This is a genomic window from Achromobacter sp. NCFB-sbj8-Ac1-l, from assembly GCF_052695805.1.
This window is the reverse complement of sequence record NZ_CP199812.1, coordinates 2,604,245-3,513,272: the sequence shown is the minus strand read 5'-3', so window position 1 is coordinate 3,513,272 and position 909,028 is coordinate 2,604,245. Positions and strand designations below refer to the sequence as shown.

The window sequence follows — 909,028 nt, the reverse complement described above, 5'->3', positions numbered from 1 at the left end:
GCGTCCATGAACCGGCTCGAACGCGGCCGCGTGCTGGCGCGCTTGCCGCTCACCCGCAACACCCCCCGCACGTTCACCGACCCGGCACGGCTGGAAGCCGAACTGGACCGCCTGGCCGCCCGCGGCATCGGCATCGACAACGAAGAATTCGTGCGCGGCATGAGCGCCGTGGCCGTCCCGGTGCGCGACGCGCAGGACCGCGTGGTGGCGGCGGTGGCTTGCCACGCCCCCACGGCCCGGCTGATGCTGGACGATCTGCTGCGCGCGGTGCCGGTATTGCAGGACGCGGCCCAGTCGATGCGCGAGGTGCTGGCGCAGCACCGGCCGGGCGCGTGAGGGCGCGCCGGGCCGCGAGCCGGGTCTACAGTGAAGCGTGGCGATGCGCTCCGCGCCGCGACAGGCTTTCCCAGGTGGCCACCGCGATCATGATCAGCGTCGTCAGCCCGCCCACCATCAGGTTGTCGGTCACGAAGGCCACCGGTGCCAGCACCGCCAGCAGCACCAGGCCGACGACGTGCGACAGCGGAAAACGCCCGTACACCACCGTTTTGTAGATGCCGTTGCCCAGCAGGTACAGCGCCGGGCCGCCCACCAAGGCCGCCGCGGCCGCCGGGGTGATGCGTCCGTCCGGGTGCAGAATCACCAGTTCATTGGCCACCGCCGACACGATCACCCCGGCAATCAGAATCACGTGCACATAGTGGAAATAGGCGCCGACCCGGCCCGGATCGGCGTGGTGGGCGATGGCATGGCTGCCGTCCTTGCTGCTGGTGTCGAAGTACACCCACCACATGGCGGCTGTGCCCAGAAAGGCCGCCAGCAGCGCGATCAGGGTGGGCGCATCCCAGTGCGGGTGCTCGCCCAGCGTAGCGCCGGTGATCAGCAGCGTTTCGCCCAGCGCCACGATCACGAACAACTGGCAACGTTCGGCCAGGTGGCCGCCTTCGATGGTCCAGTCGCGCGTGGTCGAGCGGCCCAGGCCCGGCAGCCAGAACCCCGTCATGGGCGACAGGTATTCGCAGGCCACCGCCAGCGCCCACAGCACCAGCCGGGCATTGCCTTCTGCCAGCCCGCCCGCGATCCACAGCACCGCTGAAATGCACAGCCAGCCCAGCATGCGGCGAAAGTTCGGCGCCAGCGGATGCGACGGCCCCAGGTGCAGCACCACGAACAGCGTGCGTCCCACCTGGATCAGCACATAGCTCACCGCGAAGATCAGCCCGTTATCGCCAAACGCGCCCGGCAGCACCGCGGCGGCCACCAGGCCCGCCAGCATCACCGCGAACAGCATCAGGCGCATCGGCAGCGCGTCGGGGTCGAACCAGTTGGTGACCCAGCAGGTGTACTGCCACCCCAGCCACACCGCGAACCACAGCACCAGCGTGTGGAGGGCGCCCATCAGCGTCAGGTCGTGCAGCAGGCTGTGGGACAGCTGGGTGACCGCGAAGACGTAGACCAGATCAAAGAACAGCTCGACGAAGGTCACGCGGGCTTCGTGGCCGTCCCGGCGGCGCAACAGGTTGGCGCTGGCAAGGAATGTCATGGCGGTGGGCTTCCGGTAAAAGGGGCGTCGCCAGATTACTGCAAGCCCCTTGCCGCCGCCGTCAAGAATTTAAAAGTCGTGGGCCGGCAGCTCGCGGTTGCGCGACCGCACCAGCGCGCCGCTCAGCAAACCGGCCACCGCGGCGATCCCGGCGCCCGCCAGAAAGGTCAGCTGGTAGCCGCCGTTAAGCGCCACGACCGGCGCCGCGCCGCCTGCCGCCAGCGCCGTGGTGCGGGCCGCGGCCAGGCTGGCCAGTACCGCCAGCCCCAGCGCGCCGCCCATCATGAACGCGGTGTTCACCACGCCCGACGCCAGGCCGGACTGGCTGGGTTCCACATCGCTCATGGCCGCCAGCAGCATGGGGTTGAAGGCAATGCCCGCGCCCAGCCCCAGCAGCAGCATGCCCGGCAGCACGTCGGCCACGAAGCTGCCGTCGATGGGCGCGCGGGCAAACAGCGCCAGCCCCAGCGCCGCCAGCAACAGGCCCGTGGTCAGCGGCCCGCGGATGCCAAAGCGCATCACCAGCTTGGCCGACAGCCCCAGCGAAAACGCCGCCATGATCAGGTTGGCCGGCAGAAACGCCAGGCCCACCTGCATGGCGTCGTAACGCAGCACCTGCTGCATGTACAGCGCCGATACGAAAAACCAGGCAAACATGGCCGCCGCCCACAGCACGCCCACGACATTGGCCGTGGCCACGTTGCGCAGCCGGAACAGCCCCAGCGGCATCAAGGGCGCCGCCACGCGGGCTTCGATCCCCAGAAACAGCGCCATCAACAGCACCGCCGCGCCGATCAGGCCCAGCGACTGCGCCGACGTCCAGCCGGCCTCGTTGCCGTTGACCACGGCGTACACCGCCAGCATCAGCGATGCCGTGACGGTCACCGCGCCGGCCACGTCCAGCTTGCCGCCCGCCGCCTGCGCCTTGGCCGCCGGCAGCAGCCGCAGGCACAGCGCATACACCAGCACGCCAATGGGAATGTTGACCAGGAAGATCCAGTGCCACGACAGCGCGCTGGTCAGCAAGCCGCCCAGCAGCACGCCGATGCTGCCCCCGCCCGCACAGACAAAGCCGTACACGCCCATGGCGCGGGCGCGTTCGCCGGCCTCGGTGAACAGGTTCATGATCAGCGACAGCGACACCGCCGACACCACCGCGCCGCCCAGCCCCTGCGCCGCGCGGGCCGCGATCAGCAGGCCCTGGCCCTGCGCCAGGCCACAGGCCAGGGACGCCACGGTGAACAGCGTCAGTCCCGCCAGGAACATGCGGCGATGGCCCAGCAGGTCGCCCAGCCGTCCGCCCAGCAGCAGAAAGCCGCCGAAGGTCAGCATGTAGGCGTTCACCACCCACACCAGCGACGTTTCGGTGAAATGCAGGTCTTCGCGTATCGAGGGCAGGGCGACGTTGACGATGGTGGTGTCCAGCACGATCATCAACACGCCCAGGCAAAGCACCATCAAGGCCCACCAGCGTTGCTTGCCGTGTATGCCATGCGTCATGGGTGGAATCCTTCGCCGCGCGGGCGGGTAATGGGTCGGCAATGGTAGCGGGCCAGCACCCGCAGCGCGCTAATGGGTCAACCGCCCGCCGCTGATCATCCAGCGGGTCTCAAAGCGGTCGATCAGCGCGCCATGGGCTTCGGCCCAGAACGTTTTCTGCAGCGGCATGGTAACGCTGCCGCCTTCCGCCAGCATGTCAAAAATGCGGTGCGCGTCCGACACCGTGGGATACGCCAGCGACAGCGCCATGCCCTGCTTGCCGGGGTAGGGGTGCCCGGCGGTCGCGTCGCTGGCCATCAGCAGCTGGTCGTCCAGCGCCAGGCGGGCGTACATGATGCGTTCGGAATCCTGCGTCGACAGGTCGGGCATGGCGGCGTCCAGCGGCGCGTCCTTGTAGCGCAGCAACGCTTCGATCCGCCCGCCCAGCACGCGTTCGTAGAATTGCATGGCCTCGGCGCAGTCGCCGTCGAAACTGAGATAGGCGGATAGTCTGGGCATGGGGTTCCTCCGTGGGCCGTGACGCGTTCGGGGACGCAATCCCGCATTTTCACACTGGATGCCGAGTCCGGGAAACCTCTTATTGTCCGCGGCGCCGGCGCATCCCTATGATTCGCCACAGGATCAGCGTTGATCCGAACGCGCAGGGCCCCGGCCCGCGCCGCAGCACCCGGCAACACCCCGCAGCAATGATTGCTGCCCGAACTTTCCGTCTGGCTATAGCAGCCCCCGACTCACACGCACTGCGTGGTCGGGGGCTTTTTCGTTTTCAAATCCGCAACAGGAGACCGCATGCAAGTTTCACAGCCGCAGGACGACGCCCCGTCCGCGATCCGGGTGGCCAGCGTGCAGACCGCCCCGCAGATGGGGTGCGTGGCCGCCAACCTGGCGCGTTCCATCGAACTGGTCGAGCAGGCCGCCGCCCAGGGCGCGCAGCTGGTGGTGCTGCCCGAACTGGCCAACACCGGCTACATGTTCGAAAGCCGCCAGGAAGCCTTTGCGCTGGCCGAAACCGTGCCGGACGGCCCCAGCGCGCAAGCCTGGATCGCGCTGGCGCAGCGGCTGGGCATCTATCTGGTGGCCGGCATCGCCGAACGCAGCGGCGACCGGCTCTACAACGCCGCGCTGATCGCCGGCCCCGCCGGCTACCTGGGCACCTACCGCAAGCTGCACCTGTGGGGCGACGAAAACCTGTTCTTCGAACCGGGCGACCTGGGCCTGCCGGTGTTTCACACCGAACTGGGCCGCCTGGGCGTGGCCATCTGCTACGACGGCTGGTTTCCCGAGGTCTACCGTCTGCTGGCCATGCGCGGCGCCGACATCGTGGCCGTGCCCACCAACTGGGTGCCCATGCCCGGCCAGACGCCCGACGGCCCCGCCATGGCGCATGCGCTGGCCATTGCCGGCGCCCACAGCAACGGCCTGACCGTGGTCTGCGCCGATCGCGTCGGCACCGAACGCGGCCAGCCCTTCGTGGGCCGCAGCCTGATCGTCGGCTCACAGGGCTGGACGGCCGCCGGCCCCGCCAGCTTCGACCAGGAAGAAGTGCTGGTCGCACCCGTCGACCTGGCGGCCTCGCGCCGGGCGCGGCAGCTCAACGCCTTCAACCACGTGCTGCGCGACCGGCGCTGCGACCTGTATGACGAACTGCTGGGCGCCACCGACGCGCCCCGGCAGGGCTGAACCCGACTCTCTTCACACCCCACGTACAACGGCGGATAGCCGGCCCCCAAGGAGAAATTCCATGACGTTCTTGCAGCGCAGCTTCCCCCGCAGTTTCCTCACCCGACTTTCCTTCGTCGCCTTGCTGGCCGGCGCGGCCGGCGCGCAGGCCGCCGAGCCCTTGCGCATCGGCGTGCCGGTCGGCCTGTCCGGCGCCAACAGCGTGGTCGCGCCCGGCGTGGTGCAGGCCTCGCAGTTGGCGGCCGACGAAATCAATGCGGCCGGCGGCATCCTGGGTCGTCAGGTCGTGCTGGAAATCGCCGACGACGCCTCGGGCGCGGTCGGCGCGCAAAAGGCCCACGACACGCTGGTGTTCCAGAAGAAGGTGGACGCCATCATCGCCATGGAAACCAGCGCGGCGCGCAACGCGGCGCTGCCCATCGTGTCGCGCGGCAAGGTGCCGTACCTCTACACGTCCTTCTACGAAGGCCGCTCGTGCAATCGCTGGATGCACGTCAATGGCTGGGTGCCCGAGCAGCAGGTGGCCCCGGTGGTGGACCACTTCATGAAAGAACGCGGCGCCAAGACCTTCTTCCTGGTCGGCAGCGACTATGCGTTCGGCCGCGGCATGCTCAAGTTCACCCGCGAATACATCGAAAAGCAGGGCGGCCGCGTCGTGGGCGAGGAATACCTGCCCATCGACGGCTCCGACTGGACGCCCGTCGTGTCCAAGATCCGCTCGGCCAACCCCGACGCGCTGATCAGCTCCACGGCCGGCGGCGGCCCCAACGTCAGCCTGGCCAAGCAGGTCAAGGCCGCCGGCCTGACCATGCCTTATGGCAACCTGGCCATCGACGAAGCCACCGCCAAGACCATGGGCGAAACCGCCGTGGGCATGTACCTGTCGGCGTCGTATCTGACCAGCATCGATACCCCGCAGAACCGCAAGTTCCTGGACGGCCTGAAGGCCAAGTTCGGCGCCGACGCCAAGACCGCCAACGAGTTCTCGGGCCCGCAGTACGAAGCCTTCTTCCTGTACAAGGCCGCCGTCGAGAAGGCGGGCAGCACGGACAGCCAGAAGGTCGTGCAGGCCCTGAGCGAAGTTTCGTTCGACGGCCCGCGCGGCCCGGTCAAGATGGACCGCCAGCGCCACGCCGCCCTGACCATGCGCCTGGGCCAGGTGCAGCCGGACGGTTCCATCAAGATCCTGCAGACCTTCAACCAGGTGGACCCGGGCGCGCAATGCCCGGACCTGAAGTAACGCTTGGGACTACGCAACACGCGCCGCCGGCCGGGCCGGCGGCGCTGGAGAGCACTATGGGTTTGATGCTGGACATCCTGAGCACGGCCGCCATGCTGTTCATCGTGACGGCCGGGCTGATGATCATCTTTGGCGTGATGAAGATCGTCAATTTCGCGCACGGCGCCATCATCACGCTGGGCAGCTACGCCAGCCTGGTGGTCACGCAGCTGGGGCTGGACCCCTGGCTGGCGCTGCCCTGCGCGCTGGCGGCCGGCGTGCTGCTGGGCATGGCGGTCGAACGGCTGATTGTGCAGCCGCTGTACAAACGGCCGCTGGACGCCATCCTGGCCACCTGGGGGCTGGGCATCGTCATCGGCCAGCTCATCACCATGGCCTTTGGCCGCGAAGTGCAGTTCGTGGATTCCCCCATCCAGGGCGCCGTGCCGTTCCTGGGCACCGAATATTCCGCCTACCGCCTGTTCCTGGTGCCGTGCGCGCTGCTGCTGTATGCCGCCATGACGCTGCTGCTGAACGGCACCCGCTTCGGCGTGCGCACCCGCGCGGTCATCATGAACGAAGATCTGGCGCGCGGCCTGGGCATCAACGCCGAACGCATCCGCTTCACCACCTTCGGCCTGGGCGCCGGGCTGGGCGCGCTGGCCGGCGCGCTGATCACGCCGCTGTCCAGCGTGGACCCCGGCATGGGGCTGCCCTGGCTGGTCAGCGCCTTCATGCTGGTGATGGTGTCCGGCAACTCGATCACCGCGCTGCTCGTGACCTGCCTGGTCTACGGCGCCTGCCAGGTGCTGGTCAGCGTGTACGTCAGCCCCATCCTGGGCGGCGTCACCATCGCCGTGCTGGCGGCCCTGACCCTGCGCCTGCGTCCCAAAGGATTCGCCCATGACTGAACCCTCTCTTGCGCAACAAGCGCCGGCCGCACCCGCCGCCGACGCCCGCCGCAGCGCGCGGGGCCGCGACCTCTTGTGGCTGTCCGGGCTGTGCCTGGCCCTGACGGTCGCCGGCCCCTGGCTGTTCGATACCTACCTCTTGAACGTGCTGATCAAGGCGCTGTTCTTCGCCGTGGCCGCCGTGACGGTGGACATCCTGTGGGGCTACACCGGCTACCTGACCTTCGGCCAATCGGCCTTCTTCGGCGTCGGCGCCTATGCCGCCGGGCTGGCCTTCACCCACTACGGCTTTTCACCCGCCACGGCCGGGCTGGCCGTGCTGGTGGCCGTGGGCGGGGCGGCCCTGCTGGCCCTGGTCACCGGCTGGCTGTCGTTCTACCGCGGCGCCTCGCCGTTCTTTGCCACCGTCATTTCGCTGGTGCTGCCCATCGTGCTGACCCAGGTGGCGCTGTCCGGCGGCACCTACACCGGGTCGTCCTCGGGCCTGACCGGCTACGACACCTTCGACCTGTCGCTCGAAGCCTGGTACGTCATCGCCGCCGGCGGCCTGTCGATCGTGTCGCTGCTGGCCTGGGTGGCCGTGCGCAGCGACGGCGGCCGCATCCTGGTGGCGCTGCGCGACAACGAGGCGCGTTGCAGCTACCTGGGGCTGAACACCGCCCAGTGGCGCATCGCGCTCTTGGTCGTGTGCGGCGCGGTGGCCAGCCTGGCCGGCTTTGGCTACGGTGCCTTCAGCGGCGTGGTCGCGCCGGAACTGACCGGCTTCGTCTTCGGCACCGAACTGATCATCTGGGTGGCGCTGGGCGGGCGCGGCACCATCTGGGGCCCGGTGCTGGGCGCCATCCTGATCAACGTGGCCGGTTCCTACCTGAGCGGCAACCTGCCGTTCGTGTGGCAGCTGCTGCTGGGCGTGACCTTCATCCTGGTCATCCTGCTGCTGCCGCGCGGCCTGTTGCCGCTGCTGCTGGCGCCGCTGCGCAAGCGCCGTCCGGCCCCGGCGCCGCACCTGGTGGCCCGCCCGCTCGCGGCCGCAGGGCAGGGCGGCCCGGCCGCCCCGCGCGCCCTGGCCCTGTCCGGCGTCGCCAAGCGTTTCGGCAGCCTGAAAGTGCTGGAAGGCATCGACCTGCAAGCGCGCGGAGGCGAACTGCTGGGCCTGATCGGCCCCAACGGCGCCGGCAAGACCACGCTGATGCGCTGCATCGCCGACGGTGCCGAGCGCACCGACGGCCAGGTCGAACTCTGCGGCCATCCCGTGCGCCGCGACGGCCCCGAGCAATGCGTGCGCTTCGGCCTGGGCCGCAAGTTCCAGAACGCCAACATCTTCGACACCCTGACCGTCGCCGAAAGCCTGCGCATCGCCACCACGCTGCGCGAGCGCCCCTCGTGGCTGCGCCGCGCGCCCCAGCTGGCGCTGCCCGCCTACGCCCTGGAGGTCCTGCGCATGACCGGCCTGGACCAGCAGCTGGACAGCATCGCGCGCGACCTGTCGCACGGCCAGCAGCAGGCGCTGGAACTGGCCATGGTGCTGGCGCTGGAGCCGCGCGTGGTGCTGCTGGACGAGCCCACCGCAGGCCTGTCCAAAGACGAGCGCGCCCGCATCGGCCAGGTGCTGGCATCCCTGGCGCACACCCACGGCCTGTGCTGCCTGCTGGTCGAACACGACCTGGACTTCGTGGCCGAAGTCGCTACCCGCATCATCGTGCTGCACCAGGGCCGCATCGTCATGGACGGCAGCTTCCGTGAAGTCGTCGAATCCGAACTGGTGCGCACCATCTACGCCGGCAATGCCCCCACGCCCCAAGGAGCCCCGACATGACCCCCGCCACCCCGGCCCTGCACCTGGAAGGCGTCGCCAGCGGCTACAAGGGCGCCGTCGTGCTCAACGACATCTCGCTGTCGGTGCCCAGCGGCGCCTGCGTGGCGCTGCTGGGCAAGAACGGCATGGGCAAGAGCACGCTGCTCAAAACCGTGATGGGCTACCTGCCCAAGCTGCGCGGCCGCGTCCAGGTGGGCGGCATCGACGCCACCCGCCTGCGGCCGCACGAGGTCGCCCGCTGCGGCGTGGCCTACGCCGCCCAGGAACAGCCGCTGTTTCCCGACCTGAACATTCGCGACAACCTGCGCCTGGGCCTGGCCCACGACAAACTGTTCGACGAACGCTTCGGTGAAATCGCCGACCTGTTCCCCGTCTTCGCCAGCCGTTTGCGCCAGCAGGCCGGCACCCTGTCGGGCGGCGAACAGAAAATGCTGCTGGTCGCCCGCGGCCTGATGCAGCGGCCCGCCTTGCTGCTGCTGGACGAAATCACCGAAGGCTTGCAACCGTCCGTCATCGACCGCCTGGGCCGCGCGCTCAACTGGGAACGCGAACGCCGCGGCACGTCCATGTTCATCGTCGAACAGAACGTGGCGTTTGCCCTGGACGTCGCCGACCGCTACCTGGTCTTAAAGCAAGGCGCCATCGTCGACCAGGGCGAGGCTGGCGCACCCCAGGCGGTCGGCCATATCATGGACCACTTGAAGGTATGAAACCCGCCCGCATGAACCTTGACGCGTGGCCCTCAGGCCGCCCCGTTCCCGCAGCCCCCGCGCCGCGACTTTGCAAAGGATGCCGTTATGACCCCCCGCAATGACAGTGACGCCGCCGGGCAGGGGTGGCGCATCGGCGTGCTGTACTCGCGCAGCGGAGTCACCGGCACCACCGAATCCCAGCACTTCTTCGGCACCGTCCTGGCCGTCGAAGAAATCAACGCCCTGGGCGGCGTGCTGGGCCGCCCGCTCGAACCCGTCGTCTACGACCCCCGCAGCGACAGCGAAGAATACCGCCGCCTGGCCGCCCGCCTGCTGCTCGACGACGAAGTCAGCGTCATCTTCGGCGGCTGCACCTCGCACTGCCGCAAAGCCATGCTGCCCGTCGTCGAACGCAGCAATTCGCTGCTCTGGTATGCGTCCGTCTACGAAGGCTTCGAGTATTCCCCCAACGTCATCTACACCGGCGCCGCGCCCAACCAGGGCAGCATGCAGCTGGCCGCCTACCTGATTCAGCACTGCGGCTCGCGCATCTTCCTGGTCGGCGCCGACTACATCTACCCCCGCGAAACCAACCGCATCATGCGCGACACGGTGGAAGAGCACGGCGGCGACATCCTCGACGAAACCTACCTGCCGCTGGGCTGCGACGAAAGCGACATCATCGACGTCGTGCGCGACATCCGCCGCATCCAGCCCGACGTCGTCTTCTCCACCCTCATCGGCGACGACGCCCAGCGCTTCTACCGCCGCTACCACGAAGCCTGCCAGGCCGACCCCGCCGCGCCCCACATCCCCATCGCCAGCCTCACCATGGCTGAATCCGAGGTCGCCGAGATCGGCGCCGAACTGTGCGTCGGCCACATCACCGCCGCCACCTACTTCAACACCGTCGACACCCCCGCCAACGCTCACTTCATGGCCCGCTGGCACGCCCGCTTCGGCGACCGGCCCGCCAGCGTCTACGCCGAAAGCGCCTACAGCCAGGTGCACCTGTTCGCCCGCGCCCTGCAACGCGTGGGCAGCATGGACACCCGCAAACTGGTCCAGGCCGTGCACCAGGTGGGCTTTGACGCACCCGAAGGCCGACTGTCCATCCTGGCCGAAAACAACCACTGCGTGCTGACCCCGCGCATCGGCGTCTGCCGCGCCGACGGCCGCTTCGACATCGTCTGGCAAAGCGGCGAGCCGGTAAAACCGGACCCCTACCTGACCGCGTTCGGCCTGGACGAATTCTGGTTGAAATAAGCATGGACCATAGCCTTCGCCGCCTTTATGAAGACCTGCGCAGCGTCGCGGTCGCCGTGGCCTATCCGCCCGGCGAAGACCGCGACCTGCTGGTCGAACAGCTCAAGCGCATCGGCTGCCGCATCCACCTGTGCTGGCCGTTTCCCGACAAGCCCCCGGCGGGCGCCGACGTCGTTTTCTTCCAGGTCTCGCAGTGCGGCCAGAACAGCTCGGCCTGGTCCGCCAGCGAAGTTGAGGCCACCCTCATCGCCCTGTCCGAATACGAAACCCCCACCACCCTGAAACAACTGCTAAAAACCAACGCCCACGGCGTTCTGACCCGCCCATTCCGTTCCGCGGGCATCCTCAGCACCCTGGTCCTGGCGCGCTCCGCCAAACAATTCCAGAGCCGCCAACAGAACAAAATCGACAAACTCGAAAACACCATCAAGGCACGCCGCGTCATCGAAAAAGCCATCCGCGTGCTGATGGACCACCAACGCCTGGACGAACGCGCCGCCTACGAACACATGCGCACCCGCGCCACCGGCCTGCGCGTCAGCGTCGCTGAGGTCGCCGCCATGATCATCGAGGCCAGCGAAGCCATGGAAAAACTGGGCCTGGGCGGCGCTGCACGCCCCGACCCCACTGCCGGAGGAGGCAAGGCATGAAAGTCCTGATCGCCCGCATGAACCACGAGACCAACACCTTTTCGCCCGTGCCCACGCCGTTGTCGGCCTTTGGCAACGACGGCCCCACCTACGGCGCCCAGGCCTATGAAGAAAACAAAGGCAAGCGCACCGCCATGTCCGCCTTCATCGACCTGGCCGAGGCGCGCGCCGCCACCCTCGTCACCCCCGTGTCCGCCACCGCCTACCCCAGCGGCCGCGTCGACGGCGACGCCTACCGCCAACTGTGCGACCGCATCGTTGCCGGCGCCCACGGCTGCGACGCCATCCTGCTCGACCTGCACGGCGCCATGGCCGTCGAAACCACCGACGACGGCGAAGGTGACCTGCTTGAGCGCCTGCGCCAGCAAGCCCCCGACGTGCCTATCGCCGTCGCCCTGGACCTGCACGGCAACGTCACACAGAAAATGGTCGACAACGCCGACGTCATCATCAGCTTCAAGACCTATCCCCACATCGACATGTACGAAACCGGCGAACACGCCGGCCGCATCCTGTTCGACTGGCTGTCCGGCGGCCCCCGGCCCACCATGGCCTGGCGCCGCCTGCCGCTCATGAGCCACACCCTGCGCAGCAACACCGCCGAAGGCGCCATGCGCCGCGCCGTGCAGGCCGCCCGCGGCGCCGAAGCCGGCGGCATGCTGGGCGTGTCCGTGCTGGCCGGCTTTGCGTTGGCCGACATCCCCGATCCCTGCCTGTCCGTCGTCGTCGTCGCCGCCCGTGATGCGGACGGCGCCGACCGCGTCGCCGCGGGCCTGGCCGCCGCCATCTGGGAAGACCGCGACGGCTTCGTCTATGAAGCCGAACCCCTGGCCGCGTCCCTGGACCGCGCCGTCGCCGCGGCACGCGGCGCGGATCGTCCCGTGTTGTTGCTGGATCATGGCGACAACTGCATGTCCGGCGGCACCTGCGACACGATGGACGTGCTGATGGCCGCCGTCGACGCCGGCCTGACCGGCATTGTCGCCGGCCTGTACTGCGACCCTGAAGCGGTCGAGGCCATGATCCAGGCAGGCGAGGGCGCCCGCGTCGAACTGCCCGTCGGCAACAAACGGCCCATCCCCTCCATCGGCCGCCCTGCAGCGCCCGTGACGCTGCGCGGAGTTGTGCGCGCCATCACCGACGGCACCTACGTCATCACCGGCCCCACCTACACCGGCCAGACCGCCTGCATGGGCCGCAGCGCCGTCCTCGACATCGGCGCCGCCCAGTTGGTGGTGACGGAGAGAACGCATGAACCCTGGGACCTGGGCGTCTTCGAAAGCCTGGGTATCAACCCGCGTGAGGCTCGCTTCATCCTCGTTAAATCGCGCATGTACTGCCGACCGGTGTTCGTGCCGATTTCTTGCGCCTTGATTGAATGCGACAGCCCGGGGGTGACCAGCTCGGATTTCTCGTTGTTTCCGTATCAACGGAGAAATCGACCGCGCTATCCGCTGGACCCGTTCAAACCGGCGTCGGTTTCGCCGTGAAGCCGTTCTGTACTCCTCCCGGCGCTCCGTCGTGAAGGCGTCGGACATTCCTTCATGAAACCGTCCGGCACTTTTCCCACGGCTTGAACCGCGCCAGCCTTTCCAGTTCAATGGAACATTGCGCGGGCGGCACTGTCGCCGCCCGCCGGTTTTCCTGTCGGAGTGGCGTATGGCAACGGTGCATTTGCTGTCGGACGAAGAAGTCCGCAAGAATCCCCAGGCGTGGGCGGTGTTCGAAGACATCCGCGCCACCCGCAAGTCCGATTTCGTCAATAACTTCTGGCGCGCCCTGGCCAACGACCCGCCGCAACTGGAGCGCGTCTGGGCCCAGCTGAAACAAGTCATGATGGCCGAAGGCGAACTCTCGCCCCTCGTCCGAGAAATGATCTACATCGCCGTCTCCACCGCCAACGGCTGCACCTACTGCATCCACTCCCACACCGCCGCCGCCCGCGCCAAGGGCATGACCGACGGCCAGCATGCCGAACTGCTCGGCGTCATCGGCATGGCCGCCCAGACCAACGCCCTGGTCACCGCCATGCAGGTGCCCGTCGACGACGCCTTCGCCGTGAAGTAGGGCGGCGCCGTGGCCACCATCCCCCTGTTCCCGCTCTCCAACGCCCTGTTCCCCGCAGGCGTCATGCACCTGCGCATCTTCGAAGTCCGCTACCTGGACATGATCCGCCGCTGCATCGCCGACGGCACCGAATTCGGCGTCGTCGCGCTGCTGGCGGGCAACGAGGTGCGCTCCCCCGAAGGCACCGAAACCCTGGCGCCCATCGGCACCCTGGCCCGCATCGACACCTGGGACGCGCCCATGCCCGCGCTATTGCAGTTGCGCTGTGTCGGGACAAGCCGTTTTCGGCTGGTTTCCAGCCAACTGGCAAGATACGGTCTTTGGATGGGCGAAATCGAACCCATCCCCGACGACCCGCTCCTTCCCGTGCCTGCCGCCTTGCAACCCTGCGCCGACGCGCTGGGCAGTTTGGTCGCTCAATGGCAACAAGAAGGCTTGCCCGCAGAGAGCATGCCCCTAGCGCCACCGTACCGCCTGGATGAGTGCGCTTGGGTGGCTGATCGCTGGTGTGAGTTGTTGCCGATGCCGGCGGCCGAGAAGGTTCGGTTGCTGGCGCTGACGGACCCCGAGGTGAGGCTGGCGGCGGTGCATGCTGCGCTGGATGGTCGGCTGCCGTAAGGCGGGGTTGACGTGAGCGACCGGGGAAGGGCGGCCTAGCCGCAGCAGACGCTTGGCCTCAACCGGCTGCAGCGAGTCGCGGCGGAATCGCAGCGGGTCGGGCAAGCATTATTTTTTGGACACCATGAATATAAGAATCGACGAAGGCCTGCGCGCCTATATAGACCCCTTGACCGACGACGAGCGCGAAGCCCTCGAACGCAGCCTGCTGGCCGAAGGCTGCCGCGACGCCCTGGTCCTGTGGGGTGACTTGCTGGTCGATGGTCATAATCGCTACGCCTTGTGCATGAAGCACGGCATTCCGTTCGAGACCCGTCAGAACACCTCGTTCAAGTCCATGGAAGATGTGCATCTTTGGATGATCGAAAACCATCTGGGCCGGCGCAGCGTTTCCGACTTCCAGCGGGGCGTCCTGGCCCTGCGTAAGAAGGAAATCCTGCAGTCTCGCAGCGTGCCGCCGTGGGAAGACGACGGCAGCACGCCGCCGCCTCCGATTCCCCCCGCGCCGCCTGCCGCTGCGATCAGCCGCCAGACCTTGGCACGCGAAGCCCGCATCAGCAGCAGCACTTTGGGCCAGATCGAGAAAATCCAGAAGGCCGCCGCGCCGGAGTTGGTGCGCGCGGTCAAGGATGGAGCGATTTCCATCAACGCCGCGGCAGCGGTGGCCACATTGCCGCCAGAACGCCAGGCTGCCGCGGTAGCGGGCGGCAAGAAAGAACTACAACAAGCCGCCCGAGAAGTCCGCCAGGCCAAAGCGCCACCGCCGCGTGAGGCGGTGCCGGATATTCCGATTGAGAATATTGCTGATTTGCCGGCGGAAGTAGCCAGGTTGCGGGAGTTGCTGGCCAGGTTGACGGATGAGCGGGATCAGTTGAAGAAAAAGATCATGCATTTGACGGTCGCGCTGGCTGAGGCGCGGAATGCCACTGGCAGCGGCGACGACTGAAACCCTGGAGAAAACCGTGCCCCAACTTTTTCCTGAAGATCGTCTTGACGCCTGGTTCGACGGTTCGGCTATTTGCGTCGTGGCGGTCGGTACGCACGGTGATGCGCTGGATCTCGGCGAGGAGGAGGTTAGGGCGCTGATTGCGAAGCTTGAGGTTTGTTTGGCGCAGGCTAAAGGCGTTGATCAATAGGCCGTTGTTGGGTTGAAGACCGGGCAGTCGAGGTCGGCCTCCAACCAAAAGTGGTCATTAGGACGATGGGTTCGACAGACTGCTACCGGCCAAGAGCAGACATCTATACTTGGAAAATTCAACCTCTACATCCTTCAGCGATCTGAGAAGTGGAATGAGCAACCTGTTATCCATTGCAAGCCATAAATCCAAGTACAGCGCCGACTTCTACCGGGCCTTTGCTATTGACGGGGTACCTCTGGAGGTTTGGCTGCCCCGCCATAATCCAGAAGCTGAGCTATACCTCGTAGGAGCTCACTCAGGCTTGGATAGCGATGACGATACCTGCTTGATGTGGGAACGGATCTATTCCACAACGCCGGGTTCGAAGACCTTGGTCCCCTTGCTTGTTTGCCCTGATGACTTGGACCTCACCTGTACCGTCATCGTCGCAGAGCAGCATGCCGATGAGCACCACATCCATTGGCGCCGATTTGGTCTTCTGAGAGATCTAATCACTCTGCAATCCCCAGCTGTTGATTGGTATGAATCAATACCAAATCTGAGTCTCGAACGCTCCCATTTTCAGAGTGTGCTGGATGCGTTCCGACAACAAGAAAACATCAAAATGGACCGGGGTTAGAGACGAAATCTGAAATAGTTTGGCATGATTTCTTTTCAACAAAACACGTAGAGATCGCGGGCGTCAAGGTTGCAGTAATTGAATCAGATATTGGGCCAAGGCGCTTTGACTGTGTCTGAAAATGAGGCACTAAACCAAACGCCGAACCGTCGCCCGACTATCCGTATTCTCATGCTTCGGTTATTGTTGCAAAAAGTACATGCAACTGATCGAGAAGAGAAATGCACATTGAATTCGTCGAGATCGCGAATTTCAGAAAACTATTGTCTGCACGCGTGGATCTATCCACGAAGACGACGCTGTTCGTTGGTGCGAACAACAGCGGCAAGACTTCAGCCATGTTGGCGCTGCGGCGCTTTTTGACTCCGCGCCGTTGCCCTTTTGAGATCCATGACTTTACGCTGTGTCACTTGCGGGCGATTATAGACATAGGCGAAGCATGGGTTCGGGCATATCAGGCGAGCGCCGTGGCGAACCTATCGCTGGCTCCCTGGGTGCAGGCGCTTCCCACTCTGGACCTATGGCTGCATGTTGAGGAAGAGGAGATTCATCGGGTCCGGGATTTGGTCCCGCTCTTGGACTGGACTGGTGGAAGGCTTGGGGTCCGGCTTCGCTACGAGCCCAAAAGCGTTGACGCACTCTTCAAAGAGTTTGTTACCAGTGCCCTGGAAGCCAATTCCATGCGAGCAACGGCTGCGACAGTTGCAGCGGTTAAGGGCGGGGCTACCAAGCTGACCGTATGGCCTGAATCCCTGGTCGACTTCCTAGCGAAGCGGCTGAGCTCGATGTTTGTGATTCGAGCGTATCCGTTGGATCCGTCCTTGCTATCAACACCTGAGAAGCTGCGCGCGCTGCCACAGCCGCTCTCCGCTTCCGCACAGCCGATCGACGGCGATCCGCTCAATGGTTTAATTAAGGTGCATGATATTCCCGCACAGCGCGGGTTTGGTGAGGTCCTGAATAGCGTCGAAGACGGTGGGCAACAATCCTCTGCTGGTGGAACACGGCTATCGGAGCAGCTTCGTAGCTACTACGCCAAACATTTGGATCCTGCCAAAGGGCCAGATCCAATGGACCTTGAGGCTCTCCAGGCTATGGAAGCGGCCGAGGACGCGTTCGACTTGAAGCTTACGGAGAGTTTCAGCGAGTGCTTCAATGAAGTAGCCGGCCTAGGCTACCCAGGAGTCAGCGACCCGCGGCCGCGAGTATCCACGCGCTTGCGCGCGATCGATGGGTTAAATCACAGCGCGGCCGTCAACTTCGAGGTCGATGTGGTGTCGGATGTGGGCGCAGTTACCCCCCCTTTGTTGTTACCGGAGGGTAGCAGCGGACTGGGCTACCAGAATCTCATCTCGATGATCTTTCAGCTGATGAGCTTTCGCGATGCCTGGATGCGTGTCGGCAAAGCGTCCAAGGGTGCCGAGGCAACGAGCATTGAACCTCTTCACCTAGTGCTTGTGGAGGAGCCAGAAGCGCACCTGCACGCGCAGGTGCAGCAAGTCTTCATTAAGAAGGCTTACGAAGTGCTGCGTAAGCGTCCCGAATTGGGAGAAAGCGATGTATTGCGCACACAGTTGATCGTCAGCACCCACTCAAGCCACGTTGCGCACGAGACGCCATTCGAAAATTTGCGGTATTTTCGAAGGTTGCCGGCTGGGATAGTCGCTAAAGTGCCAGTGTCAACCGTGGTCAACCTGTCTCAGGTTTTTGGAGTAGGCACGGAGACCGAACGCTTCGTGACTCGTTACTTGCGTGCTCAGCATGCCGACTTATTCTTCGCCGACGCAGCGATCATCGTCGAGGGGCCGGCTGAGCGCATGCTAATCCCCAACTTTGTTCGGGCTCATTATAAGGTGTTGCATCAGAGTTATGTCACGTTGCTGGAGATCGGGGGTAGTCACGCGCACCGCCTGCGTCCGTTGATAGATCATCTTGGCCTGTTGACGCTGGTAATCACCGATCTGGATAGTCTGACTGGGCCGGGAGGCTCATCAGTTCAACCAGCTTTAGGCGTTGGCCAAAAAACCAACAACACCACACTTAAAACCTGGGTTCCAGTACTGGACGACCTTGACGACCTCATGAACGCCACGGCTGCAGCCAAGACGTCAATGGATGCTGGCGACGCGCTTTTCTCCGTGCGAGCGGCGTACCAGACACCTGTTGAAGTTACGATCCCGGGCGCTACTGCAAAGGAGACTGCCTATCCTTACACGTTTGAGGATGCGCTGGTGTTCGAAAACCTCGACTTCTTCGCCGCGTTTTCAGGGCCAGGACTGAACGCAAAGTTTCGGAAAGCCATTGCTAAGGGAGGGGGGGCGACTGCGGTTGGTGCCAGCATGTACTCCGCGCTTAAAGACGGCAAGAAGGCGGAGTTTGCGCTCGACGTCTTAATGGCCGACAACTTCAACGATTTGAAGGTGCCCCGGTACATTGCAGAGGGTCTCGAATGGTTGCAGGAACAAATGAAGAAGAGGCAGGTAGAAATTCTGAAGCCTGTCCCGGCCACGTCCGTGCCAACAAACCCTGGAACAGTAGTAGTGACGCTGAGCGTGCCATGACGACTACTGACGATCAGTTCGATGCAGAGGCCGACGCGACGATCATAGAGTGTCTTGGCATGTCCAAACCAAGAAGCTTCTTCCTGTACGCGGGCGCCGGCTCGGGGAAGACGCGTTCCTTGGTCAACGCCGTCCGAAAGACGGTTGATGGGGTGCGAGGCCAGCAACTGACGCTGACCGGAAAGAAGATTGGCATTATCACCTACACCAACGCAGCCTGCGACGAAATCAAGCAACGTCTGGAGTTCGATCCTCGGGTCGAGGTCATGACGATCCATGCCTTCTCGTGGTCGTTAATCGAGGGATTCAACTCAGACATCCGTCAGTGGGTCGCCAAGAACCTTGAAGAGGAGATTTTTGAGCTCGAGAAACAGCATGAGAAAGGGCGCCCCAATACAAAAGCAGGCGTTGAACGACTTAGATCTATGGAGAGCAAACGTCGCCGACTGGCGCGTTTGGACTCCATCGTGAAGTTCATCTACAGTCCGACCAGCGACAACCGTACGCGCGACTCGCTAAATCATTCGGAAGTCATCGCCATGACGGCGGCCTTCCTTACAAACAAGCCAGGACTGCGGCGTATGATGGTTAGCCGCTGTCCGATCTTGCTCATAGACGAAAGTCAAGACACCAACAAGGCGCTCATGGACGCGCTCTTGCATCTTGAACGAGAGTTCTATGACCGGTTTTGCCTGGGACTGTTCGGTGACATGATGCAACGCATCTACTCGGATGGGAAAGATCGACTGGAACACGTCATCCCTGATAGGTGGGCGAAGCCTCGCAAACGGATGAACCACCGGTGCCCCAGCCGCATCATCGAAGTCATAAATAACATCCGCCGCGACGTCGATGGCGAGGAACAGGTTCCTCGCAGCGATGCAGCGAAGGGAGTAGTCAGGGTCTTCATAGCGCCTCAAGGCGGCGCCACACCTTTCGCCATTGAGGGGGGGGTGCGCCAACTGATGGCCACGATTACCGGCGATTCTGCCTGGCAGAGCTCCGACGCGGTGAAGACGCTTGCCCTTGAGCACCTGATGTCTGCACGGCGATTCGGATTCGTGGAATTCTTCGAACCGCTTTGGGGTATCGAAAATCTCAGAACAAATCTCCTCCAAGGCACAGGCGCTGGTCTTGGATTCTTCATTCAAGATGTGTTGCCGTTGGTCAAAGCGCTTCGCGTCAACGACCGGTTTGGAGCCACGGCAATCATCAAGGCGTCGTCGCCGCTTCTAGATCGTGCGGCGCTTCAAATGGCTGGATCGAATCAGGTTGCGCAACTAAACAAGGCCAAGGCCGGATGTGACGGGCTTCTCAAGCTGATCTCGGAGCAGCCAGAGGTTAATGCCCAGACAGTTCTCGAGTATGTGGCACAGACGGGGTTGTTTGCCGTTCCAGATTCGCTAACTCCGTTCGTTCCTGGTGACTCGGATGAGGCGAGCAACAAGGCGGTGAAAAATGATCATTTGGATCAGGCCGAAGTCCAAGAGGCCGAAGACATCAGCCCTGAATTGAGCGCATGGCACAAAGCGCTTGCGGCTCCGCTTAGCCAGATTGAGCGTTACAGTTTGTACGTGCGCGGAGAATCGCAGTTTGGTACGCACCAGGGTGTCAAGGGGTTGGAGTTCCCTCGTGTGTTGGTCGTTATAAATGACGATGAAGCTCGAGGTTTCCTTTTTGCATATGACAAGTTCTTTGGCGCCAAGGAAAAGTCAAAAGCCGATCATGACAACGAGGCAGCGGGTCGAGAAACCAGCTCAGACCGAACGCGTCGCTTGTTCTATGTGACCTGCAGCCGAGCCGAGCAGAGCTTAGCCATCGTCTATTACTCGCCAGATCCAAGGCTTGCCCGTCAAGCCATCCTTGATTACGGATGGTTCGAACAAGGTGAGGTTGAGTTGATGAACTGAAACGACGAGGCTTGTCGTGCAACCACATATTTTCTCTGTCACGGCACGAAAAAAAGCCTGACTGCTGTTTTGTTCCTAACAATGCCGAGGAGCCCCTTGTAAAAAAAGTGGTGTCAGACCGACACTGTATTCTTGATTTTTGTTTGAAATTTATGATCCAGTTTTTTGCGAGGATACAGCGAGATGAGTGATTTGGAGATGTTTGAGACGGAACTGTCTTCATTAATAGGCCGTCCAACAGATCTACGTCCTTTCGTATGCAATGGCTCTCCATTGAGTTGTGAAGTTTTCATTGTGGGATTGAATCCAGCATCTCCCATGAGGAATGGTTTTTGGAGTTTCTGGCACGCGAGCTATGGATTCGATAAACAAAAGTGGCTGAACGAATATATATATGAACGTTCTATTCGTCCCTTGAAACCGGGAAGGACTCGACGTAACAAGATCAGCAATTCACGGAGAGTGATTGAGTGGATTAACTGTGCTCTTGGCCCAGCAAAAGCTCTTGAGACCAATCTTTACTCAGCACCCAGTGAAGAGTTCAATGATCTTCATCAACACAAAAGAATTACAGCTCCGTTCGATTTTCTGCTAGATAGGATAAGGCCAAAGATCGTGATCGCACACGGCGACGACGCTATTTCTCATATACGTAAAAAGAAAGTGTCTGCAAAAATATTTGAAGTGAGTCACTTTTCTCGGGGGTGGGGCGAAAGGACAGCAACTAATCTTGGGGCCGAGATTCGCAGCTTTCTAGGGCACTAGATCGAAGATGATTAAAGATCGACCTAGGGTTCGCCATTTGCCTCAAATGGCTAGTATTGTCCAACTTAGATCGGCCTTTGCGTGGGTGTCTGCTTCGGGTCTGCAATAAGAACTTAGGCTTTAATAGGCCAACACTCGGGCACCCGCGTTTTGGGCCGTGGAAGTGGTAGTTCGCAGCCTCCTAAGCCTATCAGCCTACAGTTCCCAGGCGATAAAATCGAGGCAGCAGTCGTAGTGGCCGAAGCATTCACATCACAGCATCTCACCAGAACGAACAACGCATGAATAACAGGGATAAGAACAATAGTGTCAGACTACGGTTTTTTTGGCGAAACCGTAACCTGCACCATTTTTAATGAATAGCGGCCCATTTGACTGCTGCTCATCTAAACAGAGCTCTCGATGCGCGTGGGGCCGCCGGTTCAATTCAGAGTGTTTTCTTGTGACTAAACTACTCCCGCATAAAACAGACACAAACCGCGGAGGGCGAATTGGCCTATTACGATCTGAATCGACGCTTTGTCGAGCGTGACAGCTACGACCAAGGCGAACTCATTGCTGCGCAACTACGTGGCAAGCTGGTCGGGTGGTCCAAGGTGCTCGAGAACCGTTGCAGCGTCATCGTCGCGGCGGCCAACTCCGGCAAGACCACCGAGATGTGCCACCAGGCGGCTCAATTGCGAGCGAACGGCGAGAGCGCGGTATTCATCGCACTGCGCCGGCTAGCAGATCGTGGAAGTCTCGATAAGGCGCTGGATGGCGATGACCGCGATGCGTATCGCGCTTGGAAGGCTGCGCCTGTAGGCCGCATCACGGTCTTCGTGGACTCCTTAGATGAGGCCGCCGCCGCTGGCAAGGACGAAAGTATCAGCCAGCTTGTCGGAGACGTTGCCGACGAATTGAACTGGCCGAACGCACAGGTCTGGTGGGTGATTTCGACTCGGCCGGCGGTACTCACCTCAGGAGTTTTCGACAAACTCTCGAACCTGTTCTCCAAGCCAGTTCCAAAGCTTATCGGTGGCTCGGGTGGAGGGGGGAAGCTCAACAGTAGCGGCGGTGCGGTCAGCGTCACAGAGGACGCCGAGGAGGGGGCGACGCTGCACCTGTTTTCCATGGCCCATCTGGAATACGATCAGGCTGCCGTGTACCTTACGGGGCGATACCCGACGCTCGATGCCAAGCAACTGATCGAGATTGCCAGTGAGCGAGGCTTGTCGGGCTTTGTCCGCAGCCCGGGCGGACTGGACGTCCTTGCCTGCATCGACGCGGTGGCCAATCCGCCGGCGTCCTTGACCGATGTGTTCGAGCGCGTTTTGAACGCCATCGGCACACTGCATGGCGCTGACTCTCGGCTCGCAGACGTCGGCAACCCCGAGCCAGAGTTCCTGGCTGGTGCAGCCCAGCGCCTAGCCTCTGCGTCGGTGGTATGCCAGCTGGTGAACATCGAGATGCCTGAGGCGACCCTGGCTATTCCCGAATCTGCCGTGTCAGCTCGGCTGATTGCGTCTTCGCTGCTTCACGAAGCGGGCATCAAGGCGCTGTTGAATTCTCAACTCTTCATCGACTCTGGCTACCACCAGGTCAAGGTCTATCCCGACGAACTCGTGCCCTTCCTCGCGGCCAAACGCCTCGCCGGCCTGGTGGCCTCGCCCGACCAAGCCGAGCGGCTCCTCGAGAACTTCACTTGGACTGCGACCAGCGGCGAACAGGGAGTTCAGCGTGCCTTCTTGCCGATGCTGGGGTGGCTCGCCACGCTGAATGCGCATTGCCGAGAGGTCATCGTGGAGAAGGACCCGCAGGCGTTGGCGTTCTTCGGTGACCTCCGCAATCCGGCGGTTCCGCTCAAGGCAGCACAAGACGCTTTGACGGAAAGCATCAAGCGCTTGGTGGAACAGGGCGATCACATCGGCCGCAACATGTTCAGGCTGACGTCTGAAAACTTCTGGCAGGCGGGGCCAGACCGATTGATCGGGACGATTTCGAACCTGTACGACCAATACCAGGACAACTACTGGGCGCGGGATGTCCTTCTCGACGTTGCCTCCGCGTGCAAGATTGAGCCGTTGCGGACAAAGCTCCTCAAGCGCCACCGATTCAAATTTTCCCGAGTCCTTTCAGACAGCAGCGACGTCGGCTACTTCCTAGCATTGGGTCGGCCTGACGATCTTGCGGCACTCGCCCACGCAGCAGTGGCGAGCACCACTGTGCGAGAAGGCGTCGTCAGCCGCCTAATAAGCGAGTTGGGATGGAGGTATTTCTCGCCCCGTGACGTCGCCGTGATGGTCGACAACCAGTTCTTGGCAGGACCGCGGGGATTCCAGCTTTCCTATTCTCTCGAGAAGGGAAGCATGCTGGCCGGCGCGACGGATGGCCAACTGTACAAGCTGACGCGCGGGCTCGTTGTGCGTATGGCGAAGAGGGAGGTGAAGCACAAGCGAAATCGCGAGGATCAGCAGTACGTGGACCTCATTGCCAAGGTTCTCGAAGCCTTGGTGGTACGGACGGACGGCACCCACGCGGCCAAGGTCGCTCGTTTGTACCTTGTCTTGAATCGGGTTGTCTGCGACAGCTACCTGCAGAGCAGCGAAATCGACGAGCTGAGGTTAGCGGCACAGGCTAATACCGCAGTGCGCCTCGCATTGCTGCAGTCAACCGTTCAGAGACAGCTCAATGACGACGACCTGCTTCACGCGGTTGTTGGCTTTCGCAAGCCTTTTACCTATATGCCCGAGGACGTGGCTCAAGTGAACGACGCGCAGCTCACCCGCGTGTACGCAGAGTGGCAGGCCCAACGCGTGAGAGCCCTTACACAGCAGCCAGCGCCTAAGCCTGTCAAGCCCAAGAGCGAGAAGCTGACAATCGGTGCCAAGGCGAAACGACAGCTTACCGAGCGTTTGAGCGCACTTGCAGACGGAACGGATACCCTGGCGCTCGAGTGGATCGCCGGGTGGCTGCTGCAAACGAATCGCACCTCGCGATATGGCGAGGTCGACTTCGAGGCGTTCGAGCGGGCCGCTGGAGCGAAGATTGCTACCGCGAGCCGACTGGGCATGAGTCGACTGTGGCGCGACAAGGCCCCGACCTTCAAGGAGAGCGAACCGAACTCGACTTTCCACATCTCTGCGGCCGGTCTGCAGGGCCTCAACCTTGAACTTGGGGATGGGTCGGCGCTTCCCGGCCTCACCGATCCGGAGGTGCGCCGAGCCATTCGTTACGGCCTCCTTGAAATCAACGGCTATCCGAAGTGGTTCTGGCCCCTCGTCGAGGCGTATCCGGCCACCTCGGTTTCCGAGTTGGTTTTAATCGCGAGCGAGGCTGCGAACGGGGCTACGTCCAGGGAGCATGCCGAAGACCTGCTGGCATCCATTCCCGACGCACCTGTGCCGGTCCAAGAAGCGCTCGCAAATCTAGCATGGACGCACCTGACAAGAGTGAATCCATCCCGCGAGTACGTGGTGAATCGGTTGTTGAAGGCCGCCCTCTCGGTGCCTGGCAAGGTTCCGCGAAGTAACTTCGAGCGTCAGGCGCTTCAGAAGATGAAGGCCTCCTACTGTTCGCCGCTGGTTGAGCCAGTTGACGCGACTCTGCGCGCGCAGCGCGAACATGCGCTGACCTGGGCTACCCGCTGGTTCATTCAGAGTCCGCTACGATGGCGCAATGCCGTCAACGCTTGGGGTCCATTGGACCCTTTGGCCGTCAAGACTTTCATCTTCGACCTCGCCGCTGCATTCGGTCGTGACCGCGAGGGCATCGCGAGACGAATTGCCACGGAGAGCGACCACGGCATCTCGACGCTGGAGGACCTGTACCTATGGACGAGGTGGGCAGTCGACCCGAAGGATGATGTGGAGAGGCCGGAGGGCATTACCTATCGCCCGGGCCCTCGGGACAACGCAGAGCGATTCCGCGGAGTAATCATCAGCGGAATCGCCGCGGCAACGTCTGAGGCTGCCTACAGGGCGTTGGAGCGAATCGGGCAAGCCTTGCCCGCAGGCGACTTCACGATCGAATACATCAAGAAGACGCAGTTCGAACTTCGTGAGCGGCAGTTCACGCGGGAGCCTCTGCCGCAAGTGAAGTACCCGAAGTTCGAGGAAGACTTCCGTGGAGATGTCACCGGCACGATCTCGTTCGCTATGGCAGTGCATGCTGACCTCCGCACCGTCCAGTACGACGTTGAACGCGGCGAGCACAGCCTGCGCAGCTTCTTTAGCGAGGTCGACTTCACGCGAATCAACAAGAAGGGGGCCGAAGGCCAGAAAGCGGGCCTGGCATTGGAGGCACACTTCCAAAGGCTCCTAGCCAGCGAGCTGAACCATCATGCTCGCGCGCGGTACTCCGTGACCGTCGAATCCCAAACTGCCGAGGCGAAGCGCCGGGACATCCTGTGCAGCAAGGACGATTGGCGCGCCTCCATCGAACTGAAGATGTCTGCTCGATGGGACGTCACAGACTACCTCGTCGCCCTTGAGGATCAACTGGTAGGCCAATACATGCGTCACAACATGGCGACGACGGGCTTCCTGGTCGTGGTCTTGCAGAGCAAGGATCGCCAGTGGACCGACCCGACAACAAAGAAGAAGCTCAATTTCCAGCAGGTCCTGTCGATCCTGTCGGCAAAGGCACAAGAGCTTGAGGCAAAGGACCGGACGCGCTACCTCCGCGTCATCGGCATTGATGCGACGAAACCGGACGATTTCCGGGCTGCCATCAAGGAGGAGCCACAAAAAAAGACCATCACGAGTAAGACCACTCAGAAGACATAGGGATCGCAACAGTTTGAGCAGCCAATTCAGGCGCGCGGCGAGAGCCTGTAAATTTTCAGCGCTATTGCTCAGAGAATTTAAATGATAACGGTCTATCTAGATAGTCAGGATTTTTCTCATTTTTCAATTAGGCACAAAGATCATGAAAAGTATGTTGCGCTCAAAGATCATTTGCTGAAAATAAAAAAAACGGGCAGGGTACGCTTTGTTTTCAGCGACGTACATATCTACGAGGTGTACCCGAAGGACGGTAAAGCAACCATAGAAGGCCTTGAACGTATTCGGACTATGGCTGAGTTCTGTGGGAAAGATAGCTTGCCCTCATTCTCCGCATTGTTAGAGCATGAAGTTGCAGAGGATCTATGTAAGAGACATGGGGATCAGCCGCCTCAACTTTCGACTAATTGGTTTCCCGATTTGGGATTACGCAACCAACCCCTGGCTCGTCCCCAGCGAGGCAATCGTGCCGAAAGGCGTGGGCTGGATCGAACCTTGCGCCGGACAAAGAGCAGGGAAGCGGCAACGGCAGAGTTTCGCCAGATATATCCCTTCCTCAAACGTGTAGAAGTATTTCTCAGATATTACGCGCATCAAGCGGAATGGGAGGATGTTGTCCGTATGTTAGAGGATAGCCTCCAAGATATTGAATCACTCTCATTATTTTTGGCTTCCAGTAATGATTGTGGATTAGATCTTCCGGACATACTTAGAAGCGGATATGAGTCTTATGTCAATACCATAAACTCACTGAGAGATGAAGTAGTATTGCTTGCCAGTGCCGCGTCGACCGTCGAGCAAAAATCTGAACTATCTGCTGTGATTGATCAGGAGTTGACTAGAGCTGCAATGGAGATTCGAGCTTCAATCGTTCCTAAGCTGATGGCCGATCTCAAGAATCATGACCCAGAACGAGATAGGGTGAGCGTTAACAGCACTATGCCTTGCTTTGACGCTCTCATTAGATACCTCGCGGAACTCATTCGTAGATCTTCGCAAATTAGCACGCCGCGCAAGCCTTCAGGTAGCGATTTTGCAGACGCATTGCATGTGACATACTTTCCTCTCGTCGACGTGTTTCGAACCGACGCTGCAGCTGCAGATGCATTGAAACGTCTGTATCCTCATCGCAGAGTGGACGTTATTGGCGACATTTTTCAATTGCCAAATCGTATATTGGGTGCAATATAGGGCGCAGAGATGCGGGAAAAATGAACGTAAGCCGTAGTCGGACGCCATTGTTCTTGACCGGCGGTGCTGACTGCACTTTCCAGGTTATGGGTGCATGCCTGCCTCATCGGAAATAAGTTCGATTCAATAAAAAATCATGGGCACTATGATGTTGACTTTGGATATAAATAATAAGAGCGTGTTTATTTTTGATAGCCATCAAATGGCACTTCTTCCTTGGTCGTTGTTGGCGAAGCGCGCTCCACGAGCGCCGTATGTAATATCGCTCGATTACCATACCGACACTAATGAGGCGTTTTGGAATTACGCATTCTGGAAATGCGATCAGAATACGGAAAAAGCCCGAACACTTTGCTCAGAACTGGTCGATGCAATTGATCGATTGGATGAGTCATCAGTTCAATTGGCGATTGAAAATCTGAAAAATGACGAACACATCGATGCTGCGATCAAGTCTGGAATAATATCTCATTCTTTTTCCATCCAACACATGGACTCCTCGGGAACACTGTCAAATGAGAGGAAGCACTACATTAATCGTAACTACAGCGATCACATGGCTCGACTTAGAAACGAGATTTTAGAGCCTTTGCCTCCATTTACATACGAAGCGCCAAAAGACAAGATGTTTATCGTACCCAGAGAATGTGCGGTCGGTTGTGAGCGGATCCCTCATAACGACGAGTGCCTGCGCGATTATGCGAACCAAGTTCTCGAGTACAAATTTCTGAGAGAGAAATTTGATGTGATAGACCAAATGGCTCACACTTCTGGCATTGCTAGCATCAGACCTCAACCTTACATACTCGACATCGATCTGGATTACTTTCAAACATTGCGGGCTGCAAAGCCTAAAGATTTCAATTTTTTCCATGCCTTGATCCGCAATTCATTTGGTATAACAATTGCACGAGAACATGATTGCGTGGACATGCTTCGATTTGCCGGAGAATCGATCGATAGCCCCCAATTGGAACGGATTGTCTTGCAGCATATCGATAAAGCCACTTGCTAAATTTTTGTGCTTGCCGCAAAGCTATAAATGTTAATGGACGAAATGAGATCGTGCTGCCGGGCTACGGTTTAAATTAAGAAAATTTAGCCGGGATATATTATTTTCTAATGATGGCAGTCGGATTTAGTAGAAAAATTATGCCGGGCTGCATTTTGTTTTCAAGAATTTGGTCCCACCCTTATGCACTACGGCAGCTGAAGATTGGATCGATAGGTTTTGGGGTTCAGGCCGGATTGCCCTCTATGGTGTGTAGGCTGCAAAACTTGCCCACTACGAATGCTTAACCAGTAGCAAAAATATCCCGCTCCGCAACACCTCCCCATCCCCCGCCATATACTCCCCCCACTACCTCCCCACAGGTAGTCCGGACTGGAAGCCGGAAAGCTATAGGCGGATAGCCGCAACGCATGCGGCCTGACTCAGTCCTATAGGAGGCAGCCCCATGCTGCACCACCCCCTCACACAAAACCCCTGGTCCGTCGATTCCGACCGCGAATTCGGCCCCGTCTCCCTTACGCATCTCCACCAGATAGACCGCGCCCGCTACGCAATCCAGACCATCGTCCGCATGGTCGGCAATAGCGCAGCCGAACCGGATGCGACGGGTGCTTTGCCGCTGGACGGCTGGGCGGTGACGGCGTTGATGGGCGGGGTGGAGGGGTTATGCGAGCACATCGGCACGTTGACCGACGCGATGCTTGAACAAGCGCAGTCGGGCCAAGGCGACAACGCAGACGGTGACGGCGCGACGCACGACGCGCCGGCTGCGATTCAATAGTCAGGCAAGGCCGAGTTGGGTTAACTTGATCCGCTCGGCAAACCTCAAATCCCTGACCCCCATGTTCCAGCTACGCCAACTGAAAATCTTCATCGCGGCAGTGGAAACGTTGAGCTTCACGCAGGCCGCGAAACGGGTGCACCTGTCGCAACCCAGCGTGACGGAACAGGTAAGGGCGCTGGAAGAGGCTGTCGGGCAGCCGTTATTCCTCCGCCAGAACAACCGGCTGCAATTGACCCCGGCCGGAGAAAAGCTGGCAGTCCGGGCCCGCGAGTTACTCGCTCTGGCGGATGACACTTTCCGTGAGGTTCGCGATAACGCCGCCGAGCCGGCCGGCACGATTCGCGTTGCGGCCCCGCAAACGCTGTGCACCAGCATCCTGGTTCCGCAACTGCTGCACTTCGCCGCGGCGCACCCCGACGCCCAGGTGGCCGTCCAGGAAAGAAACTCCCAGGCCACCGCCCAGGCCGTGCTCAACGGCACTGCCGATCTGGGGCTGGTGCACGGGTGGCCGGCCAGCGACGTCAATCTGCAGGTGGAAGTCATTGCCCGGGATATGCCGGTGGTGGTTTTTTCGGCTGGTCATCCCCTGGGCCTGTCGTCCGGCCTGGTCACGCCGGACGCGCTGGCGGCGTTGCCGCTGATTGTCACGATGGAAGGGTGCCGCTATCGGGAATACCTCGAGGCCCTGTTGCAGGAAGCCCCGGCGCGGCCCCGCATCCGCGGGGTTGCGGATAGCGTTGCCGCATTGATGCAGATGGTGTCCGCTGGGTTGGGCGTATCGATCTTGCCGAGAATGGCCATGAACCCGGCCGGGACGATGCCTGGCCCGTCGGGAGGGACCATGAAGCCCGCTGAGGCAAGGCCCCGCGTCGAGTGGCGGCCGCTGGCGACCCGCAGCGGGGAAGGGCTTCCCATCTGCCTGCTCACCCAGCCCCGGCCGCCGGCCCGCCACGTCGCCGCGTTCATCGACATGATCCGCCTGGCGGCTACGCCATCAGACGAGCCGATGCCCGCCGTCCACGTGCAGCACCGTGCCGGTCGTGTAGCCATTGCCAAGTAGAAAGACGATGGCATCGGCGATGTCGTCGCCGGTGCCGACCCGGCCGACCGGTAGCCGTTCGGCCATGGCTGCCAACAGCGATTCACTATCCGCGCCCGCCACGTCGTTCCAGATGGGCGTGCGTACCCATCCCGGCGATACGGCGTTGATGCGCAGCGGCGCAAGCTCGACGGCCATGGCGCGCACGACGCCTTCCAGGGCGGCATTGATGGCGGCGACAGCGACGCCTTTGGGTCTGGGGCGGTAGGCGGCAATGCCGGACGTGAGGGTGATGGAGCCGTGCGCCGGCATGCGCGGCGCGCCGTGTTTGGCCAGCAGGATGGGCGCGATGACCTTTGAGCGGATGGCGCGGTCCAGCGCGTCCAGGGGCAGCTGCGGCAGCAGCTCGTAGGCGCCGCGGATGTCGGCGGCGGTGCAGATCACGTGGTCCACCGGGCCTGATGCTTCGAACAGTTGTTGGACTTGTGCTTCGTCGGTCACGTCTGCTTGAAGCAAGATGGGGTCGTTGAAGGCTGTCCATTGCCTGGATGCCGCGTCGTCGATGGTGCTTAATGGCGCTTGCGCAGCGCTACCTGGTGTGGGTGGCTGCTCGATCGCCACGTTGTCAGGTGCCCGCAATGGCGGGTGCGCGCTGTTGCCCAATGCCCTCAACTGCTCGCGCGCCGCATCCAGCTTGTCGCGGGACCGGCCCACGATCAGCACCTGGCAGTGCATTTTCATCAAGCGCGCACTGACGGCCAGGCCCATGCCCGAGTTGCCGCCAACGACCATGACCCGCTGTCCTGCAAGACTGTTGCCCATGCCGAATTCCTTGAAGTTCGTGTGTGGAATGGGCGATGTTGGCGCGGCGCTGCGTACCGCACCAGCAGGAAGGTTTGATGGGGGTATCGGTGTTTCCGATGCGGCAAGGCTGCGTGCGGATGCGGCTTGCCTGCCCGAGCAATATCGGACGAATCCTTCTTCAGAAGGGGATTTTTCCTACACAAGCCTCGGCTTGGCTCAGCGTAAGTTCGACAGTCACTCTTTCGAACCGCGCTGTACTTGACCAGCGCCTGATGGCGGGTCAATCCCCACAGGCGTGGCGCCTACAGGGATATCCCGCTCATGTCCAAGCTTCGCTCCGCAGTTGTTTGGTTGGTGTTGTGTACGCAGGTCTGGACGCCCGTCCTGGCGGAGACCTTGCCGATTTCGGTAGACCAGAGCGGCGGCGGGCAAAGGCCTGTGGTGGGCGTGGCCAACGGCGTGCCGGTGGTGAACATTGCACCGCCCTCGGCTGGCGGGGTGTCCGACAACCGGTTCACGCAATTCAACGTCGGCCCGTCCGGCGTGGTGCTGAACAACAGCGGCGCGGCCAGCCAGACGCAGGTGGCGGGGCAGGTGGCCGGTAACCCCATGCTGGGTAACCAGCGTGCCACCACCATCCTGAACCAGGTCACGGCGCCTAATCCCTCGCAACTGCGCGGGATGCTGGAAGTGGCGGGTAATCGGGCGAACGTCATTGTTGCGAACCCGGCCGGTATCACTTGCAACGGCTGCGGGTTTCTCAACGCCAATCGTGCCACGCTGACTACCGGCAAGCCGGTCGTTGGGCCGGATGGCACGCTGGGCTTTGATATCGCCAGTGGGCGTTTGGCCATCGAAGGCGCGGGTCTGTACGGCGCCAACCTGAGCCAACTGGATCTGCTGGCGCGCACGCTGGAACTGAACGCCCAGGTGTGGGCGGATCGCTTGAACGTGGTGGCCGGGTCGGCGCGGGTGGGGTACGAAGGTGTCGACGTCTCGGCCCTGACCGGCGCTGGTGCTACGACTGGCGTATCCATCGACGTCGCCGCCTTGGGCGGAATGTACGCCAATAGCATCCGGCTCATCGGCACTGAAGCGGGCGTCGGCGTGAACATCGGCGGCAACCTGGCTGCGCTGACCGGCACGCTGACCGTCAGCGCCAACGGCGACGTCAAGATTCTGCCGTCCGGCCGTATGCAGGCTGCCACTGACCTGTCGGTGCAGGGCGGGCGCGATATCGTCAACGAGGGCACCGTCACGGCGGGTGGCGCGTTGGCGCTCAACGCGCCTGGCACGGTGTCCAATGCTGGCGCGATGTCCTCGGCGGGCAACGCCAGTGTTGTGGCACGGCAACTGGATAACCTCGGTGCCTTCACCGCGGGCCTGCAGGCCGATGGCTCCATTAGCCCCTTGGGCGCGCTGAGCGTGCAGGTCAATAGCCTGCAGAACGCGGGCACGCTGATGGCCGGCGGCAACGCTACGGTCACGGCCGATGCGCTGGGTCTGTCGGGCGGAAAATTCGTCGCGGGCGGTGCACTGACGTTGGATGCCAATGGGGCAATCACCAATCGCGCCGGTTCCGTGTACGGCGGCTCGGTGCTGCTGCGTGCGTCCAGCCTGGACAACACCGGCGGCAAGCTCACCAGCGGGGCAGGGCTGACCGCCAACGTCGCAGGCGCAATCGACAATACGGCCGGCACTCTGGCGGGCACCGGCGCGGTTGCCATCACCGGCCAATCCATCATCAACGCCGCAGGCGGCGTCGTCTCGGGCGACAGCGTGGCGCTGCGCGGTCCAGCCGGCATCAACAACCAGGGCGGTTCCGTCCAAGCCAACGGCGCGCTGCGCGTGGAAACGGCCGGCGCCGTGAACAACCAGGGCGGCAAGCTCTTGGGTGGCACGGCTGATATCCAGGCGGCCAGTCTGGACAACCGCAACGGCGTTGCGCAGGCGGACGGCAAGCTCACCGTCGCCAATACAGGCGCCTTGCAGAACCAGGGCGGTGGCCTCTATGGCGGCTCGGCGAACATCAAGGCAGCCAGCCTGTCCAACACAGACGGCAAGGTCGTCAGCGGCGGCGCACTGGACGTCAGCACCACCGGCAACCTGGACAACACCGGCGGTACCGTTGCTGCGCAAGGGCAAGCCACGCTGAACGCGCAAACCCTGTCCAACACCCGCGGCATCATTGCCGCAGGCAACCTGACACTCAAGACGCAAGGCCTGCTGGACAACCGTGCCGGCCTGATCCAGGCCGACAACCTCTTGGCTTTGACGGCCGGCAGCCTGAACAACCGCGACACGCTCGCCAATGGTCTGGCGGGTGCGGGGGCAGCAATGGCTGCCAACGTGGAATCGTGGGCCCAGGCAGGAACGCCGACCCCATCAGGGACTTCTGCCGAAGCAGCCGCTATGCCCACTTCGGCGAGCGCCTTGGGCGTGATGGGCAAGCAGGTCACGGTCAATGCCGGGGCCATCGATAACCAGTCTGGCCGCATCGGCGCGGGCCAGGACCTGGGCATCGCCACCGGCACGCTCGACAACACGTCGGGCAATGTCTCATCCGACGCCAACGCCAAGCTCGCGGTCAACAGCCTAACCAACCGCAGCGGCGCGGTGACGGCCGGCAGTTCCCTGGAACTGACCACCGACACCCTGGACAACGACGGCAAGCTCCACGCCGGCCAGGACCTGACGATCACCGCCAACACCCTGACCAACCGCGCCACCGGCGAACTGATCGGCCTGCGCAACAACACCCTGGTCATCGGCGGCCTGCTGGCCAACGCCGGCCTCATCGATGGCGGCTACACCCGCATCACTGCTGGCAGCCTCACCAACACCGGCCGCATTTACGGCGACCGCGTCGGCATCCAGACGCCGACGCTCATCAACGAACCCAATGCCGTCATTGCGTCGCGTGGTGACCTGGACCTGGGCGTCGGCACGCTCGCCAACCGTGAACACGCCTTGATCTACGCCGGCGCAGACCTGCGCATCGGCGGCGCCCTGGATGCCACAGGCAAGGCCGCAGGCCAAGCCGCGTTGCTGTCCAACGAATCGGCCACCATCGAAGCCGAGCGCAACGCCGACATCGCCGCCGCCAGCATCCAGAACCTCAACCAGCACTACGTCAGCGGCAAGGTCGAAACGTCCACCACCGGCAAGCTGTACTACCGCCTGGAAAACTCCACCGAGCTGATGGACGGCGACAAGCTGTGGCTGTGCGACGCCGTCACCACCGCGTGCGGCAAGGACCCGGAAGTCTTCCTGGAAGACGATTCCGAGCGCCGTCTGCTGCTGCCGTCGGATCAGTATCCCGAGTCGCGCTACGGCCCGCCCTTTGACTACGTGCAAGGCGTGCGAGGCAGGGAAGGCAGGGATGCGCCCATTCCGCCGGCCTACTTGCCCGACCCATATGTGTGCGGGCCCGGTGGCGAAGATTGCGGCTACCAGCCGGGTGGCCCGCGTTACAAGGCCGGCGACGGCGTCTGGCGCGTGTTCGGCGTGGCTGAGCCCGTCGAGGTGCCGCCCCTGGTCGAGGTCAAGTGCAACATCAACCAGACCTGCCAGGTCTCTACCCCTGAACGCGATCAGGCCTTGGCAACCAATGAAGCGCGCCATCGGGAATTGGAAGGCAAGATCTACGCCTTCAACGCCGATTTCAATCGCCGGCTGGTCAAGAACTTCTTCTACTACAAGGTCGACGAAGTCGTCTCGGAGAGCCGCACGGTATCCACGGACCCGGCCCGGATCATTGCTGGCGGAAACGCCCGCTTCACGGGTGCCATCACCAACGACAAAAGCCGCATTGTCGCCGGCGCTACGCTTTCGGTAGACGGCCCGTCAGTCAACAACATCGGGGCCGAAGGCGAGCGCCGCATCGCACGCGATGGCTTCGAAGCCCGCACCATCGCCAAGGGCCAGCGGCGCGAGGAAAACAGAGCTTCCTACAACGACGTCGTGGCCGCCGAACGGTTCGAGCTGGCCGTGGCCAGCGCCACCGGCAACACCGCGCCACCGGCCACCGGCAACGCAAGGCCCGACGCCAGCGGCATCACCCACCCCTTGGCGCCGGCCCAGCTGATCGAATTTGCCACGCCCGGCAAGTTCGTCATCCGCGTGCCCACGCTGGCGCCCGTCCTGCCGACCAACGCGCTGTACCGCGTGATGTCGGCGCCGGACGCGCCCACCCTGATCGCCACCGACCGCCAATTCGTCGGCTCGCGCACCATCACGTCCAGCGACACGCTGCTGCGCCAACTCAACCAGAACAGCAGCTACCTCCTCAAGCGCCTGGGCGATGGCTTCTATGAACAGAAGCTGGTGGCCGAGCAGATCATGCTGGCCAGCGGCCAGCGTTTCGTGGGCGACTACACCGACAACGAAACCCAGTACAAGGCGCTGCTTGCCGCGGGCGCCGAATTTGCCGGCAACTTCGGCCTGACCATCGGCACCGCCTTGACGCAAGAGCAGATGCGCCACCTGACCGGCGACATCGTCTGGCTGGTCGAACAGACGGTGACGCTTCCCGATGGCACGCAGCAGAAGGTGCTGGCCCCGCAGGTCTACCTGGCCGTCAAACCGGGCGACCTGCGCGGCGACGGCACGCTCATCGCGGGCCGTACAACGCAGATCAACACGACGGGCGACCTCAGCAACAGCGGCACCCTGGGCGCGCGCAACGCGCTGGTGGTCAACGCGCAGAACGTGCGCAACAGCGTCGGCTCGATCCAGGCCAAGACCGTCAACCTGACTGCCCGCAACGACATCGACAACCTGGCCGGGCTGCTCAAGGGCGAGTCTGTGGCGTTGAACGCCACGCGTGACATCAACCTGATATCCAGCACGCAGACCAACGCCAGCGGCGGGGTGAGCAGCACGCGCATCGATGGCGTGGCGCGTATCGATGCCGGCACCTTGAATGCCCAGGCGGGCCGGAACTTCAACGCCCAGGCCGCGGCGATTGCCGTCGACGGCGATGCCAGCATCCGCGCGAACAACGATATCAACCTGACCGCACTCGGCACGCGGTATGCGGAATCGTACGACTTCGGCAAGAAGAACCGCGCAGCGATGCGCACGACCGAAGACGTCGGCACGCAGATTTCCACCGGTGGCAACCTGACGCTGTTCGCCACCCGGGACATCAACGCCATCGCGGCCCAAGTGGCAGCGGACAAGCAACTGGCCGCGGGGGCCGGCCGCGATATCAACATACTCGCGGGCAATTCCAGCGGCTACACCTACAACGAGTCCTACTTCAAGACCAAGGGCTTTCTGTCGAGCACGTCCACGCATCGCATCAGCGAAGCCAGTCGGACCCAGGCCGTCTCGTCGACCTTCACGGGCGACACCGCGGTGTTGATGGCAAGGCGCGACCTGAACGTAGTCGGTTCCAATGCTGCCGCCCAGAACGACCTTGTCATGTCGGCAGACCGCAACGTCAACATTGTGGCCGCGCAGAACCTGTCCGACGAGTATCAGTATGAAAAGGTCAAGAAGTCGGGTTTTGGGGCGACGGGGGGCTTGAGCTATGGCTCGCGCCAACAGACCGACATTCTTGATGGCGACAAGGTGCTGCACACCGCGAGTACGGTGGGCAGTGTCCAGGGCAATGTGCTCATCAACGCCGGCGGCTCGCTGAATGTCGTCGGTAGCAATGTGCTGGCGCGCCAAGGCGACGTGACGATGATCGGGCGCGACGTGAACATCGCTGCCGTGATCGATACCGCTCGTGAGAAGGAGTTCCACGAGGTCAAGCAGAGCGGGTTGAGCATCAACGCGAGTACGCCGCTGGTAAATGCGATGCAAACCGCAGCGAAGATGAGCGACGCGGCGGGCAAGACCGACAACAAGGTCATGCAGGGGCTGGCCCTGGCCACAACTGGGTTGGCGGGCGTCAACGCGTATGACGCGATTCTGGCCAACCCCAGTACGGCGGGCGGCCTGAACATCAATATCGACCTGGGATCAAGCAAAAGCCAGAGCACCACGAAACGAGAGTCTTCGTCGGTTCGCGGGTCCGACGTGGCAGCCGGCGGAGACCTGACCATTGTCGCGCGAGGCGGGGGCCAGGATTCCAACGTGACGGTGACAGGATCGAGCCTGTCAGCCGGCAACAACGCGGCCATCAAGGCGGACGGGGACATTGTTCTGCAGGCTGCCCAGAACACGTTTGAGCAGCACAGCACGAACAAGAGTACCAACGCCAGCATCGGCGTCGGAGTGACCCTGGGCTCGAAGGGGATGGGCTTCACGCTGAACGTCGCGGCCAGTGCTGCACGTGGCAAGGCCGATGGCAAGGACATCAGCTGGACCCGAAGCAGCGTGACGGCGGGCAATGTGCTGGGCCTGCAGTCAGGCGGCAACCTGTCTCTGATAGGCGCCATTGGGCAGGCTGAGCAGATCGTGGCATCGGTCGGCAACAACCTGCGCATCGAGACTTTGCAGGACATCAGTACCTACGCGTCCAAACAGCAGAGCGCGGGCATTGCAGGCAGTCTTTGCTACGGCTATTGCACCAGTAGCATATCGGCCAACGTGTCGCAAGGCCAGATGAAGAGCAACTTCACGTCGGCCTCGGAACAGGCGGGCCTGAAGGCCGGAGATGGCGGCTTCATCGTCGATGTCAAGAACAACACGATGCTGATTGGGGGGCTTATCGCCAGCAGCGACAAGGCCGTGGCCGACGGGCTGAACGTGCTGGCGACGGGCACGCTGGTGACCGAGAACCTGACGAACAGCGCCAGCTACAAGGCGAGCCAGGTCGGGATCAGCGGAGGGTATGGCTGGGGCGGCTCGGGCGGAAAGGACGGTGACAAGACTGCTGGCCTGGGTACGGACGCCAAGGGCAACGTGGCCGGTGGCTCGAAGGCGCAGCCGGGCACGCACGTGCCGCAAACGTCGGGCGGGCTGGGAATGGGAACCCCGATGGTGGCTGCCGCCAGTGGCCAAGCAGGCTCGACCACCTATAGCGCGATCAGCGGCGGCACCATCGTGATCCGCGATGTGGTCGCTCAGCAGAATCTGTCGGGAATGACGGTGGCCGAGACAATCGCCTCGCTCAACCGTGACACGTCGTCCGATACGTTGAACGCGCTCAAACCGATCTTTAACAAGGAGAAGATCGAGGCGGGGTTTGCCATTGTGACGGAGGCTCAACGGCAGGTGGGGCAGTTCCTGACGAATCGGGCGCAGGAAGCGAAGGCACTGCAAGATGCGCTGAAGGATGAGCCCGAAGGACCGCGTCGAGATCAATTAAAGCAAGCTCTTGACGACGCAAAGACTTGGGCACCGGGCGGCGAGAGCCGTCGTTGGCTGACCGCGATCATGGGGGCTGTGAGTGGCAATGTGACCGGCGCGGCCAGTGACGCGCTACAGGCTGTCGCGGTCAACTATTTGCAGGGGCTGGGGGCGTCCAAGGTAAAGGAGATCGTCTCGGCACTGGGAGACGGGCCGCAGGCAGAAGCTGCTCGCGTCGCTATGCACGCGATCGTGGGATGCGCGGGCGCAGCAGGGAAAGGCAGCGATTGCGGTGCGGGAGCACTGGGTGCGGGTTCTGGGGCTGTGCTTAATGCGTTGCTGGGTGGCGATGCGTCAAAGATGACCCCGGAAGAGAAGGAGGTGCGTCGCAACCTGATCGGCTCACTGGTAGCGGGAATCGCGCAAGCGTCTGGGGTGTCTGGCACCGAGGCGGTTTTTGCGGCGATCAATGAGACGGAAAACAATGGGTTGAGCGTGGAGGAGCAACAAGCCCGAATTGAAGAAAAGAAGGCCTGCGAATCCGAAAAGATATGTGAACTACGCGTCGCGAAAAAGTATCAGGAGATCGATGCTGGGAATCGAAAGGCGTTGGCTCAGTGCGCGAGCGTGGACGTTTGTAGGGCAGAAATAGAAGCAGCATCGGTGCGGCTCGGGGAGTACGCCAGCCGAATTGCGATTTTGGAAGAAAAATTCCGTGCTGAGGGTCGGCTGAGCGCTTCCGAAATGGAAGAGTGGACGATTCTAAAACTGAACGCGTCGATGCTGCTTGAGGTTGATCGCAATGCTGCGATCAAGAATTACCTTTTGCTGGGAGGCGATGAGGCCAAGCAGTTTGCGTGGAATGAAATAGCAAAGGCGGGTGTGGCTGGGGCGGCGGCGGCTGTGGGCGCTGTCGGCTTAAATAGGAGGCCGATTGCTGGAGGAGAGGGCGGTGGATCACCCGGAGGACGGCCAATACAATCGAAGTCCGAGGGGACGAAGGCTTCGGCTAAAAACGGTGAGCAATCGACTGGAAAAAATTATGTCGATATTATTTCTCCTGAAGCTAAGCAGCATATTTTGCACGGCGATAATCCTGGAAGTGGCGGCCATATGTGGCCAGGGCAGCCAGGAAAAACAGTTTTCCCTCAGAGTTGGTCGGCAGATAAAATCGTTCACGAAATTGGCGATATTGCTACAGCGCCAAATACAGTTTGGTATGCCCAGAAGGGTACTGGGGGGCTGTATACGAAAGCTGGTGAGCCCGCTCGTTGGGTTGCATGGGAGGTTCGAGATGAGGTTCGGATACGGGTTGTATATGAACCTGCAAATGGGAAGGTGATAACAGCTTTTCCTGATAACAATCCCATACCACCGTTGAAATTGGTAAGGCCATAAGGGTAAATATGAAAATAAATGACCGAATTAGATCTCTAGGCGAACAACTGACCGATAGGTTGGATCCTGCGTTGGTTAGTTACGCGCTGGAATACATCGATCATTCTGAGAGTGTGCTGGCGCTTGAAACTTTGTGTGATTTCATTGCTGATAGTGATATTCTAATAACAAAATTTGAGTATCGTCATATTATTGATTTAGTTAAAGACATGAATATCGAGATGACAAATAGGTATTTTTATATAAATCCAGATAAAAATTCCTCATGAAAATATGGTGTCAGACTACGTTTTTGGCCTGAAGATCGCTGTGTGGAAACGTAGTCTGACACCTTGTTTTGCACCTTGTTTTTCGGGGCGATCTGTTTGGAACAGTGAATTGTGGCCTATTCATTCGTATGTTTTAAAAACAAAGAGTTTCGTGTTAATGACCTGGATTTTGCTGTCACTTGCTTTGTATTAATTAAGCAGGCAGATGCATCCGCTCTTGAGGAATTTGGATTGATGTTTGATCAATGGCTTGATTCAATCGCATTTTCAGGAGGGGGGTGTCTCGATTTGCTTTTGGATAAATATTTGACTACTTGCGAGAAGATAAAGCGGTTCTCTGAATTGCTAGACTTGGCCCGTTATGATGTTTCTAGTTACGGAGAATTTTATCCCGGTGAATTGTTGTGCCAAGATTTGAGTAAGGTCCAAATAGCATTGGCTGGAAATTATCGAGTTAGCCATATCAGTAAGACTCTATGCGAATTACAAAGAATTGTTGGTTGCTGAAAACAAAGTGTCAAGCTCCCAGATTTCCGCGCAGATAAGGTGTCAGGCTACGTTTTCGGCCAGAGGAAGTCGCTGTGAAAACGTAGTCTGACACTGAGGTTTCCCCACGAATTCATTCGCTCTCTCCAACGGGTCCAGCAGCTTCCAACGGTGTTTGCAGGAGTGCCAGCACTGACATTTCAGTCAGGACCAGTACCCGTTCTGCATAAACCATGGCTCCTAGCGTAAGCAACGAGATAGTCCGCCGATCTTTGCGATTGTTGGACTCATAAGCCGGCCTCAGTTTCCGGTTTTCGGCCAGCTTGCCCACGAGCCACAGCAGGAACGTGGCCAACGCGTGGATCAACAACAAGATCTGCAGACGGGCAGCGCCCGCGCTTTGGCTGTCCTCGAAGGAGAACCCGACCTGATGGGATTTCAAACTTCGGAAGGTGCACTCGATGCTCATGCGCTTGCGATAGACCTCAACAATTTCATGCGCGTTCGCCTCGGCCAGCGACGGCGAGGCGCACAGCAACCACGGTTCGCTCTCCCGCCTGGCGCAGACCTCGCTGTGGCTGCTGCGCTTGCGTTGCTTGAACTGAGTCAGTGCTTGACGTTGCTGCGGCGGCTTTCGATACAACACCAGTCGAGTTTGCACGGGACAGGAACGGATCATTTCTTGTTCGCCCAAATCGCTCGGCCGAGCGTTGGCGCGGGCGTAATCGGCCGTGCAGCGCCGCCACGGATCGTCCCCAGATCTAAGAAACGTGCGTCCACGGATACGTCCTACCCAGTACCAACCCAGCTGATTCAAATGGGTGAACCAAGGGCCGCGGAATCCCGCATCGGTCACGACGATTGGCCGCAAGCCCTGTGGCAGCAACGACTTGAGCTGGGTCAGGAACGACCGTTCAACGCTTGGCGAGTTCTGATCGCGCAGCGGATGGACGCTCTCGTAGATAGGCACCGCAGCGCCGCGTATCCATAATGCCGCTCGCAATACCAACCAGCTCCTGTCAGCCTTTAAATCAGACCAATCCACCAGGATCACGGGGCGTTTGTCCTGGGCCATGAACTGCCGGCACAGCAATTGATAGAACAGGGGACGCTCGTTATGCAGATGGCGATTACCCAGAAGCCTGTCCACACGCTTGATCCGATGCCGTATTGCTTGACCCGTTGGCAGACCACGCGCCAAGCCACTGAGCGTCAACCGCCGCGTCGTCATCGCACTTCGCACTGTGCTTATCAAGGCGCGGAGCCGGTTTAAATGTAGGCTGGGGATCGAATCCTGGAGCAGTTTCTGCAATACTCCCACTGCGTGCATGGCCTGTCTTCCTTCAAACGGTTTGGTCGCCTGATGAAGGGTATAGGACTGGCGCCATGCACGCCCTGATCACCTGCTCGCGAATCGTTTGACTTCGCCTCGCACCCCAAACCTCTGATTTGAAATAGGTTTCCCTGGAAATTCGTGGGGAAACCTCAGTGTCAGATTGCGTTTTTCGCCTCAATAGTAATCAAACACATGTATGTCCCGTATGCAAATGTCCGGATCTGAATCACGCGGATAAGGTGTCAGACTACGTTTTTGGCCGAAACCTTATCCATCCTCTGCACATCGCACAGTTCCGCGCATATCAAGCTGCGACACGTAGAAATTCACTTCGTAGACTCTCTCATCTAGGATGAGGTTCCAATCCTAAATAGTGAGGAAGAGTTGAATACCATCATCGAGAAAAAGATTCCGGAACCACCGTTTCCAGGCGGGTATGCCGTTTCGCTGAAAGGCGTACTGCCCGGCGGCGTATGTTTTACGCGGCTGTGCATGTACAGCTTTCAACCTGGCGGCACGATGCGATCCGACTTCTGGTTTTGGAGGGAGGATGCGCCGGTCTGGAGCGCGGCGAATCCGGGCGATTATGGGTCGATCGGCCGTCAGGTCGGATATGCGAATCAATCGTCCTACCCCTACAACTTCGATCAAAATGCGTACGTGCAGGGATCAAGGAAGTTCAGCGATGCCAATGCGACGCCAACGACGATATTTGGCACGTGGGTCATGCAAGGTAGTGATTCCGTCCTTATTGATTTCAATGGCAGCACCGAATTATGGAAGACAACCTGGTCGGATGCGACATTGAACAAGATCGAGTTGCAGCAGGCAAACTATGTCGAGGGTGCTTTCTACCTGAAGTCGACTGGGGGCTATGACATCACAGCCGTGAATGCAGGCTGGGGGTTTGGCGGGAAGAATGTCGGCTTTACTTCAGTTGCCAATATCAATGGCATGCATAAAGACCTGCCCTATGGTCGATTCATCAGACACAATTCGTGGAATGGTGCGGACGAGCCGGTTGCGCTGGATTCTATGAGCCTGGGTAGTGTGTTCCTGTCGACGACGACAGGCGTCCTGCGCTACGTGACATGGGACAGCACGCCGGGTGCGCAGCACCATGGCTTTAGTTATCTTGCGCAGCCAATGGGAAATTCAGGCTTGACGTCGGGACGTGTGTGCTATCAGGTGAGCCATGATTTCAATAACAATGGGCATATTGCTGACGATGTCGGGCACACGTATTCAGGCCTGCAGGTGATCGATCAGGTAGGGAATTTTCGAGGGTTCGTGTTTTCAGATTCGTCCGTGAATGGTGCCCCACTCGTCGTGGGTCGCAATCACACGATTTCCGCGCTGTACTACCTGGACACGCCGACTACGTAGGAGGGGCGGCTTCGGACCCATCCAGAGCCTCGCCCACTTGACGTTTTCCGAAGCAATGAACTGACGCCCGGTGACTGCCAGCAGATCGATTGCCCATCACTGGTTATTGATCCAGGTCTGCGTATCCCGAATGAACCACGGCAGATTCAGCCTTTCCCCTTCGCCCGTCTGAATGGTCAGGTTCTGCCCCGAGGATGCCGCGCCGCTGGGCACGGGCTTGGCCGCCGTGGGAGGCCGGCTGCGGTAGTCCATGTCGGTGCGCTTGGGCGGGGTATTCGCGCAGGCGGTCAGTGACGCGCAGGCGACGGCGATCAGGATGGGGGGGAGGGCGGAACGAAGGGGCTTCATGGTTTACGGATTCCTGCGGGGGGCACAGGCCGGGGTGCCGAGCAATCAAGGCCTCGTACCCCATACCTTACTCGCAATGCCGCCACCCGGTGAATCGCGCATTGAAGTCGGCGATTCACCCGGTCAGTCTCAGCGGCTTCCCCAATCGATAGTCCCCGCTTCCGGGCAAACCCAAGACCCTTGCAGCCGTGCCCGAATCTCGCCCAAGCTCTGCTCGACCAGCAGCTTGCCATCCCGAAACACCGGCACCAAGGCGCCGCCTTCCGCCTGCTGCGCGGTCTGTTGATCATGCAGCACATAGCCGGTGGCCGTTTCATCGACCCGCAGCAAGCCCTTGGCCGACCGCTTGACGCCTGAATCCGTCACGGGGTCCTTGACCAGTTCCTGGGCCTCGCCGTTGACTTCGGCGTACGTCGCCTTCAATGCCCATCCAAAGGTGTCGCGCGTCAGATACTGATAGGTATACGAGCCGATGCCCAAAACGACGTTGCCCGACGCAAAACCCTTTTTCTCCAGCCGCACCAGAATGTCACGGCCCCGGGCCAAGGTGATGGAATCGCCGTAGATCAGGCCGACGTGCGAGTCCAGCAGTTTGTAGCCGCGGTCGGTGACGACGCCGCCGAAGGTGTCCCACAGGCATTGCACGGCGCCTTTGACTTCGGGTTCGCGCAGCGTTTGGGCGGCACGTGCTTCCTCGTCCAAGCGCCAGTACATGCCGGTCGCAACATCGCGCACCGCTTCGAAGCCTTCGCGACGGGCGGCCGCCAGTGCGGTGGCGTCTTCCACGCTGGCCACGTCGGTGCAGAAATAGCCGGTCAGGATCTTCACGGGATCACCCGAGTCCGGGCGGAACACGACCTTGGCGTTGCCGAACGGATCGGGCTGACGGGCCAGGATCTCAGCCTTCAACGCCGCCGCAAAGTCCGTGACGACTTGCCAGAAGTCCCAGGTATCGGACACCACCGACACGATGCCGGCCGGATAGACCTGGGTGACCAGACGGCGGATGGTTTCGATTTCGCCTTCCTTGCTGCCCAGGCACATGACCGAGTGTTCGGTGGCGGGAACCGAGCCGCCGATCAGTTCGCGATCGGAATCTGCGCCGTACAGGTCTTCCAGGTAATCAATGGCCGGAATGGTGTCGGTGCCGGTGAACGACAGCAAGTGACCCGCGCCGCTCTTGCGGGCGTCGTACAGGCCGGACATGCCGCGCATCGAGAAGTCGTGGCCTTGCCAGTTGACGAAGTCCATCGGGCTGCCGGTCAGGCGGGCGAAGTAGGTGAGAAGCTTGCGGTATTCGAAGGCGATGGTGGCGACGGTGGAGGCCTTCCAGGATTCGCAGCTGAACAGGGTTTCGATGTAGGTCACCAGCCACGCGAATTCCGGGCGGGTGTTGACGAAGGTGACCGGGGGCACGCGGATGTCGACGCGGGCGCCTTCGGGCAGCGAGCGGATTTCCAGGGGCAGGTAGCCCAGGTCGTACAGGGCTTGCAGGTGGTCGACGGTGACGGCGCCTTTGCCCAGGGCGTTGTCGACGCGGCGTTGGTACTGGCGCACGGCGGCGCCTGCGGGCTTGCCGAAGAATTCGCGGTTGAACAGGTCGATCAGGATTTCCTTGATGAAGCCTTGCAGGCCAAACCAGACGATCTTGTTGTCGAACAGTTCAGGCAGCACGGGCGCCAGCCGGGCCGAACGGGGCGTGAAGTTGGCCAGGATCTTGTTGGTGCCCTTGGGGTACTGAAAGGGGTGGCCGGTCTTGTAGAAGTCGGCTTGCAGAAAGGGGTTGATGCCGTTCTTGACGATGAGGGGAGCGGGGGCGTTCATGGTGCGGACTCCTTCTTGATACTTGATCGTTGATGCTTAGTTGTGGGGGCCGGCGGGCGTGGGGTTGACGACGACGGGCGCGTCGGCGCCGTCGGAAGCCGTCCAGTCGTAGGCGGTGTAGATGCCGGCAAAGCGGGCGTTCAGTTCGGCCAGGCCTTTGCTGAAGAGGCCGTGCGTGACGTACAGGTACAGGGGCTGGCGGGTCGTGTCGCGCAGGGCGGCGGCCAGTTCCAGGAAGGTGCGGCCGCCGTCGCAGATGTCGTCGACCACCAGCACGGGCTGGGCGGGGATGTCGTCGGGGACGCGGGTTTCGGTGATGCGGCCGGTTTGCGGGTCGCGGACTTTTTCGGCGTAGCGCACGTCGGGCACGCCCAGCTTCTTGGCCAGGGCCTGCACGCGCTTGCGGGCGCCGGCGTCGGGGGCCATCAGGGTGACGCCGTTGGCAAAGGCGGGGGCGGCCAGGGCATTCTTGAGAAAGGCGCTGGCATCGACCACGCGCACGCGTTGCAGCAGGGCGGGCGTGACGTCGCTGTGGGGCTCGACGATGGTGACGGTGGCGTATTGCTGGTCGTTGATCAGTTTGCAGAACACGGCGGCGCCCAGCGCTTCGCCCGGGTTGCAGACGCGGTCTTGCCGGGCGTAGGGCACGTAGGGCATGTCCAGGTGCACGGGCGCGGCGGGGTTCAGGCGGCGCAGCGCGTCGGTCAGCATCAGCAGCTGCATGACGTCGTCGGCGGACTTGAGCAAGGCGTGGATGCGAAATTCGCTGGCCGTATCGGCCAGGGCCTGCAATGACGCCGGCACGGTGACCTGGCTTTCGCCGCCGGGGAACACGAACGCGGCCGGGGTGGCGCTGTGGCGTTGTCCTGCTACTACCGCTGTGATGGTGAACATGATGTGGCCTTAGTGGCAAATTAAAACTAAGCGAGGCCAGTATAAGCCTACTTATTGTTTGTTTGCAACTATGTTGGATTCAAGAGGTGGACGCGATGCTTATCCGACGCTGCGGTCGAACAGGGTGAAGTCTTTCAGGCGGTACAGGCGGGCGGGGCGTTGGGCGCCCAGCACGTAGTCGTCGGTGGCTTCCAGCACGCCCCAGGCTTCCATCTTGCGGCGGAAGTTGGATTTCTCGAGGCGGGTCTGCAGGATGGCTTCGTAGGTGTGCTGCAGTTCGGTCAGCGTGAAGCGTTCCGGCAGCAGAAAGAACGGCAGGGTGGAATAGCTGGACTTGCCGCGCAGCCGGGCGACGGCGGCGGCCACGATGTCGGCGTGGTCGAAGGCCAGGGGCGGCAGGGCGTCGACGTTGACGAACTGGAAGGCGGCCTGGCTCGCGGCTTCCAGCTCGGCGGCGGGCACCAGGGCCACGTAGGACACGGACAGCGACCATTTGCGCGGGTCGCGGTCTTGCCCGGAGAACACCTGCAACTGCTCCAGGTAGCGCGGCTCGAAGCCGGTCTTGTCCCGCAGGACGCGGCGGATGCTGGCTTCGGTGTCGGCGTCTTCGTCCACATGGACCACGCCGCCCGGCAAGGCCATGGCGCCCTTGAACGGCGCGCGGTCGCGCGGATGCAGGGCGATTTCCAGGCCGGTGGCGCGCAGGGTCAGCAGGACGGCGTCGACGGTGACGAGGGGCTGGGGGTGGTCCAAGGGGGGGGGTCCGTAGGCAAGGCTTCGGGGTAAGGTGCCACTAAGCGGCGGTTTGGTCAATCGCGTCTGGACGTTTGTGCGGGATCAAGCCCGGGGCGGGGGCGTAGCGGTTCGCCGTGGCGGCGGCGCGGTATCCTGGAACGCGGCCGGGCAGCAGGTCGCCCATCCGTCCGTGGCAGGCCTTGAAAAGGGAAAAATCATGGGTATCAAGAACACCGACACGCGCTATGGAAGTCTTGTCATCACCTTGCACTGGCTGATGCTGGGGGTGCTGGCTTTGGTCTACGCCTGTATGGAATTGCGCGGGTGGGCCACCAAGGGCAGCGATCTGTACAACAACATGAAGGCGCTGCATTTTTCGCTGGGCTTGTGCGTGATCGGCTTGGTGGTGCTGCGGCTGGTCGTGCGCCTGGCTGCGGGCAGGGCGCCCGCCGTCCGTCCGCCCATGCCGCGCTGGCAGGATGTGCTGGCCAGGCTGATGCATTACGCGCTGTATGCGTTCATGCTCGCCACGCCGATCCTGGGCTGGCTGACGCTCAGTGCAGGCGGCAAGCCGATTCCACTGTTCGGGCTGGAGATGCCTGCGCTGGTGGGGGCCGACAAGGCGCTGGCGGACCAGGTGAAGGCGTTGCACGAAACGCTGGCAACGGTGGGCTATTTCCTGGTGGGCCTGCATGCGGCGGCCGCGCTCGCGCATCACTACTTGTTGCGGGACAACACGCTGGTTCGCATGCTGCCCGGCCGGCATTGATGCGGGGGCGGGGCACTTGAGTTTTTAATCGGTGCAGCGTACGCTACAAAATACGTAGCAATCGCTACACACTCTGATCAAGCGCCCATGGACTGGCTGACCCTGATTCTTTCCTTGCCCACGGAAAACGCCACCGTCCGGATGCGGGCGTGGCGTGCCCTGAAGGGCTGTGGCGCCTCGGTATTGCGCGACGGGGTCTATCTCTTGCCACGGCGGGACGCCACCCCCGAAACCTTGACGACCATTGCGCAGGACGTGCAGCAGCATGGCGGCACCGCGTACCTGGCCCAGGCCGAATTCGTGGACGTGCCGGCGGGGCAACTGCAAGCGCTGTTTGACCGGTCAGAAGACTATGGCGAGCTGATGCAGGCCATCGCGTCCGTTCGTCAGGCGCTGAGTGCCGACACGGCAATGGACACCCTGAAACAGTTGCGCAAGCTGCGCAAGACCTACGCCCAGCTGGCCGAGATTGATTTCTTTCCGGGGCAGGCGCAGCGGCAGGCCGACGCGGCCCTGCTCGAGCTGGAAAAAGGGGCCAACCGCGCGCTCGCGGCGGATGAGCCGCAAGCCACCGATGCGGCGATCGCGCGAGTGGCGACGCAGGATTTTCAAGGCCGCGTATGGGCGACCCGGGCGCGGCCCTGGGTCGACCGGCTGGCCAGCGCGTGGCTGATCCGGCGGCATATCGACGCGCAGGCGCGCTTTCTGTGGCTGGCGTCGCCGGCCGATTGCCCAGCGGACGCGGTGGGATTCGATTTCGACGGCGCCCGCTTCTCGCACGTCGGCGAAAACGTCACCTTCGAGCATCTGGTGGCCGCGTTTGGCCTGCACCGCGCGGGCCTGGCGCGCATGGCCGGCGTGGTCCATTTTCTGGATCTGGGCGGCGCGCAGCCGCCTGAAGCGCCGGGCGTGGAACAGGTGCTGGCCGGCCTGCGGGCGACGGTAACGGACGATGATCAGTTGCTGGACCTGGCCAGCGCGGTGTTCGATGGGTTGCTGGCCAGCTTTGAACGTGAGGGCAAGGCATGACATCCCCCGCACCGGACGCGGCCATCGCGCCAGCCCGGCACGACAGTCTGCCCCCCGCGCCCCCGCAGCCGGTCAGCTTTCGACAGGCGTTGTGGTTCTGGCTGAAGCTGGGTTTCATCAGCTTCGGCGGCCCGGCCGGGCAGATCGCCATCATGCACACCGAACTGGTCGAGCGCCGCCGCTGGATCAGCGAGCGGCGTTTCCTGCACGCGCTGAACTACTGCATGGTGCTGCCCGGACCGGAGGCCCAGCAACTGGCGACGTACATCGGATGGCTGCTGCACCGTACCCGCGGCGGGATCGTCGCCGGTGGCCTGTTCGTGCTGCCTTCGTTGTTTGTATTGATCGCGCTGTCCTGGGTGTATGTCGCCTGGGGCGACGTCCCTGTCATTACCGGCCTGTTCTATGGCATCAAGCCGGCCGTGACGGCCATCGTCCTGCACGCGGCGCATCGCATCGGCTCCCGCGCGCTGAAAAACCCCGTGCTCTGGAGCATCGCGGCGGCGGCCTTTGTGGCGATTTTCGCGTTGCAAGTGCCGTTTCCCCTGATCGTCGGTATCGCGGCGCTGACAGGCTGGGTGGGCGGCAGGCGATGGCCCGCTTACTTCGATGGCGGGTCGCGCCATGGCGCCCAGGCACGCGGCCATGGCCCGGCCTTGATCGATGACGACACGCCGACACCGGACCATGCCCGCTTCCGGTGGGCTCGCCTGGCCTGGATCGTGGGCATCGGCGGGGCCCTCTGGGCGGCGCCGATGGCGGTGCTGACCGGGCTGTACGGCTGGCAGGGGGCGTACACCCAGATGGGCTGGTTCTTTACCAAGGCGGCGTACCTGACCTTTGGCGGCGCCTATGCCGTGCTGCCGTACATCTACCAGGGGGCGGTGGACCACTATGCCTGGCTGACGCCGGTGCAGATGATCGACGGCCTGGCGCTGGGCGAAACCACCCCGGGCCCGCTGATCATGGTGGTGGCGTTTGTCGGATTCATCGGCGGCTACAGCCACGGCCTGCTGGGCCCGGATGCGCTGTTCCTGGCCGGAGCCCTGGCCGCCTGCATCGTGACCTGGTTTACCTTCCTGCCGTCATTCCTGTTCATTCTTGCGGGCGGCCCGCTGGTCGAGGCCACGAAGGAAGACCTGAAGTTCACGGCCCCGCTGACGGCCGTCACCGCCGCTGTCGTGGGCGTCATCCTGAACCTGGCCGTGTTCTTCGGCTATCACGTCATGTGGCCGAAGGGGTTGGCAGGGCACTTCGATTGGGGCTCGGCACTGATCGCCCTGGGCGCCGCCGTGGCGCTGTTCCGGCTGAAGTGGGGGGTGATCAAGGTGATTGCGACCTGCGCTGCCATCGGGCTGGGGGTGACGCTGTTGGCGTGAGCCGGCCGAGAGGCGGCGCTAGTCCTGCCTTGCCTGGCTCAACCTATCAATGCGGCGTTGATGGCGCCCACCTTCGAATGGCGTGTCCAGAAAGGTGCTGACGCAGTCCCGCGCGACCTCGAACCCCGTGATGCGGCTGCCCAGCGCCAGGACGTTGGCGTCATTGTGCTGGCGGCTCAGGCGGGCCATGGTGCTGTTCGTGCACAGCGCCGCGCGGACGGCGGCGAACCGGTTCGCGGCGATGGAGATGCCGATGCCGGACCCGCAGATCACAATCCCTTGTCGGGCCTTGCCCTCGGTAATGGCTTGCCCCATGGCAAAGCCAAAATCGGGATAGTCGACGGACGCTGAGCCGTGGGTGCCCAGGTCCAGCCATTCGATGTCCTGGAACGCCTGTTTGAGTTGTTCTTTCAGGTCGTAGCCGGCGTGGTCGGAGGCGATGGCAATGGGCATGGGAGACTCGATACGCAAGGTTTGAGGGATTTCGATGGGGCTGAAGCTGTTCGCGGTTTCTGGCTCGCTACTTGCCGCGGTAAGACTTCTTTCCGCTGTCGGAATAGCAAAAGGTGCCGCCGCGCGGACCAGTGCAGTACTGACCATCCCGGCAGTGGCATGACCCGCTTGCTGCCGGCGCAGGGGGGGTGGATTTCAGGGATTGTGCACTGGATTCCGAGGTGGAACAGACGCGCTTTGACGCGCTGATGGAACCATCGCGGCATAGAAACTGCGCGCCGATGCATCGCTCGATTCCGCCCTTGTTGCCCGAGCAAGGGAGATTGCCGGCGTGGGCCGTTAACGTGAAGAACGTGATGACCGACAGCAGGAAGAGCCGCATTGTCATTTCCGGTGAATGGAATAGATATCGCGCTGAAGTATATGAATACGTCCAGTGAAGGCTTGGCGCGAGGATTGTAGTCCGACAACGCGCTTGATCGAGGTGCGATCGAGCGAGGCGAGGCATTGCTGCGTGAAGTGATAACAGAAGCGGAAGGTCAGGACGACCAAGTGACGTTGGTCCAGGGGCTGGTTTGCCTGGGCGAGCTGCTGGTCGAAGTAGGGCGCGCCTCAGAGGCACGTGATTGCTTGGAGCGTGCTCTGACGCAGGGCGCGCTTGACGCTGGGCACCATCGCGGCGGATTCCGGGGTTATGCGGGGAATGGTGGTGCTGGGCGGATTGGGTATGGTTTCATCAATACATGCCATCCAGTCCCGCCACGGCCTGCGGCGACAGCGTCAGCTGCGCCGCCTGGACGTTCTGCCGCAGATGCGCCACGGACGACGTGCCGGGAATCAGCAGGATGTTGGGCGAACGCTGCAGCAACCACGCCAGCGCCACCTGCATGGGCGTGGCCTGGCACTCGGCGGCCACGCGTTCCAGCGTGGCGGACTGCAAGGGCGAGAAGCCGCCCAGCGGGAAGAAGGGCACGTAGGCGATGCCTGCCTGCGCCAGTTGGGTGATCAGGGCGTCGTCGTGGCGATGCGCCAGGTTGTACTGGTTCTGCACGCAGACGATGTCGGCAATGCCGCGGGCCTGGGCCACCTGCGTGGCCGTGGCGTTGCTCAGGCCCAGGTGGCGCACCAGGCCTTTGCGCTGCAGGTTGGCCAGGGTGGAGAACATGGGTTCGATGTCGCCCTCGGCCGGCCCGGCCACGTCGAACATGAGCCGCAGGTTGACCACGTCCAGCACGTCCAGGCCCAGGTTGCGCAGGTTGTCGTGCACGGCGGATTCCAGTTCGGCCGGCGTTGCGGCCAGCAGCCACGAGGCGTCGGAACCCCGGCGCGCGCCGACCTTGGTGACCAGGGTCAGGTCATCGCGATAAGGGTGCAGGGCTTCGCGGATCAACTGGTTGGTGACGTGCGGGCCGTAGAAGTCGCTGGTGTCCAGGTGGTTGATGCCCAATTCGACGGCTTCCTTCAAGACGGCGATGGCCTGGGCCTTGTCTTTGGGCGGGCCGAATACGTGGGGGCCGGCCAGTTGCATGGCGCCGTAGCCCAGGCGGTTCACGGTGCGGTCGCCCAGTGAGTAGGTGCCGGCTTGTTCGATGGAAGTCATGACGGGTTCCTGAGGGGAGGGGGAATGGACGTCAGTCTAGGCCTGGGAGTACCGTACGACAATCCAGCGTAATCGCACAGCTTGTGCGGAATTCAGAACAATCGAGACCCGTCATGCAAGACCTGCAAGACATCAGCGCTTTCGTGGCCGTGGCCACGCACGGGGGCTTTCGGGGCGCGGCCCGCCACACGGGCGCCAGCGCATCGCAACTGAGCGAAGCTGTGCGCCGGCTGGAAACGCGGCTGGGCCTGCGGCTGTTCAACCGGACGACCCGTAGCGTGGCCACCACGGCGGCCGGACAGCATTTGCGGGAACAGCTGACGCCGGCGCTGAATGCGGTGGAATCGGCGCTGGACGTGGCCAATCGCTTTCGTGACCGGCCGGCGGGCAGGCTGCGGCTGAATGTGCCGCTGTCGGCATCCCGGCTGGTGCTGCCGCGCATCATCCCGCCGTTTCTGGCGGCGTATCCCGAGATCCGGCTGGAAGTGGTTGTCGAAGACCGCTTTGTGGAATTGCTGCAGTCGGGTTGCGATGCGGGCATACGCTACGAAGAAAGCATGGACCAGGACATGGTGGCCATCCCGATCGGCCCCAAGCGCCAGCGGATGGCGGTGGCGGCTGCGCCTGCGTATCTGGCCCGGCACGGCCGGCCGACGCATCCGGACGACCTGCGCAAGCACCTATGCCTGCGCGGGCGCTTTTCCAGCGGGGCCATGCCGGCCTGGGTGTTCGAGCAGCCGGGCAAGCGTGTGACGGTGGACGTGGACGGCCCGTTGATCGTGAGCCTGGGCGAAGCGGCCGACCTCGCGGTGGATGCCGCCGTGGGCGGCGCAGGCGTGGTGTATCTGTTCGAAGACTGGCTGCAACCTTACCTTGACCGCGGCGAGCTTGAACCGTTGTTGCAAGACTGGTGGCCCAGCTTTACCGGGCCGTTGCTGTATTTCCCCGGGCGTCGCTATCTGCCGGCGCCGTTGCGGGCCTTCGTGGATTTCGTGCAGACGCAGCGCTGGTAGCGGCGTGCCTATTTGCCCGGGCTAGCTAGCGCGCCGCTGCTGCGTTTCCTGAACTGCGCCGCTTTGTAGCGGTTGCCGCATTGGGCCATGCTGCACCAGCGGCGCTTGTGCGACTTGGTGCGGTCGTAGAACCACAGGATGCAGTCCGGGTGTTCGCACTGCTTGACCAGCGAGAAGTCGCCGTCGATGAGCAGGTGCGCAGCCGCTTCGGCCACCGGCCCCAGCAAGGACGCGATCGCGTCGCCTTGCGGGCGGCGGGCCAGCACGAATTTGCCCTCGCCATCGCGTTCCAGCCGCGGGGACGTCAGATACCCCTGCAAGTATTGATTCAGGCGGTCGACATCGACGTCTTGCCCCGCCTTGCGGGCGGCGATCAAGTCATGCACCACGTTGCGCAGTTGCTTGCCCTGGGCCAGCAGGTCTGCCGAGGCCACGCGCGGGGGCTTGCCCGGGGGCGTCACGTGGTGGCGTTCGAGCCAGCGCATGACGTCGTCGCCGCTGTTCCAGAAATCCACGATCTGGTCGTCGCTGCGGGCCTGGGTGTTGAGCAGGTCCATCGCCAGGTGGTCGCCGATCATCGGCGGCTCGGTCGCGGCGCCGTCGTGGCGGTGTTCAGCGGTGGTCATTGGGTAACCCTTAAAAATGATGTTGACAGGTTATCACGATCTGGGGCAGACTGCGCCAAAGTAACCAATGAAAGTTAATTTAAACAGTTACTTTGTCACGAACCCCCCTTTGCAAGGAATCGCCATGAATGCCACCCCTCCCGCTGTCGATCACGCCAACGCCACCCTTCGCCCCGGGGCCGTGCGCCACGCCACCCTGGAAGTCGACGGCGTCAGCGTCTTCTACCGCGAAGCCGGGCGCGCCGATGCGCCCGTCGTGCTGCTGCTGCACGGCTTTGGCGCGTCGTCGTATATGTTCCGCAACCTGATACCGGCGCTGGCCGGCGACTACCACGTGATCGCGCCGGACCTGCCGGGCTTTGGCCAGACGACGGTGCTGCCGGGCGTGGACTTCGCCTACACCTTCGACAACCTGACGTCGGTCATCGACGCCTTCACGCAAGCCAAGGGCCTGTCGCGCTACGCGGTGTATGTGTTCGATTACGGCGCGCCGGTGGCCTGGCGCCTGGCCGTCAAGCACCCGCAGAAGATCAGCGCCATCGTGAGCCAGAACGGGAACGCCTACGAAGAAGGCCTGAGCCCCGGCTGGGCGGACATGCGCCGCGCCTGGAACGAGCCGACCGCCGAAAACCGCGAGGCCCTGCGCCGCTTCAACACGCCGGACATGATCAAGTGGCAGTACGTCGAAGGCGTGGAAGACGCGTCGCTGATCGCGCCCGAGACCTATCAGCTGGCGTCGGCCGCCATTGCGCGCATCGGCGACGAGCCGCAGATGGACCTGTTGCTGGACTACGGCAGCAACGTCAAGCAGTACCCGCAGCTGCATGCGTTCTTTCGCGAATACCAGCCGCCCACCTTGGCGATCTGGGGCAAGAACGACCCTTTCTTCCTGCCGCCGGGGGCGGAAGCGTTCAAGCGCGATAACCCCCGGGCCGAGGTGCGGTTCGTGAACAGCGGCCACTTCGCCATCGAAACCCACGGGGCGGAGATCGCGGCGGCGATGCGGGAATTCCTGAGCCGCCACGTCAGGGCGTAAGGGGCGCAACGCGGGCACGGCGGGCTCGGCGAGCGCCGCCGTCGGGGTGCCAGGGTGGGGGGCTTTCGTAACCTACTAAAAGTAGTCTACGATTGGTATATAGCAACTTTTCCCACGAGGTCCCCGACATGCATGCGCTTATCGTTGTGCCCCACCCCGACAAATCCTCCCTGACGCACGCCATTGCGAATCACGTGGCGCAGGGCGTCACGGCATCCGGCCCGCAGCATTCGTTTGAAATCGCGGACCTGACCGCGGAAGGCTTTGACCCGACCTTTACCCAGGAAGACACGGCCTTGCTGCTGTCGCGCGGCAAGCCGCCGGCCGATGTGGCTGCCGAACACGCACGGATCGACCGCGCCGATGCGCTGGTGCTGGTCTACCCGGTGTACTGGTGGTCGTTTCCCGGCCTGCTGAAAGGGTGGATCGATCGCGTGTTCACCAACGGCTGGGCCTATGACGACGATCTGGAAGGCAAGCTGGTCAAGAAGCTGGAACGCCTGGACGTGCACTTGATTGCCAATGGCGGCGCCGATATGCGAACCTACGCCCGGCATGGCTATTTCGGCGCGATGAAAACGCAGATCGACCATGGCATCTTCGGCTATTGCGGCGCACGCGTCGCAACCTCGGAATTGATGGTGCCATCGGATGCAGGTTTTCCGACCTCGCACCTGGATGCCGCCCATGCCATCGGCCAGCGGATCTTTGCCGCGCCACGATGATTCAACACCCCTGAACAGAGACCCCATGCCTGCTGCCCCAGCCCCCGAACCCCGCCGCCGTTTCACCAAGCAAGCGCGGCTGCGGCAGCTGTTGGATGTGTCCTGGCAGTTGATCCGCGATGAAGGCACCGACGCCTTGACGCTTGGGCGGCTGGCGGAACAGGCCGGTGTTTCCAAACCCGTGGTCTACGATCATTTCGGCACGCGCGATGGCTTGCTGGCCGCGCTGTACCAGGATTTCGATGTGCGTCAGACGGCCATCATCGACGAGGCCATTGCCGCCAGCAAACCTGCGTTGAAGGATAAGGCGGACGTCATTGCATCGCGCTATATCGCCTGCGTGCTGACGCAGGGCCGCGAGATTCCCGGCGTATTGGCGGCGCTGGACGGGTCGCCCGAGCTTGCCGCGCTGAAACGGCAGTACCAGCATGCCTTCATTGAAAAATGCCAGCAGATTTTCGGGCCGCTGGCGGGCGCCAAACCGCTGACGCTGGCCAGCCTGTGGGGCATGCTGGGGGCAGCGGACGCGCTGTCGCAGGCGGCCGTGGAAGGCGAGATCACCCCGGAAGAAGCGCGCCAAGAGCTCTATCAGACCATTTTGAACATGGTCAAGCGTGGCCGGTGAATCAGGCTAGGGCATCTGCACCACGACCTTGCCTTTGGCTCGGCCGCTTTCCGAGTAGGCCAGCGCCTGCCGGATATCTTGAAAAGGGAACACTTTGTCGACCACGGGGCGAATGGCGCCGGATTCGACGAGGGCCGTGATCTCGTGCAGTTGCGCCCCGTCGGCGCGCATGAAGACAAAGGTGTATTCCACGTTTTGCTTCTTCGCCTTGCGGCGGATGCCATGGCTCATCAGGCGCAGCACTTGCCTGAGCGGCCACGCCAATCCGCGCGCGAGGGCGAACGCCGGGGTTGGCGGCCCGGACAGGGAGATCAGGTGCCCGCCCGGCTTGAGGATCTTGAGGGATTTGTACAACACGTCGTTGCCCAGGCTGTTCAGGACCACGTCGTAGTCGCGCAGAACGGTCGAGAAATCCTGCTGCCGGTAGTCGATGACGACGTCCGCGCCCAAGGCCTGCACCCAGGATCGGTTGGCGGCACTCGTGGTCGTGGCGACGAAGGCACCCAGGTATTTGGCAAGCTGGATGGCGAGGGTGCCGACCCCGCCGGAGCCGGCGTGGATCAGCACCTTCTGTCCTTTTTTCAGCTTGGCGGTTTCCACCAGCGCCTGCCAGGCCGTCAGGGCCACCAGAGGCAGCGAGGCGGCCTCGACCATGCCGACATTGGTCGGTTTGCGCGCCAGTGACGAGGCCTTGATGGCGACCAACTCGGCAAAGGTGCCGATACGGTCATCGTCGGGGCGCGCATAGACTTCATCGCCTGGCTTGAACTGGCGCACGCGCGCGCCGACGCGCACGACAGTGCCCGACATATCGTTGCCCAGCACCAGCGGCAGTCGGTAGGGCAGGATCAACTTGAACTCGCCACTTTTGATCTTGGCATCCAGCGGGTTGACGCTTGCGGCGTGGACCTTGACCAGGACATCATCGTCCCGCAACGCCGGCTCCGGTACCTCGCCGATGCGGCCGGGTTCTTTCTTGCCATAGCGGTCGATGATGAATGCTTGCATGGTCTTGGGTCTCTGGATGGAGGGTCGGCCAGGCCGAAAAAGGGGCAACGCCGGACAGGGCCGGCCTCAGGGGGCGGCGCGATAGCGTTCGGCGGCCTGCCCCTGCCGGATGTCGCCCAGCAGGGCCTGGCGCGAGCCTTCCAGCGTATCCCAGCGCGCCGCCACATGCAGCGGGGGAATGGTGACGGCCTCGCGGCGGTCGAAGCCGATCAACGCGGCGTCGACCAGTTCGCCCACATCCATCACTTCAGGCAGCGTGTCGATGTCGATGCCGGCACGCTCCCAGATTTCGGTGCGCGTGGCGGCAGGCAGCACCGCTTGCACGTAGACCCCCTTGGGCGAAAGCTCCAGGCTCAGCCCCTGCGACAGAAACAGGGCGAACGCCTTGGTCGCGCCGTAGAGGGTCATGCCGAATTCCGGGGACAGGCCGACCACCGAACCGATGTTGACGATCGCGCCTTCGCCCGCCTGCGCCAGCCGCGGCGCGGCGGCGGCCGCCAGGCGCGTCAACGCGGTCGTGTTCAAGGCCACCAGCCGATCGATGCTGTCGGCCGATTGGTCGAGAAAGCCGCCCGATTGGGCGATGCCGGCATTGTTGATGAGTATGCCGATGCGGGCGTCGTTGCGCAGGCGCGTTTCGACGCGGGCCAGGTCCTCTTGCTGCGTGAGATCGGCGGGCAGCAGCTCGACCGCGACGCCGGTTTCCTTGCGCAGGCGGGCTGCGAGGGTTTCCAGGCGAGCCTGGTCGCGTGCGACCAGCACGAGATCATGGCCGCGCCGCGCAAAGCGCTCGGCGTAGGTGGCGCCAATGCCGCTGGAGGCGCCGGTGATGAGGACGGATGGACGAAGGGTCATGATGGGTTCCTTTGGAATGGGCCGCCTTATCGGGCGGCGGGGGCGGTCAAGGTGGGGTAATCGGTGTAGCCTTGCGCGCCGCCGCCATACAGGGTGGCGGGGTTCAAGGCGGCCAGCGGCGCGCCGGTCTTCAGGCGTTCGACCAGGTCGGGATTGCTGATGAACAGACGGCCAAAGGCGAACAGATCCGCCTTGCCTTCGATCAGGCGGGCGGTGGCCAGCTGCAGGTCGTAGCCGTTGTTGGCCAGGTAGGTGTGCGTGAAGCGGCGGCGCAAGCTGTCGTAGTCGAACGGGGCCACGTCGCGTCGGCCGCCGGTGGCGCCTTCCACGACGTGCAGATAGACAATGCCCAGCGCGTCGAGCTGTTCGGCGATGTAGTCGTACTGCGGTTGTGGATCGTTGCTGGAAATGGCGCCGGCCGGCGACACGGGCGAGATGCGCACGCCGGTGCGGTCGGCGCCAATCTGCTCGACCACCGCCGCGGTGACTTCCAGCAACAGGCGTGCGCGGTTCTCGATGGACCCGCCGTAGGCGTCGGTGCGCTGGTTGGCGCCGTCCTTGATGAACTGCTCCAGCAGATAGCCGTTGGCGCCGTGGATTTCCACGCCGTCGAATCCGGCCGCGATTGCGTTGGCGGCGGCCTGGCGGAAGTCGTTGACGATGCCTGGCAATTCCTCCAGGGAGAGCGCACGCGGCTCGGAAACGTCGGCAAAGCCGTTGTTGACGAAGGTCTTGGCCTGGGCCCGTATGGCCGAGGGGGCGACCGGGGCGGCGCCGTCATGCAGATCGACGTGAGAGATCCGGCCCACATGCCACAACTGCGCGAAGATGCGCCCGCCTCGCGCGTGGACGGCGGTGGTGACGTCGCGCCAGCCGTCGATCTGTGCCTGCGTGTACAGCCCCGGCGTGTCCTGGTAGCCCTGGGCCTGGGCCGAGATCTGCGTGGCTTCCGAAATGATCAGGCCGGCCGAGGCCCGCTGAGCGTAGTAGGCGGCGGCCAGCGCGTTGGGCACGAGGCCGGCGCCCGCACGGTTGCGCGTCAGCGGCGCCATCACGATGCGGTTGGTCAGGGTCAGCGAGCCGAGTGTGTAGGGCTGGAAAAGCGTGGTGTCGGTCATGTCACGTCCGAGGGTTGATCTGGGAGGGGTCCAGGGGCAGGGTGTGCGCCAGGGCCGCTTGGGAAACAGGCCTAATGATGATGGTCATCATCTTTAAAGTCAATGGTTTGATGATGGTCATAATCTATCAGTGGTATAGTGACCTCCATCCATCGGCAGCACATCCAGGGGCACCGGGCTATGAAGGTCACCAAGGCACAGGCGCAAGCGAATCGGGCGCATATAGTCGAAACCGCGTCCACCCTCTTCAGGGAGCGGGGTTACGACGGCGTGGGCGTGGCCGACCTGATGGCGGCGGCCGGCTTCACGCACGGCGGCTTCTACAAGCACTTCGGTTCCAAGGCCGATCTGATGGCGCAGGCCGCAAGCTGCGGCCTGGCCCAGTCCGTGGAGGCGGCGACGGATGTCGATCCGGCGGACTTCATGAGGTACTACCTTTCCCGGGCGCATCGGGACAGCCCGGGCGATGGCTGCACCTTGGCCGCGCTGTGCGCGGACGCCGCGCGCCAACCCGAGCCGGTCAAGGCGGCCTTTGCCGCGGGTATCGAACGTCAGCTGGCCAGGCCCGCGGGCCCACGGGGCGGGGCGGGGCAGGGCTCAGCCGACGAGGCCCGCGCACGCAGGATCGCGCTGATGGCGCAAGCCATTGGCGCGGTGGTGTTGTCGAGGTCCTGCCCCGACGATTCGCCGTTGGCGGATGAGATTCTGGATGTCTGCCGCGCCGATGCCCTGGCGCGGATGTCGGACGGATGAGCTGGCGCCAGGCGCGTCGCTGCCCGGGGCAGGCAGGTCGCGGCAGGGCGCCGCGCCTGGGTTCAATCCGGGCCGATGCCCGCCGCCGGCCGCTCGCAGCGAGCCTGCGGGCATGGCGGCCGGTTCAGGCCCTGCCAGGCAACGCGCGGGCAAAGAAGAACTTCAGCATTTCGCCGGTGGCGTCTGGACCGTTGCGGTCCGTGCAGGATCCGCTGGCGCTGCCGCCGGCCCAGGCATGGCCGGCGCCATGGATTTCCCAACGTTCAGCCACGACCGTGCCCGCCGCGTCGCGATAGACGTATTTCGTGCTGTCGTGTCGGTGGCCCGCGCCGGGGACGTGGCGGGCTTCGATCCGGGCGCCGGCGCCAGCGGCGCACGCCGCCACGCGTTCGGCATTGCCGGGATGCACCGTGGTGTCGCGGTCGCCATGAAAGACCAGGGTGGGTACGCCGTGGCCTGCCTGACTGGGCGCCTGCATGCCCAGGCCCTTCATCGCGCTGAGCGCGGACGGCAGATCGGATGCCGCGCCGGCGGCCAGGCCCGAATGCACGCCCACCGCCGCATACAGTTCCGGGTGGGTGTTGGCGAGAATCGCGGCCATGGCGCCGCCCGCCGACAGGCCGGCCACATAGACGCGTTGGGGATCGATGGCGTGCGTGGCCATGACATCGCGCGTCATGCCTGCCAGGATGGCGGGTTCGCCGCTGCTGGCGCGCTGATGGGTGTGCTTGAACCAGTTCCAGCACTTTTGCGGATTGACCTCACGCGGCTGCACTGGGTACAGCACATAGAACCCTTGCGTGCGCGCCGCGTCGTTCATGGCGGTGCCGGCCGCGAAATCGTCGGCGTCCTGGGTGCAGCCATGCAGCATGACCACCAGGGGCAAGGGTTGATCGCCCGCGTTGGGCGGCACGTAGAGCTTGTAATGGCGTTGCCCCGCCGCATTGCGGAACACGCCCGCGGTGAAGGTGTCGCCGCGCAGGCCCGGGCGGTGCTCGGGCGCAATGGGCTCGGAGGGGGCAGGGGCCCTGGCCGCGTCGGGGTCGGGGATTTCCCACGCCTGGACGTCGATGACGTCGGCATCGTCCTGGTGGGGAGGGACAGGGCGTGCGCCGGGGCGCAAGGCGGCCTGGATGGCGGCCGTGGCGGCGGTCAGGTTGCCGGACTGGGTCAGTCGGGTGGCCTGGTTGATCAAGGACTGGAATTCCGGGTGCATGGCATTGCCTAAGGGGTCAAGCGTTGGTCAGCGGATGCGCTGATGCAGAGCAGCCTTGACGGCGGGGCTGGCGTGCAGGGCGCCCAGTACCGTCAGGGATTCGATGGTGGCTAGCGCCAGTTCGGGGGTGACGTCGGGCGCGATGGTCGCCAGGCCCAGCACGCGGATCTGGAGCATTTCGCCGGCGGCCTGCGCCGCCAGCAGGTCCTGGGCGCTGTAGTGCTGGATGCCCAGCGCCAAGGTCTTGCGGGTGACGGCCTGGCGCAGGGCGTCGCCGTGCGTGGCGAGCTGGTTGCGGATGGCCGTGCGGATCAGGTCGGTGCGATTGGCGTAGAAGCCTTCCTGGACCAGAAGGTCGATCTGGCCCAGGTCGACGTAGCCGACGTTGATGGTGATTTTTTCATCGGCGGGTTTGGACGCCGAGGCGAGGGAGGGGGCACGGGGAGGCATGAACCCATGCTAATACCATCCACTTGGATGGTACATGGCTGTTTCAAAATGACAGGTGTGCCCGCCGGGGACGGAAACGTCCCCGGCAGGGTGGCCCCTGGGGGCGTTCTACGGAAGGGAAACGCGCGCCGGCTGCGATGCGGTAGGGTCGACGCGTGGCACGGCATCGCGATACGCAACGCCGTACATGGTCATCAGCACAAAGGTGATCGGCACGCACAGCAAGACACCCAGCGCGCCGGTCACCGCGTCGACGTTCGTGAGCTGGTGCCGCAGCTCGATCAGGTCGCCGTTGAAGTAGCCGGCCACCGAGATCAGCAGAAGCAGCCCCAGCATCAGCGGCCAGCGCGGATATCGCTTCATGGTGAGCAGCGTGCGCAAGCCGAATTCCCCCGTTGCCGCGATACGCGGCAGGCCCAGGCCATAGGTGGCGAGCAGATAGCAGACCGGCAGCCAGATCAGCACCTGCACGGCCATCAGCGCCAGCCAGAACCGCGCGTCGTCGGCGCCGTTGAGCAGCACGTAGACGATGAACGGCACGTCGCCGTTGGCGCGGGCCAGGACTGCCACGGGAAGGGCCAGCGCGGCCAACAGCAGCAGGTGGCGCGTCTGGGCGGCAGCGCCGCGTCCGGCCGTGGCGGGGGCGGCATCGCCCAGGACCACGACGCGGTGCCAGGCGAAGGTCATTCGTGCGAACGCGATCAGGTTGACCAGCGCCAGCAGCACCCACAGCAGGTCGATGGGCTGGTACAGGCGCGTGGTCATCAGGGCGAACGGCAGCGACAGCGTGAAAATGGCCAGGGACCATGGCGCGGCGGCCAGCATGCTGCGGCCTTGCTGGCGCAGGGTCTGCGCGGTTGCCGCGATGAAACGACTCGCCCCGAGGGTGTGAGACACAAGATTCCTTTACGGGAAATAACGGGCCTCGTTTATACCCCAGCCGCCGGACCAGATATGAACAATGGTTTCAGACTGAGAAGATTATTGTCGGGCGGCGACAGCGCCGTGTGCGTCGCCGCCCGATGACCTGTCGGCCCGGCGCGATCAGCGTGCCGCCGCCAAGGCCCCCATCGCCTGCCGCATGAAGCCCAGCGTGGCGTCGTCGGCCCAGGTGCCGGCGGTAAGTTCCGGTTCGGTCATCAGGGCATGGCGGAATTTGGCGTGCGTGGCCGGGTCCTTGCCGGCGTAGGTGCAAAACAGTTCCAGCCATTGCCGGGCCAGGTCCAGGCCGGTGGGCGAGGCCGGCGCCTGGCCCGCGTCGATGGCATCGCGTACCCGCCCCATCAGCGCCGGCCATTCGCCCATGCGGTCGCCGTAATGCGCGCGCATGAACCGGGCTTCTTGCGGCGTCAGGTGCTTTTCGTACAGGCGCAGTTTGCTTTCCGAGAAGGCTTGCAGCACGTAATCCCGCATGGCTGGCGAAATGCCGACGTGTTCCTGCATGGCGGGTTCCTGTTCGTGCATCTGGTTCAGTTTCACGAGCAGGCGCGGATCGTTGTTGGTATCGCGCAGCAGCAGCGTCATCCAGCGCAGCGCCAGGCCTTGCGAATGGGCGTCTTCGGGCGGGGCGCCGCTGTCCATCTGCTGGCGCACCTGCGCGATCAACGCGGGCCAGTCGCCATCTTCATCGCGGGTGCGGCCATACATGGGCAGGCGAGCCAGTTCTTCGGGAGAAAAGTACTTGTCGTACATGGTCATCAGTTCCAGAGTGGTCAGCCAATCGGCCAGCTCCGGTTCGGCGCCCATCGCCAACTGGCCTTGCAAGTGCGCGAGACGATCGCGCAGCGTGGCGGCCTGTTGGATCTGGCGGTCGAGCATCGTGATCTGTTTCGCGATGATCTCGTCCAGCGGCGTACCGGGCTGGTCCAGGGTGGCGCCGATTTCAGCCAGCGGCAGTCCGAAGCGACGCAGGGCCTGAATCTGATGCAGTCGGGCAATGTCGTCGCGGCCGTATAGCCGGTAACCGTTGTCGGCGCGCGCCGAAGGCGTCAAGAGGCCGATCGCGTGATAGTGGTGCAGCGTGCGGACGGTGAGGCCGCTGCGCTTGGCCAGTTCTCCGACTTTCAGTCGCATGAGGTTCCTTCGTTGTTTACGCAGGGCGGACTTTGGGGGATGACGTTACGTGAGGGTCAAGCGGGGGGATGTTAAAGACTGGCAGGAAATCGATCAACGCCTGATTGACCTCTTGCGGCGCTTCCTGCTGCAGCCAGTGTCCCGCGCCGGGGATGATTTCACTGGCGCGCAGTTGCGGCACCAGGGCAGGCATGGCCTTGATGATCTGGTCCATGCCGGGAATGGCCAGGCCGGTGTCGCGTTCGCCCACCAGGTACAGGGCGGGTACGTCGACCGTCTTGCCGGCCAAGGCGCCTTGCAGCGCCCAGTTGCGGTCCAGGTTGCGGTAGTAGTTCAGGCCGCCGCGAAAACCACTGGCTTGATAGCTTTGGACGAACACCGCCAGGTCTGATTCGGTCAGCCAGGCGGGCAGGGCGTTCGGGACGGGCAGCGCGTCGAGCAGGCCACGCCCCGCGGGCACCATGCCGAAGGGGTTGGGCGTGGCGGGGTCGGTGCGGGCTCCGGCCGCGCCCGAGGCGGCGAAATAGAGGGCGCGCAGCGTGGCGTCGACGTCGCGTTCGAATTCCCGTTCGGCCACGCCCGGTTCGTTGAAGTAGTGGGTGTAGAAGACGGCGGCGTCGGTCTTGGGGAACAGGCGGCTGGGCGGGATGGGCGCGCGGCCCATCATGGGGACGCCCAGCGCGGCCACGGCCCGAAAGCGGTCGGGCCGCAGTTGCGCGGCTTGCCAGGCGATGTTGGCGCCCCAGTCGCCGCCGACGATCACGGCGGTGTCGGCGCCTTCGCTGTCGAGCAGGGCGATCAGGTCGCCCATCACATCCAGCGTGGTGTAGGCCGCGGCGTCTGCCGGGCGGTCGCTGGCGCCATAGCCGCGCAGGTCGGGGGCCACGGCGCGAAAGCCCGCCTGGGCCAGGGCGGGAAGCTGGTGGCGCCAGGCGTACGACGTTTCGGGAAAGCCGTGGCACAGCAGGACGAGGGGGCCGTCGCCCTGGGCGGTGACGTGCAGCGTGATGCCGTTGACGGTGACGGGACGGGATTGCAGATCGGTCATGGTGGGGCTCGCAGGCGATATCCGGTGCGGATATAATACCGTAACACTCAAAGTTACGGTATTTCGACATGGCCTGCGACACCCGCTTTGCCCGCCTGCTGCATGTGCTGGTCCACATGCATCTGCGCGGCGGCACGACCACGTCCGGCACGCTGGCGCAGATGCTGCATACGAACGAGGTCGTGGTGCGGCGGACCATGGCGGCGCTGCGCACGGCGGGCATGGTGACGTCCACCGGGGGCCGCAAGGGGGGCTGGACGTTGGCCCGGGCGCTGGACACCGTTACGGCGCGGGAGGTGTACGAGGCCATCGGCCACGGCGCGGTATTCACCATCGGGCCGGCCGACGACAATCCGGCGTGTCCGGTGGAGCGGGCGTCGAACCAGCTGGTGGCGCAGGCGCTGGGCGAGGGCGAGGCCGCCTTGTTGCAGCGGCTAGGGGCGACGGTGCTGTCGGACCTGGCGGCGCAGGTCGCGGGACACTGAAGGGCGATCAGTCCTCTGGCGGCATCCGTTCGGCAAATTCCGCGGCCGACAGGCTGAAGTCCTCGATCAAGGCGTTGCTCAATTCAGGGCACACGCTGCCCTGCATCTGCCGCAACCATTGGTGGAACTCGGCAAAGAACGCATCGGTAGCCGATGTCAGCTCAAACACCCCTGAATCCGTATGCGTCAGCGCCAACGCCGCCACGATGCGCTGGAACTGCGTGGGATGGGCGGCGATGTTGTGCGGCGGCACTTGCATCAGCGCCCGGATCAGCTTCATTTCCTGGGCCAGGTCCAGGATGGTCGGCAGGCCGGCCAGTTGCTTGCTCAGGCTATGGATGTCCATGTGCTTGTCCCTCCAGTCATGCCATCCACGAAAATAATTCGTGGATAAGCGGGAATTTATATCGTTTTGAGGATCAGGGCGCGCGGCTTTGTAATGCAGGTTCGCTTAACGCCGTTCACGCTTTCAAGACTTTCCTCTCTATGAATCCCATCGGATACCGCATTCTCCCCCGGTCCGCGCCCGCCGTCTCTGCCGACGTGCTGGCCGGTTTCGCCGCCATCGGGTCGGCCCAGATCAGTGACTGCATGAACCGCCTGTACGGCGTGGCCGGGCTGCGGCCGCTGCACGCCGGCCAGCAGCGCACGGTGGGCCTGGCGCTGACCGTGAAGACCCGCCCGGGCGATAACCTGATGATCCACAAGGCGATTTCGCTGGGTGGCGCGGGTGACGTGATCGTGGTGGATGGCGCCGGCGATACCAGCAACGCGCTGGTGGGCGAGCTGATGATGATGGACGCGCAGGGCCGCGGCATCGAAGGCTTCGTGATCGACGGCGCGGTGCGCGACCTGGACGTGTTTGCGCAGGGGCAGTTCGGTTGCTTTGCGCGGGCGGTGTCGCACAAGGGGCCGTACAAGGATGGCCCGGGCGAGATCAATGTGCCGGTGTCGGTGGGCGGCCAGGTGGTCCACCCCGGCGACGTGGTGGTGGGCGACGCCGATGGCGTGGTGGTGATTCCCGCCGAGCACGCCGAAGCGGTGCTGGCGCTGGCCATGAAGAAGGAAGCCGACGAAGCCGTGGCCAAGGAAAAGCTGCGCGCCGGCACGTACACCAAGCCCTGGCTGGAGAAGACGCTGGCCGAGAAGCGGGGAGGCGCGCAATGAGCCAAGCGACCCCTGGCCAGACCGGCGCCGAGAGCGGCCGCCCGGTGGACCCGAGCGCTGCCGCCGCGTCCGCGCGCCCCGGCATCGTTGCCGACCGCATCAAGCGCATCAAGCTGTCGCCCAGCGTGGCGGCGCGCGCCATCATTGCGGAACTGCGCGAGCAGGGCCGCCGCATCATCGACCTGACGATCGGCGAGCCGGATTTTTCCACCCCCGAACATATCCGCCAGGCCGCGACGGCTGCCATGAACCGTGGCGAAACCAAGTATCCGCCGGCCCAGGGCACGGTGGCGCTGCGCAAGGCGGCCCGCGGCCATCTGCTGGCGGCGACCGGGGTGGACTACCCGGTGGCCCGCATCATCGTCAGTACGGGCGCCAAGCAGGTGATCTTCAACGGCCTGGCCGCGACGCTGAACGACGGCGACGAGGTGCTGATCCCTGCGCCGTTCTGGGTCTCGTACCCGGACATGGTGCTGGTGAACGGCGGCGTGCCGGTGGCGGTGGCGACCACGCCGGCCACGGACTACAAGCTGACGCCCGACGCGCTGGAACGCGCCATCACGCCGCGCACCAAGTGGCTGATGATGAACGCGCCGAGCAATCCGACGGGCTCGGTCTACACTGCCGACGAGCTGCGCGGGCTGACCGAAGTGCTCAAGCGCCATCCGCAGGTGTGGCTGATGACGGACGACATCTACGCGCGCCTGAATTTCACGGATACGCCCACGGTGCACCCGTTGCAGGTGGCGCCGGAACTGGCCGACCGTACGCTGGTGGTCAATGGCGTGTCCAAGGCGTACGCCATGACGGGCTGGCGCATCGGGTATGGCGCGGGGCCGGACGAGCTGATCAAGGCCATGGCGATTCTGCAATCGCAAAGCACGTCGGGCGCGTCGTCGGTGAGCCAGGCGGCCGCGCTGGAAGCGCTGGCCGGTCCGCAGGATTGCGTGGCCGAATTCGCCCGGGTGTTCCGCGAACGCCGCGACCTGGCCGTGGCCGAATTGTCGGGCGCGCCGGGGCTGGACATCGTGGTGCCGCAAGGCGCGTTCTACGTGTTTCCGGACTGCTCGGGCCTTTTGGGTAAGCGCACGCCGGGGGGCGACGAGATCCGCACCGATACCGACCTGACGCACTACCTGCTGCGCGAAGCCGGCGTGGCGGTGATCGACGGCCATGCGTATGGCGCGCCGGGCACGTTCCGGCTGTCGTTCGCGGCCTCGCTGGACGATATCCGTCAGGGCTGCTCGGCGATCCGCGAGGCCTGCGCCAAGCTGGTGTAGGGCGACGGCCCGCGCAGGGTGTCGATACCTTCGCGCGGGCCCATTCTGTTTTCTTGACCATAAACACAAGGGGAATCAACCATGACTTACCGTTCACGCATTGCCGCCTGCCTGGGCCTGGCCACGCTGTTGCTGGGCACTGCCGCCCAGGCCGACCAGGTGGCCGACATCAAGGCGCGCGGGGAATTGATCTGCGGCACGCTGGGCACGTCGCAGCCGTTCAGCTTCCAGGACGCCGCCTCGCGCCAACTGGTGGGCTATGACGTCGACGTCTGCAAGCTGGTGGCCGACAAGCTGGGCGTGAAGGTCAGCTACAAGCTGCTGTCGGTGGCGGCCCGCGTGCCCGAACTGAACGAAGGCCGGGTCGACATCCTGGCGGCCAACCTGGGCTATTCGCCGGACCGCGCGCAGCAGATCGCGTTCAGCCACGCCTATTACGTCAGCCCGCAGAAGCTGCTGGTGCGCAAGGATTCGGGCCTGGACACGATTGAATCGCTGAACGGCCGCCGTATCGGCGCGACCAAGGGGTCCAGTTCGGAACGCGAGATCAAGCGCATCCTGGACAAGTCGCAGGTCATTGGCTATGGCGACAGCTCGGCCACCTATCTGGCCCTGCAGCAAAAGAAGGTAGACGCGCAGTTTGCGTCGGAACTGGTGCTGGCGCGCCTGGTGCTGCAAAGCCCGCCCACGGCGCCGGTGACCGTGATTGCCAAGTCGGTGTTCGACGAGCCCTGGGGCCTGGGCGTGCGCAAGACGGAACCTGGCTTGCTGCAAGTGGTGAACCAGGCGCTGGACGAAGCCGAAAGCTCGGGCGTGGCCGCGCAGCTGTTCGACAAGTGGTTTGGCGCGCAGACGCCGTACAAGCTGGAGCGCGGGTTCAAGATCGGCCCCATCGCGGGTTGAGCGGCGGTTGCGTTTCATGAGCCTACTTAACGCTTCGCAATACCAGCTGCTGGCCAGCGGCATGGCGGTGACGCTGCAGCTGTTCCTGGTGTCCTGGGTGATGGCCTTCACGATCGCGGTGACGCTGGTCGTGGTGCGGGCCACCAACCTGGCGCCATGCCGCTGGCTGGTCGATGCCTATGTGGAATACCACCGCAACGTGCCGCTGCTGGTGCAGGTGCTGTTCTGGTATTTCGGCATGCCCGAGCTGCTGCCGGAAGGTTTCCGGCTGTGGCTGTACCAGCACAACGCCGAGATGTCGCTGGCGGCCATCGCCCTGGCGCTGGGGTCGGCCGCGTACATCGCCGAAGACATCCGCAGCGGACTGCGCGCCATTCCGGGCACGCAGTTCGAGGCGGCCCGGGCGCTGGGCGCCAGCTACCTGCAATGCATGCGTTTCGTGATCGTGCCGCAGGCGGTGCGGATTTCGATCCCGCCGCTGGTGGGCCGCGCCTTGCTGCTGTTCAAGAACACCAGCGTGGCCATGGCCATCGGCGTGATGGAACTGACCTACCAGGCGCGCGAGATCGAAAACGAGACCTACCGCACCTTTGCCACCTTTGGCGCCGCCACCCTGATGTACCTGCTGGGATCGTTTCTGATCATGCTGATCGGTTCGCGCATCTATGCCCGCTACCGCCTGAATCGCGGAGGCCACGGTGCTTGATCTGCTATTGCAATACTGGCCCACGCTGCTGGTCGGCCAATACCCGAATGGCCCCTTGGGCGGCCTGGCGCTGACGCTGATCCTGGCGGCCTGCGGCCTGGCCCTGTCGCTGCCGCTGGCGCTGGCCATCGCGCTGGCGCGGGTCAGCCCATACGGCTGGCTGCGCGTGGCCAGCAAGACGCTGGTCAACGTGGTGCGGGGCATGCCGCTGTTGATGCTGATTTTCTGGGCCTATTTCGTGGTGCCCAAGCTGACGGGGCAGGTGATCAGCGGCTTCTGGACGCTGATCGCCGCGCTGGTGGTGTACGAAAGCGCCTATCTGTCGGAAGTGATCCGCTCTGGCATCGAGGCGGTGCCGCGCGGCCAGATCGAGGCGTCGCGCTCGCTGGGCGTGGGCTACTGGACGACGATGCGGCGCGTGGTGTTGCCGCAGGCGCTGTTCAACGTGCTGCCCAGCCTGACCAGCCAGTTCGTGTCGACGGTGAAGGAAACCTCGCTGGGCTATGTGATCAGCGTGAACGAACTGACGTTCGCGGCCAACCAGGTCAACAACCTGGTGCTGACGCAGCCGCTGCAGGTGTTCGGCATCCTGGCGATCATCTACTTCGTGGTGTGCTTCAGCCTGAGCCGCGGCCTGTCGTGGCTGGACCTGCGCATCCGCCGCCAACGCGCCATGGCCTGAGCCGGCGCAAGGGCCCTTACGGAATCTTTTCATGATCAAGCTTGAGAAAGTCAATAAATGGTATGGCGAGCACCACGTCCTGAAGGACGTGGACCTGTCGGTGGCGCGCGGCGAAGTGCTGGTGGTGTGCGGGCCGTCGGGCTCGGGAAAATCGACCATGATCCGCACGGTGAACCGGCTGGAACCCATTGAAAAAGGCCGCATCCTGATCGATGGCGCCGACATCTACGCCAAGGGCGCCAACCTGAACGCACTGCGCCAGAAGATCGGTTTCGTGTTCCAGCAGTTCAATCTGTTTCCGCACATGAGCGTGCTGGAAAACGTGATCTTCGCGCCGGTCAGCATCCGCAAGCAGCCGCGCAAAGCGGCCGTGGAACTGGCCCGCCAGTTGCTGGCGCGGGTGGGGCTGGAGCACAAGATCGACGCCTATCCGGGGTCGCTTTCCGGCGGCCAGCAGCAACGGGTGGCGATTGCGCGGGCGCTGGCCTTGCAGCCGCCGGTGATGCTGTTCGACGAGCCCACCAGCGCGCTCGACCCCGAAATGGTGGGCGAGGTGCTGCAGGTGATGAAGGGCCTGGCCAAGGACGGCATGACGATGGTCTGCGTGACCCACGAAATGGGGTTCGCGCGGGACGTCTGCGACCGGGTGGTGTTCATGGACGCGGGCGAGATCCTGGAAATGGATACGCCGGAACGCTTTTTCAGTGCGCCCAGCCATCCCCGGGCGCAGCGTTTCCTGGCAGACATCCTGCATCCGCGCGGGTAGGCGGCGGCTTGCGCAGGCCCGGCCGCCTGGCGGGCGCCTGCGCAGGCCCCGAGGCAGCGCGGCATCGCGGTCGACGATAATGTGAGGGTTTCCATGCGATTCGCATCCACCGCCGCGATGTACACCCTTAAACAGCTAGAGGCTTTCTACTGGAGCTCGCAACTGGGCAGCTTCAGCGCCTCGTCGCGCAAGCTGCACACGACCCAATCGGCCGTGGCCAAGCGGGTGGGCGAGCTGGAAGCCTTTGCTGGGGCGCCGCTGTTCGAGCGCCGCGCCAAGAAGCTGGTCATGACCCCGCAGGGGCGCAAGCTGTTCGAGCTGGCCCGTGAAATGCTGGACCTGAACAGCCGCATCGTGCAGAACATGGCCGATCCGGCCAGTTTCGAAGGCGTGGTGCGGCTGGGCGTGACCGAGCTGGTCGGCATGACGTGGCTGGCGCGGCTGGTCAGCCAGATCAGCCTGCGCTATCCGCGGGTGCAGCTGATGCCCGAGATCGACGGCGGCATCACGCTGTACGAACGGCTGGAACAGGACCAGCTGGACCTGGCGATCATGCCGGGTCCGTTCTGGAGCTACCAGTACGACTGCGTGCACCTGGGGGCGGTGACCAACGTCTGGATGGCCAGCCCGGCGCTGGATATCGATTTTTCGGCACGGCTGACGCCGCAGGACCTGGCGCCGTATCCGGTGATTTCGCAGCCCACCAATTCGGCCTTGTCGCACCTGTACGACGCCTGGTTCGCCGAGCAGGGCCTGCCGGTCAAGCGGGTACTGACCTGCAACAGCCTGGGCATGATGGCGCAATTGACGATGCTGGGCCTGGGCATCAGCTACCTGCCGGGTGCCTATTTCGCGCCGCTGGTCGAGCGCGGCGCGCTATGCCAGCTGGACGTCAAGCCCGACCTGCCCACTATCAATTACTACGCGGTGCACAAGAAGAACATCGTCAATCCGGTGGTGTCGCGGGTGATCGATATTGCCCGCGAGGAATGCGGATTCGAGGTGGCGGGGGCGTTTTTGCCCCATGTGCCGCCGGCAACCCGGCCGGGTGGGGCGTAGCCGGGGCGGACGGCGCGAGGCGGTTGCTGCCCCGGCGCCGCCGGCCGGTCAAGGCTGCGGGGCTTAACCGCAGCGGATCGCGGTCATGACGTCTTGTTTGTCCACGATCAGGTTCAGGCGGGTGTCGTTGTATTCCATGGTGACCAGTTGGCCCGGACGCAGGATGCGGCCGGTGGTGGCGCCGCTGCGGCCGCGCAGGTCTTCCAGGACGGCGGGGGTGGCCTTCTGGCCGATCTGCGATTGCAGGCCGCTGGCGTCGCAGGTCTTGCCCGTGGGGCGGCCCGACGACGTGGCGCCGTAGGACGGGCTGGACGAGGAGTCGGAAGCGGAAGCCGGGCTGCTTGAGCTGGAATCGGTGGACGCGGAAGCGGACGAGGAACGCGGGGTTCCGGGATTGGCGCAGGCGCTCAGCGCGGCGACCAGCAGGACGGGAATCAGCTTGCGGATCATGAATTACTCCTGAAAGATGTCCGAGGCGCATCCACTGCAAACGTTTCAGCGCCGGGGAAAAACATCATAGACCAGCCGCCCGTGCCGCGCTTGGCCGGCAAGCGTGCTATTGCAGCTGGCGTCCTTTGGTTTCGGGCAGCAACAGCGCGGTCAGGATGACGACGGCATAGGCCCCCGCGGCAAATACGCCGATCGCCCAGCCCAAGCCGTGCTGCTGGCTGAGAAACCCCACCAGACTGGGAAACAGGGCACCCACCCCGCGACCGAAGTTGTAGGCGAAGCCCTGGCCGGTGGCGCGGACGCTGGACGGGAACAGTTCGGTCAGGTAGGCGCCGATGCCACTGAAAATGCCCGAAGCGGCGAACCCCAGCGGAAAGCCCAGCACCAGCATCTGGCTGTTGGTCAGGGGCAGTTGCGTATAGACGTAGACGCTGACCGCGGACAGCACTGAGAAGATCAGCAGATTGGCGCGGCGACCCAGGCGGTCGGCCAGGTAGGCGCCGGCGATGTAGCCGCAGAAGGATCCCACGATGATCACCAGCAGGTAGCCGCCGGTATTGAGTATGGACAGATGGCGTTCGACTTTCAGGAACGTCGGCAACCAGGTGGTGATGGCGTAGTAGCCGCCCTGTACGCCGGTGCACAGCAGCGCCGTGACGACGGTGGTCTTGAGCAGGGCGGGCGAGAAGATGGTCCAGAACGACGCCGCCGCGATACCGCTGGCCTGGCGTCTTTGGAACATTTCGGGTTCGGGGACGTGCTTGCGGATGTAGAGCACCAGGAAAGCGGGCAACACACCGATCCAGAACAGGCTGCGCCACGCCCATTCAGGCGGCAGCACGGAAAACGCCAGGGTGTAGAGCAGGGCGGCGGCGCCCCAGCCCACGGCCCAGCCGCTTTGCACGGTGCCTACCGCCTTTGCGCGATGCTGGGCGCGGACGATTTCTCCCATCAGCACCGAGCCCACCGCCCATTCGCCGCCGAAGCCCAGGCCTTGCAGGGCGCGCAGGACGAACAGTTGTTCAAAGTTCTGCGCGAAGCCGATGGCGACGGTGCAGAGGGAAAACCAGATGATGGTGTATTGCAGGATGCGCACGCGGCCGTAGCGGTCGGCCAGGATGCCGGCCAGCCAGCCGCCCACCGCTGAAAACAGCAAGGTGACCGTGCCGAGCATGCCGGCCTGGCCCTTGTCGATGTGCCAGAGCGTCATCAGGGTGGAAATGACGAAAGTGAAAACCATGAAATCCAGGGCGTCGATGGCCCAGCCGCCGAACGCGCCGATGAAGGTGCGGCGTTCGGTCGTATTCAATTCTCGAAACCATTGCATGAGGGGTCTCCGTGAGGGGGGAGCGGACGCGTCCGCGCTGTTGCCGGGCGGGTTCAGGCCGCGGCAAAGCCGTAGAGGTGTTCGGGGTTGGTGACCAGGATGCGCTGGCGCAGGGCGGCGTCGGGGGCCCAGTCGGCCAGTTGGTTGCGCAGGCCGCCGGTATCGACCATGCGGGGGATATGGACGTGCGGCCAATCGCTGCCCCAGAGCATGCGGTCGGGCGCGGCCTCGATCAGGGCGCGGGCCCATGGCGTGACGTCGTTGAAGTCGTCGAAGCGTTCGCTGATGCGATAGGCCCCGGACAATTTGACCCACCAGCCGTGGTCCTGCACCAGGTGCTGCATGGCCTGAAAACCGGGGCTGTCGGTGCCGTCCGCGACGGGCATGTGGCCCATGTGGTCGATCACGCCGGTGACGGGCAGCCGGCGCATGCGCGGCATCAGTTCCGGCAGGTGGCGCGCGTCCAGCAGGAATTGCATGTGCCAGCCCCGTTCGGCGCAGCGGTGGGCCAGGGGTTCCATGGCGTCGAAACCGACGCCGCCGCCAAATAGCACATTGACGCGCAGGCCGCGCACGCCGGCGGCATGCATGGCATCGAGTTCTCGGTCGCTCACCGACGGGTCGACCACGCCTACGCCGCGCAGGCGCTGCGGGTGGCGCCGCAGCACGTCCAGGAAGTAGCGGTTGTCGGTGCCGTACACACTGATCTGCACGAGCACGCCCCGGGTCATGCCGGTGGCGTCCAGCATGGCGAGGTAAGACGCTTCAGGGGCAGGCGGCGGCGTGTAGGTGCGCTCAGGCACGAAGGGGTAGGCGTGGGGGTCGGCGGCCACCACGTGGGCATGCGTGTCGCAAGCGCCTGGAGGAAGGTTGAATCGGGCGGCGGCTACCGTGGGCAGCGGGCCCAGGCAGACAGGAGGAGCGGCAGGCATGAAGCGTGTCCTTGCGGGGGGAGGGTTGCGAAGGCCACTATCGTAGAGAAGAAAATTGCGTATGTGGAGAAAGCGCCCACATCTAGGACCAGCAGAGGTTTGCCAGCGCGAGCGACGCCTTAATGGAAGTTGCGGCTGGGTGTGCTGAGCCCGCCGAGCAGGTCGGACAGGTCCACCAGCCGCTGTGCGATCAGGTGGCGCACGCCGTCGACGTTCTGCCAGGTGCCGTACACGCCCAGCAGGCTGGCGCCGAGCAGTTCGCGGCGCTGGCGTTCGATCAGTTCGGGGCGCACCACCACGTTGACGGGGCCGGTCTCGTCTTCAAGGGTGACGAAGATGACGCCTTTGGAGGTTTGCGGCCGCTGGCGCACGGTGACGATGCCGCAGGCGCGGGCCACGCGCTTGTCGGGGTAGCCGTTGAGCACGGCGGCGGGCTGGAAGTTGCGGGCGGCCAGTTGCGGGCGCAGCAGGTCCACGGGATGGCGTCGCAGGGTCAGGCCGACGCTGCGGTAGTCGGCCGCGACGGTCTGGCTTTCGGATGGCGCGGCCAGTGTCGGGGCGTCGGTTTCGTGGATGGCGGCGTCGCGCAGCAGGTCGCGGCTGTGGACGCTGGCGGCGGCTTCCCAGCTGGCCTGGCGGCGATGGCCGGCCAGGGTCAAGAGGGCGTCGCCGGCCGCCAGGGCGTTGAGGTCGTGGCGGTTCAGGGCGGCGCGGCGAGCCAGGTCGCCGGTATTGGCAAAGGGCGCGTCGGCGCGCGCGGCTTCGATGCGGCGCGCGGTGTCTTCGCGCAGGCCCTGGATCAGGCTCAGGCCCAGCCGCACGGCGGGGCGGGTTTCATGCGGGGCGGGTGCGTGCGGGCGCGCCGGACGCGGGGCGTGCCCGTCGGGCAGGGCTTGCAGCGCCGAGTCCCAGCCGCTGACGGTGACGTCCACCGGCAGCACGCAGACGCCATGGCGACGGGCGTCCTGCACCAGTTGCGCGGCGGGGTAAAAGCCCATGGGCTGGGAATTGAGCAGGGCCGCCAGGAAGGCCTCGGGTTCGTGGCGCTTGAGCCAGGAACTGTAGTACGCAAGCAGGGCGAAGCTGGCGGCGTGGCTTTCGGGAAAGCCGTATTCGCCAAAGCCCTCGACCTGCCGGAACAGGGCTTCGGCGAATTCCAGCGTGTAGCCGTGGGCCAGCAGGCCGCCCACCAGCTTGGTGCGGTATTTGTCGACGCCGCCCTTGCGCTTCCAGGCGGCCATGGACCGCCGCAGCTGGTCGGCATCGCCGGGGGTGAAGCCGGCCGCGACCACGGCGATCTGCATCACCTGTTCCTGGAAGATGGGCACGCCCATGGTGCGGCTGAGCACGCCGCGCACTTTTTCGCTGGGATAGCTTTCTTTTTCGCGGCCCTGGCGGCGGCGCAGGTAGGGGTGCACCATGCCGCCCTGGATCGGGCCGGGCCGCACGATGGCCACCTGCACCACCAGGTCGTAGTATTGGCGCGGCCGCAGGCGCGGCAGCATGCTCATCTGGGCGCGCGATTCGATCTGGAACACGCCCACGGTGTCGGCGTCGCAGATCATGTCGTAGGTGGGGATGTCACCTTCGGGGATGTCTTGCAGGCGTATCGGCTGGCCGCGGCGCTGGCCGGCCAGTTCGAGCGTGCGCCGCAGCGCCGACAGCATGCCCAGCGCCAGCACGTCGACCTTGAGCAGCTTGAGCGCGTCCAGGTCGTCTTTGTCCCATTGCACGACGCTGCGGTCGGCCATGGCGGCGTTTTCGATGGGCACCAGCCGCGACAGCTTGCCGCGCGAGATGACGAACCCGCCCGGATGCTGCGACAGGTGGCGCGGAAATCCCATCAGGGTCTGGGCCAGCGCGGCCCATTGCCGCGCCACCCGGGATTCGGGGTCCAGCCCGCAGGTGCCCAGGGTGCGCAGCATTTCCTTCTTGCCATCCCACCACTGGTGGGCGCGCGCCACGGTGTCGATCACGCCCAGGTCGACCCCCAGCGCGCGGCCGGTATCGCGCAGCACGCTGCGCGGCCGGTAGGAAATGACCACGGCGGTCAGGGCGGCGCGCTGGCGGCCGTATTTTTGGTAGATGTACTGGATGACTTCTTCGCGGCGCTGGTGTTCGAAGTCGACGTCGATGTCGGGCGGCTCGTTGCGTTCTTTGCTGATGAAGCGTTCGAACAGGTTGTTGCCGCGTTGCGGGTCGACCTCGGTGATGCCCAGGCAGTAGCAGACGGCCGAGTTGGCGGCCGACCCGCGGCCCTGGCACAGGATGCCGGCCTGGCGGGCGAACAGCACGATGTCGTAGACGGTCAGGAAGTAGGCTTCGTAGTGCAGGTCGGCGATCAGGGCCAGTTCTTTTTCGATCTGCTCGGAGACGCTGGCCGGCACCCCGGCCGGAAAACGCCGCGCGGCGCCGGCCAGGGTTTCCTGGCGCAGGAAGGTGGCGGGCGTGTGGCCGCGCGGGACGATTTCGTCGGGGTATTCGTAGCGCAGTTCGTCCAGCGAAAACGCGCAGCGCCGCGCCACCACCAGGGTCTGGGCCAGGGCGTCGGGCGGATACAGGTTGGCCAGCCGCATGCGGCTGCGCAGGTGCTGCTCGGCGTTGCCGGCCAGCGCGTAGCCGCACTGTGCCACGGACTGGTGGGTGCGGATGCCGGTCAGGGTGTCGTGCAGCGGCTTGCGCGAACGCACGTGCATCTGCACCTGGCCCAGGGCCACCACGGGCAGGTCGGCGGCCTGCGCGGCGTGTTCGACGGCGGCGCGATGCAGGTCGTCGCGCGAGCGGTACAGCAGGGTCAGGCCGACCCAGGCGCGGCGTTCGAAGGTGGCGGCCAGCCAGCGCGCCTGCTGGGCCATGCGGTCGGGGTCGTCGCCGTAGGTGGGCGACAGGATGGCCAGGCATTCGGGCAGGTGGCGCAGGTGGGCGTAGCCGGGCGGCGGGTCGGTGAAGTCTTCGGGGGCCAGGCGGTATTCGCCCTTGGGCGCGCGGGTGCGCGCCAGGGTGATGAGTTCGGACAGGTTGCCGTAGCCCTCGCGGGTTTGCGCCAGCAGGGTCAGGTCCAGCGGCGCGGCGTCGGGGCCGGCGCGCAGCCGGAAGGTGGCGCCGATGATGAGCGGCAGCTTCTGGGTCTTGGCTTCCATGTGGGCCCGCACCACGCCAGCCAGGCTGCATTCGTCGGTGATGGCCAGGGCCGCGTAGCCGAGTTCGGCGGCGCGGGCGGCCAGTTCTTCGGGGTGCGAGGCGCCTTGCAGGAACGAGAAGTTGGACTGGCACTGCAGTTCGGCATAGCCGGGCAGCCCGATGAGCGGATCGGGGGCGTCAGGGGAATCGTCGAACGGTTGCATGGCGGATCGCGGGGCGGAAGGGGCGCCGTCAGGCGTACAGGCCGTGCAGGAACCAGCGGGCGTGTTCGTCGTCGCGTTCGCGGTAGATCCAGTAGCGCGCGCGGGCGGCGTCTTCGGCGACGAAGTAGTCGCGTACGGTCAGGGCCGGGTCCCACCAGCCGCTTTCGATGCGTTCGGGGCCGCGCATCAGCCGCAGGGCCTGGCCGGCGTATTGCGGGCGGTGGCCGGACAGCTTCAGGAGCAGCGGCGGATCAAGCAGCCAGAAGGGGCGGTCGAGCGTGGGGGGCAGGGGGCCGGCCGGCTGCGGGGCATCCAGCGCGTCGCCCCAGGAATTGGCGGCTTCGGGGCGGTGGTCGGGCGTGGGACAGGGGCGGCGCACCTGGTCGCGCCCCAGCCGCGCGGCCAGCAGGTCGAGCAACCGGGCGTGGTCGGCCGCGGTGCCGCCGGGCTCGGGAAACAGGGTGGTGCTGGCAGCGGGCTGGTCGACCGTGTCGGGGGCCAGCAACGCCACCGCGATGACGGGGGCTTCGAGCGTGAGCCGGCCCAGCTTTTCGCGCAGCAGGTTGAGAACCTGGGGCGCCTGCCAGACGGGCTGGGCCAGGGCCAGTTCGAGTTCGGTGGGCGGGCGGGCGTGGCGGCCGCGTTCGTGGTCCAGCCGCAGCAGCACGCGCCGCACCGCCAGTTGCCGCGCGGCCAGCCAGCCGCCCAGCTGTTCGGCCAGGCGCCGCGCCACGGCCAGCACCGCGTCGGTGTGCTCGACGTAGTCCATGAGTTCGATGCGGCGCGAGAAGCTGGGTGGCGGTTCGATCCAGCGGTGCAGTTCGGGCGACTGGCCGTAGGCGGCATCCAGGGCCTGCAGCAGGTCGGGGGTGCTGCGCCGTTGCAGGCCGGCACGCGGCAGGGCGCGCAGGTCGGCCAGCGTGTGGCAGCCGATGTCGTGCAGCCAGTCCAGGCGCGGCTGCGCCTGCGGCAACAAGGCCACGGGCAGGGCGTCCAGGCGGCGCGCCAGCGTGGGCAACGCCAGGGTGCGGCGCAGCCGGGCGCGCCCCGGACGGTGGGCCAGCAGCCAGGCGCCGGCCGCCGTGGGCGCCATGCCCAGCGAGACGCGCAGGTCCAGCGCGCCCAGCGTGGCGGCCACGCGCCGATGCAGGGCCCGCGGCCCGCGAAAGAACAGCAGGCTGGCGCCCACGTTGAGCAGGATGGTGTCGTCGTCGGCCAGGGCGACTTCGGGGGTGTATTGCAGCAGCGCCAGGGCCGCGCCTTGCAGGGTGTCGGCTTCGGCCAGGGGTTCGCGCGTCAGCAGGTCGACGTCGGGCGCGATGGCGGCCGCGCCGCCGCGGCGCATGCCGGGGCGCACCCCGGCCCGATGGGCGGCGGGGGTGAGGGCGGCCACGCGTTCCTGGTCGAGGACCGCGCAGGCCTGGTCTTCATGCGGCCAGTGCGGGCGCAGGGCGTCCAGCGGCAGGCAGCGCAGGTAGGCGGCGATCCAGAGGCGCATGGCGGGAAGGCGTAAGGGCGCCGGGCTCGAGGCCCACGTACAGCGGGGTGTCGCAGACCGGCCCCCGGCGCTTGAGAATATGGACGGACAACCCACCCGCGGCGGGCGCAAGCGCCAGGCGCAAGGGGGCGGGGGTGGGGTTTTGCGCCGCGCTGGCCGGGCGCAGGGCGACAAAGAGCAGGTCGCTGGCCTGGGCGGCCAGGTGCAGGCGACGCAGGGATTCGGGGCGCACGTGGGGCAGCCAGCACAGCAGCGCGCCGCAACTGCCGTTTTTAAGGATCTGTTCGGCGGCCCAGAGGGCATCCAGGGGTTTTTCGGGGGCCACCCACAGCAGTTGCCGGGGATCGAGCCGCCAGCTCATCCAGCTGGCGATATGCGGGGCATGCGGCGGCTGCACCAGCGCAATGGCGCGGCGGGTTTCAAGCTGCGCCAGGGCCGGCCGCAGCAGGCGGATTTCGCCGATGCCGGGCTGCGGGGTAAGCAGTTCGATCAGCGAACCCAGCGGCCAGCCGCCATCGGGCAGCTCGGCCGACAGGGCGGCATGGCCGGTGGGCAGGCTGCGGGCGGCGCCCCGGGCAAGCTGGGTAGCGCGCCACACGGCGGGGTGGATGTGTTCTGGAGACTGCATGGCGGGCGGACGACCCGGTTTTCCTGGGGTTTGGCGTAGGTGTTGCTGTATGAATATACAGTATTTTACCCCAGCGGCAAGTAGCGGAAAGTGTCCGAAAAATGCACCGATGTGGTGCATTTGAGATGGGTCCAAGGGTATCGTGACTGGCCCTGACAACCCCAGTCAGGGGCAGGCCGTGCGATTTGGCACAGGCAATTTTTTTGGGGCAGGGCGTGCTGGCTGCGCGCCCGTTGGCTAACCAGGTAGATCAGATGGCATCACAACTTCAATGCTTGCACGGCGGCATCATGACGCAAGCACTTTCGGTCCGGCCCGCCCAGGACGAAAAGCGTGACCGGCAGACCCAGGAAGCGTTAACCGACGTTGAGGGTGGCCGCGTTGTCGATCACCAGGCCGTGCAAGCCTGGGCGGATAATCTCGGCACGGGTCAGCCCCGCGAGAACCGCTGATCTCAGGAACGCACCGCCACCGCCGGCTCATCCTGCCCAATCCCCGCCGCGCGATCGGCTTCCAGGCCGTAGAACTGCATGTCCTCGTAGCGGATCCAGTGCGACTTGCGTACCAGCCGGTGGCCGATCCAGAACGCCAGGAACAACGGAATCGCCAGGTAGGTCGAGGCCACGCCGATCCAGTCGATGCGCTCGTCCAGAAAGGCCTGGTAGTTCTGGCCCAGCGTGACCAGCAGGCACAGCACGAAGGCCAATAGCGGGCCGAACGGGAACAGGCCGGCCTTGTAGGGCAGGTTGGCCGTGTCGTAGCCGTGCTTGATGTAGCCCTGGCGGAAGCGGTAATGGCTGACCGCGATGCTCAGCCAGACGATGAATTCGGTCATGCCCGCGAAGTTGAGCAGCCAGATGTAGACCGCCTTGGGGCTGTAGACCACGCTGAACATGCACAGGCAGGCAAGCGCGGTGGTGGCCAGCAGCGCGTATAGCGGCACGCCGCTGCGCGTCAGGCGCCTGAAGAGGGCCGGCGCCTGGCCTTCGACGGCCATGTTGAACAGCATGCGCGTGGCGGCGTACATGCCGGAATTGCCGGCCGACAGCACCGACGTCAGGATCACCGCGTTCATCACGGTGGCCGCCGACAGCAGCCCGGCGTGCTGGAACACCAGCGTGAACGGGCTGACGGCCACGTCCGCGACTTCGTTGCGCAGCAGTTGCGGGTCGGTGTAGGGGATGAGCAGGCCGATGATCAGGATGGCCAGCACGTAGAACAGCAGGATGCGCCAGAACACATGGTTGATGGCGCGCGGCACGTTGCGGCGCGGGTTTTCGGATTCGCCGGCCGCCACCGCCACCAGTTCGGTGCCCTGGAACGAATAGGCCACCACCATGGCCACGCCCACCCAGGTGGCGGCGTTGCCCACGAAGGGCGCGTCGCCCACCGACCAGTTGCGCACGCCCACCGGCGCGTCGCTGTGGATGATGCCCGCCAGCATGGCCACGCCCAGCACGATGAAGCACAGGACGGCGACCACCTTGATGATGGCGAACCAGTATTCGGCCTCGCCGAAGCTGCGCGCCGAAAAGGCGTTCAGCCCGAAAGTCAGGGACAGGAACAGGATGCTCCAGATCCATCCAGGCGTATCGGGAAACCAGTACGCCATGACCAGTTGGGCGGCCACCACGTCCACCGCCACCACCGTGGCCCAGCTGAGCCAGAAGTTCCAGCCCAGCGCGAAGCCGAAGCCGCCGTCGACATAGCGGGACGCATAGGTGCAGAACGAGCCCGACACGGGCATGAAGGTGGCCAGCTCGCCCAGGCTGGTCATGATGAAATAGACCATCAGGCCGATCAGCAGATAGACCATCAGCGCGCCGCCGGGGCCCGCCTGCGCGATGGCGGCGCCGGACGCGATGAACAGGCCGGTGCCGATGGCGCCGCCCAGGGCTATCATGGTCAGGTGGCGTGCCTTGAGCACGCGGTGCAACTGGTTTTGGCCGGCCGGAGGATTTCCCGAGTCTGTCGTCGGTGTTTTCATGGAATGCGTCGAAATGCGTATGGCGCGCATTTTACAATGGGCCTATCCAGTGCCTTTGCGGAGCCGTTACATGGCTGCTTCTCCCCCGATTTCCCGCTCGCTTGAATTCTTGCCCGAGCCCGGCACCGATGTGCGCCAGCTGTTCATCCTGCTGCACGGCGTGGGCGGCTCGCCCGACAACCTGTTGCCGCTGGCCGAGGCCGTGCGCGCCGCGTTTCCCGCGGCGGCGGTGCTGATCCCCGAAGGCTTCGAGCCCTTTGACGGCGGCGGCACGGGCCGCCAGTGGTTCTCGGTGCGCGGCGTGTCCGAAGAAAATCGCCCCGAACGCGTGGCCCAGGCCATGCCGCCGCTGGAAGCCTACGTGCGCCAGGCCCAGGCCCGCTTCGGCCTGCTGCAGTCCGACACCGCGCTGGCCGGCTTTTCGCAGGGCGCCATCATGGCGCTGGAACTGGTGCAGGCGCACGACGGCATGGCCGGACGCGTGATCGCCTTTTCGGGCCGTTACGCGCAATTGCCCAAGACCGCGCCGATGTACACCACGCTGCACCTGCTGCATGGCGCCGACGACCCCGTGATGCACGTGTCGCACATCCAGGCCGCGCAGGCGCGGCTGGACGAACTGCACGGCGATGCCACCATCGACATCGCCACGCACGTGGGCCACGAGCTGCACCCGGCCCTGATCCAGCGCGCCATCGTGCGGCTGCAGACCTGCGTGCCGCTGCGCAGCTGGGAAGCGGCGCTGGGCCTGAACCAGACGCCGCCCGACGGCGCGACGCTGCATTGAGCCCGCGCGCCCAAGCGTCTTGCCGGACGAGGGCTGTCCGATGAGCCCCGCGAAATCCGCGGCTGCGCGCGATGCGGACCCCGTCGGCGGTGCGCAAAGCATCTTCCGGGTGCTGCGCATCTTGAAATACGTGGGCGCCGCGCCCGCGCGCGGCGTGGGCCTGACCGACGTGGTGCGCGAACTGGGTCTGACCCCGCCCACCGCGCACCGCATGCTGGCGGCGCTGCTGCAGGAAGGCTTTCTGTCGCTCAACCCCAAGCTCAAGACCTACAGCCTGGGGCGCGAGTCGTACATCCTGGGGCTGGCGGCCGAAAGCCGCCACGGCATCAAGGCCATCGCCGAATCGGCGGTGCTGCGCCTGGCCCAGTCCACCGGCGACACCAGCTTTCTATCGGTGCGCTCAGGCCACGAGGCCGTCTGCGTCGACCGCAAGACGGGCGATTTCCCCATCAAGATCCTGACGCTGGAAGTGGGCCACCGCCGCCCGCTGGGTGTGGGGGCGGGCAGCCTGGCGCTGCTGGCGTTCCTGCCCAATGACGACATCGAACGGGTGCTGGCGCGCTATGACGCGTCGGCCGCGCCCGACCTGCCGTCCACCGCCATGCTGCGCGAGGACATCGCCGCCGCGCGCAAGCACGGTTATGCGCTGAACCCGGGCCGCATCATCCCCGATATGCTGGGCGTGGGCGTGCCGGTGTTCGATCGCGCGCAGCACGTGGTGGCCGCGCTGAGCGTGGCGGCGATCCGCTCGCGCCTGTCGGGTGCGCGTTTGCAGGAAGTGGTGGCATCGCTGCAGCGCGCCGCCACGGAACTGGCGGCGGAACTGGCGCCGCGGGCCTGACAGGCCCGGCAAGCACCTGGCTGGCATCGCTGACCGGCACCGCCGACCAGGTCTGGCCGGCCCCGCCGCGCAATGCGGCAAGCTGGCCGTTACCGCCCCGCGCAGGACTTGCCGCCGTCCACCGGCAGGCACACGCCGGTGATGTAGCGGGCGTCGTCGCTGGCCAGGAACAGCGCGGCATGGGCCACGTCCCAGGCGTCGCCCATGCGGCCCATCGGGCTGGCCGCGTTGCGTCGGCGGCGCATGTCCTCGACATCTTCGAACTGGCCCGCGATCTGCGCGTAGATCAGCGGCGTGTCCATCACGCCCGGCAGCACCGCGTTGACGCGGATGTTGTCGGGCGCATAGCGCACCGCCAGCGCCCGGGTCAGGTGGTTCAGGCCAGCCTTGGCGGCGTAGTACGAGGTGTAGGGATAGGTGTTGACCTGGATCGACGCCAGCGACGAGATATTGACGATGCTGCCGCCGCCCTGGGCCAGCATGACCGGCAGCACGTGCTTGCAGGTCAGGAACACGCCGGTCAGGTTGGTGTCGATGACCCGGTGCCAGCTTTCCTCGCTGGCCTCGATGGGGTCGCCCATTTCGGTGATGCCGACGTTGTTGTGCAGCACGTCGATGCGGCCGACCTGCTCGCGCATGGCCTGCACCGCCGCCAGGATCTGGCCGCCGTCGGTCACGTCGGCCGCCAGCGCGGTGCAGCGCCCGCCTTCGTCCAGAATGATCTGGCGGGTTTCCTCGGCCGATTCGGGCCGCAGGTCCACCGCGAACACGTGCGCGCCTTCGCGGGCATATAGCGCCGCGGCGGCGCGGCCGTTGCTCCAGCCCGGCCCGGACGAGCCGGCGCCAAAGACCAGGGCGGTCTTGCCCTGCATGCGCCGGCCCGCGCCCGGCCGGCTGCCTTCGTGGATCTCGGCCTGGCCCATGTCAGTCCGCCGAAATATGCGCGAAGTCGGCCACCTTCTTCCACTTGGCCACGTCTTCCTTGATCATCGCGGCAAAGGCCTGGGGCTGGTCGGCGACCACGTAGGCGCCCACGCCGGCGTACTTGGCCTGCACCTCGGGGTCGGCCAGGGCGCGGCGCGAGGCCTCGTTCAGTTTGGCCAGAATGGGCGCGGGCAGGCCGGCGGGGGCCAAGAGGCCGTTCCACATTTCGGCGTCGTAGTCGGGCAGGCCGACCTCGGCAAAGGTGGGCACGTCGGGCAGTTGCGGCAGGCGTGTCTTGGCGGCCACCACGATGGCGCGCAGGCTGCCGGACTGGATGTGCGCCATGGACGAGGCCGCCGTGTCCCACAGAATGGGCACCTGGCCGGCGATGACGTCGTTCAGCGCCGGGCCGGTGCCGCGGTACGGCACGTGCATCATGTCCAGCCCCGACAGCGATTTGTAGTATTCCATCGCCATGTGGGTGGCGCCGCCGTTGCCCGACGACGCATACGAATACTTGCCCGGCGCGCCCTTGATCAGCGCGAAGAACGCGGCGTAGTCCTTGGCCGGGAAGTTCTTGTTGACCACGATCACGCCCGGCACGCGGATGATCTGGGTGACCGGCGTGAAGTCCTTGATGGCGTCGTAGGGCAGGTTCTTGTACACCGCCGAATTGGTGCCGTTGGTGCTGGACGTGCCCAGCAGCAGCGTGTAGCCGTCGGGCGTGGCGCTGGCCACGGCGCGCGAGCCTACCGTGCCGCCGGCGCCGCCGCGGTTTTCCACCACCACCGGCTGGCCGATCTGCTTGCCCAGCGCTTCGGCAAAGATGCGGCCCACCACGTCCGACGTGCCGCCCGGGGGAAAGGGCACGATCAGGCGGATCGGGCGGTCGGGGTAGCTGCCCGCGGCATTGCCTTGGGCTGCGGCAGGGCCCGCCAGGGCGGTGGCCAGGGCCGTCGCCGCCAGGGTCAGCCAGTTGCGGATTTTCATGGTTTGTCTCCTCGCTTGGGGATTATGTTTTTTTAATGGCTCAGGCGATGCGGTCGCCCGGCTTGATCTTGGCTGCGCGGCTGTCCACGCCCGGCAGCATGTGCGCGGGGTCGCGCGTGACCACTACGTCCAGCACCGTCGGCCGATCGCGGCAGGCGTAGGCGGCGGCCAGCGCGGCGGGTATCTCGGCCGGGTCCTCCACCCGGATGCCGTTGCAGCCCAGCGCACGCGCCACGTTGGCGTAATTGGTTTCCGCCAGGTCCGAAGACTGGTAGCTGCCGCTGCCGTACATCAGGTGCTGCAGCGCCTTGATATAGCCCGACGCGGCGTTGTTGACCACCACCAGTGTGAACGCCAGGCCCATGCGCACGGCCGTTTCCAGTTCGCCCAGCGACATGTTGCAACCGCCGTCGCCCGTCAGGCTGACCACCTGCCGGCCCGGGGCCGCGGCCGCCGCGCCGATGGCGCCGGGAATGCCGTAGCCGATGGACGCAAAGCCGCGGTCGGGCACGAAGCCGCGGCCCGCGCGCTTGGTATCGAACAGCAGGCCGCCCCAGTGCGCGGCAAAGCCGCCGTCGGCCACCAGCACGCCGTCTTCGGGCAGGCTGGCGTTGATTTCGTGCATCAGCCGCGCCATGCCGATGGGCCGGTCGGCCGACGTCAGCTTGGCCTGCACCGACTCGCGCCAGGCGTGCATGGCCTGGCCCACTTCGTCGGCATAGCCCTGGCGGCGCGCATCGCCGGCATCGGCCAGCGCCGCCAGTTGCCGGTCCAGGTCGGCCAGCGTGGCGCGCACGTCGCCCCACAGCCGCAGCGCGGGCGTGGTGGTGCGGTCGAATTCCTCGGCCACGATGTCCAGGTGGATGATGGGGGCGCCCGTGGACAGCAGGTCGTAGCGGCGCGTGGCCACCTCGCCCAGCTTGCAGCCCACCACGAACAGGCAGTCGGCCTTGGATATCAGTTCGTTGGCGATGCGGCTGTAGCGGCCGAACAGGCCTGCGTTCAACGGGTCGCTGCAGGCGATCGCGCCCTTGCCGCTCATGGTGTGGGCCACGGGAATGTTGTAGCGCCGGGCGAAGTCCTGCACGGCCTGCGCGGCATCGCTGATGTGCACGCCGCCGCCGCACAGCATCAGGGGGCGGTCGGCGCCGGCCAGCATGGCGGCGGCTTGCGCCAGGCCATCGGCGTCGGGCCGGCAGCGCAGCGCGGGCGCGCGGCGGTAGGTGTCCACGGCATGGAAGGCGGCGGCGTCGAAGGCGTGGACTTCATGGGCGATGTCTTCGGGCACGTCCAGCACCACCGGGCCGGGGCGGCCGCTGGTGGCGATGGCAAAGGCGCGGCGCACCAGTTCGGGGATGCGTTCGATCTTCTCGACCCGCAGCACGTCTTTCACCACCGGCCGCAGCACTTCCAGCTGGCGCGCTTCCTGGGTCATGTTCTTCCAGGAATGCATGCGGTGCGAATCGCCCACCAGCGCTACCATGGCGGTGCCGGCGTTGTAGGCTTCGGCCAGGCCGGTGACCAGGTTGGTCGCGCCCGGCCCCAGCGTGGCATCGCACACGGCGGGTCGGCCGCTGACCTTGGTATAGGCGTCGGCCGCGAACACCGCGCAGCGTTCATCGTTGATCAGGTTGTGGTTCAGCTTCAGGCGCCGCACCGCGTCGTAGAACGGCAGCAGCTGAAAGCCGCCCATGCCGAACATCAGGCCGACGTCATGCGCCGCGAACATGCGGGCGATGGCTTCGCCGCCCGTGATTTCCAGTTTTTCCGACATGCGGAGGTTGCTCCCTAGTGGATTGCGCGCCCTGTCAGCAGGGCGTCGATAAAGGTTTTCAGGGCCATGCCGGGGCGGCAGCCCAGGTCACGGGCGCGGGCGTTGGCCGACGACACCACGCCGTCTTCGAAGCATGAGCGGGCATCGCCGATGCGGGCGCTGTGGGCCGATACCGTCAACGCTGCGATGCCGCGCTGCTGCAGCAAGGGCAGGCGGCCGATGCCGGCGCTGTCCTTGCCGATGCCGGCATCGTTGAAGGTCACCAGCCGCGGTTCGGCGCGCACGCCGTCGGTGGCAAGACCCGCCAGCCGCTCGCCGTGGGAGGCGGTGACGGCGATCAGGCCGTTGTCCGCTGCGCCCAGCAGCGAGACCGAATCGGCGCCGATGACGAGCGGCGCGCCGTCGGCGCCGGTGGCCAGGATGCGGCGCGCTTCTTTCTGCGGTGCGGGGTGGGTGGGCGCCAGGTCGGCCCGGGCCAGCCGGGCAACCGCCTGCGCCACCGCCATGCCGGGCCGGCAACCCAGGGCATAGGCCAGGTCGTTGACGTGGCTGATGATGCCGTGGCGTGCCATGTCGGCGCCGTCGCCGATGCGGCAACTGCGGTAATCGGCCGTGGCGGCGGCCACGCCCCATTGCTGCAGGTCGTGCAGGCCCGCAATGCCGGCCTGTTCCCAGCCTACGCCGGCATCGTTCAGCACCACCGCGCGGACCCGGCCGCGGGCCGCGCAATACGCGGCGTAGCGGCCGCCGTGCGAACCGGCGATCACCACGCGGCCGGCATCTTCGGGCGCCAGCTTGGTGATGCTGTCCAGGACGCGGGCTTCCCGGATGTCTGTCTCGTATTCCATATTATGGATTTTTATCCCGGCACCCAAGCGGCGCAGATACGGCGCTCAAGGGCGGGGTTGTCTCCGTGCAGATATCAATGATGTTCTGCAGGCGATTCTACGAGCGTGCGTTTCCCTGGAGCAATGATGTCTCCATATTATGGAAATCAATTTCTGGAAAGGCGCCCGGGGCCGAGCGGCCCGCCCGCAGCGACGCTTACTTCTCCCAGCCGCCGCCCAGCGCCAGGAACACGGCGATCTGGTCGTTGCTGAGTTCGGCCTGGCTGGCGGCCAGGGCGCTTTCGTTGGCGGCCAGGGTGCGTTCGGCGTCCAGCACGGTCAGGTAGTCGGTCTTGCCGTACTGGAACAGCTGGCGCGCCTGCGAGGCGGCCACCGCGGCCTGGTCGCGCGCGGCGCGCAGGGACGCCTCGCGGTCCAGTTGGCGGGCGTAGACCACCAGCGCGCTCTCGGTTTCGCGCAGGGCGTTCAGCACCGACGCATCAAAGCGCGCCACGGCAGCCTTGGTGTTGGCCTGGGCTTCGGCAATGCGCGCCTGCACCGCGCCGGTGTTGGGCAGCGTCCAGGAAATCAGCGGACCGACGCTCCAGCTGAAGGTGCCGCGGTCGCCGAACATGGCGGCGGGGCCGCCCGACGCGCCGGACAGGCCCAGCGTGATCTTGGGGTACAGGTCGGCCGTGGCCACGCCGATGCGCGCAGTGGCGGCGGCCAGGCTGCGTTCGGCCTGGCGGATGTCGGGACGGCGGCGCAGCAATTGCGCGCCGTCGCCCACGGGGATGGTCTGGGTCAGCTTCGGCGCGGCGGCGCATTGCAGCAACGACGCGGGAATCTCGGCGGGCGTCTGGCCGGTCAGGGCGGCCAGACGGTACAGCGCGGTGCGCTGCTGCGCCTGGAAGGGCGGCAGGTTGGCCTGCAGCTGTTCCAGCTGGGTACGCGCGCGGGTCACGTCCAGCACGGTGCCGCGGCCGGCGCGTTGCAGGCGCGACACGGCGTCCAGCGATTCCTGCTGCACCTTGACCGAATGCTGCGCCGACGCCAGCTGCATGCCGGCCGCGCACAGGTTGGCGTAGGCGCGCGCGGTTTCGGCGGCGACGGTGACGCGGGTGGCGTCGTAGGCGGCCTGGGCCGATTGTGCATCGGCGTTGGACGCCTCGATGGCGCGGCGGATCTGGCCGAACAGGTCCAGCTGGTACGACATGCTGGCGCCGGCCGAATACGACCAGCGGTTGGGCGGATCGATGCCGGGCGCCAGTTCCTGGATGCCCGATACGTGGCCGAAGGTGGGCGAGGCATTCACGCCCAGGCTGGGCTGTTGCTGCGCCTGGGTTTCGCGTAGGGCGGCCTGGGCGCGTTCGAGGTTGGCGCTGGCCACGCGCAGGTCGGTGTTGGCCGCCAGCGCTTGTTCGACCAGCCCGTCCAGCGTCGGGTCGTTGTACAGGCGCCACCAGTGGCCGGGCACCTCGTTCTGCTGGAACACGCCTTCCTGCGCTTCGGTGAACGGCACCTGGGCGCTTTGCCGCGTGGCGACCGACCCGGCAGGCACCTGGTAATCAGGGCCCACGGTGGTGCACCCGGCCAGCGCGGCGGCCAGCATCAGCGGCAGGAAGAATTTGGTGTTCATGGCGGTTACGGCTTGGCGTTGTCGATAGGTTGAAAGGGTTGAAGAAGGTCGCGTGGGGATCAGAACGGCTGCTTGGCCGCGGGCTCGGCCGGGCGCGGCGCGGCGGCGTCGCCCACGGCCACCGTGGCGGTCTGGCCGGCGACCAGGCGCACGCCTTCGGGCACCTCGTCGATCTTCACGCGCACCGGAATGCGCTGCGCCAGCCGGACCCAGTTGAAGGTCGGGTTGACGTTGGGCAGCAGGTTGGCGCTGGTGCTGCGGTCGCGGTCGGCGATGCCCAGGGCAATGCTCTCGACGTGGCCGCGGATCTGGCGGCTGTCGCCCATCAGCGTGACGGTGACGGGGTCGCCTTCGTGGATGCCGGGCAGCTTGGTTTCTTCGAAGTAGCCTTCGACGTAGAACGAGCTGGAATCGACCAGCGCCATCACGCCGCGGCCGGCGGTGGCGTAGGAACCTGCGCGCAGGTCCAGGTTGGTGATGCGCCCGTCGGTCACGGCCAGCACGCGGCTGCGTTCCAGGTTCAGGCGCGCGGTGTTCAGTTGCACTTCGGCCTGGGCCAGCGCGGCCTCGGTCTGCTGCAGCTTGGTCTGGCTTTGTTCCAGCGCCTCGGCGGCCACCAGTTGGCCCAGCGAGCGGTTGCGCTTGGCGTCGCGCATGGCTTGTTCGCGCGCCACCTGTTGCGAGTGCACGGACGCCTGCGCCTGGTCATAGGCCAGCTGGAAGCGCGCGCGGTCGATCTCGAACAGCAGGTCGCCGGCCTTGACGTCCTGGTTGTCGTGCACGGGCACGGCGGTGACCAGGCCGGATACGTCCGGCGCCACCTGCACCACGTAGGCCTTGACGCGGCCGTCGCGGGTCCAGGGTTCGACTTCATAGTGCACCCAGAGCTGCCAGCCGGCGGCGACGGCGGCCACCACGACGGCGGCCGTCAACGCGAATTTGCCGAGGGCGGCGGGGCGCAGGGCAGTGGGGAGTTTCATACCTATCTCTGCAAAAAATAAGGGGAAATAAGGGATACGCCATACAGCAGCACCACGAACAGCGCCAGGTCGAACAGCGCGGGGTGCCACACCAGGCGGTACAGCCCGGCGCGCGCCAGCACGCGGCGCACGGCCCAGGCCACGCCCAGGGTGACCACGCCCAGCACCAGCAGCCAGGGGAAGTAAATGCCGTAGAGGTTGAATTCGCCGATCATGGGGTTTCCAGCGTGGGATGGGCGGGTTGATAGTCGGCCGCGTCCGGGAAGAACGCGCGGCGCAGCCCCACCAGGGCCACGACGGCGCGGTCGCGGGCGGCGGCGCCGGCCGGCGTGGCCGAGACGCTGGCCAGCGCGCGGTCGATCTGCGCCAGCATGTCCGGCGTCTTTTCACCGGCGCGCCACGTCGAGCGGGCGCGGAAGAACTGCGCCAGGCTGTCCAGCACCGGCGCGATGGTGGCGTCGGCCATGGGCAGGTGGCGGCGGGCGTGCTGCAATTCGGTGATGTCGCGGCCCACGCGCAGGTCTTTCAGCGCGTCGGCGGCGACCAGGTCGTCGGGCCGCTTGGCCAGCGCCAGGCGCGGCTGCAGCAGGCCGATGCGGTCCAGCATGCGGGCGGCATAGGTGTGGCGTGCAGGGGCGCGCGGCGAACTTGCCAGCACGGCCAGTTCTTTCCAGTTGGCGGCCTGGATGCGGCGGGCGCTCCAGTCGGCGCTGACGGTGCGGAAGATGGCGGCGATGATGGCGGCCGCGCCCACGCCCATGCACTGCGCCACCTGGGTGTCGATGAACGACACCAGGTCGGCGGTGTGGGTGTCTTGCAGCGCCATCGTGCCCAGAAACCCGAACAGCACGGCCATGGCCTTGCCGGTGGACGCGGGCCGGGCGATGAAGACGCCCAGCACGAAGGCGGTGGGCAGCATCGCCAGCGCGAGCATCTCGAACGAGTGGATGGCGGGCATGATGCCCAGCAGGTACAGCGCCGACAGCGGAATGGAATACACCGTGTAGACCAGGAACTGCATGATGCCCGGCACGGGGTTGTCCTGCGAGGCGAAGAAGCAGCTGAAGATGGCGGCCATCATGGCCGCGGTGGCGCCGTTGCTCCAGGCCGTGCCGATCCAGAAGGCGCAGACGACCGAAATGGCCACGCCCGCGGCCAGGGCCGACAGCAGCGCCATGCCGTGGTCGCGGTGCAGCGTGCTGGTGTTGTTGGCGGCGCGTTCGGCGCGCGGCGCGCGCAGCGGGGCGCCGGCCAGTCCGGCGCGGATTTCCCGGCGCAGCGCCAGGCAGGCGTCGTAGGTATCGATCAGTTCGCGCAGCCGCGTCATCAGGCTGGCCAGCAGCGCATCGCGCCAGCTCGAGCGGCTGTCGATGTCGGGCGTCAGCTGGGTGACGGCGGCGCGCAGTTGCACGGCGGTTTCGTGGGTGGCCTTGGCGCCGGCGTTGATCCATTCCGAGATGTCGGCCAGCACCTGCGAGACGGGCTCGGGCAGGGGCTGGCCGTTGGCCTGCAAGGCCCGCATGCGGTCTTCGACGGCGGACACGGCCGGCGTCAACGCGGAAATCTGGTCCTGCATGGCGCGCACCGCGCCGGCGGTCCAGCGCAGGTTGCTGGTGTCGAACGGCACGTGGGTAGACAACAGGCGCAGCTGCGTGATGTCGTTGGCGAGCACGCGGCGGTCGCGGTCTTTCTGGTCGGCGTTCTGGCCGCTCAGGGTGTCGTGGATCCAGAGCTTGGCGTCGCGCACGGCCTTGTCCAGCTGCAGGGTCAGGGCGGGCGCCAGGCCGCGCGGCAGCACGATGCTGTGGACCAGCGTGGCGCAGACGATGCCCAGGCTGATTTCCTCGACGCGCGCCAGGGCGGTGTCGAACACCAGCGACGGGTCGGACACGCTGGGAAAGCCGATCATGGCGGCGGTGTAGCCGGCCAGCATGAACAGGTACGAACGCGGCGTGCGGTCCAGCACCGACAGGTACAGGCAGGCGCCGACCCAGGCCACCATGGCGGCGGTCATGACGACGGGGGAATTCGACAGGCGCGGCACCATGTAGACGGTCATGGCCGAGCCGCAGAAGGTGCCGACCAGGCGGTACAGGGCCTTGGACCGCACGGCGCCGGACCAGGGCTGGGCCACGATGTAGGCGGTGGTCATGGCCCAGAACGGGCGGGGCAGGCCGATGCTGTACGAGAGATACAGCGCCATGATGGCGCTGATATAGCTCTTGAGCGAAAAAATGGTCTCGCGGACGTTCGGCAATTTCATGGGCGCCGGTCCTCTTGGGCCCCGGCCGTGCCGCGGCCCAGCGCAGTCTTCAAGGTGTCGAACACGCGCAGGCAGGCCTGCAGGTCGGCTTCGCTGACGCCGTCGAAGAGGCGGCGGCGCAATTCCACCAGCACGTCTTCGACCTGTTTGCGCAGGGCATGGCCGGCTTCGGTCAGGTGCAGGGTCTTGGCGCGGCGGTCGTGCGCGTCTTCGCGCCGTTCCATGAGGCCCGCGGCCACCAGTTGATCGAGCACGCGCACCAGCGAGGGGCCTTCGACGCCCAGGGCTTCGGCCAGCGCGCCCTGGCGTACGCCGTCGCCCAGCCGGCCGGTCAGGATGACGGGCCAGGCCGTGGCTTGCGACAGGCCGTAGTCGGCCAGCGCCTTGTCGGCCGCGCCGCGATAGGCGCGCGACAGCACGATCAGGTTTGCGGTGGTAGCCATGAGTTGGGAGTCGGTGGGCGGGTTCATGAATTCGATTGTATCCTATCTATTAGCTTACTATTAATTGAAAATGGCGAATATCTCCATAGATTTTTCCAATCGGAAGAATAGGGGGCGGGCTTTCCGTGGATGGAAAGCCGGGGACGCGTCAGGGGCGGGGAAGCGGCGGCGACGGGCGTGTCTGCGATGAGACAGGCGTCAGCCGCGGTCCGTGAAGGCCGGCAGGCCGGTCAGCCGGGGCCTGTCAGCAGGCCCCGGGCGGTGCGGCGTCAGCCGTTGCAGTCGGCCCAGCAGTTGGGCGTTTCGTACAGGCGCACGCGGGTCAGGCGCAGGTCGGCGCCGTAGTGGCCGTGGTAGTGCGGCGCCAGGGTGGCGAAGACGATGGCGGCCAGGTTTTCGGCGGTGGGAATGCGGTCGAGCACGACGGTTTTGTGGTCGGGCAGGGTATCGAGGAAACCGCGCACGGCGGCGTCGCCTTCGTAGACGAGGAAGGCGTGGTCCCAGACATCGACGATGTGGGTCTTGGCGATGTGCTTGATTTCGGAGAAGTCCATCAACATGCCGTTGTCGGATTCGCCGGGGGCCTGGACGATGTCGCCGGTCAGGGTGATTTCAAGCACGTAGCGATGGCCGTGCAGGTTGCGGCACTGGCTGCGGTGGTCGGGAATGCGGTGGCCGGCGTCGAATTCAAGCCTGCGGGTCACGGAAATCATGGAATGCCTATGTATTTATGGGTCTGCAGGCTGAGTCGCCATTGCGGGTGCTGCATGCAGTATTGAACGGCCTGTTCGGTGTTGGCGACGCGGGCGGGGCCGTCCATGGGCTGCAGGAAGAAGTACTGGAAGTCGAGGTGTTCGAAGTTGGGCGGCAGGGCGTTGGGCTGGGGGTAGACCAGCTTGAGTTCGTTGCCGCGTTCGATGACGACGGGGGCGGTGCCTTTGGGGCTGACGCAGATCCAGTCGATGCCGGGGGGCGGTTTGACGGTGCCGTTGGTTTCGATGGCGACGGTGAAGCCGCGGGCATGGATGGCGGCAAGCAGCGGCTCGTCGAGCTGGAGCAGGGGTTCGCCGCCAGTGAAGACGACGTAGCGGTTGTCGGTGGTTTCGCCCCAGGCGGTGGCGATGGCGTCGGCGAGCAGGTCGGGGGTGGCGAATTTGCCGCCGCCGTGGCCGTCGGTGCCGATGAAGTCGGTGTCGCAGAAGTTGCAGGCGGCGCTGGCCCGGTCGCTTTCGCGGCCGGTCCAGAGGTTACAGCCCGCGAACCGGCAGAAGACCGCCGCACGGCCTGCGTGGGCGCCTTCGCCTTGCAGGGTCTTGAAGATTTCTTTGGCGGTGTAGGTCATGGACTTGCGGGGGGCTGGAATGGGGCAAAAGCGGATTATTTTAGTCTTTCTGGGGAATGGGTGATTCTGGGCTTGCTGGTGGTGGGGATTTGTTCTTGCTTGTTTTCTTGGGCGGGTGGTTGGTTTTGCTTGCTGCGATTGGTTCTTCGTAGGTCGCCCGCGGGGCTGGGCCTTGTTGTGGCGAGCGCCCACGATTGCGGTCCGGAGCCTTCGCTCCGGACTTCCCCGTTGTCATCCTCGTCCTCGCCTTCGGCGACTCCTACGGATTCCCTCGGGCGCATCGAGGTTGCTCGCCACAACAAGGCCCAGCCCCGCGGGCTACGGGTTTCGAGGATTGGGGCGCTGCTGCGTCGGGGCTTGCATAGAGATTTGCGGGGCCCGCCGCTTTCGGCCGCGCGGGCGGCCTCATCGGCTTACGCGGTGTCTTGCGTCGGCGAGGGTGCGCTGCGCGCGGGTGTCGGGTGTGCTGTTGTTGGGGCGATGACCATTCCGGCGTGGGGTGGGGCGGTGGCGGGCTTGTGCCCGCCCTTGGGGGAGGGTTGTGGCTTGCGGGGAATGGGGGCTGGATTGTGTTGGGCCCCGCAGTTCCTGGGGGGGCTTCGGGGCGGGAGCACTTATACTCTCGCGCTATGTTTCATGTTCAAGATTCTCTCTATATTGATGAGCGCGAGCTCGAGTTCTCGATGATCCGGGCGCAGGGCGCGGGGGGGCAGAACGTCAATAAGGTTTCCAGTGCCGTGCATCTGCGGTTTGATGTGCGGGCGTCGTCGTTGCCGGACGAGATCAAGGATGCCTTGTGTGGGCTGAACGATCATCGGATTTCGAAGGATGGCGTGATCGTCATCAAGTCGCAGTCGTTTCGCAGCCAGGAAAAGAATCGGGCCGAGGCGATCGAGCGGCTGGTGACTCTGGTGCGGGCGGCGGCGAAGGTCGAGAAGCCGCGGCGGGCGACGAAGCCGACGCGGGCGTCGCAGCGGCGGCGGGTGCAGCGCAAGGTGCTGCATGGCGAGGTGAAGCGGTTGCGGGGGCGGGTGCAGGGCGAGTAGGCGGTTTTGGGGGGGATAGCCCCTTGGCTCGTAGGGGCATGACTATATATCGAGATGTCTCGATATAAGATTCGATAAATTGCGATATTTGAATATGACGACCCTTTCTTCTCCCGCTACGGCGGCCGCTCCGGTGATCGATGCCGACGCCATTCTCAAGGCGTTGGCCAATCCGGTGCGTCGCGAGATTCTGGCGTGGTTGAAGACGCCGGAGGCGCACTTCGAGGAACGGCCGGGGCATACCTTTGAAAACGGGGTGTGCGCGGGCCATATCGATGGGCGCTGCGGGCTGTCGCAGTCGACGGTGTCTTCACACCTCGCGGTGCTGCAGCGCGCGGGGCTGATTACGCCGACGAAGGTGGGGCAGTGGGTGTTCTTTCGTCGCAATGAAGCCGTGATTGCCGCGTTTTTGCAGCAATTGAACCAAGATATGTAGCCTGCCGCCGCTACCCAGCGCCCGACCGCCGGGCAAGGATTTGTTTGTATGAGCCAGTTGTTTGAACCCCTGCGCGTGGGCGATCTGACCCTGCCGAACCGTATCATCATGGCCCCGTTGACCCGCCAGCGGGCCAGCGAAGGCCGGGTGCCGAATGAATTGATGGCCGAGTATTACGTGCAGCGCGCCGACGCCGGGCTGATCCTGACCGAGGCGACCTCGGTGACGCCGCAGGGCGTGGGCTATGCGGATACGCCGGGGCTGTGGTCGCAAGACCAGGTGAAGGGCTGGCGCAAGGTGACGGACGCGGTGCATGCCGCCGGCGGCCGTATTTTTGCGCAGCTGTGGCACGTGGGCCGGATTTCCGATCCGGTGTTCCTGAACGGCGAACTGCCGGTGGCGCCCAGCGCGATTGCGGCGCAAGGCCACGTGAGCCTGGTGCGTCCGAAGCGCGGCTATGTGGTGCCGCGCGCGCTGGAAACGGATGAAATCCCGGGCGTGGTCGAGGCGTATCGCCGCGGCGCGCTGCTGGCCAAGGACGCCGGTTTCGATGGCGTGGAAGTGCACGGGGCAAACGGTTATCTGCTGGACCAGTTCCTGCAGGACAGCACCAATCAGCGCACGGATGGCTACGGCGGTTCGCTGGAAGGCCGCGCCCGCCTGATGCTGGAAGTGATCGATGCGTGTGTGAGCGTGTGGGGCGCGGGCCGGGTCGGCCTGCACCTGTCGCCGCGCGGCGATTCGCACACGATGGGCGATTCGGATCCGCTGACGACGTTCAGCTACGTGGCGCGTGCGGCGCGCCGCCGTGGCCTGGCGTTCCTGTGTGTGCGCGAGCACGAGGGGACGGACAGCATCGGCCCGCAATTGCGCGAGGCGTTTGGCGGGGTGTACATCGGCAACGAAGGCTACACGCGCGAATCGGCGGAAGCTGCCATTGAAGCGGGCCGCGTGGATGCGGTGGCGTTTGGCGTGCAGTACATCGCCAACCCGGACCTGGTGCGCCGCTTCGCGCTGAAGGCGCCGCTGAATGCGCCGGATTCGTCGACGTTCTATTCGTCGGGCGCGGCCGGTTATACGGACTATCCGGCCCTGGCGGCCTGAACGGCCGGTCGGACGCTGCCTGGGTAGCCAGGCCGTCCGGCCCGCTCGGCCGAGTCCTCATACGGGCTTGGGTTCCGGTTTGCGGCATGGCCGCAAGCGGGAACCCAAGCCCGTTTTTCAATTCAGCGTCACGCGTATTCTCAATGCAGAATCGCGCGCATCGGGTAGGTGAACAGCCCGTAGTGCGCGGCGTTCAGGCCCAGGTGGGCCAGCACGGCGGCTGCCAGGCCGCCATGACGATAGGCCGCGCCGTAGCCAACGCCGGCAATGCCTGCCAGCAGCATCCACTGCCAGCCGCCCGCGTAGTGCGCCAGGCCGAACAGCAGCGCGGCGACCCCTGGCGCGGCCGTGGCGCCCCAGCGCTGGCCGCGCCAGCACTGCGCCAGGCGCTGCTGCACGTAGCCGCGGAACAAGGCTTCTTCGGCCAGGGTCACGAGCAAGGCGTTGTTGATCAGCCAGAGCCAGCCGGATTCGGGCCATTTCGGCGCCCATCCCACCACGCCCAACGCCAGGGCCAGCCCCAGGCAGACCACGATGGCGGCGGCGCAGGCGGCCAGGGCGGCGCCCAGGGTGGTGCGCGCGGTGGTTCCCGCCATGACGGGCGCGGCGGCCAGGATGACCCAGAACGCGACCAGCGGTTTATCCAGGTTCAGGTACATGCCGAAGGGTACGGCGTCGGGCGTCAGCGCGGCGCGCGGGATGACCAGCGGGTTGTGAAAGCCCGGCAGCCAATGCAGGAACAGCAGCACGGCCACCGCCAGGAACAGGGTATGGCCGGTGGCGCGCAGGGCGGGCGGCGAGGCAGGGCGGACCAGCATGGCGGCCAGGACCAGCAGCGCGGGCCAGGCCAGCGCCAGCGGCTCGATGCCGCCTTGGGTCCAGGCCCAGGCGTAGGCGGCAGCCAGCGGCAGCAGCGACCAGCGGCGGGTGGCCGGCAGCCACAACAGGGCGGCGGCCAGGAACAAGAGCGAACCGGGGGACACGAGCGGCATGAATCTTCCTGCGATGCATCAATGGGCGGCGGTCTGCGTGCGGCCCCGCGGGCGGGTGGCGCCACCCGAAAAAGCGCGGCGATCCGCCAAGGCGCGCAGCCGCCGCCACGACAAGGTCGCCAGTGTAAGCGCCCCGGGCTTTTCATTTCCGCGCTTTCAGGCGACCATGCCGCAGCGGCGGCACGGGCTTGCCGCGCGTCGCGGGCCTGCCCGCACAAGGAGCAACAATGAAACTGATCGCCTGGTTGATGTTGGCGGCGGCAATCCTGCCCTTCGTGTCGACGATCGTGGCCAAGGCCGGCGGCAACAAGTTCGACAACAACGATCCGCGCGCCTGGCTGGCCCGCCAGGAAGGCTGGCGGGCGCGCGCCAACGCGGCGCAGATCAATACCTTTGAAGCGCTGCCGTTCTTTTTCGGCGCGGTGCTGTTTGCGCTGTACACCCAGGCGCCGCCCGCGCACGTGGCCACGCTGATGGCGTGCTGGCTGGGGGTGCGGCTGGGCTATCTGGCGATGTACCTGGCGGGCTGGGGCGCGCTGCGTTCGCTGGTGTGGACGATCAGCATGGGGTTCACGATCGCCATCCTGTTCTCGGGCGTGTAGCACTATGCGCAAACGGCGCATCGCGGCCGGCGTCGCCGTCGTGGCGGGCGTGCTGGTATACGTGGCCAATGCCGACCGGACGGTGCCCGAGCCGGGGGCGCAGCCGACGCTGCTGGCGCACCGCGGCATCGCGCAGCGGTACGACACCACCGGCATGCAGCCCGACACCTGCACGGCTACCCGGATCGTGCCGCCCGTCCATGGCTACCTCGAAAACACCATCGCGTCGATGCGCGTCAGCTTCGAGGCGGGCGCCGACATCGTCGAGATCGACGTGCACCCGACCACCGACGGCCAGTTCGCGGTGTTCCATGACTGGACGCTGGATTGCCGCAGCGACGGCCACGGCGTGACGCGCGAACATTCCATGGCCCAGCTCAAGGCGCTGGACATCGGCTACGGCTACACGGCGGACGGGGGCAAGACGTTTCCGTTGCGTGGCCGCGGCGTGGGGCTGATGCCGTCGCTGGACGACGTGCTGGCCGCCTTTCCGCGCCAGCGTTTCCTGATCAATGTCAAAAGCCGCGACCCGGCCGAGGGCGAGGCCCTGGCCCGCGTGCTCAATGCCATGACGCCCGAACGGCGGCGCGACTTCATGGCTTATGGCGGCGATGAGCCGATGGCGCGCCTGCGCCAGTTGTCGCCGGATGTGCCGACCTTGACCCGCTCGGGTTTGAAATCCTGCCTGCTGCGCTACGCCGCCCTGGGTTGGTCGGGCCATGTGCCAGAAGCTTGCCGCGGCATGCCGGTGATGGTGCCGATCAATGTCGCGCCCTGGCTGTGGGGCTGGCCCGGCCGCTTCCAGGCGCGGCTGCGCAACGTCGGCAGCACCCCGTTCCTGATCGGGCCGTATGAGGGCGAAGGCTTTTCAACCGGCATCGACACGCCGGACGACATGCGCCGCGTGCCCACGGGCTATACGGGCGGTATCTGGACCAACGAAATCGAAGCGGCCGCCCATGCCTTCAAGGGCCGCAGCCCCACGGCGTCGTTTCCTTGACGGCCACGAGGCGCTGCGCGAGGCAGCGCCGGGATGTCATGCCAGGTGGCTTCGTGGACCTTACTTCCACTCGAACACGGCGCGCGCCGTGCCGCTGTTCTGCACGGTCACGTCGCGGTCTTGCGTCTTGCCGTTGAAGGTGGCGGACACCTTGTAGCTGCCGGCGGGCAGTTTGACCAGCATGTAGGGGCCTTCGGATTCGGCCTTCAACACCTGCTTGCCGTGGGCGTCCTGGATGTGGACGGCGACGTTGGCCACGTAGTCGGCCTTGCCGTCGCGCTGGGCGGCAAACGTCAGCGCCAGCGGGTAGTCTTTGGCCGCGGCCTTGAGGGCTTCGGATTCGTCCAGGCCGATGCCGCCGCTGACGTACTGCACGCTGCCTTGCTGCTTCACGGCAGGCAGGGCGGCCTGGGCGGTGGTCAGGATGCCGGCAACGGCCAGGCTGCCCAGCGCCATGACGGCGGCCACGGTGCAGCGTTCGATGCGTTTGTTCATGGAATGCTCCTTACGGAAATGATCACGCGCAAAAAAAAGCGTGATGGGAAATTCGACCGCCCGTCGCGCGGCGAGTTCGCTTTCGGCGCGACGGGATGCCTACCGATTGTTTCCGCGGCCTATTTCAGGATATCGCTTGCGGCAGCGTCGCGCCAGGCAAAGGCCAGGGCGCTTTCGCCATTGACCGATCCATCGGGGGCGAAGCGCCTTTCGGTCAATTCGGCCGCGCCGTCGTCGCGCAGTGCCAGCACGGTGGAACTGCGGGTGCCATAGTTGGGGCTGATGATGAACGGACTGCTCAATAGTCTTTCCCGATCCCGCGGCAGGCCGGTGGCGGGCAGGTCGGCATCGTCGGCGGGCTGGCGGTCGGCCAGGGCGGTGAACAGCGCCGGCAGGTCGGGCTGGGGATCGTTTTCCAGCACGCGCTCAAAGGCCGCCCGAGTGCGCGCCAGTTTGGGCCAGGGGGTGTCCAGCAAATGGTTGGACAGCGCATAGACGCCGGGCGCCAGCGCGCGCGGCGCGCCGTCGCGGTTGCTGGTGTACCAGGCGCCGCGCGCGTCGCCCACGATCAGGTTGAAGCCGTTGTAGGCCTGGCCGGCGGCATGGACGGCGGCCACGTAGTCCGCGGGGGATACTGTGCCGCGCAGGAAGCCTTCGACCAGCGCGCCGCGCGACGGGGCGTCGGCAATCTGCCGGCCCGGTTCGCGAAAGTTGGTGACCAGCGCATAGCGCCCGCCCGTGGTCGCGCCCATCCAGGTGCCGCCGGCCAGGCCGTCGCGGCCGCCGTAGACGCTGGGCGCATCTGGCCATTGCGCCGCGGGCAGCGTGGGCCGGGCGTGGAATTCGTCGCGGTTGGCGGCGATCAGGACGGGGATGCCCGGCACGGCGTGCAGGGCCAGGACGGCGAGACACATGGTTCAGACCTGGTGAGCGTTTGGTTGTGGGGGCGCGGCTTTGCCCGGCGTGGCCGCGAATTCCGGGCCGGCCAGCGTCGCGCGCAGGGATTCGATGGCGGCGGCCGCCTCGCGCAGCGCGGGCACGGGCGCGTCGATCGGGTCGACCGCCACGGGCGCACCCTGTGCCACGGCCTCGGCCATGGCGTGCAGGGCGCCGGCCAGTTGCGCCAGTTCGGCGGGCGTGGGCGGCGGCGCGTCGGCGGGCAGGGACCAGGCGGTGTCCGAAACGGCGTTGGCGACGCGTTCCAGCGCTACTTCCACCGGCCACCAGGCCAGCGCGCGGCGGCTGACCAGCCGGGGTTCGGACAGGCCGCGCTGCAGCGCGATGCGCAGGTCCGACAGCCGCGCATAGGCTTGCGCACGCAGGTCGTGGCGGGTGGCGCCGTCGGCCTGGAACACGGCGTTGAGATAGGCGGCGAGCGTGTCGATGGCGGTGGCGACGGCCTGGTCCAGGTTGTGGCGTTCCAGCCGCATCCAGGGCAGGTAGCCCACGGCCAGCACGATGCCCGCGGCCACGGCCACATCCACCAGCCGGGCCAGGGCGATGGGCCAGCTGCCCGGTTGCAGCGCGCCGATCAGCAACATCAGGATGGGCAGCAGGATGGCCGAGAACAGGCCGTAGTTGCGGCGGATGGACCAGGGCAGCAGCGCCGCCAGCGCCGCCACGGTGACCAGGCTGGCGATGCCGCTGCGGTCCAGCGCCAGCACGGTGGCGCTGATGGCCACGCCCACGACGCTGCCGGCGCAGCTTTGCAGCGCGCGGGCAAAGACCGAACCGAAGTTGGGCTTGAACACCACCACGACGATCAGGGGCACCCAGTAGGAACGCGGCAGCGCGAAGGCGTGGGCGACGACTTCGGCGGCAATCAGGCACAAGCCCAGTCGCACCAGGTAGCGCACCGTGGTGGGACCGGGCCGGTAGGTGCGCGCCAGCACGCGCCACGGGGTCCGCGGCCGGGCGGGCGGCAAGGCGGGAAAGGCGTCGGGCTGGGCCGGGCCGCTGCCGTCCAGCAGCGGCTGCACGCGGGCCAGCGCGTCGGCCAGGGCATCGAGCCCCGCGCCGCGCAACGTGGCGATGTCGTCGGCGGGCGCGGGCGGGGCGTCGTTTTCCACGCGGTCGGCCAGGCGGTTCATGACGCGGGCGCCTTCGTGCGGCAGCACCCGGCCGGCGCGGGCCAGCGCCAGCGCGGTGTCGGACAGCGGCGTGCAGGCCTGCAGTTGCGCGGCCAGCCGGGCCAGCCGGGGCGAGGGGCCGGCGGCGCGACCGCGGGCGGCCAGCACGGTGTCGTAGGCGGTGGTCAGCGCGGCTTCCATGTCGCGCCGCGCGGCCATGATGCGCGAGGTGCCGATGGCGGCGAACATGGCCGCCAGCTTGCGGTAGGCGGTGGCGACGGCGGCGCGTTCCGGGGCAATGGGGTTGACGACCCAGCCCAGCAGCGTGAGCGCCAGGCCGAACAGGCCTCCGGCCCCCACCAGCACTGACGGCAGCCAGGGCGGCAGGGTCGAGGTGAGGCTGGTGCCGACGATGACGTAGGTGGCAAATTGCAGCGTGGCGACGGCGGCGATGTTGTTGAAGGTGCCGACGAGGCTGGCGATGAGCACCAGCACGGTCATGCCGGCGGCGCTCCAGAGGCCGTGGCCGGCCAGCAGGTTGCCCAGCAGGTAGCCGAGCGCGCCGCCGAAGACGGTGGACCCGATGGACAGGGCGCGATTGCGGTAGGGGCCGCCGTTGTCGCCGGTGATGGCGGGCAGGGCGCCCAGGGCGACCAGCGCGGCGGCCGCGCTCTGGTCCAGCACCAGGCCGACGGCGGTGGGCAGGCCGATGGCCAGCGCGGCGCGCAGCGCCACCCAGCGGCTGACCGGCGACGGCTCCATGTGCGCCAGGCTCATGAGCCAGCGCATGTTGGAAGCGCGTGCGCGCGTCGGGTGGGTCGGGCGGGACAAGGCGGCCTCGGGGCGCGGGTTCGTGGGGGCTAGCCTTTGATGAGCGGGGCTTCTTGCGGCGCGGCGAGCCGGAAGTAGTCGTCGGTGCGCATCAGGATGGAGGCATCCAGCCGCCCGGCGTTGAACACGATTTCATCGTGGCGTTGGCGCAGCGTGGGGTCCACCATCAGGTGCAGGTCGGGGTTGAAGCTGAAGGGCGGGATGGCGCCGATTTCGCAGCCGGTGAGTTCGCGGGCGAGGTCCTGGGACGCCAGGGACGCTTTCTTGCCGCCGGCGGCGCGGGCGATGGCTTCCAGGTCGGCCTGCTGGTCGGCGGGGAAGACGGCGAGGACGTTCTTGCGCTGGTTGGACGAGATCTTGACGCGGCAGACCAGGGCCTTGGCGCCTTGGCTGACGGCGGTGCCGCGGACGGCGGCGACTTCGACGGAGCGGCCGGCGGCCGGGTGGGAGATCAGGCGGAAGGTGGCTTGGTGATGGGTCAGCAGTGCTTGCAGGCGGGTGTAGACGTCCATGTTTGATGTCTGTTTGGCGGTGTTTGGGGGGCTAGGGGAATGATACGCCGGGTGGGGGCTTGGGCGGTTGGGGTGTCTTCGTAGGTCGCCCTGGGGGCTGGGCCTTGTTGTGGCGAGCGCCCACGATTGCGGTCCGGAGCCTTCGCTCCGGACGTCCCCTGCATCATCCTCGTACGCCTGCGGATTCCCTTGGGCGCAGCGAGGTTGCTCGCCACAACAAGGCCCAGCCCCCAGGGCTACGGGTGGCGAGGTTTGGGGGGCGGGTTAGATGTCGCCTGTGAAGGCGTAGCCCCAGCCCCAGACTGTTCTTATTGGGAGTTCCATGTTGGTTTCCTGGGCTTTTCTTCTCAGGCGGCTGACGACGACGTCGGTGCGGCGTATGGACTCGCGGCCGGCTTGGGGGTCGCCGGGGGGGAGGTCGCCGCGGGGCAGGCGTTTGTCGGGGCTGGTGGTGAGTTTGAGGAGGAAGTCGCGTTCGGCCTGGGTCAGGGCCAGGCGGGTGCCGCGGGGGCTGACGAGGGTCCAGGCGGCGTCCTGGAAGTGCCATTTGCCGTTGCCGTCGACGGGGGCGGGGCGCGGGTCGGGGTCGTGGGGGCGGCGGCCGGAGATGGGGACGCGGCGGACCAGGGCTTGCAGGGCGGCTGCGATTTCGGCGGTGGCGACGTCGGGTTGGAAGCAGGCGTCGGCGCCGCAGTGCAGGCCCAGGATGCGGTTTTCGGGGGAATCGAAGGTGGAGACGGCGACGATGCCGGCGGTGGTGTCCATGGCGCGCAGACCTGCGACGGCCATGCAAAGGTCGGTGAGTTCGGCTTCCATGACCAGCAGCGGGGTGCGGCGGGCCTGGAACAGGCGGAACAGGCCGTTGGAATCTTCGCAGCAGCGGGGCGAGAAGCCCATGCCGGCCAGGGCGTCGCTACGGCGGGTACGTTGGCGGGGGTCGGGCGAGAAGACGATGAGGTCTAGTAGGTCATTCATGAATCGTTGTCGAGATCTGTGCAGCTTCAGCGCATGCATGATGCATCGGATACAACGGATTCCTAAACGTCGCACAACACCACTTTCTTACCCGAATTCTCGGACATGAGCCCGCAAGGCCTGATTTGGCGCGGGTTTGCGGGCTATGGCGAGGATTTTGCGGCGGCCTGGGCGGGCGGTGTTTCGTTCCACCAGCCGCCGCCCAGCGCTTGCAGCAAGGCGGCGGTGTCGGCGTAGCGTGCGGCATCGGCGGCGCTGCGCGACAGCCGGGTCTGCAGCAACTGGCGCTGGCTGTCGAGCAGGCTCAGGTGGCTGATGCCGCCGGCCTGGTAACGGCCCTGGGCGATGCGGTCGGCGTCTGCCGCGCGGCGCCAGGCGGCGTCGTAGGCGCCGAAGGCCTGGGCATCGGTCTGCACGGCGCGCAGCGCGTCGGCGACCTGGCGGAACCCGTCCAGCACGGTCTGGCGGTAGGCGGCCTGGGCGGCGTCGTAGGCGGCTTGCGCCGAACGCGTGCGGGCGCGCAGTTCACCGCCACGAAACAGCGGTTGCACCACGCCCAGCCCCAGGTTCCAGACGTTGACGCCATCGGTGATATCGCCGGCCCGCGTGCGTTGCGACCCGAAGCTGGCGGTCAGGGTGAACCGGGGATACTGGTTGGCCGTGGCCACGCCGACATCGGCCGAGGCCTGGTGCAGCAAGGCCTCGGCGGCCAGGATGTCGGGGCGCTGGCGGGTCAGCGCCGACGGCACGCCGGCCGGAATCTCGGCAGGCAGGGTCAGGTCGGCCAGGCGCAGCGGCGGCGCCTGCCCGTCGGCGGGCAACTGGCCCAGGTAGGTGGCCAGCTGGTGGGTGGCCTGGGCCAATTGGTATTGCAGCGGCGGCAGGGTGGCCTGGGTCTGGGCCAGCAGCAATTCCTGGTTGCGCAGGTCGGCTTCGGCGATGCCGCCGGCCGCCAGGCGCTGGCGCATGATGTCCTGCTGGCGTTGCTGGGCGGCCAGCAGGTCGCGCGTGATGGCGACGCGTTCGGTCAGGTCGGCCTGGCGGATGGCGGTGGTGACGACGTTGGCCGCCAGCGTCATGCGGGCCGCCTGCCATTCGTGCGATTGGTAGTCCACCTGGGCGGCCAGGCCTTCCAGCGCGCGGCGGTTGCCGCCGAAGACGTCCAGCGTGTAGGACACGTCGATGGACGCGTTGTACAGCGTGAACGGGGCGGGCTGTTCGGTCACGGGCACGCCATAGGCGGACGGATCGACCTTCTGCCGGGTCGCGGACAGGTTGGCGTCCACGGCGGGCAGCAGGCGGCCGCCGGTCTCGGCGTTCAGGTCTTCGCTGGCCTGGCGCAGGCGGGCGCGGGCCTGGTCCAGTGTGGGGCTGGCGTCCAGCGCCTGGCGCACCAGCGCGTCCAGGGCGGGGGATTGAAACAGCTGCCACCACTGCCCGGGAATGTCGGCGGCGGTGAGGCGCGGCTGCGCGGCGGCCTCTTGCGGCGCGGCATAGGCCGAGACGGCAGGCGCGGCGGGCCGGCTGAAATCGGGGCCGACAGCGCAGCCGGGCAGCAGGGCGCAGGCGGCCAGCGCCGCGGCGCGGCGGGCGAGGGGCAGGCGAGGGCGGGGGCAGGACATGGCGGCCTTCAATCCAGGGTGCGGCGGTAGAACTTCACGGCGGCCGTCATGACGATGGCGGTGAACAGCAGCATGGGCCAGATGGTGGGCCACAGGTCCCACCAGCCGTTGCCCTTGAGCAGGATGCCGCGGATCAGCCGGTTGAAGTGGGTCAGCGGCAGCAGATTGCCCAGGTACTGGGCCCATTGGGGCATGCCCAGGAACGGGAACATGAAGCCGGACAGCAGCATGTTGGGCAGGAAATAGAACATCGTCAGCTGCATGGCCTGCAACTGGTTCTGCGCCAGCGACGACAGCGTGATGCCCACGGTCAGGTTGGCGGCCACGAAGATCAGCGCGCCCAGGTACACCGTCAACAGGCTGCCCAGGAACGGCACGTGGAAGATGAAATACGCGGCCAGCAGGATGATGGTGGCCTGGATCAGGCCGATGGCGATGTACGGCACGATCTTGCCGGTCATGACTTCCAGCGGCCGCACCGGCATGGCCAGCAGGTTTTCCATGGTGCCGCGTTCTCGCTCGCGCGTCATGGCCAAGCCGGTCATCATCACCAATGTCATGGTCAGGATCACGCCCATCAGGCCGGGCACGGTGTTGTATTGCGAGATCTGCTCTTCGTTGTAGAGCTGGTGCACGCGCACGTCGAACGGCGGCTGGCCGCCCGCCAGGTGCGCCAGCGGGCCGGTCAGGTCCTTCTGCGCCACGGCCAGCGCCAGCTGGTTGGCCGAGCCGATGGCCAGTCCCGTCGCCATGGGGTCGGTGGCGTCGGCCTCGATCAGCAGCGCCGGGCGCTCGCCGCGCAGCAGCTTGCGGGTGAAGTCGGGCGGAATGGTCACCACGAACAGCACGCGGCCCTGCGCCAGCGCTCTGCTGCCGGCTTCTTCGTTGGGCAGTTCGTCCACGATGTGGAAGTAGTCCGACGACTTCATCGCGGCCACGAAGCTGCGGGTGAACGGGCTGTGATCCGCCACGATGACGGCGGTGGGCAGCTGCTTGGGGTTGGTATTGATGGCGTAGCCGAACAGCGCCAGCTGCATGATGGGGATGCCCACGATCATGCCGAAGGTGATGCGGTCGCGCCGCAGTTGCAGGAATTCCTTGAGCACCATGCTCCACCAGCGCGACCACGAAAAGCCCTCCAGGTGGCGTCTCATGCCGGGCTCGCGAAGTTGTCGGAAGAACGGTTCATCAGGTAGATGAAGACGTCTTCCAGGCTGGTGTCGATGCGCTCCAGCCGCAGGTCCTGGCCGGCCACGGCGTCGTTCAGCGTGCGTTCCAGCTGCGCCGCGTCGCGCCCGCTGATGTGCAGCGCCGACCCGAAGGCCACCGTCTGGTCCACGCCCGGCGCGCCGCGCAACTGCTGCGCCAGCGGCACCAGGTTGTGGCCGTGGATGGCCCAGGTGGTCAGGTGCTGCTCGGCAATGACCTCGTCGGCCGTGCCCTGGGTCAGCAGCTTGCCGTAGGAAATGTAGGCCAGCTTGTGGCAGCGTTCGGCTTCGTCCATGTAGTGGGTGCTGACCAGCACCGAGATGCCGCGCGCGGCCAGCTCGTGCAGCTGTTCCCAGAAGTCGCGCCGCGCGGTCGGGTCCACGCCCGCGGTGGGTTCGTCCAGCAGCAACAGGCGCGGCTGGTGCAGCAGGCAGGCGGCCAGCGCCAGCCGCTGTTTCCAGCCGCCCGACAGCGACCCCGTCAGTTGCCCGGCGCGGCTTTGCAGCCCCAGGTCTTGCAGCGCGCGGTCGACGGTCTCGCGGCGCTGGGGCATGCCGTACATGCGGGCCACGAAATCCAGGTTCTCGCGGATGGTCAGGTCGTCCCAGTACGAGAACTTCTGGGTCATGTAGCCGACCTGGCGCTTGATCTGCGCGCTGTCCTTGATGATGTCGTAGCCCAGGCAGGTGCCGCTGCCCGAATCCGGCGTCAACAGGCCGCACATCAGGCGGATGCTGGTGGTCTTGCCGCTGCCGTTGGGGCCCAGGAAACCGAAGATCTCGCCTTCGCGCACTTGCAGCGACACGTCGTTGACCACGTGCTTGTCGCCGAAATGCTTGTTCAGGCCCTGCACGTCGATGACGTAGCCGCCCGGCGCCGTGGGGCCGTTCATTGCAGCGCCGCCTCGACCGGCTGGCCGGGATGCAGCCGCGCGGCGGCGTCGGGCGCCGGACGCGCCTCGATCATGTAGACCAGCTTGCCACGGGTTTCGCGGCTGTAGATCACCGGCGGCGTGTATTCGGCCTGCGGCGAGATGTAGTCGATGCGCACCGGCACGGGGTCGCCGCAGCCATCGCAGCGCACGGTGGCGGCCTGGCCGGGTTTCAGCGCGCCGGCCACGGCCTCGGGCACGAAAAAGCGCACCTTGATATTGCCCGGCGGCAACAGGCTGACGACCGGGCTGCCGGCCGGCACCCATTCGCCCACGCGGTACAGCGTGTCGAACACGAGCGCGGCGGTCGGCGCGGCCTGGCGCTTCTGGGCCAGTGTCCAGTCGGCCTGGGCCAGCGCGGCGCGGGCGGCCTCGACCTGGGCGGCCTGCGCACGCCGCTGATCCTGGCGGCCGGGCAGGTTGGCCACGTCCAGCTGGGCGCGCAGTTCGCGCACCCGCGCCGCATCCGACTGCGCCTGCGCGCGGCTGTCGTCCAGTTGGGCGCGGGCCACGCCGCCGATGCGGAACTGGGCGCTGTCGCGCGCCAACTGCGTGGCCGACCGGCGGCTGGCGGCTTCGACCTGGGCCAATTGGGCGCGGGTGACGTCAACCTCGGCGGGGCGCTTGCCGGTGGCAATGTCTTCTTGCTGCGCAGTGGCCGCCGCCAGTTGCGCGTCGGCCTGGTCGCGGGCGGCGGTTTCTCGGGTGGCTTCCAGCGCGAACAGCGGCGCGGCGGCGGCCACCTGCTGGCCGCGCTGCACCGACAGGCTGTCCAGCCGGCCCGCTTCGGACGAGGCGATGTACAGGTATTCGCCTTCGACATAGCCCTGGTAGACCGCGTCGCTGCCCTTGCCGCAGGCGGCCAGCAGCAACAGGCAAAGGGCGGCGGCGGGGCGTGCAAGGCGCAAGGCAGAGTCGGTGCGCATGGTCAGCGTCCTGGGGTGGGCGAGGGGGGAAGCAGGGTGTCGGCCATGGCGTCGGGCGGCGCCAGGTCGGGGCAATCGGCGGCGGCGTCGCCATGGGCCAGGCCGGCCGTCAGCGGGGCCGCTGGGGTGAACAGCCCGCCCGTCAGCATGGCCACGGCGTGGGCCGCGATGGCGTCGTGGCCGATGGCCTGGGCGGTCGGGTCTTCCTGCCAGATGCGGCGCCACAGGCTGGACGTGGCCAGCGGCAGCAGGGTCAGGCCCAGGATCGACAGGAACACCAGGCGCGGTTCGACCCCGGGCGTGATGGCGCCGGCGCGCTGGCTGTCGGCGATCATGCCGGCAAAGACCTGCAAGCGCTGCGACGGCAGGTGGCGCAGCACCCGTTCGCGCAGCTGGCCGCCTTCGTTGACCACCTCGTGCATCCACAACGCCGGCAGCCAGGGCCGGTCAGCGGCGCAGCGCACCAGGCGCGAGACGATTTCGGTGATGACGGCGCGCGCGGTGTCGGCCGGGCCGACCACGCGGCGGGCCGTCTGCGGCACGGGGCTCCAGACAAAGCTGATCACTGGCACCACGCGTTCCAGCACGACGGCATCCAGCAACTGGTCGCGGCTCTTGAAGTAGTAATGCAGCATGGCCGAGGTGACCCCGGCGCGCTCGGCGATGTGGGCGATGCGGGTGGCGGCCACCCCCTGCGCGGCGAACAGATCGGTGGCAATGTCCAGCAGCTGGTCGCGGACGGCGGCGTTGTCGGGGCGGGGCGGGCGGCCCGGACGGCGGGCGGGGGCAGGCGAATTCGGCATGCCGCAAATTCTAATTAAATATTTAATTAATTAAAAGGGGGGCGAGGGGCAGGGTTGCCGGACAAGCCGCCGGGCATCGATGGTGTAATGCCCTGAAGGCCTGCCGGCGCTGTTCGTTTTCCCGCGTTTCCCAGGGCAGGCCATGATCCGGAACAGAAGGAGTCTGCACGCCATGCCGCAATCGTCCTCCCTCAACCGCCGCATCGTCCTGGCCGCCCGTCCGCAGGGCGAGCCCGCCGACAGCGATTTCCGCCTGGAAACCGACGCGGTGCCCCAACCCGGCCCCGGCCAGCTGCTGCTGCGCACGGTCTACCTGTCGCTTGACCCTTACATGCGCGGCCGCATGAGCGATGCGCCGTCCTACGCCGAACCCGTGAAAGTCGGCCAGCCCATGGTGGGCGGCACCGTATCGCGGGTCGTGGCGTCGAACCATCCCGATTACCCGGTGGGCGAATGGGTGCTGGGCCAATCCGGCTGGCAGGACTACGCCGTGTCCGATGGCGCCGGCCTGCTCAAGCTGGGCCAGTCGCCCGACCATCCGTCCTATTCGCTGGGCGTGCTGGGCATGCCGGGCTTTACCGGCTACATGGGCTTGCTCGACATCGGCCAGCCCAAGGCCGGCGAAACCGTGGTGGTGGCCGCGGCCAGCGGCGCGGTGGGCGCGGTGGTGGGCCAACTGGCCAAGATCCACGGCTGCCGGGCCGTCGGCATTGCCGGCGGCCCCGACAAATGCCGCTACGTCGTGGACACGCTGGGCTTTGACGCCTGCATCGACCACAAGGCGCCCGACATGGCCGAGCAACTGGCGCGCGCTGTGCCGCAGGGCATCGACGTGTATTTCGAGAACGTCGGCGGTGCGGTGTTCGACGCCGTGCTGCCGCTACTGAACCCGCGCGCGCGCGTGCCGGTCTGCGGCCTGATCTCGGCCTACAACGCCACGAGCCTGCCCGACGGCCCCGACCGCCTGCCGCTGCTGATGCGCACCATCCTCACCAAGCGCATCAAGGTGCAGGGCTTCATCATCTTCAACGAATACGCGCATCGCTACGGCGAATTCCGCGAGGCCATGCAGGGGCTGCTGAAAGACGGCCGCATCCAGTACCGAGAAGACGTGGTCGACGGCCTGGAAAACGCGCCGCGCGGCCTGATGGGCCTGCTCAAGGGCGAAAACGCGGGCAAGCGCATCGTGCGCGTCGGCCCCGATGCATAGGAGCGCAACATGAATATCCTGATCGTGCTGACTTCCCACGACACGCTGGGCAACACGGGCCGCAAGACCGGCTTCTGGCTCGAAGAGTTCGCGGCGCCGTACTACGCCTTCCTGGATGCGGGCGCGACGCTGACGCTGGCCTCGCCCAAGGGCGGCCAGCCACCGCTGGACCCCAAGAGCGACGACCCCGACGCCCAGACCGACGACACCCGCCGCTTTCGCCAGGACCCGGCCGCGCAGCAGCGCCTGGCCGCCACGCGCCGCCTGGCCGAGGTGCAGGCGGCCGACTACGACGCCGTGTTCTATCCCGGCGGTCACGGGCCGCTGTGGGACCTGGCCGAAGACCCCAAGTCGGTCTCGCTGATCGAGACCATGCTGGCCGCCGGCAAGCCCGTGGCCGCCGTGTGCCACGCGCCCGGCGTGCTGCGCCACGCCAAGACCGCCGATGGCAAGCCGCTGGTGCAGGGCCGCCAGGTCACGGGCTTTTCCAATGCGGAAGAGGCCGCCGTGCAACTGACCGACGTGGTGCCCTTCCTGGTCGAAGACCAGCTGGCCGCGCTGGGCGGCTTGTACACCAAGGGGCCGGACTGGCAGCCGTATGTCGTGTCCGACGGTCTCTTGATCACGGGGCAGAATCCGGCGTCGTCAGTGGGCGTGGCGCAAGCGTTGCTGGACCGGCTGAAGGCGTGATGCGCGGGCGTTGGCGCGCTGGCCGCAGGCGTGCCGGCGCCTTGCCGATGTCCGCATCGTTGTACGGTTCGATTCGCCGCGCGGGGCGCGCGCTTGTGTCAGAATTGATACTTTCAGACACAAGCGCACGGTTCCGTTGCAACCGCGCGCCCCATGCCTAATGCCTCCAGACTTGCCCCCGCAGGACGCGTCCGCGCCTGCTGCCTGTTCCCCAGGTTCTTGCGAAGCCGCGCTGTTCGCCGCGATGCAGGCGCGCGATCCTGCCACCGGCCGCCATTGCCACCGCGTCGTCGCCCTGAGCGTGGCCCTGGCCCACGCCTGCGGCCTGCCTGACGACGAACAGAAAGCGGTTGCCGTGGCCGCGCGCTTGCACGACGTGGGCAAGATCGGCACGCCGGACCGCGTGCTGTTCTCGCCCAAGCGGCTGGAAAAAGACGATTGGGACATCATGAAGTCGCACGCCGCGACGGGTGCCGACATCATCATGCATAGCGACATACCGCAACGCGAACTCATCGCGCTGGCGGTGCGCCATCATCACGAACATTTCGATGGCTCCGGCTACCCCGAGGGGCTGGCCGGGCACGACATTCCGCTGCATTCGCGCATCATTTCGCTGGCCGATTCCTACGACGCGCTGGGCGACGCCCGGCCGTATCACCCGGCGCGCACGCACGCCGAGATCATGCGCATTCTCAACGTGGAAGCGGGGTCCAAATGCGACCCCGATCTGTTGCGCGTCTTCGAGACGATGATCCAGCACAGCCCGCTGCGCGTGCCGTGAAAGCAGGCGCACGCACTGCGCTTGCGGCGGGTGCGTGAACGCAGGGGCACGGCGCGCGGCCATCGCCACGCGGTATGACCCTGCAGCCATCGACGCGGCGTTGGCCGCGCGAGATCACTTCAGCTTGTAATGCGCCGCCACGCCGGCCAGCTCCTGCAGCGTGCGCTGCTGCCAGGCGGCGTCGTGGCCCAGTTCCTCGGCCAGGATGCGCGCGACTTCCGGCGCGGCCATCAGGGCGGCGTCGGCGTCCAGGAACAGCGCGCGGTTGCGGCGCGCCAGCACATCTTCGGCGCTGCGCGCCAACTCGAAGCGCGCCGCGAAACGCACGTGCGCTTCGGACAGGCCGCTGCTTTTCACCAGCATGCGGTCCGCGCCGGGCAGGGCCTTGAGCGCGGGCAGGTCGCTGCCGTAGTAGCTGTCCGGCGTGCCGGCATGTTCCTGCGACGGCGCCAGGCCGCCCGAGCCATGCAGCGCCAGCGACTCGGTGCGGCAGCTGGCCTGCGTCAGCAACTGGTGCTGGATGGCGGTATCCACCACGTCCTGCGCCATGCGGCGGTAGGTGGTCCATTTGCCGCCCGTGACCGTCACCAGCCCGGCCTGCGACACCAGGATGGTGTGCTCGCGCGACAGCGACTTGGTGGAGGCATCCCCCGTGGCCTTGACCAGCGGCCGCAGGCCCGCCCAGACGCTGGTGACGTCGTCGCGCGTGGGCTTGCGGCTGAGGTAGCGCGCGGCCGTCTGCAGGATGAAGTCCACGTCCTGCGCGCCGGCTTCCGGGTCCAGCGGCAGGTCGTTGCGCGGTGAATCGGTGGTGCCCACGATGGTGTGGCCGTTCCACGGCACCACGAACAGCACGCGGCCGTCGTCGGTCTTGGGAATGAGGATGGCGCGCTTGCCCGGCAGGAAATCCTGCGGCAGCGTCAGGTGCACGCCCTGGCTGGGCGCCACCATGGTCGGCGCGTTCTTGTCTTCCATGCGGCGCACGCTGTCGACCCACACGCCGGTCGCGTTGATCACGCAGCGCGCGCGCAGCGTGAAAGTGGCCCCGCCCAGCGCGTCCTGCGCGGTCACGCCGTCGACCTTGCCGCCGGTGGTGGTCAGGCCCGTGGCGCGCACGTAGTTCACCGCCGTGCCGCCCAGGTCGAACAGCGTGCGCATCAGGCTGAGCGCCAGGCGCGCATCGTCGAACTGGCCGTCGTAATACAGCACGCCGCCTTTCAGGCCGCGGCCGTTGACGCTTTCGGCCAGGGTCGGCGCATTGGCCAGCGTGTCGCGGCGCGACAGCCAGCGGCTGGGCGACAGGTTCAGCTTGCCGGCCAGCATGTCGTACATCTTCAGGCCGATGCCGTAGAAGGGCTGGTCCAGCAGGTTGTAGGCCGGCACCACGAAGCCCAGCGGCCACACCAGGTGCGGCGCATTGCGGTTGAGCAGGCCGCGTTCGTGCAGGGCCTCGCGCACCAGGCTGATGTTGCCCTGTGCCAGGTAGCGCACGCCGCCGTGGACCAGCTTGGTGGCCTTGCTGGACGTGCCCTTGGCAAAGTCGGCGGCTTCGATCAGCAGCGTGCGGTAGCCGCGGCTGGCGGCATCCACGGCGGTGCCCAGGCCGGTGGCGCCGCCGCCGATGACGATCACGTCCCAGGCGGGCGTGTTGTCCAGTTGCGCCAGCAGGCGGTTGCGATCGGGCGGGGTGACGGAGGCGGACGTTTGGTTCATATGCAAGGTGGCGGCTGGGCCGCGAGGTAATCAGTGCGGTGTTTCGTAGGAGCAGGGCGCCGGGTCAGGCGGCCTTGGCGGCGTTCGGTGCGGCGGCCACTTCACAGCGCACGCCGGAATCCAGCAGCACCTGGGCCAGCGGTTCCTGCGGATGCGCGTCGGTGAAAAAGCGGTCGATCTGCGAGATGTGCGCCAGTTCCACCATGGCCTGGCGCTTGAATTTGCTGCTGTCGGCGGCCAGCCAGACCTCGCGCGATTGCTCGATGATCGTGCGGGCCACGCGCACTTCGCGAAAGTCGTAGTCGCGCAGCGTGCCGTCGGCTTCGATGCCGGAAATGCCGATCAGGCCGATGTCGACCTTGAACTGGCGAATGAAATCCATGGTGGCTTCGCCGACGATGCCGCGGTCGCGCGAACGCACGACGCCGCCGGCCACGATGACCTCGCAGTCGGGGTTGTCCGACAGGATGTCCGCCACGTGCAGGTTGTTGGTAATGACGCGCAGGCCGCGGTGGCGCAGCAGGGCGCGCGCGATGGCCTCGGTGGTGGTGCCGATGTTCAAAATCAGCGAACAGCCGTCGGGCACGGCGCGGGCCACGGCCTCGGCGATGCGCTGCTTGCCGGCGGCGTGCAGCCCCTGGCGCTTGCGGTAGGCGATGTTCTCGATGGTCGACGCTTCGATGCGCACGCCGCCATGAAAGCGCGACAGCAGGCCGGCTTCGGATAGGATGTTGACGTCGCGCCGCACGGTCTGCAGCGTGACGTCAAAGCGTTTGGCAAGCTCTTCGATCGTGGCCGAGCCTTGGGCTCGCACCATTTCGATCAAGGCGCTTTGTCTGGGATTCAGTGTCATGTTCGCATCATAAAACAACAAAAGCGAAAAATAATGACGCACTGCAAGATTGTTTTTTGTTCGCTTCTTCGGTAAAACGCACAAAAAACGAAAGCGATCTGAAAGAAAAACCTGAAACGACGCGTTCTTGCGCGCCGCAAGGGCCGCTGTACCCCAGTATCGATGCCCGATTGAATAATCGGGGACGTATAAGAGGCAGGAGACCAGATGCAGCTGACCCTGGACAGGATAGGTTTGCGAGCCGGCTCGCAGACGCACCTGTATCCGATGACCCTGGCCCCGGTGCCAGGCGCCATGACCGTCCTGCTGGGGGCCACCCTGGCGGGCAAGACATCGCTGATGCGCATCATGGCCGGGCTGGATCGGCCCACCGAAGGCCACGTGCTGGCCGACGGCCGCGACGTGACCGGCGTGCCGGTGCGCCAGCGCAATGTCGCCATGGTCTACCAGCAATTCATCAACTATCCGTCCATGACGGTGTTCGACAACATCGCGTCGCCGCTCAAGCTGCGCGGTGAAGCCGGCATTGCCGACAAGGTCGGCGCCATGGCGGCGCGGCTGCACATCGACCACCTGCTGGCGCGCTACCCGTCGGAACTGTCCGGCGGCCAGCAGCAGCGGGTGGCCCTGGCCCGCGCCCTGGCCAAGGACGCGCCCCTGATCCTGCTGGACGAACCCCTGGTCAACCTGGACTACAAGCTGCGCGAAGAACTGCGCGACGAGCTGTCGGCATTGTTCGCGCAGGGCCGTTCCACCGTGGTCTACGCCACCACCGAACCGGGCGAAGCCCTGTTGCTGGGCGGCCACACCGCCGTGCTCGATGCCGGCGAACTGCTGCAATACGGCCCCACGGCCGAGGTCTTTCACCGCCCCAACTCCATTCGAGTGGCGCGCGCGTTCAGCGACCCGCCCATGAACCTGTTCGCCGCGCGGCGCAACGAAATCGGCTTTGCGTTGCAGGGCGGCATCACGGTGGCGCGGCATCTGCCGCCCAGCACCGGCAGCGACCTGACCGCCGGACTGCGCGCCGGCGCGCTGGACGTGACCCCGCGCCCCGGCCACATCGGCCTGGACGGCGTGGTCAAGCTGGCCGAGATCTCCGGGTCCGACACCTTCGTGCATGCCCGCACGGCGGCCGGCGACGTGGTGGCGCAGCTGCCCGGCGTGCATCGCTACACGCTGGACCAGCCGCTGACGCTGTATTTCGACCCGGCGCAGACCTACGCCTTTGGCGCCGACGGCGCCTTGCTGGCCGCGCCCGCGCGCCGCGCCGCAACCGGGGGGGGCGCCTGATGGCACAGATCGAGCTGGACCTCTCTCATTCCTACGTCGCCCACCCCCAGGCCGACGAGGACTACGCGCTGCTGCCGCTGAAGTTCACTTTCCGCGACGGCGGCGCCTATGCCTTGCTGGGCCCGTCGGGCTGCGGCAAGACCACCTTGCTGAACTGCGTGTCGGGCCTGCTGCGCCCGTCCCATGGCCGCATTTTGTTCGACGGCCAGGACGTCACCGGCAAGACGCCGCAGGCGCGCAACATCGCCCAGGTGTTCCAGTTTCCGGTGGTGTACGACACCATGACGGTCGCCGAGAACCTGGCCTTTCCGCTGCGCAACCGCGGCGTGCCGCCCGAACGCATCCGCGAACGCGTCGGCCGCATCGCCGAAATGCTGGAGATGTCGCACGTGCTCGATCGCCGCGCCAGCGGCCTGACCGCCGATGCCAAGCAGAAGATCTCGCTGGGCCGCGGCCTGGTGCGCAACGACGTGTCGGCCATTCTGTTCGACGAACCGCTCACCGTCATCGACCCCCAGCTGAAATGGGAACTGCGCAGAAAGCTCAAGGAAATCCACCACGAATTCAAGCTCACGCTGATCTACGTCACGCATGACCAGACCGAGGCGCTGACCTTTGCTGACCAGGTGATGGTGATGGCGCGCGGCCGCGCCGTGCAGGTCGGCAGCGCCGACGACCTGTTCGAACGCCCCGCGCATACCTTCGTGGGCCACTTCATCGGCTCGCCCGGCATGAACTTCCTGCCCGCCGCATGGCGGGACGGCGCGCTGCGGGTAGGGCAGTGCCGTGTCGACGGGCTGTCCGATGCCCTGGCGGCCAAATTGGCCCACGCCGGTCCGGTCAAGCTGGGCGTGCGCCCCGAATACCTGCGCCTGACCGACGCCCAGGCGCCCGGCGCCTTGCCGGTCCGCGTGGACCGCGTGCAGGACGTGGGCACCTACACGCTGCTGGTGGCCGACTTCGAAGGCACGCCGCTGCGGGCCCGCCTGGGCGCCGACCTTCCCGCCATGGCGCCTGGCGCCACCGTGTGGCTGTCGGCCCTGAATCCGCACACGTGCTTTTACCGCGACGAGGAACTGATCCGATGAAACCGATCAATCACCGGGCCTGGTTCCTGGTCCTGCCCGTGGTGCTGTGCGTGGCGTTTTCGGCCATTCTGCCGCTGATGACCATCGTCAATTACTCGGTGCAGGACATCATCTCGCCCGAGCGCCGCGTGTTCGTCGGCACCGAATGGTTCGCCGCCGTGCTGCAGGACGAAGAGCTGCACGGCGCGCTGTTTCGGCAGATCGGCTTTTCGCTGGCGGTGCTGGCCATCGAGATCCCGCTGGGCATCCTGCTGGCGCTGTCGATGCCGGCCAGCGGCTGGCGGGCGTCGGCGGTGCTGGTCATCATCGCGCTGTCGCTGCTGATTCCCTGGAACGTCGTGGGCACCATCTGGCAGGTGTTCGGCCGCACCGACATCGGCCTGCTCGGCGCCACGCTGTCGTGGCTGGGGGTGGACTACAACTACACCGGCAACGACGTCGACGCCTGGGTCACCGTGCTGGTGATGGACGTGTGGCACTGGACGCCGCTGGTGGCGTTGCTGTGCTATGCGGGCCTGCGCGCCATTCCCGACGCCTACTACCAGGCCGCCCGCATCGATGGCGCTTCGCGCCTGGCCGTGTTCCGTTTCATCCAGCTGCCCAAGATGCGCGGCGTGCTGATGATCGCGGTGCTGCTGCGCTTCATGGACAGCTTCATGATCTACACCGAGCCCTTCGTCCTGACCGGCGGCGGGCCCGGCAACGCCACGACCTTCCTGTCGCAATACCTGACGCAGAAGGCCGTGGGCCAGTTCGACCTGGGCCCGGCCGCGGCGTTCTCGATCATCTACTTCCTGATCATCCTGCTCTTGTGCTTCATCCTCTACAACTGGATGCAGCGCGCCGGCACCACCGGCGGCTTTGACGAGGAGCGTGCCAATGCGTGATTCATCCACCTGGTGGCGCGGCGCCTTCCTGGCGCTGTACCTGGTGTTCGCCATCCTGCCGCTGTACTGGATGCTGAACATGTCGTTCAAGACCAATACCGAAATCGTCAGCACGCTGACCCTGTGGCCGCGCGATTTCACGCTGGAACACTACCGCACGATCTTCACCGATCCCGCCTGGTATTCCGGCTACATCAATTCGCTGATCTACGTCGTCATCAACACCGTCATCTCGCTGGCCGTGGCGCTGCCGGCCGCCTACGCGTTCTCGCGCTACCGCTTCATCGGCGACAAGCACGTCTTCTTCTGGCTGTTGACCAACCGCATGACGCCGCCGGCCGTGTTCCTCTTGCCGTTCTTCCAGCTGTACAGCTCGTTCGGGCTGATGGACACCCACCTGGCCGTGGCCCTGGCGCACCTGGTGTTCAACGTGCCGCTGGCCGTGTGGATCCTGGAAGGCTTCATGTCCGGCGTGCCGCGCGAAATTGACGAAACCGCGTATGTCGACGGCTACTCGTTCCCGCGCTTTTTCCTGACGATCTTCCTGCCGCTGATCAAGTCCGGCGTCGGCGTGGCGGCGTTCTTCTGCTTCATGTTCAGCTGGGTCGAACTGCTGCTGGCCCGCACGCTGACGTCCGTCAACGCCAAGCCCATCGTCGCCACCATGACCCGAACCGTCTCGGCATCAGGCATGGACTGGGGCGTGCTGGCCGCGGCAGGCGTGCTGACCATCGTGCCCGGCGGCATCGTCATCTGGTTCGTGCGGCACTACATCGCGAAGGGCTTCGCGATGGGCCGCGTCTAGGACAGGGAGCACACATGTTCAGCTGGATGGTATGGACCACCCCGGTCGCCGTGTTCTTCTCGTGCATCGTCCTGATGCTGGTGGGCATGACGGTCTGGGAACTGAAATCGCCCACGGTCGAGCGCAAGGGCTTTCTGCCCCTGCGCACCACCCGCGGCGACCGCCTGTTCATCGGCTTGATGGCCGCGGCCTGGCTCAACCTGGCGTTCCTGGGTTTCGGCCAGAAGGCGGTGGAATGGTTTTCGCTGGATGAGCCGCCATCGGTGTGGATCAGCTTCGTGCTGTCCATGCTGCTGTTGGCTTTCATCATGAGAAAAGGCTGAAAGGGGCAACAGAACCCCACGCGACATCAGCGGTTTGGAAGGACTATCGGCCAGCGTCTTCCCCGGCCAGCGGTCCGCAGCACGATACGGGAAGACTTATCGAGGAGACAGGTCATGAAATTGCGCATGCACGCCATGGCGGCCGCCATCGCCCTGATCGGTACGTCAGGAGCCTGGGCCGGCGAGCCGGAAGCGAAAAAGTGGGTCGATTCGGAATTCCAGCCGTCGTCCCTGTCCAAAGACCAGCAGATGGCCGAGATGAAGTGGTTCATCGACGCCGCCGCCAAGCTCAAGGCCAAGGGCGTCACCGAAATCAACGTGGTGTCCGAAACCATCACCACGCACGAATACGAGTCCAAGACCCTGGCCAAGGCCTTCACGGAAATCACCGGCATCAAGGTCAACCACGACCTGATCCAGGAAGGCGACGTGGTCGAGAAGCTGCAGACGTCGATGCAGTCCGGCAAATCCATCTACGACGGCTGGATTTCCGATTCCGACCTGATCGGCACCCACTACCGCTACGGCGCCATCCTGCCGCTGTCCGACTACATGGCCGGCGCCGGCAAGGAATGGACCAACCCGGGCCTGGACCTGAAGGACTTCATCGGTACCAAGTTCACCACCGCGCCGGACGGCAAGCTGTACCAGCTGCCCGACCAGCAGTTCGCCAACGTCTACTGGTTCCGCGCCGACTGGTTCGCCCGGCAAGACCTGAAAGACAAGTTCAAGGCCAAATACGGCTACGACCTGGGCGTGCCCACCAACTGGTCCGCCTACGAAGACATCGCCGACTTCTTCTCCAACGACGTCAAGGAAATCGACGGCAAGAAGGTCTATGGCCACATGGACTACGGCAAGAAAGACCCGTCGCTGGGCTGGCGCTTCACCGACGCGTGGCTGTCCATGGCCGGCGCGGCCGACAAGGGCCTGCCCAACGGCCTGCCGGTGGACGAATGGGGCATCCGCGTGGCCGACGACAAGTGCACCCCCGTGGGCGCATCGGTGGCACGCGGCGGCGCCACCAACAGCCCGGCCGCCGTCTACGCGCTGACCAAGTACGTCGACTGGATGAAGAAGTACGCCCCGCAGCAGGCCATGGGCATGACCTTCTCGGAATCCGGCCCGGTGCCCGCGCAAGGCCAGATCGCCCAGCAGATCTTCTGGTACACGGCCTTTACCGCCGACATGACCAAGAAGGGCCTGCCGGTCGTCAACGAGGACGGCACTCCCAAGTGGCGCATGGCCCCGTCGCCCTACGGCCCGTACTGGAAGGACGGCATGCAGAACGGCTACCAGGACGTCGGCTCGTGGACCTTCTTCAAGTCCACCAACCCCGACAAGATGGCCGCCGCCTGGCTGTACGCCCAGTTCGTCACGTCCAAGTCGGTCTCGCTCAAGAAGTCCATCACCGGCCTGACCTTCATTCGCGACAGCGACATCCACAGCGACTACTTCACCAAGAACGCGGCCAACTACGGCGGCCTGATCGAGTTCTATCGCAGCCCGGCACGCGTGGCCTGGACGCCCACCGGCAACAACGTGCCCGACTACCCCAAGCTGGCCCAGCTGTGGTGGAAGAACGTCGCCACGGCCGTCACCGGCGAAAAGACCCCGCAGGCCGCCATGGACAACCTGGCCAATGAAATGGACCAGGTCATGGCGCGGCTGGAACGGGCCGGCATGGCGCAATGCGCGCCCAAGCTCAATGCCAAGAGCGATCCGAGCAAGTGGCTGTCGGATCAGCACGCGCCTTGGAAGAAGCTGGCCAATGAAAAGCCCAAGGGCGAGACGGTGGCTTATGAGAAGCTGCTGGAAGCCTGGAAGGAGGGCAAGGTGCGGTAAACGCATCGACGCCTGAGTTTTTTTCATCCCGCGCCACGGGCTGGTCCGTGGCGCTTTTTTCTGGATGTCAAAAACGTAATCTCCCTATCCGCTTTCTGTCTGCATCGCCTTCCTAGAATGAATTCCGTGCAGTACCCAACGTGATTCTTAGGAGTGTGAAGCATGCAGATTCTTCGTAAAACCGCTTTGTTCCTGGCCCTGGCGACGGGCGTGTCGGGCGCCGCGCTGGCGCAGCCGGTGGCATCGGCCGGGGCGCCGGCCACGGCGTTGACCCGTCCGTATGGCCAGTCGTTGACCCGCGCCGAAGTGCTGGCCGATCTGGCGCTGTGGAAGCGGGCCGGGGTGGACCGGTTCTGGCGCGGCGAGGCCACGCCGGATATCTACAGCCCGGAATACCAGGCCGCGTTTTCGGAATACGTGCGGCTGCGCACGGGGCCGGATTACCCGGCCGAGGTGCAGCGCCAGAGTGACGCGCGCCGCTAAGCGATAGGGCCTTCGCGACATCAACCACATCTGGCTTACCGGCGTGCCGGAGTCCGGCGACAGGCTGCTGTTCGCTGACCTGGAGCTGGACTTGTTACGCGTCGGGCCGTTCAGGCGTTGCCGTTGACGCCCAAGGAATTCGGGCGGCTGGCCCTGCTGGTGGGCAGGCCACGCCGCCTTCGGCTATATTCCTGCCAACGGAGATGGTGTTCCTCCTTTAACCACCGCGCCTTGCGCGGTTGATGACGCCTACAGAAACCTGACCAATGTCGGGGCTGTAGGCGTTCGCATTTTTGGCCTCATCTGGCTGTATTTGCGACTTCATCTGCGGCTTCTGTTCAGCCTTGAACCATTGGTCAGCCCGAGTCCTTTCGAGCCATGACCCATGCCGCGATTTCCCCGTATAGAACCCTTTGAACGCTTGCCCTACGCCGGCAAGTGGTTCGCGATTGCGTCCCTGGTCGGCGCGCTGGCCGGCTGCGCGTCGGCGATCTTCCTGTTAGCCCTGGACCTGGCCACCGGTTGGCGGCAAAGCCACGCCTGGGTGATCTGGCTGCTGCCGGTGGCCGGCTTTGGGGTGGGCTACGTGTATCACCGGCTGGGCAAGTCGGTGGATGCCGGCAACAACCTCATCATCGACGAGATCCACGACCCCAAGCAGGTCGTGCCGCTGCGCATGGTGCCGCTGGTGCTGGGCGGCACGGTCGTGTCGCACCTGTTTGGCGCGTCGGTCGGGCGCGAAGGCACCGCCGTGCAGATGGGCGGCGCGCTGGCGGACCAGCTGACGCGCCTGCTTCGGCTGGGACGCGAAGACCGCCGGGTGCTGTTGATGTCGGGCATCAGCGCCGGTTTTTCGTCGGTGTTCGGCACGCCCCTGGCCGGCGCGGTGTTCGGGCTGGAGGTGCTGGCCATCGGCCGCATGCGCTACGAGGCGCTGTTTCCGTGTCTGGTCGCCAGCATCGTGGCCGACCAGGTCTGCCTGGCCTGGGGCATTCACCACACGGCGTATGCGATCGGCGCGATCGCACCCGTGGGCGTGGCCAGCGTGGCGGCGGTATTGGCGGCGGGCATTGTGTTTGGCCTGGTCGGCATGTTGTTCGCGGCGGCCGTGCACACCCTGGCGGGCGGGGTCAGGCAGCTTATCGCCTACGCGCCGCTGCGCCCGGTGGCGGGCGGCATCGTTATCGCGACGGCGGTGTGGACGCTGGACGCCTACCGCTACATCGGCCTGGGCATTCCCGACATCGTGCGTTCGTTTCAGGCGCCGATGGCGCCGTGGGACTTCCTGGGCAAGTTCGCCTTTACCGTGGCCTCGCTGGGCACGGGCTTCAAGGGCGGCGAAGTCACGCCGCTGTTCTATATCGGCGCCACGCTGGGCAATGCGCTGGCGCCGCTCTTGCACATGCCGTTCGCGATGATGGCCGGTATCGGCTTCGTGGCGGTGTTTGCCGGCGCGGCCAACACGCCGATCGCGACCACGCTGATGGCCATGGAACTGTTCGGCGCCGACATCGGCCCGCTGGCGGCCACCGGCTGCGTCACGGCGTATCTGTTTTCCGGGCACGCGGGCATCTACCGGGCCCAGCGGGTGGGGCATCGCAAGCATCACCGCCAGGGGTAGGGCGCGGCGCGCGTTGGCCCGGAGATCCCTGCGGTATGCTGTGCGCTTTTCCTGCCTGCCGCCGCGGCCACTTGCTCCATGTTCAAGCGCACGACTGCCTCCACCGCCGCCATGGTCGAAGGCCGCATCGAGCAGATGCGTGTCGCCGTGCCGCTTGTCCGAGGCAACGTCCATATCGTGGTGAATGGGGTGTCGGTGTATGGCGCCTTCGAGAGCGCCGCCGACATCCGCACGTTGCAGGAACTTCAGCAGCAAGGCGTGCCCGTGCGCGTCGGCGTGCTGGATGGCCCGCAGTCGCTGCGGCACTTTTCGTGGCTGTCTGCCGCGAAAGGTCCCGGCATTGCACCGCGCTACTACGTGGATCAACGACGCCGCGCCTGGCGCAGCATCGGCATCGGCGCCGCGCTGGCCGCCGCAATGATCGCGGGCTGCTTCCTGCTGGACCTGGGGTCCTTCGTGCAGGTGCTGCTGCTGGTGGTTGCCTTGACGGTGGCCCTGGTCGCGCTGATCGTGGCAGGCAGCGCCTTGTATGGGCTGTGGCACAACCGCCTGCACCGTCCAGCCATCTTGCAGAGTGAAGCGTGGTACCGCCAGCAGCAGGGCAGGCCGGTCTTGCCTGGCGCCGATGCGTCTGCCGCCGCGTCGGCGTTGCTGGCGGACAAGCAACGGCTTGGCGAGCCGCAGATCAGCGAACAGCTCATCGCCGATGCATCGCCCGAGATCCTGCATGTACACGGCGTGTTGCGGTCCTTGACCCACGAGGCACGCCCCGGGACGCGGCACCGTCCCAGTTTCGGCGTCTATCGGTTCCAGATCGGTCGCCAGCACTATGCACTGCACGTCGGCGAAGACCTGGGCAACGTCCAGCCTTTTCTGGCGGAAGGCGACCGCGTCGAGCTGGCCGCCTACGCCGGCGAGATTCCCGGCGCGGGGCCGCACCGGCTGGTCTACGGCCTGCGCAATCTGGAAGATGGCCGCGTCTACGTCTGCCACCGTCATTTCCGCGGCGCGCATGCGCGGATCGGGCCGGTCGGCGTCGGCCTGAATCAGCGCGTGCCGATGCTGGCGCTGCTGGGCAGTCTGCTGCTGGTCGCCTGGCTGGTGGTCGTGGGCTTTCTCTATTTTGGCGGTTCACCACAAGAGCATGCCGACCTGCCTGAGCTGGCGACATTCCTGTTCGCGATCCTGCTGTTTGTCTGGGCCTGCTTTGCCGTGCCGCTGCTTTTTCTGGACACGCGCTGGCGCCTGGGGCGGCCGACACGTCGCCAGCGCATTCTGGAGCGCATCTACCGCACGCTGGATCTGGGCACGCCGTTCGCGCCCAAGGTGCGCATCGAAGAGGTGTAGTGACCTGTCACGGCCGTGTCAGCACAGGGCCGGCGGCAACGGATATAGTCTGGGCAGTTCCCTTGACAGCACAGGTGCTTGCATGAAAAGCCATTACCCCACGTTCTGCGCCGGCGCCGCGCCGGGCCTGGTACACAAGCTGGGCGGTCTGCCGTGGGGCTTGCCCATCGCGCACTGGCCGATATGCCAGGAGTGCGGCCGGGCCATGAGCTTTCTCGCGCAGGCGCCGGGGCAGGCGGACGACGCCACTGCGCCCGAATTGCCGATCCCCGCCGGCGAGGTCCTGTTCGCCTTCAAGTGCGAGTGGGACAGCGTCTGCAGCTTCTGGGAAAGCGACGGCGGCGCCAATGCCGTCTTCAGCCTGCCGCGTGCCGCGTTGGGCGATGCTCCGACGGCCCCGCCCGAACACGCCGAAGATGGCTTGCCTGAGCTGATCCCGGAATTGGGCATTGCCAGCTGGCGCATCGACGACGACGGCGCCCCGCCCGAACTGGAAGCGGATTTCTACGACTACGGTCGCCACGACGACCTGCCCGACGACATCGCGCACCCCCATGACTGGGCCACCGAGTGGCGCACCAAGTACAACGGCGTGCCGTACTGGACCGCCAACGGCGCGCAGGGCGTGCCGCCTGGACGTCTGCTGTTGCAGATCGACAATTGCGTGCCGATGCAGGACGGCGGTTACCAGGAAGTCGCCAATTTCTGCTCGGACGGCACGGCGTTTGTCTTCATCGACGCGTCGCAGACGCCGCCCGTGTATGCGTTGCTGATCAATCGCTGAGGATCGGGCAGGCGTCGTTGCCCCGTCCCGACTTCCCGGAACCTGACCATGTCCCACCCCGCTGCCGATGACGTGATTGCGCTGTATCAGGACCATGCCGCCGCCTTCGAGAAGCAGCGCCGCACGCATGCCTTGATCGAGCAGGCCTGGCTTGCCGCCTTTCTCGACCTGATGCCGGCGGGCGGGGCGGTGCGGGTGCTCGACCTGGGCTGCGGCGCCGGCACCCCGATCGCGCGGCACCTGATCGAGCAGGGCTGCCAAATCACGGGGGTGGATACGTCACAGCCGCTGCTGGATATCGCCCAGGCGTCGTTTCCCGATCATCGCTGGATTGCGGCCGATATGCGGCAGTTTGCGTGCCCCGACACGTTCCAGGGCGTGATTGCCTGGCACAGCTTTTTCCATCTGGCTCCTGACGATCAGCGGCCGATGTTCGCCCGGTTTCGCCGTTTGGCTGCGCCGGGCGCGGCCTTGATGTTCACCAGCGGCCCCGCGCAGGGGCATGCCATCGGCCAGTTCGAAGGCCGGCCGCTCTACCACGGCAGCCTGGCCCCGGCCGAATATCGCCAACTGCTGACCGACAATGGCTTTGATGTCGTGCGGCACGTGGCAAACGATCCCACCTGCGGCGGCGCGACGATCTGGCTGGCGCGGCAGGTTGGCTGACTCTAGCGTCGGCCCTATGACATCCAGGAATGCCCCATTCGCCACTGAGCGTCGATCTTGGGCGGCCCCGCGCAGAATCCGGTCGCCTGGCGCTAAACCGTGCGTACGAACAGTGCCCTGAGCTTGTTCCAGAAATCGCCCCCCAGCACGAAAAAGCTCGCGACCAGCATGACGTCGCCCAGGACCTGAAGCTGCCATAGGTTGGGTCTCAAGCCGGGCCAGAACTCGTCGACATAAGGCTCCAGCATCGAGGTCAGGATCGGCAGAATGAACATGACCAACCCGATGGCATGGCGGAGGGGACCGACGGTCCGGGCGGGCGCCAGCCGCTTGACATGGCCAAACATCATGCCCTTGAGCTGCTGAAATCCCTCTTTGCCCATGACCGCGATACAGACGATCAACAGCACCTTGTTGGCGATGAACACAGTGCCGGTCAGCGCCGCGATGCGCGGACCGGGCACATCCAGTGACCCCGCGATCGGGATGAGGAACCACAGGGCGAAGGCAAGGATGAATAGTCCTATCCCGCACTTGAAGCGCCAACCTCTGGCCGGGGCGGGCTGGAGCGGATTGTCTAGCGTTGCCATGATTGACTCCTTTTGAATCGTCCAAATGAAAGGCGGCGCAACCATCCTGGCCGCAGAGGTGCTGGCGGTTGTGGCTCGAGCAGGTGCAACATCAGGCAGGCGTAAAGCGTGACGGCGATGAACAAACCCATGCGGACTGCGAAGGCCGTGTGCACGTCCTTGCCGGCGACACTGTCCTGCACCGATTGACCAAGCAGGATGACCAGTGTGGCCAGCGTGTTCAGCCAGAAGCTGGGCGGATGGCGCGTCGGGCTCAGTCGATAGAGCTTGCGCCCGATCAGCAGGGCGAACAGCAGCATCCACAGGAAGAACATCCACAGGCTGACGAACAGGCTCAGGGCGCACCAGAAGGCGATCGCCAGTGCGCCGCCCAGCAGCGTGGATCCCATCAGCTCACGAGCCGCGCCATGCGCCGCTTTGACGCAGCTTTGCCGCCCCAGGCTGACCGACTTCAGGATGATGGGCATGTAGCCCAGCGGGTCGGTCAACGCCAGCAGGAAGGCGGGCACCACCACCAGGGTTGCGCGCAGCGCCAGCCGGCTTGCCTCGGGCTGCGGCAGGACAGGGGCGGGCGGCGGTGCAGGCGCCTGACCGGCTTCCGGCAGCACGCCGTGGCACAGGTTCAGCACCAGCACGGCGACCACCAATCCCTTGACCAGCGCTTCGATCACGGTGGCGGCCAGGGTGAAATCCAGGGTGCCCGCCGCGGAAATCATGGTCATGCCGACGACCAGGAACAGCGACAAGAGATTGTTGCCGCCGCGCAGGCCGTAGCGAAAGGCGAGAAATAGTCCCAGGCCAACCAACAGCAGGCCGCTGAGCGGGTAGTAGCGCAGCAATGGGCTGAGCACCAGGCCGTTTGCCGTGGTGAACAGAACGACCAGCGTCAGGCCCAGCCCGGCCTTGAAAGGCAAGGGGCGGTTCATCGACGCCAGCAGAAACACCGCCAGCACCGGCGCGACCATCGGAATGGGCAGATTCAGGCCGAAGCTGATCGCCAGGCTGAGGGCCGTGCCGACGGCCAGGCGCAGCGCGCGCAGGCTGCGTGGATCGGGGTCAGTGCGCATGGGCGTCAATAGGCATAGGAAAGCCAGCTCATCACGCGCAGGTACGCGCGGCCCAGCAGATTGAGCGGATTGCCCGAGGAGGGAAATGCCATGACTTCCGCCTGGCCACCCGCGCGCACGCCGCGCAAGGTGGGCAGTTCCCCGGGGCTGATTTCGACCACGACGGGGAAGCGTTGGGCCGGACGCAGCCAGTCGCGGCTGTTCTGTACCGTGGGCAGGCTGCCGGGTGGGGGGGTGGGGCCCACGTTGACGCCATACCCCACGCTGCGCACGCGGCCTTCCAGCACCGTGCCCGGCAGCGCATCCAGCACGATCGCCACCGCCGTGCCGGGTTCGATATGGCCCAGGTTGTTCTCGGTCATCTCGGCGCTGATCCAGACGTCGTGGATGGCGATCAACGTCATCACGGGATTGCCCGCGGCGACGAACTGGCCGGTGTCCGTGCGCAGGTCGGTGATCAGCCCGGCCGAGCGTGCGCGCACCTGGGTGTTGGCCAGATCCAGTTCTGCCTTTTCCACATTGGCGGCGGCGCTGCGCAGCTTGGCGTTCTCTTCTTCGCTGCCGCCTTCCTGTTCGCGCGCTCGTTGCACTTCCGCCCGCGCCGCCGCGACCTGGCTGACCGCTTGCGCCAGGTTGGCTCGGGCGATTTCTACGCGGCGCAGCGAGATCGTGCCTGCGTCATCGCGGTACAGGCGTTCCAGCCGGGTGCTGTCCTGCCGGGCCCGAACCTCGTTGGCTTGGGCAGCCCGCAACGAGGCCTGGGCCGACTCGATGCCGGCCGTGCTGGCGCCGACCTGTCTGCGCATTGCCTCCAGATCGGCGCGGGCGCGGTCCAGCGCGATCCGGAAATGTTCGGGGTCTACGTCGAACAGCGGGGCGCCCGCGACGACGTCCTGGTTGTTGCGCACATACACCTTGGTGACGCGGCCCGAGACTTCGGATGCCACGGGCACGACGAAGGCTTGCACCCGCGCCTGCTGGGTGTAGGGGGTGTAGCGGTCGGCCAGCAGATACCAGACCAGGCTCAGCGCGATGACCAGCACGACCCACTTGACCCCTTTCTTGGCAGGCTCGGCGTCCGGCGACGCAGGGGGCGCAGACGGCGCAGACGGCGCAGACGGGGCGGGCGGCGAAGGTGGAGCAGGGGCGCGCGGGGAGTCACTCATCGGATCGCACCTTTTGGACGAGGGGGGAAGGGGCGGTAGCGGGCAGCGGCTCGGACAGCAGATCGCCCCAGTCGGTGCGTTGTTGCATCTGGTCTCGGGTGGCCGGGTCCAGCAGCGGCTGTTCACTGTGCCAGCCGCCACCCAGCGCCTTGTACAGGGCAATCAGGTCGCTGACGGCGGCGCCGCGGTTTGCCACATAGGCATCCTGCTGCGCCGCCAACGCGCGTTGGGCGTCGAGCACGCGCTGGAAATCCGAATAGCCCTCGCGATAGAGCGCGCTGGCCAACGTCAGCGATCGGCCAGCTGCCTGCACCGCGTCCTGCAGAATGCCGTCACGCTCCAGTGCCTTGACCAGGCCGCTGGCGGCATCGTCGGCCTCTCGGGCTGCCTGGCGCACCTGGTCCCGGTAGGCGACGATCAATTGCTGCAGCCGGGCATCCTGCACCCGCACGTTGTTTTTCAGGCGGCCATGGTCGAACACGTTCCAGCTCAGGCTCGGACCGGCCAGCAGCGCGGAGCCGCCCGCCGTGCCCGCCAGCGACGTCGCAGACCAGAGGATGCTGCCCACCAGGCTCAGCGAGGGATAAAGATCCGCCTGCGCCACACCCACCTGGGCCGATTGCGACGCGATGCGCAATTCGGCCGCACGCACGTCGGGGCGGCGCAGCAGCAGGCGGGCGGGTACGTCTTGCAGGACGGCTCGGTCGATCAGGGGAATGGCCGCCTTTTGCGCCAGCGGCGGCAATTCCGGAAGGGGGCCCGGCGGGCGGCCGATCAGGATCGCCAGCGCATTGCGGGTTCGCATGATCTGGCCTTCGAACTCGGGGATCGTGGCGCGGGTGCCCAGGTATTGCGTCTTGGCCTGCTGCACGTCCAGTTCGTCGGTCTCGCCACTTTTGAACAGGCGCTCGGTGATCTCGAAACTGCGCTTCTGCAGGCTGGCGTTGTCACGGGCGATGCGCAGGCGCGCCTCGGCGGTGCGCAAGGCGAAGTAGGTTTCGGCCACTTGCGCGTGCAGCAACACCAGTACATCGTCACGGTGGGCCTGGGCCGCGAAATAGGCCGCATCGGCTGATTCGATGGCCCGGCTGAAGCGGCCCCAGAAATCCAGTTCCCAACCGATGTCGAATCCCGCGCTGTATTGCCAGAAACTGCTGGGGCGCGGGTTGCCCTCTGGTGAGCGCGCCGATCGGTGTTGGTACAGCGCATCGGCGCCCACGACCTGAACCTGTGGATAGCGGCCGCTTTGGGCGATGCCCAGCCGGGCGCGAGCCTCCATGATCTGCAGGCCGGCAATCCGCAGGTCGGCGTTATGCGCATCGGCCTGCGCAATCAGGCCTTCCAAGACCGGATCGTCAAAGACGCGCCACCACTGCCGGACATCTGGCTGCAACTGCGTCTGGGTAGCTTGCTGCAGGGCGGCCGTATCCCATTGCTGCGTCCAGGCTTGCCGTTCAGGCTGGAAGTCCGGTCCCAGCCGCACGCATCCGCCGACGCACAGCACGCCGAACAGCATGCCGAGCGGCAGCAGACACCTTGAGATTGTCAGCGCAGGCATTGGGCATCAGGTCGATCAAGAGTCGAACTGCAACGGTCCACGCCAATGCCCGAATTCGGCAGAGCGCGCTGCGTGAACTCCTTGGGCCGGGCGCCACGGCAACCCGGCAGTGCTGCCGGTTATGCGAGCGCGCGGGCATAATCGATGAAACTTCTCGTCCCGGCGAGAGGTGAGGGTTTATGTCGTTGCAACCAGCCAATGAACTCTAGACATCTTTTACTCTCTCTTTTACGCAACGCCTATTGGATAAATGCCTAGGGTTTTCACGCGGCATCAGGCGTCGCTCGGCGAGAGCTACGGGTGCCTGGCTCTGGCCATGCGGCTGGCTTTGTGGGAAAGAAATAGCCAGCTATATTGACGGGCAATCTTCCCCGCCCCGATTCCATGCGATCCCGCCCATCTTCGCACTCGCAGACGCACGCAGGCGCCCCGAGCACCATCACGGCCAAGCGCCTGCAGGATCCCGCGCTCTTGCGCCGCCTGCTGCGCGTCAAAGACCGCATGGACGCGGCGTCGCACCAGGCGTGGCCCATCCGCCGCCTGGCCGAGGTCAGCGGGGTCTCCGAGGCCTATTTCGCCCGGTCCTTCAAACGAGCGTTTGGTTTGCCCCCGCACCGCTACCTGCTGACGCGCCGCATCGAGCAGGCCACTGCCTTGCTGCGCGACACCGACCTGCCCATCACCGACATCGCGTTCGCCACCGGTTGGGAAAGCCTGGGCACCTTTGGCCGCATTTTCCGCGACGTGACCGGCCGCAGCCCCAGCGACCTGCGCGCCGAGGTCCGGGCCGGCATGGCCGGGCTGCAACACGTGCCTGCCTGCGTCGTATCGGCATGCCGCGCCCCGACCCGCCGCGATCATTAAAATGCCCACTCTGATCGGGCCGTGTTTCACGGCCATTCGGCCTTTGCGCCCATCTCCTTCATCTGCCTGTATGCCTGCCGCCGCCTGTCTTCGTTCCCTTCGCTTCTGCCTGGCCCTGTTGCTGGCATCCGCCGGCGTCGCCCAGGCCGCGGGCTTTCAGCGCCTGAACCTGCCCATGGACATGAACGGGCCGGCCTTGCAGGGCGGCATCTGGTATCCCTGCGCGGCACCGGCAGGCCAGGTCAAGATTGGCCGCGTCGAGATGGCGGCCACGCTGGACTGCCCGATGACCGAGGGCGCCAAGCCGCTGATCGTGATGTCGCACGGATCGGCCGGATCATTCCTGGGCCATCACGACACCGCGGCGGCGCTGGCGGACGCGGGCTTCGTGGTGGCGGCCATCAACCATGTGGGCGACAACGCGCTGGACAAGTCGCGACAGGGGTATCTGTCGATCTTCTCGACCCGCCCGCGCGAGATGCGGCGGCTGATCGACTACCTGACCGGCGCCTGGCCTGGCAAGGCGCAGCTGGATGGCCGGGTGGGGGTCTTCGGGTTCTCGCGGGGCGGCTATACCGGGCTGGTGCTGGCGGGGGCCGTGCCCGATTTCAAGCAGGGGCTGAGTCTCTGCGCGGGCGAATCGGGGTTGCCGATGTGCCGCGACATCCGCGACGGCAAGATTGCCGCGCAGCCGTATGTGCGTGATGAACGGATCCGCGCGGCGGTGATCGCCGACCCCCTCAATGCCTTCACGGCGGACACGCTGAAGGCGGTGTCGATCCCGGTGCAGCTATGGGCGTCGGCATTGGGCGGCGATGGCGTCACGCCCGCCAGCGTGGATGCCGTGCGCGCGGGCTTGCCGCAGGCCGAGTTTCAACGGGTCGACGGCGCGGGGCATTTCGCCTTCCTCGCGCCGTGCTCGGCGGGGCAGGCCGACGCCACGCCCGCGATCTGCGCCGATGCGCCCGGGTTCGACCGGGCGGCATGGCATCGTGACTTCAACGCGAAGGTGATCGCGTTCTTTACGTCGGCATTGCGCTGACGCGCAGTGCGCGCTAGCGCGCCGCGCCCTGGCGGCGGGCCTGCTCGGCCGCCCGTTGCCGGGCCGCGGCGCGCGGGCCGTCGCGCTGGGTGACGTAATTGCGGTAGTGCTGGAAATCCTTGCCGGCCAGCGCCAGGTACAGGCCGGTTGCGACCATGAAGCCGCTGAACACATAGACCTTCAGCCAATAGCTGACGGGCAAGTCGAGCAGCGCGAAACCCAGGTACATATTCATGATGCCAAAGCCGAGCAGCACGGCCATCAATAGCCAGCGGGCCCATTCGCTGCCGCGGTACAGCCAGATCAGCAAGGCCGCGGGCACGATCATCTTTTGCAGCACCGAAAAATCGCCTTGCAGCAAAGGCATGATCTGGTAGCTGGACGAGGCGATGGTGCCGCCCAGCGCGATGAACCAGAAGCGCTGGCTGGTGGGCGCGCGGCGTCGTGGCGCGGGACGGGATTCGCTATGGTTCTGCAACATCGGGTCTCCTTGGCGAAGCGGCCAGTGTACCGTGCGTGAGGCGCACGGCGAGGGTAGACTGGCGCCTGGGTTCATTACCGGAGCGCCACCTTGGCTACCTCGCTGCGCCGATATACCGAGCTTCCCTATCTGATCGATTTCCTCATGTCCGGCGAACTGGCGCTGCTCAATCCGAAGGCGTGGGACGACCGCAACGATTCGTTCTACATCGAGGAATATGCGCGAGCCAAGCGCTTGCAAGGCGTCTACGCCTTGTGCCTGGCCGAGGCGTCCGAGACCTACCACCACTGGCGCGTGTTCTCGCACGGTAGCGGCGGGGTCTGCATCGAGTTCGACAAGGAAAAACTGGTGGCGCAGGTCTCTGGCGTGCCCGATATGCGCGCCGAGGCCGTGCAGTACCGCACCATCAAGTCGCTGCGCGAGCAGCCGCCGGCCGATGCCGATCTGCCGTTTCTGAAGCGCCACGCCTTTCGCGACGAAAAGGAATTCCGCCTGTTCGTATGCCGCAAGACGCGCGACACGCCGGTGCTGCGGGTGCCGGTCGAACTGACGGCCATCAAGCGCGTCACCCTTAGCCCATGGCTGCCGGCCACGGTGTGCGACCAGGTCAAGAAGGTGCTCAAGGCCATCAAGGGCTGCGAGAAGCTGCGCGTGTTCCGGTCCACCCTGGTGGACAACGAAGACTGGAAGAAATTCGCCAGTGCGGGCCGCAAGGAGCCGGCATGACGGACAAGCGGGCGGATGGCGTGATGTCGCCCCTTGAAATCGTGCAGGCCTTCCAGCAACGGGGCTGGAAGAACAACGACCCCATGGGCCAGGTGCTGCGGCTGCGGCAGGAAGATCCCCAGGCCTTGGGCGCGCTGGTGCAGTTGTTCCTGGACCGCGGGCTGGAACACGCCACCTTCATCGATGCCGCCCTGGACCTGATGGACGACGCCACGCATGCCGACGTGCTGCGCCAGGCCTGGCAGCGGTCCCGGCGTGGCGAGACAGGCAACGGCTTGTCCGAAGTGCTGGACTGCGCCGCGGCGCAATGGCCCGAGGTATTCGCCGACGATTGGGATCATCTGCTCGCGGCTGCGCACCAGGGGCAGGGCGGCCCGCGCTTTGGCGTGGACCTGGCCTGGCGTGCGCTGGATGCCGACACGGCCCGCGCGTGGCTGGCGGATGTCGGCCCGCAGGCCGAAGAAGGGTCATTGGAATACCTGAAGGCCCGCGCCGTGCTGCATTCGCGCCATCCGGATCTGGTGCTGGAGGCCTGGCGGCGCGTGTTCGTGCCGCAGGATGAATCCAACGGCATCTATTGGCTGATGGCGGTGGGCTATGCCGAGGACAACGGGCAGGCCCGGGCGCTGCACGGTGAACAGCCGCTGCACATTCGTTTCAGCGCGGCGCAGCGCAAATTGATGCTGGCTTCTCAGCCGGCCTGGCGGCGCGATATCCAGCGCCTGCATCCGACGTGGGGGGCCGTGAACGCTGCGCCGCCCGTCGCGGTTGCGGCGTCAGCCGCCGCGTCAGTTGCTGAAAAGGCGCCACAGGCCGATGCGCCCGCGGTCGCCGCGGGCCGCATGGGCGGCACCCTGACCGCCACCTGTGGCGTGTGCCACGGCCCGCTGCACCGCCTGCTGGCCTTGCAGCAACCGGCGCAAGCCGGCATCGATTGCGCGACGCCTTTGGAATTCGCGACCTGCCTGGCGTGCCAAGGCTGGGAGGCGGATGCCGAAGTGCTGTTCTTTCGGCACGACGGCCAGGGCGCGCCGCAGGCGCATCCATCGCAGCGCCGGGACGACCCGCTTGTCCCCGAGTTTCCCACCGGGCCGTTGCTGGAAGCCGACGTGACGCTGTTCCAGGCGCCCAAGCGCTGGACCTGGCAGGACTGGGGCGATTCCAACGGCCGCCAGAACCTGAGCCGCGTGGGCGGCCCGCCCAGCTGGGTGCAGCAGGGCGAATACCCGCCGTGTCCCGATTGCGACACCCGCATGGCGTTTGCGATGCAGCTGGATTCCGACCTGCCGCAGGAAGATGGCGGTGAATGGTCGTGGGGCAGCGGCGGCTGCAACTACACCTTCTGGTGCGCGCATTGCCGCGTCAGCGGGCATCTCTGGCAGTGCACCTGAGCGGGCGTCGGGCGGCTCGGTAAGCACGTTGCCGCCAGGCGCCTCTGCCTGACCCGCTGCCTGACCCTTTGTCAGCCCAGGCTGCGCAGCGCGGCCCGCACCAGCGAGTTGTGCGCGGCAGCCCCCGCCATGACGCCCGACGCGCTGGCAAGCGTGGCATTGGCCATGGGCAAGGTGGCGTCGCCCGCCGCGAACACGCCCGGCACCGTGGTCTGCTTGAAATCGTCGACCCGCAGGTACGGCCCCAACGGCCCCGCGTCGAAGGCGCAGCCCAGCTGCATGGCCAGGGGGCTGGCCATGTGCACGCGGGCCGCCACGAAGATCGCGTTGACCAGCAGGCGGCGGCCGTCGGCCAGCTGCACCGCGTCGATCTGCGGCGCCTGGCCCAGCAGGCCCACCACCGGCGTGCGTTCGATGCGCACGCCGCGCGCGGCCAGCAGGGCGGCTTGTTCCGCGTCGGGTTCGAATTCCCCTTGCGTGAAATAGGTGGTCGGGCCCCAGTCGGGCAGCAGCGCCGCCTGATGGGCCGACAGCGAATGCGCCGCCAGCACGCCCAGCGGGCGGTCAGCCACTTCGTAGCCATGGCAATAGGGGCAGTGCAGCACCGTCTGGCCCCAGCGTTCCTGCAGGCCGGGCAAGGCAGGCAGTTCGTCCCGCATGCCGGTGGCCAGGACCAGGCGGGACGCATGCAGCACGCGGCCGTCTTCCATCGTGACCAGGAAGCGTCCGGCCGATTCCTCGGCGTGGGTGGCGGTGCCGTCGATGAATTCCACGGTGCCGTAGGCCGCCAACTGCTGGCGGCCGATGCGCACGATCTCGGTGGGCGACCTGCCGTCCAGCCCCAGGAAGCCGTGCGAATGCGCCGCGTAGCGGTTGCGCGGCAGGCCCGCGTCCACCAGGGCAATGCGGCGGCGGGCGCGGGCCAGTTGCATGGCGGCCGACAGGCCGGCGAAGCTGCCGCCGACGATGACGGCGTCATAGCGGGGAGGTTGCACTTCCACTTGCATGGCTATCTCGATACTTTAAAAGTTGCATGATAAGGCGAACGTCGCTTTTCACGCAACTTATAATGTTTCAATCCAAGACCCAGGAAACTTCCCCGATGCGCAGCGACAACCGCCTGTCACGCATGCTGCACGTGCTGATCCACATGGCCGAGCACGACGCGCCGCTGACCTCCGAGACCATCGGCAAGATGCTCAACACCAACCCCGTGGTGGTGCGCCGCATGATGTCCGGCCTGCGCGAGCACGGCTACGTGCAGTCCGAAAAAGGCCACGGCGGCGGCTGGGTGCTGACGCGCCAGCTGTCCGACCTGACGCTGCTGGACGTCTACCAGGCGCTGGGCGAGCCGCCCATCTTCGCGCTGGGCCTGGCCGACAGCGAACCCGAATGCCTGGTCGAACAGGCGGTGAACGCCGGGCTGCAAGGCGCGCTGGTCGAATCGCGCCGCCTGCTCCTCGAGCGCTTTGCGACGATCAGCATCGACCAGCTGGCGCGCGATTTCCAGGAACGCCTGAAGCAGCATCCGGAATGCGACCGGCGCCCGCCCGGCCATCATCCGGCCGGCAAGCGGCACGGCAGCTAGGGCGCGATCAACCCCCGCACCACATCGGCCAGCGTCACCTGGCCCTTCAAGATGCTGTCGCGCGGGCCTTCGAAGTCGATCCACCCTTCGTTGAAGCCATCGAGCATCTGGATGCGCGGCATTGGCTCTTTCATGCCCTGGGCGGTGAACAGGGCGCCCCAGGTTTCACGCGGCACGGCCTGCACCGACACGGGCGTGCCCAGTGCGTCGGCAAAGGCGCGGCCGGCATCGTTCGGGCTGATGCGCTGCGGGCCTTCCAGTTCGACCACGCGCAGGCCCGTCCAGGTGTCTTGCAGCAACTGCGCGGCGATGCGGCCGACGTCGGCGGTGGCCACCATCGGAATGGCGCGGTCCAGCGGTTGCAGGAAGGATGCGATCAGGCCGTCAACGCGCGCCGACGCTACGTCCCACGCGAAATTCTCCATGAACCAGCCCGGCCGCAGAAAGGTCATGGGCACGGGCAGGCGCCGCAGCGCCTGTTCCATCAGCGTGCGCTGGGTCAGCAGATTCTGCTGCGTCGATTGTGCGCCGATGGTCGACAGGCAGACGACCCGACGCGGCTGCCCCAGGGCAATGGCCGAGGCCACCGCGTCGATGGCGGCACGCGCTTCGGGAAAGCCGGGCGCCGGGTCGAACTCGGGCGGCGGCAGGATGAACGCGCCGTCCACGTTTTCGAAGGCGCGGGCCAACGCCGCGGCGTCGGTCATGTCGGCGATGGCGATGTCGCAGCCGCGGGCGGCCCAGGCGGCGGCGTTGGCAGGGTTGCGCAGCACGGCGCGCACGGGCAGGCCTGCTTGCAGCAGGGCTTCGGCGACCGCGCCGCCGACCTTGCCGCTGATTCCGGTAATGGCATACATGGGGGGTTCTCCAGACACTGGCGCGATGCGGATCGATCACGCCGGGGCAAATCGTAGTGCGCGGCCTTTGTTGAGAGAATGGCAATTCAGTCATAACATTCATGACTTCAGATCAGGAGTCTTCGATATGGCGCTGGATGGCCGGGTATTGGCAAACATCGGGGTGCTGACCGCCGTGGTGGAAAGCGGCAGCTTCGCGCGCGCGGCCGAGGCGCTGGGCATCACCGCATCCGGGGTCAGCCGCGCGGTGGGGCGGCTGGAGGCCGGCGTGGGCGTGCGCCTGCTGGATCGCACCACCCGGGCCGTGGCGCTGACGGACGAGGGCCGCCGGCTGTACGAGCAGATCAATCCGCTGGTGGCGGGCATCGGCGAGGCCATCGCCACCGCCGGCGGTGCGTCGGCGGCGGTCAAGGGGCGCTTGCGCGTCAATGTAGACGCGTTCTTTGCCCGCCTGATCCTGGCGCCGCACCTGGCGCGGTTCCTGGAACGCCACCCGGACCTGACGCTGGATCTGGCCACGCGCGAACAGCTGGGCGACCTGGTGTCCGACGGTTTCGACATCGCGGTGCGCTTCGGCGAACCGCCGTCGTCGTCGCTGGTCTCGCGCAAGCTGCTTGATACCCGCTCGGTCACGGTGGCGGCGCCGTCCTATCTGCGCAAGCACGGCGTCCCGACGGCTCCGGCCGACCTGGCGCGCCACGCCTGCATCCAGATGCGCAGCACCATGACCGGCCAGCTGCTGGAATGGAACTACCGCAAGAAAGGCCGGACCACGCGCGTGGAAACCTCGGGGCCGCTGCACCTGACCGACGGCTGGACGATGCTGGGCGCCTGCCTGGGCGGTGCGGGCATTGCCCGTTTCAAGGCCAGCGGCGTCGAGGAACTGATCCGCCAGGGCAAGCTGGTCGAACTATTGCCCGACTATATCGGCGACCGCTATGCGCTGTACGCGCTGTATCCGTCGCGCCATTTGCCGGCGGCAAAGGTGCGGGCCTTCATCGATTTCGTCACCGGCATCCTGGACGATCCGGCTGGCTGACAGGGCCCGAGGGGCGGGCCGCCTGAAGCGGGGTGGCGGCGGGGTCAGATAGCCGCCGCCGGTGTATTCTCGCAATCGTGCCACGCCCGCATCCCGGGCGGCCGGCCCGCGCAAGAAAACACGGGCGGCGCCCACCCGCGCCAGCCTGGTACTGCCCGCACAGGAGACAACCATGCTATTGACCGAAGAACAGCTCAGCGTCCAGGACATGGCGCGCCGTTTCGCCCAGGAACGCCTGGCGCCCCAGTCCGAACGCTGGGACCGCGACCACCATTATCCGGCTGACGCCATTGCCGAGATGGCCCAGCTGGGCTTCTTCGGCATGCTGGTGCCCGAGGAATGGGGCGGCAACGCCAGCGGCTACCTGTCGTACGCGGTGGCGCTGGAGGAAATCGCGGCCGGCAACGGCGCCTGCTCCACCATCATGAGCGTGCACAACTCGGTGGCCTGCATGCCGATCCTGAAGTACGGCACCGACGCGCAGAAAGAACAGTTCCTGCGACCCCTCGCCACCGGCCAGCACATCGGCGGCTTTGCACTGACCGAGCCGCAGGCCGGGTCGGACGCCAGCAGCCTGCGCACCCGCGCGGTGCGCGACGGCGACCACTACGTCATCAATGGCGCCAAGCAATTCATCACCTCGGGCCGCACGGGCCAGACCGTGATCGTGTTCGCCGTGACCGACCCGCAGGCCGGCAAGCGCGGTATTTCGGCGTTCATCGTGCCCACCGATACCCCGGGCTACCAGGTGGTGCGGGTGGAAGACAAGCTGGGCCAGCATCTGTCGGACACCTGCCAGATTGCGTTTGAAGACATGCGCATTCCGGCCGCGTGGCGCCTGGGCGAAGAGGGCGAGGGCTACAAGATCGCGCTGTCGAACCTGGAGGGCGGCCGCATCGGCATCGCCTCGCAATCGGTGGGCATGGCGCGCGCGGCGTTTGAATGCGCGCGCGACTACGCCCGCGATCGCCAGGCGTTCGGCAAGCCCATCATGGAACACCAGGCGGTGTCGTTCCGCCTGGCCGACATGGCCACCCAGATTCACGCGGCCCGCCAGATGGTGCTGCACGCCGCGGCGCTGCGCGAGGCTGGCAGGCCGGCGCTGACCGAAGCGTCGATGGCCAAGCTGTTTGCGTCGGAAATGGCCGAAAAAGTGTGTTCGGCCGCGATCCAGACGCTGGGCGGCTATGGCTACCTGGCCGACTTTCCGGTGGAACGCATCTACCGTGATGTGCGGGTGTGCCAGATCTACGAGGGCACCAGCGACATCCAGCGGCTGGTGATCGCGCGGGCGTTGTAAGGGGTCAATCCAGCAAGGCCTGCACCACTGCCTGCGCCTCGGGTGCCAGCGGCTGCTCGCGCTGCAACAGGGCGATCTTGTCCTCGAATTCCTTCACCACGTCGGGCCGGATCTGCTGCATGGCGCGCACGGTCTGCGCCAGCAGCAGCCGGGCATTGACGCTGTGCGGAAAGTCCAGGCACTGGCGGATATTGCCGTCGAGGATCTCGCGTTCGCCGTTCAGGTGGCCGGGGTGCTTGTCGTTGGCACCGTTGCAGCGCACGGCCAGCAGTTGCTCCAGACGCAGCAGGTAGCGCGGGAACGCCGCGCCGTCCGGCACCGTGTAGTTGCGGGGCGCGTTGCTGGGAGCCTGCGCCGTGGCGCGGGCCACCAGCGCCACCAGGTCTTCGGTCAGGCGTTGAAGGGCGGCCGTGGGGTCGGCCATGGGGAAATAGGCGGACAGGGTACCGACGCATTCCTCGTCATCCGTGCGCAGCACGCGCACCTGGGCCTGCCAGGGCTCGCTGGTGGTGACCAGGTGCGAGATCACCACGAAGTCGCTCTGGGCCTCGCATTGCTGGGCGTAGCGGATGGCATCGGCGTCGTCCCAGGCCACGCCGCTGAGCACGAAGCCAGGTTCGGGTTCCGTCAGCCAGGGCACCAGCGTCTGCGTGCGCAGGCCGCAGCGCAGCGCCAGTTGCTCGTTGAAATACAGCGGCAGCGCGCGGCTCAGGCGGCCGGTGGCGTCGGCCAGCTGGCGTTCGGCGTGGTCGGGCGCGGCGTCGACCTCGGCCGAGCCGCCCAGGAATGACACCAGCGGACGATTCGACGCAATCGGGTCGAACAGCGCGGCGGCCGGCGACTCGGGCGCGAGCCACACCGGGCCGCGGCCCAGCAGCATGGCAAAGCGCATTTCGGTGGATTCGGGCACGCTGCCGTCGCCCAGCGCGGCGCGGGCCAGTTCGGTGTCCCAGTACGCCAGGTTTTCCTGCCAGTCGGGGCGCTGCTGCGCGTAGAGCTGGTCGAGAATGCGGCGGGCGTCGTCGTACTGGCCCAGTTCGGCGTGGGCGCGGATCAGGTTGTTGCCGACCATGACGCCATGCGCCGCCGCGTCAAAGCGCGGTCCGGCCAGTTGCAGGATGGGTTCGATGGCGCCGGCATTGCCCAGGTCGGCGCTAAGCTGCAGCAGCAGGCCGGCGGGTGTGGGCGTGCCGGCGCGGGCCAGGGCTTCGCGGTACAGCGCCAGCGCGCCGGCCAGGTTGTGCGCGCCCAGTTCGGCGTGTGCCAGCCACAGCTGCGCGCGCCAGCTGCCGGGTAGCGCCGCGACCTTGCGCATGGCGGTCACGCCGGCCACGTCGCCGCCGTATTCGCGGTGGATGGCCTCGTACCAGCCCAGGCCGTTTTCCTGGTTGGGGTCCCGTTCAAGCGCGCGCCACAGGGTGTCGCGGGCGCGGGCCTCGTCGCCGCGTTCGTCGTGGATCTTGGCCAGGTTGGTCAGGGTGACGCCGGTTTCGCCATGCTGCTGCATGTAGGCCAGCAGCACGCGTTCGCTGTCGTCCAGCCGGCCGGTCTTCATGTAGACGATGGCCAGGAGCACCGCGGCGCGCTCGGCGGCAGGTTCCAGGGCGACCAGGCGTTCGGCCGGCTTGAGCATTTCATCGACGAAGCCATCCCCCAGCGACTGGATGATCAGGCTGGCCAGCGAATCGGCATCGTCCCGGTGGCGTTCGATGGCGCCGGCCAGCACGTTGTCGCGCCATTGCTCGCGGGTCACGAAGATTTCGCGGCCGTAGGCGTCAAACGCACGGATCAGGTTCGGGTCTTGCGACGGATCGCTGACGGCGGGCGCTTCGGCTTCGGCCGGCGAGGGCTGCTGGCCCAGGATTTTCTTCAGGAAGCTCATGCGGAACTCCGGATGCAGGGAAGAGGCCGTCGACTACGAGCGTGCGCGTCGGCTGAGGAGGGTCGCCGCGGGTTTGCCGCGGCTGGCGCGGCGGCGGCGGGCCCACACCGTGTAGATGATGAGATTGCCCACCACCAGCAAGACCGCCAGCAGGATCTGCACGTTGCGCGTCAGGCCATCCGGGTAGATCGCGGCCAGGATGTAGTGCTCGATGAAACCGCCGCCGTAGCCTTCCTGGCCCGCCTGCTGGCGTAGCGATACTTCCAGGGGCGTCAGCGGGCAGATCCAGCCCATGCCGATGACCATGGCGCCCCACGCCAGTGCAGGCAGGTGCAGGTAGGCCAGGCGCCAGCGCCACAGCGCCAGCAGGCCGCCGAACACGACGAAGGCGACGAACAGGCCATGCAGTACCAGTACTGCGTCGGCCATCAGGCGATAGGTCATGCGGGGTGTTCTCCAGGTTCAGGCAAGGGGGGCGCGCCTGAGGCGCATGCCGCGGTCAGGCAGGGATCAGGGCTTCAGGTCGCGCAGCAGCTTGGCCAGTTCGGGCGCGGCCATCAGCGACACGCCTTGGGCGCGGGCGTATTGCAGGGCGTTGTCCGACACCTCGCCCAAGGCGATGTAGATGGCTTCGCGCGCGCCGCGCTTTTCCCGCGCGGCCTGCAATTCGCGCAGCGGTTCTACGCCCGTGCGGGCGGCCTTCCAGCGCTTGGCGCTGACCAGCGCCACGTGGCCATCCTTGCTGAGCGCGAAGTCTGCGCCCGGCGCCTGCAGCCGTTCGACTTCGCAGCCGTCGCGGCGAAAGCCGGCTTCGACGGCGGTGGCGAATTCGGTCCAGGACATGGCCGCGGCGGCCTGCGCCACGGCCTCGACCCGGGCGCCCGACGGGGCGCGCAACTGCTTGTAGGCTGCCATGATGGCGATCACCGCGAACGGCACGGCCGCAAACACGCCCATGGCGGCGTAGTCCAGCGGCAGGGCGGCGAAACCGCCCACGGCCAGCACCAGGGCGACCACGGCGCTCATCCACCACGGCGAGCGCAGCAGCACCGCGAAGATGGAGTTCTGCGACATCTTGAGCTTCATGCTTCGCGCACCACGATGCGGACGTCGCCGCAGGTGACGATCTGGCCCGGGCGGATCTTGGCCGTCTTGCGGCTTTCGACCACGCCGCCGACGCTGACGTGGCCGTCGGCCACCAGCATCTTGCCGGCGCCGCCGCTGTCGCACACGCCGGTGGCTTTCAGCAGCTGGTTCACTTCAATATAGGGGCTGCCTTCGGCAAGCGTGAATTCAATGATGGGCATGTCGCGAAAAACCGTTGAAAGAAAAAGCGGGCCGATCAGCCTTGGCTGCCGGGCGGGTTGCCGCCGGGGGGATTGCCGTGGGTGCCATCGGCAGTGCCGCCCGTCGTGGGGGCAATGGGCGTCGCCGTCGGGACGACGCCCGCCACGTCGACCGGGGCCGGCCGGACGTTGCCGGATTCCGCGCGCGCCATCCAGGCGATCAGCGACGAGCGCATGGCTTCCTCGACCGACATCTGGATGGGCTGCACCCATTCCTGCGGCACGAACACGGTATAGCCGCCGATCATGTAGCCCATGGGCAGGTACACCGCCACGCGGTCGCCCTGCGTGAAACCCTCGGGCAGGCCGTCCAGGTTGCGCCGCGTGATCAGGCCGACCAGTTCCAGCTGCTGACCGGGAATGCGCAGCACCACGACCTGCTGGGCGGTGCTCTTGGAACCGGGCGAGAAGTAATCGGCAAAGCTCTTGAGCGACGAATAGATGCTCTTGACCACGGGCAGGTTGGTGAAGGGCATTTCCACGAGCAGCAGCACGCGCTTGACCCGTTCTTTGGATACCAGGTAGCCGATCGCCAGGATGCCCAGGATGCCCAGCAGCAGGCCCAGCCCGGGGAAATAGAAGCCGCCGATGAACGGGCGCAGGAACGTCAGCGCCACCGCTTCCGTCCACGCCAGGAAGATATAGAGCACGTAGATGGTCAGCGCGAGCGGCAGGACGGTGATCAGGCCGCGGAAGAAGTATTTGTAAAGACGGGTCATAGTCGAGAAAAAGCAAGAAAATCGGGGTCGGGCCGGGCGGGCACGGACCGGAACGGCCGCCAGCATAGCAGCCGGCGGCAGCCGGCCGGGTAACAAGGCGCGGTAAGCGTTACCGGTCGACGGGCAGGTACAGGGTCTCCTTGATTTCCTCCATCACCACATAGCTGCGCGATTCCGCCGAGGCGGGCAGGCGCTTGAGGATTTCACCAAGCAGACGGCGGTATTCGTTCATTTCGGTCAGGCGGGCCTTGACCAGGTAGTCGAAGTCGCCCGACACCAGGTGGCATTCCATGACCTCGGGTACATACAGCAATTCTTTTTTCACCTTGTCGAACACGTCGCCCGACTTGGCGGACAGCTTGATTTCCAGGAAGACCAGCAGGTTCTTGCCCAGGGCGGCCGGGTTGACGCGCGCATGGTAACCGGTGATGACGCCTTCGCGTTCCATGCGCTTGACCCGGTCCGAGCAGGGGGTGGCCGACAGGCTGACCCGCTCGGCCAATTCGGTGACCGCTATGCGGCCTTCCCGCTGCAGGATATCCAGGATTTTCAGGTCGATACGGTCCAGGTCGCGCATTTCACTTTTGGGAGGCAAAAAAGCAGGGGTGCCCGAGAAAAAGCACTGCCAAAGAAAAATAATCAGTGTTTTTCACTGCGATGAGGCTCATAGACTACCGAAATTCCTGACCAAAACCAAACTTCGGAAAGAATCATGCATGTGATCGTCCTCGGCAGCGGCGTCATCGGCACCACGACCGCCTATTACCTGGCCCGCCAGGGGGCCAAAGTGACGGTGCTGGACCGCCAGCCCGGCGCCGCCCAGGAAACCAGCTACGCCAATGCCGGCCAGGTCTCGCCGGGCTATTCCACGCCGTGGGCCGCGCCCGGCATTCCGCTCAAGGCGATCAAGTGGCTGTTCAAGAAGCACGCGCCGCTGGCGATCCGCCTGGACGGCAGCCTGTACCAGCTGAAATGGATGGCGGCCATGCTGGCCAACTGTTCGGCCGAGCGCTACGCCGTCAATAAAGAACGCATGCTGCGCCTGGCTGAATATAGCCGCGACTGCCTGCGCGAACTGCGCATCGACACCGGCATCCATTACGAAGAACGCACCCGCGGCACGCTGCAGCTGTTCCGCACCGACGCCCAGATGGAAGCCGCGCGCCGCGACATCGCCGTGCTCGAGGAAGTCGGCGTGCCCTACGAACTGCTGGACCGCAACCGCCTGGTGGGCGCCGAGCCCGCCCTGGCGCGCTCGCTGCACAAGCTGGCCGGCGGCCTGCGCCTGCCCAACGACGAAACCGGCGACTGCCGCCTCTTCACCACCCGCCTGGCCGAGATGGCCGCGGCGCTGGGCGTGGACTTCCGCTACAACCAGCCGGTGGCCGGCCTGAACACGGCCGGCGGCCAGGTGACCGGCGTGCGCGTCGGCGACCAGGTGCTGACCGCCGACCGCTACGTGGCGGCGTTCGGCAGCTATACCCGCGGCTTCCTGGAACCGTTGGGGCTGGACCTGCCGGTGTACCCGGTCAAGGGCTATTCGCTGACCATCCCCATGAAGGACGAGGCCGCCGCCCCGGTGTCCACCATCCTGGACGAAACCTACAAGATCGCCGTCACGCGTTTCGAGAACCGCATCCGCGTGGGCGGCATGGCCGAACTGTCGGGCTTTGACCTGCGCCTGAAAGACGCGCGCCGCAAGACGCTGGAACTGGTCGTCAACGACCTGTTCCCGGGCAGTGGCGACGTGCCCCGCGCCGAGTTCTGGACCGGCCTGCGCCCCATGACGCCGGACAGCACGCCGGTCGTCGGCCCGACCCGCTACGGCAACCTGTTCCTGAACACCGGCCACGGTACCCTGGGTTGGACCATGGCCTGCGGTTCCGGCAAGCTGGTGGCCGACCAGGTCATGGGCCAGCGTCCGCAGATCCGCACCGACGGCCTGGACCTGTCCCGCTACGACCGCCACACGTCGGCCCACCGGCCGCTGGTGCTGGACGGCAAGGGCGCCTGACGTCCGCCGGTTTTCCGTTTTTTCCGGCCGCCGGCCATAAGCTGGCGCCTCAATGGCCCGCTCGGCGCAACATGCCGGTCGGGCCATTGTTCTTTGGCGGGCCGCCGGCCTCTACAATCCGGGCATGACTCATTTCCTGCATACCGCCGATTGGCAGATCGGCCGTCAATACGGCCAGTTCGACACCGACGATGCCGCCTTGCTGGCCGAGGCCCGGCTGGACGTCGTGGCCCGCATCGCGGCGCTGGCCGCCGAGCGCCAGGTGGACGCGGTACTGGTGGCCGGCGACGTGTTCGACACGCAGGGCGTGTCCGACCGCACCATCCGCCGGCTGTTCGCCGCGCTGGCCGCATACAGCGGGCCATGGGTCATGATCGCCGGCAACCACGACGCCGCGCTGGCCGACAGCGTCTGGAGCCGCGCCGCGCAACTGGACTGCATTGCGCCCAATGTGCACGTGCCGCTGCGCCCCGGCGTGGTGGACCTGCCCGCGCAGAACCTGGCCGTGCTGGCCGCGCCGTTGACCCAGCGGCACACCTACGACGACGTCACGCAGGCCTTCGACGCCATGGACACCGAGCCGGGCCGCCTGCGCATCGGCCTGGCGCACGGCAGCGTGGCGGGCCGGCTGCCCGACACCATCGACGCCACCAACCCCATCGCGCCCGACCGCGCCGCGCGTGCGCGGCTGGACTACCTGGCGCTGGGCGACTGGCATGGTTGCCTGGCCATCGACGAACGCACCTGGTACGCCGGTACGCCGGAACAAGACCGCTTCCGGGGCAACGAACCCGGCTATGTGCTGGACGTGCGGATCGCGGCGCCGGGCGCGGTGCCGGTGGTGGAACGCGTGGCCACCGGCAAGTACCGCTGGTCGGCCTGGACCGAAACGCTCAGCCTGCCCACCGACGCGCAGGCGCTGGCGCAACGCCTGGCCGGCCTGCGGGCCGAAGACGTGCTGCGCCTGGAATTGCAGGGCCACGTCAATGTGCCCACCTGGGAAGCGCTGCAGTGGGCGGTGGACCAGGCCGCGGCGCAGGCGCGCGCCGTGCTGTCGGATTTTTCCGGGCTGCTGCTCGAACCTGACGAAGCCGACCTGGCGCAACTGGGCGCCAGCGGGTACGTGGGCGAGGTGGCGACGCAATTGCAGGCGATGCAGGCCGACCCCGAACAGGCGGCGGTTGCCAGCGAGGCGTTGCGCTTGTTGCTGCGGTTCCAGCGCGATGGGGCAGGGGGCAATGCCGCGCCTCGCGATGCCGCGGGCCGTGACGCCGCCACCCAGGGGAGCCTGCAATGAAGCTCTCGCGCATCGCCCTGGAAGAATTCCGCAAGTTCCGCCAGCCCCTGGTGCTGGACGATCTGCAAGACGGGCTGAATCTGTTCGTCGGCCCCAACGAGGCCGGCAAGAGCACGGTGGCCGCGGCCATACGCGCCGCGTTTTTGGAACGCTACAGCACCCGCACCGTGGCCGACCTGGCGCCGCGCGGCGAGTCCGGCGCGCGTCCCAGCGTGGAACTGGCGTTCGCTCATGCGGGCCATGACTATCTCCTGAAAAAGCAGTTCCTGTCGCGCGCCCGCTGCGAATTGCTGATCGACAATGGCGCCCAGCGCCTGGAAGGCGAAGAGGCCGAGAACGCGCTGGCCGCCTTGCTGGGCTTTGAATTGGCCACGCGCGGGCAAAGCAAGCCCGACCTGGCCGGCGTGCCCGGGCTGCTGTGGATCCAGCAGGGTGACGGCCAGAACCTGCAAGCGGCCGCGGGCCACGCCGGCGGCCACCTGCGCGAAGCGCTGACGCAACTGTCGGGCGAACTGGCGTCGGGCGACGGCGACCGCTTGTACGAGCGCGTGGCCGCCGAACGGGCCGCGCTGCTGGATGCGCGCAACGGCCGGCCCAAGGGCATCTACAAGGATGCCGAAGACGCCCTGGCCAGCGCCCAGGCCGAGCGCGACACGTGCGCGGCCGCCAAGGCCCAGCTGGATGCCGACGTCGACCGGCTGGCCAGCCTGCGCGCCGAGCATGCGCGGGCCGAAGCCGGCCAGCCGTGGAAAGACTTCGAGGCGCGCGCGGCCGACGCCCGGGCCCGCCTGGCCGCGGTCGCCAAAGAGCGCGAGGCGTTCGAGGGCCTGCAACGCGAGCAGCGCCAGGCGGCGCAGACGCTGGCGGTGCTGCAAGAGCAGGTGCGCCGCGACCAGCAGGACGAGGCCGACCTGCGCGCCCTGACGGACGAGGCCGCCGCGGCGCGCGCCCGCGTCCAAGCGGCGCAGGAACCCTTGGCCCGCGCCCGCAAGCAGCGCGACACGCATGCCGCCGCCGCCGAACAGGCCCGCCAGCGCGTCGCCGCGGTCCAGGCCGTGGCCGACCGGCGCGACCTGGAACACCAGTTGCAACAGCTGGACCGTGACGTCGAACGCCTGGACGGTGCGCTGAAGGAAGCCACCCACCTCATCGAACAAGGTTCGGCCCTGAAGGCCGAGGCCGTGCGCATCGAGATTGCCGACGCCGACATCCAGGCGCTGCGCAAAAGCGAACGCGCCTTGGGCGACCTGCAATTGCAGCAGCAGGCCATCGCCACGCGCGTGTCCTACACGTTCGAACCCGGCCGCGAGGCGCGGCTGGACGGCGCTGCGCTGGACGGCAACGGTGAAGTGCTGCTGACCGCCGCGGCCGAACTCGATCTGCCCGGCGTGGGCCGCCTGCGCATCGAACCGGGCGGCAAGGACCTGCCGGCGCTGATGCGCGAGCTGGGCGAGGCGCGCGCCGCCAGCGCCGCGCTGCTGTCGCGCCTGGGGGTGGCCAATGCCGCCGACGCCGAAGAACGCCACGCCCGCAGCGCCGCCTTGCAGCGCGAGCTGGACGCCATGCGCAAGACCCTGGCCATTCATGCCCCCAAAGGCATCGATGTGCTGCGCGGCCAGCGCGACGAAGCGCTGGCGCGCCGCAGCGCCTTGCGCGAGCGGCTGGCGGCCTTGCCGCCTGCCACCGATGCAGACGATGGCCTGCCTGCGGCCCGCCAGGCGTTGCGCGACGCCGAAAGCAGCGCCGCCCAGGCCATGGACGCCCTGGCGGCGGCCCAGCGGGCACTGGATGCCGATAGCGCGCGCGCCCAATTGCTGGAAACCCAGGCCGCCGCGCGCGGCGCGGACCTGCAGTCGCCCGAACGCGCGGCCCAACGCCAGGCCCGCGCCGGCCGGCTGGCCGAGGCGCGCAGCGGCCACGACCTGCTCGAACAGCGCCTGCAAGCGGCCCAGGCTGCGCTGGCCGCGCTGCGCCCCGAACTGCTGGAACAGGATGCGCTGCGGTTTGAAAAGTCCGCAGCGATCGAACGCGACGCCCAGCACAAGCGCCATAGCGACATCCAGCAACTGCTGGGCAAGCTGGAACAGGCCGGCGCGCAGGGCCTGGGCGAACGGCTGTCCGAGGCGCAAGCCGCCTGCGAACGCCTGCAACGCCGCCGCGATGAATTCCTGCGCCGCGCGCAGGCGCTTGACCTCTTGTCCACCTTGCTGGCCGGCAAGCGCGACGCCGCCACCCAGCGCTTGCAAGCGCCCCTGGCGCGCCGCCTGAGCCACTACCTGGGGCTGCTGTTCCCGGATTCCGCGCTGCGGCTCGATGACGCGCTGCTGCCTGCGGCCTTGCAGCGCGCCGGCGCGGAAGACCCGCTGGACGCGCTCAGCTTCGGCACCCGTGAGCAGTTGGGCATCCTGGCGCGCTTTGCCTACGCCGACCTGCTGCGCGAGGCCGGTCGGCCGACCCTGCTGGTGCTGGACGACGCGCTGGTGCATACCGACGACGCCCGCCGCGACCTGATGAAGCGCGCGCTGTTCGACGCCGCGACGCGGCATCAGGTGCTGATGTTCACCTGCCATGGCGAGGCCTGGCGCGATCTGGGCGTGGAACAGCGGCGCATCGGCGCGATGGAGACCCCGTGAAAGCCCGACAGCAGATCATCGACGGTTTCGACAGCCTCAGCCCGCGGCTGCAAGTGGCCGCGCGCTTTGTGATCGACCATCCCAACGAAGTCGTCATCGGCTCGATGCGCACGCTGGCCGAGCGCGCCGGCGTGCCGCCCGCCACGCTGGTGCGGCTGGCGCAGCAATTGGGCTATGGCGGCTGGCCCGAACTGAAGTCGGCGTTTGCCGGCGACCTGGGGCTGAATGGGCAGGGCTACGGCGAACGCGCCCGCAGCCTGGCCCAGCGCAGCCGCCGGCCGGATTTGCTGGATGACCTGTTCCGCGCGCAGCAGGCGGCGCTGGCGGCCACCGCCGAGCAATGCCTGCCGTCGCTCAAGGCTGCCGCCAAGCTGCTCAAGCAGGCGCGCCAGGTGCATGTGGCGGGCTTTCGCGCCAGCTTTTCCATCGCCCATTCGCTGGTCTATGGTTACCGGCTGTTCCGCAACAGCGTGCACCTGGTCGACGGGCTGGGCGGCAACCTGCAGATGCAGCTGCGCGCCATCGAGCCGCGCGACGTCGTCGTGGCCATCAGCTTTGCGCCGTATTCCAGTGAAAGCCTGGCGGTCGCGCAGGCGGCGCGGGCGGCGGGCGCGTCGTTGGTCGCGCTGACCGACAGCGACGCCTCCCCCCTGGCGCGCGCCGCGCAGGTGACGGTGCTGTATTCCGTGGCTGGCGCTTCGTTCTTTCCGTCGGTCACCGCGGCCATGGGCGTGACCGAGGCGCTGCTGGGGCTGCTGGTCGCCGAAGGCGGCGACGACGTGGTGGCGCGCCTGAAGCGCAACGAGCAGGACCTGGTCGAGTCCGGCGCCTACCTGCCGGTGGGCTCGCGATAACCGTGTGTGATGCCTGCCCGTGCAAACCCGGGATTGCACGGGCCCGATGCCTTTGTTAAGGTGCATTGAAACAAATGTTTCTCATGAATGAACAGGGATTCATTTGTTTCTATCTGCTGCGGCAAAGGATACACACCATGAGCAAGCCCTGGCGCGTTGCCATCGCAGGGTTCCATATCGAATCGGTCAGCTTCCTGCCGATCGAAGCCACCAAGGCCGATTTCGACGCCGTCGCGCTGCGTGGCGAACGCATCCTGGCCGAGCTGCGCGGTACCAACACGGTCGTCGGCGGTTTCATCCAGGTCTGTGAAGCGCAGGGCATCGACATGGTGCCGCTGGTGCACACCGCGCTGGGCGCGGTGGGGCCGGCATCGGACGAGGCCGTGGCCTGCTACGCCGACGAAATCGCGCAGGGCGTGCGACAGCACGCCGACACGTTGGACGGCGTGCTGCTGTTCCTGCATGGCGCCTGCTGGGCGCCGTCGTATCCCGACCCCGAACGCCATTTCCTGCGGCTTGTGCGCCAGGCCCTGGGGCCGGACAAGCCGCTGATGGTGGCGTTCGACTATCACGGCAACCTGGACGCCGACACCCTCGAAGGCGTCACCGCGCCGTTCGCCTACCGCCGCTCGCCCCACACCGATACTGGCGACACCGGTGCACGCGCGGCCGATTGCCTGGTGCGCACGCTGCGCGGCGAGATCGCGCCGGTGTGGGCCATTGCCAAGCCCGGCGTGCTGGTGCCCAGCATCTTCAGCGCCACTGCCTTGCAGCCGCTTGCCAGCATCATCGACGCGGGCATGCGGCGGGACGCGGCGTGCCCGGGCTACAGCGATACTTCCGTCATGGCGGGCTTTTCCTACGCCGATGCCCACAACACGGGCTTTTCGGTGCTGTGCGTGCGCGACGCCGACCGTGCGGGCGCCCAGGCCGCGGCCGATGCGCTGTCCGGGCTGGTCCATGCGCAACGCCATGCCCTGTACCGCCCGTTGCCCGTGTACGAGATCGACGCAGCGGTAGAGCAGGTGCTGGCACAGTTACGCCGCGAACCGGCCGCCGGCCGGCCCTGCGTGCTGCTCGAGCACGCCGACCGCATGAACGATTCGACCTACCTGCTGGCCGCGCTGTTGCAGCGTGGCGTGACGCGCGCGGCCGTGCCCTTCATCTGGGACCCGGCCGCGGCGCAGCAGGCGGTCCGGGCAGGCGCGGGCCAGCGCATCCGGCTGCGGCTGGGCGCGCACAGCTCGGACAAGGCCGGCCCCAAGCTCGAGGTCGACGCCCGTGTGCTGTGGGCCGGGTCCAAGCAATACCGGGTGTCGGGCGCCTACATGCGCGGCATGCCGGTGGACCTGGGCGCAAGCGCCTTGCTGGACGTAAACGGCATCTCGGTCAGCGTGGTCAGCCATTTCGCCTTCGCGGTCGACGGTGACGCCTTCACGCAGTTCGGCCTGCGGCCCGAGGATTTCGACATCATCGTGCTGCGCTCCAAGACGCATTTCCGCGCGTTCTACGAACCCCTGGCGCACGACATCCTCATCGTCGACACGCCTGACCATGGCGTGGCGGACCTGCGCAAGCTGCCGTACCGGCATGTCGACGTTACGCGCGCGTTTCCGTTCGTCGATGCACCGAACGCAGGGGCCTTCCCGCTCGTCGATGCGTCCGCCGCCAACGCCGGCCCGGCTTGACGACAGCCGGCCGCGCCGGTAGCCTGTGCAGGTTCATTCTCGAACGTCCATCGATCCCCATGCCCGACGTCACGCCTTTCGCCGATTCCGCTTTCGCTGCCCGTGCAGCGGGCGCCGGCGCGCGGGCTCGCCGTCGGCATGCGGCATCGCCTCCTGTCTTTTCTCCTGTCGTCTGCACGGTCGTTTCGCCGCCGCAGTCGCCGCCCAGGGCTGTCCGGCCGGTCTTTGTCCGGCCCGTGGCATCGCCGCCGGTGGCGCCGCCGCGCGCCGTCGTCGCGGATATATCGGGTGTATCGGGCGCTTATCCGCCCGTTGCTCCGGTCACGCCCGTCGTCGGCTGACCCCCGCAGACTTTCCGCTCCCGCCTCGTTGCCCGTTTCATCCGCGCTGATGCGCCGACGCCTGTGCGTCCGCCGCGCGCCTGACGGTGCCTGGCCCGCCTGTGCTTCTTGACTCGTGCCGTCCGGACTTGTGGGTCCTGACTTGTGCGTCCTGAAGCGCCTGCCGGCCGCGGGAGCCTGTTCCCTTCCTGACAGGTAGAAACTTTCATGTCTTTCAATCGCAATACGTGGACCGCCTATGGGTCCACCCCCTTGTTCGTGCTGCTGTGGAGCGGCGGCGCGATCTTCGCCAAATGGGGCCTGGCGCATGCCTCGGCCTTCGGCTTCCTGCTGGCGCGCTTCATCCTGGCCCTGGCCGTGCTGTGCGTGCTGGTGGGGCTGCGGCGCGGGCCCTTGCTGCCCGCGCCGGGCACGCGCGGCATCGTCGCGCTGACGGGCCTCTTGTTGATCGGCAGCTACTCCATCTGCTATCTGCTGGCGCTGGACCACGGCATCACGCCGGGCGTGTTGGCCACGCTGCTGGGCGCACAGCCCATCCTGACCCTGGCGCTGATGGAACGGCGCTATCCGCCCGCGCGGCTGGCAGGCTTGTTCCTGGCGCTGTGCGGCCTGGTGATGGTGGTGTACCAGAGCATCGGCATGGCGCGCTTTTCCGTGGCCGGCATGGTGTTCGCGTTTGCCGCGCTGGCCAGCATGACGGCGGGCGCGATCCTGCAAAAGCGCGTGCGCCAGGCGCCGATGGACGTCATGCCGCTGCAGTACGCCGTCAGCCTGGCGCTGTGCCTGGTGTTCGTGCCGTTCCAGCCGATCCGCGTGGAATGGAACATCGGCTTCATCGTGCCGCTGCTGTGGATGGGCCTGGTGATCTCGGTGGGCGCCACGCTGCTGTTCTACCGCATGATCCAGGCGGGCAACCTCGTCAACGTCACCAGCCTGTTCTACCTGGTGCCGGCGGGCACGGCGGCGTTGGACTACCTGGTGCTGGGCAATCGCCTGTCCGCGTTGAGCCTGGCGGGCATGGCGGCGATCCTGCTGGGATTGATGCTGGTGCTGCGCACGCCGGCGGCTGCCCGGCCTGCGGGCTGAGGCAGCGTGCGGCGCGGTGTCGTCGGACGACATCGCGCCGCGTTTGGTCTTACCTGGTGGCGCCGGACCCGACCGGATTCGGCGCCGCGCGCAAGCGGGCGCGTTACGCGTGTTCGGCCTGTTCCTGGCCGGCCCAGTGGCCGCTGACCAGCTGGGCAGGCCGCTCGCAGGCTTGAACCCGCGCGCACACGGACCATGCATCGAGCCGCACGTTCAGCCCGGCATACACGCCATGGCCGGCCCCGGCCTCGATCCGGCCCTCGGCGCACACGCCTTCGCCCGCGCGGATCGAGCCTTCCGCGCAGATATCCTCGCCCGCGATCAAACCCCAGCCCGTGGCCAGGTGGCCGCCGCAGCGAATGGTGGCGCCGGCCTGGATGCCGCTGGCCGCGTCGATGTCCTTGCCCGCCTGCACTTCGCCGCCGGCCTTGATGCCCTGGCCGCATTTCAGGGCGCCTTGCACCTGGATGTCCTGGCCGGCCCGCAGGTGGCCGGTCACGGCCAGGTCCTGCCCGGCGCAGATGTCCCACTTGGCGCGCAGGTTGCCGCGGCAATCCAGCGCCGTCGCGACCTCGATGCCCCATTCGGCCGACACATCGCCGCCCGCGCGCAGATCGCCCGCGCTGGCGATGTTGCCGCCGGCCACGATGTTCTCGCCCGCCACGATCGATTCCCCGGCGCGGATGCCGCCGCCGGTGACGATGCTGCGCCCGGCGCGCACCACGCTGTCCACCGTGATGCCCATGCGCACTTCCAGCGTGCCGGCAAAGACGATGGCGTTGGCGTCCAGCGTGTCCAGCTTGAGCACCGCGTCGGTGGGACCAAACTGATCCAGCAGCCAGCAGGCGTCGCCCACGCGCCCGTCGGCCACCAGGGCATCCAGGACGGCCTGGTAGTCCCCCTGTCCGTTGTGGTCCCGCAGGAACCATTTGTAGCCCCCGGCGCAGGGGTTCTTGGCTTTGACGAATTTCTTGGTGAGTTGCATGGCGCTAAATGGCGATCAAGGCGTGACGCCGCCGCCGGACGAAACCGGCAGGCAGATTGGAAACGTGGCCAGGCGCCCGGCCGAATGGCAGGGCGGTCGTGCCGGACGGCATTCGGCCAAGGCGCGAGAACCGTCAGGCGGTCAGGCGTACCCAGGGCCGGCGGCAGGCCGGTGGCTTAGAGAGAAAGGGAAGGGCGAAGCCGGCAGATCAGCCGGGCTTGGAGCGCGCGTAGGCGGAACGCGCGGCGACTTCCTGCGAGCTCAACAGGGTCGAGCGCAGGGCGCAGAGGGCGCAGGCAGCGGATGAGAGAAGAGAGAATTCAGTTCGCACGGGGCGAATGGTAGCAGAGGGGGCCGCTCCCCCTCTGCCATTCGCTTAATTCGTCGACTGGATGTTACGTTCCTTGGCAATCCGCTGACGCAGCTCCAATTCACGCTTGATCTGCGCCGCGTATTCCGCAGGCGTGTTGCCGTCCACCAGCGAGCCGCCATCGGCCAGGCGCTGGATGATCTTCGGGTCCTTCAGCGCCTTGACGGTGGCGTCGTGGATGCGGTCGATCACGGCCTGGGGCGTGCCGGCGGGGGCGACCAGGCCGTACCAGGCCATGTTGTCCATTTCCGGCAGGCCGCCTTCCTTGAAGGTGGGCACGTCGGGCAGGGTGGGCAGGCGCTTGGGCGCGGCCACGGCCAGGGCGCGCAGCTTGCCGGCCTGGATATGGGGCATGGACGACGGCAGGTTGTCGAACTGGGCATTGACCTGGCCGGCGATCACGTCGTTCAGGGCCGGGCCCGAGCCGCGGTAGGGCACGTGCACCATGTCGGTCTGGGTCAGGGACTTGAACAGTTCGCCGTCAAGGTGGCCGATGCCGCCGGCGCCGGACGAGGCATAGCTGTATTTACCCGGGTTGGCCTTGAGCAGGGCAATGAACTCGGCCAGCGACTTGGCCGGCACGGCCGGGTTCACCGTCAGCACGTTGGGCACGTTCACCATATTGGTGATGGGCGCAAAGTCCTTGAGCGGGTTGTAGGGGTTCTTGGGGTTGGTGGCCGGGTTGGTGGCCATGGTGCTGACGGTGGCCACGCCCAGGGTGTAACCGTCGGGCGTGGAGCGGGCGAGGGCGTCGGCGCCGATCGAGCCGCCGCCGCCGCCCCGGTTTTCCACCACCACGGCCTGGCCGAGTTCGCGGCCCAGGCCTTCGGCCACGACGCGGGCAACGATGTCGGTGGTGCCGCCGGCCGCGAACGGCACGATCAGGCGGATGGGCCGGTTGGGGTAGGCATCGGCGGCCTGGACGGCGGAACTAAAGCAGACGCCTGCGATGGCGGCGGCCAGGACGGCCTTGGCTTGGGACAGCACGGTCAAGAGTCTTCTCCATATTTTTTGAAATCCGACCCGGCCGGCTTCGATGGCCGGCGTCGGTGGAACGCGCCTGGTTCCGATGCCGGCCAGATCGACGCTCCGTGGGCGCCATTGCACACAGTTCCCGCCAAGGGGTCAATCGGGATTCCCCCGCCCGCCGTGGGGGTATTTGTCCCGGCTTGCAAGGCAACGGAAAATAGGGGCTGAACCCGGAAAAATCGTATGCTGACAAGAACTTGAACGCGCTCGGGGGCAGGCCTCATGCGCAATCATTGCGCAGCGATCGTGCTGTCTTTAGCCCGGTACGTGCATAAATCTCTGCATAACTTACAAGAATCTGATATTTTTCGGATGAGATTCTTGGCCGGTCTTGCAAGAAAACTATTGCGTTTGTTTCTGTCTGCGCCGTTCAATGGGCGTTGGTTGATGTCCCCACGGGGCAACGTGTAGTGCAGCGACGCACCGGGCCAGGGTTCCGTCCGTTTTTCAATCCCCGGTCTGTTTCGTCTCTCGCTGCTTGCACTGGCGGGAGGGGGCCCGGACATTCTCGGAACGCCATGTCGCTGATACTGATCCTCGCTCTGCCGTTCGCCGGCAGCCTGTGCGCCGCGCTGCTGCCTTCCAACGCCCGCAATGCCGAGGCCTGGTTGGCGGGCATCATCGCCCTGACGTGCGCGGTTCTGGTCGCCAGCTTGTATCCCCAGGTCGCCCAGGGCGGCGTCATCCGCGTGGACATGCCCTGGGCGCCCGCGCTGGGGCTGCAATTCTCGCTGCGCATGGACGGCTATGCCTGGCTGTTCGCCCTGATCGTCTCCGGCATGGGCGCGCTGGTGGTGCTGTATGCCCGCTACTACATGTCGCCGGACGATCCGGTGCCGCGCTTTTTCTCGTTTTTCCAGGCCTTCATGGCCGCCATGCTGGGCGTGGTGCTGTCGGGCAACCTGATCCAGCTGGTCATGTTCTGGGAAATGACCAGCCTGGCCTCGTTCATGCTGATCGCCTATTGGCATCATCGGCTGGACGCCCGCCGCGGCGCGCGCATGGCGCTGACGGTCACCGGCGCCGGCGGCCTCTGTCTGCTGGCCGGCGTGCTGATCCTGGGCCATATCGTCGGCAGCTACGACATGGACCGCGTCCTGGCCTCGGGCGACCTGGTGCGCGCCGATCCCTGGTATCCCGCCGTGCTGGTGCTGGTGGCGCTGGGCGCGCTGACCAAGAGCGCGCAGTTCCCGTTCCATTTCTGGCTGCCCAACGCCATGGCCGCGCCCACGCCGGTGTCGGCCTACCTGCACTCGGCCACCATGGTGAAGGCGGGGGTGTTCCTGCTGGCGCGCTTCTGGCCGGTGTTGGCGGGCACCGATGAATGGTTCTGGATCATCGGCGGCGCGGGGCTCATCACGCTGGTGCTGGGCGGCTATGCCGCGATCTTCCAGCAAGACATGAAAGGGGTGCTGGCGTATTCCACCATCAGCCACCTGGGCCTGATCACGCTGCTGCTGGGCCTGAACAGCTCGCTGGCGCTGGTGGCGGCGGTGTTCCACATGGTCAACCACGCCACCTTCAAGGCGTCGCTGTTCATGGCGGCCGGCATCGTCGACCACGAAACCGGCACCCGCGACCTGACCCGCCTGTCCGGCCTGTACAAGGCCATGCCCATCACGGCCACGTTGGCGATGGTGGCGGCCGCGTCCATGGCCGGGGTGCCGCTGCTCAACGGCTTCATTTCCAAGGAAATGTTCTTTGCCGAGACCACCTTCGTCAGTGGCGACTGGGTTACCCGCATGGGGCTGCCGCTGGCGGCCACGGTGGCGGGGGCCTTCAGCGTGGCGTATTCGCTGCGCTTCATCCTGCAAGTGTTCTTCGGCCCGCCGGCCACCGACCTGCCGCGCGCGCCGCACGAGCCGCCACGCTGGATGCTGTTTCCCAGCGCGCTGCTGGTGCTGATCTGCCTGCTGGTCGGCGTGCTGCCCGCCGTGACGCTGGGGCCGTTCCTGGCCACGGCCGCGCAGAGCATCCTGGGCAAGGACATGCCTGAATACAGCCTGTCCGTCTGGCATGGCGTGAACCTGCCGCTGGTGATGAGCTTCGTGGCCATGACCGCGGGCGTGGTGCTGTACCTGGCGCTGCGCGCGCACCAGCGCGCCAATCCGGGCCGCGTGCCGTTCATCTACCGGCTCGATGGCCGCCGTTCGTTCGAGACGCTGCTGGACGGTTCCAGCGTCGCAGCCGCCTGGCTGCTGCGTTGGCTGGCGTCTTCGCGCCTGCAGGTGCAGATGCTGCTGATCGTGCTGGGTACGCTGTTCGTGGCCTGGCTGCCGCTGCGGGCAGGGGGCTGGCTGGAAGGCACCGGCAGCATGGCCGCCGTCGACCCGGCTTTTGCCTTGTTGTGGCTGGTTGGCTGCGTCTGCGCCGTGGCCGCCGCCTACCAGGCCAAGTACCACCGCCTGGCGTCGCTGGCGCTGGCCGGCGGCGCGGGCCTGGTCACCTGCCTGACCTTCGTCTGGTTCTCGGCGCCCGACCTGGCGCTGACGCAGCTGTCGGTGGAAGTCGTGACGCTGGTGCTGTTGCTGCTGGGCCTGCGCTGGCTGCCGCGCCGGATCGAGCAGGACGAAGATGAAGGCCTGGGCGCCACGGTGCGTGCCCGCGGCCGCCGGCTGCGCGACCTGCTGATGGCCACGGCCGCCGGCACCGGCATGGCCGCGCTGGCCTACGCGGTGCTGGTGCGTCCGCAGGGCGACACCATTTCGTCCTATTTCGTTGACCGGGCGCTGCCCGACGGCGGTGGCACCAACGTGGTCAACGTGATCCTGGTCGACTTCCGCGGCTTCGATACGTTTGGCGAAATCACGGTGCTGGGCATCGTGGCCCTGACGGTCTACGCTTTGCTGCGTCGTTTCCGGCCCGCCGCCGAAAGCGCCGACCTGCCACGCCAGCAGATCGACCAGGACGGCCCCGTGCCCGCCGCGCCCGACATCAAGAGCGTCGTGCCCAAGGGCTCGATGATGGTGCCGACCGTGCTGGTACGCCTGCTGCTGCCCACGGCCGCACTGATCTCGGTGTATTTCCTGCTGCGCGGCCACAACCAGCCGGGCGGCGGTTTCGTCGGCGGCCTGATCTTCGCCACCGCCGTGATCCTGCAATACATGGTGGGCGGGGTGTACTGGGTCGAATCGCGCAGCCGCCTGAATCCGCAGAACTGGATCGGCATCGGCCTGCTGTTCGCCGGCACCGCCGCGGTCACGGCCTGGCTGGCCTACAAACCGTTCCTGGCCGCGCTGGCCTGGGATGTCGCTTTGCCGCTGGTGGGCCACGTGCACCTGTCCAGCGTGCTGCTCTTCGACCTGGGCGTCTACATGCTGGTGGTCGGGTCCACCGTGCTGGTGCTGGTGGCGCTGGCTCACCAATCGCTGCGCGCGCAACGCAAGGCGGCCGCCGAAAGCCAGGCAGCCGCCGCACAAACGGGGGAAGCCTGATGGAATTGATTTACGCCGTCGCGATCGGCGTCTTGGCGGGCTCGGGCGTCTGGCTGCTGCTGCGGCCACGGACGTTCCAGTTCATCATGGGCCTGTCGCTGGTCTCCTATGCGGTCAACCTGTTCATTTTCGGCATGGGCCGCCTCAAGTCTGGCCGCCCGCCGGTGGTGGATCCGGCCATGGCCAATGATCCTTCCTGGCACGCCGATCCGCTGCCGCAGGCGCTGGTGCTGACGGCTATCGTCATCGGCTTTGCCACCACCGCGCTGTTCCTGGTGGTGCTGCTGGCCTCGCGCGGCTTGACGGGCACCGACCACGTCGATGGACGGGAGTCCCAATCTTGAGTTTCTGGCTTCAACATCTTCCTGTATTGCCCATCATCACGCCGCTGCTGGCCGGCGCCGTGATGCTGCTGCTGGCCGACACCAGCCGCTACACGCGCGGCGCCATCGCCACGGTTTCGACGCTGGCTCAACTGGCCTGGGCCATCGCGCTGCTGGCCGTGGCCGGCGGCGCGGTGCCGGGCGTCTGGCCCGATGGCGTCGGCGTCTACCTGGTGGGCGACTGGCCCGCGCCGTTCGGCATCGTGCTGGTGGTCGACCGCCTGGCCGCCGTCATGCTGACGCTGACCGCGGTGCTGGGGCTGGCCACGCTGACCTATTCGCTGGCCCGCTGGGACCGCGCGGGCGTGCATTTCCATTCGCTGTTCCAGTTCCTCTTGATGGGCCTGAACGGCGCTTTCCTCACCGGCGACCTGTTCAATCTGTTCGTGTTCTTCGAGGTCCTGCTGGCGGCGTCCTACGGCCTGTTGCTGCATGGCTCGGGCGTGGCGCGCGTCAGCGCCGGCCTGCAGTACATCGCCGTCAACCTGGTCGCCTCGTTCCTGCTGCTGATCAGCATCGCGCTGATCTACGGCGTCACCGGCACGCTCAACATGGCCGACCTGGCGCTGCGGGCGGGCAACCTCACCGGTTCGGACCGCATGCTGTTCGAGGCCGGCGCGGCCATCCTGGGCGTGGCCTTCCTGGTCAAGGCCGGGGCATGGCCGCTGAACTTCTGGCTGGTCAAGGGCTACGGTTCGGCCAGCGCGCCGATCGCCGCCATGTTCTCGATCATGACCAAGGTCGGCATCTACGCGCTGCTGCGCATCGGCTCGCTGCTGCTGCCCACCGGCGCGCCGGCCGCCTTCAGCCTGGACTGGATGTTCGCCGCCGGCCTGGCCACGCTGCTGTTCGGCGGCCTGGGCCTGCTCGCCACCCAGCAGCTGGAAAAGATGGTGGGGTATTGCGTCATCGTCTCGGCCGGCACGCTGCTCACCGCGCTGGGCATGCCCGGCGTGACGCTGACGGGGCCGGCGCTGTTCTACCTGATCAGCTCGGTGCTGACCACGGGCGCGTTCTTCCTCTTGGCCGAACTGATCGAACGCACGCGCAGCTTCGGCGCCAACGTGCTGGCGGTCACGCTCGACGCCTTCGACCTGGACGACCCGACATCGGTCAATCGGTCCGACGACGTCGTCGGGGTGGCCATTCCGGCCGCGATGGCGTTCCTGGGCCTGGCCTTCATCTGCTGCGCCTTGCTCGTGACCGGCCTGCCGCCGTTATCGGGCTTCGTGGCCAAGTTCTCGCTGCTGTCCGCCGCAGTGTCGGCCGCCAATGAATCGGCGCCGCCCATGGACGCCTGGATCCTGGTGGCCGCCGTGCTGGTGTCCGGCCTGGCCGGGCTGATCGGCCTGGGCCGTACCGGCATCCGCGTGTTCTGGGCCAGCGACGACCGCAGCACGCCGCGCCTGCGCGTGATCGAAGCGGGGCCGGTTGCGATTCTGCTGTTGCTGTGCGTGGGCTTGGCCGCAGGGGCGGGCCCGGTGTCGGCGTACCTGGACGACGCCGCCCGCTCGCTGGATCAGCCCACGCGCTACATCGAAGCCGTCATGTCCGCACAGACGGTGCGCGCCACCCCGGGAGGAAGCTGATGCGCCGCCTTTACTTCCTTTTCCTGCCCGTGTTCCTGTTCGTCCTGTGGCTGGTGCTGAACGAAAGCCTGTCGGCCGGCCAGATCGCCCTGGGCATCGCGCTGGCGCTGTGGTTCACCTGGGCCGCCTCGCGCCTGCGTCCCTTGCGTGCCAAGCCGCGGCGCCTGTGGAAGGTGATTCCGCTGTTCCTGCACGTCACGCTGGACATCATCAAGTCCAACATCGCAGTGGCCAAGCTGATCCTGAACCCGCGGCGCAATGATTTTTCGCCCGGCTTCATCATGATTCCGCTGACCATGCGCGAGCCCCACGGCCTGGCCATGCTGGCCTGCATCGTCACCTACACGCCGGGCACCGTCTGGGTCGACCTGACCGACGACTATCGTCTGAAGCTGCACGTGCTGGACCTGCAGAACGAAGACGAGTGGATCCGCCTGGTGCAAGACCGCTACGAGCGCCCCTTGATGGAGATCTTCGAATGAACGCCATACTGATGAACAACGTCCTGTACCTGGCGGCGTCCTTTGCACTGGTGTGCTTCGCGCTGGGCATGGTGTTTGCCGCCATCCGCCTGTTGCGCGGCCCCACCGCGCAAGACCGCGTGCTGGCGCTGGACACGCTGTATATCAACGGCATGCTGACCATGCTGGTGTTCGGCATCCGCTCGGGCACGTCGGTGTACTTCGACATCGCGCTCTTGATCGCGCTGTTTGGTTTCGTGGGGTCCACCGCCATGGCCCGTTTCCTGCTGCGTGGCGAGGTGATCGAGCCATGATCAATACTCCCATTCCCCTGTGGGCCAGCATTCCGGCCAGCCTCTTGCTGGTGCTGGGTGGCCTGCTGGCGCTGACCGGCTCGGCCGGCCTGCTGCGGTTTCGCTCGTTCTACGCGCGCATCCACGCGCCCACGCTGGGCAACACCATGGGCTGCGGCTGCGTATTGGCCGCATCCATCCTGGTGTTTTCGTCGCTGGCCGGGCGGCCGGTGTTTCATGAAGTGATCATCACGCTGCTGCTGGTGGTGTCTTCGCCGGTGACAGCGATGCTGCTGATGCGTGCCGCCACGTACCGTAATCGCCTGACCCGCGCGGATGCCGATCTGGACGCGCGCTGATTTTGCATCGCACCATCTGATACTTAGGCTTACGTTTATGGCTTGCCTGACATGTCCCCTTTGAGGCATCGTGGGGCAGTTGTATCAAGCAAACGGTGTCGGGTCTTTCGGGGCCGCACCGTTCGGGTTCAATCTCTTTAAGGAGCTGACCATGAATGTACGTCCCATGCAAACCAAACGCCTTGCGGCATCCCTGTGCGCGGCCGGCCTGATGCTGGCCGCCGGAGCCGCCCAGGCCGCCGACCGGATCGGCCGCGCCGGCATTCAGGCGCAATACGAACAGGATGTGGCGGCTTGCAAGAACGGCAGCACCGGCCAGGATCGCGCGGCCTGCCTGCGCGAAGCCGGCGCCGCGCGCCAGGAAGCCAACCGCAAGCAGCTCAGCGACGGCACCACCGAGCAGCACCAGCAAAACATGATCGACCGCTGCAACCGCCTGCCGGCCGATTCCCGCCAGGACTGCATCACCAGCATGACGCAACCCACCCAGGTGCGCGGCAGCGTGCAGGGCGGCGGCGTACTGCGTGAAACCGTGATCCAGGTGCCGGCCAACACCGTGCCGCCGGCCCCGCCGGCCCCGGGCATGGCGCCGGCGCCCGGCATGGCGCCCGCCCCGGGCATGGCCCCGCCGCCGCCCGCGCCGATGCGCTGATCAAGACCGCCTGACCGGCTCGTCCCGGTCTCATGGCATGCCCTTGAGGGCGACAGCCGCCACATTCAGGCAAAATGGCGGCTGTCGCCCTTAATTACGCATATCCATGTCAGACGTCATCGCCCTGATTTTCGACTTCGACGACACGCTGGCCTCGGACAGCACGTCCGGTTTCCTGGACAGCATCGGCGTGGACACGGCGTCCTTCTGGAAAGACCAGGTGGATCCGCTGCTGTCCAGGCAGGACTGGGACCCCGTTCCCGCCTACCTCTACCAGATGATCCAGCTGTCCCGCGAGGGCAAGCACGGCCTGATCACGCAGCAACGCCTGCAGGAATGGGGCGCCCGGCTCGAACTGCACGACGGCGTCACCACGCTGTTCCAGCGCCTGCGCGCGGCCGTGCGGGCCGAGCAGCCGCAGGTGCAGCTTGAGTTCTATCTGATTTCCAGCGGCATCGGCGACGTGGTGCGGTCCACGCCCATTGCGCACGAATTCACCGAAATCTGGGCCTCGGAATTCGTCTACGGCGACGACGGCGGCATCACGTTTCCGCGCCGCATCGTCAGCTTCACCGACAAGACGCGCTACCTGTTCCACATTCAAAAGGGCATCATCGGCCGCGATTTTCGCAACAAGCCGTTCGAGGTCAACCGCAAGGTGCCCGAAGACCGCCTGCGCGTGCCGTTCGACCAGATGGTGTTCGTGGGCGACGGCTACACCGACATTCCGTGTTTCTCGCTGATCCGCCGCGCCGGCGGTTTCGCCTTTGGTGTGTGGGACCCGAAACACCGCGACAAGCGCAGCCGCGCCTGGGGCTTCATCGAAGAAGGGCGGGTGTCGAACCTGAACCAGGCGCGCTACGACGAAAACGCCGAACTCTATCAATGGCTCGAAGAAGCGGTCACCAGCCTGGCTGGCCGCATCGCACTGAAGTCGCGGGTGTACCGTGGTTGATCCGCTTGCCATGGCGGCCGAGCCGCCCTGGACCGCGCAGGACGCCCGCTACATGACGCTGGCGCTGGAACAGGCGCAGGCGGCCTACGACATCGGCGAAGTGCCGGTGGGTGCGCTGGTGGTATCCGCCCAGGGCGACATCCTGGGGCAGGGCTACAACCGCACCATCATCGACCACGATCCCACCGCGCATGCCGAAATCGTTGCCTTGCGCAGCGCCGCGCGCGCCCTCGAAAACTACCGCCTGCCCGGCATCACCGTGTACGTCACGCTGGAACCCTGCGTCATGTGCATCGGTGCCATGCTGCACGCCCGGCTGGCGCGGGTGGTGTTCGGCGCCTACGACCCCAAGACGGGCGCCTGCGGCAGCGTGCTGGACGTGGGCTCGGTGCCCAAACTCAACCATCACACTTCAGTCACCGGCGGCGTGCTGGCCGAACCCTGCGGCGACCTGCTGCGCCGGTTCTTCCGCGAACGCCGCGCCAAGGAATCCATTGCATGAGCAACACCCACGATCACGACCATGAGTGCGGCGAGGCCTGCGGCCACGACCACAGCCATGATCACCGCCACAACGTGCCCGACGCCCGCGGCATCTACCTGATCTCGCCGTCCTCGGCCGTGCGCGATCCGCAGACCGTCGAGCTGGCGCGCGAGCGCCTCGCGCGGCAGGGCTTCAAGACCGCGCTGGATCGCACCGCGCTGGCCGAACACCAGCGCTTTGCCGGCACCGACGCCCAGCGCCTGGCCAGCCTGACGCGCGCCACCAAGCAGAAGCTGCCTATCGTCATGGTGACCCGCGGCGGCTATGGCATGGGCCGGCTGCTGCACGAGATCGACTGGAAGGCCATGGCCGACAGCGGCAAGCGCTTTGTCGGCATGAGCGACTTCACCGCCTTCAACCTGGCGCTGCTGGCGCAGACCGGCGCGGTCAGCTACACCGGCGCCACGGCGATCTACGACTTCGGCGGCAAGAAGGTCGACGACCTGACCGAAGCGCTGTTCGGCGAAATCATGCGCGGCGAACTGGAAATCCTCAGCTTCGAAACCCAGGACGCCGACCCGGTCGATTGCCGCGGCATCCTGTGGGGCGGCAACCTGGCCATGCTGGCGTCCTTGATCGGGACGCCCTACATGCCCAAGATCCGCGGCGGCATCCTGTTCCTGGAAGACGTGGCCGAACACCCGTACCGCATAGAACGCATGCTGATCCAGCTGTGGCAGGCGGGCATCCTGGGCAAGCAGAAGGCCATCGTGCTGGGCCGCTTCTCGGATTACAAGCTGGCGCCGCACGACAAGGGCTACGACCTGCACGAAGTGGTGGCGTGGCTGCGCAAGACGGTCAAGGTGCCGGTGATCACCGGCCTGCCGTATGGCCACGTGGCCACCAAGGCGACCCTGCCGATCGGCCAGAAGGTCGGCATCGCGACCGAGGACGGCCTGGCCCACCTGGTGCTGGACGAGCACCACCACTGATGTCGGCCGGGCGTCATGCCCGGCCTCTCTCATCATTTCTTGAACAGCCTGTCGGCCAGCGACTGCGCCTTCTGTTCGCCGCGGCGCTTGGCCTCGGCTTGCTCGGCGGGACTCTGCGCCGCCTTGCTGCACGCAGTGGCATGGGTGGGAAAGCGCGAGCCGCATTCCTGCGCCAGCTTGCGTGCGCGATCCCAGCTATCGGCCTGGCCATAGAAGCGGATGGCGTCCGGCCATGCCAGCGCCGCGTCCTTGAAGTAGTCAAAGCCCTGATTCATGACCGTCGTGGCGGGGCCGCGCTGGCCTGCGCCCAGCAGCGTATTGGCACGCAGGACGTAGACCTGCCAGGCGCGGTCGCCTTCGGACTGCAGGTTGCGGTCCAGCAATGCACCGGCGCGCGCGACCGGTTTGCCGGATTCGCCTTGCGCCAGGCTCAGCGTCAACAAGGGCAGGGCGTGCTGGGCGGTGGGGCCGGAGGCGCCCTGCGCAGCAAGTTTGCGGGCCTGGGCGAAGTCTTGCGCTTGCAGGGCTTGCTGGGCCGCATTGACGGTCTGGTAATTCTTCAGCGTGGCGGCGCTGCGGCGTTGCGCACGGGCTTTGTCCCAGGGCGCGATCGTGGCCGAGGGCCGCGGCTTGCCGGCCGTCAGCGGCGTCACCTGAGCCGTCAGCGAGGTCAGCCGGGCCTCGGTGCTGGGGTGGCTGACCGTAAGCTTCTTCCAGAAGTCGTCCAGGCCATTGCGCAAGTCTTCGCCCGCCCCGGCCATGCCGGCGCTCAACGAGGCCTGCATTTCTGTCAGCGGCGCAACGTTGGCGCCCTTGGCCGCGGCTTGCTTGCGGGTGTCCTGTGCGGCCGCCTGTTTCACCTGTTCGACCATACGCTTGCGTGAGGCTTCCTGCAGTTTGGCGTTGTCGGCCTCCCAGGTGGCCTGCCGTTCCAGGAAAGCCTTGAAGCCTTGCGTGTACGAGTAACCCAGCCGCAGGCTGACGGTGGCGCCGAAGCGGTCGGCGTTTTCTTCCTGCTGGCGGCTCCAGGCGGGTATCAGCACGTCCTTGCCCAGCGTGTACGAGGCGATCACGCTGTCCACCGGGCTCCAGCCGGTTGCGCTGCCGGCCTTTTGCGCCAGGGCGACCCCTACCGCGGCCAGTGTGGCCACCTGGTCGGTGGTGGCGTTGGCGGATTCCAGCTGGTGATAGTCCAGATAGACGTGCCCGAATTCGTGCGACAGGATCGCGACGATCTCGTCTTCGGATTCGGCGGACTGCAGCCAGCCGATCGACAGGTAGACGTTGCCCGCACCGGTACTGCGGGCCTCGAGGGCAGGCGAGGCCGTGATGTACACGCGCCCCGGCCAGTCGGGCACGCCCGCGGCTTCCTTGATGCGGCTCAGCAGGCCATTCAGGTAGGCCTGCATTTCCGGCATGGCAACCAGGCCCATGTGCTCGGCGCGCTGGTTGCGCGCGTCGCGCTCGGCATCGGGCCATTGTCGTGCGGCAGGCGGGGGAGGCAGTTCGCCGGTCTTGACCGAAAACGTGCTCCCGCCGGGCAGGTTGGCGCACCCGCTCAATGCCAGGGCCATGGCCAGCGGGGCGAACCGTGTGACGTAATGGATAGGCATCGGCATGTCAGCGGCAGGCGTTTTCGCCGGCGCCGGCTGTGGATCCCGTAGGACCGGGCACGCGCTTGATTACCGGCCCGCATTGGGCCGCCGAATTGCGCGACACGCGCACCTGCATGCTGTCCACCCAGTATTCGCCACCTTCGACGTTCACGCGGTAGAACTCCTCGCGGCTTTCCAGCACAGGCCAGGGCATGCCCTGGCCATCGGACTTGGCCGTCGGTGTCGTGCCGCCGGGCTGTGCGTAGAGCGGCAGGGGCTTGATGCTGGCGCTGACGATCTGGTCGGCGGCAAAGACCGGCGCGCCGTAGACGGCCAGCGCCGCTGCGGCTGCGGCGATCAGGGAGGAAAGCTGGGTCATGCGGGGCTACTCCTGGTGAAGTTTGGCGGAAGGTTCCTGCTGGGCGGCGGGCGGGGGCGGAACGGCCCGGTCCCCGGGTTTGCCGATAAGAAATTCGGTGATCTTGTTGGTCCAGCCCAGCCAGTGCGCGGCCAGCGCCAGGATCGCCAGGTCGACGATGGGCAGGGTGCCGACATCCACGTAGGACTGGGCGGTCAATACGATGAGCATGACGGCCAGCGAAGACAGCAGGATCGTGCCGATCTTGCGTAGCGCCAGGGCGAGCACGATAACGACCTTGGCGCCGGCTTTGCGCGCGAGCCAGCGCCGTGACGCCCGATCCGCGGTCACGCGGGCCAGCAGCCGGCTGCGCGCCGACAGGGTTGGCGCCGCGCCCAACGCGGCGAGCGGGGCCGGCAGCGGCGGTATGGCAGCGGCGCCATCATTGCCTGTCGTGTCGAAGTTCCATTGCGTCGGCGGCACCAGCCACTTTCTGGCGTACGGGCTGCGTTCGCGCAGGCGCCGGGCCAGCCATTGCGACAGCCAATGCAGCAAATGCGCGGCCATGACGACCGGAATGCCCAGCAGCCACAGGACGTTCGGCCAGATATCCCATTCCACCGCGCGCTTGTAGCGGTCCTGGTAGGTGAGCAGGTTGTCCAGTGCCATCGCGTGCATGAATACGCCGGGAACGACGTCATGCACGGGCGATAGCACCGTGTCGTTGAAGCCGCTCAGCGCGCCGCCGATCATGACGTAGCGACCCTTGAGCAGGTCGTCCAGTCGGGCCTCGTCGGCGTCGGCAGCGCGCAGTTCGGACAAGGCCAGCGTGCGGGTGTAGGGGCAGACCGGCATGTCCGCATCGGCCTGGCCCAGCAGCTTGCGCAGATAGGTGGGCAGCATTTCGCCGATGCCGCCACGGGCCAGGCGGCAGTCGGGCGTCAAGCGACGCTGATCCAGGTTGTTCACGCCCCAGGTCAGCGCCATGGCGTCGCGGGTCCGAGGCAGGGAGATGCCGGCCGCGTCCTGCGCGATGGCCAAGGCAGCGCTGCGCGTGTCGGGGTCGGACCAGAGCGGGTAGCTCCAGACCAGCCGGTCGACCTTGCTGGGTGCATAACGCACGTCCACCAGGGTGAAACAGGGCGCTTGCCCGACCGGATTGGCCAGCCCCGACCGCACCCGCAGCGCACCATCGGCGCCGGGCAGGGCGGCCAGGAACACCGGCACGCCTGCGTCGCGCAGCTCGCACAGGGCCGACATCAGCTCGGGCAACGTCGGGTCGTCGCGTTCGCGGTCGAAAGTGATGTCCAGGAAGAGGGCGCGTGGCTTGTGGATCAGGCCGATATTGCGCAGCCAGCGTGCATGCGTGCGGTACGGAACGGGCCAGGCACCTTTTTGCGGGTCCAGCGAATCGTCGTCGATCAGCACGACGGTGGTGTCATTGCGGTGTGCGGGGCTGTAGTAGCCCCCAACCAGCCGTGCCTGCAGGCGCGCCACGGCGTAGGTCAGCAGGTCGGAACTGGGGGCCAGTCGCGGCGTGGCCCACAGCATGACGATCGCGACGAGCGCGGCGATGACGAGTGACCGGAAATAGAACCTGACGTTTCCGGCGGACGAGTGGGGTTCGGTCACGGGGCGGGGTGGGTGGGATCAGCCTGCGTGGCCCGCCAGGCGGGGCACGCGATGTGTTGTTGCAATAGTACCCCATTTAATACAAATGTTTACGTTAAGACAACAAATGGTACGGGAATAGACCCAATGCGCTTTGTTGCGCAGGGAGCGCCGCCACCCGTGTCGACCGGGCTTGGTACACTATCGGGTTTCGCCGAATGCGTCCTTGGGCGCTGTCGCCGGATGCGTCCCCGGACGCCGTCGACCTTCGCAACTCACTTCCTCCCGCAGCCAAAACCACCGTGATATCCACCGCCAATCTCACCATCCAGTTCGGTCCCAAGCCCCTTTTCGAGAACGTCAGCGTCAAGTTCGGGGAAGGCAACCGCTACGGGCTGATCGGGGCCAACGGGTCCGGCAAGTCCACGTTCATGAAGATCATCGGCGGCGACCTGGAGTCGTCGGCCGGCAATGTGTCGCTGGAACCCGGCGTGCGCCTGGGCAAGCTGCGCCAGGACCAGTTCGCCTTCGAAGACCTGCGCGTGCTGGACGTGGTCATGATGGGCCACACCGAGATGTGGGCCGCGATGTCCGAGCGTGACGCCATCTACGCGAACCCGGAAGCCACGGAAGACGACTACATGCGCGCGGCCGACCTCGAGGCCAAGTTCGCCGAATACGACGGCTACACCGCCGAAGCCCGCGCCGGCGAGCTGCTGCTGGGCCTGGAAATCGCCGTCGACCAGCACAACCTGCCGATGCGCGAAGTGGCGCCGGGCTGGAAGCTGCGCGTGCTGCTGGCGCAGGCGCTGTTCTCGAATCCCGACGTGCTGCTGCTGGACGAACCGACCAACAACCTGGACATCAACACGATCCGCTGGCTGGAAAACGTGCTCAACAGCTACCAGAGCACGATGATCATCATCAGCCACGATCGTCACTTCCTGAACCAGGTCTGCACCCACATGGCTGACCTGGACTACGGCGAAATCCGCATTTATCCGGGCAACTACGACGACTACATGCTGGCCTCGACCCAGGCCCGCGAGCGCCTGGTGTCCAACAACGCCAAGGCCAAGGAACGCGTGGCCGAACTGCAGGACTTCGTGCGCCGCTTCGCCGCCAACAAGTCCAAGTCGCGCCAGGCCACCTCGCGCCTGAAGCAGATCGACCGCATCAAGGCCGAGCAGGTCGTGGTCAAGCCGTCGTCGCGCCAGAACCCGTACATCCGCTTCGAGCAGAACAAGGTCATGCACCGCCTGGCCGTCACGGTCGAGAACCTGACCAAGGCCTACGACGCGCCCGTCATCCGCAACTTCTCGGCCATGGTCGATGCCGGCGAGAAGATCGCCATCATCGGCGCCAACGGCGTGGGCAAGACCACCTTGCTGCGCCTGTTGGCCACCGAACTGGCGCCGGATTCGGGCACCGTGAAATGGTCCGATAACGCCGACCTGGGCTACATGGCCCAGGACGTCTCCGACCAGTTCCTGCAAACCGACATCAACCTGCTGGACTGGATGGGCGACCACCGCCAGCCGGGCGACGACGACCAGTCGATCCGTTCGGTGCTGGGCCGCCTGCTGTTCTCGGCCGATGACCTGCCCAAGGCGCCCAAGGTGCTGTCGGGCGGCGAAAAGAACCGCATGACCTTCGGCCGCCTGATGCTGGGCCGGCACAACGTCATGCTGCTCGACGAACCGACCAACCACCTGGACATGGAATCGATCGAGTCGTTGCAGTTCGCGCTGGAAAAGTACGAAGGCACGCTGGTGTTCGTCTCGCACGACCGCGAATTCGTGTCGGGCCTGGCCACCCGCGTGATCGAAATCCTGCCCACGGGCGAGATCGTCGATTACCGCGGCGGCTACGAAGACTACCTGTCCTCGCGCGGCATCGAGGCCTGATGGCCAGCGCCTGAAACGGGGCGGGCAGCATCCGGCCCGCTTTTCAGACCCGCTTTTCAGACGCATTCCTGGATTTGCCTGGCGGCAGGTTGAACCTCGTTCAGCCTGCCGCAATCCTGCTGGGCTATCATTCGGGTAAACCCTGGCATCTCTGTCGCGCCAGGCTCCTCTCCGGTAGCCATGTCTCCCACACCCCACACCACGCCCGACGGCGCGCCGATCGGGACGTTCGCATTGACCGCGCGCATCGTCGCGATCGCCTTTTTCACCTTCATCTGCTATCTCGCCATCGGCCTGCCGCTGGCCGTGCTGCCCGGCTACGTGCATGGGCAACTGGGCTACGGCTCGGTGCTGGCGGGGCTGGCCATCAGCGTGCAGTACGTGGCAACGTTGCTCAGCCGCTCGCACGCCGGCCGCATGGCCGATACGGTGGGGCCCAAGCAGACCGTGGTCATCGGCATGGCCGCCTGCGCGGCCAGTGGCGTGTTCCTGCTCTTGGCGTATGCCTTCGAGCGCAGCGCCTGGCTCAGCCTGTCCGCCATCATCGTCAGCCGCCTGGCCCTGGGCTTTGGTGAAAGCTGGGTAGGCACCGGGTCGGCCACCTGGGCCATCGCCCGGGTCGGTCCGCTGCACACGGCGCGGGTGATCTCCTGGAACGGCATCTGCACCTACGGCGGGCTGGCGCTGGGGGCGCCGTTGGGCGTGTACCTGGAAACCGAATGGAGCATGGGCGCCCTGGGCGGGGCCGTGCTGCTGTTGGGCCTGGCCGGCCTGGGGCTGGCGGTGGCGCGGGCACCGGTGGCCATCGTCGGCGGCCACCGCATGGCGTTCAAGAGCGTGGTGCTGCGGGTGTTTCCGCACGGCATGGCGCTGGGCCTGGGGTCGGTGGGTTTCGGCACGCTGGCGGCCTTCGTGGCGCTGTATTACGCCAGTTTCTCCTGGGAAGGCGCGGCCCATGCCCTCAGTGCGTTCGGTTGCGCGTTCATCGGGGTGCGCCTGCTGTTTGCGGGCACCATCACGCGGTTCGGCGGCTTTCGGGTCGCGCAGGTGTCTTTCCTGGTCGAGGCGGCCGGGCTGGCGCTGCTGTGGCTGGCGCCCAATCCCACCGCGGCCCTGGTGGGGGCCGCCCTGACCGGCTGCGGATTTGCGCTGGTGTTCCCGGCCATCGGCGTGGAGGCGGTGGCGCGGGTGCCTGCCGGCAGCCGCGGCGCGGCGCTGGGCGCGTATTCCGCCTTCCTGGACCTGGCGCTGGGTGCCACCGGGCCGGTGGCCGGTTATATCTCTGGCGGTTTCGGCTATCCGGCGATCTTCCTGGCCGCCGCGGTGGCGGTACTGCTGGGCTTCGTGATCGCCTATGGCCTGCAACGCCATGCCAGCCGGGCGCAGGCGACCGCCTAGTGTGGGTTGCTTACCCTTATTCATATAACTGAAAGTCTTAAAGACATTCAATATTGATCGTTGGAGTTCATATAACGAATTGTTAGATTAGGCCCGTTCCCCACGCGCGCACGATTCGTTCCATGAACCTGACCTTTGATCACGTCCACAAGCAGTTCGGCGACCTGCCGGTCGTGGATGGCTTTTCCAGCGAATTCAAGACCGGCGAGCTGGTCGCGCTGGTCGGCCCGTCGGGCTGCGGCAAGTCCACCTTGCTGCACCTGGCCGCCGGCCTGGAAAAGCCCACGCAAGGGCAGGTGCTGGCCGATGGCCAGCCCGTGACCGGCCCGCATCCCAGCCGCACGCTCGTGTTCCAGGAGCACGCGCTGTATCCCTGGCTGACGCTGCAAGACAACGTGGCGCTGGCCCTGGAATTCCAGAACACGCCCAAGAAACGCGCCCGCGAAGCCGCCCGCGAGTGGCTGGCGCGCGTCAGCCTGTCCGGCTTCGAACACTATTACCCGCACCAGGTGTCCGGCGGCATGCGTCAGCGCGCAGCCCTGGCGCGCGCCTTCATCGCCCAGCCGCAGACCATGTTGATGGACGAGCCCTTCGGCGCGCTGGACGCGCTGACGCGGCTGGCCTTGCAAGACGTGCTGCGCCAGCTGATCGCCCAGGAAAAGCCGACCGTGCTGCTGGTGACCCACGACGTCGACGAAGCCCTGTTCCTGGCCGATCGCATCGTGGTGTTCAGCCCGCGTCCGGCCCGGGTGCTGCGCGAATTCAACCTTGCCCACCGCACGAAGACCCACGACCTGTCGGACCTGGCCATTGAAAAGCGCGAGATCCTGCGGTTGCTGGGCATTGCGGTCGACGGCTCGGTGGCACCCGCTGACTTGGCGCTGGCGGCCTGATTCCTTTCGATTTTCCGGTTTTGCGGACGGCGCCTGATGGCGCCGGCCATCCCTGATTCCCTGGAGTATTTCCCATGAAATTCAAGCAATGGCTGTCCCTGCCGCTCGCCGCGGCCTTGTTGGCCGCGGCCCCCGCCATGGCCGCCGAGAAATTCCGCGTCGGCTATCTGCGCGTGATGGACGATGCGCAGGCCATCGTGGCGCAAGAGGGCGGCTACTACAAGAAGGCCGGCCTGGATTCCGAACTGATCGAATTCAAGTCGGGCACCGACCTCATCAAGGCCATCGTCGGCGGCCAGCTCGATATCGGCGTGCTGGGCTTCACCAACGCGGTGGCGTGGGCATCCAAGGGCGCGGACCTGAAGGTGGTGGGTGGCGCGCAGCAGGGCTACCACTCGCTGATCGTGCGCGACGATTCGGGCATCAAGGACATTGCCGGCCTGAAGGGCAAGACGCTGGCCTCGCAGGCCGAAGGCAGCACGGCCGACGTGGTGCTCAAGGGCGTGGTGCTCAAGCAGGGCAACCTGGGCGCCGACGACGTCAACGTGATGGGCGTGAGCCCCGCGGTGGCGGTGCAGTCGCTGGTCGGCAAGCGTGTCGATGCCGCCTTCCTGTTCGAACCCTACGACCGCATTGCCCAGCTGGTGGCGCCGGTCAAGCAGATCTACGAAGTGGGCCAGGCCTGGCCGTTCCCGTGCATGGTGGTGATCACCTCGGGTGAAACGCTGGCCAAGCGCAAGGATGACGTCTGGAAGGCGCTGGACGCGCAGAACCAGGCCATCACGCTGCTGCAGAAGGAACCCGCGCAGGCCTCCAGGCTGATCGCGTCCTACTTCATTGCCGAGCCCACGCTCAAGACGCTGCATCGCGGCGAACTGCCGCGCGAGACCGTCATTGCCGAGGCCATCAGCACCCAGGTGTTCACCCCCAAGCTGACCGACAAGGACACGCGCCGCATGCAGGAAATCGCCGATATCCTGCAAGCCCAGGGTTCGCTCAAGACGCGTGACGGCAAGCCGTATGACGTGTCCAGCATCGTCGACCTGTCCTGGCAAGAGGCTCGCAAGCTTTGAGCGCATCCACCCGAGTCACCGGCGCCCGCAAGCATCTGGCGGGCGTGCTGGGCGTTGTCTTCATCCTGGCGCTGTGGCAGTTGGCCGCGTTCGCCCTGCCTGATTTCCTGATGCCGGGCGTGCCCGCCGTGGTGCAGCGGCTGCTCGAAGACCTGGGCAAGTCCTCGTTCCATCAAAGCCTGATGGGCACGCTGGGCCGGCTGGGCGCCGGCTACGGCCTGGCGCTGGCTGCGGGCATCGGCTTTGGCCTGGTGGCCGCGGTGCTGTTCTTCTTTCGCGAAGTGCTGCGCAGCGCCATCGTCATCCTGCAATCGATTCCGTCGATCGCGTGGGTGCCGCTGTTCCTGATCGTGATGGGCTTTGGCAACACGCCCATCATCGTGGTGGTGGCGCTGTCGGCGTTCTTTCCGGCGGCGCTCAGCGTCATGAACGCCACCGAATCGGTGCAGCGCGTGCATGTGTCGGCCGCCCGTGTCATGGGCGCGACGCCGTGGGGCCTGGTCAAGCGGGTCTACCTGCCGGCCGTGATGCCCGAACTGATCACCGGCGCGCAACTGGCGTTCGGCAATGCCTGGCGGGCGTTGATCTCGGCCGAAATGCTGATCGGTTTCGGCAAGGGGCTGGGACGATCGCTGGCGTATTCGGGCGAGATCGCCGACATGACCGGCGTGATGACCAACATCCTGGTCATTGCCGTGCTGGCCGCGGTGATCGATCAGTTCGTGCTCGAGCGCCTGAAGCACCGGCTGCTGCGCTACCAATACGTGTGAGGGCAGGGATGACGCGCCGCTTTCCCCTGGCATGGCTGGCTGTTGGCCTGGCGGCGTGCGTCACCGCCGCCGCCGGCACGACGCCGGCCGATGGCCTGACCGCGGCGCGCCAGCGTGGCGAACTGGTCGTGGGCGTGCCTTACCTGGCGCCCGCGCCCGTGGCCGGCGCCAAGATACGCACGCCCGAAGGACTGGACATCGCCATGGCGGAAAAACTGGCGCAGGACCTGGGCGTGCCGTTCAGCCTGCGCCAGGTGGCGCCAGCCGATGCCGCGCGCCTCATGGCGGCGGGCGAGGTCGACGTGGTGCTGGCCGACCGCAGCCAGCCCGCGGCCACGCCGTTGCCGGCAGGCGTGGCGGCATTGCCCACGGGCTATGCCGCCCGTCCCAAGGCCGTCATCCGCAGCGACACCGCGATGCGCCAGCCGTCGGATGCGCGCGGGCGCAGCGTCTGCATGGCCGAGGCGGCCGTCGGCGCGCAGGCCCTGGCGCAAGGCTGGGGCGCGGTGGTGCGCACCTATCGCGTGCCCTCCGATGCGCTGGTGGCCGTGCGCGAGGGCAGCTGCGACATCGGCCTGGTTGACGATGCCGTGTGGGAACCGCTGATGCGCTTTCCCGAATGGAAGAAATTCTCGGCCACGCTGGCCGCCGATGGCGCACGCCACGAGCGCGTCTGGCTGCTGCCTGCCGCCGATACCGCGGCGCAGGCCTGGCTGGGCGAACGCATGCGTGAGTGGTCGCGCGCCGGCGCCTGGAAGACGCTGCCCGCCAAGTGGGCGCGTGACGTGGCGTTCGACGTCTACCTGGACCAGGAAGTGGCCGACTGCCACGGCTGACACCGGCCTGGTGCGGGCAGGCGGACCAGGCCGGCCTGCGCCAGCACTTACAATGCCGGGCTATGACGTACACGCTGACCGCCGCCTGTTCCCACCAGGAAGACATCAAGAAAAGCCGCTTTGCCGCCCACGCCGCACCGGTTGCCAGCGTGGACGAGGCCATGCGCTTTTTCGCGGCGCACAGCGACCCCGAGGCCACCCACAACTGCTGGGCCTACCGCATCGGGCAGGAATACCGCTTCAATGATGATGGCGAGCCGGGCGGCACCGCGGGCCGGCCGATCCTGCAAGCCATCGAAGGGCAGGACATGGACCGCGTGGCGGTGCTGGTGGTGCGCTGGTTCGGCGGCGTCAAGCTGGGGGCGGGCGGGCTGGTGCGTGCCTATGGCGGCTGCGCTGCCAATTGCCTGCGCAACGGTCCGCGCACCGAAGTGGTGGACTTGGCCACCATCTCATGCCATTGCGGCTTTGCCGAATTGCCGCTGTTGAAGTCGCGGCTGACGCAGGCCGGGGCGTCGATCCAGCAGGAAGACTTCACCCAGGACGGCGTGACGCTGCATTTCACGGTACCGCGCGTGGCAGTGGCCGAACTGGAGAGCACGGCCGCCAATATCACGCGCGGCCGCGCGGCCTGGGAAGCGTTGGGCTGAAAGCGGCTGGGCACGATGCAACAAGGGCCCTGGCGGGCCCTTGTGCTTTACGCGTCCTGGCTGTCTTGGGCCGCCGCGATTTCCTGGTGGACCTTTTCCATGTCCACTTCCTTGATCTTGGCCAGCAGCTCGTTGAGCTGTCCGCCCGACAAGGCGCCCGGCTGCGAGAACAGCAGGACTTTTTCACGGAAGACCATCAGCGTCGGGATCGAGCGGATACCCAGCGCGCCGGCCAGTTCCTGTTCGACGTCGGTGTTCACTTTGGCGAACGTCACGTCCGGATGCTCGGTGGCGGCTTGCTCGAAGACGGGCGCGAAGCCGCGGCACGGGCCGCACCAGGGCGCCCAGAAGTCCACGATCAGGGTGCCGTCCGGCGTAATGGCTTCCTGGAAGCTGTCTTTGGTGAGTTCAACAATACTCATTTTGGAATCCTTGCCGCTGGCGCGGCGCAAAAAAGTCGGTGTCAGAGATCCGGGGGTTGCCTGCCCCGGAGCTGATTCGGCGACGCGGTCTTGCCGGTACCCGCAAGCCCATAGTAGAGCGGGGACCGCTTGCGTCGCAATGGTTGGCGTCAGGCTTTGATCGACGCGACGATCTCGAACGAGCGCAGGCGGTCGGCTATGTCGTAGAAGTCGGACACGATCATGACTTCATCGGCCTCGGTTTCCGCGACCAGGGCTTCGAGCCGGCGCCTGACGGTTTCGGGGCCGCCCACGATGGCCGCGCCCAGACGTTGATTGACCGCCTCGCGCTCCCATTCGTTCCACAGACCTTCCATGCTGTCCACCGGCGGCTGCAATTGCAGGCGGTTGCCGCGCACCAGCGACAGGAACTTGAGCTGCTGCGTGGTGGCCTGGCGCCGGGCGGCTTCGTCGGTCTCGGCAGCCACCACCGGCACGCCGATCATGGCGTAGGGGCGGGCCAGCGTTTCCGACGGCTTGAACAGGTGGCGGTACAGCCGCATGGCGGCCATGCCTTCCGGCGAAAAGTGGCCGGCAAACGAGAACGGCAGGCCCAGTTCGGCCGCCAGCCGGGCGCTGAAGTCGCTGGAACCCAGCAGCCAGATGGGAATGTCCAGGCCTTCGCCGGGTATGGCGCGCACCGGCTGGCCGGGCCGCGATGCCGCCAGGAACCCGCGCAACTCTTCGACCAGCGCCGGAAATTCCAGGCCGCTGCGCGGACCGCGGCGCAGCGCATGCTGCGTGGCACCGTCGCTGCCGGGCGCACGGCCCAGGCCCAGGTCGATGCGGCCGGGGTACAGGGTTTCGAGCGTGCCGAACTGTTCGGCGATGATCAGCGGCGCATGGTTGGGCAGCATCACGCCGCCCGAGCCCACGCGCAGGGTATTCGTGTGCGAGGCGATATGGCCGATCAGCACCGCCGTGGCGCTGCTGGCCACGCCGTTGATGTTGTGGTGCTCGGCCAGCCAGAAGCGCTTGTAGCCCAGGCGTTCGACGTGCTGCGCCACCGCGACGCTGTTGCGGAAGGCATCGGCGGCATCGCGGCCTTGCACGATCGGGGCCAGGTCCAGCACCGAAAAGGGAATACGGGCCAGGGTGCTCATGCGCGACGCTCGGCGCAGAAGGCGGAACAGGAAGAAACCATCGGGTAGCGGCGCAAGATTGACTCCATAGTCCTATATACATGGGGAGTGTATCGGCGAATTCAACCGTGTCCGCCAGCAACCATGAGGGCCGTCGGGTTGATAGCGCACGTCAATGGCGGCCATTGCCCGCCGGGTTGACGATGCAGGCCAGCCGCACCGGTATAGTGGTCATGTCGACCCTCCCGCACGTACCATGACCTGCCGTTCGCGTTCCGATTCTTTCCGCCCCGACGAGGTGCCCGCCGTCGCCGGCATGACCGGGGCCTATCGCGAAACCGCGCCGCTTGCGCCGCTGCGCGCCCATTTCCTGTGCGCGTGGTCGAGCGAACTGGCGCCCGGGCAAAGCGGCGACGTGGCCGTCCTGCCCGACGGCTGTGTGGACATTCTGTGGGTGGGCGGGCGTCTGTGCGTGGTGGGCCCCGATGTCGTCGCCGCACGCCCGCAACTGGCGCCTGGCGCCCGCGTGCTGGGTCTGCGGTTCCAGCCAGGGGCGGCGCGCAATTGGTTGGGGGTGCCCTTGTCCGAGCTGGTCGGGCGCCGCGTGGGCCTGGACGACCTCTGGGGCGACCGCCGGGCGGGCCACATCGCCCAGCGCCTGCGCAATTGCGCCACGCCCGACGCCCAGATACGCGTGCTGCAGGACAGCTTGGCGCGGCAGGCGGTGCACGAGTCCGACGCGCTGGCGCCGGCGGCGTCATCGCGGCGCGCCGCGCATCTGTTCAGCAGCCTGGCGGCCGCCGATCTTGCGGGGCTTCGTACGGGCCAGGCCCTGGACCTGAGCGCACGCAGCCTGCGCCGTCTCTGCCTGGATCACTTCGGGTATGGGCCCAAGATGCTTGAACGCATCCTGCGGCTGCAGCGTTTCGTCGGCCTGCTGCGACAAGCGCCCCAGGCGAGCCTGGCGGGCCTGGCGGCCCAGGCCCAGTATGCGGACCAGGCGCACCTGAGCCGCGAGGTGAAGGCGCTTTGCGGCATGACGCCGTCGCAACTGCGGGCGCAGGCGGTGGGGTAAGGCGGATCGGTGCCGTCCTGTGGCGTGGCTGCGCGCTGGCGCGGCCTTGGCCGTTTTGTTCAAGACGCGCGGTCTGGTTTCGGCGATCATCCGGGGTCGTTTTCCATTTCGCAGGAGATCCCCATGGGCGCCAGAGGCAAGAACCACCAGATCGACAACATCGAATTCAATGTGGCCGATATCGCGCGCAGCAAGGCGTTCTACGGCGCCGCGTTCGGCTGGACCTTCACTGACTACGGTCCCACCTACACCGAATTCACCGACGGCCGGCTGACCGGCGGCTTCACCACCGGCGAACCGGTGCGGCCGGGTGGCCCGCTGGTGATCCTGTACGCCGACGACCTGGCCGACGCGCAGCAACGCGTGCAGGCCGCGGGCGGGCGCATCAGCCGCGACGCTTTCGGCTTTCCTGGCGGGCGGCGCTTTCATTTCACCGATCCGGATGGCTATGAGCTGGCGGTGTGGACGGCGGCCGACGCGTAGTCGCCCGGCGCCAGCAGCGGGCCGGGTGATGCGTCGATGGGGCCTCAGCGGACGGCGGCGTTGTGTCGCGGTTCGCGAACCTGGGCAGGGCTGCGCTTTAGCCGACCCGCCGCGGCGGCCTTCAGCAAGCGCTGGAAGGTCGGGCATTGCGCGTGGTGGGGGGCCGGGCATTGGGCGGCATGGCGCAGCCCCTGGCTCATGGCACGCAGGCGCTTGATGGTCGCATCGATGTCGTCGGCCTTGGCCAGCAGCACCTGCCGGTCGACCTGCACCGCGCCATCAACGGGCAGCATGGCGCGGATTTCATCCAGCGAAAGGCCGCCGGCCTGGCCCAGGGCGATCAGCGCCAATTGGTCCAGCACGTCCGGCGCAAAGCGCCGCCGCTGGCCGGCCGGGCTGGTCGCCGAGATCAGGCCTTGTTTCTCATAAAACCGCAGCGTAGAGGCCGCCATGCCCGTGCGCCGGGCGACTTCGGAAATGTCCATGCCTTACCCATTGACTTGAAGTTGACTTCAACTTCTATCATGCCTGCCATCGCAGTATTCATCAATCGCAAAGGACTGGGCATGAACGAAGTGGCGGGCGTGGTGTGGGTGGGGGTCGGCGCGACGGCCGTCATGGATGTGTGGTCGTGGATCTTGAAGCGCCTGGGCGTGCCGACGCTGAATTACGCCCTGGTGGGCCGCTGGGCCGGCCACCTGGGTCGGGGCCGCTTTGCCCACGCGGGTATCGGGCGGTCGGCGCCGATACGCGGCGAGGCGGCGCTGGGCTGGGCGATTCACTACGCCGTGGGCCTGGCGTTCGCGGGGCTGCTGGTCGCCATCTATGGCGTGGCCTGGCTGCATCATCCCCGTTTGCTGCCGGCGCTGGCCGTGGGGGTCGCCACCGTGGTGGTGCCGCTGTTCGTGATGCAGCCAGCGATGGGGGCGGGATTTGCGGCATCGCGCACGCCGACACCGCTGAAGAATTGCCTGCGCAGCGTGGCCACGCATGCCGTATTCGGGGTGGGCATGTACCTGGCCGGGGCGCTGTGGCAGGCCGTCGTGGCCTGACGGCATCCCCAAAGAAAAACCGCCGCGGCCCGTGGGGCCTGCGGCGGCGGGTTGCAAGCGGGCCGGCGCCCGCAGCAGGGGCTTATTCCGGGAAGAACGCGTAGCGGATCACGAACAGGATCGCCACCAGCCAGGTCGCTGGATGCACGTCGCGCACACGGCCCGTGGCGGTCTTGAGCACCACGTAGCTGATGAAACCGAAGGCAATGCCGTTGGCGATGGAATACGTGAAGGGCATGACCAGGGCGGTCAGCGCGGCCGGGGTGGCTTCGCAGACGTCGTTCCAGTCGATGTCGATCAGTTCGCGCATCATCAGGCCGGCCACGTAGAGCAGGGCGGGCGCGGTGGCGTAGGCGGGCACGGCGCCGGCCAGCGGCGAAATGAACAACGCGGCCAGGAACAGCAGGGCCACGACCAGTGCCGTCAGGCCGGTGCGGCCACCGGCCTGCACGCCCGAGGCGCTTTCGACATAGGCGGTGGTGCTGCTGGTCCCCAGCATCGAGCCGGCCACGATGGCGGTACTGTCGGCGAACAGGGCGCGGCCCAGGCGGTTGGGGCGGCCTTCGGGCATCAGTCCCGCACGCTTGGCCACGCCGACCAGCGTGCCGGTGGCGTCGAACACCTCGACCAGCACGAACACCAGGATGACGTGCACGAAGCCGGTGTGCAGGGCGCCCAGGATGTCCATCTTGAACAGCGTCGGCGCCAGGCTGGGCGGCGCGGCGAACACGCCCTTGAATTCGTTGTAGCCCAGCCCCATGGACAGCACGGTGACCACCAGGATGCCGATCAGGATCGCGCCGCGCACGCGCAGCGCGTCCAGCGAGGCGATGATGAAAAAGCCCAGGATGGCGAACAGCGGCCCCGGCGCGGTCAGGTCGCCCAGGGTGACCTTGGTGGCGGGGTGCGCCACCACGATGCCGGCGCTGGACAGCGCGATAATGGCCAGGAACAGCCCGATGCCGGCGGCGATGGCGCTGCGCAGCGAATGCGGGATGCCCTTGACCAGCCAGACCCGGATGCCGGAGATGGTCAGGATCAGGAAAATCACGCCCGAGATGAACACCGCGCCCAGCGCCTGCTCCCAGGTGTAGCCCATGGTCTTGACCACGGTGAAGGCGAAGAACGCATTCAGGCCCATGCCGGGGGCCATGCCGATGGGCCAGTTGGCGATCAGTGCCATCACCAGCGAGCCCAGCGCGGCCGCCAGGCAGGTGGCGACGAACACGGCGCTGCGGTCCATGCCGGTGGACGACAGGATGTCCGGGTTCACGAAGATGATGTACGACATGGTCAGGAATGTCGTCAGGCCGGCCACGATTTCGGTTCTTGCGGTCGTGCCGTGTTCACGCAGCTTGAATAGCTTCTCCAGCATTCTTATCCCCAGGGTGCTTGCAGGCTCAGGTTGTCAGGTGAGGGCGTCGGCGCCCTCGACTATTTGTAAACGGGCGTATTTTCGCATCAGTTGTAAACTCTGCCGCCATGATTATTCTCGGCTTTGAAAGCTCCTGCGATGAAACGGGCGTCGCAGCCGTCTGTACGGAACGCGGCCTGCTCGCGCATGCCCTGCACACCCAGATCGCCATGCACCAGGAATACGGGGGCGTGGTGCCTGAACTCGCTTCGCGCGACCACATCCGGCGCGTGGTGCCGCTGACCCGCCAGGTATTGGAAGAGGCCGGCCTGGCCATGTCCGACATCGACGCGGTGGCCTACACGGCAGGTCCGGGCCTGGCCGGGGCGCTGCTGGTGGGCGCGAGCGTGGCGCAGTCGTTCGCCTGGTCGCGCCACCTGCCCGCCATTCCCATCCATCACCTCGAAGGCCACCTGCTGTCGCCGATGCTGGCCGATCCTCGTCCCGAATTCCCGTTCGTGGCGTTGCTGGTGTCGGGCGGCCATACGCAGTTGATGCGGGTCGACGGTGTGGGGCGCTACGAATTGCTGGGCGAAACCCTGGACGACGCCGCGGGCGAGGCCTTCGACAAGTCGGCCAAGCTGATGGGCCTGGGCTACCCCGGCGGCCCCGCGCTGGCCCGCCTGGCGGATCGCGGCAACGCCAGCCGGTTCGATCTGCCCCGGCCCATGCTGCACAGCGGCGACCTGGATTTCAGTTTCAGCGGCTTGAAGACCGCGGTGCTGACCCGCGTCAAGGCGGCCGAGCAGCAGACCGGCACGCTTGATGACCAGACCCGCGCCGACCTGGCGGCGGCCACCCAGGCCGCGATCGTGGAAGTGCTGGCGGCCAAGTCCATCCGCGCCTTGAAGCAGACCGGCTTGCGCCGGCTGGTGGTGGCCGGCGGGGTGGGGGCCAATCAGCTGCTGCGCGCCAAGCTGGCCGCGGCGCTCAAGCCCCTGAAGGCGCAGGCCTATTTCCCGCCGCTGGCGTTGTGTACGGACAACGGCGCCATGATCGCCTTTGCGGCGGCCGAGCGGGTCAAGGCGGGGCTGGTCACGCTGGACGCCGATGCGCACAGCTTCACCATCCGGCCACGCTGGGACCTGGCCGATATCGCCTGAAGCGGGTGCGGGAAGAGGGGGAGGACGGCCAGGCACGCCCGGTGCCCGGCGCGGGCGGGATGCAGCCGGCGGCGCCGGCTGCCAGGGATTACTGCTTCTTGCCGCCGCCGATGCGGCTTTCCGTGCCTTGCACCAGGCGCGTGATATTGGCGCGGTGGCGGTAGAACAACAGCACGCCGATGACCGCCAGCGCGACGCCCAGGGCCGGCTGGGCATACCAGGCCATGCCCGACCCGAACACGTAATAGACCGGGGCAAAAAAGGCCGCCACCAGCGACGCCAGGGACGAATAGCGGAAAAAGATCGCGATGATCAGCCAGGTCGCGGCGGTGGCAACCGCCAGCCAGGGCTGGATCGCGACCAGCACGCCCAGGGCGGTGGCCACGCCCTTGCCGCCCTTGAATCCCAGGAAAACCGGGTACAGATGGCCCAGGAAGGCCGCCACGACGACGGCGGCCAGCGGCCACGGCGCGATGCCGGGGGCCAGCTTCTCGGCCAGCCATACGGCGAACCAGCCCTTGGCGGCGTCGCCCAGCAGCGTCAGCGCGGCGGCGGTCTTGTTGCCGGTGCGCAGCACATTGGTGGCGCCCGGGTTCTTCGAACCGTAGCTGCGGGGGTCCTGCAGTCCCATGAGTTTGCTGACCACCACGGCGAACGGCACGGAGCCGATCAGGTAGGCCAGCAGGATGAGCGCCGCGGTGAACGCCAGGGAGGGTTCGGTGATCGCCATAGGGAGTGAGCGTCCGTTGTCGTTGTGTTGTTGTGGATCTTGATGGCTGCGGATTCTACCTCGCCGGCCGGCTGGGCCGGATTCGGGTTATCGATTGGGCAATGCGGGACAGATTGGCGCGAGGCCATCCGGCCGACGCCTGCGGACGGTACAATCCAGCCGGTCCACCCGCGTTTTATTTTCTTTCGGATGCACAATGCGAATTCTGGTTTCGAACGATGATGGTTATTCGGCCCCTGGCCTCGAAGCGCTGGTAGCAGCGCTGCAGGGCCTGGGCGAGCTCACCGTCGTCGCGCCCGAGACCAACCACAGCGGCGCGTCCAACTCCCTGACGCTGAACCGCCCGCTGTCGGTGCGCACGGCCTCCAACGGCTTCATCGCCGTCAACGGCACCCCGTCCGATTGCGTCCACGTGGCCTTGACCGGCCTGATGGATACGCGCCCCGACCTGGTCGTGTCCGGCATCAACAACGGCGCGAACATGGGCGACGACACGCTCTATTCGGGCACCGTGGCCGCCGCCAGCGAAGGCTACCTGTTCGGCATCCCGTCCATTGCCTTCTCGCTGGCCGAAAAAGGCTGGGAACACATCGAATCGGCCGCCCGCGCCGCGCGCCTGGTGGTCGAACGCCAGCTGGCCCAGCCGCTGGCCGCCCCGGTGCTGCTGAACGTCAACATCCCCAGCCGCCGCTTTGACGACATGCATGGCTTCCAGGTCACCCGCCTGGGCAAGCGCCATCCGTCGCAGCCGGTGGTGCGCACCACCACGCCGTATGGCGATCCGGTCTACTGGATCGGTCCGGTGGGACAGGCGTCCGATGCCACGCCGGGCACCGACTTCCACGCGGTCGCGCAGGGCATGGTGTCGGTCACGCCCTTGCGGCTGGACCTGACCCAGCACAGCCAGCTCGACGAGATCCGGACCTGGGCGGAGCCGCTATGCGCCGACGCATAAGCCAGCCGGACGTCTCGCAGGCGGTACCCGGGCGGCCCAGCCCGGTCCGCTACGACTCTGGCCGGCTCAGCCCGGGCGTCACGCCCGCCAACAGCAACACCCGGGTGTCCGCCGCCACCCTGCAAAGCCAGGCCAAGGCGCCCACGCCCGCCGCGGGCGGCAACCTGGGCCTGAACTCCGATCGCCTGCGCCAGGCCATGGTGCAGCGCCTGCGCAGCCAGGGCGCCACCGACGAGCGCGTGCTCAACGCGATGGCCGCGGTGCCGCGCCACTTGTTCGTCGACGAAGCGCTGGCCAGCCGCGCCTACGAAGACGCCGCGCTGCCCATCGGCCATTCGCAAACCATTTCACAACCCTGGGTGGTGGCGCGCATGATCGCCGCCATCTGCGAAGACCGCACGCCCACCCGCGTGCTGGAAGTCGGCGCCGGCTGCGGCTACCAGGCCGCGGTGCTGGCGCAGTTCGTGCGCGAGGTGCATTCCATCGAACGCATCCGCGGACTCTACGAGCTGGCGCGCGAGCATCTGCGCGCCTTGCGGCTCACCACGCGCATCCGCCTGATCTACGGCGATGGCATGCTGGGCCTGCCCGGCGTGGCGCCTTTCGATGCTATCGTTGTGGCTGCCGCCGGCCTGACCATCCCGCAAGCGTTGCTCTCGCAGCTCGCGCCGGGGGGACGCCTGATCGCTCCCGAAGGGGGCTCGAACCAGCGCCTGGTGCTCATCGAACGCACGGGCGCGGCCAGCTGGAAACGTACTGAATTAGAGGCCGTGCGCTTTGTGCCGCTACGTGCCGGAATACAATCTTGAGCAAACAGGAGAAACGTATGCTCAACGGGCAGTTGCAACTGACCGATCTGACCATGGGCGTGTCCATGACGCGCCTGCGCCGCCCGATTTTCGTGGCCGGTGTTCTCAGCCTGGCCATCCTGGCCGGCTGCGCATCAAAAGGTACCCGCGCCCCGGTCGTCGACCTTGCTGGCGGACAGCCGTCCGCCCCGACGCAACCCGGCGGCAGCTATGTCGTCAAGCCGGGCGACACCCTTTACAAGATCGCCCGCGCCAATAACGTGGACATCGAAAGCGTCAAGCGCTGGAACAACCTCAGCGATCCCAACCAGATTTCGGTGGGGCAGGTGCTGAAGATGTCCGGTGGCTCGGGCGGCACGGCGCAGCCCGCGCCCATCGCCAGCAACAAGGCGCAGCCGCGTCCGCTGGACCAGCCGGCCGACACGTCCGGCACCGCCGTGGCCTCGTTGCCGCCGCCCACGCCCGCAGCCACGCCGACGGAAACCAAACCGGTCACGCGCGCGGCCGATGCCAGCGTCATCAACTGGGCCTGGCCGGCCGGCGGCCAGATCATGCAGGGCTTCAACAACAACAGCAAAGGCATCGACATCGCCGGCGCGCTGGGCGACCCGGTCACCGCTGCGGCGGATGGCAAGGTCATGTACAGCGGCAACGGCGTGCGCGGCCTGGGCAACCTCATCATCGTGAACCACCAGAACGGCTTCATCACGGCGTATGCGCACAACCGCACGCTGCTCGTGAAGACCGGCCAGGACGTCAAGCGTGGCGCCAAGATCGCCGAAATCGGCCAAAGCGACACCACGTCGCCGCGCCTGCATTTCGAGATCCGCCGCCAGGGCACGCCCGTGGATCCGATGCAGTACCTGCCCGCCAAATGACGCCCACGCTGGTTTTCGACCTTGAAACCATTCCCGACGCGGATGGCCTGCGCAAGCTGAACGGCTGGGGCGCCGACGTGCCTGACCACGAGGTCGTCGAACGCGCGCTCACGGCCCGCCGCGAAGCCGTGGGCCACGACTTCCTGCCGCTGCACCTGCACAAGGTGGCGGTGGTGGGCTGCGTGTTTCGCGACGACCAGGGCTTTCGCGTCAAGACGCTGGGCCAGGCCGATGACCCCGAAGCGGCGTTGCTGGCGGGTTTCTTCAAGACCATCGAACGCTACACGCCCAAGCTGGTGAGCTGGAACGGTTCGGGCTTTGACCTGCCGGTGCTGCACTACCGCAGCCTGATCCAGGGCGTGCCCGCGCCGCGCTACTGGGATATGGGCGAAGAAGATCGCGATTTCAAGTTCAACAACTATATCTCGCGCTATCACAATCGCCACCTGGACCTGATGGACGTGCTGGCCAAGTACAACGGCCGCGCCAACGCGCCGCTCGACGAACTGGCCAAGCTCTGCGGTTTTCCCGGCAAGCTGGGCATGGACGGCAGCAAGGTCTGGGAAGCCTGGAGCAGCGGCCGCGCCGACGAGGTGCGCGCCTATTGCGAAACCGACGTCGTCAACACCTGGCTGGTGTATTGCCGCTTTCGTTTCCTGCGCGGCGAGCTTGACCGCACCGCCTACGACGCCGAAATCGCGCTGGTGCGCGACACCCTGTCGGCCAGCGATGCGCCGCACTGGAAGGAATACCTGGCCGCGTGGGACGCCAGCTGATTTCCACGCAATGGTCTTGCACCCAAACGGAGCCCGCGGGCTCCGTTTGCACGTCCGGGCATACGCAATCGACTGAAACATAGCTTGCGCCAGCGAAACCTGGATGAAACCGGGCGAATCGCACAATGGCCTCGCTTTCTTCACTTTCAGGAGACCTACATGTCCCGATTCGCTATCCGCTCCAACTTGGCTGCCCTGGCCATGGTCGCCGCCTCGGGCGGCTTGCTGGCCGGCACCGTGATGGCGGCTCCGCCCGCCGATGGCGGCCCTGCCGCCATGCACGAAGGCCGCCACGGCGACGGCTTCCACAAGGGCATGCGCGACGGCCTGTGGATCCCGGGCCTGGGCCCCGTGTCCAAGGCACAGGTCGACCAACTCAAGCTGGACGACAAGCAGCAAGCCCTGCTCAAGACGGCACAGGACGGCCAACGCGGCCTGCGCGACGCCATGCGTGCATCGGGCGGCCAACGCCACGACCTGCTCAAGGCGCAGCTGGATGCCGGCAAGCTCGATCCGCACGCCCTGGCCGACCAGACCGACAAGTCCCGCGAGCAATTCGGTTCGCAGGCCAAGCAGGTGCGCGACCAATGGCTGGCCGTGTGGGATAGCCTGAACGACGCCCAGCGTGCCCAGGTGACCCAACTGGTCAAGGAACGCCAGGCCAAGATGCAGGAACGCCATGCCAAGATGGAAGGCCGTCACGGCAAGGGTCCGGGCAACCCCCCGGGCGCGGTGCCGCCGCCCCCGGCGCCTCCCGCAGCCAACTAAGCGGCCGGCGCCCCGCGCGCCAGCAACGCACCCGCGGTCCCCGCCGTCGGGTGCGCCCCGCCGGTCCACCCCGCGAAACGCGGGTGCGGCCCACAGCCCCCCCGGCCTGCCGAGCGCACGCCGGGGTTTTCTTTTGCGCGGCGTCGCCGGGGCGCGCAAGCCCCATTTTGATGCGCCGCTGCCTGCGCGCGCACCGCGGTGCACCAATCCGGTGCGCGCGCCGTGCGCTTTCAGCGCGCTGCCAGCCGTCCGACACGTGATTGAAACCTGGCACGGACCTTGCTTGAAGGAAAGGGACCCGGTTACCCGCCGTTGCAAGACCGGTTTGATGGATGCGCCTCTGGCCGTCCTCCTCCTCGTTAAATCCGATCAGGACACCGCACCATGAAGAAGACGTTGCTAGCCTTGCCCGCTGTGCTTGCCGCTTGTTTCGCTGTGACGGCGCAGGCCGAACCCACCGACCTGGGCGGCGGTTTTTCGCTCAGCGGCAATGCCACGATCGCCAGCGACTACCGCTTCCGCGGTTATTCGCAGACGGACTTCCGTCCCGCCGCGCAACTGGGCATCGACCTGACCCACAGTTCCGGCTTCTACCTGGGCAACTGGAACTCCAATGTGTCCAACTTCGTCTTCACCGACGGCAACCTGGAAATGGACTTCTACGGCGGCTGGAAGGGCGACGTGGGCGGGGGCTTCACGCTGGATGCCGGCGTGCTGCACTACTACTACCCGGGTTCCAGCTCGCCCAAGGGCGGCAACTACAACAACACCGACCTGTACCTGGCCGGCACCTATGCCAACTACACCCTCAAGTACTCCTACACGCCCAGCGACTTCTTCAGTACGCCGGACAGCAAGGGCACCTGGTACCTGGACGGCACCGCGAACTTCGACCTGGGCGACGGCTGGGGCCTGGTCGGCCACGTCGGCTACCAGAAGCTGAAGAACCAGGTCAACATGGACGGCGATTCCATCAGCGGCTATGTCGACTACAAGCTGGGTGTCACCAAGGACCTGAAGGGCTGGGTGCTGGGGCTGGCCGCGGTCGGCGCCAGCAAGGACAACTGGCTGCCGACCAAGTACGGCCATCCGTCGGGCCGCCTGGGCGCGGTGTTCTCGGTGTCGCGTTCGTTCTGATCTTCCCACTATCCGTGGCGGCGCCCTGACCGGCGCCGGCTTTGGGGGGCTTGATGGAGACTGCCTGATGGGCCGTCTCCGGCAAGTCCCCCTTTTTTATGGCGGGCAGATAAAAAATATACTGTCGTGGTGCTAATAAGACGCCAGCCATATCAATGATCGAAACTCGCTTGCTACGCCAATTCATTGCGGTCGCCGAGGAACTGCACTTCAACCGCGCCGCGGAACGCCTGCACATGGCCCAGCCGCCGCTCAGCCAGGCGATACGCCGGCTGGAAGCCGAGGTCGGGGCGCCCCTGTTCGAACGCAACAACCGCAATGTGGCGCTGACGCCGGCCGGCACGGCCTTCCTGGACACCGCGCGGCGTACGCTGGCGTCGCTGGAAGAAGGCGTGGCCCACACGCGCCGGGTGTCGCAAGGCATCGACGGGCATCTGACGCTGACCTTCATCAACATCACGCCCTACGAAGCGCTGCTGCGGGCCTTGCGTGATTTCCGCACGGCGGCGCCCGCGGTGGCGTTCACGCTGCGCGAGGCGTCCACGCGCGAGCAGGTGGCGGCCCTGGAAAGCGGGGCGGCCGATGTCGGTTTTCTGCGCACGCCGGGCACCACCACATTGGACCTGAGTTTCCACACGATCCTGCGCGAGCCCATTGCGGTGGCGCTGCCTGCCGGCCATCCGCTGTCCGGGCAGGCCCGGGTGGCATTGGCGGACCTGGCCCACGAGGCCTTCGTGGCCTCGCCGCGGGCGCTGGGGCAGGGCTTTCATGACCAGTTGGTGCAGTTGTGCCAGACCGCGGGCTTTGCACCCCGCGTGGGGCAGCACGGCCGCCAGCTGCAGACCTTGGTGGCGCTGGTGGCCGCCGGTTTCGGCGTTGCCTTGCTGCCGGCGTCGTTGGCGGTGCCGGGCCGTAGCGACATCGTGTTCAAGCCGCTGGTCGCCGATGCGCCGGCCGACCTGCTGCATCTGGACCTGTTGATGGCGTGGAACCATGCGCGAGCATCGCCGGTGCGCGACCGCTTCATCGAGGCGGTGCGCGAGGCCATGCCGCGCTAAGGCGGGGTCCGCAAACCCGTGGTGCCGCGACCCGGCTGGCCGAATGGACAAATAAGATTTTTTAGGTCTTGTTCGGCGATAAATAAGATATTTTACGAACCGCGCGACCCTTCCTAAGCTTTCGGGTATTGCTCATCACCGGGCCCGTGCCCTGGATTCGCCATGCCTGTCGCTGTCTATGTTTTCTCGCTTTGCACTTTTGCCTTCGGGCTGTCCGAATTCGTCGTGGCCGGCCTGGTGTCGGCCATGGCCGACGATCTGCATGCCCGCGTCGAAGCGGTCGGCACGGCGATAGCCGCCTACGCCTTTGGCGCCGCCCTTGGCGCGCCGTTCCTGACGGCGCTGGCGGCGCGTTGGCCAGACCGCCGCACGCTGGGCCTTGCGATGGCGGTCTTGACGGCCGGCAGCGTCGTCATCAGCCTGTCGTCCACGTTGGCAGGCTTGTTGGCCATGCGTTTCGTGGTGGGGCTGGCGCACGGCGTCTTCATGGCGGTGGCCTCGGATGCTGCCACACGCCTGGCCGGACCGGCGCGAGCGGGCAGGGCGCTGTCGGTGGTCTGGCTGGGCCTGACGCTGGCGCTCGCCGCCGGGGTGCCGCTGGGTACCTATCTGGGCAGCGTGTGGTCGTGGCGGGCCGTGTTCCTGGCGATGGCGGGGTTGGGCCTGCTGGGGGCGGGCGGGCTGCTGGCACTGATGCCGGCGCGCTCGACAGACACGCCGGCCGCAGGTGCGGCGGCGGCATTGCGGGCATTGGGGCATCCTCAATTGCTGATGACGGCGGGCGTCGGCGCACTGGTCAGCGTGGCCACGTTTTCGTTTTTCACCTTCATTTCCCCCTTTCTGCTGCAGGTGGCCGGGTCGGACATCCGCTGGCTCAGCCTGGCGATGCTGCTGTTCGGCCTGTGTTCGATCGGCGGCAATCTGCTGGGCGGCTGGCTGGCGGATGCGGCCCAGCCCGACCGCAGCACGCAATGGGCCCTGGCGGCGCTGGCGCTTAACCTGGGGGCGCTATATGGGCTGCGACATGGGCCATTGGCGGTGGCCGCGCTGGCCGGCCTGCTGGGGCTATGCTTTTTCGCCATCGTCACGCTGCTGACGTTGCGGCTCCTGACCTTGGCGCGCCGCTACGTGCCGGCGTCCACCGCGGCCGCCGCGGGGCTGAACATCGCCTCGTTCAACCTGGGCACCGCCCTGGGCGGGGCGCTGGGCAGCGGGGTGATCGCCGCGGGCGGCCTGGCTTGGTTGCCGCTGGCGGGGGCGGCGGCCGCCCTGGCAGCCGCGGCGGCGCTGCGAGGCCAGGTCGCCCGGACGCCGCAACGGCAGCCGGCCTGAATCCTTTTACAATGCCGGGTTGCGTGTAAATCTGGACTGCGTGAGATGTCTGACGTTTTGAGTATCGAATCCCTGGATCTGGAAGCCCGGGGCATTGCCCGCCGCGATGGCAAGGTCATATTCGTGGAAGGCGCCTTGCCGGGCGAGCAGGTCACGGCGGTGACCGTGCGCCGCAAGCCGTCCTATGAAATCGCGCGCGTGGACGAAGTGCGGCGGCCTTCGTCGCAGCGGGTCGTGCCGCGCTGCCCCCATTTCGGCGTCTGTGGCGGCTGTGCCATGCAGCACCTGGAGCCCAGCACCCAGGTCGCGATCAAGCAACGTTCGCTGGAAGACACCTTCTGGCACGTGGGCAAGCTGCGCCCGGCGCGCATCCTGCCGCCGCTGCAAGGTCCCACCTGGGGCTACCGCTATCGTGCGCGCCTGTCGGTGCGCGTGGTGCCCAAGAAGGGCGGCGTGCTGGTCGGCTTTCACGAGCGCAAGAGCAGCTACGTGGCCGACATGCGCGAATGCCACGTACTGCCGCGCCACGTCAGCGACCTCCTGATGCCGCTGCGCGCCATGATCGCGTCGATGTCCGCGCCCGACCGCCTGCCGCAGGTGGAAGTGTCGCTGGGCGACGGCGTCACCGCGCTGGTGCTGCGCCATCTGCTGCCCCTGACCGACAACGACATCGCCGTGCTGCGCGCCTTTGCGGACAAGCACAACGTGCAGTGGTGGCTGCAGCCCAAGGGTCCCGATACCGTGCACCCGCTGGTGCGCGAACACGGCGACGCGCTGGCCTACACCATGCCCGAATTCGGCCTGCGCATGCCGTACCGGCCGACCGACTTCACGCAGGTCAACCATGCCATCAACCGCGCCATGGTGTCGCGCGCGCTCAAGTTGCTGGACGTGCAGCCCACCGACCGCGTGGCTGACCTGTTCTGCGGCCTGGGCAACTTCACGCTGCCGCTGGCGACCCAGGCCCGCGAGGCCGTGGGCGTGGAAGGCAGCAAGGCGCTGACCGACCGGGCTTTCGATGCCGCCGCGCGCCACGGCCTGGCCGATCGCACCAGCTTCTCGACCCTGAACCTGTTCGAAGTCGACGCGCACTGGCTGCGCAGCCTGGGGTTCTTCGATCGCATGCTGATCGACCCGCCGCGCGAAGGCGCCCATGCGGTGTCGCAGGCACTGGCGCAGTTGACGCCGGAAGAGCGGCCGCGCCGCATCGTCTACGTGTCCTGTAACCCGGCCACGCTGGCGCGCGATGCGTCGATCCTGGTGCACGAGGGCGGCTACCTGCTCAAGAGCGCGGGCGTCATCAATATGTTCCCGCACACCGGTCACGTGGAATCCATCGCGGTATTCGAATCGCTGGACGCCGCGGGCGTCTTGCAGGTGCAGGAAAACGCGCGTCTGCGCGCCATCCAGCAGGCGGCCGAGACGATGGCGGCAGAAGCCGAGAAAGCTGCTGCCGCGGCTGAAAAGAAGGCGGCCAAGCAGGCCGCCACCGACGCGTACCATGCACGCGTTGCGGCCGAGGCGCAAGCGCCCCAGGCCGAAATGGCCCAAACCGAAATGGCCCAAGCCGAGCCCGGGCAGCCGGATAAGGCCTGATGTGAAAAAGGCGGCCCTTCGGGGCCGCCTTGCTTTGGGGCCGCGCGTTGACTACGCCGGCCATGTCTTCCGAAAACGCTGCTATCCGACCTGCTGAGGCCCGCCCAGATTCTCCAGGATCGGGCAGTCAGGCCGGTCATCGCCATGGCAGTGCTGCGCCAGATGCTTGAGCGTGGCCGCCATGTCGCGCAGGGCGCAGGCCTTGCGTTCCAGTTCCTCGACGTGTTCCAGCGCAATGCGTTTCACGTCGGCGCTGGCGCGGCTGCGGTCTTTCCATAGCGCCAGCAGCCCGTTCATCTGCTCGACTGAAAACCCCAGGTCGCGCGCCCGGCGTACGAAGCGCAGCGTGTGCAGGTCGTTTTCGCTGTAGACGCGGTAACCCGAGTCCTTGCGCAGCGCCGGGCCGATCAGGCCGATGCTTTCGTAGTAGCGGATCATCTTGGCCGAGATGCCCGAGGCTTGCGCGGCTTGTCCGATGTTCATGCAATGGCCTCCTTGGGGGCGAGGGATCAGTGGGCCGCATGCGGCCGGAAGGTCTTCAGGCGCAGTGCGTTGCCCAGCACGAACACACTGGACAGCGCCATGGCGCCGGCCGCGAAGATGGGCGACAACGACAGTCCGAAGGCCGGATACAGCGCGCCTGCCGCCAACGGAATCAAGGCGGCGTTGTAGGCAAAGGCCCAGAACAGGTTCTGGCGAATGTTGGCCAGCGTGGCGCGGCTGAGCGCGATGGCGTTGGGCACGCCGTGCAGATCGTCGGCCATCAGCACCACCGAGGCGGCTTCGATGGCGACGTCGGTGCCCGTGCCGATGGCAATGCCGGTATCGGCGGCGGCCAGCGCCGGTGCGTCATTGATGCCGTCGCCCACGAAGGCCACCTTGCGGCCGCCGGCGCGCAATGCGGTGATGGCCTCGACCTTGCCGTCGGGCAGGACCTCGGCGCGCACTTCATCGATGCCCAACTGGCGCGCCACGGCCTGGGCCGTATGGCGGTTGTCGCCGGTGATCATGGCGGTCTTCAGGCCTTGCGCATGCAGCGCGGCAATGGCGTCCACGGCCGACGGCTTGATGGGGTCGGTCACGGCGATCATGGCGGCGGCCTGGCCGTCGATGGCCACGTAGATGGGCGTCTTGCCTTCATTGCCCCAGCGCTCGGCGCGTTGGCCGAAGGCGCTGACGTCCACGCCGCGCTCGCGCATCAGCCGGTCGGCGCCGGCCAGCACGCGCTTGCCGGCCACCGAGGCCTCGACGCCCGCGCCGGTGATGGCGGCAAAGCCGTCAGCGGGCAGCAGCGTCAGCTTGCGCTCGGCCGCGGCATCGACGATGGCGAGCGCGATCGGGTGTTCGGACCGCGCCTGCACCGACGCGACCCACAGCAGCACGTCTTCATCGCGGTAGCCGGCGGCCGCTTCCAGTTCGGTCAGGGTGGGTTTGCCCAGGGTCAGCGTGCCGGTCTTGTCGAACGCCACCACATTGACGTCGCGCAGCGTCTGCAAGGCGTCGCCCTGGCGGAACAGCACGCCCATTTCTGCGGCGCGGCCGGTGCCCACCATGATGGACGTGGGCGTGGCCAGGCCCATCGCGCAGGGGCAGGCGATGATCAGCACGGCCACGGCATTGACCAGCGCATGCGACAGCGCCGGCGTCGGCCCCAGGAAGAACCAGGCCAGGAAGGTCAGCAGCGCGGCCGCCATCACGGCCGGCACGAACCAGGCGGTGACCTGATCGACCAGTGCCTGGATCGGCAGGCGCGCGCCCTGGGCGGCCTCGACCATGCGGATGATGCGCGCCAGCATGGTGTCCGCGCCGGTGTGGGTAACGCGCAGCGTGAAGCTGCCCGAGGTATTGAGCGTGCCGCCGGTGGCCTGCATGCCCGGCTGCTTTTCGACGGGCACCGGTTCGCCGGTCAGCATCGATTCATCGACGTAGGAACTGCCTTCGATGATCTCGCCGTCCAGCGGAATCTTTTCGCCGGGGCGCACCAGCACGAGGTCGCCGCGGCGCACCTGTTCGATCTCGACGTCCTGCGGCTGGCCATCGCGCAGCACGCGCGCGGTGCGCGGCTGCAGGCCGATCAACCGCTTGATGGCGGCGCCCGTCTTGCCCTTGGCGCGGGCTTCCAGCGTGCGGCCAAGCAAGATCAGCGTGACGATGACGGCGGCGGCCTCGTAATAGACGTTGCGGGCGGCTTCTGGCAGCCAGTCGGGCGCAAAGGTCGCCACGACCGAATAGCCCCACGCCGCGCCCGCGCCCAGGGCCACCAGCGAATTCATTTCCGGCGCGCGGCGCCACAGCGCGGTCAGGCCCTTGCTGAAGAAGTGGCGGCCGGGCCAGGCCAGCACGGCCGTGGTCAGCACGAATTGCAGCAGCCAGCTGTTCTGCTGGCCGATGGTGCCCAGCACCCAGTGATGCAGGGCGGGAATCAGGTGCGAGCCCATTTCCAGCACGAACACGGGCAGCGTCAGCACCAGCGCGGCCATGAAGGCGTGTTGCAGGCGCCGCGCTTCGGCGTCGCGGGCTTCGGATTGGCGTTCGGCGTGGTCGTCCTGGGCGGCGATGGGGCGGGCCTCGTAGCCCATCTTCACCACAGCCTGGACCAGGGCGTCGGGCTGGGCGGTCTGCGGGTCATACGCGACCAGGGCGCGTTCGGTGGCCAGGTTGACCTGGGCCTGGGCCACGCCCGGCACGCGGGTCAGGGCTTTTTCCACGCGCTTCACGCAGGACGCGCAGGTCATGCCTTCGATGGCAAGTTCCAGCTCGACGGAAGGGGCAGGGATGGCAGCGCTCATGGCAGTCTCGGTGGGAAGGGAACCCACAGTGTCATCCTTCCCATGATGGGAAGGTCAAGGTGTATTCTACGCTTGACCTTCCTATAATGGGAAGGTTTAAGCTGGGTTCAAGCTCGCGCAAGCAACCGGCGCGGCCAACCTGAAATTCCTGGAGAACAGCATGAGCATCGAATTCCAAGTCCCCGACATGACCTGCGGCCATTGCGTCAAGACCATCACCGGCGCGGTCAATGCGGCGGCGCCCGGCGCGACCGTGGCCGTGGACCTGCCCAGCCACCGCGTGACCGTCAGCGGCACGGACCAGGCCGACAAGGTCGAGGCCGCCATCCGCGACGCGGGCTACGAGCCGCAGCGCGTCTGAGGCCAGTCCGCCGCTGGAAGGGTATGATAGAAAACTTCTGGCGGCGGCTATTTCGTAATTACCAAAATCTATCGATCAAGTAAATTTATTAAATTTGAATAATTGATAGATCAGATTTATCATTCTTTCCATGGTGGTTAAACAAACCCCGCTACCCAAGGAGAGATTGAATGCTGCAAAACCGTGAAGGCCAACGTGTTCCCAACGTAACGTTCCCCGTCCGCGAGGGCAACACCTGGAAAAAGCTCACGTCCGACGACCTGTTCAAGAACAAGACGGTCGTGGTCTTTTCGCTTCCCGGCGCGTTCACGCCGACCTGCTCGTCCACCCACCTGCCGCGCTACAACGAACTGGCCCCGGCCTTCTTCGAAGCCGGCGTCGACAGCATCGTCTGCGTGTCCGTCAACGACACCTTCGTCATGAACGAATGGGCCAAGGACCAGGAATCGGCCAACATCACGCTCTTGCCCGACGGCAACGGTGAGTTCACCGAAGGCATGGGCATGCTGGTCGACAAGAGCGACCTGGGCTTCGGCAAGCGCAGCTGGCGCTATTCCATGCTGGTCAAGGACGGCGTGGTCCAGAAGATGTTCATCGAGCCCGAAAAGGAAGGCGACCCGTTTGAAGTGTCGGACGCCGACACCATGCTGGCGCACGTCGCCCCGTCGGCCAAGAAGCCCGACCAGGTGGTCGTGTTCTCCAAGCCGGGCTGCCCGTTCTGCGTCGAAGCCAAGGCGCTGCTGGACAGCAAGGGCTACGCCCCGATCGAGATCCCGCTGGAAAACAAGGTCCGCGGCCGTGTGATCGGCGCCGTGTCCGGCAAGGGCACCGCTCCCCAGGTGTTCATCAATGGCACGCTGATCGGCGGCCTGGACGACCTGAAGGCGCACTTCGCCTAAGCCCGTCTGATTGCTGGCGGGGAAGCGGCACGACGCCGCTTCCCGCCGCCGGGCCGCCCTGCGCGGTCCGGCGCGCCGGTTTCCCTTGTTTCGCATCTTCGTGCGGCCCCTTTTCGGGGCGGCGGGGCGACGCTCGTCCCGAGGGTGCGCAACAAGGCGGAATCCGCCTTTGAAACCATTGCTCCACGTGACAACCGGGGGACCTGATAGATGAAGACTCTGCACACCGATATCGCCGTTCTTGGCGCCGGCACCGCCGGCCTGGCCGCCTACCGCGCCGCGAAGGCCGCGGGCAAGCGCGCGCTGCTGATCGAAGGCGGCCCCTATGGCACCACCTGCGCCCGCGTCGGCTGCATGCCGTCCAAGCTGCTGATCGCCGCGGCCGAAGCGGCCCACAACGCCGCCCACACCGAGGCATTTGGCGTGCAGGTGCAGGGCGAGATCGCCGTGGACGGCGTGGCCGTGATGGACCGCGTCAAGCGCGAACGCGACCGCTTCGTGGGCTTCGTGCTCGAGGGCGTCGAGAACATTCCCGCCGAAGACAAGATCCGCGGCTACGCCCGCTTCGTGTCCGACACGGTGTTGCGGGTGGATGAACACACCGAGATCCACGCGTCCCGCGTGGTCATCGCGACGGGCTCGCGCCCGGCGGTGCCGCCGCCGTTCCGCGGGCTGGGCGACCGGCTGGTGTTGAACGACGACGTGTTTGCCTGGGACGACCTGCCGCGCCGCGTGGCCGTGTTCGGCCCGGGGGTGATCGGGCTGGAACTGGGCCAGGCGCTGGCGCGATTGGGTGTAGAGGTGCGCGTGTTCGGCGTCAGCGGCAGCCTGGGCGGCATCAGCGACCCGCAGGTGCGCCACAGCGCGCGCAAGATCTTCCAGCGCGAGTTCTACCTGGACCCGGATGCCCGGGTGCTGGAAACGCAGCGCGTGGGCGACGAAGTGGAAGTGCGCTACGTGGCGCTGGACAACAGCGAACGCACCGAGCGCTTCGATTACGCGCTGGTGGCCACCGGCCGCCGCCCGAATGTGGATGGGCTGGGGCTGGAGAACACCTCGCTGCAACTGAACGCGCAGGGGGTGCCGCTGTTCGACCGTGAAACGATGCAGGCGGGCGATTCGGCCATTTTCATCGCCGGTGATGCCAACGCCGATGCGCCCTTGCTGCACGAAGCCGCCGACGAAGGCCGCATCGCGGGCGAAAATGCGGCCCGCTATCCCGAGGTGCGCCAGGGCTTGCGCCGCGCGCCGCTGGCGGTGGTGTTCTCGGACCCGCAGATTGCGCTGGCAGGCCAGGGCCATGGCCGCCTGACGCCGGGCACGTTCGTGACGGGCGAGGTGGATTTCAGCGACCAGGGCCGTTCGCGAGTGATGCTGAAGAACCGTGGCCTGCTGCATGTGTATGCGGATATCGCGACGGGCCGCTTCCTGGGGGCGGAAATGGTCGGCCCCAGCGCCGAGCATATTGGCCACCTGCTGGCCTGGGCCGTGCAGCAGGAGCTGACCGTGGCGCGCATGCTGGAAATGCCGTTCTACCATCCGGTGATCGAAGAAGGGCTGCGCACCGCGCTGCGCGACGCCGCGGCCAAGCTGGCCCGCGCGCAGGAAGCGCTGCGCCAGGTGGAAGCGGAAGGCGCCACGGCCTGATCCGCGCGGCAATGAACAAGAAGGGCTGCCCCGTCGATGGGGCAGCCCTTCTTGCATGCGGGTCCTGAACCGGCGGCGGGCGTGCGGGCCGCCTGGCCGGGAATCAGTCGTCGGACTGCTTCTTGGGCACCGGGAACGGATTCTCGCGGTATTGCAGCGTGAAACTGGCGCGGTCGTCCTGGCCCAGTTCGCGGGCCAGGTAAGGCATGGCCTGCTTCAGGGCATCGTGCAGCGTCCAGGGCGGGTTGACCAGGAACATGCCGCTGCCATGCAGGCCGTAGCCGTCGATGGTGGCCTTCTTGACGGTCAGGGTCGCGTGCAGCCAGCTCTTGACCTTCAGGTTTTCGAAGTGGCGCGCCATTTCGCTGGCTTCGCGCCGCTGCACCAGCGGATACCAGACGGCAAAGGTGCCGGTGGCAAAGCGCTTGATGCATTCCTTGACGGTGATCAAGGTGCGGCGGTAGTCGTTCTTGTCTTCGTAGGAAGGGTCGATCAGGACCATGCCGCGGCGCGTGGGCGGCGGCAAGAGGGCCTTGACGCCTTCGAAGCCGTCGTCGCCGTAGATGGTGGTCTGTCGCTGCGCCGTGCGGCCCTGGTGTTCGAGGTTGACGACCAATGCGTCGATCTCGGTGGGGTGCATTTCGAACAGGCGCAGGCGGTCGGACGGGCGCAGGGCATCCAGGGTGAGCCAGGGCGACCCGGGGTAGCGCTTCAAGCGACCGTTGGTGTTGAACGCGCGGATGCGGGCAACGTAGTCGGCCAACAGGGGCGGCAGGTCGTCGCGGTCCCAGAGGCGGCCGATGCCGTCTGCGAATTCGGACGTCTTGGCGGCCCAGTCGCTGTCCAGGCTGTAGAGGCCGGCGCCGGCATGGGTGTCGACGACCCAGTACGGTGCATCCTTGCGGTTGAAGTAGTCCAGCGTGTGGACCAGGATGGCGTGCTTGAGGACGTCGGCGTGGTTGCCGGCATGGAAGGCGTGGCGATAGCTGAACACGGGGCGGGCGCCTTAAGCGGAAGCGGCCGGCGCGATGGCGGCCAGTTCGTCGGTGAAGATGCCGTCGATACCCCAGTCGAGCAGCAGCTGGGCGCGCGCGGGGTCGTTGACGGTCCAGGCGGCGATGCGGTAGCCGGCGGCGTGCACGGCGTCGATCAGTTCGCGGGTGGCGTCTTTCTGGTTGATGTTCAGGGCGACGCAGTCGTACTTGACGAGGCGGTCGAGCCAGTCGGCGGGCACTTTTTCAACCAGCAGGGCGCGCGGCAGTTCAGGCGCGACTTCCCGGGCGGCCTGCAGGGCTTCTTCGGCAAAGGACGACAGCAGCGGCGGCACGGCGGCGTCTTTCCAGAGTTCGCGTGCGGCCAGGGCGACGGCGGTGCCGGTTTCGGCTTCGCGGCCGGGGCAGGGCTTGATTTCGACGTTGCTGGCGATGCCGTTGGCGACGGTGTAGCGGGCGACGGCGGCGAAGGTGGGCAGGGGCTCGCCGGCGTAGCGGGCGGAATGCCAGCTGCCGAAGTCGAGCTGGGCGAGTTCGCTGAAGGTCTTGGCGGCGGCGGGGCCGTGGCCGTTGGAGGTGCGGTCGACGCCGTCGTCGTGCATCAAGACCAGGATGTTGTCGGCGCTGAGCTTGACGTCGTATTCGAAGATGGTGAAGCCGTGGTCGGCGCCGACGCGCATGGCGGCCAGGGTGTTCTCCGGCGCCAGGCGGCCGCCGCCGCGGTGGGCGATATGACGGGAATAGGGCCAGGTGGGGAGTTTTGCTGTCATTTCTTTTGTTGCTTTATCGGTGCTTTTGGATAGGTTGCAAGGATACTCCTTCTTAGAGGGGCTTTCCGGGGGGATGGGTTCTTTTGGCGCGGCGTCGGGGCGGTGGGGCCGGGGCGGGGCTACGCGGCTTGTCCGGCGCGCGGGCGCCGGACAGCGCGTGCTCATCCTCGTCGTCGCCTGCGGCGACTCCTACGGATTCCGCCGCGCGCGCCGCTACACGCCCCGCCCCGGCCCCACCGCCCCGACGCCGCTCGCGTTGGTGATTAATCGCCGGTGTTTGGGGCGGGTGGTTTGCTTGGGCTTCGTGGGGGGCAAAACTGTGGGGGGGAAGAGGTGGATTGCGCCCGTCCAGGACGGGCCGCCCTGCGCGGCCGTCCTGGACATACGCTGCTGGTGATGCAGCGGTTGAGGGCTTTGTTGTTGTGGTGGCTCTACTTCAGTGGGGCCTTGTCTTGTGAGATGTCCATGATCAGGCGGGCGGCCAGATAGAGGCGCGGGACGATGGAGTTGATCTGGATGTATTCGGCGTCGTTGGAGTGGGCGCCGAAGCCGGACAGGCCCATGCCTTCGATCACGGGGCCGCGGGCCTTGAGGGCGGCGAAGGCGGCGTCGGTGCCTCCGCCGCTGGCGCGGTCGATGACTTTCATGGGCAGGTCGAGTTCTTTGTAGATGGCGACGCCGTGGTTGGCCAGCGCGCGGGACGCGGGGGTGGCTTCGAGCGGGGGGCGGCGGACTTCGAATTTGACGGTGACCTTGGAGTCGGGCAGCAGTTTCTTCTGCACGCGTTCCTGCAGGGTGCGGGCCAGGGCGTCGAAGTCGGAGACTTTCAGGGCGCGGGCGTCGGCCTGGGCGGTGGCCTGGCCGGGGATGACGTTGCGGTTGGTGCCGGCCTGGGCGACGGTCCAGTTCAGTTTCAGGCCTTCTTCGGGTTTGGACAGCTTGTCCAGTTGCAGCAGCTGGTGGGCGAGTTCGTAGAGGGCGTTGACGCCGCCTTCGGGGCGGGCACCGGCGTGGGAGGTCTTGCCTTGCACGTTGAGGTAGGCGGCGCCGATGCCGCTGGTGGCCAGGGTCAGGCGGGGTTCGGTGCCGCCGCCTTCGAAGGAGAAGACGGCGTCCTGGTCGGCGCCCAGCCGGGTGATGGTGTCGCGGGCGCCGGGCGAGCTGATTTCTTCGTCGCCGTTGATGAGGACGGTGAGGGTGCCGTAGTCCTTGAAGCCCATTTTCTGCAGCAGGGCCAGGGTGTGCAGGATGGTGGCGACGCCGTGCTTGTCGTCGGCGATGCCCAGGCCGTAGGCGCGGTCGCCGTCGATGCGAAAGGGCTGGTCGCGGAGCATGCCGTTGCGGTAGACGGTGTCCATGTGCGCGATGAGCATGATCTTCTTCTGGCCGGTGCCCTTGAACTCGGCGTGGACCATGGGCCCGACGTGTTCGGGGGTGTCGTCCAGGCGGAAGATGTCGGTGGGCTTGATGATGTCGACGGTGCCGCCCAGGGCCTTGAGACGCTCGCCGATGAGGGCGGCGATGCGTTCCACGCCTTCGACGTCCTTGCTGCCCGATTCGATGTTGACCAGGTCGCGCATGGTGTCGAGCATGGCTTGCTTCTGGTCCTGGGCGGCCTCGTGCACGGCGGCGACGGGGGCCGCGAGGGCGGCATGGGAGCCTCCCAGCAAAGTCAGGGCGACGGCGGTGCGCAGGACGAGGGGGCGGGGGAACGGGAACGGCATCGATGATCACCTTGGCGTGAAGGGGGAAGAGGGAAGCTGCAAGGAATCGCGGGAACAGGGTATTGCAGGAACGGCGCATGGCCGGAATCAGGCATTGCCGCAAGCGGTCGGCGCGGGCCTGGCCGGGGTCGGTCCCGGATTTGACGATACGAGGGCGGACCCGGGTCGAAAACGGGGGTTTCCCGGGTTGACTGGCGGGGGCTTCCATGAAGCGCAAGGACGGCGAGAAGGGCGGCTGCAAGTGGGGCGGACGCACGCGGGCGGGGCCGCAGAAGGCACGTTGGAATCGGCCGCTGCGGGACGAATGAGAAATGCTAAAATCCGCCCGCTGACCCGGTTTGACCGGTATGGGAATAGGGCGAATGAGATTCGCCTTTTTTTATGCGTTTTCGTGCGGCCCGGGCGGAAGTCTCCTCTCGAGTGCGGCAACAGGGATTCCATGTTCGAATTTATTCGCAGCCATCGGCGCTGGATGCAGTTCATCCTGCTGCTTCTGATTGTGCCTTCCTTCTTCCTCGTCGGGATTCAAGGCTATGACAGCTTCATGCGCCGCGAGCCTGAATTGGCCACCGTCGCCGGCCAGCCGATTTCCCGCGCCGAGTTCGACCAGGCGCACCGCAACCAGCTGGAGCAATTCCGCCAACGCCTGGGTGCGCAGTTCGACCCCGCGGTGATCGATACGCCGGCACTGCGCGAAAGCCTGCTGAACCAGCTGATCAATCAGCGCCTGCTGGCCAACGTGGCCGTCGACAACCGTTTCTCGGTGTCCGACGAAACGCTGCGCAACACCATCGCCGCCATCCCGGAAGTCCAGGACAACGGCCGTTTCTCGCCCGAACGCTATCGCCAGGTGCTGGCCGCGCAAGGCATGTCGCCCACCTCGTTCGAAGCCGGTCTGCGGCGCGATCTGGCCGTGGCCCGCGTGCTTGAGCCCGTCGGCCAGTCGGCCCGCGCGCCCGGCGAAGTCGTCGCCTCGCTGGAAACCGCGCTGACGCAGCAACGCACGGTGCAGCTGCGCCGTTTTGCCGCCGCCGATTTCCGCTCGCAAGTGACGGTCACGCCGGCTGACATCCAGACCTGGTACGACGCCAACAAGCAGCAACTGCAGGTTCCCGAACAGGTGCAGGTGCAATACCTGGTGCTGGACGAAGCCGCCGCCACGCAGGGCGTGCAGGTCAAGGACGAAGACCTGGCCTCGTACTACGAGCAGAACAAGTCCCGCTTTGGCCAGCCCGAGCGCCGCCGCGCCAGCCACATCATGATCGAAGTGCCCGCGGGCGCCTCGGAAGATGCGCGCAAGGCCGCCCGTGCCAAGGCCGAAGACCTGGCCAGGCAGGCTGCCGCCGACCCGGCCAGGTTTGCCGAGCTGGCCCGCAAGAATTCGCAGGACGCCGGTTCGGCCGCCAATGGCGGCGACCTGGGCTGGCTGGCACCGGGCATGCTGTCCGGTCCGCTGGAAAAGGCCGTGTTCGGCCAGGCCAAGGACCAGGTGTCCGGCGTGGTCGAAAGCCCGTCAGGCTTTCACGTGGTCAAGGTCACCGAGATCCAGCCGGCCGCGGTCAAGCCGCTGGCCGAGGTCAAGGACCAGATCACCGCTGAAGTGCGCAAGCAACTGGCCGCCATCCGTTTCTCGGAAATGGCCAGCCAACTGAACAAGCAGGTCTACGACCAGCGCGACAGCCTGCAACCGGCCGCCGACGCGGTGGGCCTGAAGCTGCGCACCGCCTCGGGCGTCACCCGCGAAGGCCTGCTGCCGGCCGACAAGGCCGGCCCGGGTTCCGCCGCCGACAGCCCGGATGCGGCGCTGCTGGACAACCCGCGCGTGCGCCAGGTGGTGTTTTCGCCCGACGTGCTGCGTGAAAAGCAGAATTCCGGCGTGATCGAACTGTCGCCCGATACCATGCTGGCCGTGCGCATGGCCGCGGTGGAACCCGCCCACATCCCGCCGCTGGACAAGGTCAGCGATTCCATCCGTGCCAAGCTGCTGGACGAGCGTTCGGCCGAAGCCGCCAAGAAGGCTGGCGAAGCCGCGCTGGCGGCCGATCAGGCCAGCCCGGCAGCAACGCCGGAAGGCTTTGGCGGCCCGCTGGTGGTGTCCCGCCAAGACCCGAAGAACCTGCCGCGTTCGGTGCTGGACGCCGTGATGCGCCTGCCGGCGTCCAAGCTGCCGGCCTATACCGGTGTGCAGTCGGGCGCCGACTACACGCTGGTGCGCCTGGAAAAGGTCGATGCCGGCACGGTCGATGCCGCCGACAAGGAACGTCTGGCGCAGCAGCTGTCGGGCGCCTGGGGCCAGGCCGAAAACGAAGCCCTGGTGCGCATGCTGCGCGAAGAATACAAGGTTCAGGTGCTGCCGGCCGCCGCCGACGTCATCCGGGGCGACGCATCCCCGCAGGCGGCAGGCTGAGCCTTTCGCCACGCCGCGGCGCCGTTGCGTATTACTGCAGCAGCGGCCGCAATACCGGCCACACGTTATCCAGCAATTGGCCTTGCGCATCCTCATTCGGATGGATGCCGTCGGCCTGGAACATCGCCCGGTTCGTTGCAATGCCTTCCATCAGGAAGGGCACGAGCCGGGCGTTTTCGTCTTTGGCGACCGTGGGAAACACCTGGGCAAAGCGCTGGGTGTAGTCGCGGCCGTAGTTGGGCGGAATCTGCATGCCCACGATGACCACCTGGGCATCGGCCTTGCGGGCCGTTTGCGCCATGGTGCGCAGGTTCTGTTCGGTCATGTTCAGCGGCAGCCCGCGCAGGGCGTCGTTCGAACCCAGCTCCAGCACGACCACCGCCGGCTCATGCTGGCGCAGCAGCGCGGGCAGGCGCGCGACGCCGCCGCTGGTAGTGTCGCCGCTGATGCTGGCATTGACGACCTTGTACTTCGGGTATTGTTCGGAAAGCCGGGCGGACAGCAGCGGCACCCAGCCGGTGCCGCGCTTGATGCCGTATTCGGCGGCCAGGCTGTCGCCCACCACCAGCACGGTGCGCAGCGCGGAACCCTGCGCCGCGGCGGTGGTCTGAGCGTGGGCGGGCGCCAACAGGGCGCTGGCAAGAACGGACGTAAGTAGCAGACGGGGAAATAGGCGCATGGATAGCAAGAATTCGATCGAGGTGAAAGGGCTGGGCAAGCGGGTAGCCGATGCCGGCGGGACGCTGTCTATCCTGGAAGACATCGATTTTACGGTGCAGGCAGGCAGCGCCGTGGCCATCACCGGTAGCTCCGGTTCGGGCAAGTCCACCTTGTTGGGACTGCTGGCAGGCCTGGATGTTCCCAGCTCGGGCAGCGTGCGCCTGGCCGGGCAGGACCTGTTCTCACTGGATGAAGACGGCCGGGCGCGCCTGCGCGCCAATCACGTGGGATTTGTGTTCCAGTCGTTTCAGCTCTTGCCTAACCTGACGGCGCTGGAAAACGTGATGCTGCCGCTGGAACTGGCCGGCCAGCCGGCCCGCGAGGCCGCGCAGGCCATGCTGGAACGGGTCGGCCTGGGCGCGCGGCTGAACCACTACCCGCGCACCCTGTCGGGCGGCGAGCAGCAGCGCGTGTCGCTGGCGCGCGCCTTCGTGGTGCAGCCGGATCTGCTGTTCGCGGACGAACCCACCGGCAGCCTGGATGCCGCCACGGGCGTGACGGTGATCGACCTGATGTTCGACCTGCACCGGGAGCACGGCACCACCCTGGTGCTGGTGACCCATGATCCGCAGCTGGCGGCGCGCTGCGCCCGCCAGTTGGTGCTGGCGGCCGGGCGCATGGTCCAGTAGCGTCAGCCTGCCGGGCACGCAAGGGAGGCCCGCGGCCAGCGGCAGGCGGGCCTGATGGCCTGTCTGCCCACCGGATAGCCGCGCTTACTTGGCCTTGGCCACCGCCTGGTTCCAGGCCGTCACCACGGCTTCGTATTCCTTGGCCGCCGCGTCCTGGCTGACCGGGAATATCTTGATGCTGTTGAAGTCGGGCAGGGTGGTCAGGCTGGCCACCGCGATGTCCGTGCGGGTGGGGCGGCGGAAGTTCTTCACCAGCTGCGCTTCCTGGGCTTCCTTGCTGAGCAGGCCGTCGTAAAGGGCGCGGGCGGCGTCCAGGTTCTTGGCGCCCTTGATGATGAACATGCCTTCGGGCGCCAGGTAGCTGCCTTCGCTCGGGTAGACCAGCTTTATTTCCTTCTGACCGCCGGCCACGTATTCCTGGGCGGCGTATTCCAGCGTCATGCCCACCGCGTATTCGCCCGCGGCCACGCCCTTGTAGGTGGTGCCCGACGAGGCGGTGACCACGGCGTTGGCGGCGATCTTGTCCAGGCCTTCCTGGCCGAACTGCTTGTACAGGCCATAGACCAGCATGTAGGCCGTGCCGCTCTTGGACGGGTCGGTGATGGCGAACTTGCCCTTCCATTGCGGCTGCATCAGGTCGGACCAGGTGGCCGGGGCCGGCAGGCCCTTCAACTGGCGTTCGTTGACCATCAGCACCATGATGTGCACGTTGGTGCCCACCCACAGGTCGTCCGGGCCGCGGAACTCGGCGGGAATCTTGTCCAGGTCGGGCGAGCGATAGGGCTGCAGGTGCTGGCGGTAGGCGCCCAGCGTGCCGAAGCCACCGCTCCAGAACAGGTCGCCGCGCGGGTTCTGCGCTTCGGCCTCGATGCGCTTCATCATCGTGCCCGTGCCGCCGGTGACCGGCTGCACGTTCAGCTTGGGCGATTTGGCCTTGACGGCCTCCAGCGCGGTTTCGATGGTTTCCGTGTTGTTGGATGAATACAGGACCACGTTCTGGGCGTGCAGGGCGCCCGAGGCCAGGGTGGCGGCCAACAGGCCGGTGTGCAGGATGTGTTTGAGGTGCATGGGTCGCCTTTGGTGGGTGCGGGTTATTTGCCGGAGAACAGCTTGATGCGGAACGCCTTGACCGACACGATGATGGGCAGCACGATCACCGTGACCAGCGCGGCGCCATAGGCCGAGGCCATGCCGAGACGGCCGCCGTCGACCTGGCGGAAAATGGCGATGGGCATGGTTTCCAGGCCGCCGCTGTAGGCCACGATGGACGCCGACAGCTCGGAAATCGTCGTCAGCCACATGAGGATGGCGGCCGAGATGATCGAGGCCTTCATGGCGGGCAGGATCACCTTGAAGAAGGTCATCAGGGGGGACACGCCCAGGCTGATCGAGGCCTCTTCGATGGAATCGGGAATGTTGAACAGCACCGACGAGGCGTTGCGCACCGCGAACGGCAGGCGCCGCACCGCGTAGCACAGCACCATGATGCCGGACGTGCCCGCCAGCACCAGCCAGCCGGTGTTGAAGGTCTGCACCAGCGCAATGCCCAGCACCGTGCCGGAGATGGTCAGCGGCAGCACGACGATGTAGTCCAGCACCTGCGTGAAGGCGCTGCGCTTCTTGATGGTCAGGTAGCTGACCAGCACCGCGAAGGCCACGCCCGTGACGGTGGCCAGCGAGGCGAATTTCAGGGAATTCAGGATGGGTTCCGGCGCGCCGTGCAAGGCCCGCTGCATGCTGGCCAGCGACCATGAGCCCCACTGCATCACCGGCCCGCTGGTCTTGGTGAAGGCGGCCACGAACACGATGATGAGCGGCAGCATCGACACCAGGATCACCAGGCCGACGCCGCCCGTGTAGAGCAGTGCGGTCCACGAGCGCACCCGGCGTGCGGCGGGCGCGCGGCCCTGCGTCATGGTGTAGACCTTGCGTTCGACGACCCGTTTCTGGATGAACAGCACGATGGCCACGATGGCGATGGACACCACCGACATGGCGCTTTGCAGCGTGGGACTGCCGCCCATTTCGCTGACGAAGGTGTTGTAGGTCATGACCGACAAGAGCGGCACGCGGCTGCCCAGCAGCATCGCCAGCGCGAAGTTGCCCACCACCAGCGTGAACACCACCAGGGCGTTCACCAGCACCGCCGGCAGCAGCACCGGTACCAGCACCCGCAGCTTGGTCATGAAAGGCGGGGTGCCCAGGCTCAGGCCGGCTTCTTCCAGCTGGCCGTCAAAGCCCCGTAGCGCGGCCAGTACGCCCAGGTAGATGTAGGTGTAGTACACCAGCGTCATCGAGAACACCATGCCGGTCCAGCCGTAGAACGACGGCAGCGAGATGCCCGCGTCGCCCAGCAGGTTGGTCAGGACGCCGTTGTTGCCCAGGATCAGCAGCCAGGACTGGCCCACGATGATCTCCGGAATCACGATGGTCAGCACCGGCAGGATGGCCACCAGGTTCTTGAGCGGAAAATCGTAGCGCGCCACCATGTACGCGAACGGCACGCCCACCAGGATGGTGCAGGTGGTGACGGCCAAGCCCAGCACGAGGGTGTTGCCGAAGGCCTCCAGGTACTGCGAGTCGGCCAGCAGGGCCTTGAAGCCTTCGAGCGAAAAGCCGCCGTCCTGGCCGGTGACGCTGTTGCCGAACAGCACGCCCAGCGGATACAGCACGAAAAACAGCAACAGCGCCAGGCTGATTGCGGTCAGGATGCCCCAGGGCCACCATTTGATCTTCATGGCGCGGGCGTCCTCAGGCGTTCACGACGCGACTGTCGGCGGGAATCAGCACCTGCACCGATTCGCCGGGCTGGAACTGCGCCACCATGTTGCCCGCGTGCAGTTCCACGCGGATCTCCGAGCCGTCCTGCAGTTCGATGCGGTAGGCGGTCTTGAAGCCCAGGTATTGCCGCCGCAGCACCTTGCCGGGCAGCGTATTGGGCACGTAGGGCGCCGGCGCCATCAGCGCCAGTTCCTCGGGGCGGGCGATCAGCACCGCGCGGTCGGCCAGGTCGGCGCCGCCCAGGGTGCCGTCAAAGCCCAGTCCGCACAGTTCGTAGCGCACGTGGCCAGCCGGGGCGCCCGCAAGGCCCGCGCGAGCCGGCACGGGAATGACGTTGGCCGAGCCGATGAAGTCCGCCACGTAGGCATTCACGGGGGTGCCGTACAGTTCTTCAGGCGTGCCCAGCTGGGCGATGTTGCCGCTGTCCATGATGGCGATGCGGTCGGACATGGCCAGCGCCTCTTCCTGGTCGTGCGTGACGAACACCGTGGTGATGCCGGCCTCGCGCACCAGGTCCAGGATGACGTCGCGCATCTGCAGGCGCATCTTGGCGTCCAGGTTGGAAAGCGGTTCGTCCATCAGCAGCACGCGCGGCCGGATCACCAGGGCGCGCGCCAGCGCCACCCGCTGGCGCTGGCCGCCGCTCATCTGGGCCGGGTAACGGTCAGCCAACGCCAGCAGGCCGACCTTGTCCAGCGCCTCGTTGGCGCGGCGGGTGATCTCGGCACGGGCCACGCCGCGGGCGCGCAGGCCGTAGGCGACGTTGTCGAACGCGCTCTTGTCCGGAAACAGCGCATAGTCCTGGAACACCATGCCGATGTCGCGGCGGTGCGCGGACACGTGGGTGACGTCGTCCTGGTCGAACAGCAGGCGGCCGCCATCGGGCGCATAGAAGCCGGCAATGCAGCGCAGCAGGGTGGTCTTGCCGCAGCCGCTGGGGCCCAGCAGCGTGTAGAACGCGCCGTCGGGAATGTGCAGCGACAGGTTGCGCAGCACTTGCTGGCCACCGAAGGTCTTGATGATGCCGTCTACCGTGATGGATGCCATGTGAGGTTCCTGCCTGTGATTGACCGCATCATAGGCAGGCCCCTCACCGGCCACCAGCAGTGTTTTTTAAGGCGAGTCGTTAGATTTTCTAAGAGGTCGGCGGCGGCGCAATCCCCTAGAATGCCGCTCATAGCGAAGGCGCATCGCAATGCGCCGGCAAAAGACAGACGACAAGGGAAAACGTGGGTAACAGCAGCAAAGCCTTGCGCCGGCCCGGCGCGCGGGCGGGCGCGGCCTGAGATGGCGGGCCCGAGCCTGCCGCCGCTGAAGGCCTTGCGGGTATTCGAGGCCGCGGCGCGCCTGCGCAGCTTCACCGCGGCGGCCGACGAGCTGAGCATCACGCACAGCGCCGTCAGCCAGCAGATCCGCATCCTCGAAGACTACGTGGGCCAGCCGCTGTTCGCGCGCGAGGCGCGCGGCGTGACCTTGCTGCCTTGCGCGCAGGCGTATTTTCCCGAGGTCCAGGCCAGCCTGGAACGCATCGCCGCGGCCACCGCCAAGCTGCGTTCGCCCAGTTATGGCGGCATGCTGCGCGTCAGCGCCACGCCATCCCTGACCATGAAATGGCTGATCCCGCGCCTGTCGGCGTTCCAGGTGCTGCACCCGGGCGTGGACGTGCAGTTGAGCACCCAGGGCCGCTCGTTCCTGGATCGCGGCGACGACGCGGGCAGCGACGTGCTGATCCGCCACGGCTACCTGGCCCACCCCGAGATGGCGTGCGTGCATTGCCTGGATGACTTCCACGTGCCGGTGGCGTCGCCGCGCTTCATCGAACGCAACCGGCTGGCCACGCCCGCCGACTGCCTGCGCCATCCGCTCCTGAAGGTGGCCGGCGGCATGGATCACTGGCCGCGCTGGTTTGCGCTGGCCAAGGTGGACGTGCCGGCGCAATTGCCGGGACCGGTGTTCGACCATCAGTTCCTGTGCATGCAGGCAGCCATGAACGACCTGGGCATTGCGCTGGCGCCGTGGTGCCTGCTGCAGGACGACCTGCAGGCGGACCGGCTGCGTCCCGTCTTTCTCGAACCGCGCCTGCCCAATGCCGGCGTGCACGCGCTGTACCGCCAGGAAGGCCCGGCCGCCGCCGCGGCGCGGCATTTCATCGACTGGCTGGGCCGCGAGGCCGGCCATCCGCTGCCTGGACAATAGCCTTTCGCACCCCGTTCATCCTCGACCCGACTGATCCAAGGACCCACTTCCATGCAAGCTTTCCCCGACGCCGCCGGCCTGCACTGGCGCGGCATCACGCCGCCGCTTTCGCTGTCCGACTACAAGGTCATTGCGTTCGACATGGACTCGACCCTGATCGCCATCGAGACCCTGGACGAGATGGCCGACCTGATGGGCAAGAAGGCCGAGGTGGCCGCCTTGACCGAAGCCGCCATGCGCGGCGAAATCACCGACTACAAGCAGAGCCTGCGCGAGCGCGTGGCGCTGCTGGCGGGCATGCCGCAGGCAGGGCTGGACGAAGTCTATGAACAGCGCCTGCGGCTCAATCCGGGCGTTGAAACCTTGATCGCCGCGTGCAAGGCCGCGGGCCTTTTCTGCCTGCTGGTGACGGGCGGCTTCACCTGTTTCACCGACCGGCTGCGGGTGCGGCTGGGGTTGGACGACGTGCGCGCCAACGTTCTGGAAATCGAAGACGGACGCCTGACCGGGCGGCTGCTGCCGCAGCCCTGGGGCGACCTGTGCGACGGTGAGGAAAAGCGCCGCAAGCTGCTGGAAGTGTGTGCGGCGCTGGGCGTGGGGCCGGAACAGGCCATAGCGGTGGGCGACGGCGCCAACGACCTGCCGATGCTGCGCACCGCCGGGCTGTCGGTGGCCTATCACGCCAAGCCCGCGGTGCGGCAGCAAGCCAAGGTGGCCATCGACGCGGGCGGGCTGGATCAACTGCTGCGCCTGTTTGCCGAACAATAGGCGCTGACACCGCGTGGGCGGCGACGGTCAGCTCGCCGCGCGCGCGGGCGCGGTTCAGGCTGAAATCAAGCCGGGGATCTTCACGTCCGGGTTGACGTCGGCCTGGTAGTCCACGCCGTCGATCTCGAAGCCGAACAGTCGCAGGAATTCCTGCTTGTAGCCGGCGAAATCGGTCAATTCGTACAGATTGGCGTCGGTGACCTGGTGCCACAGGGCCTGCACCTGGGCCTGCACGGCCGGGTCCAGTTCCTTGTAGTCGGCGCGCAGGCGGCCTTCGGCGTCCAGGATCGGCGCGTCGCCGCACAGGCTGTCCCGGTACAGGCCATAGACCTGCTCGATGCAGCCTTCGTGCGTGCCTTGCTGCTTCATGACCTTGAACAGCAGCGACAGGTACAGCGGCATCATCGGGATCGCCGAGCTGGCCTGCGTTACCACGGCCTTGAGCACCGACACGCGGGCGTCGCCGCCGCGCGCGGCCAGCTTGGCGCGGATGTCCTGCACCTTCTGGTCCAGGTCTTTCTTGGCTGCGCCGATCGAGCCGTTCCAGTAGATGTCGTGGGTGATCTTTTCACCGAGGTAGGTGAATGCCGTGGTGGTGGCGCCTTCGGCCAGCACGCCGGCGTCCAGCAGCGCGTCGATCCACAATTGCCAGTCGTCGCCGCCCATCACGGCCACGGTGCCGTCGATTTCGGCCTGGGTGGCCGGTTCCAGCACCGATTCCTTGATGACTTCCTTGTCGGTGTCCAGGCCACGCAGGTTGACCGCGTGGCCGATCGGCTTGAGCGTCGAGCTGAAGACCTCGCCGGTCTTGGGGTGCGTGCGGCGCGGCGCAGCCAGGCTGTAGATCACCTGGTCGACCTGGCCCAGGTCGGCCTTGATCGCGGCGATGGTCCGGGCCTTGATGGCGTCGGAAAACGCGTCGCCGTTGATGCTCTTGGCGTACAGGCCCTCGGCGCTGGCGAATTTGTCGAAAGCGGCGCTGTTGTACCAGCCCGGCGTGCCGGCCTTGGCGGCGTCGCCGGGCCGCTCGAAGAACACCCCCAGGGTCTGGGCGCCGCAACCGAAGGCCGCGCTGATGCGGGCCGCCAGACCGTAGCCGGTGGACGCACCGATCACCAGCACGCGCTTGGGCCCCCCGGCAATCGGACCCTGGGCGCGCACGTAGTCGATCTGGTTCTTGACGTTGGCTTCGCAGCCAACGGGATGGGTGGTCACGCAGATGAAGCCGCGCACGCGGGGTTTGATGATCATGTAGACCTCGTTCTGGAAATGCCGGGAAGGCCGGCCGCCCGGCAGGCGGCAAGCGCCGAGCATTGTACGGGAGTGGGCTAGCGGGCGGCGGCGGCGGCCGCCGCCAGGGCGCGGCCCCGGCGCCATTCGACCAGGCCGATGCCGATGCCGCTGGCGCAGATGATGGCGATGCCCAGCCAGGTCAGCGGGTCCGGGAAGTGGCCCCAGACCAGCCAGCCCACCGTGGTGGCGCTGATGATCTGCAGGTAGATGAAGGGGGCCAGCGTGGACGCCGGCGCGCGGCGGTAGGCGGCGATCTGGAACAGGTGGCCCAGCCCGCCGGTGATGCCGGTGGAAATCAGCAGCGTCCAGTCCAGCGGCGTCAGCGCTTGCAGCACGGGCAGGGCAGGCGGCAGGATGAAAGGCAGGGCCAGCGTCAGGCAGCCCGTGCCCACCGCGCCGCTCCAGATCAGCGAGGTGAACGGATCGTCGCCCGCCACCCGCCGCGTGGCGATGAACTGGGCGGCAAAGCAACAGGCCGTGATCAGGCCGAAAATGGTGCCCACCGGATGCAGGCCGCCGCCCGGCCGGATAACGATGATCACGCCGATGAAGGCGATGCCGGCCGCCACGAAGCGCGACAGGCGGGCGGGCTCTTTCAGGATCCAGGGGGCCAGCGACAGCACCAGCAAGGGCGCCAGGAAATTGATGGCGGTGGCTTCGGCCTGGGGGATGTAGCTGAGCGTGGTGAAGAACATCAGCGTGGCCAGGAACATCGAGCCGCCGCGCAGGATCTGTTCGCGCGGCTTCTTGCTGCGCAGGATGCCCGGCCCGCGGGTGGGCAGCACCAGCGCCAGCACCAGTACCAGGTGCACCGCGTAGCGGAACCACGACAGCACCAGCAGCGGCACCCCGGCGTTCATGACCCATTTGCCGCTGGCATCCAGGCACGACAGCGTCCACATCGACGCCACCAGCAGCAGGATGCCGACGAGCGGACCGCTGGCGGCAGGGGCGCCGCGACGCGGGCGACCGGTATCGGCCGGGGACATGGACAGACTCCTTGTGCGCAATGGGGCCGCGGGCAGGGCCCCGGGGCGGCTGACATGATACGCTCATCGCGCCAGGGGAAAAGGCTCATGATCGAACTACGCAATATAGAAACATTTTTCTGGGTGGCCACGCTGGGCAGTTTTCGCGCGGCCTCGGACAAGCTCAACACCACGCAGCCGGCGGTATCGCAACGCATCGCCTCGCTGGAGGCCGACCTGGGCGTACGGCTGTTCGAGCGCGACGCCCGCGGCGTCAAGCTGACCGGCAAGGGCCACGAACTGCTGTCGCACGCCGAGCGCATGCTGCAGGTGCGGCGCGACATGTTCGAAGCCGCCCGCGCGCAGAACGTGATGACCGGCACGGTGCGCATCGGCGTGGCCGAGACCATCGTGCAGACCTGGCTGCCCACGCTGATCGAACTGGTGCACACGACCTATCCGGCGCTGGTGCTGGAAATCGAGGTCGACACCACCCATGTGCTGCGCTCGCACCTGATGGCGCGGCAGATCGACCTGGCCTTCCTGATGGGGCCGGTGCTGGAGGCGCGGGTCGAGAACCTGCCGTTGTGCACCTATCCGCTGGCCTGGGTGGCCAGCCCGCTGCTTGAACTGGGTCCCGAGCCCCTGACGCTGGAACGCATCGGCCGGCTGCCTGTCATCACGTACCCGTCCAATAGCGCGCCTTACCGGGTGGTGCGCGACATGCTGACCCGCGGTGGGGTCACGTCGCCGCGCATGTATGGCAGCGCGTCCATGTCGATGGTGGTGCGCATGACGCAGGACGGTATCGGCACCAGCGTGATCGCGCCGGTGTTCCTGGGCAAGGAACTGGCGCGCGGCGAGCTGCGCATCCTGCAGGTGGATGCCGACCCGCTGCCCGAACTGAGCTTCACCGCGACCTGGGTGCAAGGCCCGGACAGCCACGCGGTCAGGCTCATCGCACAGATGGCGCAGAAGGTCGCGGCGCAGGCCGGCGACAGCATTCCCGCCTAGGTGTTTTCCCCGAAGGGCGCGGCGCGGCCGTCTTCAAAGGCGGCTGCGGCGCAGTCGCGCCCGACACCTGAAAAGCGCCGCAAAGCCGCATGGATGCTGGCTTTGCGGGATGCGCCCGAGAGGCCGACGGCGAGACCCAAGAAATATTTATACCCCCACATCGCAACATACGATTGGACGCTGCACGCCCCTGACGCTGCAATGGCGGCAGATCAGAAAAAAGCCTGGATACACAGTGCGGGGGAAGCCATCACTCCTCTGACGTTTCGATTCCTACCCGCGCGCGAACAGGGTAACGGGGACCTGCGCGCGGCAGACCATCCCGCCAGCTAGGAGTTTTTGTCCATGAAGAAGTCACTTGTTTCAGCCGCCGTCGCAGCCAGCCTGCTCGCGGGCGCCGCCCTGGCGCAAGACCTGCCCAAGACCCACCTGAAGGTCGTGGGCGGCCTGTCCAACCTGACCGCCTACAACGACTACGAAAAGCCGTTCTGGACCAAGACCGTGCCGGAACAGTCCAAGGGCCAGGTGACGGCGGACATCAAGGGCTTCAACGAAATGGGCCTGAAGGGGCCGGAACTGCTGCGCCTGATGTCCACGGGCGTGGTCGAGTTCGGCACCGCCACGCTGTCGTACTTCGCCAGTGACAACCCCATCAACGAGGCCATCGACCTGGCTGGGCTGGCGCCCGACGTGCAGACGGCGCGCGCCGTGACCAACGCGTTCGAACCGGTGTATGCCCGCCTGTATGGCGAGGGCAGCAACGTCAAGCTGCTGGGCATTTCGACCTATCCGGCGCAGGTGCTGTTCTGCAACGCCGACATCAAGGGCCTGGCCGACATCAAGGGCAAGAAGGTGCGCACCAGCAGCCGCACGACGGCCGAATTCGTCGAGGCGCTGGGCGGCTCCAGCGTCACGATGGCGTTTGGCGAAGTGGTGCCGGCGCTGCAGAACAAGGTGGTCGATTGCGCCATCACCGGTTCGCTGTCGGGCTATTCGGCCAAGTGGTACGAAGTGTCGACCCACCTGGTGGCGCTGCCCATCAACTGGAACCAGCAGATCCACGCCGTCAACCAGAAGGCCTGGGACAAGCTGGACCCCAACGTCCGCACGTTCCTGCAGGCCAACGTGAAGACGCTGGTCGACAACATCTGGGACGCCGCGGCGCGCCAGACCCAGGAAGGCTACGACTGCAACACCGGGGCTGCGGCTTGCCCGTTCCCGGTCAAGGGCAAGATGGTGCTGGTGCAGCCGTCCGATGCCGACCGCGCATTGCTCAAGAAGGTCACGCAGGAAGCCGTGCTGCCCAAGTGGGCCGCCCGCTGCTCGGCGCAATGCGTCAAGGACTTCAACGCCACCGTCGGCAAGACGCTGGGCGTGACGGCAAGCAAGTAAGAGGTTCTGCCCATGACCCGATCCGACCACCTCCGCCTGCTGGGCGGGCTGCTGCGGCGTGCCGAGAGTTTCTCGCGCGCCGCAGTGTGGGCGGGCGGGGCGCTGACCGTCGCCAGCGTCCTGCTCATTTCCTTTGACGTACTCGCCCGCAAATTCCTGGGCTTCAACACGGGCGGCGCGGACGAGTTGTCCAGCTACGCCTTCGCCATCAGCACGTCGTGGGCGCTGGCCTTTGCCACGCTGCAGCGCGCCAACGTGCGCGTGGACGTGCTCTACCAGATGCTGCCGGTACGCGTGTCGGCGTTGCTGGACTGGCTGTCCATGGTGGCCCTGGCGGTCTTCATGGTGTTCCTGACGTACTACGCCTTCGAGGTGGTGCAGACCTCGTGGGCGCAGAAGTCGGCGGCCAACACGCCGCTGGCGACGCCGCTGTGGATCCCGCAGGGGCTGTGGCTGCTGGGGCTGGCCTGGATGTGCGTGACCGTGGCGCTGATGCTGGCACGCGCGTCGGCCGCGCTGGTCACGGGCGACCTGGCGCTGGTCAAGGAAATCTGCGGCGTGCGTTCGGCGCAGGAAGAGGCCGACGAGGAAGCCGCCGCCGGTGAACGCATGGTCAAGGGAGCCGCAGCATGATCGCGACCGCCCTGACTCTGCTGCTGGTGCTGATCGGCCTGTCCATTCCCGTGGGCGCCGCCCTGGGCGTGCTGGGCCTGATCCTGGACCCGCTGTTCTCCATGCTGCCGCTGTCGCGCGCCATCGGTGAAATCTCGTGGAGCACGAACAACGAATTCCTGCTGGTCGCCATTCCGCTGTTCATCATGCTGGGCGAGGTGCTGCTGCGCGCCGGGTTCGCCGAACGGATGTACGGCGCCATGAGCCTGTGGCTATCGTGGCTGCCGGGCGGCCTGATGCACGCCAATATCGGCGCGTCCACGCTGTTCTCGGCCACCTCCGGCTCCAGCGTGGCCACGGCCGCGACCGTGGGCACCGTGGCCATCCCGCAGATCCGCAAGTACGGCTACAACGAGCCGCTGTTCCTGGGCAGCCTGGCGGCCGGGGGCACGCTGGGCATCCTGATTCCGCCGTCGATCAACCTGGTGATCTACGGGGTGCTGACCAATTCGTCGGTGCCCAAGCTGTACCTGGCGGGCATCATCCCCGGCTTCGCCATGGCGGCGCTGTTCATGCTGACGGTGGTCGTTGCCTGCGTAGCCAAACCGTCCTGGGGCGGCAAGAAGATCCAGGCCACCTGGGGCGAGCGCTTTGCCAGCCTGGTGCACCTGGCCCCGCCCATGGGCATCTTCCTGCTGGTGGTGGGCTCGATCTACGCGGGCCTGGCCACGCCGACCGAAGCCGCCGCGCTGGGCGTGCTGGGCGCGCTGATCCTGGCCGCCTGGTTCCGCCGGCTGACCTGGACCATGTTGCGCGAGGCCATGGAAGGCACCATGCGTTCCACCGCGATGATCATGCTGATCGTGGTGGCCGCCAGCTTCCTGAACTTCGTCATGTCCGCCACCGGCCTGACCGACGCGCTGACCCAGTCGATCACCGGCCTGGGGCTGTCGCCGGGCTGGATGCTGCTGATCGTGATCGTGTTCTACCTGGTGCTGGGCTGCTTCATGGAAACGCTGTCCATGATGATCACGACCATTCCCATCGTGGCGCCCATCATGATCGCACTGGGATACGACCCCATCTGGCTGGGCATCATCATCATCATCCTGGTCGAAGCCGCGCTGATCACGCCGCCGGTGGGCCTGAACCTGTTCGTGGTGCAAAGCCTGCGCAAGAGCGGGTCGATGAGCGCCGTGATCGTCGGCAGCCTGCCGTTCGTACTGGCGATGTTCGTGATGCTGGCGCTGCTGGCGTTCTGGCCGGACCTGGCCTTGTGGCTGCCGCGGGTGTTCGGTTAGGGCCGGCCCCCATTGCCCCGGGGCGCGGCCAGGCGCCGCGCCCGTTTCCCTTCTTTTTTCCATTCGCAGGATAGTCATGAAAGCCGTATTCCAGATCGAAGCCGACACCCCCCGCCAGGTCGAGGTGGATTTCAACACCCTGATCGTGGCCGGCTGGGCCGGACGCGACATGGCTGCGATCGAGCACCATATCGAAGAACTGGCCGCCATCGGCGTGCCGCGCCCCAGCAGCGTGCCGCTGTACTACCGCATCGCGGAAAACCAGCTGACCCAGGGCGAGCGCGTGCAGGCGCTGGGCGGCGATTCGTCGGGCGAGGTCGAGACCTTCGTGTTCGCCGCGGGCGGCGAGATGTACGTCAGCATCGCGTCCGACCACACCGACCGCAAGCTGGAGACGGTCAGCGTGGCCATGTCCAAGCAGGTGTGCGTCAAGCCCGTGGCCACCCAGGCCTGGCGCCTGGCCGACGTGGCTGCCTACTGGGACGAATTGATCATCCGGTCCTGGATCGTCGAGAACGGCGTACAGGTGCTGTACCAGGAAGGCCCGCTGGCCTCGTTGCGCACGCCGCAGGAACTGATCGCCGGCTATACGGGCGGGGCCGCCATGCTGCCCGAAGGCGCCGGCATGACCTGCGGCACGGTGGGCGCCATCGGCGGCATCCGCGCAGCGGCGGAATTCACCATGGAACTGCATGATCCGCGCCGCCAACGCAGCCTGCGCCACCGTTATCATGTCGAAAGCCTGCCCGTGGTGGCCTGATCGCCCCGACAGGCTTTGAGCGCCCCGGCGGGGCGCGCCAGCGCGACTTTCCGACCGAATTCTTCACGCCGCCCGGCGGCATCTGGAACCTTATGCTTGCGACCCTGAACGACCTGACGGCGGCCCTGAACGACGGCCGTGCCACCTCCGTGCAACTGACCGAGGCCGCGCTGGCCCGCGCCACCGACCCGGCGGGCGAGGGCGCCCGCGCCTTCACCCGCCTGTACGCCGAAGCCGCCCTGGCGCAGGCCCGCGCGTCCGACACGCTGCGCGCCGCCGGCATCGTCCGTTCGGCGGTGGAAGGCCTGCCGATCAGCATCAAGGACCTGTTCGACATCGAAGGGGAAACCACGATGGCCGGCTCCGTGGCGCGCGAAGGCGAACCCGCGGCCGACGCCAATGCCGAAGTGGTCCAACGCCTGATCGCCGCGGGCGCGGTCATCATCGGCCGCACCAACATGACCGAATTCGCCTATTCGGGCCTGGGCATCAACCCGCACTACGGCACTCCGCTGAACCCCTGGGACCGCGACACCGGCCGCATTCCCGGCGGCTCTTCGTCGGGCGCGGCCGTGTCGGTCGCCGACGGCATGGCCGTGGCCGCCATCGGTTCGGACACCGGCGGCTCGGTGCGCATTCCGGCCGCGCTGTGCGGCCTGACCGGCTTCAAGCCCAGCGCCTGGCGCGTGTCGATGCAAGGCGTGCTGCCGCTGTCGGCCAACCTGGACTCCATCGGCCCCATCGCCGCCAGCGTGCGCTGCTGCGCCGAGCTGGACGCGATTCTGTCGGGCGAGGGCGGCCCGGTGCCCGAGGCGCTGCCGCTGCGCGGCCTGCGCCTGGCCGTGCCCAAGACGCTGGCACTGGACGCCATGGACAAGCACGTGTCCGACACCTTTGCCCGCACCGTGGCCCGCCTGGTCGAGGCCGGCGCGCTGGTCGACGAGATCGCCATTCCTGAGTTCGCCGAACTGGCCAGCATCAATGCCAAGGGCGGCTTTACCGCGGCCGAGGCCTGGGCCTGGCACCGCGACCTGATCGAACGTGCCGGCAAGCGCTACGACCCCCGCGTGGTCTCGCGGATCATGCGCGGCAAGGACATGAGCGCGGCCGACTACCTGGACCTGCTCGACGCGCGCGAAGCCTGGGTGGCCGCCGTGGACCGCCGCATCGCCGGCTACGACGCCCTGATCATGCCGACCACGCCCATCGTGGCCCCGCCCGTGGCTGACCTGGCCGCTTCGGACGAAGCCTATTACGCCGCCAACGGCCTGATCCTGCGCAATCCCACCCTGATCAATTTCCTGGATGGCTGCGCGCTGTCGCTGCCGTGCCACGCCGACGGCACGGCGCCGGTGGGCCTGATGATCGCCGGCAGCAATGGCGCCGACCGCCGCATCCTGGCCATCGGCCAGTCGGTCGAAGACCTGCTCGCCGGGCGTTGAGCGGGCGGCGGGGCCGTTGCGGCCCCGCTGACGGCTGGACACGCGCCGGGATACGCGGCAAGCTGGCTCCATGATCGATCTGCGCAACATCGAGACGTTTTTCTGGGTGGCCACGCTGGGCGGATTCCGCGCGGCCGCCGAAAAGCTCAATGCCACCCAGCCGGCCATTTCCCAGCGCATCGCGTCGCTGGAATCCGACCTGGGCATCCGCCTGTTCGACCGCGACGTGCGCGGCATCAAGCTCACCGGCAAGGGCCGCGAACTGCTGTCCCACGCCGAACGCATGCTGCAGCTGCGGCGCGACATGCAGGAAGCGGCGCGCGCCAAGAGCGTCATGAGCGGCACGCTGCGCCTGGGGGTGTCCGAGACCATCGTGCACACCTGGCTGCCCACCCTGATGGAGTACCTGCACGACGCCTATCCGGCGTTGATGGTCGAAATCCAGGTGGACACCACCACCATGCTCAAGACGCAACTGGCGTCGCGCCAGATCGACCTGGCGTTCCTGCTGGGGCCCATGGAAGAACCCAGGGTCGAAAACCTCTACCTGTGCAATTACCCGCTCAGCTGGGTCGCCAGCCCCAAGCTGAAAGTGGGGCGCCTGCCCATCAGCCTGAAGCGCTTGGCGCAGTGGCCGGTCATTACCTATTCCTCCACCACCGACCCGCATCGCGCGGTGCGGCAGTTGCTGCAGCAGGCTGGCGTCGATTCGCCGCGCATGTATGGCAGCTCGGCCCTGAGCGTGATCGTGCGGATGGCGCTGGACGGCATCGGCACGGCGGTGATCGCGCCGGTGATCCTGCAAAAAGAGCTGGTGCAGGGCGAGTTGCGGCTGCTGGACGTCAAGGCGCCGGCCTTGCCGCCGCTGCACTACACCGCGTGCTGGATGCAGGGGCCTGACAGCCAGGTGCCGCGCGCCGTGGCCGAAGCCGCCCAGCAGATTGCGCGGGATGAGGCGCTGCGCCATCCGGCAAAACCCTGATAAGGAATTCTGATCGGGGTCTATCGCAACATGTGATTAGACGCTGGCGCCGAGTTCCTGTGCAATGTCCCCATACCAACACTGGCGCAAGGGGAATAGACATGGCATTCGATTTGGCGGCCCGCAACAGCATCGAACTGGCGCGCCGCGCCCGGCTCGACGCCCGCAGCGGCAAACTGACCGGGCCCACCGCCAACCTGGCCCCGGGCCACGTGCAGGCCAACCTGGCCATCCTGCCCCGCGCGCTGGCCGCCGATTTCCTGCATTTCTGCCAGCGCAACCCCAAGCCTTGTCCCTTGCTGGCCATGTCCGAGCCGGGCGATCCGGCCTTGCCCGAACTGGGCCACGACATCGACATCCGCACCGACATCCCGCGCTACCGCGTCTGGCAGGACGGCGAACTGGTGGCCGAACCGACCGACGTGCGCGACATCTGGCGCGACGACCTGGTGTCGTTCCTGATCGGCTGCTCGTTCTCGTTCGAAGAGGCGATGCTGGACAACGGCCTGCCCGTGCGCCATATCGAGCAGGGCTGCAACGTGCCCATGTACCGCACCAGCATCCCGACCCACGCGGCCGGCGCCTTTGGCGGGCCGCTGGTGGTGTCGATGCGCCCGCTCAAGGCCGCGGACGCCATCCGCGCCATCCAGGTGACCTCACGTTTTCCCTCGGTGCACGGCGCGCCGGTCCACATCGGCGACCCCGCGTTGATCGGGATTGCCGACATCAATCGGCCGGATTATGGTGACCCGGTGGAGGTGCGGCCGGGCGAACTGCCCGTGTTCTGGGCGTGCGGCGTGACGCCGCAGTCGGTCGTGGCGGCGGTCCGCCCCGAATTCTGCATCACCCACGCGCCCGGCCACATGCTGGTCACCGACCTCATCAACAGCCGCATGGCCATCCTGTAGGCCAGGCGGGCAATTTCTCAGTATTCCGTCAGCGCATTCGCGCTAGAAACAGGGTCACGGACAGGAATCTTCAACCTCACACACGATCAAGCAGTCCGCATCACAGGCGCCCGCCAGCCGGGCGCGCCAAGCAGCTTTGGTTTTGCCTCCAGAACGATCCATGAAAGGACAAGGGGAAAAGGCGACAAAAGTTCAGGGCCCACCGCCTTCCGGCATGCCGGAGGGTGGCGGGTTGCCGCAAGCCCGGATCCACCGGGCCCGGGGCCGCGCGCCCCGCACATTGCATTGCTTTCACAGTGGGATTTTTCCAGGAGTCTAGTAATGAAGATGAAGCTCATTGCGGGTGTCGCCGCAAGTCTGGCGCTGCTGGCCGTCGCGCCATTGCCGGCGCAGGCGCAGGTCAAGACCGTCAAGATCGGTGCGATCTATCCCTTGTCCGGCGCGCTGGCGTCCACCGGCGCCGAAATCAAGGCCGCGGTGGAACTGGCCGTGGATATCATCAACAATCCGCATCCCGAGCTCGAGGGCATCCCCCTGGCCGCGGGCGCCGGGTTGCCGGCGCTGGGCGGGGCCAAGATCGAAGTGGTGTTCGGCGATTCGCAAGGCAAGCCGGAAGTGGGCCTGGCCGACGCGCAGCGCCTGATCGACCAGGAAAAGGTGGTGGCCCTGACTGGCGCCTACCAGTCCGCCGTCACCAAGACCGCCAGCCGCATCGCCGAGCAACGCGGCATTCCTTACCTGAATGGGGAATCCAGCAGCCCGGACCTGACCGAGCGCGGCTACAAGTGGTTCTTCCGCACCTCGCCCAACGACGACACCTTCGTTGAAAACATGATGCAGTTCCTGGATGGCATCCAGGGCACGCCGACCGCCAAGATCGCCGTGGTGTACGAGAACACCGACTTCGGCGTCAACACGTACAAGGCGGTCGAGAAGTTCGCCAAGCAGTACAAGCGCCAGGTGGTGGCCAACATCGCCTACAGCGCCGGCTCGGCCTCGGTGACCGCCGAAGTGCAGAAGCTGGCCGCGGCCAAGCCCGACGTGGCGATCTTCGCCAGCTATACCTCGGACGCCATGCTGTTCGTGCGCACCATGCGTGAAAGCAAGTACGCGCCGCCGGTCCTCCTGGCCAACGACGCCGGCTTCATCGATTCGCGCTTCGTGCAGGAAGTGGGCCCGCAGGTGCAGGGCGTGCTGACGCGCGACGTCTGGGGCAACGACGTCGCCGCCGCCAAGGCCGGCTTGAAGAAGATCAACGACATGTACAAGGCCAAGACCGGCAAGGACCTGAACGGCAACAACGCCCGTTCGATGCAGGGCGTGCTGGTGCTGGCCGACGCCATCAACCGCGCCGGTTCCACCGATCCGGAAGCGATCCGCAAGGCGTTGGCCGCCACCGACCTGGGCGAGGCGCAAGTGGCCATGCCCTGGGCCGGCGTGAAGTTCGACGACAAGGGCCAGAACACCAAGGGCTCGGGCCTGATCCTGGAACTGAAGGGTTCGTCCTACCAGACGGTGTGGCCGGAAAAGTACCGCACCGACAAGACGCTGCCCACGCTGCCGTTCTCCTGGAAGTAATCATCAGCCGTGGCGGGCCGCGGGGGCCCGCCACAGGAGCACTCCATGTTTGAAGCTCTCTCGGCAGGCCTGTTCAACGGCCTGATCTATGCCGCGGTGGCGGTGGGGCTGGCGCTGATATGGGGCATCACCGACGTCATCAACTTCGCCCACGGCGAATTCCTGATGCTCGGCATGTATGCCGCCTATTGGCTCTACACCCTGGGTCACATCGACCCCACGCTGTCCGCGCCCCTGGTTGCCATCGTGCTGGCCTTCGTCGGCTTCCTGACCTATGCGCTGATCATCAAGCGCTTGCAGAAAGGACCGGCCATGGCGGTCATCCTGGCCACCTTCGGGCTGGGCCTGGTGCTGCGCCAGCTGGCCTTCATCGCCTTCAGCCCCGACTACCGCAGCCTGCCCGACACGATGGTGTCCGGCAGCGTGACGCTGGCGGGCATTTCGCTGGGCCGTCCGCAGGTGGTGACCGGCCTGATCGCGCTGGTGGTGATCATTGCGCTCTTCATCCTGGTGTACCGCACCCGCTGGGGCCATGCCCTGCAGGCGGTGGCCGAAGACCGCCAGGTGGCGGCGCTGGTGGGCATTTCGCCGGACCGCGTCAACGCCCAGGTCTGGATGCTGGGCAGCGCCGCGGTGGGTCTTGCCGGCGCGCTGCTGACCACGTTCTTCTACGTGTTTCCGTCGGTGGGCACGGTGTTCGGCCTGCTGGCCTTCGTGGCCGTGTGCATGGGCGGTTTCGGCTCGCTGCCCGGCGCGTTCATCGCGGGCATCCTGATCGGCATCATCGAGGCGATGACGGGCTACTTCGTCGCGCCCGCCTTGAAGACGGTCAGCGTGTTCATCCTGTTCATTCTGGTTCTCTGGTACCGGCCGCGCGGCCTGTTCGGGCGGTGGTGACATGACGACGACACAGAAAATCGATGGCGCGTCCGCGGGCGTGCCGAAGTGGCCGGTGGCCGTGGCCCTGGGCGTGGCGGTCTTGCTGGCGGCGGTGCCGCTGGCGGTGACCGATTCGTTCACCTTGCAAGTGCTGCTCCTGGCCATCATGTTCGGCGCGCTGGGCGCATGCTGGAACCTGGTGGGCGGCTTCCTGGGGCGCATTTCCTTCGGCCACAGCGTGTTCGTGGGCGTGGGGGGCTACACCACCTTGCTGCTGCTGCATCACCTGAAGCTCACGCCGCTCCTGGGCATTCCGCTGGGCGGACTGATCAGCGCCGCGCTGGCCTGGCTGGTGGGCGGGCCGACCTTGCGCCTGTCCGGCCATTATTTCGCCATGGCCACCATCGCGCTGCTGCAGATCGGCTTGCTGCTGCTGATCAATTGGGAATGGGCGGGCGGGGCGGTGGGGCTGGAAGCCCCGATCGGCGATGCGGCCTGGATGCTGCTGTTTCGCAGCAAGGTGCCGTACTACCTGATCGCGGTGGGGCTGGCGTTCCTGACGTTCTGCGCCACGTACTTCCTGGTGCATTCCAAGACCGGCTTCTATTGGCGTGCCATCAACGGCGACGAGGCCGCCTCGCGCAGCCTGGGCGTGCCGGCCGACCGCTACAAGATGCTGGCGTTCGTGCTGTCGGCGGGCATGACGGGCGTCTGGGGCGGCTTCTTTGCCATGTATGTCGGCTTCATCGATCCCGAATCGATGTTCAGCCTGACGATGTCGGTGCAGGTGGTGCTGGTGGCCATCCTGGGCGGCGTGGGTACGCTGGTCGGGCCGTGGCTGGGCGCGGCGGTGCTGCTGCCGCTGTCGGAAGGCACGCGTGTGCTGTGGGGCAGTTCGGGCCTGGGCCTGGACCTGCTGATTTTCGGGTTGGCGATTCTGCTCGTCACCCTGTTCCTGCCAGGCGGTCTGGTGACATTGAGGAGGCGCCGTGGCTCTGCTGGACGTTAAGGACCTGACCAAGCGCTTCGGCGGCCTGGTCGCCAACAAGGATATCTCGCTGTCGGTCGAAGCGGGCGAGATCGTCGCCATCATCGGCCCCAACGGGGCGGGCAAGAGCACGCTGTTCAACGGCCTGGTGGGCCATCACGAGCCCACCTCGGGCACGGTGACGTTCGGCGGCGAATCCATGATCGGCCGGCGGCCCGAGCAGGTCGCGGCGATGGGGCTGGTGCGCACCTACCAGATCCCGCGCAGCTTCGGCCAGATGACGGTGCTGGAAAACGCCATGGTCGGCGCGCTGCTGCGCCATCCGCGGCTGCCCGATGCGCGCCGCGCGTCGGCCAAGGTGCTGGAACTGGTGGGCCTGGCCGATCGCGCCAACACGCTGGCGGCCGAACTGAACGTGGCGGGGCAGAAGCGGGTGGAACTGGCGCGCGCGCTGGCCACCGAACCGCGCATGCTGCTGCTGGACGAAGTGGCGGGCGGCCTGAACCCGGCCGAGGCCATCGCGCTGGCCGAGATCCTGCGCGGCATCCATGCCGCCGGCGTCACGCTCATCATCGTCGAGCACGTGCTGGAAGTGGTGATGCGGCTGGCCCAGCGGGTGCTGGTGCTGAACTTCGGCCAGATGATCGCCGAAGGCGCGCCGCAGGACATCGTGCGCAATCCCGCCGTGATCGAAGCCTATCTGGGGAGAAAGCACCGTGCCTGAAGTGATGTTGAAGGTAGAGAACCTGAGCGTGGCCTATGGCGGCGTGCAAGCCGTGCGCGGCATTTCCCTGGAGGTGCGCCCCGGCGAGATCGCCGCGCTGCTGGGCGCCAACGGCGCCGGCAAGTCCAGCACGCTCCTGGCCATCATCGGCTCGGTCAAGCCCAAGGAAGGCCGGGTGGTCTTCGAAGGGCGCGACATCACGGGCACCCCGCCGGACCAACTGGTCAAGCAGGGCATCGCGATGATTCCGGAAGGCGCGCGGGTGTTTGCCCGCCAACCGGTCGAGCAGAACCTGCGGCTGGGTGCCTACACGGTGCGCGACGAACGCATCTACCAGGAGCGGCTGGACAAGGTCTACGCCTTGTTCCCGCGCCTGAAAGAGCGGCGCGAGCAACTGGCGGGCACCATGTCCGGCGGCGAACGGCAGATGCTGGCCATCGGCCGCGCGCTGATGAGCGGTCCGCGATTGCTGTTGATCGACGAGCCCAGCCTGGGCCTGTCGCCCTTGCTGGTCGAGCAGGTCTTCGACGCCCTGGCCGCGCTGAACCGCGATGACGGCCTGTCGGTGCTGCTGGTCGAGCAGAACATGGCGCAGGCGCTGGAAGTGGCGGCGCGCGCCTACGTGATGCAAAGCGGGCGCATTGCGCTGTCGGGCGATGCGGCCGAACTGGCGGCGTCGGACGAGGTGCGCCGCGCGTATCTGGGGATGTAGCCCGGGCGCTGGCGCAGCACGAAGAAAAAGCCCACCGCGCAAGCGGTGGGCTTTTTGACATGCGGCCGGGGGTAGGCCTTGAGTCCGGTGAAGGACTTAGAAAATGTGGCGGATGCCCACGCCGGCGCCGATCTGGCTGGTACGGCCGGCGATTTCGCCGGTGACGGCATCGTTGACCTTGTTGTAGTCGACGGTGCCGTACACCTGGGTGCGCTTGGACAGCGAGTACTCGGCCACGGCCACCAGGGCGTAGCGCTTGCCCTTGTCGCCGTCTTCGACCACGTTCTTGCTTTGGTCGTAGTAGGCGGCGCCGGTGATGGCCCAGCGCGGGGTGGCCTGCCAGGTCACGCCGGCGAAGTAGCCGTTGTCCTTGCGGTCGAGCTGGGCGGTGGTGGTGCCACCCATGACGGCGTTGACCCAGCCGGTCTGGTCGCGGCCGTTGAAGTAGCCGGCGAAGATCTTGGCGCTTTCGAACTGATACGAGGCGCTCAGGTTCCAGACTTGCTGGCGCAGGTCGGAATCGGTGCCTTGGTACGTCTTCATGAACGCGCCGCCCAGGCCGAGCTGGCCGGCGGTGTAGCGCAGGCTGATGCCCATTTGCTGGCCAGCCTTCTTGTCGTCCCAACGGTCGCCGTTGGCCCACGACGCGATGACGTTCAGGTCGCCGAGCGTGTTCGAGTAGCGCACGGTGTTGTTGTTGCGCACGCGGCCCATGGCGGCGGGCAGCCACGAGTTTTCGTTGTAGTTACCGACGGTCAGCGGATCGAAGTAGTCCGCCATCAGGTCCTGGATCACCGTGTTCTGCAGACCCAGGGTCAGCGCGCCGATCTTGCCGCCGTCCAGGCCGACGTAGGCCAGGCGGTTGAAGGTCTTGCTGGTGTCGGAACCGCGACCGTTCTGCACGTTGAAGCCTTGCTCCAGGCGGAAGAAGGCGCGGTTGCCGTCGCCCAGGTCTTCCGAGCCACGCAGGCCCCAGCGGCTGTTCGAGATGGCGCCGTTTTCCATCGAGATGCGGCTGCCGTCCACGCCGGTCGAGCCGGAGCTGGTGTTGACGTAGCGCATGCTGACGTCGGCGATACCGTACAGGGTCACGCTGGTTTCCGCCGAAGCGGCACCGGCGGCAAGGCCGAGGCCGGCTGCAGCGAGAGAGAGGGTGATGCGTTTCACGAAGGCTTCTCCTAGATGTTTCTGTTCTTAGCGTGAGCCGGGCTTGTAACTCGGCTGGTTGCACCTGGCGGTTCGCCTGGAGCTGGGCCGTCGCACCGACGCCAGGGTTGGCGCGGGTCCGGAGCGTTGGCCGTTTGTGCGTTCGATGCGCCATCGTGGTGCGCAACCAGAACGCCACGGGGATTCTAAAAAAGTTACGGGTTGTGTTGTTGCTTTATCTTTTTGGCGTTTTCCCTGGGTTTACAGAATTCCAAAAAAGGCGATTGTTGAAACAATCCCGTGATTGTTCCAAAAAAAACCCCGTTGCAAGAACGGGGTTTCGGGAGGGCTCAGGCGCTCAAAGCGTCATGTGCAGCGGCAGCCACGTCGCAATGCCAGGGATGGCATAGAGCAGCAGCACCGCCAGGATCATCAGGAAGAACATCGGCAGCGAGGCCTTGGCGATGTAGGGCAGTTCGCGCCCGCTCATGCCCGACAGCACGAACAGGTTGAAGCCCACCGGCGGGGTGATCTGTGCCATTTCCACAACGAAAACGATGAAGATGCCGAACCAGATCAGGTCGATGCCGGCCGCCTGCACCGTGGGCAGCAGCACGCCCATGGTCAGCACGACGATCGAGATGCCGTCCAGGAAGCAGCCCAGGACAATGAAGAACACCATCAGCGCCATGATCAGGCCGAACTGCGACAGGCCCAGCCCGCCGATCCATTCGGCCAGCGCCCGCGGCAAGCCGATGTAGCCCATGGCCAGCGTCAGGAACTGCGCGCCGGCCAGGATCAGCGCGATCATGCAGTACAGCCGGGTGGCGCCCAGCAGCGATTGCATGAAGGTGCTGCGGTTCAGGGAGCCTTGCAGCGCCGACAGGATCAACGCGCCCACCACGCCCACTGCCGCAGCCTCGGTGGCCGTGGCGACGCCGGTGTAGATGGAACCGAGCACCGCGCCGATCAGCAGCATCACGGGAATCAGGTGGCGCGAGCGCGACAGCTTTTCCATGAACGTCAGGCCGGGGTCGGCGGCCGGCACCTGGCCGGGATTGCGGAGGGCCCACCAGGCGATGTAGCCCATGAACAACAGCGCCAGCAGGATGCCCGGCACGATGCCCGCGATGAACAGCTTGGCGATGGACACGTCCGCCGCCACGCCGTAGACGATCATGATGATCGATGGCGGGATCAGCAGCCCCAGGGTGCCGGCGCCCGACAGCGTGCCCAGGATCTTCTCCTCGGGGTAGCCGCGGCGGGTCAGCTCGGGAATGGTCATCTTGCCGACCGTGGCGCAGGTGGCCGCGGACGACCCCGACACCGCCGCGAAGATCGCGCAGCCGATGACGTTGGTGTGCAGCAGCCGGCCGGGCAGGCGGTTCAGCCACGGCGCCAGGCCCTTGAACAGGTCTTCGGACAGCCGGGTGCGGAACAGGATTTCTCCCATCCACAGGAACAAGGGCAGGGCGGTCAGGGTCCAGCTGGACGAGGCGCCCCAGATGGTGACGGCCATGGCGTCGCCGGCCGGGCGGCTGGAGAAGATCTCCATGCCGATCCAGGCGGTGCCCGCCAGCGTCAGGCCGACCCAGACGCCGCAGCCCAGCAGCGCGAAGATCGAGACGACCAATAAGGTAATGACGAGAAGTTCATTCATGGGTTTGCTGCGAGGTGGCGGCGGCCAGGCCGCGTGAACGGCGGACCAGCTCATCGAGCAGGGCGACCAGGAACAGGACGGTGCCCGCGGCCATGCTCAGCTGCGGAATCCACAGCGGCGTGGCGTCGTTGGACGTCGAAATGTCGTTGAACTGCCACGAGTCGTAGGCCAGCTTGATGCTGAAGAACGCGAATGTGGCGGCCAGCAGGCAGCCCATCGCCAACGCGAAAATGTCCAGGCGGCGGCTGCCGGCGGGCGACAGCGAGTTCAAGAGCAGCGTCACGCGGATGTGTTCGCCGTGCTTGAACGTGCTGGCCAAAGCCAGGAATCCGGCGGCGGCCATGAAATACCCGGCATAGGCATCCGTGCCGGGTATGTTCAGGCCGAGCTGGCGCGCGACGATCGCGGCCAGCACCGACACCAGTACACCAATCGTGCACAGGCCGGCCAACAGGCCGGCCGCGCCGTAAAGACCATCTAGAAAGCGGCGCATGATGTCGATTACTGCTTCTTGTAGGCGTCGATCATGGCCTGGCCGTCAGCACCCGCTTTCTTGAGCCAGTCGTCCAGCATGCGCTTGCCGATGACCGACAGGCCTTCCTTGAGCTCGACCGTCGGCTTGATGGTTTCCATGCCGTTCTTGGCCAGCTCTTCCTGGTACCACTTGTTCTTTTCCTGCGACAGCTTCCAGCCGCGTTCTTCGGCTTGCGCACCGGCCTTCTTCAGGGCGGCTTGCGTGGCCGGATCCAGCGCCTCGAAGGCCTTCTTGTTCACGATCACGGCGTTCTTGGGCAGCCAGGCCTGGGTGTCGTAGAACTTCTTGATGTACTCGTAGGTCTTGGTGTCGTAGCCGGTCGAGGCCGAGGACATGTACGAGTCGATCACGCCGGTGGCCAGCGCCTGGGCCAGTTCGGCCTGCTGCACGGTCACGGGCTGGGCGCCGACCAGTTCGGCGATCTTGGCCGTCACCGGGCTGTAGGCGCGCCATTTCAGGCCCTTCATGTCGCTGATCTGCTTGATGTCCTTGTTGGCGAAGATGCCCTGGGGCGGCCACGCCACGGCGTACAGCAGCGTCATGCCCTGCGAATTCAGCTTCTTTTCAAGGAACGGCTTCTGCGCCTGGTACAGCTTGAACGACGCCTCGTAGCCGGTGGCCAGGAAGGGCAGGCCATCCAGTTCGTGGATCGGGTCTTCGTTGGCGAAGTTGGTCAGGAGAATCTCGCCGATCTGGGCCTGGTTGCCCTGGACCGCGCGCTTGATCTCCGGCGCCTTGTACAGCGAGGCGTTGTTGTGCAGCGTGATCTTCAGCTTGCCTTCGGACAGGGTGTCCACGTCCTTGATGAAGGTGGTCAGGTTCTCGACGTGGAAGTTGCTGGCCGGGTAGGCGCTGGGCAGGTCCCATTTGGTTTGAGCCTGTGCGCCCGCGCTGAACGCCAGGAGGATGCTGCCGGTCAGCAGCGAGATTTTCTTGAACATGGGGTGGTCCTTCTTTGCGAATGGTGGCAAGGCGGTGCTTGCCCGGTAGGCATTGCGAAAAAAAGAGCGCGCGCTTATGACGCGTTGCAGAAAAGCCGTGCCATTCTATGTTGCCGTGCAGTCACAAAGTGCCTGTGGACACGCATTTACGGGTAATTCCTAGGACCGCTACGCCACAATGATTGAAGCTTGAATTATTGTGTTGTGGCGTCGCGCAATGCATCGCGATACACGTTTTTCTTCTAAGATTCCAACGTTGAATCCTGCCGCAGAGGCTTGTGTGAATTTCGTTTTCCGTCGTGATGAATTGCTGGTCGAAGAAGCATCCAGCGTATTGCCCGACCTGGACGCCTGTGTCCGGGTGGGCGTGGCGGCCGAAGGGCTGCAACCGGTCTGGGCCGCGCCGGAGTCGCCGGCCCGCACCATCCACGTCGAGCCGGGCGTCGAGCCGCCGCACGGCTATGCCTTCAAGAAGCTGCGTTCGCTGTTTGGCGTGTTCGACGACGAACGCATGGCGCTGGCCGGCCGGGCCTACCAGATCGCGGAATGGGCGCGCACGCACCGTTTCTGCGGCGCCTGCGGCACCGCCACGGTGCGCGTGGCCGGCGAATTCTGCCAGCGTTGCCCGGCCTGCGGCTTCTCGGCCTATCCGCGCATTTCGCCCGCCATGATGGTGTTGATCCGCAAGGGCGACAGCATCCTGCTGGCCCGTCACACCACCAACGCCGCCTCGCGCTACACCGCGCTGGCCGGCTTCGTCGAACCAGGCGAGAGCATCGAGCAGACCGTGCACCGCGAGGTCTTCGAAGAAGTGGGCCTGAAGGTCGGCAACCTGAAGTACTTCGGCAGCCAGTCCTGGCCGTTCCCGCATTCGCTGATGGTGGCCTATACCGCCGAATACGTGTCGGGCGACATCCGCGTCCAGGAAGACGAGATCGCCGACGCCCGCTGGTTCGGGCCGGGCGACCCGATGCCCGAGATCGCGGCGCGCATCTCGATCGCCGGCTCGCTGATCCGCGCGCACTTGCCGGCCGGCTGGGACGCGCCATAGCGCGACGGCGGGCCAGGAGGGCGCGCCTGCCGCGCGCTTTCCTCTCAGGGTATTCCCTCGAAATGGGGGATTTTTTATGTCCCTGATTTATTTTTTATTGATGAAATATAGATAAATTATTAGTATTTCGCACAGATAAACTTCTAGCCCGGCCTCTATGACCTCCACGTTGATTGCCTCGTCGGCCCATCTGGCCGGGGGCAGCGCGCCCGATCTGTCCGAAGTCGAATTCGGCCTGATGATCGCCAGCCACGCCTTTGACCGCTGGACGGTGCGCTGCATGGCGGCCGCGGGCCTGCCCGACCTGACGCCGACCGACGTCATGGTGTTTCACCACGTGTTCCATCGCCAGCGTCCCAAGAAGCTGGCCGACATCTGCTTCACGCTCAACGTCGAAGACACCCACATCGTCAATTACGCGCTCAAGAAGCTGGACCGCCTGGGCGTGGTCAAGGGCGAGCGCGCCAGCAAGGAAGTGTTCTACAGCGTCACGCCCGAAGGCGCGGCCATCATCAAGCGCTACGGCGAAATCCGCGAGCAATGCCTGACCGCCGGCCTGGATGCGCCGGGCGGGGGCGGCCTGGAATTCAGCCGCCAGCTGGCGCACACCCTGCGCGCGCTGTCCGGCCTGTACGACCAGGCGGCGCGCGCGGCGACCTCCCTATAACCGATACGCGGGGCCAGCCCCCGCACCTGCAACCCGCCGTGACGCCTGCGCCGCGGCGGCTTCCCGTACCCGAGGATACTTATGAAGTGGCAATTCTGGATTGATCGTGGGGGCACCTTTACCGACATCGTGGCGCGCCGCCCCGATGGCTCGACCACCACCGCGAAGATGCTGTCGGAAAATCCCGAGCAGTACCGCGACGCCGCCGTGGCAGGCATCCGCAAGCTGCTGGGCATCGCGCCCGGGCAGCCGGTGCCGACCGAACAGGTCGAATGCGTGAAGATGGGCACCACCGTGGCCACCAACGCCTTGCTCGAACGCAAGGGCGAACGCACGCTGCTGGTCACCACCCGCGGCTTCCGTGATGGCCTGCGAATTGCCTACCAGAACCGTCCGCGCCTGTTCGACCGCAACGTCGTGCTGCCGGAAATGCTGTACGAAAGCGTGGTCGAGGCCGACGAGCGCGTCGCCGCCGATGGCGAAGTGATCCGCGACCTGGACGAAGCCGGCCTGCGCCGCGACATGCAGGCCGCGTTCGACAGCGGCATCCGTGCCGTGGCGATCGTGTTCATGCACGCCTGGCACGCCGCCGGGCACGAGCAACGCGCCGCCCGCATCGCCCGGGAAGTCGGCTTTACGCAGGTCTCGGCCTCGCACGAGGTCAGCCCGCTGATCAAGTACGTCTCGCGTGGCGACACCACCGTGGTCGACGCCTACCTGTCGCCCATTCTCAAGCGCTACGTGGACCAGGTGGCCGGCGAATTGCCCGGCATCCGCCTGATGTTCATGCAGTCCAGCGGCGGCCTGACCGACGCGCACCGCTTCCGCGGCAAGGACGCCATTCTGTCCGGCCCGGCCGGCGGCATCGTCGGCATGGTCCGCACCAGCGAACAGGCCGGCTTTGACAAGATCATCGGCTTCGACATGGGCGGCACGTCCACCGACGTCTCGCACTACGCCGGCGAATTCGAGCGCGAGTTCGAAACCCAGGTGGCCGGCGTGCGCATGCGCGCCCCGATGATGAGCATCCACACCGTGGCGGCCGGCGGCGGCTCGATCCTGCATTTCGACGGCGCGCGCCTGCGCGTCGGCCCGGACTCGGCCGGCGCCAACCCCGGCCCGGCCTGCTACCGCCGAGGCGGTCCGCTGGCCGTGACGGACTGCAACGTGCTGCTGGGCAAGATCCAACCCGACTTCTTCCCGAAGGTGTTCGGCCCCGAGGCCAACGAGCCGCTGGACCGCGACGCCGTGGCGCAGCGCTTTGCGGCCATGGCCGACGAGGTGCGCGCGGCCACGGGGCGCGACATGTCGCCCGAGCAACTGGCCGAAGGCTTCCTGGAAATTGCCGTGGGCAACATGGCCGAGGCCATCAAGCGCATCTCGGTGCAGCGCGGCCACGACGTCACCGAATACGCCCTGACGGTATTCGGCGGCGCGGGCGGGCAGCATGCCTGCCTGGTGGCCGACGCCCTGGGCATGACGACCGTGTTCGCGCATCCGCTGGGCGGCGTGCTGTCCGCTTACGGCATGGGCCTGGCCGACCAGACCGACATGCGCCAGAAGACCGTTGAAAAGGTGCTGGATGCCGACCTGATGCGCGAACTGGCCGGCGACCTGGACGCGCTGGCCAGCCAGGCCGTGGGCGAATTGCGTCGTCAGCACGTGGCCGACAGCGACATCAGCGTGCAGCGCCGCCTGCACCTGAAATACCGCGGCACGGATACGGCGCTGGAAGTTGCCTATGGCGACCTGGAACAGGCCCGCCGCGACTTCGAGGCTGCCTACCGCCAGCGTTATTCCTTCCTGATGCCCAACCGCGAGTTGGTGGTCGAGACCATTTCGGTCGAAGCGACGGGCGGCGGCGAACGCGTGACCGAAACGCCCGCATCGCGCACCCGCGACGGCGCGCTGGCTGCGCGTCAGACGGTGCGGATGTACAGCGGCGGCGCCTGGCGCGACACGCCCCTGTATGTGCGTGAAGACATGGCCGGCGGCGACGTGGTGGCGGGCCCCGCCATCATCTCCGAGCCCAACCAGACCACCGTCGTCGAACCCGGCTGGCAGGCCGAACTGACGGCGCAGGATCACTTCGTGATCCGCCGTGTCGAGGCCCGTCCGCAGCGCCGGGCCATCGGCACCCAGGCCGACCCGGTGATGCTGGAAGTCTTCAACAACCTCTTCATGTCGATCGCCGAGCAGATGGGCTACCGCCTGCAGAACACGGCGTACTCGGTCAACATCAAGGAACGCCTGGATTTCTCCTGCGCCATTTTCGACGCCAAGGCACGCCTGATCGCCAACGCGCCGCACATGCCGGTGCACCTGGGGTCCATGGGGGAATCGGTGCGCACGGTCATGCACGCCAACGCCGGCCGCATGCAGCCGGGCGACGCCTATGTGGTCAACGACCCATACCACGGCGGCACCCACTTGCCGGACGTCACCGTCATCACCCCGGTGTTCGACCGCAAGGGCAGCGAAATCCTCTTCTACGTCGGCTCGCGCGGCCACCACGCCGACATCGGCGGCACCACGCCGGGCTCGATGCCGCCGGATTCCAAGACGGTGGAAGACGAAGGCGTGCTGTTCACGAACTTCCAGCTGGTCAAGGGCGGCGAGTTCCGCGAACAGGCGGCGCGCGACATCCTGGGTTCGGGCCGCTGGCCGGCGCGCAACCCCGACCAGAACATCGCCGACATGCACGCACAGATCGCCGCCAACGAAAAGGGCGTGCAGGAATTGCTGCGCATGTGCGATCACTTCGGGCTGGACGTGGTGCGGGCCTACATGGGCCACGTGCAGGACAACGCCGAAGAGGCCGTGCGCCGCGTGATTTCGGTGCTGAAGGACGGCAGCTACGAATACCCGCTGGACAACGGCGCGGTGATCCGGGTGGCCGTGCGGGTGGACAACCAGGCGCGCAGCGCCGTGGTGGACTTCACCGGCACGTCGCCGCAGCTGGACAACAACTTCAACGCCCCGGGCGCCATTGCGGTGGCCGCGGTGCTGTATGTGTTCCGCACCCTGGTCAACGACGACATCCCGCTGAACGACGGTTGCCTGGTGCCGCTGTCCATCATCCTGCCGGAAGGCTCGATGCTGCGTCCGAACCCGCCGGCCTCGGTGGTGGCGGGCAACGTCGAAACGTCGATGTGCATCGTCAATGCGCTGTATGGCGCGCTGGGCGTGCTGGCTTCCAGCCAGGGCACGATGAACAACTTCACCTTCGGCAACGCGCGTCACCAATACTACGAGACCATCTCGGGCGGTACGGGCGCAGGCCCGGTCAAGATCGACGCCGCGGGTCCGCACGACGAAGGCTTTGCGGGGACGTCCGTGGTGCAGGCCCACATGACCAACTCGCGTCTGACGGACCCCGAAGTGCTGGAGTTCCGTTTCCCGGTGCGGCTGGAATCGTACGAGATCCGCCATGGCTCGGGCGGGGCAGGGCGCTATCGCGGTGGCGACGGCGGTATCCGACGCATCCGCTTCCTGGAAGACATGACCGCGGCCATCCTGTCGAACAACCGCCGGTTCGCGCCGTTCGGCCTGGCGGGCGGCCAACCCGCTGCCATGGGTCGCAACTACGTCGAGCGGCTGGACGGTTCGATCGAGGAACTGGGTCCGCAGGACAGCGCCCAGTTGCGCCCCGGTGATGTGTTCGTGGTGGAAACCCCTGGGGGCGGCGGTTACGGTGCGGCCTGACGCCGCACGGCATTGACCGTCGCCGGGCCGTGGCGCGATCGCGGTACGGCCCGGGCAGCCCGGTTTCGCTCAGGCGGGATCGGGCTTTTTTTCGTCGTCGGGGTCGGTCATGACGTCCAGCGCGATGTCGGCCCGGGCCTTGCGGTCGTAGACCCGCAGCGTCACCTCGTCGTCGCGGATCTCGAACATGGCGGTGGCCAGGGTGTTCTCGTCGTCCGGATCGTCTTTGGCCGTGCGCAGGATGGGCAGGTCGCCATGGGTGTCGTGCAGCGCGGCCAGCAGGTCGGCGCCGCCGGTGGCCGGCGACCAGCCATCGACGATGCCTTCGATGCGGTTCTGGCGGGTGCGCGACGAGTCGGTGACGATCTGCGCCTGGCCGCGGGTTTCCTGGTGGATCATGTGGTTGGCGTGGCCGTAGCGCGTGCCGATTTCCAGGAACGAGGCGCCGCCCGGCGCGACCTCGGCGCTGAAGATGCGCGGGTCGGCGGCCGATCCCAGCGTATGGTGAAAACCGCCCGAGCGCGGGGCATCGCGCAGCAGCGCGATGGCCTCGTCCAGCGTGGTGCAATCGAGCACCGCCCGCGCCAGCAGCATGCGCGGCACGCCCGGGTGGCGCTGGCGCGTGCGCAGGTTGTTGATGGTCTGCACCAGGCCAGCGCGGTTGGCGGCAAACGTGTGGCCGGGCAGCGACCCCGGGTAATAGAAGCTGAGGTAACCCGGCGCATCTTCCAGCGCCACGTCCACCAGGTGGCAGCGGCCGTACAGATACGGGTCGCCGTCTTCGTTGTGGCCGATCCAGCGGGTGCCGTCCGCGGCCTTCAGGGCCACCGAGGTGCAGCCATCGCCGGTGCTGCTGTGCAGCAGGTCGCCGCGGCAATTCCAGAGCAGCACGTCGGCCAGCGGCATGCGCAGCCCCTTGGCCAGGCCTTCCAGTTCTTCCCAGATGGCCGGCAGGGCGTCGCGGGCGAACTGGCCCAGTTGATCCAGGTAGCTGTGGCCGCGCCAGGGCCGCAGGGCTTCCCAGGTGCCGTTCTGTTCCAGGTAGGCCGCCATCAGCGGCCGGGCGAGCTTGCCCAGGGCGACGCCGACCTGGCGCCGATTGCCGGCGATGCGTACGTATTTGTAGGGCATGGGGATTCTCCGGGTGTCATGCGGATTGTAATTTTTCTAAGCTCTCTCCGGTGGGGACGGATGCGTTAAGATTTGCCGTAAGTTGCTCCGGCGATCCCGGCGTGACCGGCATCATGTCCCAACTACAACCCCGGGTACCAAAGGGTCCCCAAGAGGAGAGTTTCATGATTAAACGTAAAGTCGCCGCCGCCTTGGTCGGCCTGTCCATGGCCATGTTCGGCGCCGCTTCCGGCGCCTACGCCCAAGGCAAGGAATTGGTGGTGGCCACCGATACCGCCTTTGTTCCGTTCGAGTTCAAGCAGGGCAATACCTACGTCGGCTTCGACATCGATCTGTGGGCTGCCGTCGCCAAAGAGCTGAACCTGAAGTACAAGCTCCAGCCGATGGACTTCAACGGCATCATCCCGGGCCTGCAGACCAAGAACATCGACGCCGCGCTGGCCGGTATCACGATCCGCGACGACCGCAAGAAGGTCATCGACTTCTCCGACCCCTACTACGAAAGTGGCCTGGCCATCCTGGTCAGCGACAAGAACAGCGACATCAAGGACGCCAAGTCCCTGGCCGGCAAGACCGTCGCCGTCAAGACCGGCACGGCCACCGTCGACTTCCTGAAAGCCCAGGTGCCGGACGCCAAGCTCAAGCTGTTCCCCAACATCGACAACGCCTACCTCGAACTGGCCACCGGCCGCGTCGACGCCGCCGTGCACGACACGCCCAACGTCCAGTACTACGCCAATACGGCGGGCAAGGGTCGCGTCAAGGTGGTGGGTTCGCTCAAGAGCGGCGACTTCTACGGCATCGCCTTCCCCAAGGGCAGCGATCTCGTGCCGCAGGTGAACAAGGCGCTGGCCACCCTGAAGGCCAACGGCCAGTACGACGCCATCTACGAGAAGTGGTTCGGCAAGAAGCCCTGATCGTTCAGGCCTGATTGATTCTGCATTCGGGGCCGCCCGGCAGTCTGGGGCCTCGGCGCGACTTCGGTGGCGCCGGGCCTCGGCGGGCGGCCCCGAGCCGTTTGCCGCCCGGCATGGTTTGCTTCATGCCGCGGCGCGGTTGCACGCTATTAAGGGGTAATTGTGGATTTTGACTGGAATGTCGTGACAGAGGCGTTGCCCAACCTGTGGGTGGGCACGCAAATGACCATCAAGATCACCTTCTGGGGCCTGCTCGGCGGCTTCCTGCTGGGCGCGCTATCCGGCGTGACGCGGGCCTACGGGCATCCCATCCTGTCGGGCATTGCGCAGGTGTATGTCGCGGTCATCCGCGGCACGCCGATCGTGGTGCAGGTGATGTTCATCTATTTCGCCTTGCCGCTGCTGGCCAACGTCCGGGTGGATGCCGAATGGGCGGCCATCGTCACGCTCATCATTAATTCCGGCGCGTATATCTCGGAAATCGTGCGCGGGTCGCTGCTGTCCGTGCACAAGGGCCTGAAGGAAGCCGGCCAGGCCATGGGCCTGCCTTTCCACAAGATCCTGTTCCACATCATCGGGCCGGTGGCGTTTCGCCGCATGATTCCGCCGCTGGGCAACCAGTGCATCATCAGCCTGAAGGATTCGTCGCTGTTCATCGTGATCGGCGTCGCGGAACTGACCCGCCAAGGCCAGGAAATCATGGCCGCCAATTTCCGTGCGGTCGAGATCTGGTCCGCGATCGCCATCGTCTACCTGATCCTGACGGGCACGATGGCACTGGTCCTGCACCTGATCGAGAAGAGGATGCGCATACTATGAGCATGGTTGAATTTCATAACGTCACCAAGCACTTTGGACAGTCCATGGTGCTCAATGACATCTCGCTCAACATCGATGCGGGCGAAGTGGTCGTCGTGGTGGGCCCGTCCGGTTCGGGCAAGTCCACTTTCCTGCGCTGCATCAACGTGCTCGAAACCATCAACGACGGCGACCTGCTGGTCGATGGCCTGAGCGTGCGGGGCGACGCGGCGCAAGTGCGCGAGATCCGCCGCGAAGCCGGCATGGTGTTCCAGCAGTTCAATCTGTTCCCGCAGATGACCGCGCTGCAGAACGTCATGTTCGGGCCGGTGCACACGCGTGGCCTGGCGCGCGACGAAGCCCGCGAACTGGCCGAGCAGCTGCTGGCCAAGGTCGGGCTGGCCGAACGCATGAATCACTATCCCGGCGAATTGTCGGGCGGCCAGCAGCAGCGCGTGGCCATCGCCCGGGCGCTGGCCATCAAGCCCAAGCTGATGCTGTTCGACGAGCCCACCTCGGCGCTTGATCCTGAACTGCGCCACGAGGTGCTCAAGGTCATGCGCGACCTGGCCGAAGAAGGCATGACCATGGTCGTGGTAACCCACGAAATGGAGTTTGCGCGCAAGGTCGGCAGCCGCCTGATCTTCATCGACGCGGGCAAGATCGCGCACGACGGTCCGCCGGCCGAGCTGCTGGACAATCCGCCCAGCCAGCGCCTGAAAGACTTCCTGCAGCACGTGGCCTGAGGGGGGGGCAGGGGCGCCGGACTCTCTCCGGCGCCCCCGCTTGCCACGCCTGGGCTTGCGCCGGTTCAGCGGACCGGCAGCGCCACCACTTCATCCGTCGTCATGATGGCGCCGAACGGGTCCGCCAGCGCGGCCAGCGGTTCAGGCGGGCCTGAAGCGGGTCGGCGCGCTGGCGGCGAGGACGAGCTGCGGGGAAAAGATCCGGCGCGGGCGGCATTGCCCGCGCCGGATGGCATCAGCCTTTCACGCGGACGATCTTCTGCACTTGCGGCACGTGGCGGATGGCGCGGATGACCTGGGCCAGGTGCTTGCGGCTGTCGACCTGGATGGTCAGGTGCAGCGATACCGTGGACACGGCGTCATCGTGCATGGTGACGTGCATGATGTTGGCGTCGGCCGCGGTGACTTCCGCTGCCAATCGGCCCAGCACGCCGCGTTCGTTGCGCGTGACGATGTCCAGGCGCGTCGCCAGGTGCTTGGCGGTGTGGGTATCCCACGCCACGTTGATCCAGCGTTCGGGTTCGCGCAGGCGCTGGCGCATCGCCACCGGGCAGTCGGCGGTATGCACCACCAGCCCGTGGCCCATGCGCATGCCGGCGATGATCGGGTCGCCGGGCAGCGGGCCGCAGCAAGGCGCCAACTGCACTGCCTGGCCTTCGTTGCCCTGGATCAGGATGGGCGCGCTGCGGGCCGAGGTCAGTTCGTCCACCGCGGCGGCGGTGGTGGCGACCAATTGATATTCGGGCGCAAAACGCCGCGCCACCACGGCCGCCAGGCGCTTGCCCAAACCGATGTCGGCCAGGATTTCTTCGCGTGAACTGGCGCCGGTGCTGCGCGCCAGCTTCTGCCAGGCCGGGTCGTCGGTCGCCGGCAGCGGCATGTGCAGCTCTTGCAGGGCCTGGCCCAGCAGGCGTTCGCCGAAGGCCACGGATTCTTCGTACTTGACCGTGCGCAGGTAGTGGCGGATTTCGGAACGCGCGCGACCGGTGCGCACGTAGTTCAGCCACTGCGCGTTGGGCCGCGACGCCGGCGAGGTCACGATTTCGACCGTGTCGCCGCTGTTCAGCTCGGTGCGCAACGGCACGAATTCGCCGTTGACCTTGGCCGCCACGGCCTGGTTGCCGATGTCGGTATGGATGGCGTAGGCGAAGTCGACCGGCGTGGCGCCACGCGGCAGCGAGATGATCTTGCCGCGCGGGGTGAACACATAGACGGCGTCGGGGAACAGGTCGACCTTGACGTGTTCGAGGAATTCGCCCGAATCGCCGGTCTGGCTCTGGATGTCCAGCAGCGACTGCAACCATTGGTGGGTGCGCTTCTGCAGGTCGTTCAGGGTCAGGTCGTCGCCCTTGTACAGCCAGTGCGAGGCCACGCCTTCTTCGGCCACGTGGTGCATGTCGCGGGTACGGAACTGGAATTCCACCGGCGTGCCGTAGGGGCCCACCAGCGTGGTGTGCAGCGACTGGTAGCCGTTGACCTTCGGGATGGCGATGTAGTCCTTGAACTTGCCGGGTACCGGGCGGTACAGCTGGTGCAGCGTGCCCAGGGCCAGATAGCACTCGGGCAGCGTATGCACGATGACCCGAAAGCCGTAGATGTCGAGCACATCGGAGAAGGACTTTTTCTGGTCCTCCATCTTGCGGTAGATGCCGTACAGCGTCTTTTCGCGGCCGGTGACCTCGGCTTCGATGCCGGCGGCCGGCAACGCGGCGCGCACCGAATCGGCAATTTTGCCGATGACCTCGCGACGGTTGCCGCGCGCGGCCAGCACGGCCTTGTACAGCACCTGGTAGCGGTTGGGGTACATGGCCGCAAAGCACAGGTCCTGCAGTTCGCGGAACAGCAGGTTCAGCCCCAGCCGATGGGCGATGGGCGCGTAGATGTCCAGCGTTTCCCGGGCGATGCGGCGCCGCTTTTCGGGATTGACCGCGTCCAGCGTGCGCATGTTGTGCAGGCGGTCGGCCAGCTTGATGAGGATGACGCGCACGTCGCGCGCCATCGCCAGCAGCATCTTGCGGAAACTCTCGGCCTGCTGTTCGGCCTTGGTGGCGAAATCCAGGCGGTCGAGCTTGGACAGGCCATCGACCAGTTCAGCCACTTCGGGGCCGAATTTCTCGGCCAGCTCGTGCTTGGCAATGCCCTGGTCTTCCATCACGTCGTGCAGCAGGGCGGCGGACAACGCGTTGACGTCGAGCTTCCAGCCTGCGCAGATTTCGGTGACGGCGATGGGGTGCGAGATGTAGGGCGACCCGCTGGCGCGGAACTGGCCCAGGTGCGCCTGGTCGGCGAAGCGATAGGCTTCGCGAACGCGTTCTACGTCTTTCTTGTCGAGATAGCTGCCGATGATTTCGGTCAGCGGCGCCAGCGAAGCGACCGGCGAGGCGGTCGCGTCAGCCGCTTCTTGCGCGGCGACGGATGCTGGCGTGGAGGGGTTCTTGTCTTTCTTGCCCGTGCGGCGCCCAAGACGGGAGCCGGCACGTAGCGCGGCAAGCAGACCAGATGAAGCGTACTTCAGCCCGGGAAAAGCCATGCTTGCCGCCCCCCGGAACGTATCAGGTGGGAACTTTACGCAGCATTTCCACGCCGGTGAGGCCGCCTGCGATTTCGCGCAGCGCAGTGACCGTGGGCTTGTCTTTGCTGTCCAGGCGCGGGGCATGGCCTTGCGCCAGCTCGCGGGCGCGGTACGTGGCGGCCAGCGTGAGCTTGAAACGGTTGGGGATCTGATTCAGACAGTCTTCGACGGTAATGCGAGCCATTAGGACACCTGGTGCTGATGGAGGATAGGGAGAATGCGGATTCGTTTCAGTGGGCCGCCGGGATGCCGAGTTGCGCAAACAATTCAGCGTGGCGGGCGGCCTGAGACGAAAAACGTAGCCGGGCGGCGCTGACGATTTGAGTCAGTTCCGACAAGGCTACGCTAAATTCTTGATTAATAATAACATATTCGCATTCAGGCGCGTGGGCGATTTCGCCCCCGGCGGCCATCAGGCGGCGCGCGATCACTTGCGGGGCATCCTGGCCGCGCGCCTTGAGCCGGCTTTCGAGCTCTTCGATGGACGGCGGCAGCACGAAAATGCCGATGGCGGCCGGAAAACGCTGGCGCACCTGGCGCGCGCCTTGCCAATCGATTTCAAGCAGCACGTCGCGGCCATCACGCGTAGCGGCGTCGATGGGATCGCGCGGGGTGCCGTAGAAATTGCCATGCACTTCGGCCCATTCCAGCAGACGCTGCTCGTCGCGCAGCTGCTTGAATTCGTCGGCGCTGATGAAGCGGTATTCGCGGCCGTCTTCCTCGCCGGGGCGCGGGGCGCGGGTGGTGCAGGAAACGGACAGGAGAATGGCGGGATCTTGCTGGAGCAAGGCCTTGACCAGGCTGGACTTGCCGGCGCCGCTGGGTGCGACGACCATGAAGACATTTCCGGGGTTGACGTGCATGAATATGACGAGCGTGTGATGCCAAGACCCGAAGGATAGCAAATCGCGCGGTGCGGCAGGGGAAAACCCGCCGCGCCGCGCGATTTTGCGGGGAACGTCTTTCGGCGATGGTTCGGCGCCGGAGACGCTTGCCAGGCATTTGGCCCCGCTTTGCCTGGGCTTGCCTATCCGGCGTCGATTATTGGGCGGCCGCCTGCACCAGCTTGCCGCCCGGCGCGGGCGAGTCGCTGCCGAGCAGGTGGCCGTTGACTTCCAGGCCGTACAGCGAGTCGTCCGAATCGTGGTACTTGGCGCGGGTCTTGGCGACCGAGTCGGTGTAGCGCGGGTCCTGCGGGCGTTCGTGCGCGTTCATGAAATATGCCACGTCCCACGCTTCCTGGTCGCTCAGCATGCCGGCCTGGCCCAAGGGCATGTTGGCCTTGATGAAGCCGGCGGCGTTGCCGATCTGGTGCATGCCCGCGCCCCAGTTGAACGAGTCCGGCCCCCAAAGCGCCGGGAAGACCCAGTGCGAGCCGTTCTTCTGGCCCTGGCCCTTGTCGCCGTGGCAGACGGCGCAGTACTGCGCATAGACCTCGCCACCGCGCACGTAGTCCGCCTTCTGGGCCGGCGCGGGCAGCTTCAGGTAGCCCTGGCCCTTGAGCGCCACGCCGGTGGGCGCCTTGCTGGCCAGCCAGAACATGTAGGTCTGCAGGGCGGTCAGCACGGGATCGTCGGCCGCGGGCGCCTTGCCGTTCATGCTGAAGCGGAAACAGCCTTGCAGGCGCTCGGCCAGCGTGTTGACGTGGCCGTTCTTGGCGCGGTAGGCGGGATACAGCACGTAGGCCGCCCACATCGGCGCGGAATCGGCGCGGCGGCCGGCGTCCAGGTGGCAACTGACGCAGTTCAGGTCGTTGCCGACGAACTTGGCGGCGTTCTGCGGGGTGTGCAGGAAGATCTGCTCGCCCTGGCGCACGATCTTGCCGAACTCGCTGTCGGGCAGCGAGGCGGCGGTGGGGGGCGTGAAGGCGGGGCGGGCATCGGCGACGGGACCGGCGGCGCGGGCAGCAGGGGCGGCCAGGCCGCCGGCCAGGGCCAGCGCGGCGAGCAGGGCGGTGGCGCGGCGGCCGGTGGCCTGATCGGCGCGTCGGGCGGCGCCGCGGCTTGGGATCCGGGCGACAAGCCGGTCGGAGAGTCGGCGGGACATCGAATTCATGGCTTGGCTCCCGCGGCGGGGGTGGCTTGCGCGGCAAGCAGGTCGGCCGCCTTGGGCAGGCCGGCGTAATAGGCGGACACGGCGTCGATCTCGGCGTCGCTCAGGCGGGTGGCGACTGCCGGCATCAGGCCCAGCGGGCCGGGCGGACGCTGGCCCTGGCGCCAGGCGCGCAACTGACCCGCGATGTAGGCGGCAGGCTGGCCGGCCAGGCTGGGAAAGTTGGCGCCCACGCCGATGCCGCCGGGGCCATGGCACTGATTGCACGCGGGCACGTTTTTGTCCCAGGCGCCGCGGTTGGCGAGCCAGGCGCCGGTATCGTCGGCCTTGGCGGGTTGCTGTGCGGTGGCGGCGAGGCGGTCGATGTTCAGCGGCGAAGGCAGTTGGGCGTAGTACTGCGCCACGGCCTGGCGCTGGGCGGGGCTTAGCGCCTTGGCCGTGGGCGCCATCACCGGGCTGACGCGCGAGCCATTGGCCATGGCTTCGAGCTGTTCGGCCAGGTAGGCGGCGCCCATGCCCGCCAGGTGCGGAAAGCCGGCGACGGCATTGCCTTCGCCCTTGGCGCCATGGCAGGTGACACAGGCGGGCGCGCCGTTGGCGCCCTGGGTGCTGATCAGTTGGCCGTCAGGCGCGCCTTGGGCGCTGGCCAAGGCGCTGGCGCCCAGGGCCAGCGCGCCCGCCCAGCGAGCGACCGTACAGGACCGCAGACGAAACGGCTGCAAACTTACAGGCAGGGGCCGCAATGATTGGGGCCATGAAGACAGGGGCCGTAAAGGCATGGAGGAGGTCTCCGTCCAGTTATTGATTTTGAGTAATAAGTTAATTTCCAGAAATTATATAAAAGGTTGTGACAGATCAGCACATCGCGCGGAGATTGATGCGGCGCGCGCCGTTTCATTTGCTTGCGTGGACAGTCGGGCTGACGGGGAACCCTGGAACGTTCGCTTGCAGCATGGCCAGATCGATTCGGGTAGCATTTCGCCGATCGATAACAAGGAGAATCCGATGCACACGAACGAGATCGACCCCCCGCGCGTTGCCCTGGTGACGGGCGCAGGCACCGGCATAGGCCGCGCGGTGGCGCTGGAATTCCTGGCGCAGGGTTATCGCGTGGTGTTGGCGGGCCGCCGGCGCGAACCGCTCGAGGCCACCCGCACGGCGGCGGGCGAAGACGGCGTCAGGGCGTTGGTCGTGCCGACCGACGTGTCCGACGAGCAGGCGGTGCGCGAGCTGTTCGACGCGACGCAACGCGAGTACGGCCGGCTGGACGTGCTGTTCAACAATGCCGGCCGCGGTGCGCCTGCGATGCCGATCGAAGAGCTGCCGGTGTCGCTCTGGCGCGAGGTGGTCGACACCAACCTGACCGGCATGTTCCTGTGCGCCCAGGCCGCGATCCGCGTCATGAAGGCGCAGACGCCGCAAGGCGGCCGCATCATCAACAACGGTTCGATCTCGGCGCATGCGCCGCGGCCGTTCTCGATTGCCTACACGGCCACCAAGCATGCCGTGACGGGCCTGACCAAGTCGATTTCGCTCGATTGCCGCCCCTATCACATCGCCTGCGGCCAGATCGACATCGGCAATGCGGCCACCGAGATGACCGAGCGCATGGCGGCGGGCATCCTGCAGGCCGACGGCAGCACCAAGGTCGAGCCGCGCATGGACGTCGCCCACGTCGCCCAGGCCGTCGCCGCCATGGCCCGCCTGCCGCTGGAAGCCAACGTGCAGTTCATGACCATCATGGCCACCAATATGCCGTTCGTGGGGCGTGGCTGAACTAGCGAAAGCAGGCCGTCAAGCAAAAGGCGCCGTCAGGCGCCTTTTTTATTGGTCGCAAGAAAGCCCGCCCCGCCGCCGGGCCGCCCCAAGGGCGGGCAGCCCCCTTGTATGCTTTGACGTGTTGGGTATGAAGTTCGTTTGACCGGCCCTGTACAGCCCGTTCCCCCTTTGAGCCTAGAGCTCGTCCCCGAGCATTGGGGCGTACAGTCCGCCGTGTTTGTCACTAAGCCCGAACAGTTACCCGAAGACAAGTTCGAATGTTGCAAGGATGGGACATGACAGACGCGATGGTTAGCCAAGACAGCACCGAAGTCGTAGATTTTGTAGGCGTGGATATGGCCCAGAAGGATTTCGTCTGGAGCTTGCATGGAGTGAGGGGTACCCATGAGGCGAGCAATGACGAAGCCGGGTTCAGTGCCTTTTGTGAGGCGATCAAGGGCAAGCGCATTGGCCTGATCGTGGTCGAAGCGACTGGGGGGCTGGAGCGAGCATTGGCGTGCTACCTGCTTCAGCATGGTCTACCGGTCGCGGTGGCCAACCCGCGGGCGGCACGCGAGTTTGCGCGTAGCCTGGGCCATTTGGCTAAGACCGATGCGATTGATGCCGTGGCCTTGGCGCACTATGCCCAGACCTTGGCTGGCAAGGCAGACCAGGTCGGTGTGCAGTTTGCTCCACCGGATGAGCAGGTCGAGGTGTTGCAGGCGCTCGTGACGCGTCGCGCACAATTGATGGTCATGCGCACTGCCGAGAAGAACCGCCTAACCGGGGCGGTCCGAGTTCTTAAAGACAGCATCCGAGCAGTCATTAAGACACTCGATGCCCAGATATCCAAGCTGGATAAGGATATCAATGGGCACCTGGACACCCACTTCAAAGATCAGACCAAGCGCTTTGAAGCGATAAAAGGGGTCGGAATTACGACCTGCGCCACCTTGTTGGCATTTATGCCTGAGCTGGGAACGATCAGTGGGGCCCGAGCGGCCAAGCTGGCCGGCCTAGCACCGTTGAACCACGATTCAGGCAAGTCACGGGGCAAACGCCACATATGGGGCGGACGCAGCATAGTGCGTTGCACGCTGCATATGGCCATGCTCAGCGCGGTGAGGTTCAACCCCGTTATTAAGGCGTTCTACGATCGTCTGCTGGCGGCCGGCAAACCCAAGAAGGTCGCTCTGGTCGCTTGCTCGCACAAGCTGCTACGAATCCTGAACGCCATGGCCCGCTCCCAGCAACCATGGAACAGCCAATTGCACCTTCAGGCTGCTTGACTGGAAACACAGTTGCTCGGGGGGCAGCAAGCAAGGCGTGTGCGGCGTGGGGGCCCTTTCTCTGGGGCCTACATTTATCGGCCAGCGACCATCTGGCCCTGGGCCATGTCGATGTAGCTGCGCGCGCCGACGTAGCGCTTGGACCAGTACGGGTTCTTCATTTCGTCCACGCGCACCTTGGCGCCGCGGCGCGGGGCGTGCACGAACTTGTTCTGGCCGATGTAGATGCCCACGTGCGAGGTGGTGCCGCGGCCGCGGGTGGCGAAGAACACCAGGTCGCCGGGCTTGAGCTGCTGCTTGTTGGGCACCGTGTCGCCCTGGGTGCGCTGCTGGCGGGCCGTGCGGGGCAGTTCCAGGCCGGCGATTTCGCGGTACACGAACAGCACCAGGCCGCTGCAGTCGAACCCTTCGGCGGCATCGTCACCGCCCCAGCTGTAGGGCGTGCCGATGGCGGCCAGGCCGGCCTGCACCACGCGTTCGCGCAGGGTGGGCACGGTGGGCTCCTGGGCCAGGCTCAGGCCGGACAGGGAGCCACGTGCGGGATCGGTGCTGGGAAGAGAGGCCTGCGCGGCGCCGGGCAACCAGGAGAACGTCAGGGCCAGCAGGGGGGCAGACAGGAAGGCGGGAATGCGGAACGAGGCAAATCGTGCTTTTCGCGTGGGCGGCGTCATTACGTCACTTCAGAAATCGGAGTAGGCGGCATGGCTTTGCCCTGGGGGACAAGCCGGCGGAAAGGGCGGCAGGAGGGCCTAGGGGTTGCCAACACGCGCGGACGTTTGCGGTGTTGGCAGGCCGTAGACCCCACTGACTGCCACGGTATTGTAATGGAATAAAGTTTCATTACATTTGTAGTGCAATGCAGCATTCTGGCGGGGCGACCGTTACGTTGCCCGGTCGGGCAAAGGTAACGGCCGGTTGGCAGAAACAGGGAGGACCGTGCTGGGTGGCCGGATCGGGCGGGCGTGCCCTGGGCCGAGCCCGATCCGTTGCCGTCCTGGCCCGTCAGAAGCTGCCGCGCAGTCCCACCATCACGGCGCGGCCGCCCTCGGGGGCGACGTCGCGCAGCACGGAAGTAGCGTAGCGAATGGTCTGGTTGGTCAGGTTGATGCCGCGGACATAGGCCTGCCACTGCACCGCCGCGACCTTGAAGCGGTAGCCGGCGTTGGCATCCAGGCTGTAGTAGCCGGGGGTGGCGGTGTCGTTGTCGGGGCGGCTGTGCTGGGCGAAGGCCTTGGATACGCTGACGCCGGCGTTGTAGGCGCCGTAGCCGTAATCCAGCGCCACGCGCAGGCGCAGCGGCGGAATGCGCGGCAACGAGCGGCCGGTGTCGTTGTTGCGCGCCACCGTGTAGTCGCCCGACAGGCCCAGGTCCAGCTTGTGGCCATTGCGTTGCAGCACGCGGGTGCTGCTTTCGGCTTCCAGGCCGTACAGGCGGGCCGACACGCCCTGGTAGCGCGCTTCGGGCAGGGCGCCGTCGTCGCCGGCCGCGACCAGGTCGCCGTCGTCGTTGCGATAGCGACCGGTGTTGATTTCAGCCAGGTAGTTGGAGAAGCGGCTGTAGAACACGCCGATGCTGGCCTTGTCGGCGTCCTTCTTGTAGCGCAGCGACAGGTCGCCGGACCAGGCGCGTTCCTTGCCCAGGCCCTGGTCGCCGACGAGGTATTGGCCCGTGGCTTCGTGCGGGCCGTTGGCGTACAGCTCGTAGAACGTTGGCGCGCGTTCGGTGTAGGCCGTGTTGGCCGCAACGGACCAGGTGCTGTCCAGCTTGTAGATGCCGCCCAGCGAGAAGCTGCCGGCGGTGAAGCTGTTGCGGCGGGCGCCATCGAAGCGTTCGTTGCCGCTGGCCGACGGGCTCAGCCGGGTGTAATCGGCACGGGCCCCGGCGCTCAGCGTCAGGCGGTCGTTCAGTTTCCATTCCTCAAGTGCGAACACGGCGGCCGAGTCGGTGTCGGTGGTGGGCACCAGGGCTTCGTCGCCCAGCGCCGAGAAACGCGTCTGGCCCAGTTGCAGGCCCACGACGCCGTGCAGCGGGCCGATGTCGGCGTGGCGCGCCTCGATGCGGGCCTCGTAGCCGCGGTTCTTGAAGACGGTGCCTGTTTCGCCGTCTTCGATTTCCTTGTGCTGGTAGTCGGTGTAGGCGAAGTTGAACTTGACGCTGGTGAACAGGCCGTCCAGGTCGCGCAGTTCGCTGGCAAAGCCGAAGCGCTCCTGGTGCATCTTGATGCGCACGTCCGGCTCGGCCACCGAACCGTAGTCGGAGTCGTAGCCGCTGTAGGACAGCCCGGCGTAGCCGCGGTCGCTCGTCCAGGACATGCCGAGCGCGCCGCCGCTGGCCTGGCCGTCGCTGTTGGGCAGCGTGCCGCGCGGCTGGTCGCGGTCGGGGGCGTCGAGGGCGCGTTGCTGCGACGAACGGGCGTAGCCGGGAATGCGCAGGTCGCCCGTCTTGCGGCTGAAGGCGTCGGCATGGATGGCGAAGTTGCCGTCGCCGCCTTCCACTTGCACGGCGCCGTTGCGGTCGTTGTTGGCACCGCCGTAGCTGCCGGCCACGTCGCCGTGGATGCCGTCGATGGGTTCGGTGGGAATGCGGTTGTCGATCGTGTTGACGACGCCGCCGATGGCGTTGCCGCCATAGAGCAGGGCGGCCGGGCCGCGCAGGATCTCGACGCGGTTGGTCGACAGCGGGTCTTGCGGCACGGCGTGGTCGAACGACAGCGACGAGGCGTCCAGGGACCCGACGCCGTTGTTCAGGAGGCGGATGCGGTCGCCATCCAGGCCGCGGATGATGGGGCGGCCGACCATCGGACCGTAGGTGGTGGTCGAAACGCCGGGCAGGCCGTTCAGCGTTTCGCCCAGGTTCGAGCCGCGCCGCAGGTCCAGGTCCAGGCCTTGCACGATGGTGGACGGCGAGGCCAGGGCTTCGCTGCCCAGGGGGTTGGCGGTGATGACGACGGGGGACAGCGTGGTGGTGTCCGGGGCGGCCTGGGCGCTGGCGGCCTGGGGCAGGGCGAGCAGGCAGGCGACGGCCAGCGGGGCGAGGGCGAGAGAAGAACGGGCCGACGAGAAACGGTTCGGCAAAGCAACGTCCAACGCAGAAGCGTTGCGGGCGCGCAGGGACAAGCGTGTCCCTGCCGGGGCAGCAGCAAAAGGCATGATGGCAATCCTGGGGGCCGGCCAAGCGGGCGGCGGTTGAAATCGGGCGTGCGGGATTTCAAGTCGCGGCGGGCGGCGCGCGGGATTGGAACCAACTGCCGGCGGCCAGCGTGGTGCCGCGGGGCGTGGACGGGGCCGGCGCAATGCGCGGCGCCGTGCCGGCGATGAGGGGGAAGGACGCCGGCAAGGTGGCGTCCAGCAGGTCCCAGATATGGCAGAGATCGCAGTGGCCGAGCGGGTCGGCGGTATGCGCGTCGTCTGGCGCGGTGGCGGGGCCGGGCGTGCGGGCCGAGCCGGCAGAGTTGACATCCAGCCGCGCAAGCGACAGGCCGTGTTGAGCCGAGGCCGGGCCGCTGCCCAGGTGCGACAGCGCGTGGCGCACACCGCCCAACGGCGCCAGCAGCAGGCAGGCGCACAGCCACGACAGCACCGCCCATCGGGCGATGGGATGGGGGCTGCGTGGTCGGGGGCGCAAGGCCGGCGGCATGGATGAGGAGACGCGCAAGCGGGGGCGGGGAAAGCGGGCGGATCAACCCGGCCGAAAAAACCGGAAAAACAGAATGATATATTGTTTCTATTTCGGTGGCGATGCCGGCTGCGGTGACCACGCATCGAGACGCGCGCGAATATGACACTTCATACGGCCCCGGGGTCGTGCATAATCGTCGGCATCGGCCTCTTCCGGCTTGATTGCCGAGAGCGGCCGCTTAAAACAAGATAGATAAGAAAGCGGAGTAAAGCTCAATGATGAACGCAGTACACCCCCTGTCCTCCATGAACCGGCCCGAGGCGATTCCTTTCGAGCCCTACCATGACGCGGTGGCGGCGGTCGACCGGCTGGTGGAAATCTACGCGCGCAACACGGCCTTTTTGCGGTCGGCGTTCCGTGAAGTCCTGAAGGGCCCCGGCAACGGCCGCGAACGGGCCCGCGCGTATTACCCGGCCATCCGCATCGTCGTCGAAACCTACGATCCCATCGATACCCGCCTGTCGTACGGCCACGTGGCCGAACCGGGCATCTACCAGACCACCGTCACCCAGCCGGCCCTGTTTCGCGACTACCTGATCGAGCAGGTGGGCCAGTTGCTGCAGAACCACCGCGTGGCGGTCGAGGTGGGCGAGTCCGACTCCCCGATTCCGCTGCACTTTGCCTTTCCGGAAGGCGCCTATGTCGAAGGCGAGCACCTCGAGGCCCTCAAGCGCCCCTTGCGCGACCTGTTCGACGTGCCCGACCTGGCCGTCACCGATGACGCGATCGTCAACGGTTCGTGGCGCGGCAAGGAAGGCGAACCCAAGCCGCTGGCGCCCTTCACGGCGCAGCGCGTGGATTATTCGCTGCACCGCCTGCAGCACTACACCGCCACGGCGCCCGGCCACTTCCAGAATTTCGTGCTGTTCACCAACTACCAGTTCTACGTCGACGAGTTCTGCGCCCGGGCCCGCGCCCTGATGGCCAGCGGCAACGAAGACTACGAGATGCTGGTCGAACCCGGCAACCGCATCACCCGGCGCGGCGAATCGGCGCCGGCCGACGAAGGGCAGGGCCAGCGCCTGCCGCAGATGCCGGCCTACCACCTGGTGCGCGGCGACCACTCCGGCATCACGCTGGTCAACATCGGCGTGGGGCCGTCCAACGCCAAGACCATCACCGACCACATCGCCGTGCTGCGCCCGCATGCCTGGCTGATGCTGGGCCACTGCGCCGGCCTGCGCGATTCGCAGCGGCTGGGCGATTACGTGCTGGCCCACGGATACGTGCGTGAAGATCACGTGCTGGATGCCGATCTGCCGACCTGGGTGCCGGTGCCGGCCCTGGCCGAAGTGCAGGTGGCGCTGGAGCAGGCAGTGGAAGAAGTGGCCGGCCTGTCCGGCTGGGACCTCAAGCGCATCATGCGCACCGGCACGGTGGCCACCATCGACAACCGCAACTGGGAACTGCGCGATCACGTCGAACTGGTCGAGCGTTTCGCGCAGTCACGCGCCATTGCGCTGGACATGGAATCGGCCACCATCGCGGCCAACGGCTTCCGTTTCCGCGTGCCCTACGGCACGCTGCTGTGCGTGTCCGACAAGCCGCTGCACGGTGAGCTGAAGCTGCCGGGCATGGCCAGCGCGTTCTACCGCCGCCAGGTCAACCAGCATCTGGAAATCGGCATCCGGGCGCTGGAGCGCCTGCGCGACATGCCGCCCGAACGCCTGCATTCGCGAAAATTGCGTACCTTCATGGAGACGGCGTTCCAATAGCCGCCTTGGCGCAGCGATTCCGGACGAATCGCTCGCCCATCGTTGAGTCAACAATAGTTAGCATAGGAAACATCGACATTGTCGCGCGCCATTCGCTATCTCTCGTCGCCGGCCTTGCGTTGGGCATTGCCGACGCTGGTCGTTCTGGTCGCCGCCGGGTGCGGATCTGATTCCAACGCGCGAAAGCCGCCGCTGCGCAAGCTGAACCCCGCTCCGACGCAGGCCTATGAGATACGGCTCACCCTTGCCAATGCATCCGATCTCTCAAGCGCAGCCGACGGCAACTCGTCGTTTGCGGTGGTAGAGGGCACGGCACAGTTCGACGCCAGCAATGGCGCCCGCTGTGGAAAATCCAACGCCCTGTCCGGCCACGTGCCGTCATTGTCCAGCCACGAACCGTTCCGCCTTTCCCGTCTGTCCGCCACCGAGTACGTGGGCACCGTGTATGCCGACATGCTGCTCGATGAGGACTATTACGGACGCGAGGTATGCCATTGGGTATTGACATCCGCCCGCGTCGCTTTGCGCGCGCGGGGGGACATCGCCGATACGCGATTCGTCGCCGAGCTGCCTGCCAAAACAGTGCTCGCGGGCGGTACACAGGTGCGCTATTTCTGGAAAGGGTATTACCCTCGATTCAGGAATGGGCAACATTCTGATTATGGAAATAATCAGTTGGATACTGTTTCGGCCGACAAGCGTAACGAGTTTTTCACCGTGACGCTGACGGCCAGGAAGATCGGTGGCGACGCGCCAGGCAAGTAAATAACAGGCCGGAGAACACCGCAGCCGCCCCGGGCGGCCCGTGAACATCATTGAACCAGATCTCAGGTGCAATGAACTTCTGCAGTGACATTTCCCTGGGGATTTCGCCGACCGGGGGCAGTTGCGCTATGCTCCGCCGTTGCCGGGAAAACCCCGGGCCCCCGCCACCCGGCCGGTGGGGCATTTTCCCACTGAAGGAACTCGACTTTGGCATTATCGGAACACGACTCGCGCCCGAGCGGCGGCAAGGCGGCGACACCCGCGCCGTCCGAACTGCGCCGCACCTTGTCGTCGCGCCACCTGACGATGATCGCGGTGGGCGGCTCCATCGGCACCGGCCTGTTCGTGGCCTCGGGCGCAACCATCGCGCAAGCCGGCCCCGGCGGCGCGCTGCTGGGCTACGTGCTGATCGGCGTGATGGTCTATTTCCTGATGACCAGCCTGGGTGAACTGGCCGCCAGCATGCCGGTGTCGGGGTCGTTCTCGACCTACGGCGCGCGCTACGTGGAAGAGGGCTTCGGTTTCGCGCTGGGTTGGAACTACTGGTACAACTGGGCCGTCACCGTGGCGGTGGACCTGGTGGCCGCGCAGCTGGTGATGGCGTACTGGTTTCCGGACGTGCCCGGGGTGTACTGGAGCGCGCTGTTCCTGGCGATCACCTTCGGCCTGAATGCCTTGTCGGCGCGCGGCTTCGGTGAAGCCGAATTCTGGTTCGCCCTGATCAAGGTGGTGGCGGTACTGGCCTTCGTGGCGATGGGCGTGATGATGTTGCTGGGCATCATCCGGGGCGGCGAAACGGGCGGCGTGGCCAACTGGACGGTGGGCGACGCGCCTTTCGCAGGCGGTTTCGCGGCGCTGATCGGCGTGGCCATGGTGGTGGGTTTTTCGTTCCAGGGCACCGAACTCATCGGCATTGCCGCCGGTGAATCGAAAGACCCCGCCAAGAACCTGCCGCGCGCCGTGCGCCAGGTGTTCTGGCGCATTCTGCTGTTCTACGTGGCGGCGATCCTGGTGATCGGCCTGCTGATTCCCTATACCGATCCGCACCTGCTGCGCAATGAAGTCACCGACATCAGCGTCAGCCCGTTCGCCCTGATCTTCGAGCGCGCCGGTCTCTTGGCCGCGGCCTCGATCATGAACGCGGTGGTGCTGACCTCGGTGCTGTCGGCCGGCAATTCCGGCATGTACGCGGCGACCCGCATGCTCTACAGCCTGGCGCGCGACGGCAAGGCGCCGGCCGTGTTCGGCCGCGTGTCGCGCTCGGGCGTGCCGCTGTGGGCGCTGGTGGCCACGACGGTGGTGGCGGCGCTGTGCTTTTTCACGTTCGTGTTCAGCCCCAAGGCCGTCTATATCTGGCTGCTCAATACCTCGGGCATGACGGGCTTCATTGCCTGGCTGGGCATTGCCATCAGCCACTACCGGTTCCGCCGCGGCTACGTCAAGCAGGGCCGCAACTTGGCCGATCTGCCTTATGTGTCGCCGTTCTTCCCGTTCGGCCCGATCTTCGCGTTCGCGTTGTGCCTGATCATCACGCTGGGCCAGAACTACCAGGCTTTCCTGGAGCAGCGCATCGACTGGGGTGGCGTCGCCGCCACGTACATCGGCATTCCGCTGTTCCTGTTGATCTGGCTGGGCTACCGGCTGGCCAAGGGTTCGCGCTTCGTGAGCTACAAGGACATGACCTTCCCGGACGCCAGGGCGCGCAGCGCATACCTGGATTCGGCCTTGCGCGGGGAACCGGCGCCGCGCTGACCAGGCGCGGGCGCGCTATACGAGGAATTCCGCGCGGATACGGTCGATGTCGAAAGGGGTGATGCCCCCGTCCACGCCAAAGACAGTTCGCGCTGCCTGCGCGTCGTCCACGATCCGGCCGCGCGCCTGGGCATGCAGCGTGAATAGCGTATGCAGGTCGGGTTGGGGGCGCGTCATCAACGAGCGCAGCATCAGCGACACGCCGGACAGATTGTTGGCCACATTGTTCAGCCGGGGCTGTTCGCGCAGCGCCACATCCATCCAACGGATGCGCCCGGCGTGCAGGTCCAGCGCCAGCGGCAGGCTGATCATCGTATTGGACGCCAAGTCGACCCGATCCATGACCGTGCGCGGTTCGAAGGGTTCGCCCGAATTTGCGTCATGGCGGGCCATCCATCCGGCGAAGCACTCGGGCAGGTCGCAATACGGCTGGCCTGTGAAACTGTTGAGCACCATGACGACGAAGCGTACGCCGCGGCCGCGCAAACGTTCCAGGTCCAGGTCGATGAATTCAGCCGCACCCTGCGGCGCGTCGACGATATCGCCGCTGTGATAGCCGCCGTAGCTTTGCAGGCGGTAGTAGGTCAGCGCGTCGATGAAGTCGAAATTGGGGCCGAACATGGCGGCAGACAGGTCGACGTCGGCGCGGCCCCTGCCGTTCTTCCACCAAAGGAACATTCTGACGAAGTCAGCGTCGGGCAAGGGCAGGCTGCTGCCACGTGCCAGCGTGCGCAGGCTGCGCGACGCGGCGCGTTGAGCCAAGGGCACCACGTGATCGCGCAGCGCCGGGTCCAGATAGCAGTCGCCCAACGGCGCCAGCGTGGCAAACCGCTTGAGTAGCGTGGCCTGGCACAGGTCGCCAAGGGCTGCGGCCGATCCGTCGGGCAGCGGCGCGCGGGCGTCCGCCGTCGCAAATACCTTGGCCACTTCGCCCTTGGGGTAGAACGAGCGTAGCGAGGCCGGCGCGTCGCGGTGCGTCGCGTGGGTATGCAGCTGCAGCAGCAGCGGAGTCGGCACCTGGTCGACGACACGGGCAAAGCCCTGCAGTATCGACTGCGGGTCTGCCGCGGTACGCAGCAGATGGTCCAGCCGGCGCGCGAATTCGCCCGGACGGCTGGCCAGGCGCTGGGCGGCGTCCTCCGTCTGACCGGCGGCCAGCAAGGCTTCGATCGCGCTGTTGAAGGTGGCCGGGGGGCGGCCGCTGCGCAGCTGGGCAAAGGCGGCGGCCGTAGCCGGGAAGCGGTCGGCGTATTCGCCGGGGTGCAGCACTTCGCCCAGGCGCTTCCAGCGCTCTTTCCAGCGCGGCATGTCCTGTGCTGCGTTGGGGTGACGTTCTACAAGCGCCAGCAACTGCTTGCGCCGGGCGCGGGCAAGGGAGGCAAAGCGCGTGGGAAGCGCAAGCGACACATCGCCGTCCGCCAGGGCCACCGCGACGCGGAGCACGTCGGTGGCGGTGTCCAGCCGGTCATGCAGAAAGGCGTCCGTGGCGGGGCCCGGCACGTGCCGGATGAGGTGGCCGCAGACCAGCGCAAGCGTCTCCTTGAACGGAATCTTCGCCGGCATCAAACGGAAGATGTCCGCACGATATTGCTTCACGTACCACGCCAGGTCATTGCGATCCGTCTCGGACAGCGAGGTTGCCGACGCGGCCAACTGGGTGAAGATGGCTTCGCATTCGGCGGCCTCGCCCAATTCAATGATCTGCGGCTCGCGCCCATGGAACAGCGGCGGGCGGTCGGAGCCGTCGCCGGGCATCCGGCGCAGGGTCACGTAGTGCGTGATGGCATCCAGATAGCGCTGCGCATCGCTCAGGTCCTGCACCTGTTTCGGAAAATCCGGGTAGAGCGGGCGGTACTGGCGGTGCGCGCCCGTCATTTGGCGCAGCACCTTCAACAGTTGGCGTCCGAACAGCGTCACGGACGGCAAGGGCCACGCCTGCAGGCGGGCCAACACCGCGTCCGACAGCAGATAGCCCAGCTCCTCGGCCTGCGCCTGGATGGCGGCCAGTTCGACGGCGGTCACGGGGAGGGAAGACGAATCGGCCCCGCTGCCAGGCGCAGGGGGCTTGCCCAGCAAGAGCCGGTGACGGCGGCGCAGATAGATCGGGTTCATGATGCATGTCCACGTGAAAACGCCTGCCGAAGGCAGGCGCAATGCGGAAAGCGGGAACCCTAGGTGTTCAGGTTAGAAGGAAGGATTCCCATAGCCGCGGCGTCACCTTATCACACAACGAGGTGTGCTATTCGATGTTCTGCGCCTGCTCGCGCATCTGTTCGATCAGCAGCTTCAGGTCCATGGCGGCGCGGGTGACTTCCATGCTGCCGGCCTTGGAACCCAACGTATTGGCTTCGCGGTTCATTTCCTGGAACAGGAAGTCCAGGCGCTTGCCGGCGCTGCCGGCGTTCTTCTTGCCCGTGGCCTTGCCGCCGCCGTCGGTGAGCAGGTGGCGCAGTTCTTCCAGGTGCGAGCGCAGGCGCGACAGTTCTTCGGCGACGTCGATGCGCAGGGCGAACAGGTTGGCTTCCTGGGAAAGGCGTTCGGACAGTTCGGCGCCCGTGATGTGGGTGAAGCCGCCGGGAAAGGCGGATTCGACGCTTTCGCGCAGCTTGGACGCGAGCTTGTCGCGGTGGTCGGCCAGCAATTGGGGCAGGTGGTTCTGGACCAGTTCGACGATGTTCGCGACGCCGTCGGCGCATTCGCGCATCATGCCGGCCAGGCGCTCGCCTTCGCGGGCGCGGCCGTCCTGCAGCTGGGTCAGGGCTTCCTGGGCGGCCTGCAGGCAGGCGGCGCCCCAGACTTGCGGGTCCAGCGCGTCGTTGGTGCGCTGGCCGGGCCAGTTGAACAGCTCGACCAGGCGCGGCGCGGCGATGTCGGGCAGCACGCGGCGTGCGGCTTGCAGCTGTTCGGCCAGGGTCTCGAGCCAGGCCGGTTCGAGCTTGGACAGGTCGGTGCTGACGTTGCGCGTGTAGGACACCCGGATCTCGACCTTGCCGCGTGCCAGTTGGGCGGTCAGCAGTTCGCGCAGCGGTGTCTCGACGTGGCGCAGCTCGTCGGGCAGGCGGAAATAAAGGTCCAGGAAGCGGCTGTTGACGCTGCGCAGTTCCAGCGCCAGCGTGCCTTGTTCCAGGTCTGCCCGGGCGTTGCCGAAGGCGGTCATGCTGCGGATCATGGTGTGGGTTTCCTTTTGCTGTTTTGGGGCCGGGCCGCGCCGGTTCCGCCGGCCCACCAAGGCGGGGGCGGGTATATGCAGCCCGTATATCGCGGCAGGATACTCCAAACGCGCACGCCGCTGGGGCCGCGGGGCCTGCGGTGACACGCTACCCGTACAATGCCGCCAATCGAATCTGACTGGAGTCTTGCCCATGACCACTGCCCCTGCCATCGCCCGCCCGTCGGGCCGCGCCGTCGACGAACTGCGGCCGTTCAGCCTGGAGCGCGGTTTCACGCGCTATGCCGAGGGCTCGGTGTTGGTCAAGGCCGGCAACACCCACGTGCTGTGCACGGCCAGCGTGCTGGAAAAGGTGCCGCCTTTCCTGAAGGGCAAGGGCGAAGGCTGGGTCACCGCCGAATACGGCATGCTGCCGCGCGCTACGCACACGCGCGGCGATCGTGAAGCCGCGCGCGGCAAGCAAAGCGGCCGCACCCAGGAAATCCAGCGCCTGATCGGGCGCAGCCTGCGCGCGGTGTTCGACATGCGCGCGCTGGGCGAGCGCACGCTGCACCTGGATTGCGACGTGTTGCAGGCCGACGGCGGCACGCGCTGCGCCAGCATCACGGGCGCGTGGGTGGCGGCGGCCGATGCCGTGGCGCTGCTGATGCAGCGTGGCGACCTGGCCGTGAACCCGATCCGCGACGCCGTCGCCGCCGTGTCGGTGGGCCTGGTGGATGGCCGCGCGGTGCTGGACCTGGACTACCAGGAAGACTCGGCCTGCGACGCCGACGTGAACGTCATCATGACGGGCAGCGGCGCGTTCGTGGAAGTGCAGGGCACGGGCGAAGGCGCCACGTTCACGCGCGCCGAGCTGGACGCCATGCTGGCGCTGGCCGAAGGCGGCATCGCCGGGCTGGTGCGCGAGCAGCGCGCGGCGCTGGGCGGCTGAAGCACGAAGCGGGATGGCGCCCGGGTGGGCGGCCATCCCGTTGCATAACGGGCGGGTTCGGGCCCCGTGCGACGCCATCGCGGCAGGGGGCCACGCCAGGATGGCGGTTACGGCAGCAGCGCGCCGATCCGTTCCGCTTTTTCCAGATTCCAGATCGCGCCGATCAGGCCGCGCAGTTCCGCGTCGGTCGCGGCATCGGCGTAACGGCCCAGGCTGAGTGTCTTGGCCTCGATTTCATCGCGCGACAGGGTATTGCCCGGATCGCCCTTGGGTTCGTCGACGCGGCCGTGCAGGGTGCGGCCGTCGCGGGTGTGGACGGTGACCTTGCCGATCCAGCGCTGCGGGTAGGCGGCGTCGACCTCGGGGTCCAGTTCCATCGTGACGCGGGCGCGGAAGGCGGCGACCGCCGGATCGTCCAGCGCGGCATCGAATTCCGGCAGGCCGGCGCGGCCCTTGCGGGCAATGAGGCCCAGCACCGTTCCCATTGAAAACTTGGATTGATGCACTGTGCGGGGGTCGACCACCGGCCCCAGCACGTCGATCGCACCCTGGTGGACGTGCGCGACCACGCGGTCGATGGCGTCTTCGGCAAGGTGGTTGTCGCGCAGCACCTGTTGCAGGGCGTCGGCTGCCGGATGCGTGTGGCGGCACGAGGCGTGGAACTTGAACGAGGTTTCCCCCAGGGCCCAGCGCGTGCCCAGGCGGTCGGTCAGGCGCGTGGGGTCGGCGTCGCGGGACATGCCGGCGGCCATGCCCTGCGGGCCTTCCAGGATGTGGCGGGCGCCGGTGAAGCCTTCGCGGGCCAGGTAGGCGGCGGCGATGCCGTTGGCGGCGGCACGGGCGGTGTGCAGTTGCTTGGAATCGGCCGCGTCGCGCAGGAATTCCCACAGGCCGGCGGCCTGGGTGCCGGCCGAGCCCAGCGCGTGCAGCATGGCCTCGGGCGACAGGCCCAGCAGGCGGCCGGTCGTGACCGCGGCGGCCAGGGTGCCGGCGGTGCCGGTGGTGTGAAAGATCTTGTAGTGGGAACGGCCCAGGAATTCGCCGACGCGGATGCCGACTTCGTAGCCGGCGACGGCGGCCACCAGCAGGTCGCGGCCCGAGCTGCCCAGCGCCTGGGCAACGGCCAGCGCAGGCGGGAACACCACGGCGGCCGGGTGGAACACCGAGCCATTATGCACGTCGTCCTGCTCGACCACGTGAGCGGCCGCGGCGTTGACCATGGCGGCGAACACGGGCGAGGTGCGGCGCCGGTTGATCAGGATCTCGCTGGGGCCGTCGGCCGGCCCCATGGCGGCGGCGTAGCGGTCCATGGCCAACACGGGGCGAGCCGACGCGCCGGCCAGGATCGAGGCCAGGCAGTCCAGCAGCAGGTCTTCGGCCCGGCGCAGCACCGGGGCGGGAATGTCTTCGAAGCGCAGGTTGGCCGCGAAGGCGGCGAGTTCGGCGCTGAGGGAGCGGGTGTCGGCGGTCATGGTCAGAAGGAACGGGGCAAGCCCAGGATGTGTTCGGCGACGTAGGACAGGATCAGGTTGGTCGAGATCGGCGCGACCTGGTACAGCCGGGTTTCGCGGAATTTGCGTTCGACGTCGTACTCGGTGGCAAAGCCGAAGCCGCCATGGAACTGCAGGCAGGCGTTGGCGGCTTCCCAGGACGCGTCGGCCGCCAGCAGCTTGGCCATGTTGGCCTGGGCGCCGCAGGGCTCGTGGGCGTCGAACAGGCGGCAGGCCTCGTAGCGCATCAGGCTGGCCGCTTCGACGTTGATGTGGGCCCGGGCGATGGGGAACTGCACGCCCTGGTTCTGGCCGATGGGGCGGCCGAACACCATGCGCTCTTTGGCGTAGGCGGTGACCTTGTCCACGAACCAGTAGCCGTCGCCGATGCATTCGGCGGCGATCAGGGTGCGTTCGGCGTTCAGGCCGTCCAGGATGTACTTGAAGCCCTTGCCTTCTTCGCCGATGAGGTTGTCGGCCGGAATTTCGAGGTTGTCGAAGAAGAGTTCGTTGGTCTCGTGGTTGACCATGTTGGGAATGGGGCGGATCGACATGCCGTGCTTGACGGCCTCGTGCAGGTCGACCAGGAAGATGGACATGCCTTCGGACTTGCGCGTGACCTGGTCCAGCGGCGTGGTGCGCGCCAACAGGATCATCAGGTCGGAATGCTGCACCCGCGAGATCCAGACCTTCTGGCCGTTGATGACGTAGCGGTCGCCGCGGCGCACGGCGGTGGTCTTGATCTTGGTGGTGTCGGTGCCGGTGGTGGGCTCGGTGACGCCCATGGATTGCAGGCGCAGCTCGCCGGCGGCGATGCGCGGCAGGTATTCGCGCTTTTGCGCCTCGGAGCCGTGGCGCAGCAGGGTGCCCATGTTGTACATCTGGCCGTGGCAGGCGCCCGAATTGCCGCCGCTGCGGTTGATTTCTTCCATGATGACCGAAGCTTCGGTCAGGCCCAGGCCGGAACCGCCGTATTCCTGGGGGATCAGGGCGGCCAGCCAGCCGGCCTCGGTGAGCGCGCGGACGAAGGCGTCGGGGTAGCCGCGTTCTTCGTCGACTTTGCGGAAATATTCAGCGGGAAATTGCGCGCAGAGGTCGCGCACGGCTTCGCGGATGTCCTGGTAGGCGTGGGAGGCGTCGGGCATGAGTCGTAGGGGGCTATGAATGAATCGGTACAGCATCGAATGTGCCGCAAGGGGCCGCGCCTGCCAATTCACCATTCATTAATACGGGGTTTCTGTTCGCAAAAGCGCATTTGTGTGACCGGCGTTTGTCATGCGGGGCCGGGGATGTGTCAAGAAATTGCCAAACTGCATCCCCATAATCGGCCCGTTACGCCTATGTGGCGATGCAACAGACGGACGGATATGCGGAAAAATCTCAGGGTGACGACGGCGGTTTCGGCGATTCTCGCGGTGTTTGTGGCGCTGTTCGCGCTGGCGGCGGCGGCCGGGATCGCCGTGCTGCGCGAGAACCGGGCCGATATCGAGGCGTTGGGCCGCGGCAGCATCGAGCGCGCCAGCGACCTGTCGGACATGACCAGCCGCCTGTTCCAGGCGCGCGCCGCGCTGACGGATGCCAAGACGGCCATGGAAGGCGGGCTGGAAGAAGCCCGCGACCAGTCGCTGACCCACGCCGACGCGCTGCTCAAGCAGGCGGCGGCCAGCCTGGCGCGGCTGCGCGCCAATGCGGACACCAGCGTGCAGGGCGCGCCCTTGTTCGACCAGGCGCTGGCGGCCAACGCGGCGTTTGCCGACCAGACGCTGGCGCCGATGTTCAAGGCCATCAAGGGCTGGAACGGCATCGAGGTGAACCGGTTGGTGGACAAGGTGCTGCCGGTGACGGGCGCCGCCTATGTGAAGCAGGCGGACGCCTACCAGGCCTATGCCCGCGAGCAGGGGCAGGCCGCCGTGGCCGGCGCCAGCCAGACGATGCAGCGGGTGACGGTGGTGGCGGCGGCCGTGCTGGCCTTCGTGCTGGTGCTGGCGGTGCTGATCCGGCTGGCGTTCCGGCGCCGCATCCTGCGGCCGCTGAACGAGGCGGGCGCGCATTTCGACCGCATCGCCGACGGCGACCTGACCGGCAACATCGCGGTGCATGGCGATAACGAGATCGGCGTGCTGTATTCGGCCATGCGCCGCATGCAGACGGGGCTGTCGGCGGCGGTGGCCTCGGTGCGCCACGGGGTCGAGGAAATCCATACGGGGTCGGGCGAGATCGCCGCGGGCGGGGCCGACATGTCGGACCGCACGGCGCGCCAGGCCGGCTCGCTGCAGGAGGCGGCGGCCAACATGACACAATTGGCGCATACGGTGCAGATGACGGCAGGCAATGCCGACCTGGCCAGCCGCCAGGCGCTCAGCGCCACCCAGCTGGCCCAGCGCGGCGGGCAGGCGGTGCAAGAGGTCGTGACCAGCATGCAAGGCATCGCCGACAGCGCGCGCCGCATCGGCGAGATCGTCGGCGTGGTGGACAGCATTGCCTTCCAGACCAACATCCTGGCGCTGAACGCGGCGGTGGAAGCCGCGCGTGCCGGCGAGCAGGGCAAGGGCTTTGCGGTGGTGGCGGGCGAGGTGCGCTCTTTGGCCCAGCGCAGCGCGCAGGCGGCCAAGGAAATCAAGGGCCTGATCGAGGATTCGGCATCGCGGGTGCAGGCGGGCGTGCGCCAGGTGAACCTGGCCGGCGACACCATGCGCGACATGCTGGCCTCGGTCGACAAGGTGACCCAGATCGTGGCCGAGATCTCCAGCGCCACGGCCGAGCAGGCCGCCGGCATTGCGTCGGTCAATGATGCGGTGGCGGATATCGAACGCACGACCCAGGAGAACGCGGCCATGGTCGAGCAGACCGCCGCCGCGGCCGCCGCGCTGGAATTGCAGGCGCAAGGCCTGCAGCGCGCGGTGTCGGTGTTCCAGATCGCCCAGGCGGCGCAGCAGGCCGCCGGGCAGGGATCAGCGGTCGAGCTGCGGCAGGGCGGCGCCGCTGTAGCGCTCGGTCACCAGCGACAGGTTCCCATGCTTGACCTTGTGCTTGACATGGGCAGCGGCCGACGCGATGTCCTCCGGGCGGATGCGCTCGCATAGGGAAGGGGTGACGGTCAGCGCGCCGACCCCCAGCGTCACGAACGGGAAGAAGCGCGGCACGCCGTAACGGTCTTCGGCTTCGATGCCGCCGTTGCGGCGGCCCTGGTCGTCATACAGGTCGATGGCGCGCTCATTGAATTCGGCGATGATGCGCTGGATGCGGTCGGTCCAGTCGGGGCTGCGCAGCAGCACCACGAAGTCGTCACCGCCGACGTGGCCGACGAAATCGCGCAGCGGGTCGCAGTGGCGCTTGATGACGTCGGCGGTCAGCATGATCATGTCGTCGCCGCGCCAGTAGCCATAGACGTCGTTGAACGGCTTGAAGTTGTTCAGGTCGCCATAGCAGATGGTGAAATCGGCGGCGTCGTCCAGCAGCGTGGCGATGTGCCGGCTGATGGGGATGTTGCCGGGCAGCGAGGTCAGCGGGTTGGCGTAGCGCGCCGCCTCGATGCGCATTTCCGTCACCGAGCGCACCAGCGTCTCGCCGGTCGCCAGGCCGTCGTAGCGGCCGTCGCGGGTGATGATCAGGCCGTCCATCAGGTAGCGCTGGTCTTCCGAGATCAGCACGTGGCTCAACTGGTCGATGGACACGTCCAGGTCCACCAGCACCGGCTCGGCGTTCATGAAGGTCGAGCAGGCGTCGCGGCCGAACAGTTCCCGGGTATAGCGCTGGGCGTAGTGCTCGGAAAAATCGCGCCGGTTGATGATGCCGACGGGGCGGTTTTCGCCGTCGACCACGGCCACGGCGTGCAGGCTCTTGTGTTCGATGAAGAGCCGGTGCACGTCGTCGTTGGTGTGTTTGGTCAGGAGGGCGGCGGGGGCTTCCACCCGCAGGCTGGCCGCGGTGCCGCCGGCCGAGCGCTGCGACAGCGGGGCCGGCGTGCGCACCCGCAGCGAGTCGCGCAGGGGCGGGGTCAGCTCGGTGAGCAGGGCCTCGTCGGGACGGCCCAGCAGCCAGCCCTGGGCGTAGCGGATTTCCAGGTCGCGCACCACCGCCAGGTCTTCGGCGGTCTCGATGCCTTCGGCCACGATGGCGGTGCCCAGGTATTGCGCCACCTTCAATATGGCGCGCACCATGTTCTGCTTGCGGTCGTCGTGGCCGATGCCGTTGAAGAAATAGCGGTCGATCTTGACCAGGTCGGGCTGCATTTCGGACCACAGCTGCAGGTTCGAATTGCCCACGCCGTAGTCGTCCAGCGCGATGCGCATGCCGTATTCACGCAGGCAGGCAAAGGCGCTGCCCAGCGTGGCCATGTGTTCGGACAGCGGGTCTTGTTCGGTCAGCTCGACGATGATGCTGGACGGCGCCAGCGTGCAATCCTTGAGCAGGCGCAGCGGCATTTCGTCGCCCCACAGCGTCCAGTAGTGGATCAGCGCCGAGCCCGACAGGTTCAGGAACAGCTTGCCGGACGCCTCGTTCTGGTTGAAGCCCTGGGCGCCGGCCCGGAAGCTGGCCAGTTCCAGTTGCGGGTGCAGGCCCTGGCGGCGGGCTTCGGCGAACAGGGCGTCCGGAAAGTGCAGGGCGGTGTCGACCGGCCCGCGGATCAGGCTTTCATGGCCGTAGATGCGGCTGTGGGACAGGTCGATGACGGGTTGGAAGCGCGGGCGCAGCAGCCGTTCGCGCAGAATGCCCGCCAGGCTGACGGGGGCGGCCGCCGCGCCGCCGGGAATAGGGGGCACGCCGGGGGGTACACCGGCCGCGCGCGGCCGTGGCATAGCTTGAGGTGGGTTCATCGCCGGAGCGTTCAGATACGATCAGTGACAAGATTAGTGATATTGACCATCGAATATTTCTGTGTTGTTGCGGTTACACGTAACAGGCGGTCGGTATTGGCGACCGCGCCCTATACAATTTGGCCCTATGACATCCCCCCACATTCCCGATTCCCTGCGCCGCGTCGTGCTGGCCTCCAACAATGCTGGCAAGCTGCGTGAGTTTTCCGCCTTGTTCGCGCCCCTGGGCATCGAACTGGTGCCGCAGGGCGAACTGGGCGTGCCCGAAGCCGAAGAGCCGCACGTCACCTTTGTCGAAAACGCCCTGGCCAAGGCCCGCCATGCCAGCCGCCTGACGGGCCTGCCCGCGCTGGCCGACGATTCCGGCCTGTGCGTGGCCGCGCTGGACGGCGCCCCGGGCGTGTATTCCGCCCGCTACGCCAAGATGCATGGCGGTGAAAAATCCGACCAGGCCAACAACGCGCTGCTGGTGTCCAAGCTGGCCTCGGTGACCGACCGCCGCGCCTGGTACGTGGCGGTGCTGGCCCTGGTGCGCAGCGAAAACGACCCGTGCCCCCTGATCGGTGAAGGCCTGTGGCACGGTGAAATCATCGACCAGCCCGAAGGCGCCAACGGATTCGGCTACGACCCGCATTTCTACCTGCCCGACCAGGGGCTGACGGCCGCTTCGCTCGATCCCGAGGAAAAGAACGCCATCAGCCACCGCGCCCGCGCCCTGCGCGAACTGCTGGGCAAGATCAGCCAGGCTTGATGCAAGGCGGGCGCGCCCCGCCCAGGAACACCGCATGTCCATCACCATCCCCATCCGCCCCGACACGGGCGCCGCGCGTACGCGCCTGGTCACCCCGGCCGGCGCCACGCTGACCAGCCTGCCGCCCTTGTCGGTCTATGTGCACGTGCCCTGGTGCGTGCGCAAATGCCCGTATTGCGACTTCAATTCGCACGCGGCGCCAGGCGAAATTCCCGAGCGCGCCTATCTGGATGCGCTGCGCAGCGACCTGGAACAGGCGCTGCCGTCCATCTGGGGCCGCCAGGTGGTGTCGGTATTCATCGGCGGGGGCACGCCCAGCCTCTTGTCGGCCGCCGGCCTGGACGAATTGCTGGCGATGCTGCGCGCCTGTTTGAACATGTGGCCCGACGCCGAGATCACCATGGAAGCCAACCCCGGCACCGCCGAGGCCGGCCGCTTCCGCGATTACGCGGCCAGCGGCGTGACCCGGTTTTCACTGGGCATCCAGAGCTTTGACGACGCCCAGTTGAAGAAGCTGGGCCGTATTCATGATGCGGCCCAGGCCCGCGCCGCCATCGAGATGGCCCAGCGCGCCGCGCGCCGCGTCAACCTGGACATGATGTTCGCCCTGCCGGGCCAGACGCGGGAGGCCTGTGTGGCCGATCTGCGCCAGGCCATCGGCTTTGGCACGGAACACCTGTCGCTCTATCACCTGACGATGGAGCCCAATACGGTGTTCGCCAAGTTTCCGCCCGAAGACCTGCCGGACGACGACACCAGCGCGGCGATGCAGGACGCGGTCGAGGCCGAACTGGCCGCCGCCGGCCTGGCCCGCTACGAGGTGTCGGCCTACGCCCGGGCCGGCGCGCGCTGCCGCCACAATATGAATTACTGGGAATTCGGCGACTACCTGGGCCTGGGCCCGGGCGCGCACGGCAAGCTGTCGTTCCACGACCGCATCGTGCGCGAAGCGCGGCTGCGCAGCCCCGAATCCTGGATGCAGGCCGCCATGGCCCGCGACGGCAGCCACCTGTCGGAAAACCGCCAGGTGGGGCCGGACGAACTGCCGTTCGAATTCATGCTGAATGCGCTGCGCCTGAAGGACGGCGTGGCCACCACGATGTTCAGCGAGCGCACTGGCCTGTCGCTGGCCGCCATTGCGCACCAATTGGAGGCAGCCTCGAAACGGGGCCTGCTGGACGCCGATCCGACCCGCCTGCGGGCCACGCCCCTGGGCTGGCGTTTCCTCAATGACCTGCAGGAAATGTTCCTGTAGCGATGAAGCACCAAAGTGGGGCATTCATGCCCCACGCTTTGCACCAAAACGGTGCTACATTTTTCCCTGACCTGCCAAACCCCCGGGCAATCCCGGGGGTGGAACCTGGCACGCTTATTGCTTCCCTCTTTTATGCCAGTCGAGAGCGGCACAGCCCTCGACCCTTTTATCTAATGGAGATGACATGGCAAGCCCGAAAGACGTCCTGAAACAGATCGCCGATAACGAAGTCAAATTCGTGGATTTCCGCTTTACCGATACGGTTGGCCGTGAGCACCACGTGTCCGTGCCCACCACCGCGATCGACGAAGACAAGCTGGAAAGCGGGCAGGCCTTCGACGGTTCGTCGATTCCGGGCTGGAAGGGCATCGAAGCCTCCGACATGCTGCTCATCCCCGACCTGTCGACCGCCAACCTGGATCCGTTCCGCGAAGAGCCGACGCTGATCCTGTCGTGCGACGTCGTTGAACCGTCCGACCTGAAGGGCTATGACCGCGACCCGCGTTCGCTGGCCAAGCGCGCCGAAGCCTACCTGAAGGCCTCGGGCCTGGGCGACACCGCCTACTTCGGTCCGGAACCCGAATTCTTCGTGTTCGACGGCGTGACCTGGAACACCGACATGTCGGGCACCTTCGTCAAGATCAAGTCCGAAGAAGCCTCGTGGTCGACCGGCCTGGAATTCGAAGGCGGCAACACCGGCCACCGTCCCGCCGTGAAGGGCGGCTACTTCCCCGTGCCCCCGGTCGACTCGTTCCAGGACATGCGTTCGGAAATGTGCCTGCTGATGGAACAGATGGGCGTGCCGGTCGAAGTGCACCACCATGAAGTCGCCGGCGCCGGCCAGCTGGAAATCGGCACCAAGTTCAGCACCCTGGTGCAACGCGCCGACTGGACCCAGATCGTCAAGTACGTCGTGCACAACGTGGCCCACGCCTACGGCAAGACCGCCACCTTCATGCCCAAGCCCATCGTTGGCGACAACGGTTCCGGCATGCACGTGCACCAATCCATCTGGAAGGACGGCCAGAACCTGTTCGCGGGCAATGGCTACGCCGGCCTGTCGGAATTCGCGCTGTACTACATCGGCGGCATCATCAAGCATGCCCGCGCCCTGAACGCCATCACCAACCCGGGCACCAACTCGTACAAGCGTCTGGTTCCGCACTACGAAGCCCCGGTCAAGCTGGCTTACTCGGCCCGCAACCGTTCGGCCTCGATCCGCATTCCGTACGTCGGCAACCCGAAGGGTCGCCGCGTCGAAGCGCGTTTCCCGGACCCCCTGGCCAACCCGTACCTGGCCTTCTCGGCCCTGATGATGGCCGGCCTGGACGGCGTGCAGAACAAGATTCACCCCGGCGATCCCGCCGACAAGAATCTGTACGACCTGCCGCCGGAAGAAGACGCCAAGATCCCGACCGTGTGCTCCTCGCTGGAACAAGCGCTGGAAGCCCTGGACAGCGACCGCGAGTTCCTGACCCGCGGCGGCGTCTTCAGCAACGACATGCTCAACGCCTACATCGACCTGAAGATGGGCGATGTGAACCGTCTGCGCATGACCACGCACCCGGTCGAATTCGACATGTACTACAGCCTCTGATTCTGAGGCAGTAGCTGGGGGAGCGCGATGATGTAGGCAACCAACCAGGGCCCACACCACGCGCACCGCCAGGTCGCTGACCGATGGCTTGCCCCGTCCGGCTTCGCGCCGGACGGGCAGGGCGCCGCCCTCGGGGCGCCGTCCGGGTCCGCGTTCCGATTTCCCCCTGTAGTCATTCGGGTACGTTGAAAAATGAATGTAGAAGCTCTCGATCTGCTTGCCACGTCCGTTTTCCTGGTCAACGAACGCGGGCACATCGAATACGCCAACGCGGCCGCCGAAGACCTGTTCGGCCGCTCGCGCAAGCAACTGTGCGGCCATTCCGCCGCCACCCTGTTCGACAACCCAGAGAATATCCAATCGTCCATCGACCGCGCCGCGGCGGGCCGATATGCCGACGTGCGCCAGCTGGCGTCGCTGCGCCGCGCCGCGGAATCCGTGGAAGTGGCTGTCACCACGGTGGGCCTGAGCGGCCAGCGCTGGCCCGCCCTGATCGAAACCCGCGAGATCGAACAGCGCGTGCTGGCCGACCGCAACCATCGCCTGGTCGACGAGATCGAAGCGCACCGCGAACTGCTGCGCAACCTGGCGCATGAAGTCAAGAACCCCCTGGGCGGATTGCGCGGCGCCGCGCAACTGCTGGAAGCCGAGCTGCCCAGTGCGGCCCTGGCCGAATATACCCAGGTCATCATTTCCGAAGCCGACCGCCTGCAGGCGCTGGTGGACCGCCTGAGCGGCCCGCAACGTGTGCCGCTGAACGCGCGGCCGGTCAACATCCATGAAATCTGCGAGCGCGTCTGCGCCCTGATCCAGGCCGAGTTCCGCCACGACGTCACGCTGGTGCGTGACTACGACGCGTCGATGCCCGACCTGAAAGGCGACGCCGCCCGCCTGATGCAGGCCGTGCTCAACGTGGCCCGCAACGCCGCCCAGGAACTGGTCGCGCGGCCCCAGGGCCCCGGCGTCGAACCCGGCGTCGTTACCCTGCGCACCCGCGTGGCGCGCCAGGTCATGCTGGCCCACCGCCAACACCGTCTGGCGCTGGTGCTGTCCATCATCGACAACGGCCCCGGCGTGCCCGACCACATCCGCGACCGCATTTTCCATCCGCTGGTCACGGCACGTGCCGGCGGCACCGGACTGGGCCTGAGCCTGGCCCAGGACTTCGTGCAGCAGCACGGCGGCATCATCGAATTTGAATCCCGACCCGGGCGTACCGAGTTTCGCCTGGTCCTACCGATGGAGCCCGCACACTGATGAAACCCGTATGGATCGTCGACGACGACCAGGCCATCCGCTGGGTCCTCGAAAAGGCCCTGGCCCGCGCCGGTGTCCCCACCCGCAGTTTCTCCCAGTCGGCCGACGTGCTCGAGGCCCTGGCCCACGACACGCCCGTTGCGCTGGTGTCCGATATCCGCATGCCCGGCGGCAACGGCCTGGAATTGCTGCGCCAGCTCAAAGAGCGCCATCCCGGCCTGCCGGTCATCGTCATGACCGCCTTTGCCGACCTGGACAGCACCGTTTCCGCCTTCCAGGGCGGGGCCTTCGACTACCTGGCCAAGCCCTTTGACGTCAACGAAGCCGTCGCGCTGATCCAGCGCGCCATGCAGGAATCGGCCCAGCCCGAAAGCCCCGAAGGGCAGGGCGAAGCCCAGAACAACGAACGCTGGATGATGACCCAATCGTCATCCACCGCCATGCAGGAAGTCTTTCGCGCCATCGGCCGCCTGGCCCAGTCCAAGGTCACCGTCCTCATCACCGGCGAATCCGGTACCGGCAAGGAACTCGTGGCCCGCGCCCTGCACGGCCACGGCGTGCGCGCCAGCGGCCCCTTCGTCGCCCTGAACGCCGCCGCCATCCCGCGCGACCTGCTCGAAGCCGAACTCTTCGGCCACGAGCGCGGCGCCTTCACCGGCGCCAACACCTTGCGCCGCGGCCGCTTCGAAGAAGCCCATGGCGGCACGCTGTTCCTGGACGAAATCGGCGACATGCCGATCGAACTGCAGACCCGCCTGTTGCGCGTCCTGGCCGAAGGCAGCTTCTACCGCGTCGGCGGCGCCCAGCCCGTACGCGTCGACGTGCGCATCGTCGCGGCCACCCACCAGCCGCTTGAGCAGCGTGTCGAACAAGGCCTGTTCCGTGAAGACCTGTTCCACCGCCTGAACGTCATCCGCCTGCGCCTGCCGCCGCTGCGCGAACGCATTGAAGACATCCCCGCGCTCGCCAACCACTTTCTGGCGGCCAGCGCCCGCGCCCTGGGCGTGCCGGTCAAGCGCCTGACCCCGGAAGCCCTGGCCGTCCTGACCAAATTCGACTTCCCCGGCAACGTCCGTCAACTCGAGAACTTCTGCCACTGGCTCACCGTCATGGCCCCCGGCCAAACGGTGGAACGCGCCGACCTCCCGCCCGAGATCCGCGCCATGGAGCATCCCCCCGCCGCCAGCGCCGCGCCCCCTCGCGTCGCCACCGGCGGCAGCATCTCCACCATCGGCACCGTCGTCCAGCACAACGCGGCCGCCTCCGACGACGGCCCCCCGCGCAACTGGCAGGACTCCCTGCTGCGCGACGCCCAATACCGCCTGGAACGCGGCGAACCCGCCGTCATGGCCACGTTGACCCGCCAATTCGAAAAAATCCTGCTCCAAAGCGCCCTGGACGCCAGCCGAGGCCGCCGAGTAGAAGCCGCCTCCCGCCTGGGCATCGGCCGCAACACCATCACCCGCAAACTGCGCGAACTCGGCATCGAAGACGAGTAGGGCGGTCCGCGCCATGCGCGGACCGCCCCGGGATCACACCTGGCGAGCCCCCCATTTCCGACGCGCAGGACCGGCGTCGGGGGATGGGGGCGCCTCATTGCTTACTTGAACAGCGCGGCGTTCTCTTCCAGCACGGCGTCGGCGCATTGCGCATCCAGGTTGCCGCCCGGGGCACCGGCCACGCCGATGGCACCGATGACGTTGGCGCCGGCCTTGATGGGCACGCCGCCGCCCAGCAGCAGGAAGCCGGGGATGTCGGTCAGGTTGGCGGCGCCGGGATTCTTCTGCGCGTTTTCCATCATGGCCAGCGTCGGCGCCTTGGCCGAGGCGGACGTGAAGGCCTTGGCGCGGCTGGCTTCGATGGTGTGCGGGCCGGCGTTGTCGCCGCGCACGAAGGCCTTGAGCAGGCCGGCGCGATCAACCACCGAGGCGCTGACGTTGTAGCCCTTGGCCTGGCACGCGGCGACCGTGGCGGCGGCCAGTTTTTGGGCGTCAGCGGTCGAGATGTTGCTTTCGCTGAGCACGGCAGCGTGGGCGGCGCCGGTCAATGCCAGGGTGGAAACCAGTGCGGCGAGCGTGTGGCGGGTCATGTCTGCGTCCTTTTAGGGAGTGAAGGTCAGGAGCCGTCAGTGTGGCCAAAAGGCCGGTTCGGCGGTATACGCCCGACTACGCTGGCACCTCCGTAGCGCTACGGAGGCCGGGGCGGGCGAGGCGGATGCGAGGTGCGGGCGCCATGCGGCGGCGAACGCTAGTCGAGCAGCGTGGCGTACTGGCGGATCAGCTGTGCCAGCGAGTCGGCTTCGAGCTTGGCGAAAACGTTGGCGCGGTAGGTTTCGACGGTGCGCGGCGATAGGTCGAATTCGCGGGCGATTTCCTTGTTGCTCAGGCCCTGCACCACGCGTTCGAGCACCTCGCGTTCGCGCGCGGACAGCCGGGCCAGCCGGTCGGCCGCGGCCTGGGTGACGGCCAGCCGTTCACGGCTGGCGATGTGGGTGCGCACCGCAGCCTGCACGGCATCGAGAAACACGTCGTCGTCCACCGGCTTTTGCAGGAACTCCATGGCGCCGCCCTTGAACGCGCGGCGGCACAGGTCGACGTTGGCGTGGCCGGTCAGCATCACCACGGGCAGGTCGGAAGTGTCGGCCAGGCGCGCCAGCACGTCCAGCCCGCTGATGCCCGGCATGCGGATGTCCAGCACCACGCAGCCGATGGTGTGCGGCGACAGGCCGGCCAGGAAAGCCTGCGGATCGGCGTGGCCCTCGCTGCGCAGGCCGACGCTGCGCAGCAGCAGCGCCAGCGCCTCGCGCACCGCGTCGTCATCGTCGACCAGGTAGACCAGCGGGGAATGGTCCGGGGCGTTCATGCGGGGCCTTTGGCCAGCGGCAGCGTCAAGGTGAAGCAGGCGCCCGACGGTTGCAGGTTGTGCGCGGCCAGGCGGCCGTCCATGGCGCCGGCCAGGGTTTCGCACAGCGCCAGCCCCAGGCCCATGCCCTGGGCGCGGGTGGTGTAGAACGGCGTGAACAGGCGGGACAGCGCATCGGGCGCGATGCCCGGGCCGTTGTCACTGACGCTGAAGACATAGGCGTCGCCTTCCAGGCGGCCTTGCAGCGTGATGTCGGGCGGGGCGTCGGCCGCGGCGGCGGCGCGGCGGGGCTGTGGTTGCGCGGCGCCCGAAGCGGGCCCGGGATGGTCAGGCACGGTGTGCACCAAGGCGTCGGCCGCGTTCTGCACCAGGTTGTGCAGGATCTGTTCCAGCGCCACCCGGTCACCCAGCGGTTGCGCGCCCGGGCTGGCATTGCGCCAGGTCAGGCGGATGCCCTGGCGGGCGAGTTCAGGCTCGCGCAGAAAGCGCAGCGAGGCCACCAGGGCGTCCGGGTCCAGCGCCTCGCGCCGGCTGGGCGCGGTGGGTTGCACCAGCGCACGCATGCGGCTGATGATGTCGGCGGCGCGCTTCGCTTGTTCGGCGCTGGCGAGCAGCGCCCGGCGCACCGACGGGCGTTCGTCTTCGTCGTCGAGCAGGCGTTGCGCCGCGCGGGTCTGCGCCAGGATGGCGGTCAGGGGCTGGTTCAGTTCGTGGGCGATGCCGGCGGCCATTTCGCCCAGCGTGCTCAGGCGCGCCATGGCGGCCAGGCGGGCCTGTTCCTGCTGGCGCCGAGCGTCGGCGCGCGAACGCCGCATGGCGGTCACGCCCGCCACCAACAGGGCGCTGGTCAGGCCCCACAGCAGCCACGGCAGCCAGGGCCAGGCGGCCGGCGTGAGCGTGCGCGTGCTGTGCAGCATGAAGGGTTGGCTGGCTGCCCCCAAGGGCTTGGCCAGCGCCAAGGGCCAGCCCGGGCCGGCGGGGCCGGGCTGGCGCGCCAGCAGCGTGAGCGGGGCGGGGCCGATCGCCAGGGTCAGGTTGGCCAGGCCCGCGGGCAGGTCGGCGGGGGCAACCAGGTGGCGCGCGTCGACCAGCAGGCTCCAGCTGGATGGGGCCACCAGCCAATAGCGGGCGTTATCCAGCGGCAGCACCACCGGGCGCCCCAGCGTGCGGGCCTGGTCGACCGCGGTGCGCAGGCCGGGCGGTTCGTCGGTGCTGCCGGCCCAGGCGCCGTCAGGCAGGTAACCCAGGCCCTGCAATTGCGGCATGGCCGGCTGCAGGCTGGGAAAAAGGCGTTCCGGGGCGGGCGGATGCGACAGGGCGGACAGCGTGGCCAGCACGGCTTCGTGCTGCCCGGTTTTCTGGCTGAGCATGCGCTGGGCGATGCTGGTGTCCTGGAAAAATCGGTCGTATTGGCCGACGTAGTCCTGGCGGCCGAGCCAAAGGGCGCCAAGCAGGAACAGCACCAGCCAGTAGAAGAGGGCGCGATGGCGCAAGGGGGGATTCACGCCTGGAATTATGCCCTGCGGATCATCCGGTCCGGAATCCGTAGGGCTACGGAGGGCGGCGCACGACGCACCACGGCGCGGCGCATCAACGCTCGCAGGGTTGCCCGGGCCGCTCAGGCCGCCAGCCGCGCGCCGATGTCCTGGTCCGGCGCGGTCTGCGCAGCCGCCGACACGGTCATCTGGTACAGCGCGGCCACCAGATCGGACTGGGTCACCAGACCGACCAGCGTGCGGTCTTCGCCCAGCACCGGCACGCAATGCAGATGGTCCGACATGGGCCGCGCCAGTTCGATGGCGGGCAGGCCCGGCGTGGCGAACGGCACTTCGGACCGCATGCAGTCGGCCACCAGCAGGTCGGCCGGCGCGCCGCCGGCCGCTGCCACGGGCGCCGGCCGGCTCTTGCGGGCCAGCACGTCGCCTTGCGCCAGCATGCCGGCGTAGTGGCCGGACGAATCCAGCACCGGCAGCCATTGCAGCCGATGCTTGTCGAACAGGCGCACGGCGTAGTCCAGCGGGTCTTGCCGCTGCACGGTGACCACGTCGCGCGACATGATGTCGGCGCAACGCACGTCGCCAAAGCGGCGGGTGCTGGCGCGCAGCTCGGCGGCCAGCACGATGTCTTCGAGGTCTTCCTTGCTGATGTCCAGCAGCTCGCCGCGCTGGGCCAGCGCCTGGTCCAGGTCGGCGCGCGAAAAGCCCAGCCGCGCGCTGGGAACAGGGTCGCGGGTGCGGTGGCCGGCGGCCGGCTCGGCGTGGCGGCGCGGGTAATTGCGCTTGAGCAGGCCGTTGAAGACCACGGCGATGCACAGCAGGATGACGGTATTGAGCCCCACCGGCCACAGCACGAAGCCGTAACCCAGCGCGGCCACGGGCGGCCCGCCCAGCACGGCGGTCAGGGCCACCGCGCCGCTGGGCGGATGCAGGCAGCGCAGCCAGAACATGGCGCCGATGGCCAGCGCCACGGCGGTGGCGGCGGCAAGGCCGGGGTCGCCGATGAACCGGGCGCAGAATACGCCGATCAGCGCCGACACCAGATTGCCCGCCAGAATGGACCAGGGCTGGGCCAGAGGGCTGGCAGGCGCGGCGAACAGCAGCACGGCGGACGCGCCCATCGGCGCGATGAACCAGGGGCTGGCTACGCCCAACGCATGGCGGCCGACCCATTCGGTGCAGAACAGCCCCACCAGCGCGCCCACGGCGCCATAGAGCTTCTCGCGCCCGTTGACGCCGACCGGCGCTGGTGCGAACGCGCCAAGCCAGCGCTTGATACCCACAGCCAAAACCCTCTCCTTGCCCCCGTGAAATATATCGGGGGACGATAATTTATCACGCGGCGGGGGTTGGGCCGAGTCAGGTAATGGTCAGGAAATCAGCGCGCGGGCGCGTCGTCGTCGATGCGGGTCAACAAACGGGTCAGCAGCGGCCGCATGGCGCGCAGCTCTTCCAGGTGCGAGGCCGACAGGCTTTCCAGGATGCGCTCGGCCTTGGCCGTCAGCACCACTTCCACGCGGCGGCCGTCTTCGGGGTCGGGCTCGCGGCGCACCAGGTCCAGCCGTTCCAGGCGGTTGACCAGTTCGGCCGCCGTGTGCGGCCGGATCAGCAGGCGTTCGGCGATTTCGCCCACGTACAGCCCACGGCGGGCCGGGGCGCCGGCGCGGCTGCCCTTGATGGCGAGCAACGCCTGGTGTTGTTGCGGCATCAGGTCCAGGCCGGCGGCGGCGTTTTCGCTGAAGGCGGCGAACTTGCGCAGCGCGTAGCGGAATTCGGCCAGCAATTCGTAGTCGGACGCGGACGGCAGGGCGGGGGGCGGGGATCGTTTCACCGGCCGATTCTAATATATATCGTGATACGATATATTTGATCTTTCGCAAACGCCGCGCAGAAAACACCTGCGCCGGTTTCCGGGCCTGGCGCCCAATCTCCTGTCCCAAGAACCATGCCTCCCGTTTCCACTTCCGCCCGCGCTGCCTTGCGGCTGGGCGACTTCACCACCGACCGGCGCGTCGTGCTGCTGATGGCGCTGGCCGTGCCGGTGGGCCTGGCCAGCGTGGCCGCCGCCTGGGCGCTGCTGCGCCTGATCGCGCTGTGCACCAACCTGGCCTATCACGGCCTGTTCTCGTTCGCCGACCTGCCCATCACGACCGGGCGCCTGGGCTTGGCGTCGGTCGCCATCCCCGTCATCGGCTGCCTCATCATCGGCCTGATGGCGCGCTACGGGTCCGAGAAGATCCGCGGCCACGGCATCCCCGAAGCCATGGAAGCCATCCTGATCGGCAAGAGCCGCATCGCGCCCAAGGTGGCCGTGCTCAAGCCGGTATCGTCGGCGATCTCCATCGGCACCGGCGGCCCGTTCGGCGCCGAAGGGCCGATCATCATGACGGGCGGCGCCATCGGCTCGCTGCTGGCGCAGACCATCCACCTGAACGACGGCGAGCGCAAGACGCTGCTGGTGGCGGGCGCGGCGGCGGGCATGACGGCCATCTTCGCCACGCCCCTGGCGGCCGTGCTGCTGGCGGTGGAACTGCTGCTGTTCGAATGGAAGCCGCGCAGCTTCCTGCCGGTGGCCACGGCCGCCTTGGTGGCCGCGGTGGCACGCAGCTTCGTGTTTGATGGCGGCCCCATCTTCGCCTACACCGGCGCCTTGCCATTCACGCCGTGGCACCTGGTGGCCTGCGCCGCCGTGGGGGTGCTGGCCGGCCTGGGGTCAGGCGTGCTGACGTCGCTGGTGTATGCCGCCGAAGACCTGTTCGAGAAATTGCCCATCCACTGGATGTGGTGGCCGGCCCTGGGCGGCCTGGCCATCGGCATCGGCGGCCTGATCGACCCGGCCGCGCTGGGCGTGGGCTACGACAACATCCGCCACCTGCTGGCGGGCGACCTGGCCATGCAGGCGGTGCTGCTGCTGTTGGCGGTCAAGGTGGCGATCTGGGCGATCGCGCTGGGGTCGGGCACGTCGGGCGGGGTGCTGGCGCCGTTGCTGATCTTTGGCGGCGCGCTGGGCGCATTGGTCGCGCCGTTGCTGCCGCAGGCCGATCCCGGCTTCTGGGCGCTGGTGGGCATGGCCGCGATGATGGGTGGCACGATGCGCGCGCCGCTCACGGCCACGCTGTTCGCGGTGGAACTGACTGGCAACCTGGGCGCCTTGCTGCCTGTATTGGCGGCCTGCGTGTTCGCCTACGGCGTGACGGTGCTGCTGTTGCGCCGGTCGATCCTGACCGAAAAGATCGCGCGCCGCGGCCATCACATCAACCGCGAGTATCGGGTCGATCCGTTCGATCTGCTGCGCGCAAGCCAGGTCATGACAAGCCCGGCGCAAACGCTGCCCGACACGCTCACGGTGGCGCAGGCCATCGCGCATTTCACACACACGCAGCCCGTGCACACCAGCTATCCGGTGGTGGATGCCGACGGCGCGGCGGTGGGCGAAGTGACGCGCGCCGACAGCCTGGCCTGGGCGCTGGACCCGGCCTCGCAGGCGCAGACCTTGGCGCAGGCGCTGCAAGGCCGCGAGTTGGTCTATGGCTATCCGGAAGAACTGGCCAGCCAGATCGCCGACCGCATGGCGCTGTCGGGCGCGGGCCGCGTGCCCATCCTGGACCGCGCCAGCGGCCGGGTGCTGGGCATCGTGGGCCGCAAGGACCTGTTCCGCAGCCGCGCCCGGCGGCTGCGCGAGGAAAGCGAACGCGCGGCGTTTTTCCGGCGCGCGCCTGCGGTGGCGGGCAAGGGCGACGTTGATGCCTGAGGGTGCGGCGTACGCGGGGCTGGCTGGCGACCCTGAGTGCGGCGCAAGCCCGTCAGGTGAGTGCGCTCATGCCGCCGCCGAACCACCCGCTTCGCGCAGCGCCCACAAGGCATCCAGCACATGCTGCGTGGCGCGTTCGACCTGGCCGGCCCGGTGCGCGATGCCCAGCGGGCGCCACAGCGCCGGGCGCAACGGCCGCATGGCGATGCGCGGGTCCGGCTGCGGCGCGGTGGCTTCGTGCGGCAGCAGCGTGGCGCCGTAGCCTGCCGCCACCAGGCTCTTGATGGCGTCGTTGTAGTTCAGCTGGATGCGCGGCCGCGGGTTCAGACCCGCGCCGGCAAACCACTCGCCGGTCTGGCGCGACAGCCGCGTGCTGGCATCGTTGAGAATCAGCGGCCGTTCGCCCAGCCAGGCCGGCGTGATGCGCGCCGGCGCTTTCCAGCCCGCCGGCAGGAACGCCATGATGGGATCGCGCCGCCACGGCCGCAGCACCAGGCCCGGCACGGGCGGTTGCGGCAGCGCCACCAGGCCGACGTCCAGCGCGCCTTCGTTCAGTTGTTGCAGAGTTTCCTGCGAGGTCAGCACGGCCACCTGCACGTCGATGCCGGGATGGTCGCGCCCCAAGGCTTCCAGCGCCTGCGGCAGCAGGTGCGCGATGGCGCCGGTGGACGCGCCCAGCCGCACCCGGCCGCCCAGCCCCTGCACCTGCCGCTGCACGTCGTCCAGCGCCTGGTCGGCTTCGGCCAGCAGACGGCGCGCGCGTTCCAGCAGGGTGTCGCCGATGGGCGTGGGGCGCACCTGGCCGCGCTTGCGCGTGAGCAGCGGGGCGCCGATGCGCGCTTCCAGGTCGGCCACGTGCAGGCTGACCGTGGGCGGCGCCAGATGCAGCGCGCGGGCGGCGTCGGCGAACGAGCCCAGGTCGGCAATGGCGACCAGGGTGCGCAGGCGGTCCAGGTTGATTTCACGCATGGTGGCGACGTTCAGTAAAGCTGAATTGAATCGTCATGATATTCGACTTTTACTATGAAGTGCATTGGGCAATGATGAGCACGTACCCGGAAGGCTGCGGTCAACAGACCCGGCTCCGGACTCTCTCGACGACCCGCCGGCCGCGCCGGCATTTCAGGATGGCCACGCTCATGACCCACCCCCTTGTATTCATCGACGGCGACCAGGGCACCACCGGTCTGCAGATTCACGAACGCTTGCAGGGCCGCACCGATCTGCGCCTGGTGACGCTGCCTGCCGCCGACCGCAAGGACCCGCAGCGCCGCGCCGACGCGATCAATGCGGCCGATATCGCCATCCTGTGCCTGCCGGACGAGCCGGCGCGCCAGGCGGTGGCCTCGATCGTCAACCCCGACGTGCGCGTCATCGACGCCAGTTCGGCGCATCGCACCACGGCGGGCTGGGTCTACGGGTTTCCGGAAATGGCTGAGGGCCAGGCCGAGCGCATTGCCCAGGCCAAGCGGGTCAGCAACCCCGGTTGCTACCCCACCGGCGCGATCGCCTTGCTGCGTCCGCTGGTGCAGGCAGGTTTGGTGCCCGCGGACTACCCCTTGGCCGTGCAGGCGGTGTCGGGCTATTCGGGCGGCGGCCGTGCCAGTGTCGACGCCTACGAGGCGCCGGGCGCGACGGGCGGCCCGGCTTTTCAGGTCTATGGCCTGGGCCTGGCGCACAAGCACACTCCGGAAATCGAGCGCCATGCGGGCTTGAGCCAGCGGCCGGTGTTCGTGCCGTCGTACGGTTCGTTCCGCCAGGGCATCGTGCTGACCGTGCCGTTGCAGCTGCGCCTGTTGCCCGCCGGGGTCACGGCGCAGCAGTTGCACGACTGCCTGGCGCGCCATTACGACGGCCAGCAGTATGTGCAGGTGGTGGCGCAGCAAGAGGCCGCCGCGCACACGCACCTGGATCCGCAGGTGCTCAATGGCACCAATAATCTGCGCCTGGCGGTGTACGGCAACGATGCGCACGGGCAGGTGCTGCTGACGGCGGTGTTCGACAACCTGGGCAAGGGCGCGTCGGGCGCCGCGGTGCAGAACCTGGACCTGATGATCCAGGCGATGGCGCTGGCCGAGGCTTGAACCGCAGGGGCACGCCGGCGCCTGGCGTCGTCGCAATCGCGCTACGTGTCGGCCGGCGCGGCGGGCCGGTCCGCCAGCGTGTCGACCACCAGCGTGCGCAGCCAGCGCGTGCCCGGGTCGCTTTCAAAGCGCGAGTGCCAGTGCACGGTCACGCTCAGCGGCGGCAGCGCCAGCGGCAGCGGCCGGATCTCGAAGGCGCCGTCGCGGTTGAACCAGACGGCGGCTCGGTAGGGCAGCGTCACCGTCAGGTCGGTGCGGCGCACGATCTCGGCGGCGGCCGAAAAATGCGGCAGCGTCAGGTACGGCTGGCGGTGTAGCCCGGCTTCGCCCAGCACATCGTCCAGCAAGCGATGGGCGCTGGCGCGCGAGGCCACCAGGATGTGGTCCAGCCGCTTGAACTGGCCGCGCGTCAGGCCGGCGGACAGCACCGGATGGCCGCGGCGTCCCATGCAGGCGTAACGTTCGCTGAACAGGTCGGCATGATGGGTGTGCCGGCCCAGCCCGGCCAGGTTGCCGATCGCCAGATCCACCTCGCCCTCTTGCAAAGCCTGGGGCAGGCGTTCCAGCGCAATTTCCACGACTTCGACCTGCAGGCGCGGCGCCCGCGCGTGCACGCGTTCCATCAAGAGCGGCAGGAAGACCATTTCGCCGATGTCGGACATCGACAGGCGGAACCGCCGCGTACTGCGCGCCGGGTCGAAGTGCTGGCGCAGGCTGAGGGCTTCGGCAAAGCTGTTCATGCCGCGCTCGATCGGGCCGGCCAGCGCAAACGCCACGGGCGTGGGCTGCATGCCGGCCGGCGTGCGCACGAACAAGGGGTCATCGAATTTCTCGCGCAGGCGGCCCAGCGCGTAGCTGACCGCGGGCTGCGTCAACTGCAGCCGTTCGGCCGCGCGGGTGACGCTGCGCTCATGCAGCACCGTCAGGAAAACCCGCATGAGATTCAGATCGAAGTCCACGCTTGCCCTTGATATCAGTGTGATTTATGCAGGAAATAATACCCATAAATTTGACACATAAATAGTTGATTCCTAGACTAATTTTCACGAGCCCGGGCAACGACCCGTGGCCGCTTTCGACAAGGGGAAGCACGTTCTATGCACGCATTGACACTGCCGTCGCTGCTATGCGACCAGGCCGCCCGCCAGGGCGACCGGCTGTGGGTCCAGGCGCCGGGTGGCGCGTTGCGCTTTGCCGAGGCGCCGGCCGTGGCGGCCCGCTGGGCGGCGCTATTGGCATCGGCCGGCGTGGCGCGTGGCGACCGCGTCGGCCTCATGGCCGGCAACCGCATCGAATTCCTGTCGCTGGTGCTGGGCTGCGGCTGGCTGGGCGCGGTGGTGGTGCCCATCAATACCGCGTCGCGCGGCATGCAGTTGCGGCACATCCTGGCCAACAGCGGCTGCGTGCTGCTGGTGACGGATGCCGCGTCCTGTCCCGCGCTGGCGGGGTTGGCGGCCATGGACGGGGCAGGCCAGCACGCCGACGCCCTGGCGCTGCGCCGTATCTGGCTGCTGGACGATGCGGCATTGGCTGCCACTGGCGAAGCGGCGCAAACACCCGCCGCGCCGGTCGCCATGGCCGACTTGCCCGCGCCCGCCGAACCCTTGCCCGCCTTGCCCGATGCCCTGGCGCCCGCCGCCGACCTGGGGCCGGGCGACATGCTGGCCATTCTGTACACCTCGGGCACCTCGGGCCTGTCCAAGGGCGTGTGCTGCCCGCACGCGCAGTTCCACTGGTGGGGCGTCATCGCCGCGCGCAACCTGGAAATCACGGCGGACGACGTGCTGCACACCAGCCTGCCTCTCTTTCACACCAATGCGCTCAACGCCTGTTTCCAGGCGCTGGTGACCGGCGCGGCTATCGTCTGCGACGCGCGTTTCTCGGTCAGCCGTTATTTCGAGCGGCTGGCGGCCACCCAGGCCACCGTGACCTATCTGCTGGGCGCCATGGTGCCCATGCTGCTGGCGCGCGAGGCGTCGGCCGCCGAAAGCGGCCACCGCACCCGTATCGCCTTGGCCCCGGGCGTGCCCGAACGCTTTCACGCCGCATTCACCGGCCGCACCGGCATCGCCCTGCTCGAAGGCTACGGTTCCACCGAAACCAATTTCGCGCTGGGCGGCCCGCTGGCTCAGCAACGCGCCGGCACGATGGGCCGCGTGGCGCCCGAGTTCGACGCCATCGTTGCGGACGAACACGATGCGCCGCTGCCCGACGGCCAGGCCGGCGAACTGCTGCTGCGCGCGCGCCCGCCATTTGCCATCGCCACCGGCTATTTCGGCATGCCCGACAAGACGGTCGAGGCCTGGCGCAACCTGTGGTTCCACACCGGGGATCGGGTGGTGCGCGACGCCGACGGCTATTTCCGTTTCCTGGACCGCATGAAAGACGCGATCCGTCGGCGCGGCGAGAACATTTCTTCGTACGAAGTCGAACTGGTGCTGCTGGCGCATCCGTCGGTGGCCGTCGCGGCCGTGTACGCGGTGCGTTCGGATCTTGCCGAAGACGAGGTCATGGCGGCCTTGGTCTACAAGCCCGGCTGCGCGCTGGCGCCCGAGGCGCTGCTGGATTTCTGCCAGCCGCGCATGCCGTACTTCGCGGTGCCGCGCTACCTGCGGGTGCTGGACGACCTGCCGCGCACCGAAAACGGCAAGGTCCGCAAGTTCCGCCTGCGCGACGAAGGCATCACCGCCGACACGTGGGACCGCGACGCCGCCGGCTATCGCGTGACGAGGTAGACCACAACAAGGGGAAACAGCATGACGTTGGCATACCAAGGGGCGGCGCGCAGCGCCGACGAAGAAGCCCGCAGAAAGCGCACGCGCAAGGTGGTGATGGCGTCCGTGGCCGGCAACGCGATGGAGTGGTACGACTTTTTCATCTACGGCACGGCGGCGGCGCTGGTGTTCGGCGAGCTGTTCTTTCCCAAGGGCACCGACCCGCTGCTGGGCACCATGGGCGCCTTCGCGGGTTTTGCCGTGGGCTTTCTGGCGCGGCCGCTGGGCGGCGTGGTGTTCGGCCACATCGGCGACCGCTATGGCCGCAAACTGGCGCTGGAATGGACGCTGGGCATCATGGGCGCGGCCACCTTCCTGATTGGATTGCTGCCCACCTATGAACAGGTGGGCCTGTGGGCGCCGGCGGCGATGGTGCTGCTGCGCATCCTGCAAGGCGCGGCGGCCGGCGGCGAATGGGGCGGCGGCGTGCTGCTGATCAGCGAGGCCGTGGGCGGCAAGCGCCGCGGCTATTTCTCGTCGTTCAGCCAGCTGGGCGTGGCCGGCGGCTTCGTGCTGTCGTCGGGCGTTTTCATGCTGGCCCAGCAACTGCCGCAGGACGACTTCATGAGCTGGGGCTGGCGCCTGCCTTTCCTGCTGAGCGTGCTGATCTTCGGCGTGGGCCTCTACATCCGCAAGCACATTCCGGAAAGCGAGGAATTCATTCAGGCCACCAAGACCGCCAAGCGCGGCATGCCGGCCGTCGAAGTGTTTCGCCGCTATCCGCGCCAGGTGTTCACGGCGATGGGACTGCGGGTGGCGGAAAATGGCGGTTCGTACATTTTCCTGGCGTTCGCGCTGGCCTACGGCAAGTTCCTGGGCATTCCCAACGACGTGATGCTGGGCGGGGTACTGGCGTCCATGTTCATCGAACTGGGCACGCTGGTGTGGTTCGGTCATCTGTCCGACCGCATCGGGCGGCGCACGGTCTACCTGATCGGCTCGGCCGGGCTGGCGCTGGCGGCGTTTCCGTTCTTCTGGCTGGTGCAGACCAAAGAGCCTATTTGGATCTTCCTGGCGTTCTTCATGGGCAACACCGTGTGCCACGCGGCCATGATCGGCACCCAGCCGGCGTACTTTGCCGAACTGTTCCCGCCCGAAGTCCGCTACACCGGCCTGGCGCTGGGTCACGAACTGGCCTCGGTGTTCGCAGGCGGCCTGTCGCCGCTGATCGCCATGGCGCTGCTGCGCAAGTATGAATCGGCCACGCCGGTGGCGTGGTTCCTGGTCGGCATGGCGGTCATCACCGTCATCACCTTGCTGCTGACGCGTGAACCGCCGCGCGAGGATTCGGCATGAGCCCCAAGCCCGCCAGGCCCGGCATTGTCGGCGTGGGTGAAACCCCCGCGCTGCGTCACCCCGGGCCGGATATCAGCACGGCCGGGCTGATCGCGCAGGCCGTACGCCTGGCGCTGGACGACGCCGGGCTGCGGCCGGCGGACGTCGATGGCCTGGGCCTGGCCTCGTTCACCTTGCGGCCCGACCGCGCCATCGACCTGGCCTGGCGCCTGGGGCTGACGCTGGGCTGGTGCATGCAGGACGAAATGGGCGGCGCCAGCGCCATCAATATGCTGCGCCACGCCTGGCTGGCCTTGCAGGCGGGGCAGGCACGCACCATTGTCCTGGCGGCGGGCGACCATTTCACCGGCGCCGATTTCGCGTCACTGGTGCGCGGCTACAACCGCAGCGCGCAGGACTACCTGAGCCCGCTGGGCAGCGCCGGCCCGAATCCACTGTTCGCCATGCTGACGCAGCGGCAGATGGCGCAGACCGGTTTGCGGCGCGAAGACTACGGCGCGCTGTGCGTGGCGCAGCGTGCGTGGGCGGCCGACAATCCCAACGCCGCCTATCGCCAGCCATTGACGCTGGCGCAATACCTGGACGCGCCGATGGTGGCCGCGCCGCTGGGGCGGATGGACTGCGTGCCGGTCGTCAGCGGCGCCTGCGCGCTGGTATTGCAGGCGCAGCCCAACGGCGTGCATGTCACGCTGCGGGCCAGCGGGGCGCGCTACAACGGCGACCAGCAGGAAGGCGATGGCCTGGTCACCGGCATCGCCGACTTCGCGCCCGCGCTGTGGGGCGACGCGGGCTTGGGGCCAGACGATATGGATGTGGTGGGCGTGTACGACGATTACCCGGCGATGGCCGTGGCGCAATTGTGTGACCTGGGCCTGGCGCCGGCCGATGACCTGCCGGGCTTCATCGCCCGCCGCATCGCCACGCGCGCGCTGCCGGTCAACACCGCGGGCGGACAGTTGTCGGCGGGGCAGGCGGGCACGGCGGGCGGCATGCACGGGCTTGTGGAAGTGGCGCGGCAACTGCTGGGCCGTGCCGGCGCGCGGCAAGTGGCGGACGCGCGTCATGGCGTGGCCACCGGCTATGGCATGGTGCAACTGCGCTACGGCATGTGCGCCAACGCGGCCGTGCTGGCCAGGGAGGGCGCATGAGTTTCAGCGTGATGGCGTGCACGCAATGCGCGCACCGGGTGTATCCGGCCCGGCTCTGGTGCCCGGCCTGCGGGCACGACCAGGCCAATGAGGTGATGGTGGACGAGGCCGAACTGCTGGCCTGGACCCGCGTGCCGGGGGCTGGGGACGAACGCGACCGCCTCATCGCCACCGCTCAGGCCTTGCCACAGGGCCCGGTGTTGGTCGTGCGACTGGATGCCAAGGCAGGGCACATTGGACAACGCCTGCGGCTGATGACAAAGGTCGAGCAGGGCGTGGCCCTGCCGTGGGCCGAGCCGGTTTCCGGCTAGTCATCTGGCGCGGCCCGCGGCGGCGTCTGAATCCGCGCTTGTCGCGGGCCGGCGCCCAGCCGCCTACTTCAACGCCGTCAACGCGGCGAGCAGGGCAGGGTCGCTGTTCGCGGGCGCCGATGCCAGCGCCGCGCGTAGGCGTTCAGCCATGTCGGCATTGAAATCGGCCGCGACGTCGGCGCGCAAGGACATCTTTCCCGTGGCGGCGTCTATCAACAATTGCGGCGTCACGCCCGCGCCCTCCAGCCGCGCGCCGTTGGCCCGATGCACGCGCGCACTGGTCACCACCAGCGCGCCTTCGTTCGCGGGCAGCGGCAGCACGGTCTGTATGGTCCCCGCGCCGGCGGTCTTTTCGCCGATCACCAGTGCGCGGCCGTGGTCCTGCAATGCCGCGGCCACGATCTCGGCGCCTGCGCCGGTGCGGCGGTCGACGATCACCACCACCGGCACGTCATGCGGCAGCAGGCTGTCGCGCGCCACCAGCGCGCGTGAATCGGCGGGCGTGCGGCCGTACAGGTTGCCGATCCGCGAACCCTTGCGCAGCATCACGCCGGCCACCTGCTCGGCCACGTCAAGCAGCCCGCCGGCATTGCCGCGCAGGTCCAGCACCAGGCCGCCCAGCCGCGAGCCGGCGCGTGCGGCCGCGGCGTCCAGCGCGGCCCGCAGTTGGCTGTCCGTCTTGCTGTCAAAGGCCGCCAGCGTGACGACGGCCACAGCGCCGTTCATGTCCCAGCGCACCGAGGGCGGGGCCTGCACCGGGCCACGCACGGGCTGCACGGTAAGGAGGTCCGGGGCCCCCGGCCGCTGGATGCGCAATGTCGGGCGGGTGCCCGTCGCGCCGCGCAGCAAGGCCACCGCTTCGGACAGCGGCAGGCCGGCCGTGGCACGGCCGTCGATGTGGCTTATGACGTCGCCCGTGCGCAGGCCGGCGCGTTCGCCAGGCCCGCCGGGCAGGGGACGCATCACGGTCAAGGCGCCGTTCTGGATCGACAGTTCCAGGCCGACGGACGCCGGTGGCGGCGCCAGCTCGGCCGCCGTGGCGACCCGGCTGTAGGCATCCAGGCTGGCCATCATGCCGCGCAGCGCGGCATTCAGCGCCGCCGCACGCGGCGGGCCATCAGCAAATCGCAGGATCTGGTCGGCCAGGATGCGGCTTTGCTCGGGGATATCGGCGGCCAGGCCTTCGGCGGTCACGGCCTGGTCGATGGCGGCCTTGCGTGCTGCGTCGGCTTCGCCGGGCAAGACTGGCAGGGCCCGCAGGCCGTGCATCGCCAAGGCGCGGGTATCGACCGGGTCCACGTACTGGTTCAGCAGTTGGGTCAGGGCCGCCGTCAGCGTACCTTCGACCTGCTCGCGCGGCTGGGCGCTGGCGGGCGCCGTCCACGCGGCCAGGCCGGCCGCAAAGAGGGCAATCGCCGATCGTCGCATGATGAGTCCGAGGGTCCTTGGCATGCCATTCGTCCCAGGTCAGGGGGCTACGGCCGGGCGGATCGCCTCCAGCCGCTGTGCCAGCGTGGCGCTGGACAGTTCACCGACCCGCACATCCATCAACCGTCCGTCGGCATCCAGGAACAGCGTGGCCGGCAGGCCGCGATTGCTCATCGTGCGCGACGCTTCGCCGGCCGGGTCCAGCAAGGCGTTGGTCAGTGACGGCGCATGCTGATCCAGATATTGCCGCACCGCGGCGGACGTTTCGCCCTGGTTCAGGAAAACGAAGTGGATATCGGGGTTGGCGGCCTGGGCGCGTTCGAAGGCCGGCATCTCGCGGCGGCACGGCGGGCACCAGCTGGCCCACAGATTGACCACTGTGGGCTTGCCCTGGAAGGCAGCCAGGGCGGCGGGCTTGCCGTCCAGGTGCTGCAAGGCCACTGCGGTCAGCGCGGGCTGGGGCTGTGGTGTGGGCGCCAGCAGTTGGCCGCCGATCAGCCAGGTGGCCGCGGCCAGCGCCAGCGCACCCAGCAGCGCCGGCCGGGGCGCCATGGCCCGCAGTGCGGCGTAGGCCACATAGGCGCAGGCGGCCGCCAGCCCGACCATGCCCGTCCAGCCGCCGTCGCGTATATCCAGCGCCTGGATCGGGTCTTGCAGAATATGTTCGCGGGTCTGCCACAGGAAACCCAGGCGCGCGGCGACCAGGCCGATCACCAAGGCGCGCCACAGCACCGTGCTGATGTCCGGCGCACGCTTGCCGCCGAACAGGCGCGCGGCCAGCAGACCGACGGCGCCGGCCACGATCAGCACGGCCAGCTCGGTGGGAAAGACCAGGGGGCCCAGGCGGATGGCGGGGCTCATGCGGCGAGCTCCGGGCGCGTGGCCGGGAGGCTGGCAAGCGGAGGGGGGCTGCGTCGTGTCATGCGCCCAAGCCTAGCATGACCGGCCGGGGCGAGCCGTCACGTCCGGCGGCGGCCGCAAAGCCCTTGCGCGCAAGCGGGTCGCAGCGGCTTTCGAACAAGGGCCGATGAGCGCCGTAGCCCCGGCTTTTCCGCTGGCCACCGGCGCGGTCGACCCGCTGCGCGCAGCCGTCGAAAAGACCGGCAGCGACGAGTTCTCGCTGTTGTGGTCGGGCGAGGCTGCTGCGCTGGCGCAGGAAACCGACGCCCAAGCGTTGACTCGCCAACTGTGGGACGACGCGCTGGACGGTGCGGCGGGCCTGCGTGCCGGGATGGCGGCCCGGGCGGGCTGAGCCTGGCCGCCAAGGGCCGCTGCGGTGCCGATATGCCGCTTGCCTGAAACACATATTTCCAGGAACGCTAAAATACCGGCTCGCGGCTTCTGTCGATCCGGACGGCGAGCCTCCCGGCATTCTTCATCCCTGCGCTTCGCGCGCCCATAAATATGAAAAAACTGACTGCTGTTCTTCTCGTGTCCGCAACCACGATGCTGACCGCCTGCGGCCCGTCCGACAACGCGCCCGCCGCCGCCGGCGCGCAGGCCCCGGCCGCCGCCCGCAAGGTCGTGGTCGGCCTGGACGACAACTTCCCGCCCATGGGTTTCCGCGACGCCAGCAACCAGATCGTCGGCTTTGACATCGACATGGCCAAGGAAGCCAGCAAGCGCCTGGGCATGGAAGTCGAATTCAAGCCCATCGACTGGAGCGCCAAGGAAGCCGAACTGAACGGCAAGCGCGTCGACGTGCTCTGGAACGGCCTGACCATCACCGAAGAGCGCAAGAAGAACATCAGCTTCACCGCGCCGTACATGGCCAACCACCAGATCATCATCGTGGGCAACGCCTCGCCCGTGAAGGTCAAGGCCGACCTGGCCGGCAAGGTGGTCGGCGCACAGGATGGCAGCAGCGCCACCGACGCCATCGCCAAGGACCCGGTTGCCGGCAGCATCAAGGAAGTCAAGAAGTTCGGCGACAACGTCACGGCCCTGATGGACCTGGCCGCCGGTCGCCTGGACGCCATCGTGGTCGACGAAGTGGTGGGCCGCTACCTGATCAGCAAGCGCGCCAATGAATACCGCGTGCTGGACGAGAACTTCGGCACCGAAGACTACGGCGTCGGCGTGCGCAAGGACGACACCGACCTGCTGGCCAAGCTGGACAAGACCCTGGATTCGATGAAGCAGGACGGCACCGCCGGCCGCATCGCCACCCAGTGGTTCGGCGCCAACATCATCAAGTAATTCCCCTTGAAACGCCCGGGCCGCATGGCGGTCCGGGCGTTTTGCAGTTCTACGGCGCGAACCTTCCCGCATGGACTATGTAATTTCCCTTCTGGGTCCCCTGGCGCAAGGCGCCAAGGTGACCTTGACGCTGTTCTTCATCACCCTGGCGCTGGCGGTTCCGCTGGGCCTGGTGCTGGCGCTGCTGCGCATTTCGAAATGGACGCTGGTCAGCCGGCTGGTCAATGGCTACATCTGGCTCATGCGCGGCACGCCGCTGATGCTGCAGATGCTGTTCATCTATTTCGCCTTGCCGTTCGTGCCGGTGGTGGGCGTGCGCCTGCCCGACTTTCCGGCGGCGGTGGTGGCGTTTGCGCTGAACTACGCCGCGTATTTCGCCGAGATCTTCCGCGCCGGCATCCAGTCGGTGGACCGGGGCCAGTACGAAGGCAGCAAGGTGCTGGGCATGACCTACCTGCAGACGCTGCGCCGCATCGTGCTGCCGCAGATGGTGCAGCGGGTGCTGCCGCCCATGAGCAACGAAACCATCACCCTGGTCAAGGACACGTCCCTGATCTACGTGCTGGCGCTCAACGACATCCTGCGCACCGCGCGCGGCATCGTGCAGCGCGACTTCACGACCACGCCGTTCCTGGTGGCGGCCGCCTTCTATCTTCTGATGACGCTGGTGTTGACGTGGTTCTTCCAGCATATGGAAAAGCGCTATGCCAAATACGACCAGTAATCCGTCCGCCGGCGCGCGCCACGCCATGATCTCGGCCCGCGGCATCGTCAAGTCGTTCGGCGCCAACCGGGTGCTGGACCAGGTGTCGCTCGAACTCGGCAAGGGCGAAGTGGTGGCGGTGATCGGGCCGTCCGGTTCGGGCAAGAGCACCTTCCTGCGCTGCCTGAACCACCTGGAGACCATCGACGAAGGCGCCATCGACGTCGAAGGCGAGGCCCTGGTCAGTGCCGTCCCGGGCGGACGCAGCCAGTACGCCAGCGACGCCGACGTGCGCCGCATCTGCCGCAAGATGGGCATGGTGTTCCAGTCGTTCAACCTGTTCCCGCACATGACCGTGCTGCAGAACATCATCGAAGCGCCCATGATCGTCAAGGGCATGGCGCGCGCGGCCATCGTGCCCAAGGCCGAGGAACTGCTGCGCAAGGTCGGCCTCTTGAACAAGCGCGACAACTATCCCACGCGCCTGTCCGGCGGCCAGAAGCAGCGCGTGGCGATCGCCCGCGCGCTGGCGATGGAACCGGACATCATGCTGTTCGACGAGCCCACGTCGGCGCTGGACCCCGAACTGACGGGCGAAGTGCTGCGCACCATGCGCCAGCTGGCCGACGAGCACATGACCATGCTGGTCGTGACCCACGAAATGGGTTTTGCCCGCGAAGTCGCGCACCGCGTGATCTTCATGGACGAAGGCCGCATCGTCGAAGAGGCGCCGTCGGCGGAATTCTTCCGCGCGCCGCAGCATCCGCGCAGCCGGGAATTCCTGGCGCATATGCTGTAGGGCGACAGGGCGGGGCTGCGACCCCGTCGTCGCCGTCGTCGCCTTACGGCGCGTTCAAGCCCGGCCGCCGCGCCGGGGCACGATCATCGGGCTGCCGGTCTCCGGATCGGGCAGCACCCGGCAATCCAGATCAAACACCTGTTGCATCGCGGCTTCGGTCACCACCTGCCGCACCTCGCCCTGCGCGGCGATGCGGCCGGACCGCATCATCACCACCCGATCGGCATAGCGAAAGGCCAGGTTCAGGTCATGCAGCACCACCACCAGCGTGCGGCCGGCCTGGTGCAGGCGCGCACACAATTCCAGCAGGTCGATCTGGTGGCGGATATCCAGGAAGGTCGTGGGTTCGTCCAGCAGCATGATGCCGGCATCCTGCGCCAGCACCAGCGCCAGCCAGGCCCGTTGGCGCTGGCCGCCCGACAGCGTGTGCACGGGATGGTCGGCCAGGTCTGCCAGGTCGGTGTCGGCCAGCGCCGCGTCGACCGCCGCGGCATCGGCCGCCGACCACTGGCGCAGCAGCGTCTGGTGCGGGTAGCGGCCGCGCGCCACCAGGTCGCGCACGCTGATCATTTCGGGGGCAACCGGGTTTTGCGGCAGGTAGGCCAGGCGCCGGGCCACCGCCTTGCGGCGCAGCGTGGCGAGGTTGGCGCCGTCCAGCCAGGCCTGGCCCCGGGTGGGCGCCAGCGCGCCGCCCAGCACCCGCAGCAAGGTCGATTTGCCGCAGCCGTTGGGGCCCACCACGGCCGTGAAGGCGCCGGGTTCGATGGCCAGCGACAGCCCCTGCAGCACGGCGGTATCGCCGTACGACAGGTCCACCTCTTGCAGCTGCAGCGCAGAGGCGCCGGGAAAAGCATCGTTCACGTTGTCGCCTTGCGCCATTCGAGCACCAGCAGGAAAGCCAGATAAACACCGCCGATGCCGGCGGTCAGAACGCCTACCGGCAGGCCGTTGGGGCCGGCGGCGCGGGTCAGAAGATCGGCGGCGGCCAGCAGCACCGCGCCGGTCAGGGCGGCCAGCAGCGGCTGCGGGCCGCTGGCGCGTACCCCACGGCGCGCGATCTGCGGCGCGGCCAGGGCGATGAACGCGATGGGGCCGGCCACCGCCACGGCGGCCGCCGCCGCCAGCACGGCCACCAGCGTCGCGGCCAGGCGGCTGCGCGCCGGCGATGCGCCCAGCGCCTGCGCCAGGTCGTCGCCCATTTCCAGCAGGCGCAGCCGGGCGCACAAGGCCAGGCCCAGCGGCAGCAGCACCGCGCAAGCCACGCTGATCAGCGCCACGTCGTGCCAGGTCTTGCCGGCCAGGTTGCCGTTCAGCCACGTGGCCGCCAGGTAGGCTTGCTCGCGCCGCAGGTTGGACAGCCCGAATTGCACGAACGCGAAGGCGATGGCGCCCACCGCGATGCCGGCAATCACCATGCGCTGCGGCGCGGCAAAGCCTGCCCCGGACCCGAACCAGACCCCGGCGGTCGCCAGCAGGGCGCCGGTGGCGGCGCCCCAGGCCACCGGCATCAGGCCGGGCCAGACCATGGCGACGGCCACCGCGCCCGCGGATGCGCCGGCGGTCAAACCGATGACGTCGGGGCTGCCCAGCGTATTGCGGGTGAGGCTTTGGAACAGCGCGCCCGACAGGCCCAGTGCGGCCCCGGCGCCCAATGCCGACAGGGCGCGCGGCAGGCGCACGGTGTGTACCAGCCATTGCTCCACGGCGCTGCCGCCGCCCCACAGGGTCTGCCACAGCGTGTGCCAGGACAGGGTCGGGTCGCCCGTGCGCAGCGTGGCGGCCAGCAGGGCGGCCGCCATCACGAACAGGATGGCGCCATAGGCCAGTGCGCGCGGCGCCAGCGGCCACGCCAGCCAGCGGCCCGCGCGCAGCATCGGCGGGGGGGCAGGCACGGACGCATGAGTGGGCGGCGTCATGCCAGACTCCGGCCACGGCTGCGTAGCGCCGCCAGCAGGAACGGTGCACCGATGAAGGCCACCACCACGCCCGTCAACAGCTCGGCCGGGGCCCGCAGCACCCTGGCCAGAATGTCCGCCACCAGCATCAGCAGCGGGCCCAGCACCACGCAATAGGCCAGCAGCCAGCGCAGGTCCGGCCCGGCGTAGCGGCGCGCGATGTGCGGCACGGCCAGGCCGACAAACGCAATCGGGCCGGCCGCGGCGGTCGCGGCCGCGGCCAGGATGGCCACGCACAGCAGTCCCAGCAGGCGGTACAGGCCGGCGCGCAGCCCCAGTGCCTGGGCCAGCGCCTGGCCCAGGGCCAGCAGGTTGAGTGGCCGTGCCAGCGCCGCTGCCAGCAGCAGGCCCGCGCCGATATAGGGCGCGGCGCGCCGCGCGGCGTCCAGGCTTTGCCCGGCCAGGGACCCGACCGCCCAGAAGCGGTAGGCATCGAAGATATCGCTGCGCAGCAGCGCCACGGCCTGCACATAGGCGAACAGCACGGCGTTGACCGCCGCCCCGGCCAGGATCAGCCGTACCGGCTGCAGGCCGCGGCCGCCGGCGCCGATCAGGTAGACCGCCGCGGCGGCAGCCAGCGCGCCGGGCAGGGCGGCCCAGAAGGGGTGGGCGGGCAGGCCGCCGGCCATCAGCGCCACCGTCACGATCGAGGCCGCCGCGCCCGCGTTCACCCCCAGCAGGCCGGGCTCGGCCAGCGGGTTGCGGGTCAGCGCCTGGATCAGCGCGCCGGCCACGGCCAGCGCCGCGCCGGTCAGCAGGGCCAGCAAGGTGCGAGGAATGCGCGAGGCCACCACCAACGCGGCATAGCTGTCGTCGGGCCGCAGCAGGGCCTGCCATACCGCGCCGGCCGACAGCCCGCGTGAGCCGATCCACAGGCTGGCCAGCGCGGCGGTGGCCAGCCCCATACAGGCGGCGAGCCACACCAGCGCGCGCAGGCGCGTGGGCCGTGGCGCCTGCGTCATCGGCCGGCCCCGCCGCTCTGCGCCCGCTGCGCCGCCTGCGCCAACTGCGGCGCCAGCCGGTCCAGCATCCAGGCCACCGCCAGCGGCGTGCCCGACGACGACGCCATGACCAGCGCCGGATCGCTCAGCGCCACATAGGCGCCGCGCCGCACCGCGGGAATCGACGCGTAGAGCGGCAGGGCGCCGGTGCGGTCGCGCTCTTCGGGGGTGTAGAACCACGACACCAGGATATCGGCGTCGCCCAGCGCGTCGGCATGTTCGAAGCCCAGGTAGTGCGCAAAGTGGCCCGCGCTGGCCCGCAGGCCGCGCACGGACGGGGCCAGCGTCAGCCCCATCGCGCTCAGCGTGTCCACGCGCGGGTCGCCGGCCACATAGGCGGCGAAATTGCCCGAGCCCAGATCGGCTCGCACGTAGGCAAAGGTCTTGCCGGCCAGCTCGGGATACTGGCGGGCCGCCTGTGCCAGGGCGTCGTGAATGCGGGCCTTGAGCGCATCGGCCTCGGCGCGCTTGCCCAGCGCGGCGGCGATCAGGTCGATCTGCGTGTCCACCGGCGTCAGGAAGGGCTGGTCGGGGTAGGCCACCACCGGCACCAGCCGGGACAACTGCGCGTAGGCCTCGCGGCTGACGCCCGAAAAGGGCGCCAGCACCACGTCGGGCCGCAGCGCGATGATCTTTTCGATATCCAGTTCGGGATAGACCGTGATGCGTTCGGGCAGCGGCTGCCCCTGGGCCTGGATGGCTGCGCGCACCCAGGGCCAATAGTGGTCGGCATCGCCGCCCCAGTCGGCCCGGCTGGTGCCCACCGGCACCACGCCCAGCGCCAGCGCCAGGTCGTCGGCCCCCAGGCCCAGCGTGACCACGCGGCGAGGCGGCGCGGCAATGACGGCCTGGCCCAGGGCGCTGTCGATCGTGACGGGAAAGCCGGCAGGTGAGGCGGTAGGCGGCACCGATCCTGCGCCCGGCGCAGGCGGCGCCCGATCGCACCCCGCCAACCCCAGCACCCACGCCGCGGCAAGCGCCGCGGCGACCCGGCGCCACGGCGCCGTATTCCCCAGATTCAAACGCATCGCGGCGCTGTGCTCCTTGGCGTGTCGGTGGCTTGCGTCAGTACTGCGCGCGCACCGTCAGCATGACGTTGCGTGGCGCCCCGTACCAGCCCTGGCTATAGAAGCCGATCTGGTCGTAGTACTTCTTGTCCAGGACGTTGTTCAGGTTCAGCGTGGCCGAGACCTGCTTGGAAACATCGAAGCGCGCCATCAGGTTGAGCAGCGCGTAGCTGCCTTGCTCCACGTCGACGTTGCCACGCGGGCTGGCCGCGGACTGGAACATGCGGCTTTGCCAATCGACCCCGCCGCCCACCGTCAGGCGATGCAGGTCGCCGGGCAGCCGATAGGTGGTGTACAGCTTGAACAGGCTGCGCGGGTGGCTGGTGTTGATCGGTTTGCCGTCGGCGTCCTTGGCCGTGAAATGCGTATAGCTGGCGCCAATGTTCCAGCCGGGCGCGAGCTGGCCGTTGGTTTCCAGCTCAAAGCCTTCGACCTTGGCGCCCGAGACCGCGCGGTACGCCTGCGTGCCGGGCATGCCGCTCACGGATTCGCCCGGGATGGCCTGCGCCAGGTTGTTCTGGCGGGTCTGGTAGAGCGACACCGCGGCGTTCAGCAGGCCGTCCAGGTAGGCGGCCTTCAACCCGACTTCGTAGCTCTTGCCATCGATGGGCGGCAGGATCGAACCGCTGGGCGTGCGTGCATTCTGCGGCTGGAAGATCTCGGTATAGCTGGCGTAGGCCGTGTAGGTGCTGTTGATGTCGTAGATCAGGCCGGCATAGGGCGTGAACTGGTCGTCGATCTTGTATTCACGCTTGCTGCCGAAGTAGGTCTGCCTGGTTTCCCAGTTGCTCCAGCGACCGCCCACGATCAGGTGCAGCGGGTCGGCCAGCGAGAACCGGCCCACCGCGTAGGCGCCGGTCTGCTTGACCCGCATGTCGTCCGCTGGCGTCTTGGTGCCGGACCAGGTCGGTTCGGCGATGTGATCCTGGCGCCAGTCCATGAAGCTGCCGATGGCCGGCTTGGCCCCCGTCTGCAGATACTGGCCGATATTGCTGTGGTCGTTCACGCTCATCCAGCCCAGCGCCAGTTCGTGCTTGCGCCCCAGCAGCTGGAACGGACCCGACAGGGTCAGGTGGATGTCGTCGCGGGAGCGGTCGCCGTCGTAGTTGTTGAATGCGCTGGTCATGCCCGCGCCGGTGGTCCGGTTGGGATAGCCGCCGCGGAACAGCTGCTTCATCAGGTAATTGCCGTCATTGTGGCTATAGGCGGCGCGGGCTTTCCAGTCGTTGGCAAAGCGGTGGGTCAGGTCCACGAAGGTGGTGGTCGACTCCGTATCCATGCGAGCCCAGCGCGTATTGTTGGCCACCGATCGATTGAAGTCGGTGCGCGAACCGTCGCTGTAGAACAGCGGGAAGCCGCTGCCAAAACCATTGCTCTGGCTGCGCTGGTATTCCAGGCCAGCCGTCAGCACCGTGTCCGGCGTCAGGTCGGCGCTGATCACGCCGTAGAAGGTGCGCTTGCGCGAATCCAGGAAGGTCACGTAGCTGTCGCCCTGGCTGTAGGCGGCCACGAAGCGCGAGCGGATGCGGCCGTTCTCGGTCACCGGCACCGACAGGTCCAGGTCGCCACGCAGATGGTCCCAGCTGCCTGCGCTGGCGCTGCCCGACAGCGCGAATTCGCGCAGCGGCTTCTTGCGGATGAAGTTCACTGCCGCCGACGGGTTGCCCGATCCGGTCATCAGGCCGGTGGCGCCGCGAACGATCTCGACCCGGTCGTAGATGGCGGAATCCAGGTCCGTGGCGCCGTAGTTCCACAGGCTCAGGATCGGCGAGTTCAGCCCGTCGAACTGGAAATTGTCGATCGAAAAGCCGCGCGACGAGAACGACAGCCGGTTGCTGTCGCTGCGCGTGACCGAGATGCCGGGCGCACTGGCCAGGATCGCGCCGGTGTCCTGCAAGCCCTGGTCTTCGATCTGCTGGCGCGTCACCACGCTGACCGACTGCGGCGTCTCGCGCGGTGACAGCGTCAGGCCGGTGGCCGTGTTCATCGCGTCGGTGGTGTAGGCATGGGTGCCTTCCGTGGTGCCGGGGATGCCGGCGCCGCTGACGGTCACGGCGGGCAGCTGGGGCACGCCGGACGTGCTTTCGGATGAAGACGCTGCCGGCGTCGCCGCCCGTTGGGCGGCGGCGCTTTGGTGGGTCAGGGCGGAGCAGAACAAGGCCGTCTGGATCGCATAGACAAGAGGACGCACCCGGCGCAAACGGGCGGCGGGCGTGGGCAGAACGGACGGCATGAGGGCGAGCTCCAGCGGAAATGTTTGGTAATGAGAATTATTGATTTTTACCGCTGCCCTTTTGTATGCCGAACGATGCGATGCATATGGCAAACGCCGCCGGCCTATCCCGCCTGCGCTTTGGTCAGCGCCGGGTCGCCACGGTGCAGCCAGGCCCAGCCCGCCGCGCTGGCGGCCACGCAGGCCAGCATCGCCACCGCCAGCCGCAACGGCTGGCCATAGACCAGCGGCACGCACCAGCCGCTGACCACCGAGAAGGTCAGCATCTGCAAAAAGCCCAGCACCGACGCCGCCGTGCCCGACAGATCGGGCACCCGCGCCAGGATGCGCAGGGTCATCGCCGGCACCGACATCGCCAGCCCGCAGGTGAATACGCCCGGCAGCAGCACCGCCCAGGGCAGGCGCGGTGTTTCCGCGGCGGCCACATACAGCACGTTGGCCAGGCAACTGCCGCCCATCAGCAGATAGGCCAGCAGCGTGATGCGCGAATCGGGCCACTTGCCGGCCTTGCGCGCGGCGAACAGCGCGCCGGCCATGGCGCCCGCCACCAGCGGCACGAACAGGTAGGCAAAATCCGTTTCCGGCAGCCCCAGCACGTTGGCGATGAAATCGGGCGCCGCGCCTATCAGAAAGCCCTGGGCCGCGAACAGCAGGCTGAACGCCAGGCCCAGCGACATGTAGCGCCGCTCGCCCAGCACGCGGGCGTAGTTGGCGCCCAGCGTGCGCCAGGCCAGCGGCTGGCGCTGCGCGGGCGGCAGCGTTTCGGGCAGGCGCCGCGCGCACAGCAGCCAGGCCGCGCCCGCCAGCGCCGTCAGCAGCAGGAACACCGACCGCCAGCCCTGGTGCGCCGCCAGGTAGCCGCCGATGATGGGCGCCAGCGCGGGCGACAGGTTGAACACCAGGATCAGGTACGACATGGCCCGGCGCGCCGGCACCCCGTCGTAGCAGTCGCGGATGATGGCCTGGCCCACCACGATGCCTGCGCCGGCCGACAGGCCCTGCACGGCGCGCCCGGCCAGCAGCCAGCCGAAGCTGGGCGCCAGCGCGGCCATCAGCGCCCCGCAGATGTACACCCCCAGCGCCGTCAGCACGATGCGCCGCCGCCCCAGCGAATCCGACAGCGTGCCGTGCAGCAGCAGCATCGACGCATAGCAGGCCATGTAGACTCCCAGCGTCAGCTGCACGGTTTCCTGGGACACCGAAAATTCCCGCCCCAGCGCCCCGAAGGCGGGCAGGTAGGCGTCGATGGTGGCGGGCGCGACGCAGGCCAACAGGCCCAGCATCAGCACCATGACGGGAAAAGACGGCGGGGATTCGGGGCGCGGCACGACGGCATCCATGGCAGGCGCCTCCCGGGATGGGAGGCTCTGCCGCATGGTCGCCTGCCCGGCGCCCGGGCATGAATGGGGAACGCTGCAAGAGCAATGGGCAGCGCCGGACGTTCAGTTCAGCTCGCTGGGCGCGATGCCGTAGCGTTCGCGAAACGCCGTGGCGAAGTTGGTCGCGTGGCGGTAGCCCACGAAATGCGCCGCCTGCTGCACGCTGCAGCCCTGGGCCAATTGTTCGCGCGCCACCTCCAGCCGGCGTTCGCGCAGCCAGCTGAACACCGACCGCTGGTAGGTGGCCTGGAACTTGGCGCGCAGGGTGCTGGGGCTCATGCAGGCCAGCCGCGCCAGGTCGTCCAGCGTGTGTTCTTCGCCGGGCGCGTTGTGCAGGCGTTCGCGTACCCGTTCCAGCAGCAGTCGGTCGCGTTCGGACACCGCGCTTTCCGTGGGCGCGCCGGATTCCAGCGAGGCCAGGGCGTGGGCCAGCAGCTGCGTCGCCACGCCTTCGCGCAACATGTCCTGCAGCGGCCCGTCCCAGGCGCAGTCCAGCAGGTGCTCGATGGCCTGCAGCAGGTGGCCCGGCACCTGCCAGCGGCGCAGCCGCAGGGCAGGCGAGCGCAGCGCCTTCCAGATCATCTCGCTGGTGCGGTCGTCGCCCGCGCTGTCAGGGTCCGACAGCGACAGGTTGACGCTGCGCAGGCGCTGCCCGGGTTCATGGATGCCTGTCATGGCGACGGTATCGCCATACAGCGCGCTGACGCCGCTATGCGCGGCCAGGCGCACGTCGTCGTGGCGGTCGATGCGGGTGCGGGCATGGCCTTGCAGCATGACGATGGCCGAGAAGCGCGGCGACATCATCGATGTGGCCTCGTAGTGCTGGTGCACCCGCACGTCGGACAGCACCAGGGTCAGGCCGGGACGGATGGCGCATTTCTCGACGCGGCCCTCGGCGATGCAAAGATGGTCGGGGTCGCCGCGCACCGCGCGGTCCAGCTGCGGCAGCCGATAGCGGAAACCGCTCTGGTCGCCCATGCGGTTGAAGTCGGCGACGGTGAATTGGGCGGGGGAGGCAGATGGGTTCAAGATCGTCACTCGCGTTACGGGATGAGCCCTTGGCGGCGCGGAAAGCACCGCCAAATGTGCAAATGAGAATAACATATATTCGCATTGTTGCCGGCAAATTCGCCCCTCGTTCCGCCACCGATTTGCCGGCAGCGGCCTGCCTCCCGGCCCGGGTTCAAGGCGCCGCGCAGTCGCCCAGCTGATCTCCCATGATGTCGCGGTACCACTCGTGAAAGTGCTGCATGCCGTCTTCCATGGGCGACTGGTACGGTCCGCTTTCCGATACGCCCCGACGCAGCAGCGCCAGCCGGCCGGCGTCCATGCGTTCGCCGATCTCGTCGTCTTCGATGGCGGTTTCCATGTAGGCCGCGCGCTGGGCCTCGACGAATTCGCGTTCGAACAGCGCGATCTCTTCCGGGTAGTAGAACTCGGCGATGTTGATGGTTTCCTGCGGGCTCTTGGGGTAGAGCGTCGACAGCACCAGCACGTGCGGGTACAGCTCGATCATGTGGGTGGGAAAGTACGTCACCCAGATCGCGCCAAAATCGGGCGCCGAGCCGCCGCGGTAGCGCATCAGCGTGTCGTGCCAGTCGGCATACACGTCAGACCCCGGCTTTTCCAGCGCGTCGTGCACGCCCACGCGTTGCAGGCTGTACTGCTGGCCGAATTCCCAACTGAGATCGTCGCAGGTGACGAAGCGCCCCAGGCCGGGGTGGAACGGGCCGACGTGGTAGTCCTCCAGGTACACCTCGATGAAGGTCTTCCAGTTGTAGTTGCACTGGTGCACCTCGACGTGGTCCAGCACGTAGTCCGAAAAATCGAACTCGGGCCGGGTGAACAGATTGCCCAGGTCGCGCTGCGGATCGCGCGGGCCCTCGAACAGCAGGCCGTGGCAGTGCTTCAGTGGAAAGCGCGGCAGGTTCAGGCACGGCGTGCTGGGAAACTGCGGCGCGCCCAGGATCTGCCCCTGGTTGTCGTAGGTCCAGCGGTGCAGCGGGCAGACGATGTTGCCGCCGGTGGCCGACAGATTGCCCGCCGGGTTGGCCGGTCCGGTCACCGCGCCCGTTTCGCCGCCCAGGATCAGCGCCTGGCGGTGGCGGCACACGTTGGACACCAGTTCCACGCCGTGCGCATTGCGCACCAGCACCCGGCCGCCTTCCTCGTGGGGCAGGCGGCGCCAGTCGCCCGGCTCGGGCACGCCTTTCTCGTGGCCCACGTACAGGGCCGATTGCTTGAATATCATTTCCTGTTCGCGGGCGAACAGGGCTTCGTCGAAATAGGCCCGAACGTGCAGCGGGCTCAACGCCTGTTGCACGTGCTCCAGGCGGCCAATGTCCGTCATATCCGACTCCTTGTGCCGTCGCGCAAGGCCCGGCCCGCCTCTCAGGCGGGCACGGCGCTCTCGGCGTCGATCCGGGCGATGCGTTCGGCAAGATCCAATTTGGGGCAGGTGCTGCAATAGTCGCCGTCGCGCCTGCGGAAATAGTGGCAGCAGACCTGCCGGTCGACAGCAATGACCGGCAGCGTTGCGCGCTCGTAGGTCAGGTAGCCGCTGCGTCCGTCGATGCCCAACAGGCCCAGCCAATGGCCGGCCTGTTCCTGGGCCCAGGCATTGGCCGCGGCGCAGTCGCCCTGGCGCGCGGCCAGCAGGGCGTACAGCACACAATCGGCCTGCATGCTTTCGGCGGCGCGCGGACTGACCCGCAGCACCTGGGTCAGCTCGCGATAGAAGGTGGCGCAGATATTGCGCAACTGCGCGGCGGCGGCCTGCATGCGTTCGCGCAGGTTGCCGCGCAGGGGTTCATGGCGGTCCAGCGTGTAGCCGATGACGAAGCCGTCGGGCGGCACCGGCTGGCTCATGCGGGACAGGTCCGGCACGATCGGGCTGCGGTGCGCGGCGAACACGCTCAGGTACACCGGCTGCCAGATCAGCAGCCCCCAGCAGCGCAGCGCCAGGTAGTGCGGCCCGGCCTCGGGATAGCGGCGCTGCCAGCAGTCGCGCAGTTGCACGATCAGCGCGCCGTTGTCGGCGCCCGGGCGAATGCCCGGGGCCGCCGCCGGCGCGACCTGGCCCGACAGCCCGGGCACGAGGCGGTCGGTCAGGTCCAGCAGATCGTCCAGGTCGCGGTTCACGCAAGCGCCCGCGCGGTGTCGCCCACGCCCTGGCCCAGCCACTGGGGCCGATAGGGGGCAATGGGGTTGGCCAGGTTGGGCGCCATCTGGAAGCTGCCGATGGGGTCGGCCAGGTTGACCATCTGCAGGTTGTTGGCCAGCTGCAGGCGGTTCAGGCACGAATGGATCATCTCGGGCGCGAACAGATCGTACTGGCGGTATTTGTCCAGGCGCTCGGGGTGCGCCTCCTGGTAGGCGATCACGCGGCCGGCCACCAGCTTCCAGAACGCGTCTTCCTGCATCACGCCGCTGTCGGCCAGCACCTGCGACAGGTGACGGAAATAGCCTTCGAACACATCCACGAAGATGGTCAAGAGCTTGAATTCCTCGGGCACGTCGGCGGCCAGGCGGCGCGCGTTCTCGGGCAGCACGGCGTTCGGGTTCAGGATCGACGATTCCTCGGCAATGTCCTTCATGAAGGCGCGCACCGGCACGTGGTCTTCGATCACCAGGATCACGTTCTCGCCGTGCGGCATGAACACCAGGTCGTGCGCATAGAAGCAATGCACCAGCGGCGTCAGGTAGGCGTCCACATAGCGTTCCAGCCACGCGGCCGCGTCCAGGCCCGAGGCGCGGATCAGCGCCGGCAGCAGCGCGCGGCCGTCCGGGTCCACGTGCAGCAGCGCCGCCATGGTCATCAGGCGCTGCTGCGGCCCGATCAGTTCCGTGGGGTTCTCGCGCCACAGCGCCGAGAACATCTTCTTGTACGGCGTATCCACCGAAATGGCCGCTTCGTAGTAGTAGTTGCGGAACCCCAGCGACGCCGCTTCGCGCAGGATGGTGAAGCCGTTCTCGCGCAGCCACGGGTCGGACGCGATCAGCTCGTGCAGGTATTCGTTGATGGCCGGCGTGCCCGACATGTAATACGGCGACAGCCCGCGCATGAAGCCCATGTTCAGGATCGACAGCGACGTCTTCACATAGTGCTTGCCCGGCTGGCTGATGTTGAAGAAGGTGCGGATGGACTGCTGCGCCAGGTATTCGTCGTCGCCATAGCCCAGGCACACGATCTTGCGCGTGGCCACATAGGGCGCGAACGCCAGCGACAGCTTGTTGAACCACTGCCACGGGTGCGACGGCATGAAGAAGTAGTCGGCCGGGTCCAGCCCCTGGTCGCGCAGCGCCTGCGTGTAGCGGGCAACGGTGGCCGCACCCAGTTCGTCCCGCAGCAGGCTGTCGTAGTCCATGGTCGACAGGCACGCGAAGTGCGCGTTGTCCTTGTGCACTGCCAGCCACATCACGCGGATCGGGCTGGCGCACTCGGGTGCATAGACGTGGTAGTCCTCGGCGTCAAAGCCCAGCCGGCCGTTGTTGGCCACGAAGCTGGGGTGGCCCTCGATCATCGACGTTTCGATGGTCTGGTAGTCGGCCAGCGCCAGCTCGGCCGCTGGCAGCGCGGCGCGGGTGTGCTTGTAGGCGCTGCCGTGCAGGGTGCTGGTGATTTCGTCCAGGTAGATCGGCAGCCGGTCTTCGGGCATGCCCAGCTTGTCGCGGATCTCGATCACGAACTGCAAGGCGTCCAGCGGCGCCGGCGTGCCGGCCATGGTCTTGCTGATCGACTCGGCCGGAATGCGCCAGTGGCGCATTGCCATCAATTGGGCATCGAACTGGTATTCGGCATGGCCGTCGGCCAGCACCAGGCGGTAGCGGTCAAAGCCGGGCGCCTCGGACGGGCCCAGGCGCTCGGGTTGCAGCAGCCATTCGTGGGCGTATTCCGAAATGGCCTTCTTCACCAGCAGGCGGTTCGCTTTTTCCCAGACCTCGGGGGCAAGGTGGCTGGCGATCTGGGCGGGGTGGGGCTGGGTGCTCATACGGTGGACTCCTGGAGTTGGGCCTGTTCAAACTGCTGCCGGGTGCAGAAGGCGATGCTGGCGGTCTTCTCGCGAAAACGCGCCTGGCCGGCGTAGACAAAACCCATGGCCAGGTTCAGCGCATGGATCTTGCTGTTGTTGCTGTCGGGTTCGACCACCACGCGGCGGGCTTGCAGACGCTCGAACATGAAGCGCATCACAAAGGCCAGCACGTTGCGGCTGAAGTGGGGAATGCGGACTTGGGGCGGGCCGATGAAGATGTGCATGCCCAGGTCGCCGTCGCGTACCGGGTAATGCTCGCCGACCTGGTCGTGCGCCGGGTCGTAGCACTCCACCAGGAACGCCGGACGGCCGTCGTGGCTGCCCAGCCAGGCGCCGGCGTGGCCGCTGCCTTGCAGGGCTTCGTAGAATTCGCGCACCTGCGCTTCGGAGAATTCCTGCATCGACCAGAAGCGGGCGTAATCCATCGAGAACCACTGGCGCAGCAGGGCGGCGTCCTGGGCCGGGTCCAGCGGGCGCAGCGCCAGGCCCTGGCCTTCGTCGTAGTGGCTGCGCGCCTGGCGGTCGATTTCGCCCAGAAAGGCGGATGTCATGGTGATCATGGCGGCTCCGGAGTCAGACGGTGGCGGCGCGATGCCCGTCCAGCATGGGCATCAGTTCAGGGGCGATGCTGCCGCGGCAGGCGGGCGCGGCTTGCGGCGCGCGGTGGGCCAGCACGCCATTGGCCGGCGGCCGGAATTCCTGCAAGGCGGTGCGCGGTTCGATCGCGTAATGCTCGTGCCCCGTCAGGTCGCGCAGGATCTGCGAATTGCGGTAGCAGCAGAATCCCAGGTCGGGGTTGGTCACCCCATGGCTGAGCAGGCCGCTGTTCTGTACGAAGATCTCGTTGCCGCCGTGGTCGATCGTGTAGTTGCGCGCAATCTGGTAGCCGCCGTCCTCGGCCCAGGCAATGCGGTCGTGGATCGGGTTGACGCACGCGGGAATGCTGCGGGCATAGCCAGTGGCCAGCACCAGCCCGTCGGTCGCGTGCGAAAACGGCTGGCCGGTATCGACGTGGCGGAATTCCAGCTGGTAGCGGCCGCTGGCGCGATCGTGACGGCTGGCGCGCAGTTCGGCGTTGGTCAACAGCGTGTAGCGCTTGTCGCCGTTGTGGATCTTCTCGTCCAGCAGGTCGTAGATCTGGTTGATCAGTGACGCGTTGATGCCCTTGTACAGGCTGCTCTGTTCGGCCAGGATCTCGCGGCGGCGCGTTTCCGGCAGGTCGTAGAAATAGTTGGTGTAGTCCGGCGAGATCAGTTCCAGCGTGAGCTTGGTGTTCTCCATCTGGAAGAACCGCGGCGACCGCGTGATCCACGCCAGGCTGTAGTCGTGCTCGTCGCTGTCGCGCAGCAGGTCGTGGAACACCTCGGCCGCGCTCTGGCCGCTGCCGATCACGGTGATCGACGCGCGCCGCTGCAACTCGGTCTTGTGGCGCAGGTAATCGGCGCTATGGATGTACGGCGCCTCGCGCCGGTCGCAGCAGGAGGGCAGCACGGGGTGCGAGCCCAGACCCAGCACCAGCTTGCGGCAGCGGACCATGAAGCGTTCGCCGTTGACCGTGTGCTGGCCGGTCACCAGGTAGGTGTCGGTTTCCGGGTCGTGCAGCACGCTTTGCACGTCGCTGTTGAAGCGCAGGTTCGGCAGGCGGGCCGCCACCCATTTGCAATAGCGGTTGTACTCGGCGCGGGTCAGGTAGTGGTTCTCGCGCATGTAGTACGAGTAGATGCGACCGGTCTGCTTGCAGTAGTTCAGGTAGCTGTATTCGCTGCGCGGATCGGCCAGGCTGACCAGGTCCGCCAGAAACGGGTTCTGCAAGGTGGACGCCTCGATCAGCATGCCCGGATGCCAATCGAAGCCCGGCTTCTTGTCCAGGAACAGGGCGCGCACGCCGGGCAGCGGCGCCGACAGGCACGCCAGGCTGAGATTGAAGGGGCCTAGGCCGATCGCGACAAAGTCATAGATTTCACGGTTCATGATGGTTACGCCTTTTTGCGGAGTCTCTCGTTGCACGGACGATGCCCGGGGCAGGGCATACTCGGAACAGGGCCGGCTAATCAGGCGGAACGGGACGGGACCGACTCGTTGGGCCGTCGGTCCACTGCAAGCACAAAACATGTCCATCGCCGGTATTGCATGAATTGAACATCTGTATAGGTATGATTTTCATTTGCAATATAGACACTCTAGCAAATGGTTTTTGGGTGCGACGCATCGGCCGCCCCATGCAGGCGGCGCCCATATGCAGGGTGGCAAAGCGCATAGGGACACGGCCGACGGGCATATCGTTATGGCGTGAAAGCGACCCCGCACCAGGACAGGGCGCCGCACGAGGGTGCCGCGTGAACCTGCGCGGGTTATGCTTGCCGCCATGTCAGATACACGTCCCGTGCTCAGGCTGCGCGGTGTCTATAGCGAGCGCTTGTCGCCCGTCAGCCTGGACCTCGCGGCGGGCGAATGCGCCGCCATCACCGGCCCCTCGGGGTCGGGCAAATCGCTGCTGTTGCGCCAGGTCGCCGACCTGGACCCCGGCCATGGCGAAATCGAACTCGACGGCGCGCCGCGTTCCGGCATGCGCGGTTATCAATGGCGCCGCCAGGTGATCTACTGCCAGGCCGAGGCCGGCTGGTGGGACGACCGCGTTGCCCCGCACTTCACCGACCGCGCGCGGGCTGCCGAGCTGTTGCAGCGCATGGGCCTGGCCGCCGAGAAAATGGATGCGCTGGTGCAGGAGCTATCCACCGGCGAACGCCAACGGGCTGCCCTGGCGCGTGCCCTGTCGCTGTCGCCGCGCGCGCTGCTGCTGGACGAACCCACCGCCGCGCTCGATCCCGCCGCCACCGAATTGGTGGAAACCGAATTGCGCCGCTATCTGGACGGCGGCGCGGCCATCCTGATGGTCACGCACAACCCCGACCAGGCCCGGCGCATGGCCCGCCGTGGCTGGCGCATGGAGCAGGGCAGGCTGGAGCCGCAATGGACGTAATCAAACTGCAGGCCACCGACCTGATCATTGCCTCGCTGCTGGTGGTGCTGTCGGCCGGCATTTCGTTTGCGCTGCGCCTGAACCTGCAAAAGCAGGTGCTGTGGGCGGCGCTGCGCACCGTGGTGCAGTTGCTGCTGGTGGGCCACATCCTGCGCATCGTGTTCGCGCACGCGGCGCCCTGGCTGACCGCGCTGGTGGTGGCCGTGATGATGGCGCTGGCCGCCCGCGAGGTCGCCGCCCGGCCCAAGGCGCGCCTGGCCGGCCACGGCAACGGCTATGTCGGCACGCTGGCCGTGGTCGCCACCACCGTCATCACCGCGCTGTTCATCCTGTCGACCGCGCTGCGGCCCGAGCCCTGGTACGACCCGCGCTACACCATCGCCCTGGTCGGCATCGTGCTGGGCAGCGTGCTCAACGCCGCCAGCCTGGCGCTGGACGGCGTGCTGTCCGGCGTGCGCCGCGAAAAGCTCGCCATCGAAGCGCGCCTGTCGCTGGGCGCCACCGCGCACCAGGCCTTCGCCTCGCTGCTGCGCGAATCCGTGCGCCGCGGCATCGTGCCCAGCATCAACCAGATGTCGGCAGCCGGCATCATCACGCTGCCCGGCATCATGACCGGCCAGATCATCGCCGGCATGGACCCCATCGATGCCGCCAAGTACCAGATCCTGCTCATGTTCCTGCTCTGCGGCGCCAGCGGCATGGCCGCCATGGGCGCCGCCTACGGCGCCATGCGACGCCTGACGGACGAGCGCGGCCGGCTGCGGCTGGACCGCCTGAACGCGGACCATTGAGCGCCTGGGCTGGTCGGATCGGCCGCCGGGCGCAATCGCCTCGCGGCTCGGATGTTGGCGGGGCGGCATTGTTGGCCGATTTGATGAAATATCAACGGGGCATCCTGCATAATGGGCCCCTGACATCAACGCCGGCTCCGCCGGCCCCGCACAGGAATTCGAATGAGTATTACCGAGATGTTCGCGTGGTTGACCAGCGAACAGGGCCTGATGGCCCTCTTGGCGCAGAACTGGGTGCTGGGCACCTGCATCATCGCCGCCATCATCTTCATCGAGACCGGCCTCGTCGTCATGCCGTTCCTGCCCGGTGATTCCCTGCTGTTCGCCGCCGGCGCCTTCCTGGGCCTGGCCGGCATCGATCCCATCGTGTCCATCGCCGCCATCACCGCGGCCGCCATCGCCGGCGACGCGCTCAACTACGCCATCGCTTCATCCAGGTGGGGCCAGAAGCTCGCGCACAGTCGATGGGTCAAGCCCGACCACCTGGAACGCGCGCGGTCCTACTTCGCCCGCTACGGCGCCATGACCATCACCGTGGCGCGTTTCGTGCCCATCGTGCGCACCGTGGCCCCGTTCGTCGCCGGCCTGTCGCAGATGCCGCGCCACACGTTCTTTGCCTACAACATCGTCGGCGGCATCGTCTGGGTCGGCTCGATGATCCTGGCCGGCTACTGGCTGGGCTCCATCGCCTGGGTCCGCACCAACCTGCACTGGGTATCCGTCATCATCATCGGGCTGTCGTTGATACCGGTCGTGTGGCAGTGGCTGCATCTGCGCCGGGCGCGCAAGCTGGCGCAGCAGTCGTAAAGGTCAGGCCGGCCTTTCTGTCATGGTGCTGAGTCGGTCAGTCTGCCTGGGCATCCAGATCACGCAGCAGCCGTTCCAGATTCCGCTCGCCGGCCTTGGTCTGCGCGCCGGCCTGCAAGCCGCCACGAATCAGCTTTTCGGCGGCGGCAAGCGCAAACAGATCTGCCCAGGCTTCATGTTCGCGGTGCAAGCCTGATCGCAGATCCGTTGGCGGAATGGCCTTTTTCGCGGCAGCGATGACGCCCGGCGGCAGTGCCGCGATATTGCGGGCAATCCGGCGCACAAAGCCCTCCAGCTCATCCGCCGGCAGGGCGCGGTTCACCCAGCCATAGCGCTCGGCCGTCTGCGCATCGACCAGGTCGGCGCCCAGAATCACTTCAAGAGCACGCCCGCGCGTCATGCGCTGTGACAGGTATTGCGTGGCGCCGCCGCCGGGAATGATGCCCATCAAGGCCTCGCATTGCGCCAGGCCCGCCCGGCCGATGGCCGCGAACGTCATGTCGGCGGCCGCTACGAATTCCGCGCCACCGCCACGCGCCAGGCCTTCGAGCTTGACGATCGTGACTTGCGGCTGCGCGCGGATCATTTCGCCCAACGCCTGGAACGGGTTCAAGCCATCCGGCGCGTCTTTGGCGATTTCGTCGAAGGCAGGGGGCTCGTCGATCAGCGTCATGTCCACGTGCGCGATGAAGAACTCGGGATCGGCGCTTTGAAACACGATCACGCGCGTCTGGGGATCGTCGCGCGTTGCCGTGAGAAAGCGGCGCAGGTCGTGCATCAGCGCGACATCCAGCACGTTGACGGGGGGATTGTCGAGGGTGACGGTTGCCACGCCTTGTTCATGTTCGATGTGAAGCCTGGAATACGTCGAATGGTTCATGAGACACCTTGTCATGGATTGTGCGGCCAGGGTTTCCCGGCCAGTGCAATCATGGTATCTATTGCATACCTAGTGTCAATCACGCACCTTGAGCATCCCAAGTATGCCGGAACATACCTATGCACGCTGATCTTGACCCCGTCTATCGCGCCGATTGCCCCAGCCGCGCCATCCTCGACCAAATCGCCGACAAATGGTCGATGCTGGTCTTGATGGTGCTGCGCGAACCGCGTCGCTTCAACGCCATCAAGCGGCGTCTGGACGGCATTACCCAACGCGTGCTGACGCAAACCCTGCGCAAGCTGGAACGCAACGGCATGGTGACGCGCACCGTGATCGATGGAAAAACGCTTGGGGTCGAGTACGCCTTGACGCCCCTGGGCAAGTCGCTCGAAACGCCATTCGCTGCGCTGTACGGCTGGACGGTCGACAACATGGACGCCATCCAGGCCTGCCAGGCGCGTTACGATCAGCAGTGACGGTGCCGCGTGCCGCTGCGGCGTCAAAGATTGTGGCTTTGCAGCCAGCCGCGGATCGCGTCGATGTGCTCTGCCTTGCATTCCTGCGGCAGCCAGTGTCCGGCGGGCAGCGAGGTCGCCGTCAGGTCTGCGCAGGCTGCGCGCATGGGGTCGCCCTGGCGATTGCCCGTAATGCTGCAGATTGGGTCGAATTCGCCGTTGATGAACAGCACCGGCTGCAAGAGTCGACCGCGTTCGGGCGCGCCGAGCGCATAAGCGATGTTGGCCGCGTCGTTCAGATACCAGGCGCAGGCGGCCCGAAAGCCGCGACGCCTGAACTGCTGCACCAGCACGTCGAAGTCCGCCGGCGGCCAGATCGCGGGATCCGCCTGGGTCGGCGGCGCACGATGGGCGGCGCCGAAGCGGCCGCCATTGCGCGTCACGAGCGCGTTCGGCGACACCTTGCCGACGCCATCCGGGTTCCCTGATCGGAAAATCGATGCCAGCGAGGCGCCATGATCCGCATCCAGGTCGGCGACGGCCGCGCGGAAATGGGTCGTGTAATAGCGGAAGTAATCCCACTGGCCGTCGGGGTACGAATCGGCCGGATAAATCGTCCGGTCGATCAGCGGAACCAGCGTGGGCAGGGCAAATCCATCGGGTTGGTACGCCAGCGAGGTCAGCACCACGCCGCGACTGCGCTTGGACTGGTGCGCAGACAGCCCCGCGGCCACGGCGCTGCCCCAGTCGTGCCCGACCCATATCGCAGGCTTGCCGCCCAGGTGGTCGTGCAGCTCGACCAGGTCTGCTACCACGGCCTCGACGGTGTAGTCGTCGCTGGCCTCAGGCGCGAATGAATCGCCATAGCCGCGCAGATCCGGCGCGACGCAGTGCCAGCCTTCGGCGGCAAAGGCCGTCAACTGGGCGCGCCACATCAAGCCGGTGCACGGCCAACCGTGCAGGAAGATCATCAGCGGCCCGTTGGTCGGCCCACTTTCCAGGTAATGCGTTTGCTGACGCGGCGTGCTGAACCTGCGCGATACCAGCGTGGGGCGATTGGGGTGCGTCATGGGCGAATCCTGCGGCGCGATGGGTCGGTGATGTCTGACATGCTAGAGGGCAGCGTGTTATCTGAATAATGCTCAGGTTCTATGGAAGTTATCCGAATACTGCATAACGACGTTATGCTGGGTTTGCCTGTCTGACAGGCCCCACCCCGACTAGCGGAGGCGCCCGTGGAATCCCGCCTTATCGAGTTCTTCCTGCGCGTTGCCGAACTCGGCAGCATCAACAAGGCTGCGGCTGACCTGCGGCTTTCCCAGCCGGCGCTGTCGCGACATATCGCCTTGCTCGAGCACCAACTTCGCGCCAAGCTCTTTACGCGGACCCGGGGCGGCGTGCAGGTGACCGAGGCCGGTACGCTGTTGGTCGAGCGCGCCAGGCCGATTCTGCGCCAGTGGACGTCGCTGATCGACCAGGTGGGCGACCGGGCGGCTGGCCAGCTGTCCATCGGCATTGCGCCGTCGTGGCGCCACTTGTTCACGTCGCACTTCGTGGCGCGGCTGGTTGCGCAATATCCGGGCGTGCGCCTGCGTGTTCACGAGGGCGTGAGCCACGAGCTGCGAGAAGCGATGCATTCCGGGATGCTCGACCTGGCCATCGTGCCGTTCGAAGGCTCGCCGCCTCAGGGCTATGTCCACACCCCGCTGGTTCGAGAGCCGCTCATTCTTGTAGGGGCAAAGGAAGAAGGCTTGCGGCCTGACAAGCCAGTGCCGTTGTCGCGTCTACAGCATCGCAAGTTGGCCTTGGCGGGAAAACAGAACGTCATCCGGTCGACCATCGAGCGCTCGATGGCCCGTCGCAACCTCGAATTCAACATCCTGTTCGAACTCGATGCGATGCATCTTTCCATGGATCTGGCGCGCCAGGGCATCGCGGACACCGTGACGCCATGCTGTGCAGTCAGCGGCAACGCGTATTGGGAAGACGCCATTTCATGGAGTCCGATCCGCGGCGCCTACATGACGTGGTCGCTCTGTGAAAACGTGGCGCGGTCCCATTCGCAAGCGGTACGCGAAGGGCAACGGCTGGTGCTCGAACGGGTTGATGAAATCATCGACAGCAAAGTCTGGCGCGGCGCGCAGCGCCTGCAATAGGGGGGATTGGCATGAAAAATGCCTGCGGTCCCGCCAAGGGCCGCCGGCTTGATTTTGGCACCATCGTCTCAGGGTAGGCATCGCGTACCCTTCTTTAAGAAAGTTCCAATGTCCCTGGACCTCAAGGGCGTCTACAAGCGTTAGATACCGTTTAGTTCCAAGGAATTTCGTATGGTCCGCCGGATTGTCCTGCTTGTATTGTTTGCGTCCAGCGTAGCAGCGCTTATAGGCACCGCCGCGTGTGGATTGCGCGCCCGAACATTCAACGCCGCCTTCGACAAGCTAGAGCCGGGCGACAGCGAGGCCACAGTTCTACAGCTTTTCGGCGCGCAACCATCCGTGCGGGAAGCACCGGGCCAGCCATTTTTTCGATACGCGTCCGATGCTTGCAAAGGGGCCTGCGCAGCGCGGTTGTGGTTCGAGAACCGGCTGTCACTGGATACGCAGGCGTGGTCGGTTGAGTTTGACCGCGACGGCAGATTGATCAAGAAATCGCGCTGGATATCGCCGTAGGCACCCATTTCAACGCCATAGCCTGGACCCCGCTTTGTCCGGCATAGCGAGGGCGGCTGTGCTTGCAAGCGCCAAGTCAATGCGCGGCGCGACAATTCAGGCATGAAAAAAGCCGGCGGCCCCGCAAGGGACCGCCGGCTTTGTCGCGTCCGGGCCTGGCGGCCCGGGGCGGGGCGGGGCTTAGCCGATGTTGGCCAGCACCTGGTTCAGCGTGGCGCTGGGGCGCATGGCGCGGCTGGCCTTGTCTTCGTTCGGCTGGTAGTAGCCGCCGATGTCGACCGGCTTGCCTTGGGCCGCCTTCAGTTCTTCCAGGATCTTGGCTTCGTTCTTGACGAAAGCGGCCGCGGCCGGCGCGAACAGCGCGGCCAGGGCGGGATCGTCGTTCTGGTCGGCCAGGGCTTGGGCCCAGTACGTGGCCAGGTAGAAGTGGCTGCCGCGGTTGTCCAGGCCGCCGACCTTGCGGTCGGGCGACTTGTTTTCGTCCAGGAACTTGGCGGTGGCCAGGTCCAGCGTGCTGCCCAGCACTTGGGCGCGGGCGTTGTCGTACGCGCGGCCCAGGTGATCCAGCGAGGCGGCCAGCGCCATGAATTCGCCCAGCGAATCCCAGCGCAGGAAGCCTTCTTCCAGGAACTGCTGCACGTGCTTGGGCGCCGAACCGCCGGCACCGGTTTCGAACAGGCCGCCACCGGCGACCAGCGGCACGATCGACAGCATCTTGGCGCTGGTGCCCAGTTCCATGATGGGGAACAGGTCGGTCAGGTAGTCGCGCAGCACGTTGCCGGTGACCGAGATGGTGTCCAGGCCTTCGCGGATGCGCTTGACCGAGAACTTGGTGGCTTCGACCGGGTCGAGAATGCGCAGGTCCAGGCCGCTGGTGTCGTGGTCGTTCAGGTACTGCTTGACCTTGGCGATGACCTGGGCGTCGTGGGCGCGCTTTTCGTCCAGCCAGAACACGGCCGGCGTCTTGCTGACGCGGGCGCGGGTGACGGCCAGCTTGACCCAATCCTGGATGGCGGCGTCCTTGGTCTGGCACATGCGCCAGAGGTCGCCGGCTTCCACGGTTTGTTCCAGCAGGACCTTGCCCGAGGCGTCGGTGACGCGCACGGTGCCGGCGGCCGGCACGATGAAGGTCTTGTTGTGCGAACCGTATTCTTCAGCGGCCTGGGCCATCAGGCCGACGTTGGGCACGCTGCCCATCGTGACCGGATTGAAGGCGCCGTTCTTCTTGCAGTCGTCGATGACGGCCTGGTAGACACCGGCGTAGCTGCGGTCGGGAATGACGGCCTTGGTGTCTTGCAGCTTGCCTTCGGCGTTCCACATCTTGCCCGAGTCGCGGATCATGGCGGGCATGGAAGCGTCGACGATGACGTCGCTGGGCACGTGCAGGTTGGTGATGCCCTTGTCGGAATTCACCATGGCCAGCTGCGGCAGCGTCTTGTAGGCGGCGTCGATGTCGGCGGTGATCGCGGCTTGCTGGTCAGCGGGCAGCGACTGGATCTTGGCGTACAGGTCGCCAATGCCGTTGTTGGGATCGAAGCCGACCGACTTCAGGACGGCGGCGTGCTTGGCCAGCACGTCTTTGTAGAACACGGACACCACGTGGCCGAAGATGACGGGGTCCGAGACCTTCATCATGGTGGCCTTCAGGTGCACCGAGAACAGCACGCCCTGGGCGCGCGCGTCGTCGATCTGGGCCTGCAGGAAAGCCTTGAGCTTGGCGGTCGACAGCACGGCGGCGTCGATGATCTCGCCGGCCTTGACCGGGGTCTTTTCCTTGAGCACGGTCTGGGCGCCATCGGCAGCGACCAGGGTGATCTTGACGTCGCCGGCGTCGGCGATCAGGGCCGACTTTTCGGTGCCGTAGAAATCGCCGCCGTCCATGTGGGCCACGTGCGACTTCGAATCCGCCGACCAGGCGCCCATCTTGTGCGGGTGCTTGCGGGCGTAGTTCTTGACCGACAGCGGGGCGCGGCGGTCGGAGTTGCCTTCGCGCAGCACGGGGTTCACGGCGCTGCCCTTGACCTTGTCGTAGCGGGCCTTGACGTCACGCTCGGTGTCGTTGGCCGGGGCATCCGGGTAGTCGGGCAGCTTGTAGCCTTGTTCCTGCAGTTCCTTGATGGCCGCCTTCAGTTGGGGCATCGAGGCGCTGATGTTCGGCAGCTTGATGATGTTGGCTTCCGGCGTGACGGCCAGGGCGCCCAGCTCGGCCAGGGCGTCGCCCAGCTTTTGGCTGTCTTCCAGGTAGTCCGGGAACAGCGCAATGATGCGGCCTGCCAAAGAGATGTCGCGGGTCTCGACCGTAATACCAGCGGACTTCGCGAAGGTCTGGACGATGGGCAGCAGCGAACGGGTTGCAAGCGCCGGAGCTTCGTCGGTGAGGGTATAGATAATCTTCGGAGTAAGAGACATGATCCTTGAATCTGTTCGGCTGTGGCGCTAGGCGCAAACCCGAACATGCTATGCGGCGTCAGCCGGTAGATGTTGTCGAGAGTGGGTTCGTATGGGCTGACGGATGCCGCGCCGTGTTCAGCCCGGCATCTGTCAGCCCAACATGGCGCCGCCCGTCCTTTATTTGCAGGTTCGATTGCTCGACCGCCTGGAAGGTGCGACTGCCACGAACCGAACATTGTAATACCGCGCTTCGCCTGCCGTGCACAGAAATAGGCGCCAAATGCCCGAAGGGTGGCCGAATCGGCCCGGTTTATTACCGAAAGACGGGGTTTTGTGCGCAGAAATGGCGCCAAATTTCGCCAACCTGATGACTACGGCGTGCAAGTATTGGCTAATATTCGGCTTCTGTTCGCGCCTGGCGCGGCAGGCGAGAGCGGGGCGCCGGATGACGATGGGCGTTGTACAGCCCGGCGTGAGGAAGAGGCAATGCGGTTTGGCAACCTGATGTTCGATCCGATGTTTCGCTACGCCCGCCGTGACGATGGCACGACGATGCACTTCACCCCGGTCGAAAGCGCCGCGCTGTCGCTGCTGACCGCCCACGCGGGCCAGATCCTGCCGCGCCAGCGCCTGCTCGATGCCACCCAGCGCGGCGACGTCGATGCGCTGGAGCGCAGCGTGGACCTGCTGGTGAACCGCCTGCGCACCAAGCTGGGCGATTCGGCCCGCACCCCGCGTTTCATTGCCACCAGCTACGGCGAAGGCTATAGCTGGATCGCCGCGCGCGCCCCCGAACCGGGCGAAGACGTCTACGTGGCCATCGGCCCCGCCGCCGGTCCCGCGGCCTTGCGCACCGAGCCGCGCGTGCGCGCTTTCCTGGACGACCTGGCCGACGCCTTGCGCGCCCGCCTGCCCAGCGAACGCGGCGTGCGGCTGCTGGCCCCCAAGGCGGGCGAGGGCGCCGATGCGCCGTTTCGCGTCGAAGTCGGCCTGCGGCAGGACACTGCCGGCGTGCATTGCGCGGTGGTGCTGCGCGCGGCCGCCAGCGGCGCCGCGCTGCGGGCCGAGCGCTGGACCATTGCGCCCGACGACCTGGCCGGCGCCGCCCGCACGGCCGCCACGGCGTTCGCCGCGGCCATCAAGAGCGAGATCTGGCGCAACCTGGCCACCGCCGGCGGCCTGGCCGGCCCCACCGACGAGCCCATCGAACTGCGCCTGCACCGCGCGGCCGTATTGCTGTCGCGCACGCCTCAGACCTGGCTGGAATCCGAAGCCGAACTCGAAAAGCTGCGCGCTGAAAACCCGGCCGATCCCCAGACGGCCCTGATGTGGGCCTCGCACCTGTATGCCCGGCTGGTGCTGGACCTGGCCAGCGACCCCGCCCAGCTCGAACCGCAGATCGAGGCGCTGGTGTTCCAGGCGTTGCCGCACGCCCGCGGCAACCCCATGCTGGCGCTGGCCGCGGCCAAGCTGCTGTGCTTTGTCAGCCGCGAGCACCTGGAACTGGCCGAAGCCCTGGCCGAAGACGCCTTCGCCCAAAGCACCGCGTTCGCCTCGGCCTTTGCCGTGCTGGGGCAGCTACGCCTGAACCGCGGCCGCCTGCCGGAAGCCATCGACTATTTCGACCAGGGCATCGAACTGGCCGAACCCGGCTCGGAATTCCAGGTGTTCCTGATGGTGCTCAAGTGCACCACGCTGCTGGCGCTGGACGACCGCCAGGCCTGCCAGGCGGCGTGCGAAACGCTGTACCGCACCAAGCCGCTGACGCGCATGCAGATGGGCCTGTTCCTGGCATCGCCCGACGAGGTGTTGCCGGACGACCTGCGCCAGATCCTGCTGTCGCTGGACGCGGGCCTGTTGCGCCGGTTGCTGCTGCACTTCGACTACCTGTTCGTGCGGCGCGTGCCGGATGCGGCCGGGCGAAAGAACATGTTCCGGGGCGTGCTGACGCAACTGGCGCAGCACCGGCCGCTGGATGACCTGCCGGCGCCGGTGCGGGTGTACGCCCAGGGCGGCGCGGGCGAAGGCCTGTAGCGCAAAGGGCTGGCCAGCCGCCATTTGACAAAGCGCCGAGGTTGGAGGAAGCTTCACCCCCATGACTTCCCGCGCCGTCCGCATTTCGCTGATTATTACCATCATTCCGAGAATGGTGGGTTAGCGCACGACCGCAGTCAGTCAAACGAACCCGCCCCACGAGGCGGGTTTTTTGTTGCCGCCTCTGCCGGGCTTCCCCGATTTCACAGCCGCAGAGATCCGCCATGCAACAACCGCAAGCCGCCACCGCCACAGACACCGACACCTTTGCCCAGGGCCATGCCGCGCCCATGGAATACCTGCGCCAGATCCTGACCGCGCGGGTCTACGACATTGCCCGCGAGACCGAACTGGACCCGGCGCTGGGCCTGTCGCGCCGCCTGGGCAACCGCGTGTCGTTCAAGCGCGAAGACAACCAGCCGGTGTTTTCCTTCAAGGTGCGCGGCGCCTACAACAAGATGCGCAACACGCCGCAGGCGGCGCTGGACCGCGGCGTCATTACCGCGTCCGCCGGCAACCACGCCCAGGGCGTGGCGATTTCCGCCGCCAAGCTGGGCGTGCGCGCCACCATCGTGGTGCCGCAGACCGCGCCCCAGGTGAAGGTGGACGCGGTGCGCGCCCACGGCGGCCCGACGGTGCAAGTGGTGCTGGCGGGCGATTCGTACAGCGATGCCTATGCGCACGCGCAGACGCTGGCCGCCGAGCAGAACCTGACCTTCATTCCGGCGTTTGACGACCCCTATGTCATCGCCGGCCAGGGCACGGTCGGCATGGAAATCCTGCGCCAGCATCCGGGGCGGCTGGACGCGGTGTTCGTGCCCATCGGCGGCGGCAGCCTGGCGGCGGGCGTATCGGTGTACCTGAAGGCGGTGGCGCCGCAGGTCAAGGTGATCGGCGTGCAGATCGCCGATTCCTGCGCCATGGCGCAGTCCATCCAGGCGGGCGAGCGGGTCAACCTGGCCGAGGTGGGGCTGTTCTCGGACGGCACGGCGGTCAAGCTGGTGGGCGAAGAAACCTTCCGGCTGTGCCGCGAATTCCTGGACGACGTGCTGCTGGTGGACACCGACGCCGTCTGCGCGGCCATCAAGGACGTCTTCCTGGATACCCGCAGCGTGCTGGAACCGGCGGGCGCCCTGGCGGTGGCGGGCTTGAAGCAGTACGTGGAACGCGAAGGCGCACAGGATCAGGGGCTGGTAGCCATCACGTCGGGCGCGAACATGAACTTCGACCGCCTGCGGTTCGTGGCGGACCGCGCGGAAGTAGGCGAAGCGCGCGAGGCGGTCTTTGCCGTGACGGTGCCCGAAGAACGCGGCAGCTTTCGCCGCTTCTGTGGCGTGATCGGCCAGCGCAGCGTCACCGAGTTCAACTACCGCATTGCCGATGCGCGCACCGCCCGCATCTTCGTCAGCGTGCAGATCGGGCGGCGCGGCGAAGCGGCCGAGATCATGCAGGCACTGACGGAACAGGGTTTCGCGGTCAGCGACCTGAGCCATAACGAGGTGTCCAAGCAGCACATCCGCTACATGGTGGGCGGGCGCTCGCCGCTGGCTGGCGGTGAACGCTTGTTCCGCTTTGAATTCCCCGAGCGTCCCGGTGCGCTGATGACCTTCCTGTCGGCGATGGCGCCCAACTGGAATATCAGCTTGTTCCACTACCGCGCCCAGGGGGCCGATTTCAGCTCGGTGCTGGTGGGCATCCAGGCGCCGCTGGCCGATGATGCGGCGCTGGACAAGTTCCTCGCGCAGCTGGGCTACGCGCACTGGGAAGAAACGGACAACGAGGCGTACCGGCAGTTCCTGGTCTGAGCGCCCACGCACCGGCATCCGGCCGGGGCGGGATGCCGGGCACGCACGGCCGTATCGGGCGAGGCGTGATCAGGCCGGCGTGCACTGGGGCTTGCGCGGCAGGTCAACGCCAGGCTTGACGCGCAGCATGGCCTTGCCCGGCGGGCCAGGCGTGAATTCCAGAGAACGTGCGCGCCAGGCGGGCAGATCGTCGTAGCGGATGTCGATCTTGCTGCTGATGCCGGTGACGCCGGGGTCGAACTGCATGGCCGGCAGTTGCTGGCAGGTGTCCTTGGCGTCCCAGCGGGCCAGCTCGCGTCCGTCGGCCAGCCGCGCCACGCGAAAGCCCGCGGGGGTCGGCACGAATTCAGTGATGGCGGGCACGAGCTGCATATAGCCGTAGGCGTCCTTGACCTGTTTTGCCGGCTGGGTCTCGACGGCCTTGGACCCCGCCGGCACCGCCAGGTAGGCCACGTCGCCGTCGACGTCCAGCAGCCGGCCAGCGCCCAGGTTGATGGCCTGCAAGGGCGCATGGCGGATCAGCACGGTTTCGTTCCAGGCGGTTTCCACGCGGGTCCAGCCGGGCAGGCGCGCGTCCAGAAAACGCGTGACCTGGATGCTGTTGCGCTTCGGGTCTTTCGAGACATCGATACGCTGCCCGCGCAGGGCGCCGTTCACCACCTGCAAGTAGGCCAGCACGGTGCTCGCGCTGCCGCTGGTGAAGAATGCCAGCACGCCGCCGTCCAGCGCCTGCGCGCCATTGGGGCAATAGAAGGCGCGCTGTGGCGGCCCCTTGCCATCGGCAAACAGCAGGTCGGTCACGTCTTTGCCGCACAGGGCCTGGCCCTGGAAGGTGATGGTGGTGCTGCGCGTCTGCTGGCGCTGGCCGGTGTTCCAATCCTGCCGGCTGCCGGTGTTGACCTCGGCCACCAGGCCATCGCGGTTATAGATCGTGTCGGCAGTGGCGGACGTGCCCAGCAGGGCGGCTGGCAAAGACGCCAGCAAAGAAAGGTGCAGTGTCAGCGCGCGGCGGGCTTTCATCGTTCGGCTCTCGGCAAGCAGGTCGGCGGTCGACGGAGCCTTGACTATATAACGTCAGGTCAACCCGTCGTCAGGCCAACCCGTCCACATGCACCTGCGGCTGGCCTTGCGGGCAGCGTTCCACCCGCGCCCGCACACCGTAGGCGCGGCGTAGCGTGTCGGAGGTCACGACGTCTTGCGGCGGCCCTTCGGCCAGCAACGCGCCGCCATGCAGCAGCAAGGCCCGGTCGGCGTGGCGCAGCGCGATGTTCAGATCGTGCAGCACCACCAAGGTGATGAGGCGATGGCGCGCCGTCTGGCGGCGCAGCACGTCCATCACATGGAACTGGTAGTTCAGGTCCAGCGCCGACAGCGGTTCGTCCAGCAGCAACAGCCGCGGCCGGCGCACCAGCGCCTGCGCCAGGGACGCCAGCTGCTTCTGGCCGCCCGACAGTTCATCCAGGTAGCGGCTGGCCAGCGGGCCGATGCCCAGTTCGGTCAGCACGCGCATGGCTTCGCCCATCAGCGCGTCGCCGCCCTGGCCGTGGCGGCCCGAGCGGGCGGCCACCAGGACGGATTCCAGCACCGTCATGTGCACGCCCTTGGGCAGGGCCTGGGGCATGTACATGGCCTGCGCGGCCCGCTGCGCCGGTGGCAGGCGCCCGAAATCCGCACCGTCCAGCCGCAGCGTACCGCCCTGCATCGGGTTCAGCCCCGCCAGGGTCTTGAGCAGCGTCGACTTGCCGCTGCCGTTGGGCCCCAGCAGCGCCGTCAGCGAGGCCTCGGGCAAGGCCTTGGCGTGCAGGTTGCGCAGCACCGGCCGGCTGCCGTAGCCGGCCGTCAGGCCGCGGATTTCCAGCGTCGCGTTGGCTGCCGCCGTGTCGCCTGGCAAGGGGATGTCCCGCAGATTCATGGCGTCAGGGTTGCAGCGTCAGCGTGCCGCGCATGTGCTGGGCGTGCGCCGGGAACGAGCAGTAGAAGGTGTACGACTGCCCGGCGGCCAGGCGGCTGACGGGGAAGGTCACGGTGGCGGTTTCGCCGCCGCCGAGCATCGGTGTCTTGGCCAGGATGCGGGCGTCGCCGGGGGCCAGGAACTCGTGCGCGGCGCCGGCCTTGATACCGTCCACCATCACGGCATCGATGTCTTCGGTCTTGGTCAGCACCCAGTTGTGGCCGGCCTTTTCCTTGCTGTTCTTGCCGGTGTGGATCAGGCGCACCGTGAAATCCTTGCAGGTCGACGGCACCACGATGTGGTTGGGTTCGAATTTCTTGCCGGGCTGGCCTTGCACGTCGATGGTGCAAGCGGCAGCGGGCGTCGTCGCGGCGGGCTCGGCGGCCTGGACGGCACCGGCGGCGAACAGGGCGGCCAGGGCAAGCGTGTAGCGGTGTTGCATGGGAAAGCGTCTCCGGGGTTCAGGAAAATGCGTCAGCTGCGCTTCAAGGCGCGAATGACGATGGTGAGAAAAAAGGGAATGCCGACCAGCGACGTCACGATGCCCACCGGAATCAGCGCGCCGGGCAGCACGGTCTTGGACGCGACCGAGGCCAGCGACAGGATCAGCGCGCCGCCCAGCGCGCTGCCGGGCAAGTAATAGCGGTGGTCTTCGCCCAGCAGCAGGCGGGCGATGTGCGGCGCCACCAGGCCCACGAAGCCGATGGTGCCCACGAACGACACAGCCAGCGCCGCCAGCGCGCTGACGCGCAGCAGGCTCACCAGACGCAGGCGCTTGACGTCGATGCCGAAGCTGGCCGCGCGTTCTTCGCCCAGCCGCACGGCGGTCAGCTTCCAGGCGTCGCGCATCGAAAACGGCAAGGCCAGCGCCAGCGCCGCGGCCATCACGCCCACGGTCGTCCAGGTGGCGCGGGCCAGGCTGCCCATGGTCCAGAACACGATGCCTTGCAGGGCTTCTTCGCTGGCCACGAACTGCAGCAGCATCACCAGCGCCTGAAACGAATACACCAGCGCAATGCCGAACAGCACGACCCCCAGCGTCGACCCGCCGCGCCAGCGTGCCACCCGTTCCAGGATCAGCACCGACACCAGCGTGCTGGCAAAGGCGGCCAGCGACACCACCATGCCCGGCGGCAGCGCCGGCACGTGCCAGTCCAGCGTGATCGCCAGCGACGCCCCAAAGGCAGCCGCCGCCGATACGCCCAGCGTGTAGGGGCTGGCCAGCGGGTTGTCCAGCATCGTCTGCATCTCGGCGCCGCCCAGGCCCAGCGCCACGCCCACCAGCAGGGCCATCAGCGCATAGGGCAGGCGAAACTGCCAGACGATGACGCGCGCGCCGGCATCGGCTGCGTCCGGGTGCAGCAGCGTGCGCAGCAGGTCGGCCGGCGCGAGGCCCGCGGGGCCGGTGGCGATGTCGGCCAACAGGCTGACGACAATGGCCAGCGTCAACAGCAGGGCCAGCGCCAGCCGCCGCTTCTGCGTGCGGCGGTGCAGGGCAATGGCGTCAAGCGGGGCGGCGGCGGTGGCCGCCGTGGCAAGTGCGGAAAGCGACATGATCAGCGTGCCCGGCCGTGCCTAGCGGCCCGCCGGCGCGGTCCAGTAGGTGCCCGCGCCGTCCACGTCCAGGAAGTCGCGATACAGCGTATCCAGCGTCGCGCGCGGGTCCAGCGCGGCGGCGCGTTCCGGATACAGCCACTTGGCCATCGCTTCCACCGCCGCCACGTTGTAGGGCGAGTTGTAGAACGCGTGCCAGATGCCGAAGGCGCGGCCCTTCTTGACCGCATCCAGGTCGCGGATGCCGCCGCGTTCGAGCAACGTCGACAGGCTGGCGGCCGACACGTCCGTCGCCGCGCCGGGGCCCGCCAACAGGCCTGCGCGGCCGGGTTCGGACCGGCTGCCCGTGGCGATATACACCTGGGGCTGCGCCTGCAGCAGAAATTCCATGCTGACATCGCCTATGGCCCCCGGCAGCACCGGCGCGGCCACGTTCACGCCGCCTGCGGCTTCCAGCAAATCGCCAAAACTGCCGTTGCCCGTGCTGTGGCAGCACGCCGGCCACACGCCCGCCAACATCTCCACGAACACGCGCGGCCGTTCGGCCTGCGGCACCGGCTGCACGATCTGGCGCACCCGCGCCATGTGCGATTCATAGAACGCGATATAGCGCTCGGCCGCGTCCTGGCGGTCCAGCGCCTGGCCCAGGATGCGCAGGCTGGGCACCGTGTTCTGCACGGGATGCTGCCGGAAATCGATGAACACGATCGGAATGCCGGCTTCCTGCAACGACGCAATCATCGGATTGTTGCGGCCCGGGCCGTGGCCGCTCAGGCTGAACACCGCCACGTCCGGCTTGAGCGACACGATCTTCTCGGGGCTCACGCTGGCTTCCGACGTCTTGCCGATCAGCGGCACGTCCGCCGCCTTCGGAAAACGCTTCACCAGCTGCTGCCACGAGTACGGGTCCTGCTGCTTCAGTTCGCCTTGCCAGCCCACCACCCGGGCCACCGGATCGGCGCGGTCCAGCAACGCCATCGCGAACACAAAACGGCCTTCGCCCAGCAGCACCCGCTGCGGGTGGTCGGGCACCGTCACCACGCGCCCGGCCAGGTCGGTCACCTGGCGGGCCTGCGCCATGGGCGCGGCGGCAAAAAGGCAAGCGGCAACGGCCAGCGCCGCGGGGAACATCGCTTTCAAACGCATGGAGGGATCCTGTGGCCACGACGTGCGCCGCGGGGTGCGGGTAACGCGAACCATTCCTATCGCCGTGCAGTCTCCGCCATCCCGTCTCAAGAAAGCGTTAAGACGCGCAGCCGCTGTGGCGCCGGGGCCGCAAGCGCCAGGCCAATGAATGGCCGGGCAGGGGGCGTGCTTACAATATGAGACTGATTTCCATTACCGGCACTGCCCGACATGCGCGTTCTTGTCATCGAAGACGACCCCGACATCCTGGCCAACATCACGCACCACCTCACGCGCCGCGGCTACATCGTCGACTGCGCCGAAGACGGCCTGCGCGGTTATGCCATGGCGGCCACGGGCGGCTTCGACCTGATCGTGCTGGACCTGATGCTGCCCCGGCTGGACGGCTACGACCTGTGCCGCCGCCTGCGCATCGAGGCCGCCTGCGACACCCCCGTCATCATGGTCACCGCGCGCGACACCCTGGACAACCGGCTGACCGGCTTTGATGCCGGCGCCGACGACTACCTGGTCAAGCCCTTCGCCCTGGCCGAACTGGCCGCTCGCGCCAAGGCCCTGCTGCACCGGGCCAGCGGCGCGGGCGCCTCGCGCGTACTGCGCGTAGGCGACCTGACGCTGGACACCGGCACCCTGGCGCTGACCCGCGCCGGCCAGCCCCTGCGTCTGCCGCCATCGCCTCTGCAACTGCTGATGCTGCTGATGCGCGCCAGCCCGGCCGTGGTGCATCGCGGCCGCCTGGAAGAAGCCCTGTGGCGCGACTCGCCGCCCGACAGCGACAGCCTGCGCACGCACATCCACCAGATCCGCCAGGTGGTCGACAAACCGTTCGACACCCCCTTGCTGGTCACCGTGCACGGCATCGGCTACCAGCTACGGGCCGCCGCCGATGCGTAGCGCGCGGCGCGGCCTGGCCCGCCACCTGGTGCTGACCTACGTGCTGCTGGCCCTGCTGGTCGGCGGCGCATTGACGTGGGTGTCCATCTGGAGCGTCAACAAGCTCGAAGTCCACCTGCAGCGCATCGACATGGGCATGGCCGTGGACCGCGTGCGCGGCGACTTCCTGGCCGGCATCGACCCCGGCCGGCCGCATCGCTTCTTCCATGGCGACCCCGGCGGCCCGGCGTTTCCGGACTGGCTGCGGCGCCTGGGGCCCGGCTTTCACAAGATCGAGCGCGACGCCCGCGTGTGGCACGCCATGGTCGACGACAAAGACGGCCAGCGCTACATGCTGCTGCGCGACTACACCGACTACGAACGCAACCAGGCCACGTCCCACTGGACCGTCGTTACGGGGCTCGCCGCCAGCCTGGTCCTGGCCTTCGTGCTGGGCACCCTGGCCACGCGCCGCATGCTGCGCCCGCTGGCGCGCCTGGCCGCGCAAGTCACCGCCCGCGGCGCGCAACCGCCCCAGACCCGCCTGGCCGAAGACTATCCCCCCGACGAAATCGGCCGCCTCGCCGCGGCGTTCGATGCGACGTACAACCAGCTGGAACAGGCGCTGCGGCGCGAACAGCTGTTCACCGCCGACGTCGGGCACGAACTGCGCACGCCGCTGATGGTCATTTCCAGCTCGTGCGAATTGCTGCTGGATGAGCCGGGGCCGGACGGCGGCGGGCTGGACCCCGCCAGCGCGGCCCGCGTGGCGCGCATAGCCGCCGCGGCAACCGATATGGGCGAGCGGTTGGATACCTACCTGATGCTGGCGCGCGGCCGCGATGCCAGCGGGCAGTTCGTGCGGGAAAGCGCCGCCGACGCGGCCGGCGAACAACTGGCGACTTGGACGGCGGTCGCGCAGCGGCGCGGGATGACGTTGGTGTTCGAGGGGGATGAGGATAGCGGGGCGGCCGGAGGCTATCCGACGTTTCCCGCCCCATTGCTGCGTGCGGTCCTGTCCAACCTGATCCGCAATGCCTTGCAGTACGCCGGCCCGGGCGCCCGTGTCACCGTCCAGGCAGGCGGCGACTATCTACAGGTCGCCGACGACGGCCCGGGCATTCCGGCCGAACGCCAGGAAGCCATCTTCAGCCCCTTCGTGCGCGGCACGCAGCCGGACAACGGCAATCTCGGGTTGGGCTTGTCGCTGGTGCAGCGGATTTGCGAGCACCAGGGGTGGACCGTGTCGCTGACATCGGCGCCGGGGCAGGGGAGCGTGTTTCGGGTGGGGCTGCACAGCGCTGCGCGGTCTTGATCTTGAACTAGCGCTGCCGCGTCGCGCAGCGCGTTCGTAAAACCATTGCATAGCCATTCAAGGCGTGTCGGGAACGTGTCCGACATGCCTGCTGGCGTTTTCGGAAACTTCCTACCTTTTTCTGTCACTCGGCCGGATAGAGTGGTGGGCGTTTGCGCGTGGGGTAGGCGACCAGGGCAAACGAAGGGGGCTTGTCGAGGGCGACGGCCTATTCGGACTTCAAGCCTTTCGGAGAATTGCGCCATGAATAGGCAGGAATTCATTGCCGCCATCAAGCGTCATGTGCAGCAGCAAGCGGTAGATGACCTTATTGCGACGTACATCGCGCCTCCGGGCAGACGTCCATCTGACCAGCTTTCAAAGATCGCGCAGTGGAGGGCGCGATTGACCGTGAACGAGCAGTCGCTATTCGACGCCGTGATATCGGAATCTGTTCGCGTTGCCCTGTTTGGCGTATTCGCCGTGGTCGACGGTGTGCGTTGCGTCGATCAGGGTGTGGATCGATTCATCATCTCTGCTCAAGACTACTCAGGCAATAGGCAGGCGATAAATGAAGATGAAGCGCTCGATCTTCATGATGAGTTCGCTCTAGATTGACCAAAAGAGATCGGCTTTGGTATCTGGCGGGACTATTCATGATTGTATTGGAGTGAATGCAGTTGTTAGAGGTCGCATATTTCCTGATAGAGGATTTCGTCATCAATATGGGGAGAGGTGATTACATCTATCTTCAAGATAGATACGGCATTAGTACTGCCGTCGCAGACGAGATAACGAGGTGGTGACGAAAGGTCCGCTGGAGCAACTCGTCAGGCTGGCAAGAAAGAATGCCTACTACACAAAGCCTGCAGAGACCGACGCTGAACGTGATCGGTATTACGAATTCATCCATTACGGCCAAGTGGGAGCAAGGATCCTTGAAGGGGATGCCACGCACGATGACTCGGTTTTCGTAGCCGTTACCGAAAAATTGGCAGTCGGGGCGGCCAAGCGGGGTAGCCCCACGCATTTGAAGATGCAGGCAATGTTGCCGTACCCAGGCGAGTCATACGAGTGCTTTGCTGAGATCTTGAAACTGAAACAGCGGACAAAAAGACATAGCAGGCAGCCATGACCAGAAAATTATTGTCCGATGTTTTTCATGCGTACAAGCTGCACCCCGAGTTTATTGACCTGGACATCGAAGACGTCAATCAGCGTGGCGTCCTGGGATGCATGCTTTTGCATATCGCTTCACGCAAGGGACACCTTGAGCACATGGCGGTTCTGCTGGGTAACGGCGCGGCGATCGATGCAAGGGGAGATCTGTACAACACGCCCCTGCACGAGGCCGCACTATGCGGACAAGCGCAGGCTGTTGAGTTTCTGCTGAGTCGCGGGGCAGACGCAACGTTGAAGAACGAGCTAGAACAGACGCCTCTCGATGTTGCGATCTCGGGAATGAAGGCGGCTGTATGCGAAGTGCTTTGCAATAGGTGTCTTGGGTAGCGGTAGTTGTACTGAGACCACATAATGTGCCCGCCTACGTCTTTCTCTAAAAACAGCCATGGCATCTTTCAATTATCCACCTGACGCAATCGCGTCCTTCTATTTATATATCTATGAATGGATAGACGAACAGGATTTCAGCGTGACGCTGCCTGGTGATGACGGCTATTTCTCTCCATACGTCGAGGCGGCCCAGCAAAAGTTTCTGTCTCACGGTTGGACGGGTATTGGATCAGTCCAACTGATCTGGATTCCGCCGTTTGCTCTGTGTGGAATACTTGCGGGTGGAGTAGGCGCATTCATGGATCGTATGGGCGAATCTTGGTCGCGGGGCTTGATTTTGTGGCATGTCAAGCAAGCAGAGGACGGGCTGTCATTTCTTCTGTCTCCCGTGGAACTCGCGATTCCAGATTTCGGGTTGGATACTGACTAAAAGAGATTAGGTGTGGCCGGGGTACGGCGACAGGGAGCTATTGATGCACATTCAATTGGTGTACCCAGATGGGTACGACGAGATTGCCGAGTTTGAGCATGAAAAGAAGGGGTACCTGCTTGGGGTGCAACTTCACCTTAAGGGTTCGGTTATTAGCTTGGACTTTTATGACATCGCCAGATTGACGCAGGATACCGCCGAGGCATTGTCCGAAAAATCATATGTCCATCTGGAAAACGTCGTAATTGTCGACGCGGTGACGAAATTGAATATCGAATTGGCCGCTAGAAGAATTGCAGAGAGGTAGATCGAACCCAGAGCATCCGCCAGGCAGACGGTTTACGGTGCAGAGGGCCAGTCAAGGCATCATGGCGATGCCAGCGCTATTCAGCGAAATTCTCCGTGTACCCCAGCAGCAGTACATTCCCGCTAGCCGCAATCCCGGCAAGCTCGTGCCAAGCGGCTTGGTGCTCGTCACTGGCGCAGCCATACAAGTCCGCCAGGTCCGCCACCAATGGTTTTTCAGAAGGTGGCGATTCTATGTTGTCCGAGTCTAAAGCGGTGGAAATTTGTGAAGATTATGTAACTCGAGTTTATGGTGTCGAGGCCGCCAATAGACAAAAGCCGTACGTTGTCTCAGATGAAGGTGATACTTGGAGAGTCACGGGGCAACCGCCCAAATTCCAGCTAGGCGGCAATTTTGATGTACTGATATCCAAGTCGGATGGAGCAATACTTGAAGCAAAGCATTCTAAATAGTCGGAATTAAATAACGTATCAGGTTATGTTTATTCGGCGCCATTGTTGCCAATGAAATACTTCATAATTCAGAAAATACGGATGTCGCTTTCAAGCGATGCTCCGATTGACGCGCTGCGGGAGTTGGCAGTGAGCCTAAACCGAGCAGGCATCGGCAAAAGCGAGATAATTGATTGTTATAGAGGCTTCAGCTTGGCTCTGCGCAACAGTGGCATGGATGAAATGAGCGATCAGGTGGACGATGTGTTGGATATGATGACCGGATACTATGTGGGAAAAAATGTCGACCTGGATTGAGTTGGCGTAGTTATGAAAAATAATGATTTGCATGCAAATCTGCTTTGTCTGACGTCCAGAATGAGGCAGCGGTACGCGGCGTCCTGTCTCCGCAGCTACTGCAGTGCTAAAAAAATCTCCCATTCTTCCTTGGATGATCTTCTCTCTCATCTGGATAGCATCGCTGTTGCTGAGGATATACCGGAGTGGGAAGCCAAAGGCGCGCGATTGGCCCTGAACGGAAGGGGTGACCCGCCGCCAGAAACTCTTTCCGAGAAGCTCAAAGACAACGAGCGGCAGGAGCTCATTCAACTGGTTGAATATGTTGTCGAAGTAGGGCTTGTCGATCTCTACGGAAGTACAACGGATGCCCCACTGACTTTTCTAGAGAAGATCGTGTGTGTGTTGGAACGGAATCACATTCCCTTGCCCTCAATCTACGAATGAGAGTGGGTACGCTGGCCTGAGCAACCGAGCATTTTTGCTGGAGCGGTTTCCAGTTCACTCTTGGCCGGTCCCCGTCTAAATGCTGCCAACGCTATTCAGCAAAATTCTCCGTGTACCCCAGCAGCAGTACATTCCCGCTAGCCGCAATCCTGGCAAGCTCGTGCCAAGCGGCTTGGTGCTCGTCACTGGCGCAGCCATATAAGTCCGCCAGGTCCGCCACCAATGCATCGGCCGCAGCCGGCTGCAGCGGCGTATCCCGCACGAACCCCAACCACGACGCACCAAGCCCGACAAAGCGGTAGCCATGCCGCTCATGCATGCGTCGAATCACCGCATGGTTCTGGAACACATCCCAGTCGCAGGAAAAGTAGCCATTGGGCAGGGCGGCGATCATGAAGGTGTCGTCTGGCACGGTGACGCGCTGGATGTAGACCACGCTATCGATCACCCGGTCTGGATCGCGGTTGGTGGCCACCAGGACGTCCACGTCTTCCTGGCTGGTCATCAGCGTGCCGCACACGTCTTCCCAGGATTGGCGAGACGCCGCGTCCTGCAATCGCGCCACCACGTGAGCTGCGCGGCGCACCTCGAAGGCGTGAACCGATTCCGGGTCGTCGAAGTCGGTGTCGCCGTAGTCCATGTCGATGCGATCGTCATTGCCCGCGTGGCCACTGGTGTAGCAACACTGGTTGATGTCGTCGAGCGTGCAGAAGTAATGGTGGCCAGGGTCGGCCCGTCGCAACTCGTCCAGGCAGTCCAGCACCTGTTGCAGCGACGGGGCGCCGGATAGCCGGCGATGGCTGAGGGTGTCGACAGGCTGGAATGCGTACTGCTCGCGGTAGTCGACGGGGGTGATCTCCATGGCGGTCTTGCGCTCCGAGTGATGGGATTGGGAGGCAGTGTACAAGCCGCGTGGACGATCAGCCTGCATGGCATTGGAAGTTGAAGACCTTCGAAATAACGAACCAGACTACGTTTTTCTCTGCGAAAACGAAGTCTGGTTTGTTGTTTACGGGTCGACCCTGCGTATGTCACATGCTAGCGCGTCCGAATGCATGATTCGTAGCAGGATGAGGAAAACGGGTGGTCCCTGACGGGCTGAGGTCGCACCGCATTTCACGGCGGCTATTGCGGAAATCTGGTGGCGTCATACATTATTTTCGCGCTGATGTCGTTCAGTGCTTCCTGACGTGCGCTTCAAAGAAAATTCTGAACTGTTCGCAAACTTCCGGTCCGATATCCGAGAGTACAAAGAAGAACAATTCAACCATTTCAGGCGTTTCAAGCTCTCTGGTTTTGTCGGTGTGTTTATCGTAAAGGCAGCAAATCACCGCTCTGAGAAAGTGCTTCTTGGGACAATCTGGTTCAGCATGGTGTAGTCGCCAGGTATCCGTCCGGGTTCGAACCAGGTCGGAAACCGCAGGGGGGGTGGCGGAAGAGAGACGAAGCCCTAGTGTCTCGGTCGTCCAGCGCAAGAAGTCGCCAGAGAAGCGTCCTTGCTCAAACATATCTGTTGCCAGCTGTTGGAGGAACCTGGAGAAGATCAGGGCAGATGCATCAAATGAGATGGCATTCAGATCAATATTCTCTTCAAGTAGATCAAGTTGCATCGTGGCTTCTCTCATTTGTTGTCGACCATGGTTGTGAGTGGAGTGGTGGCACGCAATTGCGCAGGATTGCCTGCCGGGTGAATTTCGCCCCTGAAAGCAAAAATCCGGAAGGCGTGTCCAAGCTACGCATTCCGGACTCAAAAGAGCATTGGAAGATTCTGAATTTCTGGAATCCGATCTCCGTGGTGCGCCTCAGCGTCCTTGGGGTTGGAGCTAGCCTTACCGCTGCGACGCCTTTAACGACCTGTTGTCACTGCTGCAATCGCAGTCGTTGAGCGGGTTGACCACGACGACCGCTCGGTCAGCGCTTTGTCCTCGCGTTGGTGCGCCCTAGCTGACGGACAGGCCGTCGGCGGCGGAGTCGGTGGTCCGCAAGTGGCAGGAAGGGGCGCGGGGACGTTCTTGGCTTCTTCGCCGCTGTTGGCGCCTTTAGAAATAAACGATTCTTGAGAGATTCGGGTACTTTTCCAGAACAGCAATCCAAACTTCGTCGGCAGCGGCCCACCTGGTCTTTTCGATGTCAACTTCGGAGTCGGAGAACTTCTTGAATTCTTCTGCCGATTTTATTTTCATGCGCGCCTAAATAAACAAATAAGCCGGCTGGGTTGCGACGACTCTATTTCTTCGGATGTGCAATTCTCTCAATTTGCATAAACATCGGTTTATTGTTATTTATGTATTCGATTAAATTTTCGTCACTAAATTTCATGAGCTCCGGCAATTCGTCATACTGACCAAATGTCTCCGATGATATAAAGTGGCCTTTGAAAAGCACCATTTTTAGATCGGGCCGAATTTTTGCTACTTGTTTGCGTGGTCCTGGCCAAGGATCTTCGCCCGGCCCGAAAGGGAGGTTTCCTATCAATGGCCAACGTCCTTTTTCTATGGCTGAGCGCAGGCATAAAGCGTCGGTCACGCTTCCATATTGTGATACTTCATGCAGCGATAGAAGCTGCTTGCCGGATGTGACACCAAGTATGGCTACGTCAGGGTCGTTGTACATCCGTACATAACCATATCTTCGGCCTAAAGGGTCGAGGGGGACTGCATAGATGTCTCCCACCTTGACGTCATGCTGTTTTCTTTTTTTCATGTGAGCTGATGTTCAAGTCAAGAACGAAATGGGCTATGTTTGCCCTGAGTTTCCAACTTCTTTCGCATCAGATTCAGACAGCAGGGATCATATGTTGCCGATTGATTGATCTGATGGCGTTGAGGTCAAGCGTGGTGGCAATCTCTGTGCTTTGGAAGTAAATCGTTAACTCCTTTTACCAACTTTGCTCCGAGCCAGTCGTGTCGACTGATCCACATTCGTAGCCATAAATGTCCATCGCTTCATTTACTTTCTGAATACAATGATTCAGAGATTTCTCTTCGGCATCCAGGATATGGCAGAGGCAATAATAGACGGCTATAAATGCACATTGAGCTTGATCTGCTAGAACGTCGCTGTAGTCCTCTGTATCAGGGATCATGGTCTCGACAGTTTCCAACCATCTTTCTATCTGTGCTTTTGGAGCCTTGTTCAGCGATGCCTCAAAACAGAACTCAAGTGCCGCAGCGTACGTGGGCATATAGACTAGATATTTTCCGGAGAATTTGTAGACGATTTCGCTTAAGCGTTCTACTGCCAACGCTCCAAATTGGATTCTTGCTTTTTTTGTTAGATGCTTCATTTTTGCTCGAAGGAAAGAGCGCGAGACCGCCACTCAACTTGGGTGCGACTTGCTACTTAGAGAAAATAATCAGCCTTCCTGCGGGATAATTTCCTTCCCAACCGCAAGGAATGCCACTGTGTAAGTAGGCTTGCTCGATGGTATGCCATAGTTGATGGACGTTTCCAAAGGCATAGCAATGAAGTAGCCGGGAGATGTCTCCGATCATGTTGTTAATTAGCGGAAACCGGCCTATGCCGGAATAAGATTTTCCCTGCATCATATCGAGTATCTCAAGTATCTCTCGTTCGACGCTTCGAGGCATGTCCGGCCAGGCAGGCGTGATCGACTCCAGAAGCGTTTGCCAATCTTCGAAATCGTCGCTTGTGTCATTCGTGGAATAATCCGCCGCTAGTGATTCGTCGTAGACGACGATTGCTCGCACTATGTTGCCGAAATATGGTTGGGCAAAGAAAATCGGCCTGTCCAAGTAAGATAGAAGCCTATGCGCATCTTGTGGGAAAACGTCTAATCTCATCGAGTCAACACCACTGTATTTTTGGTATTTTGCCTTTTGATTGGGGGGGCATGGTTTTACGCCTCCCGTATGCCCGTTCGTCACTTCACAGAACAGGTAGGATGTGATCCTCACTGTAGGTAAGCAAGTTTGGATTTGCCCATTTTGCAAATTCAATTCTGACGAAATCTATTCCCTTCACATTTCTCGATTTCGCGGAGTCTACAAACCCTTGCGAACATATAATTGTCTGATCGGCAAAATCTATATTCTCAATGGCGAAAGCCGGCAGGGAGCAGTCCTCTTTTATTGATATTTTCTCAGGCCAGAAGTCGATGCTTCCTTCATTTTCGATCAAGCTTTCGCTCTCGTTCAGAACCCTTTTCATATTCACGTAGAATTCATCTGAAAAAATGGATATGTAGTACTGCTTGGTTGTGATTTCAAGGCCGGACTTGGAAGAGAATATCCTGACAGGTTTGACGCTTTTGATAGGAGCCTTGAATTCCTGAAGGGTATCGAGAAAAGCCTGGTCCATGATTTGCAGCATGTAGGCAAAGGGTCTGATTGAGAACTGAAATGGCTGCTCTCTGCTTACCAAACATCCTCCGTCGGGAAGTTCACTCAACCCTTTCGGATTGGAATACCAGGGGTAGACGATGCCATAATCGATTTTCTCATTCTTTCCGGGAAGATGATCGTAAAGCGTAATATCAAGATACCCAACAGGGCAGCCCGAGTCTTTCTTTTGAGTTATTGCGTAGTAGTTCATTTTCTTGGTTCTTGGGAAGCTCACTCCGTCTGAATGCTTGGCGCTAGAAAGTACCAGTTTAGAAAGTCATCGAAATAACGAACCAGACTACGTTTTCCTTAGAGGCGAATTCCTACTTCTGACGCATCGGCTTTCGGAATAGATAGTCTGAAACTCAGTATCAACGACTCTCCAGTCGCTCTTTAGCGGCGTCTGAAACTGTCTTGTCTTGGTCATCCGCAAGAATTTGCAAGACGTCCAGGGGAGCCTTTGGATTCAGGGCAATTCTCTTTCGGACTGCCGGTTCAGGGTCCCGCGAAAGCGCATGGAACATTGATGGGGTGATCCTTCGTTTCATTGCTACGTCGCATCGAGTCAGCCAATCGTTGCTCTTCGATAGGCGTATCAGGATGGGCAGGGATATTGTGCGGTTCAATGCAACGATTCTTGAGAGATTCGGGTACTTTTCCAGAACAGCAATCCAAACTTCGTCGGCAGCGGCCCACCTGGTCATTTCGATATCAGATTTGGAGTCGGAGAACTTCTTGAATTCTTCTGCCGATTTTATTTTCATGGCACTCATGTAATCAAATTAGTCGGCCGGGTTGCGACAACTCCATTTTATTTGAATAAAAAACATATGTGGAACAAAGCAAGCCAGACTCTATTTTCATGTTTTGGTAATTTGGAGTCCTCGTTCGAATTGAGTTTTGTCGGAAAAAAAGTCTGAGAGTCTAGCCAATGAAATTTTCTGGTATCTGTCGGGAAAAACAGGTTTGTGATTATTGTCAATAAATAATGCTAGGCACGAAATTATGCAGTCGTTCGCAATTCTGCTGGAAATGAACCGCATCAGTAGTTGTCTTGCTTCGTGCCCGCGTTTGGAGAAATAGTCATGAGCACTGTCGCCGCTCATGTCAGTAACTACCGTGGCCGGAACTATTTGCTCTTGGTATTGGACGGAAATCGAACCGCCACAGATCGCTTTCGGCATCACATGATTTCCCACCTCGCGGAAACCTGAATAATCCGTAGCGTTGCCGTTGTTCAATTCAAAGTAGGCCAAAAGGTAGGATATTTCGAGTCTCCAGTGGTGGGTTTTCGTCTAGATCTTATGAAAGGGAATAAAGATTCGTTTTTCCACTGCGGTGGTAGAAAGAAATAGCCTCACACATTACTTTTGGTTGATGGAATTCAGTGTTGCCTGTCCTGCGACTCAAAGAACACCCGAAACCGTTCGCAAACGCCAGGCCCGACATCCAAGAGCACAAAGAAGAACAACTCAACCATTCCCGTGGTCTCAAGCTCAGTGGTTTCGTCGGTGTCTTTATCGTAGAGGCAGCAGATCACCGCTCTGAGAAAGTGCTTCTTGGGGGAATCTGGCTCGGCGTGGTACAGCTCGCCACGTGTTCGCTCTTGTTTGACGTAGCTCGGCAACGGCAGGAATTTTTCCGGGAGTGAGTCGCAGCGCCAGTGTCTCGGTCGTCCAGCGCAAGGAGTCGCCAGAAAACTGCCGTTTCTCGCACATTTGTGTTGCGTACTGCTGGAGAAACTTGGAGAGAATCAGGGCGGATTCGTCAAAGGGGATGGCCTTCAGGTCGATATTTTCTTCAAGTAGATCAAGTTGAATCGCGGCTTCGCTCATTTTGTTCTCGTCAATGGTTGTCAGTGGGGGGCCGGCACGCAATTCTGATGGGTTGTTTGGTGATGCTCGAAGGGGCATCCCTAAAAAGCAAAAATCCGGAATGCGTACCCAAGCTACGCATTCCGGACTCAAAGGAGAATTGGAAGATTCTTAATTTCTAGATCGATAGGTCCATTGTCCTCACCACCGTCGGTACAGGCCCTGACATGTCGTAGCGCTAGCTCCGCGGAGCAACGCCCCAGCGCGCAGCGTACGTGGTTCGGTGGTTGATGGTCTGGCGGGACATTCTTCGCTTCTTCGCCGTTGTTGGCACCCATGTTGATACGGCTTTTCATGGAGTTGACACCCGCAAAGGTGGGCCACTGTGAGGGAGGCTGCAAGATGGGCCCAGTTCAATGCCATCGACACGGATGACGGGTGGCGCGCACATCATCCGGTGGCGTCGCGGCTGCACTCCCTAGGGAACCGTAGACTAATTTTTATCTTTCCTATTTATCAGATCATTTGCTTCAGATGCAATTCGCTCGACAACGTCGCTATCAATAACGATGCAAATGTCCCAAACTTCCGAATCTTCACCTATGAGAACGTAAACGTCCTCATTTAGTCGCTGCCAATGAACGGCGCTGGCAGCAGATATTCCCGCTAATACATAGTCAGTCTGCCTATGGATGAGTCCATCTAGTTTTTCTATGTCCGATGCTGTCGCATATATGTTGACTTCCGTCAACGGTGTTGAGAGCTTGATGAGGAAAGCTCCTCTACCATTTTTATCGAATGCACGCTCGACCGTGGTTCGAAATTGAGGTGTTTTCATTGTTTTTTGTAGTGCATTTTTATTTGGCCAATCCTTCAAATAACACCCTAAACCGTTCGCAGAGTCCCGCCCCAACAGCTGCGGACACAGAGAAGAATAATTCAATCATTCTGGCGGCTCAAGCTTGGCAGTTTCATCGGTTTAATCTATGAGACATGCGAAAAATGCAGTCTAATACGTTATTTATCACTACGAATGTTCAATAGGTAGCAGAGCATGAATTAGAAGACAAACATCGTCGGTAGGCCGATAATCCAATGTCTTGATGGTGTACTGGCCCGGATTCGCCTTGAATTCAAGTCCTCCCTCGATCGAAGGCCTATCTGCGGCATCGAATAGCACTAGCCCGGCGGTCGACCATGTAATGCTTGTAGTTTCTGTTGCTGTGAATGTGTTTGGATTCATGCAACGTACGGCCCTCTCTACCGCTGACTCACTTTCGGCCCATCTCCAGCGCACGATCAATACAACATCATCTTGTATCGCCAAGCACGTCTGTAGTGGCTCGTCCCCAAGTACAAGAATATTTGCGTAGCCTGCGTTTAGAACTTCCGCGTAGTCTGTAGTTTGGCATGCCCTGTCATAGTCTGAAGATACCGTCTTGGCCGTCAAGTAGAAAAAGCGTAATCAGGTCTGTAAGGCTGCCGCGTCTTGAGCACGCCGAAGCACAGATGCACCACTTTTCGCATGCAGGCGCCCAGGGCCGACATCTTGCTCTTGCCCGCGGCCAGCAGTCGTTGATACAACGCCCGCACATGGGGGTTGTGCTTGGACGCAACGACGCCAGCCATGTATGCCAACGCCCGTACGTCCGCAGGACCGGCCTTGGACATGCGGCTACGGCCGCGCAGCGACGTGCCAGACTGTCTCTGCACCGGCACCAAGCCCAGATACGCGGCCAGATCCTCGGCACACTTGAAGTGGTGGGTATGCATCACCCGCAGCATGGTTCTGGTCATTTTCGGCCCCACCCCGGGTATGGTCGCCAACAACCTGGCGTCTTCCTTCAAGTCAGGATGCCGGTCGATATGGTCGTCGATGGCCTTCTCCAGGCGAGCGATCTCCTTGCCGTAAAAGCTCAGCGTGTCGCTGATCGAACGTTCCACCAGCTCCGAGGGCGAGCTGGCCTCGATCTTCTCCTGGCGGTTCATCGTGCGCAGCCGATCCTTGGACAACGCTTCCAGTTGGGTAATCAAGGCACGCAGCTCGCGCACATGGGCCGGCGGGGGCTGCCAGACGGGCGGCTTCATCGCCACGCCATAACGGGCCAACACCACGCTATCGAGTGCGTCGGTCTTGGACCGCATCGCCAACGCCCGACTGAAGTCGTGCACGTTGGCCGGGTTGGCCACCGACACCGTCAGCCCGCCATCATGCAGCGTCGTCGCGGCTTGCTCGTGATAGGGCCCTGTGGCTTCCAACACGGCGTGAACCTGGTCAGCCGCGGCGCCATGCTTGGCGCACCACCGGACTAGGTCGTGCACCCCGTCCCGGCTATTAGGGACAACCTTGCTTTTGCGCTTGTCATTCTCTGGATCCAGCAGCAACGTGCAGTCCAGCTTCAGCTTGGAGACATCAATACCCAGATAGATCATCGTCATACCCTCCATACAAAGAAAGTATGCCAACTGCGCCCACTTACCTTGTGCATGCAGGGTCAAGCCCTAGGCTACCGTCCAGTGTCCGCGATGGCGTCAGAGGTGAGAGACAGGGGTTTAGTCTTCAGAACAGGGTCAGGCACCTAAGGGAGCCGCAGAAACTCACCTGTCTCTCGTGGAATGGTAGCTAACCATCCCAGGGCTCAAGATACAAGGTGGCGGTTCGAAGCCAGACCATCGTGAAGCAATCTGCGATTCCATCACGATTAGTGGCGACCCCGCCGTGCTGATCCATTTGGAGAATTTGTATTGAGTCACTGAAGGTGCGTGCTAGTCATAGAAAATGGCGAGCCAGACTAAGGTTTATCTTGATGCGCTATTTTCTAGACTGAATAAGTTAAATGTATGACTGGAAATTTTATCTTTACTGATTCTGTTGGGGCTGGTTGAAAGCAGGCTCTCCCAATCAAAGAGTAACTGCGATTCAAGCCTCTTCATCCTAGGGTCATTTAAGATGGTCAGTTCTTGTTCTCTCGTTCTGGTTGAATATGTGTGGAATAGCTGTGCATGTAGGTAATGATCAAGCGTAGCTATTTCGAGATCCTGAGCCAGGTATGTCAATGCTTCATCGGTTCCTTGTGACACCCAGTCATAAAGCAGTTGAACGGCAGAAACGAACGCTAGGCCATAGAAATCGGTTCCCTGGCAATCGCCTTCTTCGGGAATGGACGGTGAGCTCAGATAGTCTTGTATTTCGCTCAACGCTTCTTCAGTTGGCCATTGATCATGAGAGATAGCTCTCCACAGACTGTCGAGAAACGAACGGAAAGGTTTTGGTTCGAAGTAAGAGGCTGATTCGTAAATGAGATACAGCCTCTCAGCACTAAGCAGGGCACCTACCAACAAATGGTGGGATTTCTCTCGCATGGTCAGTCTTCTATTGCGGTTTTAGGTCTGCTCACCAGGATATATATTCTCGCTTTAAAAGGTCAATTCAGTTCATTAGAGTCTCCGCCTGCACAATGGGAGAAAACGTAGTCTGGCACGCTATGTGCTGCTCTCAAAAACAAAAATCCGGAACGCGCGCTTAAGCTACGCATTCCGGATCGGGACGAGAATTGGAAGATTCTTAATTTTCTACGGTCTTTGTGATGCTCCGTAGGTGGGGTGAGCGATAGCACGTAGGCCTTTGATCAGAACGACAACTCCGCCGTAAACGTCACCGTCCGCCCAGCCCCCGGCACCCCATACAGCTGGAACCCATCCAGCGACGCACCTACGCGGCTGTAATAGAACTTATTGAACAGGTTCTCGACGTTCATCCCCACGGTCAGCGCCTTGTCCACGCGATAGCGCGCCGCCACGGAATGCAGCCAGTATGACGGCGCCTTTTCATCATCCCGAACCCAGATCGGATGCGTGCCTGACGGCCCGGAGACGGTGGCGCTGTTGTTGTTCTTGCCGCCGACGTATTTGTTGGCGGTGTAGCGGCGCTTGCCGACGTATTGCGCACCGTAGCTGAGCGACAGGCGGTCGGTGGCGGCGTAGGTGGTCCATAGATTGAAAGTCCAGTCGGGGACGTTCTTGGCTTCTTCGCCGCTGTTGGCGCCTTTGGTGATGCGGCTTTTCATGGCGCTGACGCCTGCGAATGCCGACCAGCGCGGGGTGATGTTGCCGGACAGGCCCAGTTCGATGCCGTCGACGCGCTTGGCGGACAGGGCGCGCACGACGTCGGTGGCGTCGTCGCCGTATTCCCAGGAGTCGGACAGTTCGGTGCGGAACACGGCGCTGGTCAGCGACAGGTCGCCGCCGGCGGTGTCCCATTTGGCGCCCAGTTCCCAGGTCTTGGAGACGGCGGGTTTGTAAGTGTCGCCGCCGGTGGCGCCGTAGATGTTGTTGTTGGTGGAGGCGCCCAGGGCGGACGGTTGGGCGGCCTGGCTGTAGGCGGCGTAGAGGCTGGCTTGTTCGACGGGCTTGTAGGTCAGGCCGACGCGGCCGCTCCAGGCGCCGTCTTCGATGCGGTTGGTGGTGTGGTTGCCGGCCGATCCGGATACCTGGGTGACGCGGTAGCGGTCATAGCGCAGTGCGCCTTGCACCAGCCATTGTGGCGTCAGGGTCAGGGTGTCGGCGACGTACAGGCCGGTGTTGAAGACGCGGGCTTCGTTGCCGCTGTTGCCCTTGACGGTGTCGACACCGCCCATGTCGACGCCGCCGGTGTTGCGCAGGTCGATGGTGGGGTTGGTGGACGGAGCCTTGATGGTGCGTTCGTGGTCGCCGTAGGTTTCCTGGTAGAACTCGATGCCGGTAACGACCTGGTGCTTGATGCCGCCCGTCTTGAAGTCCAGGTTCAGGTTGCTCTGGTTGGCCAGGATGGTGTAGCGCTTGGATGTGCCGAAGTCATTGCCGCGCAGTTGGGCGTAGGGGCTGGGGTTGCCTTGCGCGGTGTAGCCGCTGTAGGACGCAATGCCGTCGGCGCTGGTGACCAGGGGGCCGGCGCCGACATAGCCGTAGGAAGTGCGCGAGGTGCTGTTGAAACGCGCGGGCGACAGGACGCCGATGCGGTCGGTCTGCTGCCAGCGGCTGATGTTGGACAGGCGCACGCCCTTGTTGAAGTCGTGTTCGACTTTCAGGGTGGCCTGGTCGGTGCGGGTCTGCTCGGTGTAGCGCGACGGATCGCCATACCAGGCGTTGCGCGCGACGTTGGGCATGCGCTGGCCGCCGGTGCCGCGCTGGATGGGCACGCCGCCGTCGGGGATGTTGTTGTCTTCCTGGTGCAGGTAGTTGAAGGTGACGCGGGTGGGCGTGCCCAGGCCCATGGCCAGCGATGCGGCGATGCCGGAACGGTCGAACTCGGTGACGTCGCGCTCGGCCACGCCGTTGTGGTGGCGCATCAGGTTGATGCGCAGGGCCGAGCTGTCGGTCAGTTCCTGGTTCAGGTCGGCGGTGATGCGCCGATAGTGGTCGGTGCCTAGGCCGCCGGACGCCTTGTAGAACGAGCCCAGGCGGGCTTCCTTGCTGGCCAGGTTGACGCTGCCGCCCACGGCGGACACGCCGGATTCAATGGACCCGGTGCCTTTGAAGACTTCGGCCTGTTCCAGGTTGAAGATGTCGGTGCGGCTGGACAGGCCGGCGTCGCGGATGCCGTCGACGGTGATGCTTTGTTCGGCGGAGAACCCGCGGATGGTGAACATGTCGCCCCAGCCCAGGTTGCCTTCGCCGGAACTGAAGGTGATGCCGGGCACGTTGCGCAGCACGTCCTGCAGGCTCTGGGCCTGCTGTTCTTCCAGCACGGCGCGGGGCACGACGGTGATGCTTTGCGGGGTGTCGAGCAGCGGTTCGGTGAATTTGCCGGACTGGACGCGGTCGGCCTTGTGGGGCGGGGCGTCGCCTTGCACGGTGACGGGGGCCAGCTGCACGGCGGTGTCGGCCGGCTGGGCCTGGGCGCTGGCGGCGGCGCCTAGCGCGAGGCCCAGGGTTTTAAGCGCGAACGCGCCGCGGGGAGGGGAGAAGGACTGCGCCATGAGAAGTTCCAAGAGAAGTGCCAATGAGAATCGTTGGCGATTCTAGGTAGGCGAGTCTCAAGATCTTGTTAAGGCGCGGGCGGGAATTGATCGGCCAGGGTGTGGCGCTTGGGCTGGTCGAACCGGAGCACCGATTTGATCCGCAGGTCCTGACGATCACGGGGAAGGGCGTCGAAAAGGTCTCGCCCAAAAGAAAAGCCGCCTTCAGAGCAAGGCGGCCTTGGGTCGACGGTGCTGCGCCCGCGATTCAGATCAATGCAAAATCTGGCTCAGGAACAGCTTGGTGCGTTCGTTCTGCGGATTGTCGAAGAACTCGTCCGGGCTGTTCTGCTCGATGATCTCGCCGCGGTCCATGAAGATGACGCGGTTGGCGACCTTGCGCGCAAAGCCCATTTCGTGGGTCACGCACAGCATCGTCATGCCGCTTTCCTGGGCCAGGTTGACCATCACGTCCAGCACTTCCTTGACCATTTCCGGGTCCAGGGCCGAGGTGGGCTCATCGAACAGCATGATCTTGGGGCTCATGCACAGCGACCGGGCAATCGCCACGCGCTGCTGCTGGCCGCCGGACAACTGGCCGGGGAACTTCTTGGCCTGGTCCGGAATGCGCACGCGTTCCAGGTACTTCATGGCGGTGGCTTCGGCTTCGGCACGCGGCTTTTTCAGCACCCACATGGGGCCCAGCGTCAGGTTTTCCAGCACCGTCAGGTGCGGGAACAGGTTGAAGTGCTGGAACACCATGCCGACGTCCTTGCGGATGGTCTCGATGTGCTTCAAGTCGTTGGTGAGCTCCGTGCCGTCCACGATGATGTGGCCTTTCTGGTGCTCTTCGAGCCGGTTGATGCAGCGGATCATGGTGGACTTGCCCGAGCCGGACGGCCCGCACACCACGATGCGCTCACCCGGCGCCACGTCCAGGTTGATGTTGCGCAGCACGTGGAACTGGCCGTACCACTTGTTCACGTCCTGCAGTCGAATGATGGCATCAGACATGCCTGTACTCCCTAAGTATCGCGGTGCGCGCCCGCTTGGGGCGGACGCGCGGCAAAAGTGTGGGGCTGTTGACCCTAGCGTTCATGACCGGTGGCCAGGCGTTTTTCCAGTGCCTGGCTGTACTTGGACATGGAGAAGCAGAAGACGAAGTAGATCAGCGAGATGAACAGGTACGCCTCTACCCCGAAGCCGCGCCATGCCGCGTCGGACAATGCCGCCTTGGCGGCCAGCGTCAGGTCGAAGATGCCGATGATGACCACCAGCGAGGTGTCCTTGAACAGCGCGATGAAGATGCTGACCAGCGGCGGGATGACGATCTTCAGGGCCTGCGGCAGGATGATCTTGCGCATCTGCTGCCAGTAGTTCAGGCCCAGCGAATCGGCGCCTTCGTACTGCCCCTTGGGAATCGCCTGCAGGCCGCCGCGCACCGTTTCGGCGATGTACGCGGCCGCGAACATGATGATCGCGATCTGCGCGCGCAACAGCTTGTCGATGGAAAAGCCTTCGGGCAGGAACAAGGGCAGCATCACCGACGACATGAACAGCAGGCTGATGAGCGGCACGCCGCGGATGAGCTCGATGTACACGACGCACAGCGCCTTGATGGCGGGCATCTTCGAGCGCCGGCCCAGGGCCAGCAGCACGCCGATCGGGAAGGCGAAGGCAATGCCGAACGTGGACAGGATCAGCGTGAGCGGCAGGCCGCCCCAGCGTGCGTTTTCCACGTAGGTCAGGCCGAACACGCCGCCCCACATCAACAGGGCCACGGCGGTCAGGCCGACGGTCCAGATGATGGCGAGCTTCCCGTTCCAGAAACGGCGGATGCCGCTGCAGACGATGACCGCGATCAGGATGATCGTGGCGATCAGCGGACGCCATTGTTCGTCGTACGGATACGTGCCGAACAGGATCAGGCGGTGCTTCTCGATGATGAAGGCCCAGCAGGCGCCGCCGACGGACGCGCGGCATTCCTGCGCGTTGGCGGCGGTGTAGTTGGCTTTAATGAAAGCCCATTCCACCAGCGCCGGCACCGACATCAACAGGAACCAGGCCACCAGCACGGTGATCAGGATGTTCAGCGGCGAGGAGAACAGGCGCTCGCGCACCCAGGCCCACGCACCGACGTGGGTCTTGGGCGGCGGCAGCCCTTCGGTGGGGATAGGCGCGGCGTGGCTCATATGACGGCTCATATCAACGCTCCACCAGCGCGATGCGCTTGTTGTACCAGTTCATGAATATCGAGATCGACAGGCTGACCGTCAGGTAGGCGCCCATGATGATGAGAATGCCCTCGATGGCCTGGCCGGTCTGGTTCAGCGTGGTGTTCACCACCGACACGATGTCCGGATAGCCGATGGCCACCGCCAGCGAGCTGTTTTTCAGCAGATTCAGGTATTGGCTGGTCATGGGCGGGATGATGACGCGCAGCGCTTGCGGCAACACCACCAGGCGCAGCGCCAGGGGCCGGCGCAGGCCCAGCGCGCCCGCGGCTTCCCATTGGCCGTTGCCGACCGCCTGGATGCCCGAGCGCACGACTTCGGCGATGAAGGCGGCGGTGTAGATCACCAGGCCCAGCAGCAGGGCGGCGAATTCCGGCGTCAGGGTCAGCCCGCCGGTGAAGTTGAAGCCCTTCAGTTCGGGCATGTCCAGCGTCAGCGAGGCGCCGCTGGCCAGCCAGCCCGCGAGCGGCAGGCCTAGCAGCAGGCCGATGGCGAAGCGCCCCAGCGGAAACGGCCGGCCGGTGGCTTCCTGGCGCTGTTTGCCCCAGTGGCCCAGGAACAGGATGGCGACAATCGCCAGGCCCAGTCCGCCCAGCACCCAATCCAGCGAGGCGCCTTCCAGCCCTGGCACCTTCAGGCCGCGGTTGGAAATGAACACGCCCGGCAGCGGGTGGTGCGCCTGGCGCGGGCCCGGCATGTTCTCGGTGATGAGCGCGTACCAGAAGAACAGCTGCAACAGCAGCGGCACGTTGCGCATGACCTCGACGTAGATCGAGGCCAGGCGGGCCACCAGCCAGTTCCTGGACAGGCGGCCCACGCCGATCAGCACGCCCAGCACGGTGGCCGCGACCAGGGCGATCAGGCCGACGCGCAGCGTGTTCAGGATGCCGACGGCGATGGCGCGGCCGTAGGTGTCGGCCGGGCCGTAGGCGATGGTCGATTCGCCGATGGCAAAGCCCGCTTCGCGCGTCAGGAAGCCAAAGCCGGTGGCGATGTTGCGCAGCGCCAGGTTTTGCAGGGTGTTGTGGACCAGGAACCAGATGGCCGACCCCGCCAGGGCCAGCGCCAGGGCCTGGTAGGCCAGGGCGCGGGTGGCGGGGTCGCTCCAGGACCAGCGGCGCGGCGCGCGCCGCGTGGTGGCGGAACTTGCTTTACCCACGGTTCAGCCCGCCATCAGCGCGTTGACCGCGGCGGCCAGGCGGTCCATGCCTTGTTCGATCACCTCGGTGGCGGTGGCGAACGAGAAGCGCACGTAGGGCGACAGGCCGTACGAGCCGCCGTCGATCACGGCCACGCCGGCCTGGCGCAGGAAGAACAGGCTGACGTCCAGGTCGGTCTTCAGTTCGCCGTCGGGGCCGGTGCGGCCGATCAGGCCGCTGACGTTGGCGTAGACGTAGAAGGCGCCGTCGGGCGTGGCGCACGAGATGCCGGGGATGGCGTTCAGGCGGCGCACGATCAGGTCGCGGCGGGCCTTGAAGATGGCGACCATGTCGGTGACGCTGGTCTGGTCGCCTTCCAGGGCGGCCTGGGCGGCGGCTTGCGAGATGGCGCTGGGGCAGCTGGTGCTTTGCGACATCACGGTGCTCATGGCCTTGATCAGGTCGGCCGGGCCGGCGCCGTAGCCCACGCGCCAGCCGGTCATGGCGTACGACTTGGACATGCCGTTGACGATCAGCGTGCGGTCGGCCAGTTGCGGTTCCACCTGCACGGGCGACACGTGCGGCGCATTGCCATAGCAGAAGGGCGCGTAGATCTCGTCGCTGAGAATCCAGACGCGCGGATGGCGCAGCAGCACGTCGGTCAGGGCGCGCATTTCGGCGCGGCTGTAGACGGCGCCGCTGGGGTTGCTGGGTGAATTCAGGATCAGCCAGCGGGTGCGCGGCGTGATGGCGGCTTCCAGGGTGGCGGCGTCCAGCTTGAAGCCTTGCGATTCCGGGCCGGCCGCGACGACGGGCTTGCCTTCGTTGAGCAGCACCATGTCCGGGTACGAGACCCAGTACGGGGCGCACACGATGACTTCGTCGCCGGGTTCCAGGCTGGCGGTGAGCGCCGCGCTGATGATCTGCTTGGCGCCGGCGCCCACGGTGATCTGGTCCAGGCCGTACTTGGCGCCCAGCGCCAGTTCCAGGCTGTTGGCGATGGCGCGGCGCAGGCCCGGCGTGCCATTGGGGCTGGTGTAGCGGATGTCGCCGCCGGCGATGGCGGCCTGCCCGGCGCGCGCGATGTGGGCGGGCGTGGGCATGTCGGGCTCGCCCAGGGTGAAGTCGGCGATCTCGCGGCCGGCGCGGCGCAGTTCGTCGACGACGATCTTGGCGGCCATGCTGGGGGAAGGTTTGATCTGCTTGAGACGGGCGTTGACGATGCTGTTCATGGTGACTGCTTCTGAAAAAAGGCGGTGGCCGGCACACCCGCCGGCCCCGCGAAAATCAAGGAAAACGTGTGGGGCGGCCAGGCGGGCGGATCCGGCCTGGCCGCGGGGCGGCCCGCCTGCCGGAAGGCAAGGCGAGCCTGGGCATCAACGTACCGGCCAGCCGTACATCAGGCCGCCTTGCGTCCACAGCTTGTTCAGGCCGCGCTCCAGCTTCAGGGGGCTTTCCTTGCCCATGGCACGGTCGTAGCTTTCGCCGTAGTTGCCGACCTGCTTGATGATGTTGTAGGCCCACTTGTCGTCCAGGCCCAGGTTCTTGCCCATGCCGGGCGTCACGCCCAGGATGCGCTGCACATTGGGGTTGGTGCTCTTGAGCATGTCATCGACGTTCTTGGACGTGATGCCGTATTCCTCGGCTTCCAGCATGGCGTTGAGCGACCAGCGCACCACGTTGAACCACTGTTCGTCGCCCTGGCGCACCATGGGGCCCAGCGGTTCCTTGGACAGGTTTTCCGGCAGGATTTCCCAGTCGTCGGGCTTGGCCAGGCGCGTGCGCATGTTGGCGGCGGTGTTGGACTTGTCGTTGGTGTAGGCGTCGCAGCGGCCCGATTCCAGCAGGCGGAAGTTTTCGTCGTAGTTCTCAACCAGTACCGGCTTGAAGGTAATGCCGCGGGCGCGGAAGTAGTCGGCCAGGTTCAGTTCGGTGGTGGTGCCGGGCTGCACGCAGACGGTGGCGCCGTCCAGTTCCTTGACCGTCTTCACGTTCATGGACTTCTTCACGATCAGGCCCTGGGCGTCATAGAAGTTCACGCCCACGCCGATCAGGCCCAGGGTGGTGTCGCGTGTCAGGGTCTGGGTGGTGTTGCGCGACAGCATGTCGATTTCACCGGACTGCAGGGCGGTGAACTTGGCCTGGGCGGTCAGCACATTGCCCTTGACCTTGGACGCATCGCCGAACATCGCGGCGGCCACGGCGCGGCACATGTCCACGTCCAGGCCGGTCCATTCGCCCTTGCTGTCCAGCACCGAAAAGCCAGGAATGCCGGCAAAGCCGCATTGCAGGAAGCCTTTTTTCTTGACGGCTTCGAAGGTAACGCCGGCTTGGGCGCCGGACGCCACGCACAGCAGGGTCGCCGCGACGGCGGTGGTCAGGAACTTGCGCATGAGAGTGTTCTCCAGGGGAGGGGGTAGGACGAAGCGAAGGGCAAAGACCGGACGCGCGACAACGCGCCCCGCACCTGTCAGGCAGAGGCGGCGGTGTGTGCGGATACGGACGGGGAAGGGAAAGCGAGGGATGCGGCGAGGTCGCGGCAGCGGCTTTCCAGACGGGCGGCTACCGGTGGATACGGGTGGCGTAGCGTTGGAAGGTCGGGCGCAGGGCAGGCAACGTGGTCATCGGCGGCACTTGGACGGCAGGTCTTGCGTAACTGATCCCGCGTGGCGGCTGTCACGGACGGGCTTTACGAACTCATGAGACGTATGATGGCAGCCATCATACAAGTGAGCAAGTAAGGGGATTCCCGTAATGTGGGGAATGCCGGGGGTTATATGGCGCCTGCGGGGCGCCGGACGTATTCAGGGCCGATGCCTGGGGCGTGGCCGCCCGCGATCAGGCGGGCGGGTGCGACAGCAGCTTGCGGTAGCGGGCGATGCTGTCGCCCAGGTGGCGGGCCATGGCAGCGCGGGCGGCGCCGGGGTCGCGGCGCATGATGGCCGTCAGGATGGCCTCGTGTTCCTGCACGTTGCGGGTTTCGTAGGTTTCAAGTTCTTCGGGCGTCTTGCCGCCGTGCTTGATGTTCAGGTCGAGCATGACGTCGCGCACCGCGGCCTGCAGCAGCGCGGGAAAGTGCGGATTGTTCGACGCGCGGGCGATGGACAGGTGGAATTCGTAGTCGGCCTTGACGGCGGCTTCCATGTCGCGGGTAGCACGGTTGAAGGCGTCGAAGGCTTCGACGATGCCGCTCAGGTCGGCGGCGCTGCGGCGCTCTGCCGCCAGCCCACAGGCTTCGACCTCGAGCCCGGCGCGCAATTCCATGATGTGCAGGGCCCAGCGCGGGTCGCCTGCCGGCGCCACGACGAAGTCGATGGGCTTTTCGCGGTCTTCGGTGACGAAGACGCCGATGCCGGCCTTGCTGACCAGCCGGCCGCTCAGGCGCATCGAGGCCACGGCTTCGCGGATGACGGTGCGGCTGACGTCGAACTCGGCGCACAGCGCGTGTTCGGACGGCAGCTTGTCGCCGGGGCGGTACTGCCGGGCGTCCAGGCGCTTGGTCAGTTCGTCGATCACGACGTCGGTCAAGCGCGAACGCGGGCGGGGCCGGGGAGTTTCCATTGTCTCTTTTTGGGGTGTGGTGCCGGGGGACGAAGGCCTAATGATAAACGGCTGGGGCCGTATGACAGCATACAGGAGAGGAATTGGGGGACTGGCTTATCATGCCCCTTCCGACACACACACAAAATGGAACCCACGCACGATGCCGAAAAACGATCTGTACTTTGACGATGAAGACGAAGGCCTGGCTCGGGAAACCAGCCACCCCAACTTCGTGGCGCTGGCCGGCGATGACTTCTATTACGACTGCGCCGACGATTTCAGCCCGTTTGGCAGCGATGACGGCAATGATGCGTTGAGCGGCCTGCAGGACTGGTACGGCGAGAACAAGAGCGGCCGCGGCATCGTCAAGTTCATGAATGAGTTTCTGGCCGACTGGGGGTTGGACGTGCCCTGGGACCGCATTCGCCATGACCTGGATGCCAGGACGCAGTGGCTGGATGAAGACGACATGAACGAGCGCTTTTTCCAGGGCGAATGCCGGGCGATCGTGGCGACGGCGTTCGGGCAGCTGAAGATTGCCGGCCGTATCGATGCCGAATTGCTGGGCCTGGCCAAGGCGGCCATTGCGGATCAGCTGTGGCTGAATGCGCGGGCGCGCACCAAGTATCCGAACTGGGAATACGCCGACCAGGAACAGGCGCGCCTGGAACAGATGTTGGCGGTGTTGAACCAGCCGTCGGTGGGGTGATGGCGCGATGCTTGGGGTGATGCGTCAAGCGTCACCCCCGTGATCGCCTCGCAATAGCTAAGGGCCGCATTTTTGCGGCCCTTAGCTATTTCTGTGGTTTGACCCGCTCAATCAGCGCAGCCGGTACATCTGCCGGCTGTGCCTGATTGACGTGTCGGCCCTTACTGCGGCCCCAGCTTCTTGATCAGCGCGTTGAGCATTTCCAGCTCGTCGGGCTTCAGGTCCGTCAGCGGGGCGCGCACAGGACCCGCATCGTGGCCGACCAGTTTGGCGCCGGCCTTGACGATGCTGACGGCATAGCCGGCGCAGCGGTTGCGGATTTCCAGGTAGGGCAGGAAGAAGTCATCCAGCAGGCGGTTCGTCGTGTCGTGGTCGTGCGCGGCGACGGCGCGGTAGAAGTCCATCGCGGTCTTGGGCACGAAGTTGAAGACGGCGGACGAGTACACCGGCACGCCCAGCGCCTTGTAGGCGGCGGCGTAGACCTCGGCGGTGGGCAGGCCGCCCAGGTACGAGAAGCGGTCGCCCAGCTTGCGGCGGATGCGGACCATGGCTTCGATGTCGCCGATGCCGTCTTTGAAGCCGACCAGGTTGGGGCAGCGGTCGGCCAGCACGGCCAGGCTGTCGGCCGACAGGCGCGACTGGGCGCGGTTGTAGACGATGACGCCGATCTTGACCGATTTGCAGACCTGTTCGACGTGGTCGAGGATGCCTTGTTGCGAGGCTTCGGTCAGGTAGTGGGGCAACAGCAGCACGCCCTTGGCGCCCAGGCGTTCGGCTTCTTGTGCATAGGCGATGGCGACGCGGGTGGGGCCGCCCGCGCCGGCCAGGATCGGCACTTTGCCGGCGCAGGTGTTCACGGCGGTGCGGATGACATCGGAATATTCGGACGGGGCCAGCGAAAAGAACTCACCCGTGCCGCCGGCCGCGAACAGGGCGGTGGCGCCGTAGGGGGCCAGCCATTCCAGGCGCTGGGCGTAGGTCTTGGCGTTGAAGTCGCCGTTCTGGTCGAAGTCGGTAACGGGGAAGGAGAGCAAGCCTTCCGAGACGATCGCCTTGAGTTCCTGGGGAGTGGTCATACCTGAGTCCGTGATTGCTTGAAGGGAAGCCGCCGATGTCTGAACAGGGCGGCAGGGATGAAAATTCAATAGATGTATGTCATCGTACAACATACAAGATGACTGGGCAACGAGATAGGGAACCGGGCTGATGTTGTCGTACAACATAAAGATGCGTGACAGGAATGAGACACCGAACGGGCGTGACGGCGAGCGAAATTGAAGCGGGAGACGGGCTGCACCTAAGTCCAGCCGGCGACAACCAGCGCTGCAGGAAACGGGTCGGGCCTAAGGTGGGATCGGTTCATGCCTCCCTTTGCCCTGACATTCCCCAAAAAAAAGGGCGGCATATCGCCGCCCGTCCTGGCTGAACGCGAGACGCGTCAGACGGCCATGACGCCGTCCGTCATGCGCGGCAGGCCCAGCGGGTTGGCCCGCTTGATGCCATCGGGCAGCAGCGCATCAGGCAGGTCCTGGTAGCAGACCGGGCGCAGGAAGCGGCGGATGGCGGTGGCGCCGACCGAGGTCGAGGCGGGGTTGGACGTGGCCGGGAAGGGGCCGCCGTGCACCATGGCATGGCTGACTTCGACGCCGGTCGGGTAGCCGTTGGCCAGGATGCGGCCGGCCTTGCGTTCCAGCACGGGCAGCAGCGCACGCGCCGCATCGGTGTCGGCGTCGTCGACGAACAGCGTGGCGGTCAGCTGGCCTTCCAGGTGTTCGGCCACGGCGCGCATCTCGGCGGCGTCGCGGCAGGCCACGACCAGCGATGCCGGGCCAAAGACTTCGGCTTCGAGTTCGGGCGATGCCAGGAAACGCGCGGCATCGGTGCCGAAGACGGCGGGGCCGGCGGCGTTGGCGGCGGGCTTGGAGGCTTCACCGCGGCCCAGGGTGGCGACGCTGGCGTGGCCGGCCAGGGCCTGTTCGCCTTGCGTGTAGGCCGAGAAGATGCCGGGCGTCAGCATGGTGGCTGCGCCCTTGGCCTCGACGGCTTGGGCGGCGGCCTGGCGGAAGCGTTCCAGCGCCGGGCCTTCGATGCCGATGACCAGGCCCGGGTTGGTGCAGAACTGGCCCACGCCCATCACCAGCGAGTCGACAAAGCCCTTGGCGATGGCCTCGGCGCGTGTTTCCAGGGCCGCCGGCAGCAGGAATACCGGGTTGATGCTGGACATCTCGGCGTACACGGGAATCGGCACGGGGCGGGCGTTGGCGGCGGCGACCAGCGCCAGGCCGCCGCGGCGCGAGCCGGTGAAGCCGACCGCGGTGATGGCCGGGTGGGTGGCCAGGGCGGTGCCGATTTCATTGCCGGCGCCAAAGAGCAGCGAGAACGTGCCTTCGGGCAAGCCGTGCTTGGCAACGGCCTGCTGGATCACGCGGCCGACCATTTCCGAGGTGCCGGGGTGGGCGTTGTGGGCCTTGACGATGACGGGGCAGCCGGCCGCCAGGGCCGAGGCGGTGTCGCCGCCTGCCACCGAGAAAGCCAGCGGGAAGTTGCTGGCGCCGAACACGGCGACCGGGCCCAGCGGGACGTTGGCCAGGCGCAGGTCGGCGCGCGGCAGGGGTTGGCGGTCGGGCTGGGCGGGGTCGATGGTGGCGTCCAGGAAGTAGCCGTCGCGCACCACGCGGGCAAACAGGCGCAGCTGGCCGACGGTGCGGCCGCGCTCGCCTTGCAGGCGGGCCAGCGGCAGGCCGGTTTCGAGATGCGTGCGCTCGATCAGCGCGTCGCCCAGTTGCAGGATGCCGTCGGCGATGCTTTCCAGGAACTGCGCGCGGGTTTCCAGCGGTGCGGCGCGGTAGGTGTCGAAGGCGGCCTGGGCCAGCTCGGCGGCGCGGGCCACGTCTTGCGCGGTGCCGGCGGGAAAGCCGGGTTCCAGGGCCTGGCCGTTGGCGGGGTTGATGGCGTGCTGCGGGGCGCCGGTGCCCGGGATGGCGCTGGCGCCGATCAACATGTTGCCGGTCAAAGTCATGGGTGATTCTCCGAATGAAAACGCCCCCAGGCTGGGGGCGGGCAGGCGTGGCTGCAAGGCGGGGTTATTGGGGGCCGAGCTTCTTGATCAGGGCGTTGAGCGCTTCCAGCTCGTCGGGCTTCAGGTCCGTCAGCGGGGCGCGGACTGGGCCGGCATCGTGGCCGACCAGCTTGGCGCCGGCCTTGACGATGCTGACGGCGTAGCCGGCGCAGCGGTTGCGGATTTCCAGGTAGGGCAGGAAGAATTCGTCGAGCAGGCGGTTGGTGGTGTCGTGGTCGTGCGCGGCAATGGCGCGATAGAAGTCCATCGCGGTCTTGGGCACGAAGTTGAAAACGGCGGATGAGTACACCGGCACGCCCAGGGCCTTGTAGGCCGCGGCGTAGACCTCGGCGGTGGGCAGGCCGCCCAGGTACGAGAAGCGGTCGCCCATTTTGCGGCGGATGCGGACCATGGCTTCGATGTCGCCCACGCCGTCCTTGAAGCCGACCAGGTTGGGGCAGCGGTCGGCCAGGCGGGCCAGGCTGTCGGCCGACAGGCGCGATTGCGCGCGGTTGTAGACGATGACGCCGATCTTGACCGATTTGCAGACCTGTTCGACGTGGTCCGCAATGCCTTGCTGCGAGGCTTCGGTGAGGTAGTGCGGCAGCAACAGCACGCCCTTGGCGCCCAAGCGTTCGGCTTCTTGCGCATAGGCGATGGCGACGCGGGTGGGGCCACCTGCGCCGGCCAGGATCGGCACCTTGCCAGCGCAGGTGTTCACGGCGGTGCGGATGACATCGGAATATTCGGAGGGGGCCAGCGAGAAGAACTCACCCGTGCCGCCGGCCGCGAACAAGGCCGTGGCGCCGTAGGGCGCCAGCCATTCCAGGCGTTGGGCATAGGTCTTGGCGTTGAAATCGCCATTCTGGTCGAAATCGGTGACGGGGAAGGACAGCAAGCCTTCCGAGACGATTTCCTTGAGTTCCTGCGGCGTGGTCATGGGCGGGGTTCCCTGTGTGGCGGGCGACGCGCCGGCGGAAGGTCTGCCGAGTCGGTCGCGATGAATAGGTACGTCATCGTACAACATGATTTTTCAGGGTTCAAGCCGGATTCCCCTATGAGGCGCCCGATCGCCTTGGGGAAATCCGCAATTCATCGACGCCATCGGCAGCAATTATTCTCTTGGTTGTACGATAACGTATGGCATGCCGCGTTCGACGGCGCCGATCACCCCCAGGAGACCCGAATGCAGCTCGCGGCAGGCCAAGCGCCCGTGCTTATCCAGATCCACCCCCAGGACAACGTCGCCATTGTCGCCAACGACGGCGGCTTGCCGGCGGGCACCGCGCTGCCGGACGGCCTGGTGCTGGCCGAATCGGTGCCGCAGGGGCACAAGGTGGCGTTGCAGGACCTGGCCGAGGGCGAGGCGGTGCGGCGCTACAACGTGGTGGTGGGCTATGCGGCCAAGGCGCTGCCGCGCGGCAGCTGGGTCAACGAGCGCGTCACGACGATGCCGGCCGCCCGCAGCTTGCAGGACCTGCCGGTGGGCACGCGCCGCACGGCGCCGCTACCGCCGCTGGAGGGCTATACCTTTCAGGGTTACCGCAACGCCGACGGCACGGTGGGCACGCGCAACATCCTGGCCATCAGCACCACGGTGCAATGCGTGCAGGGCGTGGTGGAACACGCGGTGGCGCGCATCCGGCGCGAGCTGCTGCCGCGCTATCCGCATGTGGACGAGGTGGTGGGGCTGGAACACACCTACGGCTGCGGCGTGGCGATCGATGCGCCGGGCGCGGCGATTCCGGTGCGCACGCTGCACAACATTGCGCGCAACCCGAATTTTGGCGGCACCACCATGGTGGTCAGCCTGGGCTGCGAAAAGCTGCAACCCGAACGCCTGTTGGCGCCCGACGCCATTCCGATCCGCGCGGGCCAGGGCATGGCGGGCGAGGGCGGGGTGGATACCATCGTGCTGCAGGACGACGAGCACGTGGGCTTCGAATCCATGATCGACAACATCATGCGCACGGCCGAACGGCACCTGGAAAAACTGAACCAGCGGCGGCGCGAGACCTGCCCGGCGTCGGACCTGGTGGTGGGCGTGCAGTGCGGCGGCAGCGACGCGTTTTCGGGGGTGACGGCCAACCCGGCGGTAGGCTTTGCGGCCGACCTGCTGGTGCGCGCGGGCGCCACGGTGATGTTCTCCGAGAACACGGAAGTGCGCGACGGCATCGATCAACTGACCGCGCGCGCCGCCACGCCGGAGGTGGCCGAGGCCTTGGTGCGCGAGATGGCCTGGTACGACGATTACCTGCAACGCGGCCGCGCCGACCGCAGCGCCAACACCAGCCCGGGCAACAAGAAGGGCGGGCTGTCCAACATCGTCGAAAAGGCGATGGGCTCGATCGTGAAATCCGGCTCGTCGAACATCGACGGCGTGCTGTCGCCGGGCGACCGGCTGACGCGCAAGGGCCTGATCTTCGCGGCCACGCCGGCCAGCGATTTCATCTGCGGCACGCTGCAACTGGCGGCCGGCATGAACCTGCACATCTTCACCACCGGCCGCGGCACGCCTTACGGGCTGGCGCAAGTGCCGGTCATCAAGGTGGCCACCCGCAGCGACCTGGCGCGGCGCTGGCACGACCTGATGGACGTGGACGCGGGCCGCATCGCGACCGGCCAGGCCCGCATCGAAGACGTGGGCTGGGAGCTGTTTCGCCTGATGCTGGACGTGGCCAGCGGCCGCCGCCAGACCTGTGCGGAAAAGCTCAAGCTGCACAACGCGCTGGCGCTGTTCAACCCGGGGCCGGTGACGTGATGCGCTGGCACTGCGGGCGTTGCGGCATGCGCTCGGGACGCGTGCATGCCTGACCCATTCGGTTTCAACGGGCTTGCCGTGGGGCAGGCCTGACACCACCTGGCACCGGCCCGATGAGGCGCGGGCCGTCCTTTACAACAACGGAGACAACATGGATTCAAACAGAAGGCATCTGCTGGCCGGCGCCGCCGCGCTGGGTCTGGCGCGCATCACCCCGGCGTGGGCCCAGGCCGACGCCTGGCCGACCCGGCCCGTGCGCATCGTGGTGCCGTACCCGCCCGGCGGCTCGTCGGACATCATCGCGCGGATCATCGCGCCGCGGCTGGCCGAGGCGCTCAAGCAGACCGTGGTGGTCGAGAACAAGCCCGGCGCCAACGGCAACCTGGGTGCGGGCATCGTGGTGCAGTCGGCCCAGGAAGGCCACACCGTGCTGCTGTGCGACGTGGGCGCGCTGGCGATCAGCCCGTCGGTCTATACCAAGCTGTCGTTCGATCCGTCCAAGGACCTGCGGTCGGTCGGCATGCTGGCGTATTCGCCGCACGTACTGGCGGTGCACCCCGACGTGCCGGCCAAGACCGTGCCTGAACTGGTGGCGCTGTCGAAGAAGCAGCGGCTGAACTTTGCGGTCACCGCCATTGGCAGCGCGCCGCACCTGGCGGCGGTGGCCGTGCAGCAGGCCACCGGCGCGCAGTGGGAATACGTGCCGTACAAGGGCGGTTCGCAGGCGGTGACGGACACGATCGGCGGGCAGACGCAGGTGATCATGAACGGCCTGCTGGCCACGCTGCCGCACATCAAGGGCGGCAAGCTGCGCGCGATTGCGATTTCCAAGAAGGAACGCATGCAGCTGGTGGCTGATATTCCGACGATTTCCGAGCAGGGCGTGGCGGGGTTCGAATCCGGCACCTGGCAAGGCGTGATGGCGCCCGTTTCGGCCTCGGACAAGACCGCGAACCTGCTGGCCACGCTGATGGGGCAGATCGTCAACCAGCCTGACGTGAAGTCGCAGCTGAACGAGCAGGGGGCCGAGATCGTGGTGCGCAATCCCGCGGAATTGGCGCAGTTCTTCAGCAGCGAGCGGGCGCGTTGGGCCAAGGTGGTGGCTAGCGCGGATATCCGGCTGGATTGAGCCGGGGCGCCTGGCTGGGCCGTCGTCGGCCGGGCAAGGCCTGGAGTCAAGACCGCCGTTGTCCACAATCTGGACCGCAAAAGACTGCGGACCGCACGATGCCTGGGCAGGCATCGTGCGGTCCGCATTTTTTTCAAGCAGGAATCAGTCTTTGGCTTGCGTATCGGCCGGTGCTTGATCAGGCGTTTGCTCGGGCGCTTGGGCAACCGAGGCCTCGGTCGCTACTTGCGCCGGCGCGGCGGCCGACGTTTTCACGTGGTCGTCGGCGGCCGGAGCGGCAGTGTCAGCCGATGCCGGGGTTGCGGCGACGTCCTGGGCGGCATCCGTTGCGGGTGCGCCATCGGCTTGCGGCTTGGCCTTGTTGGCGTTGCCCTTGCCGCGAGCGGCGGCGCCCTTGGCATGGCGACGCGAGGCCATGCGCTTGGCGTGCTGCGCTTCGTTGGCGGTGACGGCGCCGGCGGGTTCGCCGTTCAGGTCGACGCGCGGGGCGGCTTCGACCATGCTGTCCCAGTAGCGACGGCCGTCGCACCAGGTCTTGACGGCCACCTTGATTTCTTCGGCGGTGAGCTGCAAGGCCTTGGCATGCTGTTGCAGGTCTTCCAGCACGCCCAGCTTGAGCGGGACCTTGGCGGCCGGCTTCTTGGGGAATGCCTTGGGAAACTGGCGTTGCAGTCGCGAAATGGCGATCAGGACGGGATCGACGTCGGTGTCGCGCTTTTCGCGCGGCGCCTGGCGTTGACCTGCCTGCTGTTGGCCGGCCTGTTGGGGGGCGCGCTGTCCTTCACGCTTGCCGTTCCGGTTGCCGCCGCGCTTGTCGTCGCGCTTTTCACCACGCGTGCCGTCGCCTTTGGCGGCGGGTCGCGCGGGTTTGGTGGAAGCCGTTTCTTCGGGAGCCTGCTTGAAAAGCAGTCCTCGGATGGCGGCGAGCTGTTCTAGACCCATAGTGTGTGCTGCACGTTCTGATGTTGAAAGCAGGGAGCATAACAGTTGTGACGCTTCAGATTGAAGTTGCGGGGCCCCGGGCGGGCGTCGTAAGCTCCCTGGCACCATGAGCCAGCACCCGTCTGTTACGTTTTTGCGCCTGTCCGCCGCCGCCCGGCGCGGGGTGGCGTGGCTGGCGGTGGCGCTGCTGGTTTTCCAGTCTTTGGTGGCGTCCGCGGCGTTTGGCGCCCCGGCGGCGGTGGCGCGCGGGCAGGGCGCTAGCGTCATTCTCTGCACGGCCAGCGGGCCGCGGGTGGTGGCGCTGGATGCCGTGCCGCCCGGCCCGCAGGCGGACATTTCTGCTCATGCGCATGGCGGGTGGGACGGCGGCGGCACGCTGCCGCATTGCTGCGCGTCGACCTGCGCGATGCTGGGCGGGGCTTGCCCGCCAGCACTGGCTGGCGTGGCCTGGCGTTTGCCGGACCTGGGGCCGACGGCGCCGCTGGCGTCCGAGGATGGCGCACCGCGTTGGCGCAATGCGCCGGCCTGGCGGCCGCAGCAGTCCCGCGCCCCTCCGCGGGTGGGCTGATTGCCTGGCGGGAATACGGGCTGAAATTCGTCGGCCTGGTTCCGTGAGTCGAATTTCTGGCCTGAATCTCTGGCCGGGTTCACCATTTTTCCTGCTTGCCGTGTGCGCCCTTGCAGCCTGGCCATGGCCGGCCGGTTGCCGCATTGCGCTCAATCTTCGTTATGCCATGACCCTTTGGCGGCGATGCGCCGCCGATTCATCAGGAGCACCACCATGATCAAACCGACCCTTATCGCTGCCGCCGTGCTGGCCATCGTCCCGCAATGGGCCTGGGCCCACGCGCACTTGAAAACCGCCACGCCCGCTGACAAGGCCGTGGTGGCCGCCGCGCTGGCTACCGTGACGGCCAGCTTTTCCGAAGGCCTGGAGCCCGCATTCTCGTCGCTGACGCTGCTGGACGCCGCCGGCAAGCCGGCCGCCAGCGCCAAGGCCGCGCCCGCCCCGGGCGACGACAAGACGCTGGTGCTGCCGGTGCCCAAGGACCTGCCGGCTGGCGCCTATACGGTGAAATGGCAGGCGCTGTCCAAGGACGGCCACAAGACCGACGGGGCCTGGACCTTTACGGTCAAGCCTTGAGATGAGTCTGCTGTTTGCCGCGTTTGCGCTGTGCCGGGCCGTGAGCGTGGCGGCCGCGGCGTTGCTGTTCGGGGCCGCCGCGATGCTGGCCCTGGGCGGCGCGCCGCGCCTGGGACGGGACGCCGAAGTCGCGTTGCGGCGCACGCTGCGCGCGGCGGCGGCGATCGGGCTGCTGGCCGCGCTGTGCCTGCTGCCGTTGCAGGCCGCCAGCATCGCGGGCGACTGGGGCGCGCTACGGGATCCGGACATGCTGGCCACGGTGGCGCTGCAAACCCGCTATGGCCAGGCCTGGATGCCGCGCGTGTTCGGCGCCGTGCTGGCGCTGGCCGTGGTGTTGTGGGTGCGGCCCGGGCGTCCCTGGGTGCTGGCCTGGGTGGCGGCACTGGGGTTGGGGCCGCTGAGCCTGAGCGGCCATGCGGCGATGCACGAAGGTTGGCTGGGCGCGGCGCATGCGGTCAATGACGCGCTGCATGGCCTGTCCGCCGCGTTCTGGCTGGGGTCGCTGCCGGTATTCCTGTCGTGGCTGGCGGCCTGGCAGCGTCCGGGCCATCGGGCCGAGGCAACGCGCGCCTTGCTGCGGTTTTCAACTTGCGGGCACGTCGCCGTGGCGGTGCTGCTGCTTAGCGGCATCGGCAATGCGGTCTTGATCCTGGGGGCTGACGGGGTGGACCCGGCGTCGGATTATCAACGCTTGTTGTGGGTGAAAATCGTGCTGGCGCTGGTGATGACGGGGCTGGCGCTGGTCAACCGCTACCGCTGGATTGCGCGCATTCGCACGCATCGGGCGATGGCGCTGCACGCGATACGCCGCAATACGATCGTGGAGCTGGCGCTGGGCGCGGTGGTGCTGGTTGCGGTGGGCTTTCTAGGGCTGATGTCGCCGCTGTAGGTGTGCGGCGAGGGATTCCCGCTAGCACGTCGCCGCCCGCTGCCACCGGCCGGTGCGGTGTCGGCCGGTTATCCCGCCAGCACCAGCAGCAAGGCCAACGCCAGCAATATCGCAAACGCCGCCACGGCAAACGGCAGCAGCTGCGCATAGACTGCGCGTTCCTGGCCGCGACCTTGCGCGAGACCCGCGGCGATAGACATGCGCACCGGCGAAAAGAACCCCATCGACGTGCCGGACACGTGTAACAGCGCAGCCGCCGCCGGCACGCTCAGGCCGGCGTGCAGCGCCAGCGACAGTTGCGACGGCATGAACAGGCTGTTGGGCGCATTGCCACTGTTGGCCAGGATGCCGAAGGCGCCGGCCAGAAGCGGCGTCATCAGCAGGGTCCAGTCCTGCATGGTGCGGAACAGGCCATCGGCAAAGGCCTGCGAGATGCCAGCGCCGGCCAGCACTTCGGCCATCATGGCGAACAGGAAGACCGACAGCACCGCATGCTTGCCGGTGGTCCAGGCGTGGCGGGCGTTGGTGGACAGCAGGCCGGGTTGGCGGCGAATCGCGGCCATCAGCAGGGCGCCGGCGATCAGCCAGCTGCCCGCGTGCAGGAAAGGCGTCCAGCTGGGCAGGTCGGCGTAGGGGCTGAAGCGGGCCAGGCCGGCCAGACCCTGGTTCAGGGCGGGCGCCAGGCGCGTGGCGACCAGGCAGGCGATCAAGACGATGTACGGCAGCGCGCCCAGCGCGGCGTCTTGCAACTGCGCGCGGCCGGGTCGGCGATCCAGCGCGAAGCGCAACACGATCAGCGGGCCGTAGGCGGCCAGCAGCGCGGTTTCGGGACCGAGCAGGGCGGTGGCGGCGGTCAGCAACCCCAGGCTGGCCAGCATCCACACGGCTTCGCGAGCCTGTTCCATTCGGGTGGTGGACAGGCCGGCGCGGCGCGCGGTGAGCCAGAACAGCGCCATCCAGACGATCATCAGCAAGGCGACCGGCACCATGGCGTACAGGGCCAATTGCGATGCCGACACGCGGGCATAGGCGGACGCCAGCAGCGTGCCGCTGCCCATGGCGCCCCATGGGATCAGCGTCTGGCTGAGCAGGGCAAACACCATCAGTTCGCGCGGCTTGAAGCCCAGCGGGCGCAACAGCAGCACCGTGCCCAGCATGCCCACGCCAAAGCCGGTGGCCGCTTCGGCGAAGGGGCCGACCAGGAAGCAGGCAAAGAACAGCAGGCGGCGACGGGCCAGCAGGTCGGTAGGGGAAATGGCGTCTGCGATGGGCGCGAGCTCAGCCGTTGGCGTGACGTGAGGACCGGAGGGCGCGGCCGTTGGCGTCGACGGTGAACCTGCCGACGTGGCGGCGGGCCGGCCCCCACGGTCGGCGCGCGAGGCCATCTGCCAGAACAGCAGGCCGCCCAGGATGTAGGGCGTGATGATGGCGCCGATCCATAGCCCGCGAGCCAGGGCATGGCCCAGCGGTCCACCCCCGAAAGCGCCGGGCGCCGCGAACAGCGCGACCGGGATGGCGGTGAGCAGGCCGAGCACGGCGGCCAGGGTGGTGTTGAGCCGGCCGCTGGCGATGGCGCCGATGACGACCAGGGCAGGCAGGGACCACAGCAGGTACGTCATGGCGTGATTCGACGTTCACGCGTCGACCGCAAGCAGGAAGCCGGGCAGGGGCGATGGGAAGTGCCGCGCGTGGGTATCGTCATCCCGCACAGGCCACGGCAAAGCCGCGCAGGATCTGCAACGCATGGGGCGTGGGCGCCAGGGCCGCCCGCAAGGCTGCGACGTCATGGCCTTGCGTGGCCAGGAAATCTTGCCGCCGCGCCAGGCAGGCGTCCATGACGGCGGGCGTGAATTCCGGATGGAACTGCACCGACAGGGCCTGCGGACCGTAGCGCAGGACCTGGTGCGGGTCGTGGTCGGTGCCGGCCAGCACGGCGGCCGAGGCAGGCGGTTGCAACACGCTTTGCTCGTGCGTCAGGTGGGCGGCGAAGTGGTCGGGCAGGCCGGCCAGCAGCGGGTCGTCGTGTGACGCCGGCAGGCGCCGCACCGTGTGCAGGCCGATTTCGCGGCCGCGGGGGTGGTAGTCGACCACGCCGCCGAAGGCGTGGGCCATCAACTGGTGGCCGTAGCAGATGCCCAGCAGCGGCAGTTGCGCGTCCAGCGCCTCGCGCAGCCACTGCGCGGTGCGTTCGCTCCAGGGTTCGCGGTCGGTAACCATGGACCAGGACCCGGTGAGCACGGCGCCGCGCAGGCGGGCCGGATCGGGCAGGGCGTGGCCGTCGGCCGGGTATTCGATCGTCAGCGGGAGGTCCAGGCCGGAGAGGGCCGCGGAGACCCAGTCGCCCTGTTCGCCGTGCGAGGCGCGCAGGTCTTCGGGCGGGCGGCCCATTTGCAGGATGGCCAGGGGTTTTTGTGTCATGGCGAGGGGCTAGGCGGAAGCGTCGGCCCGTTTGGGTCGGCCCGTCTGGGTCGGCCCAGGCGGGTCGCCCGCCATGATGAACCCGCCGCGTCCATTCATCAATATCAAAAACCGCCTATCAGGTATGAGCGGCGTTGATATCGTCAGCCGGCCACGCCGCCTCGGGCCATACCCCGCAGCGCAGGCGCCAAGGCGTGCGTTGGCCTTAGTACTTGACGGTATAAGCCAGCCCGAACGTGCGTCCGCGGCCGTTGAACTGCAACGATTCCGGCGTCATCAGCCCGGTGTACAGCGCCTGTGCACGCTGGCTCCAGGTGGTCTGGTAGCTGCGGTCGAACAGGTTCTGCACGCCGAAACTCAGGGTGCCGTAGTGCTTCATGTCATAGCTGCCCAAGAGGTCGAACGTCAGGTAGCCTTCCATGCGGTTGCCCTGGCCGTCGGTCAGGTCGAAGTTGCGGTTGGCCTGCAGGCGCAGCGCGGTGGGGCCCGAGCGCCAGGCGCCGAACACCGACGCCTTGGACGGGCTGGCCAGCGTGATGGTCTGCCTGGCCCAGCCGCCGTCGGCCTGCTGCTGTTCCGAGCGGATCGCCAGCCAGTTCACGCCCGCGCTCCAGTGCGGATTGAAGTCATAGGCCAGTTGGCCTTCGATGCCGTAGTTGCGCACCTTGCGCTCTTCCAGCCCGATGGACAGCGAGATGGGCTGGATCGCCAGCGCCTTGTCGGACCAGGCATAGAACGCCGCGGTCTGCAGGCGCCAGTTGCCGTAGTCGCCGCGCCAGCCCAGTTCGACCTGGCGGGTCTTGATGTTGGCCAGTTCCGAGCCGTTGATGGTGACGGCGTTCAGCAGGTTCCAGTTGCCGCCTTGCAGGCGGTAGGTGCCGTTGCCGTAGTACTTGGCCACGTCGACCAGGTCGAAGCCTTCGGAGTAGTTCAGCCAGGTCTGCTGGCTGTCGTCGACCTTCCAGAGCACGCCGGCATTGAACAGGGTGGTGTTGTAGGCGTTGGTGCCGCCCGGGATCTTGTCGGCGCTGCGGCCCACGCCGCTGTTGACCAGGATCTGCTGCGGCACGGGCACGAAGTCGCCCAGTTCGACCTTGTTGCGCTGCTGGCGCACGCCGCCGCTCAGGGTGACGCTGCGCGTGACGCGCCAATCGCCTTGCAGGAACGCGGCCCAGGTCTGCGCCTGGTAGTCGGGGTAGCGCTGCATGTCGTACAGCTTGTCGAACTTCAGGCCGCCCGAGGCCACGGCCTTGTTCCAGTCGAAATAGGCCGAGCCGCCGTTGAATTTCTCGTGGGCGTATTCCACGCCGTAGGTCAGCTTCAGGGCTTCCCAGTCCTTGGTCAGGACGGCTTTCAGGCCCCAGGCGTCGGTATTCTGCTGCGAGGCGCCGTAGTAGTAGCCGCGCTTGCATGCGGCGGCTGTGGCGCAGGTACCGTCGTTGTAGGTGAACTGGTTGGGGAAGGGATAGAAATCCAGTTTTTCGCGGCGCCAGTAGGCCTGGGTGTACAGGTCTTGCCCGCCCAGGATGTTGTTGGCGGAATAGTCGGCCGCCAGCATGCTGCGCTCGGTGGCGGGCTTGACGTCGGAGTCGAAGCCGTTGCGGATGTCCAGCTGGCTGGGATCGGCCGGACCGGTCAGCGCCAGGCCACCGCGCAGGCCGTTGCCCAGGTACAGCGCCTTGCCGGGGTTGAATTCCGAGTTGTAGAACTGGCCCAGCAGCTTGAGCTTCTGGTTCTCGGCCAGTTGCACGTCCAGCGTGCCGGACAGGTCCAGCGACCGGTTGTATTGCAGGTCGGTCTGGGTGGTGTCGGGGGTGACCTGCTTGCCGTTGGCGTCGTAGGCGGCGCCGTTCTGCGAATACGCGACGGCTAGCCGGCCGAAGACTTTTTCCGAGCCGCCGCTGACCGATTGGGCAACGCGCCAGTCGTGGTCGTCGCTGCCGTCAAAGCCGCTGCGGGCGGCGACTTCGCTGGTGAACGAGGCGGGCCCGGGCGCGCCGCGCTTGGTCACGATGTTGATGATGCCGCCGGTGGCACCGCCGCCATAGACCGAGCTGGCGCCGGACAGCACTTCGATGCGTTCGATGTTGAACGGCGAGATCGAATCGAACTGGCGGCTGATGTTGCGCATGGAATTGAGCGACACGCCGTCGATCATGATCTGGGCGTTGCGCCCGCGCATGTTCTGCGAATAGTTGGTGCGGCTTTGCGAACCCAGGTCCAGGCTGGGCACCAGGCTACCCAGGATTTCCGACAGCGAGGCGCCGCCGTGGGCCTGCTCTTCGATCTGCTGGCTGTCCAGGTACCAGACGGTGCGCGGCAGTTCGCTGATGCTGGTGGGGGTGTAGCCGCCCACGACCACGACGGTGTCCATCGTGCTGGTCACGGCGGGTGCAGCGGCGGGGGCCGGGCCGGGCTCGATCAGCACCGTGTCGGCGCCGGTGTAGCGCCAGGCCAGCCCCGTGCCGGCCAGCACCCGTTCCAGGGCGTCGGCGGGCGCCAGCGTGCCGTTCAGGGCCGCGGCCGTCTTGCCCTGGGTCAGCGCGGCCGGAAAGCTGATCTGCAGGCCAAGCTGGCGGCCCAGGTCCAGCAGCGCGGCGTCCAGCGGCTGGCTGCGCACGGAGACGGCGCGGGCGCTGGCGCCTTGGCTCGCCGCTGGCTCCGTCTGGGCCTGGGCGGATGCCGCGAACGCCAGCGTCAAGGCCAATGCCAGGGGCGCGTGGTAGCTGAACCGCCGCAGGCCATGGGGCCGGGCAGGGGAGTGGGACGACGCGCCAGGGCGCGGCAGGTGGGGATGGTGGATCGATGCCGGGGCAGAACTGGAGCGGGACAGCAGGTGACGGGACAGCGGCGTGCGTGCGGACATGGAGGTCGGGTCTCGGTGCTTGGTAATGGGGATTTCCTGGTAAGACGCCCCCAACGGCCCGCGACCCTACCCCTATCTTCAAAAACTCATTGGCCGTCGCCGATCCAGGCCCACGCCCCCCAGCGCCGCACCGACACGCCGGCCGCCGCCGCCAGGGCGGCCAGGGCGTCGGGGTTGTCCACGGCCACCACGGAAGAAATGCGCCGCTTGCCGGCGGCGGCTTCGACCCAGGTAGTCATGCCGGTGTAGCGGTTCAGCTGCGCCACCGCGTCGGCCAGCGGCACATCGCGCAGCAGCAGCTTGCGCTCGGCCCAGGCCGCGGCCGCGTCGGCATCCACCGGGGTGACGGTGATGCCGCTGGCCTTGACGCCGGCGTGCTGGTCGGGCGACAGCACCTGGGCGACGGTGCCGGGCGCGCAGACGGCGCAATCGACCCGCACTTGGCTTTCCAGCACCGATACATCGGTGGTGTCGGGCTGCAGGCGGCTGACCTCGTAGCGCGTACCCAGCGCCGTCGCGCGGGCTTCGGGCGTGACCACCACGAAGGGCCGCTGCGGGTCGCGGGCCACGGTGAACAGCGCCCGGCCGCGCAGCAGGGTCACGCGGCGTTCGGTGCCCGACAGGTCACTGCGGATCGCAGATTGGGCGTCCAGCAGCACCCGGCTGCCGTCGGCCAGCACCACTTCGCGGATTTCGCCCGCGGCGGTGACGGCGTCGGCCTGCCAGCGCCACCAGGCGCCGCTTTGCCATAGGAAGAGGCCGCAGAACGCCAGGCTACAGGTCACGGCGGCGGCGATCTTGCCGCGGCGCTTGCGGCGTTGCAGGTCGCGGGCCAGGTCCTGGCGCAGGGCGTCGCCGTTCACCTGGTTCATCTGGCGCCACAGCGCGGCCACGCTGTCGTAGCAGCGGGCGTGCGCTTCGCTGGCGCCATACCACCGAGCGAAGCGGGTATCGGGCAGGGCGTCGGGCGCGGCGCCGTTGCGGCGGACCACCCAGCGGGCGGCGTCTTGTTCCACGGCGTCCATGTCAGCCGTCCGCCATGGCCAGGCGGCAGGCCAGCAGCACCCGGGTCATGTGCTTTTCGACGGTCTTGACGCTGACGGCCAGCGCCTGGGCGATGTCGCCGTAGCTGTCGCCGTCGATCTTGTGCATCAGGAAAATCTGCCGGGTTCGCACCGGCTGGCGCAGGATGGCGGCTTCGAGGCGGGCAATGGTCTGGCGCATGGCGGCCACGTCCAGCGTGTCCGGGGCGGCTTGGCCGGCGACCTGGGACTGCGCGTAGACCGCCTGCTTGCGCTGTTCGGCCGTGTCGCGCCGTTGCAAGTCGATGGCCAGGTTGGCCGCCACCTGGAAGACGTACGCGCGCAGGTTGTCGACCGGGGCCTTGAGCGTGCGCGCCCGGGCCAGCTTGATCCAGGTTTCCTGGGCGCAATCTTGCGCGGCATCCCGCGAGCCGGTGCGGCGCGACAGGAAGTCGACCAGTTCGCGGTAGTGGGCGACGACGGTCTCGGCAAGCATCATGGCGGTCATGCGGGGCAAGAGAGGGCAATGAAAAACAGTCGCACATTATAATGAGAAACGTTCTTATTGCACTTATCGTGAACCCTGACCGAGGTTGTGAGGATCGTTCTGGCCGTGCCTTCTGCCAAGTCAGGCCGGTTCGGTCCGCCAAAAAAATGGGAGGCCGCCCGCGCAGGGCGCGCCTCCCTTGTGACATAGGCGGGCTGGCGGCTACCAGCGATAGCCCAGATTCACCATGCCACCGTAGCCGCGCTGGTTGTTGTTGCCGGCCTGGCCGAAGACATGCCCCGCCACCTGAACCGCGCGGCTGACCTGGCCTTCCGCGCCCAGCTTCAGTTCCAGGCTGTTTCGCGACAGGGCGGCGTCCAGGGTGTTGGGGCCCATGTTGACCGACGGGTCGCCAAAGCTATGCAGCCAGTTGGCTTCCAGGAAGGGGCGCACCGCGGGCGCGTTGGGGGCGACTTGCGGATACAGGCGCACGCCGATGCGCGAGTTCCAGGCGTTGTCGCTGCCGCTGCGCAGACGGGTGCCTTGCAGGGTGGCGTCCTGGGCGTCGTAGCGGCTGTAGATCAGCTGGGCGTGCGGTTCGACGACGACCGGGCCTAGCGTGGAGCCGTCGGCGAAGGGCTTGACGGCGTAGCCGGCCTCGACCGCGGCGCTCCAGACGGTGGAGTGGTAGCGTGCGGACCCGAGTTCGCTGTTGATCTGGTTGGCATAGCGGCCGAATTGCAGCCAGGTGTCGGCGTAGGCGCCCATGCGGGTGGCGTCGTTCTGGTACACGGTGCCATACAGGCCGACCGAATAGCCGGACACCTTGCCGCGGGCGCGCACCTGCGCCGTGGCGCCATCGGGCCGCCGCAAGGTCGAGTTGGACGTGGTGCGGGCGTCACCGTAACCACCCATCAGGCCGGCATAGACTGCGCCGCCCTGGGAAAGCGGAGCCTTGATCAGGTCGCCGCCCAGTTGCAGGATGGTGCTGTCGGTGTCCATGTTGACGCGGCCTTGGGCCATGCGCAGCCCGCTGTCTTGTCGCCCTTCGACACGGGTCCACAGACCGCGCCCGGCGTTGTCGAGGGCGCGGGTGTCTGCGGAGGCGTCGCCACCGTCGCCGCCGGTGCCGGTCGCTGCATAGGCGGCAGCCCCGCCATAACCCGGCGCGGCCACGCGATCGCGCAGGCTGTGGGAGAAGAACCGTGCGCTGGCCAGGCGATTGCCGAGATAGGCGCCGCTTTCAGGCGAGACGTTGCGCGCGGCGGGCCGCTGCGGCCACAGCGCTTGCCCGGCCGTGGCCGGGGCGTCTGTCAGGTCAGGGGCCAATGCCGTGGACGACGTGAGGTACCAATCGGTCGCGACGCCACCATGGCCGCCGCGCACCAGGCTGTATTCATAGCCGTTGACTGCCAAAGTGCCAGCACTGGCGCGAAAGCCGGACGAGGCCGCATCCAGGTGGAAGGCGTCCGCGGCCGTGGTGCCGCCGTTGAGTGTTTCGACCAGGCGAATGCCGGTGACGGTTTGCCCGCCCGCGCCGTCGGCGTTGATGACGCGCAGGGCCGTGTTGCCCGTGGCCGAACCGCCATCGATGACCAGCTTGTCGGTGGCCGAGGTGTCATCGCCCAGGCGGGTGTTGAGCACCAGGGTGCCGCCGCCCTGGTAGTTCTGGACGGTCAGGGTCTTGAAGTCGGTGCTGCTTGCCGGGGGCACGAAGGCGACGGTGCCGGCGTTGACGAGCGTGCCCAGGGACGAATCCCCGCGCACGTTCCAGGTGCTGTCGGCGTCCAGGGTCAGGGCATTGATGTGGCCCGTGGCGCGTTGCTTCAGGGCGCCCGTCAGCACGGTGCCTTGCTTGAGCGAGACGTCGACGGTGCCGTCGGCGGCGACGACATCGCCGGTCAGCACCGAGCGGGTCGCGTCCAGCGTGATCTGCTGGCTGTTGGTAATGGTGCTGACGCCGCCCACGGTGCTGGTCACGAAATCCGTGTGCAGCAATTCACCGATGGCGAGATCGCCTTCAATGCGGGAGGTGAGGGTGGAGTCCGACACCAGGAAGGTATGGCTGCCGCCGCTGGCGTTGAAGCCGTAGCCGTCCTGGGTATTGATCCGGCTGCCGTTGCTGATCGTGACGGTGGTGTGTTGCGTGGGATCGAGGTGGTAGCTCCAGATGCTGGAGGATCGTGCACCCGTGGTATCGAGTCGGACGCGATCCAGGGTGACGCTGGCGCCATTGGAGACCAGCACGCCGTAGGCGTAGACACCCGCGGTATCGATGGTTGTGTTGGTGGCAGAGAATGTGGTGCCCGGGTCGTAGGCCCTGACGGCGGAGCCGCCGCGGCCCGTCGTGCGAAGGGCGCCGTTCACCATGGTGACGCTGGCTTGCGTAGCGACACTTATCGCCTCGCCATGCAGGGACAGGACGCTGGTGTCGTGCAGGACAATGGAGGAGTTCGCGTCCGAGGCCCGGACGGCGATGCTCCCGACCCCATTGGCAACGATCGTGCTGTTGACGGCGGTGATCCGGCCGCCATCGTGGGCATAGGCGGCATGGGCCTCGTAGGCGCCATCGCCCCAGGTCGTGAACTGGCTGTTGGCTCCGGTCGATTCAATCAGGCTGTTCGCTCCGCCGGCCTCCAGCGCATGCCCCTGCGTATTGAAGACCCCTTGGGAGAACGATGCGACGCCGCCCGCGGTGGCGCGGATGCCCTGCGTGTAGTCGGTGGGGCTGGTGGCTTGAACCGTGAAGCTGGGGACCGATTCAAAGCGATTGCCGGCGCCAGAGACCTCGATGGCGGCGCCGGGGCCGTCGTAGCGGACTTCGCTTGAGGCGCCCATGTGGAAACGGCCTTGACCCGCGGGGTCATTGATGACGATCTGGCCGTGCACGGTGTTGTCAGGGGCGATGACGTCCGCGGCCCAGACGGGGGAGGACAGGGCGGGCAAGGAAACGGCGAGCCATTTGGCAGCGACGGGAGGCAACGCGAAGCGCATGGAAACGTCCTTGGCCCAAGACCAGGAAGCGTCCTCCACCCTGCTTGACGTTTGCCGGAACCAGCGGCTGGCGCAACAAGCGGGTGGGGCGTATCCGGCCCGGGCGGTTAGGTTGGAAGGTGTTCCATCGTCAGCTTCGGCAAGACCGTCGAAAATTAGATAATTCTTAAAATTCCGGCGCAGGCCGGGGGCGAGGCAAATGTAGGACGAATCACGCTAGCGCGGCTTGGGGGGCAGGCGTCTGGCCGGCCGCGCTCGCGGGCGGCCCGGATGTCACCCGATGGGCCGGCCGCGCCAGTCCCAGGTGCTGGCGCAGCGTGCTGCCTTCGTATTCCGTCCGAAAAAGCCCGCGCCGCCGCAACTCGGGCAGGGCCAGCTCGATGAAATCATCCAGCCCGCCCGGCAGCCAGGGCGACATGATGTTGAAGCCGTCGGCGCCTTCCTCTTCGAACCACTGCTGCAACTGGTCGGCCACGCTGGTGGGCGTGCCCACGACCTGCTGGTGGCCGCGCGCGCCAGCAATGCGCAGGTACAACTGGCGGATCGTCAGGCCGTCGCGGCGGGCCAGGTCGACGAGCAGTTGCTGGCGGCTCTTGCCGCCGTTGGTTTCGGGGATCTCGGGCAGCGGGCCGTCCACCGGGTAGCGCGACAGGTCGAAGCCGCCGATCATGTTGGACAGCAGTTGCACCCCCACCACCGGGTGGATCAGATCCTGCAGGCGTGCGAATTTTTCCTCGGCCTCGGCCTGGGTGCGGCCGACGACCGGGAAGATGCCGGGCATGATCTTGATGGCGTCCGGGTCGCGGCCGTAGGCGGCGGCGCGGCCCTTGATGTCGCGGTAGAAGGCCTGGGCCTCGTCGAAGGTCTGGTGGGCCACGAAGATCACTTCGGCGGTGCGGGCGGCCAGGTCGCGGCCGGCGGGGGATGCGCCGGCCTGCACCACCACCGGGCGCCCCTGCGGCGAGCGCGAGACGTTCAGCGGCCCGCGCACCGAGAAATGCTCGCCGCGGTGGTTCAGCGGATGCAGCTTGGCGGGGTCGAAATACCGGCCGCTGGCCTTGTCGCGCAGAAAGGCGTCGTCTTCCCAGCTGTCCCACAGGCCCAGCACCACGTCGTGGAACTCGGCGGCGCGGGCGTAGCGGCGCGCGTGTTCCACGTGTTCGTCCAGGTTGAAGTTCTGCGCCTCGCCCTGGCCGCTGGAGGTGACCAGGTTCCAGCCCGACCGCCCGCCGCTGATGTGGTCCAGCGAGGCGAACTTGCGCGCCACGTGGTAAGGCTCGTTGTAGGTGGTGGACACGGTGGCGATCAGGCCGATTCTCTCGGTGACGGCGGCCAGGGCCGACAGCAGCGTCAGCGGCTCGAAGTGGTCGCTGCGGGCGGTGCGCGACAGCGACGGCAGGTCGGTATTGCGCACGCCCACCGAGTCCGCCAGGAATACGGCGTCGAACTTGGCGGCCTCGGCGCGGCGGGCCAGGTCGGCGTAATGGCGAAAGTTGATGGGCGCATCGGCCTGGGCGTCGGGGTGGCGCCAGGCGGCGATGTGGTGGCCGGTCTGCATCAGGAAGGCGCCTAGCTTGATCTGGCGAGGAGAGCGGGACATGGGGCGAACTCCAAAAATGGGAATGCGGAAGGGAATGAAAGCGGCATGGCGATCCGTGGACGCCGTGTCCAGGGATCGCGCGGTCGATATCGCGATGGCAACGCCGGCAAGGGCTGGCAGTCGGTACGCCATTGACAGGCGTCTTGCGTGCTGCCTGCGCTACCAGGCCATGCGCAGCGACGCCAGGGACGGCAGCGCCGGCACCCCGGCATTGGCGTCCACGCCCAGCGGCGGGCTGTCGTCGGCGGGCGCGCCATCGGGTTCCAGGAAGTCGGACAGCACGTCGTCGCGCAGCCGGATGAAGCGCGGGTCGCTACGGTTGCGGGCATGCGCCAGCGGCACGTCGACGATGCGGCGGATGCGGCCCGGGCGCGGCTGCATGATCACCACCCGGTCGCCCAGGTAGACGGCTTCTTCCACGTCGTGGGTCACCAGGATCATGGTGATGCGTTCTTTCTGCCAGATGCGTTGCAGTTCGGTCTGCAGGCGGGCGCGGGTCAGGGCGTCCAGCGCGCCGAACGGTTCGTCCAGCAGCAGCACGCGCGGCCGGTTGACCAGGCCGCGGGCGATCGCCACGCGCTGCGCCATGCCGCCCGAGATCTGGTGCGGATACGATTGTTCGAAGCCTTCCAGCCCCACCAGGGCGATGTGCTCGGCCACCCGGTCGCGCTTTTCCGACGCCGGCAGGTTGGCGTTGCGCAGGCCCACGCCGATGTTCTGCGCCACGTTCAACCACGGGAACAGGCGGTGGTCCTGGAACACGATGCCGCGTTCGGGGCTGGTGCCGCGTACCGGCTGGCCGCCCAGGGTGATGGCGCCTTCATAGCTGTCGTCCAGCCCCAGGATCAGGCGCAGCAGCGTGGATTTGCCGCAGCCGCTGGCGCCGACGATGGATACGAATTGCCCGGCCGGGATGGCCAGGTCCACGCCTGTCAGCACTTGCAGCACGCCGCCTTCGGCCTGGGCGCTGGGGTAGCGCTTGCCGACGGATTGCAGTTCCAGGTCCAGCGAATTGTCTTGAGCCATGCTTGAGGTTTCCCGCGGGTTATTGGTCCTGGCCGCGCAAGCGCGCAAGCCGGCGTTCGGCCAGGCGGGCCAGGGCGTTCATCAGCCAGCCCACCAGGCCGACGACGAACATGCCGAAGATCACCAGGTCCATCTGGAAGTGTTCGCTGCCTTCGATCAGCAGGTTGCCGATGCCCACGCCCGCCACCAGCAGGTATTCGGCGCCGATGGTGGCCAGCCAGGAATAGATCAGCGCCAGGTAGACGCCCGTGAAGATGGCGGGCGCGGCCGCCGGCAGCACGACCTGGGTGAAGGTCTGCCAGCGGCTGTACTGGTAGACGCGCGCCACTTCCAGCAGCTTGGCCGGCGCGTTGCGCACGCCGTCGCACGTGTTGACCACCACGGGCACCAGGGCGGCCAGCGACAGGAACACCACCTTGGCGGTGTCGCCCAGGCCGAACCACACCGAGATCAGCGGGATCCAGGCAAACAGCGAGATCTGCTTGAAGGTGTTGAAGCTGGGGCCGACCAGCCGGTTGAACGCCGGGGACAGCCCCAACAGCACGCCCAGCACCAGGCCGGAGACGGTGCCGATGGCAAAGCCGGTGAGTTCGCGGCCCAGGCTGGCGCCCAGCGCCCGCCACAACTTGCCGCCCAGGATCTGGTCGACGGCGGTGGCCAGCACTTTCTCGGGCGACACGAGCAGCGCGGAATTGACCAGGTCGGCGCGCGCCGCCAGCCACCACAGCACGATGGCGGCCACCGGCAGCACCAACCCGCGCCAGCGGCCGGCGCCGCGCACGGCCAGGGGTTGGGACACGGCCAGTTCGGCGGCGTCGCGGGACCGCGCGGGGGACAGGGATGCGCTCATGGACGGGCCTGCGTGGGGACAAGGCGCGCCGCGCGGCGGCCGTGGATCAGGCGCGTCTCGGCCCAGTCCAGGAGGCGGTCGATGGCGTAGCCGATGGCGCCGACCACGATCACCGCGGCCATCACTAGGTCCAGCTGGAACAGCTGGCGGCCGTAGACGATCAGATAGCCCAGGCCTTCGCTGGACGCCACCAGTTCCACCACCACCAACGAGAGCCAGGCCTTGGTGAAGCCCAGGCGCAGGCCGGTGAACAGGGTCGGCAGGGCCAGCGGCAGCACGATTTCCAGCACTTCCTGGCGGCGGCTGTAGCCGTAGACGCTGCCCACTTCGCGCAGCGCCGGGCTGGCCTGGCGAAAGCCTTGCAGCGTGTTCAGCGTGACGGGTACCAGCGCGGCCTTGGCGATCAGGATGTATTTCAGGGGTTCGCCGATGCCGACGATCAGCAGCACGAAGGGCAGCCAGGCCAGCACGGGAATCTGCACCAGCGCATTGAAGGTGGGCAGCACGTAGGCTTCCAGCCGGCGCGACAGGCCCATGGCCGTGCCCAGCAGCAAGCCAAGCAGGCTGCCCAGGGCAAAGCCCACCAGCACGCGTTGCAGGCTGGCCCGGGTGTTCAGCCACAGGTCGCCGCTGGTGGCGAGGTCGCGCAGGGTGTCCCAGACGTAGGCGGGCGGGGGCAGCACCTGCGGCGAGATCCAGCCCTGGCTGGCGCCGGTCTGCCACAACACGATCAGGGTCAGGGGCAGCAGCCAGGGCGCGGCGGTCCAGGCGGCCTGGCGAGCCCAGGCCGGCCAGGTGACGGCGCCCGGCGGCGTGGCGCCGGAGAGAGTGGAGGAGGACATGGCGGCGGCCCGGGTCAGCGCGCGGCGGCCTGGCTGGCGCCTGCGACCGTGGCGGCGGCAACGGGTTTGGCGTCGACGGGCGTTGCCGCGGCCGCATTGCCCGCCGCAGGCTTGCCGCTGGCATCGAACGCCGTCCAGTACTTCTCCAGCCCCTGCGCCTTCAACGCGTTCTGCAAGTATCGCGGATCGAACCAGCCATCCAGCGAGACCTCGCGGCGGATCAGCTTGAGCTTCACCGCATCCGCCACCACCGCCTTGTAGCGCGCGATGATGAAGTCATCGATCAACGGCGAATTCCGGGACGCCAGGTCCTGCTTGTCGAACTCGGCCGCCCAGGACGCATAGGGCACGCCGCTCTTTTCCCAGATCTTGAAGAGCGCGTCGCGGTTCTTTTCATCCGACGACCACCGGGCCGCGCGCACGAATACATCGACCAGCTTCTGCACCTGCGCCGGGTTCTCGCGTTCGAAGTCCTCGCGCACCAGCAACGACGCCTGGCGGGTATAGGCCGGGTCCTGCCCCTGGGTGCTGTAGATGACCTTGGCCAGCCCCTGGTCGCGCACCTTGAACCATTCGTAGCCGCCAAAGGCCGCGTCCACGCCGTTGGACACCAGTGCGGCCTGGGCGCTGCCGGCGTCCAGGTTCACGCCTTTGATGTCGCGTTCGGCCAGGCCGTGGGCCGCCAGCACGTTGATCGCCACCAGATGGCCGTTGGTGCCGCGAAAGATCGATACCTTGCGGTCCTTCAGGTCTTCGATGGACTTGAGCGGCGAGTTGGGCGGCGCCACCAGGTACAGGTTGTTGCGCGCGCCGCTGACCAGCAGCAGCTTGGTCTTCAGGCCATTGGCGCGGCCCACCACCTGGGGCAGGTCGCCCTGGTAGGCAAAGTCGATCTGCTTGTTGGACAAGGCTTCGTTGACGGCGGGGCCGGCGCCCTTGAAGAACAGCCATTCGACCTTGACGCCGTCGGCGGCAAAGGCCTGTTCCAGCCATTGGTTCACGCGCACCACGCCGCCGGGCGAGCCGCCCCAGGTGATAGGATCGCCGCCGCCCGCGGTGGCCACGCCCACGCGGATGACATCGGCGGCTTGCGCGCTGCCGCCGAACAAGGCGCTGGCAGCCAGGCCCAGCGCCGCCAGGCTCGGGGGCAGGGCCCGGGGCAGATCCTGGGTCAGACCCTGAACCAGGCGGAACAATTTCAAGCGAATCAATGACTTCATGGGTAGAGGCTCTTGTCGGGAAGATGGGTCAGGCGGCGCGGGCGACAGGGCTGGCCAGCTTGCGTTCGATGGCGGTGCCGCGGAAGAATTCGGGGTTGGCCTGGGTGTAGAAGCGGTAGGGGTTGCCGAACACCAGCGCCTTGAAGTCCTGCGCGCTGATGACGCCTTGTTCCACCAGGTCCCAGCTTTCGGCCAGGGGTTCGGTCAGGTCGGGCACGTCCCAGTGGCCGATGTCGGACGACCAGATGGCGTTGATCTTCACGCCCAGCGGGTTGACCTTGTCGTTGAAGGCGGCGGCCACCGTGCGGTCATCGGCTTCCGAGCCGAAATAGAAGCTGTCGACCCAGCGGGTGCGGATGTCTTCGGCCGACTCGATGCCGGCGGCGGCAAAGTCGTCCAGTTCGTCGGGGTGCGGGTCGCGGCTGTGGGGCAGGGCGGAAATGCCCAGGCTGTCGCGCAGCAATTGCTGCGGGTCGATGTCGCGCCCCTTGATGAAATCGGCGCCGTAGCGCTGGAACAGCTCGTGCAGCAGCGCCACGTCGGCGTTGGCCGGGTTGTAGTTCTGCACCGCGTGGCGGTTGCGCTTTTCCCAGCGGTCCACCAGGTGGGTGTAGACGTGCGAGCCCCAGTCCGCGCCGCCTTCCAGCAGCGCCACCCGCAGGTTCGGAAAACGCCGCGTCACCCCGCCAAAGAACAGCGCCTTGGCAAAGGCCTGCGAGCCATCGGCAAAGTGGCCGATGTGGTTGAACATGTAGTTGCTGATCGAATGGCGCCCGGTCCAGCCCTGGCTGCCGTAGTGCGTCGTGACGGGCACACCCAGCTCGACCACCTTGGCCCAGAACGGGTCATAGTCGTATTCGCTGTCGATGCCGTAGAAGTCGATGTAGCTGGCGTGTTTGGCGACGTCAGGGTGGTCGGCGGCCGGGTACTTGTCGGCCACCGCCTTGATCGGGCGCTTCACGCCGCCGGCAATGTTGATGACCTTCAGCCCCAGCGTCTTGACCGCGAATTCCAGTTCTTCGATGCCTTCCTGCGGGGTGTTCAGGGGGATGCCCGCCACCGGCGTCAGGCGGTCGCTGTACTTGCGGTACTGGTCGGCGTGGAAATGGTTGATGGCGCGGTGCAGCGGCTGGCGGAACTCGTTGCCTGCGGCGAGCGGCGCCAGCACGTCATTGGGAAACAGCACCGAATAGTCGGCGCCTTGCTCGGCCAGCCGTTCGTTCAGCAGCTCGGGCAGCGTGTAGGTGGCCAGGTCCAGCGTGTTGCGCGTGACGCGCGCCCACCAGGGCGAACGCAGCGTGCGGTTGTGCTGGCGTTCGGCCGGGGTCTGCTGGTACCAGTCCTTGCCGCCGCTCTTGGTGGCAAAGCGCGAACCCAGCGCCTTGCGCAGCGCGTCGACCAGCTTGCCGCCGCCGTAGTGCTGTACATAGTCTTCCAGCACCGGCGCATAGTCGTTGACGTGCACGTCGGTGTCGATCACCGGGTAATCCAGGGTCGCCTTGACGGCGGCGGACCGTGACGCTTGGCTGGGCTTCAAAGGCTGGTTCATGCTGGCGCGCTCCGTAGGGTAGGTGCAGGGCGCCAGAGGAAATCCCCTGGCTGTCGGCACACCTTACGGGAGGCGCGGGCAACGCCAAACGATGCTTTTGTTCTTTATTTGTGCGGCATTTTCAAATAACCGGTTCCAGTGGCCCGGGCCTTAATTCGCCAGCTTCACGGCCCCGCTATCGATCAATGCCTTCCATTTGGCATCGTCGGCCTCGATGAACGTCAGCAGGTCGTCGCGCGAGCCGCCGCCGGCCACCATCCCGGCGTTGTCCAGGGCCGCCTTGAACGCGGGTGTCGCCACGGCCGCGCGCAGCGCCGCGTTGATCTGGTCCAGCGATTCGGCCCCGATCGCCTTGCTGGCCGCGACCGAAAACCACTGGCTGGCCGCAAAGCCCTTGAAGCCGGATTCCGCCACCGTCGGCACGTCCGGCAAGCTGTCCAGGCGATAGGGCGTCGTCACCGCATAGGCCTTCAGCACGCCCGCCTTGACCTGCGGCATCACCGGGGCCGAGCCCAGGATCGCCAGCGGGATCTGCCCGCCCGTCACGTCTGCCACCGCCTGGCCGCCGCCCTTGTAGGGCACGTGCACGATGCGGGTGCCGGCGTACTGGTTCAGCAGTTCTCCGGCCAGGTTCTGCGACGTGCCGTTGCCGGAACTGCCGTAGCTCCAGGCCTCGGGCCGTTGCCGGGCGTCGGCCAGCACGCTTTGCAGGGTCGGCCGCGCCGTCGCGGCGGGGCCGACGATAACCATGGGCCCCTGGGCCATCAGCATGACCGGGGCCAGCTCGCGGCCGATTCGGGGCTGGGGCGTCGGGTAGACCAAGGGGCCCGGCACGGTCAGCAGGTAGCCGTCGCCGGCCTTGCTGCGCGCTACCAGTTGCAGGGCGATGGCGCCCGACGCGCCGGGACGGTTTTCCACGACGACGTTCAGGCCGGTTCGCCGGGCCAGTTCCTGCGCCGCGATGCGGGTCAACACGTCCGCGGTGCCGCCCGGCACGAAACCGATCACCCAGGTGATCTGCCTGGCGGGCCAATCCTGCTTGGCGTCCGCCGCGCCGGCAGCGAAGGGCAGGGCGGCGCTGAGCAGCACCGCACCGCATCGGATCGTGACTCTCATGTTCTTCCCCTTGTTTTTATGTGGTCTGTCGTACGGGAGCAGCGTCAGCGGGCATCCGGCCTGCCGGGCGGCGTATTCGGATGCGCCACGCATGACTGGTTGAACGCCTGCACCATTTTCAGGACAGGCCCGAGCACCCAGGTGTTGTAGACGAGGATGTCGCTTTCTTCCTTGGGATCCTGCTTCAGGTTGAACAGATACGGGGATTCCAGCTTGCCCTTGCCCTCGTTGACCTCGGGCTCCCAGTAGAAATGCAGCTTCCAGTCGCGCCATTTGACCGCGCGCAGCTCGTTCTTGATATAGAACAGAAAGCCCTCGCGCAGCGAAGCCGGGCTGGCACCCGTGAAGAAATCCGTCTGGTCGATCCCGTCGATCGGCCGATCCTGCGGAACCGCCGCGCCGCCGATGTGCGACAGCGTGGTGTACAGATCGGTCACGTGGACGATCTCGTTGGACACCCGCCCCGGCTGCACCTTGCCGGGCCAGCGCAGGATGAACGGCACGCGCAGGCTGCCTTCCATGGCGGTGTGATACGTGCCCGTCCAGGGCCCGGCCGTGCCGCGATAGGGCTTGCGGAATTCCGGGCCGTTGTCGCTGCAGAAGATGAAGACGGTGTTTTCGCGCAGGTTCAGGTCGTCCACCGCTTGCACGATCTGCCCCACGCGGTGGTCCATTTCCACCATCGAATCGGCAAAGTCGCCGGCGCCGGTGCGCCCGGCGAAGTCGGGGTGCGGCAGCGTGGGAAAGTGCAGGTGCACCAGGGGCAGGTACAGGAAAAACGGCCGTTTGGCCTGCGCGTGCCGGTTCATGAACTGGACGGACCGGTCCACCAGTTCGGCGTCGATGCCGCGGCGACTATCCAGGTCGTAGACCTTGACGTTTTCCGATGGCGCGCCCGCCTGGCCCTGCATGATGTGGGGAATGTCGGCCACCGTGGGGTCAAAGCCGATCGACGAGGTGAACTGGCTTTCGTCGGTGGTGCGCGGAATGCCATACCACTCGTCAAATCCGCGGTCGGACGGATAGCGGCCGGGGATGTCGCCCAGATGCCATTTGCCATAGTGCGCCGTGGCGTAGCCTTGGCCCGACAACTGCTGCGCCAGCGTGATCTCGTCGCGCGTCAGCCCCTGGGGCAGGCCCGGTGGCACGGATTGCAGACAGCCGGTGCGGATCGGGTGGCGGCCGCTCATCAGGGCCGAACGCGTGGGCACGCAGTCGCTTTCCACATTGAAGTTCTGCAGCAGCAGCCCTTCGGCGGCCAGGCGGTCGATGTTGGGGGTGGGCGCACCGCGCAACGCGCCGCCGCCGTAACAGCCCAGTTCTCCCCATCCCAGGTTGTCGGCCACGATCAAAACGATATTGGGCTTGCTATTCATGCGTCGCGCCTCATTGTCGGTCTTTCAGGGTTATGCCGGGGATTCTAGGAGCGTGTGGGCGGCGTAATATTCCTGAAGCTATGTCTTGATATGAAAAATATTCATGAATCTTTCCCTGCGCGACATCGAGTACTTCCTGGCCGCCGTCGAGCACGGCAACCTGGCTCGCGCCGCGGCGGCCTGCGATGTCAGCCAGCCGGCGCTGTCGAAGTCCTTGCAGCGGCTGGAAGCGGACACGGGGCTGGCGCTGCTGGACCGCAGCGGACGCGGCCTGCGCCTGACGTCGGCGGGGCTGGTGTTTCTGGAACATGCGAAAAAGCTCTGGGTGCAGTACCAGGACGCGGTCAGGCATGCGATGGAACTGCGCGTCGGGGAAGCGGGCTTGCTGCGGGTGGGAGCAACGGGGGCCACCGTGGACAGCATCGTGATGCCCGCGCTGGCACGGCTGCTGCCGCGCCGGCCGGCCCTGCGCATCCAGTTGACGCAAGGCCTGTCAGACGACCTGAACGAGCAGGTCGCCAGCGGCAAGCTGGACCTGGCGGTCACGCCGATTTATGCGGACGTACCCGCGACGCTGCATCAGGAGCCCATTCTGGACGACCGGCTGTGCGTGGTCGCCAGCCGCGAGCACCCGCTGGCCGCACGCCGCAAATTGGCGCTGCACGACTTGCAAGGGCAGCGCTGGATCCTGCCCAAACCCACCGCCATCGCCCGCCAGGCGCTGGACGCGCACTATGCCGAGGCCGGCGTGCCCTTGCCGGCAGCCGCGCTGGAGGTCGAGCATTTTTCCAAGGGCACGTTGGCGCTGCTGGCGCAGTCAAGCTTGTTGGCCATCGTGCCGCAGAGTGCGCTGGCGGATCAGCGCGGCATCGTGGTGCTGCCGGTGGCGCTGGGCAAGCCGCTGCAACGGCGTATTGCGCTGATTACCCGCCATGCGACGACGTGGTCGCCGTTGATGACGGAGTTTCGGAACGCGATCGTGGATAGCGCCGGGGCGTGAGACTGGGAGGGAGAGGTCGACACTTGGCTGGCGCACCCCGCAAGACGCGCGCAACCAAACCTGCCCCGTTCAGTCAACCAGCCTGCCGTCCCGCAAGCGCTGCAACCACGTCATGCCGTCATCTTCCATCGTGAAGATGTCTTCGCCATCGAGCATGTACGCTTTCAGCAGTTCTTCCATCGCTTTGGCCCTTTCGCCCAGTTTCAGCTGGCACTGCCCGAGACGGTAGTGGATAAAGGGGTTGTCGATCCCGCCGGGCGCGTTGAGCGCATCCAGGAAATGGTGTCGCGCCAGGCCGTATCGCTTGCGTCGATAGTGCGCATCGCCCAGGGACGTAGACAGCCAGATGAAGGCTTCCCAATCGGCTTTGGGTTCGGGCAGCAGCGTCAGCGCTTGCGTCCATTTGGCGATGGCCCCTTCAATATCTTCTTCGTCCAATCGGTCGTTGCCTTCCGACACAAGAAAGTCGATCTGATCGTCTAAATATTTGGGCTGGTTCATAGAGGTTGGGCTGTTTACAGTTCAGAGCAAGATGGATCGCGGTCAGAGTTGAGGGGGGCAGTGCAGGCGCAAGGCAGCCGCGGCCTGAGCGGCAGCGGCTGCAGCGTGTTCTGGAATGGGGGATTGGCGGATGGGCGGGCAAGAAGGCATGCGGCATTTTCTGCCCCTGCCTTGCCGCCGAGAATTGGAAGATTCTGAAAATCAGCGCCGGCCTTGTGCCTGCAAGGCCGGCGCGCTCGTTTTAGCTGCGTCGCGCCGTCAACCACTGCGACGGCTGCAACGCCTGGTTCACGATCCGGACCTCGCCGATGCTGCCAAAGAAGCCGTCCGCGCGGCTGCCGTCCCACGAGCCCGCACCCACCACCCACGGCATGTTGGCCGCCAGGGTCGCCAGGCCCGGGGCGTCGGACGCGTTGCGCAGCACCGGGGCGCCTTCGACGTACAGGATGGTTTCGTGGGTGGTGTTGTCGTTGACGACGGCAATGTGCAGCCACTTGTCGGCGATGATTTCACCGGACCAGTTGGTCTTGGCGTCGCGGGTGCCGGTGCGGTCGGGCACGACTTCCCACTGGATTTCACGCAGGCTGGACACGGCGAACAGCAGCGGCGGGGATTCGCCGTCGCCGCCGCTGTAGCCGGGCAGGTCGCCGCGCTTGCCGTCGCGGGTCATGATGTTCATCCACGCGTTCTTGCCCGAGGTCCAGTCGCGGTCGATCTTGATGAAGGCTTCGACGGTGTAGCCGTTGGGCACGGTTTCGGCATTGATGGCCGCGGCCGTATCGGTGGTGAAGTAGCTCATGCGGGCGGTGTTCTTGTCGGTGTTCAAGAAGCGCACCGAGCCCGGGGCGGCGGACAGGTAATGGTGGTCGTTGGACCAGACCAGGTCGCCCAGCTGGGCGCCGGCCACGCCGTCGATGTTCAGGGCGGCGCGGCGCACGGGGTTCAGGCCGGTGCGGTCGGCGACGACGGTGCCCACGGGCACGGGCTGGCCGTCGGTGCCGCCGAAGAAGCGCCAGTGGGCCAGCGTGCCGGGCACCTGCGGGTAGTCGTCGCTGTCGGCGGCGGGCTTTTGCAGGGTGGCGGGCGGCTCGGTGTAGTTGGCCAGGATCAGCGCGCGGGCCTGGTCGATCAGGGCGGTGTGGCTGGGCGTGCCGGCCTTGAAGTCCTTGTTGAAGCCGGCAAAGCGCTTGGCGAAATCCATCTTGATGGTGAATGCCTCGTTGGCGCCGGTCAGCACCGCCTGGTCGAAGGCGTTGAGGGTGTTCTTGGGTTTCTGCGGCACCCAGGGCGAGAACGACAGCACGCGGATTTCGTTGTTGGTCAGGTCGAATTCGTACAGGCGCATCAGGCCGTTGCCGCCCTGGTAGGCCATCTGGTAATCGACGACCATTTCGTGGACGGGATTGCCGAAGGCGTTGGTCTTGGTCAGCAGCGCCGCGCCGTGATAATGGCCGTTCAACGTCATGAAGATCTGGTCGTTGTCGCGGATGAGCTTGTCCCACAGCATCAGGCCGTAGGGCACTTCCAGGGGGCTGGTGCCGTCTTTGTCGATGTTCAGCAGCTGGTGGTTGACCAGGATGACCGGCAGCGTCGGGTTGGCGCGGATGACCTGGTTGGCCCAGTCCCGGGCGGCATTGGAGATGCGCCACGACAGGGACAGCACCATGAATTTCTGGCCCTCGGCTTCGAAGACGTGCCATTCGTGAAAGCCGCTGGGGTCGCGCCCGCCGAAGGTGGCCTGCTTCCTGGCGCGGTCAGTGCCGAAGGTCTGCAGATAGGGCTCGTTGGCCAGGGTGCGCTGGGCGTCGGTGGCGCTGGTCTGGCTGCTTTCGTCGACGTAGTCGCGGTCCAGGATCACGTCGTGGTTGCCGGCCAGGATGGAATACGGCACCTTGGCGTCTTCCAGGATTTTCATGGCCGCATCGGCCACTTTCCACTGGTCGGGCTTGCTTTGCTGATCGACCACGTCGCCCAGGTGGATCAGGAAGGGAATGCCGAGCGCCTTGGCGTTGTTGGCCACCCATTGGGTCTGCGCCTTGTAGGGCTCGCTGCCGTACTTGCGCATGAACTGCTGGTTTTCGGCGTCGGTGGCGTAGCGCGAATAGAACTGCGTGTCGGGCAGCACGGCAACGGCGAAGCTGGAGATGTTCTGGGGCTGCGGTTGCGGCTGGGGCGCCGGTGCGGGGGCACCGGGCGCGGGGGTGTCTTCGTCGTCGTTGTCGCTGCCGCAGGCCGACAGCAGCAGCGAGCCGCCGACCGGCATGAGCGTGGCGCCCAGGCCGGCCTTGAGCAGGCTGCGGCGGCGCGGGTCCGTCGCTGCCGGCAGGATGCGGCTTGTCTCGGCAATGTCATGATCGCCGTGCTGCGTGGTCAAGGAATGCTGCGAGTCTTGCTTGTCGTGCGCCATCTGTGCCGCCCAAGTGAAAAAGGGGGAAGCTTAGAAACGCGCAATGACGGAATTGTTAAGCGTGCGTGAACATTGTGTGTGGCATGGGGGCTGCGGGCCTGGGTGCGAACCCGGTCATGCCGGGATCCAGGTAGAAGGTTGTCACGCATGCACCGGCGGCAGCCGGTCGGCCCAGGGTCGGGCGCGTTCCAGTTGCCCGGCCAGTTCGATCAGCGTGGTGTCGTCGCCATACGACGCCATGAACTGGATGCCGATGGGCAGGCCGCTGGCGTCGCGGCACAGGGGCACGCTCATGGCGGGCACGCCGGCCGCGTTGGCGGGGCGGGTGAAGACGGTGCCACGCATGAATTCGTCGGCAAAGCCGCGCCAGTCCGCGCCGCGCACGTCCAGTGCGGTCACGGGCGGCGGCAAGGTGGGCAGGACCGGCGTGAGCAGCACGTCGTAGTCGGCCATCAGCCGGCCCAGGCTGCGGGCGATGCCGTTGGCGGTGTTGCGGGCGGCCAGCAGGGCGGGCGCGGACAGGCTGCGGCCGTATTCGGCCAGGCCCAGGTTGGCGGGCTCGAAGCCGCTGGCATCGGCCGGGCGGCCGGTGTCGGCGGCGATGGCGTCGACTTCCAGCGCGGTGTAGGCGGCCACGATGCGCAGGTAGGCGTCGGCCAGCGCGGCCTGGTCGAAGTCGAAGGCGGCGGGTTCGACTCGGTGGCCCAGCTGACGGCATAGCGTGGCGGCGTCGTCCAGTGCAGCGGCGACGGCGGGGTCCAGCGTCATGTCCAGGCCCGGCTGGGTGATGAGGCCAATGCGCAGCGCGCGCGGATCGCGGCCGGCGGCGTCGGCATACGCACCCGCTTTGGCCGGGGCGGCATACAGCGCGCCCGGTTCGGGCGCATCGGTCAGGTCGAGCAGCAGGGCGGAATCGCGCACCGAGCGGGTCAGGACGTGATGGCTGACCAGCCCGCCCCAGTTTTCGCTGGACACGGGGCCGCAAGGCACGCGGCCGCGCGACGGACGCAGGCCGAACAGGCCGGTGCAGGCGGCCGGGATGCGGATGGACCCGGCGCCATCGTTGCCGTAGGCCAGCGGCACCATGCGCGCGGCGACCGCGGCAGCGGCGCCGCCGGACGAGCCGCCGGGGCTGCGGCGGGCGTCCCAGGGGTTGAGCGTCGCGCCGTGCAGGGTGGGCGCGGTGTGGATGTTGGCCGAGAATTCCGGCAGGTTGGTCTTGCCGACGATGACCAGGCCGGCGGCCTTGTAGCGCCGCACCAGCTCATGATCTTGCGAGGGGCTGTAGCCCACGGCGGCGCGGCAGCCGAACGACATCGGCGTGCCGGCGTAGGTGGGGCAGTCGTCCTTGAGCAGCACGGGCACGCCGCGCAGCGGGGCGTCGGCGGGCAGCTCGCGCAATTGCGCCTCGGCCTCGTCGCGCATGGTGAGGATGACGGCGTTCAGTTGCGGGTTGACGCGGTCGATGGCGGCAAAGGCCTGCGCCACGGCTTCGGCCGGGGTCAGGCGGCCGGCGCGGATGGCGGCAGCCAGGGCGGTGGCGTCGGCCTGGAGATACTCGGAATCAGGAATGGGCATGGCTGCGGGAATGCGGGTCAGTATGAATGGAAACCGGTCAATGGCGGGGCGGCGCCAGCGTTGCGGCCGAATTCAACGCCAAATCCAAAGCCAGAATCCAGGCGAAATCAAAGTCGGAATCAAGCCCATGGCCGCGGCGCGAGCAGGCATCACGGCTGCGTCTTGCTCACGCCCCAGAACCGGTGCGTGCCGCCCGGCCAGCCCTGGTAGCCCTGCACCGAGGGCCGCAGCGCGGTGACGACGGGCAGGTTGAACAGGCCGATGATGGGGATGTCTTGCGCCATCAGTTCGTGCAACTGGTTGAAGAGGTCGCGGCGTTTGTTCGGGTCGGGTTCCATCGCGACCTGCTTGAGCAGGGCCGAGGCCTTGGGGTCGTCCCATTGGCGGGTCGGTTCGACCTTCTTGTCGCCGATCAGCGATTCATACATCAGCAACGGGTCCAGCCGGGCGGAATAGCCGAAGATGGCCAGTTCGTACTGGCCACGGCCGTACAGGTCCAGCTGCGAGGCCCAGTCGCGCACCTTCAGTTCGACGTTGATGCCGGACGCGGCCAGCATGGCCTGCACGATGGTGGCGGCCTGGACGCGTTCCTGGCGGTTGGCGACCAGCAAGGTGATGGGTTTGCCCTGGTAGCCGGCCTGCGCCATCAGGGTGCGGGCGGCGGCGGGGTCGTAGGCTGGCCAGGTCTTGCTGCGGGCGTCGTAGTACGGGCTTTGCGGCACCAGCACCGACGGGTTGGCGCTGTACAGGCCTTCGCCCGAGGCCTCGGCCAGGTCGGGCAGGCTGAGCGCATGGGCGATGGCCTGGCGCATGCGCACGTCCTGCAGCGCGGGCGCATTGCTTTGCACCTGCATGACCAGCCAGCTGGGGGTCTGCTGCACCTGCACCGTCAGGCCCTGGCCGCGCAGGGTCGCGATGGTGGCCGGTTCGATGCCGTCGACCACGTCCAGGTCGCCGGACAGCAGGCCGTTGCTGCGGGTGCTGGCGTCGGGCACCGTCATGAAACGCAGCAGGGGAATGGTGGCGGTCTTGTTGCCGGCGTAGCCATCGCGAGCGCCGGGCAGGGCGTCGTAGGCCTCAAAGCGCTTCAAGTCCAGCTGGCGACCGGTCATCATGCCGGCGAAGGCGTAGGGGCCGGTGCCGATGGGGGCCTTGAAGCTGCCGTCGGCATTGACTGAATCCGGGTGCAGTATCCATGGCGTGCACTGGATGGTGGCCAGCGTCATCAGGAAGTTGGGCGCGGGCGAGGCGAACGTGAACCGCACGGTCTGGCCATCGACGGCGTCGACCTGCTGCAAGGCGGGGCCGATCTTGCCGTTGTAGCGGTTGACGCATTGGAAGTTGGTCTTCGGATCCAGATAGCGCTTGAAGTTCCAGGCCACGTCGGCCGCCGTCAGCACGGCACCGTTGTGGAAATGCACCTTGGGGCGCAGGGTGAATTCATAGACCTTGCCATCGTCCTTGACCTGCCAGCTTTCGGCCAGCACGGGCTTGATCTTCAGGTCTTCGCCATAGGCCACCAGGCCTTCGACCACGTGGGCCAGCACCATGTCGGCGTTGGCGTCGCGGTTCACGCCGGGGTTGATGCTGGCGATGTCGGCGTGCAGCGCCACGCGCAGCGTACCGACGTCGCCGGTGGCGTGGGCCGGGCCGGCCAGCAGGCCGCACAGCAGCAGGGCCAGGGCGGGTTTGCGTGTCATGGGGTTCCCCTTGTGTTTTTGGGTCTTGGCGGCGGGTCTTAGCGGCGGGACTTCAGAAAGTCCTCGAAGAACGCCTGGACCGGTTCGATGACCTTGAACGGCTCATGCGCCACGCCCGGCACGGTGTCGCGCCGGACCTTGATGCCGTGGCGTTCGAAGCTTTGCGCCAGCGCCTCGATCCGCTCGATGCGGTTGTCGCCTTGCAGGTCCGCGCCGGGCATCCAGAGCTTGCTGTCGCGCGGGATGGTGATTTCCCAGGTCTGGGTGTCGTCGGTGCCGACCACGGTCTGCACGGCCACCTGGCGCATGGCGTCGATGTCGATGGCCTTGCCGAAGCGCGCGGGCACGTCGCGCACGCCCACCCACCAGTCGTAGTCGGCATGCAGCAGCGTCACCACGCCGGGCGCGCCGATGGAGACGGCTTGCAGGCGTTCGGGGTGCAGCATGAAAAAGCGCTGGCAGAACTGGCCGCCGCCCGAATAGCCGTACAGCAGGAAGCGGCTGCCGTTCACGCGGTACTTGGCGATGACTTCGTCCACCATGGCCAGCAGCACGTGGTCGTAGCGGATGTCGTGGAACTGGATGCGCTTGTAGTTGGCCAGGTCGCCGGGTTCGATGATGCCCACCGGGAACAGCGGCGCCAGGACGATGCAGTCGTGGCGCTGGGCGAAATCGGCGAACAGGTCGCGGTATTGCGTGGCGGTGCGGCCGGTGCCGTGCACGATGACGGCCAGGTCGTAGGCCTTGGCGGCGGTCTCGTCGTAGTCGGGCGGCACGTACAGGCAGTAGCTGAAGCGCTGGTCGTATTGGCAGGCAAAGAACGGCGTGGCGCCGAAGTCGTAGAAGCTGAGCTTGATGCCGTGGCCCTGGCGGCGGGCGGGTAGCGTGGTCATGGATGGGCCTCCTGGGGCCGGTCGGTGCTGAAAGCGGGGGCCGCCGGCGGTTGCCCGGCGGGATGGCCCGGGCCGTCATCGCGAGGCTGGCCACCGCCGCGATCGTGACGCCACTTCAGGCGCACACCGCCCGTGGCGGTGGGTTCGAGCAGCGGAATGGCGCCGAGCAGCTGGCGGGTGTAGGGTTCGCGCGGGCTGTCGAAGATGGCGTCGCGGGTGCCTTGTTCGACGATGCGGCCGGTCTGCATGACGATGACCCGGTCGGCAATCTGTTCCACCACGCCCAGGTCGTGGCTGATGAACAGGCACGAAAAGCCGTAGCGCTGCTGCAGGTCGGCCAGCAGGTCCAGTACCTGGGCGCGCACGGTCACGTCCAGCGCGGATACCGCTTCGTCGGCGATCAGCAGCGCCGGGCGGCGCACCAGGGCGCGGGCGATTGCCACGCGCTGGCGCTGGCCCCCGGACAGCTCGTGCGGGTAGCGTTCGCCGAAGTCGCCGCCCAGGCCGACGTCCTGCAGGGTCTCGGCCACGCGGTCGGCCTTGTCCGTGGCATTCAGGCCCGGCGTCAGCCGCAGCGCCTCGGCCACCAGGGCCGACACCGTCATGCGCGGGTCGAGCGACGAATACGGGTCCTGGAACACCATCTGGCAGTGGTAGCGGTAGTCGTCAAAGCCCGCGCCGCGCGCGGCCAGCGGCTGGCCCTTGTAGCGCAGCGTGCCGCCGGTGGGCGCCACCAGGCCGGTCAGTACCGAGCCCAGCGTGGTCTTGCCCGAGCCGGATTCGCCCACCACGGCCACGACCTCGCCCGGGTGGATGTCCAGGCTGATGCCGTGCAGCACGCGCACGCCGGCCTGGCGGCTGAACCAGGTGCTGCGGGCGCCGTAGTCCACGGTCAGGTCGCGCGCGGACAGCAGCGGCGCCGCGGTAGCGAGCGGGCGCGGGGCGCGGCGCTGGGGCAGGGTGGCCAGCAGTTGGCGGGTGTAGTCGTGGGCCGGCGCGGCCAAGAGCTGCGCGGTGGCGCCGGTTTCGACGATGTCGCCGCGGCGCATCACTACCATGCGGCTGGCGTAGCGCGCCACCATCGGCAGGTCATGGCTGATCAGCAGCACGGCGGTGCCGTTTTCCTGGGTCAGCTCGACCAGCATTTCCATCACTTCGCACTGGATCACGGCGTCCAGCGCAGTGGTGGGTTCGTCGGCGATGAGCAGCGCGGGACGCAGCAGCATGGCCGACGCGATCATGATGCGTTGGCGCATGCCGCCCGAGAATTCATGCGGATAGGCCCGCAGCACGCGGTCGATGTCGCGCAGGCCGACGCGGCGCAGCATGGCTTCGATGCGGGCGCGGTGGCTGGCGCGTTCGCGCGGGGCGTGCTGCAGCAGGCCTTCGACCAGTTGCTCGCCCACGGTCAGCGACGGCGTGAGCGAGGTCATGGGTTCCTGGAAGACCATGGCCACCTTGGGGCCGCGCAGGGCGCGCAACTGCGCCGGGCGCAGGCCATAGACAGACGTGCCGTCCAGCTTGATGTCGCCGCCGGTGCGCACGATGGCGTCGGGCGTCAGGCGCATGATGGCGCGGCCCAGCAGGGTCTTGCCCGAGCCGGATTCGCCCACCACGCCGACGATCTCGCCGCGCGCCACGTGCAGGCTGGCGTCGGCCACTACGTTGTGATGGGGGCCGGCGGCCAGCGTCAGGCGGTCGATGTCGAGCAGCACGGGGGATGTCATGCGCGCCTCCGCATGCGGGGATCGAGCCGGTCGCGCAGCGCGTCGCCCAAGAGGTTGATGCCCAGCAGCGACAGCGAGATCGCCAGGCCGGGAAAGATCGCCAGCCAGGCGGCCTGGCCGATGTAGCTGCGGCTGCCGGCCAGCATGTTGCCCCAGGTGGGCGCAGGCGGCGCCACGCCCAGGCCCAGGAAGCTGAGCGAGCTTTCGGCCAGGATGATCCAGCCGCACATGGACGTGGCCATGACGATGACCGGCGCCAGGCAGTTGGGCAGCAGGTGCCGCATCAGGGTGTAGAACTCGGAATTGCCCATGATGCGCGACGCCCGCACGAATTCGCGTTCGCGCAGGCTGAGCACGGTGCCGCGCACCACCCGCACCACCGACGACATGTAGGCCAGGGCCAGCGCCAGGATGATGCCGGTTTCGCTGGCGCCGAACACGGCCAGCAGGCCCAGCGCCAGCAACAGGCCGGGAAAGGCCAGCAGGGTGTCGTTGATGGCCATCAGCACGCGGTCGGTCCAGCCGCGCAGAAAGCCGCTGGTGGCGCCGATGAGCACACCGGCCCCAGTGGCCAGCAGCACCGTCATGACGCTGACGCGCAGGCTGGCGGTGGCGCCCTGCATCAGGCGGCTGAAGACATCGCGGCCCAGCTCGTCGGTGCCCATCAGGTGCGCCAGGCTGGGCGCGGCCAGGCGGGCCTTGAAATTGAGCTTGAGCGGGTCGTAGGGCGTCCAGAACAGCGCCACCAGGGCGGTGACGACCACCACCGCCACCAGGGTGCCGCCCACCACGGCGGTCAGGGAACGACGTTTCATTGCGCGGCCACCCTCGGGTCGAACAGCGGGTAGAGCAGGTCCACCGCCAGATTGACCAGCACGTACACGCTGGCGATGAACAGCAGACAGCCCTGGATCACCGGGTAGTCGCGGGCGAAGATGGCGTCGACCAGCAGGCGGCCCAGGCCGGGAATGGTGAACACCGTTTCGATCACGGCCACGCCGGCCAGCAGGTTGCCCAGGATCAGGCCCAGCAGCGTCCAGGTGGGGCCGAACGAACTCTTGAAGGCGTGGCGGCGCAGCACCTTGAATTCGGACAGGCCCTTGGCGCGGGCGTGGGTGATGTAGTCCAGGTTGAGCACTTCCAGCGTGGACGCGCGCGTCATGCGCAGGATCACGCCGATTTCGTGCAGCAGCAGCGTGGCCACCGGCAGCACCAGGTACATCAAGGCGCGTCCCGGGTTTTCGGCGAAGGTGACGAAGCCCACCATCGGAAACCAGCCCAGCTTGAGCGAGAACAGCAGCAAGAGCAGCAGGCCCATCCAGAAGGCGGGCAGCGACAGCAGCAGGGTGGCGCCGCCCACCAGCGCCAGGTCGGCCAGGCGGCCCTGGCGCCACGCTGCCAGCATGCCGGCCGGCACCGCCAGCAACGTGGCCAGCAGCACGGCGGGCAGCACCACCTGCGCACTGACGACGAAGCGTTCCAGGATCAGCGACAGCACCGGCTCGCGGTTGGCGATGGATCGTCCCAGGTCGCCTTGCAGCACGTGGCCGCCCCACAGCAGGAACTGGGTCGGCCAGCTGGCGTTCAGCCCCAATTGTTCGCGCAGCGCGGCCAGGCTGGCGGCATCGGCCGAATCGCCCAGCATCAAAGCGGCCGGGTCGCCCGGAATCAGCCGCACCAGGATGAACACCGCCAGCGCAACCATCAGCAGCGTGGGCAACGCCATGCCGATGCGCGACACGATGAAGCGCAGCATGGCGCTCAGGCTCCGGCCAGTTCGGATTCGCGGGTATCGACGGCTTCCCGCGGTTCGTCGCCGTCCAGCCGGTAGGTCGTGAAGCGGCGGTTGCTGGCCGGCATGGGCGCGATTTCCATCAGGCCCAGCGCCGGCTCCATCACGATCATGGCGACCGTGGCGGTGAGGTTGCCGCCGTCGCCGTGGCGTTCGGGCCGGCAGACGGAGTAGGGCGCCAGGAAGTCGTCGAACAGCGCGGCCTTGACGCCTTCGCGGTCGAGCAGACGGCCCTGGGCCTGCAGCAGCCGGCGCACGCGCCAGTCGCGGTAGAAGCTTTCGGGCACATGGGGAATGCCGGTGTCGCGCAGCTTGGCCAGGGCAATGGGGCCGACCCAATGGTTGGCGTGCACGATCAGGCCGTCGTCGGGGTAGAGCGGAAAGGCCTCGTCCGGCGCGCATTCGAAGTCGATACCGAACCCGGCGGCCGACGCGATCATGATGTTGTTCGAGCAGGACTTGGGCGTGGTGGCCACGACCTTGGCGGCCAGGGCGAAGTGTTCCTGTTCCAGCACCTTGCGGCGGATCAGGCCCAGGGGCACGCCCAGGGTCTGGTAGTCGCGCTCGCATTCCAGGTAGTTGGCGGTGATGGATACGCCCGCGGCGTTCAGGCCGCTGCGGGCCAGGCCTCCGGCTTCGACAAAGGTCAGGTAGTCGGGCCCGTGTTCCTGGCGTACCCGCAGCACGACGCCGGTGGCCGCGCATTCGGCGCGCCAGTCCCAGTTCTGTGCGTGGATCAGGTTGCCCGAGGCGCTGCGCTCGGGCAACAGGATGGCGCCGGTGCAGCCGTCGTCGGCCTCGTCGTCGGGATTGGCCGTGCTGCTTTGGGCCCGCGCCAGCGCCATGACTTCGGTGCGGGCGTTGATCATGACGATGTCTTCGAAGGGCACGTCGGCACCCTGGGCGATGCCGTGCATTTCTTCGACGTAGTGTTCGTCGAAGTCGGCGATGCGGCGCGCGTAGTCGGCGATCAAGGCCGTCTTTTGCGCAGCGCCCATGCCGAATGCGTCCAGCGCCCCGCCGTACAGGGCCGCGCTTTGGCGGATGCGGGGTTGCAGTGCCTGCCCGTACTGGCGGCCGCGGCTTTCAGGGCCGCCGGTCAACGTCACGCAGGGAAAGGGAGCGATTGCCATCTGTCCTTCCTTTTGTATTTTGTTACTTCGTAATACACTAATTACCGCTATCACCCCCTGTCAACCGGTTTTATGGGGCGACATATGAAATCTAGGGAAAACGTGTATGACCGCAAGGAACACCGCAGGGCAGCCTGCGGCGCCCGGGGCAAGCACGCGCTTGCGCCAGCGGATCGGGCATGGATAATGCATCGGCACAGGAGCCCAATGCCATGCAGGAGCTGAGTCCTCTACAGATCGAAGTCGCCCGCAAGCTGACCGCCCTGATCCAGAGCGGCCGCTGGCAGGTGGGCGAGCGCTTGTCGGATCTGCGCCTGGCGCAGGAACTGAAGGTGTCGCGCTCGCCGATTCGCCAGGCGCTGAACCTGCTGACGCGCCAGGGCCTGTTGGCCTACACGGCGGGCAAGGGCTACCGGCTGGAACGCGAGCCCGCCAGCGACGAAAGCCTGGACGCGCTGGTGCCGCATTCCGAATCCGAAAGCCTGTACGGCGAATTGATGAGCGCCCGCGCCGACGGCCGGCTGGGCGCCGAGGTGTCCGAAGCGCAACTGGTCGAACAGTTCCAGGTCACGCGGGGCGCGCTGCGGCGCGCGCTGATGCGCCTGGCCACCGAAGGCCTGGCCGAACGCCTGCCGGGCCACGGCTGGCACTTCGCCGAAACGCTGGACAACGAACAGGCGGTCAACGAAAGCTATGAATTCCGGCTGATCGTCGAGTGCAGCGCGCTGACGGCGCCGGGCTATCACGCGCCGCCGGACCAGCTGGCCGCGTTGCAGCGCGAGCAGGGGGAGATATTGCAGATGCCGGTGGCGCAGTTGCAGCGCGACGCCTGGTTCAACGCCAACGCCAATTTCCACGAAACGCTGGCGTCGTGGTCGAACAACCGCTTTCTGACCGAGGCCGTGCGGCGCCAGAATTCGCTGCGCCGCATGACGGAATACGCCAATTTCGGCTATCTCGCCGAGGTGCACATCCGGCAGGCCTGTACCGACCATCTGGGGATTCTGGCGGCGCTGGCCGAGGGCGACCGGGAGTATGCGGCAGCGCTGCTGAAGCGGCACATCACGCGGGCCGCGGATATCTGAGGGATGGGCGAGCGCAGGGGCGGCTAGCGACGCGGCCGTCAACGCGAGCTTCGACCGTTTATGTCGTGGCTTGAGATTGCGATTGGCGCGGCGGCGCCCGGCGCGGCGGCGCCCGGTGCTGCGGCGCCAACGGGCAGGCCGCGCAGTACTGCGCCGTGGGCAGCAGGTGGTACAGGCAGCATTCCCGATGCAGCGTCATGACCGGGCCGTCGCCGCGCGATACCCGGGGCGGCAGGCACAAGGGGTTGTCGCGTTCCTGGCAGGCCGGGCCCCAGGCAGGTTCGTGCAGCAACTGTTGGCGGTCGTGCGCGGCGTGCGGCGCGGCGCCGTGGGTTTCCATGGCTTTCAGCACGGCTTCCAGATAACGCACCGCGCCGCCCCAGACCGTCTTGCGCGGCAGGCGGCTGGCCAGGAACAGCGCGTCGGCCAGCAGGCGCAGGTGGTCCCAGACCAGCGGGCCGTAGCGGTGCCAGACGTCGGAGGGTGGGTGGACGGGCGCATCGGCGCTGTGTGTACCGATGCTGCCAGCGGTACTGGCAGGATCCCCATCCTTGGCATCGCCCAGGTCGGCAACCAAAAAGCGCACCGGCGCGCCCGTGTCATCCAGTTCCAGCCGCATGGCGTCGGCGGCCATCGGCAAGGGCCGGCACGCACCGCTGGCGGCGGCCACCACCGGCGGCAGCAGCGCCCACAGATAACGCATGGCCCAGGCCGAGGCCACTGCGCGCGGATCGGCATCCGACCAGTGGCGGCGGTGGCGCGCCAAGGCATCGCCCAGCCTGTCCGGATCTTGCAGCAGCGCGCCCGCCGACCATTCACCGGCGCGGGTGGGCGCAAGCTGCACGGACTCGGCGTAGACACGCCATTCTTCGCGGAAATAAGGCTGCAGGAACGCGATCATGCGGGGGCCGGGGTCGAAGCGGGCAAAGCAGGCAAGCGTAAAGACAAAGCGGCGGCGGTGCAAATCGGCGGCATAGCCATATAACGTTTGGTTCGTTCGCGGCGGGGCGGGCCGGCGCTATCTTTTTCGTTTCCGCTACACAGGCCGGCACCCATGGCTGCGCAACGTCAATTGAAGCTGGGCGCGTTCATGCGCCCGGTCAGTATCCACACAGGCGCCTGGCGCTACCCCGGCGCCCATCGCGACGCCAATTTCAATTTCGAACATCTCAAGCGTTACGCCCAGACGCTGGAAAAGGCCAAGTTCGACGCCTTCTTCATGGCCGACCACCTGGCGTTGCTGAACATGCCCATCGAGGCGCTCAAGCGCAGCCATACCGCGACGTCGTTCGAGCCGTTCACGCTGCTGTCCGCATTGAGCCAGGCCACCGAGCGGCTGGGGCTGGTGGCCACGGCGTCCACCACGTTCGACGAGCCGTTCCACGTGGCCCGGCGCTTCGCGTCGCTGGACCACCTGAGCGGCGGCCGGGCGGGCTGGAACATCGTCACCACCTCCAACCCCGACGCCGCGCTGAATTTCGGCCGCACCGAGCAGCCGGACCACGCCCACCGTTACGCCCGTGCCCGCGAGTTCTACGACGTGGTGACGGGCCTGTGGGACAGCTGGGCCGACGACGCCTTCATCCGCGATGCGGACAGCGGCATCTATTTCGACCCGTCTCGGCTGCGCGCCGTGAATCACCAGGGCGAACACCTGTCGGTGCGCGGGCCGCTGCACATTGCGCGGCCGGTGCAGGGCTGGCCGGTGATCGTGCAGGCCGGCGCGTCCGAACCGGGCCGCCAGCTGGCCGCCGAAACCGCCGAGGTCGTCTTCGCCGCGGCGGGCACGTTGCAGGACGGCCAGCGCTTCTACGCGGACGTGAAAGGGCGCATGGACAAGCTGGGCCGCCACCGCGACCACTTGAAGATCCTGCCCGGCGTGCTGGTGGTGGTGGGCGACACCGACGCCGAGGCTCGCGCCATCCGCGCCAAGCTGGACAGCCTGGTGCACTACGAAAGCGCTATCGCGTCGCTGTCCATCGCCCTGGGCTGTGACGCGTCGCGCTTCGACCCCGACGCGCCGCTGCCGCCGCTGCCCGAGACCAACGCCAGTAAAAGCAGCCAGGAACGCGTGCTGCGCCTGGCCGAGCGCGAATCGCTGACGGTGCGGCAACTGGCCCAGCGCCTGGGCGGCTACGGCGGGCTGGCCATGGTGGGCACGGCCGCGCACATCGCGGACCAGATGCAGGAATGGCTGGAAACCGAAGGGTCCGACGGTTTCAACGTCATGTTCCCGTGGCTGCCGGGCGGGCTGGACGCCTTTGCCGGGCAGGTCGTGCCGGAACTGCAGCGGCGGGGGATCTTCCGGCGCGAGTATGAAGGCCGCACGCTGCGCGAGAATCTGGGGCTGCCGCGGCCGGTTAACCGGCATTTTGCGTAGGTCTTTTCGCTGCCTGGCGGGTGTCACAATCCCGGCCGCTGCCTTTCCATAATCGTCTTCACCACCAGCGTCAGCAACGCCATGCAGGCCAATAGCGCGGCGGCGGTGAAGGCGGCCACCGTCTTGTAGTCGTCGTTGAGCTGTTCGATCAGCAGCGGCAGCGTCAGCGTCTTGCCGCGGATGGCGCCGGCCACGACCGATACGGCGCCGAACTCGCCGACCGCGCGGGCGTTGGTGATGACGGCGCCGTACAGCAGGCCCCATTTGATGTTGGGCAGCGTAACGCGGCGGAAGATCTGCCAGCCGCCGGCGCCCAGCGTCAGCGCGGCCTGTTCCTCTTCGGGCCCTTGCGCCTGCATCAGCGGAATCAGGATGCGGGCGACGAAGGGCGAGGTCACGAAGATGGTCACCATGACGATGCCGGGCCACGCGAACATCAGTTGCACGCCATGGCCGTTCAGCCAGCGCCCGAACATGCCTTCCAGCCCGTAGACCACCAGGTAGCACAGCCCGGCGACCACCGGCGAGGTGGCGTAGGGAATATCCACCAGCGCGATCAGCACGCGCCGGCCGCGAAAGTCGTAGCGCGTGACGCACCAGGCCAGCAGCACGCCGAACACCAGGTTCACCGGCACGCTGATGACGGCCGCCAGCAAGGTCAGGCCGATGGCCGCGCGCATGTCGCTGCTGCCCAGGTTCTGCACCAGGGCCGTCCAGCCGCCGACGATGACCCGGGTGAAGATCAGGCTGAGCGGCAGCCCCAGCAGCAACAGGGCGGCAAGAAGGCCCGCGGCGATCAGCAGGCGGCGCGGCCAGGGGGAATCCGGGCGCATGCGTCAGACCCCCGCCACGCGCTGCCACGGCAACAGGCGGCCCTGCAACACCTGCAAGGCAAACAACAGCAGCAGCGACGCGGCCAGCACGACGGTGGCGATGGCGGCCGCGGCCGGGTAGTTGTATTCGGCCAGGCGGCTGAAGATCATCAGGGACGTCACTTCGGTCTTGTAGGGGATGTTGCCGGCGATCATCACGACCGCGCCGAACTCGCCCAGGCTGCGGATGAAGGCCTGCGAGCCGCCGGTGAACAGCGCCGGCACCAGCGCGGGCAGCAGCACGCGCCAGGCCACCTGGCGGCCGCTGGCGCCCAGGGTGCGCGCGGCCTCTTCGTATTCGCTGCCGATGTCGGCCAGCACCGGCTGCACCGAGCGCACCACGAATGGCAGGCTGGTGAAGATCATGGCGATGACCAGGCCGGGAAAGGCGTAGGAAATCTTGATGCCCAGCGGCGCGAAGAACTGGCCGACCCAGCCGCCCGGCGCCAGCAGCACCGACAGCGTCAGCCCGGCCACGGCCGTGGGCAGGGCAAAGGGCAGGTCCACGGCCGCGTCCAGCAGCGCGCGGCCGGGAAAGCGATAGCGCACCAGGATCCACGCCAGCAGCAAGCCCACCGCCAGCACCACGGCGGTGGAATAGGCGGCCGACAGCAGCGTGACGCGGTAGCTGGCCAGCACCCGCGGGTCGGTCACCGCCTGCCAGTACTGGCCCCACGTCATCTGGCTGCTGTAGAGCGGCAACGCGGACAAGGGCAGCAGGATGACCAGCGTGATGAACAGGCTGCTGACCCCGAAGCTCAGCCCGAAGCCGGGCAGGGTGGGGTGCTGGCGAAAGAACTTAGGCATGCGAACCCGAATGAAAATGCGCCGGCCGCCCCGTGGGGCAGCCGGCTGTCATGGCGAATCGCAAGGGCGGGGTGTCAGCGCCCGGCGCCCAGCAACTGGTCCAGCACGCCGTTGGCGGCGAAGTGGGTCTTGGTGATCTGGTCCCACGAACCCAGCACTTCCTGCGGGTTGATCAGGCGAATCGCCGGAAAGCGGCTGGCGCTGGCCTTGACCGCTTCGGCGTCGTGGACGCGGTAGTTGAAGTCGGTCAACAGCTTCTGGATGGCGGGCGAGTACTGGAATTGCAGGTAGGCCTCGGCCACCTTGCGGGTGCCTTTCTCGTCGGCCACCTTGTCCACCACGGCCACGGGGAATTCAGCCAGCACGCTGACCGGCGGCACCACCACTTCAAAGCCCTGGGCCTTGAATTCGTCGCCCTGGGCGATGTTGTTGACCTCGGATTCGAAGGTCAAGAGCGCGTCGCCTTGGTTGTTCTGGGCGAACGCCACGGTAGCGCCACGGCCGCCGGTGGGAAAGCTTTCGACGTTCTTGAGCAACTTGCCGACGAAGGCGCGGGTCTGGGCGTCGTCGCCCTTGAACTTCTCGTGGGCGTAGAGCCAGGCGCCCAGGTAGGAATAGCGCGCATTGCCGGACGTCTTGGGGTTGGGGAACACCAGCTTGACGTCGTCGCGCACCAGGTCGTCCCAGGTCTTGATGTGCTTGGGGTTGCCGCGGCGCACCAGGAAGGCGATGGTGCTGTAGTAGGGCGAGCTGTTGTTGGCGAACTTCTTCTGCCAGTCGGCGGCCAGCAGCTTGTTCTGCGCCAGGATGTCCACGTCGGGCACCTGGTTGAAGGTCACCACGTCGGCCTTCAGCCCCTGGATGATGGACTGCGCCTGGCGCGAGGTGCCGGCGAACGACTGTTCGATGCTGACGTCCTGCCCGGTCCTGGCCTTCCAGTCGGCCTGGAACTTGGGGTTGATGGCGGCGAACAATTCGCGCGCGATGTCGTAGGACGTATTGAGCAGGGCCTGGGGCGCTTGCTGGGCGTGGGCCGGGGCGGCGGCCAGGGCCGTCAGCGTCAGGGCCGAGGCGAGCAGTCGTTGGAACAAAGGGCTTCTCCGGAGATAGGGCGTGAAAGACAGGCGGCGCGGCCGCGTCCCGACCCTGAATGATGCGCAAGCCGGCCGTCATCCGGAAATATTCAATTACTTTTAACTAATAGCCGGGCGTTGTTTCCGACCGCTTCGCACCAGGATGGCCCACGCCAGCGCGGCCCCCAGCGCCAGGACGGCAGCGATCAGCAGCGCGGCGCGCGCCCCGGTCGCAAAGGGGGGCAGGGCGGCCAGCAGGCTGCCGAACACCGCGACGCCCAGGGCCGCGCCGGCCTGGCGCGCGGTGTTCAGGGCCGCCGCGGCCACGCCGGCCCGCTGCGGCGCCACGGTCTCCAGGGCGGGCGCGGTAGCCGCCGGCGAGATGAAGCCGGACGCCAGGCCGATGGCCAACAACGCCGGCACGCTGTGGCCATAGGACGACGAACCCGCCGCCAGCAGCCCCAGCGCGCCCGCCGCGTACAGGCCGAACGCCATGCCCATGGACAGGACGGGTCCGCAGGCCCGCGCGATGCGATGCGACGCCATGCTGGCCAGTGCCACCGACACGGTCATGGGCAGGAACGCCAGCCCCGCCTGCAGCGGGCCCCAATGGCGCTGGTCCTGGAAACCCAGGCTGGCGACAAAGAACAGGCCATAGAACACGAAGGCCGACACCATCGACACCGCCGTCGATGCGGTGAACAGCGGGTTCGAGAACAGCGTCAGCGGCAACATCGCGTGCGCCGAACGGGCCTGGATTCGCAGGAAGGCGATGCCCGCGGCCAAGGCCACGGCGGCGCCGGCCAGGATGGGGGCCGACGTCCAGCCCAGGGCCTGGCCTTCGATCAACACGCCGATCAACCCGGCCAAGGCGAGGATGGCGGTGGCCTGGCCCGGCAGGTCGAACCGTACGGCGGCGCGCGCGCCGGGCGCGGCCGGAATGCGCCAGGCCATGGCCGCACCGTACAGGCCCAGCGGCAGGTTCAACAGGAAAATGCTGCGCCAGCCCAGCCATTCGGTCAGCGCGCCGCCGGCCAAGGGGCCCGCCGCCATCGCCACGCCGCCGATGCCCACCCACAGGCCGATGGCGCGGGCGCGCTGCGCGGGGTCGGTGCAGGCCTGCTGGATCAGCTTGAGCGCGGCGGGCACCAGCAGCGCCGCACCCAGCCCCTGGGCGGCGCGTGCGGCGATCAGCAGGGCGGCGTTGGGCGCCAGTCCGCACACCAGCGACGCCAGCGTGAACGCCAGCAACCCCGCCAGGTAGACGCGGCGCGCGCCCCAGCGGTCGCCCAGCGCGCCACCGGTCAGCAGCAGGCTGGCAAAGGCCAGCGTGTAGGCGCTCATCACCCATTGCAGGCCGGCCAGCGGCATGGCGAGCGCCTGGCCGATGCGCGGCAGGGCGACATTGGCGATCGATGTGTCCAGCAGGATCAGCGCATAGCTGACGCTGGTGGCAAGCAGCACGCGGCGGGAAAGCGGGGGCATGGTTCGTGGGCGGCCGGTCAGGCGCGGCAGGGTCGGCAAGCCCGCAGTCTAGGGGCGCGCGGGCCGCGGATGCTTCGTCACGCGTCGAAGCATCCGCGGCCGCAGCGATCTATCATGGCCACACTGGAGACCCGCCATGTACGCCAATCCCGCCCTTGCTTCGACTGCCTTCCTGATGGCCGACCCGGCCCGCGCCGCCATGCTGATGGCGTTGCTGGATGGCGCCGCGCGCCCGGCCGGCGAGCTGGCCTACGCCGCGGGCGTGACGGCGCAGACCGCCAGCACGCACCTGGCCAAACTGCGGGATGGCGGCCTGCTGCAAGTCGAGGCGCAAGGGCGACATCGCTATTACCGCCTGGCCGGTCCGCAGGTGGCCGCCGCGCTGGAAAGCCTGGCGGCGCTGACGCCGGCCGAACCGGTGCGCCAGCGCCCACGCGGCAAACAGGCGCAAGACCTGCGGTTTGCGCGTTGCTGCTACGACCACCTGGCGGGGCAGTTGGGCGTGGCGGTGGCGCGAGGCATGCAGGCGCGCGGGCTGATGGTCGCGGCCGACGACAAGCAGTTCATCATCACCGCCGCGGGCCAGTCCTGGCTGACGGGGCTGGGGATGGACACATCGGGGCTGCAACCCGGCTGCCAAGGGCAGGCCCGGCAGTGCCTGGACTGGACCGAGCGTGAACACCATCTGTCCGGCCCGTTGGGGGTACGGTTGATGCGCCTGCTGTGCGACAAGGGCTGGCTGCGGCGCACCAAGGGGTCGCGGGCCGTTCAGGTCACGCCGGCGGGGTGGGACGGATTGCAGGCCGAGCTGGGCGTGGACCCACAGTCTTTTCAGTGAATCCGCCGCTGCCACAGCGCATACCCGGCCGCCACCGCCGACACGATACCCAGGAACACGAAGCCGTCCAGCACGCTCATGAAATTGGCCTGCTGCGTGACCATGCGCTGGATTTCGGCCAGCGCCAGGCCATGCGCGGCCGCCAGCGCCGCACCGGCCTGCGCGAAACGCTGCGTCAGCTGCTCAAGGGCGCGGGCGAACACCGGATTGGACAGGCTGGCGTTGGCGGCCAGCTGGGTCTGGTGCAGGGCCAGGCGGTGCTGTTCCAGCACGATGATGGTGGCCGTGGAAAACGAATACGCCATCTGCTTGACGATGTTCTTGACGCGGTAGCTGTGCGGATACAGCTCCATCGCAAACGGCTGGAAGGCCAGGTTGGCCACCGGCAAGGCAATGAACAACAGCAGCAGGCCGCGCAGCATCAGCGGCCCCCACAGGGACGACTGGCTGACGTCCGGCGGCAGATGCGCCAGCCAGGCGCCGATCAGCGCGGCCAGCGCAAAACCGGTGGCGATCAGCCCTTTCTTGCGTGTCAGCCGGCCCGCAAAGCGGAAATAGAGCAGCGCGCCGGCCAGGGCCGCGAGCGAGGTCATCCCGACCAGGTGCCCGGCGTTTTCCACGGGATAGCCCAGCCCGGCCTGCAGAAAGCGCGACACCAGGTAGCTGAACGCGTTGCTGATGAAGTAGTACAGCGCATACAGCATCAGGCCGGTGCGAAAGGTGGCTTCCTTCAGGCCGTGCAGATGCAGCAGCGGGCGCGGATGATGCCATTGATGCCAGAGGAAGGCGCCCAGCAGCAGCACGCCGGCCAGCGTCATGCCTTCCAGGCCGGGCGATTCGCTGAACGGCGACGTGCGCAATTGCTGCGCCACGATCTGCAAGGCGCCCAGCGCCAGCGCCGCGATCACGTAGGGCCACAGGTGGGGCTCGCCGCGCTGTTCGGGCGGCAGGCGGCCGGTGGCGGGCACCGCCAGCATGACCAGCCCGCCCGTGATCAGCGCGACGGGTATGGTGCAGACGAACACCGCGCGCCAGCCGAAGTCGGCCACCAGGTAGCCGCCCGCCAGCGGCGCCAGCGCGCTGCATAGCAAAATGCTGCACAGGAACAGCCGCGTGGCGCGCCCGCGTTCGCGCGGCGCAAAGCTTTGCTGGATGAGGATGCGCGTGGCGCCCATCATCGGGCCCATCAGGTAGCCCTGCAAGGCACGCGCCACGGCCAGTTCGGTCGACGATTGGCTCAGCGCCGCCAGCCCCCCCGCGGCGGCGAACAGCAGCAGGCAAGCGCCGATGTAGTGGCGGTGGCCCAGGCGTTCGACCCACCATTGGTGTTGCAGGATGCCCAGCACGCCGGCCACGGCGTAGGCGCTGGATGACCAGATCAGTTCATCGGGCGGGGCGCCGATGCCGCCGGCGATGTCGCTGATGAAGAACGAGAAGGCGGAATTGTCGAAATAGTCCAGCCCCACGGCCAGGGCGATCGCCAGCGGAAACAGCAGGGCACGCACGCCGCTGGCGGACGGGGTGTCCGGCAGGGAAGGGGAGGCGGCGGCGGTCATGGGGGAATCCTGGGGCGATGTCAGCGGGGCGTCAGCGCAAGGCGGCGGTGTCAGGGCCGCGCATGAGGCGCGCCGTTCAAGTCCAGCAGCAATTCGCCCAGGCGTTCCAGCACGCGATGCGCGGCATCGACGTCTGCCGGCGCCATGCCTTGCAGCAGCTCGCGTTCCAGCGCGGCCGACACGGTGTTGACCCGGCGCACCAGCTGGCGCCCCCGGGCCGTGATGGCCAGCGCCTTGGCGCGGCGGTCGTCGGGGTCTTCCAGGCGCTCGATGAAGCCGTTGGCCTCCAGGTTCTGCAACACCCGCACCACGGCGGAATTGTCCAGCGACAGGGCGGCCGCCAGGTCTTTCTGGCGCATGGGGCCGGGCGCGCGGGCCAGCTGCACCAGCGGCAGCCAGGTGGCCTGCGTGAGATCGAACGGTTGCAGGCGTTGATCGACGGCGCGGCGCCACTGGCGCGCGACCACGCCGATCTTGGTGCTGAGGCGGCCTTGCGGCGGGACGGCTTGCGTGGACATGGCGGAATTTCAATTAGTTGATATATCATCCAATATAGATGAGGTGTCATCTAGTTTCAAGACCCACGCAGCAAGAGGTAGACGATGAGCAGAGACATAGACCGCCTGCGAGACATGGCGTTCTTCGCCGCGGTTGCGCGAGAGGGCAGCTTCACCAAGGCGTCGCAGGCACTGGGCGTACCCACGTCCACCCTGTCGCGCCGCATCACCGAATTCGAAGCCGATATCAAGATCAAGCTGTTCAACCGTTCGACCCGGCGCGTGACGCTGACAGAGACCGGGGCGCGCTACCTGCAGCAGATCGACGACATCGTGCAGCAGGCCAAGAGCGTCAACGACGAGTTGAACAGCGAAATATCCGACCCGGCGGGCGTGCTGCGGGTCAGCATGTCGAACGACTTCGCCACCTATTTCGCCGACGCGCATTTCGCCGAGTTCCATGCCGCCTATCCGCAGATCAGCTTCGACATCTTCCTGACGTCGCTGCTGCCCGACCTGATGACGCAGCGGCACGACGTCAGCATCCTCACCGGCGACCCGCCCGCGGCCTCGCGGCTGGTGGCGCGGCGGGTCGGCCTGGTGCGGCGCCACCTGTATGCGACCAAGGCCTACCTGGCCGCGCACGGCACGCCGCTGGCGCCGGCCCAGCTGGAACATCACCAGTGCCTGTTCACGTCAGAAACCGAGGCCGGCGCCGGCTGGACGCTGCACAACGACGACGATGCCGTGGTGGTGCGCCCCACGCCGCTGCTGGTCACCAACAGCCAGTCGCTGATCCGCCAGCTGATCCGGCAGGACATGGGCATTGGCCAATTGAGCCGCACGCAGGCGTCGGCGCTGCTGCAGGCCGGGCAGATCGTGCGGGTGCTGCCGGATTGGCAGCTGGACCCGATTCCGCTGTACGTCATGACCGCGTCGCGGCTGGTGCCGGCGCGGGTGCGGGTGTTCGTGGATTTCCTCGTGCAGAAGTTCGAACGGCTGGCGTAGGCACCGGGCAGGGGCAAGGGCTGGCGCATCCACCGGGCTGCGCGATAATGCTGCGATGATTTCGCTGATCGCCTTCCTCCAGCATGGCCGGATCGGGCCGTGGCGCCCCGGCGCCGACAGCACGCCGCAAGCGGTCTTCGCCGCCCTGGGGCCGCCCGATGAGGTCTACACCCCCACGGACCTGGACCGCCCCTATCGGCGCGGCGATGCGCGTTGTTTTCCGCTGATCGCCAGCTACGGCGACATCGAATGCCATTTCGAATCCGAGACGGCCTTGACCACGGTGTTCGTGGACGCTTTCAGCGGGCGGGGCGGGTATGCCCGAGGCGGCCCATTGGCATTGACGGACACCGGCATCCTGCGGGCCGGCACGCCCCTGGCGCGCTTTCTGGACAACGCGGCGCGCCGCGGTATCGCGGTCGGCGACGTACGGCCGCACGCGCCGCCTTATGCCTTTCTGGTCACCACGGCAGGCGGGATAGAGGTCGGCTTCGAACACGACGATCCCGCGTTGGCCGGCTCGGTGCCGCGCCTGAAATGGTTCTGCTGGGTGGCCCGGCCGACGCCGGGCGGCTAGGGCCTGTGCGAGGCGCCTTGTCGTGTGGACGGGCCCTGGTTCGCCTACGGAAACGCCATGCCTCCATCGCCCTCGGCCGCATCCAGCGCCACCAGGTCCACCCGTTCCGGCGCCATCTCTTTCACCCGGCGGATCAGCAGCCGCGCGAATTCCCGCGCCTGCTCCGACGGCGCATACGAACTGGGCAGCAAGAAGCCATACGGCATGGTCAAACGCGGTTCGAAGTCGCGCAGCACGATGCCGGGCACGTTGGCCGCCAGGATCGGGTCGGCCAGGGCGATGCCCATGCCCAGCGCCGCCAGTTGGCAGGCGGACTGGCCGGACGACGTTTCCATCACCAGCCGCAGCGGCAGCCGGCGCTTTTCCATCAGGTCGTCGATATGCTGGCGCAGCAGGGTATAGGGGCGCAGGGCGATGAAGGGTTCGTCCTGGATGTCGGTGGCCGTGACCACACGCTTTGCCGCCAGGCGGTGGCCTTCGGGCATGGCGATCACCAGCCGCACCTGGGCGAAGGTGCGCGAGGTGATGCCCGGAAAATCGATCGGCAGCGCGGCCACGCCCAGGTCGAACTGCTGGCCGGACATCCACAGCCCCACGTCCACCCGCGAACGCACTTCCAGCGACATGCGCACCTGCGGATGGCTGCGGCCGAATTCGGCGATGGCGCCGGGCATGGCGCTGTAGGCGAAGTAGGGCTGGGTCAGGATGCGCAGCCAGGCGTCCTGCTGATTGCGGATGTTGCCGGCGATGCGATCGACCTCTTCGAAGCCGGCCAGGATGTGCCGCGTGCCTTCGTAGAAGCGCAGGCATTCCTGGGTGGGTATCAGCCCGCGCCCCTGGCGCGAAAACAGCGAAAAGCCGACTTCTTCTTCCAGCGCCGAGATCAGGCGGCTGATCTGGGGCTGGGTGCGGTGGATGCGGCGCGAGGCCTCGGTGACGCTGCCGGTTTCCATGACGGCGCGCAGGGCTTGCAGGCGGTTCAGGCGCATAGGGACAAACCCGAAAGGGCGGGCAGGACGGGACCCGGGCGAGTCTCGCCACGCCATAGGAGAAAGCGGGCAGGCCGCGGCGACACATTACAAAAGTGCATGAATCGATACTCCAAACGAAATTGACGCATGGATTCACGCAATCTTAGGATCATCCCACCTTCAATGAAAGAGGCGCGGCGTGAATATCCTGGACAAACCGGTTTCCGTGGGCGGACCCGCGGCACTGTTTCCCGATGACCGCAATGGCATCGAGCAGCTCGACTGGAGCAACATCGGGCAAGCGTTCCCGATCAAGCAGCGGCGGGCGTACCTGAACAACGCGTCGATCGGCGCGCTGAGCCTGCCGGTCGTGGCGGCGGTGAATCGCTTCATGGAAGACGTGCGCGACAACGGCCGCAACGCCTATCCCGAGTGGTGCCGCTACGCCGAAGACGTCATCAAGGCCCGCATCGGCCGGCTGATCGGGGCGGGGCGCGACGAGATCGCGTACGTCAAGAACACTACCGAGGGATTGGTCAACGTGGCCAACGGCTTTCCGTGGCGCGATGGCGACAACCTGATCCTGCCCGACATCGAGTACCCCTCCAACGTGTATTGCTGGATGAAGCTGGCGGCGCGCGGCGTTACGATCCGTTGGGTGAAGAACCGCAACGGCCGCATCCTGGTGGACGATATCCGCAAGCTGATGGACGACCGCACCCGCCTGGTGTCGCTGAGCGCGGTGCAATTTTCGAACGGCTTCCGGCAGGACCTGGAGGCCACCTCGAACCTGTGCCACGAGCGTGGCGTGTACCTGAACCTGGACGCGATCCAGTGGGCCGGCGCGCTGGAGCTGGATGTGGAACGGCTGGGCATCCACTTTCTGTCGGTAGGCGGACACAAGTGGATGCTGGCGCCCATCGGCACCGGCTATTTCTATTGCCGCAAAAGCGTGCTGGGCCTGCTGGACCCGCCCAGCGTGGGCTATCACAGCGTCGACAGCACCGAAGACCACATGCACTACCTGCTGGAATACCGGCCCAACGCCGGCCGTTTCGAGGAAGCGCTGGCCAACTTCACCGGCATCTGGGGCCTGGACGCCGCGGTGCGCATCCAGCTGGCGCTGACGCCGGCCCGCATCGAGACGCACATCCTGGAACTGACCGACTACGCGGCCGTCGCGCTGCAGCGCAAGGGCTTTCAGATCGTCAGTTCGCGTACGCCCGGCGAGGCCTCGGGCAACCTGTCGTTCAAGCATGCCGGCCACGATGCCCAGGATCTTGCCGAACGCCTGCGCGAGGCGGGCGTGGACCTGGCGGTGCGCGGGGGCAACCTGCGCATTTCGCCCAGCTACTACAACGATACCGATGACATCGACCGCCTGGTCGAGGCGCTGCCGTCCTGACGGCGCGCCGCGCTCCGGCTGAACATCATGAACAAGGGGAACACCATGGCAATCCTGCAACCCTGGCGCCGGCTGGCGCTGGCCCTGGGCGCCTGCGCCCTGACGGCCTGGGCTTCCAGCGCCGTCGCCGCCGACACGCCCAAGCCCGGCGGCACGCTGCGCTACGGCACCGTGTCCGAAATCGTGTCGCTCGATCCGCATGTGTATGGCGGCAGCGCCTGGAAGGTGCTGATCGAGGCGCTGTACAGCCCGCTGGCGGGCTACGACAAGAACGGCGCGATCGTGCCGCGGCTGGCAAAAAGCTGGGACCAGCCCGACGCCCGCACGCTGGTGTTTCATCTGCGGCCGGACGTGACGTTCCAGGACGGCACGCCGGTCACGGCCGACGACGTGAAGTTCTCGCTGGACCGCATCCTGGACCCGGCCACGGGCGCCACGCTGCGTTCGAACCTGCAAGGCGCCACCGTCACCGTGGTGGACACGGCCACCGTCAAGGTCGAAAAGCCTTCGCCGGACGCCACCATGCTGAGCGTGCTGGCCTTGCCCGAGGCGGCGATCGTGTCGCGCAAGTGGGTACAGGGCGGCGCCAACCTGAAGCTGTCCGCCAACGGCACCGGCCCGTTCCAGCTGAAAAGCTACGAGCCCGCCGTGCGCGCCAACCTGGTGCGCAATCCGCATTATTTCGTCTCGGGCCAGCCGTACCTGGATGGGGTGGATTTCCGCATGATCAAGAGCGATGACGCGCGCGTGAACGCGCTGCGCAGCCAGTCGCTGGACATGATCGACTTCGTGCCCTGGAAAGACATCGACGTACTGCGCCGCAACGCCGGCATCAAGATCGACACCGCCGGCGGCGCATTCATGAGCGTGTGGTTCAACACCAGCAAGAAGCCGTTCGACGACGACCGCGTGCGCCGCGCGGTGTCGTACGCGATCGACCGCGAAGCCGTGTCCAAGGCCGCGTTCTTCGGCTACGGCAAGCCCATCTACGGCGCGCCCACGCCCGACGATTCGCCGTACTACGACAAGGCGCTGGACGGCACTTACAAGCGCGACCCGGCCAAGGCGCGCGCCTTGCTGGCCGAAGCCGGCTATGCCAATGGCGTGGAGGCATCGATGGTGGTGTTCCAGGGGCTGGGCATCTACACCACGATGGCGCAGGTGGTGCAGGCCAACCTGAAAGAGGTCGGCATCAACCTGAAGCTGGAACCCGTGGAATGGGCCACGCTGGTCGAACGCAAGAACCGCGGCGACTATGAATCGATGATCTACGGCGTGTCGGTCAAGCTGCCCGATCCGGACGCCTATGCCTACTACCTGGGCGGCGATTCCAGCTACTGGGCCAAGCCGGTGGGCTATCGCGACCCCCAACTGGAAAAGCTGCTGGCCGATGGCCGCGCGCTGACGGACCCCAAGGCACGCCAGCCGATCTACCAGCAGGCGGAAAAGCGCATTCTGGAAACCAGCCCGTGGGTCTTCGTAAGCTGGCGCGAGCAGGGCCAGGGCTATCTGCGCAAGGTGCATGGCTACACGCAGCTGGGCGGGGCGCTGAGCGAAAGCAGTCCGGGCATTTCGCTGCCCACCATGTGGCTGAACTGAGCGCGCCGGCATGCTGCCTTTCCTGCTGAGGCGCCTGACGTCGGCGCTGGTCACCCTGGCGCTGGCCGCCGGGGTGGTGTTCATCGCGATTCATCTGCTGCCCGGTGACCCCGTGGCCATCATGCTGGGCGACCAGGCCGGCAGCGATCCGGTGGCGGTGGCGCGCGTGCGCAGCCAGCTGGGGCTGGACCTGCCGCTGGGCACGCAATTCGCCCATTGGGCCGGCGCGGTGGCGCACGGCGACCTGGGCGTGTCGCTGCGCACGGGCGAACCGGTGGCCGACGAACTGGCGCGGCGCATTCCGCGCAGCCTGGAACTGATCGGCGCCGGGCTGCTGGTGGCGGTGGTGCTGGGAGTACCGCTGGGCGTGGTGGCGGCGCGTTCGCGCGGCCGCCTGGCCGGCATGGCGGCGTCCGTGCTGGCGGTGGCGGGGTTTTCGGCGCCGGTATTTGTGCTGGGCATCCTGCTGGTGCTCGTGTTCAGCCTGGCGCTGGGCTGGCTGCCGTCGTCCGGCTTCGTTTCGTTTGCCGATGACCCGGTGCAGCACGTGCTGTCGCTGATCCTGCCGTCGCTGACCATCGGCCTGAACTTCATGGGCGTGGTGGCGCGCATGACGCGCGCCAGCCTGTCGGACGTGATGAGCCGCGACTACGTGAAGCTGGCCCGCGCCAAGGGGCTGCCGCGCGGCAAGGCGATCCTGCGCCATGCGCTGCCCAATGCGCTGGTGCCGGTGATTGCCATCATCGGCATCCGCGCGGGCAACCTCTTGGGCGGCACCGTCATCATCGAGGCGCTGTTCGACTGGCCGGGCCTGAGCTCGCTGCTGGTCAGCGCGGCGTTCTCGCGCGACTACCCGGTGATCCAGGGCGCGCTGCTGGCCATCTTCGCGCTTTTCATCCTGATCAGCCTGGTCATCGACCTGGCCCAGGCCCTTGTCGATCCCCGCATCCGCAGGCCGTCCGCATGATCGCATTCCTTCGAACTTCAACCGGCGGCCTGTCCGTGCGGCTGGCCCTGGGCTTTTTGGCCGTGGTGGTGCTCGCCGCCGTGCTCGGCCCCGCGCTGGGGCTGGCCGATCCCTACCAGATCGATGCCGCCAATCTGCTGTCGGGCCCGACCCGGACGCACTGGCTGGGCACCGACGAACTGGGCCGCGACCTCTTGGCGCGGGCCGTCTACGGCGCCCGCGTGTCGCTCACCGTGGCCGCCGCCGCGGTGGTGCTGGCCGGCGTGCTGGGCGTGGCGATCGGCGTGGGCGTGGCTTTCCTGGGCCGGCGCCTTGAGTCTGCCGCCATCCGCGTGGTGGACGTGTTCGTGTCGCTGCCCGAGATTTTCGTGGCGCTGGTGGTGCTGGCCTTCATCGGCGGCAACCTGCCGACGCTGGTGGCGACCATCGGCGTGCTGTATGCGCCCCAGTTCGCCCGCGTGGCCTGGGGCGTGGCGCGCGGCATCCGGGCGCGCGAACACGTGCTGGCGGCCAGTTCGCTGGGCGCGGGCACGGGCTGGATCATCTGGCACGAGGTGCTGCCCAACATGCGGTCCATCATTGCGGTGCAGGCGTCCTTCACGTTCTCGTTCGCCATGCTGCTGGAGGCGGGCTTGAGCTTCCTGGGGCTGGGCGTGCGGCCGCCGGTGCCGTCGTGGGGGCAGATGGTGGGGTCGCTGAAAGACTATCTGTTCACCAATCCGTGGCCCGTGCTGGTGCCGGCGCTGGCCCTGTTCTTCACGGTGCTGGCCGTCAACGTCCTGGGCGATTGGCTGCAGGACGCGCTGAATCCGGAGCTGCAACGATGACGCGCGCATCCGACGTACTGCTGACGGTCAGGAACCTGACCGTGGATTTCGACACCGCCCACGGCACCGTCGCCGCCGTGAAGGGCGTGGACCTGACGCTGGCGCGCGGCGAAGTCGTGTGCCTGGTGGGGGAGTCCGGCTCGGGCAAATCGGTCACGGGCTTTTCCTTGATGGGCCTGGTGGACCCGCCCGGGCGCGTCGCGGCCGATGCCATGCAGTTTGACGGCCACGACCTGCTGCGGGCGTCGGACCGCGAGAAAGACGCGCTGCGCGGCAAGGACATCGCCATGGTGTTCCAGGAACCCATGACCGCGCTCAACCCGGGCCGCACGGTGGGCAGCCAGATCGCCGAAGTGCTGCGCATCCACGGCGTGCTGGGCCGCCGCGCGGCGTGGGAACGCGCGGTGGCGCTGCTGGAAAGGGTGGGCATTCGCGAGCCGGCGCAGCGCGCCCGCGCCTATCCGCATGAACTGTCCGGCGGCATGCGCCAGCGCGTGATGATCGCGATTGCCTGCGCGCTGACGCCCAAGCTCATCATTGCCGATGAACCCACCACGGCGCTGGACGTGACGGTGCAGGCGCAGGTGCTGCAACTGCTGTTTTCCATTCAGGCGGAAACCGGCGCGGCCGTGCTGTTCATCACGCACGACCTGGGCGTGGTGGCCGAGATCGCCGACCGCGTAGTGGTGATGCAGGCGGGCAGGGTGGTGGAAGAAGGCGAGGTGACGCAGATCTTCCGCCAGCCGCGGCATCCGTATACGCAGGCCTTGCTGGCGGCCGTGCCCGACGTGGACGCCCCGCGCGACCCGTCGCGCCGCCTGGCGCCGCGCAGCGTCGTTGCCGCCGAAGGAGGGGCGCCATGACCGAATTCATCCTGCAAGCCGAGGGCGTCGCCAAGGACTACGTGGCCGCGCGCGATTTCCTGGGCCGGCCGACCAGGCGGGTGCAGGCCGTCAAGGGCGTCAGCCTGGCCGTGGCCAAGGGCACCACGCTGGCGCTGGTGGGCGAATCCGGCTCGGGCAAGAGCACCCTGGGCCGCTGCCTGGCAGGGCTGCTGCAACCCACCGCGGGCCGCATCCAGCTGGCCGGCCACGACGTGCGGCACCTGGCCGGCGCCGCGCTGATGTCGTTTCGCCGCCAGGTGCAGACCATCTTCCAGGACCCGTATTCCAGCCTGAATCCGCGCCGCACGGTGGGCGACGCAATCATGGACGGCATGGTGATCCACAAGCTGTACACGCCCGACGAACGCCGCGCCCGCATGCTGGCGCTGCTGTCGCGGGTGGGCCTGCAACCGGATCACGCGCGGCGCTTTCCGCACCAGTTTTCGGGCGGCCAGCGCCAGCGCATCGCGATTGCACGCGCCTTGGCGCTGGAGCCGCGCTTCATCATCGCGGACGAAGCCGTGTCGGCGCTGGACGTGTCCGTCAAGGCGCAGGTGCTGGACCTGCTGGCCGACCTGCAGGCCGAACACGGCCTGACCTACCTGTTCATTTCCCACGACCTGGGCGTGGTGCGGCACTTCGCCGACCGCGTGGCGATCATGGCGGCGGGCGAACTGGTCGAAGAGGGCGAATGCGACCGGATCTTCGAGGCGCCGGTACAGGACTACACCCGCAAGCTGATCGCGGCGGTGCCGCGGCCGGATCCGGGGCGGCGGCGCTTGCGCCCGTCTGCGTCTGTGACGCCGGGGGGCTGAAGCGGGCCGGAACAGGCTTTTTTGGGGCGCCCGCCGCGCCGCGCCGGCCGGCCGGGTACGCCACTTGCTGGAACCGTCCACCCTGGTTCCCTGGCCGCAAGGCCCATCTGCCCCATGCTCTCTCCGTCCCTGACCCTTCCCGCGCCCGCCCGCGCCGTGCGCTACGGCTGGCTGCGCCAACGTGGCCGGCCATCGGCCGCCCGCCCGGCGTTGCCGCTCAATGACTTCTCGTGGTGGGTGCCCGCGTCGTTGGCCGCCCAGGTGGCGCGGCGGCTCGATACCGCCACGAACGAGGCCTGGATGGACCGCCTGTGGCAGCGCGATGCCACGCTCTGGACCGACACGGGCGAAGCCGCCTGGCTGGGCTGGCTGCAGCCGGGCATGGAACGGGCCCGGCTGGGCCGCATGGTAGCGGCCTGCCGGCGCCTGTGCGTGGCCGGCCATACCGATGCCGTGCTGCTGGGCATGGGCGGCGCCAGCCTGGGCGCCGAAGTGCTGGCGCATGGGTTGGGCGTGGCCGCCGGCGGCCTGCGGCTGCACGTGCTGGACTCGACGTGCCCCGCGCAGGTGCAGGCCCTGCAGGCAAGCCTGCCGTTGGCGCGATGCCTGTTCATCGTGGCCAGCAAATCGGGGGCCACGCTGGAAACCCGCTTGCTGGCCGACCACTTCCATCGCGTATTGACCCAGCAATTGGGGCGGCGCGAGGCCGGGCGACGCTTCATCGCCATCACCGACCCCGGCAGCCCGTTGCGCGACCAGGCAAGGCGCGACGGCTACGCGGCGGTCTTTGACGGATCGCTCGAGACGGGCGGACGCTACGCGGTGCTGTCGGCGTTCGGCCTGGCCCCGCTGGCCTTGTCCGGACACGATCCCGCCGAGTTCCTGCGCGACACCCGCGCCATGGTGCGCGCCTGCGGCCCGGGCACGCCGGCCGCCGACAACCCCGGGCTGGTGCTGGGCGCCTTGCTCGGGGACGCCGCCCTGGCGGGTCGCGACAAACTGACTTTCATCTGCGATCCGGGCCTGGCGCTGTTGGCCGGTTGGCTGGAACAACTGCTGGCTGAATCCACGGGCAAGCAAGGACGCGGCATCGTGCCCGTGGTGGGTGAGCCGATCAGCAATGACGTCGGCCACTACGCGGACGACCGGCTGTTCGTGCACCTGGCCCGGGCCGATGCCCCCGGCGCCGCAGCCCGGGCGCAGGCGCAGCGCCTGGCCGACGCCGGCTTTCCGGTACTGCGTTGCGAGGTGGCCGGGCCACGGTCGCTGGGCCAGGAGTTCTTCCGCTGGCAGGTGGCGACGGCGGTGGCGGCCGCGATCCTGGAGGTGAACCCCTTTGATCAACCGGATGTCGAGACCAGCAAATCCCGGGCGCGCGATGCGCTGCAATCGCCCGCCGGGCCGGTGCCCGAGGCCGAGCCGACGCTGCGCATCGACGCCGCCCAAGCCGGCCCGGCCGCGGCGAGCGCGCAGGCCGACGCGGTGCGGCGCCTGGCGGCGTTCGCCGCGCCCTTGCCGCCGGGCGCCTATGTGGCCGTGCTGGCCTATATCGCCCGCCACGCGGCGCATGACGCCCACTTGGCCAGTCTGCGGCAGGTGCTGCACCAGGCCGGAGGGCACGCCACGCTGGGCGGCTTCGGACCGCGCTATCTCCATGCCAGCGGCCAGCTGCACAAAGGCGGCCCGGACGGCGGACACTTTCTGTTCATTACCGCGGATGCGGCCGGCGAGACGACGGCGGCGTCGGGGATGACGGACCTGGCGGCCTTGCTGGCCGCCCAGGCGCAGGGCGACCGCGCGGAACTGGCGAGCCGCGGCCGGCGCTGCCTGCACGTGCACATCAGCGGTCCGCTGCAAGCGGGCCTGGCGCGGCTGGAAGTCCTGCTGCAATGGGCGCTGGCGACCCCGCCGCAGGCGCCGCGTCAAAGCTGCGCAGGGCGGTAGCGAAGCCACCGTCCACGCGCGAGTAGGGCCGCGCGCTGGTGGTGACGCGGGGCAGGGCGGTCCAGGCAATGCGGCAGCCGTCCTGCGCCAGGCGGTCCACCAGCGCCTGGTCTTCGCTGCAGGCCAGGGCGGAAAAACCGCCGATGCGCCGGTACGCCCCGGCGTCGATGCCCAGGTTGGCGCCGTGCACGTGGCGATGTCCGTCGCGGTCCTGGTAGTGGGCATTGAAATGGGCGCGCGCCGCGCCGGCCTTGGCGCCATGCGCCGCCCAGCCCGATACGGCCACCGTGCCGCAGACCACGTCGGCCTGCAACGACAATTGATCGACCAGCCAGCGCGGCGAGACCACCGTATCGGCATCGGTGTAGGCAAGCCAGCGCGCACCGGCGGCCAGCAGGTGACGCGAGCCGACATCGCGGGCCACGCCCACGTTGCGTGCACCGATGGTCAGGCAACACACGGGCCAGGCGCCGGCCAGCCTGGCGGTCAGGTCGCGGCAATGATCCAGCACCACGACGATGCGGACCGGTTCCGCACCCAGCAACGGGTGGCGCGCGGCCAGGGTGACCGCGCGCAGGCAGGCGGCGATGTGCCGCTCTTCGTCATGCGCGGGGATGCAGACGCCGATCATCGGCAGGCTCCTGCAAGGGCTGGTAGTGCCAGGCGTCCAGCCGGAAGTCGTCTTCCAGATGGTGCAGCAGGGGCGACAGGCCGGGTTGGGCGGCGATGCGCTGGTGCAGCGCATCGGTGGGCTGCAGGCGGTCTGCGAAATCGGGGCGCCAATGGCAGGCGATGAGTTCGGCGCCGGGCTTCAGGCTGTGCAGCAGGCGGGCCAGGAAGCGCGCCAGCCGGTCATCGTCGAAGTAATAGGCGACCTCGGACACGACGGCCAGATCGAAGCCCTCGCGCGGCACGGCGGGCCATTGCTCGGGCAGGCGCAGGGCCCGCACCGCCACGCCGGCGGCCTGCTGCGCGTCGGCCCGTTCCCGGCATTTGAATGCCGCCGTGGTCGACACGTCGACGGCGCAGACGCGGTCGCAGCGCTGCGCCAGCAGCACGGTCATGTCGCCGGCGCCGCAGCCGGCCTCGAAGGCATGGCCGTAACGGGCCCGGCTCAGCGCGGCCAGCAGCAGCGCCCGCTTGCGCCGTTCGTACCAGGCGACGCTGACCTGCCAGGGGTCGCCGCGCGTGCGGTAAAGCTGCTCGAAATGGTGGGCTAGAGCGTCCATGGGAAATCCTTCAGGGCGGCCACGGCCGCGCCTTGAGCGGCCTGGTCGCGTTCGGCGTGGCTCTGGCGCATGAATACCGGCAGGTCCGCCATCGCCTGGGCGTAGGCGGCGTCTTTGCACAAGGGGCCGGCGCCCAGCGCCCGGGTCGCGTGGCGCAGAACGGTGTCGGCCGCCGCTTCCACCGCCAGCCGCGCCCGGGCCGTGGCCAGCGCGCAGGCGTCGTCGGGTCGGGCATCGATCGCGGCAGCGGCTTCGCGCAACACGGCGCGCGCCTGGCTGACCGCGACATCGACGGCGCCCAGATGCGCCAGGCGAAACGGATCGGGCGCGGGCCGCCTGGCCTCGTCCCGCAACCGCTCGGCGATGCGCATCAGCCCGCCGTACCAGCAGGCGGCAATGCCGGCGCCGCCATGCAGAAAGCCCGGGCGGCGCACGTACTGGCCCGGCGCGCCGACCGGTGTGGCCCGGGCATGCAGAAAGCGCACGTTGACGGTGCCGCTGCCGCGCATGCCGGGCGCGCACCAGTCAGAGGCTTGCCGCGTCACGCCGGGCTGGTCCAGCGCGACCGCGGCCAGGCATGGCTCACCGGCCGCGTTCCAGCCGCTGACCAGCGCGTGATCAAGATCCGCCGCGCCCGAGCACCAGGCTTTCATGCCGGTCACGTCCAGGCGCCCGTCCGCGGCCGGGGTGATGGCCACCCGGTGGCTGGCGGGTTCGGCGCACCAGACGCCCCACAGGCCAGGCTCGGCCCGGGCCCCCAATTCCGCCTGGATGGCCAGGGCGTCGGTGTGGCCTTCGAACAGCTTGGCCAGCGGCAGGTCGGCGGCGGCCACCTGGGCCAGCGCGCGCCACCGGGCCAGGGTCTGGCCCGATCCTGGCAAGGGCAGGCGATCGCAGCCGGCCTGCACCAGGGCGCGCAGCACGGGCGCGGGGTCACCTGGCCAGTGCGCGCGGGCGAGCACCTCGCCCAGGTCGGCGGGCGGGAAGGAAAGGCTGCGCAGGGGCAGGGACATGATGCGCGTCCGGAAGGCGGTAGGAGCTTCCAGACAGCAAGTGGCATGCCCGCGGGGATGGGCGTGGGGCGTTCGTCAGCGGGCCAGCGCGGCGCGTATCCGCTTGAGGTCCCGGTCCAGCTCGATCCGCATGGCTTTGAGCAAGGCCCGCGCGTTTTCCGAAAGCGGGGTGCCGGGCCGAAAGACCAACAGGCAGGTGAAGCTGATGTCCAGGTCCAGCGGCTTGATGGTCAGGCCGCGGGCCAGGTAGTCCAGCGCCATCACCGGGTGCACCATGCCGATGCCCAGGCCGTGCAGGGCGAATTCGCAGACCGAATTGGAATAGGGCGTTTCCAGGATCGGGCGCAGCGCCAGGCCCTGGTCGTTCAGCGCGGTTTCCAGGCGCCGCCGGCTGGCGTCTTCGGGGTTCAGCGCGATGAAGGGGTGGTCGATCAGGTCTTGCAGCGCGATGCGCGGCTTGGCCGCCAGCGGGTGGCGGTTGTGCATCGCGATGACGCCCGGAATGCGCACGAATTCCGAGTGTTCCAGCCCGGCCACCGACAGCTCGTCGGCCATCAGGCCGAAATCCAGCTGGCCGGCGGCCACCTGTTGCAGCACCTCGCGCGAGCTCATGATCTGGAACGACATCTGGATGCGGCGGTCCTGCAGGCCGAAGGCGGCGATGGCGCGCGGCATGAAACCGGTGCCCAGCGCCGGCAGCGAGCCCACGGCCAGGCGGCCCACGCCAAACGATTTCAGGCTGCGGATGCGGTGTTCGATGAGTTCGAAGCCGGCAAAGCAGCGATCCACTTCCTCCATCAGCGCCTCGGCCTCTTGCGTGGCCACCAGGCGCCCGCGCACGCGTTCGAACAGGCGCAGTTCCGACGAGGTTTCCAGCTTGCGGATGGCCTGGCTGACGGCCGGCTGGGAAATGCCCAGCAGGGTGGCCGCCTTGCTGGTCGTGCCGGCCTGCATCACGGCCCGGAAGACCTGGATTTCGCGCATGTCCATCTATAAGTCCCGCTTATCGACTGAGTATTTTCAATTGTTGAGGCAATGGGGCGAAAGGCAGACACTGGCGCTATTCCCGATCACCTTCTAAGCCCAGCGAATAGAGTAGATGAAAGCTATCAACCAGACTAATAGAGATTTTGCCAGCCTGTCACCGTCGGTGCAGCGCGCCTCGACCGTGGTGTTCGGGTCGCTGGAAGACTTCGTCAACCGCAAGCACCGCCAGCCCGACGGCTTCAGCTACGGCGTCACCGGCACGCCCACGGCGCGGCTGCTGGAAGACCGCATCGCCGAACTGGAAGGCGGGCGCCACTGCGTCATCACGCCGTCGGGCGCCGCGGCGCTGATGACGGTGGTGATGGGCTTCGTGCGCGGCGGCGACCACCTGCTGATGTCGGCGGCCTGCTACGGCGCGTTGAAGACGTTCGGCGAGAAATGGCTGGCCCACATGGGCGTGGACGTCGAGCTGTACAACCCCTCCATCGGCGCCGACATCGAAGCGCTGATCCGCCCGGCCACGCGGCTGATCTGCATCGAGGCGCCGGGCACCGTCACCATGGAAATGGCCGACGTGCCGGCCATTGCCGCCGCCGCGCGCCGCCATGGCGTGCTGACGATGATGGACAACACCTGGGCCAGCCCGCTGGGGTTCAAGCCGCTGGCGCACGGCGTGGATTTCAGCGTCGAGGCGGCCACGAAATTCTTCAGCGGCCATTCCGACGTGCTGATGGGCGCCATCAGCATGAACGACGCCGGCCACTACGCCGTGCTGCGCGAAACCCAGAGCATCCTGGGCCAGCAGGTCAGCCCCGACGATTGCTTCCTGGTGCTGCGCGGCCTGGAAACCCTGGGCCTGCGGGTGCGGGCGCAAAGCGACGCGACGCTGCAGGTGGCCGAGTGGCTGGCGGCGCAGCCGCAGGTGGAACGCCTGCTGTATCCGCCGCTGCCTGGCGACCCCGGCCATGCGCTGTCGCGCCGCGATTTTTCCACCAATGGCTGCCTGTTTTCGATGGTGCTGGCCCCCGCACCCGAATCCGCCTTCAACGGCTTTTTCGATTCGCTGCGGCATTTCGTCATCGGCGCGAGCTGGGGCGGGGTGCACAGCCTGGCCGCGTACTACCCGGCGGGGTTGCAGGCCGGGCGCGCCTTTGCCGCCACGGACCGGCCCATCGTGCGCCTGTCCATCGGGCTGGAAGACGTGGACGTGCTCAAGGATGACCTGCGCGCCGGACTGGCGGCGTATCAGGCGCTGCGTTGAGGGCCGGGCCACGCAGCGCGGCGGCCAGACGCTGGCGTGCCGTGGCCCGGCAGCGCAATGCCCATCCAACGGTTTGAACGCCCGCTACCGGCACACCCTGCCGGCGGCGGACTCGAAGCGCCAGAAGGCGCTCTATATATAGCAAGGGGAATTGCCATGTTGTCTCGTTTCACTTCGCGTTTCGGCGGCCAGGTCCTGGTCGCCGCGGCGGTCTCCACGACGGCCGTCCTGGCGCCGTCGGCCGCATTCGCCCAGTCCGCCGCGCCTGCCGCGGTGCCCGAGGCCCCCGCGGCGGGCGCATCGCCCGTGGCGGGGGCCGTCACCCAGACCAACAGCCCCACCGTGGACCAGATCCGCGCCCGCGGCTACGTCATCTGCGGGTCCGGCCACGGCACCACCGGTTTTTCGGCGCCGGACAAGGACGGCAACTGGAAGGGGCTGGACGTGGACACCTGCCGCGCCATCGCCATTGCGGTGCTGGGCGATGCGTCCAAGGCGCGCTTCGTGCCGCTGACGGGCCAGCAACGCCTGACCGCCTTGCAGACCGGCCAGATCGACGTGCTGCCGCGCACCACGTCCTGGACGCTGCGGCGCGATGCCAACGGCATCAACTTCACCTACCCGAACTACTACGAGTTCGACGCCTTCATGGTGCGCAAGGACCTGGGCATCACGCAGACCAAGGACATGGTGGGCGCCACCATCTGCGTGCAGACCGGGTCCACCAATGAAGTGACGGTGGCCGACCTGTCGCGCAAGTTCAAGCTGGGCCTGAAAACCGTGCTGTTCGACAACGTGGCGGCCTCGCGCCAGGCCTTCTTTTCGGGACGCTGCGATGGCCTGATCACCGACGCGTCGGCCTTGGCCGCCGTGCGTGCCACCCAGGCGCAGAACCCGGACGATTACGTGATCTTCCCGGCCAGCGGCCACAGCGAGGCCCTGACGCCGTCGGTGCGCCACGGCGACGACCGCTGGTTCGACATCGTGAAATGGGTGATCCAGGTGCCGATCGCGGCCGAAGACATGGGCATCACCCAGGCCAACGTGGACGAGATGCTCAAATCCACCGACCCGCGCATCGCCCGCTTCCTGGGCGTGGAACCCGGCAACGGCAAGGCGCTGGGGCTGGACGAGCGCTGGGCCTACAACATCGTCAAGCAGCTGGGCAATTACGGCGAGATCTTCGAGCGCAACGTCGGCAAGAACAGCCCCATGAAGCTCGAACGCGGCATGAACCGCCTGTATCGCGACGGCGGCCTGATGTACCCCTACGTCTTCAACTAAGTGGCGGCGCGATTCACGACGACGCGCATTGCGTAGAGGCACATCATGTTCAAGCGACTTTGGTTCGACGGCCGCGCCCGGGCCGTCCTGATGCAGGCGCTGATCGCCTGCGGCTTTCTCGGGGCCGTGGGGTGGCTGGCCTGGAACGCGCACGCCAACCTGACCCAGCGCGGCATCGCCATGGGCTTCGGCTACCTCGGCGAGGCGGCGCGCTTTCCCATGGCGGAAAGCCTGCTGGCCTACCAGCCCACCGATAGCTATGGCCGCGCCTTCGTGGTGGGGCTGGTCAACACGCTGTATATCTCGGCGCTGGTGATCGTGGCCTCGACCGTGCTGGGCTTTGGGCTGGCGCTGGCCCGCCGCAGCCGCCATCCGCTGGTCCACGGCATCGCCACGGTGTATCTGGAAGCCGTGCGCAACACGCCCTTGGTGGTGCAGCTGCTGTTCTGGTACAGCCTGGTGACGCTCAACCTGCCGCCGGTACGGCAGGCGCTGCAACCGCTGCCGGGCGTCTTCCTGTCGGTGCGCGGGCTGTTCTTTCCCAGCGTGTCGGTGCAGGGCAATAGCCAGGCCTTGATCGGCGGGCTGCTCGTGGCGGCGCTGCTGCTGTGGGGGGCATGGCGCCTGGCTCGCCGCGGCACGGCCCGGGCGGTGCCGTGGCGGTCGCTGGGCCTGGTCGCGGCGCTGGCCGTGGCGGCCGGGGCGGCGGGGTGGGGCGGCGCTACCTTGCAGGTCGACAGCCCCACGCTGCGCGGCCTGAACTTCATCGGCGGCACGGCCTTCACGCCGGAATTCACCGCCTTGCTGGTGGGCCTGACGATCTACTCGGCCGCCTTTTCGGGCGAGATCATCCGCGGCGGCATCGATGCCGTGCCGGCCGGCCAATGGGAAGCGGCGCATTCGCTGGGCCTGAAACCCGGGGCCGCGCTGCGCTGGATCGTGGTGCCGCAGGCGCTGCGGGTGATCATCCCGCCGATGACCAGCCAGTACCTGTCCATCATCAAGAACACCACGCTGGCGCTGGCGGTGGGCTACCCCGACCTGTCGTTCGTCATTACGACCACCATCAACCAGACCGGCCAGGCCATCGAGGGCGTGGCGGTGCTGATGGCGGTGTACCTGAGCATCAGCCTGTCCGTGTCGCTGTTCATGAACCTGTACAACCGCCGCCTTCTGAGGACGCAACGCGCATGAGCCTGACCCTTTCCACCGCCGCGCCGCAGCCGGCGCGCCAGGCGCCGCGCGACCGCCGCGATACCGTGTGGCACCGGCTGTTCGGCAGCCTGTTCAGCGCGCTGGCCACCGTGGCCACCCTGGCGCTGGTGCTGGCCGCGGCCGGCCGCCTGATCGACTGGGCCGTGATCGACGCCGTCTGGCCCGGCGCCACCGGCGATGTCTGCCGCCAGGCCAGCGGCGCCTGCTGGGCCTTCCTGGGCGAGAAGATGCGCCAGATCCTGTTCGGCATCTATCCGCCGGGCGAGCAGTGGCGGCCCACGGTCGTGTGCGGCTTCATCCTGGCCATGACGGTGTATTCGTTGAGCCCGCGGCACTGGCGCCTGCGCACGGCGGTGTGGTGGATCGTCGGCATGGCCGCGGGCCTGGCGCTGATGCAGGGCGGCGTGTTCGGCCTGGCGCGGGTGCCGACGGCCTCGTGGGGCGGCCTGCCGGTGACGCTGCTGCTGGCGGTGTGCTCGCTGGGTGCCGGCCTGCCGCTGGGCGTGCTGCTGGCGCTGGGGCGCCGCGGCAGCCTGCCCACCGCGCGTTTCATCAGCGTGGGCATCATCGAATTGATCCGGGGCCTGCCGCTGGTGAGCCTGCTGTTCATGGCGTCCATCGTGCTGCCCATCATGCTGCCCGCCGGCATGACGATCGACAGCCTGCTGCGCGCCGGCATCGCCTTGACGGTGTTTTCGGCGGCCTACCTGGCCGAAGTGATCCGCGGCGGCTTGCAGGCGATACCGCCGGGCCAGGCCGAGGCGTCGCGGGCGCTGGGCCTGTCGTGGTGGCAGATGACGCGGCTGGTGGTGCTGCCGCAGGCGTTGCGCAAGGTCATCGCGCCCCTGACCAACACCGCCATCGTGATGATCAAGAACACCAGCCTGGTGCTGATCGTGGGTCTGTTCGACCTGCTCAGCGCCGGCCGCGCCGCCTTGACCGATCCGGCCTGGCCCACGCCGTACGTCGAAACCTATCTCTTCATCGCATCGATCTATTTCTGCATCTGCTTCGGCCTGTCGCGCTATTCGATGTGGCTGGAACACCGCTACAAAAAAGGGGAACTCCGATGACCAAACCGCACGCCAATGGCGCGGCGCCGCCCGCGATCACCATCGCGGGCATGAACAAGTGGTATGGCGACTTTCATGTGCTGCAGGACATCGACCTGCAAGTGCAACCGGGCGAACGCCTGGTGATCTGCGGGCCGTCGGGCTCGGGCAAGTCGACCCTGATCCGCTGCATCAACCGGCTGGAACGGCACCAGCAGGGTGCCATCGTCGTCAACGGCGTGGAACTGACCGACGACCTGCGCGCCGTGGACGGCGTGCGCACGGATGCCGGCATGGTGTTCCAGCACTTCAATCTGTTCCCGCACCTGACGGTGCTGGAAAACTGCATCCTGGCGCCGACCCAGGTGCGGCGCATGCCGCGTGGCCAGGCCGTGGACCTGGCGATGCGCTACCTGGAACGCGTGCGCATTCCCGACCAGGCCGGCAAGTATCCCGGGCAGTTGTCGGGCGGCCAGCAGCAGCGCGTGGCGATCGCACGGTCGCTGTGCATGCAGCCGCGCATCATGCTGTTCGATGAGCCCACGTCGGCGCTGGACCCGGAAATGGTCAAAGAGGTGCTGGACGTGATGACGTCGCTGGCCGACGACGGCATGACCATGCTGTGCGTGACCCATGAAATGGGCTTTGCGCGCAACGTCGCGGACCGCGTGGTGTTCATGGACGGCGGGCGCATCATCGAGACGGGCGCGCCGGGGGAATTCTTCGATAACCCGCGGCACGAGCGGACGCGGGCGTTCCTGGAGCGGATCCTGCATTGAGGGGCAGGGGGCCTGGGGGTCGCCCGCGGGCGGGCGGTCGACCCGACCGCTCCGCATGGTCTAATACGCCTTTGCCGAGCCCTTGAACCCTGACACGGTTCCCTTGCCTCATGTTGCGCCTGACCGAAATCATCCTGCCCCTGTCGACCTCGCAAGACGACATCGACGACACCCTGCGTACCGCCGCCTGTGCCCGCCTGGGCATCGCCCCCGAGGCCCTGCGGTCGCTCACCATCTTTCGCCGCAGCTACGACGCGCGCAAGCGCAGCGCGATCACGCTGACGTATTCCATCGACATCGACGTGGCCGACGAGGCCGCCGTGCTCAAACGCATGGCCGGCGTGCGTACCGTGATGCCGACGCCGCCGCTGGAATACCAATACGTGGGCCACGCCCCGGTGGACCTGCCGCAAGGCAGCCGGCCGGTGGTCATCGGCTTTGGCCCCTGCGGCCTGTTCGTGGCGCTGATCCTGGCGCAGATGGGCTTCAAGCCGCTGATCCTGGAACGCGGCCGCGTGGTGCGCGAGCGCACCAAGGACACCTGGGGCCTGTGGCGCAAGCATGAACTGCAGCCCGAATCGAACGTGCAGTTCGGCGAGGGCGGGGCGGGCACGTTTTCCGACGGCAAGCTGTCGACCCAGGTCAAGGACCCGAAGCACTACGGCCGCAAGGTGTTGCAGGAATTCGTGGCGGCCGACGCGCCGCCCGAAATCCTGTACGTCAGCAAGCCGCACATCGGCACCTTCCGCCTGGTCAAGATGATCGAGCAGATGCGCGCCCAGATCGAATCGCTGGGCGGCGAGTTCCGCTTTGAAAGCCGCGTCGACGACATCGAGATCGATGACGGCCAGGTGCGCGGCGTGCGCCTGGCCGACGGCGAGTTCATCGCGGCCCGCCATGTGGTGCTGGCCGTGGGCCACAGTGCCCGCGACACCTTCCGCATGCTGCATGCGCGCGGCGTGTTCATCGAGCCCAAGCCGTTTTCGCTGGGGTTCCGCATCGAGCATCCGCAGTCGCTCATCGACCGCGCGCGCTTTGGCCCCAGCGCTGGCCACCCGGTGCTGGGCGCGGCCGACTACAAGCTGGTGCACCACGCGGCCAACGGCCGGTCGGTGTACAGCTTCTGCATGTGCCCGGGCGGCACCGTGGTGGCGGCGGCGTCCGAACCGGGCGGCGTGGTCACCAACGGCATGAGCCAGTATTCGCGCAACGAACGCAACGCCAACGCCGGCATCGTGGTGGGCATCCAGCCCAAGGACTATCCCGGCATCGATGCGTCGCCCCTGGCCGGCATCGACTTCCAGCGCCACTGGGAAGCCCGTGCCTATGAACTGGGCGGCCGCGACTACTGCGCCCCGGCGCAACTGGTGGGCGACTTCCTGGACGGCCGCCCGTCGACCGCGCTGGGCAGCGTGACGCCGTCGTACAAACCCGGCATCAAGCTGACCGACCTGTCGACCAGCCTGCCGGACTACGCCATTGCCGCCATCCGCGAAGCCTTGCCCGCGTTCGAACGCCAGATCAAGGGCTTCGCCATGCGCGACGCGGTGCTGACCGGCGTGGAAACGCGCACCTCGTCGCCGCTGCGCATCACGCGCCGCGACGACTTCCAGAGCATGAATACCAACGGCCTGTTCCCGGCCGGCGAGGGCGCCGGCTACGCGGGCGGCATCATGTCGGCTGCCATCGACGGCATGAAGGTCGCCGAGGCCGTGGCACTGCACATCCTGGGCACCGGGCCGATCACCGGCGGCAATCGCCGCGGCGAAAGCGACGACTACTGATTTTTGACCCGATGTGCTCGATGTACCTAGGCGCTGGAGGAGCCCCCTGCGACGCCTTACGTAATTCGCATAATGTATATTATGTAAAGTAAGAATAGTGTCGAAAGAGGACGCGCCCGCCCTCAATACCGATGCCGCATCCCCACCGCATACTGCGATTGCTGCCAGGAGGCGCTGTTCCAGGCCCCCCGCATGTGGCCATAGACAACGTACAGATTGGTCCGCTTGGAAAGATCATGCACGTAGCCCAGCGAATACACCTGCTGGGCATGCGTGGCGCCCTCATTCTTGAGCACGCCGCCAGTCGGCAGGCTGGCCTGCCAGGAAGCCATCACGGTACCCACGCCTGCCTGCCAGGCCGTACCCACCATCAGGCCATGCACGGTGCTACCCGGAAAATAGACGCGCTGACCCGGCGACGGCACGGCGGGAATGGTCGACCCGTTGCGCATCACGGACCACCCGGCATAGAACGTAAAGGCCTGCAGCGAGACACGCCCCGCCAACGTATAGGCATCAGGTTGCCGTGTGCCCCCTGCCCGCGCCATGGCGGCGAATGGCGCGGTGCCATCGGCCCAGCGCACGCCTTCGTAGGTGGCGGTCACCGCAAAGTCCGCTTGTTCGTAGATGAGCGCTGCGCTGTACAGCTTATTGGTGGCCGATGTCCGGAACCCGCCCGCGCCGTCGTAGTCCAGGCTGACGTCCACGCCCGCCCGCAGACCGGACCAGGACGGGCTCCAGTAGGCAACGGTATGGTCGGCGCGATTGGCGTTGTAGGGCAACAGCGTCGTTTGCGCGCCCGTGATCAGGTACGACGCCTGAAACGCATCGTAGTTGGCCAGCGTGGCGGACGATACCGAGGTCTGACGGCCCAGGCGAAGCTCGCCGAAGGCTCCCGACACGCCCACCCATGCCGCGCGGCCAAACAGGCGGCCGCCCTGCGCGGACCTGCCATTGTTGGCGAGGATGCCGCTTTCCAATTGGAAATTGGCGCGCAGGCCGCCGCCCAGATCCTCGCTGCCGCGCAGGCCCCAGCGCGATCCGGACTGCACGCCCGATTGCATGTTCAACGCCGTCCCGCGCTCTTGCGTGGAAAATCCCGCCAAGCTCAGGTCCATCACGCCATACAAAGTGACAGGCCCTTGCTGCGCGTCGGCGCCCCACGATGTCGTCAGGGCGCACAGGCCCAAGGCAACGCGACGTAATGCCATCACCGCCTCACAGATACTTGAGCCAGGCGATGTCGCGGCGCCGCGCCTTCAGGCGACCGAACCCGCGCACCGGCCAGTACAGCGCCAGCGCCAGCAACGCCGCGATCAACCACACGCCGGCCATGTCCGGCACGCCGAAATACTTGCCCTGATTCAGCCCCCAGAGGCTCTCCCCTGCCAGATACAAGCCTTTCAGCACATACAGGTGCAACAGGTAGAAGAACATCGGCGCGGCGCCAAACACGCACAAGACGCGTACCCACGCGGCGGACGCAGCCCGTTCGACCAGCGCCAGCAGGCACGCGCCCAGGCCAAGCGTCAGCAACAGGAACATCAATGAAGGCGGGTACTTGGTGATGTTGAGAAAGCTCATCGCGGTATGCAGTGCGTCATCCTGCGCGACCCAGGGCTGGGCCTGCCCGTAGCCATTGAAGGCCCGCAACACCAGAAAGCCCAGCACGGCGGCAAGTCCCACGCCCAACAGGCGCCGCTGCCGCTTGAGCGCCGGCACGTCCGCCTGGAACCAGGGCCCCGCCGCGAAGCCCAGGGCGATCACGCCGATCCACGGCAGCAAGGGATACGACGTGCGCAGGCGCAAGCTGTCGCCCAGCCCGATCCAGCCACGGTCATGCAGCACCGCCCACGGCACGTGCATGGCCTCGCCCACCGCAAAATGCAGCCCGTCCAGCGCGTTGTGGCCGGCGATCAGCACCACCCCGACGACGGTCAGCGCGGCGCGGGGCAGCCACAGCAACGCGGCCAACGCCAGCATCGACAGGCCGATCACCCAGATCACCTGCAGATACACCACCGAGGGAGGAAACTGAAACGTCCACGCGAAGTTCACGACGGTGATCTCAAGCGCAACCAGGAAGGCGCCCCGCTTGGCCAGGAACGCCGCTGCCGCGCCGCGGCTGCCGGCCTTGGCACCGTACAGCCAGGCCGACAACCCCGTCAGGAATACGAACACCGGCGCACACAAGTGCGCCAGCAGGCGCGAGAAAAACAGGTCTGGCGTCGTGGCGGCCACGTCCATGGGATCGCTGACCTGATGGTGCAGGAAGAAGGTTTCGCGCACGTGGTCCAGCAACATGATGACGATGACCAGGCCGCGCAAGGCGTCGATGGAACGCAAGCGCGTACTGCTGGCCGGAGAGGGAAGGTCAAACGCGGAAGACATCGATAAAGGCTGAGAAGCAGCACCGGCCCCGGGGCGATACCCAGCCGGCCGAACCTATTGTTGGAATGTAATAACATTCCTATTGTATCGTATGCGCGCCGCGGATGGCGCATCGATCATCGGCCCTTCTCCGCCGCGACCTGCCTTGACGCGGGTCGAGCCGCACCCCGCCCCTCACAGCGCGTTCAGCGATTTCTCACGCAGGTGCCTGGCCAGGAACTCCAGCAGCGACCGCACCTTGCCCGCCATCAACCGTTGGTGCGTCATCAACGCGAACACCGGCCTGGGCGGCGTTTCCGATTGCGGCAGCAATGGCACCAGCCGGCCGGCCGCGACGTGGTCGGCGATGGCCCAGGCCGGGGCGTAGACGATGCCGGCCCCGGCCGCCGCCGCGGTGACGACGCCGTCTACCGTGTTGGACCGCATGCGCGTGCGCATCCGGACGGTCACCGGCTTGCCGGCGTCCATCAGCGTCCACATTTCTTCCGTGGCCAGGTGGCTGTAGACCAGGCCGTCGTGGTGCTGCGCCAGATCCTGCAGGCTGGCGGGCGTGCCGCGACGCGCCAGGTAGTCGGGCGATGCGCTCAGGACCCAGCGGATGGATCCCAGGCGCCGGGCGACCAGGCTGGAACTGGGCTGGTCGCCCACCAGCACGGCCAGGTCAATGCCTTCTTCCAGCAGATTCACCGGCCGGTCGAGCAAATGCAGGTCCAGCGTGACGTTGGGGTGCTGCACCAGGAACCTGGCCAGCAAGGGTTGCAGATGCACGCGGCCGTACAGCGTGGGCGCCGTGACGCGCAGGCGGCCGGACGGTTCGGCCGCTTCGATCTGCATGCTGCTTTCCAGTTCGTCCATCTCGGCCAGCAATCGCTTGGCTTCGGCGTAGTAGCGCTGGCCCGCCTCGGTCAGGCGCAGGATGCGGGTCGAGCGCACCAGCAGCCGCGTGCCCAGGCGTTCTTCCAGGGCGCTGAGATGCCGGCTGACAGACGCCAGCGAAATCCCGCTGACGCGCGCGGCGCCGCTGAGACTGCCCTGGTCGACGGCCGCCACCAGCAATGCCATGCCTTCTGTTCGGTTCACCATGCCTGCACCTTCGCCGATATCTGCCGCGGTCCGCCGCCCTGTCACAGGCGCTCAGTATTTCATATCTGCAAGGCTGCTTTACAGATTTTGCTATTCCCTGCAAGGGTGGCCACTTTCATACTTGGGCCCATCTTTTCTGCCTGCGTGTGAGTGATGTCTGCCTTCCCTGCCCCCTTCCCCACCCCGTTGACGCCTGCCAAACGCCGCTACGCGATGCTGGCGGTGTCGCTGTCGATCTCGATGGCGACGCTGGATACATCCATGACGAACACGGCGCTGCCGTCGATCGCCACGCAATTGGACGTCGGCGCGGCGGACGTCATTGGCGTGGTCACGATCTACCAGTTGGTGATGGTGGCGACGATGCTGCCGCTGGCGGCGCTGGCCGGCAAGATCGGCCATCGGCGGGTGTTCCTGCCGGCGCTGTGGCTGTTCCTGCTGGCGTCGGTGTGGTGTGGCGCGGCGCCGTCGCTGTGGGCGCTGGAAGCGGCGCGGGCCTTGCAGGGCCTGGCCGCCGCGGCGCTGATGGGCTGCAACATGGCGCTGGTCAGCGCCATCTATCCCAAGGAACAGCTCGGTCGCGGCATGGGCCTGAACGCCATGATCGCGGCGGCCTCGCTGGCGGGCGGACCGGTGCTGGCGTCCGCCATGCTGACGGTGCTGAGCTGGCATTGGCTGTTCTATGTGAACGTGCCATTTTGCCTGGTGGCGCTGGCCCTGGCCGGCGGCTATCTGCCCCGGGCGCCCGGCGACGGCAAGGCGCTGGATGCGGGCGCGGCGGTGTTGTGCGCGCTGGCCTTCGGGCTGGCGGTGATGGGCCTGGAACGCGTGGCGCAGCCGGACTGGGGCACGGCCCTGATCTGGCTGCTGGGCGTCGTGTGCTGGGCGCTGCTGTTGCGCCGCGAACGCCGCAGCGCGCACGCCATCGTGCCGCTGGACCTGCTGCGCCTGCCCTCCTTCTCTCTGGCGGTGTGGGTGTGCGTGCTGGCGTTCGCCGCCCAAGGCGCGGCGATGGTGGCGCTGCCGTTCCTGCTCAGCCAGACGCTGGGACGCGATATTGCCGAGATCGGCATGCTGATCGCACCGTGGCCGGTGATGGGCGCCTGCCTGGCGCCGTTCTCGGGCAAGTGGTCGGACCGGATTTCCGCGGGTCTGCTGGGGGTGATCGGCCTGGCGCTGCTCGCCACCGGCCTGCTGGCGGCGAGCGAACTGCCGGTCGGCGCGCCGATGTGGGCGGTGATGCTGCCGATGGCGCTGTGCGGCACGGGCTTCGGCCTGTTCCTGTCGCCCAACCAGCGCGGCATCATGTTCAGCGTGCCCGCGCATCGGGCCAGCGTGGCCAGCGGCCTGTCGGGCCTGGCCCGCCTGCTGGGGCAGACGACGGGCGCGGCGTTCGTGGCGGCGTGCTTTGTGTTCGACGCCAAGGCCGGCGCCACCTGGGCCCTGTGGGCGGCGGTGGCATTTGCCTTGGCCGGATGCCTGGCCAGCGGCCTGCTCGAACGCCATGTCCGCCAGGCGCGCCACGCCTTGACGGCGTCGTAGCGGCTGCCGACGTCAGGCCGGATGGCGTGCGAGAAAGCCCTGGATGGCGTCCAGGTAGCGCTGCGGCTGGCCCTTCCAGTCTTCGACCAGCGTGGCGGACGGTGCCAGTTGCGCCAATTCCAGCGAGACGGCGCGCGGATGCAGCGCGTCGTTGCCGCCCAGGATCAACAGCGGAATCGGATTGCGCCGCACGAAGTCGCGGCTGACGCTGAAGACGAATTCGCCGCCGAACAGGTTGTGGCGCAAGCCTTCCAGCGCGCGATCGTCGACCGCGGGGTCGCGCGCCCGCAGGGCATCGGCCCATTGGTCGAAGGACTCGCCGCGCTTGCCCTGCGCCCCGGCAATGCCGATGGGCTGTTGCAGGATGGCGGACACGACCCGATCCGGCGCCAGTTCGCACAGTTTCAACGCGAACGATGAGCCGATGCACGAGCCCAGCACATGAAAGCGCTGCACGCCCAGCGCATCCAGCAGGCCCAGGTGATCCAATGCGTAGGTCGTCCAGCCGTCGCTGGCCAGCACCGGCGCGCGCGAGCGCCCGGCATTGCGCTGGTCCGGGGCGATGACCCGGTACTGGCTGGCCAGCGCCGCGACCGGGTCCGGATACTCGCGCGGCCGGCCGTCACGGGTGACGCGCCACAGTTCGCGATGCGACAGCATGCCGCCCGGGGCCAGCGCCAGCACGGCATCGCCGTGGCCCTGGATGTCGACGTGAAGTTCGGCATTGCCGATGTGCAGGATGGGCATGGCGGCTTCGCTTGGCTTATTGCAGGGCCACGCCGCTTGCGCGCAGCAGGGCCGGAAACTTGTCGGCATCGCTGGCAATGCGGTCGGCAAAGGCCTGCGGCGAGTCCGCGATGGGTTCGAAGCCGATGGCCAGCAACCGGGCGCGGAAGTCCGGCTCGGTGACCGCCTGGTGCACCGCGCGCCAGACGTCGTGGACCACCTCCGGCGAGGTGCCGGCGGGCGCCAGCAGCCCGAACCAGCCCGTGTCGCCCTCCATTTTCAGGCCGACCTGCGCCGCCGTCGGCACCTGCGGCACGGTATCGCTGCGGTTGTCCTGCAACACCGCCAACGCGCGGACCTGGCCATTGGCGATCAGGCTGGACACCGCCGGCAAGGCCACGACGGCGGCGTCGATCTCGCCGCCCAGCAGCGCCACCACGGCCGGCCCGGCGCCCTTGTACGGCACGTGCTGCACGGTGCCCGGCACCTGTTGCTGCAGCCGCGTCAGCGCCCGGTGGTTGCTGTTGCCGTAGCCCGGCGTGCCGATATTGAGGACGTGCTGGCTGGCCGCGCGGCGCAGGCCGGCCAGGTCCTGGATGGGCGACTGCGCACGCACCACGATCACCGGCGGGGTGGCCGCCACGATGCTGATCGGCGCAAAGCTCTTGACCGGGTCGTAGTTGAGAGTGCCCTGGAACAGGGTCTGGTTGGCCACCAGCATGTCGCCCGTCAACAGCAGCGTGTAGCCGTCGGGCGCTGCGCGGGCCACCTGGTCGGCGGCGATGTTGCCGCCTGCCCCCGCCCGGTTCTCGACGATGATCGGCACATTCCACAGGGCCCCAAGGCGTTCGGCCAGGCCGCGCCCCAGCACATCCATGGCGCCGCCCGGCGCCAGCGGCAGGATCAGGCGCACCGGCTTGTCGGGAAACGCCGCGCTGGCCGGCGCCATCGCGCCCAGCAGGAAAACGACAACCAGGCCTTGCACCCGGGTCCAGAAACGAGAGACCTTCACACCGCACACTCCACGAAGCCGCGGGCGCCCGGCGCCGGTATGCGCCGGCCCGACCCCACGGGAGTGTCGAGCGCCCTCTATTTATACAGAGGGCAGACTACGCGCGGCCGCCGGTGCCGCCAACGAAGGATTCCAACTATGAATATGCGGATGCCTACCCTTTTGCCACCGCCCCGCCCGCCAGATGAGTGACAATCACGCATCGCCCTGCTCTGTCCTGACGGCCCCTCCCGTGTCTGCCCCCTCGCCTGCTTCGCGTCCGCTGGACTGGTTGAATTTCTTCGTCGCCGACGTGCGCGACGGCCTGGGCCCCTACCTGGCCATCTATCTGCTGGCCGTGCACCATTGGCGGCCCGACAGCATCGGCCTGGTGATGACCTTGTCCGGCCTGGCGGCGCTGGCCGCGCAAACTCCGGCCGGCGCGCTGGTCGACCGCACGCCGAACAAGCGCGCCTTGCTGATGGCCGCCGCCATCCTGGTGACGCTGGCCTGCATGGCGGTGCTGGTCAATGCCAGCTTTGCCTGGGTCACGTTCACCCAGTCACTGGCGGGCGTGGCCTCGTCGGTGTTTGCCCCGCTGATCGCCGCCATCACACTGGGGCTCAGCGCCCGCGGCGCCTTCACCGCGCGCATCGCGCGCAACGAGTCCTATAACCACGCCGGCAACGCCGTGGCCGCGATTCTGGCGGGCGTGCTGGCGTATTTCTGGGGCCCGGTGGCCGTGTTCTACCTGATGGCCGCGATGGCCCTGGCCAGCGTCGCCGCCGCCTTGCGCATTCCCGCAGACATCGACCTGGACCGGGCGCGCGGCCTGGCGCACGATGACCCGGCGGCCGCGCCGCAACCCGTCCCGCTGCGCCAGCTGCTTGATAATCGCCCGCTGGTGCTGCTGGCCGTCAGCTGCGCGCTGTTCCACCTGGCCAATGCCGCCATGCTGCCGCTGGTCAGCCAGAAACTGGCGCTGGCCAATCCGGCGCTGGCCACGCCCCTGACGTCTGCCTGCATCGTGGCAGCGCAGTTCGTGATGATTCCCGCCGCCATGGCCGTGGGCCGTTATGCCGACCACGTGGGCCGCAAGCCGCTCTTGCTGATCGGGTTCGCGATCCTGCCGTTGCGCGGCCTGCTCTACACCTTGTCGGACGACATGGCGTGGCTGGTCGCCGTGCAGTTGCTCGATGGCATCGGCGCCGGCATCTTCGGCGCCGTGCTGCCCTTGATGGTGCTGGACCTGACGCACGGCACCGGCCGCTTCAACGCCAGCCTGGGCGCCGTGACCACCGTGTTCGGCATCGGCGCCTCGCTCAGCAACGGGCTGGCGGGCCTGATCGTGCAGCACGCGGGCTACCGCGCGGCGTTTCTGGCGTTGGCGGGTATTGCCGGCCTGGCCTGCGCCGCCTTGCTGGCGCTGCGCGAAACGCGGGTGGCCGACCCCACCCCCACGACGCCCGCCTCAGCCTGAGCCTGAGCCCCTGACCATGCCGCGTCACCTGGCCGTTCTGATCCTGCTGGCTGTGACCCAGATCACCGGCTGGGGCGTGGTGGGCGTGCTGCCCGTGATGGCCGCGGGCGCCGGGCTGCTGCAACTGTGCCGGATGCGGGACTTGCCTTGACCCGCGCATGGGGTCCCCGCGTGCCCCATCGGCCACGACGCGGGGCGGCTATGATGCTGCGCTGACGCAAGACCCGGGAGAACAGTTTTGTCAGATTGGAAGACGGTGCTGCACGACACCGATTGGGGCCGCCTGTTTCACGCCTATGGCGTGGCCGACGACACGCCCGGCCACCTGCGCAACCTGGCCAGCCCGCAAGTCGCCGAGCGCCAGGCGGCGCTGACGCATCTGTACAGCGCGATCCTGCACCAGGGCACGATCTATTCCGCCACGCCCGCCGCGGTCGGTGTCATCACGACGCTGCTGCGCGATGCCACCGCGCGCGCCGCCCTCGACGCGGACACGATGGCCGCGCTGGTCGCCTTCCTGGGCCAGGTCGCCAACAGCCTGAATGCGATCGAACCGCCGCAGGCCGACCCCTACCCCAGCGACGCGGATCTCGACACGCTGATTCTGCATCTGCGCGACGATGAAGACGGCGAAGACGAGGAAGGCTGGGGCTCGCCGCTGATCTCGACCTTGATGTGCCACGCCTTCCTGGCGTTGCATGCGATGACAGGCGATGTGCTGTCTGCGCTGGCGCCATGTCTGTCGGACGACGACAACGAGACTCGCCGTGAAGCCGTCAACGCCGCCGCGCAATGGGGCGTGATGGCCCGGGACAGCGCCGCGGCCCAAGCCGTCGCCGCGCGCCTGCAGGCACGGTTGGACGATGGCGCCGCGCGTGATGCACGGGACGACCGCGCCGGCCTGGTCCTGGCCTTGGGCCAGCTGGGTCGCGACGTATCCCGCTGGCTGGACGATGCCGACGACGCCATCCGCGCCTGCGCCGCCTTGTTCGTGCCCGATGCGCGCGGCACGGCGATCCTGGTCACGGCCCTGACCCGCCCGGACCAGGTCGACGCCTGGTTCACGCAGCGGCCGCCATACTTTCCCATGCATACCCGCTTGACCTTGCTGGGCGCGCTGATCGAACGCCAGGTGCCCCTTGCGCAACTGCTGCCCGCGGCGCTGGCCCTGATCGCCCGGACACAGGGCGGCCTGCTCGCCAACAGCGAATGGGGCCGCATCCTGACCTTGGCCTTTCCCGACCAGGCAGCCGCCTTTCGGCCGGGCCAGCGCCCGCCGTTGCCGGCGCAGTTGTCGCCCGCGCAGCATGCCGTCTTGCTGGCCCTGCATGCGAACCCGGATCTCTGGAATCCCCGCGACGGCAATGCCGGACTGGCCCGGATGACGGTGGGCCTGCCGGATACGCGCGACACGCTGGCCGCGTATCTGGCCGCCACGCCGGTGCGCTAGGGTTGGCCACCTATTTGGCCGCCACGCCGATGCGCCAGGGTTGGCCACATATCTGGCCGCCACGCCGATGCGCCAAGGTTGGTCGTCAAGGCTTGCACCCGCCGCCTTCAGGCGTATGCATGGACCGCCACGGCCCCGCCTAATCCGCCAGCAGCTTCACCGTCTGCGGGTTGTAGTTGGCGTACGCGCCGCCGCACATCGTATGCGCCTTGGCCGCCTGCGGCACGCCGGTGGTGCGCAGCGCCAGATCGCCGCCGCGCGCGCGGATTTCCCGGTAGCGCTCGGCGGCAACGGAACCGTCCGGCAGCACATACAAACGCACCTGCGGCAACGACGGCTTGCCGCCGTCCGCCTTGCTGGCCGCGCCGAACGGCGGCACCGCCACCTTCGCCTCGTGCCAGGCCGGGGCGTCCTCGCGCGTCTGCCACCGCACCGTCAGCGGCGCGTCCAGGTCCGCCACCGCGGGGCTGCTCCCGCGGGGCGGATCGCAACGCATGCCGGCCAGGCTGCGGGCCGGCCCCTGAAGATCCAGTGTCTGGCCATTGATTTCCACGCGCACCAGCGTCTGCGGCGTGTAGTTTTCCAGGCTGAAGAGCGTCAGCCCGGGGATGGCGGCCGACGTCATCGCGTCTTCGGTCGTGCCGGCAAATCGCGCCAGGCCGGGCGCCACCTCGACGTGGTCGGCATAGTGAAAATACTGGTGCATCAGCAGAGCCGCCTCGCCATAGGCGAACGCGGCAACCAGCCTGGACAGGTCCGGGTACGGCAGGCGCTGCAACGGCAGATCGACCCCGGTGGGGGTGCCGTCGAAGTTGAAGTACGCGTAGCGGGTGGCGCCGGCCTTCAGGCGATCGCCGTCGTACGGAAACGTGCCGGCGGCCACGACGTCCGGGCCGGGATAGCGCCGCAGGCTGGTAAAGCCGGTCTGGGCGCCTGAAGCCGGTTCCAGCCATTGCGAGCCGCCCGATGATGACGAGGCCTGGCGGAAATCCAGCCCCAACGGGTGGCCGGCAAGATTGACGTGCGTCTCGGCGATGGCCGGATTGCCTTGGCGGAAGCGGTCCGCCCGCCCCTGGCGGATGGAATCATCAACGGGCACGATCAACACGGCCAACAGCGTCGGCAAGAACATCAGGCCATGGACGCGTGCCGGCACATTGCCCCGATCCCGCACCAGGTACACGACCCAGGTCACGACCAGCACGATGGCCGCCGGCCCGCCGAACATCACCGCGTAGCTCAACAGGGCCACCACGCCCCAGCCCAGGTTGTCGGCGGTGACGGCCACGATGCCCAGGAAGGCCAGGAAGCCCGCCAATGCAAAGGAAACGATGATGCCGAAGAGGTAGTTTCTGGTCTTCAATCGGGAAGCCCGTCGGATGATCCAACCCCGATGATACCGATCCTGCGCGCCGAGCGATGCGCGTGCGGCAGCCGCCTACCCCAGCCGCAGCGCCAGCGCCGCCAGCGTCGCAGCCAGCACCGGCAGCGTCAGCACGATGCCCACCTTGAAGTAATACCCCCAGGAAATCGTCGTGCCCTTGCGGGCCAGCACGTGCAGCCACAGCAGCGTGGCCAGGCTGCCGATGGGCGTGATCTTCGGGCCCAGGTCGCTGCCGATGACGTTGGCGTAGACCATGGCTTCCTTGACCACGCCGCTGGCCTGGCTGGCATCGATCGACAGCGCGCCCACCAGCACCGTCGGCATATTGTTCATGACCGACGACAGGAAAGCCGATATCAAGCCGGTGCCGAACGTGGCCGCCCACAGGCCCTGCCCCGCCAGCGCGTTCAGCACGTCGGCCAGCAGTTGCGTCAGCCCGGCATTGCGCAGGCCGTACACGACCAGGTACATCCCCAGCGAAAACACCACGATCTGCCAGGGCGCCTCGCGCAGCACCTTGCGGGTGCTGATGACGTGCCCGCGGCCCGCCACCGCCAGCAAAATGGCCGCGCCCGCGGCCGCCACCGCGCTGACCGGCACGCCCAGCGGCTCCAGCCCGAAAAACCCCACCAGCAGCAGCGCCAGCACGACCCAGCCCGCGCGGAACGTGGCGGCGTCGCGAATGGCGGCGGCCGGCGCCTTGAGCGAGGCGGCGTCATACCGCGCCGGGATGTCCCGGCGGAAATACAGCCACAACACCGCCAACGTGGCCGCAACCGCCACGACGTTCACCGGCACCATCACCGCCGCATAGCGGCCAAAACCGATGCCGAAGAAATCGGCCGACACGATGTTGACCAGGTTCGACACGATCAGCGGCAGGCTGGCCGTATCGGCAATGAAGCCGGCGGCCATCACGAAGGCCAGCGTGGCCGCGGGGCTGAAACCCAGCGCCACCAGCATCGCCATGACGATGGGCGTCAGGATCAGCGCCGCGCCATCGTTGGCGAACAGCGCCGCCACCGCCGCGCCCAGCAGCACGATCAAGGCGAACAGCGCGTGTCCCCGGCCCCGGCCCCAGCGGGCCACGTGCAGCGCGGCCCATTCGAAAAAGCCCGCTTCGTCCAGCAGCAGGCTGATGAGGATGACGGCGATGAAGGTGGCCGTGGCGTTCCAGACGATCTGCCACACCACCGCGATGTCGGCCAGGTGCACGGCGCCCAAGGCCAGCGCCAGCGCCGCGCCCAGGCTGGCGCTCCAGCCGATGCCCAGCCCGCGCGGCTGCCAGATGACCAGGACCAGGGTGAACACGAAGATGGCGATGGCGGTAAGCATGAATACGTCTGTCGAAGATGAAAAAAAGGCGCGGCCGCGGCCGGCCGGCGCCCTGTGGCGGCATGCGTGCGTCAGGCGGCCGGCGGTTCGGCGCCGATCTGCTTGAGTTCGCGCTGGATCGCGGCCTTGTCGAGCGCGGCCAGCGGCAGGTTGGCGAAGATGTTGATGCGCGCCGAGATCTGGCGGAACACCTTTTCGAAGACGCGGCGCTTGTCGTCGTCGGACCCCTGCGCGGCGGCGGGGTCTTCAAAGCCCCAATGCGCCGAGATCGGCTGGCCCGGCCAGATGGGGCAGACTTCGCCCGCGGCGTTGTCGCAGACGGTGATGATGAAATCCATCTGCGGTGCGCCCGGCACCGCGAATTCGTCCCAGCTTTTGCTGCGCAGGCGTTCCGGCGGGTAGTCCAGCACCCTCACCTTTTCCAAGGCGAACGGGTTGACGGCGCCGCCGGGGTGGCTGCCGGCGCTGTAGGCCTGGAAGCGGCCCTTGCCCAGGGTATTGAGCAGCGCTTCGGCCATGATGCTGCGGGCGGAATTGCCCGTGCACAGAAAGAGTACGTGGTAGACCTTGTCAGCCATGATGAGATAGAAGGATCAGAGGGGATCGGCGCGCCCCGCGTCGGCGGGGGCTGGGGTACCCGCCACCTGCGGCAGCACCGCGCAAGGCGCGCCGCCGCAGCAGTTGTCGGTGAGATAAGCCAGCAGGTCGGCCATCGATTCGAAGCGGGCTTCGTAGATGACGAACCGCCCTTCCTGGCGGGATTGCAACAGGCCGGCGTGCACCAGTTCCTTCAGGTGGAACGACAGCGACGACGGCGCAATGCCCGCTTTCTCGGCCAACTGGCCAGCAGGCAAACCCGCCGACCCGGCTTGCACCAGCAGGCGGAACACGGTCAGGCGCGATTCGTGGGCGATCGCGGCCAGGGCTTTCACGGCATCTTTCATTTCCATAATTCGACTTTAGTCGAAACATCGAAAAGTGTAAAGTTTTAATTGTTCAACAATAGTTGTAGTATTGCTGCATGGACAAAAACACCGCTGTCACCGTCTTCGAATCGCTCGCCTCGGGCGTGCGGCTGGACATCTTCCGCCTGCTGGTGCGCGCCGCCCCCGCCGGCTGCGTGGCCGGCCAGATCGCCGCCGAACTCCAACTGCCGCCCACCAATCTGTCGTTTCACCTGAAAGCGCTGACCCAGGCCGGCCTGCTGACCGTCGAACAGGAAGGCCGCTACATGCGCTACCGCGCCAACACCGACCTGATGTTCGGGCTGGTCAAGTACCTGACGGCCGAATGCTGCAGCGGCGTGGCGTGCGCCCCGCTGCCGGCCGACCCGGACCTGCCGGCATGACCGCCCACCCCGCCCGCCGCGCCGACGTCGTCATCATCGGCGCCGGCCAAAGCGCGCTGGCCACGGCCTACTTCGCCAGACGGCACGCGCTTGATGTCGCCCTGCTGGACGCCCGCCCGCAACCAGGCGGCGCCTGGCGCGAGGCCTGGGATTCGCTGCGGCTGTTTTCTCCGGCGCAGTGGAGCTCGCTGCCGGGCTGGCCCATGCCTGCGACACCCGGCTATCCGTCGCGCGATCACGTCGTGGACTACCTGACCCGCTACGAAGCCCGCTACGGTTTCGCCGTGCACCGGCCGGTGCAGGTGCAGGCCGTGCGGCGGCAAGACGGCGGCTTCCTCATCCAGACAGACCAGGGCCCGTGGCACAGCCGCGCGGTGATCAGCGCCACCGGCACCTGGAGCAAACCCTTCGTGCCCGCCATCGACGGCGCGTCCACCTTTCGCGGCACGCAGACCCATTCGGCCCATTACCGTTCGCCGGCCCCTTACGCGGGCCAGCGCGTGCTGGTCGTGGGCGGCGGCAATTCCGGTGCGCAGATCCTGGCCGAGCTTTCGCAGACGGCCCACGTCACCTGGGTCACGCAGGCGCCGCCACAATTCCTGCCGGATGAGGTGGACGGCCGCGTGCTGTTCGAACGCGCCACGCTGCGCTGGCAGGCCATGCAGCAAGGCCGGCCGGCCGACGACCTGCCCGGCGGTTTCGGCGACATCGTCATGGTGCCGCCGGTGCGCGAGGCGCGCGACCGGGGCGTGCTGCAGGCCGTGCGGCCCTTCGTGCGCTTCACGCCCGACGGCGTGGTCTGGCCCGACGGCCGCGAATCCCCCGTCGATGCCGTCATCTGGTGCACGGGCTTCCAGCCCGCGCTGGACCCGCTTGCGCCCCTGGGCGTGCTGGACGCCGACGGCAAGATCGCCGTGGCCGGCACGCGGGCCTGCGCCGTGCCGGGCCTGTGGCTGGTGGGCTACGGCGAATGGACCGGCTTCGCGTCGGCCACGCTGATCGGCATCATGCGCTCGGCCAAATCCACGGCGGCCGAGGTGGCCGCCTTCCTCGAAGACGCCCCAGGCTGACCGTCATGTCCCGCCTCACGACCTCCCGTCCGAACACAGGCCCGGATGCCGGCACCGCCTGCGCGTCGGTGCCGCACGCCGCCCCGCCCACGCCGCCCGACAAGGCCCGCGGCCTGATCACGGCGCTGGGCATCGGCCAGATCTGTTCGTGGGGGTCGCTGTACTACAGCTTTCCCCTGATCGCCGAAGCCATGGGCGCCGAACTGGGCTGGAGCAAACCGGATCTGTACGGCGCCGCCACGCTGGGCCTGGTCCTGGCTGCGCTGGCCGCGTTTCCGGTCGGCGTGGCCGTCGACCGCGGCCACGGCCGCTGGGTGATGGGGCTGTCGTCGCTGCTGGCCGGAGCGCTGCTCTTGCTGTGGTCGCAGGTGACGTCGCTGGCCGCGTTCTACGCGCTGGTGGCAGGCATCGGCGCATTGCAGGCGGCCACGCTGTACGAGCCGGCCTTTGCCGTCGTCGTCCGCCGTGTCGGCCCGGCCCATTCCCGCGCCGGCATCACGTCGCTGACGCTATGGGGCGGCTTTGCCAGCACGGTGTTCATTCCGCTGGTGCAGTGGCTGCTGACGCATTGGGGGTGGCGCGAGGCCCTGATGGTGCTGGCCGCCGTGAACGCGCTGGTGTGCGCCGGCGCCTACCTGCTGTTCATCGACTCGGCGCGCGACCTGCCGCCCGCCCCAGGCGCCACTGCCCAGACGCAGCGCGACCACAACCGCCAGGCCGTCCGGCAGGCGCTGCGCCGCCCCGTGTTCTGGGCCCTGCTGGTGTCGCTGACCGCCTACGCGGCGGCTTTCTCCGCCTTCACCTTCCATATGTATCCGCTGCTGCGCGAACGCGGGCTGGACACGGCATCGGTCGTGCAGGCCATTGCCCTGATCGGGCCGGCCCAGGTCGCCGGCCGCATCGTGGTCAGCCTGTTCGCCGCCCAGGCGTCGATGCGCGCCGTCGGTGCGGCCGTCGTCACGGTATTTCCGCTGGCGTTTGGCGCGCTGGCATTTCTGGGCGCCGATTTCCCCACCGTGGCCGCGATCTGCGTCGTCTACGGCGGCGCCAACGGCATTTTCACCATCGTGCGCGGCATGGTGGTGCCCGAGATGCTCAGCCGCCATGCCTATGGCGCGATCAACGGCCTGTTGACGGTGCCCATGACCCTGGCGCGCGCCGCGGCGCCGGTCGGGGCCGCGCTGCTGTGGTCCGTCGGCGCGTCCTACGGCACCGTGTTGATCGCCATCGTGGTCGTGGCCCTGCTGCTGGCGGCCAGCTTCTGGCTCGCCGCCTGGTTCAGCCGCCCCGCCGCGATACCCTCCTTCCCCTCCCCCCAGAGCAAGCCCCAGTGACACACGCCTCTTCTCTCACCGACCTCACCCTGCCCAACCTGGACGACACCCTGCTGGATCCGCCCCGCCACGCCCACCTGGCGCTGCACGGCGGCGCCACGCATCCGCCGCGCATCCTGCTGCTGTACGGCTCGCTGCGCGAGCGTTCGTACAGCCGGCTGCTCACGGAAGAAGCCGCTCGCATCCTGACCCGGCTGGGCGCCGACACCCGCATCTTCGACCCCCACGGCCTGCCGCTGCCGGACGGCGCGCCCGCCGACCATCCCAAGGTGGCCGAGCTGCGCGCGCTGTCGCTGTGGTCCGAAGGCCAGGTCTGGTGCAGTCCCGAGCGGCACGGCACGATCACGGGCGTTTTCAAGAGCCAGATCGACTGGCTGCCGCTGGAAACCGGCAGCGTCCGCCCCACCCAGGGCCGTACCCTGGCGGTGATGCAGGTGTCGGGCGGCTCGCAGTCGTTCAACGCCGTCAATGCGCTGCGGGTGCTGGGCCGCTGGATGCGGATGGTGACCATCCCCAACCAGTCGTCGGTGGCCAAGGCCTTCCAGGAATTCGACGACGCCGGCCGGATGAAGCCGTCGTCCTATTACGACCGGGTCGTCGACGTGATGGAAGAGCTGATGAAATTCACGCTGCTGGTGCGCGACCGCAGCGACTACCTGACCGACCGCTACAGCGAACGCAAGGGTGTCGCGCAGGAAGTCGCGCGGCTGGCGCGCGAGGCGATGGCGCCCTGAGCGCCATCAGTCGATGGCGGCGCCCGCGGTCTTCACGACCTTGCCCAGGCGCGTGTATTCCTCGGCGCCGAACTCCGCCAACGACTGGCGCGAGGTCGGCGACGGGATGGCGCCGCGCGATTCCAGCGCCTTTTTCACCTCGGGCTGCTGCAACGCCCGGTTGACGGCGGCGTTCAGCTTGTCGAGCACGGCGGCCGGCGTGCCCTTGGGCGCGTACAGGCCGTCCCAGGCGAAAAACTCGTAGCCCTTCACCCCGGCCTCGCTCAGGGTGGGAATGTCGGGGTTGGAGGCCACGCGCTCGGGCGTCGTCACGGCCAGGGCGCGCAGCTTGCCCGCCGCGATCTGGCCCGATACGTTGGGCATGACGTCGATCAAAAACGAAATGCGCCCGCCCAGCAGGTCCGTCATGGCGGCGCCGCCACCCTTGTACGGAATGTGCATGACCTTGATTCCGGCCATCTGGTTCAACAGTTCACAGGCCAGATGGGACGAGGTGCCGTTGCCGGCCGAGCCACAGGTCAGCTCGCCGGGGTGCGCCTTGGCGTAATCCACCAGCTGCGCGAGCGTCTTGAAGCGTTCGTCCGTGCCGTTGACGACCAGCGCCGCCGCGATCACCGTGAAGCGTGAAATCGGTTCGAAGTCGTTCGGCTTGTAGCCGGGTGATTTGTACAGCCAGTGGTTGGTCGCCTGGGTGCCGTTGGTGCCGTAAGACAGCGTGTAGCCGTCCGGCGCGGCGCGCGCGGCGATGGACGTGCCGATGTTGCCGCCCGCGCCGGGACGGTTTTCCACGATGATGGATTGGCCCAGTTCACGCGACAGCGGCTCGGCCACCAGGCGTGCCAGCGTGTCGCCGCCACCGCCGGCCGCGAAGGGCACGACCAGGGTGATGGCGTGGGTGGGCCAGGCCGCCTGCTCGGCCAGCGCGGGGGATGCCGCCAGCCACGCGCTCGCGGCGGCCGCCAGGCATATCAAGCTCTTGGGGGTATTCATGGTTTGTCTCCTTGGGATGCTGTTGCGCGTGCCCGCGGCGTTTTGGATGTATCGGGCACGAGGTCGTGATGCGGGATTCGGTTCGGCGGGTCTCCTGGTTGGCGCTTATTCAGGCGGCAGATGCCGCCGGCTGCGCTTGTCGGCCAGGCGCCAGCCGTCGGGCGTGGCCACCAGCACATCGCGGCATTCGCGGATGGCCGCCAGGCGTGGCGCTCCGCCCTGCGCTTGCGGCATGCTGTCGTAGGCGATCAGGAAATAGCCCACGGTGGCGCCGCCCTCGCCCTGCGCCAGCAGGCGCAGGTTGGTGATGACGTGGCAGGTGCTGCGGTCCGGCGCCCGGGCATTGAGCGCATCCAGCACTTCCTGGGGCCCGCATAGCCGCTGGCCTTGCCGCAGCCACACCCCGTCAGCGGCCATCAAGGCGGCGGCGGCGTCATGGCGGCGGGTGTCCAGCGCGTGAAAAAACGTGAGCACGACGGCTTCGCAGGCGGCCTTGACCGCGTGCGCTTGCTGGGAGGTGTGATCCATCATTCTCGTCATCCGATCTGGGCGCTGGCCAACGGCACGTCTGGCCGCTGTACCAACGCCGGGTCCAGGACTGCGCCCTGCGCGATCCATTTGCGCAGCTGGCGCAATTCCCGCGGGGCATCCACCGCCACGCCGGCCACGGCGCGGCCGCCGGCATCCAGCGATACCGACAGCAGCATCCGGCGATCGGCTTGCGGACGCAGCACTTCGCATTGCGCCAGCGCCGGAAACCCCACGATCTGCACCATGGCGCCGTACTGCTCCGACCAGACCGCGCCGGTCGGCGCATACGGGGCGGACTCGCCCAGCGCCGCCAAGGCTGCCGCCATGCCCTGGTCCTGGGCGTTCTGCCACGATTCCAGGCGCATGGCGTCACCCGTGGCGGGATGCGTCGACACGGCGACGTCGCCGGCCGCATAGACGTCCGGCGCCGACGTACGGCAATGCGCATCGACCCGCACGCCGCGGTCGCAGGCAATGCCGGCTTCGCGCGCCAGCGCATCGTTGGCGGCCAGCCCGACCCCCAGCACCACGGCATCAGCCGTCAGCCGGGTGCCGTTGGCCAGCTCGGCGACCGGCCGGCCGTCAGGCAACGCATGGATGGCCAACAGGCTGGCGCCCAGCCGCAGGTCGACGCCATGCGCCCCATGCAAGGCGGCCAGGTGGGCGGACACGCCGGGCTGCACGCTGCGGGCGCACAGGCGCAGCGCCTGTTCCAGCACGGTGACCCTGCTGCCGGCCTGGCGCGCCGTGGCGGCCACTTCCAGCCCGATCCATCCGCCGCCCACGATGACGACATGCCGGTCCGGTCCCAGCCGCGCCCGCAGCCGCAACGCATCGTCGCGGGTGCGCAGCACGTGCACGCCCGGGCTGTCCACGCCGGGCAGCGGCGGCACCACGGGTCGGCCGCCCATGCACAGGATCAGCTTGGCATAGCTGATCGACGCGCCGTCTGACGTCTCCACCTGCCTGTCCGCCAGCCGCAGCCGCGTGGCGGCAATACCGGGGTGGAACGCGATGTCCAGTTCCGCCAGGCGCTGCGCCGAAAACAGTTCGGTGCTCTCGGCGGGCGCCTGTCCGCCCAGCACGGCCTTGCTGAGCGGCGGCCGCTCGTAGGGGGCATGCGGCTCGTCGCCCAGCAGCACCACCCGGCCGCCAAAGCCGCGGCCGCGCAGCGTGGTCGCGGCCCAGCCGCCCGCCTGGCCGGCGCCGACGATGACGATGGCGTCCGCGCTCACGTTGCTTGCGCCTTCAGGTAGACCGTATCGGCCTCGATGCGCACCTCGTACCGGCGCAGGTCGGTCGTGACCGGCGGGCACTGCGGCTTGCCCGAGCGGACGTCGAACACCCCCTGGTGCAACGGGCATTCGATCCTGCCGTCTTCCAGGTAGCCGTCCGCCAGGCTGGCATTGCCGTGCGGACAGCGGTCCTGGGTGGCGCAGATTTCACCTTGCAGGTCGTACAGGCAGACCGCCTCGCCCTCGTGCACGACGCGCAGGGTGCCCGTGTCCGGCGAGATCTCCGCCAGCCGGGCGACAGGTTTCCAGATATCCATGGTCACAGCCCCATTGCCTTGCGGTAGTAGTCGTAGAACGACCGGATCAGCACCTCGGTCACCATGTAGTCGGCCGGCTCGGTATCGCGGCCGCCCATCTCGACCATGCCGCGCGCCTCGGGGTAGCCCGTCACCCCGATCTGCACCTGGTTCAGCATCTCGCTGTCGTCCATCGACACGAAACCGGCCGGCCCCAGCAGGTTGGCATGCTTGAGCCGCAAGCGGGTCATTTCCTCGTCGTCGTCCTCGTAGCCGTAATAGGTGAACACCAGTTCGTGCTCGGTGGGGCTGCGGGGAATGACGTGACGGGTTTTCAGCGAGTTCGCCTGGATGCCGAACTGGGCCGCCGGGAACACCCAGGCGCCGCCCACCCGGCCGCGGTTGAACTCGGCGCGCGGCGTCACGGTTTCCAGGTCCAGCAGCTCCAGGTCGTCGCGAAAGCGGCTCATCTCGGTGGTGGCTTCGGTCTTTTTCTTGCCCTCGTTGTGCGACACCATGACGCTGTGCGCCCCGCCGCCGGTGGGAATGCATTCCGACCTGGAATCGGCGCGCCACAGGCCGAACGTGATGTAGAAGGTGTGCAGCAAGGTCGCGTGATACGGGTCCTTCAGGTTCTCCAGGTACATCTTCCAGTTGCTGGGGATCAGCTGGCGGCTGTAGCCCAGCAGCTTGAGCGGCTTGCCCGGCAGCATGTGGTCGATCTCGGCCAGCACTTCCGGGCCGCAATAGTCTTCGAAGCTGGGGGCATCCTCGGAAAACGTGGCCCAGATCGAGCCGCCGCGGTTCACGCTGCGCAGCTTGCGGATGCCGTTCTGCTTGGGGTCGAAGTCCTTGGGCATGCCGCCCTTGCCCATGGCGCCGCGGCGAAACGGCACCCCTTGCAGGTTGCCATTCAGGTCGTAGTTCCACTGGTGGTAAGGGCAGGTGAAGTCGCTCACCTTGCCGGTGTTGTGCCAGCAGATCTGGGCGCCCCGGTGCGCGCAGCGGTTTTCCAGCACGCCGACCTCGCCCGTTTCGGTGCGCACCATGATCACCGGACGGTTGCCGATCCAGTTGCGCTTGTAGCAGCCGACCTCGGGCACTTCGCATTCCAGGCCGACGTAGTTCCAGGTCTGGCCGGCGAAGAACACGTCCATTTCCTTCTGGAAGATGGCCGGATCGGTATAGACCCAGTTGGGAATGCGGGTGTAGCCCTCTTTGGGCCAGCGACGTTCAAGATGGATGGGGGCCGCGGCAGGCGTGTCCAGCACGGCGGAGTCGGAACAGGTCATGGCAGGTTTTCCTTGCGGCGGGTTCAGATGGGAACGATGAGCGAGGTGCGCACGCGGTAGTTGTCGTACACGCAATCGCGCCGGCTGATCGTGATGCCACCCGGCGTGACGCGCAGCACGTCCAGGTAGCGGCCGACCATGTTCAGGGTCGGCTCGCGATCGGACAGCGACTCCATCACGGCGAAATTGGCTTGCGATACGACGTGGTCGCCCTGGATTTCCATGACGCGCACGCCGCTGATGAAATGGCGCAGCGAGCGCGGCTCGAACATGGTGGTTTCGCGCAGCGCCGTCACGCGGTCGCGCACCATGTTGCGATTCATGCAGTAGATCAGGCCCAGCGGCAGGCCGGCGTCGTGGTTTTCGCGGGACAGCACGCGGTAATGGCAGTCTTCGGTGAAGAAGTCCGGCCATTGTTCCAGCCGGTCTTCGTCCAGGCAGAACGCGTAGTCATCGTAGAAATCCCGCAGGCGCGCGCGCAACGACGGCGCATCGGACAAGGGTTCGGTCAAGGTCATGGTGGATCCGGATGTCGGGGGGGCGAAACAAGGGTTCAAGAGGCCACGGCCAGCTGGGCCAGATTGCTTTCAAAGCCGCTCTGGCTGCCCAGCGCCAGGATGGGTTCCTGCATGCGCTCTTGCCAGATCAGCGATTCCATCGCGATCTGCAGCGGGTGGTCCTGCACGGTCAGGGCCGACGTGGTCTCGGTGCCCGAGTGGTGCGAGTGCATGGCCCAGCCGGGGGCCGACAGGATCAGGTCGCCCGCCTTCCAGTCCAGCCGCACGCCGTTGACCTTGCTGTAGCCATTGCCGCGCAGGTAATAGTTGATGGCCGACGAACTATGGCGATGCGGCACATGGTGGTTGTCGGGCGGCGACGACGAGATGGTCGCGAAAAAACTGTGCGTGGTGCCAATGCGGCGTTCCGTCGCCGGGTTGTACAGCACGAACAGGCGTCGGCCGTTGTAGCCCCGCGCCATGTCCTCGACCGTGGGCAGGTGGCGCGACACTGCCTGCCAGGGCCAGTGCAGCGCCTTCGAGTCCAGCACGTCGATATCGATCAGCCATTCATAGCCCAGCAGCCACGCGCCCTCGGGCGTGATCTGTTCGCGCAGCGCCAGGTCGCGCGACCGGGCGGCGTCCGGCGCCCGGGGCGGCGCGGGCCGGGTATTGGCGTCGGCCGGCGGCACGGCGCCGTCGAACTCTTCGACGTAATGGATTTCCAGCTTTTCCAAGAGAGGCGCGTTGGAATAAGACAGCCGCACCCAGGGCGTCTTGCCCTCGTTGCGATACGAATGCACCTGCATGGCGGGCGTATTCCAGACGTCCCAATGGCCCACGCGGATGTCGCGGCCCGCCACCGTGGCCACGCCTTCTCCGCTGATACAGATCTCCAGCATGTTGGAGTTCTTGCGCAGGTTGAAGCTGCGTTCGCCCGGGTTCACCACGTTGATGGTGACGTCCGTGCCGGGGGCAAGACCCAGGCCCGGCACGGTCGCCTCGGGATGGGTGATGAGCGAGGCGCGGCGGCCGTTGTCCGGCCGGGGCGCGTCGATCAGGCGGGCGATTTCCAGATCGATGTCCTCTTTGGGAATCACGATCGATGGCCACCTGTTCTGTTCGCGGGGCGCCGCCCCGCTGACGTCGATGAACATGCTTGTCTCCTCTAGCCGCCGGGCTGTCGCGCCGGCTGTCTTGGTTGATGGAATCCGGATCAGGGCTGCGCCAGCAGCAGGTTCTCGCGCGTCTGGGGCGGCAGGGCCAGGCCCAGGTCGTGCTCGCGCGCATGCTCGTAGACCACCCGGGCCATCGCCAGGTCGGACAGCCCCATGCCCATGCCCTTGAAGATCGTCAGGTGGGTGCCGTCCGGCCGTGCCTGTCCGGCCGCCAGCCAATCGCCCAGCGCCTGCACGCCCTGCCAGGGGCTGCCGTCGGCGCCAAACCGTTCGCGCAGTTCACGCGACCCGCGGCGGGCGTTTTCCAGGTCGTCCACGACCACGCAGTCCGCCCGCGCAAAGACGTCCTGCGCGAACTCGGCCTTGGCGGGCAGAATCGCACCCACGGCATTCAGGTGCCGGCAATCGGCCAGCAAGGCGGCGTCCACGAAGGGTTCGACGGCGCGCGTGATCAGCGTGACGATCTCGGCGCCCGCCAAGGCGGCTTCCAGCGTGTCCACCGCCTGGATGTCGAATGCATACTTGCCCGCCACGCTGGCCACGAAGGCGCGCCGCTTCTCGGGCGTGGGGCTGTAGACGCGGACCTGGCGCAGCGGTCGCACCGCCGCCAGCGCGGCCAGCTGGGTGACGGCCTGCGGACCGGTGCCGATCAGCGCGGCGCGGGTGGCATCCGCCGGCGCCAGCGCCCGGGTGGCCACGCCGCTGATCGCCGCCGTGCGCAGCATGCCCAGGGCGCGTGCCTCGATGATGGCGCGCAGCGCGCCCGAGCCGGCGTCGAACAGGCTGAAGAGCGATCCGCCGCCTGCCTTCGTGTGCACCCAGGTCTTGAAACCGGCGTAGCCGCCTTCGCCCGTCTGCACCGAGCCCAATGCATGCATTGAGCTGCCGTCGCCCCAGGTGGCCAGCGTCTTGGGCAGATTGCGCGCCTGTTCCCTGCCCTGCGCGATCAGCATGTCGTGCAAGGCGTCGATGGCCCGGGGAATATCCAGGACGGACACGACATCGCGCTCCGTCAGGTACCGCAGCGCATCAGCCATGCGCGTCTCCTGGTTGCGCGGCGGGTTCGTCCGCCACGAGGTTGCTCAAGGTGCCGATCCCGGGAATCTCCACTTCCAGCCGATCGCCGGCCGCCAGAAAGCGCGGCGGCTGGCGGCTGGCGCCCACGCCTTCCGGCGTGCCCGTGGCGATGAGGTCGCCCGTCGATAGCGGGGTGAAGGCGCTGATGTAGGCGATCAGCTCGGGAATGGGAAAAATCAGGTCCGACACGTCGCCGTGCTGCATGACTTCGCCATTCAGCCGCGAGATGACCTGCAGGCGCGCGGGGTCGCCGATCTCGTCGGCGGTCACCAGCCAGGGGCCGATCGCCCCGCTGCGCTCGAAGTTCTTGCCCGGCGTTACCTGGGCGTTGTGCTTCTGGAAATCGCGTACCGAGTTCTCGGCCATGCAGGTGTAGCCGGCCACGTGCGACAGTGCATCCGCCGCGGCGATATGGCGCCCGCCCCGGCCAATCACCACCACCAGTTCGCCTTCGTAGTCGAACTTGTCGGACGCGCGCGGCTTCCACACGGCTTCTCCGTGGCCGACCACGCTGTCCGCGAAGCGCGGAAACAGCGACGGGTGCGCGGGCAGTTCGCGTCCGGCCTCGCGCACATGGCGGCCGTAGTTCAGCCCCACGCACAGAATCTTGCGGGGCGCGGGCACGGGCGGCAGCCATTGCAGGTGCGCCAACGCAATACAGGACAGGCCCGGCGCCTGGGCGGCCTGCGCGATCTGGTCGGGGCCGGCCGCCAGCGCGGCGATGACATCGGGCCATACGGGGGTCAGCACCACCACCTCGGTACCGCGCAACACGCCCCAGCCTGGGCGGCCTGCGTGCAGGAAGCTGATCAGCTTCATCTTGTCTCCTGGGCTTTTGCACTGCCCGACGGCATGCAATTGAGTTTTCTTTGCATGCATTCAGGCAATTATTTGCGTCTTGAACGCTGTTTTTCCGGATTATTGCATGCAATTTTGATTAATCGCAAGACAGAAATACAGATTTCCTGCGCGATTGCATGCAATTTTCTGGGTACACTGGAGCCCCCCTTTCAGACAACCTTCAGCCGACGCTCCGCTATGGCCGCACAGATCGACAAAGTGATTTCCGAACTTCGGGACATGGTGCTTTCGGGTGCCTTGCAGCCCGGAGAACGCGTGGTCGAATTGCAGTTTTCCGCCCGCCTGGGCGTGTCGCGCACGCCGCTGCGCATCGCGCTGACGGAATTGGAAAAGGAAGGCCTGCTGGAACGGCTGCCGTCCCGGGGCTTCCGGGTGCGGGCGTTCACGGTCGAAGAAATCGGCGACGCCGTGGATGTGCGGGGCGTGCTGGAAGGCATGGCGGCCCGGCTGCTGGCCGAACGCGGCGCGTCCGAGACGGTGCTGGCCCAGTTGTCCGAAGCCGTCGAAGAAGGCCGCACGCTGCTGGCGCCCGCCCGGCGCGACCCCAACACCACCGTCGACGCGCGCGCCTGGGGCCAGATCAACCGGCGCTTTCACGAAATCCTGTGCGAGGCCGCCGGCAACCGCGCCCTGCTGTCCGCGCTGGAACACAACAACAAGACCCCGCTGGCCGGCCCGGCCGCGTTGACGCTGCCGTCCACCCCTTCCCTGCTGGAAACGCCCTTTGTGCTGCGAGCGCAGGCGGACCACGAAGACCTGCTGCGCGCCATCACCCGGCGCGAAGCCGTGCGCGCCGAAAACCTGATGCGCGAACACGCCTACCGCAGCCGCGAGAACAAGCGCGTGCTGCTGCAGTCGCTGCGCGGCGCGTCAGCGGCGCGGCCCTTGCTGGCGGACAACGCGGCGTAGGGAAGCGATACGTGGGCACGCCTGGTGGCCTCGCAAGCCGCCGCTTATGATGGCCACTTTCTTCAACGCAAGGATGGCCCCATGACACAGCTTGCCGATCTTCGTGACGCCCTCGCGGCGAGCCAGCTTCTCCAGGACGTGCAGGCCGACGACGGCTTTGTGTTCGGCCGCGTGCGGTTTGAGGCGGCAGGGGCTGACATCCATGTCAACGTTGACCCGGAACTGGCCGACAACCCGCAGACGGATGTCGACGCCCTCATCGCCAACACGCGGCGCTTGCTGGCGATGCCGGCGGATCACTGGACGCAGCTGATCGACGACATTGCGCGGGAGGTCGAAGACGCGGTGGGAGACGACGAGGTCCAAGAGCCCACGGACCTGCGCGACGACCTGCGCCTGCAGTCGGTGGCCGTTTTTGCCGATGCGGTGCTACTGTCATTCGTGGCGCCGCAGCAGTTTCCCGATTACTGGGTGCGTGCGCAGTTGGACGAAGACCTGGCGCTGGACGATATTTCAATCGACGAGCGCGATGGCGTGGAAACCGTCGAATTCAACTCACTGGACGACCTGCTGGACAACCTGAGTTCAGACCGCGACAAGTAGGCCGCCATGTTCATCCGCCAGCTCAACTACCTGATCGCCCTGGACAAGCACCGGCATTTCGGCCGCGCGGCCGAAGCCTGCCACGTATCGCAACCGGCCCTGTCCAACGGCATCCGCGAGCTGGAACGGGAACTGGGCATCACCATCGTGCGGCGCAATCGCAGCTTCCAGGGCATCACCCCCGAAGGCGAACGCGTGATCCAGTGGGTGCGGCAGATGCTGACGTCGCTGGAAGGCCTGCGCCAGGAAGCCGGGTTGATCCGCAGCGTGCCCAAGGGCCACCTGGCCCTCGGCGTCATTCCCACCGCCGGCCATGCGGCCTCGTTGCTCAGCGCGCAGTATCGCGAGATCCTGCCGCAGCTCTCGATGGAAGTGGCCGCGCTGAGCACCCCCGAAATCCTCAAGCGCCTGAAATCGCAGGACATTCAGCTGGGCATCCTGTATGACCGGTCCGTGGCCGGCGCCGACTACGACGTGCTGCCGCTGTTCTCCGAACGCTATGTGCTGGTGGCCGACGCCCAGGCCTCGCTGCCGCGCCAGATGGGCTGGGCCGAAGTGGCCGAGCTGCCGCTGTGCCTGCTCAGCCGCGACATGCAGAACCGCCAGACGCTGGACGAACAATTCAAATCGGCGGGCGCCCAGCCCGACGTGGTGCTGGAAACCAACGACATGCGCATGCTGCTGGCCGAATGCCAGAGCGGCCGCGCCTTCAGCATCCTGCCGCTGAGCGCCCTGCCCACCCGCCATGAAGGCGCCGACCTGCGGGTGCATCCCATCACCCCGGAAATCACCCAGGACGTCTGCCTGATCCGCTTGCGACGCGAGCCGCAACCGGCCTTGTCCGAGGCGGCCTGGCAGATCGCCACGGGGATGGACCTGGAAGCCGCGCTGAACGAGCCGCTGAACCGGGACGCCGCCGCAAATCGCGATAGCCGCTGAATCGCGATACCGGCTCAACCCGCACAATTCACTGCGTTACCCCCCCGTGATAACCGCTGGTTATCACGAAATTCAGTCAAACGATTGGCCTGCTGCACCGCCGCAAGGCAGGCTATCGACCTTGGGCGTGGACGGCACCGTCTTGCCGTCACGGGCCGCGGCCCGTCGCCCGCAGGAGAGTCACGATGAGCAAGCAACGAGAAGTCCCCGGCATCCGCCCCTACAACGGCCCGGCCGGCGGCTGGGGCGCGCTGAAGGCCACCGCCCAGGCCGTGCGCCAGCAGATGGAAGTGGTGCAGGCCCCCGTGCTGCTGCTGCGCACCAACCAGCCCACCGGCTTTGACTGCCCCGGCTGCGCCTGGCCCGACAAAGAGCACAAATCCACCTTCCAGTTCTGTGAGAACGGCGCCAAGGCCGTCACCTGGGAAGCCACCAGCAAGCGCGTCACGCCCGAATTCTTCGCCCAGCGCACGGTCACGTCGCTCTTGGCGCTGTCGGACCACGAGCTGGAGAACTTCGGCCGCCTGACCCACCCCATGGCCTACGACGCCGCCAGCGACACCTTCCGCGAGGTGTCCTGGGAAGACGCCTTCACCCGCATCGGCCAGGTCATGCGCGAACTGGAAACGCCCGACCAGGCCGAGTTCTACACATCGGGCCGGGCCTCGAACGAGGCGGCCTACCTGTTCCAGCTGTTCGCCCGCGAATTCGGCACCAACAACTTTCCCGATTGCTCGAACATGTGCCACGAGGCCACCAGCGTCGGCCTGCCGCGGTCCATCGGCATCGGCAAGGGCACCGTGTCGCTGGACGACTTCGACCACACCGATTTCATCATCTCGATCGGCCACAACCCGGGCACCAACCACCCGCGCATGATGGGCACCCTGCACGAAGCCGCGCGCCGCGGTGTGCCGATCATCGTCTTCAACCCCTTGCGCGAACGCGCCCTGGAACGCTTCGCCGACCCGCAGAGCATCGTCGAGATGGCAACCTACGGGTCCACCAACATCGCCTCGACCTACTACCAGGTCAAGGCCGGCGGCGACGCCGCGGCGCTCAAGGGCATCATGAAGGCGCTGCTGGCGCTGGACGCCGAGCGCGGCGACGCGCTGGACCACGACTTCATCGCCCAGCACACGCAGGGCCTGGACGCGCTGGTCGCCGACCTGCAAGCGACCTCGTGGGACGACATCGAAAAACACAGCGGCCTGCCCCGCGCCAGCCTGGAACAGGTGGCCGACGCCTATTCGCGATCCACCGCCGCCATCGTCACCTACGGCATGGGCATCACCCAGCACAACAAGGGCACCGCCAACGTGCGGCTGATCGCCGACCTGCTGCTGTTGCGCGGCAATATCGGCAAGCGCGGCGCCGGCATCTGCCCGCTGCGCGGCCATTCCAACGTGCAGGGCAACCGCACCGTCGGCATCACCGAAAAGCCCTCCGAGCGCTTTCTGCGCAACCTGGAAGACGTGTTCGGCTTCTCGCCGCCGCGCGCCCACGGCCACGATTCGGTGCAGGCCATGCAGGCCATGATCGCCGGCCAGGTCCAAGCCTTGATCTGCCTGGGCGGCAACTTCGCCATGGCCATGCCCGACCCCGAACGCTGCTTCGCGGCCATGAAGCAGCTGCGCCTTTCCGTGCACCTGGGCACCAAGCTGAACCGGTCGCACCTGCTGGTGGGCCAGGAAACCTTCATCCTGCCCGTGCTGGGCCGCACCGAACTGGACGTGCAGGCCAGCGGCCCGCAATCGATCACCGTGGAAGACTCCATGTCGATGGTGCACGCGTCCGCCGGCGGCTTGAAGCCGGCCTCGGCGCACCTGCGGTCCGAACCGGCCATCGTCGCCGGCATGGCCCGCGCCGTGCTGCCCGGCAGCAAGGTCGACTGGCTGGGCCTGGTGGACGACTACGACCGCATCCGCGCGCTGATCGAACGCACCATCCCGGGCTTTGACGACTACAACGCCCGCATCCGCGTGCCGGGCGGCTTTCGCATGCCGCTGCCGCCCACCGAGCGGCGCTGGCCGACGCCGTCGGGCAAGGCCATGTTCTCGGTCTTTCCCGGCATCCGCGAAAGCAACACCGCGTGGGAAGACGATGTCCTGACCCTGGTCACGATCCGCAGCCACGACCAGTACAACACCACCATCTACGGCCTGGACGACCGCTACCGCGGCGTGTTCGGCCGGCGCGACGTGCTGTTCATGAACCCCGACGACATGGCGGCACTGGGCCTGGAACATGGCGATCGGGTCGACATCGACACCGCCACCGAGGGCCGCCAGCTGACGCTCAGGAACCTCACCGCCATCGAATACAGCATCGCGCGCGGCACCGTGGCGGCCTATTACCCCGAAGCCAACGTCCTGGTGCCGCTGGACTACATCGACCAGGACAGCGGCACGCCGTCCTACAAGTCAGTGCCGGTGCGGGTACGACGGGCCGGGTTGGACGGCTGAGCCGCGCGCCGGCGGCCGGCGTGAAAACCGGTACACCGTCGCCGGCGGCAGATTGAACAGCGTGCGGCCCATGCGGGTCGCCTTCAGGCCCAGCCGGTCCAGGATCACGCGCGGCACCGGGCAGCGCACGCCATAGGTGAACTGATAGAAACAGCCCTGGGGCGCCAGCTGGCCGAACGCACCCGCCAGAACGGCCATGACCTGCCGCGGCGGCATCGCCAGCAAGGGCAAGCCGCTGACCACGGCTTCGGCCTCGCCGCCCGCCAGCCCCGCCCGCGCCAGGTGCGCCGCATCGATCCGATGGATGCTGGCACGCGGATAGCGCCGCTGCAGCAGATCGGCAAAGCGGGCGTCCGGCTCGACCAGCACCAGGCTGGCCTCATCCACGCCCCGCTGCAGCAAGGCCCGCGTGAACGCGCCGGTGCCCGGACCCAGCTCCAGCACCGGCCCGCCGCGCGGCCGGACTTCACGGGTGATCAGGTCGGCCAGCGCCGCGCCCGACGGCGCAATGGCCGCGACCTTCAGCGGGTTCCCCAGCCAGGCCGCGAAGAAGTGCAGATAGTCCGAATACCGGGCGTGTGTCGTCATTGCAGGGTTCCATGTCGTAGCCAAACGCCACCGCCCGACGGGGCGGCCGGGCGGCGTCTGCCCAGAGTCTACGGGCCGCCGATTTAAGAAAACATTAACGCCACGGTCGCAAATATCTCCATCGGTGACGGCGCCCAGCCCCCGAGGCCCGGCGGGCAGGCGCCGCCGCCCATGGCGAGGCCGCCCGCGGCGCCGGCCCCCGTGATGCGCTTGTTCAGAATTCTCTACACTCGGTGACTTGCGCCGGGCGCGGTGCTGGTAGGCGCGGTGCAGGCGGCCGGCCTGCGTCGGCCCCCCTGGGCGCGCCAAGCGGTCCCCCCCTCCAACGCAGCGACGGAACGCATGCAATGAACCCATCCAGCCCCCCCCACGCCCTCGTGGTCGCGACGAGCCGCCGTGACAAGGCGCCCCGCCCATGAAAGGCCCGATCTTCCTGTTGGCCTGCGCCGCTGCCTATGGCCTGGCTGTCCATTCATGGGCCGTGCCGCTGTGGGTGGGCGTTGCCTACATGGTGCTGAGCCTCATCACCTTCGGCATCTACGCCCGCGACAAGGCCCTGGCTCGCGCCGGCCTGTGGCGAATTCCCGAACGCACCCTGCATGGCTTGTCGCTGGCGGGCGGCTGGCCCGGCGCCCTGCTTGCCCAGCGCTGGCTGCGGCATAAATCGGTGAAACGGCCGTTTCGGATCGTCTACTGGATCACGGTCGTGTTGAACCTGGCCACGTTCGCGTTGGCATGGTCGCCGATGGGGCGCGCGCTGTGGCAGCCCTTGACGGCGCCGTGGATGGGGTAACGGACCCGGCCGTCATTGCTTGCCCGACTTCAACGACAGCACCAGCACCCCTGCCCCGACCAGCGTCAGCCCCGCCGTCGTGTTCAACCGCGCCGCCACCGCCGGCCGCGACACCAGCCACCCGGACAAGCGGGCCGCAAAGGCGCCCACCAGGGTAAACGTCACGAACGTCAGCACCGCAAAGATGGCGCCGTAGACCAGCATCTGCGCCTGCACCGAGCCCCGCCCGGCATCCACGAACTGCGGCAGGAATGCCAGCACGAACAACCCCGGCTTGGGATTGAGCACATTCGACAGAAAACCCACGCTCAGCACCTTGCGCAGCGGCAGGTGCTGCGACTTGCGCAAGGTGATCAGGTCCTTGGCGCGCAAGGCCTTGATGCCCAGGTAGATCAGGTAGGCCGCGCCCACCAGCTTGATGCCCCAGAACAGCGCTTCGGACGTCTGCATCAGCAACGACAGCCCAAACGTGGCCGCCACCGTATGCACCATGATGCCCGCGGCCGCGCCCAGCGACGACACCGCGGCCGCCACCTTGCCCTGGCTCAGGCCGCGGCTGAGCGCCAGGATGTTGTCGGGGCCGGGCGACACCACCACGATCCAGCAGGCGAGCAGATAGGGCAACAGGACTTCAAGGGGGAACATGGGAGTCTCCGGTCAAAAACGGGCGATCCCACCGACGGGCCCGCACCATCGCGCAATGATACCCGGGCGCCAGCGGACAGGCGCGGCAGCCTATATAGTGCTGCCCTGCCCCTTTGCCGGAGTCCTGGATGTACGTAGATGTGCGCCGCCATACGGTGTTTTTCGACCAGACCGATCGCTTTCTGGCCCAGCCCGGGCTGGTCAGATACGACCCCGCCAGCGGCCAGCTGTCGGCCGTGCCCGGCGCGCAGGCTGGGGATGTCGTCAATGATGTGTCCCGCGACGGCAACAGGCTGGCCCTGGCCTCGGCCGACTGGGTGACCGTGCGCAATGCCAGCCGCACCCGCCTGACCTTCGTGACCCAAGGCGCCGTGGCACACCAGACCGACAAGTTCCTGTCGTTCTGGTCGCGATTCGACCCCTCGGGCCGTTTTGCCCTGGTCAGCGCCTTCAATGGCAAGCGCCGCCCCGTAGTGATCGACTTGGACGCCGGGGAAAGCAGCGACCCCATCGCGCGCGATCTCGACGCCCGCTTCGGCGACGTCGACCCCCTGGATGGCCGCCTGTGGGCCCCGGACGAACGCGCGAAAGACTCGGTGCTGGCCGTCGACTGCCGCAGCGGCGACATTCAAAAGGTCAGGCTCCCGTTGGGCGAAAAAGTGGCGCGGGTGCGTTTCGCCCGAGACGGCGCCGCATTGTTCGCCACGGCCGCCAACAACCGCCTGCTGTGCTGCGACCGCGACGGCGCGGTACGCTGGTCGCGCGATATCGGCGAGTACGGCGACGTCCGCGCCGGCAACATCTTCTTCAACGAAGACGGCACCTGCCTGTGCCTGCCCCTGTCAGAGACGCCCCGCAGCAACTGGGGCGAAGACCTGGTCATCGACGCCCGCACCGGCGCGGTCGACAACGCCATCCTGCGCCACCGCGGGCCGCCGGCCCGGCTGGCGTCGGATTGGTTTGGCGATCGGCTATTGACGCATGGGGGGGAGATTGTGGACTTTCATACCGGGGCGGTGGTTGAACGGCTGGCGTTCGGGCCCGTCGGTGGAGAATAACGAACCAGACTACGTCTGCTTTGTTCCAGTGCCCCAAGGCTCTCCTCCGCGCCCCGAGGAAAACGTAGTCCGACACGTTATTTGCCTGAAAAATCCATTGGGGCACGTTGCTTATAGCCGCGCTTGTCCAAGGCGAGATGGTTAGCCGCCGTTGTAGCGTTGATGCAATTGGCCGAGGCTGCCAGTTCGCCGGGATTGGCTTTGCACTTTTCCAGCATCGCCAAGCGATCAGGCGTGTTTTCCTTGTACCAATCGACAGTTTGCACCGGGTCTGTATCACCACAACCTACAAGCAAGACGGCAGCGAGAAACAAGAGAGCAGAGATTTTTGTCATTTGCGAATCTTCTATTGGAAAAAAATTAACAGGGGCGCGGGTTTTAATTCTCGCTCTCCCAGTGTTTGCACTGAAATAACCGAAAATAACGAACCAGACTACGTTTTCAATGCGCAAAGCCTGACGGCAACCCAAAACTCTAGACGAATCGCGACCCATAAGCCGTCGGAAATTTCCGATTGTGCAAGGCCCTCGGCCGCCGCTACGTCACCGCGCCTACAATCCTTCGCGTTGCCTTGGTGAAGGCGAATCCCCACGCCAAGCCTGTCGGAAAACCCGTTGCCTACGGAGTCCCCCGTGCCCCCAGCCCTCCTCCGCGCGAGCCTGCTCGCCCTTTGCGCGGCACTACTGACCGCCTGCGTATCACCTCCCCCTTCCCCACCCGCTACCTCCCTGCCGATGGTCATCGCGCACCGCGGCGGCACGGCCGATGCGCCGGAAAACACGCTCGAAGCGATCCGGCTGGCCATCGAGCACCGTGCCGACGCCTTGTGGCTGACGGTGCAATTAAGTCGCGACGGGGTCCCGGTGCTGTACCGCCCGGCGGACCTGTCGGCGTTGACCGACGCGCGCGGGCCGGTCGCCAGCCTGACGGCGGCCGAGTTGGCGCGGGTCAATGCCGGGTGGGCGTTCCAGCGACCGGGCACCAACGGGAAGGCCAAGGGCAACGACTTCCCTTACCGCAACCATCCCGTCGGCATTCCCACCCTGCGCGAAGCCTTGCGCGCCATTCCGCCCGGGATGCCGGTCATCCTGGACATGAAGGCCCTGCCCGCCGCCCCGCAAACGCAGGCCGTGGCTCGCGTGCTGACCGAGGAACAAGCCTGGCCGCGCGTGGTGATCTATTCGACGGAAGCCGAGTACCAGCAGAGTTTTGCGGCGTATCCGCAGGCCCCCCTGTTCGAATCGCGCGACGCGACGCGTTTGCGTCTGCTGCAAGTGGGCCTGGGCGCCGGCTGCATCGAGCCGCCGGCGGCATCGACCTGGACGGCGTTCGAGCTGCACCGCAAGGTGACGGTGACCGAGAAGTTCACGCTGGGTGAAGGCCGTTCGGAGGTCGACGCAACGCTGTGGTCACCCGAGGCGGTGACCTGCTTTCGCCAGCGCTCGCCGCAAGTGCAGATCGTGGCGATCGCGGTGAATGACGCGGCCGATTACCTGGCGGCGGCGCGCCTGGGGGTGGATGCCGTGCTGGCGGATTCGCCCGCCGCGATGGCGACGATACGGGCGAATCTGCTCGCCCGGCAGCCCAAGTAGCGACTTGGCGTACGTGCCCCGATGATCTGAAATTTCCTACGTTTTGCCGACGTCGCCACCCCTAGAATCTTGCGTTGCGTATCGATCGTCGATACGCGGTTGGCGGCCAGCGGCTTGTTGAGCTTGCGCGCCGCTTCAACGACTCAACGCAGATGATTTCGGGAGACAAGCAGGTGTCTAAGACGCTCTGGACATGGATATTGATGGGTGCGGCCGTGCTGCTGCTCAGTGGCTACAGTCTGATCAAGGCCATGAGCAACGGCAATCCGCTGCTGACGGCGGACAAGGCCGCAGTGTCGCGCTGGTATCCCGGCCACTGCTTTGCCGAGTTGTACGTCAAAGATCCCTCTTTCAATGGAAGCATGATCCCCAACTGCGTCGCCGGCGTCATTCGTGAAGTCAAAGCCGAAACGGGCGTCACGCTCACCGAGGCGGACGTGCAGTCTCCCGAAGTGCTGGCACATTTCAAAAAGGTGTACGGCGACAACAATCCATGGCGCAACTAGCACGGTGGCACCCACTTCTATCAACGCAGATCACTCGGGAAACAAGGTTGTGTCTAAGCTTCTCTGGACATGGGGTCTGATGGGTGGGGCCGTGCTGCTGCTCAGTGGCTACAGCCTGCTCAAGGCCATGAGCAATGGGCATCCGCTTCTGACGGCTGACAAGGCCGCGGTGGCGCGCTGGTATCCCCTCTATTGCTTTGCCGAGCTTTACTACAAAGCGCCCTCTCTCGACGGACAGCTGATCCCTGGCTGCATCGTCAGCGTGATTCATGAGGTACGAGCCGAAACCGGCGTCACGCTGACCGAGGAGGATGTGCAATCGCCCGACGTGCTGGCGCATTTCAAAGCGGTGTATGGCAAGGACCAGCCCTGGCGCGACTAGCGCACTGCGCGGCCATTCTCATGAAAAGCGGCCGCTGCCGGGCCGTGGCAGAACCCAGGCGGCACCGCCCCTGGCGGCAGACCAGATCCTGCAGCAAGCCACGCTCAGGCTGGCGGGCCGCCAGCCTGCCCTGGTGACGCATTTCACGGCATCTGCGCCCAATCCTAGGGTTTTCACTCATAAATTCGCTGAATTTCGCGAATAAGAATTCAGAATTTTTCTTATGGCGAGGCCGCGCGTATAACGACTGACGCAGCATCCTCAACCCATTTCAGAGAGATAAACATGAGGGGAAATTCCAAGACGGGCCACCAGCCGGTGCGCGCGTCCACGGCCGCTTTCGTCGGCACGATGATCGAGTGGTACGACTTCTACATTTACGCCACGGCCGCCGCGCTGGTGTTCGGCAAGCTGTTCTTTCCGTCGGCCACGGGCTTTTACGGCACGCTGGCGGCGTTCGGCACCTTTGCGGTGGGCTTTTTCGCGCGGCCGCTGGGCGGCGCGATCTTCGGGCATATCGGCGACCGCATCGGGCGCAAGAAATCACTGGTCATCACCCTGCTGATGATGGGCACGGTGACCGTGCTGATCGGCCTGTTGCCGACCTACGCGTCGATCGGCGTCTGGGCGCCGATCCTGCTGGTGCTCTTGCGCATCGTGCAAGGCGTGGCGGTGGGCGGTGAATGGGGCGGCGCGGTGCTGATGGCGGGCGAGCATTCGCCGGACAAGCGCAAGCGCACCTTCTTCGCGTCGTTCGCGCAGCTGGGCAGCCCGGCCGGCCTGATCCTGTCGATGCTGATGTTCAAGCTGGTGACGGGGCTGGACGACGCGGCCTTCCTGTCGTGGGGCTGGCGCGTGCCGTTCCTGTTCTCGGCCGTGCTGCTGGCGGTGGGCTTTGTGATCCGCCTGAGCGTGAACGAGTCGCCTGATTTCCTGGAAGAAAAGCAGGCCCGGGATGAAAAGCAAAAGCTGGCCCAAGCCGAAAAGCAAAAGCTGGCTCAACACGCCAAGCCCGAACGCGCCCCGCTCGCGCAGGTGCTGACCGGCGCGCCCAAGCTGCTGGCGATGGCGGTGGGCGCCAATGTGCTGGGCATCGCGGGGTTCTATTTCACCAGCACGTTCATGATCGCCTACACGACGCAGTACGTGGGCCTGAACCGCGCGGTGATCCTGGACTGCCTGCTGGTGGTGTCGATCATGCAGTTCTTCATCACGCCGGTGGCCGCCTACATTGCCAGCCGCGTGGGCAACCTGCGCTTTCTGGCGTTCACCTCGCTGGTGTCGATCTTCACGCCGTACGCGATGTTCAACCTGGTGGACCTGGGGTCGCTCTCGTCTATCACGCTGGGCATCGGCGTGGCGGTGCTGTTCATGGGCGCCTACTATGCGGTGATTGCGGGCTTTGTCAGCGACAGCTTTCCGACGGCGATCCGCTATACGGGGATTTCGATGGCCTATCAGCTGTCGGGCGCGATCTTCGGCGGCCTGACGCCGATGCTGGGCACGGTGTTGGCCGAGAATTTCAAGGGCCAGTGGTGGCCGCTGGCGCTGCTGTTCTCGGCGATTTCGCTGCTGTCGCTGGTATCCGTGCTATTGCTGGGGGCTTATGGCCAGCGCCGCGTTCAATTTCAACTGAAGGGGCAACAAGCATGAAGGCGTTTTTCCACGACGACCAGAAACTGCATCATCCGCAGACCTACTTCTCGCGCGGCAAGATGCGCACGCCGCAGGAAGTGCCGTCGCGCCTGGACGCGCTGGCGCAGGCCGCCCGCCACCTGGGCTTTGACGTGCAGGCGCCTACCGACCACGGCACCGAGCCGCTGGCCGCGGTGCACACGCCGGCCTACCTGCAGTTCCTGCAGAACGCCCACGCCGACTGGAAAAAACTGCCCCAGGACTGGGGCGACGAGGTCGTGTCCAACGTCTTCGTGCGCGAGCCCAACGCGCTGCGCGGCGTGCTGGCGCAGGCGGCGCGCTACCTGGCCGACGGCAGTTGCCCGGTGGGGCCGAATACCTGGCGCTCGGCCTATTGGGCGGCGCAGTGCGCCATTGCCGGCGCCGACCGCATCGCAGCCGGCGACCGCCATGCCTACGCCATCTGCCGTCCGCCCGGCCACCACGCCCGGCGCGATGCGGCGGGCGGCTTCTGCTACCTGAACAACGCGGCGATTGCCGCCCAGCGCCTGCGCGGCAAATATGGCCGCGTGGCGATCCTGGATACCGACATGCACCACGGCCAGGGCATCCAGGACATCTTCTACGAACGCAGCGACGTGCTGTACGTGTCGATTCACGGCGACCCTGAGAATTTCTATCCGGTGGTGGCGGGTTTCGAGGACGAGCGCGGCGCGGGCGAAGGCTACGGCTACAACGTCAACCTGCCGATGCCGCACGGCTCGCCCGAGTCGGTGTTCTTTGACCGCCTGGCCCAGGCCCGCGCGGCCATCGAGAAGTTCCAGCCGGACGTGCTGGTGCTGTCGCTGGGTTTCGATATTTTCGAGAAGGACCCGCAGGCGATGGTGGCGGTGTCGGAAGACGGCTTCGAGCGACTGGGCCGCGAGGTCGGCAGCCTGAAGCTGCCGACATTGATCGTGCAGGAAGGCGGCTACTATATCGAGGGCCTGGAATCGAACGCCGCGCGATTCTTCGCGGGACTGGCCGGCGCCTGATCCGGGGCCGGCCTGGCGGACGGGGCCCCGCCAACCCCGCCCCACGCCGGGGCACGACGGCGGGCAGGCGATGCATCGTCCTGCCCGCGTTCCCTTGAATGCCGCATCCATTTTTGTCATGGCCCCCACTTCCGACCGCCCCGCCGTCCGCCCCGCCAACGCCTTGCCGCTGGCGCCCGAGCGCATGGACTGGAACCTGCTGCGCACCTTCATGTTCGTGGTGCAGGCGCGCGGCGTGGGCCGGGCGGCGCAGGCGCTGCACCTGAGCCAGCCGGCGGTCAGCCAGGCGCTCAAGCGGCTGGAAGACGCGGTGGGCGGGCTGTTGCTGCACCGGCGCAACGGCGAATTCCGCCTGACCAGCCTGGGCGAGGAAATCTACGCCATCGCCCGCGACATGTACGGCACCATGGCGCGCATCGAGAACGCGGCCGTGCAGGACCAGGCCGAGGTGGCCGGCACCTTGCGGCTGCTGGTGATGAGCCGCATCCAGAGCACGCCCTACGACGATTTCCTGGCGGACTTTCACCAGCGCTATCCCAAGGTGGAATTCCACATGGAAATGCAGCCCAGCGCCGATATTCTCGATGCGCTGGCCAAGCGCGTGCCAGCGCTGGGCATCTGTCTGTGCCGCAAGCCGGTCGAGACGCTGGAACGCAAGCTGTTCCTGCGTCACCAGTACGCGGTGGTGTGCGGCCGGCGGCACCCGCTGTTCACGCGGCCGCGGGTGGCCATCGAAGACCTGCTGGACCAGAATTTCGTGTGCTTCGCCAGCGACCAGCTTGGCGACACGCTGTCGCCGCTGACCATTTTCCGGGACCAGCAGGGTTTTACCGGGCGCATCGTCGGCACCTCGCCGCACCTGGAGGAAGTGCGCCGCATGGTGGTGGCCGGCATCGGCCTGAGCTTCCTGCCCGAACACCTGATTGCGCAGGACGTGGTCAACGGCGAACTGCGGCGCCTGCCGCCGCACGACAGCGTGGCCGAGATCGACGTGTTCCTGACCTGGCACAAGCAGCGCAAGCTGAGCCCGGTGGAAACGGCCTTCCTGGCGGCGTTCGACCGCTTTCTGGCGCGGACGTCGCTGGCGGCGCGGGCACGCTGACGGGGCCGGGGCCATTGCCGCAGCGCGTCATCGCCGCCGTTCACAAGAGCGGCCTGCAAGCGCCCATTATGGCGATAATGGCGCTCTCGACCCCCGCACTTTCCCTTGAGGACGCACATGTCTCGTTGGACCTTCTATACCGCACCGGGTACCTGCGCATTGGCCACCCACATCGCCTTGCAGGAAGCCGGCGCCGACTTCGACGTCGTGAAGCTGGACTTTGCCGCCGGGCAGCAGCAAAGCGCCGAGTACCTGGCCATCAACCCCAAGGGCCGCGTGCCCGCGCTGAAAACCGAACACGGCGTGCTGACGGAAACCCCCGCGCTGCTGGCCTTCGTGGCGCAGCGCTTTCCCGAGGCCGGGCTGGCGCCGCTGAACGATCCGTTCGCGTTCGCCCAATTGCAGGAACTGAACAGCTACCTGGCGTCGACCGCCCACGTGGCCCATGCGCACAAGCGCCGCGGCGCCCGCTGGGCCGACGACCCCGCCGCCCATGAAGCCATGCGCGCCAAGGTGCCGCAAACCATGACGGCCTGCGCCGCCTACCTGGAATCGCAGATCGTCGGGCCGTGGGTCGCGGGTGAACGCTTCAGCGTGGCCGATGCCTATCTGTACACGATCGGCAGCTGGCTCGAAGGCGACGGCGTGGACCTGAAGGCGTTTCCCAAGCTGACGGCCTACCTGGCGCGCGTGGCGGCCCGCCCGGCGGTGCAGCGGGCGCTGGCGCAGGCCAGCTGACAGGCAAGCGTCAACGCACCGGCCGCGCGGCATCCGCCCGCAGCTCGCGGGGCAAGGTCGTGCCGTAGTCGTCGTCGGCATAGATGCAGGCCGGCAGGGGCGACACGGCCCGGCCGCCCTGCTCCCATAGCGCTTCGATCCAGTCCGCCGCGGTATCGGCAATGGCGTCCTGCACGCAGAAGTCCGGTTCATCCCTGAACAACGGCACGCGCGGCGTGACGCCGGTTTCGCCATGCACCACGTCAAACAGATGGCGGCAGCCGTCGATCGCCTTGTTCAAGACGTACAGGTCGGGGCCGTCCAGCCCGATCACCACCGAAAACGTGCCCTCGCCATCCTGGTCGGGAAAGATGCCGAACTGGATTTCGCGCGCCTTCTCGGGCAGGCGCGCAAACAGGCCGGCCAGCGTGCGCAGTGCGGTGTCGGTATGCGCGTCGAGCACGCGCCGCAGGGTGTCCTGGTAGTTTTGTCGGGTCATTGCACGGGCAGGCGAGACGAAAACCGCAAGCGTACCGGATGAATGGGTTTCTGTTATTTCTGTCTTGACAGAAATAACAGAAACCCCCTACAGTGGCTCCATGAAACTGACTCCGATTGCCGAACGCTTCATCCTGCACTGGGGCGAAATGGGCTCGCGCTGGGGCGTGAACCGCACCGTGGCCCAGATCCACGCCCTGCTCTACCTGATGGGCCGGCCGCTGCCCGCGGAAGAAATCGCCGACACCCTGGGGGTGGCGCGGTCCAACGTCAGCAACAGCCTGAAAGAGCTGCAAGCCTGGCGCCTGGCCAAGGTGGTGCACGTCATGGACGACCGCCGCGACCACTTCGAGACGTCCACCGACATCTGGGAACTGTTCAAGCTGATCGTCGAAGGCCGCCGCCAGCGCGAGATCGATCCCACCCTGACCGTGCTGCGCGATAGCCTGGCCAGCCCCGAGATGGCCAACGAAAGCCGCCTGACCGAACAACGCGTGCGCGAAACGCTGGAATTCATGGAAATCCTCACCACCTGGTCGGACGAAATGCTGCGCATGAAACCGGAAACCCTGATGAAGACGCTGGGCATGGGCGCCAAGATCAGCAAGACGATGCGGCGCGGCAAAAGCTGATGCGACGGGCTCGGGGCGGGTTGGCCTGGCCAACATTGCCGTCCTTGAGCCCCTTTTTTTAAATTGTTATTTCTGTCTGTACAGAAATAACAGAAATAAAAGAATCGATCGATGCACCCACCTGATGAGGGCAACGGCATGAACATCCTGGTCTGCGGCGCCAACGGCTTTGTCGGCCGGGCCCTGTGCGAGGCCCTGCTGCAAGACGGCCACCGGGTCCTGAAAGGCGTGCGCCATCCCATGCAGCCCGACGAGATCGCCATCGATTACCTGGCAGACACGGACCCGGCCGCCTGGACCGACCGGCTGCGCGGCATCCACGGGGTGGTGAACGCCGCCGGCATCCTGGTCGAGCGCGGCGACGCGACCTTCGACCGGATCCACCGACACGCACCCATCGCGCTGTTCGACGCCGCCTGCCAGGCGGGCGTGCGGGGCATCGTGCAGTTGTCGGCGCTGGGCGCGGCAACGGGCGACACGCCCTACTTCGAGAGCAAGCGCGCGGCCGACGGGCATCTGCAAGCGCTGCCGGTGGCGCACTGCATCCTGCGGCCGGCGCTGGTCTATGGCGCGCACGGGGCATCGGCGCGGTTCTTTCGTGCGCTGGCGTCGGCGCCGCTGCACTGGCTGCCGGCCGGCGGCCAGCAGCGCCTGCGCCCGATACACGTGGACGAGCTGGCCGAGGTCGTCGTGCGGTGGCTGCGCGGGCCGATGCACACGACGGACGGCGCCTCGGCCGTGCTGGACCTGGTCGGCGGCACCGAGGTCACGTACCGCGACATGCTGGCCGCCTATCGGGCATCGATGGGGTTTGCGCCGGCCTGGCGGGTCACCGTGCCCGGCTGGCTGATCGGCGCCAGCGCAGCGCTGCTGGACCGCGTACCCGGCTCGATGCTGACGCGCGACACCTGGCGGATGCTGCGGGCCGGCAACACGGCCGACGTGGCCACCACCGCCCAGGCGCTGGGCCGCCTGCCGGCCGGCATCGACACCTTCATCCGCCCGGTGGACGCGCCCGCCATGCGCCAGCAGGCCCTGGCCGCCTGGCGCCCGGGCCTGCTGCGCGGCGCCCTGGCGCTGATCTGGCTGTGGACGGCCGTGTGCAGCGCCCTGCTCTACCCCGTGGACGGCAGCCTGGCGCTGCTGGCGCCGGTGGGCCTGCACGGCACGCCCGCCCTGGCGGCCCTGTATGGCGCCGCGGCGCTGGATTTCGGGCTGGGCATCGCCACGCTGTGGCGGCCCGGCCGCCGGCTCTGGGCCCTGCAGGCCGGGCTGGTGTTGGTCTATTCCGTGGTGATTGCCGTGGCGTTGCCGGCCTTCCTGTTGCATCCCTTCGGCCCCGTCCTGAAAAACGCGGCCGTGCTTGCCCTGTTAATCATGCTGCTCAGCGAGGAAACCCGGCCATGAATGCGTATCTCACGATCAAGACCCTGCACATTATGTCGTCGGTGCTGCTGGTGGGCACGGGCTTTGGCACGGCGTTCTACCTGTTCTTCGCCAACCGCACAGGCAATATTCCGGCAATTGCGGCGGTGTCGAAACTGGTGGTGCGCGCCGACCTGTGGTTCACGACTCCGGCGGTGATCTTCCAGCCGCTGTCGGGCCTGTGGCTGGCACACATCGCCGGCTGGCACTGGAGCACGCCCTGGGTCAGCCTGTCGATCGGGCTGTACCTGCTGGCGGGTGTGTGCTGGCTGCCGGTGGTGTGGCTGCAATACGAAATGGCCAAGATGGCCGCCCAGGCGCATGCCGGCGGCGCGGTCGCCTTGCCGGCGCGCTATTGGCGCTTTGCGCGGTGGTGGGAAATGCTGGGCTACCCCGCCTTTCTGGCAATGGTGGCGGTGTATTTCCTGATGGTGGTCAAGCCGGCGCTGTGGGCGGCGTAGGCGCCCCTCGGCGTACGGACGAAGCGGCCTACTTCAACCCCACCATGGCGCGCATCCGCGTGCGGATCGCGCCGGCATACGCCCAGCACCACACCGCCAAGGCCAGCATGGCCACGGTGAAATAGGCGCGCGCGTCCAGCGGCACCGGGTTCAGTTCGGACACGGTCTTGAACGGCTCGAAACCGATGAAGTCGCTGGCGGCCAGGGCGCTGAACAGCATGGCCAGCACCGGGCCGGTGAAATGCGGGCGTTCGCCGCGGGTCTGCGGGTCGGCCCGGAATTGCCAGTGAATCAGGCGGAACAGCTGGATGACGACGGCCACCAGCGGCACGACCAGGGCAAGCTGCAAAACCAGCAGCGCAACGATGACTTGAGTAGGAAGCATGGCCGGGATTTTACGGGCATCGGGACAACCCCTATTACCCGGCCGGACTCAAACAACTATCGTATTCGAGAATTATCAAATAAGAGAATTCTCGCTTCCGACAAACATGACCGCAGACACCCTCTACGACTACGCCGTCATCGGCGCCGGCATCGCCGGGGCATCCGTGGCCTACCGCCTGAGCGCGGCGGCTTCCGTGGCGGTGCTGGAACGCGAAGCCCAGCCGGGCTACCACTCCACCGGCCGTTCGGCGGCCATGTTCATGGAAACCTACGGCACGCCCCAGATCAAGGCGCTGACCCGCGCCAGCCGCGCATTCTACGAACAGCCGCCGCAGGGCTTTGCCGAGCATCCGCTGCTGCATCCGCGCGGGGTGCTGTACATCGCCACGCCTGAACAGCGCGACCTGCTGCACGACGTGTACGACGATTTTCGCCGCCAGTCGCCCAACGTGACGCTGATCGACGCCGACCAGGCCGTGGCGCGGGTGCCCTGCCTGCGCGGCGACCAGCTCTGCGGCGCCATCGAAGAACCCGATGCCCGAGACATCGACGTGCATGCCTTGCACCAGGGTTTCCTGCGCGGCATGACGCGCCAGGGCGCGGTGCTGCGCAACCAGGCCGAGCTGACGGCGGCATCGTTCAACGACGGTATCTGGACGCTGACGCTTGCCGGCGGCGAAACGTTGCGGGCGCGGGTGCTGGTCAATGCCGCGGGCGCCTGGGCCGACCAGACGGCGGCGCTGTGCGGCGCGCAGCCGGTGGGCCTGCAACCCTGCCGGCGCACTGCCTTCACCTTTGCCGGGCCGACCGACGTGGATTTTTCCCACTGGCCGGCGGTGGTGGGCGTGGACGAAAGCTATTACTTCAAGCCGGACGCGGGCCAGTTGCTGGGGTCGCCCGCCAACGCCGACCCGGTGGCCGCGCACGATGTCATGCCTGAAGAGCTGGACGTGGCGACGGGCATCTACCGCATCGAAGCGGCCACCTCGATGACCATCCGGCGCCCCAGGCACACCTGGGCCGGCCTGCGCTCGTTCGTGCGCGACGGCGATTTCGTGGTGGGCTGGGACGCCGAGGCGCCGGCCTTTTTCTGGCTGGCGGCCCAGGGCGGCTACGGCATCCAGACGGCCGCCGCGACGTCCGAACTGGCCGCGGCGCTCTTGACCCACCAGCCCGTCCCGACCCATTTGCAGGCGCACGGGGTGGATGCCCACGCGGTACGCCCCGAGCGCTTGCGCTGAACGCAGTCCCCGTCGTATCCCCTTCATCCCTTTTCGAGCGGAGCGGTTGCATGAAGATATTTTCCGGGTCCCTGGCGACCGAAACAAACACCTTTTCCCCCATCCCGACCGGCCTGTCGGCCTACCGGGCCCGCGGCTATTACCCCGCCGGCCAGCACCCGGACCGCATGCAGATGTTCTCGGGACCGCTGTGGGCCGCGCGCCAGCGCGCCCAGGGCAAGGACTGGACGCTGGTCGAAGGCATGACGGCGGGCGCCACCCCGGCTGGCATCACCACCCGCGACGCCTATGAAACCCTGCGCGACGAGTTGCTTGACGACCTGCGCCGCGCGGGCAAGGTGGACATCGCCCTGTTCGGCCTGCATGGCGCCATGGTGGCCGACGGCTATGACGACTGCGAAGGCGACCTGCTGCGCCGGGCCCGGGAGATCGTCGGCCCGGACACGGTCATTGGCGCCGAGCTGGACCCGCACTGCCACCTGACCGACACCATGGTGCAGAGCGCCGATTTCCTGGTGTGCTTCAAGGAATACCCCCACACCGACATCCTGGACCGCGCCTACGACCTGGTGGACCTGTGCGTGGCGCGCGCCGAAGGCCGCACCCACCCCTCCCGCGCGGTGTTCGACTGCAACATGATCTCGATCATGCACACCAGCCGCGAACCGATGCGCAGCTTCGTCGACCGCCTGCTGGCCATGGAAGGCAAGGAAGGCGTGCTGTCGGTGTCCATCGCCCATGGCTTTCCGTGGGGCGATACGCCGGACATGGGGTCCAAGGTGCTGGTCTATACCGATGGCGACCAGGGCCAGGCGGACGCGCTGGCCAAGGCCCTGGGCGAAGAACTGATCGGTTTCCGCGACCGCCTGGCCCCGCCCTACCCGGGGGCCGACGAGGCGCTGGACCAGGCGCTGGCGCTGAACGATTTTCCGGTGGTGCTGGCCGACTCGGCCGACAACGCCGGCGGCGGCGCGCCCAGCGATGCGACCTTCATCCTGGACCGGGTGCTGGCGCGCGGCATCCGCGACGTGGCCACCGGCCCGTTCTGGGACCCGGTGGCGGTGCAGCTCTGTTTCGAGGCCGGCCCGGGCGCGCGCATCCAGCTGCGCATCGGCGGCAAGGTGGCGCCGGTGTCGGGGCTGCCGCTGGATGTGGACTGCGAGATCGTGGCGCTCAAGCGCGACGCGGTCATGACCGGGCTGGCGGGCACGCCGGCCCTGCTGGGCGACGTGGCCGTGGTGCGCAGCCAGGGCGTGACGATCGTGCTGACGACCAACCGCATCCAGGCCATGGATACCGACCTGTTCACCCAGTTCGGCGTCGACCTGCACGCGATGAAGCTGATCATCGTGAAGTCGTCGCAGCATTTCTATGCCTCGTACTCGAAGGTGGGCCGCCACGTCATCTATGTGGAAACGCCGGGCGCCATCACCAACGACCTGAACGCCTTGCCGTTCACCAAGCGCAAGCTGCCGAAATGGCCCTTCAAGGGCTGATGCCTTCACTCACTGAAATCACAGCCGCCGCCCACGCAGGCGGCGGCCGACAAGACCAAGGGGATGACCATGATGAAACGTTTCAGCCTGCTGGGCGCAGCCGCCCTGCTGGCGCTGGGCGCGGCCACCGCGCCGCAGGCCCAGGCCCAGCCCAAGCCGAGCACGCTGCGGATGGTGCCGCACGCCGACCTGAAGACGCTGGACCCGCTGTTCAACACCGCCTACATCACGCGCAACCACGGCTACATGGTGTTCGACACGCTGTTCGCGCAGGACAGCCAGGGCCAGCCCAAGCCGCAGATGGTGCAAAGCTGGACCACCTCGCCCGACGGCAAGCGCTGGACCTTCACCCTGCGCCCCGGCCTGAAATTCAATGACGGCACGCCGGTCACCGCCGAAGACTGCGTGGCCTCGCTACAGCGCTGGGCCAAGAAAGACACGCTGGGCCAGGCGATGATGGCCGCGGGCGCCGAACTGGCCGCCACCAGCGCCGATACCTTCACGCTGACGCTCACGCAGCCGTTCGGGCTGGTGCTGGACGCGCTGGCCAAGCCGTCGGGCATGCCGCCTTTCATCCTGCCCAAGCGGCTGGCGCTGACCGACCCGAACACCCAGGTGACCGAAATGGTGGGGTCGGGCCCGTTCCTGTTCAAGCGCGATGAATGGGTGCCCGGCAACAAGGTGGTGTACGTGAAGAACCCGGCCTACGTGCCGCGCGCAGAACCCGCCGACGGGCTGGCGGGCGGCAAGGTGGCCAAGGTCGACCGGGTGGAATGGGTCTACATCCCCGACGGCAACACCGCCACCGCGGCGCTGATGAACGGCGAAGTCGACATGATCGAGCAGACCACGCCCGACTTCCTGCCGGTACTGGAAAGCAACCCCGACATCACCTTGAGCACGTCCGTGGCGTCGCAGGGCATGGTCATCGTCAATTCGCTGCACCCGCCCTTTGACAAGCCGCAGGCGCGCCAGGCGCTGTACTACCTGGTGAACCAGAAGGAAATGGTGTCGGCCATCGGCTACCCCGAGAAGTACCGGGTGGACTACTGCCCCACGCTGTACATCTGCGGCTCGCCGCTAGCCACCGACGCGGGCGCCGCGCCCTACGCCAAGCCGGACCTGGCCCGCGCCAGGCAATTGCTGCAAGAAGCCGGCTACCAGGGCGAAAAGGTGGTGCTGCTGTACCCCACCGACCACATCAGCGCCCCAGCGGTGATGGTGATGGCGCAGAACATGAAGAAGGCCGGCATCAACGTCGACCTGCAATCGATGGACTGGGCCTCGCTGGCGGCGCGCCGCCTGAAGAAAGACCCGCCCGCCCAGGGCGGCTGGAACGTGTTCCTGACCTGGGGCGGCTATTTCGACGCCAGCACGCCGGTCACCAACCCGTGGCTGTCGGCCGCCTGCGGCAACAGCCTGCCCGGCTGGCCCTGCGACAAGGAACTGGACACGCTGCGCACCCAATGGATCCAGGAAACCGACGCGGCCAAACGCAAGGAGATTGCCGCGCAGCTGCAAGCGCGGGCCTACCAGACAGTGCCGTATGTGATGTGGGGCGAATTCAAGCCGGTGTCGGCCGTGCGCGGCCTGAAACACACTGAGCTGATGAAGACCGGCATCCCCGTGATGTGGAACGTCGAAAAGCCGTAGCGGCCGGCGTATCGGACAAGCGAACACGCGGCACCCGGGCGCCTGGCGCGCCCGGCCGTCCGCCAGGGGGATAGCCATCGTGAAATACATTCTGCGCCGCATCGCGGCCGTCATACCCGTCATGGCCGTGGTCGCGGTCGTGGTGTTCATGCTGATCCACCTGTCGCCGGGCGACCCGGCGGCGGTGATCGCGGGCGACAACGCCACGGCCGACGACGTGGAAAAGATCCGCCTGAACCTGGGGCTGGACAAGCCGCTGCTGCAGCAGTTCGGCATCTGGCTGGGGCACTTGGCCACCGGCGACCTGGGTACGTCCATCGCCACCCAGATGCCGGTGGCGCAACTGATCGGCCAGCGCCTGGGGCCGACGCTGTCGATTGCCGCCTTCACCATGCTGTTTGCCGTGCTGATCGCCGTGCCGCTGGGCGTATTGGCGGCCTGGCATGCCGGCCGGCTGCTGGACCGGCTGGTGATGGTGGGTGCGGTGTGCGCGTTCTCGGTGCCGGTGTTCCTGATCGGCTACTGCCTGGTGTATGGCTTTTCGATCAAGCTGGGCTGGCTGCCGGTGCAGGGCTACAAGCCGCTGGCCGACGGGCTGGTGCCGTATCTGCGGCACCTGGTGCTGCCGTGCCTGTCACTGGGGCTGGTGTACATCGCGCTGCTGACGCGCATGACCCGCGCCACCATGCTGGAAGCGCTGTCCGAAGACTACATCCGCACGGCCCGGGCCAAGGGCCTGTCGGCCGGCCCCGTGGTCTGGCATGCGCTGAAAAACGCCGCCAACCCCATCGTCACCACCATCGGCGTGGGCGTGGCGCTGCTGATCGGCGGCGTGGTGGTCACCGAAACCGTGTTCGCCATTCCCGGCCTGGGCCGCCTGACCATCGACGCCGTGCTGCGCCACGACTACCCGGTGATCCAGGGCGTGCTGCTGGTGGCCTCGGGCATCTACGTGCTGATCAACCTGCTGGTCGACCTGAGCTACCGCCTGTTCGACCCGCGCATCCGTTATTGAAAGGGGCCACCCATGACCACCGCTACCCTGCCCCTGGCCACCGCCCGCCCGCGCTGGCGCCGCGCCACCCGCTCGCTGCGGCGCCATCCCATGCTGTACGTGGGCTGCACGATCCTGTTGGTCCTGGCCGTGATGGCGCTGGCCGCGCCCTGGCTGGCCACGGTCGACCCGCAGGACATCAACCCGATGGCGCGCATGAAGCCGCCGTCGGCCGAACACCTGTTCGGCACCGATGCGCTGGGCCGCGACGTGTATTCGCGCACCGTGTGGGGCGCGCGGATTTCGCTGCTGGTCGGCGTGGTGGTGGCGCTGGCGGCCACCGTGGGCGGCGTGCTGCTGGGCATGCTGGCCGGGTACTTTCGCCGGCTGGATGCGCTGATCATGCGCATCATGGACGGCCTGATGGCCATTCCCGGCGTGCTGCTGGCGATTGCGCTGATGGCCACCCTGAAAGGCGGGCTGGGCACGGTGATCGTGGCGATCGTGGTGCCGGAAATTCCCCGCGTGGTGCGGCTGGTGCGCGCCCTGGTGCTGACGATCCGCGAGCAACCCTATATCGAAGCCGCGGTGGCGTCCGGCACGCGCGTGCCCGCCATTTTGCTGCGCCACATCCTGCCCAACCTGTTCGCGCCGCTGATGGTGCAGGCCACCTTCATTGCCGCGTCCGCCATCCTGACCGAGGCCGTGCTGAGCTTTCTGGGCGTGGGCATTCCGCCGCACACGCCCAGCTGGGGCAACATCATGGCCGAAGGCCGCAATTTCGTGGCGGTGGCGTTTCACATCATCCTGTATCCGGGCCTGTTCCTGGGCGTGGCCGTGCTGGCCGTCAACCTGGTGGGCGACGGGCTGCGCGACATGCTCGATCCGCGCCTGGCGAAAAAGATCTAGGAGCCGCCATGCGATCCGATCCCGTACTGCAAGTGCATGACCTGACCACCTGTTTCGACGGCGACGACACCACGGTCGTGGCGGTGGACGGCCTGTCGTTCGACCTGATGCCGGGCGAAACCCTGGGCCTGGTCGGCGAATCCGGCTGCGGCAAGAGCGTCACGTCGCTGTCCATCATGCGGCTGCTGCGCGCCCCGGGCCGGGTGGCCCGCGGCCGCGTCGACTTCGAAGGCCGCGACCTCTTGGCCCTGCCCGAGAAAACCATGCGGGCGATTCGCGGCAACCAGGTGTCGATGATTTTCCAGGAACCGATGACGTCGCTGAACCCGGTGTTCACGGTGGGCCGGCAGATCAGCGAATCGTTGATGCTGCACCAGGGGCTGACCAAACGCCAGGCCTTGAAACAGGCCGAGGCCTTGCTGGAACTGGTGCAGATTTCGGACCCCGCCCGGCGGGTGCGCGAGTATCCCTACCAGCTGTCCGGCGGCATGCGTCAGCGCGCCATGATCGCGATGGCGCTGGCCTGCCAGCCCAAGGTGCTGATCGCCGACGAGCCGACCACGGCGCTGGACGTCACCATCCAGGCGCAGATCCTGCACCTGCTGCGCGACATCCAGGCGCGGCTGGGCACGGCCATCGTGCTGATCACGCACGACCTGGGCGTGGTGGCGCAGATGTGCCAGCGCGTCATCGTGATGTACGCCGGACGCAAGGTCGAAGAAGGCCCGGTCGACGACATCCTGGACCACGCCGCGCATCCGTACACCCAGGCGCTGATCCGGTCGCTGCCCGATTTTGTCGACGGGCAGGACCACACGGCGCGGCTGGCGGAATTGCCGGGCATCGTGCCGGTGATGACGCCGGACTCGCGTGGCTGCGCCTTTGCGGCGCGCTGCCCGCAGGCGTTGCCGCGCTGTGTCGACGAGACGCCGCCGGAGGTCGCGGCCGGGGAACGCCACCGGGTGTGGTGCTGGGCGCGGCAGGAAGAACCGGTGGCGATGATGACGGGAGAAGCGCGATGAACCTGCACGATGCACCGTTTGCGCCGAAGGCGGACGCGTCCGCGGCGAACCTGGCGGGGCCCCGGTCCGCCCCGCCGCTGTTGCAGGTCGACGGCCTGAAAAAGCACTTCGCCGTCGAAGGGGGCCGCGTGCTGCGGGCCGTGGATGGCGTGTCGCTGTCGGTCGCGCGCGGCCAGACGCTCAGCCTGGTGGGGGAATCCGGCTGCGGCAAGTCCACCACCGGCAAGTGCCTGATCCGCCTGACCGACCCCACCGAAGGCCGCATCCTGCTCGAAGGCGCGGACCTGGCCGGCATGAACAGCCGCCAATTGCGCGCCATGCGCCAGCGCATGCAGTTCATTTTCCAGGACCCGTTTTCGTCGATGAACCCGCGCATGCGGGTGCGCGACATCATCGGCGAGCCGCTGCGCAATTTCGGCCATGGCCGGGACGCCATCCGTGAACGCGTGGCGCAGCTGCTGGCCCGCGTCAGCCTGCGGCCCGATGCTGCCGACCGCTATCCGCATGAATTCTCGGGCGGCCAGCGCCAGCGCATCGTGATCGCACGCGCCCTGGCGCTGGACCCCGGCCTGATCGTCTGCGACGAACCCGTGTCGGCGCTGGACGTGTCGGTGCAGGCGCAGGTGATCAACCTGCTGATGGACCTGCAGCGCGACCTGGGACTGACCTACGTGTTCATCTCGCACGACCTGAGCGTGGTGCGCCACATCAGCCACCGCGTGGCCGTGATGTACCTGGGCAAGATCGTCGAAACCGGCAGCCGCGACGCGGTGTTCAACCAGCCGGCGCACCCGTACACCCGGGCGCTGCTGGCCGCCGTGCCGTCGGCTCGCCGGGGCGAACGCGCCCCCGTGGCCGTGCTGAAAGGCGAAATTCCCAGCCCGCTGGCGCCGCCGTCCGGCTGCGCGTTCCGCACCCGCTGCCCGATGGCCCAGGCGCGCTGCGCCGAGGAAACGCCCGCCCCGCGCCAGGTCGGACCCGACCAGGAGGTGGCGTGCCATTTTGCCGCGCCGCCTCCTGCCGGACGGCCCGCATGACGGCCCCACTGACGGCCCACCTGGTCGCCGCCCGGTCCTGGCGTCGACGACCCTCCCTGTATAGATTGCGCCCCCCTTCAGCCGGAGCCTTCCATGCCACACCTCGACACCCAGCCCTTTGACCTGATTCTTGCCGGCGGCACCGTCATCGACGGCAGCAACACGCCCGGCCGACGCGCCGACGTCGGCCTGCGCGGCGACCGCATCGCCGCCGTGGGCGACCTGGCCGGCGCCGCCGCGCGCCAGCGCATCGACGTCTCGGGCCAGGTGGTGGCGCCCGGTTTCATCGACTCGCACACCCACGACGACAACTACCTGCTCAAGCACCGCCACATGACGCCCAAGATCTCGCAGGGCGTCACCACGGTGGTCACCGGCAACTGCGGCATCAGCCTGGCGCCGCTGACGCATGCCACCCCGCCCCCGCCGCTGGACCTGCTGGACGAAGGCGGCTCGTACCACTTCACGCGTTTCGCCGACTACCTGGCCGCGCTGCGCGCCACGCCGGCCGCGGTCAACGCGGCCTGCATGGTCGGCCATTCCACCCTGCGCGCCGCCGTCATGCCGGACCTGCACCGGGCCGCCACCGCCGCCGAAATCGACGCCATGCAGGCGCTGGCCGAAGAGGCCATGGCCAGCGGCGCCATCGGTATCTCGACCGGCACCTTCTACCCGCCCGCGGCCCACGCCACCACCGAAGAGATCATCGAGGTCTGCCGGCCGCTGCGGCCCCACGGCGGCTTGTACGCCACCCATATGCGGGACGAAGGCGAGCATATCGTCGCGGCCCTGGAGGAAACCTTCCGCATCGGCCGCGAGCTGGACGTGCCGGTCGTGATCTCGCATCACAAGGTCATGGGGCAGCCCAACTTCGGCCGTTCGCGCGAAACGCTGCCGCTGATCGAAGCCGCCATGGTGCGCCAGGACGTGTCGCTGGATGCCTACCCCTACGTGGCCGGCTCCACCATGCTCAAGCAAGACCGCGTGCTGCTGGCCGGGCGCACCGTCATCACCTGGTGCAAGCCCTTTCCCGAACTGAGCGGACGCGACCTGGACGAGGTGGCCGCCGAACGCGGCAAGTCCAAGTTCGACGTGGTGGCCGAGCTGCAACCGGCCGGCGCCATCTATTTCATGATGGACGAGCCCGACGTGCAGCGCATCCTGGCGTTCGGCCCCACGATGATCGGGTCCGACGGGCTGCCGCATGACGAGCGCCCCCATCCGCGCCTGTGGGGCACCTTTCCCCGCGTGCTGGGCCATTATTCGCGCGACCTGGGCCTGTTCCCGCTGGAAACCGCCGTATGGAAGATGACGGGCCTGACCGCCGCGCGTTTCGGCCTGGCCGAGCGCGGCCAGGTGCAGCCGGGCTATTTTGCCGACCTGGTGGTGTTCGACGCGGCCACGGTGGCCGACACCGCCACGTTCGAACGCCCCACCGAACGCGCCGCCGGCATCCATTCGGTGTACGTGAACGGCGTGGCGGTCTGGCAGGACCAGGCGTTCACCGGCCAGCACGCCGGCCGGGTGCTGGCCCGGACCGCCGCCTGAGCCGCGCCAGCCCTTACAATCCGGCGTACGCAGCGGGGCTTGCGGGCCCCGCTCTCACCCCAACCCTAGACGCCAGACCGCTACATGGCCCCACCCCGCAATACGCCCCCGCCCGACATCGTGGGCAAGGAAGAAATGGGCGCCCGCCTGCGCGCCGAGCGCAAGGCGCGGAAAATGACGCTGCAGGCGCTGTCGCAGGCCAGCGGCATCGCGGTGTCGACCCTGTCCAAGGCCGAGCTGGGGCAGATCGCCCTGAGCTACGAGAAATTCGCCGCGCTGGCCCGCGCCCTGGGCATCGACATGACGCGCATGTTCATGCTGCGCGATGCCTCGCAGGCGGCCCAGGCGCCCACCTTCGTCAAGAACACGCTGCGCGACGCGCGCGACTACGTCACCGACAACTACCACTACCGCCTGCTGATGGGCGAGTACCCGGGCAAGAAGATGATGCCCATGGTGGCGCTGATCGACGCGCGCGAGGTCGTGGAATTCGAGGACTACATCCGCCACCCCGGCCAGGAATTCGCGCTAGTGCTGTCGGGCAAGGTGCGCATCCAGTTCGAAAACGGCGACAGCGTGGTGCTGGACAAGCTGGAATCCGCCTATTTCGACAGCGGCATCGGCCACGTGTACCTGTCGCTGAGCAAGAAGCCGGCCGAAGTGCTGGCCGTGTGCAGCGACCTGGACGACGTGCCCTCGCGGATCAAGCCGGCGCGGCAGGACACCTAGCGCGGGCGGTCCTGCGGCACGACCTCGAACAGATAGACGTTATCCGGTTGCAGATAACGCAACCGATACCGGCCGACGCGCGTCTTGCCGTCGGACAGCAGGTAGTCCACCTGCAAGCCATCGGGTTCGGCCTCGCCGCCCGCCCCCAGGTAGGTATTGACGGGATAGCTGAACCCCTGCCCCGGCGCTTCGCGCACGGCCGCGCAGGCCGAGAACAACCTTGGCAGCGCGTACAGGCGGTCCCCCTGCGCCACCAGCACCTGTGCAGAGCGACCGCCCCGGCCGCTGGAATTGAAATGCATCTCCACGCAAGCCCCTCCCGCGCGCCGCCAGACGGCGACCTGGGCAAGGTTTTCCGGGTCGATGGCGGCGATGGCCTGGCGCGTGGCCTGCGGGGCCCCGGCCTGGGCAGCGGCGGCCGCTTTACCCGCGTCAGGGGCGGCCGCGACGCGGTGGGGGCCGACCACCGCCAAATCCGTTCCCTGCGCCAGTCGCCAGCGCCGCTCACCGATCGACAAGGACTGCCCATCGAAACCGATGCCCGGCGTGCCCTTGGGCGGGTCCATGTCGAGTTCGCCCGGCGCGATCCATTGGGTGGCGGCGTAGCGCCGCACCGCCACGCGCATGGCGTTGACCCACAGGCAGCGGCGCGGGGTGTCGGTGCAGGCCCGTGCCAAGGGCGCGCCATTGCCCGGAAACAGGTTGCCGCCCAGGGATTCGTAGAAGGCCTGGTAGTCGGTGTAGGGCGCGGTCGCTGCCGCGGGCGGAGCTGAAGCCGGCGCGGTCGACGCCGTGCCCGCGGACTGAGCCTGCGCCAGGCTGCCCCCTGCCGCCCACAGCAGGATACCCACGGCGGCAACCCGCCTGGCCGTGGCGCCAGGACCCGCGTCGGGACGCCACGACGGGGGCAAGCAAGGGGGAATGGGGCGCGGCGAAATCATCATGGCCGCCAGCCTAGCCGTTACCGCCCGCCTTGGCCACTCCTGCGGGAAATCCCGTAGAAACTTTCTTCGGCCGGCCGGGGTCCCTATTTATTCAGCTTATTGTCAGCATTGCTGCCCGGCCGGCTGCGTGCCCGCGCGTCGGCGACCTACCGGAGAATTCCATGCCGCCTGATTCCCGCCCCCTGCCCCCCAGCCCTCACGCAGCCGGCGGGCGGGTCGGCGGCGCGGCGGCGGACGCCCTGGGGCCGCCGGGCCTGTCGGTGATGGATGCCACCGTGGTGCTGGTCGGCGTGGTGATCGGCATCGGCATCTTCGGCTTTCCCCCGCTGGTGGCGCAGCATGCCTCGTCCGAAGTCATGTACCTGGCGTTCTGGCTCGCCGGCGGGCTGGTGATGCTGGTGGGCGCGCTGTGCTACGCCGAGCTGGGCGCGGCCTACCCCGGCGCGGGCGGCGAATACCTGTACCTGTCGCGCGCCTGGGGGCCGAAGGTGGGCCTGCTGTTCGCCTGGGCCCGCTGCACCGTGATCCAGACCGGGGCCATCGCGGTCGTGGCCTTCATCTATGGCGACTACGCCCAGCAACTGGTGCCCCTGGGCACCCACGGCGCGACCGCGCACGCGGCCCTGTCGGTGGTGGCGCTGACCGCGCTGAACGTGGCCGGCACCCGCCATTCCAAGCGCCTGCAATGGCTGTTCACCCTGCTGACCCTGGCCGCGCTGGCTGCCGTGCTGACCGCCGCGCTCTTCACCCAGTCCCCCGTCTCGCCCGTGCCGGCGCCCCTGACCGGCAACGCCGCCGGGCTGATGGGCATGGGCATGGTGTTCGTGCTGCTCACCTACGGCGGCTGGAACGAAGCCGCCTACCTCAGCGGCGAACTGCGCAACCCCGGGCGCAACATGGCGCGGGTGCTGCTGATCGGCACCGCGGTGGTGACCGGCGCGTACCTGCTGACCAACCTGGCGTTGCTGGAACTGTTCGGCCTGCAAGGCCTGCGCGACACGCCCGCCCTGGGCGCGGCCGTCATGCAGCTGGCCGCTGGGCCGTATGCGGCGGCGCTGCTCAGCCTGGTGATCTGCGCCACCGCGCTCAGCACCATCAACGGCACCATCATCACCGGGGCGCGGGTGTATTACGCGCTGGGCCGCGACGTGCCGCGCCTGCGGGCCCTGGCCGGCTGGAACGCGCGCAACGAAACCCCCGTCAGCGCCCTGCTGGCCCAGGGCGTCATCACGCTGGCCCTCTTGGCCGTGGGCGCCTTCAGCCAGAACAGCGTGCAGGCCATGGTGGCCTACACCGCGCCGGTGTTCTGGCTGTTCATGCTGCTGGTGGCCGCGTCCGTCTGGCGCCTGCGCCGGCGCGACCCCGACCGCCCGCGGCCGTTTCGCGTACCGCTGTATCCCTTGACCCCCGCGCTGCTGGCGCTGGCCTGCGCCGGGCTGGTGTATTCCAGCGCGGCCTACGCCGGCGCCGGTGCGCTGATCGGCCTGGCCGTGCTGGCCGCGGGCGTGCCGATGCTGCGGGTGCTCAAGCCGGCCAGCCCCCTTCCCTAGCCCCAGGAGTCTTCACCATGCAACGTGCCCACGCTTTCCTATCGCCCGTCCGCCGCCGGACCGTCATGGCATCCGCGCTGGCGCTGGCCTTGTCCCTGGCCGTGCTGGCCGAGGCCCGCGCCGCCGGGCCGGCCGCCCTGCCAATCACCCCGGCAAAACCGGTCGCCGCCGCCCCCGAGGCCAGGTCCGATGCCTATGTGCCCGACGTGGGCCAGGACGGCAAGGACGTCATCTGGGTGCCCACGCCCCAGACCCTGGTCGACAAGATGCTGGACATGGCCGCCGTCACCCCGCAGGACCGCCTGATGGACCTGGGCTCGGGCGACGGCCGCACCGTCATCACCGCCGCCCGGCGCGGCCTGACCGCCAAGGGCATCGAATACAACCCGGACCTGGTCAAGCTGTCGCGCAGCAACGCGGCCCAGGCCGGCGTGGCCAGCCGTGCCACCTTCGAGGTGGCCGACCTGTTCGAGACCGACCTGTCGCAGGCCGACGTGATCACCATGTTCCTCTTGTCGACCATCAACGAAAAGCTGCGCCCGAAGCTGCTGCAGCTGGAACCGGGCACGCGCATCGTGTCCAACACCTTCCGCATGGGCGACTGGGAACCGGACGCGTCAGAGACCATCACCGAGGCCTGCCAGACCTACTGCAATGCCCTGCTGTGGATCGTGCCGGCCAAGGTCGACGGCAAATGGGACGTGGGCGGCCAGACGCTGCGGCTGGAACAGCAGTACCAGATGCTGACGGGCAAGCTGGGGGCCCGCGAGATTTCAGACGCCCGCATGGACGGCCGCAAGATCTCGTTCTCGGTGGATGGCGTGCGCTACACGGGTGAGGTGAACGGCGCCACCATCCGCGGCAGCGCCGCCGGCAAGGGCGAATGGTCGGCGCGGCGAATCTGAGCGCGGCCCGGCGCCTGGGCAGGACCGGTCCGCGTGGCGCCGCCCGCCCCCTCAGCGCGCCGCGCCCTTGACCACCCGATGCACGAATTGCAGCTTGCCCACGACCTCGCCCGGCAACACGAAGGGGTAGAAATCGCGCTGCCCCATGCTGCGCGACAGCTCGTTGAGCACGCCGGTCAACGCCACCCAGGCATTGACCAGGTCCAGGAACCCCTGGCCCTCGGGGTCGTCCTGGTCGTACAGCGACACCCGGGTAAAGGGTTCGTAGGCCTGCTCGACCGCCATGCGCGTGACGCCGAAGCTGATGGCGGTGTCCAGCGTGTCCATCATGTGCAGGTAGTGCGCCCAGGTCTCGGCCCAGTCTTCCCAGGGGTGGCACGAGGCGTAGGTGCTGATGAAATGCAGCGCCCAGTCGGCGGGCGGCCCCTGCTCGTAATTGCGTTGCAGCGCCTGGGCGTAGTCGGCGCGCTCGTCGCCGAACAGTTGGCGAAAGGGTTCCAGCCAGGGGCCGCCGGCCACCAGCTGGTCCCAGTAGAAATGACCGATCTCGTGGCGGAAATGCCCCAGCAGCGTGCGGTAGGGTTCGCGCATGGACTCGCGCACCTGCACCCGGTAGGCGTCGTCGGCTTCCAGGATGTTGATGGTGATCAGGCCCTGGTTGTGGCCGGTCAGCAGCGGCGCGCCGTCCGCCCCCGGGGCCAGCAGGTCGAACGCCAGCCCGCCATCCCCCGGCTCTTGCGAGCGCCGGATCGGCAGGCCCAGCGTCATCAGCTGGGCGATCAACTGGCGCTTGGCGGCTTCGACCTTGAACCACAGCGGGCCGTTCTCGGGAATCGACAGGTCGGGAATCGTGCGGTTCAGGCTGCACGCCAGGCACAGCGTATCGGGGGACGTGGCCGGCAGCAGCCAGTTGCACAGGGCCGGCGTGGCGAAGTTGCCGCAGCGCTTGAAGGCCCGGCCCCGCACCCGCCCGGCTTCGGCCCACACGCCTTCGGTCTTGCCCGGGTCCAGCGCCAGCACGTGGCCGCGCTTGGGGTCGAAACCCAAGGGCCGGTGGCAGTTCAGGCATTCGGTATTGCCAAAGAAGATCTGCTGGCCGCAGACGCACTGGAACGCCTTGGCGCGGGCATGCCGCTGCCGCAGGCGCTGGCGCTTGGGCGCGTTGAGCTGGCGCCCCAGCGCATCGAAGAAATAGGTCATGCGTCGGCCTCCGGAAACAAGGGCGGCGCCGGCTCGGTCGGAAATTCCGCCAACGGCGCCACCGTGACCTGCACCCGCAATTCATGCCCCCCGCCACGGATCACCCCGCGCAGCGGCGTCACGTCGCCATAGTCGCGGCCGTGCGCCAGCACCACGTGCGACACGCCTGGCACCAGGTCGTTGGTGGGGTCCAGGTCCAGCCAGCCGCCGTTGGCCGCCAGGCCCGCGCAGTGCACCGACACCCAGGCGTGCGACGCATCGGCCCCGATCAGGCGCGCGCGGCCCGGCGGCGGTTGCGACATCAGGTAGCCGCTGACATAACGCGCCGGCAGGCCGATGGCGCGCAGGCAGCCGATCATGACGTGGGCAAAATCCTGGCACACCCCGGCCCGCTGGCGAAACGCATCCAGGATGGGGGTGGACACCTGGGTATGGGCCGGGTCGTAGGTGAAATCGTGGTGGATGCGATGCATCAGGTCGATGGCCGCCAGCGCGACCGGCCGGCCCGGCGTGAACGACACCAGCGCGTAATCGCGCAGTTCGCCATGCAGCGGCACGTAGGGCGACGGAAACACGAATTCGCCTTCCGGGGCGTAGTCGGCGCCGGCGTCGTAGCGCAGGCGTTCGGCCGCGGCCTCCCAGGGGGCGCTGGCCGCCGGGTCCACGCCGTCAAAGCGCGGGCGCACCGTGACCTGGCTGGTGGCGCACACCGTCAGCGCCTCGTGCGGCGCGTACAGCGCAAAGGTCGCGCGGCGATTGCCGAAGGCATCCAGCGATTCGGCGTAGTCGGCCGGCGCGGGCGTGATGGCCAGCGTGTAGTCGTCCACCTGTTGCCAGGCGTCGTGCAGCGGACGCAAATAGCACAGGTGGTGGGCCAGTTCCACCGGCGCGTCGTAGCGGTAGGCGGTGACGTGGCTGAGGCCCAGAGTCTGGGAAGCGTCGGGCAGGTCGGGCGAAACAGGCAGGGTCATGACGGCGGTCTCGGGGTCTGTCGGCGGCGATTGGGCAGCAGAGCGGGCATCCCTGCTACGCCGTCAGCGTCTGGTCGCGGCCGGACGCATGGCTGAAATAGCGGCGGCTGATTTCGTTGGACAAGGCGCTGGCGGCGGCATCGAGCTGCGCGGCCAGGTCCAGCAGGGCCTGGTAGCGGCCCTGGCCGTCGCGTTCGCACAAGGCCGCAAGCGCCGTGCCCGCCGCGCCGCCCTCGGCCAGCACGGGCAACAGGTCGGCCAACGTCGCGCCGGGCCCGTCGGCGGCCCCCGGCAGCCGCGCCAGTTCCTTGCGCAGTACGCCCAGCACGCAGGCGATGGACCGCGGGTTGGCCGGTTCCAGCACCAACAGGTTCAGCAAGGCGGGAATTTCCTGGCGGCCCGGGTAATGGGCGCGATAGGTGATGGTGCTGTCGAACAGATCCAGCAACAGGCCGAAGGCGCTGTCGCCCAGCACGGCGTTGCGTTGAAACAGCGCGCTCAGCAGATTGGCCATGGCGCACAGGCGTTCCAGCTGGCGGCCCAGGGTGAGCAGGCGCCAGCCGTCGTCACGGGTCATGCGGTCGGTCTGCGACCCCGTGATGGCCGACAGGTGCGTGCCCAGGCGCTTCAGGGCCGCGACCACGTCGGGCACCGACACCGGCACCTCGTCCTGGGCCGCTTGCGGGTCGACCGCCAGACCGTCCAGGCAGCCGGCGGCCGTGACGACCAGGCGCCAGTGGTCGGGCGACAGGCGGTCGCGGATCTGGCCCGCGGCAAAGGACAGCGCCGCCAGGTTGCGCGCCAGCCCGCCGCCGTCGGCGGCCAGCTCGGCCACCAGCGTGTGTTCGAACATGCGCACCGACAAGGTCGGCGCCAGCGGCATCAGGCCGCTGCGGCGGCAGAGCGTGGAGACGGCCTCGAACAGGTCGCGGGCATTGTCGTCGTCGCTGTTCAGCCAGGTCAGCGTCACCTGCGCCAGGCGCACGTCGTTTTCGGCGCGCTCGGTATAGCGGCCCATCCAGAACAGGTTTTCGGCCGCGCGGCTGGATACCGGCCGGTGGCTGTGCACCAGGTCTTCGGGCCGCAGCTTGGCCGGCAGCATCGAAAACGTGTCGACCGCCCCGCGGGTGGTCACCCAGGTGTCCATGCTGCTGCCGCCGCGCTGCATCGACACGATCTGCTGTTCGCGGCTGGCGATGCGGGTCAGGCCGCCCGGCAGCACGTGCCAGCCCCCTGCCCCGTCGGCAATGGCAAACACCCGCAGCATGGCCGCGCGCGGCACGATGTGGCCCGCCGCCCAGGTCGGCGCCTGCGACAGCGGCAGGTATTGCTGGATGGTGTAGGCGTCCGGCTGTTCGGCAATGCGGGCCTGCAGCGCATCTCGCTCGGCCGGCGACACCGCGCCGCCGATCACCGGTTCGAAGCCGCCGCGCGCGTGGCCGGGGTACGTGGCCTTGACCACCGCCCCCGGCAGATCCGCCAGCACCTGTTCGCGCGCCGCGGCCTCGCCGCACCACCACGACGGCAGCGACGGCAAGAGCAGGTCCTGCCCCAGCAGCCGGCGGCTGATGGCCGGCAGAAAGCCATTGATGGCCGGCGATTCCAGGAAGCTCGTGCCCAGCGAATTGGCCACCAGCACATTGCCGGCCCGCATCACCTGCAGCAGTCCGGGCACGCCCAGCGTGGAATCGGAGCGCAGCTCCAGCGGGTCGCAGAAATCATCGTCCAGCCGCCGCAGCACCGCGTGCACCCGTTCCAGCCCGTGCAGCGTTTTCAGGAACAGCAGGTTGTCGCGCACCACCAGGTCGCTGCCTTCCACCAGGGTCACGCCCAGGTAGCGCGCCAGGTAGGTCTGCTCGAAGTAGGTTTCGTTGTAGGGGCCGGGCGTGAGCAGCACGATGCGGGCAGTGCCCGGGGCCGCCGCCGGGCTCAGGCGGTACAGCATGTCCATCAGCCGGCGGTAGCTGCTGGCCAGGTGCTGCACCCGCAGTTCCTTGAAGGCCTCGGGAAACAGGCCGGACACGGTCAGGCGGTTTTCCAGCAGATAGCCCAGCCCCGACGGCGCCTGGGTGCGCTGCGACACCACCCGCCAGCCGCCGTCGCTGGCCCGCGCCAGGTCGAACGCGGCGATGTGCAGGTAGGTGCCGCCCGGCGGCAGGTAACCGCGCAGCGGCCGCAGGTAGCCCGGGTGGCCCTGCACCAGGGCGGGGGGCAGCAGCCTTTCGCGCAGCAGTTCCTGCGTGCCGTAGACGTCGGCCAGCACCCGGTTCAACAGCGCGGCGCGCTGGGAGAGGCCCTGCTCGATCGTGGCCCAGCCCTGGTCGTCGATGATGAACGGCAACAGGTCCAGCGACCAGGGCCGGGTCGGGCCGTTGGCATCGGCGTAGATGTTGTAGGTGATGCCGTTTTCGCGGATCTGCCGGGCCACGCCGTCGGCGCGGCGGTCCAGGTCGGCAAAGCCGTCGGTGCCCAGCAGTTCGAAGAACCGGGGCCAGGGCTCGCGCAGCTGGGTCGCCCCCGACGCGTCGGGGGGCGCACGCAGTTCGTCATAGTGCCCCGGCCGGGCGGCCAGGGCGGCGTGGACCGCCAGCGAGACCACGTCCTGGGACGGGTCCGTCTGGAAGAGAAATTGCGGCATAAAGGGTGACGACGCGTCGAAATCGAATGACCAGAGGCGTCAATCGTGCCTCAAATCCAGCGAGAACGGAAATTCCCGGCTGGGCCGGGCCGGCGCCGGGTCCAGCCGGCCCGCCGTATGGCCGATTCTTTCGAAACGGGCCAGCCGGCGGCTTTCGGCTTCGTAGGCATTGACCGGGAAGCTCTCGGGGTTCAGCCCGCCCGGATGCGCCACGTGGTAGCGGCAGCCGCCCAGCGAACGCTGGTTCCAGGTGTCGACGATGTCGAAGGTCAGCGGCGCATGCACGCGGATGGTCGGATGCAGCGCCGACGGCGGCGACCAGGCCTTGTAGCGCACCCCGGCCACGTACTCGCCCACCGTGCCGGTGGGCTGCAGCGGCAGCGTGCGGCCATTGACGGTGACCACGTGGCGGCTGCCGTTCAGCCCGGTCACCCGGACTTCCAGCCGTTCCAGCGACGAATCCACATAGCGCACCGCGCCGGCCGACGAACTTTCCTCGCCCATCACATGCCAGGGTTCCAGCGCGCCGCGCAGTTCCAGGCGGATGCCGCGCGCGACCACGTCGCCGAACAGCGGGAAGCGGAACTCGAAATGCGGCGCGAACCAGGCCGCGTCGAACGCGTAGCCGGCCTCGGTCAGGTCGGCCATCACGTCCTCGAAATCCATCTTCACGAAGGCGGGCAGCAGGAAGCGGTCGTGCAGTTCGGTGCCCCAGCGCGTCAGTCCGGCGGTATAGGGCGTTTTCCAGAAATGCGCCACCAGCCCGCGCAGCAACAGCTGCTGCGCCAGGCTCATGCGGGCGTGCGGCGGCATTTCGAAGGCGCGCAGTTCCAACAGGCCCAGCCGCCCCGTGGGGCCGTCGGGCGAATAGAGCTTGTCGATGCAGAATTCGGATCGGTGGGTGTTGCCCGTCACGTCCACCAGGATGTTGCGCAGCGCCCGGTCCACCATCCAGGGCGGTACCTGGGCACCCTGCTCGCGGCAGCGCTTGTGGATTTCCTGGAAGGCCAGTTCCAGCTCGTACACCTGGTCGTTGCGGGCCTCGTCGATGCGCGGCGCCTGGCTGGTCGGGCCGATGAAAAGCCCCGAAAACAGGTACGACAAGGACGGATGGTTGACCCAGTACGCCAGCAGGCTGGCCAGCACGTCGGGCCGGCGCAGGAACGGGCTGTCGGCCGGCGTCTTGCCGCCCAGCACGAAATGGTTGCCGCCCCCGGTGCCGGTATGGCGGCCGTCGGCCATGAATTTTTCGGTCGACAGGCGGGTCTCGAACGCGGCCTGGTAAAGGAATTCGGTGTGGTCCACCAGTTCCGACCAGTTCGACGCCGGGTGGATGTTGACCTCGATCACCCCCGGGTCCGGCGTGACCTGCAGCACCTTCAGGCGCGGATCGCGCGGCGGCGGATAGCCTTCCATCACGATCTTCACCGCCAGGTCGCCGGCGGTGGCTTCGACCTGCGTCACCAGTTCCAGGTAGTCCTCCAGGCGTTGCAGGGGCGGCATGAAGACGTACAGCACCCCGTCGCGGGCCTCGACACACAGCGCCGTGCGGGTGACCCAGGCGGCCGACTCGAACTTGTCGGGGCTGCGGCCGGCGTTGCCGTTCGGGTCAGCGCCCGCGGCCAGGCCGGCATAACCTGCCTGGCCCGCGCCCGCCTGTCCGTTCCCGCGCGGACCGTTGCCCTGGCCCGCGTCCCTGCCCGCCGCCATCCCCCCCGACCACGGCTGCATTCGCAGCGGCGCCGCGGCCGGCAGCGCGCGCCGCGCCTCGAACGGATCGCGCTCCAGCAGCACCGGCGCGTCGGCCTCGGCCACCCAGGGCAGCGAATCCAGCGGCAGCCGGTAGCCCATGGGCGAATCGCCCGGGAACAGGTACATGCGTTCATCGCGCAGGAACCAGGGGCCGGACACCCAGGCCGGCCCGTTCAGGTCCGGCCCGTCGCCGCGCCGCACCGGCAGCGCGTAGCCCGTCACGCTGTTCAGTTTGGCCTCGAACACGCGGCGCAAGCGCGCGCGTTCCATCTCGTCGTCCAGCCGCGCATCGAACGGGTCGACGTTGACCGGCAGGCGCCGCTCGCGCCACAGGTAATAGAAGACATCCTCGTAGCCGGGCACGATGTATTCATCGCCCAGGCCCAGCCGTGCGCACAGGGCGCCCATGAAGCGGCGCGCATCGGCCACGCCGTAGCGGCTGCGTTCGCGTTCGTCGGCGAACAGGTCCGGGTCCTGCCAGCAGGCCTGGCCGTCTTCGCGCCAGTAGATCGACAGCGCCCAGCGCGGCAGCTGCTCGCCGGGATACCACTTGCCCTGGCCGAAATGCAGGAAGCCGTTGGCGCCGTAGCGCTCGCGCAGGCGGTTCAGCAGCGCCACCGCATAGCCGCGCTTGGTCGGCCCCAGCGCCGCCGTGTTCCATTCGGCGCCGTCGCGGTCCTCTACCGACACAAAGGTCGGCTCGCCGCCCATGGTCAGGCGCACGTCCATCTGGTCCAGCCGGTCGTCGATGCGCAGGCCCAGGTCGCGTATCGCCTGCCACTGGTCGTCGGTATAGGGCTGGGTGACGCGCGGCGATTCGAAGATGCGCGTCACTTCCATGGTGTGGGTGAATTCGACTTCGGCCTCGTCCACCGCGCCCGTCACCGGCGCCGCACTGCCCGGCTCGGGCGTGGCCGCCAGGGGAATGTGGCCTTCGCCCGCCAGCAGGCCCGAGGTCGGGTCCAGCCCGATCCAGCCCGCGCCGGGCAGATAGACCTCGCACCAGGCGTGCAGGTCGGTGAAGTCGCTGTCGGCGCCGGACGGGCCGTCCAGCGCCTTCACGTCGGGTTTCAGCTGGATCAGGTAGCCGGACACGAACCGCGCCGCCAGGCCCAGGTGGCGCAGCGCCTGCACCAGCAGCCAGGCCGAATCGCGGCACGAGCCGGCGTTGCGGGTCAGCGTCACCTCGGGCGTCTGCACGCCCGGTTCCATGCGGATCAGGTATTTGATTTCCTGGTGGATCTGGCGGTTCAGGCCCACCAGGAAATCCACCGTGCGCTGGCGCCGCACGTCCACGCGTTCCAGGAAGTCGAGAAAGCGCGGCGTGGCCTCGTCGCGCACCCGGTACGGCGCCAGTTCGCGCGCCAGCCCGTCGTCGTAGTCAAAGGGGTATTCCTCGGCGCCCGGCTCCAGGAAGAAATCGAACGGGTTGTAGACCGCCATCTCGGCGACCAGGTCCACCGTGATCTTGAATTCCCGGGTCTTGTCGGGAAAATTCAGCCGCGCCAGGTAATTGGCGAACGGGTCCTGCTGCCAGTTGATGAAATGGTTTTCCGGTTCGACCTTCAGCGAATACGACAGGATCGGCGTGCGGCTGTGCGGCGCCGGCCGCAGCCGCAACACCTGGGCAGACAGCCCCACCAACCGGTCATATCGGTACTGCGTCACATGCTTGAGCGCTACGTGGATCGTCACTGCCTTCTCCGGATACCGGGCCTGGGGCCGGGATACTGAAACGCGCCTGGCTCGGGTCGGTCGCCGGACCAGGCGCGGATTGAATGCCGCAAAAAAAAGGGATAGCGGAAAACCGCGTGCGGTCAGACGCCGGCTTGCATCGTCACCGAAATCTGCGTGGACATGTCGGCGCCCTGGCCGTGCAGCCAGCGCACCGGCGACGCGGAATCGTGGTCGCGCGCCACCGCCAGGCGGCAATGCCGGTCCGAGGCAAAGCGGCGATGGGTCACGTCCACGCTGACCCAGCCCGGTTCGGGCAGCCAGATGTCGGCCCAGGCGTGGGCCACGGCCTGGTCTTCCTGGGTGTAGAGGTAGCCGCTGACGTAGCGCGCCGGCGTGCCGCAGGCCCGGGCGCAGGCCAGGAACAGGTGGGCCTGGTCGCGGCTGCCGCCCCGGCCCGACGCCAGCACCTGGGCAGCGCCCGAAGGTTCGCCCCCCGCCGCCTCGTCGTCGGGGGCATACACCACCCGGTCGCAGATGGCCTCGGCCAGCGACAAGGCGTCTTCGGGGGTGGACAGGCCGCGGGGCAGCACCCGTCCCGAAAAGCCGCGCACTGTGTCGTCGCCCTGGGTCAGCGCGGTCGGTACGCAGTACACGTGCACGGGCAGCCGGTGGTCTTCCTGGCCCACGTGGCCCCGGGCCCGCGGTTCGATGTCGACCTGGCCGGTGACGTGGATTTCGACCTCGTGGTGGCGCCGGTTCAGGATCAAGGTGTGCGCCACGTTGCCATAGGCGTCGACCTGGGCCTGGATGTCGCCGGGCGCCTGGATGTGCCAGCGCAGGGCGCGCTGATGGTCATCGAGCCGGGGCGTCAGCCGCAGGGTCTGGATGCTGTAGCTGACCGGCGCGGCGTAGCGGTAACGGGTAACGTGCTTGACGAGATGCCTCACGAACGTCTCCTTTGCAAGATCACGCCGGCCCTGCCTGTCTTGGGCAGCTGCCGGCTTTGTGTTTATCTTGATGACCGTCTGTGACGTTACTGCTAGCAACTAGCGTGCCAAGGCCTGGCGGAGAGCGCAGGTTGCGCCGTGCGGGAGGGAAACGCGGCCGTGGCAAACGCGGCGCGAACGAAAATGATGCCACGACAAAGGGCTTGGCACCAAGCCGGTGCCGCAGCGGCGCGCCATCACGGCCCCAACCGGGACCGCCTGCCCCGGCCGTACCGGTGCGCCTACACCGCCACGGGCTGTTCCAGCCGCAGCCCGCGGCGCTGGGTATCCAGCGTCACCAGCGCCCCCAGCGGCAGCGTCAGGTTGGGATCGCCATGGCCGCTGGGCCAGGCCGCCAGCACGGGAATGCCGCGCGCCTGGAATTGTTCCTGCAACAGCGGAAACAGCTGGAACTGCCCCGCCGCGTCGCCGCCAGGCAGCCCCAGACGGGTGAAATTGCCCACCAGCACGCCCTTGATGCGGTCGAATTTACCGGCCGCGCGTAATTGCGACAGCAGCCGGTCGATGCGCGGCAGCGCCTCGTTGACGTCTTCGATGAACAGGATCGCGTCGCGGGTGGCGATGTCGTGGCGCGAGCCGATGGTGGCGGCGATCAGCGCCAGGTTGCCGCCCACCAGCCGGCCCGTGGCCACGCCGGGCGCCAGCACCACCGGGTTGGACTCCGGCGGCGCATCGATCCAGGCGCCCTGCCCGATCTGCCCGCCCACCATCGCCAGCACGTGGCTGGCGGTGGGTTCGGCCTTGCCGGCCAGCAGGTCCTGCGCCAGCATCGGCCCGTGAAAGGTCACGAAGCCGGCCTGTTTCTGGATGGCCAGGTGCAGCGCGGTGATGTCGCTATAGCCGATGAAGGGCTTGGGGTGCTTGCGCAGCAGGCCGAAATCCAGCTTGTCGGCAATGCGCCACGAGCCGAAACCACCTTGCAGGCACCACACCGCGCCAATCGCCGGGTCGGCAAACGCCGCGTGCAGGTCATTGAGCCGGGCGGCGTCGTCGCCGGCCAGGTACTCGAACGGCGCGTCGCTGCGGGTCAGCGCGGCGGGCATGATCTGGGCTTCGAAACCCCGGGCCTGCAACCAGTCGGCTGCTTCGAACGCCGCGCCATCGGCGGCCGACGCGGGCGCCACGATGGCCACGCGGCCGCCGGGCCGCAAGGCCGGTACCGGGGCATCGCGCCGGGGGGCGGCGTTGGACAGGGGTTGGCCCGTTTGGCTGGCCGACAAGTCGCCGGGCGCGGTCTGCTCGCCTTCGCCGCGGCCCGGTGAACGGGTGGCGCAGCCCGCCAGCGCCAGGCTCGACAGGCCCATGGCCCCCACCGCCCGCAGCACGCTGCGGCGGTGCGGGTTGAAAGCGGGCGACCAACGGCCGGGCGAGCTTGGCATGCAGCGTCCTTTGTGTTTTATTATTTTTCAAATACTTATTGGATAGACTTCATGCAAAAAGTGAAATTATTCCAGAATTCACTTGAAGCTATTCGAGAAACCACACGAAGTCATTCGAGAATTCACTTGAGGTTATCTGAGAATTCACTTGAAGTCTTTCGGGCCCTGGAAAGGGCCTAGAACCGCTCGTATTCCAGCCGATAACGCCACTGCCCCACCGCCAGCCCCGCCATCGGCAGGCGCCCGATGCGCAGGCGGCGCAGCGCCAGCAATTGCAGCCCGGCGGTGTCGCACACGTATTCGATGAAGCCCAGCGCCGGCGTCTTCAGCGCAAAGCGCAGGTGGGTTTCGTTCTGCCAGCTGACCTTCATGGGCGTGGCGGGCCGGCCTTCGTAGGCCAGGCCGCGTTGCAGGCGCGCAAGCCCCGCCGCGTCCAGCGTGCCGCGCACCTGGGCGATGTATTCCTGCTCGACGTGCCGGCCCTCTTCGACCAGCTTGCGCGACACCGCGTATTCCTGCGTGTACACCACCAGCCCGCTGGCCGCCCGCTCGAGCGGCGTCGCCAGTTTCAGGCCGTTGAACATGCGCTTCAGATAACGCAGGCCCGAGCGGTCGCCCGGCATCAGGTTGGCGGGCACGATCAAGTCCAGCGCGGATTCCTGCGGGTCAGATGCCGACAGGCCCGCCGGCTTGTGCACCAGCACGCTGACCGGCCGCATGTCTTCCAGCTTGGCGCCGGGCAGCAGGCTTACCGTCTGGTGGGCGCCGACGCGAAAGCCCGGTTCTTCCACGACCTTGCCATCCACGGCCACCCAGCCGCCTTCGATATAGCGTTCGGCATCGCCGCGCGAGCACGATTGTTCGGTGGCCAGCCGCTTGGCCAGGCGGACGCTGTCGCTCATGGCCGGCCTCCCGAGTGCATGACGGTCACGAGGGCAAGGCGGGAAAGCACGGGAATGGGCGTAGAGGAATTCAGCGGAAAAATCGTCATCTTGGACACTGCGGAAAAGGCGAAACGGGGGCGTTGATGCAGGCCTGAATCACGCAAGCCTGCATTCACGACGGCCCCAAGGGCAGGATGTTACGCGCTTTCCCCTGGCCGCGCGGCCTGCCCCTGGCGTGCCGCGCCGGATCGCCCTGCCGGCATCAAAGCTCGGTCGGATGCTTCAACGTGGCCGGCGCGCCGTCATCGGGCGGCGGCACTTCGTCGACCCAGGCCTTGAGCAGCGTCGACGTCACGGCCAGGATCACCGGCCCGATGAACAGGCCGACGATGCCGAACGCGAACAGGCCGCCCAGCACGCCGGCCAGGATCAGCAGCATCGACAGGTTGACCCCGCGCTTGATCAGCATCGGGCGCAGCAGATTGTCGAGCATGGCGACCAGCGCCGCCCAGACCAGCAGCAACACCGCCGCCAGCTTCATGTCGTTCTGGAACAGCCAGATGACGCCGCCCAGCAGCGGCAGGAACGGCCCCAGTTGCGCCAGGCACAGCATCAGCATCAGCGCCGTGATGATGCCGGCGGCCGGCACGCCCGCAATCCACAGGCCCAGGCCGCCCAGCGCCGACTGCACCACGGCGGTCACCACGATGCCCAGCGCCACCGCGCGGATCGACAGGCCCGCCAGCCGGATCGCCGCCACGCCGCGGGCGCCGGCCAGCCGGTTGGCAAAGCGCTGCACGAAGTCGGCCGCCATGTCGCCCTGGAAATACAGGATGCCTGCGATGGCGATGGTGATGAGCATGTGCATGACGAACACGCCGACGATCGCCGCGTTGCTGAGCAGCCACCTGGCCGCCAGGGTCACGTAGGGTTCCAGCCGCGCCAGCAGCCCCCCTGCGCCGGCATCGGCCAGCGCCTGCCATTCCTGGGCGATGCGCGGCCCGCCCAGCGGCACGCTTTGCACCCAGCCCGGCGGCGCCATCAAGGTGTATTCCGGCAGGCTCTTGATAGCGCTCATGATGGCGCCGCCGTGCAGCGCCAGCGTCGAAATCGCCTGGTACAGCGGCAGCACGATCACCACCAGCAGCACCAGCAACATGACCAGCGTGGCCAGCCAGCGGCGGCCGCCGCAGCGCCTTTGCACCGCCCGCATCACCGGCCAGGTGGCCACCACGATGGTGGTGGCCCAGATCAGCCCGAACAGAAAGGGCTTGAGCACGTACAGGCTGCCGATCATCAAGGCCAGCAGAATGACGATGACCAGCAGGTTGCGGGGCAGATCGGAGGGCGGTCGGGGAATCGGGTTCAAGCGGTGCTCCAGGCGGATGGGCCCAAGGCACCTTGGGCATGTGCGAATTTATCCGAAATAGCGATGACCGGGCCATCTGGCCGGGCGGAAAATGGCCCGAACAAGCCCGCCCAGGCGCTGTCCGGCCGCTTCTGCCCCCCCCTTCCTGGGCACACCACTTGCTGAGGGCTTGTCCTGTGCGCGGCGCCCCCTCCCGACAAGACAGGCTGTGAATCGCTTGTCGCGGTACGCCCCTGGCGTGGCGCCAGGACGCGCGCCGCGGGCGCCCTGGCATGCCCGACGCCGGCGGCCCGACAGGCCGTGTTGATGGGCTTGCCCTCGTTTCCGCCCATCCGCCAGACGGCCCGACGGCCTGCCTGCGCGGACAGGCACCATCGCGCCCGCATCCGGCGCGCATGTGGCACGCCGGAGTGGATGCAGGCGGCGCCGGCCAACCCGGACCGCTATTCCGGCAAGCTTCTTTGTGGAGGTTTGTGATGAAACTCGTGACCACCGCCGGCATCGTGCTGGCCTTCCTGCTTGCCGGCTGCACCATGACGCCGGGCGGCAGCAGCAGCGGCAGCAGCAGCCCGAAATCCAGCATGCGGGCGGATCCCGCCAACTACCACGCCGACAATTTTGGCGAGCCGGACAATACGCCGTTCCAGGGGGTGTATCCCGGCCGCTAGGCGGCAACGGCATGGCTGGGGGCGGGCCCGACTACCGGGCCGGCGCCCGGCAGCGCTCGCGTCATCCGCCCGCCCTGGCCATCACACGGGCCCGTGCTGCTTGCCCGTGGCGGAATCCGACCCGGCCTGCGCGGCCATCAAGTGACGGGTCAATTCCAGCAGTTGCGCATCCCGCGCCTTCAATTGCGCCAGCAGTTCGGCGCCTTGGGCGTCGGCCGCGTCCACGCGGTCGGCCAGGTCCTGCTCGCGTTGCCGCGAGGCCTGCAAGGCCTCCTGGGCGGCGGCGGCTTCGGCCTGGCGCCGGGCCAGGTCGGCCAAGGCATCGGCACGGCGGGCCTGGGCCTCGGCCTGGACCGTGCGCAGTTGTTCGGCGGCATTGTTCTCGGCGCTGCGCAGGCGTTCCGTAGCCTGTGCCAGGGCCTGGCGCGCCTGCTCGGCCTGCTGCTGGTTCAGCGCCAGGGTTTCATCCAGCCGCGCCTGCAAGCGCTTGACCGCGCCGCGCTCGGCGTCCAGTTCGGTCATCCAGCGCCGTTCGTGCGCGGCATGGCGGTCGTGGGCCGCGGCCAGGGCCTCGGCCTGTTCGCTGCGGGCGCGCTCGGCGTCGGCGGCCTGGGCGTGCAGCGCGGCGCGCGCATCGGCCAGGTGGCGCTGCCCGGCGGCCAGCGCCTGATCGCGTTCGCGCAACTGGGCCTCGGCCGTGCGCAGGCGTTCTTCGGTGGCGGCCAATTGGCCGGTGGCGACTTTCAGGCTTTCTTCCAGGTCACGTTCGCGGGCCTGCAGCTGGGCCTCGCGCTGCGCCAGCCGTTCGGCCAGCGCATCCAGCCGCACGCCCTCTTCTTGCAGTTCGGCCCAGCGCTGGCGCGTGGCGTCGGCCTGTTCGGCGCGAGCCGCGGCCAGGGCGGCTTCCCAGAAATGGGTGGCGGCCTGGGCGATGGGGTCGGGAATGGCGGCCGGTGCGGCGAAGGCGCCCGGGTCCTGGATGCGCGCGCCCAGCCCGGCGAACCAGCTTTCCAGGTGTGGACTGACCGTATTGGGCGAGCCGCGGCCGATTTTCAGGCGCACCCGCTCGATGGTGGGCCGGGCGCCCTCGAGCAGCAAGGCGTCTGCGGCGGCCCAAACATCCGACTGCGTGATTCCCGTGGCCATGGCGTGATTCCTGGTAGTGAGTCCGAATAAGTGAGCCCGAATAAGTGAGCCCCAATAATTACTCTCGATAATAGAACATTATCGCTAGTAATTTCTTATTTCTGTTTTATATCATACATCATACGTATTAATTTATACAGTAAGCGACCGCTGAGCAAAAATACCCGGATTTCGCTGCAAACGGGACGAGGGGCGCGGCCGCCGGCATCGCGGCGATGGCCGCCGGCCGGAGCACGACGCGTCAGCGCGCAAAGGCGATCCCGGCGCGCGCGAACACGCCCCCCTGCCCCGTGCGCGAGGGGGGGCGGTCGTCGATGAAAATGAAAAAAGGGGGGGCTGGACCCGGCGCGCCAGGGCTGAACCTGCCGGCGGCCAGGTAGATGCCGTGCCAGCCGCCGCTAACCGACCTTGCCGCTGAGCTGCCTTGCGGCCAGCAAGACCGCATCCAGATGCGCATGCCGGTGCCGATGGGCCGGCGCGGTGAGCGTCACCGCCGCGGCGATGCTGCCGTCCGCCAGGAACACCGGCGCGGAAATGCCCGCCACTTCCGCCAGGCGGTCGCCCACGGCCACGACATAGCCGTCAGCGCGGATGCGGGCGTACAAGGCCTGGTCCGCCCCGGGCGCGAACCCCAGCACCGGGTCGAACGCCGTGAGCACCCGCCCGCCGGTGCCCCGGTCCAGCGGCAGCAAGTCACCCGCGCGAATGTGGTCGCGCACGGGGTGCGGCGAATCCACGCGATACAGGCACAGCCGCGCATCGCCCTGGCGCACGTGGTAGGCGGCGCTTTCGCCCGTGGCCGCGACCAGGTCGCGCAGCACCGGCATGACGATGCGTTCGAGCGAAAAGGACGCGGCGTAGAGCCCGTGCAGCCGCGCCACCTCGGGCCCCAGCGCATAGCGGCCATCGTCCAGCCGCTGCACCCAGCCCGCATGCACCAGGGACGCCAGCAGGCGCAGCACGGTGCTCTTGTACAGCTGGGTGCGTTCGGCCAATTCCACCAGCGACAGCGCCGAATCGCCCTCGCCGAACACGGACATCAGGCTCAACGCCCGGTCCACCGCGGCGACACCGCCCTCGGCGGCATCGCGGTCGGCCATGGATTCGGTCGCGGCTTTACGCGGCATAGGGGCTCCTGCATTCCATCTTTTAGAACGTTGCATTGTAGTCGCCGCTTGACAGGCCGCTTCGCCTTGCGACATCATTTCATCTTAAAGAATAAGATTCTATTAGATAGAATAAATAATCCTTTTCCAGGAGACTTGAATGCCCCCTCCGCCTTCCGTCCTGATCAGCGAAGTCGGTCCGCGCGACGGCCTGCAATCCGTCAAGGCCACCATGCCGACCGAGGCAAAGTGCCGCTGGATCGACGCGCTGGTGGCCGCCGGCCTCCGTGAAATCGAAGTGGCGTCATTCGTGCCGGCACGGCTGCTGCCGCAGATGGCCGATGCCGCCGAGGTCGTGCGTCATGCCCTGACCCATCCCGGGCTTACCGTCATGGCGCTGGTGCCCAATCTGCGCGGCGCGCAGGCGGCGCTGGCTGCCGGCGTGCACAAACTCACCCTGCCCGTGTCCGCCAGCCGGGCCCATTCGCTGGCGAACGTGCGCAAGACGCCCGAAGACATGGTGGAAGAAGTCCGCGCCATCGCCCGGCTGCGCGACGACATCGCGCCCGGCGTGAAGCTGGAGGCCGGCATTTCCACCGCCTTCGGCTGCACCTTGCAGGGCGAGGTGGCCGAAGACGACGTGATCCGGCTGGCGGTGCAATGCATTGCCGCCGGCGCCGACGAATCCGGTCTGTCGGACACGGTCGGCTATGCCAATCCGGCGCAGGTGCGACGGCGGTTTCGCCGCCTGCGGCAGGAACTCGGCGAGCACGCCGGCGCGGCCCACCTGCACAACACGCGCGGCCTGGGGCTGGCCAATTGCCTGGCCGCCTATGACGAAGGCGTGCGCACCTTCGACAGTTCACTGGGCGGCCTGGGCGGCTGCCCCTACGCGCCCGGCGCGTCGGGCAACGTGGTCACCGAAGACCTGGTCTTCATGTTCGAGGCCATGGCCGTCGCCACCGGCATCGACCTGGCCGCCCTGTTTGCCGCGCGCGCCCCGCTGGCGGCCGGCCTGCCGGGCGAACCGCTCTACGGCATGACCCCGGACGCGGGCCTGCCCAAGGGCTTTGCGCCCTCCCACTGAATCAGGACACACATGACTGGCACCCCCCCGTCCCGCCTGCCGTATGAAGGCGTGCGCGTCGTCGAATTCACACACATGGTCATGGGACCCACCTGCGGCATGATCCTGGGCGACCTGGGCGCCGAAGTGATCAAGGTCGAACCGCCCGGCGGCGACAGCACCCGGCGGCTGCTCGGCTCCGGCGCGGGCTTTTTCCCCATGTTCAACCGCAACAAGAAGAGCATCGTCCTTGACCTGAAGCAGGCCGACGGCCGTGAAGCGGCCCGGCGCCTGATCGCCTCGGCCGACGTCGTCAGCGAGAACTTCAAGCCGGGCGTCATGGCCCGGCTCGGCCTGGACTACGCCTCGCTGCGCGAGGCCCATCCGCGCCTCATCTACGTCAGCCACAAAGGGTTCCTGCCGGGGCCGTACGAACAGCGTACGGCGCTGGACGAGGTGGTGCAGATGATGGGCGGCCTGGCCTACATGACCGGGCGCAGCGGCGACCCCCTGCGTGCCGGCTCCAGCGTCAACGACATCATGGGCGGCATGTTCGGCGCGATCGGCGCGATGGCCGCCCTGGCCCGGCGCGACAGCACCGGCATGGGCGGCGAGGTCCAGGCGTCGCTGTTCGAGAACAACGTCTTCCTGGTCGGCCAGCACATGATGCAGTACGCCATGACGGGCCGTCCGCCCGCCCCCATGCCCAGCCGCATCTCGGCCTGGGCCGTGTACGACGTCTTCACGGTGAAGGACGGCGAACAGATCTTCCTGGCGGTCGTGAGCGACAAGCAATGGGCCCTCTTTTGCGATGCGCTGCAGCTGGCGGACCTGCGCGGCGATCCGCGCCTGCAGTCGAACAACGACCGGGTGCAGGCACGCGAGTGGCTCATGCCGATCCTGCGCAGCCGCATGGCCCAATACCCGGCGGCGGCGCTGGCCGCCGTGTTCGAGCGCGAGGGCCTGCCGTATGCGCCGATCACGCGGCCGGAAGACCTCTTCGATGACCCCCACCTGGCCTGCACCGGTGGCCTGGCGCCGATCGCGCTGGGCGACGGCCGCATGTCGAAGGTGCCGCTGGCGCCCTTCACGCTCGATGGCATGCAACCCGGCATCCGGCTGCAACCGCCCGCCGCCGGCCAACACACCGACGCGCTGCTGGCCAGCGTCGGCTACAGCGAACAAGAGATAGAGGCCCTCAAGGCCCGTCAAATAGCCCAAGGAGACTGACCCCATGTTTACGCTTACCCGCCGCGCCTTCGTCGGCGCCGCCCTGTGCGCCGCGGCGCTGCCGCTGCGCGCCGCCGGCGCCTACCCCAACGGCCGCCCGGTGCGCTTCATCGTTCCCTACACGCCTGGCGGCGGCACCGATACGGTGGCGCGCGCCATCGCCGCCAAGACCACCGGCGCGACGGGCTGGTCCGTCGTGGTCGAGAACCGCCCCGGCGCCAGCGGCAACATCGGCCTGGACCTGGTGGCCAAGTCCAAGCCCGACGGCCTGACGCTGGCCTTGGGCCAGACCGCCAACCTGGCCATCAACCCCGCCTTGATGCCCAACGTGCCCTTCGACCCCGCCAAGGACTTCGCGCCGGTGATCCTGGTGGCCTCGCTGCCGGTGGTGCTGGTGGTGAAGGCGGATGCCCGCTGGAAGACCCTCGCGGACCTGGTGCGAGAGGGCAAGGCGGCGCCCGGCGCGCTCAAGCAGGCGCTGGCCGGCTCGGGCACGGTGGGCCACCTGGCCGGCGAATTGCTGGCTTACCAGGCCGGCTTCAAGGTGCTGAATGTGCCGTACCGGGGCGCGGCGCCGGCCCTGAACGACCTGCTCGGCGGCAATACGGACTACATGTTCGCCACGCCCCAGGCCGCGCAGGAAATGCTCAAGGGCAAATTGTTGCGCCCCCTGGCCGTCACCGCGCCGGCCCGCGTGCCGATCCTGCCCGACGTGCCGACCGTGGCCGAGTCCGGCTATGACGGCTTTGCCGCCGTGGACTGGAAGGCGGTGGTGGCGCCCGCCGGCACCCCCGCGGACATCATCGACCGTCTCAACGCCACGCTCGTGAACGTGCTGGCGGATCCGGCCACCGTGGCGATGTTCACGGCCGAAGGCAGCACCGCCCTGGGCGGCACGCCCGACGCGGCCCGGCGCTACATCCAGGAAGAACAACAGAAGTGGGCCCGGCTGATTCGCGAAGCGGGCATCCAGACGGCCACCTGAGCCGCCCCGACAAAAAAACGGAGACATTCTCATGCATGCAATACCCTGCAACCCGCGCGGGCGGGCTGCCCGCCTGTGCGCCAGCCTGGCGCTGGCCGCCAGCGTCCTGACGCCCCTGTGCGCCGCGGCGGCTGACTGGCCGGCCAAGCCCGTGCGCCTGGTGGTGCCCTATTCACCGGGCGGCACCACCGATTACGCCGGACGCCAGGTGGCGCAGCGCTTGTCGGAACTGACCGGCAAGACGTTCATCGTCGAAAACAAGACCGGGGCCTCGGGCACGATCGGCACCCTGGACGTGACGCGCTCGCCGGCCGACGGCAGCGCCTTCCTGGTCACCGACACGACCTACACCATGCTGCCGCTGCTGTTCGCCAAGCTGCCGTGGGACCACCGTCAAGACCTGGTGCACGTCGCGGAAATCATCGAGACGCCGCTGGTGCTGATCGTGCCCGAAACGTCGCCGTTCAAGACCTTGCAAGACCTGGTCCAGTACGCCAAGGCGCATCCGGCCAAGCTCAACTTCGGTTCGGGCGGACAGGCCAGTTCCACCCACCTGGCCGCCGAAGTGTTCAAGAGCGAGGCCGGCATCTCGCTCACCCATATTCCCTATCGGGGCGCGGGCGCGGCCTTGGCCGACGTCATGGCCGGGCAGATCGACATGCTGATCACGGCGGCTCCGACCGCCATTGCGCCCGTGCAGGGCGGGCGGGTGCGCGCGCTGGCCGTCACCGGCGAAAGCCGGCTCGAAACCCTGCCGCAGGTGCCCACCTTCGCGCAGGCCGGCCTGCCCTCGTACCAGGTCCTGAACTGGTTCGGGCTGGCGGCCCCCAAAGGCACGCCCGACGCCATCGTGCAGCAGATGAACGCGCTGGTCGGCCAGGTGATGAACGATCCCGCCCTGCGCAAGCAGCTGGTCGACCAGGGCGCTCGCCATCGCGATATGTCGCCCGCGCAGTTCAGCGCGTACGTCAACGAGCAGGTCGCGCTCTGGGCCGACGTCGGCAAGCGCGTCGGCATCAAGCCCGAGTGATCCGCCATGTGGAACATGAACTTCACCCCGCCGGTGGTCATCCAGGCCAGCGTGCTGTCCAGCCTGCCCCAGGCACTGCGCTTGCCCCAAGCCAGCGCCTGGGCCGAGGCCAACAAGCCCGGCCACGTAGTCGACAGCTTTCTCGAAGGGCCCGTGTTCGACCCCCAGGGCCGCCTTTACGTGACCGATATTGCGCACGGCCGCATCCTCTGCCTGGACGGCGGCGGTGACTGGCACGTGGTCGCGCAGACGGGCGGCTGGCCCAACGGGCTGGCACGGCACGCGGACGGCAGCCTCTGGATTGCCGACTACCGCCTGGGCATCCTGCGCTGCGAGCCGCAAAGCGGCCGCATCGATACCCTGCTTGGCCATCGCAACAGCGAGTCGTTCAAGGGCGTCAACGACCTGGTGTTCGACGCCGCCGGCCGCCTGTATTTCACCGACCAGGGGCAGACCGGCCTGCACGACCCCAGCGGCCGGGTCTATCGCTACGATTGCGCCAGCGGCCGGCTCGACCTGCTGCTCGGCAACGCGCCCAGCCCCAACGGCATCGCGGTCGACCCCCAGGCCCGCACGCTCTACGTGGCCGTGACCCGCGCCAACCAGGTGTGGCGCGCACCGCTGCTGGGCGACGGCGCCCTCAGCAAGATGGGCGCCTTCCAGACGTTCTTCGGCAGCAGCGGCCCGGACGGACTGGCGCTGACGCCGCAAGGCGGCCTGCTGGTCGCGCACGCCAGCCTGGGCGGGGCCTTCCTGCTGGATGCCCGCGGCAACGTCACGCACTTCCTGCGCAGCCCCGCTGGCCAGACCGTCACCAACATCGCCCTCACGCCCGATGGCAATGCCGTGGTGATGACCGAGTCCGCCACCGGGGTCGTGTTGACGGCCCGATTGCCGGCGCCGTAGCGCCGCGGGTCGCTCAGAACTGCCAGGCCAGGTTCAGGCTGCCTGCGTTCTGGCGGTTGCTGCCGCCGAATTGGCCGTTGTAGGCCACGCCGACGGTGGTCGACTTGGCCAGCCGCATGTCGACGCCCAGCCCGATGACGGCCGCGTCCTGCGCCAGCGGTGCGCCGGCGACCGTGAAAGGCACGCTGTCGGCGAACGCCAGCGTGGTGGCGGGCTCCAGGCTGCCGAAGGCGTGGCGCCAGCCGGCCATGGCGTGCACACGGCCCGGCATGCCGGCGGAGTCGAAGCGCGCCTCGCCGCGCAAGCCGAGCGTGGTGGTGGTGATGGCGCTGCGCTGGCTGGCGCCGTCCAGCGCGGCCGAGCCGCCCGATTCCGAGAAGCCGCGCGTGCGCAGGTTGCTGTAGTTGATGCCCGCGAACGGCTGCAGCGCGATGCGCTCGTTCAAAGGCACGCGAAAACCCAGCTCGGTGAACACCTGCGCGGTGCCGCCGCGGTAATCGGCCTTCAGCGTCTGGTTCAGCCCGGCGGCGCCGGTGTCGCGGCGCGTGGCGATGTCGTGCCAGGTGTAGGCGGCGCCGGCCGTCCATTCGATCTGCCCCGGCCCGGCCTGGAACGCCTTGCCGCCATAAAGCGTGGCGCTGTAGCTGTCGACGTCGGTGGTCGACGCGCGGTCGTGCAGCGAGGCATGGCTGCCGGTGTAGCCGACGGCGCCGCCCAGGCGCCAGCCGCCGCCTGCCGCAAAGTCTCCTCCCACGAACAGGCCGCCGTCGGCATCGCTCACCCGCCCGGCACTGCCGTTGCCGCCCAGCGTGCGCCAGTTGCCGAACACCTGGGCCCATAGCGGTTGCGCGGCAGACCGCGGCAAGGCCGCGCCGTCGCCCGCGGTGGCGCCGCCCGTCTCGCGCTGCGCGGTCGGCGCGCCGGGCAGGCGACCGGCGTACAGGTTGGCTCGCAGGTGGTCCACGGGCAGGCTGGCCACGGTGTCACCTATGCCGCGCAGCAGCGCGGTGGTGCTGGCATGCACTTCGCCCGACAGGGCGTCGAAGGCAGCCGGGGGCGCCCCCACCGGCAGGTTCAGGACCCGCGCGTACACCGCATTGTCTTGCGGCAGGGTCTGTACGGCATTGGCAACGGCGCGCTGGTTGCGCGTCTGCGCGGCGTCGGCAAAGCGGATCGGCCGGGTGCCGCCACCATTGCCGCCATTGCCGCCGGAGCCGCCCTCGCCGCCGTTGCCCTCATTGCCGCCATTGCCCGCCCCCGGGTCGCCGGGCACCTGCTTGAGCGGCATCCGCAGCGTGACGGCGTTCGCGTCATAGCGCAGTTGCGGCTCCAGAAAGGCGTATTGGCTGGCGACGCTCTGGAAACTGCCGGTCACGCCGCCCGCCGCCGTGACGATCACGTAGTCGCGCGACGTGCTGAAATTGCCGTCCGGCCCGACGTGTACGACCGATCCGCCCAGGGTGGCCGTGCCGCCGACGGCAAGCCGGTCGCTGGCCGACGAGCCGGAATCGACATCGACCAGGTACACCGACCCCGGCGCCAGCGTGAGGTTGCCCGTCACCGTCAGCGTGCCCAGGGGATTGCCCGGCGCCACCCTGCCGCCGGCCGCCACGACGAGGCTGCCCACCGTGCCCTGCCCGCCCAGGATGGCGCCGTTGCCCACGGTCACGGCGCCGGGCAGGACCGCGCCCGCATGGGTCGCGTCGCCCACCACCACCCTGCCCGCCTGGATGTCGAAAGCGCCGGAATATGAGCTGACCCCATTCAAGATCAGCGCGGCCGCGCCCGTCTTGCGCAGCGCGCCGCTACCGCCAAGCGCGCCCAGCAGCGTCAGGGGCTGCTGCGTCTCCAGCGTGCCGCCTCCCGCTTGCACCTCGAACGACCGCGTGGCCACGACCGCCGCCGTGTTGCGCAGCACGCCGCCATCGAAGGCCACGGTGCCAGCCGGGCCGCCCAGCGCGGCATCCGAGCCGATCGCCAGCGTGCCGCCTGACAGGGTCCACGATGTGATCTGGCTCGTGCCGCCCGTCAAGGTCCACAGGCTGGCGCCGGTTTTTTGCAGGTTTTCAAAGCCTTGGTACGCGCGGCCGCTGCCGAAGGCCCCCAGTTGGCCGGCGTCGAAGGTGGTGGTGGCATCGGTCGTGTCGCCGCCCAACGCCAGCACGTCGCCCGAGGGGCCGCCGCCGCTGCTGCTGACGACGTTGCCGATGACGAGGGACCCGGCCTCCAGCGTCAGGCGATTGCCGCCGCCGCTGAACGCCACGGCGTTGGCGCGTCCGCCAAAGCTGTCCTGGCCGGCGGACAGCGTGCCGCGGTTGGTGACCTGCACGCCGCCCTGTCCGATCACCGCCGCGCCGCCGCTGCCCGTGGGAAAGTTCGAGGTCGATCCGCCATTGCCGCCCTGGATGCTGCCGGCGTTGACCAGCGACCCGCCGGTATTGATGAAGCGCACGCCGGCGCCGCCCGGGCCGGCCAGGGCCGAGGTGCCGACCGATGACCCGCCCCGGCCGCCCGAGATCTGGGCGCCCGCCGCATTGGTGACGGCGGTGCCATTGGCGACGACCCCGTCGCCGCCCGTGCCGCCATCGCTGCCCGCGCCCGCGGCGGCGCCGACGATGGTGGCCAGGTTGGTGATCGTGCCGCGGTTGGCGAGTACGCCCGCACCGCCGCTGCCGCCCGTGGCATTACTGGAATTGCCCCCGGATCCGCCCTGGACGATGCCCGCATTGTTGAACAGGGTGCCGCCGTCGAAGAGGAAGACGCCCGCGCCTCCCGATCCCCCTCCTGCGGCAATGCCCCCGTCAGCCGCACCGCCCGAGCCGCCCACGATGGCCGAGCCGGTATTCCGGATGGTGCCGCCGCCCACCAGCACCAGCGCGGCGCCGCCGCCCCCGCCGCCGCCGCCCGCAAGCGTGCCGGCGGCACCGCTGCCGCCGCCGATCGATTGGCCTGCCGTTTCGAGCGCGGCGCCCGGTGCCGTCAGCACCAGCCCCCCCTGACCGCCGCCACCGCCGCCGCCCCCTGCGCCGAACCCTTTCTCTTCGCCACTCAGGCCCGTCGTGCCAAACACGCCGCTGGACAATACCGTGTTGGGCGTGCTGTTCAGATTGCCGTTGCCGAAGGGCGTGATGCTATCGCCCCCGCGCCCGCCCGGGCCCCCCAGGGATCCGGCGCCGCCGCCCCCGCTCCCGGCCGAAGTCAGGTCCGGGCCCTGGACAAAGCCGCCCATGCCGCCCGCCGCCGAGCCGGAGTTTTCGCCATTCAGACCGGCGGTGGCCGAGGTCGACAGCGTCGCGCCAGCCCCCCCGTCACCGCCATTGACGCGCGTGGTCGGCATGACGCCCCCCTGACCGCCACCGCCGCCACCGCCCCCGCCCGCCAGGCCCCCGGCGCCGCCCGCCCCGCCGTTGCCATTGCTGAAGTCGGCGCCCTTGCCCCCCTGGCCGCCGCCGCTGATGATGTCGCCCGGCGCCCCCAGCGCAGGCCAGGGCGGCAGCGTCGAGAGGATGGCGGTGGTCAATGCCAGGCGGTGGATACAGGTTTTTTTCATATCGTGCGAGCGTAGGGGGTGTCGCGCGGGTGGGGCCGCGGGTACCCATTGGACGAGGTGCGGTTGCCTGCCCCGGTGCACGCGAATGCGCGCGCCGCCGCGGTCGCCAAGCCGCTGGCGATTTTAAAAGCGGCACGCAAAAATGGCGAATTGTTTCAATTGCGCGGTCGCGGCCGCGCCAGGCGCCCCGTCAGGCGCAGAGATACGCCGTCAACTGCGCCATCATGGCGTCGCAGGCATCGATCTGCGCCAGCTCGACGTATTCGTCGGCCTTGTGCGCCACGTCGATGCTGCCCGGGCCGCAGACCAGCACCGCGGTCTGGGTCCACAGCTGACCGAACAGGCCGCCTTCGGTACCGAAGGCCACCTTGGTGCATGGCGTGCCGGCGGGCAGCATCGAGGCCAGCAGGCGTACCGCCGGCGCATCGTCCGGCACCGACAGGCCGGGATAGCTGTTGCCCGCCTCGATCTCGGGCGGTGCGGCGTCGGGCAAGGCATGGTGGGCGCGCATCCGCGCCTGGGTACGGGCCCGCACCCGCTCCAGGATCTGCCCGGGATCGTCCTGCGCGATGTTGCGGATCTCGAAGCTCACTTCGCAATCGGCCGGCACGATGTTCAGCGCCGTGCCGCCATGGATGGTGCCCGCGTGAACGGTCGAATAGGGAATGGCGTAGCCGGGCTCGCGCGGGCCGGCGTCGGCCAATTCGCGCTGCACGTCGCGCAGCGCATCGACCAGGTCGGCCGCGGTGTGGATGGCGTTGACGAAACGCGGCGCCAGCCCCGAATGCCCGGCCTGGCCGCAGCAGCGGGCGCGATAGGCGGCCTTGCCCTTGTGGCCGGTGCCGATCTGCATCAGCGTGGGCTCGCCCACCACGCACAGCAAGGGCTGCGGCTGCATGTCTTGCAGTGCGCGCAGCAGATGCCGCACGCCGACGCAGCCGATTTCCTCGTCGAACGACAGGGCCAGCAGCAGCGGCCGCTTCAACGGCTGCTGTGCGGCACGCACCAGGGCCATCACCGCGCACGCGACGAACCCCTTCATGTCGGCGGCGCCGCGGCCGTACAGGCGGCCGTCGCGCTCGGTGGCCTGGAACGGCGGCGTGGTCCAGGGTTGGCCCTGCACCGGCACCACGTCGGTATGCCCCGACAGCAAGATGCCCGCCTCGTCGCGCGGGCCGACGCTGGCAAACAGGTTGCAGCGGCTGGCATCCTGCGGATCGGGCACGCGCCACGACTCGACGCCCGCCAGCGCCAGCACCTCCTGCACGCGGTCCATCAGGCCGGCATTGGGCGTCAGGGTGACGGACGGAAACGCGATCAGTTCGCGCAGCAGCGCCAGGCTGCCTGAAGGAAGGGAACGGGACATGGAGGACTCAGGATGCGGTCCCGGGGGGGCCGGACATGTAGGGGTCGAAGAAACTGGCCGCGCTCATGCCCGGAATGTACTGGTCCGAAATATAGGCGCGGCAGCGCTGCATGAAGGCCTGGGTCAGGCGCGACGGCTTCATCGGCCGGTACGTCGCCAGCCCCAGCAGCATCGGCCGCTGCTCGCCGGCCAGGCGCAGGCGCACCAGCCGCTTGCCGTCCAGCGACTGGGTCGACTTGGGGCGCACGTTGAACAGCGCGTAGCCGATGCCGTTGGCAACCATCGAACGCACCACGTCTTCGGAACGCGACCGGGCCACGATGTTGGGCTGCAGGCCGGCCTTGGCGAACAGCGACAGGAAGTACTCGCGGCTCATCGGCAGGTCCAGCAGCACCATCGGCAGCTGCGCCAGCTCGTCCAGCGTGACGGCGATCTGCTGGGCCAGCGGATGCAGCTCGCTCACCAGCACGTGCGGCGGCATGTGCGCCAGCGTCTCGAAGCTGATCTCGTCGCCCAGTTGCAGGTCGTAGGTGATGGCCACGTCGATCTCGAGCAGGTGCAGGCGGTTGATGAGTTCCTGCTGGTCGCCTTCGGCCATGTGCAGCTCGACCTTCTCGAACGCCCGCGAAAACCCGAAGATGACCTCGGGCGCGATCATGGCGGCCAACGGCTGGAAGCACCCCACGCGCAGCACGCCCTGGATGGTGTCGTGGGAATCGGACGCGATCTCGTACAGTTTCGAGGCGCGTTCGAGCAGGTCTTCGCATTCCTGCATGACTTGCTGGCCCAGCGGCGTCAGGGCCAGTCCCTTGGACGGATGGCGCACGAACAGCTGCACGCCCAGCTCGGTCTCGATGTGGGCGATGGCGGCCGATATCGACGGCGGCGAGATATGGATCTGGGCGGACGCCGCGGCAATGCTGCCGTGCTTGGCGGTCGCCACGAAATATTCCATCTGGCGCAGGGAAATGCGATTGAGCATGGTCCAACTTGAGGAAACGGGGTCGTAAGGCCGGCCGGCGCGGGCAAGGGTCTGGCAAAGTATCCCCTTGCCGCGCAACGCCGGGCAAGGCTTTCCTCAGGGAACGTCCATGGCGGCGCTCACAGATCGCCCGGCACGCCGAAGCTGGGCGCCTCGCGGGGGTCCCGGGCGCGGGCCAGATAGGCGTCGATCTGCGGTGCGTAGATGCCCCAGGCCGCATACAGCGCCTGCACCGGGCCGTCTTCGACCCAGTCCATCCGCAGGTCGACCATCGGCCAATCCAGGTCCTGGCACACCAGCAACCCGGCCGAATGCACGGGCCCGGCTTCGCCGCCGGCCGCCTCGCCCGCCAGCAAGGCCAGCATCAGCCGTTCGGCCAGCGGCCCCTCGGCGCGCTCGAATGCCGCCAGCATCGCGGCCGGCACGGCTTGCGAGGCCAGCATGTTGCCGGCGCAGGCGGCGTGCTCGCCCGCCGCGCTGGCCAGCGTGCCCAACGCACTGGCGCCCGTGAAAACGGCGGGCGGATGGACGGCATCGATGGCCATCAATTGCCGGTAGTCGATGAACGGCCGTTGCCGCAGGGCCGCCAGCGCCTGGGCCGGCGTGTGCCCGGCTGCCATCGCATCCAGGGCCAGGGGCCCCAGCGCGGGGTCGGTGATGTTCTGGCTGACCGCCGCCCCCACGCCGGCGCGAACGCGCACGCAGCGCGCCGCCACCGCGGGCGAGGACGACGACACGGCGGCGCCGAACTGGCCGGTCGCCGGACAACGGGCAATGATCGAGAAGGTCATGGCAGGCCTCGTGAAAGTCAGTCGGCAATGACGGCGGTGGCGTCGATCTCGACCAGCCATTCGGGCCGGGCCAGCGCCGACACCACGATGCCGGTCGACACCGGAAACACGCCCTTGAGCCAGCGGCCCACCACCCGGTAGACCGCCTCGCGGTAGCGCGGGTCGACCAGGTAGATGGTGATCTTGCAGATGTCCTGCACGTCGCCGCCCGCTTCCTTGAGCAGCATGGCGATGTTGGCCATGGCCTGTTCGGCCTGGCCCGCGGCGTCGCCGATGCAGACGCTTTCAGAGGTATCCAGGTTCTGGCCGATCTGGCCGCGCAGGAAGACCGTGCTGCCCCGGGCGACCACGGCCTGGCACAGGTCGTTGTCCAGGTTCTGTTCCGGGTACGTGACTTTGGTGTTGAAGGGGCGGATGCGCTTGTGTTTCATGACTCTTCTGCAGAAGGGGCCGACGGGCGGCGCCGCGTGATGGCAAACCCGCGAGGCGGGCCGGGACTCCATCTTCGGATCGGGCGGCGCGTGTCGCCTATTTGTTTTTTCCGGGGGGCGGTCTCGGAAATTCCGACCCGGCCACCCGCCTCGCGGGTTTACGCGGCGCCTCAGGAATTGCGAGCCAGGCCTAAGGAAAAGGCGACTTGGCCCGCGCCGCCCCCCTCTTCCATCATCTGGGCTCCAGTCGGCGGCGTTCGGCGGATACAAAACACTCAAGGGGTTTGCAATGCTTCGACAACTTACCGTAGCCGGTCTTTTTTCCACCGTGCTGATGGCCAACGTGGCCTGGGCCGAAGATGCGCTCGTGGTCAGCACCTGGGGCGGCAGTTTCCGCGACCTGATCGACGAGAACATCGGCAAGGAATTCACCCGGCAGACGGGCGTGCCGGTCAAATACGTCACCGGCGGCACCATCGACCGGCTGAACAAGGCCAAGCTGGCCAAGACGCCCGAAAGCGACATCACGTTCACCACCTCGCACATCGGCTGGCTGTACGTCGACGGCGGCCTGTTCGAAAAGCTCGACACCGCCAAGGTGCCCAACTACGCCAACCTGGTGGCTCGCGCCAAGGTCAGCCCCTACCACGTGGGCAGCTGGGCCTACGTCTACACCATCGGCTACCGCCCCGACCTGGTGCCGAAAGACATCACGTTCAGCAGCTGGAACGACCTGTGGAACCCGGCGCTCAAGGCCAAGCTGTCGGCGCCGGACTTCGACCCCAGCCACATCATCACCGTGGCGGCACTGCTGTCGGGCGGCGATGCCGCCACCTGGGAAAAAGGGACGGACAAGCTCAAGGCCCTGAAGCCCAATTTCAAGGCGTTCTACACCAACGACGCCAACAGCCAGCAGTTGATCTCGACCGGTGAAACGCCCGTGGAAATCCTGCTGTCGATGAACGCCTACTACATGATCGGCCAGGGCGTGCCGATCAAGGTCGCGATGCCCAAGGAAGGCGCGGTGCTCGGCATCGATACCATGGGCATCATGAAAGGCAGCGCCAAGACCGACCTGGCCTACAAATTCATGAACATCGCGCTCTCGCCCGAGGTGCAGTCCAAGATCGTCGCCTACAAGAAAGCCAGCCCGGTCGTCACCAACGCCAAGGTCTCGGCCGAAGACGCCGCCTTGCCCGGCGTCTTCACCACCCAGGAACAGTGGGACAAACAGGCCATCGTCATCGATGACAAGCTGCGCGCCGAAAAGACGGCCACCTGGCGCAAGTGGTTCACCGAAAACCTGATGAACTGATGGCCGGGCCCGCCATGACTACCCGCTCCGGCCTGAGGGGATGGCTGATTTCGCCCGCGGGCTTCATTGCCCTGTGCATCGTCGTGGCCATGGCCGCGGTGCTGCAGTTCAGCGTGCGAACCTTCATCCCCGGTTCGATGGCGGTGGGCGGACTGACGCTGGAGAACTTCTCGGGCCTGGGCGGGCCGGTCTACCTGACGGCCTTCGCCAACACGCTGCTGCTCAGCATCGAGACCACCGTGTTCTCGCTGCTGGCGGCCTACCCGCTGGCCTACGCCCTGGTGCGCGTGCGCAACCGCCTGCTGAAATCGTCCATCCTCATCATCTCGATCACGCCGCTGTTCCTGGGCGAGATCGTGCGCACCTATTCGTGGATCATCGTGCTGGGCAACAACGGCTTCATCAATACGGTGCTGCGCAAGCTGGGCCTGATCGAGCAGCCGCTGGGCCTGATGTTCACCCACCTGGGCGTCCTGATCGCCCTGGTGCACGTGACCATTCCCGTGGTGGTGCTGATGCTGGCCACCGCCATTTCCCACATCGACCGCGACTACGAAAAAGCCGCCCAGAGCCTGGGCGCCGGACCCGTGCGCACCTTCCTGACGGTGACGCTGCCGCTGTCCATGCCCGGCATCATCGCCAGCATCACGACCGCCTTCGCCTGGACGTTCAGCGCCTTCGCCACCCCGCAGATGATCGGCGGCGGCCGCGTGCCCACCGTCTCCACCCTGGTCTATCAGCTGGGATTCTCGTCGATGAACTTTCCGCTGGCCGCCAGCCTGAGCATCTCCGGCCTGGCCTTGACGGTCCTGGCGCTGGTCTTGCTGGGCCGCGCCACCCGCCGCCTCAAAGCCCTGGGAGCCCACTGACATGGCCCACAGACTTCCCCTGTCCCTGCGCCTGGGCGCGCCGCTGCTGGTCGCCGCGCTGCTGGCCTTCGTCCTGCTGCCCGTCGTCGTCGTGACGCTGGCCTCGTTCAACGACAAGGCCTTGCTCAGCTTTCCGCCCGAGCAGTGGTCGTTGCGCTGGTTCCAGCGGGTGTTCACCTATCCGGACTTCCAGCAGGGCTTTCGCGCCAGCCTGGTGGTGGTGGGGTGGGCCTCGTCCCTGGCGCTGGTCATCGGCACCGCGCTGGCCATTGCCGTCAAGCGCATGGGCTTTCCCGGCAAGGACCTGTTGCAGGCGGTTCTCCTGTCGCCGCTGGTGATCCCGCACTTCACGCTGGGGCTGGGCCTGTTGATCCTGGTCGCCCAGCTGGACATGGACCGGGGCTACGGCCTGGTGATCCTGTGCCACGTGATGCTGGTGCTGCCCTTCGTCATGCGCAGCGTCTACGTGTCGATGGAGAACATCGACGAACGCCTGGAACAGGCCGCGGCCAGCCTGGGCGCCTCGCCGCTGAAGGTGCTGCTTACGGTGACCGTGCCGCTGCTGGCGCCGGGGCTGTTCGGCGGCTGGCTGTTCGCCGCCATCATGTCCTTCAGCGAATTCACCGCGTCCCTGTTCGTGACGACGCAGGCGACCCAGACGCTGCCGGTAGCCATGTACAACTACGTGCGCGAATTCGCCGACCCGACGCTGGCCGCGCTGTCGGTGGTCTACATCGCCGTGACCGCCAGCCTGCTGGCCTTTGCCAACTACTTCCTGGGGCTGGGCCGCATCCTGAACATCGAAGACACGCGCTGACGGGCGATGGCCCAGGCCACGCAAGGCGGGGCGGGATTTTCATCCCGCCCCGCCCCTTTTTGCCGCTGCCGCTTTGGCCCCGCTCAATAGCCGCGCGCCGGCTCCACCTGGTTGAGCGGCGCCTCGCCCCGCGACACGCGGACGATGTTGGCGGCGATCTGGGCCGCGGCGGACGCCGGAATGGCCACGGACGCCAGGTGCGGCGTGATCAGCACATTGTCCATGCGCCACAGCGGGTCATCGGCCGGCAACGGCTCGCGTTCGAACACGTCCAGCGTGGCAGCGCCGAGATGGCCGCTTTGCAGCAGCTCGGTCAGCGCGGCCTGGTCCACCAGCGCGCCGCGCGCCACGTTGACCAGCGCCGCGCCGCGCGGCAGGCGCTGCAGGCGTTCGCGGTCGAGCAGGCCGCGGGTCTGCGGGGTCAGCGGCAGCATGAGCACCAGGATGTCGGCCTGGGCGATCACCCCATCCAGCGCTTCGAGCCCGGCGTGGCATTGCACCCCCGGGATGTCGCGCGGGCGGCGCGACCAGCCCAGCACCGTCAGGCCCTGGCGTTGCAGTTCCTGGGCGGCATGCGCGCCCAGTTCGCCCAGGCCCAGCACCGCCACGCGGATATCCGCCGGCGCGCGGGGATGGCGATAGGCCCATTCGCCGCGGCGCTGCGCCGCCTCGAACCACGGAATGTCGCGCGCATGGCGCAAGGTGGCGAACAGCACGTAGCCGGCCATCATGCGGGCCATGTCCGGATCGGTGATGCGCGTCACCGGCACCCCGGCCGGCAGGTCGTCGCGCCCCACCAGCGAATCCACGCCGGCGCCCAGGTTGATGATCAGGCGCAGGTTGGGCATGCCGGCGAAAAAGCCGGCGGGCGGCTTCCAGGCCAGGGCGTAATGGACGTCCGCCGGGTCCGCGACCTCGCGGGCATGCAGGATGCGCAAGCCCGGCAAGCGGGCCTGCAAGGCCTGGCGCCAGGCGCCGAAGTCGTCGAAGTCGCTGTAGAACACCAGCGCGCCCGCGGGCGTCGGCGTCGGGTGCGGCATCGGCGCGCCCCTCACGCCGGCCGCGCGATCAGGCGCGCCATGGCCTCGATGGCCAGCTCGTAGCCGTCGCCGCCCAGGCCGGCGATGACGCCGTCGGCCGCCTTCGAGATGTACGAGTGGTGGCGAAACGGCTCGCGCCGCCAGATATTGCTCATGTGCACTTCGATGATGCGGCCGGGAAACGCCAGCAGCGCGTCCAGGATGGGCACCGACGAATAGGTCAGGCCGGCGGCGTTGATGATGAGGCCGGGCGCCGTGCCCCGCGCCTCCTGGATCCAGTCGACCAGTTGGCCTTCGTGGTTCGACTGCACGAAACGCAGCCCCAGGCCCAGGCTGGCCGCGCGGCGCTCGCAGCGCGCTTGCAGCGTGGGAAAGCTGTCGCTGCCGTAGGTCTTGTTGGCGTCCAGCCCGTACAGGTTGGCGTTGGGACCATTGACAAACCAGATCACGTCGTCATGGGACGTTGCGCCGGTCGGGGTCGGGGAAGTCATGGGCAAGGGCCTTGAAGGGTCGTAGGAATGGGGGATGGCGGGTGGGCCGGATGGCGCCTGGCGGTTCAGGGCCGCAGCACCACCTTGCCGAATACCGCGCCGCTTTCCAGCAGGCGGTGCGCATCGGCCGCCTCGGCCAGCGGCAACTGGGCATGCAGCCGCGGCGCCACGCGGCCGTCGGCCACCAGCGGCAGCACATGCCGGCCGATCGCCTGCGCCATGCGGGTTTTTTCCGCCGCGCTTTGCGGCCGCAGGGTCGACGAATGCAGGCTCAGCTGCTTCTGCATCAGCACCAGCAGGTCGAGCGACACCGTCGACCCCTGCAAGAACGACAGGCTGACGTGGCGGCCGCCAAAGGCCAGCGCCTGCAGATTGCGCCGCACGTAATCGCCGCCCACCACGTCCAGCACCACGTCCACGCCCCGCCCTTGCGTCAGGTCCAGGCAGGCTGCCACGAAGTCGATGTCGCGATAGCACAGCGCGTGGGTCGCGCCCAGCTCGCGCAGGGCCGCCAGGCGTTCGGCCCGGCCGGCGGTGGCGATGACGCGGGCGCCGGCCGCATGCGCCATGCGCAGCGCCAGCGTGCCGATGCCGCCGGCCGCGCCGTGGATCAGCACGGTCTCGCCCAGGCGCAGGCGCCCCAGTTCGAACAGGTTGTGCCAGACGGTGAACAGCCCCTCGGGCAAGGCCGCGGCCTCGTCGTCGCTCAGGCGGTCCGGCACGGGAAAGGAGTGGTCGACGCGCGCCACGCACCACGGCGCGTAGCCCCCGCCGGGCAGCAGGCTCATCAGGCGGCGGCCGTGCAGGGTTTCCGGCACGCCCGGGCCGCAGGCGGCCACCTCGCCGCAGGCCTCCAGGCCCAGGACATCGGACACGCCGGGCGCGGGCCGCGCCAGGCCCTGGCGCTGCATGATGTCGGGGCGATTGACGCCGGCGGCCCGCACCCGCAGCAGCACCTCGCCGGGGCCGGGCTGCGGCACCGGCCGCGTGGCCAGGGTCAGCACCCCGGCGTCGCCGGGTTCGCGGGCCACGACGGCCTGCATGGTGGTCGGCCGTGCGTCCATGGCGTTACGACGCATCGAACACACTGACGCCCTGGCCGGGCAGCGCCAGGCCCGTCACCGCGCCCACCGGCCAGCGGCGTGGCGCGTCCAGTCCGGCGCTGCGCACCATCACCCGCTGGCGCCCGGCCACCGGAATATCGACGTCGATGTACGAATCGATATGGTCGCCCTGGAACACGTGGTTGACCACCGTGCCGCTCAAGACCGAATCGCCGTGCAGGGCTTCCAGCTGGATCTGTTCGGGCCGCACGTAGATGTCCAGCCGCCGCCCCTCGTGCGAGCCGCCCACCAGCCGCTCGCGCGGCACGCGGATCAACCCGGCGCCCAGCCGCAGCACCAGGCCGTCGGGATCGGCGCCGTGATAGTGCGCGGGCAGAATGTTCACGTCGCCCAGGAACGAGGCCACGAACGGGTCCTGCGGGTTGCGGTACAGCTCGTCGGGCGTGGCGATCTGCCGGATCACGCCGCCGGACATCACGGCAATGCGGTCCGACATGGCCAGCGCCTCGCCCTGGTCGTGGGTGACGAACACGGTGGTCACGCCCAGCCGGCGCTGGATGTCGCGAATCTCGACTTGCATCGCGCCGCGCAAGCCCTTGTCCAGCGCGGAAAACGGCTCGTCCAGCAGCAGCACCTTGGGCTGGATCACCAGGGCCCGCGCCAGCGCCACGCGCTGCTGCTGGCCGCCGGACAACTCGCGCGGCCGGCGCTGGCCCAGCCCGTCCAGCTTCACCAGCGCCATCGCCTCGGCCACCCGGCGGGCGATCTCGTCGGGCGCGACCCGGCGCATGCGCAGGCCATAGCCGATATTGCGTTCCACCGTCATGTGCGGAAACAGCGCGTAGTTCTGGAACACGATGCCGATCTGGCGCTGGTACGGCGGCAGATCCGTCACCAGTTGATCCTCGATGAAGACCTCGCCATTGTCCGGTTCGGCAAACCCGGCGATCAGGTTCAGCAAGGTGGTCTTGCCGCAGCCCGACGGCCCCAGCAGCGTCAGGAATTCCCCCCGCCGTATCTTCAGCGACAACTCGTGCAGCACCGTCTGCTGGCGGTACTTCTTGACCACGCCTTCCAGGCTGACCGCACTGGACGACTTCGGGGACACGGGGCTGTTCTGCATGGCGGCTGGGGAATCTTCGGCTGGGTTCTCGGAAATGCGCACAACGCGCGCGCCGCGGCGACGCCGCGGGGACACGCTGGCTTGCAGCATAAGTGAGGCCGGCCCGGCCGGCCGTTTGTGGATACCGAGGCGGACCATCGGAAAAAACGAAACGCCGCGACGCCCGCGCGTGCCGGCCAGTGATTTGCTTTTTCCTAAGCCTTGCGTCCAAAAAACCAAGTTATCAAGCGCGGGCATCTGGCCCACACTGCGCCTCATCCATGGGCACAGGCGCTCATGCTTCTTCTCAGGAAAAACATGTCAGTGGAAACAACCAACACCCTGGTCATCGGCGCCGGCCAGGCCGGCATTGCAATGAGCGAACACCTGGGCGCGATGGGCATCGACCACCTCGTGCTCGAACGCAAGCGCATCGCCGAACGCTGGCGCTCGGAGCGCTGGGATTCCCTGGTCGCCAACGGCCCGGCCTGGCACGACCGCTTTCCCAACCTGAAGTTCGACGACGTGGGCGCAGACGTCTTTCCGCCCAAGGAACGCATGGCGCGCTACTTCGAGGACTACGCCAGGATGATCGGCGCCCCGGTGCGCACCGGCGTCGAGGTGCTGCGCGTGCAGCGCAACCAGAAGCGGCCCGGCTTTACCGTCAGCACCTCGGCCGGCGAGATCGACGCGCGCCACGTCGTCGTCGCGACCGGCGCCTTCCAGATTCCCAGCTATCCCGCCATCGTGCCGGCCGAGTCCGGCCTGCAGCAGCTGCATTCATCGGCCTACAAGAATCCCGGCCAGCTCGTGGACGGCGCCGTGCTGGTGGTGGGCGCGGGCGCGTCCGGCTCGCAGATTGCCGAGGAATTGCGCCGCGCCGGCCGCCAGGTCTATCTGTCGGTGGGCGAGCACTACCGCCCTCCGCGCGCCTACCGCGGCCGCGACTATTGCTGGTGGCTGGGCGCCCTGGGCATGTGGGACGAGGTCAAGAAAAAGCCCAAGCGCGAACACGTGGCCTTCGCGGTCAGCGGCTACGACAACGGCAAGACCATCGACTTTCGCCGCCTGGCGCACAGCGGCATCGAACTGGTCGGCATCACCCGCGACTTCGAGAACGGCGTGATGCGCTTTGACGAAGGCCTGGCCCGCAACATCGCCCAGGGCGACGCCGACTACTTCGAAGTGCTGCGCGAGGCCGACGCCTATATCGAACAGAACGGCCTGGACCTGCCGCCCGAGCCCGACGCCTGGAAGCTGCTGGACGACCCGGCCTGCCTCACGGACCCGATCCTGAGCCTGGACCTGGCCGCCGCCGGCATCACCGCCATCGTCTGGGCCACCGGCTTCAAGGTGGACTACCGCTGGATCGAGGCCGACATCCTGGACGACCAGGGCTACCCGGTGCACAAGCGCGGCATCACCGGCGAAAAAGGCATCTACTTCCTGGGCCTGCCGAACCAGAGCAACCGCTCGTCCTCGTTCATCTGGGGGGTGTGGCACGACGCGAAGTACCTTGCCGACCATATCGGCATCCACCTGAACTACCTGGCGTACGAGCAGGAAACGGGGCGCTAGGCCACGGGGCGGCGCGGGCGGCCGACGCCGGCGGCCGGCCCCCGCCTCACGCCCACGCATCACGCCAGCCTCGGCGTGATGCCGGACCGCGGCGCCTGGCCGATGGTGATGGGGCCCAGCCGGGCTGGACGTGGACAGGGCAAGGCGCCGGCGTGTCAGTGCTGGGCGACCTGGGCGCCCTGCAAGTGCGCCAGCGAGCCGTACAGGCTTTGCAGCAAGGCGAATTCTTCGCGGTCGAAGAACTGGCACTTGCCCTGGGTGAATTCCTTGGCGACTTCCACGGCAAACTTGGCGGCCGCGGCGATGTCGACCTCGTGGCTGGCGCCCGTGCCGCAGCCGGGCACCACGGTTTCGGCCGTGATGGCCACGCCCACCACCGGCGCCGAGGTGGCCACCGAAGGCTGCAGGATGCTATTCAGGTGATACACGCCGTTGTCGTACGGCGTGATGTCCTGGATCGAGATCGGAAAGGTCGCGGCCGGGCGGCCCGTGGTCGACTCCATGATGCGCAGCAGGTCTTCCGACATCCGCAGGATGTAGCCCTGCTTCACCGTGGGCGACAGCGCAAAGCCCTTGTGGTTGATGATGCGGTTGCCCTTGGTGGTGTCGATCGACAGCACGGCGTCCATCTCGTCGCTCAGTTCATGGTCGTTCATGGCCTTCATGTCCACGGGCGAATCCATGAAGTCCACCGGCTGGTGCGGGCGGGTGGGCGCGTCAGGGCAGATGTGCGTGCCCACGATCACGTCGCCGGCCAGCACGTCGCCCTGCGACTGCATGTGCGCCAGCTTCAGCGCGGCGGCCACCGCCGCCACGGCGCCGTCGCCGTCGGACACCAGGCCCAGGCGGCTGGGCCGCGCGCCGATGCCGCCCAGGCGCCCGACGATGCCCAGCGTGGGCGCGGACCCGCCGGCGCGCTTGCCCTGGGCGCCGGGAATCACCACGCGCACGAAATCGGTCGAGCCATGGTCCCCGCGGATCTGGGTGACGGTGACGCTGGCCTTCGGGTACGGGGCCAGCAGCCGGGCCACGGTGTCGCCGGACGCGTACGCGCTGTCCAGCGCTTCAAAGGCCTGCAAGGTTTGGGAAAGACTCACGACGGGTTCCTTTCTGGGTAAGACAACAAGAAGGGAAAATCACTTCTTGCCAAAATGCGAGGTAATGGTGGCGTTGAAGAAACTGAAGATGGCGTCGCCGGCGATGATGCCCCCGGCAAACACTTCCATGTGGTTGCGGTGCTTGTCGCCGCCGACCTTTTCGATCAGCAGGCGCAGCACGATGCCGGCCGCCACGGCCCAGCCGGCCAGCGGATTGGCGATCAACAGGCCCGTGGCCAGCAGCACGCCCAGCTGGCGCTTGGGGCCGCCGATCAACTGGATGACGGCGCCGGGTATGGCCCAGAGCAGCAGCAGGTGGGCAATGCCCGGGGTGGCGCCGGCGTTGATGGTGGCCACATACACCTTGGCCACCGGCGGCAGCTGGCCGCCGTCGAACAGCGCGCCGTAGCTGAAATACACCACCGGAATGGCAATCAGGAAGGCCAGCATCGCGGCGATCAGCTGCTGCTTGCGCCCTTCGAGTTCCAGCGCCATGTCGGCGCCGTTGCCGCGCAGCATGTAGCCGGCCTTCAGGTCGTAGCCCATGTCGGCAAAGGCCGGGCCAGTGGCCACCGAAAAGCCGCACAGAATCGCCAGCGCGTGCGGCGGAAAGCCGATCAACAGGCCCAGCAGCAACGTGATCAGGGCCACCGCAAACGCCGGAAACCACCCCGAGTGCATGGCCGCGATGCCCACGATCAGTTCATGCACCAGCGCAGCAAAGGCCGCGTACAGAATAAAGCCCAGCAGCATCGGCACCGACATGTCGGCATACAGCCCGGCCAGCACCGAAATGCCGGCGGACAGCAGGATGTAGCCCACGCCGCCCAGCCGCAGGCTGCTGCCCACGCTGGGGCCGGTCGGGCCGCTGGCCTTGGGGCCGGACTTGCTGCGCATCACTATCACCACCTGCACCAGCGCCACCAGGCCCGCGCCGATCATCATGCCGTGCGGAATGTATTGCTTGCTGATGTCGACGCCGAACAGGGGTTCGGAATAGCCGCGCAGCAGCAAGCCGATGCCGAACATGGCCAGCGCCCAGATGTTGCCGATGAAGGCGACGCCGAACGCCGACATGGGAATCTTGAACCACGAGCCCACGGTGCCCACCACGATGCCCAGGCCCAGCAGCTTGGCCTGCGTGCCGCCCTGGTCGCCCGCCTTGATGGCCTCGGCCGCCGCCACGCCCGGCGGCCAGGCGCCCGTGGCCGGAAACACCGTGCTGCCGAACAGCCGATACAGCATGTAGGCGTCCAGCAGCATCGCCAGGCCCACGCCCAGGAACATCGGCAGCACCATGTCGGGGCGGCCCAGCAGATAGGGAATCGCCAGCGGCAGCAGCAGGCTGTTGGCGGCGCCGAAAGTGGCGGACGAAATCGCGGTCTGCGCCAGGTTCTGCGCGTGCACCGAGCGGTACGACCGCAACAGCTGCACGGGAATGCGCGACAGGATCATCGCCACCAGCGCGCCGATGATGGAGGTATTGGGCGTGACGCCCAGCGTGACGATCAGCTGGATGCCGATCACGGCGCCGAACACGCTCAGCGCGGCCAGCAGAATCAGGTTGGACAGCGACAGTGCCCGGGGATGCGACGGGGGGCCCTCATGTGCCGAAGCGCGATGGGGCTCAACGGCGGGTTGGGGGGTGGACTTGATCATCGTGCTCACACTTGATTGACAGGAACAGGAGAACCCCAGGCCGGATCGCAAACCTGCCGGCCCAGGGTGGAGGCTTCCGCGAGCAGCGCCGCCGCCAGCGCCTTGACGCTGGCCGCATCGGCCTGCGCCGCCGGAAAGGAAAGACACATGGCAAAGCGTTCCATCGTCACCGGATCGCTCACGGCGCAACTGATGGACGCCACGCCCGGAATGGCTTCGTTGATCGCCACCGCAAAACCGGATTCCCGCACGCCCTCCAGCAGCGACTGCACGTCCTGCACGGTGCGCGGCGCGTGGTCGGAAATGAACGGCAGCGACTTGCCCAGCCGCTTGGCGACGTCCGCGTTGCTGTCGCGCGCCAGCAGCACCCGGCCGGTGGACGTGGCCCAGCTGGGCGAACGGTGGCCGGGGTGGGTGGTGACGCGCAAGGGGTGGGTGCCGGGCTGCACGTGCAGCACCATGATGTCCCTGCCCTCCAGCACCGAGATGTAGCCGGTGTGGCCGCTTTGGGCGCAAAGCCGCTTCAGGGCGTCCTGCATCTGGGCGGACAGCGTGGTGGTCTCGCGCACCAGGCGCGACAGTTCAAGAATGATGACGCCCGGCCCATAGGCGCGCGTGCTTTCCTCGCGTTCGAGCAGCCCCAGGTCCTTCATCTGCGCCAACAGGCGCGACGCCGAGCTTTTCGGCATCTCGAGATGCTCGACCAGATCGGTCACCGTGACCTTGCGATGCAGCGTGTTGATCAGGCGAAGGATGATGGCGGCGTTTTCGAGTGAGGCCATAAAGTTCCAAAAAATGAGACTTGGTTCCAATTAATGGATTCATTTTACGCCGGGCGATCGCGCTCGAAACGAGGACAAACCCTAGGTGAAGGCCTTTGCCCGCGCGCGGAACAGGCAGGCCCATCCCGTCGCGGACCCGACATCGGTGTGGGGCAGACGGCGGGTGCCCACCCAAAAAAAGGACCGGCGCGAGGCCGGTCCTGGTGGCGTTCAGCTAGGCGCCTGAACCCCTTACCACATGTACCGCAGGTTCAACTGCCCCCGCGCGCCGGTGTAGTTGCTGGACCCGGCTTCCAGGGCCAGGCTGCCGGACAGGCTGAGCGACTTGCTGAGACTGCCCTGCAAGCCCGCCTTCAGTTCCATCTGGTTGCCCGGCAGCGTTTCGCGGACGGTCGTCTGGTCAAAGCGGATGCGCTGCGACGACGGGCCATGCCACCAGTTGACCTCGGCGAACGGCAGCATCTGCGTGGCGCCTTCTTCGTTGGACAGGTGCCCTTGCAGGCGCACGCCCACCCGGGTGGCCACGCTCGTGTCCGACTGGCCGCTGATGCGCGTGCCGGTCTTTTCCTGGTGGTCGTCGGCCTGGTAGCGCGTGACGATGGCCTGCGCCTGCGGTTGCAGGTACAGCTGACGCGCCCCGTTGTCGTAGACCTTGAACGAGTAGCCGGTTTCGACGGACGCCGAATTGGCGCGCGACCGGTAGCTTTCGCGCGGCAAGCCCTGGCCATCGACCTTGTTGTCGTAGCGGCCCAGCATCATCCAGGTGTCCACGTACGGCCCGGTCAGGATGTCGGTGTGGCCGAACCAGGTGCCATACACCCCGACGGCGTAACCTTCGACCTTGCCGGTCGCGTGCAGCCCGTTGCTCTCGGCACGGCTGCTGTTCGAGCCGTACGACGCCATGGCGCCCACGCGGGCCGACCCGTCCTTGCCCACCGGGAATCGCAGCAGGTCGCTGCCCCCGTGGATGAGGTAGGTGGTGGACGTATCCTTGATGGTGCCTGCGCCATCGCGGCTGTCCTGGCCCCGGACGATGCGCACCCAGCCCGCACGGGCCGGCTGGCCGTCGACGCTGCCCGACGCATAGTCTCCCCGGTCGCGCAGCGTATGCTGCTGCAGCGTGGTGGCCGCCAGCCTGTTGTTCAGGTAGGCGCCAACCTCGGGACGATAGTTTTGATGGCCGGCATCCGGCTTCGGCGTGGGCGTGGGCGTGACCGGTGCCACCGGCTGGGTCGGATCGACCGGCGTGACCGGGGTGACCGGATCGACCGGGTCGACCGGCGTCACCGGATCGACCGGCTGCCACGTGGACACCTGCGACACCAGGTACCAATCCTGCGCATTGCCGCCAACCCCGCCTCGCGCCAGGTTGTAGTCGTAGGCGCCAGTCGCGATGCTGCCGACGCCTTGGCGATAGCCGTCCGAACGCGCGTCCAGGTGGAACGCGGTGGCATCCGTGGTGGCGCCGTTCTCGGTCAGCACCAGGGGAATGCCCACGCTGGTCTGGTCGCCCGTACCACCGGCGTGACGGATCACCAGGCCGGTGTTGCCCGAGGCCCGGCCCCCATCCAGCACCAGCTTGTCGCTGGCCGAGGTGTCGTCGCCCTTGAAGGCGGCCAGCACGATCGCACCGCCCTGCCCCACGTAGTCGCCCTGCACCCGCAGGGTATTGCCCAGCGTGCCGCCGGCCACGTACAGCGTGCCGGCGTTGGTCAGGCCATTGGCCAGCGTCAGGGTGCCCGGCGTTGCGGCCCGGCGGTTGTCCAGCGCATTGAACACGCCCAGCGCGCCGTGGTTGACGACGGCGCCGCGGATGGTGCCGTCGCCCACCAGCGAGGCGCCCGCCCCGACCGTGACGGTGCCCGCGCCGACACCGCCCAGGAAGGCGTCCGGTTGGGCCGGGCCGCCGAACACCAGCGTGCCCGCCTCGACCGTGGTCCTGCCGGTATAGGCAAGGCTGGCGTCACTGGCGGTCAGCCTGCCGCCGCCGCGCTTGGTCAGGTCGCCGGTGCCGCTGATGGCGTTTTCCAGCGTCCAGTCGCTCGGGGTGTCCAGCACCAGCGTACCCGCGTTGGCGATGTTGGCGGTACCCAGGTTGGCGGCCGTGCTGGCGGTCAGGGTCGTGCCCGCCGCGGTGCTGAGGTTGCCGGAGAAGCCCCGGTTGTCGCCCGCCAGCCCGATGCGCGAGGCGTCGGTCAGCGCGACGTTGCCCGCCCCGGTGAGCGGGTTGACGAGCGTGCCGCTGCCCGCCTTGAACTGCAGCGTGCCGTCGGCCACGATCTCGCCGCTGCCCAGGCCCGCGCCATTGTCGAGCACGGCGGTGGCGTCGCTGCCGATGAGGGTGCGCACGGCCAGGCCGGGGTTGGCGCCGTTGAACACGTGCGTGCCGGTCGCGCCGCTGCCGGCCAGGGTCAGCGTGCCGGCCCCCGCCAGACGGCCTTGCGTCGTGCCGCCGCCCAGCAAGGTCAGCGCGCCGCCGTTGAAGTCGAAGGACGAGCCCGACTGCATGTCCCAGGCGCCGATCGCCTGGGTCTTGCCATTCAGGTCGACCGCCGCATTGGCACTGACGCGCAGAGCCTGGGTCCGGCCCAGCGCCCCGCTGGCATCCAGGCGCAGCGTGCCCGACTGCACGGCCGTCGCGCCCTGGTAGTCGCTGGTGGCGTTGGACAGGGACACCACGCCGTTGCCCGCCGCGACGGCAATGCCGCCCCGGCCGGTCAGCTTGGCCGAAAGATCGGCGTCGGCGCCGGTGGCGCCATCGTCCTGCGCCAGGGCCAGCGTCTTGCCGTCCTGCAGTTCCAGCTTGGTCAGGCCGTAGTTCACGTACAGGCCGTCGCCGGGCGCGGTGGTCAGGCGGAAGTCATAGGTGCCCTTGGCAACGACGTCGCCCGCGACCGAAATGTCGAGCTCGCGCGCTGCCGAGATGGCCGTGCCGTTCTGGTCCTGGAAGGCCACGGCGCCCGCCGACCCCACGGTGGTCCCTGCCGCGACAAGCTTGATGCTGGTATTGGCATCGTCTTGCGCCAACAGGTTCTGTGCGTTGGGGGTGCCCGGCGCCGTCGTCACCAGGGTCGTGGGCACCGTGACGCGCACCGTACCCGCGCCGCTGGCGTCCAGGGTGCCGACACGGATGCTGCCGGGCGCCGTGGTCTGGCCCGGCACCTGGGCGTTGAAGATCAGCGTGCCGCCATCGAAGGCCAGGCCGCCGACGGATTGCACGCCGTTGCCCACCGACGTGGTGTTGCCCGCCCCCATTCTCAGGGTGGCGTTGGTCAGCGCGGTCGCATTGTCCCCCCCCAGCAGGAAGGTGCCGCGATCGATCGCCACCGTGCCGCGGAAGGCATTGCCGACGCTGCTGGCAAAGTCGAAGGCATGCGTGCCGGCATCGACCTGGACGAGGCCGTTGCCGGTCAGGACGTTGCCCAGGGTGACGTTGCCGACGATGGTCGGCTTGAGCGCCAGGACGGTCTGCTCGCCATCCAGGTCGATGGCGGCCCCGCTGGCGGGCTTGCCGGCCAGCGCGGTCTGCAGGGTCAGGGTGGACGCATTGCGCAGCCGCACCTGGTCGAACGACCGGATCACATTGCTGTCGCTGAGCGTGTAGCGCGCGCCGTCGAACACCAGGGTGTCGTTGCCCGCCCCGCCGTCCAGCGAACTGAACTGGTTGCCGGCGCCCTGCACCGTGACGGTATCGTTGCCCGACGATCCCAGCAAGGCGCCGATGCTCGACCCATCTTTCAGCAGCAGCGTATTGCTGCCGGTGGCGCCGACAAGACGGACATTACCCGTCACGGTGCCGCCGTCCAGCGAGAGCGTGTTGTCGCCCGCATCGGCGCGCACGTCGCCGTCGATGGTGCCGCGGTTCTGCAGGACGTTGTTGCCCGCGCCCAGGTCGACCAGTCCGGCAATGCGGCCCAGGTTCACCAGGGTGGTGGCCTGGTCGTCGAACACCAGGGCCGTGCCGCCGCCATTGGGCGCGTTGACTTCGCCGCTGGCGCTGTTGGTGAAATGCGTGACCTTGTTGGTCGCCACCGTGGGGGCCACCCGGCTGTTCGAGCGCAGCACGCCCCCGTTGACCACCGTGGTGACTCCGTCGCCCAGCACCAGCGCCGAACCGCCCGCGGTGTGCTGGATGCTGACGTTCACGGCCGTATTGACGGTGCCGGTGGTGTTGGCCACGACGCCGCGACCGCCCGCGCCCGTGGCCCGGATGGTGAGGCCCTGCGAATCGGAGAGATCCAGGCTGTTGGATATCTGGCTGCCATCGGCCGCCTGGAAGGCGATGCCCGCGCCGGAGCCCGACACGGTGATGAGACCGGAGTTGGTGGCGCTGATGGTGGCGCCGGTGCGCAGGCCGATGCCGTCGGCCACGTCGATGGTGGTGTTCGCCAACTGGATGCCGGAGATTTCACCGGCGTTCTCGATCCCGTTGCCGGTGGCGCCCGCGGCATTGACGACCAGATGGGCGCCCTGCACGTTGAGCGCGGTGGCGCCGGCACTGACCAGCACGGCGTGGGCCGTCCCGCGGCCTTCGATCGAGCCCAGGCCCGAGCCGACCAGGTCCAGGCTGGCGCCCGAGCCCAGTTCGACCGCCGCGCGGCCGTCCGTGGCCACAATCTGGCCGCGCTGATTGTCGACCCGCGCGCCGGCGCCCTCGACGTAGATGGCGGTGCCCTTGGCCTGGATATTGCCGGTATTGCGCAGTTCGCCGCCCACGACCCGCACGGCTTGCGAACCCGCGCCCGAGAACTGCAGGCTGCCGTTGTTGACCAATATGCCCAGATTCTGCGTGATGAACCCCACCGCGCCCGCCTGGGTGGAGGTCAGCGAGGCGCCGTTGGTCAGCGTGGACCCGGTGTTGCTGGCGAGCAAGGTGCTGCCATCGAGCGAATAGAAGTTGCCGTCGACCAGCCCCGCCGTGGCGCCGGCATTGGTCTGGTTCATGACGGCGCCACTGGCGACGGTGGCCTGCGCGCCGCCGGAAACGTACAGGCCCTGGGCGCCCGCGCCGCTCAGGTCGAACTGGCTGCCCGAGGCCACCGTCACGCTGGTGCCTACCCCGCTGGCATAGATGCCCTGGGCCTTTTCACCGCTGACGGCCACCTGGATGCGGCCGTTCAAGGCCGCCCCGTCGTCCAGGCGATAAAGCGTGGAATCCTCTGCCGACGCGTCGAACACCGTGCCGGCCGACAGATGGGTGTTGATGGAAGACCCCGCGCCGCTCAGGCGGAACAGGATCTGGCCCGTGGCGCCCGACGCGAAGATCGGCATGGCCGTGCCGGACAGGTTGACGCTGGCGCCATTGAGCGCGACCACCCCGACCGCGCCGGTGCCATTCATATGGATATTGCCGCCCGTCATGTTGACGGTGGTGTTGGCGCCACTGGCATTGATGCCCACGGCGCGATGGCTGAGGTCGCCGCCGTTCAGCACCAGGTCGCCCGACGTGTTGACCACGGTGGCCTGGCCGGAGGCGTCGTCCTGCGCGCGAATGCCGACGCCGCCCGCACCGACCGTGATGCGGCCGGTATTGCCGCCGCGCGAGCCGCCCTGGACCGAAATGCCCGTGCTGCCGCTGCCGGTGAACACGATGTTGCCGCTGTTGCTGAGTTCGGCGCCATTGCGGGCAATGTAGCCCGTCACCCCGTCCAGCGCCGAGTTGAGCGTGGCGCCCGTCACCAGGATCGTGCCGGTGCCAAAGCCGGTTTCGCCCGCCGCCTTGGTGCTGTCGCGCAACACCCCCAGTTGGGGCGAACCCACGTTGGCGCCGGTGACGTCGCGCTTCTGGCCATCGGCGATGCCGGCGACTGCGCCGATCGCCTCCTCGTCGTTCATGTTGATCACGGCGTTCTGGGAAATCTTGCCCTGGGCGCCGCCCTCGATGCGTACGCCGACAGCCCCCTCGCCTTCCAGGTTGATGGTCATGTCGCCCGAGTTGAAGGCGGACACTTTCCAGTTGGTGAAGCCGGTGGAATACACGGCGGTGGAATTCTTGCCCGACGCCGTTACCTGGGTGCCGGCACCGGTGCCGCCGGTGAAGTCTGCGCCGTCTTCCACGCGGAACAGGGTCGAGCCTTCGGTGGACACGTCCTGCACCGCCGTTCCCGTGGCAATGATGGAGGACGCCGCGCCGTAGATGAAGAAGCCGATCTGGTTCTTGCCATTCTGGAAATTGACGGCGCCCGAGCCCGTGAGCGTGGCCCCGCCGCCATTCTGCGCACGCACGCCGATGGTGCCGTCGCCGGTCAGGTTCACGGCGCCCGAGACGGCCACATTGGAACCCGTGCCTTCCGACCAGACGCCATAGTTGCGCAGGCCGCTGGTCTGTTGGGCCGAATCACTGCTGACGTTGATGGTGCCGCTGGACTTGGCCTGGCCGCCGGACATCGCCTGGATGCCGATGGAATTGGCGCCCTTGACGTTGATGGTGCCGGCGTTGTCGATGTTGCTGGCGGTGGCGGTGCTGTAAATGCCCACGTTGGCCAGCGGCGCCGCGTTGTAGTGGCCCTTGACCTCGATGGTGCCCGACCCCGAGTAGGTGACGCCGGTGCCGGTGGCGGACACGGCCCGGCCAGCCTGCACCTTGTCGCCGATGATGATGTTGCCGTTGTTGCGCGCGGTGGCGCCGGTGTTCAGGGTGATGCCGATGGCGCCGTTGATCTGCGCCACGTCGGCGCCGCCGCGGTCGATGACGGCCGCGGTGACGTTGGTGGAGCCTTCGCGGCCCAGGTAGATGAGGCCGTCGGTGCCGTTGACCAGCGTGCCGCCGTTGTTGACGATGGCGCCGACGGGCTTGCCCAGGCCCGTCTGGGCCCGCGTGCCGATGTTGACCGCGCCATTGTTGGTGGCGACCGCCCCCGCATTGACGTTGATCCAGTTGGTGTCCACGCCCGCGGAAGCGCTCCAGGTCCAGGCGGCCTGGTTGATGGTGCCATTGTTGACGTAGGTGGTGGCCACGCCGGTGACGATGTCGGGCTTGACCTCGGGGTTGGGGTTGACCCCCTGCTCGCCCAGGTTGCGCACCCCATTGTTGATGATGTGGCCGCCGCTGGCCGCCGACATGCCGGTGCCGAAGCGCACGGTGGACACCGTGCCCTCGTTGATGACGGTGCCGCCATTGACGGCCCGCAGCAAGGTGCCGCCGTTGGAGTTGAACGCGCTGGTCATCGCGCCGGTGGAGGTCACGCGGGCGGTGGCTTGTGCGCCGTCGGCCAGCATGCCCACCTGGTTGCCCACGGGCGTGAACATCGGGTCGGAGGGATCGATGGGCGACGTGGCGGGGTTGATCGTGTAGGTCAGCACCGTCTTGGTGTAGGCCAGGTTCAGCGCGTTGTTGTAGGCGGTTTGCGCCGCCGCGCCCGCACCCAGCTTGCCGGCGCGCAACTGGCCGACCAGCCAGGTGTTGTAGGCCTTGAGCTCGGCCAGGTTGGTGACGCTGCGGCTCTGCGCGCCGTCGCTGGTCGTGACCGTGAACGTGCCGTTGTAGGTGGTGGTGCCCAACTGCACCGTGTAGGGCTGGATGGAATCCTGCGTGACGACCGAGCCGCGGTCGGCAAAGGCGATTTCGTTGCGGGAATTCCAATTGGCGGTGCCGTTGGTGACGGCCACGTAATTGACGTTCTTGGAGGTGAAGTCGCCCACCTGGCCGGTGGCGTTCATGTTGAACGTGCCGCCGCCCGATACCTTGGCCAGGCTGGCATTGACGAACGCGCCGGCCCCCGGCTGGGTGGGCCAGTACACCCGGTAGACCTGGGAAATCAGGTCGTCGGTAAAGCGCGAACTGTCGTAGGTGTTGACCACCACGCTGCCGCTGGTGATCGGGTCGGTGACCGTCACGCCCGCGTTCTGCGCGCCGAAGTTGAGGATCTGCTTGCCGGCCGGGTCGGCCGCCCCAGTGACCCAGCCGGCGTTGAAGCCTTCGCTGAGGGTCGGGGTGGCCACCTGCGTGCCGCTGGACCCGGAGAAGCTGACGGTGCCGTCCAGGTTGACCGTGCTGCCGTTGACGTCGAGCGACTGAGCGCCGTTGTTGGCGCTGCCGGGCGTGTAGACCGTGTTGGCGAACGCCTCGAGCGGCATGCCCGCCAGGGTCAGTGCGCCCGCCGCGCCGGCGGCCAGTGCCGCGCGCCGGGTGGCGCGCAAGGTGCTGCGAGACTTGCCGCGCGAGGTGGCCAGCTCGGACACGACGACCCAGCCCTGGACCGCCGCGCTCCAGATAATGCGATATGCGATGTTCATGCTAGAACCACCTCAAAGGATTTTTGGTGGTTCAATGATGCGATTGCGGTCGATCCTCAGGGTGACGCCATTTCCGACAGGGCTGAGGAAATTTCCTATAGCGCGTTAAGATGTAAGCCCCAGTAACCCCAAGCGGGGCAATCGGGTCGGATGGGCGATCAAAGCAGTTACACTGCCGGCGGCCGCCGCGGTACGTCACGGCGAGCCCGCATTCACGCCAATACCAACTTCGTGAAGGCAGCGCAAACGGCCCGGTGATACGCCCGGCCCACCTTGTCTAGCGTTGATAGGAACCCTCCTTTTGACCACCGTACTCATCGTCGACGACCATCCCGCGCTGCGCCTTGTCCTGAAGACGCACCTCGCCCAGGTCATGGGCGTCACGCAGATCCTCGAAGCCGGCAACGGCCAGGACGCCGTCCAGATCGTGCGCGAATCCCGTCCCGGCCTGGTTATCCTGGACATCGACATCCCTCGCATCAATGGCCTGGATGCCATTCCGCGCATCCGTGCCGTCGACCCCAAGGTCGGCATCCTGGTCCTGACGGGCCAGGACCAATCCGTGTTCGCGCCCCGCGTCAAAGAAGCCGGCGCCAATGGCTACGTCAGCAAATCCCAGGAAATCGTCGAGATCATCCGCTGCGTCGAGGCGGTGCTGGCGGGGTACATCGTCTTCCCCAGCGCCGACGTGCTGCCCAGCGCGCAGCGCACCGACCGGCAGAACAACTATGTCGAACGGCTGGACCGCCTGTCCGACAAGCAGGTGATCATCATGCAGATGCTGGCGCGCGGCATGTCCAACAAGCAGATCGGCGAAGCGCTGTTCATCAGCAACAAGACCATCAGCACGCACAAGACGCGCATCCTGGCCAAGCTGGAACTGCGCACCTTGGTAGAACTCATCGATTTCGCCCGCCAATGCCACATCGCGCCCTAGCTCCGCATCGCGCCCTGGTACTGGGCCCCAGCAGCGACCTGACGCGGCGCCTGGCCGCCCAGCTGTCCGTGCTGGGCCTGGCGGTGATCACCCTGCACCAGCTGGCGCGCAAGGATGCCGAACGGGTGCGAGGCGCACGCGTGGTGGTGTTCTGCCAACTGGCCGCCGAGCAATATCCGGATGCCCGCCAACTGCACGACTACGGCATCGGACAGGCCATTCTGCTGGCCATGGGCGGCGCGACCGGCACCGCGACACCGCTGCACGCCACGCTGGCCACCCCCGTGCGCGACGCCGATCTGCTGGGCGCCCTGGCCACTGCGGGCTATCAGGCGCCTGCCGAGCAGGAACTGGCCAAGGTGAACGAGACCCTGCTGCGGCTGGTCAATGGCAATACGGCAGTCACGGCCGAATTGGTATCCAGCCTGCTCGTCACTGCCTTGTCCGATCTGGCCGATTACCAGCGGGAGTGCGCCGAGCGCAACTGGGTCGCGGCCAGCGCCCGGGCGCACCGCCTGGCGGGCACCGCCCGCATGGCCGGCTGCGCCACCCTGACCGCGCTCAGCACGCGCGCCGAGGCGCTCTGCGCCGAAGGCGACAGCGCCAACGTCGGCGCATTGAATCGATTGCTGGTGCCCGGAATCGAGCGGCTGTGCTCGACGCTGCGCGCCCTGCAAGCCGGCGCGTAGGCCGCCGCGTTGCGCGACGGCGCAGCCCCATCATCGCCGCGTGATGCTGCCGCCCAGCACCGCCGCCAGCATCACCTTGATGTCTGCGGGCCCGGTGTTGCGGAAATCGGCGACGCCATGCGCGCCCACTTGCAGCGCCAGGTAGTCGAAATTGGGGGGAGCGGCCTGCCGCTGCACCACCACCTTCGCGTGGGGGAAGACGGCGCGCATGCGCGGCACCACGGCCAGGCATTTGGTCGGGCTGCGCAGGATGTCGAGCACGACCAGTTCCGGCTCGGCGCCAGGCCACTTGCGCAGCACCTCCGGCAGGCGCCGCAGTTCCGTGCATATCAATGGCGCGAACTGGGCGGCAAATTTGGTTTCGCACGATGCGCGCCCAGCGGCATTGTCCGTGATTATCAACGCTTTCAAAGCATGTTTCCTTGCGCAAGCGCCATCGCCTGATACCGTCGGTACGTAGGCCGAGACGGCCCGACATTCTCCGCCGAGGTGAAATCGTCCTATCTTGGAAATTTCCTCTGGCGACACTCGAATTTTCCTCAGCCATGAAGCGCGCACGCAGCGCCCCCTGCACCGCTGCGTGCGCTCGCGCGCGGCGTCAGCCCGCCTGGCTGGCCGCGCCCTGCGCCATCAGCCGTTCGAATTCGGGCACGGCGCCGTCGAAACGGACCTGGCCCTGGTTCAGGTAGATCACCCGGTCGACCAGCTCGAGCAGATTGGCCCGGTCGGTCACCACCAGCAGCGTGCCACCCACGACGCTTCTGGCCTTGAGGGTGTCGATGAGCCGCTGCTCGGATTGGGGGTCGAGCGATTCGGACGGCGTATCCAGCACCAGCAGGCGGCGCCGGGTCAGCGTCAGGCGCGCCAGCGCCAGCAGCTCGCGGGTGCGCCGGCCCAGCGACGGCAGCGCGGCGCATGCCGTGCGCAAGCCCTGCGGCCAGCGGGCAATGGCCGGCGCCAGGCCCACCTGCCGGGCGCAGGCCGCCAGTTCCTCCGGGCTGTGCCCCCCCTCCAGGCCCAGGTATTCCAGGGGCGATGCGCCGATGGGCTCGGCGCTTTGCCAGGCGTAGTGGGTCTGGTCGCGCAGCGACCGCGCATGCTCGCCCGCCAACGGGCACCCGGCCCAGTCGATACTGCCCTGCGCCGGCGCCACCACCCCCAGCAGCAGCTTGACCAACGTGCTCTTGCCGCTGCCGGTCGGGCCGACGATGGCGACGCGTTCACCCCGGCGGATATCCAGCGACACCGATTTGAGTGCGTCGGCCATGCCGGGACCATAACGAAACGCCACGTCGCGCAACGACCAGCCGGCCTCGGGCTGGGCCATGCCGCCGCTGGCCTCGGGCGCCTGGGCGGCCTGCGCCAGCGTGTCGTTGACCTGCCGCAGGCAGCGGTTCATCTGGCGCACGCTGGGCAGCGCGGTCATGAGCGCGCTCAGGGGCTGCAGCATGCGGCCCGACAGCAGGATGGCCGCAAAGATGCCGGCCGGCTGCATGTGGCCGGCCATGACCAGGTAGTAGGCCACGACCACGATCAGCAGCGTCTGCGCATTGCCCAGCAAGGCCAGGGCCGAGCCGCAACGCGATTGCAGGGCGAAGCGCCGCTGCTCGCGCAGCCGCATGGACTCGGTCGAGACCAGGTATTCGGAGGCCAGCGTCGATTCGGCGTTGACGCCGCGATACAGGGCCAGCCGGTCGGCCGTCAGGGAGAACGGCGCGACATCGTCGGGCCCCATGGCATTCAGTTGCCGGTCGTAGCGCCAGACGCACCAGGCGGCGGCGGCCATGGCGGCGACGGGCACCAGCGCGATCAGCCCGCCGATCCAGGCAATGATGGCCAGGTACAGCACGGTGAAGCCCAGGTCGACCGCGGAGCTGCCCACCAGGTTCCAGTACAGCGACCGCAGCCGCGACAGGGCCGCCAGGCCGCGGACGGTGCCCTGCCCCCATTCCAGGGCCTGCGACAGGGGCGCGCGGCCCATCCAGTGCACCAGCTGCGGCAGGCAGGCGGTCTGGAATTCATCGGCCAGGCGCGTCAGGGCGCGGCTGCGCTCGTTGCGCAGCAGGGCCTCCAGCCCCAGGCACAGCAAGGCCCCCAGCGACAGCACCCACAACGACATTTCCGCCTGGGCGGGCAGCACTCGATCGTAGATGGCATTCATGTAGAGCGGGATGACCAGCGCGAAGGCGTTGATCACGAAGGTCGCCAGGCCGATTTCCTTGAGCAGCCGGGTGTCGGACAGCGCCGCCTGGCGGAATTCACGCCAGCCGAGACGGGCAAAGGTCTGTGCGGGCACGACGCGGTAGAGCGCCGCGCCCGCCGGCAGGTCGAAGGGCACCGCCCCGGCACGGGACGCCTCTGCCTGAGGTCCCAGCGCCTGCCAGGCATCGCCGACGTACCGGGCGGCGCCGGCCCGCCCGCCCAGGATCCACAGGTAGACGCCCGGAGTGGGACCGGGCGTGCCGGGCGTGGCCTGGGCGCCAGGCTGCGGGGTCGCCAGGCAATCCACGCGCAGGTGGGCGGCGGCCGCCTTGAGCCAGGGCTCCAGGCCCGCCTCGCCCGCCAGTTGCCGGGCCTGCCTGCGCCACTGCCAATGCGCGGCCGGCCCCAGCACCTGCTCGGCGGCGTCCAGCAGCGCGTCGGCCAGGCCTTCGGGGGCCTGCGGCGCGGATTCGGAAGAGAAGGTGCCGACCGGTAGCCCCGGGTCAGCGTAGCGAAGATTGTCCATGATTGCCTTGAAAAAAACGTGCCCCGGCAGCGTGCGGCGGCGCTAGTGCGCCACCACCACGGTATGGCCGCCCTGCGACCAGGTCTGGTGATCGGCGGTGTTTTCCGTCATCGTCCAGCCGGTCTGGGAAATGGTGAAGCTGTCCTGGGCGTCCAGCCGCACGGTCAACGACGAGCTTTCCGGCCCGGACACCAGTTGGTTCAGGTTGATCGCGACCCGGTCGGTCTTGCCGTCGGCGAAATCGATGGTCGAGATATGCGAGATGCGCACGCTGGAATCCAGGTGGAACGTGCCTCCGGCGCCCTGCTTGGCCATGACGTCGTTGCCGCCGCTGCCGCCGTCGATCTGATAGCGGCTCAGGTCGGCCTGGTTCGAGAAGGTGAAGCGGTCGCCCTTGGACGAGCCGACGATCTTGCCGATCTGCACCAGCGTGTCGAACGACCCGAAGCCGTCCTGCACCTGTCCGGAAGACAGGTTGGCATCGATACCCTGCGGCGACGTGTGGTAGCTGGCGGTGGCCAGGCCGTCGGCCCCGCCGATCAGGACGTCGTTGCCGCCGTTGCCCACCAGAATGTCCGCGCCGCCATTGCCTATCAGGGTATTGTTGTCGTTGTTGCCGATAATGCTGTCGGCCTGTGCCGTGCCCGTGATGTTGCGCACGCCCGAGACCCGGTCAGTACCGTATTCGGCCTTGCCGATGGTCTGCACCGTGGTGCTGAGGTTGGCGGTGATGCCGCGGTCCAGCAACGAGTAGTCGACGGTATTGTTGCCATTGCCCAGCGACAGCGTGTCGTTGCCCTTGCTGCCGTAGATGGTGTTGTTGCCGTTGATCTCGGTGATGATGTTGGCGTTGTCGTTTCCGTAGATGGTGTCGTTGAAACCATAGGTGCCCGTGACATTGTCGACGTTGATCAACTGGTCCTGCGTGCCGTAGCCGTCGTTCATCGCGACGCCGGCGGCCAGGTCCACCTGGATACCCTGCGTGGCCCCCCAGGCGTAATAGGCGGTACCGCCCTTCAGGGTGTCGTTGCCCTTGCCGCCAAACAGCAGCGTGCGGGAATTTTCGGCGGTCAGGCTGTCGTCGTGGTCGCTGCCCCAGATGCCTTCGAAAGCCGTCAGCGTGTCGGTGAAGCCGCCATGCGTGACCGTGCCCGACCCCGCGCTGTTCAGGATGGCCGTGATGGCGCTGGAGCTGCTGGCATACAGCGCGTAGTCCGAGGTGCCCGCCGTGCCGTCCAGGGTATTGTTGCCGTCGCCGCCGTCGAAGTAGTTGACGTAACGGCCCCCTTTCATGTGGTTGTCGGCGGCAGAGCCCAGCAGATAGTTGGTGCCGGCCGAGAACGAGGCGTAGACGTCCTCGATGTCGGTCAGCGTATCGCGGCCGAAGGCCGTGGCGTCGTTGAACCGGAACACCATCGAGCCGTTGACGTAGACGGCCGTGAGCGTGGAGGCGAAGCCGGTCTGCAGGTCGATGTACAGGGCCTGGTTCAGGGCGCTGTAGTCGACCAGGTCGCGACCTTCGCCGCCATCGATCGTGGTGGAGCCCAGGGTGCCGATGAAGGTATCGTCGCCCAGCCCCCCACGCAGCGTGCTGCCGCTGACGGCCTGGAAGGTGTCGTTGCCCCCGCCCCCCACGACCTCGACGAAATTCGAGACCTGGTCGGTGCCACCGCCGGCCTTCTGGACCGTGCCGTTGACCAGGTTGATGTTCAGCGCCACATCCAGCTTGGAGTAGTCCAGCGTATTGCGGCCCGCACCGCCGTCCAGCACGTCGGAACCGGCGCTGCCGACCACCGTGTCGTCGCCATCGCCGGCGAAGATGGTGTTGTCGCCCGCGTCGCCCTCCAGCGTGTCGTTGAAGCGCGAGCCGATCAGGCCTTCGATGCCTTCGTAGGTGTCGGTGCCGCCGTAGCCGTTGCGGCCGGCTTGCGTGCGGCCGGCGGCCAGGCTGGCGTGCACGCCGTCGGGTCGGGTGGCCTGGCTGTAGTCGACCACGTCGCGGCCCTCGCCGCCGGACAGCAGGTTCTGGCCCGCGCCCGAGAAGAACACGTCATTGCCCGCCCCGCCGTACAACTGGGCGTTTTCGGAACCGGCGATCAGCACGTCGTCATGGCGGGTGCCAACGATGGCGTCGATGTCGATCAGCGTGTGGATCGCCTTGCCGCCCAGCGTGGTGACGCCATTGCGCAGATCCACCGTAATGCCGTCGGCGAAGCCGCTGTAGTCGACGGTGTCGTGTCCGGTGCCGCCGTCGTACACGCCGCGCACCGTGGACGCCACGATGCGGTCATCGCCCGCGCCCGCATGGATCTCGATGGGCGTGTAGCCGGCGTGGATCGTGTCGTTGCCGCTGCCGGTCGTGACCTGGGCCGGACCCGACGCCGAGGCCAGCACGAACGAGCCGTCTTCACGCTGGATCTCGTATGGGTTGTCCATGATGACGAACGTGGCGTGGTGCTCCTGCAGCGGCCCGCCCTGGCGCGACTGGTACTCGAAAGTGAGCGCCAGCGAGTCCAGGCGGCCCTTGGGATACAGCAACAGCACGTCGCCGGGATTGAGTCCGTAGGCCCGGCCCTCGTCGGTACCGTATTCGACCACGCGATAGCCCACGGGCAGGCCGCGACTGATGTGCACCTTGCCCGCCGCGTCCATCAGGTGAATGACGCGCGTCATCATGTCGGGCGAAAAGCGCGCCGGGTCGTCGGCGTAGACCGTCCAGTCGGCGGTTTCCGCCGACAGGTCGATCATCTTGGTGCCGTACTGCACCGCCAGCGTCGGGTCGGTCTGCGCGCCCTGCGTCGCCGCCCCGCCCCGGTAGACGTGATTGGCGGTGTCGATCTTGGCATCCAGCTGGTACAGCCGCATCGACCGGTCATCCACCACCGGGCCGGGGTCCAGCGGGGCCTCGGGTTCGGGAGGCGGCGGCGGCGGGGGCGGCGGAGGCGGAGGCGGCGGGGGGGGCGGTGGCGGCGGCGGAGGCGGGGGCGGCGGCTCAGGCTGCGCAGGATCTTCCGGCGCGGCCCCCGACGAGGCCATCATCCGGAAGGGCACGTCGCCGTCGGCCACGTGGACCTCGGTGGGCTTGGTGAGCGACAGCGCGTCCGTGCGCTGATGGCCGCCATCGCCGTTCTGGCCGGTGGCCGTGTCCTGCGGGGCCTCTTGCTCGACCACCACGACCTCTTCCACGACTTTCTCGACCACCTTTTCGACCACCTTGGCATCGGCCGCGGCGGCGGGCGTGGCGGCAGCGGGGGTGGCGGTGGCCGCCGCGTCGATGTTGACGACCTTGCCCAGGCGCAACACGTCGTCGGACGTAAGCACCTTGCCGTCGGCAAACTTGAGGGTATAGAGATTGTGCTCGTACGAGGCCAGTTCGGCCGCCAGCGGCAGGATCAGGGTCTTGCCGTCGGGCGACTGGAGCACCACGTCGGCGCCGTCGATCAGCACCGTCACCGTGGCGCCGTCCATGTTGATCTGGTTTTCCGCCCGGGTGTAGATCACCGTGGAAACGGGGGCAAGCCCCGGGTCCGGCAACGTGGCGGTATTGGTAGTGGTCATGAGGATTTCCGCTATGAGGTTGGGGGGGAAGGAATCAGTGGCCGCCGGGTTCGGACAACGCGGTTTCGGCAGCCTGGTAGATGGGTTTGGCGAGATAGGCGAGCACGGTGCGCTGGCCGGCCTCGAGAAAGGCCTCGACGCTCATGCCGGGGCGCACCCGCCGCATCTGCTCGCCGGCGTCCACGGACAGGGACACGATGTAGTGACGGTCGCCATTGGGCTCGCTGACGGCATCGGGGCTGATGACGGTGACACGGGCGGGCAGCGCCCTGCCCGCGCCGGACAATGCGCTGATGCGCACCCGCCCGTCCATGCCGACCCAGATATGGTCGCGATCTTCGGGTTTGACCTTGATCTCGGCCACCAGCGGCACATCGGTCGGCGACAGTTCGATCAGGTCGCCGCCGGGCTTGATGACCATGCCTTCGTGCGGCGCAATGACGCGATGCACCTGGCCGTCACCCGGGGACAGGATGCGGGCGGCCTCCTTGCGTCCGGTATTGGCATGGGCTTCGGCCCCGATGCGCGACAGCTGCATCTGCGCCTCGTTCAGTTCCTGGCGCGCATGGGACAGGAAGTCGGCCCGCACCTGGCCCAGGCGCGATTGCGCCTCTTTTTTCTCGGCTTCGACCCGCGGCAGGCGCGCACGCGCCTGATTCAGCGACGAACGGATACGTTGCAGGTCGGCCCGTTTTTGCAGCAGCACGCCTTCGGCGGCCGCGCCGGACTTGACCATCGGTTCGATCATGCGCACCTGCCGCTCTTGCAGGGCGGCCTCTTTCTGCAGGTCGGTCGCCTGGCTCTTGAGTTCCTGGGCTTCGGCTTCGCGCTGCGACATCTGCGCCGCCAGCACCGATTCCGATTGTCCCTGCGCCGACTGACGCAGGCGGTAGGTTTCGAGTTCGCCCGCATAGGCCTCGGCCAGCGCCCCGGCCGAGGTGTCGGCCGCGCTGGCCGCGGCGAAATCGGCGGGCGCGGCAACCGGCATCGGTTCGCCGGCAATCTCGCGCTGCAGGCGGTATTCCTTGGCCAGCAGCGAGGCGCGGGTGGCTGCACTCTTGGCGTAGGCCTCGTCCACCGTGGTGTTCTCGACCTCGGCCAGCAACGTGCCGGTGGTGACCATGTCGCCTTCCTTGACCGCCATGTTGCGGATGACGCCGCCCTCCTGGGCCTGGATCAGGATATTGTGGCGCTCGACCCGCACGACGCCATTGCCCCGCACGTAGACATCCAGCGGAAACGCCGCGGACCACGCCAGAAACACCAGCAGGCCCAATGCGACGTAGCCGGTGACCGTACGCGGCCGCCACGACGCCAGGCGGCGGCCCAGCCGCCCTGCCCGCGCGCGCCAGACGTGCGCCGCCGGCGCGTCGTCCGGGCGGGCTGGCGTCGGGATGGACGGTGCGGTCATGGCTGGCGCCCCAGATACAGCTGGATCCGGCCCGCGACTTCCAGTGCGCCATCAAGCTGGTTGACGATGAACAGCTTGTGCTCGTCGACCTGCAGCTCGGCGGCAATGCGCTTGATTTCCAGCGTGCGGGAAAACTGCGACGACAGGCGCCTGCCGACTTCGCCGCCTTCGGCCGGAATGTGGGCCGAGATGGTCAGCCCCGACGTGGCGATGCCTTCCAGGTTGGCGTGCAGCCATGCCTGCACCTCCTTTTTTTGCCCGTCTTGCAGCGGCGCCTCGGGGTTGGCGAACGTCAGCGTCAGGGCGCCCTGGTGCGCGTCGGCGGCTTTGTCCATGGACGCGGCCGTCGTGACCTTCAGGCCTTCCTGCATGCGGGCGATGCTGGCCACCATCTGGAACAGCAGCGTCAGCAACATGAACACCATCAGCAGCACGGTCATCAGGTCGACGTAGGCGGGCCAGAAATGGCCCGAGGACTTTGAACTCATTGGGTTTCCTTTTGAAAGGGGGTGCCGTAGCCGGACGCCGAGGTCACCAGGCGCAGGGTGTCCAGGCCATCGGCCATGCGGCCGGCCACATGGAACAGCCCCAGCACGGACAGGATGTAGTTGCTGTAGGCGTCGATGTTGTCGACCCCTTGCGCGAAATAGTCGTTCTGGGCCGAGATCAGGTCGTTCAGGCTGCGGCTGCCCAGGCGGAATTCCTCCAGGTACAGCGACTGCGTGCGGGCGGCTTCGGTCAGGCCCAGGGCGCTGAGCCGCCATTGGTCGTAGCTGGTGTTGATGTCGAACACCAGGCGGTCGGCGGCATCGCGCAGCTCGCGGCGGGTGGACTCGTACCGGGCGCGCGCCTCGCGCTGCGCCGCGCCGGCCTCGTCGACCCGCGCGCTCTTGAGGCCGCCGTCGAAGATGTCCATCGAGACCTGCGCGTACACATTCATGCCCAGGCCGCGGACGTCGTCCTGGAACGGCTTTTTGTAGGACGCCATGACGTCGACCTTGGGATAGCGGTCGGCCCGGGCGCGATCCACGCCGGCGTCGGCGCCGCTCAGCTGGGCGCGCAGCGATTGCAGCGAGAAATTGCCTTCGATCGACGAGGCCAGCACGTCGGCGGGCACCTCGATGGCGTCAAGCTTCACCCCGATGGGCTCGCTGCGCACGGTTTCGCCGGTGAGCGCACGCAGCGACTGCTGCGCCTGGTCGAAATTCTTGGCGATGGTCTTCAGGCGGTTCTGGGCGTTGGTCAGCGCCAGGCGGCTGCGGATGACCTCGGATTGCGGCGACAGGCCGCCGCGGACCCGCTCTTCCATCAGGGTCGCCAGGCGGCGCAGTTCGGCCGTGTGCTCGTGGGCGATGATCAGCATGCGACGGTAGCGTTCGCTGTCGACGTAGGCCCGCACGGTATCGAACTGCAGATCGGACGCTTCCTGGCGCAGCGCCAGTTCGCTGCCCTGCTGGTTGAATTCGCTGCGGGTCAGCTCCGCCTTGCGGCGGCCGAAATCCAGCGCGGTGTACTGCAGGCTGACCTGGGTCTGGCCGTATTCGTCGTTGGTGCGGCGATAGCCCTCGTAGCGGCGGTCGATGGCGTCTTCGGTCTTGGCCATGGCCTGCAGCTTGGGGTAGTAGGCGGAACGCGCGGTGGCGATGCCCGCCTGCGCGGCGTCGACCCGGGCCGACGCCATCTGCAGGCGCATCGAGTAGCTCTGGGCCATGGCCAAGGCCTCGGCAAGGGAAATCGACCGGCCGGTGGGCGGGTGGGCAGCGGAGGCCGGCGCGCCGAGATCGGTGCCCGGCACGGGTTCGGCGGTATCGGTGCCAAGCGCCGGCGCCATCAGGCCCAGCCATAACGGCAGGACCAGCGCGAGCGGTAGCAGTGTCTTCATGAGTTCAGGCCTCGACCGGTTGGGGGTTGTGGGAGGGGCGCAGCTCGGCCGCGCCGCGGCGCTCGCCGGCGGGCGAGGCGCCGCCGGCCTCGGCGGCCGCCACCGCGTGCTGATTGGCCAGCGACGACACGCGCCGCACCAATTCCAGCGAGGCGTCCTGTTGGGACATGACGCTTTGGGTCATCAGCGCCAGCTGCGCCGCGCCGCGGCCCATGGCCTGCTCGATGGCGTCCAGCTTGCGCTCGGCGCCTTCGCTGGCCTGCGCCAGCGCCGCCAGCGTATGCGACAGGCCGCGCACCGCGCCGCCGACCGCCACCCGGTTCTCGTCGAGCGAGCCGGCGGCCCGCGCCATGCCCGCCGCCATGCCGCGCAGCGCGTCCTTCATGGCGCCTTGCGCCTGCAGCTGGGTTTCGCCCAGCGCCGTCAGCAGGCCGATCTGGGTACGCAATTCCAGCAACTGGCGCGCGCTTTCGCGGGTGGCGTCGCGGATATCGGCCTGGTGGGCGCTTTGTTCCTTGGCCGCCAGGCACAGTACCGAGAAGCCTTCAAGCACGGCCCGGTCGCGGTCGAGGGCCTGGTCGCGCATCGACCGCAGCACTTCCAGCGCCTCGGCGGCGCCGTTCCAGCGTACGGTCAGGGGCGTGTCGGACGACGAGGCGCCTTCCAGGAAGGAGGCCGAGGCGTCGCTGATGTCGCCTTCGTTGGCTTCGACCTGTTGCGACCAGGTGCGGATGCGCTGCACCAGGTTGTCGTTGGCGTCGGACATGAACTGGGCCACGGCGCCCATCAGCAAGGAGCCCAGCAGGCCCATCAGCGATGCGGAGAACGCCGACGCCATGCCGGACAGCGGCACGGACAGGCTTTCGAGCATGGCCTGCACGCCGCCGTTGCCGTTGAGCGACTTGAGCACCTCGCCGATGCTGCCCATGGTGGCCATCAGGCCGAGAAAGGTGCCCAGCAGGCCCAGGCCGATCAGCAGCCCTGCCATGTACTCGGTCAGCCGGGCACGCAGGTTCAGGACTTCTTCGAAGGAATGGATGACGTGGTCGCGCAGCCCCGCGTTGGGGCTGCCCAGTTCGTGTTCAAGACGCCCGTTGAAAAATGCCATCACCCCTTTCAGGCGCTGCGCATCGCGCCAGCTGCCGGCCTGGGCCTCGAGCCGCGACCATTGCCGCTGGCCTTTCCAGAGGCCGATGGCGCAGTACAGCGTGTACAGCAGGCCGACGGCGAACATGGCTAGAATGGCGCTGTTGGCCGTGGGGTTGTGGTGCCAGGTTTCGACAATGCCGTCCGCGAACCAGATGGCCGAGGCGATGGATGCGCCAAACAGCGCACTCATGATGATGATAGGTCGACGGATTCTCATAGGAGTCAGCTCGGTGTGGGTTAGCCTTGGCTTGCCGATCGGCGGTCAGCCAGTCGGCCCCGGCCGACAGCCTTGCTTGGCAACGGCATATCGCTTTGGGGGCCCTTGGAAAGACCCGCGCCATGGACGGGGCCTGAGAGCTTTTGAGAATATCAACGGCGGCGCGGCCGAAATGTAGGAAACTTCCGATCCCTGATGAGTTTTCGTCCTACGGTGGCCCGCAGCCGCCCGCTTGCCTGCCGATAGCGCCCCGCCCTGCCCCACATGCTTGCGTCCGCCCCCACCCCGCTGCCCCTGCTGGACCCTCGCTCGCTCGACCGCCAGGCCGACGCCGCCGCGCGCGAGCTGCTGCGCGAGGGCAGTTCGCCCAATACGGCGGCCAGCTACCGCGCCGCCATCCGCTACTGGTCGGCGTGGTTCGGCCTGCGCTACGGGCAGCCCTTTGCCCTGCCGCTGTCCGAGGCCGCCGTCGTCCAGTTCGTGGTGGACCACGCCCAGCGCAGCACCGGCCAGGGCCTGCAATGGGAACTGCCGCCCGCCCTGGACCAGGAACTGGTGCGCCTGAAGGCCAAGGCGCGTCCGGGCCCGCCCAGCCTGAATACCCTGCTGCAGCGCCTGTCGGTGCTGTCCAAGGCCCATGCGCTGCGTGGCCTGCCCAACCCCTGCCACGCCCCGGCGGTGCGCGAGCTGCTGGCCAGGACCCGCCGCGCCTATGCCCGCCGCGGCGTCACGCCGGCCCGCAAGGACGCCCTGACGCGCGAGCCGCTGCAAGCCTTGCTGGATACCTGCGACGATTCGCTGCGCGGCCTGCGCGACCGGGCGCTGCTGCTGTTCGCCTGGGCCAGCGGCGGGCGGCGGCGGTCCGAGGTGGTCGGTGCAACGATGGAAAATACCCGCCGCGCCGGCGACGACTACCTTTACGTCCTGTCCCATTCCAAGACCAACCAGTCCGGCGTCGACCGCGCGCAAGACCGCAAGCCCATCGCCGGTGCCGCCGCCCGGGCGCTGGATGCCTGGCTGGCCGCCAGCGGCATCCGCGAAGGCGCGCTGTTTCGGCGCATCCGCCGCGGCGACGTCGTCGGCGAACCCCTGGCCGCCGCCGCGGTGCGCGCCATCGTCCAGGAACGCTGCCGCCTGGCGGGCATCGAAGGCGACTTCTCGGCCCACAGCCTGCGCTCGGGCTACGTCACCGAAGCGGGCCGCCAGAACGTGCCGCTGGGCGACACCATGGCCATGACCGGCCATGCCAGCGTGGCCACCGTCATGGGGTATTTCCGCGCCGGCGCCGCGCCGCGCTCGCGCGCGGCTCGCTTACTGGATAGCGATCCCGACGTCAAGGGCGAATAGCGCCAACGCGCACCGGCTGGCCTGCCGATTGGCGCAGTCGGCCGCTTGCATACAATGGCGCCTGCCCGGCGCAGTCGCCGCGCCCGTCCCGAGGTCCGAGCCTGCTGTGTTCCCCCTGCGAATCAATCTGCGCGGCCTGGTGCTCGCGCTTACGGTGTTCAGCGCGCTTGCCGGCACTGCCAACGCCCTGTATGCCAGCTACCGCCTGCAACGCGAGCAGCTCATTGCCAACACGCTGGAATCAAACCGCGTCTACGCGGCCAAGCTGGCCGAAAGCGCCAGCTACTTCCTGAAAGCGGCGCAGCGCCAGCTGAGCTACAGCGCCCACCAGATCGCCGAGCACATGGACGCGCCCGATCAACTGGCCGCCGAGGTGCGGCGCGTGCAGGAGCAGACCGACAACTTCAACTCGGTGGGCGTGGTGGACGCCGATGGCCTGATCGTGGCCACGACCCAGAACTTCCGCAACTTCCTGGGCACCCGGGTCGACAGCCCTGGCAGCCGGGCCGCACTGGCCGCGCGCCAACCGCTGATCAGCAAACCCTACGTGTCCATCGCCGGCAACCTGCTGATCAACCTGTCGCATCCGGTGTTCTCGGCCGACGGCCGTTACCTGGGTTACCTGGCCGGCACCCTGCACCTGCGCAAGGACAGCGCCCTGCAGGACCTGCTGGGCAAGCACCATTACACGGACGGCTCCTACCTGTATGTGGTGGACGCCGACGGCCGCCTGATCTACCACACCGATCCGCACCGGGTGGGCGAGCGCATTGCCGGCAATGCGGTGATCGATGCCGTGGTGGCGGGCCAGGCCGGGGCCCGGCGCGTCGTGAACTCGAAAGGCGTGGACATGCTGGCCGGCTATGCGCCGGTGCCCGCCAGCGGCTGGGGCGTGGTGGCGCAGCGGCCCGCCGAGGCCACGCTCGAACCGATCCGCGATCTCGTCTGGGCCCTGGTGGGCTACGCCGCGCCGCTGGCGATCGTGTTCCTGCTGGCGATCTGGTGGTGTGCGCGGCAGATCTCGCTGCCGCTGTCGCAACTGGCCACCAACGTCGAACACCACGACGTCGCCGTCGCCATGCAGCGGGTGAAATCGGTGAAAGCCTGGTACTTCGAGGCCGAGCGCCTGAAACGGGCGGTGATCTGGAGCTTCACCAGCCTGCAGGAGAAGATCGGCAGGCTGAACCTGGCCACCATCACCGACCCGCTGACCGGCCTGCGCAACCGCCGCGGCACGCAGGATGCCGTGGAACACCTGCAGGCCTCGGCCACGCCATTCTCGGTGGTGGCGCTGGACATCGACCACTTCAAGCGGGTCAACGACACGTACGGCCACACGATCGGCGACCAGGTGATCCAGGGCGTGGCGCAATTGATGCGGGACTGTTCCCGGCCCAGCGACATTCTGTGCCGCAATGGCGGCGAGGAATTCCTGATCCTGCTGCCCGGGGTCGCCCCCACCGAGGCCGCGATCGTGGCCGAGCGCCTGCGCGGCCGTATCGAAGGACGCGACATCAGCCAGGTCGGCCACATCACCGTGTCGGCCGGCGTGGCCCAATGGCCGGCCGCCGGGCCGGACGTGGCCCAGGCCTTCCATGCGGCCGACGCCGCCCTGTATGCCGCCAAGCAGCAAGGTCGCAACCGGGTGGTGCTGCACGGCACGGCCTGAGAGACGGCGGCCACGCCTGGCCGGGCGACCGCTTGCGGCCCCGGGCCAGGCGTCGTTGCCTGCCGCGGCCACCTAGTGGCCGGTCAACGCCCTGAAGTGGCTGGCGATGGCGGCCGCGATCAGGCCGCCCACCACCGACACGTGCTCCAGCGCAAAGAACAGCGCCAGCTTGGCCTGCGGCGGCGGCAGCCGCCAGAAGGCATGCACGATCACGCTCGTGAGCAGCAGGAACACGCCCAGCGCCGCGGCCGCCAGCCACAGTGCGCGGTCGGCCAGGATCAGCACGGAACCGCCGAGCATCAACGCGGCCACCAGGATATTGACCAGGACGGCCGGTTTCAGCCCGGCGTCGCGCATTTCGGCGACGCCGCCACGAAAATCGAGCACCTTGGCCGCGCCCGACGCAATGAACACCACCGCGAGGCAGAGCCGGGCGATGAACCAGAGTCCGTCGCTTTGAAGAAGGGGATCGATAAATTGCGCGATGAACGGCGGGGTCTGCATGCGTCCTGTTCCTGGAGGGCCGCGGCCCGACGGGCCACGCGGCGGGGCTGGGTTGCCAAATGCGGCGCGACGGACTATAAGACCTCAAGCTAACTTGAGGTCAATATCCATGGCGGGCGACAAGCCGAACGACAGCACGCGCCTCATGACGGTGGGCGAAGTGGCCCGGCGCAGCGGGGTACCGGTGTCCACCCTGCACTTCTACGAATCCAAGGGCCTGATCCAGAGCTCGCGCAGCGGCGGCAACCAGCGGCGCTACCCGGTCATCGTGCTGCGCTACATCGCCATCATCAAGGTGGCGCAGCGCACCGGCATTCCGCTGGAGGAAATCCGCGAAGCCATGGCGCGCTTTCCGCAAGATGGCAACAAGCTCACGCCCGCGCAATGGAAAGCGCTGTCATCGCAATGGCGCGAAAATCTGGACGAACGCATCCGCAAGCTGACGCGGCTGCGCGACGAACTGGACAGCTGCATCGGCTGCGGCTGCCTGTCGCTGCAGGACTGTCCGCTGCGCAATCCCGACGACGTGCTGGGCCGCGACGGCCCCGGCCCGCGAATCCTGGAGCGGCCCTAGGGCCTGCCAGCACGACAAGGCGCCTGGCATGAGCCCCCTTCGGGCAGGCGTGCAATCGGTCGCCAGGCAATGATTCGCATTGATTGCCCTTCCTTGCGCAACGGCTTGTATTCGATTGACATAGTGTTGCGCACCGGCCGGAAACCCCCGCAAATGTCCGACCGAGTCAGGCCTGCCGACCCGGCATTTACAGTATCCTGCGCGCACAGAAACATCGCATCAGGCCGGCCCCCCCGTATATGTTGCGCAGTCGATTTTCGATCAAGTCCCTTGAACGCTATTTTCTGATCCTGGCGGCCGGGGTCGTGCTGCCGATGTCGGTCTTGACCGGGATACTGCTGCTCCAGAGTCGCCACGCCTATGTCTCCACCGGCGAGGCGCTGCGCGCGTTCAGCGTCGTACGGGCCACCGTCATCGCCATGGAAAGGGTTTCGGCCGAACGCGGCCCCATGAATGCGGCGCTGGGCTCCCCCTATCCCGTGCCCGCGCCGCTGCTTGATGCGCTGCAGGCGGCCCGCGATCGCAGCGATACCTGCATCGCCGAGCTGCTGGCCCTGCATCGCGCGCCTCTCCATCCCGATAGCGCCAAGGCATTCACCAACCTCCAACGCATCCGCTACGCGCTGATCCAGGCCCGCACCCAGGCCGACGCGCTGATCGCCGCGCCGCGCGACACCGTATCCGGCTACAGCGTGCTGACGGCGGTCAATGGCATGGTGGCGCTGGTGCCCGAACTGCAGGCCGCCATGGCCGACAGCGTGGCCGTGGTCATGAAGAACGAGGCCGATGCGCCCGGCCTGCTCAGCCTGGCGCTGCTTGCCAGCGACCTGCGCGAACAGGCCGGCCTGCTCGGGTCCACCTTCACGCCCGCGCTGGCCAAGCGGCGGCAACTGACCGAGGCCGACCAGTACCGCATCGAACGGGTGCTGGGACGCCTGGACCAGCTGCATGCCCTGCTGCAAGCCCGCATCGCCACCCGGCCGGAACTGCGCGCATCGATGGCGTACCTGGACATGCAGCGGCTGTACTTCGGCGAAGGCATGCGGTACCTGCAAGACGTTCGCGACATGGCCGCCTTGCAACCGGGCGGCACCGAGATCACCACGGGTGACCTGGCCAGCACCTACGTGCCGCTGATGGCATCCATCACGCAGTTTCGCGACCAGATGCTGGACAGCATCGAAGACAGCATGCGCCTGCACCGCCGCGATGCGATCCGGCTGCTGATCGTCACGCTCGTGGCGGCCGCCATGCTGGCCGCGGCCTTGCTGCTGTCACTGGGGCAGTTCCGGCGTCGCGTGATCCGGCCGTTCGTGCAGGCCACTCGCATCATCGGCGCCATCGCCAACGGGGCCGCGACCGCATCCATTCCCGTCGGCAAGTACCGCGGCGAGGTCGACGGCATGTTCCGGGCGTTGCGCGTGCTGGAAGACAACGCCTCGGCCCGCCAGCGCCTGGAACGCGAACGCGACCGCCTGATCGTCGACCTGGCCGTCATGGCCGAAACCGATTTCCTGACCGGGTTGCTGAACCGGCGCGCGTTCGAAGGCCGCTTCGAGCAGGCGCTGGCGCAATGGCGCGGCTCGGACGCGGTGCTGGCCTTCATCCTGTTCGACATCGACGATTTCAAGGGCATCAACGATACCTACGGCCATGCCAGCGGTGACCAGGCCTTGAAGGCCGTGGCCGATCTGTGCCGCCAGACCTGGCGCCAGGCGGACGTGGTGGCCCGGGTGGGCGGCGAGGAATTCGCGGTGCTCTGCCATACCGGCACGGCCGACCAGGCGGTGCAGGCGGCCGAACGCATGCGGATGCGTATCGCCCAGGCCCGCGTGCCTGCCGAGAACGGCACCGTCTTCGCCCTGACCGCCAGCTTTGGCGTGGCGTACGTGTCGTGGCGCAACGCGGGCGCCGCCGACACGCTGTTCCGGCATGCGGACGAACTGCTCTATCGGGCCAAGATGGGCGGCAAGAACCGAGTGGTGCCCGGCGAAGTGGCCTGAATGAAAACCGCCGCCGGCAGAGGCTGCGGGCGGCGGTCAGTGGGTGGGGTACGGCGGGATCAGGCGGGCGCGTGAGCGGCGTGCTTGTCTTCGGATGGCTCGGTATCGGCCGGACGAGGAATGACTTCAGGGTCCGGACGCGTGTCAGGCGCCTTCCAGTTCAGCGGCGGAATCTCGATGCGCGATTTCTTGCTGATCAGTTGGGACATGTGCGTACTCCTGTTTGCGGTGTCGGCCTGCCCTGCGCAGGCACACAACACGGGTATCGAGCGCGCCCGGGATGCGAAGGTTATGCAGAGGGGGTGCATCAGGAACGGGCGCCAGGGCGTGGCCCTGGGAGGGATCTCGTTGTCGTTGGTGGCTTGTTGTAGAAATGACGTATGGGCATGGGTGCTGCGGGGTTCATGCCCTGGCGCAATGGCCATGACTTTATGATCATGACGCAATGACGAGAACTCAACGACGAGATAAAAGTAGTTTACCTAAAATTAAAAGAAAAAGCCAGAAAATAATGGCTTGATACATCTGACCATCGGGTCATTGACGCCGGAGAATGATCGTTCTACTATCTCTTCACACCGATAGAACGATCATTCTCCATGACCTCCCGCGCCGCTGACTCCCCCACCCCTTCTGCCGCCCTGCCCGACCCGCGGCAACGGCTGTTGCGCGCCACCGAACAACTGGTCTATGCGGGCGGCATTCATGCCACCGGCATGGATCAGATCGTCAAGACCTCCGGCGTGGCGCGCAAGACCGTGTACCAGCTGTATCCCAACAAGGACGCGCTGGTGGCCGCCGCACTCGGCGCGCGGGACGAGCGCTGGATGCAGTGGTTCATCGACGCCACCTCGGCCGCGGCCACGCCGCGTGCGCGCCTGCTGTCCCTGTTCGACGCGTTGCGAGACTGGTTTGCCTCGCCAGGCTTTCGTGGCTGCGCCTTCCTGAATGCGGCCGGCGAGATCGGCGACGACGCCAGCCCGATCCTGGCCGTGGCGCGCGAGCACAAGGCGCGCCTGTTGGCCTACGTGCGCGAATTGACCGCGGCCGCCGCCCTGCCCGACCCCGACGAGGCCGCGCGGCAACTGCTGGTGCTGATCGACGGCGCCATCGCGGTGGCCCTGGTGTCGCGCGATCCCGCCATTGCCGACAGCGCGCAACGCGTGGCCCAGGCCTTGCTCGGCCCAGCTTCCCCTTCCCCCCACCCGTAAGGAAACCGCGATGACCTCCACGAGCGCCCCCCGCCCCCCACTGCCTCCCTTCACCCACGACAGCGCCATCCAGAAAGTCCGGCTGGCCGAAGACGGCTGGAACAGTCGCGACCCGGACAAGGTGGCGTTGGCCTACAGCCTGGATACGCGCTGGCGCAACCGCGCAGAGTTCGTCAAGAACCGCGACGAAGCGCGCGCCTTCCTGGCGCGCAAATGGGCCAAGGAACTGGACTACCGCCTGATCAAGGAACTGTGGGCGTTTACCGGCAACCGCATCGCGGTGCGCTATGCCTACGAATGGCACGACGATTCCGGCAACTGGTTCCGCTCGTATGGCAACGAGAACTGGGAATTCGGCGAAGACGGCTTGATGATCCACCGCTACGCCTGCATCAACGACCTGCCCATCAAGGCATCGGAACGCAAGTTCCACTGGCCGCTGGGCCGTCGGCCGGATGACCATCCGGGGCTGTCCGAACTGGGCCTGTAGCGCTTGCGGCGACGCGCGCCATCGCGTGGCGCGTCGCCTTTCCCTGCCGTCGAAACGCGCGTTTGCGGCCGCGATGCCCTAGGGATTTCCCGCAAGGGTTTCGCGCTCGTCGCCTTGCATTGAAATTTTTTTTCATCCCTGAAAGGTGATCGGAAGTTTGAGTTTTTAGACTCCCGCATTCATTGGACTGTCAGCTATTTTTCAGACCGAAGTCAGGTCTAAGAAAAGCAACAACAAAGGGAGGAATGATCCAATGCAGTCAAAACGCAGCGCCATCAAGCGCGAGCTCTGGGCCGCGGGCACGATGATCGTGCTGGGCCTGGGGGCCATCGCGCAGGCATCCACCTACACCCTGGGCAGCCTGGCACGCATGGGGCCGGGCCTGTTCCCCGCCATTCTCGGGGTGCTCCTGGTCCTTCTGGGCCTGATCATCGCGCGCATGGCCTACTCGCCGCTGACCACGGAAGAAGACGCCGAAGACATCCCGGCGCCGCAATGGCGCGGCTGGGGCTGCATCATCGGCGGCCTGATGGCGTTCATCCTGTTCGGCAAGTACGGCGGCCTGATTCCCGCCACGTTCGCGCTGGTCTTCATTTCGGCGCTGGGCGACCGCCAGCACACGCTGCGCAGCGCCGCGGTGCTGGCCGTGGGCGTGACCATTCTGGGCGTGGCCGTTTTCTCCTGGGCGCTGCAGCTGCAGTTTCCGCTGTTTCGCTGGGGCTGATCGATGGAAATCCTCAACAACCTGATGCACGGGTTCTCCGTCGCGTTCGCGCTGGACAACCTGCTGTGGGCCGTGTTCGGCGTCTTCATGGGCAACCTGATCGGCGTGCTGCCGGGCATGGGCGTGCTGGCCGCGATTTCGATCCTGCTGCCTTTGACCTACACCATGACGCCCACCGCGGCGCTGGTGATGCTGTCCGGCATCTACTACGGTTCGCAATACGGCGGCGGGATCACCTCGATCATGCTGAACCTGCCCGGCACGGCGTCGCACGCGGTGGCCTGCCTGGACGGCAATCCGCTGGCGCGCAACGGCAAGGCCGGCTCGGCGCTGTTCATGCTGATGTTCTCGTCGTTCTGCGGCGCGTCGGTCGGCATCCTGGCAATGATCCTGTTCTCGCCACTGCTGGTGGACGTGGCCTTCAAGTTCGGCCCGGCCGAGTACTTCTCGATGATGATGCTGGGCCTGTTGGCCGGCGCCACGCTGGCCAAGGGATCGGCCATCAAGGGCGTGGCGATGGTGGTCGTCGGCCTGCTGCTGGGCGTGGTGGGCACCGACGTCAACACCGGCACCATGCGCTTTCACTTCGGCATCCTCGAACTGAGCGACGGGCTGCAGATCGTGGCGCTGGCGATGGGCCTGTTCGGCGTGGCCGACTTCCTGAAGAACATCAACCAGATCGGCGGCGACACCAAGGTCACCAGCGGCAAGATCAGCATGAAGTCCATGCGTCCCGAGGCCGGCGACATCAAGCAGTCGCGCGGCGCCCTGGTGCGCGGCACCGCCATCGGCGCGGCCTTCGGCATCCTGCCGGGCACCGGCCCGACCATTGCGTCCTTCATCTCGTACGCGGTGGAAAAGAAAGTGGCGCGCGAACCGCGCCGCTTCGGCCGCGGCGCCATCGAAGGCATCGCCGGCCCCGAGGCCGCCACCAGCGCATCGACGCAGACCAGCTTCATCCCCACCATGAGCCTGGGCATCCCCGGCGACCCGGTGATGGCGCTGATGCTGGGCGCGCTGATCATCCATGGCATCCAGCCGGGACCGCAGATGATGGTCGAACACGCCGACATGTTCTGGGGGCTGATCGCCAGCTTCTGGGTCGGCAACGTGCTGCTGTTGCTGCTGAACCTGCCGCTGATCGGCATGTGGGTGCGCCTGTTGACGGTGCCCTTCCGCTACCTGTTTCCGGCAGCGCTGTTCTTTGTCTGCGTCGGCGTCTACAGCACCAACAACAATCTGTTCGACGTGGGCATGGTGACGCTGTTCGGCGCCGCGGGCTACGCGCTGATCCGCCTGCGCTTCGAGCCGGCGCCGCTGCTGCTGGGCTTCGTGCTGGGGCCGATGGTGGAAGAGAATTTCCGCCGCGCCCTGCTGCTGTCGCGCGGCGAGCTGTCCATCTTCGTGACGCGTCCGATCAGCCTGGGCTTCGTGCTGGCTTGCGTGCTGCTGATCGCGCTGCTGCTGGTGTCGGCGGTGCGCCAGCGCAACAAGGCGCGCATGGCCCTGGAAACCTCCAGCTCGACGGCCTGACCCGTCTGCGGGCATCAAAGCAGCCGCCTTCGGGCGGCTGTTTTTTCTTGCGTGGCGGCCGGGTCGCGGCGCCTGGGCGGCGCGGTCCGCGATATCGGCTCACCCCGGGGTATCGGCCGCCCGGTGTCCATCGATATGCCCCAGCGGCCGGCCGGGATCGAGCCGGTCGCGCACCCGTTGCTTGAGCACCTTGGCCTCGGGAAAGCCGCCGTCCTGCTTGCGGTCCCAGATCAGGTCACCGTCGCAGGTGATCTGGAACACGCCGCCCGTGCCGGGTTGCAGCGCCACTTCGCCCAGGTCCGTGGAAAACGTCGACAGCAATTCCTGCGCCATCCAGCCGGCGCGCAGCAGCCACTGGCACTGGGTGCAATAGAGAATGACGATGCGGGGCGCGGGGCGGGCGGGATCGTGGGCGGATGTCATGGTGAGGGCAGTCGCATTGGCGCGGGCACGCCGTTGTCGTGGATAATGGCAGGTTTTCCGGGGCGTGCAATGCGCCCAGAGTCTTACGCATGAAGTCTGCATTATCGCCCCGTGGCCAACGCTGGTTGATCGGCCTCTTGATGGGCCTGGTCACGCTCACGCCGATGGGCATCGACATCTACCTGCCGTCCCTGCCCGCCATGGCGGTTGGCTTTGGCCACCCCGTCAGCGCACTGCAGGCCAGCATCACCCTCTTCATTTTCGCGGTGGGCGTGGGCCAGATCCTGATCGGCCCGCTGGCCGACCGCTACGGACGCCGGCCGGTGGCGCTGGGCGGCGCGATCGCCTACCTGGCCGGTTCCGCGCTGGGCGCGGCGGCCACGTCGCTGGACCTGTTCTACACCGCCCGCGTGATCCAGGGCCTGGGCGCGTGTTCGGCGTCGCTGGTGGCCTTTGCCGCGGTGCGCGACTGCTTCAGCCCCGCGGTCGGCGCCCGCGTGTACAGCTACCTGAACGGCGCGCTGTGCACCGTGCCCGCGCTGGCGCCGATGCTGGGCGGCGCGCTGGCCGTGCATGCCGGCTGGCGCAGCACCTTTGTGTTCATGGCGCTGTTCGCCCTGGCGCTGGCCGCACTGCTGGCGCACCGCTTCGAGGAAACGCGCGCCGCCCCGCCCCCGGCGGGCGCGCCGCTGTACAGCCTGCGGCGCTATGCGCCGATCATCTCCAGCGGCCGCTTCCTGTATTTCGCGGTCTACGCCATGGCCGGCATGGCCATGATCCTGGTGTTCGTGTCGGCCGCGCCCGTGGTGCTGGTGCAGCAGCTGGGCTATTCCGAACTGGGCTTTTCCGCCTGGTTCGGCGGCAACGCGGCCATCAACATCGCGGCGTTCTTCCTGGCGCCCCTGTTCATCGCGCGCTTCGGCCGCTACCCCATGCTGCGTGTCGGCATGGCCTCGTTGCTGCTGGCCGCGTTGATGCATCTTGCCGCGTGGCGCTGGGCGCCGGCCGCCGCGTGGATCTTCATGCTGCCGGTGGCGGTGCTGACGGTCGGTTTCTCGCTGGCGCTGGGGTCGGCGCTGAGCCTGGCACTGGAACCCTTCGGCGACCGCGCCGGCACCGCCGCGGCGGTCTTCGGGCTGTTCCAGATGAGCGGGTCCGCCGTCATCGCCACCCTGCTGCTGGACGGCGGCGTGGCCCCGCAGGCGGCCATGGGCCTGATCGGCGTCGGGATCGTCGGGCCGCTGCTGTGCCTGTCCGGCGTCATCGCGCGGCGTCTGGCGGCCAGCCGACCGGCGCGGGGCTGACGCCGGCCTGCCACCGCAGGACCAAGACGGCGGGCAACGCGCCGCGCCATCGTGGGCCGCCCCAGGCGACAAGCCGAAGCTCACCCCGCCGTGCGCGCCCCGTTCGACAGGTGCATCAGCAACGCGCCGCCCGCGATCAACGCCGCGCCCAGCAACCGGCCCGGGTTCAAGGCGTTGGCGGCAAACCCCACCAGCGCATAGCGATCCAGCAATAGCGCCGCCAGCATCTGGCCCGCGATGACCGCGGCCAGGAAGGCGCCGGCGCCCAGGCGCGGGGCCAGCATCAGCGCCGCCGTGATGTAGAACACACCGGCCAGCCCGCCCGTCCAGCCCCACCACGGCAGGCGGCCGATTTCCGCGAAGCTGGGCGCCGGCACGCGCATCAGCGCCATCACCGCCATGGCCGCGATGGCGCTGATGGCCAGCGAGGCCATCGTGGCCCACAGCGGATGGCCCAGATGACGGCCCAACGCGGCATTCGCACCGGCCTGGAAGGGCACAAGGGCGCCGGCCAGGATGGCGGCGGGGATGGCGAAAAGAGAAGTGCCGTTCATGGCGAGACTCCGATTCAAGAGGGATTGGCGCTATTCTCTTATTCACCAGACGCTAACTCCAATTCGATAATCGTCTATCGAATATGCACCAAATGAATAATCCAGAAACCGCATCCGGCATTGCCCCCAACCTGCGCGCGGTGGACCTGAACCTGCTGGTGGTGCTGGACGCCCTGCTGCACGAACGCCACCTGACCCGCGCCGCCGCCCGGTTGCCGATGAGCCAGCCCGCGGTCAGCCATGCCCTGGCCCGCCTGCGCACGCTGCTGGGCGACCCGCTGTTTCACCGCACGCGCGGCGGCCTGCGGCCCACGCCGCACGCCCTGGCGCTGGAAGCGCCGCTACGCGACGTGCTGGCGCAGGTGCGCCGCCTGCTGGCCGGCGCGGTGTTCGAGCCGGCGGCCAGCAGGCGTACCTTTCGCCTGGCCATGTCCGACTACGGCGCCAGCGTGGTGCTGCCGCCGCTGGTGCGCCGCCTGCGCCAGGACGCCCCCGGCATCGACCTGGAAATCAGCTACACCAGCCGCGGCGGCATGATCGCGGGCGTCGCCGACGGCCAGCTGGATCTGGCCCTGGCCGTGTTCGGCGAAACCCCGGCCGACATCCGCCGCGCCGTGCTGTTCGATGAGCCGTTTGTCTGCGTCACGGATGCGGCCAGCGCGTCCGGCCCGCTGACGCTGGATGCCTATCTGGCGCGGCCCCATGTGCTGGTGGCCGCCAGCCAGGACCAGCGCTCGGGGGAAGTGGATGCAGCCCTGGCCCGCCTGGGCCGCGCGCGCCGCGTGGCGCTGCGGTTGCCCCACTGGACGGCGGCGCCCGCCGTGCTGGCGGGTACCGACCTGGTGTTGACGGTGGCGCGGCGCACGGTCGTGCCCGTGCCGCCCGGGCTGGCGGTACAGCCGGTGCCCTTTGCGATCGACCCGCTGGGCTTCGAGATGATCTGGCACGAGCGCGCCGACGGCGACGCCGGGCTGCGCTGGCTGCGCGAATCATTGGCCGCGCTGATGGCGTGACAAGGGGCCAATCGCAACGCGGCCAGCCTTGCGCCAACCGCCTGCCTGCACGCCTGCCTGCACGCCGCCCGCATCGACGGCCCCTGCGCGCCCTCAGTCGCGCGCCCGCGGCGCCATGAACTCCGGCCCGACGGGGTCCTGGATGTTCTTGTCCAGCAGCTCGTCGATCTCGGCCATCTCGGTGTCGGTCAAGTGCCAGCCGAACGCATCGTCCACGCCGTTCAACTGGTCCGGCCGGCGCGCGCCCCACAACGCGATGGTCGGGCCGCTGTCCAGCACCCAGCGTATCGCCAGCGCCAGCACCGACTTGTCGTGGCGGATGCGCGCAAACGCCTCCAGCTCCTTGGTGGCGCGCACGTACTGGTCAAACCGCGGCCGACGGAACTTCGGGTCGTTCGACCGCAGGTCGTCGGCGCCAAACGTCGTATCCACCGTCATGCGGCCCGACAGCAGGCCGCGGCACAGCGCGCCGTAGGCCAGCACCGCCAGCTGATGCTCGCGGGCATACGGCAGCACGTCGGCTTCGATGGCGCGTTCGAACAGGTTGTACGGCGGTTGTACCGACGCCAGCGGCAGCACGGCGCGAAACTGGTCCATCTGCCCGGGCGAATAATTGCTGACGCCCACCGCCAGGATCTTGCCTTCGCGCTGCAGATCCTGCAGCGTGCGCGCGGTGTCTTCGATCGGCACCCGCGGATCGGGCCAGTGGATCTGGTACAGGTCGATGCGGTCGGTGCGCAGGCGGCGCAGCGAATCTTCCACCTCGCGGCGGATGCGCGCCGGACTGGAATTGCGCCGCACGCCCTCGCCTGCCCATTCCAGGCCCGCCTTGGTGGCGATCACGGCCTGGTCGCGAATGCCCTGCAAGGCCTGCCCGACCATTTCCTCGGCGTGGCCAAAGCCGTACACCGGCGCGGTGTCGATCAGGTTGATGCCGCGCTCGATCGCGCCGCGCAGCGTCGCCACGGACGCGGCATCGTCCGCGCCGCCCCACATCCAGCCGCCAATCGCCCACGTGCCCAGGCCGATCCTGGACACAGGCGTGGGGATTCCTTCAATACGCATGGTCTCGACCCGCATTGCTCGGTACTCCTACACAAAAGTTTGATGAGTGTAGGTCAGGTATTATTGATTCAAATTCAACGATCTATTCAATCGCCGCTGCCCCCCATGCCCTCCTACAGCCGCCACGACCTGGCCGATCTCAGCGCCTTCGCGGCCATCTGCCGCCGCGGCAGCTTCCGCCTGGCGGCCAGCGAACTGGGCGTGTCCACCTCGGCCCTCAGCCATGCCCTGCGCAACCTGGAAGGCCGCCTGGGCGTCAAGCTGCTCAACCGCACCACCCGGTCGGTCGCCCCCACCGAGGCCGGCCGCAAGCTGGCCGCGCAACTGGACCAGAGCTTCGGCGAAATCGGCGAGGCCCTGTCCGAGCTGGCCCAATACCGCGCCGGCCCACTGGGCGGCCTGCGCATCAACGTACCGCGTGACGCCGCGCGGCTGCTGCTCAGCCCCGTGCTGGCACGCTATCTGCACGACTGCCCGGGCGTGAAGATCGAGGTGGTGGTCGACAACAATATGGTCGATATCGTCAAGGCGGGCTTTGACGCCGGCATCCGCTTTGGCGACACGGTGCCGCAGGACATGGTCTGCATGCCGCTGACACCGCCGCTCAAGTGGGTAGTGGTGGCCACGCCCGCCTATCTGGGCCGCCACGGCACGCCCAGGACGCCCGACGACCTGCTGCGCCACGCCTGTATCCGCTTGCGTCTGGGCGACCAGACGCTGTACCGCTGGGAATTGGGCCAGGGCGCACGCGCCTGCGAAGTCGACGTGCCGGGCGCCCTCATCGTGAACGACACCGACATGGCGGTGGACGCCGCGCTGGACGGGCTGGGCCTGGCCTATTGCCTGGAACGCTACGCCGAACCGCACTTGCGCGCCGGCCGCCTGCGCCGCGTGCTGGACGACTGGGCACCCGCCGGCGCGCCGCTCGTCATGTACTACCCCAGCCGGCGGCAGCTGGCGCCCGCGCTCAGCCGCCTGATCCAGGCCATCCGGACGGCCAGCGGCCTGCCGGACGCGATCGGCAGCCAGGGCCCAGGCATCTTGCCGCGTTGACGGACCCAGGGGCTCGGCAACTGCGGCGGGCCTGCGAACGGCGACCGCAACTGGCCTACTATGGCAGGCAACGATGGCAGGCGCCGATCACAGGCACCGCCCGCTTCCTGGAGACATCATGGCCCCCGATTCCCCGACCCGCCCCGACGCCCCCGCCCCGCTGCTGCTGCGCACGACGCACGCCGGCATCGCCACCTTGCGGCTGAATCGGCCGGCGCAATTCAATGCGCTGTCCGAGGCATTGCTGGCGGCGTTGCGCGTGGAAATCGATGCCCTGGCACGCGACACCACGCTGCGCTGCGTGGTGCTCGAATCGGCCGGCCGCGCCTTCTGCGCCGGCCACGACCTGCGCGAAATGCGCAGCCAGCCGTCGTTCGACTACTACCTGGCGCTGTTTCGCCAATGCAGCCGCGTGATGCAGGGCCTGCAAGCGCTGCCGGTGCCGGTCATTGCCAAGGTGCGGGGCATCGCCACCGCCGCGGGCTGCCAGCTGGTGGCCAGCTGCGACCTGGCCGTGGCCGCCGACAGCGCCACCTTTGCCGTGTCCGGCATCAACGCGGGGCTGTTCTGTTCCACGCCCGCCGTGGCGCTCAGCCGCAACGTGTCGACCAAGCGCGCCTTCGAGATGCTGGTCACCGCGCGCTTCATCGACGCTGCCCAGGCGCAGGATTGGGGCCTGCTGAACGACGTGGCGCCCGAGGCCGAACTGGATGCGCGCGTGCAGGCCCTGGCCGAGGTCATCGCCGCCAAGAGCCCCAGCGCCATCCGTTACGGCAAGCGCATGTTCTACGCCCAGCGCCAGATGCCGCAGGCCGAGGCCTACGACTATGCCGCCGAGGTCATGGCGCGCAACATGATGGAAGAAGACGCGGCCGAAGGCATCGATGCTTTCCTGCAGAAGCGCGCGCCGCAATGGCGCGGCTGAAGACCGGCGCTTGCCGCTACGCCAGCCAGGCCAGTGCCCAGCCGCCTGCCGCGGCTGCCAGCACCACCCACACGGGCGACCAGCGCGCGTAGACCAGCAGGCCGAACAACGCCAGGGCCAGGCCGAAGTCGGCCTTGGTCAGGATGGCGCCCGTCCAGACAGGGTCGTACAGCGCCGCCAACAGGATGCCCACCACCGCGGCATTGACGCCCGCCACCATGTTGCGCACCCCCGGCCGGCGCCGCAGGCTTTCCCAGAACGGCAACGCGGCCGCCAGGATCAGTGCCCCGGGCAGGAATATCGTCACCAGCAAGAGCGCCCCGCCCGCCCAGCCGGACAACGGCCCCGACGATGCCGCGCCCAGGAACGCCGCGAACGTGAACAAGGGCCCCGGCATGGCCTGCGCCACGCCATAGCCCGCCAGGAAATCGGCACTGGACACCATGCCCCCGCCCACCGCCGCCGTGTCCAGCAGCGGCAGCACGACGTGGCCGCCGCCGAACACCAGCGCACCGGCCCGGTAAAAGCCGGCCACCTGTGCGGCCAACGGCATCCCCGACCACACGGCCCACAGCGGCAAGAGCCCCAGCAGCGCCACGAACACGGCCAGGCACAGATACCCCGTCCGCCGCGACACACCCTGCGCGCGGTTGGCCAGGATCGGCCGCGGCGGCACCTGCAACAGCGCTCCCCCCGCAATCGCGCCCAGCGCAATCGCGCCCAGTTGCCCCAACGTGGTCGGCACGAACACCGCCATCAGCGCCGCGGCCATCGCCAGGCCGGCGCGCGGCCGGTCCGGACAGAGCGAACGGCCCATGCCCCATACCGCCTGCGCAACGACGGCCACCGCCGCCACCTTCAGGCCATGCACCACTGCCAGGCCCGGCGCGCCGCCCAACTGCGCCACTCCCAGGCCCAGCAGCACCATGGCCAGCGCCGACGGCAGCGTGAACGCCACCCAGGCCGCCAGCATGCCCGGCCAACCCGCCCGCTTCAGTCCCAGCGCCATGCCCACCTGGCTACTGGCCGGCCCGGGCAGGAACTGGCAAAGCGCCACCAGGTCGGAAAACGCGTAGTCGTCCAGCCAGCGGCGCCGGTCGACGAATTCTTCGCGGAAATACGCCAGGTGGGCGACCGGCCCGCCAAAGGCGGTCAGGCCCAGCCGCAGGAACGCCAGGAAGACCTCGATACAGGACCCCTGCTCGGCCGGCGTGGCCTCGTGCGTCGCCGGTTTGCTGGCGATGCGTTCATCATGAGAAGGCGGCTGCGGCGGCATCGTGACACTCTGCACGGATGGAGCCCCGGATTGCGGCTCCCCTGAACCCTGCTTATAGCCGGCCCGGGCCGCCGTTTCAATCCGCCATTGCCATGGGGTTGGCCGTGACGCCCGCGCAGTGACTTCATGAATCTTCACAAATCCCACACAAATCCGGGCGGATTACCCTGCCGCCGCCCGGTAGCATTGCGCAGCCCGAGGCATCGGGCCAGGCGCCCGGACGGCTGTTGTGCCGCCACGGTGCCCACAGGAGTCTCACACACCATGCTCAAGTTCACGATCCGCATCTTCGTGGTCGCCGCCATTGCCTACATCGCTGCATCGCAGCTGGTGAACCGCAGCCTGGGGTACCTGCTGGACTCGGTCAGCGCGGATCTTTCCTACCAGGCCGTGCGCGGCCAGATGTACGCCCTGCACAAGGACCTGGACCCCATCGAGCCGGAATCGCGCGCCGCCTTCATCCGCGACACCCTGCGGCCCCACTACGGGCTGGAACTGAAGCTGGTCACGCCCGAACGCATCGAAGCCACCGAACAGGAAAAGCGGGACCTGGCCACGCGCGGCTTCATCATGCGCGACGAATACAACACCTACCTGGCGCCCTTGCCCGGCGAGCCGCGGCAATGGCTGGAAATGCGCCTGCCGGGCGAACCCACGCTGGAAAAATGGATCACCTGGACGGCCTGGCTGGCGCTGAGCATGGTCATCGGGGCCGTCCTGCTGCTGCTCTGGGCGCTGCCGGTATGGCGCGACCTGGACTCGCTGCGCAACGCCACGCTGCGCATGGGCCAGGGCGACCTGGGCGTGCGGGCGCGGCTATCGCATTTTTCCGGTATCCGGCACGTGGGCGAAAGCTTCAACCAGATGGCCGAGCGCATCGCCGCGCTGGTCGAAAACCAGCGCAGCCTGACCAACGCCGTCTCACACGAATTGCGCACCCCGCTGGCCCGCCTGTCGTTCGAGGTCGACATGCTGGGCCAGGAAAAATTCCAGGCCAAACGCGAGCAGATCCTGCACGACATGCGCACCGATATCTCGGAACTGGAAGCGATGGTGGAAGAACTGCTCGTGTACGCCCGCCTGGAACGCCCCGCCGACGACATCGTCAAGCAGGAAACCGTGGACGTGCGCGACTGGCTCGGCGAAGCGCTGGCCCAGGTGGCGCACCAGGCCGACTCGCGCGGCGTGCGCTGCCACGTGCGCGACGAGGGCCTGCCCGCCCATGTGCAGCTGCACCCGCGCTACATGAGCCGGGCGCTGCTCAACCTGGTGCAGAACGCCGTGCGCTATGCCAAGGGGCGCATCGACATTTCGCTGACGGCCTGCCCCGCGGGCGGCTTCGAACTGATCGTGGACGACGACGGCCCCGGCATTGCCCCGGCCGACCGCGAACGCATCTTCGATCCCTTCGTACGCCTGGACGAAAGCCGCGACCGCGGCACGGGCGGTGCCGGGCTGGGGCTGGCCATCGTCAAGCGGGTGGCGGCCAGCCACAAGGGCACCATCGAGGTCCACGACAGCCCCTTGGGCGGCGCACGTTTCGTGCTGCGCTGGCTGTCGCCAAACGGCGTCACGGAATAAATGGCGGCATGCTGTCGGGGTATTTACGGCTGCTTTCATGTTGCGATGCAATAGTTGCATTGCTGTCGATTTATTGCGCCTGTCGGCCCGATCCACATCCGACCCCAATATCGCGACGATTATTCGCATATTTAAGGGCTTTTCATTGCCCACCGCCCTACTCGCCAATAATTAATCAGCAAAAATCATTCCTGCTCGCCACAAAATCATTCAAACGATAATTCTTATCATCCCAAAACATCGTTTGAATAGCATTGATGAATTAATTTTTTGTCAATTTTATCAATAGCTTATATATATTTCTTAAAGCAAATTCCACTATAAAATATTTTCCGAACCCCTGTAAAAACACCTCGCACCCATTCCTTTCGCACTGTTGCTTAAAATATATATCTGATAGTAACTTTAGTATCTATTTGAACGTTGCAATGTGAGAGAATTGCTGTCATACGAGAAACTACTAATTACTATTTACGCAAAACTCTTGATGGATATGCCGCCACGTTCCTTTCAAACTGACTCCAGGTTTAAACGGCAGACATAAAAAACATACGGTGCCGTGCGCGCTTCCTGATTTGCAGCAATCGCTTTTTTCCGGCTCCGGATGATCGATGGCCAGGCGGGGAAAAGCTCTTTCTGACTTTGGAGCTGAGATGAACCCTGGCCGCCGGCACGGCAATACCCAAATTCCCCTCAACTACATCTGGCGCGTCCTGATTCTGCTGATGGCGCCCGTGCCCGCAGCGCTGGCCTGCACCACCAGCGGTACATCGATCCTGTGCAATGACGCGGTGACCCTGCTGCCACCGCATACCAACACCGTCAACAGCAACGTCAATGGTGCGTCGGTGCTGGTGACCAGTTCGGGCCAGTCCTCGTCCGCCTTGGTAGGCCCGTCCATCACCCTCACCGGCCGCAACACCAGCCTGACCAACCAGGGCACCGTCGATCCCGGCCTCGGCCTGGGCGCTCTTGTCAGCCTGGGCGCCACCGGCGCAGCGATGGGCAGCCTGACCAACAGCGGCACGGTCTCGGTCACCAACAGCGGCACGCTGCTGGGTACGGGCCTGTCCGTGCTGGGCCTGCCATTGTTGTCCACGCTCAACGGCGCCTCGCTGGTCCTGCAAGGCGATGCGAACGGCAGCATCACCGTCAACAATACCGGCACCATAGGCATCCGCCCCGGCCTGCTGAGCGGCCCGACCGCGATCTACAGCACCCCCGCCATCGCGGCCTACGGCGGCGCCCCCATTTCCGTCACCAATGCCGCCGGCGGCGTCATCAACGGCCGCGTCGGCCTGGGCCGGTCCGCCACCGGCAACACCTTCATCAACGCCGGCACGATCAACGGCGGCGTCAACATGGGGGTGAACAGCACCAACACGTTCACCGCCGTCACGGGGTCCAGCGTCACCAACGGCGGCGCCGTCGACCTGGGCGTGAGCGTCGGGCTGGGCGGCCTGGACGCCAGCATCGCGCTCAACTTCTCGACGCTGGGCGTGGTCGACGGCGGCCAGGGGGGCAACAACACACTGGTGCTGCAAAACCCGGGCGCCAGCGGTACCACCGGCACGGGCACCGCCAGCTCGGCCACCTACATCAACTTCAACAACCTGGTCATCAACAGCGGCACCTGGACCGTCAACGGCGCGCTCGTCAGCGCACAGGCGTCGTTGAACGGCGGCCTGGTCAACATCGACAATGGCGCGGCCTTCGGCTCGGGCACGCTGACCGCCAATGGCGGCGCGCTCAGCACCGCCAGCAGCCTGACCGTGAACAACGCCGTGTCGCTGGGCGCGGGCGGCCTGTCGGTGCAAGGCGCCAACGGCCTGACGCTGGGCGGCACGATCAGCGGCGCCGGTCTTATCGACAAATCCGGCGCCGGCACGCTGACGCTGAACGGCGCAAATGCGCATACCGGCGGCGTGCGGCTGGGCGGCGGTTCGCTGGCCCTGGGCACCAACACGGCGCTTGGCCTGGGCGACCTGGTGGTCTACGGGGCCGCCACGCTGCAGGCCGGCGCGGCCACCAACCTGGCCAACAACATCACGCTGAACGCCAACCTGGCCTTGGGCAACAGCGCTTCGCTGACGCTGGGCGGCGTGCTGTCGGGCGCTGGCACGCTGTCCAAGTCCGGCGCGGGCATCCTGACCCTGAACGGCGCCAATACCCACGCTGCCACGCAGATCAGCGCCGGCGGCCTGATCGTGGGCAACAACAACGCGCTGGGCAATGGCGCGTTGACGGTGAATGGCGCGGCTACGCTGGCCTCGTCCAGCGCCGTGGCGCTGCAGAACGCCATCGTCCTGAACAACGCGCTGACGCTGAACGGCGCCAACGACCTGACCCTGAACGGCACCCTGAGCGGCGCGACCGGCACGCTGGTCAAGAGCGGCGCGGGTGCCTTGACGCTGACCGGCGCCAATACCTTCGGCGGCGGCGCCACGCTCAGCGGCGGCACGGTCAACGTGGGCAGCAATACCGCGCTGGGCACGGGCAACGTGACCGTGAACGGCGCCGTCACCCTGGCCAGCCTGTCGAACAACGTGGCGTTGTCCAACACCTTTGCGCTGAGCAACGCGCTGACGGTGGGCGGCGCCAGCAACCTGACGCTGAACGGCGCGCTGTCGGGCGCGGGCGGCACGCTGGTCAAGACCGGCACGGGCACCCTGACGCTGAACGCCACCAACTCGATGGGCGGCGCCACGCTGAACGGCGGCACGGTGGTCGCAGGGGCCAACAACGCCCTGGGCACCGGCACGGCCACCGTGCAAGGCGCCACCGCGCTGGACGCCGGCGCGACCGTCAGCCTGGCCAACCAGTTCCTGCTGAACAACAGCCTGTCGGTAATGGGCACCCAGGCCCTGACGCTGGCCGGCGCGCTGTCCGGCACCGGCCAACTGATCAAGAACGGCCAGGCCAACCTGACGCTGGCCACGCAGAACACGCACAGCGGCGGCGTACTGCTGAACGCCGGCACCCTGACGCTGGGCAATGCCCAGTCCCTGGGCACGGGCCTGCTGGACGTGCAAGGCGCGGCCACGCTGGCTGCCGGCGCGGGCAACCTCAATGTGGGCAACAACATCCGGCTGGGCGCCGGCCTGGGCGTCACCACCGGAGGACAGGCGCTGACGCTGAGCGGCGCGTTGAGCGGCGCCGGCGGCCTGACGCTGAACGACGGCGGCACCCTGACGCTGTCCGGCAACAACACCCACACGGGCGGCGTCCTGCTAAATGCGGGCGTGCTGGTCGCCGCCAGCGATACCGCGCTGGGCAGCGGCCTGTTCACCGTCGGCGGCAACGCCACGCTGCAAAGCAACGCCAACCGCAACTTCGTCAACAACATTGCCCTGAACGCCAACCTGACGGTGGAGAGCGCCAACAACATCGGCCTGTACGGCGCCATCAATGGCGCAGGCGGGCTGATCAAGAACGGCACCGGCACCCTGACGCTGACCGGCGCCAACAACTTCGGCAGCACCACCATCAACGCGGGCGTGCTGCAGGCCGGCACGGGCAGCCTGGGCGCCAGCGTGCTCAACAACAGCAAGCTGGTGCTGGCCCAGGGCGCCAACGCCACCTACAGCGGCAGCATCAGCGGCACGGGCAGCGTGGACGTGCTCGCCAACAACACCACCCTGCTGCTCAATGGCGCCAACACCTTCACGGGCGGTCTGAACCTGCTGTCCGGCACCGTGGAAACCCAGGGCGGACAGGCCCTGGCCGACAACCTGGCCGTGAACCTGGCGGCCGGCACGACCCTGAAGCTGACCGACAGCGAAACCTTCGGCTCGCTCAGCGGCGCGGGCAACGTGGCGCTGGGCGCCAACGCCACCCTGCAGATGGGGCTGAACAACGCCGATTCGACCTTTGGCGGTGTCCTGGCCGGCGCGGGCAACATCGTCAAGAACGGCACCGGCGCGTTGACGCTCACCGGCGCCAACACCCAGACCGGCGCCTTCAACGTGGGCGGCGGATCGCTGAACGTGAACGGATCGCTGGCCAGTTCGCAGGTCAACGTCGGCGCGGGCGCCACGCTGGCCGGCAGCGGCAGCGTGGCCGGCACGGCCAATATCGCGACCGGCGGCGCGCTGTCGGCCACCACCGGCCAGACCCTGACGCTGGGCGGCCTGGCGATGAACACGGGCTCGCAGTTCAACGTGTCGCTGGGCGCTCCGACCCCACAGGCGCTGGTGCAGGTCACCGGCAACGTCACGCTGGCCGGCGACCTGAACGTCACCGACAAGGGCGGCTTCGGCGTGGGCGTGTATCGCCTGCTGGGCTACACCGGCACGCTGACCAACAACGGCCTGGCGCTGGGCACCCTGCCCCCGGGCACCCTGCCGGCCAACCTGCAGATCCAGACCGCGGTGAACCAGCAGGTCAACCTGATCGTGCAGGCCGGCGGCAACAACGTGCAGTTCTGGAACGGCGCCAAGCTGGCCGCCGACGGCACGCTGGCCGGCGGCAGCGGCACCTGGCAGGCCGGCACCACCAACTGGACCGACCAGACCGGCAACCTGAGCCAGGCCTGGGGCAGCCAGTTCGCCGTGTTCGGCGGCCTGGCGGGCGGCGCGGTCACCGTGTCCGGCGACCAGGCCGTGACCGGAATGCAGTTCTTCACCGACGGCTACACCCTGACCGGCGGCGGCCTGCAACTGGCCAGCGGCACCAACAATTTCCGGGTCGATCCGCTCTTGACCGGCACGGTCAACAGCGACATCAAGGGCGCCGGCCAATTGCAAAAGCGCGACCTGGGCACCCTGGTGCTGGGCGGCGCCAACACCTACACCGGCGGCACGCTGGTGGCCGAAGGCGTGCTGCAGGTCAGCGCCGACAGCAACCTGGGCGCGGCCAACGGCGCGCTGGGCTTTGCCGGCGGCACGCTGCGCGTGACCGGCACGGGCTACACCGGCACCACCCGCGCCATCGACATCGGCGCGGGCGCGGGCTTTGACATCGCGGATGCGGGCAACACGTTCACCCTGAACCAGGCGCTGACCGGCTCCGGCCGCATCACCAAGCTGGGCGCCGGCACGCTGGCGCTGGGCGGCAACAACGGCGCCATCGGCGGCGTCACGCTGGGCGCCGGCACCGTGTCGGTGGGCAGCAACACGGCCCTGGGCACCGGTTCGTTCAACATCAACGGCTCGGGCGCACTGGACAGCACCGCCGCCGTGACGCTGGCCAACGACGTGTTCATCGGCGCCGGCAACACCTTGACGAACCTGGGCACCAACGACCTGACGCTGAACGGCGTGGTGGCCGGTACCACCGGCGCCCTGGCCAAGAGCGGCAACAGCACCCTGACGCTGAACGGCGCCAACAGCTATGCCGGCGGCACCACCCTGTCCGCCGGCGCGATCCGCGTAGGCAGCAATACCGCGCTGGGCACGGGCCTGCTGACGGTGGCCGGCGCCTCCAGCCTGCTGTCCGACAGCACCGTCGCACTGGGCAACGGCATCGCGCTCAATGCCAACCTGACTACCGGCGGCACGGGCAACCTGACGCTGAACAACGCCATCACCGGCGCAGGCACCCTGATCAAGTCGGGCACGGGCACGCTGACGCTGAACGGCATCAATACCCACGCGGCCACGCAACTGGCCAGCGGCACACTACTGCTGGGCAACAACCAGGCGCTGGGCACGGGCAATCTGTCGGTCACCGGCAACGCGGCGCTGGACGGCACCACCGCCGGCCTGTCGCTGGGCAATGCCATCACGCTGGCTTCCGGCGCGAACCTGACGCTTGCGCAAAGCCAGGACGCGACCCTGTCCGGCTTCATCAGCGGCGCAGGCGGCCTGATCGCCGGTGCCGCCGGCCGCACGCTGACGCTGTCCGGCAACAACGCCTACCAGGGCGGCACGCAGCTCATTGGCGGCAGCCTGGTGGTGGGATCGAACACGGCACTGGGCACGGGCAGCCTGATCGTGAACGGCGCCGCCAACCTGTCCGGCACCGCCGGCGGGCCGGCCCTTGCACTGACCAACAACGTCACGCTGAACAACGCCTTGACGGTCAACGGCGCGCGCGACCTGACCCTGTCGGGCGTGGTGGACGGCGCGGGTTCGCTGACCAAGAGCGACACCTCGACCCTGACGCTGAACAGCAGCAACACCTACTCCGGCGGCACCACCCTGACCGCCGGCACCCTGCGGGTCGGCAACAGCGCGGCGCTGGGCACGGGCGATCTGACGGTGAACGGCGCCAGCACGCTGGGGTCGACCCAGGCGCTGGGGCTGAACAACAACGTGGTGCTGAACCAGGGCCTGACGGTTGACCTCACGCAGAACCTGGCGCTGTCCGGCGTCGTCTCCGGCGCGGGCGGCCTGACCACGAGCGGCACGGGCACCCTGACGCTGCTGGGCGCCAACACCTATGGCGGCGGCACCCAGGTCAACGGCGGCAGCCTGGTGCTGGGCACCAGCACGTCACTGGGCAGCGGCGCCCTGACGGTCAATGCGGCCACCTTGCTGGATTCGACGGCGAGCGTGGCCCTGGCCAACAATGTCACCCTGAACGGCGCGCCGCTCACGGTGCAGGGCTCGCAGGACCTGGCGCTGAACGGCACGGTGTCGGGCGGCGGCAGCCTGGTCAAGCAAGGCGCCGCCACGCTGACCCTGGCGGGCAACAACACCTTCGACGGCGGCGTGACGCTGGCGCAAGGCGGGCTGAATGTCGGCTCGAACCTGGCGCTGGGCACCGGCGCCCTGACCGTCGCGGGCGCATCCACCCTGTCCAGCAGCCAGGCCGTGACGCTGGCCAACAACGTCGCGCTGAACAGCGGCAACCTGACCGCCACCGGGTCGAACGACATCACCCTGGGCGGCACCGTGTCCGGCGCCAACGGCCTGGTACAAAGCGGCACCGGCACGCTGACGCTGTCCGGCAACAACAACTACAGCGGCGGCACCACGCTGACCAGCGGCACGCTGGCCGCCAACAGCAACACCGCGCTGGGCACCGGCGCCTTGAACGTCACCGGCGCGGCCAACCTGACCGCCGCCGATGGCGTGACGCTGGCCAACAACGTGACCCTGGCCAACGCCCTGACCGCCACCGGCGCGGGCAACTGGACGCTGGCCGGCAACCTGACGGGCGCGGGCAGCCTGGTCAAGGAAGGATCGGGCACGCTGACGCTGTCCGGCGCCAACGGCTATACCGGCGGCACCCAGCTGAGCGCGGGCGGGCTGACCGGCAATACCGGCAGCCTCCAGGGCAACGTCGCCACCGCGGCCGGCACCACGCTGACATTCAACCAGAATACCAATGGCACCTACGGCGGCAATCTGTCGGGCGCCGGCAACCTGGAAAAGGCCGGCACGGGCACCGTAACGCTGGACGGCGCCAACACGCTGACCGGCGCCATCGGCGTCGCGCAAGGCACGCTGAGGGCCGGCGGCGGCGCGATCAATACGGCCTCGGGCGTGCGCATCGACAGCGGCGCCACCCTGGCGCTGACCAGCGCGGCCTCGATCGCCAGCCTGACCGGCGCCGGCACGCTGCAAAGCGGTTCGGCCCTGACCCTGGGCAACGGCAGCGACAGCGTCTTTGGCGGCGTGCTGGCCGGCACCGGCAGCACCACCAAGGTCGGTACGGGTACGCTGACGCTCGCCGGCGCCAATACACAGAGCGGCGTGTTCGACATCAACGGCGGGCGCGTCAACCTGACCGGCTCGCTGGGCAGCAGCACGGTCAACGTGAACGGCGCAGGCTCAAGCCTGGCCGGCACCGGTACCGCCAGCGGCGATGTCTTCGTCAAGAACGGCGGCAACCTGTATGTCAGTTCCGCCAACACTGGCGGCCTGACGCTGGGTTCGTTGAGCGTGGATGGCGCCTCCAGCATCAACGCCGACCTGGGCGCGCCCTATTCCGGCAGCCTCATCAACGTCAACGGCAACGTGACGCTGAACGGCACCATCAACGTCACGCAATTGCCCGGCTTTGGCGTGGGCGTGTATCGCATCGTCAGCTATCAAGGCACCGGCATGGCCACCGGCCTGACGCTGGCCAATGCCTCGCCCACCTTCAGCCTGCAGACCGGCCTGGCCGGCCAGATCAACGTGCTGAACCAGTCGCAGGCCAATGAAATCCAGCTTTGGAAAGGCGGCGTCGGCACTTGGGATGGCACCACCACGGATTGGAGAAACGCCACCACCCTCGCCCAGGAAGCCTGGGGCGGCCGGTTCGGCGTATTCCAGGACCAGGCGGGCGAGGTGACCGTCTCGGGCAACCAGCAGTTCCAAGGCCTGCAGTTCTCCACCGACGACTACATCGTCAGCGGCGGCACGCTCACGGCGGTCAACGGCAGCGACGGCGTGACTACCCTGCGGGTCGAACCCAATGTCACCGCGACGATCGGCTCGACGCTGGCCGGCGCGGACGTCACCCTTGCCAAGCGCGACGCGGGCACGCTGATCCTGACCGGCGCCAACACCTACAGCGGCACCACCCGCCTGGAAGGCGGCGTGCTGCAGATCAATGACGACACCCAATTGGGCGCCGCCGCCAACGGCGTGGCCTTCGCAGGCGGCACGCTGCGGTATGCCGGCGCGGCCAACGGCAGCACCGGCCGCTCCTGGACGGTGGCCGGCAACGGCGGCATCGAAGTCGCCAACGCGGGGGTGACCTACACCGCCAACGGCGCCATCACCGATGGCGCGACCGCCGGCACGCTGACCAAGACGGGCGCCGGCTCCCTGGCGCTCAACGGCACCAACACCTACACGGGCGGCACCTTGCTTCAGGCCGGCACGATCCAGGTCGGCAGCAACGCCGCCCTGGGCGCGGGCGCCCTGACCGCGTCGGCAGGCACCACGCTGGCCAACGGCACCGCGGTGCCCCTGGCGCTGGCCAACAGCGCCGTGCTGCAAGGCGACCTGACGGTGCAAAGCGGCGCGGCCGGCCTGGCGCTGAACGGCGACGTGTCCGGCGCAGGCGGCTTGGTCAAGACCGGCACGGGCAACCTGACCCTGGCCGGCAACAACACCTACCAGGGCAATACGCAACTGACGGCCGGCCAGCTCACCGTGGGCAGCAACACCGCGCTGGGCACAGGCAACCTGATTGCGTCGGCCGGCACCGCGCTGACCGCCAGCACGCCGGTGCAGCTGCAGAACGGCGTGACGCTGAACGGCGGCCTGACCGTCACCGGCGCCAACGACCTGACGCTGGCCGGCGCCATCGGCGGCGCCGGCGGCCTGACCCAGGCCGGCTCCGGCACCCTGACACTGGCGGCGGCCAACAGCTTCTCCGGCGGCGTGCAACTGAACTCGGGCACCCTGGCCGTAGGCAACAATGCCGCCTTGGGCAGCGGCATGCTGGGTACCGCGGCCGGCACCACCCTGTCCGCGACCAGCCCCGTCACGCTGGGCAACGCCGTGATGCTGACCGCCGGCACCACCACCATCACGGGCAGCGACCTGACGCTCACTGGCACGATCGATGGCGCGGGCGGCCTGGCCAAGACCGGCACGGGCACGCTGACCCTGACGGGCAACAACACCTACGGCGGCGGCACCACGCTTACCAGCGGCACGCTGGCCGTAGGCGGCAACAACGCCTTGTCCACGGGCGCGCTGACGGTCGCCGACGGCACCACCCTGCGTGCGCAGGGCGCGGCGACGTTGACCAACGCGGTGACGCTGAACGGCGGCCTGATGACCGTCAACGGCAGCGACAACCTGACGCTCGCCGGCAGCGTCGGCGGCACGGGCGGGCTGACCAAGACGGGCACGTCCACGCTGACGCTGGGCGCCGCCAACACCTACGGCGGCGGCACCACGCTGGCGGGCGGCACGATCATCGCCGGCAACAATACGGCACTGGGTTTGGGCGACCTGTCCGTCTCGGGCGCGGGCACGCTGCAAGCGAGCGCGCCGGGCATCGCGCTGGCCAACAACGTCGGCCTGGGCGCCGCCCTGACCGTGGCGGGGGCCAACGACCTGACGCTGGCGGGCAACCTGACCGGCGCGGGCAGCCTGGTCAAGGCCGATGGCGGCACCCTCACGCTCAGCGGCCAGAACCAGTACACCGGCGGCACCACGCTGTCTGGCGGCACCCTGGTGGGCAACACCGCCAGCCTGACCGGCAACGTCTCGACCGCCGCCGGCACCAGCCTGGTGTTCAACCAGGGCGCAGGCGACGGCACGTTTGCTGGGTCCATCAGCGGCGGCGGCGCGCTGGTCAAGGACGGCGCCCGCACCATCACGCTGACCGGCACCAACACGTACACCGGCGGCACCACCATCAACGCCGGCACCCTGGCCGGCAACGCCACCAGCCTGCAAGGCAACATCGGCATCAACGGCACCGGCGCCGTGGTCTTCAACCAGACCACCGACGGCACCTACGGCGGCAACATCACCACGGCATCCGGCACCCTGACCAAGGACGGCGGCGCCACCCTGGCGTTGACCGGCACCAACCAGGTCGGCGGCGGCACCACCGTCAACAGCGGCACGCTGCAGGTCGACGGCACGTTGACGGGCGGCAACGTCACCGTCAACGCGGGCGCCTCGCTGGGCGGCTCGGGCTCGGTCTCGGCCGACGTCACGCTGGGCAACGGCGCGCACCTGGTGGCGGGCACGCCCACCAATCCGATCTCGTTCGCGCAGAACCTGACGCTGTCTTCCGGTACGCAGCTGGATTTCACGCTGGGTTCACCCAACTCGGCCACCACCGCGGTGACCGTGGGCCAGACCCTGAACCTGGCCGGCGTCCTCAACCTGACCGACGGCGGCAACCTGGGCACGGGCGTGTACCGCCTGTTCACGGCCAACACCATCAACAACAGCGGCCTGACCTACGGCACCGTGCCCAACGGCTACACCAGCGCCAACCTGACCCTGCAGAACCTGACCAACCAGGTCAACTTGGTGCTGCAGAGCCAGCCCGGCGAAATCCTGTTCTGGAACGGCGCCAAGACCACGCCCGACGGCGTGATCGCGGGCGGCACCGGCACCTGGAACGCCGGCAGCAACAACTGGACGGACGCCAGCGGCAACCTGGCGTCCAACTGGAACGGCAAGTACGCGGCCTTCTCGGGCGCCAGCGGCACGGTCACCCTCGACGGCTCGCAGGCGGTCACCGGCGTGCAGTTCCTGACCAACGGCTACACCCTGCAAGCCGGCGCCGGCGGCCAGCTCAGCATCGCCCAGGCGCAGACGCCGTTCCGGGTCGAGGCCGGCAGCACCGCCACGATCTCGGCGCCCATCACCGGCGCGGGCGGCATCGAGAAAGGCAATGGCGGCACCCTCATCCTGACGGGCGCCAACACCTACACCGGCAACACGTCGATCCGCAGCGGCGTGGTGCAGGTCACGCAGGACAGCCAGCTGGGCAACGGCGGGGCCATCTCGATCAACGGCGGCACGCTGCGCATCGCCGATGCCGGCTACACCACCACCACCCGCGCCATTTCGCTGGACGGCACGGGCGGCGGCATCGACATCGCCGCGGCCGGCCAGACCTTCACGCTGAACCAGTCCATCAACGGCACCGGCGCGCTGGTCAAGCAAGGCGACGGCACCCTGGTGCTGAACGGCGCCAACGCCTATGCCGGCGGCACCGTGGTGGCGGGCGGCACCCTGGAAGGCAACAGCGCCAGCGTGCAAGGCGCGGTCAGCACCTCGGCCGGCACCACGCTGCGCATGAACCAGGGCACCGACGGCGCCATGACCGGCGGCATCAGCGGCGGCGGCCAACTGGTCAAGGACGGCGCCGGCGCGCTGACCCTGACGCAACCGTCGACCTACACCGGCGGCACCCGCGTCAACGCCGGCACGCTGATCGGCGACACCAGCAGCCTGCAAGGCGCCATCACCAACAACGCCACGCTGGTCTTCAACCAGGGCACGGACGGCACCTTCTCCGGCTCGCTCGCCGGCGCCGGCACCATCGTCAAGCAAGGCGGCGGCGCGTTGGGCGTGGGCGGCCCGCAGACTTTCAACGGCACCGTCGCAGTCAATGGCGGCACGCTGCAACTGGGTAGCGCCCAGGCCCCGGCCACGCTGCCGGCCGCCGTGCAGGTCAACAGCGGCGGCACGCTGTCCGGCTACGGCACGATCGCCAGCCTCACCAACGCCGGCACCGTCAACAGCGGCGGCGGCGCGGCGGGCGGCGGCATCAAGGTCAGCAACAACTTCAGCAACGGCGCGGGAGCCACGCTGGCCGTGAACCTGGGCAGCACCGCCGGCCCCAACCTGCACGTCACCGGCACCGCGGCGCTGGACGGCACGCTGCGCGTCACCAACAGCGCGCCGCTGACCGGCAACGACACCTTCACGGTGTTGACGGCCGACCAGGGCCGCCAGGGCACGTTCGCCAGCACCGTGCTGCCGCAACTGGCCTTCGTCGATGCGGCGGTCGGCTACGACCCCAACAACGTCACCGTGACCTTCACACGCAACCAGACCGGCTTCGGCACGGTCGCCCAGTCGCCCAACCAGCGCGCCGTGGCCGGCGCCCTGGGCGGCATCGACACCAACTCGTCGCTGTACGCGTCCATACTCGGCCTGACCGCCGACGAGGCCGCCGCCGCGTTCAAGCAGCTGTCGGGCGACAGCCACGCCTCGCTGGCGTCGGCGCTGATCCGCAGCTCGGAAACCGCACGCACGGTGCCGCTGAACCACCTGCGCGACAGCCTGCAAAGCGAAAGCACGCAGGACGGCCGGCCGTGCGACGAAGCCCTGCGCACCAACGGCGGCTACGCGCAGCGCTTCTCGTGCCAGCGCAACGTCTGGGCCGAAGTCATCGGCAACTGGCAGAGCCAGGACGGCGACGGCAACGCGCCCAGCTACAAGCAGCGCGTGGGCGGTGTGCAGGTCGGCGGCGACATCCGGGTGGGCGACGGCTGGCGCGTCGGCATGGCGCTGGGCTACCAGGACAGCACCATCTGGCAGGACAGCCGCAACGCCCGCGCCAAGGTCGACAGCTACAGCGTGTCGCTGTTCGGCGGCAAGTCGTTCGTGCAGTCCAGCGGCAACGCCTGGAACGTCATGGCCGGCGCCGCCTACAGCTGGCACGACATCGACAACAAGCGCGACCTGACGCTGGCCGGCCAGAACCAGGAGCTCAAGACCAAGTACCGTGCCAACACCACGCAGATCTTCGGTGAACTGGGCTACGCCGTACCGGTGACCCCGCAGGCAACGGTGGAACCCTTCGTCGGCGCCGCCTGGATCAAGCAGCGCATGGGCGGCTTCTCGGAAGACGGCGGCTCGGCCGCGCTGTCGGCCGGCAGCCAGAGCAACGACGTCACCACCGCCACCGTCGGCCTGCGCGGCAAGCTGGACACCGAGATTGCCGGCGCCCCCGCCCGCCTGCGCGCCACCCTGGGCTGGCGCCATGCGATGGGCGACGTGGATCCGGACCGCACCATGGCCTTCAGTTCCGGGCCGTCGTTCACGGTGGCCGGCACGCCGGTCGCGCGCAACGCCGCCGTCACGGAGCTGGGCGCCGACATCGCGGTGTCCAAGAACGCCTCGGTCGGCCTGAGCTACCAGGGCCAATACGGCAACGGCAATCGCGAGAATGCCGGGTTCCTGAACGTGCGGTGGAATTTCTAAGCCATCGGCCGCGCGGTCCCGTGCAGGGGCCGCGCGGCCGTGGCGTTCCAGCGTCAGCGCGCGCGCGTGCCGCCGGGCATCAGAAGATCAACGCCGCCGACGCCATGAAGGTGCTGCTGCTGTCCAGGCGATTGGTGCTGCTGATGGTCGGCACCCAACGCAGGCTCAAGGACAAGGCGCGCTGGTCGGCCAGCTTGCGGTCGTAGGTCAGGATCGGGCCCAGCGCCCAGTCGCGGCCCTTGAAGCCGTTCAGGCGGTCGGCCGTGGGGCCGCTGTCGCTGCCCAGCTGCTGCTGCGTGCCCAGGATCAGGCCCACGGCCAGGCCATTCGAGAATTTCTTGCGGCCCATCACATCCAGCCCGAAGATCGGCGCATTGCGATAATCCGTGGCGCTGTTGCGGGTATAGAACTGCACGCTGGCGACGGTATCGAGTTGAAAGCCCGACTCCGGAAATATCTTCGTGTAGGCCGCCTGCGGAATGAAGGTCCAGTTGTTCAGGCTGGGATTGGCCAGGTTATTGGCATCGTATTTTCCGGTGGGCGCCCAGAAATTGAAGCTCAGCGCCATGTGCGACGTTTCCGAAAAATGGTAGCCCGCGATGATCGGCGAAAAATACAGGTCGAACAGATTCGACGCAGTATCGCTCTAGCCCGTCTTGCGGCCCAAGGGCCCAGTCACCGTCGCATTCACCTTGGTCCATAGATACGGCAACGTGATGCTGGACGCGAAATTCCAGCGCCCCGGCCCCGTACCCCAGGTCTTGAGCAAAGTGGCCAGCGTGAAGGCCACCTTGCCTTCCACGCCCGCCGTTGCCCGCTTGCCCAACGGCACCTCGCGGCTGCCGCCCACCTTGCCGTCCAGGTAGATCTGGGCGAAGTTCACCGCCCAGATCGGCTCCGGCGACACGATACCCGCATTGGGTTGCACGCTGGTGCCGGTGACCTGGCGGCCCAGGGCGCCTTCGGTGGCCTGGGCTGCCCCGCCCCCGGCCAACGCCATCACGGCCCAACAGGCGGCCCATACCCGCGGCCCGCCCGGCCGCACCCTTGAATTGCGCATGTTTTCAGCTCCTGAATGCCCTGCTTTCCGTTACGGGATCACATCATGCAAAGACAAGCGCCGTGCGGTGCTGATCGAGTTCTTCTCTTTGGCCGAATAATCATTATTGAAGCGAGAAACCCCTGGGCAATATTGGCACAGAGTCTTGAACTTACCAATATTGCGATCATTTTTACGTCCCCCGTTGCAGGCCGCAGGGGGCTGACGCAAAGCACAAAAAACAACAGCGGGAATACCGCCAAGGGTATTCCCGCTGTTCACGGCATCGATCGAAATCAGGCGCCGGCTGTGGCCTCGTGCCCCGGCCGGCGGGCATGCACCTGGTCGATGCGCAGGCCGTCGCGGCGCGTGATTTCAAAGCGCCAGCCGCCCCACGCGACCACGTCGCCCGCGTCGGGAATGCGACCTTCCGCCCGCAGCAGACAACCGGCCAGCGTCGCGTCGCCATGGTCATCGGCCAACTCGGGCGCATCCAACAGACGCGCCGCTTCGGCCAGCGCCAGGCGGCCGTCCAGCAGCCATGAACCGTCCGACAGTTGCAAGGCATCGGGCGCTTCCTCGCTGTGTTCGGGCAGGTCGCCCGCCACGGCCTCCAGCACGTCCATCGGCGTCACCAGGCCTTCGCACACGCCATGCTCGTCCACCACGATCAGCATGTGGTCGCGCGAGGCCCGCAGTTCTTCCAGCACCCGCAGCACCGGCGTGGTCTCCATGACGTAGCGCGGTTCGCGCGCCAGTTCCACCAAGTCGATCGGGCCGGGGTTCTGCAGCAGCGGCAAGAGGTCCTTGAAGTGCAGCACGCCCAGCACGTTGGCGGGGTCGCCCGCGCACAGCGGCAGGCGCGAGTGGCCCGAGGCGAACTTGCGCACGATGGCATCGGGCGAATCGGCCACGTCCAGCCAGACCATGTCGCCGCGCGCCACCATGATGGCGCGCACGTCGTGCGAGCCCATTGCCAGCACGCGCTCGATCATCGAGCTTTCCTCGGGGGCAAACGCGGGTTCGTCGCCGGCGCTGTCCACCAGCGCCACCACGTCGTCGGCCTGTTGCGACGGCTGGCCACCGCTGCGGCCGGCGCGCAGCAGGCGCAGCACCGCCTGCGCGGTGCGCTGGCGCCGGCCCAGCGCATGGGCGCCGCGGGCCCGGTTGCGGCGCGCCAGCTGGTTGCACAGCTCGATCAGGATCGAAAAACCGATGGCCGCATACAGATAACCCTTGGGCACGTGAAAGCCCAGGCCTTCGGCCACCAGGCTGAAACCGATCATCAGCAACAGGCCCAGGCACAGGATCACCACCGTCGGGTGGCGCGCCACGAAGCCCATCAGCGGACGGCTGGCCAGCATCATGACGGCCATGGCCACGACCACCGCGATCATCATGATGCTCAGGTCCTGCACCATGCCCACGGCGGTAATGACCGAATCCAGCGAGAACACCGCGTCCAGCACCACGATCTGCAGGATCACCTGCCAGAACACGGCGTGCTGCACCTTCTGGCCGCTGTCATGACCGGCGCTGCCTTCGACGCGCTCATGCAGTTCCATGGTGCCCTTGAACAGCAGGAACAGGCCGCCCAGGATCAGGATCAGGTCGCGCCCCGAGATCTCGGCGCCCAGCACCGTAAAGAGCGGCGCGGTCAGCGTCACTACCCACGCGATGCTGGCCAACAGGCCCAGGCGCATCACCATGGCCAGCGTCAGGCCGATCAAGCGGGCGCGGTTGCGCTGCGCCGGCGGCAGCTTGTCGGCCAGGATGGCAATGAACACCAGGTTGTCGATACCCAGCACGATTTCAAGAATGACCAGCGTCGCCAGGCCAAGCCAGGCAGTCGGGTCGGACATCCAGTCGAAGATCATCAACGTTCCACGAGAATCAGGAAGGAATGGGCGCGCAGGCGCGCGCGTGCTCGAGCCGTCGCCTGGGGCGGACTCGGGCAGGATAGATCCGGGGCTAGCGCCCGTGTCGGACGCGCGGGCGGCGCGCGGCCGCCGATGCGGGGCGTGGGCGCTACCGGGATGACCGGCGCGCGGCCATCGGTGTCGTGGGAAACCGGCCTGGCGTGGCCGGATGCCGGGGTGCGGCAGGAAGATGGGGCTGGGCGCCGCGCGGTGTGGGGCGCCCGACTAGGAGGCTCGTCGGTCATAGATGGCGAAATCGTCGGGGGCTTGCCGGGCAAGCGCGGACCGCGTGTTTCGCCGTGCTCTCATTCTTTCAGGAAGCTGAATATTAGCTGAAATGTGTTGCCGAGAAAAATCCGGGGAGACCCGCACGCGACGCTTGTCGGCGTAGCGGAAACAGTGACACACTCAGTGCACGCACATAAGCTGTCGCGGGATCTCTTTCACTCAGGAGCCGAACGCTCCGGAGGCCGTCGCCTTGCGGACCTGTGTGCCGCACGCCTGCCCCCGCCTGTCGGCTCCGCTGCTGGAGCGATGAATGGACGATCAACCTGTTTCCGGACGGCGCGGCCTGCTCAAGGCCCTGGCCCTGGGCGTACCCGGCGCCGCATGGGCGCCCGCTACCCTGGCCGCTCCCGACCGCCCCGCCGCGCCCGCCGCGGCGGCCCCCGCCCCCAACCGCACGCTGAAATTCCTGAACGCCCAGGAAGCCCTGGCGATGGACGCCATTGCCGCGCGGCTGATTCCGGCAGACGACCTCGGCCCCGGCGCCAAAGAGGCGGGCGTGACGCAATTCCTGGATGGCCAGCTGGCCGGCGCCTGGGGGGCGGGCGACCAGTTCTACCGCCAGGGTCCTTTCGAGAAAGGCACGCCCGAACAGGGCTACCAGCTGTCGTTCACCCCCGCCGAGATGTTCCGGCGCGGCCTGGCGGCGCTGGATGCCGCCACCCGCAAACAGGACGGCAAGCCCTTTGCCGAACTGGACACCGCGCGCCAGGACGCCTGGCTGCACGACATGCAGGCCGGCAAGCCGGACTTTTCGCCGCTGCCGTCCGACGTGTTCTTCCAGGCGCTGCTGGATGCCACCATCGAAGGCTTCTTCTCCGATCCGCTGTACGGCGGCAACGCCGACATGGTGGGCTGGAAGCTGGTGGGCTTTCCCGGCGCCTTCGCGTCGTTTTCCAACGATATCGAACGCCATGGCGTCATCTGGGCCGGCAAGCCCGTGTCCATCGCCAACGCCCAGGGCCACACGATGAAACCGGGAGGTGGACATGGCTAAAACGTTACCCGCAGTGGATGTGGCGATTGTCGGCGGCGGCTGGACCGGCGCCATCATCGGCAAGGAACTGGCCGCCGCCGGCCAGCGCGTGCTGGTGCTGGAACGCGGCCAGGCGCGCTGGCCCTCGCCCGATTTCCAGGGCCCCTATGTGCATGACGAGCTCAAGTACACGCGGCGCCACGAACTGCACCAGAATGCCGCCACCGAAACCTTCACCTTCCGCAACAACACCGACCAGAAGGCGCTGCCGATGCGGCGCTGGCAATTCGCCTATCCGGGCACGCACCTGGGCGGCGCGGGCAACCATTGGTCGGGCGCCTACTACCGCTTCGACCCCACCGATTTCCGCATCCGCAGCCACTACACCGAACGCTACGGCGCGGCCATCTTCGACAAGGAACTGACCTGTCAGGACTGGCCCATCAGCTACGACGAGCTGGAACCGTACTTCGACCGCTACGACTACCTGATCGGCGCCTCCGGCCAGGCCGGCAACCTGAAAGGCCAGAAGCAGGAAGGCGGCAATCCGTTCGAGCCGTGGCGCTCGCGGCCCTACCCCAACCCGCCCATGAAGGTGCCCTACGCCCCTGCGCTGTTCGGCGAGGCCGCGCGCAAGCTGGGCTATCACCCCTACGTGCAGCCGTCCGCGCTCTGTACCCGGCCCTACGTCAATACCGAAGGCCTGCACATGAGCGCCTGCGTGTATTGCGGCTTCTGTTCCAACTTCGGCTGCGAACACTTCGCCAAGGCTTCGCCGCAGGTCTGTATCCTGCCGGTGGCCCTGAAGCTGCCCACCTTCGAACTGCGTACCGGCGCCCACGTGCTGCGCGTGGAACTGACGCCGGACAAGAAGCGCGCCCGCGGCGTGACCTACGTGGACGAGGCCGGCGAGGAAATCTTCCAGCCCGCCGAGATCGTGGTGCTGTGCGCCTTCGGCATCAACAACGTGCGGCTGATGCTGCTGTCGGGCATCGGCCAGCCCTATGACCCTGCCACCGATACCGGCGTGGTCGGCCGCAACTACACCCACCAGACCACCTCGGGCGTGAACCTGTTCTTCGACGAATCGGTGAACATCAACCCCTTCATGGGGGCCGGCGCGGTGGCCGTCACCATGGACGACTTCAGCGCCGACAACTTCGACCACGGCCCGCACGGCTTCGTGGGCGGCGGCTACCTGCAGATCCAGGTGGTCAGCGGCGCGCCCATCGGCTATCACCCCACGCCCAAGGGCACGCCGGGCTGGGGCGCCGAATGGAAAAAAGCGGTCAAGCGCTACTACAACCACTCGGCCAACATCACCATCACCGGCTCGGCCCAGCCGTGGCGCGGCGGCTACCTGAGCCTGGACCCGACCTACAAGGACGCCTGGGGCCTGCCCCTCTTGCGCGTGACCTACGACTTTCCCGACAACGACATCCGCATGTCGGCGTTCCTGACCGAGCGCGGCGACGAGATCGGCCGCGCCATGAAAGGCGTGACGCGCACCGAACCCGGCCCGCGCAAACGGCCATTCTCGGCCACCGCGTACCAGTCCACCCACCTGACCGGCGGCGCGGCCATGGGCAGCGATCCGGCCACCAGCGCCGTCAACCGGTTTGGGCAGTCGTGGGACGTGCCCAACGTGTTCGTCACCGGGGCCGCGCTGTTCCCGCAGAACTCGGGCTACAACCCCACGGGCACGGTAGGCGCCACCGCCTACTGGATCGTCGAGAAAATCAAGGCGGACTACCTGCGTTCGCCGGGGCGGCTGGTGTCATCATGATCGAACATCGCAAAGGCATTCTCATCACCGTCGCGCTGATGGTCGGCCTGCCCGCCATCACCCTCATCGCCACGCTGCACCAGATGTACGGCACCGGCGGCGACGGGCCGATCCGGGCGTCGGCCGTCACCGCGCCGCCAGCGCCCAAGGCTGCGGCGGCGGCCGCGGGCGCCCCGCCTGCGGCGGCCCCAAGTACCCCGCCCGGCGCCGCGGCGCCTGCAGCGGCTGCGCCCGCTGCCGCCGCGCCCGCCGCTGCGGCGCCGGGCACCGCGCCGCCCGCGTCCGCGAATACGGCCGCCAGCGCGCCCGTGCCGGGCCGCAGCGCGCTGGACTTCAGCGCGTCACGCCCTGCGTGGGAAGGCTACCTGCAAGGCGCGGACCCCGCGCCGGGCAAGCAGCTGGCCGAGGCCGGACGGCCCGCCGCCGGCATCCAGGCCTGCGTTGCCTGTCACGGGCAGAACGGCATCACGCCCAGCGGCGGCATCTTCCCCAACCTGGCCGGGCTGACGTCCGAGTACATCGCCAAGCAGTTGGCCGACTTCCGCCAGGGCACCCGCAAGCAGCCGCTGATGAACACCATCGCCCAGGCGCTGACCGAGCAGGAAATCGGCCAATTGGCGGCCTATTACGGCACCCTGGCCGGCCCGCCGCTGCACGTGGGCGAAGCGGGCGGCGAGGCCGCGCGCAAGCTGGACGTGGCCGGCGACGGCGCGCGCGCCCTGCCCGCCTGTGCCAATTGCCACGGCCTGCGCGGCTTGGGCGAAGGGCCGCTGCTGCCTCGGCTGGCGGGCCAGTCCAAGGAGTATTTCACCGACCAGATCACGGCCTTTCGCAACGGCTCGCGCCAGAACGACGACGTGGGCGTGATGCGGGCGTTCGCCCAGCGCCTGACCGACGCCGAGGTCCAGGCCCTGGGCCAGTACTACGCCGGCAAGCCCTGAACGCGCCGCCCCCCCGCCCCCACGAACGGGGGCCGCGGGGCCGCGCGGGGCGACGACGTGCAAGGCCGACGGCATTTTTTTCTTGGTGTTTTCCCTGATGCCTACTTATAATCGCAGCACTTTCAACCACCCCGAGATCATTGTGGACAACGACGGATGTAGTCGATACACGACTGCTCGCGCCGCTTGACGCAGGATTCTTCGCAGCATCATCTGCCTAGTCCTGCGTAAAGCCAGGACGCGGCATTCGGCCCCGGACAGCCAACGTGCGATGCACGCACTGCCCAGGCCGCAGCCCTCCCCCGAATACCCCTTACCGACGCATACCGCGGGCTTTGTTGCGCCCGCGCCGCGCCGGCCAGGCGGCGCCTGCATGTGGACCTTCCACCGTACTCCCCCTGGAGACGATCATGCGCATCAAGAAATTCTTCCCCTTCGTGGATGGGGCCGCCACCCTGCGCGGCGCCGGCCAGGCCGCCGCGCCCGCCGCACCGGCTGCCACCCCCACCTACCAGTTCACCATCGTCAGCCTGGCCGACACCCTGAACGCGCTGCGCAAGCAGCTGTACTACGAGCTGCAGGCACTGGACCTGCGCGTGCTGAACGTGCGCATCTCGCGGGCCGAGGCCGGCCAACTGGCCAGCACCATCGTCACGCTGCAATGCCCGCCGCAGCTGCGCGGCCTGCTCAACGCGGTCGCCCTGCGGCTGGGCCAAAGCCCCGACGTGCGTCGGGTGCACTGGGAAAGCGAGGCCGGCGCCAGCCTGGCCGTGCTGCCGGCCTCAACGACGGAAAGGAGACTGTCATGAAAGACCCGTACAAATGCCTCCTTGTCGCGCGGATGGCGGCGCTGCTGCTGATCTGGCTGCTGGCTTTCGTGCTGACGGCGCTGTCGGTCTGGCAGTTGCCCTGAAGGGCGCCGGCCCGGCCGGCGCCCGTCGGTCGCCCCTCGGCACCGCACATTCGTAAAAAAACACGCTGCATTCGAGAACAACAACATGAAGAACTTCGAAAACATCCAGCTGCTGACGCTGGCCAATACCCTCATCAGCCTGGCCACGGCCTTCGTGCTGGGGTCCATCGTGGGCTTCGAGCGCCAGGTGCGCCAACGCACGGCCGGCCTGCGCACCAACGCCCTGGTGGCCGTGGGCGCGGCCATTTTCGTGGACATGGCGTTTCGCGTCGGCGGGCCCGACGGCGGCGCCCGCGTCATTTCCTACGTCGTGTCGGGCGTGGGTTTCCTGGGCGCGGGCGCCATCATGCGCGAAGGCGGCAGCATCCGCGGCCTGAACACCGCGGCCACGCTGTGGGGCTCGGCCGCCATCGGCGCCTGCGCCGGCGCCTCGCTGATTCTGGAGGCCCTGGCCGCCACCGTGTTCGTGCTGGCCGCCAACACGCTGCTGCGCCCGGTGGTCAGCTACGTCAACCGCCAGCCGGTGGACGCGCAAACCACGGAAGTCACCACCGTGATCCACGTCATTGCCCATGTGGACCAGCGCCAGGCCGCCATGACCGTGCTCGAAGACGTGCTGGAAGCAGAACAGCTGCCCCTGTCCGAACTGAAGATCGACCAGTTCGGCGAAAACGAGGTCGAGATCGAGGCGGCGCTGAGCGAAGCATCGGTCGACGAACTGGACCTGGACCGCGTCACCGCCCGCATCGCCACCGCCCCCGGCGTGCGCACGGCGTTCTGGGCCGCGCGAACGGTGTGATGCCCCGCGCGAGGCGCCTGCGGCCTGCGGCGATGCGCCGCAGGCCGGGCCGCCCCGGCGCTGGCAAAACCTTCTAGAATGGGCGCCGACCATGCGCCGCCCGTTCTCGCCCTTTGCCCGCAACACCGCCACGCTGTGGCTGGTGCTGGCACTGTTCGCGCTCAAGGCCCTGGTGCCGCAGGGCTTCATGCCCGCCACGCAGCAAGGCACGCTGATCCAGCTGTGCTCGGCCGCCGGCACCATCTGGGTCGCCGGGCCCGCCAAGCATCGCGATGCCCCCGACGAGCGGCACGCGGCCCAGGCCGCCGCCTGCCCGATGGGCGCCATGCTGGCGGCGGTGGCGTTGCCGCCCTCGCCCGCGCCGCTGTTGGCCAGCACGGCCGTCATGGCCCATCCGCTGGCCGCGCGTGCGCCGCCGGCCGTAGCCGAAGGATTTCTGCCCGGCCCGCCGCTGGGCGCCCGCGCCCCGCCTCTTTTCCCGGTTATCCGCTGATCACTGCGCCGCACGCCGTGCGGCTTCTTTGGCTTACCGAGAAATTCCATGTCTTTTTCTTCCGCCAGGACGCGCCGCGTCCTGAAACGGCGCGTGGCCGTCTGGACCGCGCTCGCCTTCACGCCCGCGCTGCACGCCCAGACGCTGCCGGTCACGGCCGCGCCGACGGCTGCCCCGTCTTCCACGCCGTCCCAGGCCAGTTCGCGCGGCATCGCGACCCTGCCCGCCATCTCCGTCTCGGCCGACGCGCCCTCCGCCACCTTGCTGGAACAGGCCAGCACCGGCACGCTGCTGGGCCTGACGCCGTTCGACACCCCCGCCAGCATCGACGTCATCAGCAACGAACAGCTGCGCGAACGCGGCGCGGTCAACGTCACCGACGCCATCACCCAGGCGGCCGGCATCAGCGCCATGCGCCATCCGGGCAACGGCGGCTCGTCGCTGTCGTCGCGCGGCTTCACCGATTCGAATTCCGTGGCCCAGCTGTATGACGGCGTGCGGCAATTCGGCGGCGTCGGCCAGACGTTCATCTACGACCCCTGGGCCGTGGACCGCATCGAAGTACTGCGCGGCCCGGCCTCGGTGCTGTATGGCGAGGGCGCGATCGGCGGCGTGGTCAACGTGATTCCCAAGAAGCCCACGCGCGGCCCCATCGAAAACGAGATCCAGACTACCGTCGGCACCCACGACACGCAGCGCCTGGGCTTTGGCAGCGGCGGCGCGCTGGACGACAAATGGTCGTACCGGCTGGACCTCAGCGGCAATCACAGCAATTCGGGCATCAGCCTGGGCGATTCGCGAGATGTCGCGGTGACCGCCGCGCTGCGCCTGGACGTGTCGCCCGACCTGAACTTCACCCTGACCCAGGCCTACGCCTGGCAGGAACCGACGCGCTACTTCGGCACCCCGCTGATCAACGGCGACATCGACTACAGCCTGCGCGGCAAGAACTACAACGTGGCCGACAGCAAGATCATCTACCGCGACAGCCGCACGGAACTGAAGGCCGAATGGACGCCCAACCCCGCCACCCGGGTGCGCAACCGCGTCTATTACATCGGCAGCGACCGCGACTACCGCGACGCCGAAAACTATACCTGGCAGCCGGCCAGCGGCCTGATCCAGCGCAGCGCCTACACCGACATCCGCCACGACCAGGAACAGGTCGGCACCGTCACCGACGCCAGTTTCGACGGCCACCTGTTCGGCCTGGCCAACAAGGTGGCGGTGGGCTTTGAGGTGAACCGGGCCTCGCTCAAGCACACCAACAACTCGCCCTACTCAGGCACGTCGCTGGTGGATCCGTACGACGTGGATCACGGCCGCTTCATCAACGTAGCCGGCACCACGCCGCGCTACCGCAACACGGCCGATCAATACGCGCTGTTCGCCGAAAACCGGTTGATGCTGACCGAACGCTGGTCGGTGCTGGGCGGCCTGCGCTACGACCACATCGACCTGAAGCGGCGCGATCTGGTCGCCGGGCAGACGGCGTTCGACACCGCCTTCAACAACGTCGGCTGGCGCATCGGCACCGTCTACGACGTACTGCCCACGCTGTCGGTCTATGGCCAGTACGCCGAAGCCGCCGACCCCATCGGCAGCCTGTTGCTGCTGTCGCCGGCCAACAGGGATTTCGAGCTGTCCAAGGGCCGCCAGGTGGAAGTGGGCGTCAAGCAGACGTTCTGGGACAACCAGGGTCAATGGACGCTGGCGGCCTACCATATCCGCAAGAACAACCTGGTGACGCGCGACCCCAATGATCCGTCGCTGCGCATCCAGGTAGGCGAGCAATCGTCGCGCGGGCTGGAGGCCACGCTGGGGGTCGCGCTGACCCCGGCCTGGCGGGTGGACCTGAACGCCGCCGTGCTGCGCGCGCGCTACGACGACTTCAGTGAATCCGTCAATGGCGCGGCCGTGTCGCGGGCGGGCAATGTGCCCACCGACGTGCCCGAGCGCGTGGCCAATGCCTGGGTCAGCTGGAAGTTCGCGCCGCAATGGACAGCCAGCGCCGGCGTGCGCTACGTGGGCAAGCGGTACGCGGACGCGGCCAATCGGCTGGAGATGGCGGGCTACACCACCACCAACCTGGCCTTGCAATGGGAGCCGCGCCGCGACCTGACGCTGGCGCTGCGGGCGTTCAATGTGTTTGACCGCCAGTACGCCGAAACCGCCTACTACAACCAGACGCAATGGTTGCTGGGCGAAGGCCGCCGCGTGGAACTGAGCGCGAACTACCGGTTCTGATGCCGCCTGGCAGGCCTGCCCTCGATTCGTGCGTTCGGCCTGCGCGCGGGATCAGCGCTTGTCGGATCCGGGCGAAAGCAGGTCCGAGATCGCGTCGCCGACGTCCTTGACGGCGCCGGCGACGCCGCTGGCCGCGCCTTCGGCCCCCACGCCCAGCACGTGGCCGACCCCACGCGCGATCTGCGCCGCAAACCCGCGCGAAGCCGAGAACTTGGGGTTGTCCAGGCTGCCAGACAGGCTGAATTCCATGCGCAGCGCGCCATTGCGGTCTTGCATGGCAGCCAGCACCGCCTTGCGCGGCAGCGAAAACAGCGACCCGTCGCCGCTGAACTTCAAGCCGCGCAGCGCCACCACGCCCGAGGCCTTCAACTGGCGCTTGACGATGGTGGTCTGCATGTCCAGATCCATCGCGCCGCCCGTCAACGAGCCCGCGCCGTTTTCCGCCAGGTACGGCGCGGCATAGCGGATGTCCATATTGCGCACGGCCACCTTCATGTCGGCGTCGGTGGCGCCGACTTCCAGCGAGCCGGTCGCCGTGACGGTGGCCGCACCGTTGCGGTTGTCCTCGACCGAGCCCTTGAACTCCATGTCGCTGCGCTGGCCATCGGCCGGCAGGACCAGCGGACGCAGGCGCGCCGAGGCGTTGTTGAACGGTATGCGATGCGGCGGCTTCGCAATGGCCGCGTCGAAGAAGTCCAGCCGGCCATCCTGCAGCACGATGTCGTCGATCCGCACGGGATTCTTGCGCCGCGTGGGGTTGTTGCCGCCATCGGCCTCGCGCAGCGCCGCCTGCAGCGCCGGGGCGATCTGCATGTCGCCGTCGGGCGCTCGCACCACCGCAAAATCGAAACCCTCGATCGTGACCTTGCGGAACACGGCCTCGTGCTGCAGGAACGACATCCATTCGGGTTCCGCCACCACGCGCCGCGCACTGGCCGGCGCCGCTTCGCCACTGCCAGGGACCTTCACGTCGGTCAGCACCACCTGCCGCCATCCCACCCGCACATCGCCCACCTGGGTGCGCGAACCCAGCAGGTTGGCCACGCGCAGCTCGACGATGCGCGTGGCCGCCACCGCCAGCACCGCCAGCACGGCAGCCAGCAGCACGACAATGGCCAGGGCCATGCCCAGGGGCGAACGCAGGCGCGGCGTAGCGGAAGGCAAACTCATCGGGGATCCTGTAGGGGTGACCGCAACGCCAGCGCGTCACGGCACGAAATAAAGGGACTTGCCAGCACCTTACCGACCGAGCCCACCCGGCGCAAGGCGTGCGGCGTCACCAGTACGCGGCCATCAACGACGGGCGCGGCGGCGCAGACGGTCGGTCTGCCATGGCGGTGGATACGGCGATGCCCGCACAGGTTTCCCCACACGGGCATCGCCGTCACTCACCCTGCATCTGCCAGCCGTCGCCGCAGCGCGGGCTCACTCGAATGCCATCAGCGCATCAGCGCTGGGTTTGCGACCGTTGCTGGCCGGCTTGCCCAGGTTGCTGACCCGGCTTGCCGTCCTTGTCCATCTGCTGGCCGCCCTGGCCGGGCTGTTGCTGGCCCGCTTGGTCACGATCCTTCGGGCTTTCCTGCGTCTGCTGCTTCTGGGGCTGCTTCTGCTGGTCGGGCTGATTCGGGTTTGCCATTGCAAGTCTCCTAGTAGGCGGAACCATTCCGCCATACAGGACGTAGCAACTGACGTGCCCAAAGCCGGCGCCGCCCGGAGCGGGCAGGCGCCGCACCCCGGCCAGGCCGTTGCGGCCCCGGTAATTTCGGGATGCGGGGGGGTAGAAATGGCGGCCAGGCCTGCCCGGGCGGGTCAGACCCTGATTGGTCAGGCGGCTATTGGGTAGTGACGTGCGCCGGCAGGCCGGTTTCGGCGTCCTGCGGGTCGAAGGCGTCCAGCCAGGCGGACGCATAGCTGGCGGGCGCCGCCAGCGGCTCGCCGCGGTCGCGCTGCACGCGCAGGCGCATCAACAGATCATCCAGCGGCATCGGCCGGCCCAGCGCATAGCCCTGCCCATAACGGCAGCCAGCGGCGCGCAGCGCGGGAATGTCCGCGACGTTCTCGACGCCCTCGGCCACCACCCGCCAGCCCATCCGGGTGGCCAGCTCGGCGGCGGTGCGCAGGACCTCGAACGCCACCGCGCTGCGGCGCATGCGGGTAACGAAATACTGGTCGATCTTCACTTCGGACAAGGGAATGGCGGACAGCAATTTCAGGGACGCATGGCCGGTACCAAAATCGTCCAGGCTGACCTCGCAACCCGCTTCTTCCAGCCTGGCCAGCGTCGCGCGCAGGGCTTCCAGTTCCTTGATGGGCTGGTCTTCGGTCAATTCCACCCGCAGCAACGACGCGGGCAGTTCAGCCGCATGAATACGGGCCAGCAGGAAATCGACAGACCGTTCATCGGACAAGGTGGACGCCGGGGCATTGATGGCCACGGGTATCGCCATGCCGGCGCGGCGCATGGTCAGAATCATGTCGATGGCCCGCTGCGCCACCCGTTCGAATAGCGTGCGGTCCAGCCCCAGCCGGTTGACGGTGGGTATGAATTCGGCGGGCATGACGATGCCCAATCGCGGATGTTGCCAACGCGCCAACGCTTCGGCCGAGACTATACGGCCGGTCAGTAAATCCACCTGAGGTTGCAGCAACACCCTCAGGCCCTCTTTGCCGGTAATCATGGCAGCGACTTCGTCGTCGCTGACCACCGAGCTTGTGGAAGCCTCGTGATTGGGCGTCATGTTTGCTCCTTAAGTGCCTCGGAGTACGGCCTGCGCTGTCCGGGCGCAGACCGAGGCACGTTGGACATGAGTATTCACATTCGGCTTGCAGGAGGATTCATACTGCCTAGCGTTACTTACCCAGCGCACTCGCTATTCGATCGCCACTGTTTTTTTATGCGATTTCGAACATTTATTCCAGCGATTGTGCGCGCATGCGGCGCCAAAGTCACACATATGTAACCAGGAGTATTCAAGCCTGATCTTTCATGAATATCCCGATAATCGGACACTCAGAAAATTCATTATTTTTCTGCCTTGTCGACATGGTAGCGTTGCGTTTTTTTGGCATTCCGCGTGACTACCCTGATTTCCCGCTGGCGCAATGCCTTGCGCAATGTCCTGTGGCTGGACGCCCTGCAAGCCGCGGCCATCAGCGCCGCGCCCGTCATCCTGGCGGTGCTGGCCCACGAGCCTCGCCTGGGCTGGACGGCGATTGCCGCCTTCTGGGCCTGCTTTGGCGACCCGGGCGGCCCGCTGCGCCAACGAGCAGGGTCGATGCTGGCGCTGGGCTTGATCGGCGCCCTGTTCTGCTTTCTGGCCAGCGCCAGCGCCGGCCACCTGTGGCTGCTGCTGCCGCTGACGTTCGTCTGCTGCACCTTCGGCGGCCTGCTGCGGGTGCTGGGGCCGGCGGCGGCCATTGTCGGCACGCTGCTGTCGGCCGGCTTCGTGGTGGCCGCCGAGCTGCCGGCGCCCACGCTGGCCGCCAGCCTGTCGTACACCCTGTTCTTCGTGGCCGGTGCGCTGTGGGCCATCGTGATGACGGCGCTGGTCTGGCGCCGCCGCCCCTGGAAGGACGCCACCCACGCGGTAGCGCACTGCTACCGCGGCCTGGCCGATTTCGGTGACGCCCTGGCGCGCATGTATTCCGGCCTGGCCCCCGCCGGCGGGCCGCAAGCCTGGAGCGCCGTCACCCGGTCCCAGCGCAGCGCCCTGCGCGCCGCCCTGGAAGCCGCCCGCGGCCGCATCCGCGAAGTGCAGGACGCGCGGCCATCGCGCCGCGCCCGCGCGCAGCAGCTGTTCTATCTGCTGGACAACGCCGAAGACAGCTTCATCGCGCTGGTCGCGGCCGCCGACCTGCTGGAATCGAATGCGCCGCGCTGGCTGGGTCGGGGCGCGGGCGCCAACCTGTCGCACACCTTCCACCGCTACGCCAGCGTGGCCAACGCCATCGCCAGCACGTCCGACGTCACCGATGCCAAGCAGGCCGACTGCCTGCGCGAACGGCTGGCGCACTTCGGCGCCGGCCTGCACGAGCTGCGCGGGGCGGCCATGGCCTATGCCCCGGACCTGGCGACCATGGTGCCGGTGCTGGACCGCCTGCTGCAGAACGCGCAGGCCGTCATGCAGGCGCTGTTCGACCGCGACGGCGCGCCAGATGTGCCGGCGCTGGCCGCGCGCGCCGATTCGCCCGCGCGCGCAGCGTGGCGCAGCCTTCGGCAGAACCTGCGCTTCGAATCCGATGCCTTCCGCCACGCGCTGCGCGTGGGCATCGGCGCCACCATCGCCGTGGCGTTGTCCAAGACCTTTGCCGTCAACCACGGCTACTGGATGTCGCTGACGTTGGTGTTCATCCTGCAGCCATATTTCGCCACCACCTGGCAGCGCACGGTGGAACGCGTCATCGGCAGCGTGGCCGGCGCCATCGGCGCCTCGCTGCTGGGCCTGCTGCTGACCACGCCGCTGTCGGTGGCGCTGGCGGTGTTGCCCATCGCCCTGGGCACGTTCGCCGCCCGCACCATCCATTACGCTCTGTTCACGTTTTTCCTGACCTCGCAGTTCGTGCTGGTCAGCCATATCCAGCAGCCCGACATCTACGAGCCCATGCTGGCGGCGCTGCGCGCCTTCAACAGCGTGCTGGGCGGGGTACTGGCGCTGCTGGTGGGCTTTCTGGTGTGGCCCGAGAAAGAACCGCGCCAACTGGCAGGCGCGCTCAGCCGCGCGCTCGATCGCCATGCCGCCTACACCCTGGCGCTGACCCGCGACAAGAGCGGCGCGGGCGCGGCCGAGGACATCGTCGGCCTGCGGCGCCTGGCCTGCCTGTCGGCGGACAACGCCGAGGCTTCGTTGCAGCGCCTGCAGCAAAATCCGGTGCACCGCGACCGCAACGTCGACACCGCCGTGAACCTGCTGAGCGCGATGCGCCGCGTCACCGCGGCCGGCACCGTGCTGGAAATCCAGCCCGCGCTGGCGCCGGACAACGCCGCCGCCCCGCTGCTGCGCGACTACGGCCAGGCGCTGGCGCAGGCCCTGCATCCGCAGGAAGCCGCGCCCGCCGCCGACATCCGGCAACTGGCGGTGCCCGCGGCGCTGGCGGCGGCCGCGCCCACCCTGGCCGGGCCGCTGGACCGCATCGCACAGCAGGCGCGCCAGGTCAGGCAATTGCGCGAACGCGTGCAGCAGGCCTGACCGGCCCGCGACGAGCCTGGCGCCGGGCGCGGGCCGCCACCCGGGCTTGCGAAGCGGCAGGCTTGCGTCGGCCCCGCCTAAGTGCAGTCGGCTTGATGCGCATCAAAGGCCGCTTGCCCGGAACGCGCAACGATGAAGGCCTGTCGCGCTGAAAAGGAGGCCGCCATGTATCGCCGCATTTCCGTCCACCTGGACCACGGGTTCGATTGCGCCCGCCGCACGCACGTCGCGCTGGCCCTGGCCAAGCGCCACAAGGCCGAATTGGTCGGCATCTATGCCAGTTCGGCGCCGCCGCAGTACTACTACGGCGAATCCGTGCTGATGTCCAAGACGCTGAGCGTGATGCGCGACCTGCAGTCGCAGAATCGCGGTGCGGTGCAGAACGCCTTTCTGGAAGCGGCCGCCAACGCGGATGTGCCCGCGGTGGTACGCGCCGGCGACAGCACTCCCAGCGCCACGGTGGCGCTATATGGCCGCACCAGCGACCTCATCATCGTCAGCCAGGAAAACCGCGAAGACGTCGAGGCCGCGCACGAAACCGAATTCGTCGAACAGGCCTTGCTGACGGCCGGTCGCCCCGTGCTGGTGGTGCCGTCCAGCGGCGAATTCCCGGTGATCGGCGACCGCGTGCTGGTCTGCTGGGACGGCAGCCGCGAAGCCGCGCGCGCCCTGGCGGACGCCGCCCCGCTGCTACGGTCGGCCTCGCACCTGGTGGTGTTGACCATGGACGAAGGCGCCGCCACCCGCAAGGGAGAAGCCGTGCCGTTCGAAGACCTGGCCACCTATTGCATCGCCCAGGGCATGCCGGCGCCCGACCACGTGCGCCGCGACATCAAGGGCGTGGGCGTCGGCAGCACCATCCTGAATGCGGCGGCCGACTACAGCGCCGACCTGATCGTGATGGGCGCCTACGGCCACAGCAAGCTGCGCGAATGGGCGATGGGCGGGGCCACCGCATCCATCCTGAAAAGCATGACCGTGCCGATCATGTTCTCGCACTAGCCATCCTGCGAACCCGGCACGGGCGTCAGCACCGGCTTGCCGTTGAAATGCGCGGTGGCGTTTTCCAGGAACAACGCCACCGTCGCCGCCACCGCTTCGGGCGAACGGCCCGCGCTGTGCGGCGTCAGCACCACGTTGTCCAGCTTGAACAGCGCCGGCGGTACCACCGGTTCGCCCTCCACCACGTCCAGCCCCGCGCCCGCGATGCGGCGTTCGGCCAGCGCGGCGATCAGCGCCTCGGTGTCGACCACGCTGCCGCGGGCGATGTTCACCAGATAGCCCTGCGGCCCCAGCGCATCCAGCACCGCCGCATCGACCAGGTGGCGCGTGTCGGCCCCGCCCGGCGTGGCCACCACCAGGAAGTCTGACGCGGCGGCCAGCGCCCGCGGGCTGTCGTAACAGGTGTAGCCGCTTTCAGGACGCGGCCGCCGGTTGTAGTAGCCCACCGTCATGCCGAAGCCCTGCGCGCCGCGCTTGGCGATTTCCAGGCCGATCGTGCCCAGCCCCAGGATGCCGAGCCGCTTGCCGGACACCTGCGGCCCCATGAAGCCGTTCCAGTGGCCCTGTCGCACCCAGGCATCGGCCTGCGGCAGGTGCCGCGCCGCGCCCAGCAGCAACGCCATGGCATGGTCGGCCACCGAGGTCGCATTGGCGCCCGGGCCATGCGTGACCCGCAGGCCGCGCGCCCGCGCTGCGGCCACATCGATGTTCTCGAAGCCCACGCCCAGCGAACAGATCAGTTCCAGCCTGGGCAATGCCGCCATTTCGTCGGCATGAAACCCGGTGGCCCCGCGCGTGAGCACCACGCGGATCTCGTCGGCATGTTCGCGGATGGCGCGGGCGCGTTGTTCGGGGGTGGTGGCAAGCACGCAGCGAAAGCCGCGGTCTTCGATGGCGGGCAGGAAATCATGCACGCTTTCGATCAGGATCAGGAGGGGGATCTTCATGTTGCTGCGGGTTGGAGTCGGGAGTGCGGGGGCGGCGGCGCAGGCCGCCAAAAAACAGGCCGGCTCATAGTACGCCTCGGTACAATTGCGCGCCACCTGCCCGTCCCGCCCTTGAACGCGTCATGAAAGCCAAGCTCCGCAAGACCCTGCGCACTGCCCTGTCCACCCTGCACCGGTGGGTGGGCTTGATCCTGGGCTTAGTGCTGGTGCTGGCCGGCCTGTCGGGCAGCCTGCTGGCCTTTGACCACGAACTTGACGGCTGGCTGAATTCGGCCATGTTGCGCAACCGGGCAGGCACATGCGCCGCGCCCTTGCCCCCATCGGCCGCGGCGCAAGCCGTGCAGCAGGCCTGGCCGGGTGCCGCGGTCAATGCCATCACCCTGCCGCAATCGGCCGTCGACAGCTACCGCGTGCAGTTCAAGCATGCTGCCACGGCCGACAACGAGGCCGGCGTGGACGCCTGCTCGGGCCAGTTGCTGGCCAGCCGCAACCGCGATGCGGTGTCGCTGGACCGCGCCCACGTCATGCCCTTGCTGCTACGCTGGCACATGACGCTTTTGCAGGGCAAGACCGGCCGTGAAGTGCTGGGCTGGCTGGCGGTGGCCTGGATCGTATTGCTGCTGGCGGGCGTGTACCTGGCCTGGCCGCGTCCGGGCCATTGGCGCCGCTCGGTCTCGGTCACGCGCGGGGTCGGCGCGTTTCGTACCAGTTATGAACTGCACCGCGCCGCCGGCCTGGTCTCGGCCGTGTTCCTGCTGGTGGTCGCGGGCACCGGCTTTTTCATGGGGCTGCCGCAACTGGGTCGCCAATGGGTTTCCAGCGTGATGAGCGTGCCGGTGGATGCGCGCGCGGCAAAGCGGGCGCCGCTGGGCGCGGACGAAACGGAACTGGGTTGGGATGGCGCGGCCGCAAAGGCGCGCGAGGCGGCGCCTGCCACCGCCACACTGGTGATGCTGCGGCGCGATGCCGCCAATGGCGTCTACCAGGCCCGCATGCGCCGCGCCGACGACTGGCAGCCGGTGGGCACGTTGCGCCTGTTCATCGATATGCGCAGCGGCGCGTTGGCGTCGGCGGTCGACCCCTTGTCGGGCACGGCCGGCCAACGCCTGCTGGCGGTGATGTTCCCGCTGCATTCCGGCAGCCTGTTCGGACTGCCCAGCCGCATCCTCACGGCGGTGCTGGGCCTGCTGCCGCTCTTGTTCTTCGTGACCGGGCTGGTCATCTGGATCAGCCGCCGTCGGCTCAAGCACCGCGGGCGGCTTGCCGCGGCGCAGGCGCCCAGGCCGGCGGCCCGGCGCGCCTGATGCCGCGAAGCGGACGCCTTACCTTGGCAAGGCGTCCGCAGCCGTTATATTCGCCCCATCAGCAGCAACACGATCAGCACGATGACCACGATCCCCAGCAACCCGCTGGGGTAATAGCCCCAGCTACGGCTGTGCGGCCACGCGGGCACGGCACCGATCAGCAGCAAAATCAGAATGATCAGCAAAATGGTGGACATGATTTGATCCTTTTTTCTTGGTGGGTGCGTCGATTCGGCTGACGCAAATCAATGGAAACGCGCGAGTCTTTCCTTCACCGGCGGCTCGAGCGGCGGCAGGTCCACCTCCGGCTCATCGGTATCGGGATCAACCGGCAGGTCGCCCGGCGGCGAGCCCGGCGGAATAGGTTCCGGCTTGGGCGGAACATGCAAACGCAGATCGGCAGACATGGCACTCTCCTGTAAAGGTGCTGCTTTGGGCGAAGCCGGAACCCTCCGGCCCCACGTACCCGGCACCGCGCCGCCACTCAATGGCGCACCAGCGCAAACACGCGCAGGATCTCGCGGTTGAAGGCGGGAATGTCGTCCGGCTTGCGGCTGCTGATCCACCGGCCATCCACCACCACCTCTTCATCCACCCAGTCGGCGCCCGCATTGCGCAGGTCATCGGCCAACGAAGGCCAACTGGTCATCTTCCGGCCCTTGACCAGGCCGGCGGAAATCAACAGCCAGGCGCCATGGCAGATCACGGCCAGCGGCTTGCCCGCTTCGTGCATCGCCTGCACGAATTCTCGCGCTTTGGGATGCAGCCGGATCTCATCCGCATTGACGACACCGCCCGGCAGCAGCACCGCATCGAACGCCTCTTCGCGCGCCTCGGCGAAGATCAGGTCGGCCTCGTAATGGTCGCCCGGGTCGTTGTGATGCATGCCCTGCACCGGCCCACGCCTGGCCGACACGATGACGGTGCGCGCGCCTTCATCGTGCAGCGCGTCGCGCGGCCCCGTCAGTTCCACCTGTTCAAAACCGTCCACCACCAGGATGGCCACGTTGAAGTCCTGTAGCGTCTTCGCCATGCAAAAGCTCCTTCTGTTACCCAGGCTGCCAGAACAGCAAGCGCCGTGCCCAAGCCGTTGCAGCCGGCACAGGCATGGCGCTTGCTGGGGCTGGCGCGACTTGCAGGAGGCCGACATGGCATCACCCAGGGCACACGCCACGACATCCCCCGCGAAGCTTCCCCGCGCCAAGGCCGCGGCCCCGGCCGTCCACGGCAAACTCGTCTACATGGACGACACCCTGCCCGGTTACAGCCGGGTGCGGGTCAACGGCGCCACCTTCCATTACCTGGACACCGCCGGCCGGCGCATCACCCGCCGCACCGAGCTGGAGCGCATCCGCAGCCTGGCCATCCCGCCCGCCTATGAAGCCGTGTGGATCTGCCCGCTGCCGTGGGGCCACCTGCAGGCCACCGGCCGCGATGCCCGCGGCCGCAAGCAATACCGCTACCACCCCGCCTGGGCCCGGCAGCGCGATGCCGACAAATACGACAGCCTGCGCGAGTTCGGCGCGAGCCTGCCGCGCATTCGCCGCCAGGTCGCGCGCGACCTGCGGATCGCGGGGCTGGCGCAGGCCCGGATCACCGCCGTGGTCGTGCAATTGCTGGACGACACGCTGATCCGCATCGGCGCCCGCGAATACGTGCGCGCCAACCGCTCATATGGCCTGACGACGCTGACACGGCGCCACGCCACGGTGCGCGGCGACCGGCTGCGCTTTCGCTTTCGCGGCAAGAGCGGCGTGGAACACGACGTCACCGTCACCGACCGCCGCATCGCCCGCATCATCAAGCGCTGCCTCGATATCCCCGGACAGCAGCTGTTCCAGTACCTGGACGAAGACGGCAAGCCGCATGCCGTGGATTCCGAACGGGTGAACGCGTATCTGCGCGAGGCAGGCGCGGCCGATTTCACGGCCAAGCACTACCGCACCTGGGCAGGGTCGGTGCTGGCCTACGCCGCACTGCAACGCCGGCCGTATGTCGACGAGCGCCAGGCCAGGCAAGCGGTGGTGGACGTGATCAAGCAGGTCGCGCAGCGGCTGGCCAACACGCCGGCCGTGTGCCGCGCCTGCTATGTCCATCCCTTGATCCTCGACACCTACCTGGCCGGCCGCCTGCCTGCCCACGGCCCGGCACCGGCCGGCCCGCGCGGCCTGACGGCCGACGAACGGCGCTTGCTGGCGTTCCTGGGCCAGGCCTGATGCCGGGCGGTCTCAACACAAGCGCCGGGCTTGCCTGGAAATGGCCGGACGCGAGGCCGCCCGCGGCGTTGCCGGCTGCGCGGCGGGCGTCGTCAAAGAATCGACGACCTGGCGTTCCTGGCGCGCGGCTGCGGCGCGGCGCCATCGGCCCAATTGGATTCGGTCTGGTCGTCCACGGCGCGTCGGATGTCGCGGGCCGCCTCGTCCGGCGTCGACGCCGTGGGCTTGGGTGGCAATTGCGGCACATCGACAGGGCTTTGCGGCGGCAGCACCTTGGCAGCGGCCGCGGGCGCGTCTTGCGCCATTTTCTTGCCGCCGGCGGCCGGGGCAGGCGTGGCGGCGGTCTTGCGCGCAGTCTTGGTCGATTTCATGTTGGCACTCCCGTTTTGACTTGCTTTCATGCTGCGGCGCGGGCCGCACCGGCGTCATCCGACGACCGTCAGAATTGAAAGCGGATGTGGCGTTGATGGCAGGCGCGGCGCTTGCTGGGTAAAAAGAACATTCCCCCAACGCCTACCCAGGAGCTATCGATGGCCAACACCCATACCCCCTTGCCCTCGGACTTTCCCGAGCACGGCCCGGACGACAGCGGCGCGCGCGGACGGCGTCGCCATCCCGAAAGCTGGATCGACGACCTGGAAGCCACGCTCAGCGACGCTTCCGCGACCGACCTCGACGCGCTCAAGGCACGCCTGGCCGACCAGTTGCGCGACACCCGCCGCAGCCTGCGGGACGCTTCCGACACCGCGCACGACATGGTCCGCGAAACCATCGACTGCACCGAGCAATATATCCACGCGCGTCCCTGGCAGGCGGTCGGCCTGGTGGCCGGCGCAGCCTTCCTGTTCGGCGTGATCGTGGGCCGGCAGTAGCCTGGGTCGCCCGCCGACCCCACCCGCCATGGGCAACGGGCGCCGCACCGGTGAAGGCGCGGCGCCCGACGAGTCCCGCAGCGTTTACTTCTGGGCCTTTTCCTTGGCGTCGCCATAGGCTGCCTGGGTCTTGCCAGCGACCTTCTGGGCCACGCCCTTGATTTCGGTCGACGTGCTGCCGGTGGCCTTGCCCGCCACTTCCTTCACCTTGCCCGCGGCCTCGTTGACTCGGCCCTTCACTTGATCCTTGTTCATGGCGATTCCTCTCTGCATGGATGGGGTGCCGACGCCGGGTGGCGCGGTCGGCGTCCATGCAGCAAGCGCCGTGCCCACCCCGTGCCCCCTACTTGCCGGGGCCGGCCTGGCCTCACGCGGCCGCCTATTGCGCCAGCGTGGACGGCGCCTCGACGTGGCGCGGGGGGGTCAGGGGATCGAAGTCTTCCCATTTGCCCTCCAGCCAGCGACCCTGGGCGCGCTCGATATCGCGGCCCCCGGTTTCACGCAGCACCTGGCGCGCCAGGGCTTCCTGTCCGGGCGCGACCGGCAGCGCCAGCATGACGCCCGCCGGACGGACGGCCGGGTGCATGCCGGGGGCCTGCGGGGTCGTGGCCAACGCGCGCTTGCTGCGCCCCGCCACCCAGAGCGCCCCGCCCAGCGCCCCCAGGTAGGCACCCGCGCCCGCCGCGGCAACAACGACCACGACCACCGCGCCCAGCCACAGCGCGGCCAGCCCACCGATCAGGGCGAACACCAGCCCTAGCGCCGACGCGCCGGCCAGCGCGCCCAGGTGCGCCCCCCTCGCGTCCGGGTCCGCCACGCGATCGCCGCCGATCGGATAACGCGCATGTTCGCCCGCCGAGTTGAGGTAGAACGTATGGAAATCGTCTTCGGAAAAACCTTCGTCACGCAGGCGCTGGGCCGCCAGGCTGGCGGCATCGAAGGTCTGGAAGCGTGCGGCAACAATCAGGGACATGACTCTCTCCTCTCAGCACGGCGCGGCATTGGCCATGGAAAAAAGGCAGCAACTGCCATGCCTGTACGCGCCCCACGGCACGGCGCTTGCTGAGCGTGTCTGCAAGTGACCAGACGTAAGCTGGCGGGCAACCGCCACGGCCGGGTCCCCACGCGCCCCCCTCCGCCACATCGGCAACGACGCAATAAACGCCACGCCGTGCAGGATTTACCTGCGGTGGGCAAAGGAACAGACCATGTACGCCTATGACGACGACGACGTGACCGCCGGCCCGGGCGACCCCGCGTTGCGCGAGCCGACGGGCCGACGCACGTTGGGGCCGCTGGACTGGATTGCCTTGATCGCCCTGGTGGCTGGCGGCGTCAATTGCGGCCTGATCGCCGCCGTCAACCTGGACGTGTTTGCGCGCGTCCTGCCCTCGGCGATGGCCGCGCGCGTCGCCTACGGCCTGGTCGGCCTGGCGGCGCTGCATTGCATCGTGCTGTTGTTTCGACTGGGCGCGGAAAACGACTGACGCCGTCCGTGGCGCCCGTCGCAGCCGACGCCTTGCACCCGACCGTTACGAGCGCCCTCCCGGCTTGCGCGTGCCGGGATACTGCCCCCCTTCCTCGTATTCCGGCCCATCCGGGTGCGGCGTCTTGTCGGCGCCGCGCGCGGGGGCCGCGGCCTTGTCCGTCCCCGGCTTGTCCGACCCCAACTGCCCGCTGCGGCGGGCGGCATCGGTCTCATCCTGCGGCGTGTTCGCCTTGCCGCCCTCCGGCGCCCCGGCGCCGGCCTTGCTACCCGCATCTGTCTTGCTCATGACTGGTCTCCTTGCGTTGCGCCCTGCGCGATGACGCGGGCGCCCTGGATGTCGGCGCAAGTGCCGTGCCTGCCCCGCCCGGGCACGGCACTTGCTCAAGGAACCGCGCGGGACGGCCAACCATCCGGCCGTCCTCATCCAAAGGAGTGATCCATGAAATTGTCCAATACCCGCCTGTCCCTGACGCTCATTCCCGCCGCGGCCCTGTGCCTGTCGGCCCTGGCGCTGCCGGTCTCGGCGCAAACCACGCAAGTGCGCAGCAGCGAACAGATCGACAATCAATACAAGATGGACAAGAAGCAGTGCGATGCCATGAAGGGCAACCAGAAGGACGTCTGCCAGGCGCAAGCCGAAGCCACGCGCGACAAGGCCCGCGCCGATGCCAAGGCCGGCAAGGAAAAGGCCGAAGCCAACCATGACGCCGCCAAGACCCGCAATGACGCGGACTACAAGGTCGGCAAGGAAAAGTGCGATGCCATGTCGGGTAACGCCAAGGACACCTGCATGGCGGACCTGAAGACCCGCTACGGCAAGTAAGCCCACCCGCCCGCTTGCCGGGCGCGGCGCGCGTCAGCGCGCCGCATGGGTGGACGACGGCGGCGGCTCGCCTGGCAACAGGTAGCCCGCCGCCGCGTATTCCTCGAGCCGGTTGTACAGCGTCTTGGGGCTGATGCCCAATACGGCCGCGGCCTGCTTCTTGACGCCCTTGCAGCGCTCCAGCGTTGCCAGGATCAAGCGGCGATCGGCTTCGGCCAGGGTTTCACCCACGGGCACGGTCACCTGGCCGCCCAGGTTCGCATCGCCGCTGGGCGACACCTGCGGGGCCAGCAGGTCGACATCGAGTTCATTGCCTTCCGCCATGATGAAGGCGCGCCGCACGTAATTCTTCAATTCGCGCACATTGCCCGGCCATTCGTACTGCGCCAGCGCGGCCAGGGCGCGCGCCGAAAACACTTTGTCGCTGCCGGTTTCCTGGTTCTGCGCCTGCAGGAAGCGGTCGGCCAGGAAAGCGATGTCTTCGCCCCGCTCGCGCAGCGGCGGCAATTCCATCGGAAACACGCTGAGGCGGTAGTACAGGTCTTCGCGCAGCTTGCCTTCCTGCACCGCCTGTTCGGGGTTACGGTTGGTGGCGGCGATGATGCGGATGTCGCATCCGATTTCGCGGTTGGTGCCCACCCGCATGAACTGCCCGGTTTCCAGCACCCGCAGCAACTTCACCTGCAGGTCGAGCGGCATTTCGGTGACTTCGTCCAGGAACAGCGTGCCCCCGTCCGCGCGCTCGAAATAGCCTTTGTGCTGGCGATCGGCACCGGTGAAGCTGCCGCGTTCGTGACCGAACATTTCACTTTCGATCAGGTGCGGCGAGATCGCGCCGCAATTGACCGCGATGAACGGGCGCTGGCGCCGCGCGCTGAGTTCGTGGATGGCGTGCGCGGCCAGTTCCTTGCCCGTGCCGCTTTCGCCGATCAGCAGCACGGTGACATTGGTGGGCGCCACGCGTCCGATCTGGCGGTACAGCTCGCGCATCGGCGGCGACGTACCGTACATCTTGCCGAAGCGGCCCGGCTCTTCGAACGGCGTGCCCGGCCGCTCGCCCCCTGCATTGGCCAGGATGCGCGCCAGGATCTCGTTCAGGCGATCCATGCAGATGGGCTTGGTCAGGTAGTCGGTCGCGCCCAGGCGCAGCGCCTGGACGGCGTTGTCGACCGTGCCGTGGCCGGTCATCACCACGACCTCGGCGCTGGCCACCGCCACGTTCTTGAAGATATCCATGCCGCTGCCCCCGGGCAGGCGCACGTCGGTCAGCACCAGGTCCGGCGCCTGGCGCTCAAGCTGGATCAGCGCGTCCTTCACGCTGGCGGCAAGGGCCACCGTAAAGCCGCTGTCGCGACCGATCTCGGCCAACGTTTCGCGGATGGCATCGTCGTCTTCGACGATCAACAGATGAGGCATGAGGACTCCCTGGCTCGGAGATCCGGGCGGTGCCCGTGCCCTTTCCGGCCAACTTCGAGCATACCGAGTCTGAGCGCGGCGGACGTAAACATTCGATACGATCCACTAAACTTTTCGATTGCTTTCAACTGGTCGCAACCGCGGGCGCCAAGGCCTCTACCATCGGCCTGTCAGCCACGCCCTTTCGGGCCGAGGATTTACGCATCATGCCTGCTCGCTCCGCCGGCGACCGCGGAGACGCCGCCGCGCCCGCCACCCCCGCCATGGACGTCTCCGGACTGTCCCCCATCATGCAAAAGCTGGCCACGCAACTGCGCCTGGCCGCCGGTACCGACGCCAGCGTCTTCATCGTCGGCGAAAGCGGCGCCGGCAAGGAAGTGGTGGCCCGCGCCATCCACGACGCCAGCGCCCGCCGCGACTGTCCGTTCGTGGCCATCAACTGCGGCGCCATCAGCGGCTCGCTCGCGCACGCCGAATTGTTCGGCCACGAGAAAGGCAGCTTCACCGGCGCCGTGGCGCAGAACGCCGGCTATTTCGAATACGCCAGCGGCGGCACCCTGTTCCTGGACGAAGTCACCGAAATGCCGCCCGACATGCAGGTGCATTTCCTGCGCGTGCTCGAAGCCGGCACCTACCAGCGCGTGGGCGGCGCCGACCTGCTGCGCGCCAACGTGCGCATCATCTGCGCCAGCAACCGCGATCCGGCCGCATCCGTGGCCGACGGCCGGCTGCGGCAGGACTTCCTGCATCGGCTGCTCGTCATCCCGCTGCGCGTGCCGCCGCTGCGCGAGCGCCCCGGCGATGCGCTGATCCTGGCACAGCGTTTCCTGGATGCCATGAACCGCCAGCACGGCACGCGCAAGACCTTCGCCAAGCCCCTGCTCGAGGCGATCGCGCAGCACGATTGGCCGGGCAACGTGCGCGAGTTGCGCAATGCCGTGCAACGCGCCTACATCCTGAGCGACGACGTGCTGGACATCGCGCTGCCGCGTCCGCGCGTGGCGCAGCCGGCCGAGTTCAAGGACGGCGCCCTGAACGTGCCGGTGGGCACCGCCTTGGGCAATGCCCAGCGCGACTTCATCCTGGCCACCCTGGCCCACCACGGCGGCGACAAACGCCTGGCGGCCGAGACCCTGGGGGTCAGCCTGAAAACGCTCTACAACCGCCTGGACGTCTACGAGAAGGAACAGGGCGGGCCGGCCGCTGCGTGAGGGCACGGCGGGACCCCGCCTTTCTCTGCGCACGCAGTTTTTACCGCCACCTTGTAAAGCTTGAAGGGACAAAGCGCCCTGCGCGCCCGGCGCCGCCCGGGCGAAAAGCGGGCATGGTTCTTGCATGAATAGAAGGATGAGCCGCCATTCGGCGGCACCCGCTCCAGGAGACGAGATTGGGACATCCCATGCAAGAACTGCGCCTGCGCCAGCAAATGACGCTCGCGCCCAGGCTGCAGCAATCCGTCAAGCTGCTGCAGATGTCGGCGCTGGAATTCACGACCGCCGTCGAACTGGCGATGGCCACCAATCCCTTCCTTGAGGATGGGGATGAGCAAGTGTCGGACCCGGCCCCCAGCCAGCCCGATCAGGGCGCCGTCCCCCCCGACGCCGAACCCGCGGCGCCGGCCCCGGCCGAGGCGCAGGAAGGCGAGGCGCCCGCCGACGTGCCCGCCGCGCCGGAATACTCCGGCGACTACCCCACCACCAGCCGCGCCGACGGCGAAGACCACGACCTGGGCCAGTGGGCCAGCGCGCCGGTGTCCATGCGCGAAAAACTGTCGCTGGACCTGGGCAACTATCGCCTGGAACCGCGCGGCCGCCTGCTGGCGGAATTCATCATCGATTCGCTCGATGAAGACGGCTACCTGCGCACCCCGCTGGACAATCTGTGCAGCGCCCTCAGCCCCGATTTCGCCCCGCCGCCCGACGAAGGCGAATGGCTGGCCGCGCTGCGCCTGGTGCAGCAGCTGGACGCGCCGGGCCTGGGCGCCCGCGACCTGCAGGAATGCCTGTCGCTGCAACTGGCCGCCCTGCCCGGCATCAGCGCGTCGCTGCGCGAACTGGCGCTGCGCATCGTCGGCGAGCAGATCGAGCGGTTGGCCAAGAACGATGCCGCCGGCATGCGGCGCGCGCTGAACTGTACGGAAGACGCGCTGCGCGAAGCGTGCGCGCTGATCCGCGGCCTGGACCCCAAGCCCGGCCGTCGCTACGACATCCAGGCCCCCGCCTATGTGGTGCCCGACGTCTTCGTCGACAAGTGGCATTCGCGCTGGCGCGTGGTGCCCAATCGCAGCGCCATGCCGCAGGCCCGGCTGCACCGGGTCTATGCCGACCTGTTCCGCCGCGCACGCCTGGACGACCGCAGCCCCATGGCGCAGGAACTGCAGGAAGCGCGCTGGCTGGTGCGCAACGTGGAACAGCGCTACACCACCATCCAGCGCGTGGCCGAAGCGATCGTCAAGCGCCAGCAGACGTTCTTCGAGTACGGCGAAGTCGCCTTGCGCCCGCTGATGCTCAAAGAGGTGGCCGACGATCTGGACATGCACGAGTCGACCGTTTCACGCGCCACGGTCAGCAAATACATGGTGACCCCGCGTGGCGTGTTCGAATTCCGCCACTTCTTCTCACGCGAGCTGCCCACCGATTCCGGCGGCACCTGCTCGGCGGCGGCCGTGCGCGCGCTGATCAAGGAACTGATCGACGCCGAAGACCCGGCCATGCCGCTGTCCGACGTTGCCCTCACCCAGCAGTTGGCCACCAGCGGCATCGTCCTGGCCCGTCGCACCGTCTCCAAGTACCGCGGCCAGCTGCGCCTGCCGCCCGCCGAGCTTCGCAGACAGCATTGATGGCCTTGTCCCGCGCGCACGCTTTGCGTACTTGCGGCGGCCCGATAAAACAATGCCCACCCTGACGGGTGGGCATTGCTCTGTGTGGCTGCGGCCGACGGCTTATTTGCTGCCGCCACTATTGGGATATCCCGGCGGCGGCGCGGCGCCGGCGGCCGGCGTGCGCGGCACGTTGTCGTTGGCCTCGCGAGGGCGCGCCGGCATTTCGCCGCTGCGCTTGTCGGACGACGTGGCGCTGCCCTTGTCCAGATTGGGCGGCGTGGTCGTCGTGTTGGGCGCGGCGTTGGGCGCGGGGGCTGCCTGCCCCGGCGGCACGGGCCGGTTCGGCTGCACCGCGGTGCCGTCGTTGGGCGTCGTGGACGGCGCGGTAGGCGTGGCCGACTGCGCCAGGACGGCGCCGGGAGCGCCCAGAAGGGCTGCCCCCGCGACGGAGGCGGCTGCGATTGCATAGGTCAAGGCACGGATCTTCATGGATAGGCTCCTTTTGAGTTGCCATCTCCGTACAGCAATCGCCATGCCCATGCCCCCCTGCCCCTTGCCCGACCGCCACCAGCAGGCAATTTTTACCGGTGCTTGAAACCCGGTCACCCGACGGACGACGATGCGGTGCGAGCCACGCCCGCCGCCTCGGCGGCGGGATCCAGCATGCGCTGCACCCGGGCGGCCAGCACGTCCAGCGCGAACGGCTTGACGATCAGCTCCATGCCGTTGTCCAGGAAGCCCGAGCCGCGCGCAGCGCTTTCGGCATACCCCGTCATCAGCAGCACCTTCAGGTCCGGATACGAAACGCGGGCGGCATCGGCCAGTTGGCGTCCGTTCAATCCCGGCAGCCCGACGTCGGTCACCAGCAGATCGATATCGGTCGTGGCGCGCACGCGCTCAAGGCCCGCATCGCCGTCATTGGCCGTCACCACCCGCATGCCCAGTTCGACCAGGCATTCGCGCACCATCTCGCGCACGTTGGCATCGTCTTCCACCAGCACGACCACCGCCTGGCGGGCGTGCTCGGCCGGCGGACTGGCTTGCGGCCCCGGCGCCGCCGCATCGTTCAACGCCCCCTCGTAGCGCGGCAGGAAGACCCTGACCGACGTACCGACCCCCTCCTTGCTGTCCAGCGTGACCACGCCGCCGGCCTGCTTGGCAAACCCGTAGATCATCGACAGGCCCAGCCCGGTCCCCTCGCCCAGCGGCTTGGTGGTGAAGAACGGGTCGAAGGCATGCGCCAGCACGTCTGGCGACATGCCGCAGCCGATGTCGGTCACGCACACCTCCACGAAGGCGCCGGGCTGCACGCCGCCATACGGCCGCAGAAAGGCCCGATCCAGCCGCGTGTTCAGCGCGGCCACGGTCAGCACGCCGCCATCGGGCATGGCATCGCAGGCATTGATCACCAGGTTCAGCAAGGCGTTCTCGAACTGGTTGCGGTCGCAGCGCACCGGCCACAGACCGGGCTCCAGGTCGAACGCCAGCGACACGCCTTCGCCGGTGTAGCGATGGAACAGATCGGCCATCGACTGCAGGGTCGAGGCCACGCTGAAGGGCTGCGGGTCGATCGGCTGGCGCCGCGAGAACGTCAACAGCCGCTGCGTGAGGTGGGCCGCGCGGTTGGCCGATTCCATGGCCACGGTAATGAAGCGCACGGCCTGCTCGGGCGTGCCCGCCGCCAGCTTGCGCTGGATCAGGTAGAGCGCCCCGGTAATGCCCTGCAGCATGTTGTTGAAGTCGTGGGCAATGCCGCCGGTCAGCCGGCCCACCGCTTCCATTTTCTGTGCCTGGCGCAGGGCGTTTTCGGTTTCCAGCAGCGTCTCGGCCTGCGACTTCAGGTCGGTGTCGTCGCGCCCCGTCATGTAGAGGCTGTCTTGCGCCCAGGACATGCTCCAGGTGATCCAGGCATAACCGCCGTCCCGCTTGAGCACGCGGTTTTCCAGGTGCCGCACGCCCTGGGGCGCGTCGGCGCTGCGCGCCTGCAACAAGGCGCTGCGGGTGGCCTCGTAGTCGTCCGGGTGGATCAGCTGACGCAGCCCCATGGCCAGGAATTGCGATTGCGTCCATCCCAGGATCGGCCGTACCGCCGGATTCACGCTGACGTAGCGGCCCTGCGCATCGATCACCGCCAGCAGTTCCGGCGACAGCCGCCAGATGCGGTCGCGCTCGGCGATGGCATGCTCGACCCGCTGCTCGAGCATGCGGGCGTATTGCGAGCGCTCGACCGCGCCGCACATGCGCTCGGCCACTTCCTCGATGCAGGCCACGTCGCCGCGCTTGAAGCGGCCATCGACCGCGGGCCGGACCACCAGCGCACCGCCCGGGCGGCCCCAGCGGCCGGTGGGCACCACGATGGCCGACGGCAGGATCTCGCCATCGGCCTGCGCCAGCAGCGGTTCAAGAAAGGTAGTGCGTCCGGTGCGCAGCGCGTCGTAGAAGGCCTCGGTGTACAGCTCGGGGCCGAGCACGCCGCGACCGTCGTCGCGGCCGGGATGGCAGCGCCAGCAGGTCGACACCACTGGTTCGCTGCCCTCGCCCTGCCAGTCCAGCACCGCCGCCAGGCCCAGCGCCAGATGCTGGCCCAGGCTTTCGCAGGCGGTCTGCTCGATAGCCGGCTGCAAGGGCAATTCGCGCAACCGGTCGCCCAACGCCATCAGGAAATTCTTGCGATGCTGGCCTTCCCAGAGTTCGGCCTCGGCGGTCTTGCGCGCGGTCACGTCCAGGAACAGCGCCATCATGCGGTCCTCGCCCTCCTTGCGCGCACGCGCCTCGTACCAGGCCGGCCGCGGTCCCGGCACCGCGAATTCGAACTGCGCCGGCTCGCCGGACTCAACCACCTGCGCAAAGGCATCCATGATGCGGCCCGGCACGCCGGGGATCATCTCGCGCAGCGTGTGGCCCAGGGTATCGCCTTCCTTCATGCCGCTCTGGCGCTCGAACGCCGGGTTGACCTCGATGAAACGGAAATCGACGATGTTGCCTTGCGCATCGCGCAGCGCTTCGCTCAGGAAGAAGGCCTCTTGCATGCCTTCGAACATCGCGCGCCAGCGCTCGCCGCTGCGCCGCAGGGCCGCTTCCGTCAGGTGCCGCTCGATGGCCAGCGCGGCGCTGCGCGTGACCACCGCGATGGCGTCGATGTCGTGCGCCGAGGGCGAGCGCGGCGTGGCGTAGTAATTCGAGAACACGCCCAGCAGGCGCCCATCGGGCGACTTGATCGGGGTCGACCAGCAGGCCCGCAGCCCATGGGCCAGCGCCTGCTCGCGCCAGGCTTCCCAGGCCGGATGGCGGGCGATGTCTTCGGCATAGACCGGACTGCCCGTGTAGGCGGCCTGCCCCCACGAAGCGGCATCGGGTCCGATCGGCGCGCGGTCGATCGCGGCGTTGTAGGCGGGCGGCAGGCTGGGCGCCGCGCCATGCAGCAGCAGGCGGCCGGATTCATCGATCAGGGCAATCGAAGCGCGCAATTCGACGCTGGATTGCGCTTCGATGGCATGCAGCACATGCGCCAGCACCTCGGGCAATGGCACACCCGCCACAATGCGCTGCAACATGATGCGTTCGTCTTCCAAACGCGCAAGCGTGTCAGTCCACGAATGCGCGACGCGGTCTCGCTGGGTCAGCATGGGTCCTCCCTCGGGCTCCTCCGACTGTATTGCGCGGCGCGGCCGCCAGCGGAAACCCTAGGTAACTCGACGCAACAGCCTTGACCTGCCGCCCCGCCACCAGGCGGCCTGGCGCCGCATCATGGGACCGGGCGCTCAGCGTTCGAGCGCGACGCTGCCCTGCGTCAGCCCCAGCGCGGTCAGCGCTTCGGGCTTGTCCACCAGCACGCATTGCTTGCCCGTCCGCGTGCAATGGTCTTTGACCCGCCAATAGGCGCCGTGGCTCACGCAGCCGGTCTGGCAGATGACCAGATCGGCTGCGACCAGGCTGGCTTCCAGGGTGTCGCCATCCGCGCCCTCGCTGCCGCAGTGGCCCAGGTAGCGGCCGCCCGCCATTTCGACGACCTTGCGGGTCAGCATCAACGCCATCGCGTCTTCGCCCACGCACAGCACCGACTTCTCGCGCAGGGTCGCCGCCGCGATGACGGCGGGCCGCGCGGCGGGTTCGGTGCTGCGTTCGACCGGGTGCTGGCGCGCCTGCGCCGCGCGGTCCTGCCAGGCCAGGCGTTCGCGCATCAGGCCTTGCACCCGTTCCACCAGTTGCGTCACGCGGCGCGCCAGCGCCACGCGCCGGGGCAGCCCGGGGATCGCGCTTTCCAGCGCGGCGCGGTCTTCGCGCGCCCAGGCCAGCGCCGTGTCGCGCTGGATCACGGCGGCGCGCAACCGCATGGCCTCGGCTTCCAGATGCTGGATACGCCGGGCCTGCGCGCTGAGCAGGCGGCTGCAGCGCGCCTGGGCCTGGCCATAGGCAGCCAGCAGGGCCGCATGTTCACGCTGCAGGGAATTGGGCGCCTGGAAAGATAACGTCATCGCGGGCCTCGGTTCGGTAGGAAACAACACGGCGGGCACGTGCCAGCGCCGTCCGACTTGCCGAGCATTATAAATGAGAATAAGTCTTTTTTAATTTATAACCTCATGCCCGTTTCGAGCACAGGGAAATCCATTACTGACGACCTGTGATCGCTTAAATATGATCGACAAAACATACCGGCCGCAAGCTTTTCACCGCTTGACGAGACGCCCTCCCTAGGACGCTTCGCGCCTTGCTTGTTCCTGGTCCGCGCACCCGCCGGGCCGCGGATTCAACGAAGTAAGGAAGGGGGCACCCGATGCCGAGATCCGCCGAGCTTCTGCGCGACATCCACGAAACCAATCTGATGTATCTGCTGCTGTTGCAGCGGCTGGCCCGCACCGGCAACCTGCAGGCGTTGGCGGGCCTGCAGATATCGGTCGAGGCCAGCCAATGGCTCGTGGGCCTGAAACACGACGACCTGACCCGACTGGCCCGCTGCAGTGTGCTGCTGGCGCAGTTGAACCTGTCGCCGCACCTGTTGCTGGCCGCGCTGAGCCAGGGCATGGATGCGACGCTGGCGGCCGACGTGCCCAGCCGCACCTTGGCGTGACGCCGCGATCGGAATGGCCGCCGTCCCCCGCCGGCGGACGGCGTCCTGCGGCGGCCGACGCCTACGGCGCCTCGTGGCAGACCACGCACAGCTTGTTGCCATCGAGGTCGCGGAAGTACGCCCCGTAATAATGTTCGTGGTAGTGCAGGCGCAGCCCCGGCGGCCCTTCGCAGCGCCCGCCCTGGGCCAGCGCCAGCGCATGGCAACGATCCACGGTGGCGCGGTCGGCCGCCAGGAATGCCGTCATCTGGCCATTGCCGGGCGTCGCCGGCTGGCCGTCTTGCGGCGCGTTGATCACCAGCAGCGGGCGCCCTCCGCCCGCCGGCTGCCAGCCCGCCCAGGGACGTTCACGTTCGATGAAGCGCGGAGCCAGGCCCAACGCGTCGGCCAGGGCGGAATAGAAAACATAGGCGCGATCGAAATCGCCGACACCGAGGCAGACGTGTGAAAGCATGGAAGGTCCTTGCGTGGGGAAAAGCCGATTATGCGCTGCGCCCGACCGCCGGCGCTTCGGCGGCTCTCGCCGTGCGCCAATACAGCGCGGCGCTGATGCACAATGCGCCGGCCAGCAGGCTGCCCGCCATGGCGGCCACGCCCGGCCAGCCGCCACCGGTCCAGAACTGGCCGCCCAGCGAGCCCAGCACGCTGGAACCCACGTAGTACACCAGCAGGTACAACGACGCGGCCAGCGCCTTGTAGCCGCGCGACATCTGCCCCACCCAGCCGCTGGCCACCGCATGCGCGGCGAAAAAGCCGAAGGTGAACACCACGATGCCGGCGATCAGCACGGGCAAGGCATCCGACAGCGTCAGCAGCAAGCCCGCCAGCGCCAGGCCGGTGCCCGCGGCCAGCATGGCGCCGCGCCCGTGGCGGTCGGCCAGGCGGCCGAAATACGTGGACGCGAAGATGCCCACCAGATACACCACGAAGATGAAGCCGATGAAGGTCTGGCTGAGCGAAAACGGCGGCGCCAGCAGGCGAAAGCCCACGTAGTTGTAGACCGTGACGAAGGCGCCCATCAACAACCCGCCCATCGCGAACAGACCGCACAGCGGACCGTTCCGGACATGCGCACCGATGCCCGCCTTGACGTCGCCGAATACCCCTGCCCAGCCGCGCGCCCGCTGCGGCGTGAAGCGGCGCGAGGCCGGTAGCAACCACACGAACAGCACGGCGGCCACGATGCCCAGCAGCCCCAGCGTGCCCATGGCCGCGCGCCAGCCGAAATGGTCGGACACCAGGCCGGTGATGACGCGCCCCGACAAGCCGCCGAAGGCGCTGCCGCTGATATACAGGCCCATGGCGAAGCCCAGCGTATCGGGTTCGACTTCTTCGGCCAGGTAGGCCATGGCCACGGCGGGCACCCCGCCCATCGCCACGCCTTGCAGCGCGCGCAGCGCCAGCAGGCTGTGCCAGTCGGGCGCCACGGCCGCCACCGTGCCCAGCACGGCCGAGGCGAACAGCGACAGCGCCATGATGCGCTTGCGCGGCAGCGCCTGCGAAAACAGGCCCACCAGGAAGATCGCCACGGCCAGCAGGCCGGTACACAGCGACAGCACCAGGCTGCTCTGCGCGGGCGACACGTCGAACGCATGGGTGAACAGCGGCATCAGCGGCTGCACGCAATACAACAGCGAAAAGGTGGAAAAACCGGCCGCGAACAAGGCCCATTGGGCGCGACGCAAGGCGGGCGTGCCGCGCGCCAGGTAGTCGGAAGATGCGGGACCGGGTACTGCTGCAGGGGTGGACATCGGAATTCTCGAAAAACACCGGGCAACCGCCCGTGCATTCAAGGTAGACTCTTCCCCTGCATATGTCCAATATATGAAACCAGCACTCGCTATATTTTAAAACGATGGAACTGAGACACCTGCGCTATTTCACGGTTGTGGCCGAGGAACTGCACTTCACCCGCGCCGCCGCCCGGCTGGGCATCGGCCAGCCGCCGCTCAGCCAGCAGATCCAGCAGCTCGAACGCGAAATCGGCACGCCGCTGTTCCTGCGGCTGCCGCGCGGGGTCGAACTCACCGAGGCCGGCGCGCAGTTCCTGGAAGACGCGCGCGCCATCCTGGCCAGCGCCGACCGCGCCATCGACACCGCCCGCCGGCTGGGGCGCGGCGAGCGCGGCGCCATCACCGTGGGCTTCACCGCGTCCGCTGTGTTCCATCCCTACCTGCCGCAGGCCATCCGCGCCTATCGCGACCGCTATCCGGACGTGCGCATCACGCTGACCGAAAGCAATACGCAAAGCCTCTTGCGCGGCCTGCGCGAAAGCGCGGTGGACGTGGCCTTCGTGCGCCCGCCCTACGTGCTGGACGCGGAATTCGAATCCGAGCGCGTGCTGGACGAACCCATGCTGATCGCCCTGCCCCCCGACCACCCGCTCAGCCGCAAGCGCAGCGTGCCCATTTCGGCGCTGGCCGACGAGGATTTCGTGCTGTATCCGCGGCCCATCGGCGCCGGCCTGTACGACGCCATCCAGAACGCCTGCCTGCGCGCCGGCTTTGCACCGCGCGTCATCCAGGAAGCCCCGCAGATGGCGTCCATCGTCAGCCTGGTGGCGGCCGGCGTGGGCATCGCGATCGTGCCCGCCGCCATGCGCCACATGGGCGCGCAGGGCATCGAGTACCGGCCGATCAAGGGCGATGCGCCGCATGCGCTGCTGGACATGGCGTACCGGCGACACGACCGGTCCATCGCGGCCCGCAATGCCGTCGAGATGCTGCGGCAACTGGCGCATCCCGAGGTCGCGGCGGGCACCTGAAAAATGGGGCGGTATAGCCCTGTCGCGTTTGTCACCTTCTGTAAACCCGATGCGCGCGCCTCCCTGTACATTGCGCGCTACCGCGGGATCGATGGGCCACAATGGCCAGGCCGGACCCGCTCAACCTGCCTAAAGGTGTTCTCGTGCAACGTACTCTCCTGGCCCTTGCTTTCGCCACGCTTCCCGGCTTTGCCCTTGCCGCCGGCCTGGCCTCTTCCATTGGCGCGGTCACGGTCTACCAGGACCGCGCCGTCGTCACCCGCAGCGCCAGCAGCGAACTGCCCGCCGGCGAGCACGAACTGGTGCTGGAAAAGCTGCCCGCCACCTTGCAGGACAATTCGCTGCAGGTATCGGCCAAAAGCACCGGCCAGGCCACCTTGCTGGATGTGAAGGTGCGCGACGCCTTCCAGGCCGACACCGCGAACGAACGCGTCAAGCAACTGGAAGAACAGGTGCGCAAGATCCAGGGCCAGCAGGCCGCGCTGGACGACGAAGCCGCCGTGCTGGACAACCAGCGCGAGCTGGTGGCGATGATGCAGCGCGGCGCCACCGAACCCGCCAAGGACGGCCCGCGCCCCACCGTCGAAGAATTGAAAGCCATCCAGGCGCTCAGCGCCGACACGCTCAGCCGCGCGCTGGCCGGCCTGCGCCGCGTGGCCGAACAGCGCGAAGACCTCGACCGCCAACTGGCCGCCGCGCAAGGCGAACTGGGCCAGCTGCAAGGCCAGCTCAACCGCCGCACCAAGACCGTGACGCTGCGCGTGAACCTGGCCCGCGCCGGCAAGCTGGACCTGGACGTGTCGTACGCGGTGGCCGGCGCCCGCTGGACGCCCGCCTACGACGCCCGCCTGCGCCCGGCCGACCGCAGCGTCGACCTGGGCTACTTCGGCGTCATTCGCCAGAACACCGGCGAAGACTGGAACAACGTCAAGCTGACCCTGTCCACCGCCCGCCCGTCCCTGGGCGGCGGCGCGCCCAAGCTGAATCCGTGGATCATCGATGTGGCCGCGCCGCCCCCACCCATGCCGGCGCCCGTGGCCGCCGCGGCCCCGGCGATGCGCAACGATTCGCGCGCCCGCTACGCGCCGAAGGGCGCCATGGCCGAAACAGCCCTTATCGACGCCGTGCCCGAACCGGCGCCCGCCCAGGTCGCGACCGCCGAGGTGCAGTCCGCCGCCACCAGCGCGTCGTTCCAGATCCGCACGCCGGCCACGCTACCGTCGGACAACAGCACCCAGCGCGTGGCCATCACCACCGCCAAGCTGCCCGCCACGCTGCAATACCAGTCGACCCCTGCGCTGCGCGAAGCCGCGTACCTGACGGCCCAGGCCAGCAACAGCACCGACTTCCCGTTCCTGGCCGGTACGCTCAACACCTTCCTGGACGACGCCTTCGTGGCGGCATCCGCCATGAAGGCCGTGATGCCCGGCGAAAAGGTGGAACTGGCCATGGGCGCCGACGACGGCATTTCGATCAAGCGCCAACTGGTCAACCGCTTTACCGAAAGCACCGGCTTTTCGGGCAATGGCAAGCGCGTGACCTACGAATACAAGATCACCGTCAAGAACAACAAGGCCACCAAGGAACAGGTGACCTTCAAGGACCGCCTGCCGGTGTCGCGCAACGAGAAGATCGAGGTCAAGCTGCTGTCGCCCGCCGACCGCGACATCAAGCGCGAAGACGATGGCGTGCTGGCCTGGAACTGGGAACTGGAACCGGGCAAGTCGCGCGAGACGGTGCTGAAGTTCTCGGTCGACTACCCGGGCAACATCGACGTGTCCGGCCTCTGACCCCCCATCGGCAGCCCGCCCGCCCCACCGCCACCGGCCCTGTGCCCGTGGCGGTGTGTTTGCTGTGCCGTCAGCCGCCTTGGTGCTGACGGCAGTATTCGATGAAATCGGCGGGGGCCAGCGGCATCGAAATGCCGTAGCCCTGGGCATACGTGCAGCCCAGCTCGCGCAGCAGTTGCAGGTCGCGTTCCTGCTCGACGCCTTCGGCCACCACGCGGCGGCCCAGCGCGCGGCCCATTTCGATGGCGGCCGCCACCACGGCGCGCGAGGCCGGCTCGCGGTGCATGTGCACGATGAAATCGCGGTCGATCTTCAGTTCGGTGAACGGCATGGCCGAAAACAGCCGCATCGACGCAATGCCCGCGCCGAAATCGTCCATGGCCAGTTCAAAGCCGCGCACGCGCAACAGGTTCAGCGCGGACGACAAGGTCAGCCAGTCGGTGACGGGCTCGTCTTCGGTCAATTCCACTTTCACCAGCCGTGCCGGCAGCCCGGCCTGTGCGACGCGTTGTTCCAGCATGGCCGGCAGGTCCGGCGCGCACAAGGTGGACGCGGACGCGTTGATGGCGACGGGCACCGCGATGTGCTCGGCGTGCATGGCCGCCAACACCTCGACCACGCGGTCGGCCACGCGGTTGAACAGCACCTGGTCCAGCCCCAGCCGATGCGCGGCCGGCACGAAGTCGGCCGGCGAAATGGCGCCCAAGGCGGGGTGATGCCAGCGCGACAGCGCCTCGGCCGCGACCACCCGACCGCTGCGCAGGTCGACCTGCGGCTGCAATACCACGCTCAGGCCCTCGCCGGTGGCCAAGGCCTGGCCCAGTTCGGCTTCGAGCACGTCGCGCCGCACCGCGGCCCGGCGCGGCGAGGCCGGATCGTTGTCGATGCTGTGCAACGCCGCCTTGATGGCGTGCTGCATGGCGGTGCGCGAGACCGGCTTGGACAGCGCCTGCGATGACGGGCAGCCCGCCTGCAGCGCCAGCCGCACGTGCGATTGCAGCAGTTCGTCGGTCAGGCTGCTGATCCAGATGATGGGCGGCATGGTCTTGAGACGGCCGCCGTCGACCAGCCGGCGCATTTCATTGGGCAGCAAGGTACCGTCGCCTTCGCCCATGACGATGTCGCTGACCACCACGTCGTAGGCCTGGCGCGCCAGGGCACTGACGGCTTCGGTGCTGCTGCCCACCCCGGCGACCCGCCGGTAGCCCAGCGCCAGCAGCAGGTTCTGCAGATAGGCCCGTTCGACGGGATGGTCTTCCACCAGGAGAATCCGCCGGGTCGCGCCGGCGTGGGTCTTGGGCATCGCGCGGGTCCTAGAGGGGGCGTTTCCAGGCGGCTGCTGGAATGCGTTTCACCAATGCTAAGGCATCTTCCGCGACCGCGCCGCCGGATAGGACGGGTTAGTCACTATTAATTAGCCGGGGGCCGCATCGGCGGCCGTCACCCGGACGGACGAAGCCGGTCGCATGGCTCCCCGCGCGCCAGTGCGATAATGGCGGTCTTTCCCGCATCTACGGCACGGAGCTTCCCTTGACCCCCCGCATCGACGATCCCCTGCACGACCGCGAGGTCGGCACGGCCGACTCCACCCAGGACAACACCCGTACGGACGACACCCGCATCAGCGCGGTGCGCCCGCTGATTTCGCCCGCCCTGCTGCAAGACGAGCTGCCGGTCTCGGCCGCCATCCAGACGCTGGTCGAGCAGAGCCGCGCCCGCATCGCCGACGTGCTGCACGCCCGCGACGACCGCCTGGTGCTGGTGGTGGGCCCCTGCTCCATCCACGACCATGGCCAGGCCATGGAATACGCGCGCCAACTGCGCGCCGCCGCCGACCAATACCAGGACGACCTGCTGATCGTCATGCGCGTGTACTTCGAGAAGCCGCGCACCACCGTTGGCTGGAAGGGCTACATCAACGACCCGCGCCTGGATGGCAGCTTCCGCATCAACGAAGGCCTGCGCCGCGCCCGCGAACTGCTGCTGGACATCAGCGAACTGGGCCTGCCCATCGCCACCGAATTCCTGGACCTGCTCAGCCCGCAGTACATCGCCGACCTGATCGCCTGGGGCGCCATCGGCGCGCGCACCACCGAAAGCCCCAGCCACCGCCAGCTCAGTTCCGGCCTGAGCTGCCCGCTGGGCTTCAAGAACGGCACCGACGGCGGCGTGCAGATCGCGGCCGACGCCATCGTGGCCGCCAGCGCCAGGCACGCCTTCATGGGCATGACCAAGATGGGCATGGCCGCCATCTTCGAAACCCGCGGCAACGCAGACACCCACGTCATCCTGCGCGGCGGCAAGCAAGGCCCCAACTACGACGCGGCCAGCGTCGATGCCTGTTGCGCGGTGCTGCGCGCGGCCGGCCAGCGTGAACAGGTCATGATCGACTGCTCGCACGCCAACTCCAACAAGTCGCACCTGCGCCAGGTCGACGTGGCCCGCGACATCGCCGCCCAGCTCGCCCAGGGCGACACCCGCATTACGGGCGTGATGATCGAAAGCCACCTCGAAGAAGGCCGCCAGGACCTCAAACCCGGCCAGCCGCTGCGCCACGGCGTGTCCATCACGGACGCCTGCCTGGGCTGGAACCAGACGCTGCCCGTGCTGGACATGCTGGCCCTGGCCGTGCGCCAGCGCCGCGAAAAGCTCGGCGCCTGATACGCGCGCGCTGCGGGACGACGCCGCTTCCGGAACGCCGGACGGCGGCGTAGTGCGCCGCTACCCCGCCCGCCGTCCTGCCGCTAACGGTTCAACGCATAGGGCGCAGGATCCATGTCCGGCTCTTGCCCGGTGACCAGGCTGGCCAGCAGCTTGCCGGTCACCGGCCCCAGCGTGAAGCCATGATGCGCATGGCCGAACGCCAGCCATAGCCCCGGGTGGCGCGGCGCCGGGCCGATCACCGGCCGCATGTCGGGCATGCACGGCCGACAGCCCATCCACGGCGTTTTCTCGACCGCTTCGCCCAGCGGCAGCAGCTGCGCCGCCAGCGCCCGCGTCCGCGCGATCTGGATCGGCGACGGCGGTGCGTCACGCGCCGCGAATTCGGCGCCCGTGGTCAGGCGCAGGCCCAAGGTCATGGGCGACACCACGAAGCCGCTGTCGATGTCGGCCACCGGATGCGACAGCGCCGCGCCATCTTCCAGCTTGAAATGCTGGTGGTAGCCGCGCTTGACCGCCATGGGGATGCGGTAGCCCAGCGGCCGCAGCACGTCGGGCGACCACGGCCCCAATGCCACCACCACGTCGCGCGCCTGGACCTGCCCCGTCACGCCGCGCACGCGCCAGCCGCCCCCGGACACGGCTTCGAGACTGCGCGCGTCACCCCGCGCCAGCACACCACCACGCTGTTTGAACAGCGCCGCATAGCCGCGCGCCACCGCCCCCGGGTCCGACACGTTGACCGGGTCGCGCCAGTGAATCGCGCCGACCATGCGCGGCGACAGCGAGGGTTCCAGCGCGGCCAGGCCCGCCCGGTCCAGCACCTGGTAATCCAGGCCGTAGGGCGCAAGCGCGGCGGCTTCTGCCGCCGCGCGATCCAGGCTTTGCTGGGTGCGCATGCCGTCGATCCAGCCATTGCGGCGGAACAGGCCGCCGATGCCTGCGGCGTCCTTGAGCGCGTCGTGCTCGGCCACGCTGCGTTCGATCAGCGGCAGCATCGCCGCGGCCGCACGCGCCAGCCGCGACGGCGCCGAATGCCACCAATAGCGCAGCAGCCACGGCGCGATGCGCGGCAGGAAACGCGGGTGGTAGCTGACGTCCGGCGTCTGGTTGCCGGCATAACGCAGCAGGCTGCGCCAGTCGCGCGGAAAGGCATAGGGGATGACGCTGGCGCGTTCGATCAGGCCGGCGTTGCCGTAGCTGGTCTCTTCGCCAGGGCCGCGCCGGTCCAGCAGCGTCACCGAGCGGCCGCGCGCCTGCAGATGCAGCGCCGCGCTGACGCCGATGATGCCGGCGCCCAGGACAATCACGTCAGTTTTCATGCGCGAAATTCTGCGCCCGGGCGCGCCCTTCGGCAAGCGCCGTTCGCAGCGTAGAATCCAGCAGCGCCCCGGGACTGGCCGCTGCGGCCCGCGCCTGCTGGCGGCGCCCACGCGGAGCCCTCCTTCATGCCTGCACTGCCCCCCTTGCAACCCGTCACGCTGACCGGCGAGATCGTGCGCCTGGAACCCCTGACCCTGGACCATGCCGATGCGCTGGCCGAGGTCGGCCTCGACCCCGAACTCTGGCGGCTGCAACCCGAACCGATGGAATCCGCGGCCGACATGCGCCGCTACGTCGAACGTGCCCTGGCCGGCCAGGCCGCGGGCAGCTGTCTGCCCTTTGCCATCGTGCGCCGCGCCGACGGCCAGGTCATCGGCACCACGCGCTATATGGATATTGCGCTGGCGCACAAGCGGCTGGAGATCGGCGCCACCTGGCTCACCCCCGCCAGCCAGCGGTCGGGCGCCAATACCGAAGCCAAGTGGCTTTTATTGCAGCACGCCTTTGAAACAATTGGTATCATGCGGGTCGTGTTCAAAACGGAAGCGACCAACACGCAATCGCGGCAGGCCATCCTGCGCATCGGCGGCGTCGAGGAAGGGGTGTTTCGCAAGCACCTGATCGCACAGTCCGGACGCGCCCGCGACATGGTCTACTTCGCCATCCTCGACGAGGACTGGCCCGCCGCCAAAGCGCGCCTCTCGGCCCGCCTGCGCCGCGCGCCGTAGCCGCGGCAATTCGTTCTTTGTTTTGGCCGGCGCTCAAGTTCATGCGGACTGGCGCCGTTAACGCAGTGCTGCGGGGCAAGCTTTTCCACCGCCCGTCCCGCCCTTTTCAAGTCAGGTATGGATCGTTCTCCCCTCGCCCCGCCCGCGCCGCTCGGGCACAACCGCCGCAGCATCTTCATCTACACCGAAGAACAACGGGGCAACCAGTTGGTCGAATCGGTGGTCATCGGCATGCTGTCCGACGTCTCGGGCTCGGACAAGCTCGTCGTCGTGCTGGACCCGTTCAGCCAGCTCAAGTTTATCTACCGCATCGACCACGAAAGCAGCAATCTCGACGCCGCGGCGCTCACCGAGCAGGACGAGTCCGCCTTCAATGGCAAGACCTCGGTCCAGATCAATTCGATGTCCTACAAGTTGGGAACGGCCGAGAACGCCATGAAGCTCTTGCGCGGCAAGACCCAATGGATCCAGGACAAGGGCGCCGTGCTGTCGGTGCTGCTGCAGAATGCCGCGGCGCGCAAGACGCGCTTTGCGCCGCCGCGCATCGAGCGCGACCGCGTGCGCAAGGTGCCGCAAGGCGTGCCGGTGGAATACCTGGCGGATCCGCCCTTGCCGCCGGCCTGATTCGCGCAGGCGCGAACGCGCATGCCGACCGCGCCGTCCCACCGGTGTACAACTTTTTGTCGCGGTTTTTTATCCACAGTTTCTGTGGATAAAAACAACGCACAAGCCCGCCTGGTGGCGGTTGCGACGCTGCCGCAGGGGCTGGTCATTTTTTGACCACCCGGATCGGCTCGGCCACCGGGCATCCGGCCGGCCGCCGCTCGCCCGGCTTCGCTGCGCCGCCGCAACGGCGATAATGATATTCTCCGCGAAGCGCCCACAGGGGATCAGCCGGATGGCGCCTCGTCCGACGCGGCGTCCTCGCCATGCGGACCCACCCACACCAATAAGAAGCCGTAGCATGAAAGGAGCGCAAAGCGTGTTTGCCCTCGGAGCGCCTCACGTACTGACCCGTCCGGCGCCGTGACCATCATCATCGTTGACGATCACGGGGACTGGCGCGACACCATTGCCGAGTACATCCACGATCTCGGCCTGGGCGAAGCCATCCTGACCGCCGGCACGCTTTCCGAACTGGACCAACTGCTGCTCAGCGTCACCCCCGGCATCCTGGTGCTGGACGCCATGCTGCCCGATGGCGACGGCCTGGCCCGCGTGTCGCATCTACGCACCACCTATCCGTCAATGGGCATCATCATGCTCACCGGACGCCTGCTCAGCGAAGACAAGGTCTCTGGCTTGAGCCTGGGCGCCGACCACTACCTGACCAAGCCCGTCAACCTGGCCGAGCTGGGCGCGACGCTGGTGTCGCTGTCGCGGCGCCTGCGCGTGGTGCCCGCCACCGATCCGCAGGCCCCGGCGGCCGAGACCTGGCGCTTCGATCCCGCGCGCCGCGTGCTGATCTCGCCCAAGCGCATCCAGGTCGACATCACCGACACCGAAAGCCGACTCATCGGCGCGCTGGTCCAGGCCGCGCCGCTGCCGCTGTCGCGCGGCCGCCTGGTCGAGGCGCTGGGCGCCAGCGCCGAAGCCTACGACACCCATCGGCTGGACGCCCACATGCACCGCCTGCGCCGCAAGCTGCGCGCGCTGGCCGGCGCCGACATGGGCATCCGCACCGTCTACGGCGTGGGCTATGTGTGCACCATGCCTGTGCAGATCGTCGGCAACAGCAAGCCCTGAACCCTCTTTCATTTTCTCGCGCCATGTCCCTGCCCGCACGCCCCCGCCGTTCCGTCCTCTACATGCCCGGCGCCAACACGCGCGCACTGGACAAGGCGCGCAGCCTGCCGGCCGACACCCTGATCCTGGACCTGGAAGACGCGGTCGCGCCCGACGCCAAGGCCCTGGCGCGCGACCAGGTCGCTTCCGCCTTGCGAGCCGGCGGCTATGGCCCGCGCGAATGCGTGGTGCGCATCAATGCGCTGGATACGCCGTGGGGCCACGACGACGTGCGCGCCATCGCGCAGGCCGGCGCCGATGCGGTGCTGCTGCCCAAGGTGCAGTCGGCGGCGCAACTTGACGCGCTGGCGCAGGCGCTGGACGCGGCTGGCGCCCCTGCCACGCTGCCGCTGTGGGCCATGGCCGAAACGCCGCTGGGCTTTCTGCGGCTGGACGCCATCGCCAGCGGCCACCCGCGCCTGGCGGCCATCGTGGTGGGCACGTCCGACCTCGTCAAGGACCTGCACGCCCGCCACACGCCCGATCGCCACGAGACGCTGCTGGCCCGCTCGATGGCAGTGCTGGCGGCGCGCGCCCATGGCCTGGCGGTGCTCGATGGCGTGCACCTGGACCTGGACGACGAGGCCGGCCTTGCCGCCGCCTGCCGCCAGGGCCGCGACCAGGGCTTTGACGGCAAGACCCTGATCCACCCGAAGCAGATCGCGGCGGCCAACACGGCCTACGCGCCCACCGAGACCGAACTGGCCAGCGCCCGCAAGCGCCTGGACGCCTGGCGCGCGGCGCAAGCCGCCGGCCAGGGCGTGGCCGTGGTCGACGGCGCGCTGGTCGAAAACCTGCACGCCGCCGAGGCCGAACGCCTGCTGGCGCTGGCCGCGGCCATCGCCGCCGCGACAGCCTGACACCCGGCCCGCCCCGTCGCGGCAAGCGACCCGGGCGTCCCCGCAAGCAGCGTCGCGCGCAGCCAGCTACAATACCGCCCACGATCGGACAGGCGCTGCCTCGTCCGCCTTTCGCGCGTGGCACGCGTGGCATCAGCCGCTGAGTTGCAAGGCCGTCGTCCGTACGTCACCAGCAAATCCGGCCTGCGCCGCCCGCGCGATTCCTCCCAGGTTCCTTTTTTTTGCGCCGCGAGCTGTGGCGGGAGCCTTGCCGCGCGCCTGCCGCGCCCCCCCAGCCCCACGATTCATGATCCGCTTCCAACAAGTTTCACTCATGCGCGGCGTCAAGCCCTTGCTCGACAAGGTCGACCTGCTGCTGAACCCCGGCGACAAGATCGGCCTGATCGGCGCCAACGGCGCCGGCAAGTCCAGCCTGTTCGGCCTGTTGCGCGGCACGCTGCACGCCGACCAGGGCGACCTGGACTACCCCGCCAGCTGGCGCATGGCCTACGTGGCCCAGGAAACGCCCGCGCTGGACCGCCCCGCCATCGAATACGCGATCGACGGCGACGTCACGCTGCGCAAGCTGGAAGCCGAACTGGCCGCGCTGGAAGCCGAACCCGAAAGCACCGAGAACGGCCTGCGCATGGCCGACATCTACGCGGCCCTGGCCGACGCCGATGCCTACACGGTGCACTCGCGCGCCGAACAGCTGTTGACGGGCCTGGGCTTCACGCAGGCGCAGATGCACCTGCCGCTGACCAGCTTTTCCGGCGGCTGGCGCATGCGCCTGAACCTGGCGCAGGCGCTGATGTGCCCGTCGGACCTGCTGCTGCTGGACGAACCCACCAACCACCTGGACCTGGACGCCATCATCTGGCTGGAAGACTGGCTCAAGCGCTATCCGGGCACGCTGATCGTGATTTCGCACGATCGCGATTTCCTGGACGGCGTGGTCAACGTCATCGTCCATATCGACGAGCGCAAGCTCAAGCGCTATTCGGGCAACTATTCGTCGTTCGAACGCCAGCGCGCCGCGCAACTGGAACTGGCCCAGGGCATGATGGAAAAGCAGATGCGCCAGCGCTCGCACCTGCAATCGTTCATCGACCGCTTCAAGGCCCAGGCCAGCAAGGCGCGCCAGGCGCAGAGCCGCATCAAGGCGCTGGCCCGCATGGAAGAAGTGGCGCCGCTGCGCGCCGCCGCGGAATTCTCGTTCGAGTTCCGCGAGCCGCTGCGCGCGCCCAATCCGCTGTTGACCATGGACAAGGTCAGCGCCGGCTACCGCAATACCGACGAAGACAGCGGCGCGGTGTCCGACAAGATCATCGTGTCGGGCATCAACTTCTCGCTGCAGGCGGGCCAGCGCATCGGCCTGCTGGGCATCAACGGCGCGGGCAAGTCGACCTTCATCAAGACCATCGCGGGCGACCTCGAATCGCTGGCGGGCGATACGCAATTCAACAAGGGCCTGTCGATCGGCTACTTCGCCCAGCACCAGGTCGAGATGCTGCGCCACGACGAATCGCCGCTGTGGCACATGACCAAGATCGCGCCCACCGTGCGCGAACAGGAACTGCGCAATTTCCTGGGCAGCTTCAACTTCAACGGCAACATGGCCACCAGCTCGATCGCCCCGTTCTCCGGCGGCGAAAAAGCGCGCCTGGCGCTGGCGCTGATCGTGTGGCAGCGCCCCAACCTGCTGCTCCTGGACGAGCCCACCAACCACCTGGACCTGGAAACCCGCGAAGCGCTGACCACCGCGCTGGCGCAGTTCGAAGGCACGCTGGTGCTGGTCTCGCACGACCGCCACTTGCTGCGTGCCACCACCGACCAGTTCATCATCGTGGCCGATGGCCGCGTGAGTCCGTTCGACGGCGACTTGGACGACTACAAGGAATGGCTCTACAAGACCAAGCTGGCGGCCAAGGCCGCGGCCTGATACGCCATGCCGATCGAGCGGTTCGAGGGGCCGCGCGGCCCCTGCCCGATGAGCGATCCATTCGCGGTTTAACGCGTTACAATCCCGCCGATTGCACGCGCGCGCGGTGATAGCTGCCGCAGATTGCGCGCGACAACCTCCACCCACGTCCCGCTGTCCGCGGGACGCGTTTTTTAGCGCTCTTAGATGCCGATCAAAGACCAAATCTTCCTTGCCAGCCAGTATCTTGCGCCGCATCACCTGGTGTCCCGCTTCTTCGGCGTCGCCTCCGATTGCCGGGAACCCGCGGTCAAGAACTGGATGATCTCGCGCTTTGTCCGCAAGTACGGCGTGGACATGCGCGAGGCCGAACAGGAAGACGCGCTGGCCTACGATTGCTTCAATGACTTCTTCACCCGCGCGCTCAAGCCCGATGCGCGGCCGCTGGACGAAGAACCCGGCGGCGTGCTGTGCCCGGCAGACGGCGCCATCAGCCAGATGGGCGCCATCGAGCATGGCCGCATCTTCCAGGCCAAGGGCCACAGCTACGGCCTGGCCGACCTGCTGGGCGGCGACGCCGAGCGCGCCGCGCCGTTCCAGGGCGGCGAATTCGCCACCATCTACCTGTCGCCCAAGGACTATCACCGCGTCCACATGCCGGCAGCCGGCACGCTGCGCGAAATGATCCACGTGCCGGGCCGACTGTTCTCGGTCAACCCGCTGACCGCGCGCAACGTGCCGCGCCTGTTCGCGCGCAACGAACGCGTGGTCTGCATCTTCGATACCGAGCACGGGCCCATGGCCGTGGTGCTGGTCGGCGCCATGATCGTGGCATCCATCGAAACCGTCTGGGCCGGGCTGGTCACGCCGTACAAGCGCCGTGTCAAGGCCGTGCGCTACGACGATGCGGCGCGCGCGCCCATCCACCTGGAAAAAGGCGCCGAGATGGGCCGCTTCAAGCTGGGCTCGACCGCCATCGTGCTGTTCGGACCGGGCAAGGTGCGCTGGGCCGACACGCCGTCGGTGCGCGGACCGGTGCGCATGGGCGAACTGCTGGCGCTGCCCGCCCGGGCGTGAACCCTCTACTTCCCTAAAAGCGAAATAGATCTTCCATATTTATTCGCTTTATACGATGAAGGGGCATCGGTAGATTGGTGGGTTTCAGCCGTCCCCTTGCCATGGCCACCACCACCCTGCCTGCCTCGCCCGCGACGTCCACCACGTCCGCCACGCCCGCCCGCCTGTCCCGCGCCTTGTCGCGCATGCTGTCGCTGGACGACTTCGAAGCCGCCGCCCGACGCCGCCTGCCGCGCCCGATCTTCGGCTACGTCGCCGGCGCGGCGGAAGACAACCAATCGCTGCGCGCCAACCGGCACGACTTCGGGCGCTATGGCTTCCAGCCGCGCGTGCTGGTCGACGTATCCGGGCGCAGCCAGCACACCGAGCTGTTCGGGCGCCGCTACGAATCGCCGTTCGGCATCGCGCCCATGGGCATCAGCGCCCTGTCGGCCTATCGCGGCGACATCGTGCTGGCCCGCGCCGCGCGCGAACAGGGCATCCCCGCCATCCTGAGCGGCACCGCGCTGATCGCGCTGGAAGACGTGATCCGCGAAGCGCCCGGCACCTGGTTCCAGGCCTACCTGCCTGGCGACCCGGCGCGCATCGACGCGCTGGTGGCGCGCGCGGCCAAGGCCGGCTACGAAACGCTGGTGCTGACCGTGGACATCCCCGTGTCCGCCAACCGCGAAAACAACGTGCGCACCGGCTTTTCGACGCCCCTCAAGCCCAGCCTGCGCCTGGCTTGGGATGGCCTGACGCACCCGCGCTGGCTGGCCGGCACCTTCCTGCGCACGCTGCTCAATCACGGCATGCCGCACTTCGAGAATTCCTTCGCCACGCGCGGCGCGCCCATCGTATCGGCCTCGGTGCTGCGCGACTTCAGCGCGCGCGACCACCTGAACTGGGAACACGTGGCGCGCATCCGGCGCCAATGGTCGGGCACGCTGATCATCAAGGGCATCCTGCATCCGGCCGATGCGCGATTGGCGCGCCAGCACGGCGCCGACGGCATCATCGTGTCGAACCACGGCGGGCGGCAGCTCGATGGCGCCATCTCGCCGCTGCGCGCGCTGCCCGGCGTGGTGGACGCGGCGGGCGCGATGCCGGTGATGATGGACAGCGGCGTGCGCCGCGGCGGCGACGTGCTCAAGGCGCTGGCGCTGGGCGCGCGCTTCGTGTTCGTGGGCCGCCCCTTCAACTACGCCGCCGCGGTGGGCGGCGAGGCGGGCGTATCGCATGCCATCGGCCTGTTGCGCGCCGAGGTCGACCGCAACATGGCCATGCTGGGCGTGAATCGCCTGGCCGAGATCGGGCCCGACCTGTTGATGCCGGCCTGAGCAGGACGCGGGTCTGCGCCTGCCCCCTTGCCCGTGCCAGGGTCTTCGCGGGCAGCCCGCCAGACAAGCCCGGCGTCAGGCGCACCGCATAGAATGGCAGTTCCTTTGCTACCCGCGGGCCGGCTCCCTGGCCGGCCCCCGCCCCGCCGCCCGTGTCCTTACGCCAATCCTCATTCTTTCTGCGCTTTCTGACCCTGGGCGCGCTCGCCCATGTGTATGTGGGCGCCCGCCTCATCCCCGACGCCGGGTTCGCCGGCTCGGGCGCCGCCACCGCCATCCTGCTGCTGATCCTGTCGTGCATCCTGATCCCGCTGGGCATGCTGGGACGCTCGTCGGTGCACCCGCCTTGGGGCGATCGCATCGCCTGGGTGGGGTTGATTGCCATGGGGCTGTTTTCGTCACTGTTCGTGCTGACGGTGCTGCGCGACGCGCTGCTGCTGGCGGCCTGGCTGATCGACCTGGCCACCGGCATCGGCCTGCCGTGGACCGCGCTGCGGCGTTGGAGCGCATTGGCCGTGGCCGCGCTGGCGCTGGCCGCCACGCTGGTCGGCTTCTACAACGCACGCCGGCGCGCGCAGGTCGTGACGGTGGACGTGCCCATCGCGGGTCTGCCTGCCGACCTGGACGGCTTCACCATCGTGCAGATCAGCGACATCCACGTCGGCCCGACCATCAAGAAACGCTACGTGCAGGCCATTGTGGACGCGGTGAATGCGCAAACGCCCGACGTCATCGCCATCACCGGCGACGTGGTGGACGGCAGCGTCGAGCAGTTGGCGGCGCAGGCCAGTCCGCTGGGCCAGTTGCGCGCCCCCTTCGGCGTGTACCTGGTGACCGGCAACCATGAATATTATTCAGGCGCCACGCCCTGGGTGGCCGAGTTTCGCCGCCTGGGCCTGCGGGTGCTGATGAACGAGCACGCCGTGATCCACCCGGCCGGCCTGCCGGTGGTAGTGGCGGGCGTGACCGACTACAGCGCCGGCGCCTTCGACCCGCAGCAGCGCAGCAACCCCAAGGCCGCGCTGGCCGGCGCCCCGGCCGATGCCTTGCCCAAGATCCTGCTGGCGCACCAGCCGCGCAGCGCGGCCGCGGCCGAACCGCTGGGCTACACGCTGCAGCTGTCCGGCCACACGCACGGCGGGCAGTTCTTTCCGTGGGGCTTCTTCGTGCGGTTCCAGCAGCCGTTCACGGCCGGCCTGCACCGCCAGGGCAAGATGTGGGTCTACACCAGCCGCGGCACCGGCTACTGGGGCCCGCCCAAGCGCCTGGGCGCGCCGTCGGAGATCACCCGCCTGCGGCTGCGGCCGGCTCAGTCCGCGTCGTCGGGCAACGGCCCGCGCTCAAGATAGCTGGTCAGCGCGATGTCGCTGGTGGTGTTGGTGATGCCGTCGATCTGATGGATGCGCGCCAGCAGCGCCTCCAGCGCCTGGGTATCGCGCACCCGCACTTTCAGCAGCATCGCGCTCTTGCCGGTGATGGTGTGAATCTCTTCCACCTCGGTCAGCTCGGCCAGTCCCAGCACCTGCTGGGTGATGCTCCAGTTGTTGGTATCCACGTGCACAAAGGCCAGGAGCGGACGGCCGATGCGGGCGCCATCCAGCTTGGCGGCGATGCCCTTGATCAGGCCGTCGCGCTTCAGGCGCTTGACGCGCTCGTGCACGGCGGGGGCCGACAGGTTCAATTGCTTGCCCAGTTCGGCATAGCTCGGCGAGGCGTCATCGGCCAGCAGCGTTAATAGTTTTCGGTCGCGGTCGTCGAGATCGGGCATTGGAATCGGGTTCTGCCTAACGGCATTCGAACTTTGATGAGATAAGGGAATATCGGTGTTAACCCTTATTTTATTCCAATAAAATGCCGCGGATGCAGAATCACGATGTTTCCCGCAGCACCCCACGCAAGGCTCCCCTGCCCGCCGCCATTCCCGCCCTGATGTTCGCCGTCAGCGTGGTGGGCTCCAACGGCCTGGCGTTGAGCCCCATCCTGTCCGACGTGGCGCGCTCGTTCGGCAGCACGCCGCTGACCGTCAGCACCGCCATTTCGGCCTACGGCGCGGCCACGGCGGCCAGCGCCTTCCTGCTGGCGGCCCGCATCGACCGCTGGGGCATCCGCCGCGCCCTGCTGGGCGCCATGATCGCGCTGATCGCCGCCCTGCTGCTGTCGGCCTGCGCGCCTCACTGGATCGTGCTGACCGCGGCGCAGGCGCTGGCCGGCGCCGCCGCGGGCGTGATCCTGCCGGCCGCCTACGGCTCGGCCTCGCTGGTGGCCGCGCCGGGCCAGGAAACCCGCGCCCTGGGCCGCGTCATCTCGGGCTGGTCGGTGTCGCTGGTGGCGGGCGTGCCGCTATCGGCGCTGATGTCGGACGCGGTCGGCTGGCGCGCCACCTACGCCGCGCTGGCGCTGTGTGCCGCCGTCGCCCTGCTGGGCCTGCGGCGCCTGCCCGAACGCCGCAGCGCCCACCCCGCGCCGCTGCGCCTGACGCGTCTGTTGGCCCCGCTGTCGTACCGCGACGTGCCCGTGCTGCTGTTGGGCTGCCTGGCGTTCTCGTCCGCGTTCTACGGCGTCTATGCGTTCCTGGCGGACCACGTACGCACGCTGCTGGGCCTGTCGGCGGGCCAGGTGGGCTTCATTGCGTTTGCCTACGGCGCGGGCTTCCTGTTCGCAGGCCTGGCCGGCGCGCCGCTGATCGAACGGCTGGGGCCGCGCCGCGCGCTGCCGCTGGCCCTGGGCGCCATTGCCTTGGTGTACCTGGGCCTCTTGCCCGCCGCGCACGCGCTGGCCGCCGTGCTGGGCATGGCCGTGCTGTGGGGCGCCGCCTCGCAACTGAGCCTGAACCTGCTGGTGCTGCTGCTGTCGCGGGCCCGCCCCGAGGAACGCGGCGCGGTGCTGGGCCTGAATACCTGCACCACCTACCTGGGCGCCAGCGTCGGCACCGCCATCGCCGGCACGCTGTACACGCATGCGGGCTTTGCCACCCTGGGGCTGGCGGCCGCGGGCGCGGTGGCCCTGGCGGCGCTGGTCCTGCATTGGCGCTTGAACGGCCGCCGCGCAGTGAGCAACCGCGCCACGGCCTGATTCCCGTAGCGGTCGGCGCGCGGCTGGCGCCTTGCGCTCCCCTAGTCCGGCAGCACCACCGCGCAATCCCGCCCGGCGCGCTTGGCGCGGTACAGCGCCTGGTCCGCGCGCCGCAGCACGTCCGACATGCTGGCATCGGTCGGCAGGAAGCGCGTGATGCCGCCGCTGGCCGACAACACCACCGCGTGCCCATCGACGCTGGCCGGATGCTGCCGCAGGCCGGCACGCAGCCGGTCACAGACCGCCAGCGCCACGTCCGGATCGGCATCGGCCAGCAGCACCACGAATTCCTCGCCGCCCAAGCGGCCCACCGCGTCGCCCTCGCGCAGGCAGCCTTGCAGCTGGGCGCAGAAGTGGCGCAGCGCGGCGTCGCCGCCCAGGTGGCCGTAGCGGTCGTTGACCTGCTTGAAGTAGTCCAGGTCCAGCATCAGCGCCGTATGTCGAGCGCCCTGCCGCGCGGCTTCCAGCATGGCCTGCATGCGCAGCAGGATTTCGGCGCGGGTCCAGCAGCCGGTCAGGTCATCCACCTTGGCCAGCCGCGCCAGCGCGGCCTCGTTGCGGCGGTTCTCGGTCATGTCCATGCCGATATTGACCACGCTGCCATCCGGCAGCCGCACGTTGGACCACAGCACCGACAGGCGTTCGCCGTTACGTGCCAGCGGCTGCCATTCGCGAAACGACTGTTCGGGCGTGGGGCCCACGCTTTGCAGCACGCGCGCGCGGGTGTCGGGGTCGGGATAGAACAGCGCCAGGGGTTCGGGGTAGCTGTTGATTTCGTCGAGCGTCCAGCCGAAGCGGCGCACACAGGCCTCGTTCCACAGCACGCAGCGGCCATCTCCATCAAAGGCGTTGATCAGCACCGGCGCGTTGTGGAACAGGGCCTCGTAGCGCGCCACCACTTCACGCAGGCGCCGCAGCTCGGCGTCGCGGGCATCGCCGCCGGTCGGCGCGGGGTCAACGGCGGGCGGCAGCGCCTGCGCGGCGTCCGGACGGGCTGCCTCGGCGCGCGGCTGCGGCGAAATCAGAGCGTCTTTCGATGAAACGAGTCGCATGGGTTCGCAGTCGGGGAAAGGCGGCGCGCACTGGCCGCGTGGGCATCCTACGCCTGGACAAGGGCACAGGGCGGCAAAGCGCGGCAAGTATACGTTTCAATCTGCTACCCGACTGCCAAGAATCGTCAAGGCGCGGCGCCCGCGGGTTCGGCCCCCTTCGCCCGCCATGCCCTGCCGCGCCCCGCCAGCAGTCATGCTGCCGACGCCCAGCTACCAAGGGAACGCGATCAGGTCGCCATACAGGCTGCGCAGCTTGGCCTTGACCTCGGCCGACTGCTGGTAGATGGCAATGAACTTCAACAGACGCGGATCCGAGGCGCGTTCAGGCAGGGCCACCCAGCGGATGGCGTATCGGCGCACGTTGGTGGGGTCGGTATTGTCGAACGCCAGCCCGTCCTTTTCATCCAGGCCGGCCTGCTTGGCAAACGTGGTGTAGGTCACCGAGGCCGTGACGTCATCGAACGTGCGCGCCGATTGCGAGCCTTCGATCGGCACGAACTTCAACCGCTTGGGGTTGACCGTGACGTCTTGCAGCGTGGCCTGGTGCGCCACGCCGGGTTTCAGCTTGATCAGGCCGATGGATTCCAGCAGCAGCAAGGCGCGGCCCGTGTTGACCGGGTCGTTGGGCACCGCGATGGTGGCGCCTTCGGGCAGTGGTTCGCCCTTCTTGAGCTTCTTGGAAAAGAGGCCGATGGTGGTCGAATAGCCGTAGGCGATCGGCGTCAGGTTGGCGCCGCGCCGTGCGTTGAACAATTGCAGGAAGGGCTCGTGCTGAAAGAAGTTGGCGTCCACCGAGCCGTCGGCCACCGCGATGTTGGGCAGCACCCAATCGTTGAATTCCACCAGTTGCACCTCCAGGCCCTGCTTGCGCGCCTCGGCGACGGCCAGCTCGGTGGCGGCATTGGCCACGCTGGGGATCACGCCGATGCGCAGCGGCTTGTCGGCGGCCTGGGCCGGCGCCAGGACGGTCAGGCCGGCCAGGGCCAGCGCGGCCACGGCGCGGCGCGCCAGAGTCAGGAACACGGATTGCTGGAACATGGAATCGTCCGGTAAAAAACGGCCATCGGCGCGGGGGGTGGACGCTATTGTGCCGCAGCCTCGCCCCGCCCAGGGCAAAAGCCCGCCCACTGCCAGGGCAATGACGCCGCCCGACGGCGCTACACTCGACGCCACCGCCGCCTTCCCTGGGCGCCCCTGACCCCAGCTTCACGGAGCCAGACCTTGCCAAACACCCCCTCCCTGCCCCCCCACGTCACCCTCATCGGCGCCCCCACCGACATCGGCGCGGGCGCGCGCGGCGCCTCGATGGGCCCCGAAGCGCTGCGCGTGGCCGGCATCGGGCCGGTCATCGAAGCCCAGGGCTTTACCGTCACCGACCAGGGCAACCTGTACGGTCCGGCCAACCCATGGCAACCGCCCGTGGACGGCTACCGCCACCTGGCCGAGGTCACCGCCTGGAACCAGGCCGTGCACGACGCCGTGTACGACGCGCTGGCCCAGGGCCACCTGCCCATCCTGCTGGGCGGCGATCATTGCCTGGGCATCGGCTCGATCAGCGCCGTGGCGCGCCATTGCCGCGCCGCCGGCAAGAAGCTGCGCGTGCTGTGGCTGGACGCCCACACCGACTTCAACACCAACACGCTGACGCCCACCGGCAACATCCACGGCATGCCGGTCGCCTGCCTGTGCGGCCACGGTCCCGCGGAAATCACCGGCATGTCCGGCCAGACGCCCGACATCGATCCGTCGTGGGTGCGCCAGATCGGCATCCGCAGCGTCGACGATGGCGAAAAGCGCCTGGTGCACCAGGCCGGCCTGGAAGTGTTCGACATGCGCTACCTGGACGAGATGGGCATGCGCGCCACCATGCAGGCTGCGCTGGCCGGGCTGGACGACGACACCCACCTGCACGTGAGCTTCGACGTCGACTTCCTCGACCCCGAGATCGCCCCCGGCGTCGGCACCACCGTCATGGGCGGCCCCACCTATCGCGAAGCCCAGCTGTGCATGGAAATGATCGCCGACACCGGCCTCATGCGTTCGCTGGACGTGGTGGAACTGAACCCCGCCTTCGACGTGCGCAACAAAACGGCCGACCTGGCCGTGGACCTGATCGAAAGCCTGTTCGGCAAGTCGACGCTGGTGCGACGCGGCAGCTGATCCTCCGTTCTCAAGGGCGGGCGGCGCGGGCCGCCAGCCTTTGAAGACTGCCGTCGCGCATGTCTTCCGCCCGCCGCATCCGCCTTCCTTTCTTTGGCCTGCCGTGTTCGCGCCCGGCAAGCGGCCCGCGCACGCCCCCACCTAGGCAATCCACCCATTGACCTTTCACATATGAAAACTTAACTTCTTGCACAGGAATTTTTATTCCTTAACAAGAAAACAAATTCAGCCGGTTGGAGCACCGGCCGCCCTCGCCTTCGTATTCGCGTCCATTCCAACAATGCAAACGCCGGTCCGCACGGCGGACCGTGGAGACAGACAGATGCGCATCAACTCCTTGTGGACGGCCGCGGCCGCCCTGCTCGCCACCTGCGCCGTTCAGGCCCAAAGCGATGTCGTCCGGCTGGGCGTCTCCAACGACCGGTCCGGCATCTATTCCGACCTGGGCGGCCTGGGCTCGGAAATGGCCGTGCGCATGGCCGTCGAAGACTTCGGCGGCAAGGCCGCCGGCAAAACCGTCGAAGTCATCGGCGCCGACAACCAGAACAAGGCCGACGTCGCCTCGGCCCTGGTGCGGCGCTGGTTCGACACCCAGGGCCTGGTCGCGGTAGTGGATGGCGGCGCCAGCTCGGCGGGCCTGGCCGCGCAAGGCGTGGCGCGCGAAAAAGGCGGCACCGCCCTCATCAGCGGCGGCTTCGCGGGCGACTTCAGCGGCAAACAGTGCAGCCTCCTCAGCACCCAGTGGGCGCCCGACACCTACGCCCTGGCCAATGCGGTGGTCAAAAGCGTCGTCGAAAACGGCGGCAAGTCCTGGTACTTCATCACCACCGACTACGTCTTCGGCAAATCCCTCGAAGCCAACGCCAGCCGCTTCGTCGAGGCCGCCGGCGGCAAGGTCGTCGGCAGTACCCGCCATCCCCTGGGCGCCATGGACTTCGCCTCGTTCCTGGTGCAGGCGCAATCCTCCAAGGCCGACGTCGTCGGCCTGGCCAGCGCGGGCGGCGATCTGGTCAACCTCATCAAGCAGGCCCAGGAATTCGGCCTGACCGGCGGCAAGCAGCGCCTCCTGACCTTCCTCACCTTCATCAACGACGTCCAGGCCATGGGCCTGCCCGTCGCCCAGGGCCTGACCTTTCCCACCGGCTTTTATTGGGATGCCGACGACGACACCCGCGAATGGACCCGCCGCTGGCAGAAGAAAATGGGCGTGACCCGCCCGCCGTCCATCGTGCAGGCCCTGAGCTACGTCGCCACCACCCACTACCTGCAGGCCGCGCAGGCCGCCGGCACCTTCGACGGCGCAATCGTCAACCAGAAGATGCGCGAGTTGCCCATCACCACCAAACTGATCAAGAATGCCCACATCCGCCCCGAAGACGGACGCGTCATCATGGACCTGTATCTGGTCGAAGTGAAAAAGCCGGCCGACTCCAAATACCCCGGCGACTTCTACCGCATCCTGTCCACGGTGCCCGGCGACAGGGTGTTCGTGTCGCTGGCCGACAGTGAATGCCCCCTGGTCAAGAAATAAGCCCATCCCACGAGGAGACATCATGAAGTGCTATTGCGTCGTCAACTTCCGCGAGCCCCTGCAGGAAATGGATCCGCCCACCCCCGTGCCCCAAGGCACGCAGGTACTGCTCAAGGTCCGCGCCGCCGGCGTCTGCCATAGCGACATCCACTTGTGGGAAGGCGGCTACGACCTCGGCCAGGGCCGCACCCTGTCACTGAAAGACCGCGGCGTCTCCCTGCCCCTGACCATGGGCCACGAAACCGTCGGCAGCATCGTCGCCGCCGGCCCCGACGCCCAGGGCGCCGCCCCCGGCGGCAACTACCTCGTCTACCCCTGGATCGGCTGCGGCACCTGCCCCACCTGCCTCTCGGGCCAGGAAAACCACTGCACCGCCCCCGCCTGCCTGGGCGTACACCGCGCCGGCGGCTACGCCGACCACATCCTGGTGCCGCACCCGCGCTACCTCATCGACATCGGCGACCTCGACCCCGCCCAGATCGCCCCCTACGCCTGCTCCGGCCTCACCACCTACTCCGCCCTGAAGAAAATCGGCGAAGCCGTCTACCGCGAGCACCCCGTCGTCATCTTCGGCGCCGGCGGCCTGGGCCTCATGAGCCTCACCCTCATCAAGGCCCTGGGCGGCAAAGGCGGCATCATCGTCGACATCGACCCCGCCAAACGCCAGGCCGCCCTCGACGCCGGCGCCCTCGCCGCCATCGACGGCGCCGCCCCCGACGCCGCCCAGCAAATCCTCAAGGCCGCCGGCGGCAAACCCCTGCAAGCCGCCATCGACCTCGTCGGCGCCCCCGCCACCACCTCCCTCGCCTTCGACTTCCTCACCAAGGGCGGCAAACTCATCATCGTCGGCCTCTTCGGCGGCGCCTCGTCCTGGCCCATCGCCCTCATCCCCATGAAGGCCCTCTCCATCATCGGCAGCTACGTCGGCAACCTCGCCGAACTACGCGAACTGATGACCCTGGTCCGCACCGGCAAAGTCCCCCCCATGCCCGTACACCGCCACCCCCTGAAAGACGCCGACACCGTCCTGGCCTCGCTACGCGCCGGCCAGGTCGTAGGCCGCGCCGTCCTCACCGTGGACTAACCCCTCCTCAAACCGCCGCGGCAAATTCGCCGCGGCACCTTCACCAATCAGCTCCACTGCCAGAGAGAAGCCCGCAAGACGCACGCCAGCCGCCAATCGAGCACAGCATCAAGCGCACCAAGAAGCACACCCCTCCCACTCGCTCCCCGCCCGCGCGCAGCGCACACCGCCCCGACGCCCCACAATGCGTAAGCTTCGTAAGGCCGCCCGCGCGGCCGGCACGAAGCGGGCCCCGCACCCCTCGCCCACCCCACTCGGTCTAGCAGCACCACGCACCCAGACACTCGCAGTCCGTCGGGCGGCGTGTCTCGGTGGCGGGCGCCCTCGATGCGCCCGAGGGAATCGGAAGCCCAATAGTCGTCATGCACGACACCCGTGACGAAGAAACTTTCTCCGTGGCATCGGCTGTGGCAAGGTGGAATGCCGCCAGGTAAAGACCGACCTTCCAGTGGTGCGTGTTAGCGCACGCCCGTTCTGAAGCATGGCCCCGGGTGACGTCACCGACATTGGTGAGCACACGCATAGCGCGTGCATCCCGTTTGAGAGAGTGAGTACAACGACGTACCCATGCCTGGCGGCATTCCGTTTGTGATCATGGAGCAAGCCATGTCCCTGCGCAAGTCTGTTGCACCCTTAACCCTGGCCCACCCCGATGCCGCAGGCATCGACATCGGCTCGGCCAGTCACTTTGTCGCCGTGCCTGCCGACCGCGATGAGCAGCCCGTTCGTGAGTTCAAGAGCTTTACTGCCGATCTCTATCGCCTGGCGCAGTGGCTCAAGGACTGCGGCATTACCGCGGTCGCCATGGAGTCCACCGGCGTCTATTGGATCCCCTTGTACGAACTGCTCGACAGCCAAGGCTTTACCGTCTATCTGGTCAACGCCCGGCACGTCAAGAACGTCTCTGGCCGCAAGTCCGACGTCCTGGACTGCCAGTGGTTGCAACAGCTCATGAGCTATGGCCTGCTGGCCAGCGCCTTCCGGCCTTCGGACCAGATCTGCGTCTTGCGCGAGTTCTCGCGCCAACGCCAGATGCTGCTGGCCTCACAGGTGCGCCACGTGCAGCACATGCAGAAGGCGCTCACGCAGATGAACATCCAGTTGACCCAAGTGCTCTCGGACGTCGTCGGGGTCACCGGCCAGGCCATCATCCGCGCCATCGTGGCCGGCGAGCGTGATCCCCACGTCCTGGCCCGCCTTAAAAAGCGCCAGGTCAAGGCCAGCGAAGACGATATCGCCGCAGCCCTGCAAGGGACCTGGCGCCATGAGCACCTGTTTGCGCTACGCCAGGCACTTGCCCTGTACGACGCGTATCAGAGCCAGCTCGATGAGTGCGATCAGCTCATCCAGACTGAGCTGCATAAGCTACAGCGCCATGACGGCGACCCAGGCAAGTCCCAGCGTCGCTGGCCCAAGAAGGCCATGGCCTTCGACCTGCGCACGCACCTGTTCGCCATGTGCGGCGTGGACCTGACCCGCATCAATGGGGTCGATGAAATGACCGCCTTCAAAGTCCTGGCCGAGGTCGGGCCTGATATGACCCGCTTCCCCACATCCAAGCACTTCGCCTCTTGGCTCGGGTTGTGCCCGGGGACACGGATCTCCGGGGGCAAGGTCCTGAGCAGCGCCACCAAGCGCTCGCCAAACCGCGCCGCCCAAGCCCTGCGCCTGGCCACCGCTGCGTTGCGAACAAGCCAGTCGGCCTTGGGTGCCTATTACCGACGGCTGTGCGCACGCCTGGACAAGCCTCGCGCCATCACCGCTGCGGCCCACAAGTTGGCTCGTCTGATCTACGCCATGCTCACCAAAGGCACCGAATATGTCGACCAGGGAGAGCTGTATTACGAGGAACGCTACAAGCAGCGCGTCATGCATCACTTGACCAAGCGCGCCCAGGCGATGGGCTATAGCCTCACGCCACTTCCCGAGACTCCGTGAAAAAACCCCAAACAAATCAGCAGCTTGACGGGAGTTTCTTGAGAGGTAGCCGAAGGCGGACGACGATGACGAAGGGGAAGTCCGGCGCCCGCGCGCCGGACCGCAATCGTGGGCGCCCGCCACCGAGACACGCCGCCCGACGGACGACCTACGAAGCACACCCCAACGCAAGCCCCAAAAAAAGAACCAAACAACATTTCCGCCTATCATAGGAACCCAAAGCCCAGCCCCCCAGAAAAAAGGAAAAAAGCATGACAGACCGCCAGCTAACCGTCCTAGCGGCCCTGAACCTGCTGGTAGCGGTAGGTGCCGGCGCATTCGGCGCCCATGGCCTGAAGCGCCTGGTCACCCCCGAGCTGCTCTCCGTCTGGCAAACCGGCGTCCTGTATCACCTCATCCACGGCCTCGGCCTCTTCATCATCGCCCTGCTCGGCGCCCGCTACGGTTCCCCCCTGCTGTCCGCCGCCGGCATCGTCATGTTCATCGGCATCGTCCTGTTTTCAGGTAGCCTCTACACCCTGACCCTCACCGGCACGCACTGGCTCGGCGCCATCACCCCCCTGGGCGGCGCCGCCTTCCTTGCCGCCTGGGCCATGGTCGCCCTGGCCGCCTACCGCGCCCAACCCTGATTCACCTGCCCCCGCATCACCCCAGGCGGTTGCAACACCGCCGCCCCCGCTGAACCCCGATGTCTTCCGCCACCGTCTTTCCCGCCACCCGCAATCATTCCGCCGCCGCCGGCATCGCCTGCGTCATCGGCGGCATCTTCTTCCTGACGCTCAGCGACGCCAACGCCAAATGGCTCGGCACCAGCTACAACCCGCTGCAGATCCTGTTCCTGCGCGCCCTCATCGCGCTGCCCTTCGTCACCGCGCTCGCCATCAGCCTGGGCGGACGCCGCGTGCTGCGCACCGCGCACCCCGGCCTGCACCTCACGCGGGGCGCCATCAACGTCGTCTCGGCCTGTTGCTTCTACCTGGGATTGCGCGCCCTGCCGCTGGCCGAAGCCACCGCCATCGCCTTCGCCGCGCCCCTGTTCGTCACCGCCCTGTCCGTGCTGATCCTGAAAGAGCGCGTCGACGGCAAGCGCTGGCTGGCCGTGCTGGCCGGCTTTGCCGGCGTGCTCATCATCGTGCGTCCCGGCACCGACGCCTTCCAGGCTGCCACCCTGCTGCCCTTGACCACCGCGCTGCTCTACGCCGTCATGATGATCACCGCCCGCGGCATCAGCCGCGGCGAAGGCATGCTCACCACCACCTTCTACATCGTCGCAGGGCAATTGGTGTGCAGCGCCGTCGCGTTGCCCTGGGTCTGGCACACGCCGGCCCTGGCCGACCTGCCGTACTTCGCCGCCGTGGCGCTCTTCAGCACCTTGGGACTGGCCCTCATCACCCAGGGCTTTCGCATCGCGCCCGCCTCCGTCGTGGCCCCGTTCGACTACACCGGATTGATCTGGGCCACCTTGCTCGGCTGGATCTTCTGGCGCGAAGCGCCGGACGCCTATGCCTACCTGGGCGCGCTGTTCATCGCCGGCAGCGGCGTGTACATCGCGCTGCGCGAAGCGCATGGCTCGCGCAAGCAACGCAACAAGGCGTAGCGCAAAGACATCGTCATCAAGGAAGACCGGCAGCGACTTGAACCGCCGCTGCCGATCGCAAGAGGGCTACTCCGTCAACGGCGGGAAGTTGCGCTTGAGCACCCGCGCCACATTGGGTTCCCGCGCGGCCTGACGCGCCACCGCCGTCAGCGCCGGGCAGTTCGCCTCGAACCAGGCCAGGCCCGGTCGCCAATGCGTCATCACCGCGACATACAGGTCCAGCGCCGAAAAGCGGCGGCCCAGCATGTGCGGCGTGCCGGCCTGGCGCTCCAGTTCCAGCCAGAGTTCCGCCCGCCGCGTATGGATGCGCTCGCGCAACAGATCGGCCGGCGCCCCCGGCGTGGTCCATTGCGACGGATCGTCGCCGAACGTGAACGTCGGATAGACCGCCGCCACCAGCCGCAACAGCAGATTCAGGAAATGCGCGCGTTCGGGCTGGTCGGCCGCTGGCGCCAGGCCCGCCTGCGGCGCCACGTCATGCAGGTGCAGCACCATCGCCGCGCTTTCCGTCATCACCTCGCCGTCGGGCGTGATCAGCGTCGGCACCTGGCCCAGCGGATTCAGGTGCAGCAGCCGGTCGCGCTCGGCCCCCGGCTTCAGGTAGGGCACGTCCGTCAGCGTGTGGGGCACGTTGGCCAGCGCCAGCGCCGCCTCGACGACCGCCGAACCGCAGCCCAGCGAACCGATCAACTCATAGGTCTTCATGGCCATCATCCTCCCGTAGGCGCCGGGGCCAGCCGCAGCAGCTGACCCGGCGACGCATCCGTCAGTACGTACACATAGCCGTCCGGCCCTTGCCGCACATCGCGGATACGGGCCTTGCGGTCGACCAGCAACTGTTCTTCGGCCACCACCTTGTCGCCATCCAGCGTCAGGCGGATCAGGTTCTGGTTCGCCAGCGCGCCGATGAACAGCGAATGGCGCCAGGCCGGAAAGCGGTCGGCGTTGTAGAACGCCATGCCGCTGATCGCCGGCGACTTGGCCCACCAGTACAGCGGCGGCTCCATGCCAGGCAGCGTCTCGCCCTTGGCCTCGGGGATGGGCTGGCCCGAATAGTTGATGCCGTAGGTCGCCAGCGGCCAGCCGTAGTTCTTGCCCGACTGCACCAGGTTGATTTCATCGCCGCCGCGCGGCCCGTGTTCGTTTTCCCACAGCGCGCCGGTCCAGGGGTTGAGCGCCATGCCCTGCGGGTTACGATGGCCGTACGACCAGATCTCGGGCCGCGCGCCGGCCTGGCCCACGAAGGGGTTGTCGGTCGGCACCGAGCCGTCCACCTTCAGCCGCACCACCTTGCCTTGCAGCTTGTCCAGGTCTTGCGCGGTCGGGCGCTGGTTGTTCTCGCCCAGCGAGATGAACAGATAGCCCTTGCCGTCGAACACCAGGCGCGAACCGAAATGCAGGCCCTCGGACAGCTTGGGGGCTTGCCGGAACAGCACCTTGAAATCTTCCAGCCCGCTGCCATCGGCCGCCAGCTTGCCGCGGCCCACCGCGGTGCCGCTGCGCTTGCCGTCGGACTCGGCATATGACAGGTACACATAGCGGTCCTGCGCGAAATCCGGCGACAACGCCACGTCCAGCAGCCCTCCCTGGCCTTGCGCGGCCACCTTGGGCACCCCCGTCAAGGGCTTGGACAGGCCGCCCGGCGTGCGCAGCAGCCGCAGGCTGCCGGGCCGTTCGGTGATCAGCATCCCGCCTTCGGGCAGAAAAGCCATCGACCAGGGATTGGACAAGCCGCCCACCACGACAGTGACCTGCGCGGCCACGGCGGGCGGTTGATCGGGACTTTTGGCGGGGGTGGCCCAGGCACTGCCCGCGCACCACGCGGAACCGGCCAAGGCAGACGTAAAGACAAGAACAGACAAGGCGCGACGAGTCGCGGACAGGCGTTGCGGCATGGACGTCTCCGGCGGCTGTGTGGGGTGCGACGGTACGCGGCGGTGGCGTACCATAGGCGCAAAGAGCGGCGGCTTCCGCTCTTTCTCCAAGGAGTCAACCTTACATGAAACTGTACTACATGCCCGGCGCGTGCTCGCTCGCGTCCCACATCGTCCTGGAATGGATCGGCAAGCCCTACGACACCCACAAGCTCAGCCGCGACGAATTGAAGGGCCCCGAGTTCCTGAAGGTCAACCCGCTGGGCGCCGTGCCCGCGCTGGTCGATGGCGACTTCGCCCTGACCCAGAACATCGCCATTCTCGAATACCTGGCCGAACAGGCCCCGCAAAGCAAGCTGCTGGGCGACGGCTCTGCCCGTTCGCGCGCCGACGTGCGCCGCTGGCTGGGCTTCATCAACTCGGACATCCACAAGACGTTCTCGATGATCTTCGGCGCCCAGCGCTACCTGAACGACGAAGGCCCCCAGCGCGAGCTGGCCGCCTCCGCGTCCAAGCAGCTGACCCGCCTGTTCGCCCTGCTCGACGCCCAGCTCGCCAAGAAGCCCTACCTGGCCGGCGCCGAGCCGTCGGTGGCCGATGCCTACCTGTACGTGGTGCTGCGCTGGGCGCACGCCAAGCAGGTCGACCTGTCGGGGCAAGACCACCTGGCCGCGTTCTTTGCGCGCATGCAGGAAAACAGCGGCGTCAAGGCCGCGCTCAAGGCCGAAGGCCTGGAGTAATCAGACCGGCGCGGCGGTTTCCAGGACCTTCTTCACGGCGGCCAGGAAACGCCGCGCCAGCAAGGGCGGCGCGCTCAGGTTCGAGTGCGTCGCCCACACCTCGACGCTGGCTGCCGGCGCGATCGGCCGCAGCACCATGTGCTCGGTCTGGTCCGGCGATACGCACCAGGCGTCCACCAGCGCCGGCCCCAACCCCTGCTGCACGAACGAACACGCCGTGACCGGCGAATGCACCTCCACCGCCGCCGCGCATGCCGGCCCGGCGCCGAAGAACGACTGCAACGCGCGCCCCAGCGGCGTATCGCGCGGATAGCCGATCCAGGCCGCCGACACGAAGTCTTCGGGATGCACCACCGCGTGATCCGCCAGCGGATGCCCCTTGGGCAGCGCGCAGATCACCGGCACGGTGGCCAGCTTCACCGACGTCAGGTTGGGATGGTCGGGCGGCTGCATCGAAATGCCGATATCCGCCTGGCCCGACAGGAAATACGCCGCCAGTTCATCGAACGTGACGCTGCGGTAGTCCACCCGCGCATCCGCATTGCGGTCGCGAAAGCGCCCCAGCGCCAGCGGCACCAGGCGCTGCCCGTAGCTGGCGCTGGCCACCACCTTCAGCATGCCCGCCCCCGACTGCCCCAGGCTGGCCGCCAGGTCGTTCACCCGCTCGATGCCGCCATACACCTGCTCGACCTCGGCATACAGCCGCCGCGCCTCGGCGGTGGGCGACAAGCGACTTTTCACGCGTTCGAACAGCCGATAGCCCAGCCGGCTTTCGGTCAACGCCAGCACCCGGCTCACGGCCGGCTGCGACACATGCAGCATGCGACCCGCGCCGCTGATCGAGCCGGCCATCATGATGGCGCGAAACACTTCGATCTGGCGCAGGTTCAACGGCCGGCCGGCACTGGGCCCGACCTCGTCGACAAAGGCGTCGGCATCCATTTTTTCCCCTTGGACCTGTTCAAGCTAAAGGGCCTCGGACGGGCCCTGGACATCACAAGCATCGATAACGGCGGATTATAGGTTTTCGACATTTTTCGATGACGCACTGCGGCAAAGCCGGTGCTAATCTGCCCGCCTCCACACAACAAAACAAGGGGAATCCACCATGCAACGCTCTGTTTTCCGCAGCCTCGCCGCCCTGGCACTGACCGCCACCTTTGCCGGCAGCGCGCTCGCCGGCGCCTATCCCGACAAGCCCATCACCTTCATCGTGCCGTCCGCCGCCGGCGGCTCGCCCGACGTGCTGTCGCGCCTGATCACCACCCAGCTGTCCAAGAACACCGGCGCCACCCTGGTCGTCGAAAACCGCCCCGGCGCCGCCGGCAACATCGGCATCGCCCTGGTCAAGCGCGCCGCCGCCGACGGCTACACCGTCGGCTACGGCAACATCAACACGCTGGCGGTCAACCGCTCGCTCTTCAAGCGCCTGCCCTACGACGTCGACCAGGACCTGGCCCCCGTCGCCCACATGTTCGACCTGTACAACGCCCTGATCGTCCCCGCCGACTCGCCCGTCAAGAGCGTGCAGGACCTGATCGACCGCGCCCGCAAGGAACCCGGCCGCCTGTCCTACGGCGCCTCCGGCGTCGGCACCACCGGCCACATGGGCGGCGAACTCTTCAAGAGCATGGCGAAAGTCGACGTCATGTTCATCCCCTACAACGGCGGCCCCGCCGCCATCCAGGACCTGCTCGGCGGCCGCCTGGACTACCTGTTCGTCAACACCTCCGAAGCCGCGCCGCTCGTCAAGAGCGGCAAGGTCCGCGCCATCGGCGTAAGCAGCCTGAAACGCCTGGCGCTCATGCCCGACGTGCCCACCCTGGACGAAGCCGGCCTGAAGGGCTATGAAACCGTGGCCTGGGGCGGCGTCGTCGCCCCCAAGGGCACCCCGCCCGACGTCGTCGCCAAGCTCAACGCCGACATCCAGAAAGCCCTGCAGGCCCCCGAAGTGCGCACCGGCCTCGAAACCCTGGGCGCCGTGCCCGCCACCGGTTCGCCCGACGAATTCAAGCAGCTGATCGACCGCGAAACCGCCAAGTGGAAGCAGATCATCGAATCCGCCGGCATCGAAAAACTGGACTGACCCCGTCCCACCGCCCATGACCGACCGCTCCATGACCGATCGCGCCCCCGCCGCTTCCTCCCGCAAGGACCGCAACGCCTTGCAGGCCGACTTCATCGTGGCGGGCGCCACGCTCATCGACGGCACGGGCGGCCCCGCCCGCCAGGGCGACCTGGCCGTGCGGGACGGCCGCATCGCGGCCGTGGGCACCTTCGACCACCCGCCCGGCGTGCCCGTCATCGCTGCCGCCGGCCTGGCGCTCGCGCCCGGCTTCATCGACTCGCACACCCACGACGACGGCTACCTGCTGGCGCATCCCGACATGCTGCCCAAGGTCTCCCAAGGCATCACCACCGTCGTCACCGGCAACTGCGGCATCAGCCTCGCGCCCCTGTCGCGCCAGGACATTCCCCAGCCCCTGGACCTGCTCGGCCCCACCGAGCTGTTCCACTACCCCACCTTCCACGCCTGGATCGACGCCCTGGCCGACACCCCCGCCGCCGTCAACGTCATCCCGCTCGTCGGCCACACCACCCTGCGTGTCGCCGTCATGGACGACACCTCGCGCCCCGCCAACGACGCCGAACGCCAGGCCATGCGCGCCCTCTTGCAAGAGGCCCTGGACGCCGGCGCCTTCGGCGTGTCCACCGGCACCTTCTACCCGCCCGCCAGCGCCGCGCCCACCGACGAAATCATCGACGTCTGCCAACCCCTGCGCGGCCGCGCCGGCGCCCTCTACGCCACCCACCTGCGCGACGAAGCCGACCATATCGTGCCCGCCATGGAAGAGGCCCTGCTCATCGGCCGCGAACTCGACTGCCGCGTCGTCTTCTCGCACCACAAGCTCGCCGGCGAACGCAACCACGGCCGCAGCCGCGAAACCCTGGACCTCATCAGCCGCGCCGCCGCCGCCCAGCCCGTCTGCCTGGACTGCCACCCCTACCCGGCCACCTCCACCATGCTGCGCCTGGACCGCGCCCGCCTGGCCAGCCGCACCCTGATCACCTGGTCCAAAGGCTACCCCGCCGCCACCGGCCGCGACTTCAGCGACGTCATGGAAGAACTCGGCCTGGACGACGAAGCCGCCCTCGTCCGCCTCGCCCCCGCCGGCGCCATCTACTTCCTGATGGACCCCGCCGACGTCAACCGCATCTTCAGCCACCCGCTCACCATGGTCGGCTCCGACGGCCTGCCCTTCGACCCCCATCCCCACCCGCGCCAATGGGGCACCTTCACCAACGTGCTGCGCACCCTGGTGCGCGAACAACGCCTGCTCTCCCTCGAAGCCGCCATCCACAAAATGACCGGTCTCGCCGCCACCCAATACGGCCTGGCCGGGCGCGGCCTGCTGCGCGAGGGGTATCATGCTGACCTGGTGCTGTTCGATCCCGCCAACGTCACAGACACGGCCACTTTTTCAGCTCCCATTCAGGCAAGCCGCGGCATCCACCACGTGTGGGTCAACGGCAAACCCGTGTGGGACGGGGAACGAACCGGCACCGAACGCCCGGGCCAGGTTCTGTCGCCCGGGAATGCAATACCTTGGAGTCAACAAAGTGAATAGCTATTCCCAGGGCTGTTACCTGGGTGTTCTGGGCGGCATGGGCCCCATGGCCGGCGCCGCCTTCGCGCTCCGCCTCGCGGCGCTCACCCCCGCCGACGCGGACCAGCAACACATCCCCACCCTGCTGCGCAACGATCCCCGCATCCCCGATCGTTCCAGCGCCTACATGGCCGGCGGCGAAAATCCCCTGCCCTACATGGTCGAAGGCGTACGCTTCCTCGAACGCGCCGGCGCCCAGCTCATCGCCATCCCCTGCAACACCGCCCACCTCTGGTACGACGACATCGCCGCGTCCACCCAGCGCCCGGTCCTGCACATCATCCGCGCCGTCATCGACGACCTGCGCCGCCTCGGCCTGCCCACAGGCCGCATCGGCCTCATGGGCACCGCCGCCACGCTCAAGCTCGGCCTGTACCAACGCCACCTCGAAGCCGAAGGCTACGAGTGCCTCGTCCCCGACGACGACGAAGTCGAACGCTATTGCATGGCCTCGATCCGCGCCGTCAAAGGCAACCGCCTCGAAGCCGCCTACGCCCCCGCCGCCGACGGCATCGCCCGCCTGAAGGCCCGCGGCGCCGACGCCGTCGTCCTGGGCTGCACCGAACTCCCCCTGGCCGTGCCCCACGCGCTACGCCCCACCCTGGGCATCACGCTGACCGACTCGATCGACGCCCTCGCTCGCGCCGCGATAGCGCACTACCTCGCCGACCAGCCCGAGCAACGCATCGCGGCCTGACGCAAACGGCCTGCGGCCCACGCCCGCAGGCCGCGCCAGCCACCGACCTTCCCAGCCGGCCGCAGGCCACCGCCCTCCCCCCACCCGAAGGCGCCGCAACAACCTCCCCCAAACTCTGCTCTGCCCCGCCACACCCACCACATGCAATCGCGCAGCGACCAGCGCCACGACGCCCGACGAAACGTATGCCGGGAGCCGGCCGCCCGCGCGGCCGGTCCCGGCGGGCCCCGCAAATCCCCCGCGCGCCCCTCGGTCCAGCAGCGCGACAAACCTCGAAACCCGTAGCTCGGGGCGGGTGGCGTACCGCGATCGCGCGCCGTCGATGCGCCCAAGGGAATCCGTAGGTAGCCGAAGGCGGACGAGGATGACGCAGGGGGGGGCCGCCGAGGCCAGTCCGGAGCGAAGGCTCCGGACCGCAATCGTTGGCGCGCGATCGCGGTACGCCACCCGCCCCGAGCGACCTACGAAGCAACCAGCAAACAAAAAAAAGGCGCACTCTCACGAGATACGCCCAATTTCCCTTCGCGGGGAATAAACCAAAAGCAAAAAAATCAGCCGCCCAGATAAGCCTTCCGAACCTGATCGTTCACCAGCAAGTTCGCCCCAGTATCCTGAAGCACCACCCGCCCGTTCTCCAACACGTATCCACGATCCGCCACCTGCAGCGCCTTGTTCGCATTCTGCTCAACCAGGAACACCGTCACGCCCTGCTCCCGGATTTCACGAATGATGTCGAAAATCTGCGCAATCACCAGCGGCGCCAACCCCAGCGTCGGCTCATCCAGCAGCAACAACCGCGGCCGCGTCATCAACGCCCGCCCGATCGCCAGCATCTGCTGCTCGCCCCCCGACATCAGCCCCGCCCGCTGCGCCGCGCGTTCCTTCAGCCGCGGAAACAGCCCATACACGTGCTCGATGCCCGCCTGGATCTCGTCCCGCTTCAGGAAAAAGCCGCCCATCATCAGGTTCTCGGCCACCGTCAGGTCCTTGAACACCCGCCGCCCTTCCGGCGAAATGGCGATGCCATTGCGCATGATGTGGTGGGTATCCCGGTTCGTGATGTCCTCGCCTTCGAACGTGATCTTGCCTTCACGGGCACGCGGATTCCCGCAGACCGTCATCAGCAACGTCGTCTTGCCCGCGCCGTTCGCGCCGATCAACGTCACGATCTCGCCCTTGTTCACATCCACCGACACCCCGTTCAGCGCCTGGATCGCGCCGTAGAACGTGTGTATGTTTTCCAGCTTAAGCATCATTCCTCCCCCAGATACGCCTTGATGACGCGCTCGTCGTTGCGCACCTGCTCGGGGGTGCCGGTCGTAATCGGCTTGCCGTGCTCCATCACCAGAATGCGGTCCGAAATGCCCATGATCAGGCTCATATCGTGCTCGATCAGCAGCACCGCCACGCCGAACTCGCGGCGCAGCTGGTCGATCAGCGACTGCAGATCGCGCTTTTCCTGCGGGTTCAGGCCCGCCGCCGGCTCGTCCAGCATCAACAGGCGCGGCTTCGTGATCATGCAGCGCGCGATCTCAAGCCGGCGCTGGTGGCCATAAGCCAGATTGCCTGCCTCGCGGTTCGCATACTCGCGCAGCCCCATGAAATCCAGCCACTGCGCCGCGCGCGCCAGCGCATCGGCTTCCGACTGGCGGTAGGACTTCAGCTTGAGCAGCCCCGGCAACAGCCGCGACTCCACCTGCGTATGCTGCGCCACCAGCAGGTTCTCCAGCACCGTCAGCTGCTTGAACAGCCGCACGTTCTGGAACGTGCGCACCAGCCCGTGGCGCGCCACCTTGTGGCTGGGCAGGCCCGTGATGGACTTGCCGTCCATCACGATATCGCCCGCCGTCGGCGCGTAGAAACCGCCCACGCAGTTGAACACCGTGGTCTTGCCGGCCCCGTTCGGGCCGATGATGGCGAACACCTCGTCGGATTTGACTTCGAACGCCACGCTGTCCACGGCCAACAGGCCGCCGAATCGCATGGTCAGTCCGGATACCTTCAGCAATGCCTCGCTCATTTAGCCAGCTCCACGTGGGGACGCTTCATGGGCAACAACCCCTGCGGACGCCACATCATCATCAATACCATCACCAGGCCGAACATCAGCATCCGGTACTCGGCGAACTCGCGCGCCAGCTCGGGCAGCACCGTCAGCAGGACGGCCGCCAGGATCACGCCCACCTGCGACCCCATGCCACCCAGCACCACGATCGCCAGGATCAGCGCCGACTCGATGAAGGTGAAGGATTCCGGGTTCACCATGCCCTGGCGGGCCGCGAAGAACGCCCCGCCGAAACCGGCGAAGGTCGCGCCCAGCGTGAACGCGGACAGCTTGATGCGGGTCGGGTTCAGCCCCAGCGAACGGCAGGCGATCTCGTCCTCGCGCAGCGCTTCCCAGGCGCGGCCGACCGGCATGCGGATCAGGCGCGTCGAGACGAACAGCGTCACCAGCGCCAGCAATAGCGCCATCATGTACAGATAGATCACCATGTGCTGGTTCTGGAACGTCAGGCCGAAGAAGTCATGGAACGTCGTGCCCCCTTCCGTGCTGGCGCGGCGCGTCATTTCCAGGCCGAACACCGACGGCTTCGGAATGCCCGAGATACCGTCCGGACCGCCCGTCAGCGTGTTCAGGTTGATCAGCAGCAAGCGGATCATTTCGCCGAAGCCCAGCGTCACGATCGCCAGGTAGTCGCCGCGCAGGCGCAGCACCGGAAAGCCCAGCACGAAGCCGAACAGCGCGGCCATCGCGCCCGAGAACGGCAGCGCTTCCCAGAAGCTCCAGCCGCCCCAGTGGTACAGCAAGGCGTAGGTATAGGCGCCCACGGCATAAAAGCCCACGAAGCCCAGGTCCAGCAGCCCGGCAAAACCCACCACGATGTTCAGGCCCAGGCCCAGCATCACGTAGATCAGCACCAGCGTGGCGATGTCCACCGAACTGCGCCCCGCGAAGAACGGCCAGGTGACCGCCACCGCCAGGATCAGGAACATCAGCAGCTTGTTGCTCTTGGCTGGCGCCGACGGCAGCGTCGGCAGGCCCGTCTTCAATTTCTGGAACGGCTTGGCGATCCAGGGACGCAGCAGCTGGAACACGAACACGACCGCGGCGGCCAGCGCCACCAGCGACCAGTGCGATTCCATCGACGTGCGGGCGCCCTGGCGGATCAGTTGCAGGCCGAAGACGGGGGTGACGATGACCGCGGTCAGCACCGCCGCCATCGTGGCGTTTTTCAGGTTGTTGTTCGACATCAGACTTTTTCCACCTCAGGTTTGCCCAACAGCCCGGTGGGACGGAACAGCAGGATCAGGACCAGCAGCGAAAACGCCACGATGTCCTTGTACTGCGACGAGATATAGGCTGCCGCGAACGTTTCGGCCAGGCCCAGCAACACGCCGCCCAGCATGGCGCCGGGGATGCTGCCGATGCCGCCCAGCACCGCCGCCGTGAAGGCCTTGATGCCGGCCAGGAAGCCGATGAAGGGATTGAGCTTGCCGATGGTGATGGCGATCAGCACGCCGCCCACCGCCGCCAGGATCGCGCCCATCACGAACGTGAACGAGATCACGCGGTTGGTGTCGATGCCCAGCAGGTTCGCCATGTGCATGTCCTGCGAGCAGGCGCGCGATGCGCGGCCCATGCGGGAATACTTGATGAACAGCGTCAGGGCCACCATCAGCACCACGGTCACCACGATGATCATGATGCGCGAATACGGCACCGTCACATCGAAATCGGAACCCATGTGGAACTGCACGGCGCCGGACACCAGCGACGGCACCGCCATGTCGCGCGCGCCCTGGCCCAGGGCCACCCAGTTCTGCAGGAAGATCGACATGCCGATGGCCGAGATCAGCGCCACCAGCCGGGGGCTGCCTCGCACGGGGCGATAAGCCACGCGTTCGACCGAGAAACCGTAGATGCCGGTCACGGTGATGGCCACGAGCAGCATGGCCGCGATGATGAACGGTACCGGCAGGCCGCTACCGGTGCCGATGGCCGTCAAGGTGACCAGGCCGACATAGGCACCGATCATGTAGATTTCGCCGTGAGCGAAGTTGATCATACCGATGATGCCGTAGACCATTGTGTAGCCGATGGCAATCAACGCGTAGATCGCGCCCAGAGACAATCCATTGAAGAATTGCTGGGTAAGTTGGGGTATGAGGTCGGACATTATTTCTCTTGCTCCAAATAGTTCCGGCTCCGGTAGAGAGACCCGGAGCCGGAAACCTGGGCGTATTTTATAAGGGCCTGTGGTTAGCGCCTGCCGGCCGCACAGCGCTTTTGGCGCATCGCTACGCGGATTACGGCACAACGACAACGACAGGCCCTTCACGCCGGCAACCGCGCCGGCGACAATCGCGGGAGTTTACAGCTGGGTCTTCTTGCCGTTCTTGTCCCATTTGTAAACGGCGAACTCGAAGTTCTTCAGATCGCCCTTGGCGTCGTACTCGACCTTGCCGATGCCGGTGTTGAAGGTGGTCTTGTGCATGTAGTCGGCCACCTTGGCGGGGTCTTCGCCCACCGCGGTGATGCTGTCGGCCAGGATCTGGACGGCGGCATAGGCCGGCATCTGGAAGGCGCCGTCCGGATCGCGCTTGGCGTCCTTGAAGGCCTTGACGATGCTTTCGTTGCCCGGCAGCTTGGTGAAGTCAGCCGGCAGCGTGACCAGCAGGCCTTCGATGGCCGGGCCGGCGATAGCCACCAGGTCCTGGTTGGCCGTGCCTTCCGGACCCATGAACTGGACCTTCAGGCCCTGTTCACGCGACTGGCGCAGCAAGAGGCCCAGTTCGGGGTGGTAGCCGCCGAAGTAGACCAGGTCGACGCCGGCCGACTTGAGCTTGGTGATGATGGCCGAGTAGTCGCTGTCGCCGACGTTGATGCCTTCGAACAGCGCGACGTTCACGCCTTCCTTGGTCAGGGTGTCCTTGACCTGGGTGGCCACGCCCGAACCGTAGGTCTGCTTGTCGTGCAGCACGGCGACCTTCTTGGGCTTGAGGGTATTGGCGATGTAGCGGGCGGCGTACGGACCTTGCTGGTCGTCGCGGCCGATCGTGCGGAAGAAGTAATGCGGCTTGATGGTGTCGGTGACCAGGGGCGACGTGGCGCCCGGCGTGATGCCGACGATGCCTTCCTGTTCGTAGACGTTCACGGCGGCCACGGTCACGCCCGAGCACGCATGGGCCACGGCGAACTTGGCGCCGGAGTTGACCACGCGGTTGGCGGCCGGCACGGCCTGCTTGGGTTCGCAGCCGTCGTCGATCAGGATGGGTTCGAGCTTCTTGCCCTTGACGCCGCCCTTGGCGTTGATGGTCTCGATGGCCGTCAGCGCGCCGGCCTGGATCTGGTCGCCATACTGGGTGTTGGGACCCGTCATGGGTTGCGGGATGCCGATCTTGATCGTATCGGCGGCGTGCACGGAACCTGCCAGGGCAAGCGCCCCAAATGCCATAGCTACCGGGGTAAGGCGATGCAGAAACTTCATGCGGAGTTCTCCAGCAAGGTTGTGAGCGGCTCTGTTCGACCCGGCTTATCAGGTGGATACCCCGAAATCCGCATCGCCCGTCGCCGGCTTCTTGGGCAAAAACACAGTGTGGGCGGTATTCTGGAAGCAAGCAGACATACTGTCACTGCGTGTAATCCCCAATATTTCACGGCAAACTTTTAATCGTGACGCATTGCTGTCACAAGTGCGTGAAAACGCAGGAGAAATCCGCCCGGCGCCTTGGAAAGCCACTGGCGCCGGCGGGAAAATCATGCTGGGTGATTTATATGAATAATCATTAATACGCCGTTTGATTTCGCGTTTTAATACAGTACTTACGCGAGTCTTACGGATAATGATTATCGGGTTAATAATCCAGCGCGATTTTCGAAAATAAAACGTCAGGCATTGGCCGGCTTGGCCAGGTTCCACATCAGCGCGCGGAACGGCGCCAGCATGCTGATGTTGACCGCCAGCTTGACCGCCAGGTCGCCCGCCATCCAGGTGACCCACGGCGCGCCGGTGGCGGCAAAGGCCACGCTGAAGAACACGGCCGTATCCAGCACCGCGCCCAGCACCCCGGACACCAGCGGCGCGCGCCACCAGCGCTGGTCGCGCAGGCGATCGAAGACCTGGATGTCGACCAGTTGCGCGCAGATGTACGCCAGGCCCGAGGCCAGCGCGATGCGCGGCGAGGCCACCCAGACGGATACCGCCAACGCCGCCGCAAAGCCGAACCACGCCACGCGCCGCGCGGCCGCCGGGCCGAAACGGCGGTTCAGCACGTCGGTCACCAGGAACGCCACCGGGTACGACAGGCCGCCCCAGGTCAGCCAGTTGTTCAGCGGCACCTGCACCAGGATGTTCGAGCCCACCACCACCAGCAGCATGCACAGCACGGCAATGCCGAACTGCGCCCGGCTCATGGGCGCGAAGCGCGAGACCGCCGGGTTCATTTGCCGAACTCCTCGGCCAGCTCGCGCGAACGGCGCGCAGCCGCGGCCATGGCGTCTTCGACGATGCCGGCAAAGCCCGCGGCGTTGAACGCGGCCAGGGCGGCGGCGGTGGTGCCGCCCTTGGACGTGACCCGTTCGCGCAGGACCGAAGGCGGGTCGGAGGATTCCGCCGCCAGTTTCGTGGCGCCGGCAAACGTGCCCAGCGCCAGCTGGCGAGCCTGCTCGGCGGTCAGGCCGACCTTCTGGCCGCCCGCGATCAGGGCTTCGAGAAACAGGAACACATAGGCCGGGCCGCTGCCGGACAAGGCGGTGACGGCATCCAGCGCCGCGTCGTCGGCCACCCAGACCACCTCGCCCACGCTGCCCAGCAGCGTGGCGGCCAGTTCGCGATCTGCCTGCCCCACCCCGTCCAGCGCAGCCAGGCCCGTGATGCCGGCGCCGACCAAGGCCGGCGTATTGGGCATGCAGCGCACCAGGCGGCGCCACGGCGCGTCCGGCGACCCCAGCCAACCGGCCAGCGTATCGGCGCGAATGCCGGCCGCCACGCTTACCACCAACGTGTCGTCGCGCAACCACTGACGCGTGGAAGCCACAACGTCTTTCATGTTCTGTGGCTTGACCGCGAACACCCAAACGCGGCAGGCCGCCAGGGCCTCGCCGGGGGCCGTCGCGGTGGTCATGCCGCGGGCCTGCCAGGCAGCGTGGGAATCCTGGTTAATGTCAATGACATGGATGCTGCCGGCGGGGCATACTTTGCCGGCCAGTCCGGATGCCAAAGCGGAGGCCATGTTGCCCCCGCCGATGAACGCAATCGAAAGTTCGTTTTTCATAGGATGCGATTGTAAACCGGTGGGCCTGCCCTGGAAAAAAAAGAAAATGTTCGTTCGCGCCTGAAACGCGCAATTTGACAGGCGTTTTAAGTGATGTGAAAGTCACGGTTTTGTCACAAACAATTCATAAGGTGACGTGTTTTCCGCGCCCGGACAACCCCGTGCGCGCTACACGCCCAACTGGAGGAAACCTCTCATGCGATCCCACCGAATTGCCCTCACCTTTGCCGCCGTCATGGCGGCATTTGCCGGCGCTTCCGCGCAGGCTGCTACCGAAATCACGTTCTGGCACTCGATGGAAGGCGCGCTGGGCGACCGCGTGAACGGCCTGGTCGAAGAGTTCAACAAGAAGAACCCCGACTATCAGGTCAAGGCCGTCTACAAGGGCAACTACGGCGAATCCATGAACGCCGGCATCGCCGCGTTCCGCGCCGGCAACGCCCCGGACATCCTCCAGGTATTCGAGGTCGGCACCGCCACCATGATGTACGCCAAGGGCGCCATCAAGCCGGTGCAGCAGATGTCGGAAGAAGTCGGCAACCCGATCGATCCGAAGGAATTCATCGGCGCCGTGGCCGGCTACTACTCGTCGGCCGACGGCAAGCTGGTGTCGATGCCCTTCAACAGCTCGACCGTGGTGTTCTACTACAACAAGGACGCCTTCAAGAAGGCCGGCCTGGACGCCGACAAGCCGCCCAAGACCTGGGAAGAGCTGGCCGCCGCCGGCCAGAAGCTGAAGGCCGCCGGCCAGGAATGCGGCTACACCACGTCGTGGCCGTCGTGGGTCCAGCTGGAAACGTTCTCGGCCTGGCATAACGTGCCGTACGCCACCAAGGACAACGGTTTCGGCGGCCTGGACGCCCGTATCGCCATCAACACCCCGCTGCACGTGCGCCACCTGGAAAACCTGGCCAAGCTGGGCAAGGAAGGCATCTTCATGTACGGCGGTCGCGGCGACGAGCCGAACTCGCTGTTCATCAGCGGCAAGTGCGCGATGATCACCGGCTCGTCCGGCCTGCGCGCCAACATCGCCAAGAACGCCAAGTTCGAATTCGGCACCTCGACCGTGCCCTACTACGCCGACGTGCAAGGCGCGCCGCAGAACACCATCATCGGCGGCGCTTCGCTGTGGGTCTTCGCCAACAAGAAGCCCGAAACCTACAAGGGCGTGACCGCGTTCTTCAAGTTCCTGGCCAGCCCCGAAATCGCCGCCCGCTGGCACCAGCAGACCGGCTACGTGCCGGTCACCAAGGCCGCCTACGAGCTGACCAAGAAAGACGGTTTCTATGACAAGAACCCGGGCACCGAAGTCGGCGTCAAGCAGCTGAACGTCGAAACCACCGCGCAATCGCGTGGCCTGCGCCTGGGCTTCCTGCCGCAGATCCGTGAAATCGAAGACGCTGAAATCGAACGCATCGTGTCCGGCAAGGTTGCGGCCAAGGACGGCGCCGAGAACATCGTCAAGCGCGGCAACGAACTGCTGGAAAAGTTCGAGAAGAGTGTAAAGTAACGCCCTTTCCGGGGTCCGCACGCGCCCTGTCCGCAGTATTTTCCTTGCGCGACAGGGACTTGCATGATTCCCGGCTGCAGCGAACGAGGCTTAAAGCCCTGGTCAATTTGGGGCTTTAAGCCTATCGTGTTTTCATGAGTACCCATTAGGTCCCCCCTATGGAAAAACGTGTCGTCTTCGGGCATAAGACTCTGCCCTATCTGCTGCTCCTGCCGCAGATCATCATTACCGTCGTCTTCTTCTTCCTGCCCGCCGGACAAGCCATGTGGCAGTCCATGCGCCTGGAAGACGCTTTCGGCCTGTCGTCCGAGTTCGTCGGCTTCGACAACTTCATGGAACTGTTCTCGCAACAGGCCTACCTCGATTCCTTCCGCGTCACCGCCGTGTTCTCGATCCTGGTGGCGGTGGTCGGCCTGGGCGTGTCCTTGCTGCTGGCCGTCATGGCGGACCGCGTGATCCGCGGCGCCGGGCTGTACAAGACCCTGCTCATCTGGCCCTACGCCGTGGCGCCCGCCGTCGTCGGCGTGCTGTGGCTGTTCATGTTCTCGCCTTCCGTGGGCATCCTGGCCGTGGCGCTGCGCAAGTCGGGCGTCGACTGGAACCCGCGTCTGGATGGCAACCAGGCCATGATCCTGGTGTTGGTCGCCGCCGTATGGAAGCAGGTCTCGTACAACTTCCTGTTCTTCCTGGCCGGCCTGCAGTCGATTCCGCGCTCGCTCATCGAAGCCGCTGCGATCGACGGCGCCAGCCCTGCCCGCCGCTTCTGGAGCATCGTGTTCCCGCTGCTGTCGCCCACCACGTTCTTCCTGCTGGTGGTCAACATCATCTATGCGTTCTTCGACACCTTCGCGGTGGTGGACACCACCACGCAGGGCGGTCCCGGCACGTCGACGTCCATCCTGGTCTACAAGGTGTACAGCGACGGCTTCCGTGGCCTGGACCTGGGTTCGTCCGCGGCGCAGTCCGTGGTGTTGATGTTCATTGTGGTTGCCTTGACGGTCGTACAGTTCCGCTACGTCGACCGCAAAGTGCAGTACTGATCTTGTTCGAGGCTGATAACAATGGTTGAACGCCGTCCCTGGCTGGATATTCTGGCCCACGTCATTCTGCTCTGCGGCGTGGCGATGGTGGCATTTCCGCTCTACGTCACTTTCGTCGCGTCTACCCAGACCGCCCAGGAAGTCGCGCAGGCGCCGATGTCGCTGATCCCCGGTCCGCACTTTGTCGATAACTACATGCAGGCGCTGTTCGGCGGCTCGTCGGGCGGTTCGTCCGGCGCGCCGGTGGGTCGCATGATGTACGTCAGCCTGATCATGGCGCTGGTGATTTCCATCGGCAAGATCGCGATCTCGCTGCTGTCGGCCTTTGCGGTCGTGTATTTCCGCTTCCCCGGCCGCATGTTCTTTTTCTGGATGATCTTCGTCACGCTGATGCTGCCGGTCGAAGTCCGCATCGCGCCGACCTACAAGGTGGTGGCCGACCTGGGCCTGCTCAACAGCTACGCGGGCCTGACGCTGCCGCTGATCGCGTCGGCCACGGCCACGTTCCTGTTCCGCCAGTTCTTCCTGACGGTGCCGGACGAGCTCATCGAAGCCGCGCGCATCGACGGCGCCGGCCCCGTGCGCTTTTTCCGCGACGTGCTGTTGCCGCTGTCCAAGACCAGCATCGCCGCGCTGTTCGTGATCCAGTTCATCTACGGCTGGAACCAATACCTGTGGCCGCTGCTGGTGACCACGCAGGAAGACATGTACCCCGTCGTCATCGGCATCAAGCGGATGATCAGCGGCGGCGACAGCGTCACCGAATGGAACATCACCATGGCCACGGCCATGCTGGCCATGATTCCGCCGGCGCTGGTGGTCATCCTGATGCAGAAATGGTTCGTCAAGGGTCTGGTAGATACTGAAAAGTAACTATTGCCCGCTAAAGCCCACCCGACAACGACTCCGAATACGAATAACTCATGGCTACTCTCAGCTTTCGCAACGTAAAGAAAACCTACGCCGGCAACGTGCCGGTCATCCATGGCATCGACATGGATGTGAAAGACGGCGAATTCATCGTCATCGTCGGCCCGTCCGGCTGCGGCAAGTCCACGCTGATGCGCATGGTCGCCGGCCTGGAAACCGTGACCAGCGGCGAGATCGTGATCGACGACAAGGTCGTCAACACGCTGGAGCCGGCCGAACGCGACATCGCGATGGTGTTCCAGAACTACGCGCTCTACCCGCACATGACCGTGTTCGAGAACATGGCCTACGGCTTGAAGATCCGCAAGTTCTCCAAGGACGAAATCAAGAAGCGCGTCGACATCGCTGCGCAGATCCTGGAACTGGGCCATCTGCTGGACCGCCGTCCGCGCGCCCTGTCGGGCGGCCAGCGCCAGCGCGTGGCCATGGGCCGCGCCATCGTGCGCGAACCCAAGGTGTTCCTGTTCGACGAACCGCTGTCGAACCTGGACGCCAAGCTGCGCGTGGCGATGCGTCTTGAAATCATGAAGCTGCACCGCCGCCTGGGCACCACCAGCCTGTACGTCACGCACGACCAGGTCGAGGCCATGACGCTGGCGCACCGCATGATCGTCATGTACCAGGGCGTGCCCGAGCAGATCGGCACCCCCATGGAAGTGTTCGAAAAGCCCGCGTCCACCTTCGTGGCCGGCTTCATCGGCTCGCCGCCCATGAACCTGATGGAAGTGAACGTGGCCGGCGACGGCACGGTGCAGACCGCCGATGGCTCGGCGCTGGACATCTCGCCGCTGCAAGTGCCGTCGCAAGTGCGCGGCCGCAAGGTCATCATGGGCATGCGCCCCGAGCACATGCTGCTGAACACGCAGGGCGTGCCCGCCGAAGTCGAAATGGTCGAAACGCTGGGCTCCGAGCAACTGGTGCACTGCCGCTGCGGCAAGTCCACCCTGGTCGTGCGCTGCACCACCCGCCAATTGTCCGAGTCCTCGGCCAAGGTGGGCGACCGCGTCAACGTCGGCCCGGATGGCCGTCACCCGCTGCACTGGTTCGAGGCCGACTCCGGCCGCCGCGTGCAAGGGCTGTAAGTCCTTCCGGCGGGTGCCGGTGGCTTCGCGCCGCCGGGCCCGCGCCCCTTCCCCGCTCCAGGGAAGGCCTTCCCGCTCAGTACGTGTAAGTCACCGCCGTGCCGACCGAATACTGGTTGCGGTCCTTGACGATCGGGCTGTCGGCCGCATCGCCATACAGACGGCGCGCTTCGGCCATGACCGACCACGACCATTCCTTGCTGAGCGGCAGCGACCACGTGGCGCCCAGGCCCACGCTTTCCAGGCCGCCCTTGGGGTTGTAGCGGCGATAGCCCGATTTCTGCGACTGGCGATCGCTGACGCCATACCAGGTGCGCATGTAGTTGCCGTCGCCGAAGTTGCCGTTCAGCGCCAGCGACACCGAACCGGCAGAGCCTTCGTACACCGTGGTGCTGGCGCCCAGGTTGAACAGCGTGTAGGCGCTGCCCACATCGCGGTCGTCGCCCTTCTTGAAGGCGTGCGCCACGGTGGCCGACAGCGTCACCGGGCCGAGCGTGGTCTCGGCGTCCATGCCGATCTGCGCGCGGCTCTTGATGTCGCCCATGCCGCGCAGCTTGTCCGAGCCCTGGAAGCCCTTCTTGTGGTCTTTGCGGTCGGCGCTGGGCGCGACATAGAAGCGGAAGGTGCTGCTGAGCGCCTGCGTTTCCCACCCCAGGCCATGCGCGGTGTCCAGGAAAAAGCCGCCCGGGCTGCGGATGCCCAGGCCGAACACCGGCAAGGCCGCGCTTTCATTGCTGCCGCTGTAGCGCGGCGCGTAGCCTACGCCCAGCGTGCCGTAGAACTTCCATTCGTCGGCCGGCTTGTCGGTGCCGGTGGGCACGTCGATGCCGCGCGAACTGGCGCCGCGCGAACTGTAGACCGAGTTGTCGGCGACGCGTTCGCCTGCGGCCAACGACACGGCCGGCAGACAGGCCAGCAGACACCAGGCGCCGGCGCGGTGCGGCAACGAAGACAGAGCGGGATATCGCTTCATAAGTACTTCCAGGAAACGAGGTTGAGGGGAAACTCGGGGTGCGCCGCGACACCGCGACGCGGGGCTACTTTTGCGCAGGGCCGTGCTTGGCCTGCCGCATCAGGTTCATGGCCAGGATGGAGACCGATGCCACCAGCGGTTCGGCCGTGTCCGCATTGCTCATCACCAGCACGGCCAGCTTGTCGCGCGGCGCCAGCAGCCAGCGGGCATGGAAGGCTTCGGTGGCGCCGCTGTGCTCGCGCAGGGAATCGCCGGCGATGTCGTCCGGGTCGCACGGCGCGGCCAGCCAGGACAGCGACAGGCGGCACTCCAGCTCCATGCCGTGGGCCACCGTTTCCAGGTTCAGCACCGCATGGGCGGACTCGTCTTTCAGGACCCGGCGGCCCTTGTAGGTGCCGCCGGCGAACAACATGCTGGAAAAGCGCGCCATCTCGGCCGAGCTGGCCCACAGGCCCTCGGCCGCCTCGTTCGTCTGCGGCGCCTCGACCCACGGCACGCCACGGCGGTAGCCGGCTGCGCGCAGTTCGCGGGATTCGTCGTTTTCGATGACTTGCCGAAAGCCGGTGCGCGGGATGTTCAGCGGCTGCAGCAGCGTGCGCCGCACATAGGTGTCGAAGGGTTCGTCGGCCACGTGCGCGACCATGTCGCCCAGCAATGCGTAGCCCATGTCGGCGCGGGCCCGGCCCATGGTGTCTTCGAGCGTGTCCGGACGCAGCGCCAACAGGCGCCGGGCGGTGAAGGGGTACGTGCCCATCCAGTGCATGGCGGCGCGGCGGGGCTCGAATTCCCACTGCGGCAGCGACTGCGCAGCCGGGTTGTCCAGCGACAGGCGGCCGTCATCGGCGGCGCGCAGCACGCCGGCGGCCGTGACGACCTTGGAGATGGCGCCGACCCGGTAGAGCGTGTCACCGGTGGCGTTGCGATGGCGGGCCGTGTCGGCGTAGCCGAAACCGCTGCTCCAGACGATGCGCTGGTCGTCGACGATGGCGATCGACAGGCCTGGCACCCGCTGCGCGCCCATGTCGTAGGGGATGCGCTGCTTCAGGTACGCCACCACCGCCGGGTAGTCGCCCTTGGCGATGGCGGGCGGCGCGGCCGGGGGCATGCCCTGGCAACCGCCCACGGCGATCAGGAGCATGGCAACGGCAGCCAGGCGGGTAAGCGAAAACATGACGGGCAGCAATTCCTCTGGGGAGAACTGCCGTCATGCTAATCAGGGACGCCGCGCCGATCTTTCCCGCTTTGTAGGGAGTTTGTGAAGATTGGCCGGCCAGTTTGTGAAGTTTGTTTACGTCGCTTTCCAGCTGACGATGAAACGGGCGCCGCCCAGCGGGCTGTCGGCCGCCTCGGCGGTGCCGTTGTGCCAGCGGGCCACCCGGTTCACGATCGCCAGGCCCAGGCCGGTCCCGCCGGTGACGCGGTCGCGGCTTTCGTCCAGGCGGATGAAGGGTTCGAAAATGCGTTCGCGGTCCGCGGGCGGAATGCCGGGACCGTCATCGTCGACCATCAGCACGTATTCGCGCGGCGCGGGCGACACCAGGCTCACCTGCACCCGGCCGCCGGCATAGCGGATGGCGTTCAGCAGCAGGTTCAAGAGCGCGCGTGTCATGTAGCGCTGGTGCAGGTGCACTTCGCCCACCTGGCACAGCACGACTTCCAGCCGCACGCCGGACTGCCCGGCCTCGAAGCCGGCATGCTGCACCACCGAATCCAGCCAGCTGCGCGCATCCACCGCCTGCAGGGCCACGCCGTCGCTCTTGTGTTCCAGGCGGGCGTACATCAGCAGTTCGGACGCCATGCTGTCCAGTTCGGCGACGTCGCTTTTCATGTCGTCGATCAGGCGCTGGCGTTCGGTGGCGTCTTCGGTACGGCCGATCATGTCCAGCTCGAAGGTCAGACGCGCGATGGGCGTGCGCAGCTCGTGCGAGACCGCATTGGTGAGTTCGCGCTGGTTGCCGATCAGCGCGCCGATGCGCTCGGACATGAGGTTGAAGGTGTCGCCCAGGTTGCCGATGCTGGAATGGCGCGACAGGCGGGCGCGGGCCTGCAGGTCGCCCTGCCCCATGCGCAGCGCGGCGGTCTTCAGGGCTTCCAGGTCGCGCCAGATGGGCAGCGCCCACACCAGCATGAAGGCGCACAGCAGCAGGCCCAGCGCCGAATACACCGCTGCGATCACCCAGGGGCCGAACGACGGCTCGGGCGGCAGCTTCACTTCCAGCCACTGGTTGCCCGGGCCGGGAATGGCGGCCACGAAGGTCTGCAGCTTGTCGCGGATGAAGAAGTCGCCGCGGGCGGCAATGCGGCGCTCCTTGTCGCTGGCGTTGTAGTCCGAAGCGTTGAACACCCGCAGCGTCAGGCCGTAGTACGGCGCCAGATGCTGCTCGATGTAGGCCGCGCGGGCGCCCGGCTCGACCTTGGACAGTTCCTGCACCAGGCTGTGGATCTGGCCACGCACGGACTCGCGGGTGTAGGCGTCGCTGACCGGCTCGAACAGGTAGTTGGCGGATCGGTCCACGACTTCGTTGGAAATCACGAAGCCCACCGCCAGCACCACGAAGAGCCGCAGGACGAATTTAATCATCGCTGCCCTCGTGCGCCTTGGGCGAGAACAGATAGCCCTTGCCCCACACGGTCTTGATGCGCGCCGGATCGCGCGGGTCGTCGTCCAGCTTGCGCCGCAGCTTGCTGACGCAGACGTCGACGCTGCGGTCCAGGCCATTGAATTCGATGCCGCGCACGGCATTGAGCAGGTCGTCGCGCGTGAGCACCTGGCCGGCCTGGCTGGCCAGCGCCCAGAGCATCTCGAATTCCATGGTGGTCAGGTCGACCTCGACCCCGGCGTGGACCACCGCGCGGGTGCGCCGGTCGATGACCAGCGGGCCGAACTCCAGGCGCTCCGGCGGTTCCTCGAGCTGGCTGTGACGGCGCAGCAGCGCCCGGATGCGAGCCAGCAGTACGCGCGGCTCGACCGGCTTGATGACGTAGTCGTCGGCGCCGGACTCCAGGCCCAGGATCTGGTCCAGGTCGTCTTCGCGCGCCGTCAGCATCAGGATGGGCGCCGAGGAAAACGCGCGCAGGTCGCGGCAGACCTGCAGGCCGTCGCGCCCCGGCAGCATCAGGTCGAGAATGGTGATGGCCGGGTCGTGGCGGCGGAAAGCCTCTACCGCATGGTCGCCGCGGTAGGCCTGGGCGACATTGAACCCGTGTTGCTCCAGGAACTGTGCGATCAGGCGCGACAGCTTCGGATCGTCTTCGACTAGCAATGCCTTGGTCATGGTGTCCGGACAGAAAGTGAGGGGTCGATTTGGCCGCATTCTACGCAAAACCGCGCAAGGGGCGTTCGACCCGTGCAATATCGCGCCGGTTCCCCGCGGGTGGCGCGCACGAAAAAACCGGGCCGGAAGACAGCGCTTCCGGCCCGGTTCGGGGGGCAGGCAACGGGCGGGCGCCCCAGGGAATTCCCCCCGGCACGCCGCGCCGGCACCTTACTTGTAGACCGACTTGGAGCCGTCCTTGTGCCAGACGAAGACGTCGAACTGGAAGTTCGTCAGGTCGCCCTGCTTGTTCCAGGCCACCTTGCCGATCGGGGTGTCGAACGAGTTGGCGTGCAGGTACTTGGCGACCTTGGAGGGGTCTTCGCTGCCGGCGCCCTTGATGCCGTCGGCAATGACCTGGGTGGCCGTGTAGGCGGTCAGCTGGAACGCGCCGCTGGCGTTTCGCTTCTTGGCGGCAAAGGCCTTGACGATGTCGGCGTTGGCGGCGTTCTGGGTGAAGTCGGCCGGCAGCGTCAGCAGCATGCCTTCGACGGCATCGCTGGCGATGGCGTTGATGTCGGGGTTGCCGACGCCTTCGGGGCCCATCCACTTGGCCTTCACGCCCTGCTCGGCTGCCTGGCGCAGCAGCAGGCCCATTTCAGGGTGGTAGCCGCCGTAGTAGACGAAGTCCACGCCCTGGCTCTTGAGCTTGGTGATGACGGCGGAGTAGTCGCTGTCGCCGGCGTTGATGCCTTCGAAGATCGCGACGGGCACGCCGCCCTTTTCCAGGTCGTTCTTGACCGAGGTGGCGATGCCCTGGCCGTACGACTGCTTGTCGTGCAGCACGGCGGCCTTTTTCGGCTTGATCTTTTCCAGCACGAACTTGGCGGCGGCGGGGCCTTGCTGGTCATCGCGGCCGATGGTGCGGAAGATGAACTCGTAGTTCTTGCCGTCGGTCAGGGCCGGCGAGGTGGCCGAGGGCGTGACCATGACCACGCCTTCGTTGTTGTAGATGTCGGCAGCGGCGATGGTGGCGCCCGAGCACACGTGGCCCACGACGAAACCGATCTTGCTGTTGACCACGCGGTTGGCGGCGACCGGACCCTGCTTGGGTTCGCAGCCGTCGTCGATGACCACGGTTTCGAGCTTCTTGCCGTTGACGCCGCCGGCGGCGTTGATGCGTTCCACCGCGGTGTCGACGCCTTCGCGGACCATGTCGCCATATTGGGTGACCGCGCCGGTGGTGGGGCCTACCACGCCGATCTTGATGGTCTGCGCCTGCGCGGCTGCGCCAAACGTCAAACCGGCGGCGACGCCGAGCGCCGCGATGACCGGGGTCAGACGAAATACTTGCTTCATGAGTGGACTCCTCGAATGGCTTGTAGTCGTTGGTTTGTAAGCCGGGCGGACAGCCGGAAAAGTGTTGGTCACGCCCCGTTACTTTGCATAAGCACGGCAAGCATACACTGAAAAATAGCCCCTTTTGCAGGGGTTCCGGCCCGATTTGAGCGACGTTTCGTTATTGCAGTGCCGCATACAAAGCCGCCCCGGCGGGCTGCCGGCCTTATGCCTGCCACCGTATATGCAAAAGACGATTTATTCGTTTGCGTTACTAAGGCCGCGCGGCATCATGGCCGCCATGAGACTCCAACCGATCATCGTCCCCGGATGGAAAAACTCCGGACCCGAACACTGGCAATCGCGCTGGGCCGCCCTCTTGCCCCACGCGCAGCGAGTGCAGCAGCGCGACTGGGAAAACCCCGTCAGCGCGGAATGGATTTCCACCCTGGCGGCGCAAGTGGACAGCGCCCGCAGCCCGGTGCTGCTGATCGCCCACAGCCTGGGCTGCCTGATCAGCGCGGCGCTGCCGGTGCCGCTGCGCGCTAAGGTCGCCGGCGCGCTGCTGGTGGCGCCCGCCGATGTCGAGCGGCCGGACGCGCCCGAATGCCTGCGCGGCTTTGCGCCGGTGCCGCGGCAGTCGCTGCCGTTCCAGAGCGTGGTGGTGGCCAGCGACAACGACCCGTATTGTCGACTCGAACGCGCCCGCCGTTTTGCCGAAGACTGGGGCAGCCGCGTCGTGGTGATTCCCGGCGCCGGCCATCTCAATGCGGACAGCGGCCTGGGCGATTGGCCGCAAGGGCTCAAGCTCTTTGGCGCCCTGCGCCGGCGCGCCTCGTGGCGCGTATCGCCGCCGCCGGAACGCATTGCCCCGATTCTCGACCGGCCCTTGTCCCATCAGGCCTGAGACCGCATTGCGTTCATTTCGCGCAGCCAGCCCCCACTCGGGATGACGGCAGCGGCGTATCGCCGCTGGTGTTGCCCGCATGCTTGCGGATCGCCTCCGCCAATTCCGCCGACGGCTTCTCGTAGCCATAGCAGTAAGGCGGCGTCGGGGCCGCCTCGGGGCGGTAGTCCTGCAACACGGGTTTCGCGTCCCCCAGGTACAGGTTGTCCTTCAGCCGCAGGAACGCCTTGAAGTCGCGCGTATAGCCGTGCTGGGCCTTGCGTTCCTGGTAGGCGCCTTCGTCCGACGCGCCGTTGTCCAGCGCGCTGCGCCGGGCGGCCGTGGGGATATAGCGGCAGTAGTTCACCTTCACGCCTTCCACCGTCGGAAAGAATTCCGGCTCCACGCATTGGCGCTTGGCGTCGTTGTTGAAGATATTGCCTTCGACCAGCGCCTTCGCTTCCAGGCTGAAGCTCATGCCGTAGAAGTCCCAGTTTTCCAGCAGGTTGTTGAACAGGTGGAAGGTGCCGAACTGGCCACGGGGATTGCGCTGCACGGTGTTGAAAAAGTAATTGTGGTGCAGGGTCACGCGCGCGATGGAGTCCCGTTCGTAGTTGGCGAACAGGTCCTTGGACGTGATGTTGTTGAGCAGCATGACCTTGTTCGAATTGTGGAACTTCGTCCACGAGATCGTCACGTCGGTAGAGCCGTTCTTCACGTTGAGCAGCCGGTCGGACATGCGCGACAGGTCCATGTGGTCCACCCAGACATCGCGGCTGTCGTTGGCGATGTTCACGGCCTGGGTCAACCGGTTCAGGCGGCCATCGATGGTCAGATGCGTCAGGATGACGTTCTGGCTGCCATACACGCCCAGGCCGTCGTCGATCAGGGCCACGTGCTTGCCCCGGCCGTCGATGGTCGTGTTGGACGGCACGCGCAGCTGCGAGTCCAGCACGATCGTCATGTCCGACGCAAAGCGGATCCACGTGGGGCCCTTCTTGGCCTGCGCCAGCGCGGCGCGCAGCGTGCCTGGCCCGGAATCCTGGTCGGACGTGACCTCGATGAACCGCCCGCCCAGGCCGCCCGTGGCCTTGGCGCCATAGCCTTCGCGCTGCTGCAGCAGCGCGGAGACGAAGGGGCAGCGCTCATCCGGACTGGCGCAGGTCTCACTGGCGGCGGCCGCCCCGCCCACCAGCATGCCCAGGACAGGCAGCCAGGACAAGGCGCGCAGCAGCCTGCGAGCGGCCGGCCCATTCGTTGCTGATTTCATGGCAATGCACTCCTTAACGCTGCGCGGAACGATCCGCGGACTGTACGTGGCGCCAGATGCCGCCGCTCAGCCGCAGATTCTCCGGCGGGCCGGCCACATGGGCCCTGAGATGTTTGAAATAGGCCTCTTGCCAGCGCTGCGCATAGGCATCGGCGTCCTCGCCGGGGTTCACGGCAGGCAGCATTTCCAGCGTGTAGGCCACGCGGCCGTTTTCCCAGCGCGGCACGTAGAACACCGATGGCACGCCCTGGCGATGCGCCAGGTGGGCCGCGAAGCTGGAATAGGTCACCGACTGCCCTTCGAAGTCGGTGCGCGGCGCGGCGGGGTTGGCGGCGCCGTCCACCGCCAGGCACAGCACATTGCCCGATGCCAGCGCGCGCATGCAGGCCTTGGCCACCTGCGCTTCGGTCTGGTCGGCCGTGGAAATCAGGGCGGCGGCATAGCTGCTCTGGGCAATGCTGGGCGCGGTCGCCAGCCAGCGCGACGGAATGCCCAGCAGTTCCAGCGCCATCAGGCCGGCGTACATGGGGCCCACGTGCGCGGTGGCCACCACCACGCCCCGGCCGGTCGCCAGCAGCGGCGCGAAAAAGCGCTCGCCGGTGTCCAGCTCGCCCAGCATCTGCATGGCTTCTTCGACGCTGTCCTCGCGGCATTCGAGCCAGTCGAACAACAGGTGATCCACCAGATGGCCCCAGCGCGCGCGCCGCTCCCATTGCGCTCGGTCGGCCGTGGCGTCGCCGCGCAGCGACCAGGCCCAGTCCAGGCGGGCTTGGGGGATGGGCGCGGTATCCAGCTTCTGGTCCAGCTCATCCAGCGCTTGCTGGAACGTCGGCGGCAGCTTCTGGCCGCGTTGCGCCACATAGCGCTCGAACAAGGCTTCGGCCTGCGGCTTGCGGCCCGCCTGGGACAGCGCGCCGATGGCGGCGCGCTGCCAGAGCGTCTTGTCGGGGGATTTTTCGACCAGGCGCAGCAACTGGTCGGCGGCTTCGTCGTATTGCAGCGTGTAGCGCAGCGCGCGGGCGTACAGGCCCTGGGTCTGTTCCAGGTCCGGCGCCAAGTCCATGGCCTGGCGCAGCGGCGCCACGGCGTCCTTGTAGCGGCCGGCGCGCAGCAGGGTTTCGCCGTACAGGGTCAAGAGCCGCACATCGGCGGGTGCGGCCTGCAAGCCCGCCTCGAAGTGCGCCAGCGCATGGACCTTGCGGTCGTCTTCGGTGGCCCGGCGCAGGTGCGCCAGCCCCAGCGAGGCGCGCAGCGCCGCGGCATCGTGGCCGGCTTCCAGCGTCGCGCTGCCCAGCACAATCGCCGCCTCGACCCGCTCGTCGTCCAGCAGCGCGCGCACGGCCACCGTGGCCACGCGGGCGTTCGGCAGATCCGCCGCCTGCAAGGCAGTGGCAATACCGGCCGCTTCGGCGGTGTCGCCGTTGCGCGAATAGGCCAGCATCCACCAGTGCGCCTCGCCCGCGTCGGCGAGCGCCAGCGCGTGGGTCTGGCGCGCGACGTCGGCGGCCTGTTCGATCCGTCCGGCCTGCACGCGCAGCTGTATCCGTACGGCTTGCAGCGCCGCGGCATCAGGCGCGATGGCGGCGGCGGCGTCCGCCTGGGCAATGGCGCGGTCCCATTGCTGGGTGCGACCCAGCAGGCTGGCAAGCATGCGGCGGTCATCGGTGCGTACCGGGTAGGCGTCCACCAACTTTTCCAGCACGGCGATCGCCAATTCCAGGCGGCCGGCTCGCACCAGCGGCGACACCAGCAGGCGGCGCACGTCGCGCCAGCCGTCCTCGACCCGCGCCAGCGCGGGGCCGAGCGCGGCCAGGGCCGGCGCGGGGTCGTCCGCCTGCAATAGCTGCTGGATGACCTCCCGCAGGGGGCCGACGGCCTCGTGCGCCGCGGTGGCAGGCCTGGCCGCAGCCGCGGCGCCGGGGCGTTCCATTGTCGTATCAACCATGGCGCAATCCTCGTAGCAAGGCCATCGCCGCGCGCAGGACGAACATGAGCACGAAGCCCAGCGCCAGCGCCTGCAGCAGCAACACGGCCGTGCGCGGGCTGCTGGGCCGGTCCGTGGACACCGGCTGGGCGATGATGGACAGATAACGCTGCAAGCGCAGGGCGTCGGTCACGGCCTGCTGGTACGACTGCTGCGCCAGCGTCAGGTTCGAATCGGCGAAGGCTTGCGTATTGCGCAGCGCTTCGTACGACTTCAGTTGCTTGGCTTCCGTGTTGCCGTCGCCGCTCAGGCGCTGGCGCACGCTGGCAAGCCGCTTCTTCAGGGCCACGACCTGCATTTCGGCGGGTTTGAGCATGAAGTGGTCCTGGTTGTTCAGCGCGCGGATCTTGTCCAGGTTGATCTGGGCGCTGCTCAGTTCCCCTTCGAGCTGGCTGGACAGGTTCAGCAGCATGGCCACCGTGGCCGTCGGGTCGATGTTGCCGTGCGTGGTTCGCCATGCCGTCAGGGCTTCGCGGGCGGCCAGCGCCTTCTGTTCGGCCTGCCTCACCGACTCCTCGCTGACCTTCAGCTTGTCGGCCACGCCCTTTTCGTTCATGGAACTGACGAAGTCTTCCGCCAGGCCGATCAGGGCCTTGGACAGGGTTTCGGCGTCTTCGGGCGAATAGGCCCGCACGCGCAGCACGTCGATCTGTTCCAGCGCATTGAACGACACCTGGACCGCGGCCTGGTAGGCACGGTAGAGGTCATCTTCGCTCGAGTCCTCGGACAGATGGTGGGCGGGGTCCATGCCTGCATTCAAGAGGAAGCGGCGCAGGCCGACCTTCTTGTCCAGCTGCCGCATGCAGTCACGCGACTTCAGGAAATCACTGACCGCCCAGCCGTCCACGAAGCCGCCCAGCATGCCGCCCGAGTTGCCGGTGGTCAGCAGGCTGGCCGCCATGGCGCCCCCGCCCTGCTGGCCGGAGCCGGACTGCACGAAGAAGCGCGATTCCGCTTCATAGCGGGGCGTGGCGATCCACAGCACGTAGGCCAGGGCCAGGGCCACCGGGGCGATGACGATGACCACGTTGACCCAGCGGCGCCGGCGGCGCTCGGCCAGCGCCGCCTGCCGTTCGCGCCGCCGGCGTTCGATCTCGGAGCCGCTCTCAGAAGCCGAGCTGTCCGTCATCGAAGCCGCCGAGGACGTCGTCGCCTGTTCCTGAGTCGCTTCGTGATCGTCGCGGTGGGAACTTCTGGATGCACTGGTCGAGGTCGTCTTCGATGCGGAGTGCGCTTCGTTCATAAATCAGGCCCTTCAGGCAATAGTCCGCCAACTGATTCTGGCGGTAACTGGAAAGAATGAGCGTCCTGCCGATCAGCCGTTCTTCGAACAGCGCCAGCCACAGACGGGTGAAGCGGCAGGGCTCGAAGGGGATGGCCCCTTCGATCACGTACACGTCGAACGCCGGCGCCAGGGCCAACGCAAACGAAAATTCCTGCCGCGCAAACAGCGGCCAATGTTCCATCGGCCGGGAAAGGACCTTGGGGTCGGTGATCAGGTCGGCCACCAGTTCGTACGTGGCATCGGCATCGAGCTCGTACATCTGGCTGACCAGTTCGATCATGCTCACGCCGCTGGCCTTGCCGCGGATGAAGCCCTGCCGGCCGATCGCCCAGGACACGTTGCCATCGTGATGGACAAAGCCCTGGCGCGGCGGCCGCAGGCCGCACAGCAGATCGATGATCTGGCGATGCAGCTCCGGCGCGGGCGACAGCAAGGCATAGCGGCCGACGGGAATGTCCAGGTGGGCATGGGAAAGCAGCGCCTGCCGGCTGCCGAAGGCCTGGGGATCGTCCGTCACGCCATTGAGATGAATCATCGTCGTTCCTCACATGGGCTGGATGTTGGGACGGGCCAGCCGCTCTGCGGCCAGGGCCACCACCATCAGGAAGACCAGGCTGGTCAGGAAATAGCCCAGGCTGGCATCCTGCGACGTATAGGCGTCGAAGTAGGCCGAGCGCAGCAGCTGCATGCCGTGCGCGAAAGGCAGCCACAGCATCCAGGGCCGCAGGTTCTCGGGCAACTGCTCCGAGACGAAGAAGACGCCCGAGAAAATCTGCAGGAAGCGCTCGATCACCGGCGCCAGCCGCAGGAAGAAATGCCAGCAGGTGGCGATCGCCCCGAACAACAGCCCCATCGCCGCGGCGCAGCACGCCATCAGCACCACGAACAGCATGAAGCCCGGCCAGCTCCTGGGCAGCGTGATGAGGTCCAGCGCATGACCGGCCGTGATCAGCACCACGAACACCACCAGGTACACCGACACGTACAGCAACGCCTGCACCAGCGCGCACATCAAGGGCGACACGCCCTGGAAGTTCAACAGGCCGCGCGCCGACACGTAGGCGGTGCTGCTGCGAAAGATGATCTGGCGAAACATGATCCAGGTCGTCGCGCCCAGCAGCGAGAACGTCTGCACGTCCATCCCCAGGATGTAGTGCGTGCCCATCAGGATGTACAGCGACGAAATCAACGTCAGCAGCACCACCGGCCCCACCAGCGCCCACAGCAGCGCGATCCGGCTTTCGCCGTGCATCACGTTCAGCTGGTAGACGAACAGTGCCAGCAGCGTGCGCCCGCCCGGCCAGCCGCGGCCGATGATGCGCGGATGATGCCCGGCATGCAGGCCGCGCAGGCGATCCTGCAGGATCGCCAGGTCGCCGGCCTCCCCCGGGGGCAGCTCCATTTCCAGCGCGATATCGTTGCGCGAGGCATGGCGACGCGCATCCCGCGCCTCGTCCTGCCTGCGCCGCTGTTCGCGCCGCGCCTGCGCGTCGGCCAGGCGCTGGTCCTCGGCCACCAGCCGGGCGGGCAGGTAGCCGGGCGCGAACACCTCGATGCCGGCGCGGATGTCCTGTTCGAGCAGGCGCACGATGATGCGCAGGCGCCGCCGCGAAAAATCCGCCAGCGCCTCGTCGACCTTGCTGCGCGCGATCTCCGCGTCCAGCTCGGCCTGCACGGCCTCGTAGACCGCCCGCCGGGCGGCCACGGAGTCATGCGGCTCGCCCTGCAGGCGCGCCAGCAGGGGCTTGAGCAGGACGGCCGGCTCGGCCTTGGCCTCGAACAGCTTGGCGGGATCCAGGCGCCAGGCATCGACGCCCGATCCCACTGCGTAGCTGCTGTCTTTTTTCCGCGCGCGCCAACCCTTGATCCGATCCTCGTTGCTCATCGACGCACTACTGGCTGACGCCGGTCGAAGAGCCGCCGGAATTCGAATCGATGGCCCGCGTGGCGCTGAAGCCGGCGCTCATGGTCACGCGGAACGCGGACAGCACCTTCTGCACCTGGGTGAACGGCGCATCCGAGATATAGATCGCCTGCCCTTCACGCACGGTGAATTCGCGGGCCAGCGCCACCTGTTCCGGACGCGTCAGGTCGAACTGGTACACCACGGGCAACAGATCCGGCTTGCCATCCACCCCCGCCTTCGCGGGCGTGAACAGGAAGACCGAGCGCGGGTCCGCCGTCTGGTCGTCCAGGCCCTTCGAATCGGCCAAGGCATCCAGCACGCTGTAGTTGCGCTTGCTGATCGCCACGCGGCCCTGGTTGCCCGCCGCGCCCAGCACCGTCAGGAACTCGCGCGATTCGTATGCGGTAATGACGTCGCCCGACCGCAGCAGGATGTCGTTGTTCTGATTGCGGTAGATGTCCGACAGGCGCACCGAGGCCACCTGGTTGTCGCGCCGCAGGCTGATGACCAGCTGCTCGGGGTTGGTCTGCACCGGCGCGGCCTGGGCCAGCGCGCTGCTCAGCCGCTGGGACGTCTGCGTAATGGGATACATGCCCGGCTTGGTCAGGTTGCCCTGCACCGTCACCATCTGCCCGCGTGCCTCGGCCGCGCGCGTCACGCTCACGTCGGCCCCGGCCACCAGCCGGCTCAGGCGCGCCACGATGGCGTCATGCAGCTGGCCCAGCGTCTTGCCGCCGGCCTGGAACTTGCCGAGGATGGGAAAGGACACATTGCCGTTGCGGTCCAGCTCCTGGTTGCCCAGGTCGCTCACGCCGGACGGATCCGCCGCGAACACGCCCAACCCGCCGCGTTCCCAGACCTTGACGTTGATGCCGTCGCCGGGCACCAGGCTGTCGAAACCGGCCTCGGTCAGGTCGCGGTAACGCACGGGAAAATCGGAGACTTCCGGCACCCGGCTCTCGCGCGCAAGCTCGCGCGAGGCAGGCATCACGATGACGTCCTTGGCGTCATGCGCGCCGGTCATCTCGGCCAGCATCGGCCCGGAACGCGGCAACTGGCAGCCGCTCAGTGTCAGTACGGTAATCAGCAGCAGAGCCGGCGCCGCAAAGGGGCGCCGGCCCGCCGCCGGGACGTTCATTTGCATAACTTCCTTTTGTTCTTCAGAACGAGAGTGGCGGACGGACGTTCAGGCCTGCTTGAGCTGCATCGCCGGCGGTTCCATGGACTCGTCGTTCTCCGACACGGGCATGAACGGCATGCACAGGCTCAGGAACTTGGCCAGCATGGCCTCCAGCGAAAACAACGTCTGCGCCCGGTTGCGGCTTTGCGCTTTCAGGCGTTCATCGGCGCGCACCCGGTCCACGATGGACACGACCTTGTCGCAGGCCTCGTGCAGGTCGGGATGTTCGACGTCGCCCAGCAGGTGCCCCGTCTCGCCTTCCTCGAAACACTCCCCTGCCCCGCCGGCCGGCGTCGAGACGACGGGTACGCCCAGCAGTTGCGCCTCGATCAGCACGTTGGGCAGGCCCTCGTAGCGCGACAGCAGGACCTTGGCATCCATTTGCGAATACCAATAGCCCACGTGGTTCGACAGGCCGACGAGCAACAATCGGTCCATCACGCACAGCTCTTGCGCCAGCGCCACGATGTTGTCGTGCAGGCGCCCATCGCCGACGATGACAAAGCGCGCCTGCGGCCGCTGTTTCAGGTAGAGCGCCGCGAGCTTGATCCACAATTGCGGCCGCTTGTCCGGTTCCAGGCGGAACACGCCGCCGATGGTTTCCGTGGCGTCGGCCGTGCTTTCCTGGAAGGCCTGCCATTTTTCCTGGTCGGTCGCCGCCGCGTCGGTGTTCAGGTCCGGCACGCCGTTGTACAGCACGTGAAAGCGCACGATGGGGATGCCGAGCCATTCGGCATAGGCCTCGGCGGCCTTGCGGCTGTTGCTGACGAAATGCACGCCGGGAACCTGGGCCAGGGCCTGGTACAGCTCGGGATACTCTTCGCGGAAACGGTCCTTGCGGATGTTGGGCGGCAAGCCGCGGAACACCAGGTGGATGGTCGGTGCGCCGGCCAGCAAGGCCGCCAGCGCGCCGAACAGGCACGTGCCGTCCTGCCACAGGCTCACCACGTCGAACGTGCTGGCGCGCAAGACGGGCGCCAGCCGCGTCACGCCATAGTGAACCGGCGGGGGCAGTTGCTCGAGCAGGCGGGTCAGGCTGCCGTCCGGTACCGACTGGTGCGCCACCGAGATCGCGGGCAGCTTGTTGATTTCCGTGACCGGAATCTGCGCCTTGACCAGCACGGACAGGAAGAAATCCAGGCCCTGCTTCTTGGTGGAACCGGCCGGCTCGGTGTGCTGCTTGACCAGCACTTCGACCTTTTCCGGCTTCATCGGCACATCGACGGGGCGCGGCTCGGGCGCCTCCGCCATGCGGGCCAGTTCCCCGGCCAGTCGCGTCAGTTGGCGCTCGGCGCCGCCGGGGCCCAGGCTGCCCGTCACCAGCGCCACCGAAACGGGCTTGTCGGGCGAGCATTCCGGGATCTGCCGGTTGCGGAAATGCAGGATGGCGTGCTTCATCGACACGATCCGGATGTCCTTGCCGGCCAGCGCGGCTTCGGGTTCCAGGCGCTGATAGAAGGCGTAGTCGCTGGCCAGCCCGTTGGCCAGTTCCGCCGCCTTGCTGCCCGGCGCCAGGTGCTTGGCCACGGGCGAGATGACCTCGAAGGCATCCGCCAGCAGGCCGCGCTTGCGCAGGCGCTTGGCAAACTCGACGCGAATGTTGCGGTCCGTGTGCTGCAGGATCAGCCGGCGGAACAAGGCGTCCGACTGCTCATACGCACGGATGTCGTTCAGCAGCTTGGCGCGGGAGAACAACCGGGCGGGGTTCTCGGTGGACGCAGGCAGGTGCCGGTCCACCAGGGCCAGCGCGTCCTCCAGGTGGCGCTCCTTGACCAGGCGGGTCGCGCGATAGCGCACGATTTCCAGGTCATCGGGGCATTCGCGCAATAGCGTGGCCCACTGTTCGGACATGCCCTCGTTCAGGCCCGCCGCCTCTTTCAACCGAAGCAGCAGGAAACGGACCTTGGGGTCGGACAGGTGGTCCCGCGCCAGCGCTTGCGCGTCGGCCAGGTTGTCCTGCGCGACCTGGACCCGACCCGATGCCGCCACGATTTCCTCCAGCCGGGCCTGCACCTGCCGCAACTCGGAATCGGCGCTCTCGCGCTCAGTGATCAGCGGCGGATTCATGCGGCCTTCCTGCGGTTGGCCTTGTCGATCCACACCAGGCAGCGCTGGATGTAGTGATCGTACTGGGCCGGGTTGTCGGAACGTTGCTGCAGCGCGCGCCAGTAAGGCAGGGCCTGTTCGAAGCGATGCAGGCGCATGGCGCCGACCGCGGCCAGGCGCAGGCCGATGGGATCGTCCGGCACCAGTTGCAGAATGCGCTCACCCAATGCCAGGCGCTCGGTGGTGCTGGACGAGTCCAGCGCGCGCGCTTCGGCGTACAGCACGGCGATGATGCGGCGCTTTTCGTGGTCGACTTCCGTCATCTGCGGCCAGGACTGGGCGACACGCTCCAGCAGGGTCCAGGCCGCCTTGGCGTCACCGGCCGACAGCAGCTCCCGGGCGCCGCGGATGGCGCGCGGCCCAAGCCTGCCAAGCTGGCGCTCGGCCTCGTCCTTGGCGCCCTGGTCGGCCGAGGCGTTGGCCAGCACCATCTTGTAGGCGTCGATGGCCTCGCCGAACCAGCCGCCGTTGAACGCGACGCGGGCGAAGTGCAGTTGCGTGCTGAAGGGCGCCGACTCGTTGGCGGCCGCCTGCTCCAGGTGCCGCATGGCGGTCTGCTTGTCGCCCAGCGCGTCGGCCGCGCGGCCACGCATCGCGTGCAGCTCGGGGAATTCGACCTGGGTGTCGAGTGCGATGTCGGTCAGGTCGATCACTTCCTTGTGATTGCCCGCCACCAGCGCGGCCCGTACGCCCAGACGCATCGCCCGCTCGAAGGCGCGCTTGGCGCGCACGCCGGCCAGGGCATCGGGATTGAGCAGGCGGTGCGCGCTGATACGCTCGGCGGCATCACGCAGGCGGCCTTCATCCAGCGCCTGCGTGCCCTCTTCGGCCCAGGTCGCGGCCTGCGCACGCAGCCAGGCGGCGATGTCTTCCTGCTCGGTATCGGCCAGCTTGCACGACACGGCCAGCGCCGCCGCGGCCATGATGCAACCGCGCCACGAGGCTTCCTTGACCAGTTCCAGCGCCTCGACATCGGTGAGCGCGGGCGACTCGGCCGCCAGCGCGCGCAGCCCGGCGCGGTCGCCGGCAATCAGCCGGTCGCGCCACAGCATCGCGAAACTGCGGCCATGCGCCGGAATGGCCTCGCGCACCTCATGCACCCAGCGCAAGGTGGCTTCCATGTCGCTGCCGGCCTGCAGCAGCGAGAGCACGGTGTCGGCAGCTTCCGTGGCGGTCGGGTCCTGCGGCGACGAGATGCGGAACAACTGCTTCCAATTGCCCAGGGCTTCGTCCACAAAGCCCAGGTGGCCGGCGGAAATGGCCGCGATGCGCACGATTTCCGGGGTCTCGATTTCGTCGCCCAGCAGGCCTGCGGCCAGCGAGTGGGCAACGTCATGGCGGCCCAGCTTGAAATGGTTGCGCATCAGGATCTGCTCGGCCTTGCTGCCGGTGGCCAGCGTGCCGTCCGCGCTGCCCAGCAGCGCCAGCGAGCCTTCGTAGTCGCCCAGTTCTTCCTGGATGCGTGCGAACAGCAGCGTGTGGTCCGGCAGGCCGGGATGGCGGCGCAGCACGTCGCGCAGGCGGCGCGAGGCTTCGCGCAGCTCGCCCGACTCCCAGAGCTTCTCGATGCGTTCTGCGCTTTCGTCGGCGCTCAGCTTGGGCACGGACGGTTGCGGCGTGGACGCGCTCATGCGCGGACGCACGAAAGTCTTGTACCACTCGGTGTACAGGCGTTCGGCGAACAGCGGCGTGTAGTGCGTCAGGTCCAGCCCGCCGTCTTCCAGCGCGTCGGCCTGGCCGATCTTGTTCATCAGCGGCGTGGGGTCGTAGCACGGCACGCCGATGCGCTGCGCGCTGGCGGCGACGGCGGCGATCAGCTGCGCCCGCTGTTCGATCGGCACGTTGTCGGGCGTCATGGCGTTGACGTGCGTGACGAACACGATCTTGTCCCGGCCCAGCAGGTCGACCAGCTCGCGCATCTGCTGCTCGATCTCGTCGTCCGTCTGTTCGCGCTTGACGATGCGGGCCAGCAGCTCGCGGTTGTCCGGCGACAGGCTCTTGAAGACCGGATCCTTGTCCAGCCATTCGCGCCGTTCGGCCAGCCGTTCTTCGGTCGCCTGGGACCAGAATGCGCGGGTGCGGGCGCGGTCGGCGAAGAACTCGCTGAAAAAGCGCACCAGGTAGTTGGACTGGATCGGGTGGGCGCCAATGGTCAGCAGCTTGCGCGAGGACAGCTCGACCATGTACAGGTCGGCCGGCTTGTGCGTGCCGCGGCGGGCCTGCTCGCCATTGGACGGACGGAAGATCAGGCGCTGCACGTCAGCGGGAATGTCGGCCTGGCCGAACATGAAGCGGGCCTGCTGCAACGCCTCGGCGCTGGTGTGCACGAAACCGTAATTGCGGCCGAGCTGCTGCTTGATCGGGTAGCGTCCCACGGCATCGCGTAGCGGCGTGTGGATGCGGCAGGTGCCAATCGGAGCGATGGTAAAGGCGGTCATTCCGGGCCTCTCCTGTGTTGATGGGTTACGCAAAACCTGGACTCAAAGCGTCCAGTACACGAGGCCGGGCTGAAGCCGGCGGCTGTCCAGTACGGATTTCAGGTCGCACACCATGCCGTCGGCCTTGACCAGCTGCGGCAGGTCTTCCCAGATGGTGGCCATGGTCTCGCGGTGCGGCACCGCCAGGATCAGCACGTCCATGTCGCGGAACTGGTCGCGATCGACGAGGCTGATGCCGTACTCATGCTGCATCTGTTCGGCGTCGACCATCGGGTCGCAGGCCACCGGCGTGATGCCGTAGTCGCCCAGGGCGCGATACAGGTCGACGACCTTCGAATTGCGGATGTCCGGCACGTTTTCCTTGAACGTCATGCCCAGGATGCCGACCCGGGTCGAGGCGTTCAGGCGGCCGTTGCGGGCCAGGGTCTGCACCACGCGCGAGGCCACGTGGCTGGCCATGCCGTCGTTGATCCGGCGGCCCGACAGGATGACTTCGGGGTGGTAGCCCAGTTCCTGCGCCTTGGACGTCAGGTAGTAAGGGTCCACGCCGATGCAGTGGCCGCCGACCAGGCCGGGCGTGAACTTCAGGAAATTCCACTTGGTGCCCGCGGCCGCCAGCACTTCGGCGGTACGGATGCCGACCAGATCGCAGATCTTGGACATCTCGTTCATCAGCGCGATGTTGATGTCGCGCTGGGTGTTTTCGAGCACCTTGGCGGCTTCGGCCACCTTGATGGACGAGGCGCGATGCACGCCGGCGTCGATGATCTGTTCGTAGACGCCGGCGATGATCTCCAGCGACTCCTCGTCCTGGCCGGACACGATCTTGACGATCTTCTCCAGCGGGTGCTCACGGTCGCCGGGGTTGATCCGTTCGGGGCTGTAGCCCAGCTTGAAGTCGATACCGCAGCGCAGGCCCGAGGCCTTTTCCAGTTCCGGACCGCAGATTTCCTCGGTGGCGCCGGGGTGCACGGTGGATTCGAACACCACGATGCAGCCGGGGCGCAGCACGGGGCCGATCGAGCGGCAGGCGCGCACCAGCAGGGAAAAATCGGGGTTGTTCTTCTCGTCGACGGGCGTCGGCACGGCAACGACGAAAAAGTCGCACCCTTGCAGTTCGGTAACCTGATCGGTGAACTGCATGCGGGAAGCCAGCAAGGCCTCGCGTTCGATTTCGCCCGTCCAGTCCTCACCCTGTTTCAGGCTCGTGATCCGCCGCTTGTCCACATCAAAGCCGACGACATCAAAGCGCCTGGAAAATGCCACGGCCACGGGCAGGCCGACATATCCAAGACCGCACACTGCGATTCTCTTTACCACGGGGGACCTCACTGTTTTCGTCGTGTCGAGTACATAAAAAACCGACACCCAGGAACCGATCGACCGGTTTGGAATCGAATGACTATTCCCTGCCTGGGGTGGACTCGTTGCTCAGAATTAATTACATCTCGATACCGCGTTATACGTGTGGGTAGCGAGCCAACGAATCTTAGGCGGCTGAGACAGCGAAATTCTTTCTAAAAGTTTTCATCGCTGTGGAAATAAATCGGAAATATTGCAATAAACCGGGGGAAATCCCTCAGACAAACGCTTTGTTCATACAAATAGAAATAGATTAGATCGTTTGTTTTGTTAGTAAATGTATAAAGTCGTTTTCTAATCTTGGTTTAATAAAACCGCAAGGAATGAGTATGGAATCCTGGGTTATCTATTAATCCCCGGGAACCCCTCCCGATATTGCAACCTGAAGTCACTGATCGCGTCGGAATCACTGCAAAATATCGTCCCATGCCTGTATCAGGAAAAATCCAAACCTATTGACCATTCTCCGGCGGCGGGGCATGGCGATGGCGCGGCAAAAAAAATGCCCCCGACACCGCAAGGTGCCGGGGGCATTTTCGTGGCCGCGCCGCTCGGGGCGCGACGGGGGTTTACTGCAGCAGGCTGCGCAGCATCCAGGCGTTCTTTTCGTGCACGTCCAGGCGCTGCGTCAGCAGGTCGGCGGTGGGTTGGTCGTTGGAGGCGTCGGCCTTCTCGAAGGCCGCACGGGCGGTCTTGGCGACCGACTCGTTGGCGCTGACCAGGAGGCGCACCATTTCCAGGGCTTCCGGCACGGACTGCGGCTCGGCGATGGACGACAGCTTGGCATATTCGCGGTACGTGCCCGGCGCGTAGTGGCCCAGGGCGCGGATGCGCTCGGCGATGCTGTCCAGCGCATTCCACTCTTCGGTGTACTGGGTCATGAACATCAGGTGCAGCGTGTTGAACATGGGCCCCGTGACGTTCCAGTGGAAGTTGTGCGTCATCAGGTACAGGGTGTACGAATCGGCCAGCAGCTTGGACAATTCGCCGGCCACCGCGGCGCGGTCCTTGTCGGAGATGCCGATGTCGATGCGCGGAACGGAGGTGGAGGTCTTCTTGGAGGTCTTTGCCATTGCTAGCTCCCTGTGGGGTTGGTGGACAAAATCAGGATAACACCGCGAATACGGCAATTTCGCGGCAAAAATGCATGCCAATCAACGACTTGGCGGTCTCTTGACGCAACGCAAGCGCGGCCCGGATCAATCCTGCACCGCGGCCGTTTCGTCGGACAGCATCCGCACGCCCGGCAGTTCGCATTCGTACACCGCCTGGGCCAGCGCCTCGATCGCCGCCAGGCGCGGAAAGCTGCGGCGCCAGGCCAGCACCACGCGACGCTCGGGCACGTGGCCTTCGAACGGCAGATAGCGCAGCAGGCTGTTCGAAGGCGGCGGCTGCGGCACGGCGGTCACGGGCAGCACCGTCACGCCGATGCCGGCCGCCACCATGTGGCGGATGGTCTCGAGCGACGAGCCTTCGAAGGTGCGCTGGATGCCATCGCTGGCCGCCGAAAAACGCGACAGCTCGGGGCACACTTCCAGCACCTGGTCGCGAAAGCAATGGCCGCTGCCGAGCAGCAGCATGGTCTGCTGCTTCAGGTCCTGGGCATCGATGGCCTTGCGCTGCGCCAGTTCGTGGTCCTGCGGCACCGCCACCACGAAGGGCTCGTCGTAGAGCGGCTGCATCACCAGCCCCGCTTCCGGCAGCGGCAACGCCATGATGGCGCAGTCGATCTCGCCCTGGCGCAAGAGTTCGACCAGGCGCACGGTGAAGTTTTCCTGCAGCAGCAGCGGCATCTGCGGCGTGCGGCCGATCTGCACCGGCACCAGGCGCGGCAGCAGGTACGGCCCGATGGTATGGATCACGCCCACGCGCAGCGGCCCGGCGAGCGGGTCATGCCCCTGGCGCGCGATTTCCTTGATGCTGGCGCTTTCTTCCAGCACCTTCTGGGCCTGGGCCACGATGCGCTGGCCGATGGGCGTCACGCCGACTTCCGCGCCGCCGCGTTCGAACAGCGTCACGCCCAATTCGTCCTCGAGCTTGCGAATCGCCACCGACAGCGTGGGCTGGCTGACGAAACAGGCTTCGGCCGCCCGGCCGAAATGCCGTTCGCGCGCCACCGCGACGATGTATTTGAGTTCGGTCAGAGTCATGGTGGACTACGCCCCCAGGGGTTGGGCGCCGGCCCGGCGGGCGGCGCTGGAAAATGGGAAGGTCATGGTGGTTGCGGCCGTCATGTGCGCAGGAAGTCTTCCCTGCCCCGCATCCAGCGGGCCAGGTGCGCCTCGACAGAAGCGGGGTGTTCGGCGCGCAGCCAGACCGCGGCATCGCGCGCGTCTTCGGCAATGGCGGCGTCGGTTTCCAGGTCGGCAAAGCGCAAGAGCGCCATGCCCGACTGGCGCGTGCCCAGGAATTCGCCCGGGCCGCGCTGTTCCAGGTCGCGGCGCGCGATTTCAAAACCGTCGGACGTCTCGAACATGGCGCGCAGCCGTTCGCGTGCCACCTGCGACAGCGGCGTCTGGTAGAGCAGCACGCAGACCGATTCGGCCGTGCCGCGCCCTACCCGCCCGCGCAGCTGGTGCAACTGCGCCAGCCCGAAGCGTTCGGCGTGTTCGATGACCATCAGCGAAGCGTTGGGCACGTCGACCCCGACCTCGATCACAGTGGTGGCCACCAGCAGGTCGATGTCGCCTTCGCGGAAGGCCTGCATCACCGCCGCCTTTTCGGCCTGCGGCAGGCGGCCGTGCACCAGCCCGATGCGCAGGTCCGGCAGGTCGACCCGCATGCCTTCGTAGGTGTCCACCGCGGTCTGCAGTTCGAGGGCTTCGCTTTCCTCGACCAGCGGGCAGACCCAATAGGCCTGCTGCCCGCCGCGCGCGGCCTGGGCAATGTGCGCGATGACTTCCTCGCGCCGCGCCTCGGACACCAGCTTGGTCAGCACCGGCGTGCGGCCCGGCGGCAGTTCATCGATGACCGAGACGTCCAGATCGGCGAAGAAGGTCATGGCCAGCGTGCGCGGGATGGGCGTGGCGCTCATGTTGAGCTGGTGCGGCACGATGCGGCCGCGCACGGTTTCGCCCTTGCGGGTCAGCGCCAGGCGCTGGCCCACGCCAAAGCGGTGCTGCTCATCGACGATGGACAGCCCCAGGCGGTGGAATTCGACGTGGTCCTGGATCAGGGCCTGGGTGCCCACCACCAACTGCACGCTGCCGTCGGCCGCCGCGGCGGCAGCCTCGCGGCGCGCCTTGGCGGTCAGGCTGCCGCTCAGCCAGGCCACGTTCACGCCCAGCGGCTGCAGCCACGACACCAGCTTGCGGAAATGCTGTTCGGCCAGGATTTCGGTGGGCGCCATCAGCGCCACCTGCGCGCCCCCGGCAATGGCCTGGGCCGCGGCAATCGCCGCCACGACGGTCTTGCCGCTGCCGACGTCGCCTTGCAGCAGGCGGTGCATGGGGTACGACTTGGCCAGGTCCGCCGAAATCTCGGCCACCACGCGCTGCTGCGCGCCGGTCAGCTTGAACGGCAGGGCCTGGTACAGCCGGTCGACCAGCCCGCCGGCTTCGTTGCGCACGGGCAGCGCCTCGGCCTCTTTGATGCGGCGCGCGGCCCGGGCCGCTGCCAGCGACAGCTGCTGGGCCAGCAATTCGTCGAACTTGATGCGGCGCCAGGCCGGATGCACGCGTTCGAGCAGCGCGGATTCGGATTCGCCCTGCGTGGGCGTGTGCAACGCGCGGATCGCCGGCTCGAACGGCGGCAGGTCGTAACGCGCCAGCGCTTCGGGCGGCAGCGTGTCGGACAGATCGGCGCGGTCCAGCGCCTGGGCAATGGCACGCCGCAGCGTCGGTTGCGGCAGGCCTTCGGTGGTGGGATAGACGGGGGTGAGCGCCGTGGGCAGCGGCGCATCGGCGTTGGTCATGCGCGGGTGCACCATCTGGCGCCCGAACAGGCCGCCACGGACTTCGCCGCGTGCGCGCAGCCGCTTGCCCACGCTGACCTGCTTTTGCTGGCTGGGGTAGAAATTCAGCCAGCGCAATTGGAGTTCGCCGCTGTCGTCCACCAAGGTGGCGGTGAGCTGGCGCCGAGGCCGGTACAGGACCTCGGATTTGGTGATCTCGCCTTCGACCTGGCCGGGAAAGCCCGGCCGCAGGTCGCTGATCGGCACGATGCGGGTTTCGTCCTCGTAGCGCAGCGGCAGGTGCAGCGCGAAGTCCTCGGGCAGCACCAGGCCCAGGTTACGCAGCTTGCGCTCCGTATCCGTCATGGCTTTGCCGGCGCCTTTGGGGTCGGCGCCGGATCGCTTGGCTGCCACGGCCGCGGCCGGCATATGGGATGAAACCCCTGGCAAATCGCGCGTGGTCTGGCGTTACAGGACCAGGATCGCTTCGACTTCGAACTGCGCGCCCTTGGGCAGGCTGGCCACGCCGACGGTCGAACGCGCCGGGAACGGCTGCGGAATCAGTTCGGCCATGATGGCGTTGGCGGCGGTGAACTTGCCCAGGTCGGTCAGGAACAAGGTCAGCTTGACCACGTCGTTGAGCGTGCCGCCGGCGGCCGCGACCACGGCTTCCATGTTGGCGAAGGCCTGGCGCACCTGGGCGTCGAAGTTCTCGGAAACCAGGTCGCCCGTGCCGGGCTCCAGGCCGATCTGGCCGGACAGGTACACAGTCTTGGTGCCGGTCGTGGCAACCGCTTGCGAGTAAGGGCCGACGGCGGCGGGCGCGGCGTCGGTATGGATGATTTGCTTGCTCATGGGCGGAATCCTCGGGTGACGGATAGAAACTACAGCTATCGGATTTTAATCGGCAATAGGGTTTTGCGAAACCCCGGAATCTTCCATCTTACCCAACCTTCGGGGCGCCGCCGATGTCCGCGCGGCTGGCCCAAAGCAAGTCGTACAGCGCCTGTGCGGCCAACGGCAGGCTGCGCCCCTGGCGCCACACCAGGTACAGCGGCCGCAGCAGCGCCTTGCCCGCCAGCGGCACGATGCGCAGGTCCGCCCCGCCGAAATGGAACAGGGTCATGGCCGGCACCACCGCCACGCCCAGCCCGGCGCGGACCAGCCCGGTGACGGTGGCCAGGTGCTCCACCTCGAACAGCGGCGGCGGTGCGTCCGGGCCGAACGCGGCGTCCAGGTGCTTGCGCACGCTGCTGTTGCGCGCCAGCTGGATCAGCGGAAATTTGACGACGTCGCGCAGCCGCACCCGCACCGCCTGGGCCAGCGGATGGTCGGCGCGGCACACCAGGAAATAGCGGTCGGCGTGCAGGAATTCGCTGTCCAGGTCGCTCATGTCCGGCCGCCGCGAGGCCACGGCGAAATCCACCTGGCCGTCGCGCACCATGTCCAGGCACGGGTCGAGCAAGGCATCGCGCAGGTCCACCGCAATGCCGGGATGCTGCGCGCGAAACCGGGCCAGCAGGTGCGGCAGCCAGCCCGCCGCCAGCGACGGCAAGGCGGCCAGCGCCACCCGGCCTCGGCGCCGGGCGGCGTGGTCGCGCAGGTCTTCCATCACCAGGTCCATGTCCGCCAGCAGGCGCCGGGCCGAGGCGTCCAGCACCCGGCCTTCGGCGGTCAGCTCCACGTTGCGGGTGTTGCGGTCGAACAGGCGCAGCCCGGCGCTGTCTTCCAGTTGCCGGATGAGGGCGCTGAAGGCCGGCTGCGTGAGGTGGCAGCGCTGGGCGGCGCGGGTGAAGTGCCTTTCGTCGGCCAGGGCCACGAAAGCGCGCAATTGGCGGGCAGACAGATTCATGGCTTTTCTTTATGAATTGATCCGATATTTCTATTTTACTGATGAGCGGGCGCTGCCTATAGTGGGCTCCAGTTTTCCCTGCGCGACCGGCCGCCCGGCCCGCCGCGCCCAGCCTGGACCCTTTATGCCTTCCTCTCCCCTGCTCATCGGCTGCGCCTCGGGCTTTTCCGGCGACCGCAGCGACGGCGCCGCTGCCGTGGTGCGCACGCTGGCCGCCCGGGGTGGCGGCACGCTGATCTTCGAGACGCTGGCCGAGCGCACGCTGGCGCTTGCCCAACTGGCGCGCAACCAGGACCCGCAGCGCGGCTACGAGCCGCTGCTGGATGACCTGGTCGCCCCCGTGCTGGCCGACTGCCTGCGTCACGGCATCAACATCGTCAGCAATTTCGGCGCCGCCAACCCCGTCGCCGCGGCGCGCCGCATTGCCGAACTGGCCGCCCGCCAGGGCCTGGCCGCCCCGCGTATCGCGGTGATCCACGGCGATGCACTGGAATCGGCCGCGCAGCGCGACCTGCTGCGCCAGCGCCTGGGCGCGGCACTGGACGGCGTGGACGTGGTCAGCGCCACCGCCTACCTGGGCGCCGTCGACATCGCCCAGGCCCTGGCGGCGGGCGCACAGATCGTGGTGGCCGGCCGCGTGGCCGACCCGTCCTTGACGCTGGGCCCGGCGTTGGCGCACTTCGGCTGGGACCTCGCCGATTGGCCGCGCCTGGGCCGCGCCACCATGGCCGGCCACATGCTGGAATGCGGCCTGCAGGTCACCGGCGGCTACTTCTGCGTGCCCGGCCTGAAAGAAGTGCCGGACGTGCATGCGGCCGGCTTTCCCATCGCCGAGATCCAGGCCGACGGCGAATTCGTCATCGGCAAGGCGGATGCCACCGGCGGCGCGGTCGACGCGCGCACGGTCAAGGAACAACTGCTGTACGAAGTGCATGACCCGGCGCGCTACCTGACGCCTGACGTCGTGGCCGATCTTTCAGAGGCCCGGGTGCAGGACCTGGGCGGCAACCGCGTGGCCGTGCGCGGCATCACCGGCCATGCGCGGCCCGACGAATTGAAAGTCAACGTCTGCTATCACGGCGGCTGGCTGGCCGAGGCCGAGATCTCGTATGCCGGCGTGCAGGCCGAAGCGCGCGCCCGGCTGGCTGCCGACATCGTGCAAAAACGCCTGGGCTCGGCCCTGCGCCTGCGCGCCGACCTGATCGGCGCCATCAGCATCCTGGACGACGACGCCGGCACATTACGCGGCGCGCAAGCCGACGGCCACGGCCGCGACGTGCGCCTGCGCATGGCCGGCGAACACGCCGACCGCGCGGTGGCCGAACGCGTGCTGCGAGAAGTCACCGCGCTGTACACCTGCGGCCCGGCCGGCGGCGGCGGTGTGCGCACCGCGCTGCGTCCGCGCCTGAACATGGTGTCCTGCACCATCCCCCGTGACGCCGTGCACAGCGGCTGGCGCTTCCTGGAAGAGATCGCACAATGAACCCTGCCACCGCATCCGGGGCGGCTGCGCCCCAAGCCGACTCCCCCGTGGCCGCTCCCCGGGTGGCCGTATCCCTGTACCGCCTGGGCCACAGCCGTTCCGGCGACAAAGGCGACATCTCCAATCTGAGCCTCATCGCCTGGGACCCCGAGTGCTACGCCGTGCTGGCCGAGCAGGTGACCGAGGCCCGTGTGGCCGCCTGGTTCGCCTACCGCCACCCGGTGCGCGTCACCCGTTACCTCTTGCCCACCCTGCACGCCATGAACTTCGTGCTGGAAGGCGTGCTGGACGGCGGCGTCAACGACGCGCTGAACCTGGACGCCCACGGCAAGAGCCTGTCTTTCCGCCTGCTGGACATGACGGTCCGGGTCAGCCCCGCGCTGGCCGACCGGCTGCCCGACATTCCGGGCGACCGCCCCGCCCCCGCCTGACCCGTTTGCCCCCCCGATAAAAAAACACACCCAGGAGACAACACCATGCGCTTTACCCTCAAGAGCCGGCTGGCCCTGCTGCTGACGGCCCTGCCGCTGACCGCCATGGCCCAGACCTTTCCGGCCAAGCCCATCACCTTCATCGTGCCCTTTGCCGCCGGCAGCGCCACCGACCAGATCGGCCGCGCCATCGGCCAGGGCGTCACCGAGCAGACCGGCCAGGCGGTGGTCATCGAGAACAAGCCCGGCGCCAGCGCCATGATCGGCGCCGCCACCGCGGCCCGCGCCGCGCCCGACGGCTACACGGTGCTGATCACCACCAACACCACCCATGCCGCCAACGAACACCTGTACAAGACGCTGACGTATCACCCGGTCAAGGACTACGCCCCGATCTCGCTGTTGGGCAAGGGCGGCCAGATCATGGTGGTCAACCCCGGCTCGCCCGCCAGGACGGTGGGCGACTTCCTGGCGCAGGCGCGCCAGTCGCCGGGCAAGCTGAGTTTCGGCAGCGGCAGCTCCAGCAGCCGCATCGCGGGCGAACTGCTGCAGCAGATGGCGGGCGTGCAACTGCTGCACGTGCCCTACAAGAGCAACCCGCTGGCCGTGACCGACCTGCTCGGCGGACAGATCGACATGATGATCACCGACACCGCCACCGGCCTGCCCCAGGTCAAGTCAGGCAAGCTGCGGGCGCTGGGCGTCACGGGCCTGACGCGTTCGCCGCTGGCGCCGGACGTGCCCACCATCGCCGAATCCGGCGTGCCGGGCTACGAGATGGGCTACTGGTTCGCGGCCTATGCGCCGGCCGGCACGCCGCCCGACGTGGTCAAGCGCCTGAACGAATTGCTGGTCAAGGCCACCCAGAGCGCGCCGGCCAGGCAGTTCTATGCCCAGACCGGCACCGACCCGGCCTCGTCCACGCCGGACGAGCTGGCGCAGTTCCAGCAGGCCGAATCGAAGAAGTGGGGCGACATCATCAAGAAGGCCGGCATCCAGCCGGAATGAGCCGGCAGGCCCCTGCCCCCAAAGCAAAAGCCCCGTCGTGCAATGCAGGACGGGGCTTTTTTTTCATGCGAGCAGCAGGCGCCGCCGGCGGCTTATTTGTCGACGAAGGCGCGTTCCACCACGTAGTCGCCCGGCTGGCCCACGCCCGGCGACACCACGAAACCGCGCTTGTCCAGCATGGCGCTGATGTCGGCCAGCATATGCGGGCTACCGCAGATCATGGCGCGGTCGGTTTCGGGGTTGATCGGGGGAATGCCGATGTCGGCGCACAGCTTGCCGTTTTCCATCAGCTCGGTAATGCGGCCCTGGTTGCGGAACGGTTCGCGCGTGACGGTCGGGTAGTAGACCAGCTTCTCGCGCACCACGTCGCCGAAGAACTCGTTGTTGGGCAGTTCCTTTTCGATGAAGTCGGCGTAGGCCAGCTCGCTGACCCAACGCACGCCGTGCACCAGGATGACCTTGTCGAAGCGTTCGTAGACGTCCGGGTCCTTGATGATGCTCATGAAAGGCGCCAGGCCGGTGCCCGTGCCGAACAGGAACAGGTGCTTGCCCGGCTTGAGGTCGTCGACCACCAGCGTGCCCACCGGCTTGCGGCTGACCAGGATGGTGTCGCCTTCCTTCAGATGCTGCAGGCGCGAGGTCAGCGGACCGTTCTGCACCTTGATGCTGAGGAATTCGAGGTTTTCTTCGTAGTTGGCGCTGGCGATGCTGTAAGCCCGCAGCAGGGGCTTGCCTTCGACTTCCAGGCCGATCATGACGAAGTGGCCGTTGTGGAACCGCAAGGCCGCGTCACGCGTCGTGGTAAAGGAAAACAGGGTGTCGTTCCAGTGGTGCACGCTAAGCACGCGCTCGGTGTTGAAAGCAGCCATGTCGTATCTAGTAAGAGCGGAACAAGGAGCAGGCCATCGAACCGGACTTGCACCGCAAGGTCAGACCGCGCCGCACAAAAGACGCGGCCGGTATTAGGGTTGACCCTATTCTACAGGGTCTCGATGATAATTGCTCTCATTATTCCGTAATACCCTTATGCCGTATTGATGGGGATCAAGGGCGGGATTGCACGGCTTACGAACAGTTGAATGGCTTAAAACTTCCTGTTATTGTCCCGTTCTCACTTGATAATCATTTTCGTTAGCAGACCGCTTTGCAAGGCGGCAACGCCATCCATCCGTTGGCTTTGACCGCCGCATCCCTTGCCGGAGTTCCTTCATGTCTATGCGTCCCCAATTGAAAACGCTGCTGCGCACCCTGGCCCTGGCCGGTGCCGCCGCGTTTGCCGTCCCGGCCCACGCCGCCGAGGAAGTCAGCCTGTACACCACGCGTGAACCCAAGCTGATCCAGCCGCTGCTGGACGCCTTCACCAAGGAAAGCGGCATCAAGGTCAACACCGTCTTCGTGAAAGACGGCCTGCTCGAGCGCGTCAAGGCCGAAGGCGCCAAGTCGCCCGCCGACGTGCTGATGACGGTGGACATCGGCAACCTGCTCGACCTGGTCGACGGCGGCGTGACGCAATCGATCAAGTCGCAGACGCTGGAATCGGTCATTCCTGCCAACCTGCGCGGCGCCGACGGCAAGTGGTTCGCCCTGTCGCTGCGCGACCGCGTGCTGTACGTCGAAAAAGACCTGAAGCTGGACAGCTTCCGCTACGAAGACCTGGCCGATCCCAAATGGAAGGGCAAGGTCTGCATCCGTTCGGGCCAGCACCCCTACAACACCGCCATGGTCGCTTCGATGATCGCCCATGACGGCGCCGAAGCCACCGAAAAATGGCTGCGCGGCGTCAAGGCCAACCTGGCCCGCAAGGCCGCCGGCGGCGACCGCGACGTGGCGCGCGACATCCTGGGCGGCATCTGCGACATCGGCCTGGCCAATGCCTACTACGTCGGCCACATGAAGAACGCCGAAGCCGGCACCGACGCCCGCAAGTGGGGCGACGCCATCAAGGTGATCCGCCCGACCTTCGCCAACAGCAAGAGCGGCGGCACCCACGTGAACGTCAGCGGCGCCGCCGTGGCCGCCAACGCGCCCAACAAGGCCAACGCCGTCAAGCTGCTGGACTTCCTGGTGTCCGAGCCCGCCCAGGCGCTGTACGCCCAGGCCAACTACGAATACCCGGTCCGCAAGGGCGTCAAGCTCGACCCCGTGATCGCCAGCTTTGGCGAACTGAAGGTCGATCCCCTGCCCCTGACCGAGATCGCCAAGTTCCGCAAGCAAGCCAGCGAACTGGTGGACAAGGTCGGTTTCGACAACTAAAACGCGGCCAGGCGGCGCCACCGGCGCCGCCCGCCTGCCTTCAGGCCTGCCCCTGCCCAAGCCCGGACTCGCGCCGGATTGGGCAGCGGCAGGCCTTGACGCTCCAGGCGTTGCCCCGCGCAGCGCCCTTTTCGCAGCATTATTGAAGCAGCAGCCTTTCTGAAGCATGCATACCGATTCCCTGCCCCGGCCCCTGCGGTTGCGCTGGGCTGAACGCGGCGCCGGCTGGCTGACCGGCGCGGTCCTGATCGCCCTGGCCGTGCTGGCGCCCGTGCTTACGCTGGTCTGGTGGGCGCTGGGCGGCGACCTGTCGCACTGGCAGCACCTGGCCAACTATGTGCTGCCGCACGCCCTGGCCAACACTGCCCTGCTGCTGGCCGGCGTGGGCGTGCTGGTCACCCTGCTGGGCACCGGCGCCGCCTGGCTGGTGACGGCCTACGAATTCCCGTCACGGCGCGCGCTGACCTGGGCGCTCTTGCTGCCGCTGGCGGTGCCCACCTACATCATCGCTTTCGCTTACCTGGATCTGCTGCACCCGATCGGCCCGATCCAGACCGCCCTGCGCACCCTGCTGGGCTACGACAGCCCGCGCCAGTTCCGGCTGCCGGACCTGCGCTCGATCTACGGCGCCATCTTCGTGCTGGGCTTCGTGCTGTATCCCTACGTGTATCTCAGCACCCGCGTCATGTTCATGACGCAGGCCGCCAGCCTGCTCGAAGCTGCCCGCACGCTGGGCGCCGGCCGCTACGGCGTGTTCTTCCGGGTCGCGCTGCCGCTGGCGCGGCCGGCCATCGTGGTCGGCGTCAGCCTGGCGCTGCTGGAAACGCTGAACGACATCGGCGCCTCGGAATTCCTGGGCGTGCAGACCCTGACCGTGTCGGTCTACACCACCTGGGTCACGCGGTCCGACCTGGCCGGCGCCGCGCAGATCGCGCTGACCATGCTGGCCATCGTGATCGGCCTGATCCTGCTGGAACGCCATGGCCGCAAGCGCCAGCGCTACGCCAATACGCAACGCATGCGGCCCATGCAGCCACGCCGGCTGCGTGGGGCGGCCGCGGCCCTGGCGGTGGTGCTGGGCTGGATCCCGGTGCTGGTCGGCTTTGTCGCGCCAGCCTTGTACCTGGTGGTGGAAACCAGCAAGCGCCTGCACCTGGTGGGCGGCGTGTCGAACCAATTGCTCAACGGCCTGAGCAATACGCTCATCGTGGCCTTCAGCGCGACGATCGTTACCCTGGTCTGCGGGTTGATCGTGGCCTGGGCCGGCCGCACGCTGCGCGAAAGCGCCGGCTTCAACCCGGGCCGCGCCTGCGCCCGCATCGCCAGCCTGGGTTACGCGGTACCCGGCACCGTGCTGGCGATCGGCCTGCTCACGCCCTTTGTCTGGATCGACACCGCCGTGGCCAAGCTCTTCGGCGGCACGGGCCTGTTCCTGATGGGGTCGATGGCCGCGCTGGTATGCGCCTACGCCATCCGCTTTCTGGCCATTTCCACCGGCGCGCTGGAAGCGGGCCTGGCGCGCGTGCCGCCGTCGCTGGAACAGGCCTCGCGGCTGCTGGGCGAGACCTCGGCCGGCACGCTGCGCCGCGTTCACCTGCCGCTGCTGCGCCCGGCCCTGGCCGCCAGCGCGCTGCTGGTGTTCGTGGACGCCATGAAGGAACTGCCAGCCACGCTGCTCTTGCGGCCAATGAATTTCGACACCCTCGCCACCTGGCTCTATGCCGAAGCGGCCCGCGGCACCTACGAAGAAGGCGCCGTCGCGGCGCTGGCCATCGTGCTGGCCGGCCTGTTGCCCGTGATCCTGCTGGCGCGCACCAATCTGAAAATGGGACATTGACCACCGTGCCCGATCTGCTTGAACTCGACCATATTTCGCTGGCCTACGACACCCCCAAGGGCCTGCGCCCCGTGGTGCAGGACCTGACGCTGGGCCTGCCCACCGGCGATATCGGCTGCCTGCTGGGCGAATCCGGCTGCGGCAAGACCACGGTGCTGCGCGCCATTGCCGGCTTCGAGCCGGTGCGCGCCGGCCGCATCCTGCTGGACGGCAGCGTCATCTCGTCGCCCACCGAACAGGTGGCCCCCGAAAAACGCCGCGTCGGCATGATGTTCCAGGACTACGCGCTGTTTCCGCACCTGTCGGTGGCCGAGAACGTCGCCTTTGGCCTGCGCCGCCTGGAGCGCGCCGAGCGCACCCGCCGCGTCGAAGAAATGCTGACGCTGGTCGGCCTGGCGCACGCGGCCAACAGCTATCCGCACGAAATCTCCGGGGGCCAGCAGCAACGCGTAGCGCTGGCGCGCGCCCTGGCGCCCTCGCCCGACCTGCTGCTGCTGGACGAACCGTTTTCCAATCTGGACGTGGACACGCGCGAACGCCTGGCGTTCGAAGTGCGCGAGATTTTGAAGACCACCGGCCACACCGCCATCCTGGTGACGCACAACCAGGCCGAGGCCTTCGCCATCGCCGACCGCATCGGCGTGATGGCGGCCGGGCGCATCGCCCAATGGGACACGCCCTACAACCTGCACCACCATCCCGCCGACGACTTCGTGCGCGACTTCATCCGCCGCGAAACGCTGGTCGAGCAGCGCGAACAGGTGTTCGCGCGCGGCCGCTAGCCCGCGAGCCTTGCAGGCAGCGGGCACGGCGGCGCCCCGCCGCCCATGCCCCCCCCTGCCACGCCGACGCGTCAATCCGCCGACAGCTTCACCTTTTGCGACAGCGCCTTGAAGGCGTCGTACTGGCTGCGCGTCAGGCGCTCGACTTCCTCGGGCGTCGAACCATACGGCATGAAGCCGGCCTGCTCCAGCTTGTCCTTCACATCCGGCATGGCCAGCGCCTCGCGGAACGCGGCGCTGAGCGCGGCCGTCACTTCCGGCGGCATCCTGGCCGGACCGTACACCGCGAACCACGGATCCACCACGGCTGCGCCATAGCCCAGCTCGGCCAGCGTCGGCACGTCGGGCAGCGCTGGCGCGCGCTTGCTGCCGGTCACCGCCAGGGCGTGGACCTTGCCCGCCTTGATGTGCGGCAAGGACGCCGGCAGATTGTCGAACATCACCGGCAAGTGGCCGCCCAACAGGTCGTTCAGGCCCTGCGCGCTGCCCTTGTACGGAATGTGCTGCATGCCGGTACCGGTCAGCTGGTCGAACATCACGCCCGCCAGGTGCATCGACGTGCCGGTGCCCGGCGTGCCGAAGGCAGTGCCGGGATGCTGCTTGGCGTAGGCCACCAGGTCCTTGACGCTGTCGACCTTCAGGGCCGGGCCGGTTTCCAGCACCACGGTGGAGGCGCCCAGCATGCTGACGCCGGTGAAGTCCTTGGTCGGGTCGAACGGCATCGACGGGTAGACGAAGGGATTGAGCGCGTTGGTCGAAATGGCGCCGAAGCCGATCGTGTAGCCATCGGGTGCGGCCTTGGCCACGGCGTCCATGCCGATGTTGCCGCCCGCCCCGGGACGGTTCTCGACGATGACGGGCTGGCCCAGTTTCTCGGCCACCTTCTGGCCCGCGGTGCGCGCCACCAGATCGGTGGTGCCGCCCGCGGTGTAGGGCACGATGAAGGTGATGGGCTTGGCCGGATAGCCGGCCGCCTGCGCGGCGGCGGCGCCGTGGACCAGCGCCAGCGCGGCCACGGTACGCAGGACGTTCAGGGTAATGCGTTGCATGATGTCTCCATCCCTATTGTTATCAAGTTAGGGATGCGCATCATACTGCTGCGCACGGCGTCGTGGCGGCCGCGTGAAAACGGACGCGAGCCGGCCTTGCGGGGATGCACCAGGTGGCGCGAACTTGGCGCGACTGTGGCGCAATGCATACGCCTTGCGCCAGATTGACGGCGCTTTGCCCATGATGATGCGTCACCTCGTGGCAATCGATGATAGAGTGGCGCTCTCTTGGGGCCCGCGCCCTCACACAACCGAACTGCACAGGAGGAAAAAATCATGCAACACACGATGCCACAACAAACTTCCCACGCTGCAGGCCGCGTCTAGTCCGTTCGAATTCTTCTTGCTGTCGCCACTGCATGCCACCCGCGCATGCAGCCCTGCCCGTCAATCCGACGGGTGACGGTCGCATAGCAATCCATTCGCATTGCCTTGGCCCGGACCTGCCACACAGGGTCTCCCATACGCCTCGCCCCCGCACGGCCATCGCCTGCCCGAGCGCGGCATCCGCACGCCTGCGCAAGACGCGGCACGCGGCCATGGGAACAAGCCCTCGACGATCTGATCTGGAAATACCATGGGCAATTGCATTCAAACCTTGTCCGAGCGCGTCACGCTGATCGCCTCGGACAAGACCTGGATCGAAGGCAACGCGATCCAACAACTACACACCACCGCTGAACTTGCCGGCATGCGCCGCGTGGCCGGCATGCCCGACCTGCATCCCGGCCGGGGCTACCCGGTGGGCGCCGCGTTCTTTTCCACTGGCCGCCTGTACCCCGCCCTGATCGGCGGCGACATCGGCTGCGGCATGGCGCTCTGGTCGACCGAACTGGACGCGCGCCGCGCGGCGCCCGAGAAACTCGACAAGCGGCTGGGCGACATCGACACGCCACTGGACGACCGCTGGCAGGACCTGGTGGCCGAACTGGCGCCCGCTGACGTGGGCTATCGGCAGGCGCTGGGCACCATCGGCGGCGGCAACCATTTTGCCGAGCTGCAACGCGTCGAAGAGGTCGTCGACCCGCCGGCGGTCGCCGCCTTGGGGCTGGATACCAGGCGGCTCCTGCTGCTGGTGCACAGCGGTTCACGCGGGTTGGGCGGCGCCATTCTGCAAGACCACCTGCATCGGCATGGCCATGCCGGCCTGGCGCAAGACGGCGCAGACTGCACGGCCTACCTGGCGCAGCACGACGGCGCACTGCGCTACGCCGAAGCCAACCGGCAGCTGATCGCACGCCGCATGCTGGACCGCCTGGGCGCAAAAGGCGAGCCGGTGCTGGACGTGAACCACAACCTGGTGACGCCGTCGGTGATCCAGGGCGAAGCCGGCTGGCTGCATCGCAAGGGCGCGACGCCGTCGGATGCCGGGCTGGTCGTCATTCCGGGGTCTCGCGGCGACTTCAGCTACCTGGTGGCGCCGATACCCAGCGCCGCCAGCCTGTATTCGCTGGCGCATGGCGCCGGCCGCAAGTGGATGCGCGGCGAGTGCAAGGACCGGCTGTTCAAGCGCTACACCCCGGCACAACTGGGCCGCACCAAGCTGGGCAGCCACGTCGTCTGCCAGGACAAGCAGCTGATCTACGAAGAAGCGCCCGAGGCCTACAAGCCCGTGGACAGCGTCATCGACAGCCTGCAACAGGCGGGGCTGGTGACGGTGCTGGCCAAGCTGCGTCCGGTGCTGACCTACAAGACGCGCGGAGGATGCTGCTGATGGAACTGCTGCAACTCTCCGCGGCCCACGGGCCCGACGAATGCTGCCTGGCGGTCGCCAAGGCGCTGGCCTGCCTGCTGCGCGAAGCGCGTGGCCTGGGCATCGACGTGGACGTGCTGGAATCCGAAGCCGGCGCCAGGGCCGGCACCTACCGCTCGGTGCTGCTGAGCCTGGACGGCGCGGGCGCGGCAGGCCTTGCGGCCGACTGGGAAGGCTCGATCCAGTGGATCTGCGCCAGCCCCTACCGCCTGGGCCACGCCCGCAAGAACTGGTTCATCGGCGCCTTGCGCTGCGAGATGCCGACGCGTCAGCTATCCGGCGAGATCCGCTTCGAAACGACGCGTTCCTCCGGCCCGGGCGGCCAGCACGTCAACAAGACCGAGTCGGCCGTGCGCGCAACGCATGTGGCCACGGGCATCACCGTGAAGGTGCAGACCGAACGCAGCCAACATGCCAACAAACGCATCGCCACGCTGCTGATCGCCCACCGGCTGGCGAACCGCGTGCAGGCCCTGCAAGCGGCCCAGCGGGCCGAACGCCGCCAGTTCCACCACCAGGTGGAACGCGGCGGCCCCCGGCGTGTCTTCAAAGGAGAAAACTTCGTGCCGGTGAAAACCCGCTAGGCACACGCGCAACGTTAAACGGGCCTGCATCCCCGGCATCGCCGGGCTTGCAGGCCCGTTTGCTGTCCACGCCCATCCGCGGCAACTTCACCGCAGCGGACGCGTCTGGACGCACGTTCGCATCACGCCCGCGGCGCGGGCAGCGGAATGAACTCGGTCTCGTCGCCCGGCACGGTCTGGCCGAAGCGATTGCGCTGCCATTCCTCTTTGGCCTGCTCGATGCGGTCCTTGCTGCTGGACACGAAGTTCCACCAGATGAAGCGCGGGCCTTCCAGCGGCTCGCCACCGAGCACGGCAAAGCGCGCATCGGTACGGGCGCGGATCTGCACCGGACGGCCCGGGGCGAAGACGATCAGGCGGCCACTTTCGAACACCTGCCCGTCCACTTCGACGGAACCGGTCGCCACATAGGCCGCGCGCTCTTCATGTTCGGCCGGCAGCACGGTCACGGCGCCGGCCTGCAATTGCAGGTCGCCATAGAACAGCGGCGAATGGGTCTTGACCAACGACGTCTTGCCAAACAGCGAGCCCGCCACGACCTGCGCGCGTACGCCCTCGCCTTCGATCACGGGCTGGGCGTCCAGGCCGTAATGCGTAAAGCCAGGATCCGTTTCCTCGTGTGCTTTGGGCAGGCCGACCCAGATCTGCAGGCCACAGAGGCGCTGCGCGGCCTGGCGGCTTTCGGGCGAGGAACGCTCGGAGTGCACGATACCCCGGCCGGCGGTCATCCAGTTCACTTCGCCCGGCAAAATGGTCTGCGTATTGCCGGCGCCATCGCGGTGCACCATGGACCCTTCATACAGATAGGTGACGGTGGACAGGCCGATGTGCGGATGCGGCCGTACGTCGATGCCGGACCCGGCGTTGAATTCCACGGGGCCCATGTGGTCGAGAAAGACAAAGGGGCCGACGGTGCGGCGCTGCGCCGAGGGCAGCGCGCGGCGAACTTCGAAGCCGCCCAGGTCGCTGGTGCGCGGCACGACGACGGTTTCGATCTGGCTTTCGCCGGGTTGGGTCAAGGTGGACATGGAATACGCTCCTGTAGGGTGGCCCTGCGGCCATCTTAAGCCGGGCCGGCTCATTGCTGAACCGCCCTGCGCGGCAAGGGGGAAACAAGGCCGGGCGGCGATCCGCCCGGCCGCTGGCGTTACGCCAGGTCGAACACCAGCACTTCGGCGTCCTTGCCGCCGGACAGCGCGACACGGGTTTCATCGGTGATGGCGACGGCATCACCGGCCGCCAGCTCGATGCCGTTGACGGACAGGCTGCCGCGGGCCACATGAACCCAGGCACGGCGGCCAGCGGCCAGGTCGAGCGTGGCGGACTCCTCCCCGTTGAACAGACCGGCATACAGGCGCACGTTCTGGTGGATCTTCATCGACCCGTCAATGCCATCCCCCGACACCAGGGCTTGCAGGCGACCGCGCTTTTGCTCGTCGGAAAAGGCCTTTTCTTCATATTCCGGCGCAATGCCGGTGACGTCAGGCTCGATCCAGATCTGCAGCATGTGGGTTTCCTTGTCGGCACGCGGGTTGAATTCCGAGTGCATGACACCCCGACCGGCGCTCATGCGCTGGACGTTGCCGGGCTGGATGGTGGAGCCGCTGCCCATGCTGTCCTTGTGGGCGATGGCGCCATCCAGCACGTAGGTGATGATTTCCATGTCGCGATGACCATGCGTGCCGAAACCGCGGCCGGCGGCGATGCGATCATCGTTGATGACACGCAGCGCGCCAAAGCCCATGTGGTTGGGGTCGTAGTAGTTGGCGAAGGAAAAAGTATGGAACGAGTCGAGCCACCCGTGGTTGGCATGGCCCCGCTCGGCGCTGCGGCGAATGGTAAGCATAGTGGACTCCCTGTTGCAATTAAGTGAATGGTCTTGCAGCCGCTGGCATCGATCTATCGGTGCATCTGGCTTGGCTGCTGAACCGGCATGAATAGAATTGTGCCTGGTCCGACCCGGGTGATTGACGCTATGATTTGACGGAACCATTCAATTTATTTGAACGATCAGCCGGAGCCCCCTGATGCAAGCGATTACCCCCGAACTCCTGGTACTGGTGGACGCCATCGCCCGCCACGGCAGTTTCGCGAAGGCGGCGCGCGAGCTGGGCAAGGTGCCGTCGGCGGTGACGTATTCGATCCGCAAGCTGGAAGACGGCCTGGATGTGCTGCTGTTCGACCGCTCGGGCCACCGGGCGCTGCTGACGCCGGCCGGCGAAACCCTGCTCAAGGACGGCCGCCACGTGCTGCAATCGCTGGACGATCTGGCCTGCCGGGTGAAACGGATCGCCACGGGCTGGGAAGTGGAACTGCGCATCGCGGTCAGCGCCGTGCTGCCCTGGCGGCCGCTATACGACCTGATCGAGGAATTCCAGGCGCTTGAGACGGCAACGACGCTGCGCTTTTCAACAGAAGTGCTGAGCGGCAACTGGGACGCGCTGACGTCGGGCCGCGCAGATCTGGTGATCGGCGCCGGCGCGGCGGGCGAACCGACCGGCCCGTACCGATCCCAGGCAATGGGCCAGGCCCAGTTCGCGTTCTGCGTGGCGGCGCACCACCCGCTGGCATCGGCCCCGCAACCGCTGAGCCGCGCGGACATCACGCGCTATTGCGCGGTGGTGGTAGCAGACACGTCACGCAATCTCCCGCCGCAGTCGCGCGGCATCCTGGCGGAACAGCCGACGCTGGTGATGCCGACGATGCAGGCCAAGATCGAAGCGCAGATCCGCGGGCTGGGATGCGGCTATCTTCCCCTGACGCTGGCGGCGCCTTACCTGTCGCAAGGGGTGCTGGTGGTGTGCGAAACGGACGAAGGCATGTCGCTGACGGAACACGTGGCGTATGCATGGCGGGCCGAGGCGCCTGGGGAGGCGTTGAAGTGGTGGCTGCAGAAGATGAAGTCGCCGCGGTTGTGTGAGGGGTTGTTGGGGCTTGGATAGATTCTAGACAGGTCGTTTGAAGCCTGCATAGGTCGTGCTTCGTAGGGCCGCTTGGGGCGCAGGCCATGCGGGGGACGGGCGCCCACGATTGCGGTCCGGCGCGCGGGCGCCGGACTTCCCCTTCGTCATCGTCGTCCGCCTTCGGCTCCCTTGTATCTTGAGCCCTGGGATGGTTAGCTACCATTCCACGAGAGACAGGTGAGTTTCTGCGGCTCCCTTAGGTGCCTGACCCTGTTCTGAAGACTAAACCCCTGTCTCTCACCTCTGACGCCATCGCGGACACTGGACGGTAGCCTAGGGCTTGACCCTGCATGCACAAGGTAAGTGGGCGCAGTTGGCATACTTTCTTTGTATGGAGGGTATGACGATGATCTATCTGGGTATTGATGTCTCCAAGCTGAAGCTGGACTGCACGTTGCTGCTGGATCCAGAGAACGACAAGCGCAAAAGCAAGGTTGTCCCTAATAGCCGGGACGGGGTGCACGACCTAGTCCGGTGGTGCGCCAAGCATGGCGCCGCGGCTGACCAGGTTCACGCCGTGTTGGAAGCCACAGGGCCCTATCACGAGCAAGCCGCGACGACGCTGCATGATGGCGGGCTGACGGTGTCGGTGGCCAACCCGGCCAACGTGCACGACTTCAGTCGGGCGTTGGCGATGCGGTCCAAGACCGACGCACTCGATAGCGTGGTGTTGGCCCGTTATGGCGTGGCGATGAAGCCGCCCGTCTGGCAGCCCCCGCCGGCCCATGTGCGCGAGCTGCGTGCCTTGATTACCCAACTGGAAGCGTTGTCCAAGGATCGGCTGCGCACGATGAACCGCCAGGAGAAGATCGAGGCCAGCTCGCCCTCGGAGCTGGTGGAACGTTCGATCAGCGACACGCTGAGCTTTTACGGCAAGGAGATCGCTCGCCTGGAGAAGGCCATCGACGACCATATCGACCGGCATCCTGACTTGAAGGAAGACGCCAGGTTGTTGGCGACCATACCCGGGGTGGGGCCGAAAATGACCAGAACCATGCTGCGGGTGATGCATACCCACCACTTCAAGTGTGCAGAGGATCTGGCGGCGTATCTGGGCTTGGTGCCGGTGCAGAGACAGTCTGGCACGTCGCTGCGCGGCCGTAGCCGCATGTCCAAGGCCGGTCCTGCGGACGTACGGGCGTTGGCATACATGGCTGGCGTCGTTGCGTCCAAGCACAACCCCCATGTGCGGGCGTTGTATCAACGACTGCTGGCCGCGGGCAAGAGCAAGATGTCGGCCCTGGGCGCCTGCATGCGAAAAGTGGTGCATCTGTGCTTCGGCGTGCTCAAGACGCGGCAGCCTTACAGGCCTGATTACGCTTTTTCTACTTGACGGCCAAGACGGTATCTTCAGATTCCCTCGGGCGCATCGAGGTTGCCCGTCCCCCGCATGGCCTGCGCCCCAAGCTACATTTCAACGGGTTCGCGGCGCTGCTAGAGCGAATTAATGCGGCCAGACTTGCGGGGCCCGTCAGTTGGGGCCGCGCGGGCGGCCCCGCCTGACTTACGCGGTGGTTGGGCGTCGTGACGATGACGCTGCGCGCTGGCCAAGAAAAGTGCTCTTGCCAGTGGTGGTGGCGAGCAAACGCCGCGACTCGTCTTTCTCTCTTCTCCACAAGCGCGCAGCGTCCCTGCCACACTTTCCAACGCCGCAATGCCAAACGTGGCCGCCCGCGCGGCCGCGGCTTGGCGGCCCTGTAGATTTCATGCCCTGACCACGGGTCTAGCAACGCGACAAACCAAGACGCACGTAGCCCCTCGCGGCGGCGGCATGCGGGGCGGGCAACCTCGATGCGCCCGAGGGAATCCGTAGGGAGCCGAAGGCGTACGAGGATGACGAAGGGGCAGTCCGGCGCCCGCGCGCCGGACCGCAATCGTGGGCGCCCGCCCCGCATGCCGCCGCCGCGAGGGGCGACCTACGAAGAGATAACGCCACGATTCACGATAACCAGCGACAAACCATCACCGAGTAGGCCGCAACTTCAACGCCACCCAGATGCCCGCCACGCACGCCACACCGAAGATCCAACCTGACAGCGCACCCGCCATCACCCCCGACAGCAATGTCCCGACGGTACACCCCAATGCTGTCATCCCGCCCCACCCCATCAAGACGCCACCAGTAAAGTTACGCGCCACCTCTCGCCAACCAGGCAACTTCGGCCGAAACGCGCCGGCCGCCAACGCGGATGCCCATGCACCGATGATCAGAGCCAATACGAATGCCCCGTTGTTCGATAGCAGGGCTTGTTTGACTGCCGTGGCGCAACCGGCGAAGGTATCCAGGCCTTCGAGCCGGGAAGGCAGCCAACCGGCGGCGGATGCCGTGGTGCGGGCCACGCTGCCAAGTTCCGCTGTCACACCCAACGGGGCGATGCGCAGGTAGGCGATCACGCCGATGAACGCCACCAGCAGGCCGCCGATGGCGGGCGACCAGCGGTCTTCCAGCACGGTGCGCCAGAGTGGCACGGTGCCGCTTTTGGGCAACGCCCCATTGCCGGGTTGGGCGTCCACCGACAGCGCCGCGGAGTCGTTAGACGTCGGTGGAATCCGTGCCGTCGTCCCCTGCCCTGCGCGGCCCAGCCTGCTCAGCGCCAACGCCAACAGTGCCAGCACTACGCATTGCAGCAGCGCCGTGCCGCCGTATCCCAAGTGCCTGGGCAGCCAGATGATCGGGGCTTCCTGGATCATCGACAGGTAGAGCGTGTTCCAGGTCGCAAAGCCCAGGGTGAAGCCCAGCGCTGCGCCCAACAGGGCGAATGGGGATGCCAGCGCGCCTTCGCCCAGGCGGTACAAGTGCGCACTGATGCACGAACCCGATAGGCGCATGCCCAGGCCGAACACGAAGGCGCCGGCGACCAGCGCCAGGCTGATCGGGCCGATGTGGGCGCCGGGGGGCAGACGGTCGGGGGTGGGGATGGGCAGAAAGGCGCCGAACACGGCGTGGTAGCCCAGCGTGCCGACCGCCAGCGCGATCAGTACCGCGTAGGCGCCGCGTGGGTCGCGGCGTTCGATGGCGTCGCGGGCGATGCAGTAGAAGCAGAAGCGCGAGCGTTGCAGGACGATGCCGAACGCTGCGCCCAGCAGCAGCGACAAGGACAGGTTGCGGCCGCCGTCGGGCAGCGGTGCGAGCTGCCAGGCGGCGAGAAACACCGCCGCCAACAGCGTGGCGGCGGCCGTGTAGCGCAGGGCCGCATGGGCCGACGGCACGGCATCATGCTGCGCCGCCGTCTCCCGCGGCGCGGAGTATCCCGGAACGCTCACCTTACGTCTTGCCCCACACCGTGCCGGACGGATTGCTGATCGGCGAGCCGACGCTGTTGCCGTATTCCGTCCACGAGCCGTCGTAGTTGCGTACGTCGTAACCCAGCAGCTTGCGCAGCGCGAACCAGGAATGGCTGGAGCGTTCGCCGATGCGGCAGTAGGTGATGATGGGCTTGCTGCCGTCCACGCCCGCGGCCTGGTAGATGGCGTGCAGCTCGTCGGCGGACTTGAAGGTGCCGTCTTCGGCGACCAGCTTGCTCCAGGTGACGTTCACGGCGCCGGGCACGTGGCCGGCGCGGACCGCCAGTTCGGGCACGCCATTGGGCGCGAAGATCTTGCCGTTGTATTCGTCGGCGGAGCGGATGTCGACCAGCACGCCCGGCTTGTCCTTGCGGGCCACGGCCAGCACGTCCTGCAGGTGGGCGCGCAGCGCGGGGTTGGCGTCCTTGATGCGGGCGTTGCCGGCGGCCTGGGCCTTGGCGCTGTTGGACAGCGGGCGGCCTTCGGCTTCCCACTTCTTGCGGCCGCCGTCCAGGATCTTGACGTTGTCGATACCGTAGATATCGAAGATCCAGGCGCCCCAGGCGGCGAACCAGTTGTTGTTGTCGCCGTACAGCACGGTGGTGGTGTCGGTGTTGATGCCGGTGCGTTCGAGCAGCGCCTGGAATTGCCTGGGCGGGGCGATGTCGCGGTTGACGGTGTCGACCAGGTCGGTGTGCCAGTTCACGTTGCTGGCGCCGGGGATGTGGCCGCGTTCGAACAGGCCGGGGTTGACGCTGACTTCGACCACGCGCACCTTGGGGTCGTTCAGGTTCTTTTCCAGCCACTCGGTGGTGACCAGGAACTTGGCGTGCTGCGCCGTGGCGGGAAACGCCATCAGGCTGGCCAGCGCGGCGAAGGCGGCCGCCAGCAGTTTGGATAGGGTCATCATGTTCTCCGGAAGCAGGCGCGAACAGGCCTGGGAATCCGGAGAATATGTGTTCAGCTTACAGTCAGGAACAACTTTGTAGGCATATCCTGATTACTGGCAGAGGGGTGCCATGGTTCCTGCCCGTCAACCTGCGGCGATCAGCCGGATGTCTGCGCTGCCGTCGCGTTCCAGTTGCGCCACCAGGCCCAGTTCCCAATCCAGATACTCGCGAAAGCCCTGGTCTCGGGCCGACAGGTCGTCGAACAGGTAGGGGCTGATGCTCTGGTCATCGTCGCCGGTCAGCACGCCGTCGGCGCCCTGGGCCAGCGGCAGGCCCTGGGCCTGCCAGGCGCGGGTGCCGCCCAGCAGATAGCGTACGGGCCGGCCGGTGCGCCAGGCCAGCTCGGCCGCCACCACGCTGGCCAGCACGCCGTCGGGGGACGTCAGCACGAGGGCGCGTTGCGGGTCGGTCGGCAGGAACTCATGCAGGCGGTCGGGCGCGGCGTAGCGGGCGCCGGGCACGTGGCCGCGTTCGTAGGCCAGGCGCGATTCCACGTCGAACACATCGACCTCGCCGGCGTCGAGCGCGGCTTGCAAGGCCTGGGCACGCAGGGCCGGTGCGTCGGGACGGTGGCGCAGCACCCGGCGCGTTTCCGCGCCGCGTTCCAGGGCGGCCAGGACCGGCGGCTGATACAGGTAGACCTCGACCGCGCCCAATTGCGCCAGCCAGGCGCCGGTGGTCTGCGCCCGCACACCGTCCCAGTCCGCCAGCACCACGCGGGCGCGGCGCGTAGCCAGGTATTCGTCGGTGGCCTGCACCAATTGGCCGCCGGGCGCCCAGCGCCAGCCCGGCAGGTGGCCGGTTTCGTATTCTTCGCGGGTCCGGACGTCGAACTTGTACAACGTGCGCGACGACTGGTCGGCCTCGAAGGCTTGCAGCGTGGCCGCGTCGATGTAGCCGATGCCGGCGCGCTGCGCCACGTCGCGGGCCTGCTCGCGGGCGGCGGCGATGCTCTCGGCCGACGGTTCCGGCAACGCCGCCTGGCGGCCATAGGCCAGCTCGCGGCCGGACAGCAGCCATTCCATGGTGCCGTTGCGCAGCGAGGCCACGCGGTTGGGAATGCCGGCGTCGATCAGCGTCTGGGCGCCGACGATGCTGCGCGTACGGCCAGCACAGTTGACCACCACGAAGGTCTTGGGGTCCGGCGCCAGTTCGCGGATGCGGTAGACCAGTTCGGCGCCCGGCAGGCTGTGCGAGAACGGCAGCGTGAAGTTGTGGAATTCCTCGGGCGTGCGGCTGTCGACCACCACGATGTCGTCGCCGCGGGCCACGCGCTCGTGCAGTTCATCGACGTCGATCCACGGCGTGTGCTTCTCGTGTTCGATGACCTCGCCGAACGCCTTGCTGGGCACGTTGGTGCCCGAGAACAGTTCGCGCCCTTCCTGTTCCCAGCCGTCGGTGCCGCCGGCCAGCACCGAGATGTCGGTCCAGCCCAGTCGCGTCAGCTTGGCGGCGGCCTGGTGCGCCAGGGTTTCGTCGTCGTCGACCAGCACGATGCGGGTGTCGCGGCGCGGCACCAGGCGGTCGGCCAGCACTTCCAGGCGCCACAGCGGCGCGGGCACGGCGTACAGCAGGTGGCGGCGGGCGTAGCGGCCGGCCTCGCGCACGTCCAGCACCGCGATCTCGGCTTCGCCGCGCAGTTCGGCTTGCAGGCCGGCTGCCGACAGGCGGGCGTGATAGATGGCGGCGGGCGGCGAAAACGTGCGGTACGAACCGCCCGCGGTGCTTTCGAACACGACGCGGCCGTGCAGCCGGTCCAGCGCCAGCCCGTAGAAGTGCAGGTGCGCGCCGGGCGCGTCGCCGACCAGTTCGATGGTGTGCACGTCGTTCGGCCCCAGCACGATGGAGTTGCCGGGGCCCACGTCCACGCGGCGCACGTGCGTGAGCACGTCGCGGCCGGGTTCGGCGCCGGCGCTGCGGGCGTAGACCTCGTTGCGCTCGTTGCCGGATACGCCGGCGATGATGGCCCAGGTGGTGTGGTCGTGCGGCGGTTGGGCCTTGCCCGCTTCGCCCAGCGACAGGTAGAGCGCATAGCCGCCGTCCACGTCTTCGGCCAGGCGGTAGATCGACGTGGGGCGGCCCGGCACCACGGCGAAGGCGTCGGCGGAAAACAGTTCGCGGCGGCGGCCCAGGGCTTCGAGCAACGTGGCCACGCGGGCCAGCTGGTCGGGCGTGGCCTGGCGCGGATCCGGCGCCACGGCCTTGACCTGGGCGATGAAGTCGCGCACGGCCTGGGCGCGTGCGCTGTCGTGGGAAGCTGGGGTGGCGGCGGTGGCCGCGTGCGAAGAGGTGCTCATGGGATGGCCCGGAATTCCTAGGTTGAAGAACCGGACCAGCCTACGTCCGCGCTACGGCGCGGACAACGTAGAAATGCGTCTATGGATATGCGAACCGCGCACGGCCTTCCCGCTCAAGCCTCGCCTTTGAGCGCCTGGTCCACGACCTCCCGAGTCAGCGTCGGCACGAACATCTCGATGAAGTGAAAGGCGTAGCCGCGCAGCCAGGCGCCGCGGCGGATGGCCAGCCGGGTCAGGTTGATCTCGAACAGATGGCGGGCGTCGATGGCGCACAGGCGGGTGTCGCGCTCGGCGTCCCAGGCCACGGCGGCCACGATGCCCACGCCCAGCTCCAGTTCGACATAGGTCTTGATCACGTCGGCGTCCATCGCGGTCATGACGATGTCCGGGGTGATGCCGGCCCGCGCGAAGGCCTCGTCGATGTGCGCCCGCCCCGTGTAGCCGCGTCCGTACGTAATGATGGGATAGCGCGACAGCTGCGACAGGCTGATGCCGCCCTCGTGCGCGCTGAGCGGATGGCCCTTGGGCACGATGATGCTGTGGCTCCAGCGGTAGCACGGCAGGTTGAGCAGGCCCGGATAATCGGCCACCGCTTCGGTCGCCACGCCGATGTCGGCCTCGCCTTCCAGCAGCATTTCGGACACCTGCTTGGGCGAGCCCTGGTGCAGGTGCAGCACCACCTCGGGGTAGCGCTGGCGAAATTCCTTGATGACCGGCGGCAAGGCGTAGCGCGCCTGCGAATGGGTGGCGGCAATGGACAGCACGCCCGTGCGACTGTCGGCGTATTCCGCGCCCGCGTGGCGGATGTTGTCGGCGCATTGCAGGATCTGCTCGACCAGCGGCAGGATCAGTTCGCCGGGCGGGGTCAGGCCGATCAGGCGCTTGCCCGAGCGCACGAAGATGTCGACGCCCACCTCTTCTTCCAGTTCGCGGATCTGGCGGCTGACGCCGGGCTGCGAGGTATGCAGGCTTTCCGACACGTCGGTCAGGTTGAAATCACGGCGTACCGTTTCGCGCACGGAACGCAATTGCTGGAAGTTCATGGAGTCGCTGGGCCTGTAGAGGGCACAAGAAGCCTTGCCCGGCCCTAGCCGAGAAAGGCCAGTTGATTGCCGGAGGGGTCTTTGACGTACATGACGCGCTGGCCGGCGTCAGGCAGCGAACAGACAGGGTGATAGCCCGCCTTGCGCAGGCGCAGCAGGATGTCGTCGTAGGCGCGGGTCTTGATGGCCAGGTAGTCGGGCTTGACCTCGCGGCTGACCTCGGCCACCGGCGACAGCGACAGGGTCGCGTCGCCCAGGGTGAACAGCAGCTGCCCGCCCGGGGCGGGCACTTCGTCCAGCCCGATGGCGCCGCGGTAGAACTCGCGTACCGCGTCCAGCCGCCGCGCCACAAAGGAAAGCTGTACCGAACCGATGGATGAAATAGTAGACATGCCCTGCCGCCAACCGTGGAACAAGGCAAATTCTAGTACCCGGGGGTACAACCGGACAAAGAGGTTGTAATTGCTTCTACATAATCAGAAACCCTTAAGACACGGAGTCATTTGCATATGCGTCAGGCACTGCGGCGCAGGCTCTCGCGGACCACGCCAAAGGCCCGGTCCAGGTCGCCCACCAGGTCCAGCGGATGCTCCAGGCCGATGTGCAGGCGCACCACTTCGCCCGTCCCTTCCCAGACGCTGTGCTCGGCCAGGCGCTCGGGCGCGGCTTGCAGCGCCAGGCTTTCGTAGCCGCCCCACGAGGCGCCGATCGAGAAGTAGCGCAGCGCATCGATGAAGCGCGCCGCCGCGCCCGGCTGCCCTGCCGGAAACGCAAACGACACCAGGCCGCTGGCGCCGCTGAAATCTCGTTGCCACAGTGCGTGGCCGGGGTCGCCGGGCAGCGCCGGGTAGAACACCCGCGCCACGTCAGCATGGCGCGACAGGTATTCGGCCACGCCCAGCGCGTTCTGGTGGTGGCGCGCCAGGCGCACGTCCAGCGTGCGGATGCCGCGCAGCGTCAGGTAGGCATCGTCCGCGCCCACCGCCAGGCCCAGCGCGTCGCAGGTGGCGCCGATGCGCTGCGCGAGTTCGGCGCTGTCGACCGTCACCACGCCCATCATCACGTCCGAATGGCCGGCCAGGTACTTGGTGGCCGCCTGGATGGAGATGTGCGCGCCCAGCGCCAGCGGCTGGTAGTACAGCCCGCCGCTCCAGGTGTTGTCGGTGGCGACCAGCACGCCGTGGCGGCGCGCGGTGGCGGCCAGGGCCGGCAGGTCCAGCACCTCGTACAGCAGCGAACTGGGCGATTCCAGGTACAGGAGGCGCGTGGCGGGGCGAATCAGCGTGTCCAGGTCGTCCTTGCCTGGCGAGAAATATTCAACTTCGATGCCATAGCGCTGCAGCAGCGCCTTGTCGACGCGCCGCACCGGCGAATAGACGCTGTCCGACACCAGCGCGTGCTCGCCCGGCGCCAGCGTGGCCAGCAGCACCAGCACGATCGCCGACAGGCCCGACGGCGCCAGGATGCTGCGATAGCCGCCTTCCAGCGACGCCACCGCGGCTTCCAGGGCCTGGTGGGTATCCAGGCCATGGCGGCCATAGGTGGCGACACGCTCGCCGGCCGCGCGCTGGCCGTTCAGCGCCGCATGCGTGGCGGTGTCGGCAAAGCGCACGGTGCTGGTGCGCACCACCGGCACGTTCACCGGGCCCGCCCCGGCGTGCAGATCGGGGCTGCCAGTGTGCACCAGGCGGGTCTGCACATGGGCTTGGTCCAGGCCGCTCATGCGCGCTGCTCCTGGCCGGGCTTCATCTGGGTGGCGTTGTAGTTCACGATTTCGCCGGTGGCCAGGTCGATGCCGATGCGGCCCGACAGGGTCTCCAGCGGCTGGCCATACAGGTGAAAGTGCAGCGTCGGTTCGTCGCCGGTCACGTGGATGCTGTGGATGTCATCCGGCAGGAACGACACCGGCTGGCCGGGCTGCACCACCACCTCACGCACCTGTTCCAGCGTGGCGCGGCCGGCCTGCGAGCCATCGTCGCTGCGGCGATAGACGCGGTTCAGTTCCTGCCCCGACAGCGCCACGATCGCCGCCCAGGTGGTGTGGTTGTGCGGCAAGGTGGTCTTGCCCGGGTTGATCGAATTCAGGTAGAGCGCCGGTTCGCCTGCGCCGTCGTCCGGGTTCAGGCGATAGCGGGTGGACGCGCCCACGCCCTGCCCCGGCGCGGGCGGCGGGAAGTCGGTCGCGGGAAACAGCGCGCGCTGCTCGGCCAACTGTTCCAGGCGTTCGGTCACGCGGGTCAGCAGGTCACGGGTCAGCGGCGCGGCGGCCAGCAGGCCGCGGATGTCGGCCAGGGCATCCTGCACCTGGCGGCGGCGTTCTTGGGAAACGGAAGTCTCGGTGGTCATGGCGGTTCTCCGGAAGGTCGGAAAAAAAAGGTCACACTGCAAGACGCAGCGGATCAAAGGTCAGGTAGGCGTCGATCGGGTCGGGCTGCCCGCGCCGTGCAGGCGGCTCGGCCGACGTCCGTTGCAGGAACGCGCGGGTGCGTTCGCTGTCGGGATGGCTGAAGATGCGGGCCGGCGGGCCGTGTTCCACGATGCGGCCGGCCTCGGTGAAATAGACCGTGTCGCTGACTTCCTGCGCAAAGCGCATCTCGTGCGTCACCAGCACGCAGGTCAGGCCGTCGTTGACCAGGTCGCGGATCACGGTCAGCACCTCGCCCACCATTTCCGGGTCCAGCGCCGAGGTCACCTCGTCGAACAGGATCAGCTCGGGCCGCAGCGCCAGCGCCCGGGCGATCGCCACGCGCTGCTGCTGGCCGCCCGACAGTTCGCCGGGATAGGCGTTTTCCTTGTGGTCCATGCGCACCTTGGCGAGCAGTTCGCGCGCCAGCGCCTGTGCCTGGGCCCGTGGCTGGCCGTTGACCTTGATGGGCGAGATCACCAGGTTTTCCAGCACGCTCAGGTGCGGGAACAGGTTGTATTGCTGGAACACGAAACCGACCCGCTTGCGCAGCGCGATCAGTTCGCTTTCGGATTTCAGGGCGTCCACCCGCACCCCGCCCACCTCGATTTCGCCGCGTTGCGGACGCAGCAGACCGGTGATGCAGCGCAGGATGGTGGACTTGCCCGAGCCTGACGGGCCAATGATGGAAACGGCGTTGCCCGCCCGCACCTCGACGTCGATGCCCTTCAGGACCTCGGTCTGGCCAAAGGCCAGGTGGACGTCCCGCAAGCGGACCAGCGGGGTGTCGGCGGCGGCGCGCGCGCCGGTGTCAGTGGTGCGCATAGCGTCGCTCCAGATAGCGCGTCCAGCGCGAGATGGGATAGCAATAGGCGAAAAACAGCGCCAATAGCGTGAAATAGACCAGCACGGTGAAATCGCTGCGCGCCACGGTATTGCTGGCCACGGTGGCCGTGTCGACCAGGTCGTGCACCCCCACCAGCGAGGCCAGCGAGGTGCTCATGGTGATGCTGGCGTACAGGTTCATCCACGACGGCAGCATGCGCCGCACGCACTGCGGCAGCACGATCATGCGCAGCACCTGGGTGCGGCGAAACGCCAGCGACTGCGCCGCTTCCCATTGGGCCTCGGGAATCGACTGGATCGCCCCGCGAAAGATCTCGGCCACGTTGGCGCTGGCCGGCAGGCCCAGGCCGATCACCACCTTGATCCAATCGGGAAACGGCAGGTTCCAGCGCCCCAGGTTCAGCTCGAACGGGAACACGTAGGTGGTGAAATACACCAGCACCAGGATCGGTGCGTTGCGAAACGCCAGCACGTAGACGCGCGTCAGGCGCCGCAGCAGTGCCGACGGCGACAGCGACAGCGCGCCGATCACCAGGCCCAACGCGGTCCCCAGCGCCATCGCCAGCACGCTGATCTGCACGTTCATGCCCAGGCCGCGCAGCAGCGCCGGCGACCATTGCCACAAAAATCGCACCGCGGCGGGCGTGGTGCCCGTCAGCGCCCACCCGGCGCCCAGCGCAACCAGCGACAAGAGCAGCACGAACCACGGATCGCGCAGCACCGCGCCCGGCCCGAAACCACCCGCGCGGCGGGACGCCTGCGCATTCAATGCCAGATCATTGGCCATAGCCGGGCATCCTCAAGCGGGTTTCCAGCCAGCGTCCGCCCACGCTCACCAGCCAGGTCAGCAGGCCGAAGTACAGCAGGATCAGAAGCAGCAGTTCCAGCACGTTGTCGCGGTGCGACCAGATCATGATCGATTCATACGTCACGTCGCCCACCGCGATGGCCGATGCAATCGCGGTCATCTTCACCAGGTCCACCAGGTTGTTGACCAGCGCCGGCAAGGCAAAGCGCAGCGCCAGCGGCAACTGCACCTGCGCCAGGATCTGGCGCCGCGAGAACGCCAGCGACCGCGCGGCCTCCAGCGTCACGGACGGCACCGCTTCGATCCCCGCGCGCAGCGCCTCGGCGTGGAAGACGCCCTTGTGCAGCGCGACCACGATCACCACCCACATGAACGGCGTGACCGGGCTGCCGCCGCCCAGCTTCTGCGTGATCAGCATGTTCAGCACCAGGAAGGCGCAGTACAGCTGCACCAGCGTGGGCGTGTTGCGGGTCAGTTCCACAAACGCCTGCAAGGGCCGCGACAGCCAGGCCCGGCCACTGGTCAGCCCGGCGGCGATCAGCACGCCGAACGCGAGGCTGACGGGAATGGTCCAGAGGCACAGCTGCACCGTCACCAGCAGGCCATGGCCGAACGCAGCCAGTTCGCCGGGGTCCAGCACGAAGCTGTAGTTCAGGCCCAGGGGCTTGAAGAAATGCACCCAGGCCTGCAGCACCTGTTCGATCATGCAGCGGCCTCCAGCGTCCCGGCCGGCCGCAGCGCCGCGACCGCGCGGCCGATGCGCACCACCGCTTCCTGCAACTTGGCATCCGAGGCGGCGAACGACAGGCGCAGATAAGGCGACAAGCCATAGGCCGCGCCGCGCACCACCGCCACGCCTTCGGCGTCGAGCAGCCAATCGACCACGTCGCCGTCATCGGCGATGACGCGACCATCCGGCCGTGCCAGGCCGATCAGCCCGGCCACGCCGATCCAGGCAAAGAACGAGCCCTGCGGCACGGCCACGCGCAGCCCCGGCACGGCGCCCAGGCCGTCCACCACCACGCGGGCCCGGCGCGCATACGCCTGCCGCGCCGTCTCGACAAAATCGTCCGCCACGCCCTGCAAGGCGGCCAGCGCCGCCGCCTGGCCCAGCGAACTGGGTCCGGACGACACCTGCGACTGCACGGCTTCCAGCACGCCGATCAACGCCGCCGGCCCCACGCCCCAGCCGATGCGCCAGCCGGTCATGGCGTAGGCCTTGGACACGCCGTTGACCGCCAGCGTGCGGCCGGTCAGGTCGGGCGCCACGCGCAGCAGATGCGTCGGCGGCTCGCCAAACCAGATCTCCTCGTACATCTCGTCCCACAGCACCAGCACCGACGGATGCTCGCGCAGCACAGCGGCCAACGCCGCCAGCTCGTCGTGGCTATAGACGGCGCCCGAGGGATTGCCGGGCGAATTCAGGATCAGCCACTTGGTGCGCGGCGTCAGCGCCTGGCGCAGGCCACCCGGCGTGAGCTTGAAGCCGTTGGCCTCGGCCGTGGGCGCCAGCACCGGCGTGCCGCCATTGACCCGCACCGAATCCAGGAAGGTCGGCCAGTACGGCGTCGGCACGACCACTTCGTCGCCGTCGTCCAGCGTGGCGGCCAGGGCCAGGTAGATCACCTGCTTGCCGCCGTTGGAGATGATGACGTGGCCGGCCTGCACGTCCAGGCCATGACGCTGGCGATAGTCGTCGGCCACCGCGCGGCGCAGCGCCGCCGTGCCGGCGGTGGGCGTGTACTTGGTCTGGCCCTGGGCCAGCGCCGCCGCGGCGGCGTCCTTGATGGCCTGGGGCGTATCAAAGTCCGGTTCGCCCGACGTCAGCACGACAATCGAGCGGCCCTCGGCCGCCAGCCGCGCGGCGCGCGCACCGGCTGCGGCGATGGGCGACAGTTCCACACCGCGGGCGCGGCGCGACAGCACGCCGGGAAACAGGGATTCAGTCATGGCAGCACCTTTCGAAACGACATCGGGATCATGGCTTGGCCTGCGCCTCGGGCGGCGCGCTGTCGAACTTGCCGGCCTGGGCGTCGGCCAGGGCCTGTTTCAGGTAGTCGGCGGGCACGCCGAATTTCTCGGCCTCTCGCACCAGCAAGCCGGACGTGTGCCAGTCGCGGATCACGCCATCGACGAAGGCGCGCGTATCGGCTTCGTTGCGGCGCGTCCAGATGACCGTCGGCGACGGAATCAGCTGGTCGGACGTGGCCAGCTCGAAGCCGTCCCATTCCTTGCCGTTGGGGCCATGCAGCGTCTCGTACAGCGCCGGCTGGATGTGTACCGACGCATCGCAGCTGCCCCCCTTGAGCGCCAGGAGCGATTCCGGAATGTTGCGCAGGCCCTTCACCACGGCGCCGTAGGTATCCTGCAGCGGCTTGGCGAAATTGCTGCCTTGCGACACGCACGCCACCTTGCCCTTCAGGTCTTCCCAGCGCTTGATGCCGCTGCGCTTGGACACCATCGCCGCGCCGCCCACCAGGTTGTAGGGCGTGGGCGCGTAGCTCAGGATCTCGCTGCGTTCCTGGGTCCACTGGATGTTGGCAATCAGCAGGTCCACCTTGCCCGCCTGCAGGAACTGCACCCGCGTCGCCGCGGTCACGGGCACCGTTTCCAGTGCCACGCCCAGCCGCCGGGCGATATCGCGGCCCAGTTCGGTCTGAAAGCCCCCCACCTTGCCGGTGGCCGGGTCCAGCAGGCCGAACGGCGGGCTGGCGCCGTCCACGCCCACCACCAGCCTGCCGCGCTGCTTGACGCGGTCCAGCGTCGCGTCGGCGTGCGCCGCCGTTGTCGCCAGGGCCGCCAGCGCCAAGGCGGCGGCCCACTTCATTGCTTGCTTGGTCATCGTCTTATCCAACACGTGCTTGGCGTTCGCCGGGCTCAGCTGCCCTGCTTGTACTTGTCATGCAGCTCTTGCAGCAGCGGCTGCGCCGGCTGGATGTCCAGGCGTTTCTCGGTGGCGATCAGCCAACCCGTGCGGTGCCAGCCCTGGATCACCTTGTCGACCGCGGCAATCGTGTCGGCCTCGCCCTTGCGGGTCCAGACCACCGAGTTGGCCGGCAGCACTTCCGTGGCGATGGGCGCGTGGTAGGCGGACCATTCAGGGTTGTTGCGCAACAGCGGATGGATCAGCGTCGAATCGTGCACCGCCGCCACGCACTGGCCGCCGCGCAGCGCCAGCAGCGAGTCCGACGAGCTCTTGTAGCCCTTGACCACCGCGCCGTAATCGGCTTGCAAGGGGCGCGCAAAGCTGCTGCCTTGCGACACGCAGACGGGCTTGCCGCGCAGGTCTTCCCACTTGGCGATGCCGCTGTCGCGGCGGGTGGCGGCCGCGCCGCCGACCCGGAAGAACGGCGTGGGCGCATAGCCCAGGATCTCGGCGCGTTCGGGATTCAGTTCCATCGACGCGATCAGCAGGTCGACCTTGCCCGAGATCAGGAATTGCGTGCGGGTGGCGGTCTGCACCTGCACCAGCTCGGCCTTCACGCCCAGGCCCTTGGCCAGCTCGCGCGCCAGGTCGGGATTCCAGCCCACCAGTTCCTGGGTCTTCGGATCGATCGAACCGAACACACCGCCATTGGCCAGTACGCCGATGGTGACGGTGCCGCGTTCCTTGATCTTGTCCAGGGTGGCGTCCGCGTGGGCGGCGGCAGCGCCGGCCGCCAGGGCCAGGGCAACGGCCGTACGCAGGAACAGGCCGGGGGTATTGCGAGTCTTCATGTTGTTGTGCCGTATGCATTGAACGAAGTTCTATGCTGCGGGGCCGCGGCGCTCAACACAAAGAAGACTTTCAGATATGGATATGAAACCGCTGGCGCGCCCCGGGTCGCGCTCCCGGACGGCGCGCCCATCCCTGGCTCAGTCGAGCTTGACGTCGGCCGTCGCGATGATGCGGCGGTAGGTCGCGATGTCGTCGCGCACGGTCTGGTCGACGGCCTCGGGCGTGCTCGCCGCAATCGCAAACCCCAGGTTTTCCAGCAAGGCGGCCGTCTCCGGCTCGCGCAGCACCGCGACGACGTCACGATGAATGCGATCCACCAGCGGCTTGGGCGTGGAGGCCGGCACCACAAAGCCCTGCCAGCTTTCCACCGCGTAATCCGCCAGCCCCGATTCCTGGATGGTCGGCACGTCGGGCAGTGCCTTGGACCGGTAAGGCGTGGTCACCGCCAGCGCCACCAGCTTGCCCGAGCGCACATTCTCGGTGGCCGCGGCCAGCGTGATCAGCATCGCGTCCACGTGCCCGCCCAGCACGTCCAGCGTGGCCGGGCCGCCGCCGGGATAGGGAATCTGGTTGGTCCTGGCGCCGATGCGCTCGTTCAGCAGTTCCACCGCCAGGTGTTGCAGGCTGCCGTTGCCGCCGGGCAGCGCCAGCGAAATCTCGCCGGGCCGCTGGCGCACCAGCGCCACGAACTCCTGGAAGGTCTTCACGCCCAGCCCCGGGCGCACCACCAGCAGTTGCGGGTTGACGACGGCCTTGGTCACGCCCTGCAGATCACGCACGGGGTCATAGTTCTGCTTGCCGGGTTGCAATGCGTTGAGCGACAAGGCATCGCCGCCCAGCAGCAGCGTATAGCCGTCGCCGCGCGCGTGCGCCACGGCCGCGTTGCCGATCGCGCTGCTGGCGCCCGGCTGGTTCTCGACCACCACGCTTTGGCCCCACTTCTCGCTGAGCTTCTGCGCCACCGTGCGCGCCAGCTTGTCGGCGCTGCCGCCCGCGGCGATCGGCACGATCAGCTTGACCGGCCGGGCGGGATAGCGCGTGGCGTCGTCGCCGAGCGCCGGCGCCGCCCCCGTCATGTTGCTCAATAACCCCGCGCCCACCACCACGCCTGCCGCCAGGCCAAGCGCGGCCTTGAGGACGGATCTGCGTTGACTGCCCATCGAAAAACTCCAGGTTCTCTACGTGAAAACCAGGATAGGGGCGTGCCACGCGGCCACCAAATACCGATACGCAATGTCGAAATGCCGCCCGGGCGCCTTGCGGCCGGGGCGCTGGCCTACGCCAGGAACGCCAGCATGCGCCGCGCCAATTCCCGCGGCTGCTCTTCGGGCAGATAGTGGCCGCAGTCCGCCAGCACCCCGCCCTGCAGGTCGCGCGCCAGGGGCTGCAGGGCCTGGTACAGGTCGGGCGCGCTGCCCTGGTCGCCGCCCAGCGCCAGCACCGGCAGCGTCAGCGGCGTGTCGCGCAAGGCCCGGTTCTGGATCGCATCCTGATGCGCCGCCCGGTAATAGCCCAACATGCCGCGCAGGCCGCCCAGCGTCTGATACACGCGTTCGTACTCGTCGATGTCCTCGCGGCTGAACACGCCCGGCTTGTTCGCCGTCTTGCGGCTGAAGAACCATTCGATCAACACCCGCTCGCGCCCGGCCAGCAGCGCTTCGGGCAGGTCGGGCACCGTGTTGAAGAGGAAATGCCAGCTTTTCCAGTTGTCCGGCCCCAGTTCGATGGCCGGCTTGAGCGTCACGCCGGGAATGTTGGCGTCCAGCAGCACCAGGCGTTCGACCTCGTGCGCGTGGCGGGCCGCGTACGGGTAGGCGATCCAGGCGCCGATATCGTGACCGGCCAGCGCATAGCGCGTCAGGCCCAGCGTATGGAACAAGGCCCGCAAGCGCTCGCCCGCCGTGTGGGTGTCGTAGCCGTCCAGCGGCTTGTCCGAATCGCCCTGGCCCGGCAGGTCCACCGCGTACAGGCGAAAGTGCGGCGCCAGCAGCGGCATCACTCGCCGCCAGGCGTACCAGCTCTGCGGAAAGCCCGCCAGCAGGATCAGCGCCGGCCCGGCCCCGCCCTCCACCACGTGGTAGCCCAGGCCGTCCACGCGTACCTGGCGATGCCGAAACGGTACGCCGGCCAGCGCAAACCCGTCGGCGCCATTGAAGGTGTCCATCTCGCTCTCCCTCAATGCAGCGCGCCGCCGCCGGCCTTGATGTCGCGCTGGACCGCCAGGGTCGTCGCCGCCATGATCTTGACCGCTTCGATCAGCGTGTCCAGCGCCAGGCTGGGCTGGCCGGGATGGCGGGCCGCCATTTCCGGCAGGTACGGCACGTGCACGAAGCCGCCGCGCAGCGCGGGCTGCTCGGTGGCGATGTAGTGCGCCAGGCCGTAGAAAATCGTATTGCAGTTGTAGGTGCCCGCCGTCGACGACACCGAGGCCGGCACGCCTGCCGCCCGCAGGTCGCGCACGATGGCCTTGATGGGCAGCGTCGAGAAATACGCCGCCGGCCCGCCCTCGACCACGGGTTCATCGATCGGCTGGCGTCCTTCATTGTCGGGAATGCGCGCGTCCACCACGTTGATCGCCACGCGCTCGACCGACACGTCGCTGCGGCCGCCGGCCTGGCCCAGGCAGATCACCACGTCCGGCCGGGTCTCGGCAATGGCCTGGCGCAGCACGCCCACCACCTTGCCGATCACGCACGGCAACTGCCGCGCCACCAGCATGGCCCCGGCCACCTGCGTGCCATCCAGCCGCCGCACGGCCTCCCACGAGGGGTTCAGTGTTTCGCCATCAAAGGGTTCGATTCCGGTAATCAATACAGTAGCCATGGCCGCATCCTTGCATCGGGGTTCTGGCGGTCATCGTAGGCCCGGGGAACTGAATTGTTGAAATCGATAATTGATATTCGTACTATTGACTACATGAATCTATCTGCCGTCGACCTGAACCTGCTGGTCGCCTTCGAAGCCCTCTACGACACGCGCAACGTCACCCTGGCCGGCCAGCGCATCCATCGCGCGCAGCCCTCGGTCAGCAGCGCGCTGGGACGCCTGCGCCTGCTGTTCCAGGACGAACTGTTCCTGCGCACCGCCGACGGCATGCAGCCCACGCCCAAGGCCACGGCACTGATGCCGGCCGTCGCGGCCGCGCTGGACCACATCCGCCAGGCCCTGGCGCAAGGCCCCGGCTTCGATCCGCGCAAGGCGTCCGGACGGCGCTTCACCCTGGCCGCCAGCGACTATGCCGACGTCGTCATCGTGCCCCACATCGTCGCCGCCCTGCGGCGCGAGGCGCCTGGCATCGACCTGCGCGTGGCCCGGCTGGACCGGACAGCGCTCTACGAACAGCTGGACAACGGCACGGTGGACCTGGCCATCGGCGGCCATCTGGCGCCGCCCAAGCGCATGCTGCCCGAAACGCTCTACACGGAAGATTTCGTCTGCCTCGCCGACAAGCGCCACCCAGCCCTGCGCGGCCGCAAGCTGGACCTGGCGCGCTACCTGGCCCTGCCCCACGCCCTGTTCACCCCCAGCGACGACGGCTCGCCCCGTGGCGTGATCGACGCCGGCCTGGCGCGGCTGGGCCAGCGCCGCCGGGTGGCCTGCACCTTCGCCCACATCGTTGCCCTGCCCCACGCCGTCCAAGGCACGGACCTGATCGCCACGCTGGCGCGTCGCGCCGCACAGCGCCTGGCGGGCGACGGCCTGAGCCTGCGGCCGTTGCCGCCCGAGGTGGACCCCGGCCCATTCGACATCGACATGGTGTGCAGCCGCCGCGCCCCCGGAGATGCGGCGCTGGGGTGGTTGCAGGGGGTGGTCCGGCAGGCGGCGCAGCGGGTGAAAACGGCGCCCCGCCTGGCGACGTAGCGGTCAGTCAGGCACGGCCGGCACCAACAGATCGGCCGGCAACGCCCCCACGTCCACCACGCCCAGCAGCCCCAGGTTGCGACGCACCTCGGCCACGAGCAGGCTGATCGCATGCGCCACCCCCGCCTGTCCCGCCACCGCCGCCGCGTAATTGAATGGCCGGCCCACGAACACGCAGCGCGCACCCAGCGCCAACGCCTTGATCACATCCGAGCCGCGCCGCACGCCGCTGTCGAGCATGACGTCCATGCCGCCCGCGGCGTCCAGCACCTGCGGCAAGGCTTGCAGCGGCGTCATGCTGCCGTCCAGTTGCCGGCCGCCGTGGTTGGACACGATCACGCCGTCCATGCCCAGCGCGCGGGCACGCCGCGCATCGTCGGGATGCAGCACGCCCTTGATCACCATGCGTCCCGGCCAGCGCCGCCGCACCGCTGCCGCATGCTCCCAGTTCAGGTGCCCGCGGTCGGAAAAATCGCGCAGCACGCGGGCCGACAGGATGGGCGCGCCACGGGTGGCGTAGTTGTTCTCGAAATGCGGCATGCCATGGCGCCACAGCGTGCGCAAGAAGGTGCCGAACAACCAGCGGGGATGCGTCGCGCCCTGCCAGGCCAGCCCCAGGCTCGGCCGCAGCGGCGTCGAGAATCCGGCGCGCACGTTGTTCTCGCGGTTTGCGGCCACCGGCGTGTCCACCGTCAGCACCAGCGTGCCGACGCCAGCCGCCGCCACCCGGTCGATCAAGGCATCGATCTGTGCCGGGTCCCCGGGCAGATAGGCCTGGAACCAGGTGCCGGGCGCTTCGCTCATCACCGTCTCCAGGCGGATCAGCGACGAGCCGCTCATGATGCAGGGCACTTGCGCCGCCTGCGCCGCCCGTGCCAGCACCAGGTCGCCGCGGTAGCTCGTCAACGCCGAAATGCCCATGGGCGCGATGCCCACCGGGGCGGCATAGCGCGTGCCCAGCACCGTGGCCTGCGTGCGGCATGCCGAGACGTCCACCAGCACCCTGGGGCGAAACGCATAGCGCTCGAAGGCGCGACGGTTGGCGCGCTCGGACACGCCGTCCTCCACCGCGCCCGATACGTAGGCGAACAGGGGCTTGGGCAGCACGCGACGGGCCGCCGCCTCGAAATCGTGCAGGCTGAGCAGATGACGCAAGCGTCTGGACATGGACGGACTCCTGGCGCGGGCGGCCATCGCGGGCCGCACGGGTGTCGTGGGCAATGGCGCACGACTATAGGCGCGACCGAACTTTGAATAAAGCGACTTTATCGATATTCTTTATTACTCTTTTGTTCACTCTCGATCTTGCCGGCTACGCCGCCGTCCCCCATGACACTCAAACAGCTCGAAGCGTTCTACTGGGCCGCCACCTGCAAGAATTTCGCCATTGCGGCCAACCGGCTCAATATCTCGGTGTCGTCGCTGTCCAAGCGCATCGGCGAACTCGAGGCGTCGATCGGCGCGGACCTCTTCAGCCGCACCGCCCGCAGCGCGACGCTGACGGCCTTGGGTGAACAGTTGGTGCCGCACGCCAAGGACCTGCTGCGCAACGCCGACCAGTTCATGCAGCAGGCCAGCGACAACCTAGCCTATTCCGGCCGCTGCCGCTTCGGGGCGGGCGAGCTGACCTCGCTGACCTGGATGCCGCGCTTGATCGACGTGATCCAGCAGGCCCACCCCAACCTGCTGGTCGAACCCTTCGTCGGGGTCGGCGAACTGGTCGAACGCGGCCTGGAAGACGGCGAACTCGATTTCGCGGTCATTGCCGGCCCGTCTTCGCGCGCCTCGATCGCGTCCAGCCTGATCGGCAGCGCCGAATTCGAATGGGTCGCCACGCCGCGCGCCGTGGCGGACCCGGCTGCGCTGCGCCCCGCGGACCTGCCGGGCCAGACGCTGATCACCCTGCCGCAAAGCTCCGGCGCCATCCGCATGCTGGACGACTGGCTGACCGAACAGCATGTCTCGCCGGGGCGCACTCTGTGCTGCAACAGCTGGGGCGCCATCGCCGGCCTGCTGTGCCAGGGCCTGGGGCTGGGCTTTCTGCCCAAGGCGTGGGCGCACATCCTGATCGCGCGCGGTGACCTGCTGCCGCTACCGGGGTTTGCGCCGCTGCGCCCGCTGCCCTACACCTTCCAATGGCGCCGCGACGACACCCGGCCGCTGTTGAAGACGCTGCGCACGCTGGCGCAGGCCACCCTGGATTTCCATGCGCCCACCGGCCTGGTCTGACGCCGCAGGCCGGATTGATCCCGTCCCCGCGCGGACAGGTCCAAGACGGCGGCGTGCGCCATCAAGCTTTCCAAAAAGCGTTTCATAGATCTGCAAATTATTCGCTTTATCTCGCAATAGCCGCTCGGTAGAGTCGCCCCTGACACTCATCCCTGACGGAGACATTGCGACATGCCGGACTTTGGCTTCACCCTGCACGACTGCCCGCCCGGGCCCGACCGCGACACGCTGCTCGCCTACCGCGACCTGGCGGTCGCCAACATCAGCGATGCCATGAGCCGCACGGTCGGCACGAGCGCCCTGCGCCCCCTGCATCGCAGCCGCCGCATCCTGGGCCGGGCCTTCACCGTGCAGACCCGGCCGGGCGACAACCTGATGGTGCACAAGGCCATCGACATGGCCGAGCCCGGCGACGTGATCGTGGTGGATGCCGGCGGCGACACCCATAACGCCATCATTGGCGAAATCATGGCGGGCTGGGCCGCCAGGCGCGGCCTGGCCGGCTTTGTCATCGATGGCGCGGTCCGCGACAGCGACACGCTGGCCGCTGGCGACCTGGCGATATTCGCCCGCGGCATCGCGCACCGCGGCCCGTACAAGGACGGCCCCGGCGCCATCAACGTGCCGATCACCGTGGACGGCATGGTCGTGCTGCCCGGCGACCTGCTGGTGGGCGACGCCGACGGCTTGCTGGCCATCCGGCCCGACCAGGCGCCGGCCATCGCCGAGCGGGTGCGGGCGATTGCCGCGAACGAGGCGGCCATCCTGCGGGACATCGCAGCCGGCACGCTCGACCGCCGCTGGGTCGATGCCACGCTCAAGGCGCGGGGCGTGCTGTGAGCGCGCCGCATCCTGCCGGCAGCCCGCCGCGCGTCACCCCGGCCCGCCTGTGCCGCCTGGACCTGTGGCTGGACCCGGTGTTCGACCAGATCATCGGCGCCGCCCCGGACATCGCGCTGTCGGTGCTGCCCGCCCGGGGCGATGACGCCCGCACACTGGCGGGCCTGCGCACCGCCCACGCCTATCACGTGTCGGCCGCCAAGGACGAATTGCCGCGCCAGTGGTTCGTCGGCGAAGCGCTGATCGCCCAATGCCCCGACCTGGTGGTCGTCTCGTCCGGCGGCGCCGGCTACGACACCGTCGACGTCGCAGCCTGCACGCGGGCCGGCATCGCCGTGGTCAACCAGGCCGGCGCCAACGCCGCGTCCGTGGCCGAACATACGTACGCGCTGCTGCTGGCCGTGCAGCGCCGGGTCGTCGAATCGGATCAACGGCTGCGTCACGACACGGGCTTCTCCCGCGAGGACCTGATGGGCCACGAAATCCGCGGCAGCGTCATCGGCCTGGTGGGGCTGGGCCAGATCGGCACCCGCGTGGCGCAGATCGCCCAGGGCTTCGGCCTGCGCGTGCTGGCCCACGACCCGCTGCTGGACGACGACACCATCCGCCAGCGCGGCGCGCAGCCCGTCAGCCTGGCCGACCTCCTGGCGCAATCCGACGTCGTGTCCTTGCATTGCCCGCTGGACGCGACCACCCGCGGCCTGATCGATGCCCGGGCCTTTGCCGCCATGAAGCCGGGCGCCGTGTTCATTTCCACCGCGCGCGGCGGCATCCACGACGAAAACGCGTTGTGCGCTGCCTTGCAGGGCGGCCATCTGCGCGGTGCCGGACTGGACGTCTGGCAGCACGAACCGCCGCCGCACGACGCGCCGCTGCTGGCCCTGCCCAACGTCGTGGCCACCTTCCATACCGCCGGGGTCACGCACGAAGCCCGCCGCAACGTGGCGCGCTCGTCGGCGCAGCAACTGCTGGCGATGCTGCGCGGCGAACGGCCACCGCAATTGATCAACCCTGAAGCGTGGCCCAAGGCCGCCGCCCGCATTGCCGCATTGACCTAGAAAAAAGATCGCGGCGCCCCGCCGACGATCCCTACCGCGAGGAGACAACCATGCAACATCGCACTACGCGCCCGGCCCGACGCCGGCTGGCCGCCATCGCCCTGGCTTGCGCCGGCCTGTACGCCGCCGCCGTCCCGGCCGCCGGCTACCCGGAACGCCCCATCAACCTGATCGTGTCCTATGGGCCCGGCGGCGGCACCGACCTGGTGGCGCGCATGCTGGCGCCCTATCTGCAGAAGTACCTGGGCAACGACGCCCGCATCGTGGTGCTGAACCGCCCCGGCGCCGGCGGCGCCATCGGCTTCACCGAATTGGCACGGGCCCAGCCCGACGGCTACACCATCGGCTTCATCAACACCCCCAACCTGCTGACCATCCCCATCGAACGCAAGTCCGGCTTCACCTGGCAGAGCTTTGACCTGCTGGGCAACCTGATCGACGATCCGGGCGCCTTCAGCGTGCGCACCGACAACCCGATGAAGACGCTGGCCGACCTGTCGGCCTACGCGCGGCAAAACCCGGGCAAGGTCACGGTCGGCACCACCGGCACCGGCTCGGACGACCATCTGGCCATGCTGAAATTCGAACGGGCCTCTTCCACGCAGCTCAGCCACATCCCCTACAAGGGCGCCGGCGAAGTGCGCGGCGCGCTGGCAAGCGGGGAAATCACCATCGGCGCCATCAATGTGGGCGAGGCGCTGCAGTACCAGAAAGGTGGCACGCCCTTGCGCTTTCTCGGGCAGATGGGCAAGACCCGCTCTGCCGCCCTGCCCGACATTCCCACGTTCAAGGAACAGGGCTACGACTTCGAATTGGCGTCGTTGCGCGGCCTGGCCGCGCCCAAGGGCTTGCCGGCCGAAGTGCGCGACAAGCTTACGCAGGCGGTCAAGCGCAGTGTGGACGACCCCGAGTTCCAGGCCAAGGCGAAAGACATGTTCGCGCCCTTGCGCTATCTGGCGCCGCCCGACTACGCCCGCGAACTGGCGGCGGGCGAGGCGGAGTTCAAGCAGCTGTGGCAAGAGGCGCCCTGGCTGGACAAGTAGGCGGAGGCGGGCCGGCCGGGGCCGGCAATGCCCGACGGGGCCGGGTCAGCTCAGGTCTGGCCCTGACGCAAAGGCGCGGCAGACGATCTGCCGCGCCGGTCATGCCGCGAGCCCGGCCTCAATTGGGTTTTTCTTCGAAGCCCGCATAGCCGTCGATATACGCCCGGCCCGAGCAGCGCACCATCGCCACGCAGTTCGGCGCGCCGGTCTTGCTGCTGCAAACGTCGCGGGCGGCATCGCGCGCCGCCTTGGGATCGGGGTTCAGTGCCGTGAAACCGGTGCCGCGGCCCTTGCTGCCCTTGGCCCAGGCCAGGCCCACGCAGCTGTCCTTGTAGGTCAGCACCTTGGTGCAGCCTTCGCACTCTTCCCATTCCAGCAGCTTGTTGATGGCATCCTTTTCGTTGGGATAGCCATCGGCATAGGACAGGCCGCCGGTGTTCGTTTCGGCGATGGCGCCCCAGTATTCGCGGTCGTTCAGCTTGGCCGACAGCGCTTCCAGCTGGGCAGGCGTGGCGGTCTTGGGCGCTTGCAGGTCCTCGGCGCTGTAGCCCGGGCCCACGCACAGCGGCAGCGTGGCCAGGCGGCATTTGCCGTCCGGGCTGCCGGCCGTGCAGCGGCGCATTGCCTTCTTGGCCGCCATTTCGGGCGACACGCTGTTGCCGGGGAACAAGTCGTTCGACGTGAGGTTGCGCGCATACACCATGCAGCTGTCCGAGAACCAGCTCAGGGATTTGCAGTCCTTGCCACCCGCGCGCCGGCATGCGGCCACCCCGGCCGCCTCGGCCTCTTTGCCCGTGTCTTCAGGCAGCGCCCAGTAGATCCTGGCGTGCTTGCCATCCGTGGCGATGCCGCCATACAGCGTGTCCGCGTGCGCGGCCGGGGCAAATACCCCCGCGATCAACGCCAACGCGGCAATGGCCGAGCGAATAATCGGAACAAATCGGGCAAGCATCATCGTCGGTATCCGGATCGAGTGAATTTGGCGGCCACGATCTTAGCAAGCCGGCTACGCCTGCCGCCCCCCTCGCAAATCGCCCCCAGGCATATTGAGTAACAAATTTCACAGGTGGCTGAAAGAAGCTGGCCCCGATTTCCGGTAAAAATGGCGGACTTTTCTCAAGCAGGCGGTCAGCCTGCGGCGACCCGTGCGCCCGTCAGGGTCTCCCGCCGCGCCCCCAGCCTGTCACGAAGAGAAACAAACACGTCGAGCGCCCCCTGGCTGCCCCCAGCGGCCGCGCCCATCCGATCGCAACGGAGCATCGCCCGCATCATGACGCCGTCTCTGCACGCCTTTTCCCGCCGGCCGTTTCGGCTTGCCGCAGGCCTGATAACCACCGCCAGCCTGGCTGCCTGCGCCCCGATGCCCACGGGGGGCAGTTCGGCCCTGCCGTCGCTGGGCAAGGTCTTCACCGAAGGCCTGTCGTTCTCGCCCAGCGTCAACGTCGCCCGCAACATGGAAGGCCGCTCGATCAACGACGCCATCGCCGCGCTCGGCGAACCGTCCAAGAAGCGCGCCATCGGCAACACGATGGAATTGGAATGGTCCGACTACCAGACAGCGCCTTACCAGGAATGGGTGACGACGGGCACGAGCCAGCAGGTGGTGGGCATGATTCCCGCCACCAACACGTCCGCCGCGACGCCGGTGTTCCAGCAGAACAGCACGGGCTACATGCAGAACCGCACCCGCGTCTATGAATGCAAGGTGCTGATGCGCATGAAAGACAGCGTCATCATCGGATCCACCGTCGATGGCAACGTCTGCCCGGAATTCATCGCGGCGCTGCGCAAATGGGCCGGCGAAAACGAAGCGCGCAATTATGTCGTCAAATAATCGCGCGGGCATGCCCGGCAATAACCGCGGAACCGGCGTAACTCATGCGCTTGCATCCGCGGCATTCAGTTTCTGGAAAGCAATCTTTTTGTCGACATTATTTCCGCGCCAAAGATAATCGCGGCAGTGGCGAATAATTATTCGCGCTGCCCATTAATTTTCCGCCGCGCCTGCCGTTAGTCATTCTGAATATCCCCGGCACGATCACTGGGCAGCTGTTGCCCGCCTGGATACCGCAGACATGACTACGATCTCCTCTTCACTGCCCCCGCTCGTCATCGCGCCGCAAGCGCCAGCGAGCGGCGTGTCCCGCGTTACCAACGTCAACCGCAGCCCCGAGCCGCCCGCGTCCACTTCGGTCACGCTGGGCCAGCAATCGACCGGCGTGCTGACCTATTCGCCCAACACGCTATCCGCCAACCCAGTGCAGGAACCCGACGCCCTGTCGTCGCTGATGTCGGACAACGTCCGCTCGTCGTCCCTGACCGGTCAGTTCAAGGGCCTGGCCGCCGCGCTGCTGTCGCGCTTCCAGACCGATGGCGGCAACTACTCGCAATTGGTCCCCGCGACTCGCTCGGCCGCGGCCGTGGACGGCGTCGATGGCCCCCAGGCTCAAGCCCAGGCTGATAACTCGGTGGCCCTGCGCATCACCACCGCCAGCGGCGCCAAGGTCAACATCACGCTCGACAGCAATGCAAAGGGCCTGGCCGTGCAGATCGACGTGGGCGACGCCAAGCTCACCGAGGCCGAGCGCAATGCCATCGCCGGCTTGTCCAAATCGTTCCAGGACGCCGTTGACGGCCTGGCGTCGGTGCCGCCCAAGCTGGCCCTCGGCGCGTTGTCCAAGATCGACACCAACGTCCTGTCGTCGGTGTCGCTGGAAGCCACCGTCGGCGCCGAAGGCCCGGACCAGGTCAGCTTCAAGTTTCAGGCCGACGCCGGCCAGCGCGCGCTGACCGTCAAGACCCTGGCCGGTTCCGCCCAGATCAACGTGGATGTCAGCAAGCCCGCCCAGTTCGGCAGCGCCCAGCAGCAATCCGCAGCCATCGACAGCTACCTGACCAAATTCGACAGCGCCCAGAAGCGCGGCGAAGGCGACGCCGCCTTGATGTCGTACTTCAAGCAAGGCTTCTCGGACCTGCACCGCAGCTATGGCGCCTGGTCGCCCCAGGGCGCCACCAACCGCCTGGGCGCGCCGGCTGAAGTCCACCGCACCATGCTGTCCGGCCTGGCCGACTTCTCCGCCTCGGTCAACCAGGCGCCCGTCGCGTCCAACCCGGCTCAGCCGCGCGAACTGGACACGTTCTCGTACCAGACCTCGCAGAACACCAGCAGCAGCGGCCGCCCGCAGTTCGACCTGGCCATCACGCAACAGCAGCAGTCGTCGCTGAGCGCCAGCTTCCATCGCGCGCTGTCGCTGGACCAGAAGCTGAACCTAACTACGGACCCGGATTCGCAGAACTACGCTTTCTACCAGATCCGCGACAACTACGAGAACAAGACCGACATCGGCTACGAAGACGGCAAACTGGCCAAGGCCTCGTTCACCGAAACCAGCACGCTGTCCACCACGGTCTCCAAGTTCGTCAAGGGCAAGCTGGTCGACCAAAGCGCGATTCCGTCCACCCAGACCCGTTCGCGCGACCTGATGGAGCTGCTGCGCGCCGCGGACCTGGATGCTCCGCTCAAGGACACCACGACCCCGCGCGACCAGGTCGAGGCCGCCTTGATCCGCAAGCAGGAAGACCTGGCCCAGGCCGTGGCCCGCGCCCGCGGTTAATCCCCGCTTCCCGCGCAACGGCAAAGGCGCCCCGAGGGGCGCCTTTGTCTTGTCCGCTTTTATCCGCGTACGGTTACGCGCCTTCGGGCAGCTTCGCGATCACCTTGATCTCGAAGTCAAAGCCGTACAGCCACGTCACCCCCACCGCGGTCAGCGTCGGGTGCGGCGCCTGGCCCCAGTAATCCGGCACGACTTTCCAGATGGTCTCGAACCTGGACGCCGGATCCACCATGAACACGGTCACGTCGACCACGTCTTCAAACGTGGCGCCCGCGGCCTTCAGGATGGCGTTCAGGTTGTCGAACGCCTGGCGCACCTGGGCCTGCAGGTCGGGCTCAGGCGAGCCGTCTTCGCGGCTGCCCACCTGGCCCGACACGAACAGAAAGCCGTTGGACCGGATGGCCGGCGAATACCGGTTGCGTTCATATAGCGCCTGGCGTCCCGCCGGAAAAACCACATCACGTGTTGCCATTCGATTGCTCCCAGGGCCATCCGCCCGCATTGATCATGCAGGCACTTTACGGACCCCTTGCGGCGCGATAAACGGGCAACCCTGCCCATCACTGTTTGTAAAATGCAAACAATCCCCAGCCCTCGGAGTGACCATGGACCGTTTCGATGCCATGCAGGCGTTCGCCCGCGTCGTGGAAACCGGCAGCTTCACCAAAGCGGCCGACACCCTGCACATGAGCAAGACCAGCGTCACCCAGCTGGTGCAGCAACTGGAGGCACGGCTGCGCGTGCGGCTCTTGAACCGCACCACCCGCAAGGTCAATGTCACGGCCGACGGCTCGGTGTACTACGAACGCGTGCTGCGCCTCCTGGCCGACATGGACGACGCCGAGACCAGCCTGTCCAGCGCCGCGGCCGTGCCGCGCGGCCGGCTGCGGGTCGACGTGCCCAGCCCGCTGGCCCGCATGATCCTGGCGCCCGCGCTGCCCGCCTTCCATGCCCGCTACCCCGACATCCAGCTGGACATGGGCGTCAGCGACCGCATGGTGGACATCATCGGCGAGAACGTCGACTGCGTCGTGCGCGGCGGTGAACTCACCGACCAATCGCTGATCGCGCGCCGCGTCGGCGACCTGCAACTGCGCGTGTACGCAGCGCCCAGCTACCTGCAACAGGCCGGCAAGCCCGCCCATCCGGCCGACCTGGAAGACTCCCACCACCGCATCGTCGGCTTTCTGTGGTCACGCACCGGCAAACCCCTGCCCTACGCCATGCGCCGCGGCGACGAAAGCGTGCACGCCCAGGGCCGCTACATCGTGGCCATGGACGACGGCAATGCCTACCTGGCAGCCGGCCTGGCCGGCATGGGCATCCTGTGGCTGCCCGACTACATGGCCCTCGAACACTCGGCCCGAGGCGAGCTGGTGCCCGTGTTCGAAGACTGGCGGCTGGACCCCATGCCCCTGTACATCGCCTATCCGCCCAACCGGCACGTCAGCGCCAAGCTGCGGGTGTTCATCGAGTGGGTGGCGGAATTGATGGCGGAACACGCGCCGCTGATGCGGCCCGGCGCCTAGCCGAACCACGGTACGGCATCGATGGCGGGCATGATGTCATCCGCCCCCGCCGGTTCGATGACCAGTTCCGCCGCGGGGTCCTGATCGTCTTCGTACGACACCGCGAACTGCCGCAGCGTGACGCGATACAGCCCAGGCCCGATGGGCAGCTGCAATTGTTCGTCGCGGGTAGGCATTTCATCGTCGAACTGCGCGGCCATGGTCAGCTGGGTGTAGTCGGTGAGCCAGAGTCCCCCCTCGCCCACGCGTACCAAGCCCGACACCGTGCGCCACGCCGCCCCCGGCGAGGCCACATCCGCGATGCGCAAGGACGCATCGGCCAGATCCGGCCCGGGAAACGCCGCGAACAACGCCTGCGCATTCATCTGCTGCACGAAACGTTCGAGCACCTGGGCAAGCGTCCAGTCTTCGTGCACATAGCCCTGATACGCATCGGGGCAGACCAGCGCAAAAAAGCCGTCTTCGTCGACATGGGCGTGCAATTCGAACGGGGTGAGGCTCATGGCGGGGTTTCCTGTGCGATTGGCCGTACAGCAATGGCGACAAACGAGTATCCGCCAAACGCCGGCAACGGAACAAGCTCGTATCGACCGCAGCCCTTCGGCCTTGCGCAGCGCCCCCACCGCCCAACTGTTTGCCGCCCGCCTCCGAGATTTGAAATATCAACAAACATTGTGTATCACCCTGCGCAGGCATGCGCCGAAAATTGGGTAGCATTCACCTGCCTCAACCCATTTGCTTCACCCCTCCGATGTCCCTTGCCACGGCAACCCCGCGCGAGCACTGCCGAGCCCTGTTCGGCAATCCCGTCGCGCCCATCGATGTTTGGGAACGCGAGTTCGACCACGACGATGCCGCGTTGCACGCCCTGGCAAAGAAAGACTGGTGGGACATCAACGCCGACGAGCTGAGGCGGTACTACCTGCTGAATCTCGTCCATGTCGAGCCGCTGCAGCCCGAGGTGTTTCGCTACCTGTTTCCCTTGTGCCTGGCCTATTGGCAAGAGGCGCTGATGGACGACAGCGGCCCGGCTTTCGACAACTGGCACGACGTGATGCGCCGCACCTGCTTGTTTGAAACGATGATGACGCCGCCGCAGGCGCAAGCTGTCAAGACGTTCATCACAGACGGCCTGTTGGCAAGGCTGGACCGTGAACGCGGCTTTCTCTATGACGGCTCGCGTACCCCCGCCTACACCTGGCAGTTCGAGATCAATGAACTGGGCGGCAGCCTGCCTTTGGTAGCCCGGTTATGGGACAGATGGTGGGCCGTCGACAGCCCGGGCAAGGCGGTTTCGGCCATCATGTACGCTTCCGGTTTGATTTACGAAGAGGGCGAAAATCCCATCTTCGGCGCCTGGACCCGCGAGCACGGTGGCGGCGGCCCCTATCTGTCAGACGCTGGCGCGAGCGCTGACTGGTCAGCCGATAACCTGCAGGCTTTGCGCGAACGCCTGACGGTCGAGCGATTGCTGACGCTGGTGGACCTGTCGGCTCAACGCCTGCGGCAAGAGCCGGAATTCGCGCTAGCCATGCGCATCGCCGTCGACGCCCGCGACAGAACCAGCATCATCGAAATACAGATCGATGCTCTGCTCGAAAGTCTGGCCACGCAGTCTCAATCGTGCTGGCCATGACGGCTGCCCCGACAGCGGCCGGGGCCTGCGCGTCCTCTCTTCCATTGCCGATGATTGACCCCACATCCCTGCACCAAGGCCCCCCCATGACCCACATCGACCGCCTGCGCCTGCCCGACGATGACCCCACCTTCGGCGGCAACCGCATTTTCGACCTGTTCCAGTATTCGCCTGCCGTCACGGCCAACGGCATGGTGGTCATTGCGGGGCAGATCGGCCTGCGGCCCGAACTGCTGATTGAAATCAAGGCGGTTGCCGCCCCCCGCAAAAAGGACTGAATTCCATGCCGTTGACTTCCCTGCTTGCCCGCGTCTGCCTGCTCGCCGTGTTCGCCCACGCGGCGGCGTCAGCCCATCCGACGGGCCAACCGGAACAGGAGTCCGCAGAAGCGTCCTGGGACCAAAAGATGGACCAGCGCCGCGCCAGCATCGACGCCCTGCTGGGCAAGGCGCGGCAGGACGGCATGGCGCTGCTGGTGATTCCCACCCTGAACCTCGATGCCCAGGGCAAGCGGGATTTCCACGACCCGGCCACGCGGATGCGGTTCATGCAGCAAAGCAGCACCATGATGCATTGGAATCACAAGGCCGACGACGGCTACGCGATCTCGGTCGGCCATGCCGAGCACAAGGCCGACATTCCCGACCTGGGGCCGCTGTTCCAGACTCCGCGCGGCAAGCTGACGTACCAGGTGATTCCCGTCTGGCCGGGCGAGTACCGCTTGAATCGCATTGCCTACCACCAGATGGACGCCACCCCGCCCAAGGCCGTCAGGAGCATTCCGGTGGCCGACATGCTGGCCAAGGTCGGCATCGCCGAACTCACCCCCACCACCGACCGGGACTTCAAGAAGACCGCCCCCTGGTCCAACTCGGCCGAACAAGCGGACGACGGCCTGGGCAATGGCTGCAGCCTGGTGCTGCGCCTGGGCGGCGGTTGCGACGAACTGGCCCGCGTGTTCCGCTGGGACGCCAGCGCGCGGATCGCGCTGCAACAACGCCAGGCCGAAGCCGTCCAGGTGCCCGGGGTCGACGTGCTGCTCAGTTTTTCGCCCATCGCCGACATCACCCTGCACCAGGGCGAAGCCGTGCTGACCGACGGCTTCGTGCTGCTGGACGACCAGCCGGTGCTGGCCAGGAACCTGTGCGAAACGTCGCTGGATTTCGTGCGCTGCGCGGTGCAGTCGATCACCGTGCAACGCCTGCCCGCCAGCCTGGAAGATTTTCGCCAGGCGCCGGGGGCCGATACCTTCAACCTGCCCCAGACGCATGCGGCCCTGCGCGACCTGGTCTACCGCGCACCCAACGTGCACGCCAAGCCGGTGGCCGGCGGCTCACCCAATCTGCTGCGGGCCCAGTAAACCCGGCCTGCCTCGCGGCACGCCGGCATACGGGCGTCTCGGCACCAGGAACGCGACAAATCAGGGCCATATTCGGAACCGTCAGCCCGCTCGCGTTACTAAGGCCTTACCTATCACAAGGAGGGTCTATGGACGCCAATACGTCTGGCACCGTGAAAGCGTGGATTTCCCGATTGGAAGCCGCCATGGGGATCACCATCGGCGCAACCGAACAAGGCGCATTTGCGCTGCGCACCCAGGGCGGCGCCCCCGTCGTCATCGAGCCCGTTGCCGGCCAGATGGGACTGATCCTGTCAGGCCAGATCGGCACGGTTGACGACACCACGCCCACCCCGTTGCTGCTCGCCCTGCTGGCCGCCAACCTGGTGCCGGGCATGGTGGCCCCCAGCAGCATCGGCCTGCAACCCGCAGACCGCACGCTGGTGGTGCGCCTGTTGTGGACGCCGTCGGAAGCCGGATGGACGCAAGACGGCTTTTTCAACGTTCTCAGCGCCTTTGGCGAGCAGGTCGATGCCCTGGCCGCTGCCATCGCCAGCCGCAGCATCGAACAGCTGCTGCCGTCGAAAGCGCCCGCACCGGATGCCGCGCCCGCCCAGGGCCCGGCCCATTTCGCCTGAACAGGAAGCGACACCATGAGCACGCCTTTCGACAGTATCCGCAGCCTGTTCCGGCCCACGAGCACCGCCTCGACCTCGCTGCAAGAGGCCGACACGTCCCTCAAGAAGTTGGATACGGCCCTGGACACCACATCCAAGGTGGCCGACACCTTCATGAAGGAAGGCATTCCGAAGACGACCACCAGCATATTCCTGGGCAAGCTGGGCATCGTCGGCAGCTTCGTCAGCACGGCCCGCGCCTACCAGGACGGCGACGCCAGCGCCATGTTCGCCGGCGGCGCCAGGATCGTCGGTGCGATGGGGACCGGACCGCTCGCCAACATCGCCGACGGTATCAACAATGGCGTGGACCTGGTCAAGGGTCTGGACCAGGGCGACATGCAGAAAGTCACCTTTGCCGGAGCGAAGCTCTGTCTGAACCTGGCGGCCGGCGGCTCGGCGCCCGGCATGCTGCTGCTGGGCGCAAGCGAGTTCGCCTTCGACGCCATCAAGAACAATCCCGACGGCTTCCAGCTGCACAACCACGAAACCCAAGAGTGGATGCGCCGGGGTTCGGACGACAATTACGTCGGCGCCTGACGGCCGCAGCGATCACGTCCCTGACCATCGCGCAGTACGGTTTGCCCCGCGCGCGGATTGGTCAGGGTCACCTTCACTTGTCCAACCCCGCCATCAACACATACTTCACCTCGACGTATTCCTCGATGCCGTAATGGCTGCCTTCGCGCCCATAGCCGGAATGCTTGACCCCGCCGAAGGGCACCGACGCCGTCCCCACCGAACCGGAATTGAGCATCACCATGCCCGACTCGATGTTGCGTGACAGCCGGAAGGCACGCGCCAGGTCGCGGGTATAGGCATAGGCCACCAGGCCGTATTCCGATGCATTGGCGCGCTGCACGACCTCGTCTTCGGTGTGAAAGCGGTAGATCGGGAACACCGGCCCGAAGATTTCGGTGTGTGCGATGCGCATGCCGTCGTCCAGGCCGGTCAGCACCGTGGGCGAATAGAACAAGCCGCCCTTGGCGTGCGGCTGGCCGCCCAGCACCACGCGCGCCCCGGCGGCCCTGGCGTCGTCGACCAGCGCGGCGACCTTGTCGATGCCCGCCTGGTTGATCAGCGGCCCCACCACGAAGTCTTCCTGCAAGCCCTGGTCGACCCGGATGCGGGCGACTTTTTCGGTCACTGCGGCCACGAAACGATCGTGGATGGCGTCCTGCACATAGATGCGGTTGGGCGAGATGCAGACCTGGCCCGAGTTGCGCAGCTTGGCCACGACCAGCGCGGTGGCGGCGTCCTCCAGGCTGGCGTCGTCGAAGACGATGAACGGCGCATTGCCGCCCAGCTCCAGCGTCATTTTCTTCAGGTCCCGGGCGCAGGCCGCCGCCAGCAGCTTGCCCACGGCGGTCGAGCCGGTGAACGAAAGCTTGCGGATGCGCGGGTCGCCCGTGAGCAGTTCGCCGATTTCCTTGGGGTTGCCGGTCACCATTTCGAACACGCCTGCGGGAATGCCGGCGCGGCGGGCGTATTCCAGCATCTTGTAGGCCGTCAGCGGGGTCAGCTCGGACGGCTTGATGATCATGGTGCAACCGGCGGCCAGGGCCGTCGCGATCTTGCGCGCGATCATCATGAAAGGGAAATTCCACGGCGTGATGGCGGCGGTGGGCCCTGCCGCTTCCTTCACGACCAGCACCTGCGCATGGTCGGCATGGGACGGGATGGTGTCGCCATACACGCGCCTGGTTTCCTCGGCGTACCACTCGATGAAGCCCAGGCCGTAATCGATTTCGCCCAGGGCCTCGACCCGGCATTTGCCATTTTCCTTGACCAGGAGGTCGGCAAACGCCGCCTTGTCGGCCCGGATCAGTTCGAACCAGCCGCGCAGCAGGTCGCCGCGTTCACGGGCCAGCTTGCGCGACCAGGCGGGAAACGCGGCGCAGGTGCGGTCGATGGCGGCCTTGACCGCGGCCGTACACAAGTCGGGTGCGGTGCCGACTCGGGAACCATCGGCGGGATTCAGTACATCAATCATGAGGTTTGCAGTCCTATCGGGGTGAAAAAGCATGGATGGAATGATAGGATTGCCAACACCACTTATCGATGGCCTATAGTCTCGTTTTATTGCCTAAAACTATTGCTGTGGACATTTTTACCTGCCCTCCAAGCCCACGCACGGTGCGCCCCTGATGCCCGACCACCCCACTCTGGATTCCGCCGCCTCTCTTGCGCAACGCCGGCGCATGGCCACCCTGCTGCACGCCCTGGCGCCGCAAGAGGGCTACAACCTGACCGTGCTGCCGGACGTACGCTTCCTGCGCTCGAACCGCCCCTTGAGCTCGGTGCCGGTGCTATACGACCCGGGGATCGTCATCGTGTGCCAGGGCCGCAAGCGCGGCGACTTCGGCGGGCAGACCTATGTCTACGACGAACGGCAATGCCTGGTGGTGTCCGTACCGGTGCCCTTCACGATGCAAACCGACGCCAGCCCGCAAGAACCGCTGCTGGCCATCTACATGCACCTGGATTTCAAGCTGGCCGCCGACCTGATGCTGCAGATCGACCAGGCCGGCGGTTTCCAGGCCGCTGAACCGAAAGGCATGCTGTCCAGCCCCATGGACGCCCCGCTCAGCGCCTCGGTGCTGCGCTTTCTGGAGGCCATGGGCTCGCCGATGCAGGCGCAGATCCTGGGCCCGTCGCTGGTGCGCGAAATCTATTTCCACATTCTCACGGGCGCCCAGGGGCCGTCGATGCGCGCGGCGCTGACGATGCAGGGGCAATTCGGCAAGGTGGTGCGGGCGCTGCGCCGCATCCATGCGTCGTTCAAGGAGGCGCTGGGCGTGGAACAACTGGCCCGTGAGGCGGGCATGAGCGTGCCCGCCTTCCATGTGCACTTCAAGGCCGTCACCGGCACGTCGCCGATGCAGTACCTGAAATCCACCCGGCTGCACCAGGCGCGGCTGCTGATGGTGCGTAACGCCATGACCGCGGCCGCCGCCAGCGCGGATGTCGGTTACGACAGCCCGTCGCAGTTCAGCCGCGAATTCAAGCGCCTGTTCGGGCGCAGCCCCATTGAAGAGGTCAAGCGCATGCGCGCCGAATTCGCCGTACCGCCGGCGTTTGCGGCGTCGGCGTACGTGTCGTCGCATTGATGACGAACATGACAATCCGCTGACAGTTTTATCGTGTTGGCGAGCAATCCTTGCAAGCTGCCATTCAGGCCGCATCACTACAATCAGAACAGTTCCGGCCGTTGATTCCCGCAGCAAAAATCCCTGCACGCCGCGCTGAAATAGTTGTTCACGCCAGCTTGCAGCTTGATGGGAACTCTGCCCGGGCCGCACCGATCCATACTGATTCCTGCCGCTTTTCGATTCGTATTTCATGCCGTCTTCCCAGCAGTCGCCGAATCAGCCTTACGCAGGCGGGATTCGCATCGAAGTCTCCGATTCACGCCAGGCCGCCGCCGCGCGGGACGCGACAGCGCAGTTCCTGTCCGGCCTGGGGTTGCGCGCCACCGCCCATTGCGACCTGCTGGCCGGCCCCGTGCCTGGCGTACACGCCGCGTTGAACGCCGGGTTCGCCGCCACCTACCTGCCCGACCACGACACCACCGGCGTCTCCCGCGCGCTCAGCCTGCGCACCGATGCCAACGCCGCGGACCTGGACCGCGAGATCGTCCTGACCATGCTGGCCAGCCCGGTCGCCTTCACCTTCCCCAGCGTGGCCGAGCTTGAGTCGGCGGTGCGCATCCGCCGCTACATCGTGCAGGCCGCCAGCAAGACCGCGCTGGCCTTCGACACCGAACACGCCGAGCGGCCCGACGACTACTTCACCTATGACGAAGCGCGCGGGTTCACCGTGCGGCCCGGGCGCTCGCTGATCGACGGCCTGCGCAAGGCGACGCAGCCCGAGGCCTCGGGCCAGCTGTATTCCTTCTCGTGCTACCGGGCGACGGAATACGTCACGGTGCTGGGCATTGCGCAGGAACTGCACAGCGCCAACCCCGATCTGGCGCGGCGCCTGCAGCGCCAATGGGAAACGCGCGCCGTCATGTCGGGCAGTTTCCACGAGACCTTCCTGCACGAATATGGGTCGCTGGCCGAGCCCCTGCCGCAACGCTTCTACGTGCCGGGCGACCGCCTGTGGTTCCGCAATCCCGATGCGGAATCTTCGGACGTCGGGGGTTACGAGGGGTCCTGGGTGTTCTACCTGGGCGGCGGCCAGTTCAACAATTTCTGGGAACGCGGAGTGCCCTACACGCTGACGTCCAAGTGCGTGGAAATCTTCCATTGGCGTGACGGCCTGCGCACTGACGCGGCCGGCAAGCGCTACATGGACGAAGACGTGGTCAAGGCCCGCGTGCACGACACGCTGGCCGATCCCAAGGCCACCGCCGCGATTCTGGAGCGCATGATGCGCATCCGCGATCCGCAGGGCGTCTACGACCAGGGCGGCTGCATCGACGCCACCCGCGAACGCGTCCGCTGGGTGCGCCCCGGCCATAGCGATATTGCGCTGCCGGATTTTCCGGGTTCGGCCCGGCCGCTGTCCATCGCGGCCTGATCAGGCGGAATCTGCCGCCTGACGGGCGGAGAATTGCCCCCTATTCCGGGAAAGACCCTCGCTTTATTACAAATGCGATGCGCCCGTGTTAATGTCGATGGATTCTCCCTCATTCCATCGACGGGCCATTGCCTGAACCAGACCTTGCGAGCCATTTTCTTGCCCCGGGGTCACTTGCCATGGCCAGCTTTACAGCCATCCATGCCATATCTGCTGCACGCCCAATCAAACCCGCACGGCTCGTCATGACGCTCCCGCAGGAATTTCCTATCGTGGGCGTGGGCGCTTCCGCTGGCGGCATCGAAGCACTCGAAGGTTTCTTCCGCGGGCTGCCGCCCTTGCCTGGCGTGGCGTTCGTGGTCGTCACGCACCTGAGCCCGTCGCGCGAAAGCCACCTGCCTGAAGTGCTGTCGCGTTACACGACGCTGCCGGTGGTGGCCGCCGCCGATAATCTGCCGGTGGAGATCAACTGCGTCTACGTGCTGCCGCAAGACGCACTGATGTCCATCAGCCACCGCCGCCTGCGGGTGCTCAAGCGCGCCGCGGACCTGCCCGGCCGTCGCCCGATCGACCTGTTCTTTTCCGCACTGGCGCGCGACTGCGGCGATTTCGCGGCGGGGGTGATCCTGTCCGGCAGCAATTCCGACGGCACGCTCGGCATCAAGGCCATCAAGGAACACGGTGGCCTGACGCTGGCGCAAGCGCCCGGCGATTTCGGCCCGCTCAACCCCGAGATGCCCGACAGCGCCATCGCCAGCGGCCTGGTCGATTTCGTGCTGCCCGCCGACCAGATGGGGCCGCCCCTGGCGCAATTCGCCCTGCACGCGCCGGCCGACGAACCGCAAACCAGCGGCCCGGTGCGGCTGGACGCAGCGGGGCTTGAAATCAGCAATCTGCTGCGCAGCCGCATCGGCCACGACTTCAGCGGCTACAAGAACAAAACCTTCATGCGCCGCGTGCAACGCCGCATGCACGTCAACCAGATCGACAACCTCGACAGCTATATCGCGCTTCTGAAAAGCGCCCCCCAAGAGGCCGGCGCGCTGTTTCGCGACCTGCTCATCAGCGTGACCAACTTCTTCCGGGATGCCGAGGCCTTCGATTCGTTGCGGCGCCTGGTCATTCCCCAGCTGCTCGAAGGCCGCGGCGCGGCCGAATCCGTGCGCATCTGGGTGCCGGGCTGCGCGACCGGCGAAGAGGTCTATTCCCTGGCCATCCTGCTGCGCGAGCACATGGACGGCATGTCGGCGGCGCCGCAAGTCCAGCTGTTCGCCACCGACATCGACGACCGGGCGCTGGCGGTGGCCCGGGCCGCGCGTTATCCCGGCCAGTTGCTCGAGGGCCTGTCGCAAGAGCGGCGCGAACGCCATTTCTTTGCCGATGGCGACGGCTACGTGGTCAACAAGCAGGTGCGCGAACTCTGCATCTTCTCGCCGCACAGCGTGCTGCGCGACCCGCCCTTCTCCCGCATCGACCTGATTTCCTGCCGCAACCTGCTGATCTATTTCGGCGGCGACATCCAGAAGCAGGTCATCCCGACGTTCCATTATTCGCTACGCCCCGGCGGTTACCTGTTCCTGGGCATGTCCGAGAACGTCAGCCAGTTCGGCGAGCTGTTCAGCCCCGTCGAGAAAAAACACCGTATTTTCCAGCGCCGCGCCGATGTTGCCGCCCCGCCTCGCCCGGCATTGCCGCTGGCATCGCTGCAATCCCGGGGCCAGCCTCGCATCGGCGTACCGCGTCCGCAAGCCGGCACCGCCGCCCTGCGCCAGGCCGTCGACAGCCAGGTGCTGTCGCAGCACGCCCCGGCGCACGTGCTGGTCACCCGCGACGGCGACATCGTCTATTACTCCACCCGCACCGGCAAATACCTGGAAGCCGCGGCCGGCGTACCCACGCGGCAGGTGCTGACGCTGGCCCGCAAGGGCTTGCGACTGGACCTGCGCACGCTGCTGCACGACGCGGTCGAAACCGGCCAGGCCGCCGTACGCAAGGATGTCGTGGTGGAAGACGACGACGGCCGCGTGCAGCGGGTGTCGCTGACCGTCGAGCCCCTGGCGGCCCGCCACGAGAGCGAACCGCTTTACCTGATCCTGTTCGACGACCAGGGCCCCGTCCTGTCGCGGGACGAGGCGCAGGCCCACGCGCGCATGCTGCGCCACGATGCGGCGCAGCACATGGAAACCGAGCTGCGCGACACGCGCGAACGCCTGCAATCCATGATCGAGGAATACGAAACCGCGCTGGAAGAACTGAAGTCGTCGAACGAAGAACTGCTGTCCGTCAACGAAGAACTGCAATCGACCAACGAGGAACTGGAAGCCTCCAAGGAAGAGCTGGTGTCGCTCAACGAAGAGCTGCACACCGTCAATGCCGAATTGCACGGCAAGGTCGACGAGCTGGATCGCAGCAACAGCGACCTGCACAACCTGTTCGAAAGCACCGCCATCGCCACGCTGTTCCTGGACCAGAACCTGATCATCCGCAGCTTCACGCCCGCCGTCAGCGACGTGTTCAACATCCTGCCCGGCGACTGCGGCCGCCCCATCACCGATCTGGCCAGCCGCTTTGACCTGCCCTCGTTCGCCAGCGACATCCAGCAGGTCTACGACCGCTACCAGCCGATCGAACGCCGCATTGCCGGCACCCTGGACGGCAAGCACTACCTGCTGCGCCTCGTGCCCTATCGGGGCAGCGACAGCCAGGTCGACGGTGTCGTCGTGACGTTCATCGATATCACCCAGGTCACCCGGGCCGAGCGCCGCCACCGCATCCTGATCTCCGAGCTGCAGCACCGCACCCGCAACCTGCTCGCACTGGTCAAGAACGTGGCCCGGCGCACGCTGGGTGAAGGCGAGCCCTTCAAGCGCCTGGACACCCGCCTGGCCGCGCTGGACCGGGTACAGGGCCTGCTGGGCGAAAGCGGCAACGAGAAAATCGAATTCGGCGGCATGCTGCGCCGCGAGCTGGACGCCGTGGGCAATGAACACCAGATCACGCTCGCCGGACCGTCCGTCCAGGTGCTGCCCGAACGTATCCAGACGCTGGCGCTGGCGATTCATGAACTGGCCACCAACGCGGTCAAGTATGGCGCCCTGAGCCACGAAGCCGGGCACCTGGACATCGCCTGGCGCGTACAGCCCCAGGACGGCAAGGACCACCTGCTGATCGATTGGACCGAGACCGGCTTGCCGACCCCCCCCGACGCCACCCGCCGCGGCTACGGCCGCGAGCTGATCGAACACGCGCTGGCGTTCACCCTGCGCGCCAAGACGGCGCTGGAGTTCAAGCAGGACGGCCTCGTCTGCCGTATTGACGTGCCGCTGGAAAGCGAGGACGTCGCCGCGGAGCCCGCCGACAAGGCCTGATCCGGCGCGTCACCCGGGCTTGCCCAGGAATGCCTCCGAGTCACCGGACAGACCTACCGCCGGTAGTCCACCGCAGGCAAGGCGACGGGACTCGGATTGCGCGTCACCCATTCGACCGCCCCTTCGCACAGCAGGGCGGGCTCGCCCGACTTCTGCTTGATCGCTTTCGCGGCGGTGGCGGCCCGTTCCAGCTGTGCGGGGGGCAAGGCAGTCCCTGAGCCCAGATGTCCCAGCAGCGCATCGACCATGCGGCGAAAATCCGCATCCCAGTTCACGCCGCCATTGCCGTCCAGTTCGTTGGCGATTCGGCCTGAGAGACGGATGACTTCGCCTTGTACCGTCGCAGCAGGGCCGCTGGAGGGCACCAGCAGATTCCACAGCGCTTCGTGCTGGTCCTGCCATGCGCCGGCCTGGACGACGATGGGCGAGCGGCCGTCATGCATGGCCCGCCGCGCAACCGGGGCCACGGCGAACAGGCTGTACAGCCGATCGAGCGCGGCGCTGTACTCGTCCACCGAATCGCGATTGAACCCCGCGCGATGAAACTCGAACTGCGTGCCGATCTGCGTGATGAATGCTTCCATGCGCGGCGTCTGGCGCGCGCCGGCTGCCAACATGACGGGCGCCACGTTGGCGATGCCGACAATGCCGCTGTTGCTGCAGCGCTGGAGCGCCCATTCCAGCGGCGTGAGGCCGTCGGCCGTCAAGGCATCAGGGTTGGCGCCACGCTGCAACAACAAGCGAACGTTGTCCGCATGGCCGACGCCGCAGGCCTTGTGCAGCGCCGTGCCCCGCCCGCCCTCGCCGCTGTGGACGTCCGCGCCCAGGTCCAGCAGGACGTCCAGTCGACCCTGCCAATGCCCTGCGCGCGACTGCAAGGGCGTGTCGCCATAGCTGTCCGCCGCCGAAATATCCGCGCCCTGCTCCACCAACCAGCGGCAGAGTTCGTCGGGAAACGCATTGAACGCCAACGCCGTCTGCTTGAAGACCCCGCCGCGGGCATCCACGCTGCATGTGGCGAATACCGCTTTCAAGGCATCGACGTCGCCTTCGGCCAGCAGGTCATCAAAGTTCTTGGGTAATAGCTTCTTCAATTTCATACGACTGTGCAGAGGGCGGTGGGATTGTCCGATCGAGACGGTGTGTCAGACCTTGGCCAGGAACGCATCCGCGTCGCCGGCCTCGCACTTCCATTCGGCAAACACGCCCACCAGGTTGCAGTCGACGCAGCGGCAGCCGATGTAGTACCAGCGCACGTCGTTGCTGTCGGCGTAGAGCGCCACGCCCGACATCAATTCGAAGGTGTCTTCGTCGCACACGCAGACATGGCCGCCCAGGTCGGCCTCGTCGGCGAATTCGGCGCTGTCTCCCATGAAATGGACGACGCCGCACTCGGCGCAGGTGCGTTGGGCGACGCCGGCTTCCTCGTCGGACTCCAGGTTGAACGTGCGGTTGCCACAGGTGCAGACCGATTGCGCGTAGCGGACGGCGGGATATTCGTCGTGGCTGAACTTGGCGATCTCGGTCTTGATGTCTTCTGCCGACGTACCGTACCAGTAGTCGCCTTGCTTCTTCAGTGTCATGGCATTCCAGGAAAATTGACGGATCCCGAGATCCGATTTGAACGTGCTGCCCGCTTCTAGCGCTTGCCGAAGTCCTTCTGCTTGAAATCGGTTTCGCCGCGGTAGCCGTACATCTGCGAGACCTTCTGGAAGTCTTCGGGTGAAAATCCCGTCCACGAATAGTTGCGGACATTGCGCCGGGATTGGGCGTCGCGCACGTAGAACGACAGGGCCGCCTTTTGCTCAGGCAGGTTCACTGCCTTGTGCAGCGACGGCACGAATTCGTATTGGGCCGTGGGATAGGTTTTCTTCACGCCCAGCAAAGTGCTGACCGAGATCTGGGTATCGCTGAATTCGTAGCGGTTCACGAAGACGTAGTCTTTGCGGATGATGAGAAACGCGATCAGGCCCAGCCCCACCGTGGCGACGTAGAAGACCGGCGTATCGATGTGGCGGTCGACGGTGTAGCGGTAGGCGTAATTGAAGACCAGCGACAGCAGGCCGACGGCGATGACCAATTGGCCGAGCTGGGCAAACAGCCACTTGGGTTTGTTCTGGATATTGACGATCATCATTACCTCTGGGCGGGCATTTCGGTGATGGAGTCCGGGTGGGCTGGCCGGAAAATGGGGTGGCCGGCAACCCGCCCGGCCGTAGTGTGCCCCAATGCCGCGCAGGATGGATCGTCGAAAAACGGTTTGTTACCCCTTGGCCAACGACTCGGCCAGGGCCAGGGCCTGCGCCAGGAACGGCGACTTGTCATCCTTGCGGTAGCTGGCGATCACCGGTGACACGAAGGCATCGGCATCGATGGCCACATGGGCCACGTCGCGCCGTTGCAGGCGCTGTACCGACGCCGGCACCACGGTCACGCCCAGTCCGGCGGCCACCAGGCCGATGGCGGTCTGCAGTTCGTTGGCCTCTTGCACCACCTGCGGCGCATGGCCGGCGGCGCGGAACAGGCCCAGCACGTGGTCGGCAAAGTTAGGCCGCGGGCGCGCCGGGTACAGCACGAAGGGTTCCTGGGCCAGGCGGTCGACCGTGACGCTGGCGCTGCCGGCCAGCGCGTGGTGCAGCGGCACGGCAGCCATCAAGGGTTCGGTCATCAGCACGCGCCGTTCAATCGCCGGGTCGTCCAGCAGGATGCGGCCGATGCCCAGGTCGATGCGGCCGGCTTTCAGGGCTTCCAGTTGCGGCAGCGTGGTCATCTCGGCCAGGCCGACTTCCACCCGCGGGTCGGCGCTGCGCAGTTGCCGGATCAGTTCGGGCACGAAGCCGTACAGGGTGGACGGCACGAAGCCGATGCCGAACCAGCGGCGCTGGGTCTGGCCCAGGCGGCGGGTGCCTTCCAGCACTTCGTCCAGCCGCGCCGTCAACAGGCGCGATTGCTCCAGCAGGAAGCGGCCGGCCTCGGTCAGGCGCAGGGCCCGGGTGGTGCGCTCGAACAACGCCACGCCCAGTTCTTCTTCGAACTGGCGGATCTGGCGGCTGAGCGGCGGCTGGGCCATATGCAGTTTTTCCGCGGCGCGGGTGAAGCTGCCCGCTTCGGCCACGGCCTGGAAGTACCGAAGTTGCCGCAATTGCATGGCTTATTCAGACCTTAAAGGTATCAATAGAGACCCATATAGTCTTGGACTTCGCTCGATCCTGCAAGCGATACTGCGGCCTATTGTTCACACTGGCTGCAAAAAGTATGAATCCGGTAAGCATAGTCTCGGTCGAAGCGATCCTGGTGGACCTGCCGACCATCCGCGCCCACCAGTTGGCCATGGCGGTGATGCAGCGCCAGACGCTGGTGATCGTGCGGCTGCGCTGCAGCGACGACATCGAGGGCATCGGCGAAGCCACCACCATCGGCGGCCTGTCGTACGGCGAGGAAAGCCCGGAAGGCATGAAGCTGGCGATCGATACCTATCTGGCGCCCGCGCTGGCCGGCCTGGACGCAGCCAACATCCACGGCGCGATGCGGCGCCTGGAAACGGTGGCGCGCGGCAACCGCTTCGCCAAGTCGGCCCTGGAAAGCGCGCTGCTGGATGCCCAGGGCAAGCGCCTGGGCGTGCCGCTGTCGACGCTGCTGGGCGGCGCCGTGCGCACCCGCCTGCCGGTGCTGTGGACCCTGGCCAGCGGCGATACCGCACGCGACATCGAAGAAGCCGAATCGCTGCTCGCCAGCCGCCGCCACAACACATTCAAATTGAAGGTCGGACGTCGCGCCGTGGCCGACGACGTGGCGCACGTATCGCGCATCAAGCAGGCGCTGGGTGACCGTGCCCGCGTGACGGTGGACGTGAACCAGGCCTGGAACGAGGCCGATGCCGCCGGCGCGATCGCGCGCCTGGAAGCGGCCGGCGTGGACCTGATCGAGCAGCCGATTCCGCGCGCCAACCTGGCCGGCATGGCCCGGCTGGCCGCGCGCTTCGTGGTGCCCATCATGGCGGACGAGGCGGTGAACGGCCCGGAAGACGCGCTGGAGATCGCACGCCAGGGCGCGGCCGACGTGCTGGCGCTGAAGATCGCCAAGTCGGGCGGCATCCATGAAATGCTGCGCACCGCCGCGGTGGGCGACGCCGCCGGCATGTCGCTGTATGGCGGCACGATGCTGGAAGGCTCCGTGGGATCGATCGCCTCGGCCCACGGCTTTGCCTGCCTGCCGCGCCTGTCGTGGGGCACCGAGTTGTTCGGACCGCTGCTGCTGAAAGACGACATCGTCGCCAACCCGCCGCGCTACACGGATTTCGAGATGGAGATACCCAGTGGCCCCGGCCTGGGCCTGGAACTGGACGAAGACAAACTGACGTTCTACCGCAGGGGTAACTGACCCCCCTGCCCCGATCACCCCCGCGCGCACGGCCCCGGCCGTTGCGCCGGCAACAATAATTCAAGCACGACGGAGACAGCATGCCATTTCGCCACGCCTTCAAACACCTTGCCCGGGCCTGCATGGGCCTGGCCCTGCTGGGGGCCGCCAGCGGCGCCTATGCCGACGGCTACCCGGACCGCCCGGTCAAGTGGATCGTGCCGTTCCCGCCCGGCGGCGCGATGGACAGCATCGCCCGCACGCTGGGCGAGTCGATGGGCAAGCAGCTGAACACCTCGTTCATCGTCGAGAACCGCGCAGGCGCGGGCGGCAACATCGGCGCGGCCAGCGTGGCGCGGTCCAAGCCGGACGGCTACACGATCCTGATCGTGGCCAACGGCATGGCCGTGAACCCGGCGCTGTACGCCGACCTGAACTACGACCCGATCAAGGATTTCGCGCCGATCTCGCTGTTGGCGGTGGTGCCGAACGTGCTGGTCACCAACCCCGCGCGCAACGACGTCAAGAGCGTGGACGACGTGATCGCCAAGGCGAAAGCGCAGCCCAACCACTACACGTTTGCGTCGGCCGGCGTGGGCACGTCGATTCACCTGGCGGGCGAGCTGTTCGTGTCGATGGCCAAGATCGACATGCTGCACGTGCCGTACAAGGGCAGCGGCCCGGCCATCGCGGACCTTCTGGGCGGCCAGGTCGACTACATGTTCGACAGCATCACGTCGGCCAAGCCGCACATCGAAGCCGGCAAGCTGCGCGCGCTGGCGGTGACCACCAGCAAGCGCTCGGCCGCGCTGCCCAACGTGCCCACGGTGGCCGAAAGCGGCCTGCCCGGCTACGAACTGATGCCCTGGTTCGCCGCCTTTGCGCCGGCCGGCACGCCGCCGGAAGTCGTGGCCAAGCTGAACGCCGCCATGCGCCAGGCGCTGAACGAGCCCAAGGTGAAGGCCACGCTGGATTCGATCGGCGCGGAATCCATCGGCGGCTCGCCCGACGAACTGCGCGACCACCTGGCCAAGGAAACGGCGCAGTGGAAGGTGTTGGTCAAGGAACGCAACATCAAGATCAACTGAGCCGCTTGCGGGCTTGAATGGCGGCCTTCGGGCTGCCTCGGATGCGCCGGCCGGGCTTTGCCCGGGCCGGCGCTGTCGCGTCGGGCGCGCCAAACGCACCGTTTGCCGTGACGGCGAGCCTGCGATGACGTGCGGCGCGGCGATCGCGTGCCGGCTGCTAGGCCGGCGCCGTCGCATCCAGCAGATGATCGACGATGGCCAGGATCTGGTCGGCCGCCTGGGCGATGTGGCGTTCCAACGCGGCCTCGGCCTTGTCGGCCTGGCCCTGGCGGCTGAGCGCGATGAGCTCGGAATGTTCGTCGTGGGCCTGCTGGCGGATGGGCGCATTGACGATCTGGAAGCGGAAATAGCGCTCGGACTTTTCATGCAGGGCGCGCACCATCGCCAGCGCCGCGGGCCGCTGGGCGGCGCGGTACAGCAGCTCGTGCAGTTGCCAGTTCAACCGGCCCCATTGATCGGGCGCGGCGCTGTCCATCTCGGCCACCACCTGGGCCGCGCGGTCCAGGTCGGCCGCCTCGTGCTGCTGCACGGCCAGGCTGAACAACCAGGGTTCGAGCCGCAGGCGGATGTCGAAGAATTCCTGCACTTCGGCGCGCGACAGCATCGAGACGTAGGCGCCGCGGTGCGCAATCATGTCGACCAGCCCTTCGGCGCTGAGCTGGCGGATGGCTTCGCGCACCGGCAGCCGGCTGACCCCCAGTTCATCGGCCAGCAGTTCCTGCCGCAAGGCCGAGCCGGGCGCGATGGCGCCGGACAGGATCCGGTCGCGCAGGTCGTCGACCACGAGGTCGACGGCGGTCTTGCGCACGAGGCGGCCGGCAGAGGATGAAGACGAGGCGGAGGATGCGGGCGAGGTCCGGGTCACGTGATACCTGATGCGTGAGGCCGCCCGGCGGGCGCCGCGCGGCTGAGGGATGCCGGCCATCAGCCGGCTGAGGCGGCGGCAGCCGCCATGCCCAGGAAAACCCCGAGAGACAGCGGGTGCCGGTAGCCCGTTTAATGCGAAGTATATTGGATCCATGATCCAGTTGAAACCGACAGCCTCGGCTGCCGGGTGTCACAGGCCAAGCGCCTGTTTTTTCTAGCCTTTTTATTTTGGATCCAATATCCAATTAGAACGATCCGACGGGAACGGCCCGGCGGACCTCGCAACAGGAGCAGCAGCATGAGCATTCAATGGCAAGGCGTCTTTCCCGCCGTCACCACCAAACTGAAACCTGATTTCTCGTTGGACCTGGACGCCATCCGCCAGGGCTTGGAACGGCTGATCGCCAACGGCGTGGGCGGCGTGGTGATGATGGGCATGGTGGGCGAAAACGCCCAGTTGGCCCCCGATGAAAAACTGGCGGTGCTGCGCACGGCGGTCGAGACCGTGCGCGGCCGTGTGCCGGTGGTGTCCGGCGTGGCCGAAACCGGCACCGCCCGCGCCGCCGCCTTCGCGCAGGAAGCGGCCCGGATCGGCGTGGACGGCCTGATGGTGTTTCCGGGGCTGACCTACAAATCGGACGACCGCGAAACCATCGCGTTCTACCGCAGCGTGGCGCAGGCCAGCCCGCTGCCGATCCTGCTGTACAACAATCCGCGCGGCTACGGCGTGGACCTGACGCCCGACGTGGTGGCCGAACTGCTGCAGGAACCCACCATTGTCGCCATCAAGGAAGAGTCGTACGACACAACCCGCGTCACCGACCTGATCACGCGCTTCGGCGACCGGTTGGCGGTGGTCTGCGGCGTCGACGACCTGGTGCTGGAAAGCGCCGCGCTGGGCGTCACCGCCTGGGTGTCCGGCATGGCCAACGCCGTGCCCAAGGCGTCGGTGGACCTGCTGCGACTGGCGGCCGAAGGCGATTTCGTGCGCGCCCGCAAGCTGTACGCCGCGCTGACGCCGCTGTTCCACCTGGATACGGTGGTCAAGCTGGTGCAGCACATCAAGCTGGCCGAGCACCTGATCACCGGCAGCGCCGAAACCGTCAAGCCGCCGCGCCTGGACCTGGCCGGCGCCGAGCGCGAACGCACCCTTGCCATCACCCGCCAGACACTGGCCGACCTGGCCGCCTTGGGCTATTGATACGAGAACCGCCATGACACCCCTACGCCTGCCCGCGCTGGCCCTCAGCGCCCTGACCTGCCTGTCCGCCTTGGCCCCCGTGGCCGCCGCCGACTACCCGACCCGCTCGATGGAGCTGGTGGTGGCCTACCAACCCGGTGGCGGCAGCGACAACACCGCCCGCGCCATCGCCGAGGCCGTGCGCCCGCCTCTTCTGGCGCAGCCCACGGTGGTGATCAACAAGCCCGGCGCCAGCGGCTCGATCGGCTGGGCGTATGTCGCCAACGCGCAGCCCGACGGCTACAAGCTGGTGCTGATGACGCCCGAAATGCTGGTGGTGCCGCTGATGGGCATCGGCAAGACCACGGTCAAGGATTTCCAGCCGATCGCCCGATTCACCGACGATCCGTCGTCGGTGACCGTGCGCGCCGATGCGCCGTGGAAAACGGTGGAGGAATTCCTGGAATACGCCAAGAAGAACCCCGAGCGCGTGGCGGTATCGAATGCCGGCATCGGCACGGTGCCGCACATGGCCGCGGCGGCACTGGGCGAACAGACCGGCGTGAAGTTCGTGCATGTGCCCTACCAGGGCTCGGCCCCGGCCATCATGGGCCTGCTGTCGGGCGACGTGCAGGCCACGACAGTGGCCTACGCCGAACTGCAGCAGCACGTGGACACCGGCAAGCTGCGCACGCTGGCGGTCATGGCGCCCAAGCGGCTGGACACCCTGCCCGACGTGCCGACCATGAAGGAACGCGGCGCCGACCTGCAGTTCAGTGTGTGGCGCGGCATCGGCCTGCCGAAGGCGGCGCCCGCCGACGTCGCCGAGAAATGGCGCGCCGCTGCCCGCCAGGTGGCGCAATCGAAGGACTTCCAGGCCTTGATGCGCAAGCAGAACCTGACGCCGTCATACGCTGACCAACCGCAGTTTGCCGCGGACGTGGCCCGGCAGGAGCAGGCGTTCAATGCGCTGGTGCCGAAGTTGAATCTGAAGCCTTGAAGGCGTGCCGGATAGCGCCCCGGCTCAAGGCCGGGGTTGAAGATTCCTTTACGCATTCAAGCCAGAAGATTCAAGCAGACGCCGCGCCGCATTCAGTTCTTTCTGGAGCAATTCGGCATCTGGCAACACGGTGCGGTAGTTGGCCGCCATGACTTGGGTCGGCAGGCCATCCAGGGCATAGCGCGCCAGGGCCTGCCCCTTGTCGGCGCAGAGAATCAAGCCCACCGGCGGATTCTCGTCCGCGTACGCCCAGTGCGCCTTGGCATAGTTGCAGTACATATGCATCTGCCCCACATCGGCATGCGTCAGGCTGCCCAGCTTCAGGTCGACGATGACAAGACAGCGCAATGCGCGGTGAAAAAAGAGCAAATCCACCCGATACCAGGTCTGATCGATACGCAGGCGGCGTTGCCGCCCGACGAAGGTGAACCCTTCGCCCAGTTCGAGCAGGAAGTCCTGCAGACGCAGGATCAGGGCTTCTTCCAGGTCGGATTCTGAATATTCGTCCTTGAGATCCAGGAATTCGAGTACGTAGGGATCTTTGATGGCGTCGCCTGGCGTGACCGCATCTTCGGGCTTGGGCATGGCGCCCTTGGCGAGCATGCTGGATTTGTCTTTCGACAACGCCGTCCGCTCGTAGAACTGGCTGCCGATCTGCCGATCGAGCTGGCGTACGCTCCAGCCTCCGCGGAGGGCTTCTGCTTCGTAGAATTGGCGCGCGTGGGCATCCTGGACCGCCAGTAGCCGGACATAGGCCGACCAAGGTAGCGTAAAAGCCGGGGCCAAATCGGCCGAGGCAGAATTCCGAGACGGTGTCTCGGAAATTGCCGTACGGGGATAAGCCAGAAAAAAACGCCGCATGTTCTCCAGATTGTCCGGACTGAACCCCCGGCCAAACCGGGCCGTCAGATCGGCTGACAAGCGCACCATCAATTGGTCTCCGTAACCCGCGCGCCGCCTACCTTGTTGCTCGGCCTCGACAATGCGGCGGCCGATTTCCCAGTAGCTGGTGGTCATGACGGCATTGACACTGCGCGCCGCCGCCTGGCGCGCAGTGTCCAGCAGCACCACGATACCGTCGTGGATATCGGCATAACCGGGGGGAATGGCGGCGAGCTTACCCGCCGCTGTAGACGCCTTGCTGACCATGCTGTGACCGTCCTGAATGCGATGCCAACATCACCTGGTCACCAGATTACGTGTGGCCTGAACCGCCGTCATCGGTGAATCGGTCTGCTTCGTCGACGGCTACAACGCTCAGGCGATTCAGCCCCCCTCTTCTACTCCACCGTCGCGCCCGACTTCTTCACCACTTCCGCCCAGCGCGGAATCTCGGTGGCCATCAGGGCGCGCAGTTCGTCGGGGGTGCTGCCGACCAGTTCCATGCCCATGGTCTTGCCCAGTTTTTCCTGCACGTCGGGTTCTTTCAGGATGACGGCGATCTCGACGGCGAGCTTGTCCAGGATGGGCTTGGGCGTGCCCTTGGGCGCGTACACGGCCTGCCACGAGGCCATCTGGAAGCCGGGCACGCCCGCTTCCTGCATGGTGGGCACGTCGGGCGCGAGCGAGATGCGGTCTTTGGTGGTGACGGCCAGCAGCTTGAGCTTGCCGGTCTGCAACAGCGGCAGCGCGGCGGTCATCTGGTCGAACATGAAGGTGACCGCGCCCGAGGACACATCGACCATGGCGGGCGGCGTGCCCTTGTAGGGCACGTGCGTGAGCGGCACGCCGATCATGCTGGAAAACAGCTCGCCGGCCAGGTGGGTGGACGTGCCGGCGCCGGACGAGGCGAAGGTGCGCTTGGACGGGTCGCGCTTGAGCAGCGCGATCAGGTCGGCCACGGAATTGACGCCCAGGTTGGGGTCCACCAGCAACACGTTGGGCAGGTAGGCGATCAGCGAGACGGGCTCGAAGTCCTTGACCGGGTCGTACTTCAGGTTCTTGTACAGGCTGGCGTTGATGGCGTGGGTGCTGATGGTGCCGCCGAACAGCGTGTAGCCGTCGGGCGCGGCCTTGGCCACGTACGTGGCGCCGATGCCGCCAGCCGCGCCGGGCTTGTTTTCGACGATGACGTTCTGGTGCAGCCGATCGCCCAGCTTCTGGGCCAGCACGCGGCCGACCACGTCGGTGGACCCGCCCACGGTGAACGGCACCACATACGAGATCGGCTTCTGCGCGGGCCATTCGGCGGCGAAGGCCGGCAGCGCCAGCGCGCCCAGCAGCGGTCCTGCCAGCAGCGCGGCCAGCGCGCTGCGACGTTGCGTGTTCATGGTTTGTCTCCTGCCTTGTCTATGTCATCAGGCATGCCCGCCGGCGGGATTGCCGGCGTGTACATGGCCCGTTTTCTCTGCCGCCCGGCCAAGGCTCGACGGCCTTGTCGGGGATGCCAGGCGGCGTATGCGGCGTGGTGCCTCAGCGGCCGTGCTGCTGGCGCCAGGCGGCGAATCTGTCCTTGGTGCCGGGGTCGGTGGGCGGGTACAGGCCCAGGATGGACGCGCCGTCCTGCACCTGGCGGGTGACGAAGTCTTCGAAGGCGGTCATTTCCACCGCTTCCACGGCGATCTCGTCGGCCAGGTGCGCCGGAATGATGACCACGCCCTCGCGGTCGCCCACCACGATGTCGCCGGGGAACACGGCCACGTCGCCGCAGCCGATGGGCGCGTTGATGTCCAGCGCCTGGTGCAGGGTCAGGTTGGTCGGCGCCGACGGGCGGTTGTGATAAGCGGGAAAGCCCAGCTCGGCGATTTCAGGGGAATCGCGAAAGCCGCCGTCGGTGACCACGCCGGCCACGCCGCGCTTCATCAGGCGGGTGACCAGGATGGAGCCGGCCGAGGCCGCACGCGGGTCCTTGCGGCTGTCCATGACCAGCACGGCGCCCGGCGGGCAGGTCTCGACCGCGACGCGCTGGGGATGAGCGCGGTCTTCGAACACCTTGATGGTGTTCAGGTCTTCGCGGGCGGGGATGTAGCGCAGCGTGAACGCGGGGCCGACCATGTTGGGCAGCGTGGCGTTCAGCGGACGCACGTCCTGGATGAACTGGTTGCGCAGGCCGCGCTTGAACAAGGCGGTGCACAGCGTGGCGGTGCTGATGCCAGCCAGCCGGGCACGGGTTTCGGGATTCATGTCGGACAAGTCGGAAGCTCCAGGGATCGGATGCGTAAGCAGGTTCAGAAGATTTCGGGTTCGGGCACGGGCGCGCCGAAGCTGGTTTCCAGGAAGTCGAAATCGCAGCCTTCGTTGGCCTGCAGGATGTGTTGCGAGTACATCCAGCCATAGCCGCGCTCGTAGCGCTTGGGCGGCGGTGTCCAGGCGGCGCGGCGCGCGGCCAGTTCTTCGTCGCTGATGTTCAGGTGGATGCTGCGGGCCGGTACGTCGACGGTGATGAGGTCGCCCGTCTTGACCAGCGCCAGCGGGCCGCCGATATAGGCTTCGGGCGCAGCGTGCAGGATGCAGGCGCCGTAGCTGGTGCCGCTCATGCGGGCATCGGACAGGCGCAGCATGTCGCGCACGCCCTGCTTCACCAGCTTGGTGGGGATGGGCAGCATGCCCCATTCGGGCATGCCCGGCCCGCCCTGCGGCCCGGCATTGCGCAGGATCATGATGTGGTCGGCGGTGACGTCCAGGTTCTCGTCGTCGACCGCGGCCTTCATGCTGGGGTAGTCGTCGAACACCAGCGCGGGGCCGGTGTGCTGCAGGTATTGCGGCGCGCAGGCGCTGGGCTTGATGACGCAGCCGTCGGGCGCGATATTGCCGCGCAGCACGGCCAGCGCGCCTTCGTCGTAGATGGCGGTGTCCAGCTTGCGGATGACGTCGTCGTTGTAGACCTCGGCGCCGGCGATGTTCTCGCCCAGCGTCTTGCCGGTGACGGTCAGTGCGGACGGGTCCAGGTGGTCTTGAAGGCGCGACATCAGCGCTGGCAGGCCGCCGGCGTAGTAGAAGTCTTCCATCAGGTATTTGTCGCCGCTGGGCCGGATGTTGGCGATGACGGGCACCTTGCGGCTGGCGGCGTCGAAGTCGTCCAGCCCCACGGGGTGGCCGGCGCGGCGCGACATGGCCACCAGATGCACGATGGCATTGGTGGAGCAGCCCATGGCCATGGCCACGTTGATGGCGTTCTTGAACGAGGCCAGCGTCAGGATGCGCTGCGGGGTCAGGTCTTCCCAGACCATGTCGACCACGCGGCGGCCGCATTCGGCCGACATGCGCATGTGGCCGACGTCGGCCGCAGGAATGGACGAGGCGCCCGGCAGGGTCATGCCGATGGCTTCGGCGATGGCGGTCATGGTGCTGGCCGTGCCCATCGTCATGCAGGTGCCATAGCTGCGGGCGATGCCGCCTTCGACTTCGGTCCATTGTTCCTGGGTGATCTTGCCGGCGCGGCGCTCGTCCCAGAGCTTCCAGGCGTCCGACCCGGAACCCAGGATCTTGCCCTTCCAGTTGCCGCGCAGCATCGGGCCGGCGGGCACGTAGACACAGGGCAGCCCGGCGCTGATGGCGCCCATGAGCAGGCCCGGGGTGGTCTTGTCGCAGCCGCCCATGAGCACGGCGCCGTCGACCGGATGGCTGCGCAGCAGCTCTTCGGTTTCCATGGCCAGCATGTTGCGATAGAGCATGGTGGTGGGCTTGACGAACGATTCCGACACCGAAATGGCCGGCAGTTCCACCGGAAAGCCGCCCGCCTGGAACACGCCGCGCTTGACGTCTTCGACCCGCTGCTTGAAGTGGCTGTGGCAGGGGTTGAGGTCGGACCAGGTATTGATGATGGCGATGATGGGCCGGTTGACCCAGTCTTCGGGGGCATAGCCCATCTGCATCATGCGGGAGCGGTGGCCGAACGAGCGCAGATCGTCTTTGGCCATCCAGGCGGCGCTGCGCAGGCTTTCGTAGGTGCGTTTCATAGGCGGGGGCAAGGGGAATAGGGACGGGGCGGAATCGTAGACAAGCCATTTAAACACTAATACATTAGTGCGTCAGCTAGGGAGAAACCCGCTACACTCCCGTTCCACCCGCCTTTACTTGATTTCGCCCTGATGCACAGCCAAAAGCTCAGACTGGACCGCTCGCGACACGCCGCGCCGCAGGTCTTCGAACATCTACGCGAACAGATCGTCTCGCTGGAGCTGGCGCCGGGCGCCCCGCTGTCGCGCGTGACGCTGGCCGAGGCCTATGGCCTGAGCCAGACGCCCATCCGCGACGCCCTCATGAAGCTGGCCGAGGAAGCGCTGGTCGAGATCTATCCGCAGCACACCACCGTGGTCAGCCGCATCGACATCGCGGCGGCCCGCCAGGCGCATTTCCTGCGCCGCTCGCTGGAACTGGAAATCGCCTACATCCTGGCGCAACGGCCCGATCCGCTCCTGATCCAGCGCCTGCAGGCCAGCATCGAGCGCCAGCGCGTCAGCCACGCCAATGGCCAATCGCAGCAGTTCATGGACGCCGACCAGGCGTTTCACCGCGACATGCACGAGGCCGCGGGCATGATCGGGCTGTGGCACATGGCGCAGCGCTACAGCGGCCACCTGGATCGCCTGCGGCGCCTGCACCTGCCCGAAGCCGGCAAGGCCGAACGCATCATGGACGACCACCAGCGGGTACTGGACGCCATTGCCGCGCAGGACGCGCCCCGGGCGCAGCAAGCACTGCGCGAACACCTGTCGGGCACGCTCAGCCAGGTGGCCGAGATCTGCAAGCGTTATCCGGATTACGTGCTGGCCGAATAAGGCCGGCGCGCCACGTCAAAGCCCCGGCCGTGCCGAGGGGGGTCTCGCGATTCAGCCGTTTGGGGCTGCCGGATCGCCCCGTTCAGGGTGCGCGGCCCACATCGTCCAGCGCGTAGCGCAGGATGACGGTCTTGCCGCCCTGCTCGGCATGCACCAGCAGCCCCTGCCCCGCCGCGTCCAGGCCCAGCAGGCCGCGTTCCTGGTCGGGCGACAGCTGGAACGGACGCCAGGTGCGGCCCTGGTCGCCGGTGTAGAAATAGGTGCGGGTGTAGTCGCCGAACGAAAACAGATGGTCGGCGTAGGTCTTGACCACCCAGCCGTTGCGCGCGAACCAGGCCTGGGCGATCCAGGTGCGCTCGCCGCGCACGGCGGGCGTGGCGGCCACGGCGTGCCAGGTCTTGTCCGTCGGGTCCAGCCGGTAGACCCGGTTGCCGGCCGTCTCCAGCACAGGCTGGCCCAATTGCACCTGCGCGTCCGGGTCCTGCACCGGCACGGGCGGCGGCACCGGCGTGATGCGGAAGGCAGGCGAGGCGCCGTCCTGGAAGCGGACCTCGAAGCGACGGGTCTGGATGCGCTCGGGGCGCCCCTTGCCGACGCGTTCGCGCCAGCTCCAGCCAACCGCCAGGTCGGGCGCCAGCGGATAGAGCGACCACCCGTAGGCCAGGCTGTCGTCGTCGTCGCCGGTGCGGGCGGCCTGCTCGCGAAAGGCCTTGTCGTAGCGGGCCGCGTCGGGCCAGACCTGTTCGCGCAGCGAAATGGCCCACCAGGTGCGCGCACCGTCTTCGCTATGCAGCAGGCGTTCGCCGTCGGGGCCGTCTTGCAGGGCCACGACGCGGGCCGGGGTCAGGAATGCGGTGTGGCGCTGCGGCGGGCCCAGCGCCACATCGGGTTCGTAGTGCCAGCTGGCGCCGTGGTCGTCCGTGCGCAGGGTTTCGGACACGGCGCCCGGCGCGCCCAGGCGCGCATCGCGCGAGGGGCCAGCCACCAGATACAGCGTCTGGCCTTGCGGGCCGGGGACCAGGGTGACGCCGGTGTCGCCCCCGATGGAGCCCAGCAACGCGTAGCGGCCATTGTCGCGGCCGCCATAGACCAGGTTGCGGACCTCGCGGGCGGCAGCGGCGCTGCGCAGCGGGCTGTCGGCATGCGTGGGCAGCAAGGCGTCCAGCACGGGGGCTTGCCGCAGCGGTTCGACGTCGCGGGGGCCGGCGATCAGTTGGCCGGTCAGGAACTGCTGGGCGCCGAAGCGGTAAAGACGCGTGCGGGAATAGCCGGCCAGGGGCGGACCGTCAAGCTCGCCGATGACCTCGCTGCGGACCAGCGGCGGGCCCGGCGGGACTTGTTGATAAAAGCCGTAGGCCAGCACCCCGGTCACGGCGATGGCGGCCGCGCCGGCCAGCACCCTGATGTTCATCGCGATGGCCTTATCTCCCCGAATCCAGACCGCAGCCGCGCCACACGTCTGCAACGGATCGAGACTATACAGGGATGATGAGCCCCGGGGTCGTTGGCCCCCACGCGGCACGCGCTTCGCGCGCTTGCCGCCTCCAAGGGGCTGCCGGGCCTTCGGGCGGCCGGGCCTGGCGCGCCACCCTATACTGGGATGCTAACGATATCGATGTCTCACACGGAACGCCCCATGACAGCACGGCATGCGCATCTCACCCTGGTCCTGGCATTGCTGGCCGGGCCGGCCTGGGCCCAGGCGGCCGAGCCGGCTGACGTCTGCAAGGCGGTGACGGTGCGCCAGGGGGATCCGATTCCGGACAATGCCTGCGCGGTGAACATCGTGCCGCGCACGCCCGGCGTCGAGGGTATCGGGTTCGGCAGCGGCCCGACCTGGCAGCCCGTGGACTCGCAGGCCATGCCGGGGGTGTTCTACGACAGCGAGTCGATCGCCGCGCTGTCCGAGCGGCCGCTCGTGATGCGGGTGACGGTGGCGTGGTTCTATGCCCAGCCGCGGGTCTCGGAGGCCAACGGCCAGCCCTATGGGTCGGTCACGCAGCCCGTGACGCTGAACTGCAGCAACAACACCTATACGGTCACCGAGACCCAGCACTATGCGGGTCCCAACGCCAACGGCGGGCTGGTGGAATCGATTCCCGTGGCCGGCATCGTCAACGCGCCGGTGGCGCGCGACCCGGTGCAGCGCAAGCTGCGCGAGGTGGTCTGCCCGGCGGGCGGCAAGAGCGCGCGCAAATAGAGGGAACGGGCGCTCCAGGCGCCCGTGCATCGCGATGCCGGGCGGCAACGCCCCGCCCTACCCTCGCCAATACCGATACAGCCCGCGCGCCGCCGCATCCAGCAAAAAGCCCAGCACGCCGATCAGCAGCACCATGGCCATGAGTTCCGAATAGGCCAGGCGGTCGCGCGTATCCAGGATGAAGTAGCCCATGCCGGCCGACACGCCCAGCATCTCGCACGGCACCAGCACGATCCACAGAATGCCGATGGCCAGCCGCACGCCGGTCAGGATATGGCCCAGCACGCCCGGCAGGATCACGTGGCACAACGTTTCCCAACGCGTAGCGGCCACGCTTTGCGCCAGCTGCAGCCAGCGCGCGTCCAGTTGCTGCACGCCGGCCGCGGTGTTGAGCACGATGGGCCAGACCGCCGCGAAGGTCAGCAGGAAATAGACCGGGTCGTCGCCCACGCCGAACACCATCACGGCTATCGGCATCCACGACAAGGGCGAGATCATGCGCAGGAACTGCATGGCGGGCGACACGGCGGCCTCCAGCCGCCGGTAGCTGCCGATGGCCAGGCCCAGCGGCACGCCGATGGCCAGCGCCAGCCCCAGGCCCACCGCGATGCGCCGCAGGCTGACCGCCACGTGCATGGGCAGGTCGGACCCGATCAAGAGTTCGCCCAGGCTGACGAAGGTGGGCCCCGGTGCGAAGCGGCGCGCCATGCCGCCGGCCGGCGCCAGCACGTCAGTACCCAGCCACCACAGCGCCAGCAGCGCCGCCAGGCCGGCCAGGCCCAGGCCGCACCGCGCAATCAGGCCCTGCCGGCGCGATGCCGGGGCGACAGAAGCCGCCGTCACGCCTGCACCGTCTCGGTCCGGCGGTACGAATCCGGGAAGCCGAAACGCTGCAAACCGCCCGCGGATTCGATGGCGCGCTTGACGAAGCGGTCGTCGACCAGCTCGGCCGCGGCGCGCGCCGGGTCCAGGTTGGCCAGGAAGCCGCGGTCGGCCTCGATCAGCGTGTCGCGCAGGCGGCGCACCAGTTCTTCGGTGTAGCTGGGGAACGGGTACGGCTGGAAGTCGATGCGGCGCTCATCCCAGTCGGCATGGCGGATGGCGCCGCTGGCCAGGTATTGCTCGCGGTCCGACGGCGGCGGCGCCAGCACCTTGCTCAGCGCCGGCAAGGCATGCGGCGTGTAGCGGTTGATGCCTTCCTTGGACAGCAGCCTGGCGGTCTCTTCGCGGTTGTCGCGAATCCAGAGCTGGGCCTGGACGATGGCGTCCACCACCTTTTGCGACCACTCGGGACGCTGTTGCAGGTCGCGCTCGTGCATGAAGACGACGCAGCAGGCGTGATTGCGCCAGATGTCGCCCGTAAAGCGCAGCACCTTGCCCACGCCCAGCGTCTCGGCCACGGCGTTGAAGGGCTCGGCCACGATGTAGCCGGCGATGCGGTTCTGCGCCAGCGCCGGCGGCATGTCGGACGGTGCCATCACCACCAGGTTGACCTCGCCCGCCGCCACGCCGGCGTCCTTGCGCGACACGGGCGTCAGGCCGTTTTCGCGCAGCAGGTACTGCAGCATCACGTTGTGAATGGAATACCAGAAGGGAATCGCGACGGTCTTGCCGCCCAGTTCCTTGACGCTGTTGATGGCCGGGGCCACCGTCAGGCCGGATCCGCCCACGTGGTTCCAGGCCACCACCTTGGCCGGCACCTGGCTGCCAAAGCGCGCCCAGACCGTCATGGGCGACAAGAGGTGCACCACGTTCACCTGGCCGGAAATGAAGGCTTCGATCACCTGCGCCCAACTGCGCAGCAGCGTGGGCTTTTCAGCCTTGACGCCGGCCTTGTCGAAAAGACCATTGTTGTGCGCCACCAGCAGCGGCGCCGCGTCGGTGATGGGCAGGTAGCCGATGCGCACGGGCGCGTCGGGCTCGCTCTGGGCCCGCGCGTTGAAGGCCGACAAGAGCGGCGCGGCGCCGCCCACGGTCAGCAGGGCCGAGAGTTTCAACCAGTCGCGACGCGACATGTGTTCAAGGCACATCAATAGTCTCCTTGGCGCTTTCAGTGTTGAACGGCCCCAGGCCGCGTACGTCCCGCAGCGCGGCGCGCAGGCGGGTCAGGATTTCCAGGCGCAATGCGCCCATTTCCGACAACAGGTCGGCGCGCGGCTGCGGCAGGTCCACCGGCCACACGCCCAGGATGCGGCCGGGCGCGCCGCCCAGCAGCACGATGCGGTCGGCCAGCAGCAGCGCTTCGTCGATATCGTGGGTGATCAGGACCACCGCGGTGTGGAAGTCGGCCACCACCTTGCGCAACAGGGCCTGCATCTCGCCGCGCGTGACTTCGTCCAGCGCGCCGAAGGGTTCGTCCATCAGCAGCACCGCGGGCTGGCGCGCCAGGCAGCGGGCCAGCGCGGTGCGCTGGGCCATGCCGCCGGACAGTTGCGCCGGGCGCAGGTGGCGGGCATGCGACAGGCCGACTTCGTCGATGGCCTGGTCGACCCGCAGGCGGCGTTCGGCGGCCGTCAGCGCGGGCTGGTGCTTGAAGTCCAGGCCGAAGGCCACGTTGCGTTCGAGCGACAGCCAGGGCAGCAGGCTGGGATCCTGGAAGGCCACGGCCACGCGCGGATGCACCCCGGTCAGCGGCGCGCCTTCCATCAGCAATGCCCCCCTGCTGGCCGGTTGCAGGCCCGCCAGCACGCGCAGCAGGCTGGATTTGCCCGCGCCGCTGGCGCCCAGTACCGCCACCACTTCGCCACGGTCCAGGGCCAGGTCCACGTCCTGGAACACATCGGCGGGCGCGCCGGCATAGCGCAGCGCCAGCCCGCTGGCTTGCAGCACGGGGCGCGGCGGCGTGGTCATCGAGCGGCCTCGGAAGCGGCGTGGCCGGATACCGCGTCCGCCGCTGCCTGGCCCGCGGGTCGGGCGCCTTCGGCGGCCAACCGCGCCTGGCGCTTGGCCAGCTCGGTCTTCAGCTGCACCAGGCTGGGCGTGACGATGGGCAGGAAGGCCGCCTCGCGCCAGCGCCGCGCGAAGCCGTCGCCCGCGGGTTTCAGGTAGGCCGCGCCGCCGCTGGCCTGCAGTTCGAGTTGCACCGCCTGGCTGGCGACATCGGCCAGGCCGATGCGCAATTCGAACAGGCGCCAGGGCTCGGCCACGAAACGTTCGCTGCGCACGCCGGCAATGAGGCGCGCGGTCAGGTCATCGAGTTGCGCGGCCAGCGCTTGCAGCGGTTCGCCCAGGATGCCGCGCGAGGCCTGGCCCTGCCCGACGTCCCGCGCCGCCCGCAGCGCGCGCCGGGCCAGGCCGATCGACAGGCCGCATTGCAGGCCGGCAAAGGCCGGCCGCGCCTGCGGCAGGTATTGCCGCGCGTCCGGGTGGATCAGCCATTCGGGGCCGATGCGCACGCCGCGCACCTCCAGCGCCGCGGTATTGCTCGATTGCAGCGCCAGCAGATTGAGATCGGCGCTGCGCACCAGGCCGTCGATATCGTGCGGCAAGGCCACGACGGCCGGCGTGCCGTCCGGCGCCGACACCGCGGCGGCCACCAGGAAGCCCTGCTTGCGCAGGTTGGTGACCCAGGGCATGCGGCCATCCAGCAGCCACTGCCCGCCGTCCTGGCGGGCGCTGATCTGCAGCGATTCGATGCCGCTCAGGAATTTCATGGCGTTGGACAGCGCGGTGGCGCCGGCCTGCTCGCCCGCGAGCAACGGCGCCAGCCAGGCCTGCGCCAGCGCCGTATTGGGGCTGCGCAGCAGGTATTCGATGAAGACCCGCTGGCCCCACGCGACGAAGGCGCTGGCCACGGAATGCTCGGCCACCTGCGAAACGGCTTCGATGGCATCGCCGATGTCGGTGCCCGGCAGGCCGCGCAGGGCCTCGGGCACGCCCTGGCGGAACAGGCCGTCGGCCGCCAGGCGCGGCAGCACGCTGGCCGGGTCTTGCGTGCCGTCGTCCAGCGCGCCGGCGTGCTGGTCCAGCCAGGCGACGAGATCCGGCGTCAGCACGTCAGGCTGGCGCGCGGTCATCGGTCGCCGCTCCAGGCGTAGGCGCTCAGTTGCTCGTTCAGCGGCGTCTGCGCCAGGTTGTTGCCGAAATTGCAGATCGTGGCCAGGCCCACGCCGACGATGACTTCCAGGGCGTTGCCGTCGGTGTAGCCGGCATCGCGCAGCGCTTGCAGGGCCTCGTCGCTGACGCGGCCGCGGGTCTGGATGACGGCTTCGGTGAAGGCGGCCAGCGCTTGCAGGCGGGCATCGGGCAGCACGCCCTGGGCGCGCAGCGCGTCCACCACTTCGGGCGACAGCCTGGCCTTGTTGCGTGCCAGCGCCGTGTGGCCGGCCACGCAGAAGGTGCAGCCGTGGCGGGTGCCAGCCACCAGTTGCACCACTTCGCGTTCTTGCAGCGTCAGCCCGGCGCGGGCGTTGATTTGCGACAGGGTCTGGTAGGCTTCGAGCGCCACGGGTGCGTTGGCCAGCACCCCCAGCAGGTTGGACAGGTAGCCTGCGCCCTGTTCGGCGGCGGCCAGCGCGGCGCGGGTGGGTTCGGGCGCGCTCTGCGCGGTGTGGACGGTCAAACGGGCCATGAGAGTCTCCTGGAAGACGTTCGATGAAAACACGATTGTGCGGCCGCACCGCAAAGCGCGACAATGCACGGGGATCGCAAGCTGATGCTCGATCTTATCGACTTTCAGCAATGCCCATATAACCATGCCATCTACTGCCGCCCCCAACACCGACCAAGCCGCCGTCGATGCCCTGCTGCTGTCCAGCCTGGAAGTGCAATCCAGCTTGTATCACCTGGGCCAATACTGCGGCAATTGGACGGCCAGCACCAGCGGCCGTGCGCGCGCCAGCTTTCATCTGATCCTGCACGGACGCTGCCGCGTCGACCTGGGCGGCGAACAGGCGCCCCTGACCTTGTCGGCGGGCGACGGCGTGTTCTTCCTGCGCGACGTGCCGCACACGCTGACGCCGCTGGACCCGCCCGATCCGGGCGCCCCCACCTGCCGCGCGATGCAGCCGCTGGCCCCGGCCCAGCCCGACGGCACGGGCCTGGCCTGCGGCTTTTTCCAGTTTCGTCCCGGCCTGGCCGACCTGCTGGCCGACACCCTGCCCGATGTCCTCTTGCTGCGCGCGGGCGATGCGCGCTATGCCGGCGCGCGCGGCGTATTCGACCTGATCCTGGGTGAAACCACGCGCGAAGGCGGCGCCTCGGCCGTGGTGCTGGAACGCCTGACGGACATGCTGATTTTCTTCATGCTGCGGCACCTGGCCATCCACGATCGCCAGGCCTATGGCCTGTTCGTGCTGGCGCGCGACCCGGCCATGGCGGGCTTGCTCCAGGCCATCCTGGCGCGGCCGGAAGACGACTGGACCCTGGACGACATGGCGCGCCACGTGCATATGTCCAAGGCCACGTTTCACCGCCGCTTCACGCTGCACAGCGGCACCACGCCCGCGCAGTTGCTGCAATTGCTGCGCATGCGCGTGGCGCGGCGCCTGCTGTCGCAGGGCGTGGGCATCCAGGATGCCGCGGAACGGGTCGGCTACCGCTCGCAGGCGGCGTTCAGCCGGGTGTTCCAGCGCACCGAGGGCGTGGCGCCCTCGGCGTGGCGAAAAGGGCTTAAAACCGGGGCGTGAAAGCGGGCGGTGCGCCCCCCGCTGCGGCATCCGGCTCAAGCCCAGGGCTCAAGACAGCCCCAGCAGCAGATCCGCCAACAGCGCCGGATGCGTGATGTGAGCTTCGTGCGGCGCCGCGATGTCGACCCAGCTCCAGCCCGGTTCCGACTTGACCCGCTTGCGCGATTCTTCGAGCACCGGCAGTTCAGGCTGGGTGCAGTGGATGTAGGTGCGCGGACGGCCATTGCCGATGGGATGCTTGAGCGTCAGCGGCGTGGTGTAGCTGGCCAGCGGATGCGCGGTCAGGCGCCGCTTGACCCAGGCTTCGTCGGCGCTGCCCGGCTTGAAGCCCCAGGCCGCGGGCAGCGGATCGGGAATCGGCACGGCCAGGCCGTTGGTGGCCTTGGACGCCGCGGCGATGCGGGCATCGGCATCCGCCTTGGGGTACACGGAAAACGCGTTCTGGCCGCTTTGCAGCACGATCGAGTCGAAGTACACCAGGTGCGCCAGCCGCTCGGGGATGCGATCTGCGACACCCGAGATCGGAATGCCGCCAAAGCTGTGGCCCACCAGGATGACGTCATTCAGTTCTTCGGACTGGATCACCTGCACCAGGTCTTCGACGAAGGTGTCGATGGTGATGGTCGGGTTCAGCAGGTGCGCGCGGTCGCCCATGCCGGTGAAGCTGGGCGCATAGACGCGGTGGCCGGCGGCCTGCAGCCGGTCGGCCACCGGCCGCCAGCACCAGCCGCCGTGCCACGAGCCGTGCGCCAGCACGTAGGTCTTGGCGCGAGCGGCTTGCGGCTGGGCCGCGATGGCCGGGGCCGCCGCCAGCGCGGGCAGGCCCGCGGCCAGCTTCAACAGGGTTCTGCGGTGCATCATCGTCATGCCGTTCACACCTTGGCCAGGGCCTGGTCCAGATCGGCCAGCAGGTCGTCGATGTGCTCGATGCCGATGGACAGGCGCACGGTTTCTTCGCGCACGCCGGCCTTTTGCAGCTCTTCGGGGTTCAACTGGCGGTGGGTGGTGGACGCCGGGTGCGTCGCCAGCGACTTGGCGTCGCCGATGTTGACCAGGCGGGTGAACAGTTGCAGCGCGTCCTGGAAGCGCGCGCCGGCTTCGCGGCCGCCCTTCACGCCGAACGTGAACAGGCCCGGGGCCTTGCCGCCCAGGTACTTCTGTACCAGCGCGTGGTCGGGATGGTCCGGCAGGCCGGCGTAGTTGACCCATTCGACCTTGGCGTGTTCGCGCAGGTAGCGCGCCACCTTGACGGCATTTTCCACGATGCGGTCCACGCGCAGCGCCAGCGTTTCGATGCCTTGCAGGATCTGGAACGAGTTGAACGGCGAGATCGCCGCACCCGTATTGCGCAGCGGCACCACGCGGGCGCGGCCGATGTAGGCGGCCGGGCCGAAGGCTTCGGTGTAGACCACGCCGTGGTAGCTGACGTCGGGTTCGTTCAGGCGCTTGAAGCGGGCCTTGTGCTCGGCCCAGGGGAACTTGCCCGAATCGATGATGGCGCCGCCCAGGCTGGTGCCGTGGCCGCCCAGGTACTTGGTCAGCGACTGCACCACGATGTCGGCGCCGTGTTCGATGGGGCGCAGCAGGTACGGCGACGGCACGGTGTTGTCGACGATCAGCGGCAGGCCATGGCGGTGGGCCAGTTCGGCCAGCGCGGCAATGTCGGTGATGTTGCCCAGCGGGTTGCCGACGGACTCGGCGAAGATGGCCTTGGTGCGGTCGTCGATCTGCGCTTCGAAGGCGGCCAGGTCGCTGGGGTTGGCAAAGCGCGTGGTGATGCCGTATTGCGGCAGCGTGTGCGCGAACAGGTTGTAGGTGCCGCCGTACAGCGTGCTGGACGAGACGATGTTGTCGCCGGCTTCGGCGATGGTCAGGATGGCGTAGGTGACCGCGGCCTGGCCCGAGGCCAGCGCCAGCGCGGCGATGCCGCCTTCCAGGGCCGCCACGCGCTGTTCCAGCACGTCGGTGGTCGGGTTCATGATGCGGGTGTAGATGTTGCCCGCGACCTTCAGGTCGAACAGGTCCGCGCCGTGTTGCGTGTCGTCGAACGCGTAGGCCACGGTCTGGTAGATCGGCACGGCCACGGCGCGCGTGGTCGGGTCGGGACGGTAGCCGCCGTGCACGGCAATGGTTTCCAGCCGCCAATCGGGCTTTTTCGCTTCAGTCATGTGTCTCTCCTTGAGATGCGTAATGGTGGGGGGATCAGGCGGCGAACCCGCGCGCGGCGCGCAGGATGCGTTCGATGTCCCCGTGATTGTTGTAGGCGCCGACGGACAGGCGCAGGTAACCATACTCGACAATGCTGGCCACCACACCCTCGCGGGCCAGGTGCGCCAGCGCGGCGGCCGGATCGGCCACGCGTACGGCCGTGGTGGTGCTGCGCAAGGCATCGTCGGCTGGGGATACTACCTGCAGCCCCAGTGCGCGTAAACCATCGCTCAATGCCGTGGACAGTTCCATCACCCACGGTTCGATGCGTTCGGGCTGCGCCCATTCAATGAGATCCAGCGCGCCGGCCAGGCCGGCGATACCGGGATAGTTCAGGTTGCCCGATTCCAGGCGGCGGGCATCGCCCGCGTCCGACACGGCCACCTGCCATTGCAGGCCGGCCTTGCCCAGCGTGGTCACTTCGGACGGGCCGATGTACAACGGGTCCAGCGCATCCAGCAAGCGCGGCGACACGTGCAGGAAGCCCACGCCCAACGGCCCCAGCAAGCCCTTGTGCGAGCCGCAGGCGAAAGCATCCACGCCCCAGGCGTCGACCTGGGCGCGCAGCAGGCCCGCGCCCTGGATGCCGTCGACCACCAGCCAGATGCCGCGTTCGGCGCAGCGTCGGCCCAGTTCGGCGATATCGGTGCGCAGGCCCGTGCCGTACTGCACCCACGACACGGCGATCAGGCGCGTGCGCGCGTCGACGTGCTGCCACAGGTCATCCACCGTATAGCGGCCGGCGCGCGACGGCGGCACGCGCACCTGCACGCCGCGACGGCGCAGGTTGAGCCACGGCAAGGCGTTGGTGGGATGTTCCTGGTCGTCGACGATGAGATTGTCGCCCTCTTGCCAGGCCAGGCCTTGCGCCACGGTGTTCAGGCCTTCGGTGGTGTTCTTCATAAAGGCCACGCGGCGCGCGTCTCCGCCGATCAGGCGGGCCAGGCGCGGGCGCAAGGCTGCCGCGTCGCGCAGCCATTGCGGCTTGTCGCTGCGGGCATGCGTGATGCCGTCAAAGAAGTCCGCCACCGCAGCGGCCACCTTGGGCGCCAAGGGGCTGGTGTAGGCGATGTTGGCGTAGGCCTTGTCGCGTGTGATGGGAAACAACTGCCTGAATTCGTCCTGCCAGCTCATGCGCGACCTTCTTCGTCCGTGCAACTTGGTATGGACGGATTCTAGGTATATGACGCGAATCTGGATAAGGCTAAGTTCTCATAACCATATGACCATATAGTCGCTCGCCGCACGGGTGCGCCACCCTAGAATTCATGCCTTTCTTGCATACAACGAATACGGGAACGGCATGCGGTTGATCTCTATACTCAAGACCGCCGGCGTGGCGGCGGCGCTGGCTTATGCCGGCGCATCCACGGCAGGCGTCACGGTCGACGCCATCAAGAAGCGCGGCGAACTGGTGTGCGGCGTGAGCCAGGGCTCGGCGGGCCTGTCCATTGCCGACAAGCAGGGCCGCTGGACGGGCCTGGATGCCGACCTGTGCCGCGCGCTGGCTGCCGCCGTGCTCGGCGATCCCGAAAAGACCCGCTTCGTGCCGCTCAGTTCGCAGCAGCGCTTTCCCGCCCTGCAAGGCGGCGAGATCGACGTGCTGAACCGCAACACCACCATCACCTCGGGCCGCGACGCCGGGCTGGGCATCGTGTCCGCCGGCATCGTGTTCTACGACGGCCAGGGCTTCCTGGTGCCGCGCAAGCTGGGCGTGAAAAGCGCCACCGAGCTGGACGGCGCGCAGGTCTGCGTGCAGCCGGGCACCGTCAACGAGCAGAACCTGGTCGACTACTTCAAGAAGAACAAGCTCACCTATCGCCCCGTGGTGATCGAGAACCTGGTGGAACTGGAGCAGGCCTTCTACGCCGGCCGCTGCGACGTCTACCTGTCGGATGCGTCCACGCTGGCCGCGAGCCGCGCCGCGCGCGCCGCCAATCCGGACGACTTCGTCATCCTGCCCGAACGCATCAACAAGTCGCCGCTGGGCCCCTTCGTGCGCCAGGACGACCCGAACTGGACCGCGATCGTGCGCTGGACGGTGAACGCGCTGGTGGCCGCCGAGGAACTGGGCATCACATCCAAAAACGTCGACAGCCAGGCGCAGAGCACCGATGCCCAGGTGCGCCGCCTGCTGGGCCTGGACCCGGGCATCGGCAAGAGCTTCGGCCTGGACGAAGGCTGGGCCCGCCACGTCATCAAGGCGGTCGGCAACTACGGTGAAGTGTGGGACCGCAACCTGGGCGCGGCCACGCCGCTCAAGCTGGAGCGCGGCCTGAACGCGCAGTGGAACAAGGGCGGGCTGCTGTATTCGCCGCCGTTCCAATGACATGATCGCCACCCTTGCCCTGCCCGGGAGCCCCGCCCTGCGGCGCTGGCTGCCCGCCCTGGCCTGGACCCTGGCGCTGGGAGGCATGGCCGCCGTACTGATCCTGCACATCGAATCCGTGCAGGCGGCGCGCGGCATCCGTGGCGGCTTCGGCTTCCTGTTCCAGCCGGCGGGCTTTCGCATTTCGGAAAGCCTGCTGCCGGTCACGCCTGAAGATCCGTACTGGATGTCGATTGCCGCGGGGCTGGTCAATACGCTGACGGTGGCGTGGGTCGCCATCCCCATCGCGACGCTGCTGGGGATCGGGCTGGGGCTGCTGCGCCTGTCGTCGCAGCCACTGGCCGCGCGCACCGCCGCGGCCATCATCGCGCCGCTGCGCAATACGCCGGTGCTGCTGCAACTGTTCGTCTGGTATGGCCTGCTGCTGCGCCTGCCGGATGCGCGTCAGGCGTGGCAGCCGCTGCCGTCGGTGCTGCTGTCCAATCGGGGACTGGCGCTGCCTGCCCTGCACGGTTGGCTGCCGTATGCCCTGGCGGCGGTGGGCGCTTTGCTGATCGGCTGGCTGGCGCATCGACGGTGGGGCCGCGGGATCGGATCCCGCTCAAGCCGGCTCGCCCAAGGCGCCACGTGGCTGCTGCCGCTGGCGCTGGTCCTGCTGGCCTGGACACTGCTGCCCCCCTTGACGATCGATCTGCCCGTCAGGCGCGGCCTGGGCCTGCAAGGCGGCTGGCAGCCCAGCATCGAATTCGCGGCGCTGGCCATCGGCCTGATCGTCTTCCATGCCGCGTACATCGCCGACATCGTGCGCGCCGCGGTGCGCGCGGTGCCGGTCGGCCTGGTGGAAGCCGGCCAGGCCATGGCCCTGACGCCGGCCAGCGTGTTGCGCCGGGTGATCGCGCCCTATGCCGCGCGCGTTGCGCTGCCGCCGTACGCCAACCAGTGCCTGGCGCTGGTCAAGAACAGCACGCTGGCGATTGCCATCGGCTACCAGGAACTGATGGCCGTCATCAACACCGCCATCACGCAGACCGGGCTGGCGCTGGAAGGCATTGCCCTGGCGGTCGCCGTGTACCTGGGCCTGGCGCTGGCGCTGGGCGGCGCCCTGTCCGCCTGGAACGCGCGCCATGCGCGCCACGGCCCCGGCGACAGCCACGGCGCCCGCCTGGGTGACCGGCCGGACCTGCCGCTCATGGGCGGGGACGCGCGCCGTGCAGCCCCCTGGCGCCGTTGGCTGGGATCGGCCGTGGTGGCCGTGCTGCTGGCCGCCGCTGGCTGGGCTGTACTGGATTGGGCCGTGCTGCGCGCGGTGTGGCAAGGCACACCGGCCGAGTGCGCCGCGGCCGCCGGCGCCTGCTGGGCCGCCGTGACCGACAACGTGCCGCTGCTGCTGTTCGGCGCCATGGCGCCAGAGGACCGGCCCCAGGCCCTGGTAGCTTGCGCCGCGCTGCTGGCCGGCGTGGCGGTAGGGCTGGGCGCTGGCCGCCTGCCGGCGCGCGTGCGCCTGGCGCTGATTGCGCTGGCGCTGGCCGTGACCGTGGCCGCGCTGGCCGCAGGCCCCTGGGGCGCGGCCATCGGCCCGCTGCGCTGGGGCGGCCTGCTGGTGACGCTGATCCTGGCGATCTCGGCGCTGGTGGCGGCGGTGCCATTGGCGTTCGGACTGGCGCTGCTGCGCCGCTCGGGCAGCCGCGGCGGCTCGCTGGCGGCGGCGGCGCTGATCGAGGCCGTGCGCGGCGTGCCGCTGGTGACGCAATTGCTGTTCGCCTCTTTCGTGCTGCCGCTGCTCCTGGGCGGCGGCGTGTCCAAGTTCAGCATGGCGCTGGCGGCGCTGACGCTGCACACCGCCTGCCTGCTGGCCGAGGTGCTGCGCGGCGCCTTGCAGGCCATTCCCGCGGGTCAGATGATGGCGGCGCGCGCGCTGGGCATGCGCCCCGCCGTGGCGTACTGGACGGTGATCTGGCCGCAGGCGCGCCGCATTGCCGCGCCCGCCGCGCTGGGCGTGTTCGTCGGCGCCGTCAAAGATACGTCGCTGGTCAGCATCATCGGCGTGTTCGACGTGCTGGGCGCGGCCAAGTCGGTGGTCGCGGGCACCGACTGGCGGCCCTATCACGTCGAGGTCTACCTTGCGGTAGCGCTGCTGTATTTCGCGGCCAGCCTGGCGTTGTCGCGCGTGGCGCGGGCGATGGAAGGCCGGCGGGGCTGAGCCCGCCTACCGCGCCGCCGCCAGGCGTTGCAGCCAGGCGGGGCGCGGCGCGGCATCCAGCCAGTTCTTCACGATCAGCCCCAGTTCGGTATCGCCCGAAATGCGCAGCCGGCGCTGGAAGAACAGCGTATCGGCGTCGGTCTCGGCGCGCATCAGCGCCAGCAGGTCGGCCAGACGCGCCCCCAGCTCCAGCTCGCAGGCAGACCCTTCCCAGCGCGGGCGGAAGGCGCCGCCGCGCACCGCGAAACTGCTGCGCAGGCCCAGGTCTTCGACCGTGATGGCAAAACTGCGGCCGTCCAATTCCGGCGGCGGCGCCAGCCATTTCAGGCGCCGCGCCAATTCCAGCCCGGCCACGCAATGCAGCGAGGCCAGCGGCGCCGGCACGCGGCGGCCCAGACGCGCCACCACGGACGGCAAGGTGAAGGCAGTGTGGCTCATGCGCGCTCCTGCCAGGCGATGCCCGATTGCCCATGGAAATAGCCGTTGCAGCGGCCGATGCCGGCGGGCGGGGCAACCTCGTCCTGCGCCCGGCCTTGGCGTACGGCGTCCAACGCGGCGATGGCTTCCAACGTGCCGCTCGATTGCGGGCTGACGCGCAGCACCTGTGCGCCCAGGTCCGCCAGGTAGGCCGCCTGGTCCAATAGGTCCAGGCACGCGGCCGACTGCACCTGGATGCCGTTGATCGCCAGGAATTCGCGCGATTCCCGGGTGCGCATGTCCAGGCCGTCGGGATGCTCGATGCAGCGGAATCCGCAATCGTCCTTCTTCAGGCGAAAGTGGCGCGCGGTGAAGCAACGCGCCGAAAACGCCAGCGCCATGCGGCCCCACACCATGACTTCGGCCTGCAAGCCCGCCGGCCGCTCGGCCAGCAGCCGGGCCAGCGCGTTCACATGCATTTCCAGCGGCGCCACGAAGCGCGCCGCGCCCCGTGCGGCCAGCCATTCCAGCGTGCCACCGTGGTACGCGTTCATGTGCGGGCCGGCCACGAACGGCCGCCCGCCCAGATGGCGCAACGCGCCGACCTCGCCGGCTTCCACCATGAAGTCATCCTGCTCGCACAGGCGCCGTAACGCCGACGCCTCGGCGCCGGTTTCGATCAGCGTGCGGGCCGACAGCACCACGTCCTTGCCGGCGGCGCGCAGGTCGCGGGCAAGGTCCAGCCAGTCGTCGGCGCGCAGTTCGTGGCGTCGGCTACAGACGGTTTCTCCCACGTAGAGGATGTCGACGGGGCTGTCGGCCAGCGCCGCATAGAATTCCAGCGTGCGCGCACGCGGCCAGTAATACAGCAGCGGACCCGCCGAAATGCGAAGAGCCTTGGGTTTCATTTCCATGGACGTTCGAATGCGCCTTGCGTGACTTGGGAACCCTCGGCATGGCGCGCCAGCATGGCGTTCCAGTCGGGGCGTGGGGAATAGCGATTGGGATCGGCATGGGCGCTGTCCAGCGCCGCGCGCAGCGTGGACACCACCTGCGTGACATAGGCGGGGCTGCGCTGGCGCCCTTCTATCTTCACGGCCGACACGCCCATTTCGGCCAGCTTGGGCAACAGACCAATGGCGTTCAGGCTGGTGGGTTCTTCCAGCGCGTGGTCGGCATGGCCGTCGACCTCGAAGCGGCCCTTGCACAACGTCGGGTACGCGGCAGGCTCGCCGGGCTCATAGCGGTCGATCAGGATGCCGTTCAGGCGCGCATCCAGGCGGCCGTCCTGCTCGACCCAGCGAACCGCGCCGGCCGGCGAACAGACGCCCTTGTTGTTGGGCGAATCGCCGGTGGCATAAGACGACAGCAGGCAGCGCCCTTCGGCCATGACGCACAGGCTGCCGAAGCCGAAGACTTCCACCTCGACACTGACGTTGGCGCAGATGCGCGCGATCTCGGCCAGGGTCAAGACACGTGGCAGCACCACGCGGCGGATGCCGAACTGCTCTTTCATCAGTTCGATGGCGTCGGCGTGCGTGGCCGAGCCCTGCACCGACAGATGCAGCCGCAGGTCGGGATAGCGGTCGCGGGCATAGCCCAGCAAGCCGGCGTCGGCCATGATGACGGCGTCGGCGCCCAGCGCATGGGCGGCATCGACCGCCTCGCGCCATTCGTGGCCGCGGCCGGGTTGCACGAAGGTATTGATGGCGAACAGCACCTGGCGCCCCTTGGCGTGAGCCAGGGCGACGCCGGCGCGGATATCGCTTTCGGTGAAATTGAGCCCGGCGAAGTTGCGGGCGTTGGTGGCGTTCTTCAGGCCCAGGTAGACGGTGTCGGCGCCTGCCTCGATCGCCGCCTTCAGCGCGGCCAGGCTGCCGGCGGGCGCCACGAGTTCCAACGGAGAGGTTCGGGTATGCATGCCGGCCAGTCTAGGGGCCGGCCGGCGGCAAGGCCTTGTCGCAGATCAAAGGGCCGGGCGGCGGCGGCGCTCAGCCGCCCATGGTCGGCCCCGGCTCAGGCCGGGTCGTCGCCATGCAGGCCGTGCTCGACCGCGTACACGGCCACCTGCACCCGGCTGGTCAGGTTGAGCTTTTTCAGCACGTTCTGCACGTGGATCTTGACGGTGCTTTCGCTGACATCGAGCTCGCGCGCAATGACCTTGTTGCTGGCGCCGCGCGCCAGGCACTGCACGATCTGGCGTTCGCGTGCCGTCAGGCGGTGGCGCTCGGCCTGCCCGCCCGCCCCCTGGGCCGCCAGATTGGCCTGGCCGCGGAATTGTTCCACCAGCTTGGCCGTCATGCTTTCGGCGATGACCGGTTCGCCGCCGGCCGCGCGGCGCACGGCCGACGTCAGCACGTCGGCGTCGATGTTCTTGAGCAGGTAGCCGCGGGCACCATCGCGCAGCGCCTGGCCCAGCTCGTCGGCTTCTTCGGACACGGTCAGGATGATGACCGCGCTGGACGGCACGTCCTGCGTCAGGAGCTGCAGCGTTTCCAGGCCCGACAGGCCGGGCATGTTCAGGTCCAGCAGCACCACGTCGGGCTGCAATTCCTTGGCGCGCTTGACGCCTTCGACGCCGTCGCCGGCCTCGGCCACGACCTCGAAATCGGGCTGGCGCTGCAACAGCAGGCGCATTCCCGAACGGAACAGGGTGTGGTCGTCGACGAGCAGGATACCGATGGGCATGGTCTTGATGGGGTCAGGCGGCCTGGCGTTCGGCGCCGGGCAGCAGCAGCGAGATATGCGTGCCGTGGCCGGGACGGGACTGCATTTTAATCGTGGCATGCATGCGGGCGGCGCGTTCGCGCATGATGTGCAGGCCCACGTGGGCCTCGCCGCGGCGCGCCACTTCGGCCGGGTCGTAGCCCTGGCCATTGTCGATGATGTCCAGGCTGAAATCGCGTGCGTTGCGCACGCGAATCTCGACCCGGTCGGCCTCGGAATGCTTGCGCACGTTGGACAGGGCTTCCTGCAGGATGAACAGCACCTGCAACTGCTGCTCGGGCGGCAGCGGCGCGCCTTCGCCCTGTTCGAACGCCAGCGTGATGGGCAGGCCGGTCTGTCGCCGAAAGCGTTCCACCGTGTCCTGCATGGCATCGCGCAGGTCGCCCTGGCCCAGCTTGCTGCGGAAGTTGTTCAACAGCTCGCGCACGTCCTGGTAGCTTTCGTCCACGCCGGTGCGCAGCAGCGGCAGGATCTCGTCGATTTCGGCCTGGTCGCCGCGCTTGACCGCCGCGTCCAGCAGTTGCAGTTGCAGGTTCAGGAAGTTCAGCCCCTGCGCCAGGCTGTCGTGCAGGCCTTGCGCCACCAGCCCGCGCTCTTGCACCACGGCCAGCTGGCGCGCCTGGGCGGAGAGGCGGCGGTTGTCCAGCGCCACGCCCAGGTGCTGGCCCAGGGTTTCCAGCAGCTGCGATTCGGACGGGGCCAATTGGCGCGGGCTGCGAAAATGCAGCGAATACGACCCCAGCACCTCGTCGCGCGTCACGATGCGAAACACCGCCACGCTGGCAAAGCCGTCGCGCTGGCAGTTCAGGTCCTGCGGCGCCGGCGCCTGGCGCAGGTCCTGAATGACGATCACGCCGGCCTGGCGCGTGGCCACGCCACAGTAGCAATCGTCGACCCGCATGCAGTGTTCGGATTCGACCAGGTCTTCGGACAGGCCCACCGACACCACCAGGTTGAGCGTGTCGTTGTCCGGGTCCAGCGCGCGGATGCTGCCGCCTTCGGCATCGAACTGCAGCATCACCCGGCGCAGAAACCCCTGGCACATGGCCTCGATCTCGTTGGGCTGGTTCAGAAAGGCGGCCATGTCGTACAGCGCGCCGATGTCGCGGTTCTGCGCGGCCAGCTGGGCGGTCTTTTCGCCCACCCGCTGCTCCAGCCCCGTGTACAGGCCCTGCAACTCATCGGCCATGCGGTTGAAGCCGCGCGCCAACACGCCGAATTCATCGCGGCTTTCGACCGGCAGGCGGGTGCTGAATTCGCGCGCCGCCATGCGTTGCAGCCCGTCGCGCAGACGCAGCACGGGCGAGATGATCCACAGGTACAGCAGGTAGATCATGGCCAGGGTGCCGGCGCTGGCAATCGCCGCCAGCACGCCCTGCGACAGCCGCAGCGACGTGGTCTTGCCAGCGTTGTCCTGCTCGATCATGCGCACCAGGGCATCGGCCCGGGCCACGAAATCGGGCAGCGTTTCCAGGTACTCGGCAGCGTCTTCGCGTTCGATGGCGCGCACCGCCGCCGGCCGCATGATGCGGCGCCAATAGTCGGCCACGCCCAGCCATTGCTCGCGGATGGCCGGATCGTTCGGAATGAACAGCGGCCGCGCCGGGTTGCCGCGCGCCAGCCGGGCGATGGTGTCGTCCATCAGGCGCAGCTGTTCGTCGGTGCGGACCTGGCGGCCGGCCTGGGGCCGCATCAGTTCCACCGCCACCCGGTTGGCGCGCATGCGCAGGCTGCCGGTGTCGTTGATGGCGGCGCCCGCGCCTTCCAGCTGCCACGACAGCCACAGCGTCCAGCTGACCATGCTGAGCACCACGATCAGCGCCACCAGCGAACTGGCGATGATGCGGGTGGACAGGCGATGCCGCGACGACGGCAGGCCGTCGGCATCGGCGGGGGGAACAGACAGGGGCATGGCGGCGGGACTTGCGGGGGCTTTGAAGGAAAATCGCGGAAGATCAGTGTAGTTCAGTCACACCCGACCGTGCGCCGGATGAAGGCGGCCACCGCGGCCGGATCATTCAGCGGCAGGCACGGCAAGCGCGTGTCCAGCACCGCGTCGGTCACCACCGCCAGGAAGCGGGAATCGTCCACGTGCAGCGGCGGCTTGCCCAACGCTGGCCGGTAGACCTCGATGCGCGGAATGTCCGCGTGCTTGAAGCCTTCGACCAGCACCAGGTCGGCGGGCGCCAGCCGCGCCACCTGCTCTGTCAGCGACGGTTCCGGGGCATCGCGCAGCTCGTGCACGATGGCGTAGCGAAACGGCGACGCCACCATCACCTCGCGCGCCCCGGCCTGGCGAAAACGCGCGCTGTCCTTGCCGGGCGGCTCCATCTGGAAATCGTGGTGGCTGTGCTTGATGACGCTGACCGCCAGCCCGGCCGCGCCCAGGAGGGGCAGCATGGCTTCGATCAGGGTGGTCTTGCCGCTGCCGGAGCGGCCGGCGATGCCGAATACGGGGGTCATGCTGGCTCCGTGAACAAAGGACACACGATGGGCAGGAACGCGTCCGCCCGCGCCGAGTATGCCAGCAAAGCCCCCGCCACCAGGTCGAAATACCAGCCGTGCAGGGTCAGGCCGCCCGCCGCGACACGCCGCCCCACGCAGGGCAGGGCTTCCAGGTTGCGCAGCGAGATCAGGATGGACGCCTGCTCGCAGGCCCGCCGCCGCTCGTCGCGGGACGCCTCGGGCATCTGGCTCAGCACGCGCTGGCGGGCCGGTTCGGCGATGTCCATCCAGCGGTTCAGGTAGTCGGGGTCGCCGTCGCTGCGGGCGGGCCGGTCCATCAGCGCGCGGATGCCGCCGCACTGCGCATGGCCCAGCACGATGATCCGGCTGACCGCCAGCTGCTCGACGGCGAACTGGATCGCGGCCAGCACGCCATGGTGGCCCTGGTCGCGGTCGGCCGGCGGCACCAGGTTGGCCACGTTGCGCACGGTGAAGATGTCGCCCGGATCGCAGCCCAGCAGCATGGCCGGGTCCACCCGCGAATCGCAACAGCCCACCAGCAAGGTGCTGGGGTGCTGGCCATCGCGCAGGTTGCGGTACAGCGACGGGGTGGCCTCGTAGTATTGATGCTGGAAGCGCTGAAAGCCGTCGACCAGCCGTTCGATGTCGCCCATGCGTTGGCCCATGCTTTACCCCCCCGTCTGCGACATGAAGCGCACGATGCGTTCGGGCCGGGTGGTGAACTCGTGCCTTTCCGGCTTGGCGGCGATGCCGGCGCGGATCGCCTGCTGCAACGCGGCGTCGCTGGCCCCGGCGCGCAGCAATCGTCCCAGCGGCACCTGGTCTTCCTGGCCCAGGCACAGGTACAGGGTGCCGTCCACGCCCAGGCGGACGCGGTTGCAGGTCGCGCAGAAGTGCCGCGACAGCGGCGTGATGACACCCAGCGCCGGCGCCCCGGCGCCCGCCGTCCAGTAGCGCGCCGGGCCCGCACCCTGCCCGGCCAGCGCCGGCACCAGGCCATGGTCGGCCGCCAGCCGCGCGCCCAGGGCGCCCAGGTCGGCATGGGCGTAACGGCGGCCGCTGTCGCCCATCGGCATGGGCTCGATCAGGCGCAGGATGAAGCCCTGCGCCAGCGCGTAGCCCAGCAGCCGGCGCACGTCGGCCTCGGGCGTGGCGGCGTGCACCACGCTATTGAGCTTGATCGGCGCAAAACCCGCGTCCCGCGCCGCCTTCATGCCGGACAGCACCGCGTCCAGGCAATCGCGGCCGGTGATGCGGGTGAATTCGGCGGCGTCCAGGGTATCCAGGCTGATGTTGAGCCGGCGGACCCCGGCGGCGCGCAGCGCCCGGGCATGGCGGGCCAGTCGGGTGCCGTTGGTGGACACCGACAGGTCCACGACGCCGGGCAGCGCGGCAATGGCGCCCGCCAGGTCCGCCACACCGCGGCGCAGCAAGGGCTCGCCGCCAGTCAGGCGCACTTTGCTGACCCCCAGGCCGGCGAACAGGCCCACCAGCCTGGCCATTTCGTCATGACGCAGCCAGTTGGCGGGCGTCTCGAAGCCTTTGAAGCCCTTGGGCATGCAGTAGCCGCAGCGCAGGTCGCAGCGGTCCGTGACCGATACGCGCAGGTAGTCGATGCGGCGGCCATGCCCGTCGATGAGGCCCTGCGGACCCGTGGCGGCGGCCTTGCCGGCAGGATCGCTTGCCGGTGGCGGGTTCATGACGGGCTCCCGAAGACCCGGTCGTCCTCTGCCCCGCCCAGGTCGATGCCGCGCACGTCGGCGCGCTCGACCAGCAGCTTCACGTACTGGCGCCAGGCGGTGTCGCGGCTCAGCGCCGACAAGGCCGCGGCGATCTGCGCGCGCACCTCGTCAAAGGGCAGCCGCCGCCCTTCCACCCGCCGCGTGACCCGCACGATATGCAGGCCATGGCGAGTTTGCAGCACCTGCGGCAACAGGCCGCCGGCCGGCAAGGCGAACACCGCCTTTTCGAATTCAGGCACCGTGTCGCCGCGCGCCAGCTGCCCAAGATTGCCGCCCAGCGCCGCCGACGGACAGTTGGATTGCTGCCGCGCCACCTCGGCAAAGCGCGACGGGTCGGCCAGCAGGTCCGCCAGCACCGCGTCGGCATGGGCGCGCAGCATGTCCAGGTTCACGCCCGGCGTGACCTGGAACAGGATGTGGTCGGCCTCGATCAGTTCGCCCACCACGAAGCGCTGGGGGTTGGACTGGTAATAGCGCAGGCAGGCGGCCTCGTCGGCCTCGGGCGTCGGCGCCTGGCGGTCCAGCAAGGCGCCGATGACCTCGTCCTCGCCTGCGGGGTCGGGGTCGGCATCCGCCTGCCCGCCCTGCGCGCGCTCCACCCCCTGCCGCACGGCTTCATCCAGCAGCACCCGCCGCAGCACCAGCGCCGTGATGGCGGCGCGCATGGGGTTGGCGGCATCCGCATGCCGCGGCAGTTCTTGTTCCAGCTCGGCGTCGTTCAGTTCGACGCCATTGACGATCACAGGCATGTCCGGCTCCTTGGAAAACGCGCCTCAGCGCGGACGCACCAGTTGCCAGGCGCGGCCCAGGTAGCCCAGCGACGCAAAGCCGCTCCAGACGTGCACCAGCCGGGTGAAGGGAAAGATCACGAACAGCGTCAGGCCCATGAACAGATGCGCCTTGAACAGCAGCGGCACGTCGGCGATGTGGCTGGCGGCGTCGCCACGCAGGGTCACGATGTGCTGCGCCCAGGTCATCAGGCGCACCATCATCTCGCCGTCCATGTGGCCGGCCGACAGCGCGATGGTCGACAGCCCCAGCAGCAGCGTGACCAGGATCCACAGCAACAGCAGCCTGTCGCCAGGGCGGGTGGTCTTGCGGATGCGCGGGTCGCTCAGGCGGCGGTGGATCAGGATCAACAGGCCGATCAGGCACAGCCCGCCCATGACGCCGCCAGCCACCATGGCCACGGTCTGCTTGAGCGTGTGCGACACGCCCAGCCAGTCCCACACCGCCACGGGGGTCAACAGGCCCGCCAGGTGGCCGAAGAACAGCCCCAGGATGCCGATGTGGAAAAGGATATTGCCCAGCCGCAGCTGGCCGCGGTGCAGCAGTTGCGAGCTGTCCGTCTTCCAGGTGTATTGCTCGCGCTCGAAACGCGCCAGGCTGCCGAGCAGGAACACCGTCAGCGCGATGTAGGGGTAGATGCCGAAGAGGAACTGATTCAGGGAATTCATGATGCTTGGGTCCTGAAAAGACGGGGATTCAATGGGCGGCGGGCGCGCGCGGATAGAACCGCACCGCCTGCGCGCCGTCGCCCGAGAATGGCCGCAGGAGCGGCTCGACGCCATCGGGGCCGGCGCCGAAGGTTTCCATCGCCTCGTCCATGTCGCGCACGGGCGGCGCGGTCTGCTCGCGCGGCGTCACCCGCGACAGGCCGCGCAGCACGGCGAATACGCTGGCGTAGGGGCTTTCGCTGCGGGCCAGGCGCGCGCCCACCGCCGCCAGCACGTGGATGGCTTCGTCCAGCAGGTCCTGCGCCACGGCCGGGTCGATAACGCCCAGGAACTCCAGGAACAGCGGCACGTGGTCCGGCAGTTCGGACACCACTGGCTCGAAGCCATGGCCGCGGTAGGTGTCCAGCAGGTCGACCATGGCCTGGCCCCGGTCGCGGCTTTCGCCGTGCACGTGTTCGAACAGGTGCAGCGAATGGGCGCGGTTGCGGTCGAAGGTGGCGACGTAGTTTTCCTGCAGGGCGATCAGGTCATGGCTGGCCAGGTAGCCGACCAGGGGTTGCAGGGTTTCCTCGGCGTCGGGGTGGGCGGCAAGCTGCGCCTCGACCTCGGACAAGGCGTCCAGCAGATCCTGTTCGGGGTAGCAGAGCAGCGCGGAAAGCAGGCGGTACAGGTTCATGGTGTTTCTCCTGGGTCAGGCCGCGGCGGCCTTCTTGCGCGACTTGGGCATCTCGATGAATATCTCGCTGCCCTGGGGCTTGCGGCCGAACAGCGTGCCTTCCGACACCCCGCCCGAGCAGCCGTTGCCGAAGGTGAAGCCGCAGCTGCCCTTCTCGTTGAAGCTGTCTTCGACGATTTCCTTGTGGCTGCCGGGCACGACGAAGCGGTCTTCGTAGTTGGCGATCGCCATGATGCGATACATGTCCTGCACGGTGGCGTCCGTCAGGCCTACCTGTTCCAGCAGCGCGGTGTCGCGTTCGCCGTGCACGGTTTCCGACCGTTTGTAGGCGCGCATGGCCAGCATGCGTTCCAGCGCCTGCAGCACCGGCGCTTCCTTGCCGGCGGTCAGCAGGTTGGCCAGGTAGCGCACCGGAATGCGCAGGCTGGCCACGTCCGGAATCATCGCGCTCTTGCCCAGCGTGCGCTGGGGCATCCGGCCCGCTTCGGCCGCTGTCTGGATGGGCGACAGCGGCGGGATGTACCAGACCATGGGCAAGGTGCGGTATTCGGGATGCAGCGGGAAGGCGACGCGCCACTGCACCGCCATCTTGTAGACCGGCGACTGGCGCGCGGCCTCCAGCCACGATTCGGGAATGCCCTGTTCACGCGCCGCGGCGATCACCTCGGGCGAATGCGGGTCCAGGAACAGGCCCAGCTGCGACTCATACAGGTCCTGCTCGTCGCCCACGGCGGCGGCGCGTTCGATCTGGTCGGCGTCGTACAGCAGCACGCCCAGGTAGCGGATGCGGCCCACGCAGGTTTCCGAGCACACCGTGGGCTGGCCGGCTTCGATGCGCGGGTAGCAGAAGGTGCACTTCTCGGCCTTGCCGCTGTGCCAGTTGTAGTAGATCTTCTTGTACGGGCAGCCCGAAATGCACATGCGCCAGCCGCGGCACTTGTCCTGGTCGACCAGCACGATGCCGTCTTCTTCGCGCTTGTAGATCGAGCCCGACGGGCAGCTGGCGACACAGGCCGGGTTCAGGCAGTGTTCGCACAGGCGCGGCAGGTACATCATGAAGGTGTTCTCGAACGTCGAGTACATCTCTTTCTGCACGCCTTCGAACAGCGCGTCGCGGCTGCGCGACGCGAATTCGCCGCCCAGGTCGTCTTCCCAGTTCGGGCCCCAGACGATCTTGTCCATCTTCTTGCCGGTCAGCACCGACACCGGGCGCGCGGTGGGCGGCGTCTGCGACAGGGGCGCGTTCTTCAGGTGTTCGTAGTCGAAGGTGAAGGGTTCGTAGTAGTCGTCGATCTGCGGCAGGTTGGGGTTGGCGAACAGGTTCGCCAGGATGCGCAGCTTGCCGCCCTGGCGCGGTTCCAGCTTGCCGGCCGCGGTGCGCTTCCAGCCGCCCTTCCACTTTTCCTGGTTTTCCCATTCTTTGGGATAGCCGATGCCGGGCTTGGTTTCAACGTTGTTGAACCAGGCGTATTCGACGCCGTCGCGGCTGGTCCAGACGTTCTTGCAGGTGACCGAGCAAGTGTGGCAGCCGATGCACTTGTCCAGGTTCAGCACCATGCCGATTTGGGCGCGTATCCTCATGATTGCTTCTCTTCCAGTTGCGTTGCGGCGGCGGGGTCTTCCACCAGCGGGCCTTCCAGCCAGTCCACTTTCTTCATCTTGCGCAGCACCACGAATTCGTCGCGGTTGGCGCCCACGGTGCCGTAGTAATTGAAGCCGTAGGCCTGCTGCGCGTAGCCGCCGATCATGTGCGTGGGCTTGAGCACCGTGCGCGTCACCGAGTTATGGATGCCGCCGCGCTTGCCGCTGGTTTCCGCGCCGGGCACGTTCACGATCTTTTCCTGGGCGTGGTACATCAGGCACATGCCCACCGGCACGCGCTGGCTGACCACCACGCGGGCGGTCAGCGTGCCGTTGACGTTGAAGACCTCGACCCAGTCGTTGTCGACCAGCCCGGCCTGCCTGGCCTCGGTCTCGGACACCCACACGTGGGGGCCGCCGCGGCTCAGGGTCAGCATGCGCAGGTTGTCGGAATAGGTGCTGTGGATGCCCCACTTCTGGTGCGGCGTCAGCCAATTGAGCACCAGTTCCTTTTCACCGTTGGGGTAGCGGCCCAGCATCGGCGCGATGGTCTTGGTGTCGATGGCGGGCTTGTACACGCACAGGCCTTCGCCGAAATCCAGCATCCAGCGGTGGTCCTGGTAGAACTGCTGGCGGCCGGTAAGGGTGCGCCATGGGATCAGCTCGTGCACGTTGGTGTAGCCGGCGTTGTAGCTGACCTCTTCGCTTTCCAGGCCCGACCAGGTCGGCGCCGAAATGATCTTGCGCGGCTGCGCCTGGATGTCGCGAAAGCGGATCTTGTCGTGCTCGCGGCCCGTGGCCAGGTGGGTGTGGTCGCGCCCGGTGATCTTGCCCAGCGCTTCCCAGGCCTTGACCGACACGTGGCCGTTGGTCTCGGGCGCGAAGGTCAGGATCATCTCGGCCGCGTCGATGGCGGTATCCAGCCGCGGCCGGCCCTGGCTCACGCCCGTCTCGGCCACGTGGTCGTTGATGCCGCCCAGTTCGTGCACCTCGTGCTCGGTGTTCCAGTTGATGCCCTTGCCGCCGTTGCCCAGCTTGTCCAGCAGCGGGCCCACCGACGTGAACTTGCGGTAGATGTCGTTGTAGTCGCGTTCCACCACCGTCATGTTGGGCGCCGTCTTGCCCGGCACCAGGTCGCACTGGCCCAGCTTCCAGTCCTTGGGCTCGAAGGCCTGGCCCAGCTCGCCCGGGGTGTCGTGCATCAGCGGCGTCAGCACCAGGTCGCGGCGCTTGCCCAGGTAGGGGCCGCCGATGTCGCTGAACTTCCTGGCGAGCAGCTTGTAGATTTCCCAGTCGGTCTTGCTTTCCCACAGCGGCTGCACCGCTTCGCTCAAGGGGTGGATGAACGGGTGCATGTCCGACGTGTTCAGGTCGTCTTTCTCGTACCAGGTGGCGGTGGGCAGCACGATGTCGCCGTACAGGCAGGTGGTGCTCATGCGGAAGTCCAGCACTGTCAGCAAGTCCAGCTTGCCTTCGGCCGCATCTTCTTCATAGGTGACCTCGGTCGGCCGGATCGCATCGCCTTCGTCGCCGAAGACGGCGTTCTGCGTGCCCAGCAGGTACTTCAGGAAGTACTCGTGGCCCTTGCCGCTGGACCCCAGGATGTTCGAGCGCCACACGAACATGTTGCGCGGGAAGTTGGCGGGGTCGTCGGGGTTTTCGCACGACATGCGCAACTCGCCGGACTTCAACTGTTCCACCGCATGAGCCACCGGGTCCTTGCCCGCGGCCGCGGCCTGGTCGGTCAGGTCCAGCGGATTGGTGCGCAGCTGCGGCGCCGACGGCAGCCAGCCCATGCGCTCGGCGCGGGCGTTCAGGTCGATCATGCTCAGGTCGCCGTAGCGGCCGCGGTCGGCGGTGGGGCCGAGCACTTCCTGCACGTGCAGCTTTTCGTGGCGCCATTGGCTGGTGTGGGCGTAGAAGAACGAGGTGCCGTTCATCTGGCGCGGCGGGCGCACCCAGTCGGACGCAAACGCCAGCGGCGCCCAGCCGAACTGCGGCCGCAGCTTTTCCTGGCCCACGTAGTGCGCCCAGCCGCCGCCGCTCTTGCCCACGCAGCCGCACATCATCAGCATGTTGATGATGCCGCGGTAGATCATGTCCATGTGGTACCAGTGGTTCAGGCCGGCGCCCACGATGACCATCGACTTGCCCTCGGTGTCATGCGCGTTCTGGGCGAACTCGCGCGCCACCTGGATCACCTGCGCGCGCGGCACGCCGGTGTGCTTTTCCTGCCAGGCCGGGGTGTAGGGCACGTCATCGTCGTACGACGTGGCCACATTGCCGCCGCCCAGGCCGCGGTCCAGGCCGTAGTTGGCCATCTGCAGGTCGTACACGCTGGCCACCAGGGCCTCGCTGCCGTCCGCCAGGCGGATGCGGCGGGCCGGCACGTTGCGCACCATCAGCTCGTCGTGTTCGGCGCCGAAGTACGGGAAACCCACGCCCACCACGGCGTCGGCCTGGTCGATCAGGCTGAGCACCGGCTCGATCTCGCGGCCGCTGCCGCCGTCGCGCGATTCCAGGTTCCAGCGGCCGACCTTCTCGCCGCCATTGACCGCGCCCTCGCCCCAGCGAAAGCCGATGCTGCCGTTGGGCGCCACCAGGTCGCCGCTGGCGGCATCGAATACCAGCGTCTTCCAGTCGGGGTTGTTCTGTTCGCCCAGCGCGCCGTCCAGGTGCGAGGCGCGCAGGAAATGGTCGGGCGCATGAAAGCCATCGCGTTCCTGCAGCAGCACCAGCATGGGCATGTCGGTGTAGCGGCGCACGTAGTCGCGGAAATACGCCGAGGCGCCGGACAGGTGGAATTCCTTCAGGATGACGTGGCCCATGGCCATGGCCAGCGCGGCGTCGGTGCCCTGCTTGGGCGCCAGCCAGATGTCGCCGAACTTGACCATTTCGCCGAAGTCGCTGGACACGGCCACCGTCTTGGTGCCCTTGTAGCGGACCTCGGTGTAGAAGTGGGCGTCGGGCGTGCGCGTCTGCGGCACGTTCGAACCCCACACCATCAGGTAGGTCGAGTTGTACCAGTCGGCCGATTCGGGCACGTCGGTCTGCTCGCCCCAGACCTGCGGGCTGGCCGGCGGCAGGTCGCAGTACCAGTCGTAGAAGCTCAGGCAGGCGCCGCCCAACAGGCTCAGGTAGCGGGCGCCGGCGGCGTAGCTGACCATCGACATGGCCGGAATCGGCGAAAAACCGATCAGGCGGTCGGGGCCGAATTGCTTGATGGTGTAGGCGTTGGCGGCGGCAATCATTTCCATCGCCGTGTCCCAGTCGGTACGCACGAAGCCGCCCAGGCCGCGAACCGACTTGTAGCGCCTGGCCCGCACCGGGTCCTGGCTGATCCATTCCCAGGCCGCGATCGGGTCCAGGGTCTTGCGGGCCTCGCGCCACATTTCCATCAGGCGGCCGCGCATCATCGGGTATTTCACGCGCTGGGCGGAATAGACGTACCAGCTGTAGGACGCACCCCGCGGACAGCCGCGCGGCTCGTGGTTGGGCAGGTCGGGCCGCGTGCGCGGGTAGTCGGTCTGCTGGGTTTCCCAGGTGATCAGGCCATTCTTGACGTACACCTTCCACGAGCACGAGCCCGTGCAGTTCACGCCGTGGGTCGAGCGCACCACCTTGTCGTGCTGCCAGCGGGCGCGATAGGCGTTTTCCCACTTGCGGTCTTCATTGACCTGCTCGCCGTGACCGTCCGCGAAGGTGGATTTCACCCGCGACATGAACTTCAACCGGTCCAGAAAATGACTCATTATGGTTCTCCAAGGGCGCCGGTCCGGCCGGCGCGTACTGCAATCGATGCTGTCAAAACCACTTTAGGCGCGTGCCGTGCAGGCGACCATTCGCCAGAGGCACAGGGCCGGCACGGCAGAGTGACTAGTCACCCCGGCCAGCCCGGTCCTCAGCACGGCACCGGCGCGTTGCGGCGCGCGTAGTACCACCAGGTGATCACCATGCAGGTGGCGTAAAAGCCGATGAAGCACAGCAGCGCGGCCTGCGCGCCGCCCGTCAGGTCCAGCGACGTGCCGAAGCTGCGCGGGATGAAAAAGCCACCGTAGGCGCCGATCGCGCCGGAAAAGCCCAGCACCGCGGCCGACTCGCGCGCCGCGTCCGTCAGCGCCTGCTTCTGGGCGGCCGCCCCCTTGCCTTGCGCGGCCTGGGTGCGTTCGCGCAGGAAAATCACGGGAATCATGCGGAAGGTGGACCCGTTGCCCACGCCGGTCAGCGCGAACAGCACGATGAACATGGCCAGAAAGCCGTTGAAGTCACCGCCCTGCCCGTGCACCGGCAGGAACGCCATCACGCCCAGCACGGCGGCGATCATGCCGGCGAAGGTGAACAAGGTGACCCGCGCGCCGCCCAGCTTGTCGGACACCCAACCGCCCACCGGGCGGGTCAGCGAGCCCACCAGCGGCCCCAGGAAGGCGTAGGTGGTGGGATCGACCTGCGGGAACAGGGTCTTGGTCAGCATGGCGAAGCCGGCCGAAAAGCCGATGAACGAGCCGAAGGTGCCCACGTACAGCCAGCACATCAGCCAGTTGTGCTTGCGCTTGAAGATCACGGCCTGGTCGGCGAACGACGCACGCGCGTCGGCGATGTCGTTCATGCCGAACCAGGCGGCCAGCGACGCCAGCGCGATGGGCAAGACCCAGATGAAGCCGGCGTTCTGCAGCCACAGGCTGCGCGGCGCCGCGCCCGCCACGGTCTGCGGATCGCCGCCCAGGGCGCCGAACATGCCCACCGAGATCACCACCGGCACGACGAACTGCGCCAGGGACACGCCCAGGTTGCCGATGCCGGCGTTCAGCCCGGTCGCCAGCCCCTTCTTTTCCTTGGGAAAGAAGAAGCTGATGTTGGCCATGCTGGAACTGAAATTGCCGCCGCCCAGGCCGCACAGCAGCGCCAGGATCAGCAAGGTGGGAAACGAGGTCGTCGGATCACGCAGCGCGAAGCCCATGCCCAGCGCCGGGATCAGCAGCGAGGCGGTGGAGATCGCCGTCCACTTGCGGCCGCCGAACACCGGCACCAGGAACGAATAGAAGATGCGCAGCGTGGCGCCCGACAAGGCGGGCAGCGCGGTCAGCCAGAACAGCTGGTTCTTGGACAGCATGAAGCCGGCGCGATCCAGGTTCACGACCACCACGCTCCACAGCATCCAGATGCTGAACGCCAGCATCAGCGCGGGAATCGAGATCCACAGGTTGCGATTGGCGATGCGCGCGCCGGTCTGTTTCCAGAAGCCGGGGTTTTCCGGCTCCCAGCGCGCCAGGACATGGGTAGACATAGGGTTCTCCGATCAGAGGGTCAGGCGGCTTGCCGCCGGGCGATGGCGGCGCTTTCGGGCCGGAAACTGAAATGCATGAAGATGAGCGACACGCAGACCGTGCCGTACAGCAGCATGAAGGCGCTGGAGCGCACGCCGGTCAGGTCCAGCAGCACGCCGAACAGGATCGGCAGCACGAAGCCGCCCAGGCCGCCGGCCAGGCCGACGATGCCGGACACGGCGCCGATGTTGTCGCTGAACTCATCCGAGATGAACTTGAAGACCGAGGCCTTGCCGATCGCCATCGCAATGCCCACCACGAACAGCAGCACGGTGAAGCTGATGGGGCCCAGGGCGATGTCGAACTGGCGCGGGCCGCCGGTGGTCAGGACGGTGAAGTGCGTCTGCGGATAGCTCAGGATGAAGAAGGCCACCCAGCACACCCACATCACCCACCAGGTGGTCTTGTAGGCGCCGTAGCGGTCCGAGATCCAGCCGCCCAGGGCGCGCAGCACGCCGCCCGGCAAGGAGAAGCAGGCGGCCAGCAACGCGGCCAGCTTCATGTCGAAGCCGTATTCGCCGATGTAGTACTTGGTCATCCACAGCGCCAGCGCCACGTAGCCGCCGAACACCACCGAGTAGTACTGGCAGTAGCGCCACACCCGCGGGTCCTTCAGCATGGCGAACTGGGCCGACAGGCTGGCCCCGCCCGCCACGCGGTGCGAGGGGTCCGACGCCGAGAACAGCCAGAACAGGATCGCCGTCACCAGCAGCGCCACGGCATACACCTGCGGCACGATGACCCAGGCGCCGCCCGCCGCCGCGATCAGCGCGGGGGCCACGAACTTGGTGATGGCCGAGCCCGAATTGCCGGCCCCGAACACGCCCATGGCCAGGCCCTGCTTGCTGCGGGGAAACCAGCGCGCCACGTACGGCGTGCCGACCGAGAACGACCCGCCGGTCAGGCCCACGAACAGCGCCAGCACCAGGAATTGCCAGTACTGCGTGGCGTACGACAGCAGCCAGATCGGCACCACCGCCAGCAGCATCAGCACGAAGAACACGGGCCGGCCGCCGTAACGGTCGGTCCAGATGCCCAGCGGCACGCGCACCAGCGAACCGGTCAGCACCGGCATGGCGGCCAGCAGGCCGAATTCGGTTTCAGACAGGCCCAGCTGGGCCTTGATGGGAATGCCCAGCACCGCAAAGATCATCCACACCGCAAAACAGATGGTGAAGGCGAAGGTGCTGGATACCAGGACCCGCAGGGGCGCGCTGGCCGAGGGGTGAGTTGATGCCATGGTGATTCTCGCTTGTTGTGCACTCGGATACGACTGCACCCAGCGTAGGCATGCCGGCCCTTGCCCACCATTGCCCACCCGACCAAACACCCCCTGCCGTTGTGACTAGTCACCCCCGGGAAGCGGCCGCGTTTGCGCGGGATCAACCCGCCGCGCTGGCCGCAGGCCGGTTGACGGTATTAATATGTATTTGAAATGCATGTTTATTGCCGCCCTGGCGGCCACGACGGGCGGAGACCCCATGAACCCCCTGCTGACCCTGGAAGAACCCTCTGCGCCCCACGACGCGAACCGGCCGCCGGCGCCCGACTGGCGCGCCTTCACGGAAATGGGCTTTCGCCCGCTGTACCTGGCCGGCTGCGCCTGGGCGCTGGTCTCCGTACTGCTCTGGGTGTTCGCGCCCACCCGGCTGACGGGCCTGTTGACCGCCATGCCGTGGCACGCCCACGAGATGCTGTGGGGCTTTGTCGCCACCATCGCGGTGGGCTTCCTGCTGACGGCGGGCGCCAACTGGACCGGCAGGAATCCCCTGCGCGGCCTGCCGCTGGCGCTGCTGTGCGGCGTCTGGCTGGTGGCGCGCGCCGCCTACCTGGCGCCGGGCACGGTGGCGCTGTACACGGCCGCAGGCGCCGACCTGCTGTTCTTCCTGTGGGGCGCCGCGGCGCTGGGCCGTTCGGTCTGGGTCACGCGCAACCGCCGCAACTACGGCGTGCCGCTGCTGTTGGTGGCGCTGGCCGTCGCCCACCTGCTGTATGTGCGCGCGGCCCTGGCCGGCGACTACCTGGCGCTGATGCGCTACTTCAATGCCGGCCTGCTGAGCATGGCGGTGCTGACCCTGCTGATCGCGCGGCGCGTCATCCCCTTCTTTGCCAAGCGCGCCGTCGCCGGCCTGGACATTCCCCCGCACACCCGCAGCGGCCATTGGCAGCTGGCCACGGGCGTGCTGGCCATCGCCTGCCTGCTGGCGGGTGCCCCGCGCCTGGCTGCACTGTTGCTGGCGGCCACGGGCCTGATTGCGCTGGCGCAATGGCTGGCCTGGAAGCCCTGGGCCGCGCGCCGCGTGCCCTTGCTGTGGATTCTGTACGCCGGTTATGCCGGCCTGGGCATCGGCCTGCTGGTGGGCGCGGCGCAACTGGCCGGCTATGTGCTGCGGCCCGCCTGGCCCGCGCACGTCATCGGCGTGGCCGGCTTTTCGGTGCTGATCCTGGGCATGGCCACGCGCACCGCGCTGGGCCATCTGGGCCGGCCCCTGCGCACCGACCGCAGCATGGTGCTGAGCTATGCGCTGGTGATCCTGGCGGCGCTGCTGCGCCTGGCCGCGCTACTGCCCACCGCGGGTGCGCCGGGCCTGCTGCACGCGTCGGCCGCCGCCTGGGCGCTGGCGTTCGGGCTGTACCTGTGGCGCTTTGCGCCGTGGATGATCCGGCCGCGCTTTGACGCGCCGGCCCAGGGCGCGGCGCCGATGATGCGCATCGTGCCGGCGGGGCCGCGGCAGGCGCGTTGAGCGCCCCGAGCGCCTGGAACGCCTCGAGCGCCTCGAGCGCCTTGGTCCGCCAAGGTCCCGACCGGATTACGCGCCGCCGTCGCGCCGCTTGTTCGCGTCCAGCTGCTTCTTCATGGCCTTCAGCCAGGCCTTGACCTGCTGCATGTCGACGAACTGCGTCAATTCGAACTCCAGTTCGCCGATGTATTCCTCGGCGTCTTCGATCTCGGCGGCCAGGTCGTCCATCAGCTCGGCCGGGTCGATGTCCTGGTCCGGATCGAAGTGAAAGCGGGCCGCGAAGTGCTCTTCCACCGCCAGCAGTTCACGCCGCACCGCGGCCAGTTGCGCCGCCAGGTCCGGGCCGGGATCCGGCTCGGGCGGCACCGCCAGCGCCAGGGTCACCGCGTGGGCCTGGATTTCAGCCAGCTCGTCGGCCACCTCGGCATCGAAGTCCGACCCGCTGTGCTTCAAGTACACGGCCTTGAGCCGGTCCACGTCGCAGTCGGCCGGCGTGCCGTCCAGCACGATGGCCGCCAGCGTCTCTTGCCCCAGCTGCTGCACCAGTTCCGAGGCCAATTCACGCTCGGCGCGGGTCAGCTCTTTCTGCTTGCAGGCATGGTCAAAGCACAGCACCAGCTTGGCCTTCAGTTCCAGCGCGGCCGACTCCAGGGGCGCCAGCACTTCCTCGAACTGCTTCTGGTACACCGGTTCCACCTCGCGCCACAGGCGCAGCTTGGCACGCGCGGCGTCGAGTTGGAGCGCGAGCGCTTCGGGAGAATGTTCTGACATGGCTGAAACCTGTTCGATGAATGCGGCGCACAGCGCGCCATGGCATGATTCGACGGCATTTTATCCCTGCGGGCGAACGCTTGCCGATTCCAGCCCCTGTCCCCACCCTGCAGCCATGGCTTGCACCTGCTGCACCGGGTCGGCCGCCAGGACCTGCTGGTTACGGGTCCGGCACACGTCGGGATCCGTGATGAACAGGGCCTGTGCAAACCCGCGCGCCTGTTGCGTCAGCTGCGCGGTCTTGGGCCCCCGAATTCGAGTGAAACGCTGCAACGCGGCGTCCAGGGTGGCACCGGCCTCTTCCAGGCAACGCGCCAGGTGCCAGGCATCTTCCAAGGCCTGGCAGGCGCCTTGCCCCGACGTGGGCAACGGCGCATGCGCCGCATCGCCAACCAGCAGCACGTTGGCCCGGCTCCAGACGGGCAAGGGCTCCAGGTCATGCACGGCGATCAGCCGCAAGGCCGCCGTGGGCGTGGCCTGGATGAGTCGGGGAATCGGCCCCGCCCATTCGCCAAAAAGGCGTTGCACCTCGGCTCGCAGATCCGCCGCCCCGGCCTCGGGGCGCAGGGGTCGCGCCTGGGCGGCGGCCCAATACACCAGGTCCCGCCGCACCGGCACCAGGCCGAAGCGCTCGCCCACGCCCCAGTAGTCCTGGATGGCCATATCGTCCACCAGCGTCCCGGCGCCGGACGCAACGCCGATCCAGTTCACGAAGCCCTGGTAGACCGGCGCGTTGTCGCCCGCCACGAAGCGGCGCGCGACCGAATCCATGCGGCCATCGGCGCCGATGAGCAGGTCGGGCCGAACGCACACGCCGTTGTCGAACCTGGCCACGGCCCTGCCGCCATCGTCCAGGTCGATCGCCGTGGCGCGATGGCCATACAGGACGTCGATCCCGGCCCTGGCAGCGTGGCTCAGCAGCACGGCCAGCAAATCGCGCCGCAGGATCGTATGGGTGGGATACCCCATCAACCGGTCCAACAACCCGATATCGATGCCGCCCAGCGAATGGCCCGCCGGATCCAGGCGGCGCATCGCCACGGGCCGCCCCCCCACGCTGGCGACGTCGCGCAGCAACCCCAGCGCGTCCAGCACCTGGCCGGCATTGGGCCACAGCGTGACACCCGCCCCCATGGTGGCCGGCCCGTCGCCGCGTTCGTAGACCTTGGGCCGGTGCCCCAGCCGGTGCAAGGACAGCGCGACGCTCAAGCCCGCCACGCCGCCGCCCACGATGCCGATATCCATGTTGAAAACTCCCTGGAATGTTGCCGTCCACCACCTGCGGGTGGACCAGATTCGAAACGAGGCGGCATCGTAGATTGACCCGACTACGATAACTAGCATGCAAAAATAGGATCATTTCTTACTTGAATCGGGATAATCATGCGACAGGCGATGGACCTGAATGCAGTGCGCGTCTACGCCGCCGTCGTCGACGAACAGAGTTTCGCGGGGGCCGCGCGCCTGCTGTCGATGCCCTCGTCCAACGTCAGCCGGCACGTGGCCACGCTGGAAAAAAGCCTGGGCGCCCGGTTGCTGGAACGCAGCACCCGCCACCTGCGCATGACCGAGGCCGGCCAGTTGCTGTACCAGCGCGCCAAGCCCCTGCTGGATGCGTTGGCCAGCACGGAAGAAGAACTGGGCGCCGTGCGGCGCGAACTGCGCGGCCCGCTGAAAATGTGCATGCCCGGCGAGGCGCCCCGGCTGCTCGCCCCCATCCTGGCCGAGTTCTGCGATCTGCACCCCGCCATCGAACTGGAATGCGATACGCGCCTGACGGGCATCGACGCGTTGCGCGAAGACGTGGACCTGTCCATCGTGTTCCACCGCGGCCGCCTGGAAGACAGCGCGCTCATCACCCGCGACCTGGTCACGCTGCCCAGCATCGTGGTCGCAGCCCCGGCCCTGCTCGCCAGGACCGGCACGCCGCGCCACGTGCGCCAACTGAAAGCCTTGCCCTGCATCACCACGCTCAGCGCGCTCAAGGGCCAGCCGTGGCAGTTCGACGACGGCGCCGGCGGCATCGTCAAAGTGCCGGTGCGCAGCCGCTACCGGGTCAACAGTGGCGAATTGGCGTTGGCGGGCGCCCGCCAGGGCATCGGCTTTGCCATCCTGGCGGCCATGTCGTGCCAGGACGATCTGGCGGCTGGCCGCTTGCAGGAAGTGGCGCTGGACCTGCGGCCCGCCCCGCTGCAACTGCTGGGCGTCTATACCCATCGCCACTCGGTGACCGCGCGCGTGCGCGCCTTGCTGGCCTTCATGCAATCGCGCCTGTCCCCTGAAACCTGACAGTTTGCTGATTCCAAAACGCTAATAATTATTATTCAGATAGAATCCGGACTGTCCCCAACCCCTGACCCTGGCAGTACCGATGTCCCTGCCCCTGCCCGCGGGCTCCGTTTCCCCCCGTCATCGCCCGCCTGAAAAAAGCCGCGCCAAGGCGCTGGCGTGGGCCGCCGCCTTGCTCGCGATCGCCCTGGCCGCCTGGGGCGCGTGGCGTACCCTGTCGCCGGGCCCACGCGCCCCCGCCATCCCCAATTACGACCAGCAGCCCGTGGCCGTCAGCGTCGCCGCCGCGCGCAGCGGGCCGCTGCCGCTGGACCTGCATGCCCTGGGCACCATCACCCCGCTGGCGCAGGTGGTCTTGCGCAGCCAGGTGGACGGCCAGTTGCAGCAGTTGCACTACACCGAGGGCCAGGCGGTGCAGCGCGGCCAGTTGCTGGCCGAGATCGACCCGCGCCCCTACCAGGCCGCCCTGGCCGCGGCCGAAGGCGAGCTGGCGCATACCGATGCGCTGCTGCACAACGCCCGCATCGATCTGGACCGCTACCGCACGCTGGCCCGCCAGGACGCCGTGGCGGGCCAGCAACTGGACACCGCCGAGGCGCTGGTGCGCGGCTACGCCGCCCAGCGCCAACGCCTGGCCGCCCGTGTGGCCGACGCGCGCCGTCTGCTGGCCCAGACCCGTATCACGGCGCCGCAGGACGGCCGCATCGGCCTGCGCCGCGTCGACGCCGGCAACCACGTCCGCGCCACCGATGCCGACGGCCTGACCACGCTGGTGCAGATGCAGCCGATCTCGGCGCTGTTCGCCCTCTCCGAGACCCGGCTGGACCTGTTGCGGCAGGCGCAGGCCCGGGCCGACGGCACCGAGCTGCGCGTGCAGGCCTGGGACGCCGACGACCGTCGCCTGCTGGCCGAGGGCACGCTACAGGCGCTGGACAACCGGATCCACGCCGCCAGCGGCACCGTCAAGCTGCGCGCGCGGTTCGAGAACGCCGACGAATCGCTGTTCCCCAACCAGTTCGTCAATATCCGGCTGGCCCTGGCGCAGCACGAAGACGTGCTGTCCATTCCCACGGCCGCGGTGCAATACGGCACCGAAGGCGCCTTCGTCTTCGTCATCGATAACGACCTGAAGGCTGCCCGCCGCGAACTCACCCTGGGCCGCGCCAACGCCGGCCGCGTCACCGTCGTGTCGGGCCTGGCGCCCGCCGAGCGCGTCGTGGTCGAAGGCGTGGACCGCCTGCACGACGGCCGCGGCGTGCAGGTCGTGGATACCCAGGACTGAGACGCCCCCCATGAGCCTGTCCCGCCCCTTCATCCTGCGCCCCGTCGCCACCGCCTTCCTGATGCTCGCGCTGCTGCTGTCGGGCATCCTGGCCTGGCGCCTGCTGCCCGTGGCGGCGCTGCCGCAGGTGGACTACCCCATCATCCAGGTCACCACGCCCTACCCCGGCGCCAGCCCCGACGTCACCGCCCGCGCCGTCACCGCGCCGCTGGAGCGCCGCTTCGGCCAGATTCCAGGCCTTTCGCAGATGTCGTCGTCCAGCGGCAGCGGCATCTCGGTGATCACGCTGCAGTTCTCGCTGGACGTGTCGCTGGGCGTGGCCGAACAGGAAGTGCAGGCCGCCATCAGCGCCAGCGGCTCGCTGTTGCCCGATGACCTGCCGACCCCGCCGGTGTACCGCAAGGTCAACCCGGCCGACGTGCCCATCCTGACGCTGGCCGTCACGTCCGATTCGTTGCCGTTGCCGCAGGTCTACGACCTGGTCGACACCCGCATGACCCAGCGCCTGGCGCAGTTGTCCGGCGTGGGCATGGTCAGCCTGGCCGGCGGCCAGCGGCCCGCCGTCAGGGTCCAGGCCAACCCGATGGCGCTGGCCGCGCGCGGGCTGCAACTGTCGGACCTGCGCGACACGATCGCCAAGGCCAACTCCAATCAACCCAAGGGCAGCTTCGACGGCCCGGTGCGTTCGGTCATCATGGACGCCAACGACCAGTTGCAAAGCGCCCAGGAATACCGCGACCTGATCGTGGCCTGGCGCAACGGTGCGCCGGTGCGGCTGGGCGACGTGGCCACGGTGGAAGACGGCGCCGAAGACCGCTACCTGGCCGCCTGGGTCGACCGCCAGCCCGCCGTGCTGGTGAACATCCAGCGCCAGCCGGGCGCCAACGTCATCGCCGTGGCCGACCAGGTCAAGGCGTTGCTGCCGCAACTGACCGCCAGCCTGCCCGCCGCGGTGCAGGTGCGCATCCTGACCGACCGCACCGAGAGCATCCGCGCATCCGTACGGGGGGTGCAATGGGAACTGGCCTTTGCCGTGGGCCTGGTGGTGCTGGTCACCTTCCTGTTCCTGCGCAACCTGCCGGCCACGCTGATTCCCAGCCTGGCCGTGCCGCTGTCGCTGATCGGCACGTTCGGCTTCATGCACCTGGCGGGGTTTTCCACCAACAACCTGACGCTGATGGCGCTGACCATCGGCGCCGGCTTCGTGGTGGACGACGCCATCGTCATGCTCGAGAACATCGCCCGCTATCGTGAACAGGGCCACAGCCCGATGTCCGCCGCGCTCAAGGGCGCCGGGCAGATCGGCTTCACCCTGGTGTCCCTGACCCTGTCGCTGATCGCCGTACTGATCCCGCTGCTGTTCATGGAAGACGTGGTCGGCCGCCTGTTCCGCGAGTTCGCCATCACGCTGGCCGTGGCCATCCTGATATCGCTGGCGGTGTCGCTGACGCTGACGCCGATGATGTGCGCGCGCCTCCTGCCCGCCCACACCGAGCGCCCGCCCGGCCTGCTGGACCGCCTGCAGCAACGCTACGCCGGCTGGCTCGACGCCACCCTGCGCCACCAGCGCCTGACCCTGCTGGCGATGCTGGCCACGGTCGCGCTGACGGGCGTGTTGTACCTGGCCGTGCCCAAGGGCTTTTTCCCGGTGCAGGACGGCGGCGTGCTGCAAGGGGTGACCCAATCCGCGCAAAGCACTTCGTTCGAGGCCATGTCGCGGCGCCAGCAGGCGCTGGCGCAAAGCCTGCTGGGCGACCCCGACGTGGCCAGCCTGTCGTCCTTCATCGGCATCGACGGCATGAACGCCACGCTGAACACCGGCCGCCTGCTGGTCAACCTGAAACCCTGGAGCGAGCGCAGCGCGCCGCTGGCCGACATCATGGCGCGGCTGGACGCGCGGGCCCGCCAGGTGCAGGGCATTTCCCTGTTCCTGCAACCGGTGCAGGAACTGAACATCGAAGACCGCGTCAGCCGCGGCCAGTACCAGTTCACGCTGACCTCGCCCGACAGCGCATTGCTGGCCCGCTGGAGCGCCGCGCTGACCCAGCGGCTGGCTGCCGCGCCGCAATTGGCCGACATCTCGTCCGACCTGCAGGGCGATGGCCGCCAGGCCTACCTGGACGTGTCGCGCGACGCCGCCGCCCGCCTGGGCGTGACGCTGGACGACGTCGCCCAGGCGCTGTACAGCGCCTTCGGCCAGCGCCAGGTCGCCACGCTGTTCACGCAGTCGAACCAGTACCGCGTGGTGCTGGAAGTGGACCGTCGCCTGGCCGCCAGCCCCGACGCACTCGAACGCATCCACCTGCAAAGCAAGGACGGCCAGGCCATTCCGCTGTCGGCCCTGGCCAGCGTCAGCGAACGCGCGGTGCCGCTGGCGGTGAACCACCTGTCGCAGTTTCCGGCCGTCAACCTGTCGTTCAACCTGCCGCCGGGCGGCTCGCTGGGCGAGGCCATCGCCGCCATCGAGGCCGCGCGGCAGGACATCGCCATGCCGCCCAGCGTCGAACTGCGGCTGCAAGGCGCGGCATCGGCCTTCCAGGCCTCGCTGTCCAACACCTTGTGGCTGATGCTGGCCGCCGTGGTCACCATGTACCTGGTGCTGGGCATGCTCTATGAAAGCGCCATCCACCCGATCACCATCCTGTCGACGCTGCCGTCCGCCACCGTGGGCGCGCTGCTGGCGCTGCTGTTGACCGGCCGGCCGCTGGACCTGATCGCCGTCATCGGCATCATCCTGCTGATCGGCCTGGTCAAGAAGAACGGCATCATGATGGTGGACTTCGCGCTGGAAGCCGAGCGCACCCGCGGCCTGGCGCCGCAGGCCGCCATCCGCGAAGCCGCGCTGCTGCGTCTGCGGCCGATCCTGATGACCACCCTGGCCGCGCTGTTCGGCGCCCTGCCGCTGATGCTGGCCACCGGGTCCGGCGCCGAATTGCGCCAACCGCTGGGCTGGGTCATGGTGGGCGGCCTCTTGGTCAGCCAGGTGCTGACGCTGTTCACCACGCCGGCCGTCTATCTGTTCTTCCACCGGCTGGGCCAGCGCCGCCGCGCCGCCGCCCCGGCCGCCGCCGACCGGCCGGCGCCATGATCCGCGCGCTGCTGCACCGACCCATCGCCTGCATTTTCCTGGCGGTGGCCCTGACGCTGCTGGGCGCGGTGGCCTGGCGCCTCCTGCCCGTGGCGCCGCTGCCGCAGGTGGACTTTCCCACCATCGAGGTGCGCGCCGAACTGCCCGGCGCCAGCCCCGAAAGCATGGCCAGCACCGTGGCTGCCCCACTGGAGCGCGCGCTGGGCGCCATTGCCGGCGTCAGCGCGATGAGCTCGTCCAGCAACCAGGGCGCCACCCGCGTGCTGTTGCAATTCGCCCTGGACCGCAACATCAACGAAGCCGCGCGCGACGTGCAGGCCGCCATCAACGCCGCCCGCGCCGAGCTGCCGTCCGGCATGCCGGGCAACCCCACCTACCGCAAGATCAACCCGTCGCAAGCGCCCATCATGGCGCTGGCGCTCAGCTCGCCCACCCGGCCCGCGGGGCAGCTGTATGACCTGGGCGCCACCGTGCTGGCGCAGAAGATCTCGCAGGTCGTCGGCGTGGGTGAAGTGACGCTGGGCGGCAGCTCGCTGCCGGCCGTGCGGGTGCAGGTCAACCCCAACGCCCTGGCCCACTACGGCATCGCCCTGGACGACCTGCGCCAGGCCATCGCCAACGCCGCCCCCATGGGCCCGCAGGGCCAGCTGGACTCGCCCGGCCAGCGCTGGGAAGTCGGCACGCCCGGCCAGCCGCGCACCGCCCACGACTACAACGGCCTGATCGTGCGCCACCAGGACGGCGCCACCACCCGCCTGGCGCAAGTCGCCAAGGTCAGCGATTCGGTCGAAAACCGCTACAGCAGCGGCTTTCACAACCACAACCCATCGGTCGTGCTGACCATCAGCCGCCAGCCCGGCGCCAACATCATCGAGACCATCGCCGCCATCAACCAGGCCCTGCCCGGCCTGCGCGCGCTGATGCCCGCCGACGTCGACCTGACCGTGGTGCTGGACCGCTCGCCCGGCATCCACGCCACCCTGCGCGAAGCCCACCTCACCCTGGCGCTGGCCGTGGGCCTGGTCATCCTGGTGGTCTGGCTGTTCCTGGGCAGCGCGCGCGCCGCCGCCATCCCCAGCGTGGCCATCCCCGTCTGCCTCATCGCCACCTTCGCCGTCATGTACCTGTGGGGCTTCTCGCTCAACAACCTGTCGCTGATGGCGCTGATCGTGGCCGCCGGCCTGGTGGTCGACGACGCCATCGTCGTGCTGGAGAACATCACCCGCCACCTGGAACGCGGGCTGGCTCCGCGCCAGGCCGCGCTGCGCGGCGTGCGCGAAGTGGGCTTCACCCTGGTCGCCATGACCCTGGCGCTGTCCGTCGTGTTCGTCTCGATCCTGTTCATGGGCGGCCTGGTGGAACGCCTGTTCCGCGAATTCTCCATCACCCTGGTCGCGGCCATCGTGATCTCGCTGGTGGTGTCGGTCGCCATCATTCCCAGCCTGTGCGCGCGCTGGCTGCGGCCGGCGCCCCCCGTGGCCGCCCGCCCCTCGCGCCTGCGCGCCGTCTTCCGCCGCGTGCACCATTGGTATGGCGTATCGCTGGCGCGCGTGCTGGGCCATGCCCGCCTGACCTTGCTGCTGCTGGCCGGCGTCATCGGCCTGAACGTCTATCTGTATGCCCAGGCGCCCAAGGGCTTCCTGCCGCAGCAGGACACCGGCCAGCTCGTGGGCTTCGTACGCGGCGACGACGGCTTCTCGTTCCAGGTCATGCAGCCCAAGATCGACGTCTACCGGCAACTGGTGCTGCGGCACCCGGCCGTGCAGGACGTCATCGGCTACAACGGCGGCAGCCTGGGCATCAGCAACTCGCTCTTTCTCATCCGCCTCAAACCGGCCGCCGAACGCGCCGAATCGTCGGCCCAGGTCATCAACTGGCTGCGCGCCAACGCCCCGCCCGTGCCCGGCGGCATGTTCTTTTTGAACGTCGACCAGGACCTGCGCATGCCCGGCGGCTTCGGCAATTCCGGCGACCATGAACTGGCCATCATGGCCAGCGACGTGCCCGCCCTGCGGCAATGGTCGCGCCGCATTTCCCGCGCCATGCAGGACATCCCCGAACTGCGCGACGTCGACGCGGTCGGCGACGCCGCCACCCAGCAGGTGGTCATCCACATCGACCGCAGCGCCGCCCAGCGCCTGGGCGTGGACATGCAGACGATCAGCAGCGTGCTCAGCAATTCGTTCAGCCAGCGCCAGGTCGCCACCCTGTACGACCCCATGAACCAGTACCGCGTGGTGCTCGAACTGGACCCGCGCTACACCGAAGACCCCGAGGTACTGGAACGCGTACAGGTCGTGGCCGCCGACGGCAGCCGCGTGCCGCTCACGGCCTTCGCCACCTATGAACACGGCCTGGTCAACGACCGCGTCTTTCACGACGGCCTGTTCGCCGCCGTGGGGGTGGGCTTTTCGCTGGCCGAAGGCGTGTCGCTGCAACAGGGTCTGGCCGCCATCGACGCCGCCATGGCCAAGCTGATGGTCCCCGCCCACATCCAGACCCGCCTGGGCGGCGACGCCCGCAGCTTCCAGCAAAGCCTGCAGGACCAGCCCTGGCTGATCCTGGGCGTACTGGTGGCCATCTACCTGGTGCTGGGCATCCTGTACGAAAGCCCGCTGCATCCGCTGACCATCCTGTCGACCCTGCCATCCGCTGGCGTGGGCGCGCTGCTCGCACTGCGCCTGGCCAACATCGAATTCACGCTGATCGCGCTGCTGGGGCTGTTCCTGCTGGTGGGCGTGGTGATGAAGAACGCGATCCTGATGATCGACTTCGCGCTGAGCCTGGAACGCCGCGAAGGGCTGACCCCGGAGCAAGCCATCCACCGCGCCGCCCTGCTGCGCCTGCGCCCCATCGTCATGACCAACCTGGCCGGGCTGTTAGGCGCGCTGCCGCTGGTGCTGGGCATGGGCGAAGGCTCGGAACTGCGCCGGCCACTGGGCGTGGCGATTGTGGGCGGGCTGATGATCAGCCAGTTCCTGACGCTGTATACGACGCCGATCGTTTATCTGGCGTTGGAAAGGATGCGGCTGCGGGTGGCGGGGTGGCGCGGGCGGGCGGTGAGGCGGCCGGGATGAGGGGGATGGAGCAATTCCTTCTTCCCTATCAGCATGATGAGAGGCCCATCGAGCACCTCACGGATAAACGGACTATCTTGATCCAACAGCTCGGCATACTGGGCCCGCGTCAGGTCCAGGATGTCCAATGCGCGGCCGGCGTCTGTCATGGCCACTCTCAGTTCGGCCTTGATGCGCCCTGTAATTCGGTCTCCGACCAGCAACAGGTCGATGTCGCTATCGGGACCGGCGTCGCCCCGCGCCATCGACCCAAATACGCACGCGATGTCGATGTCGTCAGCGTAGGCCTCAACGGCCTGCTTCAATGCAGGCACCGCGCCCGCCAACTGTTGAATCAACCGCCGTAGTTCGGGAAAGAAATGCACGTCGTGATTGGCCCGGTAAAGCACCTGGTTGCCACGGCGCGCCCGCGCCAGGACGCCGGCCGCCGTCATATCGATCAGTTCGCGGGCCAATGCCCCACGCGACACGTCAAGCAAGCGAGCCAATTCGCCCGCATGGAATTCTTCGTCCGGCCTCAGGAAAATCAGCGTCAGTAGCTTTTTACGCAAAGTCGCCGGAAAAAGCGCCGTCAAAGCGTCCTGTTTGTCACTCATGGTCTGCTCCCGCAGTAGGACTAGCTCAGATGAGTGTACTCTTTTTGAGTCTGTTTGTTCTCAAAATGAGTCCTTTCGTTCTCAAGATGAGTTTGACGCAAAAGAACGGCCTCTCCCATGCAAAACGCCTCAAATTGAGACCCTTTGTTCTCAATTTGAGGCTCTTTCTTGTTTCCCGCCAGGCAGAAACTGGAGTCAGTCCCAGCACACCGTATAGATGTGGAACCCCGCACCCGGCTCGGGCGCTGCCGCGTGCTTGCCATAGGGCCAGCCGACGATGAGGCCGTCCGCCTCCAGCCCTTCGAGCCATTGCTCGGCCGTTTCCTGCGGGGCCGACGAAATCACGTGGATGTTTTCGGCGGCGGGCCAATCGTCGCCCTCCAGCGCCATGCTCCAATCCTGGTGCAGGCCGACATAGACGCCCTGCACGTCAGGCCGCTGCGCGATGGCCTGGAAATGCGCATGGATCTCGCGGATCGGCGGGCGTCCGTACTCCCACTGATTCGGCGCGATGGATTCTTCCTGGTCGTTGCCGGTGAAGTATTCATCCAGCGTCACCACCGGAAAATGCGCATCGTCCAGCGCATCCAGGGCTTCAAGCTTTTCCAGCAGTTGCTTGCGGGGGTCCATGAGGTCTCCTGTAAAATCATGCGCAGTCGGCACATTCAAGTTGCCGGCGCACAATCAATAACAATAAAAAATGCATAACAAAAAGAATACCGACACCAGCAAGTTTCTCAGCTATATCCTGCGCCACGCGCCCGAATCCATCGGCCTGGCACTCGACCAGGAAGGCTGGGCCGACATCGATCAGCTCATTGCCGCCGCAGCCCAACACGGCCGCCGCCTGGACCGGGACCTGATCGCGGACGTCGTGCGTGACAACGACAAAAAGCGCTTTTCGATCTCGCCGGACGGCGCCCGCATACGCGCCGTGCAGGGGCACACCAGCGATAGCGTCGACATCCAGCACATCGAAAAAGAACCGCCGCCGTTCCTGTATCACGGCACCGCCACGCGCTTTCTTGAATCGATCCAGCAACAAGGCCTGATCCCCGGAAGCCGGCACCACGTGCATCTGTCTCAAGACATCACCACCGCCGTGTCGGTGGGGCAACGCTATGGCAAACCCGTGGTGTTGAAGATCGCCGCCGACCGGATGCGGCAGGCGGGACACGTGTTTTTCCAGGCGGACAACGGCGTCTGGCTGACCGCCCATGTGCCGGTGGGGTTCTTTGATGTGGATGCGGCCGCAGGCTGAGCTCGCCGTATCGATCTTTCACGAGACCCCTCTCACGTCCAGGAAACCCCAATCCCAAAGGAGAACCTCATCTTGAAATTCGAGACCGCAACGGCGCAGGCAGCCCTCTTCTAATCACGCCCACCCCGTTCCCCCTCCGGCGCCCGCGGCGCCGCATTCAAGCGTTCCGCCAGCAACCCCAGAAACTCCCGCGCCAGCGGCGGCAAGGTGCGCCCTTGCAGCGTCACCACCTGGATGCTGCGCTGGCGCATTTCCGGATTGCTGAACGGCACGGCCACCAGCCCCGCGCTGTCCATCTGCCCCATCAACGTCAGATACCCCGACAGGGCCACGATCTGGCTGCCGGGCAGCATCGGCAGAAAGGCCGCCGAATGGTTGGACACGTAGGCCGGTTCGATGTGCAGGCCGGCATTGGCGCAGGCGGCGTCGAACAGCTGGCGCACGGTCGTGCCCGGGTCGCCCAGCGACAGCGGCACCTGGGTCAGGTCGCGCATGCCGATGCTGCGGCGGGTGGCCAGCGGGTGGCGGCGGCACATGATGGCGTAGACCGGGGCGCGGCACAGCAGCTCGGTCTTGAGGCGATCGTCCTGCGCCACGGTATAGCGCAAGGCCATCTGCGACAGGCCTTCCAGCACGTGGCGGTTGACCTCTTCGGGGTGCTCGACCCGCAGGTGAAAGCGCGCTTCGGGGTGGCGGCGCTTGAAGTCGGCCATGCACATGGGCAGAAAGCCGTGGGCAAAGCCCTCGGTGCAGGCCACGCGGATGGTGACATCGCCCAACGCGTTGCGCTGGCGCAGGCCGCTGGCCACGCGTTCGGCTTCCAGCTCGGCCGCGTTGGCGTACGCGGCCAGTTGCAGGCCGGCTTCGCTGAGCGCCATGCCGCGCGCCCGGCGCTCGAACAGCGCCACGCCCAGTTCATCTTCCAGCTTGGAAATCTGGCGGCTGACCGCCGAGGCGGCCACGTGCAGCGCGGCGGCCGCCGCAGCGATGGAGCCGCCGCGCGCAACTTCCAGGAAATATCTCAGACCAAGTGAAATCATGGCAACCTCGTCATGGCAACGCCGTCATCGCAGATCGTCCATCGCCCGTCCGTCATGGATTACCCGCAACGTGCCCCCGCAGCACCCCGCGCGGCAGCGCCCCGCAAGACCCGCCCTCGGGGAAACGCGCCCAATCCATGCCTAAATGGCAATGCTCATATGCGAAATATCTAATTGTGGCACGCGACCAGCCGTAATAACTTTGTGCCTTCGCCGCCTACCCCGAGACCGCAGTGACCCGCGAACAAGCCATCCAGCATGCCACCCAAGCCTATGACGACGGTTCCCTCCTGGCCGAGCTGGCCGGCCGCGTCGCCTACCAGACCGAAAGCGAAGTGCCCGACCAGGGCCCGCGCCAGCATGCCTACCTGAACGACAACCTGGTGCCGGCGCTGACCGAACTGGGCTTTTCCTGTCAGGTGCATCCCAACCCGGCGGGCATGGACCTGCCCATCCTGGTGGCGCGGCGCATCGAAGACCCGGCGCTGCCAACGGTGCTGATGTACGGCCATGGCGACGTGGTGCGCGGCAACGCGGCCAAGTGGGACGCGGGCCGCGACCCCTGGCGCCTGCAGGTCGACGGCGACCGCTGGTACGGCCGCGGCACCGCCGACAACAAGGGCCAGCACAGCATCAATTTGTCCGCCCTGCGCCAGACCCTGCGGGCGCGCGGCGGCACGCTGGGCTTCAATAACACCTGGCTGATCGAGACCGGCGAAGAAGCCGGCTCGCCCGGCTTGGCGGCGTTCTGCGAAGCACACCGCGAGACGCTGGCGGCCGACGTGTTCATCGCCAGCGACGGACCGCGCCTGAACGCCGCGCGTCCCACGCTGTTCATGGGCTCGCGCGGCGCGGTGAATTTCGAACTGTCGCTGCGCGCGCGTGAACGCGGCTATCACTCGGGCAACTGGGGCGGCTTGCTGGCCAACCCCGCCATCGTGCTGTCGCACGCCATCGCCTCGCTGGTGGACGCCCGCGGCCGCATCCAGGTCGAGGGCCTGCGCCCGCCCCCCATCCCGCCAGCCGTGGCCGCGGCGCTGGCCGACCTGGAAGTGGGCGGCGGCGCGGACGACCCCGAGATCAACGCGTACTGGGGCGAACCGGGCCTGTCGGCGCCGGAAAAGGTGTTCGGCTGGAACAGCCTGGACGTGCTGACCTTTGGCGCGGGCGACCCGGCCAAGCCGGTCAACGCCATTCCGCCCGAGGCCGTCGCCTGGTGCCAGTTGCGCTTCGTGGTGGGCACCGACTGGAAGGCGCTGGAATCGCACGTGCGCGCGCACCTGGACCAGGCGGGCTTCCCCGACGTGAAGATTCGCGTGGGCATGCAGGCCGGCGCCACCCGCCTGTCGCCCGACAACGCCTGGGTGCGCTGGGCCGCGGCCTCGCTGGAACGCACCACGGGCCGGCGCCCGGCGCTCTTGCCCAACCTGGGCGGCTCGCTGCCCAACGACATCTTTGCCGACCAGCTCGGCCTGCCCACCCTGTGGGTGCCGCATTCGTATCCGGCCTGCGCGCAGCATGCGCCCAACGAACACCTGCTGGGCAGCGTGGCGCGCGAAGGGCTGGCGATCATGGCGGGCCTGTTCTGGGACCTGGGCGACCAGGGCGCGGCCCTGCGCCAGAAAGCCGCGCCTGCCGCCTGACCGATTTCCCCACGATCTTCGACCCGTCCATGACTGCCCCTACGCTGAACCGCCTGTCCGCCGCCGCCCTGCTCGCGGCGACCCTGCTTGCCACCACCTGGACCCACGACGCCCGCGCCGCCTATCCCGAACAGGCCATCAAGCTGGTCGTGCCCTTCACGCCCGGCGGCGCCACCGACGCCGTGGCCCGCCTGCTGGCCAACAAACTGTCGGGCAAGCTCGGCCAGGCCGTCATCGTCGAAAACCGCCCGGGCGCCTCGACCGTCATCGGCGCCGACGCCGTGGCGCGGGCCCAGCCCGACGGCTACACGCTGCTGCTGTCGGGCAGCACCACGTACACGGTATTGCCGGCGCTGAAACCTTCGCTGCCCTACGACCCTCGCAGCAGCTTCGAACACATCGCCATCGTGGCCCTGGCGCCCGTGGTGCTGCTGGTGCAGAACAGCGTGGCGGCCCACACCGCCCAGGAAGCCGCCGAACTGGCCCGTCGCCAGAGCGCCAGCGGCGGCCTGATGTACGGCACCTTCGGCCCGGGATCCGCGCCGCACCTGGTGGGCGAAATGTTCGCCGAAGCCGCCGGCGCCAAGATGACGCCGGTGCCCTACAAGGGCAGCGCACAGTTCATCACCGCGCTCATCGGCGGCGAGATCGCGTTGGGCGTGGATACGGTGTCGTCCGCCGCGCCGCAGGTCAAGGCCGGCAAGGTGCGCGCCCTGGCCGTCACCGGCGAGCACCGCGTGCCGCAATTGCCCGACGTGCCCACCTTCATCGAAAGCGGCCTGCCCAGCGTGTCGATGGTGGGCTGGTACGGCCTGGTGGCGCCGGCCCGCACGCCCGCCCCGGTGCTGGATACGCTGAACGCCGCCGTGTCCGACATCATGCAGGACCCGCAGGTGCGCCGCGCGATCACCGATCTGGCGCTTGAACCCGTATACCTGCCCAGCCCGGCCTTCAAGGCCCGCATGGAAGACGAACTGCGCACGTTTGGCGAAGTGGGTCGGCGCGCCGATATCAAGCTGGACTGAGGCCTGGGCAGGCGGTTTCGTCACCCCGCGGGCTTGACGCCGCCATCCCCTGACAGACCGCGCTTCTCGCGACGCCGCCGGCCTTTGGCCGGTGTATCCCTGCCAGGAAAACCGGGCCGCACATCGCTGCGGCCCGCCCCACTCCGACCCCATTTAGACTAGAATCGGAACCATTCTCAATAAAATGCCCCGCGCCCCGTCTGTGGCCGCGTCGACAATAAAGAGGCTCGTTCTGAAATCCGGTTTCCGCTTATCCATGGCCTGGCTGCACACCTGGGTCGGCCTGTGGTTTTCCTGGCTGCTGTTCGCGGTCTTCCTGACCGGCACGCTGGCGGTGTTTTCCGAGGCCATCACGCATTGGATGACACCCGAGCATCACGCCGCCGAAGCCCGGGACGCGCAGCAGACGCCCGCCCCCGTCAACCGTGAACGCCGGCTGGAACTGGCCGTGCAATACATGTCGCGCCACCACGCGGGCGCCGGCATGTGGGAGATCTGGCCGGTCGACCGCTTTCACGACAATGGCCTGGTGGCCTATTGGTTCGACAAGAACGGCCAATACGCCGACGCCGAGCTGGATCCCGACACGGGCCAGGCACTCGCCGAGGATTCCCACGGCGCCGCCCGCGCCACGATCGGCGGCACGCACTTCGTCGACTTCCACTACACCCTGCACACCGATCCCGTCGGTCTGTGGATCGTGGCCTTCGCGGCCATGGCGATGCTGGTGGCGATGGTGTCCGGCGTGGTCACGCACAAGCGCATCTTCAAGGACTTCTTCACCTTCCGCGTCAAGAAAGGCCAGCGTTCGTGGCTGGACGCCCACAACGCGACCGCGGTGCTGACGCTGCCATTCCAGTTCATGATCGTCTACACCGGCATCGTCATCTCGAGCGTGACGCTGATGCCCGCGCCGATGGTGGCGGCCTATGGGTCCGGCACGCAAGCGTCGCGCCAGTACCTGGCCGAGCTGATGGGCGAAGACAAACCCGCGCCCACCGGCACGCCCCTGGCCACGCCGGCCCTGGAGCCGCTGGTCGCCCGCGCCGAGCAGATGATCGGCCAGAGCGCCCGCGCCATCGTCATCAACAACCCCGAAGACGGCGCCATGCGCATCGGCGTGTATGGCTGGAACGAAGACGCCGACACCTACCGCTCGATCAGCAACACCACGGGCATGGTGGAGTTTTCCGGCGCGACCGGTGAAGTGCTGCGCATGCGTCCGCCCGGCGGCGTGCATGGCGGCAGCGCGTCGCTGACCCGCCAGGTCATGTCCGACCTGCACATGGTCAAGTTCGGCGGCGCGGCCATGAAGTGGCTGTACTTCCTGTGCGGCCTGGCCGGCGCCGCCATGATGGGCACGGGCGCCGTGCTGTTCATGGTCAAGCGCCGCGCCAAAATGGGCAACGAATTCGGCGCCGCCACCGCGCGCGTCTACCGCCTGATCGAAGGCCTGAACGTGGCGGCATTGGCGGGGCTGGCCATCGCCTGCATCGCCTATCTGTGGGCCAACCGCCTCTTGCCTGTGTCGCTGCCGCAGCGCGCGGGCTGGGAAGTGCGCGTGTTCTTCATCGTGTGGGCGCTGACGTTGGCGCATGCCTGGCTGTGCACGCCGCGGCGCGCCTGGATCGGGCAACTGGGTCTGTTGGCAGCGCTGTGCCTGCTGCTGCCCGTGCTGTCGCTGGTGACGCTGGGCGATCATCCGCTGGCGCAGATCGGCCGCGGCGACTGGGAAAGCGCCGGCGTCGAACTCACCGCCATGGCCACGGGCCTGGCCGCCGGCTGGGCTGCGATACGATTGCGCAACAGCCCCTTGTCGGCGCCCCCGCCGCGCAAGACCCGCGCGCAACAGGAAGCCGCAGCATGAATCTGAACGACGCATTCGGCATCGCCATGGCGCTGCTCTTGACCTATTCCGGCATGGCCTGCCTCAGCCTTGCCATGCCGCGCCACTACGATCAGGTCTGGGGCCGCGACCCCAAGGCCGGCCACACCCGCGTGCTGCGCGGCGCCGGCATCCTGCTGCTGCTGCTGGCGCTGCTGCCCTGCGTGGGCCTGTGGGGCAACACCGTGGGCGTGGTGGCCTGGCTGGGCTGGCTGTCGGCCGGCGCGCTGCTCTGGGTCGGCATGCTGTCGTGGGCGCCGCGCCCGGCGATGGGCACCGCGGCGTTGGCGGTGGTGATTTCCCTCGCGGGCATCAGCTTCGGGTTCTAGGCTGACGCCGTCCAATTGCGCCGGCGCGGGGCCGCCCGGCGCCATTTGACCCGCATCAAACCCGGCCGACAAACAGCGCGGCCAAGTCGCATTGAGCACCATAGGTGGTGGTAGAGTTTTCTCACCCCACAACATATGGTGCCAGCGATGCAACTCGAACACATCCTCAAGCGCGACGGCCGGGTCGTGGAATTCGACCACGCCAAGATCGCCGCGGCCATCGCCGCCGCCGGCCGCAGCACGGGCGAACTGGACGCCGACATCGCCTTGGCGCTGACCGCCGCCGTGATCGACGCGCTGGCCGCCGACGGCAATGTCTGCCCGGGCGTGGAGACCATCCAGAACCAGGTCGAAGAAACCCTGGTGCGCGCCGGCTACTGGCGCACCGCCCGCGCCTACATCGTGTACCGCGAACAGCACGCCCGCCTGCGCGCGCTGCGCCACACGCTGGTGGACGTGGAAAGCGCCATGGAGGAATACCTGGAACAGCGCGACTGGCGCGTCAACGCCAACGCCAACCAGGGCTACAGCCTGGGCGGACTGATCCTGAACGTGGCCGGCAAGGTCACCGCCAACTACTGGCTGTCCAACGTCTTCACCCCCGAGGCCGGCCGCGCCCACCGCGAAGGCGACCTCCACATCCACGACCTGGACATGCTCAGCGGCTATTGCGCCGGCTGGTCGCTGCGCCAGTTGCTGACCGAAGGCTTCAACGGCATTCCCGGCAAGGTCGAATCCACGCCGCCGCGCCACATGTCGGCCGCCATCGGCCAGATCGTGAATTTCCTGGGCACGTTGCAGAACGAATGGGCCGGCGCCCAGGCGTTCAGTTCGTTCGACACCTACATGGCGCCCTTCATCCGCCGCGACGCGATGACCTATGCCGAGGTCAAGCAGGCCATGCAGGAACTGATCTACAACCTGAACGTGCCCAGCCGCTGGGGCACGCAGACGCCCTTCACCAACCTGACCTTCGACTGGACCTGCCCGGCCGACCTGAAGGACCAGATTCCCTACGTGGGCGGCGAGGAAATGCCCTTTGCCTACGGCGATCTGCAGGTCGAAATGGACATGATCAACCGCGCCTACATCGACGTGATGATGGCCGGCGACGCCAAGGGACGCGTCTTCACCTTCCCCATTCCCACCTACAACATCACGCCCGACTTCGACTGGGACCACCCCAACACCACGCGCCTGTTCGAGATGACGGCGCGCTACGGGCTGCCTTACTTCCAGAACTTCCTCAATTCCGACCTGGAACCGCACATGGTGCGATCCATGTGCTGCCGCCTGCAACTGGACCTGCGCGAACTGCTCAAGCGCGGCAACGGCCTGTTCGGGTCGGCCGAGCAGACCGGATCGGTCGGGGTGGTGACGGTGAACTGCGCCCGCCTGGGGCATACCTGCAAAGGCGACGAGGCCGCGCTGATGGCGCGCCTGGACCACCTGCTGGGGCTGGGCCGCGACGTGCTCGAAACCAAGCGCAAAGTGGTGCAGCGCTATATCGACCAGGGCCTGTATCCCTACACCCGGCGTTACCTGGGCACGCTGCGCAACCACTTCAGCACGCTGGGGGTGAACGGCATCAACGAGATGATCCGCAACTTCAGCGGCGACACCGACGACGTCACCACGCCCGCCGGCCACGCGCTGGCCGTGCGCCTCCTGGACCGGGTGCGTCAGCGCATGACGCAGTTCCAGGAAGAAACCGGCCACCTCTACAACCTGGAGGCCACGCCGGCCGAAGGCACCACCTACCGCTTCGCCCGCGAAGACAGAAAGCGCTGGCCCGACATCCTGCAGGCCGGCACCGCGGCCCAGCCCTACTACACCAATTCCAGCCAACTGCCCGTGGGCCACACCGACGACCCGTTCGAAGCGCTGTCGCTGCAGGAAGCGCTGCAAGGCAAGTACACCGGCGGCACCGTGCTGCACCTGTACATGAACGAGGCCGTGTCGTCGGCCGAGGCCTGCAAGGCGCTGGTGCGGCGCGCGCTGTCGAACTTCCGGCTGCCCTACATCACCGTCACGCCCACGTTCTCGATCTGCCCCAACCATGGCTACCTGGCCGGGCACCACGAGTTCTGCCCGAAGTGCGATGCCGAACTGCAAGCCAAACAGACGGCGTGCTGCACGCCCGCTTGAATTTTTTCACCGGACGATCCCCGCCCGGCCCTACACCAAGGAACCTGCCATGCAAACCTTGATCTCTCCTGAAACCACCGCCCCGCAGGCCCTGCCCCTGGACGACAGCCAGCGGGTGCGTTGCGAAGTCTGGACCCGCGTCATGGGCTATCACCGCCCCGTCTCTTCCTTCAACACCGGCAAACAGGGCGAATTCAATGAACGCCGCTTCTTCGTCGAACGGCGTGCCTGACGCGCCCGGCGGCCGCCCGGCCGCGCCGGCTGCGCGCCGCCAGGCACTGCGCGTAGTCCGGGCCGCGCCGCCGCGTCCGGTGGCGCAGCCGCTGCCGCGCCATTGCCCGGCGGTGGGCGGCCTGACGCCGTTTTCCACCGTGGACTGGCCCGGCACGCTGGCCGCCGTGGTCTTCATTGCCGGCTGCCCCTGGCGCTGTCACTACTGCCACAACCCCGAATTGCAGACCCGCGCCGCGCGCTATGACTGGCGCGACGTGCGCGCCTTCCTGGACACCCGCCAGGGCTTGCTGGACGCGGTGGTGTTCTCCGGCGGCGAACCGCTGAGCGAACCGCGCCTGCCCTCGATGATCCGCGAAGTGCGCCGCATGGGCTTTCGCATCGGCCTGCACACCGCCGGCATCTATCCGCTACGCCTGGCCGATGTCATGCGTTACCTGGACTGGGTGGGCCTGGACATCAAGGCCGATGCGCAGGGCTATGACGACATCACCGGCCGGCGCGACTCGCAACGCCCCGCCCAGGCCTGCCTGACGCAATTGCTGACGGCCGGCATGGATTTCGAATGCCGCATCACCTGGCATCCGGACTGGCTGAGCGAAACCCGCCTGCTGGCCCTGGCCGGCGAACTGGCGCGCCGCGGCGTGAAACGCTTTGCGGTGCAAAGCGCGCGGTCCAGCGCCGACGCCGCGCCGGCCTGGCACCTGACCGCCCCCGCGCAGGCCACGCTGCAGGGCCTGTTCGAACCGTTCGCCTATCGCTGAACGCGGCGCCGGCCGGACTGGCCCAGCCGCGCCGCCAGCGCCGTCTGGAAGCGCGGCGACACCACCGCGCCCACGTTGCAGCGCGACCACGGCGACACCGCCGTCGGGTCCACGCTGAAGACGCGGCCGGGCGCCATGATGACTTTTTCCGGCATCAGGTCCTGCGCCAGCGTCAGTGAATTTTCCACGCCGGGAAACGCCGACCACAGATACAGCGAACGGGTGGGCCGCACGTACACGTCGGCCCCCAGCGCATCCAGCACGTGCAGCGCATTGCGGGTGGCGGCTTCCAGGCGCTGGCGCAGCCGCACCAGGTGGCGTTCGTAATGGCCGTCGCGCAGCATCACATCCACCATGCGTTCGCAATATTCCGAACTGCTGACGTGCACCAGCGCCTTCAGGTCGGCCAGGTCACTGGCCAGCGCCGCGCCGCAGGCGATGAAGCCCACCCGCAACGCCGCCGAAAACGACTTCGAAAAGCTGCCGATGTAGACCGTGCGCTCCAGCTGGTCCAGCGCCGACATGCGCACCGCCGACGTCGGCTTGAAGTCGGCCAGGGGGTCGTTCTCGACCACGACCAGGTTATGGCGTTCGGCCAGTTGCAGCAGCTTGTAGGCCTTGGCCGGCGAGATATCGGACCCGGTGGGGTTATGCGCCAGCGACTGGGTGAAGAACAGGCGCGGCTTCTCGCGTTGCAGCAAGGCTTCCAGTACGGCCAGGTCGGGGCCGTCGGCCAGGCGCGGCACGCCCAGCATGCGCACGCCCGCCAGCTTGAGCTTGCCGAACAGCGGGTAGTAGCCCGGGTCGTCCACCAGCGCCGCCGCGCCCGGCGGCAGGAAGTAGCGGATCACCAGGTCCATGGCTTCGTTGGCGCCATGGGTCAGCACCAGTTGCGACGGCGCCGCGCTGATGCCCACGTCGCCCAGCTTGCGCACCAGGCTTTCGCGCAGCGGCGCATAGCCGAAGCGGCTGCCGTAACGGAACAAGGTACCCAGCCCCGTGCGCACCACCTTCTGGTGGTAGCGGTCCATGCGCATGTCGGCCAGCCATTCCACCGGCGGAAAGCCGTCGCCCGCGGCGATGGCGTCAGGCTGCGTCTTCAGTTGTTCGCGCATCAGCCAGACGATGTCCATGGCGCGGCTGAGCTGGCCCGGTTCTTCGTCGGCCGCGCGTTGCGCCGGGCCCGTGTCCAGCACGTAGAAGCCGGACCCGCGGCGTGGCTCGACCAGCCCGCGCGCCACCAGCATTTCAAACGCCACCACCACCGTGTTCTTGGCGTAGCGATGCAATTGCGCCAGCTCGCGCAGCGACGGCAGTTTGTCGCCCGGACGGTAGACGCCGTCGGCGATCTGGCGGCCGATCAGGCGGGCCAGGCTGTCGGCGATGGGAGCGGCGCGCGGGGCGCGGCCCAGGGGATTGTCGTCGTCCACGGGGTGGGATTCCAGTCGGGAGCAGGCCAAAATTGGTGCAGTGCAATGGTACTGTTCGTCCAAACTGTACCTCTGAATGCCGGTACAGTTTACCTAGAATCTGGCCACCTGATTCTTATATGGAGACATGCCATGGTGGCCGATTCACGCCTGCCGAACTTCCGCGCCCTCACCCCCGCCCAACGCCTGTCGGCCATCGCCGATGCCGCCGACCTGACGCCGGAAGAACGCCAGTTGCTGGCCGAACCCGGCGCGCTGGGCCTGGACCGCGCCGACGGCATGATCGAAAACGTCATCGGCGCGTTCGAGCTGCCGCTGGGCGTGGCCGGCAACTTCCAGATCAACGGCCGCGACGTGCTGGTGCCCATGGCGGTGGAAGAGCCGTCGGTGGTCGCGGCCGCCTCGTTCATGGCCAAACTGGCGCGCAGCGGCGGCGGCTTCGAAACGTCCAGCACCCGGCCGCTGATGCGCGCCCAGGTGCAGGTGCTGGGCCTGACCGACCCGCACGGCGCGCGCCTGGCGCTGCTGCGCGAACGCGAGCGCATCGTGACGCTGGCCAACAGCCGCGACAAGGTGCTGATCGGCCTGGGCGGCGGCTGCCAGGACATTGACGTGCACGTGTTCGCCGACACGCCGCGCGGCCCCATGATCGTGCTGCACCTGATCGTGGACGTGCGCGATGCCATGGGCGCCAACACCGTCAACACCATGGCCGAAGCCGTGGCCCCGCTGGTCGAGGAAATCACCGGCGGCTCGGTGCGCCTGCGCATCCTGTCCAACCTGGCCGACCTGCGCCTGTCGCGGGCCCGCGTGCGCCTGACCCCCGACGTGCTGGACACCAAGGAACGCAGCGGCGCCGAGATCATCGAAGGCGTGCTGGACGCCTACACCTTCGCCGCCATCGACCCCTACCGCGCCGCCACGCACAACAAGGGCATCATGAACGGCATCGACCCGGTCATCGTCGCCACCGGCAACGACTGGCGCGCCGTCGAAGCCGGCGCCCACGCCTACGCCTGCCGCGACGGCCGCTACACGTCGCTGACGCACTGGGAAAAGGATGCCTCGGGCGCCCTGGTCGGCACGCTGGAAATGCCGATGCCGGTCGGCCTGGTGGGCGGCGCCACCAAGACGCATCCGCTGGCGCGCATCGCGCTCAAGATCCTGGCGGTACGCTCGGCCCAGGAACTGGGCGAGATTGCCGTGGCCGTCGGCCTGGCGCAGAACCTGGGCGCGCTGCGCGCCCTGGCCACCGAAGGCATCCAGCGCGGCCACATGGCGCTGCACGCGCGCAACATCGCGCTGACGGCAGGCGCCGTCGGCGCCGAAATCGACGCCATCGCCAAACGCATGGCCGCGGAACACGACGTACGCACCGACCGCGCCGTGGCACTGCTGGAGGAACTGCGTAAACCGGCCTAGGGGCTGGCATCGGCCGGCGGCCCACCGCCGGCCGCACAAGAACAGAGGCGGCGCGCCAGACCTGGCCGCCGCCCATCCATCAAGGAGACAGACATGGATAGAGACAGCAAGGCGTCCGCCGGACGCCTGGCCGAAGTATGGAACGACACGGTCGACCTGCGCCACCTGGCCTGGGCGATCGTCATCGGCATCGGCGTCAGCGTGGCGGGCTTTTACAGCGCCAGCAGCTGGCTGCGCACCCGCGTGGCCTCGCCCGAACTGGCCCACGCCTACGCCATGCTGGCAGGCCTGGCCGGCTGCGTGCTGGCCGGCGTGATCTGCGCACGCCTGTTCCCGCCCAAGCGTGAAGTGGTCGAGCACAGCGCCTCGCACGATCCCGCCTGGCGTGCCGAAGTGCTGGCCGAACTGGCCGCGCAACCTGGCGGCCTGGGCACGCTGGCGGACCTGCCGCCCGCCGTCGTGCAGGAACTGAAGGAACTGGACCTGTACGAACTGTTTGCCGCGCCGCCCCCCGCGCCCGCCGCCGTCAACCTGCCGCAAGGCGCCGCCAAAGAGGTGCTGGCATGAGCGATCCCGCGCTGCTTGAACAAATCATGGTGGCCGCGGCCATGGGCCTGCTGGGCGCCGTGGTGTTCGCCGCCATCGGCCTGGTGTCCGGCACCGACGAGACCACCACGCTGGCCCCGCTGACGCTGCTGGTCGTGCTGCTGGGCGTGCCGCCCGCCGGCGTCTTCACGTTCTTCCTGGCCGGCGCCGTCGCCAAGCACATGACCCATGCCGTGCCGACCGCGCTGCTGGGCATCCCCGGCGACACGCTGGCCACGCCACTGCTGCAGGACGCCAACATGCTGCGCAAGCTGGGCGTGCCGCACATCGCGCTGCGCAAGATGGTGTCCGGCGCCATCGTCGCGGCCTTCGTGGCCGTGCCGCTGGCGGTGCTGTTTGCCGTGCTGCTGGCGCCGTTCGGCGGCGCCATCACCAAGTCGGCGCCGTGGATCTTCCTGGCCGCGGCCGTGCTGATCGCCTACTTCTCGGCCGGCCGCTGGGCCGCGGTGGCGCTGCTGGTGCCCTTCGTGGTGGTGATCGTGGCGCTGCAAAGCCTGACGGCCAAGTACGGCGTCAAGCTCAGCATCAGCTATTTCCTGGGCATTGCCATCGGCCCGTTGATCGCCGACCTGTTCACCGTGATCGCGCCGCAGGGCCGCGCGAAGATGATGCGCGACAAGGTGCGCACGTTCTCGCTGGCGCCGGACGTTAAGGGCTGGTCGGGTTATTTTCCGAACCCGCTCAAGGTCATGGACCGCATCCAGACCCGCTGGACGCTGGCCACCGCCACGATTTCCAGCGCCACCTTCGTGTTCAGCCCGGTCGCCATGACCGTGGTGCTGGGCGAACTGGTCGGCTCGCGCATCAAGCATGCCTACCACCGCCTGACCACGGTGCTCAGCGCGCGCAACGGCGTTACCGAGGCGACCTACATCGCCGAGGCCCTGATTCCGCTGATCGCCTTCGGCCTGCCGCTCAGCCCGGTGGCTGCCGGCCCCGCCGCGCCGCTGTTCAACGCCCCGCCCCGCTTCACGGTGGATGCGGCCACCGGCGAAACCCACAACCTGCACAACCTGCTGAACCACTGGGAATTCCTGGGCTACGGCATGCTGGCGGTGTTGCTGGCGGCCGTGGTGTCGTACCCGTTCGCCATGAACTTCGCGCGCCGCGCCGCGCTGTTCGTGTCGCGCAAGGTCAGCCACGAGGCCATCATTGCCACCTTCGTCGGTCTGATCATCGTCATCAGCGTCTGGGAAGGCCAGTTCCTGGGCCTGCTGGTGATCCTGACCATGGGCCTGTTCGGCGGCCTCTTGTCGCGCCTGTTCGGCTTCAATACCGGCGTGCAGTTCATGGGCTACTACACCGCCGTGCTGACGGTGCCGGCGCTGGTCAAGCTGGTGGCGTAACGCGCGGGTCCGGTCGGGGCGCTTGCGCCCCGGCCCCGCCCGGCGGCCGGCGTCCCCGAATAACCCTGCCGCCCTCCCTGCCGTTTCCCCCACCCGCTTGATCCCGCGCAAAGCGCAGCGCCACGCCTTGCTCTAGCCTCGGAACCACTGTTCCTAAGAAAGGCGAATTCATGACGTGGTTCAAATCTCTCACCCTTGCCGGCCGCGAGTTGCTGCCCATTGTCCAGGGCGGCATGGGCGTGGGCGTATCCGCCCACCGCCTGGCCGGCGCGGTCGCCAGCCAGAATGCGGTCGGCACCATCGCCAGCGTGGATTTGCGCCATCACCACCCCGACCTGGTCGAGCAGACCGAACACTGCCGTGACCGCGAGCGCATCGACAGCGCCAACCGCGTGGCCCTGCACCGCGAAGTGCGCGCCGCGCTGGACACGGCACAAGGCCGCGGGCTGGTGGCGGTGAACGTGATGAAAGCCGTGCGCGACCACCCCGCCCTGGTGCGCCAGGCCTGCGAAAGCGGCGCCCAGGCCATCGTCATGGGCGCCGGCCTGCCGCTGGACCTGCCCGACATGACCGCCGACTACCCCAAGGTGGCGCTGGTGCCGATCCTGTCCGAAGCGCGCGGCGTGGCCGCCGTGCTGAAGAAATGGATGAAAAAGGGCCGCATGGCCGACGCCGTCGTCATCGAACACCCCGGCTACGCGGGCGGCCACCTGGGCGCCGCGCGCCTGGACGACATCCACGACGAGCGCTTCGAATTCAAGCGCGTGCTGGGCGAATGCCATCAGCTGTTCCATGACCTGCAACTGGGTAGCGACGCCCCGCGCCTGATCGTGGCCGGCGGCGTGGGCAGCCACGAGCAGGTGCGCCACTGGCTGGCCAACGGCGCCGATGCGGTGCAGGTCGGCACGGCCTTTGCGGTGACGCAGGAAGGCGACGCGCACGAGAACTTCAAGCGCGTGCTGATGCAGGCCGACCCGACAAAGCTGGCCGAATTCACCAGCGTGGCCGGCCTGCCGGCCCGCGCCGTCGCCACGCCGTGGCTGACCCGCTACCTGCGCCAGGAAAAGACGCTGCAGGCCGGCGCCCGCTGCGACCCGCGCCGGTGCAGCCAGCGCATGGACTGCCTGACGCAGTGCGGCATACGCGACGGCATCTCGCGCTTCGGCCAGTTCTGCATCGACCTGAAGCTGGCCGCCGCCATGCGCGGCGAAGTCAGCCGCGGCCTGTTCTTTCGCGGCGCGTCCAGGCTGCCGTTCGGCGATGCGATGCGCAGCGTGCGGGAATTGATGGATTACTTGCTGAACGGCCGGATGCCCGCGGCAGCATGACGGTTGGCGGGCGCCGGGGTACGGCGCCTGGGGCTTTCAAAAATTATTGAACGACGTACAATATTATTCGTCGTTCAATAACTTACCGACCATGCCCGCCGCCTCCCCCGCCACCCCCGCCGCCCCCGGCCTGCGCGAACGCAAGCGCCAGCACACGCTGGACCATCTGGCCCAGACCGCCTATCGCCTGTTCGAAACGCTGGGCTACGACGCGGTCACCATGGAACAGATCGCGGCCCAGGCCGACGTGTCCAAGGGCACGCTGTACAACCACTTTCCAGTCAAGGAAGCGCTGCTGGCGCATCGCTTTCATGCCGAACTGGCCGCGAGCGCAGCCGATCTGTTGCCCGGCCTGCGCGCCCAGCCCGACTTCGCGAAACGGCTCAAGCGCGTGCTGCACGCGTCGGCGCATTGGTCGGAATCTAACCGCGCCTATCTGGGCCCCTACCTGCGGTACCGGCTGTCGACCCTGCGAGCGGATCACGACACCGACAAATCGCCACGCAGCGGCATGCAGGCGCTATTCGAAGGGCTGATCGCGCAAGCCCAGGCCGCCGGCCAATTGCGCGCGGACCTGTCCACCGAACGCCTGGCCCACCAGCTGCAGTTCCTGCACCTGGGCGCCCTGCTGCGGTGGCTGGACCTGCCCGGCGCCAGCTTGCGCAAGGAATTCGACGCCCTGACATCGCTGTTCGTGCAAGGCGCCGCCGCCCCCGGAAACGCGCCATGACATCGCAAACGCCCGCCGGCCCGTCGCCCGATCGCGTGCCCGGCCCCACCCCCGCAGCCACCTCGGCGGCCACCGCGGCCCCGGAAGGCGCCGAGGTCCTGGATTGGGCGGCCGCCCGCCAGGCCGGCCCCGCCATCGCCGGCGGCAAGGGTTGGCAATTGGCGCGCATGGCCGAACTGGGCGTGCCGGTGCCGCCCGGGTTTGTGCTGTCGGCCCAGGCCGGCGCCGCGCATCGACACGGCCAACCCGTGCCGGCCGACGTCGCCCGGGCGCTGCGCGACGCCCTGCACGCACGCGGCTGGCTCGACACCCCCCTGGCCCTGCGTTCGTCCGCCCCGCAGGAAGACGGCGGCGCGGCGTCCTTCGCCGGCATCCACCTGTCCTGCCTGAACGTGCGGGGCGTACAGGCCGCCATCGAGGCGTTGCAACGCATCTGGGACTCGGCCCGGACGCCGCAGGCCGATGCCTACCGTCAGCGGCTGGGCCTGAGCCATGACGACCGGGCCATGGCGGTGGTCGTCATGCCGCTGGTCGACGCCACCGCGTCGGGCATCGCCTTCACCTGCGATCCGCTCACGGGGCGCCACGACCACATGGTGATCCACGCCAACTGGGGCCTGGGCGAATCGCTGGTCGCCGGCCAGGCGGACGGCGACGAATACCGGCTGCGCGCAGATGCATTGACGCTGACGTGGTCGCTGATGGACGCGCGCCTCGGCGCCAAGCGCCGAACCACGCGCCCCCTCGAAGGCGGCGGCACGCAACTGGTGGACCAGGCCGCCGAACACGCCGCCCGCGCCGTGCTGACGGCCACGCAGATCGACACCTTGGCGGCGCTCGTGCGCGACGCCGCGCGCGCACTGGATTACTCCGCCGCGCCCTACGATCTGGAATGGGCCTGGGACGGCAGCCGCTTCTGGATCGTGCAGGCGCGCCCCGTCACCGCCCTGGCACGCCACACCTATCCCGGCCTGCAATCGCAGCCGTCATACTGGTCGCGCGGCAACACCCGCGAGGTGCTGCCGCAGCCCATGTCCGCGCTGGAATGGGATGGCGGCCGGGTCATGGCGCAACGCATGCTGACCTGCGGATTCGAGCTCAGCGGCTACCCCACGCTGCCCGGCGTGCGGATGGTGGCAATGTTCCAGGGCCGCGCCTACCTGGATGCCTCCGTCATCCAGTGGGTCGGCCACGACGCGCTGGGCATTGCGCCGCACGCCATGAACGCCATGCTGGGCGGCCCGCAGCCCGATATCCAGGTGCCGCGCCCCACCCTGCTGCAACGGCTGAACCATGGCCTGCGCCTGCTGCGCTATCTGCGCCGGGCCGCGCCGCTGCGCCGCCGCGCCCAAGACGATCTGCCGCGCCAGTTCGCGCGCGCCCAGGCCTGGCTATACGAGGCGCTGCCGGCCACCCCGGCCGCACTGGGCGCGCGCCTGCGCGAACAGTTCCTGACCGTGGCCGCGGCCGACGACCTGTTTTTCCTGCAAGGCTCGGGCGGCGGTGCGCTGTCCAAGCTGCTCGACATCGTGGAACGGGCCCGCCCCGGCGCAGGCCACGCCTTGACCGCCGCGCTGATGGCCGGCGGCGAGCCCAGCGTGACCGCGGCGCAAAGCTATGCCTTGATGGCGCTCGCGCAATTGGCATCGCGTGAACCGCAGGCGCTGGCCTGGCTGCGTGCGCCTGACCGCGACAGCGCCGCCTGGGCCGACCAGTTGCCGCCGGACAGCGCGTTTCGCCGCGCGTTGGCGGATTTCCTGGCGCGCTACGGGCACCGCGCCGTGTACGAAACCTATATGCGCAACCCGCGCTGGCGCGAGGCGCCCGGCTACGTCCTGGACAGCGTGCTGAACCTGATCGGCACCGATCCCGACGCCCTGCGTGCCCGCCAGGAACAGGGGGCACGGGATGCCTGGCGCCAGGTGCGCGCGGTCTTGCCGTGGTGGCAGCGGCCGCTGGCCGCCAGGCTGCTGGCGGCCGCCCGGATCGAAGGCGCCCAGCGCGAAGCCGCGCGCAGCGTGCTGGTGGCCTACCTGGCGGCGGCGCGGCGCAGTGCGCGGGAACTGGGTGCACGGCTGATGGCCGCTGCGGACGACATCTTTCACCTGACCGCCGAGGAAGTGTTCGCGCTGGCCGACGGCCGCCTGGCGCCCGTCCACGCCGAACGGCGCGCGGCGGACCGGCGCGCCCAATTGCAACGGTGGGCCGGGACGCCGGACATCGATGTGATCGTCGAATATGACAACGCGTCGTCATCGCGGCATAACCTTGCAGCCAGCACGGCCACGCGCACCGCCGCGCCCGCGGACGCCGACACGTGGCGCGGCACCCCGGTGTCCGCCGGTCGGGCGCAAGGCCCGGCCTTCATCGCCCGCGACCCAGCCCAGGCGCTGGCCATGCCCGCGGGCGCCATCCTGATCGCGCCATCCACCGACCCCGCCTGGACCCCGCTGTTCCTGCGCGCCGGCGCCGTGGTGATGGAAGCCGGCGGCTACCTGTCGCACGGCGCCATCGTTGCGCGCGAGTTCGGCGTGCCGGCCCTGGTCAACGTGCAGGGCATCCTGCAGCAGGCGGCAACGGGCGAGCTATTGGACGTGGATGCCACGCAAGGCGTGGTGCGGCGCCTGCACGCTGTCCCTAGCGCGCCACCGGCAGGTTGAATTCAAACACGGCGCCCGGCTCGGCCCGTTCCACCAGCCGGATATCGCTGTGGTGCAGCTGCAGGATGCGGTGCACGATCACCAGCCCCAGCCCGCCACTGTCGCGCGGGCCGTTGGCCAGCACGGATGCGCGGGTGAACAGGCCGGCGCGCAGCGCCTCGGGAATGCCGGCGCCGGTGTCGCTGACCCGCACCTGCACGCCCTCTCGCGCCTGCCCCAGGCTCAGTTCGATATTGCCGCCCGGTGCGCTATGGCGGATGGCGTTGTCCAGCAGGTTGGTCAGTACGCGCTCGATCATGCCCAGGTCGGCCCGCACCGGCGGCAGTTCATGCGCGATCGCCGTGGTCAGCCGTTGCTGGCGCGCCTCGGCGGCCAGTTCGAATTTCTGGATCACGTCCTGAGCCAGTTCGGGCAGCGAAAAGGTCTCGGGTTCCAGCCGCACCAAACCGGATTCCAGCCGCGCCAGTTCGAACAGCTCCTGCGCCAGCCGGCCCACCTTGCGGCTTTGCGCCAGCGCGATGTCCAGGTAGCGGCGGCGTTCGGACGCATCCAGCGTGTCGTCCTTCATGCGCAGCGTTTCCAGGTAGCCGTGCAGCGACGTCAGCGGCGTGCGCAGGTCGTGCGAGATATTGGCCACCAGGTCGCGCCGCTGCTGGTCCTGCCGCGTCAGTTCGCGCCATTGTTCTGAAATGCGGCGCCCCATCTGCACGAAACTGCGGCGCAGCAGCGAAATCTCGTCGCCGCTGGTGTCCGTGGCGTCCGCGGGCTTTTCCAGCGCCGCCAGCGCCCGGCCGTCGTCGCCGTCGAAATCCCGCACGGCCCGCGTCAGGCCGCGCAAGGGCCGGGTGATCAGCCCGAACGCCGCCAGGCCCGCCACCAGCCCCAGCAGGGCCACCAGCGCAATCGACCACAGGGTCGTGCGCAGCACCGAGCTGCGCGACACCGCCATGGCCAGCGCATCGTGCGCCTGGCCTTGCAGCACCACGTACACGTAGCCCTTGTCCTGCCCCGCCACCCGCACCGGCGCGGCCGAAAACACCTTGGCGGTGCCCAGGTGGCGCGGATCGTCGCCTTCGATGGGCAACGCCTCGCCCGCCAGGAAGCGCCGCACCGGCGCCAGGTCCACCCGGTCGCGCTTGATCTGCCCCGGCGGCGCAGCGTCGCCCACGATGCGACCGTCGTTGGACAGCAGGTACACCTCGACCGACGGGTTCACGGCCATCAGCATGCCGAAGAGCGAACGCACCGCGTCGGGCTTCCAGCCATTGGCGTCCATCAATTCGTTGGTGCCGGCGATATGCTGCGCCAGCCCGCTGGACAGCCGCTGCACCACTTCCTGTTCGTAGCGCACGTTGGCCGAAATCTGGAACCAGGCCGACGCGCCGCAGCAGGCCAGCAGCAGCAAGGCGAACACGCCGGACAGGCGCTGGGTCAGGGTCAGGCGCTTCATGAGGCGGATTCCGGTTGCGGCGCGGGCCCGGCCGCGAATTTGTAGCCGCGTCCCCAGACCGTCAGGATGCGCTGCGGATTGGACGGGTCGGTCTCGATCTTGGTGCGCAGCCGGTTGATGTGCGTGTTCACGGTGTGCTCGTAGCCTTCGTGCTGGTAGCCCCACACCTGGTTCAGCAGATCCAGCCGCGAAAACACCTTGTCCGGATGACGGGCAAAGAAGTGCAGCAGGTCGAATTCACGCGGGGTCAGTTCCAGGCGGCGATCGTCCACCGATGCCGTGCGTGCAATGGGATCGATGGCCACGCCGTGCTGGCGCAGGCTGCCGGCGTCGATGCGGGCGTTGCGTTCCAGCGCGTCGGTGCGGCGCAGCAGCGCCCGCACCCGCGCCACCAGTTCCAACATCGAAAACGGTTTGGCCAGGTAGTCGTCGGCGCCCAGTTCCAGCCCCAGGATGCGGTGCACCTCGCTGGACCGCGCGCTGGTGATGATGATGGGCGTATAGCGCGCCATCGCCCGGGCGCGCTTGCAGATTTCCAGGCCGTCGATGCCCGGCAGCATCAGGTCCAGCACCAGCGCATCCCAGTCGCCTTCTTCCAGCCGGCGCATGCCCTCGTTGCCATCGGCGGCGTGCTCGACGGCATAGCCCTCGTCGCGCAGGTGCAGGCGCAGCAGTTCGGCAATGTGGGCGTCGTCTTCGACGATCAGGACGCGGCGGGGCGTATCCATAGGCGGGCTCGGGTGGGTGGCACGGCGGGGGGCCGCAAAAACGTCAACCGCAGGCGTGAACGCTTGCGGGGGCACCGCTATTGTCGCCAATCCGCGGCGGCCAGTTATCACATTTATTTTAAGTTTGCGTGAGGACTTGGATATCGGCGCCGGGGAAGAATGGCTCCAACGACAACGAACCGCCTCCCCAAGGAGCCCCCCATGGCCGCCACCCGTGACCGCCCCCCCGCCGCCCTGCCCCCCGGGCTGACCGCCCAGGCGGCGCCTGCCCACGGCCGGTCGGCCCCGCTGGCCCCGGCCCCCGCTGCGGCAGGCCCGACCCGCCCGGCAGGCGGCGCCGCCCCGATCCACCCCGGCTGGCTGCGCATCACCCATTGGCTCAATGCCCTGGCCGTCGTCATCATGGTCACCAGCGGCTGGCGCATCTACAACGCCGCGCCGTTCTTCGACTTTGCCTTTCCCAACGGCATCACCCTGGGCGGCTGGCTGGGCGGCGCCCTGCAATGGCATTTTGCCGGCATGTGGCTGCTGCTGGCCAATGGCCTGCTGTACCTGGGCCTGAACCTGACGACCGGCCGCCTGGCCCGCAAATTCTTCCCCGTCGGACCGCGCGGCGTACTGGCCGACCTGGGCGCCGCCCTGCGCGGCAAGCTCTCGCATGCCGACCCGCGCCACTACAACCAGGTGCAGCGGCTGGCCTATCTGTTCGTCATCGCCGACATCACCGTCTTGATCCTGTCCGGACTGGTGCTGTGGAAGTCGGTGCAGTTCGACACCCTGCGCGCGCTGTTCGGCGGCTATGAATTCGCGCGCCGCATCCATTTCTTCGCCATGGCGCTGCTGGTGGCTTTCGTGGCGGTTCACCTGGCCATGGTGGCCCTGGTGCCGCGCAGCCTCATCGCCATGATCCGCGGCAAATAAGGAGCCTCGCGTGAGCGCAAAACGACGCCTGTCACTGCTGGGCCTGGACGGCCCCGCCATCCTCAAAGAAGCCGTCAAGATCCTGGACAAGCGGGTCGAGGCGCCGTCGCGCCGCGCCTTCCTGCGCCGCAGCCTGACCCTGGGCGGCCTGGCCATGCTGTCCGGCTGTTCGCTGTCCGATGACGAGAACGTCGAGAAAGCCCTGACCAGCGTGTCGCGCTTGAACGACCGCGTGCAGGGCTGGATCTTCGACCCCAACAAGCTTGCCCCCACCTACCCCGAATCCATGATCACCCGGCCGTTTCCGTTCAATGCCTATTACGGTATCGACGAGGTGCGGCACGTGGACGAAGACAGCTTCCGGCTGGAAGTCACCGGCATGGTCGCCGACAAGCGCCGCTGGCGCCTGGAGGAACTGCGCGCCATGGCCCAGATCGACCAGGTCACGCGCCACATCTGCGTCGAAGGCTGGAGCGCCATCGGCAAATGGGGCGGCGTGCCGTTTTCCACCTTTCTCAAGCGTGTCGGGGCCGACCTGACGGCCAAGTACGTCGGCTTCAAGTGCGCCGACGACTACTACACCAGCATCGACATGCCCACCGCGTTGCACCCGCAGACCATCCTGGCGCTGACGTACGACGGCAAGACCCTGCCGCCGGAGTACGGCTTTCCCATGAAGCTGCGGATGCCCACCAAGCTTGGCTACAAGAACCCCAAGCACATCCAGGCGATCTTCGTCACCAACACCTACCCGGGCGGTTACTGGGAGGACCAGGGCTACAACTGGTTCGGCGGCAGCTAGGTGGTTTTTTGCGCTTTCGCGTTTTCACTCAACGACACACCAAAGGAACTCATCATGAAGCAACTCACCACCGCCGCGTTTGCCGTCTGCCTCGCCTTCGGCGCCGTCGCGGCCCATGCCGCCGACAGCATGAGCAAGGATTCGATGTCCAAGGACGGCGCACCCGCCAGCAGCATGTCCAAGGATGGCATGGCGAAAGACGGCATGTCCAAGGGCAGCATGAGCAAGGACGGCATGAAGAAGGATTCCATGGGCAAGGACGGGATGTCCAAGGATTCCATGTCGAAGGATTCGATGTCCAAAGGCTCGATGTCCAAGGATTCGATGTCCAAGGACGGCATGTCCAAAGGCGGCATGAGCAAGGATTCCATGGGCAAGGATTCCATGAGCAAGTGAGGACGGGGGCCGGCCCATCGGGGCCACCCGGCCGCCGGCCCACCCGACACCCCACACACGGAGCCCATCATGAGACTGACACGCAGGCATTTTCTCAGCGCAGGCGGCGCCGTTGCCGCGGCCGCCGGCCTGGCGCCCTTGCTGGGCGCCAACCGGGCGCGCGCAGCGCAAGCCCAGGCCTACCCCTACACGCTGACCGACGCCGAATGGCGCGCCAAGCTGACCGCCGCGCAATACGACGTGCTGCGCCGCGAGGGCACCGAACGGCCCTACACCAGCCCGCTGAACAACGAGCACCGAGCCGGCACCTTTGCCTGCGCCGGCTGCGCCCAGAAGCTGTTTTCGTCCACCACCAAGTTCGACAGCGGCACCGGCTGGCCCAGCTTCTGGCAGCCCCTGGACCATGCCGTGGCCACGCTGCAAGACCGCAGCTTCGGCATGACCCGCACGGCCGTCAACTGCAGCAACTGCGGCGGCCACCTGGGGCATGTCTTCGATGATGGCCCCCGCCCCACCGGTCTACGCTATTGCATGAACGGCGTGGCCATGAGCTTCACCCCGCAGGCCTGACTCCGGCCCGCGTCTTTTCTGTACAGGAATCCGCATCATGCCTATCCGCCCCCGCGTCCTTTGCGCCGCCTTGGTCGCCACCGCCGGCCTGTTCGCCGCCCACGCAGCAGGCGCCGCCGAGCGCGCCTTCATCATCCCGCCCCCCGCCGTCGACGAGCCGGCCACCGCCGCCCAGGAAAAAGCCGTCATCGCCGGCGGCTGCTTCTGGGGCGTGCAGGCCGTGTTCCAGCACGTCAAGGGCGTGACGTCCGCGGTGTCCGGCTACGCCGGCGGCCAGGCGTCCACGGCCGACTACGACACGGTCAGCGGCGGACGCAGCGGTCATGCCGAATCCGTCGAAATCACCTATGACCCCAAGCAGGTCAGCTACGGCCAGCTGCTGCAGATCTATTTCTCGGTGGCGCACGACCCCACCCAGCTGAACCGCCAGGGGCCAGACAGCGGCACGCAGTATCGGTCCACCGTCTTCCCCGCCAACGACAGCCAGCGCAAGGTGGCCGAAGCCTACATCGCGCAGCTGGACAAGGCGGGCGTGTATCCCAAGACGCTGGCGACCACGGTGGAACCGCTGAAGGGCTTCTACCCGGCCGAGGGCTACCACCAGGACTATCTGGTGCGCCACCCCTACAGCATGTACATCATGGTCAATGACGTGCCCAAGGTGGAAAACCTGGCCAAGACCTTTCCGGCGGCGTATCGAGACAAGCCGGTGCTGGTGAATCCGTAGGCATTGAACGCCGAATCGCCTGGCGTTCACGCCTGAATCGCTTGGTGGCTGCCCATGGGCAGCCACTTGCGCTTGTGGATGCCGCTCATTATTTTCAATAATGCAGTGTTTTATTATTAATGACATAAAAAGCGCTTAATAATTAATTCCTGGAATATCCAACAACTAGAGAATCAATAATAAGCATCACAGCACCATCACCACATCCATCGCCCCTCATCCCGCCCCGTTTTTTATACGATTAAATGTATCAATTCACGCCATTTTGATAATGCGGACGGTATCTAAAACCCTGTTTAAAATCAATCGGTTGGTATCCACAACCCGACCCTTAATAATACGGATGGTATCCAAACACCCCTACTTTGTATTGCAAAAAAAATTAGTATAAATTCCGTCCTTTTTTTCGATTCCTCGCAGCGCCAGAGCATTTTGTTTCGTTATGCAGCAACTTCGTTACATCGGCGAAAAATGCCCGGGCGAGATTATCAATCGAAATACAAAGGACTCCAGTTTTGACCTCTGGCAAAAACAAATGGCTGACCGCGACGCTCGCGCTCAGCACGACCTACTGCGGCGGCGCCCTGGCCGCCGACCTGACGGTGGCACCCGGCAATACCCAGGTATTCGACGGCTCGGCCAACTTCCCTGGCGGCGTTGACGTCAATGGCGGCACGCTGGTCGTCGGCGGCAATGGCGGCGGCGCCGGCGTCACCCTCAACGGCAACGTCAATGCCGTGTCGAACGCCACCGTGTCCGGCTTTGGCACGGTCAACGGCAATCTCGATGTGTCGGGCAATTCGCGCGTGGCCCCGGGTTATCCCGTCGGCACGCCCACCGGCGTGTCCAACGGCAACCTGGTCGTCAAGGGCGACCTGTCGATGAACAATGCCGTGTTCGACTTCGAAACCGGTTATGCCGGCCTGCCCATCACCCAGCCCGGCACCGGCGACAACATCACGGTCGGCGGCAATGTCGCGCTGAACAACACGACGCTGAACGTCTCGGTCAATACCCTGGGGGTCAACGCCGGCTACTACCGCATCCTGTCGTACGGCGGCACCTTGAGCGGCAACGGCCTGACGCTGGGCACCGTCACCGGCGATTCCGTGCCGGCCGCCAACATCCAGTCGCTGACCGGCGACAAGCAGATCAACCTGATCCTCGGCCCCAGCACCACCAACCTGTGGAACGGCAACGGCGTGGCATCCGCCACCCGCGCGGGCGGCGGCAACGGCACCTGGAGCGCCACCGGCGGCAACTGGAACAGCCCCACCAATGCCACCGGCGCCCTGCCCGATGGCGGCTATGCCATCTTCACCGGCGCGGCCGGCACGGTCACGGTCGACGGCGGCGCAGGCCCCATTCGCGTGTCGGGCATCCAGTTCGCCACCGACCGCTACACCGTGCAAGGCGCGCCCATCACCCTGGTCGGCAACGGCGGCAACCCGCCCGCCCTCGTCGTGGGCGACGGCACCTATGCGTCGGGCCAGTTCGTCGACACCATCCACAACCCGCTGCAGGGCACGCAGGGCTTCGTCAAGACCGGCCCAGGCTCGCTGATCCTGACCGCCGACAGCAGCGGCCTGTCCGGCCCCATCCTGATCGCCGACGGCGCCCTGGAAATCGATGGCAAGCTGAACGGCCCCATGGACATCGGCCGCGAAGTCGTGCTGGCCGGCGTCGGCCAGGTCGGTACCACCACGCTGTACCCCACCGCCGTCATCTCGCCGGGCAACGATGGCTCGCCCATCGGCACGCTCACCGTCAACGGCAACCTGACCTTCGGCCAGGACACGATCTACCGCGTGCACGCCGACCCCGCCAGCAGCGCCAGCGACCGCATCCACGTCACCGGCATCGCCTACCTGGACGGCACCGTGGCCCACGTCGGCCCCGACGGCAACTATGCGCCGCGCACCACCTACAACATCCTGACGGCCGACGGCGGCATCCAGGGCCGATTCACCGGCGCCTCCAGCAACTACGCCTTCCTGACCCCCACGCTGAGCTACGACGCGAAAAACGCCTTCATGACGCTGACGCGCAATGACGTGCCGATCGGCAGCATCGGCAACTCAGGCAACGAAAGCAGCGTGGGCAACGCGCTGGACAAGGAAGACCCGCCCGCCACGAGCAATGGCAACGGGGCGTCGTCCTCCGGCAATGGTTCCTCGGCCACGGGCAATGGCGCGGCCGGCAATGGCGCGGCCGGCAATGGCTCGTCGACCCCCGCCACCTCCTTGACCGGCAGCGGCTCGCCCGTGATCGGCAGCGGCATCACCTCGCCCAGGAACACGGGCGCCAGCCAGGTCACGACCGCCGTGCTGACCATGACGCCCACCGAAGCGCGATCGGCCCTGAAGCAGCTGGCGGGCGAAGCCTACGCCAGCACTGCCAGCGTGCTGCAAGGCCAGAGCGACACCGTGCGCACCTTGCCGCTGGATCATCTGCGCGGCAACCTCGACGCGCCCCTGTTTGCCGGTCCGCCCACGGCCCAACTGGGCTCGCCCTCGTCCGACGCCCTGCCGCAAAGCGGCGCGCACCCGGTCTGGGCGCAGGTCTTCGGCAACTGGGGCAGCCTGGGCGGCGACGGCAACGCCTCGCGCGTCAGCCAGTCGGCCGGCGGCCTGTTCGTGGGCACCGATGCCGCCGTGGGCGGCGGCTGGCGCCTGGGCGGCGCGGTCGGCTACACCGGCAGCCACAGCTCCGTGGCCGACACCTCGGCGCGCACCAACGTCGACAGCTACACGGCAACCGTGTTCGGCGGCCGCAACTTCCCCGCCGGCCCCGGCCACATCCGCTTCATGGCCGGTGCCGCCTACACCTGGCATGACGTCGACACCAAGCGCAATGTCGCGGCGGGCAGCCTGAACCAGCAGTTGAAGTCCTCGTACAACGCCTCGTCCACGCAGGTGTTCACCGAACTGGGCTACAAGCTGCCGCTGGGCGACGCCTACAGCATCGAACCCTACGCCGGCCTGGCCTGGAACCAGCTGCGCACCCGCGACTTCCAGGAATCGGGTGGATCGGCCGCCCTGCGCGGATCGGGCAGCACCGACGACGTGACCACCACCACGCTGGGCCTGCGCGGCGCCTGGGAATTCGAGTCCAACCGCGCACCCGGCCGCCTCACCGCGTCGCTGGGCTGGCGCCATGCCATGGGCGACGTCAAGCCCCGGCAGGACCTGGCCTTCGACGGCGGCAGCACGTTCTCGGTCAGCGGCGCACCGATAGCGCAGAACGCGGCCGTGCTGGGCCTGGGCGCCGAAATCGCCATCGCCCGCAACACCACCGCGGGCGTTGCGTACGACGCACAGTTTGGCGGCGGCAACCGCCAGCAGTCGGGCATGTTCAAGCTGGCGGTGCGCTTCTAACGCGCGGTCGAGCACGCCGAGGTCCTGCGGCGTGTCGGCCATTGCGGGCTGACACGCCGTAACGCCCGGGGCATGTCGCGATTGCCGCACGACCTGCCGACGGCGTGCTCATTCAAGCAACCGTAAAACCCCCGGCGTCGCAGCCGCGACGCCGGGGGTCGGCAACATTCTGAATTCCCAATCAGTTGTATTCTTTCGCCCGTTGTCATCATTCGCGAGGGACTGCACGTGCATTGCCAAACTTGCGGGGCGGCGTTCCGCGGCCGGGGCCCTCTTTGCGACGAATGCAAAAAGACCTTGTCCGGCTTGTCCAGCCCCAAGCCGTCCCCGGTGCCGGACGACGGTTTCAAGGCCGACCAGGATATTCTTGGATCCGGGTATCGCCGACCGCTCTCCAAGGAAGGCGGCTGGAGCCTGCCGCGGCTCGTGCGCACCAACATCATTCCCATCGCGTTTCGCGGCCACTCGCTCAAGCGCCTGTGGCTGACGGCCATCGGCGCGGCCGGGGTCATCGCCAGCCTGGGTGAAATGTCGTATCGCTGGGGCGTGTGGTGGTTCTGGCTGATCATTCCGTTCGGCGCGGCGCTGATGATCGGCTATCGCCTGTTGCGCAAACGGTTCGTCAGCATTGCGGGCTGGTTCAACGTCGAATCCGACAAGCACGGCAGCGTCTATATCACCACCCTGGGCGGAGACTGCCCGGTATGCAACGGCGAGATCGGGCTGAAAGACGTCGGCGCCAAACGCGAAATCAAGATCGTCATCCAATGCAAGGCAGACCCGACGCACCGCTGGGGCTTCAATTCCGCCGACCTGGAGGAATTGGAACCGCGTGCGTCTTGATGGGCAATGAGCGGGAATTCGCCCGAACTTTCCTAAGTCCCGCCAGCAGATTCCATGACCATGCGGCGTGGGGACGATCCACAGTTTGAACTGAGCTAGCCATGGGCATCGAATACCAGATCAAGTTCGCCGTTCCCGCTGGTTATGATCCGTCCGCGCTGATCAAAAAGCTGCCGGACGCGATCGAGCGGCCTTCAATGACGGACATCTACAGCTATGCGCTGGAGCCAGCGGGTTTCTACTTCGTGGACCATCTTGTGAACCCCGCGATTGCCTCACTGGCCCTTCGCCGGCTCATCGATGAAGCATTGCGCCATGGCGAGCGAGTAGAGATCATCGAGCCATGACGGCCCGAGGGCCAGGACACCGTCGCGTCCTGGCTTGCCTCGACCATTATTCAATTCATATAAAAAGACAAAATGACAGTCCGTGTGTTAAGCATCGCCTCGCTGGGCGTTGCATTGCTGGCCCAAGCCGCGCCCGCGTTCGCACAGAACCTCAACGGCAAGAACCTCTTCACGCAGCGATGTGCCATGTGCCATGGGGCAGACATCAAGGGCACCGGGCCGTTGGCCAAGAAGAGCAATCCGCCTACCCCCGACCTGACCACTGCCGCTTTCAAGAAGCGGCTGCATGACTATCCGGGCGTCATCGTGTCATCGGTGATCCTGCGTCCGAACGGCGACTTGATCCCCAAGACGTTGAAAGAGAACGGCGTGAAGGTGCCGCCGCACGCCTGGACGGTTCAGGATTTTCGCGATCTGAACAAATACATGACGGATGTGATCGCAAAAAGCCGCTGAGCTTGAGCGGAGTTGTGTCGGAAGTTCGGTGATCACGCCCGTTACTCCCGCCAACGCCCCCTCTCTGTGTCAAAAGCGCCCCCACGCCAGGAAATCCCCCCAGCCTTAAGTTAAAGTGCTGAAGGTCGCGCGAACGTCCGCGCCCCCACCATCCCACCCAGGAGCAGTACCGCAGTGAATGACACCCGCACGCCCGAGTCCGATATCGCCGAAGACCGCAAGGAACAAGAAGCCAGGTTGTGGCGCGATGACGGCTGGACCGCTCGGATCATCAAGAACGAAGACGACGACGGCTGGGCCGTGGAGATGACGCTGGACGGCCAGGCCGAACCGGCCCTGGTAGGCCCCTGGACGATGGGCCGCGACAAGAAGAACCCCAAGCCGATGGACGGCCCCGCGTTCTCCACCCTGGTCAAGACCGCCAACGAAGTGCTGCGCCGCCACGAACAGCAATTGCACGCGACCCTGCACAAGAGCGTGAAGATCGACGCCGACGCCGGCCGCCTGACGATCAAGCTGGACATCGTTCCCGACGAAGACGAACCCTATGCCGTGCTGAGCGCCTACGACGAATTGGGCGAACAGCTGGCCCAGACCCACGTGGCACCGACCTACAAGCTGAGCGTGCAGCGCGCCTCGGAATGGGTCAGCGGCGGTTTCCCCAAGCACGGCTGATGCCGCGGGCTGCCCGGCCCACACCGCAGCCCGCTCCCTGTCTTTCCAGTTTCCATCGACGACGAGATCAAGCCCATGACCTTTCGACCGATATTCCTGGTACTTGCCACACTGACCCTGTCGCCCGCGTTCGCCGCCCCGCCGCCCGCTCAGGGCACGGCCTGGACCCCGCCGGGGGCCACCGCCTGCAGCTTCTCCGGCTGGACGAACGATGAGAAGCCCGTGGTCCAGGTGCGCGCGGCGCCGTCCGCCCAGGCCAAGGTGCTGGGCACCCTGCCGACGACCCGCGGTGACGGCCCGGACCCCACCATCGACTACTACAGCGTCACGTTCGATGTGGCCGAGGCGCGCGACGGCTGGCTCAGGATCAAGAACGCCAGCGATGCCAAGACCGGCAACGATCAAAGCCGGCCACGGCCCGTGTACCAGGGCGAAGGCTGGATCGAAGCCGGCGATGCGAATATCGCCATCCAGTCGGCGCGCGGATACGCCCGCCCGGACCCCGCCAGCGAACAGCTGCTGGACCTGCAGGACAACTGGCTGACCGAACGGGCCAAGGTGCAAGGCATCGTCGCCTGCGATGGCCAATGGCTGCTGCTGGACTACGAAATGCGCAACAGCGACAAGTTCGAAGCACTGGCCCCCAAGGACCGCACGCGCGGGCGGGCGTGGTTTCGGGGCATCTGCGAAACGTCCGAAACCACCTGCGACATGCGGTCGGTGGACAAATAGCGGCACCCGTGGCAGCCCTGCCGCCACGGGTGCCGGTGCGCGCTGCCAGCCGCGAACAAGGAACAAGGATGAAGGTATTTCTGGACGATGTGCGCGTGACGCCGGAAGGCTGGGTGCGCACATTCTGGCCTGAAGAGGTCATCGCGTTGCTCAAGACCGGTCAAGTCACGGAACTTTCGCTCGACCACGACCTGGGCGACGACGAGCATGGCACGGGATATACGGTGTTGTTGTGGCTGGAAGAGCAAGTGGCCATGCATGGCCTGGTGCCGCCGGCGATTCGCGTGCATTCGGCCAATTCGGCGGCCCGGCTGAAAATGGAAGCGGCGATAGCCTCGATTGAGCGGCATGCGGGCCAAGGCCATCACGCGACCCCGGGTCAACGCCAGGGAGGACAGCCCTGAGCGCTGTCCCAAACCGAGCCGGACTGTAGCGATATTCCCAAGGAAAACTCATGACCCAGCTTCCCCCCGAAGCCATCGCTGCGCTGGAGCGTGGCAAGCTGATCGAAGCCATCAAGATCACGCGTGACCAGACCGGCATGGACCTGAAGTCGTCCAAGGAAGCGGTCGAACGGTACGCCAACAGCAGCGAGCAAGCGCTCGGTGCAGGTGCCGCCGGCAGCGCAAGCCACGGCGCAACCGAAGCCGGCGCCATGCAGGGCAACAAGCCCGCCGTACCGGCCGCTGCCCTGGCCGCCCTGGCGCGCGGCCACAAGGTCGAAGCCGTGCGCCTCACGCGCGATGCCACGGGCCTGGGCTTGGCCGACGCCCTCAAGCTGGTGGACGCCCAACTCAATCCCGCCGCCCAGGACGACGTCCCCTTGTCGTCGAGCAGGCTGGGCGATCCGATGGCCGAACCCGGCCGGGTGCCGCGCGGCGGCTTCAAATGGCTGCCCATCGCCATCGTCTTGCTGCTGTTCGCGCTGGCGTGGGTCACGCTGGGCAAAGGCTTCTGACACATGATCGTTCCTGAATACTGGGCCGAAGGCCGCATCCAGCAGCAGGTGGCCGGCAAGCAATACACCGTGCGCCGCTACGGCTGGTCCGACGACAGCGCGATGGCCGCACAGGCGCATGCCGACCAGCGCACGCGCGAGGCTTTCGAGCGCATCGTCAATGGCGAGCCGCTGCAACGCCGCGAGCGCAAGCTGGCGTATAACGGCGCCGACGGCATGCCGATTCGCGAGGAAATCCTCGAACGCCAGGGCGACAGCATCATCACGCGCAACGGCTACGGGGCGCGCTGCCTGAATACGCCCAACGTGATGTTCGTCGACGTCGACTTCGAAGACCGGCGCGGCAGCGCGCGCGGACTGACGGTGATCGGCGCGGCCTTTCTGATGGCCTTCGCGGTGGGCTACGCCACCCACTCGGCGATGGCGGGCCTGGCCACGCTCATGCTGGTAACGGCGTTGGGCTTCTGGCGCGCACGCGCCGAGGGGCTGCGCCTGACCGAGGACAACAGTGATCAGCTGACGGGCCTGCGGGAACGCGTGGATCAGTTCATCCAGCAACGGCCCGACTGGCACCTGCGGGTGTACCGCACGCCATCAGGCGCGCGCCTCCTGGCCATGCACGACGTGTTTGCGCCAGCGGATGCCGAGGTGACCGAGGCGTTCGACGCGTTGGGCGCCGACCCGGTCTACGCGCGCATGTGCCGCAACCAGAACTGTTTTCGGGCAAGGTTGAGCCCCAAGCCCTGGCGGGTGGGCATCGACGAGCACCTGCCGCGTCCGAGCGTCTGGCCGGTGCCGTTCGAGAAGCAGGCCGCCCGCAACGCCTGGGTGGCGCGCTACGAAACGGCCGCGCAAGGCTATGCCGCTTGCCAGTACCTGGGCAGCGTGGGCAACACGCTGAACGTGCATCCGGATGCGCTGGCCGTGCAAGCATTGCACGACGACCGCACCGGCGCCCAGCGCGGGCTGGCGCTGGCCTGAGCGAGCCGGGATCGGCGTCACCGACCCGGCGCCGATGGTCAGCACCGCCTGGAAGCGCGCGCCGTGGGTGGCAATGGCCGCCTTGCGCTCAGCCCAGGCCCACGCGGCTCAATGCCCCGTGGAATCCCCTTCGCGGCTGGCTTCGAACAGGAACCAGGTGCGCCGTTCGGTCTCGTCGATCCAGTTCTCGATCAGGCTGGAACTGGCGATGTCGCGATGTTCGTCGGTGACGTTGTGCGCTTCGCGCAGGGACGCGGCCAGGGTCTTGTTGTCTTCGCGCAGCTCGGCCAGCATGTCCAGCGGCTGGACGTAATCGGCGTCGTTGTCGGAAATGCGTTGCGACCGCGAGATGTGGCCGATGGACCGCAGCGTGGTGCCGCCGATCTTGCGGATGCGTTCGGCGATGGGGTCGGTCATGGCAAAGAGCTGGTCACCCTGCTCGTCCAGCAGCAGGTGGTAATCGCGAAAGTGCGGTCCGCTGACGTGCCAATGGAAGTTCTTGGTTTTCAGGTACAGCGCGAACACGTCGGCCAGCACCTGGTTCAGCACCGCGGAGATGTCGCGGGTGGCGGCGGCGGCAAGGTCGGTCGGGGTCGCCAGCGGGCGCTTGCGCAGCGTCTTTGCCGCCTTGGTGGTCTTCTCATTCAGTTTCTTGGCCATGAATCGCAGCTCCTGGAAATGATTCGGAAAACTCGCGCGCGGCGCCGATCGATGGCACCGCGACACCCCAGGGTAATTCCGTATGACCGCTTTGCCAAATGGGCGCGCCAGGCTGGCGCCAAGCTGAATGCAGGGCGCGCTTCGACATGACGGCCGCACTAGTTTTTTCGGACCGTCGCAGACCCGCTCGCGCTGAACAACGACACCGGCAAGCCTAGCCCGTCTTCACCTCGAACACCCCTCCCTGCCCCGAGAACAGCGCCACGCCGGCCTCGATACGCGCCTGGACCGACCCCGCTGGCAACGGCGGCGTGAGGCCCAGCGCCATCTGGCGCAGCGGCTCGGCAATGACCATGGCCAGCAGCAGGCCGGCGGTCTCGATCGGTTGCTTGATGCGGATCAGGCCGCGCGCGGCCAGCTTCTGGAACCAGGCGGCCAGCATGGCCGTGCCGCGTTCGATGCCGTTCTTCTGGTAGACGTCCAGCAACGCCTGCCGCGCCGGAAAGTCGCTGGTCAACAGGCGGAACATGCCGACGGCATCCGCCGACAGCGCGCGCTCGGCAATCGCCTGCAGCACGCGGCTCAAGGCGGGCAGCACGTCGGCGGCCGACGCCACTTCCTGCGCCATGACGGGTTCGAAGGTGTCGGTCCAGCCGCGCACCACTTGCGCCACCAGGTCTTCGCGATTGGCGGCAAAGCGATAGACGGTTTTCTTGGCCATGCCGGCGCGCTTGGCCACGGCTTCCAGCGTGGCCGCGGCATAGCCTTCGTTCAGCAGCAGCCAGGTGGCGGCCTGCAAGGCGGCGGCGTGCAGCTCGGCATCGGGCCGGGCGGGACGGCCGCGCGGCCGGGGCGCAGGGGGGGAAGCTAGGGTCGCCATGGGCGGTCGCAAGTCCTGGTGATCGGTCAAAACGGTTGTTGCAAGGGTGAACGGCGTGGCCGCCTGCCCTATGGATGAACCGCGATCTTACACGGTCCGGATACTTTGGAAACGTTTAACGTTTCCTTATTGTAGAATTCGGTTTTCCCAACCTTGAAGAGACCGGTCATGACCACCCCTCACCCCGACGCGGCGTACATCGCCGCCGACCTGGACACGTTGCTCAGCCCTGCCCCGCTGCGCCTGGAAACCGGCATCACCCGGCTGCCGGGCGGCGGCCTGATCGTGGCGGCGCGCACCGATCTGCACGGCTGCAAGGGCCGCATGCTGGACTGGTGGTTCAAGTTCTTCCAGACGACGCAGCACATCAAGTGGTGGCATCCGCAGGACCACGTCGAACATCGGGGGTGGGACGAACACTGGCGCCGCGGCGACAACTACGTGGGCGCGTCGATTCATGCGGTGGAATCGCTGGCGGACCTGCCGCCGGTGGCAGCGAAGCTGAAGTTCCATGCGCCGGAAGATTGCCTGGATGCGGCGCGCCTGCGCGCGGCCACCGCCAATGGCGAGGTGTCGGCGGCGGTCTATGCGCGCATCGGCTTTGGCGATGCCATCGAACTCGATGCCGAGGGCGACCCGATGGACGGCCAGATGATCCACCTGGCCCGCGACACGCCGTTTGGCTGCGTGCTGCGCAGCCGCTTCTACCTGGGTCTGTCCAGCGCGCAGCCCGAACAGGACGTACCGGATGTGCTGGGGCTGAACCTGCTGCGGCACTGCTATACGGAATTCACCTTCCTGTCGCGCTTCCTGCCGTCGATCTATTACGGCGAGCACGCCAATGACGAGGCCGTGCCGCTGCCCTGGTAGGCGTTGCGCCGGAAGGAGTATGCTAGCGCGCTTCATTCCGGCCCGACCCCGACAACGCTATGCGCGGCAACCCCGACGCCCGGCAAGGCGCTATCGCCCTGCATGGGTTCTACTTCCTGTACTACGGCTTGCAGGGCGTCAGCATTCCTTTCTTGCCCTTGTGGTTCGCCAGCCGCGGGCTGGACCCGGCGCTGATCGGCCTGATCGTGGCCACGTCGTTCCTGCCCAAGATCCTGTCGACGCCGGTGGTGGCGCACGTGGCCGACCAGAGCGGCCGCGCCCACGGCCTGATCGCCGCGGCGCTGGGCGCATCGCTGCTGCTATTCATTTGCTACCCCTTCAGCCAGGCGCCGGCCTGGCTGTTCGCCATCACACTGCTGCTGAATGCGGTGTTTCCGGCGGTGCTGCCGCTGCTGGACCGCATGGCGATCGCCAGCGGCCGCGGCCAGGGCAATTCGTACACCCTCATCCGCGCCTGCGGGTCGCTGGGCTTTGCCATCGTGACCGTGGCGGGCGGCTACCTGATCAAGACGTTCAATGCGGATTGGGTGATGTGGCTGTCGATCCTGCTGATCGTGGCTTGCTTGGCCTGCGTGCGGCTGTTGCCGCAGGCCGCGCGGCCCAGCCCGGACGAAGCGCCCGCCGAACGGGTGCGGCTGCCGATGCGCGAGATCCTGCGCGACCGGCCGCTGCTGCTGTGCATCGGCGCGGCGTCGCTGGTGCAGGCCAGCAACGGCTTCCTGTATTCGTATTCGACGCTGTACTGGACCGACCGAGGCCTGTCGACGGCGCTGATCTCGATGCTGTGGGCGGTGGGCGTGACCAGCGAGGTGCTGTTCTTCTTCCTGGCGCCCAAGGTGCTGGCGCGGGTGGGCGCGCAGTGGCTGATCCTGGCGTCGGCGGCGATGACGGCGATCCGCTGGGCCGGGCTGTCGGCCACCACGGACCCGGTGTGGATCGGCGCGCTGCAACTGCTGCAGTGCTTCACGCTGGCGGGCAATAATGCCGCCATCATGTGGTACATCGCGCGGCGCGTGCCGGCGGGCTGCAAGACGTCGGCGATCGCGCTGTACGCACTGCTGTCGGGCGGGGTGTTCATGTTCGGCAGCATCCAGCTGGGCGGCGCGCTGTACCGCAGTTTTGCGCCGGGCGGCTTCCTGGTGATGGCGCTGTGCGCGGCCTGCGCGATTCCGCTGGTGCTGCTGTCTGAAAAACGGACGCGGCCGGCCTGAAAGCGGCCGCGCTGACCTTGCCCGGCACGGCGCACGGCGACACGGCTGACTGCCCTACCGCCGGCTCGCGTCCAGCGCCCGCGCCAGGCTGCCGAAGACGTGATCGTCGTTGGACTGCGCCACGTTGAAGCGCAGGAACCCACCCGCCTCGGGCGAGCGGCTGAAGGAATTGCCCGGCGCCAGCACTACGCCGTCGCGCAGGCAGGCCCGCGCGACCGTCGGCGCGTCGATGCCGGCGGGCAGTCGGCTCCAGAGAAACATGCCGGCCTTGGGGTAGCTCCAGGGCTCGATGCCCAGCGCGTGCAGACGCCGCGCGACGACTTCCATTTCCTCGGCCAGGCGCTGGCGCACCCATTCCATATGTTTGCGGTAGCCGCTGTCGATCAGCGTACGGTGCACGACGTCCGCGGCCAGGCGGCCGCCGCCGAACGTGGTGGCGATTTTCAGGTCGGCCAGGCTGTCGACCCAGTCGGGCTTGGTGGCGATGTAGCCGCAGCGCAGCGAGGCGGACACGGTCTTGGAAAAGCTGCCGATCTGGATCACGCGTGACAGGCCGTCAAAGGCGGCCAGGCGCGGCGCGGGGCTGTTTTCGAAGTCGGCGAAGATGTCGTCTTCGACGATGACCAGGCCGGCGCCGTCGGCCACCTTGAGCAGACGGTGGGCCACCAGCGGCGATAGCGAGGCCCCGGTGGGGTTGTGCAGGCCGGAATTGGTGATGTACAGGCGCGGCGCATGCTCGCGCACGGCCGCTTCGAACCGCCCCACGTCGGGCCCGTGCGGGGTGTAGGGCACGCTGACGACACGCGCCCGGTGGGCCTTGAGCAAGGCGTGGAAATTGAAATAGCAGGGGTCGTCGACCAGCACGGTGTCGCCGGGTTCCAGCAAGAACCGGCAGATCAGGTCGATGGACTGGGTGCCGGACTCGGTCAGCATGATCTGGTCGGGCGCGGCCTCGATGCCGGCGGCGGCCATGCGCCGCGACAGCACCTGGCGCAGGCCCGGATGGCCCAGCGGGGTGGCGTATTCGGTCAGCGCCACGCTGTCGGCCTTGGCCAGGGCGCGCAAGGCGCGGCGGATGCCCGCTTCATACATCCATGAACTGGGCAGCCAGCCGCAGCCGGGTTTCAACGCGGCGGGCGCGGTGTCCAGCGACTGGCGCGAGACCCAGAGCGGATCGACTTCGCGGTCGAACTTGGGGCCGATCTCGGCCAGCGCCAGGGGTGCCACCGGGCCGGCGACGTAAAAGCCCGAACCCGGCCGCGACGTGATGGCGCCTTCGGCGGCCAGGCGCTCGTAGGCTTCCACCACGGTCGACACCGACACCCCCATGGCCGCAGCCTGCGCCCGCACCGACGGCAGCCGGGCGCCGGGCGACCAGGCCCGCGAGGCGATCTTTGCCTGAACCTGCGCCATCACCGCTTCGATCCGCGTGCCGCCGCGCGCCATAGCGCCTCCGTTTGTACTGGACTGTATTGCATAACAGTTATTTTGAATTGTACTGGACTGTCTCTGGGGAAAACCCGGCCGCGGTGCTGAAGTAACGGATTCATCGGAGCGGTTCATGGACAAGGCAACAAGTGGCTGGATCAATGGTTTCATCGGCGTGGCGATCTTCGCCGGCTCGCTGCCCGCGACGCGGGTGGCCGTGGCCGAGCTGGACCCGACCTTCCTCACCTGCGCTCGCGCCACCATTGCCGCCGTGCTGGGTTGGGCCCTGTTGCTGCTGCTGCGCCAGCCGCGGCCGCGGCGCGTGGACCTGCCGGCGCTGGCGCTGACGGCGGTGGGCGTGGTGCTGGGCTTTCCGCTGCTGACGGCGCTGGCGTTGCAGCACGTCACGTCGGCGCATTCGATCGTGTTCCTGGGTCTGTTGCCGCTATCCACCGCGGTGTTCGCGGTGCTGCGCGGCGGCGAGCGCCCTCGCCCGGCCTTCTGGATGTTCTCGGTGGCGGGCGCGGCCTTCGTCGTGGGCTACGCGGTGATCGGCGGGCTGGACGTGTCGCTCAAGGGCGACCTGCTGATGCTGGCGGCCATCGTGGTCTGCGGCATGGGCTATGCGGAAGGCGCCAAGCTGTCGCGCACGCTGGGCGGCTGGCAGGTGATCAGCTGGGCGCTGGTGCTGTCGCTGCCGGTAATGCTGCCGTTGGCGCTATTCGCGATGCCGCCCACGTTCGCGCACGTCACCGTGGCCGGCTGGATCGGGCTGGCCTATGTGTCGCTGTTCAGCATGCTGATCGGGTTTGTGTTCTGGTACCGCGGCCTGGCGCAGGGCGGCATTGCGGCGGTGGGCCAGTTGCAGCTGTTCCAGCCCTTCATGGGGCTGGGCCTGGCGGCGCTGCTGCTGCACGAAAACGTCAGCTGGGCGATGCTGCTGGTGACGCTGGCAGCGGTGGTGTGCGTGGCCGGGGCGAAGAAGTACGCCCGCTGAGCCACGCCACCTGCCGCGCAGTCCGCGGCACTGTCAGTGCTGTCAGCAGCACCCGATCCGTTTCTTGCCGCCGTAACGGGCGTCCTGCCGCTCGCGGAAGAACGCTTCGTACGTCATCGGCTCCTGGTCCGGATGGGTGCGCCGCATGTGTTCGACGTAGGTCTCGTAGTCGGGCACGCCGACCATCAGCCTGAGCGTCTGGCCCAGGTAGCGGCCGGCGGCGCCGGCCGCCGAGGTCATATTGGTAAACAGCATGCGGCGGCTCCCGGGGTCAGTCCGCGCCGGCTGCGACGGCCGGCAGGGTTTCGTACGGCGTTTCGCGGGCGGTGGGCTTGTTTTCCTGGCGGGCGCGCAGCACCGAACGCACGCCGAACACCACGATGCTGACCACCACGAAGATGAAGATGCCGCACAGCCCCGCGTTGATGTAGTCGTTGAGCACCACGCGCGACATTTCCGACAGCGACTTGGCCGGGGCCAGCACCTTGCCTTCGGCGATGGCGGCGTTGTACTTGGCCGCGTGCGCCAGGAAGCTGACCTTCGGGTCGGCATGGAACAGCTTCTGCCAGCCGGCGGTCAGGGTGCACGCCAGCAGCCACAGCGTGGGCAGCACGGTGACCCAGGCGTAGCGGTCGCGCTTCATCTTGAACAGCACCACGGTGCCCAGCGTCAGCGCAATGGCGGCCAGCATCTGGTTGGCGATGCCGAACAGCGGCCACAGCGTATTGATGCCGCCCAGCGGATCGACCACGCCCTGGTACAGGAAGTAGCCCCACGCCGCCACGCACAGGCCGGTGGCGATCAGGTTGGCGGGCAAGGACTCGGTGCGCTTGAGCGACGGGGCAAAGGTGCCCAGCAGGTCTTGCAGCATGAAGCGGCCCGCGCGGGTGCCGGCGTCCACGGCCGTCAGGATGAACAGCGCTTCGAACAGGATGGCGAAGTGATACCAGAACGCCATCATGCCCGGGCCGCCGATGGCCTGGTGCAGGATGTGGGCCATGCCCACGGCCAGCGTCGGCGCGCCGCCGGCGCGCGAGATGATGGTGCTTTCACCGACGTCCTTGGCGGTCTGCACCAGGTCGGCCGGCGTCACCACGAAGCCCCAGCTGGACACCACCTGGGCGACCTGGTCGGGCGTGGTGCCGATGACGGCGGCCGGGCTGTTCATGGCGTAGTAGATGCCCGGCTCGATCACGCAGGCGGCCACCAGGGCCATGATGGCCACGAACGATTCCATCAGCATGCCGCCGTAACCGATGTAGCGGGCCTGGGTTTCGTTTTCGATCAGCTTGGGCGTGGTGCCCGACGAGATCAGGGCATGGAAGCCCGACACCGCGCCGCAGGCGATGGTGATGAACAGGAACGGGAACAGGTTGCCCGACCACACCGGGCCGGAACCATCCACGAACTGCGTCAGCGCCGGCATTTTCAGCTCGGGCGCCACCACCACGATGCCGATGGCCAGGCCGACGATGGTGCCGATCTTCAGGAAGGTCGACAGGTAGTCGCGCGGGGCCAGCAGCAGCCACACCGGCAGCACCGAGGCGATGAAGCCGTAGATGATCAGGATCCAGGTCAGGCCCTTGCCGTCGAAGTCGAACATCGGGCCGATGACCGGATGCGCCGCCACGTCCTGGCCGAACGTGATGGCCGCCATCAGGCCGACAAAGCCGATGATGGAAACCTCGCCGATCTTGCCCGGGCGGATGTAGCGCAGGTACACGCCCATGAAGAGCGCGATGGGGATGGTGGCGGCCACCGTGAAGGTGCCCCACGGCGAATGCGTCAGCGCCTTGACCACGATCAGCGCCAGCACGGCCAGGATGATCACCATGATCATGAAGGCGCCGAACAGCGCGATCACGCCCGGGATCTTGCCCAGTTCGGACTTGACCAGGTCACCCAGCGAGCGGCCGTCGCGGCGGGTGGAGATGAAGAGGATGGTGAAGTCCTGCACGGCGCCGGCAAACACCACGCCGGCCAGGATCCACAGCATGCCGGGCAGGTAGCCCATCTGCGCGGCCAGCACGGGGCCGACCAGGGGGCCGGCGCCGGCGATGGCGGCAAAGTGGTGGCCGAACAGCACGTGCTTGTTGGTGGGCACGTAGTCCAGGCCGTCGTTGTACTTCCAGGCCGGCGTCATGCGCGTGGGGTCCAGCTTGAAGACCTTGTTCGCGATGAAGCGGCTGTAGTAGCGGTATGCGATCAGATACACGCACACGGCGGCAATGACCACCCAAAGCGCATTGATGGTCTCACCTCTGGCCAGCGCCACGGTGCCAAGCGCAAACGCGCCCAACACCGCAACCGCCAGCCAGACCAGGTGCTGACCCAGTCCCTTACTGCTGGTATGCATAAGTTCTCCTCGTGCCTGCCGCCATGCTCTTGGCGTGAAACGCTTTTTTCGTCTCGCGGAAGGCAGACTCATTGTTGTGGGGTGGCGGACACGGCGGTCCGCTCGGCGTCGGGTCGACGCGGGCGTTAGTATTTCGGTTTGCCCCACCCCCAACAAGCGCGAAACTACGCAAGCGCCCTACGTGTTACTACCGAATGCGCCGCAGCAAATTCGCGCCGAAATCGTAAAATCGGCGGCGGCCCACCTTTGTCGGATCGGGCCCTTTTCCATTGATGCATCGCAACACGTGCGCTAGTCGCTGATACAAACCCCCTCATGAAGCTGCGTCTGAAAATCCTGCTGCTGGCCGCCGTGCCCCTGCTCGTGGCGCTGGCGGCCATCGCCGTGGCCGTCTACGTGCAGGGCCTGCAACTGGCCCAGCGCGAAAAGGAAGTGGTGGAAAGCGCCTGGCTGGGCAGCAAGGAAAGCGAACTGCGCCACTACGTCAGCCTGGCCTACAGCGCCATCGCCCCGCTGCAGGAAGCCAGCGACGGCGAGGCCGCCCGCGAGCGCGCCCTGGCGCTGCTGGCGCAGATGGAATTCGGCCACGACGGTTATTTCTTCGTCTATGACCTGCACGGCAAGAACCTGATGCACCCGCGCCAGCCCGAACTGGTGGGGCAAGACCTCTGGAACCTGCGCGACACGCGCGGCCAGGCGGTGATCCAGAACCTGCTGACGGCGGCGCGGCGCGGCGGCGCGCAGGGCCAGGCCGTGCATTACCTGTGGGAAAAGCCGTCCACCCACCAGACCGTCGAAAAGCTCGGCTACGTGGTGGTGCTGGAACGCTGGGGCTGGATGCTGGGCACCGGCATCTACCTGGACGACGTGGAACAGACCCTGGCCCACATCGACGCCGCGGCGCAGGCCAACATCCGCAACATGTTCGCCTGGGTGGCGGGCATTGCGGCCGTGTCCATCCTGCTGGTGGCGGCCTGCGGCCTGGCGCTCAATATCAGCGACCACCGCCAGTCCGACGCCAAGCTGCGGCTGATGGCCCAGCAACTGGTGCGCTCGCAGGAAGACGAGCGCGCCCGCCTGTCGCGCGAGCTGCACGACGGCATCAGCCAGGTGCTGGTCAGCATCAAGCTGTCGCTGGAAGCCGCCCGCGAACGCCTGCGGCAGGCCCTGGGCGCCGAGCCGCGGGCGCTGGCCCACATCGACACGCCGCTGGGCGGCGCGCTGGACCGCCTGAACACGGCGGTGGGCGAGGTGCGCCGCATTTCACACAACCTGCGCCCCACCCTGCTGGACGACCTGGGCCTGCCGGCCGCGCTGGAACACCTGGGCCGTGAATTCGCCGGCGCCAGCCAGCCGGGCGCCACGCCCCTGGCCGTGCGCCTGGCCACCCAGGGCCGGCCGGTGAAGCTGCCCGACGCCTACGCCACCGCCCTGTTCCGCGTCACCCAGGAAGCGCTGACCAACGTCATCCGCCACGCCGGGGCGTCGCGCGCCGACCTGACGCTGGCCTATTCCGCCCGCGACCTGCGCCTGACGATCAGCGACGACGGCCGCGGCTTCGACTACGCCGACGTGCAGCGCGACCCGCGCCGCGGCATCGGCCTGCGCAACATGCGCGAACGCATGACGGCGCTGTCCGGCAGCCTCAGTTTCCATACCTCGGACCAAGGCACCACCTTGCAGGCCTGGTTGCCGCTGCCCGCCCCCCATCCCGAACCGGCCCCTTCCGCATGACCGACCATCCCGACGCCATCCGACTGCTGCTGATCGACGACCACCCGCTGGTGCGTGACGGCCTGCGCCTGCGCCTGGAAACCGTGCCGCACCTGCGGGTGGTAGGCGAAGCCGGCAACGCCGCCGCCGTACTGGCCTTTCTGCAAGCCTGCCTGGCCGAAGACCCCCAAGGCGGCACCCTGCCGCAACTGGCCCTGATGGACCTGAACATGCCCGGCGTGGGCGGGCTGGACCTGACCGCGCAGCTGCACGAGCGCTATCCGCAGATCGCGGTGCTGGTGCTGTCGATGCACGACAACGCCGAATACATGGTGCAGGCCGTGCGGGCCGGCGCCCGGGGCTACCTGCTCAAGGACGAGCCAGCCCAGGAAATCATCGCCGCGATCGACACGGTGATGACCGGCCGCACCTATTTCAGCGCGGCCGTGTCGCTGCGGCTGTCGCAGGCCAGCATCCCGGCCACGCTACTGACCCAGCGCGAACGCGACGTGCTGCGCCACATCGCCAGCGGCCATGCCAACAAGCAGATCGCCCAGGCGCTGGGCCTGTCGGTGCGCACCGTGGAAACCCACCGGCTGAACATCAAGCGCAAGCTGGGCATCGACGGCCAGGCCGAACTGGTCAAGTACGCCGTGGAGAACCGCGGCGTGTAGTTTCAGGCGCCTTTCAGGCGAGCGGCCCCGGCCCGCGCTGGGGTAGACTTGCGTGTTAATCGCCATCAGTGGCGCGCAGCCCCAGGAGTCCTCCCCATGTCATTGGAAACACACTACACCGCCATTCTCGAAGCGCTGGGGGAAGATCCGTCCCGCGAAGGGCTGGCCGACACGCCGGCCCGCGCGGCCAAGGCCATGCGCCACCTGTGCCGCGGCTACGGCCAGAACCTGGACGAAATCGTCAACGGCGCGCTGTTCACGTCCGACACCCGCGAGATCGTGCTGGTCAAGAACATCGAGCTGTATTCGCTCTGTGAACACCACATGCTGCCCTTCATCGGCAAGGCCCACGTGGCCTACCTGCCCAACGGCCGCGTACTGGGCCTGTCCAAGGTGGCGCGCATCGTCGAAATGTATGCCCGCCGCCTGCAGATCCAGGAAAACCTCAGCCGCCAGGTGGCCGAGGCCGTGCAGTCGGTCACCGGCGCCGCCGGCGTCGCCGTGGTGATCGAAGCCCAGCACATGTGCATGATGATGCGCGGCGTCGAAAAGCAGAATTCGTCCATGGTCACCTCGGTGATGCTGGGCGAATTCCACGAAAACCCGTCGACCCGGGCGGAATTCCTCAGCCTGATCCGCTAAACCAGAAGGCGTCCCCCAAACGGGCGGCCGGACCACCAAGGTCCCCCGCCCGTTTGCATTGCGTCGTCCGCCAGATGGGGGATTCCCTCACCTTGGTTCCAGTTGAAGGGAATAACTGGTCCTAGCGTTCATATCCCATCCGGGCAAACTGGCGTCACAGGCCGCACCGGCACAAGCCGGTCGCGTCGGGGCGCGGCCCATCCTCGATCGGAGATCATCATGAACGCGATGTACCGCCTCATCCGCCGTTGTCTCCTTGCCGGCCTGGCCGCCGCGCTGCTGGGCGCGCCCGCCCATGCCCAGACCCGCCTGACCGTGGGTTACCAATTGATCGTCGGCCCGTTCCTGGCCGCCATTGCCGACGGCAGCTTCGACAAGGCCCTGAAAGACGCGGGCTACCAGGTCGACTGGCGCCAGTTCACCTCGGGCGGCGACATTTCCACCGCGCTGGCCTCCGGCAACGTGCCGGTGGGCGTGCTGGGGTCCACCGGCATCACGTCCGCCGCCACCCGCGGCGTGGACATGGAATTGTTCTGGATCCTGGACAACATCGGCAAATCGGAAGCCCTGGTGGCGCGCAACGGCTCGGGCATCGACAGCACGGCCGACCTGAAGGGCAAGCGCGTCGCCACGCCGTTCGTGTCGACCTCGCACTTTCACCTGCTGGTGGGCCTGGAGCAGGTCTGGAAGATCAGCCCGCGCGACGTGCGCATCCTGAACATGCAGCCGCCGCAGATCGTGGCCGCCTGGCAGCGAGGCGACATCGACGCCGCCTACGTCTGGCCGCCCGCCCTGACCGAAATCGAAAAGACCGGCAAGGTCATCGCCGATTCCGAGGCCATCGGCCGCGCCAGCGTGCCGACCTTCGACGGCCTGGTGGTGGACCGCGCCTGGGCCGCCAGGAACCCGAAGTTCATGGCCGCCTTCACCGGCGTACTGGCCAAGTCGTACGCCGACTACCGCGCCAACAGCGCCACCTGGACAGCCGACTCGGCGCCGGTGAAAAGCATCGTCAAGCTCATCGGCGGCAAGCCCGACGACGTGGCCTCGGCCTTGACGCTGCTGACCTTTCCCACCGCGCAGGAACAGGCGTCCAATGCATGGCTGGGCGGCGGCAAGGAGGCCGGCGCCGCGCGCGCCTTCGCGGCCAGCGCCAAGTTCCTGAAGGACCAGAAGCAGATCGACCGTGCCCTGGACGACTACAGCCGCCACGTCACGGACCAGTACGCCAAGGCGGCCGTCAAATAGCCGCAGGCGTCGCCAGCCGCGGCCCGGCGCCCGCCTCGCCGCGGGCGCCGCCATCAACAGGGAGCCCGTATGTCCCACGCCACCCCGCCCGCCGCGCAAGCCCTGCGCGCGGACCATGTCAGCGTCACCTACCCCGGGCTGCACGACAGCGGACCGGTGATTGCCCTGCAAGACGTCAACCTGACCATCGAGCCCGGCGAATTCGTCGTGGCGCTGGGCGCGTCCGGTTGCGGCAAGACCACCCTGCTCAGCCTGCTGGCCGGATTCCTGTCGCCCACCGACGGCGAGATCACGCTGGGCGGGCGGCCCATCACCGGCCCCGGCGCCGACCGCGGCGTGGTGTTCCAGAAGCACGCCCTGCTGCCCTGGCTGAACGTGCTGGAAAACACCGAGTTCGGCCTGAAGCTGCAAGGCGTGGACTGCGAGACGCGCCGCGCCCGCGCCCGCCGCAACCTGGAACGGGTGGGCCTTGCGGATTTTCACCGCCACATGATCTACCAGTTGTCCGGCGGCATGCAGCAGCGCGTGGGCATCGCCCGGGCGCTGACCTGCGACCCGGCCATGCTGCTGATGGACGAGCCCATGGCGGCGCTGGACGCGCTGACCCGCGAGACCATCCAGGAGCTGCTGCTGGAAATCTGGCGCCAGACCGGCAAGATGTTCTTCTTCATTACCCATAGCGTGGAAGAGGCGCTGTTCCTGGGGTCGCGGCTGATCGTGATGTCGCCGCGCCCGGGACGCATCACCCACACCTTCAAGCCGGATTTCAACCGGCGCTACCTGGAGACGCGCGATGGACGCGGCATCAAATCAAGTCCCGACTTCATCGCCATGCGCGAACAAGTCCTTGGCATCATCTACGGCGACGAACTTGCCGCCTCCGCCCCGCAGGCCGTCCATGCCTAGCCGCTTTTCGAGGCATCAGCCGGCCACGCCGGGCAAGGTCTATGGCGCGCCGGGGGCCGGCTACAGCGGCCACATCAGCCTGTTGACCAGCATCGCGCTGCTGGCGCTGTGGTTCCTGGCCACCAATGCGGGCTGGGTCAAGCCGCTGTTCCTGCCATCGCCGCAGGCGGTGTACGGCAAGTTCGTGTCCGCCATGACCGACGGCGTGGCCAACTCGACCCTGGCCGAGCACGCGCTGGCCAGCCTGACGCGGGTGTTCTCGGCGTTTTTCCTGGCCTGCGCCACCGCCATTCCGGTCGGCATCCTGATGGGCGTGAATCGCTACGCCCGCGGCATCTTCGACCCGCCCATCGAGTTCTACCGCCCGTTGCCGCCCCTGGCCTACCTGCCGCTCATCATCATCTGGTTCGGCATCGGCGAATTCCCCAAGATCCTCTTGATCTACCTGGCCATCTTCGCGCCCATGGCCATTGCGGCGCGGGCCGGGGTGCGGTCGGTGTCCATCGAGCAGATCCACGCCGCCTACGCCATGGGCGGCACGCGGATGCAGATCGTCTGGCACGTGATCCTGAAAGCCGCCATGCCCGAGATCTTCACCGGCATGCGCATCGGCATCGGGGTGGGCTGGACCACGCTGGTGGCCGCCGAAATGGTGGCCGCCGACCGCGGGCTGGGCTTCATGGTGCTGAACGCCGCGCAGTTCCTGGCCAGCGATACCGTCATCATGGGCATCATCGTGATCGGCGTGTTCGCCTTCGCCTTCGACCTGCTGGTGCGCTACCTGGAGAAATTCGCGATTCCCTGGAAGGGACGCATCTGAAAGAAGGATCTCGTTCCATTTTCCGGCCGATGCGTCATCCATTTGTCGTCCAGGACGCCTCGGCAGGGCATTCCCGCATTCCGCCCCCCCATCCGCTCCTCTATTCTGGGACCCAGCCCCCCGCCCCGCTCCGCGCCTCGCGCCGGCACGGCCGGGGCGCGTCGCCACTACAAGGAGCCGCCATGTCCAGCCAGGCCTCGATGCTCAAGCCTGTGTTGTGGGAACGCCTGTTCGAACGCGAAAGCGCGCCCAATCTCAGCCTGCAGGGCCGGGTCCGGCAGATGCTGGTGTCGGCCATTCTCAGCGGCCATCTGCCGCCGGGCGCACCGGTGCCGTCCAGCCGCTATCTGGCCGACCAGTTGCGCATCGCCCGCAACACCGTCGTGTTCGCCTACCAGCAGCTGGTCAGCGAGGGCTACCTGGAATCGCGCGAGCGCAGCGGCCACTTCGTCAGCGCCGACGTGCTGCAAGGGCGCGCCGCGCAGCACGCGGACCCGTGCGCCTCGAACGTGGCGGCCGACGCCGTGCGCTGGGACGAGCGGCTGCGCTTTCGCCCGACCCGCCAGCGCAACATCGTCAAGCCGCAAGACTGGCAGAAGCAACCCTATCCCTTCGTCTACGGCCAGTTCGACCAGGACCTGTTTCCCACCGCCGAATGGCGCGAATGCTGTATCAAGGCCCTGTCGGTGCTGGACATCCGCAGCTGGGCGCCCGACCTGATCACCCACGACGACCCCGCGCTGATCGAGCAGATCCGCACGCAGGTGCTGCCGCGCCGCGGCGTGTGGGCCGACGCCGAGGAAATCGTCATCACCGTGGGCGCGCAGCACGCGCTGTATCTGCTGGCCGACCTGCTGGTCAATGAAGACACGGTGGTGGGCATGGAAGACCCGGGCTACCCCGATGCGCGCAACATCTTCGCCAGCCACACCCGCCACCTGCTGCCGCTGCCGGTGGACGGCCAGGGCCTGTGCACCGGCACCCACCTCCTGGGCTGCGACTACCTGTTCGTGACGCCGGGCCACCAATGCCCCACCACCGTCACGCTGTCGGCCGCACGCCGCGACACGCTGCTGACGCTGGCCCGCCAGGCCGACAGCCTGATCATCGAAGACGACTTCGAAAGCGAAAGCCGCTGGGGCGAAGGCGCGATCCCGGCGCTGAAAAGCCAGGACCGCGACGGCCGCGTGATCTACGTGGGCAGCCTGGCCAAGTCGTTTGCGCCGGGGCTGCGCATCGGCTACATCGTCGCCCCGCGCGAACTGGCCGCCGAACTGCGCGCGCTGCGCCGCCTGATGCTGCGCCATCCGTCGGCCTACATCCAGCGCGCGTTCTCGCTGTTCATCTCGCTGGGTCATCACCATTCGCTGCTGCGCCGGCAATCGCAGGCCTACCAGCAGCGCGGCGCCGAATTGACGGCGGCGCTGGCGCGCTGGCTGCCCGACTTCACGGCGGTGCCCATCACCGGCTCGTCATCCTGCTGGCTGCAGGGGCCGGCATGGCTGGACGCCACCGAACTGTCGCAGGCGGCGCTGGCCGAAGGCGTGGTGGTGGAGCCGGGCAAGGTGTTCTTCATGGACGGCGCCAACGCGCCACGCAATTTCCTGCGGGTGGGGTTCACGTCGATCCGTGCCGAGCACATCGGGCGCGGCATCGAGAAGCTGGCGCAGGTGGTGCACCGTTACCGGCTGCGGGCCGCGGCGTAGCAGGCGGGCGCCGCGCCGGGTCGCGGCCCGGCTGCCGCCGCCCCCGGCGCACCGCCGTCAGAGCATTTCGTCGCGCAGGTAGTACCACCGGTACAGCAGCGCCTGCCCCAAGCGGCGAAACGGCGCGAACAGGTGCCCGGGCAGCGGCGTGTCGTAGATCGGCAGGTCCCACGCGATGCCGTCCTGCCCCATCATGCGCTGCGCCAGGCGGCGTCCGGCGTGCGCCGAGAACGCCACGCCGTTGCCGCCATAGCCAAAGGCGTAATACACCCGCTGCGCCGGATCGGGCTGCGTGATGCGCGGCATCATGTCGTGGCTGACGTCGACCCAGCCCCACCAGGAATAGTCCACCTCGACCCCGCGCAACGACGGGAACTTGCGCGCCAGGCCGTTGCGCAGCAGCGCCAGGTGGCGCGGGTGCTGCGCGTCGGCGCCGCGCAGCGCGCTGCGGCTGCCGATCTGCATGCGGCCGTCCGGCAGCAGGCGGTAGTAGAAGCGCAGCGTGCGCGTGTCGGTGATGAACACCGTGCTTTTCAGCCCGGCGCGCTCGCGTTCGGCGGGCGTCAGCACCCGGGTGACCATGGAATTGGACAGCACCGGCATGATGCGGTTGTCCAGCAGGCCGTTGACCCCCTGCGCGGTGTAGCCGCCGGTGGCGAAGGCCACCCGCTTGGCGCGCACCGTGCCGCCTGGCGTCTGCAGACGGTAGCCGCCCGCCGCTTCGGTCCAGCCCAGCACGGGGCTGCCCGGATGGATGCGCACGCCCAGCGCGCGGGCCTGGCGCATGTAGCCGTAGGCCAGCTTGAGCGGGTGCACGCCCACGCCGTCCGGCTCGTGCATGGCGCCCACGGCCTCGTGGTCGTCGACATAGCGTTCGCGCAGCGCGGCCTTGTCCAGCATGCGCGTGTCGTAGCCGAACTGCTCGCGCATGACGCGGGCCTCGTTGCGCAGGAACGCCATCTTCTTTTCGCGGTGGGCGGTGTACAGATGGCCGCCGGGCTGGGCGTCGCAATCGACCTGGTCCACCAGGCTTTTCCAGTACTCGAAGCCTTCGCGGATCTCGGCGTCCAGCCGGCGCGCGGTGGGCAGGCCCCAACGTTCGATCCATTGCGACCGGTACAGCCGACCCGACGCGTTCTGGCCCTGCCCGCCATTGCGGCTGGTGCAGCCCCAGACGGCGCGGTTGGCCTCCAGCACCACGGCTTTCACGCCGTAGTCGCGCGCCAGCGCCAGCGCCGCCGACAGGCCGGTGAAGCCCGACCCGACGATCACCACGTCGGCGTCGATGTCGCCCTGCACCGGCCCGTCGTCGGCCGGCGGCGGCCCGGCCGTCGCGACCCAATAGGTCGGCGCGTAGTCCTGCCCGCGGCCCGGCGGCGAGACCAGCGGATCGTAGGTGGGGTTGTAGGCGCTGGCGGCGGGGCTGGCGGCGTCCGGGGGATCGAAAGGCATAGCGGTATCCATGCGGCGGGGTCCGGTAGCGGTGGGCGGGGTCGGGGCGCGATGGCGGCCAGGAAAATCGGCGGGTCAGCCGCGAGCGGGCAAGGCCGGGCGCTGTTTGCGGAACGCGTTCTTGACGCGGATCTTGCCGCCCTGGAAGGTGAAGACATCGACCATGTCGGCCTCGATGCGCGAGCCGTCGGCGGCAGTGCCGGTGAAGGTGGATTCCGACACGCCCCGGTCCCCCGCCACCCAATGGCGGCCGTGGTTCCATTGCGCATCCGGGAAGTTCTTCCAGGCGGCTTCGAACGCCGCGCGCACCGCCTCGCGGCCGGCGTGGCGGGCGCCCCAGCGCTCGGGGCCGCCCACGGTTTCAAAGACGCAGTCGTCGCTCATGAAAGACATCAAGGCGTCGATATCGTGGCGGTTCCACGCGGCCGCGAACTCGGCCAGCATGTCCACGGTGACGGTCTGGTGCATTGCCTACCCTCCTGAATCCGCGGGCGCGACATGCGCCTGCGTGCCAAGCCCAAGGTACGCGCGGGGGCTGGCAGGGTCTAGAACCAGACGCGGGCAATCGCTTGCACCAGACGGCCGCGATGGCGCCGCGCCACGCGGGCAGCTCGGGCCATCCGTGCAGCTCGGCGCGGCGCCCGTCACGCCGCAGCCGCCGAGAGATGCGCGGCCACCTCGCCGCCGCCGGCCCCATCGCGCAGTCCGATGAACACCAGCGCCGGCCGCTCGATCTCGGCCGGGCGTTGCGCCTGCGTGTCAAAGCGCACCCGGCGCCCCGCCAGCTGCACCAGCACCCACCCATGGCGTTCGGTGCGCACCCAGCCCTTGGCGCGCAGCCAATGCCGGGGCAGCTGCCGCAGGCTGCTGGCCAGCCGGTCGGCATGCAACAGGTCCGGCGCCGGCCACAGCCAGCTTTGAAACGGATGCGCGGGGTCGTCATCGTGGCGGGGGCCGTCATCGTGGTGATGCGACGCGTCGTGGCTGTGCCGGCCACAGTCGGCATGGGTGCAGGCGTCATGGATGCAGGCGTCATGGATGCAACCCACGCCCCCCAGCGCGCTCAGATCGACCCGCCCTTCCCGCGCGGCCACGATCGGCGCGCCGCCCGATTGCTCGCCCAGCCAGGCCCGCAGCGCCGCCGCCTCGTCGGGCGCCACCAGATCGGTCTTGTTCAATACCAGCAGGTCGGCGGCGCGCAACTGGCGCATCACGGTGTCGGCCAGCAGCGGATCAGCGGCCGTCTCGCGGATGGCGCCGGCATCCACCAGCACCACCACGCCTTCCAGCTGCAACAGGGGGTCCGCCATGCCCACCTGCGCGATGCGGCCGGGGTCGGACACGCCGCTGGCTTCGATGACGATCCATTGCGGCGCCGGCTCCATGGCCAGCACCCGCGCCAGCGCGTCGTCCAGCCCGCCGGCCATGGAACAGCAGACGCAGCCGTTGGCCAGCCGGATCACGTTGTCGGCGCGCTGGGCGACCAGGCCCGCGTCGATATCGATCGGCCCGAAATCGTTGACCAGCACCGCCGCCCGGCGCGGGCTGCCAGTCAGCACATGGTTCAACAACGTCGTCTTGCCCGCGCCCAGGAAGCCGCCCACGACCGTCAGCGCAATGCGCGCCATGTCAGGCGCCCTGGCGCGCCAGGGGCCGGCCACCGACCATCGTGCCCAGCACGGCAATGTCCTTCAGGCTTTCGGGCGGCACGGCCAGCGGATCGTCCTGCAACACGCAGAAGTCGGCCTGTTTGCCCACTTCGATGGACCCGACCAGGTGATCCAGGTGCAGCGTATAGGCGGCGCCCAGCGTAATGGCGTGCAATGCCGCGTCGACGCTGATGCGTTCGGATTCGCCCAGCACCCGGCCCGACGCGGTCTGGCGATTGACGGCGCACCAGGCGGTGAACAGCGGCCCGAGCGGCGTGATGGGTGCGTCGGAATGGATGCCGAACGGCACCCCGGCGCGCATCGCCGAGGCGCAGGCGTCCATGCGGTTGGCGCGGTCCGGGCCCATGGTGAGCGCGTGGTGGGCGTCGCCCCAATAGAAGATGTGGTTGGCGAACAGGTTGACGCACAGCCCCAGGCTGGCCATGCGCCGGAACTGCGCGGCGTCGGCCATCTGGCAGTGCTGCAAGGTGTGGCGGTGATCGGGCCGCGGGCTGCGGCGCAGCGCCCGGTCGATGGCGTCGATGGCGCGTTCGGTGGCCTCGTCGCCGTTGGTGTGGATATGCAGCTGCACGCCGGCCTCGTGATAGGCCTGCACCAGCGCATCCAGCTCGGCCGGCGCGATCACCCAGATGCCGTTGGCCGCGCCGTTGTAATAGCCCGGCCAGCGCAACCGCGCCGTGAAGCCCTGGATGGACCCATCCACCACCAGCTTGACCATGCCCAGGTGCAGCTTGCCGTGGTTCAGCCGGCGCGCGGTTTCCAGCCGCGCCAGGCAGGCGGCGGGGTCGCCGGCAAAGGCCAGCGCCGACGCGGCCGGCACGATCCGAACCGGATAGTCCGGCTCGGCCGTGACCCGCGCCAGGGTCGCCAGGCCGTCGTCGCCCAGCTCGTTGACCAGGTCGGTGGCGGTGGTGACGCCGGCCCATTGCGCCACCTGGCCGAACAGGCGCAGGCCGTCTTCCGACAGGCCCACCGTGCGGAACGGGCTGCCGATCAGGCGCATCACCGGGAACATGGCGGCGAACTCGCACAGTTCGCCGTTGGGGGTGCCGTCGTCGAATCGGCTGATGCCTTCGATGTCGGTATCGCGGTCGATGCCGGCCCGTGCGAGCATCGGCGTGTTCACGTTCATCAGGTGCATGCTGGCGTGCATCACCACCACCGGCCGTTCGGCCGACACGGCGTCCAGGTCGCGCACGCTCATGCGCTGGCCGCCGAAGAAGATCGGATCGAAGCCCCAGCCGATGAGCGTTTCGCCCTTTGCCAGGCCCTGGCCGAATTCGCGCAGGCGGGCCGCCACGGCGTCGAAGCTCTTCAGGCCCGGCCACAGGCGGCCGTCCGGCCCGCGGCGCTCGTAGAACCCGACATAGGCGAACTTCCACATACCGCCTTCGGGCAGATGGCAATGCCCTTCCACCAGCCCCGGCATCAGCACCTGGCCGGCGTAGCGCTCGTCCAGGTCGGCCGGCCCCCAGCCGGTCAGGTCGTCCAGGCTGCCCACGCCCAGGATGCGGCCGTCGCGCACCGCCACGTGCGTCGCGCGCGGTTGGGCCGGATTCATGGTCAGGATGCTGCGGGCGGAATAGATCGTGGTGCGGGGGGCAACGGACATCGGGACTCCTTCGGTTGGGGCGGCGTCACGCCTGCAGCGGCGAGACGGCGGCGCCGTGACGGGATTCGACGAAATGGCAGGCCACGTGGTGGCCGGGCGCGGCCTCGCGCAGCGGCGGTTCCTGGGAGGCGCACAAAGGCTGCGCCACCGGGCACCGCCCCGCGAAGCGGCAACCGGGCGGCGGATTCACCGGGCTGGGCGGATCGCCCGTCAGCCGCACCCGGCGCGCGGCCGCATCGCGCCCGCCCTTCACCGTGGGCACGGCCGACATCAGCGCCACGCTGTACGGATGCAGCGGGCGCGAGAAGAACGCTTGCCGCGTGGCCCGCTCGATGATCTTGCCCAGGTACATCACGGCGATGTCATCGCAGACGTGTTCCACCACCGCCATGTCATGCGAGATGAACAGGAACGACTGCGACTGTTCGCGCTGGATGCGCCGCAGCAGGTTGAGGATCTGCGCACGGATGGCGATGTCCAGCGCCGACACCGGTTCGTCGCACACGATCAGGTCCGGCCCGCTGGCCAGCGCCCGCGCGATGTTCAGCCGCTGGCGCTGGCCGCCGGAGAACTGGTGCGGGTACAGCTGGCGTTGATCGGCCCGCAAGCCGACCAGTTCGAACATCAGCGCCACACGCGCCTCGCGCCCACCCGGCGGATCGATGCCCATCAGGTCCAGCGGCGCACGCACGATGTCACCGGCGCGCTGGCGCGGGTTCAACGACGAATACGGGTCCTGGAACACCAGTTGCAGGCGCCGCCGCATGCGCCGCAGCGCCGTGCCGCGCAGGGACGTCAGGTCGGTGCCGTCGAATTCGATGCGCCCGCCGGTGGGGTCTGCCAGCCGCAGCACCGACAGCGCCGTGGTGGTCTTGCCCGAGCCCGATTCGCCCACGATCGCCAGGGTGCGGCCGCGCGCCAGGTCGAACGACACGCCATCGACCGCGCGCACCACGGCCTGGCCGCCGATGGGAAAGTGCACGGCCAGATCGCGCACGGACAGCAAGGGGGAAGATTGCGGCTGCGCGGTCATGCGGCCTCCGGATAGAGCCAACAGGCCACCGCATGGCCATCGCCCACGGCGGCCATGGGCGGGAATTCACTGCGACAACGCGCCAGCGCGCGGTTGCAGCGGTCCTGGAAGGGGCAGCCTTCGCCGCGTTCCCACACTGACGGCACCACCCCGGGAATCTCCGGCAGGTCGGGCCGGTGCGCGCTGGGCGTGCGGTCCAGTTCGGGCAGGCAGGCGATCAGCCCCTGCGTATACGGGTGGCGCGGCTGCGTCAGGATCTGGCCCACGTCGCCCTGCTCCACCACCCGCCCGCCATACATCACCGCCACCCGGTCGGCCATCTCGGACACCGCCCCCATGTCGTGCGTGATCATCAGCACCGCGGTGCCCCGGCGCGCCTGCTGTTCGCGCAGCAGGTCGAAGATCTGCGCCTGCACGGTGACGTCCAGCGCGGTGGTGGGCTCGTCGGCGATCAGCACTTCGGGGTCGCACGCCAGGGCGATGGCGATCATCACCCGTTGCCGCATGCCGCCGGACAGCTGGTGCGGGTACTCGTCCACCCGCCGTTCCGGCAACGGAATGCCCACCGACCGCAGCATGCCGATGGCACGCTCGCGCGCCTCGGCGCGGCCCAGGCCCTGGTGCTGGCGCAGCGGCTCGGCGATCTGGTCGCCCACCGTATAGACGGGGTTCAACGCCGTCATCGGTTCCTGGAAGATCATCGAAATATCGTTGCCGCGCACCCGCCGCATGGCCTCGTCGCCATACGACGCCAGGTCGGCGCCACGCAGCCGCACCTGGCCGGCGCCGATGCGCGCCAGCGGCGGAATCAGCCGCATGATGGCCAGCGCCGTCATGCTCTTGCCGCAGCCGGATTCGCCCACCAGGCACAGCGTTTCGCCGGGCCGCAGATCGAAACTGACGCCGCTGAGCACGTCGGCCGTGCGGCCGCGGGTGCGGAATTCCAGGCTCAGGCCGTCCACCTGCAGCACGGGCAGTTGATCGGCGGCGTTCATGCCCGCCCCCGCGAATTCGGATTGAGCGCATCGTTCAGGCCGTCGCCGATCAGGCTGACCGCCAGCACCGTCACGAAGATGGCCGCGCCCGGCAGCGTCACCGCCCACCAGGCCGCCAGAATGTAGGGTCGGTTGCTGCCGATCATCAGGCCCCAGCTCATGACGTTGGGATCGCCCAGCCCCAGAAAAGACAGGCCCGCCTCGAACAGAATCGCGGTGCCGATCGCCAGCGTGGCCGACACGATGAGCGGCGCCAGCGCATTGGGCAAGATCACACGCCAGATGATGCGCGCATTGCTGGCGCCGATCACCCTTTCGGCCAGCACGTACTCGCGCCGCTTCAAGCGCAGGAATTCGCCCCGCGCCAGGCGGGCGGTGCCGGTCCAGCTGACCACGCCGATGGCCACCGCGATGGTCGCCAGCGACGGGCTGAACAGCGTGACCAGCACCATGGCGAACAGCAGTGCCGGCAGCACCTGGAAGAATTCCGTGATGCGCATCAGCGTTTCATCGACCCACCCGCCGTAGTAGCCGGCCAGCGCGCCGACGGTCACGCCGATGGCCATGGACAGCACCGCGGCCACCACGCCGACCAGCAAGGTGGCGCGGCCGCCGTAGACCATGCCGGTCAAGACGTCGCGCCCCAGGTAGTCGGACCCCAGCCACAGCTCGCCGCCGGGCGGTTCCATGGGTGCGCTGACGATCTCGAACGGGTCGGCCGGCATCAGCACCGGACCGAACAGCGTCACCGCCAGGATGGCGGCGAGCAGCAGCACGCCGAGCATGGCGCCCGGGTTGCGCGCGAACACCCGCAGCGCTTCGTACGACGGCCGCGGCGGCGCCTTGCGCGGCGAGGCGTTCAGGGTGGCGTTGGCAGGCACGGCAAGGGGAGCTTGGCTCATGAGGTCTTGATCCTGGGGTCGATCAGCCGGTAGGCCAGGTCGGTCAGCTGGTTCATCACCACCACCAGCAACGAGGCAAAGAGCAGAATGCCGAGCAAGGTCGGATAGTCGCGCCGCAACACGGAATCGAAGGCCAGGCGGCCCAGTCCGGGCCAATTGAAGACCGTCTCCACCAGGATGGCGCCGGCCAGCACGTTGCCGAATTGCAGCCCCAGCATGGTCACCACCGGCAGCACGCCGTTGCGCAGCGCGTGCTTGTACAGCACCGTGCGCTCGGGCAGGCCCTTGGCGCGGGCCGTGCGGATGTAGTCGGCCGACAGCGCATCCATCACGCTGGTGCGCGCCAGCCGGCTGTATTGCGCCAGGTACACGAAGGCCAGCGTGAAGGCCGGCAGCACCAGATGGTGCAGCACATCCAGCGCGCCGGCCCAGCCGCCGTCGGGCCCGCCCGCCGAGCGCATGTCGGACACCGGAAACCACGGCAGCGCCGACGCGAACAGAATGATGAGGATGATGCCCGTCCAGAACACCGGCGCCGAATAGCCCACGATGGACAGCAGCGTGATGCCCTGCGACAGCGGCCCGTTGGGCTTGCGCGCGGCCAGCGTGCCCAGCAGCGTGCCCGCCACGAACGCGCTGGCCACCGACGTCACCACCAGCAGCAGCGTGGCCGGCACGCGTTCCCAGATCAGCTGGGCCACCGGCAGATTGAAGAAGTAGGAATAGCCCAGGTCGCCCCGCACGACATGCGACAGGTACAGGCCCAGCTGCGCCAGGAAGGGCCGGTCCAGCCCATACTGGGTGCGCAGCTGGGCGCGCAATGCTTCGCTGATGCCGCCCATGGACCCGGCGATGGTCTCCACCGGATCGCCCGGCGAAATGTGGATCAACAGGAAATTCAGCGTCACCACCGCCAGCAACAGCAGCACGGCGTAGGCGAGGCGACGCGAGAGATATCGCAGCATGACGGCCTCCCGCTATTGCAGATAGGTGTCGTCCAGCGGCGACAGCACGCCCCAGATACCTTCGGGCAGGCCATGCACCTTGCTGGACGACAGCGTGTGATACGGAATGACGGTGAGGAAGTCGATCGGCAGGTCTGCGGTGACCTGTTGCTGGAATTCGGCGTACAGCGCGCGGCGCCTGGCCTCGTCGGTTTCGGTGCCGGCCTGTGCCAGCACGGCGTCGACCTTGGCATTCTTGTATGACTGCGTGTTGGTCCAGATGATGTCGCGGATATTGCTGGACAGGTAGGTACGGTGCACGCCGATCACCGGGTCGCCCCAGTTGAAGACGATGTCCGTGGTCATGTCGAAGTCATGGCTGGCGATGCGCTTGGCCCAGGTCGGAAAATCCGGCGACGCGCGCACCTGTACGGTCACGCCCACCTTCTTCAACTGGCTGCGCAGGTATTCGGCCACGTTCTTGCCCTGCACGTCGCTGCCCGGCATGTAGTCCACCGTCAGCGACAGGCGTTCGCCCTTGCCGTCTTTCTTGAAGCCGGCCTCGTCCAGCAGCTGCTCGGCCTTTTTAAGGTCCAGCGGGTATTTCTTCAGGTCCTGTGTGGCGAACGGGCTGGAGGCCACGATCGGGCCGTCCGCCGGCTTGGCGAAGCCGGCGTTCAGCGCCTTGGTGATGAAGTTCTTGTCGATGGCGTAGGCAATGGCCTGCCGCACCCGCACGTCGTCCAGCGGCTTGCGCGCCGTGTTGAACGCCAGCCAGCTGAGCGCGCCGATGCCTTCGTAGCCGCGGCTGCTCATCGTGATGCCGGGGTTGTCCTTGGCGCGCCGCAAAATGGTGGGTTCGGACATGAACGGCAACGCGCCGACCTCGCCGCGCTCCAGCCCGATCAGCAGGTTGGTGGCGTCGGGGTTGATCTTGACCACCACGCGATCCAGGTAGGGCTTGCCGGGCAGGAAGAACTTGTCGAAGCGCTCCAGCACGATCTCCTGCCCGGGCTTGAATTCCTTCAGCTTGAACGGGCCCGACCCGACCACGTCGGCGGAATTGCGCGGATGGTTCTTCAGGTCCTGCCCATCGCCATAGATGTGCTTGGGCAGCACCGGCATCAGGGCCGGCGACAGCGCCAGCAGAATCGCCGGGTGCGGCTGGCTCATGCGCAGCACGGCCGTGTAGGGGTCGGGCGTGTCCACGCTTTCGACGGGCGCGAACATGCTCTGGAACGGATGGTTCTGCTTGACCGCCATGACCGAAAACGCCACGTCCGCGGACGTCACCGGCTGGCCGTCATGGAACAGCGCGTCGTGGCGCAGGTGCAGCGTCAGCGACTTGGCGTCGGGCGCCAGTTCCCACGACTGCGCCAGGTAGGGCTGCGGCTTCCAGTCGGCGTCGTAGCGCAAGGGGCTGGCGAACAGCTGGGCGCTGGGCAGCGCGGTGGCGATGCCCGATTGCACCGCCCCGTTCAGGTGCCGCGGCACCTGCGTCGAGCCGATGACCAACGTGCCGCCCGGCTTGGGCGCATCGGCGGCCTGCGCGCCGGACAGCAGCGCCAGTGCCGTCATGATCGTGGCCAAACCCCATCGTGCGCTGCGCATCTTTCACCCCCTGGTTTTGAGCTGGCCGTTGAGAAGCGGCCTTGGCATTAGCCTAGTCAACCCCAGGGCCTGCCCTTAGTACCAAACCGGTGGACTCGCTGGTGCCAGGGGCAGGCCCGCGCCGCCCTCACGCCGCCAGCGCGCGGGCATACAGCACGGCCACCGCGCAGCTGTTGACGCGGGCCTCGACCGAATCCGAGCGGCTGGTCAACAGCACCGGCACGCGCGTGCCCAGCACCAGCCCGGCCGTGCCGGCGCCGGCCAGCCAGGTCAGTTCCTTGTAGAGCATGTTGCCGGCCTCGATGTCGGGCACCAGCAGGATGTCGGCATCGCCCGCCACGCGCGACACGATGCCCTTCTGCTCTGCCGCCAGCCGCGATATGGCGTTGTCGAACGCCAAGGGGCCGTCGATCTCGCCGCCGCGAATCTGCTGGCGGTCGGCCATCTTGGACAGCGCTGCCGCATCCAGCGTGGCGGGCATGGCGGGGTTGACGGATTCGGTGGCGCACAACACCGCCACCTTGGGCCGCGCCACCCCCAGGGCGCGCGCCAGGTCGATGGCGTTCCGGGCGATGTCAGCCTTTTCCGCCAGCGTGGGCGCGATGTTGACGGCGGCGTCCGTCAGGATAAAAAGCTTGGCGTACGCCGCCACCGACATGACAAAGGCATGGCTGATGCGCCGGCCCGTGCGCAGGCCGGCCTCGCGCGCCACCACCGCCGCCATGAAGTGGTCGGTGTGCAGGCTGCCCTTCATCAACATGCCCGCCTTGCCGTCGCGCGCCAGCGCCGCCGCCACCGCGGCGGCCTGGCGTTCGTCATCGGGCGTATCGATGATTTCCAGCGAGCCGGCGCGCAGCCCCATGTCGGCCATCAGCGCGGCCAGCCGGGCCGCCGGCCCGACCAGCAACGGCTCGATATAGCCGGCTTCCTGCGCCTGCACCGCCGCGCCCAGGCTGGCCGCGCACAGCGGATAGGCCACCGCCGTGCGCACCCGCCCGGCCGACAGCGCCGCGGCCCGCAGCGGCTCGAACAAGCGGTCGGCGGCCATGGTCTAACCGCGCACCGGATCGATCGACAGCGGCACCTCGCCCGGCTGGAATGGCTGGTTGACGTAGCGCTTGTACTTGTCCAGCAAGCGCAGCGGCTGCTTGAGCGCGTCGCGGCGGAACGGGTCGCCCAGTTCCTGGCTGACCATCATTTCCAGCACCGTGGTCTTGCCTTCGGACTGCGCCTTGCAGGCTGCCTGCAAGGCCGCCCCCACCTGGTCCGAGTGTTCGACGCGGATGCCCTCGGCGCCCATGGCGCGGGCCAGCTCGGCGAAGTTGGGGTTCAAGAGGTTGCTGCCGACGAAGCGGCGGCCGTAGAAGTCCACCTGGTTCTTCTTTTCGGCGCCCCACTGGCCGTTGTGGAACACCACCGCGGTGACCGGAATGCGCTCGCGCACGCAGGTCAGCAGTTCCTGGAAGCTCATGCACCAGGCGCCGTCGCCCACGTACGCCACCGCCGGACGGTCGGGCCGCCCCAGCTTGGCGCCGATCAGCGCCGGCAAGGCGTAGCCGCAATTGCCGAAACTCATGGCGGCCAGCATGGAATTGGGCTCGTCAAAGCGCAGGTAGCTGTTGGACACCGAGCAGATGTTGCCGATGTCGGTGGACACCATGGCGTGCTTGGGCATGGCGCGTTCCAGCTCGCGCAGCATGCGGCGCGGATGCATGCGGCCACCGCCATGCTCGATGATGTCCAGGCTCCAGTCGTCGCGTTCGTGCGACCACTCGTCCAGTTCCTTTTCCCAGGCGTTCTTTTGCGAAGCGATCTGGTCGCGACGCGCCTCGCGGGTCTGGGTGCAGGCCACCTCGCGCGCCTGCAGCCTGGCCGTCAGTGCGGCGGCGGCCGGCTTGGCGTCGCCGCAGATGCCGACCGATACCGGCCGCACCAGGCCCAGCATGCGGTGGTCGGCATCGACCTGGATGATGCGCGCGCCCTGCGGCCAGTAATCCAGCCCGTGTTGCGGCAAGGTGCCGAAGGGCCCCAGGCGCGTGCCCAGCGCCAGCACCACGTCGGCCTGCGACAGGAGCTTCATGCCGGCCTTGGACCCCTGGTAGCCCAGCGGACCGCACCACAGCGGATGGCTGGCCGGGAAGGCGTCGTTGTGCAGGTAGCTGGTGACCACCGGCGCGCCCAGCAGTTCGGCCAGCGCCACGCATTCGGCCTGGCCGTCCGAGAACAGCACGCCCCCGCCCGCCACGATGACCGGGAACCTGGCGCCCGCCAACAGGCGCGCCGCGGCTTCCAGGTCTTCTTCCGAGCCGGGGCCGCGGCGGATGCGGCGCGGCTCGGGAATGGCCACGTCGATCTCGCCGTAGAAGTAGTCGCGCGGAATGTTCAGCTGCGTGGGGCCGCGTTCGGCCAGCGCGTTGTCGAAGGCCTTGGCGGTGAATTCGGCCATGCGGTCCGGGCGGTTCACGTGCGCCTGGTACTTGGTGATGCGCGAAAAGATCGGCAGCTGTTCGGTTTCCTGGAAGCCGCCCAGGCCCATGCCGGCGGTGCCGGTCTCGGGCGTGATCGCCACCACCGGGCTGTGGGCCCAATAGGCCGCGGCCACGCCGGTGACGAAATTGGTAATGCCCGGCCCGTTCTGCGCAATGCAGACGCCGTGGCGGCCGGTCACGCGGGAATAGCCGTCGGCCATGTGCGCGGCGCCCTGCTCGTGCACCGTGGGCACGAAGCGGATGCCGGCCGCGGGAAACAGGTCCAGCGCGTCCATGAAGGCCGAGCCGACGATGCCGAAAACGTCCTTGACGCCCTGCGCCACCAGCGTTTCGACGAACGCCTCGCTGGGGGTCATGTGTTGCTTGCTGCTCATGGTCTCTCTCCTGGCGGGCCGGCGCGGCTTGGATTGCATATTGGCCGGTGTGAACCGATACTGCAGCACAAGCATGCGTTTTCCCACCCCGCTGCGTTCCGTTTTCTGCAGAATCCGCACACAACGGGCGCCCTTTCGCCAAATCTTCAAATATTGAAAGATGAAAGACGAATCCTCCGCGGCGCTGCGCGCGCTGACCCTGCTGGAACAGGTGGCCCGCTCGGATACCCCCGTGTCGCTGGCGGCGCTGACCGAGGCCACCGGCCTGCCCAAGCCGTCGGTGCTGCGCATCCTGTCGCGGCTGGTCGATGCCGGCATGCTGCTGCGCGAACCGGCCGGCAAAAGCTATATCAGCGGTCCGCGGCTGTCGGCGCTGGCGCGCGACACCCTGCTCAATTCCCCGCTGCGGGCCGAACGCCACCGCATCCTGGACAGCCTGGTCGACGAAATCGGCGAAACCTGCAACTGCACCATGCTGGACGGCGACGAGGTGATCTACCTGGACCGCGTCGAAACCGCCTGGCCGCTGCGGGTCAACCTGCAACCCGGCTCGCGCGTGCCGCTGCATTGCAGCGCCAGCGGCAAGCTGTTCCTGGCGCACATGCGGCGCGAGGCCCGCGCGCGCCTCCTGGCCGCGGCGCCGCTGCCGCGCTACACGCCCAACACGCTGTGCGAGGCCGCCGCGCTGGAACACGAACTGCAGGCGATCCGCAAGGAAGGCGCCAGTTTCGACCGCGAGGAATTCCTGTTGGGCATCGTCTGCATGGCGGTGCCCATCATGCAGGGCCGGCGCGCCATCGCGGCGGTGGCGCTGCACGCGCCGGTGGCCCGACTGTCGATCGACGGCGCCCGCGCCTGGCTGCCGCGCATGCAGGAGGCCGCCCGGGCCCTGGCGGGCACCTATGAAGCCCCTGCGCAGGAAACGGAGCCGGCGATGGAGCCGGCAATGGCCCCTGAGACAGACCCGGCGACGGACTAGGCGCCAGGCATGGCCGCCGGACGGGCCTGGCGGGCGCTTTCCAGGCCCCCAGGGCTTACACTGTCGGCCGAATCCGCTTTTTTCGCAGTTTCTGCGACCCTACTGTGACCCACACGCCTTTTACCTCCCTGCCCCTGCTCCCCGCCCTGCTCGAGAACCTGCAAAGCCTGGGGTTCGAGAACATGACGCCGATCCAGGCGCAAAGCCTGCCGCTCATCCTGGAAGGCCGCGACATCATTGCGCAGGCCAAGACCGGCAGCGGCAAGACCGCGGCGTTCGGCCTGGGCGTGCTGCAGAAGCTGGATACCACCCGCCTGACGCCCCAGGCGCTGCTGGTGTGCCCCACCCGTGAACTGGCCGACCAGGTCGCCCAGGAACTGCGCCGGCTGGCCCGCCAGATCGCCAACGTCAAGATCCTGACCCTGTGCGGCGGCGCCGCGGCGCGCCCGCAGGCCGAATCGCTGGCGCGCGGCGCCCACCTGGTGGTCGGTACGCCCGGCCGCATCCAGGACCACCTCGAACGCGGCAGCCTGGACCTGTCGGGCCTGACCACGCTGGTGCTGGACGAAGCCGACCGCATGGTCGACATGGGCTTCTACGACGATATCGTCGCCATCGCCTCGCATTGCCCCACCAAGCGCCAGACGCTGCTGTTTTCGGCCACCTACCCCGACAACATCAAGAAGCTCAGCGCGCGCTTTCTGCGCAACCCGGCCGAGGTCAAGGTCGAGGCCCAGCACGATTCCAGCCGCATCGAACAGATCTTCTACGAAATCGACCCGGCCGACCGCCTGGACGCCGTGGCCACGCTGCTGGCGCATTTCCGTCCGGTGTCCACCCTGGCCTTCTGCAATACCAAGGTGCGCAGCCACGACCTGGTCGAACGCCTGCAGGCCGAAGGCATCAGCGCCCTGGCCCTGAACGGCGACCTGGAACAGCGCGAACGCGATGAAATCCTGATCCAGTTCGCCAACCAGAGCTGCGCCGTGCTGGTGGCGACCGACGTGGCCGCGCGCGGGCTGGACATCCAGAACCTGGGGGCCGTCATCAACGTCGACGTCACCAAGGACACCGAAGTCCACGTGCACCGCATCGGCCGCAGCGGCCGTGGCGAACAGAAGGGCCTGGCGCTGAGCCTGTGCTCGCCCGACGAAATGCGCTGGGCCAACCTGATCGAGCAATACCAGGGCTCGCCCCTGACCTGGGGCGACATCAAGTCGCTGCGCGCCAAGGCCGACCGCCCGCTGCGCGCGCCCATGATCACGCTGTGCATCCAGGGCGGCAAGAAAGACAAGCTGCGTCCCGGCGACCTGCTGGGCGCCCTGACCGGCGATGGCGGCCTGACGTTCGAACAGGTCGGCAAGATCAACATCACCGAATTCAATTCCTACGTCGCGCTGGACCGCAAGATCGCCAAGCAGGTGTTTTCGCGCATCTCCAACAGCAACATCAAGGGCCGGCGCTTCCGCATGCGCTACCTCGAGGAATTCTGAGCGCCCCGACGACAAGTCGGCCAGTCCCCGATATCAGGGTCAAAAGCTTGATGGTTTTGCTCGGGATTTGCCATAATGGCCCCGCCCGGCGCTCCAAGCGGCGCCGGGCGCGGAACCAAAGGCTCGCCGTGCGCTCCAATCCGCGCATTGCCCCCCTTAACCATCACAAGAGAAACTCACCATGATCAAATCCGACGACACCGGCAAGCTGATCCTGCGCCTGACCCTCGGCATTCTGATTCTGCTCCATGGCTTGTTCAAGATCACCGGCGGCGGCGTCGGCGGCATTGCGGGCATGCTGTCTTCGCACGGCCTGCCCGGCTTTTTGGCCTACGGCGTCTACATCGGCGAAATCCTCGCCCCGGTGCTGCTCATCGTCGGCATCTACACCCGCCTGGGCGGCCTGATCATCGCCATCAACATGGTCGTGGCCATCCTGCTGGCGCACACCGGTCAACTGTCCAGCCTGACCAACAACGGCGGCTGGGCGCTGGAACTGCAAGGCATGTTCCTGTTCACGGCCCTGGCCATCGCCTTCATGGGCGCCGGCCGCTTCAGCCTGGCCGGCAACGGCGGCCGCTGGAACTGACCCCGCGTCACCTCCTTCGCCAACCTGAAAGGCCGCTGTCACACCAGCGGCCTTTTTTCATGGGCGAATGGCACAAATGCTACGAACGACATCAACGGTCACGCTGGCGCAAACATCGGTCACCTGAAAGCTGTTTCGGATCCATTACAGACCCGAACTCGCCTGCCCAAGCGTGGCCTAATTCCTACGAGCCCATTGAACGCGTGGTGCACGCCCGGCGCTCGGCAGGAGATTCCAAATGAAGAAGACCGTGTTGTTGATGCTGGCCATGGCCAGTGCGCTGTCGGGTTGCGTCGTGGTGCCGGCGCGTCCGGCTTATTACCGCCCGGCGCCCGCTTATTACTACTATCCCGCCCCGCACTACTACTATCACGGCTACTGATCCACGCGCCCGCCGCGTAAAGGAAACGCCATGAACGCCCACGCCAGGATTCTTCCGCTTCGCCCGCTGGCCGCCGCCGTCCTGCTGGCGGCCAGCGCCGGCGCAATGGCGCAGACCTATGCACCGCCCCCCGCGCCGGCCGCCCCCGCCTACGACAACGGCGATCCCGCCAACGCCAACCTGGCGCCTGTCGACCGCAGCCCACAGCCGCCCCCGCCCCTGCCCGTCTACGAACAGCCGCCCGCCCCCGGCGACGGCTACATGTGGGTGCCCGGCTACTGGAGCCTGAACCGCCTGGGCTACTTCTGGGTGCCCGGGGCCTGGGTGCTGGCCCCCTACACCGGCGCGCTCTGGACGCCCGGTTATTGGGGCTTCGTCGACGGCGTCTACCTGTGGCATGCCGGGTACTGGGGGCCGCACATCGGCTTCTATGGCGGCGTGAACTACGGCTTCGGCTACATCGGCATCGGCTACGTGGGCGGCTATTGGAACCACGACCGCTTCTTCTACAACCGCGCCGTGACCAACGTGAACGTCACCCGCGTCACCAACGTCTACAACCACACGGTGGTGGTCAACAACATCGACAACCGCCGCATCAGCTACAACGGCGGCCCGGCCGGCATCCGACGGCAAGCGGATCCACGCGAGATCGCCGCGCGCAATGAACAGCATCGTCCGCCCACGGACGTGCAGCGCGGCTTTGCCCGCCAGGCCGCCGGCAATCGGGCGCAGTTCTTCGACCATAACCAGGGCCGTCCGGCCCAGGCCTTCGTCGAACATGCGCCGGAGCGCGGCGGGCCGGGCCAAGGGCCGCGGCCAGGCGGTGCGCCGGGCAATGGCCCGGGCGCCGGTCCCGCCAACGTGCCGAACGCGGGTGGGCCTGGCGGCCGCCCCGACATGAACCGCGGCGGGCCAGGTGATCGGCCGGGGATGAATCGCGGCAACGGTGGCGATCGGCCCGACATGAACCGTGGCAACCCGGGCGGCATGCCGGCAGGCCAGGCGCGTCCCGGGCCGCAAGGGCAGCAACCGGCCGCGCAACATGCCCCCCAGCCGCAAGCGCGCCCGCAGCCCGCACAGCGGCCCACGCCCGCGCCCGACAACCTGGCGCAGGCAGCCGCGCGTGAACGCCATGGCGCGCCCCAGCATCGGCCGCAAAGCCCGCCGCAGGCCCGTCCCGAAGGCAACCCGCAGCATGGCGGCGGCAACCGGCCGCAAGGCGGGCACGAGCCGCCGCGTGGCGGCGAGCGTGCCGCGCCGCATGATCGAGGCCGCGACTGAATTTGCGCTGACTGAATCCGGACTGGATTCCCCCCGCGCGCGGGGCTACAGTGCAAGGCTGACGCAGCCCCGCCGCGCAACGCTACCCGGAGACTCCCATGAAGCGCCTTGCCCCCCTGTTCCTTGCCTGCGGCCTGTTGGCCGGCACCGCCGCCCACGCGGCCCTCAACGTCGGCGCGCCCGCGCCCGACTTCAGCACCCAGGCCTCGCTCGGCGGCAATGTATTTACCTTCAAGCTCGCCGAGGCCCTGAAACAAGGGCCCGTGGTGCTGTATTTCTATCCCGCCGCGTTCAGCAAGGGCTGCACCATCGAGGCGCACGATTTCGCCGAAGCCACCGACGAATACAAGTCGTTGGGCGCCACCGTCATCGGCGTGTCGGCCGACGACATCGACACCCTGAACAAGTTTTCGGTCAGCGAATGCCGCAGCAAGTTCGCGGTGGCGGCCGATGGCGACGGCAAGATCATGAAGGCCTACGACGCCGTGCTGGACGCCCGCCCCGAGCGCGCGCAGCGCACGTCCTACGTGATCTCGCCCGAGGGCAAGATCCTGTACGAATACACCAATATGAATCCCGAGTCGCACGTGGCGAACACGATGCGGGCCTTGCGGGAATGGAAGGCGGCCAAGCAGTAAGCAAGCCAGTGGCACCGGTTGGGCCAATGACAAAGGGGGGCTGACGCCCCCCTTTCTACCTCCGCCGGGTCAATTGAACGGCCACACCGTCGGGTGCGTGCCGGGCGGGCAGGAAGGCCGGATCCAGCGCGCAGGCGTGTCGGAAAACTGCGCCGCGTGGCGCACCGCCACCAATTCGCCAAAGCCCGACGGCGTGGTTTCCAGCAAGCCGTTGAACCCGGGCATGGCACAGTCCAGGCCGCCGTCGACGCGACCCAGCGTGCGCAGCCAGTGCGCCGTCTGGGCCAGCGAGACTTTGACGTGCCAGCTGCCGCCTTCGGTCGCCTGGCGCGCCAGCGCCACCTGCGCGCCAAACGCCATCAGATAGCCCGACGCGTGGTCCAGTATCTGCATGGGCAGCGGCTTGGGTGCATCCTGGCCGGCGGCCTGCGCTTCGGCATGGTTGAAGCCGGCGGCCGTCTGCACCAGTGAATCGAAGCCGCGGCGGTTGGCCCATGGGCCCACCGGGCCATATGCCGACAGCGACACGTAGACGATGCCCGGACGGATGCGAGCGACGTCCTGCGGACCGAAGCCCAGCGCGGCCATGCCGCCGGGACGATAGCCCTGCACGAAGATGTGGGCGCTGCGCAGCAGGTTGCCCAACGCGATGCGGCCGTCGGCCGTGTCCAGGTCGGCCAGCACCGACAGCTTGCCGCGGCTGGTGTCGATGAGATTGCCGATATTGGGCAGATTCGGGGAATTCACCAGCATCACGTCGGCGCCGTAGGCGGCCAACGCCCGCCCGCACACCGGCCCGGCGATGATGCGGGTCAGGTCCAGCACGCGGAGGTCCTGTAGCGGACGCGCCTCCTGGCCGTATTTGGGCAGCGGCCGGGGGTCGGCGTCGCCAATGCGTTCGATGGTCAAGAGAGGCTGCGCCGCGATGGCCTGGCCCTGCGGATGGCGGTCCCATTCGTCGAAGCTGCGCATGGCGGTGACCACCAAGCCGGCATCGGCGGCGACCTGCTCGAAATCCTGTGCGCGCCAGCGGCCCAGCGCCTGTTCGACGGCGGCCCGCGTGGCGCCCTCGCCGGTGGGACAGCCCAACAGCGCCAGCGCACCGTCGCGATGGTGCGGGAAGTTGGCGTGGATGCGGACCCAGCCGCCATCGCCGCAGCGGTAGACGCCGGTGATGGGATCATGCGGATCCGGCGCAGTGCCATTCACCGTGAAATGGCTGCGGCATTCCTGCGCCGCGTGCAGCATGTCCACCGAGACCTGCTGGCGGGCGCCGCCCCGCAATTGCCAGATTTCGGCAGCGGCCAACGCCGCCGCGGCGATGCTGGCCTGCGCCGCGGTGCCCACCGCGAAAGACGATGGCACCACCGGTTCCGCGCCGGTCAGCACCACGTGTTGCAGCGACTCGTCGGGCAGGTCGAATGCGCCCCAGAGGCGTTGCAGGACCTCGCGAGTTGTCTTGCTGGCGGGTGTGCGTCCCTTGAGAAAGGACGGGCGGAAATCCATCAGGTGTCCCATATCGTTCATCTTCTTTTGGCGTTAAGTGGATTACATGGCGGCCCCGCCAGCCGCGTCAATACAGGGAAAGCGCCAGCGTGTTTCATGGTTTGACGGCCGCGCGCGGCGTTTTCCCGGGGCGGCGGCCCGGGACCGGTGGCCCGTCGACGCGCCCGGGGCAGCCCACCTTGGTCACATCTACTCGTAGTTTTTACACGGCGTGGCATCGTCCCCGGCCCGCGCCCTCGACCCAAGATAGAATGCCTGCCTTGCGGCGCGCCGCCCGGCGTGCGCGTTTTTCCGTCCGACCGCCCCATCATGAATACGCTGATCTGGCTGCGCACCGACCTGCGCCTGCACGACAACCCCGCCCTGGCCGCCGCCGCGGCCAACGGCACGGCCACCGCCTTGTTCATTGCGGCCCCCGGCCAATGGCGCCGGCACGGCGACGCGCCGGCCAAGGTCGATTTCTGGCTGCGCAACCTGCGCGAACTGTCGCAGGACCTGGCCCGGCTGGGCATTCCCCTGAAGCTGCTGACCGTGGACACCTGGGACGAGGTGCCCGACGCGCTGCTGGGGTTCTGCGCCGACCATGAGATCAAGCAGGTGCACGCCAATACCGAATGGGCCGTCAACGAACGCCGCCGCGACGATACGGTGTCGTGGCGCCTGGCCGAGGCCGGCGTGGACTGGACGCTGCACCACGGCGCGACGCTGCTCAAGCCGGGCACGGTGCTGACCGGCAAGGGCGACACCTACCGCGTCTACACCCCCTATGCGCGCGCTTGCCGCGAGCGCCTGCGCAGCGCCCCGTTGCGCGCCATTGCCGCCCCCAAGGCGCAGACGGCGCCGGCCTGGGGCCCGGACCCCTTGCCCGACACGTTCGACGGCTACGGCCCGGCCAGCGACGCCATCCGCGCGCTGTGGCCCGCCGGAGAACACGCGGCCGGCGAGCGGCTGGACGCCTTCGCCGACGGCGTCATCGACGCCTACCGCGACGAACGCGATTTTCCCAGCCTGCCCGCCACCAGTTGCCTGTCGCCCTACCTGGCGGCCGGCGTGCTGTCCCCGGGCCAGGCATTGCGGGCAGCACAGGCCGCCAACCACGGCGAGCTGGAAAGCGGCAACGTCGGCGCCGCCACCTGGATCAACGAACTGCTGTGGCGCGAGTTCTACCAGCACCTGCTCGCCGCCTGCCCCACGCTGTCCATGCACCAGCCCATGAAGCCCGAGACCGCCGCGGTCCCGTGGCGCGACGCGCCCGAAGACCTGCAGGCCTGGCAGCAAGGCCGCACCGGCCTGCCCATCGTGGACGCCGCCATGCGCCAGCTGCTGGCGCTGGGCTGGATGCACAACCGCCTGCGCATGGTCACGGCGATGTTCCTGTCCAAGAACCTGCTGATCGACTGGCGCCTGGGCGAAGCCTGGTTCATGGCGCACCTGGTGGATGGCGACCTGGCCGCCAATAACGGCGGCTGGCAATGGAGCGCCTCCACCGGCGCCGATTCGGTGCCCTACTTCCGCGTCTTCAATCCCCTATCGCAGTCTCGCAAGTTCGATCCGCGCGGCGCGTTCCTGCGCGAATGGCTGCCCGAACTGGCGCACCTGGACGACTCGGCGATCCACGACCCCAGCCCCATGGAGCGCGCGGCGGCCGGCTATCCGCTGCCCATCGTCGACCTGGCGCAAAGCCGCCTGCGCGCGCTGGAAGCGTTCGGCAACCTGCCCAAGGCATAGCCGCGCGCATCACCGCGCCCATCCCCGCGCGAACCAAAGCCGTCCATCACAGCACGGCTTGGGTTCGCCGCCCACGCTTACCTTTGGCATAACTTCCAAATATCTTGATGTAGATCAACCCGGCCATACCGTCCGTCCCGGATCATCCGGCAGCACCTCGCCACGCCCATCACAGGACGACAGACGCATGCGCAACAACCAGCCGGTCTACGACAAGGAATACACGCTGCACGACGAGCAGTACCTGATTTCGCGCACCGACTCGCGCGGACGCATCATCTACGCCAATCCGGCGTTCGTCGAAGTCAGCGGCTTTTCACGCGATGAACTGGTGGGCGCGGCCCACAACATCGTGCGCCATCCCGACATGCCCGAGCAAGCGTTCGAAGACCTGTGGCGCACCATCCAGCGCGGCGAGTCCTGGACCGGCGTGGTCAAGAACCGCCGCAAGGACGGCGGCTTCTATTGGGTGCTGGCCAACGTCACGCCCATCATCGAACGCGGCGAGACGGTCTGTTATGCCTCGGTGCGCGTCAAGCCGACGCGGGCGCAGGTCGAGGCCGCCGACGCCGCCTACGCGCACCTGCGCAACGGCACCGCGCGCGGATTCAAACTCAGCCGCGGCCAGGTCAAGCCCACCGGCATCCGCGGCGTGCTGGCATGCCTGAAACTGTGGCGCCTGACCGGGGTGCGCTCGCGCATGCTGGCCTGGGCCATGCTGGCGTCCAGCCTGTTCCTGGGCGCGGCCGGCGTGGCCCTGTACGGCATGCTGGACCGCATGAGCACCGAAGACATCGCGCTGGCCGGCGCCATGCTCGCCGGCGGCGTGGTGCTGATCTTCGCGTCGGGCTGGGGCTTTGCGCGGTCGATCACCGGGCTGCTGGTCACCGCCACCGACTTCACGCGCCAGATCGCCGCGGGCAATCTCAGCACGCCCTTGCCGCCGGCCAGCATCCGCGACGAGATCGGCGCCTTGAAATTCTCGCTGGAGGTGATGCGCAAGAGCCTGGTCAGCATCACGCGCGACGTGCACCAGGGCATTGAAAGCGCGCTGACGTCAGCGGCCGAAATTGCCGATGGCAACGCCGACCTGTCGGCCCACACGCAACGCCAGGCGGCATCGCTGGAAGAAGCGGCGGCCAGCATGGAACAGCTGGCGTCCACCGTGAAGCAGACGGCCACCAATGCGCACGGCGCCGACCAGATGGCCAACCAGGCGTCTGACGTCGCCAAGCGCGGCGGCCAGGTCGTCAACGAGGCGGTGACGGCCATGCAGGGCATCGTGCAAAGCACGTCACGCATCACCGAGATCGTCGGCATCATCGACGGCATCGCGTTCCAGACCAACATCCTGGCGCTCAACGCCGCGGTGGAAGCGGCCCGCGCGGGCGAGGCCGGCAAGGGCTTCGCGGTGGTCGCGGCCGAGGTGCGCAGCCTGGCCCAGAAAAGCGCCACCGCCGCGCGCGAGATCAAGGAACTGATCGAGGCCTCGAACCACAAAGTCGAAGACGGCGTGCGGCATGTGGAACGGGCCGGCGAGGCGATGCTGGACATCGTCGATTCGGTGCAGCAGGTGACGCAGATCGTCAACGAGATCGCGGCCACGTCCACCGAACAGCACACCGGCATCGACAACGTGAGCCGCACGATCTCGGAAACCGACAATGCCGCGCAGCGCAATGCGGTGCGCGTCGAACAGGCCAGCCTGGCGGTCGACAACCTGCGCACGCGCGGCGCGCAGCTGCGTCACGCGATCGAGGTGTTCCGCATTGCCGGCGCGCAGACGGTGCTGCCCAAGCGTGCCGCTGCGCCGGTGACCGCGGGGCTTATCGCATCGCCGCCGCGCGTGGCACAGCCGTTGCTTGAACAGCGGATTTCTTGAGTCAGCGTGCCGGGCGGCCACGCGGCCAGGCCCGGTCTGCACGCGATCGCTCAGGCGGCTTGCGCGGCCGCCAGAATCGCCTGCAACTGCCCCGCCAAGCCTTCCCGGGCGGCGGGAAACTTGCCGTCCAGCGCCGCGGTGCCGACCGTGAAGCCTGCCGCGCCCGCGCGGCAGGCCAGCTGGATGCGTTCGGCCGAATCCAGCGACCCCGCCACGATCACCGGCACATCGACGCGGCACACGTCGGCGATCAGGGCCGGCACATCGACATCGGCGCGGTAGGCCAGCAGATCCAGCCCATGCACGCCGGGCAGGTCCGCCAGCTGGCGCGCGCTGCGGGCGATCGCCTGGCGCGAACCGCCCAGGATGCCGGGATGTCCATGCACCTGGCCGGGAAATGGGTAATAGCGCAGACGCGACCCCGCCAGCAGCGGCAATGCATCCGCCACATGCGTGCCGCCCAGCAGGAAGTCCACGTCCAGTTCCCGCGCCGCGCGCACCGATGCCAGTTCGCTCTCGCGGTCCTGCGAGACCACTTCCAGGTAGCTGCTGGCGCCGGCCTCGCGGATGCGTTGGTGCAGGCGCCGCAGCGTTGCCAGCGGCTGGCCGATGTCCTTGAAGCCGATGTGCCGCACCCCGCAGCCCAGCGCAATGTCCAGATAGGCCTCGGCATGGTCGACCGTGCGGTCGTTGCGCGTCAGCATGAAGATGAAGTCGGTTCGCATGATGATGGGGGTGTCCTGGTCAGGCATTGTCGATAGGGAATGCGGCCTTGGGCAAGCCTTGCGCGTGCCCGGCCAGTTGAAAGGCGCGGTCGATGGCGCTGCGCAGGCTGGCCGGGTCGGCAATGCCCTGCCCGGCGATGTCGAAGGCCGTGCCGTGGTCCGGACTGGTGCGCACGAAAGGCAGGCCCAGCGTGATGTTCACGCCCAGCTCCAGGCCCAGGTACTTCACCGGGATCAACCCCTGGTCGTGGTACTGCGCCACCACCACGTCGAAACGCCCTTGCCGCGCCTGCATGAAGACCGTGTCGCCGGGCCAGGGGCCACTGGCGTCGATGCCTTCGCGGCGCGCCGCGTCGATGGCGGGCCGGATGATGCGCGCCTCTTCGTCGCCGAACAGCCCGTCTTCGCCGGCATGGGGATTCAGGCCGGCCACCGCCACGCGCGGCGCGGCCACGCCCAGGGCACGGCCGCCTTCGTGCGCCAGCCGCAGGGCCGACAGTTGCGCCTCGAAATCAGCACGCTCGATTGCCTGGCGCAGCGAGCAATGGATGGTCACCAGTACCGTGGCGATGGCCTCGTTGGCCAGCATCATCGCCACGCGCCGCGCGCCGCCGCGATCCGCCAGGATCTCGGTGTGGCCCGGGTACGGCACGCCGGCCGCGGCCAGCGCGGCCTTGTGGACAGGCGCGGTGACCATGCCCGCCACGCGGCCCTGCCGCGCCAGGTCGATCGCCACGCAGATGGCCTGGTAGGCCGCCCGGCCGCACGCCGCGTTCACCCGACCCAGCGAAGGCAACGGATGCAGCGCGGACGACGGCACCAGGCACAGGCGGTCGGCCCGCAGGTCGGCATCGGCCACGTCCTGCACGACGTGCAGGCGGTGGGCAGCGCCCAGCGGCGCCAGCGCGCGGGCCATGACGGCGGGGTCGCCCACGACCAGGCAGCGTTCGGCGTAGCGAGGCAACAGCAGCGTCTTGGCAACGATCTCCGGCCCGATGCCGGCGGGGTCGCCCATCGTGATGGCCATGGGCAGGCCAGGCCCCGCGCCATCGGCGGCGCGGGTCAGGTCATCGGCAATGATGCCGACGGCGGGGGAAACGGTTGCAGGGACGCGGTTCATACTGGTGATTAAAATGCATATCACGCGCCAGGAATATCCATGATTTCTGACGTTTATTCGTGATAAAAACTCACCAATGACCCGCCGCCCATCCCTGAACGACCTGCGCGCCTTCGAAGCCGTGGCCCGCCTGGGCTCGATGCGCGCCGCCGCCGATGAACTGTCGCTGACGCATGGCGCCGTCAGCCGGCGCGTGGCCAAGCTGGCCGACGACCTGGGCCTGGTGCTGGTCGAGCCCGCCGGCCGCGGCCTGCGCATCACCGCCGCCGGCCAGTTGCTGGCCTCGTCCATGCACCGCGCCCTGGCGCTGGTCAACGGCACGATCGACACCCTGCAAGACCGCGGCGCCAGGCGGCCCGTGGTGCTGTCATGCGAACGTTCGGTGGCCATGCGCTGGCTGATTCCGCGGCTGTCGGCCTTCCAGGACCGGCATCCCGACATCGACCTGCATCTGTCGGTGGGCGGCGGCGCGCTGGATTTTGCGCGCGACTCGGTCACGCTGGCGCTGCGGCGGCTGGATTTCCCGGTGCGCCCTGAATGGACGGTCACGCGGCTGATGCCCGAAAGCATGGGCCCGGTCATGGCCCCCACGCTGGTGGCGGACTTTCTATCAGGCCATTACGTGGCGCTGGCCTCACGCACCCGGCCGCAGGCCTGGGACGACTGGCTGGCGCAGGCGTCGGCGCACCCGGCGCCGCGCAGCACGCGGCACCTGGATCATCATTTCCTGATGGTGGAAGCCGCCGCGGCCGGCCTGGGCGTGGCGCTCAGCCCGCGCATCCTGGCGCTGGACGATCTGCGCACCGGGCGGCTGGTCGCGCCCCTGGGCTTTGCGCCCGATGGGTCCGAGTATGGCCTGATCGAGCCGCGCGCCACGCCCGCCGGGGCCGCGGCGGCGCTACAGGCCCTGAAGCAATGGCTGGTCGCCACCGCCAGCGACATCGACACGGCTTGACGCGCCGCCGGGGCCACTCGCCCTGTGCGGGCACGCGATGGGCGTAGTGACGCCATCACTGCTGCGTGGCCGCCGCATCCTTGTCCAGCCGCTTCATGAACACCAGCAGTTCCTTTTCGACCTGCTTGTCGCCGCGCGCCTGCGCGGCTTGCAGGCCGGATTCCCAGGCGGCTCGCGCACCGGCTTTGTCGCCCAGGCCCAGGCAGGCCTTGCCCAGCCATTTCCAGGCCACCGAATACGCTGGATCGAATGCCAGCGAGGCGCGCAGGTGCGTCTCAGCTTCGCGAAAGCAGTCCTGTTCGGCATAGGCCTTGCCCAGCGAGAATCGCAACAACATGTTGTCCGTGCCCTTGGCCAACATTCCTTCCAATCGGTCGATCATTTCCCGCATCACCGGCCTCCTTTGCGCCGCATGCGCTGACTGCGATGGCACATGATAGGACGGCCCGCCCACGCCGGCAGCAATGGCCCCGCGGCGCGCAGGGATAGCACCGGGCCGGCAAAACGATCGGTTTCCGTGCGTTTCAAGCGGCGTGCGCAAGGGAATGCCGGTGCGAATATCCTGTCACAGCCCAAGGGCCGGCACGTTGTGCGCCGGACCTGAACACCTGCTGACGACAGGCCTGATCGATCACCAGAGAGGTGCCCGCTTGATGCCGTATTTGCGCTCCTCGTTTTGGCACGCGCCGTATTGTCGACTGACGTCGTTGCGACTGCCGCATTGGCGCCCGCCGCGTCTATTCCTGCATTTGCGCCTGCCCATGCGCCCGCTGTGGCGCCGTCTGGCGCCCCTGGCGCTGCTGCTGCCGCTGGCGGTCCAGGCGGCCCCGTCCGGCCCCGCGCCGGCCACTGCGGACCCCGCGCCCGCCAGCACCCGCGACGCCCCCGCGCAGGACGCCGCCCTGCTCAACCGCATCACCTGGGGCGCCACGCCCGCCGACCTGGCGCGGCTGCGCGAACTGGGCGCGGCGCGCTACCTGCAAGCGCAATTGCACCCCGACCCGCACGCCCGCCTGCCGCCCGCGGTGCAACAGCGCATCGACGCGCTGTCGATCTCGCGCCAAAGCGCCGACGATGCCCTGGCCGAACAGCGCGCGATCCGCCAGGACGCCAAGGACGCCGCCCCCGGCCCCAAGCAGGACGCCCAGCGCGACGCACGCGCGATTGCGCGCCAACGTGCCGACGACACCGCCACCCGCGCCTTCTACCGCGCCCTGTATTCACCCAACCAGCTGCAGGAACAGATGACGTGGTTCTGGATGAACCACTTCAATGTGTATGCCGACAAGAACGACATCGGCACCTACATCGACCAGTACGAAGAACGCGCCATCCGCCCGCATGCGCTGGGCAGGTTCCGCGACCTGCTGGCGGCCACGCTGCGCTCGCCAGCCATGCTGGTGTACCTGGACAACACCCAGAACGCCGCCGGCCACATCAACGAGAACTACGCCCGTGAATTGATGGAGCTGCACACGCTGGGCGTCAAGGGCGGCTACACCCAGGCCGACGTGCAGGAACTGGCGCGCATCCTCACCGGCTTGGGCATCCGCAATGCGCAAGGCACGCCCAACCTGCGGCCCGAACTGCGCGGCCAACTGGTGCGAGACGGGCTCTTCATCTTCAACCCCGCGCGCCACGACTACGGCGACAAGACCTTCCTGGGCCACACCATCCGCGGCGCCGGCATGGCCGAAGTGGACCAGGCCGTCGACCTCTTGGCGCGCCACCCCGCCACCGCGCGCTTTGTCAGCACCAAGCTGGCCGTCTACTTCCTGGGCGACGCGCCACCGGCCTCGGTCATCGACAGGATGGCCAAGACCTTCCAGGCGCAGGACGGCGACATCGCCGCCACGTTGCAGACGCTGTTCACCTCGCCCGAGTTCGCGCGGTCGCTCAAGACCGGCGTGTTCAAGGACCCGGTGCACTACGTCTATTCCGCGCTGCGCCTGGCTTACGCCGACCTGCCGCCCATCGTCAACACGCGGCCCGGCATGGGCCTGCTGCGGCAATTGGGCCAGCCGCTGAACCAGCGCCTGACGCCCGATGGCTATCCGCAAGCGCAGTCGGACTGGGCCGGTTCGGGCCAGATGACCGCGCGCTTCGAAGTGGCGCGCGCCATCGCCGCCGGGCCGCAGGCCTTCTATCGCGAAGGCGACGACAAGGGGCCGGTGGACCTGCCGCGCATGCCCGACCTGTTGCGCGAGCACAGCGCCGATGGCCTGTTCGCGCACCTGTCGCCCGCCACCCGCCAGGCCATCGCCCAGGCCAAGAATCCCAAGGACGCCAACACCTACCTGTTGGCCTCGCCCGAATTCATGCGCCGCTGACCCGCGGCGCGAGGAGTCCCGACATGCATCGCCGCCGCATCCTGCAATTGATGGCCTCGGCGCCGCTGGCCTTCGGCGCCAGCCGCCTCTACGCCGCCCCCGCCGCCGCCGGCAACAAGCTGCTGGTCGTCTTCATGCGCGGCGCCTACGACGCAGCCAGCCTGCTGGTGCCCGCCAGCAGCGACTTCTATTACGAATCGCGCCCGTCCATCGCCATCGCCCGCCCCGGCAGCGGCGCGGACGCCGCCCTGCCCCTGGCCGACGGCTGGGCCCTGCATCCCGCGCTGGCCGACAGCCTGATGCCGTTCTACCAGAAGCGGCAACTGGCCTTCGTGCCCTTCGCCGGCACCGATGACCTCAGCCGCAGCCACTTCGAAACGCAGAACAGCATCGAACTGGGCCAAGGCGCGGCCCGCGCCAAGGGCGGCGATTTTCGCTCGGGCTTCCTGAACCGCCTGGCCGCCGCGCTGAGCAGCGGCGGCACGCAGTCGGCCGCCTTCACGTCGGAGGTGCCGCAGATCTTCCGCGGCAACGAACGCGTCCCCAACATCGACCTGGGCGGCGCCAGCCGCAAGTCGCGCCTGAGCGACAACGACAACCGCGTCATCGCGTCCATGTACCGCCACACCGACCTGGACGCCTCGGTCACCGAGGGCCAGCGCATCATGGGCGCAGCGCGCGAAGAGCTCGACGCGGAAATGCAGGCCGCCAACGGCAACGCCGTCTCGGCCGGCAAGCTCGAACAGGAAGCCCGCCGCATCGGCCGCTTCATGCGCGACCGCTACCACCTGGGCTTTGTCGACGTGGGCGGCTGGGACACCCACGTGGGCCAGGGCGCAGCCACCGGCGTGCTGGCCAACCGGCTGGGCCAGTTGGGCCGCGCGCTGGCCGCCTACGCCGATGCCATGGGCCCGGCCTGGAAGCAGGCCACAGTGGTGGTCATCAGCGAATTCGGCCGCACCTTCCGCGAAAACGGCAACAAGGGCACCGACCACGGCCACGGCACGGTCTACTGGGTGCTGGGCGGCAACGTACAAGGCGGCCGCATCGCCGGCCGCCAGGTCAAGGTCGCGCAGAACACGCTGTTCCAGGACCGCGACTACCCCGTCCTGAACGAATACCGCGCCCTGTTCGCCGGCCTGTTCTCGCGCCTGTACGGCCTGGACAAGGCCCGCCTGGCGCAGATATTCCCCGGCATCGCGCCGCTGGATCTGAAGCTGGTGTGACCCACTTGCGGGATGGCTCCTGCGCGTGCGCCGACACCTTCCTGTAAGGCCTTGCCCCTATCATTGGCGGGTCATTGCCCGGGCCCGCGTGCCCGGCTGCCCTAAAATCACGGACTTGTTCCCCTTGCCGCCCGCGCCGCATGCCGCGCCCCGGCCATCCCCTTTCCGGTTTTCCATGCCCCTGCATCTCCTCGCGCTGGCCGCCGCCGCTTTCGGCATCGGCACCAGCGAATTCGTCATCATGGGCCTGTTGCCCAACGTCGCCGCCGACCTCGATGTGACCATCGACATCGCCGGCCTGCTCATCACCGGCTACGCCATGGGCGTGGTGATCGGCGCGCCCATCATGGCCATCATCACCGCCAAGCTGCCGCGCAAGGCCACGCTGATCGGCCTGGCCAGCACCTTCGTGCTGGGCAACCTGCTGTGCGCGCTGGCGCCCAACTACGGGCTGCTGATGGCGGCGCGCGTGTTCACCGCCTTCTGCCACGGCGCCTTCTTCGGCATCGGCGCCGTGGTGGCGGCGGACCTGGTACCGCGCAACCAGCGGTCCAGCGCCATCGCCCTGATGTTCACCGGCCTGACGCTGGCCAATGTGCTGGGCGTGCCGCTGGGCACCGCGCTGGGCCAGGTGGCCGGCTGGCGTTCCACCTTCTGGGTGGTCAGCGGCATCGGCCTGGCCGCGGTGGCGGCGCTGGCGGCGTGGCTGCCGGGCCGCATCCCGATGCAGCCGGGCAACATCCTGCGTGAATTCAAGGTGCTGCGCGACATCCGCGTGCTGTGGCCGCTGGCGGCCAGCGTGCTGGCGTCGGCCTCGCTGTTCTGCGTACTGACCTACATCGCGCCGATCCTGCGCGACATCACCGGCGTGTCCGAACGCGGCGTGACCGGCGTGCTGCTGCTGTTCGGCGTGGCCCTGACGGTGGGCAGCACCCTGGGCGGCAAGCTGGGCGACCGCAACCTGGAAGTCTCGCTGCGCCGCATTTTCCTGGGGCTGGTGCTGGTGTTCCTGGCGCTCAGCCAGGCCATCCACGCCCTGGCGCCGATGCTGGTGATGACGTTCATCTGGGGCACGCTGGGCTTTGCCGTGGTGCCGCTGCTGCAGACCCTGATCGTGGACCAGGCGGCCGATGCGCCCAACCTGGCGTCGACGCTGAACCAGGGCGCCTTCAACCTGGGCAACGCGGGCGGCGCGTGGCTGGGCAGCCTGGCGCTGGGCCACGGCCTGCCGCTGACCGACCTGCCCTGGATGTCGGCCGCCCTAGCCGCCAGCGTGCTGCTGCTGACCTTGTGGGGCACGCGCTACTATGGACGCCATGCCGGGACGGCGCAGCCGCGGCAAGCCAGCGAACTGGCCTCGTCCCGTTCCGACGCCTGATCACCCGGCGGCGTCGACACCCCAGGAGCCCACCATGAGCACGATCTACGATTTCTCGGCCCGCGACATCCACGGCGCCGACCAACCGCTGGACGCCTACCGCGGCCGTGTGCTGCTGGTGGTGAACGTGGCCTCCAAGTGCGGCTTCACGCCGCAATACTCGGGGCTGGAAGAGCTGTACCGCGCCCTGCGCGATGACGGCCTGACCGTGCTGGGTTTTCCGTGCGACCAGTTCGGCCACCAGGAACCCGGCGACGAAGCCGAGATCCAGAATTTCTGCTCGACCCAGTACGACATCACCTTCCCGCTGTTCGCCAAGATCGACGTCAACGGCGCCGATGCCCACCCGCTGTACCGCTGGCTGAAAGGCGAAAAGCCCGGCGTGTTCGGCACCGAGGGCATCAAGTGGAACTTCACCAAGTTCCTGGTGGGCCGCGACGGCCAGGTCATCAAGCGCTACGCCCCCACCGATACGCCCGCAGGTTTGAAGGACGACATCGTGCGCGCACTGGCGGCGCCGGCCGTGTAACGCCTGTTGAGCGCCGCCCTGCCGCGGCATGGCAGGCAGAAAGCGCCGGCCCGGGTTGGCCGGCCCCGGCCAACGGCCCGCCTCAACGCAGCGGCGGCAAGCGCCGGCGCACCGTGTGCGACTTGACGATGGCGGTGTTGGTTTCGGCGAATTCGGTCACGCGTTCCAGGATGCCGTCCAGGTGCGTGATCGACCGCAGCACCAGCCGCGCGATGAAGCAGTCGTCGCCCGTGACCTTGTCGCATTCGACGAAGTCCGGAATCTCCTGGATCAGGCCCTCGACCCGGCGCAACTGTCCGGGCAGCGGGCGGATCCGCACGATCGCCTCCAGCGTGTAGCCCAGCGCCACCGGATCGACGTCCAGCGTGTAGGCGCGGATCACCCCAGATTCTTCCAGGCGCCGCAGGCGATCGGCCACGCTGGGCGCGGACATGCCGACCTGGCGCGCCAGGTCGGCCGTGGTGGTGCGCGCGTTGGCCGTCAGGGTCTCGACCAGGCGACGGTCGATACCATCCAGCACCGGGCTTTCATTCTTTAGGTCGTTTTGCATAAATTCCACCTAAATGAAGGTTCAAAAACAAAACTGCCGTAGCAACATCATATAGCTCGGACGATCGGCCTGGGATAATTTCTCCATCGAATCCCTGGCCCACAAGGCCCCTGGAGCCTCCCCATGTCCCCGTCCTCCGACCGCCTCGGCCTGGCGCAAATGGCCGCCGCCATGACCCTGTCGGGCACGCTTGGCGTGTTCGTCCTGGAATCCGGCCAAAGCGCCTGGAACGTCGTGTTCTTTCGCTGCGTCTTCGGCGCCCTGTCGCTGTTCCTGTATTGCTGGGCCCGCGGCCTGCTCAAGCCGGGGCTGTTCACGGCCCGCACGCTGGGCCTGGCGCTGGCGGCGGGCGCGGCGCTGGTGCTGAACTGGGTGCTGCTGTTTTCGGCCTACCGGCTGGCCTCGATCTCGCTGGCCACCGCCGTCTACAACGTACAGCCATTTTTCCTGATCGGCCTGGGCGCCCTGTTCCTGGGCGAACGCCCCAGCCGCGGCAAGCTGGCCTGGTCGGTGGTGGCCTTTGCCGGATTGCTGCTGGTACTGCGCCTGACCGACACGGCCGGCGCGGGCGGCGCGGCCTACCTGTCGGGCCTGCTGCTGGGCCTGGGCGCGGCGGCGCTCTATGGCGTCACCGCCGTGATCGTCAAGCGCCTGAAGGGCATCCCGCCACAGGTGCTGGCGCTGGTGCAGGTGACGCTGGGCGCCGTGATGCTGCTGCCCATGGCCGACTTCAACGCCCTGCCCGCCGCGCCGCTGCAATGGGGTTACCTGGTGGCGCTGGGGGTGATCCACACCTGCCTGATGTACATCCTGATGTATTCGGCCATCCAGAAGCTGCCGACCACGTCCACCGCCGCGCTCAGCTTCATCTACCCCGCCGTGGCCATCCTGCTGGACCTGGTGGTGTACGGGCACCGCATGGACGCCACCCAGGTCGTGGGCGTGGCGCTGATCTTCCTGGCGGCGGCCGGGGTCAGCCTGAACTGGCAATGGCGCCTTCCCGGCAGCGCCAAGCCGGGCGCGGTCTGATCCCCAGGCAGGCTGTCCCGGGCCCGGCCTGCCCCGGCAGGCGGGGCCGAGCCGCGGCCCCCTGCGCACAAACCCGCACCCGGCTTCGGGGTATTCGTCCACGCCGGCCCCACCCGCCGCTATCATGGTTTTCCTATCCGCCGCCCGGCGGCGCCAAGACAAGAAAGGAATCCGCATGATCGATCTCTATTACTGGACCACGCCGAACGGCCACAAGATCACGATCTTCCTGGAAGAAACCGGCCTGCCTTACCAGATTCATCCGATCAATATCGGCAAGGGCGACCAGTTCAAGCCCGACTTCCTGGCCATCGCCCCCAACAACCGCATTCCGGCCATCGTCGACCAGGCGCCCGCCGATGGCGGCGCGCCGATCTCGCTGTTCGAATCCGGCGCCATCCTGCAGTACCTGGCCGAAAAGACCGGCCGCTTCCTGCCGGCCGACCTGCGCGGCCGTGCCGACGTGTCGCAATGGCTGTTCTGGCAGATGGGCGGCCTGGGCCCCATGGCCGGCCAGAACCACCACTTCTCGGGCTATGCCCCCGAACGCATTCCCTACGCCATCGACCGCTACGTCAAGGAAACCAACCGCCTGTACGGGGTGTTGAACAAGCGCCTGGCCGACCGCGAATTCGTGGCCGGCGACTATTCCATCGCCGACATGGCCGCCTACCCCTGGATCGTGCCGCACGCCAAGCAAGGCCAGGACCTGAACGACTTCCCGCACCTGAAGCGCTGGTTCGACGCCATTGCCGCACGTCCGGCCACGCAGCGCGCCTACGCCCTGGCGGACCGCATCAACACCACGCCGTCGGTCAGCGACGACGAATCGCGCCGCATCCTGTTCGGCCAGACCGCCCAGCACGTGCGTTGAACGGGCGCTGCCATGACCGATGACACCACCGACCGCGGCGCCGCGCTGCACTTTCGCCGCGCCACGCTGGCCGACCTGCCCGCCATCGTTGCGATGCTGGCCGACGACGAACTGGGGGCCAAGCGCGAAGATCCCTCCATTCCGCTGAACCCCCGCTACACTTCTGCCTTTACCGCCATCGAGCAGGACCCGAACCAGTTCTTCGCGGTGGTCGAACGCGATGCGCACCTGGTCGGCTGTTTGCAGTTATCGTTCATACCCGGCCTGTCGCGGCTGGGCCAATGGCGCGGACAGATCGAAAGCGTGCGTATCGCCTCGTCCTCGCGCGGCCAGGGCCTGGGGCGCATCATGTTCGAGTGGGCCATCGCGCAGTGCCGTTCGCAGGGATGCGACATGGTGCAGCTGACCACCGACCGCGCCCGGCCCGACGCCCGCCGCTTCTACGAAAGCCTGGGCTTCGTGGCCAGCCACGACGGCATGAAACTGAGCCTGTAGCGCCCCCCCGGCGCCCAGGCCAACCTAAGGAGCGCCCCATGCACGGCGAATACAAAGTCCCCGGCGGCAAGCTGGTCGTCGCGGACCTCGAAGTCCAGGACGGCCGCCTGGCCAACGTCCGCATCAGCGGCGACTTTTTCCTGGAACCGCCCGAGGCCCTGGAAGCAATCAACAGCGGCCTGAACGGCATGCCGGCGGACGCCGGCGAGCTGGAACTGGCGGTGGCCGTGCAGTCGGCCCTGCCCGCCAACACCGAGATGTTCGGCTTTTCGGCCGAGGCCGTGGCCGTGGTGCTGCGGAGGGCCCTGGCATGACCCGCACCGACTGGAACGACTACGACTGGCAACTGATCCACGAAGCGCCGCAGCCGCCCGCGCTGCACATGGCGCTGGACGCCGTCATCACCGACGAAGTCGGCGCCGGCACGCGCCCGCCCACCCTGCGCATCTGGGAATGGTCGGCGCCCGCGGTCGTGATCGGCCGTTTCCAATCGCTCAAGAACGAAGTCGACCCCGACGGCGCCGCGCGCCACGGCATCGAGGTCGTGCGCCGCGTCAGCGGCGGCGGCGCCATGTTCATCGAACCCGGCAACAGCATCACCTATTCGCTCAGCGCCCCGCAGGCGCTGGTGCACGGCATGAGCTTCCAGGAGTCCTACGCCTTCCTGGACGCCTGGGTGCTGCAGGCCTTGCAGGGCCTGGGCATCAAGGCCTGGTACCAGCCCCTGAACGACATCGCCTCCGACATCGGCAAGATCGGCGGCGCCGCCCAGGCGCGCCGCGCCGGTGCCGTGCTGCATCACGTCACCATGTCCTACGACATCGACGCCGATAAAATGGTGGAAGTCTTGCGCATCGGGCGCGAGAAACTGTCGGACAAGGGCACCACCAGCGCCAAGAAGCGCGTCGACCCGCTGCGCACCCAGACCGGGCTGGCGCGCGAAGTCATCATCCAGCGCATGGTCGATACCTTCGCCGGGCTGCACCGCCTGACGCCGGGCCAGCTGGGCGCCGCCACGCTGGCGAACGCCCAGGCCCAGGCCGCCGAAAAGTTCTCCACGCCCGAATGGACCGCGGTCGTCCCCTGACGGCCCCCGGGTTTACGTTCGACGGCCGCGCCGCAAGGCGCGGCCGGGTCTTTCTGGAGGTAGTTCAATGCGTCGCCCCTTTACGCCTCGCGGCGGGTTAAGCGCCCTGTTCCTGGGCACCGCCCTGTTGGCGCTGGCCGGCTGCGGCAGTTCGCCGCCCGCCAACATCACGCTGGACTCGCCGGCCTCGGCGTCGGCCTCGGCCACGCCCGAGAAAGTGGGCGACCTGTCCACCGAACGCATCAAGTGGTCGTCGGACAAACCCGGCTGCAAGGGCGACTGCCCCCGCATCGAAATCGACAGCGTGGCGTTTCCCGGCCTCCCCAAGCTGACCGCGCTGGTCGACCACGTGCTGGCCTACATGACCGGCACCGACGCCAACCGCCGCGGCCCGTATGAAACGCTGTCGGAATACACCCAGTACTTCTGGTCCACCGCCCGCCCGCGCGACGCCACCTACTTCAAGGCCAGCGTCAAGGACACCGTGGGCGACATCGTGTCCATCGAACTGCACACCGAACAGTTCCTGACGGGCGCCGCGCACGGCATCCCCGCCACCCAGTACCTGAACTGGGAACGCAGCCGCGGCCGCGTCATGGCGCTGGACGAAGCCCTGATCCCCGGCCGCCGCGGCGAGTACGTCGCCGCGCTGCAGCGCGCCCACGCCAAATGGCTGGCCGGCAACGCCGACGCCAAACGCGACCCGGCGGCCTACAACAAGATGTGGCCGTTCCAGGAAAGCGACAACTTCGCGCTCACGCGCGATGGCATCGTGGTCAAGTACGACGCCTACTCCATCGCGCCCTACTCCCACGGCGAACCCGAGCTGAGCATTCCCTACGCCGACCTGCGCGGCATCCTCAAGCCGGAACTGCTGCCCAAGTCCTGACGCGGGCGCCACCAGGGCGGCCGTCGCCGGGATTGCCGCCCCCGATGAACGGCGCCCTCGTCACGGCGGGCCGGCGACCTTCGCACCAATGCAAACCGCCCCTTGCGGGGCGGCGTGCTTGTCTTCCTCACTGCTCCTCCAGCGCCGGGCCCGGGCCCGGCGCAAGAAGACCTTACGGGTACAGGCCGCGCACCTGGCGGGCTTGCAGGATGCGCGTGCAAGCCACGATGAACGCAGCGGTACGCAGCGTCACCTTGTGCTCTTTGGCCACCTGCGCCACCGAGGCGTAGGCTTCGCGCATGATGCGTTCCAGGCGCTGGTTGATCTCGTCTTCGCTCCAGAAGAAGCTGGAGAAGTCCTGCACCCACTCGAAGTACGACACGGTCACGCCGCCGGCGTTGGCCAGCACGTCCGGCACCACGTACACGCCGTGTTCAGCCAGGATGTCGTCCGCTTCGGGGGTGGTCGGGCCGTTGGCGCCTTCGACCACGATCTTGGCGCGCACCTTGGCGGCGTTGTCGATGGTGATCTGGCTTTCCAGCGCGGCCGGGATCAGGAATTCGGTTTCGAGCGTCCAGAATTCGTCCTTGTCCAGGGCCTGGCCGCCCGAGAAACCGCCCACGCCGCCATGTTGCGACACGTGCGACAGCAGCTTGTGCACGTCCAGGCCGGCCGGGTTGTGCACCGTGCCGGTATGGTCTTGCGCCGCGATGACCTTGGCGCCGGCTTCGTGGAACAGGCGGGCGGCGGTGCCACCCACGTTGCCAAAGCCCTGCACCACCACGCGTGCCTTGGACACGTCGATGTTCAGGTCGCGCGCCGCTTCGCAGCCGACCACGAACACGCCGCGGCCGGTGGCCTCGACGCGGCCCAGGCTGCCGCCCAGCGCGATCGGCTTGCCGGTCACCACGCCGGTGGCGGTGGAGCCTTCGTTCATGGAGTACGTGTCCATCATCCAGGCCATGGTCTGGGCGTTGGTGTTCACGTCAGGAGCGGGAATGTCCTTGGAGGGTCCGATGATGACCCCGATTTCCGAGGTGTAGCGGCGCGTCATGCGCTCGAGTTCGGACTGCGACAGCTTGCGCGGGTCGACGCGGATGCCGCCCTTGGCGCCGCCGTAGGGCAGGTTCACCGCGGCGTTCTTGACCGACATCCACGCGGCCAGCGCCATCACTTCCGACAGGGTGACGTCCTGGTGGAAGCGCACGCCGCCCTTGCCGGGGCCGCGCGAGGTGTTGTGCTGCACGCGGTAGCCTTCGAAGTGGGCCACGCTGCCGTTGTCCAGCTCGATCGGCACATCGACGATCAGCGAACGCTTCGGGCGCTTCAGGGTCTCGACCCAGCGAGCCAGCGAGCCGAGGTACGGGGTGACCCGATCGACTTGTTGCAGGTAATTACCCCAGGGGCCGAGATCGTCGGCATTCAGATAAGACGGCAAGGCATGGGTGGGAATTTGAGACATGAACATGCTCTCCTGACAAAGTTGCGCCATTTTATCCATAACCATAATGTGTCCCCATATTTAATATAAATATTTTAATTGGGGACGCATTTATGCGCATGGAGACCGCGAGCGTTGCCGAGCCTGCCGAAACGCTGCGCCTATCCTAGCCCTGCGAGACGCCAGCGTCCAGCCTGCGGGACCTGTCCAACGGCTGGTTCACACGGGCTTGCCGCCCGGGAACGGACGAAGACGCGTCCCGGGCCGCCATGCGCCGGATGCTCTGCGGCGGATGGCCGAGAATGCGAATGAACGCCCTGCGCATCCGTTCCGGATCAGCAAAGCCAATGTTCTGCGCTATCAATTCAATGGGTTCCGCGCCCCGCTCGACGCGCTGCCTGGCCACCTCGACTCTCAGACGCTCTACAGCCTTGGCTGGCGTCTCCCCCGTTTCGGCAAGAAATGCGCGCCCGAACTGTCGCGGGCTCAAGCAGGCGATGGAAGCCAGCAGCTCCGTCGACAATGCCTGGTCGAGGTGTTCACGCATATAGGTAAGCACATTGCGGATTCGATCCGACTCGGGCTCCATATCCGCAATGGCCGAAAATTGGGACTGTCCGCCGGGCCGACGATGGTAGACCACCAGCATCTGCGCCACCGCATGGGACAACGCCGTGCCGAAATCCTCTTCGATCATGGCCAACGCCATGTCGATTCCCGTGGTGACGCCGGCGGATGTCCAGATGCCGCCCTCTTTCGTGAAGATCCGATCGCCATCCACCTTCACCCGCGGGTACTCCCGCTGAAGACGGGTGGCATATTGCCAATGCGTCGTGGCACATCGGCCATCCAACAGACCGCTCGCCGCCAGAATAAAGGCGCCAGTACATACGCTGGCGACGCGACGTGTGCCTTGGGCCACCAGGTGCTTCAAATAGCCGCACGTTTCGAGCAACGCCTGATCAGGGTATGCGCCCAGGCCTGCGCCCGTCACGATCAAGGTGTCATAGGCGGAAAACCCGGCCTTTTGCGTCGACACTTCCAGGCCGGACGAACTTGAAACGGGCCCTTCGACGAGCGAGATCACCTGGCAATGGTACGAGGCCCCGCCCAATAGCCGTCCGGCCACCTCGAAGGCCGCCAAGGGCCCCGTCAGATCCTGAATCTGAAAGTCGGGAAATACGAGAAAAGCGACGTCGCGCGAAGCGCGGGGCGCATGGGATGACATCCGGTTCATAACTCCCTTTCATCGCGGTCGAAAGCTGGCCAGGCCACGCATGAGGCAGAGGCACCGCGTCGCCCCGTGTCTATGGTGCACCGTATTCGCTATGTCTTGAATGACATATATCCCTCAAAAAACGACATCCCGATTCGCTGGACCCATATCGCTTCCGTGGGAGAGTCGATATGACGCTAAAGGAGGGAAGTACGTCCTTTTGCCGCAAGGCCGCAATCCGGAGAATCTCTGTACGTTGCAAAAGCACACAACGACTTCGCGTCATTTTTCAAGGCGACACCTCACATGACACACACAACGTCCAACGACCCGGGGAGTGCGGCCGCATGACCCGCCAACGCCCACTCGGCCCCCCTGGAACCAAGCCGGTCATCCTGCGCGCCGCACTCGTGACAGCGGGGCTCGCAACCGCCGCAGCATGCATCTTGTCTCTACTGCCAGACAAAGAATCGCAAGCGGTGGCTCCTGAAGCGCTTCCCGCGGTATCCATCGCAACACCGGTCCAGCGTACCGTGATCGAGTGGGATGACTATGTCGGCCGTTTTGAGGCGAGTCGCCGGGTGGAGGTTCGCCCCCGGGTCTCGGGGCAGATTGTCGAGGTTCACTTCAAGGACGGAGAAATCGTCCAACAAGGCCAACTGCTTTTCTCCATTGACCCCCGCCCCTACAAAGCCGCTTGCGCGGAAGCGCAAGCGGGCCTGGCAAGCGCAACGAGCGAGCTTGCCCTGGCTCGAGCCGACCTTGCGCGTGCGCAGCGGCTGGTGGGTGACAGCGCAATTTCAAAGGGCGATATCGATCAGTTGCGCGCGCGCGTGCAGGCAGGCGCCGCACACGTCGACGCCGCGCAGGCTCGCGTTGCCCTGAAATCGCTTGAGCTCGAGTTCACCGAAGTTCGCTCGCCCATCGCCGGCAGGGTTTCCGACCGACGGGTCGACCCTGGCAACTTGGTCGTGGCCTCGGAGGCCGGCAATGGCAGCTACATGACCACCATCAATGCACTGGACCCGATCTATTTTTCATTCGATGCCTCAGAAGCCCTGTACCTGAAAGCCATGCGCGCTCGAGAGCCGGGCGCCCCGCAAGCGCGGGTCGAAGTACGCCTGCAGGATGAGCCGGACTACACGTGGCGCGGAAAGCTCGACTTCACCGATAACGGAATCGATCCCCGCTCAGGGACCATACGGATGCGCGCGGTGATCGAGAATCCCAAGCAGTTTCTGACACCGGGCCTGTTCGGAAACATGAGATTGGCGAGCGGACCCGGGGTGCCTGCCTTGCTGATTCCCGATGCCGCCATCCAGACGGACCAGACTCGCAAGACGGTCCTTACCGTTTCCGCCGAAGGCACCGTGTTGGTCAAGACCATTGAGCTTGGTCCGCTTGTCGACGGACTCAGGGTCGTTCGAGCCGGGCTCGCTGCAGACGATCGCGTGGTCGTCGCCGGTCAGCAACTCGCCATTCCAGGCTCGAAGGTGCAAGCCACGCCGGCAGCGGCTTCCCGTCAGACCGGAATGGCGAACTCGAACCCTCCCATTTCCCGCAGCACGCCGACATTCACGTCCTCGTGATGCGGCGGCAGTTGCCCCAAAGGAAACATCGTCATGCGCTTGTCGCGCTTCTTCATCACCCGCCCGATCTTCGCCGCGGTGCTGGCGATCGTCATCACGATTGTCGGCGCGATCTCCTACTTCACCCTTCCGGTGGCCCAGTACCCGGACATCATCCCTCCCACCGTCGTCGTGTCCGCCACCTACCCTGGCGCGTCCGCGGAAACGGTCGCGGAGACCGTCGCGGCCCCGATCGAACAAGAAATCAACGGCGTGGAGAACATGCTTTACCAGTCCAGCCAGTCAACGGCGGACGGCAAGGTGTCCATATCGATCACCTTCAAAGTGGGCACCGATCTCGATGCGGCCCAGATGCTGGTTCAAAACCGGGTCGCAGCGGCGGTGCCTCGCCTGCCAGAAGAGGTGCAACGGCTAGGCGTCACCACCCGCAAGACGTCGCCAAGCGCGTTGATGGCAATCAACCTCGTCTCTCCGGACGGGTCGCTGGATCAGGCCTATCTTTCGAACTACGCCCTCACTCAGATGCGCGACAGGTTGAGCCGTATCGAGGGCGTTGGTGAAGCCCGGATCTTCGGCAGCCGCGAAGTTGCCATGCGCGTCTGGATCGATCCGCGCCGCGCTGCCGCGCTTCAGTTGACGGCGGGAGAGATTGTCGGCGCCCTGCGCGCCCAGAATGTGCAGGTCGCCTCCGGCGCCCTTGGCCAGCCGCCCAATCCGAGTTCCGATGCCTTCCAGCTCAATATCCGGACGCAGGGGCGATTGAGCGAACCGGAGCAGTTCGCAGACATCGTCATCCGAACGGACCCTGCCGGACGCCAAACCCGCATTCGCGATGTTGCACGCGTTGAACTGGGCGCGGATGACTACGGCACAAATGCATACCTGTCGGGAAAGCCGTCCATCATGATCGGCATTTTCCAAAGACCCGGCACCAACGCACTTGAAACCGGCATCAACCTGGAACGAGAGATGCAGGCGGCGGCAAAAGCCTTTCCTGCGGGACTCGAATACCGGATCATGTGGAATTCGACGCGTTTCATCGCGCAATCCACCGAAGCGGTGCGGGAGACGCTTTTCGAAGCCGCGGCGCTGGTCGTGCTCGTGATCTTCGTCTTCCTGCAGAATTGGCGCGCCGCCCTCATCCCCGTCGTCGCCATCCCCATCTCCCTGGTGGGAACATTTGCGCTGCTTGCCTTGTTTGGCTACAGCCTGAACAGCCTGTCGTTGTTCGGGCTGGTCCTGGCGATCGGCATCGTGGTGGACGATGCGATCGTCGTGGTCGAAAACGTGGAAAGAAATCTGGCGCTGGGCCTGACGCCGCTGGAAGCGGCCCGCACGTCCATGGACGAGGTTTCAGCCGCCCTGGTGGCCATCGTGCTGGTGCTGTGCGCGGTCTTCATTCCCACGTTCTTTCTGACCGGCCTGTCCGGCGCGTTCTACAAGCAGTTCGCGCTGACCATTTCCGGCGCAACGGTCATTTCGCTCATATTGTCGCTGACGCTTTCACCGGCATTGGCCGCGACCTTGCTGCGTGCGCATACGACGGTGAAAAGCAGCAACGGGCTCATCCGGCGCATGCAGCTTGCCGGTGACGGATTCAACGAACGCTTCGATCGACTCAGCGCCCGTTACGGTCAATTGACACACTGGCTGGTGGCGCATCCCAAACGCGTATTGGCGAGCTACGGCGGACTTGTTCTTGCCACGGCTGGAATCTTCTGGGTCACCCCGACCGGCTTCATTCCCGCCCAGGACCAGAGTTATCTGATATCGATCACGCAATTGCCGCCCGGCGCATCCCTGGCGCGCACCGATGCGGTGCTGCAAGAAGTGTCCAAGCGCCTGCTGACGATCGAAGGGGTCCGTGGCACGATCATGCTGCCCGGATACGACGCCGCATCGAACACGAATTCGCCGAATACCGCCACCGCCTTCATACCGCTCAAACCGTTTGAAGAACGCTCCCGGCCCGCCAGCGAGATCCTTGCCCAAGCGCGCAAAGCCGTCGCGGACATCGATCAAGCGAGAGTGCTCATCATTCCGCCGCCGCTGATCGACGGCATCGGGTCGGCAGGCGGCTACCGGATGATGGTGCAGGATCGTGCCGGCCATGGCTACAAGGCGCTGGGAACAGTTTCCGATCAGCTCATGGCAAAGGCGAACAGCACCGAAGGGCTGTCGCAGGTCTTCTCTTTCTTCAACACATCGACACCTCGGATCTTCGCCGACATCGACCGGCGCAAGGCAGAGCTGCTGGGTGTGCCCCCGGATCGGGTGTTCGAGGCGCTTCAGGTGTACCTGGGTTCATCCTACGTGAACGACTTCAATCTGCTGGGGCGCACGTTCCGGGTGATCGCCCAAGCTGAACAAGGCCAGCGCAACAGCGAGGCCGACATCGCAAACCTGAAGACACGATCCGATAGCGGCGCGATGGTGCCGATCGGTTCAGTCGCAACATTCAAAAGCGAAACCGGGCCATTCAGGGTCGTGCGCTACAACCTGTTCCCGGCGGTCGAGGTGGACGGAGACACGGCGCCCGGCTCTTCCACGGGCGCCTCTCTGGCCACCATGGAGAAACTGGCGCATCACGCGCTGCCAACGGGATATGGCTATGAATGGACCGGCATCGCCTTCCAGCAGAAGATCGCCGCAAACACGGCAGGCCTCGTGTTCGCGCTGGCGGTTGTCTTCGTGTTCCTGGTGCTGGCCGCGCAGTACGAAAGCCTTACGTTGCCGCTGGCCATCATCCTCATTGTGCCGATGTGCCTCCTCGCTGCCATGGTCGGTATCAATATTCGCGGCATGGACAACAACGTACTGACGCAGATCGGACTCGTGGTGCTGATCGCCCTTGCCGCCAAGAACGCGATCCTCGTGGTCGAGTTCGCGAAGCAGGCCGAAGCGCAAGACGGCCTGAGCCCGGCTGCCGCGGCGGTACGGGCGGCCCAGACCCGACTACGCCCGATCCTGATGACGAGTTTCGCTTTCATACTCGGAACAGTGCCGATGCTCATGGCATCCGGTGCGGGCGCCGAGCTGCGGCAAGCGCTGGGAACTTCCGTATTCTTCGGCATGGTCGGCGTCACCGTCTTCGGCTTGCTGTACACGCCCACGTTTTACGTCGTTTGCCGCAAGCTCGCGGATCGGCTGTCCCGCCGGTTTCGCGTCACCTCGTTGGAGCCGCGGCAGGAATGAACAGGAAATATCAAGTGATTCGATCTCACACTCTCTCGATGTTCGTCATGCCGCTTGTCCTGAGCGCATGCGCAGTCGGCCCGGACTACAAGGCGCCGGTCATTCCCACGTTGGCGGCGGGCCCGTTCCTGTCGCAGGACGATGCGACGACGTCAGACAGGACGCCCGTCTCGGCAGACTGGTGGAAGCTATACCACGACCCGGTGTTGGACGGACTGGTGCAAGACGCGCTTGCCGCCAACACCGATGTGCGCATGGCAGTGGCCCGGCTTGCCCGTGCGCGCGCCCAGCTACGGGAAACGTCCGCGGATCAACGACCGACCAGCGACCTTGGCGCCAGCGCAAACCGCCAACGACAATCCGCGATCCAATCTTCGCCCGAACTGGGTCGCGAGCATACTGTTGTCGATCTTGGCTTCTCGGTAGCATATGAAGTTGATCTTTTCGGCCGTGTCCGACGAAACGTCGAAGCTTCGCGTGGGGATTATCAGGCGGCGCAGGCAGAGCTGGATGCCGTACGGGTTTCAACCGTGGCGGCCACGACCCAAGCCTATCTGGGCGCCGCCAGCGCGGCCCATCGCCTGGCCGTGGCGCAGCAGATCGTCAAGTTGCTGGATCGATCGGTCAGCGTGACGGCCAGCCGGGAGCAAGCGGGCTTGACCACCCCTCTGGACACCGCCCGTATCGCTGCCCTGAGAGATCAAAGACGTGCCGAGATTCCACAGATCGTGACCGAGCGCCAGGCCGAGCTGTTCCGCCTCGCCTTGCTGACTGGCCGCGCGCCCAAGGATCTTCCCAGGGAGGCTGGCGCCCTGTCGGCGCCGCCCCGAATCCTGCAGCCGATTCCGGTAGGAGATGGCATGAGCTTGCTCGCGCGCCGTCCGGACGTGCGCGCCGCTGAACGGCGGCTGGCGGCCGAGACCGCGCGGATAGGCGTGGCGACATCGGCGCTTTATCCGCAGGTTTCCCTGGGCGCCTCAGTGGGGTCCACAGGGTTTGGTGTTGGCGACTTTTTTGGAGCTGGCCCTTTGCGCTGGCTGGCCGGGCCACTCGTCTCGTGGTCATTTCCGAACCAAGCGCTGATCCGCTCTCGTATCGATGCCGCGAACGCGCAAGCCCAGGCGGCGTTGGCGGCGTTTGACGGCACCGTGCTGCTGGCATTGAGCGAGACGGAAACCGCGCTTTCGAACTATGCCCGAAGCCTGGATCGCCAAGTGGCGCTGGCCGCCGCCCGGGACCAGGCGCAGAACGTTGCGCGGATCGTCCGGGCGCAAGCGCGAGAAGGACGCGCCGACAGCCTTGCCTTGCTGGACGCAGAGCGCACGTACGCCGACGCGCAGGCCGAACTTGCGCAAAGCGAGGCGCGGGTGGTGAATGCACAGGTCGACCTGTTCAAGGCACTCGGCGGAGGCTGGCAGTCTGGCGCAACGGACCGTGTCGTTTCCCGGTAGCCGGCGGTCTTACGCCAGCGGTTCAGGCATGCCATTGTTGAATGACATTGCCATGTTCGTGGAGGTTGCCAGGCGGGGGAACTTCAGCCTGTCAGCCACTGCGCTTGGCGTCCCGCCCTCGACGCTTTCGCGACGGGTGAGCGAACTCGAACGCGATCTGGGGGTGCAGTTGCTCCAGCGAAGCACCCGCAAGATAGGCCTGACCGAGGCCGGCGCATTCTACTTCGAACGCTGCCGTGACCTGGTCGATGAAGCGCGAGTCGCGCACGAACAGCTGCAAACGGACACTGCGCGTCCAGGGGGCCGACTGCGCGTATCGCTGCCGGCGTCATTGGCTCAGCATTTCCTCCCCGCAGTCATCAACGCCTTCCATGACCAGTATCCGGACATCCATTGTCAGTTCGAACTGGGCAATCAGCGTGTCGATCCCATCAGCAACGCCTTCGACCTGGCGCTACGCTTTGGCGAACAGCCGAACTCCAGCCTGATTGCCCACACTATCAGTTCGATGACTCCACGCCTGTACGCATCGGCCGCATATATAGCCAGACATGGGCCTCCCGGCTCACCGACAGAGCTCACAGGCCATCAATGCCTTGTTGGCGCGCTGAGCGGCGAATGCGAATGGGAGTTACGGTCCGGGGTGCGAGTCGAGCGGATCAGGGTGTCGGGAAAAGTGGCGGCCAGCGACTCCGGCATTATTGGCGCCTTGCTCTCGGAGGGACTCGGCATCGGCCCGCTGATGAATTTCGAGGCAGCGCAGATCGGCCGCGGACAGCGCCCTCTCACTCCTGTCATGCGGGAATGGGTGTTGCCCCAGGTGCCTCTTTTCGCCCTGCTTCCTGCTCGGACAGTACCCGCACGGGTGAGGGCCTTCCTGGATTTCATTTACCCACACCTGCAGGAACGTTGAAATCGGAAGATCCCCAACTTGCGCTTGATGCCAGACGTGCCGATCAATGCGCAAGAGGTCCGCCCGTCGCATCGATCGCCATCGCGGCACTGACGAGAACAACAACGGCAATGGAAACCGCGAACACCCGGCGCGCCCAGCGCGCATCGTCGCGCGCCGAAAATCCGTCCATGGCCGTTTTGAGCCAGAGGATTCCGCTCAGCAGGACCACAGCGATATAGAGATTGCCCGCGTATCCCAACGCCGCGAGGGAAAGCGCGGCCACGAGAAACCCGACGATATACACGACGATCTGCCGCTTCGCTTGGCGACGCCCCTTTACGAGAGGCAAGACGGGAATGGACGCCGCCGCGTAGTCATTCCACCTGAAGATGGCGATGGCGTATGAATGGGGGACTTGCCATATCCCATAGATCACAAAAAGACAGAGCGCGGCCGAGTCGATCGTTCCACTCACCGAGCAATAGCCTACGACGGGCGGAACCGCTCCCGCCACGCCGCCCACCAGCGTGGCCTGAACCGATCTTCGTTTGAGGCAAAGCGAGTACAGGCCAACGTAGACGACATATCCGATGAACATCAACACTAGCGGCTGGCCTTGCCGCGTCGCGACATGCAAGAGCCAGAATCCGGCGGCGGCAAGAATCCCCGCAAAAGCCAGCGCTGAACCGAGGGAAATCCGGCCGGTTGCCATCGCGCGGGCCTGAGTGCGTTCCATGACGCGGTCGATGTCACGATTAATCACATTGTTGGCCGTGCATCCTGAGCCGATCACCAGGGCCACGCCCAGCATTACCAACGCGCCGTGGCTCACATCCACAACGCCGCGCGACGCCAGCAGATAGCCGCCGGCCAGGGTTATCAGGTTCCCGGCCACGATGCCAGGCTTGATCAACTCGAGATACGTTCGATACATAGATTGTCGCCGAGCCGCACTCGGCTGCGGACCAAAAGCATCCAAAACCAAGCTTTATAGCTTGCGAAGAGGATGGCTCAACAGTGAGCTATCGGACATGGACCCCGCGAATTCCGACAAAGCTGTCGGTCGATCCCGCTGATACCGCCACAAGCGCAACCTCCGCCCCCAAAAACGAACCGGCCCGCGCGAGGCGGGCCGGTTTTCCTGGCACGCCCCGGCCACTTGGCCCCAGGACGCCGCGTATCAGGCTGACACCAGCTGCCAGGCCAGCCGCGCCGCCGCGCGGGCGCCGTGGCCATCCACGTCAAAACGCGGATTGAACTCGGCCAGGTCCGCCAGGCGCAGCTTGCCGCTGGCTTTCACCCGCAGCACGATCTCTTCGATCACCGCCATCGGCACGCCATAAGGCGCGGGCGCCGACACGCCGGGCATGACCGCCGCGGGCAGCACGTCCAGGTCGATCGTCAGGTACACGTGGCGCGCCCGGGCCAGCAACGCATCGACGTTGGCCAGCCTTGCCTCCAGGTGGCGTTCCTGCATGTCGCGGTCTTCCACCCAGATGGCGCCCACTTCGGCAGCCCGCGCATACAGCGCCGGGGTATTGGCCAGCCGCGACACGCCCAGGCAGGCGTATTGGAACGCCAGGCCCTGCGCCTCGCAGTAGTGCGCGATCTGGTCGAACGGCGTGCCCGAGCTGCCCGGGCGGCCGGTGCGCAGGTCAAAGTGCGCATCCAGGTTCAGCACCAGCACGGGGCCGGCGTCTTCCCGGCCCGCCAACCAGCGCGCCAGGCCCTGGAAGCTGCCCCAGGCGATCTCATGGCCACCGCCCAGCACCACCGGGCGGGCGCCCTGTTGCAGCAGGTCGGCCACGGCAAGGCCCAGGCGTTCCTGGGCGTCTTCCAGCTGGTCGCCGTCGCAGGCCACGTCGCCCGCATCCAACAGGCGCGTCAAGCCGTGCGCCGGCAGGCCGGCCATGAACTTGCGGATGCCGGCCGGGCCGGCGGCCGCGCCGACACGGCCCTGGTTGCGCGCCACGCCGGCGTCGCAGGCAAAGCCCAGGATCACGGCTTCGCCCTTGGCGGCCGCCTGGCCCGCCGCGGATTCGACGATATGCGCCAGGCGGCGCGTGTCGCCACGTTCGGCGCTATCGTCACGGGCGGTCCACAGGCCTTTGTCCAGTTGCGCCGTCGTCATGCCGCCCCCTGCCCTGCACTCAGCACCGCCTGCAGGAATTCGCGGGTGCGAGCCTCGCGCGGCTGGCTGAAGATGACCTCGGGCGGGCCCGATTCCAGGATCACGCCGCCGTCCATCACAGCCACCACGTCGGCCACGTCGCGGGCAAAGCCCATTTCGTGGGTTACGACCATCATGGTCATGCCTTCGCGGGCCAGCAGCTTCATCACCTGCAGTACTTCGCCGACCAATTCGGGATCCAGCGCGGACGTCGGCTCGTCGAACAGCATGACCTTGGGCTGCATCGCCAGCGCGCGGGCGATCGCCACGCGCTGCTTCTGGCCGCCCGACAGGCTGGCCGGCATTGCCGACATCTTCTGCGACAGGCCGACCTTGGCCAGCAGGTCGGCGGCCAGTTCGTTGGCCTCGTCGCGGCCCATGCCACGCAGCTTGCGCGGCCCGACCGTGACGTTTTCCAGCACCGACAGGTGCGGGAACAGGTTGAAGCCCTGGAACACCATGCCCACCTGCATGCGCAGCTGGTTCAGCTGGGCTTCGGGCAGCAGTTCGCCGTTGTCCTGCAGCGTCTGGCCGCAGATGTCCACGGTGCCGCCCTGCGCCACTTCCAGCCCGTTGCAGCAGCGCAGCAAGGTGCTCTTGCCCGAACCACTGGGCCCGATCACCACCACCACCTGCGACGGCAGCACGTCAAAATCGATGCCGCGCAGCACGGCGTGATCGCCGTAGGATTTTTCCAGGCCGCGGATGCGGATCATTTCTTTCGGGTTTCCGAAGTTCATTGCACCATCCCCCCGGCACGCAGGCGTTGTTCGATCTGGCGCAGGATCACCATGGCCACCGTGGTCAGCACCAGATAGATCAGCGCCACCACCAGATAGGTTTCCAGCGAACGGTACGACACGCTGATGATCTTCTGCCCTTCGTGCATCAGGTCATGGATGGTCAACAGCGACACCAGCGCGGAATTCTTGATCAGCGCGATGAACTCGTTGCCCAACGGCGGAATCATGCGCACCACGGCCTGCGGCAGGATGATGATGCGCATGGCCTGGCCCGACGACATGCCCAGCGAACGGGCCGCTTCGGTCTGGCCGCGGTCCACCGACTGGATCGCGCCGCGCACGATTTCCGACACATAGGCGCCGGAATACATGCCCAGGCCCAGCACGCCGCAGGCGAACGCCGGCAGCGTCACGCCAAACTGCGGCAGGCCGAAGAACCAGATGAACAGCTGCACCAGCAGGGGCGTGCCGCGAAAGAACAGCAGGTACGTGCTGCACAGGTTATAGATAATGCTGCGTTGCGGGTTGAGCCGGCCCACGCCGACCAGCAGGCCGATCACGCAGCCCAGCAGCAGCGCGCCGGCGGTCACCTCGATGGTGACCAGCGCGCCGCGCAGCAGCGAGTCGTAATCGGCAAAGACAGGGGCAAAGTCCAGGTTCATTTCGCAGGCGCCTCGAACCACTTGTTGACGATGGCCTGGTAGCTGCCGTCGGCCTTGATCTTCTTGAGCGCCTCATTCAGGCCGCGGGTGAGCTCGGGCTTGCTCTTGGGCACGGCGATGCCGTAGTCCTCGGTGGTGATCTGCTCGTCCAGCACGGCCAGGTCGGTCGTGCTCTGCGCGAACAGCTTGGCGGCGGGCTTGCCCGTCACCGCGGCGTCGGCGCGGCCGATCTGCACCAGGTTGAACATCTCCTGGTTCTTCTCGACTTCCACGCGCTGCACCGACGGGTAGTGTTCCTTCAGGTAGTTGACCGACTTGGTGCCGACCTGCACCGACACCTTGCGGCCGTCCAGGTCCTTCAGGCCCTTGATGTCGCCGCCCTTCCTGGTCAGGACGACCAGGCCGCCGGCGTAGTACGGGTCGGTGAAGTCCACCACCTTGCTGCGCTCGGGCGTGATGTAGATGGCGGACACCGCGATGTCGGCGCGGCCGGCCTGCAGGGCGGGAATCAGGCCCTTGAAATCGATGTCGATCCATTCGACCTTCTTGCCCATGGCGGCGGCCAGGGCCTCGACCAGTTCGATGTCAAAGCCCGTGCGCTTGCCGTCCTTGACGAATTCCATGGGCGGGAAGGTGGCGTCGGTCACGGCGCGAATGGTTTCCTGGGCGCAGGCAGAGCCGGCGGTCCAGGCCAGGCCCAGCGTCAGGGCGGCGGTCAGCAATGTGCGGCGAGTGGTCATGGCGGGTCCTAAAAGGAATGGATGGGTATGGGATTACGGCGATCGGTACGGGTAAGGCCGGCAACGTCTAGAGATGAGGCAGAAATGGCAGGGACAGCAAGGAATTCGAAACGGCGCGGCGTCAATGCGCCTGCAACTTGGTGGAAATGCGGCGGGCCGCGGCCACGGTCAGGTCGATGAAGGCCTGCGTGCGCTGGCCGGCGCGGGTGGACGGGGCCATCAACGTAATGGAGGCCACCGCCTGGTGGGCGCGCTGGAAGATCGGCACGCTCACGCCCCAGACGCCGGCATCGACTTCGCTGTCGGTCACGGCATAGCCCAGGGCGCGGATGGCTTCCAGCTCGTCGGCCAGGCGCGCGACGTCCACGCCCGGCTCCCTGGCCAGCAGGGCCAGCGCGGTTTGCAGGCGCGCGGCGGGCATGAAGGCCAACAGCGACTTGGCCGAGGCCCCGCGGGCCAGCGGCAGGCCACGACCCTTGGTGAAGGAACAGCGCAGCGGATGCTGGCTTTCGACCATGTCCAGGCACACGGCCTGGTCCTTGACGGCCACCAGCAGGCCGATGGTCTCGCCCGACGCGGCGGCCAGCGCCGCCATGTCCGGCTGCGCCTCGTGGATCAGGAAGGAAGACTGGTCAAAGCCCCAGGCCAGTTGCACGCACAGCGGGCCGGGGCCGTATTCGCCATCGTGCTCGGCCACGAAGCCCCAGCGCTTGAGCAACCCGACCTGGCGGTACAGCGTGCTTTGGGCCAGGCCGGTCTTTTCCGCCAGCGCGGCGATGCTCAAGGGGCCGTCGTGCCGGGCAAGCGTGGCCAACACATATAAGACGCGATCCGCGCCTGCCCCAACCGACTGATCCGACATGAAAAAAGCACTCCCGGCATTGATGAAGCGCAGATTATCAATTTATGGCGTTTGAACCAGAAAATATTCCCATCCGATGAGAATACCCAGGGAAAACCCCGAATTTCATCAGCCAAAAAATCCCGGCCAGCGCCCCGCCGGACAAGCCATTCCCCAAAGAAAAAACCCGCCGGAGGGCGGGTTGTCACGACGCGGGCAGCCGGCAAGGCTCAGGGCGACGCGGGCGTGTCGTAGTTGTTCAGTCGCACGCCCGACACCCCGCCCACGCTGGGCGATCCCGGGGCGGCCTTGGGGCTGGCGTTGCCCGTGGCCGGCGCGGGTTGGGCCATCGGCGGCGGCGCGTCGACGGCGGCGGGCAGGCTTGCGGGGGCGGCGTCCTGCGTCGCCGTGGCATCGGCCGCATCCGGTTCCGGCTCAGGCGGCGCGCTGGCGCGGCGAGCGCGCTTGGCGGATTCCTGCTGGGAGATCAGCTGTTGCAGCTCGGCCGCCAGCGCGGTGGACTTGCCGGTGCGGGCCCAGTCCGAGGCATCCTGCCCCTTGGTGTCGCGTGTGGTGATGTCGGCGCCCGCCTTGAGCAGCAGGTCCACCATCGGCTTGTTGCCGGACAGCGCCGCCATCATCAGCGGCGTTTCGCCGTTGGGCGCCGGCGCGTTCACCATCGCCTTGTTGTCCAGCAGCAGCCGGGCCATGGCCATCTGGCCCTTGGACGCGGCGTAGTGCAGCGGCGTCCAGCCCAGGCGGTTGACCTGGGCGCCGCGCGCCATCAGGCTGCGGGCACGGTCGACCTGGCCGGCGATGGCCAGGTACATCAGCGGGGTTTCGCCGGCCGGATTCTCGGCATTGACGTCGGTGCGCGGGTCGGCCGCCAGCACGTCGAACACCTTCCAGGCGCCGTCCACCACGGCCCGCATCAGGGCCGGCTGGCCATTGCGGTAGCGCTGGTTGGGGTCGGCGCCCTGCGCCAGCAGGGCCTTGACGTCGTCCGGGTAGTCATTGGCGACGTACACCCACCAGTCAGCCGGATTGGCCGCCTGCGCCATCGGCGCCGACAGGCCGAGGCACAGCGCCAGCAAGGCGTTGCGGCCATGCGCAACAAGGCGGCGGGACAAGACGGTGCGGACGGTCATGGCACTCCTGATAATTGACTTTAAATAATTTAGATTAAATTATCTTTTTATCTTGTTGAAAAGATTAAAGAAATTTTCCGTTGAAGCCTTGGCGACCTCGGCCACGCTGATGCCTTTCAAGTCGGCGATCTTCTCGGCCACGTGAATCACCTTGGACGGGTCGTTGATCTTGCCGCGGTATGGCACCGGCGCCAGGTAGGGCGAATCGGTCTCGATCAGCAGGCGGTCCAGCGGCACCTTGGCAGCCACCTCGTGCACCACGTGCGCGTTCTTGAACGTCACGATGCCCGACAGCGAGATATGGAAATTCTGGTCCAGCGCCGCCTGGGCCACTTCCCAGGTTTCGGTGAAACAGTGCATCACCCCGCCTACCTCGGCCGCCCCCTCTTCGCGCAGCATGCGCACGGTGTCTTCGGCGGACGAACGCGTATGCACGATCAGCGGCAGGCCTACGTCACGGGCAGCGCGGATGTGGCGGCGAAAGCGCTCGCGCTGCCAGTCCAGCGGCTCGGACAGGCGGTAGTAGTCCAGCCCGGTCTCGCCGATGGCCACCACCTTGGGGTGGGCCGCCAGGCGCACGAGTTCGGCGGGTTCGGGGTCGGGCGTGTCTTCGTAATCAGGATGCACGCCCACCGAGGCCCACAGGTTGGCTTGCGGCTCGACCAGCGACATCAGCCCCGGCCACTCGGGCAGGTTGACGCTGACCACCAGCGCATGGGTCACCTGGTTGGCGGCCATCCGGTCGAGAATGGCCGGCAGGTCGGCGGCCAGCTCGGGAAAATTCAAATGGCAGTGGGAATCGACGTACATGGAATTCGGATTCGGGTTGCGCCGCCCGGGTGAGCCGGATGGCGGCGGGTTACGCCTGGCAGGATAGCACCACGCGCTGCAGCGTCGCGTGGGCGAAAAGCTTGGCATTCAAGGGGTGCGTGGCCAGCGCACGCTGGCGCGTCAGCCAGCGCGCCGACTCGGCCACGCGCGCGGTATTCATCCGCGCGGCCACCTGGGCGACTCCGGTGGCCAGCGCCGGAAAGTAACGTACCGGCGCACCGGCCGCGGCCAGCATCAGGTCCGTGTACAGGCGCTGCAAGGCGTCGATCCACTCGGTCGGGGCGGTCTTTTCCAGCGTTTCGGCCAGCGTGCCGACGTCGGGCGCCTGGCCCTTGGCCAGCGGGCCGATCAACTGGGACAGCCACGGCGGGCAGGCGGTTTCGGCGTGCTGTGCCAGGCGCAGCGCGGCCAGCGGCGCGCCGCCCGCAGCGGCCAGCCATTCGCGCGCCGGCTCCACGTTCTGGTCGCGCAGCCATTGCAGGGCGGTGTCCGGGTCCGGGGCCGGCAGCGGCAGGCGGCGGCAGCGCGACACCAGCGTGGGCAGCAGCCGGTCGGGCGCGTCGGCCACCAGCAGGAAAACGGTGTGCGGCGGCGGCTCTTCCAGCACCTTGAGCAGGGCATTGGACGACACCACGTTCAGCGCATGGGCTGGGTATAGCAGCGCCACCCGCCAGCCGCCCCGGTGGGTCGCGGTGTTGAACCAGGATTCCAGCGAGCGGATCTGGTCGATGCGGATTTCCTTGGACGGCGCTTTCTTGGCCGCGCCGGTGGCCGGTTCAGTATCGTCGGACGCTTCAGCGGCATCAGCGCCCTCTTCGACCGCCACGGCCTCGGGCCGGATGCGGCGCAGGTCGGGGTGGTTGCCGCTGGCGAACCAGGCACAGGCGGCGCAGTGGCCGCAGGCCAGGCCGTCCTGCGGCGTTTCGCACAGCAGGCTGGCGGCGGCGGCAATGGCGAAGTCCAGCTTGCCGATGCCGGCCAGGCCGTGCACCAGCCAGGCATGCGCGAAGCGGTCGCGGTTGCCCAGCCAGGCCCGCGCGGTGTCCATCTGCCAAGGCAGGAACTGGGGCGCGCTCATGGGCGGGCTGCCACCAGCTCGCGCAGGCCGGCTTCCAGGTCGGCGCGGATTTCTGCAATGGTGCGGGTCGAGTCGATCACGCGGATGCGGCCCGGATCGGCCGCGGCGCGCGCCTGGTAGGCCGCGCGCGTGCGCTCGAAGAAGGCGGCGCCCTCGCGCTCGAATCGATCAGGTTCGCGCGCATCGGCCAGCCGCGCCCGCGCCACGTCCAGCGGCACGTCGAACAGCCAGGTGCGATCGGGCTGGCCCGCCTGCATCCAGGTTTCCAGGGTGGCGACGCGCTCGGCGCCCAGGCCGCGGCCCCCGCCCTGGTAGGCGTAGGTGGCGTCGGTATAGCGGTCGCAGACCACCCAGGCGCCGCGCGCCAGCGCCGGCTCGATGACCTGGCGGGCATGTTCGCAGCGCGCGGCAAACATCAGCAGCGTTTCGGTGTCCAGGCCCATCGTGTCGGTCAGCACCAGCGCGCGCAGCTTTTCGCCCAGCGGCGTGCCGCCGGGTTCGCGGGTCGAGACGACCTCCAGGCCCTGCGCGCGCAGGAAATCGGCGATCCAGCCGGTGTGGGTGCTTTTACCCGCGCCGTCCACTCCCTCCAGCGTGATGAAGCGTCCGCGTGAGGTCATTGGTCTTGTCCTTGTGCTGGGGCCGGATCGGCATCCGGCGTCGAAGTGGAAGCCGGGGCCGGTGCGGCAGCAGGCGCCCCCGCCGGCGTCGGCGTCGGCGTCGGCGTGGCCGCGGCAGGCCGACCCGCCGGGGTCTGGCCCAGGATGTAGCGGGACACGTTGCGGTTGTGCTCGTTCAGGTTGACCGAGAACTCGCTGGTGCCGTTGCCCCGCGATACGAAAAACAGGAATCTATGCTGCTCGGGCTGCACCGCCGCCAGCAGCGCCGCCCGCCCCGGGGCCGCGATGGGCGTGGGCGGCAGGCCCGGACGCGTGTAGGTGTTCCAGGGTGTGTCGGTCTGCAGGTCGCGTTTGCGGATGCGGCCCTGGTAGGCGTCGCCCATGCCGTAGATGACGGTGGGGTCGGTCTGCAGCAGCATGCCGATCTTCAGGCGGTTGGTGAACACGCCCGACACGCGGCGGCGCTCCGGCCCGTGGCCGGTTTCCTTTTCGATGATGGACGCCAGCACCAGGGCTTCATAGGGCGTAGCCACCGGCAGGTCGGCCTGGCGCTTGGACCAGGTGTCGTCCAGGATGCGCTGGCCTTCCTGGTAGGCCCGGCGCAGCAGGTCGAAATCGGTGCTGCCCGGCGTGAAGATATAGGTATCGGGAAAGAACAGGCCTTCCGGATGCTTGATGCTGGACCCCAGGCGTTCCATCAGCGCTTCGTCGCTGATGTCGCCCAGCGTCTGCTTGACGTCCGGGTTCTCGCGCAGCGCCTGGCGGATCTGGCGGTAGGTCCAGCCTTCCAGGAAGGTGATCTGGCGCTGGGTCATGTCGCCACGCGCCATGCGTTCCAGCAGCAGCCAGGGCGTATCGCCATTGATGGCCTGGTAGCCGCCGGCCTTGATCAGCTTGTCCTGCTCGGAAAGCCGCGCCATCCAGACGAAACCGGGTTCCCAGACGGGGATGCCCGCGGCATTTAGCGCGCGCACGACGGTGCGCGGACTGCTGCCCGGGTCCACCACGAAATCGATCCTGTCGGCCGACAGATGCAGGGGTCGGTGCATCCAGCTCCAGGCGGCGCCGACCGCGGCGGCGGCGGCCAGCACGAGCAGCAGGAAAGACCACAGGACGTAAAAACGGAGTCGCTTCTTCATAAGTGTGGGGAGTTTAATGGATCGCGCAGGCCTGTCGCGGCAAAACCAGGGTCGGAGCGCTTGTTGCACCCCTTTGGCCGTCCGGGACATGGGCCTCTGGCAGGGGGAAGACGGCTATCATCAAGCCTTTGATGACGAGTCACGGGCCTTTGCCGCCATGCATGCTTTCTATTCTTCGATCCCTGTGCGCGCAGAAGGTTGCGCCCAATGCGCGCCTTTGGAAGATTTTGCCGTATTCGCCGCCGCTGGCGCCGATGCACTGACCTTCCTGCACGGCCAGTTGACGCAAGACGTCACGGGCCTGCCGCTGGACGCCGCCCGCCTGGCCGGCTACTGCACCGCCAAGGGCCGCCTGCTGGCCACCCTGGTGATGTGGCGCGCCGCCCCCGCCGCCGACGACGCCCCGCAGCTCTATGGCCTGGTGCGCCAGGACCTGTCAGCCGCCCTGCTCAAACGCCTGTCCATGTTCGTGCTGCGCGCCAAGGTCAAGCTGGCTCCAGCCGCCCTGCAGGTGGCTGGGGTGCAGGCCGATGCCGCCCAGGTGGCCGCACTGGAAGCCGTCGCGGGCGCACTGCCGCGCGGCGCCTGGCAGCGCGTCGACCTGCCGTCCGGCACCTGGATCGCCGCGCCCTCGGCGGGCGCCGCCCTGCGCTGGTGGTGGATCGCCTCGGACGAACAACTGGCCGCCGCCGCGCCGTTGGCGGCCGTGCTGGGCCTGGCCCCGGCCGCCCAATGGCACGCCGCCGACCTGGCCGCCGGCATCCCCTGGATCACCACGGCCACGCAAGACGTCTTCATTCCGCAGACGGTCAACCTGGACCTGATCGAGGGCGTCAGCTTCACCAAGGGCTGTTACCCCGGCCAGGAAGTGGTGGCGCGCAGCCACTACCGCGGCACCGTCAAGCGCCGCATGGCCTATGGCACCATCGCCGACACCGCGCTGGCGGACGGCGCGCTGGCCGGCACCGACGTGTTCGATGCCACGCAGCCCGGCGAACCCACCGGCCGCGTCGTCGATGCCGCGGCCACGCAAGGCGGCGTCTCGGTGCTGTTCGAAACCACCCTGGCCGCACTGCCCGAAGGCGACCTGCGGCTGGGCGCGGCCGACGGCCCGCGCATTGCAGCCCAACCGCTGCCTTATTCCATAACGCCGTAAACGCGGCCCTACACCACGGTGCCGAACACGGCGCCCACGCCCGCCGTCACCGCCATGGCCAAGGCGCCCAGGATGGTCACGCGCAGCGCCGCCGGCCCCTTGGGCGCACCCCCGGCGCCCGCCGCCAGCGCGCCCAGGGCGGCCAGACAGGCCACCGACGCACCGATCACCCAGACGATCAACTGCGACAGCGGCGCCACGGCGGCCACCGCCAGCGGCAAGGCCGCCCCGCCCGCGAACGAGGCGGCCGAAGCCACCGCCGCCTGGACGGGCCGCGCGCGGTTATGCATCGAAATGCCAAGCTCGTCGCGCGCATGGGCATCCAATGCATCGTGACGGGTCAATTGACGTGCCACCTGCCCTGCCAGGTCTGGCGACAGGCCACGGTCCACATAGATGCCTATCAGTTCTTCCAGCTCTTCGTCGGAATTGCGCTTGAGCGACCGCTGCTCCATGCGCAGGTCGGCGGCCTCGGTGTCGGCCTGTGATCGCACGGATACGTACTCGCCCGCCGCCATCGACAGCGCTCCGGCCACCAGGCCGGCCAGGCCCGAGGTCAGCACCGCGCCGTGGCTGGCCTGCGCCGCGGCGACGCCTGTGATGAGGCTGGCGGTGGACACGATGCCGTCATTGGCGCCCAGCACGGCGGCGCGCAGCCAGTTGCTGCGGAAGATGCGATGGTGTTCTTTCGAGGGCATTGCCGAAGACCTGTTCAGGGCGCGACAACGCTCGCGGCGAACCGCCGCGAGCGGGGATCAGCGCGGCGTCACGCGCACCGCGGTGAGCAAGCCTATCACGCAAAGCGTGGCTTGTTCGCCGTCATACGCATGCACCTCGACCTGGCAGACGGACAAGCGCTTGCCGGGCTTGACCACGCGGCCGCTGGCCACGTAGCGGTCGCCCTTGGCGGGCGCCAGGAAATTCATCTTGAACTCCGAGGTCAGCACGTCTTCGCCCGGCTGGAACAGGCTGAAGGCGGCATAGCCGCCGGCCGAATCGGCGATGGTGGTGGATATGCCGGCATGCAGGAAGCCATTCTGCTGGCAGAGATCCTGCCGGTAAGGCAGCACGATATCCACCCTGCCCGGCTCGACCACGTCCAGGCTGGCCCCGATCAGCTGCATGATGCGCTGCTGGTCGAAGCTGGCCTTGACGCGCTGGGCCGGGTCCGCGCAAGACGGATGCGCCGCCATGTCAGTCCTGTTCGCGCTTGACCAGGTTGACGATGCTGGAGAAGTCCAGCTTGCCCGAGCCGCCCGAGCTGTGCAGCGAATACAGGTTGCGCGCCAGCTCGCCCAACGGAATCGAGGCGCGCGCCGACAGCGCGGCCTCGGCCGCCAGGCCCAGGTCCTTGAGCATCAGGTCCACGCCGAAACCGCCGGCATAACCCTTGGAGGCCGGCGCGTGTTCCATCACGCCGGGCCAGGGGTTGTAGAGCTCGGTGGCCCAGTTGCGGCCCGAGCTCTTGGCGATGATGTCCGACAGCACCTTGGGATCCAGCCCGTTGGCCACGCCCAGCGCCAGCGCTTCGGACGTGCCGGCCATCAGGATGCCGAGCAGCATGTTGTTGCAGATCTTGGCCACCTGGCCGGCGCCCGCCGGGCCCGCGTGGAAGATGTTCTTGCCCATCTTTTCCAGCACCGGCCGGGCGCGGTCCAGCGCGGCGACCTGGCCGCCCACGATGAACGTCAGCGTGCCGGCGGCGGCGCCGCCCGTGCCGCCGGACACCGGCGCGTCGATCATGGCGATGCCGCGCACCTCGGCCGCCTGGGCCACCTTGCGGGCCGAATCCGGCGCGATGGTGCTGCACTCGATGACCAGCGCGGAAGACGCGATCTTGCCCAGCAGGTCTTCGCCCAGGTACAGGCCTTCGACGTGCTTGCTGGCGGGCAGCATCGAAATCACCACCTCGGCGCCCTTGACCGCTTCCGAGGCCGACACGGCCGCCTTGGCGCCCGCATCGGTCAGGACCTTGACCGCCGCCGGCACCAGGTCGAACACCGTCAGGCTGTGTCCGGCCTTGACCAGGTTCAACGCCATGGGCGAGCCCATGTTGCCCAAACCGATAAACGCGATACTGCTCATGATGTCCTGTCTCCTGTTGCTATTGCTGTAGGTATGAAATCATCGTGTGCTGCGTAATGCGGGCCCGCCGCGCGTGCACGGCGGGCGGATGTCAGCGGCCTTCCTTGCCCAGGTCGTCCAGCGGATGCGGCTGGCCGTCGGGCCAGGGTTCCTCGAAGAACTTCTGCACCCAGGCCTCGCTGGCCATGTCCAGCGTCGCCGGGTTCCAGCGTGGCTTCTTGTCCTTGTCGATCAGCAACGCGCGGATGCCTTCGGCGAAATCGCCGTGGGTCGCGCAGTGCAGCGCCGCCACGTATTCGGTGCGGAACACGTCATCCAGCGACCGCAGCCGCATGCGTTGCTGCAGCGCAAACGACAAGCGCAGCGACCCCGGCGAACCGGCCAGCATGGTGGTCGCGGCACGCGCCAGCCACGGGTCGGCATGGTCTTTCAGGGTGGCCAGTTCTTCGACGATCTCGTCCAGGCGGTTGCCGCTGCACATGCTGTTGATCTGGAACGAATGCTGGCGCAGATGGCCGCCTTCCAGCGGGGTCTGCGGTTCCAGCGCGGTCAGCGCGCGGCGCAGCAGGCCATCGTTGATCGAGCGCGGCGGAATCGCGTCTTCGGCGCCGCCCGTGGCCTGCCCGGCCCAGGGCTGCTCTTGCAGCGATGCCAGCAGCTTGGGCCAGTCTTCGTGGTTCAGGCGGAAATCCGCCAACCCCGCGAAGAACGCGTCGGCGGTGTTCATCTGCGCCCCCGTCAGGGCCAGGAACACCCCGATACGGCCAGGCATGCGATTCAAGAGCCAGCTGCCGCCCACGTCGGGGAACAGGCCGATGGACACTTCCGGCATCGCCAGGCGCGACGATTCGCTGACCACGCGATGGCTGGCGCCCATCATCAGGCCGATGCCGCCGCCCATGACGATGCCATGGCCCCAGCACAGCACCGGCTTCGGATAGCTGTGGATGCGGTAGTCGAGCCGGTATTCGTGCTCGAAGAAGCGGCGCGCGTAGGCGTTGCCCCAGGGGCCCTTGCCCGCGTTCTCGGTCATGCTGCGGTACAGGCCGTGCAGGTCGCCGCCGGCGCAGAAGGCCTTGTCGCCCGCGCCTTGCAGCACCACCAGCGCCAGGCCCGGGTCGCGCGCCCAGGCATCCAGGCGCTCGGCCAGCAGGTCCACCATGTCCAGCGACAGGCCGTTCAGGGTCTGCGGCGAATTCAGCGTCGCAATCCCGAAGCGCATCCCGTTGGCGGCGGTTCTTTCTTCGAACAGCACCGGTGCAGTCATCTTATGTCGGCTCCTTTTTCCAACAATTGGCGGGCGATGATCACACGCATGATCTCGTTGGTCCCTTCCAGAATCTGATGTACGCGAGTATCGCGCACCAGACGCTCCAAGGGATAGTCCCGCAGGTAGCCGTAGCCGCCGTGGATCTGTTGCGCATCCAGGCAGATCTGGAAACCCATGTCGGTGGCAAAGCGCTTGGCCATCGCGCAGTAGGTGGCCGCGTCGGGCGCACCCGAATCCAGCTTGCAGGCCGCCAGGCGCACCATCTGGCGCGCCGCGACCAGGTGGGTGGCCATGTCGGCCAGTTTGAACTGCAATGCCTGGAATTCGGCCAGGCGGCGGTTGAACTGGCGCCGTTCGTCCATGTAGCGCCGGGCCGCGTCCAGCGCCCCCTGCGCCGCGCCCACCGAGCAGGTGCCGATGTTGATGCGGCCGCCGTCCAGCCCCTTCATGGCGATCTTGAAGCCTTCGCCCTCTTCGCCCAGCAGATTGGCGGCCGGCACGCGCACGTTCTCGAACACGATGGGCCGGGTGGACTGGCTGTTCCAGCCCATTTTTTCTTCCTTGCGGCCGTAGCTGATGCCTGCGCTGTCGGCGGGCACCGCAAAGGCGCTGATGCCGCCGGCGCCCTCGCCGCCGCTGCGGGCCATGACCACCAGCAGGTCGGTATCGCCGCCGCCCGAAATGAAGGCCTTGGCGCCGTTGAGCACGTAGTGGTCACCCTGGCGCTGCGCACGGGTGGACAGCGACGCGGCATCGGACCCGGCGCCCGGCTCGGTCAGGCAGTACGAGGCCAGCTTCTGGCCGCTGGCCAAGAGCGGGCCCCAGGCCTCGCGCAGGGCCGGCTGGCCCCACTTGCCCACCATCCAGGTGGCCATGTTGTGGATCGTCAGGAAAGCCG

814 protein-coding genes, 3 pseudogenes and 1 riboswitch (2 of these 818 cut by a window edge) are annotated in these 909,028 nt (G+C 67.3%); of the genes and pseudogenes, 406 read left to right on the top strand and 411 right to left on the bottom strand.

The genetic code is table 11. The features are described from left to right. On the top strand, window positions 1-336 hold the end of the coding sequence (locus ACUDP5_RS16085) for an IclR family transcriptional regulator (protein WP_445656565.1). Its footprint begins 507 nt before the window's first position; the window shows 336 of its 843 coding nt (coding positions 508-843); its start codon lies beyond the left edge, outside the window; the stop codon is at window positions 334-336. Between the two features lie 25 nt (window positions 337-361). On the opposite strand, the gene ACUDP5_RS16080 is transcribed toward ACUDP5_RS16085, so the two are convergent. The 3 genes from ACUDP5_RS16080 to ACUDP5_RS16070 form a co-directional block, all read right to left on the bottom strand. Next, complete coding sequence (locus ACUDP5_RS16080; protein ID WP_263913140.1) at window positions 362-1,543, bottom strand: low temperature requirement protein A; 1,182 nt, start codon at window positions 1,541-1,543, stop codon at window positions 362-364. Window positions 1,544-1,612: 69 nt separating this feature from the next. After that, entirely contained in the window at window positions 1,613-3,043 is a 1,431-nt protein-coding gene (locus ACUDP5_RS16075; protein ID WP_263913141.1) for a DHA2 family efflux MFS transporter permease subunit, read from the bottom strand. A 69-nt stretch (window positions 3,044-3,112) separates the two neighbouring features. Next, window positions 3,113-3,541 carry a VOC family protein gene (locus ACUDP5_RS16070; protein ID WP_263913142.1) on the bottom strand — a complete coding sequence of 143 codons (429 nt, stop codon included), beginning with the start codon at window positions 3,539-3,541 and terminating at the stop codon, window positions 3,113-3,115. 291 nt (window positions 3,542-3,832) lie between these two features. Between ACUDP5_RS16070 and ACUDP5_RS16065 the strand changes: the two genes are divergently transcribed. The 21 genes from ACUDP5_RS16065 to ACUDP5_RS15965 all read left to right on the top strand — a co-directional run bounded on the left by ACUDP5_RS16065 (window position 3,833) and on the right by ACUDP5_RS15965 (window position 29,766). Beyond that, window positions 3,833-4,723 (top strand): nitrilase family protein, encoded by an 891-nt coding sequence (locus tag ACUDP5_RS16065; RefSeq protein WP_263913143.1) that lies wholly within the window; start codon window positions 3,833-3,835, stop codon window positions 4,721-4,723. A gap of 61 nt (window positions 4,724-4,784) precedes the next feature. Further along, a complete protein-coding gene (locus tag ACUDP5_RS16060; protein ID WP_445656564.1) occupies window positions 4,785-5,963 on the top strand; it encodes a substrate-binding protein in 1,179 nt (392 codons plus the stop codon). Between the two features lie 56 nt (window positions 5,964-6,019). Next, entirely contained in the window at window positions 6,020-6,853 is an 834-nt protein-coding gene (locus ACUDP5_RS16055; protein WP_445656563.1) for a branched-chain amino acid ABC transporter permease, read from the top strand. Then, a complete protein-coding gene (locus ACUDP5_RS16050; RefSeq protein WP_445656562.1) occupies window positions 6,846-8,669 on the top strand; it encodes an ABC transporter permease subunit in 1,824 nt (607 codons plus the stop codon). The genes ACUDP5_RS16055 and ACUDP5_RS16050 overlap by 8 nt, the downstream gene beginning before the upstream one ends. After that, window positions 8,666-9,379, top strand: a complete 714-nt coding sequence (locus ACUDP5_RS16045) for an ABC transporter ATP-binding protein (RefSeq protein WP_263913146.1) — start codon at window positions 8,666-8,668, stop codon at window positions 9,377-9,379. Before ACUDP5_RS16050 ends, ACUDP5_RS16045 begins: the two co-directional genes overlap by 4 nt. A gap of 87 nt (window positions 9,380-9,466) precedes the next feature. After that, window positions 9,467-10,627 carry a transporter substrate-binding domain-containing protein gene (locus ACUDP5_RS16040; protein ID WP_445656561.1) on the top strand — a complete coding sequence of 387 codons (1,161 nt, stop codon included), beginning with the start codon at window positions 9,467-9,469 and terminating at the stop codon, window positions 10,625-10,627. 2 nt (window positions 10,628-10,629) lie between these two features. Continuing rightward, a complete protein-coding gene (locus ACUDP5_RS16035; RefSeq protein ID WP_263913148.1) occupies window positions 10,630-11,277 on the top strand; it encodes an ANTAR domain-containing response regulator in 648 nt (215 codons plus the stop codon). Beyond that, window positions 11,274-12,767: a M81 family metallopeptidase gene (locus ACUDP5_RS16030; RefSeq protein WP_445656560.1), complete on the top strand. Its 1,494-nt coding sequence runs from the start codon at window positions 11,274-11,276 to the stop codon at window positions 12,765-12,767. The genes ACUDP5_RS16035 and ACUDP5_RS16030 overlap by 4 nt, the downstream gene beginning before the upstream one ends. Before the next feature lie 169 nt (window positions 12,768-12,936). Then, entirely contained in the window at window positions 12,937-13,344 is a 408-nt protein-coding gene (locus ACUDP5_RS16025) for a carboxymuconolactone decarboxylase family protein (protein WP_175216536.1), read from the top strand. A gap of 9 nt (window positions 13,345-13,353) precedes the next feature. Then, on the top strand, window positions 13,354-13,962 hold the full coding sequence (locus tag ACUDP5_RS16020) for an LON peptidase substrate-binding domain-containing protein (RefSeq protein ID WP_445656559.1): 609 nt from the start codon (window positions 13,354-13,356) through the stop codon (window positions 13,960-13,962). A 124-nt stretch (window positions 13,963-14,086) separates the two neighbouring features. Then, window positions 14,087-14,908 carry a hypothetical protein gene (locus ACUDP5_RS16015; RefSeq protein WP_175220882.1) on the top strand — a complete coding sequence of 274 codons (822 nt, stop codon included), beginning with the start codon at window positions 14,087-14,089 and terminating at the stop codon, window positions 14,906-14,908. Between the two features lie 16 nt (window positions 14,909-14,924). Further along, on the top strand, window positions 14,925-15,098 hold the full coding sequence (locus tag ACUDP5_RS16010; RefSeq protein WP_445656558.1) for a hypothetical protein: 174 nt from the start codon (window positions 14,925-14,927) through the stop codon (window positions 15,096-15,098). Between the two features lie 154 nt (window positions 15,099-15,252). Then, entirely contained in the window at window positions 15,253-15,720 is a 468-nt protein-coding gene (locus tag ACUDP5_RS16005; RefSeq protein WP_445656557.1) for a hypothetical protein, read from the top strand. Between the two features lie 221 nt (window positions 15,721-15,941). Next, window positions 15,942-18,281 carry an AAA family ATPase gene (locus ACUDP5_RS16000; protein WP_445656556.1) on the top strand — a complete coding sequence of 780 codons (2,340 nt, stop codon included), beginning with the start codon at window positions 15,942-15,944 and terminating at the stop codon, window positions 18,279-18,281. After that, the gene (locus ACUDP5_RS15995) at window positions 18,278-20,191 is read left to right on the top strand and encodes a UvrD-helicase domain-containing protein (RefSeq protein ID WP_445656555.1); all 1,914 of its coding nucleotides are present in this window, start codon (window positions 18,278-18,280) and stop codon (window positions 20,189-20,191) included. The genes ACUDP5_RS16000 and ACUDP5_RS15995 overlap by 4 nt, the downstream gene beginning before the upstream one ends. 183 nt (window positions 20,192-20,374) lie before the next feature. Continuing rightward, window positions 20,375-20,956, top strand: a complete 582-nt coding sequence (locus ACUDP5_RS15990; RefSeq protein ID WP_445656554.1) for a hypothetical protein — start codon at window positions 20,375-20,377, stop codon at window positions 20,954-20,956. 491 nt (window positions 20,957-21,447) lie between these two features. Continuing rightward, on the top strand, window positions 21,448-25,722 hold the full coding sequence (locus ACUDP5_RS15985; RefSeq protein ID WP_445656553.1) for a hypothetical protein: 4,275 nt from the start codon (window positions 21,448-21,450) through the stop codon (window positions 25,720-25,722). Window positions 25,723-25,803: 81 nt separating this feature from the next. Further along, a complete protein-coding gene (locus tag ACUDP5_RS15980; protein ID WP_445656552.1) occupies window positions 25,804-26,910 on the top strand; it encodes a hypothetical protein in 1,107 nt (368 codons plus the stop codon). Window positions 26,911-27,046: 136 nt separating this feature from the next. Next, entirely contained in the window at window positions 27,047-27,925 is an 879-nt protein-coding gene (locus ACUDP5_RS15975) for a UPF0489 family protein (protein ID WP_445656551.1), read from the top strand. A gap of 442 nt (window positions 27,926-28,367) precedes the next feature. Beyond that, window positions 28,368-28,703 carry a hypothetical protein gene (locus tag ACUDP5_RS15970; RefSeq protein ID WP_445656550.1) on the top strand — a complete coding sequence of 112 codons (336 nt, stop codon included), beginning with the start codon at window positions 28,368-28,370 and terminating at the stop codon, window positions 28,701-28,703. A 25-nt stretch (window positions 28,704-28,728) separates the two neighbouring features. After that, window positions 28,729-29,766, top strand: coding sequence for a LysR family transcriptional regulator (locus tag ACUDP5_RS15965; protein WP_445656549.1), 1,038 nt, complete (start codon window positions 28,729-28,731; stop codon window positions 29,764-29,766). On the opposite strand, the gene ACUDP5_RS15960 is transcribed toward ACUDP5_RS15965, so the two are convergent. Continuing rightward, window positions 29,701-30,567 (bottom strand): SDR family oxidoreductase, encoded by an 867-nt coding sequence (locus ACUDP5_RS15960; protein WP_445656548.1) that lies wholly within the window; start codon window positions 30,565-30,567, stop codon window positions 29,701-29,703. The two genes, ACUDP5_RS15965 and ACUDP5_RS15960, sit on opposite strands and share 66 nt — an antisense overlap. On the opposite strand from ACUDP5_RS15960, the gene ACUDP5_RS15955 reads away from it, so the two are divergent. The 4 genes from ACUDP5_RS15955 to ACUDP5_RS15940 all read left to right on the top strand — a co-directional run bounded on the left by ACUDP5_RS15955 (window position 30,566) and on the right by ACUDP5_RS15940 (window position 39,968). Next, the gene (locus ACUDP5_RS15955) at window positions 30,566-30,811 is read left to right on the top strand and encodes a hypothetical protein (RefSeq protein WP_445656547.1); all 246 of its coding nucleotides are present in this window, start codon (window positions 30,566-30,568) and stop codon (window positions 30,809-30,811) included. The two genes, ACUDP5_RS15960 and ACUDP5_RS15955, sit on opposite strands and share 2 nt — an antisense overlap. A gap of 59 nt (window positions 30,812-30,870) precedes the next feature. Next, window positions 30,871-39,192, top strand: coding sequence for a hemagglutinin repeat-containing protein (locus tag ACUDP5_RS15950; protein WP_445656546.1), 8,322 nt, complete (start codon window positions 30,871-30,873; stop codon window positions 39,190-39,192). An 8-nt stretch (window positions 39,193-39,200) separates the two neighbouring features. After that, window positions 39,201-39,461: a MafI family immunity protein gene (locus ACUDP5_RS15945; RefSeq protein ID WP_445656545.1), complete on the top strand. Its 261-nt coding sequence runs from the start codon at window positions 39,201-39,203 to the stop codon at window positions 39,459-39,461. Between the two features lie 111 nt (window positions 39,462-39,572). Next, on the top strand, window positions 39,573-39,968 hold the full coding sequence (locus ACUDP5_RS15940) for a hypothetical protein (protein ID WP_445656544.1): 396 nt from the start codon (window positions 39,573-39,575) through the stop codon (window positions 39,966-39,968). 112 nt (window positions 39,969-40,080) lie between these two features. On the opposite strand, the gene ACUDP5_RS15935 is transcribed toward ACUDP5_RS15940, so the two are convergent. After that, window positions 40,081-41,178 carry an IS4 family transposase gene (locus ACUDP5_RS15935; protein ID WP_445659173.1) on the bottom strand — a complete coding sequence of 366 codons (1,098 nt, stop codon included), beginning with the start codon at window positions 41,176-41,178 and terminating at the stop codon, window positions 40,081-40,083. A 489-nt stretch (window positions 41,179-41,667) separates the two neighbouring features. Here ACUDP5_RS15935 and ACUDP5_RS15930 point away from each other — a divergent pair, with 489 nt between their 5' ends. Then, window positions 41,668-42,669: a hypothetical protein gene (locus ACUDP5_RS15930; protein ID WP_445656543.1), complete on the top strand. Its 1,002-nt coding sequence runs from the start codon at window positions 41,668-41,670 to the stop codon at window positions 42,667-42,669. A gap of 96 nt (window positions 42,670-42,765) precedes the next feature. Here ACUDP5_RS15930 and ACUDP5_RS15925 read toward each other — a convergent pair whose 3' ends face one another. From ACUDP5_RS15925 to ACUDP5_RS15910, 4 genes are all read right to left on the bottom strand, one after another. Further along, window positions 42,766-43,017: a hypothetical protein gene (locus tag ACUDP5_RS15925; RefSeq protein WP_445656542.1), complete on the bottom strand. Its 252-nt coding sequence runs from the start codon at window positions 43,015-43,017 to the stop codon at window positions 42,766-42,768. Window positions 43,018-43,146: 129 nt separating this feature from the next. After that, on the bottom strand, window positions 43,147-44,841 hold the full coding sequence (locus ACUDP5_RS15920) for a nicotinate phosphoribosyltransferase (protein WP_445656541.1): 1,695 nt from the start codon (window positions 44,839-44,841) through the stop codon (window positions 43,147-43,149). 36 nt (window positions 44,842-44,877) lie between these two features. After that, window positions 44,878-45,735 (bottom strand): ribose-phosphate diphosphokinase, encoded by an 858-nt coding sequence (prs, locus tag ACUDP5_RS15915; RefSeq protein WP_445656540.1) that lies wholly within the window; start codon window positions 45,733-45,735, stop codon window positions 44,878-44,880. 99 nt (window positions 45,736-45,834) lie between these two features. Further along, window positions 45,835-46,488 carry an NrtR DNA-binding winged helix domain-containing protein gene (locus tag ACUDP5_RS15910; protein WP_263913164.1) on the bottom strand — a complete coding sequence of 218 codons (654 nt, stop codon included), beginning with the start codon at window positions 46,486-46,488 and terminating at the stop codon, window positions 45,835-45,837. 199 nt (window positions 46,489-46,687) lie between these two features. Here ACUDP5_RS15910 and ACUDP5_RS15905 point away from each other — a divergent pair, with 199 nt between their 5' ends. The 3 genes from ACUDP5_RS15905 (at window position 46,688) to chrA (ACUDP5_RS15895) (ending at window position 49,647) form a co-directional block, all read left to right on the top strand. Next, window positions 46,688-47,239, top strand: coding sequence for a cytochrome b (locus ACUDP5_RS15905; protein WP_445656539.1), 552 nt, complete (start codon window positions 46,688-46,690; stop codon window positions 47,237-47,239). Window positions 47,240-47,326: 87 nt separating this feature from the next. Continuing rightward, window positions 47,327-48,268, top strand: coding sequence for a chromate resistance protein ChrB domain-containing protein (locus ACUDP5_RS15900; RefSeq protein WP_445656538.1), 942 nt, complete (start codon window positions 47,327-47,329; stop codon window positions 48,266-48,268). Next, complete coding sequence (gene chrA / locus ACUDP5_RS15895) at window positions 48,265-49,647, top strand: chromate efflux transporter (protein ID WP_445656537.1); 1,383 nt, start codon at window positions 48,265-48,267, stop codon at window positions 49,645-49,647. The genes ACUDP5_RS15900 and chrA (ACUDP5_RS15895) overlap by 4 nt, the downstream gene beginning before the upstream one ends. An 18-nt stretch (window positions 49,648-49,665) precedes the next feature. Here chrA (ACUDP5_RS15895) and rpiB read toward each other — a convergent pair whose 3' ends face one another. The 3 genes from rpiB to ACUDP5_RS15880 all read right to left on the bottom strand — a co-directional run bounded on the left by rpiB (window position 49,666) and on the right by ACUDP5_RS15880 (window position 51,700). Next, complete coding sequence (gene rpiB, locus ACUDP5_RS15890) at window positions 49,666-50,100, bottom strand: ribose 5-phosphate isomerase B (RefSeq protein WP_445656536.1); 435 nt, start codon at window positions 50,098-50,100, stop codon at window positions 49,666-49,668. 67 nt (window positions 50,101-50,167) lie between these two features. Continuing rightward, window positions 50,168-50,482 (bottom strand): hypothetical protein, encoded by a 315-nt coding sequence (locus tag ACUDP5_RS15885; RefSeq protein ID WP_445656535.1) that lies wholly within the window; start codon window positions 50,480-50,482, stop codon window positions 50,168-50,170. A gap of 354 nt (window positions 50,483-50,836) precedes the next feature. Continuing rightward, the gene (locus ACUDP5_RS15880) at window positions 50,837-51,700 is read right to left on the bottom strand and encodes an aldo/keto reductase family oxidoreductase (RefSeq protein WP_445656534.1); all 864 of its coding nucleotides are present in this window, start codon (window positions 51,698-51,700) and stop codon (window positions 50,837-50,839) included. A gap of 113 nt (window positions 51,701-51,813) precedes the next feature. Between ACUDP5_RS15880 and ACUDP5_RS15875 the strand changes: the two genes are divergently transcribed. Beyond that, the gene (locus tag ACUDP5_RS15875) at window positions 51,814-52,713 is read left to right on the top strand and encodes a LysR substrate-binding domain-containing protein (RefSeq protein ID WP_445656533.1); all 900 of its coding nucleotides are present in this window, start codon (window positions 51,814-51,816) and stop codon (window positions 52,711-52,713) included. 8 nt (window positions 52,714-52,721) lie between these two features. Here ACUDP5_RS15875 and ACUDP5_RS15870 read toward each other — a convergent pair whose 3' ends face one another. Then, window positions 52,722-53,339 carry a CGNR zinc finger domain-containing protein gene (locus tag ACUDP5_RS15870; protein WP_445656532.1) on the bottom strand — a complete coding sequence of 206 codons (618 nt, stop codon included), beginning with the start codon at window positions 53,337-53,339 and terminating at the stop codon, window positions 52,722-52,724. 124 nt (window positions 53,340-53,463) lie between these two features. Here ACUDP5_RS15870 and ACUDP5_RS15865 point away from each other — a divergent pair, with 124 nt between their 5' ends. The 3 genes from ACUDP5_RS15865 (at window position 53,464) to ACUDP5_RS15855 (ending at window position 55,725) form a co-directional block, all read left to right on the top strand. After that, window positions 53,464-54,375, top strand: coding sequence for an alpha/beta fold hydrolase (locus tag ACUDP5_RS15865; protein WP_445656531.1), 912 nt, complete (start codon window positions 53,464-53,466; stop codon window positions 54,373-54,375). A gap of 128 nt (window positions 54,376-54,503) precedes the next feature. Next, window positions 54,504-55,100: an NAD(P)H-dependent oxidoreductase gene (locus ACUDP5_RS15860; protein ID WP_445656530.1), complete on the top strand. Its 597-nt coding sequence runs from the start codon at window positions 54,504-54,506 to the stop codon at window positions 55,098-55,100. A 25-nt stretch (window positions 55,101-55,125) separates the two neighbouring features. Further along, window positions 55,126-55,725 (top strand): TetR/AcrR family transcriptional regulator, encoded by a 600-nt coding sequence (locus ACUDP5_RS15855; protein ID WP_445656529.1) that lies wholly within the window; start codon window positions 55,126-55,128, stop codon window positions 55,723-55,725. 6 nt (window positions 55,726-55,731) lie between these two features. On the opposite strand, the gene ACUDP5_RS15850 is transcribed toward ACUDP5_RS15855, so the two are convergent. The 3 genes from ACUDP5_RS15850 to ACUDP5_RS15840 form a co-directional block, all read right to left on the bottom strand. Then, entirely contained in the window at window positions 55,732-56,733 is a 1,002-nt protein-coding gene (locus ACUDP5_RS15850) for an NADP-dependent oxidoreductase (RefSeq protein ID WP_445656528.1), read from the bottom strand. A gap of 66 nt (window positions 56,734-56,799) precedes the next feature. Then, a complete protein-coding gene (locus ACUDP5_RS15845) occupies window positions 56,800-57,588 on the bottom strand; it encodes an SDR family NAD(P)-dependent oxidoreductase (protein WP_445656527.1) in 789 nt (262 codons plus the stop codon). Between the two features lie 26 nt (window positions 57,589-57,614). Continuing rightward, window positions 57,615-58,706, bottom strand: a complete 1,092-nt coding sequence (locus ACUDP5_RS15840; RefSeq protein WP_445656526.1) for an alkene reductase — start codon at window positions 58,704-58,706, stop codon at window positions 57,615-57,617. A 180-nt stretch (window positions 58,707-58,886) separates the two neighbouring features. Between ACUDP5_RS15840 and ACUDP5_RS15835 the strand changes: the two genes are divergently transcribed. Further along, window positions 58,887-59,459: a TetR/AcrR family transcriptional regulator gene (locus tag ACUDP5_RS15835; protein ID WP_263913179.1), complete on the top strand. Its 573-nt coding sequence runs from the start codon at window positions 58,887-58,889 to the stop codon at window positions 59,457-59,459. A gap of 124 nt (window positions 59,460-59,583) precedes the next feature. Here ACUDP5_RS15835 and ACUDP5_RS15830 read toward each other — a convergent pair whose 3' ends face one another. From ACUDP5_RS15830 to ACUDP5_RS15810, 5 genes are all read right to left on the bottom strand, one after another. Next, the gene (locus ACUDP5_RS15830; protein ID WP_445656525.1) at window positions 59,584-60,675 is read right to left on the bottom strand and encodes an extracellular catalytic domain type 1 short-chain-length polyhydroxyalkanoate depolymerase; all 1,092 of its coding nucleotides are present in this window, start codon (window positions 60,673-60,675) and stop codon (window positions 59,584-59,586) included. Between the two features lie 27 nt (window positions 60,676-60,702). Further along, window positions 60,703-61,125, bottom strand: coding sequence for a CopG family transcriptional regulator (locus tag ACUDP5_RS15825; protein WP_445656524.1), 423 nt, complete (start codon window positions 61,123-61,125; stop codon window positions 60,703-60,705). Window positions 61,126-61,233: 108 nt separating this feature from the next. Then, on the bottom strand, window positions 61,234-62,022 hold the full coding sequence (locus ACUDP5_RS15820; protein ID WP_445656523.1) for a hypothetical protein: 789 nt from the start codon (window positions 62,020-62,022) through the stop codon (window positions 61,234-61,236). A 147-nt stretch (window positions 62,023-62,169) separates the two neighbouring features. Continuing rightward, window positions 62,170-63,198 (bottom strand): MerR family transcriptional regulator, encoded by a 1,029-nt coding sequence (locus ACUDP5_RS15815; RefSeq protein ID WP_445656522.1) that lies wholly within the window; start codon window positions 63,196-63,198, stop codon window positions 62,170-62,172. A gap of 16 nt (window positions 63,199-63,214) precedes the next feature. Then, the gene (locus ACUDP5_RS15810; RefSeq protein WP_445656521.1) at window positions 63,215-64,246 is read right to left on the bottom strand and encodes an alpha/beta fold hydrolase; all 1,032 of its coding nucleotides are present in this window, start codon (window positions 64,244-64,246) and stop codon (window positions 63,215-63,217) included. A gap of 68 nt (window positions 64,247-64,314) precedes the next feature. Here ACUDP5_RS15810 and ACUDP5_RS15805 point away from each other — a divergent pair, with 68 nt between their 5' ends. Then, window positions 64,315-64,731 carry an Rrf2 family transcriptional regulator gene (locus tag ACUDP5_RS15805; RefSeq protein WP_263913185.1) on the top strand — a complete coding sequence of 139 codons (417 nt, stop codon included), beginning with the start codon at window positions 64,315-64,317 and terminating at the stop codon, window positions 64,729-64,731. A gap of 7 nt (window positions 64,732-64,738) precedes the next feature. Here the strand turns inward: ACUDP5_RS15805 and ACUDP5_RS15800 are convergent, their stop codons facing one another. Next, a complete protein-coding gene (locus ACUDP5_RS15800; protein WP_445656520.1) occupies window positions 64,739-65,077 on the bottom strand; it encodes a hypothetical protein in 339 nt (112 codons plus the stop codon). Between the two features lie 140 nt (window positions 65,078-65,217). Between ACUDP5_RS15800 and ACUDP5_RS15795 the strand changes: the two genes are divergently transcribed. From ACUDP5_RS15795 to ACUDP5_RS15765, 7 genes are all read left to right on the top strand, one after another. Next, window positions 65,218-65,898: an RraA family protein gene (locus tag ACUDP5_RS15795; protein ID WP_263913187.1), complete on the top strand. Its 681-nt coding sequence runs from the start codon at window positions 65,218-65,220 to the stop codon at window positions 65,896-65,898. Next, a complete protein-coding gene (locus tag ACUDP5_RS15790) occupies window positions 65,895-67,178 on the top strand; it encodes an aminotransferase class I/II-fold pyridoxal phosphate-dependent enzyme (RefSeq protein ID WP_445656519.1) in 1,284 nt (427 codons plus the stop codon). Before ACUDP5_RS15795 ends, ACUDP5_RS15790 begins: the two co-directional genes overlap by 4 nt. Before the next feature lie 81 nt (window positions 67,179-67,259). After that, window positions 67,260-68,081 (top strand): ABC transporter substrate-binding protein, encoded by an 822-nt coding sequence (locus tag ACUDP5_RS15785; protein ID WP_445656518.1) that lies wholly within the window; start codon window positions 67,260-67,262, stop codon window positions 68,079-68,081. 16 nt (window positions 68,082-68,097) lie between these two features. Further along, a complete protein-coding gene (locus ACUDP5_RS15780) occupies window positions 68,098-68,787 on the top strand; it encodes an amino acid ABC transporter permease (RefSeq protein WP_445656517.1) in 690 nt (229 codons plus the stop codon). Further along, window positions 68,780-69,469: an amino acid ABC transporter permease gene (locus ACUDP5_RS15775; protein WP_025140471.1), complete on the top strand. Its 690-nt coding sequence runs from the start codon at window positions 68,780-68,782 to the stop codon at window positions 69,467-69,469. The genes ACUDP5_RS15780 and ACUDP5_RS15775 overlap by 8 nt, the downstream gene beginning before the upstream one ends. 31 nt (window positions 69,470-69,500) lie before the next feature. Further along, window positions 69,501-70,235, top strand: a complete 735-nt coding sequence (locus tag ACUDP5_RS15770; RefSeq protein WP_263913191.1) for an amino acid ABC transporter ATP-binding protein — start codon at window positions 69,501-69,503, stop codon at window positions 70,233-70,235. Between the two features lie 93 nt (window positions 70,236-70,328). Then, window positions 70,329-71,294, top strand: coding sequence for a LysR family transcriptional regulator (locus ACUDP5_RS15765; RefSeq protein WP_263913192.1), 966 nt, complete (start codon window positions 70,329-70,331; stop codon window positions 71,292-71,294). A 63-nt stretch (window positions 71,295-71,357) separates the two neighbouring features. Here the strand turns inward: ACUDP5_RS15765 and ACUDP5_RS15760 are convergent, their stop codons facing one another. From ACUDP5_RS15760 to imuA, 6 genes are all read right to left on the bottom strand, one after another. Beyond that, on the bottom strand, window positions 71,358-71,744 hold the full coding sequence (locus ACUDP5_RS15760) for an I78 family peptidase inhibitor (protein ID WP_263913193.1): 387 nt from the start codon (window positions 71,742-71,744) through the stop codon (window positions 71,358-71,360). A gap of 106 nt (window positions 71,745-71,850) precedes the next feature. Then, complete coding sequence (locus tag ACUDP5_RS15755) at window positions 71,851-73,071, bottom strand: MFS transporter (protein ID WP_263913194.1); 1,221 nt, start codon at window positions 73,069-73,071, stop codon at window positions 71,851-71,853. Window positions 73,072-73,124: 53 nt separating this feature from the next. Beyond that, on the bottom strand, window positions 73,125-74,003 hold the full coding sequence (locus ACUDP5_RS15750) for an amidohydrolase family protein (RefSeq protein ID WP_445656516.1): 879 nt from the start codon (window positions 74,001-74,003) through the stop codon (window positions 73,125-73,127). Between the two features lie 119 nt (window positions 74,004-74,122). Beyond that, a complete protein-coding gene (locus ACUDP5_RS15745) occupies window positions 74,123-77,347 on the bottom strand; it encodes an error-prone DNA polymerase (protein WP_263913196.1) in 3,225 nt (1,074 codons plus the stop codon). A gap of 28 nt (window positions 77,348-77,375) precedes the next feature. After that, the gene (locus tag ACUDP5_RS15740; RefSeq protein WP_445656515.1) at window positions 77,376-78,845 is read right to left on the bottom strand and encodes a Y-family DNA polymerase; all 1,470 of its coding nucleotides are present in this window, start codon (window positions 78,843-78,845) and stop codon (window positions 77,376-77,378) included. Next, window positions 78,775-79,473 carry a translesion DNA synthesis-associated protein ImuA gene (gene imuA / locus ACUDP5_RS15735; protein WP_445656514.1) on the bottom strand — a complete coding sequence of 233 codons (699 nt, stop codon included), beginning with the start codon at window positions 79,471-79,473 and terminating at the stop codon, window positions 78,775-78,777. The genes ACUDP5_RS15740 and imuA overlap by 71 nt, the downstream gene beginning before the upstream one ends. 290 nt (window positions 79,474-79,763) lie before the next feature. Here imuA and ACUDP5_RS15730 point away from each other — a divergent pair, with 290 nt between their 5' ends. Then, complete coding sequence (locus ACUDP5_RS15730; protein ID WP_445656513.1) at window positions 79,764-79,925, top strand: hypothetical protein; 162 nt, start codon at window positions 79,764-79,766, stop codon at window positions 79,923-79,925. A gap of 2 nt (window positions 79,926-79,927) precedes the next feature. Here ACUDP5_RS15730 and ACUDP5_RS15725 read toward each other — a convergent pair whose 3' ends face one another. Continuing rightward, window positions 79,928-81,475, bottom strand: coding sequence for an amino acid permease (locus ACUDP5_RS15725; RefSeq protein ID WP_445659172.1), 1,548 nt, complete (start codon window positions 81,473-81,475; stop codon window positions 79,928-79,930). A 55-nt stretch (window positions 81,476-81,530) separates the two neighbouring features. Between ACUDP5_RS15725 and ypfH the strand changes: the two genes are divergently transcribed. Together ypfH and ACUDP5_RS15715 are read left to right on the top strand one after the other, a co-directional pair. Then, the gene (gene ypfH / locus ACUDP5_RS15720; RefSeq protein ID WP_263913201.1) at window positions 81,531-82,247 is read left to right on the top strand and encodes an esterase; all 717 of its coding nucleotides are present in this window, start codon (window positions 81,531-81,533) and stop codon (window positions 82,245-82,247) included. Window positions 82,248-82,287: 40 nt separating this feature from the next. Continuing rightward, the gene (locus tag ACUDP5_RS15715) at window positions 82,288-83,088 is read left to right on the top strand and encodes an IclR family transcriptional regulator (RefSeq protein ID WP_175216595.1); all 801 of its coding nucleotides are present in this window, start codon (window positions 82,288-82,290) and stop codon (window positions 83,086-83,088) included. 89 nt (window positions 83,089-83,177) lie between these two features. On the opposite strand, the gene ACUDP5_RS15710 is transcribed toward ACUDP5_RS15715, so the two are convergent. The 11 genes from ACUDP5_RS15710 to queE form a co-directional block, all read right to left on the bottom strand. Further along, window positions 83,178-84,011 carry an SDR family NAD(P)-dependent oxidoreductase gene (locus ACUDP5_RS15710; RefSeq protein ID WP_445656512.1) on the bottom strand — a complete coding sequence of 278 codons (834 nt, stop codon included), beginning with the start codon at window positions 84,009-84,011 and terminating at the stop codon, window positions 83,178-83,180. A gap of 1 nt (window position 84,012) precedes the next feature. Further along, entirely contained in the window at window positions 84,013-85,002 is a 990-nt protein-coding gene (locus ACUDP5_RS15705) for a Bug family tripartite tricarboxylate transporter substrate binding protein (protein ID WP_445656511.1), read from the bottom strand. 40 nt (window positions 85,003-85,042) lie between these two features. Beyond that, window positions 85,043-86,776, bottom strand: coding sequence for a thiamine pyrophosphate-binding protein (locus ACUDP5_RS15700; protein WP_263913205.1), 1,734 nt, complete (start codon window positions 86,774-86,776; stop codon window positions 85,043-85,045). 14 nt (window positions 86,777-86,790) lie between these two features. Further along, window positions 86,791-87,624, bottom strand: a complete 834-nt coding sequence (locus ACUDP5_RS15695; RefSeq protein ID WP_445656510.1) for a hypothetical protein — start codon at window positions 87,622-87,624, stop codon at window positions 86,791-86,793. 196 nt (window positions 87,625-87,820) lie between these two features. Beyond that, a complete protein-coding gene (locus ACUDP5_RS15690; protein WP_445656509.1) occupies window positions 87,821-89,242 on the bottom strand; it encodes an efflux transporter outer membrane subunit in 1,422 nt (473 codons plus the stop codon). Window positions 89,243-89,301: 59 nt separating this feature from the next. Beyond that, window positions 89,302-90,222, bottom strand: a complete 921-nt coding sequence (locus ACUDP5_RS15685; RefSeq protein ID WP_445656508.1) for an efflux RND transporter periplasmic adaptor subunit — start codon at window positions 90,220-90,222, stop codon at window positions 89,302-89,304. A gap of 2 nt (window positions 90,223-90,224) precedes the next feature. After that, window positions 90,225-90,437, bottom strand: a complete 213-nt coding sequence (locus tag ACUDP5_RS15680; protein ID WP_025140452.1) for a DUF1656 domain-containing protein — start codon at window positions 90,435-90,437, stop codon at window positions 90,225-90,227. Beyond that, window positions 90,434-92,485, bottom strand: a complete 2,052-nt coding sequence (locus tag ACUDP5_RS15675; protein ID WP_263913209.1) for an FUSC family protein — start codon at window positions 92,483-92,485, stop codon at window positions 90,434-90,436. The genes ACUDP5_RS15680 and ACUDP5_RS15675 overlap by 4 nt, the downstream gene beginning before the upstream one ends. After that, window positions 92,482-92,955 (bottom strand): MarR family transcriptional regulator, encoded by a 474-nt coding sequence (locus tag ACUDP5_RS15670; protein ID WP_263913210.1) that lies wholly within the window; start codon window positions 92,953-92,955, stop codon window positions 92,482-92,484. Before ACUDP5_RS15670 ends, ACUDP5_RS15675 begins: the two co-directional genes overlap by 4 nt. A gap of 242 nt (window positions 92,956-93,197) precedes the next feature. After that, window positions 93,198-93,641 carry a 6-carboxytetrahydropterin synthase QueD gene (queD, locus tag ACUDP5_RS15665; RefSeq protein WP_263913211.1) on the bottom strand — a complete coding sequence of 148 codons (444 nt, stop codon included), beginning with the start codon at window positions 93,639-93,641 and terminating at the stop codon, window positions 93,198-93,200. Next, window positions 93,638-94,270: a 7-carboxy-7-deazaguanine synthase gene (queE, locus tag ACUDP5_RS15660; RefSeq protein WP_445656507.1), complete on the bottom strand. Its 633-nt coding sequence runs from the start codon at window positions 94,268-94,270 to the stop codon at window positions 93,638-93,640. The genes queD and queE overlap by 4 nt, the downstream gene beginning before the upstream one ends. A gap of 629 nt (window positions 94,271-94,899) precedes the next feature. Between queE and arfB the strand changes: the two genes are divergently transcribed. From arfB to ACUDP5_RS15645, 3 genes are all read left to right on the top strand, one after another. Beyond that, window positions 94,900-95,316 carry an alternative ribosome rescue aminoacyl-tRNA hydrolase ArfB gene (gene arfB, locus ACUDP5_RS15655; RefSeq protein WP_263913213.1) on the top strand — a complete coding sequence of 139 codons (417 nt, stop codon included), beginning with the start codon at window positions 94,900-94,902 and terminating at the stop codon, window positions 95,314-95,316. A gap of 94 nt (window positions 95,317-95,410) precedes the next feature. Then, window positions 95,411-95,752: an ArsR/SmtB family transcription factor gene (locus ACUDP5_RS15650; protein ID WP_263913214.1), complete on the top strand. Its 342-nt coding sequence runs from the start codon at window positions 95,411-95,413 to the stop codon at window positions 95,750-95,752. 48 nt (window positions 95,753-95,800) lie between these two features. Then, window positions 95,801-96,856, top strand: a complete 1,056-nt coding sequence (locus ACUDP5_RS15645; RefSeq protein WP_263913215.1) for an alkene reductase — start codon at window positions 95,801-95,803, stop codon at window positions 96,854-96,856. Window positions 96,857-96,996: 140 nt separating this feature from the next. Here the strand turns inward: ACUDP5_RS15645 and ACUDP5_RS15640 are convergent, their stop codons facing one another. Next, window positions 96,997-97,848: a lysostaphin resistance A-like protein gene (locus ACUDP5_RS15640; protein ID WP_445656506.1), complete on the bottom strand. Its 852-nt coding sequence runs from the start codon at window positions 97,846-97,848 to the stop codon at window positions 96,997-96,999. A 227-nt stretch (window positions 97,849-98,075) separates the two neighbouring features. On the opposite strand from ACUDP5_RS15640, the gene ACUDP5_RS15635 reads away from it, so the two are divergent. Both ACUDP5_RS15635 and ACUDP5_RS15630 read left to right on the top strand, forming a co-directional pair. Beyond that, window positions 98,076-98,450: an MAPEG family protein gene (locus tag ACUDP5_RS15635; protein WP_263913217.1), complete on the top strand. Its 375-nt coding sequence runs from the start codon at window positions 98,076-98,078 to the stop codon at window positions 98,448-98,450. 4 nt (window positions 98,451-98,454) lie between these two features. After that, a complete protein-coding gene (locus tag ACUDP5_RS15630; protein ID WP_445656505.1) occupies window positions 98,455-99,450 on the top strand; it encodes a glycerophosphodiester phosphodiesterase family protein in 996 nt (331 codons plus the stop codon). Window positions 99,451-99,510: 60 nt separating this feature from the next. Here the strand turns inward: ACUDP5_RS15630 and ACUDP5_RS15625 are convergent, their stop codons facing one another. From ACUDP5_RS15625 to ACUDP5_RS15580, 10 genes are all read right to left on the bottom strand, one after another. Continuing rightward, entirely contained in the window at window positions 99,511-99,945 is a 435-nt protein-coding gene (locus ACUDP5_RS15625) for a carboxypeptidase-like regulatory domain-containing protein (RefSeq protein ID WP_263913219.1), read from the bottom strand. Window positions 99,946-100,064: 119 nt separating this feature from the next. After that, the gene (locus ACUDP5_RS15620) at window positions 100,065-100,859 is read right to left on the bottom strand and encodes an NRDE family protein (RefSeq protein WP_445656504.1); all 795 of its coding nucleotides are present in this window, start codon (window positions 100,857-100,859) and stop codon (window positions 100,065-100,067) included. A 3-nt stretch (window positions 100,860-100,862) separates the two neighbouring features. After that, window positions 100,863-102,845 carry an FUSC family protein gene (locus tag ACUDP5_RS15615; RefSeq protein ID WP_263913221.1) on the bottom strand — a complete coding sequence of 661 codons (1,983 nt, stop codon included), beginning with the start codon at window positions 102,843-102,845 and terminating at the stop codon, window positions 100,863-100,865. A gap of 29 nt (window positions 102,846-102,874) precedes the next feature. After that, a complete protein-coding gene (locus tag ACUDP5_RS15610) occupies window positions 102,875-103,357 on the bottom strand; it encodes a YbaK/prolyl-tRNA synthetase associated domain-containing protein (protein WP_263913222.1) in 483 nt (160 codons plus the stop codon). Window positions 103,358-103,621: 264 nt separating this feature from the next. Further along, window positions 103,622-104,332 carry a response regulator transcription factor gene (locus tag ACUDP5_RS15605; protein WP_445656503.1) on the bottom strand — a complete coding sequence of 237 codons (711 nt, stop codon included), beginning with the start codon at window positions 104,330-104,332 and terminating at the stop codon, window positions 103,622-103,624. A gap of 143 nt (window positions 104,333-104,475) precedes the next feature. After that, window positions 104,476-105,954, bottom strand: coding sequence for an efflux transporter outer membrane subunit (locus ACUDP5_RS15600; protein ID WP_445656502.1), 1,479 nt, complete (start codon window positions 105,952-105,954; stop codon window positions 104,476-104,478). 8 nt (window positions 105,955-105,962) lie between these two features. After that, on the bottom strand, window positions 105,963-107,108 hold the full coding sequence (locus ACUDP5_RS15595; protein WP_263913225.1) for an ABC transporter permease: 1,146 nt from the start codon (window positions 107,106-107,108) through the stop codon (window positions 105,963-105,965). After that, complete coding sequence (locus ACUDP5_RS15590) at window positions 107,105-108,055, bottom strand: ABC transporter ATP-binding protein (protein WP_445656501.1); 951 nt, start codon at window positions 108,053-108,055, stop codon at window positions 107,105-107,107. The genes ACUDP5_RS15595 and ACUDP5_RS15590 overlap by 4 nt, the downstream gene beginning before the upstream one ends. Further along, window positions 108,052-109,020, bottom strand: a complete 969-nt coding sequence (locus ACUDP5_RS15585) for an HlyD family secretion protein (RefSeq protein ID WP_445656500.1) — start codon at window positions 109,018-109,020, stop codon at window positions 108,052-108,054. Before ACUDP5_RS15585 ends, ACUDP5_RS15590 begins: the two co-directional genes overlap by 4 nt. 2 nt (window positions 109,021-109,022) lie before the next feature. Continuing rightward, window positions 109,023-109,823, bottom strand: coding sequence for a TetR/AcrR family transcriptional regulator (locus tag ACUDP5_RS15580; RefSeq protein WP_445656499.1), 801 nt, complete (start codon window positions 109,821-109,823; stop codon window positions 109,023-109,025). Window positions 109,824-109,995: 172 nt separating this feature from the next. On the opposite strand from ACUDP5_RS15580, the gene ACUDP5_RS15575 reads away from it, so the two are divergent. The 3 genes from ACUDP5_RS15575 (at window position 109,996) to ACUDP5_RS15565 (ending at window position 112,507) form a co-directional block, all read left to right on the top strand. Next, window positions 109,996-111,033, top strand: coding sequence for an NADP-dependent oxidoreductase (locus tag ACUDP5_RS15575; protein ID WP_263913229.1), 1,038 nt, complete (start codon window positions 109,996-109,998; stop codon window positions 111,031-111,033). Between the two features lie 9 nt (window positions 111,034-111,042). Next, complete coding sequence (locus tag ACUDP5_RS15570) at window positions 111,043-111,723, top strand: type 1 glutamine amidotransferase domain-containing protein (protein WP_263913230.1); 681 nt, start codon at window positions 111,043-111,045, stop codon at window positions 111,721-111,723. Between the two features lie 160 nt (window positions 111,724-111,883). Next, the gene (locus tag ACUDP5_RS15565) at window positions 111,884-112,507 is read left to right on the top strand and encodes an HD-GYP domain-containing protein (RefSeq protein WP_445656498.1); all 624 of its coding nucleotides are present in this window, start codon (window positions 111,884-111,886) and stop codon (window positions 112,505-112,507) included. Between the two features lie 114 nt (window positions 112,508-112,621). Here ACUDP5_RS15565 and ACUDP5_RS15560 read toward each other — a convergent pair whose 3' ends face one another. Both ACUDP5_RS15560 and ACUDP5_RS15555 read right to left on the bottom strand, forming a co-directional pair. Beyond that, on the bottom strand, window positions 112,622-114,220 hold the full coding sequence (locus tag ACUDP5_RS15560) for a glycerol-3-phosphate dehydrogenase/oxidase (protein WP_263913232.1): 1,599 nt from the start codon (window positions 114,218-114,220) through the stop codon (window positions 112,622-112,624). A 64-nt stretch (window positions 114,221-114,284) separates the two neighbouring features. Then, window positions 114,285-115,094, bottom strand: a complete 810-nt coding sequence (locus ACUDP5_RS15555; protein WP_081821558.1) for a DeoR/GlpR family DNA-binding transcription regulator — start codon at window positions 115,092-115,094, stop codon at window positions 114,285-114,287. A gap of 186 nt (window positions 115,095-115,280) precedes the next feature. Between ACUDP5_RS15555 and ACUDP5_RS15550 the strand changes: the two genes are divergently transcribed. The 11 genes from ACUDP5_RS15550 to ACUDP5_RS15500 all read left to right on the top strand — a co-directional run bounded on the left by ACUDP5_RS15550 (window position 115,281) and on the right by ACUDP5_RS15500 (window position 126,215). Next, window positions 115,281-116,366: an ABC transporter ATP-binding protein gene (locus ACUDP5_RS15550; RefSeq protein ID WP_263913233.1), complete on the top strand. Its 1,086-nt coding sequence runs from the start codon at window positions 115,281-115,283 to the stop codon at window positions 116,364-116,366. Beyond that, window positions 116,366-117,454 (top strand): ABC transporter ATP-binding protein, encoded by a 1,089-nt coding sequence (locus tag ACUDP5_RS15545; protein WP_445656497.1) that lies wholly within the window; start codon window positions 116,366-116,368, stop codon window positions 117,452-117,454. The genes ACUDP5_RS15550 and ACUDP5_RS15545 overlap by 1 nt, the downstream gene beginning before the upstream one ends. Beyond that, a complete protein-coding gene (locus ACUDP5_RS15540; protein WP_025136361.1) occupies window positions 117,451-118,341 on the top strand; it encodes a carbohydrate ABC transporter permease in 891 nt (296 codons plus the stop codon). Before ACUDP5_RS15545 ends, ACUDP5_RS15540 begins: the two co-directional genes overlap by 4 nt. Further along, the gene (locus ACUDP5_RS15535; RefSeq protein WP_263913235.1) at window positions 118,334-119,146 is read left to right on the top strand and encodes a carbohydrate ABC transporter permease; all 813 of its coding nucleotides are present in this window, start codon (window positions 118,334-118,336) and stop codon (window positions 119,144-119,146) included. Before ACUDP5_RS15540 ends, ACUDP5_RS15535 begins: the two co-directional genes overlap by 8 nt. A gap of 14 nt (window positions 119,147-119,160) precedes the next feature. Further along, window positions 119,161-119,469, top strand: coding sequence for a DUF2160 domain-containing protein (locus ACUDP5_RS15530; protein ID WP_047992707.1), 309 nt, complete (start codon window positions 119,161-119,163; stop codon window positions 119,467-119,469). Between the two features lie 114 nt (window positions 119,470-119,583). After that, window positions 119,584-121,314 carry an ABC transporter substrate-binding protein gene (locus ACUDP5_RS15525; RefSeq protein WP_445656496.1) on the top strand — a complete coding sequence of 577 codons (1,731 nt, stop codon included), beginning with the start codon at window positions 119,584-119,586 and terminating at the stop codon, window positions 121,312-121,314. A gap of 162 nt (window positions 121,315-121,476) precedes the next feature. After that, a complete protein-coding gene (locus tag ACUDP5_RS15520) occupies window positions 121,477-121,797 on the top strand; it encodes a DUF4148 domain-containing protein (protein ID WP_445656495.1) in 321 nt (106 codons plus the stop codon). A 190-nt stretch (window positions 121,798-121,987) separates the two neighbouring features. Next, a riboswitch (Fluoride riboswitch) is annotated at window positions 121,988-122,056 on the top strand. A gap of 126 nt (window positions 122,057-122,182) precedes the next feature. Continuing rightward, window positions 122,183-123,418 carry a voltage-gated chloride channel family protein gene (locus ACUDP5_RS15515; protein ID WP_445656494.1) on the top strand — a complete coding sequence of 412 codons (1,236 nt, stop codon included), beginning with the start codon at window positions 122,183-122,185 and terminating at the stop codon, window positions 123,416-123,418. Between the two features lie 78 nt (window positions 123,419-123,496). Then, window positions 123,497-124,765 (top strand): hypothetical protein, encoded by a 1,269-nt coding sequence (locus ACUDP5_RS15510; RefSeq protein WP_445656493.1) that lies wholly within the window; start codon window positions 123,497-123,499, stop codon window positions 124,763-124,765. 82 nt (window positions 124,766-124,847) lie between these two features. After that, entirely contained in the window at window positions 124,848-125,549 is a 702-nt protein-coding gene (locus tag ACUDP5_RS15505) for a hypothetical protein (RefSeq protein WP_445656492.1), read from the top strand. A 72-nt stretch (window positions 125,550-125,621) separates the two neighbouring features. Continuing rightward, entirely contained in the window at window positions 125,622-126,215 is a 594-nt protein-coding gene (locus tag ACUDP5_RS15500) for a class I SAM-dependent DNA methyltransferase (protein ID WP_445656491.1), read from the top strand. Between the two features lie 92 nt (window positions 126,216-126,307). Here ACUDP5_RS15500 and ACUDP5_RS15495 read toward each other — a convergent pair whose 3' ends face one another. The 4 genes from ACUDP5_RS15495 to ACUDP5_RS15480 are packed head-to-tail and all read right to left on the bottom strand — an operon-like array spanning window position 126,308 to window position 130,596. Next, the gene (locus tag ACUDP5_RS15495; RefSeq protein WP_445656490.1) at window positions 126,308-126,805 is read right to left on the bottom strand and encodes a transporter suffix domain-containing protein; all 498 of its coding nucleotides are present in this window, start codon (window positions 126,803-126,805) and stop codon (window positions 126,308-126,310) included. Then, window positions 126,793-127,872, bottom strand: a complete 1,080-nt coding sequence (locus tag ACUDP5_RS15490; RefSeq protein WP_445656489.1) for a DUF2955 domain-containing protein — start codon at window positions 127,870-127,872, stop codon at window positions 126,793-126,795. The genes ACUDP5_RS15495 and ACUDP5_RS15490 overlap by 13 nt, the downstream gene beginning before the upstream one ends. Before the next feature lie 5 nt (window positions 127,873-127,877). Beyond that, on the bottom strand, window positions 127,878-129,038 hold the full coding sequence (locus tag ACUDP5_RS15485) for an HlyD family secretion protein (RefSeq protein ID WP_445656488.1): 1,161 nt from the start codon (window positions 129,036-129,038) through the stop codon (window positions 127,878-127,880). Continuing rightward, entirely contained in the window at window positions 129,031-130,596 is a 1,566-nt protein-coding gene (locus tag ACUDP5_RS15480; RefSeq protein ID WP_445656487.1) for an efflux transporter outer membrane subunit, read from the bottom strand. The genes ACUDP5_RS15485 and ACUDP5_RS15480 overlap by 8 nt, the downstream gene beginning before the upstream one ends. Window positions 130,597-130,980: 384 nt before the next feature. Between ACUDP5_RS15480 and ACUDP5_RS15475 the strand changes: the two genes are divergently transcribed. After that, a complete protein-coding gene (locus ACUDP5_RS15475) occupies window positions 130,981-131,460 on the top strand; it encodes a helix-turn-helix transcriptional regulator (RefSeq protein ID WP_445656486.1) in 480 nt (159 codons plus the stop codon). A gap of 70 nt (window positions 131,461-131,530) precedes the next feature. Further along, complete coding sequence (locus ACUDP5_RS15470) at window positions 131,531-132,502, top strand: alpha/beta hydrolase family protein (protein WP_445656485.1); 972 nt, start codon at window positions 131,531-131,533, stop codon at window positions 132,500-132,502. Window positions 132,503-132,515: 13 nt separating this feature from the next. Here the strand turns inward: ACUDP5_RS15470 and ACUDP5_RS15465 are convergent, their stop codons facing one another. After that, entirely contained in the window at window positions 132,516-132,983 is a 468-nt protein-coding gene (locus ACUDP5_RS15465; protein WP_445656484.1) for a hypothetical protein, read from the bottom strand. Window positions 132,984-133,073: 90 nt separating this feature from the next. Here ACUDP5_RS15465 and ACUDP5_RS15460 point away from each other — a divergent pair, with 90 nt between their 5' ends. Then, window positions 133,074-133,709 carry a DUF2971 domain-containing protein gene (locus ACUDP5_RS15460; protein WP_263913245.1) on the top strand — a complete coding sequence of 212 codons (636 nt, stop codon included), beginning with the start codon at window positions 133,074-133,076 and terminating at the stop codon, window positions 133,707-133,709. Then, window positions 133,706-135,100, top strand: a complete 1,395-nt coding sequence (locus ACUDP5_RS15455) for a hypothetical protein (RefSeq protein ID WP_445656483.1) — start codon at window positions 133,706-133,708, stop codon at window positions 135,098-135,100. Before ACUDP5_RS15460 ends, ACUDP5_RS15455 begins: the two co-directional genes overlap by 4 nt. Before the next feature lie 71 nt (window positions 135,101-135,171). On the opposite strand, the gene ACUDP5_RS15450 is transcribed toward ACUDP5_RS15455, so the two are convergent. Further along, on the bottom strand, window positions 135,172-136,107 hold the full coding sequence (locus tag ACUDP5_RS15450) for an NAD(P)/FAD-dependent oxidoreductase (protein ID WP_263913247.1): 936 nt from the start codon (window positions 136,105-136,107) through the stop codon (window positions 135,172-135,174). A gap of 95 nt (window positions 136,108-136,202) precedes the next feature. Here ACUDP5_RS15450 and ACUDP5_RS15445 point away from each other — a divergent pair, with 95 nt between their 5' ends. Then, complete coding sequence (locus ACUDP5_RS15445; RefSeq protein ID WP_445656482.1) at window positions 136,203-136,688, top strand: Rrf2 family transcriptional regulator; 486 nt, start codon at window positions 136,203-136,205, stop codon at window positions 136,686-136,688. Here the strand turns inward: ACUDP5_RS15445 and ACUDP5_RS15440 are convergent. Continuing rightward, on the bottom strand, window positions 136,685-137,545 hold the full coding sequence (locus ACUDP5_RS15440) for an NmrA family NAD(P)-binding protein (RefSeq protein WP_445656481.1): 861 nt from the start codon (window positions 137,543-137,545) through the stop codon (window positions 136,685-136,687). The genes ACUDP5_RS15445 and ACUDP5_RS15440 overlap by 4 nt on opposite strands. Window positions 137,546-137,672: 127 nt before the next feature. Between ACUDP5_RS15440 and ACUDP5_RS15435 the strand changes: the two genes are divergently transcribed. Together ACUDP5_RS15435 and ACUDP5_RS15430 are read left to right on the top strand one after the other, a co-directional pair. After that, entirely contained in the window at window positions 137,673-138,584 is a 912-nt protein-coding gene (locus ACUDP5_RS15435) for a LysR family transcriptional regulator (RefSeq protein WP_445656480.1), read from the top strand. Window positions 138,585-138,756: 172 nt separating this feature from the next. Then, window positions 138,757-139,884 carry an acyl-CoA dehydrogenase family protein gene (locus ACUDP5_RS15430; RefSeq protein ID WP_445656479.1) on the top strand — a complete coding sequence of 376 codons (1,128 nt, stop codon included), beginning with the start codon at window positions 138,757-138,759 and terminating at the stop codon, window positions 139,882-139,884. A gap of 4 nt (window positions 139,885-139,888) precedes the next feature. Here ACUDP5_RS15430 and ACUDP5_RS15425 read toward each other — a convergent pair whose 3' ends face one another. The 6 genes from ACUDP5_RS15425 to ACUDP5_RS15400 all read right to left on the bottom strand — a co-directional run bounded on the left by ACUDP5_RS15425 (window position 139,889) and on the right by ACUDP5_RS15400 (window position 144,408). Next, on the bottom strand, window positions 139,889-141,766 hold the full coding sequence (locus ACUDP5_RS15425; protein ID WP_445656478.1) for a tetratricopeptide repeat protein: 1,878 nt from the start codon (window positions 141,764-141,766) through the stop codon (window positions 139,889-139,891). 33 nt (window positions 141,767-141,799) lie between these two features. Further along, on the bottom strand, window positions 141,800-142,210 hold the full coding sequence (locus tag ACUDP5_RS15420; protein WP_263913253.1) for a DUF2784 domain-containing protein: 411 nt from the start codon (window positions 142,208-142,210) through the stop codon (window positions 141,800-141,802). A gap of 66 nt (window positions 142,211-142,276) precedes the next feature. After that, the gene (locus tag ACUDP5_RS15415) at window positions 142,277-142,852 is read right to left on the bottom strand and encodes a restriction endonuclease (protein ID WP_445656477.1); all 576 of its coding nucleotides are present in this window, start codon (window positions 142,850-142,852) and stop codon (window positions 142,277-142,279) included. Then, entirely contained in the window at window positions 142,849-143,073 is a 225-nt protein-coding gene (locus ACUDP5_RS15410; protein WP_025136391.1) for an RNA-binding S4 domain-containing protein, read from the bottom strand. The genes ACUDP5_RS15415 and ACUDP5_RS15410 overlap by 4 nt, the downstream gene beginning before the upstream one ends. Before the next feature lie 35 nt (window positions 143,074-143,108). Further along, a complete protein-coding gene (locus ACUDP5_RS15405) occupies window positions 143,109-143,831 on the bottom strand; it encodes a DUF502 domain-containing protein (RefSeq protein ID WP_263913256.1) in 723 nt (240 codons plus the stop codon). Between the two features lie 109 nt (window positions 143,832-143,940). Further along, window positions 143,941-144,408, bottom strand: a complete 468-nt coding sequence (locus tag ACUDP5_RS15400) for a winged helix-turn-helix transcriptional regulator (RefSeq protein WP_263913257.1) — start codon at window positions 144,406-144,408, stop codon at window positions 143,941-143,943. A gap of 135 nt (window positions 144,409-144,543) precedes the next feature. Between ACUDP5_RS15400 and ACUDP5_RS15395 the strand changes: the two genes are divergently transcribed. The 6 genes from ACUDP5_RS15395 to ACUDP5_RS15370 all read left to right on the top strand — a co-directional run bounded on the left by ACUDP5_RS15395 (window position 144,544) and on the right by ACUDP5_RS15370 (window position 153,744). After that, complete coding sequence (locus ACUDP5_RS15395; RefSeq protein ID WP_263913258.1) at window positions 144,544-145,845, top strand: D-amino acid dehydrogenase; 1,302 nt, start codon at window positions 144,544-144,546, stop codon at window positions 145,843-145,845. A gap of 124 nt (window positions 145,846-145,969) precedes the next feature. Further along, complete coding sequence (locus ACUDP5_RS15390; protein WP_445656476.1) at window positions 145,970-147,142, top strand: metallophosphoesterase family protein; 1,173 nt, start codon at window positions 145,970-145,972, stop codon at window positions 147,140-147,142. Continuing rightward, window positions 147,139-149,775, top strand: a complete 2,637-nt coding sequence (locus ACUDP5_RS15385) for an AAA family ATPase (RefSeq protein WP_445656475.1) — start codon at window positions 147,139-147,141, stop codon at window positions 149,773-149,775. The genes ACUDP5_RS15390 and ACUDP5_RS15385 overlap by 4 nt, the downstream gene beginning before the upstream one ends. After that, on the top strand, window positions 149,772-150,629 hold the full coding sequence (locus tag ACUDP5_RS15380) for a MurR/RpiR family transcriptional regulator (RefSeq protein ID WP_263913261.1): 858 nt from the start codon (window positions 149,772-149,774) through the stop codon (window positions 150,627-150,629). The genes ACUDP5_RS15385 and ACUDP5_RS15380 overlap by 4 nt, the downstream gene beginning before the upstream one ends. 137 nt (window positions 150,630-150,766) lie before the next feature. Beyond that, entirely contained in the window at window positions 150,767-152,317 is a 1,551-nt protein-coding gene (locus ACUDP5_RS15375; RefSeq protein WP_445656474.1) for a M81 family metallopeptidase, read from the top strand. 548 nt (window positions 152,318-152,865) lie between these two features. Continuing rightward, window positions 152,866-153,744: a DMT family transporter gene (locus ACUDP5_RS15370; RefSeq protein ID WP_445656473.1), complete on the top strand. Its 879-nt coding sequence runs from the start codon at window positions 152,866-152,868 to the stop codon at window positions 153,742-153,744. A gap of 103 nt (window positions 153,745-153,847) precedes the next feature. On the opposite strand, the gene ACUDP5_RS15365 is transcribed toward ACUDP5_RS15370, so the two are convergent. Both ACUDP5_RS15365 and ACUDP5_RS15360 read right to left on the bottom strand, forming a co-directional pair. Further along, window positions 153,848-154,729, bottom strand: a complete 882-nt coding sequence (locus ACUDP5_RS15365) for a FapA family protein (RefSeq protein WP_263913264.1) — start codon at window positions 154,727-154,729, stop codon at window positions 153,848-153,850. 376 nt (window positions 154,730-155,105) lie between these two features. Next, the gene (locus tag ACUDP5_RS15360; protein ID WP_263913266.1) at window positions 155,106-156,092 is read right to left on the bottom strand and encodes a tripartite tricarboxylate transporter substrate binding protein BugE; all 987 of its coding nucleotides are present in this window, start codon (window positions 156,090-156,092) and stop codon (window positions 155,106-155,108) included. 554 nt (window positions 156,093-156,646) lie between these two features. Between ACUDP5_RS15360 and ACUDP5_RS15355 the strand changes: the two genes are divergently transcribed. The 10 genes from ACUDP5_RS15355 to ACUDP5_RS15310 all read left to right on the top strand — a co-directional run bounded on the left by ACUDP5_RS15355 (window position 156,647) and on the right by ACUDP5_RS15310 (window position 165,730). After that, the gene (locus ACUDP5_RS15355; RefSeq protein WP_445656472.1) at window positions 156,647-159,562 is read left to right on the top strand and encodes a monovalent cation/H+ antiporter subunit A; all 2,916 of its coding nucleotides are present in this window, start codon (window positions 156,647-156,649) and stop codon (window positions 159,560-159,562) included. Continuing rightward, window positions 159,562-159,906, top strand: a complete 345-nt coding sequence (locus ACUDP5_RS15350) for a Na+/H+ antiporter subunit C (RefSeq protein WP_445656471.1) — start codon at window positions 159,562-159,564, stop codon at window positions 159,904-159,906. Before ACUDP5_RS15355 ends, ACUDP5_RS15350 begins: the two co-directional genes overlap by 1 nt. Next, the gene (locus tag ACUDP5_RS15345) at window positions 159,903-161,534 is read left to right on the top strand and encodes a monovalent cation/H+ antiporter subunit D (protein WP_263913268.1); all 1,632 of its coding nucleotides are present in this window, start codon (window positions 159,903-159,905) and stop codon (window positions 161,532-161,534) included. The genes ACUDP5_RS15350 and ACUDP5_RS15345 overlap by 4 nt, the downstream gene beginning before the upstream one ends. Further along, a complete protein-coding gene (locus ACUDP5_RS15340) occupies window positions 161,534-162,016 on the top strand; it encodes a Na+/H+ antiporter subunit E (RefSeq protein WP_263913269.1) in 483 nt (160 codons plus the stop codon). Before ACUDP5_RS15345 ends, ACUDP5_RS15340 begins: the two co-directional genes overlap by 1 nt. Window positions 162,017-162,027: 11 nt before the next feature. After that, the gene (locus ACUDP5_RS15335; protein ID WP_029953605.1) at window positions 162,028-162,309 is read left to right on the top strand and encodes a K+/H+ antiporter subunit F; all 282 of its coding nucleotides are present in this window, start codon (window positions 162,028-162,030) and stop codon (window positions 162,307-162,309) included. Then, entirely contained in the window at window positions 162,306-162,647 is a 342-nt protein-coding gene (gene mnhG, locus ACUDP5_RS15330; RefSeq protein WP_263913270.1) for a monovalent cation/H(+) antiporter subunit G, read from the top strand. The genes ACUDP5_RS15335 and mnhG overlap by 4 nt, the downstream gene beginning before the upstream one ends. Window positions 162,648-162,798: 151 nt before the next feature. Then, window positions 162,799-163,299, top strand: a complete 501-nt coding sequence (locus tag ACUDP5_RS15325; protein ID WP_445656470.1) for a hypothetical protein — start codon at window positions 162,799-162,801, stop codon at window positions 163,297-163,299. 106 nt (window positions 163,300-163,405) lie between these two features. After that, window positions 163,406-164,254 (top strand): HAD family hydrolase, encoded by an 849-nt coding sequence (locus tag ACUDP5_RS15320; RefSeq protein ID WP_263913272.1) that lies wholly within the window; start codon window positions 163,406-163,408, stop codon window positions 164,252-164,254. A gap of 10 nt (window positions 164,255-164,264) precedes the next feature. Next, window positions 164,265-164,756, top strand: coding sequence for a tRNA adenosine(34) deaminase TadA (gene tadA, locus ACUDP5_RS15315; protein ID WP_445659171.1), 492 nt, complete (start codon window positions 164,265-164,267; stop codon window positions 164,754-164,756). After that, window positions 164,753-165,730 carry an LD-carboxypeptidase gene (locus ACUDP5_RS15310; RefSeq protein WP_263913273.1) on the top strand — a complete coding sequence of 326 codons (978 nt, stop codon included), beginning with the start codon at window positions 164,753-164,755 and terminating at the stop codon, window positions 165,728-165,730. The genes tadA and ACUDP5_RS15310 overlap by 4 nt, the downstream gene beginning before the upstream one ends. Before the next feature lie 32 nt (window positions 165,731-165,762). On the opposite strand, the gene ACUDP5_RS15305 is transcribed toward ACUDP5_RS15310, so the two are convergent. From ACUDP5_RS15305 to ACUDP5_RS15295, 3 genes are read right to left on the bottom strand one after another with little or no spacing between them, the layout of a single operon-like run. Then, window positions 165,763-167,343, bottom strand: a complete 1,581-nt coding sequence (locus ACUDP5_RS15305) for a M48 family metalloprotease (protein ID WP_445656469.1) — start codon at window positions 167,341-167,343, stop codon at window positions 165,763-165,765. Between the two features lie 7 nt (window positions 167,344-167,350). Further along, on the bottom strand, window positions 167,351-167,704 hold the full coding sequence (locus ACUDP5_RS15300; protein ID WP_263913275.1) for a hypothetical protein: 354 nt from the start codon (window positions 167,702-167,704) through the stop codon (window positions 167,351-167,353). Window positions 167,705-167,710: 6 nt separating this feature from the next. Then, on the bottom strand, window positions 167,711-169,315 hold the full coding sequence (locus ACUDP5_RS15295; protein ID WP_445656468.1) for a CHASE2 domain-containing protein: 1,605 nt from the start codon (window positions 169,313-169,315) through the stop codon (window positions 167,711-167,713). Window positions 169,316-169,596: 281 nt separating this feature from the next. Between ACUDP5_RS15295 and ACUDP5_RS15290 the strand changes: the two genes are divergently transcribed. The 7 genes from ACUDP5_RS15290 (at window position 169,597) to ACUDP5_RS15260 (ending at window position 176,821) form a co-directional block, all read left to right on the top strand. After that, on the top strand, window positions 169,597-171,201 hold the full coding sequence (locus ACUDP5_RS15290) for an ABC-F family ATPase (RefSeq protein WP_263913277.1): 1,605 nt from the start codon (window positions 169,597-169,599) through the stop codon (window positions 171,199-171,201). A gap of 180 nt (window positions 171,202-171,381) precedes the next feature. Further along, window positions 171,382-172,599, top strand: a complete 1,218-nt coding sequence (locus ACUDP5_RS15285) for an MFS transporter (RefSeq protein WP_263913278.1) — start codon at window positions 171,382-171,384, stop codon at window positions 172,597-172,599. A gap of 122 nt (window positions 172,600-172,721) precedes the next feature. Further along, window positions 172,722-173,492, top strand: coding sequence for an ABC transporter ATP-binding protein (locus tag ACUDP5_RS15280; protein WP_263913279.1), 771 nt, complete (start codon window positions 172,722-172,724; stop codon window positions 173,490-173,492). Window positions 173,493-173,566: 74 nt separating this feature from the next. Next, window positions 173,567-174,565 (top strand): ABC transporter substrate-binding protein, encoded by a 999-nt coding sequence (locus ACUDP5_RS15275; protein WP_263913280.1) that lies wholly within the window; start codon window positions 173,567-173,569, stop codon window positions 174,563-174,565. Then, entirely contained in the window at window positions 174,562-175,335 is a 774-nt protein-coding gene (locus ACUDP5_RS15270; RefSeq protein ID WP_445656467.1) for an ABC transporter permease, read from the top strand. Before ACUDP5_RS15275 ends, ACUDP5_RS15270 begins: the two co-directional genes overlap by 4 nt. A gap of 8 nt (window positions 175,336-175,343) precedes the next feature. After that, on the top strand, window positions 175,344-176,171 hold the full coding sequence (locus ACUDP5_RS15265) for a transporter substrate-binding domain-containing protein (protein ID WP_445656466.1): 828 nt from the start codon (window positions 175,344-175,346) through the stop codon (window positions 176,169-176,171). 62 nt (window positions 176,172-176,233) lie between these two features. Beyond that, window positions 176,234-176,821 carry an IMPACT family protein gene (locus ACUDP5_RS15260; RefSeq protein ID WP_445656465.1) on the top strand — a complete coding sequence of 196 codons (588 nt, stop codon included), beginning with the start codon at window positions 176,234-176,236 and terminating at the stop codon, window positions 176,819-176,821. A 47-nt stretch (window positions 176,822-176,868) separates the two neighbouring features. On the opposite strand, the gene ACUDP5_RS15255 is transcribed toward ACUDP5_RS15260, so the two are convergent. After that, window positions 176,869-177,243 carry a thioredoxin family protein gene (locus ACUDP5_RS15255; RefSeq protein WP_006388150.1) on the bottom strand — a complete coding sequence of 125 codons (375 nt, stop codon included), beginning with the start codon at window positions 177,241-177,243 and terminating at the stop codon, window positions 176,869-176,871. A 149-nt stretch (window positions 177,244-177,392) separates the two neighbouring features. Then, window positions 177,393-178,385, bottom strand: a complete 993-nt coding sequence (locus ACUDP5_RS15250) for an LLM class flavin-dependent oxidoreductase (protein ID WP_445656464.1) — start codon at window positions 178,383-178,385, stop codon at window positions 177,393-177,395. Between the two features lie 235 nt (window positions 178,386-178,620). Between ACUDP5_RS15250 and ACUDP5_RS15245 the strand changes: the two genes are divergently transcribed. Both ACUDP5_RS15245 and ACUDP5_RS15240 read left to right on the top strand, forming a co-directional pair. Further along, a complete protein-coding gene (locus tag ACUDP5_RS15245) occupies window positions 178,621-179,439 on the top strand; it encodes a helix-turn-helix domain-containing protein (protein WP_445656463.1) in 819 nt (272 codons plus the stop codon). 123 nt (window positions 179,440-179,562) lie between these two features. After that, complete coding sequence (locus ACUDP5_RS15240) at window positions 179,563-179,922, top strand: VOC family protein (RefSeq protein ID WP_445656462.1); 360 nt, start codon at window positions 179,563-179,565, stop codon at window positions 179,920-179,922. Window positions 179,923-179,966: 44 nt separating this feature from the next. On the opposite strand, the gene ACUDP5_RS15235 is transcribed toward ACUDP5_RS15240, so the two are convergent. After that, on the bottom strand, window positions 179,967-180,407 hold the full coding sequence (locus tag ACUDP5_RS15235; RefSeq protein ID WP_445656461.1) for a helix-turn-helix domain-containing protein: 441 nt from the start codon (window positions 180,405-180,407) through the stop codon (window positions 179,967-179,969). 39 nt (window positions 180,408-180,446) lie between these two features. On the opposite strand from ACUDP5_RS15235, the gene ACUDP5_RS15230 reads away from it, so the two are divergent. Then, window positions 180,447-180,974, top strand: a complete 528-nt coding sequence (locus ACUDP5_RS15230; protein ID WP_445656460.1) for a DUF2938 domain-containing protein — start codon at window positions 180,447-180,449, stop codon at window positions 180,972-180,974. Window positions 180,975-181,056: 82 nt separating this feature from the next. On the opposite strand, the gene ACUDP5_RS15225 is transcribed toward ACUDP5_RS15230, so the two are convergent. Then, window positions 181,057-182,349, bottom strand: a complete 1,293-nt coding sequence (locus ACUDP5_RS15225; RefSeq protein WP_263913287.1) for an NCS2 family permease — start codon at window positions 182,347-182,349, stop codon at window positions 181,057-181,059. Between the two features lie 107 nt (window positions 182,350-182,456). Here ACUDP5_RS15225 and tsaD point away from each other — a divergent pair, with 107 nt between their 5' ends. Next, window positions 182,457-183,491: a tRNA (adenosine(37)-N6)-threonylcarbamoyltransferase complex transferase subunit TsaD gene (tsaD, locus tag ACUDP5_RS15220; protein ID WP_445656459.1), complete on the top strand. Its 1,035-nt coding sequence runs from the start codon at window positions 182,457-182,459 to the stop codon at window positions 183,489-183,491. An 88-nt stretch (window positions 183,492-183,579) separates the two neighbouring features. Here the strand turns inward: tsaD and plsY are convergent, their stop codons facing one another. After that, window positions 183,580-184,221, bottom strand: coding sequence for a glycerol-3-phosphate 1-O-acyltransferase PlsY (gene plsY, locus ACUDP5_RS15215; protein WP_263913289.1), 642 nt, complete (start codon window positions 184,219-184,221; stop codon window positions 183,580-183,582). A gap of 196 nt (window positions 184,222-184,417) precedes the next feature. Between plsY and surE the strand changes: the two genes are divergently transcribed. The 9 genes from surE (at window position 184,418) to rlmD (ending at window position 193,530) form a co-directional block, all read left to right on the top strand. Further along, complete coding sequence (surE, locus tag ACUDP5_RS15210; protein WP_263913290.1) at window positions 184,418-185,176, top strand: 5'/3'-nucleotidase SurE; 759 nt, start codon at window positions 184,418-184,420, stop codon at window positions 185,174-185,176. Continuing rightward, window positions 185,161-185,985: a protein-L-isoaspartate(D-aspartate) O-methyltransferase gene (locus tag ACUDP5_RS15205; RefSeq protein ID WP_263913291.1), complete on the top strand. Its 825-nt coding sequence runs from the start codon at window positions 185,161-185,163 to the stop codon at window positions 185,983-185,985. The genes surE and ACUDP5_RS15205 overlap by 16 nt, the downstream gene beginning before the upstream one ends. A 17-nt stretch (window positions 185,986-186,002) precedes the next feature. Beyond that, window positions 186,003-186,863 carry a peptidoglycan DD-metalloendopeptidase family protein gene (locus ACUDP5_RS15200; protein WP_263913292.1) on the top strand — a complete coding sequence of 287 codons (861 nt, stop codon included), beginning with the start codon at window positions 186,003-186,005 and terminating at the stop codon, window positions 186,861-186,863. Continuing rightward, window positions 186,860-187,639, top strand: coding sequence for a 3'-5' exonuclease (locus ACUDP5_RS15195; RefSeq protein ID WP_263913293.1), 780 nt, complete (start codon window positions 186,860-186,862; stop codon window positions 187,637-187,639). Before ACUDP5_RS15200 ends, ACUDP5_RS15195 begins: the two co-directional genes overlap by 4 nt. Window positions 187,640-187,798: 159 nt before the next feature. Next, a complete protein-coding gene (locus ACUDP5_RS15190) occupies window positions 187,799-188,407 on the top strand; it encodes a periplasmic heavy metal sensor (RefSeq protein WP_445656458.1) in 609 nt (202 codons plus the stop codon). A 384-nt stretch (window positions 188,408-188,791) separates the two neighbouring features. Next, window positions 188,792-189,544: a TorF family putative porin gene (locus ACUDP5_RS15185; RefSeq protein WP_263913295.1), complete on the top strand. Its 753-nt coding sequence runs from the start codon at window positions 188,792-188,794 to the stop codon at window positions 189,542-189,544. Window positions 189,545-189,699: 155 nt separating this feature from the next. Beyond that, the gene (locus ACUDP5_RS15180) at window positions 189,700-190,602 is read left to right on the top strand and encodes a LysR substrate-binding domain-containing protein (RefSeq protein ID WP_445656457.1); all 903 of its coding nucleotides are present in this window, start codon (window positions 189,700-189,702) and stop codon (window positions 190,600-190,602) included. A gap of 162 nt (window positions 190,603-190,764) precedes the next feature. Then, window positions 190,765-191,934 (top strand): MFS transporter, encoded by a 1,170-nt coding sequence (locus ACUDP5_RS15175; protein WP_263913297.1) that lies wholly within the window; start codon window positions 190,765-190,767, stop codon window positions 191,932-191,934. Between the two features lie 45 nt (window positions 191,935-191,979). After that, the gene (gene rlmD / locus ACUDP5_RS15170; protein ID WP_445656456.1) at window positions 191,980-193,530 is read left to right on the top strand and encodes a 23S rRNA (uracil(1939)-C(5))-methyltransferase RlmD; all 1,551 of its coding nucleotides are present in this window, start codon (window positions 191,980-191,982) and stop codon (window positions 193,528-193,530) included. An 81-nt stretch (window positions 193,531-193,611) separates the two neighbouring features. Here rlmD and cueR read toward each other — a convergent pair whose 3' ends face one another. Continuing rightward, on the bottom strand, window positions 193,612-194,013 hold the full coding sequence (cueR, locus tag ACUDP5_RS15165) for a Cu(I)-responsive transcriptional regulator (RefSeq protein ID WP_263913299.1): 402 nt from the start codon (window positions 194,011-194,013) through the stop codon (window positions 193,612-193,614). A gap of 26 nt (window positions 194,014-194,039) precedes the next feature. Continuing rightward, window positions 194,040-196,319, bottom strand: coding sequence for a heavy metal translocating P-type ATPase (locus tag ACUDP5_RS15160; RefSeq protein ID WP_445656455.1), 2,280 nt, complete (start codon window positions 196,317-196,319; stop codon window positions 194,040-194,042). A 160-nt stretch (window positions 196,320-196,479) separates the two neighbouring features. Between ACUDP5_RS15160 and ACUDP5_RS15155 the strand changes: the two genes are divergently transcribed. The 3 genes from ACUDP5_RS15155 to ACUDP5_RS15145 all read left to right on the top strand — a co-directional run bounded on the left by ACUDP5_RS15155 (window position 196,480) and on the right by ACUDP5_RS15145 (window position 199,226). Then, entirely contained in the window at window positions 196,480-196,680 is a 201-nt protein-coding gene (locus ACUDP5_RS15155; protein WP_175193763.1) for a heavy-metal-associated domain-containing protein, read from the top strand. 170 nt (window positions 196,681-196,850) lie between these two features. Next, entirely contained in the window at window positions 196,851-197,579 is a 729-nt protein-coding gene (locus ACUDP5_RS15150; protein WP_263913302.1) for a glutathione peroxidase, read from the top strand. Between the two features lie 210 nt (window positions 197,580-197,789). Then, on the top strand, window positions 197,790-199,226 hold the full coding sequence (locus ACUDP5_RS15145) for a dihydrolipoyl dehydrogenase (protein WP_263913303.1): 1,437 nt from the start codon (window positions 197,790-197,792) through the stop codon (window positions 199,224-199,226). A gap of 103 nt (window positions 199,227-199,329) precedes the next feature. On the opposite strand, the gene ACUDP5_RS15140 is transcribed toward ACUDP5_RS15145, so the two are convergent. The 3 genes from ACUDP5_RS15140 to ACUDP5_RS15130 form a co-directional block, all read right to left on the bottom strand. After that, the gene (locus ACUDP5_RS15140; protein ID WP_263913304.1) at window positions 199,330-200,220 is read right to left on the bottom strand and encodes a 23S rRNA (adenine(2030)-N(6))-methyltransferase RlmJ; all 891 of its coding nucleotides are present in this window, start codon (window positions 200,218-200,220) and stop codon (window positions 199,330-199,332) included. Between the two features lie 12 nt (window positions 200,221-200,232). Beyond that, complete coding sequence (gene ugpQ, locus ACUDP5_RS15135) at window positions 200,233-200,988, bottom strand: glycerophosphodiester phosphodiesterase (protein WP_445656454.1); 756 nt, start codon at window positions 200,986-200,988, stop codon at window positions 200,233-200,235. 431 nt (window positions 200,989-201,419) lie between these two features. Then, entirely contained in the window at window positions 201,420-202,712 is a 1,293-nt protein-coding gene (locus ACUDP5_RS15130; protein ID WP_445656453.1) for a M20/M25/M40 family metallo-hydrolase, read from the bottom strand. Between the two features lie 439 nt (window positions 202,713-203,151). Here ACUDP5_RS15130 and ACUDP5_RS15125 point away from each other — a divergent pair, with 439 nt between their 5' ends. Beyond that, window positions 203,152-205,119, top strand: coding sequence for a SurA N-terminal domain-containing protein (locus tag ACUDP5_RS15125; protein WP_445656452.1), 1,968 nt, complete (start codon window positions 203,152-203,154; stop codon window positions 205,117-205,119). 31 nt (window positions 205,120-205,150) lie between these two features. Here ACUDP5_RS15125 and ACUDP5_RS15120 read toward each other — a convergent pair whose 3' ends face one another. Then, window positions 205,151-205,798 (bottom strand): arylesterase, encoded by a 648-nt coding sequence (locus tag ACUDP5_RS15120; RefSeq protein ID WP_445656451.1) that lies wholly within the window; start codon window positions 205,796-205,798, stop codon window positions 205,151-205,153. Between ACUDP5_RS15120 and ACUDP5_RS15115 the strand changes: the two genes are divergently transcribed. Then, window positions 205,797-206,468: an ABC transporter ATP-binding protein gene (locus ACUDP5_RS15115; RefSeq protein WP_263915602.1), complete on the top strand. Its 672-nt coding sequence runs from the start codon at window positions 205,797-205,799 to the stop codon at window positions 206,466-206,468. The genes ACUDP5_RS15120 and ACUDP5_RS15115 overlap by 2 nt on opposite strands. 84 nt (window positions 206,469-206,552) lie before the next feature. Here the strand turns inward: ACUDP5_RS15115 and ACUDP5_RS15110 are convergent, their stop codons facing one another. Genes ACUDP5_RS15110 through ACUDP5_RS15100 form a run of 3 tightly spaced genes read right to left on the bottom strand, consistent with a single transcriptional unit; the run spans window position 206,553 to window position 210,296 of the window. Beyond that, window positions 206,553-207,536, bottom strand: coding sequence for an ABC transporter substrate-binding protein (locus tag ACUDP5_RS15110; RefSeq protein WP_445656450.1), 984 nt, complete (start codon window positions 207,534-207,536; stop codon window positions 206,553-206,555). Between the two features lie 23 nt (window positions 207,537-207,559). Next, entirely contained in the window at window positions 207,560-209,206 is a 1,647-nt protein-coding gene (locus ACUDP5_RS15105) for an ABC transporter permease (RefSeq protein ID WP_445656449.1), read from the bottom strand. Between the two features lie 13 nt (window positions 209,207-209,219). Further along, window positions 209,220-210,296: an ABC transporter ATP-binding protein gene (locus tag ACUDP5_RS15100; RefSeq protein ID WP_263915599.1), complete on the bottom strand. Its 1,077-nt coding sequence runs from the start codon at window positions 210,294-210,296 to the stop codon at window positions 209,220-209,222. 240 nt (window positions 210,297-210,536) lie between these two features. Here ACUDP5_RS15100 and ACUDP5_RS15095 point away from each other — a divergent pair, with 240 nt between their 5' ends. Next, window positions 210,537-211,445 (top strand): LysR substrate-binding domain-containing protein, encoded by a 909-nt coding sequence (locus ACUDP5_RS15095; protein WP_263915598.1) that lies wholly within the window; start codon window positions 210,537-210,539, stop codon window positions 211,443-211,445. Between the two features lie 51 nt (window positions 211,446-211,496). Beyond that, complete coding sequence (gene serB / locus ACUDP5_RS15090) at window positions 211,497-212,213, top strand: phosphoserine phosphatase SerB (RefSeq protein WP_263915597.1); 717 nt, start codon at window positions 211,497-211,499, stop codon at window positions 212,211-212,213. Between the two features lie 54 nt (window positions 212,214-212,267). On the opposite strand, the gene fabV is transcribed toward serB, so the two are convergent. Continuing rightward, window positions 212,268-213,464: an enoyl-ACP reductase FabV gene (gene fabV, locus ACUDP5_RS15085; RefSeq protein ID WP_445656448.1), complete on the bottom strand. Its 1,197-nt coding sequence runs from the start codon at window positions 213,462-213,464 to the stop codon at window positions 212,268-212,270. A gap of 77 nt (window positions 213,465-213,541) precedes the next feature. Next, the gene (locus ACUDP5_RS15080; protein ID WP_263915595.1) at window positions 213,542-214,495 is read right to left on the bottom strand and encodes a DMT family transporter; all 954 of its coding nucleotides are present in this window, start codon (window positions 214,493-214,495) and stop codon (window positions 213,542-213,544) included. Between the two features lie 87 nt (window positions 214,496-214,582). On the opposite strand from ACUDP5_RS15080, the gene ACUDP5_RS15075 reads away from it, so the two are divergent. From ACUDP5_RS15075 to ACUDP5_RS15015, 13 genes are all read left to right on the top strand, one after another. After that, complete coding sequence (locus ACUDP5_RS15075) at window positions 214,583-215,488, top strand: LysR family transcriptional regulator (RefSeq protein ID WP_263915594.1); 906 nt, start codon at window positions 214,583-214,585, stop codon at window positions 215,486-215,488. Window positions 215,489-215,833: 345 nt separating this feature from the next. Continuing rightward, window positions 215,834-216,880 (top strand): TRAP transporter substrate-binding protein, encoded by a 1,047-nt coding sequence (locus tag ACUDP5_RS15070; protein ID WP_263915593.1) that lies wholly within the window; start codon window positions 215,834-215,836, stop codon window positions 216,878-216,880. 12 nt (window positions 216,881-216,892) lie between these two features. Continuing rightward, window positions 216,893-217,513, top strand: coding sequence for a TRAP transporter small permease subunit (locus ACUDP5_RS15065; RefSeq protein WP_263915592.1), 621 nt, complete (start codon window positions 216,893-216,895; stop codon window positions 217,511-217,513). Then, window positions 217,510-218,793, top strand: coding sequence for a TRAP transporter large permease (locus tag ACUDP5_RS15060; RefSeq protein ID WP_445656447.1), 1,284 nt, complete (start codon window positions 217,510-217,512; stop codon window positions 218,791-218,793). Before ACUDP5_RS15065 ends, ACUDP5_RS15060 begins: the two co-directional genes overlap by 4 nt. Before the next feature lie 76 nt (window positions 218,794-218,869). Continuing rightward, complete coding sequence (locus ACUDP5_RS15055; RefSeq protein WP_263915590.1) at window positions 218,870-219,553, top strand: DUF2848 domain-containing protein; 684 nt, start codon at window positions 218,870-218,872, stop codon at window positions 219,551-219,553. A 92-nt stretch (window positions 219,554-219,645) separates the two neighbouring features. After that, window positions 219,646-220,995, top strand: coding sequence for an amidase (locus ACUDP5_RS15050; RefSeq protein WP_445656446.1), 1,350 nt, complete (start codon window positions 219,646-219,648; stop codon window positions 220,993-220,995). A gap of 70 nt (window positions 220,996-221,065) precedes the next feature. After that, a complete protein-coding gene (locus ACUDP5_RS15045) occupies window positions 221,066-221,977 on the top strand; it encodes a LysR family transcriptional regulator (RefSeq protein WP_263915588.1) in 912 nt (303 codons plus the stop codon). Window positions 221,978-222,078: 101 nt separating this feature from the next. Then, window positions 222,079-222,885 (top strand): putative hydro-lyase, encoded by an 807-nt coding sequence (locus ACUDP5_RS15040; RefSeq protein WP_263915587.1) that lies wholly within the window; start codon window positions 222,079-222,081, stop codon window positions 222,883-222,885. Window positions 222,886-223,206: 321 nt separating this feature from the next. Then, window positions 223,207-224,463, top strand: a complete 1,257-nt coding sequence (locus ACUDP5_RS15035) for an ABC transporter substrate-binding protein (RefSeq protein WP_263915586.1) — start codon at window positions 223,207-223,209, stop codon at window positions 224,461-224,463. A 45-nt stretch (window positions 224,464-224,508) separates the two neighbouring features. Next, window positions 224,509-225,360 (top strand): branched-chain amino acid ABC transporter permease, encoded by an 852-nt coding sequence (locus ACUDP5_RS15030; RefSeq protein ID WP_263915585.1) that lies wholly within the window; start codon window positions 224,509-224,511, stop codon window positions 225,358-225,360. A gap of 1 nt (window position 225,361) precedes the next feature. Next, window positions 225,362-226,351, top strand: coding sequence for a branched-chain amino acid ABC transporter permease (locus ACUDP5_RS15025; RefSeq protein WP_263915584.1), 990 nt, complete (start codon window positions 225,362-225,364; stop codon window positions 226,349-226,351). Beyond that, a complete protein-coding gene (locus tag ACUDP5_RS15020; RefSeq protein ID WP_199166736.1) occupies window positions 226,332-227,054 on the top strand; it encodes an ABC transporter ATP-binding protein in 723 nt (240 codons plus the stop codon). Before ACUDP5_RS15025 ends, ACUDP5_RS15020 begins: the two co-directional genes overlap by 20 nt. Before the next feature lie 4 nt (window positions 227,055-227,058). Further along, window positions 227,059-227,766, top strand: coding sequence for an ABC transporter ATP-binding protein (locus ACUDP5_RS15015; RefSeq protein WP_263915606.1), 708 nt, complete (start codon window positions 227,059-227,061; stop codon window positions 227,764-227,766). Between the two features lie 96 nt (window positions 227,767-227,862). Here the strand turns inward: ACUDP5_RS15015 and ACUDP5_RS15010 are convergent, their stop codons facing one another. From ACUDP5_RS15010 to ACUDP5_RS14995, 4 genes are all read right to left on the bottom strand, one after another. Further along, window positions 227,863-228,933 carry a porin gene (locus ACUDP5_RS15010; protein WP_263915583.1) on the bottom strand — a complete coding sequence of 357 codons (1,071 nt, stop codon included), beginning with the start codon at window positions 228,931-228,933 and terminating at the stop codon, window positions 227,863-227,865. Window positions 228,934-229,270: 337 nt separating this feature from the next. Next, window positions 229,271-230,572, bottom strand: coding sequence for a TRAP transporter large permease (locus ACUDP5_RS15005; protein WP_263915582.1), 1,302 nt, complete (start codon window positions 230,570-230,572; stop codon window positions 229,271-229,273). Continuing rightward, a complete protein-coding gene (locus tag ACUDP5_RS15000; protein WP_263915581.1) occupies window positions 230,565-231,065 on the bottom strand; it encodes a TRAP transporter small permease in 501 nt (166 codons plus the stop codon). Before ACUDP5_RS15000 ends, ACUDP5_RS15005 begins: the two co-directional genes overlap by 8 nt. 8 nt (window positions 231,066-231,073) lie before the next feature. Beyond that, complete coding sequence (locus ACUDP5_RS14995) at window positions 231,074-232,048, bottom strand: TRAP transporter substrate-binding protein (protein ID WP_445656445.1); 975 nt, start codon at window positions 232,046-232,048, stop codon at window positions 231,074-231,076. A 280-nt stretch (window positions 232,049-232,328) separates the two neighbouring features. Here ACUDP5_RS14995 and nudC point away from each other — a divergent pair, with 280 nt between their 5' ends. The 3 genes from nudC (at window position 232,329) to ACUDP5_RS14980 (ending at window position 237,471) form a co-directional block, all read left to right on the top strand. Then, the gene (gene nudC, locus ACUDP5_RS14990) at window positions 232,329-233,099 is read left to right on the top strand and encodes an NAD(+) diphosphatase (RefSeq protein ID WP_445656444.1); all 771 of its coding nucleotides are present in this window, start codon (window positions 232,329-232,331) and stop codon (window positions 233,097-233,099) included. Between the two features lie 157 nt (window positions 233,100-233,256). Beyond that, window positions 233,257-233,766, top strand: coding sequence for a winged helix DNA-binding protein (locus tag ACUDP5_RS14985; protein WP_006388202.1), 510 nt, complete (start codon window positions 233,257-233,259; stop codon window positions 233,764-233,766). A gap of 81 nt (window positions 233,767-233,847) precedes the next feature. Further along, window positions 233,848-237,471 (top strand): hydantoinase B/oxoprolinase family protein, encoded by a 3,624-nt coding sequence (locus ACUDP5_RS14980; RefSeq protein ID WP_445656443.1) that lies wholly within the window; start codon window positions 233,848-233,850, stop codon window positions 237,469-237,471. Between the two features lie 69 nt (window positions 237,472-237,540). Here ACUDP5_RS14980 and ACUDP5_RS14975 read toward each other — a convergent pair whose 3' ends face one another. Then, the gene (locus tag ACUDP5_RS14975) at window positions 237,541-238,602 is read right to left on the bottom strand and encodes a C45 family autoproteolytic acyltransferase/hydolase (protein WP_445656442.1); all 1,062 of its coding nucleotides are present in this window, start codon (window positions 238,600-238,602) and stop codon (window positions 237,541-237,543) included. Window positions 238,603-238,766: 164 nt separating this feature from the next. Here ACUDP5_RS14975 and glnH point away from each other — a divergent pair, with 164 nt between their 5' ends. The 3 genes from glnH to glnQ all read left to right on the top strand — a co-directional run bounded on the left by glnH (window position 238,767) and on the right by glnQ (window position 241,063). Then, window positions 238,767-239,519: a glutamine ABC transporter substrate-binding protein GlnH gene (glnH, locus tag ACUDP5_RS14970; protein WP_263915576.1), complete on the top strand. Its 753-nt coding sequence runs from the start codon at window positions 238,767-238,769 to the stop codon at window positions 239,517-239,519. 162 nt (window positions 239,520-239,681) lie between these two features. After that, window positions 239,682-240,338 carry a glutamine ABC transporter permease GlnP gene (gene glnP, locus ACUDP5_RS14965; RefSeq protein ID WP_263915575.1) on the top strand — a complete coding sequence of 219 codons (657 nt, stop codon included), beginning with the start codon at window positions 239,682-239,684 and terminating at the stop codon, window positions 240,336-240,338. After that, window positions 240,335-241,063, top strand: a complete 729-nt coding sequence (gene glnQ, locus ACUDP5_RS14960) for a glutamine ABC transporter ATP-binding protein GlnQ (protein WP_263915574.1) — start codon at window positions 240,335-240,337, stop codon at window positions 241,061-241,063. Before glnP ends, glnQ begins: the two co-directional genes overlap by 4 nt. Before the next feature lie 65 nt (window positions 241,064-241,128). On the opposite strand, the gene ACUDP5_RS14955 is transcribed toward glnQ, so the two are convergent. The 6 genes from ACUDP5_RS14955 to ACUDP5_RS14930 all read right to left on the bottom strand — a co-directional run bounded on the left by ACUDP5_RS14955 (window position 241,129) and on the right by ACUDP5_RS14930 (window position 246,409). Continuing rightward, on the bottom strand, window positions 241,129-241,299 hold the full coding sequence (locus tag ACUDP5_RS14955; RefSeq protein WP_263915573.1) for a hypothetical protein: 171 nt from the start codon (window positions 241,297-241,299) through the stop codon (window positions 241,129-241,131). Then, window positions 241,299-243,593 (bottom strand): RelA/SpoT family protein, encoded by a 2,295-nt coding sequence (locus ACUDP5_RS14950; protein ID WP_445656441.1) that lies wholly within the window; start codon window positions 243,591-243,593, stop codon window positions 241,299-241,301. Before ACUDP5_RS14950 ends, ACUDP5_RS14955 begins: the two co-directional genes overlap by 1 nt. Window positions 243,594-243,615: 22 nt before the next feature. Beyond that, the gene (gene rpoZ / locus ACUDP5_RS14945; RefSeq protein ID WP_006219679.1) at window positions 243,616-243,819 is read right to left on the bottom strand and encodes a DNA-directed RNA polymerase subunit omega; all 204 of its coding nucleotides are present in this window, start codon (window positions 243,817-243,819) and stop codon (window positions 243,616-243,618) included. Window positions 243,820-243,865: 46 nt separating this feature from the next. Further along, window positions 243,866-244,498, bottom strand: a complete 633-nt coding sequence (gene gmk, locus ACUDP5_RS14940) for a guanylate kinase (RefSeq protein ID WP_263915571.1) — start codon at window positions 244,496-244,498, stop codon at window positions 243,866-243,868. A gap of 178 nt (window positions 244,499-244,676) precedes the next feature. Then, on the bottom strand, window positions 244,677-245,690 hold the full coding sequence (locus ACUDP5_RS14935) for a c-type cytochrome (protein ID WP_263915570.1): 1,014 nt from the start codon (window positions 245,688-245,690) through the stop codon (window positions 244,677-244,679). Beyond that, on the bottom strand, window positions 245,687-246,409 hold the full coding sequence (locus tag ACUDP5_RS14930) for a c-type cytochrome (RefSeq protein WP_445656440.1): 723 nt from the start codon (window positions 246,407-246,409) through the stop codon (window positions 245,687-245,689). Before ACUDP5_RS14930 ends, ACUDP5_RS14935 begins: the two co-directional genes overlap by 4 nt. 283 nt (window positions 246,410-246,692) lie before the next feature. Here ACUDP5_RS14930 and ACUDP5_RS14925 point away from each other — a divergent pair, with 283 nt between their 5' ends. Next, window positions 246,693-247,463 carry an SDR family oxidoreductase gene (locus ACUDP5_RS14925; RefSeq protein WP_445656439.1) on the top strand — a complete coding sequence of 257 codons (771 nt, stop codon included), beginning with the start codon at window positions 246,693-246,695 and terminating at the stop codon, window positions 247,461-247,463. Between the two features lie 278 nt (window positions 247,464-247,741). Then, window positions 247,742-248,734, top strand: coding sequence for an IS110 family transposase (locus ACUDP5_RS14920; RefSeq protein ID WP_263915840.1), 993 nt, complete (start codon window positions 247,742-247,744; stop codon window positions 248,732-248,734). 74 nt (window positions 248,735-248,808) lie between these two features. Here ACUDP5_RS14920 and ACUDP5_RS14915 read toward each other — a convergent pair whose 3' ends face one another. From ACUDP5_RS14915 to ACUDP5_RS14905, 3 genes are all read right to left on the bottom strand, one after another. Then, window positions 248,809-249,405 (bottom strand): C40 family peptidase, encoded by a 597-nt coding sequence (locus tag ACUDP5_RS14915; RefSeq protein WP_263915127.1) that lies wholly within the window; start codon window positions 249,403-249,405, stop codon window positions 248,809-248,811. A 331-nt stretch (window positions 249,406-249,736) separates the two neighbouring features. Continuing rightward, the gene (locus ACUDP5_RS14910) at window positions 249,737-251,884 is read right to left on the bottom strand and encodes a TonB-dependent receptor (protein ID WP_445656438.1); all 2,148 of its coding nucleotides are present in this window, start codon (window positions 251,882-251,884) and stop codon (window positions 249,737-249,739) included. A gap of 58 nt (window positions 251,885-251,942) precedes the next feature. Continuing rightward, window positions 251,943-252,359, bottom strand: coding sequence for a hypothetical protein (locus tag ACUDP5_RS14905; protein WP_445656437.1), 417 nt, complete (start codon window positions 252,357-252,359; stop codon window positions 251,943-251,945). A gap of 269 nt (window positions 252,360-252,628) precedes the next feature. Here ACUDP5_RS14905 and ACUDP5_RS14900 point away from each other — a divergent pair, with 269 nt between their 5' ends. The 3 genes from ACUDP5_RS14900 (at window position 252,629) to ACUDP5_RS14890 (ending at window position 256,645) form a co-directional block, all read left to right on the top strand. Further along, window positions 252,629-254,128 carry an AMP nucleosidase gene (locus ACUDP5_RS14900; protein ID WP_445656436.1) on the top strand — a complete coding sequence of 500 codons (1,500 nt, stop codon included), beginning with the start codon at window positions 252,629-252,631 and terminating at the stop codon, window positions 254,126-254,128. A 78-nt stretch (window positions 254,129-254,206) separates the two neighbouring features. Then, window positions 254,207-254,893 (top strand): hypothetical protein, encoded by a 687-nt coding sequence (locus ACUDP5_RS14895; protein WP_445656435.1) that lies wholly within the window; start codon window positions 254,207-254,209, stop codon window positions 254,891-254,893. A 207-nt stretch (window positions 254,894-255,100) separates the two neighbouring features. Continuing rightward, the gene (locus tag ACUDP5_RS14890; protein WP_263915123.1) at window positions 255,101-256,645 is read left to right on the top strand and encodes an amino acid permease; all 1,545 of its coding nucleotides are present in this window, start codon (window positions 255,101-255,103) and stop codon (window positions 256,643-256,645) included. 15 nt (window positions 256,646-256,660) lie between these two features. Here ACUDP5_RS14890 and ACUDP5_RS14885 read toward each other — a convergent pair whose 3' ends face one another. Both ACUDP5_RS14885 and ACUDP5_RS14880 read right to left on the bottom strand, forming a co-directional pair. Beyond that, the gene (locus ACUDP5_RS14885) at window positions 256,661-258,757 is read right to left on the bottom strand and encodes a TerD family protein (protein WP_445656434.1); all 2,097 of its coding nucleotides are present in this window, start codon (window positions 258,755-258,757) and stop codon (window positions 256,661-256,663) included. A 127-nt stretch (window positions 258,758-258,884) separates the two neighbouring features. Further along, window positions 258,885-259,814, bottom strand: coding sequence for a YicC/YloC family endoribonuclease (locus tag ACUDP5_RS14880; protein ID WP_263915121.1), 930 nt, complete (start codon window positions 259,812-259,814; stop codon window positions 258,885-258,887). Window positions 259,815-260,007: 193 nt separating this feature from the next. On the opposite strand from ACUDP5_RS14880, the gene rph reads away from it, so the two are divergent. Further along, the gene (gene rph / locus ACUDP5_RS14875; protein ID WP_025136491.1) at window positions 260,008-260,745 is read left to right on the top strand and encodes a ribonuclease PH; all 738 of its coding nucleotides are present in this window, start codon (window positions 260,008-260,010) and stop codon (window positions 260,743-260,745) included. Between the two features lie 107 nt (window positions 260,746-260,852). Here the strand turns inward: rph and ACUDP5_RS14870 are convergent, their stop codons facing one another. Further along, entirely contained in the window at window positions 260,853-262,217 is a 1,365-nt protein-coding gene (locus tag ACUDP5_RS14870) for an MmgE/PrpD family protein (RefSeq protein WP_445656433.1), read from the bottom strand. A 2-nt stretch (window positions 262,218-262,219) separates the two neighbouring features. Continuing rightward, window positions 262,220-263,380, bottom strand: coding sequence for an acyl-CoA/acyl-ACP dehydrogenase (locus ACUDP5_RS14865; protein WP_263915118.1), 1,161 nt, complete (start codon window positions 263,378-263,380; stop codon window positions 262,220-262,222). Window positions 263,381-263,395: 15 nt separating this feature from the next. On the opposite strand from ACUDP5_RS14865, the pseudogene ACUDP5_RS14860 reads away from it, so the two are divergent. Then, window positions 263,396-264,991, top strand: a pseudogene (locus tag ACUDP5_RS14860) (methyl-accepting chemotaxis protein); the annotation flags it as partial. Between the two features lie 195 nt (window positions 264,992-265,186). Here the strand turns inward: ACUDP5_RS14860 and ACUDP5_RS14855 are convergent. Next, on the bottom strand, window positions 265,187-267,052 hold the full coding sequence (locus ACUDP5_RS14855) for an EAL domain-containing protein (RefSeq protein WP_445656432.1): 1,866 nt from the start codon (window positions 267,050-267,052) through the stop codon (window positions 265,187-265,189). A 127-nt stretch (window positions 267,053-267,179) separates the two neighbouring features. On the opposite strand from ACUDP5_RS14855, the gene rdgB reads away from it, so the two are divergent. The 5 genes from rdgB to ntrC all read left to right on the top strand — a co-directional run bounded on the left by rdgB (window position 267,180) and on the right by ntrC (window position 273,411). Continuing rightward, a complete protein-coding gene (rdgB, locus tag ACUDP5_RS14850) occupies window positions 267,180-267,803 on the top strand; it encodes an RdgB/HAM1 family non-canonical purine NTP pyrophosphatase (RefSeq protein ID WP_263915116.1) in 624 nt (207 codons plus the stop codon). A gap of 34 nt (window positions 267,804-267,837) precedes the next feature. After that, window positions 267,838-269,058 carry a radical SAM family heme chaperone HemW gene (hemW, locus tag ACUDP5_RS14845; RefSeq protein ID WP_445656431.1) on the top strand — a complete coding sequence of 407 codons (1,221 nt, stop codon included), beginning with the start codon at window positions 267,838-267,840 and terminating at the stop codon, window positions 269,056-269,058. A 184-nt stretch (window positions 269,059-269,242) separates the two neighbouring features. Further along, window positions 269,243-270,655, top strand: a complete 1,413-nt coding sequence (glnA, locus tag ACUDP5_RS14840; protein WP_025136498.1) for a type I glutamate--ammonia ligase — start codon at window positions 269,243-269,245, stop codon at window positions 270,653-270,655. A gap of 192 nt (window positions 270,656-270,847) precedes the next feature. Then, window positions 270,848-271,912, top strand: coding sequence for a nitrogen regulation protein NR(II) (gene glnL, locus ACUDP5_RS14835; protein ID WP_263915114.1), 1,065 nt, complete (start codon window positions 270,848-270,850; stop codon window positions 271,910-271,912). Beyond that, window positions 271,912-273,411, top strand: coding sequence for a nitrogen regulation protein NR(I) (gene ntrC / locus ACUDP5_RS14830; protein ID WP_263915113.1), 1,500 nt, complete (start codon window positions 271,912-271,914; stop codon window positions 273,409-273,411). The genes glnL and ntrC overlap by 1 nt, the downstream gene beginning before the upstream one ends. Before the next feature lie 101 nt (window positions 273,412-273,512). Here the strand turns inward: ntrC and ACUDP5_RS14825 are convergent, their stop codons facing one another. The 5 genes from ACUDP5_RS14825 to ACUDP5_RS14805 all read right to left on the bottom strand — a co-directional run bounded on the left by ACUDP5_RS14825 (window position 273,513) and on the right by ACUDP5_RS14805 (window position 278,101). Next, window positions 273,513-274,001 (bottom strand): GlcG/HbpS family heme-binding protein, encoded by a 489-nt coding sequence (locus ACUDP5_RS14825; protein ID WP_263915112.1) that lies wholly within the window; start codon window positions 273,999-274,001, stop codon window positions 273,513-273,515. Between the two features lie 158 nt (window positions 274,002-274,159). Beyond that, entirely contained in the window at window positions 274,160-274,774 is a 615-nt protein-coding gene (locus tag ACUDP5_RS14820) for a response regulator transcription factor (RefSeq protein WP_263915111.1), read from the bottom strand. Further along, window positions 274,771-276,279, bottom strand: a complete 1,509-nt coding sequence (locus ACUDP5_RS14815; protein WP_445656430.1) for a sensor histidine kinase — start codon at window positions 276,277-276,279, stop codon at window positions 274,771-274,773. Before ACUDP5_RS14815 ends, ACUDP5_RS14820 begins: the two co-directional genes overlap by 4 nt. A gap of 113 nt (window positions 276,280-276,392) precedes the next feature. Further along, window positions 276,393-277,559 carry an HPP family protein gene (locus ACUDP5_RS14810; protein WP_445656429.1) on the bottom strand — a complete coding sequence of 389 codons (1,167 nt, stop codon included), beginning with the start codon at window positions 277,557-277,559 and terminating at the stop codon, window positions 276,393-276,395. Window positions 277,560-277,648: 89 nt separating this feature from the next. Then, the gene (locus ACUDP5_RS14805; RefSeq protein ID WP_175193717.1) at window positions 277,649-278,101 is read right to left on the bottom strand and encodes a MarR family winged helix-turn-helix transcriptional regulator; all 453 of its coding nucleotides are present in this window, start codon (window positions 278,099-278,101) and stop codon (window positions 277,649-277,651) included. Window positions 278,102-278,215: 114 nt separating this feature from the next. Here ACUDP5_RS14805 and ACUDP5_RS14800 point away from each other — a divergent pair, with 114 nt between their 5' ends. Next, window positions 278,216-280,021: a chloride channel protein gene (locus ACUDP5_RS14800; RefSeq protein WP_445656428.1), complete on the top strand. Its 1,806-nt coding sequence runs from the start codon at window positions 278,216-278,218 to the stop codon at window positions 280,019-280,021. A gap of 66 nt (window positions 280,022-280,087) precedes the next feature. Here the strand turns inward: ACUDP5_RS14800 and ACUDP5_RS14795 are convergent, their stop codons facing one another. Beyond that, window positions 280,088-280,990: a LysR family transcriptional regulator gene (locus ACUDP5_RS14795; protein ID WP_445656427.1), complete on the bottom strand. Its 903-nt coding sequence runs from the start codon at window positions 280,988-280,990 to the stop codon at window positions 280,088-280,090. A 170-nt stretch (window positions 280,991-281,160) separates the two neighbouring features. Here ACUDP5_RS14795 and argC point away from each other — a divergent pair, with 170 nt between their 5' ends. After that, complete coding sequence (gene argC / locus ACUDP5_RS14790; RefSeq protein WP_445656426.1) at window positions 281,161-282,105, top strand: N-acetyl-gamma-glutamyl-phosphate reductase; 945 nt, start codon at window positions 281,161-281,163, stop codon at window positions 282,103-282,105. 41 nt (window positions 282,106-282,146) lie between these two features. Here the strand turns inward: argC and ACUDP5_RS14785 are convergent, their stop codons facing one another. Beyond that, window positions 282,147-283,064, bottom strand: a complete 918-nt coding sequence (locus tag ACUDP5_RS14785) for a LysR family transcriptional regulator (protein ID WP_445656425.1) — start codon at window positions 283,062-283,064, stop codon at window positions 282,147-282,149. Window positions 283,065-283,202: 138 nt separating this feature from the next. Here ACUDP5_RS14785 and ACUDP5_RS14780 point away from each other — a divergent pair, with 138 nt between their 5' ends. From ACUDP5_RS14780 to ACUDP5_RS14765, 4 genes are read left to right on the top strand one after another with little or no spacing between them, the layout of a single operon-like run. Continuing rightward, window positions 283,203-284,840: an ATP-dependent acyl-CoA ligase gene (locus ACUDP5_RS14780; RefSeq protein ID WP_445656424.1), complete on the top strand. Its 1,638-nt coding sequence runs from the start codon at window positions 283,203-283,205 to the stop codon at window positions 284,838-284,840. Window positions 284,841-284,861: 21 nt separating this feature from the next. Beyond that, window positions 284,862-286,175: an MHS family MFS transporter gene (locus ACUDP5_RS14775; RefSeq protein WP_263915104.1), complete on the top strand. Its 1,314-nt coding sequence runs from the start codon at window positions 284,862-284,864 to the stop codon at window positions 286,173-286,175. Then, window positions 286,172-287,323, top strand: coding sequence for a thiolase family protein (locus ACUDP5_RS14770; RefSeq protein ID WP_445656423.1), 1,152 nt, complete (start codon window positions 286,172-286,174; stop codon window positions 287,321-287,323). The genes ACUDP5_RS14775 and ACUDP5_RS14770 overlap by 4 nt, the downstream gene beginning before the upstream one ends. Further along, window positions 287,320-287,634: a zinc ribbon domain-containing protein gene (locus tag ACUDP5_RS14765; protein ID WP_445656422.1), complete on the top strand. Its 315-nt coding sequence runs from the start codon at window positions 287,320-287,322 to the stop codon at window positions 287,632-287,634. The genes ACUDP5_RS14770 and ACUDP5_RS14765 overlap by 4 nt, the downstream gene beginning before the upstream one ends. Before the next feature lie 63 nt (window positions 287,635-287,697). Here the strand turns inward: ACUDP5_RS14765 and ACUDP5_RS14760 are convergent, their stop codons facing one another. Beyond that, window positions 287,698-289,062: a S41 family peptidase gene (locus ACUDP5_RS14760; RefSeq protein WP_263915101.1), complete on the bottom strand. Its 1,365-nt coding sequence runs from the start codon at window positions 289,060-289,062 to the stop codon at window positions 287,698-287,700. A gap of 39 nt (window positions 289,063-289,101) precedes the next feature. Then, a complete protein-coding gene (locus tag ACUDP5_RS14755) occupies window positions 289,102-289,923 on the bottom strand; it encodes a redoxin family protein (RefSeq protein WP_445656421.1) in 822 nt (273 codons plus the stop codon). Window positions 289,924-290,077: 154 nt separating this feature from the next. On the opposite strand from ACUDP5_RS14755, the pseudogene ACUDP5_RS14750 reads away from it, so the two are divergent. From ACUDP5_RS14750 to ACUDP5_RS14735, 4 genes and pseudogenes are all read left to right on the top strand, one after another. Further along, window positions 290,078-290,314 (top strand): annotated as a pseudogene (locus ACUDP5_RS14750) (2-nitropropane dioxygenase); the annotation flags it as partial. A gap of 152 nt (window positions 290,315-290,466) precedes the next feature. Further along, window positions 290,467-291,261 (top strand): amino acid ABC transporter substrate-binding protein, encoded by a 795-nt coding sequence (locus tag ACUDP5_RS14745; protein ID WP_263915093.1) that lies wholly within the window; start codon window positions 290,467-290,469, stop codon window positions 291,259-291,261. A gap of 70 nt (window positions 291,262-291,331) precedes the next feature. Beyond that, on the top strand, window positions 291,332-291,985 hold the full coding sequence (locus tag ACUDP5_RS14740; RefSeq protein WP_183005576.1) for an amino acid ABC transporter permease: 654 nt from the start codon (window positions 291,332-291,334) through the stop codon (window positions 291,983-291,985). 25 nt (window positions 291,986-292,010) lie between these two features. Continuing rightward, window positions 292,011-292,763, top strand: a complete 753-nt coding sequence (locus ACUDP5_RS14735; protein WP_263915130.1) for an amino acid ABC transporter ATP-binding protein — start codon at window positions 292,011-292,013, stop codon at window positions 292,761-292,763. A gap of 54 nt (window positions 292,764-292,817) precedes the next feature. Here ACUDP5_RS14735 and ACUDP5_RS14730 read toward each other — a convergent pair whose 3' ends face one another. The 12 genes from ACUDP5_RS14730 to ACUDP5_RS14675 form a co-directional block, all read right to left on the bottom strand. After that, window positions 292,818-293,624: an ABC transporter ATP-binding protein gene (locus tag ACUDP5_RS14730; RefSeq protein WP_445656420.1), complete on the bottom strand. Its 807-nt coding sequence runs from the start codon at window positions 293,622-293,624 to the stop codon at window positions 292,818-292,820. Then, entirely contained in the window at window positions 293,621-294,679 is a 1,059-nt protein-coding gene (locus tag ACUDP5_RS14725; protein WP_445656419.1) for a FecCD family ABC transporter permease, read from the bottom strand. Before ACUDP5_RS14725 ends, ACUDP5_RS14730 begins: the two co-directional genes overlap by 4 nt. Next, complete coding sequence (locus tag ACUDP5_RS14720; protein ID WP_445656418.1) at window positions 294,676-295,680, bottom strand: FecCD family ABC transporter permease; 1,005 nt, start codon at window positions 295,678-295,680, stop codon at window positions 294,676-294,678. Before ACUDP5_RS14720 ends, ACUDP5_RS14725 begins: the two co-directional genes overlap by 4 nt. Further along, window positions 295,677-296,747, bottom strand: a complete 1,071-nt coding sequence (locus ACUDP5_RS14715; RefSeq protein ID WP_445656417.1) for an ABC transporter substrate-binding protein — start codon at window positions 296,745-296,747, stop codon at window positions 295,677-295,679. The genes ACUDP5_RS14720 and ACUDP5_RS14715 overlap by 4 nt, the downstream gene beginning before the upstream one ends. Window positions 296,748-296,784: 37 nt before the next feature. Next, the gene (gene fauA / locus ACUDP5_RS14710; protein ID WP_445659170.1) at window positions 296,785-299,007 is read right to left on the bottom strand and encodes a TonB-dependent alcaligin siderophore receptor FauA; all 2,223 of its coding nucleotides are present in this window, start codon (window positions 299,005-299,007) and stop codon (window positions 296,785-296,787) included. 116 nt (window positions 299,008-299,123) lie between these two features. Further along, the gene (locus ACUDP5_RS14705; RefSeq protein WP_445659169.1) at window positions 299,124-300,347 is read right to left on the bottom strand and encodes a multidrug effflux MFS transporter; all 1,224 of its coding nucleotides are present in this window, start codon (window positions 300,345-300,347) and stop codon (window positions 299,124-299,126) included. Between the two features lie 114 nt (window positions 300,348-300,461). Next, window positions 300,462-301,376 (bottom strand): helix-turn-helix transcriptional regulator, encoded by a 915-nt coding sequence (locus ACUDP5_RS14700; protein ID WP_445659168.1) that lies wholly within the window; start codon window positions 301,374-301,376, stop codon window positions 300,462-300,464. Window positions 301,377-301,581: 205 nt separating this feature from the next. Further along, window positions 301,582-302,748 carry an aromatic ring-hydroxylating oxygenase subunit alpha gene (locus ACUDP5_RS14695; RefSeq protein WP_263915086.1) on the bottom strand — a complete coding sequence of 389 codons (1,167 nt, stop codon included), beginning with the start codon at window positions 302,746-302,748 and terminating at the stop codon, window positions 301,582-301,584. A gap of 41 nt (window positions 302,749-302,789) precedes the next feature. Next, window positions 302,790-303,539, bottom strand: a complete 750-nt coding sequence (locus tag ACUDP5_RS14690) for a siderophore ferric iron reductase (RefSeq protein ID WP_445656416.1) — start codon at window positions 303,537-303,539, stop codon at window positions 302,790-302,792. Next, the gene (locus ACUDP5_RS14685) at window positions 303,536-305,389 is read right to left on the bottom strand and encodes an IucA/IucC family protein (protein WP_445656415.1); all 1,854 of its coding nucleotides are present in this window, start codon (window positions 305,387-305,389) and stop codon (window positions 303,536-303,538) included. The genes ACUDP5_RS14690 and ACUDP5_RS14685 overlap by 4 nt, the downstream gene beginning before the upstream one ends. Continuing rightward, window positions 305,386-305,991 carry a GNAT family N-acetyltransferase gene (locus tag ACUDP5_RS14680; RefSeq protein WP_445656414.1) on the bottom strand — a complete coding sequence of 202 codons (606 nt, stop codon included), beginning with the start codon at window positions 305,989-305,991 and terminating at the stop codon, window positions 305,386-305,388. Before ACUDP5_RS14680 ends, ACUDP5_RS14685 begins: the two co-directional genes overlap by 4 nt. A gap of 13 nt (window positions 305,992-306,004) precedes the next feature. After that, a complete protein-coding gene (locus ACUDP5_RS14675; protein WP_445656413.1) occupies window positions 306,005-307,402 on the bottom strand; it encodes a lysine N(6)-hydroxylase/L-ornithine N(5)-oxygenase family protein in 1,398 nt (465 codons plus the stop codon). Between the two features lie 394 nt (window positions 307,403-307,796). Here ACUDP5_RS14675 and ACUDP5_RS14670 point away from each other — a divergent pair, with 394 nt between their 5' ends. From ACUDP5_RS14670 to ACUDP5_RS14660, 3 genes are all read left to right on the top strand, one after another. Beyond that, on the top strand, window positions 307,797-308,411 hold the full coding sequence (locus tag ACUDP5_RS14670; RefSeq protein WP_263915081.1) for an ATP-binding cassette domain-containing protein: 615 nt from the start codon (window positions 307,797-307,799) through the stop codon (window positions 308,409-308,411). Then, window positions 308,402-309,202, top strand: a complete 801-nt coding sequence (locus ACUDP5_RS14665; protein WP_263915080.1) for an ABC transporter permease — start codon at window positions 308,402-308,404, stop codon at window positions 309,200-309,202. The genes ACUDP5_RS14670 and ACUDP5_RS14665 overlap by 10 nt, the downstream gene beginning before the upstream one ends. 162 nt (window positions 309,203-309,364) lie before the next feature. Next, window positions 309,365-310,009 (top strand): VTT domain-containing protein, encoded by a 645-nt coding sequence (locus ACUDP5_RS14660; RefSeq protein WP_263915079.1) that lies wholly within the window; start codon window positions 309,365-309,367, stop codon window positions 310,007-310,009. A gap of 37 nt (window positions 310,010-310,046) precedes the next feature. On the opposite strand, the gene ACUDP5_RS14655 is transcribed toward ACUDP5_RS14660, so the two are convergent. After that, window positions 310,047-310,889 (bottom strand): enoyl-CoA hydratase/isomerase family protein, encoded by an 843-nt coding sequence (locus ACUDP5_RS14655; RefSeq protein ID WP_445656412.1) that lies wholly within the window; start codon window positions 310,887-310,889, stop codon window positions 310,047-310,049. 119 nt (window positions 310,890-311,008) lie between these two features. Here ACUDP5_RS14655 and ACUDP5_RS14650 point away from each other — a divergent pair, with 119 nt between their 5' ends. Beyond that, window positions 311,009-311,368 carry a winged helix-turn-helix transcriptional regulator gene (locus tag ACUDP5_RS14650; RefSeq protein WP_445656411.1) on the top strand — a complete coding sequence of 120 codons (360 nt, stop codon included), beginning with the start codon at window positions 311,009-311,011 and terminating at the stop codon, window positions 311,366-311,368. A 23-nt stretch (window positions 311,369-311,391) separates the two neighbouring features. Here the strand turns inward: ACUDP5_RS14650 and ACUDP5_RS14645 are convergent, their stop codons facing one another. Next, entirely contained in the window at window positions 311,392-312,417 is a 1,026-nt protein-coding gene (locus tag ACUDP5_RS14645; RefSeq protein WP_445656410.1) for an alpha/beta fold hydrolase, read from the bottom strand. Between the two features lie 165 nt (window positions 312,418-312,582). Between ACUDP5_RS14645 and ACUDP5_RS14640 the strand changes: the two genes are divergently transcribed. Next, window positions 312,583-313,503, top strand: a complete 921-nt coding sequence (locus tag ACUDP5_RS14640) for a LysR family transcriptional regulator (RefSeq protein ID WP_445656409.1) — start codon at window positions 312,583-312,585, stop codon at window positions 313,501-313,503. Window positions 313,504-313,674: 171 nt separating this feature from the next. Then, window positions 313,675-314,016: a hypothetical protein gene (locus ACUDP5_RS14635; protein ID WP_445659116.1), complete on the top strand. Its 342-nt coding sequence runs from the start codon at window positions 313,675-313,677 to the stop codon at window positions 314,014-314,016. A 180-nt stretch (window positions 314,017-314,196) separates the two neighbouring features. Here the strand turns inward: ACUDP5_RS14635 and ACUDP5_RS14630 are convergent, their stop codons facing one another. After that, window positions 314,197-316,425, bottom strand: a complete 2,229-nt coding sequence (locus ACUDP5_RS14630; RefSeq protein WP_445659115.1) for an NADP-dependent isocitrate dehydrogenase — start codon at window positions 316,423-316,425, stop codon at window positions 314,197-314,199. 468 nt (window positions 316,426-316,893) lie between these two features. On the opposite strand from ACUDP5_RS14630, the gene ACUDP5_RS14625 reads away from it, so the two are divergent. Both ACUDP5_RS14625 and ilvA read left to right on the top strand, forming a co-directional pair. Next, window positions 316,894-318,441, top strand: coding sequence for a winged helix-turn-helix domain-containing protein (locus ACUDP5_RS14625; RefSeq protein ID WP_445659114.1), 1,548 nt, complete (start codon window positions 316,894-316,896; stop codon window positions 318,439-318,441). A gap of 224 nt (window positions 318,442-318,665) precedes the next feature. Next, a complete protein-coding gene (gene ilvA / locus ACUDP5_RS14620) occupies window positions 318,666-320,246 on the top strand; it encodes a threonine ammonia-lyase, biosynthetic (RefSeq protein ID WP_445659113.1) in 1,581 nt (526 codons plus the stop codon). 69 nt (window positions 320,247-320,315) lie between these two features. On the opposite strand, the gene ACUDP5_RS14615 is transcribed toward ilvA, so the two are convergent. From ACUDP5_RS14615 to ACUDP5_RS14595, 5 genes are all read right to left on the bottom strand, one after another. Then, on the bottom strand, window positions 320,316-321,266 hold the full coding sequence (locus ACUDP5_RS14615) for a hypothetical protein (protein ID WP_445659112.1): 951 nt from the start codon (window positions 321,264-321,266) through the stop codon (window positions 320,316-320,318). Between the two features lie 70 nt (window positions 321,267-321,336). After that, the gene (locus ACUDP5_RS14610; RefSeq protein ID WP_445659111.1) at window positions 321,337-322,158 is read right to left on the bottom strand and encodes an ABC transporter ATP-binding protein; all 822 of its coding nucleotides are present in this window, start codon (window positions 322,156-322,158) and stop codon (window positions 321,337-321,339) included. A gap of 4 nt (window positions 322,159-322,162) precedes the next feature. Further along, a complete protein-coding gene (gene azu / locus ACUDP5_RS14605; protein ID WP_445659110.1) occupies window positions 322,163-322,639 on the bottom strand; it encodes an azurin in 477 nt (158 codons plus the stop codon). Window positions 322,640-322,671: 32 nt separating this feature from the next. Beyond that, window positions 322,672-323,751, bottom strand: coding sequence for a FecCD family ABC transporter permease (locus tag ACUDP5_RS14600; protein ID WP_445659109.1), 1,080 nt, complete (start codon window positions 323,749-323,751; stop codon window positions 322,672-322,674). A gap of 21 nt (window positions 323,752-323,772) precedes the next feature. Continuing rightward, entirely contained in the window at window positions 323,773-324,897 is a 1,125-nt protein-coding gene (locus ACUDP5_RS14595) for an ABC transporter substrate-binding protein (RefSeq protein ID WP_445659108.1), read from the bottom strand. A 210-nt stretch (window positions 324,898-325,107) separates the two neighbouring features. Between ACUDP5_RS14595 and ACUDP5_RS14590 the strand changes: the two genes are divergently transcribed. The 9 genes from ACUDP5_RS14590 (at window position 325,108) to ACUDP5_RS14550 (ending at window position 330,488) form a co-directional block, all read left to right on the top strand. Then, the gene (locus tag ACUDP5_RS14590) at window positions 325,108-325,791 is read left to right on the top strand and encodes a response regulator transcription factor (RefSeq protein WP_263915070.1); all 684 of its coding nucleotides are present in this window, start codon (window positions 325,108-325,110) and stop codon (window positions 325,789-325,791) included. Next, window positions 325,784-327,085: a sensor histidine kinase gene (locus ACUDP5_RS14585; RefSeq protein ID WP_445659107.1), complete on the top strand. Its 1,302-nt coding sequence runs from the start codon at window positions 325,784-325,786 to the stop codon at window positions 327,083-327,085. The genes ACUDP5_RS14590 and ACUDP5_RS14585 overlap by 8 nt, the downstream gene beginning before the upstream one ends. A gap of 243 nt (window positions 327,086-327,328) precedes the next feature. After that, window positions 327,329-327,682: a hypothetical protein gene (locus tag ACUDP5_RS14580; RefSeq protein ID WP_263915068.1), complete on the top strand. Its 354-nt coding sequence runs from the start codon at window positions 327,329-327,331 to the stop codon at window positions 327,680-327,682. A gap of 513 nt (window positions 327,683-328,195) precedes the next feature. After that, on the top strand, window positions 328,196-328,573 hold the full coding sequence (locus tag ACUDP5_RS14575) for an ankyrin repeat domain-containing protein (RefSeq protein WP_445659106.1): 378 nt from the start codon (window positions 328,196-328,198) through the stop codon (window positions 328,571-328,573). Window positions 328,574-328,631: 58 nt separating this feature from the next. Next, entirely contained in the window at window positions 328,632-329,006 is a 375-nt protein-coding gene (locus ACUDP5_RS14570) for a hypothetical protein (RefSeq protein WP_445659105.1), read from the top strand. A gap of 43 nt (window positions 329,007-329,049) precedes the next feature. Next, window positions 329,050-329,313, top strand: coding sequence for a hypothetical protein (locus ACUDP5_RS14565; RefSeq protein WP_263915065.1), 264 nt, complete (start codon window positions 329,050-329,052; stop codon window positions 329,311-329,313). Between the two features lie 233 nt (window positions 329,314-329,546). Further along, window positions 329,547-329,765 (top strand): NTF2 fold immunity protein, encoded by a 219-nt coding sequence (locus tag ACUDP5_RS14560; RefSeq protein ID WP_445659104.1) that lies wholly within the window; start codon window positions 329,547-329,549, stop codon window positions 329,763-329,765. Window positions 329,766-329,846: 81 nt separating this feature from the next. Further along, on the top strand, window positions 329,847-330,062 hold the full coding sequence (locus ACUDP5_RS14555; protein ID WP_263915064.1) for a hypothetical protein: 216 nt from the start codon (window positions 329,847-329,849) through the stop codon (window positions 330,060-330,062). A 12-nt stretch (window positions 330,063-330,074) separates the two neighbouring features. Continuing rightward, window positions 330,075-330,488: a hypothetical protein gene (locus ACUDP5_RS14550; RefSeq protein ID WP_445659103.1), complete on the top strand. Its 414-nt coding sequence runs from the start codon at window positions 330,075-330,077 to the stop codon at window positions 330,486-330,488. A gap of 91 nt (window positions 330,489-330,579) precedes the next feature. Here the strand turns inward: ACUDP5_RS14550 and ACUDP5_RS14545 are convergent, their stop codons facing one another. The 19 genes from ACUDP5_RS14545 to ACUDP5_RS14455 form a co-directional block, all read right to left on the bottom strand. Further along, on the bottom strand, window positions 330,580-331,350 hold the full coding sequence (locus ACUDP5_RS14545) for a hypothetical protein (protein WP_445659102.1): 771 nt from the start codon (window positions 331,348-331,350) through the stop codon (window positions 330,580-330,582). Window positions 331,351-331,663: 313 nt separating this feature from the next. Continuing rightward, window positions 331,664-332,098: a hypothetical protein gene (locus ACUDP5_RS14540; RefSeq protein WP_263915061.1), complete on the bottom strand. Its 435-nt coding sequence runs from the start codon at window positions 332,096-332,098 to the stop codon at window positions 331,664-331,666. 616 nt (window positions 332,099-332,714) lie between these two features. Continuing rightward, on the bottom strand, window positions 332,715-333,191 hold the full coding sequence (locus ACUDP5_RS14535; RefSeq protein WP_445659101.1) for an Imm26 family immunity protein: 477 nt from the start codon (window positions 333,189-333,191) through the stop codon (window positions 332,715-332,717). A gap of 175 nt (window positions 333,192-333,366) precedes the next feature. Continuing rightward, a complete protein-coding gene (locus ACUDP5_RS14530; protein ID WP_445659100.1) occupies window positions 333,367-333,774 on the bottom strand; it encodes a hypothetical protein in 408 nt (135 codons plus the stop codon). A 52-nt stretch (window positions 333,775-333,826) separates the two neighbouring features. Next, window positions 333,827-334,243 (bottom strand): hypothetical protein, encoded by a 417-nt coding sequence (locus tag ACUDP5_RS14525; RefSeq protein WP_445659099.1) that lies wholly within the window; start codon window positions 334,241-334,243, stop codon window positions 333,827-333,829. A gap of 133 nt (window positions 334,244-334,376) precedes the next feature. Further along, entirely contained in the window at window positions 334,377-335,042 is a 666-nt protein-coding gene (locus tag ACUDP5_RS14520; protein ID WP_445659098.1) for an Imm43 family immunity protein, read from the bottom strand. Window positions 335,043-335,202: 160 nt separating this feature from the next. After that, the gene (locus ACUDP5_RS14515; protein ID WP_445659097.1) at window positions 335,203-335,604 is read right to left on the bottom strand and encodes a hypothetical protein; all 402 of its coding nucleotides are present in this window, start codon (window positions 335,602-335,604) and stop codon (window positions 335,203-335,205) included. Between the two features lie 744 nt (window positions 335,605-336,348). Next, on the bottom strand, window positions 336,349-336,666 hold the full coding sequence (locus ACUDP5_RS14510; RefSeq protein WP_445659096.1) for a hypothetical protein: 318 nt from the start codon (window positions 336,664-336,666) through the stop codon (window positions 336,349-336,351). Between the two features lie 472 nt (window positions 336,667-337,138). Then, window positions 337,139-337,588, bottom strand: coding sequence for a hypothetical protein (locus tag ACUDP5_RS14505; RefSeq protein ID WP_445659095.1), 450 nt, complete (start codon window positions 337,586-337,588; stop codon window positions 337,139-337,141). 84 nt (window positions 337,589-337,672) lie between these two features. Beyond that, complete coding sequence (locus tag ACUDP5_RS14500) at window positions 337,673-338,095, bottom strand: Imm21 family immunity protein (protein ID WP_445659094.1); 423 nt, start codon at window positions 338,093-338,095, stop codon at window positions 337,673-337,675. Then, window positions 338,092-339,078, bottom strand: coding sequence for an IS110 family transposase (locus ACUDP5_RS14495; RefSeq protein WP_445659133.1), 987 nt, complete (start codon window positions 339,076-339,078; stop codon window positions 338,092-338,094). The genes ACUDP5_RS14500 and ACUDP5_RS14495 overlap by 4 nt, the downstream gene beginning before the upstream one ends. Window positions 339,079-339,444: 366 nt before the next feature. Further along, complete coding sequence (locus ACUDP5_RS14490; protein WP_445659093.1) at window positions 339,445-340,008, bottom strand: hypothetical protein; 564 nt, start codon at window positions 340,006-340,008, stop codon at window positions 339,445-339,447. A gap of 266 nt (window positions 340,009-340,274) precedes the next feature. Continuing rightward, the gene (locus ACUDP5_RS14485; protein WP_445659092.1) at window positions 340,275-342,602 is read right to left on the bottom strand and encodes a TonB-dependent receptor; all 2,328 of its coding nucleotides are present in this window, start codon (window positions 342,600-342,602) and stop codon (window positions 340,275-340,277) included. A 252-nt stretch (window positions 342,603-342,854) separates the two neighbouring features. Further along, entirely contained in the window at window positions 342,855-343,595 is a 741-nt protein-coding gene (locus ACUDP5_RS14480) for an amino acid ABC transporter ATP-binding protein (RefSeq protein WP_006386910.1), read from the bottom strand. Between the two features lie 74 nt (window positions 343,596-343,669). Continuing rightward, window positions 343,670-344,773, bottom strand: coding sequence for an amino acid ABC transporter permease (locus ACUDP5_RS14475; protein ID WP_445659167.1), 1,104 nt, complete (start codon window positions 344,771-344,773; stop codon window positions 343,670-343,672). A 13-nt stretch (window positions 344,774-344,786) separates the two neighbouring features. After that, the gene (locus ACUDP5_RS14470) at window positions 344,787-345,974 is read right to left on the bottom strand and encodes an amino acid ABC transporter permease (protein ID WP_445659091.1); all 1,188 of its coding nucleotides are present in this window, start codon (window positions 345,972-345,974) and stop codon (window positions 344,787-344,789) included. Between the two features lie 3 nt (window positions 345,975-345,977). Further along, window positions 345,978-347,186, bottom strand: coding sequence for an aminotransferase class I/II-fold pyridoxal phosphate-dependent enzyme (locus ACUDP5_RS14465; protein ID WP_263914635.1), 1,209 nt, complete (start codon window positions 347,184-347,186; stop codon window positions 345,978-345,980). 144 nt (window positions 347,187-347,330) lie between these two features. Beyond that, window positions 347,331-348,347, bottom strand: coding sequence for an amino acid ABC transporter substrate-binding protein (locus ACUDP5_RS14460; protein ID WP_263914634.1), 1,017 nt, complete (start codon window positions 348,345-348,347; stop codon window positions 347,331-347,333). 445 nt (window positions 348,348-348,792) lie between these two features. After that, complete coding sequence (locus tag ACUDP5_RS14455; RefSeq protein ID WP_263914633.1) at window positions 348,793-349,515, bottom strand: FadR family transcriptional regulator; 723 nt, start codon at window positions 349,513-349,515, stop codon at window positions 348,793-348,795. Window positions 349,516-349,657: 142 nt separating this feature from the next. Here ACUDP5_RS14455 and ACUDP5_RS14450 point away from each other — a divergent pair, with 142 nt between their 5' ends. Then, window positions 349,658-350,206 (top strand): MolR family transcriptional regulator, encoded by a 549-nt coding sequence (locus ACUDP5_RS14450; protein WP_445659090.1) that lies wholly within the window; start codon window positions 349,658-349,660, stop codon window positions 350,204-350,206. Window positions 350,207-350,367: 161 nt separating this feature from the next. On the opposite strand, the gene kdgD (ACUDP5_RS14445) is transcribed toward ACUDP5_RS14450, so the two are convergent. From kdgD (ACUDP5_RS14445) to kdgD (ACUDP5_RS14435), 3 genes are all read right to left on the bottom strand, one after another. Beyond that, the gene (gene kdgD / locus ACUDP5_RS14445) at window positions 350,368-351,282 is read right to left on the bottom strand and encodes a 5-dehydro-4-deoxyglucarate dehydratase (RefSeq protein ID WP_445659089.1); all 915 of its coding nucleotides are present in this window, start codon (window positions 351,280-351,282) and stop codon (window positions 350,368-350,370) included. 362 nt (window positions 351,283-351,644) lie between these two features. Beyond that, the gene (locus ACUDP5_RS14440; protein WP_445659088.1) at window positions 351,645-353,225 is read right to left on the bottom strand and encodes an aldehyde dehydrogenase (NADP(+)); all 1,581 of its coding nucleotides are present in this window, start codon (window positions 353,223-353,225) and stop codon (window positions 351,645-351,647) included. Window positions 353,226-353,289: 64 nt separating this feature from the next. Next, window positions 353,290-354,204 (bottom strand): 5-dehydro-4-deoxyglucarate dehydratase, encoded by a 915-nt coding sequence (kdgD, locus tag ACUDP5_RS14435; protein WP_445659087.1) that lies wholly within the window; start codon window positions 354,202-354,204, stop codon window positions 353,290-353,292. A gap of 246 nt (window positions 354,205-354,450) precedes the next feature. Between kdgD (ACUDP5_RS14435) and garD the strand changes: the two genes are divergently transcribed. Continuing rightward, the gene (gene garD / locus ACUDP5_RS14430) at window positions 354,451-356,025 is read left to right on the top strand and encodes a galactarate dehydratase (RefSeq protein ID WP_445659086.1); all 1,575 of its coding nucleotides are present in this window, start codon (window positions 354,451-354,453) and stop codon (window positions 356,023-356,025) included. A 151-nt stretch (window positions 356,026-356,176) separates the two neighbouring features. Then, window positions 356,177-357,154 carry a Bug family tripartite tricarboxylate transporter substrate binding protein gene (locus ACUDP5_RS14425; RefSeq protein ID WP_445659085.1) on the top strand — a complete coding sequence of 326 codons (978 nt, stop codon included), beginning with the start codon at window positions 356,177-356,179 and terminating at the stop codon, window positions 357,152-357,154. 144 nt (window positions 357,155-357,298) lie between these two features. Here the strand turns inward: ACUDP5_RS14425 and ACUDP5_RS14420 are convergent, their stop codons facing one another. Further along, the gene (locus ACUDP5_RS14420; RefSeq protein WP_445659084.1) at window positions 357,299-358,096 is read right to left on the bottom strand and encodes a ProQ/FinO family protein; all 798 of its coding nucleotides are present in this window, start codon (window positions 358,094-358,096) and stop codon (window positions 357,299-357,301) included. Between the two features lie 106 nt (window positions 358,097-358,202). On the opposite strand from ACUDP5_RS14420, the gene ACUDP5_RS14415 reads away from it, so the two are divergent. The 3 genes from ACUDP5_RS14415 to copD all read left to right on the top strand — a co-directional run bounded on the left by ACUDP5_RS14415 (window position 358,203) and on the right by copD (window position 360,129). Next, complete coding sequence (locus ACUDP5_RS14415) at window positions 358,203-358,664, top strand: DUF2946 family protein (RefSeq protein ID WP_445659083.1); 462 nt, start codon at window positions 358,203-358,205, stop codon at window positions 358,662-358,664. 213 nt (window positions 358,665-358,877) lie between these two features. Beyond that, window positions 358,878-359,240 carry a copper homeostasis periplasmic binding protein CopC gene (copC, locus tag ACUDP5_RS14410; protein ID WP_445659082.1) on the top strand — a complete coding sequence of 121 codons (363 nt, stop codon included), beginning with the start codon at window positions 358,878-358,880 and terminating at the stop codon, window positions 359,238-359,240. A gap of 1 nt (window position 359,241) precedes the next feature. Then, a complete protein-coding gene (copD, locus tag ACUDP5_RS14405; RefSeq protein ID WP_445659081.1) occupies window positions 359,242-360,129 on the top strand; it encodes a copper homeostasis membrane protein CopD in 888 nt (295 codons plus the stop codon). A gap of 68 nt (window positions 360,130-360,197) precedes the next feature. On the opposite strand, the gene ACUDP5_RS14400 is transcribed toward copD, so the two are convergent. The 14 genes from ACUDP5_RS14400 to ACUDP5_RS14335 form a co-directional block, all read right to left on the bottom strand. Beyond that, window positions 360,198-361,748 (bottom strand): hypothetical protein, encoded by a 1,551-nt coding sequence (locus ACUDP5_RS14400; RefSeq protein WP_445659080.1) that lies wholly within the window; start codon window positions 361,746-361,748, stop codon window positions 360,198-360,200. A 79-nt stretch (window positions 361,749-361,827) separates the two neighbouring features. Beyond that, window positions 361,828-362,547: a glutamine amidotransferase gene (locus tag ACUDP5_RS14395; protein ID WP_445659079.1), complete on the bottom strand. Its 720-nt coding sequence runs from the start codon at window positions 362,545-362,547 to the stop codon at window positions 361,828-361,830. A 205-nt stretch (window positions 362,548-362,752) separates the two neighbouring features. Beyond that, on the bottom strand, window positions 362,753-365,413 hold the full coding sequence (locus ACUDP5_RS14390; RefSeq protein WP_445659078.1) for a TonB-dependent siderophore receptor: 2,661 nt from the start codon (window positions 365,411-365,413) through the stop codon (window positions 362,753-362,755). An 86-nt stretch (window positions 365,414-365,499) separates the two neighbouring features. Next, window positions 365,500-366,438 (bottom strand): FecR family protein, encoded by a 939-nt coding sequence (locus tag ACUDP5_RS14385; RefSeq protein WP_445659077.1) that lies wholly within the window; start codon window positions 366,436-366,438, stop codon window positions 365,500-365,502. 1 nt (window position 366,439) lies between these two features. Beyond that, window positions 366,440-366,934, bottom strand: coding sequence for an RNA polymerase sigma factor (locus ACUDP5_RS14380; RefSeq protein ID WP_445659076.1), 495 nt, complete (start codon window positions 366,932-366,934; stop codon window positions 366,440-366,442). Window positions 366,935-367,144: 210 nt separating this feature from the next. Then, window positions 367,145-369,916 carry an autotransporter family protein gene (locus ACUDP5_RS14375; protein WP_445659075.1) on the bottom strand — a complete coding sequence of 924 codons (2,772 nt, stop codon included), beginning with the start codon at window positions 369,914-369,916 and terminating at the stop codon, window positions 367,145-367,147. Window positions 369,917-370,127: 211 nt separating this feature from the next. Beyond that, window positions 370,128-371,516 carry an LLM class flavin-dependent oxidoreductase gene (locus ACUDP5_RS14370; protein ID WP_445659074.1) on the bottom strand — a complete coding sequence of 463 codons (1,389 nt, stop codon included), beginning with the start codon at window positions 371,514-371,516 and terminating at the stop codon, window positions 370,128-370,130. Between the two features lie 159 nt (window positions 371,517-371,675). Continuing rightward, on the bottom strand, window positions 371,676-372,542 hold the full coding sequence (locus tag ACUDP5_RS14365) for an ABC transporter ATP-binding protein (protein ID WP_263914616.1): 867 nt from the start codon (window positions 372,540-372,542) through the stop codon (window positions 371,676-371,678). Between the two features lie 19 nt (window positions 372,543-372,561). Continuing rightward, complete coding sequence (locus ACUDP5_RS14360) at window positions 372,562-373,392, bottom strand: ABC transporter permease (RefSeq protein WP_263914615.1); 831 nt, start codon at window positions 373,390-373,392, stop codon at window positions 372,562-372,564. Beyond that, a complete protein-coding gene (locus ACUDP5_RS14355) occupies window positions 373,389-374,234 on the bottom strand; it encodes an ABC transporter permease (protein WP_263914614.1) in 846 nt (281 codons plus the stop codon). Before ACUDP5_RS14355 ends, ACUDP5_RS14360 begins: the two co-directional genes overlap by 4 nt. Before the next feature lie 14 nt (window positions 374,235-374,248). After that, window positions 374,249-375,454: an ABC transporter substrate-binding protein gene (locus ACUDP5_RS14350; RefSeq protein WP_445659073.1), complete on the bottom strand. Its 1,206-nt coding sequence runs from the start codon at window positions 375,452-375,454 to the stop codon at window positions 374,249-374,251. A gap of 28 nt (window positions 375,455-375,482) precedes the next feature. Next, the gene (locus ACUDP5_RS14345; protein WP_263914612.1) at window positions 375,483-377,003 is read right to left on the bottom strand and encodes an amidohydrolase family protein; all 1,521 of its coding nucleotides are present in this window, start codon (window positions 377,001-377,003) and stop codon (window positions 375,483-375,485) included. Between the two features lie 150 nt (window positions 377,004-377,153). Next, window positions 377,154-378,119, bottom strand: coding sequence for a tripartite tricarboxylate transporter substrate binding protein (locus ACUDP5_RS14340; protein ID WP_445659072.1), 966 nt, complete (start codon window positions 378,117-378,119; stop codon window positions 377,154-377,156). 44 nt (window positions 378,120-378,163) lie between these two features. Beyond that, entirely contained in the window at window positions 378,164-379,495 is a 1,332-nt protein-coding gene (locus tag ACUDP5_RS14335) for an arylsulfatase (RefSeq protein ID WP_445659071.1), read from the bottom strand. Between the two features lie 103 nt (window positions 379,496-379,598). On the opposite strand from ACUDP5_RS14335, the gene ACUDP5_RS14330 reads away from it, so the two are divergent. Beyond that, a complete protein-coding gene (locus ACUDP5_RS14330; RefSeq protein WP_445659070.1) occupies window positions 379,599-380,495 on the top strand; it encodes a LysR family transcriptional regulator in 897 nt (298 codons plus the stop codon). Between the two features lie 69 nt (window positions 380,496-380,564). Here ACUDP5_RS14330 and ACUDP5_RS14325 read toward each other — a convergent pair whose 3' ends face one another. The 9 genes from ACUDP5_RS14325 to ACUDP5_RS14285 form a co-directional block, all read right to left on the bottom strand. Further along, a complete protein-coding gene (locus ACUDP5_RS14325) occupies window positions 380,565-380,996 on the bottom strand; it encodes a tetratricopeptide repeat protein (RefSeq protein WP_263914610.1) in 432 nt (143 codons plus the stop codon). Window positions 380,997-381,237: 241 nt separating this feature from the next. Next, a complete protein-coding gene (locus ACUDP5_RS14320; protein WP_445659069.1) occupies window positions 381,238-383,403 on the bottom strand; it encodes a LamG-like jellyroll fold domain-containing protein in 2,166 nt (721 codons plus the stop codon). Between the two features lie 141 nt (window positions 383,404-383,544). After that, a complete protein-coding gene (locus tag ACUDP5_RS14315) occupies window positions 383,545-384,981 on the bottom strand; it encodes an amidase (protein WP_445659068.1) in 1,437 nt (478 codons plus the stop codon). A 149-nt stretch (window positions 384,982-385,130) separates the two neighbouring features. Further along, complete coding sequence (locus ACUDP5_RS14310; protein ID WP_445659067.1) at window positions 385,131-386,681, bottom strand: ABC transporter substrate-binding protein; 1,551 nt, start codon at window positions 386,679-386,681, stop codon at window positions 385,131-385,133. 38 nt (window positions 386,682-386,719) lie between these two features. Continuing rightward, entirely contained in the window at window positions 386,720-387,574 is an 855-nt protein-coding gene (locus tag ACUDP5_RS14305) for an alpha/beta hydrolase (RefSeq protein ID WP_445659066.1), read from the bottom strand. Next, window positions 387,571-389,301 carry a dipeptide ABC transporter ATP-binding protein gene (locus ACUDP5_RS14300; RefSeq protein WP_445659065.1) on the bottom strand — a complete coding sequence of 577 codons (1,731 nt, stop codon included), beginning with the start codon at window positions 389,299-389,301 and terminating at the stop codon, window positions 387,571-387,573. The genes ACUDP5_RS14305 and ACUDP5_RS14300 overlap by 4 nt, the downstream gene beginning before the upstream one ends. Then, entirely contained in the window at window positions 389,298-390,116 is an 819-nt protein-coding gene (locus ACUDP5_RS14295) for an ABC transporter permease (protein ID WP_263914604.1), read from the bottom strand. Before ACUDP5_RS14295 ends, ACUDP5_RS14300 begins: the two co-directional genes overlap by 4 nt. Continuing rightward, window positions 390,113-391,057 (bottom strand): ABC transporter permease, encoded by a 945-nt coding sequence (locus ACUDP5_RS14290; RefSeq protein ID WP_263914603.1) that lies wholly within the window; start codon window positions 391,055-391,057, stop codon window positions 390,113-390,115. Before ACUDP5_RS14290 ends, ACUDP5_RS14295 begins: the two co-directional genes overlap by 4 nt. Before the next feature lie 5 nt (window positions 391,058-391,062). Beyond that, window positions 391,063-392,226, bottom strand: a complete 1,164-nt coding sequence (locus tag ACUDP5_RS14285; protein ID WP_445659064.1) for a C45 family autoproteolytic acyltransferase/hydolase — start codon at window positions 392,224-392,226, stop codon at window positions 391,063-391,065. Between the two features lie 179 nt (window positions 392,227-392,405). On the opposite strand from ACUDP5_RS14285, the gene ACUDP5_RS14280 reads away from it, so the two are divergent. Then, window positions 392,406-393,311 (top strand): GntR family transcriptional regulator, encoded by a 906-nt coding sequence (locus ACUDP5_RS14280; protein ID WP_263914601.1) that lies wholly within the window; start codon window positions 392,406-392,408, stop codon window positions 393,309-393,311. A 58-nt stretch (window positions 393,312-393,369) separates the two neighbouring features. Here the strand turns inward: ACUDP5_RS14280 and ACUDP5_RS14275 are convergent, their stop codons facing one another. Then, window positions 393,370-394,212 carry an IucA/IucC family C-terminal-domain containing protein gene (locus ACUDP5_RS14275; RefSeq protein WP_445659063.1) on the bottom strand — a complete coding sequence of 281 codons (843 nt, stop codon included), beginning with the start codon at window positions 394,210-394,212 and terminating at the stop codon, window positions 393,370-393,372. Between the two features lie 153 nt (window positions 394,213-394,365). Between ACUDP5_RS14275 and ACUDP5_RS14270 the strand changes: the two genes are divergently transcribed. After that, the gene (locus tag ACUDP5_RS14270) at window positions 394,366-395,691 is read left to right on the top strand and encodes an LLM class flavin-dependent oxidoreductase (RefSeq protein ID WP_263914599.1); all 1,326 of its coding nucleotides are present in this window, start codon (window positions 394,366-394,368) and stop codon (window positions 395,689-395,691) included. A gap of 23 nt (window positions 395,692-395,714) precedes the next feature. Here the strand turns inward: ACUDP5_RS14270 and cysW are convergent, their stop codons facing one another. The 4 genes from cysW to ACUDP5_RS14250 form a co-directional block, all read right to left on the bottom strand. Next, window positions 395,715-396,524 (bottom strand): sulfate ABC transporter permease subunit CysW, encoded by an 810-nt coding sequence (cysW, locus tag ACUDP5_RS14265; RefSeq protein WP_445659062.1) that lies wholly within the window; start codon window positions 396,522-396,524, stop codon window positions 395,715-395,717. Window positions 396,525-396,527: 3 nt separating this feature from the next. Further along, window positions 396,528-397,370 (bottom strand): sulfate ABC transporter permease subunit CysT, encoded by an 843-nt coding sequence (gene cysT, locus ACUDP5_RS14260; RefSeq protein ID WP_445659061.1) that lies wholly within the window; start codon window positions 397,368-397,370, stop codon window positions 396,528-396,530. A gap of 74 nt (window positions 397,371-397,444) precedes the next feature. After that, window positions 397,445-398,461, bottom strand: coding sequence for a thiosulfate ABC transporter substrate-binding protein CysP (cysP, locus tag ACUDP5_RS14255; RefSeq protein WP_445659060.1), 1,017 nt, complete (start codon window positions 398,459-398,461; stop codon window positions 397,445-397,447). A 102-nt stretch (window positions 398,462-398,563) separates the two neighbouring features. Further along, window positions 398,564-399,928 carry an MFS transporter gene (locus ACUDP5_RS14250; RefSeq protein WP_445659059.1) on the bottom strand — a complete coding sequence of 455 codons (1,365 nt, stop codon included), beginning with the start codon at window positions 399,926-399,928 and terminating at the stop codon, window positions 398,564-398,566. Window positions 399,929-400,064: 136 nt separating this feature from the next. Between ACUDP5_RS14250 and ACUDP5_RS14245 the strand changes: the two genes are divergently transcribed. Continuing rightward, window positions 400,065-400,766, top strand: coding sequence for an ArsR/SmtB family transcription factor (locus ACUDP5_RS14245; protein ID WP_445659058.1), 702 nt, complete (start codon window positions 400,065-400,067; stop codon window positions 400,764-400,766). Here ACUDP5_RS14245 and ACUDP5_RS14240 read toward each other — a convergent pair. Beyond that, window positions 400,760-402,322, bottom strand: a complete 1,563-nt coding sequence (locus tag ACUDP5_RS14240) for an MFS transporter (protein ID WP_445659057.1) — start codon at window positions 402,320-402,322, stop codon at window positions 400,760-400,762. The two genes, ACUDP5_RS14245 and ACUDP5_RS14240, sit on opposite strands and share 7 nt — an antisense overlap. Before the next feature lie 50 nt (window positions 402,323-402,372). After that, window positions 402,373-402,840, bottom strand: coding sequence for a MarR family winged helix-turn-helix transcriptional regulator (locus ACUDP5_RS14235; RefSeq protein WP_445659056.1), 468 nt, complete (start codon window positions 402,838-402,840; stop codon window positions 402,373-402,375). A gap of 84 nt (window positions 402,841-402,924) precedes the next feature. Here ACUDP5_RS14235 and ACUDP5_RS14230 point away from each other — a divergent pair, with 84 nt between their 5' ends. Then, window positions 402,925-403,827, top strand: coding sequence for a LysR family transcriptional regulator (locus tag ACUDP5_RS14230; RefSeq protein WP_263914591.1), 903 nt, complete (start codon window positions 402,925-402,927; stop codon window positions 403,825-403,827). 55 nt (window positions 403,828-403,882) lie between these two features. Then, window positions 403,883-404,404: a hypothetical protein gene (locus ACUDP5_RS14225; protein ID WP_445659055.1), complete on the top strand. Its 522-nt coding sequence runs from the start codon at window positions 403,883-403,885 to the stop codon at window positions 404,402-404,404. Window positions 404,405-404,448: 44 nt separating this feature from the next. Here ACUDP5_RS14225 and ACUDP5_RS14220 read toward each other — a convergent pair whose 3' ends face one another. After that, entirely contained in the window at window positions 404,449-405,393 is a 945-nt protein-coding gene (locus tag ACUDP5_RS14220; protein ID WP_263914589.1) for a LysR family transcriptional regulator, read from the bottom strand. 181 nt (window positions 405,394-405,574) lie between these two features. On the opposite strand from ACUDP5_RS14220, the gene ACUDP5_RS14215 reads away from it, so the two are divergent. From ACUDP5_RS14215 to ACUDP5_RS14185, 7 genes are all read left to right on the top strand, one after another. Beyond that, window positions 405,575-406,780 carry an aminotransferase class V-fold PLP-dependent enzyme gene (locus ACUDP5_RS14215; RefSeq protein ID WP_263914588.1) on the top strand — a complete coding sequence of 402 codons (1,206 nt, stop codon included), beginning with the start codon at window positions 405,575-405,577 and terminating at the stop codon, window positions 406,778-406,780. Window positions 406,781-406,825: 45 nt separating this feature from the next. Then, the gene (locus ACUDP5_RS14210) at window positions 406,826-408,379 is read left to right on the top strand and encodes an ABC transporter substrate-binding protein (RefSeq protein WP_445659054.1); all 1,554 of its coding nucleotides are present in this window, start codon (window positions 406,826-406,828) and stop codon (window positions 408,377-408,379) included. Window positions 408,380-408,389: 10 nt separating this feature from the next. After that, the gene (locus ACUDP5_RS14205) at window positions 408,390-409,346 is read left to right on the top strand and encodes an ABC transporter permease (protein ID WP_445659053.1); all 957 of its coding nucleotides are present in this window, start codon (window positions 408,390-408,392) and stop codon (window positions 409,344-409,346) included. After that, entirely contained in the window at window positions 409,343-410,173 is an 831-nt protein-coding gene (locus tag ACUDP5_RS14200; protein ID WP_175218498.1) for an ABC transporter permease, read from the top strand. Before ACUDP5_RS14205 ends, ACUDP5_RS14200 begins: the two co-directional genes overlap by 4 nt. Continuing rightward, window positions 410,170-411,036, top strand: a complete 867-nt coding sequence (locus ACUDP5_RS14195) for an ABC transporter ATP-binding protein (RefSeq protein WP_263914584.1) — start codon at window positions 410,170-410,172, stop codon at window positions 411,034-411,036. Before ACUDP5_RS14200 ends, ACUDP5_RS14195 begins: the two co-directional genes overlap by 4 nt. Continuing rightward, window positions 411,033-411,872 (top strand): ATP-binding cassette domain-containing protein, encoded by an 840-nt coding sequence (locus ACUDP5_RS14190; protein WP_263914583.1) that lies wholly within the window; start codon window positions 411,033-411,035, stop codon window positions 411,870-411,872. Before ACUDP5_RS14195 ends, ACUDP5_RS14190 begins: the two co-directional genes overlap by 4 nt. A 114-nt stretch (window positions 411,873-411,986) precedes the next feature. Then, window positions 411,987-413,816 carry a hypothetical protein gene (locus ACUDP5_RS14185; protein WP_445659052.1) on the top strand — a complete coding sequence of 610 codons (1,830 nt, stop codon included), beginning with the start codon at window positions 411,987-411,989 and terminating at the stop codon, window positions 413,814-413,816. On the opposite strand, the gene ACUDP5_RS14180 is transcribed toward ACUDP5_RS14185, so the two are convergent. The 4 genes from ACUDP5_RS14180 to ACUDP5_RS14165 form a co-directional block, all read right to left on the bottom strand. Beyond that, entirely contained in the window at window positions 413,713-414,447 is a 735-nt protein-coding gene (locus tag ACUDP5_RS14180) for a glycosyltransferase (RefSeq protein ID WP_263914581.1), read from the bottom strand. The two genes, ACUDP5_RS14185 and ACUDP5_RS14180, sit on opposite strands and share 104 nt — an antisense overlap. Next, window positions 414,419-415,045: a class I SAM-dependent methyltransferase gene (locus ACUDP5_RS14175; RefSeq protein ID WP_263914580.1), complete on the bottom strand. Its 627-nt coding sequence runs from the start codon at window positions 415,043-415,045 to the stop codon at window positions 414,419-414,421. The genes ACUDP5_RS14180 and ACUDP5_RS14175 overlap by 29 nt, the downstream gene beginning before the upstream one ends. Beyond that, window positions 415,033-416,058, bottom strand: coding sequence for an acyl-CoA dehydrogenase (locus tag ACUDP5_RS14170; RefSeq protein WP_263914579.1), 1,026 nt, complete (start codon window positions 416,056-416,058; stop codon window positions 415,033-415,035). Before ACUDP5_RS14170 ends, ACUDP5_RS14175 begins: the two co-directional genes overlap by 13 nt. A 75-nt stretch (window positions 416,059-416,133) precedes the next feature. After that, window positions 416,134-417,048, bottom strand: a complete 915-nt coding sequence (locus ACUDP5_RS14165; protein ID WP_263914578.1) for a LysR substrate-binding domain-containing protein — start codon at window positions 417,046-417,048, stop codon at window positions 416,134-416,136. A 109-nt stretch (window positions 417,049-417,157) separates the two neighbouring features. Between ACUDP5_RS14165 and metC (ACUDP5_RS14160) the strand changes: the two genes are divergently transcribed. The 6 genes from metC (ACUDP5_RS14160) to ACUDP5_RS14135 all read left to right on the top strand — a co-directional run bounded on the left by metC (ACUDP5_RS14160) (window position 417,158) and on the right by ACUDP5_RS14135 (window position 424,420). Beyond that, a complete protein-coding gene (gene metC / locus ACUDP5_RS14160) occupies window positions 417,158-418,306 on the top strand; it encodes a cystathionine beta-lyase (RefSeq protein WP_445659051.1) in 1,149 nt (382 codons plus the stop codon). A gap of 156 nt (window positions 418,307-418,462) precedes the next feature. Next, window positions 418,463-419,590 (top strand): amino acid ABC transporter substrate-binding protein, encoded by a 1,128-nt coding sequence (locus ACUDP5_RS14155; protein ID WP_445659050.1) that lies wholly within the window; start codon window positions 418,463-418,465, stop codon window positions 419,588-419,590. Window positions 419,591-419,635: 45 nt separating this feature from the next. After that, window positions 419,636-420,784, top strand: a complete 1,149-nt coding sequence (locus ACUDP5_RS14150) for an ABC transporter permease subunit (protein WP_263914575.1) — start codon at window positions 419,636-419,638, stop codon at window positions 420,782-420,784. Then, a complete protein-coding gene (locus ACUDP5_RS14145; RefSeq protein ID WP_263914574.1) occupies window positions 420,781-421,878 on the top strand; it encodes an amino acid ABC transporter permease in 1,098 nt (365 codons plus the stop codon). The genes ACUDP5_RS14150 and ACUDP5_RS14145 overlap by 4 nt, the downstream gene beginning before the upstream one ends. After that, window positions 421,875-422,636 carry an amino acid ABC transporter ATP-binding protein gene (locus ACUDP5_RS14140; RefSeq protein ID WP_445659049.1) on the top strand — a complete coding sequence of 254 codons (762 nt, stop codon included), beginning with the start codon at window positions 421,875-421,877 and terminating at the stop codon, window positions 422,634-422,636. Before ACUDP5_RS14145 ends, ACUDP5_RS14140 begins: the two co-directional genes overlap by 4 nt. 110 nt (window positions 422,637-422,746) lie before the next feature. Then, window positions 422,747-424,420, top strand: coding sequence for an NAD(P)/FAD-dependent oxidoreductase (locus tag ACUDP5_RS14135; RefSeq protein WP_445659048.1), 1,674 nt, complete (start codon window positions 422,747-422,749; stop codon window positions 424,418-424,420). 122 nt (window positions 424,421-424,542) lie between these two features. Here ACUDP5_RS14135 and ACUDP5_RS14130 read toward each other — a convergent pair whose 3' ends face one another. From ACUDP5_RS14130 to ACUDP5_RS14120, 3 genes are all read right to left on the bottom strand, one after another. Further along, on the bottom strand, window positions 424,543-425,631 hold the full coding sequence (locus tag ACUDP5_RS14130; protein WP_445659047.1) for a porin: 1,089 nt from the start codon (window positions 425,629-425,631) through the stop codon (window positions 424,543-424,545). 7 nt (window positions 425,632-425,638) lie between these two features. Then, on the bottom strand, window positions 425,639-426,811 hold the full coding sequence (locus tag ACUDP5_RS14125) for a DUF1624 domain-containing protein (RefSeq protein WP_445659046.1): 1,173 nt from the start codon (window positions 426,809-426,811) through the stop codon (window positions 425,639-425,641). Window positions 426,812-426,985: 174 nt separating this feature from the next. Beyond that, entirely contained in the window at window positions 426,986-427,894 is a 909-nt protein-coding gene (locus tag ACUDP5_RS14120; RefSeq protein ID WP_445659045.1) for a LysR family transcriptional regulator, read from the bottom strand. 153 nt (window positions 427,895-428,047) lie between these two features. On the opposite strand from ACUDP5_RS14120, the gene ACUDP5_RS14115 reads away from it, so the two are divergent. Beyond that, window positions 428,048-429,436: an MFS transporter gene (locus ACUDP5_RS14115; protein ID WP_445659044.1), complete on the top strand. Its 1,389-nt coding sequence runs from the start codon at window positions 428,048-428,050 to the stop codon at window positions 429,434-429,436. Between the two features lie 12 nt (window positions 429,437-429,448). Here ACUDP5_RS14115 and ACUDP5_RS14110 read toward each other — a convergent pair whose 3' ends face one another. Then, on the bottom strand, window positions 429,449-430,183 hold the full coding sequence (locus tag ACUDP5_RS14110) for an alpha/beta fold hydrolase (protein ID WP_445659043.1): 735 nt from the start codon (window positions 430,181-430,183) through the stop codon (window positions 429,449-429,451). A 16-nt stretch (window positions 430,184-430,199) separates the two neighbouring features. Continuing rightward, window positions 430,200-431,174 carry a tripartite tricarboxylate transporter substrate binding protein gene (locus ACUDP5_RS14105; protein ID WP_263914564.1) on the bottom strand — a complete coding sequence of 325 codons (975 nt, stop codon included), beginning with the start codon at window positions 431,172-431,174 and terminating at the stop codon, window positions 430,200-430,202. A gap of 232 nt (window positions 431,175-431,406) precedes the next feature. Between ACUDP5_RS14105 and ACUDP5_RS14100 the strand changes: the two genes are divergently transcribed. From ACUDP5_RS14100 to ACUDP5_RS14090, 3 genes are all read left to right on the top strand, one after another. Further along, window positions 431,407-432,633, top strand: coding sequence for an MFS transporter (locus ACUDP5_RS14100; RefSeq protein WP_445659042.1), 1,227 nt, complete (start codon window positions 431,407-431,409; stop codon window positions 432,631-432,633). Window positions 432,634-432,649: 16 nt separating this feature from the next. Beyond that, on the top strand, window positions 432,650-432,784 hold the full coding sequence (locus ACUDP5_RS14095) for a hypothetical protein (RefSeq protein WP_445659041.1): 135 nt from the start codon (window positions 432,650-432,652) through the stop codon (window positions 432,782-432,784). Between the two features lie 87 nt (window positions 432,785-432,871). Beyond that, window positions 432,872-434,083 (top strand): hypothetical protein, encoded by a 1,212-nt coding sequence (locus ACUDP5_RS14090; protein ID WP_445659040.1) that lies wholly within the window; start codon window positions 432,872-432,874, stop codon window positions 434,081-434,083. Window positions 434,084-434,222: 139 nt separating this feature from the next. Here ACUDP5_RS14090 and ACUDP5_RS14085 read toward each other — a convergent pair whose 3' ends face one another. The 4 genes from ACUDP5_RS14085 to ACUDP5_RS14070 all read right to left on the bottom strand — a co-directional run bounded on the left by ACUDP5_RS14085 (window position 434,223) and on the right by ACUDP5_RS14070 (window position 437,752). Further along, a complete protein-coding gene (locus tag ACUDP5_RS14085; protein ID WP_445659039.1) occupies window positions 434,223-435,446 on the bottom strand; it encodes a hypothetical protein in 1,224 nt (407 codons plus the stop codon). 75 nt (window positions 435,447-435,521) lie between these two features. Continuing rightward, a complete protein-coding gene (locus ACUDP5_RS14080; RefSeq protein ID WP_263914557.1) occupies window positions 435,522-436,802 on the bottom strand; it encodes an arsenic transporter in 1,281 nt (426 codons plus the stop codon). 71 nt (window positions 436,803-436,873) lie between these two features. Then, on the bottom strand, window positions 436,874-437,380 hold the full coding sequence (locus tag ACUDP5_RS14075) for an arsenate reductase ArsC (protein WP_263914556.1): 507 nt from the start codon (window positions 437,378-437,380) through the stop codon (window positions 436,874-436,876). A gap of 15 nt (window positions 437,381-437,395) precedes the next feature. After that, on the bottom strand, window positions 437,396-437,752 hold the full coding sequence (locus ACUDP5_RS14070) for an ArsR/SmtB family transcription factor (protein WP_445659038.1): 357 nt from the start codon (window positions 437,750-437,752) through the stop codon (window positions 437,396-437,398). Window positions 437,753-437,823: 71 nt separating this feature from the next. Here ACUDP5_RS14070 and ACUDP5_RS14065 point away from each other — a divergent pair, with 71 nt between their 5' ends. Genes ACUDP5_RS14065 through arsH form a run of 4 tightly spaced genes read left to right on the top strand, consistent with a single transcriptional unit; the run spans window position 437,824 to window position 441,288 of the window. Next, window positions 437,824-438,150, top strand: coding sequence for an ArsR/SmtB family transcription factor (locus ACUDP5_RS14065; RefSeq protein ID WP_445659037.1), 327 nt, complete (start codon window positions 437,824-437,826; stop codon window positions 438,148-438,150). After that, window positions 438,147-439,220, top strand: coding sequence for an ArsO family NAD(P)H-dependent flavin-containing monooxygenase (locus ACUDP5_RS14060; RefSeq protein WP_445659036.1), 1,074 nt, complete (start codon window positions 438,147-438,149; stop codon window positions 439,218-439,220). The genes ACUDP5_RS14065 and ACUDP5_RS14060 overlap by 4 nt, the downstream gene beginning before the upstream one ends. Window positions 439,221-439,225: 5 nt before the next feature. Then, on the top strand, window positions 439,226-440,554 hold the full coding sequence (locus ACUDP5_RS14055) for an MFS transporter (RefSeq protein ID WP_445659035.1): 1,329 nt from the start codon (window positions 439,226-439,228) through the stop codon (window positions 440,552-440,554). Then, the gene (gene arsH / locus ACUDP5_RS14050) at window positions 440,551-441,288 is read left to right on the top strand and encodes an arsenical resistance protein ArsH (protein WP_445659034.1); all 738 of its coding nucleotides are present in this window, start codon (window positions 440,551-440,553) and stop codon (window positions 441,286-441,288) included. Before ACUDP5_RS14055 ends, arsH begins: the two co-directional genes overlap by 4 nt. A 6-nt stretch (window positions 441,289-441,294) precedes the next feature. Here arsH and ACUDP5_RS14045 read toward each other — a convergent pair whose 3' ends face one another. The 9 genes from ACUDP5_RS14045 to ACUDP5_RS14005 form a co-directional block, all read right to left on the bottom strand. Further along, window positions 441,295-442,278, bottom strand: coding sequence for a Bug family tripartite tricarboxylate transporter substrate binding protein (locus ACUDP5_RS14045; protein WP_445659033.1), 984 nt, complete (start codon window positions 442,276-442,278; stop codon window positions 441,295-441,297). A 105-nt stretch (window positions 442,279-442,383) separates the two neighbouring features. Beyond that, window positions 442,384-442,809: a nuclear transport factor 2 family protein gene (locus ACUDP5_RS14040; protein WP_445659032.1), complete on the bottom strand. Its 426-nt coding sequence runs from the start codon at window positions 442,807-442,809 to the stop codon at window positions 442,384-442,386. A gap of 5 nt (window positions 442,810-442,814) precedes the next feature. Continuing rightward, complete coding sequence (locus tag ACUDP5_RS14035) at window positions 442,815-444,044, bottom strand: NAD(P)/FAD-dependent oxidoreductase (protein WP_445659031.1); 1,230 nt, start codon at window positions 444,042-444,044, stop codon at window positions 442,815-442,817. Beyond that, window positions 444,041-444,361 carry a non-heme iron oxygenase ferredoxin subunit gene (locus tag ACUDP5_RS14030; RefSeq protein WP_445659030.1) on the bottom strand — a complete coding sequence of 107 codons (321 nt, stop codon included), beginning with the start codon at window positions 444,359-444,361 and terminating at the stop codon, window positions 444,041-444,043. Before ACUDP5_RS14030 ends, ACUDP5_RS14035 begins: the two co-directional genes overlap by 4 nt. Window positions 444,362-444,363: 2 nt before the next feature. Further along, window positions 444,364-445,632, bottom strand: coding sequence for an aromatic ring-hydroxylating dioxygenase subunit alpha (locus ACUDP5_RS14025; protein WP_445659029.1), 1,269 nt, complete (start codon window positions 445,630-445,632; stop codon window positions 444,364-444,366). A 23-nt stretch (window positions 445,633-445,655) separates the two neighbouring features. Then, complete coding sequence (locus ACUDP5_RS14020; protein WP_263914542.1) at window positions 445,656-446,150, bottom strand: aromatic-ring-hydroxylating dioxygenase subunit beta; 495 nt, start codon at window positions 446,148-446,150, stop codon at window positions 445,656-445,658. A 35-nt stretch (window positions 446,151-446,185) separates the two neighbouring features. After that, window positions 446,186-447,286, bottom strand: coding sequence for an AraC family ligand binding domain-containing protein (locus ACUDP5_RS14015; RefSeq protein WP_263914541.1), 1,101 nt, complete (start codon window positions 447,284-447,286; stop codon window positions 446,186-446,188). Between the two features lie 59 nt (window positions 447,287-447,345). Further along, entirely contained in the window at window positions 447,346-448,344 is a 999-nt protein-coding gene (locus ACUDP5_RS14010) for an ornithine cyclodeaminase family protein (RefSeq protein WP_445659028.1), read from the bottom strand. Further along, window positions 448,337-449,203 (bottom strand): fumarylacetoacetate hydrolase family protein, encoded by an 867-nt coding sequence (locus ACUDP5_RS14005; protein ID WP_263914539.1) that lies wholly within the window; start codon window positions 449,201-449,203, stop codon window positions 448,337-448,339. The genes ACUDP5_RS14010 and ACUDP5_RS14005 overlap by 8 nt, the downstream gene beginning before the upstream one ends. Window positions 449,204-449,422: 219 nt before the next feature. Between ACUDP5_RS14005 and ACUDP5_RS14000 the strand changes: the two genes are divergently transcribed. The 4 genes from ACUDP5_RS14000 (at window position 449,423) to ACUDP5_RS13985 (ending at window position 454,161) form a co-directional block, all read left to right on the top strand. After that, window positions 449,423-450,154, top strand: coding sequence for a GntR family transcriptional regulator (locus tag ACUDP5_RS14000; RefSeq protein ID WP_263914538.1), 732 nt, complete (start codon window positions 449,423-449,425; stop codon window positions 450,152-450,154). Window positions 450,155-450,235: 81 nt separating this feature from the next. Next, window positions 450,236-450,757 carry a hypothetical protein gene (locus ACUDP5_RS13995; RefSeq protein WP_445659027.1) on the top strand — a complete coding sequence of 174 codons (522 nt, stop codon included), beginning with the start codon at window positions 450,236-450,238 and terminating at the stop codon, window positions 450,755-450,757. A gap of 6 nt (window positions 450,758-450,763) precedes the next feature. Continuing rightward, a complete protein-coding gene (locus tag ACUDP5_RS13990; protein WP_263914536.1) occupies window positions 450,764-451,696 on the top strand; it encodes a LysR family transcriptional regulator in 933 nt (310 codons plus the stop codon). Window positions 451,697-451,881: 185 nt separating this feature from the next. Further along, window positions 451,882-454,161: an FdhF/YdeP family oxidoreductase gene (locus tag ACUDP5_RS13985; RefSeq protein WP_445659026.1), complete on the top strand. Its 2,280-nt coding sequence runs from the start codon at window positions 451,882-451,884 to the stop codon at window positions 454,159-454,161. Here ACUDP5_RS13985 and ACUDP5_RS13980 read toward each other — a convergent pair. Beyond that, entirely contained in the window at window positions 454,120-454,749 is a 630-nt protein-coding gene (locus ACUDP5_RS13980; RefSeq protein ID WP_445659025.1) for a class I SAM-dependent methyltransferase, read from the bottom strand. The genes ACUDP5_RS13985 and ACUDP5_RS13980 overlap by 42 nt on opposite strands. 415 nt (window positions 454,750-455,164) lie before the next feature. Between ACUDP5_RS13980 and ACUDP5_RS13975 the strand changes: the two genes are divergently transcribed. Then, window positions 455,165-455,542, top strand: coding sequence for a DUF1294 domain-containing protein (locus tag ACUDP5_RS13975; RefSeq protein WP_263914533.1), 378 nt, complete (start codon window positions 455,165-455,167; stop codon window positions 455,540-455,542). Window positions 455,543-455,554: 12 nt separating this feature from the next. Here ACUDP5_RS13975 and ACUDP5_RS13970 read toward each other — a convergent pair whose 3' ends face one another. Then, on the bottom strand, window positions 455,555-456,187 hold the full coding sequence (locus ACUDP5_RS13970; protein ID WP_263914532.1) for a LysE family translocator: 633 nt from the start codon (window positions 456,185-456,187) through the stop codon (window positions 455,555-455,557). A 128-nt stretch (window positions 456,188-456,315) separates the two neighbouring features. Here ACUDP5_RS13970 and ACUDP5_RS13965 point away from each other — a divergent pair, with 128 nt between their 5' ends. Beyond that, on the top strand, window positions 456,316-457,245 hold the full coding sequence (locus tag ACUDP5_RS13965; RefSeq protein ID WP_445659024.1) for a YncE family protein: 930 nt from the start codon (window positions 456,316-456,318) through the stop codon (window positions 457,243-457,245). A 77-nt stretch (window positions 457,246-457,322) separates the two neighbouring features. On the opposite strand, the gene ACUDP5_RS13960 is transcribed toward ACUDP5_RS13965, so the two are convergent. Beyond that, a complete protein-coding gene (locus ACUDP5_RS13960) occupies window positions 457,323-457,580 on the bottom strand; it encodes an EexN family lipoprotein (protein ID WP_445659023.1) in 258 nt (85 codons plus the stop codon). 399 nt (window positions 457,581-457,979) lie between these two features. On the opposite strand from ACUDP5_RS13960, the gene ACUDP5_RS13955 reads away from it, so the two are divergent. From ACUDP5_RS13955 to ACUDP5_RS13925, 7 genes are all read left to right on the top strand, one after another. Continuing rightward, window positions 457,980-458,837 carry a glycerophosphodiester phosphodiesterase family protein gene (locus ACUDP5_RS13955; protein ID WP_445659022.1) on the top strand — a complete coding sequence of 286 codons (858 nt, stop codon included), beginning with the start codon at window positions 457,980-457,982 and terminating at the stop codon, window positions 458,835-458,837. Window positions 458,838-458,911: 74 nt separating this feature from the next. Next, entirely contained in the window at window positions 458,912-459,343 is a 432-nt protein-coding gene (locus ACUDP5_RS13950; protein ID WP_445659021.1) for a hypothetical protein, read from the top strand. Window positions 459,344-459,392: 49 nt separating this feature from the next. Then, a complete protein-coding gene (locus ACUDP5_RS13945; RefSeq protein WP_445659020.1) occupies window positions 459,393-459,725 on the top strand; it encodes a hypothetical protein in 333 nt (110 codons plus the stop codon). Between the two features lie 285 nt (window positions 459,726-460,010). Continuing rightward, a complete protein-coding gene (locus ACUDP5_RS13940; protein ID WP_445659019.1) occupies window positions 460,011-461,378 on the top strand; it encodes an MFS transporter in 1,368 nt (455 codons plus the stop codon). Then, window positions 461,375-462,394 carry a histone deacetylase family protein gene (locus ACUDP5_RS13935; RefSeq protein WP_445659018.1) on the top strand — a complete coding sequence of 340 codons (1,020 nt, stop codon included), beginning with the start codon at window positions 461,375-461,377 and terminating at the stop codon, window positions 462,392-462,394. The genes ACUDP5_RS13940 and ACUDP5_RS13935 overlap by 4 nt, the downstream gene beginning before the upstream one ends. A 184-nt stretch (window positions 462,395-462,578) precedes the next feature. After that, complete coding sequence (locus ACUDP5_RS13930) at window positions 462,579-463,496, top strand: LysR family transcriptional regulator (RefSeq protein WP_445659166.1); 918 nt, start codon at window positions 462,579-462,581, stop codon at window positions 463,494-463,496. 117 nt (window positions 463,497-463,613) lie between these two features. Then, window positions 463,614-464,234: a glutathione S-transferase family protein gene (locus tag ACUDP5_RS13925; RefSeq protein WP_263913315.1), complete on the top strand. Its 621-nt coding sequence runs from the start codon at window positions 463,614-463,616 to the stop codon at window positions 464,232-464,234. A 10-nt stretch (window positions 464,235-464,244) separates the two neighbouring features. On the opposite strand, the gene ACUDP5_RS13920 is transcribed toward ACUDP5_RS13925, so the two are convergent. Continuing rightward, window positions 464,245-464,712 (bottom strand): DUF6389 family protein, encoded by a 468-nt coding sequence (locus tag ACUDP5_RS13920; protein WP_445659017.1) that lies wholly within the window; start codon window positions 464,710-464,712, stop codon window positions 464,245-464,247. A 100-nt stretch (window positions 464,713-464,812) separates the two neighbouring features. Here ACUDP5_RS13920 and ACUDP5_RS13915 point away from each other — a divergent pair, with 100 nt between their 5' ends. From ACUDP5_RS13915 to ACUDP5_RS13905, 3 genes are all read left to right on the top strand, one after another. Next, on the top strand, window positions 464,813-465,343 hold the full coding sequence (locus tag ACUDP5_RS13915; protein WP_445659016.1) for a GbsR/MarR family transcriptional regulator: 531 nt from the start codon (window positions 464,813-464,815) through the stop codon (window positions 465,341-465,343). Window positions 465,344-465,481: 138 nt separating this feature from the next. Further along, window positions 465,482-466,750 carry an SDR family oxidoreductase gene (locus ACUDP5_RS13910; protein ID WP_445659165.1) on the top strand — a complete coding sequence of 423 codons (1,269 nt, stop codon included), beginning with the start codon at window positions 465,482-465,484 and terminating at the stop codon, window positions 466,748-466,750. Beyond that, a complete protein-coding gene (locus tag ACUDP5_RS13905) occupies window positions 466,747-467,229 on the top strand; it encodes a DUF2269 family protein (protein WP_445659015.1) in 483 nt (160 codons plus the stop codon). The genes ACUDP5_RS13910 and ACUDP5_RS13905 overlap by 4 nt, the downstream gene beginning before the upstream one ends. A gap of 28 nt (window positions 467,230-467,257) precedes the next feature. Here the strand turns inward: ACUDP5_RS13905 and ACUDP5_RS13900 are convergent, their stop codons facing one another. Next, window positions 467,258-467,614 (bottom strand): hypothetical protein, encoded by a 357-nt coding sequence (locus ACUDP5_RS13900; RefSeq protein ID WP_263913321.1) that lies wholly within the window; start codon window positions 467,612-467,614, stop codon window positions 467,258-467,260. Window positions 467,615-467,720: 106 nt separating this feature from the next. On the opposite strand from ACUDP5_RS13900, the gene ACUDP5_RS13895 reads away from it, so the two are divergent. The 9 genes from ACUDP5_RS13895 to ACUDP5_RS13855 all read left to right on the top strand — a co-directional run bounded on the left by ACUDP5_RS13895 (window position 467,721) and on the right by ACUDP5_RS13855 (window position 478,245). Continuing rightward, the gene (locus ACUDP5_RS13895) at window positions 467,721-468,857 is read left to right on the top strand and encodes an NAD(P)/FAD-dependent oxidoreductase (RefSeq protein WP_445659014.1); all 1,137 of its coding nucleotides are present in this window, start codon (window positions 467,721-467,723) and stop codon (window positions 468,855-468,857) included. 50 nt (window positions 468,858-468,907) lie between these two features. Next, complete coding sequence (locus ACUDP5_RS13890) at window positions 468,908-470,353, top strand: M81 family metallopeptidase (RefSeq protein ID WP_445659013.1); 1,446 nt, start codon at window positions 468,908-468,910, stop codon at window positions 470,351-470,353. A 69-nt stretch (window positions 470,354-470,422) separates the two neighbouring features. Beyond that, window positions 470,423-472,006, top strand: coding sequence for an ABC transporter substrate-binding protein (locus ACUDP5_RS13885; protein ID WP_445659012.1), 1,584 nt, complete (start codon window positions 470,423-470,425; stop codon window positions 472,004-472,006). 79 nt (window positions 472,007-472,085) lie between these two features. Then, window positions 472,086-473,021 (top strand): ABC transporter permease, encoded by a 936-nt coding sequence (locus ACUDP5_RS13880; RefSeq protein ID WP_445659011.1) that lies wholly within the window; start codon window positions 472,086-472,088, stop codon window positions 473,019-473,021. A gap of 12 nt (window positions 473,022-473,033) precedes the next feature. Continuing rightward, entirely contained in the window at window positions 473,034-473,909 is an 876-nt protein-coding gene (locus tag ACUDP5_RS13875) for an ABC transporter permease (RefSeq protein WP_445659010.1), read from the top strand. 8 nt (window positions 473,910-473,917) lie between these two features. Further along, window positions 473,918-474,931, top strand: coding sequence for an ABC transporter ATP-binding protein (locus ACUDP5_RS13870; RefSeq protein WP_445659009.1), 1,014 nt, complete (start codon window positions 473,918-473,920; stop codon window positions 474,929-474,931). Further along, window positions 474,928-475,968, top strand: coding sequence for an ABC transporter ATP-binding protein (locus tag ACUDP5_RS13865; protein ID WP_445659008.1), 1,041 nt, complete (start codon window positions 474,928-474,930; stop codon window positions 475,966-475,968). The genes ACUDP5_RS13870 and ACUDP5_RS13865 overlap by 4 nt, the downstream gene beginning before the upstream one ends. A 93-nt stretch (window positions 475,969-476,061) precedes the next feature. Further along, window positions 476,062-477,516 (top strand): N-acyl-D-amino-acid deacylase family protein, encoded by a 1,455-nt coding sequence (locus ACUDP5_RS13860; protein WP_445659007.1) that lies wholly within the window; start codon window positions 476,062-476,064, stop codon window positions 477,514-477,516. Window positions 477,517-477,600: 84 nt separating this feature from the next. Beyond that, complete coding sequence (locus ACUDP5_RS13855; RefSeq protein ID WP_025138588.1) at window positions 477,601-478,245, top strand: helix-turn-helix domain-containing protein; 645 nt, start codon at window positions 477,601-477,603, stop codon at window positions 478,243-478,245. Here the strand turns inward: ACUDP5_RS13855 and ACUDP5_RS13850 are convergent. After that, complete coding sequence (locus ACUDP5_RS13850; protein WP_445659006.1) at window positions 478,242-479,096, bottom strand: hypothetical protein; 855 nt, start codon at window positions 479,094-479,096, stop codon at window positions 478,242-478,244. The genes ACUDP5_RS13855 and ACUDP5_RS13850 overlap by 4 nt on opposite strands. A gap of 356 nt (window positions 479,097-479,452) precedes the next feature. Here ACUDP5_RS13850 and ACUDP5_RS13845 point away from each other — a divergent pair, with 356 nt between their 5' ends. Together ACUDP5_RS13845 and ACUDP5_RS13840 are read left to right on the top strand one after the other, a co-directional pair. Beyond that, entirely contained in the window at window positions 479,453-480,739 is a 1,287-nt protein-coding gene (locus tag ACUDP5_RS13845) for an APC family permease (RefSeq protein ID WP_445659164.1), read from the top strand. A 17-nt stretch (window positions 480,740-480,756) separates the two neighbouring features. Beyond that, window positions 480,757-481,644: an SAM-dependent methyltransferase gene (locus ACUDP5_RS13840; RefSeq protein ID WP_445659005.1), complete on the top strand. Its 888-nt coding sequence runs from the start codon at window positions 480,757-480,759 to the stop codon at window positions 481,642-481,644. A gap of 51 nt (window positions 481,645-481,695) precedes the next feature. Here the strand turns inward: ACUDP5_RS13840 and ACUDP5_RS13835 are convergent, their stop codons facing one another. The 8 genes from ACUDP5_RS13835 to ydiK form a co-directional block, all read right to left on the bottom strand. Then, window positions 481,696-482,844, bottom strand: a complete 1,149-nt coding sequence (locus ACUDP5_RS13835; RefSeq protein WP_445659004.1) for a zinc-binding metallopeptidase family protein — start codon at window positions 482,842-482,844, stop codon at window positions 481,696-481,698. Beyond that, window positions 482,841-483,815, bottom strand: coding sequence for a transglutaminase family protein (locus tag ACUDP5_RS13830; RefSeq protein WP_263913334.1), 975 nt, complete (start codon window positions 483,813-483,815; stop codon window positions 482,841-482,843). The genes ACUDP5_RS13835 and ACUDP5_RS13830 overlap by 4 nt, the downstream gene beginning before the upstream one ends. A gap of 55 nt (window positions 483,816-483,870) precedes the next feature. Further along, entirely contained in the window at window positions 483,871-486,453 is a 2,583-nt protein-coding gene (locus tag ACUDP5_RS13825) for a circularly permuted type 2 ATP-grasp protein (protein WP_445659003.1), read from the bottom strand. A gap of 39 nt (window positions 486,454-486,492) precedes the next feature. Next, window positions 486,493-489,900 carry a transglutaminase family protein gene (locus ACUDP5_RS13820; RefSeq protein WP_445659002.1) on the bottom strand — a complete coding sequence of 1,136 codons (3,408 nt, stop codon included), beginning with the start codon at window positions 489,898-489,900 and terminating at the stop codon, window positions 486,493-486,495. Window positions 489,901-490,022: 122 nt separating this feature from the next. Next, window positions 490,023-490,829, bottom strand: coding sequence for a transglutaminase family protein (locus ACUDP5_RS13815; protein ID WP_445659001.1), 807 nt, complete (start codon window positions 490,827-490,829; stop codon window positions 490,023-490,025). A 281-nt stretch (window positions 490,830-491,110) separates the two neighbouring features. Further along, entirely contained in the window at window positions 491,111-492,268 is a 1,158-nt protein-coding gene (locus ACUDP5_RS13810; protein WP_445659000.1) for a S66 peptidase family protein, read from the bottom strand. A gap of 176 nt (window positions 492,269-492,444) precedes the next feature. Then, window positions 492,445-493,170, bottom strand: coding sequence for an RNA pseudouridine synthase (locus ACUDP5_RS13805; RefSeq protein ID WP_445658999.1), 726 nt, complete (start codon window positions 493,168-493,170; stop codon window positions 492,445-492,447). Between the two features lie 244 nt (window positions 493,171-493,414). Beyond that, on the bottom strand, window positions 493,415-494,521 hold the full coding sequence (gene ydiK / locus ACUDP5_RS13800; RefSeq protein WP_263913339.1) for an AI-2E family transporter YdiK: 1,107 nt from the start codon (window positions 494,519-494,521) through the stop codon (window positions 493,415-493,417). 476 nt (window positions 494,522-494,997) lie between these two features. Between ydiK and ACUDP5_RS13795 the strand changes: the two genes are divergently transcribed. Then, window positions 494,998-495,189 carry a hypothetical protein gene (locus tag ACUDP5_RS13795; protein WP_263913340.1) on the top strand — a complete coding sequence of 64 codons (192 nt, stop codon included), beginning with the start codon at window positions 494,998-495,000 and terminating at the stop codon, window positions 495,187-495,189. Between the two features lie 81 nt (window positions 495,190-495,270). Here the strand turns inward: ACUDP5_RS13795 and ACUDP5_RS13790 are convergent, their stop codons facing one another. Both ACUDP5_RS13790 and ACUDP5_RS13785 read right to left on the bottom strand, forming a co-directional pair. Continuing rightward, window positions 495,271-496,335, bottom strand: a complete 1,065-nt coding sequence (locus ACUDP5_RS13790; protein ID WP_445658998.1) for a DNA-binding protein — start codon at window positions 496,333-496,335, stop codon at window positions 495,271-495,273. Between the two features lie 398 nt (window positions 496,336-496,733). Then, window positions 496,734-497,462 (bottom strand): IclR family transcriptional regulator, encoded by a 729-nt coding sequence (locus ACUDP5_RS13785; RefSeq protein ID WP_263913343.1) that lies wholly within the window; start codon window positions 497,460-497,462, stop codon window positions 496,734-496,736. A gap of 139 nt (window positions 497,463-497,601) precedes the next feature. Here ACUDP5_RS13785 and ACUDP5_RS13780 point away from each other — a divergent pair, with 139 nt between their 5' ends. The 5 genes from ACUDP5_RS13780 to ACUDP5_RS13760 are packed head-to-tail and all read left to right on the top strand — an operon-like array spanning window position 497,602 to window position 502,658. After that, entirely contained in the window at window positions 497,602-498,528 is a 927-nt protein-coding gene (locus ACUDP5_RS13780) for a hydroxymethylglutaryl-CoA lyase (protein ID WP_263913344.1), read from the top strand. A gap of 12 nt (window positions 498,529-498,540) precedes the next feature. Beyond that, on the top strand, window positions 498,541-499,737 hold the full coding sequence (locus tag ACUDP5_RS13775; RefSeq protein ID WP_263913345.1) for a CoA transferase: 1,197 nt from the start codon (window positions 498,541-498,543) through the stop codon (window positions 499,735-499,737). A 4-nt stretch (window positions 499,738-499,741) separates the two neighbouring features. Beyond that, window positions 499,742-500,722: a Bug family tripartite tricarboxylate transporter substrate binding protein gene (locus tag ACUDP5_RS13770; RefSeq protein WP_263913346.1), complete on the top strand. Its 981-nt coding sequence runs from the start codon at window positions 499,742-499,744 to the stop codon at window positions 500,720-500,722. A gap of 31 nt (window positions 500,723-500,753) precedes the next feature. Beyond that, the gene (locus ACUDP5_RS13765; protein ID WP_445658997.1) at window positions 500,754-501,752 is read left to right on the top strand and encodes a Bug family tripartite tricarboxylate transporter substrate binding protein; all 999 of its coding nucleotides are present in this window, start codon (window positions 500,754-500,756) and stop codon (window positions 501,750-501,752) included. A gap of 6 nt (window positions 501,753-501,758) precedes the next feature. Further along, window positions 501,759-502,658, top strand: a complete 900-nt coding sequence (locus tag ACUDP5_RS13760) for an SMP-30/gluconolactonase/LRE family protein (RefSeq protein WP_445658996.1) — start codon at window positions 501,759-501,761, stop codon at window positions 502,656-502,658. A 13-nt stretch (window positions 502,659-502,671) separates the two neighbouring features. On the opposite strand, the gene ACUDP5_RS13755 is transcribed toward ACUDP5_RS13760, so the two are convergent. The 5 genes from ACUDP5_RS13755 to ACUDP5_RS13735 form a co-directional block, all read right to left on the bottom strand. Beyond that, window positions 502,672-506,208, bottom strand: coding sequence for an autotransporter domain-containing protein (locus ACUDP5_RS13755; RefSeq protein ID WP_445658995.1), 3,537 nt, complete (start codon window positions 506,206-506,208; stop codon window positions 502,672-502,674). 190 nt (window positions 506,209-506,398) lie between these two features. Then, window positions 506,399-507,574 carry an acetylornithine deacetylase gene (argE, locus tag ACUDP5_RS13750; protein ID WP_445658994.1) on the bottom strand — a complete coding sequence of 392 codons (1,176 nt, stop codon included), beginning with the start codon at window positions 507,572-507,574 and terminating at the stop codon, window positions 506,399-506,401. A gap of 7 nt (window positions 507,575-507,581) precedes the next feature. Then, window positions 507,582-508,556 carry a LysR substrate-binding domain-containing protein gene (locus ACUDP5_RS13745; RefSeq protein WP_263913351.1) on the bottom strand — a complete coding sequence of 325 codons (975 nt, stop codon included), beginning with the start codon at window positions 508,554-508,556 and terminating at the stop codon, window positions 507,582-507,584. A 119-nt stretch (window positions 508,557-508,675) separates the two neighbouring features. Continuing rightward, window positions 508,676-509,347 (bottom strand): DUF1028 domain-containing protein, encoded by a 672-nt coding sequence (locus ACUDP5_RS13740; RefSeq protein WP_263913352.1) that lies wholly within the window; start codon window positions 509,345-509,347, stop codon window positions 508,676-508,678. Between the two features lie 17 nt (window positions 509,348-509,364). Further along, entirely contained in the window at window positions 509,365-509,778 is a 414-nt protein-coding gene (locus tag ACUDP5_RS13735) for a RidA family protein (protein ID WP_263913353.1), read from the bottom strand. Between the two features lie 289 nt (window positions 509,779-510,067). On the opposite strand from ACUDP5_RS13735, the gene ACUDP5_RS13730 reads away from it, so the two are divergent. Genes ACUDP5_RS13730 through ACUDP5_RS13720 form a run of 3 tightly spaced genes read left to right on the top strand, consistent with a single transcriptional unit; the run spans window position 510,068 to window position 512,779 of the window. Then, window positions 510,068-511,093, top strand: coding sequence for a polyamine ABC transporter substrate-binding protein (locus ACUDP5_RS13730; RefSeq protein ID WP_263913354.1), 1,026 nt, complete (start codon window positions 510,068-510,070; stop codon window positions 511,091-511,093). A 14-nt stretch (window positions 511,094-511,107) separates the two neighbouring features. Further along, window positions 511,108-511,962, top strand: a complete 855-nt coding sequence (locus ACUDP5_RS13725; RefSeq protein ID WP_263913355.1) for an ABC transporter permease — start codon at window positions 511,108-511,110, stop codon at window positions 511,960-511,962. Between the two features lies 1 nt (window position 511,963). Continuing rightward, window positions 511,964-512,779 (top strand): ABC transporter permease, encoded by an 816-nt coding sequence (locus ACUDP5_RS13720; protein ID WP_263913356.1) that lies wholly within the window; start codon window positions 511,964-511,966, stop codon window positions 512,777-512,779. Window positions 512,780-512,862: 83 nt separating this feature from the next. Here ACUDP5_RS13720 and ACUDP5_RS13715 read toward each other — a convergent pair whose 3' ends face one another. The 4 genes from ACUDP5_RS13715 to ACUDP5_RS13700 form a co-directional block, all read right to left on the bottom strand. Then, complete coding sequence (locus ACUDP5_RS13715; RefSeq protein WP_263913357.1) at window positions 512,863-513,819, bottom strand: glyoxylate/hydroxypyruvate reductase A; 957 nt, start codon at window positions 513,817-513,819, stop codon at window positions 512,863-512,865. A gap of 11 nt (window positions 513,820-513,830) precedes the next feature. Beyond that, the gene (locus ACUDP5_RS13710) at window positions 513,831-514,310 is read right to left on the bottom strand and encodes a type II 3-dehydroquinate dehydratase (protein WP_445658993.1); all 480 of its coding nucleotides are present in this window, start codon (window positions 514,308-514,310) and stop codon (window positions 513,831-513,833) included. A gap of 65 nt (window positions 514,311-514,375) precedes the next feature. Then, window positions 514,376-515,374 carry an NAD(P)H-quinone oxidoreductase gene (locus ACUDP5_RS13705; RefSeq protein WP_445658992.1) on the bottom strand — a complete coding sequence of 333 codons (999 nt, stop codon included), beginning with the start codon at window positions 515,372-515,374 and terminating at the stop codon, window positions 514,376-514,378. Window positions 515,375-515,378: 4 nt separating this feature from the next. Continuing rightward, window positions 515,379-516,497 carry an ABC transporter ATP-binding protein gene (locus tag ACUDP5_RS13700; protein WP_263913360.1) on the bottom strand — a complete coding sequence of 373 codons (1,119 nt, stop codon included), beginning with the start codon at window positions 516,495-516,497 and terminating at the stop codon, window positions 515,379-515,381. Between the two features lie 297 nt (window positions 516,498-516,794). On the opposite strand from ACUDP5_RS13700, the gene ACUDP5_RS13695 reads away from it, so the two are divergent. Further along, window positions 516,795-518,054 carry a flavin-containing monooxygenase gene (locus ACUDP5_RS13695; RefSeq protein WP_263913361.1) on the top strand — a complete coding sequence of 420 codons (1,260 nt, stop codon included), beginning with the start codon at window positions 516,795-516,797 and terminating at the stop codon, window positions 518,052-518,054. Window positions 518,055-518,209: 155 nt separating this feature from the next. Here the strand turns inward: ACUDP5_RS13695 and ACUDP5_RS13690 are convergent, their stop codons facing one another. The 4 genes from ACUDP5_RS13690 to ACUDP5_RS13675 form a co-directional block, all read right to left on the bottom strand. Next, the gene (locus tag ACUDP5_RS13690) at window positions 518,210-519,151 is read right to left on the bottom strand and encodes a DUF1177 domain-containing protein (RefSeq protein WP_445658991.1); all 942 of its coding nucleotides are present in this window, start codon (window positions 519,149-519,151) and stop codon (window positions 518,210-518,212) included. Window positions 519,152-519,190: 39 nt separating this feature from the next. Then, a complete protein-coding gene (locus ACUDP5_RS13685; protein WP_445658990.1) occupies window positions 519,191-520,810 on the bottom strand; it encodes an OPT/YSL family transporter in 1,620 nt (539 codons plus the stop codon). 5 nt (window positions 520,811-520,815) lie between these two features. Further along, window positions 520,816-521,592, bottom strand: coding sequence for an IclR family transcriptional regulator (locus tag ACUDP5_RS13680; protein WP_263913364.1), 777 nt, complete (start codon window positions 521,590-521,592; stop codon window positions 520,816-520,818). 231 nt (window positions 521,593-521,823) lie between these two features. Continuing rightward, a complete protein-coding gene (locus ACUDP5_RS13675) occupies window positions 521,824-529,827 on the bottom strand; it encodes an autotransporter outer membrane beta-barrel domain-containing protein (RefSeq protein ID WP_445658989.1) in 8,004 nt (2,667 codons plus the stop codon). A 301-nt stretch (window positions 529,828-530,128) separates the two neighbouring features. Between ACUDP5_RS13675 and ACUDP5_RS13670 the strand changes: the two genes are divergently transcribed. After that, window positions 530,129-530,764 carry a response regulator transcription factor gene (locus tag ACUDP5_RS13670; protein ID WP_263913366.1) on the top strand — a complete coding sequence of 212 codons (636 nt, stop codon included), beginning with the start codon at window positions 530,129-530,131 and terminating at the stop codon, window positions 530,762-530,764. After that, a complete protein-coding gene (locus ACUDP5_RS13665; RefSeq protein ID WP_263913367.1) occupies window positions 530,746-531,453 on the top strand; it encodes an Hpt domain-containing protein in 708 nt (235 codons plus the stop codon). The genes ACUDP5_RS13670 and ACUDP5_RS13665 overlap by 19 nt, the downstream gene beginning before the upstream one ends. 30 nt (window positions 531,454-531,483) lie before the next feature. On the opposite strand, the gene ACUDP5_RS13660 is transcribed toward ACUDP5_RS13665, so the two are convergent. From ACUDP5_RS13660 to ACUDP5_RS13630, 7 genes are all read right to left on the bottom strand, one after another. Continuing rightward, window positions 531,484-531,864 carry a hypothetical protein gene (locus ACUDP5_RS13660; RefSeq protein WP_263913368.1) on the bottom strand — a complete coding sequence of 127 codons (381 nt, stop codon included), beginning with the start codon at window positions 531,862-531,864 and terminating at the stop codon, window positions 531,484-531,486. Window positions 531,865-532,051: 187 nt separating this feature from the next. Beyond that, window positions 532,052-534,181: an ATP-binding cassette domain-containing protein gene (locus ACUDP5_RS13655; RefSeq protein WP_445658988.1), complete on the bottom strand. Its 2,130-nt coding sequence runs from the start codon at window positions 534,179-534,181 to the stop codon at window positions 532,052-532,054. Between the two features lie 42 nt (window positions 534,182-534,223). Beyond that, window positions 534,224-537,739: a beta strand repeat-containing protein gene (locus ACUDP5_RS13650; protein WP_445658987.1), complete on the bottom strand. Its 3,516-nt coding sequence runs from the start codon at window positions 537,737-537,739 to the stop codon at window positions 534,224-534,226. Window positions 537,740-537,773: 34 nt separating this feature from the next. Further along, window positions 537,774-539,150, bottom strand: a complete 1,377-nt coding sequence (locus tag ACUDP5_RS13645) for an HlyD family type I secretion periplasmic adaptor subunit (protein ID WP_263913371.1) — start codon at window positions 539,148-539,150, stop codon at window positions 537,774-537,776. Next, window positions 539,147-539,638 (bottom strand): hypothetical protein, encoded by a 492-nt coding sequence (locus tag ACUDP5_RS13640; RefSeq protein WP_263913372.1) that lies wholly within the window; start codon window positions 539,636-539,638, stop codon window positions 539,147-539,149. Before ACUDP5_RS13640 ends, ACUDP5_RS13645 begins: the two co-directional genes overlap by 4 nt. Beyond that, window positions 539,635-541,032, bottom strand: a complete 1,398-nt coding sequence (locus ACUDP5_RS13635; protein WP_445658986.1) for a TolC family protein — start codon at window positions 541,030-541,032, stop codon at window positions 539,635-539,637. The genes ACUDP5_RS13640 and ACUDP5_RS13635 overlap by 4 nt, the downstream gene beginning before the upstream one ends. Window positions 541,033-541,036: 4 nt before the next feature. Beyond that, a complete protein-coding gene (locus tag ACUDP5_RS13630; protein WP_445658985.1) occupies window positions 541,037-542,371 on the bottom strand; it encodes a hypothetical protein in 1,335 nt (444 codons plus the stop codon). 291 nt (window positions 542,372-542,662) lie between these two features. Here ACUDP5_RS13630 and ACUDP5_RS13625 point away from each other — a divergent pair, with 291 nt between their 5' ends. Together ACUDP5_RS13625 and ACUDP5_RS13620 are read left to right on the top strand one after the other, a co-directional pair. Next, window positions 542,663-543,745, top strand: coding sequence for a site-specific integrase (locus ACUDP5_RS13625; RefSeq protein ID WP_263913375.1), 1,083 nt, complete (start codon window positions 542,663-542,665; stop codon window positions 543,743-543,745). Between the two features lie 106 nt (window positions 543,746-543,851). Then, the gene (locus ACUDP5_RS13620) at window positions 543,852-545,414 is read left to right on the top strand and encodes a diguanylate cyclase domain-containing protein (RefSeq protein ID WP_445658984.1); all 1,563 of its coding nucleotides are present in this window, start codon (window positions 543,852-543,854) and stop codon (window positions 545,412-545,414) included. A gap of 72 nt (window positions 545,415-545,486) precedes the next feature. Here ACUDP5_RS13620 and ACUDP5_RS13615 read toward each other — a convergent pair whose 3' ends face one another. Continuing rightward, window positions 545,487-545,918, bottom strand: a complete 432-nt coding sequence (locus ACUDP5_RS13615) for a DoxX family protein (protein ID WP_445658983.1) — start codon at window positions 545,916-545,918, stop codon at window positions 545,487-545,489. A gap of 109 nt (window positions 545,919-546,027) precedes the next feature. On the opposite strand from ACUDP5_RS13615, the gene soxR reads away from it, so the two are divergent. Together soxR and ACUDP5_RS13605 are read left to right on the top strand one after the other, a co-directional pair. Next, window positions 546,028-546,492 carry a redox-sensitive transcriptional activator SoxR gene (gene soxR / locus ACUDP5_RS13610; RefSeq protein ID WP_263913376.1) on the top strand — a complete coding sequence of 155 codons (465 nt, stop codon included), beginning with the start codon at window positions 546,028-546,030 and terminating at the stop codon, window positions 546,490-546,492. Window positions 546,493-546,731: 239 nt separating this feature from the next. After that, window positions 546,732-548,495, top strand: coding sequence for a GGDEF domain-containing protein (locus ACUDP5_RS13605; protein WP_263913377.1), 1,764 nt, complete (start codon window positions 546,732-546,734; stop codon window positions 548,493-548,495). A gap of 59 nt (window positions 548,496-548,554) precedes the next feature. Here the strand turns inward: ACUDP5_RS13605 and ACUDP5_RS13600 are convergent, their stop codons facing one another. Further along, complete coding sequence (locus tag ACUDP5_RS13600; protein WP_263913378.1) at window positions 548,555-548,704, bottom strand: hypothetical protein; 150 nt, start codon at window positions 548,702-548,704, stop codon at window positions 548,555-548,557. Window positions 548,705-549,094: 390 nt separating this feature from the next. On the opposite strand from ACUDP5_RS13600, the gene ACUDP5_RS13595 reads away from it, so the two are divergent. The 4 genes from ACUDP5_RS13595 to ACUDP5_RS13580 all read left to right on the top strand — a co-directional run bounded on the left by ACUDP5_RS13595 (window position 549,095) and on the right by ACUDP5_RS13580 (window position 552,453). Further along, window positions 549,095-549,706, top strand: coding sequence for a TetR/AcrR family transcriptional regulator (locus ACUDP5_RS13595; protein WP_445658982.1), 612 nt, complete (start codon window positions 549,095-549,097; stop codon window positions 549,704-549,706). A gap of 10 nt (window positions 549,707-549,716) precedes the next feature. After that, window positions 549,717-550,196: a nuclear transport factor 2 family protein gene (locus tag ACUDP5_RS13590; protein ID WP_445658981.1), complete on the top strand. Its 480-nt coding sequence runs from the start codon at window positions 549,717-549,719 to the stop codon at window positions 550,194-550,196. 253 nt (window positions 550,197-550,449) lie between these two features. Next, complete coding sequence (locus ACUDP5_RS13585) at window positions 550,450-550,920, top strand: tripartite tricarboxylate transporter TctB family protein (RefSeq protein WP_263913381.1); 471 nt, start codon at window positions 550,450-550,452, stop codon at window positions 550,918-550,920. Window positions 550,921-550,923: 3 nt separating this feature from the next. Continuing rightward, complete coding sequence (locus tag ACUDP5_RS13580; RefSeq protein ID WP_263913383.1) at window positions 550,924-552,453, top strand: tripartite tricarboxylate transporter permease; 1,530 nt, start codon at window positions 550,924-550,926, stop codon at window positions 552,451-552,453. A 99-nt stretch (window positions 552,454-552,552) separates the two neighbouring features. Here the strand turns inward: ACUDP5_RS13580 and ACUDP5_RS13575 are convergent, their stop codons facing one another. Beyond that, complete coding sequence (locus ACUDP5_RS13575; RefSeq protein ID WP_263913384.1) at window positions 552,553-552,876, bottom strand: SelT/SelW/SelH family protein; 324 nt, start codon at window positions 552,874-552,876, stop codon at window positions 552,553-552,555. An 89-nt stretch (window positions 552,877-552,965) separates the two neighbouring features. On the opposite strand from ACUDP5_RS13575, the gene ACUDP5_RS13570 reads away from it, so the two are divergent. Continuing rightward, window positions 552,966-554,180 carry a multidrug effflux MFS transporter gene (locus ACUDP5_RS13570; RefSeq protein WP_445658980.1) on the top strand — a complete coding sequence of 405 codons (1,215 nt, stop codon included), beginning with the start codon at window positions 552,966-552,968 and terminating at the stop codon, window positions 554,178-554,180. Between the two features lie 80 nt (window positions 554,181-554,260). Here ACUDP5_RS13570 and ACUDP5_RS13565 read toward each other — a convergent pair whose 3' ends face one another. Then, on the bottom strand, window positions 554,261-554,734 hold the full coding sequence (locus tag ACUDP5_RS13565) for a DMT family transporter (protein ID WP_263913386.1): 474 nt from the start codon (window positions 554,732-554,734) through the stop codon (window positions 554,261-554,263). A gap of 92 nt (window positions 554,735-554,826) precedes the next feature. Here ACUDP5_RS13565 and ACUDP5_RS13560 point away from each other — a divergent pair, with 92 nt between their 5' ends. Then, complete coding sequence (locus tag ACUDP5_RS13560; protein WP_445658979.1) at window positions 554,827-555,747, top strand: LysR family transcriptional regulator; 921 nt, start codon at window positions 554,827-554,829, stop codon at window positions 555,745-555,747. A gap of 93 nt (window positions 555,748-555,840) precedes the next feature. On the opposite strand, the gene ACUDP5_RS13555 is transcribed toward ACUDP5_RS13560, so the two are convergent. Continuing rightward, entirely contained in the window at window positions 555,841-556,812 is a 972-nt protein-coding gene (locus tag ACUDP5_RS13555) for an aldo/keto reductase (protein ID WP_445658978.1), read from the bottom strand. Between the two features lie 105 nt (window positions 556,813-556,917). Between ACUDP5_RS13555 and ACUDP5_RS13550 the strand changes: the two genes are divergently transcribed. Both ACUDP5_RS13550 and ACUDP5_RS13545 read left to right on the top strand, forming a co-directional pair. Next, window positions 556,918-557,865 (top strand): LysR family transcriptional regulator, encoded by a 948-nt coding sequence (locus ACUDP5_RS13550; RefSeq protein WP_445658977.1) that lies wholly within the window; start codon window positions 556,918-556,920, stop codon window positions 557,863-557,865. 118 nt (window positions 557,866-557,983) lie between these two features. Beyond that, the gene (locus ACUDP5_RS13545) at window positions 557,984-558,790 is read left to right on the top strand and encodes an enoyl-CoA hydratase (RefSeq protein ID WP_445658976.1); all 807 of its coding nucleotides are present in this window, start codon (window positions 557,984-557,986) and stop codon (window positions 558,788-558,790) included. Window positions 558,791-558,806: 16 nt separating this feature from the next. Here the strand turns inward: ACUDP5_RS13545 and chrA (ACUDP5_RS13540) are convergent, their stop codons facing one another. Continuing rightward, the gene (gene chrA, locus ACUDP5_RS13540; protein ID WP_445659163.1) at window positions 558,807-560,066 is read right to left on the bottom strand and encodes a chromate efflux transporter; all 1,260 of its coding nucleotides are present in this window, start codon (window positions 560,064-560,066) and stop codon (window positions 558,807-558,809) included. 264 nt (window positions 560,067-560,330) lie between these two features. Here chrA (ACUDP5_RS13540) and ACUDP5_RS13535 point away from each other — a divergent pair, with 264 nt between their 5' ends. Together ACUDP5_RS13535 and ACUDP5_RS13530 are read left to right on the top strand one after the other, a co-directional pair. Next, a complete protein-coding gene (locus ACUDP5_RS13535; RefSeq protein ID WP_445658975.1) occupies window positions 560,331-561,647 on the top strand; it encodes an ATP-binding protein in 1,317 nt (438 codons plus the stop codon). Window positions 561,648-562,300: 653 nt separating this feature from the next. Next, entirely contained in the window at window positions 562,301-575,218 is a 12,918-nt protein-coding gene (locus ACUDP5_RS13530) for an autotransporter-associated beta strand repeat-containing protein (protein WP_445658974.1), read from the top strand. A gap of 79 nt (window positions 575,219-575,297) precedes the next feature. Here the strand turns inward: ACUDP5_RS13530 and ACUDP5_RS13525 are convergent. Both ACUDP5_RS13525 and ACUDP5_RS13520 read right to left on the bottom strand, forming a co-directional pair. After that, window positions 575,298-576,218 (bottom strand): annotated as a pseudogene (locus ACUDP5_RS13525) (SphA family protein). A 335-nt stretch (window positions 576,219-576,553) separates the two neighbouring features. Beyond that, window positions 576,554-578,134 (bottom strand): TerC family protein, encoded by a 1,581-nt coding sequence (locus ACUDP5_RS13520; protein ID WP_445658973.1) that lies wholly within the window; start codon window positions 578,132-578,134, stop codon window positions 576,554-576,556. Window positions 578,135-578,714: 580 nt separating this feature from the next. On the opposite strand from ACUDP5_RS13520, the gene ACUDP5_RS13515 reads away from it, so the two are divergent. The 7 genes from ACUDP5_RS13515 (at window position 578,715) to ACUDP5_RS13485 (ending at window position 586,616) form a co-directional block, all read left to right on the top strand. Continuing rightward, a complete protein-coding gene (locus ACUDP5_RS13515; RefSeq protein WP_445658972.1) occupies window positions 578,715-579,458 on the top strand; it encodes a gluconate 2-dehydrogenase subunit 3 family protein in 744 nt (247 codons plus the stop codon). After that, window positions 579,451-581,223, top strand: coding sequence for a GMC family oxidoreductase (locus tag ACUDP5_RS13510; protein WP_445658971.1), 1,773 nt, complete (start codon window positions 579,451-579,453; stop codon window positions 581,221-581,223). Before ACUDP5_RS13515 ends, ACUDP5_RS13510 begins: the two co-directional genes overlap by 8 nt. Beyond that, window positions 581,220-582,164 carry a c-type cytochrome gene (locus ACUDP5_RS13505; protein WP_263913395.1) on the top strand — a complete coding sequence of 315 codons (945 nt, stop codon included), beginning with the start codon at window positions 581,220-581,222 and terminating at the stop codon, window positions 582,162-582,164. The genes ACUDP5_RS13510 and ACUDP5_RS13505 overlap by 4 nt, the downstream gene beginning before the upstream one ends. Before the next feature lie 410 nt (window positions 582,165-582,574). Further along, a complete protein-coding gene (locus tag ACUDP5_RS13500; protein WP_445658970.1) occupies window positions 582,575-582,973 on the top strand; it encodes a hypothetical protein in 399 nt (132 codons plus the stop codon). A 189-nt stretch (window positions 582,974-583,162) separates the two neighbouring features. After that, on the top strand, window positions 583,163-583,876 hold the full coding sequence (locus tag ACUDP5_RS13495) for an MgtC/SapB family protein (protein WP_263913397.1): 714 nt from the start codon (window positions 583,163-583,165) through the stop codon (window positions 583,874-583,876). A gap of 91 nt (window positions 583,877-583,967) precedes the next feature. Continuing rightward, window positions 583,968-584,369 (top strand): DUF2946 family protein, encoded by a 402-nt coding sequence (locus ACUDP5_RS13490; RefSeq protein ID WP_263913398.1) that lies wholly within the window; start codon window positions 583,968-583,970, stop codon window positions 584,367-584,369. 48 nt (window positions 584,370-584,417) lie between these two features. Next, window positions 584,418-586,616 carry a TonB-dependent receptor gene (locus ACUDP5_RS13485; protein WP_445658969.1) on the top strand — a complete coding sequence of 733 codons (2,199 nt, stop codon included), beginning with the start codon at window positions 584,418-584,420 and terminating at the stop codon, window positions 586,614-586,616. 51 nt (window positions 586,617-586,667) lie between these two features. Here ACUDP5_RS13485 and ACUDP5_RS13480 read toward each other — a convergent pair whose 3' ends face one another. The 3 genes from ACUDP5_RS13480 to ACUDP5_RS13470 form a co-directional block, all read right to left on the bottom strand. Continuing rightward, complete coding sequence (locus tag ACUDP5_RS13480) at window positions 586,668-587,786, bottom strand: DUF748 domain-containing protein (RefSeq protein ID WP_445658968.1); 1,119 nt, start codon at window positions 587,784-587,786, stop codon at window positions 586,668-586,670. Window positions 587,787-588,063: 277 nt separating this feature from the next. After that, on the bottom strand, window positions 588,064-588,252 hold the full coding sequence (locus ACUDP5_RS13475) for a hypothetical protein (RefSeq protein WP_263913401.1): 189 nt from the start codon (window positions 588,250-588,252) through the stop codon (window positions 588,064-588,066). Window positions 588,253-588,448: 196 nt separating this feature from the next. Next, window positions 588,449-589,354 carry an EAL domain-containing protein gene (locus ACUDP5_RS13470; RefSeq protein ID WP_263913402.1) on the bottom strand — a complete coding sequence of 302 codons (906 nt, stop codon included), beginning with the start codon at window positions 589,352-589,354 and terminating at the stop codon, window positions 588,449-588,451. 336 nt (window positions 589,355-589,690) lie between these two features. On the opposite strand from ACUDP5_RS13470, the gene ACUDP5_RS13465 reads away from it, so the two are divergent. Next, window positions 589,691-591,802 carry an FUSC family protein gene (locus tag ACUDP5_RS13465; RefSeq protein ID WP_263913403.1) on the top strand — a complete coding sequence of 704 codons (2,112 nt, stop codon included), beginning with the start codon at window positions 589,691-589,693 and terminating at the stop codon, window positions 591,800-591,802. 165 nt (window positions 591,803-591,967) lie between these two features. Next, window positions 591,968-592,804, top strand: coding sequence for a universal stress protein (locus ACUDP5_RS13460; protein ID WP_263913404.1), 837 nt, complete (start codon window positions 591,968-591,970; stop codon window positions 592,802-592,804). On the opposite strand, the gene ACUDP5_RS13455 is transcribed toward ACUDP5_RS13460, so the two are convergent. Beyond that, a complete protein-coding gene (locus tag ACUDP5_RS13455) occupies window positions 592,801-593,751 on the bottom strand; it encodes a 2-hydroxyacid dehydrogenase (RefSeq protein ID WP_445658967.1) in 951 nt (316 codons plus the stop codon). The two genes, ACUDP5_RS13460 and ACUDP5_RS13455, sit on opposite strands and share 4 nt — an antisense overlap. Window positions 593,752-593,873: 122 nt before the next feature. Here ACUDP5_RS13455 and ACUDP5_RS13450 point away from each other — a divergent pair, with 122 nt between their 5' ends. Next, window positions 593,874-595,055, top strand: a complete 1,182-nt coding sequence (locus tag ACUDP5_RS13450) for a PepSY-associated TM helix domain-containing protein (RefSeq protein ID WP_445658966.1) — start codon at window positions 593,874-593,876, stop codon at window positions 595,053-595,055. 44 nt (window positions 595,056-595,099) lie between these two features. On the opposite strand, the gene ACUDP5_RS13445 is transcribed toward ACUDP5_RS13450, so the two are convergent. The 3 genes from ACUDP5_RS13445 to ACUDP5_RS13435 form a co-directional block, all read right to left on the bottom strand. Beyond that, the gene (locus ACUDP5_RS13445) at window positions 595,100-595,252 is read right to left on the bottom strand and encodes a DUF3309 family protein (RefSeq protein WP_076520934.1); all 153 of its coding nucleotides are present in this window, start codon (window positions 595,250-595,252) and stop codon (window positions 595,100-595,102) included. A gap of 48 nt (window positions 595,253-595,300) precedes the next feature. Beyond that, window positions 595,301-595,462 (bottom strand): hypothetical protein, encoded by a 162-nt coding sequence (locus ACUDP5_RS13440; protein ID WP_263913407.1) that lies wholly within the window; start codon window positions 595,460-595,462, stop codon window positions 595,301-595,303. 77 nt (window positions 595,463-595,539) lie between these two features. After that, the gene (locus ACUDP5_RS13435; protein ID WP_263913408.1) at window positions 595,540-596,088 is read right to left on the bottom strand and encodes a type 1 glutamine amidotransferase domain-containing protein; all 549 of its coding nucleotides are present in this window, start codon (window positions 596,086-596,088) and stop codon (window positions 595,540-595,542) included. A gap of 115 nt (window positions 596,089-596,203) precedes the next feature. Here ACUDP5_RS13435 and ACUDP5_RS13430 point away from each other — a divergent pair, with 115 nt between their 5' ends. Continuing rightward, the gene (locus tag ACUDP5_RS13430; RefSeq protein ID WP_445658965.1) at window positions 596,204-597,271 is read left to right on the top strand and encodes a DNA topoisomerase IB; all 1,068 of its coding nucleotides are present in this window, start codon (window positions 596,204-596,206) and stop codon (window positions 597,269-597,271) included. A gap of 92 nt (window positions 597,272-597,363) precedes the next feature. Here ACUDP5_RS13430 and ACUDP5_RS13425 read toward each other — a convergent pair whose 3' ends face one another. After that, complete coding sequence (locus tag ACUDP5_RS13425) at window positions 597,364-597,642, bottom strand: hypothetical protein (RefSeq protein ID WP_445658964.1); 279 nt, start codon at window positions 597,640-597,642, stop codon at window positions 597,364-597,366. Window positions 597,643-597,801: 159 nt separating this feature from the next. On the opposite strand from ACUDP5_RS13425, the gene ACUDP5_RS13420 reads away from it, so the two are divergent. Beyond that, complete coding sequence (locus ACUDP5_RS13420) at window positions 597,802-598,143, top strand: DUF883 family protein (protein WP_263913410.1); 342 nt, start codon at window positions 597,802-597,804, stop codon at window positions 598,141-598,143. Window positions 598,144-598,227: 84 nt separating this feature from the next. On the opposite strand, the gene ACUDP5_RS13415 is transcribed toward ACUDP5_RS13420, so the two are convergent. Next, the gene (locus ACUDP5_RS13415) at window positions 598,228-598,398 is read right to left on the bottom strand and encodes a CsbD family protein (RefSeq protein ID WP_263913411.1); all 171 of its coding nucleotides are present in this window, start codon (window positions 598,396-598,398) and stop codon (window positions 598,228-598,230) included. 124 nt (window positions 598,399-598,522) lie between these two features. Continuing rightward, window positions 598,523-599,116, bottom strand: coding sequence for a hypothetical protein (locus ACUDP5_RS13410; protein WP_445658963.1), 594 nt, complete (start codon window positions 599,114-599,116; stop codon window positions 598,523-598,525). Between the two features lie 235 nt (window positions 599,117-599,351). Between ACUDP5_RS13410 and ACUDP5_RS13405 the strand changes: the two genes are divergently transcribed. Further along, window positions 599,352-599,630 carry a DUF378 domain-containing protein gene (locus ACUDP5_RS13405; protein WP_263913413.1) on the top strand — a complete coding sequence of 93 codons (279 nt, stop codon included), beginning with the start codon at window positions 599,352-599,354 and terminating at the stop codon, window positions 599,628-599,630. 45 nt (window positions 599,631-599,675) lie between these two features. On the opposite strand, the gene ACUDP5_RS13400 is transcribed toward ACUDP5_RS13405, so the two are convergent. Continuing rightward, entirely contained in the window at window positions 599,676-599,918 is a 243-nt protein-coding gene (locus ACUDP5_RS13400) for a hypothetical protein (RefSeq protein WP_263913414.1), read from the bottom strand. A gap of 153 nt (window positions 599,919-600,071) precedes the next feature. On the opposite strand from ACUDP5_RS13400, the gene ACUDP5_RS13395 reads away from it, so the two are divergent. Beyond that, window positions 600,072-600,455: a hypothetical protein gene (locus tag ACUDP5_RS13395; RefSeq protein ID WP_263913415.1), complete on the top strand. Its 384-nt coding sequence runs from the start codon at window positions 600,072-600,074 to the stop codon at window positions 600,453-600,455. 33 nt (window positions 600,456-600,488) lie between these two features. Here the strand turns inward: ACUDP5_RS13395 and ACUDP5_RS13390 are convergent, their stop codons facing one another. After that, window positions 600,489-601,871, bottom strand: a complete 1,383-nt coding sequence (locus ACUDP5_RS13390) for a sigma-54 dependent transcriptional regulator (RefSeq protein ID WP_263913416.1) — start codon at window positions 601,869-601,871, stop codon at window positions 600,489-600,491. Window positions 601,872-602,161: 290 nt separating this feature from the next. On the opposite strand from ACUDP5_RS13390, the gene ACUDP5_RS13385 reads away from it, so the two are divergent. Both ACUDP5_RS13385 and ACUDP5_RS13380 read left to right on the top strand, forming a co-directional pair. After that, a complete protein-coding gene (locus ACUDP5_RS13385) occupies window positions 602,162-603,082 on the top strand; it encodes a sigma-54 interaction domain-containing protein (protein WP_445659162.1) in 921 nt (306 codons plus the stop codon). A gap of 188 nt (window positions 603,083-603,270) precedes the next feature. Continuing rightward, window positions 603,271-604,710: an RNA polymerase factor sigma-54 gene (locus ACUDP5_RS13380; RefSeq protein WP_445658962.1), complete on the top strand. Its 1,440-nt coding sequence runs from the start codon at window positions 603,271-603,273 to the stop codon at window positions 604,708-604,710. 102 nt (window positions 604,711-604,812) lie between these two features. Here ACUDP5_RS13380 and ACUDP5_RS13375 read toward each other — a convergent pair whose 3' ends face one another. From ACUDP5_RS13375 to ACUDP5_RS13365, 3 genes are all read right to left on the bottom strand, one after another. After that, window positions 604,813-605,181, bottom strand: a complete 369-nt coding sequence (locus ACUDP5_RS13375; protein ID WP_263913419.1) for a hypothetical protein — start codon at window positions 605,179-605,181, stop codon at window positions 604,813-604,815. Window positions 605,182-605,294: 113 nt separating this feature from the next. Continuing rightward, window positions 605,295-608,318 (bottom strand): PAS domain S-box protein, encoded by a 3,024-nt coding sequence (locus ACUDP5_RS13370; protein WP_445658961.1) that lies wholly within the window; start codon window positions 608,316-608,318, stop codon window positions 605,295-605,297. 135 nt (window positions 608,319-608,453) lie between these two features. After that, window positions 608,454-609,167, bottom strand: a complete 714-nt coding sequence (locus tag ACUDP5_RS13365; protein WP_445658960.1) for a DUF2325 domain-containing protein — start codon at window positions 609,165-609,167, stop codon at window positions 608,454-608,456. A 299-nt stretch (window positions 609,168-609,466) separates the two neighbouring features. On the opposite strand from ACUDP5_RS13365, the gene ACUDP5_RS13360 reads away from it, so the two are divergent. Beyond that, window positions 609,467-609,760: a flagellar transcriptional regulator FlhD gene (locus ACUDP5_RS13360; RefSeq protein WP_263913422.1), complete on the top strand. Its 294-nt coding sequence runs from the start codon at window positions 609,467-609,469 to the stop codon at window positions 609,758-609,760. 61 nt (window positions 609,761-609,821) lie between these two features. On the opposite strand, the gene ACUDP5_RS13355 is transcribed toward ACUDP5_RS13360, so the two are convergent. Together ACUDP5_RS13355 and ACUDP5_RS13350 are read right to left on the bottom strand one after the other, a co-directional pair. Continuing rightward, window positions 609,822-610,214 carry a VOC family protein gene (locus ACUDP5_RS13355; protein ID WP_263913423.1) on the bottom strand — a complete coding sequence of 131 codons (393 nt, stop codon included), beginning with the start codon at window positions 610,212-610,214 and terminating at the stop codon, window positions 609,822-609,824. A gap of 28 nt (window positions 610,215-610,242) precedes the next feature. Continuing rightward, complete coding sequence (locus ACUDP5_RS13350) at window positions 610,243-611,511, bottom strand: MFS transporter (protein WP_445658959.1); 1,269 nt, start codon at window positions 611,509-611,511, stop codon at window positions 610,243-610,245. 104 nt (window positions 611,512-611,615) lie between these two features. Between ACUDP5_RS13350 and ACUDP5_RS13345 the strand changes: the two genes are divergently transcribed. Both ACUDP5_RS13345 and ACUDP5_RS13340 read left to right on the top strand, forming a co-directional pair. Then, complete coding sequence (locus ACUDP5_RS13345; protein ID WP_263913426.1) at window positions 611,616-612,524, top strand: LysR family transcriptional regulator; 909 nt, start codon at window positions 611,616-611,618, stop codon at window positions 612,522-612,524. Between the two features lie 143 nt (window positions 612,525-612,667). Continuing rightward, on the top strand, window positions 612,668-614,314 hold the full coding sequence (locus ACUDP5_RS13340; protein ID WP_445658958.1) for a mucoidy inhibitor MuiA family protein: 1,647 nt from the start codon (window positions 612,668-612,670) through the stop codon (window positions 614,312-614,314). A gap of 70 nt (window positions 614,315-614,384) precedes the next feature. Here ACUDP5_RS13340 and ACUDP5_RS13335 read toward each other — a convergent pair whose 3' ends face one another. Further along, the gene (locus ACUDP5_RS13335) at window positions 614,385-615,617 is read right to left on the bottom strand and encodes an EAL domain-containing response regulator (RefSeq protein ID WP_263913428.1); all 1,233 of its coding nucleotides are present in this window, start codon (window positions 615,615-615,617) and stop codon (window positions 614,385-614,387) included. Window positions 615,618-615,844: 227 nt separating this feature from the next. Here ACUDP5_RS13335 and ACUDP5_RS13330 point away from each other — a divergent pair, with 227 nt between their 5' ends. Then, window positions 615,845-616,975, top strand: coding sequence for a 3-deoxy-7-phosphoheptulonate synthase (locus ACUDP5_RS13330; protein ID WP_445658957.1), 1,131 nt, complete (start codon window positions 615,845-615,847; stop codon window positions 616,973-616,975). An 83-nt stretch (window positions 616,976-617,058) separates the two neighbouring features. Here the strand turns inward: ACUDP5_RS13330 and ACUDP5_RS13325 are convergent, their stop codons facing one another. Beyond that, window positions 617,059-618,297 (bottom strand): NAD(P)/FAD-dependent oxidoreductase, encoded by a 1,239-nt coding sequence (locus tag ACUDP5_RS13325; RefSeq protein WP_445658956.1) that lies wholly within the window; start codon window positions 618,295-618,297, stop codon window positions 617,059-617,061. Window positions 618,298-618,423: 126 nt separating this feature from the next. Between ACUDP5_RS13325 and ACUDP5_RS13320 the strand changes: the two genes are divergently transcribed. The 8 genes from ACUDP5_RS13320 to ACUDP5_RS13285 all read left to right on the top strand — a co-directional run bounded on the left by ACUDP5_RS13320 (window position 618,424) and on the right by ACUDP5_RS13285 (window position 627,316). Beyond that, window positions 618,424-619,026 (top strand): GNAT family N-acetyltransferase, encoded by a 603-nt coding sequence (locus ACUDP5_RS13320; RefSeq protein ID WP_263913430.1) that lies wholly within the window; start codon window positions 618,424-618,426, stop codon window positions 619,024-619,026. Window positions 619,027-619,143: 117 nt separating this feature from the next. Continuing rightward, window positions 619,144-619,650 (top strand): hypothetical protein, encoded by a 507-nt coding sequence (locus ACUDP5_RS13315; RefSeq protein ID WP_263913431.1) that lies wholly within the window; start codon window positions 619,144-619,146, stop codon window positions 619,648-619,650. Between the two features lie 402 nt (window positions 619,651-620,052). Further along, entirely contained in the window at window positions 620,053-620,772 is a 720-nt protein-coding gene (locus tag ACUDP5_RS13310) for a response regulator transcription factor (protein ID WP_263913432.1), read from the top strand. 23 nt (window positions 620,773-620,795) lie between these two features. Further along, entirely contained in the window at window positions 620,796-621,671 is an 876-nt protein-coding gene (locus ACUDP5_RS13305) for an HpcH/HpaI aldolase/citrate lyase family protein (protein ID WP_445658955.1), read from the top strand. A gap of 286 nt (window positions 621,672-621,957) precedes the next feature. Next, a complete protein-coding gene (locus ACUDP5_RS13300; protein ID WP_081821773.1) occupies window positions 621,958-623,592 on the top strand; it encodes an ATP-binding cassette domain-containing protein in 1,635 nt (544 codons plus the stop codon). A 186-nt stretch (window positions 623,593-623,778) separates the two neighbouring features. Further along, a complete protein-coding gene (asd, locus tag ACUDP5_RS13295; protein WP_263913434.1) occupies window positions 623,779-624,648 on the top strand; it encodes an archaetidylserine decarboxylase in 870 nt (289 codons plus the stop codon). Window positions 624,649-624,749: 101 nt separating this feature from the next. Then, entirely contained in the window at window positions 624,750-625,967 is a 1,218-nt protein-coding gene (locus ACUDP5_RS13290; RefSeq protein WP_445658954.1) for an alpha-hydroxy acid oxidase, read from the top strand. Between the two features lie 152 nt (window positions 625,968-626,119). Further along, window positions 626,120-627,316, top strand: coding sequence for a metallophosphoesterase (locus ACUDP5_RS13285; protein WP_263913436.1), 1,197 nt, complete (start codon window positions 626,120-626,122; stop codon window positions 627,314-627,316). Here ACUDP5_RS13285 and ACUDP5_RS13280 read toward each other — a convergent pair. Next, a complete protein-coding gene (locus tag ACUDP5_RS13280) occupies window positions 627,277-627,735 on the bottom strand; it encodes an Lrp/AsnC family transcriptional regulator (RefSeq protein ID WP_263913437.1) in 459 nt (152 codons plus the stop codon). The two genes, ACUDP5_RS13285 and ACUDP5_RS13280, sit on opposite strands and share 40 nt — an antisense overlap. Before the next feature lie 92 nt (window positions 627,736-627,827). Between ACUDP5_RS13280 and ACUDP5_RS13275 the strand changes: the two genes are divergently transcribed. Then, a complete protein-coding gene (locus ACUDP5_RS13275; protein ID WP_445658953.1) occupies window positions 627,828-629,039 on the top strand; it encodes an MFS transporter in 1,212 nt (403 codons plus the stop codon). A 41-nt stretch (window positions 629,040-629,080) separates the two neighbouring features. Here the strand turns inward: ACUDP5_RS13275 and ACUDP5_RS13270 are convergent, their stop codons facing one another. Beyond that, window positions 629,081-630,091, bottom strand: coding sequence for a diguanylate cyclase (locus ACUDP5_RS13270; RefSeq protein ID WP_263913439.1), 1,011 nt, complete (start codon window positions 630,089-630,091; stop codon window positions 629,081-629,083). Between the two features lie 210 nt (window positions 630,092-630,301). Next, entirely contained in the window at window positions 630,302-631,129 is an 828-nt protein-coding gene (locus ACUDP5_RS13265; protein WP_263913440.1) for a MetQ/NlpA family ABC transporter substrate-binding protein, read from the bottom strand. A gap of 183 nt (window positions 631,130-631,312) precedes the next feature. Here ACUDP5_RS13265 and rocF point away from each other — a divergent pair, with 183 nt between their 5' ends. The 6 genes from rocF (at window position 631,313) to ACUDP5_RS13235 (ending at window position 638,401) form a co-directional block, all read left to right on the top strand. Next, entirely contained in the window at window positions 631,313-632,251 is a 939-nt protein-coding gene (gene rocF / locus ACUDP5_RS13260) for an arginase (protein WP_263913441.1), read from the top strand. A gap of 322 nt (window positions 632,252-632,573) precedes the next feature. Next, window positions 632,574-633,782, top strand: a complete 1,209-nt coding sequence (locus tag ACUDP5_RS13255; RefSeq protein WP_263913442.1) for an ABC transporter substrate-binding protein — start codon at window positions 632,574-632,576, stop codon at window positions 633,780-633,782. Window positions 633,783-633,804: 22 nt separating this feature from the next. After that, window positions 633,805-634,866: an alcohol dehydrogenase gene (locus tag ACUDP5_RS13250; RefSeq protein ID WP_445658952.1), complete on the top strand. Its 1,062-nt coding sequence runs from the start codon at window positions 633,805-633,807 to the stop codon at window positions 634,864-634,866. A 606-nt stretch (window positions 634,867-635,472) separates the two neighbouring features. Further along, on the top strand, window positions 635,473-636,804 hold the full coding sequence (locus ACUDP5_RS13245; protein WP_445658951.1) for an IS110 family transposase: 1,332 nt from the start codon (window positions 635,473-635,475) through the stop codon (window positions 636,802-636,804). Window positions 636,805-637,055: 251 nt separating this feature from the next. Further along, window positions 637,056-637,433, top strand: coding sequence for a DUF423 domain-containing protein (locus tag ACUDP5_RS13240; RefSeq protein ID WP_263913445.1), 378 nt, complete (start codon window positions 637,056-637,058; stop codon window positions 637,431-637,433). Between the two features lie 59 nt (window positions 637,434-637,492). Continuing rightward, window positions 637,493-638,401, top strand: a complete 909-nt coding sequence (locus ACUDP5_RS13235) for a DMT family transporter (RefSeq protein WP_445658950.1) — start codon at window positions 637,493-637,495, stop codon at window positions 638,399-638,401. A 66-nt stretch (window positions 638,402-638,467) separates the two neighbouring features. Here ACUDP5_RS13235 and ACUDP5_RS13230 read toward each other — a convergent pair whose 3' ends face one another. Further along, the gene (locus tag ACUDP5_RS13230) at window positions 638,468-639,106 is read right to left on the bottom strand and encodes a glutathione S-transferase family protein (RefSeq protein ID WP_263913447.1); all 639 of its coding nucleotides are present in this window, start codon (window positions 639,104-639,106) and stop codon (window positions 638,468-638,470) included. Between the two features lie 5 nt (window positions 639,107-639,111). After that, the gene (locus ACUDP5_RS13225) at window positions 639,112-640,296 is read right to left on the bottom strand and encodes a PQQ-dependent sugar dehydrogenase (protein WP_445658949.1); all 1,185 of its coding nucleotides are present in this window, start codon (window positions 640,294-640,296) and stop codon (window positions 639,112-639,114) included. A 104-nt stretch (window positions 640,297-640,400) separates the two neighbouring features. On the opposite strand from ACUDP5_RS13225, the gene ACUDP5_RS13220 reads away from it, so the two are divergent. Continuing rightward, window positions 640,401-641,015, top strand: coding sequence for a glutathione binding-like protein (locus ACUDP5_RS13220; RefSeq protein WP_175217360.1), 615 nt, complete (start codon window positions 640,401-640,403; stop codon window positions 641,013-641,015). Here ACUDP5_RS13220 and ACUDP5_RS13215 read toward each other — a convergent pair whose 3' ends face one another. After that, window positions 641,016-641,957: a LysR family transcriptional regulator gene (locus ACUDP5_RS13215; RefSeq protein WP_445658948.1), complete on the bottom strand. Its 942-nt coding sequence runs from the start codon at window positions 641,955-641,957 to the stop codon at window positions 641,016-641,018. It abuts the gene before it with no gap. A gap of 166 nt (window positions 641,958-642,123) precedes the next feature. On the opposite strand from ACUDP5_RS13215, the gene ACUDP5_RS13210 reads away from it, so the two are divergent. From ACUDP5_RS13210 to ACUDP5_RS13200, 3 genes are read left to right on the top strand one after another with little or no spacing between them, the layout of a single operon-like run. Next, entirely contained in the window at window positions 642,124-643,101 is a 978-nt protein-coding gene (locus ACUDP5_RS13210) for a tripartite tricarboxylate transporter substrate binding protein (RefSeq protein ID WP_263913451.1), read from the top strand. A gap of 31 nt (window positions 643,102-643,132) precedes the next feature. Next, the gene (locus tag ACUDP5_RS13205; protein WP_445658947.1) at window positions 643,133-644,644 is read left to right on the top strand and encodes an N-acyl-D-amino-acid deacylase family protein; all 1,512 of its coding nucleotides are present in this window, start codon (window positions 643,133-643,135) and stop codon (window positions 644,642-644,644) included. A gap of 46 nt (window positions 644,645-644,690) precedes the next feature. Continuing rightward, window positions 644,691-645,380, top strand: a complete 690-nt coding sequence (locus tag ACUDP5_RS13200) for an aspartate/glutamate racemase family protein (protein ID WP_445659161.1) — start codon at window positions 644,691-644,693, stop codon at window positions 645,378-645,380. A gap of 551 nt (window positions 645,381-645,931) precedes the next feature. On the opposite strand, the gene ACUDP5_RS13195 is transcribed toward ACUDP5_RS13200, so the two are convergent. The 5 genes from ACUDP5_RS13195 to ACUDP5_RS13175 all read right to left on the bottom strand — a co-directional run bounded on the left by ACUDP5_RS13195 (window position 645,932) and on the right by ACUDP5_RS13175 (window position 650,869). After that, the gene (locus ACUDP5_RS13195; protein ID WP_263913454.1) at window positions 645,932-646,633 is read right to left on the bottom strand and encodes an ABC transporter ATP-binding protein; all 702 of its coding nucleotides are present in this window, start codon (window positions 646,631-646,633) and stop codon (window positions 645,932-645,934) included. Next, window positions 646,633-647,400, bottom strand: a complete 768-nt coding sequence (gene livG / locus ACUDP5_RS13190) for a high-affinity branched-chain amino acid ABC transporter ATP-binding protein LivG (RefSeq protein WP_025140817.1) — start codon at window positions 647,398-647,400, stop codon at window positions 646,633-646,635. Before livG ends, ACUDP5_RS13195 begins: the two co-directional genes overlap by 1 nt. Further along, entirely contained in the window at window positions 647,397-648,632 is a 1,236-nt protein-coding gene (locus ACUDP5_RS13185) for a high-affinity branched-chain amino acid ABC transporter permease LivM (protein WP_263913455.1), read from the bottom strand. The genes livG and ACUDP5_RS13185 overlap by 4 nt, the downstream gene beginning before the upstream one ends. Continuing rightward, the gene (livH, locus tag ACUDP5_RS13180; RefSeq protein WP_175193503.1) at window positions 648,632-649,558 is read right to left on the bottom strand and encodes a high-affinity branched-chain amino acid ABC transporter permease LivH; all 927 of its coding nucleotides are present in this window, start codon (window positions 649,556-649,558) and stop codon (window positions 648,632-648,634) included. Before livH ends, ACUDP5_RS13185 begins: the two co-directional genes overlap by 1 nt. Before the next feature lie 195 nt (window positions 649,559-649,753). Continuing rightward, complete coding sequence (locus ACUDP5_RS13175) at window positions 649,754-650,869, bottom strand: branched-chain amino acid ABC transporter substrate-binding protein (RefSeq protein ID WP_025140820.1); 1,116 nt, start codon at window positions 650,867-650,869, stop codon at window positions 649,754-649,756. 52 nt (window positions 650,870-650,921) lie between these two features. On the opposite strand from ACUDP5_RS13175, the gene ACUDP5_RS13170 reads away from it, so the two are divergent. Beyond that, window positions 650,922-651,164, top strand: coding sequence for a hypothetical protein (locus ACUDP5_RS13170; protein WP_263913456.1), 243 nt, complete (start codon window positions 650,922-650,924; stop codon window positions 651,162-651,164). A gap of 106 nt (window positions 651,165-651,270) precedes the next feature. On the opposite strand, the gene ACUDP5_RS13165 is transcribed toward ACUDP5_RS13170, so the two are convergent. Together ACUDP5_RS13165 and proC are read right to left on the bottom strand one after the other, a co-directional pair. Further along, entirely contained in the window at window positions 651,271-651,825 is a 555-nt protein-coding gene (locus tag ACUDP5_RS13165) for a queuosine precursor transporter (RefSeq protein ID WP_445658946.1), read from the bottom strand. Continuing rightward, window positions 651,822-652,655, bottom strand: coding sequence for a pyrroline-5-carboxylate reductase (proC, locus tag ACUDP5_RS13160; protein WP_263913458.1), 834 nt, complete (start codon window positions 652,653-652,655; stop codon window positions 651,822-651,824). The genes ACUDP5_RS13165 and proC overlap by 4 nt, the downstream gene beginning before the upstream one ends. A 196-nt stretch (window positions 652,656-652,851) precedes the next feature. Here proC and ugpB point away from each other — a divergent pair, with 196 nt between their 5' ends. The 4 genes from ugpB (at window position 652,852) to ACUDP5_RS13140 (ending at window position 657,217) form a co-directional block, all read left to right on the top strand. Further along, window positions 652,852-654,165, top strand: coding sequence for a sn-glycerol-3-phosphate ABC transporter substrate-binding protein UgpB (gene ugpB, locus ACUDP5_RS13155; protein WP_025140823.1), 1,314 nt, complete (start codon window positions 652,852-652,854; stop codon window positions 654,163-654,165). 158 nt (window positions 654,166-654,323) lie between these two features. Continuing rightward, window positions 654,324-655,205, top strand: coding sequence for a sn-glycerol-3-phosphate ABC transporter permease UgpA (ugpA, locus tag ACUDP5_RS13150; protein WP_263913459.1), 882 nt, complete (start codon window positions 654,324-654,326; stop codon window positions 655,203-655,205). A gap of 21 nt (window positions 655,206-655,226) precedes the next feature. Next, the gene (gene ugpE, locus ACUDP5_RS13145) at window positions 655,227-656,078 is read left to right on the top strand and encodes a sn-glycerol-3-phosphate ABC transporter permease UgpE (protein WP_263913460.1); all 852 of its coding nucleotides are present in this window, start codon (window positions 655,227-655,229) and stop codon (window positions 656,076-656,078) included. Window positions 656,079-656,128: 50 nt separating this feature from the next. Then, on the top strand, window positions 656,129-657,217 hold the full coding sequence (locus tag ACUDP5_RS13140) for a sn-glycerol-3-phosphate import ATP-binding protein UgpC (RefSeq protein WP_445658945.1): 1,089 nt from the start codon (window positions 656,129-656,131) through the stop codon (window positions 657,215-657,217). 76 nt (window positions 657,218-657,293) lie between these two features. On the opposite strand, the gene ACUDP5_RS13135 is transcribed toward ACUDP5_RS13140, so the two are convergent. The 5 genes from ACUDP5_RS13135 to ACUDP5_RS13115 all read right to left on the bottom strand — a co-directional run bounded on the left by ACUDP5_RS13135 (window position 657,294) and on the right by ACUDP5_RS13115 (window position 662,803). Continuing rightward, window positions 657,294-658,190 (bottom strand): MipA/OmpV family protein, encoded by an 897-nt coding sequence (locus ACUDP5_RS13135; RefSeq protein WP_263913462.1) that lies wholly within the window; start codon window positions 658,188-658,190, stop codon window positions 657,294-657,296. 64 nt (window positions 658,191-658,254) lie between these two features. After that, window positions 658,255-659,361, bottom strand: coding sequence for a serine hydrolase domain-containing protein (locus ACUDP5_RS13130; RefSeq protein ID WP_263913463.1), 1,107 nt, complete (start codon window positions 659,359-659,361; stop codon window positions 658,255-658,257). 117 nt (window positions 659,362-659,478) lie between these two features. Further along, window positions 659,479-660,771 (bottom strand): ATP-binding protein, encoded by a 1,293-nt coding sequence (locus ACUDP5_RS13125; RefSeq protein ID WP_445658944.1) that lies wholly within the window; start codon window positions 660,769-660,771, stop codon window positions 659,479-659,481. After that, a complete protein-coding gene (locus ACUDP5_RS13120) occupies window positions 660,764-661,465 on the bottom strand; it encodes a response regulator (RefSeq protein WP_263913465.1) in 702 nt (233 codons plus the stop codon). Before ACUDP5_RS13120 ends, ACUDP5_RS13125 begins: the two co-directional genes overlap by 8 nt. Window positions 661,466-661,675: 210 nt before the next feature. Continuing rightward, the gene (locus ACUDP5_RS13115; RefSeq protein ID WP_263913466.1) at window positions 661,676-662,803 is read right to left on the bottom strand and encodes a branched-chain amino acid ABC transporter substrate-binding protein; all 1,128 of its coding nucleotides are present in this window, start codon (window positions 662,801-662,803) and stop codon (window positions 661,676-661,678) included. A 280-nt stretch (window positions 662,804-663,083) separates the two neighbouring features. On the opposite strand from ACUDP5_RS13115, the gene ACUDP5_RS13110 reads away from it, so the two are divergent. Further along, window positions 663,084-663,689 carry an RBBP9/YdeN family alpha/beta hydrolase gene (locus ACUDP5_RS13110; protein ID WP_263913467.1) on the top strand — a complete coding sequence of 202 codons (606 nt, stop codon included), beginning with the start codon at window positions 663,084-663,086 and terminating at the stop codon, window positions 663,687-663,689. A gap of 13 nt (window positions 663,690-663,702) precedes the next feature. Here the strand turns inward: ACUDP5_RS13110 and ACUDP5_RS13105 are convergent, their stop codons facing one another. From ACUDP5_RS13105 to ACUDP5_RS13040, 14 genes are all read right to left on the bottom strand, one after another. Further along, window positions 663,703-664,866: a pectate lyase family protein gene (locus ACUDP5_RS13105; protein ID WP_445659160.1), complete on the bottom strand. Its 1,164-nt coding sequence runs from the start codon at window positions 664,864-664,866 to the stop codon at window positions 663,703-663,705. 85 nt (window positions 664,867-664,951) lie between these two features. Next, window positions 664,952-666,883 carry a Vi polysaccharide transport protein VexE gene (locus ACUDP5_RS13100; protein ID WP_445658943.1) on the bottom strand — a complete coding sequence of 644 codons (1,932 nt, stop codon included), beginning with the start codon at window positions 666,881-666,883 and terminating at the stop codon, window positions 664,952-664,954. Next, window positions 666,876-667,907 carry a sugar ABC transporter gene (locus ACUDP5_RS13095; protein WP_263913508.1) on the bottom strand — a complete coding sequence of 344 codons (1,032 nt, stop codon included), beginning with the start codon at window positions 667,905-667,907 and terminating at the stop codon, window positions 666,876-666,878. Before ACUDP5_RS13095 ends, ACUDP5_RS13100 begins: the two co-directional genes overlap by 8 nt. 121 nt (window positions 667,908-668,028) lie before the next feature. Continuing rightward, window positions 668,029-668,742, bottom strand: coding sequence for an ATPase (locus ACUDP5_RS13090; protein WP_263913469.1), 714 nt, complete (start codon window positions 668,740-668,742; stop codon window positions 668,029-668,031). 9 nt (window positions 668,743-668,751) lie between these two features. Continuing rightward, the gene (locus ACUDP5_RS13085; RefSeq protein ID WP_263913470.1) at window positions 668,752-670,092 is read right to left on the bottom strand and encodes an ABC transporter permease; all 1,341 of its coding nucleotides are present in this window, start codon (window positions 670,090-670,092) and stop codon (window positions 668,752-668,754) included. A 7-nt stretch (window positions 670,093-670,099) separates the two neighbouring features. Next, window positions 670,100-671,257 (bottom strand): polysaccharide biosynthesis/export family protein, encoded by a 1,158-nt coding sequence (locus ACUDP5_RS13080; RefSeq protein ID WP_263913471.1) that lies wholly within the window; start codon window positions 671,255-671,257, stop codon window positions 670,100-670,102. A gap of 42 nt (window positions 671,258-671,299) precedes the next feature. After that, on the bottom strand, window positions 671,300-673,360 hold the full coding sequence (locus ACUDP5_RS13075) for a glycosyltransferase (protein ID WP_445658942.1): 2,061 nt from the start codon (window positions 673,358-673,360) through the stop codon (window positions 671,300-671,302). Next, complete coding sequence (locus ACUDP5_RS13070) at window positions 673,357-675,837, bottom strand: hypothetical protein (protein WP_263913473.1); 2,481 nt, start codon at window positions 675,835-675,837, stop codon at window positions 673,357-673,359. The genes ACUDP5_RS13075 and ACUDP5_RS13070 overlap by 4 nt, the downstream gene beginning before the upstream one ends. A gap of 42 nt (window positions 675,838-675,879) precedes the next feature. Continuing rightward, window positions 675,880-677,139, bottom strand: coding sequence for a nucleotide sugar dehydrogenase (locus tag ACUDP5_RS13065; protein ID WP_445658941.1), 1,260 nt, complete (start codon window positions 677,137-677,139; stop codon window positions 675,880-675,882). Between the two features lie 629 nt (window positions 677,140-677,768). Then, complete coding sequence (locus tag ACUDP5_RS13060) at window positions 677,769-678,272, bottom strand: Dps family protein (RefSeq protein ID WP_445658940.1); 504 nt, start codon at window positions 678,270-678,272, stop codon at window positions 677,769-677,771. A 126-nt stretch (window positions 678,273-678,398) separates the two neighbouring features. Further along, a complete protein-coding gene (locus ACUDP5_RS13055; RefSeq protein WP_175193514.1) occupies window positions 678,399-679,349 on the bottom strand; it encodes a LysR substrate-binding domain-containing protein in 951 nt (316 codons plus the stop codon). Window positions 679,350-679,429: 80 nt separating this feature from the next. After that, complete coding sequence (gene recG / locus ACUDP5_RS13050; RefSeq protein ID WP_445658939.1) at window positions 679,430-681,520, bottom strand: ATP-dependent DNA helicase RecG; 2,091 nt, start codon at window positions 681,518-681,520, stop codon at window positions 679,430-679,432. Between the two features lie 39 nt (window positions 681,521-681,559). Next, window positions 681,560-681,946 carry a Rid family detoxifying hydrolase gene (locus ACUDP5_RS13045; RefSeq protein ID WP_263913477.1) on the bottom strand — a complete coding sequence of 129 codons (387 nt, stop codon included), beginning with the start codon at window positions 681,944-681,946 and terminating at the stop codon, window positions 681,560-681,562. An 88-nt stretch (window positions 681,947-682,034) separates the two neighbouring features. Next, complete coding sequence (locus ACUDP5_RS13040) at window positions 682,035-682,943, bottom strand: LysR family transcriptional regulator (protein WP_263913478.1); 909 nt, start codon at window positions 682,941-682,943, stop codon at window positions 682,035-682,037. Window positions 682,944-683,067: 124 nt separating this feature from the next. On the opposite strand from ACUDP5_RS13040, the gene ACUDP5_RS13035 reads away from it, so the two are divergent. Genes ACUDP5_RS13035 through ACUDP5_RS13025 form a run of 3 tightly spaced genes read left to right on the top strand, consistent with a single transcriptional unit; the run spans window position 683,068 to window position 685,865 of the window. Beyond that, window positions 683,068-684,426 (top strand): acyclic terpene utilization AtuA family protein, encoded by a 1,359-nt coding sequence (locus ACUDP5_RS13035; protein WP_445658938.1) that lies wholly within the window; start codon window positions 683,068-683,070, stop codon window positions 684,424-684,426. Then, window positions 684,423-684,857: an AtuA-related protein gene (locus ACUDP5_RS13030; RefSeq protein ID WP_445658937.1), complete on the top strand. Its 435-nt coding sequence runs from the start codon at window positions 684,423-684,425 to the stop codon at window positions 684,855-684,857. Before ACUDP5_RS13035 ends, ACUDP5_RS13030 begins: the two co-directional genes overlap by 4 nt. A 45-nt stretch (window positions 684,858-684,902) precedes the next feature. Beyond that, window positions 684,903-685,865, top strand: a complete 963-nt coding sequence (locus tag ACUDP5_RS13025; RefSeq protein WP_263913481.1) for a tripartite tricarboxylate transporter substrate binding protein — start codon at window positions 684,903-684,905, stop codon at window positions 685,863-685,865. A 92-nt stretch (window positions 685,866-685,957) separates the two neighbouring features. Here the strand turns inward: ACUDP5_RS13025 and ACUDP5_RS13020 are convergent, their stop codons facing one another. After that, window positions 685,958-686,734, bottom strand: coding sequence for a ferredoxin--NADP reductase (locus ACUDP5_RS13020; protein WP_263913482.1), 777 nt, complete (start codon window positions 686,732-686,734; stop codon window positions 685,958-685,960). A gap of 340 nt (window positions 686,735-687,074) precedes the next feature. On the opposite strand from ACUDP5_RS13020, the gene ACUDP5_RS13015 reads away from it, so the two are divergent. The 3 genes from ACUDP5_RS13015 (at window position 687,075) to ACUDP5_RS13005 (ending at window position 690,737) form a co-directional block, all read left to right on the top strand. Continuing rightward, window positions 687,075-688,118, top strand: coding sequence for a Fe(3+) ABC transporter substrate-binding protein (locus tag ACUDP5_RS13015; protein WP_263913483.1), 1,044 nt, complete (start codon window positions 687,075-687,077; stop codon window positions 688,116-688,118). A 166-nt stretch (window positions 688,119-688,284) separates the two neighbouring features. Then, a complete protein-coding gene (locus ACUDP5_RS13010) occupies window positions 688,285-689,955 on the top strand; it encodes an iron ABC transporter permease (protein ID WP_263913484.1) in 1,671 nt (556 codons plus the stop codon). A gap of 5 nt (window positions 689,956-689,960) precedes the next feature. Further along, window positions 689,961-690,737, top strand: coding sequence for an ABC transporter ATP-binding protein (locus tag ACUDP5_RS13005; protein WP_263913485.1), 777 nt, complete (start codon window positions 689,961-689,963; stop codon window positions 690,735-690,737). Between the two features lie 71 nt (window positions 690,738-690,808). Here ACUDP5_RS13005 and ACUDP5_RS13000 read toward each other — a convergent pair whose 3' ends face one another. Then, window positions 690,809-691,786 (bottom strand): tripartite tricarboxylate transporter substrate binding protein, encoded by a 978-nt coding sequence (locus ACUDP5_RS13000; RefSeq protein ID WP_263913486.1) that lies wholly within the window; start codon window positions 691,784-691,786, stop codon window positions 690,809-690,811. 577 nt (window positions 691,787-692,363) lie between these two features. Here ACUDP5_RS13000 and ACUDP5_RS12995 point away from each other — a divergent pair. After that, window positions 692,364-693,500, top strand: coding sequence for an RNA ligase RtcB family protein (locus ACUDP5_RS12995; RefSeq protein ID WP_445658936.1), 1,137 nt, complete (start codon window positions 692,364-692,366; stop codon window positions 693,498-693,500). Further along, window positions 693,500-694,123 (top strand): peptide chain release factor H, encoded by a 624-nt coding sequence (prfH, locus tag ACUDP5_RS12990; RefSeq protein WP_445658935.1) that lies wholly within the window; start codon window positions 693,500-693,502, stop codon window positions 694,121-694,123. Before ACUDP5_RS12995 ends, prfH begins: the two co-directional genes overlap by 1 nt. A 122-nt stretch (window positions 694,124-694,245) precedes the next feature. Here the strand turns inward: prfH and ACUDP5_RS12985 are convergent, their stop codons facing one another. Together ACUDP5_RS12985 and ACUDP5_RS12980 are read right to left on the bottom strand one after the other, a co-directional pair. Then, complete coding sequence (locus ACUDP5_RS12985) at window positions 694,246-695,151, bottom strand: pirin family protein (RefSeq protein ID WP_263913489.1); 906 nt, start codon at window positions 695,149-695,151, stop codon at window positions 694,246-694,248. Window positions 695,152-695,270: 119 nt separating this feature from the next. Continuing rightward, window positions 695,271-695,969, bottom strand: coding sequence for a pirin family protein (locus tag ACUDP5_RS12980; RefSeq protein ID WP_263913490.1), 699 nt, complete (start codon window positions 695,967-695,969; stop codon window positions 695,271-695,273). Window positions 695,970-696,150: 181 nt separating this feature from the next. Between ACUDP5_RS12980 and ACUDP5_RS12975 the strand changes: the two genes are divergently transcribed. Both ACUDP5_RS12975 and ACUDP5_RS12970 read left to right on the top strand, forming a co-directional pair. Beyond that, a complete protein-coding gene (locus ACUDP5_RS12975; protein ID WP_175217340.1) occupies window positions 696,151-697,065 on the top strand; it encodes a LysR family transcriptional regulator in 915 nt (304 codons plus the stop codon). A 367-nt stretch (window positions 697,066-697,432) separates the two neighbouring features. Beyond that, window positions 697,433-698,419 (top strand): IS110 family transposase, encoded by a 987-nt coding sequence (locus tag ACUDP5_RS12970; protein ID WP_445659133.1) that lies wholly within the window; start codon window positions 697,433-697,435, stop codon window positions 698,417-698,419. Window positions 698,420-699,048: 629 nt separating this feature from the next. Here the strand turns inward: ACUDP5_RS12970 and ACUDP5_RS12965 are convergent. The 16 genes from ACUDP5_RS12965 to pcp all read right to left on the bottom strand — a co-directional run bounded on the left by ACUDP5_RS12965 (window position 699,049) and on the right by pcp (window position 715,260). Beyond that, on the bottom strand, window positions 699,049-700,296 hold the full coding sequence (locus ACUDP5_RS12965) for a YeeE/YedE family protein (RefSeq protein ID WP_445658934.1): 1,248 nt from the start codon (window positions 700,294-700,296) through the stop codon (window positions 699,049-699,051). 55 nt (window positions 700,297-700,351) lie between these two features. After that, the gene (locus tag ACUDP5_RS12960) at window positions 700,352-701,281 is read right to left on the bottom strand and encodes a sulfurtransferase (protein WP_445658933.1); all 930 of its coding nucleotides are present in this window, start codon (window positions 701,279-701,281) and stop codon (window positions 700,352-700,354) included. A gap of 123 nt (window positions 701,282-701,404) precedes the next feature. Beyond that, a complete protein-coding gene (locus ACUDP5_RS12955) occupies window positions 701,405-703,618 on the bottom strand; it encodes a rhodanese-like domain-containing protein (RefSeq protein WP_445658932.1) in 2,214 nt (737 codons plus the stop codon). A gap of 113 nt (window positions 703,619-703,731) precedes the next feature. Beyond that, the gene (locus ACUDP5_RS12950; RefSeq protein WP_263912700.1) at window positions 703,732-704,661 is read right to left on the bottom strand and encodes a CysB family HTH-type transcriptional regulator; all 930 of its coding nucleotides are present in this window, start codon (window positions 704,659-704,661) and stop codon (window positions 703,732-703,734) included. Window positions 704,662-704,705: 44 nt separating this feature from the next. Further along, on the bottom strand, window positions 704,706-705,053 hold the full coding sequence (locus ACUDP5_RS12945) for a VOC family protein (RefSeq protein WP_263912699.1): 348 nt from the start codon (window positions 705,051-705,053) through the stop codon (window positions 704,706-704,708). Between the two features lie 122 nt (window positions 705,054-705,175). After that, window positions 705,176-706,384, bottom strand: a complete 1,209-nt coding sequence (metC, locus tag ACUDP5_RS12940; RefSeq protein WP_445658931.1) for a cystathionine beta-lyase — start codon at window positions 706,382-706,384, stop codon at window positions 705,176-705,178. Continuing rightward, the gene (locus ACUDP5_RS12935; RefSeq protein WP_445658930.1) at window positions 706,381-707,007 is read right to left on the bottom strand and encodes a cysteine dioxygenase family protein; all 627 of its coding nucleotides are present in this window, start codon (window positions 707,005-707,007) and stop codon (window positions 706,381-706,383) included. Before ACUDP5_RS12935 ends, metC (ACUDP5_RS12940) begins: the two co-directional genes overlap by 4 nt. Before the next feature lie 31 nt (window positions 707,008-707,038). Further along, window positions 707,039-707,890, bottom strand: coding sequence for an amino acid ABC transporter ATP-binding protein (locus ACUDP5_RS12930; RefSeq protein WP_263912697.1), 852 nt, complete (start codon window positions 707,888-707,890; stop codon window positions 707,039-707,041). Beyond that, window positions 707,877-708,698 (bottom strand): amino acid ABC transporter permease, encoded by an 822-nt coding sequence (locus ACUDP5_RS12925; RefSeq protein ID WP_445658929.1) that lies wholly within the window; start codon window positions 708,696-708,698, stop codon window positions 707,877-707,879. The genes ACUDP5_RS12930 and ACUDP5_RS12925 overlap by 14 nt, the downstream gene beginning before the upstream one ends. Next, window positions 708,688-709,425 carry an amino acid ABC transporter permease gene (locus ACUDP5_RS12920; protein WP_263912695.1) on the bottom strand — a complete coding sequence of 246 codons (738 nt, stop codon included), beginning with the start codon at window positions 709,423-709,425 and terminating at the stop codon, window positions 708,688-708,690. Before ACUDP5_RS12920 ends, ACUDP5_RS12925 begins: the two co-directional genes overlap by 11 nt. Beyond that, window positions 709,422-710,669 carry an aminotransferase class I/II-fold pyridoxal phosphate-dependent enzyme gene (locus tag ACUDP5_RS12915; protein ID WP_445658928.1) on the bottom strand — a complete coding sequence of 416 codons (1,248 nt, stop codon included), beginning with the start codon at window positions 710,667-710,669 and terminating at the stop codon, window positions 709,422-709,424. The genes ACUDP5_RS12920 and ACUDP5_RS12915 overlap by 4 nt, the downstream gene beginning before the upstream one ends. Window positions 710,670-710,697: 28 nt before the next feature. Next, the gene (locus ACUDP5_RS12910; protein WP_445658927.1) at window positions 710,698-711,561 is read right to left on the bottom strand and encodes a transporter substrate-binding domain-containing protein; all 864 of its coding nucleotides are present in this window, start codon (window positions 711,559-711,561) and stop codon (window positions 710,698-710,700) included. Window positions 711,562-711,596: 35 nt separating this feature from the next. Continuing rightward, window positions 711,597-712,436, bottom strand: a complete 840-nt coding sequence (locus ACUDP5_RS12905; protein WP_263912692.1) for a transporter substrate-binding domain-containing protein — start codon at window positions 712,434-712,436, stop codon at window positions 711,597-711,599. 138 nt (window positions 712,437-712,574) lie between these two features. Next, on the bottom strand, window positions 712,575-713,597 hold the full coding sequence (locus ACUDP5_RS12900; RefSeq protein ID WP_263912691.1) for a Bug family tripartite tricarboxylate transporter substrate binding protein: 1,023 nt from the start codon (window positions 713,595-713,597) through the stop codon (window positions 712,575-712,577). Window positions 713,598-713,713: 116 nt separating this feature from the next. Beyond that, complete coding sequence (locus tag ACUDP5_RS12895; RefSeq protein WP_263912690.1) at window positions 713,714-714,601, bottom strand: alpha/beta fold hydrolase; 888 nt, start codon at window positions 714,599-714,601, stop codon at window positions 713,714-713,716. A gap of 11 nt (window positions 714,602-714,612) precedes the next feature. Beyond that, window positions 714,613-715,260 (bottom strand): pyroglutamyl-peptidase I, encoded by a 648-nt coding sequence (gene pcp / locus ACUDP5_RS12890; protein WP_263912689.1) that lies wholly within the window; start codon window positions 715,258-715,260, stop codon window positions 714,613-714,615. Between the two features lie 93 nt (window positions 715,261-715,353). Here pcp and ACUDP5_RS12885 point away from each other — a divergent pair, with 93 nt between their 5' ends. After that, a complete protein-coding gene (locus tag ACUDP5_RS12885; RefSeq protein ID WP_445658926.1) occupies window positions 715,354-716,298 on the top strand; it encodes a LysR family transcriptional regulator in 945 nt (314 codons plus the stop codon). 3 nt (window positions 716,299-716,301) lie between these two features. Here ACUDP5_RS12885 and ACUDP5_RS12880 read toward each other — a convergent pair whose 3' ends face one another. Next, the gene (locus ACUDP5_RS12880; RefSeq protein WP_263912687.1) at window positions 716,302-717,465 is read right to left on the bottom strand and encodes an alpha-hydroxy-acid oxidizing protein; all 1,164 of its coding nucleotides are present in this window, start codon (window positions 717,463-717,465) and stop codon (window positions 716,302-716,304) included. 162 nt (window positions 717,466-717,627) lie between these two features. Here ACUDP5_RS12880 and ACUDP5_RS12875 point away from each other — a divergent pair, with 162 nt between their 5' ends. The 4 genes from ACUDP5_RS12875 to ACUDP5_RS12860 all read left to right on the top strand — a co-directional run bounded on the left by ACUDP5_RS12875 (window position 717,628) and on the right by ACUDP5_RS12860 (window position 721,468). After that, window positions 717,628-718,527 (top strand): LysR family transcriptional regulator, encoded by a 900-nt coding sequence (locus ACUDP5_RS12875; RefSeq protein ID WP_263912686.1) that lies wholly within the window; start codon window positions 717,628-717,630, stop codon window positions 718,525-718,527. Between the two features lie 171 nt (window positions 718,528-718,698). Next, window positions 718,699-719,367: an RraA family protein gene (locus tag ACUDP5_RS12870; RefSeq protein WP_263912685.1), complete on the top strand. Its 669-nt coding sequence runs from the start codon at window positions 718,699-718,701 to the stop codon at window positions 719,365-719,367. After that, entirely contained in the window at window positions 719,364-720,425 is a 1,062-nt protein-coding gene (locus tag ACUDP5_RS12865; protein ID WP_263912684.1) for a hydroxyacid dehydrogenase, read from the top strand. The genes ACUDP5_RS12870 and ACUDP5_RS12865 overlap by 4 nt, the downstream gene beginning before the upstream one ends. A gap of 50 nt (window positions 720,426-720,475) precedes the next feature. Next, the gene (locus ACUDP5_RS12860; RefSeq protein WP_263912683.1) at window positions 720,476-721,468 is read left to right on the top strand and encodes a Bug family tripartite tricarboxylate transporter substrate binding protein; all 993 of its coding nucleotides are present in this window, start codon (window positions 720,476-720,478) and stop codon (window positions 721,466-721,468) included. Window positions 721,469-721,586: 118 nt separating this feature from the next. Here the strand turns inward: ACUDP5_RS12860 and ACUDP5_RS12855 are convergent, their stop codons facing one another. Then, the gene (locus ACUDP5_RS12855) at window positions 721,587-722,423 is read right to left on the bottom strand and encodes a DUF4189 domain-containing protein (RefSeq protein ID WP_263912682.1); all 837 of its coding nucleotides are present in this window, start codon (window positions 722,421-722,423) and stop codon (window positions 721,587-721,589) included. A 315-nt stretch (window positions 722,424-722,738) separates the two neighbouring features. Between ACUDP5_RS12855 and ACUDP5_RS12850 the strand changes: the two genes are divergently transcribed. Together ACUDP5_RS12850 and ACUDP5_RS12845 are read left to right on the top strand one after the other, a co-directional pair. Next, entirely contained in the window at window positions 722,739-723,302 is a 564-nt protein-coding gene (locus ACUDP5_RS12850; protein ID WP_445658925.1) for a hypothetical protein, read from the top strand. Window positions 723,303-723,543: 241 nt separating this feature from the next. Beyond that, window positions 723,544-725,082: a hypothetical protein gene (locus tag ACUDP5_RS12845; protein WP_445658924.1), complete on the top strand. Its 1,539-nt coding sequence runs from the start codon at window positions 723,544-723,546 to the stop codon at window positions 725,080-725,082. A 73-nt stretch (window positions 725,083-725,155) separates the two neighbouring features. On the opposite strand, the gene ACUDP5_RS12840 is transcribed toward ACUDP5_RS12845, so the two are convergent. Next, window positions 725,156-725,554 carry a RidA family protein gene (locus tag ACUDP5_RS12840; protein ID WP_445658923.1) on the bottom strand — a complete coding sequence of 133 codons (399 nt, stop codon included), beginning with the start codon at window positions 725,552-725,554 and terminating at the stop codon, window positions 725,156-725,158. Between the two features lie 133 nt (window positions 725,555-725,687). Between ACUDP5_RS12840 and ACUDP5_RS12835 the strand changes: the two genes are divergently transcribed. Next, a complete protein-coding gene (locus ACUDP5_RS12835) occupies window positions 725,688-726,611 on the top strand; it encodes a LysR substrate-binding domain-containing protein (protein WP_445658922.1) in 924 nt (307 codons plus the stop codon). On the opposite strand, the gene ACUDP5_RS12830 is transcribed toward ACUDP5_RS12835, so the two are convergent. Further along, window positions 726,608-727,114: a hypothetical protein gene (locus ACUDP5_RS12830; protein WP_445658921.1), complete on the bottom strand. Its 507-nt coding sequence runs from the start codon at window positions 727,112-727,114 to the stop codon at window positions 726,608-726,610. The genes ACUDP5_RS12835 and ACUDP5_RS12830 overlap by 4 nt on opposite strands. 248 nt (window positions 727,115-727,362) lie before the next feature. Here ACUDP5_RS12830 and ACUDP5_RS12825 point away from each other — a divergent pair, with 248 nt between their 5' ends. The 5 genes from ACUDP5_RS12825 (at window position 727,363) to ACUDP5_RS12805 (ending at window position 730,803) form a co-directional block, all read left to right on the top strand. Next, window positions 727,363-728,247 carry a hypothetical protein gene (locus ACUDP5_RS12825; RefSeq protein WP_445658920.1) on the top strand — a complete coding sequence of 295 codons (885 nt, stop codon included), beginning with the start codon at window positions 727,363-727,365 and terminating at the stop codon, window positions 728,245-728,247. Window positions 728,248-728,333: 86 nt separating this feature from the next. Next, window positions 728,334-728,525 carry a RidA family protein gene (locus ACUDP5_RS12820; protein WP_263912676.1) on the top strand — a complete coding sequence of 64 codons (192 nt, stop codon included), beginning with the start codon at window positions 728,334-728,336 and terminating at the stop codon, window positions 728,523-728,525. Between the two features lie 5 nt (window positions 728,526-728,530). Continuing rightward, a complete protein-coding gene (locus ACUDP5_RS12815; protein WP_445658919.1) occupies window positions 728,531-729,607 on the top strand; it encodes a hypothetical protein in 1,077 nt (358 codons plus the stop codon). A gap of 128 nt (window positions 729,608-729,735) precedes the next feature. Next, entirely contained in the window at window positions 729,736-730,224 is a 489-nt protein-coding gene (locus tag ACUDP5_RS12810; RefSeq protein ID WP_263912674.1) for a hypothetical protein, read from the top strand. A 15-nt stretch (window positions 730,225-730,239) separates the two neighbouring features. Next, the gene (locus ACUDP5_RS12805) at window positions 730,240-730,803 is read left to right on the top strand and encodes a hypothetical protein (protein WP_263912673.1); all 564 of its coding nucleotides are present in this window, start codon (window positions 730,240-730,242) and stop codon (window positions 730,801-730,803) included. 73 nt (window positions 730,804-730,876) lie between these two features. Here ACUDP5_RS12805 and ACUDP5_RS12800 read toward each other — a convergent pair whose 3' ends face one another. Beyond that, window positions 730,877-732,256 (bottom strand): NAD-dependent succinate-semialdehyde dehydrogenase, encoded by a 1,380-nt coding sequence (locus tag ACUDP5_RS12800; RefSeq protein WP_445658918.1) that lies wholly within the window; start codon window positions 732,254-732,256, stop codon window positions 730,877-730,879. A 208-nt stretch (window positions 732,257-732,464) separates the two neighbouring features. On the opposite strand from ACUDP5_RS12800, the gene ACUDP5_RS12795 reads away from it, so the two are divergent. The 3 genes from ACUDP5_RS12795 (at window position 732,465) to ACUDP5_RS12785 (ending at window position 738,155) form a co-directional block, all read left to right on the top strand. Continuing rightward, complete coding sequence (locus ACUDP5_RS12795; protein WP_445658917.1) at window positions 732,465-733,373, top strand: AraC family transcriptional regulator; 909 nt, start codon at window positions 732,465-732,467, stop codon at window positions 733,371-733,373. 232 nt (window positions 733,374-733,605) lie between these two features. Next, on the top strand, window positions 733,606-734,787 hold the full coding sequence (locus tag ACUDP5_RS12790) for a hypothetical protein (protein WP_445658916.1): 1,182 nt from the start codon (window positions 733,606-733,608) through the stop codon (window positions 734,785-734,787). Window positions 734,788-735,032: 245 nt separating this feature from the next. Continuing rightward, window positions 735,033-738,155 (top strand): CheR family methyltransferase, encoded by a 3,123-nt coding sequence (locus ACUDP5_RS12785; RefSeq protein ID WP_445658915.1) that lies wholly within the window; start codon window positions 735,033-735,035, stop codon window positions 738,153-738,155. A 53-nt stretch (window positions 738,156-738,208) separates the two neighbouring features. Here the strand turns inward: ACUDP5_RS12785 and ACUDP5_RS12780 are convergent, their stop codons facing one another. From ACUDP5_RS12780 to ACUDP5_RS12765, 4 genes are all read right to left on the bottom strand, one after another. Next, complete coding sequence (locus ACUDP5_RS12780) at window positions 738,209-739,255, bottom strand: ankyrin repeat domain-containing protein (protein ID WP_263912670.1); 1,047 nt, start codon at window positions 739,253-739,255, stop codon at window positions 738,209-738,211. 45 nt (window positions 739,256-739,300) lie between these two features. After that, window positions 739,301-739,738 carry a hypothetical protein gene (locus ACUDP5_RS12775; protein ID WP_263912669.1) on the bottom strand — a complete coding sequence of 146 codons (438 nt, stop codon included), beginning with the start codon at window positions 739,736-739,738 and terminating at the stop codon, window positions 739,301-739,303. A 56-nt stretch (window positions 739,739-739,794) separates the two neighbouring features. Further along, window positions 739,795-740,292 carry a hypothetical protein gene (locus ACUDP5_RS12770; protein WP_263912668.1) on the bottom strand — a complete coding sequence of 166 codons (498 nt, stop codon included), beginning with the start codon at window positions 740,290-740,292 and terminating at the stop codon, window positions 739,795-739,797. 126 nt (window positions 740,293-740,418) lie between these two features. Further along, window positions 740,419-741,303, bottom strand: coding sequence for a LysR family transcriptional regulator (locus ACUDP5_RS12765; RefSeq protein WP_263912667.1), 885 nt, complete (start codon window positions 741,301-741,303; stop codon window positions 740,419-740,421). Between the two features lie 107 nt (window positions 741,304-741,410). Between ACUDP5_RS12765 and ACUDP5_RS12760 the strand changes: the two genes are divergently transcribed. Continuing rightward, window positions 741,411-742,535, top strand: a complete 1,125-nt coding sequence (locus ACUDP5_RS12760; protein ID WP_445658914.1) for a muconate/chloromuconate family cycloisomerase — start codon at window positions 741,411-741,413, stop codon at window positions 742,533-742,535. A gap of 80 nt (window positions 742,536-742,615) precedes the next feature. Next, complete coding sequence (locus ACUDP5_RS12755; protein WP_263912665.1) at window positions 742,616-743,602, top strand: Bug family tripartite tricarboxylate transporter substrate binding protein; 987 nt, start codon at window positions 742,616-742,618, stop codon at window positions 743,600-743,602. A gap of 157 nt (window positions 743,603-743,759) precedes the next feature. On the opposite strand, the gene ACUDP5_RS12750 is transcribed toward ACUDP5_RS12755, so the two are convergent. Continuing rightward, entirely contained in the window at window positions 743,760-744,410 is a 651-nt protein-coding gene (locus tag ACUDP5_RS12750) for a GntR family transcriptional regulator (protein WP_263912664.1), read from the bottom strand. A 357-nt stretch (window positions 744,411-744,767) separates the two neighbouring features. Here ACUDP5_RS12750 and ACUDP5_RS12745 point away from each other — a divergent pair, with 357 nt between their 5' ends. Together ACUDP5_RS12745 and ACUDP5_RS12740 are read left to right on the top strand one after the other, a co-directional pair. Next, window positions 744,768-745,670 (top strand): dihydrodipicolinate synthase family protein, encoded by a 903-nt coding sequence (locus tag ACUDP5_RS12745; protein WP_263912663.1) that lies wholly within the window; start codon window positions 744,768-744,770, stop codon window positions 745,668-745,670. Window positions 745,671-745,683: 13 nt separating this feature from the next. After that, window positions 745,684-746,649 (top strand): tripartite tricarboxylate transporter substrate binding protein, encoded by a 966-nt coding sequence (locus tag ACUDP5_RS12740; protein ID WP_263912662.1) that lies wholly within the window; start codon window positions 745,684-745,686, stop codon window positions 746,647-746,649. Window positions 746,650-746,697: 48 nt separating this feature from the next. Here ACUDP5_RS12740 and ACUDP5_RS12735 read toward each other — a convergent pair whose 3' ends face one another. From ACUDP5_RS12735 to araD, 4 genes are all read right to left on the bottom strand, one after another. After that, window positions 746,698-747,798, bottom strand: a complete 1,101-nt coding sequence (locus ACUDP5_RS12735) for a PDDEXK nuclease domain-containing protein (RefSeq protein ID WP_445658913.1) — start codon at window positions 747,796-747,798, stop codon at window positions 746,698-746,700. Between the two features lie 131 nt (window positions 747,799-747,929). Continuing rightward, on the bottom strand, window positions 747,930-748,919 hold the full coding sequence (locus ACUDP5_RS12730; RefSeq protein ID WP_445658912.1) for a Bug family tripartite tricarboxylate transporter substrate binding protein: 990 nt from the start codon (window positions 748,917-748,919) through the stop codon (window positions 747,930-747,932). A gap of 142 nt (window positions 748,920-749,061) precedes the next feature. Continuing rightward, window positions 749,062-749,772 carry a ribonuclease activity regulator RraA gene (locus tag ACUDP5_RS12725; protein WP_263912711.1) on the bottom strand — a complete coding sequence of 237 codons (711 nt, stop codon included), beginning with the start codon at window positions 749,770-749,772 and terminating at the stop codon, window positions 749,062-749,064. Between the two features lie 44 nt (window positions 749,773-749,816). Beyond that, complete coding sequence (gene araD, locus ACUDP5_RS12720; protein ID WP_025138523.1) at window positions 749,817-751,547, bottom strand: L-arabinonate dehydratase; 1,731 nt, start codon at window positions 751,545-751,547, stop codon at window positions 749,817-749,819. A gap of 132 nt (window positions 751,548-751,679) precedes the next feature. Between araD and ACUDP5_RS12715 the strand changes: the two genes are divergently transcribed. Next, complete coding sequence (locus ACUDP5_RS12715; RefSeq protein ID WP_263912659.1) at window positions 751,680-752,369, top strand: GntR family transcriptional regulator; 690 nt, start codon at window positions 751,680-751,682, stop codon at window positions 752,367-752,369. Window positions 752,370-752,451: 82 nt separating this feature from the next. On the opposite strand, the gene ACUDP5_RS12710 is transcribed toward ACUDP5_RS12715, so the two are convergent. Continuing rightward, entirely contained in the window at window positions 752,452-753,780 is a 1,329-nt protein-coding gene (locus tag ACUDP5_RS12710) for a hypothetical protein (RefSeq protein WP_445658911.1), read from the bottom strand. Between the two features lie 225 nt (window positions 753,781-754,005). Here ACUDP5_RS12710 and ACUDP5_RS12705 point away from each other — a divergent pair, with 225 nt between their 5' ends. Further along, window positions 754,006-754,569, top strand: a complete 564-nt coding sequence (locus ACUDP5_RS12705; protein ID WP_445658910.1) for a surface-adhesin E family protein — start codon at window positions 754,006-754,008, stop codon at window positions 754,567-754,569. A 57-nt stretch (window positions 754,570-754,626) separates the two neighbouring features. On the opposite strand, the gene ACUDP5_RS12700 is transcribed toward ACUDP5_RS12705, so the two are convergent. The 5 genes from ACUDP5_RS12700 to ACUDP5_RS12680 are packed head-to-tail and all read right to left on the bottom strand — an operon-like array spanning window position 754,627 to window position 759,139. Next, a complete protein-coding gene (locus ACUDP5_RS12700; RefSeq protein WP_263912656.1) occupies window positions 754,627-755,412 on the bottom strand; it encodes an ABC transporter permease in 786 nt (261 codons plus the stop codon). Next, the gene (locus ACUDP5_RS12695; RefSeq protein ID WP_445658909.1) at window positions 755,409-756,599 is read right to left on the bottom strand and encodes an ABC transporter substrate-binding protein; all 1,191 of its coding nucleotides are present in this window, start codon (window positions 756,597-756,599) and stop codon (window positions 755,409-755,411) included. Before ACUDP5_RS12695 ends, ACUDP5_RS12700 begins: the two co-directional genes overlap by 4 nt. Further along, window positions 756,589-757,419: an ABC transporter ATP-binding protein gene (locus ACUDP5_RS12690; protein WP_263912654.1), complete on the bottom strand. Its 831-nt coding sequence runs from the start codon at window positions 757,417-757,419 to the stop codon at window positions 756,589-756,591. Before ACUDP5_RS12690 ends, ACUDP5_RS12695 begins: the two co-directional genes overlap by 11 nt. Next, window positions 757,416-758,585, bottom strand: a complete 1,170-nt coding sequence (locus ACUDP5_RS12685; RefSeq protein ID WP_445658908.1) for an acyl-CoA dehydrogenase — start codon at window positions 758,583-758,585, stop codon at window positions 757,416-757,418. Before ACUDP5_RS12685 ends, ACUDP5_RS12690 begins: the two co-directional genes overlap by 4 nt. Further along, window positions 758,582-759,139, bottom strand: a complete 558-nt coding sequence (locus ACUDP5_RS12680; RefSeq protein ID WP_263912652.1) for a carboxymuconolactone decarboxylase family protein — start codon at window positions 759,137-759,139, stop codon at window positions 758,582-758,584. Before ACUDP5_RS12680 ends, ACUDP5_RS12685 begins: the two co-directional genes overlap by 4 nt. A 124-nt stretch (window positions 759,140-759,263) precedes the next feature. Here ACUDP5_RS12680 and ACUDP5_RS12675 point away from each other — a divergent pair, with 124 nt between their 5' ends. Continuing rightward, window positions 759,264-760,196 carry an AraC family transcriptional regulator gene (locus ACUDP5_RS12675; protein ID WP_445658907.1) on the top strand — a complete coding sequence of 311 codons (933 nt, stop codon included), beginning with the start codon at window positions 759,264-759,266 and terminating at the stop codon, window positions 760,194-760,196. Between the two features lie 48 nt (window positions 760,197-760,244). Here ACUDP5_RS12675 and ACUDP5_RS12670 read toward each other — a convergent pair whose 3' ends face one another. From ACUDP5_RS12670 to ACUDP5_RS12660, 3 genes are read right to left on the bottom strand one after another with little or no spacing between them, the layout of a single operon-like run. Next, window positions 760,245-761,063, bottom strand: coding sequence for an alpha/beta fold hydrolase (locus ACUDP5_RS12670; RefSeq protein WP_445658906.1), 819 nt, complete (start codon window positions 761,061-761,063; stop codon window positions 760,245-760,247). Between the two features lie 5 nt (window positions 761,064-761,068). Beyond that, window positions 761,069-762,364, bottom strand: a complete 1,296-nt coding sequence (locus ACUDP5_RS12665) for an O-acetylhomoserine aminocarboxypropyltransferase/cysteine synthase family protein (RefSeq protein ID WP_175193575.1) — start codon at window positions 762,362-762,364, stop codon at window positions 761,069-761,071. Between the two features lie 34 nt (window positions 762,365-762,398). After that, a complete protein-coding gene (locus ACUDP5_RS12660) occupies window positions 762,399-763,538 on the bottom strand; it encodes an aminotransferase class V-fold PLP-dependent enzyme (protein ID WP_263912649.1) in 1,140 nt (379 codons plus the stop codon). A 169-nt stretch (window positions 763,539-763,707) separates the two neighbouring features. Here ACUDP5_RS12660 and ACUDP5_RS12655 point away from each other — a divergent pair, with 169 nt between their 5' ends. After that, window positions 763,708-764,733 carry an amino acid ABC transporter substrate-binding protein gene (locus ACUDP5_RS12655; protein ID WP_263912648.1) on the top strand — a complete coding sequence of 342 codons (1,026 nt, stop codon included), beginning with the start codon at window positions 763,708-763,710 and terminating at the stop codon, window positions 764,731-764,733. 1 nt (window position 764,734) lies between these two features. After that, window positions 764,735-766,933, top strand: a complete 2,199-nt coding sequence (locus ACUDP5_RS12650) for an ABC transporter permease subunit (RefSeq protein WP_445658905.1) — start codon at window positions 764,735-764,737, stop codon at window positions 766,931-766,933. Window positions 766,934-766,939: 6 nt separating this feature from the next. On the opposite strand, the gene ubiT is transcribed toward ACUDP5_RS12650, so the two are convergent. The 15 genes from ubiT to ACUDP5_RS12575 all read right to left on the bottom strand — a co-directional run bounded on the left by ubiT (window position 766,940) and on the right by ACUDP5_RS12575 (window position 784,563). Then, on the bottom strand, window positions 766,940-767,371 hold the full coding sequence (ubiT, locus tag ACUDP5_RS12645) for a ubiquinone anaerobic biosynthesis accessory factor UbiT (protein WP_445658904.1): 432 nt from the start codon (window positions 767,369-767,371) through the stop codon (window positions 766,940-766,942). Next, complete coding sequence (locus tag ACUDP5_RS12640) at window positions 767,368-768,264, bottom strand: U32 family peptidase (protein ID WP_445658903.1); 897 nt, start codon at window positions 768,262-768,264, stop codon at window positions 767,368-767,370. Before ACUDP5_RS12640 ends, ubiT begins: the two co-directional genes overlap by 4 nt. Further along, window positions 768,255-769,271, bottom strand: a complete 1,017-nt coding sequence (gene ubiU, locus ACUDP5_RS12635) for a ubiquinone anaerobic biosynthesis protein UbiU (RefSeq protein WP_263912645.1) — start codon at window positions 769,269-769,271, stop codon at window positions 768,255-768,257. Before ubiU ends, ACUDP5_RS12640 begins: the two co-directional genes overlap by 10 nt. A 95-nt stretch (window positions 769,272-769,366) precedes the next feature. Further along, window positions 769,367-770,038 carry a response regulator gene (locus ACUDP5_RS12630; protein ID WP_445658902.1) on the bottom strand — a complete coding sequence of 224 codons (672 nt, stop codon included), beginning with the start codon at window positions 770,036-770,038 and terminating at the stop codon, window positions 769,367-769,369. A 13-nt stretch (window positions 770,039-770,051) separates the two neighbouring features. Next, window positions 770,052-771,989, bottom strand: a complete 1,938-nt coding sequence (locus tag ACUDP5_RS12625; protein WP_445658901.1) for a type IV pili methyl-accepting chemotaxis transducer N-terminal domain-containing protein — start codon at window positions 771,987-771,989, stop codon at window positions 770,052-770,054. 53 nt (window positions 771,990-772,042) lie between these two features. Next, the gene (mobB, locus tag ACUDP5_RS12620) at window positions 772,043-772,540 is read right to left on the bottom strand and encodes a molybdopterin-guanine dinucleotide biosynthesis protein B (protein ID WP_263912642.1); all 498 of its coding nucleotides are present in this window, start codon (window positions 772,538-772,540) and stop codon (window positions 772,043-772,045) included. After that, complete coding sequence (locus ACUDP5_RS12615) at window positions 772,537-773,196, bottom strand: carbonic anhydrase (protein ID WP_263912709.1); 660 nt, start codon at window positions 773,194-773,196, stop codon at window positions 772,537-772,539. The genes mobB and ACUDP5_RS12615 overlap by 4 nt, the downstream gene beginning before the upstream one ends. Window positions 773,197-773,211: 15 nt before the next feature. Then, window positions 773,212-774,243: a GTP 3',8-cyclase MoaA gene (moaA, locus tag ACUDP5_RS12610; protein ID WP_445658900.1), complete on the bottom strand. Its 1,032-nt coding sequence runs from the start codon at window positions 774,241-774,243 to the stop codon at window positions 773,212-773,214. Beyond that, window positions 774,240-775,034, bottom strand: a complete 795-nt coding sequence (locus ACUDP5_RS12605) for a peptidylprolyl isomerase (protein WP_263912640.1) — start codon at window positions 775,032-775,034, stop codon at window positions 774,240-774,242. Before ACUDP5_RS12605 ends, moaA begins: the two co-directional genes overlap by 4 nt. 24 nt (window positions 775,035-775,058) lie before the next feature. After that, on the bottom strand, window positions 775,059-775,742 hold the full coding sequence (narI, locus tag ACUDP5_RS12600) for a respiratory nitrate reductase subunit gamma (RefSeq protein WP_263912639.1): 684 nt from the start codon (window positions 775,740-775,742) through the stop codon (window positions 775,059-775,061). A gap of 28 nt (window positions 775,743-775,770) precedes the next feature. Beyond that, window positions 775,771-776,418, bottom strand: a complete 648-nt coding sequence (gene narJ / locus ACUDP5_RS12595) for a nitrate reductase molybdenum cofactor assembly chaperone (RefSeq protein WP_263912638.1) — start codon at window positions 776,416-776,418, stop codon at window positions 775,771-775,773. 15 nt (window positions 776,419-776,433) lie between these two features. Next, window positions 776,434-777,999 (bottom strand): nitrate reductase subunit beta, encoded by a 1,566-nt coding sequence (narH, locus tag ACUDP5_RS12590; protein ID WP_263912637.1) that lies wholly within the window; start codon window positions 777,997-777,999, stop codon window positions 776,434-776,436. Further along, entirely contained in the window at window positions 777,996-781,751 is a 3,756-nt protein-coding gene (locus ACUDP5_RS12585) for a nitrate reductase subunit alpha (RefSeq protein WP_445658899.1), read from the bottom strand. The genes narH and ACUDP5_RS12585 overlap by 4 nt, the downstream gene beginning before the upstream one ends. Before the next feature lie 149 nt (window positions 781,752-781,900). Further along, window positions 781,901-783,283, bottom strand: a complete 1,383-nt coding sequence (locus ACUDP5_RS12580; RefSeq protein ID WP_263912635.1) for a NarK family nitrate/nitrite MFS transporter — start codon at window positions 783,281-783,283, stop codon at window positions 781,901-781,903. A 20-nt stretch (window positions 783,284-783,303) separates the two neighbouring features. Further along, window positions 783,304-784,563 carry a NarK/NasA family nitrate transporter gene (locus ACUDP5_RS12575; protein WP_263912634.1) on the bottom strand — a complete coding sequence of 420 codons (1,260 nt, stop codon included), beginning with the start codon at window positions 784,561-784,563 and terminating at the stop codon, window positions 783,304-783,306. Between the two features lie 241 nt (window positions 784,564-784,804). Here ACUDP5_RS12575 and ACUDP5_RS12570 point away from each other — a divergent pair, with 241 nt between their 5' ends. Next, a complete protein-coding gene (locus tag ACUDP5_RS12570; RefSeq protein WP_445658898.1) occupies window positions 784,805-786,067 on the top strand; it encodes an NnrS family protein in 1,263 nt (420 codons plus the stop codon). Window positions 786,068-786,133: 66 nt separating this feature from the next. Here the strand turns inward: ACUDP5_RS12570 and ACUDP5_RS12565 are convergent, their stop codons facing one another. Together ACUDP5_RS12565 and ACUDP5_RS12560 are read right to left on the bottom strand one after the other, a co-directional pair. Further along, window positions 786,134-786,835 (bottom strand): hypothetical protein, encoded by a 702-nt coding sequence (locus ACUDP5_RS12565; RefSeq protein ID WP_445658897.1) that lies wholly within the window; start codon window positions 786,833-786,835, stop codon window positions 786,134-786,136. 60 nt (window positions 786,836-786,895) lie between these two features. Beyond that, entirely contained in the window at window positions 786,896-788,080 is a 1,185-nt protein-coding gene (locus ACUDP5_RS12560; RefSeq protein ID WP_445658896.1) for an FAD-dependent monooxygenase, read from the bottom strand. Between the two features lie 138 nt (window positions 788,081-788,218). Between ACUDP5_RS12560 and ACUDP5_RS12555 the strand changes: the two genes are divergently transcribed. The 4 genes from ACUDP5_RS12555 (at window position 788,219) to ACUDP5_RS12540 (ending at window position 796,571) form a co-directional block, all read left to right on the top strand. After that, window positions 788,219-789,124, top strand: coding sequence for a LysR family transcriptional regulator (locus ACUDP5_RS12555; RefSeq protein WP_263912630.1), 906 nt, complete (start codon window positions 788,219-788,221; stop codon window positions 789,122-789,124). 82 nt (window positions 789,125-789,206) lie between these two features. After that, window positions 789,207-790,406, top strand: a complete 1,200-nt coding sequence (locus tag ACUDP5_RS12550) for an efflux RND transporter periplasmic adaptor subunit (protein ID WP_445658895.1) — start codon at window positions 789,207-789,209, stop codon at window positions 790,404-790,406. 10 nt (window positions 790,407-790,416) lie between these two features. Continuing rightward, window positions 790,417-793,494, top strand: a complete 3,078-nt coding sequence (locus ACUDP5_RS12545) for a multidrug efflux RND transporter permease subunit (RefSeq protein ID WP_445658894.1) — start codon at window positions 790,417-790,419, stop codon at window positions 793,492-793,494. Beyond that, on the top strand, window positions 793,491-796,571 hold the full coding sequence (locus ACUDP5_RS12540; protein WP_445658893.1) for an efflux RND transporter permease subunit: 3,081 nt from the start codon (window positions 793,491-793,493) through the stop codon (window positions 796,569-796,571). The genes ACUDP5_RS12545 and ACUDP5_RS12540 overlap by 4 nt, the downstream gene beginning before the upstream one ends. Here ACUDP5_RS12540 and ACUDP5_RS12535 read toward each other — a convergent pair. Both ACUDP5_RS12535 and ACUDP5_RS12530 read right to left on the bottom strand, forming a co-directional pair. After that, window positions 796,499-797,167 carry a nucleotidyltransferase domain-containing protein gene (locus ACUDP5_RS12535; RefSeq protein ID WP_445658892.1) on the bottom strand — a complete coding sequence of 223 codons (669 nt, stop codon included), beginning with the start codon at window positions 797,165-797,167 and terminating at the stop codon, window positions 796,499-796,501. The genes ACUDP5_RS12540 and ACUDP5_RS12535 overlap by 73 nt on opposite strands. Before the next feature lie 195 nt (window positions 797,168-797,362). Beyond that, on the bottom strand, window positions 797,363-797,797 hold the full coding sequence (locus ACUDP5_RS12530) for a hypothetical protein (protein WP_445658891.1): 435 nt from the start codon (window positions 797,795-797,797) through the stop codon (window positions 797,363-797,365). A gap of 70 nt (window positions 797,798-797,867) precedes the next feature. On the opposite strand from ACUDP5_RS12530, the gene ACUDP5_RS12525 reads away from it, so the two are divergent. Beyond that, window positions 797,868-798,428, top strand: a complete 561-nt coding sequence (locus ACUDP5_RS12525; protein ID WP_445658890.1) for an RNA 2'-phosphotransferase — start codon at window positions 797,868-797,870, stop codon at window positions 798,426-798,428. 110 nt (window positions 798,429-798,538) lie between these two features. Here ACUDP5_RS12525 and ACUDP5_RS12520 read toward each other — a convergent pair whose 3' ends face one another. Further along, entirely contained in the window at window positions 798,539-799,468 is a 930-nt protein-coding gene (locus tag ACUDP5_RS12520) for a LysR family transcriptional regulator (RefSeq protein WP_445658889.1), read from the bottom strand. 233 nt (window positions 799,469-799,701) lie between these two features. Here ACUDP5_RS12520 and ACUDP5_RS12515 point away from each other — a divergent pair, with 233 nt between their 5' ends. The 7 genes from ACUDP5_RS12515 (at window position 799,702) to ACUDP5_RS12485 (ending at window position 807,493) form a co-directional block, all read left to right on the top strand. Beyond that, window positions 799,702-801,111, top strand: a complete 1,410-nt coding sequence (locus ACUDP5_RS12515; RefSeq protein WP_445658888.1) for a M20 family metallopeptidase — start codon at window positions 799,702-799,704, stop codon at window positions 801,109-801,111. Between the two features lie 29 nt (window positions 801,112-801,140). Then, entirely contained in the window at window positions 801,141-802,136 is a 996-nt protein-coding gene (locus ACUDP5_RS12510) for a Bug family tripartite tricarboxylate transporter substrate binding protein (protein WP_445658887.1), read from the top strand. Window positions 802,137-802,392: 256 nt separating this feature from the next. Beyond that, on the top strand, window positions 802,393-804,003 hold the full coding sequence (locus tag ACUDP5_RS12505; protein ID WP_445658886.1) for a PepSY-associated TM helix domain-containing protein: 1,611 nt from the start codon (window positions 802,393-802,395) through the stop codon (window positions 804,001-804,003). Further along, window positions 804,000-804,350, top strand: coding sequence for a DUF3325 domain-containing protein (locus ACUDP5_RS12500; protein ID WP_263912619.1), 351 nt, complete (start codon window positions 804,000-804,002; stop codon window positions 804,348-804,350). The genes ACUDP5_RS12505 and ACUDP5_RS12500 overlap by 4 nt, the downstream gene beginning before the upstream one ends. Window positions 804,351-804,497: 147 nt before the next feature. Continuing rightward, window positions 804,498-806,498, top strand: a complete 2,001-nt coding sequence (locus tag ACUDP5_RS12495; RefSeq protein WP_445658885.1) for a ribonucleoside triphosphate reductase — start codon at window positions 804,498-804,500, stop codon at window positions 806,496-806,498. Window positions 806,499-806,547: 49 nt separating this feature from the next. After that, complete coding sequence (gene nrdD, locus ACUDP5_RS12490; RefSeq protein ID WP_445658884.1) at window positions 806,548-806,730, top strand: anaerobic ribonucleoside-triphosphate reductase; 183 nt, start codon at window positions 806,548-806,550, stop codon at window positions 806,728-806,730. Next, entirely contained in the window at window positions 806,696-807,493 is a 798-nt protein-coding gene (locus ACUDP5_RS12485; protein ID WP_445658883.1) for an anaerobic ribonucleoside-triphosphate reductase activating protein, read from the top strand. The genes nrdD and ACUDP5_RS12485 overlap by 35 nt, the downstream gene beginning before the upstream one ends. Here ACUDP5_RS12485 and ACUDP5_RS12480 read toward each other — a convergent pair. Then, a complete protein-coding gene (locus ACUDP5_RS12480) occupies window positions 807,484-808,923 on the bottom strand; it encodes an aminotransferase-like domain-containing protein (RefSeq protein ID WP_263912615.1) in 1,440 nt (479 codons plus the stop codon). The genes ACUDP5_RS12485 and ACUDP5_RS12480 overlap by 10 nt on opposite strands. 132 nt (window positions 808,924-809,055) lie before the next feature. Here ACUDP5_RS12480 and ACUDP5_RS12475 point away from each other — a divergent pair, with 132 nt between their 5' ends. The 6 genes from ACUDP5_RS12475 to ACUDP5_RS12450 all read left to right on the top strand — a co-directional run bounded on the left by ACUDP5_RS12475 (window position 809,056) and on the right by ACUDP5_RS12450 (window position 817,015). After that, the gene (locus ACUDP5_RS12475) at window positions 809,056-810,345 is read left to right on the top strand and encodes a hydroxymethylglutaryl-CoA reductase, degradative (protein WP_445658882.1); all 1,290 of its coding nucleotides are present in this window, start codon (window positions 809,056-809,058) and stop codon (window positions 810,343-810,345) included. Window positions 810,346-810,438: 93 nt separating this feature from the next. Further along, entirely contained in the window at window positions 810,439-810,912 is a 474-nt protein-coding gene (locus tag ACUDP5_RS12470) for a hypothetical protein (protein ID WP_445658881.1), read from the top strand. After that, window positions 810,909-812,297 (top strand): tripartite tricarboxylate transporter permease, encoded by a 1,389-nt coding sequence (locus tag ACUDP5_RS12465; RefSeq protein ID WP_025137710.1) that lies wholly within the window; start codon window positions 810,909-810,911, stop codon window positions 812,295-812,297. The genes ACUDP5_RS12470 and ACUDP5_RS12465 overlap by 4 nt, the downstream gene beginning before the upstream one ends. 170 nt (window positions 812,298-812,467) lie before the next feature. After that, complete coding sequence (locus ACUDP5_RS12460) at window positions 812,468-813,625, top strand: nitronate monooxygenase family protein (protein WP_263912611.1); 1,158 nt, start codon at window positions 812,468-812,470, stop codon at window positions 813,623-813,625. Window positions 813,626-813,716: 91 nt separating this feature from the next. Continuing rightward, the gene (locus ACUDP5_RS12455) at window positions 813,717-814,355 is read left to right on the top strand and encodes a TetR/AcrR family transcriptional regulator (RefSeq protein WP_445658880.1); all 639 of its coding nucleotides are present in this window, start codon (window positions 813,717-813,719) and stop codon (window positions 814,353-814,355) included. Next, window positions 814,352-817,015: a PEP/pyruvate-binding domain-containing protein gene (locus ACUDP5_RS12450; protein WP_445658879.1), complete on the top strand. Its 2,664-nt coding sequence runs from the start codon at window positions 814,352-814,354 to the stop codon at window positions 817,013-817,015. Before ACUDP5_RS12455 ends, ACUDP5_RS12450 begins: the two co-directional genes overlap by 4 nt. On the opposite strand, the gene ACUDP5_RS12445 is transcribed toward ACUDP5_RS12450, so the two are convergent. After that, entirely contained in the window at window positions 816,993-818,465 is a 1,473-nt protein-coding gene (locus ACUDP5_RS12445; RefSeq protein ID WP_263912608.1) for a HAMP domain-containing histidine kinase, read from the bottom strand. The two genes, ACUDP5_RS12450 and ACUDP5_RS12445, sit on opposite strands and share 23 nt — an antisense overlap. Further along, window positions 818,462-819,193 (bottom strand): response regulator transcription factor, encoded by a 732-nt coding sequence (locus ACUDP5_RS12440; RefSeq protein WP_445658878.1) that lies wholly within the window; start codon window positions 819,191-819,193, stop codon window positions 818,462-818,464. Before ACUDP5_RS12440 ends, ACUDP5_RS12445 begins: the two co-directional genes overlap by 4 nt. Before the next feature lie 201 nt (window positions 819,194-819,394). Between ACUDP5_RS12440 and ACUDP5_RS12435 the strand changes: the two genes are divergently transcribed. The 14 genes from ACUDP5_RS12435 (at window position 819,395) to ACUDP5_RS12370 (ending at window position 830,978) form a co-directional block, all read left to right on the top strand. After that, window positions 819,395-820,114: a cytochrome b/b6 domain-containing protein gene (locus tag ACUDP5_RS12435; protein WP_445658877.1), complete on the top strand. Its 720-nt coding sequence runs from the start codon at window positions 819,395-819,397 to the stop codon at window positions 820,112-820,114. 10 nt (window positions 820,115-820,124) lie between these two features. Continuing rightward, window positions 820,125-820,916 carry a molybdopterin-binding protein gene (locus ACUDP5_RS12430; protein ID WP_445658876.1) on the top strand — a complete coding sequence of 264 codons (792 nt, stop codon included), beginning with the start codon at window positions 820,125-820,127 and terminating at the stop codon, window positions 820,914-820,916. Between the two features lie 54 nt (window positions 820,917-820,970). Continuing rightward, the gene (locus tag ACUDP5_RS12425; protein WP_445658875.1) at window positions 820,971-821,312 is read left to right on the top strand and encodes a pentapeptide MXKDX repeat protein; all 342 of its coding nucleotides are present in this window, start codon (window positions 820,971-820,973) and stop codon (window positions 821,310-821,312) included. Window positions 821,313-821,381: 69 nt separating this feature from the next. Next, on the top strand, window positions 821,382-821,882 hold the full coding sequence (gene msrB / locus ACUDP5_RS12420) for a peptide-methionine (R)-S-oxide reductase MsrB (protein ID WP_263912603.1): 501 nt from the start codon (window positions 821,382-821,384) through the stop codon (window positions 821,880-821,882). Window positions 821,883-821,919: 37 nt separating this feature from the next. Beyond that, window positions 821,920-822,609, top strand: coding sequence for a peptide-methionine (S)-S-oxide reductase MsrA (gene msrA / locus ACUDP5_RS12415; RefSeq protein WP_445658874.1), 690 nt, complete (start codon window positions 821,920-821,922; stop codon window positions 822,607-822,609). A 515-nt stretch (window positions 822,610-823,124) separates the two neighbouring features. Further along, entirely contained in the window at window positions 823,125-825,986 is a 2,862-nt protein-coding gene (locus ACUDP5_RS12410; protein WP_445658873.1) for an autotransporter domain-containing protein, read from the top strand. A 297-nt stretch (window positions 825,987-826,283) separates the two neighbouring features. After that, a complete protein-coding gene (locus ACUDP5_RS12405; protein ID WP_445658872.1) occupies window positions 826,284-826,829 on the top strand; it encodes a hypothetical protein in 546 nt (181 codons plus the stop codon). A gap of 101 nt (window positions 826,830-826,930) precedes the next feature. After that, complete coding sequence (locus ACUDP5_RS12400) at window positions 826,931-827,176, top strand: hypothetical protein (RefSeq protein WP_263912599.1); 246 nt, start codon at window positions 826,931-826,933, stop codon at window positions 827,174-827,176. A 72-nt stretch (window positions 827,177-827,248) separates the two neighbouring features. Further along, a complete protein-coding gene (locus tag ACUDP5_RS12395) occupies window positions 827,249-827,632 on the top strand; it encodes a cytochrome c (RefSeq protein WP_263912598.1) in 384 nt (127 codons plus the stop codon). Window positions 827,633-827,806: 174 nt separating this feature from the next. Further along, window positions 827,807-828,307 carry a hypothetical protein gene (locus ACUDP5_RS12390; RefSeq protein ID WP_445658871.1) on the top strand — a complete coding sequence of 167 codons (501 nt, stop codon included), beginning with the start codon at window positions 827,807-827,809 and terminating at the stop codon, window positions 828,305-828,307. 75 nt (window positions 828,308-828,382) lie between these two features. Next, window positions 828,383-829,039: an SH3 domain-containing protein gene (locus ACUDP5_RS12385; protein WP_445658870.1), complete on the top strand. Its 657-nt coding sequence runs from the start codon at window positions 828,383-828,385 to the stop codon at window positions 829,037-829,039. A gap of 68 nt (window positions 829,040-829,107) precedes the next feature. Next, window positions 829,108-829,443 carry a cyclic-phosphate processing receiver domain-containing protein gene (locus tag ACUDP5_RS12380; protein ID WP_263912595.1) on the top strand — a complete coding sequence of 112 codons (336 nt, stop codon included), beginning with the start codon at window positions 829,108-829,110 and terminating at the stop codon, window positions 829,441-829,443. A 50-nt stretch (window positions 829,444-829,493) separates the two neighbouring features. Next, window positions 829,494-829,997, top strand: coding sequence for a hypothetical protein (locus ACUDP5_RS12375; RefSeq protein ID WP_445658869.1), 504 nt, complete (start codon window positions 829,494-829,496; stop codon window positions 829,995-829,997). Between the two features lie 3 nt (window positions 829,998-830,000). Beyond that, window positions 830,001-830,978, top strand: a complete 978-nt coding sequence (locus ACUDP5_RS12370) for a hypothetical protein (protein ID WP_263912593.1) — start codon at window positions 830,001-830,003, stop codon at window positions 830,976-830,978. Window positions 830,979-831,086: 108 nt separating this feature from the next. Here ACUDP5_RS12370 and ACUDP5_RS12365 read toward each other — a convergent pair whose 3' ends face one another. Beyond that, window positions 831,087-831,638 carry a Dps family protein gene (locus ACUDP5_RS12365; RefSeq protein WP_263912592.1) on the bottom strand — a complete coding sequence of 184 codons (552 nt, stop codon included), beginning with the start codon at window positions 831,636-831,638 and terminating at the stop codon, window positions 831,087-831,089. A gap of 214 nt (window positions 831,639-831,852) precedes the next feature. Further along, on the bottom strand, window positions 831,853-832,518 hold the full coding sequence (locus ACUDP5_RS12360; protein ID WP_445658868.1) for a TetR/AcrR family transcriptional regulator: 666 nt from the start codon (window positions 832,516-832,518) through the stop codon (window positions 831,853-831,855). Window positions 832,519-832,686: 168 nt separating this feature from the next. Here ACUDP5_RS12360 and ACUDP5_RS12355 point away from each other — a divergent pair, with 168 nt between their 5' ends. After that, window positions 832,687-833,388, top strand: a complete 702-nt coding sequence (locus tag ACUDP5_RS12355; RefSeq protein ID WP_445658867.1) for a DAPG hydrolase family protein — start codon at window positions 832,687-832,689, stop codon at window positions 833,386-833,388. A gap of 59 nt (window positions 833,389-833,447) precedes the next feature. Beyond that, window positions 833,448-834,620, top strand: a complete 1,173-nt coding sequence (locus ACUDP5_RS12350) for an MFS transporter (protein ID WP_445658866.1) — start codon at window positions 833,448-833,450, stop codon at window positions 834,618-834,620. Between the two features lie 54 nt (window positions 834,621-834,674). Here the strand turns inward: ACUDP5_RS12350 and ACUDP5_RS12345 are convergent, their stop codons facing one another. Continuing rightward, window positions 834,675-836,066 carry an aminotransferase-like domain-containing protein gene (locus ACUDP5_RS12345; RefSeq protein ID WP_445658865.1) on the bottom strand — a complete coding sequence of 464 codons (1,392 nt, stop codon included), beginning with the start codon at window positions 836,064-836,066 and terminating at the stop codon, window positions 834,675-834,677. Window positions 836,067-836,181: 115 nt separating this feature from the next. On the opposite strand from ACUDP5_RS12345, the gene ACUDP5_RS12340 reads away from it, so the two are divergent. Further along, a complete protein-coding gene (locus ACUDP5_RS12340; protein WP_445658864.1) occupies window positions 836,182-837,045 on the top strand; it encodes a DMT family transporter in 864 nt (287 codons plus the stop codon). A gap of 42 nt (window positions 837,046-837,087) precedes the next feature. On the opposite strand, the gene ACUDP5_RS12335 is transcribed toward ACUDP5_RS12340, so the two are convergent. Next, complete coding sequence (locus ACUDP5_RS12335; RefSeq protein WP_115596962.1) at window positions 837,088-837,300, bottom strand: YbdD/YjiX family protein; 213 nt, start codon at window positions 837,298-837,300, stop codon at window positions 837,088-837,090. A 16-nt stretch (window positions 837,301-837,316) separates the two neighbouring features. After that, window positions 837,317-839,401 carry a carbon starvation CstA family protein gene (locus ACUDP5_RS12330; RefSeq protein WP_263912586.1) on the bottom strand — a complete coding sequence of 695 codons (2,085 nt, stop codon included), beginning with the start codon at window positions 839,399-839,401 and terminating at the stop codon, window positions 837,317-837,319. A 315-nt stretch (window positions 839,402-839,716) separates the two neighbouring features. On the opposite strand from ACUDP5_RS12330, the gene ACUDP5_RS12325 reads away from it, so the two are divergent. From ACUDP5_RS12325 to pdxR, 7 genes are all read left to right on the top strand, one after another. Then, window positions 839,717-841,135 carry a cache domain-containing protein gene (locus ACUDP5_RS12325; protein WP_263912585.1) on the top strand — a complete coding sequence of 473 codons (1,419 nt, stop codon included), beginning with the start codon at window positions 839,717-839,719 and terminating at the stop codon, window positions 841,133-841,135. Beyond that, window positions 841,132-841,788 (top strand): response regulator, encoded by a 657-nt coding sequence (locus ACUDP5_RS12320; RefSeq protein ID WP_263912584.1) that lies wholly within the window; start codon window positions 841,132-841,134, stop codon window positions 841,786-841,788. Before ACUDP5_RS12325 ends, ACUDP5_RS12320 begins: the two co-directional genes overlap by 4 nt. 96 nt (window positions 841,789-841,884) lie before the next feature. After that, complete coding sequence (folE, locus tag ACUDP5_RS12315) at window positions 841,885-842,430, top strand: GTP cyclohydrolase I FolE (RefSeq protein ID WP_025137675.1); 546 nt, start codon at window positions 841,885-841,887, stop codon at window positions 842,428-842,430. A 219-nt stretch (window positions 842,431-842,649) separates the two neighbouring features. Further along, window positions 842,650-843,678, top strand: a complete 1,029-nt coding sequence (gene tauA, locus ACUDP5_RS12310) for a taurine ABC transporter substrate-binding protein (protein ID WP_445658863.1) — start codon at window positions 842,650-842,652, stop codon at window positions 843,676-843,678. A gap of 69 nt (window positions 843,679-843,747) precedes the next feature. Next, a complete protein-coding gene (locus tag ACUDP5_RS12305) occupies window positions 843,748-844,584 on the top strand; it encodes a taurine ABC transporter ATP-binding protein (RefSeq protein WP_263912582.1) in 837 nt (278 codons plus the stop codon). Further along, window positions 844,577-845,404, top strand: coding sequence for an ABC transporter permease subunit (locus ACUDP5_RS12300; protein WP_445658862.1), 828 nt, complete (start codon window positions 844,577-844,579; stop codon window positions 845,402-845,404). The genes ACUDP5_RS12305 and ACUDP5_RS12300 overlap by 8 nt, the downstream gene beginning before the upstream one ends. Before the next feature lie 182 nt (window positions 845,405-845,586). Then, window positions 845,587-847,110 carry a MocR-like pyridoxine biosynthesis transcription factor PdxR gene (gene pdxR, locus ACUDP5_RS12295; protein ID WP_263912580.1) on the top strand — a complete coding sequence of 508 codons (1,524 nt, stop codon included), beginning with the start codon at window positions 845,587-845,589 and terminating at the stop codon, window positions 847,108-847,110. Window positions 847,111-847,167: 57 nt separating this feature from the next. Here pdxR and ACUDP5_RS12290 read toward each other — a convergent pair whose 3' ends face one another. The 11 genes from ACUDP5_RS12290 to xsc all read right to left on the bottom strand — a co-directional run bounded on the left by ACUDP5_RS12290 (window position 847,168) and on the right by xsc (window position 860,192). Next, window positions 847,168-848,574 carry an NAD(P)/FAD-dependent oxidoreductase gene (locus ACUDP5_RS12290; RefSeq protein WP_445658861.1) on the bottom strand — a complete coding sequence of 469 codons (1,407 nt, stop codon included), beginning with the start codon at window positions 848,572-848,574 and terminating at the stop codon, window positions 847,168-847,170. 63 nt (window positions 848,575-848,637) lie between these two features. Beyond that, window positions 848,638-849,030 (bottom strand): nuclear transport factor 2 family protein, encoded by a 393-nt coding sequence (locus ACUDP5_RS12285; protein ID WP_263912578.1) that lies wholly within the window; start codon window positions 849,028-849,030, stop codon window positions 848,638-848,640. A gap of 176 nt (window positions 849,031-849,206) precedes the next feature. Next, window positions 849,207-850,190 carry a GTP-binding protein gene (locus ACUDP5_RS12280; RefSeq protein ID WP_263912577.1) on the bottom strand — a complete coding sequence of 328 codons (984 nt, stop codon included), beginning with the start codon at window positions 850,188-850,190 and terminating at the stop codon, window positions 849,207-849,209. Between the two features lies 1 nt (window position 850,191). Then, entirely contained in the window at window positions 850,192-851,844 is a 1,653-nt protein-coding gene (locus tag ACUDP5_RS12275) for an amidohydrolase (RefSeq protein ID WP_445658860.1), read from the bottom strand. 25 nt (window positions 851,845-851,869) lie between these two features. Then, window positions 851,870-852,877, bottom strand: coding sequence for an ABC transporter ATP-binding protein (locus tag ACUDP5_RS12270; RefSeq protein ID WP_263912575.1), 1,008 nt, complete (start codon window positions 852,875-852,877; stop codon window positions 851,870-851,872). Continuing rightward, window positions 852,874-853,872 carry an ABC transporter ATP-binding protein gene (locus ACUDP5_RS12265; protein ID WP_263912574.1) on the bottom strand — a complete coding sequence of 333 codons (999 nt, stop codon included), beginning with the start codon at window positions 853,870-853,872 and terminating at the stop codon, window positions 852,874-852,876. Before ACUDP5_RS12265 ends, ACUDP5_RS12270 begins: the two co-directional genes overlap by 4 nt. Beyond that, the gene (locus ACUDP5_RS12260; RefSeq protein WP_263912573.1) at window positions 853,869-854,774 is read right to left on the bottom strand and encodes an ABC transporter permease; all 906 of its coding nucleotides are present in this window, start codon (window positions 854,772-854,774) and stop codon (window positions 853,869-853,871) included. Before ACUDP5_RS12260 ends, ACUDP5_RS12265 begins: the two co-directional genes overlap by 4 nt. Then, complete coding sequence (locus ACUDP5_RS12255; protein ID WP_263912572.1) at window positions 854,771-855,739, bottom strand: ABC transporter permease; 969 nt, start codon at window positions 855,737-855,739, stop codon at window positions 854,771-854,773. The genes ACUDP5_RS12260 and ACUDP5_RS12255 overlap by 4 nt, the downstream gene beginning before the upstream one ends. 12 nt (window positions 855,740-855,751) lie before the next feature. Continuing rightward, the gene (locus ACUDP5_RS12250; RefSeq protein WP_445658859.1) at window positions 855,752-857,329 is read right to left on the bottom strand and encodes an ABC transporter substrate-binding protein; all 1,578 of its coding nucleotides are present in this window, start codon (window positions 857,327-857,329) and stop codon (window positions 855,752-855,754) included. A 127-nt stretch (window positions 857,330-857,456) separates the two neighbouring features. Then, window positions 857,457-858,377 carry a bifunctional enoyl-CoA hydratase/phosphate acetyltransferase gene (locus ACUDP5_RS12245; RefSeq protein ID WP_445658858.1) on the bottom strand — a complete coding sequence of 307 codons (921 nt, stop codon included), beginning with the start codon at window positions 858,375-858,377 and terminating at the stop codon, window positions 857,457-857,459. Window positions 858,378-858,380: 3 nt separating this feature from the next. Then, window positions 858,381-860,192, bottom strand: a complete 1,812-nt coding sequence (gene xsc / locus ACUDP5_RS12240; RefSeq protein ID WP_445658857.1) for a sulfoacetaldehyde acetyltransferase — start codon at window positions 860,190-860,192, stop codon at window positions 858,381-858,383. Between the two features lie 160 nt (window positions 860,193-860,352). On the opposite strand from xsc, the gene ACUDP5_RS12235 reads away from it, so the two are divergent. From ACUDP5_RS12235 to ACUDP5_RS12210, 6 genes are all read left to right on the top strand, one after another. Next, window positions 860,353-861,171 carry an IclR family transcriptional regulator gene (locus ACUDP5_RS12235; protein WP_445658856.1) on the top strand — a complete coding sequence of 273 codons (819 nt, stop codon included), beginning with the start codon at window positions 860,353-860,355 and terminating at the stop codon, window positions 861,169-861,171. Between the two features lie 104 nt (window positions 861,172-861,275). Further along, window positions 861,276-862,664 (top strand): ATP-dependent RNA helicase DbpA, encoded by a 1,389-nt coding sequence (gene dbpA / locus ACUDP5_RS12230; protein ID WP_445658855.1) that lies wholly within the window; start codon window positions 861,276-861,278, stop codon window positions 862,662-862,664. 181 nt (window positions 862,665-862,845) lie between these two features. Next, entirely contained in the window at window positions 862,846-863,253 is a 408-nt protein-coding gene (locus ACUDP5_RS12225) for a DoxX family protein (protein WP_263912566.1), read from the top strand. A 238-nt stretch (window positions 863,254-863,491) separates the two neighbouring features. Continuing rightward, a complete protein-coding gene (locus ACUDP5_RS12220) occupies window positions 863,492-863,635 on the top strand; it encodes a hypothetical protein (protein ID WP_175194236.1) in 144 nt (47 codons plus the stop codon). A gap of 30 nt (window positions 863,636-863,665) precedes the next feature. Next, on the top strand, window positions 863,666-864,919 hold the full coding sequence (locus ACUDP5_RS12215; protein WP_445658854.1) for an adenylate cyclase: 1,254 nt from the start codon (window positions 863,666-863,668) through the stop codon (window positions 864,917-864,919). 98 nt (window positions 864,920-865,017) lie between these two features. Further along, complete coding sequence (locus tag ACUDP5_RS12210; RefSeq protein WP_263912564.1) at window positions 865,018-865,557, top strand: peroxiredoxin; 540 nt, start codon at window positions 865,018-865,020, stop codon at window positions 865,555-865,557. A gap of 69 nt (window positions 865,558-865,626) precedes the next feature. Here ACUDP5_RS12210 and ACUDP5_RS12205 read toward each other — a convergent pair whose 3' ends face one another. Then, window positions 865,627-867,075, bottom strand: coding sequence for a CoA transferase (locus ACUDP5_RS12205; RefSeq protein WP_263912708.1), 1,449 nt, complete (start codon window positions 867,073-867,075; stop codon window positions 865,627-865,629). Window positions 867,076-867,372: 297 nt separating this feature from the next. On the opposite strand from ACUDP5_RS12205, the gene phrB reads away from it, so the two are divergent. Both phrB and ACUDP5_RS12195 read left to right on the top strand, forming a co-directional pair. Beyond that, complete coding sequence (gene phrB / locus ACUDP5_RS12200) at window positions 867,373-868,791, top strand: deoxyribodipyrimidine photo-lyase (protein WP_445658853.1); 1,419 nt, start codon at window positions 867,373-867,375, stop codon at window positions 868,789-868,791. A gap of 187 nt (window positions 868,792-868,978) precedes the next feature. Next, window positions 868,979-870,673, top strand: coding sequence for a methyl-accepting chemotaxis protein (locus ACUDP5_RS12195; RefSeq protein WP_445658852.1), 1,695 nt, complete (start codon window positions 868,979-868,981; stop codon window positions 870,671-870,673). 50 nt (window positions 870,674-870,723) lie between these two features. Here ACUDP5_RS12195 and ACUDP5_RS12190 read toward each other — a convergent pair whose 3' ends face one another. Next, entirely contained in the window at window positions 870,724-871,398 is a 675-nt protein-coding gene (locus ACUDP5_RS12190; protein WP_263912561.1) for a 4-hydroxythreonine-4-phosphate dehydrogenase, read from the bottom strand. A gap of 19 nt (window positions 871,399-871,417) precedes the next feature. Next, window positions 871,418-872,425, bottom strand: coding sequence for a 4-hydroxythreonine-4-phosphate dehydrogenase PdxA (gene pdxA, locus ACUDP5_RS12185; protein WP_445659159.1), 1,008 nt, complete (start codon window positions 872,423-872,425; stop codon window positions 871,418-871,420). A gap of 169 nt (window positions 872,426-872,594) precedes the next feature. Between pdxA and ACUDP5_RS12180 the strand changes: the two genes are divergently transcribed. Further along, window positions 872,595-873,473 (top strand): LysR substrate-binding domain-containing protein, encoded by an 879-nt coding sequence (locus tag ACUDP5_RS12180; RefSeq protein WP_445658851.1) that lies wholly within the window; start codon window positions 872,595-872,597, stop codon window positions 873,471-873,473. Between the two features lie 55 nt (window positions 873,474-873,528). On the opposite strand, the gene ACUDP5_RS12175 is transcribed toward ACUDP5_RS12180, so the two are convergent. Further along, window positions 873,529-873,864, bottom strand: coding sequence for a hypothetical protein (locus ACUDP5_RS12175; RefSeq protein ID WP_263912559.1), 336 nt, complete (start codon window positions 873,862-873,864; stop codon window positions 873,529-873,531). Between the two features lie 370 nt (window positions 873,865-874,234). On the opposite strand from ACUDP5_RS12175, the gene ACUDP5_RS12170 reads away from it, so the two are divergent. The 4 genes from ACUDP5_RS12170 to ACUDP5_RS12155 all read left to right on the top strand — a co-directional run bounded on the left by ACUDP5_RS12170 (window position 874,235) and on the right by ACUDP5_RS12155 (window position 878,936). After that, the gene (locus ACUDP5_RS12170; protein WP_263912558.1) at window positions 874,235-875,803 is read left to right on the top strand and encodes a DUF1800 domain-containing protein; all 1,569 of its coding nucleotides are present in this window, start codon (window positions 874,235-874,237) and stop codon (window positions 875,801-875,803) included. A gap of 23 nt (window positions 875,804-875,826) precedes the next feature. After that, window positions 875,827-877,029, top strand: a complete 1,203-nt coding sequence (locus tag ACUDP5_RS12165; protein WP_445658850.1) for a DUF1501 domain-containing protein — start codon at window positions 875,827-875,829, stop codon at window positions 877,027-877,029. Window positions 877,030-877,204: 175 nt separating this feature from the next. Further along, on the top strand, window positions 877,205-878,407 hold the full coding sequence (locus ACUDP5_RS12160; RefSeq protein WP_263912556.1) for an MFS transporter: 1,203 nt from the start codon (window positions 877,205-877,207) through the stop codon (window positions 878,405-878,407). A gap of 34 nt (window positions 878,408-878,441) precedes the next feature. Continuing rightward, a complete protein-coding gene (locus tag ACUDP5_RS12155; protein ID WP_263912555.1) occupies window positions 878,442-878,936 on the top strand; it encodes a glutathione peroxidase in 495 nt (164 codons plus the stop codon). Between the two features lie 82 nt (window positions 878,937-879,018). On the opposite strand, the gene ACUDP5_RS12150 is transcribed toward ACUDP5_RS12155, so the two are convergent. Next, the gene (locus ACUDP5_RS12150) at window positions 879,019-879,486 is read right to left on the bottom strand and encodes an Lrp/AsnC family transcriptional regulator (protein WP_175194257.1); all 468 of its coding nucleotides are present in this window, start codon (window positions 879,484-879,486) and stop codon (window positions 879,019-879,021) included. A 123-nt stretch (window positions 879,487-879,609) separates the two neighbouring features. On the opposite strand from ACUDP5_RS12150, the gene ACUDP5_RS12145 reads away from it, so the two are divergent. The 6 genes from ACUDP5_RS12145 to ACUDP5_RS12120 all read left to right on the top strand — a co-directional run bounded on the left by ACUDP5_RS12145 (window position 879,610) and on the right by ACUDP5_RS12120 (window position 883,860). Further along, on the top strand, window positions 879,610-880,515 hold the full coding sequence (locus ACUDP5_RS12145) for a DMT family transporter (protein ID WP_445658849.1): 906 nt from the start codon (window positions 879,610-879,612) through the stop codon (window positions 880,513-880,515). Window positions 880,516-880,690: 175 nt separating this feature from the next. Continuing rightward, window positions 880,691-881,389 carry a glutathione S-transferase N-terminal domain-containing protein gene (locus ACUDP5_RS12140; protein ID WP_263912553.1) on the top strand — a complete coding sequence of 233 codons (699 nt, stop codon included), beginning with the start codon at window positions 880,691-880,693 and terminating at the stop codon, window positions 881,387-881,389. A 12-nt stretch (window positions 881,390-881,401) separates the two neighbouring features. After that, window positions 881,402-881,884: a GNAT family N-acetyltransferase gene (locus ACUDP5_RS12135; RefSeq protein ID WP_263912552.1), complete on the top strand. Its 483-nt coding sequence runs from the start codon at window positions 881,402-881,404 to the stop codon at window positions 881,882-881,884. Between the two features lie 38 nt (window positions 881,885-881,922). After that, a complete protein-coding gene (locus ACUDP5_RS12130; RefSeq protein ID WP_263912551.1) occupies window positions 881,923-882,198 on the top strand; it encodes a lipoate protein ligase C-terminal domain-containing protein in 276 nt (91 codons plus the stop codon). Then, on the top strand, window positions 882,195-882,971 hold the full coding sequence (locus ACUDP5_RS12125; protein ID WP_445658848.1) for a lipoate--protein ligase family protein: 777 nt from the start codon (window positions 882,195-882,197) through the stop codon (window positions 882,969-882,971). Before ACUDP5_RS12130 ends, ACUDP5_RS12125 begins: the two co-directional genes overlap by 4 nt. Window positions 882,972-883,038: 67 nt before the next feature. Continuing rightward, on the top strand, window positions 883,039-883,860 hold the full coding sequence (locus ACUDP5_RS12120) for an RsiV family protein (RefSeq protein WP_263912549.1): 822 nt from the start codon (window positions 883,039-883,041) through the stop codon (window positions 883,858-883,860). A 172-nt stretch (window positions 883,861-884,032) separates the two neighbouring features. Here the strand turns inward: ACUDP5_RS12120 and ACUDP5_RS12115 are convergent, their stop codons facing one another. Next, window positions 884,033-885,322 (bottom strand): Glu/Leu/Phe/Val family dehydrogenase, encoded by a 1,290-nt coding sequence (locus ACUDP5_RS12115; protein WP_263912548.1) that lies wholly within the window; start codon window positions 885,320-885,322, stop codon window positions 884,033-884,035. 145 nt (window positions 885,323-885,467) lie between these two features. Beyond that, window positions 885,468-886,538: a GlxA family transcriptional regulator gene (locus tag ACUDP5_RS12110; protein ID WP_263912547.1), complete on the bottom strand. Its 1,071-nt coding sequence runs from the start codon at window positions 886,536-886,538 to the stop codon at window positions 885,468-885,470. Window positions 886,539-886,864: 326 nt separating this feature from the next. Between ACUDP5_RS12110 and ACUDP5_RS12105 the strand changes: the two genes are divergently transcribed. The 4 genes from ACUDP5_RS12105 to ACUDP5_RS12090 are packed head-to-tail and all read left to right on the top strand — an operon-like array spanning window position 886,865 to window position 893,665. Next, window positions 886,865-888,106: an efflux RND transporter periplasmic adaptor subunit gene (locus tag ACUDP5_RS12105; RefSeq protein ID WP_445658847.1), complete on the top strand. Its 1,242-nt coding sequence runs from the start codon at window positions 886,865-886,867 to the stop codon at window positions 888,104-888,106. Window positions 888,107-888,139: 33 nt separating this feature from the next. After that, window positions 888,140-891,301 (top strand): efflux RND transporter permease subunit, encoded by a 3,162-nt coding sequence (locus ACUDP5_RS12100; protein WP_445658846.1) that lies wholly within the window; start codon window positions 888,140-888,142, stop codon window positions 891,299-891,301. Then, on the top strand, window positions 891,298-892,752 hold the full coding sequence (locus tag ACUDP5_RS12095; protein ID WP_445658845.1) for an efflux transporter outer membrane subunit: 1,455 nt from the start codon (window positions 891,298-891,300) through the stop codon (window positions 892,750-892,752). The genes ACUDP5_RS12100 and ACUDP5_RS12095 overlap by 4 nt, the downstream gene beginning before the upstream one ends. A gap of 28 nt (window positions 892,753-892,780) precedes the next feature. Continuing rightward, window positions 892,781-893,665 (top strand): LysR substrate-binding domain-containing protein, encoded by an 885-nt coding sequence (locus tag ACUDP5_RS12090; protein ID WP_445658844.1) that lies wholly within the window; start codon window positions 892,781-892,783, stop codon window positions 893,663-893,665. Window positions 893,666-893,708: 43 nt separating this feature from the next. On the opposite strand, the gene cyoE is transcribed toward ACUDP5_RS12090, so the two are convergent. From cyoE to mltG, 11 genes are all read right to left on the bottom strand, one after another. Further along, window positions 893,709-894,581 carry a heme o synthase gene (gene cyoE, locus ACUDP5_RS12085; protein ID WP_445658843.1) on the bottom strand — a complete coding sequence of 291 codons (873 nt, stop codon included), beginning with the start codon at window positions 894,579-894,581 and terminating at the stop codon, window positions 893,709-893,711. A 246-nt stretch (window positions 894,582-894,827) separates the two neighbouring features. Next, the gene (gene hutG / locus ACUDP5_RS12080; RefSeq protein WP_445658842.1) at window positions 894,828-895,778 is read right to left on the bottom strand and encodes a formimidoylglutamase; all 951 of its coding nucleotides are present in this window, start codon (window positions 895,776-895,778) and stop codon (window positions 894,828-894,830) included. Beyond that, on the bottom strand, window positions 895,775-896,557 hold the full coding sequence (locus ACUDP5_RS12075) for an amino acid ABC transporter ATP-binding protein (RefSeq protein ID WP_445658841.1): 783 nt from the start codon (window positions 896,555-896,557) through the stop codon (window positions 895,775-895,777). Before ACUDP5_RS12075 ends, hutG begins: the two co-directional genes overlap by 4 nt. Then, window positions 896,554-897,222, bottom strand: coding sequence for an amino acid ABC transporter permease (locus ACUDP5_RS12070; RefSeq protein ID WP_263912540.1), 669 nt, complete (start codon window positions 897,220-897,222; stop codon window positions 896,554-896,556). Before ACUDP5_RS12070 ends, ACUDP5_RS12075 begins: the two co-directional genes overlap by 4 nt. After that, window positions 897,219-897,962: a transporter substrate-binding domain-containing protein gene (locus ACUDP5_RS12065; protein ID WP_263912539.1), complete on the bottom strand. Its 744-nt coding sequence runs from the start codon at window positions 897,960-897,962 to the stop codon at window positions 897,219-897,221. The genes ACUDP5_RS12070 and ACUDP5_RS12065 overlap by 4 nt, the downstream gene beginning before the upstream one ends. Window positions 897,963-898,083: 121 nt before the next feature. Next, window positions 898,084-898,824, bottom strand: a complete 741-nt coding sequence (locus ACUDP5_RS12060) for an IclR family transcriptional regulator (RefSeq protein WP_263912538.1) — start codon at window positions 898,822-898,824, stop codon at window positions 898,084-898,086. 209 nt (window positions 898,825-899,033) lie between these two features. Then, complete coding sequence (locus ACUDP5_RS12055; protein ID WP_445659158.1) at window positions 899,034-899,864, bottom strand: ankyrin repeat domain-containing protein; 831 nt, start codon at window positions 899,862-899,864, stop codon at window positions 899,034-899,036. A gap of 126 nt (window positions 899,865-899,990) precedes the next feature. After that, on the bottom strand, window positions 899,991-900,761 hold the full coding sequence (locus tag ACUDP5_RS12050) for a TatD family hydrolase (protein ID WP_263912537.1): 771 nt from the start codon (window positions 900,759-900,761) through the stop codon (window positions 899,991-899,993). A 49-nt stretch (window positions 900,762-900,810) separates the two neighbouring features. Then, on the bottom strand, window positions 900,811-901,860 hold the full coding sequence (gene holB, locus ACUDP5_RS12045) for a DNA polymerase III subunit delta' (protein ID WP_445658840.1): 1,050 nt from the start codon (window positions 901,858-901,860) through the stop codon (window positions 900,811-900,813). After that, a complete protein-coding gene (gene tmk, locus ACUDP5_RS12040) occupies window positions 901,857-902,480 on the bottom strand; it encodes a dTMP kinase (protein WP_263912535.1) in 624 nt (207 codons plus the stop codon). The genes holB and tmk overlap by 4 nt, the downstream gene beginning before the upstream one ends. Beyond that, complete coding sequence (mltG, locus tag ACUDP5_RS12035) at window positions 902,477-903,619, bottom strand: endolytic transglycosylase MltG (RefSeq protein WP_445658839.1); 1,143 nt, start codon at window positions 903,617-903,619, stop codon at window positions 902,477-902,479. Before mltG ends, tmk begins: the two co-directional genes overlap by 4 nt. A gap of 157 nt (window positions 903,620-903,776) precedes the next feature. Between mltG and ygfZ the strand changes: the two genes are divergently transcribed. Continuing rightward, window positions 903,777-904,775: a CAF17-like 4Fe-4S cluster assembly/insertion protein YgfZ gene (ygfZ, locus tag ACUDP5_RS12030; protein ID WP_445658838.1), complete on the top strand. Its 999-nt coding sequence runs from the start codon at window positions 903,777-903,779 to the stop codon at window positions 904,773-904,775. A gap of 8 nt (window positions 904,776-904,783) precedes the next feature. Here ygfZ and ACUDP5_RS12025 read toward each other — a convergent pair whose 3' ends face one another. The 5 genes from ACUDP5_RS12025 to ACUDP5_RS12005 all read right to left on the bottom strand — a co-directional run. Next, complete coding sequence (locus ACUDP5_RS12025; protein ID WP_445658837.1) at window positions 904,784-905,473, bottom strand: VIT1/CCC1 transporter family protein; 690 nt, start codon at window positions 905,471-905,473, stop codon at window positions 904,784-904,786. 57 nt (window positions 905,474-905,530) lie between these two features. Next, the gene (locus ACUDP5_RS12020; RefSeq protein WP_263912531.1) at window positions 905,531-905,968 is read right to left on the bottom strand and encodes a PaaI family thioesterase; all 438 of its coding nucleotides are present in this window, start codon (window positions 905,966-905,968) and stop codon (window positions 905,531-905,533) included. Between the two features lies 1 nt (window position 905,969). After that, window positions 905,970-906,860: a 3-hydroxyisobutyrate dehydrogenase gene (gene mmsB / locus ACUDP5_RS12015; protein ID WP_445658836.1), complete on the bottom strand. Its 891-nt coding sequence runs from the start codon at window positions 906,858-906,860 to the stop codon at window positions 905,970-905,972. Between the two features lie 91 nt (window positions 906,861-906,951). Further along, on the bottom strand, window positions 906,952-908,127 hold the full coding sequence (locus tag ACUDP5_RS12010; RefSeq protein WP_263912527.1) for an enoyl-CoA hydratase/isomerase family protein: 1,176 nt from the start codon (window positions 908,125-908,127) through the stop codon (window positions 906,952-906,954). After that, window positions 908,124-909,028 carry the 3' portion of an acyl-CoA dehydrogenase family protein gene (locus ACUDP5_RS12005; RefSeq protein WP_263912525.1) on the bottom strand. It continues 250 nt past the right edge of the window, so 905 of the gene's 1,155 nt are visible here — the last part of the coding sequence; the start codon falls outside the window, past its right edge; the stop codon is at window positions 908,124-908,126. The genes ACUDP5_RS12010 and ACUDP5_RS12005 overlap by 4 nt, the downstream gene beginning before the upstream one ends.

Coding starts and splice junctions, on each gene's coding strand:
- ACUDP5_RS15875 (WP_445656533.1), top strand. CDS start 51,814: ATGCAAGACCTGCAAGACATCAGCGCTTTCGTGGCCGTGGCCACGCAC.
- ACUDP5_RS14780 (WP_445656424.1), top strand. CDS start 283,203: ATGCACGCATTGACACTGCCGTCGCTGCTATGCGACCAGGCCGCCCGC.
- ACUDP5_RS12460 (WP_263912611.1), top strand. CDS start 812,468: ATGACGTGGTTCAAATCTCTCACCCTTGCCGGCCGCGAGTTGCTGCCC.
- ACUDP5_RS12915 (WP_445658928.1), bottom strand. CDS start 710,669: ATGACTGAATCCCTGTTTCCCGGCGTGCTGTCGCGCCGCGCCCGCGGT.
- ACUDP5_RS13300 (WP_081821773.1), top strand. CDS start 621,958: ATGATCCGCTTCCAACAAGTTTCACTCATGCGCGGCGTCAAGCCCTTG.
- ACUDP5_RS15580 (WP_445656499.1), bottom strand. CDS start 109,823: ATGCCGAATTCGCCTGCCCCCGCCCGCCGTCCGGGCCGCCCGCCCCGC.
- ACUDP5_RS14950 (WP_445656441.1), bottom strand. CDS start 243,593: ATGGCTTTTCCCGGGCTGAAGTACGCTTCATCTGGTCTGCTTGCCGCG.
- ACUDP5_RS15750 (WP_445656516.1), bottom strand. CDS start 74,003: ATGCCTGCCGCTCCTCCTGTCTGCCTGGGCCCGCTGCCCACGGTAGCC.
- ACUDP5_RS12165 (WP_445658850.1), top strand. CDS start 875,827: ATGCATCGCCGCCGCATCCTGCAATTGATGGCCTCGGCGCCGCTGGCC.
- ACUDP5_RS13325 (WP_445658956.1), bottom strand. CDS start 618,297: ATGAAAACTGACGTGATTGTCCTGGGCGCCGGCATCATCGGCGTCAGC.
- ACUDP5_RS15370 (WP_445656473.1), top strand. CDS start 152,866: ATGTCTTTCAATCGCAATACGTGGACCGCCTATGGGTCCACCCCCTTG.
- ACUDP5_RS14520 (WP_445659098.1), bottom strand. CDS start 335,042: ATGAACTACTACGCAATAACTCAAAAGAAAGACTCGGGCTGCCCTGTT.
- ACUDP5_RS12820 (WP_263912676.1), top strand. CDS start 728,334: ATGACCCACATCGACCGCCTGCGCCTGCCCGACGATGACCCCACCTTC.
- ACUDP5_RS14280 (WP_263914601.1), top strand. CDS start 392,406: ATGGATAATGCATCGGCACAGGAGCCCAATGCCATGCAGGAGCTGAGT.
- ACUDP5_RS14625 (WP_445659114.1), top strand. CDS start 316,894: ATGCGGTTTGGCAACCTGATGTTCGATCCGATGTTTCGCTACGCCCGC.
- ACUDP5_RS13090 (WP_263913469.1), bottom strand. CDS start 668,742: ATGATTCATCTCAATGGCGTGACGGACGATCCCCAGGCCTTCGGCAGC.
- ACUDP5_RS14650 (WP_445656411.1), top strand. CDS start 311,009: ATGCACGCTGATCTTGACCCCGTCTATCGCGCCGATTGCCCCAGCCGC.
- ACUDP5_RS15300 (WP_263913275.1), bottom strand. CDS start 167,704: ATGACCCAGCTTTCCTCCCTGATCGCCGCAGCCGCAGCGGCGCTGGCC.
- ACUDP5_RS12350 (WP_445658866.1), top strand. CDS start 833,448: ATGCGCGGCAACCCCGACGCCCGGCAAGGCGCTATCGCCCTGCATGGG.
- ACUDP5_RS13380 (WP_445658962.1), top strand. CDS start 603,271: ATGCAAGAACTGCGCCTGCGCCAGCAAATGACGCTCGCGCCCAGGCTG.
- ACUDP5_RS12465 (WP_025137710.1), top strand. CDS start 810,909: ATGAGCGATCCCGCGCTGCTTGAACAAATCATGGTGGCCGCGGCCATG.
- ACUDP5_RS14245 (WP_445659058.1), top strand. CDS start 400,065: ATGTACGCCAATCCCGCCCTTGCTTCGACTGCCTTCCTGATGGCCGAC.
- mltG (WP_445658839.1), bottom strand. CDS start 903,619: ATGAAGAAGCGACTCCGTTTTTACGTCCTGTGGTCTTTCCTGCTGCTC.
- ACUDP5_RS15005 (WP_263915582.1), bottom strand. CDS start 230,572: ATGAATGAACTTCTCGTCATTACCTTATTGGTCGTCTCGATCTTCGCG.
- ACUDP5_RS13685 (WP_445658990.1), bottom strand. CDS start 520,810: ATGATCAAGTCCACCCCCCAACCCGCCGTTGAGCCCCATCGCGCTTCG.
- ACUDP5_RS14295 (WP_263914604.1), bottom strand. CDS start 390,116: ATGAAACGTCGTTCCCTGACCGCCGTGGTGGGCGGCACCCTGGTGGCG.
- ACUDP5_RS15065 (WP_263915592.1), top strand. CDS start 216,893: ATGACCCGATCCGACCACCTCCGCCTGCTGGGCGGGCTGCTGCGGCGT.
- ACUDP5_RS14920 (WP_263915840.1), top strand. CDS start 247,742: ATGACAGACGCGATGGTTAGCCAAGACAGCACCGAAGTCGTAGATTTT.
- ACUDP5_RS16040 (WP_445656561.1), top strand. CDS start 9,467: ATGACCCCCCGCAATGACAGTGACGCCGCCGGGCAGGGGTGGCGCATC.
- ACUDP5_RS14315 (WP_445659068.1), bottom strand. CDS start 384,981: ATGCCCATTCCTGATTCCGAGTATCTCCAGGCCGACGCCACCGCCCTG.
- ACUDP5_RS14145 (WP_263914574.1), top strand. CDS start 420,781: ATGAGCCTGACCCTTTCCACCGCCGCGCCGCAGCCGGCGCGCCAGGCG.
- ACUDP5_RS12995 (WP_445658936.1), top strand. CDS start 692,364: ATGGGCAATTGCATTCAAACCTTGTCCGAGCGCGTCACGCTGATCGCC.
- ACUDP5_RS13195 (WP_263913454.1), bottom strand. CDS start 646,633: ATGCTTAAGCTGGAAAACATACACACGTTCTACGGCGCGATCCAGGCG.
- ACUDP5_RS12980 (WP_263913490.1), bottom strand. CDS start 695,969: ATGCTTACCATTCGCCGCAGCGCCGAGCGGGGCCATGCCAACCACGGG.
- ACUDP5_RS13290 (WP_445658954.1), top strand. CDS start 624,750: ATGGCCACCACCACCCTGCCTGCCTCGCCCGCGACGTCCACCACGTCC.
- ACUDP5_RS14700 (WP_445659168.1), bottom strand. CDS start 301,376: ATGGGCGACCAGAGCGGTTTCCGCTATCGGCTGCCGCAGCTGGACCGC.
- ACUDP5_RS14000 (WP_263914538.1), top strand. CDS start 449,423: ATGGCCGCACAGATCGACAAAGTGATTTCCGAACTTCGGGACATGGTG.
- ACUDP5_RS13315 (WP_263913431.1), top strand. CDS start 619,144: ATGGATCGTTCTCCCCTCGCCCCGCCCGCGCCGCTCGGGCACAACCGC.
- chrA (WP_445656537.1), top strand. CDS start 48,265: ATGACATCCCCCGCACCGGACGCGGCCATCGCGCCAGCCCGGCACGAC.
- ACUDP5_RS15860 (WP_445656530.1), top strand. CDS start 54,504: ATGCATGCGCTTATCGTTGTGCCCCACCCCGACAAATCCTCCCTGACG.
- ACUDP5_RS15975 (WP_445656551.1), top strand. CDS start 27,047: ATGGGCACTATGATGTTGACTTTGGATATAAATAATAAGAGCGTGTTT.
- tmk (WP_263912535.1), bottom strand. CDS start 902,480: ATGACCTCACGCGGACGCTTCATCACGCTGGAGGGAGTGGACGGCGCG.
- ACUDP5_RS12730 (WP_445658912.1), bottom strand. CDS start 748,919: ATGAACACGCAACGTCGCAGCGCGCTGGCCGCGCTGCTGGCAGGACCG.
- ACUDP5_RS12690 (WP_263912654.1), bottom strand. CDS start 757,419: ATGACCACGCCGCCGCGCCCCGTGCTGCAAGCCAGCGGGCTGGCGCTG.
- ACUDP5_RS14595 (WP_445659108.1), bottom strand. CDS start 324,897: ATGCGTTTGAAAGCGATGTTCCCCGCGGCGCTGGCCGTTGCCGCTTGC.
- ACUDP5_RS16030 (WP_445656560.1), top strand. CDS start 11,274: ATGAAAGTCCTGATCGCCCGCATGAACCACGAGACCAACACCTTTTCG.
- ACUDP5_RS13830 (WP_263913334.1), bottom strand. CDS start 483,815: ATGACCCTGCCTGTTTCGCCCGACCTGCCCGACGCTTCCCAGACTCTG.
- ACUDP5_RS12945 (WP_263912699.1), bottom strand. CDS start 705,053: ATGTCTACTATTTCATCCATCGGTTCGGTACAGCTTTCCTTTGTGGCG.
- ACUDP5_RS14400 (WP_445659080.1), bottom strand. CDS start 361,748: ATGACGTACCTGCTGTGGTCCCTGCCTGCCCTGGTCGTCATCGGCGCC.
- ACUDP5_RS12630 (WP_445658902.1), bottom strand. CDS start 770,038: ATGCCCATCGGTATCCTGCTCGTCGACGACCACACCCTGTTCCGTTCG.
- narH (WP_263912637.1), bottom strand. CDS start 777,999: ATGAGGATACGCGCCCAAATCGGCATGGTGCTGAACCTGGACAAGTGC.
- ACUDP5_RS14250 (WP_445659059.1), bottom strand. CDS start 399,928: ATGCCCCCGCTTTCCCGCCGCGTGCTGCTTGCCACCAGCGTCAGCTAT.
- ACUDP5_RS13835 (WP_445659004.1), bottom strand. CDS start 482,844: ATGACCTATTTCTTCGATGCGCTGGGGCGCCAGCTCAACGCGCCCAAG.
- ACUDP5_RS14820 (WP_263915111.1), bottom strand. CDS start 274,774: ATGAACGCCCCGGACCATTCCCCGCTGGTCTACCTGGTCGACGATGAC.
- ACUDP5_RS15250 (WP_445656464.1), bottom strand. CDS start 178,385: ATGAGCACCCTGGCCCGTATTCCCTTTTCGGTGCTGGACCTGGCCCCG.
- ACUDP5_RS14910 (WP_445656438.1), bottom strand. CDS start 251,884: ATGCCTTTTGCTGCTGCCCCGGCAGGGACACGCTTGTCCCTGCGCGCC.
- ACUDP5_RS15340 (WP_263913269.1), top strand. CDS start 161,534: ATGCGCCGCCTTTACTTCCTTTTCCTGCCCGTGTTCCTGTTCGTCCTG.
- ACUDP5_RS12070 (WP_263912540.1), bottom strand. CDS start 897,222: ATGAACCTGGACTTTGCCCCTGTCTTTGCCGATTACGACTCGCTGCTG.
- ACUDP5_RS14030 (WP_445659030.1), bottom strand. CDS start 444,361: ATGGATATCTGGAAACCTGTCGCCCGGCTGGCGGAGATCTCGCCGGAC.
- ygfZ (WP_445658838.1), top strand. CDS start 903,777: ATGCATGCTTTCTATTCTTCGATCCCTGTGCGCGCAGAAGGTTGCGCC.
- ACUDP5_RS13530 (WP_445658974.1), top strand. CDS start 562,301: ATGAACCCTGGCCGCCGGCACGGCAATACCCAAATTCCCCTCAACTAC.
- ACUDP5_RS13890 (WP_445659013.1), top strand. CDS start 468,908: ATGAAGATATTTTCCGGGTCCCTGGCGACCGAAACAAACACCTTTTCC.
- ACUDP5_RS13725 (WP_263913355.1), top strand. CDS start 511,108: ATGACTACCCGCTCCGGCCTGAGGGGATGGCTGATTTCGCCCGCGGGC.
- ACUDP5_RS15935 (WP_445659173.1), bottom strand. CDS start 41,178: ATGACGACGCGGCGGTTGACGCTCAGTGGCTTGGCGCGTGGTCTGCCA.
- ACUDP5_RS13420 (WP_263913410.1), top strand. CDS start 597,802: ATGGCCAACACCCATACCCCCTTGCCCTCGGACTTTCCCGAGCACGGC.
- ACUDP5_RS15515 (WP_445656494.1), top strand. CDS start 122,183: ATGCCGCGATTTCCCCGTATAGAACCCTTTGAACGCTTGCCCTACGCC.
- ACUDP5_RS14355 (WP_263914614.1), bottom strand. CDS start 374,234: ATGTCCTCCTCCACTCTCTCCGGCGCCACGCCGCCGGGCGCCGTCACC.
- ACUDP5_RS13755 (WP_445658995.1), bottom strand. CDS start 506,208: ATGAAAAAAACCTGTATCCACCGCCTGGCATTGACCACCGCCATCCTC.
- ACUDP5_RS12615 (WP_263912709.1), bottom strand. CDS start 773,196: ATGGGCGACATCGAACGGCTGGTCGACGGCTTTCAGCGCTTCCAGCAT.
- ACUDP5_RS13700 (WP_263913360.1), bottom strand. CDS start 516,497: ATGCAGAACAGCCCCGTGTCCCCGAAGTCGTCCAGTGCGGTCAGCCTG.
- ACUDP5_RS12810 (WP_263912674.1), top strand. CDS start 729,736: ATGGACGCCAATACGTCTGGCACCGTGAAAGCGTGGATTTCCCGATTG.
- ACUDP5_RS12380 (WP_263912595.1), top strand. CDS start 829,108: ATGAAGGTATTTCTGGACGATGTGCGCGTGACGCCGGAAGGCTGGGTG.
- ACUDP5_RS14335 (WP_445659071.1), bottom strand. CDS start 379,495: ATGAATAGCAAGCCCAATATCGTTTTGATCGTGGCCGACAACCTGGGA.
- ACUDP5_RS13590 (WP_445658981.1), top strand. CDS start 549,717: ATGACCTCCACGAGCGCCCCCCGCCCCCCACTGCCTCCCTTCACCCAC.
- ACUDP5_RS13955 (WP_445659022.1), top strand. CDS start 457,980: ATGGTCATCGCGCACCGCGGCGGCACGGCCGATGCGCCGGAAAACACG.
- queE (WP_445656507.1), bottom strand. CDS start 94,270: ATGACCTACACCGCCAAAGAAATCTTCAAGACCCTGCAAGGCGAAGGC.
- rpiB (WP_445656536.1), bottom strand. CDS start 50,100: ATGCCCATTGCCATCGCCTCCGACCACGCCGGCTACGACCTGAAAGAA.
- ACUDP5_RS13360 (WP_263913422.1), top strand. CDS start 609,467: ATGCCGAGATCCGCCGAGCTTCTGCGCGACATCCACGAAACCAATCTG.
- ACUDP5_RS15520 (WP_445656495.1), top strand. CDS start 121,477: ATGCAGATTCTTCGTAAAACCGCTTTGTTCCTGGCCCTGGCGACGGGC.
- ACUDP5_RS15645 (WP_263913215.1), top strand. CDS start 95,801: ATGAGCCAGTTGTTTGAACCCCTGCGCGTGGGCGATCTGACCCTGCCG.
- ACUDP5_RS14675 (WP_445656413.1), bottom strand. CDS start 307,402: ATGAACCGTGAAATCTATGACTTTGTCGCGATCGGCCTAGGCCCCTTC.
- ACUDP5_RS15945 (WP_445656545.1), top strand. CDS start 39,201: ATGAAAATAAATGACCGAATTAGATCTCTAGGCGAACAACTGACCGAT.
- ACUDP5_RS16065 (WP_263913143.1), top strand. CDS start 3,833: ATGCAAGTTTCACAGCCGCAGGACGACGCCCCGTCCGCGATCCGGGTG.
- ACUDP5_RS14855 (WP_445656432.1), bottom strand. CDS start 267,052: ATGAACCCACCTCAAGCTATGCCACGGCCGCGCGCGGCCGGTGTACCC.
- ACUDP5_RS13430 (WP_445658965.1), top strand. CDS start 596,204: ATGGCATCACCCAGGGCACACGCCACGACATCCCCCGCGAAGCTTCCC.
- ACUDP5_RS13640 (WP_263913372.1), bottom strand. CDS start 539,638: ATGAGTTCAAAGTCCTCGGGCCATTTCTGGCCCGCCTACGTCGACCTG.
- rph (WP_025136491.1), top strand. CDS start 260,008: ATGACCACTGCCCCTGCCATCGCCCGCCCGTCGGGCCGCGCCGTCGAC.
- ACUDP5_RS13840 (WP_445659005.1), top strand. CDS start 480,757: ATGCAACGTGCCCACGCTTTCCTATCGCCCGTCCGCCGCCGGACCGTC.
- ACUDP5_RS13895 (WP_445659014.1), top strand. CDS start 467,721: ATGACCGCAGACACCCTCTACGACTACGCCGTCATCGGCGCCGGCATC.
- ACUDP5_RS14220 (WP_263914589.1), bottom strand. CDS start 405,393: ATGCGCCTGAACCGCCTGCAAGCCCTGCGCGCCGTCATGGAAACCGGC.
- ACUDP5_RS12930 (WP_263912697.1), bottom strand. CDS start 707,890: ATGCGCACCACTGACACCGGCGCGCGCGCCGCCGCCGACACCCCGCTG.
- ACUDP5_RS15855 (WP_445656529.1), top strand. CDS start 55,126: ATGCCTGCTGCCCCAGCCCCCGAACCCCGCCGCCGTTTCACCAAGCAA.
- ACUDP5_RS14200 (WP_175218498.1), top strand. CDS start 409,343: ATGATCGCATTCCTTCGAACTTCAACCGGCGGCCTGTCCGTGCGGCTG.
- ACUDP5_RS15475 (WP_445656486.1), top strand. CDS start 130,981: ATGCGATCCCGCCCATCTTCGCACTCGCAGACGCACGCAGGCGCCCCG.
- ACUDP5_RS14225 (WP_445659055.1), top strand. CDS start 403,883: ATGATTTCGCTGATCGCCTTCCTCCAGCATGGCCGGATCGGGCCGTGG.
- ACUDP5_RS14770 (WP_445656423.1), top strand. CDS start 286,172: ATGAGCCCCAAGCCCGCCAGGCCCGGCATTGTCGGCGTGGGTGAAACC.
- ACUDP5_RS14735 (WP_263915130.1), top strand. CDS start 292,011: ATGATCTCGGCCCGCGGCATCGTCAAGTCGTTCGGCGCCAACCGGGTG.
- ACUDP5_RS14060 (WP_445659036.1), top strand. CDS start 438,147: ATGACCGCCCACCCCGCCCGCCGCGCCGACGTCGTCATCATCGGCGCC.
- ACUDP5_RS14585 (WP_445659107.1), top strand. CDS start 325,784: ATGCGTAGCGCGCGGCGCGGCCTGGCCCGCCACCTGGTGCTGACCTAC.
- ACUDP5_RS14510 (WP_445659096.1), bottom strand. CDS start 336,666: ATGAGCGAAGCCGCGATTCAACTTGATCTACTTGAAGAAAATATCGAC.
- ACUDP5_RS12540 (WP_445658893.1), top strand. CDS start 793,491: ATGATCCGCGCGCTGCTGCACCGACCCATCGCCTGCATTTTCCTGGCG.
- ACUDP5_RS15535 (WP_263913235.1), top strand. CDS start 118,334: ATGCGTGATTCATCCACCTGGTGGCGCGGCGCCTTCCTGGCGCTGTAC.
- ACUDP5_RS15995 (WP_445656555.1), top strand. CDS start 18,278: ATGACGACTACTGACGATCAGTTCGATGCAGAGGCCGACGCGACGATC.
- ACUDP5_RS15545 (WP_445656497.1), top strand. CDS start 116,366: ATGGCACAGATCGAGCTGGACCTCTCTCATTCCTACGTCGCCCACCCC.
- ACUDP5_RS14555 (WP_263915064.1), top strand. CDS start 329,847: ATGTCGCTTTCAAGCGATGCTCCGATTGACGCGCTGCGGGAGTTGGCA.
- ACUDP5_RS12325 (WP_263912585.1), top strand. CDS start 839,717: ATGAAGCTGCGTCTGAAAATCCTGCTGCTGGCCGCCGTGCCCCTGCTC.
- ACUDP5_RS14740 (WP_183005576.1), top strand. CDS start 291,332: ATGGACTATGTAATTTCCCTTCTGGGTCCCCTGGCGCAAGGCGCCAAG.
- ACUDP5_RS14685 (WP_445656415.1), bottom strand. CDS start 305,389: ATGAGCACCCAGCCCCACCCCGCCCAGATCGCCAGCCACCTTGCCCCC.
- ACUDP5_RS13615 (WP_445658983.1), bottom strand. CDS start 545,918: ATGCAGACCCCGCCGTTCATCGCGCAATTTATCGATCCCCTTCTTCAA.
- ACUDP5_RS15770 (WP_263913191.1), top strand. CDS start 69,501: ATGATCAAGCTTGAGAAAGTCAATAAATGGTATGGCGAGCACCACGTC.
- ACUDP5_RS13400 (WP_263913414.1), bottom strand. CDS start 599,918: ATGAGCAAGACAGATGCGGGTAGCAAGGCCGGCGCCGGGGCGCCGGAG.
- ACUDP5_RS13495 (WP_263913397.1), top strand. CDS start 583,163: ATGAAGAACTTCGAAAACATCCAGCTGCTGACGCTGGCCAATACCCTC.
- ACUDP5_RS14985 (WP_006388202.1), top strand. CDS start 233,257: ATGACCTCCACGTTGATTGCCTCGTCGGCCCATCTGGCCGGGGGCAGC.
- ACUDP5_RS15450 (WP_263913247.1), bottom strand. CDS start 136,107: ATGCAAGTGGAAGTGCAACCTCCCCGCTATGACGCCGTCATCGTCGGC.
- ACUDP5_RS12855 (WP_263912682.1), bottom strand. CDS start 722,423: ATGATGCTTGCCCGATTTGTTCCGATTATTCGCTCGGCCATTGCCGCG.
- ACUDP5_RS15780 (WP_445656517.1), top strand. CDS start 68,098: ATGAGCCTACTTAACGCTTCGCAATACCAGCTGCTGGCCAGCGGCATG.
- ACUDP5_RS15870 (WP_445656532.1), bottom strand. CDS start 53,339: ATGACCACCGCTGAACACCGCCACGACGGCGCCGCGACCGAGCCGCCG.
- ACUDP5_RS14045 (WP_445659033.1), bottom strand. CDS start 442,278: ATGAATACCCCCAAGAGCTTGATATGCCTGGCGGCCGCCGCGAGCGCG.
- ACUDP5_RS12815 (WP_445658919.1), top strand. CDS start 728,531: ATGCCGTTGACTTCCCTGCTTGCCCGCGTCTGCCTGCTCGCCGTGTTC.
- ACUDP5_RS15195 (WP_263913293.1), top strand. CDS start 186,860: ATGACGCCCACGCTGGTTTTCGACCTTGAAACCATTCCCGACGCGGAT.
- ubiT (WP_445658904.1), bottom strand. CDS start 767,371: ATGAGCCACACTGCCTTCACCTTGCCGTCCGTGGTGGCGCGTCTGGGC.
- ACUDP5_RS13845 (WP_445659164.1), top strand. CDS start 479,453: ATGGATGCCACCGTGGTGCTGGTCGGCGTGGTGATCGGCATCGGCATC.
- ACUDP5_RS16080 (WP_263913140.1), bottom strand. CDS start 1,543: ATGACATTCCTTGCCAGCGCCAACCTGTTGCGCCGCCGGGACGGCCAC.
- ACUDP5_RS13120 (WP_263913465.1), bottom strand. CDS start 661,465: ATGACCAAGGCATTGCTAGTCGAAGACGATCCGAAGCTGTCGCGCCTG.
- ACUDP5_RS15050 (WP_445656446.1), top strand. CDS start 219,646: ATGCTTGCGACCCTGAACGACCTGACGGCGGCCCTGAACGACGGCCGT.
- ACUDP5_RS13060 (WP_445658940.1), bottom strand. CDS start 678,272: ATGGCAAAGACCTCCAAGAAGACCTCCACCTCCGTTCCGCGCATCGAC.
- ACUDP5_RS13270 (WP_263913439.1), bottom strand. CDS start 630,091: ATGCGACTCGTTTCATCGAAAGACGCTCTGATTTCGCCGCAGCCGCGC.
- ACUDP5_RS13905 (WP_445659015.1), top strand. CDS start 466,747: ATGAATGCGTATCTCACGATCAAGACCCTGCACATTATGTCGTCGGTG.
- ACUDP5_RS14205 (WP_445659053.1), top strand. CDS start 408,390: ATGCTGCCTTTCCTGCTGAGGCGCCTGACGTCGGCGCTGGTCACCCTG.
- imuA (WP_445656514.1), bottom strand. CDS start 79,473: ATGCAGTCTCCAGAACACATCCACCCCGCCGTGTGGCGCGCTACCCAG.
- ACUDP5_RS14235 (WP_445659056.1), bottom strand. CDS start 402,840: ATGTCCACGCAAGCCGTCCCGCCGCAAGGCCGCCTCAGCACCAAGATC.
- ACUDP5_RS15425 (WP_445656478.1), bottom strand. CDS start 141,766: ATGAGCTTCCTGAAGAAAATCCTGGGCCAGCAGCCCTCGCCGGCCGAA.
- ACUDP5_RS12050 (WP_263912537.1), bottom strand. CDS start 900,761: ATGTACGTCGATTCCCACTGCCATTTGAATTTTCCCGAGCTGGCCGCC.
- ACUDP5_RS15350 (WP_445656471.1), top strand. CDS start 159,562: ATGGAATTGATTTACGCCGTCGCGATCGGCGTCTTGGCGGGCTCGGGC.
- ACUDP5_RS13625 (WP_263913375.1), top strand. CDS start 542,663: ATGCTTGCGTCCGCCCCCACCCCGCTGCCCCTGCTGGACCCTCGCTCG.
- ACUDP5_RS13655 (WP_445658988.1), bottom strand. CDS start 534,181: ATGGACAATCTTCGCTACGCTGACCCGGGGCTACCGGTCGGCACCTTC.
- ACUDP5_RS15585 (WP_445656500.1), bottom strand. CDS start 109,020: ATGCGCACCGACTCTGCCTTGCGCCTTGCACGCCCCGCCGCCGCCCTT.
- ACUDP5_RS12300 (WP_445658862.1), top strand. CDS start 844,577: ATGCCTAGCCGCTTTTCGAGGCATCAGCCGGCCACGCCGGGCAAGGTC.
- ACUDP5_RS13730 (WP_263913354.1), top strand. CDS start 510,068: ATGCTTCGACAACTTACCGTAGCCGGTCTTTTTTCCACCGTGCTGATG.
- ACUDP5_RS14900 (WP_445656436.1), top strand. CDS start 252,629: ATGATGAACGCAGTACACCCCCTGTCCTCCATGAACCGGCCCGAGGCG.
- ACUDP5_RS12665 (WP_175193575.1), bottom strand. CDS start 762,364: ATGACTGAAGCGAAAAAGCCCGATTGGCGGCTGGAAACCATTGCCGTG.
- ACUDP5_RS13510 (WP_445658971.1), top strand. CDS start 579,451: ATGGCTAAAACGTTACCCGCAGTGGATGTGGCGATTGTCGGCGGCGGC.
- ACUDP5_RS12825 (WP_445658920.1), top strand. CDS start 727,363: ATGTCCCTTGCCACGGCAACCCCGCGCGAGCACTGCCGAGCCCTGTTC.
- ACUDP5_RS13790 (WP_445658998.1), bottom strand. CDS start 496,335: ATGGCCACGGGAATCACGCAGTCGGATGTTTGGGCCGCCGCAGACGCC.
- ACUDP5_RS12455 (WP_445658880.1), top strand. CDS start 813,717: ATGCCCGCCGCCTCCCCCGCCACCCCCGCCGCCCCCGGCCTGCGCGAA.
- ACUDP5_RS13805 (WP_445658999.1), bottom strand. CDS start 493,170: ATGAGCGACAGCGTCCGCCTGGCCAAGCGGCTGGCCACCGAACAATCG.
- ACUDP5_RS12755 (WP_263912665.1), top strand. CDS start 742,616: ATGCCATTTCGCCACGCCTTCAAACACCTTGCCCGGGCCTGCATGGGC.
- ACUDP5_RS13175 (WP_025140820.1), bottom strand. CDS start 650,869: ATGAAGTTTCTGCATCGCCTTACCCCGGTAGCTATGGCATTTGGGGCG.
- ACUDP5_RS13885 (WP_445659012.1), top strand. CDS start 470,423: ATGATGAAACGTTTCAGCCTGCTGGGCGCAGCCGCCCTGCTGGCGCTG.
- ACUDP5_RS15245 (WP_445656463.1), top strand. CDS start 178,621: ATGACCTGCCGTTCGCGTTCCGATTCTTTCCGCCCCGACGAGGTGCCC.
- ACUDP5_RS14065 (WP_445659037.1), top strand. CDS start 437,824: ATGGACAAAAACACCGCTGTCACCGTCTTCGAATCGCTCGCCTCGGGC.
- ACUDP5_RS15495 (WP_445656490.1), bottom strand. CDS start 126,805: ATGGCAACGCTAGACAATCCGCTCCAGCCCGCCCCGGCCAGAGGTTGG.
- ACUDP5_RS12095 (WP_445658845.1), top strand. CDS start 891,298: ATGAACAGGAAATATCAAGTGATTCGATCTCACACTCTCTCGATGTTC.
- ACUDP5_RS15835 (WP_263913179.1), top strand. CDS start 58,887: ATGAAGGTCACCAAGGCACAGGCGCAAGCGAATCGGGCGCATATAGTC.
- mobB (WP_263912642.1), bottom strand. CDS start 772,540: ATGACCCCCGTATTCGGCATCGCCGGCCGCTCCGGCAGCGGCAAGACC.
- ACUDP5_RS15055 (WP_263915590.1), top strand. CDS start 218,870: ATGAAAGCCGTATTCCAGATCGAAGCCGACACCCCCCGCCAGGTCGAG.
- ACUDP5_RS13440 (WP_263913407.1), bottom strand. CDS start 595,462: ATGTCTGCCGATCTGCGTTTGCATGTTCCGCCCAAGCCGGAACCTATT.
- ACUDP5_RS12860 (WP_263912683.1), top strand. CDS start 720,476: ATGCAACATCGCACTACGCGCCCGGCCCGACGCCGGCTGGCCGCCATC.
- ACUDP5_RS13085 (WP_263913470.1), bottom strand. CDS start 670,092: ATGAGCAACGAGGATCGGATCAAGGGTTGGCGCGCGCGGAAAAAAGAC.
- ACUDP5_RS12770 (WP_263912668.1), bottom strand. CDS start 740,292: ATGATGATCGTCAATATCCAGAACAAACCCAAGTGGCTGTTTGCCCAG.
- ACUDP5_RS15310 (WP_263913273.1), top strand. CDS start 164,753: ATGAGCAACACCCACGATCACGACCATGAGTGCGGCGAGGCCTGCGGC.
- ACUDP5_RS12155 (WP_263912555.1), top strand. CDS start 878,442: ATGAGCACGATCTACGATTTCTCGGCCCGCGACATCCACGGCGCCGAC.
- ACUDP5_RS13775 (WP_263913345.1), top strand. CDS start 498,541: ATGACTGGCACCCCCCCGTCCCGCCTGCCGTATGAAGGCGTGCGCGTC.
- ACUDP5_RS14680 (WP_445656414.1), bottom strand. CDS start 305,991: ATGATCACCATGACATCCGCCTTTCTGGGCGAAATCGACCGCCAGGCG.
- ACUDP5_RS15815 (WP_445656522.1), bottom strand. CDS start 63,198: ATGCGACTGAAAGTCGGAGAACTGGCCAAGCGCAGCGGCCTCACCGTC.
- ACUDP5_RS14635 (WP_445659116.1), top strand. CDS start 313,675: ATGGTCCGCCGGATTGTCCTGCTTGTATTGTTTGCGTCCAGCGTAGCA.
- ACUDP5_RS12020 (WP_263912531.1), bottom strand. CDS start 905,968: ATGGCGGCGCATCCGTCTTGCGCGGACCCGGCCCAGCGCGTCAAGGCC.
- ACUDP5_RS13585 (WP_263913381.1), top strand. CDS start 550,450: ATGCAGTCAAAACGCAGCGCCATCAAGCGCGAGCTCTGGGCCGCGGGC.
- ACUDP5_RS12960 (WP_445658933.1), bottom strand. CDS start 701,281: ATGATGACCCTATCCAAACTGCTGGCGGCCGCCTTCGCCGCGCTGGCC.
- pcp (WP_263912689.1), bottom strand. CDS start 715,260: ATGGCTACTGTATTGATTACCGGAATCGAACCCTTTGATGGCGAAACA.
- ACUDP5_RS15145 (WP_263913303.1), top strand. CDS start 197,790: ATGAAGACTCTGCACACCGATATCGCCGTTCTTGGCGCCGGCACCGCC.
- ACUDP5_RS12065 (WP_263912539.1), bottom strand. CDS start 897,962: ATGACCACTCGCCGCACATTGCTGACCGCCGCCCTGACGCTGGGCCTG.
- ACUDP5_RS15365 (WP_263913264.1), bottom strand. CDS start 154,729: ATGCAACTCACCAAGAAATTCGTCAAAGCCAAGAACCCCTGCGCCGGG.
- ACUDP5_RS14415 (WP_445659083.1), top strand. CDS start 358,203: ATGAGCCAGCACCCGTCTGTTACGTTTTTGCGCCTGTCCGCCGCCGCC.
- ACUDP5_RS14475 (WP_445659167.1), bottom strand. CDS start 344,773: ATGAGCCACGCCGCGCCTATCCCCACCGAAGGGCTGCCGCCGCCCAAG.
- ACUDP5_RS12535 (WP_445658892.1), bottom strand. CDS start 797,167: ATGAGTGACAAACAGGACGCTTTGACGGCGCTTTTTCCGGCGACTTTG.
- ACUDP5_RS14490 (WP_445659093.1), bottom strand. CDS start 340,008: ATGCGAGAGAAATCCCACCATTTGTTGGTAGGTGCCCTGCTTAGTGCT.
- ACUDP5_RS14465 (WP_263914635.1), bottom strand. CDS start 347,186: ATGAACAGCATCGTCAACGCCCGTCTCAAGCAGATCAAACCTTCCCCC.
- ACUDP5_RS15080 (WP_263915595.1), bottom strand. CDS start 214,495: ATGTCCCCGGCCGATACCGGTCGCCCGCGTCGCGGCGCCCCTGCCGCC.
- ACUDP5_RS13765 (WP_445658997.1), top strand. CDS start 500,754: ATGCATGCAATACCCTGCAACCCGCGCGGGCGGGCTGCCCGCCTGTGC.
- ypfH (WP_263913201.1), top strand. CDS start 81,531: ATGGCTGCTTCTCCCCCGATTTCCCGCTCGCTTGAATTCTTGCCCGAG.
- ACUDP5_RS12585 (WP_445658899.1), bottom strand. CDS start 781,751: ATGAGTCATTTTCTGGACCGGTTGAAGTTCATGTCGCGGGTGAAATCC.
- ACUDP5_RS12100 (WP_445658846.1), top strand. CDS start 888,140: ATGCGCTTGTCGCGCTTCTTCATCACCCGCCCGATCTTCGCCGCGGTG.
- ACUDP5_RS15605 (WP_445656503.1), bottom strand. CDS start 104,332: ATGAATGACCTACTAGACCTCATCGTCTTCTCGCCCGACCCCCGCCAA.
- ACUDP5_RS15405 (WP_263913256.1), bottom strand. CDS start 143,831: ATGACCCGTCTTTACAAATACTTCTTCCGCGGCCTGATCACCGTCCTG.
- ACUDP5_RS14870 (WP_445656433.1), bottom strand. CDS start 262,217: ATGACCGCCGACACCCGCTCCCTCAGCGCCGAACTCGCCGCCTTCGCG.
- ACUDP5_RS14600 (WP_445659109.1), bottom strand. CDS start 323,751: ATGTCGCTTTCCGCACTTGCCACGGCGGCCACCGCCGCCGCCCCGCTT.
- ACUDP5_RS14955 (WP_263915573.1), bottom strand. CDS start 241,299: ATGCCATCCGGCGCGGGCAATGCCGCCCGCGCCGGATCTTTTCCCCGC.
- ACUDP5_RS12190 (WP_263912561.1), bottom strand. CDS start 871,398: ATGCGAACCGACTTCATCTTCATGCTGACGCGCAACGACCGCACGGTC.
- ACUDP5_RS12135 (WP_263912552.1), top strand. CDS start 881,402: ATGACCGATGACACCACCGACCGCGGCGCCGCGCTGCACTTTCGCCGC.
- ACUDP5_RS13635 (WP_445658986.1), bottom strand. CDS start 541,032: ATGAAGACACTGCTACCGCTCGCGCTGGTCCTGCCGTTATGGCTGGGC.
- ACUDP5_RS14765 (WP_445656422.1), top strand. CDS start 287,320: ATGAGTTTCAGCGTGATGGCGTGCACGCAATGCGCGCACCGGGTGTAT.
- ACUDP5_RS13140 (WP_445658945.1), top strand. CDS start 656,129: ATGGCTACTCTCAGCTTTCGCAACGTAAAGAAAACCTACGCCGGCAAC.
- ACUDP5_RS13925 (WP_263913315.1), top strand. CDS start 463,614: ATGTCTCGTTGGACCTTCTATACCGCACCGGGTACCTGCGCATTGGCC.
- surE (WP_263913290.1), top strand. CDS start 184,418: ATGCGAATTCTGGTTTCGAACGATGATGGTTATTCGGCCCCTGGCCTC.
- ACUDP5_RS12725 (WP_263912711.1), bottom strand. CDS start 749,772: ATGAATCCCGAAACCCGTGCCCGGCTGGCTGGCATCAGCACCGCCACG.
- ACUDP5_RS14885 (WP_445656434.1), bottom strand. CDS start 258,757: ATGAACCCGATCTATCTGCGCCGCCGTCACCGGCTCTTGCTGGGCAAG.
- ACUDP5_RS12675 (WP_445658907.1), top strand. CDS start 759,264: ATGCCATCTACTGCCGCCCCCAACACCGACCAAGCCGCCGTCGATGCC.
- ACUDP5_RS14070 (WP_445659038.1), bottom strand. CDS start 437,752: ATGGAAATGAAAGATGCCGTGAAAGCCCTGGCCGCGATCGCCCACGAA.
- ACUDP5_RS14120 (WP_445659045.1), bottom strand. CDS start 427,894: ATGGTGAACCGAACAGAAGGCATGGCATTGCTGGTGGCGGCCGTCGAC.
- ACUDP5_RS16025 (WP_175216536.1), top strand. CDS start 12,937: ATGGCAACGGTGCATTTGCTGTCGGACGAAGAAGTCCGCAAGAATCCC.
- ACUDP5_RS12565 (WP_445658897.1), bottom strand. CDS start 786,835: ATGTCAGAACATTCTCCCGAAGCGCTCGCGCTCCAACTCGACGCCGCG.
- ACUDP5_RS14025 (WP_445659029.1), bottom strand. CDS start 445,632: ATGACCTGTTCCGACTCCGCCGTGCTGGACACGCCTGCCGCGGCCCCC.
- ACUDP5_RS14645 (WP_445656410.1), bottom strand. CDS start 312,417: ATGACGCACCCCAATCGCCCCACGCTGGTATCGCGCAGGTTCAGCACG.
- ACUDP5_RS12660 (WP_263912649.1), bottom strand. CDS start 763,538: ATGAGCTGGCAGGACGAATTCAGGCAGTTGTTTCCCATCACACGCGAC.
- ACUDP5_RS14975 (WP_445656442.1), bottom strand. CDS start 238,602: ATGCCCTACAAATACGTACGCATCGCCGGCAATCGGCGCCAGGTCGGC.
- ACUDP5_RS14155 (WP_445659050.1), top strand. CDS start 418,463: ATGTTGTCTCGTTTCACTTCGCGTTTCGGCGGCCAGGTCCTGGTCGCC.
- azu (WP_445659110.1), bottom strand. CDS start 322,639: ATGCAACACCGCTACACGCTTGCCCTGGCCGCCCTGTTCGCCGCCGGT.
- livG (WP_025140817.1), bottom strand. CDS start 647,400: ATGAGCGAGGCATTGCTGAAGGTATCCGGACTGACCATGCGATTCGGC.
- ACUDP5_RS15125 (WP_445656452.1), top strand. CDS start 203,152: ATGTTCGAATTTATTCGCAGCCATCGGCGCTGGATGCAGTTCATCCTG.
- ACUDP5_RS14865 (WP_263915118.1), bottom strand. CDS start 263,380: ATGCCCGACGCCTCCCACGCCTACCAGGACATCCGCGAAGCCGTGCGC.
- ACUDP5_RS13910 (WP_445659165.1), top strand. CDS start 465,482: ATGAACATCCTGGTCTGCGGCGCCAACGGCTTTGTCGGCCGGGCCCTG.
- ACUDP5_RS12765 (WP_263912667.1), bottom strand. CDS start 741,303: ATGCAATTGCGGCAACTTCGGTACTTCCAGGCCGTGGCCGAAGCGGGC.
- ACUDP5_RS12975 (WP_175217340.1), top strand. CDS start 696,151: ATGCAAGCGATTACCCCCGAACTCCTGGTACTGGTGGACGCCATCGCC.
- ACUDP5_RS12670 (WP_445658906.1), bottom strand. CDS start 761,063: ATGACGATGATGCACCGCAGAACCCTGTTGAAGCTGGCCGCGGGCCTG.
- ACUDP5_RS12145 (WP_445658849.1), top strand. CDS start 879,610: ATGTCCCCGTCCTCCGACCGCCTCGGCCTGGCGCAAATGGCCGCCGCC.
- ACUDP5_RS12235 (WP_445658856.1), top strand. CDS start 860,353: ATGAAAGACGAATCCTCCGCGGCGCTGCGCGCGCTGACCCTGCTGGAA.
- ACUDP5_RS15400 (WP_263913257.1), bottom strand. CDS start 144,408: ATGCGCGACCTGGACCGTATCGACCTGAAAATCCTGGATATCCTGCAG.
- ACUDP5_RS13505 (WP_263913395.1), top strand. CDS start 581,220: ATGATCGAACATCGCAAAGGCATTCTCATCACCGTCGCGCTGATGGTC.
- ACUDP5_RS15395 (WP_263913258.1), top strand. CDS start 144,544: ATGCATGTGATCGTCCTCGGCAGCGGCGTCATCGGCACCACGACCGCC.
- ACUDP5_RS15675 (WP_263913209.1), bottom strand. CDS start 92,485: ATGAAATTGCCGAACGTCCGCGAGACCATTTTTTCGCTCAAGAGCTAT.
- ACUDP5_RS14210 (WP_445659054.1), top strand. CDS start 406,826: ATGGCAATCCTGCAACCCTGGCGCCGGCTGGCGCTGGCCCTGGGCGCC.
- ACUDP5_RS14195 (WP_263914584.1), top strand. CDS start 410,170: ATGACGCGCGCATCCGACGTACTGCTGACGGTCAGGAACCTGACCGTG.
- ACUDP5_RS15150 (WP_263913302.1), top strand. CDS start 196,851: ATGCTGCAAAACCGTGAAGGCCAACGTGTTCCCAACGTAACGTTCCCC.
- ACUDP5_RS15705 (WP_445656511.1), bottom strand. CDS start 85,002: ATGAAAATCCGCAACTGGCTGACCCTGGCGGCGACGGCCCTGGCCACC.
- ACUDP5_RS12795 (WP_445658917.1), top strand. CDS start 732,465: ATGGCCACCCTGCTGCACGCCCTGGCGCCGCAAGAGGGCTACAACCTG.
- ACUDP5_RS14080 (WP_263914557.1), bottom strand. CDS start 436,802: ATGCTTACCGCCATCGCCATCTTCGTGTTCACCCTGGTCCTGGTCATC.
- ACUDP5_RS13545 (WP_445658976.1), top strand. CDS start 557,984: ATGGCCCCCGATTCCCCGACCCGCCCCGACGCCCCCGCCCCGCTGCTG.
- ACUDP5_RS15075 (WP_263915594.1), top strand. CDS start 214,583: ATGATCGAACTACGCAATATAGAAACATTTTTCTGGGTGGCCACGCTG.
- ACUDP5_RS14365 (WP_263914616.1), bottom strand. CDS start 372,542: ATGGCTCAAGACAATTCGCTGGACCTGGAACTGCAATCCGTCGGCAAG.
- ACUDP5_RS12010 (WP_263912527.1), bottom strand. CDS start 908,127: ATGACTGCACCGGTGCTGTTCGAAGAAAGAACCGCCGCCAACGGGATG.
- tsaD (WP_445656459.1), top strand. CDS start 182,457: ATGATTATTCTCGGCTTTGAAAGCTCCTGCGATGAAACGGGCGTCGCA.
- rpoZ (WP_006219679.1), bottom strand. CDS start 243,819: ATGGCTCGCATTACCGTCGAAGACTGTCTGAATCAGATCCCCAACCGT.
- ACUDP5_RS14455 (WP_263914633.1), bottom strand. CDS start 349,515: ATGGAAACTCCCCGGCCCCGCCCGCGTTCGCGCTTGACCGACGTCGTG.
- ACUDP5_RS13230 (WP_263913447.1), bottom strand. CDS start 639,106: ATGAAGACCTATGAGTTGATCGGTTCGCTGGGCTGCGGTTCGGCGGTC.
- fabV (WP_445656448.1), bottom strand. CDS start 213,464: ATGATCATCAAACCCCGCGTGCGCGGCTTCATCTGCGTGACCACCCAT.
- ACUDP5_RS15590 (WP_445656501.1), bottom strand. CDS start 108,055: ATGAACGGCCCCACGGCGCCGGGCGGCTACGTCATCGACGTGCAGGGC.
- ACUDP5_RS15160 (WP_445656455.1), bottom strand. CDS start 196,319: ATGAGCGCTGCCATCCCTGCCCCTTCCGTCGAGCTGGAACTTGCCATC.
- ACUDP5_RS14190 (WP_263914583.1), top strand. CDS start 411,033: ATGACCGAATTCATCCTGCAAGCCGAGGGCGTCGCCAAGGACTACGTG.
- ACUDP5_RS13795 (WP_263913340.1), top strand. CDS start 494,998: ATGAAACTCGTGACCACCGCCGGCATCGTGCTGGCCTTCCTGCTTGCC.
- ACUDP5_RS14670 (WP_263915081.1), top strand. CDS start 307,797: ATGTCAGATACACGTCCCGTGCTCAGGCTGCGCGGTGTCTATAGCGAG.
- ntrC (WP_263915113.1), top strand. CDS start 271,912: ATGAAACCCGTATGGATCGTCGACGACGACCAGGCCATCCGCTGGGTC.
- ACUDP5_RS16035 (WP_263913148.1), top strand. CDS start 10,630: ATGGACCATAGCCTTCGCCGCCTTTATGAAGACCTGCGCAGCGTCGCG.
- ugpE (WP_263913460.1), top strand. CDS start 655,227: ATGGTTGAACGCCGTCCCTGGCTGGATATTCTGGCCCACGTCATTCTG.
- ACUDP5_RS12210 (WP_263912564.1), top strand. CDS start 865,018: ATGAAGCGCCTTGCCCCCCTGTTCCTTGCCTGCGGCCTGTTGGCCGGC.
- ACUDP5_RS13125 (WP_445658944.1), bottom strand. CDS start 660,771: ATGATTAAATTCGTCCTGCGGCTCTTCGTGGTGCTGGCGGTGGGCTTC.
- ACUDP5_RS13385 (WP_445659162.1), top strand. CDS start 602,162: ATGCAAAAGCTGGCCACGCAACTGCGCCTGGCCGCCGGTACCGACGCC.
- ACUDP5_RS15620 (WP_445656504.1), bottom strand. CDS start 100,859: ATGTGTCTCGCCGTCCTGGCCCTGCACGCCGTGCCGGGCATCCCCGTC.
- plsY (WP_263913289.1), bottom strand. CDS start 184,221: ATGGCGATCACCGAACCCTCCCTGGCGTTCACCGCGGCGCTCATCCTG.
- ACUDP5_RS12805 (WP_263912673.1), top strand. CDS start 730,240: ATGAGCACGCCTTTCGACAGTATCCGCAGCCTGTTCCGGCCCACGAGC.
- ACUDP5_RS12655 (WP_263912648.1), top strand. CDS start 763,708: ATGCGGTTGATCTCTATACTCAAGACCGCCGGCGTGGCGGCGGCGCTG.
- ACUDP5_RS15465 (WP_445656484.1), bottom strand. CDS start 132,983: ATGTTGCAGAACCATAGCGAATCCCGTCCCGCGCCACGACGCCGCGCG.
- ACUDP5_RS15845 (WP_445656527.1), bottom strand. CDS start 57,588: ATGACCCTTCGTCCATCCGTCCTCATCACCGGCGCCTCCAGCGGCATT.
- ACUDP5_RS13515 (WP_445658972.1), top strand. CDS start 578,715: ATGGACGATCAACCTGTTTCCGGACGGCGCGGCCTGCTCAAGGCCCTG.
- ACUDP5_RS12870 (WP_263912685.1), top strand. CDS start 718,699: ATGCCGGACTTTGGCTTCACCCTGCACGACTGCCCGCCCGGGCCCGAC.
- ACUDP5_RS13575 (WP_263913384.1), bottom strand. CDS start 552,876: ATGACATCCGCCCACGATCCCGCCCGCCCCGCGCCCCGCATCGTCATT.
- ACUDP5_RS13350 (WP_445658959.1), bottom strand. CDS start 611,511: ATGTCCACCCCTGCAGCAGTACCCGGTCCCGCATCTTCCGACTACCTG.
- ACUDP5_RS13870 (WP_445659009.1), top strand. CDS start 473,918: ATGCGATCCGATCCCGTACTGCAAGTGCATGACCTGACCACCTGTTTC.
- araD (WP_025138523.1), bottom strand. CDS start 751,547: ATGAAACGCACCTACGAAAGCCTGCGCAGCGCCGCCTGGATGGCCAAA.
- ACUDP5_RS12835 (WP_445658922.1), top strand. CDS start 725,688: ATGGACCGTTTCGATGCCATGCAGGCGTTCGCCCGCGTCGTGGAAACC.
- ACUDP5_RS12365 (WP_263912592.1), bottom strand. CDS start 831,638: ATGGCCAAGAAACTGAATGAGAAGACCACCAAGGCGGCAAAGACGCTG.
- ACUDP5_RS14275 (WP_445659063.1), bottom strand. CDS start 394,212: ATGATCGCGTTCCTGCAGCCTTATTTCCGCGAAGAATGGCGTGTCTAC.
- ACUDP5_RS13275 (WP_445658953.1), top strand. CDS start 627,828: ATGCAGAATCACGATGTTTCCCGCAGCACCCCACGCAAGGCTCCCCTG.
- ACUDP5_RS12385 (WP_445658870.1), top strand. CDS start 828,383: ATGACCTTTCGACCGATATTCCTGGTACTTGCCACACTGACCCTGTCG.
- ACUDP5_RS14825 (WP_263915112.1), bottom strand. CDS start 274,001: ATGACCCGCCACACGCTCGCCGCACTGGTTTCCACCCTGGCATTGACC.
- ACUDP5_RS12370 (WP_263912593.1), top strand. CDS start 830,001: ATGATCGTTCCTGAATACTGGGCCGAAGGCCGCATCCAGCAGCAGGTG.
- ACUDP5_RS15980 (WP_445656552.1), top strand. CDS start 25,804: ATGATAACGGTCTATCTAGATAGTCAGGATTTTTCTCATTTTTCAATT.
- ACUDP5_RS13235 (WP_445658950.1), top strand. CDS start 637,493: ATGTCTTCCGCCACCGTCTTTCCCGCCACCCGCAATCATTCCGCCGCC.
- ACUDP5_RS14380 (WP_445659076.1), bottom strand. CDS start 366,934: ATGATGCTTGCCGAGACCGTCGTCGCCCACTACCGCGAACTGGTCGAC.
- ACUDP5_RS13405 (WP_263913413.1), top strand. CDS start 599,352: ATGTACGCCTATGACGACGACGACGTGACCGCCGGCCCGGGCGACCCC.
- ACUDP5_RS14010 (WP_445659028.1), bottom strand. CDS start 448,344: ATGGCTGATGCGCTGCGGTACCTGACGGAGCGCGATGTCGTGTCCGTC.
- ACUDP5_RS14310 (WP_445659067.1), bottom strand. CDS start 386,681: ATGACACGCAAACCCGCCCTGGCCCTGCTGCTGTGCGGCCTGCTGGCC.
- ACUDP5_RS14095 (WP_445659041.1), top strand. CDS start 432,650: ATGCCGCGTCACCTGGCCGTTCTGATCCTGCTGGCTGTGACCCAGATC.
- ACUDP5_RS14320 (WP_445659069.1), bottom strand. CDS start 383,403: ATGGCGCACGACAAGCAAGACTCGCAGCATTCCTTGACCACGCAGCAC.
- ACUDP5_RS12830 (WP_445658921.1), bottom strand. CDS start 727,114: ATGAGCCTCACCCCGTTCGAATTGCACGCCCATGTCGACGAAGACGGC.
- ACUDP5_RS12695 (WP_445658909.1), bottom strand. CDS start 756,599: ATGTGCCTTGAACACATGTCGCGTCGCGACTGGTTGAAACTCTCGGCC.
- ACUDP5_RS15785 (WP_445656518.1), top strand. CDS start 67,260: ATGACTTACCGTTCACGCATTGCCGCCTGCCTGGGCCTGGCCACGCTG.
- ACUDP5_RS13995 (WP_445659027.1), top strand. CDS start 450,236: ATGACACAGCTTGCCGATCTTCGTGACGCCCTCGCGGCGAGCCAGCTT.
- ACUDP5_RS13010 (WP_263913484.1), top strand. CDS start 688,285: ATGCATACCGATTCCCTGCCCCGGCCCCTGCGGTTGCGCTGGGCTGAA.
- glnH (WP_263915576.1), top strand. CDS start 238,767: ATGATTAAACGTAAAGTCGCCGCCGCCTTGGTCGGCCTGTCCATGGCC.
- ACUDP5_RS13130 (WP_263913463.1), bottom strand. CDS start 659,361: ATGTTTTCGCTTACCCGCCTGGCTGCCGTTGCCATGCTCCTGATCGCC.
- ACUDP5_RS15825 (WP_445656524.1), bottom strand. CDS start 61,125: ATGCCTCCCCGTGCCCCCTCCCTCGCCTCGGCGTCCAAACCCGCCGAT.
- ACUDP5_RS12330 (WP_263912586.1), bottom strand. CDS start 839,401: ATGCATACCAGCAGTAAGGGACTGGGTCAGCACCTGGTCTGGCTGGCG.
- ACUDP5_RS12570 (WP_445658898.1), top strand. CDS start 784,805: ATGAACCCCCTGCTGACCCTGGAAGAACCCTCTGCGCCCCACGACGCG.
- ACUDP5_RS12280 (WP_263912577.1), bottom strand. CDS start 850,190: ATGGCGCGCATTGCGCTGACGGTCGTGGGCGGCTTCCTGGGCGCGGGC.
- ACUDP5_RS12935 (WP_445658930.1), bottom strand. CDS start 707,007: ATGACCACCGAGACTTCCGTTTCCCAAGAACGCCGCCGCCAGGTGCAG.
- ACUDP5_RS13135 (WP_263913462.1), bottom strand. CDS start 658,190: ATGAAGCGATATCCCGCTCTGTCTTCGTTGCCGCACCGCGCCGGCGCC.
- ACUDP5_RS13435 (WP_263913408.1), bottom strand. CDS start 596,088: ATGGCGAAGACGCTACAGGACTTCAACGTGGCCATCCTGGTGGTGGAC.
- ACUDP5_RS12785 (WP_445658915.1), top strand. CDS start 735,033: ATGACGCTCCCGCAGGAATTTCCTATCGTGGGCGTGGGCGCTTCCGCT.
- ACUDP5_RS15900 (WP_445656538.1), top strand. CDS start 47,327: ATGGACTGGCTGACCCTGATTCTTTCCTTGCCCACGGAAAACGCCACC.
- ACUDP5_RS15260 (WP_445656465.1), top strand. CDS start 176,234: ATGACGTACACGCTGACCGCCGCCTGTTCCCACCAGGAAGACATCAAG.
- ACUDP5_RS14695 (WP_263915086.1), bottom strand. CDS start 302,748: ATGACGGACATTGGCCGCCTGGAGCACGTGCAACAGGCGTTGAGCCCG.
- ACUDP5_RS15525 (WP_445656496.1), top strand. CDS start 119,584: ATGAAATTGCGCATGCACGCCATGGCGGCCGCCATCGCCCTGATCGGT.
- ACUDP5_RS15480 (WP_445656487.1), bottom strand. CDS start 130,596: ATGCCTGCGCTGACAATCTCAAGGTGTCTGCTGCCGCTCGGCATGCTG.
- ACUDP5_RS15850 (WP_445656528.1), bottom strand. CDS start 56,733: ATGCAAGCATTCATCATCGACCGCTATGGCAAGAAAGAACCCGGCCGC.
- ACUDP5_RS13320 (WP_263913430.1), top strand. CDS start 618,424: ATGCCTGCACTGCCCCCCTTGCAACCCGTCACGCTGACCGGCGAGATC.
- ACUDP5_RS14720 (WP_445656418.1), bottom strand. CDS start 295,680: ATGACGCAGGCGCCACGGCCCACGCGCCTGCGCGCGCTGGTGTGGCTC.
- ACUDP5_RS13535 (WP_445658975.1), top strand. CDS start 560,331: ATGCTCAAGTTCACGATCCGCATCTTCGTGGTCGCCGCCATTGCCTAC.
- ACUDP5_RS13920 (WP_445659017.1), bottom strand. CDS start 464,712: ATGACCCGACAAAACTACCAGGACACCCTGCGGCGCGTGCTCGACGCG.
- ACUDP5_RS13070 (WP_263913473.1), bottom strand. CDS start 675,837: ATGACCGCCTTTACCATCGCTCCGATTGGCACCTGCCGCATCCACACG.
- ACUDP5_RS15905 (WP_445656539.1), top strand. CDS start 46,688: ATGGGTATCAAGAACACCGACACGCGCTATGGAAGTCTTGTCATCACC.
- tauA (WP_445658863.1), top strand. CDS start 842,650: ATGAACGCGATGTACCGCCTCATCCGCCGTTGTCTCCTTGCCGGCCTG.
- glnL (WP_263915114.1), top strand. CDS start 270,848: ATGAATGTAGAAGCTCTCGATCTGCTTGCCACGTCCGTTTTCCTGGTC.
- ACUDP5_RS14375 (WP_445659075.1), bottom strand. CDS start 369,916: ATGCGCTTCGCGTTGCCTCCCGTCGCTGCCAAATGGCTCGCCGTTTCC.
- ACUDP5_RS13225 (WP_445658949.1), bottom strand. CDS start 640,296: ATGCCGCAACGCCTGTCCGCGACTCGTCGCGCCTTGTCTGTTCTTGTC.
- ACUDP5_RS12790 (WP_445658916.1), top strand. CDS start 733,606: ATGCCGTCTTCCCAGCAGTCGCCGAATCAGCCTTACGCAGGCGGGATT.
- ACUDP5_RS13335 (WP_263913428.1), bottom strand. CDS start 615,617: ATGCCCAAGACCCACGCCGGCGCGACCCGGCGGATTCTCCTGGTGGAA.
- ACUDP5_RS13030 (WP_445658937.1), top strand. CDS start 684,423: ATGAACCCTGCCACCGCATCCGGGGCGGCTGCGCCCCAAGCCGACTCC.
- ACUDP5_RS12090 (WP_445658844.1), top strand. CDS start 892,781: ATGCCATTGTTGAATGACATTGCCATGTTCGTGGAGGTTGCCAGGCGG.
- ACUDP5_RS13255 (WP_263913442.1), top strand. CDS start 632,574: ATGCGCATCAACTCCTTGTGGACGGCCGCGGCCGCCCTGCTCGCCACC.
- garD (WP_445659086.1), top strand. CDS start 354,451: ATGCAGCTCGCGGCAGGCCAAGCGCCCGTGCTTATCCAGATCCACCCC.
- ACUDP5_RS15710 (WP_445656512.1), bottom strand. CDS start 84,011: ATGGGCCAGGCCGAGATCCACGAAGGCAGCCGGCCGGGCGCGGGCCGG.
- ACUDP5_RS14385 (WP_445659077.1), bottom strand. CDS start 366,438: ATGGACGCCGTGGAACAAGACGCCGCCCGCTGGGTGGTCCGCCGCAAC.
- ACUDP5_RS15595 (WP_263913225.1), bottom strand. CDS start 107,108: ATGAGACGCCACCTGGAGGGCTTTTCGTGGTCGCGCTGGTGGAGCATG.
- ACUDP5_RS14240 (WP_445659057.1), bottom strand. CDS start 402,322: ATGACCGCCGCCGCCTCCCCTTCCCTGCCGGACACCCCGTCCGCCAGC.
- ACUDP5_RS14270 (WP_263914599.1), top strand. CDS start 394,366: ATGGCTGCGCAACGTCAATTGAAGCTGGGCGCGTTCATGCGCCCGGTC.
- ACUDP5_RS12360 (WP_445658868.1), bottom strand. CDS start 832,518: ATGGCGACCCTAGCTTCCCCCCCTGCGCCCCGGCCGCGCGGCCGTCCC.
- ACUDP5_RS14615 (WP_445659112.1), bottom strand. CDS start 321,266: ATGAAAGCCCGCCGCGCGCTGACACTGCACCTTTCTTTGCTGGCGTCT.
- mmsB (WP_445658836.1), bottom strand. CDS start 906,860: ATGAGCAGTATCGCGTTTATCGGTTTGGGCAACATGGGCTCGCCCATG.
- ACUDP5_RS12685 (WP_445658908.1), bottom strand. CDS start 758,585: ATGACCGCGCGCCAGCCTGACGTGCTGACGCCGGATCTCGTCGCCTGG.
- ACUDP5_RS15230 (WP_445656460.1), top strand. CDS start 180,447: ATGCCTGCCATCGCAGTATTCATCAATCGCAAAGGACTGGGCATGAAC.
- ACUDP5_RS15120 (WP_445656451.1), bottom strand. CDS start 205,798: ATGCGCCTATTTCCCCGTCTGCTACTTACGTCCGTTCTTGCCAGCGCC.
- ACUDP5_RS12985 (WP_263913489.1), bottom strand. CDS start 695,151: ATGTCCACCTTGACCCAACCCGGCGAAAGCCAGATCGAAACCGTCGTC.
- ACUDP5_RS12625 (WP_445658901.1), bottom strand. CDS start 771,989: ATGCCCCTGTCTGTTCCCCCCGCCGATGCCGACGGCCTGCCGTCGTCG.
- ACUDP5_RS15510 (WP_445656493.1), top strand. CDS start 123,497: ATGTTCAAGCGCACGACTGCCTCCACCGCCGCCATGGTCGAAGGCCGC.
- ACUDP5_RS13015 (WP_263913483.1), top strand. CDS start 687,075: ATGTCTATGCGTCCCCAATTGAAAACGCTGCTGCGCACCCTGGCCCTG.
- ACUDP5_RS14665 (WP_263915080.1), top strand. CDS start 308,402: ATGGACGTAATCAAACTGCAGGCCACCGACCTGATCATTGCCTCGCTG.
- ACUDP5_RS13740 (WP_263913352.1), bottom strand. CDS start 509,347: ATGACCTTCTCGATCATTGCCCGTTGTCCGGCGACCGGCCAGTTCGGC.
- msrA (WP_445658874.1), top strand. CDS start 821,920: ATGCCTATCCGCCCCCGCGTCCTTTGCGCCGCCTTGGTCGCCACCGCC.
- ACUDP5_RS15795 (WP_263913187.1), top strand. CDS start 65,218: ATGAATCCCATCGGATACCGCATTCTCCCCCGGTCCGCGCCCGCCGTC.
- ACUDP5_RS12705 (WP_445658910.1), top strand. CDS start 754,006: ATGACAGCACGGCATGCGCATCTCACCCTGGTCCTGGCATTGCTGGCC.
- ACUDP5_RS13040 (WP_263913478.1), bottom strand. CDS start 682,943: ATGAATCTGTCTGCCCGCCAATTGCGCGCTTTCGTGGCCCTGGCCGAC.
- ACUDP5_RS14055 (WP_445659035.1), top strand. CDS start 439,226: ATGTCCCGCCTCACGACCTCCCGTCCGAACACAGGCCCGGATGCCGGC.
- ACUDP5_RS15190 (WP_445656458.1), top strand. CDS start 187,799: ATGTCCCGATTCGCTATCCGCTCCAACTTGGCTGCCCTGGCCATGGTC.
- ACUDP5_RS12335 (WP_115596962.1), bottom strand. CDS start 837,300: ATGCTGTTTACCAATATGACCTCGGCGGCCGGCGCCGCCGGCCGCTAC.
- ACUDP5_RS15840 (WP_445656526.1), bottom strand. CDS start 58,706: ATGACCGACACCACGCTTTTCCAGCCCTACACACTCGGCTCGCTGACC.
- ACUDP5_RS13810 (WP_445659000.1), bottom strand. CDS start 492,268: ATGCCAAGCTCGCCCGGCCGTTGGTCGCCCGCTTTCAACCCGCACCGC.
- cysW (WP_445659062.1), bottom strand. CDS start 396,524: ATGCGCCCGGATTCCCCCTGGCCGCGCCGCCTGCTGATCGCCGCGGGC.
- ACUDP5_RS15630 (WP_445656505.1), top strand. CDS start 98,455: ATGCGCAAACGGCGCATCGCGGCCGGCGTCGCCGTCGTGGCGGGCGTG.
- ACUDP5_RS15685 (WP_445656508.1), bottom strand. CDS start 90,222: ATGAAACTCCCCACTGCCCTGCGCCCCGCCGCCCTCGGCAAATTCGCG.
- ACUDP5_RS15440 (WP_445656481.1), bottom strand. CDS start 137,545: ATGTATGCCATTACCGGAATCAGCGGCAAGGTCGGCGGCGCGGTCGCC.
- ACUDP5_RS13865 (WP_445659008.1), top strand. CDS start 474,928: ATGAACCTGCACGATGCACCGTTTGCGCCGAAGGCGGACGCGTCCGCG.
- ACUDP5_RS12775 (WP_263912669.1), bottom strand. CDS start 739,738: ATGACACTGAAGAAGCAAGGCGACTACTGGTACGGTACGTCGGCAGAA.
- asd (WP_263913434.1), top strand. CDS start 623,779: ATGCCGATCAAAGACCAAATCTTCCTTGCCAGCCAGTATCTTGCGCCG.
- ACUDP5_RS13735 (WP_263913353.1), bottom strand. CDS start 509,778: ATGAAACACAAGCGCATCCGCCCCTTCAACACCAAAGTCACGTACCCG.
- ACUDP5_RS12435 (WP_445658877.1), top strand. CDS start 819,395: ATGGCCGCCACCCGTGACCGCCCCCCCGCCGCCCTGCCCCCCGGGCTG.
- ACUDP5_RS15320 (WP_263913272.1), top strand. CDS start 163,406: ATGTCAGACGTCATCGCCCTGATTTTCGACTTCGACGACACGCTGGCC.
- ACUDP5_RS15760 (WP_263913193.1), bottom strand. CDS start 71,744: ATGATCCGCAAGCTGATTCCCGTCCTGCTGGTCGCCGCGCTGAGCGCC.
- ACUDP5_RS15970 (WP_445656550.1), top strand. CDS start 28,368: ATGCTGCACCACCCCCTCACACAAAACCCCTGGTCCGTCGATTCCGAC.
- ACUDP5_RS13630 (WP_445658985.1), bottom strand. CDS start 542,371: ATGAGTGCGCTGTTTGGCGCATCCATCGCCTCGGCCATCTGGTTCGCG.
- ACUDP5_RS14395 (WP_445659079.1), bottom strand. CDS start 362,547: ATGACACAAAAACCCCTGGCCATCCTGCAAATGGGCCGCCCGCCCGAA.
- ACUDP5_RS13020 (WP_263913482.1), bottom strand. CDS start 686,734: ATGGCTGCTTTCAACACCGAGCGCGTGCTTAGCGTGCACCACTGGAAC.
- ACUDP5_RS16060 (WP_445656564.1), top strand. CDS start 4,785: ATGACGTTCTTGCAGCGCAGCTTCCCCCGCAGTTTCCTCACCCGACTT.
- ACUDP5_RS12650 (WP_445658905.1), top strand. CDS start 764,735: ATGATCGCCACCCTTGCCCTGCCCGGGAGCCCCGCCCTGCGGCGCTGG.
- ACUDP5_RS15070 (WP_263915593.1), top strand. CDS start 215,834: ATGAAGAAGTCACTTGTTTCAGCCGCCGTCGCAGCCAGCCTGCTCGCG.
- ACUDP5_RS13480 (WP_445658968.1), bottom strand. CDS start 587,786: ATGAGTTTGCCTTCCGCTACGCCGCGCCTGCGTTCGCCCCTGGGCATG.
- ACUDP5_RS12055 (WP_445659158.1), bottom strand. CDS start 899,864: ATGGCGCAGGCGGCCAATCCGGCTGACTGGTGGGTGTACGTCGCCAAT.
- ACUDP5_RS13645 (WP_263913371.1), bottom strand. CDS start 539,150: ATGACCGCACCGTCCATCCCGACGCCAGCCCGCCCGGACGACGCGCCG.
- argE (WP_445658994.1), bottom strand. CDS start 507,574: ATGTCCCGTTCCCTTCCTTCAGGCAGCCTGGCGCTGCTGCGCGAACTG.
- ACUDP5_RS14150 (WP_263914575.1), top strand. CDS start 419,636: ATGTTCAAGCGACTTTGGTTCGACGGCCGCGCCCGGGCCGTCCTGATG.
- ACUDP5_RS15035 (WP_263915586.1), top strand. CDS start 223,207: ATGAAGATGAAGCTCATTGCGGGTGTCGCCGCAAGTCTGGCGCTGCTG.
- ACUDP5_RS13715 (WP_263913357.1), bottom strand. CDS start 513,819: ATGCCGCACCCGACGCCGACGCCCGCGGGCGCGCTGGTGTTCTACAGC.
- ACUDP5_RS12520 (WP_445658889.1), bottom strand. CDS start 799,468: ATGATTTCACTTGGTCTGAGATATTTCCTGGAAGTTGCGCGCGGCGGC.
- ACUDP5_RS13055 (WP_175193514.1), bottom strand. CDS start 679,349: ATGACTCTGACCGAACTCAAATACATCGTCGCGGTGGCGCGCGAACGG.
- ACUDP5_RS12895 (WP_263912690.1), bottom strand. CDS start 714,601: ATGGACACCTTCAATGGCGCCGACGGGTTTGCGCTGGCCGGCGTACCG.
- ACUDP5_RS15325 (WP_445656470.1), top strand. CDS start 162,799: ATGAATGTACGTCCCATGCAAACCAAACGCCTTGCGGCATCCCTGTGC.
- ACUDP5_RS13240 (WP_263913445.1), top strand. CDS start 637,056: ATGACAGACCGCCAGCTAACCGTCCTAGCGGCCCTGAACCTGCTGGTA.
- ACUDP5_RS12395 (WP_263912598.1), top strand. CDS start 827,249: ATGACAGTCCGTGTGTTAAGCATCGCCTCGCTGGGCGTTGCATTGCTG.
- ACUDP5_RS14560 (WP_445659104.1), top strand. CDS start 329,547: ATGTTGTCCGAGTCTAAAGCGGTGGAAATTTGTGAAGATTATGTAACT.
- ACUDP5_RS12320 (WP_263912584.1), top strand. CDS start 841,132: ATGACCGACCATCCCGACGCCATCCGACTGCTGCTGATCGACGACCAC.
- ACUDP5_RS14300 (WP_445659065.1), bottom strand. CDS start 389,301: ATGACATCCCCCGTGCTGCTCGACATCGACCGCCTGACGCTGGCCGCC.
- ACUDP5_RS14330 (WP_445659070.1), top strand. CDS start 379,599: ATGAATCTTTCCCTGCGCGACATCGAGTACTTCCTGGCCGCCGTCGAG.
- ACUDP5_RS14795 (WP_445656427.1), bottom strand. CDS start 280,990: ATGCGTGAAATCAACCTGGACCGCCTGCGCACCCTGGTCGCCATTGCC.
- ACUDP5_RS13570 (WP_445658980.1), top strand. CDS start 552,966: ATGAAGTCTGCATTATCGCCCCGTGGCCAACGCTGGTTGATCGGCCTC.
- ACUDP5_RS13745 (WP_263913351.1), bottom strand. CDS start 508,556: ATGCTCAATCGCATTTCCCTGCGCCAGATGGAATATTTCGTGGCGACC.
- ACUDP5_RS12580 (WP_263912635.1), bottom strand. CDS start 783,283: ATGTCTACCCATGTCCTGGCGCGCTGGGAGCCGGAAAACCCCGGCTTC.
- ACUDP5_RS15420 (WP_263913253.1), bottom strand. CDS start 142,210: ATGACCTATCGCCTGATGGCCGACGCAGTACTGGTACTGCATGGCCTG.
- ACUDP5_RS14370 (WP_445659074.1), bottom strand. CDS start 371,516: ATGTCCCGCTCTCCTCGCCAGATCAAGCTAGGCGCCTTCCTGATGCAG.
- ACUDP5_RS14460 (WP_263914634.1), bottom strand. CDS start 348,347: ATGCGCAAGTTCCTGACCACCGCCGTCGCGGCGACCCTGCTGTGCGTG.
- ACUDP5_RS13935 (WP_445659018.1), top strand. CDS start 461,375: ATGAAGGCGTTTTTCCACGACGACCAGAAACTGCATCATCCGCAGACC.
- ACUDP5_RS15100 (WP_263915599.1), bottom strand. CDS start 210,296: ATGGCATCCATCACGGTAGACGGCATCATCAAGACCTTCGGTGGCCAG.
- ACUDP5_RS14530 (WP_445659100.1), bottom strand. CDS start 333,774: ATGAAGCATCTAACAAAAAAAGCAAGAATCCAATTTGGAGCGTTGGCA.
- ACUDP5_RS13460 (WP_263913404.1), top strand. CDS start 591,968: ATGTATCGCCGCATTTCCGTCCACCTGGACCACGGGTTCGATTGCGCC.
- ACUDP5_RS12475 (WP_445658882.1), top strand. CDS start 809,056: ATGGTGGCCGATTCACGCCTGCCGAACTTCCGCGCCCTCACCCCCGCC.
- ACUDP5_RS12880 (WP_263912687.1), bottom strand. CDS start 717,465: ATGTCCAGACGCTTGCGTCATCTGCTCAGCCTGCACGATTTCGAGGCG.
- ACUDP5_RS12560 (WP_445658896.1), bottom strand. CDS start 788,080: ATGGATATCGGCATCGTGGGCGGCGGCGTGGCGGGCTTGAGCGTCGCG.
- ACUDP5_RS13415 (WP_263913411.1), bottom strand. CDS start 598,398: ATGAACAAGGATCAAGTGAAGGGCCGAGTCAACGAGGCCGCGGGCAAG.
- ACUDP5_RS13365 (WP_445658960.1), bottom strand. CDS start 609,167: ATGACGTTATCTTTCCAGGCGCCCAATTCCCTGCAGCGTGAACATGCG.
- ACUDP5_RS14425 (WP_445659085.1), top strand. CDS start 356,177: ATGGATTCAAACAGAAGGCATCTGCTGGCCGGCGCCGCCGCGCTGGGT.
- ACUDP5_RS12150 (WP_175194257.1), bottom strand. CDS start 879,486: ATGCAAAACGACCTAAAGAATGAAAGCCCGGTGCTGGATGGTATCGAC.
- ACUDP5_RS14230 (WP_263914591.1), top strand. CDS start 402,925: ATGAGCAGAGACATAGACCGCCTGCGAGACATGGCGTTCTTCGCCGCG.
- ACUDP5_RS15185 (WP_263913295.1), top strand. CDS start 188,792: ATGAAGAAGACGTTGCTAGCCTTGCCCGCTGTGCTTGCCGCTTGTTTC.
- ACUDP5_RS14915 (WP_263915127.1), bottom strand. CDS start 249,405: ATGACGCCGCCCACGCGAAAAGCACGATTTGCCTCGTTCCGCATTCCC.
- ACUDP5_RS13675 (WP_445658989.1), bottom strand. CDS start 529,827: ATGAACATCGCATATCGCATTATCTGGAGCGCGGCGGTCCAGGGCTGG.
- ACUDP5_RS12275 (WP_445658860.1), bottom strand. CDS start 851,844: ATGTCCGTTGCCCCCCGCACCACGATCTATTCCGCCCGCAGCATCCTG.
- ACUDP5_RS15040 (WP_263915587.1), top strand. CDS start 222,079: ATGGCATTCGATTTGGCGGCCCGCAACAGCATCGAACTGGCGCGCCGC.
- rdgB (WP_263915116.1), top strand. CDS start 267,180: ATGACATCCCCCCACATTCCCGATTCCCTGCGCCGCGTCGTGCTGGCC.
- copC (WP_445659082.1), top strand. CDS start 358,878: ATGATCAAACCGACCCTTATCGCTGCCGCCGTGCTGGCCATCGTCCCG.
- ACUDP5_RS12195 (WP_445658852.1), top strand. CDS start 868,979: ATGCGCAACAACCAGCCGGTCTACGACAAGGAATACACGCTGCACGAC.
- ACUDP5_RS12260 (WP_263912573.1), bottom strand. CDS start 854,774: ATGAGCCAAGCTCCCCTTGCCGTGCCTGCCAACGCCACCCTGAACGCC.
- ACUDP5_RS15375 (WP_445656474.1), top strand. CDS start 150,767: ATGAGCAAGCCCTGGCGCGTTGCCATCGCAGGGTTCCATATCGAATCG.
- ACUDP5_RS13045 (WP_263913477.1), bottom strand. CDS start 681,946: ATGAGCAAGCAAATCATCCATACCGACGCCGCGCCCGCCGCCGTCGGC.
- hemW (WP_445656431.1), top strand. CDS start 267,838: ATGTCCATCACCATCCCCATCCGCCCCGACACGGGCGCCGCGCGTACG.
- ACUDP5_RS15265 (WP_445656466.1), top strand. CDS start 175,344: ATGACGCGCCGCTTTCCCCTGGCATGGCTGGCTGTTGGCCTGGCGGCG.
- ACUDP5_RS12925 (WP_445658929.1), bottom strand. CDS start 708,698: ATGGCCAATGATCTGGCATTGAATGCGCAGGCGTCCCGCCGCGCGGGT.
- ACUDP5_RS12905 (WP_263912692.1), bottom strand. CDS start 712,436: ATGAAGACTCGCAATACCCCCGGCCTGTTCCTGCGTACGGCCGTTGCC.
- ACUDP5_RS12440 (WP_445658878.1), bottom strand. CDS start 819,193: ATGGATACGCCCCGCCGCGTCCTGATCGTCGAAGACGACGCCCACATT.
- ACUDP5_RS15455 (WP_445656483.1), top strand. CDS start 133,706: ATGACGGACAAGCGGGCGGATGGCGTGATGTCGCCCCTTGAAATCGTG.
- ACUDP5_RS15865 (WP_445656531.1), top strand. CDS start 53,464: ATGAATGCCACCCCTCCCGCTGTCGATCACGCCAACGCCACCCTTCGC.
- cueR (WP_263913299.1), bottom strand. CDS start 194,013: ATGAACATCGGACAAGCCGCGCAAGCCTCGGGCATCTCGGCCAAGATG.
- ACUDP5_RS15105 (WP_445656449.1), bottom strand. CDS start 209,206: ATGAAGATCAAATGGTGGCCCTGGGGCATCCTGACCGCAATCAGCCTG.
- arfB (WP_263913213.1), top strand. CDS start 94,900: ATGTTTCATGTTCAAGATTCTCTCTATATTGATGAGCGCGAGCTCGAG.
- ACUDP5_RS15950 (WP_445656546.1), top strand. CDS start 30,871: ATGTCCAAGCTTCGCTCCGCAGTTGTTTGGTTGGTGTTGTGTACGCAG.
- glnQ (WP_263915574.1), top strand. CDS start 240,335: ATGAGCATGGTTGAATTTCATAACGTCACCAAGCACTTTGGACAGTCC.
- ACUDP5_RS12120 (WP_263912549.1), top strand. CDS start 883,039: ATGCGTCGCCCCTTTACGCCTCGCGGCGGGTTAAGCGCCCTGTTCCTG.
- ACUDP5_RS12245 (WP_445658858.1), bottom strand. CDS start 858,377: ATGGCCGCCGACCGCTTGTTCGAGCCGCTGCGGGCCGCGGCGCTGTCG.
- ACUDP5_RS13280 (WP_263913437.1), bottom strand. CDS start 627,735: ATGCCCGATCTCGACGACCGCGACCGAAAACTATTAACGCTGCTGGCC.
- ACUDP5_RS14440 (WP_445659088.1), bottom strand. CDS start 353,225: ATGACTTTGACCGGCAACATGTTGATCGGCGCCAGCGCCATCCCGGGC.
- ACUDP5_RS13355 (WP_263913423.1), bottom strand. CDS start 610,214: ATGCTTTCACACGTCTGCCTCGGTGTCGGCGATTTCGATCGCGCCTAT.
- ACUDP5_RS15700 (WP_263913205.1), bottom strand. CDS start 86,776: ATGTCGGAAAAACTGGAAATCACGGGCGGCGAAGCCATCGCCCGCATG.
- ACUDP5_RS12105 (WP_445658847.1), top strand. CDS start 886,865: ATGACCCGCCAACGCCCACTCGGCCCCCCTGGAACCAAGCCGGTCATC.
- ACUDP5_RS15745 (WP_263913196.1), bottom strand. CDS start 77,347: ATGCAACCGTTCGACGATTCCCCTGACGCCCCCGATCCGCTCATCGGG.
- ubiU (WP_263912645.1), bottom strand. CDS start 769,271: ATGCATACCCGAACCTCTCCGTTGGAACTCGTGGCGCCCGCCGGCAGC.
- rlmD (WP_445656456.1), top strand. CDS start 191,980: ATGTCTGACGTTTTGAGTATCGAATCCCTGGATCTGGAAGCCCGGGGC.
- ACUDP5_RS14305 (WP_445659066.1), bottom strand. CDS start 387,574: ATGACCACGCTACCCGCCCGCCGCCAGGGCCACGGCATCAAGCTCAGC.
- ACUDP5_RS13375 (WP_263913419.1), bottom strand. CDS start 605,181: ATGAAGATCCGTGCCTTGACCTATGCAATCGCAGCCGCCTCCGTCGCG.
- ACUDP5_RS12355 (WP_445658867.1), top strand. CDS start 832,687: ATGACCACCCCTCACCCCGACGCGGCGTACATCGCCGCCGACCTGGAC.
- ACUDP5_RS13595 (WP_445658982.1), top strand. CDS start 549,095: ATGACCTCCCGCGCCGCTGACTCCCCCACCCCTTCTGCCGCCCTGCCC.
- ACUDP5_RS12910 (WP_445658927.1), bottom strand. CDS start 711,561: ATGACCAAGCAAGCAATGAAGTGGGCCGCCGCCTTGGCGCTGGCGGCC.
- ACUDP5_RS13215 (WP_445658948.1), bottom strand. CDS start 641,957: ATGGATGCCGACGCCTTTGTCGACGAGGTCGGGCCCAGTGCCGGCCGG.
- ACUDP5_RS12290 (WP_445658861.1), bottom strand. CDS start 848,574: ATGGATACCGCTATGCCTTTCGATCCCCCGGACGCCGCCAGCCCCGCC.
- ACUDP5_RS14745 (WP_263915093.1), top strand. CDS start 290,467: ATGAAAAAACTGACTGCTGTTCTTCTCGTGTCCGCAACCACGATGCTG.
- hutG (WP_445658842.1), bottom strand. CDS start 895,778: ATGACGACGGCGCAACTGGACAAAGGCCTGTGGACCGCCCGTGACGAT.
- ACUDP5_RS13600 (WP_263913378.1), bottom strand. CDS start 548,704: ATGTCCCAACTGATCAGCAAGAAATCGCGCATCGAGATTCCGCCGCTG.
- ACUDP5_RS15765 (WP_263913192.1), top strand. CDS start 70,329: ATGCGATTCGCATCCACCGCCGCGATGTACACCCTTAAACAGCTAGAG.
- ACUDP5_RS15430 (WP_445656479.1), top strand. CDS start 138,757: ATGCTATTGACCGAAGAACAGCTCAGCGTCCAGGACATGGCGCGCCGT.
- ACUDP5_RS13915 (WP_445659016.1), top strand. CDS start 464,813: ATGAAACTGACTCCGATTGCCGAACGCTTCATCCTGCACTGGGGCGAA.
- ACUDP5_RS13605 (WP_263913377.1), top strand. CDS start 546,732: ATGTTGCGCAGTCGATTTTCGATCAAGTCCCTTGAACGCTATTTTCTG.
- ACUDP5_RS15335 (WP_029953605.1), top strand. CDS start 162,028: ATGAACAACGTCCTGTACCTGGCGGCGTCCTTTGCACTGGTGTGCTTC.
- ACUDP5_RS15920 (WP_445656541.1), bottom strand. CDS start 44,841: ATGAACGCCCCCGCTCCCCTCATCGTCAAGAACGGCATCAACCCCTTT.
- ACUDP5_RS13900 (WP_263913321.1), bottom strand. CDS start 467,614: ATGCTTCCTACTCAAGTCATCGTTGCGCTGCTGGTTTTGCAGCTTGCC.
- ACUDP5_RS13490 (WP_263913398.1), top strand. CDS start 583,968: ATGCGCCGCCCGTTCTCGCCCTTTGCCCGCAACACCGCCACGCTGTGG.
- ACUDP5_RS14125 (WP_445659046.1), bottom strand. CDS start 426,811: ATGTCTTCCGCGTTTGACCTTCCCTCTCCGGCCAGCAGTACGCGCTTG.
- ACUDP5_RS15885 (WP_445656535.1), bottom strand. CDS start 50,482: ATGCGGCTCTTCCTGCTGTCGGTCATCACGTTCTTCACGTTAACGGCC.
- ACUDP5_RS15740 (WP_445656515.1), bottom strand. CDS start 78,845: ATGCGCCTCTGGATCGCCGCCTACCTGCGCTGCCTGCCGCTGGACGCC.
- glnA (WP_025136498.1), top strand. CDS start 269,243: ATGGCAAGCCCGAAAGACGTCCTGAAACAGATCGCCGATAACGAAGTC.
- ACUDP5_RS14515 (WP_445659097.1), bottom strand. CDS start 335,604: ATGAGTGCCATGAAAATAAAATCGGCAGAAGAATTCAAGAAGTTCTCC.
- ACUDP5_RS15800 (WP_445656520.1), bottom strand. CDS start 65,077: ATGGACATCCATAGCCTGAGCAAGCAACTGGCCGGCCTGCCGACCATC.
- ACUDP5_RS12715 (WP_263912659.1), top strand. CDS start 751,680: ATGCACAGCCAAAAGCTCAGACTGGACCGCTCGCGACACGCCGCGCCG.
- ACUDP5_RS12760 (WP_445658914.1), top strand. CDS start 741,411: ATGAATCCGGTAAGCATAGTCTCGGTCGAAGCGATCCTGGTGGACCTG.
- ACUDP5_RS15285 (WP_263913278.1), top strand. CDS start 171,382: ATGTCTCCCACACCCCACACCACGCCCGACGGCGCGCCGATCGGGACG.
- narJ (WP_263912638.1), bottom strand. CDS start 776,418: ATGAACCTGTACCGCCTGCTTTCCGCGCTGCTCTGCTACCCCGAACAG.
- ACUDP5_RS13305 (WP_445658955.1), top strand. CDS start 620,796: ATGTCCCTGCCCGCACGCCCCCGCCGTTCCGTCCTCTACATGCCCGGC.
- ACUDP5_RS13555 (WP_445658978.1), bottom strand. CDS start 556,812: ATGCGTATTGAAGGAATCCCCACGCCTGTGTCCAGGATCGGCCTGGGC.
- ACUDP5_RS12550 (WP_445658895.1), top strand. CDS start 789,207: ATGTCCCTGCCCCTGCCCGCGGGCTCCGTTTCCCCCCGTCATCGCCCG.
- ACUDP5_RS12225 (WP_263912566.1), top strand. CDS start 862,846: ATGATCAAATCCGACGACACCGGCAAGCTGATCCTGCGCCTGACCCTC.
- ACUDP5_RS14925 (WP_445656439.1), top strand. CDS start 246,693: ATGCACACGAACGAGATCGACCCCCCGCGCGTTGCCCTGGTGACGGGC.
- ACUDP5_RS13720 (WP_263913356.1), top strand. CDS start 511,964: ATGGCCCACAGACTTCCCCTGTCCCTGCGCCTGGGCGCGCCGCTGCTG.
- ACUDP5_RS14140 (WP_445659049.1), top strand. CDS start 421,875: ATGACCAAACCGCACGCCAATGGCGCGGCGCCGCCCGCGATCACCATC.
- narI (WP_263912639.1), bottom strand. CDS start 775,742: ATGAATTCCCTGAATCAGTTCCTCTTCGGCATCTACCCCTACATCGCG.
- ACUDP5_RS14800 (WP_445656428.1), top strand. CDS start 278,216: ATGCCTCCCGTTTCCACTTCCGCCCGCGCTGCCTTGCGGCTGGGCGAC.
- ACUDP5_RS14180 (WP_263914581.1), bottom strand. CDS start 414,447: ATGATCGGCGTCTGCATCCCCGCGCATGACGAAGAGCGGCACATCGCC.
- ACUDP5_RS14535 (WP_445659101.1), bottom strand. CDS start 333,191: ATGAAAAAAAGAAAACAGCATGACGTCAAGGTGGGAGACATCTATGCA.
- ACUDP5_RS12505 (WP_445658886.1), top strand. CDS start 802,393: ATGGCCTGGCTGCACACCTGGGTCGGCCTGTGGTTTTCCTGGCTGCTG.
- ACUDP5_RS12530 (WP_445658891.1), bottom strand. CDS start 797,797: ATGGACCCCCGCAAGCAACTGCTGGAAAAGCTTGAAGCCCTGGATGCG.
- pdxA (WP_445659159.1), bottom strand. CDS start 872,425: ATGGCCATCACGATGGGCGACCCCGCCGGCATCGGGCCGGAGATCGTT.
- ACUDP5_RS15355 (WP_445656472.1), top strand. CDS start 156,647: ATGTCGCTGATACTGATCCTCGCTCTGCCGTTCGCCGGCAGCCTGTGC.
- ACUDP5_RS14450 (WP_445659090.1), top strand. CDS start 349,658: ATGCCGAAAAACGATCTGTACTTTGACGATGAAGACGAAGGCCTGGCT.
- ACUDP5_RS12305 (WP_263912582.1), top strand. CDS start 843,748: ATGTCCCACGCCACCCCGCCCGCCGCGCAAGCCCTGCGCGCGGACCAT.
- ACUDP5_RS13650 (WP_445658987.1), bottom strand. CDS start 537,739: ATGACCACTACCAATACCGCCACGTTGCCGGACCCGGGGCTTGCCCCC.
- ACUDP5_RS14115 (WP_445659044.1), top strand. CDS start 428,048: ATGTCTGCCTTCCCTGCCCCCTTCCCCACCCCGTTGACGCCTGCCAAA.
- ACUDP5_RS12740 (WP_263912662.1), top strand. CDS start 745,684: ATGACACCCCTACGCCTGCCCGCGCTGGCCCTCAGCGCCCTGACCTGC.
- holB (WP_445658840.1), bottom strand. CDS start 901,860: ATGAGCGCGCCCCAGTTCCTGCCTTGGCAGATGGACACCGCGCGGGCC.
- ACUDP5_RS14575 (WP_445659106.1), top strand. CDS start 328,196: ATGACCAGAAAATTATTGTCCGATGTTTTTCATGCGTACAAGCTGCAC.
- ACUDP5_RS14880 (WP_263915121.1), bottom strand. CDS start 259,814: ATGATCCGCAGCATGACCGCCTTCGGCAACGCCCGGGCAGACCTGGAA.
- ACUDP5_RS13035 (WP_445658938.1), top strand. CDS start 683,068: ATGCCTTCCTCTCCCCTGCTCATCGGCTGCGCCTCGGGCTTTTCCGGC.
- ACUDP5_RS13245 (WP_445658951.1), top strand. CDS start 635,473: ATGTCCCTGCGCAAGTCTGTTGCACCCTTAACCCTGGCCCACCCCGAT.
- ACUDP5_RS15570 (WP_263913230.1), top strand. CDS start 111,043: ATGAATATCCTGATCGTGCTGACTTCCCACGACACGCTGGGCAACACG.
- kdgD (WP_445659087.1), bottom strand. CDS start 354,204: ATGACCACGCCGCAGGAACTCAAGGAAATCGTCTCGGAAGGCTTGCTG.
- ACUDP5_RS12445 (WP_263912608.1), bottom strand. CDS start 818,465: ATGAAGCGCCTGACCCTGACCCAGCGCCTGTCCGGCGTGTTCGCCTTG.
- ACUDP5_RS15680 (WP_025140452.1), bottom strand. CDS start 90,437: ATGATCGGCGAATTCAACCTCTACGGCATTTACTTCCCCTGGCTGCTG.
- ACUDP5_RS15960 (WP_445656548.1), bottom strand. CDS start 30,567: ATGGGCAACAGTCTTGCAGGACAGCGGGTCATGGTCGTTGGCGGCAAC.
- ACUDP5_RS15255 (WP_006388150.1), bottom strand. CDS start 177,243: ATGAGTATTGTTGAACTCACCAAAGACAGCTTCCAGGAAGCCATTACG.
- ACUDP5_RS13580 (WP_263913383.1), top strand. CDS start 550,924: ATGGAAATCCTCAACAACCTGATGCACGGGTTCTCCGTCGCGTTCGCG.
- ACUDP5_RS13200 (WP_445659161.1), top strand. CDS start 644,691: ATGGCCGGCGCCGCCTTCGCGCTCCGCCTCGCGGCGCTCACCCCCGCC.
- ACUDP5_RS13695 (WP_263913361.1), top strand. CDS start 516,795: ATGTCAGTGGAAACAACCAACACCCTGGTCATCGGCGCCGGCCAGGCC.
- ACUDP5_RS14135 (WP_445659048.1), top strand. CDS start 422,747: ATGTTGCGCCTGACCGAAATCATCCTGCCCCTGTCGACCTCGCAAGAC.
- ACUDP5_RS14165 (WP_263914578.1), bottom strand. CDS start 417,048: ATGGACATGCGCGAAATCCAGGTCTTCCGGGCCGTGATGCAGGCCGGC.
- proC (WP_263913458.1), bottom strand. CDS start 652,655: ATGAAAAACGAACTTTCGATTGCGTTCATCGGCGGGGGCAACATGGCC.
- ACUDP5_RS16050 (WP_445656562.1), top strand. CDS start 6,846: ATGACTGAACCCTCTCTTGCGCAACAAGCGCCGGCCGCACCCGCCGCC.
- ACUDP5_RS13770 (WP_263913346.1), top strand. CDS start 499,742: ATGTTTACGCTTACCCGCCGCGCCTTCGTCGGCGCCGCCCTGTGCGCC.
- ACUDP5_RS15205 (WP_263913291.1), top strand. CDS start 185,161: ATGCGCCGACGCATAAGCCAGCCGGACGTCTCGCAGGCGGTACCCGGG.
- ACUDP5_RS15610 (WP_263913222.1), bottom strand. CDS start 103,357: ATGGACGTCTACACCCGCCTGCAAGCACTGCTGACCCATCACCAAGCC.
- ACUDP5_RS15155 (WP_175193763.1), top strand. CDS start 196,480: ATGAGCATCGAATTCCAAGTCCCCGACATGACCTGCGGCCATTGCGTC.
- recG (WP_445658939.1), bottom strand. CDS start 681,520: ATGCCGGCCGCGGCCGTGGCAGCCAAGCGATCCGGCGCCGACCCCAAA.
- ACUDP5_RS16000 (WP_445656556.1), top strand. CDS start 15,942: ATGCACATTGAATTCGTCGAGATCGCGAATTTCAGAAAACTATTGTCT.
- ACUDP5_RS12885 (WP_445658926.1), top strand. CDS start 715,354: ATGAATCTATCTGCCGTCGACCTGAACCTGCTGGTCGCCTTCGAAGCC.
- ACUDP5_RS15485 (WP_445656488.1), bottom strand. CDS start 129,038: ATGAGTGACTCCCCGCGCGCCCCTGCTCCACCTTCGCCGCCCGCCCCG.
- ACUDP5_RS13410 (WP_445658963.1), bottom strand. CDS start 599,116: ATGTCCCTGATTGTTGCCGCACGCTTCCAGACCTTCGATGCCGCCAGC.
- ACUDP5_RS14540 (WP_263915061.1), bottom strand. CDS start 332,098: ATGCAACTTGATCTACTTGAAGAGAATATTGATCTGAATGCCATCTCA.
- ACUDP5_RS14130 (WP_445659047.1), bottom strand. CDS start 425,631: ATGGCATTACGTCGCGTTGCCTTGGGCCTGTGCGCCCTGACGACATCG.
- ACUDP5_RS12495 (WP_445658885.1), top strand. CDS start 804,498: ATGCAACTCGAACACATCCTCAAGCGCGACGGCCGGGTCGTGGAATTC.
- ACUDP5_RS13265 (WP_263913440.1), bottom strand. CDS start 631,129: ATGTTCCAGCAATCCGTGTTCCTGACTCTGGCGCGCCGCGCCGTGGCC.
- ACUDP5_RS14185 (WP_445659052.1), top strand. CDS start 411,987: ATGCTCTCTCCGTCCCTGACCCTTCCCGCGCCCGCCCGCGCCGTGCGC.
- ACUDP5_RS15550 (WP_263913233.1), top strand. CDS start 115,281: ATGCAGCTGACCCTGGACAGGATAGGTTTGCGAGCCGGCTCGCAGACG.
- ACUDP5_RS14345 (WP_263914612.1), bottom strand. CDS start 377,003: ATGAACCAGCCTTTGAAGCCCAGCCAAGCGTCACGGTCCGCCGCCGTC.
- ACUDP5_RS12840 (WP_445658923.1), bottom strand. CDS start 725,554: ATGGCAACACGTGATGTGGTTTTTCCGGCGGGACGCCAGGCGCTATAT.
- ACUDP5_RS15000 (WP_263915581.1), bottom strand. CDS start 231,065: ATGCGCCGCTTTCTAGATGGTCTTTACGGCGCGGCCGGCCTGTTGGCC.
- ACUDP5_RS13940 (WP_445659019.1), top strand. CDS start 460,011: ATGAGGGGAAATTCCAAGACGGGCCACCAGCCGGTGCGCGCGTCCACG.
- ACUDP5_RS16005 (WP_445656557.1), top strand. CDS start 15,253: ATGAGCAACCTGTTATCCATTGCAAGCCATAAATCCAAGTACAGCGCC.
- ACUDP5_RS14325 (WP_263914610.1), bottom strand. CDS start 380,996: ATGAACCAGCCCAAATATTTAGACGATCAGATCGACTTTCTTGTGTCG.
- ACUDP5_RS16070 (WP_263913142.1), bottom strand. CDS start 3,541: ATGCCCAGACTATCCGCCTATCTCAGTTTCGACGGCGACTGCGCCGAG.
- ACUDP5_RS12605 (WP_263912640.1), bottom strand. CDS start 775,034: ATGCCTGTGATCGTCAATGGCGTCGAACTGAACGACGCCGAGCTGGAA.
- ACUDP5_RS12800 (WP_445658918.1), bottom strand. CDS start 732,256: ATGATTGATGTACTGAATCCCGCCGATGGTTCCCGAGTCGGCACCGCA.
- ACUDP5_RS13975 (WP_263914533.1), top strand. CDS start 455,165: ATGAAAGGCCCGATCTTCCTGTTGGCCTGCGCCGCTGCCTATGGCCTG.
- ACUDP5_RS12745 (WP_263912663.1), top strand. CDS start 744,768: ATGAGCATTCAATGGCAAGGCGTCTTTCCCGCCGTCACCACCAAACTG.
- ACUDP5_RS15225 (WP_263913287.1), bottom strand. CDS start 182,349: ATGCTGGAGAAGCTATTCAAGCTGCGTGAACACGGCACGACCGCAAGA.
- livH (WP_175193503.1), bottom strand. CDS start 649,558: ATGTCCGACCTCATACCCCAACTTACCCAGCAATTCTTCAATGGATTG.
- ACUDP5_RS14580 (WP_263915068.1), top strand. CDS start 327,329: ATGAATAGGCAGGAATTCATTGCCGCCATCAAGCGTCATGTGCAGCAG.
- ACUDP5_RS12220 (WP_175194236.1), top strand. CDS start 863,492: ATGAAGAAGACCGTGTTGTTGATGCTGGCCATGGCCAGTGCGCTGTCG.
- ACUDP5_RS15410 (WP_025136391.1), bottom strand. CDS start 143,073: ATGCCCATCATTGAATTCACGCTTGCCGAAGGCAGCCCCTATATTGAA.
- ACUDP5_RS15565 (WP_445656498.1), top strand. CDS start 111,884: ATGCCTCCAGACTTGCCCCCGCAGGACGCGTCCGCGCCTGCTGCCTGT.
- ACUDP5_RS15690 (WP_445656509.1), bottom strand. CDS start 89,242: ATGAACACCAAATTCTTCCTGCCGCTGATGCTGGCCGCCGCGCTGGCC.
- cysT (WP_445659061.1), bottom strand. CDS start 397,370: ATGCCTAAGTTCTTTCGCCAGCACCCCACCCTGCCCGGCTTCGGGCTG.
- ACUDP5_RS15730 (WP_445656513.1), top strand. CDS start 79,764: ATGACGCAAGCACTTTCGGTCCGGCCCGCCCAGGACGAAAAGCGTGAC.
- ACUDP5_RS15115 (WP_263915602.1), top strand. CDS start 205,797: ATGGATAGCAAGAATTCGATCGAGGTGAAAGGGCTGGGCAAGCGGGTA.
- ACUDP5_RS16075 (WP_263913141.1), bottom strand. CDS start 3,043: ATGACGCATGGCATACACGGCAAGCAACGCTGGTGGGCCTTGATGGTG.
- ACUDP5_RS12470 (WP_445658881.1), top strand. CDS start 810,439: ATGGATAGAGACAGCAAGGCGTCCGCCGGACGCCTGGCCGAAGTATGG.
- ACUDP5_RS13855 (WP_025138588.1), top strand. CDS start 477,601: ATGGCCCCACCCCGCAATACGCCCCCGCCCGACATCGTGGGCAAGGAA.
- ACUDP5_RS15110 (WP_445656450.1), bottom strand. CDS start 207,536: ATGCACCTCAAACACATCCTGCACACCGGCCTGTTGGCCGCCACCCTG.
- prs (WP_445656540.1), bottom strand. CDS start 45,735: ATGTTCACCATCACAGCGGTAGTAGCAGGACAACGCCACAGCGCCACC.
- ACUDP5_RS12680 (WP_263912652.1), bottom strand. CDS start 759,139: ATGGCCCGTTTGACCGTCCACACCGCGCAGAGCGCGCCCGAACCCACC.
- ACUDP5_RS14020 (WP_263914542.1), bottom strand. CDS start 446,150: ATGACCTTGACCGAACCCTTGTCCGATGCGCCGTCGTTGCGCGCGCGC.
- ACUDP5_RS15045 (WP_263915588.1), top strand. CDS start 221,066: ATGATCGATCTGCGCAACATCGAGACGTTTTTCTGGGTGGCCACGCTG.
- ACUDP5_RS13990 (WP_263914536.1), top strand. CDS start 450,764: ATGTTCATCCGCCAGCTCAACTACCTGATCGCCCTGGACAAGCACCGG.
- ACUDP5_RS13930 (WP_445659166.1), top strand. CDS start 462,579: ATGGACTGGAACCTGCTGCGCACCTTCATGTTCGTGGTGCAGGCGCGC.
- tadA (WP_445659171.1), top strand. CDS start 164,265: ATGGCGGCCGAGCCGCCCTGGACCGCGCAGGACGCCCGCTACATGACG.
- ACUDP5_RS12400 (WP_263912599.1), top strand. CDS start 826,931: ATGGGCATCGAATACCAGATCAAGTTCGCCGTTCCCGCTGGTTATGAT.
- ACUDP5_RS14005 (WP_263914539.1), bottom strand. CDS start 449,203: ATGAAGCTGATCAGCTTCCTGCACGCAGGCCGCCCAGGCTGGGGCGTG.
- ACUDP5_RS15755 (WP_263913194.1), bottom strand. CDS start 73,071: ATGCAATGGTTTCGAGAATTGAATACGACCGAACGCCGCACCTTCATC.
- ACUDP5_RS13185 (WP_263913455.1), bottom strand. CDS start 648,632: ATGTCGAACAACAACCTGAAAAACGCCACGATGGCGGCGGTGCTGACC.
- gmk (WP_263915571.1), bottom strand. CDS start 244,498: ATGCACGTCAACCCCGGAAATGTCTTCATGGTCGTCGCACCCAGCGGC.
- ACUDP5_RS13470 (WP_263913402.1), bottom strand. CDS start 589,354: ATGACGCCCAATCACGAGGCTTCCACAAGCTCGGTGGTCAGCGACGAC.
- ACUDP5_RS13250 (WP_445658952.1), top strand. CDS start 633,805: ATGAAGTGCTATTGCGTCGTCAACTTCCGCGAGCCCCTGCAGGAAATG.
- ACUDP5_RS14775 (WP_263915104.1), top strand. CDS start 284,862: ATGACGTTGGCATACCAAGGGGCGGCGCGCAGCGCCGACGAAGAAGCC.
- ACUDP5_RS13970 (WP_263914532.1), bottom strand. CDS start 456,187: ATGTTCCCCCTTGAAGTCCTGTTGCCCTATCTGCTCGCCTGCTGGATC.
- ACUDP5_RS12255 (WP_263912572.1), bottom strand. CDS start 855,739: ATGCTGCGATATCTCTCGCGTCGCCTCGCCTACGCCGTGCTGCTGTTG.
- copD (WP_445659081.1), top strand. CDS start 359,242: ATGAGTCTGCTGTTTGCCGCGTTTGCGCTGTGCCGGGCCGTGAGCGTG.
- prfH (WP_445658935.1), top strand. CDS start 693,500: ATGGAACTGCTGCAACTCTCCGCGGCCCACGGGCCCGACGAATGCTGC.
- folE (WP_025137675.1), top strand. CDS start 841,885: ATGTCATTGGAAACACACTACACCGCCATTCTCGAAGCGCTGGGGGAA.
- ACUDP5_RS14420 (WP_445659084.1), bottom strand. CDS start 358,096: ATGGGTCTAGAACAGCTCGCCGCCATCCGAGGACTGCTTTTCAAGCAG.
- ACUDP5_RS15130 (WP_445656453.1), bottom strand. CDS start 202,712: ATGCCGTTCCCGTTCCCCCGCCCCCTCGTCCTGCGCACCGCCGTCGCC.
- ACUDP5_RS13220 (WP_175217360.1), top strand. CDS start 640,401: ATGAAACTGTACTACATGCCCGGCGCGTGCTCGCTCGCGTCCCACATC.
- ACUDP5_RS15925 (WP_445656542.1), bottom strand. CDS start 43,017: ATGAAGCCCCTTCGTTCCGCCCTCCCCCCCATCCTGATCGCCGTCGCC.
- ACUDP5_RS15415 (WP_445656477.1), bottom strand. CDS start 142,852: ATGAAGCTCAAGATGTCGCAGAACTCCATCTTCGCGGTGCTGCTGCGC.
- ACUDP5_RS15275 (WP_263913280.1), top strand. CDS start 173,567: ATGAAATTCAAGCAATGGCTGTCCCTGCCGCTCGCCGCGGCCTTGTTG.
- ACUDP5_RS14660 (WP_263915079.1), top strand. CDS start 309,365: ATGAGTATTACCGAGATGTTCGCGTGGTTGACCAGCGAACAGGGCCTG.
- ACUDP5_RS14040 (WP_445659032.1), bottom strand. CDS start 442,809: ATGATGGATCACACCTCCCAGCAAGCGCACGCGGTCAAGGCCGCCTGC.
- ACUDP5_RS15095 (WP_263915598.1), top strand. CDS start 210,537: ATGGCGGGCCCGAGCCTGCCGCCGCTGAAGGCCTTGCGGGTATTCGAG.
- xsc (WP_445658857.1), bottom strand. CDS start 860,192: ATGAGCAGCAAGCAACACATGACCCCCAGCGAGGCGTTCGTCGAAACG.
- ACUDP5_RS12250 (WP_445658859.1), bottom strand. CDS start 857,329: ATGCGCAGCGCACGATGGGGTTTGGCCACGATCATGACGGCACTGGCG.
- ACUDP5_RS13210 (WP_263913451.1), top strand. CDS start 642,124: ATGCAACGCTCTGTTTTCCGCAGCCTCGCCGCCCTGGCACTGACCGCC.
- ACUDP5_RS15625 (WP_263913219.1), bottom strand. CDS start 99,945: ATGAACAAACGCATCGAACGCTGCACCGTGGCCGCCGTCATGGCGCTG.
- ACUDP5_RS15805 (WP_263913185.1), top strand. CDS start 64,315: ATGGCCTGCGACACCCGCTTTGCCCGCCTGCTGCATGTGCTGGTCCAC.
- ACUDP5_RS14290 (WP_263914603.1), bottom strand. CDS start 391,057: ATGCTGCGCTTCATCGTGTCGCGCATCGGCATGGCGTTGCCCACGCTG.
- ACUDP5_RS15650 (WP_263913214.1), top strand. CDS start 95,411: ATGACGACCCTTTCTTCTCCCGCTACGGCGGCCGCTCCGGTGATCGAT.
- ACUDP5_RS12555 (WP_263912630.1), top strand. CDS start 788,219: ATGCGACAGGCGATGGACCTGAATGCAGTGCGCGTCTACGCCGCCGTC.
- ACUDP5_RS15635 (WP_263913217.1), top strand. CDS start 98,076: ATGAAACTGATCGCCTGGTTGATGTTGGCGGCGGCAATCCTGCCCTTC.
- soxR (WP_263913376.1), top strand. CDS start 546,028: ATGGCGGGCGACAAGCCGAACGACAGCACGCGCCTCATGACGGTGGGC.
- ACUDP5_RS13000 (WP_263913486.1), bottom strand. CDS start 691,786: ATGCAACGCATTACCCTGAACGTCCTGCGTACCGTGGCCGCGCTGGCG.
- pdxR (WP_263912580.1), top strand. CDS start 845,587: ATGTCCAGCCAGGCCTCGATGCTCAAGCCTGTGTTGTGGGAACGCCTG.
- mnhG (WP_263913270.1), top strand. CDS start 162,306: ATGATCAATACTCCCATTCCCCTGTGGGCCAGCATTCCGGCCAGCCTC.
- ACUDP5_RS13985 (WP_445659026.1), top strand. CDS start 451,882: ATGAGCAAGCAACGAGAAGTCCCCGGCATCCGCCCCTACAACGGCCCG.
- chrA (WP_445659163.1), bottom strand. CDS start 560,066: ATGCCGCCGCAGCCGCCTTCTCATGATGAACGCATCGCCAGCAAACCG.
- cyoE (WP_445658843.1), bottom strand. CDS start 894,581: ATGTATCGAACGTATCTCGAGTTGATCAAGCCTGGCATCGTGGCCGGG.
- ACUDP5_RS14655 (WP_445656412.1), bottom strand. CDS start 310,889: ATGAACCATTCGACGTATTCCAGGCTTCACATCGAACATGAACAAGGC.
- ACUDP5_RS13450 (WP_445658966.1), top strand. CDS start 593,874: ATGAAAGCCAAGCTCCGCAAGACCCTGCGCACTGCCCTGTCCACCCTG.
- ACUDP5_RS14980 (WP_445656443.1), top strand. CDS start 233,848: ATGAAGTGGCAATTCTGGATTGATCGTGGGGGCACCTTTACCGACATC.
- ACUDP5_RS12500 (WP_263912619.1), top strand. CDS start 804,000: ATGAATCTGAACGACGCATTCGGCATCGCCATGGCGCTGCTCTTGACC.
- ACUDP5_RS15015 (WP_263915606.1), top strand. CDS start 227,059: ATGTTGAAGGTAGAGAACCTGAGCGTGGCCTATGGCGGCGTGCAAGCC.
- ACUDP5_RS12345 (WP_445658865.1), bottom strand. CDS start 836,066: ATGGCGCGCGGCGGCACGCGGATCGAAGCGGTGATGGCGCAGGTTCAG.
- ACUDP5_RS15390 (WP_445656476.1), top strand. CDS start 145,970: ATGACTCATTTCCTGCATACCGCCGATTGGCAGATCGGCCGTCAATAC.
- ACUDP5_RS12485 (WP_445658883.1), top strand. CDS start 806,696: ATGAACGCCGCTTCTTCGTCGAACGGCGTGCCTGACGCGCCCGGCGGC.
- ACUDP5_RS13520 (WP_445658973.1), bottom strand. CDS start 578,134: ATGATCTTCGACTGGATGTCCGACCCGACTGCCTGGCTTGGCCTGGCG.
- kdgD (WP_445659089.1), bottom strand. CDS start 351,282: ATGACCACTCCCCAGGAACTCAAGGCGATCGTCTCGGAAGGCTTGCTC.
- ACUDP5_RS13100 (WP_445658943.1), bottom strand. CDS start 666,883: ATGGTTGATACGACAATGGAACGCCCCGGCGCCGCGGCTGCGGCCAGG.
- ACUDP5_RS12060 (WP_263912538.1), bottom strand. CDS start 898,824: ATGTCGGATCAGTCGGTTGGGGCAGGCGCGGATCGCGTCTTATATGTG.
- ACUDP5_RS14285 (WP_445659064.1), bottom strand. CDS start 392,226: ATGGCAATCGCTCCCTTTCCCTGCGTGACGTTGACCGGCGGCCCTGAA.
- ACUDP5_RS12340 (WP_445658864.1), top strand. CDS start 836,182: ATGGACAAGGCAACAAGTGGCTGGATCAATGGTTTCATCGGCGTGGCG.
- ACUDP5_RS14170 (WP_263914579.1), bottom strand. CDS start 416,058: ATGTCCCTGCCCCTGCGCAGCCTTTCCTTCCCGCCCGCCGACCTGGGC.
- ACUDP5_RS12450 (WP_445658879.1), top strand. CDS start 814,352: ATGACATCGCAAACGCCCGCCGGCCCGTCGCCCGATCGCGTGCCCGGC.
- ACUDP5_RS15640 (WP_445656506.1), bottom strand. CDS start 97,848: ATGCCGCTCGTGTCCCCCGGTTCGCTCTTGTTCCTGGCCGCCGCCCTG.
- ACUDP5_RS15240 (WP_445656462.1), top strand. CDS start 179,563: ATGGGCGCCAGAGGCAAGAACCACCAGATCGACAACATCGAATTCAAT.
- ACUDP5_RS13370 (WP_445658961.1), bottom strand. CDS start 608,318: ATGCTGACCCAGCGAGACCGCGTCGCGCATTCGTGGACTGACACGCTT.
- ACUDP5_RS13825 (WP_445659003.1), bottom strand. CDS start 486,453: ATGCCGCAATTTCTCTTCCAGACGGACCCGTCCCAGGACGTGGTCTCG.
- ACUDP5_RS15990 (WP_445656554.1), top strand. CDS start 20,375: ATGAGTGATTTGGAGATGTTTGAGACGGAACTGTCTTCATTAATAGGC.
- ACUDP5_RS12640 (WP_445658903.1), bottom strand. CDS start 768,264: ATGGAAATGAAACCCAAGGCTCTTCGCATTTCGGCGGGTCCGCTGCTG.
- ACUDP5_RS15435 (WP_445656480.1), top strand. CDS start 137,673: ATGGCGCTGGATGGCCGGGTATTGGCAAACATCGGGGTGCTGACCGCC.
- ACUDP5_RS12115 (WP_263912548.1), bottom strand. CDS start 885,322: ATGTCTCAAATTCCCACCCATGCCTTGCCGTCTTATCTGAATGCCGAC.
- ACUDP5_RS12025 (WP_445658837.1), bottom strand. CDS start 905,473: ATGCCCTCGAAAGAACACCATCGCATCTTCCGCAGCAACTGGCTGCGC.
- ACUDP5_RS13110 (WP_263913467.1), top strand. CDS start 663,084: ATGAGACTCCAACCGATCATCGTCCCCGGATGGAAAAACTCCGGACCC.
- ACUDP5_RS15470 (WP_445656485.1), top strand. CDS start 131,531: ATGCCTGCCGCCGCCTGTCTTCGTTCCCTTCGCTTCTGCCTGGCCCTG.
- queD (WP_263913211.1), bottom strand. CDS start 93,641: ATGATTTCCGTGACCCGCAGGCTTGAATTCGACGCCGGCCACCGCATT.
- ACUDP5_RS15385 (WP_445656475.1), top strand. CDS start 147,139: ATGAAGCTCTCGCGCATCGCCCTGGAAGAATTCCGCAAGTTCCGCCAG.
- ACUDP5_RS12900 (WP_263912691.1), bottom strand. CDS start 713,597: ATGGGCAGTCAACGCAGATCCGTCCTCAAGGCCGCGCTTGGCCTGGCG.
- metC (WP_445659051.1), top strand. CDS start 417,158: ATGAAAGCTATCAACCAGACTAATAGAGATTTTGCCAGCCTGTCACCG.
- ACUDP5_RS12140 (WP_263912553.1), top strand. CDS start 880,691: ATGATCGATCTCTATTACTGGACCACGCCGAACGGCCACAAGATCACG.
- ACUDP5_RS14075 (WP_263914556.1), bottom strand. CDS start 437,380: ATGGCTGACAAGGTCTACCACGTACTCTTTCTGTGCACGGGCAATTCC.
- ACUDP5_RS12075 (WP_445658841.1), bottom strand. CDS start 896,557: ATGAACTTCGGAAACCCGAAAGAAATGATCCGCATCCGCGGCCTGGAA.
- ACUDP5_RS15445 (WP_445656482.1), top strand. CDS start 136,203: ATGCGCAGCGACAACCGCCTGTCACGCATGCTGCACGTGCTGATCCAC.
- ACUDP5_RS14590 (WP_263915070.1), top strand. CDS start 325,108: ATGCGCGTTCTTGTCATCGAAGACGACCCCGACATCCTGGCCAACATC.
- ACUDP5_RS12920 (WP_263912695.1), bottom strand. CDS start 709,425: ATGATCGAACAGGTGCTGCAGGCCTGGGTGCATTTCTTCAAGCCCCTG.
- ACUDP5_RS12545 (WP_445658894.1), top strand. CDS start 790,417: ATGAGCCTGTCCCGCCCCTTCATCCTGCGCCCCGTCGCCACCGCCTTC.
- ACUDP5_RS13075 (WP_445658942.1), bottom strand. CDS start 673,360: ATGAATCCGCCGCTGATCACTGAGCGCGAGAGCGCCGATTCCGAGTTG.
- serB (WP_263915597.1), top strand. CDS start 211,497: ATGCAAGCTTTCCCCGACGCCGCCGGCCTGCACTGGCGCGGCATCACG.
- ugpB (WP_025140823.1), top strand. CDS start 652,852: ATGCGATCCCACCGAATTGCCCTCACCTTTGCCGCCGTCATGGCGGCA.
- ACUDP5_RS12850 (WP_445658925.1), top strand. CDS start 722,739: ATGACGCCGTCTCTGCACGCCTTTTCCCGCCGGCCGTTTCGGCTTGCC.
- ACUDP5_RS13115 (WP_263913466.1), bottom strand. CDS start 662,803: ATGAAGCAAGTATTTCGTCTGACCCCGGTCATCGCGGCGCTCGGCGTC.
- ACUDP5_RS14350 (WP_445659073.1), bottom strand. CDS start 375,454: ATGAAGTCATTGATTCGCTTGAAATTGTTCCGCCTGGTTCAGGGTCTG.
- ACUDP5_RS12510 (WP_445658887.1), top strand. CDS start 801,141: ATGACTGCCCCTACGCTGAACCGCCTGTCCGCCGCCGCCCTGCTCGCG.
- ACUDP5_RS13705 (WP_445658992.1), bottom strand. CDS start 515,374: ATGGACGCACGGCCGACCACCATGCAGGCCGTCGTGGCCCGCGAACCC.
- ACUDP5_RS12270 (WP_263912575.1), bottom strand. CDS start 852,877: ATGACCGCGCAGCCGCAATCTTCCCCCTTGCTGTCCGTGCGCGATCTG.
- ACUDP5_RS13105 (WP_445659160.1), bottom strand. CDS start 664,866: ATGCTGGTGGGCGGGGCGGCCGCCGCCAGTGAGACCTGCGCCAGTCCG.
- ACUDP5_RS14340 (WP_445659072.1), bottom strand. CDS start 378,119: ATGAGAGTCACGATCCGATGCGGTGCGGTGCTGCTCAGCGCCGCCCTG.
- ACUDP5_RS13500 (WP_445658970.1), top strand. CDS start 582,575: ATGCGCATCAAGAAATTCTTCCCCTTCGTGGATGGGGCCGCCACCCTG.
- ACUDP5_RS13780 (WP_263913344.1), top strand. CDS start 497,602: ATGCCCCCTCCGCCTTCCGTCCTGATCAGCGAAGTCGGTCCGCGCGAC.
- ACUDP5_RS14480 (WP_006386910.1), bottom strand. CDS start 343,595: ATGTCTGATGCCATCATTCGACTGCAGGACGTGAACAAGTGGTACGGC.
- ACUDP5_RS12875 (WP_263912686.1), top strand. CDS start 717,628: ATGACACTCAAACAGCTCGAAGCGTTCTACTGGGCCGCCACCTGCAAG.
- ACUDP5_RS14550 (WP_445659103.1), top strand. CDS start 330,075: ATGAAAAATAATGATTTGCATGCAAATCTGCTTTGTCTGACGTCCAGA.
- ACUDP5_RS15235 (WP_445656461.1), bottom strand. CDS start 180,407: ATGGACATTTCCGAAGTCGCCCGGCGCACGGGCATGGCGGCCTCTACG.
- ACUDP5_RS15025 (WP_263915584.1), top strand. CDS start 225,362: ATGACGACGACACAGAAAATCGATGGCGCGTCCGCGGGCGTGCCGAAG.
- ACUDP5_RS12845 (WP_445658924.1), top strand. CDS start 723,544: ATGACTACGATCTCCTCTTCACTGCCCCCGCTCGTCATCGCGCCGCAA.
- ACUDP5_RS12215 (WP_445658854.1), top strand. CDS start 863,666: ATGAACGCCCACGCCAGGATTCTTCCGCTTCGCCCGCTGGCCGCCGCC.
- ACUDP5_RS15790 (WP_445656519.1), top strand. CDS start 65,895: ATGAGCCAAGCGACCCCTGGCCAGACCGGCGCCGAGAGCGGCCGCCCG.
- ACUDP5_RS14485 (WP_445659092.1), bottom strand. CDS start 342,602: ATGGCGCAGTCCTTCTCCCCTCCCCGCGGCGCGTTCGCGCTTAAAACC.
- ACUDP5_RS15060 (WP_445656447.1), top strand. CDS start 217,510: ATGATCGCGACCGCCCTGACTCTGCTGCTGGTGCTGATCGGCCTGTCC.
- ACUDP5_RS13965 (WP_445659024.1), top strand. CDS start 456,316: ATGTACGTAGATGTGCGCCGCCATACGGTGTTTTTCGACCAGACCGAT.
- ACUDP5_RS12170 (WP_263912558.1), top strand. CDS start 874,235: ATGCGCCCGCTGTGGCGCCGTCTGGCGCCCCTGGCGCTGCTGCTGCCG.
- ACUDP5_RS14110 (WP_445659043.1), bottom strand. CDS start 430,183: ATGCCCATCCTGCACATCGGCAATGCCGAACTTCACGTCGACATCCAG.
- ACUDP5_RS13475 (WP_263913401.1), bottom strand. CDS start 588,252: ATGGCAAACCCGAATCAGCCCGACCAGCAGAAGCAGCCCCAGAAGCAG.
- ACUDP5_RS15505 (WP_445656492.1), top strand. CDS start 124,848: ATGAAAAGCCATTACCCCACGTTCTGCGCCGGCGCCGCGCCGGGCCTG.
- ACUDP5_RS15305 (WP_445656469.1), bottom strand. CDS start 167,343: ATGCCTATCCATTACGTCACACGGTTCGCCCCGCTGGCCATGGCCCTG.
- ACUDP5_RS16045 (WP_263913146.1), top strand. CDS start 8,666: ATGACCCCCGCCACCCCGGCCCTGCACCTGGAAGGCGTCGCCAGCGGC.
- ACUDP5_RS15200 (WP_263913292.1), top strand. CDS start 186,003: ATGCTCAACGGGCAGTTGCAACTGACCGATCTGACCATGGGCGTGTCC.
- ACUDP5_RS12950 (WP_263912700.1), bottom strand. CDS start 704,661: ATGAACTTCCAGCAATTGCGTTCCGTGCGCGAAACGGTACGCCGTGAT.
- ACUDP5_RS16055 (WP_445656563.1), top strand. CDS start 6,020: ATGGGTTTGATGCTGGACATCCTGAGCACGGCCGCCATGCTGTTCATC.
- ACUDP5_RS14755 (WP_445656421.1), bottom strand. CDS start 289,923: ATGAGCCCCGCCATCCGCCTGGGCCCCCTGGTCTTTCCCACCGAGCTG.
- ACUDP5_RS13565 (WP_263913386.1), bottom strand. CDS start 554,734: ATGAACGGCACTTCTCTTTTCGCCATCCCCGCCGCCATCCTGGCCGGC.
- ACUDP5_RS15955 (WP_445656547.1), top strand. CDS start 30,566: ATGCCGAATTCCTTGAAGTTCGTGTGTGGAATGGGCGATGTTGGCGCG.
- ACUDP5_RS12265 (WP_263912574.1), bottom strand. CDS start 853,872: ATGAACGCCGCCGATCAACTGCCCGTGCTGCAGGTGGACGGCCTGAGC.
- ACUDP5_RS13080 (WP_263913471.1), bottom strand. CDS start 671,257: ATGCAAATGAACGTCCCGGCGGCGGGCCGGCGCCCCTTTGCGGCGCCG.
- moaA (WP_445658900.1), bottom strand. CDS start 774,243: ATGAACCCGCCACCGGCAAGCGATCCTGCCGGCAAGGCCGCCGCCACG.
- ACUDP5_RS15530 (WP_047992707.1), top strand. CDS start 119,161: ATGTTCAGCTGGATGGTATGGACCACCCCGGTCGCCGTGTTCTTCTCG.
- ACUDP5_RS15575 (WP_263913229.1), top strand. CDS start 109,996: ATGCCGCAATCGTCCTCCCTCAACCGCCGCATCGTCCTGGCCGCCCGT.
- ACUDP5_RS13205 (WP_445658947.1), top strand. CDS start 643,133: ATGACCGATCGCGCCCCCGCCGCTTCCTCCCGCAAGGACCGCAACGCC.
- ACUDP5_RS13165 (WP_445658946.1), bottom strand. CDS start 651,825: ATGAACCCGGCGGTCTCGCGCTTCGCGCCCATGAGCCGGGCGCAGTTC.
- ACUDP5_RS13345 (WP_263913426.1), top strand. CDS start 611,616: ATGGAACTGAGACACCTGCGCTATTTCACGGTTGTGGCCGAGGAACTG.
- ACUDP5_RS12955 (WP_445658932.1), bottom strand. CDS start 703,618: ATGAGCACCTCTTCGCACGCGGCCACCGCCGCCACCCCAGCTTCCCAC.
- ACUDP5_RS12285 (WP_263912578.1), bottom strand. CDS start 849,030: ATGCACCAGACCGTCACCGTGGACATGCTGGCCGAGTTCGCGGCCGCG.
- ACUDP5_RS15695 (WP_445656510.1), bottom strand. CDS start 87,624: ATGGAATACGAGACAGACATCCGGGAAGCCCGCGTCCTGGACAGCATC.
- ACUDP5_RS13025 (WP_263913481.1), top strand. CDS start 684,903: ATGCGCTTTACCCTCAAGAGCCGGCTGGCCCTGCTGCTGACGGCCCTG.
- ACUDP5_RS12970 (WP_445659133.1), top strand. CDS start 697,433: ATGATCTATCTGGGTATTGATGTCTCCAAGCTGAAGCTGGACTGCACG.
- ACUDP5_RS15180 (WP_445656457.1), top strand. CDS start 189,700: ATGATCGAAACTCGCTTGCTACGCCAATTCATTGCGGTCGCCGAGGAA.
- ACUDP5_RS14630 (WP_445659115.1), bottom strand. CDS start 316,425: ATGTCTCTTACTCCGAAGATTATCTATACCCTCACCGACGAAGCTCCG.
- ACUDP5_RS13445 (WP_076520934.1), bottom strand. CDS start 595,252: ATGTCCACCATTTTGCTGATCATTCTGATTTTGCTGCTGATCGGTGCC.
- ACUDP5_RS13425 (WP_445658964.1), bottom strand. CDS start 597,642: ATGAAATCGACCAAGACTGCGCGCAAGACCGCCGCCACGCCTGCCCCG.
- ACUDP5_RS13665 (WP_263913367.1), top strand. CDS start 530,746: ATGCCACATCGCGCCCTAGCTCCGCATCGCGCCCTGGTACTGGGCCCC.
- ACUDP5_RS12180 (WP_445658851.1), top strand. CDS start 872,595: ATGACCCGCCGCCCATCCCTGAACGACCTGCGCGCCTTCGAAGCCGTG.
- ACUDP5_RS14015 (WP_263914541.1), bottom strand. CDS start 447,286: ATGTTCATCGACGTCAGCGGGGCGGCGCCCCGCGAACAGAACAGGTGG.
- ACUDP5_RS14935 (WP_263915570.1), bottom strand. CDS start 245,690: ATGAATTCGATGTCCCGCCGACTCTCCGACCGGCTTGTCGCCCGGATC.
- ACUDP5_RS14390 (WP_445659078.1), bottom strand. CDS start 365,413: ATGTCCGCACGCACGCCGCTGTCCCGTCACCTGCTGTCCCGCTCCAGT.
- ACUDP5_RS14175 (WP_263914580.1), bottom strand. CDS start 415,045: ATGGACGCTCTAGCCCACCATTTCGAGCAGCTTTACCGCACGCGCGGC.
- ACUDP5_RS16015 (WP_175220882.1), top strand. CDS start 14,087: ATGAATATAAGAATCGACGAAGGCCTGCGCGCCTATATAGACCCCTTG.
- ACUDP5_RS13760 (WP_445658996.1), top strand. CDS start 501,759: ATGTGGAACATGAACTTCACCCCGCCGGTGGTCATCCAGGCCAGCGTG.
- ACUDP5_RS12205 (WP_263912708.1), bottom strand. CDS start 867,075: ATGGGACACCTGATGGATTTCCGCCCGTCCTTTCTCAAGGGACGCACA.
- ACUDP5_RS15280 (WP_263913279.1), top strand. CDS start 172,722: ATGAACCTGACCTTTGATCACGTCCACAAGCAGTTCGGCGACCTGCCG.
- ACUDP5_RS14565 (WP_263915065.1), top strand. CDS start 329,050: ATGCACATTCAATTGGTGTACCCAGATGGGTACGACGAGATTGCCGAG.
- ACUDP5_RS12710 (WP_445658911.1), bottom strand. CDS start 753,780: ATGAACATCAGGGTGCTGGCCGGCGCGGCCGCCATCGCCGTGACCGGG.
- phrB (WP_445658853.1), top strand. CDS start 867,373: ATGAATACGCTGATCTGGCTGCGCACCGACCTGCGCCTGCACGACAAC.
- ACUDP5_RS13455 (WP_445658967.1), bottom strand. CDS start 593,751: ATGAAGATCCCCCTCCTGATCCTGATCGAAAGCGTGCATGATTTCCTG.
- ACUDP5_RS14715 (WP_445656417.1), bottom strand. CDS start 296,747: ATGCGTTTGAATCTGGGGAATACGGCGCCGTGGCGCCGGGTCGCCGCG.
- ACUDP5_RS12735 (WP_445658913.1), bottom strand. CDS start 747,798: ATGGTCAGCAAGGCGTCTACAGCGGCGGGTAAGCTCGCCGCCATTCCC.
- ACUDP5_RS12125 (WP_445658848.1), top strand. CDS start 882,195: ATGACCCGCACCGACTGGAACGACTACGACTGGCAACTGATCCACGAA.
- ilvA (WP_445659113.1), top strand. CDS start 318,666: ATGCAACAACCGCAAGCCGCCACCGCCACAGACACCGACACCTTTGCC.
- metC (WP_445658931.1), bottom strand. CDS start 706,384: ATGAGCGGCCTGGACCAAGCCCATGTGCAGACCCGCCTGGTGCACACT.
- ACUDP5_RS15600 (WP_445656502.1), bottom strand. CDS start 105,954: ATGTCCTGCCCCCGCCCTCGCCTGCCCCTCGCCCGCCGCGCCGCGGCG.
- ACUDP5_RS15830 (WP_445656525.1), bottom strand. CDS start 60,675: ATGCACCCGGAATTCCAGTCCTTGATCAACCAGGCCACCCGACTGACC.
- ACUDP5_RS15490 (WP_445656489.1), bottom strand. CDS start 127,872: ATGCGCACTGACCCCGATCCACGCAGCCTGCGCGCGCTGCGCCTGGCC.
- ACUDP5_RS13710 (WP_445658993.1), bottom strand. CDS start 514,310: ATGACTTCCCCGACCCCGACCGGCGCAACGTCCCATGACGACGTGATC.
- ACUDP5_RS12525 (WP_445658890.1), top strand. CDS start 797,868: ATGCATAACAAAAAGAATACCGACACCAGCAAGTTTCTCAGCTATATC.
- ACUDP5_RS14495 (WP_445659133.1), bottom strand. CDS start 339,078: ATGATCTATCTGGGTATTGATGTCTCCAAGCTGAAGCTGGACTGCACG.
- ACUDP5_RS12160 (WP_263912556.1), top strand. CDS start 877,205: ATGCCCCTGCATCTCCTCGCGCTGGCCGCCGCCGCTTTCGGCATCGGC.
- ACUDP5_RS14995 (WP_445656445.1), bottom strand. CDS start 232,048: ATGTTCAAGAAAATCTCGCTGCTGACCGGCAGCATCCTCCTGGCGTTC.
- ACUDP5_RS13560 (WP_445658979.1), top strand. CDS start 554,827: ATGAATAATCCAGAAACCGCATCCGGCATTGCCCCCAACCTGCGCGCG.
- ACUDP5_RS13485 (WP_445658969.1), top strand. CDS start 584,418: ATGTCTTTTTCTTCCGCCAGGACGCGCCGCGTCCTGAAACGGCGCGTG.
- ACUDP5_RS12110 (WP_263912547.1), bottom strand. CDS start 886,538: ATGAACCGGATGTCATCCCATGCGCCCCGCGCTTCGCGCGACGTCGCT.
- ACUDP5_RS15670 (WP_263913210.1), bottom strand. CDS start 92,955: ATGAACCCGCCCACCGACTCCCAACTCATGGCTACCACCGCAAACCTG.
- ACUDP5_RS13860 (WP_445659007.1), top strand. CDS start 476,062: ATGCCACACCTCGACACCCAGCCCTTTGACCTGATTCTTGCCGGCGGC.
- ACUDP5_RS12130 (WP_263912551.1), top strand. CDS start 881,923: ATGCACGGCGAATACAAAGTCCCCGGCGGCAAGCTGGTCGTCGCGGAC.
- ACUDP5_RS15175 (WP_263913297.1), top strand. CDS start 190,765: ATGCCTGTCGCTGTCTATGTTTTCTCGCTTTGCACTTTTGCCTTCGGG.
- nrdD (WP_445658884.1), top strand. CDS start 806,548: ATGCAAACCTTGATCTCTCCTGAAACCACCGCCCCGCAGGCCCTGCCC.
- ACUDP5_RS15880 (WP_445656534.1), bottom strand. CDS start 51,700: ATGACTTCCATCGAACAAGCCGGCACCTACTCACTGGGCGACCGCACC.
- ACUDP5_RS13785 (WP_263913343.1), bottom strand. CDS start 497,462: ATGCCGCGTAAAGCCGCGACCGAATCCATGGCCGACCGCGATGCCGCC.
- ACUDP5_RS15715 (WP_175216595.1), top strand. CDS start 82,288: ATGAGCCCCGCGAAATCCGCGGCTGCGCGCGATGCGGACCCCGTCGGC.
- ACUDP5_RS12175 (WP_263912559.1), bottom strand. CDS start 873,864: ATGCGGGAAATGATCGACCGATTGGAAGGAATGTTGGCCAAGGGCACG.
- ugpQ (WP_445656454.1), bottom strand. CDS start 200,988: ATGACAGCAAAACTCCCCACCTGGCCCTATTCCCGTCATATCGCCCAC.
- ACUDP5_RS13980 (WP_445659025.1), bottom strand. CDS start 454,749: ATGACGACACACGCCCGGTATTCGGACTATCTGCACTTCTTCGCGGCC.
- ACUDP5_RS13550 (WP_445658977.1), top strand. CDS start 556,918: ATGCCCTCCTACAGCCGCCACGACCTGGCCGATCTCAGCGCCTTCGCG.
- ACUDP5_RS13390 (WP_263913416.1), bottom strand. CDS start 601,871: ATGCCTCATCTGTTGATCGTCGAAGACGACGATGCCATCCGCGAAACG.
- msrB (WP_263912603.1), top strand. CDS start 821,382: ATGAGACTGACACGCAGGCATTTTCTCAGCGCAGGCGGCGCCGTTGCC.
- ACUDP5_RS15030 (WP_263915585.1), top strand. CDS start 224,509: ATGTTTGAAGCTCTCTCGGCAGGCCTGTTCAACGGCCTGATCTATGCC.
- ACUDP5_RS14570 (WP_445659105.1), top strand. CDS start 328,632: ATGGCATCTTTCAATTATCCACCTGACGCAATCGCGTCCTTCTATTTA.
- argC (WP_445656426.1), top strand. CDS start 281,161: ATGACCCACCCCCTTGTATTCATCGACGGCGACCAGGGCACCACCGGT.
- ACUDP5_RS12425 (WP_445658875.1), top strand. CDS start 820,971: ATGAAGCAACTCACCACCGCCGCGTTTGCCGTCTGCCTCGCCTTCGGC.
- ACUDP5_RS12375 (WP_445658869.1), top strand. CDS start 829,494: ATGACCCAGCTTCCCCCCGAAGCCATCGCTGCGCTGGAGCGTGGCAAG.
- ACUDP5_RS13395 (WP_263913415.1), top strand. CDS start 600,072: ATGAAATTGTCCAATACCCGCCTGTCCCTGACGCTCATTCCCGCCGCG.
- ACUDP5_RS14610 (WP_445659111.1), bottom strand. CDS start 322,158: ATGAATCTGCGGGACATCCCCTTGCCAGGCGACACGGCGGCAGCCAAC.
- ACUDP5_RS13875 (WP_445659010.1), top strand. CDS start 473,034: ATGACCACCGCTACCCTGCCCCTGGCCACCGCCCGCCCGCGCTGGCGC.
- ACUDP5_RS14360 (WP_263914615.1), bottom strand. CDS start 373,392: ATGAGCGCATCCCTGTCCCCCGCGCGGTCCCGCGACGCCGCCGAACTG.
- ACUDP5_RS14545 (WP_445659102.1), bottom strand. CDS start 331,350: ATGGAGATCACCCCCGTCGACTACCGCGAGCAGTACGCATTCCAGCCT.
- ACUDP5_RS13680 (WP_263913364.1), bottom strand. CDS start 521,592: ATGGCCTCACTCGAAAACGCCGCCATCATCCTTCGCCTGATCAACACG.
- ACUDP5_RS15540 (WP_025136361.1), top strand. CDS start 117,451: ATGAAACCGATCAATCACCGGGCCTGGTTCCTGGTCCTGCCCGTGGTG.
- ACUDP5_RS12780 (WP_263912670.1), bottom strand. CDS start 739,255: ATGAAATTGAAGAAGCTATTACCCAAGAACTTTGATGACCTGCTGGCC.
- ugpA (WP_263913459.1), top strand. CDS start 654,324: ATGGAAAAACGTGTCGTCTTCGGGCATAAGACTCTGCCCTATCTGCTG.
- ACUDP5_RS13960 (WP_445659023.1), bottom strand. CDS start 457,580: ATGACAAAAATCTCTGCTCTCTTGTTTCTCGCTGCCGTCTTGCTTGTA.
- ACUDP5_RS15810 (WP_445656521.1), bottom strand. CDS start 64,246: ATGACCGATCTGCAATCCCGTCCCGTCACCGTCAACGGCATCACGCTG.
- ACUDP5_RS14760 (WP_263915101.1), bottom strand. CDS start 289,062: ATGCGACGATCGGCGATTGCCCTCTTTGCGGCCGGCCTGGCCGCGTGG.
- ACUDP5_RS12575 (WP_263912634.1), bottom strand. CDS start 784,563: ATGGCATCAACTCACCCCTCGGCCAGCGCGCCCCTGCGGGTCCTGGTA.
- ACUDP5_RS15560 (WP_263913232.1), bottom strand. CDS start 114,220: ATGAACCAAACGTCCGCCTCCGTCACCCCGCCCGATCGCAACCGCCTG.
- ACUDP5_RS14725 (WP_445656419.1), bottom strand. CDS start 294,679: ATGACGCCGCCCACTCATGCGTCCGTGCCTGCCCCCCCGCCGATGCTG.